The sequence below is a fragment of the Pasteurella skyensis genome (assembly GCF_013377295.1).
GTDB classification, from domain to species: Bacteria; Pseudomonadota; Gammaproteobacteria; order Enterobacterales; family Pasteurellaceae; genus Phocoenobacter; species Phocoenobacter skyensis.
In genome coordinates this window covers 173015-1095760 of record NZ_CP016180.1, presented here as the reverse complement: position 1 = coordinate 1095760, position 922746 = coordinate 173015, and the positions used below count along the sequence as shown (strand labels likewise).

Below are 922746 nucleotides of genomic sequence, written 5' to 3'. Positions count from 1 at the left end.
TCTATCTTGAGTAAAACAAGCGGGTACATTGGTAAGAATTTTTGCAAAAAGTGTGTATTATCTTACCGCTTACCTCTATTATTAGGGCTATTCAGTGCTGTTGCATACTCTTTTTTAGCTAATTTTTCTATTCCAACCTTAAGAGCCTTACTTGCCATTAGTCTTATATTAATATGTCAATTAGCTCGGAGGCATTATACGGCAATGCAGTTGTGGTGGCGGATTGTTGCTGTATTATTATTTTGTTACCCGATCACCTTATTATCTAGTAGCTTTTGGCTTTCTATTTTAGCGGTATGGTGTTTAATCATTTGGTATCGTTATTTTCCTTTAAAACAGATAATAGACAATTTATCTTTTAAGTCTAACACCACGAATAATCCTTTTGTGCGTTTTATTATTGCAATCTTACATTTACAGTTGGGTATTTTGTTACTTTTTACCCCAATCCAATTTTATTTTTTTGAAGGAACCTCATTTTTTGCTTTTATCGCTAATTTAGTTATCGTGCCTTTTTACAGCTTACTTGTAGTTCCTCTCATTTTATTTTCACTTATAACCAATAACCTATTGAATACGTGGCACTTAGTGGATTATTTATTGCAAATGAGCCTTGCATTATTAAACCCTCTTGCAAATGATTGGATCATATTAAGTCAATATCAACAATGGCAAATTTTAACGCTTAACCTTTTGATCTTAATGGTGTTATATGCGTGGTTAAATCATAAATTAAAATTATTTTGGAAATATATTGGGTTGAATACCATTATATTTAACAGCTTATTTTATATTTATTTCTTTACTCAACCTAAAACACAATGGATCACGTTTGATGTTGGGCAGGGCTTAGCTAATGCTTTTATTTATCGAGAAGGCTTACGAACTCAGGCGGTGTTATATGATACAGGAGTCAGTTGGGGGAAAGGAAAGACTAAAAATTCAATGGCAAAATTAGAAATTCTGCCCTATTTAAAACGTAATGGCATTGATGTGAAAGGGATCTTCTTAAGTCACGATGATAAAGATCATTCAGGGGGGATTGTTGATATTTTAAATGAATATCCAAAAGCACGATTGATTTCATCCAGTTATCGTCAGTATGCCCATCGAAAAGCAGAAACCTGCGTTCAAGGAAAGCAATGGCAATTTGGTGATTTTCGTCTACAAAGTTACTATCCGATAGCGGTCACATTAAGAGCAAAAAATGCAAATTCGTGTGTCATATTAGTCACAATAAAAAAATTTAAAATACTGTTAACGGGTGATATTACTTATAGCAAAGAACCTGATTTTGCGCCACAAATAGGTAAAATAGATTTTTTACAAGTTCCCCATCACGGTAGTAAAACAAGTACCAGTCAGTTGTTACTGAGTAATACAATGCCTAAATTTGCAATGGTTTCTACAGGACGTTGGAATATGTGGCATTTACCGAATAAGAAAGTGATAAAACGTTTAAAAGATAATCAAATTAAAGTGTTAAATACGGCAAAAGAGGGAATGATAACGGTCAATTTTGATGATAAAAGTTATAAAATTCAAGTAGCAAGAGGGCAGTGGAGTGCTTGGTATAGTAAAATTTTTTGATATTTGAATAGCGCTAGTTGCCTTGTTTAGCCATTGAATGCCATCATCTTAATCGTACCAGTTTCACTTAGCATCTTGCCCTGTATGTTATATAGGATTATGATAGGGTATCTAAATGCCATTTGATCAGATATTAAAATAATGAATCTAACTGAATTAAAACAACAAATTACAGAATTTAATCAACAGCAAGATCGCCACTTTCCTGTGGTCGATACTCTGATGTTAGTACATCAACGAAGTGACTTTTACGATCAATTATTGCTTAAATTATGGAAAGCCTTTGAATTTGATAAAAATCCTCATTTAACGTTAATTGCAGTAGGGGGCTATGGTCGCCGTGAAATGTTTCCTTTATCGGATTTAGATATTTTAGTATTAACGAAAGAGGCGTTAGATGAACCTACTCAGCAGCAAATAAATGCCTTTTTTACATTGCTATGGGATTTAAAGTTACAAGTGGGTTCTGCGGTGCGTACTCTTGATGAATGTATAGAGTTAGGAAAAGCAGAAATTTCTATTGCGACCAATATGCTTGAAGGGCGTTTTTTAATAGGGGATAGCGGATATTTTTATCATTTTCTAGAACGTATTCATCAATCTGACTTTTGGGAGATTAAAGACTTTTTAGCTGCAAAAATAGCGGAGAAAAAGCAACGGTATAGACGTTACCATAATACTAGCTATAGCCTTGAACCAGATTTAAAACATAGTCCAGGAGGACTTAGGGATCTGCATTTATTAATGTGGGTGATGTTAAGGTATTATGGTGTGTATTCACTGTCTGAATTATTTGAACAGAAACTGCTTTTTCCAGAAGAGTATATTGAATTAGAAAATGCACAAGCCGTATTGTTCAAAATGCGTTTTGGGTTACATTTACAACTAAAACGCTATGATAATCGTTTAAGGTTTGATCGTCAATTACGATTAAGTGAGCGCTTGGGTTATCAGGGTGAAGGCAATCGACCAGTAGAAAAAATGATGCGAGCTTATTTCCGAGCGACGCAATCTATTGCTCAATTAAGTCATTTATTATTGGTTAACTTTGAAAAAACAGTCTTAAATTGTCGAAATCCTCAAGGTGAGAAAATAAAATTAGATCGCCATTTTTATCTACAAGATAACCTAATTTCAGGCACAGAGGATTATCGCTGTTTTGAAGATGATCCTTGTTCTATCTTAGATTTATTTTATCACTTAACTCAAATTCCAACGGCAAAAGCCAGTGTCTCCGCATTACGATATTTGCGTTTATCTATCAAAAAATTAGATTACTCACTCAGCGAATTACCAAAAGCAAGAGAACGCTTTATGCAACTTTTCTCACAACCTAACTTTGTTAAAAAAGCGATCGAACCAATGCACAATTTAGGTGTATTAACGGCATATTTACCTCAATGGCAAAATATTCAAGGTTTAATGCAATTTAATATGTTACATATCTACACCGTTGATGAGCATACTATTCGTGTAATGCAAACTTTGGAGAATTTATTAGAACCAGACAATGATATTTCCCCATTGTGTTCGCTGTTATTTCGTGAAAGTGAAGATCGCACAGCGATCTACGTAGCTGCCTTGTTTCATGATATAGCAAAAGGTCGCAGTGGTGACCATTCAGAAAAAGGGGCATTAGAGGTTTATCAATTTGCTAAATTGCATAATCTCAGTGAGGAGCGTACCAAATTAATAATGTGGCTGGTGGCGGAACATTTGACGATGTCGATGACTGCGCAACGGCGAGATATTTACGACCCTGATGTGATCACAGAATTTGCAAAAACAGTGGGAAATCAGACCGCTTTATCGGCATTACTTTGTTTGACCTATGCGGATATGTCCTCCACCAATAAGACTTTTTGGACACAATGGAAATCACAGCTTTTTAATCAACTTTTTAAACTCACTCAACAACAGCTGATTATAGGAAATGAACATCCTGTAGATTACCAACAAGTAGGATTATTAAATCAAAATAAAGCACGAGAGCAGTTACAAGAAATATATAGCAAAACACAAATGCAATTAATAGAAGAGTATTGGAAGAACTGCCCAATAAGCTATTTTATACGCCATTCCACAGCACAATTACAATGGCATATTGAAGGATATTTAAAAGCGGAGCAAGCATTGCCTTTAGTGTTAGTCACTAATAATAATCATCACAATATTATTGAAGTATTTATTCATTGTAAGGATATGGCACGGCTATTTTCTAGAATTGCACATTTATTAAGTAAAAAGAAAATGAGCATTTTATCAGCGCAAATCTTAACCAATAATAAATTGGTTTTTGATAGTTTTATTGTTTCAGAATATGATGGAAAAGCACTTTCAGATATTCGCTGCGAACAGTTGCAAAGCGTGTTATCAGATGTTTTATCTCACTCTCACCAGCACGATTTTGAACTTATTAAAAAACCAGTGAGATTTGATGCTTTTCACCATAAAACAGAGGTCACATTTTTAGAAAATGCACGTTTAGATCAAACAGAGTTTGAATTTAAAAGCTTGGATCGAGAAGGATTATTGGCACATATGAGTGAAATTTTTAATGAATTAAATATACAATTACTCAATGCAAAAATCACCACGATAGGCGAGCGAGTAGAAGACTTTTTTGTGGTGTCCAATGCTGAAAATAGAGCGTTATCTGAAGAGCAAAAACAGCATTTAAAAGATCGCTTATTGGAGGAGTTTTAAAAAACGCAGGACAAGATCATATTTTAATTAGAGCAAGAATAATTCTTAATATTTTGTAAAAAATCAATAGATTATATGAGTTAATGTAGATACTATTTTAACACATGTTCGTTATCAAGATGATGAATCTAACAATGACCAATAATGAAATAGGAGGTTATAGTTGGACATATTGGAGAAGATATAACTGTGATATGAGAGAACCTGATGTGTACATTACTACGGTAAAATTCCCACAGCCTATTTGTTTTACATCGGAAGTCTCAGAATGAAAAAATTATTTTTACTCATCATATTATGCTACAAATACCCTTTTGTAATAGCGAATATGGAAACTATTTATCCACCTTATCAGATCGATAAACAGGTAAAGCAAGTAGGACTGATACAACTAAGGCGTCTATGGATTGGGTAAAAGAGAATAAAATATATCTAAGAGAGAATAATATACTTGTAATGGTTATTGGCGGTTCAAAATCATTGGTTAAGCAATTAAATAGTAGGTATTAAGGTGTATTATTTGATGCTGAGTAAAGCCTAAGATGTACCTTTCTTTGACTCGAAAAATTAAATATTAATACATTATGATACAAAAATGATTTGTTTACAAATTATGTGAATGAAACGTATATTATTTCTTGATTAATAATGGGATAAATGGTTGATTTTTAGCTAGGATTATATCTAAAATCTAATTTTAAGCTACTATTTAATAAGCTGTGTAAGTTCTAAAAATAGGTTTCGAGGTGTAGCTTATATGCAAAAATTGTCATATTTCTATATATTTTTATATTATATAGTTATCAGTTGTTGATATGTGCAAATCATAAACTAATATAGTTTATTTTGAATTGAAAAGGATATTAAATGCCTAAATTTTAAATACTTCTTTATCATTGTACATACCTTCCCTCAACTTAGTTAATATTGTGTTATTGAGAAATAAAGGACAAAACTAAAGCTATTTTTTTCATTATTTACTTGAGTTATTTCAAAATAGAGTTATTATAACTACTCTAAATAAGATAGAATTTGATATGTTGATTAATAACTGAATTAAGTAAAGTTATGAAACTAATATTAAAACTAACGATCCTTCTACTAAGCATTATTTACAGTGGTCAAATAATTGCTCATAATGTTCCCAATACGAATCCTGAAGATATTTTTAAACGCTCCGAGCAAAGGCAACAAAGTATTAATCAAAAATTAATGCCTAATATGGACACACAGGGAAGTTCATTTTCTGTTATTACACCAAGTAGTGATGTTTATCATTCTACAGTTTGTTTTCCGATAGATAAATTAAGAATTAATGTTCTAGATGTCCTGTCCGCACTACGGACAGCTCTTTCTTTAACTATGATTGAGTGATTTTTAGTCTAAATCTGCCTGCTTTTTTATAAATTAAGCAGGCGATTTTTTATTTCTAGCAAATTTTTTTAGATTTTAATCACTGATTTTTAAAAGTTACTTTAAAAACCTAAATTTTAACTATAATTATACCCTGTTCTCTGCGGACAGTTAAAATTTGCAAGTTTTAGTTTAAATCATACCGCTTATTTATTATTTACGCCTGTTTTTATTATTTTGATACCAAATATCATTAGGTGTTTTTCCTTTTAAGTTTTGGTGGGTGCGGTGATTGTTATACCAATATTTAAACTGTTTTAAAAAGCTGTTTAGGGTAAAATAATTTTCAATATAATGCGTTTTAATCATTGGTTTAAGTGTTCCAAATAATCTCTCTATTCTGCCATTGCACCAAGGGGACGCCACAGGAGTGGTTTGCTTTTTGATATTTACGAGTTTTAAGAAAGTTTTAAACACAAAACTATTAAAAATAATTTCATTATCTGTGCGTAACTTTTGAGGTTTGCCATATTTTGCAATGGTTAAGCATAGATAACCGAGTAACATCCAACTGGATTTATTTTTGATAGGTTGCAAATAAAGTAACTTACGAGATCCGTGATCGAGAATACCCAGTAGCATTTGGGAGGAGTAAAAACTTAAATCCATTGCCCAAGTATGGTTGATTGCCATTTCTAGAGGTAATTTTTGTTTTATTTTATAGCGTTGCTGTTGAATATGATATTGATGTTTACGGATAGTATTTGCTACAAAGGTTTTACCAACTGTTTCAGATTTATGTAAGCGGTTAAAGGTATTGGCGATTTTTCTACAGCCTATTTGCTTTCCCATTATAGCCTTAAGGTAAATAATTTCATTAATTACCCATTGAGGTTTAGGATGATTTTTATGGGTATTTGGTTGAGCGGATTTGGGTTTTGTGCAATAAGATTTTTGTGGTTTTGGGTGGTGGTATTGAATGAATAATAGCAGGATAAAAAGGGAGATGAGTAACATCTTACCCTCCTGTTTGGTTATGATTTTATATAGGTTTATTCCTAATAAAATCCCTTTAAAATAATAAATCTAATAGGCTATATCTGCCTAGTTTTTTTGCATTATAGAAGCTTCTCCTTAAACTATAACACTAGTTAAAATAACTCACTATGGCTTGCTAATCTAACTAATTTCAAAATATTATTTTCAATATAATAAACTAGTAATAAATCAGGCTTGACGTGACATTCTCGAAATATTGCATACTTGCCTTTTAGAGCGTGATCACGGTATTTAGCTGGTAATTTTTTACCATTAATTAGGTAATGTAGAACATCAACTAATGGTGCAATTAACCCCACTTTTTTAAAATCTTTCTCAAAAGCCTTTGTTTTCTCAATTTTTAGCACTTTCAGCCTCTGCCCAAGCAAAAAATTCTTCCGCTGTCATTGTTGTTGTATTTGTACTATTGATAGCATCTTTCATTGCTTGTAATGTTTCGATATTTGGTTCAGGTTCATTTTCTTGACAATAACCAGAAATTAGCTCGCGAATGACCAAACTTGCTGAAAGTCCTTTACTTTGGCAAGCATGTAAAAAATCACTTTTTAATGCTGGATCAATCTTAAAATTCATCGTACTTTGCATAGACATAAATTTTTCCTTAATCATAAGTATATAAAACGTAATTACATTATATATTTGCCGATAAAAAGTACAAGTGTATTTTATAAATAATTAGTATCAATATGAGATAAAAAAGTAATATTGTTTTGTGGAAAATATCAAACGATATTTGTTGAGTCTAATATATTGTTTTAAATTTTTAGATTATTTATTTTTCATTGGTTATAATTTAATAGTGTAAAAAATTATTTTTAATTTAACAAGGTGTTTATTATGAAAACGAACTATCCTACATCGGTTGATGTTTCACCTGATATGCAATTTTACAATTTATTAGAAAGTTATCCATACACTGTTAAAGGTGCATTATGTGAATATATTGATAATGCGCTTGAAGCATTTCGTTCTGCTAGAACAAATGGTATACCAGAATTACCAAGTATTTTAACTATTAATATTAGTATACAGAAAGATCATATTATTATTGAAGATGATGGAGTAGGAATAGCTTTTTCTGATATAGAACGAGCAATGAAACCGGCTTATAAACCTAGTGAACAATCACTGAACGAGTTTGGTATTGGTATGAAAGCTGCTTCAATGTGGTTTGGTAGAGCATGGTCTTTAGAGAGTTATCCGATTGATAGTGATTCAGCTTATAGAATTAATTTTGATTTAAACCAATTGCTTGAAAATAATCAAGATCGAGTTGCTTTAGAAAAAATTGAGAGAAAGAAAGTTACATCAGGAGTTAGAATTACTTTATCCAAATTAACACAGCAGATAGAAAAGAATCAAGCTTTAAGAGCTTGGGAAGAAATTGATGAGACTTATCAGTTATTTACTTCTAGAGATAATCCTATTCTGAGAATTTATTTCAAATATCAGGAAAATACATTTCCTAAGAAAGATTTTTCTGAGTTACCGGTTTCTAATCAACCGCTTGTTTTTCCTGTGTGTAGGCTAAAAGATGGGCAACTTTATACAATTGGCAAAAAGAAACTTTGGAAAAAAGATGTCTCTTTTGAATTTAATGGAAAAGAAATCAAAGGATTTTTTAGTTTAGGGAGTGAAGCGAGTCAAGTAAAAAATCCAGGTTTGCGATTGTTTCGATATGGTCGTTTAATTAAGGGAATGGAAGTTAATCCTTATCGACCAGTTGATCTTGTTGGTACTGCAAATAAAGCAACACCATCAAGATTTTATGCTGAATTACACTTAGATGGACAAGCAATTAGCAATTCAAAAGGTGAATTTACTTTTGATGAATATTTATTTCTCTCTGAATTTAAAAAACAAGAAGGCATTGAAGATTTTTTGCAACAGGCTGTTGAATATAGAAGTAGAAAAGCTGTGGAATATGATTTTATTGCTTGTAGCGATTGGGAGGATTATTATAAAAAATCAGGTAGTAAAGAAAAGCAACAACAAGCAAAAAAATCATCTAAACCAACTACAAAATCAACTAAGCTTAGTCAAACTAAAAATCAGCATTTTAAGAAAAATAGTCCAATAATTCTGTTAAAAAGAATATCTGCACCCGAGACTTATACCTTACTTGATAATTTTATTGATGATGCGATATGGCTTTATGAGCAAAACCGAATATGGGCATTTTGCTTAGTGTATAGAACTATTCTTGAAGTGAGTATTATTGATAAGTTAAAAGCAGAATCTGAAACTCATTATGAGAAAGCAAGGGATAAATCTATTGTTGCTCTTTATAAATACCTACAAAGTAACAGTCACATTATACCGGATAATTATGAAACATTAAAACGTGTTATGAAAGAAAATAATCGTGCTTCAGAACCATTTGTCGGTCTATTAAATTTGACCTCACATGGACGTTGTACCCCTACAAAAGTAGAAATAGATGATTTGATTAGAAATACACAACAACTACTTCAATGGGCTTTTGATAGGGAGTGTTAATTAAGCCAGAGATAATTTTAAGTTTTTAGCAATGCACGATACAATTCGAGCATTTACCGCATTTCCCAGTGCTTTAAATGCTTTAGTCATATTTTGAGGTAAAAACTCCAAAGACTGCAAATGTTGCAGTTTAGCCGCCTCATATTTTGATAGATAGCGTTTTTCTGAGAAAATCACAGGAATTTGAGTGGGTGTCATTGCAATTAGAGAAGGAGCTATTTGTGGTTTTAAAACTCGAATACCTGAAGCTCTAAATTGAATAAGATGGGTATTCAGATCAGGTAGATTTCTAATACCACGCCATTCTAATATCTGCCAGCTGTTATTTTCTTTATCTAATTTTTGTTTCCATTTAGTAATATATTGTTTATTTTGGGAATAAAAATAACGACTTAATTGTATTGATGGTTGGATCCAAGATGCTACTTTTCTTTCCTTTCTTACATAGGCAGGTAGTTTTTCCAATACATCAGTCCAGCTTTTGCAATGATATAAACTTTGACCATAGGCGCCTTTATATTCTTTTATTTGTTTCAATGTCAATTTACTGAAATCTTCGGGGTAAGTAGCACCAAACTCAGGTGCAACCAATGAAAAAGAACCTCGTTCAGGTAAGCCACAGTTTTGTATAAGTTTTTGCCAGAGTACTAATTGTTGATATTTTTTCTCTTCGAGTAATTTATGTTCAAGTGTTTTATTTAAAAATGTTTCAAAAGAAACAGGTGCAGATATTTCTTTTGTTGGCCATATATCAATTAACTCTTTTCCAGTAGGGTAAGCAATAATAAAAATTCTTTTTCTGTTTTGTGGTATACCTATATCTACAGGAGATATAATTCGATAATCTACAGAATAGCCAATGTCTGCAAATGATTTAACTAAATATTGCCAAAATGAACCGTTAGCAATAGTTAAAACATTTGGTACATTCTCAAGAAGAACATATTTAGGTAAGTGATATTTGGTGATTCTAATAACTTCATCAATAAGTTTTCCACTAGATGGACAACTTGCTCCTTTTTTCTTTCCTGCAAGAGAAAAAGGTTGGCAAGGAAAACCAGCACAAATTACATCGTGTTTTGGGATATCTTCTACTTTAATTTTTGTAATATCTCCTTGGGGGGAAATGTGATAATTTGCTTTATAAAGTTGTTGTAAACTCTCATCTATCTCACTCGCAAAAACACATTTAAACCCATGTTCAGCAAATCCAGTATGGAAACCACCTAACCCTGCAAATAAATCAATAAATTTCATTTTGAGGCTCCTGTCTTATCTGTTAGTACAATCAAGTTATGAATCAAAACAGCGATTTCATTTTGTAAATGAGGTTTCATTTTTACAAGTTCATCAACCATCAGTGCTTCCTTACATAAATCCTGAGTAGTTTGTAATTTATTAGTATCAATATGTAAAAATTCACATAGTTTGACTACCCGAATATTTGTTGGAGAAAAATTCTCTTTCTTAATTCGGTATAAAAAGTCCTTATTGAGTTTTTTCAATCCACGCATTTCAATATCTTCTTTATACAAGTGATTAAATGAGTGACAGCACTGTTCATAGGTAAAACCTCGTTTTTTCAGTGCAGTAAAAATATTTGCACATATTTCTTTTCTTATTGTTTTAAGCATACTCGTATTTTCTTGTTTTTGAGATTTATTTTACACTAAAATTCGTAAAAATGCGAATTTTAGTGTAAAATAAAGGTATGATTGAATGATTTTTAATCATAATTTTCTTATTTTTTATAAATTAAGCAGGCAGGTTTTTATTTTAGAAAATGTTTTTAGATTTTAATCACCGTCCGTAAAACAGAGATTAACTGTAGTTAAAATTTAGTTTTTTGAAGTGAATTTTAAAATCAGTTAAAATTTGTAAATTTTTGTTAAAATCATACCGCTTATTTATGCCTATTTTTATTGATATAACTGTTTGTTATATTTTAATATAAACTAAAATACTTACTCAGGTACAGAATAATGAGAGGTATATTATATGGCTAATGTGAATTATAATTTTAAAATTAGATAATAGAGGTGTTTTGATGGGATTAACTATATCACTTCAGCAATTAAAGAAGACAAATTTTGATTCTATTCAGAGTTTGAATGATTATTTAGATCAAATATCAATGCAAGTTCGTGTTGCTTTAGATAGTTGCCAGTGGGAGAAGGCGGAGCAGTTGCTTAATAAAATTCTGACCATTCTTCCTGAGCATTTGGTGGCGTTAAGTGATTTGGCTTATGTAAAAAGAAAATCTAATCAACTAGAGGAAGCTTATGCGATCTCGTTATCTGTTTTAGCGATTGATCCTAATTATGTGAAAATTTTAGATTCTCTTACAACGACTTGTTATCAAATGAAACGTTTTGAAGAGGCCTTGCATTATGCTAAACGTTCAATTAGGTTAAAAGAGCAAGAGGCTCAACAATCGACCTATTTATATTCTTTACCGACAGCAGTACCAACAGGTTTGAGTAAGGAAAAAGCTCGTAATATCATTAGTTATTCCCTCTTTGGTGATTCGCCTCGTTATTGTGAGTGTGCGGTGTTAAATACGCAACTTGCTAAGCAAATTTATCCAGAATGGACATGTCGATTTTATGTTGATGATACAGTTCCTTCAATGGTTATTCAGCGTTTGACAGCATTAGATGCGCAAGTTTTCTTTGTTGATAATGATAAGTCAAAAAATAATGGCTTATTTTGGCGCTTTTTGGTGATGAGCGATCCGAATGTGGATTGTTTTATAATTAGAGATGCTGATTCTTTGCTTTCTTATAAAGAAAAAGCAGCCGTCGATGATTGGTTACAGTCAGGAAAATGGTTTCATATTATGCGTGATGGCATAGAGCATTCAGAACTGATTTTAGCAGGGATGTGGGGCGGTTATACGGGCGTTTTTCCTCATATTCAAGAGATGATCCAAAATCGTTTGGAGAGTTTACAGATAAGAGGAAGAACGGTGGATCAAGTTTTTCTAAGGGAAATGATTTATCCGACTGTTGCTCAAAGTGTGTTGATTCACGATAGTCGTAATTTAGACGGAAAAAGTAAGGCATTTCCTGAGTTTCCATTATCTGATATCGAAAAAATTCCTTATTTTCATATTGGAATGATTGATATTGGGGCTTTACATACTAGTATTTACATAAAGGATAAGCAGGCAAAAAGGATTCGGTGGTATTTGAAGAATGAGCAAGATGAGACGATTTGTACTTATGATTTAGATGTCCGTTCATCTGAAAGGGTTACGATTCCATTACCTTATTTTTATAGCTTAAAAATTAAAGAGGAAAAATGGCATATTCATACAGAGACATTAGAGCAGTAAGGAGAAAAAATGAAACTGGAAATAAATATAGTTGATGCATTTACAGACAATGTATTTGGTGGAAATCCAGCGGCGGTAATTATTACTGATGATTGGCTTCCCTCTGAAAAAATGCAATTAATTGCATCAGAGAATAACCTGTCTGAAACGGCTTTTTTAGTGATGGTCAAACCTGATATATATGAAATTCGTTGGTTTTCGCCGATAATAGAAATTGATTTTTGTGGGCACGCCACATTGGCATCGGCATTTGTGTTATTTAAAATGTTTCCAGAAACACAGCAGATCACATTTTTAGCGAAAGCAGTGGGTGAATTATCTGTGGTAAGAGATATTGAATCGGGAAGAATTGTGATGAACTTTCCAAATATGATGCCACAAAAAATCTCGACGATTCCAGAATATTTAGAACAAGGGCTTTCTATTCAGCCTGAGGAAGTTTATCAGAATAATCAAGCATATTTTGTGATCTATAAGTCTGAAGCGGATGTTTTGTCTGTTTTACGTCATAATGAATTACTTAAAAAGCTTGCTCCTTTTGATGTTGTAGTGACTTGTCAATCAGAAACAGAGGGTTACGATTTTATTTCAAGGTATTTCTGGCCAGCTAATGGAGGAGATGAAGATCCTGTTACAGGTTCAATTCATACAGGTTTAGCACCATTATGGGCTGAACGTTTAAATAAGAACAAATTAGTTGCTTATCAAGCTTCTCAGCGTGGCGGCGTTATTTACTGTGAAGTGATGAATGAGAGGGTTTCCATTTCAGGAAATGCAGTTCAGTATTTAACAGGTATTATTCAAATATAATCGTTATATACTTCTATTAAGAGGCTTTTTTTGCCTCTTCGATCACTTCTAAGGTTTTAGGCATTTTACCTGTGAGAAAATCAAGCAACATACCAACTCGAGCAAAGTATTCACGCACTCTGACTTTATAGAACCCTTTAGGGTGTTTTGCGACAAAGCAGATGGCGTTAATTTGGTGGAATTTTGCGATCAACAGTGCACGTTCACAATGGAATTTTTGACTAATAATCGTAAAAGATTGTAAATTAAAGGTTTTATTGGCCCGAAGCACGGAAGATTGAGTATTGTAACCTGCATAATCTTGGTGCAAAGCGTATTTTGGGATCCCTTTTTTACGTAGATCTTTTGTCATATTTTTAGGTTCATTATAATAAGGCGTAGTGTTGTCCCCACTGAGTAATAATTGCTTCACTTTTTTATGTTTAAACAGTGTTATGGCACTTTCTAAGCGATTTTGATAATAGAGATTATCTTTTCCTGAGGGAAAATATTTTGCTGTGCCTAATACAACACCATAGCTGCGGTAGGGAATTTTATTGATATCCGTATAAATTTGATCTTTAACCAAGTAGCTGGTGAAATAATCCACTCCAATAATTAAGAGAGCAAGCAGGAGTAACCCTGCCATAACAAAGCGAGTTATTCGTTTTATAATGTTTAAAATAAAAGTAAATAATGTCATTATTAACTGAAGCAAGGTTTTTAGTCTCTCTTATTTATTAAAGCTTAGGCTTCTAGCATAATATAGCTATCTAAATAGTCAATCTTAAGCGGTTATTTATGGGTAAAAATTTGCAAATTTTTGCAACCCAGTAACCTATCATTTCTTTTAAAGCTAAGCTACTGTTATATAACGCTCGAAATTGTGGAATGAAAGAAAGCATACCAAAATTTAACCCTTGAGAACAGCCTACACTCGCAGGAAGTATTTTATAGCCTAAATGTTCAAAATGTAATTTGGCTTGTTTCATATGCCATCTATCGGTGACCAAAATAATCGTTCAATTTGGTTAACAATAGTATTATTCACCTTGTAAAACACGTGTAATAGCTCTGATTACAGTATTCGGTTTCACTGCGTGTACCCAATGATCGGCTTTGCTTACAATAAATAATTTCGCTTGTGGAAACTGTTTTAAAACCCGTTGTTTGTACTCTTTTTTAATATAATCGGATAATTCGCCTTTAATGAAAAGTGTTGGTTTATCGACATAAACGTCACTCCAATCACTGATATTTTCATAATTTTTTTGCAATGCCGTTAAATTAAAGAGAAAGCGTTCTGGTTGTGTTGGTGCAAATGATTTTAGCATAAACTGTTGAATACCTTGCTCTTTTATATGAGGTTGCATTGCTTCCTGTGCTTGAATACGATTTTTAGCATCAGAGCTTTGTACGGCGAATAAGCCTGCAAAAATAGCATCGTGACGATTTTCAGTATATTTCACAGGTGAAATATCAATAATCACCAATTGCTCGACTAAGTGAGGAGCAATATCGGCTAATTTCATTGCGACTTTGCCTCCCATAGAATGTCCTATTACAACAGCAGGCTGAAGATCTAGATGTTCCAGTAGGTTTTTTACATCGGTTGCCATTAAGTCAAAATTCATTTCATCACTGTGTACAGAGTGACCGTGATTACGTAAATCAAGACGTAAAATGTCATAATCTTCTTCAAAACCACGTGCAATAGCACCTAAATTATTGAGATCGCCAAATAATCCGTGTATAAACACTAATAAGCGGTGTGATTGTTGCAAATTTTTGCAATTTTTTGCTTTTTGCAATTTATAATTTAAAAAAGTTTGTGTCATAGTATTGTTTGTCATAAATTTATCCAAATTTGTGATCTTTACAGGTGAGAAAAAGATCAAACTTAAGTATAATGCCAGTAATTTTTTGCTAATCAAGATAATGAAGGAAAAAATAATGAAAAAAATCGAAGTCGATGATGAATTATACCACTACATTGCCAGTCGTACACAATCAATTGGCGAAACTGCGTCAGATATTTTAAGACGTCTATTAAGATTACCTGCTGCACCCAAGCCTTTTGTCCTGATTCAGGAAGATATGATTAACGAATTGAAAAGTTTAGTTAAAGAATCTCCGAAAGCAAAGAAAGAAGCACAAGCGAAGGATTTAGAGTTTTTATTAAAGCATTTGGATAAGGTGTTAAAATCTTCTGAATTTATTGATGAAACCAAAGTCGTTAAACGCTTTCTAATGATTTTAGCTGCTCTTTATTTTGCTGCACCACAACGTTTTGCTTATGGTACTGAAAATATTCAAGGCAGTGAGCGTATTTACTTTGCGAAAGATGCGGAAACTATTTTATCTACAGGAAGTGGCGTGAGAGCAAAACGCATTCCTGATTCACCATTTTGGGTAATTACAAATAATAATACCGCTCGTAAAGGATTGATTTTAGTAAAATTAATGGAAGCAATGCAAGTGCCTGAAGAGCTAATTGAGCGCATTAGAGCACAGTTCGTTTAAAAATGGCTTTTTCTTGCTTTCCTACTAAAACTTGGTCTGAGCAAAAAACAACTCAAACAGCGATTGTATGGAATAAAACAGAAGGCGATCTTTTTAGTTCGTCTTCAATTTATGCAACTTTGCCACGAGAGATTTCGTGGCAGTTACTTGATAACATAATTGCAAAATGTGTCAACAATCTTACCGCTTGGGGAATAAAGCCCCAACAGTTGGTCGCTTATTCAGGTACTCATCAATTAATTAATTTACTTTGTTATTGTGCAGTATTAAAACTCGGTGCTAGAGTATTAATGCTCAATCCTCAGTTGTCGATATTACAACGTCAAAAAATAATAGCACAGAATAACTGTGATATTTTTATAACCGATCATCATTTTTTAACTTTAGCAGAGAATGAGAGAAAAAATGAGTCCTCTTTTTCATTAAAAGAACCTGCAACATTTACATTAACCTCGGGTTCATCAGGTGATCCTAAGGCTGTGGTGCACTCTATTAATAACCATCTTGCGAGTGCGGTTGGAGTGTGTGAATTAATGAATTTTACCCAACATCACAGTTGGTTATTAAGTTTGCCACTTTTTCACGTTTCAGGGCAGGGTATTGTATGGCGTTGGCTGTTACAAGGTGCCACTTTGTATATTGATGAAAATAAACAGAGCATTTGGAATACTTTATCGAAAGTAACCCACGCTTCTCTTGTTCCTACGCAATTGCAACGTTACTTAGCTTGGTTAGGAGAGCGAAAAGGCGATCAGACAATTTTGTTGGGTGGTGCACATATTCCACAAGAATTAGTAGCAACAGCGATGGCAAAAAATATCACTATATTGACAAGCTATGGTTTAACCGAAATGGCATCAACGGTTACGGCTGAAAGGAATGCGTTAGATAATGTGGGTAAACCATTAACCAATAGAGAAATACACATTTGTAATAATGAAATTTGGGTAAAAGGGAAATCTTTGGCGTTAGGCTATTGGTTAAAAGGTAAAATTGTGCCTTTGACTAATCCACAAGGCTGGTTTGAAACAAAGGATTTGGGTTATTGGAATCAGAAAAATCAGCTTGTCATAACTGGGCGAAAAGATAATATGTTTATTTCGGGAGGGGAAAATATTCAACCTGAAGAAATAGAAAGAGTATTATTTCAGAGCGATTTAGTGCAAAATATCATCGTAGTACCAGTAAAAGATGATGAGTTTGGAGAGCGTCCTGTGGCTTTAGTGCAATTTAAACAAAGATTTAGCATTGAAGCGGTCAGATCTTTACAAGAATTTGCAAAAATACACTTAGAAAAATATAAACAACCGATTCATTATTTTTTATTAGATACAGAGAGATGGCAAGTAAGTGGTATAAAGCTGTCTCGTACAAAATTACAACAATATATAGCAGAAAAAATGGCACAAAAACAGGAATAGAAAAAGAGGAAAAAATATGGCAGGTAACAGCATTGGAAAACTTTTTAAAGTCACCACTTTTGGTGAATCACACGGTATTGCCTTAGGCTGTATTGTTGATGGCATTCCCCCGAATTTACCCTTAACAGAAGCCGATCTACAGGTTGATCTTGATCGTCGGAAACCCGGTACATCTCGTTATACTACGGCACGTCGAGAAAATGATGAAGTGCAAATTTTATCAGGGGTGTTTGAGGGAAAAACAACAGGTACCAGTATTGGTTTATTGATTAAAAATACCGATCAACGCTCTCAAGATTATAGTGAGATTAAAGATAATTTTCGCCCTGGACACGCTGATTATACTTACCAAAAAAAATACGGCATTCGAGACTATCGAGGCGGTGGGCGATCTTCTGCTCGAGAAACAGCAATGCGAGTCGCAGCAGGGGCAATTGCAAAAAAATATTTAAAACATCATTTTGGTATTGAAGTCAGAGGATATTTATCTCAAATTGGCAGTGTTAAAATTGATCCAAATAGTGTCGTAGATATTGAAAAAATTGATTGGAATGAAGTAAATAGCAATCCATTTTTTAGCCCTGATCCAAATGCGATCGTTCACTTTGATACGTTAATTAGAGAATTAAAAAAAGAGGGAAATTCCATTGGTGCAAAATTAACGGTTATTGCAGAAAATGTCCCTGCTGGATTGGGCGAGCCTGTTTTTGATCGTTTAGATGCAGATTTAGCGCACGCTTTAATGTCTATTAATGCGGTTAAAGGAGTGGAAATTGGCGATGGTTTTGATGTGGTGGAGCAAAAAGGTTCACAACATCGGGACGAAATTACGCCACAAGGTTTTGAATCTAACCATTCAGGAGGTGTTTTAGGTGGAATCAGTTCAGGGCAACCTATTCTGGCGCATATCGCTTTAAAACCGACCTCAAGTATTATGGTTTCAGGTCGCAGTGTCAATGTGGATAATCAAGCAGTCGAAATCGTCACTAAAGGACGTCACGATCCTTGTGTGGGGATTCGTGCAGTGCCTATTGCAGAAGCGATGATGGCAATTGTATTATTGGATCATCTATTGCGTTTTAAAGCACAGTGTAAGTAACAGATTAAATTTGGGAAACAAAATGAAACGATTAAAAGTCATCTTATTTTCAAGTGTCCTTGTATTGAGTAGTATGGTAAATGCGAGTGATTGGGAAAAAATTAAATCTCCAGTGAAAGGAAATATCCAATCTATTGGAAGTTATGCAAATGGCTGTATTATTGGTGCAAAACCATTGGCTCTTAAAGGTAAAGGCTATCAGGTTATACGTTCGTATAAAAATCGATTTTATGGACACTTAAATTTGGTCAACTTTATTCAGCAACTAGGAAAACGTGCCAAAAAAGTAGGTTTGTCTCCATTACTGATTGGTGATATGGGAATGCCAGCAGGCGGGCGTTTCTCTTCAGGGCACGCTAGTCATCAAACAGGATTAGATGTCGATATATGGCTACGCTTTGGACCTTTGACGGATAAACAAGCCCAGAAGCCTGTCGCAACAGTGATGGTGAATGGCTCGGATACAGAGGTGAATGCGAATTGGAGTAACGATCAAGCAACGTTAATTCGTCTTGCAGCACAAGATAGTGATGTGGCACGTATTTTTGTAAATCCTGCTATTAAAGTAAAACTGTGTCAAACAGCAAAAGGAGATCGTACTTGGTTACGAAAAATTCGTCCTTGGTTTGGGCATACAGCGCATATGCACGTACGTTTGAATTGCCCTAAAGGATCAAAAAATTGTAGAAATCAAACCGCTATTCCAAAAGGTGAGGGCTGTGGAGCAACGCTCTATTCGTGGTTTAAGCCTAAAAAGCATTCAAAATCAAAAAAGAAAAAAGCAAAGCCACTTCCACCAATGCAGTGCCAAATGTTGTTATCATCACAAGGTTTAGGTTAGCCAATACATTATTATGCGTTTATTTATAGCGGAAAAACCTAGTCTCGCAAGGGCTATTGTGGATGTATTGCCAAAGCCTCATAAAAGAGGAGATGGCTTTATTGAATGTGGTCAAAATGATGTGGTGACTTGGTGTATCGGTCATCTTTTAGAACAAGCTGAACCAGCAGCCTATGATGAACGTTATAAAACGTGGCGAATGGAGCATTTACCCATTATTCCACAAAAATGGCAATGGATACCTAAAAAAAATACGTTAAAACAATTTAAAGTGGTTGAAAGGCTGATTAAAAAAGCAGATGTATTGATCAACGCAGGAGATCCTGATCGAGAAGGGCAATTATTGGTTGATGAAATTTTTGGGTATATGAATTTATCCGTAGAAAAAAGATCGCAAATTCAACGCTGTTTAATTAGTGACCTTAACCCAAATGCCGTCATCAAAGCTGTCGAAAAATTGCAAAAAAATACTGACTTCATACCGCTATCTACCTCAGCTTTAGCAAGGGCAAGAGCGGATTGGCTTTATGGTATCAATATGACAAGATCTTATACGTTACAAGGGCAACAGGCAGGTTACAAAGGTGTACTTTCTGTTGGACGAGTGCAGACGCCTGTATTAGGATTAATTGTACGCCGTGATTTAGAAATTGAAAATTTTGTTCCTAAAGATTATTTTGAAGTGCTGGCACATATTCTTGTTCCTGAAACTCAGCAACGTTTTACGGCACAATGGAAACCCAGTAAAGCGTGTGAAGATTATCAAGATGAAGAGGGCAGAGTACTTTCCAAAGGGTTAGTTGAAAACGTCGTTAAGCGGATCACAGACAAACCTGCATTAGTAAAGGACTATCAAAATAAAATTGAAACAGAAACTGCGCCACTGCCTTATTCACTTTCAGTATTACAAATTGAAGCAGCGAGACGTTTTGGATTGTCTGCGCAAGCGGTGTTAGATACTTGTCAAAAGTTGTATGAAACCCATAAACTGATCACTTATCCTCGTTCAGATAATCGCTATTTACCGACAGAGCATTACGGTGATCGTCTTAATGTGATTAATGCCATTTCTCATCATTTAACGGATTATCAAACATTACCAGAGGTTATTGATACAACACGTAAAAACCGTTGTTGGAATGATAAAAAAGTTGAAGCCCATCACGCTATTATTCCAACGGCTCGAACAGGTAATGTACATCTGACTGAAAATGAACGTAATCTCTATCAATTAATTGCTCGTCAATATTTAATGCAATTTTGTCCTGATGCAGAGTACCGAAAAGGAAAAATAACCCTTGATATTGAAGGGGGAATATTTATTGCTCAAGCAAGAAATTTAATTGTAGCAGGTTGGAAAACATTACTGGGAAAAGAAGACAGCGATGAAGTGATAGAAGCGGTATTACCGATAGTCAAAAAGGATCAACAGCTACATTGTGAAAAAGGCGAAATTGTCAGTAAAAAAACAACACCACCTCGTCATTTTAGTGATGCGACGTTACTTTCTGCAATGACAGGTATTGCTCGTTTTGTGCAAGACAAAGAGTTAAAAAAAATATTACGAGAAACCGACGGTTTAGGCACGGAAGCAACACGTGCAGGCATTATTGAATTATTGTTTAAACGAGGTTTTTTAGTTAAAAAAGGCAGACAAATTCACAGTACCGAAGCAGGACGCATTTTAATTCAAGCATTACCAGAAGTGGCGACAATTCCTGATATGACGGCTTATTGGGAAATGCAACTTAACCAAATGAGTAAAAAAGAAGCTACTTATCAAACCTTTATGTCAGAATTAAATGAAAAGTTACCGCATTTATTAGTGAGTCCAAATCGACAAATTTTGCAAAATTTAAGTCGAATCGTACCGCTTCAAAAACAACCCTACAACACTAAGAAACGTTATAAAGCCTAAAGTGTTGAAAAATAAAGCAGGTGTACAGCAATAAATGGATTTTTTACTTGCAAGAAAAAAGTGAAAAAGTTATTATACACAACGTTTGATGGGTTCTGTAACAAAGGGTTACAGAATTTTATTTTTTATAATAGAATTTTGAGAAAAAATAATGTTAATTAATGTCCTAACAATTGCGTATTTAGTGGTTGCGATTATTCTAATCGCATTTATATTAATGCAACAAGGTAAAGGTGCTGATGCAGGTGCTTCATTTGGTGCAGGTGCATCAGGAACTGTTTTTGGTTCAGCGGGATCGGCTAACTTTTTATCAAGAACGACTACATTATTAACCATCGTTTTCTTTGGAATTAGCTTAGTGATTGGAAACTTAAACTCTCATAGTTCAAAACCTCAAAGCCAATTTGAAGATCTAAGTAATGTTCAACAAGAACAGGTTGAAACAGTCGCTCCAGTAGAAAACAAAAATAGCGACATTCCTCAATAATAGAATTACGCTCTGGTGGTGGAATTGGTAGACACGCTATCTTGAGGGGGTAGTGTCCGTAGGACGTGCGAGTTCAAGTCTCGCTCAGAGCACCAAAATTTATTCCGTATACTTCTTTTTACTTCCGTATACTTATTTGAAAACCCTGATAGTATCTATACCGTCAGGGTTATTTCTTCCTCTTTCTTCCGTATATTTCCGTAAAAATCCGTTTACTTCCTTGAGTTTTAGGAGTACATTTAGTAGTACAATACACAATACTACTAAAAATTTAATTTTCATCACAAAATTGTACTACTAAAATTATGGCAAAAATAGTTAGACCTCTTACAAATACAGAAGTAGATAAGGCAAAAGCAAAAGAAAAAGACTATCGACTAACAGACGGTAAAGGGCTTTATTTATTAGTGAAATCTAATAAAAGTAAATTATGGCGATTTAATTATTATCGCCCTTTTGCAAAAACTAGGAATGATTTAAGTTTAGGTCGATATCCTGACGTTAGCCTTGCTCAAGCAAGAGAGTTAAGACAAGAGTATTTATCTTTGCTTGCTCAAAATATTGATCCGCAAGTCCACAGACAAAAAATAGAACGTGAGACATTAGAAAAGCAAGATAACACTTTTTTTAAAATAGCTTGTAAATGGAAAGTTAAAAAGCAGACAGAAGTAGCTCAATCTACGTTAATTAAGAATTGGCAACGTTTAGAAAATCACATTTTTCCTAAGATGGGGCATTTTCCAGTTTCTGAAATCACGCCTCAACTTGTTATTAAAACTATTGAGCCTTTAAATAAACAAGGAAAAACTGACACAGTAAAAAAATTATCAAGATTAGTGAATGAAGTAATTGATTTTGCAGTTAATTCTGGAATATTAGAATTTAATAAATGTACTAAGGTTGGTAGCACGTTTATGAGGAAGTCTGTAATAAATAATCCTAGTATTCGACCTGAGGACTTGCCTGAGTTTTTAAATGCTTTGCGAAATAGTAATATTTCGCTAGTAACAAAAAAACTTATTCAGTGGCAATTATTGACAATGGTAAGACCTAAGGAAGCAGCAAATGCAGAATGGGTTGAAATTGATTTTGAGAACAAGCTATGGAATATCCCATCTCAGAAGATGAAAGGCGGTAAAAAGGCACATACAGTACCACTTTCTACTCAAGCGTTAGCTATTTTAGAAGTGATGAAAGAATTGACTGGAAACAGCAAATATATTTTTGCTAGTTTTAGAAATCCCACTAAGCCACTAAACCCACAAACGGCTAACCGCTCAATAGGTTTAATCGGCTACAGTGGTAAATTGACATCACACGGTTTAAGAAGTATTGCTAGCACTTACTTAAATGAGCAATTTTTAGAACAATATGATGTTATAGAAGCGTGTTTATCACACGGTATAAAAAATGCAGTTAGAAAAGCCTATAACCGTTCTAATTATTTAGAACAGCGTAAGAATTTAATGCAAAAATGGGGTGATTATGTTGAAAATTGCTCAAAGGGTTTATAATTAAGCATTAATGTGGTTTTGCACATCTGTTAAACGCCAGCGTACGTTTCTAGTGCTATATTTTTTAGGCTTTGGAAATTTACCTTGATCCATATATTTGTATATTGTGGATGAAGAAAATCCTGTCATAGCAACTACTTCATCAAGTGTGAGTAGTTGTTTTTGAATAGTATTTTGTTGTTCCATTTTTTTACTCCTTTTCTAAACTGCCACCCAATATTGCATAACCCGCAATATCTCGCCAGTTATCTTCATAATCAGGATCGCCCATTGAAATACGTGCGAGTTTTACGCAAATCATCTCTAGAGCCTCTCGTTGTACATCAGTAAGTTTCTTTCGGTTCCCTGCGTGTATCACTATGCCCTTTAATAGCTGCGATACTTGTGCTACGTCTTCAAAATCGCCATAGGTTTCACCACGCTCTTTTAGTGTCTCTTCTACTATTTTATTTGTCATTTTGTTTTCCTCTACTTTTCAGATATAAAAAACCACCTATGAATTAACATAAGCGGTTACATTTAATTCGGTTTTTGCAAGTTAGCGAGCGATTGCCCCTAATCCTGTTGGTTTGTGGTTTCTTAGCATTGGCAATGCCATTCCCCAATCGTCTTCATAATCTTGAGTTAGTTTGTTGATTACTCTATGCGATAAGTTAAGCGTATTTTTATACTCAGTAGCAAGAGAGCGAGCATCATATCTTGACCCCAGTTTCTCTAACGGAATAACTATATCGTCAAGAAAATCTAAACATTGATGTAATGCGAACCACGTCCAAACCAATGCTTTTTTGTCGTAGTTGTCTAGCTGATTTGTCGGCATTTGCTGAGGGATTGCTTTCATTCCTGTTACAAATTCGACATAGTCATCAAATTGATGTGTAGGTAATTCGTGATAGCTGTTGATACCAAATGCAGTATTTGACTTCTTCCATACTGCTTGATGTGTTTCACCTGTACGTTTTACTCTTTGATCTACTAAATTGATCAAGGTTCGTTTTTGGCTAGCGTTTATTTTTGGCACTCGATATAAATCTAAAAATGTTCTTAATACAGTTAAGTGGAATTTTGGACTAATCCACATTGCATAAGAGAGCATTAGTTCTTCGCAAACATAAGTACCACGATTTCTACCACCGTTTATAACTTTTAAAGTACTTCTCATATCTGAGAACTGTTCTTTATCTAGTTCGCAAATAAGATCTTTTGTTTGTTCTAAGCGAAGATAGTTTGCAGGTTTATGCTTTGCATCATTACCACTTGCTTTATGTAGATCATTTAAAGAGTAAAGATTTTCAAAAGTTGAAATAGGTGTTTCTAGAATTGTTAATGTTGTCATTTTTGACGTTCTCCGCAACTAAGTTGTAAAAACTCACCACCTCAAAGACCAATTATTGGTGGCGAACTAGGCAGAATTGGTCTTACCGTGTACGGAGTAACGGTGTCCTTTCGGACTTCCACCTAGCCCACCATTGACAACATAAAGTAAAAAATACTTTTGTTTTGATTTGCTAGATTTCAGCCATAAAAAAACACGCTTGAGCGTGTTCTACTATAACCGCTCCATACTAAACAGGAGACCAATCCTGACTTTCTTTTGAAAGTGTGTTTATCTTAATACGAAGTTTTGCGGTTGTCAAATATCTATTGTTCTAGCAGTTCAGGGTTTTCGTAGAAATTGCCCTTAATTTCTATTTTATAATGATCTAAACTTTCCCCAAAATAATCAAGATTAAATCTACCTTTATGAAATATAACAACGTCATAAAGCGTCCAATCATCACTTTCTGTGACTTCAACTATATCACCTGTATAGATTTCTTTTCCATTGATGTCTTGCGTATAAGTAGGATGACACGCAGTACAATCTTCTTCATTTACCGTAATAGACGATTGTTCATCGCCTAGTAATAAGTATGTTCCGTCTTTAGTCCATTTAACTGCATAGACTGTGTACATCTTATCGTTGTACCAAGCTTTAAAAGGTAGTAATTTATTCATTATTATTTCCTTATATTAAAAAAGCCTGCGATTTGCAGGCTTTATAGTTAATCAGTGTAAAACATTACTATGTGGAGCAGTAATAATACGCTCCGAGTTCTGAAAGATATGTATTCGTGCTTTGTCTAATGACTGCTTAAGAGGTAATCCTAAATTTGCTAAGTAGCGACCTCCTATTTCATCGTCTATCATTCTTGCTAGATGTGTTTGACGAAGTCGTTGTCGCATTTCGTGGGCTTGTAAACAGAAGTGATACAAACTAAGTATTACTTCTATGTGTTGCTCGTTTTGAATTGAGTTTTGCATAGTTTTATACCCTTTTTGTGAGTTTATTTTATCCCCTTGTTTGAAAGAGGGGAGTGTTGGGTGTTTCAAACAAACTGCTCACAACAGTCCTCCTTGCATTTTAGATATATTACAAGGACACCCAACACTCCTAATTCTTAACTAAATTAGGGTAATTTGGATATAAAAAAACCGCAAAATGCGGTGCTTTCTATGCTGTGAGTTAGTGTGTTTGAAGCACTTGACTAAATGCTATACTAAACTCTTTATTTTTTCAACCTTGCTCACTATCTTTTTCAACCAGTTTTTTAACTTCTGCTGTTCTCTCGCAATATTTAACTCGATAATCGCACCAATCTTTTTGTTTTTTAGTCGGCGCTTTATCAATTGCTTTACTCCATATCTTAGCTGCTTCTGTGTGGTTATCTTCTTGTTCTAATCTACTAGCTTGTTGAGCAAGATTTTTATATTCCCACTCTTTCGATAGCCTTTGCTTGTGAATCTTTTTAGCTGATTGGATTATGTCTCGCATTTTAAGCCCTCCAATAATTCTGGGTTCTGATAAATATTGCCAATTACTTCAAAATCATCTTCAGTAAATGTAGACAAAAGATGAAGCGGGCAGTCATCTGACCCAGATGTGTCTTCTTTAAATTTTCTGTCAGCTATTCCAGCTAGAACATAACATAATTCTTTTGCCGAATATTTTATGTATCCAATAAGAGTCGTTTCTCTTTCTTCTCTATCAAACCACCACTGTGTAAACTTAACAATATCACCCTCATAAATTGGCTTGTCCTCACAGTCTTTTAGTCCTATGTACTGCATTACATAACCTGTTATTTTACCTGAGCCATCAGGATATAATTCAGTTTGCAACTCGTATGAATTATTTCCTTCATCATCATCATTTGGAGGAGAAACCATTGTGTGAAATCCCAGTGAAACTACAGGTAACATTTGTCGTTTTTCAATATCCCAAGCCCTAAATTCTAATTCTCTCATTTCTTTTCTCCTTTAAAATCTGCAACGCTCGGCGGTTTATTATATTCCCACCACTCGGCACCATCGTACTCTCGTCTACTTAACCAAGTTCCATCATCAAATACGATGAATGTATGCTCTAAGTCCCAGAAATTGACACCATATCCAGAATCATAGTATATGACATCATTTGGCAAGCGATTAAAATCTGGTAAGCCAGTACCATACACGTGATTATCTTTGCAATAACTAAAGTTGTAGCACCAAGCAAAAGACCATTCTTTAATAGTCAGTTTTTGTCCTGCTTGTTCTTCTGCATCAGCAATAGCTCTCTTAGTTTCTTCAATAAAATTAGTGGCCATTTTGTTCTCCTTTTAATCTTTTACCAAAGACTCTGATTTAATAAATTTTATTCTTCACGCTCTACCACTTTGTTATTAACAATTTCTATCGGTAATACAAACTTGTATACTGCGTTCTTTGTTTCAAAACTATAGGCAGTATCACCACAATATTGAATAACTGGGAAAATAGCTTCATTATCATCTAATAATGGCATCTCATCATTAGAACACATAGCAAAAAACACTTCACCACGCTCACAAAGTTTCTTAGCTAACTCGACACCTTTCAACTTTGGTTTCTCAAACTCAATATCAGAGTGTAGGTCAGACAGCCGCTGGTGGTTTTCTGGTGTTGCGTGGAATAAGCTTGGAACACAGTCTGCTTCATTTGCTTGTCCGTGAGCAGTAAATCTCACCCTACCATCATCTAATTGTATAAATAAACTGTATGGTGCGGCGTTAAACTTGGCTGCATCCTTAAGAGTGAATATATTTCCTCCGAGTTTTGGACAATAAACATTGTCCCCTGCTTTAAATTCTTTCATTTTTTTTGCTCCTTAAAAAATAAACCCCTGCATTGCAAGGGTTATCTATAAACTGTTATTTCTTCCTGTGTTATTTCAACACTAGAAGAAAAACCTATTTTTCTTCCGTTATTCCAAGTCTCCAAGAGTTGCTTGTGCATCGCCTAAATAACCTAAAGCTTTTTCAATTTTATGCTTAAAATCATCATCTTCTGGGTCAATACTTTTAATAAGAAGTTTTGCTTTTTCAATCTGCTGAAATACCTCATTAGTTACTTTCTCAATTTCTTGTTCTACTTGATCAAATAAACTCATTTTCTTTACTCCCTTTATTCTAAATACTCACTCAAATCTAGTTCTACTTCTTCCCATCTGAAATCCTTTGCTAAGTCATACCACGCTTTATTTGTGTGATAATCAATAACAGGGGTATTGCAGTTGAGTTCAAAAGCTGTGCCAATTTCATTAAAAACCTGAAATTGCAATACATCGCCCAGTGCTTGCCCTTTTGATCTCGACAGAATACACCACAGGTTATATCCCATTTGCAACGAATAGTGTCTAAACTCTCAGCAAGTGTCTGACTTGTTCTGACAGGGTCTCCACCTTGAAATACAAGAGCATTTTTGTCTTCATCTGAACTATAAGAGCAACAAATAGAAATGCTGTTTAATACCTTTTTGGCGTTACCACTCCTAAAACGGAATATCATCATCAAAGTTATCATCCTGTGGTTTGCGTGTTACATTTGAGCCACTATTTTCTTTGTGTGTTGAATTTTGCTGATTTTGAGACACAAACAGATTTATGTCTCATATTTAATACACAAATAATCTAGAACGGTATATCATCGTTGATATCACCTGTAGGCGCAGGTTGTTCATAAAATTCATTTTGAGCTTGGTATGGATTTTGTTGCGATTGTGAAGCTTGGCGGCTTCTATCGTCTTTGTCTTTTGTGTGTGAGATAAGATAGTCAATACGTTCAGCAGGTCTGTTTTCAATGAACTCTGCTAATGTTTTACCTGTTTCATAACCAAATGGACACACAATTTGGAACTGATAACCATCTGAGCCATCACTTTTAGTGTAAAGACGTTTTTGCAAGAATAACCCTACTTTTTTACCTGTTAATTCAGGTGCAATATCCTTGCCATCTTTTAATGTACGACTTAATTCTCGAATACGAGCACAACCCATAATTGCTTGTATCATATTATGTCCGCCTTGCAATGGCTCTCCATTATTTGCTTGATAGAAAATAGAGATGTAATTACCTTTCATTTCATCATCAGTTTCTACCGAAAGTTCTAAAGCTAACGCTCCATTGTTTGTTTTGTTGTATTTTGCTTCCAAAATAGTACATTTATATGCTCCTGTTTCAGAAATAAAGTTAGAATTTCCTGCTTTAACTGCTTGTTCTTGGTTGTAAGTAAATTGAATGCTCATTTTAGTTCTCCTGTTCTGATGTTGTTTGTGGTTTAATGTCGTAGTAGTCGCAGATTGCGTTATCGACAAGGTTTAAATCATTATCTATTTCGCTTTCTTGGAATAATCCAATCGGGCTTTTTACTGTATCTGATCCGTTATTTTGGGTTGAGAATTTATACTCGCCACCGCTGACTTGGGTGCGTAGGCAAATGGTAAATAAACCTTCTAATGTAATTTTTTCATCAACCATTTTTCCAATGGTTTTAATTTTGATTTTCCCTAAATCATCGCTTTGTGTGTGGGCAAGGATATAAACTCGCTTTTCGCTATGGGCTTTGCTTGCACAGTCCACCACTTGCCAACCGTGAACACCAATTTCAGTGAATTTATCAAATCCTTTTTCACTACCACGACGCATAAATTCATTTGCCATTATGTACTGATAATCGTCAATAATGATGATGTCTTTCTCTGATTTCATTATGGCATTACATATTTGTTCGGGGTTATCTGTAACAAATACACTTCCTGTAAGTAAACCTGTTTCTTTATCCTTTTTTAACGGTTTCCAACTTGTAGATTTAAAGGGTAGTGGCTTTGGTACAACTTGGATTAGTAACACCTTTTCAGAGTCTAAATTTCTTAAACTTGCTGATTTACCTGTTCCGCTTTCGCCTAGTATTAAGGTTGCGATACTCATTTTTAACCTCACTCAATAAAATTTAATCGTTTATACAATTCACGAGTTACTTCTACATCGTGCTTATTGTATTCTGCTACTTCTTTAATTCGCCCATCTTGTACATATTGCCAAACATCAGAGCCTTGAATATCTCCTTTACCATCAATGCCTAGCGATAAAGCCATATCGTTAAGCGATATATACTTTCCAAAACCAGCATACTCCACCATTACATCATAAACATTGTTATCCCAAGCTTTAGGATTAACAGGAAATCTACCACAAGGTTTAACTTTATTAACAACCGAACGTTGGTGTATAAATTTCAAATCAAAAGCAACAGAGTTAAAACCAATAAAGCAAGGAGGTAAGTCACAGCAAGGTGTGTAGTTTTCATTAACGTAATTAAAAAACTGGCTTAGAATAATTTCTTCTCTGTCTGCTTGTTGCCAATCATCAAGATAGAAAGCTTTTACTTCGCCATCGTCAATTGCACAAGCTATAGAGACAATTTCGCCAAATGCTCCATTTAGCCCTGTTTTTCTTACCGCTTCTTCTATTGCTTGTGGTTTACTTTCTTGCTCCCATTTTTCAATAGTTTCTGCTTTTTTCATTGTTGCTGGATGCGTTACTTTTTCAGCAATGCATTGTTTAATTTTTTCGTTTTGTGTTGGAATTGTTTCTATATCAAGAAAGACTTTCATTTTGTTTCTCCTCATTGTTTTGCTTTAATGCGTTTTTTAATTCTTTATTTACGAAAATAACTCCTGTATCAGGGTCTTCCCATTCGCTTTGTTTATCTACGTCTATCATTTAATTCCCCCTTGATAGTTATATGGCTCAAAAATTTCAGGATCTCGCCAATCTAATTCAACATCTTCTTCCATATCTTTTAACTCTTTCTCAGCTAGAGCAGTGTAGTGCTTCTCTAGCTTGTCATCATCAATGCAGAAGTACTCTTCAACACTTATGCGAGACTGTAAGTTTTTAAACTTGTCATCAACCATTTTTTTAATGATTTCATCTCTACTTAATACCATTAGAAAACTCCTGCTGTGTGTATTACTAAGATTAGAAAGCATAGAAACACAACGCCAGCGATTAAATCGCCAATATTGAATTTATTCACAATAACCCCCTGTTTTAGTTGTTACCCACTTGCTTTGTTGAAGTGAGCAAGTGTTGATAGCATTAGCTGTCTCATCATCAACGTATGTGTGAGCGTTTAAAAAAATAAAAACAGATACAATACTAGCGATAAGAAGTAGATTAACTTTGTCTAAGAAAATGTTCATTTTTTACTCCATTTACTGAATTTTGGTTGCAGAAACCTACCGCTTGTAAATTCGCAAGGAATAAGCGGTCGGTTTTTGGTTGAAGATAAGAGAGTGGCAAAGTAATAGGGTTTTACTCTTTCGGCTTGGGTAATTAATCCACGCCTAGCCACTCAAATTTTTAGTTATTTGGTTAAGTGATCTTTAATTTCATTTAGAAGTAAAAATATATCGAAGAGTAGAAAAGCCCCTTACTTAATTTCAGGGGCAAACGGAGTCTTATGTCAAATCGCATTTCTTTTACGTTGTAATGCTCAACGTTTATCCCAAAATACTACTTTTAGCTACTTCAATTAGTAGCTTGTATTCATTGTGGGTTTTATCATCGTGAACTTCTTTTGACTTCACTAAAAACTCTTCAATTGTTCCACAGAAACATCCTCTTGTAGACATTAAGCCATCTTCAGCTTTATAAACAGTTAATGCTCCATTTTCTGGGCCAACATTAGAGCCAGAAAACCAGTCTTTTTTGTTTTTAATTACTGCATTATCTTGGATCTTAGCATTGCCCCATACTTCGGCATTGCCATATACTTTGGCATAGCCGTATACTTGGGCATTGTCCCATACTTCGGCATTGCCCCATACTTGTGCATTGCCCCATACTTCGGCATTGCCATATACTTTGGCATAGCCGTATACTTGGGCATTGTCCCATACTTCGGCATTGCCCCATACTTGTGCATTGCCATATACTTTGGCATCGCCATATACTTCGGCATTGCCATATACTTTGGCATTGTCCCATACTTTGGCAGCGCCACATACTTGGACATTGTCCCATACTTGGGCATTGTCCCATACTTCGGCATTGCCCCATACTTTGGCATTTCCACATACTTCGGCATAGCCGTATACTTCGGCATTGCCGTATACTTTGGCATCGCCATATACTTCGGCATTGCCATATACTTTGGCATTGCCCCATACTTTGGCATTGCCATAGATCCAACAGTTGCCTTTTTGTGATAAGTTTTGAGTTTTTTCTACATAACCACCAGCATCCCCTTTTTCTACACCAAAAAAATTCTTTAATGCTCTTATTCTGTATAGAGTTCTGCCACCATAATTGATGGTTTCATCTGTTAATTCGTACTTCATTTTTTTTACTCCGTATCTAAAATTTACTAAAAGTAGTGCCTATCATTTCAAAGCTCTCTCTTCTCGCATTCTCCGTCGTGCTAGCTAACTAATGTCTCTTTGGATTAGAAAGAGCTTTGAAATGATGGCTTACTTAATAATTAAAAGTGAATTGCTATTGTATTTATCGCTGATTTATCTAGAATTAAGCACGGCTTTTCAAGTTCTCGTGTTAGCTATTCACGAAGCTAGGAAATTTAAGATACACGCAATTCTGTATCATTCCGTAATAACAATTCCTTTTAATTATTAAGAAGCTAGGGGAGAGAATCGCACTCTCAAGCTATTACTACACAACATCAGTGACTGATGATTGATATAGCTTCTACTAAGCCCTAGCAGTTTTAAATTAAGACATTTAACGACATATGTAGCAATAGGCTTAGCATATGTCTTGACTTGCTCTAAGCGGTTGTTCGTTACCTCACCTTACGTCTTTTTCGACCCGCTTTGTAAGATTTAGACATTTTAGATTTGATCTTTTTGATTTCATCTACTTTTTGATAATAATCAAAATGAAAAGCAGCGTAAGATAAAATTGGTAATGTTCGCAATTTCTTGTTTTTCAACTTCTTAATTTTATCTTTATCTTCTAAATGCAGCATATGAATGCACATTGGTTTATCGTGAAGCACTTTTACATATGTAAATTCAGAAATATAAACACGATCACGTTTTATATAGTCACTCACTGCTGTGGGCTGAATAATGCGAGTTATATCTCTAGTACCGTATAAGATATAAACAATATTGGCTGTAATCCAGCCCCTTTTCTGAGCCTTTTTAAATTGCTCAGTTTTTAAGATATATCTTATTTTTTTCATATCTGCATTTAATTGCTCTAAATATTTTAGAGCTTTACTCGTTTTACCGAGTATTAAAAATTTTAACGCATTTTTTTGCGTTCTAGTCATTTTGTGCTTGTCGATAAAAATACTCGGCGGACAATTATTACCACCTTTGCTATAACTTGTAGCAAAGGGTATTAATAATGGGTCAATAAAAAATCTAGCTGAATCACCTGTGGGATAACTACCTCTCCCACAGTTCAGGCGCCAAAAAAATTCACTTACAGCGCAGGTTTCAAAAACATTATTTTCTACAAAATTAATTACATTAACTCTCATAATTTTACTCCGTATTTTTTTAATCATTCTAAAACACTCTCTAATAAAAGCATTTTAGAATGAGAGCAAGGCAGGACTTGAACCTACACTCTCGCTCATAAAGTCGAGAGTAAATAAATTGTGTCATTTAAAGTATTTACTCTCTGCTTAAAGCTTAAGTTGAGAGGGTGACTAACTAGAACTCATTATCCCTCTATTTCTAAATTTACTTAGCTAATCTGACTAAATTAGCGCAGTTATACTTAATCTCTAGTAGATAAAGTGTATAACGACTTAAAAAGTTGCATAGTTGGTTTCTGTGGAACCTTACACGTCTTGCCAAGACTCTCTCATTACACAAACTCCAAAGGCATTAGAGTTCCGTCTGTTACGCATTGCCGCTTGTGGGTTACGTAACTCACGATATAGACAGCTCACTAGTTTTCTACTCAAAACTAGCTTCTTTGTGTCATTAGATGCACTATGCGACATCTTATCCAACCTCTCCCTATATCGAGCGTTGGCTACACAGGGCGTACTTTTGACAAGTAAATAATCCCTTTACGTAGTGACTAAAACTTTAACCCTCTCGCCTATGCTTCGCTTCTGCCGTCTCCTTGACGAAGGGTTATCACACTATTGATTAATGTTTGGGTTATATCTGTATTGCCCTGCTGGGTATAACTCTGTTGAATGCGGTAGGTCTGTTACTACACTTTCACTAACATTCTCACCATAGGCAAACATCAATCAAATTATGTGTTTTTCTTTCATTCCCAAATTTTTAAAGAACATCGAAACTTGACTTGTATCTATCTCGTTTCGTTTTGATGTGTGTATAATAAAGTTTTCTTTATTAATTGTAAAGTTTGATTTAAAGAAAAATTTAATAAAAATAAAGAAAACTTTATAAAAGGTTGATTTTAAAAAGAAAATATTTTTAAAGAAATGGCTTGTTTGCTTATTTTTTGTACTGCAAGCGGTGGGTTTTGTAGAAAAGTTTGCGAAATTTAAGAATTTTAGGCAAAAAAATAGCTACTAAGTGTGAGTTAGTAGCTTTATTGGTTTAGTGTTTATTGTAATTTCACCGTGATTTACTGTCTATTTAAAATAATACTCATACAATATTCCTTTTAGGTTCTAAAATTTATTATTTTTATCAAAAAATACTTACAAATCTCTCGGATCAATCGGCAACACTCTTACAAACTTACCAATAACTCTTACTTGCTCAAATTCGTCAGGTGTTAGCTCAAATGGTGCGTAGTATTGATTATCAGACAATGCTTTGTATGTGCCACTTGGTACTCGCTGTAAGCGTTTTATAAATGTTTCATCGTTAGTTAGGAAAATGTAAATTCCCTCGCCTTGATAATAATTGATGGTTGTGTCTACAAACACAATATCCCCTTTTTCGATAGTTGGAGACATACTGTCGCTAGGAATAGTAATCAGTGCTAGACCTTGATTTGATTTTCTACCTACGATTTCCAACATTCCATCTTTTGAGAAATAAATAGATTGTATTACCTCTGGATACTGATTATTGATTATGCCAGTATGATTTGTCGCTGCTTGAACATCTAATAAATCAATTTTATAAGAATGATCTGTATCTTGTTGAGTGCTGATATTCGTTAAAGCATAAGAACCCGGTTCTCCTTTTCCAGTTAAGAGCCAGTCAGGATCAATATGTAATGCTTCTGCTATTTCATAAATAGGAACTTTTTTTACTTTGCCGTTTATAAGGTTTCCAATAGCTGCTCGTGTTCTGTTTAATTTCTTTGCTAAGAAAGCTCTATCTGTATTTCTTAACTCTAAAGCATATTCAATTCTATCACCTAATTCTTTCATAATTATCCCTCCCTTTTATATATGCTCATTTAAATTATAAAGAAATCTTTATGTAAGTAAAATAAATCACAATAAATTTAACTTTACTTTTATTTTAGTTTTCTTTAATATTTACTTGGTTTTTTAAAGAAAGGTTTATATATGAAAAGAAATAAAATAATAGGACGATTAATAGAAATCGCTGGTTCAAAGGCGGAATTAGCAAAGCTTATTGGTGCTTCTCCTGTGAGTGTTGCTGCTTGGTATAACTGTAAATACGGTGTTAATGCAAAGTATTTAATTAAACTGAGTGAAGTCTCAAACGGTGAGTTTACCGTTGAAGATATTATCAAATCTACAAATTTATACAAATAAAAAACCACTGCGGACACAGTGGTTAATTACAACCCTAAAAAGGAGGTTTCCAATGAGTGATTATTGTACAGAAGAAACTAATTCTTGGCAAGAGTACGAACAAAGAAAGCGGGAACTTTATCAAAAAAATTTAACACAATCTGAATATGAAAAAGAAATCAGAAAAATTTTACAGGAGTTGGAACTATGAGTAATTTTATACCAAATTCATTTCAAATACCTAATGCTTTTGTTGATGAAATGATGGGTGATTTATCAGGAAACTCTGTTAAATGTTATCTTCTTATTGCTAGAAAAACAACAGGTTGGCAAAAAGAAAGTGATTACATAAGTATAAGTCAATTCAAAACAGTAACTAAGATCAAAGATAAAAGAACAGTAAGTGATGTTTTACAAGAATTAGAAGATTATGGGTTGATTAAATGTGATAGAAAAAAGGGAAAAATTACTAAGTTTCATTTAGAGAAAATAGCATTCTTAGAAAAAGATAAACCAGTAGCAAAAAATGTACCTAGTAGCAAAAAATGTACCCAGTTACAAAAACCGCAACCAGTAGCAAAAAATGTACCTAGTGTAGGTGCAAAAAATGTACCTAGTAGTAGGTACAAAAAATGTACCTCTACAAAAGACAATATAAATACACTATTAAATACAAATAATATAAAGCGAGGGAAAAATGATATTTTGGATTTTTGTTTAGATAAAAACGTTGATCATTTTTTAGCAAAAGAATTTATTCAGTATCGCAAAGATAAAAAGGCACCTTTAACTTTGACTGCTCTTAAAAGACTTAATTCACAAGCAGAAAAGGCAAGACTGCCATTATCAGAGGTTTTAGGGTTGATTATGGAAAGAGGTTGGCAAGGTTTTAACGCAGATTGGGTTAAAAGTTCTGTAACTAAAAATAAAATCAATTTTGATGAAGTTATTGAGTGTTTTAATAATATTTTTGATGGTCGTTTAGATTATATGGAAAAAGACGATTTTGCTGAAACTCAAATTTTAAATCTTCTTGATTTATTAGAACGAAAAAATATTGATGGATTTAGAGCTTACTTTGAATTCTTTTCTGAAAATGCTAGTTCGTATTATTTTGGTGAAAATAAAAATGGCTGGAAAGCTAATTTTAGTTTTTTGATGAAGCCTGAAACGTTGTTTAAAACACGTAGAGGTGAAATCTAATGCAAAGCAAATCATTTAACGCTGAATATGCTGTAGTAGGTTCGTTTTTAAAAGGTGGATTAACGACTAAAGCTAGAGAAGTTTTAAACTGGTTAGAGCCTGAAATGTTTAAGAATTATAAACTTGCATTGACTTATACAAATATCCGCAAGCAAGCTCTGAGAGATAATCTGATCGATATTTTAATGCTTAGCGAAGAATTTGGAGAGGATTTTTCAATGCTTGCAGAAATCGTAAAAAATACGACCGCTTATAGCAACTTGTCAGGTTATGCAGAACGAGTTAAATCGTTGTGGAGTAAACGTACTGCAATGAAAGCAATGCTAGAAGCTCATCACCAGCTTTCAAACGCTCGTACTGATGAACAAGCAGAAGATATTTTGAATAAAGCGTTGTTAGAAATTCAACACACACTTTCTGAAAATCAAGTTGTGCGTGGTTATGAAATTCCTGAATTACTGAATGGCTATCTAGATCTAATTGAACAGCGTAGAACAGGTAAGAAAGAGGCACGTTTGTTAAAAACAGGTGTTCAGGCGATTGATGATATTGTGACAGGTTTTAACCCTACGGATTTGATTATCATAGCTGGTCAATCAGGGCAAGGGAAAACTCAAACGGCTCTGATGATTACAGAGAGCTTATTACAACAAGGTAAAAGTGGTTTGTTCTTTTCTCTTGAAATGGATAAATCACAGATTGTTGAGCGTTTAATTTCTGATATTGGACATTTAAATTCCACAAAATTACGTAATCCAATTTATTTAAATGATGATGATTGGGAAAAAATTTTAAACGCACATCGTGAATTGTTAAAGCAGAATCTGTGTATTGTCGATCAAGGTGGATTAACAACAAACGAGATCAAATATTTAACACAACAACGATTAGATGAAGGCAAGTTGATTGATTTTATTATGATTGACTATGCAGAGTTAATTCGTTCGCTTAAAACATACAGCCGTCCTGATTTGGAGTTGGTGGACATAGTGAAAGATTTAAAAGACTTTGCCAAAGAAATTTATACACCAATTTTTTTGCTTTCACAAGTAAACCGGGATACATCAAAGAGAGCAAATAAACGCCCAACCAACCAAAATTTAAGTGGTTCGTCAATTCTCGAAAAAACTGCAAGTCAGATTTTAATGATTTATAACGAGCGAGCAATAAACCCAAATTCTAATAATCCTTATGCAGAAATTATCGTAACAAAAAACCGTTTTGGTGGACTGGGGACAGCTTATTTTAAATTTGAGAAAGGGAAATTTTTAGAGTGCGATCAAAGAATCGCTTCTGAAGAGGTTGAACAAATTGGTTCACAAAAAGCCAATGTTAAAAGTGGAGTAAATTTTTAAATGACAATTGGGGGTAGGACAATGACAGAATTTAACAAAGATCACTACAGAACACCACCATACTTTTTTAACTGGTTAAACTTAATTTACGAGTTTAATGTTGATGGTTGTGCAGTAGAAGAAAATGCTTTGTGCCACACTTGGATTGGTTCAGACAATTATCACAAGGATTTTTTAACATTCGATTTAATGGGTTTCATATCGGATTATATGGATTACCCATTCAGATTTTTTGTTAATCCACCTTATTCGAACATTAAGCCTTTTGTTGAAAGAGCGATTGAGTTAATGAAGTACGGTAATACTGTTGTTATGTTATTACCAGCTGATAAATCTACACAGTGGTACAAGTTGATCCGGGACAATGCAACAGAAGTAACAGACATTATAGGTGGTCGCATTAGCTTCTTACACCCTGTTACAGGTGAGGAAGTGAAAGGAAATAACAAAGGTTCTATTGTGGTTGAGCTTAGTCCATTTAAGCAAGGATTTGTTACTCGTCAGATGGATTTAGCGAAGATTAAAGAGATAGATAGGGCAGTGTAAGGCTAATGGCTAGTTGTGATTTAAAATTAAGTACTGATACATTTGGGCTTATATCGAAAAAGTTACTTGAATGTGTTACAGATGGAAAAGTATGGCGAATAACAATCAGAGAATGGAGAGAAAAACGCTCTATATCACAAAATAGCTTAAGCCATATGTGGTACAAGGAAATGAGTGATGTATTTATTAAAAAGAACCCAAAATACACGCCTGAGAAAGTTAAAGATATGATGAAAAATACGTTTTTAGGTTGGGAAGAAAAAGAATATATCAATGCGATTACCAAAGAAATTACCATTAAATCAGAGTTAAGACATACATCAGATTTAGATGTGGGAGAAATGAAGTTTTATTTAGACCAAGTTTATGATTGGGCATTAGATTTAGGGATTAGCTTAACAATTCCTGAAAATAGTGAATATATGGAACTACAAAGGAAACAAAACAAATGACTGCACTTATTATTTTGGCTTTAATTGCGGGAGCAATTGCTTGTGCAATAACTGAGAATTATTTAGCTACAACGATTTTGACTTTATTTCTTGGAGTATGCATTGGTTACACATACGCTCATTTTGTAGTTGCAGAAGAGTGTGAAAAGAATGGTGGATTTTTTGTAGGAGAAAAAATATATAAATGTACTTTGGTTGATAAAAAATAGGATAAGACAAAATGAAAGTTGATAAATTTTGGGGAAACAAACCTGTAACAAGATACATAATATTTTGGGTTGCACATTTTATAGCTATTTTATTAACTCCATTCATTATTTTTTATGAAATTTTAAAGGTTATTTTAAAGCATTTTTTATGTATTCCTCAGTTAGTTAAAAATTCATTAAACGAGGATATGAGCTTTCTACGTTTGGAATACTGTGAGTTTGTTTATTTTGAAAAAGAACTTAGAGCAGACATAAAAGAGAAGTACTTTAAATGAAGCTAATAGAGCTACTAATAGCAATATTATATTTTATATCACCAATTTTAGTTTTATTGTTAGTTTTAAGTGGATTTTAGACGGGTTTAGACGGGTTTAGACGGGAATTTAGACGAGAATGAAAAAAATTAAACAGAAAAAATGCAAGGAATGTGGAAAATACTTCACTCCGTTTAATTCTCTTACAAAAGTATGCAGTACACCTTGTGCTATTTCTTTTGCAAAAAAAGAAACGAGAAGAAAAGCAGAGAAAAAAGCAAAAGCAGAGCGTTTGGCGGAGCGTAAAAGAATGAGAGAGTTGAAAGAGAAAGTTAAAGGTAGTGACTTGCGACATCAACACAAACTAACTCAGAAGGCTTTTAATAAAATGCGTGTGTTAGAAGAATTAAAGTGGTTCGAAGAAAGAGGGCTAGAGCCAACTTGTATTAGCTGTGGTAACCCTTTAGGCAATGACCAATGGTGTTGTGGGCATTATAAAACTAGAGGTGCTCATCCTAATTTGAAATATGATAGAAACAACACTTTTCTACAACATAATCATCGCTGCAATATGATGTTGTCTGGAGATATAGCAGGAACAAGAACAACGCACGGATACACAGAAGGATTAAAAATAAGATTTGGAGAAGAAAAAGGGCAAGAAATAATAGATTACTGCAACTCTTATCAAGAAAGTAAAAAATACACTTGTGAAGAATTAAAAGAAATGCGGAAAGAGTTTAGAGCAAAAATTAAGGAGTTTTCTAAATGAATTGTAAGATAGACGGATGTCAAAGAAAAGCAATGTATAAGTCTCAACAAGTTTGCCAATTACATTATTTTAGATTTATGAGGAATGGAACTTATGACATAGAAAATAAAAGGAAAGCTAGAGCTCAGAACGATAAAGGCTATCAAATGCTATATTTATGTTCACACCCTTTGGCAATGAAAGGAGGGTATGTATATGAGCATAGGGCTGTCGTATTTGATAAGTTTGGTTATGATTTACCTGATTGCAAATTCTGTCAAACAAAATTAACGTGGAGTAATGTTCATATAGACCATATAGATAATAATATAAAAAATAATTCTTTGGAAAATTTACGACCGATATGTAGAGGCTGTAATGTAATGAGAAAGCATACAAAACAACAGAAGTGTAAATATAAATCAAATCATAAAATAACATTTAATGGGATAACAATGACCGCAGCAGAATGGTCCAGACATAAAGGAGTAACTGTTGCAGGGAATACAATAATCAGAAGATTAAAATTAGGGTGGAGCGTGTATGATGCTTTATTTTTAAAAAGCAGAACACATCCAAATTCAGAAATTACTATCTATGAGCCGAAATATGCTAATGAATTTGATCAAAATAAAAAAAGGCATCAAGCTAGATTAAAATTAACTGTGGATGAAATAAAAGCTCTCAACCAAAAGTACAGATTAAAAATAAAAGAACTAGAAAGAGGCTTGTGATGGATATTGATTTGATGCTTAAAAGATGGGGAAAAACAGCTCTTGAACGATTAAATACAGAATTTAAAAGCGAGAGTTTAAGAATACTTAAATTAAAGAAAAAAACGCATAGCTATCACATTCCAATTTTGAGTGAGAGAGAATTAGAGATGATAGATAATGCTGTAATCTCTTTGCTTATTTCTGAAATTGAATATGCTGACGTAAAAGACGAAGAGAAAGCTAGAATAGAAGAGAAGCGTATACAATACAACATTATTATTGGATATTATGCAATAGAGTGTAATTTAGAAGATTTGAGAGATTTCTTTTTAAGCGAGTGTAATCTAGATTTTTCAATAAAATCACTTTCAAGAAAATTAGTAGATGCTCGTAATTATATCGATGGAAGCGTGTCAACACAGAAAATTTTGCAAAAAGACAAGACTAAAGTTTATGTAAAAAATGGTAAGTATTACTTTTTTGCTTAATTTTAAAAGCACTATCCAAAATAAGATAGTGCTTATTTTTATTTAAGAATTAAGACGAAAGCTATCTATTTTTCGCCCCCAATGCTCCATCATTTTGCGACGATCATCTAAATAAATAGACTTATTGTACACAGCACGGACCCCCTTTTGCTTATGTGATAGTTGCGCTTCTATCACATCTGCATTGTAACGTTGATCATTAGCGTAAGTAGAAAATACGTGTCTAATTCCGTGAATAGTTTGTTTTCCATAAAATCTACTACGCTCAATAAGATATCGCACTCGATGAGCAGGTACGTGTTCATTAGCATTTCGTTCATTAAAGAAAATATAGTTATTCTTTTTTTTCTTTTGTAGCCTACGCAAAATCAATCGCATTGGCTTTGAAATGGGGATTGTATGCTCAACCCCAGTTTTCATACGATGAGCAGGTATAGTCCACCGTTTATTTTTGAAGTCTATTTCACTCCATTCTGAACAAATCACCTCACTTAATCTAAGTGAAGTATAAACAATCATAAATAGAGCGTCTTTTGCTGTGCTTTCTTTTGTCGCATCTAAATATTTTACAAAAGACTGAAACTGCGAAAAATGCAGGTGTGGGTGATTTATGTGTTTCACGCTCGGCAGAAACTCAGTAATTCCCATAGCTGGATTATGCTTCACATAACCCAGCACTCTTCCGAAGTTGTAAATTCTTACAATTTGCTGTAACAGTCTATTTGTAAGATAAATAGACTTATGTGATAGTTCTTGCATAGCTTCAAGAACGTATAATGATGTGATTTCTTCAACTTCTAGCGTGCCAAAAATCGGTAGTATATGATTTTCAAACGCAGACACTGTGTTGTCATACGTTTTTTGTTTCACCTTTTGCTTATATAGATCAAGCCATTGATCGTACAACTCATTAAATAACATAATTAACTCCTTTTAACTATGCTCTTTCAAAGCAATCAATAAGTTCTAGTAAATTGTTGCATTTATATTTCTCTGCAACAGCTCTAACAAATGTTGAAGTACGAGCTGCATTCATTTGTCTATATTTGTATTTTATGCTTGGGAGACCCACCTCTACCAATTCGCTATCGTATAAATAGAAACGCTTCGCTTTATCAAAATAACCAGCAGGGTGTAATTCTCTTTTCCTAAGCATTAAAAATACTTTTTTCAGATCATCTTCTGAAATTTCAGATTTTAAATTAATATATTGCTCTTTTAATGAAATTAACTCATTTATAAGAGCGTTCAGATTATTACTTTTAATATTCTCGCTGTATTCTTCATTAAGCATTTCTAAAAAACGCTCTATTTGACGGATATTCTTGAAGTTTTTAACTTGTTGATTTTCTGACAGACCTAGTTCAAATTCGATATCAATACAGAGGTCTTTAATAGATGTTAATATCTGTGACTTGATTTCCATTTTTTCTCCTTGTCGCTCTTTGCGACAGTAAGTTAATTTAATGTTTATTTAGATAGTGTTAGTTTTTAACCACTTATACGCCCAGAAGTTTTCAGGGATTTGTGATTTATCATCTAATGCAATCAATTCAGTTGTCAGCATTAAATGGTTAAGGACAGATTGATAAAGCCGCCATTTTATAACGAGTTCACAACCTGTTTTTTCCACAAAATAATCAAATTCTTTAAAATAGGGTAGTGATATTTTGTGACTTCCAATATCTTTTAACATATTTGTTAAAAGGTCATCATAAAGACGACTGAAAAGAGCGTAATCACTGGAAACTTCATCAGGCACATCATAACGCCCCTGTTCCCAGTATTGAAACGAACGCTTCTTAACTTTTGCTAAGTCGCTCGCTTCTGCGACTGTTAAGCCGAGACCGACTCTGGTCGATCTCAACTCTAAATTATTTAGTGACATAGCACTCCTTATAAGTTATAAAATCTTTTGAAAAATACCGCTTCTTTGTAACTATCTTGATAGATTTCATACAATCTACGGTAGTCAAATTGTTCTTTGTTACTTAGCATTGACATTTCAATATGAAGATCAGACTTGAAGCCATATTTTTCACAAATGCTTTTTATAAAGTCATTATAGATGTCTCTATCTTTTTTTGCTTCTGCAATTTTCGCTTCAGTTTCTTTTCTTGATAGTTTGAACATTTCAAGAATGGTCTCTCTATACAACCCTGCATCACCACAAAATTCTTGATCTAAATACCAACCTTTGCCGTTCATTTTTTCTGTGTAATTCACAACAGATTTAAAAACAGCTAGGTCAGTTGCAGATTCAGTTGAACGGATTTTATTGCGGATTGTTTTAGTTAAAGTTCTCATTTTATTTTCTCCTGGTCGCTATTTGCGACGTTAAGTTAATTTAAAATTTTATAAGCAACTCTTTAGCTTATGTGTACATATTACTTCGCATTTGCGAAGGTGTCAATATGTTTTTTTGAAGTTTTTATTTGTTTGATTAAAAAATAAGCAATCAGACAAATGCATTAATTTTTTTGAAAAAAGCACTAGAAAAATAATTTTTAAAATTGTTCAAAAAATAGCTTGCGTCCGAGATGAAACTTATGCTATTATGGTAGCGTTGAAAATAGTATTACGCAGAAAAGACTGATAGAAATATCGGTCTTTTTTATGTCAAAAATTTAATTAAGGGATGAAGCTCAATCAATAATGGTTGGGCTTTTTTTATGCCTCAAAACAGGAGGTTAGCGATGAAAAATATTATGAGAGATACAGGGTTACCAACATACATCTTTACGTTTTGCTCAAGTTGCTTGGCGTGGCTTGGAGAGCAACAGAACTTAATGTTTCTAAGTTTAGCCATCGGAGTTATAACGGCGATACTTAATGCAGTTGCTAGATTTAAAGAATCTAGAGCTAAAAGACGAGAGTTAGAGAAGTTAAACGAGTTGCACGAACTTGAGATAAGACATAAGAAAGAGCTTCACGAGATTGAATTAGCAAAATTGAGGAGTGGGCTTGAAGATGAGAAGAGTTAAGCATTTAAAAAAAATTGGTGTTTGTTCAGTTTTAACGATCATCGGTATTGTTATGACTAACTACTCTGATGAGATAAGAACAACACAGCGAGGAATGGAAATAATAGGGCAGGCTGAGGGTTGCAGAAAATACCCTTATAAATGCCCTGCTGGTGTTCTGACAGTAGGGATTGGTTCAACAGAAGCGAGTGGTAACTTAATTAAAAGAAAGGTTTACACACTTGAAGAAATAGCAGAGCGTTGGAAGAACGATATTAAAATCGCTGAAGATTGTGTGAATGAGTATGCGAATGGAGAGAAGCTGTCACAAGGAGCATTTGAAGCAGCAACATCAATCACATTCAATGTCGGTTGCGGAAGAATGAAGCGTTCTACATTGTTTAAATATGCTCGAGCAGGGAAAATCAAAGCTATGTGTAATGAATTCACAAAATGGAAGTACAGCAACGGACGTATATTAAACGGTTTAGTTATTCGTCGTGGGAAAGAGCGTAAGTTATGTTTAGCAGATTTAAAATAATAGTAGTTGGTGTAGCAATTGTACTAATTTTCGGATTGTGTGTTGTGTTTAGTTATCAGTATCAGATGATTTCTAGCTTAAAAGACGAAAACCGCAGACAATCCGAACTCATTTCTAAGCAAGAGAGCGCTAACAAAAAGTTAATTAGAAGTCTTGAGTTAGAGCGAGAAGCAGTAATTAAAGAACAGGCAATTATTAATCAATTAAAAGTTAAATCAAATGAAGCAAATCAAATCATTAATAAGCTGCTTAAAAAAGACACGTGTGCTAATACTAATTTGCATAGTGATGTTATTAAGCAGTTGCAGTCGCTCAGTAGTAACTAAAGTAGAGAAAGTAAGAGTACCGATTGCTTATCTAGTTGAGTGTAAGCAAACAGTGTTTAATGGCAAGACTTATGGTGATGTTATTAGGTTTTTAATCACAGTGATTGAAGAGCGTGACATCTGTGCTAAACAGATTAATTTAATTAAAGAGTGGCAAGGAGAATCAGAATGATTGATTTAGAAATTGGAAAAACAGTAAAACTACGTAATGGTAAGTATGCTCAAGTTATTTTTCAAAGTAAATTTGGAAAGTGGTTATTGGCAGAAACAGGTGAAAATGCAGAAGAGCCTCCAGTTACTCACTGGCACAATAATGATGGTTCTTTTTACGCAGACATTGAGAGCGAATTAGATGTAACTGGAGTATAAGTTATGGCAAGACCTAAAAAAAAATTAGATGAAAAGCAAATAGCACAAGTAGAAGCTCTTGCTAGTGTTTTAACTTTAGAGCAAATAGCAGATTACTTCGGTATAGCTAGAAACACTTTTACTGCGATTTGCGAAAGACAGCCAGAAGTTTTTGAACATTATAAAAAAGGGAAAAATAAGGCTATTGCAAGTGTGGCTCATAATTTAATAAGACAAGCACAAGATGGCAATACTACTGCTGCAATATTTTATTTAAAAACACAAGCAGGCTGGAAAGAAAGTCAAGTTATCGATCACACTTCTAGCGATAATTCAATACGTAATCCAACAGTTATTAAATTAGTTGCTCCTGATTTTGAGGAAAAGAATGAATGATGAAACACTTATTAGACTTCCACCAAAATTAATACCTGTATTTGCCACGCCAAGCAGATATAAAGGGGCTTATGGCGGACGAGGTTCTGCTAAAACAAGATCGTTCGCAAAAATGACCGCTGTTTATGCTTATATGAGAGTACAAAGTGGCGATAGTGGTGTAATTCTCTGCGGTCGTGAGTTTATGAATTCACTAGAGGAAAGTTCATTAGAAGAGGTTAAAGAAGCGATAAGGTCAGAGCCTTTTTTAAATAACTTTTTTGAAATTGGCGATAAATACATCAAAACAAAGTGTGGTTCTGTTCGTTATGTGTTTGCAGGATTACGTCATAATTTAGACAGTATTAAGTCTAAAGCTAAAATACTACTTGCTTGGGTTGATGAAGCTGAGTCAGTAAGCGAGGTGGCTTGGTCTAAATTAATTCCGACAGTTCGTGAAAACAATTCTGAAATTTGGGTAACGTGGAATCCTGAGCAAAGAGAGTCTGCTACTGATAATAGATTTAGAGTTAATCCTCCTGATGACGCTCTAATCGTTGAAATGAATTACACAGATAACCCTTGGTTCCCTGATGTGTTAGAACAAGAGCGATTGTCTGATAAGAAACGTTTAGACGATGCTACATACAGATGGATTTGGGAAGGTGCTTATAGAGAGCATTCGGATGCTCAAATATTCAATGGCAAGTACCAAGAATTAGAGTTCACAGCAAAAGAAGATTTTGCTGGACCTTACCACGGTCTTGACTTTGGGTTTTCTCAAGATCCAACGGCTGGTATTAAGTGTTGGGTGTTTAATAATAATCTTTATATTGAATACGAGGGCGGAAAAGTGGGCTTAGAGCTGGACGATACGCCTAAATATCTAGTAGATAGAATACCTGATATTGAAAGGCATATCATTCGAGCTGATTCGGCACGTCCTGAAAGCATTAGTCATTTAAAAAGAAAGGGGCTTCCAAGAATTGTTGGAGCTAAAAAATGGCAGGGGAGTGTTGAAGACGGTATTGAACATATCAAGTCATATAACAAAGTTTATATACACCCACGTTGTGTAGAGACATTAAAAGAATTTCGTTTATACAGTTATAAGACAGACCGTTTAACTGGTGATGTGCTACCGATAATAATTGATAAGCATAATCACTATATAGATGCTCTTCGTTACGCTCTAAATCCTTTAATTAAGAGAAAAGGAGGATTAACACAAGTTGAGTCTCCAATTTAAAATGAGGAATAAAAATGACTTCATCAGTTGCAAAAAAGACAAAAGAAATAACGTTGTTGCACGAACAAATTCAGATTATAGATGATTTGCTCGGCGGAACTCGAACAATGCGAGCGAAAGGCGAAACACATTTGCCGAAATTTAAGCGCGAAGAAGATGATGATTATAAAAAACGATTACAGAAAGCAACATTATATCCCGCATTAGCTGAGACTATTAAACAAATGACAGGGCGAGTATTTTTCGATCCTATTTCTACTGAAAATGTACAAGAAAAAATAAAAAGCGAGATATTGCCGAATATTGATTTGTTAGGCAATGATTTGAATGTGTTTGCTATGGAGTGGTTTAAATCAGCACTATCTTATGGCATTAGCTTTGTTTTAGTTGATTATCCTGTTAATGACAACGCTAAAACACGCTTGGACGAAAAGAAAAAGGGCGTTAGACCTTATCTCGTCCATATCCTCCCTCATAATGTTTTAGGCTTTAAAACAGCGGTTATAAACGGTGCTCTATCACTCACTCAGTTTAGATACAAAGAAATCTCAACTGTTGATAGTGACGAGTTTTCATCAGAAACAAAAGAACTGATTGTTGTTTATGAAATTGGAAGAGTTAGAAAATATGAAGAGGTTGATGGTGAATATCATTTAGTTAGCGACATAACGCCAAAGTCCAATGGAAAGTCATTAAATGTAATTCCAATAATTCCTTTAATCACTAATAAAAAAGATTTTATGACTGCAGAGCCACCATTGATGGAACTGGCTTATTTAAACATCAAACACTGGCAGTCACAATCAGATCAAGACAATATTTTAAATACAGCACGAGTACCTTTGTTGTGGGCTTCAGGTGTTACTGTTTCTGATGATATTGAGATTGGTAAAAGCTTGATACTACTTCCTGAAAATGGAAAAATTGGTTACATAGAGCATTCTGGAGCGGCGATTTCAGCAGGACAAGGCAGCCTAAAAGAACTTGAAGAGCAGATGAAGGTTGCAGGTGCTAAGTTACTGACTAAAACAGCTTTAGCAATGACAGACAGCCAAGCTAAAGATGAGCAAGGAAAAGAAATCAGTCAATTAAGAGCTATTGCTAATTCATTAGAAGATAGTTTAGACCAAGCATTAGATTTTGTCTCAATGTGGCTCAATATTCCACAAGATAACGCTGTAGAAATAACAGGCAATATTGATGATGATTTAGATCCGAACGCTTCAATGGATACTGTAATTAAGTTACAAGCAAGCGGTTCACTTTCAACACGCACGACTTTTGAAGAAGCAAAAAGACGTGGTTTGATTAGTGAAGAAAGAACTTGGGAAGATGAGCAAGAAAGGCTGAATAGTGAGGGTTTAAGTGATGGCTTCACAGAAGAAAACAATCGAGCAGAAGATAGCTGAAGAGCTAACAGACAGAAAAATCCTACATTTTCGTTATGATGCCAATCTTAGAAAACTTGTTTATCCAAAATTAAACAAACTTCAAAAAGAAATTGTTAGAAAGCTCTCAGCGGTTGGTGTTGAAACAATTAAAAAAAGAGAGTTGAACAATTTCTTAAAAGAAGTCAAAGAAATCATTAACGAGACTTATGCTGAAATTAACACAGAGCAACAAAGTGAGTTATCTGAATTCCTCTCTGTTGAACACGAGCATTTATCAGGAATATACAACAATGCAGTTGGCTATGATTTAATTAATCAAATGCCTGAGTATAAATTAAATGCGTTAAAAAAAGCACCACTTATCGCAGGTACACCGCTACAAGAATGGTGGAGCAAACAAGGTAATGATTATTCTCGTAAATTTCAAGGCATTGTTAGACAAGGATTATTAAATGGTAAGCAAACAAGCGAGATAATAACTGAATTAAAAAATGTTGCGAATATTCAACGCAGAAATGCAGAAACGTTAGTGATTACTGCCGTCGGTAAAGTGGCAGATACAGCACACGAGGCGTTAAAAGACGAGAATGCAGACTTATTACAAGGCGAAGAGCATTTATCTACTTTAGACACAAGAACATCAACGGTGTGTCAGCTAAGAGACGGTAAGCGTTGGTCGTTAGATAAAAAGCCTGTTGGTCACAGCATTCCTTACGCTCGCCCACCATTACACCCACGTTGTCGCAGTATTCTTCAAATGTGGTTCAAGAGTTGGAAAGAACTAGGCTATGATGATTTAGAAGAGTTAGATAGCGGAACACGAGCAAGTGAAGATGGGCAAGTAAAATCTTCAATGAATTATGAAGATTGGCTAAAAGGAAAAACAAAAGCTCAACAAGATGAGATATTAGGCAAAGGAAAAGCTGATTTATGGCGTAGAAACGTCATTACTTTTAGTGATATGTTAGATCAGACAGGGCGACCTTTAACGCTAACAGAACTGCAGCGTAAATTTAATCCGCATTTTATAGAGCCTGTTGTTGATACTAAAGCATTAAAAGAAGCAAGGTTTCAAAGTAGTCAATTAAAACGTAAGTTTAACAAACACGCAAATCACTTAGGAATTGACACAACAAGAAATAATCCAGCAACACAAAAAGAGTTTCAGAATAAAATCGTTGATTTTATGAATAGTCCTAATATAATTCAGAGAGGAGTATATAAAAAACGTAATCCACCTAGTGTTGTTTTTTATGATAAAAGCACAAAAGTTGCAGTTATATTTGATGGTAATAATTATTTTGAAACAGTCTTGCAACTTGAAGATGGGACAGAGCAATACTTGAAATATATAAATGAGGAATTTTTATGGTAACACCATTAATACAATTTGCTATTGATTTTGACAAAGGCAAAGTATCAGCTTTTGATTTCTCAGACCAATATCTTGATATGTGGAATAGTGGCGATAAGACAATTGGAAAACACGATAAGGAAACAGGGCTTGTGGCTGCTAAAATTAGATCTGCCTGTGATGATTATTATCCAGGTGATAATTATATGATAGATGAAAATCAGTTTAGAGAAGAAGTTAGACAGTATTTGTCTGAAATCAATCATTAGAATTTAAACAATTTAAAATTAACCGACCGTTTACATAGAGATATGTAAGCGGTTTTTTTATGTCTGAAATCAGAAGGTTTTAGGCGAATGTTTGGAAAAACCAAAAGGAAACTAAAGTATGTGGAAATTAAAATTAGACGAAAACGGCAACGTAGTATTAGAAGACGGAAAGCCAGTTTATTTAAAAGAAGATGGAAGCGAGATTGCTTTCGATGCGTTTCGAGCCTCAGCAAAAATTGCTCAGTTGAATGGTGAAGCAAAAGGACATCGTGAGGCAAAAGATGCGTTAGAAAAACAACTCAAAGCGTTTGAAGGGATTACAGACCCTGAAAAGGCAAAAGAAGCGCTGCAGAAGTTAGGTGATTTAGATGCTAAAAAATTAATTGATTCAGGTGAGGTTGAGAAAGTTAAGGCTGAAATGGCTAAAACATATCAAACACAACTTGACGAAGCGAATGCAGAAGCAGAAAAACTTAAACAACAACTTTATGATGAGAAGATCGGCGGTTCGTTTGCTAGAAGTAAGTTTATTGCAGAAAACCTAGCAATTCCTACTGATGTAGCACAAGCATTCTTTGGTCGTCATTTTCAAATTAAAGATGGCAAAGTGGTTGCAACAGATGGTCAAGGTAATGAACTGTATTCACGCAAGCCTGAGACAGCAGGTAGTTTAGCCGACTTTGAAGAGTCACTAGCTATTTTAGTTGATAGCTATCCAAACAAAGACAGTATTTTAAAAAGCTCTGGAATGAGCGGTGCAGGTGCCAACCCTTCTGTTGGTGGTAATGGTGGAAGCCAAACAAATTTAAAACGTTCAAAAATGAGTGCAGAAGAGAAGCATAAGTTTGTTGAAGAAAATGGACACGAAGCTTTTCTAAAACTTGATAAATAATTTAAGGAGCTATAAATGGCAACAACAGTAAATAGTGATGTAATCATCTACAACCAGGATGTTCAAACTGGATATCTTGAGCAAATGCAAGACAATCTTGCAACTTTCAACAAAGCAAGTAATGGTGCGTTAGTTCTCAGAGATGAAAATATTCTGGGCGATTTTTCTCACGATGCTTTTTACAAAATTGGTGGTTCAATCAAACATCGTGATGTCAACTCGAATGCAGTAGCAGAAGGCAACAAGGTTGATATGGGCGAAAAGGTAGGAGTTAAAGTGCCTTTTATGTATGGTCCGTACGAAATGACCAAAGAAGCAATGAAGCGACGTGGACGTAGCCCTGAAGAGTTCTCTCAGGTAGTTGGGCGAGATTATGCTGATGCTTTAATTGAAGGATACTTTAAATATGCTACAGCCTCATTAGATGGTGCTATTGGGTCTAATAGCCAAATGCAAACTAATGGTTCAATAAGTGTTGATGGTAAGAAAGTGATGACTAAAGGCTTCCGTGCTTTTGGTGATAAATTCAACCGAGTAGGCTTGTGGTTAATGGATAGTGAAACGTGGTTTGACTTTATCGATCAAGCTATTGCTGAAAAAATCTATGAAGAAGCAGGTGTAGTTATCTATGGTGGAATGCCGGGTACTTTAAATGTTCCTGTTTTGGTTACTGACCAAGCCAAACAAAGAACAATCTACGGCTTACAGCCGGGTGCAGTGAAAATCACCAATTCCCAGTTGCCAGAAGTTGCTGCATACAACATCAACGACAGAACAAACTTATCTATTGGTATTCGTGCTGAGGGAGCCTTTAACATTGATGTTCTTGGGTACTCTTACAATGACAAAGAAGCAGGAGCTAACCCTAATATAACAACATTAGGAGCAACAGCATCTTGGAAGAAATATACATCAAGCAATAAGAACACTGCTGGTGTAATTATCACATTAACTTAGGAGGAATGAAATGCATTTAATTTATTCAAGTAATGGTCACAAGATTGATGGTACAGATGGACACTATCGCAGTGCCTCACACTTTGATGAAGTTGAAAAAAATGCGACAGAAGTCACGATTTATGGCGATTATCCTTTAATAGTTGAGGCTTACAAAAATCTTGGCATTGAAGCAGTCGTCGTCAATAATTCTGAAATCAATGTTTTTAGCAAAATGAAAGTTGCAGAACTGAAAGCTCTCTTAGATGAAAAAGGTATTAAATATGGCTCTGATGCTAAAAAAGATGAGTTAATTGCTTTGCTAGAAAATGCGGAGAATAACAATGGCGGAAATAACGACTAGTTATGTTTCTGTTTCGTTCGCTGATGAATACCACTCCAAACGCCCTAGTGCTGAGGAGTGGGGTTCTTTAGATGATAGTTTAAAAGAGAAATATTTACTCATTGCAAGCGATTACATTGACGTAAATTATACTTTTTTAGGCACTAAAACAGATAAAAAACAGATTAGAGCTTTTCCTCGTGATGGCCTAGAAGATATACCTCTAAAAGTTCAATTTGCTGTATGCGAATTGGCATTGAAAGGTAAATCTATTACTGAAAATCCAGAGCGATTGAAAAAATCCACAAAGGTTGGTGATTTAGCTGTAACGTATGAAACAGAGAAAGATGTAGGTTTAAATAGCCCTCAACGTTTCGCTTATGTATCAATGTTATTAAGCGAATTTATTAAACTAAGTGGTTCAACAAACTCTAATTCAATTCAAACAGTAAAACTTGTGCGAGGTTAAGATGACGAGTTTTTATCAACAAATGGCAATAACGGCTGATAAGTTAATTGCTCAATTTGGTTGTACTTGTGAAGTACATCTTCAAAAAGATGGAGAATACAATGTAGAGACAGGCGAAGTTGAGAAAGTTAGCACTGAAAAATTAACAGGTAACTGTTATATCAATCATCAGCATTATGATTTTAACCTATTAAATAGCGGAGCCAATAGCATTAAACAAGGTGATGTTTTAATGTATATCACAATTAATAGTAATGTTGATAGAAAAATGCTTTTAAATTCAGAAGTTGTTGTAGGTAATGATACTTATCAAGTAGTTAATTGTGAGCCTCTAAAACCTGCTGATACAACAGTTATGTATAAGGTGCAAGCAAGGATTGAATAATGGGGACATTCACAGCAGATATAAGTAATTTTATTAAAAAAACAGAAATGAGAAGTAATCTTGCGTTACGTAAAATTGCTTTACAAACTTATACAAAGGTGCAGAAACGCACTCCAGTAGACAGTGGCGAACTGCGAAAAAGTTGGACGATTTCTATCAATGCATTGCCAACATCATTTAATGGTAATCCTGCCGATATTGGTCGAGCTAAATTTGGTGACACCATTTATATCGCAACTGATAAACCTTATGCGACAATGCTTGAATATGGTTTATACCCAAACCCACCTAAAAATCCGACAGGAAAAACAAAGGGTGGATATTCAATCCAAGCACCAAAGGGAATGGTAAGAATTAGCATTGCAGAAACAACTACTTGGTTTAATTCCAATGCAGGGAGATTTTAAATGAATAAACTAATACGGTTTTTATTACTTAATCATTTAGATGAGTTAGACAGTAAATTTAAAATACTTTATGAAGGTGTAGTGAACTCGCTTAATTTACCTTGCCAAACTGTCTATTTGCAACCAACATCAACAACAACATCAACTATTGGAACATCAGCTAAAGCGACAGATAAAGGATATTTACAGGTAACACTACACTGCGAAAACAACAAAGGAACATCATTACTTGATGAGCAAGCTGACAGAATACGAAGGCATTTTTATCAAGCAACATTAATTGATAAAAATCAAAATTTGCAAATTATTATTGATAACCCACCGCTTACTGGTGGGATTTTTTTTGTAGATGGGCATTTAGCTATGCCAATCACAATAAACTACACAGCTTACGAATTATAAGGAGTACAGCAAATGACAATGGCACAAGGTGTTAAACGAAAAATTACAGTTGCAAAAGAGACCACTTTTGGCACAAAAGCAACTAAAACAACAGGTAAAGTTATTCCTCGAACAGAAAGCACGTTAAATTCTAATTTTGACTCTTTCTCAAGTGAAGAAATTCGTGAGAATATGCAACGCTCACCATCAACGGTTGGCTTTGAGAAAGTCGAGGGTGATTTAAAAGGTGAGTTATCCGCAGGACAATGGTCACAATTTTTAGCTTCAGCATTGCGTGGCGAATGGGGTGAAGCAGTTTCACCAGTCATCACAAAAACAACAGCAGGGACAGGTGAAAAAAAGGCTAAACTGCTAACCATTCCTGAAGTTGGACACACAACAGACTCTTACACAATAGAAGATACATTCGCAGATTTAGGATTAAGTCGTATTTATACAGGCTGTCGTGTATCTAAAATTAATTTAGATATTCAACCTAACGGAATTGCCTCAGTTACAGTTACTTTTTTAGGGCAAAAAGGCGAAGAAACCACAACACAGTATTTCACCAACGCAGGTGAAATTACACAGTCAGCTAAGTTAGCAGGGATTAATGGCAAATTATTTGTAGGAAAAAGAGAAGCTGCATTAGTGACAGGAATGAAGATTGACATCGATCTAAACGCTTCTAGTGAGCCAGTGCTTGGTGCTAAGTATGCTCCAGATGTATTTATTGGAACAGTAGCGGTTAGCGGATCGTTCACAATGTATTTTCAAGATAAAAAAATGATTGAAGCTGTTCGTAACAATGCCAATTTATCTATTGCATTAAGAATGGATGCAGGCTCAGAAACAGATGCCGATTATATGACATTCATTTTGCCGGGTATTAAAGCGACATCAGTAGAAATTGATGACGGAGCAAAAAACCTCATTCAAACATTAAACTTTGATGCGTTCCCAGCAGTTTATGACTCGTCATCAACAATTGACGATAAATTGAAAAAAGCAACAACCTTAATTATTCAAGACACATTGGCGTAGGAGAAAAAAATGAAATTATCTGATTTTAATATTGTAAAAGCTTCTGAAAATACACATACATTCGCAATTGTAAATCCTGTTACTGGAGAGGAAACAGATGGTCTTATTAGTATATATGGCTCTGAAAGTGATGTAGTACGCAAGTTTCAAGCGAAACAGTTACGCAAACTACAAAAGAAAGAGTTTGAAAACTCACGCACTCGTAAGCAGAAATTCACAGAACTTGAAGAATTACGACAAACAACACTTGAAAATGCTGTTGTGCGTGTAGCAGGCTGGGAAAATATTGAGTGGGAAGATGAGAAATTAGAGTTTAACGAAGAAAATGCTCGTAAAGTTCTTAAAAATTGTCCTTGGCTGTGCGAACAAATTGTTGAACAGTCAGACGATATTGGAAATTTTATCAAAGCCTAATTGCAGAATTATTAGATTTTGCAAAGGCAGACTTTCAACTAGATAAAAAGCCAAAAGACTCTCAAGCGACCGTTAGAGAACATTTAACAGCAATTTGGGAGCAAACAGACATACAACCGCAAGAGTTAGATATTCAACAACCTAGCTTTGCGGTTTTTTATTTACTTGATTATTTCGCAGAACTTTCAGCAAGTAGACAAAGCGGAATGACATTAAACCCAATTCTTTATAGTGAAATTGAAGTTTGGGCGAGATTAAAAGGTATCTGTTTAAGTGCGTGGGAAGTAGAAACAATCAAGCAATTAGATTTAATATTTTTAAACGTTCATCAAGAGAATTAATAATGCAAGTATTTGAACACGTGCCACAATGGGGAATGAAGCGTAAAAGAAAGCCTGAGGTTATTACAACAACTTTTGGTGACGGATATGAGCAAAGAGGTGCGAAAGGTTTAAACAATAACCTACGCACCTTTGATTTAATATTCAAAGGCTCAGAAGAAAAAATCAGCGAGATAGACAGCTTTTTAAACGAGCATAACGGAGTAAAGTCATTTGTGTGGAAACCTTACAAAGACAAGCAAGGGAGTTTTAAATGTGAAGAATGGGATACAGACATCAATACAGGATTTTGTATTTTAACAGCAACATTTAAAGAGGTTGTTGCATAGTTCGTATAAATTTCTTAGGCATTTTTAAATCGGTAGCTACCGAGCCGTAAGGTAGGATTGCCACAGATAACACAACCCTGACTAGAAATAGTTGGGGTTTTTTATTATCTAAAATCAGGAGAAAGAAAAATGAAAGATTTAGCACAAATAGAAGACTTTAAAAAATTTGTACAAATAAGAGGGAATAAGGCAATCACTACATCTGAAGATGTATCAAGAATATTTAGCAAAAGACACTCCGATGTATTACGTTCTATACAATCTTTAATAAAAAATAGTCCTGAATGTTTTACAGAACGCAATTTTGCGTTTTGCTTTAAAAACAATGATTTACAGAATGGAAAACCACAGCCTTATGTTGAAATGACCAAAGATGGGTTTGTTTTATTAGTTATGGGGTTTACAGGTAAGAAAGCAAACAAATTTAAAATTGCATATATAGAAGCATTTAATTATATGCAGAAAGAATTAAGTAAAGGCGGAACAAATTTACTTGAACAATATTACCAAACACTGAGTGAGCATAAAGCAGAAAAACAATTTGCTAGTTTATGTGGTAAAGGATTAAAAGAGTGGAAAGATAAAAAGCCTGTTATTGAGGCAACACTAAAATTATTTGAAGATAAAATTCAGGTTGAGTTGCCGTTAATTTAATTTCCAAGAAAGTGGGCATTGGCAATGTAGCCCCAAAAAATAGGAGAAAATTATGGCAGATATAGCAACTTTAGCAGTACAAATCACCTCGACAGGTGCTGTCAAAGCAAAAAATGACTTAAAAGGATTTGAAGCACAAGCGAAAAAAACAGAGAAGCAAACAGACTCGCTTTCTAATTCTCTTAGAGCATTAAAGTTATTATTTGCAGCAGGTATTTTAGGACAAAGCATTAAATCAGTTATTCGAATGTCTGACAAAATGCAATCTCTAAATGCTCAAGTGAAATTTGTAACAAAGTCAACGCAGGAATATCTAAGAGTACAAGAAAAGCTGTTTAGTATTGCACAAGGAACAAGGTCAAGTTTAGAGGCGACAACAACGTTGTACACTCGTTCTGCTAGAGCATTAAAAGATTATGGTTACTCTCAAAATCAGTTATTAAATTTTACTGAAACGCTTAATAAAGCAATGATTGTTGGAGGAGCAACGGCACAAGAGCAAGCAAGTGCGTTGTTGCAATTATCACAAGCATTAGGCTCAGGTCGTTTGCAGGGTGATGAGTTCCGCTCTATTTCAGAATCTGCTCCAATTATCTTAGATGTTGTAGCTGAATATATGGGTAAATCTCGTGGAGAGATTAAAAAACTCGCTTCTGAAGGAAAAATCACCTCTCAAATTCTGTTTAATGCAATCGGAGGGGCAAGCAAAGAAATATCACAACAGTTTGACACAATGCCTTTAACATTTGGACAAGCAATGCAGCAAATGGAAAACTCGGCATTGAAGTTTGTTGATAAACTACTTAATCAAACAACAGGAGTAGTTACATCATTAGCAAGTGGCGTTAGCTTTTTAGCCAATAACTTTAATATGTTAGCGAGTGTTATAGGTAGTGTGTTGTTAGTAAAAATGTCTAGTTTTGCGAAAGCACAGCTAAAAAGTAAGATCAATACGGAAAACTCGATTTTTCTCACTGAAAAACACGCTCTAGCAATAAAACAGCGAGCATTAGCAACAAAAGGAGAGACTGTTCTCTTAAGAGCAAAAGCAACAGCAGAGTTAAGTGTTGCAAGAAGTGATATGGTTCATTTGCAAGCACAGCTTAGATTAGCACAAAATGAGCAACAAAGAATGCTAGTTAGAACAAGAATGGCAGAGCAATCAAGAAGAATTAGTGCTTTACACCAAGTTGAAAGAGTCGCAATAACTAATCTAGCAGTTGCCACAAATGCACTAAGTCAAGCTAACGGAAGACTATCTCTATCTCAGAGAATTGTTGCAGGAACAAGTCGATTACTCAAAGGTGCATTAGGACTTTTAGGCGGTCCTTTAGGAATAATCACAATAGCTATTAGTTCTGCAATTGGAATATTCTACGATTACAAGCAATCATTAGAAGAAGCAAGACAGAAAGCGTTGGAATTTGCTGATACTCTTCCTGATGTAACTAAAAATATTGAGAAATTAACGGCTCTTGAAATAAAAGTTAATTTAGGTAAAGCAGAAGAGAGTATTGAAGAACAACGCAAAAAAATAGCTGAACTTACGAAAGAGTATGAGCATTTAAAACAAATATCAAGTAGTAAGACAATCACATATTATGATCCGTTTACAGGATTAACAACAAATGTAGATAAAAGTGCAGATGTAATTAAAAAGCAACTCTTTGCCACTGCAAAAGCAGAGTTGGAGTTAGATAAAGCAACAAAGAAACTCAATAATACTTTAGCTGAACAGAAAAAACTGTTGAAAGAGCAATCATTTGTTGAAATAAGTGAACAACTTAATATTTTATTTCCTGATCTTAAAATGACAAAAGAGGAATTTAACGCATTAGGAATATCAGTTGAGCAATTTAAAAACTTGTTACCGTCAGCAGGTGATAATGTTTCCAGCTTTAATAATACATTGAGCAAAACAGTTTTGACGGCTGTTATGCTAACCAATGCTATGAACGGATTATCTCAAGCTACCGCTCAATCTATAGATCCTAAAATTCAAGAGAAATTAAATGCCTTAAAACTGTCTTTAGAAATCAAAAAAGCAAGAAACTCAGGGAATACTGATAAAGCAAATAGATTAACAGCAAGACAGCGAGCAATGTCCGCTCTTGGTGGTAATTTTGATGATAAAAGCGAAGAATACAAGCAATTGTTTAATTCGTATTTATTAATAGAGCAGGAGAACAATAGAAAGAGAACCTTATCAACGCTTAATTCTCAAAAAGAAAAACACGAGAAAATGTTAGGTCAGTGGAAAGACTATTATAGTCAGTTAGAAAGCTCTTCTGCTGATAGTTTAACTCGTATTGCGTTAGAACAGAAAAAAGAGCTAGATAAATTGGCTGGATTTATCAAGAGCGGTGTTGTTCCTTTTGAAGAAGCAGAAAGATCTAAAACTATTATCGCTGAAAAATATGCTAAAGAACGCCAAGCTATTGCTGAAAAATACGCACCAGAAATCAAAGTAAAACGTGAGTACGATGAGAATGTAGCGGAAATTCAAGCATTACAACAAAGTGGTGATTTAACACAGAAACAGGCTAATAATGCCCTTCAAGAGCAAGAGTATAACAAATGGCTTGGTTTAGCAGACAGAAGCGACCCGATGAATGGCTGGAAAAAATCAATGCACGATTTTGGTGTAACTGCAAATGATGTAATGGGTAACGTTGCAAACATAGGAATGAATGCGTTTGATGGAATGTCAGACGAGTTGACTAAGCTAGTAATGACAGGAAAAGCAGATTTTGGAGCATTGGCTAAATCTATCTTGACTGATTTAACAAAGATGATCATTAAAATGATGCTTTTCAACGCCATTAAATCAGCATTCGGTGGATTTTCAGGTGGTGGTGCAGTAAGTACACCTCAACAAGCATACAGTGGTGGATTAATTGGTTACGCAACAGGAGGTAGTGTAGGTGGATTTACAGGACAAGGCGGCAAATATACTCCAGCTGGCATTGTTCACAAAGGCGAATATGTTCTTACTAAAGAAGCAACTAGCAGACTTGGTATAAATTACCTTGATTACTTAAATTACCAAACACGAAGCAGACCACAAGGATTTGCAACAGGTGGGGGCGTATCTGTGCCAACAGTTCACGGTCGAGGTATCTCTCGTAGTGATGGTGTAAAAGTAAATATCATCAATAACGGAGAGCAAGCAACAGCTAACGTTTCAACCAAAGAAGATAAAGACGGTAATTTAGAAATTACGGTTGAATTAATGAAAAAAATGCAAGGAATAGCAAGAATAGAAGCAAACAGTGTTATTCAAAATAATTTTAGGTCAGGAGGAATGTTCGCATAATAAATCTTTAAACTAGTTTAAAAGAAATATTGCATTTGTAGTGTGAAAATAATAATCACAAAATGAGAGTGCTGAACAGCTTCCTCTCTTAATAGATAATAAATATTGTGATAATTAAGTAACACAGTTAGTAGAAAAAAGAAACCCTAGTAACTGGTAATTACTAGGGTTTTTAAATCCCCTTAACAACCTTAAACGAAAGGAGATAAATTTTGATTAAGTATACACCAAAAAATCAAATAAGGGTAGGTGGAAAAATGAGTGAAAAAGGTGCAGATAGAGCAGGGATTATTTTAGCTATTGCAGGACTAATAACTGGATTGCTATTTGGTATTGCTGCGATAATTTATGCGTTAGGAACATATTAAGAGGTTAATATGCCACAGCTAATAAGTAATGAGTTTAAGTTGGAACTTGCTAAACTCGAGCAAGACACAATGATTGAATTGTGGGAAGTCGATTTACGCAATCTTACAGACCAAGACGGAATGAATGGCGAACTATATCGTTTCTACGCAGGTACAAATGAAGAATTAAAGCCGATTGTTTGGCAGGGTAAGAAATACCAGCCTTTCGGTGTAAAAGCAGACGGTTTTGAAACGTCAGGGACAGGCACATCAAACCGCCCTAATTTGACTATTGCGAATATTAATGGCTTTGTTACAGGATTAGTAAATCGCTTTGAGCAATGCTTAGGTGCTGTTGTTCGCCGTCATCTCGTTTATGCACAATATTTAGATGCTGAAAACTTTAGCGAGGGTAACGATAACGCAGACCCATCTCAAGAAGTGCTAAGCTATTTTGTTGTTGAACAACTCTCAGCATTAAAACGAGAAATAGCAACATTTGTATTAGCACTTCCGACAGAGACTGATAATGCAATTATTCCACTACGGACAGTAACAATAGCTTGTCATTGGGTTTATCGTTCATCTGAATGTGGATATACAGGTGGAGCTATTGCGGATGAAAAAGACCAACGAACATCAGACATTAAGAAAGATAAATGTAGCGGCTTAATCAGCGGTTGTAAGTTGAGAAATAACACAATGAATTACGGCGGATTTATCAGTGTTAATAAATTGAGGTAGTAAATGAATATATCAGAAAAATTAAAAGCAGAATTGATAAACTATGCTAAGCAAAAAGAACCGCAAGAAATGTGCGGTTTTATTGTTTCTGATGGCAATGAAAATCAATTTGTTGCTTGTGAAAATATTGCAATTGAACCTACAGTTTATTTTGAAATATCGCCTAATGATTATTTAAAAGCGAGTAACAAAGGCAAAATTGTAGCAGTAGTTCACTCACACCCTGACGGAGAGCCAACGCTCTCTATTGCGGATAGGCAAATGCAACATAATTCAGGCTTAGATTGGTGGTTAGTCTGTAATGATGATTTGCAAATTTTTCCTAAAATCCCACCGCTTATAGGTCGTTCATTCGAATATGGTTCAAGCGATTGCTATACCATTGCGAGAGATTTTTATAGATTGTCAGGTATAGACTTTCCTGATTTTGAACGAGCTGACAAATGGTGGAAAGACACCAATTTATATTTAGACAATATTGAAAAACAAGGGTTTGAGAAGCTAGAAGAGGGAGAGTCATTACAGATTGGTGATGTTATCCTTGTTCAAGTTGGAGCAGATGTGCCTAATCACGCAGGTATTTATATCGGTGAGCAAATGATTTTACACCACAGTCCCAAGCGTTTGTCAAAGCGAGATTTATACGATGGGTATTGGTTAAAGCATACACATAGCATTTGGAGATACAAAAAATGGTTGGAGTTAGATTTTACGGTAGCCTTACAAGATTTGGCGATAAATTCGAATTAGATGTACAAGACACTGCTGAAGCATTAAGAGCATTAACTTCGCAAATACAAGGGCTAAAGCAAGCCTTTCAACAAGGATTATTTAAAGTCAGAATTGGAAGTAAGTACATTGACTCTCGTTATTTAGAAAAAGGGTTGTTTCAGAAATTAAAAAAAGGTCAAACAGTACATTTTACACCAGTGTTGAAAGGAGCTAAGAAGCAAGGCTTATTCCAAACAATTGTTGGTGTGGTTATGATTGTTGTAGGAGTTATGACATCTTGGGCGGGTGGTTCGGCATTGGTTGCTTCAGGTATTGGTATGATGATTGGTGGTGTTGCTCAAATGCTAACCAAAACGCCAGAAATGAATACAGGAGATGAGGCTGAGAAGAAAAAATCTACCCACTTTTCTAATTTATCAAATATGACTGCGCAAGGTCGTCCTGTTCCGTTAGCTTATGGAAAAATCAGAACAGGATCGTTAGTTATTTCGCAAGGTGTTGAAACCTTTGATGAAGAAGTGGTTGTTGAATAAATATAAAGTTTATTTTATAAATACGCCTTGTTATAATTCATCACGTAAAAGCAGTAAAGATTAGTGACAGTAATCTTTTTTAATTCAATTAAAAAGGAGCATACTATGAAAAGATTTATTGAAGGTTGGGACGGTAACGACTAGAAAAGAAATAACCTAAGCCTGCATAATGCAGGTTTTTTATTACCCTAAAAATTCACTAAGCCACAGTATTAAAGTTTCTGTTTCTTCTTCATTAGCATTAATGATATTAAGTTCGTCATCAATCTTAGAGAGAATAGATGTAATGTTGTCGTTTATAAATCGGTCATTTTGGTTAATTAACCACTGTTTAAATTGTTGTTTCATAGTTTTTCCTCGTTTCGTGATTTTATGAAATGAGATTACTACAAAGTCACAAGTTAGAAAGTTGAATGATTGATTTTCTCGATCTAGATCGCAAAATCAGAATTTATTTTCCTATAAATATTTAATTTTTGATAAAATACCACCGTTTTTATTCACAACGGAGGTTTTATGAAAAAGTTATTAGTAGTTAGTTTGTTAAGTCTTGTTTTAACAGGGTGTGCGGTTCAAGAAAAGGAAATGTATGCTGTTGGTGGTAGCAAGTCAGATGGAATTGTTGAAATGGCTGTTACTAAGCAACCATTTGAACGTGTTCAAGTAAACAAAGAGAAAACGTTACAGACAGTTATTAGAAAATGTAAAGCGTGGGGATACTCTAATGCAGAGCCATTTGGTGGCTCTACGAGAGGTTGTAACTCTATGTGGGGTGGTGACTGTATGGAATACATAATGAAAGTTAAATACCAGTGTACAAATAATTAATTTTAGATTAAGCATTCTTCGGAGTGCTTTTTTATTGATCTAATTAACAAAATCTAATAATGGTAGATAAGCTATGTTAAAAACACTCATAAAAGTAAATCGAGCTTTAACTCGAATACAGCGAGAACAAGAGAGAGAAGCCAAAAGAAGAAATGCTCAGATAATTAGAGAACGTAAGCATTTAGAGAAAGAGAGAAAGAAAAGGCTAGCCGAAATAGAAAGAGACAGAAAGAATGCGGAAAGAATTTTAAATCAAAAAATAAAACGTCAGGAACAGCAAAGAAAAGCTAAAAATAAACGTAAGTATGAAAGGTTTTTAGCTAAAGGAAATAAATCACTGGAAAAAAGATGCTTACAAAGAGCAAAACTTAAGGAACAATTTTTTTGTGCAGGGAGTAATGTATGAGTAATGAAATGACAGCGTTGGTTGTATTCTTCGTTTTTGTAGCAATTTTATTTTCTTTTGGCTATTGGATTGGGTTTAGGAAAGCATTTAAAAAAGCAGGTGTATTAAAAGCTTTTGATGAAGAAAAGAAAAATAGAGAAGTGGAAATAGAAAAATTAGAGAATACAAAGAATAATTTGTTGAATGAAGAAGTTATTGCCTCAAATAAATTAAAAAGTGTAACGGCACAATTAGATAATATAAGTGAAAAATTTAAAGTAAAGAAAAAAATATTTGAAGAATTGAACGATGAAACAAGGCATCTTCAAGAAATGCAAAGATCATCAGCAGAGATAGAAGAGAAATATACAAAATTAGATGATAAGAAAGTGGTTCTTTTGGAGTTAGAACAGAATATTGAAGCATTACAGAGTGAAATGTCTTTATATTCGGATATGGATAAATTTGTTAGTTGTGGTATTTACCCTCTTCCTCAATATGGTGAGGTAAGTAGTGGAGCATATAACGAGAAATTAAAAGATATAAGAGCAAAACAGAAAGAAATGGTTAGAAAAAGCCAAGCGTATTCTTACCCTGATGATTTCTTAGACTTAACAGGAAATAGGGCTTATGATAAACGTCTTTTTAATAATCAAGGTAAATTACTTATCACAGCATTTAATACCCATTGTGAATATTTAATTAGTAAGATAAGCTCTAAAAATTACGAAGCTACTTTATCTAAAATAGAAAAACTAGCAGAAACATTAGAAAAACTCCTGATTGATTTAGAAGTTGGAATATCCTTGTCTTACGTTGAATTAAAAATGCAAGAATGTGAGGCTTATTATCAATATATTTGTCAGAAAGAAATAGAAGCTGAAGAGCAGAGAGAAATACGAGCTCAGATGAGAGAAGAGGCTGCTGCACAAAGGGAAATTGAAAGAGCTATTAAACAAGCTGAGAAAGAAGAAAGTTTAATTCAGGCTGCATTGGTTAAAGCTAGAGAAGAAATGTTGAATGCTACGGAAGAGCAAAAACAAAAATATGAAGAAAAATTAAAACTCCTTGAAAATCAATTAGCAGAGGCTGAAGAAAAAGGGAAAAGGGCATTATCAATGGCTCAGCAAACAAAACAAGGACATGTTTATATTATTAGTAATATAGGTAGTTTTGGTGAAGATATCTTTAAAATTGGTATGACTAGACGTTTAGAACCATTAGATCGAGTTAAAGAGTTAGGAGATGCTTCTGTCCCATTCCCATTTGATGTTCATGCAATGATTTTTAGTGATGACGCTCCAGCATTGGAGAAAGAATTACATAATAAATTTGAGCTTGCGTCTGTTAATAAAGTGAATGCAAGAAAAGAATTTTTTGAACTTAGCATTAAGGACATAAAAAAATATCTTGAAAATAAAGGTATTAAAACAAAATGGACAATGCTAGCAGAGGCAACGGAATATCGTCAAAGTTTGGCAATAGCGGAGCGTCGAGAAAAAAGAGCTGCTTAATCGTAGTTATTTAAGATTAAATAAAAACCCAGCTAAAATAAAGCTGGTTTTTCTTTACATATCAAAAATAAAATTATATTATTCTTATCAAGGTGTCGAAACCTTTCACAGAGCGGTAAGCCGCAACCGAAATCCTAAGCGGTTTTTTTGTATCTAGAATTTACTAAAAGTAGTGCCTTTAGAATTTATTTAGATACAAAAAGGTAAAAAATCAAAATCTATGCCGAGAGGGCGGAGAATATAATACTCGTAAGAGGAATAATCCCAGCCGAACTTTGTGCGGTTTTCGAACCTCTTGGCAACCCTATATTATTAGGGGTAATTTCGAAAATTACACAAAGGAGACAGTTATGTCTAATCAAATCTCAACCCAAACAATTACATTCAACAATCAATCTTTAATTACTTTTGAAAAAGACGGTACACAATACACTGCAATGAAACCTATTTGTGAAAATATCGGCTTAGCGTGGGAAGCACAATTAGCTAGAATTAAACGTGATACAGTACTTTCACAAGGTATGATCGTTATGATCACACCTTCAAATGGTGGTGATCAACAAATGATTTGCTTACCCATAAACTATTCGATATATGGTACAAGAAAACAAATGTGATGAAGATACATTACAATTAGTAGCTAAACTGTATCATTTCTGCAATCAAGCACAAGAAATGAGAGCTGAAGCCATTAATAAAGGAATGTATAATAAAATCAGTGATGAATTAGGCGGTCATTACTTACATAATTTTGGAATGCCATTAAAATGTGTAATGAAAAAAGCCAAATCCTATTTTGATAATGAAGTAAAGAAATTAGACCAAAATGAAACGGTTACAATAGACAGAGAAACGGCAAAAGTTATACTAAAATATATTGATATGTCTCAACAATTTGCTAAAAATATGGAGCAAACGCACCGAGATTTGTTTGAGGCACTAGGAATAACACGTCTTTCAGGTATTAGCAATAATATTGCTGCGACAGCTTATGACTTAAGCCACGAGTTCAATTTTTGGCTTGATGATTTTGCAGAGCAAGTTAGACCAAGATTGCTTTATGATTTTTAATTTGCAAAAACTTAATTAAATCATACCGCTTGTAGAAATACAGGCGGTTTTTTTATTTCCAAAATTCAGGAGTTTAAAATGGGAAAAGGTGGAGAAAGCGGACACACTCCTTACGAAGCTAAAGATAGCGGTCGTTCTAAACAAAATGTTAAGATTGTTGAGATTGTGTCAGAGGGTGAAATACAAGGACTACAAGATGGTTTTAAATCTGTTTATCTTGACAACACACCTGTTCAAGCTAGTGATGATAGCTATAATTTTAAAAATTTATTTGCAGAAAGCCGTCGTGGTACACAAGACCAAACGGCGATGACAGGTTTTAATACGAGTGAAAAAGAAATCGCAGTAAGTAAACAAGTTCGCAAGAAAACTCCTTTGACTCACACGATAACCGATAGCAATGTAACTCGCCTACGTTTAACATTAGGCGTTCAGTCATTGTTTCACCAAAACGATCAAGGTGATACTTATGGTTCAGAAGCTACTTTTAGAGTAACAATAGGTGATAATAGTCATATTATCACTATTAGCGGTAAATACAGTTCTCAATATTTAAGAAAATATATTTTTACAGATTTACCTGAAACCCCTTTTATCGTTCGAGTTGAGCGAATAAATGAAGATAGTACAAGTAGCCGACTACAAAACAACACAATTTGGGCGAGTTATACAGAAATCATTGATACAGATTTTAGCTATCCAAACACAGCATTGGCAGGCATTAAATTCGATTCTGATTATTTCTCATCTGTTCCAAGTCGTACTTATGATGTTTATGGTATTAAAGTTCGAGTACCAAGCAATTACAACCCTCATACTCGTCAATATGATGGAATTTGGGACGGTACTTTTAAAACAGAATGGACGAACAATCCTGCTTGGATACTTTATGATGTAGTAACAAGTAAACGTTACGGTTTGGGGCAACGCTTAGGAGATTTTGGAGTAGATAAATGGGCGTTATATCAGGCTGGGCAATATTGTGACCAGATTGTTCCAGATGGCTTCGGCGGTGAAGAGCCTCGTTTTGTATGTAATGCTTGGATAACAGATCAAAAATCTGCTTATAATTTAATTAATGATATTTGCTCAATTTTTAGAGCAATGCCTGTGTGGAATGGTCGAGAACTAACTATTGTGATGGATAGACCGACAGATCCTGTTTGGACTTATACCAATGCAAATGTTATTGATGGCGAATTTACTTACACATACTCAGCATTAAAATCTCGCCACAATGCTATTCACGTAGAATGGAGCGATCCAACAAATAATTATCAGAAAACAATTGAGTATGTTTCTGATGATGATTTAATCCGTAGAAATGGTTTAAATGTGAAGAAAGTCAAAGCCTTTGGTTGTACATCTCGTGGTCAAGCACACCGTACTGGCTTATGGATTTTACAAACTGAAAAACTAGAGACAAAAACAGTTACATTTAAAGTCGGTACAGAGGGCTTAATGCACATACCTGGCGACATTATCAAAGTTGCCGATGTGTCTTATGCAGGCACAGATATTGGCGGACGAGTTTCTGCGGTAAATGGTAAGGTAGTTACTTTAGATCGTGAAATTGAAATTACTGATAATAGTTATTTTAGCTATATTGATAACTCCGCACGCCCACGAGACATCAAGATTGAGAGTGTAAACGGTCATCAAATTACGTTAGAAAATGAGCCAACAGGCTTACAAGATTTAGGCGTATGGTCTTTGACTACACAGACGATTAAACCTCAACTTTTTAAAGCCTTGACTATTAGCGAAGAGGAGAAAGGCAAGTATTCAATTTTAGCCTTACAACACGAGCCGCAGAAAGAGAATATTGTTGATAATGGAGTTATATTTTCAGCTCAGGAAGATACTCTCCATAGAACGCCAACAGTTGATAATGTCGCAATCAATGTTAATCAAGGTAGTGCTACTGTTACCGCTGACACTTCAAACGGCAGTGGTACAGCTCAATATGATATTAGAATTTATAAAGATGGACAGCTTTATGATACTAAATTAGGTCAAAAATCTCCGACAGCTAAGTTAGATAATTTAGCTAATGGTGATTATAGTGTCACCATTGTAGCTAAAAATGACGATGGTCAAGTGTTAAACACGAAGACCAATGATTTTGTTATCGACAAGCCACCAAGACCAACAGCCGTAGAAATCACAAATGGTTTAAAAAACGTTGTTCTTGAGTGGCAATACGTTGATGACACAACAGAAACCGAGATTTTTGTATCAGAAACCGACGATATAAAAACCGCAGAAAAATTAGCAAAAGTGACCGCTCAAATGTACTCGCACGAAGTCGGAGCGAACAAAATCCGTTACTACTGGCTACGTCATACACGTGGAATTAACAACGGCGAGTTCTATAAAAATGCAGGTTTGAAAGCTCAGACATCTGTCGATATCGATGACGAAATTGACGTATTAAAAAGTGCGTTTAATTACGATAAGCTAATTAATGATGAGATAGAGCATAGAAAAGCTGGAGAAAAAATACTCAACAGCAAAATTACAACAGAAGCAACACAACGCCAACAAGCATTGCTTGTACAAGCTCAACAATTCGGCACTAAAATCACAGCTGTTGAAACTGCGACAAATGAGCAATCTCAACAACTTGCACGATTAACTGCAGTTAAAAATAATTTAGTTGCAGGGTTAGAGCAAGAAAGAGCCGCAAGAATTGCGGGCGATAACGCAGAAGCGCAAGCGAGACAGACTTTAGTTAGCCAAGTGAACACTAACAAAGCGGGTATTAGTACATTATCTCAAACTGTTGCGAATAATCAGCAATCAGCGGCAAGTCAGTTAACAACACTGACCGCTAAAGTTGATAATATTGAGGTCGGCGCAAGAAACTACTTTTTAAATTCCAAAGCCCCTTTGTCAGCGTATGGCTCGAGAATTAGATACAAGCGCAACTGGCTGTCTGAGACTATTAAAAGAGGCACTTCTGTTGTTGTTCAGATAAAAGCGAAGTGCGATAAAGACAATGTGGGATACAGTCAGTATTTTAACACTGATAACAGTTATCAAGCGTTTGATAAAAAGCTAAGTACAAAATGGCAAGTATTAACGTTAAAAAGAGTATTAACAGGCAACTTAACCCCCGACAACACGACATTTCATTTACAAGCTAGTGTTGCAGTGAACCCAGAAATTGAATGGATTAAAGTTAGTGTTGGGGATGTCGCAACTGATTGGACACCAGCCCCTGAAGACTTAAAAAATGAAGTTACAGCTGAAATATCTTCATTTAAAGAAACGCAGGCTACTCAAAACTCGGCTTTTACAAATCAGCTGACTACGTTAACTGCAAAAGTCGAGAATTTTAATCCCGATAATCTCGTTAGAACTAATCTAGATTTGACGAATCTGGATGAAAATACTTGGTATCCTGTGGTGAGCTCAAGACTTGGGTGTGTGGCAAAATATTTTTTTAGGGTTTCAAAAGAACTTGTTGCACAGTCACATCGGACGAGCTGGGGTAGCGATTATGGCTTCTCAATGCTCTGCCAATGGACGACCAACGGGTGTGGTTGGGGTGTAATAGATGTTCAAAGAAATATCGAGGAATTTACATTTAAAAGCGTAAAAGATAACAAATCGCCAATCTTAAAACTCAGTCAAATGGAAATATCAAGCCAAGAAGTTTTCTATCTAAGAGGTGGCGAAACTTATTGGATAGACACTGAAAAAAATGTAAGTGTTACACTACATCCTTCGGGCTATAGCAATAGAGATGACGCATACAAACAGACTGTAATGCCGATTTCTTATAGAAGTGAATGGGCGCCAGTGACTCTAGCTAAAAAAGTCTCTTCAACGTACACGCTTAAGACACAAGCAATTGCGGGAAATAGAAAAGCAATAGCTGGGATTACACTTGGTTCTAGTATAGATGGTCAAGCAGTCGAATCTTCAGTAAACGTACTCGCAAATAACTTTAATGTTGCTGCGAGTGAAAATGGAGAGTTGCAACCCTTATTTACAGTGCAAGAAGAAAAAGCGGTATTGGCTCCCGCGCTTATAGCAAAAGGCGGTATTACAACGTCGCATCTCGCAGCCAATGCTGTTTCGGCAGATAAAATATCTTCAGGAGCGATAACTGCTGATAAGTTAAGTGTAAGTAAATTGTCGGCGCTTAGTTCGAACTTAGGAGATATTACTGCGGGAAGTATTGATATAGGAAACGGTAAGTTCAAAGTAAATTCGTCTGGGCAAGTCAGCATTAAAGGCGCAGGCAAAGATGTTGGCTTGGTAATAGATTCAGAACGTATAACAGTTTATGACACTAACGGAAAGATACGGGTGCGTATGGGTAAATTATAAGGGGAGAAATAATGTTTTTTATTGAAGAAAACATAATGTTTCAAGAGGGGATTAAACATCTCACTCTTGGCTTACATACAGTAGGGAAGATTAAAGTTGATTATATTAATAATCTAATCGAAGTTCAGATTGCCTCATATCAAGATAGAAAAGCTTGGTATGAAGACAGAGCAGAGGTGCTTACTCCTCTAGACATTGAATATCAGATAGAGGATTTTGACGTCGATCCAAATCTTATTGCGTTGCGACAATTAGTTTTGAATCCCGAATCTATCTTTTATCGTAAAGAAATTCAGAAATGTCACGATATGTCCTATTTTTATATTCCAAATGAGGTATTTAATAATGAAAGTCTTTCTATTCAACAGTAAATTAATTTCTGCTATTTCTAAAAAGGAAGAAATCACGGAAGATACATTTTTAATCACGGAAGCGGAAGAAAAACTTATTAGAGAAACCCAACGCTTCGGTGGTTTTTTTTGGATTGCCGAAGACGGTAGTTTAGGTATTTCAGGAGTGCCACCAGCGCCAACTTCGGATTATCAATGGGATGATGGGACGAAAAGTTGGATTATCGATATTGAATCAAAAAATGCTCGTCTTAAAAAAGAGCGTAAAGAGGTCTGGGAAAAAATCAAGAAAAAGCGCTATCAAGCTTGTCAAGGTGGGGTTTATATAGAGTCTGTAGGAAAATGGTTTCATACTGATCTAGTTTCTGAAATCGGTTATCAGCAATTAATTAACAATCTTTCTTTAGGAATTTGGGTAGATGTAAAATGGAAAACAATGAGCGGTGATTTTGTTGATATGACAGAAGAACTACTCAAAGAAATTCACGCTAAGAAGTTCTCTGAATATCAGCTTAACTATTTTAATGCAGAAAGACATCACGCACAGTTAAAAACTTGTGAAAATCCGTTAGCATATGATTTTTCAAGCGGTTGGACTGAAGAGTATATTGATTCTGAGCAATATGTTAGCACTTATGCCAATGCAAGTCCCGCGTAATAAAAGGAGAGGCTATGTCTGAAAAATATGGAATTTCTACAATTCAGAGCAACAACCATAGCAGAGTGAGCGTTAAAAGAAATTTGTCTCTTGATAGCGTAATTGATGACTTAAATACGAATACACACGCTTTAGTATTTGATTGTGGTGTTGTTTACAGTGGTGATAGTAGTGCTAAAATTTTAGGCTTCAGAAATGGGACTTTTGAAGTCGTGGGTACGATCACTAACGCAAAAGAAGTATTACCGCATTGCATCGAGGTAACGCTATGATTGGCTTGTCTATTGATGATCACGTGTTCGATTCTAATGAGTTTTCATTAACATTATTATCCAAGTTTGATATTGCTATTAAAGATTTGGCTTTTGATACAAAACTCTCGGATGAAATGACGGTTGACGACGACGGAGGAATACCGTATGACAATAACCGATATTTTAATAATAAGTCGAAATGGATTAAGATTAGCAATACTAAATTAGATCTTAGTAATTTAATTGTACTAGTATCTAATATTCCACATATGTTTACCTGGAAAACAACTCCAGCGGAAGCTAATGAAAAAGTATTTTTAAATTTTCTTCCTATCAAATTTAGGCATTCAGGAAACAGTACTGAAATGTTTCTCTGCACATCTTATAATCTTGATAAGCACTGGAAAGTGGCAGAAGACTATCCTAACGGTCGATTGACTGATAAAGAACACCGCATACATTTCATTGTTGCTGGTAAACCCAAAAAGCACTTGATACCTGATTACGGTTTAATTCTAATCGATTCAAACAATGCTTTATCATACATTGATAGCAATAATATAAATCTAAATGCTTTGGATATAACATCCTTGAAATTTCATTCAGTAAAAAACTGGTGGGATAATGATTATACGGTGAAGCATAATAAGATCCAGATGCCGACGATAAAAGACAATAAAAGACTGTATGTTGTTTTAACACCAATTTATTTTGTTTATGCAAAGTCGATTGGAAATTGGTTTTATCCTTGGTTTGATTTAACTTATTACTCACTGATTCCATTTAACGATGAGTTAGTCCCCTATAAACATCACGCATCTAGCTTTAGCCAACAATTACATAGCGCAAGTTTTAGTGAAACATACACATTCTCATTGCTTGCACGAAACTTGCTCTATTGTTACCATTAAGGAGGTTTTATGAACAGTGTTTGTATCGCTTTTTATAAGCACAAAGTTAAAGTTAAAAATTTAAAAACATTAAAAATGAGAATAACGGATGAAGTAATAAGACTCTTTACGAGAAGCAAGTATTCGCATTGTGAACTTGTGATACCGTCAGATAGTAGAACGTTTCAATGCTACTCATCATCTCCTAGAGATGGAGGAGTGCGAACTAAAAAAATGGAATTACCAACACACAAGTGGGATTTAGTTGCCGTAGATGTTGATGTAGCAACGGTAGATAATTTTTTTAGGAAAACACGAGGTTTAAAGTATGATTTATGCGGAGCATTAGGTCAGATTTTTAGATTGGGAGACGCTAAGGATAGATATTTCTGTTCGGAGTGGTGTGCAGAAGTTCTTGGATTTAAAAATCCGGCTTGTTACAATCCACAGGATTTATTTATTGAAGTATGTCAGGGTAAATAGTCCGTGTTTGTCACGTGGTGAAGCTGGAAAGGTTGAAAGCTAATATAAATCAACGTGTTAGTTACACGCCAGACTAGGGTTCAACTCCCCCCAGCTTAACTAGTCTTTACAACACTAAAATGTTCCGAAACACTAACATAACATATTGAAATATCTTATATAAATATAAGAGTTTTTGTTATAATTTAGGAACGATATTCTCTCGCTAGCCTCTCTTTATTATTTATGAAATTAAAATTTGGTAGTACGGTTGGTAGTATGTATAAAGATACATAAATTAAATCGCCTTTATTTATGATGTATAAATGATTTTGTTAAGTGTTCGCTCAGGCACCATTTTGTATCTTTTATATTTAGTTACAGCCTTGATAATACTTATATTATCAAGGTTTTTTTATTTTTATAATTACGCAAAATAAAGTTGTTACGCTCGTAAGGTGTATTGTATTTGATGAACGATATTCAATTTAGAATAAAGAGGTAGGGAAAAAAGTACTTATACTTCGACAAGCTCAGTAACCGTACTTCGACAAGCTCAGTAACCGTACTTCGACAAGCTCAGTAACCGTACTTCGACAAGCTCAGTAACCGTACTTCGACAGGCTCAGTAACCGTACTTCGACAAACTCAGCAATCCTGCTTTAACAAACTTAGTAACCGTGTTTTATTTCAATTTAGTTGAGTATATATTTTTTAAATTCAATTTTTTCAAATAACCCCCTCTTTTTTAATGATTTATATTTAAAATTAAGGTTTTTCTTGCGTTTTTTCTGTGTTATTTTTATACTAACAGTAGATTAAATGATCTAATAAGGATTTTAGAGGAACCTATCAGTTCTATCTCCTAAGGAAAGGAAGTAATTAACAATGCGTTATTTCCTACATTTAGGGAGTTATAAAATTGTGTTTAGCTACAGTAAGTTTTATCACTATTCTTGAATTGCTCAATGGCAGATCAAAAACTAACGGCAATATTGTCGGTAGCCAGTTTCGAGCGGTCACATTCACTTCAAAATTTGCAAAAATTGTCATTATTTTTTTACTTTTCATCCCAACTATAGTGATGTTTTTGTTGAATAATTTCTTTAATTTTACGGGAGAAGTACTATGAAAAAGCTTTTTTTATCATTATTACTCTTTACCGCAGGTGTTGCACAAGCTGCTGATCAAGCAATGATCGTATTCGATGCTTCGGGCAGTATGTGGGGACGTGTGGACGGTAGAGAAAAAATTGCGATTGCAAAGGATGCACTCAAGCAAGTGGTTGGACAATGGAATCCAAAAACACAGTTAGGGCTAATGGCGTATGGTCATCGACAAAAAGGGAATTGTAACGATATTGAGGTGTTAGTACCTATTAGTGGTTTTAATAAACAAGCGTTATTAAAGCAAGTAAAAAGTATTCAACCAAAGGGTAAAACACCGATTAGCCGTTCATTACGTCAAGCAGCGAATACATTGCGTTATACGGAAGACAAGGCTACGGTTATCTTAATTAGTGATGGTAAGGAAACTTGTGATCTTGATCCTTGTGCTACCGCTAAACAATTAAAAAAACAAGGCATTGATTTTGTGACTCACGTAATTGGTTTTAATGTTGATAAAGCTACTGATGCTCAGCTTTCTTGTGTCGCTAGAGCAACGGGAGGGTAATATTTTTCTGCTAAAAATGCTCAAGCACTTAATAATGCAATGAGAACTGTGGTGCATACGGTGCAAAAAGTTGAGCCTAAGCCGCAACCTAAGCCAAAACCTGCCTCTAAATACAATCTGCGAATTAAAGCCTTTGAGACTGAGGGTGGTAAACAAGTTGCAGCTTATCACTATATTTATTGTCCAATAGACGAAGATAACAGTAAACGTATTACTAGTTGTAATTCCTACGTTGATAGCGCTTGTAAAGAGCGCATTCCTGTTGGCAAGTATTTTTTAATCTCTGAGTACGTCGACTTTAAACTTAAAACGCCGTTTACTATTACTGCAGGTAAAACCACAGAGCTGGCAATTAACTTTGAACCTATTCATATTAGTGCCGTGGGTATGAATGCTTGCACACCTGTGACCTTTTCAGTTATTGATGCTGAGGGCGCAACGATTGCGACAAAAAGAGCAGCTGCCAACGTGGGGGTAGATTTCCTCTTATCCGCTGGCAAATACCGCATCGAAGCCGATAACAGTAGTAGTACCAAAACCATAGAAATTGATACAGCAAGCACTGATAAAGCACTGCAAATTGATTTCGGTGGCAAAGCTGGTGTGCAAACCATTGAGGGACAATGGGAAACAAGCCAAAATGGGGCAATAGTGCACCTCGATGGTTCTAGCGTCCAAGGCACCTATGCCGAAGATAATGGTCGTATATTCGGTGATTATGATGAAACAACCAAAACTTTTACAGGCTACTGGGTTGAGGATGGTTCTGACTACAAATGTGATAGTGAAAAAGACGGTTCATATCACTGGGGGCGTACTGTCTGGCGTTTTGATAACAAACTATGTACTTTCAAAGGTGCGTGGGGATACTGTGGTAAAAAACCGAATCACAATTGGACGGGTTCTTACCTCAAACCATTGACACAATCCATAATTGATAAACAGTCTTTGATTGATGCAGATAAGGAAGCGAGTCAGGCTGTATTACCTCAAACGGATACAACAGGAGCTCAAATGTCAGAGAGTACTGGTGTAAATACCACTCGTGCTTCAGCCAGCGCAACAGGCACTTCGGAGCAAGATGAGGCGGCACAAGCTTTTGCGATGATGGGGGCGTTAGCCAAAGCGATGGGCGATGCAGAGAAAGGCATAGAGCAAACGGCTCAGCAATTGGCACCACAGGGCGAGCAGCAACAGAGCAATATGGGAGTAGAAAATACCCAATCCTCCGGGAAGGATAAAACCGATGAACAAGCTAAAGCGGTTATGGGCTTAGTGCAAGCGTTTGCTGGTGCAGAAGAGGTTCAAGAATTGCAACAAGGTTTGCAAATGCTTACTGGCTTGAACGATAATTTATCGGGTGGTGTGTTAAATATTTATAAACAAGCCGTTACTACGGGATTACCGTTTATGGAAGCTGCCGAAAGTTGTTATCAAGGTAGTGAGACTTTGGCACAAGCTCAAGCTTGCGATCACCTTGCTAAACAAGCGGCAGATGCTGTGGCTAAGAAAATGGAAAATACAGTGGGTATCAAACCTGATGTAACCTCTCCTAAAAAACATACTCAATGGAATGCAACCATTAAACAAGAGACAGTTAAGCAGTTACAAGCAGATATTCAAGAGGCCAAAGTCTCTCTTATCTGTATTGATAAAGGTGTGACTGTGCTAGAAATGGATAAGTGCGTCAAAGCGGGTGGCAAAGTGGAGAAAAAACAAGCGGCTCAACCCACGAGTAAAGAAGAAAAAGCGGTTAAGCAAATAGGAAATTTGTTAAAGCTATTAGGAGATTAAGTTGCGAATATTCCCTCTCTTAAGAAGAGAGGGAATAATTGTTTGACAGATTTTGTTTTGTAAAGCTGTATTGAATGGCTATCATATTTTGTAGAACAATATGGGAGTAAATACAAATGAGAAAACAATTAGTTAGTATCTTATTGGTTTTGGCCAATATTGGGCTACTTCAAGCAAAAGAGTTTAGTGGCGGTGGAATGGAGCCATTTTGGGATGTGATCTTAAAACATCAGAATGATGAGCTGTATCAAGCTGTACTTTCTTATCCTAATGAAACGGGGATAACGGAAGTTAGAGGTATCGTTGAACGATATGATCATAAAGATTACTCCACTTATAACGGACAAGGAAGTGATGGTAAGCCATTGTCGATTATGCTGATTGAAAAGCCTTGTGTTACAGAGGGTAAAGGTGACACGCTTTCTCATTTGGTTATTGTTAATCAACGCTTTGATGGTTGCGGTGGTGATGTGCTGATTGATAGCGATGAAGGAGAAAATGACGATACTGAAAATGAAAATTGGCAGCGTTCACAAGGTGATTTTCAAAAAGCCAAAAAACTGAATACACGTGGTTTTAGATTATATAAACAAAGGAAATATTACCAAGCTTTACCGTTGTTCTTACAGGCGACAAAAGCTGATCGTCATTATGCACTAGGCTATTATAACTTTGCTTGTACGGCATCAATTGTTGCTCCTACTTTGGATTGTAGTCAAGATGAGAGTATTACCAGTGCTGTTTCTTTATACGATGTTATTCAAGCGTTGAAAAAAGCGGTTTCTCTTGATCCAGTACGTCGAGAGCGGAGCAAAACAGATCCTGATTTAGCATTGGTTCGTAAGAGCGCACAGTATTATCGTGAAGTGCTTGGCTATTCGCCTAATAATAATGCAGAATTTACAAAAATTTTAAGACGTTCTGTTTGGCGACAAGGAGATGATGATTATCCTAAAGATGGTAAGCCTGCACGTTTGTTTTTCAGAGCCAATAATGTTGTAGAAATGAGAAGATATAGGGGCAAAGATGAGTATTCGGGATCGCCAGATAGAATTATCTCTATCACTGGTCATTATCGAGTTCACAATGGTGCTGTCACCATCACTCTTAATGATAAAAGTACGACTGGAAGATTGACGAGTGATAGTGATTTATATTTTCCTGATGCTTTTAGACAAAATGTGCTTCCGAGTCAAATATTTGGTTATTTATTTCCCATTCATTGTCCGACTTCAGGGCGAGAGTGGTGATAATCTATTTGTAACAGAACTATAAATTGATTAATGAGGGATACTATGGCATACACAGAAACAACTCACACTTCTTGGGGAAAACGCTTAGGATCTTCGTTGATGGGGGTCATATTTGGTCTTGCTCTTTTTGTGGCAGGTACGGGGTTGTTGTATTGGAATGAGGGCAATTTTATTAAAACACGTGCCCTTATCGATCAAACGGCTTCGGCATTGGTGCATATTGAGAATGTAGATAAATTAGATAGTCGGTTAGAAGGAAAACTGATTCACGCCACTGCAATGGCAGAAACTCAGAGCCAATTGCAAGATACGCAATTTGGCGTGAATGTAAAGGCGATTTCTCTTACTCGTTATGTAGAATACTATCAATGGGTCGAACATACGGAGAAAAAAGAGCGAGATAAATTGGGCGGTGGTAAGGAAACGGTGACGATTTATACTTATGATAAGCAGTGGGTTGGTGATCCTGTTGATTCTGAAAGTTTTAAAGATCCAGATTATCGTGGATTAAATAGTCGTCTTGCAATGCAAGTTTCAGATCATACTTATTATGCTGATTCAGTGACTTTTGGTGCTTATCGATTACCTACATTTTTGGTAAATAAAATGTCTAATGATACCGCTATAGATATGCAGCAATTCAATAAAGCAGGGATGAAAGTCGTTGATAATCAAGTTTATATTGGTAATGCTGAGCTCCCTGATGTGGGAGATGTGCGAGTAAGGTTTACAGCGGTGTTTCCAAGCAAGGTATCGATTATCGCACAGGTAAATCAAGGCAGTTTTGTTCCTTTTATTTCACCAACGAATCAACAAGAATTTAGTGCTTTGGCGATGGGTGTTCGTAGTGCGGATTCAATGATTGCGGATGCCCATAGTGATAATAAATTTTGGTTATGGGGCTGTCGTATTGGTGGTATTATTGCTTGTATTGTTGCGTGGATGTTGTTGTTTGCACCATTATCTGCTTTGGCAAAGGTGATACCGCCATTAGGCAGTTTGGTAGGCTTTTTATCTGCAGGTATTGCGAGTATTATAGGTTTATTATGGGGCGTTGTTGTTATTGCAATGAGTTGGTTACGTTTTCGTCCAATGATTAGTGGTATAATGTTGGCAGTTGCAGCAATTGTTGTGATTTGGGTTTTGTATCGCAAAAAACAAAAACTGAAAATTGTTACACCTCCGCCTCCACCACCACCGATTCAATAGAATAGGGTGAATTTAAAACAAAAATTTAGGTGTTTTGGCACTTTTAGTTATTAAAATAGGAGAAAATTATGCAATGGTATTTTATGATTAATAATCAGCAACAAGGACCTTTTGACAGTGCTGCGGCTCAACAAATGGCAGCAAAATATCCAAAAGCAATATGTTGGCGAGAAGGGTTGCCTGAGTGGGTACCTGTTGAAAGCGTTGATGAGCTGTCTAATTTAGATAAAATGGCACCACCTCCACCACCTAGAGGCTTTGGTGGAGGCGGTAAGGTCGCTGATGAAGTAGATTATGTTATCTACGGTGAAGATATGCAGTTTGTTGAAGTTGAACTTGATCCACAAGAAAGTGCAATTGCTGAAGCAGGGGCAATGATGTATAAAGATTCTAGTATCACGATGGAAACTGTGTTCGGTGATGGTTCACATAATGATAATGTGGGCGGTTTTATGGGTAAATTATTGGGTGCAGGTAAACGTTTGGTAACGGGGGAAAGTTTATTTACCACAGTATTTACTCATCAAGGACAAGGTAAAGCTCGTGTTGCTTTTGGCGCACCTTTCCCAGGTACAATTATTCCGTTATCTTTGGATAATTATGGTGGGCGTATTATTTGTCAAAAAGATAGCTTTTTAGCAGGTGCGAGAGGGGTTTCTATAGGCATTCACTTTCAAAAGAAAATTCTCACTGGATTATTTGGTGGTGAAGGGTTTATTATGCAAAAACTTGAAGGTGATGGTTTGGTCTTTATTCACGCAGGGGGAACGCTAAAAGAACTTGAATTACAGGCAGGACAGACTTTACACGTAGATACAGGATGTTTAGTTGCATTAACAGAAAGTGTTCATTATGATGTCGAGCAAGTGGGCGGTATTAAATCAATGATGTTTGATGGTGAAGGCGTTTTCTATGCTCGTTTACAAGGTCCGGGAAAAGTGTGGTTACAATCATTGCCGTTCTCTCGTCTTGCTGGTCGTATGTTACAGGCATCAAGTAGTACTAGTGGTAAAGGAGAAGGTTCTGCCTTAAACTTTTTAGGTGGTATCGGTGATTTACTTGATGGTGATAATGACTAAAAGTAAAAATTGTGGAGGTACTGATGATGTACCTCTCACTAAATTAAAGGAGGAAAAATGGAGAAGTATCAGAAACGAATTGGACAATCTCTGTTTTGGATTGTAGTTACGGGTATGCTTTGTTTATTGCAAGCTTGTACCCCTTCTTTAAGCAGAGAGCAGTGTTTGCGAGGTAATTGGCAAGCGATTGGTTATAATGATGGTGTACAGGGGCGTTATCCGAGTCGTATTGATGCTCATCAAGCAGCTTGTGCTGAAACGGGTGTTATTCCTAATTTTAGACAATGGGAAATGGGAAGAAAACAAGGCTTGGTTCATTATTGTACCGAAGTGAATGCAAGACGTTTAGGTGAGCAAGGATATAGCTTTAATAGTGTTTGTCCTCCACATCAAGCGGCAAAATTACAGCGTGTTTATGATAGGGCTTATCGTCAATATCAACGTAAAAAACAACGTGAAAAGGACAGAGCACAACTTAAAACATATCGAGAGGAATTGAGAAAGTTAAGAAGTGGCGATATGTTAGATTTTAAAACGGAAGCAGAAGCAAGAGAATATATGTTGCAACTGCAAAGAGAAATATTCGGCATAGTAGACAAAATAGTTGGTAAAAAATGGGTTAAAGCTTTATATTACTGTGCTTTAGCCCACTTTTTTGAAAATGAATAAAAAACTTGTCCTTTTTGTCATAAAACGAATATTCACAAATATGGTACCCAAAATAATGTTCAACGTTATAAATGCTCTATTTGTAATAAAACTTTTACCTTCAAAAAATCCTTAAATTCAAGCCAAATTTGGCTAGATTACACAGAAGGTAAACAAACCTATAAGCAACTAGCAATTAAATATAATTGCTCTGTTAGAACTATTCAAAGATATGTTTTAAAAGCCCCTAAAACGCCATTAAATATCCCACAAAATAATAAATTGAACTTAATGATGGATACCACTTTCTTTGGTCGAAATTTTGGTGTTCTCGTTTTTATGGACACTTTATCAAAGAAGGTAATTTATCATCAAATTGTGACAACAGAAAAAAATCTTTATTATCTATTAGCAATGAATAAATTAAGAGAAAAAGGCTATATTATTCAATCTATTACTTGTGATGGAAGACGAGGATTATTAAGAGATTTTTTAAATACGCCTGCACAACTTTGCCAATTTCATCAAATAGCAAATGTAATAAGGAAATTAACAAGGAACCCTAAATCTGAAGCGGGAAAAGAGCTAAAAATATTAGTTAAAACATTAAAAAATAGCTCTAAAAACGAGTTCTATATTAATTTACATTATTGGTATTTAAAACATAAAGAATATTTAAATGAACGCTCCGATAAAATAAATGAAAAGGGTAAATATCCTTTTAAACATCGTAATATAAGAAGTGCTTACAGGAGCTTAAAATATAATATGGATTATTTATTTACTTTTGAAAAATATCCTGAATTAAATATAGAAAAAACAACAAATAGGCTTGAAAGTTTATTTGGAGAACTTAAACGAAAACTATCTAATCATAATGGTTTAACCAAATACCATAAGATTATGTTTATAAAAGATTTTCTAAATAAAAGGAGTTGGTAATTATTTATAAAATAATAAAAACCAACTCATTTGTCTACTATGGGCATAGCTCCTCAAAATTACCAACTATTTTGTCTACTATGCCAATTATTCTATTAGAAAAAAGTATCCGAGAGAGTTATTATTAAATAATTCAATCATTGCATTTTCTCCTTTGTGGTGCAGAGGAGAGAATGAAAGCATTCATTATGCACATAATTCCTTGTTTTAGTTAAAAATAAATTCAAATATCCCCCCTAAAAAATCGTAAATTTTTAATAAGATGTGACCGCTTCATTTTTTATTTACTCTTTAAATGAGAATGATTATAATCTTGTTGTTAATATTAATGAAATAGGAAAAATAATGAGTAAAAAAATACGTATTCTAATTTCTGAGGTGACTAACCCTTGGTTTAATCTTGCAACTGAAGATTGGATTTTTAGTGAGTTAGATTCAGATTGTCATACTTTATTTTTATGGCGAAATGCTGAAACCGTTGTGATTGAGCGTAATCAAAACCCTTGGGTAGAGTGTAAGACTGATAAAATGGAGCAGGATAATGTTTATCTTGCACGACGTCAAAGTGGTGGTGGCGCAGTATTCCACGATTTGGGAAATACGAATTTTACCTTTTTATCTTCCTAAGCAAGATTACGATCAACAGGCTAATTTTAATATTATTATTAATGCGTTAAAAGATTTAGGTATTGAAGCCACCTGTTCAGGAAGAAATGATATTTTAGTTGATAATAAGAAAGTGTCTGGCAGTGCTTTTAAACATAAAATTGATCGTAGTTTTCATCACGGCACATTACTGGTGAATGCCAATATGACAAAATTAGGTGATTATCTGAACCCTCATCCATTAAAACTTGCTGCAAAAGGGATTAAATCTGTTCGCTCTCGTGTGGCAAATTTGGTTGAATATAACCCTAATATCGATCATCAGGTGATTTGTGAAGCCATTATTAAGCGTTTTTGCCAACACCATAACCAATATGTTGAAGCTGAAATTTTAGATCAAGAACAATTAGTGACGAATAGTTATCTAAATAAATATTATGAAATGATGGCTAATTGGGATTGGCGATTTGGTAAGACCCCTGAATTTACCCATCAAATGGAGACTCGTTTTGACTGGGGAATAATGGATTTACGTTTAGATGTAAAAAATGCCACAATCAATGATGCTATTATTTTTTCTGATGCATTAGATATTAATTTGATTGAGTCAATTAAAGAAGCCTTGTTAGGTTGTAGCTATCAAATGGATATAATTCATAAACAGCTAAGTTTACTGCTTCAAAAAAATAGTGATTGGGAAAAACCTATTAAGGAACTGGTTGAATGGCTGGGCAATGAGGTTTATTAATACTTATGCGCCTCTTCTTTTTTTGAAGAGGCTATGACAGTGAATTTTTATACTCAAAAATGGCTTTTTGACGTCTTTTATTTAACTCTTCACGAATAGCTTGTTTTTCAAAACCATCGGCAATGACCTGTTGAACATTCACTTGGTTTGCCACTAAATAAAGCTGTTTGGCATAGTCTCGTTGAGGATACTCTCTATTTTCAAAACCTAGACGCCCTTTGCTGTCAGCTTCACAAACCAGTAAAAAATCAAAAAAGCGCTCTGGTTTTCGCCATACATCAAACTTATTGAACACTTTCATTACCGTTTTAGGCTTTAATTCCATTATTTTATGGCAATGAGTGTGATATTCAGCGGTTAATTTTGCAAAATCTTTTAAATGAGTTGGGACTTTTAAACGATTAGCGAGAGTTGCTGAAAGTCCTACTCCACGTTTTTCGTGTCCGTAATGGTGAGGTAAAATTGCTTTATCTGTGGTACCTTTACCAAGATCGTGGCATAACGCACCAAATAACATCATTTCAGGATCACTGGCTTGTGTACTTAATTTTTTAGCTTGTTCTAACACCATTAGAGCGTGAATACCACAGTCTATTTCAGGGTGATGTTTTTCAGGTTGAATAATGCCAAAGAGTTGATTAATTTCAGGAAATAATACTTTTAATGCACCCACTTCTCTTAATATATAAAAATAAATATGTGGTGAAGGCGTATTAAAGGCTTTACGTGTTTCTAACCAAACTCGTTCTGCAGTTAAATGATCTAACTCTCCACAAGCGGTAAGATCTTTCATTAAATTTACCGTTTCTTCTGCAATACTAAAGCCTAAATGATGGAATCGAGCAGCAAAACGAGCTACTCGAAGCACTCGCAAGGGATCTTCTGCAAAAGCAGGGGAGATATGACGGAGAATTTTGTTATTTAAATCTGTTACACCATTAAAAGGGTCAAATAATTTACTACTGAGATCTTGTGCAATCGCATTAATGGTTAAATCTCGACGGATTAAATCTTGCTCTAATGTGATTTCAGGAGAGAAGTCACAAATAAACCCATTATAGCCCTTACCACTTTTACGCTCAGTTCGTGCTAATGCGTATTCTTCATTAGTTTTTGGGTGTAAAAAAACAGGAAAATCATTCCCCACTTGTTGAAAACCTTGCTCTAATAGGCGTTCAGGTGTTTCACCCACCACAAGCCAATCACGATCTTTAACAGAGAGGTTTAATAATTGATCACGGACTGCACCGCCGACAAGGTAAATTTGCATAGATAATATACGTAGAAACAAGGTATACCTTGTTTATTAAAATAAAAATAACATAAGACAGGGCATACCCTGTCTCTACGGTATTCGAATGATTATTCAACAGTGACTGATGTAATCACCACTTCTTCTTTTGGTACATCTTGGTGGAAACCACGATTACCTGTTTTCACACCCTTGATTTTGTCCACAACATCCATACCTTCAACCACTTCAGCAAATACGGCATAGCCCCAGCCTTGCATTGTTTCCGACTTATGATCTAAGAAAGTGTTATCTGCGACGTTGATAAAAAATTGTGCAGAAGCAGAGTGTGGTTCTGAAGTGCGAGCCATTGCCAGAGTACCACGCTTGTTGCTTAAACCATTATTTGCTTCATTTTTGATGGTTGCTTTGGTTTGCTTCTCAATAAAACCACTTTCCATTCCACCACCTTGAATCATAAAGCCATCAATAACACGGTGAAAGATGGTGTTATCGTAAAATCCTTCTTTGCAATAATCTTCAAAGTTTTTAGCTGAGATAGGTGCTTTGTCAAAATTTAATTCAACTTTGATATCGCCAAAGTTTGTATGTAATATAATCATTTTGTATCCTTTTATTAAAATATATAAGCGGTATTATTCTCTCATTTTTTTGCAAAAAGTGAAAGTAATGTTACCGCTTGTGATTATCTTATCTACTTTTTAATAACTCTTCTTCTGTTTTTTCAATGGCATCTAAACATTTTTGTTTGCGAAAATCGGTTTCTTGTAATTTAATCTGCCAGTAAGTTTTATCGTCCATTGTTTGAGCATCATAGCCTTGTTCAATAATCCAACTGATTTTATCATTAAGTAAACGCAATGCTTTTTTATATTCTTCTAAACGTTTTGACGGTCGCATTGCGTGAATATTTTTAGGGAAGCGGTACGATGATTGAAACTTTTTACGCATTTTTTCATTTTGATGAGTTTTATTTTTTAATCGTTCAATCCCTTTCTGTAAGGTACGATATTGTAAAATAAGCCTATCTGAATAAAATTCAGCCATATCATTTTGAGTGAGTTTAGAGAGTATTTGAGCCGTTTGTTCAATCTCGTTTACAAATTGTTGGACAGTTTGAGTTTGTTGTGAAAAACAATGAGTATAGATCGTTATAGATTGTGCCAAGTAAGGCTCAAATATTGCTAACTCGTGATGAATTGAATTTTTGAATGTCATAGTTTTAATATATCGCTAAAAAATGGTAAATTTTAAGCAAAATCTTACCGCTTATACTCTTAATTTACAATTGTTACTTTAATAAAAGCGACTTACAATAAATGTCTTATTTATACCAGATTTTTAATATTCTCTGAGTAGCCAACCACTAATAAATGCAAAATATTCCCGAAACCACGCATTAAAACGAATAGATAAAGGGGTAGTGCTTGCTACGGTAATAACATTATTATAGCCTTGCTTTTGGGCAATAGCTTTTGCTCGAATAGTATGGAAATCATTAGTCACAATAGCAATTTTATCTGTATTTGGACGAATTCCTCTATTGATTAAAATCGGCTGGCTAAATAATAAATTTTCCTCAGTACTTTGGCTTTTGTTTTCTTGATTAATCACTTTCATAGGAATACTATGCTGTTTCTGTAGATATTTTGCCATAACGTATGCTTCACTCACGTCACGTCCAAAGCCAACACCTCCTGCTGTAATAATTGTAGGCAAAGTAGGTTGTTGATGAATAATTTGCACAGCCTTATCTAATCGACTAGCAAGGGTTGGAGTTGGTTTATCACCGTTTACACCTGCACCTAAAATGATCACTGCTTGTATCTTTGTTGCAGGAGGTTGTGAGTTAATTTGTTTCACAAGGGCGAGTACAAAAATCACGAAACTAATCAACCAAATAATAAACAAGCTCCACAGTAGATACCACACTCTTTTTTTCCATTTATTTTGAGCGATAAAATCCTGAATTTTTTCCCAAAAAATAGCGTGAGCAACAAAAATCACGCCAATTAAAAAAGGAACAACTGTGCCAAAATTGAATTTTAGAAATAAAAATAATATAGAGCAGTCAATTACCAGTATCATACCGATAATGAGCAAAATGATACGTCCAGTTTTAAGAAATAAACTCATTATATTTTATAAATTTGTGGGATTATCTTAATGAGTATTCAGTATAACAAATAAATAGGTAGGAAGGGATATTATTAACCCTTTTTAAACTCAAAAACAGGGTAATGCTCCCTCCCTAGCCCTCCCCCGCAAGCGGAGGAGGGAAATTTGTTGGTAAAAGTCCCACCCTCGCAAGTGAAGGAGGTTCGCTGGTAAAAATCCCACCCTCGAAAGTGAAGGAGGTTCGCTGGTAAAAATCCCACCCTCGCAAGTGAAGGAGGTTCCGCTGGTAAAAATCCCTCCCTCCGCTTGCGGGGGGAGGTTAGGAGGGGGGTAAAAAACTAACCTTGTGTCGCTTGAATTGCAGTTAATGCGATTGTATAAACAATATCATCAACCAATGCACCACGAGATAAGTCGTTTACTGGTTTACGCATACCTTGTAACATTGGTCCGATCGAAACAAGATCTGCAGAGCGTTGTACTGCTTTGTAAGTTGTATTACCTGTATTTAAGTCAGGGAATACAAATACCGTAGCTTTACCTGCAACTGGAGAGTTTGGTGCTTTAGAGCGAGCCACATCTTCCATAACGGCAGCATCATATTGTAAAGGTCCATCAATAATTAAATCTGGACGTTTTTCTTGTGCGATACGCGTTGCTTCTTTTACTTTTTCAACATCTGCACCAGAACCTGATGTCCCTGTTGAGTAAGAGATCATCGCAACACGGGGTTCAACACCGAATGCTTTTGCTGATTCCGCAGATTGAATAGCAATTTCGGCTAATTGTTCTGCATTTGGATCTGGGTTTACTGCACAGTCACCATAAACCAGTACTTGATCTGGCAATAGCATAAAGAAGATTGAAGAAACAATTGAGCTACCCGGTGCAGTTTTGATAATTTGCATAGGTGGGCGAATGGTGTTCGCTGTGGTGTGTACGGCACCGGATACTAAGCCATCCACTTCTTCTGCTTCTAACATCATTGTACCCAGAACAACATTGTCTAATAATTGCTCACGAGCAACAACTTCTGTCATTCCTTTATTTTTACGCAGTTCAACTAAACGATCAACATAGTTGTTACGGATAGTTGCAGGATCAATAATTGTTACACCTTTACCAAGTTGAACACCTTGAGCTTCAGCGACTCGTTTCACGTCTGCAACGGGTGCTAATAAAATACAGTCTGCAATACCACGTTCAGCACATAATGCCGCAGCTTTTACAGTACGAGGTTCATCACCTTCTGGAAGTACAATACGTTTTTTAGCTGCACGAGCAAATTCAGTTAACTGATAACGGAATGCGGCAGGGGAGAGATGTCTGGTACGTGCGGTATCATTAGTAATATTGGTAATAAATTCATTAGAAAGCTGTTCTGATACATATTGTTTGATTTTTTCAATACGCACTTTATCATCAATAGGTACTTCTAAACTGAAACTTTGTAGACTAAGGGCGGTTTGCCAAGTATTGCCTTCGATACGGAAAATAGGCACACCTTTTTCAAAAGCTTGCTGGCAAAGATTTCTCACTCCTAAATCTAATTTATAGCCGCCAGTTAATAAAATAGCACCAATTTCAATACCGTTCATAATAGAAAGTGCGGCGGCAATAATCACATCAGGACGATCGGCAGATGTTACGATTAATGAACCCGCTTTCATATGTTCGATCATATTTGGTAAACTTCTTGCACAGAAAGTAACACCACGAATACGACGAGTATGTAATTCACCTTCTTGAATAATGGTTGCACTTAAGTGTTTTGCAATATCAATAGCACGTGTTTCAATTAATTCAGGTTTCCATTCCACACAAGCGAGTAGTTTCACTTGGCTTTTTGCAAATAAACGATGTAATTCTTTTATATTTATATTGCGATTTAAATGTTGGAATGAATCAAAAATTTCTGTTAAGTCAGGACGAGTTCGTCCCGTTTCATCAACAGGCGCATTAAATTTATTAATAATTACCCCTAATAAATTAGGATTATTACGTCCACCAAATTCAGAAGCAGCAACATCCACTCGCTCTTTTAATTGTTCTGGTGTATCTGTTCCAGGGGTTGCCACTAAAATAATTTCAGCATCTAAAGTTTGTGCAATCTCATAATTGATATGATTTGCATAAGCACTTCTACGTGTTGGAATAACACCTTCAACCACAATAATTTCATTATTTTTAGCGATTTTTTGATGGTGTTCAACAATTTTTTCTAATAACACATCGGTTTGATTTTCACCAATTAATGTTTCCGCATCACTTAACATTATTGGTGTTCCCACTTCAACAGTTTGTGATGTTTTGATAATACTTGTTGAGCGATCTAGTTCATCACTTCCACTTATTGGTTGAGAGATTGGCTTTAAAAAACCTACTTTGGCACCTTTTTGTTCAAGTGAATGAACAAATCCCAAACTCACACTGGTTAAACCCACACCAGCAGTAGTTGGAATAAGGATAATAGTTCTAGACATTGTATAAGTTCCTATGGTCAATAAAAAGAAAAAACCTACCTTTGAGGTAGGTTTTAATAGTTAAATTATGCAGTTAGCTTAGCTGTATCTCGTGCAATTACTAATTCTTCATTTGTTGGAAGAACAATAGATACTGGTGTACCGTCTTTTGTAATTACGCCTGCGTTACCAAAACGTGCTGCTAAGTTTCTTTCTTCATCTAGTTGATAACCAAATAATTTTAAGTGATTTAAGGTTAATTCACGAACTAATGAAGAGTTTTCACCGATTCCACCAGTAAAGACAATCGCATCTAAGCGATCGCCAATAACCGCCATATAAGAACCGATATATTTCGCTAATTTATAGCAGAATACATCCAACGCACGTTTGGCTGCCGCTTCTTTATCATAATTGTCTTCTGCATAACGACAATCACTGGTAACTTCTGTTAAACCTAATAATCCAGATTTTTTGGTTAATGTTTGATTAATCTCTTCCATACTCATACCTAAAGTATCGTACATATAGAAAAGAATAGCAGGATCTAAATCACCACTACGCGTACCCATTACTAAACCTTCTAAAGGTGTTAAGCCCATTGAGGTATCAATACATTTACCATCACGAACAACAGCAATTGACGCACCATTACCTAAATGACACGTAATCACATTGATTTTATCTTCTGCAATACCTAATGTTTTTGCAGCTTCACGGCTAACGAAGTAATGGCTTGTTCCGTGAGCTCCATAGCGACGTACTCCATTTTCTTTGTACATTGCATAAGGAATAGCATATAAATAAGCTTCTTCTGGCATTGTTTGGTGGAATGCTGTATCAAAAACAGCAACGTTACGTTCTTTTAATTCAGGGAAAATTCTAAATGCTTCTTTAATTCCAATTAAATGAGCAGGGTTGTGAAGAGGCGCAAATTCAACCGCATCTTCAATACCTTTGATAACTTCATCGGTGATAACAGCAGATTCAGTGAATTTTTCTCCACCGTGAACAATACGATGACCGATCGCTGCAATACTCTGTTTTAATTCATCGGTTAAAATATTTTTTGCAAGGAAATCCAACGCTTGTGTGTGTGCAGCACCTGCACCTAAATCAGCACTTCCTTTTTCACCATTTAACTTCCATTTAATGCGAGCATCTTCAAGATGAAACGCTTCAGCAAGACCTGATAAGGTTTCATCACCCGTAACAGGATCAAGTACTGCAAATTTTAAAGATGAACTACCGCAGTTAAGGATAAGAATTAAATTTTTATTAGACATAAAATAGACCTATTTTAATTATTTATAAGTGGATAAAATTACACAATAAAATGTGCATTAGAAATTCTTGCATAGGATACACTTTTTAGCAGTTAAAATAAATTGTTATATCTTGATTATTATCAAAATTTTCAAAAAAAGTTTATTTTTTAAAATAAAGTTGAGAGTTGTTATTTTAATGAGTAACAAATCATAGCGGTAACATTATAAGAAAAATTTGCAAATTTTTTGATACAAGTGACCGCTTAAATTTATAACACATTGTTTTACAATATTTAATTTAACATTATACTTTTCAAATATTGGTAAATTTCACGAAAATTCTTAGGTGGTTTATTATTTTCTCTCTCTTTTAGAACACCACGTACCAAACTACGTAATTTTTGACGATCTAGCGTAGGGTAGTCAGTCATTAAATTATTAATCGCAGCATCACCTTGCTCAATTAACTGTTCACGAATAACTTCAATTTTATGTAACATTGCTTGCTGTTGTTTATGAGTATTATTCAATTTATCTAAGGCTTCTTGGATAGGTTCAACATCACATTGACGCAACAGTTTTCCAATATATTGGATTTGGCGACGACGTGCCTCCATTTTTAAACGTTGAGCCAATGTAATCGCTTCTTTTAAGTTTTCATTCAGTGGTACGGTATCAAGTTTAGCATTTGATAATTCAACAAGTTGAGTCCCTAATTTTTTTAAATCTTCTGCATCTCGTTTTATCTCACTTTTACTGACCCAAATGATCTCTTCTTCCTCATCTGTCCAATCTATTTCATTATGCTGTTTTTTCGCCATATCTATTCTCTGTATCTGTTAAATAGAGATAGTGTAACAAAATTTGCAAAAAATAGGGAAATTCATCGTGCTTTTTTGTTATTATTAACCGAGTTATAAATAAATTTAGGAATAAACTATGTCATTAGTGACGAAAGAAGAATTACAACAACAAAAAGAAACATTACAAGAAGCAGTCAGTTTTGCACTAAATATTGCAAAAAAAGCAGGGGCAGAGGCAGAAGTTGCCGTTACTAAAGTTACAGGATTATCAGTTTCCACTCGTTTAGAACAAACAGAAAATATTGAATTTAATAACGATGGATCATTGGGGATCTCTGTTTATTTAGGCAAATGCAAAGGCAATGCCTCTACTTCAGATCTACAACCAAAATCTATACAACAAGCGGTAGAATCTGCTTTAGCTATTGCAAAATATACCTCTGAAGATGAATGTGCAGGCTTAGCTGATAAAGAATTATTAGCCTTTGATCCCCTTGATTTAGATTTATATCATCAAGCAGATATCGACGTGGATCAAGCTGTTGAAATGGCAATTCAAGCCGAGCATTGTGCGTTAAATTTTGATAAACGAATTGTAAACAGTGAAGGAGCCACCTTTAATTCACACAGTGGTGTGAGAATGTATGGTAATACACACGGAATGTTGCAAGGTTATCTTTCAAGCCGCTATTCACTTTCTACCAGTGTGATTGCAGCTTATAATGATCAATTAGAGCGCGATTATGCTTATACGATTTCACGTGAATTTAATCAGTTACAATCACCACAGTGGGTAGGTGAACAGTCAGCAATGAGAGCAGTAAAACGCTTAAATCCTCAAAAATTAAGCACCAGAGAAGTCCCTGTGATTTTTGCCAATGAAGTGGCAACGGGTTTAATTAGTCATTTAGCAACGGCGATCAGCGGAGGTGCGTTGTATCGTAAAGCAAGTTTTATGCAAGATAAATTGGGCGAGCAAGTATTACCAAATTGGTTTGAAATTTCAGAACATCCCCATCTATTACGTCAATTAGCCTCATCGCCTTTTGACAGTGAAGGGGTTCGCACTCAAGATCGAGAAATTATCAAAGCAGGTATTTTAGAAACTTACCTTGTTACCAGTTATAGTGGACGTAAATTAGGATTAAAATCTACAGGGCACGCAGGGGGCATTCATAATTGGATCGTTAAACCAAATCGAACAGGCGGATTAGAAACCTTACTCAAAGAGATGGGAACGGGTTTACTTGTAACGGAAATGATGGGTAGTGCCATTAACGGTGTAACGGGAGAATATTCTCGTGGTGCATCAGGTTTTTGGGTAGAAAACGGCGAAATCCAATATCCCGTTGCGGAAATTACTATTGCAGGTAGATTGCAAGATATGTACCAAAATTTAGTTGCAGTGAGTGATGATGTGGAGTTGCGATCAAATATTCAAACAGGAGCGATATTGTTGGAGAGTTTGAAGGTTTCTGGGGAGTAGTTTTAAGGTAGGGGAGCATTAGCAAACATAGTTTGCGTATATGCTCCCGCTTCTCAATATGTGAATTTTTAGCAAATAATTCACGGGAGGATATTCCGTTCGCTTTGCTCACTCAATCCTCCCCTACGGAAAAGCTATATAAATAAAAATGAATTTTAGGCTCACTTTCTTTTGATTTTAAGCTCAAATATTTCATAATATGAGCTATAAAGATTTTATTAGTGAGCTTAAAATTATAAATTAAGAGAACAGTAAATATTTAGTTTTTATAGCGGTAAGATCTTTATCACTTTTTACAAAAAAGGAATAATATGAAATACAAAGGTTTTTTATTAGATATTGATGACACGATTTATGATTATACTTTTGCGAATAAAATTGCATTAGAGAATGTTGTACAGTTTTGTAAAACAGAGTTCAACCTTGATGAAAATGTGGTGAGAAATGCGTATGCACAATCTCGCCACACAACACATTATATTTTAAATGGTACAGGCTCTTCTCATAATCGATTGCTGTATATTCAAAAAATGCTTGAAGATTTGGGTATCAACCCACTGCGTTATGGATTACAAATATATAATATTTTACTGGGATACATTCCTAGAAAATATGCAGAAATTTCCTTTTGTGGACGAATTTTTTGATAAATTTGGTGAGCAGATTTGTTTTGTCACTGATTTAACCAGCCATATTCAGTTTAGAAAAATTCAGCAATTAGGTTTATCGGATAAAGTTAAATATATTGTAACCAGTGAAGCAACAGGACACGAAAAGCCACACCCTTTTATGTTTTTACAGGGATTACAAAAACTCAATTTACCGATAGAGCAAGTTTGTATGATAGGGGATAGCGTTGAGAAAGACATTTTAGGGGCGAGAAATATTGGGCTTGACGCTTTTTGGTTAAACTTAGCAAATAAAAAAAGCGAGTATAACGATAAAGGAATTATCGAAATACACACTTTTTCAGATCTTAAAAATTATCTTTAAATACATAGGTGTGGAAACGTATTTTTGTTAAAATTTAATATGATTTAACTGCTTCAAACACTATCATACTTGGTTCAATTAACCGCTCTTGATTTGTTCTATGGCGATAGTTTGATAATGTTTTGTAGATTTCAATTCTTGCTCGGTTTAGTCCGCCTAATGGCTTATGTGCTTTGACGGCATTTGCTGGTGAAAAAGAAAGTTGTTCAGCAAGTGCAAAGCGTTCAGGTGTATTCATTGTTTGCTGTGGAATAGTTAAGATTGCCACTTTAATAAAAGGACTTTTCCATTGCACGCTAGCATCTTCTATCGGTGTTTGCTTTTCATCAATAAATTTTTGCACATAAAAATCAAAGGTTACACTCTCCTTTGCCAAATGGTTTGCCATATTATCGGTTAAATAGTTGTCGGTTAGGGGAGTCGGTAATTTACTTTTAAATGTAGAAGTCGGCACGATTTTATATTTAACTTGTGTGTTACCAAACTGATAGGGCGTGGTACTCCAATAAGAAATATCCAGTGGGCTAGTGTGATTCTTCACGCCATTTGCTAAGGCTTTTAATACACCTAAATTTCCTGTTAAAGCAAATTTTAAACCCAGCACGACACTATGCCACTCAATTGAATAATAGACTGCATCTCTAAATAATTCAACGGTTCCCAATGGCATTGTTTCATTAGACATCAATAGAAAATCTTGGGTATGTTGCTCGGTATTAAAACGTTGCCCTTCTACACCAATAAGTTTTATTGCAAAACCTCTGAAATCTTTTTCTTTATCAGACTGAATACTACCACTCGCATTCGATACTCTAATCAAACTGTTATAGGTTTTCCCAGCTTGAAAAACCTCAGTTTGTAATTCAGTAGGCAGGTTATCTAGTACTTTAAATTCTGCTGTTAATAATCCCAATGTTTTTGGGTGAGCATCTCGTTTGGTGTTACCATTTTGATAATCTCGCGCCATTTTGTTTTGCAGGATTTCAGTCATTTCAGCAATCATTTCTTTTTCAGAATGATGGTGTTCAGTTGCTTTAATAAAGGCGTAAAAAGATAATCACGCCACCAAAATAATGGTGGTAATGCTGAGGAGGATTTTTTTTAACATTTGCTTTTCCTAGAGAAGGATTATGTTTATCTTGGGTAACTTCTTCAATTGCGAACACAGTGTATTCACAATTGGAAAAGTTAACTAAAGCGGTTGGCAAAAGTGTAATTGCCGATATGAAAATATACTACCAAAGGTTACAGTTAATCCTTTTTTATTGCATTATATTGCACATTACAGATAGCTGATTTTCATTATACCGCATTTACCGATTACTTAAAAACCGATAAACCACCCACGCCCAACCAATAAACACAAACTGAATAGGTACACGAATTAGTGCTAGTTTATGCGTACCGATAGCAGGGTTTTCCATAAATACATCACTGATATGTATCGGTAAAAACACCCAAAACATCATAAATATTGCCAATGCTGACCAAGTGGCAATGGTTTTACCATAAGGGCGAATATGATTAAACCTAATCGCCAATAATACGCCTAAAATTATTTCAATTACCGCTGAAAAATAGACAAAAAATTCTGTAAATGGTAAAAATCGTGGTACAAAGGGCATATAAAAATCCACTTTGAGAAAGTGCTGAATACCTGCGTTTATCATAAATATAACGAGTACATAGCGTAGAAAAATGAGCGTATATTGTTTTATTTTTTGCATTGTTTTTTACCTAACTATATCTTAAAAATGCGTAAAAATTTCATCTAGTTCAAAACGAGATTTTGGCAAATTAGCATTAAAGTCATCATCATTGTGATAACCGAGAGCAACTAAAGTAACAGGTGTTAACCCTTTTTCTTTTAGCCCTAAAACAGCACTTAATATTTCAGGATCAAACCCTTCCATTGTAAGTGTATCAATGACCATATCAGCCGCTGCAAGTAATAATCCACCTAAAGCGATATAGATTTGATTAGCTGCCCAGTTTTGTAAAAATTCAGGGCTTCCACTGTGACTCGCTAAAAATCCATTACGTAAATCCCTTGTCATATTATAAATTTCTTCGTTGGGGATACGCCCATCCGCTTGTTCTTTCTCGAGTAGTTTATCTAAATGGTTTTGGTCAATATCATTACGTACACATAGCACCATAATATGTGATGCGTCTAAAATTTTTTGTTCATTGAAAATATAATTACCCTGTGTGGCTTGGGTGATTTGTTTTTTTCTTTCTTCACTGTCAGTAATGAGAGTATGCCAAGGCTGAATATTAATACTAGACGGACTTAGTTGATAAATCGTTTTTAGTGTATGAATATCAGCATCACTGATTTTTTTATTTGGATTAAACGATTTTGTTGAATAACGTTTTTTTGCTGTTTCTAAAATTGACATATTATTTATTGTTTCCTTAAATTGTATTTGTGGAGACGTAGTATGCTACGTCTCTACGTTAGATATTTATTTTGCAAAAAATGCTTTTAATTTCACCGCTTCTTCTTCACTATATTCCATATGACCCACAGGAACTTGACCATCGATTGCTTCGATAACTTGGTCAATCATTGTTCCTTTAAATGCACCACATAACTCAATTAATTGAATACCACCAGCCACTAATTCTTTAGCAACATCACAGGCTTGCTCAACGGTACCTACACCGTAAACGGTCATTGCAAAAGCAGGTGAGTCAATTTGTGCTGATTTTGGTTCAGTATAACTTGGGTCACGCATAATAAACGCATATTTACTTAATTTCATTTTAAAACTCCTATAGTTTTGATTTGTTAATGGTTTAAATTGTTTTGTATGCAAACAATTATACGGATAAAAATTTTGCTTGCAAGTATTTTGTGTGCAAAATATATTTTATTTATTGGATTTTTTAGAAATTATCGCTAAAAATAACTTGATGACCTTTACGATCCAGACGACTAACATCGATAAACAAAGCTTTTGCAAGATCTTCGTTGCTAATAGCACGATATTTTTTTAATTTGCCAATCATTGTATATTGTAAAATATTAACTAACCAGATACCGATAGCCTCCCCAATACGTTTCTCTTTTCGATTACCATAAATCAGTGATGGACGATAAACCAGAATATTGGGAATATTGTATTGTAAAATATCTCGTTCCATTTCGCCTTTAGTTCGGCTATAAAATACTCGACTATTTGCATTCGCACCGATAGCTGAAATTACGCTAAACGTTGGTATATTGTTTTTTTCTGCTAATTTTGCTGATGTGACAGGAATACCGTAATCAATAGCTCGATATAAGGTTTTATCGGGTGTCTTGGCTTTTGTTGTTCCGATACAGCAAAATACTTCATCGGCAGTGAAATTATCGGTTTGTTGCTCTAGTTCTAACATATTACAAACGATTTCTTCCAATTTAGGGTGTGTTTTTCCTGTTGCTCTACGAGTAAATATTTTTACTTTTTCGTAGTCATCACTTGCTAGTAATAAATCTAGCAAATAACTGCCAGTAAGTCCTGTTGCACCAAGTAGAATAGCGGTTTTTTTCATTTTTTCCTCTTTTATCATTTTGATTTCGTTATTTCTTAGACTTGATTAAGTAACTAAATACGAGAAAGAAGAAGAGTCCAAATAGCCAGTCATTTATTCCATATATACTGTAAAAGATACCTGCCATTATATCTTCTTGATATACATCTGAAAGATTATGATGAATAAGCCAATTTATCCACATACACCCATAAATAGATTTCTCAATAACGAATATACCAATTAGCCATTTTAGATGATGAAATGATTTGGAAACGGATAAAAATACACCACCCCATACCATTATCATTAATAGTCCAAAATTAGACATTACAATGGGATCGTATTTAACGATTGTTTCATTGGTAAAAAATCTTGAAAAGAAGAGTACTGATAGGTTCATAATACCGGATAGGGTAAATCCTTTGCTAATAATTATATCTATTTTACTCATTGTTATATCCTGTTTTTAACCCAAATTACTTAATCTTTTATAAGGAATTTGATATATCCACTAAATGTATAATAAGGGCTATTAAACGTAATAACAGCCTGAGTATAAACTCAAACTGTTATATTTTTTATATTATAAGATTGAGTTTTACTTCAATTTATTTAATAAAAGTTCAGCAACCAATTCTGATGATGCAGGGTTTTGCCCAGTGATTAATAGATCATCTTCAACTGCATAAGGAACCCAATCTTCTTTTTTAGAATAAATTCCGCCATTACTTTTTAACATATCTTCTACTAAAAATGGCACAATATTAGTTAATTGAACAGCCTCTTCTTCACCATTTGTAAAACCAGTGACTTTTTTACCATTAACTAAAGGTGTTCCATCTGTATTTTTGGTATGTTTAAAAATTGATGGTGCGTGGCAAACCGCAGCAACAGGTTTATTATTTTGATAAAAGCTTTCTATCAATGCAATTGAATTTTTATCTTCTGCCAAATCCCATAAAGGTCCGTGACCACCAGGATAAAAAACCGCATCATAATCTGCTTGATTTACCGTTTCTAATTTAATGGTTTGAGCTAAAATAGCTTGTGTTTCTTTATCTCCATTAAATCTGATTGTTGCAGGTGTTTGAAAGTCAGGAGATGCACTTTTAGGATCAATCGGTGGTTGTCCACCGTTAGGTGATGCAAGCGTTATTTCAATGCCATTATCCTTCAATACATAGTAAGGTGTTGCAAACTCTTCTATCCAGAATCCTGTTTTTTCTCCAGTATTGCCTAAGTCTTCGTGACTTGTTAGTACAAATAATACTTTTTTCATATTTTTTCTCTTGTTGTAAATGGTAAATTTTTAATAGTAATAGTTATTTCAACTACTATACTTTAAAGTAGCTAAGGTTAAATGTTAAGGTTTAACAATACGCCAAATATTTCTAAATCCATCACCAGTGGTGTCGCCAACTTTTTTATCTTTAATCCAATAATATAAGGGCTTACCTTTAAATGCCCATTGTTTTTTGCCATCATCACGAGTGATTACGGAGTAGTCCCCATCATTGATTGCATTATCTTTAGCAAATAATGGTGGCCAATAAATTGCACATTCATCATTACAAACACTTTTGCCACTGTTGGCAATGTCTTTATCAAAAGTATAAAGGGTCATACCATTTTTGTCTGTAAGTAAGCCATTGAGTGTGCTGACAGGCACCGATTGAGTACTATTTTGGCTAACTGATGATGCGTTATCAGAGGTGTTGGCATAGCTTGTCATAGTAACAGAAGCTAATAAAACGGAGGTTAAAAGTAATTTTTTCATTGTGTTATTCCTAATTTATTTTAATGATATATTGACTTCAATATTGCCACGTGTGGCATTTGAATATGGACAAACTTGATGAGCTTTTTCAAGCAATTGTTGAGCAGTTTTTCTCTCTACACCTTGAATATCCGCCACTAAATCAACAGCTAAATCAAAACCACCTGTTGCATTAGCAAGAATACTTACTGTTGCAGTAATGGTACTATCAATTTTCACTTTGGATTTTTGAGCGACTAGGTTTAACGCACTATCAAAACACGCCGCATAGCCACCAGCAAATAATTGTTCAGGGTTAGTAAAGTCATCATTTTGACCACCTAATGCTTTTGGCATTCTGACTTCTAAATCTAATACACCATTATCTGATTTAATGTTGCCATTTCTTCCACCAGTGGCAGTTACTGTTGTTGAATATAATGCTTTCATTTTGTTTTCCTTTTATTTTGTATAAGTGTTTTTTACAATTTGTTGTACATCATTAGGTGTAATAGCTTGATGTTCTCCAAGCCCTAACCAACCACGTTGAGTAAATCTTTCAGCGATAATTTCGGCACTACCATTGTAATCTTCCGTATAAGCCGATAGCGTCGTTTCGATACCTAATGAATTAAAAAATTGTTCTGTTTTTAAGATACCTTGCTGTGCTTTTTGTTCAAGATTACCTTCTGTAACTTGCCAAACTCGTTCAGCATATTGAGCTAATTTTTCTTTTTTAGTTTCAAAACAATGCTCATAATAGCGTGGAGCAACAATGGCTAAGGTACGTGCGTGATCAATACCAAACAATGCTGTTAATTCGTGTCCAATGGCGTGAACGCCCCAATCACTTGGTACGCCTTGACTGATCAATCCATTTAATGCCATCGTACACGACCACATAAAGTTAGAGGCAGCTTGATAATCGTTAGGATCATTCACAACAGTTTCACCCACTTCGATCAAGGTTTGTAAAATACTTTCAGAAAAACGATCTTGGAGTAAACCACCAGCTGGATACGTCATATATTGTTCTAAAACGTGAGTAAAAGCATCTGTTACCCCATTTACCAATTGTTTTTTAGGCAAGGATTGAATAACCGTAGGATCAAGTACAGAACATTGAGGGAACAATAATGGCGAACCAAAAGATAATTTTTCTTTTGTTGCTCGGCGAGAAACAACTGCACCTGAATTCATTTCAGATCCTGTGGCGGGCAGTGTTAAAACGGCAGAAAAAGGTACGGCTAATTTTATTTCTGCTTTTTTGGCTAAAATATCCCAAGCATCGCTTTCATAGTGTGTGGCAGCCGAAATAAATTTTGCACCATCAATCACTGAACCACCGCCTACTGCAAGAATATAATCAAGCTGATTTTCTTTAATCGTTTTAACCGCTTCCATTAAAATTTCATATTCGGGATTAGCAGGCACGCCACTAAATTCAATAAGGGTATAGTCTTTTAATGTATTGATAATTTGATCATAAACACCATTACGTTTAATACTTCCCCCACCATAAAGCATTAAGATTCTTGCATCTTCTGGGATCTCTTGAGATAAATTGGCTATTTGTCCTTGTCCAAAAAGGATTTTAGTCGGATTTTTGTATTGAAAATTTTTCATTTTATACTCTCTATTAGTTGAATTTATTTTGTATGCAAATAATTATATAGAGGAAAAATTTATTTGCAAGTATTTTGTGTACAAAATATTTTCTGTTATACTTATCCACACAAAATTTAATAATAGAAGGTAATAATAATGACAACAAATAATCAACAATTATCTAACCAGCTTTGTCATCGTTTCTATGTGATTTCAAATGCAATCACACGACGTTATAGGGTATCACTTGAAAAGATTGATCTAACTTATCCGCAATATGTAGCAATGATGGCTTTGTGGGAAGAGGATAATATTAGCGTTGGAGAATTACACAAAAAAACCTTAATTGATAATGGGTGTTTAACGTTAATGCTGAAAAAAATGTGTGATAAAAATTTAATTACACTTATCGTGAGTGACACGGATAAACGAATGAAAAAAGTGAAGTTAACAGATAAAGGGATTAAATTAAAAATTCTTGCCCAAAAAGAGCGAGATAAAATTAGGCAGGAGCAAACACAAGCATTAACTGAAACAGAATATCAACAGCTTGTATTTTTATTAGATAAATTCAAATCTGACTTAATTTAATAGAAAATTATCGAATTATTAACAACAAAAGAGGCTTTAAAATGATTACATTACACCACCTAGAAAACTCACAATCTTTTCGCATTATTTGGTTGCTTGAAGAACTTAATGTACCTTATGAATTAAAGGTATATGCACGTGATAAAAAAACAATGCTTGCTCCAGAGGAATATAAGGCATTACATCCCGCAGGCACTGCACCGATTATTACAGATGGCGATGTTGTGTTAGCAGAAACCAATGCAATTGTGGATTATATTTTAGAGAAATATAGCGAAGAAGGACAAAGATTACGTCCTGCACAAGGTGATAAAAATCGCATTCCTTATTTATACTGGTTCCACGCAGGGCAAGGAAGTTTAATGCCAATGTTATTGATGGTATTTATTTTTAATTCAATGACAGAAAAAACACCTTTCTTAATACGTCCATTAATTAAACGTGTTACTCAAACGGCAGCAACATTTTTTCCAATGCCACGTATTAAAAAATTACTTGGATATATGAATGATCAGCTAGAAGAAAATCAATTTTTAGCAGGAAGTGAACTAACTGCAGCAGATATTGTGACGAGTTTTGAATTGCTGACAATTAATCGTTTGAAATTATTTAATTTCCAAAGAGATTTTCCAAATATTGCAGATTATGTAGAGAGAGTTGAGGCGATTGAGTCTTATAAGAAAGCATTAGCAAAAAGTGAAGCGTTGTAATTATATTTTTGCAAATTTTTATTAAAATGTAACCGCTTGTTTATCAAATAAGCGGTTATTTTTTGTTTAAATTATAGAATAAAATTGAAGTGTCTAAAACTTTACTTTATCATTCTCTTGTTCATTTAATTAAATTATAGAGGCAAAAATGAAAGCATTAGCATTTAATGGTAAAGGCGGTGAGTATTTCAAAATTTGGATAGTGAATGTGTTATTAACTATCGTGACTTTGGGATTGTATTACCCTTGGGCAAAAGTGCGTACAACTCGTTATTTTTACGGAAATACCGAGTATCAAGGACGCACTTTAGATTACCACGCAACAGGGAGACAGTTGCTAGTAGGTTATATTATTGGTTTAGTGTTAGTGATTAGCTATGGTGTATTAAGTCAACTCACTCCAGCTCTTTCGTTAATTTTACCTCTATTACTATTTGTGGTTGCACCTTGGTTAATTTGGCGTAGTTTGATGTTTAATGCTCGAATGACCAGTTTTAGCAATGTGAGATTCAGTTTTGAAGGAGGCTTAGGACGAGCTTATTTAATTTATTTATGGCTACCAATATTGATTTTTTTGGTTTTTCTTTTACCAGTTATAGCAAGTAGTACGGTGAGTGCCTATATGTTTCAGAATAATTTTACACAGGCTATGAGTGGCAATGAAAATCCAGTGAGTCTTTTTGTCTTGCCTATAATTACTGGTATTGTTGGCTTTGTTATAGCACTTGTTTTATCTGTTTATATTATGGTTATAAGAAAGAAAAAAGAGATTGAATATACTATTGGTGGTTTGAAATTTGGGCAAGGTGAATTTTCCGTTAATGTGACTAAAAAGAAACTCTTTATGATTTATGTGAAAGCAGCATTGATTACTCTTCTTGTTGGTGGCGTTTTTGTAGCAGGTTTTATAGCATTAGGTTTCGATTTATCAGGAATGAACCGCTATGATCTTGCTTATGAAATGGAAACTAACCCTATATTTATCACAATGTTTATTTTAATCTATGCAGGCTTTTTAATATTCTCTCTATTTATTGGTGCCTATATTTATAGTCGCCAGCGTCAATATGTTTATCAAAATATGCTACTTGATGATAAGGTTTGTTTTAAATCAACCATTACTGCAAAAGGTTTATTTGGAACAATGATCACCAATATGTTACTTGTTATTTTTACCTTTGGTATTGGCTCATCTTGGGCGGCGGTAAGAATGTCTCGCTATGTTGTTACCAATACGTGGATTGATGATAGCAACGTTAATATTGATGATTATTTAACCCAAAAAGTAAAAGAGCAATCTGCAATTGGTGAAGAAATTGGGGATGCTTTTGATATTGATGTCGGTGTTGGTTTTTGATGTTAATAACAGGTCGATGGTTTCCTAAAGGTAGTGCTGCACAGTGTGAAGCAACGCTAACCGTTGCTTGCGATGATAAAATTGTGCATCGTGAGCAACAAAATCGTATTTATAGTGTTGAAATTTCCAATGGTGAAACACTGACAGGAGAAATCCATCAACTTGTTATTGAGCCTAGATTGGGCAATCTTGAACGAAAAATAGAGCTAGCGGATGGCTCTATTTTTATTACTTCTGATAATATTTCTGTTGATACGCTAATTGTTAATACTAAAAGCAATCGCTTTTTCTTATGGCTACATCGTCAAGAAAGTAGTTTTAAGCGTATTATTCTATTTACCCTGATTGTTATTGTCTTTGCCTTAAGTTTCTTACAATGGGGTGTGCCTTGGGTCAGTCAAAAAATGGCATATATTGTTCCTACCGAAATTAGACAAGTTCTCGGTGAGCAAACCTTAGAATTTGTTGATGAATTTATGTTAGAAGAGAGCGAGTTAGAGGACAAAACAAAAACACGTATTCAACAACGTTTTAAAGATAAATTATTGCCTTTGCTCCCTGATAGCGATGTAAACTATCAACTCCGTTTTAGACGTTTCTCCCTCAATGATGATATTGAATTAGCAAATGCCTTTGCGTTACCCTCTGGTGATATTATAGTGACAGATAGACTGGTAGAAATCAGCCAAAACCCTGATGAGATAGACGCTGTTTTATTACACGAAGTGGGGCATATTGTTAATCGTCACGGCTTGCAGTCTGTGGTGCAAAAATCATTAATGACTGTGATTGTGCTTTCTGTTGTGGGCGATACTGATGGATTGGCAGATTTAGTGGTGGGGTTAGGTACCGCCGTCGTTGCCAATCGTTATTCTCGAGATCACGAAACAGAGGCTGATGAATTTGCATTTAATAAAATGTTACAGGCTAAAATTGATCCTAAATCTTTTGCAAATATTCTTAATCGGATAGAGGCAGACAGCAAACTTTTTTCTTCAACAAAAGAAGAGCCGATTTTAGAGAATTCACAACAAGCTAGTGATTTATTTTCCACTCACCCCAATACCCAAAAACGAGCAGAGCAGGCAGAGCGTTATAGTCAATGTTATAAACAGGGATTAGTAATTTGTGAATAATGAATTAGGATATAGAAAATAGTATGGCAGATGAAATATTAAATATTTCATCTGCTTTTTTTAAGTCATTTATTTTGTATCTTCTGGTTTTTTAGGTAGTGGAAGTAAAAAAGCAATCAATATAAATACTGCAGAAATGCCACCAACAACGGGTATTGCTGAGATTCCTTCAATTAAAGCAGGATATTTGTGATTACCTGTTTCAACCAGAGTGACTTTTCCTCCTAAACTTGTAAAGAAAAATGTATCTTTTAATACACCATAAATGAGCATAAATGCAAAAGCACCGAGTAAACCACCTGCTATAAATACCAAAGCATCTTTACGTCCAGCACCTGCTCCTACAACCGCTGTTCCAGGACAAAATCCAGCCATTGCCCAACCAATACCTAAAATAGCACCACCGATAATCACTCCGATATAAGAGGATTTCACACTGATATGCCCAACATTAACTAGTCCAGTCGCTAATAAAATAAATAAAATTGCACTACTCAAACCAATGGCGAAAAGAATGGCTTTCATTAAATGAAGGTTTTTAAAGCGCAACATATCAATGATAAGTCGAGGATTGCCAGCACCCACTTTTTGTAAAGTAAAACCAAAAAATAAGCCTAATAAAATTGCTAATACTAGTGTCATTATTTATTCTCCTCTTTTATAAAAAAATAGTGCGGTAGGAATTGCTGTGGCAAACGCAGCTGCTGCAAATAGATAACCACTTAAGGAGGTTTGCATCATACCACTCATCATATGACCACTTGTACAACCGCCTGCTAAACGAGCACCAAATAAAGCAAGAAAACCACCAATAAAGGCAAGTAAAAAGCGTCTTGTAGTTAACTTATCATAAAGAGAAACTTTATGACCATAATAGCTATCCACCTCCTCTTTGTTTGATAATTTTGAAGCAAAAAAGCCACCAAATAACATTGCTAAAACAAAAACAAAACTATAATTAGCAGGATTTGCGATATTTTTAGCATATTTTCCACCACTTTTATTCAAATAAGCATTATTACTTGCATAACCACTTTTAGTTTCTGATGATTTAACCACCAATTCAGGTGAAACAGTATTCCAAATTATGCCATCTAAAATAACAAATTGTGTCGATACACCAATTGGCTTAACCAATAACACTGCCAATAAAAAAGATAAAGCAAGTGCAATACCACTTGTTTTCCAACCCCAACGTTTTTTTAATACAAACTTCATAAGTTACACCTCAATTAAATTATTTTTAATATTAAGAAAATGTGAAGTATAATTGTATGTTAATTTTTTATGAAAAACAAGCACTGCAAATTTAATTTTTTGTAAAAAGATCAAAAGATCCTACCGCTTATTGTTATTTTTGAGTAAAGTTTAGCTATTTTTTAATAAGAGATATGGTTAAAATATCCTTAAATAAGTGAAACAGAGAGCCTAAAATGACTATTGCTAGGATTATTGAACAACAAAAAACCTTTTTTAATACCAATCAAACTAAAAATATTGATTTTAGAATTTCACAGTTAAAAAAATTAAAACTGTTATTAAAACAAAGTGAAAGTGATATTTATCAGGCACTTGAAAAAGATTTAGCTAAATCACAATTTGAAAGTTATTTAACTGAATTATCGATACTTTATTCCGAATTAGATTTTTTTATTAAAAAGGTAAAAAAATTGAGTAAACCACAAAAAGTAGCGACAAACTTAGCTAATTTCCCTGCAAAAAGTTATCGTATGCCAGAACCATTAGGTATAACACTTATAATTGGTGCGTGGAATTATCCTTTACAACTCGCCTTACTGCCTGCATTAACTGCGCTAGCAGCAGGAAATACCGTGATTTTAAAACCGAGTGAATTAGCGCCTTATACGTCAGACATCATCACAAAATTAATTAATAGTCATTTTGATAAAGGTTATTTTTATGTACATCAAGGTGGAGTCGCTGAAACAACGGAATTACTCTCTTATCGTTTTGATAAAATTTTCTTTACAGGAAGTAGTGAAGTTGGGCAGATAGTGTATCAAGCTGCTGCTAAACATTTAACCCCTGTGACCTTAGAATTAGGTGGAAAAAGTCCTGCATTTGTTTTTGCAGATTGTGATCTAAAAATGACCGCTAAACGTTTGGCTTGGGCAAAATGTTTAAATGCAGGGCAGACCTGTGTTGCACCTGATTATGTATTAGTTGAAAAATCAATTGAAACAGCATTTTGTGAAGCGATGAAGAATGAAATACAACAAAACTATGCTCATCCACAAGTTAAAATAATCAATGAAAAGCACCTAGAACGAGTAATAAAATTGATCGATAAAGAGAAGGTGTTTTATGGTGGCGAGGTTGATAAAGATCAGTGTACGATTTCACCGACCATTTTAAAAAATGTGACTTTTGATGATGATATAATGCAACAAGAGATTTTTGCACCAGTGTTACCTGTGATAGCTTTTGAAAATTTAGATGAAATAATGATACAAGTCAAACAGTATGAAAAACCGTTATCTTGTTATATTTTTTGCAAAAACTCTCAAACAACTGACCGCTTGTTGAAGGAGATTTCTTTTGGAGGAGGGGCAGTAAACGACGCATTAATGCATTTATCTAATCATAACTTACCTTTTGGTGGAGTCGGCTTTAGTGGAATGGGGAGTTATCACGGAACAGCAGGATTTGATTGTTTTTCACATTATAAAAGTATTCTTGAAAAACCATTTTGGTTTGAAAGTAGTTTGAAATATCCTCCATACACAGAGTTAAAACAAAAAATACTAAATTGGATTATAGGATAACAAAAGATACCGTTTATATTTATAATAAGCGGTATCTTTGTTTTTAAAATTTACCATTTTTAAGAAAACTATTGTTTACCTGTTTTCTCTTTATAATGACGGCGACATACGGCTAAATAGCTATCATTGCCACCAATTTGGATTTGAGCACCTTGAGTGATGGCTTCACCTTTTTCATTCATTCTAATTACAAAATTGGCTTTTGAACCACAATAGCAGATTGTTTTTAGTTCTTTAAGTTGATCTGCCCAAGAGAGAAGATAACGACTTCCTTCAAATAATTCAGATTGAAAATCAGTACGTAAACCATAACAAAGAACAGGGACTTTTAGTTTATCAACCACTTCTGTTAATTGATAGACTTGTTCTTTACTTAAAAATTGTGCTTCATCAATCAGTACACAATGTAATGGATTTTCTTTAATATATTGAGCGATTTCTTCAAATAAGTCAGTGTCTGATCTAAATAATAACGCTTCTTGTGAAATTCCAATGCGAGAAGATACTTTTCCTACACCAAAGCGATCATCGATTGCTGCAGTGTAAACAAGGGTATTCATTCCTCTTTCTTGATAGTTGTAAGATGATTGTAGCAGGGTAGTCGATTTTCCTGCATTCATTGATGAATAGTAAAAATAAAGTTTTGCCATAGTTTAAATAGCCATTTTGAATAAAAGTTAGATGTAAAAAAACGACCAATAAATTAGTCGTTTTGAATTGAATAATTAAATGTTATCAATTTGACCAAGCAGAGAGCGTAAACGATCTTGCCAGTTTTCTTGTTCCATTGTTAATTGCTCATTTTTTTGAACTAGTTTTTCTTTCTCTGAAGTAAGAGTACTGTTCTTTCCTTTTAATTCTTCTACTTCAAGTTGTAGTAACTGAATAGTTTCTACCGCTTCTTTAATTTTACTTTCGAGTTTATCAAGGATTTCAGCAGACATAGTTTTTCCTCTAGTTTAATGATTATTAATGGTTGAGTTATTATAATTAAATTTTGTAAAATTTTCAGCTAAAAGTTAATTAACCTTTTAAACCGCTAATTAAATGCTCAATTTTTGACAAATAGTATTGCTGTAATGTAATAAAAAGGTCCAGTTAACTAAAACTAGACCTTCTTGAAAGATACTATGAAATATTTGGAGCGGAAGAGTCGTCTAAATTCTCTTCAATATTTTCATTGTCTTCTAATTTTCCTGTGGTTTCACCAGAATCATTATCTGATGAGGTGGAATTATTATCATCATTCCAACCCTCTGGATCACTAACAGGTTTACGTTCCATTAATTCTTTAATTTGTGGCATATCAATGGTCTCATATTTCATTAACGCATCTTTCATCGCATGAAGAATATCCATATTTTCTAACAAGCAAGCTCTCGCTTTCTCATAGTTACGATCCACAATTTTACGTACTTCTTCATCAATCAGTTTTGCGGTTTCTTCAGAAACGACTTTTGGTGCGCCAAAACCTTCTTCATCTTTGTAAAGAATAGGCCCTAAATTTTCAGAAAAACCCCATTCAGTTACCATTCGACGAGCTAAACTAGACGCTACTTGAATATCACTAGAAGCCCCTGTTGAGATATTTTCTTTACCATAAATAATTTCTTCTGCTAAACGTCCGCCATAGACACTTGCAAGTTTACTTTCAATTTGTTTATGGCTCATACTAATACGATCACCTTCTGGTAAGAAGAATGTTACCCCTAAGGCTTGTCCACGAGGAATAATTGTTACTTTATGAACAGGATCGTGTTCAGGCATTAAATAACCGACAATGGCGTGTCCTGCTTCATGATAAGCCGTGGATTCTTTTTGTTCTTCCGTCATAATCATTGAGCGACGTTCAGGACCCATATTGATTTTATCTTTTGCTTTTTCAAAATTTTCCATTGTCACGGTTTTTTGATTTGCACGAGCAGAGAAAAGCGCAGCCTCATTCACAAGGTTTGCTAAATCTGCACCAGAATAACCTGGTGTACCACGAGCAATAATCATAGGATCAACATCAGCTGCTACAGGTACTTTTTTCATATGTACTTTTAGGATATGTTCACGACCACGCACATCAGGTAATCCAACCATCACTTGACGGTCAAAACGACCAGGACGAGTTAACGCATTATCTAATACATCAGAACGGTTGGTGGCAGCGATAACAATAACCCCTTCATTACCTTCAAAGCCGTCCATTTCAACCAGCATTTGGTTTAAGGTTTGTTCACGCTCATCGTGTCCACCACTAAAGCCAGCACCACCACGTTTACGACCTACGGCATCAATTTCATCAATAAAGATGATACAAGGTGCATTTTTCTTTGCTTGTTCAAATAAGTCACGTACACGAGATGCCCCTACACCAACAAACATTTCTACAAAATCAGAACCTGCCATTGTAAAGAAAGGCACTTTTGCTTCGCCTGCAATCGCTTTAGCTAAAAGTGTTTTACCTGTTCCTGGTGGGCCAACCATCAAAATACCTTTAGGAATACGGCCACCCAGTTTTTGGAATTTAGAAGGGTCACTTAAAAAATCAACGACTTCACTTACTTCTTCTTTTGCTTCATCGCAACCTGCGACGTCTGCAAAGGTTGTTTTTACTTGATCAGGTGAAAGCATTTTGGCTTTACTTTTACCAAAGCTCATCGCTTTGCCGCCACCACCTTGCATTTGGCGCATATAGAAAATCCAAAAGCCTATCAGTAACATCATAGGGAACCATGAGATGAAAATTTGTGATAACAAACCTCGAGTCTCTTGTGGCTGACCAGAAACTGTTACTTCTTTTTTAAGAAGATCATTTAATAAATCACGATCTGGCATTGGCATTACCGTTTGATAAGCAACACCATCCTTTTTCGTTACAGAAATAACATCATCATTCGCTTTAAAATCTACCGTATTAATACGATCATCATTTAAATCTTTAATGAATCTAGAATATTCAACAGTATTTGCTGAATTATTAATAGTATTGAATCCTTCAAAGGCAGTCATTAATACAACAGCGACTACCACCCAAAGCAAAACATTTTTAACCATATCGTTCAAGGTTAATTTCCTCTATTTTTAATAAATTATGTACAGGGTACTACAAAATACTTATTTAAACTATGCAAGCGGTAAGATTTATTGCATTTTTTGCAAATTTTAACCTTTATAACCTATTGCAACAATATAAACTTCCCGAGAGCGTCCACGAGAAGCTTCTGGTTTACGTACTTTTACTTTCGTAAACATTGCTCGTATTTCTTTCAAATACTCATCAAAGCCTTCACCTTGAAAGACTTTTACGACAAAGCTTCCATTTTTCGTTAAAACCTGACGACACATATCAAGAGCAAGCTCAACTAAATACATTGCTCGAGGGATATCTACTTCAGGTGTTCCACTAAAGTTAGGTGCCATATCAGACATAACGATATCCACTTTTTTTTCTCCTACTCGTTCAAGTAAGGCACTAAGCACACTCTCTTCTCGAAAGTCACCTTGTAAAAAATCAACTCCAGCAATAGGGTTCATATCCAAAATATCACACGCAATAACTCGACCTTTTTTACCGATTTGTGAAACGGCATACTGAGACCAACCACCAGGTGCGGCGCCTAAGTCAACTACCGTCATATTAGGTTTAAATAGACGGTCAACTCGCTGGATTTCATCAATCTTAAAATAAGCTCGAGAGCGTAATTTTTGTTTATGTGCTTTTTGGACAAATTGATCTTTAAAATGTTCGGCAAGCCATCGTGAAGAACTTGCTCTGCGTTTTTTGCTCATTAAATAAAAATTCTCAATGTTATAACATTACCCCTAATAATAAGGGCGAAATTATTTAATTCAAGTATAATTAACATTTTATTACAAATTTTATAAATAATAAGCAGAGTAAATAAAAATTTATAGTAGTAATAAACACAAATAAAATTTTTATGTTAGGATATTTAGTATTTGGATATATTTAAGGGAGAATTATGAAAAATAACACATTTGGAAGTGCTTTAATTGTTGCAGGCACGACGATAGGAGCAGGAATGTTAGCTATGCCGTTAACTTCTGCTGAAATGGGATTTACTTACACATTGATTCTACTTTTTTTGCTATGGGGATTACTTTCTTATAGTGGATTACTTTTTGTAGAAGTGTATCAAAAAGCACCTCGTACAAATGCAGGCATTGCTACATTGGCAGAGCAGTATTTTGGAATAGGTGGACGAGTCGTTGCGACAATAGCACTGGTTGTATTTATGTATGCAATTATTGCCGCATATATTTCTGGTGGTGGTTCGCTTCTTTCAGGTCTATTACCTTTTTTAGGAAAAACAGCATTTCCTGTTGCGACCATTGCATTTACCATCGTTTTAGGATTATTTGTTAGCATTGGCACGAGAAGTGTTGATTTTCTTACTCGAGTATTATTTATTATTAAATTAGTGGCCTTTTTCTTTGTATTGTTAGTAATGTTGCCAAAAGTCACAACCTCAAATTTAGGTGCAATGCCATTAAAGGATTTTGTTATTATTTCTGCAAGTCCTGTCTTTTTCACCTCATTTGGTTTCCACGTTGTGATCCCAAGCCTCAATCGTTATCTTGAAGGAAACGTAAAACGATTAAGAGCCTCTATCATTATAGGTACAGGGATTCCACTTATTGCTTATATATTATGGCAAATGGCAACACACGGTACATTAAGCCAAACGGAATTTGTTCAAATTTTAACTAGTGGACCTACATTAAATGGCTTAGTAAATGCAACAAAACATATTACGGGTAGTGGTTTTATTGGTGAAGCGGTACGTTTATTTTCAACATTAGCTTTGGTGACATCTTTCTTAGGCGTAGCATTAAGCTTGTTACATTGTTTAGAAGATTTATTAAAACGCGTTAATATTACCGCAGGTCAGACAGTATTAAGCCTACTTACATTTGTACCACCGCTTGTTTTTGCTTTATTTTATCCTGAAGGCTTTATTATGGCGTTGGGCTATGCAGGGCAAATGTTTACATTCTATGGTTTAATTTTACCAATTGGGATGGTATGGCGTATGAGAAAACGTTACCCAGATTTACCTTACCGAGTGTTTGGGGGCAATTTTTCATTAGCAATTGCTTTAGTTTCAGGTTTACTTATTATGAGTGTACCATTCTTAATTCAAGCAGGGTATTTACCAAAAGTGGTGGGATAATTAGTCCTATTTTTGAATAAAAATTACAAATCCCTTTTGTTAAAAACAGAAGGGATTTTTTGTTAATAATAAGTGAAAATAGGTCGTCTTAAATTAATGTTTTTAATGCTGCAATTTTAGTCTTTTTATCACAACTTTGTTCTGCCACTCTATTAAGTTTTTCAATTAAATCATCATTTTGATTACTTTTTGTATAGCTGAACCTTTGTATTTGTGACAGTTTTTCAGCATAAGCGGTCAGATCTTCTAATAATTTTACCTTTTCTTCATCATCGTGATATTGATTAAATAGCTCATTAATTGATTGACTGAATTGTTGTGCCTTTTCATTAATTTGTTGATCACAATATTTTTGCCAACGAATTTGTTCGCTACGAGTGAGTGTGTGAGGATAGTGTCTGGCACGATAATTGAATAGTAATTTTTCTACACGAGGATCACTAAATTTTAAGCCGTGATTGGCTAATTCTTCAGGTTTAAGGGTGCGTAAAATTGCCATATTATTTTTATCTGCATTAGAAAAAAAGGATTCATACAGTGTAAGTTCAACATTGGTTGCTTCTGCAAAGGTTCGTTCCTCACTGAAGATATCGTTTACTTTCTCTCGAATTAAATTTTTATGTTGTTTTAAACGTTTTAAATTTTCTAAACAGTAGCTGCGATCGATCCCTAAACGATCGGCATTTTCAGGTAATAAGGTTTTTGCAGGTGCAATAATAGGGCATTTATTAATATGCACTAATTTTAACGGAACAGAATGCAAGCCTTGTTCTTCTAATAATGCTTTTTTCGTATAAAGTCGTTCTTGTAAAACACGAGGATCTTCATTAAGCAAATCATCAACATTACCCGCTAAATCACACACAATCACAGCATTCTGATTAGTTGGGTGCCACGCTATAGGTACCACCCACGCAGTATTTCCACGATAATTGCCCAGCATTCCAGATACGTGAACAAGAGGCGTCATTTCACCTGTGTCGATCATTTTTTCAATGGCTTTTTTGCCACGATTTTCAAAGAAAAATTGGAATAATTTTGGTTGCTTTTGTTTAATCAACTTTGCCATTTCAATGGTTGCATACACGTCTGCCATCGCATCGTGGGCATCACTATGCTCAATCCCATTGGCTTTAGTTAAATTTTCTAATTTAAAGCTTGGATTACCTTCCTCATCATACGCCCAATTTATACCATCAGGACGTAACGCATAGCAGGCTCGTACTACATCAAGTAAATCCCAACGAGAATTACCATTTTTCCAGCTATATTCATAAGGATCAAAAAAGTTACGAAAGAAAGTATAACGTGTCATTTCATCATCATAACGAATGTTGTTATAGCCCATTACACAAGTATTCGGCTGGCTAAACTCTTGATGAATTCGCTCACTAAATTCAGGTTCAATCACCCCTTCTTTATTGCAGTGTTGAGGTGTAATACCTGTTACCATTACTGCTTCAGGTGAAGGTAAATAATCAGGTGTTTGCTTGCAATAAAACATTACTGGTTTGCCGATGATATTAAAATCACTGTCAGTACGAATACCTGCAAATTGAGCAGGGCGGTCACTGGCTGGATTAGTTCCAAAACTTTCGTAGTCGTAAATAAAAAAGGTCTGTTTATTCATAGCTTATTTTGATGGTAAATTTAGGGGAATTGTAGCATAAATTTATAACGGTAAAAATTATAAAAATAACTGATATATTTGTTGTAGGGGAGTGATTAGCAAACGTAGTTTGCGTATATCCTCCCATAGCTTGATATAAAAATTCCCACAAAATATTATTAGTCATAAATATAGCGGGTAGATTAAATCAAAAATTTACAAATTTAATAATTTCACATATATACGTAGGGTGGATACACAAAACGTAGCGTCAAAGTATGCATTGACGAATGGATGTTTTGATAGATTGATCGTCGGAAATAATAAAAATAGTATAATTGTGTACAATATAATTACATTTTCTATTCTTGATTAGTTATATTTTATCAGTAAGATGTCTAAAATAAGCGGTATGATTTTCATCAGAATTTACAAAAATAAGACAAGGAAGAATAAATTGGAAGAATATAAACCCACCCCAACAGCAATTTTTGATAAAGAACTGTTTTTATGGAAAGACGGAAAAATCAAGAAAGGTAAACATTTTGGAACTTGGGATTATTATGATTTAGATGGCAAACTTATTATTAAAAAAACATTTAATCAACAAGAAAAAATAATTAAGCAAGAATTTTTTCCACCAGTTGGAATTGATGATGGAGTAGTACTGGAATATTTGGCAGGGAGTTTTATCTGGGTAAAATATCCAGCAAAAGATAAAGACGACTTTAATAATGGCACACAAAAAGAGTGGCGTTTGGCTTTTGAAGATAAGCCACTAGATACTAAAATATTTAAAGGTAAAAGTTTAGAGCAGAGTGCTGAGATTTGGCAAAAATCAGCTTGGTTTTTAAAAGAGTTATATTATGAAAATGGTTTTCTTGCTTGGATTAAGCTATATGATGTAAATGGTAAAATTATTGATTTTGTGGAGTATGAGAGTGAAGATGAAGAAAGTGATGAAGATCTTATAAAAAGGCTCAAAAAACTTTTAAGTGTAAAAAATAAAACCATAGTAAAAAACTATAAAGAGTATTTAGAACTTTGTTGTGAAGATAATGATAGAATAAAAAATGCTATAAAAGTTTATGAAAAGGTAAATCTACAAGATGTAAAAGAGATAGAAAATCGCTTACATATAATACTACCAAAGCAAGTAAAAAGTATTTATGAAACTTATGCAAATGGTGTGGATTTTGAATATGGTTTTGAGATTTTTTCTACAAAAAAGATTGTTGGTTTAATTGATTATTTTAAATTTTTGCAAGATGATGGTTTTATAAATAATGAGATTTTTGATGAAATCTGTGATGATAAATATTTACAATTTCTAAATAATAATTTTTTTGTATTTGCTCAAAAAAAGGTAAATGCAGACTTTTTTATTATGCTATTTAGTTCTGACGGATTGTATTTTGTTTTGGATTATAGTGATGATTATTCACATAATATCTATAGTGAATATTTACAAAACTTTGAAAAAACAAAATCTTATGAAGATTTAAGCATTCTTTGGAATGAATTTTTAAGGATAGAAAAAATAAATCAGTTTAATATTATTTTAGAAGATTATGAATTATACAATGAATGTGTGGAGTATGAAGAGTTTCGTGCTTAAGCGGTATGATTTTTATCATAATTTACAAAAAATAAGAAACCAATGAAAGAGATTGAAATAACCTATTTACCAAAAATTAAAGATTACCTTGATGCTTATACAACCTATGAACAGCAAACGTTAGGCTATAAGATTGATAAAGTGGTGGCGGTGAGTTTAATATTATTTGGTTTTTTACTTGCTATTTATACGTTTTATTTTCATTTAACCAATGAATTTATAATGTATAGTGTACTTTTTGTGCTGATTGGAATACTGGATTTTATAGGTATTTTTGATTTAGGAAAATTTGTCTATTTAATGAGATTAAAAATGACAAGTAAATTTAACTGTCAGCAAAAAATTATATTTTCTGAAACAGGTATTTATTATGAAATGCTTAATATCAAATCTCAACTTGAATGGACTTTCTATACAGATTTTTTGGAAAATGAAACGACATTAATTTTAATCTATGGAAAAAGGCAATATTCAGTGATCCCAAAATCGAGTTTTAAAGATAATGATTTTATTGTTTTAAAGGATTTTTTATTAAAAAAGTTTACAAATAAAGTTAAGATATAAAAATTGCAAATTTTGATTACAATGTTACCGCTATAATTTGGATAATTACACGATGAAAAAAATATTTGTTCTATTCTTTGTTTTTATTTCTCAACTCTGTTTTGCAATGCCAGCTCCACACGGAACAGTGATTAAAAATAGTTGTGAGAGTGAAATTCAGGTATATTTTAATCATAAACAAAATACGAAGACGTTTATGGATGACCATAAAATTGCCTTTAATTTAAAAGCAGGTGAAGTACAACAAAATAGATGGTCTTCTTATAGTTATCAAGGCAATGATGATATTCCTATTTTTAAAATGAATAAAAAATGGTATTTATTTGATGTTAGATATGCAGCACCTGACTTTTTTTGTGGTTGGTCTTGCAGAGAAAAATACGATTTAGTTGCTTGTTCTTTGCAATCAGGTAGAGTGGTATTTATCAATCAATGTAAAAAAATGATAGAAGTTCATCATAATAATTCAGAAAATCATCACTTTTATTTAAAGCCTGATAAAACAGAAAAACTTAGAATAAAAGGGAAACAAGAAGTGCCAACTTTTACAATGGGCGGCAAAATATATCCATTTTATATTGAAGCACCAAAAGGCATCTATCGATTTATAGCTTGCTCATCAAATAATATAGTAAATTAAATTGAGATTAATATTGTAGGGGAGCATTAGTAAACGTAGTTTACGTATATGCTCCCGAATGCACAGGATAAGAATATCTTGGAAATTATTTCTTTTATTTGACCGATATTTTTTAGATTTTATGAGTAAATTTTATATCGAGAAACGGGCGAATATACGCAAGCAAGCTTGCTAATGTCGCCCCTACGAACCAGCAATTAGATTGAGTTTAAAATAATAATTTATGTGAATTTATAGTGCTAATTTTAATTTACTATAAAAATAAATAATAAGGAATAATTAGAATGCAAGGTTTATCAATACTTCTCGCTACGCTTATTGGAGCTTATGGGGCATTTTCTGCTCTTAAATACTTAACTTTGTCTCTAGAAAGCCAAAATCGATTAAAACATCCAACTAATCCTATTCGTAAAATAACAGAGCAAGAAAAAGCGTTTTTATCCCCCCATTTAACTATTCATTCTTTGTCACTGGTTTCTGATCAGGTTTATCAGCTTGATAAGGCAAAAATTACCTTTGCAAAATTATTTCTTCCAAGAATGAAGAAAACAAGCGTTAAAATGCAGGCTGACGGCATTAATATCTTTTTTCCTTATCCTTTAGATAATTTTTTAATAGCAGAAAATACCATTGAATACGTGGTGACTAAAGTTGGGCGTGAACTGTATGCGACCGCTATATCAGTGAATGGGCATAATTTTTTACAACCAAATATTGAATTATGGGGATTTAAACCAGAAGCAAAAGTTTTATCTACTCGTAATGAAAGCAAAATAGAATATCGTGTTAGACAAAGCCAAATAAGTTATGGTTGGGGGCTGTTTTATTTCTGTTTAGCGTTGTTATTTTGTTTGATGAGTTTAATGTCTGAACAAATGCTTTTTTTAAATATATGGCAAAGTGCAGCGGTGATTAGCATAGTGTTGATGATTGATAGTGTACTAAAAACAAAATCCAAAAATGCTGTTGTAAAAGAAGTAAAAAGGATTAAAGGTACACCAAAATTTTTGCCAACTAAACACTTAGAAGATGTCAGAGTAACCCTATCAACTTACTTTGTTGGTTTAAATTTTCCGACTACAGAAGGTTATAAAAATCAATTAAATGATAAAAATAAAAGCCAACAAGAGAGTACCGAAGCAGAAGTGGTATTTGATGAAAAGAGTAAGCATTACACCTTATTAAGTGTTGCAAATGGTTTATCCGTAGAAGAGCATTATAAAAACTACCCACCAAGACCAAACGATCGTTTAGGGGCATTTTCTTTTTTTGCTGTGTTATGGTTTGCTCTATTTTATTTCACCACACCGCCATTATTAGAAAATATTACTGCTGTAGAGCATTATTTATTTAAAAATAATCATCAAATATTGACGAAAGAGGATGAGTTATTAAATGCAAAGAGAGGCGATTATATTGATTTTATTGATTTAGCAAATAATATTGATGTAGAAATTGATCATTCAAATCAACTCGATCCTAATGCTATTCGTATTTTTCCTAAAGAGCAACTACAACTACCACAAGATTCTGATGAACTCATTGCTTTAGCAGAAGGTGATTTTTTTGAAATAGAAAACAGTTACTCACGTTTAAAGGATATTTATTTTTCAAGAAAATACAGTGGATTGAAAAATAATTTATCTCAACCACCAGAACAAGAAATTATATCTAGCTATTCAATGGGTTCTGCACCTGTGGTTAAAATTATTGAACCAAATAACCTGCTGAATTTATTAGATAAAGTATGTTCAGAGAAACTCACAAATTCTTGTGAACAGCTATATCAAGATTTAGCACAACAATTTTCAACACCCCAAAATTTGTATTTAATTCATCTTTATCAAGACTATAAAAATAAGCCACTTCCTGTTGCAGAATTTAAACAATATTTTGGTTATGAACGGTTATTAACATTACAACAAACGGTAAATGGTTTACGTAATACGGTTATGCACTGGGCAAATCAACATAGACAAAAAAATAAACAAATTAAAGATATTGCTAATCTTACTCAGGCTCGTGGGGGGATTATTTTAAAAAGAGAAAGCATTTTAAATGAAATCGTGCCTTATAGTTCTTTTGATACCATAATGGAAAAAATTCAAAAGGTGCAAAAGAGGCAGAATACTAAAAAGAGTATTGCAGGCGTGATCAGTAAGGTTTCTACTACAAAAGGTATTTTAACTCTTGATCTCATAAGACCAACCAAAGTATATAACAGACATTCTATAACCATAGTTGTGGCTAAATGTTTGATTTTTATCGTAATGTTATTGGTGCTTTTATCTTATATTTTTCCAGCAAGGTATCCTAAAAGCAATATTAAAAAATAAGCGGTCACTTAATTGAATAAATTTACCAAATTTAGAATGAGGTGAAGCGGTATTCTTTTCTATTTAAGCGGTACGATTTTCCCCTAAATTTGCAAATTTATGGTAGGATCGCACCGCTTTATTATTTATAGAACAACAATTAGAAAACAAACAACAGATTATGAAATTTATTATTAAACTTTTTCCTGAAATTATGATTAAAAGCGATTCAGTGCGTAAACGCTTTATCAAAATTTTAACCAGCAATATCCGTAATACCTTAACTAAACACGATGAAACTGTGACAGTTGTGCGTAATTGGGATTTTATTGAAGTCCGCACCAAAGATGAAACAAAAAAACAGCTTGTGTTAGATATGTTGCAACGCACCTCCGGGATTCACCATATTTTAGAAGTGGAAGAAACGCCTTTCACAGATATGCACGATATTTTTGAGCAAACTTATTTAGCGGTACAAGATCAGTTAGAAAATAAAACCTTTTGCGTGCGTGTAAAACGTAAAGGAAAACACGAGTTCCGTTCGATTGATTTAGAGCGTTATATTGGCGGTGGATTAAATCAGCGTATTGAATCTGCAAAAGTAAAATTAACCAAGCCAGACGTGACGGTTCGTGTTGATATTGATCACGATAAAATGTTATTTATTAGAGAACGCTATCAAGGGCTAGGTGGCTATCCTATCGGTACGCAAGAAGATGTGCTTTCTTTGATTTCTGGTGGTTTTGATTCGGGTGTTTCAAGTTATATGCTATTAAGACGTGGCTCTCGTGTGCATTATTGTTTCTTCAATTTAGGTGGAGCAGCCCACGAAATTGGCGTAAAACAAATGGCGTATCATATTTGGAGCCGTTATAGTACATCTCACAAAGTGCGTTTTATTGCGGTTAATTTTGAAGATGTGGTCGGTGAAATCTTAGAAAAAGTTGAAAATGGTCAAATGGGCGTAATTTTAAAACGTATGATGGTGAGAGCAGCGAGTAAAGTTGCTGAGCGTTTTAATATTGAAGCGATTGTAACCGGAGAAGCCTTAGGACAAGTTTCAAGCCAAACCTTAACCAATTTACGTTTAATTGATAAAGCCTCCGAGCGTTTAGTGTTACGCCCTTTAATTACCCACGATAAAGAACAAATTATCGCTATGGCGAAACAAATTGGTACCGATGATATTGCCAAAAGTATGCCAGAATTTTGTGGGGTGATTTCTAAAAATCCAACGGTTAAAGCGATTGAAAGTAAGATTTTAGAAGAAGAAAATAACTTTAATTTTGAGATTTTAAATCAAGCGGTTGAAAATGCCGATGTGTTAGATATTCGAGAAATTGCAGCTCAAACAGAAAAAGAAGTAGTGGCTGTTGAAACAACTTCTGAATTTAGTGACAATGATATTGTCTTAGATATTCGTAGCCCTGAAGAAGTGGATGAAACCCCTTTTACTTTAGAGAATATTGAAGTAAAGCAGTTACCTTTTTATAAATTATCTAATCAGTTTGGTGAATTAGATCAATCTAAAAATTATTTACTTTATTGTAGTCGAGGCGTGATGAGTAAATTACAAGCACTTTACTTAAAAGAGAAAGGTTTTATGAATGTGAAAGTGTTTAGAAATATCACTAGGTAAAACAAGCGGTTACATTCATTGAAAAATTTACAATTATTTAAAGGGAATAAAGGAAAGATAGCAATGAAAAAAACAAAAATTGTATTAGCAACAGGCAATCTTGGTAAAGTAAAAGAAATGCAAGATGTGTTGAGTGAGTTTGGTTTTGAGGTTATGGCTCAAAGTGAATTTGGCATAAGCTCACCTGAGGAAACAGGGCTCACTTTTGTTGAAAATGCAATTTTAAAAGCCCGTTATGCAAGTGAAAAGACAGGTTTACCTGCACTTGCTGATGATTCAGGTTTATCTGTTGAGGCGTTAAATGGCGCTCCAGGTTTATATTCTTCTCGTTATGCAGGAGAAGAGGGAAATGATGTGGCTAATCGTAAAAAATTAATCGAAGATTTAACTGATATTGAAGAGAATAAACGTGGGGCAAAATTTGTGAGTTGTATTGCTTTCTTACAACATCCGATGGATCCTACACCTAAGATTGCAGTAGGGGAATGTTTTGGTGAAATTTTACGAGAAGAGCGTGGTACCAATGGATTTGGTTATGATCCGTTATTTTTCTATCCACCTAAAAATTGTACTTTTGCAGAGATGGAAAGTGTAGAAAAGAAAAAAATCTCTCATCGAGCAATGGCACTTGATTCATTAAAAAAACAGTTAGGTAAATAAGCATTTTTTTAATAAGGGATGGTTTTGGAGAAAAATTTGCAAAATCTTGAAAAGATCACACCGCTATTTTGGGAGCATAAAAGCTTAACTGAAATGAATAATGCAGAATGGGAAGCATTATGTGATGGTTGTGGTAAGTGTTGTTATCGTAAATATATTCAAGGACGTGGTAGGAGAGAGAAACTCTATTTTACTCGAATCGCTTGTAATCAACTTGATGTGGAAACAGGGCGATGTATGAATTATATGACACGTTTCCAATTAGAAGATGATTGCACGAAACTCACCAAAAAGAACCTACCTGATTTTAAATGGCTACCCTCAACTTGTGCTTACCGTTTACTTTACGAGGGCAAACCTTTGTTTGATTGGCACCCTTTAATTTCTAATAGCCAGCATTCAGTCAGAAATGCCAATATTTTAATTAAAAATGGCATTCACGAAAAAGATGTGATTGATTGGTTTGAGTTTGTGATTGAAGAAAAATAAAAGGAAATAATCAAATGATGAAATTAGATTTAAAACAAAAACATATTATTATTCAACGACGATATGAAATGCTAGGTGCAATTAACGATTTGTTTATTGCGATTTGGTTTTTGATTGGAAGTTTTTTCTTTTTATCAGATTCTTTGGTAACAAGTGGTACTTGGTTATTTATTGTGGGAAGTGCACAATTATTGATTAAACCTACCTTAAAACTTATTAGTTTGATTCATGTAAGAAAAGTTTATGAGAAACAGGGTAGTGCTTCGACAGGCTCAGCAACCATATAAACGATAAGCTAATAATGCCCAAAAGCACTGATTAGAATAATGATAACTTTATCATCAATAATTTCATAAACCAATCTATGCTCTTTATCAATTCGACGAGAATATATTTCTCGTTCTGCATAATGTTTTAGGCGTTCGACTTGCCCTGTACCACTGCGTGGGTGTTGTTCTAGTTCATTAATAAACTGATTGATTTTTTTGAGTAATTTTTTATTGCCGTGTTTTTTATGTTTTTTTAAATCATCAATATATTTATTAGTTGGGGTTAATGTGTACTGCATTATTACCCCTGATGAAGGGCTTTTAGATCTTCCATAGACATTGGTTTTAATCCACTCTCTAGTGATTTATCAATCATTTCATAAAATTCTTGCTCTGTCATTTTTGTATTCTCCTTTGGAAGAGAAATAGTGATCGAGCGGTTTTGTACCGTATGGCTCATAAACATATTAAACAAACTTGTTGGTGTTGTGTGCATTTCTTTAACAACACGATAAAAAGCCTCTTTTAGTTCTTTGTCTGTTTTAAAATTAATGGCTACTTTACTCATTTTTAATCTCCTTTGTATTGATAAAGTCATTATATTATAATGACTTTGGCGTGATATTCAAATATATTTTAAATTTTTGTAGATGCAGAGTATATTCTGTCGTCATATTGTTTTATTTCTATAATTTGTCACTATTATAAACTGAATTTAGTTTCAAAAATTGTTATACTTAGCCACAAAATTTCACTTTAAATTTACAGAAAGATAAAATGACAACAGAAATTAACTATGAAGGCATTGAGCAAATGCCAATTAAACGCTTTACTGAAGAGGCGTATCTCAATTATTCAATGTATGTAATTATGGATCGTGCCTTGCCTTTTATCGGTGACGGTCTAAAACCTGTACAACGCCGTATTATATATGCGATGTCTGAATTGGGGTTAAATGCGTCTGCAAAATATAAAAAATCTGCCAGAACAGTCGGGGATGTGTTAGGTAAATTCCATCCGCACGGTGACAGTGCCTGTTATGAAGCAATGGTATTAATGGCTCAGTCTTTTTCTTATCGTTATCCTTTGGTTGATGGGCAAGGAAACTGGGGAGCACCAGATGATCCGAAATCCTTCGCTGCAATGCGTTATACGGAATCTAAATTATCTAAAATTTCAGAACTATTATTAGGTGAATTAGGACAGGGAACCGTTGATTATCAGCTTAACTTTGATGGTACCTTAGAAGAACCAAAATATTTACCCGCTCGTTTACCCCATATTTTATTAAATGGCACGACGGGGATTGCAGTAGGTATGGCAACAGATATTCCGCCTCATAATATTAACGAATTAGCCGAAGCCAGTGTAATGTTATTGGATAATCCAAAATCAACCCTTGATGATTTATTAACTATTGTACAAGGTCCTGATTATCCAACAAATGCAGAGATTATTACCCCAAAAGCAGATATTAAAAAAATGTATGAGCAGGGGCGTGGTTCAATTAAAATGCGTGCAGTGTGGGAAAAAGAGGATGGTGAAATTGTCATTACAGCTATTCCACACCAAGCCTCTCCTTCTAAAATTATTGAGCAAATTGCGACTCAAATGCGAAATAAAAAATTGCCAATGGTTGATGATATTCGAGATGAATCTGATCACGAAAATCCGATCCGCCTTGTGATCGTGCCAAGATCGAATCGTGTTGATTTTGAAGGGTTAATGGGGCATTTATTTGCAACTACAGATTTAGAAAAAAGCTATCGTGTGAATATGAATATGATTGGCTTAGACGGTAAACCTGCTGTAAAAAGTTTAGATACGATTTTAACTGAATGGTTGGCATTCCGTCGTACAACTGTGACTCGTCGTTTAAATTATCGTTTGGATAAAATTTTAAAACGTTTGCATATTTTAGATGGTTTGTTAGTTGCGTATTTGAATATCGATGAAGTGATAGCGATTATTCGTAATGAAGATGAACCGAAAGTAGAGTTAATGAAACGCTTTAACTTAACGGATATTCAAGCAGAAGCAATTTTAAATTTACGTTTACGCAATTTAGCAAAATTAGAAGAACACGAATTACAGTCTGAAAAATCAAAATTAGAAGAAGAGCGAGATCATTTACAGTTAATTTTAGGTTCAGAGCGACGTTTAAGTACCTTGATTAAAAAAGAAATTCAAGCTGATGCGAAAACCTTTGCAAGCTCACGTCGTAGCCCTATTGTGGTACGTGAAGAAGCAAAAGCAATTTCAGAAAGTGATTTAGTACCAACTGAACCTGTGACGGTGATTTTATCGGAGCGAGGTTGGGTACGTTGTGCGAAAGGACACGATATTGATGTACAAGGTTTAAATTATAAAGCAGGGGATGGCTATTTGTCTCACGCTTATGGTAAGAGTAATCAACCTGTGGTCTTTATTGATAGCACAGGACGTTCTTATGCGGTTGACCCTTTATCACTGCCATCAGCACGTTCTCAAGGTGAACCGATTACAGGAAAAATCACCTTGCCAGATGGTGCGGTTATTGAGCAAGTCTTAATGGCTAGCCCTGAAACCAAAGTATTGATGACATCAGATTCTGGTTATGGTTTTATTTGTAAGTTTGAGGACTTAGTGTCTCGTAATAAAGCAGGTAAAGCGGTGATTTCTTTATCCGAAAATGCAAAAATGTTACCACCGCAATTGATTGAAAATGAGGAAGAGTTATCCATTGTTGCAATGAGTAGTGTGGGACGAATGTTAGTTTTTTCTCTGAATGATTTACCGACTCTCTCAAAAGGTAAAGGGAATAAAATTATCAATATTTCAGCAAAAGCAGCTAAAGAGCGTTCTGAATTATTAGCACGAGTATTATTAATTAAACCAACAAGCACCTTAGTGTTCCTATCTGGAAAACGTAAGATTAAGCTAAAACCTGCAGATATTGATAATTATCGAGGTGAGCGAGCAAGAAAAGGCTCACAACTTGTGAGAGGTTTAAGTGCGAATGTTGCTGTTGAAATTGTGGATTAATTTACAATAATTTTATGCCCTTAAAGTGGGTAATATTTGCGTTCTTTTTTATGCTTATTAAAATAAGCACATTTTTTATATATTATGTAACTATTTTTGAACTTTCAGCTTTTTTTATACACTAAGAGGTGTACAGTAAATAAAGATGGAGAGTTTTTAGGAGAATCAAACTCAATGAGTGAACAACAAACCGATCAGGAATTGGTCGAACTTGCACAAAATGGTAACAAAAAAGCCTTCAATTTATTGGTTATACGTTATCAAAACCGAGTTGCAGGATTACTCACTCGTTATGTTGCACAAGATGATATTCCTGATATTGTACAAGAATCATTTATTAAGGCTTATCGAGCTTTGAATACTTTTCGTGGAGAGAGTGCGTTTTATACTTGGTTGTATCGAATAGCCGTGAATACAGCTAAAAACCATTTAACATCATTAGGACGACGTCCTCCGAGGGAAGATATTTTAGCAGAAGATGCTGAAAGTTATGATAGCGGTACTTATTTAAGAGAAATGGACACCCCTGAAAATATGGTGTTGTCCGATGAACTTAAAAAAGTCGTATTTGAAACAATTAATAACTTACCCGATGAGTTAAAAAGTGCTATCACTTTACGAGAACTTGAAGGGTTAAGTTATGAAGAAATAGCAGAAGTAATGCAATGCCCTGTGGGAACGGTTCGTTCTCGAATCTTTAGAGCAAGGGAAGCTATTGACGCTAAAATCAATCCATTGATACACTAGATAAAAACAAATTGGAGTTAATTATGCAACAGAATGAGAACCTTTCTGCTTATATAGATGGGGAGTTAGTAGAAGGTAACTTTACTGAGGCGTTATGTTCATCAGCAACACTACAACAAAAATGGAAAAACTACCATACTGTTCGTAGTGTAATGCGAGGTGAAGACATTATTTTAGGTAATGATTTTTCAACAAAACTGGAAGCATTACTTGAGAATGAGACCATTGAAGCTCAACCTAAAGGAAAGTTATTAAAATTAAGACCTTGGGCTGTCTCGATTATGCAAGCAGGAATTGCAGCTTCAGTTTGTTTTGTGGCAGTGTTGGGTGTTAATATGGTTAAAAACACGCAAGATAACGGTGACATAGCACAGGCTCAACCAGTATTACAAACTCTGCCATTTACCAATGCTGCTCAACCAGTCAGTTTAAATATTCAAAAAATGGATATAGAAAAGCAGAAAGAGCAAGAGAAACAAAAGAAATTGGCAAAAGAAGCTGAGCAACAGCCTTAGTTAATTAAAATAGTGAGATTTATAGAAGCCACCTTATGTTATATTAAGGTGGTTTTTTAATTCAAAAAAAGAGATAAAAATGAGTGATATATTAGATAATATTTATATAGTTTTAGTGGAAACTTCACACAGCGGCAATATTGGTTCTACTGCACGGGCGATGAAAACAATGGGGTTATCTCAATTGCGTTTAGTTAATCCTTTACAGCCCATTGATGAACAGGCTATCTCATTAGCTGCAGGTGCAAAAGATGTGCTGGAAAACAGTTGTATCTTTGATTGTTTTGATGATGCGATTGCAGATTGCCAGTTAGTCGTAGGAAGCAGTGCAAGATTACGCCATTTACAATCTACATTAATGAATCCTCGAAACGCAGGGGAATCGGTTGTTGAGCGAGCGAAACAAGGGCGTGTTGCTGTTATATTTGGACGAGAGCGAGTAGGTTTAACTAATGAAGAATTATTAAAATGTCATTATCATTTGAATGTACCAACCAATCCTGAGTATGGCTCTTTAAATTTGGCAATGGCAGTACAATTAGTTAGTTACGAAATTAGAAATGCTTACCTCAGTTTAGAAAAATTGCAAAAAGATCAAACAAAGTCACCGCTTGTGGAGTATCCAACAGCAGAGGCATTGGAATATTTTTTTCAACATACTGAAAAAGTATATCGAGATCTTGGATTTATTAAAAATGATGCGATGATGCTTAAATTACGTCGTTTATATCAACGAACACATTTGGAAACAACAGAACTAAATATATTAAGAGGGATGTTAAGTGCAATAGAAAAGTCTTAGAGCAGTTATCACTCTTATTGTATTTTAAGTAATAAATATCCTTTACCGCGTGATGTTTTAAACCAAGAAAGATTATCTGTTCGTTTAGGTAATTTCTTACGTAAATTGGATATATGCATATCTATAGCACGATCATAAGGCGTCAACTTTTTATTCAATACCTTAGTACTTAACGTTTCTCGAGAAAAAATCTGACCCGGTGATTTAACAAACATTTTTAATAGCATAAACTCTGTCATCGTCAAGTTTAAGTCTCTTCCTTGATATATCGCCTGTTGACTATTCAAATATAATTTAATCCCACAAAATTCAATTTTATTACTATTACTTAAAGTAATAGAAGAGGTTCTGCGTAAAATAATTTTGATGTAAGCAATCAGTTCTCGTGAGTTAAAAGGTTTGGTTAGATAGATGTCTGCTCCTGATTCTAAAAATAGAATATGATCGAACTCGGGATTTTTGTCACTCAATATCATTATTGGTGTATCACAACAATCACGAAACTGTTTGAGTATTTCAAGATGTTCTGATTTAGGGATAGTAATATTGAGTAAAACAAAATGGTAGTGTTGAGTTTTAATTTTGTCTAAAGCGCTATGAGTATTATCTACTACATCAGTATCAAAATTTTCCATTGAGAAAAGCGCCATCAATGATTGAAGGTGCGTTATATCGTTATTAATGAGTAGTATTCTTCGCATACTTATTGTCCGTTTATCATTAAAATAAAAAGCAGATTAAATATAACGAATTTTAGCGGTTTAAGCTAATATTTTTTACTGTTATTAAGGAATAATTATCAATATCAAAGAATGTGTTGTTATAGTAAAAAGTTGACTTTTATAAAAAATTTTCGTATGTTAAAAAAAAGTGACAAATATTTAATTTTTGTTTAATTGTTTTGATGCTTTTTTTATGTTTTTATATTTTAAGAAAGAATAAATTAAATGAGGAGAGTATTAAAATGGAATCCAAAAAACGAGCCTTAATCACAACAATTTGGTCTGCAGAATCGAGTTGGAAACCGAGAACTATCACGTTAATTGTACTGTGCCTTTCGTTACTTATTTTTGGTATTGGAGATGGTTTATTACTTTTAGCGTCTTTAGGCTCTTCTCCTTGGACGGTTCTTGCACAGGGAATATCGTTAAAAACGGGAGTGAATATTGGTATTGTTACACTATTAATTAGTTTGTGTGTAATGTTAACGTGGTTACCTTTTAAGCAAAGACTTGGACTCGGTACCCTATTGAATATGGTATTAATTGCTTTAGGATTAGGTCTTACAGCACAGTTTATTGCACCACCTGAAGGAATGCTATTAAGACTGGTGTTTGCTATTTCTGGTATTGTTATCATTGGTGTTGCTTCCGCATTTTATTTAACTTGTCATATGGGAGCAGGGCCAAGAGATGGTTTAATGGTGGGCATTTACCAATTAACGGGCTGGAAAGTCGCATATATTAGAACTTCTATCGAAGCTATCGTATGTTTTCTTGGATGGTTATTAGGTGGTGTCGTTGGTATTTCAACATTACTCTTTGCTTTTGCAGTTGGTTGGGTTTTACAAATCAGTTTACATTTTATTACTCGTTATTTTTCTGCAACACAACAACCTAAATAATAAGAAAAATTTATTTAGGCAATTGATAAATTTGATAAATTAATTCATTTTAAATCTTAAAAATGTGATCTATACCAAGTTTTTTTTCAAAATATAGTGGTAATATATAGACAGTTAAAATTGATGTAGTCAATGTAAGGAGTTCATTATGTATAAGCATATCTTAGTTGCAGTAGATCTTTCTGAAGAGAGCCTCATTTTATTGCGTAAAGGGGAGCAGGTTGCAAAGGCTTGTAATGCAAAATTATCAATGATCCATGTGGATGTCAATTTTTCTGATCTTTATACTGGATTGATCGATATTAATATGGCGACAGTTCAAGATAATGTAGTAGAAGAGACTATACAAGTTTTAAATGAACTTTCAGGTCAGGTAGAATATCCAGTCTCTGAACGTTTGAGTGGAACAGGAGATTTTAGTCAGGTACTACAAGATGCTGTTGATGAATATGATGTTGATTTATTAATCACAGGGCATCACCAAGATTTTTGGAGTAAATTAGTTTCATCGACTCGCCAAGTGATGAATTCAATCTCAGTAGATATTTTAGTCGTACCTTTAAAGGATGATTAGCAATTGATAAATAATGGATTAAATTCATAAGTTTTATATAGACAGACTGCTTGTCTTAAGTGTTGGCAGTCTGTTTTTTTGTTAAATTGAATACAAAATGGGCTTTATAGGCAATTAGTATTTTATAAAACGTCTCATTTATGCCAAAATAACGCCTTTCAATTTATTTTAAAATATTAGAGTTATTACCAATGAAAACGACTTCACAAATTAGACAAGCTTTTTTAGATTTTTTTGCAACTAAAGGACATTCAGTTGTATCTAGCAGTTCGCTTGTTCCAGAAAATGACCCTACACTACTGTTTACAAATGCAGGAATGAACCAATTTAAAGATGTTTTTCTAGGAACAGATAAACGTAGCTATTCTCGAGCCACCACTCCGCAACGCTGTGTTCGAGCAGGTGGAAAACATAATGATTTAGAAAATGTTGGCTATACTGCGCGTCATCACACTTTCTTTGAAATGTTAGGTAATTTTAGTTTTGGGGATTATTTTAAGCAAGATGCTATTCATTTTGCTTGGGAATTTTTAACTTCACCACAGTGGCTTGGTCTAGCTAAAGAGAAATTATGGGTAACGGTTTATAAAACAGATGATGAAGCTTATGACATATGGCTCAATGAAATTGGTGTGCCTGCAGAAAAAATAATCCGTATTGGGGATAAAAGTGAAGCGGAACCTTATAACTCAGATAATTTTTGGCAGATGGGGGATACAGGTCCTTGTGGTCCTTGTTCTGAAATTTTTTATGATCACGGAGAGCATATTTGGGGTGGCCCTCCAGGAAGTCCTGAAGAAGATGGTGATCGCTATATTGAAATTTGGAACTTGGTTTTTATGCAATTCAATCGTCAAGCAGATGGCACAATGGAGAAACTGCCAAAACCGTCTGTTGATACAGGTATGGGATTGGAGCGTATAAGTGCTGTATTACAACATGTTAATTCTAATTATGAAATTGATATTTTTCAAAGTTTAATTAAAGCGGTTGCTGAATTGTTAAATGTGACAGATTTGGATAATAAGTCATTACGAGTTATCGCTGATCACATCCGTTCTTGTGCTTACCTGATTGCGGATGGAGTAATGCCATCGAATGAAGGTCGTGGCTATGTGCTTCGTCGAATTATTCGTCGAGCAGTACGTCATGGAAATCTTTTAGGTGCAAAATCAGCTTTCTTCTATAAATTAGTTAGCACCCTTGCACAAGTAATGGGACAAGCAGGAAACATTCTAGTTGAAAAGCAAGCATTTATTGAAAAAACCTTAAAAGCAGAAGAAGAGCAATTTGCGAGAACATTGGAAAGAGGTTTAAGTTTACTCGAGAATGAATTAACAAAGGTAGATAATAATATTTTATCAGGAAAAGTTGCCTTTAAACTTTATGATACTTATGGTTTTCCACTAGATTTAACCGCTGATGTTTGTCGTGATCGTGATATTACTATTGATGAAGCTGGCTTTGATGAAGAAATGAAAGCTCAGCGTGAGCGAGCGAAAGCAAGTAGTAATTTTGGTATGGACTACAATAGTGTGATTAAAATGGAAGGTTCAACCCTTTTTGAGGGTTATACTAAAACAGCATTAGAAGAATCCAAAGTCATCGGATTATTTTGTAATGGAAAAGCCGTTGATTGCATTCAATCTGGTGAAAATGCAGTGGTTGTTTTAGATCGCACGCCATTTTATGGTGAATCTGGGGGTCAAATCGGTGATAGCGGTGAGATCTTAACAGAAATTTGCAAATTTACAGTGAATGATACTCAAAAATATGGTGATATTTTTGGACATATTGGGCAGCTTGAATCTGGCTCATTATCAGTGGGTGATGTTGTTAAAACTCAGATTAATGAAGAACGCCGTCACGCTGCGACATTAAACCACAGTGCAACACATCTACTTGATGCAGCGTTACGCAAAGTTTTAGGAACTCACGTTGAACAGAAAGGTTCGTTAGTTTCAGACGAAATGTTGCGTTTTGATTTTTCTCAACCTGAAGCAATGAGTAAATCACAGATTGAACAAATCGAATCTATGATTAACCGTGAAATTCGTAACAATGTTGAAGTTACCACTGAAATTATGGATATTGAAACGGCAAAACAACAGGGTGCGATTGCATTATTTGGTGAAAAATATGGCGAAAAAGTACGTGTAGTCAAAATGTCAGAATTTTCAATCGAACTTTGTGGTGGTACTCACGTAAAACACACTGGGGATATTGGTTTCTTTAAATTAATTTCTGAAGAATCCATTTCAGCGGGTGTCCGTCGAGTAGAAGCTCTTACTGGTGATAAGGCGATTGAATGGATACACAATCAACAAAAAATTCTACGTCAAAGTACCGAAATATTAAATACAAATAGCAATTTATTGGTTGAAAAAATTCAGCAATTACAAGATAAAACAAAACGAGCAGAAAAGGAATTACAGCAGCTAAAAGAGAAATTAGCCTCTCAAGCAGGCGCTGATTTAGCAAAACAAGCAGAATCAGTTAATGGTGTAAATGTGATTATTAAACAGTTAGAAAATGTTGAAACAAAAGTATTAAGAACGATGGTTGATGATTTGAAAAATCAATTAGGATCTGCTGTTATTGTTTTTGCTTGTGCTACAGGAGAAAAAGTTAATTTAGTTGTAGGTGTTTCTAAAGAAATTACCTCTAAAATTAATGCTGGACAACTTGTTAATGAGATGGCTCAACAAGTAAGTGGTAAAGGAGGCGGACGACCTGATATGGCAATGGCGGGAGGTTCTCAGCCTGAAAATATCACGTTGGCTCTAGCAAAAGCAAGAGAGTGGATTCAAGCAAAATTATAAAGTAGAAACTTCTGTTTGATATCTGTTAAATATTACTTTATTAAAGGAGAAAGATTATGCTTATTCTTACACGTAAATTAGGTGAAAGCTTACTAATTGGTGATAATGTTGAAGTAACAGTTTTAAGTGTTCGAGGAAATCAAGTAAAACTCGGCATTAATGCACCAAAAGAAGTATCAGTACATCGAGAAGAAGTTTATAAGCAAATTAATGAGTCGGCTAAACAAGCTCAATAAAATAGTTAAATTTGCAAAAAAAGTATAAAATCATACCGCTTATTTTATAGGCGGTTTTGGTTTATTGTTAATTTTAAGGATCAAAAATGAAAGTGATCATTCCAGTCGCTGGCTTAGGAACGAGAATGTTACCTGCCACAAAGGCAATTCCTAAAGAAATGTTAACCATTGCGGATAAGCCTTTAATTCAATATATTGTGAGTGAATGTGTGGCGGCTGGTATTAAAGAGATAGTGTTAGTGACACATTCTTCTAAAAATGCAATAGAAAACCATTTTGATACATCCTTTGAATTGGAAACGATGTTAGAAAAACGCGTCAAACGTCAACTTTTAGATGAGGTGCGATCTATTGTTCCAAAAGATGTTACGCTTATGCACGTAAGACAAGGACACGCTAAAGGTCTTGGACACGCCGTGTTATGTGGTCGAGCGGTGGTTGGAGATGAACCTTTTGCAGTGGTGCTTCCTGATGTATTGCTAGCTGACTTTTCAGCAGACCAAACTAAAGAAAATTTAGCGGCAATGCTTGCTCGTTTTAACAAAACTGGTAATAGCCAAATAATGGTTTCACCTGTTTCTCAAAAAGAAGTGAGCAGCTATGGTATTGCAGATTGTGGTGGCACAGATTTAGAGTCAGGTCAAAGTACTAAAATTGTTAAAATCGTTGAAAAACCGAAAATTGAAGAAGCGCCTTCTAATTTGGCAGTGGTGGGGCGGTATGTATTTTCGAGTAGCATTTGGCAACTGTTAGAAAAAACACCTATTGGTGTGGGTGATGAAATTCAATTAACTGATGCCATTGATATGCTTATTGCAAAAGAAACGGTGGAAGCATTTAGAATGAGTGGAAAAAGTTTTGATTGTGGTAACAAACAAGGCTATGCGAGTGCATTTGTTGAATATACACTTCATCACCCTGAATTAGGGAAAGAATTTAAGGAATATTTAAGTTCTCTTAACAATTCTTTATAAATTATTGTACAGTCATCCTCTATTTTCCGTAGAAAAACGGAAAATAGAAGTGTACATAGATAAAGATTTTTTGTCTAAAGTTTTATATAATTTATTGATAATAAAAGTAATTTTAACTTTTTAATCTCTGTTTTTTTACTCCTCAAATAAAAAATACAAAGCGGTACGATTCTTCTTAAAATTTGCAATTTAGTATTGTAGAAAAAAATAACAATAAAAATTAGCGAGTTATTTCAAACTGTAGGATAATAGTAAATTATGAATTATATCTGTGAAAATATTATGCTGATTTGTCCCCATTGCAAAAATAAACTGTACCTATCTGAAAAATCATATCGTTGTGAAAATAACCATTGCTTTGATCAAGGAAAAGCAGGGGATCTTAACTTATTATTAGTCAATCAAAAACGTAGCAAATCACCTGGTGATAGCCGTGAAATGGTAAACGAACGTCATAATTTTTTAGAAAGTGGAGCTTATTCACCTATTTCTGAACTATTAGCAAAAACAGTGATGAAATTGACACAAGGAGAACCGAAGGTTATTGCTGATGCAGGTTGTGGTGAAGGCTACTATTTACGTCAAGTTCAACGCCTTTGTTTCTCTGCTTTAGACTATTTTTATGATAATGGTGGTCAGTTTGTTGGTTGGGATATTTCTAAATTTGCAGTTCAAAAAGCAGCAAAATCGGCAAGTTTTTCAGCATTATGGCTTACGGCAAGTAACGCCCATATTCCATTAGCAGATAATAGCGTGGATGTTTTAATTAGTGCATTTGGTTTTGAGGTGGCAGAAGAATTTGCTCGTGTATTAAAGCCAAATGGTTATGTGGTTACCCTTGATGCGGGAGAAAAGCACCTGTTATCTTTGAGAAAAGTGATTTATCCAATGATCAAACCTTTTCGTGAAAAGCCATTATTAGATGACTCTTTGTTTCGTTGTATAGAAAAAGATTATACAACCTATCATACCTTGTTAAATAAAACCCAACTTTCACAATTAATGATAATGACGCCTCATTTGTACAGAGCAACTTATGAAGGAAAAGCTGCTGTACAAAAACTTGATGAGTTAGAGATTGAGGTTGATGTTCAGTTACGAGTCTATCAACGCAATATTTAGAAAATAATAGCGAATAAATTTTTTAAAATATCTATAAAAATACTTGCAATAGTAAAAAAAACGCCTATAATCTTCCACTATCAGACGCGGGGTGGAGCAGCTTGGTAGCTCGTCGGGCTCATAACCCGAAGGTCGTTGGTTCAAATCCAGCCCCCGCAACCAGCTTTTTTAAGCTCATTTTCTTGTTTGAAAATGGGCTTTGTTTTTATTGAAACAAGATAAAAACATATTTTAAAAAGTCCCAAACAATTGTTGGGACTTTTTTGTAGGAATTTAATATTGTTGACTATTTTTCTAAGAAGGAGCTTATATAGCTCTTTTTTTATACTTAATTATTAGGAGGTATCTTTGGCCACATTAGAGCAAAAGTTACAACAACTTACACAAGATTCCATTGACGCAATGGGATTTGAGTTAGTTGGTATTGAAACACAGCGAGCAGGACGTTTTTTAACTGTACGTATTTATATTGATAAAGAAGGCGGGGTTACTGTTGAAGATTGTAGTAGTGTCAGCCGTCAAGTTAGTGCAATTTTTGATGTTGAAGATCCTATTAGTGATAAGTATAATCTAGAGGTTTCCTCACCTGGTTTGGATCGCCCACTATTTACGCTTGAGCATTATCAACGCTTTATTGGAAGAGGTATCACCATTCATCTTCGTATCCCTATGCTTGATCGTCGTAAATGGCAAGGTGAATTAGTGAGTATAGAAAATGATGTAATTACATTGAAGGTTGAGAATGAAATGCATAGTTTTGTATTTGGTAATATTCAAAAAGCCAATTTAATTCCAGTTTTTAATTTTTAATTTTTAATTTTTAAAAGGTATCATAAGATGAGTAAAGAGATTCTATTAGCTGCAGAAGCAGTATCTAACGAAAAACTATTACCAAAAGAAGCAATATTTGAAGCACTTGAAACAGCTCTTGCTATTTCAACAAGAAAGAAAAAAGAATTAGACGTTGATGTGCGTGTAGTGATTAATCGTAAAACTGGAGATTTTCAAACCTTCCGTCGTTGGACAGTTGTTGAAGAAGTACATAATACGACTCGTGAAATGAGTATTGAAGCAGCACAGTATGACGATCCAACAATTCAATTAGGCGATGTGATTGAAGATGAAATTGATTCTATTCCTTTTGATAGAATTACGATGCAAACGGCTCGTCAAGTTATCACTTCAAAAATTCGTGAAGCAGAACGTAATAAAGTAATTGAGCAATTTCGTGCTCAATTAGGTTCTATTATTAATGGAACAGTTAAGAAAGTAAATCGTGAACAGATAATTTTAGATTTAGGTAGCCAAGCAGAAGCCGTGATTGTTCGTGAAGATATGTTACCTCGTGAAAATCTTCGTCCAGGTGATCGTATTCGTGGTGTTTTATATGAAATTAAACCTGAATCAAAAGGACCTCAATTATTTGTTACTCGCTCAAAACCAGTAATGCTTGAAGAGCTATTTAGACTTGAAGTACCTGAAATTGGCGAAGAGTTGATTGAAATTAAAGGCGCCTCTCGTGATCCTGCTTCTCGTGCAAAAATTGCAGTGAAAAGCAATGATAAACGTATCGATCCTGTTGGTGCTTGCGTGGGTATGCGTGGCGCGAGAGTTCAAGCGATTAGTAACGAGTTAGGCGGTGAGCGAGTGGATATCGTGCTTTGGGATGATAACCCAGCACAATTTGCTATCAATGCAATGGCACCTGCGGATGTTGTGTCAATTGTGGTTGACGAAGATACTCATACAATGGATATTGCTGTTGAAGAGACTGCTCTTGCTCAAGCTATTGGTCGTAATGGTCAAAATGTTCGTTTAGCAACACAGTTAACAGGCTGGACATTAAATGTAATGACAACAAAAGAGCTGGATAAAAAACATCAAGCAGAAGATGATAAAGTATTACATTTGTTTATGGAATCTCTTGAAATTGATGATGAGTTTGCACAACTTCTTATTGATGAAGGATTTTCTTCATTAGAAGAAATTGCTTATGTACCTCTTGATGAAGTTACTTGTATTGAAGGACTTGAAGATGTAGATTTAGTTGAAGAGCTACAAGAACGAGCAAAAGCAGCGATTACTCAACAAGCAATGCTTGAAGAAAAAATGTTGGAAGAGGCTCATATCGAAGATAAATTACTTAATCTTGAAGGTATGGAGCGTCATATTGCATTTAAACTTGCAGAGAAAAGTATTATAACGCTGGAAGAGTTAGCTGAACAAGGTATCGATGATTTATCAGATATTGAAGAGCTATCTTCAGAAAAAGCAGGTGAGCTAATTATGGCTGCACGTGAAATTTGTTGGTTTAGCTAATTGTTGTAAGGAGAATTAAAATGACAGAAGAAAAGAAAACACCTAAAAAATTGAGCTTACAACGTCGAACTAAAACGACTGTAAGTGGAACGACCTCTGGTGGTCGTGCAAAACAGGTTCAAGTAGAAGTGCGTAAATCTCGTAAAATTGATGTAGAGGCAGCAAAAGCGGCTAAGCAAAAAGAATTAGAAGAAGCCAAAGCAAAAGAGATCGCAGCTAAAGAAGCTAAATTAAAAGCAGAGAAAGAAGCGAAGGCAAAAAAAGAAGCAAAAGCAGCGGCTGAAGCCACTAAGGCAAAAGAAGTTAAAAAAGAAGCTTCTCCTAAAAAGGCTAAGAAAGCCTCTAAAGCAGATGAAAAGAAAGCGGCAAAATTGAAAGAAGAAGAAGAGTTTCATCGTAAACAAGAAGCGTTACTTCTTCAAAAAGCTGAAGAAGCAGCTAAAAAAGCTGCGGAGGAAGCACGTCGTTTGGCTGAATCTGCATCAAATACCACTAATGATGAACCAAAAACGGAATCTGATGATTTTGAAGATGCGCGTTTTACATCTAATTATGCTCGTGAAGCTGAATTTGATTCTGAGCGTAAAAGTGAAACGCCACGAGGTCGTAAAAAAGCGAAAAAAGCTGCTCGTAATGAAGAGTCTAAAAAGAACGAAAAAGAAGAAAGTCGTCGTAATTTAAAAGGAAATCTAAAGGTCGGTAAAGGAAAGCGTAATGCTAAGAAGAGTAACTCTTCAATTCAGCAAGGCTTCACTAAACCTGCTCAACCTGTTACACGTGATGTTGTAATTGGTGAAACAGTGACGGTTGCAGAACTTGCTAATAAAATGGCAGTTAAAGCAACAGAAGTCATTAAAACAATGATGAAAATGGGTGCTATGGCAACCATTAACCAAGTGATTGATCAAGAAACAGCACAGCTTGTTGCTGAAGAAATGGGACACAAAGTCGTACTTCGTAAAGAGAATGAACTTGAAGAAGCGTTAATGAGCGATCGTGATCTTAATCTTGAAAAAGTAAACCGTGCTCCTGTTGTGACTATTATGGGACACGTAGATCACGGTAAAACGTCATTATTGGATTATATCCGTAAAGCAAAAGTGGCTGATGGTGAAGCAGGTGGTATTACACAACACATTGGTGCTTATCACGTTGAAACTGATGATGGTAAAATGGTGACTTTCTTGGATACACCAGGACACGCCGCCTTTACTTCAATGCGTGCACGTGGTGCTAAATCAACGGATATCGTTGTTTTAGTTGTTGCCGCAGATGATGGTGTAATGCCACAAACTATTGAGGCAATTCAGCACGCAAAAGCGGCAGGTGTACCTCTTGTTGTTGCAGTAAATAAAGTAGATAAGCCTGAAGCAAATCCTGATCATGTTGAACAAGAGTTGTTACAATATGAAGTTATCTCTGAAAAATTTGGTGGAGATATTCAGTTTGTACACGTATCAGCAAAACAAGGTACGGGTGTGGATGATTTATTAGATGCTATTTTATTACAATCAGAAGTACTTGAATTAACAGCTGTTAAAGAAGGTATGGCAAGTGGTGTTGTGATTGAGTCTTACTTAGATAAAGGTAGAGGCCCTGTTGCGACCATACTTGTACAATCTGGTACTTTAAATAAAGGCGATATTGTACTTTGTGGCTTTGAATATGGTCGTGTGCGTGCGATGCGTAATGAAAATGGTAAAGCCGTTGAATCCGCAGGTCCATCTATTCCTGTAGAAATTTTAGGACTTTCAGGTGTGCCAGCTGCTGGTGATGAAGCAACTGTCGTTCGTGATGAGAAAAAAGCACGTGAAGTAGCTTTATATCGTCAAGGAAAATTCCGTGATGTGAAACTTGCTCGTCAGCAAAAATCTAAACTAGAAAATATGTTTACCAATATGACTGAAGGTAATGTTTCAGAACTTAATGTCATTGTTAAAGCAGATGTTCAAGGTTCTGTGGAAGCGATCTGTCAATCTCTAACAGATCTTTCAACGGAAGAAGTGAAAGTAAAAATTGTTGGTTCTGGTGTGGGTGGAATTACTGAAACAGATGCAACATTAGCCGCTGCATCTAATGCAATTCTAGTTGGTTTTAATGTTCGTGCTGATGCTTCTGCTCGTCGAGTCGTGGAAACTGAACATTTAGATTTACGCTATTATTCGATTATTTATGAACTATTAAATGAAATTAAAGCTGCAATGACGGGTATGCTAGCACCAGAGTTTAAACAAGAAATTATTGGTCTTGCAGAGGTTCGTGATATCTTCCGTCACCCTAAATTTGGGGCGATTGCAGGTTGTATGGTCACCGAAGGTATTGTAAAACGTAACAATCCTATTCGTGTATTACGTGATAATATTGTTATTTTTGAAGGTGAATTAGATTCATTACGCCGTTTCAAAGATGATGTAAATGAAGTACGTAGCAATATGGAATGTGGTATGGGTGTGAAAAACTATAATGATGTTAAAGTTGGCGATCAGATCGAAGTTTTTGAAATCATTGAAGTTAAACGTTCAATTTAATTAACAATATCGTAGAGACAGGGCATACTCTGTCTCCTTTAATAAGCAGTCAGATTTATCAAAAAATTTGCAAATTTTTTATAAGATCTTACCGCTTGTTTCTCATCAAAGGATATAAAAATGGCAAAAGAATTTTCTAGATCAGATAGGGTAGCACAAGAGTTACAAAAAGAAGTGGCGATTATTTTACAACGAGAAGTAAAAGATCCTCGAGTTGGAATGGTGACCGTTTCAGATGTAGAGATTAGTCGAGATCTTGCTTATGCAAAAATCTTTGTAACATTCTTATTTGACGAAGATGCAAGTGTTGTGGAACGTGGTCTGGAAGGTTTAAATAAAGCTTCTGGGTATATTCGTAATTTAGTCGGTAAAGCAATGCGTTTACGTATTGTTCCAGAACTTCGTTTTGTTTATGACGAATCTTTAGTTGAAGGAATGCGAATGTCTAATTTAGTCACAGATGTTGTACGTAAAGATAAAGAAAAACACGCAGGGGACTAATTGTGGGTAGAAGACCTCGTAAAAAGGGCAGAGATATTAACGGTGTATTTTTACTAGATAAACCTCAAGGTATGAGCTCTAATCATATTTTACAAAAGGTAAAAAGTGTATTTAATGCGAATAAAGCAGGACATACAGGCGCCTTAGATCCATTAGCAACAGGTATGTTGCCGATTTGTTTTGGTGAAGCGACTAAATTTTCTCAGTTTCTTTTGGATTCGGATAAGCGATATATTGTTACTGCAAAACTGGGAGAGCGAACAGATAGCTCCGATGCAGATGGAGAGATCGTTCAAACTCGTGCTATTGAGGTTATACAATCACAGATTATCGATGCTTTAGAGCAATTTCGAGGTAATATTTTACAAGTACCCACAATGTTTTCCGCATTAAAACATAACGGAAAACCGCTTTATGAATATGCAAGGGCAGGTATTACCATTGAGCGAGAGGCTCGTCCAATTACTATTTTCGAACTTAACTTTATAAGTTATGAAGAGCCTTATTTAACCTTAGAAGTACATTGTTCAAAAGGCACTTATATTCGTACTTTAATTGATGATTTAGGTGAAAAATTAGGTTGTGGAGCCCATGTGACTGTATTGCGAAGAATTGGTGTCGCAACTTATCCAGCGTCAAAAATGATGACTTGGGACAAATTACAAAACCTAGCTGAAAGTCATTCGTTAAGTGAGTTAGATCAATATTTGTTACCTGTAGACAGTGCCGTAGCCACTTTACCTAAACTATCACTGAATAGTGAACAAACAAAAGCAGTCGGTTTTGGGCAACGTTTAAAATTGATGAACGATCAACAAATTTTCGGACAGGTTCGTTTGTTCTCTGCCACAGATTGTTTTCTTGGTATCGGAGACGTTGATAAAAATAATATTCTTAGACCAAATAGAATGATTAATAGCGTTCATAGTGACATTGTTTAAATGAATTGCTAATATTAATCGCAGTATAAAATTGTAAGGAAAAAATGAATGATGTATAGAAATGATGATATTAGAATAAAAAGTATTGAACAATTGTTACCTCCAATTGCACTATTAGAAAGCTTGCCTGCGAGTGAGGTTGCAGCAGATACAGTCGAAAAAGCACGTAATGCTATCCATAATATTATACAAGGTAATGATGATCGTTTATTAGTGATAATAGGTCCTTGTTCTATCCATAATCATTCATTAGCATTAGATTATGCAGAAAAAATCAAAGCAATGAGAGCGGATCCAAAAATTAACCAACATTTAGAACTTGTAATGCGAGTCTATTTTGAAAAACCTCGTACTACAGTGGGATGGAAAGGATTAATTAACGATCCTTACTTAAATGAAACCTATGCATTAAATGATGGATTACGTATTGCACGTAAAGTACTTTCTGATATTAATAATATGACCGTTCCTACTGCGGGGGAGTTTTTGGATATGATTACTCCTCAATATTTAGCGGATTTTATGAGTTGGGGCGCAATTGGTGCAAGAACCACAGAATCACAAGTTCATCGTGAATTAGCCTCTGGTCTATCTTGTGCTGTTGGTTTTAAAAATGCTACCAATGGATCAGTACAAGTTGCTTTAGATGCGATTGGTTCAGCGAAAGCACCACATTATTTCTTATCAGTCACTAAGTTTGGGCATTCTGCCATTGTTTCAACAGCTGGAAATTCAGACTGTCATATTATTTTACGTGGTGGAAGTAATGGCACAAATTATGATGAACAATCTATTCAAAAAGCCTGTGATGATATTCAAAAAGCGGGTTTTAGACCTCATGTAATGGTAGATTTTAGTCACGCTAATAGTCAAAAACAATTTAAACGTCAACTAGCAGTATGTGATGATGTCGCAAACCAAATTGCAAAAGGGTCAAACTTAATTTCAGGTGTAATGATTGAAAGTCATTTAGTTGAAGGTCGTCAAGATTTGATTAATGGAAAAGCCTTAACTTATGGACAAAGTGTAACAGATGCTTGTATTGGCTGGGAAGACAGTGAAAAAGTATTATTTCAACTTGCCGAAGCTGTTGCAACACGCCGTAAAAATAAAGAACATAATCTTAATAAATAAGGTTAAATAATGTCAAAAACTATTTTAGTTATCGATACTGCCACTGAAGCCTGCTCAGTGGCGTTGTTACATAAAGAGAAAATCACCACTTTAAATGAATTAAGCCCTCGTAGTCACACTCAGCGTATTTTGCCTATGATTGATGAGTTATTGCATAATGCTAATATTCAATTGTCAGAGGTAAATACTCTTGCATTTGGGCGTGGGCCTGGTAGTTTCACAGGTGTAAGAGTAGGTGTAAGTGTCGCTCAAGGATTAGCCTTTGGTGCGAATTTACCTGTGATCCCAATCTCAAACCTCACCACTATGGCGCAACAAGCTTACCAACAACTGAATGCAAAAAATGTAATTTGTTTAATTGATGCCAGAATGAACGAAGTGTATTTCTCTCAACTGTTCAAAACAGAAAATGGTTGGAAAGAGGTAATTCAAGAACAAGTTTGTACCCCTGAAAAAGCCATTGAACAAATTAAAAAAAGTAATGTTCAAAATTGTGTGGTTGTAGGCACAGGTTGGAATGCTTATCCTCAGTTTAAAGAAAGTAATTTAGAGGTAACCGAAACAGATATAACTCTTCCACAAGCTGAGTTTATGTTGCCTTTGGCTCAAATTGAATTAGCCAAAGGAAATACGCAAAATGCGTTAGAAATCGAACCAATTTATTTGAGAAATGAAGTAACTTGGAAGAAGTTGCCGAATAAACGGTAGAATGAGTTAACTTTATATTTAATTTGCAAATTTTGGACTTAATGTAACCGCTATATTTTGTAACTAAATTAACTATTGTTAGGTGTACAGTATAAATATTAAGAAGTGAGTAATTCGAGATGAACCCCAAAAGTTTAATACAACTTTTGGGGTTTTATCATAGATAATTAAGGTGATTTTTTAGCTATTAAAAATATTGCTTTACTTTGTTTATTACCTAGTAATTTAGCTTCATCAACACTGAATTGATGGGTATTCACAAAATCTACAAGTGTATTTAAACCAAATTTAATCCCTCCTCGTGGTGGTTTGCCAAATACTTTTAGATAACGATAGATCATTTTGAGAATATTAATATAAGTCATACCATCTGTGGTGTATGAAACTATAATCAATTTTCCATTTGGTTTTAATAAACGATATGCTTCGGCTAGAGCTTTTTCAGGTTTAGCAACAACGTGAATTAGATTTGCCATAAATACTGTATCATAGCTACTTTCAGTAAAGTTAGTTGAGTAGCAATTGGCTTGTTGTATGTTTATATTATCAAACTTAATTAAGTTTGTTTTAGCCATTTCAATCATTTGCTCTGAAATATCTGTGGCCAAAATTGTGTCACAGTTAGGTGCTAATACTTGAGTAAGATGACCTGTACCACAACCAAATTCTATGGTATTTCCTAATTCTTTTAGCTGTGAAAGTTTTTCTTTAACCTGAGAGTCTGTTTCTTCACCTGTAATATAGTGTTGAAAGTCATCAAATTTTTTTGCTATTGGAGACCAATCTTTTTCCATTTTTACCTCTGTATTTAATTATTTTGTGCTTTTAACATCATTGAAAATACGCCATTTTGTGTTTTTAATATTTCAGGGGTACCTGTTTCAACTACTTGCCCTGCTTTAATGGTCACAATTTTATCGGCATTAACAACCGTACGCATACGGTGAGCAATAATAAGTACCGTTTTGTTTTTTATTAACGCACTGATGGCTTGTTGAATTTTGCTCTCATTTCTTGCATCAAGACTAGCAGTGGCTTCATCCAGTAAAATAACAGGAGCATCTTTTAATAATGCACGTGCAATAGATATACGCTGGCGTTCACCACCTGATAATTTTTCACCATTCTCACCGATAAGGGTATCATAGCCTTGTGGTAAACGTTCAATAAATTCAACACATTGTGCAATACGTGCTGCTTCTTTCACTTCTTCATCTGTTGCATCTTTGCGACCAAGACGAATATTTTCCATTATGGTACTATTAAATAGTGCAACATCTTGAAATACGATAGCAAAATGAGAAAGCAGTACTTCTGGTTCAATCTCACTGATATTTTGACCACCCAGTAGTATCTCTCCACTGTCTATATCCCAAAAGCGAGCCGTAAGTTTGGCAACGGTACTTTTACCTCCTCCTGAAGGGCCAATCAAAGCGGTAACCTCTCCTTGTTTGGCAACAAAACTGACATCTTGCAAGGTGTTCATTCCTGTTTGATAGCTGAAATTAACAGACTTAAACTCAATATCAAAATGAGTTGGGTTAAATATTTTATTCCCTGTTTGTCTTGGCATTGAGTCCATTTCTCTCATACGCTTAATACGAACATTAAGATACAGTAACAATGCAAAATGGTTCATTACATCTATAAATGGGTCATAGATACGTCCAACAAGAATTAAAAAAACTAAATAGGTAAATAGGCTGATAGTATCTTGAGAAAATAGCCACGCACCAATGATAATGACACTTGGCAACCCAAGTTTTAGCATAGAGTAAGAAATATTTAATAAAGCACCACCGAACAATTCAAGATTAATCAGCTTTTTCTCATATTCATCTAGGGTTTGATTGAGAGAGTCCAAATAGCGGGTTTCTTGGTTATAAGATTTAATCTCTTGCACCATATCCATTCCACTTTGGATTTGTTCACTTACTAGCAATCGTTGAGCATAGATAACATCGTGATTGCGTTGCATTTTTTGTTTAGATAAATAAAATACCAAAAAACCAACAGGGACGACCCAGAACATTGCCAAACTCATTCGCCAATCGTAAAAGAACATCGATAAGCTCATTACACTCATACTGATGGCAGCAGCAAAAATTTGTGGTACAGCGTGAGAAAACAGCATTTCTATTTGGGTGGCATCTTCCATAATTAAAGCACTTAAATCAGCAATATCTTTTTTACCAAAAAATGCCATAGGTAATTGACGTAAAGTTTCAGCTAATTTGATTCGACGATTAGCACTTTCATTATATATTTTGGTATAACACTTTTCGTAATTAATATAAGCTAAGCTATACATTACTAAAAAGGCACATAATGCAAAAATAAGATAAAATAAAATACCGTATGATGGTAACGTTTCTGATTTGAGTAGCCCTAAATAATCTTGTAAAAAGACAAAGGTAAGCACAACGGGTAACATCATACTTAAATTTAATAGGGTATGCCAGAAAATAGCGGTACGTAAGTCTTTTGCACCTGTTTCACTAAGGGCAAAATGGTTTTGGAAAAACTTAATCATTTTGCACCTCCTACATTATCAAGTTTCCAATCTATTGCTTGTTGATATTCATTCCACATTTGTTGATATAACCCACCTTCAGCAAGAAGTTGTGAATGTGTACCACTTTGTACAATTTTACCGTTATCGATCACTAAAATTTTATCTGCTTGTTGCACGGTCGTTAAACGGTGTGCAATCATTAATGTGGTTTTTCCTTTACTGAGTTCTTGTAAAGCCTGTTGAATAAGATGTTCATTTTCAGGATCAGCAAAGGCAGTGGCTTCATCTAAAAGCACAATGGGTGCATCTTTTAAAATTGCTCTTGCTAAAGCAATACGTTGTTGTTCGCCACCTGATAAATAAGTTCCATCTTTTCCAACCTGAGTCTCTAATCCTTCTAGTAGATTATCAATAATTTCACGACTTTGAGATAAATCAACGGCTCGATCAATTTCACTTTCACTCGCATTCGTTTTACCGTAGGTAATATTATCCCTTAAAGATAATTTGAATAATTTCGTATTTTGAAATACAAAAGCGATACAACCCATTAATGTTTGGCGAGATAGGGTTTTAATATTTTGTCCGCCTATCAGTATCTCTCCTGATTTTACGTCCCAAAAACGTGCTAATAAACGTGCAATAGTGGTTTTTCCTCCTCCTGATGTACCAATAAGTGCAACAGTTTCACCTGCATTAATGGTAAAACTGATACCATCTACTGCATTACGATCGCTACCATCATAGGCAAACACCACATTTTTAAATTCTACATCAAACGTTTTTGGCATTTCACTTTCAGAGACAAATGTCATCTCAGGATAGTCTAAAATAGTATCAAAATTATCAAGATATTGTGTTGTTACACTCATCACGTGTTGAAATTGCACATTACGCATAAATAGCAATGTAAAATTAGGTGCAACAAGTAGGTAAAAAACAATATTACTCAGTGTTTGTCCAAGATTATCATTGCTGATAAAAAATATCGTAAATGGTACAAGAAAAAATGCAGCAGATTGCATAATAACAGTATAGAATGACATTGTTTTTTGAAACAGAAGTGTGAAAGCATAAACGGTTTCTTTATAGCGAGTGATACTATCTACAAAACGAGTAAATGCATAGACACTTTGTCCAAATGTTTTTACTACTGGAATACCACGCACATATTCAACAGATTCACTACTCATTTCTTCAAGGTGATCCATATATTTTTGGCGAAATTCTTGCCCTGATTGATTCATCATTAAACTCATTGCAATAAAACCTAATACAATAGGTATCAGTGAAATTAATCCCATTCGCCAGTCAATAAATAACATCAAGATTAAAATAAGTATAGGAGCGGTTATCGTTGCAGAGAGATCTGGCAATTGATGAGCTAAAAAAGCATGGGTTTGGCTAGCATTATCATCAATGATTTTACGTATTTTACCGCTCTGGTTATGATCAAAAAAACCTAAAGGCATATTTATAATACGTTGCATACCTATTTTTCGCATACCAATTTCTGCACGAAAAGCAGCAAGGTGTGAAGAAGTTAAGGCTAAAAAATAGAGTAACATCGCCAACAGAGCAGATCCCAACGTTCCCCCTGCATACCAGCCTACATTACTGAGCTCAGGGTGGGAGGCAAATAATTCTCTGGCAATTAACCAAAGAAAAACAAAGGGTAATAAACTTAGTGTGGCAGAAGTTGCGGATAACACCAAAGATGTAGTAAGTAAATATTTTTTCTCACCCATATAAGGGGTTAATCTTTTAAGTAAATGTGGTTTTGTTTTCATAAAAACTCCATATCCAGAACAAAGACAGAGGATTTTATTTAAAATGATTGAATTTTTTCAGTAAAAAATGTAAGAAATGGTTTATTACTCCAATTATAATTAATATTTATTCTTATTTGCAATAATTTTTTGATACGAGAATTGTTACTTTTTGCAACACTTAATTGAATTGCCTTAAAACTAGAATTTTCGTGGTAATCTTGATTTTATAAACATATAATTAGAAATAAAAATCGTTTGATCAAATAATGTAGAGAAAAATGAAAAAACTAACCCTTTACCCGATCTCCAAAATAGACGGAGAAATTAATTTACTTGGCTCTAAGAGTCTGTCTAATCGTGCATTGCTATTATCTGGATTAGCCACTGGAACAACTAAAATTACCAATCTGTTGGATAGTGATGACACTCGCCATATGCTGAATGCGTTAAAAGAATTGGAAGTAAAATACCAACTTTCTGATGATAAAACAGTATATGAAATTCACGGTGTGGGTGGAGCATTTGATATACAAAATGGCTTATCGCTATTTTTGGGAAATGCTGGAACGGCAATGCGTCCATTAGCGGCTGCACTATGTTTAAAAGGCAATAAAGATGCTGAAATCGTGCTAACAGGTGAACCTCGTATGAAAGAGCGTCCTATCCTTCATTTAGTGGATGCATTACGTCAAATTGGAGCGAAAATTGAATATCTAGAGAATGATGGCTATCCCCCTATTGCAATTCAAAATAGGGGTTTGCAAGGTGGAAAAGTTAAGATTGACGGTTCTATTTCCAGCCAGTTTTTAACCGCACTTTTAATGGTTTCACCTCTTGTTGAGGCTGATTTAGAGATTGAGATTATCGGTGATTTAGTTTCTAAACCCTATATTGATATTACCCTTGCAATGATGAAAGATTTTGGGGTAAGGGTACAAAATGATAATTATCAAAAATTCCATATTAAAGGTAATCAGCATTATATTTCACCACGTCAATATTTAGTTGAAGGTGATGCCTCCTCAGCCTCTTATTTTTTAGCGGCAGCAGCCATCAAAGGCAAAGTTAAAGTCACGGGAATTTGCAAAAATTCGATTCAAGGTGACCGCTTGTTTGTGGATGTATTAGAGAAAATGGGGGCAAAAGTCACGTGGGGAAGTAATTTTGTGGAAGTAGAAAGAGGGGAGTTGAAAGGCATTGATATGGATATGAACCATATTCCTGATGCTGCGATGACCATTGCAACCACCGCACTTTTTGCAAAAGGAGAAACCGTTATTCGTAATATTTATAACTGGCGAGTCAAAGAAACTGACCGCTTAACTGCAATGGCAACAGAGTTACGTAAAGTAGGTGCGGAAGTGAAAGAGGGCGAGGATTTTATCCGTATTCAACCTTTAGCATTAGAGCAGTTTAAACAGGCTGAAATTGAAACTTATGATGATCATCGAATCGCAATGTGTTTTTCGTTGATCGCATTATCAAATACTCCTGTAACCATTTTAGATCCTGACTGTACGGCAAAAACCTTTCCGAGTTTTTTTGATGAGTTTAAAAGGGTTTGTTGTTAGTTTATTGATATGTATAATTTATCTAATTTAATAGGATTCGAGAATAAGAAAATGGCAAAAATCACACTTAAAAAATTTAGCATTGTAATAACCTTTCTTGTATTTCTTTTATTACAAGCAGTGAAACCAGTTTTGATAATATTTATCTATAAAACAATTACAAACTTCCATCCTACAATTATGAACGATTATGAGATCTATCAAATGGTAATTAAGTATATATTGCAAGGTTCAATGAAATTTACATATGTAGTAATGTTTGTAATTTTAGAAATACTATTTTTAAGTGTGCCTATCATTTTGTACAAAAAATTAAGTAATTCCAAACAGAAATCTTAATAACCCAAAAACTTGCAAATTTTTATCAAGATCATACCGCTTATTTTACTCTTGTTCTTTCACTTTATCCCAAATTGTATCTAACTCTTTAAGTGTACAATTTTCTAGTTTTTTACCCTGTTCTAGTACCGTTTTTTCTACTTCTCTAAAACGATTTTCAAATTTTAGGTTGGCATTGCGTAATACTGCTTCAGGATCGAGTTTTTGATGGCGACAAATATTGACAGTCGCAAATAATAAATCTCCTAGTTCTTCTGCGATTTTATCGTGATTTTGTGGTTGATGATTAAGCTCTTGCTCTACTTCTAAGACCTCTTCTTTAACTTTATTAAATACATCAGTTGGGTTATCCCAATCAAAACCTACTTTGGCACAACGTTTTTGGATCTTATTGGCACGAGTAAGGGCTGGTAGGGCAAAAGGGAGATCGTCTAAAATTGAGGTATGTTGTTTGGCTTGTTTTTGTTGGGCTTTCATTTCATCCCAATGTTTTAAGGCGTCATCACTACTTTGAGCCAGTTTATCTCCAAAAACGTGAGGGTGACGAAAAACTAGTTTTTCAATTAGATCATTTAGTACATCATTAAAATCAAATGAACCCTCTTCTTCTGCTAATCGACTTAAAAAAACCACTTGAAGGAGCAAATCCCCTAATTCTTCTCGTAGAGAAATTTTATCTTTGGTATGTATTGCCTCTGCTACTTCATAGGTTTCTTCAAGTAAACAAGGGAGCATCGTATCAAAGTTTTGCTTAATATCCCAAGGGCAACCTGTTTCAGGGTGGCGGAGTTGGGCGGTAATTTCAATAAGTCGTTTAATATTTGACATTTTTGTTCCTTTCAATGATTCAATCAAAATTATTTATAACTTATAGCAATTTATTCTATAAAAACTGCTTAATCCGAAAAAGAAAAAGGAGGCTGTTTATAAGCCTCCTTTTCATATTTTAATCCTGTTTAATCGCTGTATAGCCAATAAATAAAAAGCCAAATAATATGACTACCGTTCCAATAAATTCAATCATATATCCTCCTGTATGCTTTTAAAGTTTTTTAATATATTTTATTAATTTGATAATTCTATTATTCAGCCAATAAATACTGATTATCATAATAATTTCTATAAAAATAGATGCTATAAGTAAAAAATGACGCTCGCTATCAAGGTTTGTAACAAACCAACCACCGACAGAAACAAATATTGCTATAACAACACCTAACCAAAACTTTTTGTAAGCTAACCTTTCTTTTGCTTCATCTAATTCTGACATTTTTTCTCTCTTAATTTTTTTTGATTATAGTGTTTGGAAAGGAAAAAAACAAGTTCTTTAAACAAGGCTTTTCTATAAAATATCAGTAAGTTTTTTAACATATCTAGGTAAAATCATATTTTGATATTTACCATATTTCTGTTAGAGATACTATCAATGTATTCATATATTAAGTTAAAGCAGTTTGATTGATTTTTACCCAAGTATAATTTGACCTTACTTAATATGTTAAATCTGGCTTTATTTTATAATACTTTTTTAACTTTTTCTGGTATAATTATACTAATTTTATCGGCTTTTAATAAGCCGTTTTTATGTAGAGAAACAAAGGAATAACAATGTCTGAACAAAGTCAAACAAACAGTTATGATTCTTCCAGTATCCGAGTGTTACGTGGATTAGATGCGGTGCGTAAACGCCCAGGTATGTATATTGGTGATACGGATGATGGTACAGGGTTGCATCATATGGTGTTTGAAGTTGTGGATAATGCGATCGATGAAGCATTAGCAAATTACTGTAATGATATTATTGTGACAATCCATTCTGATAACTCAGTGTCGGTGCAAGATGATGGTCGTGGTATCCCTGTGGGTATTCACGATGAAGAAGGCGTTTCAGCCGCAGAAGTCATTATGACAGTACTTCACGCAGGTGGTAAATTTGATGATAACTCTTATAAAGTATCAGGTGGTTTACATGGTGTGGGTGTGTCGGTTGTAAATGCATTATCAGAAAAATTACAATTAACGATTCGCCGTGACGGTCACGTTCACGAACAATTTTACTCAATGGGTGTGCCACAAGCACCTTTAGCTGTAATTGGTGATACAGAAAAAACAGGGACAACAGTTCGTTTTTGGCCAAGTTATGAGGTATTTAAAAATAAAACTGATTTTGAATATGCGATCCTATCAAAACGTTTACGTGAACTTTCTTTCTTAAATTCAGGTGTTTCAATTAAATTGATTGATGAGCGTGATGGTAAAGAAGATCACTTTAAATATGAAGGAGGTATTCAAGCCTATGTGGAATATTTAAGTGAAGCTAAAAATCCTATTCACTCGACACCTTTCTATTTAACCACTGAAAAAGATGGCATTGGTGTAGAAGTCTCAATGCAGTGGAATGATAGTTATAGTGAAAATGTGTTCTGTTTTACCAATAATATTCCGCAACGTGATGGTGGTACTCACTTAGCCGGTTTTCGTGGTGCTTTAACTCGTGCCTTGAAAAACTATATGGAAAAGAATGTTAAAAGTAAGAAAAATGCCAATGTTGATGCGTCGGGTGATGATGCTCGTGAAGGGTTAGTGGCTGTTATTTCTGTAAAAGTGCCAGACCCTAAATTCTCATCACAAACTAAAGATAAATTAGTTTCATCAGAAGTAAGAAGTGCGGTTGAAAGTTCAATGAATGAACGTTTAGCCGAATACTTATTAGAAAATCCCCAAGATGCTCAAAGCATTGTCACTAAAATTGTTGATGCTGCACGTGCAAGAGATGCAGCTCGTAAAGCTCGTGAAATGACACGTCGTAAAGGGGCAATGGATTTAGGTGGATTACCGGGTAAATTAGCCGATTGCCAAGAAAAAGATCCTGCATTATCTGAATTATACCTTGTGGAGGGAGACTCTGCGGGTGGATCTGCAAAACAGGGGCGTGATCGTAAAAATCAAGCGATCTTACCCCTTAAAGGTAAAATCTTAAACGTAGAAAAAGCACGTTTTGACAAAATGTTATCTTCACAAGAAGTGGCAACCCTGATTACAGCATTAGGGACAGGGATTGGTCGTGATGATTATAATCTTGAAAAATTACGTTATCATAAAATTATTATAATGACCGATGCGGACGTCGATGGTGCACATATTCGTACCTTATTATTAACCTTTTTCTATCGTCAAATGCCAGATTTAATTGAAAATGGTTATATCTATATTGCTCAACCACCATTGTATAAAGTGAAAAAAGGTAAACAAGAAACCTATATTCAAGATGATGGTGAAATGACACAATATGAATTAGAGCTTGCATTAAGTGGTGCCGCTGTTTATGTAAGTGAAAATGCGCCAGCTATTAATGGAGTTGCATTAGAAAGTTTAATTAAAGAATTTAATAATGTTCAAGGAATGATTGGGCGTTTAGCAAGACGTTATCCAAAAGCTATTTTAGATGAGTTAATTTATCAACCAGATTTAACGGAAGAATTTGCAAAAAATGAAGCAAATGTGACCGCTTGGGTGAATAAATTAATTGAAGTCATTTTTGAAAAAGGAACGGATGGCAGTAGTTACAGTGCAACAGTGGTTTATAATCCTGAGCGTAAAATTTATGAACCGCAAATCATTGTAACAACACACGGAATGGATACAACCTATACTCTCGATTTCAATTTTATATCAGGTACAGAATATAACCGTATTATGAAATTAGGTCGTCAGTTAAGAGATTTATTAGAGCCGACGGCTTATGTACAACGTGGTGAGCGTAAAATGCCAGTTGAAACCTTTGAACAAGCCATTGATTGGTTAGTAAAAGAATCTCGCAAAGGCTTAACAGTTCAGCGTTACAAAGGGTTAGGAGAGATGAATCCAGATCAATTATGGGAAACTACAATGGATCCTGTGGCACGTAAAATGTTACAAGTTTCAGTAACAGATGCCATTGCTGCTGATAAGCTCTTTACGACCTTAATGGGTGATGATGTAGAGCCACGTCGTAAGTTTATTGAAGATAATGCGTTAAATGCGAATATCGATATTTAACCTTATTAAGTAATGAATAAGACCACAGATTGTAACAATATGATCTGTGGTTTTTTTATAAAACTAAATTGGAGAAACGATGAATAAATTTACATTATCACTTAGTTTATTTGTATTAATGATATCAACCAGCATTTTTGCCAATAATGGAATAATAACAACTATTCCTGATAATTTGGGCAATATTTATAACTCAAAAAACTTTAATCGTTATACAAAAGTCACCACTCCAAATGGTGGAAGCATTCATATTGTTGCACAGTCTCATTTAACTGATGAGCAGATTATTCGCTGTCGAAATGTATTACAACATTATTTAACAGATTATAAAGGCTCAAAATATGGTTCAGATAAGTCTGCTGTGGCAAATAAAATGGCAGAAAATAATGCGATTTTAGTACTGTTAAATGGGCAAGATGATGGTAGTAATCCTGTTGGTAAAGAAGTAACAGGGCAACCTTTATATCAAAATGAAATACAAGTTGAAGGTAGCGATTGGTATATGAACCAAAATTATGATCATAGAGATGCCACCTTTGAAGAAATTTTACATTTTATACACGATAATGGTATCGGTGTTGATGGCAATGATGAATTTTTAGGGGTGTTACCAAAATATCAAGCTAACATTAGAACAGCACAAAAAAATGGATTAGCGAAAAACTTATGGGGAAGAGGCTCAGAAAATAAAAATTGGGTGAAAGAATTAGCGAATGAAAATAGTTTAACTCAGGAATATTTAGCTTCAGTTGTGGATAGTTATTATGGTTTATGGGGTGCTTGGAAAGAGGGGAAAGGTGGAATGTGGGGAATTTATACTGCAAAAACACGAGAAGACATTAAATCAAAAGATCCAATGGGCTATGCGTTAGTGAATGAGCAATTTTTCCACCCTTATTTAACCTATAATGCCCGTATAGATGCTAATTTAAAAGGTAATTTTTCATTAAAATTTGATCCTTCAAAACCTTATACACACCATTCAAGATACTTAAAAGATGTTACTTTATTAGGTAAGAATGATAATAGTGTTACTGTAAATGAATTAGATAATGATATTACTGGCAATGCTGGAAATAATGTAGTCATTTTTTCAGGAAAATCTGCAGAATATAAAATTATTAAAAATAAAAATAAAAATAAAAGTAAAATTATTGTTGAGGATAAAATATCCAATAGAGATGGGTTAAATACATTATCTCATATTGAAAAACTCCAATTTCAAGATAAGACGGTAAATCTAAAATAATCAAAATGATTATAGCGGTAACATCTTCTTTAAAATTTGCAAATTTAATACTTTTCCATTTTACGTTACAAATACTATATAATAACCAATAAATAAACTGACAAAGGTTTTTAGTATGAGAAATATCGCCTATTTTTTTGTCGTCGCAATTGGCACAATATTAACGTTAATTTATGGTCAAAGTATGTTAGTGCAATTTATTATCGCCTCCCTTCTGTGGTTTGCAACAATGCAGTTGAAAAAAACAGCCAATAAAATCCCCCCATTTAGCCGTGTTGTTCCTGAAAAATTACAATCCATTGCGGTGTTAACCTTACTTTTATTTATCGTGTACTTAGTACTTGAGGCTGTAATAGGTAATTTATCCAATTTGTTAGCCTCTTTTGCAAATTATGAAAAGAATGTGACCGCTATCGCAGTGAAAATTGAGACATTATTTCATATTGATTTACAAGCTGAAATTAGTGCTATGCTGAGTTCATTAGATATTAAAAATATCTTAGCCCAGTTAGCGACAAGTTTATCCAGTATTTTATCTAACTCTATGATGATACTGATTTATTTACTCTTTATCTTTTTAGAAACCGATAGTTTTAAGTTAAAAATCAGTGCATTATTTCCAGAGGAAGAGGGGAGAGCGAAGTTTATTGATACATTGCTTAAAATTGAATTATCTCTTTCAAGTTATTTCCGAGTAAAAACATTAATGAGCTTATTAACAGGATTTTTAGGTTTTATTGTTTTATCTATTATTGGGGTAGATTCTCCAATATTTTGGGCATTTTTAATTTTCTTACTGAATTATATTCCAACCATTGGCTCTCTGATTGCAACGGTTTTTCCTGCAGTATTTAGCCTATTACAATTTGGTAGCTTTATTCCTTTTATTGCTATTTTATTATCTATTGGAGCCATTCAACAAATTGTCGGTAATTTAATTGAACCAAAATTGATGGGAAAAAGTTTAAATATTAGTCCGTTAGTCACTATTATTGCATTAGCTATTTGGGGGAAATTATGGGGAGTGGTTGGAATGTTATTAAGTGTGCCAATTACCGTTATTATGATTATTATTTTATCTCAATTTAAATCAACACAAAAAGTGGCAATTTTATTATCTGAAAAAGGGAATATTACTTCAGATAATAAAGCTTAGAAACTAACTTAGAAGGAAATTAGATGAAAAATACAGTTAATATTTCATACCATAAAACTAAAATAGGTGAACTGATTATTGGTTCTTTTGAGGATAAAATTTGTATTTTAGATTTTTGTTATCGCAAAATGAGACAGACTGTTGACAATAGAATAAAAAAATACCTTAATGCTGATTTTGTCGAGCAGGAAAATGATGTTATTTCTCAAACAAAAAAACAAATTGATGAATATTTACAAGGGCAAAGAACCGCATTTGATGTTCCATTATTATTTTTAGGAACCGACTTTCAAAAGCAAGTTTGGAATGCTTTAATGACTATCCCTTATGGGAAAATGGTTTCATATTTAGATGTTGCGACAAAAATTAATCATCCTAAAGCTGTGAGAGCGGTAGCTTCTGCTAATGGTGCAAATGCGATTGCATTGATTGTACCTTGCCATCGAGTGATTGAGTCCAATGGTAATCTTGGTGGTTATGGTGGTGGGGTGCCTGTCAAAAAGCGTTTGTTGAAGCTAGAACAAGAGCGAGGGCTATTCAATAATGAAAACTAAAAGACGATGTTCTTGGGCGAACTTAGATAATTCATTATCAGTCCAGTATCACGATACAGAATGGGGTAAACCTGAATTTGATGATCGCAAGTTATTTGAAATGTTAATATTAGAAGGTGCTCAAGCAGGATTATCTTGGAATACTATTTTAAATAAAAGAGAGAATTATCGAATTGCTTTTGATTATTTTGATCCTCAAAAAATCGCAAAATATGATGAAAAGAAAATTGCAGAACTTTTACAAAACTCAGGAATTGTAAGAAATAAACTCAAAATCAATTCAGCCGTTAAAAATGCGAAAGTTTTTTTAGATATCCAACAAGAGTTTGGCAGTTTTTCTAATTATATTTGGGCTTTTGTTAAAAATAAACCAATTAAAAATCATATACAAGATTATGCTCAAGCCCCTGCAATGACACCACTTTCTGATAAAATATCCAAAGATCTAAAAAAACGAGGAATGAGTTTTGTTGGTTCAACTATTATTTATGCTTTTATGCAGGCAGTTGGAATGGTAAATGATCATCAAACAGATTGTTTTTTATATAAAGAATAACTTTTTATTATACGAGAGAATATTATGTTGCAAGAAAAATCGACTCCACATTTAGCAAGATTTGAACAAGCGGTTGAAAATAAAAATTATCAGCTTGCTTGTGATGAACTATTTCTTATTTTAAGAAGAGTTGATGGTGATTATGGAATGATAGAAGGTGTAGAATTAGGACGTTATCCTATTCAATTAGATGATATTCCAAATGAAAAGGTGCTCTATTTTTGCACTAAAATGGCGAACTTGATTGCTACATTATTTCAAGATCCTAATTTTATTGTGCCAGAAGATAAAATTGATCAATTTTTTGAATATCATCGTTGGATAAGCTTTATTTTTGCTAGTTCTCCCTATATTAATACTGATCATATATTGTATTCTTATAATTTAAATAAAGACGCTGAAAAACGTGATGAATTATTATTACCAAATGATACCAATATACTGATTAAATTTTGTCTTTTGTACTCGCTAGAATCAAATATAGATTTAAACTTTGATGCTTTTTGGGCTTTAAATCCTAGTTTATGTGCTTCATTATGTTTTGCACTACAAACGCCAAGATTTATTGCTACTCCAAAAGCATTTTCAAAACGAGCATTCCTTTTACAATGGTTTCCTGAGAAGTTAAAAGAAATTAAATATTTAGATAATTTTGCTTATAGTTTATTCCTTGATGTTTATATGCACTGTAGTTATGACATGGCTAAAAACAAACACGATATCAAAGGTGCTATTAATGAGGTGATGAGAAACTTCTTAGAAAGAATTGGCTGGGAAGATCGAAATATTAAACAAATTGAAAAAACCAACAATAAACCAGTAATGGTGGTGTTATTGGAACATTTTCACGCATTTCATTCGATTTATCGTACTCACTCTACCTCTTTAATTGCAGCGAAACAACATTTTCACATTATCGGTTTAGGCTATGAAAAAGTGGATGCAGTAGGTCGAGCCGTATTTGATGAGTTTCACGTTTTAAATCAAAATACGCTGTTAAAACAATTAGATAAAATTAAACAAATTTGTGAAGAACATCAAGCAGCTATATTTTATATGCCAAGTATTGGAATGGAAAAACTTACTATTTTAGCCAGTAATACTCGAATGGCGCCTATTCAAGCTATCGCATTAGGTCACCCTGCTACAACTCATTCTAAATTTATTGAATATGTTGTAGTCGAGGACGATTATGTGGGAAGTGAAGATTGTTTTAGCGAAACATTAATTCGATTACCAAAAGATGCACTTCCTTATGTTCCTTCTTCTTTAGCGCCTGAAAAAGTGGATTATATATTGAATGAAAATCCTGAAGTAGTAAATATAGGTATTGCAACGACAGGAATGAAGCTTAATTATCACTTCTTAGAAACTTTGCAAACTATTTTAGAGCGCTCAAAAGTGAAAATTCATTTTCATTTTGCGTTTGGTATCGTATCAGGTGTAAATACACCTTATGTAGAACGCTTTATTAAAAGTTATCTAGGAAATAATGCTACGATGTATTTTTATGCACCTTATACTCAATATTTAGAAAATCTAAGACATTGCGATATGATGATCAATCCTTTTCCTTTTGGTAATACGAATGGAATTATTGATATGGTAACACTTGGACTAGTGGGTGTATGTAAAACAGGAAATGAGGTTCACGAGCATATTGATGAAGGATTATTTAAACGTTTAGGTTTGCCTGATTGGTTGGTTACTCATACTATTGAAGAGTATATTGATTGCACCTTACGTTTAGCAGAAAATCATCAAGAAAGATTAAATTTACGTAGAAAAATAATTGAGCAAAATGGATTAAATACCTTATTTACAGGTAATGCTTTAGCATTAGGAAAAGTATTTTTAGATAAAGTAAATCAATGGGAAGAGGAGTCTAAGAAATGACAAAAAGGCTTGAAGAGATAGAACAATTACTGTTTCAATGTGAAGAAGATTTAAAACGATTACAAAATATCCATAAAGAGATTAAAAAAATTGAATTAAATTGTAAAAAACTAGACAAATATTATGATTCACAATATATGCAAGATTTTGATAATCAAAATACCTTTGATCGAGATTATGCAATGTTAGATGAAGATAGTATTTGGAATGTGTTAACAGAACTACATTGTGAACGCATTGCATTAATAAAAACATTAGTCAAAGCAATGTAATGAAATAATTAGTAACGGAGAATATAATGAAAAAAATAATGGCTTTTATCGTTTTAGGTATCAGTGGTTGCGGCGTTTCTCAACCTAATAATTTAGATATTAGTATGTATCCTAAAGCGGAGAAAAATCAAATTCAACATACCATAACACTTGAACCATTAAAGAATGAAGAAAATTACAAAGTGGAACTCTTTTTAGCCAAAGAAATGATGCTAGATTGTAATTATCATTCACTACCTGCCACTTTTGTGAAAAAAGATGTTAAAGGATGGGGTTATTCTTATTATCAAGTGCAAACAGACGGTAATATCAGAAGCACAATGATGGCTTGCCCTGAAAGTAAAGCGAAAAAAGGCGAAGTACTTTCACAAGGATTTTTGCAAAATTATAACAGTAAGTTACCGCTTGTTGTTTATTCTCCAAAAGGATATGGCGTGAAATATAGAGTTTGGAGTACGACTGTTGATAAAAAGAATGCCACTAAAATAGAAAAATAGGATCAAAGACCAATGACAATTTACGATTTAAAACCTAAGTTCCAACAACTTCTTATGCCTTTAGTAAACATTTTGCATAAGAAGGGCATTTCTCCAAATCAAGTAACAATAATGGCTATTTTGCTATCTGCATTGGGTGGTCTTTGTGTTTTAGCTTCGGTGGATAATACAAAATTGTTATTACTTATTCCTGTTATTCTTTTTGTTCGTATGGCATTAAATGCGATTGATGGCTTACTTGCGAAAGAGTTTAACCAAAAAACAAAGTTTGGGGCAGTACTTAATGAATTGGGTGATGTTATCTCTGATAGCTTTCTTTACTTACCTTTTGTTTATATTTTAGATCCTGTATTCGTGGTAATTTTTGTCGTATTAGCTATTTTAAGTGAATTTAGTGGCGTTTTATCTTGGGCGATTATTGGGGAAAGAAGATACAATGGACCTATGGGCAAGAGTGATAGAGCATTTTTGTTAGGTTTACTCTCTGTTTTAATTGCTTTTTTTGATGCTTTTTATATTGCCAATATATTATTAAGTATTTCAATAATTCTTTTACTTTTAACTATTTACAATAGAAGTAAAAATATGTAAATGAGGAGACAACTATGTCAACAACAATGAATTTTTATGGATACAACAATAGAGAATTACTGGCAAGGAAGTGGGAGAATACAAGTGATTATAATCAAAAAGTTATCATTATTCTTCATCGAGGACACGAACATTCTCAACGATTAGATGAAATCGCAAATTATGAGAGTTTTAGTGCTTATAAAAAATATTCTTATGATTATAGAGGACACGGTGCAGAAAAAGGTGAGCCTTGCTATGAGTTTATGGATTTAGTGAGAGATTTAGATTTATTTATTAAATTCGTAAAAGAAGACGCAAAGGTAGAGCTTAAGGATATCTTTATTATCGCAAATTCAGTCTCAGGTGTGGTGACTTCAACTTGGTTACACGATTATGGATTAAATATTGCGGGCGTTGCTTTAGTGGCACCTGCCTTTAAAATAAAACTTTATGTTCCTTTTGCAAAACAAGGATTAGCTTTAGCGTTAAAGGTAAAACCTAAATTACATATAAAATCCTATGTGAAATCAAAAGTGTTAACTCACGATATAAAAGAACAACAAAAATATAATAATGATCCTTTAATCAGTCCAGATATTCCTGCAAGTCAATTAGTGACTTTACTTAATACCGCAGAACGAGTGGTTAAAGATGCCAGTATGATCACAGTACCAACATTAGTGTTAAGTGCTGAAAAAGACTATGTGGTTTCAAATGCTATGCAAGGGGATTTTTATGCAAATTTATCTTCTAAATATAAAAAGTTTGTACAACTAGATAATTTTTATCACGGCGTTTTATATGAAACCGAAAGAGATATTGCACTCAAAGAAATCAGTGATTTTATGGAGCAATCTTTCTCTTTAACAGAAGAAATAAATTATCTTGAAAAACTGATAGATATAAGAGAAGTAGAAAAAAATAAGGTTGCTTATGGAAGCTTATGTATTCTGGATAAAGTTAGATTTGCTATTCAACGCTTTTTTATCAACCAGTTCGGGCATTTGAGTAATGGTATTACTATTGGTAAAAAATATGGTTTTGATTCAGGTGTTACCCTAGATTATATCTATCAAAATAAAGCAAATGGAACAAACTTTTTTGGTAAGTTTATGGATAAAACATACCTTAGTGCTATTGGCTGGAGAGGGATTAGACAAAGAAAAGTAAATTTAGAAAATATGCTTGAATATGCTATTGAAAATCTTAAACAAGAAAATGTAAAAGTAAATATCTTAGATATAGCAGGTGGTCCTGCTAAATACTTAATCCAAATGGCTAAAAAATATGAAGATGTAGATATTTTAGTAAGAGATTATCAAGCGCAAAATATAGAAAAAGGCAGAGAGTACGTTAAAGAATATAATCTAACAAATATCTCTTATGAGCAAGCTGACGCTTTTGATAAAAAAAGTTATGAAAATATGGAATTTAAACCCAATATTGTTGTAATTTCAGGTGTTTTTGAGTTATTTAATGAAAATGACACGATCCAAAATGCAATAGACGGCGTCAGTGCTATTTTGCAAAAAGGGGATACGTTGATCTTCACAAATCAGCCTTATCATCCACAATTATCTGAAATCTCAAATGTATTAATGAATCATCAAAAACAAAAATGGACGATGAGATTAAGAAGTGAATATGAAATAAATAAACTTTTTGAAAATGCAGGTTTTGAAGTACAGGAGATGTTAATCGATAATGACGGTATCTTTACGGTGACAAGGGCGAAAAAAGTATAATGTATGCGTTTGATCATAGATTAACAGCCTCAGCAACCTTAAAAGAAAGAACGGTCTGGCTTATATATCTAGGCATTTTTTTCTTTTTATTATACGGAAGTGCAAATCAATTAGCACATATTACCGCACCACATCACAGTTTGGCGTTTGAATGGGAGAAAAAAATACCTTTTATTGATATTTTTATTTTTCCTTATATGTCGAGTGATTTGCTCTTCGCCCTTGCTTTACTACTCCCTCAAAGTAGATTTAAGTTAAGGGTGCTGACCACTAGAATTACGATGTTAATTTTAGTTTCGGTACTATTTTTTGTCTTTCTTCCTTTTAGTTTTTCTTTTGAAAAACCGCAAGATGTATCATTTAAGTTTTTATTTGATATTTTACAGGCTGACTTATCCTATAATCAGATGCCGTCTTTACATATTAGTTTAGCTATTGTTTTATTTGATTCTTTTAGACAAACGATAAAAAGCAATTTTATCAAGATGGTTATGCTGATATGGATTTGTTTGATATGTTTGTCGACACTATTTGTGTATCAACATCATTTTATGGATATACCGACAGGAGCAGCTTTAGCACTGGTTACAATATTTTTAATACCTTATGCTAAACAGACTTACTTTACTACAAAATTCACCACACCGAGAAGTTTAAAAATGGGGATATATTACCTTATACTCGCCCTTATTTTTGTACTTATCGCTTTTTATTTATCAAATATATGGTCATTTTTGTTTATCTATTTATTTGTCAGTATGTTAGTTTTAAGTTTGGCATATTGTTTTAATACAAGTGAAATAATGAGTAAAAAAGTGTTTTACCCTATTTTGCTTCCTTATTTTTTCGCAAATCATTTATCTTGGGTTTATTTTAAAAATAAATTACCTTTATATAACCAACTAGATGAAAATATATATTTTGGACGAATGCCGAGTAAAACAGAATATAACGAACTAAAAAATAGGGGAGTCGATATTTTTATAAATCTTGCAAGTGATTTAAAGTTTAATACTTATTACAAAACAAATTTTACTGTTGATTTAATGGATATGACCATTCAAGATCCACAAAAGTTAGATGAAATTTATCAATATATTCAAGAAAACCAAAATAAAAAACTATTTATCCATTGTAAGTTTGGGTTATCTCGAACCATCATTTTTCTACTTTATTATTTGTATAAAGAAAAAGGACTTGAGCCACAGCAAGCATTTGAGCAAATAAAAAGTATTAGTAATATGTATAAATTTAAACCCTATATGCAAGTAAATAGTCAAATTTATACTAAACAACAATTTTAAGGAATTTATTTTATGGCAGGATTATTAGGATATTTATCTCTTTTGGCCGATGATATCGGTAGCTTAGCGAGTAAAACCGTTGCAAGTACAACTAAAACAATAACCACCTCTTTTGATGATATTGGTATTTTATTTGATGATATTGCAACTTATACTAAAGTGGCGGGAATAAAATCAACAGGTTTGATCGTAGATGATTTAGCTGCGATTGCTAGTATGACTAATGATACAACGTCTGAAATACTAAAAAAGGAATTGTCTAAGGTTAAAACGACACAAGAGTTGAAAGAGCATATTGAAAAATTGCCTGAAAATGAAAAGAAAGAGGTCTTAGCAGAGCTAGAAATTTTAAGACAAAAAGCAATTCAGCAAGCCACAGGAAATGCGGCAAAACGAGAAATCCCAATTGTTTATAAAATTGCCAAAGGTAGTGTTAAAAACAAGTTTATCATTATTCCATTGGTATTACTGATGAGTGCTTTTATTCCTTGGTTAATTTCTCCTATTTTGATTTTAGGGGGAATATATTTAGCTTATGAAGGGGTTGAAAGTATTTTAGTAAAATTGGGAGCTCACCATAAAAAGCATAATAAAGATCCACAAAGTGTTCATTTAACATCAGAAGAGTTTGAAAATAAAAAAGTGGCAGGTGCTGTTAAAACAGACTTTATTTTGTCCTTTGAAATTATTGTGATTACCTTAGGCTTGGTACAAGAGAGTGATTTTATTACTAAACTTTTTGTTTTAATTTTAATTGGGATGATCACGACTGTGGCTGTTTATGGTATTGTTGGTTTGATTATTAAATTAGACGATATAGGTTTTTATCTTAAAAAGAAACAAAGTGAATTTTTTCAATCGTTGGGTAATTTTTTAATTAAAGCAATGCCGATGTTGATAAAAGGCATTGGCATTATTGGTACGATCGCAATGCTTGCTGTTGGAGGGGGAATTATTTCACATCAAACTCACTTATTTCATTCTTTTGTGCATAGTATTGAAAGTATTCCTTTTGCTACTTTAATATTAGATATTATGCTTGCTTTGATTGTGGGCTATATTGCGGTTCAGAGTGTGGAAGTAGGCAAGAAATTTTTAAGAAATAAGCATCGAAAAATTAACAATACAAGAGATTTATAATATGAAAATATTTTTATTATTACCTTCTGCATTTTGGTTATTTTTAACAGCATTAGGATTTGGGGCACAAAGTTTAGCAAATTTAGTAGAATTAGTTGTTATTTTTTGTCTTTCAATTCTTTGTGTATTTATACCTGAACATTTTATTTCCTCAAAATATGTAGTAATTATTTTATTGATAATTACCTTTTTAACACGGCTTTTAATGCCAATTATTCCAGAGTAAAGAATATATAAAATGTACTTTATAGATATTTTTTAACTTCTTTTCTCGCTCTTTTTAACCACTCTTTTTTATAGTTTGGTAATTGCAGTTGCTCTCTATTCAGAACACTATTTAATTCAATTAATTCAGTTGGATAGCGTTGTTGTAAGCGCTTTAAACTTGCATAACACGAAGTTAAAGAACGATGATAATAGGCAAAACCCTGTAGGTTTTTATGGTCGTTCTCCATAAATACAAGTTGATGTTCAAGCGGTACGATCTTGATCATTTTTTGCAAATTTTGTAAAAAAGGCAAAAGAGGGAAGTCTCGTTGAAATTGCATTTGGGCTTGCTTTACAAAAGTTAGCCCCTTTTCGCTGATTGGATATAACATCATTGCACTGTGGTAACCACTGCTGGCTTCTTTGGATGGGCTAATTTGAACCAATTGGAAACCACAACTTTTCCAAAAATTAAAGAGTTTTTCATTTAAGCCAAAACTCACTGAAATAAAATCCACATTTTGTTGAGTTCGTATTTGCAAAATTAATTGAGAAACTAACCGCTTACCGATACCTTGTTGCTGTTTTTCAGGAGTCACGGCAATGCGAGAAATACGAATTGAACGTAATAAACAAGCTTCTATTAAATTTCCTTGAAAACAGAGGTATTGTGCCACTAAATTACCCTTTGGACGGCGTTTTCCTTGCCAAATTTCCTCGGCTAAACCTTTATCTAATCCGCCTTCAAAGATTGCCCAAATACCACCAATAAGTTGATGATTTTCAATATGTTTTAAATAATATTGATGAGGTGCATCAAACAAACGGCGTAGATCTGTTGGGGTAGTTTTATAATGAGCATTGGCTAAAAGTTGGTAAAAGGCTTGGTTGCTATTTGGGTCACTATTTTCAACATTATCTAAAATAAGCAGTTGGTTAACAAAATTTTCTAATGAATCATTATTTTTCCAGCGTAGGGCTTTTGTTAATTTCCATTGTTGGTAAGGACGTTTTAATTGAGGCAAAAACTTAAGACTAAAGCCTCGTCCTGTCCCTTCATAATTTTGAGTTGTAGTAGCCAATATGACTTTTTTAAAATAATGTGAAAATTGCTGTAACATTGGTAAAGGCAGACTTGCCGCTTCATCAATAAAAAGCCAATAATCATTAGTTAACTGTTGATTTTCAATTTGTTGAATAAGTTGATCGGGAGAAAAAAATAATATTTTGTCTTTATCTACATTTTGCCAAAAAGTGGGTAGAGCAGAGTGGCTCCGAGCAGTAATGATAACTTTTTGATTTTGTTGAATATATTGTGCTAGCTGACCGAGTAATGTAGATTTTCCTCGTCCTCTTGGTGCGGTAATTAAATGAATATCTGCAGAGTGTTGAGGAAGTTTTTCAAATATAAGCTGTTGCTGTACAGTAAGTGTTGAAAATTTGCAAATTTTTGAAAAAATCGTACCGCTTGTGAGTTTATTAAAATCAAATTTTTCTACAATCTCAAATTGAAACTGTTCAACAAGTTGTTGGAAATAATTAAAAAAGTTCGGGCTTTTTATCTTTCCTTGTTCACTCCAACGGATCGCATCCTGATCTATTTGTTGCATTAAATGATACCATTGAGGACAAATAATAATAAGATAACCGTTATCTATAATAGTACCTGTAGCGATTGCTAATGCATCTAAATTAAAGCAAACCCCCTCTTTAGCTTGCATATCGTAAATAGCATAATCAAGGGTTTGACCCAATAATTTTTTGGCATTTTTAAAAGAAAGAGTGGCAATATTCAGGTTTAAATCAGTGACGGTTTCACTTAAAAATACGCCATTTCCACCTAAAGGTTGAGCAGAAAATGGTGTAGTAACAATCACTAATTTACGCATAATTACTTGATATTTAAAATATATTCAAAAATACAAAAAGCGGCAATTAAGTCTGTTCTTGCAATCGGTTTAAAAGGAGACAATAACCAATATAACCAACGTTTATTTTTTATATAGTCAATAGTGGCTTTCCAAATCTCATTACCCCCTGCTTGAGCATAACTTTCTACTGCTTGTTCAACACATTGTTGAGATAATTTTTCACGGTATAAACTATGGATAAAAATCAGTAAATCTCGAACTTGACGATGTTCAAGAGCCTTATTGGAAACTTTATTTTCAAAATCAATAAAATAAATTTTATCCTCTAATAATGTGATATCTCGTACTGCAGGACGACCGTGTACAAACCCCTGTTGATGTATTTTTTGTAATTCGGTGGCGGCTAATGTTACTAAAAATTGCGTTTTTTCAGGGGTAATATCTTTGTCATTTATTAATGAGCTGATAGATCTGCCAACATCATTTGTGACAAAGTAATCCTCTCCTGTCATTATTAATTTAGCTGTAGAAACACTGTGCTTATTGAGATAGGTTAATTGCTCAATTTCACGTTGTAATGCTTTTTGAGGAAAAGGTTTTAAAAAATGTTCAACACCTTGTAATTTTTCGGTTTGCTTCAGCCAATAGCGATTATCTTCAAATTCAAAAGAAGTTATTCGTTGTCCTTTATTTGCTTCTAATACTGCTTTTACTTGTTGCTCAAAAGTATTCATAATGCTTTAATGTGTTGAAAGAAGAGGGGATTTTATCCTTATTTTTTAACTAAATCAATTTTGTGTGAATTTTTGAAATAAAACTTTATTTTTTCTTGAGGTTTATGAAAGAAAAATTTATTATTTATTCAAGTTTTTAACTTTAAGGAGTGATTATGTTATTTGGGCATTTAAGTCGTGATGATTACGCAGTAGGTTTACCTTCTGTGTTTGCACGTTTGTGTGGGAAATTAAAATCTTTAGATTTAGTCAACCTACCTTTAGGTTGGCAAGATCTTGAAGAGGGCATTCGAATGAATGTAATGGAATTAGAAAGCTCACCAGCAGAGGGAAAAGTAGCGGAAATTCATCGAAAAATGATTGATGTTCATCTTTTAATTGAAGGTGAAGAGATGATTGAATATGGTCTGGTTTCACCTGATTTGAGTTTATATAACGAATATAATGAGGCAGATGATTATCAAATTTCAGAGGTTATTGAAGATAAAAATCAACTCTTCTTAACACCAAATTCTTTTGCTATTTTTATGCCTTATGAACCTCATAAGCCAGTAAATTCAGTAAATGGGAATAAAAAATTGAAAAAAATCGTGGTGAAAGTGCCTTTAGAGGCAGTGATTTAATAATTAAAGCGGTGAGGTTTTACCAAAAATTTGCAAATTTTCGTGACAATGTCACCGCTTAGTAAGTTTTATAGTACTTTTATAATCGCTTCACATAGGGTATCAATATTATTAGCAGTTATGCCAGCAACATTGATGCGTCCTGAACGAACAGCATAAACAGCAAATTCATCTTTAAGGCGATCAACCTGTTCTGCGGTTAAACCACTGAAAGAGAACATACCGTTTTGCTCGAGGATAAAATCAAAGTTTTGTGTTGCGCCTTTCTCTTTAAGTCCTTTTACAAATAAATAACGCATCTGTTTAATACGCTCACGCATTTCCGCTAACTCTGCAATCCAATTGGCTTTTAATTCACTGTCTCCTAATACTGTAGCAACAGTGCTGGCACCGTGTGAGGCTGGGTTAGAGTAGAGTACTCGAATAATCTGTTTTATTTGACTAAGGGCGTTGTTTGCAATAGTTTCATTTTCTGCGACTAAAGTGAAAGCGCCTACACGTTCTTTATATAAACCAAAGTTTTTTGAATAAGAACTTGCGACCAATAATTCATTATGATTTTTAGCAAAGGTACGCAGTGCATAAGCATCTTCTTCTAAACCATTTGCAAAGCCTTGATAAGCAAAGTCAAATAATGGTAGCCACTTTTTCTCTTGTGACATTTTTGCTAAAGCATCCCATTGCTCAGGTGTTGGATCAATACCTGTTGGGTTATGACAACAACCGTGGAATAATACTACATCACCAGCTTCTGCTTGGCTTAAATCTGTAATAAGATTATCCCAATCTAAACCTTTAGTTTCTTCATTGTAGTAACGATAATGTTTAATATTTAGCCCAATATTACCAAAAATCGCATTATGATTTGGCCAGGTTGGAGCAGATACCCAGATACTTTTTGCATTTGTTTGGGAGTGAATAAATTCTGCCGCAACACGTAATGCACCTGTGCCACCTAGCGTTTGCGCTGTTTTTGCTCGTTTTTGAGTAATAACGTCGGCATTTTCCCCAAAGAGTAATTGCTGTGTATAGGCGTTATATTCTGCTACACCGTCAATAGGTAAATAATTTTTATTATTTTCTGCTTCAAACAAACGGCGTTCAGCTTCCTTTATCGCTTTGATAATAGGTGTTTTTCCTTCAGAATTAGTATAAACACCAATACCTAAATTAATTTTATTCGCACGAGTTTCGGCTTTAAATGCTTCACCTAAACCTAAAATAGGATCAGCAGGGGCAATTTTAATATGTTCAAACATAAATTTTCCTTTCAGTGTTGTGTTGCAAAATTATGATTATACGAGGAATTGGTTCTGTTGATAAGGGCAAGCGGTAAGATTTGTGAAGTTTTTTGCAAAAATGGTAAAAAATAGTTACTTTACGTGTTAGCAATATTTGTTAACCACCATATAGATAGCTTAGAAAATTGCAACCTATTATTAAATGATATATCATACTGTTAGTTACCAAATAGGTAGCCTATAGCTAGACGAGGAGTATAGTAATGAAAATGTTTATTAATGATTGGAATTATAATATAACTTTCAATGAAGGTTGGGATGGCAACGACTAAATGGATTGGACTGGTGTAATCCAAACTATCGCTGTCTGTGCTGCAGCTATTTTTACTGCATTAAGTATTCGCTCGAATACAAAAAATGCAAGGCAACGAGCAACTATCGATTTAATTTTACATCAAACTCAAAATAAAGAGTTACAAGAAGCGATCACTCTTGTCAACCGACTTGCTCGTCAAGGTATTCCTTTAATTGATCATTACAAAATTGATGATGTTTTCAGAGGATCTATTCTGAAAGTACTTAATTCAAGAGAGTTTACAGCTACAGGTATCAGAGAGAATATTTTTGATGAAAATGTTTATAAACGTTCACAATGTACTAATTTTACTAGAGATTGGAAACGGTTAGAATGTGTTGTATTACACATTCGAGAAGCAACTCAAAAAGATACATTATTTCAAGACTTTGAACATCTTGGTAAAAAATGGTTATTAAACCCATTAAAAGTGTTAAAATAATTACAAGTCTTAGTACATTCCTATAATTGTTACCAAAATCATATTGTAGCCATCTGAATCCTCACTTGAAGAGCAACAAATGGCTACACCTAATTTTATTGCAAAATCCAAACACGTCCGTAGTGCTTCATTAATCCTGCTTTATGACCTGCTTTATCACCAATACCTTGATAAATATCGAAATGTTGACCATTTATTGCACCACCTACATCTAAGGCGATCATTAAACGCATTTCATGGTGTCCTGTCCAATTACCATGATCATCAATCATTGGTGTTTCAACAAGTAGAGGAGTTCCAGAAGGCACAATTTTGCGATCTGAAGCAACAGAAGCTAAAGGAACAAGTGGAACACCTGCTGCCCCTTTTACTTTCCCTGATGCATCATTCTTAAAGAAAACATACGAAGGATTTCGCTCCAATAATGTTTGAACTCGCTCAGGGTGTTGATGTCCCCATTCTCTAATCGCTTTAATGGACATTTTTTCCTTTGGAATTTCACCATCTTCAACTAATAATCGCCCAATACTCGCATATTTAAAACCATTTTGACCTGCATATGCAAAGTAATTTAACTTACCATTACCAAAATCAACATAGCCACTGCCTTGTACTCCAAGTAAAAAATTCTCTAACAGTGAATCACTATAAGCTAGCTCTAGTCCTTTTCCAGATAAAGCGCCGTCATAAATTTGTTTACGAGTAAATTTTTTACGATAACGAGGTTTTGCATAAATAGGATATTGGAATTTCCCTCTTTTTACACGGCTGGCTTTTAAGACAGGCGAGTAGTATCCCGTCATCAGGACATTTTGAAACCCTTCTTCACCACTCATTTGTTGAATATTTATACCATAATTAGCCAAGCGCCTTATATTTGCGCCAGAATAAACCCAAGACGTAATTTTGTTATATGTATTTGCATACTGAGAAGTAATATTATTTGAATAATCTTTAACATTAGTGAGCTGACGTAAAAAACTACGACGATTTACCACTCGTTTATGAACATTGATTTTTTTTCTAGGTATATGTGAGGCATAAGGATAATATTGACGATTTTTGTATTCGGCTCCAAATTTTTCTTTATCCGCATAATTTAAAGATGATTTATTGGTATTTGAAGAGCAGCCTATAACAGAGAATGCCACTGCTGTTAGTAAGATCCATTTTTTATTTATAGTTAATGTCATAGAAACCTTATGATAATGAAAAACAGCGACAAGAATAACAAAATTTAGCTTAAAAAGGTAATAAAAAAAGAAAAAGAGCAAGATTTATACGAAGTTGGTTTTAATTTAAGGCAAACAAATCAAAAATATTTTTTTATTATTGTAATCTCCAAAAATCGGTGTATTATGCACATCTCTGACGCGGGGTGGAGCAGCTTGGTAGCTCGTCGGGCTCATAACCCGAAGGTCGTTGGTTCAAATCCAGCCCCCGCAACCATTTCTCTTCCTTAAGATCTTTCAATATTTTCTAAGTTGTAAACACACTAAATATCACCAAGCTTAACCTTATTTATTACTCATTGTTGATTTTATAATTGAAAACCCAATTAGACCTAAAATAGTACCAGTTACCTTATCAATATAGTATGAAAATCGAGTAAACTGATTACGCACCTTAGGCACAGATAACGTATAAATAATTAAGACATTCCAAATAAACACTAATGATGTCATCCAAATACCTAAGCCAATTCGAAAAGTCATATTTACATTTTCAGTAAGAACAATAGTGAATAAACTTAAATAAAATAGTAAATTTTTAGGATTTAAAATTCCAGACATAAAACCAGTAACAAATTCTCTTGCCCAAGTCGTTTGAACTTTTATTTGTTTTGTATCTCTTAATGCTAAGGATTGGTAATCAGATTTTTTAGCACACAACGCTTGAATGGCTAAATAGATCAAAAATAATCCTCCTAATATTTTCATAATAATCAATAAAGTTGCAGAACTTGCTAAAATTGCACCAACACCAATAAGACATAAAAAAATATACATACCATTAGCAAAAGCTATACCAGCAGCTACTCCCACTGATTTTTTACCACCATATTTAATAGCACTTTTAACGATTAATACAAAATCAGGACCAGGACTGAGTAATGCTACAAAATGAGCAACTACAACGGTTAAAAAAATTTCCCAAAGGCTTAACTCCATAGATAATTCCTCTTATTATAATTATTTAAAACATCAATATAACAGCTAATAATAAGAAACTCAAAAAAAGAGGCAAGGAGTTTAAAAACTTAGTAAAAATGCAAAAGAACAACTACAGCACAAAATATGTTGAACATATCAGCAAATAGTTTTTAAAATGACCGAAGGTTATAAGCCATTTACACGATGGTTAACTGACCGCTAAAGTTGATAATTTTAGTGTTGGGTTTCTAAGCCATCTACACGATGGTTAACTAGAGATTTTATTAATAAAACCCTTATTTTGCAATATCTGAAGTGAAAAAATAACAAAAATACCCTTTTTTTAGCAGGTTTTGTAACTAGTTGATAATAAAGTAATTTTAAAAAAGCTAAAAATAAAGGTATTTTATGCAATCAATCTATCATCAACAAAAACTCTTTCAACTGTTTAATTTTATCCCTTGTAGCAGCCGCTTTTTCAAATTCGAGGTTTTGAGCAAATTCTCGCATTTCAGCATCGAGTTTTTTAAGATCTTTTTCTAATGCTTTGCGAGTTTTTGGAATATAAGTAGCAGGATTTTCTTCTACTTTTGTAGATTTTTTATTTCGTTTTGTTTTATTATTTTGCCCAATATCAAGTAATTCACTGACTTGTTTATTTAAACCTTGTGGCGTAATACCCAGTTTTTCATTGTGAGCTTGTTGTTTTGCTCTACGTCTTTGGGTTTCGCTAATGGCTTTTTCCATTGAATTGGTAATTCTGTCACCATATAAAATTGCTTTACCATTTAGGTTTCGAGCAGCACGTCCGATGGTTTGGATGAGTGAACGTTCAGAACGTAAAAAGCCTTCTTTATCAGCGTCTAAAATGGCGACAAGCGATACTTCTGGAATATCTAAGCCTTCACGTAATAAGTTAATTCCAACCAGTACATCAAACATTCCCATTCGTAAATCGTGGATAATTTCAACACGTTCAACGGTGTCAATATCGCTGTGTAAATAACGCACACGCACGCCGTGTTCATCAAGGTAATCCGTTAGATCTTCCGCCATTTTCTTGGTTAAAACTGTTACTAAAACACGTTCTTCTACTTCAGTGCGTTTATGAATTTCTGAAAGTAAATCATCGACTTGGGTTGCCACAGGGCGAACTTCAATAATAGGGTCGAGCAGTCCTGTTGGGCGAACCACTTGTTCCACCACATCGCCATTTGATTTTTCCAATTCATAATTGCTTGGGGTGGCGGAAACGTAAATTGTTTGTGGTGCAAGGGCTTCAAATTCTTCAAATCGTAATGGGCGATTGTCTAATGCAGAAGGCAAGCGGAAGCCATATTGCACAAGGGTTTCTTTACGAGAACGGTCGCCTTTATACATTCCCCCAATTTGTGGTACAGTCACGTGAGATTCATCGATAATTAGCAAACCGTCAGCAGGCATATAGTCAAATAATGTTGGCGGTGCTTCACCCTCTTTTCTGCCTGAAAGATAGCGAGAGTAGTTTTCAACACCAGAGCAGTAGCCAAGTTCGTTCATCATTTCAATATCAAATTGGGTGCGTTGTGTCAGGCGTTGTTCTTCAACGAGCTTATTTTCTTTGATCAGATATTCACGACGTTCAACAAGCTCTGCTTTGATTTTTTCAATCGCTTCTAAAATACGTTCACGAGGCGTGGCGTAGTGGGTTTTAGGGTAAACCGTATAACGAGGTACACGCCCAGTGGTTTGCCCTGTTAATGGATCAAAAAGGGATAAATTTTCAATTTCATCATCAAAAAGCTCGACACGTAATGCTTGATCGTCCGATTCCGCAGGGAAAATATCAATCACTTCACCACGCACTCTAAATGTTCCACGTTGAAAAGCTTGATCGTTACGAGAGTATTGCAATTCCGTTAAGCGAGATAAAATTTCACGCTGATTGATTATTTCCCCCACTTGCAAATGCAACATCATTTTAAGATAAGCATCGGCGTCCCCTAATCCATAAATAGCAGAAACAGAAGCAACAACGATCGTATCTCGGCGTTCCAAAAAAGATTTAGTAGCAGACAGTCGCATTTGTTCGATTTGTTCGTTTACGGACGCATCTTTTTCAATAAAAGTATCGCTGGCTGGCACATAGGCTTCTGGTTGATAGTAATCATAGTAAGACACAAAATATTCAACCGCATTTTCAGGAAAAAAAGCTTTCATTTCAGCATAAAGTTGTGCTGCAAGGGTCTTGTTAGGGGCGAGTAGCATTGCAGGGCGATTTAAGTCTGCAATCACATTGGCAATTGTAAAAGTTTTACCTGAACCCGTTACACCCAGTAACGTTTGATGGGCTAAACCGTCTTCTAAGCCTTCTTTTAGTTTTGCAATGGCTTCAGGTTGATCTCCTGCAGGTTTGAAAGGACTATGTAAAATAAAAGGCTTTTGTTTTTGCATATGTTGTTTTGAATAATAAAATAAAAGAAAGAAAAAATATTGCGTTAGTTTAACATAGCATAGACATTTGATTAACTAAATTTAGAAATAGAAGAGTAATGAAGCGGTAAGATAAATTCAACTTTTTGCAAAATTATATTTAAAATATAAAAAAACACCCCAAAGTTGTGTTCAATTTTTGGGGTGTGTCGCTTTTTATCAAAAATTAAAGAATTAGATTAATGAGATTTAATCCAATCATCCATTTCTGTTTTAAGCATATCTGATTTTGTACCAAAGATAGCTTGAACACCACCTTTAACTACAATAACGCCTGCTGCACCAAGTTCTTTTAAGCGAGCTTGATCAACTGTTTCAATATCTTTTACAGCAACACGTAAACGAGTGATACAAGCATCTAGGTTAGCAATATTATCTTTACCACCAAAGGCTTTAACAAGCTCTTGAGCCATTAAAGAATGCTCAACGTGTTCAACTTCAGCTTCATCAGCTTCGTCTTCACGACCTGGTGTTTTTAAGTTTAATGCTTTGATTAATACTCGGAATACTGTGTAATAGATTGCTGCATAAATCAAACCTACACCTACTAATAAGAAGATTTTTTGTGAGTTTGAAGATAATACAGTAAAGTCAATGAAACCGTGTGAGAATGTCATTCCATGAACAATACCTAATGCATTAGTTATAAAGTATGCGCCTGCTGCTAAGAAAGCGTGAACAATATAAAGAACAGGAGCAACGAATAAGAATGCAAATTCAATTGGTTCAGTGATACCTGTTAAGAATGAAGTTAATGCTGCAGAAAGCATTAAACCACCTACTTTTGCACGGTTTTCAGGTTTAGCGCTGTGCCAAATGGCAACTGCTGCTGCTGGAAGACCGAACATTTTGAATAGGTAACCACCTGCCATTTGACCGAAGTAGCTCATTTCAGCTGTACGACTTGCTGCATCTGCAGAAACAAAACAAGTAACAATACCATTTTGTACTTCACCAGCATTATCTACACAAGTACCCGCTTCAAAGAAGAATGGTACGTTCCAGATATGGTGTAAACCAAATGGAATTAATGAACGTTCAACAAAACCATAGATGGCAAATGCGGTTTCAGGATTTTGTACTGCTGCCCAATGAGAGAATGATTCAATACCATGACCAATTGGAGGCCAAATAAATGCAAGGGCAACACCTAAGAAGATAGTTAAGAAACCAGTAATGATCGGTACGGCACGTTTACCCGCAAAAAAGCCTAAATAGGTTGGCAATTGAATACGGAAGAAACGATTGAAAGACCATGCTGCGATAGAACCTGATAAAATACCACCAAGTACACCAGTATCAATGCCTTCAACACCGATAAAACCAGCCATTACTTTAAGAGTCGCAATGTAAATACCATAACCAACAACAGCGGCTAATGCTGATACACCGTCATTATTGGTAAAGCCAAGTGCAACACCAATAGCGAAAAGAAGTGGCATTTGACCAAAGACTGAACCACCCGCTTGTTCCATAAGGTTTGAAATGATTTCAGGCATCCAAGAGAAGTGTGCTGCACCAACACCGAGCAAAATACCTGCAACAGGAAGCACTGAAACAGGTAGCATCAACGCTTTACCAATTTTTTGTAAATTGGCAAAAAGATTGTTAAACATACAATTTTCCTTGTTTTAACTTTAAAAATAAAAATAATAGATTACTCAACATATGTTAAGTAAGTGTAATAATATGTTAAAAAATAGCCGTTTGCAAAATATTATTACTTTTTTGGGCGTAATTGTTTAAATAATTGTAAATCAAGCAGTAAAATGTATGTCATCAAATTTAAACAACAGAAGCGGAAAGCATCCAAACGAGTTTCTCTTGCTCTTTAATATAATCACTCATCTGCGAAGCCGTTCCTTCATCATTAGTTTGAGCTGCCATTTCCATTATTTCACGTTGTTGTTTTAACAAAATTTGAACACCTGCTAAAGTTCCAGATAAACAGCCTTTTGCATCACTTACTGCAATATCTTCTTTAATACGAGAGGTGTCTAAATACTGACTAAATGCATTATTTGGTGTTTGTCCTAACGTTAAAATGCGCTCTGCAATTTCATCTATTTTAATCACTAAATCACTGTAAATCTCTTCAAATTTTGTATGCAATTCAAAAAAGTTAACGCCTTTAATATTCCAGTGGTAGCCACGTACATTTGTATAAAATACTTGGTAGCTGGCTAAAAGTTTATTTAATTCAGTTGCAATGTTGTTTGATGATTGAGTGTTTAAACCAATATTGTTAATCATAAGTTTTCCTTAATTTAAAATGATGTAATAAATAAAAATCAGTCTTCTCATAAAGAGAATCTTGATAAGTTGAGCGCATTATATATTTGCTTTTAAAATTTACCATTTATTAAAACAATAGCTAATGCCAATCAAATTTTTCTAAATGATAGTCTGTGATGTTTATTTTGTATTTTGAAAAAAAGAAATACTATTCTATAATTTGGAAAACAACAAAAGAGAGATAAAATTGTATGCAACCTAAATATTATATTGGTGTAATGTCTGGTACCAGCTTAGATGGAGTAGATTTGGCTCTGGTTGATTTTTCTACCTCACAGCCTGTTTTAAAAGCCTGTCATTTTGTTGCAATGCCAGAAGCATTACGTCAGTCACTTTTAACACTATGCCTAAAAGGAGAAACTTCATTACAGCAATTGGGTGAGTTAGATCATCGCTTAGGTCTGCTGTATGCGGATGCGATCAATCAATTTTTAAATCTTAATCATTTAAAAGCAGAGCAGATTGAAGCTGTGGGTTGTCACGGTCAAACCGTTTGGCATTCACCACAAACCGCTCATCCTTTTACTACTCAAATTGGAGATGCTAATATTATTGCTGCAAAAACAGGTATTACGACTGTTGCTGATTTTCGACGTAAAGATATGGCATTTGGTGGGCAAGGTGCCCCACTGGTTCCTGCCTTTCACCAAGCGGTCTTTTTTGATCCAAAATTTGCAACTGTTGTTTTAAATATTGGTGGAATTAGTAATATTTCTGTTTTAATTCCTGATCAAGCGGTGATTGGTTACGATACAGGAGTAGGCAATCTTTTATTAGACGCTTGGATTGGTAAGCACTTTAATAAATCTTATGATAATAATGGTGAATGGGCGAAAACAGGGCAAGTGAATCAATCATTGTTAGCGACTTTGTTAGATGAGCCATTTTTTAAACAACCTCCACCAAAAAGTACGGGGAGAGAGCAGTTTAACTTACAATGGTTAGAACAAAAAATTGCAAATTTTGAACAACATCATACCGCTTGTTTACCTCAAGATATTCAACGTACATTAGTTGAATTTACTGTTCAAAGTACCGTTCAAGAGTTATTAAAATTAGAAACAAAATCGTTACCCTGTCGCTTTTTGGTATGTGGAGGAGGGGCAAAAAATCCTCTTATTATGCAAGATTTCAAAGAATTATTACCACAATGGAATGTAAGCACGACAACGAATTATGGTTTAGATATTGATTATGTTGAAGCCACTGCTTTTGCTTGGTTAGCTTATCAACGCATACACAATTTACCCTCTAATATGCCAAGTGTGACAGGTGCAACAAAGGCGGTGAGTTTAGGGGTGATTTATCCTAAATAATTTTGTGAGTTGGATCGAGTTTTTAAGTATTGTATGTGGGGACTGATAGATCTAGTGTCGTATAATATGAAAAGTAATTTTAGTTGTCGACAATTTGTCGACGTGTGATCTAACTTATGGAAAGAGAAATAGAAGGAAAGAGATTAGTGAATGAAATTAAATTATTTGAAGACAGTCAGATCCGTTCAGTGTGGGATGAAGAAAAAGAAGAATGGTTCTTTTCTATTGTTGATGTTGTTCAGGTATTAACGGAAAGTAAAGATCCAAAGCAATATGTTAAAAAACTAAGAAGTAGAGATAGTGAACTTAATTTAAAGTGGGGTACAATTTGTACCCCTCTTCAGATGATAGCATTAGATGGTAAAAAAAGACAAATTCAATCTGCTAGTATACAAGGTATTTTCAGGCTCATTCAGTCTATTCCTTCCCCAAAAGCAGAGCCATTTAAAATGTGGCTAGCGAAGGTTGGAAAAGAAAGAATTGATGAAATTATCGATCCTGAATTAGCGATAGATCGAGCATTACAAACCTATTTAAAAAAAGGGTATAGCAAAGAATGGATCAATCAACGTCTTCAAGCAATACAAGTCAGAAAGGAATTAACAGATACTTGGCAAGAGCATAGTGTTCGAGCAGGGAGGGAATTTGCAATTTTAACAAATGAAATCTCAAAAGCTTGGTCTGGAATGACAACAAGAGAATATAAAGAATTTAAAAATCTCAAAAAAGAAAATTTAAGAGATAATATGTCTACCTTAGAATTAGTGTTAAATATGTTAGCAGAAGCCACTACTACAGAACTGACTAATATCCACAATCCTATTGGTTTAGATGAAAATAAAAAAGTGGCAAAACGAGGGGGCAATATTGCAGGTAATGCTCGTAAAGAAATTGAAAAAGACAGTGGAAAACCTGTAATTACCTCTAAAAATGCACTTGATTTTGCAAAGTTGATTAATGATGTTGTGGAAATTACAGACAAAGATAATAAATCATAAAATTGCAAATTCTTAATCAAATCATACCGCTTATTTATATAGAGAGAACAAAATGACACAACAAAACCTGTTAAATTCACTGGCTCAGATGATAACCGAGCAACGTAATCCAAATTCACACGATATTGACCAGCTTTCAGCACTGGAAATTGTGACTATTATCAATAATGAAGATAAAAAAGTGCCTGTAGCGATAGAAAAATCTTTGCCACAGATTGCGTTAGCTGTCGAAAAAATTGTGAATGCTTTCCAAAAAGGAGGGCGATTAATTTATATTGGTGCAGGGACTAGTGGACGTTTAGGTGTGCTTGACGCTTCTGAATGTCCGCCAACTTTTGGGGTTTCATCGGAAATGGTTAAGGGCATTATTGCAGGTGGCGAGCGTGCGATTTGTAATGCAGTTGAAGGAGCAGAGGATAGTCAAACAGCCAGTATTGAAGATTTGCAGCATATTCAATTTTCAGCAAATGATATTTTAGTTGGCATAGCCGCAAGTGGTCGAACGCCTTATGTAGTAAGTGCTTTAGCCTATGCAAAACAATTAGACGCAACAACAGTGGCGATTGTGAGTAATCCACAAAGTAAAATGGCAGAAGTGGCTGATATTACGATTGAAACCAGAGTGGGAGCAGAAGTGTTAACAGGTTCTAGCCGAATGAAATCAGGTACCGCACAAAAATTAGTATTAAATATACTCACAACAGCCAGTATGGTATTAATGGGAAAATGTTATCAAAATCTAATGGTTGATGTAAAAGCAACCAATGAAAAATTAAGAGCACGGGCAATACGAATTGTAATGCAAGCCACAGAATGTGAAAAAGAGCAGGCTGAACAAGTATTAAAAGAGGCAGATAATCATTCCAAATTAGCTATTATGATAATTTTAAGTGGTTTACCAAAAGACCAAGCAAAATTATTGTTAGAAAATAATCAGGGCAGATTAAAACAAGCGGTTACTTCTTTGTGATTTTTTACAAATAACAGTGCTAAATATAGTAATACCGTGGAGACAAGGTATGCCTTGTCTACTAACAAAAAAACAACATCCCCATTAGTTCTCATTTCAACTCGCAAGCGTGCTGTACTTATTTCTAAGCCATCTACACGATGGTTAACCTTTGGCAAGATGTACGCACTCGTAAAATACTTTTCTAAGCCATATACACTATGGTTAACAAAAAAATCGCTCAACCATTGCTCCAAGTGGCGTTGTTAAGCGACTAATTAAAATAATATTTTTTTCATTACTGCTTTTAGGGGATTTTCCGATCATTTTTTTAAAAGTATAACCAAAGCCACTTAATGATTCGTAACCTGAATCAAAGGCGGTGTGAGTGGTGTTCTTTCCTTTTTTTAATTCTTGATAGGCATTGTTTATTCTGTACATTCTTTGGTATGCCTGAAAAGTCATTCCATAATGCTTATTAAACCATCTACGTACAACGTCAGGGCTTATTCCTTTTTGGCGGAGTTGATAATCCGTTATTTTTTCCTTTGGATTTTCTTTCACTAATTGAATAGCCAATTCTACTTGCTTTGGTGCTTTATTTGCATTTTCAGTAGGTTTACAAATTTTACAAGGTCTGTAACCATTGTCTAAAGCCTCTTTGAATGTCGTATAAAACTCAACATTTTCTAATTTGGGTTTTCTGGCTCGACAAGTCACAATGCAAAAAACAGAGGTTGTTTTTACGCCTACAAAAAAGATTCCTACAAACTGTTGATTTCTTTCTAGCAGAGCAGTGTAATAGGTGTCGATGGTCTTTTTATCGGTAATTCGCATTTAAAAAATCGCTTGAAATGATTGGTGATTTGAAATTTCTTGCATTGTATTCTCAAGTTGACGATACATTTTGTCAAACAAAAAATTTCCCATACTTATTCGTTTTACCCCTAATTGATGTAACGTTTTAAAATCAGGAAGATTTGGCATACACATTACATTTAAAGGTAAATTTGTATAATTCACCATCTCTTTTATATCCGTTTCTTTTTCAATACAAGGCAAAAACAGCCCATCTATATGTGTTTTTTCGTACAATTTAATTCTCTTTTTAGTTTCTTCTATCACATTTGGAACACCTAATAGAAAAGTATCGATTCGTACATTTATAAAAATATTGATATTCTCTTTTTTTAGATGTTCTGTTATTTCTTTTAATGTTTTTGCAAAATCATCCGCATTAACCCGTGTCTGAATATCATTGATCACGACACTGTCTTCGATATTAATACCAACAACGCCTAATTGGGCTAATTTTTTAATATGATTAACAATTGTTGCTGGATTTCGGCTATATCCAGCTTCTAAATCAACAGATAATGGCAATTTTGTATTTGAAATAATGCGTTTTACCACATATTCTAATTCTGAAAAACTGATTTTTTCACCATCGTCATAACCTAAAAGTGTTGCAATTGCTGCACTTGATGTGCCAATTGCTTGAAAGTTTTGTTTCTCCGCAATTTTTGCACTAGGTACATCCCAAACATTTGCGATTAGTAATGGTTTAGTCTGATTATGTAATTCTTTAAATCTCATTGCTTATATTCCTAATATGATCCTGTGATATTAGGCAATATACAGTGCTTAAATTGAGCCAACAACCGAAAATTGGACGAGTATTTTTTATATAGCGGTCAGATCCTAATTAAAATTTGCAAAATAAGGGTTAATTTTAGTACTTCATTTAAAATAACTTTTGTAAGTTATATCTTGTATGGTGTATCTGTACAACAATTTGCATTATATTATTACTATCAATTTCTTTTTGAACCATAACAAGGAGACATTATTGCTGATTGTTTTTTATATGTTATGATGGCTCAGAAGTGTATAGTCTATCATCTGAAAAATGATATATAAATAACGTTTTAACTTATTAGTGGAGCATTTTGATGTTAAATATTTACAAAATTAGTTTATTCACTGTATGTATGAGTTTACTAATGTCTTGTGATGGAAGAAATCCTTCGCATAAGTCTCCTATAAAGGCGGATATGTTGATATATACAAAAAAACAGGAATTGTGCTTTAAACCTAGCATATCTAAAAAATTTATAGTTAAAGATGTAAGTTTCACTTTACAAAAACTGCCTGAAAGTCAACAATCACACTCTGTAAGTTATATTTGGACTAAATTTTATGATAATTCGCAATATTTAGGTGAAGAAGTTTGTACTAATTTTTCTGAGCAACTTTCGGCTCCTTTAAAAGTTAACTCTGAATATATTATCTTTATGAATGGATTAGTCGTAAATAAATACCAACAAATAGCTTCTGGTTATCGTTTTTATTATAACAGTCAAAGAAATATTCAAAATCTTGTTCCAATACTTTAATTGTGACATTGTCACGTTTTTTGTAATTTTTAAATACCCCTTTCTTTATTTCCATATTTTAGTAAACTTATCCTATTATTTTAATTATCGATATTTGCAATGAGTAATATTCTAACTGTTACACAACTTAACTATACCGTTCGTAATCTACTTGAAATGGAGCTGGGGCATATTTGGCTGACAGGAGAAATTTCTAATTTTAGCCAACCTGTTTCAGGGCATTGGTATCTTACTTTAAAAGATGATAAGGCTCAGGTTCGTAGTGCGATGTTCAGAATGAAAAATCGATCCGTTAATTTTCAGCCTCAAAATGGAATGCAAGTATTGGTTTGTGCCAAAATCAGTTTGTATGAGCCAAGAGGGGATTATCAACTTATTATTGAAAGTATGCAGATGGCAGGGGATGGTTTATTACAACAGCAATTCGAACAGCTGAAAATAAAGTTATCTGAGGCTGGGTTATTTTCACAACAATATAAAAAAGCGATCCCATCATTTGTAAAAACAGTGGGAATTGTGACATCTTCAACAGGTGCAGCATTACAAGATATATTAAATGTGTTACAACGTCGCGATCCTAGTTTAAATATCATTATTTATCCAACTTTGGTGCAGGGGAGTGAAGCAAAACGTGACATTGTCACAAGTATTGAGGTGGCAAATAGCCGTAAAGAATGTGACGTGCTTATTGTAGGGCGAGGAGGCGGCTCATTAGAGGATTTGTGGTGTTTTAATGAAGAAGACGTTGCCTATGCTATTTTTAAGTCGGATATTCCCATTATTAGTGCCGTAGGGCACGAAATTGATGTAACCATTGCTGATTTTGTGGCAGATCTAAGAGCTCCGACACCTTCAGCTGCAGCAGAGTTAGTCAGTCGAGATCAACAAGATCTATTACGTCAATTACAGCAATATTATGATAGATCTAATTTTGCTTTCGATCGTTTATGGGGAAGTAAGATCACTCAATTAGAACAGCTACAAAAACGTTTAAGCTTTCAACATCCGATGCGTCAAGTTGAATATCAAAAAACACAGCTTGAACAACAAAAAACACTGTTATTAAAGGCGTTTCAACAGGTTATTAAAACTAAAAAGCAGAACATTGTACAACTAAATCAGAGGGTAAAATTAAATCCATTGTCTTCTTATTTAATAAAACAACAACAGAAGCAAGATTATTTAACACAACGTTTAAACTATGCGATAGAAAAAAAATTCACTCAAAAACAGCAATTATTCCAACAATATTGTACTCAGCTTGAAAGTTTAAGCCCCTTAAAAGTATTTTCAAGAGGGTATAGTGTGACAAAAAATAATAATGATGAAGTAATTACTTCAACAAAACAAATAAAAATAGGAGACAATATAAATACTAAAGTATTAGAGGGTGAATTTACGAGTAAAATTATACAAATTAAAAATTAAGATCTATTTATTATTAATATAGTATAAATATGTAAAAATAAACAAATATCTTACCGCTTTAATATTTAAACTCTCTATTATTATTGCAAAATATAATTATCTTATTAAAAAAATAAATAATAAGGTGAATATATATGTTATTTCCCTTCTTTTTGATCCGCAAATTTCTGATAATCACTATCTGAAATATGTTCTAATCCTTTATTAATTAACATTTTTAAGATCTCAGTATCTTTAAAACTGGTTTTAGTGAGAATCACCGCTTTAACGTGTTCTTTTTGGACACGATCCCAAGTTAAGTTATCGATATGCTTTGTTGGCATTTTTAACCCTCTTCTTATAAGTTGTTATAAACAAAGAAATAATAGCAACTTTTTTAGAAAAAACAAACGCTTTATTTATCTAATTTCTGAGAAAATAAGCATTAAACGCAATCTAATTTATTAGAAACTTAGATTTTTCGCATCAAAGAGAGTGATTGCTCACTTTGTAAAGCGTTATTGATTTTAAAAGTAAGTAAATACTTACAAAAAGGCATTTAATATAAGTGTTTACTCACACAGTTGTTTTGAAAAGATCTTTTTTATAACGATAAGGTATAAGGTTTTGATGGAATATGTTGCTCTATTTTAGGATCATAAAAATAGCTAAAATATGTAAAAAAATAGGATGAATAAGAAAAATAGAGTTATCCACTTATCCACAGCGATAAAAAGCAAATTAGTGCAAATGCACAAAGGTGTTATTTTGCATTGTTTTTTAGTAAGTGCTCACTTTCTATTTTGATTTAAAAGGATTATTTTAAAGAGGTGATGTTTTTAGGTTAAAAAATTTAATATAAAGAATATATTTTATTCTCGTTTATTTGAGATATAATATTTGTTCAATTAACGATAAAGGAGTGTATTATGAAAAAGAACAGTTTTTATTTTTATGATCCAATACGTGCATTTGATGTAGGCTTTGATTTTGTGACAAAAGAAAAGCATCATTTAGTAGTTATTGCAAAACAAGCAGGTATTGCACTTGTTAAGTTACTTTATGAAGTTTATGAAAAAGATTTTTCTATACCTTTTAATAAAGAAGAATTAGAAAATGATTATAAAAAGATTGGTGAGTTAGGCGAGTATTTTAAACAAGCAAAAGAAACTAAATCAAAAGAATCTTCAAAATGGAGTTATGAATTAGACTTTGATAAAGAAATATTAAAATTAGATAATATTTTAATTAAATACATTGAATTTTTTGAAAGCGATGATTATAAAAAAATAGCAGAACAAAGATATAAAAAGCTTAAAGCAATGTTAAAAGAAAAATAATAAGGTTATTTTTTTATATTGAAAACAGAAGATGAATATTGGGTTAAAATATATCATATATATTATGTTTTCCAACATTTAAAGTAATAAAATAAGCGGTATGATTTAAGCAAAAATTTGCAAATTTTTTACAGGATCGTGTACCGCTATATTATTTATGTTTTACTAAATGCACGAAGCATACAATTAAATATGCCATAAAACATAAATTAATCATAATGCCAATTTCAAAGAATAACATATTCAAATTTCCTACAGTTTTATACAGTCATTTTATATAACCTTAACTTCGCATAATGTATATCAAGATTATGTTGAATTTGAGTGCTATACCATTTTTTAATAGTGCGAAAATTTATACATAATCTGCATTATGCGATGTTCTTTCCCTTCCAAATATAACCATATTTATAAATAATATAGTTAAAAATACCGCTTTAAGCGTGCAGCGGATTTGCCGCAGCACGCCAAAAGCGGTATAAAAATGACTTATTTTTGATGATAAAGGGGATTATTAAGGGGCTTGCCCCTTGATATAGCGTAAGCGTAGCTTGGATATTTATTTGAAAAAATGAATTAGTTGTGCGTAAAAATGTTTTTCAGAAAACAAGAAAATACTCACCCCCTATTAGACCAAATTCCGATATATAATCTTAAAAAATGTTTGAATTATAGAATTAAGTTGAATTTGCTCCGTCCACTATCTTTAATAGTGGACTCTAATAGTAATAGTGGACTCTTGTCTCATTTTGAGACAAAATAGCTTTTTTTTTTAAACAATTCTAAAATTCTATCTTTTCAGATTTTCGCATTATTAACCAAGTTTTTATTAGCTGTTTTATAGCGTATTGATCTTCTTCAGGTAATTCTTTTAATGCTTTTTCTAAATATGAGAAACTTTCGGTTTTTTCACCATAGATAATTTCTTCTATTGCAACTCCTAAATTAGCAGCTATTGAAACTACTGTATTTATTTGTGGGTTATTTTGTTCACCGCTTTCTAATTTTGATATTTGCCCTTTTGATATTCCGCTCATATCTGCTAAATCTTGTTGGCTTATTCCTGCTGATTTACGAATATGTTTGATATTTTCACCGATATGTTTCATATAACTCTCTTTTATGTTTTTTTTTGTATTATTCAGTATAGTTTTTTTATAGTTTTTTTATAGTTTTTTTCATATTTTATTATTTTAATACAAAAATTTGCATTTATAATATGTTACTAATATACTTGTTTACATTAAGTTTCCTAAATGAAGAATTTTAATGATTGATTTTTTGAAAATTTCTATTAGTTTTAAAGAAAGTGAATTGCTCATCCTTAATGATGGGGAGACTGCTTTTTTAAAAACGTCTTTAGAAGTTATTGCTAAAAAATCAGGATTAAAATTATCAGCTGGCAATGTTTCTTTTGAAATTGACGGTGATTTACACCTTTCAGAACTTCGCCATCCTTATGAACAATTACCAAGCCATTTTTCAACTTTAGCAATAAAGATATGGCAGGGGAGTGATAATCTTTCAAAAATGCCTTTTTTAGAATTAAAAGCAAGCCCAGCGAAACTATTACAGGGTCATAATGTTTTCGGTTCGACAAATATTGAACTTTGTGCTTTTGAAATGTTGAATACTCTTGCTGTTGGTCGTCCTGAACTTTATGAAATGTTAGATATATCCTCTGCAACAGTTGATTGGATTGATGTTACTTATTCTGCTCATATTCCTAATGATAGCCTACAAAAACAGTTAATTGCATTTTTAAAAAATATTCATTCAGGTCAATCAAAACAAACTAGATTTAACCGTGATTATGAAACAACAGTATGCTGGAACACAGGAAGCCGTAGAAGAACATTAAAAGCCTATTTAAAAGGTTATGAATTACATAGAAGAATAGGGGAGCTTCAAAACCAATTGATGAAGTGTAAATCTCCTTATTTAATGAACTCATTAAATATTTTAACTGATATTAGATTACAAGAATTTGCAAAGAAATGTGTTAGATTTGAAGCTAGATTATTACAACGTTATTTAAATGATAAACATATACCAAGAAATTTGTTTGATTTAATTAATTATCAAAAAGCTTATGAAAAAAATGGTGAAGATTTAATAAAAGATTTATGGATAGAAGCTTTTAAAGATATATTTGATGCGATTGGAGAAACAAAAATGAATGTTTATAATGAAGAAAAAATTATTAATTTATTACGTAAAAATTATTTAAAAATCACCCCTAAGGGTAATGTTAGTTATTCAAAAGCAGATCGTTTGTATGGGTTTTATGAGAGATTATTAGATCGTGGTTATGATAACGTTTATCGCTCTATGTCTCGTGAGACTTTTAGACGTAATTTGTATGATTTAATGGCGATCGGTCTTACAAAAGCACAATTACAAAATTTAAAATCTAAAGAAAAAAATAATATTATTCCGTTTATGAAATTAGTAGAAATTGATTTCACCCATCAAAAACCATCTTGGTATATTGAACCAAATTACACATATTTAAAAGCAGCTTAAAGGAGCGTTAATTAATGAAAGATCTATCAAATTATTTGTTAAAAGTTGAAATTTTACCTGACTCAAAAGTTGTTGAGCGTTCTGGGGTAAGTGAAAAAACGGGCAAAGAGTGGCACATTAAGACTCAGCAGGCTTATATTCATTTAGGTAAACCTTACCCTTCAGAATTTAAGATAAAGGTTCCTGACGGCTCTGAGCCTTATCCTGAAGGATTTTATTATTTACATCCTTTATCATTTAAAGTAAGTTCTTATTTAGATAATATACAGCTTAATGATATTGTACTTATTCCTGTTGATGAATATTAATCTCCTAAACTTCGCATAATGTATATTATGTTAAATAGAAATTATAAATCTTTTATTCTTAGATAATGATTAAAGGAAATTACTCTATTTAGTAAATTTTAAATTATAGCTACCAGAGTGTTTAAAATTTGGTGATTGGTTTGGTTTTAGTTGAAATTTTACATAAACATCCATACTACACATATCATCAAAATTGAGGAACTTTTTTTTCCAATTATCGGTTTGGTGTTTTAAGCCTTCTATAAACTCAACATCTGCTTTTATTTCACTGCCATTATTATTTAAAATCACATTTGTTGCTTTTGCAAAACTTTGTTCAGTGTTAGATGATACAATATTACTACCATTAATTTTCAACTGACTAAAAAATGAATCTTGCCATTTTTCTCTAATCCATTTGTATCCTAAAGGATCTTTTTCACAAGAACTGTTCAAAACTTGAGTATAAAAACGAAAAATACCTTCATTTCCATTCGGATAGTTTTTATTATTTGCCTCTTTTTGTAAATAATAAGGAGGGGCTGTCAGTGAAATATTAGATAGGTTCAAATTGCTATCCAAAGTAACACTAGATACTCCATAATTATGTACTTGAGGTGATGCATTACCAAAAGCAATCACAGCGCCACTATTATTGCTGGAAGCTGAATTTAATAGGTCTGTCGCATCATATTTAATGTGAGAGTTATTATTCAACCTACAAACTTTTATAGGAGAATAAACTACATTCCACCATTCAGAATGAATTTTTTTTGCATTATTCCAACTCTCTGCAATAGAATTTCTGCATAATGGAATTTTTGAAAAAGTACTATTTGATATACATAACAAACTGATTATACATAATTTTTTTATCATAATGAGGCTTTCCTTATAAATTCACATCAAACAATATTGCATCTTTTACTGTCACTTTTTTAGCCAACTTCCCTGCTATTTTAATCATATACTCCCCTTTTGATAAACCGATCACTTGATAGTAGCCATAAGCACCTGTATAAGTTTCAGTGACTTTTTTATCCTCTTTATAAAATTCAATCTTTACATTCTCTTTTTCAGTGAGCAATTGTCCTGAAATACCAAAGGTTTCCTCTAATTTGTAATCAACGATAGTAGGTGCTGCTTTAGAGACTTTGATTATTGGCTCTGGTAAGTTATTTGATTGATATTCCAGAGGTAAATTCCCCGTTGGGAAAGTTAATTTATAAATACCCTCTTTGATATTTTCAATCCGATATTGATTATCTGCCATCTTATAAGCATCTACCAAGTAGTTATCTAGCTTAAACTGCACCTTCTTATCAAGTTGTAAAGAGTGTGGATTATTGGTATTAAGATTTGCAATAACGGTACCATAATGACTCGGTTTATAACGACCAAAATCTATACTGTCATCTTGATTAAGAAAATCTACACTAAATTGTAAATAAAAGTAGTCTTCATCTTCAATTTCTTGAGCCATATTATCGATATTTTGATCGTCTTCCAACTGATTTTTATGATAACCAAGACGAATAGATCCATAATCATTAGGGCGATATTGCCAGTTAAAATCATAGCTATTCTGCTCATCATAATAGCCTATTGCAGTATGAAATTGATGTTTATCATTATATTCATAATCTAAATAAGCGCGATAAGCGTTACTTTCTTGCTCTTCCCAATGAGTGACAGAAGCCCCTGTATCCAAGTTTTCTGTTAATTTTTTACTTATGTGTAACGCTTGTTTATCTTGATCCCAATCGGCACTAATATGCGTATCGTTAGGAATAATATCCCAATTGATTCCGTAGTGGTAATCATTGTTTCGATCTCTGTGGATATTAAACCCAAAATATTTATGAGGTCTTGCATTTAGATAAGCGGTAAAATATTTATCAGTTTCTTTAGTGTCTATTTTATTATAGTTACCCTGTAACCCTAAGTTAAAATAATCCGTAGGGTGTAAGTTAATATTAAGGCGTTGCTGAGTTCTTCTCTTTTGCTGAATATTGCTCAACACTTGTTTATACAAGGTATGTTGATAATTATAATTAATAGAGAAATAATCGTTATTATAGTTTAAATAAGAGTCATAAATTTTCTCTTTGGCTAAATTTTGATAGGATAAATCCAGATTTACGTTAAAAGGTAACCCTATATTCAATCCAAACATTTTTTCGTAAGGTTGTAAGTGACTCTCTCCAATTAATTTGGTGACACTGCCACGGACAGCAATATTATTAGTTAGCCCATATTCACCGTATAAATGAGAAATAATTTTTTCGCTTTTCGAGACACTGTCACGCTTGTTGAATAAATTCCCTTGTCTTCCTAAGCCTGCTTCAATCAGTACTTCATCTGTTGCAACATTAGAACGTCGTGTTGATAAAAAAGGTTTATAAATTTCAATAGGTGCTTCAGATACGCTATATTCAAAAATAGCAACTTCTACATTATAGTTATTCGCATCATAATTTGCTAAATTTAAACCTATAAATTGATACTTTTTATCTAATGCAATACGCACACGAGCAATAGGACGTCCATTAACTCGCAACTCTGCAATCCCTCCAGCAGGTCCAATACCTTCAATATTTCGAATTGAAGAATAATGATTGCTACTTAATAATTGCTGGGAGCCACTTCCTGCATAGGCTAAATGTTTGGTTATGGATTTATTACTGTAAGCAAACGTTATTCCCGTATAACGATCACTGCTTAAACCATAACTATTACGACTATTCCCTACTCGTAACGCCCAATTTTCGGCAGCTTTAACCCAGTATAAATTATCAATACTGACGGAATCCTTCTTCTGCTCGTCTCCATTTGATAACTGATTGATTTGATTTTGATAGTTTAAATCTGCACCCCATAATCCTCCGCTTAAATATCCGACTAAACCAATATTGACGCCATTATTATAAGAAGAACTTTTCCCTTTTTTACGTAAATTAGCATTGCCTTGCACTGTTATTCCACCTAAACCAAATAATTTTGGATAAAAATCAATTTTATTGGGTTTAGATGCCTTTTTTTGTTTAGAAAGCGCTTTAGAGTGTGCAAATGGATTTTTATTATCCCAAGGAATATACAATTTTATAGCAAGTAACGATTGATTATAAACGGCATTTATTCCTAAATATTTTAGAGCATTTAAAGGCAAATAAAGACTATTTTGATAAGAAACCGTCTCTGTTTTAGGTATATTGGCATCGCCCAGTGGCAAATGAAATTGCCACTCTTTAACTGTTTCATTAGAGGGAGAAATCCCCATTTCTTGAACAATTAAATCTAAAGGTACATAGTAGCCTTTGTCATTTTTTAATACATCAATATTGGTAATTTCTTTATCATTGACAAATAGCCCAACTAATGCAATTTCATTTGTAATATTATGATTTATATTTGCATTTTGTTGAGCATAACCCAAATTTGGGATCGCAGTAAAAAGGAGTGCGTAACTGAGGATATGCTTGGTTGAACATTTTATTGAATCAATCATTTCCCTCTCCTCAATCCCTAATATCCAATTAGTGATCGAAAAATTTATTTTATTATTGTTGTTATTATAGTAAAAGAGAAAACGCCATTACTTCGTTGTCACAATTATCGGCAATCCATAACTCGCCCCTAAGGTAACCGTGATAGATTTAGTTTTTTGATCAATATTGAGTGGACTTTCAATATGATTATCAATTTTTAACATTGCATAATGGGTCTTTTTAGGAAAATTTGACGGCGGTCGAATCGATAATCGCACCGTTTGTTGCCCATTCGGTGGAATCACAAAGTTTTTAGGGTTAATAATTGTCCACGGCACTAAGGTTTTCTTACTTGGTTTGATTGCTCGTTTTGCCTTATTTACATCAACTAAACTCAATTTAATGGATTTAGCTTTAGTGGGATTATAATTATAAATCACAAACGATTTATCTAATCGCTTTCCTTTGCTAACCATAACCGTATTTTCAATACGGGGTGGTGTAATGCCTAACTGAGGTGGAGGCAATTCTCCATTTTTCTTTACTACGATTTGCGTAGAATGTACAAAACTCGCTGTAGCAAATGCCACAGCAAGTAATACATATTTTTTTGAAATAGATAGTTTCATTGTGAAATTATTTACCTGTTAAGGTAAGTTTAAAGGTGTCTTTATCTGCTGATTTATATTCACCAGATTTAGTTGCACCAGCTAAGTTCATATTAAATAAAATATCTCCTTGTTGTGGCGCCCATTGTGATTTTAACTCAATAGTTGCATTAGGAGTCTCACTTCCAAGTTTTAGTTGCTGATCTGAAATTGTAATACTCTCAGATGCATTGCTTGCTCCTCCTAATTTTAGAGTAGGTTGTTGAGCTTCTAGCTTTAAAGTTACTTTATCATTACTAATACTTCTTACTGCCTAAGCATTTTTTAATTTTACTTTGACATCATTTTTAAAACTAGGTATGTCTGTTATAGTTACATCACCATCTAAAGTATACGGTTGATTATCTGCAAAATTTACTGTTTTATTGCGAATTGTAGTATCGCCATAGTTTGTTGCCATATTCTCAAAAGTTAAATGCGCCTCATCCCAATGATACAAGACTAACACTTCAGGAATAGTGACTTTAAAATTGGTTTCTCCACTTACCTCTTGTGCATTAATACTTGTTGTCAGAGTTAATCCTAATAGACTGGCTAATAATAGTTTTTTCATTTTTATGTTCCCCTCTCTTAATAGTCTTAATAAAAATAGGGTCATAATTCTATCATAAAAAAAGAGTTTATGAATAGCCTTGTAGCTTGTATAATGTGAATACTTTTACTTTTTGAACATTTTATGAACATTACTCTTCCTCCTTTAAGCCTCTATCTCCATATCCCTTGGTGTGTGCAAAAATGCCCTTATTGTGATTTTAACTCACACGCTCAAAAAGGAATTATTCCCGAAGAGGATTATATTCAGCATTTGTTAAAAGATTTACATCAGGATCTAATCCGTCATCAAACTGCGATACAACAACGTAAACTACACTCTATTTTTATTGGTGGGGGAACGCCGAGTCTGTTTTCACCGCAATCTATTGCATATTTACTCAATGAAATTAAGCAGTTAATTGATTTTGATGAAAATATTGAAATTACGTTAGAAGCAAATCCGGGTACTGCAGAGGCAGAGCGTTTTATTGGTTATGCTGAAGGGGGGATTAATCGTCTTTCTATGGGTATTCAAAGCTTTGAGCCTGAAAAATTATTAAAATTAGGACGTATTCACGATGGTAATGAGGCAAAACAAGCGGTACGATTTGCACAACATTCTGCAAAATTTGGTTTAAAAAGTTTTAATATCGATTTAATGCACGGTTTACCCAATCAATCTGTAGATCAAGCATTAAGCGATCTAAAACAAGCCGTTGAACTCTCCCCGCCTCATTTATCTTGGTATCAACTGACTATTGAACCAAATACCTTATATTATTATCGCCCACCTGCGCTACCCTGTGACGATGAATTGTGGGATATTTTTGAGCAAGGACATCAAATTTTAACAAACGCAGGTTATGAACAATATGAAACCTCTGCTTATGCAAAAAAAGGCTTTCAATGTAAACATAATTTAAACTACTGGCGATTTGGTGATTATCTTGCGATAGGTTGTGGCTCTCACGGTAAAATCAGTTATTCTAATGGTGATATTTATCGTTTTAATAAAACAAAGCATCCAAAAGGCTATATGCGTGGTGAGTATTTATATCAAGAAAATCAAATAGAAATTGATGACCGATCATTTGAATATTTTATGAATCGTTTTCGTTTACTAGAAGCTACACCTAAAATCGAATTTGAGCAATACACAGGATTAAATCGCAACAGCGTCACGCAAGAAATTGGAAAAGCCATTGAAAAAGGCTATATAATAGACACAACTAACCACTGGCAAATTACCCATAAGGGAAAATTGTTTTTAAATGAGCTTTTAACGATTTTTTTGAAATAATTTTATTAAAATTACAAGTTTATACAAGAGCGGTTGCTGAGCCTGTCGAAGCATTAGCCCTTGTGTTCTCATTCTTCATTAGCAACCCTTCGACAAGCTCAGGGAGCGAAAACTATCAATATTTGATTTCTAATATATTTTCACCCTTCGATAGTTTCAGTAATCGGTAACTATCTCTTATTTTCTCAATAAATAATATTGATAAATTTCAATAAGTCCTTTCGTGCTTGTAGATTTAGCAACAAAATCAACAATATCTTTCACTTGCTGACTTGCATTATTAGGGCAAGCTTTTTGTTTACAAAGTTCCATAAAACTAATATCTCCCATCGTATCCCCTACCGAAATAGCATCTTTAAGGTTTATATTAAATTCTTTGGACAACCATAATAATGTATTTCCTTTATTAACATTCAGAGGTGTAATATCAACTGCCGTTGTTGAATGTGCGATATGAACACCTTTCAGATCAACTTTATCTAAAATTAGGTTATACAAATACTCAATACTAACTCCTATCGGATTTAGGCTAATGCATATTTCTTTGCCTAGTTCAATTTTAGAGATATTCGCAAACTCAGGCAGTGTTGTTAAAATTTCTTGAATTTCTTTTAAATGCTGTTTTGTTTCAGGTGTTATATTAGGATTATAAATAATCTCTTCCGTTTCTGTATGGTAAATATAAGCCCCATTTTCACAAATACACCAAGTTTTCAAATCTAACATTTGTGCGATTGCTTCAACATAAAGCGCAGAACGTCCAGTGCATAACATTGTTCCCTGCTCTGCTTTGTGTATCTGTTGTTTTAATTGATTTAAAGAAATTAAATCAATAGGTTGTCCTTTTCCATCAGTAATACAGCCATCAATATCTAAAATAAACATAAATATCCTTAATTATATAGCGTTGATATGCCATATAGTATATATCAAATTAAACCCTGTTATGGAAGGGACTTGAAACTATAATAAAAAAAAGGATATAGTAGGATTGATGTAAATAAAAAATTGTATGATTAGGGATCCTAATGAACGATAAAAATATTTTTGACAAAATCGAAGCTCTTCAAGATCTGAAAAGATATCGACAAGCTATTCAATTATGCTTAAACCATATTGGTTACCAAAATGAACATAATGATGCTTTACACTGTCGATTGATAGAATGTTATATTTGTTTAGATGATCTAAAAAATGCGGAAAAATTTACCAAACAAGCCTTAGCAAAATATCCAAATAATTCAGACTTTTATTTTTACTATGCTCAAATTTTCAATCAAAAAAAGCTTTATGATTATGCGATTGAATATATTGATAAAGCTCTTGCTCTGGAACCTAATTTTGCTAATTATTGGTATTGGAAAGCAGATATTTTAGATAGCCAGCTAGAGTATTTAGAAGCGAAGGAGTGTATTTTAAAAGCCTTAAAAGAGAACAGTAATGATACTGATTTTTTAAATCTTTATGCAATAATTTTATTAAACCTTGATGATGATAAATATAATACTATTTTAGATAAAATTTTAAGTATTGATCCTCATAATATAGATGCTTTAAGACTTAAAGCTGCACTAGAAAAAACGTGGTGGAAACAGAAACAAGCCTATTTAAAAACCTTAAAACTCAATCCTTTTGATGACACTTTACATTCATTACTTAAAAAAAATAAACTTGAATTTATTGCCTTTTTTTCCTCTTTATTTATCTCATTAGCAATTTTATTAACTAATTTATATTTTAATGTTCCAGTGATTGCAAATATATCACTTGTTTTAATTTTAATTATCAGCTTAATGCCCTTGGTGTTATATAAAATAGTTTATTTGTTTATTTTTATTGCGTGGTTTTATGTTTTTTATGATACTCATCAACCAGTATTAAGTATCATTGCATTAAGTGTACATACCTATGTATCTAAATTGGTTTTAATGATTATTAAAGGAACTTTTCTTCTTATTTCTGAATATCTCACGCAATTAAAAAATAGCCGTGAATACAAGCCTAAAGTTAATCCAAAAGAATTTATTTTAGCAAAAATCCCTTTTATTGTTTCAGTGCTAATCGTCGGATTTTATTTTTTACATATACCACAACAAAGCTTAAAATGGACACTATATACTGCTCTGCCCTTTTTATTATTTTTTATCCAAATGGGATTTGATTTTAAACAACTTAAAAAAGAAACTATAAATATCATTGTTACTTACGGATTTTTAGCCTTTTTTAACTTAATTATCAATGGGTTTTATCAGCCATTAGCTGAAATTTCCTTTGAATGGGTTGCTTATACTCTCTCTATATTATTAACAATACTTATCGTCTATCTGATTGATTTTAGAGATGATGATATATCGTCAAAAAATGAAGAAAACAAATAATACTAAAATTTAATTAAGGAATTTTTATGAAAAAAAGTGAACAAAAATATCAAAGAAGTAATGAAGTTTTAGCAAATAAGGATGACTTTAAAGAAGAGCAAGAAATGGACGAAGTATTAGCTCAAGGTGAAAAAAGCTTTCTCTTTCAAAAAGATTTGAAGTTAAATTTTGATGACGTTGCAGGGCTTGATGAATTAAAGAAAAAAGCCAATATGAAAATTATTATGCCCTTTAAAAAACCTGAACTTTTTCAAAAATATAACAAAAAAGTCGGTGGTGGGATCTTAATGTATGGTGCTCCAGGCTGTGGTAAAACCTTTTTTGCCAAAGCGATTGCGGGCGAATGTAATGCCACTTTCTTCCACGTTAGTATTAATGAAATTCTGGATATGTGGCTAGGTAATAGTGAAAAGAATATTGCAGCCCTTTTTAAACAAGCCAGAGAACACAAACCAGCTATTATTTTTATTGATGAATTAGATGCACTAGGTGGTAAACGTGAATCTAACCACGCTAGCCGAGCCAGTGTAATCAACACTTTTCTGGCAGAACTTGACGGTTTTGATACCGATAATGAGGGTATTTTGGTGATCGGTGCAACTAATGCCCCTTGGGAAGTGGATAACGCTTTCAAACGAACAGGACGTTTTGATACGATGTTTTTTGTGACACCTCCCGATGAATCATCTCGATCAAAACTGTTTGAGCTTTTACTAAAAAATATTCCCCACAAAGATATTGATTATGGCAAATTAGCCCAAGAAACAAATTTCTATTCAGGTGCGGATATCAAAGGGATTGTTGATAAAACCACAGAAGTAGTTTTAGATGAAATTCTTGAAATAGGCAAAGAGCGTGACATTGTGACGGAAGATTTGCTTGGAGTGATTGCCACAACAAATTCAACTGTACTCCATTGGTTTGAACTGGTGGAAAATGTACTAGATTATGCCAATGAAACGGGCGAATATGATGAAGTGGAAGAATTTGTACAGTTTAATAAGCCAAATAAACCTAAAAAGAAAAGATTGATGGGCTTTTTGTAGATAAATAATTTGTAAATATCAGATTTACCGAATAACCGTAACACTTCCCTAAAAAGAAAAGTCAGTTAGAATATACGTTGACTTTTCTTGACGGAGATAAGTGTTATGTATAAACAACTGACTTTAGAACAAATATACCAGATTTCTTACGGATTGCAACATAAACATAGTTATAGACAAATAGCTAAAGTTGTTGGCTGTAGTGCTACAACTATTTTTAATGAGGTAAAACGTAATACAGGCACTAGAGGTTATAATCCTCGTGGTGCGAATAAAATGTGTCGTCAAAGACATCGTAGGAAACGAAAGAAAATAACAATCACACCTCAAGTTTGGTCTATTATTTATTTTTACTTAAAGAAGAGATTTAGTCCTGAACAAATTTGCTATACAGTTTCTAAAATTAAAGAGCTTGGCATTAGCCCCAGAGGTATTTATGCATATATAAAACGGCATTTTCATCGTAAAGATGAGGTTTATAAATATCTACGGCGAGGCAATAAAAAATATCGTAAAAGAAGTAAGTCGGTAGGAGCAATCATTAGAAAAATACCCAATAGAGTATCTATTCATGATAGACCTAAAGAAATAGAAACAAAAGAAGAATTGGAGCATTGGGAAGCAGATACAATACAAGGAAAAGGGCATCATACAGGAATATTAACTTTAGTTGAGAGAAAAACGGCTTATACAGTAATTGTAAAATTAGAAGGTAAAAATGCCCGTTGTTTAGCAAAGCGTTGCATTAGTACTTTATTGCCTTATAAAGAAAAAGTTAAATCAATAACTTTTGATAATGGTGTTGAATTTTTCTCTCACGAAAAGATAGCAAATGAGTTAGAATGTAAAACCTACTTTGCAGATCCTAATAGTCCTTGGCAAAGAGGATTAAATGAAAATACAAATGGATTAATCCGTCAGTATTTTCCAAAAGGAACTGATTTAAAATCAGTTGCACAAGAGGAATTAGATATAGTGGAAAGAGAGCTTAATCTTCGTCCTAGAAAACGACGAGGATTTCACTCTCCTTCTGAGTTATTTTAAGTGGTGTTACGGTTATGAGGTAAATGTACCATTTTTATTAAAATCTAACCGCTATCTATTTGTTTTGTAACAAAGCAAAAAAAATGAAATACTGATTTCAGAAAACACTAAAATATAAAAAATAACGGCTCAAACGCTTATAAGGTTAATACTTTTTATCCACCAAAACTTTATTTTTTATTTGCTACTATTCAAGATATAGGATACTTAAGGGGTAAAATGTGAAAATAGGTAAAAAATTTAATACTTTCACTAAAAGTGAGTATTTTTATTATATAGACAATCGCAAAAAATATACTGATTTTAATGAACTTGGTTTATATCGTTCTATTTGTGAAAATGACAAATTAGACTTAGCCGATAAAATTGAAATACGAGATTATGCCAATCAATTCTTTTCAAAAACTTTTGAGTTTTATCAAGTGAAAGACCCTGATACCTATTTTGCTTTGACCACATTGGGAATGAAATTAACCGACGTTGAAAAAAAGCAGGTTATGTCAAAAATTTATGAAAATCAACAAAAAATTCTTAAGAAGAAACGCATAAAACATAGGAATTTTGGTATTTACTCAAAAGATACTTGTGGGAATGAACATTGTCATCTGAATGGAATGATGACAAAACAATATGAATGGTATTTGAATGATTGTAATCAAATGGGATATGATTATTATAAAAGTGAAGGTAAAAAAGAAAAATCACAACGTTTAAAAAAAGAACGTAAAAATATCAAACAAATAATTGATGAGAATTTACAAGAATGAACACTATGGAACCCCAATTTAGATGTGGAACAGAAAAGGCAATTAGAGAATTGTCAATTAAGTTTAATTATCCCTGTCATAAAGGTATGCAAGATTGGGCGTAGTATGAAGTTGCTAACCCAAAAGATATAGAAAATTATTTTAGTTCTTATAAAGAAGAGACAGATGAAGATAAAAAGTTTGTTTTAATGGAAATGATGCTTCAAGCGTTGGACGAAATTGAAAATCAAGAAGAATTTCACAAAAATTGGAGTATTTTAAAATCTATCATTAACCAAGATTTTTCTATTCACGAATACACCATCTATTATTGGTGTTTTTGGGGTTATCAAGAGTCAGATTGTTGGGAAATAACTTTGTATATAAGACAGTTATGGAAAGAAATTAAAAATAAATGCACAACAATGTAAATACATATATTTATCAAAAGTTTAAGCCTACTCTGCTCTGTGCTATTCGTAAATATAAGAAATAGGAATGAATAAGATGATAACGAAACAACAGGCACAAAACAAAATAGAAAAATTATTAAAAAGTAAATTTAAAGATCAAATTGTTATTATTGAAGAGGCTACTCTTATTATGATAAATTAAAGGATTTAGAGAATAAATTTTATGATTTACAAGAAGAAATACCGTTAAAAGATATTTTATTTAAATATGTAAAAAAGAATATAGAACAGTTTGTAGAAATATAACAAATAGTATAATCGTATATAATAAATAGTTGCATTAGACATCAACTTAAATATTAAGAGACTTTAAATTATGGGACATAATATTGTAGCTTTAATCACAAAACAAAAGCCAATAAAAGAAAAATTAGAATTTATAGAAATGCCTAACTTTGTTGAAAAAGGATTTTACATTATACCATTAAATGCTTGTCATTCTATTTATTTAGAAAAAAAGTGGGGCATTTATTTGGAGGAGGATGAAGAGTATTTTGGTGGGTTGGGAAATATTATTTATCTTAAAATCATTGAAAAAATTGCTATTGAGATTGGCATAACGGATTATGCACTTATTGGAACTGATTATTTTGGTGGAATAGGAAGTCAAGCAGCCAAGGTTTATAAAAATTCAAAACAAATTACTATTAAAAATGCTAAAAATTATGATGAAAATTGTTTAGTGGGTGTTGATATAAATTCGGCATTGAGAGCCATTGGTGTAATTAAAGAACATTATAAGGACGAATTTGACACAATAAATTTAAGTCATTATAGATGTTTTGAAAAATATTATGAGAAATATGAAAAGTATTGTGAAGAGTAAAATGGCACCTATTTATCCCCCTACTGATCAGTCACTTAAATTAGTGGCGTGATTTTGGTAAAGGCATTAAATTTATCATAATATAGTGGTAAAATGTACGTTATCATTTAATATATAGGCATGATAAAAATACATCTTATGCATTAATTTACAGGATAACTAAATGAATATACTACAACCAAACTCCCCTGCCCCACTTTTTACACTTTTAGATCAAAATGAAAAAACGGTCTCATTAGCAGATTTTAAAGGTAAAAAAGTCTTAGTTTATTTCTATCCAAGAGCGATGACACCAGGTTGCACGACTCAAGCTTGTAATTTGCGAGACAACAAAACAGAATTAGACGAATTAAACGTGACAGTGTTAGGTATTAGCCCTGATTTACCTCAAAAATTGGCTAATTTTGAGCAGAAAAAAGAATTGAATTTTACGCTACTTTCCGATCCTGATCATAAAGTTGCCGAAGATTTTGGTGTTTGGGGTGAGAAGAAATTTATGGGAAGAACCTTTGATGGCGTTCATCGTATCAGCTTTTTGATTGATGAAAGCGGTATCATTGAGCAAGTTTTTTGCAAATTTAAAACTAAAGAACATCATCAAGTGGTAATGGATTATTTGAAAGGAAAAATGCTATGAAACAAAAAGCGATTTTCCTCGACCGTGACGGTACATTAAATATAGATTATGATTATGTTCATAAAATTGATGATTTTGATTTTATTGAAGGGGTCATTCCAACCTTAAGAAAATTCAAAGAAAAAGGCTATTTATTGGTTTTAGTTACCAATCAATCTGGTATTGGTCGTGGTATTTTTACAGAAGAGCAATTTTTAGAATTAACTCAATGGTTTGATTGGTCTTTAGCAGAACAAGGCATTGATTTTGATGGTATTTATTACTGCCCTCATCACCCTGAAAAAGCCTTAGGTGAATACAAACAGGAATGTGATTGTCGCAAACCAAAGCCAGGAATGTTCCTTCAAGCAATTAATGAGTTAAATATCGATCCTGCTCAGTCATTTATTGTGGGTGATAAGCTAAGTGATATTCTTGCAGGTGAGAATGCAGGCGTTAAAACCAAAGTGCTTGTTAGAACAGGGCATAAATTAACAGAAGAAGGTATTACAAAAGCAGATTATGTGTTGGATAGTTTGGTGGATTTGTTAGAAATAGTATAATATGTCCTTATAAAAATTTAATTATGTTTTAGGATAAAAAATGGCTCTTTTAAAGATACTTTTAGTCTATTTTAAAGTTTGGTGGATTCCTATCCTTTTTTATTTAGTGCCATTTTTTTATTTAATTTAGGAAATACTTTTAAAAGTAATTTACTATTAGAGTGGTCTGATATTACTTTTTTAATTAATTTTTTAGGAAGTTTTATTGCTGCAATTAGTATAATATGGAAAAAACCATGCTTTTCTTTATTGCAAATTATATTTTCTCTTTTCTTTCTCCATATTATTTTAGTTATAGATTTATTTGGTGCCAGACCTGATTATTATGGTGTCAACAAAGAAATTCCTGAAAATATAGAAATAGGTCACCCAATATTATATAAATCATGCCCTACCCTTGAAGAATTAAAAAAATCTGATCTAATTATAGCTGATTCATTTCAAGGTGGACTATATACTTATTTTACAGATTATCAACCTACAGAAACGGGATATTTCTATCTTAAAGCCTTCGAAGTCACGTCAAATGATTCCCTTTCAGATAAAAGGTTACCACATCAATCTAAAATCTTAGTGAATGATCTTACTCGTAATGAACTTTATTCACTTGGAAAATCATTTACTATTTATGAAGGATCTTGGGGAGATTATTATGGAGCAAGATTTGAGTTATGGTTTGTTCCATCAAACGGTAATCCTGAATACAAAATTACAGAGCGAAATTATATTATTGAAGGTTGGCAAAGGTAATGATCTCTACATTTATTCTTTGCTATTCTTTTAAAGTATCTTTACTATCTCTCAATTAGGCTTCTTTATGAAAATATTAAAAAAGATATCTTTGATAATATAATTTATGAATTAATCTTATCCAAGATGTCTTTTTAATTTTTATATTCTATACCTAAACACAACTTATATTTATAGGCGTAACCTGATAATCTTTTTGTTTCTGCTCAGCAACCCATAAATCATAAGTGGCTTGTTGATGTAACCAACTTTCAGGGCTAGGACTATTCTCCCCTAACCATTTATGTAAACGAATTGCCATATCCGCACTTATTGCAGATTTGCCATTTAGTAATCGTGACAATGTAACTCTGTTTACGCCTAATTGCTTTGCTGCCTGTGTGACACTCAAACCAAGTTCGGGTAAAATATCTTCTCGTATCATCTCTGCTGGATAAGGGGGATTATACATCTGCATTTTTTCTCCTTAATGATAATCTTGATAATCAACAACCTGTGCGTGTCCATTTTCTATTTTAAAAGTAACTCGCCAATTTCCATTTACTTTAACACTCCAATGGTCTTTTAAATTACCAGATAATTGATGTAAATTTAAACTTGGTACATTCATATCTGTTGGACAAGTCGCACTATTCAATCTTGCTAAAATACGTCTTAATTTTCCTGAATGAGCAACTACAATCCCTGCTGTACTTCCCGTTTTATAAAACTTTTCTAGCCCTTTATGTTTAAATGAAATAATCATTATACACAACCTTTACTTATAATAAATTGTAGCCTACAACACTACACAAGGCAACCGTTTTATATTGTGCCGTAAAAAATAAATGATTAAATTATTTAACCTTATTTTCTCGATAAAGGTCGCAAAAATAACATTACAAAAGCACTTCTTCATTGACATAGTGTGAGTTTTAGATAAAGTATTAACGCTATTTGTAAATAAGCTTATCATTAAATAGAAAGGTATCTTTATGAAAATACTACGCAAACTTATTTTAACTTTCTCATTTATTCTTACTACCTATATCGTTGTTTCCCTCAATTTATATAATTTACTAAAATCACTTAATCCCCAATAACTTAAATTTTGTCTTTGTAAATACCTAGATTTTAATTTTTGTTCAAATCTTGCTACGCCATTCTGTTTACAATAATTAATAACTTTTAAAAGATGTTTATATTCAGGCGACCGATCACCAAATTTATTCTTAATTTTATGTAATGAATGTAATTCTAATTCAAAGGCTTTATTGTAAACGGAAGGATAAATAAGATGGACATTGCCCTTTTTTGATAGCCAATCAACTGTTTGACCATTTGTATGACGTCTTGCAACTGAATTTCTATAATTTAAAGAAGCTAAACCTGATAAATAATGCTCAACATTACCCTGCCCAACCGCTCTATTTTCAGTGATGTGTAACTCTTTAATAATCGCACCATCAGAAAATTTTTTAACTTTTGTGCCGTCTTCTGATTGACCCAAAAAAACCTTAGTGCATTTTGTAAAATTAGGCAATCCTAACTCAGTCAAAATAGAATTAAAGCAATTTACACAAGCATCAACTGTTGTTAATCCAAAAAGGTTTTCTAATCGTCCCCAACGGCTAGGGTTTCCGCTCATCGTCAATTTATAACCATTTATTTTTATAGAGACAACGTCGCAAAAACTACCAACGTGCCGAAAAGTAGGAATGCTAACAGTCTCCTGTAATTGACCAGTTTGTAAAGAGACACCAACGAAGCCAAAATCACCCAACAAAGGTAATTCGTGGTCAAAAGCCTGTTCTATTTTTAGCCAATCAAAAAACATAAAGTGATATTTATATACCGCATACAAACATACAATAAATAAAAATTAGCATATTTATCTTCTGTATGCAAGCATATATTAATATGCTATACAAAAAAATATATAATAATTATTTTAAAAATATCTAGAGAACAAAAATGAGAAAAGATACATCTGTAAGAATAAACGCACAAAGAAGAAATAAATTAGAAATATTAGCTATCGAAATCAGTCACAAAAGTGGGAAACTTACAAAAATGAGCGATATTGTAAACCACTTATTAGACAATTATCTAAACGAGGCTAAACAGGACCTAATACATAAAGAAAAATCCGAAAAAAAGACACAAACAAATACATAAAAAGGTCGGAAAACCGACCTAAAGTTCGGGTGTAACAGAACTCCCGAACTTATTCGCACGTTTTTTAAACAAATCACTAACGAAAAAATAAAGAGCGTTTTGGTTTAATAGGGGGTGATTATCTTGTTGTCACCCTTAAAAACAAATTAACGCACAAAAACAAAAAAGGTCTAATAAAGACCTGCAAGTTACGCTCCGCTATATCAGGGGGAATTTTTTGCAAAATACCCCCCAATACCCCCCATTTTTATCATAAGCTGCACTTATTAGCAGCACTTCTTAACACATTGATTTTAAAGAAATAAAAAAATCGACTTTTTTAACATCGCATAATACAAATTATGTATAAATTCTCGTGCTATGCCCCAGGGGGGATTATATAGCACTCGAATTCAACATAATCACGATACATTATGCGAAGTTAAGGTTATATAAAATGACTGTATAAAACTGTAGGAAATTTGAATATGTTATTCTTTGAAATTGGCATTATGATTAATTTATGTTTTATGGCATATTTAATTGTATGCTTCGTGCATTTAGTAAAACATAAATAATTAAATAATATAGCGGTACGATCCTGTAAAAAATTTGCAAATTTTTACTTACATCATACCGCTTCTTTTCTTTCTTATTTACTTATAATGTTGATAAAACTTATTATTAAATAATTCGTCTGGATCATACTTCAATTTTAACTTGAAAAAGTTTTGACCTTGAGGATACACTTTATTAAACAACGGCTTATCAATATGCAATCGATAAGGTAAATAATAGGTACCTTCCATTTCAAGGGCAATGTTAACCAATGCTTTGGTCAATTTTTGCATTTCTAATTCATCTTCTTGAGATTTCTTTTGATTAAATAAAAATACAAAACCAAACACATTTTCCCTTGCGTAATTTAAGTAGCTATCATTATCTTGATAAACATTACGTATCGTAATATTCAGTAAATCAATCTGTTGATTAGGTAAAACTGTTTTAAGGGCGTTAATGTATTTTGTCACATTGCGTTCAGGTATAAAATATTCGTGTAAAATGTCCGTTGAATGATTGTCTTTATTTTCAATTAATTTTACATTGTCATTTAATAAATCATTACGAGAAAAAACGTGATTTTCTGTAATTTCATTCATTCCTTTTTCCAAATCCCAACGTAATCGCTTACCATATTCACTGTTTACACTGCTTCTAAAAACAAGGCGTTTCGCTTCTGTACTTTTGGCACTTCCCTGCTCTAAAGGTAACGGTTTTTGATCCACCTGCTCAAAATAATTCAAGGTCGCCTCTTCTAAAAACGCTTTATTAGAAATACGTAATCGCCCAAAAGCGAGTTTTACTTTAGGATTATCTGAAACAAACTTTTTATATTCTTTAACATAATTTTCAGGTTTTAAACGCAGTGATTTAAACTGTAACGCCTCGTTATCCACTACTTTAAGTTTTACATCAAGAATAATCCCAAATAAACCATAGCCACCAATCACTAAACTAAATAATTCAGGATTTTCAGTGCGACTACAATTTAAGATATTTCCATTATGATCCATCAAGGTAAATGAAATTACACTAGAAGAAACAGGAGGTGAGTCTTTTTGCCAACCGTGACCGTTCACGCTAATAGAACCGCCAATTGAAAAAGAGCTAAACGCCTGCATTACCGCAATGGATTTATCAAATTGATCTAAATAATTCAACGCCTCTTCCCACAATGCCCCAGAACCAATGGTTAAAATATTATTCGTGGTATCTAATTGCATTTGATTATAAGGACGCATATTTAGCACAATACCGTCAGGATACATCGTATGCCCACCCATACTATGCTTGGCACCTGCCATTGAAATAGCTTTGTGGTTTGTTTTCGCATACTTAAGAATATCTTTTAGTTGGCTGATTATAGCCTCTTTAGACTGTGCCACATCAATGATTTGATCAACCTTTGTGAGATTTAATTCACTAGCATCATTGGTATAGCCTTTAGGAATTTCAACCTTGCTATTATCTTCATTCAAATACGTTTTAATTAAATGAAAAGCGGGAATGGAAATAAAAATAATGAATAATGCTGTTAATACATAGAAGAGAGATTTTTTGTTTATCATTTTAGAAAAAAGTTAGATTATATGTAGATGGATTATAGGGCTTAAATCTCAATTTTGCACTTAGTAATTTGCAAATTTTGAGTAAGATCGTACCGCTTGGTTTTTGATGTGATCTGTTATCTATGCTAGTATCGTTGAAGTTTTAATACTTTTATGAGAAAAAAATGAACACACCCCATACTACACAAGCCCCCACAGTTAAACAATTCCGCCACAAAGCTGAAATGCCCTTACTCATACTTGGATACGTACTCACAGCATTAGTGACCGTTGGGTGTCTGATTGTTATCGCTAATGGTGGCGAGCTAAAAGATTGGTCAACAGGTATATTAATGGGTTTACTTTCCCCTGTTGCTGGTATCTTTTTTGTACGTTTTATGTATTACAAAAAAGTCAGTAACGGTATCGAAATGAGTAAAAAGCAATTTCCTAAACTCTATGAAATGTACCGAGAACTTGCACTGCAAATGAGCTTTGATGAGGATCCCAATAGTAAAAACGCTATCCCTCCACTGTACCTTGTCAATGGTAATGGTGTGATGAATGCCTTTGCATCAAAATGTGCTTTATATGAAAAATATGTCGTACTGCACAGTGATATCGTTGATATTGCCTACGTTCACGGCAATTTTGGTGCATTGCGATTTATTCTAGCCCACGAATTAGGACACGTTAAATGTGGGCATATTAATTTGCGTCGTTTGATATGTGCACCGATAATGACGGTATTATTTTTGAATAAATCACTGACCAGAGCCCAAGAATATACTGCCGATAGAGTAGCGTGTTACTACGCCCCTGACGATGTAATGGGTATGCTTTACCTATTTGCAGGTAAAAATTTAGGTAAACACATTAATATTGACGAATATTTCAAAAACATTGAAAAATATGAAAATAATTTATGGTTAAAAATCGTCAATTTCCGTAGCGATCACGCCGTTGGTTATCGCCGTATGCGAGCCTTAAAAGACAGTCAAACCAAAAGTTGGGACGTTCACGGTAAAATGTTGTAGTAAAAAACATCTTTGCATAGTCCTAATTCGTACTATAATGGTACTAATTAGGACTATTTTTATATTTAAGGCACTCAATAAAGCATAATAAATCATAAATATTATTCTTAAGCGGTATGATCTTTCAATAATTTTGCAAATTTTTGATTTGATCTAACCGCTTGATTTTTATACATCCCAATTTAATCAAGAATAATAGTCAATTTGAACTCCTTGATCATTTATAGTATCGTACTAAAAACACCCAAAGGATATAAATATGCATATACAAATTAAAGGCAAAGCTACTTTTGATGAATATTTAGAAGTACAAAAAATCTTAAAAGGAAAAAGAATGCTGATAAGCCAAAGCATTATCTTTGTCTGTGGTGTAGCCTTATTAGGTATTGCTTTATCATTGGGAGAATTATCTGGATTTTCTATCGCATTTGGGTGTATGGGATTAGTTTATATTCTCTATTCCTTGATTTTTATTCAAATCAGATTTTGTTATGCGATTAAGAAACATTGGAAAAATTATCCTAAAATGCATAAAGAAATGAATATAACGATTCTTGATGATGGAGTTCAATCCCTAGATGATAAAAATAACCCGTCACATCTTAATTGGAGTAACTTTATCAATATAAAAGAAAGTGAGCATCTTTTCTTACTTTATTTATCACCCTCACTTTGTATTTTTATTCCTAAAAGACTTATTTCACCACAGGAAATAGAACCACTACGCCTATTTCTGTTTTCACAAATTACACCTCAATCTAACTAAGGAGATATTTATGACTGTTATCGGTAAAAGAGATGAAAAGCTTGAAGCGAAATTGCTTGAATTAGATCTGCTCGCAGATGAGCCTTATGAAAATAAAGATTGGGATAAATGTATCGAGATTTATCAACAAATGTATGACTTAATCCCAGAACCCAAAGATGAATATGAAAATGCACATTGGGTTTATAGTGGGTTAGGTAATTTTTATTATGAAAAAGGCGATATCGATAATGCTAAAATTTTTAACCAAAAAACCCTTTCATTAAATGTTTATACGGGTAAATATAAACAAGAAATGAACTCGTCAACAAACTGGGAAATGGGAAAAATTATTTTTGATGAAGGTGATGAAGAAAAGGCATTAGAATATTTTGCAGCAGCGTGGGGATTACGTGATCTAAACAAAAAAGAGAAAAAATATAATGATTTTGTTAAGCGCAATATTGAAAAAGTAAAAGAATTACAAGCCAGCTTTAATAAAGCAACGCCTGTTCAAACAGCACAAACGCCGAGTTTAAGCTTAGATTTTTTAAATACCCAATATAAAGACGAATGGGTTGAACTCATTTATGAAAATATTGGTAAAAAACTCAAAGAATTTGCTACAAATGAAGATGGATTTAACGCCATTACCCATGCAGAACGCTTACTTTGTACTGTAAAAAATTTCGATGACCAAAGAAGTGTCGGCGGATTTTATGATTTTTATGAATGGCAATATTATTTAGTAGATCATATAGAAGAAAGCCTAAAAATTATTGGAGCTAAAAAACATTTAACTGTGGTTAAAAAAGCAAACAAAATTTATAAACAAATCCAAAAAATTATCTATGATAATAATTTAGAAGATAATGAATATATCGAAGTGGATGGTAATTATGAAGAATTTGACGAAGCTCTAGATAAGATAGAGGAAAAACAATTACTTGCAGATATTTTAGATGACTATGTGAAGAAAAATATTGAAAAGTTTGTTTGTGATTAAAAATGAGATGGAATAATGAAAAATTTATTTTTAAACTTACAAGCAATAGTAGGAATAGCTCTTCTATTCGGGTTTATTTTGTTTTTTATATCTAATAAAAGGCAAAATAAATCTATCAATAAACACATAAAAGCATTAGAAAAACAATTTAGTGAAAATCTAGAAAAGTATAATGGACAAAATTTCTTCTGTTATAACGACAGAAAACAGCAACATCTTTTTATAGAAAATGAAATTTTACCCTATTTAGCTCACAACATTTCTATTATCTATTTGGATAAAAATAGACAAATACATTCAACAGAAGATCCAAGTTTTTCTTCAAACTTACTTTTTCATTTAAAAAACTATAATAAGTTTCCACACTTATTAAAAATAAGAGAAGGCAAAATAATTGATAAATCTATCAATAATACGTTTTTTAGTGTTGTTAATCAGGCTTTAGATAAAAAAGTGTTATTCAATGAAATGAATGCTTTTTATAACGATAAATGAATACACAAGCGGTAAGATAATGTTCAAAATTTGCAAAATCAGGAAATAAAAAATGAAAATAAGTAAGAAAATGATAAAAATATATGAAGAGTGTATTGAAGAAATAGATTTTCCTTTTTCATTAGATGAAGTAATTAAAATAATGGAAGCCTATAAAAAAGGTGATAAGAAAGCTATTTTACCATTAATTACTAATATTGGGATTTATTGTGAATTTAGTTATATAGACGATTTCTTTAAAGCAGGAAAAATAAAAATTGATGTTTATCAGTTAGTTAAAGACACTGAAAATGTCGCTTTTTTAGGGGTTGTTATAAAAAGTTGTCTTTTTAGTGAAGTTATTGCAGGAGTCATCAATAATAATGATTATTCGGTGCTTGATAAATTTAGAGAGTATTATTTACAATCTAATGAACAAGTTAATTTGATTGAATATCTTTTTAATTTTAATATAAATTTACCTGCAAATATTAATGAAGCTATTATCGATTTTGATTTAAGTTGTATTGACCTTGGTATAGATAATCCTGAAAGCATAGACCCTTTTAGAACCAATTTTGCAGATGTGATTTATTTCCTTATTCCATCAAATAATACAGGTGCAAGCATCAACAAAGAACGAAATAAAAAATTACTTGATTTTGTATTACCTTATGCCCCTAAAAACCCCTTAATTTATTGGAATAGTTACTGTTTAGCTTCATCTATTGGTGATATTGATTTAGCGTTTAAGTGTATTGAAAATACGTTAATTCACAAACTTGAATATCACACTTTATTAAGACTAGTTGATGAATTACAAAGTGATTGTCCTGAAACACAATTATTAGCCAAAGATCCACGATGGGAAGCCTTTAAAACTAATTTTATAAATCAAGTAACAGAAAGAAATAAACCGCCAAAATGGATACCACAAGATGCAAAATTAACGCGAGAACACAGTTGAAATGTATGGATTTTAGATACCGAAACAGAGTATAAAAAATGGACTGAAAGTGGTAGGTTAATAGAACATAGAACTGAAAAAGAAGAAAAAATATGGTTTGATAATGGTCAATTGTATGAGCATAAAATTTTTAAAGAAAACCATACAAAAGAATGGGTACCTAAGTATACTTTTTATGACTACACAGAATGTGTATTATGATGGACAAATTAGAGAAAATGGCACAAAACTCGTATATAAAAACATAGGTGAACGCATTATCTATCGTCATCCCAAAGCTAAGGATTATAATGATGACGAGGAATTTGAAGAACATCAATGGAAAACAATGATTAAATATAGTGATGACTGGGATTTTGGAGAAAATCAGTGGAAAGTAATGATTAAATATACTGATGAAGGCAAAATAATTTCATATCATATCTATGATAAAAACAACAATATTGTAGATGAAATGATTTTTGATAAACCCATTACATTATAGTTTAAAAATAAGGTAACGATGAAAAAACAACTTATACAAAAGGCAACAAAAGATAAGCCTTATTTACTTATAAATCATAAGTATATACAAATTTATACTGATGGAGGTAAAGTATATCAACAAGAGCAAATAGTTGATGTTATCGCGGGGAAGTTTATTCAAAGAATAACAGAAATTCCCAATGCCGATCCTTATTCTTTAAAGCGAATGAAATGTGGTACATTAAAAGATAAAAATAACGTTTTTGCCACTCGCCTTACTAAAAACTCACCACCTGAAACAATAAAAACAGAATTTGGTGTTATAAATAATCCTAATGCAATATATGAATATTATGCAATTCCAGGAATTGATGGTAAGAGTTTCAAGGCGATTAAAGAAGAATACGATACGATTTATTATCAAGATAAAAATGCTATTTTTTATGGCTTTGAGAAAATGGAAAACGCCGATAGAGAGAGTTTTGAATATTTAGATTTTTGTTACGCCAGAGATAAAAATTTTGTTTTTTGTAAAGATAACGTGATAGAGATAGATACCCATAACTTTAAACTAAATAATAATGGATTTATTTATGATGAGAAAAACATTTTTCATTATGAACATCAAGTATTTTTAGATGCCAAGACTTTTGAGGTGTTAGGGGCAGTGAAAGGTACTTATGATGGTGTGAGTGCAGAGGGTTTTATATTTAATGGTACTTTTATTGTAAAAGATAAAAATGGCGAGTATCTTTATGATAGTAAAACTAACCATTTAACGAATAAATAGCGGTCAGATTTTATTTAAAATTTACCAAAACAATACATAAGGCGGTATAAAATGAAAAAATTATGGTTGTTTCTTTTTGGTTTAGTCGGTTGTCAAAGTGTTTTATTTGGCAATGGATTAGGAATAGGAATAAAAAAATTAAATGTAAATGAATATTTTAGTGATCCTAAAGCAATTGCATTAGCGAATGCAGCGGTTAAAGGTGATATTGTAAAAATTAATGCCTTAATTGATAGTGGAACGCCTGTAGATATTCAAGGTGTTGGTGGGGTCACACCATTGTGGTGGGTGGTACTCAATCGTGGTCGCCACGGATATGCAGCAATGGAAACCTTACTCAAAAGAGGGGCGAATCCTGATGCTCGAGTGACGCAAATGAATTCCACCATGTTGGATATATTTGCTTCTGGAACTGTTCCTGAATTGATTGAACTGTTCGTTAAGAATGGGGCAGATATGTACTGGACAGATAGAGAGCATGGTAGGAGATTTCCTCCTATAGCTGATAGCTTTGGCTTGAAAAACTTTGAAAATGTCAAAACGTTTTATAAATTAGGTTTTGATATGAATTATAAGAATTACTGCGATGTTCCGTTGTTATATGAGGCTATTATTTCTGGTGCTTATGACATTGCTATCTGGATGATAGAGGATTTAGGAGTAGAAACTGATGGATATAGTAAAGCTGGAGAAAATGTTGCTCATTTAGTACAAAGTGAATACGAGGACGCGTGGGGAATCGAAAAAAGAAAGTTAGCACATCTTATGGAATTACTTAAAGCAAGAGGAGCAAAATTCCCTGCTATTTCACCACCAGAATATAGAAAACTACATAATATTAAAAAGGTATGTTTATAATAGTTCTGCAAACAAGCGGTAAGATAACGATCAAAATTTGCAAATTTCTAACAAAATCATACCGCTTTACATTTTGATACTTAACGTGTTAGATTGAATTGCAAATTATTCTTATCTGATAACCAAAGAGAGGAAAAATGAAAACATTAATTATCTTTAATCGTGAACCTTATGATAGCACTGATGTAACTTGGAATGGGTTACGTTTGGCTAACACTTTAACCAATAAAGATGTAGAAGTACGTATTTTTCTAATGAATGATGCGGTGGATATGGCTCGTGATAGCTGCACTCCCCCACAAGGCTACGATCAAGATTTATCTCAAATGCTTAAAAACTTAATTGCTAAAGGTGTGCCAGTAAAAGTATGTGGCTCTTGTATGTCTCGTTGTGGTATTTATAAAAACCAACCTTATTTTGAAGGGGCTGAAAAATCCACAATGGATGCTTTAGCTGACTGGGTAATTGATAGCGACAAGGTTCTCACTTTTTAAAATGCTTAATACGATAATAAACCATTATTTACACTCGTTAAAAAATACCTTTAATTATAAAGGTCGAGCGACTCGTGCTGAATTATGTTGGTTTACTGTCATTAATACTTTAATATTTTTACTACTTTTACAGATAGCACTTATAACAAAAGTTCCACTCCCCTACGCTATTCTCAGATTATATAATACTATGGTTATTCTTTCTGGTATGAGTCTTGTTATACGAAGATTACACGACTTGGGAAAATCTGGTTGGTGGTTCTTTGGCGTAATAATCCCATTTTTAGGGAGTTTCTTACTTTATCTATCAAAAGCGATAGAACTTGACGGATATTATGGTACAGATAATTATGATGAAAGAACCATTTTTTTATATATGGGTATCTTTCTTTTTATTACGTTTATCACTTTTATTTTAAGTCTTTTTCTTTATTTTAAAGGTAGTCAAAAATCACCAAATAAATGGGGAGACAGCCCTAGTACATAAATTGAAAATAAATAAGCGGTATGATTTTATCAAAAATTTGCAAATTTATATTCACATCATTCCGCTTTATTCTTTACTCCCCTATGGAATAACTAAAAATACCCTTTATTTTTAGCTATTTTAAAACCCTTTTATTATCAATAATTTACAAACACACTCAAAAAAAGGGTATTTTTCTAATTTTTCATTTCAGGTATTGCAAAATCAGAGATTTATGAATAAAATTTCTAGTTAACCATCGTGTAGATGGCTTAGAAACACAAGTTACAAACAAATACTTAGCATTATTATGTTAATCATCGTGTAGATGGCTTGGAGTGAATTTAATGTGATAAATATAGATATTTTATATTGGTATTTTGGGTAAATTTGCAAATTTTTGCTTTAATGTATCCGCTATCCTATGATTATAAAAAAGTTCTTAATCCGTAAAATACAGCCATACTTAAAATAATTACGGCAAAGGTATGTCGAATAAACAGGCTAAAGAGAATCGCACAGATACCAGCCCAGAAGTAGCTGCTGCTAAAAAGTGCGGTGACTTGTTTGGTGGCGATCAAATCTTGAAAAAGTACAGGGGTAAACATTGCGGTTAAAACACAAGGGGCGGTAAATAGTAGTATTGATCTCACTTTATTACTTAAGTTTATTTTAAAGGTTCGTGTAAAAAATAAGTAGCGTATTGAAAATGTGATAATCGCCATTAATAAAATCGCAACGGTGAAATATGATGAAGAGATCATTCCGCCTCCTTTCTGTCTAATATATAACCCACAATCATCCCTGTTAAAGCGGAAATCACTAGCCCTTGTTCAACGGCAAAATCAAAATAATGAAAGGCAAATATACTGATACTGCTTGTGCTAACGGCAATTAAAACTGTTTTGCTCTTAATCATTGGAATCACCATTGCAAGAAAGGTGGCGGCAATTGCGAAATCTAAACCCAGTTGGTCGATATTTTGTAATAATTGAGCAAAATAGATACCTGAAAAGGTGGCAATATTCCATATAATATAAAATGAAAATCCTGCAATAACGGCATACCAATAATCAAAATACCCTTTTTTAAACTGCTCTGCTTGTGCAATAACAAACATTTCATCGGTTAATAAAAAAGCAAAAAAGATCCGTTTAATCAAAGGAAGTTTCACGATCTCGCTATGATAAGTAGCCGAATATAAAAGGTGGCGAGAGCCAATCATTACTGTGCTATTAATTAATGCTAACCAACTTCCGCCCGCCCCTAAAATAGCAATACCTGATAGCTGTGCCGCGCCTGCAAAAATACATAATGACATCATTTGAGCTTGTATATTGCTTAATCCTGCTTGTATGGAAAGTGTGCCGCATAAAACACCCCAAGGTATGCAAGAAATCGCTAGAGGTAAACTGGCTAAAGTAGCTGATATCCCTTTAAATAAAAATGATTGCTTATTTATCATTACGCTATGTGTTCCCTAATATTTTGTGCAAAAAGGTGTCTTATAATATTTTATAATATTTTGCAAACTATCATACAAAATTCATACAACTTTTTTACATTTATTATTGGTAAATTTTGATGTTAATGTCACCGCTATAATTTACTGAAAACAGTACTTAATAAATAGAAGATTCAATTATAGAACAATTCTCAATCCATAAAACACTGCCATACTTAAAATAATTACCAAAAAAGTATGTCGAATAAACAGACTGAAGAGAATCGCACAGAGACCTGCCCAGAAGTAGCTGCTACTAAAAAGTGCGGTTACTTGTTTGGTGGCGATCAGATCCTGAAAAAGTACAGGGGTAAACATTGCGGTTAAAACACAGGGTGCAGTAAACAGCAATATCGACCTCACTTTATTACTCAAGTTTATTTTAAAGGTTCGTGTAAAAAATAGATAACGAATTGAGAATGTAATGATTGCCATTAATAAAATTGCAACAGTAAAATAAGATGATGAAATCATTGCACTCCCCTTCTATCTAACGTATAACCCACGATCATTCCAATTAAGGTAGAAATCACTAAACCTTGTTCAACAGCAAAATAACTGAGTGTTAAGATACAAATACCGCTGGTTAAGGCCGCAATTAAAATCGCTTTACTTCTAATCATCGGCACCATCATTGCCACAAAAGTCGCCACAATAGTAAAATCCAAACCAAGTTTATCAATATCTTGCACAACCTGTGCAAAATAGATGCCTGTAAAGGTTGCTATATTCCATAAAATATAAAAGAAAAAACCGCCAATCACCACATACCAATAATCAAAATAACCTGTTTTAAATTGACGATTTTGAGCAATAACAAACAGTTCATCAATTAATAGAAATGCAAAAGCAGCTCGTTTTATAAAGGATAATTTAGACAGCTCTCTTTGATAAGTAGCAGCATAGAGAGAGTAACGTGCGCCAATCATTACGGTATTATTCACTAAACCCAGCCAACTTCCACCTGTTGCAAAAATGGCAATACCAGATAGTTGAATTGTACCTGAAAAAACCACTAATGACATTATTTGCGCTTGCATACTGGTTAACCCTGCCTGTATCGATAAAGTACCGCACAAAACCCCCCAAGGGACGGCAGAGATAGCTAAAGGCGATATACCTATAATGGCAGAAAGACCTTTAGAGAGGAATCCTTGCTGTGTGTTATCAACCATTCCATCACTCCCTGTTTTTACTTATTATAATGACGAGTTATTTTAATATTTTTATATACTAACTCGTTGTTTACTCCATTTTTGCAAATTTTAGTGACAATGTCACCGCTTAAATTGCTTTTAATAATAATTTATCAACAAACTCAGGTACAATTTGGCTCGCTAATCCATAATAACCTTGTTTAAAAACAGAATGGGTTTTACTTGGTTCTAAATTTAACTCCACCGTATTTGCTCTTGCATAATTTGCTTCTTGTACAAAACCTGCCGCAGGATAAACATTACCCGACGTCCCTATCGCAATAAAATAATCACACTCTTGCAACCTTTTATAAATTCGCTCCATTTCTAACGGCATTTCACCAAACCACACAATATGAGGGCGTAAAACTTGTGGCGTATTACAACAACTGCACTTATCGTCAGAAGTAATCGCCTTTTCCCAGTGGTATACTTTTCCCGATTTAACACAGCGCACTTTTAACAACTCACCGTGCATATGAATTAAGTTTTTTGAGCCAGCTCGTTCGTGTAAATTATCCACATTTTGAGTCACCAATAAAAAGTCTTTACCTAATCTCTGCTCCAATTTAGCCAGTGCAAAATGGGCTGCATTAGGTTGAATTTGAGGATCAAATAATTTCTCACGACGCTGATTATAAAACTGTTGCACCAATTCAGGATCACGCCAAAATCCCTCAGGGGTTGCCACATCATCTATACGATGATTTTCCCACAACCCATCACTGGCTCTAAAGGTTTGAATACCTGATTCCGCTGAAATTCCAGCACCTGTTAATACGACGACTTTCATTTTTTCTCTCTTTTATCGCTTAATAACTGTTTCCATTTTTGTAATACTGGTGAATTTGTATAAAGTGTTTGATTATACTCGTCCGCAACCCCATATTTTTTATTTTCTTCAATTTCAAGTTGTATATTGTATTCTAAATAATGAATAATAGCCTGTATTTGAGCGTAATTAAGGAGTTCGAATTGTCCGTCTTCTACACGCTCTAATAACCAATTGGGTTCAAAGGACATATTAATGCCCTTATCTTGCAACTCTTCCCACAAAATATCCGCGATCAAATATTGAGGTAAATAAAATCGCATACCTTTTGCATCTAAATAGACAAACGCACTCTCATATTTACCACAAATATCGTCAAAAGGTACATTTTCCCAATTTTCTTTTTCATCTTGTTTTCTTAATTCTAACAATTGCTCTTTAGAGGCATAATCATCAATACCATTACCCTCACAAAGACCAATTCCATCTTCTAAGGTTACTCCTTTAAAAGCTGTTTTAATTTCTTGAATTAGATCAAATTGAGTCATTTTTATTTCCATTTATTTTTGATTACATTTACTTAGCTTATCAAAGTAAAGCCAAATATCTGGTTGCAAAATCCGTAAAGTTTTTGTATTGATATTAAATTTTTCTCGCTCAATTTTTTTTAATTTATAACAATGCTTTTCCATTATCGAGATGATTTCTTTAAAAAAAGAGGTGGTTTTAAAGGCTTTATCAAACATATTATTTAAAGGTTGTATTGCAGGATTATGCATATTACCAGAAGATTTTAACGCTTTTTTCATTACCGCTTGAGGAATATGCTTTTCATAATAAGAAAATAATTCTTTATTTGTTTTCGGGGAAAACTCACCAAGCATTCGTAAATAAACTGCTTTTTGAGTTGCTTTAGAAGAATCAAAAACATCTTTAAAACTCTTTCCCTTATCTGGATAATGCTGAAATTCAAAAAAATCGTAGCCATCACGCTTTTCATTTTTGCTTAATTTATAATGAGAAGCATATATATTGCTCATAAATAGACTAAAGAACACTATTATTAATACGCTATTTTTTGTCATATTTATCCTTTTATTTTTGCAAATTTTTATTAACATCATACCGCTATTTGTTTTTTAAATACTCTCTCATAAAGATATTTAAAAATCATCTAAAAAATACACCATACTCCCCACCCCAATCTTTAGCTTCTTGATCAATATTCCAATGCCAATAATTTTGCTCTGTACTAAAACCATCGCCCACAAAACAACCATTTACTAAAATAAAAACAGAAGCAAGAACTAACAGGAAGATAACCCCTATTTTATAAAATATTGAGGGATATTTAACTTGTTTAACTACTTTATCAATAAAAAATAAAATCACACTCCAGATAAGTACATTTACGATTACACCGTAAACACTATAATAATTTTCAAGAGATGTCACACCCTGTTTTTTGTAAACAATAGGATTAGCCCAATAGGTCGGCAACCATTCATCACCGATAGATTGATAAGAAAAACCAAAGAGATTAGACAGTACTAAGCCTAATGCAATATATAAGATAATGGGGAGTGTGTATTTTTTCATTTTTATCGTACCTCTTATTAACGGAGTATTCCTGCAATACATAATTTTATTCTAAAAATCTAAATTTACTCTTGCACCAATTAAAAAACTCATCCTTTGAGTAATCATCCTCCATCGTTGATGGATATTTAATGATTTCCGTTGCTATTTGTGGTATTTCAATATTAAACGTCTTTGTGACCCAATTCTCAAAATATGTATTTCTTTCTAAATTTGGATCTTCTTCATAAGGTGAAAAGCTGAATTTCTCTTCCCAACAGATCTCTGTATATCCAATTGCTAAAAACCTCATAAAATCCAGCATATTATTTGCCAAAACACAAAGTAATGTAGAGCCTGAACCTGAGCCTATATGAACTATCTTGATTTCATCAGTATCTGATTTCCATAAACCACACATCGAACCATCTGTACTGGTAGCAAAACAACAAAATCGCTCTTTAAATTCCAGATCTTGATTGTCATCAAACCAATACCAAGTATCTTTTTCATCACAAGTAAATTGAATAATAGTCCCTTTAGGTTCACTTTGGGGAGAATAAAGTAAACCAACTCTTTTACCATTTTCATCATCAATATAAAAATTATTTTCCTCAATCCATTTATAAAGTAATCTTAATTCTTCAGGTATTTGCATATCCTTTGGTAATACATTTTCTAATTGAGTGATAAGCTTACTTTTCATATTGATTGTCCTTTTGTTTCTTTATATTTACTTACCGTTAAAATATTTTATGGAATTTTGTAAATTTTATCTAAAATCATACCGCTTTAATGACACTTTTCTTTTTTAAATTAAGTTTATTCCTCATTAATTCGATTTCCTTCATCAAAATAAAAAGAATTCTCTTTTAATTTCACAAAACCATTCTCATTTATTCCGATAAATAAACTACAATTATTTATTTCAGGTTGCCAACCATTGTCTAAACCATAAATAATAGCATTCATAATTGTTTTAGGTCTAATTTCAAAATGCCAACTGTAAGGATCAATATATAAAATACTATTTGGGTAATTCTCCTTAAATACTTTTATATATACATTTTTAATATAAATAGAATGTCTTTTTAACGTCCAAATATAAACATTATCTAATACTTTGATTTTTCTTTTGATTACTCTGCTCATTAAAACTAATTCTCTTTATTTCTTATACACTTAGCCGATTGATTATGAATATTTTTCTATCTGTTTTTCAATCCAATCGTCAAATTCCGTATTATCAAAATCAGCGATTTCATTTCCAGTTTTAGGTACTTTTACCTTGAATTCTTTCTCAACCCAATCAATAAATTTAGTATTAATGCCTGCTTCTTTATCATTGCCAATTTATAAATTCCAATCCTCAACAGTTTTGGTCATATCAGCAAATCCAATTTCATCATATCCAATAGACAATAATCTTAAAAAATCCACAAAATTATCAGCGAGAAAATGTACGAACTCTGATTTAAGTGGCTGAGTTGTTATTATTTATACACTGTGCTAGTGGTAGCTTTTATTATCAATCTCTTTTTCAAATTCTACCAATATTTCAGCTAAAATTTGATTATCAAATTTTTCAAAATTATATTCGGCAATTAAATATATCGGATGTTCTAAATTTTTGTCATCTACAATACTTAATTTTTTTTGATTTCTTTTCCTAATTCTTAATAAATAGACTTTTTCGTTATAGCAACAATAAAAATCAATTTCATGATAAACCTCAAATTTTTCAGGTATCAAATGGACATCAATTATTTTCCAACCATTTATAAACCTATCAATTCCATTATTTAATTTAACTCGTTTATTAAATTCATTTATTTTCATTAGAGTATATCTCTATTAGTTTGTTATATTCTTCTTTAAATAATTTAAGTCCGCTTATCATTTGATTATTTTTCAAATTATCAAATTTAACACTATGCATAAATCGTGCAGTACCAGCTTCAAAATAACAATATTCTATTACATTTTTGCGTATTTCAAGTGGCATTGGATATATTGAAAACTCCCCTCCGTATCTGTCGATATATTTATGCCATTAACATAATAATTGCAAAGTATTTCTTCATTTTAATCCCATCTAATATATAAATTTCCAATAGCTGTATTTTTTTGTAAAAAACAGAAGAGTGTTTCTATTTAGTCTAATCAGCCAGTAGCCAATCCACAACATTTAATTTTTTCACCCCGTTAATCGTTTCATTTCCATAATCAAGTGTTAAAAGGTATTTTGGATAATGGTCTTTGAGCGTATTAAATACCGACATTTCTCGGTTAAATGTTTTTTCACTATTAACAGTGTAGGCTACTTGATAATACTCTCGTTGATTATTTGGTTTCTGCACGACAAAATCAATCTCGTTATTTTTATGCTTACCCACATATACTTTTCCTCCACGTCGCAACAGTTCAAAATAAATGACATTTTCTAGCTTATGACCTAAATCGGTGTGTTGGTGGTTGGTCGTTGTGATATTTCTCAGCCCTAAATCCACTACATAATATTTTTCGTGGGTACTCAGTAATTCTTTACCCTTTAAATCATAGCGTGGCACTTTGTACAAAATATACGATTGTGTTAAAAAGTCTAAATATTTCAAAATAGTATTATGAGAAATGCTTTTTTGAGAATTTTTATTGAGCTGTGTAGCAATATTGGTGGCAGAAATATATGACCCGATGGAATCAAATAAAAAACTCACAATACGGTGAAGATTGTTTATATTTCTTAATTTATGACGTTGAGCAATATCCTTAATAATAACCGTATCATAAATAGACTGTAAATAATCATTAACTAATTCTTCACTGACTTTTGAGAGATTAACGGCTTCTGGAAAACAGCTGTCATTGAGATATTGATGAAAAAGACGGTCTTTATTTGCTTCATCAGTATGTGAGAGCATATACTCTTTGAACGAATACGGTTGAATATTGATAGCGATATATCTTCCTGTTAACAGTGTTGCCAACTCACTAGAGAGTAAATAAGCATTTGAGCCTGTCACATATAAATCAACATTTTTTTTGGTAAATAAACTATTAACGAGTTTTTCAAAATCATCAATTAACTGTACTTCATCAAGGAAAATATAATACATTGCCGTATTATCCATTTTGGAAATGATTTCATCGTACAATACTGTCCACGAAGAATAGCTAATATTTTCTCGTTCTTCAAAATTTATAAAAATAATATTTTCACTCGGTACAGATGCTTCAAGAAGCTCATTCTTAAATATTTCTAGAAGGGTAGATTTACCACTTCGACGAATGCCAGTAATAACCTTGATAATATGCTGATCTTTGATTTTTCTTATCTTTTGTAAATATACGTCTCTATTAATCATCGTGATGTAATCCCTTTAAATTCTCATTATTGACGAAAAGTAGCACAACGATAAATTTTAGTCAATAAGAATGACAAAAATAACCATATCCTGTGTTTTTATTTTCAAAATGCCCGTAAAAATAGACTACTTCTGCCATTTTATATTTTTTATCATCTACTCTCTTATTCAATAAATTTATTTGGATTATCACTATTTTTCTGCTGATACTCTCTTGCCCATTGAATTTTTCCTTGTAACCACTCTGCAAAAGGCGTTTTCTCGCCACCCTCATAGTAGAGATGAAAAAATGATTTTCCGTCTTGTGAGACTAAAAACTTATCAGCGAGTATTTTTCGCTTATCGTAGCTATGCACAAAATAAAAAGGAAAATGCTCACTCGGACGTTCAACAATTTCAAAGTATAGCACTTTGGGGTTAGCCAGAGGATAGACATTGACGTAGTGAATATCTGCCAAGATTTTCATTTTTTGCTGAAAGAACGCTAGGATTTTCTGCTCTTTTTCGGAATAACTAAACGGATACGGATAATATTTATCATTGATTTTTACATCTTTCGCTTGCGTTTGTTTGGATAAAGGAGCAACTTTTTCGCCTTGTTTATTAATAGTCCACCAGTTTCCACCGACAATTCTTTTGTGCTTTTTATCATCTATGTTTTCCCAATAACAACCATTACACACTCTGGCATAGCCATAATTAAATGATGAAGCAAAATCAAATTGCGGTTGAATGACAATCTCTCCTTCTCTATTGGCGTAGCCAACTTTGTTATTTCTGACAGTGCGTTGATAGCCTTCTTCACGGAAATCAGGCCCGTTATCGTATAAAAATGTTTGGTATAAGTACTTACCCTTGCGGTCAAAAACACAGCCAAAAGTCTGCTTCTCTGGTTTAATATTTTTAGGGCAACCTAAAAAAGATAATAAATTATCCTCAACCACGCTACCGTCTTCAATGCCGCTATAATTCCAAAATTTTGCAGGAATGATAATCTTGCCATTGTTATCTTTTACGCCAATATCTTCCCCTGCATTTTTTGTAAAATAAAATAGCATTTCTTCATTTTGTGCAAATACTGAAAATGAGAAAACAATTAGAATAAATGTAATCAGCTTTTTTATCATTTTAGTGTTCCTTTATTAATCATCTTTTTAATATACCTACTTTAAAAAATTTGCAAATTTTCCTCTTCATCTACCCGCTTAAATCATTCAATAAATTTATTTGGGTTATCGCTATGCTTTTGTTGATATTCTCTTGCTGCTTGAATTTGGTTTTGTAACCATTCTGTAAAAGGTATTTTCTTACCGCTGTATGCAACAGCAAAAAATGATTTACCATCTTGTGAAACTAAAAACTCACCATCAGTAGGGATTTTGCGGTTATCGTAACTATACACAAGATAAAAAGGAAAATGTTTACTCGGTCGTTCAACAATTTCAAAATGTAAAATCTTTGGTTTCGCTAATGAAGACACATTAACGTAGTAAATATCAGCCAATAGTTTCATTTTTTGTTGAAAGACGTTAAGTATTTTCTGCTCTTTTTCTGAATAATTAAAAGGATAAGGGTAATAATTTTCGTGAATTTTTACATCTTTCTCTTGAATTGGTTTAGATAAGGGAGCAACCTTTTCCCCTTTTTTATTAATAAAGCCCCATTTCCCGCCCACGACTGTTTTATGATCTTCTCCTGCTTTTTTCCAATAACAGCCATCACAAACACTGGCATAACCATAATTAAAGGGTGAGGAAAAATCAAACTGAGGTTGAATAACAATTTTCCCTTCTCTATTTGCAAAACCAATTTTGCCATTTTTAACAATACGTTGATAGCCCTCAACTCGATAATCTGCTCCATTATCGTACCAAAATGTTTGGTATAAATACTCTCCTTTACGATTAAACACACAACCAAAAGTATGTGGTTCTTGTTTAATATTTTTAGGGCAGCCTACAAAGGATAATAAGGTATCTTCAACAATGTCCCCATCCTCACTATGTCTATAATTAACAAGCTCTGCTGGAATAATAATATTGCCATTTTGATCTTTTACACCAATATTTTCTTGGTTATTTTGAGTAAAATAAAATAGTTTATCTTCATTTTGAACAAATGCTGAAAATGAACAGCATATTAGGATAAATGTTATTAGTTTTTTAATCATTGTCCTACTCTCTTTTAGGTTTACTCTTTATTTTCACTAATTAACTCATACGAAGAAAATAATAAACTAGGTTTTATATTTGGATAATAAAGCTTTTCTGGGTTTGCTACTTTTAATACTTTATTGCCAAAATGAATAAACTGCTCATTATCTTTGATTTCAACAGTGTATTTTGCTTTAAATTTTAAATTCTTTTTATGGGATTTTTTAGCAAAATATTCTTCGCTTGATTGTTCATAAAAGTAAGCAAATCCTTTACTAAATCTAACATAAAAAACTCGTTTTATAGAAAAGTTTTTCATATCTGGAGAAGGATTTTCTCCCAAAACATCAGTATAACGAAACACCTTGCCATCTAAATACTCTTTGCTCAGATAAGGACTTGTTAGTTGGAGTGAAAATAAAGCTATATGTAAGATAAGAAAAACGACCAAAAGCCACTTGCAAATATTTCTAAAAAACATCAAAACTAAAAATAAAATTCCAAATAAAACGCTCATAAGAGCAAGTAGCAAAACATAATATCCATATAAAACCGTATAATACTTGATGAAGAATTGATTTTTTATTTCAACAGGAATAAGTTTGATATTTAAAATTCCCTCAGGAAAATAAAAAATTGCCAAAAAAGTAAAAGCAACTACCATTAAACCAATTATGCTAAATTTAAATTTTTTTATCATTATTACTCCGTTACTCTGTGCAATTGTTTTTGTTCCTCAAATACTCGCAATAAATCATCTTTGGGGATAATCATTGGCGATGAAATATAAATAAACATTGAGAAAAATGGCACGTGCATAAATGAACAGGTTAATTGCTTATCAGCAGGTTGTAATTGCTTGATAATTTTTTCTTGTATATGTTGGGCGTGTAATGAGTGATCTTCATAGGTAGAACAACCACAAGCATCTATAAATTTCTCCTCTTCTTCTTTGCTCTGAATTATAAACTCCTCGTTATAAGTAAAACTTGTAGTATAAAGAAATCCATTATTATAGGGTTTTACAGAATTTTTATCCGTCAAGGCGTACATTGCCTCTTGGGAATGTGTCCAATCTCGCTTTGTGATTTTAGGCTTGTCTTTTACATAACACTGCATATTACGAATATCCTTATACAAAGGCTGGCGTAAATCACGATCTGACCAAAAAGTAAGCCTAAAATAGCGTGGGTCTTCCTTATCCACTGCAATGCTATGATACGAAAATTGTTTTGTCGGAATGTCGCGTACCTCACTGCCATTGAATAGTAATTGACAGCCTGATAACAATAATGTGGTGGATAATATGAGTAGTTTTTTCATTTTATTACTCTTTTGTAGAATTAATCTGTATTTTCATTCTTAATCTTATATTGAATATATCGTTTTAAATTATCTAATTTTTCCTCTTTTGTTCCCGTTCCATCTGTTTCTATGACTTCAAAATTAATAAATTTTCTGTTATACCATTTTCTTCTTTCCAAAAAAGGATAGAAAAGAGAGGTTTCACTAATAATCAATGCATCACTGCTTGGAGGAAGAGCAAATGGACGATAAACGTAGGCATTAAATAGTCTGTCATCTACTTTTATAAAATAAAAACTATCATTTCTATAAAAAGTACTCATTATCGCACCGATAAAATAAACTAAAATAATCAGCGAATACAAGGTGTTAATAAAACAGACAATGCCTTTAACAACACCTGTTTCAATTTTGTAGCGTTCTTTAAAGGTGAAATAAACAAGAAGCATTAAACAGATGATATCCGTCCAAAAGCCAATTAATGAAATCCCTAAAAAGATCATCGACATCATATAGACTGCTGTCAATATTGTTAAAACTATTGAGATATTTTTATAAATTTTATTCATTTAATACTCTACTGGTTTATCTTTAAACTATTATTGTTGTAAATTTAACTGCTTTCATCTTACCAAATTGTTAATCTTTATGGTATTTTATTTTGTTGTGATTTAGTTAAGATTACGTTATGCTCGAAAGTTATACCAATTTGGTCATCTAGGTAAAGTGAAAGGAGTGATAATGATGAAAAGGTTGCAAGCTATTGTTAATAAAAAATATACCTTAAATGATGAGGCTTTTTTACAAGAGTGTAAAAAAAGCCTTGATGATAACGGGATCGTGGTATTACCTGATTTTATCAATAATACGGCTCTCGAAGAGATTGCTCAAGAGGGAAAGGAAAAGCAACATTTAGCATTTTACACTACCAGTAAACATAATATTTATCTTGTACCTAGTGATGATAATTTTTCTGAAGATCATATCCGTAATCGTCTTATTAGCACAGAAAAAGGCTGTATAACAGATGATCTTATTTCAGACAACTCTCCGCTTAAAGTTTTATATAACAATGAGTTATTTAAGTCATTTTTATGTTATGTGCTAGGAGAAAAACAGTTATATCCTTATGTCGATCCGCTCTCTTCCGTTAATATACACTATGCCAGTGATGGACAAGGATTAGGTTGGCACTTTGATAACTCCTCCTTTGCCAGCCATTACCCTGCTAATTGCTAAACCCAAAGGCGGTGGCGAATTTGAGTATGTGCGTGATGTCCGTGATGCAGATGCTGGTGAAATGGGCTTTGAATTAGCAGAAAAAATTGTGGATGGCAAAATTCCAGCAAAATCAATCTCACCAGAAGCAGGCACATTAGTGCTATTTCGTGGACGTAATTCAATACATAGGGTTATACCTACTGTTGGCGATAAAACTCGAATGCTATCGGTACTTGCTTATAATAATGCACCAGATGTCGCATTATCCGAATCAGCAAGAATGACTTTTTATGGGCGTTTAGGTTAGGATTGAATAATTTATTGATTTGTAATGGTTATTTTGTAGGGGTGTGATTAGCAAACGCAGTTTGCGTATATCCACCCACAACGCACAGATTTTAAATATTGTTATAAAATCAAATGCTCAATTTATTTACAGCACTGTGTGACTAATTTGCAAATTTTTAGGTTGATGTTACCGCTATGTTTTTTGTATATTAAAGCAGATACACAGTTATTTTTATAGTCTCGTAGATTGGCGGCACTAAATATGAGCTGTAATGCTCAATTTACCACAAGTCCTGCTATGAATTATACACATTATTTCCAGCTTTGTTTATTTACTTATTCTAATTATTACTTTTCCCTTAGTTTTTGATTTTTCCATATATTTATGTGCTTCTACAATATCTTCAAGTTCATAAATTTTGTCTATATTAACAGACAACAATCCTTTTTCCATCAGTCGTAATAAGTCGGTTAATGCCTTTTTATTGGGTCTGACTGCAACAAATTTTGCTTGTTTTGTAAAAATCATATCAAAGAGCAGTCGTGGCGTTGGTATTGTTCCAATATAAATTCCATTGGGTTTCAAAATTCCTTTCACTTTTTTTAAAGACGAATTGAAAATAACATCGAATACTATGTCAAATTGCTCGTTAAGTTTAGTAAAATCTTTTTTTGAATAGTCAATTCCCTTTTCAGCCCCCAGCTTTTTGCATAATTCAATATTTTTTTCACTTGATACCGTTGTTACCTCAGCTCCATAGGCTTTTGCAATTTGTATTGCGATATGTCCCACTCCACTACTACCACCATTAATCAAGACTTTATCACCTTTTTTCAGCTTTGCATTTTCAAAAAATGCTTGCCACGCTGTTGTCCCAGCCATTGATAATCCACCCAATTGTTCGTCTGGCACTTGTAATGGTGCTTTTACCACCTGCTTTGTCGTCAATATGACATATTCACTGAGTGCTCCACCAACATTATTTGCTAATTGTCCAACAATTTTGTCATTTACTTTAAATTCCGTTACATTTTCAGATTTATCAACAACAATTCCAACAACATCAAATCCTTGTTTTGTTCTAGGTTTTATTAGTCCAGATACGATACGAAATTTCCCCTTTCGATTTTTCCAATCAATTGCATTTAATGAAGAATAGAGAACTTTCACAAGTAATTTATTCTTTCCATTGATTTTCGGTTTTGGAATATCCATTACTTGTAGTTCTTCTGCATTTCCATATTTTAAATATTCAACCCGTTTCATAATCACCTCAAATTACTTATAACATACTAACAGTATTTTTCTATATTGATTTTGTTTTGGCTATCCTAGTAATTAACCTATACTATTTTTAACCATAACGCTCTTCAAACTCTTTCATAAAGCCAATCAACGCATCAATCCCTTCTATTGGCATTGCGTTATAGATAGAGGCTCGCATTCCACCCAGTACTTTATGTCCTTTCAATGCTTGTAAGTTATTTTCCAACGCTTCAGCCACAAATTTTGTGTCTAACTCAGGATTGCCCGTGACAAATGTCACGTTCATTCTAGAGCGGTTTTGAGGAGAAACAACATTTGAAAATAGTTTGCTTTGATCAATAAAATCATAAAGCTTTTGAGCCTTAGCAATATTCTGTTTTTCGACTTCTGCTACACCACCTAAGGCTAATAAATGTTTAAACACTAATGAACAGAGATACCACGCAAAAGTCGGTGGTGTATTAATCATTGAATCCGCTTTTTGTTGAACCGCATAATCCCAAACTTGTGGAGTGTTAGGCATTGCAGTGCTAATTAAGTCATTGCGAATAATCACAATGGTAATCCCAGATGGCCCCAAATTCTTTTGAGCCCCTGCATAAATCACCCCAAATTTAGAAATATCAATTTGACGAGAAAGAATAGTAGAAGACATATCTGCCACTAACACGCCATTCCCTACTTTTGGTACATCAAAAATTTCTACACCACTGATAGTTTCATTCGGGCAATAATGCACATAGTCATACTGCTCTGCCACATTTTCAAAATCTAACTCTGTTACCGCTGTTTTTTCACTTTGTGAGTCTAAAATATCAACCTCTGTGACTTGCGTATATTTACGCCCTTCTATTGCTGCCATTTTCGACCAGTGACCACTGGTCAAATATAACGCCTTACCTTTCTTGGTTAAATTCATCGGAATAGCCGAGAACTGCCCTTTTGCACCACCTTGTAAAAAAAGAATTGAGTAATTATCAGGAATACCATATAAGGCTCTTAAATCTTTATCAGACTGCTCTGCCAACTCAATAAAAGGTTTCCCTCGATGGCTCACTTCCATTACCGAACCCCCTAAATTATTCCAATTCATCAACTCTTGCTGTGCTTGTTGTAAAACCGCTTGAGGGATCATTGCAGGACCTGCACTAAAATTATAAACTTGTGTCATATTTGCTCTCTTTATTTTCTATAAATGTTTTGTTATAAAAGATAGTCTATTTTTATCATCTTAGACTGGGATAATCAATGCCTTTTTGTGTTTCATTCGTTTTCAATCAAGAAAGCCAGACACTTTTAACTATTGATTTATCAATCAATTTACACTGGAGATTTAATTTGCAAATTTTTGAATTAATGTACCCGCTTGTTTTATAGGGATACGATGATAATATAGTGTAATATCAAAACTAAAAATGAAAAAAGAGTTCACAATGGACAACTACCAAAAAATTACCCTCTTACTAAAAGATAAAATAAATAATACTGTATTACTTGAAAATAAAGTATTGCTAACTTCTTGTTATAAAAACTTAAACACAGAAATTCCAGAAGATAAAATTGTAATTTCAGAAGTAATTCCTGATGATGAATATGAAGCAGTATTAACTAATTTTGCGCCTTATATGGAAATAGACAACCTGTTACCCTTTCTTGTTGCAATGGGGGGGAATCAAGTTTTTTGTATCGGATATGGTGTAGAAAATTACGGATTAATCTATTATTATGATATGGACTTTGGCTGCTTTGAGTTAGAAGGCGATAATTTAGATAACTTTCTTTTAAAATTAGCCTAAAAAGGAAAAATGATGAAACAAAAAATTAATGGCATTACATTATATGACTTAAATACGCTTCCGATAAAAACCATTTATCAGTTTGCTCATCATTTTTTTAATCTATTCAATATCGTTCCAAATCATATTTCTTATATGCAATCTCATTCTTCAGATAGCCAAGGGGAAACAGTGTCTGAAATAGAAGCCAGTTTAGAAGAGTTGCAATATCAAATAGATAATAATCTGATTGATAATTTTAGACTATTATATTCTTCAACCGATAGATTATGGGATGTGGGATTTGCGTTTTTTGACAAACAATCCGTAGTTGGGGAAGAGATGAATTATATCGAAATTCAGTTTCTTGATAATATTTCAACCCTAGAAAGTGAAAAGATAATTCATTTTTTAACCACTATTTCCGCTAAAACCCATATTGTATATGGTATTGGTTACCAATTATATGGCAGTATGTTTGAGGCTTTTAGCTACACTTTAGGACTAGGTGTTGAAACCCTATATAACAACGAACTGCCTTATGAATGGTGCGATCAACTCCCCTCTCGCACTGATGAAACGCCGTTATATTTCAATCAATTGAGAATGGTGTATCCTATAAATATATTAAACGACAATCATCTGAATTTCCCTCTTTCTCAACTCACATTAAAAGCGTGGATTTTATCCAATAACAAAAATGGAAAAATCACAAATTTGGATAATCAAAACTATTTATGGCTTGTTGAAGCATCAGAGTTAAAGCGAATTAATGCGGTTTTAAGTAAAGAAAGAATTTTGATTTCTGCCAGTGTATAAAATTTAATAAGAAAAATAATGTTAGAAAAAGGATATTCTCTTATCGAAGTAGAAGATATTCAAGTGTAACATGGAAGAGATAAAGGAAATAAATTATTCCAGTTCAGCAATTTTCATCATCTTAGACTGCGATAATCAACGGCTTTTTGAGTTTCCTATCTATTTATTGTAAACACTATTTGCCATATTCATTCAACTCCCTTTGCATAAAACCAATCTGTGATCTCGATCGCAAAATTAAAGTAAATATCAGTAAAAAATAAAAATCATGTTACAATGTGTTTTTATACATCTGTAATTAAAAACAGTATTGCTACGTATTATATTTTGCAAAATTTTTATTATAAAAATAACCACTTATTTCAAATTCAAAAAAGAGAATAAAATGAAAGAAATCAAACTGTTTGAACAAAAACAAGTTCGTACCCATTGGAATAATGATGAAGAAAAATGGTATTTTTCTATTATTGATGTTATTGAAGTTTTGACTGGTTCTGATAATCCTAGAAGATATTGGAGTGATTTAAAAATTAAACTCAAAAAGGAAGGAAGTGAAGTGTACGAAAATATCGTACAGTTGAAAATGCTTTCTACTGATAAAAAAATGCGTCTTACAGACGTAGCAAATACCGAGCAATTACTACGACTTATTCAATCTATCCCTTCTCCTAAAGCTGAACCTTTTAAACAATGGTTAGCAAAAGTGGGTTATGAGCGTATTGAAGAACTCGAAGATCCTGAAATTGGTATTGATCGTTTAATGGAAACCTACCTTAAAAAAGGTTATAGCAGAAGTTGGATCAATCAGCGTTTAAAAAGTATTGAAATTCGTAAAGAGTTAACCGATGAATGGGAAAACAGAGGTGTACAAAAAGGCACTGAATACGCTATTCTTACCGATGAAATTACCAAAGCTTGGAGTGGAAATACTGTTAAAAGCTATAAAAATTTGAAAGGGCTTAAAAAAGAAAATTTACGAGATAATATGACTAATATGGAATTAGTACTTAATATGCTTGCTGAAGCGACAACAACAGAAATTAGCAAGGAAAAACAACCGAATAACTTCAATGAAAATAAAGCAATTGCCAAACAAGGTGGAACAATTGCGGGTAATACTCGCAAACAAATTGAAGCTAAAACAGGAAAGAAAATTGTTACATCCTTAAATGCTCAATCACAAATTAAAGATAAAACTAAAGAATAAAAAAGACGTTGATCCTACTACTTTTAATTTTTTACAAATTTAGATAATCAAAACTATTTATGGCTTGTTAAAGCATATTAAAAAGAAAATAAATTATGAATAAATTAATCAAAATCTTACCTATTCTCAATAATCCTGTTGAAAATATAAAGATGGATATAAATATAAACTTACCCAACGATTATATTGAATTTATTTCTATTTATGGCTCTGGGCAAATTGATTTTTTCTTAAGTATTTTTAATTATGCTTCTAAAAATGACTTCACTCAACGAGATTTGATACTCAATGATTTACAGTCTATCAAAACTGAGCAACCCGATTATTGTAATTTTAATGTATATCCTGAAAAGAATGGGTTATATCCTTTTGGACAAACAGATAATGGTGATTACTTGCTTTGGAAAACAGCTGAAAATATCAATGATTGGACAGTTTCTATCATAGAATGCCGTTCTCCAGAAGCACAACATACGCCCTATAATTTTGTCGATTTTTTATATTTGTTACTGAGTAAAGAAGTTGGCTATGATGCCTTTCCCGAAGACTTTCCATCTGAAAAGATTGAATTTCAACCCGCTTAGAGAATATAATTCTGACAATCAATTTTACTAACTTTATTAACCTCTGTTATTTTTATGAAGCACACATTTATTCACAAAAATAATAGATAGAGAATAAATATTTATGCAACTAACCATAGATTTTACAAATATAAATTCATTAGATGAAATGCACAATCAACTAAAAGATAGTTTTGGTTTTCCTGACTTTTATGGAAACAATGGCAATGCTCTAATTGATTGCCTAACTAGTTTACGTTATCCACAAGATGGTATGTTAGAAGTAACAATAGGAATAGATGAAGTATTAGAACTAGAAATAAAGAATTTCCCGCTTCATAATGAAGTAATTGTTGATACCTTTTTTCGTAGTATAAAAGCTGTTAATAAAAGATATATTAGCAAAGGCAATATGCCAGTAATACATTTAATCTTGGTTTAACTTAAATATTTTGCGTGGAGGCGTAGCATGCTACGCCTCTACAAATTTCATCAAAAAATCAGTATGTTATATAAAAAAAGTAATTAAAACAAAACCCTGAACTTTACAAAAAGGAAATAAATGATGACAAAAACGCTTGAAGAAATTTTGGGATTTGATCCTCTTACTTATGTGAATGAAATTCCTGGTAAAATTAAATGTGATTTCAGGGAGTTTTGGTACGTGGAAGACAATGAGGGAAAATTTCAAAAAAAATTATTTGATAAATTAACCGATGCTGTTGACCCACCATTATGTAAATCAGGTGGGGTTATTACGCAAAACTGTAAAATCACAACAATAAATGGCAGAGTTTTTGAAGGTCTATCCTATAAAGGTGATTTAGAGGGTTGGAGACAACAAATTATTCAAGGGGCAGAAATATTAAATGTAGATTTAGCACAAATTCAAGATAATAAGTTAGTCTTGCTAACGGATGAAAGTTATGATTTAGATGAATGTGATATTTCTTTCTATTAATATGATTAATAAAGAAAATGTAAATATAGTCCTCTGCTCTTTGCTCGGGACTTTCCTAATCTTTTAGCAAATTCAGGAGTCGATCATAAATTATTTTTACATTTCCCAACTATTTAATAACATTACCATTCCTTTTTCTAACTCCTCTTCCGTTAAATCCCCAAAACCGATTACAAATAATCGTCGATTTTGCCATTCAATGGGGTAAATTTTAATTTTATTCTGCTCAGCTAGTTCTATCAATTCTTTTGATGATCGAGTATCTTTTATTAATTCGATTAATAAATAAAAACCTGAACTTTCACCATAATAACGGATCTTGTGGCGATATGAGTCTAAAATACGACAAAGTTTTTCCATTTTGTTGCGGTAACGCTTTCGTATTCGGTTAATATGTTGTTCAAAAAAACCTTGTTGCATAAAGAGTGATACCATTTGCTGATCCAAACGTGAAACAGAACAGTTAAAACTCTGTTTGATTGGTTGATAATCACTTAATAAAGATTTTGGCAACACCATAAAACTGATACGAATAGCGGGCATTAATAATTTAGACAATGAACCAAAATAGATCACTTTATCTGCTTGATCTAAGCTTTGTAAGGAAGGAATAGGCTTACCTTGATAACGAAATTCACCATCGTAGTCATCTTCTATCAAATAACGACTTGACTCTGCTTTGACCCATTCTAAAAGCTGTTGACGCTGTTCAATATCGAGTACACCACCAAAAGGATATTGATGTGAAGGGGTAAGGTAAGCAATATCAATCTTTTTTTGCAAAAAATTGTTTACATCTAACCGCTTGCTTTGAGGATCTAAAGGAAGCTTTACCCAGCGCTTTTTATACAGTTTAAAAATATTTTCTACTACTCGATAACCAAAAGCCTCGATACCATAAATTAAGGTTTGTTGATGTTTTTTTTCAAACAAAAGCATTAAAATTTGTAATAGTTGTTCAACCCCTGAGGTTACAATAATTTGCTCAGCATCACAACGTACACCACGAGCAGCGTTTAAGTAGCTTGCCAATTGCTCTCTTAATATTTTGTCCCCTTGAGGATCGCTTAAATGCAATAAATCACAATGGCTTTTATTTAAAATCTGTTTATTCAGTTTTTTCCATTTTTCAAAGGGAAAATGACGACTATCAATGCGATTTATATTAAAATCAAAGCGGTATTTTTTGCCTCTAAGCGGTATGATGTTATCCATTTTTTGCAAATTTTTATTTGGATCTGACCGCTTGCCAAGTAACGTATCTCCCGCCTGTACATTTACAAAGAAACCCACTTTTGGCACACTTTCAATATACCCTTCTGCCATCAGCTGTGAATAGGCGGTTTCAATGGTATTTTGGCTAATCTGTAAATGTTGTGACAAACGGCGCTTTGAGGGTAATTTATCTCCTTTTTGTAAACGTTGTTCGTGAATAGCCTGTTTGATTTGTTCAATTAATTGAATATAAAGGGGTTCAGAAATTGATTTATTTATAGTATAAGCGATAAGTTGCATAAATTTTATCCTCAAAACACAATCTGACCCTATAATTATATTCAAATCTGACACTTTTAACAAGTTCAATTTGGTTTAAAAATACAGTTGATTTTTCAATCAGACAATTTTTATTCTAAACTCACAAAGGAGAAAAAAAATGACACAAAGTATCGTAGGTACAGACTTAGTAAAACGTGGTATGGCGCAAATGCAAAAAGGCGGCGTAATTATGGACGTTGTTAATGCTGAACAAGCTCGCATCGCAGAACAAGCAGGTGCTGTAGCGGTTATGGCGTTAGAGCGTGTGCCATCCGATATTCGTAAAGCTGGTGGTGTAGCACGTATGGCTAATCCAAAAATCGTAAAAGAGGTGATGTCAGCTGTTTCTATCCCTGTAATGGCAAAAGCTCGTATTGGTCATATTACAGAAGCTCGTGTATTAGAGTCTATGGGCGTAGATTACATCGATGAAAGTGAAGTTTTAACTCCAGCAGACGAAGAGTTCCACTTATTAAAAAGTGAATTTACCGTTCCATTCGTCTGTGGTTGCCGTGATTTAGGTGAAGCGTTACGCCGTATTGGTGAAGGTGCCGCAATGTTACGTACTAAAGGTGAACCTGGTACTGGTAATATCGTTGAAGCGGTTCGTCATATGCGTAAAGTAAATGCACAAGTGCGTAAAGTTGTTGCAATGACGACTGATGAATTAATGACAGAAGCAAAACTATTAGGTGCACCTTTTGAATTATTATTACAAATCAAAGAATTAGGTAAATTACCTGTAGTAAACTTTGCGGCTGGTGGTGTTGCAACCCCTGCTGATGCTGCTTTAATGATGGAATTAGGTGCAGACGGTGTGTTTGTGGGTTCAGGTATTTTCAAATCTGAAAACCCTGAAAAATTTGCGAAAGCAATTGTTCAAGCAACAACTCATTACCAAGACTTTGATTTAATTGCTCGCTTATCAGAAGATTTAGGTGAAGCAATGAAAGGAATTGAAATTTCAAAATTAAGCCTTGAAGACAGAATGCAAGAGCGTGGTTGGTAATACCTAAGAGGATACAATGACAAATAATACGCAATTAAAGATTGGTGTATTGGCATTACAAGGTGCAGTAGCTGAACACATTGCTCAAGTTGAATCGCTTGGTGCAGTTGGTGTTGCAATAAAACGTACTGAACAACTTGATGATCTCGATGCCATTATTTTGCCAGGTGGTGAAAGTACTGCAATAGGTAAATTAATGCGTCACTATGGATTTATCGAGGCTTTGCAAAATTTTGCTAAAACGCGACCAATATTTGGGACTTGTGCAGGAATGATTTTATTGGCTAAAAACATTGTGGGAGGAGAACCTTCACACCTTAATTTGATGGACATAACGGTACAACGTAACGCATTTGGTCGTCAAGTTGATAGCTTTCAAACAGAGCTTGATATTAAAGGAATGAGTGAGCCTGTCCCTGCAGTGTTTATTCGAGCCCCTTATATTGCCAGTGTTGATAGTTCAGAAGTAGAAGTGCTTGCAAAAGTAAATGGACAACCTGTTTTAGCCAAACAAGGTAACTTACTTGCCTGCTCTTTTCACCCTGAATTAACTACTGACACTCATATTTTAAAGCTATTTTTAACTATGATTTAATATTAAAAAGCCTTACTTTATTTTTAAGGTAAGGCTTATATGTCTATCATTATAATTCCTTTAAAATTTTACCCTTTTTTTATCTATTTTAAAATAACTTTATTATCAATAAGTTATAAAAATACTAAAAAAAAGGGTATTTTTATTATTTTTTCATCCCAGATATTGCAAAATAAGGGTTTTATAAATAAAATCTCTAGTTAACCATCGTGTAGATGGCTTAGAAATTAAAACGTTAAGAAAGTACAAAAATCAAATAGTAGATATATACACCCATTCTACAATAAACTAAACGGTAAAATATGCTTCATTTTTTGTAAATTTTAGACAGGTTCTGACCGCTATAGACTCACTTAAAAAACATTATTTGCACTATTCCCTGCTAAAATGCAATCATTTTGTAAAAAAATAGTTGACAGCTGGTTACAAATACGCAATATTAAGGTTGTTTTTAATTCAAAGGATTTTTTATTTTATGTTTCATTTTATGTTTTTACTCAGTCTATTACTTATTATCACATTTTATATGTGCGGTTGGGCTGTAGATAAAAAACACTAAAATAATTATCAAATCAAAAGTTCAATAAACCCGCACTAGAATGCGGGTTTTTTTATAGCTTTTTTATGGCTTACTTTTATAAATAAAATAATATAAGGATAACAATATGCAAACAGACAACATCATTATTTTTGACACCACATTGCGAGATGGAGAACAGGCGTTAAAAGCAAGTTTAACCGTAAAAGAAAAATTACAAATTGCATTTGCTTTAGAACGTTTAGGTGTTGATGTAATGGAAGTGGGATTTCCTGTTTCATCACAAGGGGATTTTGAATCGGTACAAACTATCGCTAAACATATAAAAAATAGCCGTGTTTGTAGTTTATCAAGAGCAATAAATAAAGATATTGATGTTGCAGCTGAAGCATTAAGTGTTGCAGAAGCATTTCGTATCCATACTTTTATTGCCACTTCTGCCCTACACGTTGAAACAAAATTACGTCGCTCTTTTGATGATGTACTTGAAATGGCGGTAAATGCAGTGAAAAGAGCAAGAAAATATACCGATGATGTGGAATTTTCTTGTGAAGATGCAGGTAGAACAGGGATCGATAATATTTGTCGTATTGTTGAAACGGCAATTAATGCAGGGGCAACCACCATTAATATTCCTGATACTGTCGGTTATTGTTTACCTATGGAATATGGTGAAATCATTCAAAATGTGATGAATCGTGTGCCAAATGTCGATAAAGCCATTATTTCAGTGCACTGCCATAATGATTTAGGAATGGGGACAGCCAACTCTTTAACGGCAGTGCAAAATGGGGCAAGACAAATTGAATGTACCATTAATGGTATTGGGGAACGTGCTGGTAATACCGCTTTAGAAGAAGTCGTTATGGCCATTAAAACAAGACAAGAATTATTTAAAGCAGATACTCGGATAAAAACACAAGAAATTCATCGTGTGAGTCAATTAGTAAGTCAACTTTGTAATATGCCTATTCAACCAAATAAAGCGATTGTAGGTAAAAATGCCTTTGCACACTCATCAGGTATTCATCAAGATGGTATGGTTAAAAATAAAAATACCTATGAAATTATGTCGCCACAAACCATTGGATTGAAAAAAGAAAAATTAAACTTAACAGCTCGCTCAGGTCGATCAGCAGTTAAAAATCATATGGATTTAATGGGCTATACCGAAAACGAATATGATTTAGATAAACTTTATACCGCATTCTTAAAATTAGCAGATAAAAAAGGACAAGTTTTTGATTATGACCTAGAAGCACTTGCCTTTATTGATATGCAACAAGGGGAAGAAAATCGCTTACATTTAGATGTCATCACTTCTCAAACAATGAGCCAACTTCCTGCTTCTGCCTTTGTTCAAGTAGAATTAGACGGTAAAAAATACAGTGATGTATCTAATGGTGGTGATGGTCCTGTGAATGCCGTATTCAACACTATTTTAAAAATTACAGGGTTAAATTTAACCATTAAGAGCTATAATCTAACGGCTAAAGGTGAAGGCGCAGAAGCCTTAGGGCAAGTTGATATTATTGCAGAATATAATAACCGTAAATTTCACGGTGTCGGTTTAGCCACTGATATTGTTGAAGCGTCCGCAAGATCATTAATTCACGCGATTAATGCTATTTACCGTAGTCAAAAAGTAGCAAATATTACATCAAAAAATAACTAGATAAGGATTTAAAAATGAAAACATATAATGTAGCAGTACTAAGCGGTGATGGCATTGGCCCTGAAGTGATGCAAGAAGCGATTAAAGTATTAGATACCGTTCAAAATAAATTTAATTTCAAACTAAATTATCAATATTTTGATGTGGGTGGAATAGCCATTGATAAGCACAATACCCCATTACCTGATGAAACCTTAGCAGGTTGTAAAGAAAGTGATGCAATTTTATTTGGCTCCGTCGGTGGTCCAAAATGGGAAAACTTACCCCCTGAAAAACAACCTGAAAGGGGCGCATTACTCCCCTTACGTAAACATTTTGAACTGTTTTGTAACTTACGCCCTGCTACTTTATATAAAGGACTAGAAAAGTTTTGCCCTTTACGTGCCGATATTGCACAACGTGGTTTTGATATTGTTACGGTACGAGAATTAACGGGCGGAATTTATTTCGGACAACCAAAAGGACGAGAAGGCACAGGGCAACAAGAAAAAGCCTTTGATACGGAAGTCTATTATCGTCACGAAATTGAACGTATTGCTCGTATCGGATTTGAAACGGCAATGAAAAGGAAAAAACATTTAACGTCTGTTGATAAAGCAAATGTTTTGACAAGTTCTATATTATGGCGTGACGTTGTAACTGAATTATCAAAAGAATATCCTGAAGTCACTTTAGATCATATCTATATTGATAATGCCACAATGCAACTAATCAAACAACCTGACTTTTTTGATGTACTTCTCTGCTCTAATATCTTTGGGGATATTATTTCTGACGAATGTGCAATGATTACAGGCTCAATGGGAATGCTCCCTTCTGCAAGTTTAAATGAAAAAGGCTTTGGATTATATGAGCCTGCAGGCGGCTCTGCCCCTGATATTGCAGGAAAAAATATCGCCAACCCTATCGCACAAATTTTATCCGCAGCATTGATGTTACGTTATAGTTTTAATCTTAATAATGCTGCAACTGCGATTGAAAATGCGGTGCAATATATTTTAAAACAAGGTCACCGCACTGCAGATTTAGCGGATAATACTACCGCTATCTCAACAAGTGAAATGGGGAATTTGATTGCAAAAAATATTAAATAAGCGGTATGATTTTTATAAAAATTTGCAATAAACATAAAGCTGTCGGATATTCACAAACTGTGTGGACAAGGCATGCCTTGTCCACACAAACAATATACACCATTGCATATATAACCCATTAAAATTAAAGGAAAAAATATGAAAGAATGGATAGTACATACAAAGAAAAATATACCTGAAGTATTTGAATATGATAATGGGGAAATTGATAACCCTATGATGTTATGGATTGAGTTACATTGTTTATTTGATATTGCTGTCAGTACAAAGAATGAAGATTTAATAAAAAGAATTTTTCAAGAGGTGCATTATTATGAAACCTGTGAAAATAATCCTAATGGTGATGATTTTAGTACAGCTGTTTGCCTAGCCTTTACCGAGCATTTATTAGATAAGGAAAATTATATTCCTTATGTTTTAAAATATATAAGCAGACAAAAATTTATTAAATATAAAGCACTTTTAACCTACCATAATGATGAAACAAAATATTTAAACGTTTTGAAACAATATACGGGTAAGTAAAAACAAGCGATTAGATTTTTATAAAAATTTGCAAATAGGCATATAAATGAAATTAGATGATAAAAACTTAAATCAAAAGTGGTCAGACTATAATAATACTAGGATCACAGGCAACAGAAAAAAAGCAAGTGAGTTATTAAATGGTTTTATCACTACTCTTTTACAAAATGATGAAAAAGTGATTGAAAATTTTGTTCATCAAATTTGTTCTATTGTGTTAAAAAATAATACTTTTGTATCTACTAATAGCATTGAGATTGCAAGTGCTGAAGTTAGAATTCAGCACCCACTTTTTCAAAAGGTGCTTGTTCCTATCTTTATAAAAAAATATAAAGAAAATGATCCGTTATATATAAAGTGGATTGCACAAATGGAACAGTTTTTTTATTCAGACCAAAGAATAACTTACTATTTTTTAGAAGAAATTGATGACAAATTACGAGATGCTGTTCAGTTTTCAAAAGAAACAAATCAGTATGAAGAAATAAAATGTAGATATTTTGAAACAGATTATTTCTTAAAAAAATCATTTGAGCTTAAAGCTGATCAAGAAGTATTAGATTTAATTTTAAAAAGAATGTTAAAAGATATTGATTACTTGACCCACGAATTGCCCTATTTGCTTACAGATTTAGATGATTTCATAGAAATTATCAATGAGTTTAAATATTTTAGTGAACAATCAGAGAGTAAAGAAAAATGGAAAGCGCAAATTGAAGAATGGGAAAATATTGCTGATAACTTGAAGACGTAGGGACAAGGCATGCCTTGTCCATGTGTACAATAATTACCATCATATTGATAAAATAGCGGTTAGATTTTTATAAAAATTTACAAAATACAATTAAAAAACAATAAAGGAAAAATATGACAAACACACAATATAAAACACTTTATGAAAAACTTTTTGATGCTCACGTGGTGCGTGAAGTAGAGGGTGAAACACCGTTAATTTATATTAATCGCCATTTGGTTCACGAAGTCACCAGCCCACAGGCGTTTGATGGCTTACGCTCAATGGGGCGTGAAGTTCGTCAGCCCTCTAAAACGGTAGCGACGATGGATCATAATGTGCCTACGGATAGCCGAGATTTAATGGGCAGTGGCGAAATGGGTTATCTGCAAATGATTGAGCTTGAAAAAAATAGCCAAGAATTTGGAGTGAAACTCTATGATATTAATCACCTTAATCAAGGGATTGTACACGTCATGGGACCAGAACAAGGACTTACTCTTCCTGGAATGACCATTGTCTGTGGCGATTCTCATACCGCAACACACGGTGCATTTGGTGCATTAGCCTTTGGAATTGGGACTTCAGAAGTTGAACACGTTTTAGCCACACAAACTATTAAACAAGCTCGTGCCAAAACAATGAAAATTGAGGTGATCGGTCAGGTAAATAAAGGTATTACTGCGAAAGATATTGTACTTGCCATTATCGGCAAATTAACAATGGCCGGGGGCACTGGCTATGTAGTCGAATTTTGCGGTGAAGCTATTGAAAGCCTTTCAATGGAAGGGCGAATGACCGTATGTAATATGGCAATTGAATTAGGGGCAAAATCAGGCTTAATTGCACCTGATGAAACAACCTTTAATTACTTAAAAGGTCGCCCTTCTGCTCCAAGAGGCAAAGAGTGGGACGAAGCGGTTGAATATTGGAAAACGTTACGCAGTGATAAAGAAGCTGTATTTGATAAAGTAGTGACACTACAAGCCTGTGATATTCAGCCACAAGTAACCTGGGGAACCAATCCAGGGCAAGTAATTGGAATTGAAGAAACTATTCCAAATCCTGCTGATGTTAGTGATAGCGTAGAACAACAATCTGTAAAAAAAGCCTTATCTTATATGGATTTAGACCATAGTAAAAAAATGACGGAAATCAATATTGATAAAGTCTTTATCGGCTCTTGCACCAATGCTCGAATTGAAGATTTACGTGCGGCAGCCTCCGTTGCAAAAGGACGTAAAGTAGCAAATAACGTCACAGCATTGGTCGTTCCGGGGTCAGGATTAGTCAAAGCCCAAGCTCAACAAGAAGGATTGGATAAAATCTTTTTAGAGGCAGGATTTGAATGGCGTGAACCGGGTTGTTCAATGTGTTTAGCAATGAATAATGACCGCTTAGAAGCAGGAGAACGCTGTGCCTCAACCAGTAATCGAAACTTTGAAGGACGACAAGGACGAGGTGGTCGCACGCATCTTGTTAGCCCTGCAATGGCAGCTGCGGCGGCAGTTTATGGTAAATTTGTCGATATTCGCCAAATCGAATTATTATAATAAGCAGGCTACAAACTAATAGGAAAAGAAAAATGACGAGAAAATTTACACAGTATACAGGTTTAGCGGTACCACTTGATATTTCAAATGTGGATACTGATGCTATTATTCCAAAACAATTTTTACAAAGGGTTACTCGTTCAGGATTTGGTAAAAACTTATTCCACGAATGGCGTTTTTTAGATGAAGAGGGATTAATCCCTAACCCTGATTTTGTACTCAACTTCCCTCGTTATCAAGGAGCTTCCATCTTACTTGCAAGGGAAAATTTTGGCTGTGGATCATCAAGAGAACACGCCCCTTGGGCATTAGATGATTACGGTATCAGAGCAATTATCGCCCCAAGCTTTGCCGATATTTTTTATGGCAACAGTCTAAATAATCAACTACTCCCTGTTAAATTAACCCATCAAGAAGTCGATAATTTATTTAATTATGTGGCTAAAAATGAAAATGCTCAAATTACCGTTGATCTAGAAAATCAAACCGTTACAGCGGGAACACTACTCTACCATTTTGAAATTGACTCTTTCCACCGTCACTGTTTACTTAATGGGTTGGATAGCATTGGATTAACGTTACAGCATAACGATAAAATTGAAGAATATGAAAAAAATATTCCTAGTTTTTTAAGGTAATAGCAACTTAAAGTAATATTTGCAAATTTTTGATAACATCATACCGCTTGTATTTCTGATTTATCAAAATACCCTTTATTTTTAGCTATTTTAAAATCACTTTATTATCAACAAGTTACAAAACCTGCTAAAAAAAAGGTATTTTTGCTATTTTTTCACTTCAGATATTGCAAAATAAGGATTTTATGAATAAAATCTCTAGTGAACCATCGTGTAGATGGCTTAGAAAAACCTCTACCGCTATAATTGTAAGTTTCTTTTGAGAACCATAGAAATATTGAAAAAAAGGCATAGTAGACAAAATAGTTGGTAAAAAATGGGTTAAAGCTTTATATTACTGTGCTTTAGCCCACTTTTTTGAAAATGAATAAAAAACTTGTCCTTTTTGTCATAAAACGAATATTCACAAATATGGTACCCAAAATAATGTTCAACGTTATAAATGCTCTATTTGTAATAAAACTTTTACCTTCAAAAAATCCTTAAATTCAAGCCAAATTTGGCTAGATTACACAGAAGGTAAACAAACCTATAAGCAACTAGCAATTAAATATAATTGCTCTGTTAGAACTATTCAAAGATATGTTTTAAAAGCCCCTAAAACGCCATTAAATATCCCACAAAATAATAAATTGAACTTAATGATGGATACCACTTTCTTTGGTCGAAATTTTGGTGTTCTCGTTTTTATGGACACTTTATCAAAGAAGGTAATTTATCATCAAATTGTGACAACAGAAAAAAATCTTTATTATCTATTAGCAATGAATAAATTAAGAGAAAAAGGCTATATTATTCAATCTATTACTTGTGATGGAAGACGAGGATTATTAAGAGATTTTTTAAATACGCCTGCACAACTTTGCCAATTTCATCAAATAGCAAATGTAATAAGGAAATTAACAAGGAACCCTAAATCTGAAGCGGGAAAAGAGCTAAAAATATTAGTTAAAACATTAAAAAATAGCTCTAAAAACGAGTTCTATATTAATTTACATTATTGGTATTTAAAACATAAAGAATATTTAAATGAACGCTCCGATAAAATAAATGAAAAGGGTAAATATCCTTTTAAACATCGTAATATAAGAAGTGCTTACAGGAGCTTAAAATATAATATGGATTATTTATTTACTTTTGAAAAATATCCTGAATTAAATATAGAAAAAACAACAAATAGGCTTGAAAGTTTATTTGGAGAACTTAAACGAAAACTATCTAATCATAATGGTTTAACCAAATACCATAAGATTATGTTTATAAAAGATTTTCTAAATAAAAGGAGTTGGTAATTATTTATAAAATAATAAAAACCAACTCATTTGTCTACTATGGGCATAGCTCCTCAAAATTACCAACTATTTTGTCTACTATGCCGAAAAAGCACTTATGCTTCGACAGGCTCAGCAACCGTACTTTTTTATAAATTTGAAATAGCTAACTAAAAATAGATCTTCAACTGATTATCAAACCTTTCCATTAGGTTAAATAGTCGCTCCCCTAATAGCTCTTTTTGAATTTGTTTCGATTTTTGTTCAAACTGAGCATAGTTTTTGGAATAACCTGAATAAGCAAAACTAACATCACGAGTTTTAACCTGAAAAATCACACAAGCAAAACCAATGATAAAAATACTGGTAGTGACTTTTCTAAGATCAAAACGAATAAAGTTTCGGATAAAAGTAAAAAGCAGATTAAGGAGCACAATACTCAACACAATCAGGAAAATATCATAATTATTCCACCACCAAATATCACCTGTGCCACCAATATAATTATTTGACGGGAAAAAGAAGTTTACCCCACCCCAAGTAGAAGCGGGGGTTGGCATATCTTCAAATAAGTGCATTAAAAACGCACAGAAAAAACTGACCATTAAGAATTTACTTTTATTCAACGAACTAAAAAGTGTATTTAGTAACCCCACTATCATAGCAAACAATAAAGCCGCCATCGCACTATGCATAAAAGCGTGGTGTGAATACCAATATTTTGCAGAATAAATCACCTTACCGCTAACCGGAAGATTAAAAAACGCACCTATTGTAGAGTCAAATTGTGACCATAAACTGATTACATCAAAATCAGGCAACGCTCCCGCCAATCCTGAAAGTAATACAATCCCTGTTTTGTGCTTAAATCCTTTAGGGGAAAAGCTTGACACCACAGTACCAACGGCAATACCTGACAAAGTATGAGTTAAAATATCCATTCTATTTATTCCTTTCTTTATTTAATCTTTTATAAAGAAAACTAAATGCAATTAAACATATAAGTAGTGGCACACTCGCACTAAAAAACACAACTTCCCAAATTGCTTCTTCTGAGAAAGTTGACCAACAAGCAACTCGATAAGTAAATTCATATTTGTGTATAAAAATCCAATATACCCCTAAAAAGAGAGTCAGAACATAATAGCTAAATTTAGGTTTAAAAATCCATTGCAGTAATAACACAACGATAAATTGTATCGGTAAATATAAACAAATGGCCGTAAAAATTGTGTCGCTTTTTTCTAAATCAATACAAGATAAGTTATTTGGAATAAAACCAATTATATAGATAGCCCCTATAATAAAGGTCACAAGGCTAATTTTTACTGCTCTACTTTCAGTTTTATTGGTTTTAGAATGAAGAAAAAAGCGTATGATTAAAATCAAAATTAATAGGATTAAAAGATAAAATCCATACTCGTCAAAAGGGGCTGAACTTCCCACATATTCACCTTTATGACACATAACATCTTTTATCCCTAAAAATTGCTTTAATGCACTGTTTTTACAGGCTACAAAAGGCGTAATTACAATCCATAAAACCAGAGGGATAACCAAAATGGTGAGAATTTTAGATATTAGGGTGAATATTTTTATGTGCATTGTACTTACTCCTGTATATTAAATATTATTTAAGATATTGTCATTTTTAATACAATAACCCAAATAACCATAGAGGAATTTTATTTTTTTCCATACTATAATCCGTATCAATAACCAAATAAGCATTTTGTATATCCTTTATTTGCTTAAAGGATTTATTTTTTCCACCAATTTCGTATATATTATCATCAACTTTAAAGTCACCAATATCACTGTAATATATTTTTTCAAAACAACTCGCAAAAAAAGTTTCTCTTAATGTTCCTATATTAACTTCGACACCAAACTCATCTGCAAAGGCATAAAGTAAATTTGTATTAGAAAACAAGAGCTTATCAGGTTTTTTGGATATATTTTTTGAGTATTTTTTTACAGGATTAATAAGTTTAGTACTTTGCAGAATATCCATATAAGTGATCATTGTTGGATTTGATATCCCAAACTCCTTACACAGAGCAGAAATATTTACCTTAAAAGGTACTTTTGAATAAATAAGTTTTGCAATAAACTTTTTGAATATACTAAGGTGGACATAATCAATTTTATTTAAAGATGGAATATCTTCATTTATGATTTTTTCACACGCATTAAAAAGTTTATTTTTATACTCATCTTCATCTTCTATAAAGAATGGATAATGCCCTATTTGTAAGTATCGTAAAAAATTCTTATAAAGTTTAGGATATGCTAGAGCAAGGTTTGAACTTATTTCATTATGGTTTGTTAGAATATCATCAATATTTAAAATATCTAACTCTATGTTACAAGCTAAGCTTAAATATTCTCTAAAGCTTAAGGGTTTTACATAACTGATGACACATCTTCGGCTTAAATCAAATTTTTCATTTAAGATATTGAGCATAGAGCTGCCACTAAATCTTATAATCAAATCAGGAAATGAATCGTAAATACTTTTAATTTCATTCGCCCAATTTTGATACTTATGAATTTCATCAATAACGATGATCTTGCCACCCAATCGCACAAACTCATCTGCTATATCATAAATACTACTGTTAATGATATAAATATCATCAGCACTAAAATATAAATATTCATAGGGTTTAAAGTGTAGCTTTAAGTATTGAAGTAAGAGAGTCGTTTTCCCAACGCCTCGTTGTCCAACCAATCCTACAAGTCTATTTTTTGAGGTTAGTTTTTCCAAGTATTGTTGTCTAACAAAATTGGTATTAATCGCATTGATATTTCTTACTTGTTTATTTTGTATATACCTTATCATAAAACATCCTTTTTAAAATAACACCTTTCACCCCAAAAATTTAAAGTGAACTTTAAATTTTTCTGTATTTTTTTAAAGTATATATAAAAATTATTTATTTTCAAGCATCTATTTTTTTAGAAAGAAATTACAGGTTGTCGTTATTTATTCTCTGAACAATCAAATCCAGATCTTCTTTATTTTCAAAACAACTTTTTTGTAGATAAATACTGATTCCATTTTCAGGTATTAAAATCAACCCTTTTTCAGTCATAATAAAATCTGAGATAAAATCCCAATTCATTTTAGCATTCCCAAATTCACTAAAAGTTTCAATACCTTCATCACTAAATATAATTTGAATTGTATTATTGAGAGCTTTACTTTCTAACCTTTCTTTTAGCCATTTTTGTTTTGAAGAATAATAGTCATAAATTCTAATAATTCCAAAGATCAACAACCCAATACTGAGATAATAATATTCCTTATTAAAAATATAAATAAAACCACCAACTGTAATTGCCGTTATGCCAATTAGCTGTTCATATTTTTTAAATTTACTTTTGTATTTCAACCATTCAGCGTAATATTCTAAATAGTATTCCTTATTGATATGTTGAGTTATTTGAATGTTCATTTTTGTGAACCTTTATTTGATGATATGTTATTTAACGGGATTACACTTATTATCTTACACAACATTTTGTAAATTTTCTTTAAAATCATACCGCTTACTCTTCATCATTTGCTATATTCTTGTGTATTTCACAATCAAAAAGCAAACAACCTGCAGGTTCTATCCATATTTTTTTATCTAAATCAGGCGTTGGTTTAGCGACTCCTTGAATAATAATATTATCAATAGTGTTAATTTCATCATTCAGCTCATTTAGTCTTTCCTGCTTTTCTTGCTCGGAATCAAAGTCCCACTCATCTGGATCTGTTTTAATTTCTTCAATCCAATTTTTTCGATCTGTAATCATTTTCTTATGCTCTTCAACCCATTGTTTATGATTACTAATAAACAATGAATAAGATAGCTCACTCCAATCGGGTAGATCTATGCCACTTATTCCTTCTTTAATTAATAACTGAGAGGCTTTCTCAAAATCGTCCAATAAGAAATACAAAAGAGCTATCTCATAGCCACCAATAGTGTCAAATGAATGAGTTTCTACCTTTGTAGATAATCTATCTGCTATTTTTCTAGTAATATCAAGGTTTCCCAATTTAAAATTCGTAATGGCTTGATTAAACGCACTTCTACACTGATGATCAAATTCTTTATTTATTTTTCCAAAATATTGTTCTGATTTTTCAAAATTACCCAAATAGAAATAACAACAACCAATATTGTGGAGGATATCTTTACGATCTGACTTTTTTCCTGCTATTTTTAAATATGGTAAAGCATCATTATAATTTCCTATATCTATTAACATTGTTGCAAATAAATAATAAGGTAAATACGATTTAGGATTTTGTTTAATAATTTCTCTTTGAATTTTAATTGCCTTGTCCTCCTCGCCTAATTCAAAAAATAAATACCAAGCCAAATTATGTGATGTCTTTACTGTTTTCTTTGTATCATAAGCCAATTGAAGAAACTTATTACAATCATCGAATGCGGCATTTTCAAGAGATTTAATTGCTATTCGATTCATTAAATCAGTGTCTTCTGGATTTATTGCTAATTGAGTAAGCAGTTTTTGAATTGTCATTTTTTGATTCCTTTTAGTTATATGCTTATTTATATCTATAAACAAGCACATTACAATCTCGTATTTCTATTAGTATTTTTACAATTAAGTCTCTTTCATATTTTATTTACTTCACATTACTCTTTTCTACTAACTCTCTTTGTATCCGCTGATATATTCTCTCAATTTCTTCACTATTTTCTTTTTCGTTTTGTTCAAGAATTTCCAACTCTTTTAAAAGCTTCTTCTTTATCTGGGGATAAATACTCGCTAAATTTTTAGCAATGCTTAGATGTCCCCAGTCGGTATTTATTGCATTTAAAATTTGCTGCTCCATTTGATCAATAAACTCGTTATAAAAATGCTTAACTTCTTTGACAAAATCAGCATAATTTATCTCATAAACACCACTTTTAGCTTCCCATAAAGCAATCCCTGTTTCTGTTTTTTCTTCGCAATCGACAATGATTTTAAGCTTATTGTTATATCTAAAAAAATGTAATCGAGGTACTAAATAAATAGGATAAGCCACCAACCTGTGATCATAAATATAATCAGATATTATGCCATATTCATTTTCAACCTCAGTATCTATTACTGTTTCCGAATCATCCTCATACAATTCCAACCACCTGTAAGCATCATCATTTAACGTCCTGATACTTGTTACATCGTTAAATAACTCATATAAATTTTTTGACACTCCTCTACTTATTCCTGAAAAAACACAGCATAACTCTCTTATAAATGAGTCTATTTGATAATTAATATATTTATCATTTGTCTCATAATATTCCATCCCCTCTTTAGAATAAATATAAACTCGTTGTCCTCCAATTTCTAAATATAAATCTCCATCAGTTAAATCTAACCAACTGACTTGATAACCTAAATAAGAGAGTTCTATTTTTATTTCCTCGATAGTTTTTAGTCTAAAGTGTATTTTCATTTGATGTTGTACCTCTGATTTTTAAGTGTATTTGTGGGAATAAATCGAAATAAAAATGTTGTTTTTTATCCCATTGTCCAACCTAAAGGTTGGTAGCTTCATTTATTTTTTCCAAATATTGAATGATTACGTTGATAAGTATCAATTAAATTTTTAGTAATAACATTTGCCATTAGCAAACCTTCCATATCCTCTGTTTCCCAAAGGCTATCTTCACCTTCATCATCTGAATATTTATGACAAACATTGAGTAAATCTAAAAAATCATAGCCGTTCTTATTTTTATCTATTAAATGATTCTCAAAAAATGCTATATTTTCAATGATAATTTTATTTAACTCATTTAAAAACTGCTCTATTTCATTTTTTATCAGTATGTTAGATTGTGTGATTATTGCTATTAATTCTTTAACTAAAAAGGGGGCTAAATAGCTGACTCCCCCTTGATGTTCGATTTCCAATTTGATTTTCTCAAAAGCTTCTCTTTGTTGATTGAGGCTTCCTGTTTTCAATATATGCAAATCATTTACTACAAAATCGCCTGTGTGATACCACCCAAAAATAGAATGCCAACTGTTTGAATTTTCTATATTTTTCATTTGATTTATTCCTATTTTGATTTACCAAACAAGCGGTAAGATTTTAATCACTTTTTGCTATTTTCTAGATATTATATCGCTTAACACGATCAATATTCACGTTTTAAATTAATTCGATGAGCGTTCATAAAAACAGTTAATCCCACCAAAATAATCAACATTGCAGTTCCTTTATATATCCCTATCTGTTCATCAAAAAAGAAGTAAGTTGAACTAATGCCTGCGATAGGTACCAATAAAGATAGTGGGGCAACCGATGTAGCAGGGTATTTTTTCATTAAATTATTCCAAAGAATATAACTTAGAATGGTAATAATATAAGCTTGAAATAATACCGAAAACCACGCTTTACCATCCATTGTTTGTGGTAGGCTAGTAAAAGGCTCAATACCTTTGACTAAAATAGTCATCACAAAAATAGCCGGTGCTGAAAATAAACTGCTCCAGACCATAAAGGCTAACATATCATTAGGGCGTTTTATTTTAACGATTAAATTACACACTGACCATACTGTAGCTGCACATAAAATTAAACCAATACCGATAATAGAACTACTGCCGTCGGTAACCAATATCATTAAAAAAAGTCCGAATAACGCAATCAGAGAACCAATAATCTGTACAAGATTAACTTTTTCTTTTAGTAATAAGTAACTTAAGCCAATGGTAAAAAAAGCACTAAATTGCATAAATAATGATGCCATACCGCCTGATAAACCATTATGAATGGCATAAAAAGCTGTCCACCATAGCCCACAACCAAATAAAACACCGTAAATAATCAAGGTTCTCCAACTCACATTGCTTGGTCTTTTAATAAAAAATACCGCAGGAAAAGCAGAAAAGAAAAAACGTAAAAAAGTAAAAGCGAAAGGATCTAATGACTGTAAGCCAAGTTTAATAGGAACAAAATTCACTCCCCATAAGATCGCAACAAAAATACCGATTAATAAATCATTGTATGTAAATTTCATTAATGATTATTCCTTAATTCCAAAGACTTTCTTGCTGAATTTCATTACAGGTGTTGCTAAAATCAGTACACAAATAAAAGCGGCAGGAAAAGCCAATCCCCACGCTTTTAACCAACGCCAAACAAAGTCATCGACAAAACCGATATTTATCCAAGTCACCCAAAAAGTCATCATCATTGATAATAAAAAAGACATTATTGCTGTATTAAATAACTTAAATTTAAGATTCATTTTTTACTCCTTCATATCCTATTATTTAATTTATCCTATCATAACATCATACAAAAATGATAGAATAGCAATAATTTAAAACTTAAATTCCATTTTTGAAATGCTTAATGATTTTTATTTATTTGTTCTTATTACCGAAGCAGGAAGTTTTCAACAAGCAGCTAAACAAGAAAATATCCCCGCTGCAACGCTTACTCGACGCTTACAAAAATTAGAAGATAAACTTGGCTGTAAATTATTACACCGTAGTCCAAGAGGGATAACATTAACCGCAGAGGGAGAGATTTATCTTGATAAATGTCAGCCTCTCATTGAAAAGTTACAGCAAAACATTCAAGATATTCAACAAAATAACAATCAAACAAAAGGTACAGTACGAGTATTAGCACCGATAAATTTATCTGTTGTATTAGCGGATTTTTGGTCTGATTTTTTAATACAATATCCTGATATTAATTTGATCTTGTCACTTAATAATCGTAATGATAACTTCTTGGAACAAAGTGCTGACATCGCTTTGCGTGTTGGTAAACAAAAAGACAGTAATCTAATACAAAAACACTTAGCAACTATGCCTATGTGTATTGTCGCCAGTGAAAAATATTTACAAAATAATCCGCGGATACAATGCCCTAATGATCTACTTAATCATCAATGGATTGCCTCCCAACCATTATCACCTATAATTGATTTAGCCCATAAACATAATAATGAAAAAACACAAATTAGCTTGCACAATATAGTTCATAATACAAATACAAGATTGCAAGTAAATGAAATTCGTTTGTGTGTATCTTTGGCAAAACGTGGTTTAGGATTAACTTATGTACCAGAAATTCTATGTAAAAAAGAGCTACAACGTGGAGAATTAGTTCGTATTTTGACTGAATGGCAACCACCCTGTCGAGATATTTATGCCGTATGGCACACACAAAAATATCTGCCGAACCGAGTACGTGTGCTTATTGATGCATTAATGGATTATTTTAATCATTTCTAACGACAATGCATACAGACAACAAGGTATGCATTGTGGCTACAATCACGAGATTTTATTGTTATAGTAGGATTTATAACTGATCTAACCCCAAAACATCTGTCATATCAAACAATCCATTTTGTTTTGTGGTAAGCCATTTAGCTGCTCGCACAGCACCATTTGCAAAAGTCATACGACTAGAGGCTTTGTGAGAAATTTCTACTCGTTCCCCTTCATCGGCAAACCAAACACTATGCTCCCCAACGACATCACCTGCACGGATAGTCGCAAAACCAATTTCATCACGCTTACGCTCCCCTGTAATCCCTTCACGAGCAAATACACCGTGCGTTTTTAAATCACGATCTAATACTTTGGCAATATGTTCACCCATTGACAAAGCTGTACCTGATGGAGCATCGACTTTATGGCGATGATGGGCTTCAATCACTTCAATATCGCAGTAATCCCCCATAACTTTGGCTGCTTTTTCTAATAGTTTAAACACTAAACTCACCCCTACGCTATAATTTGAGGCAAATACAATTGGAATATTTTTAGCCGCATTTTCAATGGCTTGCTTACCCTCATCATCAAACCCAGTGGTACCGATCACCATTTTTTTATTATTAGCAACACAAAATGCAATATGCTCTAAAGTTCCCTCTGGGCGAGTAAAATCAATTAATAAATCAAAATTATCTGCTTGAGACTTAAGATCATCAGAAACTGCAATACCTAAAGCTCCAATTCCAGCTAGTTCTCCGACATCTGTTCCGACCAATGATGAACCTTTACGTTCAAATGCTGCTCCAATAGTGACGTTGTCACCATTATTAATTGCACAAATCAGCTGACGCCCCATTCTTCCGCCCGCTCCCACTATTGCTATTCTTAATGTCATCATTTTTTCCTTAATAAATTTTGTAAATTTTTAAACAAATGTTACTGCTTGTTTCCTATTCATTCTGATTGTAGAGTAAGACAAGAGAAAATAAAAGAGATTGGTTTAATTTTTAAGTCGTTAAGATAAAAAAATACTCCCAAATGTGAGAGTATTTTTTACTTTATTTATGAATAATTATTCACTTTTATCAATTGGTGGAAAATCACGTTGTACTTCACCCGTATAAATTTGGCGAGGACGTACAATTTTAAATCCATCTTCTTGTTTATACATTTCTTTCCAATGTGCAATCCAACCAACGGTTCTTGCTAATGCAAAAATTACTGTAAACATTGACGTTGGAATACCAATTGCTTTTAGGATAATACCCGAATAAAAATCAACATTTGGATAAAGCTTATGATCAACAAAATAAGGATCTTCTAAGGCAATACGCTCTAATTCCATCGCAATATCTAAAATTGGCGTAGAAATATTAAGTTCATTTAATACTTCGTGACAAGTTTGACGCATTACTTTAGCTCGAGGATCATAACTCTTATACACACGATGTCCAAAGCCCATTAAGCGGAATGGGTCGTTACGGTCTTTTGCTCTAGCAATATATTCAGGAATACGATCAACTGTACCAATCTCTTCCAACATATTAATACAAGCTTCATTTGCACCACCGTGAGCAGGCCCCCATAATGATGCAATACCTGCTGCAATACACGCAAATGGGTTGGCTCCAGAAGAAGCTGCTGTTCGAACGGTTGAAGTTGAGGCATTTTGTTCGTGATCAGCATGAAGAACAAAAATACGATCTAATGCTTTTTCAAAGACAGGATTCACTTGATATTCTTCACAAGGTGTTGCAAACATCATATGTAAAAAATTACCTGAATAAGAAAGGCTATTTTTAGGATACATAAATGGCTGACCAATAGAATATTTATAGCACATCGCAGATAGCGTTGGCATTTTTGCAAGTAAACGTACCGCAGTTAAAATTCGGTGATCTTCATCCGATACATCCATTAATTCATGATAAAAGGCCGCTAATCCACCGATGGTGCCACACATAATCGCCATTGGATGAGCATCTCGACGAAATCCATTAAAGAATCGAGCAATTTGCTCATGAATAATATGATGATTTTTTAACTGATCACGAAAAGCAATATATTGTTCTTTAGTTGGTCGCTCACCAAACAATAATAGATAAGAAACCTCTAAATAATCACCATTCATTGCTAACTGATCAATAGGATAACCACGGTGTAAAAGCACGCCATTATCACCATCAATATAAGTAATAGCAGATCGACAAGATGCAGTAGACATAAATCCTGGATCAAAAGTAAATAGTTTATTTTTAACTAATGATTGTACATTTACTGCTTCGTAGCCTAATGTTCCTTTACAAATATCTAGTTCATAACTTTTACCATTTGGTAACGATAATTTTGCTTTTTGTGTTAGTGTTGACATAGTTCTCCTACTCATTACTTGTTAATTATTTGTTAATATTCACTCTCTAACCTATCACTATTTATACAAAAAAAGAAGTTATTTTTATCAAAAATTAGATCTGCTTCAAAAAAATGACAAAAAAAGTCAGAAAGAAAATGTTAAAAATGTTAAATTTATATACAATGATATATCTACTGGTAGATCTATTTTAATTCAAGGAGTCTATATGCAATCTAAAGTTAATGTTCCACAAGGTGAAAAAATTCAACTCACCCCACAAGGAAAATTACAAGTCCCTAATAATCCGATTATTCCGTTTATCGAAGGAGATGGCGTTGGTGTTGATGTTACCCCTGCAATGCAAGCCGTTATTGATGCGGCCGTTCAAAAGGCTTATGGTGGAGAGCGTAAGATTTCTTGGATGGAGATTTATGCTGGCGGTAAAGCAAATGAAGTTTATGGTGAAAATACTTGGCTACCAGAAGAAACATTAGATCTTATCCGTGACTATCACGTTGCCATTAAAGGTCCTTTGATGACCCCTGTCGGAGGTGGTATTCGCTCTTTAAATGTCGCAATGCGTCAAGGGTTAGATTTATACAACTGTTTACGTCCTATTCGTTATTATGACGGTACGCCAAGCCCTGTAAAACACCCTGAAAAAGTAAATATGGTTATCTTCCGTGAAAACTCAGAAGATATTTACGCAGGTGTTGAATGGGTAGCGGGTTCAAGTGAAGCCGATAAGGTCATTAAATTCTTACAAGATGAGATGGGTGTGACTAAAATTCGTTTTACAGAAGACTGTGGAATTGGTATTAAACCTGTTTCTAAACAAGGAACACAACGTCTTGTTAAAGCCGCATTACAATATGTAATTGATAATGATCGTGATTCTTTAACCCTTGTTCACAAAGGTAATATTATGAAATTTACCGAAGGGGCATTTAAAGAGTGGGGATATGAAGTTGCGAAAGAGTTTGGTGGTGTAAAAATTGACGAAACAGGCGAATGGCAATACTTGATCAACCCTAAAACAGGTAAAAAAATTATTATTAAAGATTGTATTGCAGATGCATTTTTACAAGAAATTTTACTTCACCCAACGCAATATGATGTGATTGCTACCTTAAACTTAAACGGTGACTATATTTCCGATGCACTTGCTGCACAAGTGGGGGGGATTGGGATTTCACCAGGAGCCAATATTGGTTTTGAATCGGCGATTTTTGAAGCAACACACGGTACAGCCCCTGCCATTGCAGGACAAAACAAAGGTAATCCTGGGTCACTTATTTTAAGTGGTGAAATGATGTTACGTCATTTGGGTTGGACTGAAGCTGCGGATTTAGTCGTAAAAGCGGTATCACAAACCATTGTAAATAAAACCGTTACTTTTGATTTTGCAGAAATGCTAGAAGGGGCAACATTACGTTCAACCTCTGAATTTGCTCAAGATATTATGACTAATATGTAAGAGCTTTTTACAAGCGGTAAGATCTGTGGGAATTTTTGCAAAAATAATCTTACTGCTTGATTTTAATTGATTATCTATTTTTAACCCTAAAACAAGGGAGTTTTTTATGACAAATTTTTTAGACACCTATCAACAACACATTGATGAACGAGCCGCAGAAGGTATCGTTCCTCAACCCTTAAATGCGGAACAAACCGCTCAATTAGTTGAATTACTTAAACAACCGCCACAAGGCAAAGAAGAGTATTTGCTTTCACTCTTGGAAAATCGCATTCCAGCAGGGGTTGATGAAGCCGCTTATGTTAAAGCCTCTTTTCTTTCTGCTATCGTTAATAATGAAGTCTCCTCACCCCTTATTTCTACACAATATGCAGTAAAACTATTAGGTACAATGCAAGGGGGATACAATATTGAGCCATTATTAATGGCGTTAGATAATGATACATTAGCCCCTGTGGCAACAAAAGCGCTCTCCTCTACTCTTTTAATGTTTGACGCCTTTCACGATGTATCAGAGCGAGCGAAAAAAGGCAATGCCTTTGCACAACAAATTTTAGAGTCTTGGGCAAATGCAGAGTGGTTTTTATCTCGTCCTAAATTAGCCGAAAAAATTACCGTAACGGTATTTAAAGTAACAGGTGAAACCAATACCGATGATCTCTCCCCTGCTCAAGATGCGTGGTCTCGCCCTGATATTCCACTGCACGCTAAAGCAATGCTGAAAAATAGCCGTAATGGAATTGTCGCAGATAAAGAGGGTGAAATAGGTCCATTAACCTTAATCGAAGAATTAAAACAAAAAGGCTTTCCGCTGACTTATGTTGGTGATGTCGTTGGAACAGGATCTTCTCGTAAATCAGCAACCAATTCCGTATTATGGCATATGGGAGAAGATATTCCTTATATTCCAAATAAACGTGCTGGCGGTGTAGTATTAGGCGGTAAGATTGCACCTATTTTTTTCAATACCCTTGAAGATGCAGGTGCATTACCTATTGAAGTGGATGTGAGCAAATTAGCGATGGGTGATATCATTGATATTTATCCTTATGAAGGCAAAATTTGTAAACACAATAGTGATGAAGTCTTAGCTGAATTTACCTTAAAAACTCAAATTTTATTAGATGAAGTACGTGCTGGTGGACGTATTCCATTAATTATTGGACGTGGCTTAACTCATAAAGCACGTATGGAATTAGGATTGCCTGAAAGCGATATATTTTTAAAACCACAAGATGTGGTAAGCAGTAAAAAAGGCTTTACCCTTGCACAAAAAATGGTAGGAAAAGCCTGTGGTGTAAAAGGTATTCGCCCTAATCAATATTGTGAACCAATGATGACTTCTGTTGGCTCTCAAGATACTACAGGACCAATGACCCGTGATGAATTAAAAGATCTTGCTTGCTTAGGCTTTTCTGCAGATTTGGTTATGCAATCTTTTTGTCATACCGCAGCCTATCCAAAACCTATTGATGTAAACACACACCACACATTACCTGACTTTATTATGAATCGAGGCGGTGTTTCACTTCGCCCAGGTGATGGCGTTATTCACTCATGGTTAAACCGTATGTTACTCCCTGATACTGTTGGAACAGGCGGTGATTCACATACTCGTTTCCCTATTGGTATCTCATTTCCTGCTGGCTCTGGTTTAGTGGCTTTTGCTGCAGCAACAGGAGTAATGCCGTTAGATATGCCAGAATCTGTATTAGTACGTTTTAGTGGAGAAATGCAAAAAGGCATCACACTGCGTGACCTTGTTCACGCTATTCCTTATTATGCAATTCAACAAGGATTATTAACCGTTGAAAAAGCAGGTAAGAAAAATATTTTCTCAGGACGTATTCTTGAAATTGAAGGTTTAGAACACTTAAAAGTAGAACAAGCTTTTGAACTTTCAGATGCCTCAGCAGAACGCTCTGCTGCCGCTTGTACCATTAAACTTGATAAAGAACCTATTATTGAATACCTAAATTCAAACATTGTGTTACTCAAGTGGATGATTTCAGAAGGCTATGGGGATGTTCGTACCCTTGAACGTCGTATCAAAGGAATGGAAAAATGGCTTGCTAATCCAGAATTAATGGAAGCCGATGAAGATGCAGAATACGCTGCGGTGATTGATATCGACTTAAATGAAATCAAGGAGCCTATTCTCTGCGTACCTAATGATCCTGATGATGCTCGCCTACTTTCTGAAGTTCAAAATACGGGCATTGATGAAGTCTTTATCGGTTCTTGTATGACCAATATTGGACATTTCCGTGCAGCAGGTAAACTTCTTAATCAATTTGAAGATGTGATCCCAACTCGTTTATGGATTGCTCCTCCAACAAAAATGGACGCAGCTCTACTGACAGAAGAAGGCTATTACAATATTTATGGTAAGAGTGGTGCAAGAATTGAAATGCCGGGTTGTTCACTTTGTATGGGTAACCAAGCTCGAGTAGAAGCAAAATCAACTGTAGTTTCAACTTCAACACGTAACTTCCCTAACCGATTAGGACAAGGTGCAAATGTTTACCTCTCTTCTGCAGAACTTGCTTCTGTAGCCGCTATTTTAGGTAAATTACCAACTCCTGAGGAATATCAGTCTTATGTAGCAAATTTAGATAATGATAAAGAAGATACTTATCGTTATTTAAACTTTGATCAAATTAATAGTTATATTGAAAAAGCAAATAACGTTATTTTCCAGTCTGAAGTATAACCACCTTTCAATAAAGCCATATTTTAATGTAGAATATGGCTTTATTCTTTTTAGATAGTAACAAAAAGGAGATGTATGAAAACTGGAGTATTTATTCTAAGTGTACTCATACTTATTTTTATCTTTATTAAACGAAAAAAAGTAGATAAAAAATTATTTATTCGTTCAATTATCCTTTATTTTATTGTCACTGCTATTGTATTTTTTCTCAAAAAAATGGGAATGTTTTCAACTTTTATTGAAGAGGTCGTGCTTATATATGCGACTTTCATCATACTTGATGCTTATATTTTTATTATATTTGTTGCCAATTTGATAATAAGTCGGCTATTAAATTTTCAAATAAAAATAGGTAATGAATCTCGACCTTTCATTGCTATGTTGATAAAAAACCAATCGTTAATTCATACTCTGTATTGTTCACTATTTTTGTTTGGGAGTATTTTAGGGCTATATGGTTTATTACTTGCTCCTCGTTTATAATTAATCAAGGTTAAAAAATAAAATGAATAAATATTTCTCTCTAACTTTATTATCAATAAGTTATAAAACAACTCAAAGGGTATTTTTACTATTTTTTCACTTCAAATATTGCAAATAAGGGTTTTATGAATTAAATTTCTAGTTAACCATCGTGTAGATGGCTTAGAAATATAACGTATTGATATAACTTCCCTACTTTTTACAATAAAAGTGGTCAAGAATACCCATTAAAACGTAATTTTAGTAAACAAAAGGTAATATTATTTTACAAATATCAGATTTACCGAATAACCGTAACACTTCCCTAAAAAGAAAAGTCAGTTAGAATATACGTTGACTTTTCTTGACGGAGATAAGTGTTATGTATAAACAACTGACTTTAGAACAAATATACCAGATTTCTTACGGATTGCAACATAAACATAGTTATAGACAAATAGCTAAAGTTGTTGGCTGTAGTGCTACAACTATTTTTAATGAGGTAAAACGTAATACAGGCACTAGAGGTTATAATCCTCGTGGTGCGAATAAAATGTGTCGTCAAAGACATCGTAGGAAACGAAAGAAAATAACAATCACACCTCAAGTTTGGTCTATTATTTATTTTTACTTAAAGAAGAGATTTAGTCCTGAACAAATTTGCTATACAGTTTCTAAAATTAAAGAGCTTGGCATTAGCCCCAGAGGTATTTATGCATATATAAAACGGCATTTTCATCGTAAAGATGAGGTTTATAAATATCTACGGCGAGGCAATAAAAAATATCGTAAAAGAAGTAAGTCGGTAGGAGCAATCATTAGAAAAATACCCAATAGAGTATCTATTCATGATAGACCTAAAGAAATAGAAACAAAAGAAGAATTGGGGCATTGGGAAGCAGATACAATACAAGGAAAAGGGCATCATACAGGAATATTAACTTTAGTTGAGAGAAAAACGGCTTATACAGTAATTGTAAAATTAGAAGGTAAAAATGCCCGTTGTTTAGCAAAGCGTTGCATTAGTACTTTATTGCCTTATAAAGAAAAAGTTAAATCAATAACTTTTGATAATGGTGTTGAATTTTTCTCTCACGAAAAGATAGCAAATGAGTTAGAATGTAAAACCTACTTTGCAGATCCTAATAGTCCTTGGCAAAGAGGATTAAATGAAAATACAAATGGATTAATCCGTCAGTATTTTCCAAAAGGAACTGATTTAAAATCAGTTGCACAAGAGGAATTAGATATAGTGGAAAGAGAGCTTAATCTTCGTCCTAGAAAACGACGAGGATTTCACTCTCCTTCTGAGTTATTTTAAGTGGTGTTACGGTTATGAGGTAAATGTACCATTTGTAAATTTTAATAAACATCTTACCGCTTACTGTTTATCCCTTACTCTATTTCTCATTCCTATTGATTTAATTATCATTTTCTTTTACAAAATTTTACACTTTCAGTCAAAAAAATGGTAAATTTATACTGTTTTTCTAAAACATTTAGAATGGTTAATTACTAGTCATTTTTTTATTATTATAAGGAGTCTTTATGCTTATTGGTGTACCAAAGGAGCTGTTAAGCGGTGAAAATCGTGTAGCAGCAACGCCTAAAACCGTTGCACAGATCCTAAAGCTTGGTTTTGAAGTTATCGTTGAACACGGTGCTGGCTTTAAAGCAAGTTTTGATGACAAAGCATTTGTAGAAGCAGGTGCGTCTGTCGGTGATCAAAAAACAGTATGGAATGCGGATATTATCTTTAAAGTAAACGCACCTACTGACGAAGAAATTGCATTAATGAAAGAAGGAGCAACCCTAGTTAGCTTTATTTGGCCGGCTCAAAATGAAGAGCTAATGAAAAAACTTTCTTCTAAAAAAATTAATGTTCTGGCAATGGATAGTGTGCCTCGTATTTCCCGTGCTCAAGCCTTAGATGCGTTAAGCTCAATGGCAAACATTGCGGGTTATCGTGCAGTGGTTGAAGCCGCTCACGAATTTGGTAGCTTATTTACAGGTCAAATTACTGCTGCGGGTAAAGTTCCTCCTGCGAAAGTATTGGTTATCGGTGCAGGTGTGGCAGGTCTTGCCGCTATTGGTGCAGCAAGCAGCTTAGGGGCAATTGTTCGTGCCTTTGACTCTCGTCCTGAAACTAAAGAGCAAGTAGAAAGTATGGGCGCTTCTTTCCTTGAAATTGATGTAGAAACAGAAGTCAGTTCTGACGGCTATGCAAAAGTAATGTCTGAAGAATTTAATAGAAAATCTTTAGAACTTTATGCTGAACAAGCAAAAGAAGTGGATATTATTATCACAACCGCCTTAATTCCAGGTCGCCCTGCACCTCGCTTAATCACAAAAGAAATGGTAGATTCAATGAAACCAGGTTCTGTGATTGTAGATTTAGCAGCAGCAACTGGTGGTAACTGTGAATATTCAAAAGTCGATGAAGTCGTTGTTACAGATAATCAAGTCAAAGTTATTGGTTACACTGATTTACCAGGTCGTTTACCAACACAATCTTCACAACTTTACGGTACAAACTTAGTTAATTTATTAAAACTACTTTGTAAAGAAAAAGATGGCAATATCAATATTGATTTTGAAGATGTTGTTCAACGTGGTGTCACTGTTGTTCGTGATGGTGAAATTACATGGCCTGCGCCACCAATCAAAGTATCAGCGCAACAACAACCAAAAGTGAAAGAGCCTGTTGCTAAAAAAGAAGAAAAACCAAAAGATCCTCGTATTAAATATGGTGTAATGGCAGCTGCTGCACTTGCATTCTTGGGTTTAGCTTCTGTTGCACCACAAGAGTTTTTATCACACTTCTCTGTCTTTGTGTTAGCTTGTGTTGTAGGTTATTATGTGGTTTGGAACGTAAGTCACGCATTACACACGCCATTAATGGCGGTAACCAATGCAATTTCAGGGATCATCATTGTGGGGGCATTGTTGCAAATCGCACAAGGTGGTGTATTTATTAGTGTCGTTGCATTTATTGCAATTTTAGTCGCAAGTATCAATATTTTCGGTGGCTTTAAAGTTACCCAACGTATGCTTGCAATGTTCAGAAAAGGTTAAGGAGAAAACGATATGTCTTTAGGTTTTGTACAAGCTGCTTATATTATATCGGCTCTACTTTTCATTATGAGCTTAGCTGGGCTTTCTAAACACGAAACAGCCAAAGCAGGTTGCTGGTATGGTATCGTGGGTATGGGAATTGCATTATTCGTTACTATCTTTGGCCCACAGTCACAAGGTGTATTCTGGATTATTATTGCAATGGTCATCGGTGGTGCTTTAGGTATCCGTCAAGCATTAAAAGTTGAAATGACTGAAATGCCTGAGTTGGTTGCAATCTTACATAGCTTTGTTGGTTTAGCAGCGGTATTAGTTGGTTACAATAGCTATGGTTTACACGAAGCATCAACACCAGTGTTAGAAAATATCCATAATGTTGAGGTATTCTTAGGTATCTTTATCGGTGCGGTAACATTCACGGGTTCATTAGTTGCCTTTGGTAAATTAAATGGTAAATTAAATTCAAAAGCTTTAACTTTACCACATCGTCATAAAATGAACTTAGCAGCAATTGTTGTTTCATTCTTATTAATGATTGCCTTTGTTAATCATCCAGAAAACTTATTCCCAGTGTTATTGATGACTGCGATTGCACTTGCATTTGGTTGGCACTTAGTGGCATCAATCGGTGGTGCAGATATGCCAGTGGTTGTTTCAATGCTTAATTCTTATTCTGGTTGGGCAGCTGCAGCAGCAGGCTTTATGTTAGATAACGATCTACTTATCGTAACAGGGGCATTAGTAGGTTCATCAGGGGCAATTCTTTCCTACATTATGTGTAAAGCAATGAATCGCTCTTTCATCAGCGTAATCGCAGGTGGATTTGGTAATGATGTTCAAGCCTCTTCTGATGAAGAGCAAGGTGAACACCGTGAAACAACAGCAGAAGATGTAGCTGAAATGCTTAAAAATGCAAGTTCTGTGGTTATTACACCAGGATACGGAATGGCAGTGGCACAAGCACAGTACCCTGTTGCAGAGTTAACGCAACGTTTACGTGATTTAGGTGTTGAAGTACGTTTTGCAATCCACCCTGTTGCAGGTCGTTTACCAGGTCATATGAACGTATTATTAGCTGAGGCAAAAGTGCCTTATGATATCGTACTAGAAATGGACGAAATCAACGATGACTTATCTTCTACTGAAGTGGTATTAGTTATCGGTGCAAACGATACGGTAAACCCAGCAGCAATGGAAGATCCAAACAGCCCAATCGCTGGAATGCCAGTATTAGAAGTTTGGCACGCAGCTAATGTTGTGGTATTCAAACGCTCAATGGCTGTAGGTTATGCTGGAGTTCAAAATCCATTATTCTTTAAAGATAATACGCAAATGTTATTCGGCGATGCAAAAGATCGTGTTGATGATATTTTAAAAGCGTTATAATCAAAGAGTTTTAAAGTAAAATAAAATGCCGTTATTGAAAAATAGCGGCATTTTTTATGTCCCGTCCTAAAATAAGTTTACGTAAAAGGTAAGATTACTTTCACTTTTTGCAAAAAAATGCGAAAATCCTACCGCTTAATTTTTATTATTCTAACACTTAAACTAACTATAATAATGAATACACCAATTATTGATTTACAAATTGTAACCGAAGATCAGTCTGATCTGCCCTCTTTAGAGAAATTTACTTATTGGGTGCAACAAGCTCTTATTTTGGAAGCGCAAACAGAAGATTTTTCGGATACAGAAATCACCATTCGTCTTGTTGATGAAGCGGAAAGCCATCACTTAAATTTAACGTATCGAGGTAAGGATAAATCCACCAATGTGCTGTCATTTCCTTTTGAAATGCCAGAAGGAATTGAATTACCTCTACTTGGGGATTTGGTGATTTGTCGTCAAGTTGTAGAAAAAGAGGCGAAAGAACAACAGATTGCGTTAGAGTCTCACTGGGCACATTTAACAGTTCACGGCACTTTGCATTTGCTTGGCTACGATCATATTGTAGACGCCGAAGCTGAAGAAATGGAGAGTCTCGAAGCTAACATTATGCAATCAATGGGATTTCCAGATCCTTACCTTTGTGAAAAATAGTGTTTTAAATTTTATGCAAATTCTAACTTAAATCCTACCGCTTGTAGCTCTTTTTGTTCAGCTTTTAAATCTGCCATTACAAGCAGGTTTTGAGCTAAATAATTTGATTCAAACTCTAGATACCAATCGTTTTCTTGGATATTTAATTTAATATATTGAGGTATTACGCTGGCTTGACGAGAGCGACTTAACAAGGTCGCTAAGCGAAATATACGTAACAGGGTAACGATATTACGCTTTTTGTAACGATAAGTACTATGAATATAACTCAGCTTAATATCTTGAATATGATAACGGACAAGGGTCGCAAGTAGTTGTTGTTGTTCATTGTCAAAACCCGGTAAATTAATATGACTTAAAATATAACCAGAATGATGATTAAATTTATTATGATTAATAGTGATACCCACTTCGTGCAGCTGACTCGCCCACTTCAATATATCCAAAAATTCCGTTCTTAAAAAATGTTTTTTCCAAAAAGGCACTTGATTAAAGAGTTTCATGGCACACTCTTCTACTCTTAAAGCTTGCTGTAAATCAATATTAAATTGTAAGGCTAATGAATCTGCAGTGCGTTGTCGAATATTAGAGACTTGAGTATATTCATCTAAACTATACATTATCCCTTCTCGTACTGCACCGTCGGAATATCGCATTGATTCAATTTGAAAAGTTCTGAATAAAGCCTTTAAAATCGCTAATCCTGGAACAAAAACATCGGCACGCTCTTTAAGTAATCCTTTTAGTTGAATATCATTTAACGAAGTAAAAGTAAGGCATTTTTCAATTAAATGTTGTAATCGTTCTTGAGTAATAAGACCATCTTTATAACCATTCGCTCTTAATACACAGGTAACCGTTTTGATGGTTCCTGATGAACCTAAGACGTGTTTCCAACCTAAAGTACGATAATCCGTTTCTAAATCTTCAATTTTTTCAATAGCAAGCTGATAAGCCTGTTCAAAACACTTTGAATTTAACTCCCCTTGAGGGAAAAAACGTTGTGCAAAACTGACACACCCCATATGACGGCTTTCTGCTCGAATAGGTAAGAAATTATCTCCAATACACATTTCCGTTGAGCCACCACCAATATCAATAATCAGTTTTCTGCCTGTTTCTGGCTGAGTATGACTTGCACCTAAATAAATTAACGTCGCTTCTTCTTGCCCTGAAATAATATTAATAGGATAAGGAAAAACGGTTGCTGCTCGACGTAAAAATTCGGTATTATTTACCGCTCGACGTAAAGTATAAGTCCCAATCACCTTTACATTTTGAGGGTCAAAGCCTTGTAAACGGTCAGCAAATAATGCTAAACATTCGACTCCTCGTTGAATGGCTTCATCACTTAATATACGCTCTTCATTTAACCCCTCTGCTAAGCGTACTTGTCGCTTAATACGAGAAAGAATTTGAATTGAACCATTGACTACTCTGGCAATAATCATATGAAAACTATTTGAGCCAAGATCGATTGCGGCAAATTCACGAGGCGTTGATGTTGATTGCATATTTTTGTCCCTTTTTCTGTCATTCCGTTATATTCTAATACAATAAGCGGTAAGATTCTTCAAAAAATTTACAAATACCTTATAATGCCCATTTTAATCAACCTTAATAAAAGAATATGGTCAATAAACTATTAATATTACATACGGGTGGCACAATTTCAATGAGTGAAGATGAAGAAGGACGTGTTATTCCTTCTCAAAATAATCCATTAATAAATTCACTAAACAAGTTACATATTTCAACTAAAATTGAGCAAGAGGCTATTTTTAACGTCCCTTCGCCGCATATTGATTTAACCCATTGGATTTATTTAAAAAATAGAATTGAACGAGCGATTTTTGAAGAGGGTTATACGGGCATTGTGATTACGCACGGTACAGATACCCTTGAAGAAACCGCTTATTTTCTTGAATTAAGTATTGATACCGATATTCCTATTACCATTACGGGGGCAATGCGTTCAAGTAACGAGTTAGGTTCTGATGGCTTAGTGAATTTACAAAATGCTATTTTAGTGGCATTAAATCCTGAAAGTGTAGGACGTGGCGTTTTAGTGGTAATGAATGATGAAATTCACAATGCCAAATTTGTCACTAAAACACATACCACCAATGTAGCAACCTTTCAAACCCCAACTTTTGGACCTTGTGGCTTAATTGCCAAAGATAAAGTGTTATATTTTCAACGTTTAACTCACTATGAACATTTTCCTTTTGAACATTTAGAAAAAACCAATGTAGCATTGATCAAAGCGTATGCAGGAATGAACAGTGAATTATTGAAATATTTGGCAAACAGTGAATGCGATGGTGTGGTTATTGAGGCGTTAGGTGCAGGAAACTTACCTCCCACTTGTTTGGCAGGCGTTTCTGCCCTATTAAATGCCAACATCCCCGTTGTACTGGTTTCTAGAGCCTTTAATGGCGTAACACAAGATGTCTATGACTATCTTGGTGGAGGCTGTAGATTAAAACAGGAGGGTGTTATTTTTACAACAGGTTTAAGTGGGCAAAAAGCTCGAATCAAGTTATTAGTACTGCTCAATCAAACATTAACAAAGCCTTTAAGTTATTACTTTTAAGATTCCTGCTTTTTATAAGAGGTAAAGCGTGGTTTTACAGGCATTCGCTCTGCAATTCTCGCTTTATTTATAGCAATAGCGTTTTCTGTGGGAATATAATCTAACCATAATTCACTATCTTCAGGTAGATTGTCTGGCCAAATGTATTTCACATTAAAACCTCTCGCTTTACATTCTTGATGCAAAGCTTGATAACGCTTTTTGAGAAAGGTTAATTTATTAAAAAAGAAACGAACGTGTCCAGTACCTAATTTATAATCATTGGGTAAATTGTCTAAATGAAATTTACCTTTCGCAACAGCATTAGGAATACGAGTTAATTCTCTATGTTCCGCTAATAAATGCTGGTCACAAAGTTCATCAGGTGGTATTACATTAATTCTCGTCATTTCGAATGGGGTGTACTTAAAATAAATTGCTTAATACAAAATTACACATAAAACAAAGCGGTAAGATTATCTTCAAAATTTGCAAAAAATTGAAAGGATCTCACCGCTTATATTATTGAATTATACTACTTACCTTTTTTCTTAAAAATAAAAATAAGTGCAACAAATATACTGCCTGTTACCGCAAAACTTGCTAATAACGAACCACTAAAACCAAGTGTCAAATAACCAAATATCGTTGCAACAGCGACTAACATTGCATACGGAAGCTGTGAGGTTACGTGATCGATATGATTACATTGTGCTCCTGTTGATGACAATATTGTTGTATCTGAAATTGGAGAACAGTGATCACCACATACTGCACCTGCCATAACCGCAGATAAACAAGGTAAAATTAATGTTGGATCTGCGTGTACTGCCATTGATGCCGCAATTGGAAGCATAATACCAAATGTACCCCAACTTGTCCCTGTAGAGAATGCCATTCCTGCCGCTAATACAAACAAAATAGCGGGTAAAAAGGCTGGGCTCATATTTCCAGTAACTAACGTTGAAAGATATTTACCTGTTTGCATATCCCCAATAACACCATTAATCGTCCACGCAAAACAGAGAATTAAGATAGCACCCGACATTGATTTAATACCAACACCCCAAGATTTTGTATAATCTGATATGTTAAATTGACCATCAATGATAAGAAAAAATGTCACAACCACTAATGCAACGATACTACCAACTACTAATGAAATACCTACTGTTGTATTCTCAAATGCACCTAATAGACTAAAAGCTTTACCATCACTCGCAAGGGCATCATAGCCAGTATAAATCATCATTGCGACAGTGACTAAAATAAGCGTTGCTATTGGTAGTACTAAATTACGGACTTTTCCTACCACCGTTGTAGACTCTTCCTCTACTGCCTCTTGATTCATCGCTTCTTCTTCAAAACGAGCCATAGAAGCAATGTCAAAAGAAAAATATGCTACAACAAATACCATAATCATAGAGAAAATCGCATAAAAATTCATTAAACTCATTGTCATAAAGGCGCCCAATGATGAATATTGCGTAATAGAATGGGTCGCTAATAAACTGGCAACTAGGGTAATAATATATGCTCCCCAACTTGACACTGGCATTAACACACACATAGGTGCCGCAGTGGAATCAAGAATATAAGCCAACTTTGCTCTAGAAATTTTAAATTTATCTGTCACAGGACGTGCGATTGCCCCTACAGCTAAACTGTGGAAGTAGTCATCAATAAAAGTGAAAAAGACTAGGCTTGCTGTCATTAGCTTTGCCCCTCTTCTTCCTTTTATTTTTTCCTGAGCCCAATTAGCAAATGCTTGGTTACTACCTGACGTACTTAATAATGTAGTTAATACACCTAAAAGAAGCAAAAATAGTACGATATTTATATTATTTGAATTTAGTTCGCCATCACTATAAACAAGTGAAATAATACTATTTTTAATATAAATCAATCCATTTATAACATCACCATTCGTTAACATAAAAGAACCAATGATAATACCGATGCTTAACGATAAAATTACCTTACGGGTAAACATTGCTAGTGATAATGCTAATAGTGCTGGTACTAATGACCAAATAGAGTGGGAATAATCAACTAAACTCATAAGACCTCTGTGCTTTGTTTACAAAATATCAAAAGATAAAAAATAAGTACCCTAACTCAACCAACGTATAATATTGTTCGCTTAAATTAAGTTAAAGCAATACCTATTAGATTAAACAAATACAACTATTTTATTAATTTTTCTATACCAGCATATTCCTAGAATAGAATAATTTATTATACCTGCATCTTTTTATAATCTATAAAAAATTCGTAGGCTACATTAAGAATGCAATTTTTACAATAGTTAAATAACTTTTTTTCTGTTTTAGATTAAAAAATCTCTTATTATTTATTTGCGATCTTGCAAAATTTCATTAAAATACCAGATAGTAGCGTTATTTTAATATTTTGGAGAATCATTATGTCAAACGCATTTAAAATCCTATCGAATATTCGAACTTTACGAGCAATGGCTCGAGAGCATTCTGTATCTCAATTGGAATCATTGCTTCAAAAATTAACCCAAGTTATTGAAGAAAAAAAGGAAGAAGTTAAGCGTCAAGAAGCTGAACATCAAAAATATCTTGATAACTTAAATAAATATAAAAAAATGTTGGAGCAAGATGGCTTAACTGCTGAAGATTTATCTGTTATCTTAGGCTCTTCAAAAACCAAAAAACGCAAAACAATAGTCCCTCGTCCAGCAAAATATAAATATATTGATAGTGAGGGAAATCAAAAGCAATGGACAGGGCAAGGTCGTACGCCAAAAGCAATTCAACAAGCTCTAGATAATGGTCAATCCCTTTCTGATTTTGAAATTTAATATTTTAATCTCTTACTTTTATCAAGCCTATTATATGATTAATAGGCTTTTCCTTTCCTCTCATAAAATAAATATAAACTATGATTAAAAATAAAGTATTACTAACAGAATGCCCTGATGAAACAGGTTTAGTTTCTAAAATTACTAATATTTGTTATAAGCATCAACTAAATATTATTCAAAATAATGAATTTGTAGATAACAATGAAAAATACTTTTTTATGCGTACAGAGTTACAAGGTATTTTTGATGATGAAACATTTTTAGCTGACTTAAAGAAAAGCCTGCCTCAAAATGGTTGTTATAAATTAATTCCCAAACAACGTAAACGTATTGTTATTCTGGTGACCAAAGAAGCACATTGTTTAGGTGATATTTTAATGAAAAATTATTATGGTGGCTTAGATGTAGACATTGCAGCAATTATTGGTAATCACGATACGTTAAGTGATTTAGCGCAACGTTTTGATATTCCTTTTCACTTTATTAGCCATCAGAATTTAACTCGTGAAGAACACGATAAATTACTCAGTGATAAAATTGATGAATATGAACCTGATTATATTGTCCTTGCAAAATATATGCGAGTATTGAATCCAGCGTTTGTAGAGCGCTATCCTAATCGAGTGATTAATATTCACCACTCTTTCTTACCTGCTTTTATTGGTGCGAAACCTTATCAACAAGCTTATGAACGTGGTGTAAAAATAATTGGTGCTACTGCTCATTTTATTAATAGTGAATTAGATCAAGGTCCTATCATTATGCAAAATGTCATTAACGTGGATCATTCTTATACCGCTGAAATGATGCAAAAAGCGGGGAAAGACGTTGAAAAAACAGTGCTAAGTAAAGCATTGGAGTGTGTATTAAACGATCGTGTTTTTATTCATAAAAATAAAACCGTTGTAATGTAGAGACCACAAAGGAGAGTTTATGCTCTCCTTTGTTGTACTGAAAATAGTGTAAAAAATAACAATAATCTACCCGCTTATAAAAGCAGTGGAATCTTATAACATTGATGAATGTGATTTATTCAGCAATTTAGCAATAATTCTTTCTACACTCTGCTCTAGTTCAATTCCAAAGCGTTTTAAAACATTTTTCTTTTGAATAAATTTCACTTCAATAACGTCTTTTTCTTCGATCACAGTTAAAATAACATCATCACTGGTTGAGATTTCATCGACCAATTTTAATTCTAACGCTTGTTTTCCAAACCAATGTTCACCAGTAGCTACTTTTCTCATATCGAGTTGAGGGCGATATTGACTTATAAATTGCTTAAATAATTTATGCGTTTCTTCTAATTCTTGTTGGAATTTTTTCTTACCTGCTTTGGTATTTTCTCCCATCAATGTTACGGTACGTTTATATTTTCCTGCCATCATTACATCGACATCTACATCATGTTTTTTAAGCAGACGATGAATATTTGGCACCTGTGCCACTACACCAATTGAACCAATGACAGCAAAAGGGGCAGAAATGATTTTATCTGCTACACACGCCATCATATAGCCACCACTTGCAGCAACTTTGTCTACTGCAATGGTTAACGGAATATTACGTGCTTTTAAACGTGCTAATTGTGAAGCAGCTAAACCATAGCCATGTACCACACCACCAGGACTTTCTAATTTGAGTAACACTTCATCGTGTTCAGGTCTTGCCAATGCTACTACTGCATCAACCTCTTTACGTAAACAGTCTACGCCACTCGCCATTATGTCACCATTAAAATTCAGTACAAAAAGACGAGGCTTGACGACTTCACTCTGTTCACTTTCAGACTCTTCTTGTGATTTTTTTGCCAATTTTAAGCGTTTTTTCTCAGCTTTCGCTTTTGCTTTTTGCTCTTTTTTATCTGCTTTTTCTTTCGCTTTCTGCTCTGCTTCACTTAAGAAAAAATTACTTAACGATTTTTTACTTTCTTTATATTTTTCAGTGAGATTTTTAACTGAAATTTCACCTTGCTGTCCCTGTTTTTTACTTTCCAAGACCATCATTACTATCGCAATGATAATGCCAAATACGGTCAATAATTCTAATAAGAAAATACCATAATTTAATAAGACTTCTTTCCACATAATATGTATGCCCTTTTAATGTTTAATCAATAATAAAAAATCGCTCACTGTATGAAATGAACCAAAAACTAAGATAATATCGTTTTCTGTAGCAATATTAAACACTTTTTGTATTGTCTGCTCCATATTTTCATAGTGATAAGCGGTAACATTCGGTAAAGTTTTTACCATTTTTTCTAAAATCATTTGACCACTTTGCCCTCTAAAACACCTTAAAGTGACACAGTGCCACTCATCAATCAGAGTATTTAATGGTTCAACAATTCCTTTCAAATCTTTATCTTTTAACACACTGAACACAGCATACACTTTCTGGTTAGGCTGTTTCAATTGTGCTAATTGTGAGGCGACATAACGAGTCGCATGAGGGTTATGCCCTACATCAATGATCACTTGTGCAAGAGGAGGTTGATGTGAAAAATCAGTAAAATCTTGTGGGGTTAAATATTGAAATCGCCCTGTTAATTCGGTTTCTAATACCGTTTCTTTAATAATGTCTTCACTAATTTTAAAAGGCAAATTTGTTAATACTGCCAATGCGGTTGCCACATTAATAGCAGGTATTTTGGGCAATGCTAAATCAGTCAAAGAGACTTTGTCAGATTGCCATACCAAGCGGTCAGATTCTATTAAAAATTTGTAATTTTTTCCACAAACAAAAGAGTGACACTGTAGCGATTTAATCTGTTCCATAATGCTATTTGGACAATCACTCTCCCCTACCACAACAGGAATATGAGGTCTAAAAATCCCTGCTTTTTCTCGTCCAATATCCTCTCTGTTATCACCTAAAAAAGCAGTGTGATCAATATCAATAGAAGTAATCACAGCAAAATCAGGATCAACAATATTGGTAGCATCAAGTCGCCCACCGAGTCCAACTTCTAAAATAACAATATCTAAATTGGCTTGTTTGAATAAATCTAATGCAGAAAGGGTGCTGTATTCAAAATAGCTTAAAGAAACTTTTTTATGTTTTGTGATTTTAACAAAAGAATCAATATAAGCCTTATCATCCAATAACTCACCTTGAATTCTGACACGCTCGTTGTAACGTATCAAATGTGGTGAAGCATAGACACCTACTCGCTTACCTGCTTTCAGTAATGCTGCTTCTAAAAATTTACAAGTCGAGCCTTTGCCATTTGTACCCGCAACCGTAATCACATAAGGAGCAGGTTTAAGTAAATCTAACTCATAAGCAACAGATTTTACACGCTCTAAACCTAAGTCAATGGCTTTACAATGACTTGTTTCTAAATAGGAAAGCCACGTTTCCAAAGAATCCGTGGCTTGAGGTAATATTGCTGTCATTATTGTACTTCTTCAACGATATCCGATTCAATACATACAATCTTATTAGAAAAAGGAGAAGGCTGATGTGTCATCTTCGCAATCAGACTTGCGAGTGTATCTCGCATTTTTTTACGATGCACAATCATATCTAAGGCTCCGTGCTCTAATAAAAACTCTGCTCGCTGAAAACCGTCTGGCAGTGTTTCACGAACAGTCTGTTCAATCACTCGAGCACCTGCAAATCCAATTAATGCTTTTGGCTCTGCAATATTAATATCTCCAAGCATTGCAAAACTTGCTGATACACCACCAAATGTTGGATCTGTCATTACTGAAATAAAAGGAACACCTTCTTCTTTCAACTTAGCTAATATCGCACTGGTTTTTGCCATTTGCATTAATGAGAACAATGCCTCTTGCATTCTTGCACCACCTGAGGCTGCAAAACAGATAAAAGGAATCTTTTCTTCAAGGGCTTTTTCTGCTGCCAGTACAAACTTTTTGCCTACAGTTGTACCCATTGACCCACCCATAAACTCAAAATCAAAGGCAGCAACAACCACTGGCATACTATAAATATTACCTGACATCGCAATTAACGCATCTTTTTCACCAGTATGTTTTTGAGCGGCACTTAAACGATCTTTATATTTTTTCAAATCTTTAAATTTTAAAATATCTTGAGGCTCTAATTCTGCCGCAATTTCTTCAGCACTCTCTTCATCTAATAAACTTAATAAACGAACACGTGCATTAATTCGCATATGGTGATCACATTTTGGGCACACCTGCATATTACGTTTTAAATCTTCAACATACAAAATCTGCTGACAGCTAGTACACTTCGTCCAAACACCTTCTGGAATACTTGCTTTACTACTTTGAGATGATTTTGTACCTAAAATTCTTTCAATCCAACTCATTTTTTTAACCTTTTATACTGTTGAAAAATAAAAATATTATGACATATTAAACCATAAAATCATTATTTTGGGTATGTTAATTAATAATCTTTTTCTATCTTATAACGTGTCAAAATACTTATTTTAAATTCGATAAAGCGGTAAGATCTTTATCAAAATTTGCAAATTTTGATAACAGTCCTATCGCTTCCTAATAGCGTTTCACTGTACTTTTCTGATCTAAGGCTTTTAACCACTGCAATTTTTCGCTAATTTGTTTTTCCAAGCCACGTTCTGTCGGATAATAAAATTGTGTTTCTTTTATCTCAGATGGAAAATAATTTTCACCTGCTGCGTAAGCATTTTCTTCATTATGTGCATAACGATATTCTGCTCCATAGCCTAATGATTCCATCAACTGGGTAGCCGCATTGCGTAAATGATGAGGTACTTCATAATCTTTAGATTCACTGGCAAGGCGTTTTGCTTCATTAAATGCAGTATAAATAGCATTACTTTTTGCAGCTACAGCCAGATAAACAACCGCTTGTGCTATTGCTCTTTCTCCCTCATAAGCCCCTACTCGGGTATAGCAATCCCATGCATTTATGGCAATTTGCATTGCTCTTGGATCCGCATTACCAATATCCTCAGAAGCGATGGCAAGTAAACGACGAGCCACATAAAGAGGATCACCTCCTGCCGTTAGAATACGAGCATACCAATAAAGCGCCGCATCTGGCGCAGAGCCTCGAATGGATTTATGTAAAGCGGATATAAGATCATAATAAAGATCTCCGCCTTTATCAAAACGTGCTTGACGCTCACCTAATACGTCAATCAAGAGTGCTTTGTCTAAAATTTTATTTTCATCACATATCATTGCCATATCAGACATTAATTCTAAGCAATTTAATGCAAAACGAGCATCACCATTAACATAATCAGCTAATAGATTAAGCACATCATCTTTAATAATAAAAGAGTCTTTCCCTAATCCTCGTTCTTGATCATTTAAAGCAAGTGTTAATATTTGTTGAATATCGATATTAGAAAGGGATTTTAGTATATAAATTCGAGTACGTGAAAGCAGTGCATTATTTAATTCAAACGAAGGATTTTCTGTCGTGGCTCCAATAAAAATAATGGTGCCATCTTCAATATGTGGTAAAAAGGCATCTTGCTGGCTTTTATTAAATCGATGCACTTCATCCACAAACAATAATGTTTGTCGACCTGATTGCTTGTTTATTTTAGCTATTTCAATGGCTTCTCGAATCTCTTTGATACCACTCGTTACTGCTGAAATGCGTTCTACTTCAGCATCTAAGTGATGGGCTATAATTTCTGCTAAGGTAGTTTTTCCTGTTCCTGGTGGCCCCCAAAAAATCATAGAATGGCTATAACTCTGCTCGATTGCCTTACGTAAAGGTTTCCCCTCACCAATAATGTGAGACTGCCCAATGTACTCGCTCAGAGAACGAGGGCGAACCCTTGCAGAAAGAGGACGAAAGTCTTCTGAAAAATCCAAGTCCAAATTACTCATTCTGTTAACCACAACCCTCGACGAATTTGTTGCATCAATAAATAAATCCAAGGCCATAATAATCCACTTATTACAGCACCTAACAGCTCTTGACTGTGAAAATGCGCATTATGTAAAATTAATTCAATAAAAAATATCATTATACGGATAAGTGCAACATATCCCATTATCAAAATAGCTTGAAACCACAGTGACATATTACGCAAAATAAGGTGGTGTTTTACCACAATATAGATCGCAATAGACAGCACTAAAGCGTGAATACCGAGTACTGAACCCAGAATAACATCCCACACAATACCAATAACAAAAGCACTGCCAATATTAATTTTATGTGGTAATGCGAGAGACCAATAAACAATTAAAATAACCACCCAAGCAGGTCGCCACCCTTGCATATCTTTTGGCCATGGCATTATTTCTAAAGTAAAGGCAACCATAAATATAGCCAATAAAACAATCAACCTAAAAATAATATTAGTTTTCATTGTTTGCCTCTTGTTGTGTTACTTTTGTATTCGCTCTAGGTTCTTTTCCTTGTCGTGGTAATTTAACCTTTATTTTAGGGGCTAATTTTGACTTAAGATCTGTTAACGGATTAGAAAAATTACGACGCTCTTCCACTACATTTCTAATATCTTGTGTGGAAAGGGTTTTCGCATTACGTAGCTCCTCGCTTGTTGGCCAAAGAAGCAGTAAATGACGTAAATGATCAAAAGAAGCAAGAGGTCGAGCAATAATACGTGCAAAATGGGCTTGTCGAGTATTAGAAATGGATTCAACCACAGCAACAGGATAACCTTCAGGAAAGCGGCCACCTAAACCAGAGGTAACTAAAATATCGCCTTTTGCAATATCTACTGCACTAGGGAGGTTGTCAATCAATAATTCATCATCTTGTCCTGTACCACTTATAATGGTACGAACATCATTACGCAATACTTGCACTGGAATAGAATGTATAGAATCAGTAATTAATAACACTCTACTACTCGTTTCATTCACTGAAATCACTTGACCAACAATGCCCAATTCATCAATCACAGGTTGCCCTACAAAAACACCATTTTGTCGACCTTGATTAATCACTACCTGCCGACGATAAGCATCGATTTCAGCCGTCAATACCTCTGCCACCTTTTTATATTCATCTTGACGTAATGGAGAACTTAATAACAAGCGTAAACGTTGATTTTCAACTTTCAAATGCTCAAAACGCAACAAACTTGCATTCTTTTCACGAAGCTGCTCTTTTAGCATTTTGTTTTCTAATTGCAATTTTGAACTATCAATAAAATTACCACTGACATTATCAAGAATAAGACGAGGGGCATTTGCAAAATAATATAGACCGCTCACCGCCGTTTCTAATACATTACGCACTTGCATAATCGCATTACTACGACCATCAAAAACAATTAATGTAATAGAAAAAACAATGGCAAAAAATAACCGCATGCCAAGTGAAGGCAATCTAGAGAATATAAGTTTCATTAAAATTTTGCAATGAAATCGTAAAAATATTGGCAACAGCCTACACTGTTGCCAACTACAAATAGTGACTTAGTTGTCTTCAAGGAAAATATCACCACCGTGCATATCAATGATATCTAGTGCTTTTCCACCACCTTGTGCAACACAAATTAGAGGAGTTTCTGCAACAATAACAGGAACACCACAAGCGTCTGAAAGCAAAATATCTAGATTTCTCAATAACGCACCACCACCAGTTAATACCATTCCTCTTTCAAAAATATCTGCAGCAAGTTCTGGAGGACAACGTTCTAAAACACCTTTTACTGCACCAACAATACCACTTAGTGGTTGCTCAATCGCTTCTAATATATCTCTGGAAGTAAGTTCGAATTTTCTAGGTGCACCTTCTGCTAAATTATGACCGTGTACTTCCATTCTTAAAATTTTATCTTCATCACTATCAGCAGGAATACAAGCAGTTGCTAATTCTTTTTTAATTCTTTCAGCCGTTGTTTCACCAATAGCCGAACCAAATTTACGACGAACATAAGCAATGATTGATTCATCAAACTTATCTCCACCAATTCTCACCGAAGAAGAATACACAATACCATTTAATGAAAGTACCGCAACCTCTGTTGTTCCCCCTCCAATATCAATAACCATTGAGCCTGTTGCTTCGTGAACTGGTAAACCTGCCCCAATTGCAGCTGCCATAGGCTCTTCAATTAAGTGAACCTCTCTTGCACCTGCTCTGATAGTAGCTTCTTTGATTGCTTTACGCTCAACTTGCGTTGCCCCTGCTGGCACACAAACTACCACTCTCGGACTTGGACGTAAGAAATTACCACTATGAACCTGCTTAATAAAGTACTGTAACATTTTTTCCGTTACATCAAAGTCCGCAATCACGCCATCTTTCATTGGTCGAATTGCATTAATGCTTTTAGGTGTACGACCTAACATTAATTTAGCATTGGTACCCACTGCTGCAATACTTTTTGTCGACATTGCTCTGTCTTGGCGAACCGCAACTACTGATGGCTCATTAAGAACGATACCCTGCCCTTTTACATAAATAAGTGTATTTGCTGTTCCTAAATCAATGGAAAGATCATTAGAAAACAACCCGCGAAATTTTTTAAACATATTTTGAATCCGTTTGAGTTATAAATAGATGAATAATAACCTGCTAAATATACAGAAAATCGATAATAAATTCAATGAAATAATTGCGGTATATTTATATTTTTAGCATTTGTACTACTCTATTTTTGATACCTTTATATTCCCTTTGATATGTTTCAAATTAGCAACAATCGTAAATGTAATAATAACTAATAATGCCCACGCTCCCCATTTACCAATATGCACCATAGACCAATGGTTGAGTTGATTTGGATAACGCCATACTCCAGCAAAAGTGCCTATATTTTCCGCAAGCCAAATAAAGAAACCGATTAATCCAAAAGCAAGTAATAATGGCATACTTCTTTCTTTATCATAAGAGGTAAAATAAACTTTAGTTTGAGCATATAAACCCAATACAAAAGTAGCTAAATACCAACGAAAATCACCGATATAGTGATGAGTAAAAAAATTCAAATAAATACAAATAGAACCCAGTGTCGCTAACCAGTAAGGAGGATGATTGGTTACCTTAAGATCAAACAGACGCCACGCTTGAATAATATAACTGCCTACTGCTGCATACATAAAGCCACTAAAAAGTGGCACACCAAATAATTTGGTATACCCAAAATCAGGATAAGCCCAAGATTGCACACTGCTCGATGTTTTGAACACTTCTAATGCAAAACCAACAATATGAAATATACTAATAGCCTTTAATTCATCCCATGTTTCAAGTTTAAAAAGTAGCATTAATCCTTGTATGACAATGGCAAAAATCAACAATAAATCATAGCGAGGAATACCTAACAACCCTGCTCGTGGAATAACAAATATAGCAATAAAAAATAGCCCAGCAAACAAACATGCTCTTAATTCTTTTAAACCAAAAAAGCCAAATTCGATAATAAAACGCTTAATTCCTGCTAAAGAGTGATTTTTAGGGTGTATCATTAGCCAATGATCAATTTTATTAAGCATTTTTTCTCCTAATGAGGATAATAAGTGCGATATACAAAAGCACAAATAAGCACCACAAATATTATAATAATCTGAATTAATCTTGTTTTAGTTAATTTTTCTGCTGGCATTTTTTCTCCCGAAAGCTGTTATATTTTCACCAAAAACTAAAAATCGCACTTCATTATATCAAAAAATAGTGCTAAAATTTGCTCTAAATCAAATTTTTAATACTTTTGGGACGTTATTATGAAGATTGTGTCTGAGTCAACAGCAGTAGGGAAGAAAAAAAACAGTTCGATTCATTGCCAAAATTGTAGTATTAGTCAATTATGTTTACCTTTTACACTTAATGATCATGAATTGAATCAGCTCGATAATATTATTGAACGAAAAAGACCTATTCAAAAAACACAAATTGTCTTTAAATCAGGGGATCATCTTCAATCATTATATGCCATTCGCTCAGGCACCATTAAGAGTTATACAATTAGTGAAAGTGGTGAAGAACAAATTACCGCCTTTCATCTTTCTGGTGATGTTATTGGTTTTGATGCTATTGATACAATGAAACACGTTGGATTTGCGCAAGCCCTTGAAACCTCAATGATTTGTGAAATCCCATTTGATATTTTAGATGATTTAGCTGGCAAAATGCCAAAAATTCGCCATCAAATTATGCGTTTAATGAGTAATGAAATAAAAAATGATCAAGATATGATTTTATTGCTATCACGAATGAGTGCAGAAGAAAAGTTGGCTGCTTTTTTATACAACCTATCTCAACGCCACTCTGCTCGAGGCTTCTCTGCTAGAGAATTTCGTCTTACAATGACACGTGGTGATATTGGTAATTATCTTGGTCTAACGATTGAAACCATTAGCCGTTTACTCAGTCGTTTTCAAAAATCAAATATACTGTCTGTTAAAGGAAAATATATTACCATTAATAAAATGGAACTATTAGCAGAAATGGCAGGGTCAACTAAACCACAAATCCCTATTATTCAAACCGCATAATAACATTGGTAAAAATTGGTAAAAAACTGATTTAATCGTACCGCTTAAATTCGGAGGTAATAATGGAATATCAATTTACTCGAACAGCATTGGGAATGATCGCTAAATGCTCAATGGAGCACGAAGCTTTTGCATATTGGATCAATAATGAGCTTGAAGGAACAAGTGATCTCACTCTTATTTTAAATAAAGTTGCTGAATGTAAAAAAGTCTATCCAAGTCCTTTTGAATGGAGCTTAAAAGGCAAAGAGTATAGTCTTTATATAGAGAATGATGAAGTGACTGTTAAAGCGAATAATTTAGCTGCAACTAACATAGAAAAAGAGCAGCTAGAAGAAGGCTTTGATTTTTATACTCAAGAAAGCTTCGCTATTTGTGGCATAGACGATTTTGAACAATTTTTGCTAGCCTATCAATCCTTTTAGTATTACAAGCGGTTACATCGTCTTAAAAATTTGCAAATTTTTAATCACATCGTACCGCTATTTTATGTGTCGTTGACTAAACTCTTCCACTAGAAAATCCCTTAAAATTATATAATCCTCTTCATTGAAGCTTGATTTAGGGATAACAGAATATTGCTTTTTTCCAATTATTAACATTAAGGTATTTTCACTTTCTAAGAAGTTATTATAAAAACGCCATTCAATATCAGATTTTATACCGTTTGTTTCATAATAAATTCCTGCATTAGAAAATCTTACTTTTTGAATATGTTTAAACTTATTTGTCATTTTAAATCTGATTATATATATAAGTTTTTCTATCGCAAGAAATCCCATAAAATCAAACAGACCAATCAAAATAAACAGAAAGGCGTAAATAATAAATTCATCAGACAAATGAATGTAGAACGTATATATACCCAGTGATACCCCAAATAGCATTAAAAGAATAGCCACAACTTTATCTACTTTATAAAAAACTGTCGTTTTGTCATAAGTTGTATAGGCTTCGAGATGATTTTTAAGCGTAGCCATATATTCTACTTCTATTTCTTTCATCTACTTTTCACTTTTCTCTAACTCATTCAAAAATTTGCAAATTTTTATGCAAATCTTACCGCTTTAATACAAGGGCTGCACAGGCTGTTAAAAACGCCACATCTTCATCAGAAAAACGATTTAATAATGGGCTATCAACATCAAGCTCTACATACATTTCACCCTTTTCATCTAAGACAGGAATAACCACCTCAGAACGAGAAGCGACATCACAGGCGATATGCCCTTCAAACTGATGAGTATCAGGTACTACAATGTTTTCTAAACGCTCCCACGCTGTGCCACATACTCCTCTACCCTTTGCAATGGTTGAACAAGCCACTTTTCCTTGAAAAGGACCCACTTTTAACACATCACCACGAACGATATAAAATCCAACCCAGTTAATATTAGGAACGGTTTCATATAAAAATGCACTAATATTTGCCATTCTAGAAATAATATCTTCTTCATCACCAAGAATTGCTTCTAATTGTTTAATATTCATTCTAATTCCTCATTGACTAATTTTAATGTAAAAAAACCTCGTAAATCGTGAAATTTACGAGGAATATTGATAAAAAATTATTTCTTTTTCTTCGTGGTGGTTTTTGTTTTCGCTTTGGCTTTTGTTTTGGTTACTCTTTCCACCCACTTACCGTCAATATAATCCACCAGCCATTTAGTGGCTTTACCCTCTTTTTCAGAGGTGACATATTGACGTTTCTCTTTACGACTAAAGCGGATAATGGCTTCGTTACCCTCAGGATCTTTCTGAGGTGCTTCTGCTAAATAACGTAATTTTTCAGGTAATCGATCTTTAAACTGTGCTAATTCTGCGACCTTTGGTGAACGACTTTCACGAGATTTAGGGAAATTATGTGCCGACATAAACACGCCACTCGCTCCATCACGCAGTACAAAATAAGCATCCGATTTTTCACATTTTAATTCAGGAAAATAGGTTGGCTCTTCACGAGGAGGGGCAACTTCACCATTTTTAAGAATTTTACGGGTATTATCACACTTAGTACACGCCATATACTTACCAAAACGCCCTAATTTCAGGTGCATTTCAGCTTCACATTTATCACACTCGACAATAGGGCCATCGTAACCTTTAATTTTAAAGCTACCCTGTTCAATCAGATAACCATCACAGTTAGGGTTATTTCCACAAATATGTAATTTACGTTCAGGATCGACTAAGTAGCTATCCATTGCCGTATCACATTTTGGACAACGTTTACGATTTAATAGGGCGTTGGTTTCGGAATCTTCATCCAACACATTTAATAATTCCGCTTCAGGAATTAAATTCATTGTTTTTTTACAACGCTCTTTTGGAGGTAAGGCATAACCTGTACAACCTAAGAAAACCCCTGTACTTGCAGTACGAATTGCCATATTACGTTTACAATCAGGACAATCTACATCAATCTCAACCACGTTATTAGGACGCATTCCGCCTTCTAACTCGTCTAATTCTGCTTTGGAGAGTTTTTCTGAAAAATCTTTAAAGAAACGATCTAACTCTTGCTTCCAATTACTGTTTCCAGAAGCAATTTGATCAAGATTATCCTCCATATTTGCCGTAAAATCGTAATTCATTAAATCGCTAAAAGATTCATCAAGACGATCAATCACGATTTCACCCATTTTCTCTGCATAAAAACGGCGGTTTTCTACTCGAACATACCCTCGATCTTGAATGGTTGAAATAATGGCGGCATAGGTTGAAGGACGACCAATGCCTTTTTTCTCTAATTCTTTAACTAACGCTGCCTCACTAAAACGTGCAGGTGGTTTAGTGAAATGTTGCGTTGATATTACTTTATTTAAAGTTAATACTTCATTTAAAGTTAATTCAGGTAAAACTTGATCTTCTGCTGATTTACCTAATAAAGGTTGCACTTTAGTCCAACCATCAAAACGTAATACACGCCCTTTGGCTTTTAATTCGTAGTCCCCTGCGGTAATGGTTAAGCTAGTGGAGTCATATTTTGCTGCTGTCATTTGACAAGCTAAAAATTGTCGCCAAATTAACTCATATAAACGCACTGCATCTTTATCCATTACCACTAAGTCACTGGATTTGGTCGCCACATTTGAAGGACGAATTGCTTCGTGAGCCTCTTGTGCATTTCCTTTACTGGAATAAAAGTTTGGTTTTTCAGGTAAATAATCTGTACCAAATTTACTTTCAATATAACCACGAGCCATTGCTAACGCATCTTGACTTAAACTTGTGGAGTCCGTACGCATATAGGTGATATACCCTGCTTCATATAAACGCTGAGCTAACATCATTGTTTTCTTTACCCCAAAGCCTAAACGTGTGCTAGCGCTTTGTTGTAAGGTTGATGTAATAAAAGGCGGTTTTGCTTTTGATGAAGTTGGTTTTTTGTCTATTCTACTCACCACAAAATCGCTACATTGTAACGATTTAACGGTTTGGTCTGCCTCTTGCTGATTTTTCGCTGACCATTTTTTCCCTTTAAAATGCGTTAAATCTAAAGTGATTGCCCCACTTTTAGCGGTATTTTGAGTAGCGACCTCCCAAAACTCTTCAGGTAAAAAAGCTTTGATTTCACGTTCACGCTCAACTAACAGTTTCACGGCAACAGATTGCACACGTCCAGCCGATAATCCTCTAGCGACTTTTTTCCATAGTAATGGAGACACCATAAAGCCCACAACACGGTCCAAGAAACGTCTTGTTTGTTGAGCATACACACGATCCATATTTAAGTGTTCAGGGGTCTCAAAGGCTTTCTGGATGGCATTACGAGTGATTTCATTAAATACTACTCGACTAAAGCGACTATCATCTCCTCCGATCACTTCACGTAAATGCCACGCAATGGCTTCCCCTTCTCTATCCAAATCGGTTGCGAGATAGATATGATCCGCTTTTTTGGCTTGGGCTTGTAAATCTGAAACGACTTTTTCTTTACCAGGTAAAACCTGATAATTAGGCTCCCAATCGTGATAAGGGTCAATTCCCATTCGTTTGACTAATGCTTTACGGTCTTTCTCTGCTTTAATTTTTGCTTTCTGCTCGGCGGTCATACCTTTAGTTGAAATCGCTTTTGCTTTTTCACCAGAGCTACTGCCAGCCGTAGGTAAATCTCGAATATGCCCCACACTTGATTTCACCACATAGTCTTTACCTAAATATTTATTGATTGTTTTGGCTTTTGCTGGAGACTCCACAATTACTAATGATTTTGCCATTAAATATACCTAAAGTTAAAATATCTGAAAATTTGTCTGAAAAACCACAGGAAAAAATACTTTCTTCACCTATTAGTTTGCAATTTGTTTTTTTAAGATAGCAAGGCTTTCTATAAAACACAATAAAAATATAATTGATTTGATCATTTGATTAGAAATCATTCTAACACTAGATCTGAGGTGTGACTTTAAACGTAATCGTTTTTCATTCCAATGATAAAATAGTAAAATCCTATTGAATTTAATTTTAAAACTGCTTAAAGTTACGCTTAACAACATCGTAATAAATAGAAAAGGAAAAAATAATGGATCTTAATTATATGGCAAAAATGCCACAATCTGAATTTACTGCTCGCCGTCAGCGTGTATTTGAACAAATGCAAGATAACTCCGCATTAATCGTTTTTACAGAAACAGAAAAACGCCGTAATAACGATTGTGAATACTTATTTCGTCCAGATAGTTACTTTTGGTATTTAACAGGCTTTGCAGAACCTCAATCGGCTCTACTTTTAATTAAACAACAGGGTAAAATGCAAAGTATTCTTTTTCTACGTGAAAAAGATCCATTAATGGAAACGTGGAATGGTCGCCGTTTAGGTACTGAAAATGCACCACAAAGCTTAGAAATAGATGAAGCTTATAATATTGAAACCATCAACGAAATTTTTGCAAAAAAATGTGACAATGTGACCGCTTGTTATTATGCAGAAGGTTTACAAACTTGGGGAGATAAGATTGTTTCAACTGTTTTTGATAACGTGATTAGCTGGGAAACAATGCTGTCTGAAATGCGTTTAATAAAATCCAAGTTAGAAATTGATTTAATGCAACAGGCATGCCATATCTCTTCAATGGCACATATTCGAGCAATGAAAACCACTCGCCCTAATCGTTATGAAATGGAAATTGAGGGAGAAATTCATTATGAATTTAGTCGCTTTGGCTCTCGTGGTCCCTCTTATAATTCGATCGTGGCAGGAGGCGATAATGCTTGTATTTTGCACTACAATGAAAACGATCAAGTATTACAAGATGGCGATTTATTACTGATTGATGCAGGAGCTGAATTTGCAATGTATGCGGGAGATATCACACGAACTTTCCCAATTAATGGTAAATTTAGCCAACCACAACGAGAACTTTATCAATTAGTATTAGAAGCTCAAAAATCACTGATTGAACAAGCTCGTGCAGGTATTTCAATGCAGACCCTGAATGAAATTTATATCGAAAAATTAACCACAGGTTTGGTTGAATTAGGCATTCTAAAAGGTGATGTCAAAACGCTAATTGAGCAAGGAGCTTGGCAAGAATTTTATATGCACGGTTTAGGACACAGTTTAGGCTTAGATGTACACGATGTAGGTAAAATTGGTAGAGATAAAAGATACCGTGATCGTCCGTTGGAAGTAGGAATGGTGTTTACCATCGAACCAGGTGTCTATATTCCAAAATCAGCAAGCGTTCCAGAACAATATAAAGGTATTGGTATTCGTATTGAAGATAATATTGTGATTACTGAATACGGCTGTAAAAACCTCACCAGTGGCTGTCCGAAAGAGATTGAGGATATTGAAGCGGTGATGGCTGAATAATTCGTATCGTAAATTTAGAGGCGCAACACTGCGCCTCTCTAATGCAATAACCCTCATCAAATTTGCAAAAAATAGGCATAGTAGACAAAATAGTTGGTAATTTTGAGGAGCTATGCCCATAGTAGACAAATGAGTTGGTTTTTATTATTTTATAAATAATTACCAACTCCTTTTATTTAGAAAATCTTTTATAAACATAATCTTATGGTATTTGGTTAAACCATTATGATTAGATAGTTTTCGTTTAAGTTCTCCAAATAAACTTTCAAGCCTATTTGTTGTTTTTTCTATATTTAATTCAGGATATTTTTCAAAAGTAAATAAATAATCCATATTATATTTTAAGCTCCTGTAAGCACTTCTTATATTACGATGTTTAAAAGGATATTTACCCTTTTCATTTATTTTATCGGAGCGTTCATTTAAATATTCTTTATGTTTTAAATACCAATAATGTAAATTAATATAGAACTCGTTTTTAGAGCTATTTTTTAATGTTTTAACTAATATTTTTAGCTCTTTTCCCGCTTCAGATTTAGGGTTCCTTGTTAATTTCCTTATTACATTTGCTATTTGATGAAATTGGCAAAGTTGTGCAGGCGTATTTAAAAAATCTCTTAATAATCCTCGTCTTCCATCACAAGTAATAGATTGAATAATATAGCCTTTTTCTCTTAATTTATTCATTGCTAATAGATAATAAAGATTTTTTTCTGTTGTCACAATTTGATGATAAATTACCTTCTTTGATAAAGTGTCCATAAAAACGAGAACACCAAAATTTCGACCAAAGAAAGTGGTATCCATCATTAAGTTCAATTTATTATTTTGTGGGATATTTAATGGCGTTTTAGGGGCTTTTAAAACATATCTTTGAATAGTTCTAACAGAGCAATTATATTTAATTGCTAGTTGCTTATAGGTTTGTTTACCTTCTGTGTAATCTAGCCAAATTTGGCTTGAATTTAAGGATTTTTTGAAGGTAAAAGTTTTATTACAAATAGAGCATTTATAACGTTGAACATTATTTTGGGTACCATATTTGTGAATATTCGTTTTATGACAAAAAGGACAAGTTTTTTATTCATTTTCAAAAAAGTGGGCTAAAGCACAGTAATATAAAGCTTTAACCCATTTTTTACCAACTATTTTGTCTACTATGCCAAAAATAAGAAACATCCTACCGCTATTTATAATCCTGCAAACTAAAAACTTGTTTTAATAAACGCGTGTTTCGTAATCCCAGATTATGACGAATGCCTTTTTCTTCTTCTGCAATCATCGTAAATACGCCTTTTAACGCCTGTTGAGTCACGTAATCATTTAAGTCTGGATTCACCTTCTTCACAAAGGGAAGATTATTATATTGTGAAATAACATTCTGCCAAATGCTATCTGCTCCTACTTTAGTAAAAGATTTTCTAATGACTGGATTAAATTGACGATATAATTTGTTAAATGTTTGGTTTTGTAAATAGAGCGTTGCAGCATAATCTTTGCCCATTAAAATACTTTTTGCATCATTAAAACTAATATTTTTAATTGCATCAACAAAAATTGGAGTCGCAGTTTTTACAGCATCTTCCGCACTTCTATTTAATGCTTTTACCCCTTTTTCTGCAATATGTCCTAACCCAACTTTATGTAAAGTATCATTCACCATTTGTAATTCTTTTGGTAGTACAATTTTCACTAATTTATTTTTATAGAAACCATCAACCGCTGTTAATTTACTAACTTGATGACTCACTCCATTATTCAATGCTTGACGTAATCCTGCAGCGATATCTCCTTGCGATAAGGTACTATTTGGTATAGCTGATGGAAGTTGTTGCATTACCTGTTGAGGTAATTGAAGTGAGTCTAAATTTTTACACCCTGCAATAAGTGCAATTGTGCTTAATAGAGCAATTTTTTTCATCATTATTTTTCCTGTTTCAGATTAAATTGTTCTTTAAGTGTACCATAAAAGGAGATGTGCATAGAGTTAATTTCGCACAAAAACACCGAACACTTCGACAGGCTCAGTGAACGGTGTTTGGATTTGTATCATCAAGCTTATTTACATTTTTTCCGTTCTTGATTATTGCGTTTGTCGAAATATCGAAGTAAAAGAGAACATCCATAAAGTTAATGCTACGCAAAAACACCGAACACTTCGACAAGCTCAGTTATCGGTGTTTGGATTTGTTTAATCAGGCTTATTTACATTTTTTCCGTTCTCGATTATTGAGTTTGTCGAAATATTGAAGTAAAAGAGAACATCCATAAAGTTAATGCCGCGCAAAAACACCGAACACTTCGACAGGCTCAGTGTTCGGTGTTTGCTTTTGTTTAGAAGTTAATAATAACGGCATTCTCTACAAATAAAACTTGCAAAAAACTAACAACATCGTACCGCTATAATACTTTATTTATAAGTTCTAAGCTTCGGAGGCTCATAAGACTGAATAAAATTACTCATCTCATCAAAGCAATCTGTAAATAAAATCTTGTCTTCATCATCACGACCTAAAAAACCATTATTTACCATATCATTGTAAAAGTTTTTTAAATTATCGTAATAACCCTCAATATTCAAAAACAGACAAGGATTATTATTTTGACTGATTCTCGCCCAAGAAATCACCTCAGCAATTTCTTCAAGGGTGCCTGCTCCACCTGGTAAAGCAATATAACAATCTCCCAATTCAATCATTTTTAACTTTCTTTCGGTCATTGTTTCAACAAGGATCATTTCTGATAACCCTTTATGAGCCAACTCTCTTTCTGCTAAAAAAGTAGGCATTACACCAATTACTTTTCCACCGTGTTCCAACACTGAATTAGCGATAGTTCCCATTAAGCCTCGATTACCACCACCATAAACTAACGTATGACCATTGGTAGCAATCCATTTACCTAACTGATAAGTTTTTTCTTTATAGATGTTGTGATTACCAAAATTAGCACCACAATATACGGTAATATTCATAGTTTATTTGTACCTTTTTTCAATTTTCTCTATATGTTCATTGATAATATCATTGATATTAAATTCATATTTATCCACTAATATCATTATATTATCTAATACATCGCCCAACTCTTCTTTAATTTGATCTAAGCTTTCGTTTTTATGTTCTACTTCATCAGGTCTATCTCGACCAATTTCATATCGTCTAATTGCTTGCGATAACTCCCCAACTTCTTCCATTAGAAAATTTAATCGGATAGAGGAATTAAAATTATACCAACCTCTTTTGAGATAGAAACTTTTTACCCATTTTTGATATTTAATCAACATTCTATTTTCCCTTAATTTTAGATAAATTTTAAAAATTTGCAAAAAACAGACTGCATCTTACCGCTTCAAAACTGTTTTTATGGTTGCTATATTTAATTCGGTTTTGGTAATTCATAAAACAAATAGCTTTGATTACGATATTCTTGTTTTTCTTGGTCATACCACGAATAAGTATTTAAACCTATTAAAAAACGATCTTTCTGCACTTCAAAATATTCCAACATTTTATCACTATTTTCTTTAATATCAGTGGCATACTCAATATTTGCTAAATTCTTTCCACTGTAATCATAAATATAAAAAGTGTAAATATCTTTCTGATTCGGATAATTATGCGCATAATTATAAACATACATTTTATCTTCATAACAAAAAATAGCATTTGGCGAATAGTCTAATGGAAGTCCCCAAATATTATTCTTATGATTTATTTCTAAAATATTAAATTTCTGATTATATTTATTGATTTTTAAATCAGGATTATTGCACCAAAAAACATTTTTCTGATTACTGAAATTATTTTTTCTATCTAGTGCAAATTTCTCTTTTGGATCATTGATAAAATCAATAGATTTTGCAGTTAAAGTGATTATTTCTTTTTTTGAAGAAATTACATTGATTTGCTGTTTAATAAAATTTGTAACTACGTTATCTTGTAATCTTGCCTGTTTAAAAAAGAATTGCCAAAATGTATCTTGAGCAATATATGAGCTTTGCTTTTGCCCTTCTCCCGAAGGACTATTTTCAAAACGAAGAATGTCACCAAAATATCTATTTCTGATCCTAAACTCTTTTTGAGCAATTAGTTTTTTGTTTTCTAATATGGTTGCTGTCACATTAGTCACATAACTATCTGTTTTTCCTACAACTTTAATTTCAATATCTGCTTCATCATTAAGAATTAGTCCCATTTGTAACAAAGTTTTATCGATCTCTTCTTTAATAATTGTAGGTTCTTTAAAATGTAGTCCTACATCAATAAATCCTGATTTTGTTACTGCCTCTAAAGGGTCATATTTATATTCTAGATTTATATTGCTAGTAAATTTTATTTTTGTTTTATCTGCTAATGTTAATTTTTTTAGAGATATTTCCATTGCGGATTTAGGCATTATCCAATCTGAAATAATACTAGGTAACCTAGTATTGACAGTAAGCAGAAAAGAAACTGCAAAAAATAAAGGAATAAGCCATAATTTCTGGCTTATCTTTTTTCTAATAGCAAAAATAATTAGAACAGAAACAATAAGATTAAGTATACTCGGCAAGTAAAAGTGACCAGTGAAAAACACTACAACTAAAAAAATCAATATTGCAGGAAAAATTGTAATAATTACAGTGAGGATTGCAGCTGATAGCGCAAATGTCTCTATTGTTTTGTCTTTACCATTTTTTTGTTTAGTATTTTTTTGCATTTTAATTACCTTTACTAAATAAATAATAAAATTCACTTTGTGAAAAAGCAATTTATTAATAATTAATACTGTTTTTTAACCTTAATAAATACTGTAATCTCTTCCCTATCGTGATACAAATGTTTAGCTTGAATGGTAAATTGAACCCCTTTTTTTGTTAACGTTTCCGTAATAAAATTTAAGCAACGTTGCACTTCTTGATAGCGTTTTTTCATTGGTAATTTGAGATTAAAAATACTCTCTTTACACCACCCATTCACGAGCCATTTTGTGATCAATTCACTAATTCGCATTGGTTGTTCCACAATATCACAGACCAATAAGTCAATGGTAGTGCGTTTTGGTGGTTTAAATTTAAAACCGTCTTCAGGGCAGTGATCAATACGACCCGTATTGTGCAGACTGTCTGCCATTTTGCCGTGATCGACACAATAAACAAACACATCTCGTTTGACTAATTGATATGTCCAACCTCCAGGGCAAGCGCCGAGATCTACCGCTTTTACATTTTCATTAAAATGCCAACTTTCTTCCGATTTTGGGATAAAAGTTAAAATTGCTTCTTCTAATTTTAAGGTTGAACGGCTCGGGGCTTCAATCGGGAATTTTAATCGCATAATCCCCATAGGATTTGATGAGCGGTTATCATTATAGGCATAACCTACATAACAACAGCCTGAACCAACAAAGAGAATTTGTAATGTAATGCTATTTTGACGTTTTGAGCCACTGTGTAACCAACCTTGTTTTTTTAAGGTATTACGCAATGGAACAGTAAACTTACGGCAAAATTTAGAGAGTTCTTTTGCTTCATTGGTATCTGGTGTTTCTACTACAAGATCGCTACTTTTTTTAAAATCAATGCCTTGATTTTGTTGAGCAAGGTATTGTTCTAAAATAGGGCTGATACGGTCATTTTCAGATAAATTTTCCAGCAACTCCCCTACTACAATCATTTGACGAACGAAGATCAATTCAGAAAGTGGCAGTTCTTGTGCTAATCTATCTGCCTCACCCTGTTGGTAACATTCAAAAATCACATAGCCGCTATTTTCTTTTAGCTTAGTAAAACCATAAACACCGAGTTCAGCGGCTTTATCCGAAATCTCACCTGCCACTTCCTTTTCAAATCCTGCTCGGCAATAGAGTGCTAGTTTATTCATATTATTCCTTTATCTGTGTAATAAAAAACCACTTGCATTGCTACAAGCGGTTAGTTTTTATTAAATTTTTGCAAATTTTAGTCTTTGGTTAGGTAATTTGCACTCAAGGCAAATGCCAATCCCATTAATGCAAAGACGATTAATCCAAATGTATACTCCATTATTTACCTCCATTGACTTTATTTCTAAATAATCTACCACCTATCAAAAATAAATAGATAGCAATAAAAAGTAATATAGAATTTAATATTTTAAACCCAATGGTATATTTTCCAAAAATAATCACAGGTATAGCCAAAATTGCCACTTTTGCTATATCATCGGACATTTTCGACCACGCTTCAAATGATGATTTTTCAATCGGCTTTTTAAATAAATTCCACATTGGTAAACTCCTTGATAAATCATCTTAGACTTATTGCATTAGCTTGTCAATAATGATTACGCCTTACATTCTGATTGCAACGGTGGTACTTCTCTGCCCATTCGTTGATAAAACTCAACCACAAAATCATCAAAGCGATCTTCATCAATTGATTGACGAATTTCAGCCATTAAACGTTGATAGTAACGTAAATTATGAATGGTATTTAATCTTGAACCTAAAATTTCACCGCACTTATCTAAGTGATATAAATAAGCTTTGGTGTAGTTTTTGCAGGTATAGCAATCACAATGTGGATCTAAAGTACTTGTATCTTCACGATATTTTGCATTACGAATTTTTACTACGCCGTCTGTAACGAATAAATGCCCATTACGTGCATTACGTGTTGGCATTACGCAATCAAACATATCAATGCCACGACGCACACCTTCAACTAAATCCTCTGGCTTGCCTACGCCCATTAAATAACGAGGTTTGTCTTTTGGTAGTTGAGGGCAAACATATTCTAAAATACGGTGCATATCCTCTTTAGGCTCTCCAACAGCTAAACCACCAACGGCATAACCATCAAAGCCAATTTTGACTAATTCATCAATAGAAACTTTGCGTAATTCTTCAAATACGCCACCTTGCACAATCCCAAATAAGGCATTTTTATTGCCTAACTCATCAAAACGTTGACGACTACGCTGTGCCCAACGAACAGACATTTCCATTGATTGTTTTGTATAATTAAAGGTTGATGGATAAGGAGCGCATTCATCAAAAATCATCACAATATCAGACCCTAAGTCATATTGAATCTCCATTGATTTTTCTGGGGATAAAAAGATTTTTGAACCATTGATAGGGTGACGGAAACTGACACCCTCTTCAGTAATCTTGCGCATTTTTGCAAGGCTAAATACCTGAAAACCACCTGAGTCCGTTAAAATTGGAGCGTGCCATTGCATAAAATCGTGTAAATCACCGTGTTTACGCATCACATCCTGCCCTGGTCTTAGCCAAAGATGGAAAGTGTTTCCTAATAAAATCTGAGCACCTGTTGCTTTTACTTCTTCAGGTGTCATTCCTTTAACTGTGCCATAGGTACCCACTGGCATAAACGCAGGGGTCTCTACGTGAAACTCGCCTTTAGGGCGAGAAAAAGTCATACAACCACGGCGAGCATTGCCGCTTGTTTTTTTTAATTGATACTTCATTTTTTTCCTTATAGATAAACAGTCTATAAAATTATGTGAATAACTTCTTAAAAGTTAATACCTGTGCCAATGCCTACACTGACACCAACACCACCAGTTCCTCCGCTCACACTACCATTTCCTGATAATGATGAACAAGAAGCAATACCTAAAAATAGTATACAAAATAAGATTTTTTTGACCATTTTGTTTTCCTCATTTAATAATGGTATTTATATTTGAATAGTGTATGCTACATTTTATATGTTTTTTTAAAAAAAATACAACAAAAAAGATCTTTTAAAGTCTTTTGTTTAAATTTATCACATCATTATGATTCAGCAATATACTCTTCAAATGCTTTCAAACGTTTTCTAATTGACATCAATTCAACCACTGTGCTCCACGAGTAAACAAAAAATTGAAAAGAGGTTTCTACCTGTTTAAATGCACGAATAATTTGTTGTAATAAACCTAAGGTTACCACGCCTGCAATAATGGTTGGTGCTAATGCAATATAAGGTAAAACAACATTAAATTGTAGATAAGACCATTTTACCATATCAAAATAGAAATAATTCCAATAAAGACGGAAATAATTTTTTCGGACATCTTCATATAAAGCTTTTACTGTAAAATCATCTGCACGCTGGTTATCATCTTCACCATACACTAACTCTTTACGATAAGCCGCCTCTACTCGTTGATTATTAAACTCTAAACCTGGTAATTTAACCCCAACAACAGCAAGTAATATTGTGCCACCTAATGAAAATAAAATAGCTAAATACACTAATCCGTGACTGACTTCTCCCACTAATGGATAAGATGTCACGTGTTTACTTAATTCCCAAAGTAGTGGTAAAAAAGCAAATAACGTCATTAAAGCACGCATAAAACTAATACCTAGCGACTCCATTATTCTCGCAAAACGCATTGTATCTTCTTGTACTCGCTGTGCAGCACCTTCAATATGACGTAACTTGTCCCAATGGCTCATATAATAATCATTCATTGCAGTACGCCAACGAAAAATATAATGACGAGCTAAAAAATCAACAAAAACTGCAAGGGCAATATAAACCCCTGCTATTTTTGCAAAAGTAAATATTTTCGTAAAAAAATCTGACAAGGTAACAGCATTAGGCTTAGAAAGGGCTTTTTGGATCGTATCATAAAAATCACCAAACCATTCGTTAATTTGTACATCCAGAGAGACTTTATATCCTGTAATAAGGATTAAAGAAAGACTCCCCAATACTGACCATAACAGCCATTTTTTATTTAGGAAAAAAGATTTAAACATTATAAGATCTCACTATAAAATACGAACTAGTCAGTATATCTGAATTAATTTATAAGATAAACTGTGCAATTTTTATGTTATTATTGCATTCGTTTTCCATATTATGAGTAACCTTATGAAATCAGTAGAAGAAATCTTTGAACAAAACCATCGTTGGGCAGTTGAAATGAAACAAAAACAGCCTGATTATTTTGAAGCAATAGCAGAACAGCAAAAACCACGCTTATTGTGGATTGGCTGTTCTGATAGCCGTGTACCTGCTGAAAAGTTGACTGGCTTAGAATCAGGAAAGCTCTTTGTACATCGAAATGTTGCCAATTTAGTTATTCATACCGATTTAAACTGCTTGTCTGTTGTGCAATATGCCGTTGATGTGTTAAATATTGAGCATATCATTATTTGCGGACATACTAATTGTGGTGGTATTCAAGCCTCTTTAAACAATGAAGATTACGGTTTAGTTAATAATTGGCTATTGCATATCAAAGATATTCGCTTTAAATATGGCACGCTGTTAGGCAAACTTCCTGCTGAAAAACGAGCGGATATGTTGGTGCAATTAAATGTCGCAGAACAAGTCTATAATTTAGGGCGTACTTCTGTAGTACGTGCAGCTTGGAAACGAGGTAAAAAATTATCATTACACGGTTGGATGTATGATGTTCACGATGGTTACTTAAATGATCAAGGGGTGATCGCAACCAGCCCAGAAACCTTAGAAATCACTTATCGCAATGCAATCTCAACATTGCAAGCAAGTGTTGATGAATAATTTCCAAACAACCATTTGACATAATATAACCCTATGATAAAAATAATCATAGGGCGTTAAATGAAGCGGTCACATTCCACTTAAAATTTACATATTTTACACAACTTAAATCGTCGCTAACGCATCACGGTTTTTTAATAGTGGGCGTAAAATATAATCAATAATTCTCATACTTCCTGCTTCTAATTCTGCTTCCACCACCATCCCTGTACGAATCTCCAATTTTCTGGCTCGCCATTTTTAAACCAATGTTACCGCTTTATTTATCACTTAATGACTCATAAAATGCTTGAAATACGAACAGCTCGACTGTAACTGTTTAACGGTGTAGGTATCAGCATACTCTTTTTTCAAGATGTTAAAATAAGTTCTAAATTTCTCATTTTTTATACGTTTGAAGAACGCTTCATCATCGGTATTTTTTTGTTTTCCTTCCCACTGATAATATTTTCCCTGTTCGGCACTGGCGAGTTGGAATAATATAATGGCTTGTTGCTCTTTGTCTTTGGTTAGAGTAAGGGCTTTTTTATAATAAGTGATAGCTTTGTCAAAAGCGTTTCCGTCTATCGGTGTACTCCACATTGGCCAATTTCTACCATAATAAAATGTTGGTTTTGTTTTCCAGTCACCATAAAAACCATATCGCCAATCGTGACCATTATAAAAGTTAGCAATAAATAGTTGTCGGAAATATCCTAATTTTGACGTGTTATATATCATATTACCGATAAGTTGGTTGGCGTGTCCTGCTCTTTCATCATTGCCTTTGGCGATTTCTTGTAATTTGACTAATATTTCTGCTAACTCAACTTTATTCATCAATGGTTTGTCTTTAATAAAATCAAAATATCGAATAAATATTGGCAAAGTCATAGTATGGGAAACACTCCCATTAAAATTCTCTACTCGATTTTGTCCAAAAATAGCATTAGAAATATTATTAAATCTGTCATATTTTTTTAAATCCATATAAGTGAACTTCATTTCCTTACCATCTTGATAATATTCATAAGTGGTTGGTACGAAACCATCGGTATTTTCTACTTGTTTATAATGTTGTAATGCTTTAGAAAAATGACCATTACGCATTGCATTATCGCCATATAAAAAATTAAATAAAGACACTGGCGAAGCAACGTCCATATTTCTCATTAAAATTTGCTGTTCAAAATCAGTTTTATCGGTTTTTTGATAAAATTTATCCACTTCTTTGGTCAGCTCATTATCCTGCACCGATAACAATTCAGAGAGTTTATTTTGCACTAAAAAAGATTTACCCAACTCTCCTTGAATAAAGTATCGGTTTGCCAAAATATCCATCACAAACTCAGCTGTGCTTGGGATTTGTACATAACCATATTCATTCTTTTTCCATTCAAAAATATCGGCATACTCATTCATTAAATGCTCTTCGAAAGACTTATTAATGACAGGTTGTGAAACAATATCATTTAACATTTTAAGTGTACTAATTTGCTGCTGATAAGCTTTGTTATCGGTTTTAATTTGATTTAATCGCTCACTTGATGACTGATATTTTTGCTGTAAAAAATCTAAATAAGCCAGTGAAATGCCTCAAAAAGCTTTATCATCAGCCATTTGATATAACTGCGCTGTCAAAGATTGTAACTCATTTAATTGCTGAACAAATTGTGAATTATGATCATCGTCCTTTAATGGCAGGCGATTATCTTTTTGCTTACTGTTATTCTTAGGATATTTTTCTAAAAAATGCCACTCTAACTGGAGCATTGCTCGTGCCTGCAATACCTTTAACACTTCTGAATTCGGATTGAGTGCATAGATTTTTTTCATCATTGGCAGTTGATTATTAAAAGATTGATAAGCTAATAAGAAATACACCATTTCTTTTTCAGTGTCGTTTTTGGCTTTTGCTAACAAAGTATTAAAATCGTTATCACTGCTAAATTGCATTGAGCTAAATGCACTGTCTTTGCGTTTTTTGGTATGCAGAAACACTTGGAAAAATAAGTAGTTTGCTTTATCTTTTTGCCCCAAACCATTCAATGCACCAGCATATTGATCAAGTGCTAAATAATAGGGTGCAGTTTTTAAATTTAGTGGCTCAACATATTCTTCAAATGCTTGTACTGCTTCAGCAAACTTTAAATTATAATGATGAAAACGTACTAACTGATAGCCGTAACGTAGCTTAATTCGTTTATCATCAGCTTGTTTATACCATTTAATTAAATCTGCTACCGTTTTGTTATAATTCAAATTATCAACAGTTTTTACATCTAAATCCAAGTAAGATAAATTATTTACACTTTGCGAGATAAATGGGAATAAGTGGGATAAGGTGGTAAATAATGGGATGGAATTTTTGTAAAATCTTTTCATTATATGAAATAAAAAAACTAGACATTTGTTGTGCTAGTTTTTTTATTTTTTAGTGATTATTTTATAGGATTTTTCTTATTTAAATACTTCATAAAAAACCTTTTATTTTATTCTTGTTACTACAAAGGTAGATAATATTTTTAATTTCATCAATTTGTATAAGGTTTCCCTCTTTATTTAATGCTTCAATTAAAGCCCTAATCGTACAAGCGACACCATTTAAAGCGATTGCATCAGCAAGTGAAATTCCACAATCAAAGCATTTATTTTCATTATTCATAAATCCCCCTTATGCGTTTACACGTTGTTGAGTAACTGCTTGTTCTGTTTGTTGAATTTGCATTTTTAATTGTGATTGTGTTTCGTTAGCTCGTTCAATAATTGCTCTTAATGGTTGTAAGCAATTTTTAAATAATAAAGCTAAACCATCAGCAGTAATAGGCGTGCCTCTATTTACTTCAAATAGAAGTGTGATAAGTTGCTCAGTGGCTTCTTGCATATTTTCTAAGGAATAAAAATCCTCTTCTTCAAGTAGATAATGGTATTTTTTACTTGAAAAAAATTCATCAATAAGTGGTTTAATTTCACTGTTTAACGATGATTTTTTTCTTGTGGTGTGCAGATTTGTTAGAAGTTTAGCAATCTGTTTAATACAATTTTTTATTACTGGTGTGGTTTTGTTGAGAGAGTTTAAATAAATTAATGCAGTTTCAAAAGTAAGGTAATAATCAACGGTTTCTTTTGTATGAATGTTGATTTTTTTAAAATAATCTTGCCCTGCTACAAGTTCAAGCTGTGTAAATAATTCGCTTAATTCTTCATTTATTTTGCTTTCTTGAAAAATAACAATATTTAACTCTGAAATAGAAATAAAAAAATGTTGAGTATGATTGATTAAACGAGAGTGAACCGTAAAAGAGAATGGTTGAACGTTCATAAGAACTCCTTAGTAAATTTTTGCGAAATTACCCCTAAATTTATTTAGGGTGTCGAGAGGTTCGCAAGCCCTACTAAGACGGCTGGAGTTATTCCCCTTACGGGTGTTGTATTCCTCACCCTCTCGACATTGAGTATAAAATTATTTTATTTTTGTATCTTGTAAATTTTAGATACAAAAAAACCGCTTAATCTAACGGGTGCGGTTATCCGCTTAGTAACAAAGGTTGCGACACCTTGATCAAAAGTATAATAAAATTAGCAAAGAAAGCAAGTAAAAAATGATAAAAATAAACAATAAATGTATAGTTGTTATCAAGTGTTTTAAATTTAGTCAAAACGCTCGCTGGCGAGCGTTTTCAAAATGCGACACATTTAATATTTTTTGTTGATTATATTTTGAATTTTATTTATTGTTGATTTTACCCAAAATAGCCGCTAGCGGCTATTTTGAAATGATTATATCTTTGCTGATATGCTAGCATTTTATAAATCTTATATATTTAATCTATTTGTAAAAAAACGCCCTAAAACGCTATTTTAACGATTTTCCCCCAAATACACACAAAGATAAGCCTTTTAATTTTCTTCACGTTTCCCAACGCCTTAAATTTACGATTTAGGGCTATTTTTACTTTAAATTTATGATGAATTTTTAAATTAAAAATTTTGTAACCAAAACGCTCGACGTCGAGCGTTTTAACTATAAAGCAATAAGTGGTTCGATTTGTTTTTAAGTTTATAAAACTCCTACCACGGTCGGAGCTATTTTTCTTAAAGTAGTTTAATAAGAATTTTTCTTAAACTACTTTATAGTTAAATCATCAGTTGAATTAAGGGGGAATTATGGAATTAAAAGGCATTGAATATTCAATAAATCTTTTTGTTGAAGGTGTTGGCTTATCTATTGATAAAGCCTTTGAAAAAGGTAGTACAAAAGAAGAAATGACAAAAATATTTTTAGAAACCTTTTGCGATTATTGTGGTGGTCTTAACTTCTATTTCCCTAAAAAATATGCGAAAGATTGTCAAAATGCGGCAAGAGATAGATTAATAAGAAAAGAATTTAACGGTAAAAATCATCGAGAATTAGCAGTGAAATATGGCATTTCTCTTCATTGGATTTATAAAATCTTAAAAAATAAAAATAGCAACTAGGGTGATTAAAGTGGATTGCGTTGTTAGTAATAACAAGTTTCAAAAATCATTTATTAAAAAAGCTGTAATTTGTTTTGATAAAGCTTTTGAAGAAGGTAGTACAAAAGAAGAAGTAAAAAATATTTTTTTAGAAAAGTTTTCTTTTTATTTTGAAGGGAAAGATTTTTATATCCCTAAAAGCTATGCAAGGAATATAAAAAATAATGCAAGAAATAGATTAATAAGAAAAGAATTTAATGGAACAAATCATCAAGAACTAGCATTCAAGTATGGTGTTTCTCATCAATGGATTTATAAAATAGTAAAAGGTACAAACAATGGCTAAAGCAATTTTTGAAATATTTAGAACTGGGCGGCATAACGGAATAGGCAAAGAAGGGCGTAAATTTTGGACTGATGAAGAGTTAAAACAAATTGCACAACTTTATAATGAAGAAATCAAATCAGCCCCACTTGTTATCGGACACCCTGAAAATAATAAACCTGAATATGGTGCAGTTAAAAAAGTAATTTGTTGTAAAAATTCGCTATTTGCAGAAGCAGAAGTGCAACCTGATTTAATTAAAAAAATTAAAGCAGGAAAATTTAGCGGTATATCCTCTTCTTTTTATAACCTTAAAAATATTGATAATCCTATTAAAGGCATAAGCTACTATTTAAGACACGTAGGCTTTTTAGAAAGTGGTAAACAAACACCAGCTGTAAAAGATATGTTACCGCCTGAAATGAGCGTTTATAACGTATGTTTTAGTGAACAAGAAAGTGATGTTTGTTTATTTTGTGAAGATGATTATATAAATCTCAATTATTCAGAAACACTACACGAAAAAACACTTTATTTTCAACAAGTTTTAGATGTGGATTATGAAACCGCATTACAATTTTCAATCAATAAGGAGTAATAAAAATGCCAGAATAAACAGAAACACTAAATTATAGTGAAGATGAAATACAGGCTTTAATTGCAGAAAATCAACAGTTTAAGCAAAAGGAAAAAGAACAACTGAAAGCAAAGAATGAGCAATTTGTAGATAGCTTAATTTGTAAAGGTTCTTTAATTCCTAAATTGAAAGAGCAAGCTGTTGAGCTATTAAATTATGCAACCGCTTTTGATAACGGTGAAGAGTTATGTTTTTCAGAAGGTGAAAGCCTTTCACAGAAAATACAAGCATTATTAAGTGAACAACCGCAAGTCATTATGTTTAGTGAATTTGCTACAAAAGAGCGTGTGGCAGACATAGAACAAACAAATATAGTTCAATATTCAGAAGATACACCGCCTGAAATGATAGAGCTTGACCAACAAATACGCACTTATATGCAACAAAACAATACAGATTATACAACCGCTTTTGAAATCATCACAAAAAAAAGGAAAATAAAATGAGCTTATCTAACAAACGTATTCAAGACCCTATTTTAACCCAGTTAGCACAAGGTTATCACAATGCTGAATTAGTAGCAGATACTTTAATGCCAGTCGTTGAAATTGAAAAAGAAGCAGGAAAAATTCCACAATTTGGGCGACTTGCTTTTAGAGTTCGCACAACAGTGAGAGAATTACACGGCGATTCAAACCGCCTAAGCCCTGAAGATGTAGGCGTGCTTTCTATTGAATTAAAAGAACACGATGCAGAATACCCTATCGATTATCGAGAAGATTACGAAGCAAACTACCCTTTAAAACAATATGCAACAACGGTAATTCAAGATGTTATCGCATTAGGACGAGAGGTAAAAGTAGCCGAAATTGCACAAAATCCTGATAATTATGATGAAAGTAATGTAATGCGTTTAACGGATACAAATCGCTTTACAAATGCAAAATCTAATCCTTTAAAAATTATTGATGAAGGCTTAAATGTTGTTACTTCAACGATAGGAAGAACACCGAATACTTGTATTATTGCTAGTGATGTATGGGCAGTATTAAAAGAAAACAAAGAGCTTTTAGAACGTATTAAATACACTAGAACAGGTATTTTAACCCCTCAAATTTTTGCAGAGTTGATAGGTGTTAGCACAGTTAGAATCGGTTCAGCTAGCCAAGAAAAAGATGAGCAATTAGTCAAAATATGGTCTAATAGTATTGTTCTTGCTTATGTTCCTGAAAAAGCAAAACAGAAAAAAGGCAGTATTTTTGAGCCATCTTATGGCTACACAGTAAGACGAGAAAACGGGCTTGTTGTTGATACTTACACAGAAAAAGGCGGTAAAGTTGAGATTGTTCGTTGTACTGATATTCACGAACCTTGTTTAGTTGGTAAATCAGCAGGCTATTTGATTCTTGATTGTATCAAGCAAGCAGAAACGGACACAGAACAAGGACAAAATAGCTCATCTTCACAACCTAAAAATAAAGCAACAAGTCCAAAAGAATAATTAAAAATTTGAGTACCTGAGTATCAAGAATACCTGAGTACCCTCTCAAATAAAGCGAGAAAATGAAAAGTTATTACTATATGTGAAACAAAGTAAAACTTTAATTATCTCGCTTTTTTGTATGAACTTATCTCGCTCGGGTTTATACATCATTCCAATCATCTTTACTGATAATGTGCATATAGGGTTGTAAATACTTGGCTTCAATCAAGTAATTAATGCCTGTATAGTGATCATACATAAAATTATGATCTAATTCTTTTATCCCAAATTTTTCTAAACTATCACTACTTTTCCAATCCTCTAAATCCTCAATCGTTGCTTTATAAACAAGATTTTTAGTTTGATCATAAGTGAGTTTATGATCAAAATAGGCTTGCCAATCATCAATATTTTCATCAGGAATAGTAATTTTATCATTATGATAAAAGGACGGACTTGATTCGTATAAAAATGGCGTAAAAGTCTTATCGGTAATAATATCTTGAGTAAATAAATTAAAATAAAGATTATCAAAATCAATATCAGCACAAGCAGATACTTGTTGTGATAATGCCACACCTAGTAGTAAAGAAAGGAGTTGTTTTTTCATTGTTTTTTCCTTTTGAATTAATTTCACCCAAAATATTCCCAAAATCTCACCACTTTCACGTCATCATTGATAGTATTCTCATTTTGATTATAAGTGATAATATATTTTTCATCTACGGTAAATGGTAGCTTCAAAAGCCCATTAAATTCTCTGGCTTGATTATGTTCATTTAGCTCATAACACACTTGAATTGCTATTAACTTATCCTCTTTTTTTGCAATAAAATCACATTCAATCTCTTTGTTGTAAAAATAGATGTCGTAGTTTTGTTTTTGCAACTCAGTAAATACAAGATTTTCAAATAACTTGCCATAATTATTTGAAAAACTAAATGCTAAATCCATAAAGCCATTGTCGCTTAAATATAGTTTCTTTTTATTATTTATCTGCTCTTTCAGTGAATATGAAAAGAGTTTGATTTCATTAAATAAATAACATTCATTTAATGCCAAAACATAATCTTTTGCCGATCTATCCGTAATTTTAACCGCTTTGGATAAAGACGAATAGGAATACAGCGACGTTAAATTACTTAAAGCATAATATGCCAAATCTTTAAAGGCTCGGACATCTCTTACCCCACTATTTTGCAAAGCATCTTTTAATAAAATAGTGTCATAATACGAAGTTAAAATTTCTCTTTTGAATGCTTCGCTACTTTTATAAACTTCAACGAATGAACCATATTTCATCATATCATCGATGATTTTCAACACTTTGGAAAGTTGTTTATTTAATTCTAAAAAAGTATCTATCTCATTGATTTTTAATATTTCTCTAAAATTCAAAGGATATACTTTATTTGATAAATATCGTCCTGTTAACAAACTTGCATACTTTGAATTAAGTAAAGAGGAATTTGAGCCTGTGATAAAAATTTTTTCAAATTCTTCACTATCATAAACACTTTTAACATATTTTTCCCAGCCTAAAACTGCCTGAACTTCATCTAAAAAAAGATATTTTATTTTTTGTTGTGTGAGTTTTTGTGCCGTTTGAATGATTTCATAAAAGCCTTTTGGGTCATTTGAATATTTAGTAAAAAAAGGATCATCAAGATTAATATAGAGTATCTGCTGTGGATTTACTTTATCTCTCAAATGATTTATTAGTAATTTAAACAGTGATGATTTCCCACTACGTCTGATACCTTGTAAGATTTGAATATGTTTTGTTTCAAGGTTAGCCAAAAGTTGAGAAAAAATATTTCTTTCATAAAGCCCTGAATACGCTTTTTCCCAATGTTTATTTTGCGATATTATTACTTTTTCCATACTATAAGCCTCAAAAAATTACATTTTCTCTCATTATAAGCTGAGATAAATAAATATTCAAGTTATCATAACCTTAAATCCCTGCCCCCAACAAACCGTGAATCTAAATGATAGTAAATAATATCATAATTACCTATTTTTCTATTGAGAAAATCAACCACTTGTTTTAGTTGTTGTAGTGAAATTTCCTCTACTTTTATACGAAAACCTTTGTTTAAGAAAAAACCAAAATAAAAGTCGTCTTGTAAGACTTCTACTTCGTTATTGCCTAATTGCTTAAAGTTTTTATTTGCTAAGCTTTGTTTATTTAAGGCATTGATTAATTTATGTTTTCCTAAATGGTTGGTCACAATGCCCCACGAATAAATCGGCAAGGCAACCGTGATATTTTCAATTGGATAATCATCAATATTTTTCAAATAATTTTTCAGCAGTGCCACATCTAAAATTGAATTTTTATCATCATTTTTCAAGGGCGATGAAGTGGAATAACACATTAAAAAGACTTTTTTCACAGGGGGAATACCTGTTTTGTTTTTGAATTTGACTTGGTGCAATCGCAGAGTAACGGAAATTTCTTTGCCTGTGATTTTTTGTAGTATTTGCAGAAACTTAAAATAATCATCACGAGAGCCTGCCGTCCAGTCGCAATCAATTTGAATTTCATCGGCTGTGTGTAGCCCAAAACGCTGAGATTTTTTCTTAATGGTATCAGCAATTTTGTGGGCTAGCTCATTAATTTCTTTGTCAGTAATATATAAAAAAGTTCGGTTGGTAATAAATACCACAGGCACAATTTTTTTATCGGTAACAAAACTTTTTTGCTTCACCACCGAAGCTAATCCTTGAAACTTCCCTGCTCGTTTATCCACATCAAAATAGCGAACATAGAGTTTATCGTTACTCTGTTGTAATGCTTGTTGCTCGGCACTGTTTAGAGTTAAATTTGTCCGCCAGTAGTAAAATGAATAAGGGTGTGGATCTTGCTTACAAGCTGACAAACTCAGTAAGCATCAAAATGTGGGGAATAGCCATTTTAAAGCGTTTTTTATCATTTTATTTTCCAATACCCCGTTTTATCACTTCCAATTCGTTGTATTTTTTGAGTATCTTTTAGAACTTTAATTCTGCGTTTTACTGTACTTAAACTGATATTTAAAATTTCAGCTATTTGATTTGCTGTAACTTTATTATTTTTTTTAATCTCATTAAATACAGTGTCATTTACAGTATCATTTTCTAAATTTAGAGTGTCATTATAACGAATGTGCAGCTCTCTATTTTTAAGAATATAATCCTTTCCCAGCAATAAATTACAAAGGAAATGGATAAGATATTTTTGCGTAGGGTAAATACTTTTTGATAAATCTTCATAATTAGCTCGTACAAGAGCGTTACGAAAATACCAAGAGTGTTTTTCAAACAACGTATTATTTACTTCTTTAAAGCCTAATTTACGAAGATATTTTATCAAGAAAATAGCAACAGCCCTTGTGTTTCCTTCTTCAAAAATATGAATTTGCCACAAATAACTAATAAAACTCGCAATATGCTCTATAATTCCCTGCTGACTTAAACCTCGATAACTGAATTTTTTCTCTTGCTCAAAATCGTATTCTAAAGCATCTTTTAAATTGTAAGCACTTCCGTATAAAACGGTTTCGCCATCTAATATCCATTCTTTTTTTGTAATATTGTAATCTCGTATTTTTCCTGCATTAGGGTAAATATTTTCAAATAATCTGCGATGTATACTTAAAAACTCTGTTGGAGAAAATGCAAAAGTTTGCTCGTTTAATATCTGAGCAATTCTAGCCGAAACTTTATCTGCTTCTTCTTCTCTATTTATGTCATTTTTTATAGGAAACTGCTCATAATAACTATCTATTCGCTGTTTGACTTCTTCTATAGAAATATCACCTTCGATGTTTTGTTTGGCGGTTTGAATTAAATAGTCAGAAGGAACCAATCCATCTACTTGCTGTAATCCAATAGCGGTTTTCCAAACGTTGGCTTTTTGGATCTTATCAGGTTCGCCTTGTTTCAAGTATTCATCAAAATTATTGTATGCATTATCTGACATATATGTTCCTTTTTTACCTACATCTAAATTAGGCTAATAGATGATGTATATCAATTGATTCTAGCATATTAGAATACTCTATTTTAGTAAATTCTTATAAAAATAAAATTAGCAATTAAGCAGTGATTTTACTTTTCTCATTACGTCTTTTCTTAAAAAACTGTCTGATTTTGTGACTACATTGTTCTTTCAAAACCCCTCCTTGAATCTCTAAAAAGTGGTTCATTTTGTAATCTTCAAATAGGTGATAACGAGAGCCTACCGCTCCCGTTTTATAATCGCTGGCACCAAATACTAAACGTCCTATTCGGCTGTGTAAAATGGCTCCTGCACACATTGAACAAGGTTCTAAAGTAACATAGAGGGTAGTATTTAATAAACGGTAATTTTTTGTAAATTTTGCCGCAGATCGTACCGCTTGAATTTCGGCGTGAGCCGTTGGATCGCAGAGGGAAATAGATTGATTATAACCCTCTCCAATGATGTTGCCTTGATTATCAACCAACACAGCCCCAACAGGGATTTCACCCTCTGCTTCCGCTTTGTCTGCCAGCGTTAAGGCATACTTTATAAAGTGTTCATCTTCTTCTGAAATAGCCAAAGAACAGTGGTTTTGTGTGGGTTGAATAAACATTTTACACCTTGATTTCTTTCATTATTTCCGCTTCCATCAAATCAAACATTATGTAACGTTTGCGATACATTGAGCGTTTCTTAGTTGCTACTTCGTTTAAATCACGGCGCTCTATTTGTGATGAAAGATGCCAATAACCATTGGCTAATGTTGCCTCATTTTCTTTCCAGAAAGCATTGTAATCAAAATAGACTTTTTGTGCTCCATACCAACGTTTTTTGACTTGATATTCTAATGGAATACCCACTAGCTCTTGATTCATTCCTTGAGCCAGTAAACGAAAGGCTTCAACTAATAAATACATTGGTCGCATTCCGTGTAATTTTTTCGTCAGATTTTTTACAATATTTTGTGCATCAGCGCCCTTTGGCCCTTGAATACAGGTAATTAATAATTTATTTTCATTAAGAAAAGTAAAGGATGCATTGTAAAGATGATGATTTTCACTATCGACTAAACTCAAAGAGAAAAAACCTTCAAAAGGATCGATATTATAAATATCTAAATTTAAAGAAAATTCATCCGTAAGTTGAACTAATTTTATTGTGCCTGAACTCACTAGCTTTTGACAATTTTGTTGACCGATTTGTAATTGCATTTCATCAAAATTTTGACAAATAGCCTCTAAACGCTGTTTAGGAGAAAAACGCTTATCGGCATATTTAAACAAAAGTGCATTAAAACGATGAATATTTTGTTTAAATAAGGTTGCCCAAACGTCGTTATTATTTAAAAAATCCAACAATGGTTGAGAATATCCTCTGCATTGTACTCGTGCCATAAAATAGCGACTTATATCACGAGAACGTTTCAACCAACGATGATCTCCATTTTGGATATGTATTTCTATTGCTGTAGGAAAATGTGAAAAATTTATTTGATTTGACATAATTAATATAAATTAAATTTAAGGAGGTTATTTTAACCTGAATTTTAATAAATAAAAAGCTAGGAAAAATGGTATAAACCAAAAACTTCCTAGCTTGACTTGTGTAGTGTTAACTTTTATAAATTAACGGCTACTGCGCTTATCTGAACGTCTATCATTAAAGCGTTTTTCTTTAAAACCGCCGCTCTCTTTACGACCTCTGCTATTTGAACGGTTGCCTTCTGAACGTCCTCGTCCACCTTCTGAGCGACCACGTCCTCTGCCACCATCACGGCGACCACCACCTGATTGCTGCTCTGCTTCACCGATAAATGACATTTGCATTGGTTTATTCAATACACGTGATTTATTCGCAAAGTGCTGTACGATATGTTTTGGTAAGCCTTGTGGCAATTCTAAGGTTGAGTGTTTATCAAATAATTTGATATGACCAATATAACGGCTGTTAATATCTCCTTCATTCGCAATTGCACCTACGATATGACGAACTTCAACACCATCTTCACGCCCTAGTTCAATACGGTACATATCCATTTTTACACCGTTACCTTCACGATGCTCACGACCACCACGACGTTCATTACGTCCACCATCACGATCATTTCTACGCTCTGCTCTTGCAGGACGAGGTTTTGGATCAGGAGGAAGAATTAATTTTTTCTTCTGGGTTAACATCATCATCATTGCTGCCGCTAATTCTTCGTGATCTTGATCTGCGGTAAATAAATCTTCCAATAATTGACGATACATTTCTAAATCACGGTGTTCTAACTGTTTAGAAATTTGTTTTTTAAATTTCTCACTACGACTTTCCATTAACATTGCGTGATCAGGCACTTGAACCTCATCAATTTTTTTCTTCATCAAGTGTTCAACATTACGTAATAAACGACGCTCTCTAGGATCAACAAATAATAATGCTTTACCTGAACGTCCTGCACGACCTGTACGACCGATACGGTGTACATAACTCTCTGAATCTAATGGAATATCATAGTTTACCACTAAGCTAATACGATCAATATCAATACCACGAGCTGCAACATCTGTTGCAACCACGATATCTAAACGTCCTGATTTTAAACGCTCTAAGGTTTGCTCACGTGCAACCTGTGTCATATCACCATTTAATGCCGCCACACGAAAACCATTACGCTCTAATAATTCTGTTACATCCGTCGTTGCCGATTTTGTGCGAGTAAAGATAATTGATGCATCAAAATCTTCTACTTCTAAAAAGCGTAATAATGCTTCATTTTTACGAAAACCATTCACTAACCAATAACGTTGTTCGATATCTGGTGCTGAGTTTTGGGTTGCTTTAATTTTGACTTCTTTAGGATCTTTCATAAAACGACGTGTAATACGACGAATCGCTTCTGGCATTGTTGCAGAGAATAGTGCCGTTTGATGATCTTCTGGTAATTCCGCCATTACGGTTTCAACATCATCAATAAAGCCCATACGCAACATTTCATCTGCTTCATCCAATACGATTGCTTTTAAGCGTGACAGATCTAACGTTTTACGACGAATATGGTCTAAAATACGTCCCGGTGTTCCCACCACAACGTGTGCACCCTGTTTTAAGGCACGAAGTTGGATATCATAACGCTGCCCACCATAAACGGTAACAACATTTAACCCTTTAATATTTTTTGAAAATTGTTCTAGTGCATCAGCTACTTGAATCGCTAATTCACGCGTTGGTGCCATTACCAACATTTGTGGATAACGCTGACTTGGTGCAATGTGTGCTAATAGTGGTAAGCCAAACGCTGCAGTTTTACCGCTTCCTGTTTGTGCCATACCTAATACGTCATTACCATTTAATAAATGTGGAATACATTCTAATTGAATTGGTGACGGTGTAACGAATCCCATACCTGTTACAGCATCAAGTAATGCTGCTGGTAAGCCTAAATCGGCGAAAGTTTGTGTTTCAACTTGAGTCTCAGTATCTATTTGAGTTTGTGTTTCTGTAGTCATATAAGTCCAAAAAATAATGAATAAGCCCTACGGCTTTTCATTGAATAAAAAAATTGCATTGTTGAGGGTTAAGCAGTTGATCCTGTTTAACTATTCCTGAGTATAGCGATATGATTTTGATAAAAATTTGCAAATTTTTACACAAATCTGACCGCTTCATCGTTTCAATTTTCCCAACAATAACGGGATTGTAAATCAGTTAATTTACCAACTGATTTAATAAAGCAAAACGATACTCAATGAAGTTGTTCACCAGACCTGCTAATTAGACGGAAAAGGTATTCTATTCCCTTTTCAATTTGATTAATTTGAGTGTTTGTTTTGCAGTTGTGTTTTATAAAAATAATCATAAAACACTGTAGAGACAGGGCACGCCCTGTCTCCACGTAATTTAATAATAAATTCTCTTTATTATTCTTCTGTCTGTTCTACTTCTAAAACAGTTTCAGTTTCTTCTTGTGGTAATTCTTCTGTTACTGGTGTCGCTTCGATACCTTTCATCGTTAAGCGAATACGCCCTTGACGATCGATTTCAACCACTTTTACATTTACTTCTTGACCCAGTGTCAGATAGTCACCCACTTTCTCTACTCGCTCTTCTGCAATTTGAGAAATATGAACTAACCCTTCTTTACCACCTAAAATAGAGACAAATGCACCGAAATCTACAACGCGAGTCACTTTACCGCTATACACAGTATTCACTTCAACTTCTGCTGTAATTTCTTCGATACGTGCCATTACTCTTTTCGCTGCATTGCCATCAGTTGCGGCAATTTTAACAGTACCGTCATCATCGATATCAATTGAAGTACCTGTTTCTTCCGTTAATGAACGAATTGTTGCCCCACCTTTACCGATTACATCTTTGATTTTCTTAGGATCGATTTTAATGGTATAAATTCTTGGTGCAAAATCTGAAATCTCTTCACGAGGACCTGCAATTGCTTGTTCCATCACGCCTAAAATGTGCATTCTCGCACCTTTTGCTTGGTTTAATGCGATACGCATAATTTCAGGGGTAATCCCTTCAATTTTGATATCCATTTGCAACGCCGTTACACCGTCACGAGATCCTGCAACTTTAAAGTCCATATCACCTAAATGATCTTCATCACCTAAGATATCAGAAAGAACAACAAAATCATCACCTTCTTTTACTAAGCCCATTGCAATACCTGCAACCGCTGATTTAATAGGCACACCTGCATCCATCAATGCTAATGAAGCACCACACACAGACGCCATTGATGAAGAACCGTTTGATTCTGTAATTTCAGAAACAACACGCACAACATAAGGGAATTCTTCTGCACTTGGCATAACAGCTAAAACACCACGTTTTGCTAAACGACCGTGACCAATTTCACGACGTTTTGGCGAACCAACCATTCCAGTTTCACCTACAGAATATGGAGGGAAATTATAATGGAATAAGAAACGATCTGATTTTTCACCTGTTAATTCATCAATATTTTGAGCATCACGTTCAGTACCTAATGTTGCGACTACTAATGCTTGTGTTTCACCACGAGTAAAGATTGCAGAACCGTGAGTACGTGGAAGTACACCAGTACAAATGTCTAACGCACGAACGGTTTCTTTGGTACGACCATCAATACGAGGTTCACCCGCAATTACACGACCACGTACAACTTTACTCTCCAAAGAAGTGATAATATCAACAATTTCACCTTCAGAAACTTCTTCACTTTCTATTTCTGCCGATAATTGTGCAATAACATCTGCTTTGATTTCATCAATTTTTGCATAACGTTCTTGTTTTTCAATAATACGGAACGCATCGCCAATACGAGACTCAGCTAATGCCGTCACTTTTTCGATTAACGCTGTATTTGGTTCAGGTGCTTTCCAATCCCAACGAGGTTTACCTGCTTCTGCAACTAATTCATTGATGTTTTGGATTACAACTTGTTGTTGTTCGTGACCAAACACAACCGCTGCTAACATCTGCTCTTCTGATAAAATATCTGCTTCAGATTCAACCATTAATACCGCATTTTGCGTACCAGCAACCACTAAATCTAAACGGCTGATTGCTTGCTCAGAAATAGTTGGGTTAAGAACGAATTGATCATTAATAAAACCAACACGTGCTGCACCGATAGGACCATTAAAAGGTACACCTGATAATGAAAGTGCTGCTGATGCACCGATCATTGCCACTAAATCTGGACCAATTTGAGGATTGACAGACACCACTGTCGCAACAATTTGGATTTCATTTAAGAAACCTTCAGGGAATAAAGGACGAATAGGACGGTCAATTAAACGAGCTGTTAAGGTTTCGCCTTCAGAAGGACGCCCTTCACGTTTAAAGAAACCACCTGGAATACGACCTGCTGCGTAAGTACGCTCTTGATAGTTTACGGTTAATGGGAAGAAATCTTGTCCTTCACGCATTTCTTTTTTTGCTACGACTGAAACGAATACGGTTGTATCGTCCATACTTGCCATTACGGCTGCTGTTGCTTGACGAGCGATTGCACCCGTTTCTAGTGTTACGGTGTGTTGACCGTATTTAAATTGTTTTACAATTGGATTCATTACATTACCTGTTAAGTTAAATATCTAAGGTTCTGTTTTATTCCTAAAAAATTGCGACTAGCAAAAATCATCTTACCCTTATTCATAGGTAGAAAAATAACTTTTGATAGCCGCCTCTCAGTACACAGAAATAAAACTGTCGTATTATACTATATATTTTTAGAGTTGTCGCATAGTTTTATAAAATAAAATTACGCAGTGTTAAACATATTTCTTATGCATCTTCAACTTCTTAATTGCCCAATCATAATGACTTGATGTACCTGAAATACAGTAACTTCCAAGACTAGTAGTTCCTGTCCACGAAAAATATTTTTTGGTAAATAATTCTTCATTAGTAAATGAATCAACCATATCCATTACTTTATTGTGACTATCTTTCAACATTTTCACGGCTTGTTCATAAGAAGTGTTTCGATGCTTCTCTTGAAATTTAATATTCATTTCAGCAATATTTTTAAAAGTATAAGGTGCAGGTAGGAAAGAAACCACCTCACCTGCTTGATTTTTAATAATCCAATTGAGCAGTAGCTGATGCCATTCGTATAAATGAATGAGAATATCTCTCACATTTTTATCTCGTCTCCAGTGTGCTTCTTTTAATTTAGGGTTAGCCGAAAAATCAAATTCAGTCATAAACTCTTTTTCAGTTAAAGAATAAATAAGTTGCCATAGTTTTTCAAAATTAATATTAGCTACTTCAACCAACTCTTCTTTTGTTTTTGGCCTTGCCATAACATTCCCCTTATTACTTATTTCCACATATAATGAAAAATAATAACACAATACTAATTTTCATTTTTCTATAGCGGTAAGATTTTCATCACTTTTTACAAATATTTCGAATAATAAAAACACTATTCAATCACTATTCTATACGTTATTATTTGCTTTATTTCTAAACAGACTTAATAACTATGAAATTCGAACTCTGCATTGATAATATCCAATCTGTTGAAACAGCAAGTAAAGCCAAAGTAAATCGTGTAGAACTCTGCTCTGCTTTGGCTGTGGGTGGTTTAACGCCGTCTTATGGGTTGATTAAACAAGCACTTCATTTTAAAGACTTATCTCATCACGTTATGATCCGTCCTCGTGCGAGTAATTTTGTGTTTAATCAGGCTGAAATTGAGATAATGATCACCGATATTTTAATTGCAAAAGAATTAGGGGTTAATGGTGTGGTTATCGGTGCTTTAACTGACAATCACGATATTGATACGCAAATCTGTGAGAAGCTAATAGATACTGCTCAAGGTATGGAAATCACTTTCCACCGTGCTTTTGACTTATGTCGTGATCCTAAAACAGCATTAGCGCAAATTATTGATCTTGGTTGTACTCGTTTGCTGACTTCTGGACTGAAAAAAACTGCTTGGCTAGGCAAAGAAAATATTGCTCAACTGGTGCAACAAAGCAACGGACGTATTCAGATAATGGCAGGGGCAGGGGTCACTTCTGAAAATGCGTTAGAGATCGTTAAGGCGACGGGGATAGATAATATTCATTTTTCTGCCAAAAAAGTACAACAGAATAAAACACCACAAACTGATGTGGCTATGGGTAGTAACAGCGATTATGATAATCAAATTATCCAAGCAGATTTTGATGAAATATTACGTATCAAACAGGCTGTTTTGGGTGCTTTATAGCGGTATGATTTTTGTTATTTTTTGCAATACATCCTTTAATATAGTCGTAGCGGGTGAAAATGCACAAACTTTGAGGTAATCACCTGACCCACTATTATTTATGCACTATGTTATGTGTAGTTTTTTATTCTTCTATTTCAAGATTTATGGGTGAAAGATAAGTATCCTTGTGTTCAAATATTTTTCCTTTTTTCATAATCCATACTTTAAAATTATTTCTATTTCAATACATTCATCATCTAACATATATAAAACCCCATACGAACCTTTTGATATTTCTGAAATCCATTTAAAAAATTCAATCACATTATCATTCTGATGATTATGATTTACCATAATGCCTAAATGATAAGTTCCATTTAAGCACTTTAATGAGTAAATTTCATTTACACAATCTAATTCAGATATTTTCATTTGAATTTTGCATATAATATCATTTAAAAGCTCCTCATCTTCTCCTTTTTCAGTAAAAGATTCCCTAATTATTGCCCAACCATTAAATTCAATCATTTTTGTTTTTCTACCTCCATTTTATTTCTGCACTCCAAATTGCACATAACAAAAGTATAAACACTATTACGTTTATATTCTCTATACTAAGCTAGTACTAATTTTCCAATTTATCAACTAACTTATCAAAATCAGATTTAAATAATTGGTCTTGAATAATTCGATATTTTTCGAATTCACTTTCAGCATATTTTTTTGCTATCTCGGCGGAAATACTTCCTGCATTTTTCAAAACTTCTCTATCATCAAATTCTAAAAATAAATCCAGTCGTTTTGCCCAATCTTCCATCGTCATTGGAATTTTTCTTTTTGCCCGTTCTTCAGCTAAATCAAGGTAAGCATTGACAATTTTTCCAAAACTTTCTAATTCTTCTTTTTTTAAATAATTTTTAGCAATTGAAACATCTGTTTTTAAAATTTTTCCGTCGGGACTATTTTTCCAAGAGGTTAACCCCATTTTATTTTGAGTACTGTCAGCTCTTTTATAAATAAGCTCAGCAGCTGTATGTCCGTGAACACCATAATGAAGCTTATTTTGAACTTTTGCAAAAAACTCTTTTGTAATAATAGAATTTTTATTGTAATCAAGACTAGTAGTGTAAATATCAGTAATTTTTTGATAGAAATTCCGCTCACTTAAACGAATTTCCCGTATTTCAGCAAGTAATTCCTCAAAATAGTTTTCACCAAGATACGAACCATTTTCCAGTCTTTTTTTGTCGAGCACAAAGCCTTTTATTGAAAATTCACGGAGTACTTGTGTTGCCCATTGTCGAAATTGAGTTGCTCTAATCGAATTAACTCGGTAGCCAACAGAAATGATGGCATCTAAATTATAAAAATCAACTAAGCGTTCAACCTCTCGTTTACCTTCCCTTTGAACTATTCTAAATTTTCGAATAGTTCGTTCTTCCTCAATTTCTTTACTTTTATAAATTTCTTTGAGGTGATAATTTATTGTGTTTACACCAACATCAAATAATTCAGCCATTAGTTTCTGAGTTAACCAAATTGTTTCCTCTTCATAACGAGCCTCAATACTTGTTTTCCCTGATTGTGAAGTAAATATTAAAAATTCGGCAGTGCTATTTCGGATTTGCAGCGTTTTATTTTTTGACATTTTAGATAGTCCTTAATTGAAACAATACTAGCGGATAAAAAACAAGGTTTTGGCGGGTAAAAATACACGAAATTTTGGTTAAGTACTTGACCCGCTATTCTTTTATTTGTGTTAGCAAACGTATTCTTTTAATTACAATTCACACTTAATTTAATATTTTTTATTATATCTTGTCCACCAACTTTTCTCTTCTAAATGATTTAATTGTTCTTGACTTATTTTTATACAGGATAATTCATTATCTTGAGCGCCCAATATGTCTAATTTATTATTTTTAGAAACATCTAAATATGTTAATTTACTTTTATGACAAAATAATTCATCTAATTCTGTATTTCTCGATACATCTAAACTTGCTAATTCACTATAAGAGCAATTTAATTCTATTAACTTGATATTGTAAGATAGATCTATATTTTTCACTTGTGTCGAACTAAAATCTAAATACTCTAATTCGATATTTTTAGAAACATCTAAATCTTTTATTTCATTTTCAGAGCAATCCAAATATTTTAATTGCTTATTTTTAGAAAAGTTTATACTTGTCAATTTATTAGAACTAACAACTATTTCTTCTAAATTACTATTTTGTGACACATCTAAATCTATTAATTGATTTTCTTTACAATACAACTTTTTCAAAGTTTGATTATGAGAAATATTTATATTTGTAAATTGATTGTCACTACAATCCAATAAATTTACCTTCCCATAAATTCTAAAAGTTTGACTCTTTATCACTCGAGTCTCACTATCAGATGTATCTTCTGTTGTAAAAACTTTCACACCCTCATTCTTTTCACGTTTTCCATTATTATTTAAGTCAATCCATATATTTTTTTGTTCAGTAGAATCTGCCACTATAAAAAATTGAACTTTTTCTCCAATTTTTTTTGAAGTTGTGAACTCAATATAGGATTGCTTACTTACTGTTTGAGCATTAGTAACGCCCACTATTCCTGCAAATAATAATGCTATCATTGTATTTTTTACAATATCCATAATTTAACTCCCTATTTTGTTGTAAGAACAGAGTATATACAGTTTTCATATGCGAATTTTTGAATTGTATATACCCTTATGAACAGGGCAAGCTAATACTTTATTTTTTATGAAAAAATCAATAGGTAAAAGTTTACGATTGCTCTATCCTTACGAAAAAATACCTAAGACAAAAAGTAATACTGCGATAATAACCACCAACACAACCAGTTTAAGCGGCGTTTGTTTGCTTCCTTCCTGCACCAAGCTTTGATTTGAGGTTTTTATCGGCTTAGCATTCACCTTTTTGGGCTTTTTAATATAACTCTCACTATCAACACTATTTTGTGACAAATGCGGAGCCGATAGAGGTTCTTCAATACAATTATGTTCAATAAAAGAATGCATAGGAATGTATTTTTTAAATAAGTCTTCATCGTTTTGATAAAGCGTAACAAGAGAACAATAATTAGGGGCATTTTGAGACAGAAATAGCACAGTACTTTGATACAGTAGTTCATTATCAACTAGAATCTCTTCTACATCGTCATCTAATCGTTCTAATAACTTTTCAAAAGTCGTTTGAGTACTCTTTTCTAACAGCTGATTAAAAAATTCCTCATCTTGATTATTTGGTATGTTTTCTGTTTGTAACTCTTTTAAGAATTCTTGTAAACCCGTATCATCAACATCAAATCCTGCTCTTCTTAATTCTGCTACCTCTGACTGAATCTGCTCAAAATTCTGTTGTGTCACTTCAACTGTTTCAAGTTCTACATTGTTATTTACATCAAAAAGCCCTGTTCTCTGAGTTCGAATAACTTCACTGCTACCATTCTCTTCTACAACAGCAAGGCTTTCTGTGTCACCCGTTTGACTGATTAAAATACGTTTCATTTTTGCTCCCATTATTAAGCTTTGTTTGGATAGTACAATATTAATACTATTTTTTCCACTTTAGTTATGGTTATAGCGGTACGATCTTCACAACTTTTTGCAAATTACAAAAATCACTGTTCAAATAACACCCTATCCGTTACTATTACTCAAAACTTTAACTACTCAAATAATAGCGATGAAAAAAAGAACACAAGCCTTGTTAATTTTTGTATTTACACTGAGCCAAATTTATTGTGCGATGGGAAAGCTAGATAATGTCCACTCCTCGGCTCTCCTTTCTTTTTTTGAAGAAGCCTTAGGTATGTCTATTTTTACTGTTATCGCTTATATTCCGATAGCCTATCTTTTACGTAAAATCCAATCTCAAAATCTAAAAATGCTCGCCAGATTTAGCTTTTTTGTAGTGATTTGGTTTTATTTAGATTACTGTATTTTTGAGTATCAAGTGGCGATGTGGAGTACCTTTACTTTTTACGAAATGCTTTATCAAACACTTAGTTATTCTTGGCTCGCAATACTTATTTTGGCAAGTGTATTAACCTATATTTTTAAACGAATGGAGAAATGATTTTATGTATTATGTGAGCAGCGTAGTTAATTTAATCGCTTTTATTCTCTTTATTGGTTTGATATTAGGTTGTCTTATCCCAAATCGTTTTTTTCATAAAAATAAAGGCAATAAATTTGCCCTTATTTCTGTAATAATTATCGAAATTGTCTGCTTTTTTCAACTAAATAGTGCGGGATTTATTTTAGATAAAACTGAATTTGATCACTTTTTGAATGACTATTACTTCCCTGCTCTACTAGTAATAAATAGTCTTTTCTTAGCAATTTTAGTGTGGATATTGATGAAAAAACAACAATATAAACTCGCCTTTTATCTTAGTTATATCACCTTTATTTTACTCAGTTTCTTTGTATATAATCATTTCTATAACTATATGAATCACGGACAGGGTGGTTGATGATATTTATTTTCTACAAGAAATTTCTCCAGTAATAGATTGCACGGATTTAATTTCAATAGCTTCTACCACACTATCATAATCTTCTGCAAACCCCTCTGTGGCTTTTCCTAAATCTTTTAATACCAATTCTGCAAGGACTGGAGTATAAGGTTTGGAAGGCTTAGCGACTTTTTCATTATACAAATTATTCAATTTATCTGTTGGATCAACAATCCAATACCCTTTTTCTGATCCACAAGGTTCGAAAGACGACACCTCGTGACCAAAGGTTAATAAACCTTGTACAGCTGTATTATCTTGAGCAATATTACAACCTGATAACGCTATTGTAATTGGTAAAATTAAATGTGTTTTTTTCATATTTATGTCTCTTTTTTTTTTGATAATAATATAAGGATAGAGTATATAGGATAACGAAATATTTATCTCTGTTTTTATAAATACTTTACATTTACAACAAACAATTTGAAAAGTTCTCATTTTTTGAATAAAATATTATCCATTACTGTTTAAATAGTGAGTAAATATGACAAATATAAAAGAACAAAAGCTCAAACAACAAGGTAAAATTAAACGTCTTACCAATAAAACCTTTAAATTTGATGAACGTGTAGGTGAGGGTTGGTTCTCTGCGGTTTATTTTTTAAAAACAGCCCAAATTGCACAGGCTAACTTCCCCAAAGATCGAGTTACTATGCAATTTTTCCAAAAGAAAAATGCTATTTTATGTGGTATTGATGAAGCGGTGGCTTTATTACATTGTTTTGCAAAAGAACCTGAAACCTTAACCATTCACGCATTAAATGATGGCGATAAAATTTCACCTTATGAAAGTGTGTTAACCATTGAGGGAGAATACGATAAATTTGGTTATTTGGAAGGGATTATTGACGGTATTTTGGCTCGTAGAACTTCTGTTGCGACTAACGTTTATCAAATTGTACAAACAGCAAATAATAAGCATATTATCTTTATGGGCGATCGTGATGATCACTTCTCTCAACAAGCTGGTGATGGCTATGCAGCCTTTATCGGAGGCTCCTCTGCTCAAGCCACTTATGCGATGAATGAATGGTGGGGCGAGCAAGGAATGGGTACAATGCCTCACGCCTTAATTCAGCTATTTGGAGGCGATTTGGTTGCCGCTTGCCGTGCTTATAAAGAGCAATTTCCTGATGATCATTTAGTGGCTTTAGTAGATTATCATAATGATGTCATCAATGATTCTTTATTAGTGGCAAAAGCCTTTGGTAAAGAGCTATACGGCGTTCGTGTAGATACCTCGCAGCAGATGATTGATAAATACTTCCTTGATAATCCACAAGAATTGGGTAAATTCGATCCTCGTGGTGTCAATAAACGCTTAATCCAAGTATTACGCAAAGCCTTAGATGACAATGGTTTTCCTTATGTGAAAATTATTGTTAGCGGTGGTTTTAGCGTGAAAAAAATCAAAGAGTTTGAAGAGGAGAATGTCCCTGTTGATTCTTATGGCGTAGGCTCATCATTATTAAAAGTCAATATTGGTTTTACAGGTGACTGCGTATTACTTAATGGTAAACCACAAGCAAAAGTGGGACGAAATTATGTCAAAAATCCTCGTTTAGAGTTAGTTGACTTTCCAGTAAACAAACAGAGTAAATAAAAATGAAAGCAAATTGGAATGTAGCAAAATATGCTGATTATTTAGTAAGTTGGTTAGAAAAACAACGTATAGAAAACTATAATGCGAACGGCTATACCATTGGTATTAGTGGAGGGATTGATTCTGCTGTTGTCGCTTGTTTATTAGCAAAAACAGGGGCAAGAGTGCAAGGTATTGCTCTACCAAGTGCAAATACCCCCGCTATCGATATAGAGCAATCTCAAGAATTAGCGGAGAGTATTAATTGCCCACTATTAATTAGCCCTATTACGGACATTTATGATACTTTTATAAAAAGTATGCAGCCACTATTTAACGACCAAGCGGAACGCCAAAATGTGATTTCAGGTAATGTTCAGGCAAGATTACGAATGATCGCCCTCTACGCTCACGCACAAAGCCATAATCATATTGTGGTAGGCACAGATAATGCGGCTGAGTGGCATATGGGATATTTTACTAAATTTGGTGACGGCGGTGCCGATATTCTCCCTTTAGTTCATCTTACCAAAGCCCAAGTTTATGATTTAGCTCGCTATTTGAATGTTCCTCAAAGCATTATCAATAAAGCACCAAGTGCAGGTTTATGGGTAGGTCAAACCGATGAAGATGAAATGGGCGTGACTTATGCAGAAATTGATGCTTATTTACAAGGCGAAACGGTCAGTGAAAAAGCCTTAGAACGTATCAACTTTTGGCACAATCGATCTCATCATAAAAGAGAGCTTGCGGCAGTGCCTGAAAAAGTAACTGTATTTAGTTAGGGAATTAAAAATCTAACTGCTCAGGAGTGATATTTAACACTTTAGCCATCTTTTCTCTGGTTAATTTTGTAAGTTTTTCACTGTTTTCGTGTTTAGAATACCCTGCTTGGCTAATCCCTAAACGATTAGCCATCTCTTTTTGTGATAGCCCTAAATGATTTCTCCACGCTCTAAGAGGTGTTACATTATTATCAAACACATCATCAACAACGGCTTTAGGTACAGCAGTATCAAAATCTATCTTCTGACCATTCTCTCTCAGTTCTTCAAAAAGAGCGTAAGGAATAACTGCAAATGCAGGTAACCCTTTTTCATTATTTATAATTTGTATATTAGTAAGTTCGTTCATCTCTTTTTTTCACCTCTTCAATTGACACAATATTGATAACGCCATCAAAATTAAAAAATACTCTAAACCGCCCTACCCGTAAACGATAAGCATATTTATGATTTTTTAATTTTTTCACATTACTACAAAACGGCATTTTTTCAAGCTCATCAATATTTTGACGAATAATCGCTTGTTCAGGTATTTTTCTCAGTTGTTTTAATGCTTTTATCTGATATATTATTTTATTCATACAAACCACATAATAACCTTAATATAACTTAAATACAACTTAAAGTTATAAAAATAATTCGTTTATCTATCATAAACTTGAAAATTTTTGATAAAATGTCACCACTTAATTTCACCTCTCCAATCTATCAATCAGCCCTTTCAACCCCTCTTCAAAATCTTGTTGTTTAACAATTAAAACATTGTCATTTTCTGCTTGGAAATCAGTAACGTTGTTATAGTAATCACTAGATTCTAAAGGATTAACACTATAACCGCACATTTTTAGGCTATAGCCATAACTTAAAATCAAATCCTGATCTTTTTCTACTTTTAACCCAGCAGTATATTCATCATTAAAATCAATGGGGAGATAAATAATTTGTCCTTCTTTTAATTGGGTGATTTTTTGATACCAGAACGTTAATAATTGAACGAGGGTGTATTTTGCATTCCCTCTTTTTCGTTTTCCCTCAGAAGCTAAGATCAAATAATAACTATCTAATATTTTCTTTCCTATCAACTCTGGGATTTCAAGTAATAAATCATTATGCCCTTTTTGGCTATTTTCTATAATCTCTATATTTATCATTTTTAACTTCTCTATTAAATCGCTATTTTTAGATTAAGAAGGAAAGAATTAACAACTTTTATCCTTTTGCAAATTTTTGAATAAATGTAACCGCTTTGCTTTGTTGCTGCTATTTTAACTTAGCCAAGACGCTATATTTAAAGAGACATGCTTTCCCATTTTTCTTCACCAAACCACTCTTTTTTATCGAACCGCCATTCCCCTTTTTTGAATACGATGGTATAACGGAAATTATGTTTAAATCCATCTAGTTGATTAGTATAGATATGATATTTGTTTTTATTAATTCTCTCTATTTTTTCAATAGGTTGAGTATCTATGGCATACTCAGGAGGCGTTGAGCACATTAAAGATACCATTCTACCAGACTTCAGTTTTAATATTCTTTCCGTGCAATATTTAGAATATATAGCCTCTAAACCATTTCTTCTTACTTCTCTCGATTTTTCGATATCATCATCTGTTAAATCTTCTTTACTCGAAAGCTCATCACTAATAGCCCTATTTTTCAATTCCCATTTATTCATCTCATTAATAAATGCAATTAATTTATTTGTGATCAGTGCAACTGTTTCAGTTTCATTGTTTTCCATAAATACTCCTATTAATATTTAAAGGGTTGTTTAATTTCATCACCCCCTCCATTGTTGTAAATTTTTGAATAAATGTGACCGCTTGTTTTTATTTATTCTAGGCTCTTAACATTGATAAAAACGCTTTAAAATTTTCTGCTACATAAACAATATAAGGTTTATCTTCATCAGATTCTTCGTGAAGCCATAATACAATTCGTGGGTCATCCGTATTTTCAAAATCAAAGCATAAAAAATCCCCACCGAAACAAACGGCAAAAGGACACAAATGCTCATTCAATCTGTCAAAGATTTGATTAAAAACGATTGCGACATCATACCAACCTAATGGATTCTCTTTATAGTCATCGACAAAAGATAAAAATCGCTCTACCACTTTTTCATTATCTCCAAGCGTAAAAAATTTCTCAATCGGTTCTCCACCATTATTTTGTGCCATAAAATCAAGGTATTCTTGAGTAAATGTGAGTTCTACCTCTTGTTCAACAAGAGCAATATGCTCTTTACTGGCAGGTTTTACCCCTGTATTTTTCTTAAAATGTATCATTTTTTAATTCTCTAATTGATATTCATATAACTCTAATGCCAGCTCCCTCACTTCATCATTGTATGATGGATTTTTGGCGATATTTTCTAATAGTGGAAGGTATTTTTTCTTTTCATTCACCTCTAAACAATAACGTATTTTTTGCGCCAATTTTAGTATTAATTTCAATCAATTTTGAATCATAAATGGCATAGTCAGGTGCATCAATACTTTCTATTAAATGAATAAAAGAAAAGTCTTCTTGCATATCTGAAGGACTACGCTCAATAAAACCAAATAACGCATCAATTAAATCCTTTTTTTGCTGTTCCGTTAATGGGTCAATCTCCTCTAAATCTAGAGCAATTTCATCAAAAAATTCTGTGACATCAACATCATAATCATCAATAGTGGTATCAATATTAAAGTTATTGATTTTTAAAAGTATTTGTTGCATTTTTTATTCACCTTACTGTGTTATTTTGCAAATTTTTGATAATATGTTACCGCTTGTTTTTTACATTAACATCAAGGACTTTGCGTAATAGCAATCTCTATTTTAAAGTCTTTGATATACTCTCGTTGCTTGATAGTTTTACCTAAATAATCATAAATCCCTGACATATCAAAACTTAAACCTAGATTTTCCTTATCCAGTTTATACAATTTCTCTATTTTTTCTGCAGGGAAATCTACGCCTACATAACTTGAAGTACTTAGCACACATAGTCCATCGTGGCACTCTTGCCATTGCATTTTAGGAATAGCATATTTCTTGGCAAAGTAATCTTCTACTATTTCTGAATTTTGTGCCTTTATTTTATAGGTTGCTCGAACGAGTTCTATTTGACCATTAACCACCTCACAACCCTCAAAATGTAATTTATTTGCAATATTTTGAGGCGTGTTTGCATATTCTTTCAGCAAATCACTACATTGGATTGGTGAGTTATCTTTATTCAAATACATTAGGCTCATTCCTAAAAATAATGTGGATAAGATTAGTACTAACGTCTTTTTCATTTTTATTTCACCTTATTTATAGCGGGTAGATTGTGTTGAAAATTTGCAAATTTATTTATAATAATCAATTCGCAAATTATCCTTTATAGATCTATTGATTATATTGCAGAGGCGATATTAACAATATTCGTTTGTATATATCTGTCCATTATTCAAATAAAATTCCCTGTTTAATCACATTTTTATCTATATCATACAATGTCCATTTACCATCTTTTTCTATACGGAATACAGGTTCACCGAGAATAACAGAAGTATATAATCTATCAATAGTAGGTTTAATAATTACCTCTCCATTATGTTTAAGAATACTATATTCTTTTTTTCTACCAATTTGATTGAAAGTCAATAGATAACGCTTTTCTATTTTAATAGCATCATATTTTAGCGGTACTATTAATTCACCTTGTTGATTTAAAATACCTGATTTCTCTTTATTCGTTACTATAATTAACCCATATTGAGGTAGTTCAATATTTTCATAGTTCATTGGAATAACAATTTTACCTTTCTTATCAATGATGCCATACCTCCCTTCTGGAGATATAACCTTTGCAAGCCCATTTTTAAATTCATAAATATAAGCAAACTTTTCTGTTAAAGGAATAATTATTTTCCCTGTATAATCTATTACACCAGTTTTATTCTTATCATATACACTAAATTCTGTTGCTCCTGATGTATAGTGACTAATAGGATCGAATATTGCTGTGGTAATAGGTTTATTATTCATAACTTTAATAAAAGTATTATTATCCCTTCCTCGTAATAAAAAATAATTCTCTTTTATTTGTTCAATGCTATGTGGTTTAAAGGGAATAATTACCTCTCCAGTAGGAGTAACCAAGGCCTCTTTATCTTTCTTACGCAAAATAAATAAAGAATGATTATTTATTTTAATTTCACTGATATCTTCGTACTCAATAGGAAATAAGAGAATGCCTTTTGTGTCAAATACTCCATAATACTCTTCATCAAATCTTCCATCTGATCTTGTTTCACGAACAATAAAAAACTTATTGCCTAACAAGTTAAGATCCTCATACTCAATCGGAATAATTAACTTTCCTTTTTTGTCAATTACTCCTTCTTTATCATTTAGCTCTACATTGATAAAATCTTTTGTTAAAAAGTAGATATGATGATACACACAATCAATCGCTAACTTTCCTGAAGGATTAAATAATCCGTAATACCACCCAGTACTATGTTTATCAATTGTACAGTTAGCATTCAGTTGTGTATTTATGGTGTCATTATTGACTTTTTTAATTAAAAGAAGATCTTTTACTTCATTCGCTTTGTTGAGATTAATTATTTCCCTTCTTCCCTTCAAATCGACATAGGCAATATTATTTTTAAATGATTGAATATAATCATATTTATGTTCAAGAATATAATTCCCTTTACGGTCAATCAAGCCTGCTTTCCCATTTACCCAAACACGTGAAACATTATCAAAATCTCTTTCATTAAAGTGACTAGCAGAATCATAAATTAATGGTATAACCTCTTTTCCAGAAGTATCAATAAACCCATATTTATTATTTTCTGATACCATTATTAACTCATTTGGGTCAAATTCACTTGCATCATATCCAAGGTAACTTGATTCCATCGCAAAAATAAATTGCTTACCTCTTTTATCTTTTGTTGCTTTCAATTCAAAAGCATTTCTATTAGCAAACTCAGCCGAATCATACTTAAACTCTGTTAACAACTTACCCATATTATCAATTAACGCAATTTTTTGGTGACCCCAAAAATTTTCTTTGACAACAAAAGCTCGTCCATTATGAAACCGTGTTGCCCAAACGTATTTAATTGGGATAACAATATCTCCATCAGAATTTATATAACCAAATTTATTATCCTTTTCAACTAATGCCAATCCATTATAAAAAGGGTGAATGTTGTCATATTTAATATCTTGAAATATTTTTTTCAAAGATATTTTTGATGATGACGGCTTTTCCAATTCTGCCGTTTCTATTGCAAAAACAGAAAATGATGTGCTAATAATACAAAAAATGATTAAACAGTATTTAGTGGTATTAAATAAAAATTTCATTTATTTTCCTTATCTGAGTTAATTATTAAGGATATTCTTTGTTGTCTGCATTAAATTTAAATTTCTCTGTTTGGTATAATTTGTTGTGGGATAAGAACGACATCGACATTGACGAACTCCTTGCCCTGTTTTATTAAGCGTCGTAAGCCTATGATAAACATTTTCATATTCTTTTGCGTTAACTTTTTCAAAATATTCCACCGCTTTGTCAAAATTCACATTAGTACCTATGCCGTACAAATAATAAACGCCTAACAAATATTCTGCCTCAGTATATTTCTGTTTTGCGGCTTTTAATGCCCAAGAAAATGCTTTTTGATTAGCCTCTACACCGCTTTCTTCCGTGTAGTAATATTTACTTAAATCATATTGTGCTTGGCTATACCCACCTTCTGCTGCACGCTTTAACCACTCCATTTTTTTGTCAAAAGATTGCTTAACCCCTCGACCAAAATGATATAAATAAGCAAGTTCATATTGAGCAATAAGAGAATTATTTTCTGCTGCTTTATTCAACCATTTTAATGCTTCAGAATATAAAGGTTTAGATTTTTTTAAATAAGAAAGTGCTAAATCATATTGAGCATCTAGGTTACCATTAGTTGCTTGCACCTTTGGTAATTCAGGTTTATATTGTTGTTTTTTCAATTTACGACCTTCAATACAAGCCTTTTTCATACCTAAATAACAAAGCTTTCCTAAATGCTTCAACATACGCTGTTGGTCTTTTTTTTGACGTGAATAAATAGTTTCATAACAACCGTGTTTGTATTCCTTCTGACAATAGTCTTGCAAACGCTCAAGAGACATTTCGGAAAGTTCATTTGCTTGAACTTGAAAACAAAACAATAAGCAAATAGTGGAAAGATATTGTTTTATCTTAAATCTTTTACTTTGTGATAGTTTTTCTCTCATAAAGCTTCTTCCCTTTATTATCATAGACGCTCCAAATACTACCTTTATAAGCTACAAAAAAATCATTATCGAGCATTTTAAGGTTATCGTATTTTGGTGGTACAATTTCTTTTCTCTGGGTAAGATTTAGCGCGCCTATACCATCATTACTTTTCACAAAAAGGTATTGTTGCTCTTTTTCGGTAAAACCATTTAATAATTCATTATACTTAGGCTCAATGGCGATTTTTCCTGTTTCTTTGTCTAAAAAACCAACATTAAACGCTTTGGTAGAAATAGTAAGAAGATTATCTGGAATAAAACGTCTATTAACACTTTTATAAATAGTAAAACTTGGTTCTGTAACGACATTACCTTTAAAATCCATCACTCCCCAATCACTTACCTTTCCTAATCCAAATAAGGTTTTTTTCCTAAAAAGTAATTTATCATCAGAAAGATATCGCATACTTTCATAATCAAAATCTAATACTGTTCTTTTATTGTTATCAATTAATCCCCAGTTGCCTTTTTCTTTCTTCACAGCCAATAGATTAGAAGAAAGCACAAAACCCTTTTCATATTCAGCTAAATTTATTTTATTACCCGCTAAGTCCATTCTCCCTTTGTCTTTATCATTAAGCTCATAAAAAAACATCGGTGGAGAAAACCAGAGTCTTTTATAAATCGCTGGGGCTATTACTTTCCCCGTCGTATCATAGGCGCCATATAAGCTGTCAGCAGTAGCGACTTTAATAAAACCACCTTCCATTTTAGAAATATAAGGATATTTCACTGGAATGATTTCTTTCCCTTCTTTGGTAAACAAACCATACAACTCACCTTTCTTCACTTCTAAAAGATCTTTAAAATCATAATCACCAGCAATATCATCATAGTTATTATTAACAAATAGCTCTTTAAATTCTCTATTTATGATCTTAGTTTTACCATTTAATTTAAGCTCAACTAAGTCCTTAGTTCTATCAACCAAGCCTATATCTTGATATTTTGGAGGAATAATTTCTGTTAGATTTTTATCTAAAAATCCTTCTCGATTATCTAATCGAATAAGCGCAATATCTTTGGAAAAAGCTGAGTAATTATAATTTTTAATTTCATCATATTGTGCTTTTAAAATAATTTTGCCCGTTTTATCCATTATTCCCCATAGGCGTTGTTGCGTTTCAAAGGCAATATAGCCCATATCTAAGACTCTAAAATTACTATACAAACAAGGTACTACTTCTTGTCCATTTAGATCAATAAAACCAAGTTTGTCATACCCTTTTTTTACTTCAGCTAAGTCAAATTTATTAAATTTTCTAATCTCTTTATACTTTCCAACAGGAACTAAAACTTTATTAGTTGTGGTGTCAATCAACGCATACTTATTATAGTCTTTATTTTCTATTTTCCTATTTTTATAGATCACATCGTTTTTATTAACTTCAACTTTATTACCTTTATGATCGACTAAATAATATTCCCAGTTATCATGATCTTTTAATTGCACCAATTTATCATCATAAATATCGATAAAACGATGATTAGTTTCTAATACAACCTTTCCATCATTATCAGTAAATGTAACTTTATTTTCTGTTCTACTAATAATTACATCATCAAATATGGCTATAATCTCACCATCCATCAAAGGAGTCATCAACTTACCTGCTTTATCAAGCACACCAATTTGATTGTTTTTATACACGACTAAATGATCATCAATAGAATCGATGTCCTCATAAGGTAAAAAAATCGTTGCTTGGCTAACAGAGATAGCACTCAACATTAGGGTTGTTAATAATAATTTTTTCATTTTTTAATCTCCGATTTTTATTAGCGGTGGTAAATTTATTCATCTATTTTTAAAGGTATTAAGTTAATTTTTTCGAATTATCCGCTCATGTATTCCATATTATCCACCAATATATTCCAGATTATCCGCAAACATATTCCGAATTATCCGTAATTTAAGAAAGTAGTATTTAAGGATTTGGGGATTCATCTTGTAATTTCTCATTAGTATATAACGCCTTACCCGTTGCGATATCATAAATCGTCCAATACAGCTCTCGTCCAACAAGATAATGGATAATGACTATATTATTTTCAGTACTATAATCATAACCTCTAAATTCTGTTTTAGATTTAAAAGGCGTTATCTGTTTTCCTTGTTTATTAAATAAGGCTATTTCCTCTTGCTGAGTGACTTCAATAATCGTTTTTCCTGCCATTACCCTTGTATATTTTGCAGGGATCACCTCATTACCATCAAAATCGAATAAACCATAAAGTCCTGTTTTTTGATCTTTTACTACAAGGCTCTCCATCGAATATATAATACTCACCAATTTTGTGTCAAATAACGGGCTAACGGGTTGAGAATGTATATCGATTAATTGCCATTTATCACCAAGATAAGCAAGACCTCTTGATTCTGAATAACAATCTAACCACTCTAATTTGTCATATTTTGCTTCCACTTCAACTTTTCCATTAAAATCAACCACGCCATATTTATTGCCTTTTTTAAATAATAAATTTGCAGTTGTCCAACTCAGTAATTGATCGTATATCGGTTTAATCAACTCTTTACCCTGAGAGTTGATAAAGCCATATTTACCATTTTTAGTTACAATCATATTGCCATTATAACAATCACCACAGTAATGCCCTTTTATTGCATCATAGCGGTCTAAGGTAGTGAAAATTTTGTAAGGAGGACGTATATCCACAAGATAATTTTTCCCCTTATCTTTTATGGCAAAATATTTTTCCCCTACAAAATAAACTTTATCTACCCCTGATTTCCAACCAATTTCTTTCCCTTCATTTCTTGTTAAAATATGCCATTTTTTGTCAACACTTTGTTGAATATCATATCCATTAGAATTGTAAGCCATATCGGGAATATATTGCATTGGCGTGACAAGTTCGCCTTTTGTATTGATACGTCCTGCTAGATCACCTTGTCTCACATCCGCAGTTGTATCCCGACTAAAATAACCAATCGCATCATAAGTTGGTGCTAGAACCATTTCACCTTTAAAATTAAATAAACCGATTTTATTATCTTTTTTTACGGTAATTAAATCCTGCCCCACAAAACTTTTATGGTTATAGCCAAAAGGCACAACAACCTTGTTGGTTTTAGCATTAATAATAGAAAATTCCCCTTTTTGACGCACTAATAGGAAATCCTCTTGTAGAGGCTTCACCTTATCATAAGCAACTTTATCAACCTGCTTTGTTTGTGTATCAAAGAAATGCCAACGCCCCTCTATACGAACCATCACCGTATTATCTGCAAAATATTCAATTTGATCAAAACCTGAGGGTGTAATAATGTTTCCATCAGCATCAGCCAATTTATAAAGAGAGTCTTTATATAAAATATAACCACTATTTTGAACAATAATTTCCTCATATTCAGTAGGAATAATCGGTTTAAATGCTTTATCTACTACTCCCCACTGATTATTAATGAGAATTTTATAGCTATTATTTTTTTCATTTCTATCGATTGCATCATATTCAAAAGGAACAACAATTTCCCCTTTTTTATTGATCAAGCCACTTTTTTTATCTTTTACTGCAACTGCAAGCCCATCTTTATCGAAATAATCAATATGATCATAAATTACATCAATTATCCTATTACCTTGTTTATCTATAAAACCTGTCTTATAACCCTTATTAACACGGATAAGCGCCGTTTTGAACTGAATATTCACCTTATCATAATCCAAATAGACTGGCTTATCCGTTGCAAATAATGAAAGTGGATAAAATAGCATTGTGCTAAGCAGTAAATGTTTATAATTCAGTTTCATAATGATTCCTTTTTGAAAAAATATTGTTCTATATATAACACAAGCGGTACGATTTTTACAATTTTTTGCAATATTTATACTGTGTTATCTTTTAATATATGAGGGTAATAGATAGTTATTAGAAATACCGAGATTCATTTAGCAACTTTGGGTTGGACGATTTTAAATCACCATTGATTTATGTTAATTGTATACTCAATTAAATTTAAAATAAGATCATTCGATGTTGTTTTCCGTTTCCTGAGTTTGTCGAGAAGCATACCGCACAAAGTACTTATACTTCGACAAACTCAGTAACCGTGCTTTTTTTAAACACTATTCTCAATTACTGTGTTACACATACATTTGGATATTTGAAACATCCCATCAAGCGATTACGTTGCTTATACTTTTCAATGGCTTGAATATTAGGTTTTCCTACTGATGTTTGGAAATTATCTAAATTGAGAATATTGTCATTACCGTCATCTTCTAGTAAATCAATAGAAATCGTTACCTCTTTATTAGTATCACTTTGATACGTTAAAAAGAAAGAGTAGGTTTTTGAGAAGACCCCTGATACTTTGACCCCAAAGGTTGCTTCACGCTCTTTAAATCCTCTTTCCATATCACAAAAAGCTTCTTTGAGACTGCTATTCTTAAAATAACCATCATTTATCTGTTTATCTGCATAATCACTAGGGAACTCGCTCTCATTCCATACTTTGTTACAAGTAAGCTCTTTGGCTTTATCTGATAGTTTATCTTGTAGATTAGACAACGTAGCATTGTAGGTATCTAAATGTTTTATTACATCATAATCTATTTGGCTAAACTGCTCATACTTATTCGCTAGCTCTTTTATTTTTGTATTTATTACATCTAAATCATCTTCATCTAAAAAAGGTTGATATTCTTTTGAGAGGTTAGCACTCATTACTGTATCCATCTCTTGATATTTGCTATCTATGGCATCCCACACGGGCTGATATGATTTCTGTAAATCAGTAAACGCTTTTTTAAAGATGTCACTGTAATAATAACGAGGTTCTAGTCGTAGTTGCTGAGTAAGTTGTTCAAGTTTTTCTATGCCTTCAATATTTTGAGGAAGCATTTCTAATTGTTTTTCTACTTCTGCTGGCACTGTGTTACCAATATTCACGATTTCTTGAACTAATAAATTATCACATCCCTTAATAATCTGCGTTCGTAACTCTCTGTAAGTAATGTTTTCTGCCTGCTTTGAACAAAAATGACCTAATTGAGTAATAGTGAGTTTATTTTCACTAAGTTGCTGTTTACCAACACTTGCCAAATTTTCAGCTACGTTTGGAACAGAAGATAACAAGTATGGCTTAATAAAGTGTTGTTCTGTAAATTCCCGTAGGACTTTAGAAATATAGAAACCCTCTCTTTCTTCATCAATAAATTTATTGCTCAGTTGCTGTGTTTTTAATGCTTGAATATTAATAGGTTGTGACAATTTCTTATTGAGTATCTCAATAAATTGTGGATATGATTGCACCATTTTTTCTATATCTTGCCATTCATTTTTAAGTGTACGGATAATCTTATCATCATTCTTTTTACACGATCTCGCCCACTGTAAAACTTTCTCTGCATACGCACGACTCCACAATGGCTGTGGTAATTTTGTTATCCATCGTAAATCAGTTTGAGAATTAATTCTTCTTGGCATTGATGCCATTTTACATAACTCATCAGCACTTTTTACAGCAAATATCTTAGCTTGTTCAGGGTTATTTCGGTGTAGGAATGCCCAATACAATGTCATATCATCTAACACATTTAATAATTTATACTTGTAATCGTCATCATTATAAGTACTTATTACTTGTTCGATTGTAGCCATCATATCATTAACAATTTGTTTAGCCTCTTTTTCACTGATATTTGGTTGTTGGAATTGCTTACGCATAGCTTCAGGATAATCATCATAAAGTTTAATCCAAGCATTGTTATAGTTTGTTTTTATTGTTTTTTGATCTAATTCAGGCAACCAAGATTCAGGTGGTAATTTCCACCATTTTTGTATACTCAGTACATATTGATTACTTGTTATTGGACGTTTATTTAACGTATCAATTATATCTTGCAATAGATTTACCATCGTATTTTTCACTGGCATCAACGTTGGTTTTTCAGTACAACCAGTATCAATAACTAATGGTTTGCCTTTCCAGATATTTTCAATATTGTGTATTTTATAGTGTTTAATGGATGCTGTACCATTTTTAATATCGGATTTCTTTACTTTAAATTCTGTAGCATCATCAGTAGGATTCCAATAAAACATTACATCTATATCATCACCCTGTGGAATAAAGCGAGCCCACATTACCCAAGTTTTATTATCACTCCTACTTTCTGGGCATTGATACTTATCTGAACGATAGAAAAATTCTTCGGCAAAGGAATTGCTGACACACGAGAAAATAATGATAAAAAATAATAAGATACGATTTCTTGAAAACATTTTATTTACCTCAATCAAAAACAGAATAAATACTAGACTATATTACTCTCTACTAAACCCCTAGTAAATAGCCAATATAAATGAAAACGAGTACCATATTTAAGAACACATCACATATTTTTTAGAACTAAATAATCGTTTTTCTTTACATTCACTGCTTTTATAGCGGTATGATCTTAATCATTTTTTACAAAATTTCTATTCATTACCCTTATTGTAGTAAATTAAATTGAGATTAGTATTCAAAATTGAAACTAAATTGCTGAACCTACCTAAGCACGGCCACTGAGCCTGTCGAAGTGTAAGTGCTTTTTCTTGTATTTTACACGCAACCCTTCGACAAGCTCAGGGAGCGATTACTGTTTTATTCTATATTTAATGCACTATAAATTATTACTTTTCAATAATAGGAAAGATCTCATAGTAATATTTTACTTCCTTATCCGTCACTATTTTTTGTGCTAAACCTGATTCATCGGTAATACCTGTATAAACTTGATTTGTTGTAGTATTAATAATTTTATATTTATACTTAGGATATAACTGTGCTTGTAGAACATACTGTCTGGAATTGCTTTTTTTACTTGTCAAAATACCGCTATCAAATAACAGTTTATGTGTTTTTTTACTATAAAATCTTATCCAATTCTCTTTTAGCTTATCGTAATAATTTAACTCTTCATTATATTGATGACCGTCTAGGGTAAAACTTGCCACTCCATCAATTTGAACTATTGTTTTTAAATAATTAATTGATGTGCCTTTTTTCCATAAAAAACCTTTGCGAGTATAATCTTTATCGAGAATACAATCACTTACCCAAATATTATTTTTATCAAATTCTAACCTTACTCTTGTGTTAGCTTGACAGATAAAGTCTTGAATTGTGGTTGGTTTAGCAAATTTAACATCCACATTTTTTCCACCATTATAATTATATAAATGGGTGATCTCGAAACCACGAAACTGAAAAAATTTATCAAAGATTGCTAGACGAAAGCGATGATAATCAGCATCATAACTTTCTAAATGTGTGTTTTTAGGGAATATAATTCCACCAATTTCAGTAGGTTGGGTTAAAACAGGATTACGTGTTTGGCGATCTTCCTCATTCTTCTTATCAACCTCTTTCATTGTTTGATAATGAATGATTCCCAGCAAACAAATATTCAATAAAACAAAAATCTTAACGGATTGGCATATCAGTTTTTTTTCACTTTTTTGATAAAATGCTTATCAACAATCAATCGGATACAAAAGTATAATAAATACGCAAAGCTTAGCCACGCCAAAATGGGAACGAATATAATATAAATAATACCTAAGGGGGCAAAAATCATTGGTTATCCTGTTTTTTATTTGGCTGCTTTGCAACCACCACGTCACCTTGCATATTCACAAATCCCCATTGATCATCAGGCGTATAAACTTTGGCTAAACCATTTGAAAAAGGGCTGATTTCTTCATAAATAATGCCTGTAAGTTGTTGTCCTTGGCGATTAACAAAACCTTTTAATCCTTGTTCATTTTCTACGATAAAGAGCTGTTTATTGATAATTTGAATATTTTTATATTGTGGTTTAACTAGTTCTTTTCCTGTTTCATCAACAATCCCTTTTTGTTCATCACAACCCATAACAAGAATGGCATTTTCAATACTTTTATCATCATAAGCACAATAATCTAAATTTAACACTTTGCCTGAATAATCCATTAAATTTAGTTTATAGTTATCTCGAACCATAAAATAAGGGGCTAACGGTAAGGCTTCAATTTCAACATAAATTGGTTGAGAAAGTTGCTTTCCTTTAGGTGAAAATAACGCTAATTTTTTATCTGAGGTTATTCCAATATAAAAGCCTTGTTTATTACGTTTAATATCGTCAAACTCAGCAGGAATTAATACTTCCCCTTTGGTATTAACTGCCCCTTCAAATGCACCTTTTTTAACAAAAATAATACCATCTTGTTCAAACAATAAATAGTTATAGCTATCTGGCGGTAAGACTTGTTGTAATTTATCATTGATAAAAATACTTTTTCCTTTACTATTTATTAATCTTTGTAACCTATCTTCTACTTGTTCGGTTAATCTGGCTAATCCTTTAACTTCATTAGGAAAATGATATTTTTGCGGTACAACCTCCTTTCCTTGTAAATCAATATAACCATATCCCCCAAAAAATTCTTCACTTCCTGCCACTATTAACAAGTTATCAGACAATAATGAACTCTGCATAACAAAATATTTAGGTGGTAAAATTTCATTACCTTGTAAATCTAATATTCCCCATAGTCTCCCACGTCTAACAAGAATTACGTTATTTCTATGAAAAAACACTTGGGAATATTTTGACATAAGCCATTGATATTTTACGTATAGATTAGGCGTGTTTTCCCTTTCTACTTGAGGTTCTTCTGCTCTTTCTTTAACGTAATCAAACTGTTTTGGTTCAACCGTTTTCCCTGTTTTATCAATAAACCAATTTTTATATTCATCACCGATTTTCTTTTCAACATAGATTGCACCATTATCGTCTATTCGCATAAAATCATATTGTGGTTTGATTAATTCTGTTCCCTGAATATCTATCAAACCATAGTGATAATCCTTATCCACCACCACAGATAAACCTTGCTTAAATTCAGTAACATTCAAATAAGGCAAATACACCACATCATTTTTTGCAAAAAGTTGTGAAGAAGTGACCGCTAGTAATAGTGCTATCAATGTATTTGTGAGTTTTTTAAACATTTTAAGTTCCTATATCGCTGTTAGGGATGATTTACGACCTATAATTTTTTAATCAGGTTACTGCAAACTATCGATTAGTTTATTCCAAAGTTCAAAAGGAAAGCTACTCTCTTTTGATTGGTATTGTACATTTCTTAAAGAATAGCAGTTATAATCAGCGGAAAATTCATCACCGACACTAGTTGTTCTCCAAGAGTAATCGTCTTGTAAAAAACAGGTGGATAATTGTTTGCTATGTTTAATTTTAAAAGAAGGTACATTTACCTCATAACCGTAACACCACTTAAAATAACTCAGAAGGAGAGTGAAATCCTCGTCGTTTTCTAGGACGAAGATTAAGCTCTCTTTCCACTATATCTAATTCCTCTTGTGCAACTGATTTTAAATCAGTTCCTTTTGGAAAATACTGACGGATTAATCCATTTGTATTTTCATTTAATCCTCTTTGCCAAGGACTATTAGGATCTGCAAAGTAGGTTTTACATTCTAACTCATTTGCTATCTTTTCGTGAGAGAAAAATTCAACACCATTATCAAAAGTTATTGATTTAACTTTTTCTTTATAAGGCAATAAAGTACTAATGCAACGCTTTGCTAAACAACGGGCATTTTTACCTTCTAATTTTACAATTACTGTATAAGCCGTTTTCTCTCAACTAAAGTTAATATTCCTGTATGATGCCCTTTTCCTTGTATTGTATCTGCTTCCCAATGCTCCAATTCTTCTTTTGTTTCTATTTCTTTAGGTCTATCATGAATAGATACTCTATTGGGTATTTTTCTAATGATTGCTCCTACCGACTTACTTCTTTTACGATATTTTTTATTGCCTCGCCGTAGATATTTATAAACCTCATCTTTACGATGAAAATGCCGTTTTATATATGCATAAATACCTCTGGGGCTAATGCCAAGCTCTTTAATTTTAGAAACTGTATAGCAAATTTGTTCAGGACTAAATCTCTTCTTTAAGTAAAAATAAATAATAGACCAAACTTGAGGTGTGATTGTTATTTTCTTTCGTTTCCTACGATGTCTTTGACGACACATTTTATTCGCACCACGAGGATTATAACCTCTAGTGCCTGTATTACGTTTTACCTCATTAAAAATAGTTGTAGCACTACAGCCAACAACTTTAGCTATTTGTCTATAACTATGTTTATGTTGCAATCCGTAAGAAATCTGGTATCTTTGTTCTAAAGTCAGTTGTTTATACATAACACTTATCTCCGTCAAGAAAAGTCAACGTATATTCTAACTGACTTTTCTTTTTAGGGAAGTGTTACGGTTATTCGGTAAATCTGATAATCTAAAATATTATTCGATTTCGTGGTAAGCTCTTTACACTCTTTTTGCTCATCAGATCCAAATCCTACAAAATCCTTTAATAATAACAACGGAACATCTGAGTTTTTCCAATTCACATCATATTTTTTGATATTTTCTAATAATAAATTCAATTCATCATACTTTAAACAATATGGATGCCACATTGCCAAATCCCACCAGCCCAATAAATACTTTTCTTCTTGATAGCACAGGTATAAATAGTTGCTACAACCAAATCGGCTTTCTATTAATAATTCAAAATTGTTTAATTGAAAATAAAAGTGAACAATATCAGAATGAACCGAAAAATCAGTGGATAATTGTGTCAGAATATTTTTATAAGTTATCTCTTCAATTTCTTTGAGTATATTTCCATTTTCATCATACAACACATTTTCCAAAGTAAGATATAAAACCCAAAAATCTTCATTTCCAAATACATCATTTCTCATAAATATTCCTTATGTATTAAATGAAAATCATCTAACGTAGCGAATAATTTTTCATTTTCTACACTTAATCGACTGACTTCTAAAAGCACTGAAAATGGCACATCTTTTAATGGTTCATTATCATCAAAATCACGATTATGATGTAGTTGAAAAGATTGTCCGTCATACTTATCTCCTACACAATAATAGACACCAAAATATAAACTTTCTCGCTCTTGTAAAGCCAAACCAAATAATATTTCTATTTTCTTTTTCGCCTCAGTACTTTCAAGGTTAGTGGCATAAGTTACGTAAATATTCACAAATGCTCCTATCCTTTAGCTAAAATTCTAAATTCAAAAAAATGCTCAGCCAGATGAATATCAACTAATTTAGGTTGATCTGAAAAAAATAACGTCACATCTCTTGAGCTATATATATCATTAAGGCTATTTAAAAATGCTGAAAATGATGTGATAGAAAAAATAAGATAAAGCTCACCAAAATCTAAAATAAATGTTGTTTGTGGATAAACAATTTCTTGTAATTTTTTAGCAATGGTATTTTTTTCTTCAAGATATGAAATCTCGGCGATAATAGGAATGTTACGTTCTATTTTATTGAATTCATTTCTTAACTCATCATCAAACCACTGTAAAATTTCTGGTTTTTGATAAACAATTTCTTGAATATCAATCCCTTTTATTTCTGATATTTGTTGTTTTATTTTAAGTAGATACAGCTTTTGTTGTAATGTTTTATTCATTTTATCTTTACCTTATATTTTTGTGAGTAACGTTTTTAAACCAATATCATAAAAGAGCAAATCACTTATACTCGTTGAGATTTTAGTCGCTTCTGCCATATCCAAATCCTCTAATCTGCAAAAATAAAGGTTCAATTCTTCATCGGTTTTTATATACAACAGTACGCCACCACCGCCATCATCGGCAATTGCCCAAGCCTTTGGTAAATAGTGTTGAATTTTATAGGCTTCATTCATCTCTATACAACCAGCAGCATTCCAAAAGCGTAAATATTTTTCTGCTACTCCAATTTCTATTTCTGCGTTTTCACTTAATAATTCAATATAATCCACAGGAAGAATTATAGGGCAGTGGTTTTTTAATAAAAGAATATCTTGCTCAGATAAATCTATTTTAATTGAATAGATATGGTATGACTGACTTAAATTCTGCCATTTATTTGTCATTTAATAATCCTTATTTATACTTGTACGCTGAATACTTAATTTGTAAATTTTTATGTAAATGTGACCGCTAATAATGTTATAAATACATTTTATTCTATTTCGATCTCAAGTATTTTTGATTTTCTATCATAATAAAGCAATTGAACTTTATACTGTCCTTTTTCTAATCCTTTCTTTTTTAGATTATTATTTTGAAAAAAGGGAACTTCCATTAAATTTATCGTATATTTTTTTGTTTCATTAGGCTTTAATATTACTTTCCTATCTAAAATTTCATCAGCAGTGAAAAATTTTGAAGAATAAAACAATTTTGACGGTTTTTCCGTGATTACTTCATTTTTATCATTAAAAACCAAAGCCCCTAATCCAATAAGACTATTTTTATAATCATATATAAGTATTGTTTCATTTTCATCTGAGTTATTTTTCCATACAAGATCAATATCAATCACTTTACCTTGTTTATATTTCTTTTTGGCATTGATAGAAAACTCTACCTCTTTTGAACTTGGGAATACAAAAAAGTTATGTTTTTCTCTAAAAACTTTGTGATTTTCGAAACTATTCTTTTTACTTTCTAAAAAAAGTGGGTCTTGTGGTTTTGTTATTTCAAACTCCAGCATTTCTGATTTTTTATCAAAATAAAACACTTGGAATTGATATTTTCCTTTTTCTAAGCCTAACTCACTCAATTTATAATCAAATTCTGGAATTTTCATTAAATCAAAGGTCTGTTTTTTAATCTCATTCGGTTTTAATATGACTTCTTTATATGCCAATTCATCTTTATTAAATACTTTTGATGATAAAGATATATAGCTATTGATAGACGCAGTATTAATTATTGAATTATTTTCATCTATCACCACAGCACCTAAACCTATCATTCCCTCACCATACGGAAATATCAAAATGATTTCATCTTTATCAGAATTATTTTTCCAAACAAGTTCAATATTAATGGCTCTGCCTTGTTCATATTTCTTTTTTGCCTTGATAGAAAAAGCTACTTTTTCTGAAGTGGGGTATTGCCTGCAATATTCGGGGCAATGAACCCCTCTATATTCATAATAATATTTTTCTATATTGTTTTTCATCACCATATCCGTACTCGCATAACAAAAATTGATAAGTGAACTTATTAATAACATTACATATTTTTTCATAATAGCCCTTTTTATTACTCTTTTATATATTCTTGTATATACTCCTGCATATAGTCTTCTAATGATATTCCTCGCTTATATTCATACAGATTATATCCATCAACATAAAGACTAAAACAAAAAATACAATGATTATCGCAAGTATAAGTTATGTATATTCTAAATAACTTTTCCAACTCATAAACCACTAATTTATATTTCCCCATATCATCATTATCTATATGATCGGTTTCACTTAGCTTTGTGGCAATGTTATTTAGATAATCTAGAACCGTCAGTGCGTAACCCTGTTTATTGATTTTTGTTTTATTAAAATATAAATCACCTAAGGACATTACATCAATTCGATAATTAATATCTTCACAATCAAACCAAAAATGCATATTGGAGGTATTGATAATATTAAATCCATTATCAATTTGATCTTGAGGAAAATGTTCAAACTTAATAGCATTTTGTTCCAAATACTCAATCAATTCAGTCTTACTTTTACCTAAAAATAGCTTAGGATTTTTCTTTATATCAAAGGTCATATTAAACATAGCTTATCCTAATTTTTCCTCAAAAATCACGTTATACTCTTTTGTCCAAAATAGGGAAAAATACTCATCAATCCATTCAAAAAGAGTCGTCATTATCACTTCTTCTTGCCAGTTCTCACAAAAAATATCCGCATAAGTAACTGCAAAATTTGGTGAGTCTTGGTTTGTTATATCATAAAGACCAAATCCCGTTCCAAAAGCAATTTCAGAAATAACATAAAGCGTATTGGGAAATAAATCTAATTCCAGTTGTTCAAATAACTCATTTGAAAAAGACATAATTTGGTTGGGCGGAATAATTTCAAACGTCATATCACCTAACACCTCAAAATGCCCACAACAACGCCATAACTTTTTTAGGTCACAAGGTAAGATAAGATTATAGGTTGTTTCAAAATCATTAATTTCATCAAGGGTGATTTTTCTTTTTTGTACAACTTGTATTGATCTGTCATTTACAATAAGAGGGTTATCTTTGGTATGTACTATTAATTTATTAATAAGATCTGTTATTTCTTTCATTTTACAATCCTCTAAGCGGTATGATTTTGTTATTTTTTTACCTATTTTTGCATCAATAAAAAGCTATTTATCTCTTATATTAAGAGTCATCAATACTAGCACGTCTTTTCTTTCCTCCGCAAATATCAGCATAGTGCATAAAAAGTAAAAATTTTTTTATAATTATAAGGTTAACTTTACTTCCATCTAGAACTCTCATTTACCATCACATCACGTCCTAATATTTTTATTTTTAATCAAATAGTTATATAAATTAAAACCTCTTAATTACTCCATTAATAGATACGTAAAAACACTGTATTTTTCAAAATTTATTAACAAATTTTACACAAAAGTTGCATAAAAGTTGCAAAATTAAATAAAGGCGCTAGAATAAGAGTTGACTTTTAAATTTTATAAGTGCCTGCAAAAGTGTAGTTCTTAGAAATATCAACTTAATTGTCACTACAACGACTAGCGTTACCATATTTTTATGGTAAATAGCAATTCTCCATTAATTGCAACTTGCTAGATTTTAATTTTTATTATATTGGAGAACTATTTATGAATTTAACTAAACTAATAGCATTACCTTTGCTATTAATGTCTCTAGCAACTAGTGCTCAAGCTAGTCTCGAAAATTTTAGTGAAGCAGTGGATAGCACAATGGCCACTATCTTTGGCCCTTTTGTTAGTACTATTTTCTACTCTGTCGAAATTAACGGTACCAGTTTCTTATTGATCGCTGGTTGGTTACTTGTTGCTGCTTTAATTTTTTCTTTCTATTTTGGCTTTGTTCAGTTTCGCAAATTTGGCTTAGCTCTTGATATCGTACGTGGTAAATACACTGATCCAGATCAGAAAGAAGACGGAGAGGTTAGCCACTTTCAAGCTCTAACAACGGCTCTTTCTGGAACTGTTGGTTTAGGTAACATTGCTGGTGTGGGTGCTGCTCTTGCCATTGGTGGGCCAGGTGCAACATTCTGGATGATTTTAGTGGGTCTTTTAGGGATGGCATCTAAATTTGTTGAGTGTACACTGGGTGTTAAATACCGTACCATTTTACCTTCAGGCGTCGTTTCTGGTGGTCCGATGTACTATTTAAGTCGTGGCTTAAAAGAGCGTGGTTTTGGTGGTTTAGGTAAATTCCTTGCTGTTGGCTTTGCAATTATGGTTATCTTAGGTTCACTAGGTGGCGGTAATATGTTCCAAGCAAACCAAGCACACGCAATGTTAAATTATGCTTTTGGTGTTCCAGCTGAATACGGTGTAGTAACTGGTGTTATTTTAGCAGCACTTACATTCTCTGTTATCTTCGGTGGTATGCCTTCAATTTCATCAGTAACTGAAAAACTTGTACCTTGGATGGCTGTTTTATACATTACAATGTCTCTTTTCGTTATCGGAACAAACCTTGATCACATTGGTCCTGCATTTAGTTCTATTATTGATGGTGCATTCTCAGCTGAAGGTGTTACTGGTGGCTTTATTGGTGCTTTAATCCAAGGCTTAAAACGTGCTACATTCTCTAATGAAGCGGGTGTTGGTTCTGCAGCAATTGCTCACTCAGCGGTTAAAACAAATGAACCTGTTACAGAAGGTCTAGTTTCATTACTTGAACCATTAATTGACACTGTTGTTATTTGTACGATGACAGCGTTGGTTATTACTATTGCTGGTTTAAATACAGCGCCATTTGATGGTTCTGGTTTAACAGGTGTTCAGTTAACGGCTGCATCTTTCACGTCTGCTGCGGATTGGTTTAAATATCCATTAGCCATTGCAGTTATCTTATTCGCTTTCTCAACAATGATTTCATGGTCTTACTATGGTCTTAAAGGTTGGACTTATTTAGTGGGTGAAGGTGCGAAGAAAGAGATCGTCTTCAAAGCTGTATTCTGTTTCTTCGTTATTATCGGAGCAACAGTGAAATTTGGTTTTGTTATTGACTTCTCTGATGCTGCAATCTTTGCAATGTCTATCTTTAACATCATTGGTCTTTACTTCTTAATGCCAATTGTTAAAGAAGAATTTAATTCTTTTGTTGCTCGCGTAAAATCAGGTGAGATCAAAAAATACAAATAATGGTGTTTAATTGAACACAATTGCGATACAATAAAGCTCATCAAAAGATGGGCTTTATTTTTTGATATATCTCCTAATGTATTTTTCATCAATGAGGTATCGTATGAAAAAATTAGTTCAGCACGACATCAATCTCAGCAAACATTTGTTAAAAAATGGTCCTAAGTTTTGTACTCACTATGCGGTTGTAAAAGATAACTTATTGTACTTCCAACCCACAAGAGAATCTTTTCTTTACTCTTCCCTTTACTTTGTCTTAGGTGGAAGCTTATTCATTATTGCCGCTATCATCTATTACTTCTGGTCACAACTCGATTTAGTTCTGTTTATTGCTCTTTTTGGAGGTGGTTTAATTGTATTGGGATATCACGTCTCAGATGATTATATTGCCAAAATTAAGTTTGATAAAAACAAAGGTACATTTTCAAAAAAACCATATCGTTGTGTTAAACTGAGTAATATTATTGGATTACAAATTAATCAAAAACAACAACTTAGCTATGTGTGTTATGAACTTAATATGTTAACTCGAGGTGGTCGCCGCATTAATATTCTTAACCATAATGGATTAGAGCAAATGCGAGAAGATATTCTCAAATTAGCGGCATTTTTAGAAATGCCAAAATCTTGTATTAGGGATTATTCCACCATAGAAGAGGGTAAATTAAAAACTGAGTAGGTACAAATGAAAAAACCATTTAATATAATCACATAGCGGTGAGATGTTTCTAATTTTTTGCAAATTTTTGTGATCATCTTACCGCTATCACTCGCTTATTTGTCAGAATGCTTCACTTCGCTCACATAACTCGGCAAATTCCACGCTCCACCAGCAAAGCCACGACACATTCCAGTATAAGAATCACTGCTTAAAACAAATTTTTCACCATTCCAAGCATATTCAACAGAAGCCCAGCAATCCCCTACGCCACGTCCTTTCCAATAACCTGAAATAATGCCATTCTCATAGCCATTCCCCTCACCTACAGTAGCCTGTACTTCATTTAATTGCTTATCAACAACCACATAATAAGCAGAGTAATTATAAGCTCCCATCATACAAGGTATTTCTAACAGTGACTGTTTATCATTTAAAGCATAAGCCCAAATATCGGTATTTTTATTTACGAAATCACAAGGAAGTTTATTTAATTGTTTTTTAAGGTTGCTTTTTAACAATCCAAAAGTTAAGTGTTTTTTAGCTTTTGGCATCACAGGAATAGTAATAATTGGCTTGGCTTTTGGTTGTAAAACTGCTTCTTTACTTTTACCTTTTTTAATTAAGGCAGACGGCTTACCTACTCGTTTCTGATATTCGTCCATTTTTAATAATACTGCTGTTGCCCCTTGATCGGAAAGGATAAAGGTATCTCTCTTTGTTCCAAATTTAATGACACTTACCTTTTTCAACGCATTTAATAATGCTTGAGTTTGCTTTTTATTCAACTTACCAGTACAGGCTTTCGATAGGCGAATATCACCTTGTCCTTTACGATTTATAACAAAATAGACCTCGCTAGGACAAGAATCACCGCCATAATAAGCAGTTGTCCTAAATTGAATCTCTGCACTTACTTTTTGTTTATTTCCTGCTTTTCGAGTAAGCATAACAGAAACAAGATTTTCATATTCACTTTCAGGGTTATACCCTGCGGCTCGACAAGTCCCTGTATTATCACAAGCTAATTCCCAATCTTTATGTTGAAAATTTGGCATTTCTTTAATGGCTTCATCATTCGATTCACTCGCCATTGTTGTTGGAGATAATAGACATAATAGGGCTAAAAGGCGTTGTATTATTTTCATTTGAGAACCTTATTATTATAGGAGGTTGCTTTGGATTATAAAAAAGCGGTATGATTTTTGCAAATTTTTACAAAGATCATACCGCTTATATCTTTACTGCTTTTTACTTAGTAGTGTTATCCCACTAAAATATCAAAACACGAGTTCACGATCACCATTTTCATCTTTAATACGATTTGGTAAGCCGATTTTGTTTAATACATTGAGGTAAGGTTTAGGATCAAGTTGTTCTACATTACGCATTTCTAAACAATCCCATTCCCCTGTTGCAACCAGTATTGCCGCTGCAACAGCAGGAACGCCTGCGGTATAAGAAATACCTTGACTGCCCACCTCTTCATAAGCCTCTGTATGACTTGCAGTATTATAAATAAACACTTCTTTATCTTTACCGTCTTTTTTACCTTTAATCAGATCACCAATACAAGTATGACCTGTATAGTTTTCAGCCAAAGAAGGAGGATCTGGTAAGACTGCTTTAACGACTTTTAATGGTACCACTTCAACACCTTCCGCTGTTGTTACTGGTTTTTCAGACAATAAACCTAAATTTTTCAACACATTAAATACGTTAATATAATGATCGCCAAATCCCATCCAAAAGCGGATATTAGGTACATCCAAATGCTGAGCTAATGAATGTACTTCTTCGTGTCCCGTTAAGTAAGAGTTTTGCACACCTACAACAGGTAAATCATCGGTACGTTTTACCTCAAACATTTGATTGGTTTGCCATTGATTATTTTGCCAAGAATACACTACCCCTGTAAACTCTCTAAAATTCACTTCAGGATCAAAGTTAGTCGCAAAATATTTTCCGTGATTACCCGCATTAATATCAATAATATCAATACTCTCAACGGAATCAAAAAGCGTTACACCGTAACTTGCATAAGCATTCACAACACCAGGATCAAACCCTGCACTTAGAATAGCCGTAATCTTATTCTCTTTACAACGCTCTAAACGCTTCCATTCATAATGACCATACCAAGGAGGGGTTGGACAAACCTTATCTTGATCTTCAGCAATAGCCGTATCAATATAAGCGACACCTGTTTGAATACAAGCTTCTAAAATAGGCATATTTTGAAAAGATTGGGCAACATTAATCACAATTTGTGACTGTGTTTTTTCAATAAGGGCTTTGGTTTGTTCAATATCAAAAGCATCAAGGGCATAGCATTGAATTGTACTAGGAATTTTAAAATTATTCTTTTCCTCAATGCTTTTGGCAATGTTTTGACATTTTGATAGCGTTCGAGAGGCAATAACAATATTACCTAAAATATCATTATTTTGAGCACATTTATGAGCCACTACTTGAGCAACACCCCCTGCACCAATAATTAACACATTTTTCTTCATTATAGCATTTTCCTCCATATTCCCTTTAAGATGCTAACTCTAAAGGTATAAGGCTTAAAGTAAACTCGATACATATTGAAAACCTAAAAAGTCAATATCGAGCCAAATTGGTGTATTTTTAACAAAATAACCACTGAATTGTAACAAAATTTAGTTTTAAGCGGTAAGATATTTTAATGTTTTTACAATTTTAATTGATCTCATTCTTTAATGTTGGTATAGTTTGATATTAAAATAATATGATATTAAATATATCCCAAATTAAAAAAGAGGCTAAAATGACGACACATTATGATTACGTTGGTACTATTTTTGAAAATGAAACCAACCCGAATAAACCCACTGTGGCTTTTACACTGGCAAATAAAGTATTAGAAAAAGGCTATTCTGCAACCATTCTTTTAATGGTTGATGCGGTAAGTCTCGCTATTCCAGGAAAGGTTGATAATATTGATATCGGTACCCCTTTTGGTGGATTAAAAGCATTACAAGAAGCCTTCATTGAAAAAGGGGGAAAAATCTTAGTTTGTAAGGCTTGTATGGTTCATAACAAAATCACTCCAGAACAAATTGATTCACGTTTTGATATTATTGATGGCGGCGAAGTGATTGATCTTATTATGAATGCTAAAGGTTCATTACAAATTAGCTAATGAAGAGTTTAGATTAACATTATTTTAATGCCACTGTCTAAGTGGCATTTTGTGTTTTAACTAAGGATTGTAATTTTTATTATGTGGAAAATATTAGCAGTTATTCAAAAAAATTTAGTTTGGGCAATTCCAATTGTAATGATTTTGGGAATTAGCAGTGGCTCTATTTTTGATATGCGTTTTTTAAAAATCACCATTGTCCCATTAACTTTTTTAATGGTTTATCCAATGATGATTAACTTAAAACTTGAAGCTGTTTTATCACCTAAAGAATTGAAAGCACAGATTGTGGCACAATTTTTAAATTTTGCCGTTATCCCTTTTATTGCCTTCTTTTTAGGAAAACTATTCTTTCCTGAACAACCTTTAATTCGATTAGGCATTTTATTTGTTGCCCTACTCCCAACCAGTGGAATGACTATATCTTGGACAGGATTTGCCAAAGGCAATATCAATGCAGCAATCCAAATGACCGTATTTGGACTTATTTTAGGCTCTATTGCAACACCTTTATATGCCAAATGGTTAATGGGAAAAAGTATTGAAATTCCTGTACAACAAGTGTTTACGTCCATTATGTTTGTGGTTTTCTTACCTATGTTTATGGGACTGGTTACTCGTAAATATTTAGTAAAAAAATTTGGTCAAGAACACTATCAAAAAAATATTAAACCCAAAGTTCCGATGTTTTCAACATTAGGGGTATTAGGTATTGTATTTGTGGCAATGGCACTAAAAGCCAAATCCATAACCGCAGAGCCTACTGTACTTATCAGTTATTTAACGCCTATCATTATTTTATATGTTATTAATTTCGCGTTAAGTACCATTGTGGCTAAGGTGTTTTTTAATCGAGAAGATGCCATTGCCGTCGTTTATGGCACAGTAATGCGAAATTTATCGATCGCACTGGCTATTGCAATGACCGTATTTGGAGAATCAGGTGCAGAAATTTCTATTGTTATCGCAATGGCGTATATTATTCAAGTACAAGCGGCGGCGTGGTATGTAAAATTGAGTGATAGAATATTTGGACAGAAAGTCTAAAACCTAAAATCATAGCGGTTACATTATTCAAACTTTTTGTAATTTTTTGTCTAAATGTACCCGCTTATAATTAAGGTTCACTTAGCTAATTTTTTGTTTTTAATACAATAACACTACCCAAAATCACCACCGCAGCCCCAATCACTTGATAAATATTAATTGTTTCTCCAAGTATAAAATAACTTGTTATCGCAGTAGAAATAGGAACGGTAAGACGAATAACATTAAAAATCACAACGCCTTGTGTAGACATTATATAAAAAGACATAAACATTCCGACCAATATGCCATAAATCCCTGCACAACTTAACCCAATCAGTAGCGACCATTCAACCGTTTGTAGTTGTGTGATTTTTTGGGTCTGAATTGCTATAAGTAAATAAATAAGCCCTGCGATACTGGCTGTTGAAGCACTGATTACCACACTGTGTAATTGTTTAGAAATGGTTTTAACAAAGATATTCTGAATGGATTGAATAAAAATAGAAATACCTAAAAATAAGCTTCCCATTAAAAAGTTCTGTTCTATATTAGGTTGCTTTGCAAAAAAGATAAAAAGAATAGCGCCAGTAAAAGTGATTGTTGCCCCTAAATAAAAACGTTTTTGTTTACAGCGAGTTCGCTCATCTTCAAAAAAAATCGCTGCCATTAAAATGGCTAAAGGCATTGCTAAAATACCAAAAAGACTTCCTGTTACCGCAGAGGTTTGTTGTAATCCATTAATAAAAAAATACATATTCCCAACCATAAAAATACCCAAAATGAGTAATTTTATGATTAAGGTAGGATCGCTTATGATTTTTCTTATTTCGGTTCTAAATTTAAATAGAATAATAAAAATAAGAACTAAGCCTCCTGATAAAAATCGTACTGCATTATTATTGATCGTATCAAAATGGAGGCTCATAAACCGCATAATGGGAAAGATAAATCCCATTAAACTGATATATGTTATTTGGATTAGGTGGTTGTTGTTCATAGTATTTCAAAATCTTAGATTAAGACAAACTCTCTACATAATCCTGATACCCAAACTGTTTAACTAATTTAACCGTTCCATCAAGCTCTTTAATGGCAATAGAGGGCATATTTACACCATTAAACCAGTTCTTTTTAACCATTGAATACCCTGCTGTATCACAAAATGAAAGACGATCGCCAATTTGTAATGGTTTTTCAAATTTATATTCACCAAAAATATCTCCTGCTAAACAGGATTTTCCACAAACAAGATATTGATAATCCCCTTTGCCATAAAACTCATCTTCGGTTAAACGTGCTTCTGAGCGATAAATCAATAAATCTAATAAATGTGCCTCAATAGAACTATCCACAATCACATAATCTTTTTCATTATTACCCACATCTAATACAGTGGTTTCAAAGCTACAACTCAAAGTAATAGACGCCTCACCGGGTTCTAAATAAACTTGAACACCAAATTTTTCAGAAAATTGCTTTAAACGATCTGCAAATTGGTCGATGGGATAATCTTTTCCTGTAAAATGAATACCACCACCTAAACTGACCCAATCCACTTGATGTAATAATTCACCAAAGTGGTTTTCAATATGGGTTAGCATTTCATCAAATTTTTCAAAACTTGGATTTTCACAGTTATTATGAAACATAAAACCATTAATAAGCGGTAAGATTTCTTCGATTTTTTGCAAATCCCATTCCCCTAAACGACTATAAGGGCGAGCGGGATCCGCTAGTAAAAAACTTGAAGTACTCACACGAGGATTTACTCGTAAACCACGTTGAATATTTTTAGCGTGATCTTTGTAACGTTTTAGTTGATTAATTGAATTAAAAATAATCTTATCAGCATTAGCGACAACTTCATCAATTTCATCTGGTGAATAAGCAACACTATAAGCGTGGGTTTCACCCCCAAATTTATCTTTACCTAATTTCACTTCATAAAGTGATGACGAAGTTGTCCCTGCCATATATTGCGACATAAAATCAAACACTGACCACGTTGCAAAACATTTTAATGCTAATAAGGCTTTTGCCCCTGATTTTTGTTGCACATAGGCAATTTTTTCCATATTACGTTGTAGTTTTGATTTATCAATTAAATAGTAAGGGGTTTGTAATTGTGTCATTTTTATTTAGTATCCTTTATAAAAAATTTGTCGAATTATAACGAATTGAAAAAGTGAATGCTAACAGTAAGCTAGGTTAGTTTTTTATATCAGGGCTATTTAAGCGTTCTAATGATAATAATTGTGTTTTTGCTAAATTTCTCAATTCGATCATTCGTTCTCTCTGCTCGATCCCTTTTTCAATTAAAATTGCATTATAACTTTCCATATTTGCAAGCACTAATAATTCATTTAAACCCGCATAATCTCGCATATTTCCTTTTAAATCAGGGTTTTCATCACGCCAATCTTTTGCTCTTTGATTAAACAGAGCCACATTTAACATATCAGCTTCTGAGGCATATTTATAAGAAAGCTGTGCGGGTGTAAGGTTTTCTAATAAATGCTTTTTAATTGCATCAGTATGCAGTTTATAATTAATTTTTGAAATTTCTCGATTCAAATTCCAAGAAAGCGATAATTTTGAATTTTCATCGGTTTTTAAGCGTTTATAATCTTGAATAATATAGAGTTTAAATTCTGCAGAAATCCAAGAGGCAAACTCCACTGCAATATCAGAATGTGCATAAGTACCTCCATACCTACCTGATTTTGAAACAATACCTATTGCATTAGTTGTTTCAATCCATTTTTGTGGTGTCATAATAAAACGATTTAAACCAGACTCATTTTTAAACGTGTCGAATTGCACACGGTTAAAATTTTGATTATTTAACGTTTCCCATATTCCAATAAATTCTAAAGTATTTCGATTTCTCATCCAATTCTGAATAACAAAACGGGGATCTTCCGCATTTCTATATTTCGCAATATCCGTCAAGCTAATATAATCATTACGAAAATCTTCCGTATAAACCTCAATAGATAAGCCTTTTACTCGTAATTTTTCTTTTTTTATTTTTGACATAATTTGTCCCTTGTATCACTTAACTAAAATCCAATGGATCAACATCTAAAACCAATCGAATATTAGACGGTATTTCAAGCCGATTTTTATCTAAATCAAACTGATTAAGTAGTTGTTGTAACATTGCTTTTGAATGATGTTGAATTAGCAATTGCCAACGGTACTGCCCTGCTTTTTTTGCCATAGGCGCTGCCATTGGAGGAAGGAGTTGAAAGTCTTGCCATTGATGAGCAGTAATTTGTTGCTGAAAATAAGCGGTAAGATCAGTTAAAAAATTTGAAATTTTTTCATTATTTCGCCCTGTTGCTTTAAATAATACTTGAGCTGAAAATGGCGGTAAACTCATTAGTTGTCGCATTTCTAACGCTGTTTTCGTAAATTCGTCATAACCTTTTATAAGCAGTGACTTTAGTAATGGGTGTTCAGGATAATGAGTTTGTAACACCACAGTACCTTTCTTTTCAGCTCGTCCTGCTCTGCCTGCCACTTGAATATAAAGCTGTGCTAAACGTTCCTCGGCTCTAAAGTCTGTAGAGAATAATGCACTATCCACATTTACAATTGCAACTAGCGTTACATTTGGGAAGTGATGTCCTTTAGCCAACATTTGCGTACCAATTAGAATTTGACTTTTACCTTGCTGAATATCAGATAAATGCTTATCTAATGATCCCTTTCGTATTGTACTATCTCGATCTATTCTCGTGACACTGTAGCGATTAAATCTCTTGATTAATTCTTGCTCTAACTGTTCTGTACCAATACCTGTTGTCACTAAATTGATAGAACCGCAATGCCCACATTGTTTAGGAATAATCTTTTGAGAAGCGCAATGATGACAACGCAGCACGCTCTTTTTCTGATGGTAAGTATAAGGCTTTTCACAAGAGCGACATTCACAAATCCAACCACATTCGTGACAAAGTAACACAGGAGCAAACCCACGACGGTTGAGAAATAGCATTACTTGATTGCCTTGCTCTAGGTGGGTCTTCATCATTGATAATAATTGTTGCGATAGCCCTGAGTGAATTTGTTGTGTCTTCAAATCAATCACAAATTGTTGAGCCAGCTGAGCATCTCCTGCTCGATTTTTTAATACTAACTCAGTAAACTTACCATTTTGTACATTTTGCACACTCTCTAAACTTGGTGTGGCTGAACCTAAAATAATCGGAATATCATTATTTTTTGCACGTAGCACCGCTAAATCTCGTGCATTATAACGCCAACCATCTTGCTGTTTAAATGAACTATCGTGTTCCTCATCAATAATGATTAAACCCAAATTCTTAAATTGACTAAAGAGTGCTGAACGAGTGCCAATCACAATTGCATTTTCACCATTTTTCGCCCTGAGCCACACATTTAAGCGTTCAGTATCATTCAAATTAGAATGCACGGTATCAATTTCTACATTGAAACGAGCTTTAAATCGAGCAATTGTTTGAGGGGTTAAACCAATTTCAGGGACTAAAACTAAAACTTGTTTTCCTTTTTCTAATACTGTTTCAATAACTTGTAAATAGACTTCGGTTTTTCCTGAACCTGTGACGCCATTTAATAAAAAAGCCCCAAAACCTTTTTGATACTGTAAACGTCCTACTATTAGGGCTTGTTGCTTATTCAACCTTAATTTATTACTCGTATTACATTGCTCATTATCACCTAATTTTTCCAACCACGTTTTACTTTCAAAAGAGAGTTTTTCTTTCTTAACAAAGCCTTTTTCCAACAAGGCTTTCCAAACAGACGAACTACAAGCGGTCGGTTTCTCAAAGAAATTTGCAAATTGGGTTAATTCAGTTAAAAGTTGCTGTTGCTTTTTTGCCCGGTTTAAGGTGCCATTTAGCAGTGCTTTATGACCAATTTCTGTGACAGAAAATTGTTCTAATACCGCTCGCTCACAGCTTTCTCCTTGTCGTAATTTAACTGGCAATGCACTTTGCAACACTTCACCTAAAGGACTATGATAATAATCTGCTGACCATTTTAATAATTGCAAAATTTCATCATCAAACAAAGATTGTTCATCTAACACAGATAAGATGGGTTTAAGTTTATCTTTTGGAATATCTGTGGTTTCAGGAAAACCGACCACAATCCCTATTTTTTTTTGATTTCCAAAAGGCACAACAACCCTCGCCCCTTGCACCACTTTCATTTCGGCGGGCAAAAAGTAATCAAAATAACGATTTAACGGCACAGGTAATGCAATTTGAATTAAGTTCATTGGTCAATTTAGAATATGAAAAATAAGGAGAAGTATAACGTATTTTAGATAAGATTTGTTAATGCCAAATAAGATTTTATCTGATTATCAAACTGGCATTTTATAAACCTACTTTAGAATGGGACAAGTAATACAAAAAGCCTTACTCAAATAAAGTAAGGCTTTTTTATCTATTTATCCTTTAACTGTTTATTTAACGTTTCTTTGACTACGCCATCAAATGAATCAGACTTTTCTGTTTTATGCTGTTTCAAGTAGTCATCTCGCTTCTTAACTAAAGTAGCGATTTCCGCTTCTAATGATTGACGTTTTTTTAACTTCTCTTGAATAATGGCTTGCTTTTCCTTCGTGCTTTTATTTTTTAACACTTCAGGTAATTTACTCTCTTCTAGTTCCTCTAATGCCACTTCTTTATTTTTAATATCCGCCACTAAGTCACCCGCTCCAGAAATAACTTTTTTAACGCCTTTCTTCTTGGCATAGTAACTTGCATTATCAACTTGTGTTGCTTTAGGTGCCGCACTACGCACTTTCATTTTAGAAACGACTTCAGCTTGTACGCTATGGTCACCATAGACAATAATCGTTGTATCCAACGCTTCTTGCTTTCTTAAAATTTCATCATCATAAGGCGTATCAATTTGTACAACTTGACCACCATCTTGCGGAATAGCTAAATACGTACCTTTACCTAAACGTGCCATTTTTTTCCACACTTTTTTGGTCGCTCTGCTATCCCCTGCCTGAACGGTATTTACAAGAATACTTTTCTCCGTTGCTTCATTAATAATCGCAGGATATTGTTTTTCATCCAAATAATCCATATGTGGAGGTGCATCACCTACTAAGAATAAAACACGCTTGGCATTCTTATCCGTACTCCATTGCAGCTTATTAACCCCCTTATCAAGTGCTTCATTTACTGATTCAGGCATATCTCCACCACCATCAGCTTCCAGCCTGGTTAATGCAGAATAAAGTGATTGCACATCAGTATCTAAATTATGTACTGTTTTGACGACATAATCATCACCACGATCACGATAGGCTACCAATGCCATACGAATTTCTGCATTTGGATTAATATCAACAATGGTATTCGCAATAGACCAAATTTTCTTTTTTGCTCCATCAATCAACGATCTCATAGAACCTGTTGTATCCAGTACAAAAGCTACTTCAACAAGGTTTTTCTGATGTTGCATTTGTTGTGAAACTGGAATTTGTTTGTTTTGAGTGTTTGGCTCGGCAATAGCCCCTCCACTAAACAATGCAGTACATAAACCTGCAAGAAGTATTTGTTTAAATTGTGTTTTCATTATTTTCATCCTGTTGTTTAATTTAATCCTAGTATATTATCAAGAACAAAACGAGGTGGTTTATATAATTCTGACAAGGGTGACGGCATACTTTTAACTTAAATATTCCCCCTCCCTCACCCTCCCCCGCAAGCGGAGGAGGGAATTTTTAGCTTATATAATCGTTCCTCCCTCCGCTTTGGCGGGGGGAGGCTAGGAGGGGGGGATTTCAAGTACGATTTTTCCCCATAATTTTTTATTTACACCCCATAATTCGGTATTTCCAACTCTATTGGAGATAAAATTATAGATGTTCCATCTGATTTATTCTTAACGTGAAACAATAACAATCTTTTTGTCCACCAATCAGTCCGTAAGTTCCCCTCTTCACATTGTTTTGGGCGATATTTTTCTAAAAAGGCTTGTTCACCACCTAAAACAATACTACCTACCGCAAAAGGAGGAATCCATATCAGACCAATATTATTCTCTTGATCCCACCCCACTGATACAAATTTTTCTTTTACATCAGCTTCAATAAACGCATAATTTTCAATAACTTTTGACGGTTCATATATAAAATCTAAAAAGTCAATCCACTCATAATAGTAATGATATAAATCTTCTATATTTTCTTTTGTATAAAAAGCATTCATTTTATCTTTTCCAATTCATTTAAGCTTTATCTAAACACTTAGAGATAATTAACTCTTCATTGCTTTTGTCTAAAGTAAAATATTTTTCAATTCTGGAGTTTTTCAATAACAGGTAAATTCCATCAATATTACTTTCAACTTTAGATTCAGAAGTAGGAGTAAAATAATGTACTTTAGGAATAATAATTTCCGATAAATTATCATAGGTTCCATATTCATTATCTGGTTGATTTTTCATAAAAATTCTACCACTATACGCATTTCTATTTTCATTATTTCGATAGAAAAAACAAAAGAACTTAAAATCATTAAGCAGTAAAAATAGTTCATCCCAATTCATATTTATTCCTTTAATCTCGTATGCTGATATTTTTGCAAATTTTACTCAACAAGTGACCGCTATAATCTACTCTTCCCACCATTCAAATTTAGGTAACTTATTCAAATCAAAAATTTCACCAATTCTAGGAGTGGCTAATTTAATTTTATCTTGTTCTGAAACCTTATCATTATATTTTTGTAAGGCTTTGGCGATACGTTGCACTGGTTCATTCCATTGATGAGTGGCTAAGTCAAACTTGCCCCAATGTATCGGTAAAACCACTTTGGTTTGAATATCAATACTGGCTTGAGCGGTTTGTTCTGGGAGCATATGAATATCTTTCCAACTTTCGTTATAAGCACCATCTTCCATAAAGGCGATATCAAAACCACCAAAACGCTGTCCAATTTTTACAAATTCAGGGGAATAGCCCCCGTCTCCGCTAAAGTAAGCTTTAAGTTTTGGGGCGATAACTGCCCACGAACCCCATAAAGTCTGACGATGATTAAAAATCCCTCTGCCACTAAAATGGCGACTAGGAGCAAAAACAAATTGGATATGATTAAAGTTTACCCCTTCATACCAATCATATTCAGTGACTTTTTCATTCGCCACTCCCCAACGCAATAAGTGTGCCTTAACCCCTAAAGGTACATAAAAATGCCCCACTTTGGCGTTCATTTGCTTAATACCTTGATAATCTAAATGATCATAATGATCGTGTGAAATCAATACCACATCAATAAAAGGCAAATCCGCCACTTTGGGGGTATTGGTCATTTCAAAAGGTTTTACTAAAAATGGAATAGGGGAAGCATTATGAAAAATGGGATCCGTTATAATCGTTGTATTATTGGTTTTAAACAATACCGTAGAATGTCCTAACCATACAAATTCACCATTATTTAATGAATTTAATTTTTTAGTGATTAGCGGTTTATCTGGATTTTTACCCTTTGGCGGAAAAATAAAATTCATTGTTAACGCCAAACGATCTATTTTTCGCTCACCTTGTGCCATTCCAATTGAAGTGGCATTAGTAGGAATTAAGTTTTGAAAATGCTCTCCATCAAAGTGCGTAGATTGTTGAATTTTATCCATACTCTCTGCATTTGGACTGTCTCCAAAAGTTGGATGTAAATTCACATATAAAACCCCGATTATCACTAAAACAGCAGTTAGTAACAATAATTTTTTGAGTATTTTTAGGGCAGTTTTCATTCGTTATTTTTCCTTACTATTTTATTCAAATCAAAATTGACATAGGAAAGGGGGGGGTACAATATAACACTTCATTCACAAAACTTAAATAACGAGGTAAAAAAATGTTTATTATTTGGCAAGGATTTGGATTTTTAGCCGCCCTTATTCCACTTATCATATTCGCTGCAGTACAGTCCATTTTAGTGGCAACATCATTTGGTGCATATATTTTTGATATTGCTGCAACATTATCTGCTATCGCCGTATGGCTAGTGGGTTCAAAACTAAATGGTGGAAAAGGGAAAGAACTTATTGATCCTGAAACGAATGAAACTGTTATTTTAAAGAAAAAACACACGCTTTTCTGGATCCCTATGCAATGGTTTGCCATTCCTCTTATTGGGATTGCAGTGATAGCTCTTGCTTCACATTTTTAAAAACTACTTGCACTTAAATATAAGCGGTCACTTGTTCAACATTTTTTGCAAATTTTGTTCAACAAGTCACCGCTATTCACTTTTTATTTTGTATAAAATAGTTACTATTTATTAAGTAATCTTATCAATTCACTATTAAATTTACTTTGATCAGAAACTTTTCCAAAAAATAAATGATCAAAACGCTCAACTTCTACTACTGATTTTTTAAGTACATCAACGCCCTTATCTGTCAGCTGAACGACCTTTGCCCTTGTATCAATATGATGCTCTTTTCTGATAATGAATTCTTTATCAATAAGTTTACGAATAACATTTGAAGTCATCATTTTATCAATATCAATAAAATTAGCGATTTCAACTTGAGTGACATCTTTATGTGTAGTTGATAGCCAATAGACACTCGCTAAAATCACAAATTGTGTATGAGTTAAATCATATTTAACTAACGCTCTTTTAATTTCTCGTTGCCATAAATTGGTTGTTTTCCACAATAAAAACCCTGTGCTTTCACTTGGCGTATCGACACTAAAAACTTTATTCATTACTCACCTTTTCTGCCATCTCTGATAAATTATGCATTGAATTTGGTAACCCTTTTATAATCTTTTCACCAATAATTTTTGAAAATAAAAACGTCAATAATCCTGTTATTTGGACGGCGTGTGTTATATACATTTCACCTTCTTTTTCAGTGACTTTATGAATAAAATCCATCTTCGTGAAAGGTAAAAATGAACGTGCCGTAAATTCATTAAGCGTATCAACATTAATCAGTTTAAAGCTCAATTTAGGTGCTTGGCAAGGTTTTAAAATACCACAAGCCCCCTCTTCAAATTTTCCATTTAATTGAGCAAACTCAATGTCATTATCCCATTTATGCCAATTTTCAAGATCAGACCACAATGTCCAAATTTGCTCACATGTTGCATTTGTTTTAATTGTTACTTCTTTAAACCACATTCCCACTCCTATTATACTCATCTTAAAAAAGTATAATAGTATATTCATATATTATATTCAAGTATATTTTATGGTGATGTTGTTTTACTTTCGGGGTAATCGCAAACTTTTTGCTTTTATTTAGTGTGGAGAGATAGTACACCATATCTCTAAAAAAATATTTAAAATCAATATATTATATTAATTAACGTAGGGGCGGCATTAGCAAACGTAAGTTTGCGTATATCCGCCCGTTGCTCAATATAAAATTGTCACAAAACATAATTAGACTCAAATATAGCAGATGTATTAACCTCTAAATTTAGAAGTAATTAATAATAAAATGTAGTAGGTAAATTTGTAAGTATCTGCTCTTAAAACCAGGGCAAAATCATACTTGAATAAAAAATATACTTATTAGTAAAATAACTATTTATTTGAATTTGAAAATAAACTTTATGTATAAAATTTAAGCATAGAAAGACATTAATTAAACAGTTTTTGTTTGGCATTTAATCTTTTAAATAAGATAAATAATGAACATATTGTAAGTTTACAAGTATGATCTTGCCCTGCTCTTAAAACAATATCCATAAACTTTATATTACGGGCGGATATACGCAAACTTACGTTTGCTAATGCCGCCCCTACTATAATTAGCCGTTAAAAGTTTACGATCATTCTGTATAGCGGTGACTTACTCAACATTTTTTGCAAATTTTGTTCAACAAGTCACCGCTATAATAAAATTTATTTTAACTGAATATGTATATGATCATCGTGCCTAACTGCTCTACAGCCGTGATACCTAATTTTTTGATGATGTAACTTCATTCGATCTTTTAGATGAGGTTCAATAAATAATTTTCCTAAACTATTATTGTTTAACACCGTATTAATCAATTTTTTCGTACCTTTAGTAGAAAAAATTAACTCATTATTTATCGTACCAAAGGTTAAATATTTCGGATAATCATATTGAAAATAACCTTTTTTAAAACACCTTTCAATTTGATTCTTTTCATAAAGTTTTGGAGCTTCAAATACCCCATAGCCACTATTCGACTTTTGTTTATTGGTGATTATGCCATTTGGGGTTTCATAAATTAAACTGATATCTAGTTTTTTACCATCGTTATGGCTGAAATGGGGCAATAGGGGAAATTTGTTTATAAAAGGAAAACTCGCATCTAAATAGTGGATTTCAATATCTGTTCCTTTTAACTCTTTTGCAACTTGTTGTAATAATTGATTTAATTTTGGTTTGACATAATTTCTGTTTAATAAATCCGTCATAAAAGTAGCAGGTTTTATTTTAGTATTATGCTGTACTGCTTCTCTTCCAAAAAAGGGGGCAACAAAAGGAATAACAAAGAATGTTGAGAATAAATACAGGGTGATAAAAATCATTGTACCCTGTAATTTGCTGACTTTTTTAATACGTTTTGATAAAAATAGAGAAAGTAAAAAAATCACCCCGCCAATTTGAGTGACAAGGGTTAAAATACCAAAAATTAACAAATAAATCGCTCGTTTGAGGATTTTATTCATTGTTTAAGCTCTCTGGTTTAGTTAAATTTTTTAGAGATAAAATTCTTACTTTCACTATCATCAGGATTTAATAGTTGCACAACAAAATCTGGTGCTAAATTAAACATTTTAATTATATTTGTGACGGTATCAGAACTAACCGCTTCTGCAAAATCTTCCAATATTGGAATAACATTACACTCTTTTTCCCACACCTGATACATCTCATCACCGATTATTTGAGCTTCTTGCCATTTGCCTTCATATATATCTGAAAAGTTGTAATTTTCCCAAGCAGCAATATCATCAACATCCACCTTTTCATCTGAAAATAAAAGGGAAATTTCAATAGATTTATGCCAAGGAAAAATGCCAATATCTAAGACTTTCAATTCTCTATTTTTATAAATATGCACTGCTTCTTGTAATTTATTTGCAATGACTTCTTCAAGATTTTTTAAATTATATGACATCTATATTTACCCTTGTGTTTTTAAAAAGTAGCAGAAACTTATTTATCCTATTCTCTCTCCATTCTCCACTGCTCTCTCTGGTTCAATCAAAGTGACTTCATTGTTTTTTCCAACACTGCCTAAAACCAAACACTCGCTCATCATATTTGCAATTTGTTTAGGCGGAAAATTAATCACTGCAATCACCTGCTTTCCAATTAATGTTTCAGGGGTGTAACGGTGTGTAATTTGAGCAGACGTTTTTCTAATACCATATTCGCCAAAATCCACCTGCATTTTATACGCAGGATTTCTGACTTCTTCAAATTTTTCGGCAGAAATAATAGTGCCAACTCTCATCTCGACTTTCATAAACTCATTCCAAGTCAAGGGGGGGGTTACTTGTTCCATATTTAATTCCTTATTTTTATAATCAATAAAATTTTATTCTACTACCTGTCAAACAAACTGTCACTTACTCAAACTGCTCTTTCCATTTTTGAGCATAATTACCCACAGCAAATTCAGACATAATTATATTGTTAAAATTTATTTTTTGAGAAGCTAAAATTTGATTAGACTTGATGTCCTTTACAACTAACCTTTTATTTTTATCTATTATAATATGAGTAGATTGATCAGGTGAATTAAAGCACCACAAATCATCGGTTTGATTCCATTTTGGAGGGGTGAGCTTTAAAGCTTTATGTATTTTAGTTTTATAAAAATCTTTTTTACTATACAAAGACAAAGGTTGTGTTGGTGCTAAGAAACGTCGAGAAGAATTACCATTGAGCAACACCATTGGTACGATGTACACGCCATTATTACCAATCTGTAAATCAAAATAAACCTCTTTATGGTTATCAATACTCCCCGCCCAAGGTAATAAATAATCTTTAGTAATTTCTGTATCAATATCCTCATAATGGCGTTGAGATACAGCATTTATCACGACCTGACTTTTTGTATTGTTATCTACATAGTCCAATAATTTATTAGATAATTTCCCTTGCCAATCTAGAGGATAAATCGCTGTTTTTTCTGTAGCACTAAACCAAGAGGCACTACCGTTCACCTCTGATTCAAACCCTGTGGTTAGATAAAAATTAGCATTAAGGTAGGAGATTTTCTCAAAATCTATACTGATCGCATCTTGAAAAGTGGGCATTTGTTTTTGCATAAAAGCAAGGAGTTGTTTTTTATTTTTAAAGAATTTTGGTTTAGTGATAGAAGAACCTAGTTGATACTCTTTTAATGCCTCTTCAGATAAATACTCCTCATAATCAGCGGGGTTTATTTTTGTTTCCTCTACTCCCATTGTTGCGTATAAAAACCCTTTTTTAGTCGGCACCAATAAATAATCTAAACTAAAAATCTGTACCTTATTATCCTTGCGATAAATACCCAACGTTTTAAGTGGCACATAAGGTTTTACTTTTTGTTTATCATCATTTGAGTTGTCATACATCACGCTATAACTACCGTCACTAAAACCCGAATGATCTGTCTCTAAACCAATTAATTGGATAAACTCTTGAGCATTGGCTGTTTGTATCAATACTGATAACAATAAAATAGCTATTTTTTTCATTTGGTTATCCTCTGTAATAAATTATTATATCACCACTTTTCCTACTGCTTTTAAAACACCAGTAAAAATTTGGTCACGTACTGTTTCATCAATCATAACAGGTAATTCATTACCTACTTTATCAATAGTTTGTTGTGCTGTATCACAAATATACTCAATACTTTGCTTCATTACGTTTGGACTAAAACCTACTATTTTTGCTGTAGTCAAATAGTGTTCTGCTCGAATACTATGCCAATACCATTTTTTACCTTTTTTTGTACTACTTAAACTCATAGCCAGTTGTAAATCACGTTTGTGCCAACCTCTAACTCCAAGCATTGGATAAGCGGAAATAACATCATATACAGGGGATAAACGATAACGCCCTTGTCGTTCAATAGCTACTGAAAAATTTTTTGAATGTCCATCAATAGCCCCTAATAACCAAAAAATAAATTGTGTTTGCATAAATGAATGACGGTCGTTAGTATCATTAGAATAAAGTAATTTTTGCATAATCTCTTTAATACCGACTCCACCGTCATTTTCGTATTTTTGTGCTGAAGATAATCCAAAAACCTGACAAAAATCTTCGTGAGGCAAACGTAAATAATAGTCATTTGAACTAGCTAAACGACGGTCAAAACGTTTTACTGCGAGTACTTTCAAATCTCTCACTGTAAGTAAATCACTCTCTGCGGTATTCAAACCAAATGCTTGACACAGTTTTAAACAAATCAATTCATTATCTACACTTTTCGACAAGTCTAGTGTATGTTTTGCAGTTTTAATTTCACCAATAGGTAACTTAATAATATGTGTGGTAGGTGTTAAACCTTGCGGTAACTGCCACTGATTATTGTGAAATAATAGTGCGGTTTTTTCTTGTGCACCTGCAATAGAAATGCGGAAATCTTGTGTACTGTCTAACATACCAAGTGGCGCATTTTGTTGGTAGCCCTGTATAATTTCTGCAAGACGTGTTTCATTTAATACTTCAGCCTGAATAGTTTTGTAGTCGGATAATTCATCACCTTCAGGTAAAAGGGTAATTGCACCTGTAGCATCCCGACCAATCTTTGCCAATAAATCAAAAGGTTGTTTGGTTTCTGCTTGAAAGCGTGTGGCTATTCGTTCACGAATTTGTGGATTATCAGGGAGTAAGTTATCAAAGAAATTGATCACCTCTTTTCCTTGATAGGCTTCAAAACGTAGTGGCATTGAAAGCGAAATGGGGCGACATTGTGGGCTATTGAACCAGCTTTCAACATAGCTAAAATAATAAGCGCCTGCTGAAGTTCGTGTAAACACTCCAACAGACTCTCCATTCATAAAGACATTAAGACGAGTTACCATATATCTACTCCCTCTTCATTCTCTGATTTTGGCAGTAGATGAATTTCCAGTCCCAGTGCCGTCACAATTTTGAAGAATGTTTCAATCGTAACCTTATTAGGGTTTTTCTCAAAATCTGAAATGGTAGCCTGCCGTAAACCAACCTGATTGGCAACTTCAGCTTGAGTCAAGTTCTTCTGTTTACGATAATCTTTCAAATAAACCGCAAGCATTTGTGGAGTGATGATCACCATATTTATACTCCTATGTAAATTAATATACGGTATAAAGTATATTTACTTATTGATACGCTGTAAAGTATATTTTTACATTAATACGGAGAAGCGTATTTTACTTCTCCGATAACTTTATCCATTAATTGTCTAACACATTCCAAATAGAAGTATAGTAACAGAAACTACTGACGATAGTTTTTCAAAAATCGCTCTAATCGTCCAATTGCTTCTTCTAATTGATACACATAAGGCAAGGTTACAATACGGAAGTGGTCAGGTTTATGCCAATTGAAACCTGTACCTTGTACTAGAAGCACTTTTTCCTGTTTTAATAAATCTAATACAAATTTTTGATCGTCCTTAATATTGTACATTTCGGTGTCAATTTTAGGGAATAAATACATTGCGCCCTTTGGCTTAACACAGCTAATACCCGGTATTTGTGTCACTAAATTATATGCCACATCACGTTGTTCTAATAAACGCCCACCCGGAACAATAAATTCATTAATACTTTGATAGCCACCAAGTGCGGTTTGAATACCGTGTTGCATTGGCGTGTTGGCACATAAACGCATAGAAGACAGCATATCTAATCCTTCAATATAGCCTTCTGCTTGATATTTTTTACCGCCACTTAATACCATCCAGCCTTGACGAAATCCTGCGACTCGATATGCTTTTGATAAACCATTTAAAGTAATAGTGAAAAGATCAGGAGCTAATGCAGCGATATGATAATGAACGGCATCGTCATACAAAATTTTGTCATAAATTTCATCTGCAAATATAATTAAGTTATGCTCACGTGCCACTTGTGCTATTTCTAATAAAATCTCACGGCTATACACCACGCCAGTTGGATTATTAGGATTGATCACCACAATAGCTTTGGTTTTCTCGGTAATTTTAGATTTAATATCTTCAATATCTGGAAACCAATTGTTCTCTTCATCACACAAATAATGTTTGACGTTACCCCCTGAGAGGGTGGCTGCTGCCGTCCAAAGAGGATAATCAGGCATTGGAATAAGGATTTCATCGCCTTCATTTAATAACGCTTGCATTGACATTGTGATCAATTCAGACACACCATTACCAATATAAACATCATTGACATCAATATCTAATAATCCTTTTGATTGATAGTATTGGACTATGGCTTTTCGAGCTGAATATAGCCCTTTTGAATCACCATAACCCTGTGCTGTTGGTAGGTTACGAATAATATCAACTAATACTTCATCAGGAGCTTCAAAACCAAATGGAGCAGGGTTACCAATATTTAATTTAAGTAATTTATGCCCTTCCTCTTCCAATCGCATTGCTTCTTTATGGACAGGACCTCGAATGTCATAGCAGACATTATCTAATTTGCTAGATTTAGAAAATCGTTTCATTTAATTTCCCCTATAATTGTTAAATTTATTTGTAAATATCTATCTTATAAAATTTCAGACAAAATTGAGTTTGAACAACTTTACCCTGAATTATTCAGAATTTAAAGTAAAAATCGGTTAATATATAGAGATATTTAAGGATAAACCGTTTGATTCACGCAAATTTTTATAAATGACAGTATTTAGCCAATTAAAAACACAGCTTAAAGCAAAGCTACACGACGTTATTGAAAACAAACACATTCACAATGGATTGGTTATCATTCGTGTAGAACAGTGCTGTTCAGTTGATAATCAACTATTATTAAGTTGGCTAAAGGCTCAACATAGCTTTCCTAAATACTACTGGCAAAATCGTGACAACACCCTAACTTTAACTTCAATTGGCGCAGTGAAATATTTTCAAGATATTGAAAAAGCACAACAATTTAGTACTAACAATCACTGTACTTTAATTGGAGGAATGCAATTTTCAGGTGAAACGTCCTTTATTTTACCTCGTCTATTATTTGCAAAAAAAGAACATAAAGTAACCGCTTGTTTGGTCGTGGATAGTCGTAATTGGGAAAAGGAAAAAATAGCGATAGATCAACTCTTTGCTAATTTTGAGAAGACAATAGCATTAGAAAAAACACCTTATTCATTATTAGATACAGCACCTTATACCAATTTCCAACAGTGGTCTGATAATATTCAAAATACAATTGAGCATATAAAACAAGGTGATTTTAATAAAATTGTACTAGCAAATGCCACAGATCTTATCTGTAAAGAACCTATTTCTGCTTATCGTTTATTAGCTTTAAGCAAACAAAAAAATTACCATTGTTTCCATTTTTTATGGCAAGAAACACAGGATGTCAGTTTTATAGGATCAAGTCCTGAAAGGCTATATAAAAGAGAACAACAAACCCTTTATACGGAAGCTTTAGCGGGTACTGCGATGGTTACTGGCAATCAAAAACAAACTGAAGAAAATGGTAAGTGGTTACTAAACGATCCTAAAAATAATATTGAAAATCAATATGTTGTTGATGATATTTGTGATAATTTGAAATCTTATGCAAAAGAAATTGAAGTAAAAGATACGCAACTCAAACAGTTACCAAATGTTCAACATCTCTGTCGTTTAATTAAAATGGAATTAAAAGACGATGTTAGTGATGCTCAGTGTCTTTCACACATTCATCCTACTGCTGCTGTCGCAGGCTTACCTCGTAAAAAAGCAATTCCATTTATTGCCCAAACAGAAAATTTTGAGCGGAATTGGTATGCAGGCACATTAGGCTTTTTCAACGCTGAACAGGCTGAATTTTGTGTTACATTACGCTCTGCATTAATTAATAAAAATTCGATGACCGTCTATGCTGGCGCTGGTATTGTGCAAGATTCTGAGCCAGAATCTGAATGGAAAGAAATTCAACGTAAAGCTTTAGCAATGATAAAACTCCTTCAACAGTAACGTCAAATTTGCAAATTTTTGATCAGATGTGACCGCTTATTCCATAAAAATAGCTCTCAATATTTTGAGAGCTATTTATCATAAACAGTATCAAGATACTTTATCCTTTAAAGCTTGGTAGCACCCCAAACATATCGAGGAAGTGGATAATTGCAATCATAATACCAAATAGAATGAGAAGTCCGAGAAGCAAGTTACCACCTGAAACGTGGAAACCTTCAGTACCATTTCTTTCACGTGCTTTTTTCGCTAACAATGCTGGCACAATACAAGTCCAAATCGTTGCAACCGCCCCTGCATAACCAATTGCTGTAACAAAGCCAAATGGGAATAATACAGATAAAATCAGTGGTGGTAAGAAAGTAACTGCCCAAGATTTCATACGACCTTGTTTGGTATTATCGAATTTAAAGAAGTCAGCTAAATAGTCAAATACACCCAAACCTACTCCGATAAATGAAGATAGAATAGCGGCCATTGAGAAAGCATTAATAATATTTTCTACAGTTTTAGATTCAACCACTTGACCTAATGCACCAAGCAGAGCCTGCCATTCACCACCATTTTCAAATACTTGTTTAAATTCTGAACGAGGTAAGTTACCAAAAATACTAAATGTCCATAGCAAATATAAAACTAAGGCAATAGTTGTTCCGCCAACAATAGCGTATTTTGCTTTAACTTCAGAACCATAGTATGAACGCATTGATGCTACACTGTGATGATAACCAAAAGAGGTTAATGCAACAGGAAGCATTGCCGCTGCGAATAGTGTGTAATCACCATTTTCATTACCTGTATCTAATAGAATTTTTAAATCAATATTGCTAGCAAGCCCTGATACACCAAAAATAAAGGTAAATACCATCACTAAAATTAATAATACAGAAATACGATCTACAGCTCTTGTTGAATGCCATACTAAAGAAGAAAAGACAAAAACAAAAATAATTGACCAGACTCCTGTTGAGTATTCACCAAATATGTTACCAATTAAACCATTGAGCGTAAGCCCTGCCACAGTGGTATAAGCATAAAGTAAAATGCCACCTACGAAGTAAACAGCTAAGTTATTGATAAAGTTTACTTCTTTTCCTAATAAATCTTTAGTTACTGTACTAAATGAAGCGCTCAGTTCATATTTTTTATAAGCTTCAAGTAATAGCCAGCCTGAAAGTGTCATCATCGCCATTGTGATAAGCAAGGCTATGGTAGAATATATTGTCCAAGCACCTGCGCCTTTGATTGGAATGGCAAGCATTCCAGCTCCAACACAAACACTTGCGATAATACAAGCTCCGCCAAAAATAGAAGGGGTCTTTTTATTCATAGAGATTCCTTTTTTAGTTTAGTTTTATTAAATCTTGCACTATTGTACTAGTGCAAGATTTAATTGCAATAGATTTTTCGTTTATTTCACCTCTTCTAAACGAGCGGTAAAGTGACGTAACACTTTTGGCTCATAGCTAAAGGTTAACCCTTTGATATTTGGTGCATTTTCTTTCACTTTTTGGAATGCTTCAATAATGAAGTCCATATGACTTTGTGTATAAGTTGCACGTGGAATAGTTAAACGTAACAATTCCGCAGGGCAAGGTAATTGTTTACCTGTTTTTGGATCACGACCTAATAGGAATGAACCAATTTCTACCGCACGGATACCTGCTACTTTATAAAGCTCACAAGCCAGTGCTTGTGCAGGGAATTGATCCGCTGGAATATGTGGTAATAATTTACCTGCATCCACGAACGCAGCGTGTCCACCTGGTTGTTGACAAACTACACCAATTTTTTCTAATCCATCAACTAAATATTCAATTTGACGGATACGATAAGCTAGCCAATCTTCACGCATACCGTCGTATAAACCAACAGCTAAACGCTCCATTGCACCACCTTCTAAACCACCATAGGTTGGGAAACCTTCTTGTACCACACAAAGTGTACGACACTCGTGATATACATCTTCCATCTCTTTATTTTTGAAGCATAGTAAACCACCCATTGGTACCATTGCATCTTTCTTAGCAGACATTGCTAATGCATCAGCGTATTGGTAGCACTCATAAGTGATTTTCTCAATAGACCAATCTTTGCACTCTTCTTCACGTTGCTTAATAAAGTAAGCATTTTCTGCAAAACGAGCTGAATCCATTACTACTGGAATATCGTATTTACGAGCAATCTCATACACACCTCTTAAGTTGGCAAGAGAAACTGGCTGACCACCTGCTGAGTTACAAGTAATAGTTGCTACAATATAAGGTACATTTTTTGCCCCTACTCTTTGAATGCCTTCTTCTAATGCTTCAAGGTTAAAGTTCCCTTTAAAGTCGTGCTCAACACCAGTGTCAAACGCTTCTTTAATATAAACGTTATTCACTGTTGCACCATTTAATTGAGAGTGACCTTGTGTGGTATCAAAGAAATAGTTTGAGAACACAACCATTTTGTCACGCTCTAAACCTTTTTCTTGCTCACGTTTTTTAATTAAAATTGGGATATAAATTTGCTCTGCACCACGACCTTGGTGAGTTGGAATAGTAAACTCATAGCCAAAGATATCTTTAACGGCATTGGCTAATGCATGATAACTACGACTTCCACTATAAGCTTCATCACCACGGAACATTGCAGCTTGCATATCTTGAGTAATTGCACCCGTTCCACTATCGGTTAATAAATCAATAAAAATATCTTCACTATCTAATAAGAATGGGTTCATTCCTGCTTTTAAGATAGCTTGATCACGATGTTCACGTGTTGTTCTTTTTACTGGTTCAATAACACGGATACGGAATGGTTCTGGTAAATGTTTAAAAGTATTCATAATAAAATCCTCATATAGAAAAATTAGACTAATTGTTAAAATAGCCGATTAATAAAAAATTAAATAAGATTAATGGAACTACGTTGAGTTACTTGAAAAAGTGTATTTTATGGGAAGCAAAGAAGCATTTTCGGATCGATCACGAACCACGACTTTAGATATAATAGAAGTAATTGCATAAACCTACCCTTTTAATTTAAAGAATTTGAATCTAATTACGAGTGACTTACTGAAAGTCAGCTTGATCCTAGTAAAAAATATCTATATCGTCATTATTGAATATTAAAATTTGTGATCTTCTTCATATTAATAGCGGTACGATGTTAGGAAAAATTTGCAAAAGTTTCCATCTTGCTCTAAATGTTAAAAAAATAAAGTCAGTTAAAAGTATTTTTAACTGACTTTAATATAAATAGATGGAATATCAATGTGATGAGTGAAGCGATTATTCGTTCGTTAATTCCGCACTCATTAAATCATTCTCTTCTGCACTTCCTGCAATGTATTTTTGTTCACTTGCCCATTCACCCAGATCGATCATTTTACAACGTTGACTGCAAAATGGACGATATTCATTTGTTTTAGACCAAATTACTTCTGTTTCACAAGTTGGGCAATTTACAATTGTTTCTGTCATTTAAGATTCCTTTTGTGCTGCAAGATGTAAATAGTGTTGATGCAGTTTACTCACTTGCTGATTTAAGTGTTGAGCATTTTCCCCTAATTCTAAGTTATTTTCAATAATATCATCTGCAACTGCCAGACGTTCTGCTCTACTCACCTGTGATTGCATCATTTTTTTGATTGTATCTCGCTTATTTTTATCACGTTTGGAGGCTCGTTCCAGTTGAATTTCAGGCAGAACATCAACCACAAGAATACGATCACAATAATGAGTTAAATTATTTTCAACTAACAATGGCACCACCCAGAGTACGTAAGGTGCTTGAATTTGATGAAGCTGTTGTAACATCGCCTCACGAATAGCAGGATGTAATAAATTATTCAACCATTCGGTATGCTCTGAATGATTAAACACAATATTACGTAACTTATTTCGATCTAATTCACCGTTTTCCAATAATATTGTTTGCCCAAAATGCTGTACTATCTGATTAAGTAACGGTGAACCTTTTACAACAAGTTCTCTCGCGACAATATCTGCATCAATAATAGGAACATTATAGTTTTCAAAAAGTGCTGCAATCGTACTTTTTCCACTTCCAATTCCCCCTGTTAAAGCCACAATATAAGGCATTTCATTCTCCTTTAACTATTTTGCTAAATTCTATCAATGAATAGGATAAAAGTCGAAAGACAAATAAAAGGAATAAAAGGTAATCGAGGTATGATTTTTTTCTTAATCACAAAATAGCTGATAACAAAAAGAAGCCCAGAAAGGCTCGCATAAAGTAATAATTGTAGTAGTTGATGAAGGGTAAAAAGGGGTGATAATGCAATAATAAGCAATGAATCACCCAGCCCTAACATCTCTTTTTTATAAAAAAATAATCCAAATTTACTTATCGCTAAACAAAAAACGACACTAAAAAATAATGAAAACAGACTTTGTTCTGTTAAGTATTTTTGGTAAAAAATGATATAAATCAGACCGCTTATAAAAATAGCGATAATATATTTAATATCAGTCAAATAATAAGCATAATCCAATAGAGACAAATAGATAAGAATAGCCAGAATAAAAGTGAAAATAAAATGTTGTTCACTCAATACAAAAGTAATAAGAGGAAAGGTGATATAGAGAAGCTTAATCCATTTTATCTCTTTATATTGTAGCTGAGATTGCTTTAAAAATGAGTAAAAAAGCGTGTTTCCATTAGTCAGTGATTGATATTCTTGAAAAACCTGTTTATTAATTTTAAAGGGAAACTTTTTGCTCTCTTTTTCTAACCAATATGCCAAACCTAATATAATTAAGAGAGAATATAAAATCGTCAAATTAACGCTCCCATATCAAAAATAGGTAGATAAAGAGCAATAATAATAGTACCAATAATCACGCCAATAAACAGCATTAAAGCAGGTTCTAACAGTTGTGAAAGTATATCAATTTTATAATCTAATTTTTGTTGTTTGAGTGTGACTATATGCTCTAACATTTGTGATAACCTGCCACATTCTTCTCCAATAGCAATCATTTGTATCACTTGTTCACCAAAGACTGAAGGATTTAATGTTTCAGAAAAAGGGTAGCCCTGATTTAAAATAGTTAATATATTAGACAATTCTTTTTGTAAAACTTGATCCTCTTCTTTTTTTGAAATAAAAGAACTCAGCGCAATATTTAAAGGAATCCCTGCTTTTTGCATTAACGCAATATTTTGACAGAAAAAGATAATGCGATGTTCGCTCATTATTTTATTAAAAATAGGCAATAAAGACAGTATGTTAACTTTTAGTATTGAGATGATATTCGTCTTTTTAGATAGCATAATGACGACTGTCACAATAAATATTGTCGTACTTAACAGAGCGATGTAATGTTGCTGTAGCACTTGAGAAGTTTTGAATAATAATGCCGTTATTAATGGCAAACTTTTTTCTTTAGATTGATATAGATCGGCAAATTGAGGAACAATAAAAATCAGCAACATTAAGCAAAGTAATATCGAAATCCCCAATACAATCACAGGGTAAAACATCACTTTTTTTACTTTTTTGGTTAATTTTTCAGATTTAGCTCTAGTATCTGCAATATTGCAAAAAATCACTGACAACTGACCGCTTCGTTCTGCTATTTTAATCAATTGTATCTCTTGTGAAGTAAAATATTTATCTAAAGTCGTCAATGAGTCCGATAACGAATTGCCCTTTTCAATGAGTGCAATTATCTCCTGCAACCATACATAAAGTTTAATATTGGTACAATTTTCTAACAATACACCAAGTGCTTTTCTAAGGGTGATTTTTGCATTGAGTAATAAGGATAATTGATGAATAAATTGTGTTACCTCTTCCTTTTTAGGTGCTCGATTAAACGCAAAATTACGTTTAATTTTAAGGTGACGGTACCCCTTTTGTAACAACCTATTTTCTGCAACTTGATGATGAGTCGCAAGTACTGTTCCTTTTTGAGGTTGTAAGAAACGATTGACCCCTTTCCACTTAAACTCATACAGATTCATTGCCAATCACTCGCTGAATTTCTGCTTGATTCGTCTGCTTATTTGCAATAAGCTGTTTTGCACTCTCAAATAAAGTGGCAAAATCTAAATAAGCGGTATCTTTCTCGAAAGTTTTTGCATTTTTTGTTAAACATTGAAACACTCCCATTCTACCGTTATAACCATCAAAGCAATGTTCACAACTTTCACCACTACATAGCGCACACAGCTTTCGTACTAATCGCTGTGTAATCACCAATAATAATGAATGTTTAATTTCATACTCTTTAATACCTAATTGTAATAAACGCTCTATGGTTGACGGTGCATCATTCGTATGTAATGTTGCCAACACTAAATGCCCTGTTTGTGCTGCTCGTAATGCAATTTCAGCACTCTCTTGATCTCGAATTTCACCTAACATAATAATATCTGGATCTTGACGTAAAAAAGTGCGTAATAATTGGCTAAAATCAATACCGATACTTCGATTCACCTGTGATTGCATTACACCATCAATAATAATTTCTATGGGATCTTCTGCGGTTAAAATATGTTTATCGGTATTGTTTAAATAATTCAATGCACTATATAACGTAAGGCTTTTGCCACTACCAGTAGGACCTGTTACTAAAATAAGCCCTTGCGGTTTGTGTAGTGCATTGACCAATATATCCCTTTGAGAAGGATTAAAACCCAATGATACAAAATCTAACTGAGTCGGATTATGTTTTTGTAATCGTAATACCAATTTTTCACCATAATGAGTGGGCAGTGTAGACACTCGAAAATCTAACCGTTCATTAAGCTGTGTTTGAAAATAAAACTGCCCATCTTGAGGCAAACGGGTTTCACTAATATCCAATTTAGCCAGTAGTTTAACCCTTGAAATAACACGATTCGCAATGTTTAATGAAATATTTTTATATACTTGCAAAACCCCATCAATTCGTAATCGAACCACTAATATTTCTTTATGCGGCTCAATATGGATATCAGAGGCATTTTTTTGTAATCCATATTTAAAAATAGTTTCTAATAATTGAATAATGGGATCAGAATTATCAATACTTTCTTCACTATTATGCTGATTATAAAGCGTAATTTGCGATTCATTTTCTTGGTTATCAACATAACTTGGAGACAGTTCATTTAACAAATATTTTAACTCATCAGAAGACACCAAAACGGGTTCAATTTCTTTATGGGTTAAAAATGAAAATATTTCACAGACATTTAGATTATTCTCATCATCAATGGCAAGCCAAAGTGTTTTCTCATCTTCTTTGATAGGTAATGCTAAATAACGCAATAAAAGTGGTTTATCCTTAATATTTTGCTGCCACCTATCCTGAGATAGCTTTACGACTTTTTGATTCATTAAATCATAAACATTATATTGCATTATTAAACTTCCCTATCAATCTATCACTAATTTGAACAAAAGTTAGCAGGAAAAATACCTGTATCTTCACCTGCACAAGTTGCTGTCCAAACAATACTATTATTTGCATAAGTAGGTGTTAAGGTATAACTATAGTCTTTCAATGTTCCTTTGCCTTCAACGGTAATGATCCCTTTACTGGTTGCAATAGATTTCAGGTACTTAGTATCACTTGATGATTTATCTGCTTGAATACCGTTGGAGCCTCCATTACAGTTTGTTGCCTCTCCCATATTATAAATACAAATTTCCACATCAGATTTATAGGGTGCTGAAGCCGTTAAAATTTCGGACAGTACCGCTTTTTGCGTATAACTGGTGTAGGATGGCATAGCAACGACAGCAAGAATGGCAACGATTGCAATCACAATCATCAGTTCAATTAAAGTGAAGGCCTGGGAGAGTCTTAAATAACTTTTTTGCATAAAAAATCCTTTGTTGATTAAACGTAAAATATAAAATTGCATTGAGATATTCCTTGTTTTTCAAACTAAAATCTAACCTCTCTCCCCTTTTTATCGATCTAGATCGAAAAAATAGCATTAAAACACTGTTTATTTAACCAGTGTTTTGGTAAAATGAATACCTAATATAAAATTTTTAAGAGGTTGATAATGGCAAAGGCTCCTAAAGTTGCTTATGTATGTAATGATTGTGGTGCAGATTATTCTCGCTGGGTGGGACAATGTAAATCTTGTGGTGCGTGGAACACTATTAGTGAAGTCCGTTTAGTCTCAACCAAAGAGACAAAAAATGATCGTTTTCGTGGATATAGCGGAGAAACCACAGGTAAAATACAAAGCCTTTCTGATATTTGCCTCGAAGAAGTGCCTCGTATAAGCAGTGGGTTTAAAGAGTTTGATCGTGTTTTAGGTGGTGGAATTGTTGCTGGCAGTGCGATTTTAATTGGAGGGCACCCCGGCGCAGGAAAAAGTACCCTACTTTTACAAGTGATTTGCAAATTAGCAGCTCACCTACCAACCCTTTATGTCACAGGGGAAGAATCACTACAACAAGTTGCAATGAGAGCAAAACGCTTAAACTTACCTATGGATAACCTAAAAATGCTATCCGAAACCTCAGTGGAGCAAATTTGTAACCTTGCCGATCAACAAAAACCTAAAATTATGGTTATTGACTCTATCCAAGTAATGCACCTTGCGGATATCTCTTCTTCACCTGGTAGTGTTTCTCAAGTGCGTGAATGTGCCTCATTCCTTACTCGCTATGCAAAAATGCACCAAGTCGCCATTATTATGGTAGGACACGTTACTAAAGATGGCACATTAGCAGGGCCAAAAGTATTAGAACATTGTATTGATTGCTCTATTTTACTCGAAGGTGAAGCAGACTCTCGCTATCGTACTTTACGCAGTCATAAAAACCGCTTTGGTGCCGTCAATGAACTGGGCGTGTTTGGTATGACAGAACAAGGTTTACGTGAAGTCAAAAATCCCTCTGCTATTTTCTTAACTCGTAGTGAAGAACAAACCTCTGGTAGCTCCGTAATGGTATTATGGGAAGGAACTCGTCCTCTATTAGTTGAAATTCAAGCCCTTGTGGATCATTCAATGCTAGGTAACCCTCGTCGTATTGCCGTAGGGTTAGACCATAACCGTTTATCAATGCTACTCGCTGTTTTACATCGACACGGTGGCTTACAAATGTCAGATCAAGATGTCTTTGTTAACGTGGTCGGTGGTGTTAAAGTCTCTGAAACCAGTGCGGATTTAGCCTTATTACTAGCCTTAATTTCAAGTTTTAAAAATCGTCCTTTACCGCAAGATTTAGTTATATTTGGCGAAGTAGGCTTAGCAGGTGAAATTCGCCCAGTACCAAGTGGTCAAGAGCGTATCAGTGAAGCAACAAAACACGGTTTCAAGCGAGCCATTATTCCTTATGGAAATGCTCCTAAAAAAACCATTGAGGGAATGCAAGTATTTACAGTCAAAAAACTCAGTGATGCAATCAATATATTAGAAGATTTATAGAAAATAACAGGCATCAGTATAAAATTTGCAAATTTTTAAGACAATGTGACCGCTTCAATAAACAATTTGTCTATTAAAGCGTTCCGTTATCCTGAAAATCTGATTTATTGATTTCATACTTCTCAAATAACAGATATAATATCCCCCTATTTTTATAACCTAACATTTTTATGGAAACCATTTTTCATTATTCAATTTATTTACAATTTTTTATTGGTCTATTTGCTGTAGTTAACCCTATTGGTTTTTTACCTATTTTTTACAGTATGACAGAGCATCAATATGAAGCAGAGCGTAATCATACTAACTTTGTTACCTCTACTTCTGTTTGCCTTATCTTACTGACGACCCTATTCTTTGGAAAGATGATTCTTGATGTATTCAGTATTTCATTAGACTCTTTCCGTGTGGCAGGTGGTTTTCTGATTGTCACTATTGCCATCACAATGATCAATGGTAAATTAGGGGATCATAGACAAAACAAAGAAGAAAAAAATACAGATATCTCTGAATATGACAATATCGGTGTTGTGCCTCTTGCAATGCCAATGATGGCAGGGCCAGGTGCAATCGGTTCAACCATTGTTTGGGGAAGCCATTATAACCAATGGACTGACTATCTCGGCTTTAGTATTTCTATTATTGTGTTTACCTTTACCTGCTACGCTGCATTACGATTTTCAGCACCTCTTATCAAAAGATTAGGCAGAACAGGTTCAAATATTATTACTCGTATTATGGGACTTATCCTAATGTCTCTAGGTATCGAATTTATTGTTACTGGTTTAGGTAATCTTTTCCCTGGTTTGGTCACAGTTTAATGCTATTGAATATGTTAAGATTTAGATTATCCATCACAAAAAACAACATAATAAAATATTGGGTAACGCTGTTTTTAGGCTTTACCCTTTTAGGCTGCGATCAATCTAATCACATTATTCAACAAACTTTATCTCAACATCTATTAAATCGTTCTATATACACAGAACAATTTCAGTTAGATCCTATTTTTGTTACCTCTACAGAAGATTCCGCACCTCTGAGAGACTTACTGTCTGGTTTAATGGTCTTTAATGAAAAAGGAGACGTCACATTAGGGCTTGCTGAAAACTGGCAGACCGAAGATGGAAAAGTGTGGATTTTTAAACTGAAACAAGATGCAAGATGGTCAAATAACGCCCCTGTCACAGCACAAGATTTTGTATCCAGCTGGCAGCGATTAGCGTCACATAAAAACCAGTCTCCCGTAGCTAATTATCTCGTTTATATGGGCGTTAAAAATGCCCAAGCGGTTATATCGGGGAAAAAATTTACAACTGATTTAGGGGTAATGGCAATAGATGAAAAAACCTTAAAAATTGAACTCAACAGAACCAATTTTCAACTGCCATTAATGCTCGCTCACTCTGCACTTTTACCGACTTATCGTGGAGAAAAACCTGCTTTAACTCAATCCTTTATTAGTAATGGAAAATACCGTCTTCAATATCCAAATAAGGCAAACTTAATCTTAACCGCAATAGATACTTCTCTGCCTTTTCAAAAAGTTATTTACCATAAACTAGATGCACAGCAACAACCTAAATATTACGATATTATTGAAAATCCATCACTAAATTACACCAATAATCTGATTAAACTGCCTAAACTTTGCACCTATTTTTATGAGTTCAATTTTGCCGATCCAATGATGCAAAAACAAAATATTCGTCAAGCCATTAAAGGAATGGTATCAGCACGTAAAATTACAGACAATATTGGAGTTGGCATACCTAACAATTCAATCTTACCTAATACAATGTACATAGAAAATAATAGCCAATGGAAACCCGTTATTATTGAACTGCTACTCAGTGAAGCAGGTATTAGTGTTAAAAATCCTCTAAAAATCACACTTACTTATGATAACCAAAGTATTCATCATAATATTGCCAATAACATAATAAGAAGTTTGGGACAATCAGATCTATTCAAAGTCACCCCACAGGCTGTCGAATGGCAAGAATTATTAAAAATAAGAGAGAAGAAACAATTTCAAATGATCAGAGCAGGCTGGTGTGCGGACTTTCCTGATCCTGTACAGTTTTTAGTACAATTTCATTCCAAAAGCCCTGATAACAAAATAAGCTACAAAAATAATAACGTAGACACGCTATTAGAACAGCTAGAACAAGAACCTCTCACTATTTCTGAACGTAACAAACTGATCTACAAAGTAATAAAACAGCTTGAAGACGATGTTGCTATCTTACCTATATTCCAATACCAACGCACTATCGCCGTTGTTCCAAGTATAAAAGGTATCGATAGCAACAACTCGAGTGGTGTTATTTACAGCAAAGACCTCTATCGAGCATCACCAACCGATCAACAAACAAGTAATAACTAGACACTGCTCTCTTTTATTACTCTCAGTCAATGATCTCGTCTGGAGTAAAGAAATAAGCAATTTCTTGCTTGGCCGTCTCCTCTGAATCCGAGCCGTGTACAGAGTTTTCAGTTTTACTCAAAGCATATAATTGACGGATTGTCCCCTCTTGAGCTTCAGCAGGATCTGTAGCCCCCATCAACTCTCGATATCGACAAATCGCATTTTCACCTGAAAGCACAACTGCTACGACAGGTGCTGAAATCATATATTCAATTAACTTATCAAAAAAAGGTTTACCTTGATGCTCTGCATAAAACCCTTCGGCCTGTTGTTTAGTTAAATGCACTTTCTTTAAAGCACAAATCGTTAAATCAGATCGCTCAAGCATCGCCAAAATTTCACCAACTAAATGGCGTTTTGTTGCATCAGGTTTAATCATTGAAAATGTTTTTTGCATAGTATTTCCTCTACGATAGTGAATTACAATAGTAATATTAACCTATAAAATTTGATAAAGATCATTAATCTTTCAAATTGTAGCAATAAATTTCAAAAATTTGATATAGATAACACTTTTTTCCTCAAAAATTATTTAAAATACGCACCAGTAATAATTTAAACTAACTATGGGAGACTATTATGTCAAATATTATTAAAGAACTAGAACTTGTAGGTATCACTAACGTAGCAGAAGTTGTTTATAATCCAACTTATGAACAACTCTTTGAAGAAGAAATGAAACCTGAATTAGAAGGTTTTGAGCGTGGTGTATTAACTGACACTGGCTGTGTTGCAGTGGATACAGGTATCTTTACAGGTCGTTCTCCAAAAGATAAATATATTGTTTTAGATGAAACAACCAAAGAACACTTCTGGTGGACAGAAGACAAAGTAAAAAATGACAACAAACCAATGAACCAAGAAACTTGGGCAAGTTTAAAAACATTGGTAACAGGTCAATTATCAAATAAACGTTTATTCGTAGTTGATGCTTTCTGTGGTGCAACTGAACAAAACAAATTAGCAGTACGTTTTGTAACAGAAGTTGCGTGGCAAGCACACTTTGTAACTAATATGTTTATTCGTCCAAGCAAAGAACAATTAGAAGGCTTCAAACCAGACTTCGTAGTAATGAATGGTTCAAAATGCACTAATCCAAATTGGAAAGAGCAAGGCTTAAATTCTGAAAACTTTGTTGCCTTCAACTTAACAGAAGGTATTCAATTAATCGGTGGTACTTGGTACGGCGGTGAAATGAAAAAAGGTATGTTCTCAATGATGAACTACTTATTACCACTTAAAGGTATCGCATCAATGCACTGCTCTGCAAATGAAGGTGAAGATGGTGATGTTGCAATCTTCTTTGGTTTATCAGGTACAGGTAAAACAACCCTTTCAACTGATCCAAAACGTAAATTAATCGGTGATGATGAACACGGTTGGGATGATGACGGTGTATTCAACTTTGAAGGTGGTTGCTATGCGAAAACAATCAATCTTTCAGAAGAAAATGAACCAGACATCTTCCACGCAATCCGTCGTGACGCTTTATTAGAAAACGTTGTAGTACGTGAAGACGGTTCTATCGACTTTGATGATAACTCAAAAACAGAAAATACACGTGTTTCTTACCCAATTCATCATATTGATAACATTGTTAAACCAGTTTCTCGTGCAGGACACGCGAAAAAAGTTATTTTCTTAACTGCTGATGCGTTTGGTGTATTACCACCAGTATCTAAATTAACGAAAGATCAAATGAAATACTATTTCCTATCTGGATTTACTGCAAAATTAGCAGGTACAGAACGTGGAATTACAGAGCCAACACCAACATTCTCACCTTGTTTTGGTGCGGCATTCTTATCTCTTCACCCAATTCGCTATGCTGACGTATTAGTTAAACGTATGGAAGCAGTAGGTGCAGAAGCATACTTAGTGAATACAGGTTGGAATGGTACTGGTAAACGTATTTCAATCAAAGATACTCGTGCAATCATTGACGCAATCTTAGATGGTTCAATTGAACACGCAGAAACAAAACAAGTACCAATCTTTGATTTACAAGTCCCAACAGCATTACCAAACGTAGATCCAACGATTTTAGATCCACGTGATACTTATACAGAAGTGGCTCAATGGCAAGAAAAAGCTGAAGATTTAGCAAACCGTTTTGTTAAAAACTTCGAAAAATATGCAACTAACGAAGCAACAGTTGCATTAAAATCAGCAGGTCCAAAACTGTAATTAAAGTTTAAAAGACAGCTAAATTAAGCGGTACGATCATACTAAAAATTTACAATTTTTTAGAAGGATCGTACCCTTTTTTATTTTTCACACTCCCCTTCTATTTAAAACCATCCCCATTCTCGATTGCAGAGATCGATACTTGGCTAGTTTTAATCTAGCTTGCGAGAGGATAGTTTATTCGCTTTTCTCATTAAATGCTCCTCTGCAAACCATTTATAAATCAAAATGTTATAAAGATCGACCGTAGGGTAGGAATTAGTAAACTTGTTTGCGTATATCCTCCCATTGCTCGATGTCTCCGTTCTCGGTTACTGAGCTCGGTTATTGAGCTTGTCGAAATATCGAAGGATGAGAGAACGTTCACCAAACAAGTTCAGTGCCCAAACACCTAATTCAACAAGCTCAGTGACCGGTGTTTGGCTAGTCCTGTGATCGATGTTTACCGTTCTCGGTTACTGAGCCTGTCGAAGTATAAGAGAACGCTCACAGAATCAAATCCCGTGCTAAAACACCTAACACTTCGACAAGCTCAGCGATCGATGTTTGACTAACCTCCGTGATCGACGTCTCCGTTCTCGGTTACTGAGCCTGTCGAAGTATAAGAGAACGCTCACAGAACCAAATTCCGAGCCCAAACACCTAACACTTCGACAAGCTCAGTGACCGGTGTTTGACTAACCCCGTGATCGATATTTCACACACCCCTAATCAAAATCACCCCATTTTCCATTCCAAATTGTCTATTTTTTACTCAAACAACCTCCATTACTACGATTTTGCTTGTGTTTTTTTTTTTTACAATCGGGAGGTTTATACATATTTTTTAACAAAATATTTACGAGGCAGTAAAAGGAATTTACATCAACCTCAAAAAAGTCCTAAGGAAAGGATATCAACTGAAAAGGGTATCTGATAATGAACAGCATCTACAAAATTGTGTTTAATAAAGCAACACAAACCTTCACTGCAGTTAGTGAATTAGCGAAAGGTAGAACAAAAGCCCAATCTTTAACTATTGATAAACCACAACAAGCGGTCACATTTTCATTCAAATTTGCAAAAATTGCGCTGGCAATCTCAATGGTATTTGGAATTAGCTCATCAGCAATGGCATTAACCCCAGAAGAACAACAAGCATTTGATGAGCTTAAAGCTGAAGTGGAAGCCCTTAAGGCTCAGAAAAACTACTTCCATGTCAATACAACAGATACTGTTCAAACAGGAAATGACACTAACTTAGATGCTGTTGATGGTATCGGTGGAGCCAAAGGTGCATATTCATTGGCGAGTGGCGAAGGTGCTCAAGCTTTACAAGACGATTCTATTGCCATTGGTCGTGGTGCAAAAGCGTTGATGGGGAGTTCTTTGAATGGACAGCTTGGTGGGTCTATAGTAATAGGAAAGAATGCAGAGGCGAGAGAACATGGCTCAATTGCTTTGGGCGGACAAACAAATGGGGGCGATTCGATTGCTATTGGGCTTTTTGCTAAAACAACTGCCGACTCTGCTATTGCCATCGGTGGCAGATTTGGAGTAGGTGTATCTGATGGTGCTCAAGCTGAGGGGATTTCATCTGTTGCTCTAGGAGATTCACGTGCTTTCGGTGAGAATTCTTTTTCCACAGGTTATATAGCAAAAGCTAAGGGTGCTGGTGCAATCGCTATGGGTGGATATTATTATAGCGGTCATGTGGTCGGCGGAGTAGCTAATAGTAACGGTTCGATTGCTATCGGTGGTGAAACAGTAGCGGGTATTGAACATGGTGTTCAAGAAGCTGTTGCAATGGGTTATAGAGCTAAGGCGACAGAAGATAAAACCTTATCACTTGGTTTTGACTCTATTGCTAATATTGAAAACAGTTTAGCCTTAGGTTCATACGCTAAAACTGTGGCAGCAAAAGGTATTCAAGGTGAAGATTTTGGAAAAAATGTTGCGAATGATACCGCTATTTGGAAATCTACTTTAGGTGCATTAGCCATTGGTGATGCTACAGATAACAAAACACGTCAAATTACAGGGTTAGCCGCAGGTAAAGAAGATACCGATGCGGTGAATGTGGCGCAATTAAAAGCAGTGGCAGAAAGTTCTGCTAATCAAGCAACGGGAAGTTTGAAAAACTACTTTCACGTTAATGCCACAAACCAAGTTCAACCAGGAAATACAACAAACTTAGGTTCAGTTGATGGAATCGGAGGCGCAACAGGTGAATATTCAACTGCAATAGGCATTAATGCACAGGCAGCTCAAATGAACTCCATAGCAATTGGGCATAATGCACAAACATTTGATGTTACTGATGATATCGACAGGAGTCATTTTGATGACAGAATAGTAGGCTCTATAGCAATAGGGCACAATGCAGAGGCAAGATCGGCTAATTCAATCGCTATTGGCTCCGCTTTTAGTACTCGTGGTGGTATGTTACAGACAATTGCAGAAGGGAGCAGTTCAACGGCAATTCATGGTCAGGCTAAAGGAATAGATAGTGTTGCTATTCATGGGGTAGCAGAAGGAGACCAGGCAGTTGCATTGAAGGGAAATGCTAAAGGAGATGGGGCATTTGCTGCTATAGAAGGAGAGGCTAAGGGGATATATTCAGTCGCTATTGGGCGCTTTGCTGAAGCAACTAATGTTCTTTCTGTTGCTATTGGTGGAGGAGTTGGTAGTGTTGCTGCAGGGCAAGGTTCCATCACATTAGGAAAAGCAAAATCCTTTGGTATAAGCTCTTTTGCTACAGGTTATCTATCAACTGCTAAGGGCGATGGTGCTATCGCAATGGGTGGATATTATGCTTATGATGTAGAAGATGAGCATGGTGGACAAGCTTACACTGCTAATTCGATTGCTATTGGTGTTCAAACGATTGCTGGTGTTGATGGAGGTTCTCAAGAGGCGGTTGCAATGGGTTATCGAGCTAAGGCTCTTGCAAATCAAACTTTTGCTTTAGGTTTTGATGCTAAAGCAGAGCATGAAAACTCAGTGGCTTTAGGTAGTAATGCTGAAACTAAAGAAAAAGTGGATATAGAAAATGCAACACTAAATGGCATTACTTATGGCGACTTCGCAGGTATTCCAGATGGAGTTATGTCAATTGGTAAAGTTGGCAATGAGAAACAACTGGTCAATGTTGCAGCGGGTGAACTTTCAGCAACCTCAACAGATGCTATTAATGGTTCACAACTTTATGCGACAAATGATGTTTTAGGTAATGTAGCGAAGACAGTGAAAAATAATTTTGGCGGTAATGCAGCTCTTGATCAAAATGGTAATATCACCTTTACAAATATCGGAGGCACAGGGAAAGATACTATTCACGAGGCTATAGTTGACGTAAAAACAACAGCGGACACAACTCAAGATGTTGCTAACGCAGCAAAAATCAAGGCTCTTTTAAATAGTGTTAAAATTGTCACTAAAGCAAATAAAAATGCAGATAATTTAACCTCTGATGATGTGATTACTTGGATAACTAAGTTAAATACAGGGGCAGATTTAATCACTCCAACAGGCAAGTTAGTTACCGATACTCAAGTTAAAACAGCATTAAATACTAAACTTGAAGTGGACGATATTAAAAATGTCACGAGTTCTGATGGCTCTGTTACTATTGGTGCAAACCATAATGTAGCAACTGACAATGTTGACTTAAAAGTGAACCTTGATGGTACGACTTTAACTAAGAATGGAAATGGTGTAATCAGTCTTGCAGACAACGCAGTGACAACGGCTAAGATTTTAGACGGTAATGTCACGAAAGCGAAGTTAGCGGGAGATGTCACTGATATTCTGGATAAAGTTGGAACAGGCGTCGTTGCAGATGGTAATACCAATACTGTGACAGGTGATGTGGTTAAAACTTACGTTGATACAGCGATTGATAAAGTTGGAAAAGCCAAAGACGGTATCACAGTTAAAGGTGACAAAGGTGAAGTGGGTATCAACGGAAACAATGGGATTTCTATTAAAGGCGAAGATGGCAAAGATGGCTCAATCGGCTTAAGTGGAAAAGACGGTATTACTGTTAAAGGAAAAGACGGTGAAAACGGCGTCACTATCAAAGGTGAAGATGGTGCCAATGGCACTAACGGTGTAATCGGGCTTAATGGGCACGATGGAATCGACGGAAAACCTGCGAAAGATGTGTCAGCTGATATCAAAGTGGTTAATGGTAGAGCGGGTGTTGATGGTAAGGATGGAGACAGCCTAACCCGTATTATTTACGAAGATGAAGCAGGAGACACCCATACTGTTGCGACAATGGATGATGGCTTAGTGTTCAAAGGTGATGTGGGTGATAAAGTTACCCGTAAGCTCAATGACACCTTAAATATTAAAGGTGGCGTAACAGCGGCCGATAAACTCACTGATAACAACATTGGTGTGGTTAATGATGGTACGAACGGTTTAGCGATTAAATTAGCGAAAGAACTTACAGGTATTTCGTCAATTGCTAACACAGCAGGTGGTGGAAAACTGACATTGAGTGAGACAGAGAATAGCGTATCAGTTAATGGTGGTAGAATCACCAATTTAGGCGATGCCATAGCAGATACCGATGCTTTTAACTACAAACAGTTAAAAGCACTGAACAAGGGTCAAGGTATTGATGTTGATAAATGGAAAGACGCAATATTGCCAACCATTAGCTTCTTTAGTGGTAGCACGGGTACGGGCGCAAATTATAAACAGGGTAATACTGAAGAAAAATTTGACTTAAGTAAACTTGCCTTTGACTTTGGTGATGGCTTAAAAGTGGAAAAACAACAAAGCAAAGACGGTAAACAAATTGCCCATATCACGTTAGATAAGGACGCATTGAAAAATGACCCTGACTTTAAAGGTGAGAAAGGTGATGACGGTGCCGCTGGTGCGAATGGCGCCGATGGTCAATCTGCTTATGAGGTTTGGAAAGCATTGCCAGGTAACGACGCTAAAACACAAGATGACTTCTTGGCTGCGTTAAAAGGCGCAAAAGGTGACAAGGGTGATAAAGGCGATAAAGGTGACAAAGGCGAAGCAGGCAACGGAAATGGAGGCAATGGTGCTGAAATCAAGGTTGCTGTAACAGACGATGTTGTATTAGACAAGGATAATCTCTCAAAAGAGGAAGTCGTGAGCAACAAGGGTGCCTTAAGCATTAAAGTCGGTAAAAACCTTAATGCCAAAACAGTGATGAACGGCAAGGATAAACAGCTGGTTATCTCAACTACACCTGAAATCAAAGTCGATAAAGTCACTGTAGGCAATATCACCTTAAACCAATCCGGTTTAACAGTGAAAGAGGGTGCTGATGTCAATATTAATATGGGTGGAAACCAAATTCACAATATTAAAGCCGGTACTGCACCAACGGATGCCGTGAATGTGTCTCAATTAACGAAAGTGGAAGAGTCACTCTCCACCCGTATTGACAGTGTAGAAAAAGCCGCAAGTGGCGGTACTGCGAGTGCGATGGCATCAGCCAGCTTACCACAGGCTTATGTACCAGGTAAGAGTATGGTGTCATTAGCGGGCGCGAGTTATGACAAATCAAGCTCAATGGCCGTAGGACTGTCTTCTATCTCTGACAATGGAAAATGGATTATCAAAGGAAACATTAATGCGAATACTGAGAAGAAATTCGGTATTGGTGTCAGTGTTGGCTACCAATGGTAATGTAACACAGGACGGAAGAGGGATTCTCTCTTCCAGTCCAACCTAGCACGTGGTGGTTGAGAACAACTTGGGGGTTACTAGTCCTCTCTCTCAATAACACTTAACCACCACAGCACTCACCCCTTTCATTTGGAAGGGGTGTTTTTTTATGGTGCAAAATAAAATGTTTACAGAACGAGCTCGGAACGTAACACCTCACACTTCGACAGGCTCAGTGATCGGTGTTTGGGTAGTTCTGTGCAAAAACACCTAATGCTTCGACGGGCTCAGTGATCGGTGTTTGATTCGTTTTGTGGTTCAAAGAAACATAGCGGATACATTGTGATAAAAATTTGCAAAAAAGTTATTAAATCGTACCGCTTGTAGTACAATTATAGTATCTATTTATTCACATACATAAAATAAAATGAAAATTGCATTAGGTATTGAGTATGACGGTAGCCGTTATTTTGGTTGGCAAAAACAGCGATCCGTTGTGAGTGTTCAACAACAATTAGAAAAAGCGTTATCCATTATTGCCAATTCTCCAGTAGAGGTGTTTTGTGCAGGGCGTACTGACTCGGGAGTTCATGGGACGGGGCAAGTGGTACATTTTGCAACAGAGGCGGAACGCCCTTTAAAGAGTTGGTGTTTTGGTACTAATGCGCATCTGCCTGATGATATTGCTGTAAAATGGTCTGTTGAGGTTTCTTCTGATTTCCATGCTCGCTTTAGTGCTACTGCTCGTCGCTATCGCTATATTATTTATAATAATAACCTCCGTTCTGCAATTCTTCCTAAAGGAGTATCTCATTACACTATGCCTTTAGATCATCAAAAAATGCACAAGGCAGGACAATTTTTATTAGGTGAAAATGATTTTAGCTCGTTTCGTGCCTCACAATGTCAATCTAATAGTCCTAATCGCAATGTACATCATTTGAATGTCACTCGTCTTGGGCAATTTGTTGTCATTGATATTCAAGCAAATGCTTTTGTTCATCATATGGTAAGAAATATTGTAGGAAGCCTAATTGAAGTGGGTTGTAGTAATCAGCCTATTGAATGGATCAAATGGTTATTAGAGCAAAAAAACCGCCAACTCGCTGCTCCAACAGCTAAAGCAGCAGGGCTTTATTTGGTCGATGTCCATTATCCAGAGCAATTTAATATACCCAAAACACCTTTAGGGCCATTATTTTTATAACTTTTTTTTAACGCAAACCTTTGCTATTTTTATTTCTATTTCAATATGTTAGAAAGATGACTATAATGCTCTCCTAATTTTTAAAGGAGAATAATATGGATTATATTGAAATATTAGGTTATGTAGCAATGGTGACTGTTTCTTGTTCTTTTTTACTAAAAGATGTTATTAAGTTACGTTTTGTAAATGCTATTGGGTGTACCTTATTTGTGATTTATGGGCTTTTACTTAAATCCTATCCAGTTGCTGGTTTAAATATTTTTGTTGCTTGCATTAATAGTTATTATATTATAAAAGCGTTTAAAGCAAAAACATAACCAAGCTCTAAGCCCATTTCCCTCTTTTCTGACGAGAAAAGTATGGATTTGGGCTTTTTTTATTTTCTTTGTTCTACAATCTACATATCTATTAAATATAACTTGCTACTCAAAATAACCAAAACCTGTCTTTAAATAAAAAAAGAAGAAGTAGGACATAATTTTTTAGCTAGAAATAGTGTGCTTATTAAAAAAGCCCATTTAAATAAATTCTAACTAGAACCTGTTTAAATGGGCTTTCCCCTTTGCTGTATGCTTTACGATGTTTTTCTTTACGTTGGTAGCTTCCTTTTCCTTTCTTACTTTTTACTATTCGTGTTCTAAATAAAGGGTCTGTGACCATCGCTTTAATAACACTCTCTTTTATCTCACCTCGTTGGTGATCGTAATTTAATTTAGTCATTTTTACTCCTTGATTGTCTTTAAAATTAACTAACTATTGCTTAATATAGTATATCACAATCAAAAAAACGTTTATAATGTAAATTATAAGCGGTTAGATAAGACCAAAATTTTACAAAATGTGAGGTTTTTATGGAAATGGAACAAGATAAGCTAGGGCATAATTTTTTAGCTCGTTTAGGTAAAGCTCACTTACGTCCTGGTGGGCGAGTAGCTAATGATTGGCTAATTGCAAATGGTGATTTTAATAAAGAAAAGAAAGTATTGAACATTGCTTGTAATAGCGGTGATACGGCAATTGCCCTTGCAACAAAATTTGGTTGTAATGTCACTGGTATTGATTTAGATGAAGAGGCACTGGAAAAAGCACGTCATACTGTTACTGAAAATAAAAAAGTCTCAGATTTAGTCGAATTTGTGCAAGGTGATATTATTCAGTTACCTTTTTCAGATAATCAGTTTGATATTATTGTCAATGAAGTAATGTTAACTTTATTACCTTTGGAAATGAAACAACAAGCATTAACTGAATATTTGCGAGTGTTAAAACCCAATGGTCTGTTACTGACTCACGATATTATGTTAGAAACGAAAGATGAAGCAGAGGATGTTATTGCAGAATTAGAAGATGTAATGAATGCAACTATCGCACCCTTGACCAAATCAGAGTGGAAAGAAAATTTTAAACAATGTGGTTTTCGTAATGTTGATACATTTTCTGGCGAAATTTCATTATTTTCTCCAAAAGGTTTAATTGATTATCAAGGTTTTGCTGGTGTATTAAAAATCATCGGCAGAGCATTAAAAACTAAAAATCACAAATCTTTTATTAAAATGTTAAAAGCATTCCGTGATGCTGAAAATAAACTCGAATTTATTGCGATTTGTAGTCAAAAATAATTAAAGAGAAAAATACTATGTTTAATATGTTACAAAATTGGTGTAGAAAGAAATTTTCTGATCCTCAAACAATCGTATTACTGGGTATTCTATTTATTGGTTTTGGCATTATCTATTTTTGTGGTGATTTGCTAATGCCATTATTAGTCGCGATTGTCTTTGCGTACTTACTCGAATGGCCTATCCACTTTTGTGTGCAACATATTAAATTACCTCGTATTATCAGTTTAATGGTAGTATTGGGTAGCTTTATTTCTTTATCTATTTTCCTCTTTATGGTGTTACTGCCAAGTCTTTGGAATCAGGCAACAACATTCTTAAAAGACTTGCCATCAATGCTAAACTCTTTGAATAAATGGCTACAAACCTTACCAGAGCTTTATCCTGATTTGATTAGTTATTCTTTGCTTGACTCTTTAATGGGTTCTTTACAAAACAAAATTTTAGGATTCGGCGATTCTTTACTGACTTTATCATTAAATTCTATTGTCAGTATTGTGGGTATTGGTATTTACTCTTTTTTAGTGCCATTAATGGTCTTTTTCTTACTCAAAGATAAAAGCCTTTTTCTACAATCTTTTATTCGCTTTATACCCAGAGAACACCATTTAGCCTCTCGTGTTTGGAAAGAAATGCAGTTACAAATTGCGAACTATATTCGAGGCAAGTTTCTCGAAATTTTAATTGTAGGTTTTGTTACCTATGCAATTCTACTGGTATTTGGATTACGTTATCCCCTATTACTTTCCGTCGCAGCAGGACTATCAGTACTCGTTCCTTACATTGGTGCCGTATTGGTTACAATTCCTATTGCACTAGTAGCATTGTTCCAATTTGGCTTATCTCCAGATTTCTATTATCTGCTACTCGCCTTTGCAATAAGTCAATTACTTGATGGTAACCTTGTTGTTCCTTTTTTATTTTCAGAAGCCGTTAACCTACACCCTTTAACCATTATTATTTCTGTAATTATTTTTGGAGGATTATGGGGATTATGGGGCGTCTTCTTCGCCATTCCTCTAGCAACGTTGATAAAAGCGGTTATTAACGCTTTACCTGCAGTTGAATAACAAGCGGTAACATCTTAAAGATTTTTTACACATTATTATGACTAAAAAAGAAGCGAGTTTTTCTAATTATCCTTATTTATCACAACTAAATAATGTTGTTGCATTGGGTGGCGGACACGGTTTAGGTCGTGTGCTTTCATCGATCTCATTCCTTGAAAACCACCTAACAGGTATTGTCACTACCACTGATAATGGTAATTCAACAGGACGTATCCGTTTAAATTATGGAGGCATTGCTTGGGGTGATTTGCGAAACTGTTTAAATCAAATTGTTGCTACACCAACGGTTGCTTCCAAAGTGTTTGAATACCGTTTTAAAGGAGAGGGCGAGTTATTAGGGCATGATTTAGGTAATCTGATTTTTACTGCCCTAGCAGATATGCAAATACGCCCTTTGGATAGCATTAAATTAGTGCGTACTTTTTTAGGTGTAAAAGTAAATTTAATTCCAATGTCAGAAACTCCTACCCACCTTTCTGGTATTTTATCCTCTGGAAAAACCGTAGTTGGAGAAGTTTCTATTGATACTTTAGATGAAGCGCCTTATCAATTATCTCTCTCTCCAAATGTGCAAGCTCCCTCTTCTGCGATTCAACGTCTAAATAATGCAGATCTCATTATTTTAGGGCCAGGGAGTTTCTTTACAAGTATTTTACCCCCTTTGTTGATTAGTGAGATTGCTCAAGCCATTTCCCATAGCAAGGCAAAGGTGATTTTTATTGATAATCTGGGTAAAGAGCAAGGGGCTGCTAGAAATTTAGATTTAGTCGCACGTATTCAGTGGCTGGAAAGATTGATTGGGAATAACCGTATTGATGGTATTATTACAGGCTTAAATCCTGATGTGAAAAATACTCCTCTTCCTAAAAATATCACTGTACTGACACAAGATCTTTGCGATAATATAACTCATTATTTACACGATCGTAAAAAGTTAAGTCTTGCTATTGATAACATTATCGCACTATTAAACGCAAAATAACTCTATTTACTCTAATTATAAAGGAAACAACGTGTTACTTTCGGATTTTCATTTTGATTTACCTAACGAATTAATTGCTCGTTACCCAACTAAACAGCGTACAGCAAGCCGTTTACTCTATGTTAATGGTGAAACTGGTCAATATTCAGATCAGCAATTTATTGATATTTTAGATCATATCAATGAAGGAGATTTATTGATATTTAATAATACTCGTGTTATCCCTGCTCGTTTATATGGTAAAAAATTAAGTGGTGGTAAACTGGAGGTGTTAGTCGAGCGAGTGCTTGACGAACATCGTTGTTTAGCCCATATTCGTTGCTCAAAAGCACCTAAAGAAGGTTCAACCATTATTTTAGGGGAAGATAAGCTAGGAGAAGGAAAGGGCTTTAATGCCACAATGGTTGCTCGTCACGACACCTTATTTGAACTTAGATTTGAAGAGGTACAGCCTTTATTTGAATTATTAGATCGTGCAGGGCATATGCCGTTACCTCCTTATATTGATCGCCCTGATGAAGAGACCGATCAAGAGCGTTACCAAACTGTATACAGTAAAGAATTAGGGGCGGTTGCTGCACCCACTGCGGGACTTCATTTTGATGATGAATTATTAACAAAATTAACGCAAAAAGGCGTTCAAACTGCTTTTGTTACTTTACACGTGGGAGCGGGCACCTTCCAGCCTGTTCGTGTAGAGACTATTGAAGACCATAAAATGCACGTAGAATATGCTGAAGTCAGCCAAGAGGTTGTCGATAAGATTTTAAAAACTAAAGCAAATGGAAAACGTGTTATTGCCGTAGGCACAACCTCTGTTCGCTCTATTGAAAGTGCTGCGCAGCAAGCTGAAAAATCAAATCAACTCATTGAGTCCTTTTTCTCAGACACTTCTATTTTTATTTACCCAGGTAAAACATTCCGAGTGATTGATGCATTACTGACTAATTTTCATTTACCAGAATCTACTTTGATTATGTTAGTGTCTGCCTTTGCTGGATATTCAAATTGTATGCAAGCCTATCAACACGCAGTGGTTCAGCAATACCGTTTCTTCAGCTATGGTGATGCAATGTTTATTGATAAAAATCCCAATGCAATAAATGATGTTCCGTAGGATAAAAAACTTTGTAAAGACGTATTGAGTAGTATTTTTACAAAAAATATAGGAGAAAAAACACTATGCTTAAGACTCTCAAACTGAAAGCCCAACAACAACTTTCTGAATTATTCGAACAACATAGTGTTCCTAAAAATTTGCAAAATCTTGATAGAATCACACCGCTTATTACCAGTATTGCGATGTCAGATTTTGTCTTTAAACAGATACAAAAACAGCCCTGTTTATTAAATACGTGGCTCAGTGAGCCTCCTTCTCTTAAAGATCACACATACTATATAGCAACGCTTACTTCAATATTGTTTGATATTAATGACGAAGCGCTTTTTCAACAGGAATTACGTCTATTTCGCCACCGTGAAATGGCCACCCTGAGTTTTTTACAATCCAATAAATTGGCTTCTGTCGAGCAAATATTTAATGCCCTATCTCAATTGGCTGAGTCTATTATTGTCATAGCAAAAGACTGGCTCTTTACACGATTATGTGAAGAGTTAGGCACTCCTGTAAATGCAGAAGAAGAAATTCAAGAACTGATTATTTTAGGTATGGGAAAATTAGGTGGTGGTGAACTCAATTTTTCATCCGATATTGACTTGATTTTCTGTTACCCTGATCACGGTCAAACAATTGGGGGACGTAAATCTATTACCAATCAGCAGTTTTTTACTCGTTTAGGACAACGACTGATTCAAGCCTTAGATCAAATTACCAGTGATGGTTTTGTATATCGTACAGATATGCGATTACGTCCTTTTGGCGAAACAGGTGCATTAGTCTTTAGTTTTGATGCAATGGAAGATTACTATCAAGAGCAAGGACGAGACTGGGAGCGCTACGCAATGATTAAGGCAAAAATATTAGGCAAAGATGACACTAACCTTAACCATCGCTATCTTGCTCAAATGCTACGCCCTTTTGTTTATCGCCGTTATTTAGATTACAGTGCTATTCAATCTCTACGAGAAATGAAACAAAATATTAGCCGTGAAGTTATGCGTCGAAATTTAACTAATAACATAAAATTAGGCGCCGGAGGCATTCGTGAAATAGAATTTATTGTGCAGACTTTTCAAATGATTCGAGGAGGTAGAAATGAATTACTTCGTTCTCGACGCTTATTAGAAAGCCTTACCGCCTTGAATCAATTGCAAATTTTAACATCAGATCAAATTGAACAACTTTACAATGCCTATATTTTTTTACGTCAAATTGAAAATGTGTTGCAAGCAATTGATGATAAACAAACTCAAACTCTACCTACCGATGAGAATAATCGCTTACGCATTATTTTTGCCTGCCAACAATTTGGTCAAGGTAATCATAATAAAAAAATTGATTATCCTATCAATGATTGGCAGAGTTTTCTGCTCGTTTTAGAAGAACATCAACAAAAGGTAAGAACCATTTTCCATCAAATTATTGGTGAAGCAGAACAAGAAAACGATAAAGAAGACAATCCCATTTTAGCGCAATGGAAAGATATATTGCACTACCCTATTTCAGTAGAGGATTTTAATGCGGTCATCACACATTACCCTGTTCAACCACAGGATTATCCACAATTATTACAAATATTAGATAACACCTTGCAAGAATGGCGAAAAAAACCTATTGGCATAAGGGGACGCAGGGTTTTATATAAACTAATGCCACAACTTATAGATATGCTTCTTCAACAAACTGATTATCTTATTTTATTACCAAGACTTATCAATATTGTTGATAAAATTACATTAAGAACCTCTTATTTAGAGCTGTTATTAGAAAATAAACATATTTTACCTCGTCTCATTTTACTCTGTGGTGAATCTGTGATGATTGCAGAACAAGTTGCTCGCCACCCAATGTTGCTCGATGAATTTATTCTACAAGAGAAAATTACTTGTCTTAATTCTCAAGCAGACTATCAAAATACATTACACCACTATCTACTGCGTATTCCACAAGATGATGAAGAACAACTTATTGATGGTTTACGTCAATTTAAACAAACTCAACTGCTTCATATCGCTACCGCTGATATTATTGGTGAACTATCCGTAATGAAAATTAGTGATCATCTCACCTATCTTGCAGAAACCATTATTCATACTGTCGTTAATATGGCTTGGAAACAAGTGGCTAAACGCTTTGGTTATCCCAATCATTTAACCGCCAATGAATGTGATTTCACAGTGATTGCTTATGGAAAATTAGGTGGGTTTGAGTTAGGTTATAACTCTGATTTAGATTTAGTTTTTCTACATCAAGCGCCTATAAATGGTGAAACTGTTGGTGGAAAAAAAGTTATTTCTAGCCAACAATTTTACTTAAAATTAGCTCATAAAATTAATAGCATTTTTAATCTAAATACTGCTTCTGGCATATTATATGATATCGATATGCGGTTAAGACCTTCTGGTGAAGCAGGACTTTTAGTTAGCTCTTTTGAGGCTTATGAAAATTATCAACATAATGATGCTTGGACTTGGGAGAATCAAGCTTTAGTCCGTAGCCGATGTGTTTATGGCTCTGAGAAAAATCGTCAAAAATTTGAGGAAATTCGTCAAAATGTACTTAAAAAATCTCGTACAAGCGGTCACTTAAAAGAAGAAATTTGCAAAATGCGACAAAAAATGTATCAACATTTCAAACAAACTTCTGTAAATAAATTTAATTTAAAGACCGATCAAGGAGGCATTGTCGATATAGAGTTTATTGCTCAATATCTCGTGCTTAATTATGCATACCAATACCCTTTAATGGCAAAATGGTCTGATAATGTGAGGATTTTTGATTCTGCTATGGAATGTAACATTTTGACAAAATCACAAGGTGAACAACTTAAAGTATGTTACACAACATTACGTAATAAAATTCATCATCTTAATTTACAAAGAAAAAGCAGTATTGTTGATAACAATGATTTTCTCTCAGAAAGACAATTTGTTATTGATATATGGAATACCTTACTAGAAATATAACAGACATAAAAAAAGGCATAGTAGACAAAATAGTTGGTAAAAAATGGGTTAAAGCTTTATATTACTGTGCTTTAGCCCACTTTTTTGAAAATGAATAAAAAACTTGTCCTTTTTGTCATAAAACGAATATTCACAAATATGGTACCCAAAATAATGTTCAACGTTATAAATGCTCTATTTGTAATAAAACTTTTACCTTCAAAAAATCCTTAAATTCAAGCCAAATTTGGCTAGATTACACAGAAGGTAAACAAACCTATAAGCAACTAGCAATTAAATATAATTGCTCTGTTAGAACTATTCAAAGATATGTTTTAAAAGCCCCTAAAACGCCATTAAATATCCCACAAAATAATAAATTGAACTTAATGATGGATACCACTTTCTTTGGTCGAAATTTTGGTGTTCTCGTTTTTATGGACACTTTATCAAAGAAGGTAATTTATCATCAAATTGTGACAACAGAAAAAAATCTTTATTATCTATTAGCAATGAATAAATTAAGAGAAAAAGGCTATATTATTCAATCTATTACTTGTGATGGAAGACGAGGATTATTAAGAGATTTTTTAAATACGCCTGCACAACTTTGCCAATTTCATCAAATAGCAAATGTAATAAGGAAATTAACAAGGAACCCTAAATCTGAAGCGGGAAAAGAGCTAAAAATATTAGTTAAAACATTAAAAAATAGCTCTAAAAACGAGTTCTATATTAATTTACATTATTGGTATTTAAAACATAAAGAATATTTAAATGAACGCTCCGATAAAATAAATGAAAAGGGTAAATATCCTTTTAAACATCGTAATATAAGAAGTGCTTACAGGAGCTTAAAATATAATATGGATTATTTATTTACTTTTGAAAAATATCCTGAATTAAATATAGAAAAAACAACAAATAGGCTTGAAAGTTTATTTGGAGAACTTAAACGAAAACTATCTAATCATAATGGTTTAACCAAATACCATAAGATTATGTTTATAAAAGATTTTCTAAATAAAAGGAGTTGGTAATTATTTATAAAATAATAAAAACCAACTCATTTGTCTACTATGGGCATAGCTCCTCAAAATTACCAACTATTTTGTCTACTATGCCTAAAAAAATCCCCTTATAAAAGGGGATTCTCAAAAAATCTATTTAGTAGCTAATTAGACTAATTAGACTAATTTTACATCAATTGCAGATGGACCACGTTGGCTATCTTGAACACTGAATTCTACGTTATCATTTTCATTTAATGTTCTGTAGTTGTCACCAACAATTCCTGAAAAGTGAACGAATACATCTTTTCCACCATTAGATGGAGTGATGAAACCAAAACCTTTCTCAGAGTTGAACCATTTTACGATACCAGTTAATTTAGACATATGTCTTCCTTATTTTAAAATTTATTTGAATGCTTGAAAACTCAAGCGGTAAAACTAATCACTTTATAAATGGAGATGGATATTAAAAGGACTATCAAGAAATAAAGTAAAAACTTTGAAATAATGAGGAAGAACTATAATAACTAACTTTTTTAAACTGCTCTTAGCTAGGTCTGTATTAGAACACAATTATAAAAATAACACAACCTATTTTTAACGCTTATTTAATATTTATTTAAATAACAATTATGTAAAATGTTATTTTCTTTTTAATAGATATAAAAAAAGCCCCTTATAAAGGAGCTTCTTAAGAAATCTATTTAATCACTAATTAAACTAATTTTACATCAATTGCAGATGGGCCACGTTGGCTATCTTGAACATTGAATTCTACATTATCATTTTCATTTAATGATTTATAGTTATCACCAAGTATACCAGAGAAATGTACGAATACATCTTTTCCACCATTAGATGGAGTGATGAAACCAAAACCTTTATCAGAGTTAAACCATTTTACAATACCAGTTAATTTAGACATATGTCTTCCTTATTTAAAATTTATTTGAATGCTTGAAAATTCAAGCGGTAAAACTAATCACTTTATAAATGGGATGGATATTAAAAGAACTATCAAGAAATAAAGTAAAAACTTTCAAATAATGAGGAAGAACTATAATAACTAACTTTTTTAAACTGCTCTTAGCTAGGTTCGTATTAGAACATACTTATTAGCATAATACAAACTATTTTTCACAATTAATCTTGAACAAAAAATAGTTACAAATGAGAGACTTTGAATAAAATAGTACATATAAAAAAAACTCTTATTACTAAGAGTTTTTTAAAATTTATTTAATAGAGCTATTAAATTACTTTTACATCAACAGCAGATGGTCCACGTTGACTATCTTGAACGCTGAACTCTACGTTGTCATTTTCATTTAATGATCTGTAGTTATCGCCAACAATTCCTGAAAAATGAACGAATACATCTTTTCCACCATTAGATGGAGTGATGAAACCAAACCCTTTCTCAGAGTTAAACCATTTTACGATACCAGTTAATTTAGACATATGTTTTCCTTGTCTTTAATAATTTATATAGAATGCTTGAAATCAAGCTGTGAAGCTAATCATCTTAATTTAAATAGATATGGATATTAAAAGGACTTTCAAGAATAAAGTAAAAACTTTGTACAACTGAGGAGAACTATAATAACTAACTTTTAAAATGCTCTTAGCTAGACTCTGATTAGAACACAACTACCCTATTAAAGCAAGCTTAATTTATTTTCATCTGACCAAAGAAACTGCAATTACGATTTTATTCTAATTGCGTTTAATTTTTGGTGCAAAAAAGAAAACCCAACACCAAAGTCAGTATTGGGTGAGGTCTTACTTAAGGATTATGAAAAAACTACACGCTTAAAGATTCTATTTAGCATATTGTTACTTACTATGACTAGTGTCATTTTAATAAGTTCAATAAATTTATTTTTTATTGACTTATTTTTGCTATTTCTTCATCCCTTAATACTCTACGTAAAATCTTACCTACACTCGTTTTAGGTAATTCATCCCTAAATTCAATGTCTCTAGGAATTTTGTATCCTGTTAAATGTTGTCTGCAATGTTTTTTTAACTCATCACGAGTTAAACTTTCCTCTTTTTTCGTTACATAAACTTTAATACTTTCCCCTGAACGTTCATTCGGTATTCCCACTGCAACAACTTCATTTACTTTAGGATTTAATGCAATCACATCTTCGATTTCATTAGGATAAACATTGAAGCCTGAGACAATAATCATATCTTTTTTGCGATCTACAATACGTAAATTCAAATCTGATCCCATTTCTACAATATCACCTGTTGCGACCCAACCATCTTTTATAGATTCTGCTGTTTCTTCAGGCTTTTGCCAATAACCTTGCATTACTTGAGGCCCTTTAACCCAAAGTTCACCTCTTTCACCAATGCCAACATCATTTCCTTCATCATTAATAATACGAATATCGGTATTCGGCATAGGTACTCCAATAGATGCTGAATACTCTGTTGAATCCATTCGAGTTGCAGAAATTAATGGTGAACATTCTGTCATTCCATAACCTTCTATAATGTGACAACCTGTTGTTTTATGCCAGCGCTCAGCAACAGAACGTTGTACTGCCGCACCACCGCCAACAGACATCTTTAATTTTGAAAAATTAACTTCTTTAAAATTTTCATTATTTAATAATGCATTAAATAGTGTATTTACACCCGTTAAAGCAACGAAAGGATATTTTTTTATGTCTTTGACAAAAGCAGGAATATCTCTAGGGTTAGTAATAAGTAATCCTGTTAATCCAAGCTCTATAAAAAGCAAACAGTTAATCGTTAAAGCAAAAATATGATAAAGAGGTAATGCAATCACACCTACATTACCACTGCCGCTACCTAGTAAAGGCTCACCTACCCATTTAGCTTGCATTACATTCGCAACCACATTTTGATGACTCAACATTGCGCCTTTAGCCACTCCCGTGGTTCCACCCGTATATTGTAAAAAAGCGAGATCCTCTTTATTTATGATAGGCTTAATATATTGACGATGCTTTCCAATACTGAGTACTTCTCTAAAAGTGGCAGCATGAGGTAACTTATATTTTGGTACGAGTTTTTTTACATATTTCACAACAAAATTAACTAAATTTCGCTTTCCAAAAGATAATTGATCTCCCATTCTCGTTAAAATAACGTGCTCTATAGGTGTATTAAAAACCACTTTTTCCAATGTTGCCGCAAAGTTCGAAACAATAACAATTGCTTTGGCACCACTATCATTTAATTGATGCTCTAATTCTCTTGGCGTATAGAGAGGGTTCACATTGACTATCACTAAACCAGCTCTTAATGCACCAAATAATGCAATAGGATATTGCAGTAAGTTTGGCATCATTAATGCAATACGATCCCCTTTTTCCAAGCGTAATTCATTTTGTAAATAAGCTGCAAATGCTCGACTACGCTTTTCCAGAGAACGAAAAGTGAGTACTTTCCCCATATTAATATAGGCTGGAATATCAGGATGTTTATTAATTGCACTTTCAAACATCTCTAATAAGGATTCATATTTATCAACATTAACTTCCTTCTCTGCTTCTGGAGGATAGTTTTTGAACCAAATTTTATCCATTAATTTTCCCTTATTATTTATTTTTTCTTTTTCTAAGACCAATTTTATATTCTACAATATTCACATTGAATATTCATTCATATTTTACCTTTGATTCTTGTATAAAATATGAAAATAAACCCTTAATACACTTCTTTAGCGATTCTTTCTGCAAATTGCCCAATACTAATGGCAAAATAATTTGAATTATTCCAATTTCTTAAGGTTCGGTAATTGGTTGAAACTAAAAATGCTCGTCCAACTTCTTTATTAGGTCGAACAAGCCATAAATCCGCATTTTGCAATTGCGCTAATTTTGCTAAATTGACCTCTGTTGCGTCATTTAATACCAAGCCTAAACCTAACCATTGTGATAATTTTTTTGCTTTATTACGTTGAATCCCAGAAACACTTAAATCAAGTGGTAGTGCAAGATCAACCTCCACTCCCCAAGGTAAACTCTTATCCCAACCAATAGTTGACAGATAAGAAGCAATTGAAGCAAAAACATCATACTGTTCTGTCCAAATATCTTTTTGGCCATCACCATTACCGTCTGCCGCATAACTTAAATATGCTGTTGGCATAAACTGTGACTGCCCCATTGCACCAGCCCAAGAGCCTTTCATCTTAGAGCGTGAAATAGTACCATTCTCCAGAATTTTCATTGCATTAATAAATTCCTGAGTGAATAATTTCTCTCGACGACCTTCAAATGCTAATGTTGCTAACACTGACAAAACATCATAATCACCTTGATAATATCCAAAGCTACTCTCCATTCCCCACAATGCCATTAAGTACTCTTTAGGTACTTGATATTGTTGGCTCGCTTTTACCAATTGGGGTTGATATTGCCACCATAGCTCTACCGCTTTATCTACCTTTGTTTGAGTTAATACACGATTTAAGTAGCGAGTCACACCATCTGGATTAGGAGGTGGCGTTTCATATGTAGTCTGTGTTTTTTTAGGTGACTGTTTTTCATCTAGTTCCACAGCTTTATCAATGTAGGAGATATTTTGTTGGCTTACTAGAAAGTGAGATGAAACCCCTGCTTGCTTAGCTTTATATTTTAAAAAACCTACATAATCATCAAAATTATCTAAGGTTCGAGGGCTATCATAACGGTTTCCATATGATTTAAGCTGAGCCTCTAAGCTTGTACAACTCAGTAAAAGCATTATTGACGATATGATGAATGTCAGTGATTTTTTCATAAAATTATCCTAAAAACAGAAGCAATTTGTGATTCTGGCAAATTTTATAAAAATTGTCCACTTCAATACACTAATATAAGAAAGAAAACCTGATTATTCACAAATAATCAGGTTTTAAAACACAAAATTGTACACTACTAACTGCACAGTACCTTAATGGCAAGACCACCCTGTGATGTTTCTCGGTATTTCGTATTCATATCCTTACCTGTTTCATACATCGTTTCAATTACCTTGTCTAAACTCACCTTAGGTTTAGTGGTGCGGCGCAATGCCATACGGCTTGCATTAATTGCTTTCACAGCAGCAATCGCATTACGTTCAATACAAGGCACTTGCACCTGTCCTCCAACGGGATCACAAGTTAAGCCTAGATTATGCTCCATCGCCACCTCAGCAGCAATAAAAACTTGATCTGGACTTCCACCTAATATTTCAGTTAAACCTGCCGCTGCCATTGAACAAGCAACTCCAACCTCACCTTGACAACCTACTTCTGCTCCAGAAATAGAGGCATTCATTTTATATAATGACCCCACTACTCCACAAGTTAATAGATAACGTTCAATAATTTCAGGTGTTAATGTTGTAATAAACTTTTCATAGTAAGCTAAAACAGCTGGCACAATGCCACAAGCACCATTGGTTGGTGCCGTCACTACCCGACCACCTGCAGCATTTTCTTCATTCACAGCTAATGCAAATAAATTTACCCAATCAATAACCACCATTGGATCATTAAACAAATGATCATTTGCTTCCAATCGGCGATATAAAATACCCGCACGACGAGGTACTTTTAATGGACCCGGTAACACTCCCTCTGTATGAATACCCTTTTGAATACAATTTTTCATTGTATCCCACACGGCTAACAAATGGTTTTCTAGGATTGATTTTTCATTTAATGCCAATTCATTTTGCATCATCAAACTAGACACAGATAAACCACTATCCTCACAATGCGCTAAAATATCTTCCGTATTTTTATAAGGGTAAGGTACTTGAACTTCTTGCTCTTCCTCGATACCAAAATGATCTTCATCAACAATGAATCCCCCACCTATGGAATAGTATGTTTGTTGATAAATTTGCTCATCACCACTCAATGCAGTGATCCGCATTCCATTTTCGTGTAATGACAAAAAACTACTATGAAAGACCATATTTTTATCAAAATCAAAGTCAACGGTATGCTCACCTTTGGAGACAGGTAATTTAGCCGTTCTTTTAACATCAGCAATAAAGGCAGGAATAGCATCAATATCCACATTATGAGGCAAATAACCTGCTAACCCCATAATAATTGCAATATCAGTATTATGTCCTTTTCCTGTCATAGAAAGTGAGCCATAAACATCAACATATAATTTTGTTATGCCATTTAACTGATTATTTTGAATAAGTGTATTGACAAATTCTTTCCCAGCCTTCATTGGCCCTACTGTATGAGAGCTAGAAGGTCCCACTCCTATCTTAAACATATCAAAAACACTAATCATAACACTATCCTTTTGCGAAATTCAGTATGAGATGATATCACACCACCTAATGATTCAATTAAGCCTAAAATACTTGGGTTAAGAATAGTCACTCCCCAAAGTACTAATAAAAATACTAATGCGGTTACATTGTTAAAAATAAACAAACATTAGCATTTCTCATAAAACAATATAACAACTTATTGGGCACAGATGGAAGCGGTACGATTTGCATCAAAATTTGCAAATTTTTACAACAATGTATAATGTATCCGCTATATTTCTGTATTGAAATATTAAGTATCCGTACTCGAAGTTAATTTATTAAAAATCATAAAACGACATTGATAAGGATTTTTGTCATCGATCTCTGACCATTGTTGAGTAGCTAAACACCATTCAGTTTCATCAAACTCAAAATAGGTATCACCTTCAATCTCAGCCTGAATTTCTGTTAAATATAGAGTATCCGCTAAAGGAAGTGCCTGCTTAAATAATTCACCGCCACCAATGACTATAACTTCTGTAACATCTGTTAACTCATTGGCTATTTTTAATCCCTGCTCTAAACTACTCGCAGATAACGCGCCTTCTACATTAAAATTAGAACGAGACAAAATAATATTCGGACGATTAGGTAACAAACGTCCAATAGATTCATAGGTTTTTCTTCCCATAATGACAGGTTTATTTATCGTGTTATTTTTAAACCACGCGAGATCGACAGGTAAATGCCACGGCATTTGATTATCTTTACCAATCACGTTATTTTTAGTTCGTGCAACAATTAAACTGATTTTCATCTCTTTTCTCCTTTATATTTTCATTCTATCAAAATAGATAATTTTTTACCTTTTATTATTTAAGAAAAATGGAATAAATGGTAATCTATACACCATAAATTTTGTAAAAAATGTTCAACATCATACCGCTTGTAAAGGATTTTATGGACTTTAATTTTGATATTTTGGCTCTGCTATTTATTGTCGCAATGGTTGCAGGCTTTATTGATGCCATAGCTGGTGGAGGTGGGCTAATTACAGTTCCTGCTCTACTGGCTGTCGGTATTCCTCCCACTTTAGCACTAGGTACAAATAAATTGCAAGGTAGCGGAGGCTCTTTTGCAGCTTCTCTGTATTTTATACGACAAAAAACCGTTAATTTAAAAGAAATAAAGTGGTTGATTATATTCACCTTTTTAGGCTCTTCTATTGGGACTATTTTAATCCAGCTAATGGATGCAGCATCCCTTAAAATGATTATTCCTTTTCTTATTTTCATTGTTGGATTGTATTTTTTATTTAGTCCTAATCTAGGTAAAAAAGATGCTATACAACGTATTAGTCTTACTTTATTTGGTGTAACGGCAGCAATGGGAATTGGTTTTTATGATGGTTTTTTAGGACCAGGTGCAGGATCATTTTTTACACTGGCGTTTGTATCTTTACTGGGTTTTAACCTTCCTAAATCGGTTGCTCACGCAAAAGTACTAAACTTTACGTCTAATTCTGCCGCATTACTCTTTTTTGTTTTAGGCGGTGCCGTACTTTGGAAAGTGGGATTATTTATGATGATCGGTCAGTTTATTGGTGGTCATTTAGGTGCAAGAATGGTCGTCACACGAGGACAAAAATTAATTCGACCAATGATCGTGATAATGTCATTTACTATGGTGATAAAAATGCTTTATGATCAAGGTTATTTTTATTAAAATACCATTATGAATAAAACAAAACGTATTGAAATTTTAACTCGATTACGAGATCAAAATCCGCATCCAACAACAGAGCTGAATTATAATTCACCTTTTGAGTTATTGATTGCCGTAATTTTATCTGCTCAAGCCACTGATGTTGGTGTAAATAAAGCAACGGCTAAATTATTTCCTATTGCCAATACACCTCAAAAAATTTTAGATTTAGGTGTAGAGGGCTTAAAAGAGTATATTAAAACTATTGGATTGTTTAATAGTAAAGCCAATAATGTGATAAAAACCTGTCGTGATTTAATTGAAAAACATAATGGTATTGTGCCAGAAAGCCGAGAAGCTCTAGAAGCACTGGCAGGAGTAGGGCGAAAAACCGCTAATGTAGTACTTAACACTGCTTTTGGACACCCAACTATTGCCGTTGACACCCACATTTTTAGGGTAAGTAATCGCACAAAATTTGCAATGGGAAAAGATGTTGTCAAAGTTGAAGAAAAGCTATTGAAAGTTGTTCCCAATGAATTTAAAGTTGATGTTCATCATTGGCTGATTTTACACGGTCGCTATACTTGTATCGCTCGAAAACCTCGTTGCGGTTCTTGTATTATTGAAGATCTTTGTGAGTATAAAGATAAAACAGAAGTTTAAGGATTAATCAATAACAATAAGGCTAAAGTGTATTAATCCTTATTTTTATTCTATCTTCTCACTCTAAATTGACGAATCGCCCACAAAGCAAATCCCATAACTATCCATAGCATCACTTCAAAATAAAGCCCTGAAGCCGCCAGTAGTGTAAATATTAAACCTACAAGAGCTAAGAAACGTTCCTTACGAGCCTTTTCAAGTTTGAAAAAATACCACTGTACAATAATATAAATGGTGATAAATCCAGCTGAAGAATAGCGAATAATTAAATCTTCTTGGTTTCCAAATAAATAACTCATTAAAATCACTAAACCATAGCAAAACAATAAGACTATTAATGCAATATAAGGTGTACCGTTTGTTTCTTTAGACAGAAATTTAGGTAAGCGACCTGATAGAGAAAGACCATTAAGTACCTTACTTGCTGCTAATACCCACGCATTACAAGATACCACAACAATAAAAATAGAAAATAAACTCACTAATACAGGCAAAAAACCACCTTTAAATGGGGCGGTCATCAAATCTAAAACGGCAAAATTCGCTTTTGCTTCTGTTTGGGTAGCACTCAATGCTAGTGCAAAAGCAATAAATAGATAACAAGCACCAACAAGAGGGACAGAAATTAAGATAGATTTATTAAAAGTACGTGCTCGCTCTTTCACATTTGGAGCAATAGCGGCAACATTTTCCCAACCAACAAAAACAAAAAAGCAAATTCCAAGTGTTTGTAAAAGTGTTTCAATACTCACAAACTCTGTAGCAGTACTTGGTTGCAAAACAAGTTGAGTATTATCTATATTCCAATAAGTTGCCAAAGTTGCAATACTTAGGAGTACAAATAACATCACGAAGGTGAGTATAAATTGTAGTCGAGAACTACTACGTAACCCAAGCATATTGAACATTACACTGAACGCCATAAAAAAGAATGCTAAAGGGTAGAAAAAGATATCTCCATCCAATCCGAAAGCTGAAATAGCGTATCGTGATGCTACAAAACCAAGTGTAGGATTACCCACAAGCATCACAAAAATCATTACATCATCAACAAATTGACTTATACCTTTTGAAGCTTTGAGATGTAAAAAATGCAAAATACCACTATTATGGGGATAACGAATACTGATAATGGCAAAAACCTTAGCTAATGGCCAAGAGGCAATAATTAACAGTAGCCAAATTGCGAAAACATATACTCCACCAACAGAATAAGCAATAGCAGGTACCACAAGAATACCTGCGCCTATAAGATTGGAAATATAGTAGGCAACGGTTTCTTTTACACCTAAAATTTCTGTCTGTTTCATTTTTGTTTTCCTTTAAAAACGGTTTAACCTACAATTTCTCTTTTGCCTCGATTATCAGGAGTGGAGAGTATCCCTTGCTCTTGAAGTTGATCCAATATTCTCGCCGCTCTCGGAAAGCCAATAGAAAAACGGCGTTGTACCCCACTTGCCGAAGTGACATTCGATTCTAAAACAAATGCCACCACTTCATCAAATAATGGATCTAAATCTCCTCCTGACTCGCCTGAAGAACTAGAATCCTCTCCTTCTGCTGAAGAAACCACTGCATCAATATAGTTTGGAAAACCTCTTGCTCGCCAATCATCTGTGACTTTTTGTACATCCTCATCATGCATAAATGCACCGTGAACACGGATAATATCAGGGCTACCTGCCGCTGAATAAAGCATATCTCCACGTCCTAAAAGAGATTCTGCGCCACCTTTATCTAAAATGGTTCTTGAATCAATTTGGCTTGCAACAGTAAAGGCAATTCGACTTGGAATATTGGATTTAATCAACCCTGTAATCACATCTGCTGATGGCCTTTGTGTCGCTAAAATCAAATGAATCCCTGCTGCTCGTGCTTTTTGCCCAATACGAATAATATACTCTTCAACTTGTTTACCCTGAGTCATAATTAAATCGGAAAACTCATCAATAATGACCACAATATAGCTTAATTTCTCTAGCGCTGGAGGCAAGCTATCCATTGAATCTCCAGGTTTCCACGTTGGGTCAGGAATAGGGTAATTCATTGCTTCTGCTTGCTCAATTTTGTCGTTATACCCCTCTATATTTCGTACACTAAGATGCTTAAGGAGCATATAACGTCTTTCCATTTCATCAACTACCCAGCGTAATGAATTCACAGCTTTTTTCATATCTGTCACGACAGGAGTAAGTAGATGAGGAATGTTATCATAAATACTTAACTCAACCACTTTAGGATCAATCATAATAAAACGCACTTGTTCAGGAGTTAATTTATACAATAAACTTAAAATCATTGTATTTACACCGACAGATTTCCCTCCACCAGTTTGACCCGCAACTAATAAATGGGGCATTTTCGCCATATCTACCACAACTGATTGACCACTAATATCTTTTCCGAGTGCCATTGGTAATTTAGCCGTAGAATGAGAGAATTCCTTACTTTCAAGAATATCCCTTAACCAAACTGTTTCTCTGTGCGAATTTGGTGTTTCAATACCCATATAAGGTTTACCTGGAACAACATCCGTAATACGAATAGCTTTAAACATCAATGCTCTTGCCAAATCACTTCCTAAATTGATCACTTTGGAAGATTTAATTCCTGCCGCTAATTGAATTTCATAACGAGTGACCACTGGTCCGATTAACACATCTTCCACAGTTGCTTTAACGCCAAAATCTGCTAAAGCAGTTTCAATTCTTGTTGAAATATCATAAATTTCCTTTTTGGTAATTCTTTGTGTTTCAACAGGTGGTTTTTCCATCAAATTGATAGTAGGTAAAGGTGTTTTAGGTTTTGGCATTTTAGTATGTTGCTGCAACAATGGATGTATTAATGTATTTCCATAACCTTTTGGGTATTTTGGTACACTGCTGTCTACTTTAACTGCTGGTGTTGTGTCCACTGTCTCCTTTTCTTCTTTTATAGTAGCTGAAGTTGATTCCGTTGCATTTTCTTCATCTTCTGGATCAAGATGGACTTTTGGTAATTCATTGAATTTAAATGAAGTTAAATCATTCACCTCTTTTTCTAATTCTTGCTCCACTGGCTCTACTGAGTTTAGAAAATTGGATTGTTGCTGTACGGCTGTTGCAGTATTAAAAACAGCTGTTTTATCATCTTCTTGTGATTCATCACCCTGTGCTCTTTCTCTTTTCAAACCTATAATTTTAGGCATAGGACGAGTGAATCGTGTTACATCTGTAAGTTGTGGCTGTAACGTTGTTTCTTCATCAGAAGAATTAATATCTTCTGTTTGCTCGGTCAGTACATCCTCTTTATTTTTTGCAAAATTATTGTTTGAAGTGACCGCTTGTTTTTCTTCTGTGGTAGTCAACCAGCTATATAATTCTGTACCCAATGAGAACAAAATTTTACCTAAACAAAAATAAAAGCCCACCACTGCAAAAATCGCTGCGATAACTAAAGCACCAAAGGTTTCAATATGTGCAGAAAGCTCATTAATAAAAATATTCCCAACAAAACCACCAGATACATAATACTCAGAGTATGAAAATAACATACTTAAGCAACCCGACAATCCTAATAAAAGCAATATAAAACTGATAAATTTTGCAAATAAATATAACCAACTAAATTTATGTTCTAAATTAAAAAAAAGCCAGTAAAGGGGTGAAATAATTAAAACCAGAGGAATAATAAATGCAACCTGACCAAAAGCAGAGAAAAGTAAATCAATCGTCCAAGCACCTAATACACCAGCCTTATTTAATACTTCTGTTGTGACACTACTCGACACTGACCAGCTATTGTCTAATGGGCTATAGCTTATCCAAGCCATCATTAGATAACACCCAACAACAACCATCATAATTAATAAAAGTTGAATTAACTTATCTTTTCCTTTTAAACCTTTTGTCACTTGAATGTCCTATTTTAATTGTAAATAATTACTCTGCTTTACTTCTTCCATTACTACATAAGTACGAGTGTCATTCACTCCAGGTAAACGTAATAATGTTGTGCCTAATAATTCACGATAAGCCACCATATCAGCAACACGAGCCTTTAATAAATAATCAAAATCTCCTGAAACAAGGTAGCACTCTTGAATTTCATCTAATTTAGAAACTGCTTGATTAAATTCCTGAAAAATATCAGGTTTTCCTCTAATAAGAGTAATCTCAACCACAATTAATAATGGTTTATTTAATAAAGTTGGATTTAATAAAGCACGATATCCTGTAATAATATTTTGTTTTTCTAAACGCTTAACCCTCTCTAAACAAGGTGTTGGAGAAAGCCCTACTCGCTTCGATAACTCAATATTTGATATTCTCCCATTATGCTGTAGCTCATCGAGAATTTTATAGTCAATATCATCTAATGGCTTTATTATTTTTTTAGACTTCATTACATTCCCTTAATTAAATCATAGCTGATAATAAATAGATAGCATCACTACATTTATGCTAAATATTCCACTATTTTAGGAGAATTTTAAAATTTTTCCACTATATTTATATAAATAAAACCGCTTGTCTATTTCAACAAGCGGTCTCTTTCTCTTCATTTTTTGCAAAAAATTGATTACTCGTCCATCACTACTTTACCAATGTAGTTCAGATGACGATATTTTTGTGCATAATCAATACCATAGCCAACCACAAATTCATCAGGTATTTCAAAGCCAACCCAATCAACTCGAACATTGACTTCTCGACGAGAGGGTTTATCCAATAATGTGCAAATTGTTACTGATTTTGGAGAGCGCAACAATAACATTTCTTTAATCTTATTAAGGGTAAATCCAGTATCGATAATATCTTCTACAATAAGTACATCTTTACCATTTATGTCGCCATCAAGATCTTTTAAGATTTTCACATCTCTATTGGACTCCATAGTTAAACCGTAGCTTGATGCAGTCATAAAATCAACTTCTACTGGCAAATCAAGTAAACGTACTAAATCTGCCATAAACATAAAGGAGCCTCTTAGCAATCCAATCACAACAAGGCTTTCACAATCCTGTTTTTGATAATGCTCATTAATTTGTTTTGCTAAAACTGCAATTCTTTCATTTATCTCTGATGTTGAAAGTAATGTTTCTATATGATACTTCTTCATTTGTTAACCACCTGAAAATTTGACTGTAAAATTTTTTTGTTCTAAAAATTGCTTAATGACTTCTCGTTTATCGCCCTGAATCTCGATAACACCTTGTTTCACTGAACCACCTGAACCACAACATTTTTTCAATGCCTTTGCTAGTTCTAACAAAGCTTTTTCATCAAGTTCTAAACCTGAAATGACACACACACCTTTGCCCTTTCGACCCGCTGTTTGGCGTTGTATTCTAACAATGCCATCCCCCTTTTTAGGAGTAACCTTCTCTTTTGAAGGCTTAATACGTCCGACTTCTGTTGAATATACTAATGTCATATATAACCAATTAAATAATGTTGAACTAAAAATAAATTGACTTAAATACTAAAAACTTTGCATATTCTAAAGCAAGAGTAACCTTCAAACAAGTTATTAACACTTTGTATATCACAATATTTTTAACTTAACTAAGCGGTTACATTAAACTTAAAATTTACACATTTCAAAAAAAAAGTTAAAGAGTATTGTAGTTAATTCAAATACCTCTTATAATTTGTAATTAAAATTACTAATTTATCAAATTAAATTAATTTATATAACCTCATTTTACAGGAGTAAATTTAAATGCAAAAAAAATCAATGTTTTCATGGTACTTTCAGAGTAACCTGTTAGTTAGGATTCTACTTGGATTAGTTCTTGGTGGAATTGTTGGGATTTTATTTAGTGATAACAAAGAGATTATCCCTTATATTTCGCCATTCGGTGATATCTTTATTCGTTTATTAAAAATGATCGTATTACCTGTTATCGTTGCCAGCCTAATAGTAGGTGCGGCGAGTATTGAACCTTCTCGTCTAGGTAAAATTGGGGTAAAAATCTTAGCGTTTTATGTTTTAACTTCATTCTTTGCTATTGTAGTAGGTCTCTTTTTTGGACAACTTTTCTCACCTGGAGAAGGATTAAATCTTATAGGTTCAGCAGGTGCCGTTGCTAAAACGACCACTGCACCTACTCTTGTTGAAGTATTCACTAATATGATTCCAAAAAATCCATTTAGTGCTATTTCTGGAGGACGTGTTTTACCTACTATTATTTTCTGTTTATTCTTTGGTTTATCTCTTGCCTACTGTCGTGAAAGTGAACAAAAAAATATAAAAGAATCCGCTGAAGTGGTTTATCGCTTCTTTGAAGGTGTTGGTGAAATTATCTTTAAAATTGTAGGTTGGATTATGCAATATGCGCCAATCGGTGTTTTTGCTTTAATTTTTACCGTATTCGCTAAAAATGGTAGTGATGCTTTTGGGCCATTACTAGATGTAACAGGCACAGTTTATACAGCACTTATTACACAAGGTCTTGTGGTTTATGGTGTATTAGCTATTTTATTCAAACTAAACCCACTTAAATTCTTTAAACGTGTTATTCAACCAATGGTGACGGCATTTGTTACTCGTAGTTCAGGTGGTACATTAGCGGTGTCAATGGAAACGGCTGAACACGAAATGGGAATACATCGTAATGTTTATGGTTTTACCCTTCCAATTGGTGCGACCATTAATATGGACGGAACAACTATCTACTTAGGGGTTTGTGCAATGTTTATTGCTAACGCTGTGGGGATTCCTTTAGATTTCTCCGCTCAAGCCACCATTATCATTACCGCAGTGCTAGCGTCTGTAGGAACAGCAGGAGTTCCAGGTGCGGGAGCAATTATGCTATTAATGGTATTAGAAAGTGTGGGTTTAAAAGTAGAAGAAGGTTCTGCTGTGGCAGTGGCTTACGCAATGATTTTTGGTATTGATGCATTACTAGATATGGGACGTACTTCAATGAACGTTGTTGGTGATATGCTAGGTACTGCAGCAGTTGCTAAAAGTGAAAATGAAATGGATATGTCTAAATGGGAAGACTAACCTCTCCTAAAAGATTAGGTATTATGGGCGGAATGGGTCCTATGGCAACGGTGGATTTATATAGTAAAATCATTGCCTTGACCCCCGCTAGTTATGATCAAGAACATATTCCTGTTGTGATTGATAGCTTTCCTCAAATTGAGGATCGTACTGCCTATATTTTAGAACAAGGTGAAACACCATTACCAAAAATGCTAGAATCTGCTACTCGTCTTAAACAGGCGGGAGCAGAGGCTCTTTTAATTGCGTGTAATACCGCACATTACTTTGCAGAATCTATTCAACAGCAAATTGATATCCCTATTATCAGTATTATTGATGCAACTATTGCAGAATTAGAAAGTTGTAATCAAAAAAGTAATAAATTGAAAAAAATTGCCGTGCTAGCAACAAATGGCACAATAAAAAGTCAGTTATATCAAACAAAATTGACCTTATCAGGATTTGAAGTCGTGAACCTCAGCCCATCACAACAAAAAATATTGATGGACTGTATCTATTTAGGTGCAAAAGCAAATAAGGTGACTGAATATCAAGATGATTTTCAAACACTTATTGATAGTATAGAAGCTGATGCTTATATTGCAGCTTGCACTGAAATTCCTTTATTCACTCCTCATTTAAAGGGTGGATATTGTGTCATTGATGCAACACTTGCTCTCGCTAAAAAAGCAGTCATATTTGCACAAGAAAACTAACTGCTTCCATTCCTTGATGTGACAACTTAAAACTCATCAATAAATGTAATCAATTGTTTAAAACGACTAAAACTGTGGTTACCACCATTTAAGATCAATTGATTACATTCTTTATATAATTCAATAGCTTGACGATAATCCAATGTTTCATCTTCTTTTTCAATCATCAATAAAAAATTATTCGGATGTTGAATTACATATGGTGTCATCTCATTTAACGTATCCACATCTTGCTGGGTAAAAGAAAGATTTTCACTGGAATGCCACGCTTTATGTACTCCAATTTTTTGTTTCAACAACTCTCCCGCTCTCACTGCTGGATTAATTAATACCGCTTTTAAATCGAACTCTTCACTCAAAATAGTGGCATAGAACCCACCTAGGGAACTTCCCACTAATTTAACAGGTTGATCTAACGAAATAATTTGTTTTCTGAGAAGCTGAATCGCAAGTTTAGGATCAGCAGGTAAGTCAGGACAAATCCACTCTTGCGCTCTCCCCTGCTGTGATAACCACTGCTTTAATTGCTGCGCTTTGGCAGACTGTGATGATGATAAAAAACCGTGAATATATAGAAACATAATAAATGCCCTATCAGTAAAAATAGAACTAAGAATTGTATTCCTTTCATTAAAATATTCAATCTTTTAATGATATTTGGTCGTCTCTATTTTGCAAATTTTTAAAAGTATCGTACCGCTACAAAAATATCATTTTCCTTTGATACAAATATAGAAAATTTTGGTTATTTCCGTTATAATTGTCGAGTTTTCCTTTCAAAATTTAATTGAGAATAATAATGTTAAATCAAAATCGTAAAATGTTAGTGACTTGTGCCTTGCCTTATGCAAATGGGGCGATTCATTTAGGGCATATGCTTGAGCATATTCAAGCGGATATTTGGGTGCGTTTTCAACGTATGCGTGGTAATGAAGTGTATTTTGTGTGTGCTGATGATGCGCACGGTACCCCAATTATGTTAAACGCTGATAAACTTGGAATCACGCCAGAGCAGTTAATTGAACAGGCTAAAATAGGGCATACGGCTGATTTTGAAGGCTTTAATATTAGTTTTGATAATTATCATTCTACTCATAGCGATGAAAATCGTCATATCACAAGTGAAATTTATAAAAAATTAAAAGCAAATGGTTTTATTAAAACTAAAGTGATTTCACAACTTTTTGATCCTGAAAAACAGATGTTTTTACCTGATCGTTTTGTAAAAGGGACTTGCCCAAAATGTAAAGCAGAAGATCAATATGGCGATAACTGTGAAGCTTGTTCTGCAACTTATAGTCCTATGGATTTGATTAATCCACATTCGGCAGTTTCAGGTGCAACGCCAATCACTAAAGAGTCAGAACACTTTTTCTTTGATTTGCCAAGTTTTGAGGAAATGTTAAAAGAATGGACACGTTCAGGTTCATTACAAACTGAAATTGCCAATAAAATGCAAGAGTGGTTTGAAAGCGGTTTGCAACAATGGGATATCAGCCGTGACGCCCCTTATTTTGGGTTTAAAATTCCTGATACCGAAGATAAATATTTCTACGTGTGGCTAGATGCTCCAATTGGTTATATGGCATCGTTTAAAAATTATTGTGATCGTACAGGTGTGAATTTTGATGAGTTTTGGAATAAAGACAGTGAAGCAGAACTTTATCACTTTATTGGTAAAGATATTGTTTATTTCCACAGTCTATTCTGGCCAGCAATGCTAGAAGGTGCGGGATTGCGTAAGCCGACTAATATTTTCACACACGGCTATGTAACCGTAAATGGCGAAAAAATGTCAAAATCACGTGGGACATTTATTCAAGCAAGCACCTACTTAAAACATATCGACCCTGAATGTTTACGCTATTATTATGCAGCCAAATTACATAATCGTATTGAAGATTTAGATTTCAACTTAGAAGATTTTGTACAGCGTGTAAACAGCGATATCGTAAATAAATTAGTGAATTTAGCCTCTCGTAATGCAGGCTTTATCAAAAAACGTTTTGATAATCAATTAAGCAGTAAACTTGATGATGAGGCACTTTTCGCTGAATTTACTGAAAAATCGCAGCAAATCGCAGCATTTTATGAAGATCGTGAATACAGCAAAGCGATTCGTGAAATTATGGCATTAGCAGATAAAGCAAATAAATACGTGGACGAAAAAGCTCCTTGGCTCTTAGCCAAAGAAGAAGGCAAAGAGGAGGAGTTACACAATATTTGTTCTATGGGTATTCAGTTATTCCGTGTTTTAATGACCTACTTAAAACCAGTAATGCCAGTACTTGCTGAAAAATCAGAAGCCTTCTTACAAACAGAATTAACGTGGAACAATATTGCAACACCATTATTGGCACATCCAGTTTCACCTTTTAAAGCGTTATTCTCTCGTTTGGAACAAAAACAAACGGACGCTGTAGTTGAAGAGACTAAGGCATTATTTGAAGCAACACAAAAAATTGCAAAAAATGCTCAAGAACATACCGCTTGTTCAGATGCAAACATTGAACCAATCGCACCTGAAATTACCATTGATGATTTTGCTAAGATTGATATGCGTGTGGCGAAAGTATTGAAATGTGAAGAAGTGAAAGAATCTAAAAAACTATTACGTTTTCAACTAGATTTAGGGGATCATCAACGTGAAGTGATTTCAGGCATTAAAGCCGCCTATTCTAATCCTCAAGAATTAGAAGGACGTTTTGTGATTATGGTCGCTAACCTTGCTCCTCGTAAAATGAAATTTGGTACCTCAGAAGGGATGATTTTATCAGCGGGAACAGGTGGTTCGGATCTATTCTTACTTTCAGCAGACAGTGGCGTGACTGCAGGTATGCAAGTCAAATAATAGGATACAGAATGCGTTTGTTAATTGCTTTTCTTGCTTTACTTTTAGTGATTTTTCAAAGCTATTTTTGGATTGGTAAAAATGGTTGGAGTGAACATAGAAGAACTCAAATCAATGTTGCCAAACTCAATGCTGAAATAGCACAATTAACGGCTCGAAATAATAAAATTATTGCCGAGATTGAAGATTTAACTAATGGCGTTGATGCACTAGAAGAACGAGCTAGAATGGAATATGAACAAATTAAGCAAGATGAAGTTTTTTATCGTGTGGTACATAAAAACTAATTTGAAGGAGAGATAATGTTACGCCAAATTACTGCGATTATCCCTGCATCTGGAGTAGGTTCAAGAATGAATGCTGACATTCCGAAGCAATATTTACAATTGCAAGGAAAAACAATTTTAGCACATTCTATTGAACCTTTTTTGCAACATCCTCAAATTCACAACGTTATTGTCGCTGTTTCGCCAGAAGATACATTTTATTCAAATCTTACTATTTTAAAATCAGATAAAGTTCAAATTGTATATGGAGGCAAGACTCGAGCAGAGTCTGTTTTCAATGCCTTACAAATTGTTGATGATACTAATTGGGCACTAGTGCACGATGCGGCTCGACCTTGTTTGAAGCGGTCAGATCTTGATAAGATTTTGCAAATTAATGATGAAAATGGTGCTATTTTAGCAACTATTACAACAGATACTATAAAACGAACAAATAAAGAAAATAGAATTATTAGTACGGAAGATCGTTGCTCCTTATGGCGAGCCTTAACCCCTCAATTTTTTAATGCTGGATTATTAAAAAAAGCATTAATCAATGCATTTGAACAAAACTTAACAGTAACGGACGAAGCTTCTGCGATGGAACTATTAGGTTATTCTCCTTTACTCGTACAGGGTCGTTCAGATAATCTAAAAATTACCCATTCTGAAGATTTAGCGTTAGCTGAATTTTATTTAGCAAAAAATAACGCAAATACCAACATAAGGAAGGAAGAATGATTAGAATAGGACACGGATTTGATGTACATAGTTTTGGTAGTGATTCTCCTTTGATCATCGGAGGCGTCACTATTCCTTATGATAGAGGGTTTATCGCTCATTCTGATGGTGATGTCGCATTACACGCACTCACTGATGCACTACTCGGTGCAGTTGCTTTGGGTGATATTGGCAAACTTTTTCCAGATACAGACCCTCAATTTAAAGATGCTAACAGTCGTGGCTTAATGATGGATGCTTATCAAAAAGTACGACAATGTGGTTATAAAGTGGGGAATGTTGATATCACCATTATCGCACAAGCCCCTAAAATGCGCCCTTATATCGATCAAATGCGACAAAGTATTGCGGATGATTTGCAATGTGATGTAATGCAAATCAATGTGAAGGCAACAACAACCGAAAAACTAGGATTTACTGGTCGTGGTGAGGGTATCGCTTGTGAAGCCGTCGCTTTATTAATAAAAATCTAAGGACTTATTATTATGAGCAATTTTGCTTATCTTCAACAAAAACGTAAACAATTAAAATTAAAAGTAAACGATGTTTGTGAAAAGGCAGGTGTTACCCGTGCTTATTTTAATCAGCTCGTCACTGGTAAAATTAAAAATCCCAGTGCAATTAAACTAAAAGCATTACATACTGTACTAGATATTACTGAGCATACAAATCAGCGTGTTGGTGTCATTTTTGGTAAATTTTATCCTGTACATACTGGACATATCAATATGATTTATGAAGCTTTCAGTAAAGTAGATGTGCTTCATATTATTGTCTGTACTGAAGCTGAACGAGATTTAAAACTGTTTCAAAATAGTAAAATGAAACGAATGCCTACCAATGAAGATCGCCTACGCTGGATGCAACAAATCTTTAAATATCAACAAAAACAAATTTTTATTCACCACTTAGTGGAAGATGGACTTCCTCCTTATCCAGAAGATTGGGGCGGATGGGCAGAGAGAGTTAAAACCCTTTTTGAGCAAAAAGGTATTCAGCCAAAGACGGTTTTTTGCAGTGAACCACAAGATAAAGCCCCTTACGAAAAATACTTAGGATTAAATGTGCATTTGGTTGATCCTACACGTAGTTCATTTAACATTTCTGCCACTCAAATACGTAATCATCCTTTTAAATATTGGCAATTTATTCCAAAAGAAGTACGTCCCTTCTTCGTTAAAACAGTGGCTATTTTAGGGGGAGAAAGTAGTGGAAAAAGTGTTCTTGTGAGTAAACTTGCTAACGTATTTAATACTACTTCTGCTTGGGAATATGGTCGTGAATATGTCTTCTCTGAATTAGGTGGTAATGAGCAGGCATTGCAATACTCTGACTACCCACAAATTGTATTAGGACATAAACATTATATTGATTATGCAATGCGACACGCCAATAAGGTTGCCTTTATTGATACGGATTTTATTACAACTCAAGCTTTTTGTATTCAATATGAAGGTAAAGCACATCCATTTTTAGATTCTGTCATTAAAGAATATCCTCTTGATGTGGTGATTTTACTCTCTAATAACACAAAATGGGTTGATGATGGACTGCGTAGTCTTGGTTCAGAAAAACAACGTCAAAAATTCCAAAATTTATTAAAAAAATTGCTCATTAAATATCAGGTTCCTTACATTGAAATTCAGTCACCTAGCTATTTAGAGCGTTATAATCAAACAAAAGATATTGTGGAAGCAATTTTAAACGATGCACCACTGCCATTAACTGATAGTGAGAAAAAATAATGATACTTTTTGCTGGAGATCCTCACGGTTGCTACGAACATCTCTACCCTTTTGTTAAAGAGAGAGAAAATGTTGCATTGGTAATCTTAGGTGATTTACAGCTTACTAGCTGTGATGAATTAGATAAATTAGCACAGTATTGTGACATTTGGTTTATTCACGGCAATCACGATAGTAAAACAATTGAAGCATATGAAGCAATTTGGGGAAGTCATTGGAAAACACGTAACCTACATGGACGTGTTGTAGATATTCAAGGTACTAAAATTGCAGGATTAGGCGGTGTATTTCGAGGGCATATTTGGATGCCTCCTAATAGACCAATGTTTCTCGATCATATTCATTATTGTCAATATAACCCTGGAAAAATTTGGCGGGGAGGTATTTCACTTCGTCATCGAGCCTCCATTTTTCCTTCTGATATTGAAATATTAGAAAAGCAAAAAGCAGATATCCTTATTTGCCACGAAGCACCAGAGCCTCATCCAAAAGGTTTTGGCGTAATTAATCAACTAGCACGTAAAATGAAGGTAAAGAAGATTTTTCATGGTCACCATCACGAAAATTTTAATTATAAGACTATGAATCATAAAAAAGAATATGACATATATAATATTGGATTTCGTAGTTTAGCAGATGTTGACGGAAATTATTTACATATTAGTATTGATAATAGGAAATAAACCCTGTAGGATTAACCCGAAATTTACAAAATTTGACTTTAAATTAATATACATCAATTACTTTATCAAAAAAACTTAGCATTAAAGTAACATTTTTAACATTTAATCAAAAAAGAGGATAAAGATGCAAGATCCACAAATTCTGATTGTCGAAGATGAAGCGGTTACTCGTAATACTCTAAAAACTATTTTTGAAGCAGAAGGATATAATGTCTTTGAAGCAACGAATGGGAATGAAATGTCAGCTGTATTAAAACAACAACTGATCCATCTAGTTATTATGGATATTAACCTACCAGGGAAAAATGGGCTTATTCTTGCTCGTGAATTGCGTGAAAATACTAATATCGCATTGATATTTTTGACTGGTAGAGATAACGAAATTGATCGTATCTTAGGACTTGAAATTGGTACGGATGACTATATCACTAAGCCATTTAACCCACGTGAACTTACTATCCGTGCAAGAAATTTGCTTCATCGAACAATGAATGAAGATAATGATAAAAACAAAGATCTTGGTGTAGAAAGCTATCATTTTAATGGCTGGACCCTTGATGTTAATAGTCGTACTCTAATTACTCCTGATCAACAAGTCACCAAATTACCTAGAAGTGAATTCCGTTTATTACAACATTTCTGCGAAAATCCAGGAAAAATCCAAACTCGTGAAACTTTACTCTATACAATGACAGGGCGTGAATTAAAGCCTCATGATAGAACAGTTGATGTGACAATTCGTCGAATTAGAAAACACTTTGAAGCTCATCCTGCAACTCCTGAAATTATTATTACTATTCATGGAGAGGGATACCGTTTTTGTGGTACATTAGAGTAATGTATAACAAGAAAAAGCAGTAACAGATTAAAAATGCGAGCTACTTTATCAAATAAGAGCTCGCATTTTTAATGATAGAACCAATGAGTTTTCCTCACTCCAAATGAGCTATTCCTCAATTACGTAAGATATCACACACAGGATCCGTTGGGTTAAAATCTGTTGGCGCGGCTAATAATAATTCTCTAATTTTAGTTGGTTCAAATGATTTACAAGCCTCCTCTAATTTTAATAAAATGACTTCTAACTCTTCCCAACTCAACATTTTTTCTTTCGTAGTCATAATTCTTGAATGATTAGTACTCTTAGCATTATCGCCAATAAGTAATTCTTCATATAACTTCTCTCCAGGGCGTAATCCTGTTACTTTGATTTCAATATCACCATTAGGAGAATATTCATCTTTTGGCGTAAAGCCACTTAAATGAATCATTTGACGAGCCAAATCTATAATTTTGACCGACTCTCCCATATCCAATAAGAATACATCGCCTCCTTTACCCATTGCTCCAGCTTGAATAACAAGTTGCGCAGCTTCTGGAATTGTCATAAAAAAACGCGTTATATCTTTATGAGTAATAGTTACAGGACCACCTCTAGCAATTTGTTTTTCAAACAACGGAATAACAGAGCCTGAAGAACCAAGTACATTACCAAATCGCACCATACAAAAACGTGTACTATGATCTTTTTTATCAGCTAGCGCTTGTAACACTAATTCAGCCATACGCTTGGTCGTTCCCATTGTATTAGTAGGGCGCACTGCTTTATCTGTTGAAATTAAAACAAAAGTTTCAACCTCTGCATTTATTGCCGCTTGAGCACAGTGCAACGTGCCAAAAATATTATTACGAACCCCTTCAATAGTATTATACTCCACCAAAGGTACGTGCTTATATGCTGCTGCATGATAAACGGTTTCAACCTGAAACTGCTTCATTAACTTAGTTAATCGATTCTGATGTTGCACAGATCCCATTGCAGGGATGATCTTAATATCCAAATTATTCTGAGTAATATACTCTGATAACTCTTTTTCAATGCTATACAAAGAAAATTCTGATAATTCAAATAAAACAAGTTTTCGGGGTAATTGTTGAATAATTTGACGACACAGTTCAGAGCCTATAGAGCCTCCTGCACCTGTTACCATTACTATCTTATCTCTAATATTCTTTGACATTAACTCAGGAATAGGAGCAACGGCATCACGCCCCAATAAATCCATAATAGATACTTTTTTAAGAGAACTTACACTTATTTTCCCTTCTACTAAATCTTTCAATCCAGGCATTGTAAGCACCTTACAAGGCAAATGCTCTATCTTTTGAAGAATGGCTCTTTGTTCTGCTTTTGTTGCACTTGGCATTGCAAGCAGTATTGATTCAACTTGATAAGTTTTAATTAACTCAGATAATTTTACAGGAGCATATACTTGTTTATTGAAAATAACCGAACCCTGTAAACGAATATCATCATCTACAAAAGCAACTGGATAATAGGATTGAACTTGTTTTATTGATAATAATAACTGTCGTCCTGACTCTCCTGCACCATAAATAACAACAGGATGATTTAAACCATGATTTTTAGTTTGCAACAACCCTTTTATCGTAAAACGAGAGCCAATCATTAGAACAAGCACCAATAAAAAGTACATAATTGGTACACTACGAGGAAATGGAACTCTCCAGTAAAATGCTATTGTTAGCATCACCAAAACAGAAGAAAAGCTACCCCAAAAAACAATATTGATAATCTTGCCACCAGCATATCGCATTACAGCACGATACAGTCCCAAGCGAGCAAAAATAAAAATACTAATAATAATAGTACTAACTAAAATTTCCCAGTTAATAACATCTTTCCACTCTGCTTTAATCGGTACACGCAAAGCCAAAGATACCCAAAAAGCACAAAATATTAAGATTATGTCATGTAATACAAAAATTAATTTTTTACTCCAACGAGGGAGGTTTAGTAAGATATTTATCATTGTTTTTTCACTCTATCACCCTGTCCTTTACCTCCTACAGTTGCAAATATATACCAAAAATAATTTTTAAGATTATAATTTGCAATCATTTCAGCATCTTTTTCTGCTAATTTTTGAGGCGTAGACATATCTATTTCATTAATTTGAGATAACCCTGTTATTCCAGGAACAACACTATAAACACCCAATTTATCTCTTTCTTCAATAAGCTCTTTTTGGTTAAATAAGTTTGGACGAGGTCCTACCAAACTCATATCTCCTTTTAACACATTCAACAATTGTGGTAACTCATCTAATTTTGTTCGTCTTAAAAAACTGCCAAACTTAGTAATAGACGAAGTACTTGCCAAGTGTGATGCAACAGATTCTGTTTCAAGAGACATTGTTCTAAACTTTATTAGATTAAAAGGCTTTTTATTTTTTCCAACTCGTTCTTGAATAAAAATGGGTGAACCTGTATCAAATAACCCAATAATATATAATATTATTCCTACTGGAAGTAAAAATAAGATGCCAAAAAACGAAAATACAAAATCAAGTACTCGTGTCATAATTTATTCCTTAAAAGATTTAATTGTTTTTATTAGACCCTCTTCTGCAGTTAAAGGTAATTTTTCTATTGCTAATGCTGTTTTTATTTTTTTGTTAGAAACAGCATAATTTTCAGTTAGCTTTTGCAATCTTTCCGAGTTTAATGGTAATCCTAATCTATCCCCGATTTTCGCAACAAATTTAATTAAATTAACAGGAATTTTCCATAAACGAGTTTTTTTTCCTGATGTATTAGCAATAATCTTTATTAGTTGATTGGTAGAAATAGTTTCATCATCTGCTAAATGATAAATTCCTGATGCAATTTCTTTATTATTTAACATCTCACTTATTACATAGTTAAGATTATCCATAGATAAAAAAGAACGTTCATTTTTAAATGATGTCAATGGCCAAGGAATTCCCTTATTTACTATTTTATATAATAAATTTAGGTTTCCTTTATTTCCCTCACCATGAATCATCGTAGGACGAATAATAAACAAACGCTTTCCTTGTGGTAACTCTTTCGATAATAAATATTCTTCCGCCTTCAACTTTGATTTCCCATAAGGCGTTTTAGGAGTTGCTATATAATCTTCACGTAAAAGTCCTTCAACACCATCAGTAGCAGCCTTCACACTACTAAACAAGAAAAAATCTTTTATATCTGAATTTAAAAATTCATCAAATACTTTTATTGTTAAATCCGTATTAACTTTAAAGTATTCATTCTCTTCACTTGTATTGGAAGTATCATGCGCCTTACCTGCTAAATGAATAATTACATCTGCGCCTTTATCAAAAGTAAAATTTTCATTTCGCAATGATACTTTTTCAATTTTATTACCTTTATCTCCTAAATCAGCAGAAAGGTTACTTCCTACAAAACCCGATGCTCCTGTTATTACTATTTTCATTCTAAACCTTTATTATAAATTTCTATATGTTTCGCAATAACATTTTTAACATCAAATTCTTTTTCTGCTTTTTTTCTTGATTTTATTGCCATACTTTTTATCAGCTGTTCATTATTAACTAGTTTCTCTATAGCTTCTGCTAATTCTTTTGATGAACTAACCGATACCTTAAAGCCATTTTCTCCATCTTCAACACACTCATCACAACCTGTTGCATTAGTCGTAACAATAGGTCTTCCAATGGCACAAGCCTCCAATAAAGATTTTGGCATTCCCTCTCTATAGGAAGGCAAAACTACAATATGAGAATCTTTATAAATCTGAACCATATCTTGATGATAACCAATCCATTTTACATAATCCCCATCTTGCCAATTATTCATATATTCTTCCGTAACCCCTGCTTTATTTTCGGTATCTGCCAAACCACATAAAATAAATTGAATTTTATATTGATACTTTAATTTTAACAAATCAGTTGCTTCTTTTAATTCTTTTACGCCCTTATCCCACAACATTCTTGCAGGAAAAAGTATTTTTATTCTATTAAAAGTCGGAAAATCACTATACAAAAATGTATCTAAATCAACCCCTGAACCTTTTATTCTTACAATTTTATTTTTTTCATATACAGCTCCAAGTTTTTTTAACTCTCTCTCATCATCACTATTTTGAAATATAATAGTCAAATTCTCTCTTTTAAAACCATATTTCATCAATCTAATAATAGACTTGGCGGTAAATGATTTTCTCTTACTTGTAAAATTATACCCCAAGCCACTAATAGCATTTACAACATTTTTTATTTTCAATATCTTTGCTACTACCGAGCCATAAACAACAGGTTTCATTGTAACTTGATGAACAACATCTGGTTGTATTTTTTTATATATTTTGAATAGACTGATAAGTGTTTTTAACTCTTGAAAAGGATTCATCCCTGAACGAGAAAGTGGTAAATTAATGTAATTAATACCGTTATCTATAATTTCCTTACTTCGTCCTGTATCTGCACAAGCTACATAGACATCCCAATCTTGCTTCACTGCTTCTTCAACTATACAAAGCCTATGGGAAATAAAAAACCAATCTACATTTACTACTATTAAAAGTTTCTTTTTCATTTACTTTAATACTTTTTTTAACCTACGCATTGTAAAATACAACACTCTTAAAAACCTATCATACAATGATAAACTAGACAAACTCTTCAAATTTAACTCTCCAAAATTGATGAAATCTTCTCTATTTTCACTAATAAATTTTTCTACTTTATTAAAAGCATTATCATTCATTTCATTCGGATGAAAACAAGCCGTATAATAGCCTGGTAATTTTATTTTTCTAAAACTCCCCATTTGACAAGGAATAAAAGTAAAACCCTGTTCAAAATATGGTTTACTTGCTATCATATCACTAACAATACGAATGTTTGTTTCTTCTTTCATTGCTTTTAATGTATTTTCATCAAAAGAATGTCCAGGTGCAAAAAAATACTTTGGTTCAATTCCATTAGATAAAAAAGTTTCCCACGATTCTTTTATAATTTCTTTTTGCTCTTTTAATGACTTCCCGACAAACTCTGAAAATGAATTAATAGGATTTAATCCTTTATTTTTTCTTAACATACAATACGTATGATTATTTCCGTGTAAAGCAATAGCCCAATCTTTATTTTCCCATTCTTTTACCACATTCCAAAAATTAGGATTAGCATCATCTTTCATCTGCATTTTATCCTGATTATTAGGAATAACACCTACCAATGGCTTTATATTTGCTTCATCAAGAATTTTCTCAAATCTTTGCCACTTTTGCCAATCCATTGTAGGACAAGCATCATCTAATCTGACTAAATATTTTACTTTCATTTCTTTCCTAATTTTTTATTTATTGAATGAATAAAGACATCAATACTTCTTTTTTCTAATTCCTTATCAAATAACAATCTTTCATTTGTTATTGATTTAGATATAGTATGTTCTATCGCACTATATAATTCATTTTTATCATTTGCTTTACAAATTTCAACACCTTTTATTTTATCAATTCCTCCTGCACAACGTGTAGAAACAACTCTTTCATTTTGCAACATCATTTGTAATAATACATTAGGAAAACCTTCTTTTCTTGATGATACAACACACACTTTTGCTTGTCTAAAATAGGGATATACATTTTTTACAAAACCTAATAAATGTACACTTTCAAACAAATCTAATTCTTTAATAAGACCTTCTAATTTTTCTCTTTCATCACCTTCTCCTAAAATTACCAAATTCATTTTGGGATATTTTTTTACAAGTTCAGCAAAAACCTCTATTAAAATATCAAAACCCTTTTCAGGAATTAATCGCCCTGCTCCTACGATAACATTTTCTTTTACTTCAATATCTTCATTAAGAATTTCATCACTTGGCAAAGTAAATAAATTAGGAATTGTTCCAACCTGCATTCTATTAGATAAATAAGGAATATTTTGTAATAAAATTTCTTTCATTAAATCAGATTGGGTAATCAATAAATCAATTTTTCGATATCCTAACCAATAAGCAATTTTATATTTCAAAAGTTTTCTTCCACTATAACGGTCAAAAACAGAAGTAGATTCTCTACAAACTAATTTACTGGTTTTCAAAATCCCCAATGCTCTCAAAAAACCTAAAAGAGCATTTATCATCAAATGTGTTGAAAAAACAACATCAAATTTTTCTTTACTGCAAAACTTTATAAAATTTGTAATACTATTATTACAATAATAAGTTTTTATACTTTCATTTTCCCAAACATCTGTACTTTTTGATTTAAAAAAACAGACCTTACTGTTATTTAAATCATTTTTAGCTAATTGAAATAATAATTGTTCTGCACCGCCTAATTGGTCAGATATAAGGAAATAAGTTTTTTTATTCGTTATCATGTTTGCTATCTCTTTTCTGCCATTTTGCAAAAATCAAAAAACATATTACAGGTACAAACATCCATTTTTGTCTTGATGCCAATCCTAAATTAGCTGTTGTTGTTGCTAATAATACCCAAGAAACAATTGAAAAAGACAACATATAAACATAATTATATCTTATTGTTGATTTCGATTTTTTCAAAAATAAAGCGATTCCTTTAATAAATATTAGTAACAAAAAAACATTCTCTAAACTAGTAAACAAAGCAAAAGAATTATGTGCCTCAAATGGAAAAGGTCTTAAAACATAAGTTATTAATTGCATAGGTAATGATATAGAACTAATATTAAGGCTACTGCCTCCTTGTTGATTTAAAGTTTGCCTATATTGTATATATTCAATCACTCTTGAATAACTAATATCTCCTTGTATACCTACATATTGTATTGCAAAAGGAATGGCAACAAAAGCAACTACTAAACCTATTGCAACAAAAGAAAATTTTATATAAAACTTCGTTTTTGAATAGACCATAACGGATAACATCATTGCTACCAACATTATCATAGCAACATGGGGTCTTACTAAAAACATAAATAACACAGAAATGGAAAACAGAAAATATTTAGGTTTATCAATCATTGAGTATATTGACAAACCAATAGCCATAAATGAAAAAACATCTTTTCCAATAGCCGAAGACCAAAAACTTAATGATGGTAAAAAAATTAACATATAGAAAAAATACTTTTTGCAATTTGATACTTTATACACATTAGTTTTCTTTAATGAAGCAACAAATGCAAAAAAACCAACTACCCCGATCATATTGTATAATAAAAAATTTCCTAAATAAGAAAAACCAAATCCTTTGGTAAAAAAGGATGTAAAATATCTTATAAATTGAGTACCAACACTCACCCCCCCCAAATCCTCTTGTGATGATGCTAAATAATAATCTACACTATCGTAAGTAGAATTAGGAAGCAATGAAATAGTATAATAAATAATAGAAAATAGAGAATGCCACAAGAAAAGTACTACTATCATATTCAAACTTAACTTAAATTTACGACCTATAATGATCGCAAAAATAAAAGTTGTAAAAAATATAACAACACTATACAAATAATCTACTAAATCTAAACTAATATTCATTGTTTACTTCTGCTTATCCAACATCTAATAATTTATCCATAAACGAAAATAAATCTATGCAATAAAATTTTTTATCATTTCATATTGTAAATTCAACGTCTGTTTATGAAAATGCAACTCTTCATCCCAATAACCTTCACATTTATCATATGCCAACATAGAAAATCCAAAACATATTTCAATAATTTTAGGTTTTCTGTCTTTATCATAAACAAAATCAAATCCCAAACAATCATATTTACTTTTTTCTTTTAATTTAAAAGCAATATTAATCATTTCTATATCTATTTTATTTATATCATACACAATTTTCCCACTTCCTGATGCTCTAAAATCATTATCTCTATTAGTTCTAACTATACCTATTGCTTTATCTCCAACAACTACAATACGAGTATCATAATCATTTTTAGGTAAGAAATCTTGATAATAAAAGTAGCCTTTTTCATTTCCTAGACTATTCTGTTTAGAAATAACTCTATAAAAATATCCAAAAACTTTTTTGATTAATAATTTTGGAGATTTAATTGCTTTTGCTATTCGTACTTTTTGTTTTAGATTTCCCAATGGTGCAGAATGTGGAGAAATTCCTATACTAAACATTCTTTTTATGTATTCACTTACTTCATTATAATTATGAATTAGTTTAACATTAGTTGCACCAGCACCACGCTTTAATTTTGCAACGATAGGATAATCTATACTTCTACTTGTCTCTAATGCTTTTTTTTCGTCGAAAAACACATAACTTGGCACAAGTGGTTGATTGAATGATGTTAAAAAATACATTTGAGCAATTTTATCATCAAAATGCCAACGAGCATTAAAATTTGGAAATGTTTTAATTCCCATATTATCGGCAGAATTCATCACATAAGAAAATGCCTGTACATCTATATCATCAGCATGATTAATATGCCACATTAAGTGGGTTACTTTTTCTGAAAGTAATAATTCTAAAATAGTCCCCAAATGACAATTAACTTCTATATAAGAAATATTATTTTCTTTACAATAAGTTATCCATCTATCTGAAAAACTTCCTTCTCTTTTATGTATTGCTATTTTCATAATTTATTTAATATTGCTTTATTAAAGTTGCTATATTTCCACCGTAAATAGATTTTGCAGGAATATTACCTTTTACAACACTACCCGCTGTTATAATACTACCATCACCTATTTTTGTACCTTTTAATATAATACAATTTGCACCAATCCATACATTATTTCCTATTACAATTTCTTTTGCTTCATCTCTTTTTAGTAAACGATTATTAGGTTCTTTCATATCAGTAATATGCCCATTACTATCCATTATTTGAGTATTGGCAGCAATTAAACAACCATTCCCTATTTCTACCTTTTTTTCTGCATTTATAGAAGTTCCGTGTATTCTACAATTTTTACCAATAGAAATAACTGCCGAAGTATTCATACAATACAATTTACAAGGAGAGTGCATATTTATATGATACCCTCTATTCATAGAATTAATTATCGTATCACTTCCTATAATAATTTTTCCACTATTAATAACTCTAAATTTACCTAAAAATTTTGTTGTACCCACAAAAGAAATTCTACTAAATTTTGCTACTAAATAACCATATAATAATTGAAAAACATAAATTATTTTATTCATAATTCTTAACCTTTAAGTATGTTATATACATCATTGTTCCTAATGCAACTCTTGATATGGTTATACTAATTACAGCACCTAATAGTTCTAAAAAATAGACCAAAGGAAATGAAATAACAAAACTCAATAATGAAACATATAATGTATTTTTCATTACTAAATTATCAAATCTATGAACAATCAAATAATTAACTGCATAAATCAAATAAAAGGCACTTCCTACAATTCCAAATAACAAAATAAACAACAAACTAAACGCATTTTCATTTACAATCCGGAAATAAGCAAACATCTGCTGTGAAAACATAAGAATAAACGCAATGATTACAAATACCAACAGAAAAAACATCTTTCTATATTTTGAAAAAAAGTCTTTTTTTCTATTTAGAAATGGAAAAAATACTTTTGAAATCACATTTAAAAGCATAATTGCTAAATCTACTATTTTTTTCAAAGCATCATAAATCCCTGCCGAAGCACTTGACACAAAAACACCTAATAAAAGACTTGAAGTATTATTATATAAGACAGGTACAAATTCATTTACAAATATTGGAAAATTATTTGTTATAGTTGTTTTTATTTGTATAGGTTTTAATTTTAATAATTGTATTCTATGCCTTACAAAAACAACATACAATGCCAATACTCCTGCAAAAATATAACCTAAACTATTAACCAAAGGATATATCCAATAATCTTCTCTTTCTTTTATGAATAAGAAAATAAAAAGGGTAAAAAAAACCTTAATAAAAACATTAATCATTGTAATATATTTCATTTTTTCTATCCCTTGAAAATACCAATCTGGAAATAATACATTTCCTATCAATACTAACATAGAAAGAAATATAATAGTTTTGTATGTTGAAAATACAGGTACAAACAAAGCAATCAAAGTAATAAGAATTAAAGCAACTAATAAGAATATTAACTTTGTAATCATTACTTGGCTAAAAATGAAATTTAATTTTGATTTACTATGCTTATGTATTGCAATATCTCTTGTTGCTGTAATACCAAAACTATATAAGGTAAGTGAATGAAAATATTTTATTAACGATGCTGAAACAACTATTTGTCCATAATAATCAAAACCTACGGTTTTTATCATATAAGGTAAAACAAGTAGAGGTAATAACAAATTAGCAAATTGTAGGAAACCTAATGATAAAAGATTTTCTATTAAAGATTTATAATCTTTATTTGCGAATATACTTTTTATTCTTTGCATTATAACCTAGAGTCACTCTCTCTCAAAATACCCTTCACATCATAAACTATAGCTTTATTTTCCTTTAAAGCAAATAAATCTAAATCTTTAAATTCTTTATGAGCAACTCCTAAAACAATAGCGCTAAACTTCTTATTAGGTAGTTTTTGCGTACTTGCAATTCCGTATTCGTGTTTTACCTCTTCTGAATTTGCCCAAGGATCGTAAGTCGTTACTTTTACTCCAAAATCTTCCAATGCTGAAATTACATCTACAATTTTTGTATTTCTCACATCTGGACAGTTTTCTTTAAAAGTTATTCCAAGCATCAAAACTTTCGCATTATTTACAGCAATATCTTTTTTTATCATTGCTTTTACTACTTGCTCAGCAACGTATTTACCCATAGAATCATTTAAGCGTCTTCCTGCTAAAATAATTTCTGGGTGGTAACCATATTCTTGTGCTTTTTGTGCTAAATAGAATGGATCAACACCGATACAATGCCCTCCAACTAAACCTGGTTTAAATGGTAAGAAGTTCCATTTTGTACCCGCAGCGTCCAATACTGCGTGAGTATCAATATCCATTAAATTGAATATTTTTGCCAATTCATTGACAAAAGCGATATTAATATCTCTTTGTGAGTTTTCAATAACTTTCGCCGCTTCAGCCACTTTTATAGTTGGTGCTAAATGTGTTCCTGCAATAATTACTGATTTATAAATATCATCAACAATTTTTCCAATCTCTGGAGTAGAACCAGAAGTTACTTTTAATATTTTTTCAACCGTATGCTCTTTATCTCCTGGATTAATTCTTTCAGGAGAATAACCTGCATAAAAATCTTCATTAAATTTCATTCCAGAAACTCTTTCTAACACAGGAATACATTCTTCTTCTGTTGCACCTGGGTAAACAGTTGATTCATAGATAACAATATCACCTTCTTTCAAAACCTTACCGACACTTTCACTCGCTTTAACCAACGGCGTTAAAACAGGACGATTATTTTTATCAACAGGCGTTGGAACAGTGATTACAAAAATATTAGCACCTTTAATATCTTCTAAATCAGCCGAACAATACAATCCATTTACACCATTCTTAAATGGATTTTCTTGCACTAATGCCGATTGTAACAACTCATCAGATACCTCCAAAGTATCGTCATGTCCATTATTTAATTCTTCTACCCTTGGTTTGTTAATATCAAAACCAACTGTTGGATATTTTGTGGCAAATAGTCTTGCCAAAGGTAATCCTACATAACCTAAACCGATTACTGCTATTTTATGTTTCATTTTAATCTCTTATTTTTCTAAATTTTTCCAATACCAAGCCACAGCCTCTTTCAAGCCTTTAGCAAACTCGTGTGTTGGTTGGTAATCTAATAATTCTTTTGCTTTATCAATAGACGCCAATGAATGTGGGATATCCCCTGCTCTATTTGGTCCATATTTAATCTCCACATCAGCAATCTTACTATCAAATTCAGACAAATATTCTTTTAATAATTCTGCCATTTGTTTAATAGTTGTTCTATCTCCAACTGCCGTATTGTATATCGTATTAACTGCATCCTTATTCTCTGATAGCATCGCTCGTTCATTCATTTGAATGACATTATCAATATATGTAAAATCTCGTGAATAAGTACCATCTCCATTAATCACAGGACTTTCATAATTCATTAACTGAATAACAAATTTTGGAATAACCGCAGCATACGCTCCATTTGGATTTTGTTTTCTTCCAAAAACATTAAAATAGCGTAAACCTATACATTCTAAACCGTAAGTTTTAGAAAACACATCAGCATATAATTCATTTACATATTTGGTAATGGCATAAGGGGATAAAGGTTTTCCAATAATATCTTCCACTTTTGGCAACGATTTAGAATCACCATAAGTTGATGAGCTTGCTGCATAAACAAAGCGTTTTATTTTTTCATCTCTTGCAGCAACTAACATATTCAAAAAACCTGATACATTCGTTTCATTGCTTGTAATTGGATCTTCAATAGAGCGAGGTACAGAACCCAAAGCAGCCTGATGTAAAACATAATCCTGACCACTACACGCCTTTTTACAAGTTTCTAAATCTCTGATATCGCCCTTAATCAAAATAAAATTAGGATGCTCAAAAAACAACTCAATATTGTGCTCATAGCCTGTTGAAAAATTATCTAATACTGTTATTGTATGACCTTTGTTTATAAAATGTTCTACTAAATTGGAACCAATAAATCCTGCACCGCCTGTAATCAATATTTTTTTCATCATTAACAAACTTCTCTAATTTTACTCTTTCACATTAAACTTTATTTGTTTACATTTCATACAAACAAACTTTCCAATCACGACATTCTACTACAAAAAAATAAAACCACAACAAGAACTAGTTAAGCATATCCTTTATTATCAAGGTAATCGTAAACTTTTACCTATTGATTTTTAGAAATTAATAATTATTATGTAAATAATATTAAGAAAAGCTAGGTATAATACTTGTAAATTTTGAACTGGATGTAACCGCTACATTTTATCAATTACTCACATAATGCATTGATATATAAATATATTGTAAAAGAAGGGATGCCCTGTCTTCATTACTCTTTGTTGTATCAAAACTCATCTTTCCCTTTCAAGAAACATTCATTTATACTCTAAACTGACATTAATTGCTAAAATTTTACTCTAAATTGAGGTGTTGCTCTTTTTATTATTTGCTTTTTTCATACATTCTCTTTAGAATTAGCCATTCCGTGTCATAGCTGAATTAGAGATCGGCTATTGATGAATTTTAACTTACTTATTTTAGGAGTAAAAATATGTCTCTAAGTGCAGAAGCAAAAGCAAAAATCGTTGCTGAATTTGGTCGTGATGAAAAAGATACTGGTTCATCTGAAGTTCAAATCGCTCTTTTAACTGCTCAAATTAACCATTTACAAAATCACTTTAAAGAACACAAAAAAGACCATCACGGTCGTCGTGGTCTATTGAAAATGGTTTCACGTCGTCGTAAACTTTTAGATTACTTAAAACGTACGGATCTAAATCGTTATGCAGACACTATCGCACGTTTAGGTTTACGTCGTTAATTTCAAAACTTAATACGAAGCGAGCGGTTAAATGCTCGCTTTTTTTCTATGTATTTTCTATATATTGGGAGTTTAATTTATGAAAAAGTGGATTTTAATCGGCTTAGTCGTTATCACTGTTTTGGGGGGTTTTACCTTAAAAAATAGTTATAACGGTTTAGTTACAGCAGAAGAAGATATCAATTCTGTTTGGGGAAATGTGGAGTCAGCTTATCAACGCCGTGCAGACTTAATTCCTAATTTAGTGAATACCGTCAAAGGGCAAGCTAATTTTGAAAAAGAGACCTTAAGTGCAGTGATTGAAGCTCGTGCGAAAGCAACGCAAACTACTATCGACCCAAGCAAAGCAACACCAGAGCAGATGGAAAAATTCCAACAAGCTCAACAAGGCGTAAACTCAGCATTAGCTCGTTTATTAGTCAGTGTAGAAAGATACCCTGAATTAAAAGCACACGAAGGATTTTTAAATTTACAAGCTCAACTTGAAGGTACGGAAAACCGAATTAATGTTGAACGTAATAACTTTAATAATGCCGTAAAAGAATATAATAAAAAAGTACGTCAATTCCCAACTAAATTGTTTGCAGCTTTATTTGGTTTTCAATCAAAACCACAATTTAAAGCAAGTGCAGGTGCGGAAAATGCCCCAACGGTAAACTTTAATTAAAATGATTGACTTAGCAAGCGGTAAGATCTGATGAAAAATTTGCAAGATTTTGTAAAAATCTAACCGCTTGATGTCATTTATACCAATGGTAACACGATGAAACTCTTTTCTTTTTTTAGTAAAAAATTACCTGTTGATACACAACAAATTGAACAAGCCATTGCTCATTTAGAACAACACACCTCCGCTGAATTACGGGTTGTGGTGGAACGTAAAGCGAAAACCCATTCTGCGATTGAGCGTGCTGAACAACTGTTTAATGAATTAGAAATGTATCAAACGGCACAACACAATGCGGTGTTAATCTATTTATCGTTTAAACCACATTATGTGGCAGTAATTGGTGACAAAGGTATTCATCAGAAAGTCGGTGATGAGTTTTGGCAAGCAGTGTATGATGCAATGAAACAGCAATGTCAACGCGGTAACTTTACCCAAGCAATTTGCAATGGGATTAAAGAAGTGGAAACTCAACTCGTAAAATATTACCCAATTCAAACTGATGATATTGATGAACTTTCAAATGGGGTCATTATAAAATGATAAAGCGTATTTTATTACATATTGGCATTATCTTTGCTCTTTTTATCAGTTTATCTGCTCAAGCAAATTACCCTGATGTGCCTAAACCTTTTCAATATGTCTCTGATTACACCAAAACATTAACCCAATCGGAACAACAACAATTAGAAACAGCACTTGTAAATTATGGACAACAAACCAGTTCACAAATTGCAGTTGTAATTATTCCGTCTACTGAGGGAGAAGACGTTTCTAGTTATAGCTTTAATTTATTTAATAAATGGGGAATTGGACGCCAAAAAGAAAATAATGGCGTATTATTACTGATTGCCAAAAATGATCATAAACTTTTTATTGCAACAGGTAGAGGCTTAGAAGGTGCTTTGCCTGATGCTATTGCTTCGACTATTATTCGCCATAATATTGTTCCCTTTTTTAAACAGAACAAATATGCAGAAGGTATTGCAAGTGGCTTATCTGCCATTATTCAAGCTACAAAGGGAGAATATAAACCACTAGAATCAGAAAAAGAGAAAGCCGATCCTTTTGATGGTTTCTTTATTTTTTTAGGCGTTGCATTCCTGTTATTTGTTATTTTTAATAGTGTTGGGCGTAAAAGTCGCTACGTTAGTCCAAGTTCACTAGGGGGGATTGGCTCAATGTCTCATCATTCTGGTAGATTTGGTGGGGGTAGTAGTGGTTTTGGAAGCGGTGGCTTTGGCGGAGGCGGTGGCTTCGGCGGAGGAAGTTCTGGTGGCGGTGGTGCTGGTGGAAGTTGGTAATACTAGAAAAATAGGAAAGAAAAGATGTATAATGATACTCAGCTTGAGTTAACTCACGAACAACAGCAGCAAGCTGTTGAAAAAATTCAACAACTTGTACAGCAGGGAATGGCACACGGAGAGGCAATTAATCTCGTTGCAAAACAGTTACGTGAACAATCTCGCAAATAAATTTAACTATAACGGAAATGACTATGAAAAAATTAAACTTAGCAGCAGTTATAACAAGTGCTATTTTATTATTTAGTACGCAAACGAGTTTTGCAGAGCCTAATGTAAACATACATATTAATCATTCTTCAGATACAAATACTATCTCTGTTTCAGATAAAAAAACACATTTATGTTGGAATATCAATAATCTTGAAGCTAATACTGGCTATGATATTGTGGAAGAGTTTACCTCTCCTCCAAATGGCTATTTTGATAATGGAACCAGTACAACAATAACAAATAGCAATAAAACAAAACATACTATGCTTACAAAAAGAAAGAGTGCTAAAGACGGTTCTATTGATAATAACTGCTGGTATTTTTCAGAGGAAGATCCTTTGGGAAGTTATAGTTTAACTATAAAAGTAAATGGTATGCCATATTCCAATTTTCCATTTAAACTAACAAAATAATTAAAATATATTGAGGTAATAATGTCACAATTTTCTTCTATTTCGGATGTGTTATCAGAAAAAATTACCGTTGGTAAAACAATTACTGTTCGTGGTTGGGTACGTACTCGCCGTGATTCTAAAGCAGGATTATCTTTCCTTGCGGTCTATGATGGGTCTTGTTTTGATCCTATTCAAGCTATCGTCAATAACGATATTGAAAATTATCAACAAGAAGTATTAAAACTTACCGCAGGTTGCTCTGTCGAGGTAACTGGGACGGTTGTTGAATCACCTGCAAAAGGGCAAGCTGTCGAACTTCACGCAACACAAGTTAAAGTGGTGGGCTGGGTTGAAGATCCTGATACTTACCCAATGGCAGCAAAACGTCACTCTATGGAGTATTTACGTGAAGTTGCCCACTTACGTCCTCGTACAAATTTAATTGGTGCGGTGACTCGTGTTCGCCACTGTTTAGCACAAGCCATCCATCGTTTCTTCCACGAAGAAGGTTTTTACTGGGTGGCAACACCATTAATCACAGCGTCTGACACCGAAGGTGCGGGCGAAATGTTCCGTATTTCTACCTTAGACTTAGAAAACTTACCTCGTACAGAAAAAGGTGAGATTGACTTTAATGAAGATTTTTTTGGTAAAGAAGCATTTTTAACGGTATCTGGTCAATTAAATGCTGAAACCTACGCTTGTGCATTAAGTAAAGTGTATACTTTTGGTCCAACATTCCGTGCGGAAAACTCAAATACCACACGTCATCTCGCTGAATTTTGGATGGTGGAACCTGAAGTGGCTTTTGCTAATTTAGCAGACAATGCAGCCCTTGCAGAAAGAATGTTGAAATATGTATTTAACGCCGTTTTAACAGAACGTGCTGATGATTTACAATTCTTCGCTAAACACATTGATAAAAGCGTTATTGAACGTTTAGAAAGTTTTGTCAATTCTGATTTTGCTCAAATTGATTACACTGATGCAATTGATGTATTATTGAAATCAGGCAAAAAATTTGAATTTGCCGTTGAATGGGGAATTGATCTTTCATCAGAACACGAACGCTATTTAGCAGAAGAACACTTTAAATCGCCAGTGGTGGTGAAAAACTATCCAAAAGATATTAAAGCTTTCTATATGCGTTTAAATGATGACGGTAAAACCGTTGCTGCAATGGATGTTTTGGCTCCAGGAATTGGTGAAATCATAGGTGGTTCTCAACGTGAAGATCGTTTAGAAATACTGGATGCTCGTATGGCAGAAATGGGGCTCAATCCAGAAGATTACTGGTGGTACCGTGACTTACGTAAATACGGTTCAGTACCTCATTCAGGCTTTGGGTTAGGGTTTGAGCGTTTAATCGTTTATGTAACAGGTTTACAGAATATTCGTGATGTTATCCCATTCCCACGTGCACCACGAAATGCGAATTTTTAATTAAACAGCGTCCCTTTAACCAAATAAGTTGAAGGGATTTTTATTATTGTTATAAAAAAGGAAAGAAAAATGACTGATCTTGAACAAAATACAACAGATTTAGTTTCAACAAATCAATCTCAAAAAAATTGGATGTTAGCTATCTATATTTTATTTGCAGCAAGTATACTTTTTGGCGGTATACCTACTCTTGTTGGTGCTATCATTGCTTATGTAAAACGTGATGAGATGAAAGGAACCTTTTATGAATCACATATTACTTACTTAATTCGTACTTTCTTTGTGGCCTTTATTGGTGGTATCTTAGGGTTGATTCTATCCTTTATCGGTATTGGAATTATCCTGCTATTTATCATTGGAATATGGTACATCTTCCGTGTTGTTGTCGGTATGATCAAATTCTTTGATAAAAAGACTGTTACCACAACGGGTTGGTTTATGTAACCTAAGACATAGAAAACAAAATAAGAATACCTCTTAAGCGGTAAGATTTTGGTATAAATTTGCAAAATTTTGTTCAAATCGTACCGCTTTATTTTTCTTTATTTCTTTTTGATATGCTATAATCGACAATTAATTTTTAAAATCGAATAATCATTCAGAAATAACTATGGCTCATAAGAAAAAAACACGTAAAATTAGCGATATTATGCCAGCAAGAAAGGCGGATAAAACACCTATTAATACTGCAAAAATAGGCAAACGTAAAATCACTCGCTATGAATTAGATATACAAGCCCGTCTTGATAAGAAAAAAAAGAAACATAAAGGCTTAGCCTCTGGTTCTCGTCATAATGTATCAGAACAAAAAGTTACCCCTCAACAAACGAAAAAAGATCCTCGTATTGGTAGCCGTAAAAAAGTACCTTTAATGGTTGAATTTGTGAATAAGCCAGAAAAAGGTGAAATAATTCCTCCAATGAAAAAAGAGATGCAAGAAAAAAGGGTGCTTTCTCCAGAAAAAGAATTAGCGCAATTGGAAAATAACGAATGTTTAAATCAGCTACTTGATGATATCGAAAATGGAAAAACCCTTTCTGTTGAAGATCAAAAATTTGTGAATGAATGTTTAGATCGTGTTGATGAACTAATGACTGAACTGGGTATTATTACAGACGATATCGATGATAATGAACTACTTCGTCAATTTGAAACGGCAAATTTGAATAATTTTCGTTAGGAATCAATTATGATTAGGTTCTTTTTGGGTGTACTTGCTTTACTCATTATTTTGGCTTTGGGTATTTATGCGTTGTCATTATTGCTTAAATTACATAAACAAACAAAATTTATTCAAAATGCAAAAAAAGAGCGTTATTTAAATATTACTAATAGTATTGATATTATTGCTCGCTCTATGCTCGCTGAACAATGTAATTTATCAGAAGGGGTGCGTCGTCTAAAGCCACTGCTAGACGTGTTAGGACATCCTAAATTAGCTACATTTCCTGCGATGTGGGCGCTATTCAAAGTCGTCGAAGATATGCCAATTTTGGAGGAACGTAATAATATGCCTCGAAATCAACGAATAAAATTAGATTTAAAACGTGAAGCAGCTGAAATAGAACATCAAGAAAATATTAAACTTGAACTCCGCCAATTACTCATAGAAATGGAAGCTTTTTAAGGAGAGGCGTTGTGTGGAATACAAAATTAAAAACATTAAAAATATTACTTACTAAAAGTTGTCGCTATATTTATATTCATTCAAGATACCAAACAACAAAACAACCATTTTATAGAATTATTTAGGATCAGAATTACATTATGAAGCATTACCATTATACTTTAATTTCTCTTGCTGTTATGAGTGTGTGCTATAGTAGCTCCGCTAATGCAGATCTTAAAACACAATGTTTATCAAATATTCCTCACTTTAGTGGTGAAACTATCAAAGGAGAGCAGACTGCTCTACCTGTTCATATTGAATCTAATACTGCTGCAATTAATCAACTAAAAAATGCTATTTATTCTGGTAGTGTTGTTCTAAAACAAGGAAATAGAAGCATTGTTACGCCTCAAATGACCGTTGAAAAAAATGAAAAAATAGGTCATTACGCTAAACTAAAAGGCAAATTTGACTATAGTGATGAAACAATTCGAGTCACAGGACGAAATGCATCAATGAATTTATCCAGTAAAGATGCAATGCTATCTAATATCCATTACCAGTTAGTCGATCGTCAAGGGCGTGGTACAGCAGAAAGTACTTCCTTACACAATAAAACTCGTATCCTTAAAAATGCAACTTACACCTCCTGCTTGCCTAATGATAACTCGTGGCAAATTAATGCCAGTGAAATGATTCAATATATTGACGAAGAATATGCTGAAATGTGGCATGCAAAACTAAAAGTTTTGGGTGTCCCTGTGTTTTATACGCCTTATTTACAATTTCCTCTTGGAGATCGTCGTCGTTCTGGTTTACTTACACCGAGTTATAGCCATTCAAGTAACAATGGTTTTACCTATTCCCAGCCTATTTACTGGAACATTGCTCCAAATATGGATGCAACATTTACACCAACTTATTATTCTCATCGTGGTTGGCAACTTAACTCTGAATTTCGTTATTTAACAAATTTAGGAATAGGAACCATTGCAGCTGAATATATGAAAAAGGATCGTTATCAATATTGGGATAAGCGTGATCAGTCTCGCCATCTTCTCCATTGGAGACACAGTATGAGTTTTCTATCAGACTGGCGTTTAAGTATGGATTATACCAAAGTAAGTGATCGACGCTATTTCTCTGACTTTGCATCTCCTTATGGACAAAGTACAAGTGGTTATGCAACTCAAAACTTTAAACTAGGTTATTATCAACCAACCTACAATATTTCTATTGCAGCAAAAAAATTCCAGACCTTTGATAAGGATGGAACAAAACCTTATCGTGTATTTCCTCAAATTGAGCTTAATTACTATAAAAACAATATATGGAGAAACTCTGATTTTAGACTTTATTCACAGCTAGCTCACTTTGATAATGATAGCAAAGATATGCCTACTGTATGGCGCTTTCATCTCGAACCTATTCTCAATATACCTTTAGCGAGCCGCTATGGTAGCTTAAATTTAGAAACCAAACTTTATGCTACCCAATATTGGCAAAAAGCAGGTAAAAAACAAACAATAAAAGAAAAAGTATCTCGTGTACTACCACAGATTAAAGTTAACTTTAAAACGGTACTAGAAGCTGACAAGCAGTTATTTAGCGGTTTTAATCAAATTTTAGAACCTCAAATTCAATATTTGTATCGTCCCTACAAAAATCAAGCGGATATTGGAACAGCTAAACAACTCGGTCTAGGTTATGACTCAACACTCCGCCAACAAGATTACTTTTCACTCTTTAGTGATCGTCGTTACAGTGGTTTAGATCGCATTGCTTCTGCTAACCAAATAACGCTGGGTGCAACGACTCGCTTTATGAAAGAAAGCACTGGGGAAGAGTATTTTAATTTAAGTTTAGGTCAAATTTATTATTTATCGGACTCACGTATCGATAACTCTCGAGAAAATAGTACAAAGGGGAATACATCCTCTTGGGCAGTAGAAACTAACTGGAAATTTAGCCCTAAATGGAATCTAAATGGTAGTTATCAATATGATACTCGTTTAAAAGAAACCGCACTTGCTAACCTCGCATTACAATATAAACCTAGCAATGATAAAGTGATTAAATTTAACTATCGTTATGCAAGTCAACACTATATCGATCAAAACTTAAAAGCAAAGACCTATGGTCAAGACATTAAACAAATTGGTTTTGTTGCAGGTTGGGATATAACAGATAACATTTCTATTGCAACAAGTTATTATCACGATATTGCACTAAGCAAATTAGTCGAAACACGCTTAGGGGTAACTTATAATAATTGTTGTTGGAAAACAACGGCATATATTGCTCGTCATTTAATTGCGACACCAACTGGTAAATCTCGAGATAACCTTTACTATGACAACCGATTTGGTATTAACGTGGAGCTTCGTTTCGGTTCCAACTATGACAGTGGTGTATCTAAAATGCTCGATAAAGGTATTATTCCTTATACTGAAGAATTCGATATTAATTAATTTTTAAGCGGTAACATTCTTCTTATTTTTTGCAAATTTTACCGTTTAACTCAAAGTTAAATAATGAGTCTACACTATGACAAAAAAAATATATAAAGATCAAAAAATTGAACAAATAAATATCGCGCCCCATTCGTTAGAAGCTGAACAAGCGGTGCTGGGAAGTGTGATGCTCGATAATGAACATTGGGATAATGTAGCAGAAAGAGTTCAAAAAAGTGATTTTTACAACTATGCCCACAGGTTGATTTTTGAGCAAATGCTTGAACTTAGCCGTAATAATCAACCTATTGATATTATTACTCTCGATCAAAATTTAAAAAACAAAGGGATATTAGAGGACATTGGTGGTTTTGCGTATTTGGCTGAACTGTCTAAAAATACCCCTAGTGCAGCAAATATTCTTACTTATGCTGATATTATTAGAGAAAAAGCCATTTGCCGAGAGTTAATTTCAGCCAGTAATAAAATTGCAGAAAGCAGTTATAATCCAAAAGGAATGAGTGTTAAAGATGTCCTTGATGAAGCAGAGCGCTCTATTTTCCATATTGCAGAAAAACGAACCTCAAGTGATGAAGGTCCAAAGCAAATAGATGATATTCTTGCCGCTACTTTAACTCGCATTGAAATACTGTCTAAAAATAAAGAGAATGGTGGGGTAACTGGTGTATCAACAGGATTTACTGAGTTAAATAAACGTACTGCAGGACTACAATCCTCTGATCTGATTATCGTTGCTGCTCGTCCATCTATGGGTAAAACGACCTTTGCGATGAACCTATGTGAAAATGCTTCATTACTTGATATTGAAGAAAAAGATGCATCAGGAAATATAGTTAAAAAGCCGAATAAACCCGTGTTAATTTTCAGTCTTGAGATGCCTGCCGATCAAATTATGATGCGTATGCTTGCATCACTCTCTCGTGTAGATCAAACTAAAATCCGAACAGGGCAATTAACTGATGATGAAGATTGGGCTAAAATTTCCAGTACAATGGCCATTTTGCAATCTCGTAAAAATATTTTTATTGATGATAGTTCCAGCCTTACACCCACAGAAGTACGTTCAAGAGCAAGACGTGTTTATCGTGAAAATGGTGGTTTAAGTCTGATTATGGTGGATTATCTTCAATTGATGAAAGCACCTGGTTTTGCCGAAAATAGAACCCTTGAAATTGCTGAAATTTCACGTTCACTCAAAGCCCTTGCTAAAGAATTACAAGTTCCTGTGGTTGCACTTTCTCAGTTAAACCGTAGTTTAGAGCAACGAGCAGACAAACGTCCTGTAAACTCAGATTTACGTGAATCAGGATCTATTGAGCAAGATGCGGATTTAATTATGTTTATCTATCGAGATGAAGTCTATCACGAAAACTCTGAGCTTAAAGGCATTGCAGAAATTATTATCGGTAAGCAACGTAATGGTCCTATTGGACGAGTTAAACTCGCTTTCCAAGGACAGTACTCTCGTTTTGATAACCTTGCTCCAGGTGTCTATAGCTATGATGATGAATAAGGATAACCAATGATTTGTGCTATTTATCGTAGTCCTAAAAAAGAAGGAATGTATCTCTTTATTGAAAAAAGAAATCAGTTTGATGCAGTTCCTGACACGCTATTAAATACCTTTGGAAAACCACAATTTTCAATGCTGTTTAATTTAAAAGGAGAAAAGCAGTTAAAGGTTGCGCCGAATCAAGAGGTATTGGCTGCAATTGAGGAGCAAGGCTTCTATCTGCAAATGCCTCCTCTACCTGAAGACTTATTGAAACAATTACAGCGGCCATAGCGGTTACTTGTTGTTAATTTTTTGCAAAAAATAAAAAAGATCTACCCGCTTGAGTAGATCTTAATAACTTAAATTAACCGCTGCAGTGACTTACCAGCCTTTAACAACGCCGTTTTTGAAAAACTCTTGAGCTTTAGTAAATACTTCTTCTGTTTGATAGGCTTTCACAAAATTTTGTACTGCTTTACTGTCTTTATTGTCCGTTCTCGCAACCACTAGGTTTACATAAGGAGAGTCCTTATCTTCAACAAAAATGCCATCGTCTTTTGCATTTAAACCAATTTGTGAAGCATAGCCACTATTGATAATCGCAAGTTCCACATCATCTAATGAACGAGCGGTAAGAGATGCATCAACGTCTTTAATATCGAAGTTTTTAGGATTTTCAACAATATCAGCAACTGTTGTAAATAAGTTAGTGTTATCTTTTAACTTAATTAATCCCTGCTTTTCTAATAAAATCAAAGCACGAGCTAAGTTACTTGGATCATTTGGTACAGTAATCACCGCACCATCACTTAATTCACTCAATGCTTTCACTTTTTTAGAATACCCTGCTAATGGATATACAAAGGTATTACCCACTGCCACTAGATTATCTAATCCTTTGGCTTTAGCATCTTTTTCTAAGTAAGGCTTATGTTGAAAGGCATTTGCATCCAAATCACCTTTAGACGTTGCCGTATTCGGTAAAGCGTAGTCATTAAATAGAACAAACTCAACGTCTAAATTATACTTCTCTTTAGCTATTTTTGCTGCTACTTCAGCCACTTCGTGCTCTGGACCTGACATTACCCCAACTTTAATGGTTGTAGCGTCTGTTCCTGCCTGTGTTGTTGATTTTTTATCATCATTACAGCCTGTCAGTGCAAAAATAGAGACTAATGCCGTCAGACCTAAAATTTTAGAAATTTTCATAAATACTCTCCTAAATGTTGTGTTTTAATACATATAATTATCGATGATCTACTTTTTTTGCTAATACATCGCCTGCTTTTTGACTGATCATCACAATGAAAACAATGATGATTGTCGCAAGCCATTTTACATAGATCATATTTCTATGCTCTCCATAGCTAATAGCAAGGTTTCCTAAACCACCACCACCAACAACACCTGCCATTGCAGAATAACCAATTAGTGACACTAATGTTAAGGTTATTCCATTGACCAATGAAGGTAAAGATTCTGGTAAATAAAACTTGGTGACTACCTGCCAATTTGTTGCTCCCATTGATTTTGCTGCTTCTGTTAATCCTGCTGGAATTTCTAACAATGAATTAGCGGTCAAACGAGCAAAAAAAGGAATTGCGGCTACACTTAATGGTACGATTGCAGCCGTTGTACCTAATGTTGTATGTACAACCCAACGTGTAAAGGGTAATAATACAACCAGTAAAATAATAAATGGAACAGAACGCCCCACATTAATCACTATATCCAATAAGCGATTTAATATAGGATTCTCCAAAATTTGGTTTTTTCCTGTTAAAAAAGCAAGCACGCCCAGAGGTAAACCAATTACAATCGCAATAAAGGTGGAAGCAAATCCCATATAGATAGTTTCAAAAGTTGAACTGCCCACCAACTCCCACATTTTTGGTGTTAACTCATTTAAAAAATCATTCCACATAGCCTAGCACCTCAACTTTAACATTATGTTCTCTTAAAAAACCTTTTGCTTCTAAAATGGCTTGATTATCTCCCTCAACTTCTGCAATAACAAAACCAAATTTAACACCACCTGCATAATCAATTTGTGACATCAAAATACTTATATCTATATCAAATTTTTTCACCATTCGTGATAACAAGGGGGCATCCACTGAACTTCCTGTAAATTCAAAACGAATAATAGATTGTGATTCATCTTGCTGATTTGAATGTAATTTATCCACATATTCTTGTGGTAATTTATTATGAAAAGTTGACTGAATAAATTGTTTTGCCAGTTGTGTTTTGGGATTTGAAAACATTTCACTTACCGTACCCGTTTCCACTAATTCACCTTGATCAATCACCGCCACACGATCACAAATTCGTTTTACTACTTCCATTTCGTGGGTAATTAACAATATCGTTAATCCCAAACGACTATTAATTTCTTTTAATAATGCTAGGATTGATTGTGTTGTTGCAGGATCTAGCGCACTGGTTGCTTCGTCACACAGCAATACTTCTGGATCATTCGCTAATGCACGAGCAATGGCAACACGTTGCTTTTGTCCTCCCGATAAGTTACTTGGATAGACATTTTTCTTATCACTTAAACCCACTAATTCCAGTAAGTCATTCACTTTATTATTAATTTGTTCTTTTGATAAATGGCTTAACTCCAAAGGTAAAGCTACGTTATCAAATACCGTACGAGATGAAAGTAAGTTAAAATGTTGAAAAATCATTGCAATCTTACGACGAGCAACAATTAATTCTTGTTCTTTTAAAAGATCTAACTGCTTGTTACCAATAAATATATGCCCACTTGTTGGACGTTCTAATAAATTAACACAACGAATAAGAGTGCTTTTTCCAGCACCTGAAGAACCTATCACACCATAAATAACGCCTTTTGGTACTTCAAGGGTTACATTATGTAGTGCTGTCACTATTTTTCCTTTTACTTCAAACTGTTTACTTACTCGTTCCAGTCTTATCATAATATTTTTTCCACAGTAAAAATTCATCCAATAAATTCATTTTAGACGTCTAGATTGCTATATGTCAATTAAAAAATCAAAAAAATTACAATTTTTTTATATTTAATGATCAAAAAAATAACTGATGTTGTGCTAAACTCTCTCTAAATTTAAGTGAATTTGGAAATTATAATGAAAAATATTCGACAATATAATCAAAAATACATCAATTGGGTATTGCGTTTAGGGCGCATAAGAGCAGCACTTCTTGGTTTTTTTATTCTTGCTATCTCCGCAATTATTGTTCAATGTCTCCTAAGTTTTATTTTCACGGGTACCATTGATCCTCAAGATATTCTTCTCTCAAGTATCTTTGGATTAATTTCAGCACCTTTTGTGCTTTACTTTTTTAACTTAATCGTCGAACGCCTTGAGCTTTCTCGTATTGCTCTTGAACGCTCCGTTTATGATTTGTCTCTGTATAAAGATATTATTGAACAAAAAAATAAAGATAAAACCCAACTAATGGCTATAATTAGTCACGAACTACGCACGCCTCTTAATGGTATTATTGGATTAAGTCGTATTCTATTAGAAGATAATCTTACTCAACAACAACGAGATTACTTACAAACCATTAATGTTAGTGCGATTTCTTTAGGGCATATTTTTAGTGATATTATTGATTTAGAAAAAATTGATACTAAACGTATCGAGCTTTCCCCTACTCCGACCGCCTTTTCTGATATTATCAATAATATTACACACTTTGCGAATGTAATGGCTCAAAAAAATAAAATTAAATTTTATATTAACTACGATCAAACATTACCTGACTTTATTACTGTTGATAATACTCGTCTAAGCCAAATTTTATGGAACCTTATCAGTAATGCAATTAAATTTACACCTGCTAAGGGAGAAATTCATTTAACTATTTCTCGAACTTCTCCTAACCACTTTAGCTTTATCTTAACCGATTCTGGAGTTGGTATTCCTAAAGCAGAACAACATAAAATATTTACTATGTTCTACCAAGTACAAAATAGCCATAATAAAGCACAAGGTAGTGGTATTGGTTTGGCCATTTCTAAAGTCATTGCAAATTTAATGCAAGGCGATTTGACTGTTACCAGTGAAATTGGAAAAGGCTCTACCTTTACTTTAACCATTCAAGCAGAAGAAAGTGCCGTTAAAAAAGTACAACCTACTATACAACACCATCATTTAAAAGTACTATTGGTTGAAGATATTGAAACCAATGTTGTAGTTGCACGTTCTGTACTAGAAAAATTTGGCTGTGAAGTTGATGTTGCGATGTGTGGTGCAGAAACCTATCCATTGGTTGATAAAAATTATTATGATTTAATTTTACTTGATATTCAACTTCCTGATACCACTGGTTTTGAAATTGCACAAACCTTAATTCATAATTATGAAACAGATAAAATGGACTACCTACCTATTTTGGTTGCACTCACTGCAAACGTAATGCATACCAAAGAGGAATATCAACAGCAAGGTATGGATGATGTATTAGGTAAACCACTTTCGATCGAAGACCTATCAAATTGTTTGAATAAATATTTTAGTGATGATTTTTCTCAAATAGAAGACAAAATTGAACCTGTTATCCAAGCAAATTTAGTACAAAATAAGTTCATTAACACTCAAATTTTACAAGAGTTTTTAGATATAATGGGAAAAGAGGCATTGCTAAAGAATATTGCACTATTTACTAACTTAATGCCTGATTATCTTAAAAATCTCAATCAATATCATCAGGAGTGGCAAAAAACACTATCGCCTGAAATGCGAAAATTGATTGCTGAAGAAGCACATAAGATTAAAGGTGCATTATCTTCTGTTGGGCTTTCTCACCTACAAAATATTGCACAATTAGCGCAAGTTGATACTGGTATAGAATGGGAAAAAAATATTACTGACTGGATTCAAGAAATTGAACAAACTTGGCAACAAAATCTCACTGAAGCTGAAAATTGGGTTAAATCACAATAATAGAAATAAATAATAGGATATTTTTTGCAAATTTTGACATTAATGTTACCGCTTCAAATACACAAAACCCCACAAATAAGTGGGGCTCACTAGCACAAAACTTAAATTATTTTTTTGCACCCAATACGCCAAAACGTTTATTAAAGCGTTCTACACGACCACCAGTATCAACAACACGTTGTTTACCAGTATAGAATGGGTGACATTTACCACACACATCTAAGTTTAAGTCTTTGCCCGCTGTTGAACGTACTTTGATTACATTACCACAAGAACAGTTTGCAGTAATTTCTGCATAATTAGGATGAATACCTTGTTTCATTATAGAAAACCTCTGTTGAGACCGCATCGCCATTGAGCCATACAAATATATTTGTACCTCAACACCATACGTATTAAAAATACACTGAGAACATCTCAGCACTAAAAGAAGCCGAATTTTACCTAAATTTTAATAAAATCACAAGTAATTTATTATCAAGTGGTGGAGTTATTTTTCAATAAAATCTAAGTACTTTAATGATTTATAATAAATGCAACAATTAGTGTAACGTCGATCACATTGTATAACAAAAATAATGATGAAGTTATTCTCAAAAATAGTGTAAAATTGTCTAGTTTTATGTACTAAACATTTAATTTAAATTTATAAAGTTACAAAGGAGTAAGAAATATGACTGATCATAAACAGTTAGCGAATGCGATTCGAGTGCTGAGTATGGACGCTGTTCAAAAAGCAAATTCAGGTCACCCAGGTGCACCAATGGGAATGGCCGATATTGCAGAAGTCTTATGGCGCAAATTTTTATCTCACAATCCAACTAACCCAAAATGGGCAAACCGTGATCGTTTCGTTCTTTCTAACGGACACGGTTCAATGCTTATTTATAGCTTATTACATTTAACTGGTTATGATCTTTCAATTGAAGATTTAAAACAGTTCCGTCAATTACATTCTAAAACCCCTGGACACCCAGAATATGGTTATGCACCAGGTGTAGAAACCACAACAGGGCCATTAGGTCAAGGTATCACTAATGCTGTGGGTATGGCAATTGCTGAAAAAACCTTAGCTGGTCAGTTCAACCGTGAAGGTCACGATATCGTTGATCACTATACTTACACTTTCTTAGGCGATGGCTGTTTAATGGAAGGGATTTCACACGAAGCTTGTTCATTAGCGGGAACATTAGGATTAGGAAAACTGATCGCATTCTATGATGATAACAACATCTCTATTGATGGTCACGTTGATGGTTGGTTCTCTGATGATACTGCCCAACGCTTTGAGGCTTATGGCTGGCAAGTTATTCGTAATGTTGATGGACACGATGCAGAACAAATTCAGTTTGCAATTGAAAATGCAAAAGAAGAAAAAGATCGCCCAACCTTAATTATTTGTAAAACCATTATCGGTTATGGTTCACCAAATAAATCAAACTCTCACGATTGTCACGGTGCTCCGTTAGGTGATGCTGAAATTCAAGCAACTCGTGAATTCTTAAACTGGGAGCATAAACCTTTTGAAATCCCTGCTGATATTTACGCACAATGGGATGCAAAAGCAAAAGGCGAAATGGCAGAAAAAGAATGGAATGCAAAATTCGCAGCCTATGAAGCGGCATACCCTGAATTAGCAAAAGAATTCAAACGTCGTGTGAATGGCAATTTACCAGAAAACTGGGCAAAAGACTCACAAGCATTTATTGAACAATTACAAGCTAACCCTGTAAGTATTGCAAGCCGTAAAGCATCTCAAAATGCAATTGAAGCTTACGCTCATATCTTACCTGAATTTTTAGGCGGTTCAGCAGACTTAGCAAGCTCAAACTTAACATTATGGTCTGGTTCAAAACCAATTCGTGCGGATAAAAATATTGATGGTAACTACATCAACTACGGTGTACGTGAATTTGGTATGTCAGCAATGATGAACGGTATCGCATTACACGGCGGTTTCATTCCTTACGGCGCAACCTTCTTAATGTTTATGGAATATGCTCACAATGCAATCCGTATGGCTGCATTAATGAAACAGCGTGCATTATTCGTTTATACCCACGATTCTATCGGTTTAGGGGAAGACGGTCCAACCCACCAACCCGTTGAACAAACAACTGCATTACGTTTAATTCCAAACTTAGATACTTGGAGACCTTGTGACCAAGTAGAATCTGCGGTTTCTTGGAAATGTGCAGTTGAACGTAAAGATGGTCCAAGTGCATTGATCTTTACTCGCCAAAACTTAACCCAAATGGATCGTGATGCTCAACAATTAGCAGATGTTGCCCGTGGTGGTTACGTATTAAAAGACTGTGAAGGTACACCTGAGTTAATCTTAATCGCAACAGGTTCAGAAGTTGAATTAGCGGTGAAAGCAGCAGAACAATTAACAGCGGAAGATAAAAAAGTACGTGTAGTTTCAATGCCTTGTACTAACATTTTTGATCGTCAAGATGAAGCATACCGTGAAAGCGTATTACCAAGCTCAGTAACTAAACGTGTTGCAATTGAAGCGGGAATTGCTGATTTCTGGTACAAATATGTTGGTTTCGGTGGACGTATTGTTGGAATGAATAGCTTCGGGGAATCTGCACCAGCAGGCGAATTATTCAAACTATTCGGTTTCACCGTTGAAAATGTAGTTTCAAAAGCAAAAGAAATTTTATAATATAAAGTATAAAATAAAAAAGACCACTAAACTTGTCAGTTGAGTGGTCTTTTTAATATCCTAAGCGGTGACTTTCTCTTTATTTTTTGCAAATGTTGATCAGAATGTTACCGCTTAATTTATTGTATTTCTTCTCTTCATTATGCTTTTTTACGACGTTTCAATGTATCAAGTAACACTGCTACAATAATAATTGCACCTTTAATAATTTGTTGCCAGTATGGATCAACTCCTAACATATTTAAGCCTTTATTTGTTGTACCAATAATCAATGCACCTACCACACACATTGGAATACTACCAACACCACCTGCTAAAGATACACCACCGATTACCGCTGCTGCAATCGCATCTAACTCCCAAGCTAAACCATAAGAAGGGTTACCTGCGTAGGTTCTGGCAGCAAGTAATGCTCCTGCTAAACCAGCTAATGCACCAGCAATAATATATACCCAAATTAATGTTCTTTTTGTATTAATACCACAAATCTTTGCTGCATTTAAGTTTCCTCCAATCGCATAAATATGACGACCAAAGGTTGAACGACTAAGTAGAATATGTGTGGCAATCACAATGACTAGATAAACAAGCACCAAACCAGGTAAACCAAAGAAATCAATATCCGCAATCCAAGTGAAAGATTCAGCAGAAGCATCAATTGGACGACCATCAGAATAGAGCTGTGCTGCCCCTCTTGCCATAGTCATCATACCTAATGTTGCAATAAAAGGAGGAATTGAACCATAGGCTGTTAATCCACCATTGATAAATCCAATAACAGCACCAACTAAAATAGATAAAGTAAATGCCATTAAAGCATAGGTTGGTGTATCAACCGATTCAACAACTGATGCCGCAACCACTGCGGTTAATGCGACTACAGATCCTGATGAAAGGTCAATCCCTGTTGTAATAATCGCTAAAGTTACCCCTATTGCAATAATACCAAACATTGATACCTGTTCGATAATACTAAAAATTGTTCTACTCGATAAGAATCCGTCAATAGACATAGATAAGGCTAAAAACAATAAAACAAGTATGAGTAGCATTCCATAAGTATTAATCACTTTTTTTAGATTTAGAGATGACATAATAAATACCTCTTTAGTTAATTTTATAAAATAATTTGTTTCAACTCTTGATACTTTTTTGAAATTAGCCCGATGCTAATTCAAGTACTCGCTCTTGAGTTAATTCATTACGTGGAATAATTCCCACTTGATGTCCTTCATGCATAACCATTACTCGATCACTCATCGCTAAAAGCTCTAGCATATCAGAAGTAATCATAATAATTGTTTTACCTTGTCTAGCTAACTCAACCATTAGCTTATAGAGTTCTGCTTTTGCTCCCACATCAATCCCTTTGGTTGGTTCATCAAGAATAAGAACATCTGGTTCTAAAATTAACCATCTTGCAAGTAATACTTTTTGTTGGTTACCTCCTGATAAATTATCTGTAACAACATCAACATTAGGGGCTTTAATTCTTAACTTATCTTTTTGTAAGTCTGCTATTTTGTTTGCTTTGGTTACTGAAAGTAAAAAATTCTCTAGATAAGGAGACATTTTAGGCATAATAATATTATCCGTAATACTTAAATTTAAGAATAATCCTGTTAATTTTCTATCTTCAGTAACAAAGCCAATTTTATGTTTCATTGCATCATTTGGTGTTCGAATATCAACTTTTTTACCATGAATATAAATTTCACCACTATCTGCTGGTTTATAGCCAAATAGCCCTTCTACTATTTCAGAACGTCCTGCTCCCACTAAACCTGCAATACCAAATATTTCACCTTTATATACTTTAAAATTAACATTTTGATAATGATCCTCACGGCAGAAATTTTTAATCTCTAATACAATTTCATCAGAAGGTTCCAATTCTTCTCGTTGGAACATTTCCGACATATCTCGACCAACCATCATTGAAATCAATTCATCTTTAGTTACATCTTTTACATCTTTCGTTCCTACATACTCACCATCTCGGATAACAGTAATTTCATCAGCAACCTTAAAAACCTCATCTAATTTATGTGAAATAAAAATAATAGCAATTCCACGTTCACGCACGGTATCTATAATTTTATATAGTTGTTCAACCTCTCCTTCTGTTAAAGCGGTCGTTGGCTCATCCATAATAATGACTTTAGCATAGTTTGATACCGCTGTTGCGATAGCAACAAGCTGAGCTTTTGCGACAGATACGTCTGACATTTTTAATTTCACATCTAAAGGAATTCCCAAAGATTCTAAAATTTCATTTGCCTCATAATCCATTTTCTTCTGGTCTACAAAAAATCTACTTTTTGTCACCTCTCGACCTAAAAAGAGATTGTCAGAAATAGTCAAATTTGGTGCTGGTGAAATTTCTTGTGGTACCATTGTTAATCCACGGTTGATCGCATCAATGGGGCGTTTAGGATCAAAAACCTTACCATCTAAAATCAACTCTCCACCTTCATCAGGGGTATAAATTCCATAAAGAATTTTCATTAAAGTTGATTTCCCCGCTCCATTTTCTCCCATTAGTGCATGCACAGAACCTTTTTTCACTTTTAAGTTGATTCGATCTAATGCTTTTACCCCAGGAAAAGTTTTAGAAACATTTCTCATTTCTAAAATATATGGAGAGTCATTCAAATTATTATTCATTTATTACTCCTTTAAACTATTTAAGGAAAATTAACTGATGTAACAAAATAAGGGTTATGTTGTTTATCTCTATTCCTTATATTTATGTAAATATTGTTCTTTTTTCTCTGGTGTCACCAGTTCAAAAGGAATCCAATTATATTGTGCGACTTTCTCTCCTTTTGCTGCTTTATAAGCAATTTCTGCACTTAATGACCCTTGCCCTGCTGCAGATTGATAAACTGTTGCATCTAATCCTTTTCCTAAATAAGCCAAAGCATCTGGGGTAGCATCAATACCAACGATTAATAAATCTTCATCTTTTAATCCCATCTTTCTAGCTGCAAGCAATGCTCCAATTGCCATTTCATCGTTGTTACTAAAAATAACATTAATATCTTTATGAGCAGCTAAAAGATTTTCCGTAATATCCATTGCTTTAGCTCTATCCCATTTAGCTTCTTGTTTTGTGATAATTTCTATTTCTGAATGAGATGATAATACTTTTTGATTACCCTCTGTTCGTTGAATTTGAGCTTCCCAGCCTAGAGGCCCCATTAGAATAATAGCTTTTGCTGCTTTCCCATTAAGTTGTTTTAAAATAAATTCAGATTGCATTTCACCCGCTGTGATTTCTTCAGAACCAATAAAGCTCGTGACATATTTCATATCTTTTTCTTTTGGTTTACCATTTACGATAACCAAAGGTAATTTTGCTTTTTTTGCCTTTAATCCTACCGCTTTCACAATATTTTTATCTGTTGGCATTACAAGTAAAGCATCAACACCTGAGTCAATAAAATTCTCAATATCATTTAACATTCGAGCAGGATCCGAATTTGCATCGGCATATTTAAATCTGACATCATTATGTTCTTTATCAAAACGTTTCATTGCATCTTGTAAATAAGTTGGGTATTTATCAGACAAGCTATACATTGATACCCCAATAACTAATTCTTTTGCTTGAACCATCAAAGAAAAACAAGAAATTCCTAAACCTAATATTAAACTTTTCTTAAACATCGCCTATTACTCCCAACTTATAATGATAACTATTTAGTAAGAGCAAGAGCTTTCACTCTTGCTCTATCCACTAAACTTTATTTTTTATATTTTGCTTGATATTCTGCTTTTTTATCTACTGTCACAAGCTCAAATGGTACCATTTTTAGTTTTGGTACTTCCTTACCTTGTGCGGCTAAATAAGCCATTTCAGCACCAGTTTGGCCTTGACCTTGAGCAGATTGGAATACGGTTGCATCAAGCCCATCACCTAAATATTCCAATGCATCAGGTGTTGCATCCAAACCAACAATAATAATATCATTATCATTTACTTTAAGTTTACGACTTGCCAAAATCGCACCAATTGCCATTTCATCATTATTACTAACAATTACGTTAATATCTTTATGTGCAGCTAAAAGGTTCTCTGTAATTTCTAGACCTTTTGCACGATCCCATTTACCTTCTTGTTCAGCAATAATTTTGATATTAGGATTTTTCTCAAAAATTTCTTTATTTCCTTGCGTTCTTTTGATCTGAGCATCTAGACCTAAAGGACCCATAAGAATAATACCTTTTGCATCTTTACCTTTTAGAGTATCTGCAATAAATTGACCTTGAAGACGTCCACCTTCAACTTCATCAGAACCTACATAACTTGTTACATATTTCATTGAATCTTCTAGTGGTTTACGATTTACAATTACTAATGGAATACCTGCTTTTTTAGCCTTACGACCAATTGCTTTAACAATTTCTGGATCTGTAGGAACAACCAATAATGCATCTACCCCTTGATCAATAAATGTTTCAACATCATTTAATAAACGTGCAGCATCTGCATTTGCATCTGATAATCTGAATTCAACATCATCATGTTTTTTATCAAAATCACGAATAGCATCTTGTAAATAAGTTTGCCATTTATCTGAAAATGAAACCATTGGTGCACCAACAACAAGATTTTTGGCCATTGCGACTTGAGAGCTTAATAATGCTCCACACAATGTTGCTAATAATACTTTTTTCATAGGGTTATTCTCCTTACGTAGAAAAATTAATAAAATATACAAACCAAATATAGAAATGTACATTTCAATTAAAAACATTAAAAAATAAATGTTTCAATATAAATAATACTTTTAATTACTCCATAATCAACATCAAATGTTCAAAAATGTGAGATAGATCTTATTTTCTTGTTAATTTTTTCGAATAAAGTAAGAAAGTGATGCAATAAAAAATCCCATATAAAATGGGATTTGGAAAAGATATCTATTGTAATAATAGGTTTTAGGTAGATCGCTTTAAACCTAAAGAAAGTGCTAATGTTTGAGCAAGCGTTATTGTGGCACACTGAGAGCGAAAACCATGAACTTGTGCTTCTTTTACCACAAAAGAAACATCACTGAAGGCTAAAATCGGACTGATCTGACTATCTGTAATCGCAATCTGTTTTATCCCTTTTTTAGCGGTTACATTCATTATTTCAATAGCTTCTTCAGCATAAGGAGAAAAGCTAATGGCAATAACAACATCACCATCTTGTATTTGATTACATTGTTCATCAAACATTCCACCTAAACCATCAATAATAAATGAGCGACAATTTAAATGATGTAATGCATAATTTAAATAGCACGCTATACTAAAGGAGCGTTTTAATCCCACAATAAAAATATTATTTGCTCCATCAAGAATATCAACAGCTTTATTTAATTGTTCTAATGAAGTGTGATGAGCAAGTTGATAAAGAGATTGTGTATTAGCTTTGGAATAAACGTTTAAAACATCTAGTGCAGTTTCTGTTTTTTCTTTGTCTTCGCTTTCAAGCTGACGATGAATACTCAAGCGTTCCGTATAATTTACAGTATAACCTACCACTCCTTCACGAAATACTTGTTTCATTTCGTTAAAACCCGAAAAGCCAAATGCGTTTGCGAAACGAATAAGTGTTGAAGGTGGTACGTTTGCTTTTTCAGCAATAACAGCAACAGTTTCAAAAACAATACTATTCTGATTATCTAACACATATTCCGCCACTTGTTTTAAACGTTTACTTAATGTGTCATAACGTAGTCTAATTTCGTTTTGTAAATTTATAAATTCTGATGATTCCTGCATTCTATCTCCCCAATTGAGCAAGGGTGATTAGTTTACTACTATTCAAAAAATAATCAATATGAAAATAATAAGGGCAATAAAATTAATTTTTATTGCCCTCATCAACACTTCAATACTTCAATACTTCAATACTTCAATTCAATTAAAGTGTTGGCATAGAGAAGGCTGCATCCTCAATTACTTTTGGATTTGGCCAACGGCTTGTTACAGTTTTCATCTTAGTATAGAAGCGTACACCATCTGGGCCATATACATTTAATGCACCATAAGCAGAATGTTTCCAACCGCCAAAACAGTGGAATGCCATAGGTACTGGAATTGGAACGTTAATTCCCACCATTCCCGCTTGAACATCGTAAGCAAACTCACGCGCTGCACCACCATCAGAAGTGAAAATTGCTGTTCCATTACCAAATGGGTGATCATTGATTAAACGCATTGCATTTTTAAAGCCTTTTGCACGAACAATACCGAGTACAGGACCAAAGATTTCTTCTTTATAAATAACCATATCTTCTGTTACATTATCAAATAATGTCCCGCCGACAAAGAAGCCCTCTTCTGCACCTTGTGGTTTTTTACCACGACCATCAACTACCAGTGTTGCACCCTCTTCCACACCTTTATCAACATAACCTGTTACATTATCTAAATGCTGTTTGGTAATCAACGGACCAAAATCCATCTCTTTTTCGCCATCTTTTGGAATACCAGGACCGTGACGAAGTGCTTCTACTTTTGGTTTTAATGCCGCAACTAATTTATCTGCTGTCGCATCATCAATAGTGACTGCGATAGGAAGAGCCATACAGCGTTCCCCAGCTGCACCATAAGCTGCACCTAATAACGCATTTGCTGTTGCTTCAATATCTGCATCTGGCATAACCAAGCCATGGTTTTTCGCCGCACCTAATGCTTGAACACGTTTACCAAATTCAGAACCTATTTTATGAACGTGAGCCGCTGCCGTAGTTGAACCTACAAAGCTCACGGCTTTTACACGCTCTTCACGAAGTAAAATTTCATTATCGTGACGATCACCGTGAACAACATTAAACACACCATCTGGCAAACCTGCTTCTTTTAATAATTCTGCTAGACGAATAGATAAAGAAGGATCTGTTTTGGCTGGTTTTAAAATAAAGGTATTACCACAAGCTAATGCTATTGGGAACATCCACATTGGTACCATTGCAGGAAAGTTAAATGGTGTAATTCCAACTGTTACCCCTAATGGTTGCATTGTTGAATGAATATCAATACCTCGTCCTGCTTGCTCTGAAAATTCACCTTTAAGTAAATGAGGAATACCACAAGCAAACTCAACAACTTCTAAACCACGCGTTAATTCTCCAATAGAATCTGAATAAACTTTACCGTGTTCTTCTGTAATTAAACGAGCTAAAGAATCAAAGTTTTCTTCCAAAAGAGTTTTGAATTTAAACATAATTCTTGCACGACGTAATGGCGAAGTTTTTGCCCAAGCAGGAAATGCAGCCTGTGCAACATCCACTGCCTCATTTACTTCTTCAGGGGTGCTCATCATAACCTGACGAATTTGTTTACCTGTTGCAGGATTATAAATTGGCCAAGCCTTAGTACCTTTACTTGCAACCTGTTTACCGTTAATAAAATTATGAACAGTTTCCATCGTTTACTCCTTAAATATAAAAAAATCTATTACAAAATAGTTCGCAAAGTAGAGTAAAATAATAGAACAAATATTTCAATTCGTTTTTAATAAAAAATAGAATATTTATTCTATTTTGTGATCTTGATCTTATTTTTTATATATTGTCATAGCACATATTTTTATTTGTTGTATTATTTTGTCACAAACTATACTAAGTGAGGAATAGAAAATGAGTTATTTACTTTCTAAATCTAAAAAACATCACCCTGAAGCTAATGGACAGGTGCAAAAAATCACACCTGAAAGTGCAGGTTGGGAATATGTTGGTTTTGAAATGTTTCATTTAAAAGAAAAACAAACGCTTTCTTTTGATACTGAAGATACCGAAGTTTGTTTTGTTATAATGGCAGGCAAAGCAACGTTAACCATAGGAAATGAAACATTTACTAAAATAGGTAATCGTTCAACACCATTTGAACGAATTCCACCTTATTCACTTTATGTTCCACATAGCCAAACAGTCAATATTATCGCAGAAACAACGCTCGAATTAGCGGTTTGCCGAGCTCCAAGTCAAGGTAACTTACCTGTTCGTCTTATCACACCAGAAGAGGTTGGTGTGGAACATCGTGGCTATGGTTATAATAAACGTCTCGTTCACAATATCTTACCTGAAACTGAACCTGCTGATAGCTTACTTGTCGTTGAAGTCTTTACAGATGAAGGTAATACAAGTTCATATCCAAGCCATAAACACGATCAAAAAGAGAGTGAAACAGAAACTTATTTAGAAGAAACCTACTATCATCGTTTTGATCCGCCACAAGGTTTTGCAATGCAACGTGTTTATACTGATGACCGTAGTCTTGATGAGTGTATGGCTGTTTATGATGGCGATGTTGTGCAAGTACCAAAAGGCTACCATCCTATGGCAACGGTAGCGGGATATAACAACTACTATCTCAATGTGATGGCAGGTCCTGTTCGTAAGTGGCGTTTCACTTGGGAAGCCGATCATTTATGGGTAAATAGTGAAGAATATGCCAATAAATTTAAGTAATCTGCAATAAATTTTCTATCTAGTAAGCGGTCTGATTTTTTTAAAATTTGCAAATTTTGATCAAAATCATACCGCTTATTATTTTGTCTATTTAATAGAAATATTATTTGTAAAATTTTGATCCCATTAACGTATCAGACTATCTAAGCACGGTTGCTGAGCCTGTCGAAGCGTAAGTGCTTTTTTATTGTGTTTATACCGCCACTTCTTTGGTAGTTCGACAAGCTCACTAACCGAAGGCTCCCTTCGACAGGCTCAGGGAGCAATAATTAGCAAAACTCAGAAGATACGAATTACTTGATACAATTAAAATAATCAAGCAAAAAATAACCGCTTAGTAAATTGGTATCCCAAAAACACTAAGCGGTCATCATTTTTCTAAAATTTACAAATTAACGAGATTTCCACAATTGAATTAAGCTTTGATAACGTGCGGACACTTCTTTTATCAACTCATCATCATTAATTTCATTTGCCAACCACTGTTTTGATGGCTGTCCGAAAATGGTTCTTCCTACCGCAAAACCTTTCACTAATGGGATATTTTTAGATGCTTCAAAGACAGCTTTAAATTCTTCTTCTGGGGCATCTAAACCTAAAATTAAGATACCACGACAATAGCGGTCATTTTGCTCAATCACTTGGCTAATCTCTTTCCAAGCCTGCTCTGACACGCCTGGTAATTTCCACCAATCTGGTTTAATGCCAATATCATAGAAATGTTGTAACATTTGTGCATAATATCGCTCTTGTTTTTCCATTTCAGCTGGAAGGATAATTTCAAGTAATAGTTCGTGACCTGTGTGGCAACACGCTTGATACACTTCTTTGAGTTTAGTATCTTGTACGGTTTTCATTGCTTCATCATCGGTTGGATGATAGAAAGCTAAACATTTCACCACCTGTTCTAATGGCCAGCTCGCTAATTGCGTACCAAGATCACCGTGTTCTAAACTTAATGGACGAGATGATGGCTCTTCAATCGGACGACCAATCCACCAATTTTTACCTGTAATTTCATTTAATGCCGCTTGCCCAAATGTGGTATCCGCTAGAATTCCCGCATTACCATTGCTTATACCCTCTTGTTGTGCGGTTTGTTCTGCGGCTTTAAGTAGTAATTTTTTTAATTTTGGAATACGTGTTAATTCTGCACCACATTCATTTGCCATATCAACCAGCTGTTTACGATGATCAAACGCAAAAATACATAAATCGTCCCACTGTTTTTTGCGAGTGGTTACTCGGTGTAAATGATTTAATTTATCATCTAAATCTGGGCGTGGTACAGATTCTGCACGAGAAAGATAGTCATCTAACTCTTCTTTTGTTGGCATTGCTGGTGCACAACCGTGACGAGAAACTACTAATGCACCGCACGCATTTGCGTAGCGACAACTTTGCTCCCAGCCTTCATTATTGATATAACCACGAATTAAACCTGACATAAAGGCATCACCTGCCCCCAGAACATTTAATACGGCAACTCTCACACCATAAACGTTTAAACCGCCATCAAGGTCATCAGGTAACTCACCTTCAAATACTGAGCAACCTAATGCTCCACGTTTACATACTAAGGTTGCTTGGCTAAATTTACGTACATTTTTCAATGCAGTTAAGGTATCTGTTGAACCACCTGCAATATGAAATTCTTCTTCTGTTCCAACTAAAACATCAAAATGATGTAAGACTTCTTGTAAAGATTTCGTCACTGCTTCTGAGTCAATATAACGGGTTTCACCATCACCTAACGAGGTTAAGCCCCATAGTACTGGACGATAGTCAATATCCAATAAGCGTTTCACACCATTACGCCCTGCATATTCTAGTGCAGTTAAAACCGCTTCTCTGGTATTTGGATGTGAAAGGTGTGTACCTGTAATCGCTAATGCTTTTGCTGAAGCAATGTACTCTTCTGTAAAATCATCTTTGGTAATTGCCATATCAGCACAATTATCACGATAAAAAATCAGAGGGAAAGTATCTTCATCTTTGATACCCAATAATACTAATGCAGTTAAACGATCTTTATCAGTAATTAAATGACTGGTATCAACACCGACACTTTCTAATTCCTCTTTTAAAAAGCGTCCCATATGCTCATCACCAACACGAGCTAACATCGATGATTTCACCCCCTGAATTGCTGTTCCATAAGCAACATTTCCTGATGAACCACCTAAATATTTAGAAAATGTCCCCATATTTTCTAAACGAGCACCGATTTGTTGTCCATATAAATCGACAGCTACACGCCCTAAACAGATTAAGTCTAGTTTTTTTTCTACACTTTTCATCATATCCTCACTTATCTATATTTAAAACTAATATAAGAATAAAACTAAATGAATTAAATTTCCACTAATTGAAACATATATTTCAAAAAAGTCACGTTATTAAATGTATATTTGAGAACAAGATCACAAAATGAAATAAAACTTTCAAAATAATATTGTGTTGAAATGAATAAATTACTAGAATTTCTGAAAAATTATTGTTCTTTTAACTCATGGGAGTGAAATAGAGATGAAAACGACTAGACTTACAGTTGCACAGGCACTCATTAAGTTTTTAGATAATCAATATATAGAAGTTGATGGTCAAGTAACAAAATTTGTTGAGGGTGTTTTTGGTATATTCGGTCACGGTAATGTATTAGGCTTAGGACAGGCTCTTGAACAAGACTGTGGTAATTTAATTGTTAGACAAGGGCGTAATGAGCAAGGTATGGCTCACGTTGCAATCGGTTTTGCAAAACAACACGCACGCAAGAAAATTTATGCCTGTACCTCTTCTGTTGGTCCAGGTGCTGCAAATATGATTACCGCAGCTGCCACTGCAAGTGCAAACCGTATTCCTCTTTTACTACTGCCAGGTGATGTGTTTGCGACTCGTCAACCCGATCCAGTCTTACAACAAATTGAGCAACCTTATGATTTAAGCATTAGTACCAATGATGCGTTTAAGGCAGTAAGCAAATATTGGGATAGAATCAATCGCCCAGAACAGCTTATGAGTGCTTGTATCAATGCAATGCGAGTATTAACTGATCCAGCAGAAACAGGGGCTGTAACCCTTGCTCTACCTCAAGATGTACAAGCAGAAGCTTATGATTTCCCTGATTATTTCCTAGAAAAACGTATCCACCATATCGAACGTGTTACACCAGCTGATTCAACCATAAAAATGGCTCTTAAACTGATTAAGAATAAGAAAAAGCCATTAATTATCTGTGGTGGTGGCGTGCGTTATTCTGGCGCTGCAGAAGAATTAAAACAATTTGCGAAAAGTTTCAATATTCCATTTGCTGAAACACAAGCAGGAAAAAGTGCGGTTATTTCCGACTATCCTTTAAATGTAGGCGGTGTGGGAGAAACAGGTTGTTTATCAGCAAACTTACTCGCTAAAGAAGCAGATTTAGTCATTGGAATTGGAACTCGTTATACTGATTTCACCACTTCTTCAAAATGGATATTCCAAAATCCTGAGGTTAAATTCTTAAATATTAATGTAGCACGTTTTGATGCTTATAAATTAGATGGTCTTCAAATTGTGGCAGATGCGAAAGAAACCCTTGCACAATTAACCACTTCTTTAAAATATATTGGTTACTCTGCTCAATGGGATGATCAAATTGTAGAAGCAAAACAACAATTTAAACAAGAATTAGAGCGTGTTCGTAATATTACCTATACTGGTGAAGATTTTATTCCAGAAATTGATGATCGATTAGATAAAAAAGCGGTATTTGCAGAATTCCAAAAAATCACCCAATCTTGCTTAACACAAAGCCGTGTGCTTGGCATTCTTAATGAATATTTAGGTAAAGATGATGTAATTGTTGGTGCTGCGGGTAGTTTACCAGGAGATTTACAACGTACTTGGCAAACCAAAGGTGAAGGAACTTATCATCTTGAATATGGCTACTCTTGTATGGGCTATGAAGTCAGTGCCTCACTTGGTGTAAAACTTGCTCAGCCTGAGCGTGAAGTTTATACCCTACTTGGCGATGGTTCTTATATGATGTTGCATTCTGAATTAGTGACTTCAATTCAAGAAAACAAAAAAATCAATGTTATCGTTTTTGATAATATGGCAAATGGTTGTATCAATAACTTACAAATTGGCAATGGAATGGATAGTTTCTGTACTGAATTCCGCTTTAGAAATGAAAGTTCAAATCAATTAAATGGTGGACTTGTTCCTGTTGATTTTGCGATGAATGGTGCTTCTTATGGCTGTAAAACTTACAAAGTGACCACAGAAGAAGAGCTTCTCTTTGCATTAGAAGATGCAAAAAAACAAACTGTTTCTACATTAATTGATGTAAAAGTATTACCAAAAACAATGGTTCACGGTTATGGCAGTTGGTGGCACGTTGGTGTTGCGGAGGTTTCTGATAAAGAAACTATTCAACAAGCATACCAAAATGCTCAAAAACACATAAACGAAGCTCGTCGTTACTAATTTTTAATATTACATCCGCTCTCTTTGAGGGTGGATTCAAAGATTATTATCCATACACAAGGAGAAACTTGTATGAAAGCTGAAAATGTAAAATTAGGTATTGCGCCTATTGGTTGGACAAATGATGATTTACCAGAATTAGGTGCTGAAAATACTTTTGAACAATGTGTGAGTGAAATGGCTCTAGCAGGATTCACAGGTTGTGAGGTGGGAAATAAATACCCTCGTGATGTTAAGGAATTAAAACATAAACTAGATCTACGTGGTATCCAAATTTGTAATGCGTGGTTTAGTACATTCTTTGTTGACGGTAAAAAAGAAGAAACTATCGCTGAATTTATTAAACACCGTGATTTTCTACATGCAATGGGTGCAAAAGTAATTGGTTGTTCGGAACAAAGCCGTAGTATTCAAGGGCAGAAAAAAGCAATCTTTAAAGAAAAAACGACTTTTAATGATGCTGAATGGCAACTGCTTGCTGAAGGTTATAACGCACTGGCTAAACTTGCCGCAGAAAAAGGAATGAAAGTCAGCTTACACCATCATATGGGAACAGGTGTCCAAACCCCAGAAGAAGTGGATCGCTATATGGAAATGACTAACGATGACGTTTATTTACTCTTCGATTCAGGACATATTTACTACTCAGAAGGCTCACAAAAAGCAATGTTAGATATGCTTGAAAAATATATCGATCGCATTTGTCACGTTCACTTAAAAGATGTGCGTGATGAAGTGGTTGCAGAAGTAAAAGAAAATGATCTTAGCTTCTTAGAAGGAGTTAAAAAAGGCACATTTACTGTACCGGGTGATGGTATCATTGATTTCAAACCTATTTTTGAAATTTTAGATAAACACAACTACAAAGGTTGGATGGTTGTAGAAGCAGAGCAAGATCCTGCGTTAGCAAACCCATTTGAATATGCCCTAAAAGGACGTAAATATATCAAAGATGTTGCTGGAATTTAATTCTAACAAATACTGATTTTAAATAATATCAAGGAGTTACTATGTATAATGTTGCTTTATTAGGTGCAGGTCGTATCGGTCTTGTTCACGCTGTAAATATCGTAAACCACCCAGAAACCACTCTTTATTCTGTGGCAGATCCGTATGAACCAAATGCGAAAAAAATGGCAGAAAAATACGGCTGTAAAATTCAAACAATTGAAGAAGTGATGGCAGATCCAAATGTTCACGCGGTACTTATCGCTTCTGCAACAGATACTCACGCAGATTTGATTGAATTATCTGCAAGAGCAGGAAAAACCATTTTCTGTGAAAAACCTATCCATTTAGATATGGCTCGTGTAAAAGAGTGTTTAAAAGTGGTTGAAGAGTACAATGTGCCACTATTCATCGGTTTTAACCGTCGTTACGATCCACAATTTAGACAAGTAAAAGAGCGTTTACAACAAGGTCAAATTGGTAAACCTGAATCACTCATTATCATCTCTCGTGACCCGTCACCACCACCAGCAGCTTATGTAAAAGTATCAGGTGGATTATTCCGTGATATGGCAATTCACGATTTTGATATGGCTCGTTTCATTATGGGCGAAGATCCAGTATCTGTTTATGCAAGTGGTAGTTGCTTAGTCAATCCTGAAATTGGTGAAGCGGGGGATATCGATACTGCGTTTGTTGTAATGCGTTTCCCATCTGGTGCAATGGCAACCATTTCTAATACTCGCCGTAGTGGTTATGGCTACGACCAACGCCTTGAATTACACGGCGAAAAAGGAGTACTTACAGCGAAAAATATCTATGAAGACAGCGTTGAACTCTGGACAGATGAAGGTTGCAAATACGCAAAACCTGAATTCTTCTTCTTACAACGTTATGATGCAGCTTATAAAGCAGAATGGGAACACTTTGTTGATATTCTAAATGGCAAAGCAAAACCAGCCACAACAGGTATTGATGGAATGCAAGCACTTTATCTTGCAGATAAAGCCCTTGAATCACTTCAAACTGGTAAAGAAGTAAAACTGTAATTTCTATTACATAAAGCGATAAATCCACATCATAACAAGCGGTCACTTATGGTGTGGATTTTGCAAATTTATCGTTAATATTTCTTGTCTTCAATACTTCATCTCATAAAAGTTTCTATAAAAATTAAGAGGTAACTAAAATGAAAAAAGTTCGTGTCGGTTTAATTGGAACAGGCTATATTGGTCGTTGTCACGCCATTGCCTATGCTCAAGCCCCAACCGTTTTTCCACTAGAGGCTGAATTACAACTTGAATATTTAGCTGAAATCACACCTGAATTAGCAGCACAAAAAGCCAAAGAATTTGGTTTTAACCGTTCAACAGGAAACTGGCAAGATGTGGTTAACGATCCAAATGTTGATGTCGTTGATATTTGTACACCTAACTTTTTACACAAAGAAATTGCATTAGCTGCTATTGCTAATGGCAAACACGTTTACTCAGAAAAACCCCTCGCTTTAAATGCTAATGATGCAAAAATAATGTATGAAGCAGCTGAAAAAGCGGGAGTTAAAACCCTAGTAGGATTTAATTACATCAAAAATCCAACCACACAATTAGCAAAAGAAATTATCGAAAAAGGTGAAATTGGCGAAGTTGTCCATTTTTATGGTACCCATAATGAAGACTATCTCGCCAATCCAAACACGCCACTCGACTGGCACTGTGTGAAAGAAAAAGCGGGCTTAGGTACACTGGGAGATCTTGCTGCTCATATTATTCAGATGTCACAATATTTAGTTGGGCAAGATATTAAATCAGTGATTGGTGATATGGAAACCGTGATTAAACAACGTCCTAATCCAAATGATCTTTCACAAATGTGTGACGTAGAAAATGAAGACCAAGCAACCGCAATGGTTCGCTTTGCCAACGGCTGTATGGGAACAATTGAAACCTCTCGTATTGCTTGTGGTCGAAAAATGGGATTAAGCTATGTAATTACAGGAACGAAAGGCACTATCAGCTACACCCAAGAAAGAATGGCAGAGTTAAAACTCTACATTCACAGCGACGATCCTGCTCGTCAAGGTTTTAAAACTATTCTTACAGGCCCACTTCACCCTGATTATAAACATTTCTGCGTGAGTGCAGGACACGGCATTGGTTTTAATGATCAAAAAACCGTTGAAATCAGAGATTTAATTAACGGACTTGCTAACCCAACCGCAAAACTTTACCCTGATTTCGAAGAAGGGTTTAAAATCTCTCGCATTTTAGATGCTATTGCTCTTTCCGCTGAAGAGAAACGTTGGATCGATATTTGTTAAACTTATTTAGAGACTGAATATTTAATTCATAATAAAAGGCTAATCAAATGAAATGATTAGCCTTTTTATCTGGTTTTATCACAAAATAAGCGGTTAGATTATCTATAATTTTTGCAAATTTTGATCTTAATCTGACCGCTTAAAAGTATTTTATTGTATTGTCGCTTTTGCTTTTTCAAGCACTTCTTTTTCTTTTGCTAAGAAATCTGCATCTAGATTTTTTTCTCTTTCAATACAAGTTCTCTCATAAACTTTAAAGAATGGATAGTAAATAATCACATCTAATACAATCAATGCAACACTTAACACAGGCGCCCAAATATCACCACCTGACACTAGATATGCCCCTATTGGTGCAGGTGTTGTCCAAGGTGCCATTAAATAAACACGATGAATAAGATTAAAATCTAAAATTAAATACGCAATGATTGCATTCGCCATTGGTGCAAAAATAAGCGGAATGAAGAACATTGGGTTAACTACCATTGGCACACCATACACGATTGGTTCACCGATAGAGAAGAAAGATGGCACTAATCCAATTTTACCGATAGAACGTAAATGTGCAGATTTACTAAATACTAATAAAAATGCAAGTGCAATTACCCCACCAGACGCACCGTGTACAATGTAAAAATCCCAGAAACTATTAGTTACAATGAACGGTAATGGCTCACCTGCTTGTAATGCACTTAAGTTTGCTGCCATATTTTGTAGTAAAAATGGTGTCCATAATTGCATTAAAACCAAAGATCCGTTAATACCTAAAAACCAAAGTAAATGCGTTGCAAATACGAATAAACAAATTGCACCTAACGAATCACTCACTTTAATCAACGGTGCCATAAAGTCCATAATAAGTTGTGGAATTGTACTTCCTGTTGAGGCTTCAATATATAACGCAAAAGGATAAAGTGTGACTAATACCGCCAAAATAGGGATCACGATATTCAATGATTCCGCTACTGCTGTTGGTACCTCTTTTGGTAATTTAATACGAATATGTAAATATTCCAGTAAGCGAGTTAATTCGACAGTATAAATAGCAATGAAAATCGCAGAGAATAAACCAATTCCGCCAAAGAATTTAATATCCATCTGCCCATTTTGTACTGGTGCCGCCACCAATAAAAATGCCATTACAGATAAGAATGCAGCAGGTAAAGGCTCTCTTTTATAGGCTTTTGCTAGGTTATAAGCAATACTTGCCGCCGTAAACAAAGAAATGGCATTAAAAGACATTTGGAAGAATCGCCAACCATAATCACTTGCCCAATGAGCAAAAGACCACCACGCTTGTCCAAAACTATTTGTAGTATTTTCATCAAATGGTGGAATCAATAAAATCATTATAAAGCTACCCACAATTAGGAAAGGCAGTACCACAATAAAGCCATCTCGGATAGCCGAAATATGTGGTTGGTTTTCCATTCTTTTTGCTGTTGGAGCCACTTTTTCATTCATAAAAGCAATAAAACGTTCAGATAGTGTTGCCATAACTATTTTTCTCCTTGTTTAATTTTGAAGCCTAAGATATACCAATCAGCTTGGTAATTATCGATATGTAATACTCGTCCATTTTGTGTATTTTCAACACTAAATTGTAATTCTGGATTTAATGCTTCCACCTCGCCAAATAATGCAAACGGTAATTCATTTTTGCCTTCTTTTAATCCGTCTAAGAAGATATATAAATCCTCTCCTACTTTGGTATGGTAGTAAGTCACATCTTGTTCTTTATGGGTTAAATGACGACTACATTTTGAACCATAAATTCCTTCACCATTGACTTTCAACCATTTTCCTAATGCTAATAAACGTTCTGCTTGTTCTGTTGGAATTGTTCCGTCTGCTTTTGGCCCAATATTTAGCAATAAATTGCCATTATCAGAAACCGTTTCAACCAATAAGGTAACAAGATCTTTTACTGAAATTAAATGGCTTTCATCTTCAATTTGGTTATAGCCAAAAGATAAGCCCATACCACGACACATTTCCCATTTTTTATCTCGAGAAGCGGTACCATATTTATACTCTTTAGACGTAAAATCACACCAAAGTTTATTCCAACGATCATCAACCACACCATCTGCAACGGTATTATAATAATGAGCAAATAGATGAGGGAGCATATGTTCACCCGCTTTTGGCCAACCAATATCATTCCAAAGTACATCTGGTTTATAGCGATCAATCAATTCAATCACTTGTTTATAAGCAAAATCAGCATATTCATAGGTTGGGCAAGCATTAGAGAAGTTTTGGCTTTCCGTAAAAATAGGATCAGACGCATACTGCCAGTCAATAATGCCTGAATAATATGCCCCCATTCGTAGACCTTTATTTCTTACTTCTTCAGTAAGTTCCCCCATAAGATCACGTTTAGGACCATCTTGGGTACAGTTAAAATCGGTATATTTACTTGGATAGAGACAAAAACCATCGTGATGTTTAGTCGTTAAAACAACATATTTCGCCCCAGCTTGAGCAAATAATGCAGCCCACTCTTGTGATTGCCATTTTTCGGCTTTCCACTGCGGAATAAATTGATCATAAGTAAAATCTTCACCATAGGTTTTAATATGGTGTTCATAGGTAGGTCCTTTTTTTACATTAATAGAGTTTGAATACCATTCTGCATAAGGATTATTACAAAACCACTCTTCATCAACATCAATTTCCCCTAATTGACAAGTCGGTGGAGCAAAAGCTGGAACAGAATAAATTCCCCAATGAATAAAAATACCAAATTTAGCATCTTCATACCACTCTGGTACTTCGTGAGTTCTAATAGAACTCCAATCAGCATGATAACGTTTTTGTGTCATATTAAACTCCTATGAAATGAAATGGAATAAATTATAATTACAAAACAAATAATGAAATAATTTATTTCATTTATCAACAAAAATGAAATTTTTATTTGATTTTTGTGAAACGCTTCACAGAATATTTTCAGAATGTCCTTCAAAATCATAGACTGAAATGACCGTTTTTTACAAAAAAGCAAAATAACGGTCATAAATATGAATTATTTAGACTTTTAACCAATAAAAACATTTAGATAGACTAATATTTCACGAGGATAAAAATGGGTCGTTTCAGATGACAAATAATCAACAAAAACGCAAAGGACTGACTCCTGTTAATACAGAAATCAGTCCTTAAATTTTATTATTGAATTGAACAGTACAAGTTTAGGAATTTATACCATTTTTGCAAATTTTGATCAGAATGTTACCGCTTATCCTTTCACTCTCTGCAACAAAACTTCACAACATTGACCCAATAACTGATACGTTTCGTCAAAATTATCGGTGTACCAAGGGTCAGGAATATGATCATAAGCTAAGTTATGACAAAGTGAAGTGATGTTAAATAATCGATTTGGTTCTTTGCCAAATAATTTTTCTAAATCTTTTAAATTTTGATTATCCATTGCAATGATATAATCAAATTTTTCCCAATCTTGTTTTTGCACTCTACGGCTTACAAACCCTGAATTATCAATGTTATGTTTAGCCAGTTGTTGCTTCGTGCCTTTGTGCATATCTTCACCATCGTGCCAACCTGAGGTACCAGCACTGTCGGTAACAATTTGATGGTTAAGGTCTGCTTGTTGGATTTTATGTCGCATAATATATTCTGCCATTGGTGAACGGCAAATATTTCCTAAGCAAACAAATAAAATATGGGTTTGTGGTTTCATTTGATTTTCCTTACATTATAATTTCCGCTCCCTGAGCCTGTCGAAGGGAACAGAAATTTCTACTTGATGCTCTACAATTATTCCATTCATTAAAAGATTAAATGAAGGAAAAGTACTTATGCTTCGACAGGCTCAGCAACCGTACTCAGACTCAGCAACCATATTTTAACAGACTTAATAATTGTACATTTTACAAAATCAATAAGTTATAACTATGCTTTACGCCAAGTTGTGCCATTTGCACCGTCTTCTAACACAATACCCATTGCGGTTAATTTATCACGGGCTTCATCGGCTTTTGCCCAATCTTTATTGGCTCGCGCATCGTTGCGTTGTTTTATTAAGGCTTCAATTTCAGCAACTTCATCATCGTTGCTATCGCCTTTCAAGAATATTTCAGGATCTTGTTCTAATAGGCCTAATACCCCTGCTAGCTCTTTTAATCTAACAGCTAAACAATTCGCTTGCTGTGGATTTTCTTTTTTCAATTTATTGAGTTCACGTGCCATTTCAAACAATACAGCTAAGGCTGCTGGCGTATTGAAATCATCGTCCATTGCAGTTTTAAAGTTTGTGATATAGTGCTCGTAACCCTCTGCTTCAACAGTGAAATCACAGCCACGCAATGCGGTATATAAACGCTCTAAGGCAGTACGAGCTAAATCTAGGTTTTCTACGCTATAATCAAGCAAGCTACGATAATGAGCAGTTAAGAAGAAATAGCGTAAACTTTCTGCATCATAGCGCTCTAACATTGTGCGAATGGTAAAGAAATTGCCGAGTGATTTTGACATTTTTTCTTTATCAATAGTGAGCATTCCTGTATGCAACCAATAGTTTACATAATCACCACCATTAGCACAGCAAGATTGTGCAATTTCATTTTCGTGGTGTGGGAACATTAAATCAGCACCGCCACCGTGAATATCAAAATGTTCGCCTAATACTTTGCTGTTCATTGCTGAACATTCAATATGCCAACCTGGACGACCTTTGCCCCACGGAGAATCCCAGCTCGGTTCATTTTCTTTAGACATTTTCCAAAGTACAAAATCCATTGGATTACGTTTGATACTCTTAATTTCTACCCGAGTACCCGCTTGTAATTGCTCTAAATCTTGACGAGATAATGCACCGTAATTTTTAAAACTTGGTACGCTAAACATTACATCGCCATCTTCTGATACATAAGCGTGTCCTTTAGAAATCAAACGCTCTACCATTTCGATAATTTCAGCAATATGCTGTGTGGCACGAGGTTCAACGTCAGGACGTAAAATATTTAATGCATCAAAATCCTTGTGCATTTCTACGACCATTCTTTCTACTAATTCATCGCACGTTTCGTTATTTTCAAGGGAGCGTTTGATAATTTTGTCGTCCACATCGGTGATATTACGTACATATTTCACGTCATAGCCTAAATAACGTAAATAACGCACCACCACATCAAAAGAAACAAAAGTTCTACCGTGTCCAAAATGACAAAGATCATAAACTGTTACCCCACAAATGTAGATACCTATTTTATTTGGGTTAATTGGTTTAAATTCTTCTTTTTCACGCTTTAAAGTGTTGTAAATTTTGAGCATAGTATCCCCTTGCTAGTTAGATAAATTATTAAAATAAAATTTGGTACTAAGTATAACAAAATAAGCGGTAACATTTTGAGGATTTTTTACAAAAATTTAGATAAAAAAACAGCGGTATGATTTTTAAACAAATTTGCAAAAAATGAATAAAATCGTACCGCTTTATTTCTTTACTAGCTTAGTATTTAATGTTGCTTTTCTAAAGTATACTTTTCTTCATCAAACTCTGGCAATGGTTTATGTTCACTTGCCACAAAACTGTAAATTACTGGTAAGATAAACAGAGTAAAAAGTGTACCCACGCTTAAGCCTGCAATAATCACCATTCCAATACTAAAACGAGCGACTGCTCCTGCTCCAGAAGCAAAGAGTAATGGAATTAAGCCTGCAATCATTGCTGCGGTAGTCATTAAAATTGGACGTAAACGGATTGTGGCAGCATAAATAATCGCATTAAAGCGAGATTTATTATGATGTAGTTGCTGTTCTTTCGCTACTTCACACATCAAAATACCGTGCTTGGTGATTAAGCCAACAAGGGTGACAAGCCCTACTTGGGAATAGATATTTAGGGTTGCGCCCTGCACTTTGAGAATACCGAGTAAGTTCATTACTAACAATGCCCCACTAATAGCCAAAGGTACAGAAACCATAATTACCATTGGATCACGCCACGATTCAAATTGAATCGCTAATACGATAAAAATGATAATAATCGCTAACGCAAAGGTCATTGCCATAGCACTGCCTTCCTGTACATATTGACGTGCTTCTGAGCGGAAATCATATTGATAGCCTTGTGGCAATGAACGCTCTAATTCTGCTTTTGCCCAACTTACTGCATCACCGATTGAACCCACAGTTACGCCACCAATAGTAGCAGAATTAAGCTGATTCATTCGATTTAATGCAGCTGGTGTTGTGGTTAATTCCATTTTAATAAATGAACCTAAGGGTATCGATTGACCATTACTTGCCGTTACATAATAATTCATTAAATTTTGTGGATTTAAACGATCTGCTCTTGGTACTTGCGATACAATAGGATAAGCACGAGAATCAATATCCACACGAGTAATTGTTGCACCTGATAAAAAGCTACCAAGAGTACGACTGACTTGTGACATCGTAATACCGTATGTTCCCATTTTTTCACGATCGAAGGTCATTTTCATTGTGGCAGTATCAAATTTTAAATCTAACATTACAAAGAAAAATTGCCCTGATTGCTGTGCTTTTTCTAAAATGGTTGATGCTACCTGTGCGAGTTTTTGATAGCTATTGGCGGAAGTAATCACTAAAGAGAACGGTAAACCACTTTCCCCTGTTGAAATTTCAGGGAAGTTAATGGCATTGACATTCATTTCAGGAACTGTTTTCCCTATTTTTGCAATATCATTTTTTACTGCTATCATTCCACGCTGACGATCTTTCCAATCTTTTAACATCACTAAAGAAAGTGAACTATTGCCTGCTCCTGAAAAGCCTGCAATACTCATCATAGATTTAATTTCATCAATATTTTTTACTTTAGTTTCAAAAGGTTGCAGTGCATTTTGAGTGTAGTCTAAATTAGTATTAGACGGACCTCCTGAAATAACTGCCACAAAACCACGATCTTCTGTTGGTGCAACCTCTGTGGAAAGTGAACTAAATAAAAAAGGTAAACTCATAAAAATTAAAATCGCAAAACCTACCACAAAGCCACGAATTGACATAACCAAACCCAATAGCCCAACATAACAAGCGGTCATTTTTTCTAACGATTTTTCAACCAATAACTCAAAACGATTGGGTTGAGATTTTTGTTTTAAAATTGCACCTGACATCATTGGTGAAAGGGTTAATGCTGCAATACCTGAAATAAACACCGCACCAGCAAGGGTTAATGCAAACTCTTTAAACAGTGAACCTGTGACACCTTCCATTAATGCCATTGGTGCATACACTGCGCCTAATGTGATAGTCATTGCAATAACAGGCAATGCAATTTCACGTGTACCAATAATCGCTGCATCAAAAGGGGTTTTCCCTTCTTTAATATGACGTTCTACATTTTCTAATACTACAATGGCATCATCCACCACTAGACCAATGGCTAGAATTAAGGCTAATAATGTTAATAGATTAATGGAAAAACCCATCATTTGTAGCACAAACAACACTCCAATTAATGAAATTGGAATAGTAATAATAGGAACAATCATTGCTCGCAGTGATCCCAAAAACAACACAATCACAAGCAATACAATAATCACAGCCTCACCGATAGTTTTAATCACTTCTGAAATGGAATGATCAATTGCAATGGTACTATCATATAAAATATTTCCCTCAATAGAGCTAGGTAAGTTTTGTTTTACCTTAGCAAACATCGGATAAATATTTTTAGCTACGGTTAAAGAGTTTGCCGTTGCGGCAGCATCAACACCAATAACGACAGCATCACCACCATCAACGGTTACCCTTGCTCTGTCGGAGGATTTATCTAATTCAATTTTTGCGACATCACGTAATTTAACTTGATTTCCCTCTTTTGTAGTCACTAAAGTTAAATTACTTAATTCCGCCACCGTTGGCGTGGTGGAGGCTATTTTATTGTTATAAACCGTATAATAACCATTTACCACACCTGCAGCCGTTTGCAAATTGTTGGCTGCCAGTGCTTGCATTACAACTGCCCCTGAAAGGTTATGTGCGGCTAATTTGTCAGGATCAAGCCAAATGCGCAATGCAAAGCTAGAAGCACCAAAAATAGTGACTTTAGATACGCCATTTGCCGTAAAGAATTGTGGTTTAACCACTCGTTCTAAATAATCCGTTATCTGTGCTGAATTTAATTCTGATGACTTAAATTGAATATACATCAACGCATTGTGTCCACCAGATACGCTAATTGTTGGATCATCAATACCACTGGGTAATTGTGAGCGAACGGCATTTACCTTTGAAGAAACATCAGATAGTGCAGCATTTGGATCCGTATTCAGCTTCATTTTTGCTGTAATCATCGTTACATTAGGTGAACTACTTGACGTGATGTAGTCAATATTATCTGCTTGAGCAACGGCTTCTTCTAGTTTGGAGGTCACAAATGCTTGCATTAAACTTGCATCCGCCCCTGCATATGCCACACTTACATTTACAATGGTATTCGTCATTTCAGGATACTCTCGTACCTGCAATTTTTGAATAGACTGCAAGCCTAAGATGGTAATCAATAAGCTAATACAAATCGCTAAAACGGGACGCTTAATAAAAATATCTGTAAATTTCATTTTTGCTCCAATTATAAGTTACCAGTTGTTGAGGGAGCAGTTTCACCGACTCCTTTTTTCTCTGCCACTGTCACTAAAGCATTATCACTTAAACGTTGAAAACCACCTGTTACTAACATATCATTCACTTTTAAGTTTTTACGTTTTGCTAGCTGTGCAAAATTACCATTACGATCAAGGGTTTTCACTTCCACTTGCTTAACTCGATACATTTTATCCACATTTAATGTCGGATTATGCGCTTTCATTTTCTCGATCATTGTTTTATCTTGCTCTGAAAGTGGTTGCAAAATATAAACTGTTTCACCATACATTGTATAAGTCACTGCAATTTGAGGTATAACCACCTGATCTGACTCTGCAGGGAGTTGAATATTTAAGTTTACAAACATTCCAGACAGTAGCTGTTGTTGTCCTGATGTAATGACTGCTTCTAACTCCACCAGCCCTGTTGCCGTATTTACCGCAGGATCAATAGCAATAATTTTTGCAGGGAAAGATTGATTAGCCAACACGTCTGTGGTCACAACCACATCTTGCCCCAATTTCACTTTGCTCAAATCCATTTGTGGTAAGCTAAATTGAACTTTCATCGCACTGCGATCTTCCACTCGCACAATAGGCGTACCCATTGAAACATACTGCCCTTGATTGACTTTTACGATTCCGACTACACCATCAAAAGGTGCATAAATTTGGCGACGTTTAATACTGGCTTTTAAGGCTTCAATATTTGCGACAAGCTGATTATAGGTCGCCTTAATATTGTCATACTCTGCTTTTGAGGCACTACCTGATTTAATCAAGCTTTGATAACGTTGATAATTTTTCTTCGCTTGAGGCAATTGAGCTTCAGCGGCTTTTAAATTTGCTTTTTCTACCGTGCTATCAATTTCAACCAATAACTGCCCTTTTGTGACTTGTTGTCCTGATTTAATTAAAACATCTTTTACTGCACCAGACATTTGAGCACTTAGCATCGCACCTTGATTAGGGCGAATTTTACCTGTTGCTTTAATAGTCGGTATCCACTGTGTTGACTCAATTTTCATTGCCGTAACAAGGCTAACCATCTCTGGCATATTTTCAGCATATTCTGCTTTTTTCATTTTGATAAACTGTTGCATTCCAACAACACCAGTGAAAACAACTAAAATAATAATAAGTACTAAAATAAGTACAAACTTTTTACCTCTGGCTTTTTTTCTTTGTTTTATTATTTCCATAAATACTCCATAGAAGATAGTAACTGTTAATTTGTGATGGCTTTCCAAGTACAATTCATCACGTCTTCCAATATTTTTTCATCATAACGTTTATTTTCAACAATTTGTGAATACGCAATCCCTGTTAATACTTGTAAACTCAATGTATAAATAATCTCTGTTGGTAAATTGACAATAGCCTGTTGCTGTTTTCCCTGAGTAATAAATCTGTTGTAGGGCAAGTGTTCAGCTTCAGAACAGTAACGACAGAGTTTGTGAAATTGAGGTAACGCCTCATATTGATATATATTGATAACCGCATCAGGATTCTGTTGCAAAAACAACCAATGACTTTTCCAAAATTGACAATATTGCTCATAAAGCGGTAACTTTGGATCATAATTTTGCAAAAAATGGCGATGATATTGCAAAAACAGGAAATGAATAAGCTGATTTAATAAATCCTCTTTATCCTTAAAATGTAAATAAATTGTTCCTACAGAAATCCCTGCTTGCTTTGCCACTTTATGCATTGAAATATTCTGAATACCGTCTTTCGCAATCAACGTTTGCGTAGCGAATAAAATACGTGTCGCCATATCAGAATAGGATGCTGAAAAATTAAGCATAAAACTAGTTTCCCTCGTTAAAGTAAAATTCAAAGGTAATGAACAATCGTTCATTTTACCTATTTTAAAAAATTAGGAAAGAAAAAAATGAAAAAACTCGTTTAAATATCAGGGCAAAATCATACTTGAATAAAAAATATACTTATTAGTAAAATAACTATTTATTTGAATTTGAAAATAAACTTTATTTATAAAATTTAAGCATAGAAAGACATTAATTAAACAGTTTTTGTTTGGCATTTAATCTTTTAAATAAGATAAATAATGAACATATTGTAAGTTTACAAGTATGATCTTGCCCTGTTTAAATATTACTTTAAACGAGTTTGATACTCTATGAAATTGACAATAAGAAATTCGATGTTTCTTCCCGTTCCCTGAGCTTGTCGAAGGGAATACTACACAAAGCACTTATACTTCGACAAGCTCAGTAACCGTGCTTAACAAGAGTTAGTAACAACATTTCAGAATTAATCTCAAATTTAATTCATTATAAATTGTAAAACCTAATGTAAATGTCTAAGGTTCTTGCTGTCTTAAGAACGAATCATTATATTCAATACTGGCTCGATTACGTAAATCATTTAACATTTCATCACGTAATTGAAGCTGATTTGATCTCAATAACACAGCTTCAAACGCTTTAAAGTCTTCTTCTTTACCATCAACCACTTTGTCTAAAGTAATAATGATTGCGTTTCCAGCTTGATCACGAGTCACCTGATAAGTTGTTTTATCTGTTGGTCTTTGCATTGCAAACACGTCTTTCGTTAACTGAGGCAGTGTCATTAAATCTTCAACATAAACTAAGGTTTGTGGTTCACCAAAAGTGATCTCTGCTTCTTGTCCCTCATTTAATGCGGTCACAATCTGCTGTGCATTTTCAGTGAGTGACTTCTCTGCTTTAGCCACTTTAATCATTTTTTCAACGGAGTCTTTGGCTTCTTCAAAGGATTGAGGACGAGCCTCTTTGTAACTTATCACTCGAATAAAAGCTGTTTTTGCTTTATTACCATCCGTTAAATCAATGGCTTCAGAAACTTGGTGACTACGACGAAAATCGCCTTTCATCAACACTGACTGAATTTTTGGATTATCCAATAATGCAGGTAACGCATTTTGTGAAAATTCATCCGTTATCTGTACTTCTACATTTGCAACTTTTGCCACATCGGCTAATGAATCTGGAGACTCAAACGCTTTATTCGCCATTTCGTTAGTGATTTTTCCATAACTGGCTAAGCTGGTATTTTTTATTAAGGTTTGTTTAATCTGTTTTTCAGCTTGTTTGAGTGTCATTGCCACATCTGCTTTACGATCTAACACCTTAATAATATGATAATTTCCATCAATTTCTACCGCTTTACTTGGCTTTCCAACTTCAAGTACATTCGCCACTTGTTCAAAAATATCAGGGAATGTACCCGCTTTCGCCCAACCTAAATCACCGCCTTTTTCAGCTGAAATCATATCTTTTGAATACTCTTTTGCCAGTTTTGCAAAATCATCACCTGCATTTAATTTCTGCTCAATTTCATCGGCTGTTTTTTTATCTACTACCTGAATATGTGCTAAATGGGTTTCACCTTTAGTGATAAATTTATCTCTATTTTGTTGATAATAATCTTCTATATCTTGTGCTGTCACAGCATCTGGATCCATCAAATCTTCAGGTGTCACCGTCACAATTTCCACCTGCATTTTTTCAGGTTCAACAAATTGTGCTTTATGTTCATTATAATAATCTTGCTGCTCTTGCTCTGAAACGGTCTGCTTAGCAATTTCTGCATTTAAAGGTAAAACAGCGGTTCTAATAATGCGCTTTTGTAATAATAACTTAGCTAATAATTTATTTTCTGCTGGTACGCTAAACTGAGACCCTAAAATACCCTGTTGTACTTGCGCATTTAATATATCGCCAGCCACCATTGAAGCATAATAATCAGGGGATATATTATTGTTTCTTAATATATTTTGATAAAATTCATTATTAAATTTACCGTCTTGTTGAAAATCGGGTGTATTCACAATTTGTTTTTTAATTTGCTCAGCACTCACACCTAAATTCAACGTTGTAATATATTGTTTTAACAATTCATCACTAATCAACCCATCTAATACTTGTTGATTAAATTGCTTTGCGTACTCTGGCGTATCTAGCAGATCCCAAAATTTGGCGCCTAATTTATCACTTTGAATACTTTGTTGACGATTTTTAGTGTAAGTAAATGTCTGTTTTGAAATCGACTCACCATTTACCTTAGCAACATAATCATCTTTACTGTACATTAAAGAACCACCAACACCGCCTAATACGAAAGAGAGAGCGACAAAAGCAAAAATTGCCTTGAAAGCAAAACTGTTGGTCTTTTCGTGCATTTTTTCAATCATTGTGAATTATCCTAAAAGTAAAAATATTTAACGAATTATACTGAAAAATTACTTATTATCAAAACTGTAATTTACACTTCATTCACTAAAACGCTAAAAAGTCTGTTAATACTTTTGATACTCCATTAAATTACAACTGGTACTAAAATAGCATTGTGCATTTTTTAATGCCTTTGAAACACAGTTACTAAGTTTTGTTATTGAGCCTGTCGAAATATAAGAGAACGAATACAGAACAAGTTCAGAGCGTAAACACCTCACACTTCGACAAGCTCAGTGACCGGTGTTTGGTTGATTCCGTGCTCGATGCTCCCGTTTTCGGTTACTGAGCCCGTCGAAGTATAAGAAAACGCACACAGAGCAAGTTCAGAGCATAGACACCTAATGCTTCGACAGGCTCAGCAAGCGGTGTCTTTTGAAAAGATGGTTGGTATAAATAAAACATAGCGGTTACATTCACGTAAAAATTTGCAAAATATCAGATTTACCGAATAACCGTAACACTTCCCTAAAAAGAAAAGTCAGTTAGAATATACGTTGACTTTTCTTGACGGAGATAAGTGTTATGTATAAACAACTGACTTTAGAACAAATATACCAGATTTCTTACGGATTGCAACATAAACATAGTTATAGACAAATAGCTAAAGTTGTTGGCTGTAGTGCTACAACTATTTTTAATGAGGTAAAACGTAATACAGGCACTAGAGGTTATAATCCTCGTGGTGCGAATAAAATGTGTCGTCAAAGACATCGTAGGAAACGAAAGAAAATAACAATCACACCTCAAGTTTGGTCTATTATTTATTTTTACTTAAAGAAGAGATTTAGTCCTGAACAAATTTGCTATACAGTTTCTAAAATTAAAGAGCTTGGCATTAGCCCCAGAGGTATTTATGCATATATAAAACGGCATTTTCATCGTAAAGATGAGGTTTATAAATATCTACGGCGAGGCAATAAAAAATATCGTAAAAGAAGTAAGTCGGTAGGAGCAATCATTAGAAAAATACCCAATAGAGTATCTATTCATGATAGACCTAAAGAAATAGAAACAAAAGAAGAATTGGAGCATTGGGAAGCAGATACAATACAAGGAAAAGGGCATCATACAGGAATATTAACTTTAGTTGAGAGAAAACGGCTTATACAGTAATTGTAAAATTAGAAGGTAAAAATGCCCGTTGTTTAGCAAAGCGTTGCATTAGTACTTTATTGCCTTATAAAGAAAAAGTTAAATCAATAACTTTTGATAATGGTGTTGAATTTTTCTCTCACGAAAAGATAGCAAATGAGTTAGAATGTAAAACCTACTTTGCAGATCCTAATAGTCCTTGGCAAAGAGGATTAAATGAAAATACAAATGGATTAATCCGTCAGTATTTTCCAAAAGGAACTGATTTAAAATCAGTTGCACAAGAGGAATTAGATATAGTGGAAAGAGAGCTTAATCTTCGTCCTAGAAAACGACGAGGATTTCACTCTCCTTCTGAGTTATTTTAAGTGGTGTTACGGTTATGAGGTAAATGTACCGGTAATCCATCCCCTGTAAAACGTAACACTGCACCAAAATTGCTATCTTCAACTAAACGTCCTGTCGCTGTTTTACCACCAAATGTTAACGTAATTAGCCCATTATAAATTTGATAGTTCCCTGTTTGTTGCTGTCCACTGTTAGCCGTTGTCGTAACATAGTAATCATCAAATTCAATACGAGCCCTCACACCATGATGTGGATAAAAACCAAAAGCCTGTGTCCATTTGAGTTTACGCAACATTTCTCGTAACTGACGATCATTATTAGGTGAATAGTGTAAAATATCACGATAATATTGGTAAGTGCTTCGCAATGTTGCTAAATCAGGGTCTGTTTGGCTCTTAGCTTTGCGTTGTGGTGTGATCTTTATTGAGCGCTTTAATGCCCTTAAGACATTATCTAAAGTCACCAATTGCTGTAATTTTTCACTTTGAAGGCACTGGTTGCGATGTGCAATAATCGATGCTGTACAAGCAAAGTTGTAATGTCCTTTATCATAGCTCTTGTCTGCTTTTCTCGCTTGATTAAAGAGTAATAACGCTTTTTTATACTTTCCTTGCTTATATAAATGATACCCACGTGTATTCAGTTTCCTTGCTTTAGCACGAGCATTATTGACAGGATCACGGTGTCTTTTCTGTTCGAATCGTTCTCTACTACAACCATCGAACCGCCAATCACCGATTCTGACGGTAACACGTGTAGGATAATCATCGTCACTGGCATAATCAGTACAGCGCTCTGAATAAACATTCATAATAAAAGACTCGCCTGCAGTGGTTGCGCCTTTGAATTGTAAGCCTGAAGAGCTCACTTTTCTCAATCGTCCTTCAATATATTCAATGCCTTTTTCGGAAGGATGGGAAAAAGTGGCTTGATAAATATCACTATTTCCTTGCGATTTCAGATCAATACTCCAATAAGGTTCAATACCAAATGCAGTGAAGGTTTTGGCATTTAATTGCCCTAAGCTAGCAATAAGCAATATACTAAGTAGTCCTTTTTTCATCATATGACTCCTGCGGTTTAGGTTAAATACTTATCATCCCGTCTTTCCTAGAGAGATATCTTAACTTTGTTAAGGTTGGCGTTTGAAAACTGGAAGTAAGTAAAAACCAACCTTTTTGTCTACTATCATACTAAATATTATCTTTTCCTGTTTTATTGTGAACTATTACAAATACCCAATGAGTTCACCTCACCTGCTAAAATAATTTGTTGATAATCCTGATCTTTAACAATGGCATAAGCAAAAGCGTGGTTAACATCAAAAATGATTGGCTTAGGTGGATTAGGATCTGACATAGCGGAAGTTAATTGCATACCCACTGTTGTTACTGCAGCAGCTTTAGCTCCCTTTTCATCAGCTTGGAACTTAACTTGTTGTTCAAATAAATTAACAAACAGCGGATCAGTTGATAGTTTGCTTAAGTTCGCTTTTCTTGCGTCAAAAATATCAATGATCCCCAATTTGTAGAGCGCTGGAATGAGATTATGTTCTGATGAGAGATCTAACTTTGGTAATGACAGTATCACGTCAGATGAGTGAGTAGCAAGTAATTGCTTAATATGCTTACCACCTTCAGCATACAGCCATTGGGAGGCCTTTGCAGGTGACGTACGTTTATTATCACTCATTGCAATTACTAATCTATATCCTTCTTTGAAAGGCAATGCAATAGCACGAATACGACCATCTTTGACAAAACTGATATCTAACTGAGTATGCATAGTCACAACTTTTCCCACTTGAGTTTTCTTACCACATTGAGCAGTGAAATCTTTGTCTTTGGTGTATTTTTTATTAAAAAATGGTGTCACCCATTTAGCATTAAAACTCATAATATTAGACAATACCACATCGGATGTTGGCGACACATTCTTCATTGCATTAGGTATCATACCTTTGGTCACTCTAGCGGCTTTTTGATTAATATCCGAAATAGATGACTCGATAACAAAATCTGGTAATGCCTTAATATATGCTTTATGAATGTGGTTAATATTTTTAAAATACATCACATTCACATTCCGATAAACCTTATCATTAACTAAAGGTAATTGTTTTTCTTTAATAAATTGACGAATTTGTGATTGACTGTCACCATCAGCACCTTTGGCAACGGCAGATAATAACTTGCTAATACCCGTTTCACTAAGAGCAATATCATTACCATTTCGCAACTGGTCTAACAAAGCTCCCATACGAGTACTCTGCTCTACAAACAATTTGGCACTTTCTGTGGGAGTGAGATTTATTACTGGTGCTGATTGAGTTGTGCTCGCACAAGCGCTGAGATAAGTACCTAACAAAGTCAGAGTAGCTAAGTAGATAATTCGGTGTTTTTTGTATGTTGTTTTCATAGTTTTTCTCCGTTTAGCAAAGACCATTCTCATCAGAGGAAAACAAAGTGAAGATAATTGGTTACAAGAACAAGAAAATCATTATTTTTCCTACCACTTCACCCTCCTAACCTCTAAATGGCTAGGTAAGAAAAAGCTTAAATCTGTTATATTTATATCTATTAAGACTTATGTATTCATTTACTGAATTAAGATAATGATCTAAATCGAAAGATAAGCTTATTTTTTGTTCGATTACGATAGCAGTTTTAACTTACAGTTGTCAATCACCAAATAAAAAAGAAACAGTTAAAATGGTATTTTTGTTCATATTTCTTGTATATTTTATAACTTTATATGAAAGGAGTATCGTATGAAAATTCTACTTATACTCAACAAGATTTATTCAAGACAGGAAAACCACCTAAATCTTTAAATTTATTCACCATTTTACAAAACAACTCAGCGGTAATTTCAGTATCATATAATGCACCGTGCGCTTGTTTGTTATCAAAAGGAATTTCAGCCATTTGGCAGGCTTTCACTAACACCGTTTGCCCATAAACAAAACCTGCAAGGGTTGCTGTATCAAACATTCCAAATGGATGGAAAGGATCACGTTTTACACCAATACGTTTTACGGCTTGTTGTAAAAACTGTTGATCAAAAGTGGCATTATGCGCCACAATTATTGCTCGCTGGCAGCCTTGCTCTTTCATTGCTTTGCGTACCATTTTAAACATTTCTGGAATAGCAATCACCTCAGCTATTGCGCCACGATTTTCATCCTCTAAATCAATGCCGTTTATTTTTAACGACTCTGGATTGATATTCGCTCCTTCAAAAGGTTTGATGTGAAAATGGCATTTCTGATCAGCCACTAAATACCCTTGTTCGTCCATTTTTAAAGTGATGGCAGCCAATTCCAATAATGCGTCCGTTTGCGCATTCAGACCAGAAGTTTCTACATCAATCACCACAGGTAAATACCCTCTAAAACGGTTTTTAAGTAAGTTGTAATCTATTGTTTCTGTTTGTTGTTCTGATGGTTGTTCTGTTTTTTCTGACATTATTATTTGTGTGTAAATTAAAATTCAAACACATTATAGCAAATATTGTATAGAAAAAATTGCAAAAAGTTCGTTAAATGTGACCGCTTTCCTTTTCAATTTACGTTGCTTTCAGGTAAAATTCATCGGTTATACTTTTATCAACTGATTTACAGGAAACTATTCCTTATAAAAAATAAAAACGGAAATATAAAATGGAAATGAAAAATATTCGTAACTTTTCGATTATTGCCCATATTGATCACGGCAAATCGACACTGTCTGATCGCTTAATTCAAACTTGTGGTGGTTTAACAGATCGTGAAATGGCGGCTCAAGTGTTAGATTCAATGGATTTAGAACGTGAACGTGGTATTACAATTAAAGCCCAAAGTGTTACTTTAAATTATAAAGCAAAAGACGGTGAAACTTATCAGCTTAACTTTATCGATACACCTGGACACGTCGATTTCTCTTATGAAGTGTCTCGTTCACTATCTGCTTGTGAAGGTGCGTTACTCGTGGTTGATGCAGGACAAGGTGTGGAAGCTCAAACTCTCGCAAATTGTTACACCGCAATGGGTATGGATTTAGAAGTTATTCCTGTATTAAATAAAATTGACTTACCTGCCGCAGAGCCTGAGCGTGTGGCAGAAGAAATTGAAGATATTGTGGGTATTGAAGCCATTGAAGCGGTACGTTGCTCTGCTAAAACAGGGGAAGGCATTGCAGATGTGTTAGAAGAAATTGTCACTAAAATGCCAGCTCCAGAAGGTGATCCTAATGCAAAATTACAAGCTTTAATTATTGATTCTTGGTTCGATAATTATTTAGGTATTGTTTCTCTGATTCGTGTTAAAAATGGTACTCTACGCAAAAATGATAAAATCAAAATAATGAGTACAGGCATTAACTATAATATCGATCGTTTAGGTATTTTTACTCCAAAACAGACGGATACCGATGTTCTTCACTGTGGTGAAGTAGGCTGGGTTGTCTGTGGCATTAAAGATATTTTAGGTGCACCTGTCGGCGATACAATTACACATCAACACAATGCAGCGAGTGATATTTTACCAGGTTTTCAAAAAGTGAAACCACAAGTCTATGCAGGTTTATTCCCTATCAGTTCCGATGATTATGAATCGTTCCGTGATGCACTAGGAAAATTAAGTCTTAACGATGCTTCGTTATTTTATGAACCAGAAACCTCAACGGCTTTAGGCTTTGGTTTCCGTTGTGGATTTTTAGGTCTGCTACATATGGAAATTATCCAAGAGCGTTTAGAGCGTGAATATGACTTGGATTTAATTACCACTGCTCCAACGGTAGTTTATGAAGTAGCATTAAATAATGGAGATATCGAATATGTCGATAGTCCTGCTAAATTACCGCCATTAAATAATATTGCAGAAATCCGTGAACCCATTGCAGAATGTAATATTCTTGTTCCACAAGAGTTTTTAGGCAATGTTATTACCCTTTGTATTGAAAAACGTGGTGTACAAACCAATATGGTGTATCACGGTAATCAAGTTGCGCTAACTTATGAAATTCCAATGGGTGAAGTGGTATTAGATTTCTTTGATCGAATAAAATCAACCTCTCGTGGTTATGCTTCGTTAGATTATAACTTCAAACACTTCCAAGCTGCAGATATGGTTCGTGTAGATATAATGATCAACGGTGAGCGTGTTGATGCTCTAGCTTTAATTGTTCATAAAGCCAATGCCCCTTATCGTGGTCGTGAATTAGTAGAAAAAATGAAAGAATTGATTCCACGTCAACAATTTGATATTGCGATTCAAGCGGCTATTGGTAACCATATTATTGCTCGTTCAACGGTTAAACAGCTCCGTAAAAATGTATTAGCAAAATGTTATGGTGGTGATGTGAGCCGTAAGAAAAAACTGTTACAAAAGCAGAAAGAAGGTAAAAAACGAATGAAGTCTGTAGGTAATGTTGAAGTACCACAAGAAGCCTTCCTGGCAATTCTTCACGTAGGTAAAGATTAGTTTTTAATCTAAAAAAACAAGCGGTAACATTCTGTTTAAAATTTGCAAATTTTATTCAAGATGTTACCGCTTCAAATATAAGTTATTTAACCAAAAAACTCACCATTTTCACAATAATTATCTCCTGTTAGAGGGAAGAAAATCAATGTGCAATCTTTATTGTTATTGATTTTTCTGATCAAGTTAATAAGAAAATCAGCCGTTTGCTTTTTCACTTCCTCACCTCGATCAAACCAATAAAGCTCAACAAAAGTAAAGCCCTCAACGATTTTACCATCAAAAATATACTCGGTTGGATTACACTCTAAAGTAAACCAATCACGATCACATTTAATGATTTCAGTTAAACCATCGATGATCTCTTTACTGTTTTCAACAATTAAGTTTTTTTCAATTCCACGAATTTTTAAATGTGGCATAGGATTCTCCTTTGGTTTTTTAAATTACATTTTTACAATAAAGCGGTAGGATAAAGATAAAAATTTGCAAATTTTAATAAGTATCGTACCGCTTCTATTATGATTAAATATTACAAACTAATTTAATGATTGGGTTAAATATTTGCCTTCTATAAGAAGGCACTCTTGTTTAGCATTTATTTTTGCAGTATTATCAATATGACTAGGACAAAAAACTTTCTCTTCCCCTAAATTCCAAGCAAAATAGCCACACAATGCATTTTTAGATATATGCTCTTTCGAACATTTACCTTTGCTATTTCCAAATTTATTTTTTAATCTTTCAACTTTTTCTACGTCTATATAAAAATTACTATCTGGAGCAAGATAAGAATATTTATTTTGAATAAAACGTTTATCAATTAAATACCATTGTGATTGATTAATTCTTTCTAACACTCCTAATTTTTCTAAAGAAAACTCTAATGGAGAAATATATTTTAAATTAGAAAAATGAAGAGGTACTAAAATAATCATCACAATGAATAAAAAAAATAATAAGCAACTCATAAAAAATGATACTAATGGAAAATAGTAAAGTAATAGCATAAAAAGATAATTAATAATAAAAATTATCATAAAATAGTTATCATCCCCATTCAAATAAATTCTAAATATATAGGATGTAACCCATGAAATTATGAAAAATAAAGGAATACAGAACATCATATCAATAATCATATATAACTTTAAAGAAAACCCTGATAGAAAATATATATTTTTATAATAATATAAAAAGTAACTCAGTAAAAATATAGTAGGGACAGACAGAAATACTATATGATAGATAAGCTTTAAATTACTAAAAAAATAAAAATAAATAATAAAAATTGAAATAATACAAAAAATACCTATTTTATTATTAATTGCAATATCATATTTTTCTTTAAAGAAAGTATGGCATTTGTTTAAAATAAAAGAATAAACAACTGATAATAATATAAAGATACTGATTATAGAAATACAACTTATTGTCATACTAATAAATATATTCCTACTATCAATTAAATCAGGAAAAAGAGAAAGAGCATTTATTCTGGATAGGTGTACATAAATAATAAAACCACCTAATATTGCTGAACCTACAGTAATACCTAAAATAATGTAAACACTATAGGTACTAAATAGATTTTTAATACTCTTATTCAATCCCTCAACACTGTCGCTAATATTACTAAGATTTTGATTTATATTTACAATATTTTCTTCTGTCTTACTAAGATTACTTTTAATATCTTCTATATTTTTAACAATATCCTTATTTTCGTCAAAAATAGATTGTCCTAATTTCTTAAAAAAATTCATACTCAATCTCTTCAAATCCTAAATCAATAGGCTTCTAATCCAACTCCTCAACCAACTCTACCGCATAACCAATATAACTCGCAGGTGTCATTTGTTTAAGGCGTTCAATTTCAGCCTGTGGAAGCGGTAACGTTTCAACGAAATTTTGCATAATTTCTTTGGTTACTCGCTTGCCTCGTGTGAGTTCTTTTAATTTTTCATAAGGTTTTTCAATGCCATAGCGACGCATTACGGTTTGGATCGGCTCCGCTAATACTTCCCAGTTTTGATCGAGATCTTCTTGTAAACGTTCTTCATTTACTTCTAATTTACTGATCCCTTTTAAGGTTGAGCTGTATGCAATCAACGAATAGCCCACACCTACGCCTAAATTACGCAACACGGTCGAATCCGTTAAGTCACGCTGCCAGCGAGAAATCGGTAATTTTTGAGCAAGGTGACTCATTAACGCATTGGCTAAACCTAAATTTCCTTCAGAATTTTCAAAGTCGATCGGGTTTACTTTGTGTGGCATTGTGCTTGACCCAATTTCGCCCGCAATGGTGCGTTGTTTGAAATAATTTAAAGCGATATAGCCCCATAAATCACGGTCAAAATCAATTAAAATAGTGTTAAAACGAGCAATGCAATCAAAATATTCAGCAATATAATCATGTGGTTCAATTTGAGTAGTATATGGGTTCCACTCAATACCTAATGAAGTCACAAATTCTTGGCTAAATTTATGCCAATCAATCTCAGGATAAGCCGATAAGTGAGCATTATAATTCCCCACTGCACCATTGATTTTTCCTAGTACTTCAATGTGTTGCAACTGTTTAAATTGACGTTTTAAACGATATGCCACATTCGCCATTTCTTTACCCATTGTAGAAGGTGTTGCAGGCTGACCGTGTGTGCGACATAGCATTGGGATATGTTGATAACGATTTGCTAGTTCAACAATTGCATTGGTCAGGGCTTTCCATTGTGGTAATAGCACTTCTTCACGTGCTGTTTTTAACATCAAAGCGTGAGAAAGGTTATTGATATCTTCCGACGTACAAGCAAAGTGCCAAAATTCGCTAATTTTTGCTAATTCAGTCACAGCTTCGCTTTTCTCTTTTAAAAAATATTCTACGGCTTTGACATCGTGATTGGTCACTCGCTCAATCTCTTTAATTCGCTGGGCGTCTTGAACTGAAAAATTTTCAATAATTTGATTTAAATATTGATTAGACTCGTTTGATAAGGTCGGCACTTCTTGAATGGCTGGCATTTCTGCTAATTTTTGCAACCATTTTATTTCTACTGTTACACGAAATTTAATTAATCCAAACTCACTAAAAATTGAACGTAAATCTGCCACTTTATCTTGATAGCGACCATCAATTGGCGAAACAGCGGTAAGGCTATTAAGTTCCATAAAATATTCTCCGATAAAATTATAATGTTTGATAAAAAGATTGCATTTGGGTTAAGACTTTTTTGCGTGCGAACAAAAACTGCCAACGTTTTCCGCCAACTTGTTGCCACAAGACCCCTGCACGTACACCCGCAAGTAACGTGGCACGAATACGATTTTGAACATCTGTTCGAGAAAGGTGTTGTGGCGAACCTGTTACTTGAATTTGTGTACCTAGTGGGCTAATAACTTCTCGATAAATACTCGCTAAATTCGCAATAATTTGTTCATTTAATATATCATTTTCACAAATCAACAACTGACGTTCAACTTGCTGTAAACGTTGTACTAACTCCGTTTTTGCATCAGGATTTTCTAATAATTTTTTACTTAATGCGAATACACCGATCCAATAGCGACTCACTTCAGTATCTAAATTACCTTTACCGCCACCAAACTGAGCCATTGCTGCTTCAATGCCTAATTTTAAGTGAGATAAATCATTATCAAATACTGCTAAGGTGCTATCAGGTTGGGAAACAAATAAACTTTTTAAAGAGTAACCAAGTATTTCATTATCCTCACCACTGTTTCCTTTATGTGCAAATTTCTGCACTAAACTACCCGCTTGACAAGCCCCTGCTACCGCCACTGAAATATCAAAATAATTCGCCATCGTTTCATCTTCAAATTAAATAAACACAACCCAATAATATAGCATTTTTTACTATTTTTTAGAATGAATGATTTCAGTTATTGAAAAAAATGTTGGATTTTAGAACAGTTAAGTTATTTTTTGTTTTTTCTACTTGCGAAAAGGACAATGTGTTTCTATAATTAGCGAGTTTTCACACTGCCTGGGTGGCGAAATTGGTAGACGCAGCGGATTCAAAATCCGCCGATGAATAATCGTGTCGGTTCGAGTCCGACCCTAGGCACCATTTCCTTATTTATTCTCTTTTATTTTCTTTCACTCTCTTACACAAAACCATTGCTATTACAGGCTTTAACGCACTTTTATATTTTATTCTCTTTCATATTCTTACGCAATAATACGTTTACAGCCACAGATTTTAGGCATACACTTAGGCATACAGAACAAGAAAAAACAGTGTTTCTTTAAAATATTAAAAACGGCATGCCTAAAAATCTCGAAAGCATTGAAATATAAAGCTTTAACGCACTTCATTTTTGCAGGATTTATAGATTTTAGGCATACAATTTACAAGTTTTAGGCATACCGAAATAGCCGTATGCCTAAAAATATTAGACAGATTACTAAAACATTATGGCAAGAATAACAAAACCACTTACTAATACCGAAGTAGAAAGAGCCAAAGCCAAAACTAAGGATTATTCTTTATATGACGGCAATGGGCTAACAATACTCATTAGACCGAATGGAGCGAAATTGTGGCGTTTTCGCTATACTAGACCATTTTCAACCAAAAGGGCTTTAATAGGCTTAGGGCAATATCCAGCCGTTACCCTAGCACAAGCAAGAAGTATCAGAGATGAATATTTATCTTTGCTTGCTCAAAATATAGCTCCACAAATCTACCGCCAAAAGCTAGAAGATGAAACATTGGCAAAGCAAGATAACACTTTGTTAAATGTTGCAAGAGATTGGCGGAATAAAAAAGCGACTGAAGTCAAAGAAACGACTTTAAGCAAAAACTGGAAGCGTTTAGAAAACCACTTATTCAAACATCTAGGGCATTACCCAATTACAGACATAAACCCAAGATTAGTGATTACTGCTCTCACTCCGTTATACAAGCAAGAAAAATTTGAGACATTACATCGTTGTGTTAGCTTATTAAATGAGATTATGAAATTTGCTCTTAATTGTGGCATTTTAGAATTTAATAAATGCGGTGATGTTGGCTCATTCTTTCCAAGACAAGCGGTGATACATAATCCAGCAATACGCCCTGAAGAATTACCGCAGTTTCTAACTAAATTAAGACATAGCAACCTATCCGCCAAGCGAAAGCAGTTAATCTTATGGCAACTTTTGACAATGGTTCGTTCAAGTGAAGCCGTTACAGTGGAATGGGCTGAAATTGATTTTAAAAATAAGTTATGGACTATTCCAGCCGAAAAGATGAAAGGGGGCAAGAGGTCGCATACTGTACCGCTCTCAACCCAAGCCTTAAACGTTTTAAAAGTAATGAAAGAAATATCTAACTATAGCCGTTATATATTCCCCTTTAATGATAAGCAACCAAATAGACCAATGAATAAAGAAACCGTTAATAATGCTATACGCTCAATGGGATACGGTGGCAAACTCGTAGCACACGGTTTACGCTCTATTGCTAGCACTTACCTTAATGAAACCTTTTTAGAACAATACGACGTTATAGAGGCGTGTTTATCACACGAAATAAGCAACGCAGTAAGAAAGGCTTACAACCGCTCAAATTATTTAGAACAAAGAAAACCTTTAATGCAGTGTTGGGGCGATTATGTGGAAAGTTGCTCAACAGGATTATAAGCGGTCAGTTTTCTTTGAGTATTTACCAACCACCAAACACAGTATATACACCATAAAGGCATAATCCACAAACAACAAGGGGTATCCGCCAATGGTGTACACCCTGTAATGTACAGAACGCAATTTTGCGTTTTGTTCTAAAAATAAACAATTATTCGGTGCGTAATAAGAAAGCCTTTTACCCACCACTATCACACAATAACCGCATAACATAACAATATACATTCTTTTATATTCTTTCATTCTCTTTTATTTTCAACTTGCAGTCTAAATAAAAATCACTGATAATATATACAGTGACTTTAAATATCTTACTATTATGAAACTACTCAATGAAATAGACCGCTTAAAAGCTGAAATTCAAGAATTAAGACCACTCTCACCAGCTGAACTAAAACGCTTGCGAGATGAATTTATTATCGAAAATAGCTACAACTCAAATGCTATTGAGGGTAATACCTTAACCTTAAGAGAAACTGCCTTGATTTTAAATGAGGGCATTACCATTGCAGAAAAACCACTCAAACACCATTTAGACATTATCGGTTATAAAGACGCGTTTAATTACTTATTTGATGTAGTGGCGGACAATGAAACATTAAGCGAGAGAATAATCAAAGATATTCATAGCCTAGTTTTGATGAACGATAGTCAAAATAAAGGTAAGTATCGACAAATACAAGTGCGAATTATGGGAAGCCATCACGAACCAACCGAACCGCATTTTATTAAAGAGCAAATAACTAATCTTATTCAACACTACCGCCAAGAATTGAAGCTAAAACACCCCTTAGAAGCGATTAGCGAGTTTCATTTAGCTTTTGAAAGCATACACCCATTTATTGACGGAAACGGACGTACAGGGCGGTTATTATTGAATTTTGAGTTATTAAAGAATGGTTATTTGCCTATTGATATTAAATTCACGGATAGAGCCAAATACTACGCTTGTTTTGATGACTATCACGAAACTAAGCACGCTAAAATGTTCACGCAATTAGTGGCGGAATATCAGAAAGCAGAACAGGAAAGATATTTAAAAATTGTTAATGGTTAATACCTAATTTAGGTAATTTATACCTAGTTTCGGTATTTTTTACCTGATTTCGGTAAATAAATTTGAGTGGCTAGGCGTGGATTAATTACCCAAGCCGAAAGAGTAAAACCCTATTACTTTGCTACTCTCTTATCTTGGGGAATACGCTAGGGGGCGTTATGAGTGAAATAAGTCAAGATAGAGATGATTATGTAAGTCTTTATGATTTAATGGAATACGCTAGAGCTAAACATAACTCAGATAGTGAAGCAGCTCAGGATTTATTGGATTTAGCAGAAAATAAAAATATACCATTATTTAAACAATACGGAGGCATAAAGCCAAGAATAGAACCTGTAAGTAGCACCAACCTGCTAAATGAATTAAATGCCGTTGTACGAAGTAATGATATGGAATTGCCATTTTAAGGAGTATGTAATGTCGTGGCTTAAAGAATATTTAATTACCAAAGAAGACGCAAAAAAATATTTTGATTTTGAAATAGAAACTGAACAAGGGATAAGTAAAAAAGAATATATTGCTCATTTGTCTATGTTCCCTGATTTATGTATTGATAATGTGATTTCTTTATTCTTAGATTTAGATCCTAGAGATTATAATAAAAATAAGAAGCACCCTAGATACAATATTATTTATGATGCCATCTATGGAGCAGTCGAGAAAGGGGATATTAAATGCTACTATGAAACAGATATAAACGGACATATTTGGGATAATACAATCAGAATACCGCACAATATAGCTAAACAATGGGCAGATACTTACGGCTTAAAATGGAATGTACCACCTTATAAACCATTAAATAATCCCCCAGTTCAATTAGATGATAAAGACAAGACAATAAATTTACTTGAAATAAAAATTTTAGAACTAGAAGAACAACTAGCTAAAGAGCAAGGAATGGTAAGAACACTTGATGAACATTTACAATATAATGATTCTCTTTTAGTTGAAAAAGATAAGTTAATTATTGAGCTAAAAAATACAATAACCACAGAACAACCAAGCGAAGAAGAAACCCAGCTACAAAAAGACAATCAAGAATTAAAAGCACAGGTTGAAGAATTACAGGCTGAACTGAAAAAGAAAGATGATCAGCCATCAGATAAAATAATCAGTGGAAAATCAGAAACTGCATATTTAAACCTAATTCACGCACTTAAAGAGACTTGTTTATCAAATGAAACATTTGAAAACCAAGAAAAGTTAATTAAAGACTTAAGCGAGATGTACACAGGTTACACTGGATTATCTGAAAGTAACTTAAGAGACAAATTCTCAAAATCTAAAGATCTTAAATAATCCCTTCAATATTTTAAATAAGTCTATATAGATCTTACTTTCATCTATATAGATTTTTTATTTTATCAATCCCCTTTAAATTACCCTCAACGCAAGAAAGCGTTACAAATTAATCTTAATTAAAAAAAGGTAATTTAAAATGGAAAAGATAAACCAACCTACAACAAAAAAACTATTACTTGATATTAATGATGTAAAAGCAATCACTGGTTTTTGTACAACTACAATTTATCAGCACGTTAAAAAAGGAACATTCCCAGCACCTAAAAATTGTGGTGGGCGTTCTGTTCGCTGGCGTTTAGCTGATATTGAAAATTATGTTAATTCTTAGGGGGGTGAGTATGACTAACAGTGTTACTAAACCCAAAAGACAAACGCAATTTTTAAAGGTTCTTAGACTTCTTATTTTAGAAAACTTTACAGGCATTGATAAAAACCTTTTATGGATTATTAGCCCTCGAAATTACATCTACAAATTAGAAAAAGAACACTTACCGCAAGGCGTTAAAATCAAGCGTACAAAAACAGCGAATGAAGAAACAGGCAATCACTATTTTATTTATAGCATTCCTGATTTGGACACAATGAAGCGAGTTATTGCTTTATACAAAGCCAAAGGAGGCGAACTAACAGAAGCTGAAGAACAATACGCTTTATCAAGATTTGATAATGAAGAGGAGGCAAAGAATGAACTCTTTAACTAATCCATTACAGGGCTTTTTACCAGTCACACAAGACTACCATCAAGGCATAGCGGTTCAATATGTTAATGCTAGGGATTTACATTCATTCTTAGAAAGTAAACAAGAATTTGCTAACTGGATAAAAAACAATATCAAATTGTACGGATTTAAAAAGAATGCTGATTATTTTTTGCTTGATAAATTTGTCAAGCAAACAGGACGTGGTGGACATAATAAAATCGAGTACAAAATCACTTTATCAATGGCTAAAGAATTGGCAATGGTAGAGCGTAATAAACAGGGAAAACTTGCTAGACAGTATTTTATTCAATGTGAAGAAGCTCTATCTCAAATATCACCTGGTACAACTGAAGAATTACGTAAACAATGGCTTATTGAAAGACAAGCAACTAAAACAGCTTATCAAAGAATGTGTGAGGCACTTTATAAGCACCGCCAAAGACAGGGAAAAATAACAAACCCTTGCCATTATTCAAATGAAGCTAACTTAATCAACCGCATTGTATTAGATATGCCACCAGTTAAATGGAAGCAGGCGAATAATATCACTGACGATAAAGACCTAAGAAGCCATTTTAACGCTGAGCAGTTATCTAAGGTTGAATATTTAGAGAATGCTAACGGCTTTCTACTCGATGATAATCAACCGTTTAATATACGCAAAGCAAAATTAAAAACAATGCTAAATAATAGATTTATAGGAGCATAAGAAATGACTGAACTCACACCAAAGCAAGAATTATTTTGTAAAAAATATATTGAATTAGGTAACGCAAGTGAGGCATATCGACAAAGCTATAATGCTGAAAATATGAAAGATGACACAGTACACCGTAAGGCATTTGATTTACTCGAAAACGGCAAGATTACGGCAAGGTTGGATGAATTAAGAAAAGAGCATTTAAAACGCCATAACATCACCGTAGATAGCCTTATTTTGGATTTAGAAAGGGTATTTAATGAAGCAATGGATAGAGATAACCCTAACTTTAGCTCTGCCGTATCAGCCAAAATGGGGCAAGCAAAGATATTAGGATTTGATAAACAGGTAATAGAACACTCGACAAGTGATAATACATTACGACCAACAGTTATTAAATTAGTTGCTCCTGATTTTGAGGATAAAAACTAATGAAATACAGATTTAAAGTTGAAGCGACCGCCAACAATGGCAACAAAATTATTTTAGGAAGTTATCCGACCTATACGCTCGCAAGAAAGCGACTAAATGAAGCCGTAGAACATAGTTTGTATCAAGTAATACGTTTGATTGATTTAGAGCAAAAAAAGGCTCTATTAAGCGTAGAGAGAGAATAACAGGCAACAAAAAGCCCTATCATACACAACAGGGCTATTAAACAGTGTTACTTAATTTTGACTACTTACATTTACGGATTGTTATCAAAGCAATCTTAAGGAATTAATAATGAAATTATCTAAGCACCTTGATAACGCTATGAATTATAGCAAATTATCATCAAAAAGTAACCGCTTATCACTGGAATATTTAGCGTATTCTATGACTGTTTTAGCGGATTGTACAAAAAAACAGGTTGAACAAGAAAATCAAAAAGATTATATTATTAACGTTGTAGCAAAATCTACAACCGAGCCTGAGAACTCGAATAATTTAACCGTGGCGAACAGTAGCACGCCTTTTAATCGTGCTTTTTTTGTTCGTAGCATACGCACACCTAAAGAAAATAATCGCTTAAATTTAGCGGTTAGCTTTCTCTCAATGGTAGCGTGTAATGGGAAAGGTTCGCCCTTTGCTACATTCCACGGTTTTGTAGTTTCTCAGCCCGTTACACGTTACCGCCCAAGCCTGAGAACAAAAGCGGTAACTTCAAATAATTTAATCGTGGAGTTATTAGCAATGATTTATTTATTACTATGTGTCAATCGCACAAAACCAACCTTTAATACCGAAGTAGTACGCATTCAAGCACCAAATGAAGATGAAGCACGTTACCAGCTAACGGCAGATTATCAACTATTGGCGGTATGTGGGCGTATCAATTCACACAAAGCACAAAATTTAGTCGCTCAAATTGAGCCACTAAAAGCACAACATTCACCAATGGTGGAAGTTAGACAAAAACCAAAAATGGATTTTGTAAAGACTGGACAGATTATGCCAATCCTTGAAACTCAACAAAATAACCAACGCCTGATCAACCTTGTAGGCATTGATAACAAAGGCATTAGTTCAGATTTACCTCTCAATACGATCACCCTTAAAAACCAGCCATCAATGATAGATAACGTATTCCAGTTACAAGGAGGAATTTATGCGTAATTCAAGCCCAGTTAATGACATTCAAAACATTTATTGTTCACTCGAGCAAGCTAAGTCAGTAATAGAGTTAATGACAATTTATTACACAGACACAGGAGATTTAGATATTCCTGAAGATGTAAAAATCAATCTATTATGGACAGTTCAAGGCTTATTAGAGAAAAGCATAGAGCAAACTAAAAAAGCAGAAGAGAAAGCAATCACAGCAGAAAGAAAGGCGGTACAAAATGGCTAATTTAACTCTTAAACAACAAGATGAATTACATCAAAACATTTCGCAGGCGTTAGCCTCGTTTATGATTTTATCTCAACACTTTGAAGATAACGGCAATAAATTCATTATGAGCGGTGAAATAACTCGCAATGCGTTATGGAACATTCAAACGTTACTAGAAAATGCGGATAAAATTATTGAGGGAGAAATAACAAGAGGGTTAAACAATGACTAAGCAAACAACTAAAAAGCCCTTGAATATTCTTAGCTTTAAAATGGCACAACTTAACCGCCAATTTGAGCTAACCAATCAAGCAACAAAGCGTTGTAAAGAGAATTACCCTGATGACTATCATCACAAAATTAAAATGCGTGGTGAGTGTTTAGAATTGGTTAAACGCTTGAAAGCTGGTAAAGAGATTTACAAGCAATTAGCACAAGGGAAAACATTATCAAAAAATGAAGCCAAAGCATTTAAAGAATTTAAGCAAGCCCTTAGTTATTTAATCTATCATTATGAAAATGTGGCGGACTATGTAACTAAATGCAGAGATAAAGAATAGCAAAGGTGGTTATATGGGGGCAAGCATTGAAAGACAAACGGCTGACCGCAAAAAAACCAAGAAACAGAGGCGACAAGCCCATTTTAAAAATGGCTTGAATAACAACTCCTTTATTGCGTTAAGACACGATTTAATGGGTAGTGATGAATTTAAAAAGCTAAGCGGTAATGCGGTCAAAGTTTTTATCATTTTAATAGGCGGGTATAATGGCTATAACAACGGTAATTTAGAAGCTGTACAAACACACAAGGAAGCGATAAATCGTTTTGGAATATCTAAAGCAACATTACATAAAGCTTTAAAAGAATTGGTGGATAATCAATTCTTGGAGATAACAAGGCAAGGACACAAAAACCAGTGTAGCTTATACAGTGCTACTTGTTTCCCCAATCATTGTAGAAATGGCGTACACCTAATTCAACCACAAAGCCGACCCAGTGACAAATGGAAAAAAGCTAATCAATAAGACCAAAGGGGTGTAATTTCTTTACACTCCTTTTTTATTATCAATTTAAACCACTATAAATGAAGCATACAGACAATAAAACCACTTAACCCTTATGATTGTATTAGTTGATTAAAAAATCTCTGTATGAGCCTTTAAATTCGTTTTTTGTATTCAATCAATCATCACGCTAATTTTTATACTTCTTTGCTATTTTTTGTGCTGAAATGACCCAAATTATTTTATCACTCTATTTTTGACTATTTTTTATCATTAAAATATAAAAAGTGTCATTATTAAAATAAGTATATGGCTATAATATATATAAAGCTCCCTAATTTTTAGGGAACAGAATAAGCAAAAAAGAGGCTGACTTCCCTAATTTTTAGGGAACAGATCCCCTATTTTGTATAAAAAACAAGCATTACATCCTAAAAATTAGGGAGGGTATCCCTAAAAATTAGACATCAAAAAATCGAAATTATTTAAAAAAGAACCTGAAAATAATAAATTAAGTAACTAGACTAAACCCTATCATCTAATCAGTAAGGGTCAGTAGTACGGAATAACCGAATTACTGGCTTTTTTATTTGGCGGTAGTTATTTAAACGCACACAAAAGCATAATATGTTGAATGAATGCGGTTCAATATGTATAATTATGTAATGAGATTTAGGAGGGGTATTATGAAATTGAAAAAATCATTTATAGCATTGCTTACGGCATTAGGTGTAGCTACAAATATTCAAGCAAAGCCAACCCTATTTCAAGACGTATCTTATTCTATTGAAAAGATTAAAACTTTATCAAGCCAAAAGACGACCACTGATGAGATATTCAAACAGGTTGGGTTGCTATCTAGCTCTATTCAAGAATTAAATGCTTTTACTAATGAGCGTATTAATACCATTAATAAAAATGAACTAAGTGATTTAATCCTTGTGGAATATGCGGTTAATTTTATTTTTAACTTCTTAAAGCAAGAATTTAAAAGCGATATATTCACCAAATACACCACAGAATTTAGAACACTTTCAAATGCCAAGAACACCCTAGAAAATAATGTCAGAAAGTCAAAAGAGCGATTAATCGGCATTGAAATTGTAAGAGTCAAAGGTTTATCACTAAATAATGATGAAGTAACAGAGCTTACCAATGCAGTAGATAAATAGGCTTAATAATGTCAGTTAAATTTACTATTCATCATTCACTAACAAAGACTCCCCATATTGAAAAAATAGCGACAGGGTTGGCGGTATTCCACGATACAGGTAAATACCCTGATTTCCTAGGACATTACGGACAATTTGAAAATAATCCCAAAGCAATGGAAAGCCAACTAAACAAAATTCATATTGCTTTATATCGTAGCGATTGGACGCTTAAAACGTGGCAAAGAGATAAGGGACATAATAGAACAAGTGATAATTTTGTTGTATATGTTAGGCACTTCTTTTTTGATGATTATTATCAGATATTAGGAATTGTTACACCTAAAGCGCATCAACGAATAGATCAACTATTACCAACCTTTATTGATATGGCGGAAAGCTTTCACAGCGCAACCGAACTATCCCAGCTTACTATATATCAGAATAATCACGACATTTTACAATCATTCAACCTAACCAATTAAGCAACCAAATAAAACTCTGATAATGGTTATACTTGATAAGGTACTCCCAACGGGTAGGGCTTTACACGGGGTTAGCGGCACCCGGTTTTCGACAATTTTTTGAATTTCTAAGCATCATCATCTTTCTTAATAATCCCTAATCTAGCTTAACCTCTAACTTATTAAAATCCATATTGAAAGCCTTTTGTAATAAGGCGTTATAGTAGTTTTCTATATCAAGCTATAGCAAAGAATATTTATATAAAAAGATGATGGATGATGACGGTTACAGGGGGGTAAAATCTCTATAAACTAGAAAAGCGAGAACCGCCCATTTAACTCAATTTTTACGATCGCGAAATTAAAAATTTAGGGGTAACATTACTTAATGATAATATAACGTACTTTTTCTTTTTTCTCTTGCTCTTTCCTTTTTTTCTCAAACTCAATATTTATAAGCCTGTTATGGCGGTAAAGTATGATAGCTATTACCAAAAATAAGAACATACTAGCGACTATAAAATAGTAATACGGCATTGATGAAAATAGATAGACAGTCCAAATCAACCCGCCAAATATCATCGATATTGCCATAATAAACTTTACGACGCTAGTCATAGCAAACCCAATAAAATTAAACGTATTACGCACTAATAACTCCTTACTAATTTTAATTACAATAATTCGTGCTTATTTAGACGTAGATGTTAGTATATTACAAAAATACAGGTAGAAAGTAATCACTATTGGAATTTTAAGTTTTTCTACTGTAAGCTATTCGTAACATAAGAACACCCCGCCAAAACCAGAGATGAAAACAAATAAAAACTAGCATTTTTATAGGTGACTTTTGATTTTAGGCATACATTTAGGCATACGGTTTAGATAACAGAAAAACAAATTACAACATTATCAATTACTTAACCATTAAAATAGAGTCCGACCCTAGCACCATTTCCTTATTTATTCTCTTTTATTTTCTTTCATTCTCTACTCTAGCACCAAAATACCATTTCTATAACGTTCACTAACATTTCAAAGAATATTATAAAGCTAGTAATAGCAAGGCATTATAGTTTCAAAAAAATTTTTAAGTTTTTCATTTAGTTTAATAACAATCCATTTTTAATGCTTTCTTAATTGATCCCTTTTGAGCAATATCATTAAAAACCATTTTAGATTATGTAGACAGAATGAATCCACCTTTAAAAACACACCCAGAACTTGATTAAAAAATATCATATACATATAATACACATCAGACACATTTAAAGAGGTTAAAAAAATGATAGTAAGAAAAAATATTACCCTAGAAGAACAGGACTACAATGCTATTTTAGCTTTTGCTAATAAAAATGGCTTGTCATTTTCTGAAATGTTGCGTAAAACAGCTCTAGATTTTATTGAAAAGTCTGAAAATATGGATTTGTTACAATATATGAATGCAAACCTTGAAAACGTGTCAGCAGAAGAGCAAGCGGAAATAGAAGCATTAAATATTGATTTTAATGATTTAACTGGTTCAGAAATGAGTGTGAAAGATGTTTTATAAGGTTATTTATCATAAAAAAGCCCAAAAATTTATACAGTCAAATAAAATTATCGGCTTAAAGTTTATAATGGCGTTTGATGAAATTAGCACCAATAAAGACAACTTAAAAAAATACGATGTTAAAAAATTTCATTCAAAAGAATTTGATGATATTTTTAGGCTAAAAATAGGCAAAAATAGGGCTATTTTTAGAATAATAAACAATCAAATTGTTATTTATGTTTTAGATATTGGAAGCCGTGGCGATATTTACAAATAAAGATAAATAACATCAAAATAAACACTTCACAAAAAGCCATCAAAAGCATATCATTTACTTTTTAGTATCTCAATTTGGTAAATAATGCATTTGAATACAACTCTCTTTATTGCCCTTCGTTACTGGCGCTCTAAAAGTGCTGACCGTTTTGGTCGATTAGTCACTAATCTGGCGAGTTTAGGGATTATTCTCGGTGTGATGGCGCTAATTATTGTACTTTCTGTGATGAATGGATTAGAAAATATGCAAAAACAGAATTTACTTTCTAATCTGCCTCACGCTATTATTTCACCTATTGAGGGACATTTAGATAAAAAACAAGCGGTCACATTTCCTTCATTTATTGCAAAAAATGTACCGATTAACCGTACAAATGTTGTAGTACAAAGTCCTAAAGGCATTAATGTAGGGCAATTGATTGGGGTAGAAAATAGCAATGATGATCCGTCACTTTCAGATTTACCTGTTCAATCACTACTACCTGCCACTTCATTTAATGTTGTTATTAGCTATTCTTTGGCTAATCAATTAGGTATTATTGAAGGTGATAAAATTCGGTTGATTATAACTGAAAATAGTCGCTATACACCTTTTGGTCAAATGCCTATACAACGATTATTTACCGTTTCAGGTCTCTATTTTGGACAAAATTCTCAAGACAGTTTTGCCTTATTTGCTAATTTAAGTGATGTTGGGCGTTTACTGCATATTCCACCAAATGAAGTGCAAGGGTATCGTCTATTTTTAAATGATCCTTTCCAAGTCGCCGATTTAGTCAACTATTTTGACCAGTCTCAATGGCAAATTAATGATTGGAGAGAGCAAAAAGGTGAGTTTTTTCAAGCGGTTAAAATGGAAAAAAATATGATGGGATTACTCGTTAGCCTGATTATTATTGTCGCTATATCCAATATTATTACGTCTTTAAGTTTAATGGTCGTTGATAAACAAGGGGAAATTGCCATTCTACAAACGCAAGGATTAACCAAATCACAAGTGATGCAATTATTTATGTGGCAAGGTTCTATTGTTGGTGTGATGGGTGCAATATTGGGTGGAATACTCGGTACCTTAGCCACCCTTTATTTAGGTGATTTAATTAGTTTAATTAACCCTGTAGGTATTCCTCTACCAACAGACATTTCAATGTGGCAGGTTGCTCTTATTGTACTTACATCGATTTTATTATCTCTACTTTGCACTCTATATCCTGCTTATCAAGCATCCAAAATTGATCCTGCGGCTGCGTTGAGGTATGAATAGTGTTGATAACCTAAAATTAAGCGGTATGATGTTGTAATCTTTTTGCAGTTTTTATTGATAATTCGTTCCCTCTCTCCATTTACGGAGAGAGGTTATTAAGAGCTTAAATTACTTTATTGCTCTTTTTTGATACTCTATTGCGGCTTTAATAAAACCAGCAAAAAGAGGATGACCATCACGAGGAGTTGAAGTAAACTCAGGGTGGAACTGAGCAGCAACAAACCAAGGATGATTTGGTACTTCAATAATCTCAACTAATTTATGATCTGCTGATAAGCCTGTTACTTTTAACCCCGCTTTTTCAATTTGAGGAAGTAAGTTATTATTCACCTCATAACGATGGCGATGACGTTCAAAAATAGTTTCAGTACCATAAAGCTCACGAGCTAAACTTCCTTCCACTAAATGACACGCTTGTTCACCTAAACGCATTGTTCCGCCTAAGTCAGAATTATCCGTACGTTTCTCTACGCTGCCATCTGCATCTTGCCATTCAGTAATTAAACCTATCACTGGCTGTGGACAGTCCTTATCAAATTCACTTGAACTTGCTTGCGTTAAGCCTGCCACATTACGAGCATATTCAATTAATGCAACCTGCATCCCTAAACAAATACCTAAGTAAGGAATTTTATTTTCACGGGCATATTGTGCGGTTAGAATTTTGCCTTCAATACCACGATAACCAAAGCCTCCAGGAACTAAAATCGCATCTAAATCAGTTAAAACGCCTGTACCTTTACTTTCAACATCTTGTGAGTCAATATATTTAATATTAACGGTTAAATGATTTTTCAAACCACCGTGTTTTAACGCTTCATTCACAGATTTATAGGCATCAGGTAATTCAACATATTTTCCTACCATACCAATGGTGACTTCCCCTGTTGGGTTTGATTGTTGGTAAAGTACTTGCTCCCATTCAGATAAATCCGCTTCAGGACAGTTAAATTTAAAACGATCACACACAAATTGATCTAAACCTTGTGATTTTAACAATGCAGGAATTTGATAGATAGAATTGACATCTTTTAATGAAATAACCGCTTTTTCAGGCACATTACAAAACAGTGCAATTTTTGATTTTTCGTTTGATGGAATGGCTCTATCTGAACGACAAATCAGTACATCTGGTTGGATACCAATAGAAAGCATCTCTTTTACTGAGTGTTGTGTTGGTTTAGTTTTTATTTCACCTGCTGTTGGAATATAAGGCACTAAAGTTAAGTGCATAAATAAGGTATTTTCACGCCCAACATCCACAGCAAGCTGACGTAATGCTTCTAAGAATGGAAGAGACTCAATATCTCCTACCGTTCCCCCCACTTCAACAATGACGACATCATAACCTTTTCCACCGGCAACAACACGTGCCTTAATTTCATTGGTGATATGTGGAATAACCTGAATCGTTGCTCCTAAGTAATCACCACGACGCTCTTTGCGTAGCACATCAGAATAAATACGCCCACTGGTAAAATTATTGGCTTGAGTCATTTTATTACGAATAAAACGTTCATAATGCCCTAAGTCTAAATCTGTTTCTGCTCCATCTTTGGTAACAAAAACTTCACCGTGTTGAGTAGGACTCATCGTACCTGGGTCAACGTTTATATAAGGGTCTAATTTCATAATGGTGACATTTAAACCACGGGCTTCAAGAATAGATGCAAGAGAGGCCGCTGCAATCCCTTTACCTAAAGAAGATACAACACCGCCCGTTACAAAAATATAATTTGTTGTCATTTTATTTGCCTTGTTTATTTGCTTTGTTATTGTTGGAATGTTTCAGTTTCAGAATGGTCATAAAGTGTATTACTATAAACCATTAGGACGGGATCACAGTTTACAGTAAAAATGTTTTTTTAGCTAGCAAAATAAGCGGTAAGATCATCACAAAAATTTGCAAACTTTTCCTAAATCTTCATTTAAAAGTATTGTAATTGCTAAGTAATATTTTTTTATATAAAATAGCCGTTATTTAATTTTATCTGTGACATTGGTATGTTTTCAAAGTTAATAGCCTATTTAAATCGTCGTATTTTTTATATTTGGTTATTGCTATTCTCTTTTCTTTCTACTATTATTTCACCTGAAAATAGCTTACATTATGCTATTCTAAGCACATTTATTTTTTATTACTTAATTTACGCTTTTAATGAACGTCTTTTTACTGGGATTATTATATTTTTAACTGTAACTTTATCGCTGTATTATCCTATTTCACTTCACTATGGTTCATTAAACTCTGGTATAGTTGCGGCCTTTTTGGAAACCAATTTATCAGAATCATTAGATTTTATAAAAAAAATTGACATTACTGACTTATCCATTCCGTTACTTTTTATATTTTCAAGTATCATACTGATTAGATTGAAAAAATACAATCAAAGATCTCCTTATAATCAACGGAAAAAAATGCTTTATATTGCTCTCTCATTTGTTTTTATTTTTTCAGTCGTTTTTATACCAACTAAATATTATTTAATGCAGTCTAACAATTTCGATGATGAAAATAAACAAATTTGGCGGTTATCGACTACACCAATCAATATTATTTCTTTTTATGCCAATATTTATGAAAGTGTCAATAATTACTATACAGAAAAACACGAATTAGAAACCATTGCAAATAAGCCAAATCCGTGGAAAATTTTATCTGTCTCTCCAAAATACAAAAATTATGTATTGATTATTGGTGAGAGTGCAAGAAAAGATTATTTTTCAACTTATGGTTTTAAATTACCCACTTCACCTTTTTTAGATAAAACAAAAGGCTATATAAATGCAGGTTATATTTCTACAGCACCTGCTACTTATCATTCATTATTAAAATCCCTTTATTTTAAAAAAGGAAAAAAAACGGATCACTCGTATAATATCATTACATTGGCTAAAGCTGCTCACATTGAAACAAATTGGCTTTCAAATCAAGGAAGTATTGGTAAATACGACACGGTGGCAAGTAGAGTTGGAGTCAGTGCAGATTTTTTCCATTTTACTAAAAAAGGAGGGTTTAATACTGATGATGTCGATGATTTCAAACTGTTAGATCAATTTAAGCGTCGATTAATTGAGAATAAAAGTAATAAAAAAGCAAGATTATTTGTGTTGCATATGATGGGCTCTCACAATAGTTTTTGTTCTAGATTAACCAAAGATGAAAAGAAATTACACTTTATAAATAAAAAAATGTCATGTTATGCCAACACTATTTTAAAAACAGACAAATTTATTAATGATGTGGTTACACTATTAAAAGAAACAAACCAAGAGAGTTATTCCCTTATCTATTTTTCTGATCATGGTCTAAACCATATAAATAAAGATGAGAAAGAAGAACTAGACTTAGATTATGATTCTAAATTTAAATCAAATTATAACGTTCCTTTTTTTAAAATATCTAGTGATGATACAAAAAGAACGCTGGTAAATACCAAAAGAAGTGCCTTTAACTTTATTTATGGATTTAGTGAATGGCTGGGTATAACATCAAGTGATTTAAAGAAAGACTATCATTTCTTTTCAACTAAAAATGATGAAAATATTAAAGTATTTAATTTTGAAAAAAATGTGGAATACGAAAAATTGGAAATAGATGATATTCCAAATTTTAATACACAGAAATAATATTATTTTATTAATACTTCAATACATTGTTTAACTTCCAAAGGACACTGTGTCACTTTGACTTTATTAAACAACGTATTGGCCTCTTCATACTCTTTTAAAAGAAACTTTAACCACTGCTTGATACGAGACGTATGATAAAAACCAGAATCAAATTGGTTTTCCATATGTAAGTATTGCTGCATTAGTACTAATACCTCTTGCCAGCTTAATTTGGGTTCATCATATTTAATCACTTTACTTAAATTGGGGATATTCAATGCGCCTCTTCCTATCATTAATCGATTACAAGCGGTCACTTCGCAACATTTTTTTGCAGATTTATAATCCCAAATTTCACCATTTGCAATCACTGGAATATTTAGTTTTTGCTGGATATGACGAATAGCTAGCCAATTAATTTTTTCTGCTTTGTAGCCATCTTTTTTGGTTCGTCCGTGAATGGTGATTTCATTGGCTCCGCCCTGCTCTACTGCATCAGCAATTTCAAAAGAGTGCAAAGCAGAATCCCATCCTAAACGAATTTTTACCGATACTACTTGCTCTTTCGGCACAGCCTCTCTAATTGCTTTAGTTGCTTGATAAATAAGCTCTGGATCTTTTAATAATGAGGCTCCTCCCATATTGCCATTCACTGTTTTTGATGGGCAACCACAGTTAAGATCAATACCTTGCGAACCCAGTTCAATAGCTCTTTGCGCATTTTCTGCTAACCATTGTGGATGCTGACCTAAAAGCTGTACTCTGACGGGGGTGCCAGACTGTGTCTGACCATTATTACGTAATTCAGGACAAAGTCGGTAAAAAGATTTTGGAGGTAAACGGCTATCTACAACACGTACAAACTCTGAGATACAGAGAGCATATTCATTGATTGATGTCAGTAATTGACGAACAAGAGGATCTAGCACCCCTTGCATTGGTGCTAGAATTATTTGCAAATTTTTCACTCAATCATACCGCTTATTCAAAGAAATTTTCTTGTTTTTTCTTATCTGGTCGAGCGAACAAATACAAAATTAATGCCGTAATTGCTCCTAAAGTATCTGCGAGCATATCTTTTTGGGCATCCCAAATATCTCCTTGAGAGCCTAAAAATTCTACGCCAGCATTACCGCCCTCAATAACAGCATATTGCCATTCAATAATTTCATAAGCAGCCGCAAGTGACATAATGGAGAAAAGCCCTAAGAAAAGTGCTGTACCTAAAGTACATTTGCCTCTACGTAATACAAACTCAGCAATAGGAAAACTATAAAAACCAATAATATAGTGTGCAACCCGATCAAAATGGTTTCTTCCTTCTCCCAAAAATGGTTCTAAGTATGGGTTTATCCAACCAAAAGGTACACTAGCAAAAGTGTATTTTGCACCAATAAAATGCAAAATCATCCAAAAAGACATTAACGTATAAGCTAAACCACTAAACTTAAAGAAAGGATAAGTGATAATTAACAATCCAAAGACGACGAAAATTGGTATAGACTCAGCATACCAAACAGCCCTATCTACAGGATCAAAACCTGACCATACAGCAATACAGCTGATCACAATGAACAGAAAAAATGGTATTGAATGAGAATTTTGTTGCATTATTTCCACCCCTTTGATTTACAAATAAGATCATACGCAGCTTGAATTTGTTGTGCTTTTTCTTTGGCAACTTCCATCATCTCAGGAGGCAGTCCTTTTGCGACTAATTTATCTGGATGATGCTCATTCATTAACTTACGATATGCTCTTTTCACCGTTGTTTGATCTGCATCTTCCGCTACCCCTAATACAACATAGGCATCTTTTAAACTTGGTTGAGCGGTTTGATGATAGCCACCATAGCGATTTGATTGCTGGTAAGAGCCTTGATAATGTCCTTCAAAGCCTCCTGAACGAAAACGTTGAGCAGCAGCGACCATTGCAAGCATTTGTTGAAATTGCAATTGAGATACGCCTAACATTTCAGCAATGGTGTATAAAATCTCTTCTTCATTTTTTTCTAGGGTACCATCTTGTAATGCGGCTTGCATTTGCACTTCAATAAAGAAACGCAATAAATCACCACGCTTTCCACACCCTTCACGAAATTCTTGTAACACTTGACGTAAAGGAAAATCGCTTTCTTTTCCTCGACTAAATGCTTTTTTTGCTAATTCTTTATTATTTTCATCAAGTTGCAAACGTTGCATTAACTGTTTTGCCAGCTGAATATCATCCTGTGTGACTCGTCCTTTGGCTTTTGCCATATGCCCTAAAACAGCAAAAGTTGTCTGCATAAATAAAGATTGACGAGAAATTTTTCCTTGAAAAAAACTAGAGCTAATTTTTTGGGTCTCATAGAATTTTTTCATTAAGAAATGGGCTACAATACAACCTAAAATGCCGCCAAAAAATCCACCAAAAAACTTATAACCTAGAACAAAGCCTAAAAATTTTCCCCAAAATTGCATTCCAAATTTCCTAAATAAGATAAAAACTCCCTATATTCTAACGTAAATTAATCAAAAAGGGGAAGTTTAAGCAATCTTTATCTTTCTTTAGCAATTAACTGTTGAAAAATAGGGGCGTTTCTTGAGATAATTAGGTTATATTTTTTTGGGCGATTTGTGGGTACAAAATATTTTTTAAGTGATATCTAAAACACTCCATTAATTTTGTAAAAAATATTATGAATCTGACCGCTTGTATTCACATCAAGCGGTCAGTTTTTTACGACAATTTACAAATCGAATTTATATTAATTTTACATAATAATAGGCAGAACATGGCTGAAAAACGTAATATCTTTTTAATTGGTCCTATGGGTGCAGGGAAAAGTACCATTGGACGCCAACTTGCACAACTATTAGGAATGAACTTTATTGACTCTGATACAGAAATTGAGCAACGAGCAGGTGCAAGTATTGATTGGATCTTCGACTTAGAGGGGGAAGCAGGTTTTCGTAAAAGAGAAGAGAAAATCATTAACGAATTGACAAAAGAGCAAGGTGTTGTTATTTCAACGGGTGGTGGCTCTGTTCTTTCTAAAGAGAATCGTAATATGTTATCTGCTCGTGGTATTGTTATCTACCTTGAAACCACAGTAGATAAACAATTTGAAAGAACGCAACGAGATAAGAAACGTCCTCTACTACAAACGGAAGATCCAAGAGCGGCTCTAGAAGCATTAGCAAAACAACGCAATCCTCTTTATGAAGAAATTGCCGATATTACACTGCAAACAGATCAGCAAAGTGCTAAAGTAACGGCTTCTCATATTATTGATTTAATAGATAATTTATAGGCAAAAAAATGCAAGGTATATCTAAGGTAAAGGTACAATTGAATAAACGCAGCTACCTGATTTCAATTGGTGCTAATTTATTAGAAAAAGCGGAAAACTACTCGCCATTAAAGGCAAAAGATAAGGTAATGATCGTATCCAATCCTACTATTGCTAAAGAGTACCTTTGCACAGTTGAAAGTACGTTAAGAGAATTAGGCTGTCAAGTTGATGTGGTGTTACTTCCAGATGGTGAAGAATTTAAAACATTAGAATCACTGAATCTGATTTTTACGGCAATGTTGGAAAAAAATCATAATCGTGATTCAGTGATGATTGCTTTAGGGGGTGGGGTAATTGGTGACATTACGGGTTACGCAGCCGCCTCTTATCAACGAGGTATTCGTTTTATACAAATTCCAACAACATTACTGTCTCAAGTTGACTCTTCCGTTGGTGGTAAAACAGGCGTCAATCACGCTTTAGGTAAGAATATGATTGGTGCATTTCATCAACCAATTAGTGTGATTATTGATACCAATACGTTAGCTACTTTGCCCAAAAGGGAGTTCTGCTCAGGGCTAGCTGAAGTAATTAAGTATGGTGCAATCTTTGATCTCACGTTTTTTGAATGGTTAGAAAATCATATTGATGATTTATTAGCTCTTGAACAATCTGCGCTTAACTATTGTATTCAACGCTGTTGTCAATTAAAAGCGGATGTTGTCGCTCGTGATGAAAAAGAGCAGGGTGATCGTGCCTTATTGAATTTCGGTCATACTTATGGACACGCAATAGAAACGCATCTAGGGTATGGAAAATGGTTACACGGAGAAGCCATTGCCCTTGGGATGTTAGAAGCTACTGTTTTATCAAAAATATTAGGTGATTTAACACAACGAGATATCGTGCGTCTTGAAAAATTATTAATGCGAGCCGTTCTTCCTACAACTTCACCAGATGGTATGCAACCACAAGATTATTTGCCTTATATGTGGCGAGATAAAAAAGTGTTAACAGGAAAATTGCGTTTAATTTTGTTGAAATCACTAGGTCAAGCTTATATCTATTCAGAGGCAACTGAAAGTCAGATAATTGAATCTATTCAACTCTGTACTCAAACCGATACTTTGAAGAATAATATCAATGAATGTTGAGAAAAGACGTCCTTTTTTAAAATGGGCAGGAGGAAAATATCGCCTCGTTCCTGAAATTCGTAAACATTTACCTGAAGGAAAATGTTTGGTTGAACCTTTTGTAGGGGCTGGTGCTGTTTTTCTTAATACTGATTATGATCGCTATATACTGGCTGATATCAACCCTGACTTAATTAATTTGTTTAATACAGTCAAAAATGATGTAGAGCATTATATTACTGAAGTAGAAAATATTTTCTCTCATAAAAATGCTAATTCCAAAAGTTTTTACTATGATGTGCGCACCGAATTTAATGACTCATCTGATACTTTTCGTCGCTCCGTATTATTTCTTTACCTAAATCGTTTTGGATTTAATGGCTTATGTCGTTATAACAAAAAGCATAAATATAATGTACCTTTTGGACACTATACTCGCCACTACTTTCCTGAAAAAGAACTCTATTTCTTTGCTCAAAAAGCACAAAAAGCAGAGTTTCTTTGTGCAGACTTCAAACACACTTTTGATTATTTGCAACAGCGTAAAGACGATTATATTATTTATTGCGATCCCCCTTATGCTCCTTTAATACAAGATTCAAACTTCACTCACTATTCAGGGGGAGGCTTTGATCTAGAACAGCAACAAAAGTTAGCTAAATCAGCCATACAACTTTCTCGTAAAAATATACCTGTATTAATTTCTAATCACGACACCCCCTTTACTCGTGAAATTTATAGTGATGCAGAATTGTTTACCTTTCCTGTACAACGCTTTATTGGACAAAATCCAAAATCGAGAGTCAAAGTAAATGAGTTGTTTGCACTGTTTAATTTGTAAATTTTTTTATATAATCGACCGCTTATAGCGGAGGAAATTATGCTATCTGTACTAAAAAATAATCAATCCAATATTTATACCTTTCTTACTGGGTTGTTCTTTATTCTTATCTTACACTTTAAAGTAAGTTATACTGCGATTCCTATTATTTTAAGTCTTTCTGGACTGTATTTTATTATCGTTAGTATTAAAAATAAAACATTTAAAATCCAACCTGAAAATAAACTGCTGGTTATCACTTTTATAAGCTATTTCTTGCTATTTGTGCTCTCGTTTATTTTGCATAATGGAAAGACTAATGAACTGGATTTACCAAGCAGAGCATTATTTGTACTTCCTCTATTCGCACTCTTTACACATATAAAAATAAAACCTCTGTGGATAATATATGCAATCATTATTGCTTGTTTTATAGCGGGTATTGTTGCTGGTATTCAGCGATTTTATCTTCATATTCCTTATCCATTTCCACAACATCTAAAAATTCAAGCTGGAGATATTGCAATAACGCTCGCATTATTCTCTCTCTGTATTAGCTTTTATTTTTATCAATTAAAAAACAATATACTCGTTATTATTAGTAGTATTGCTTTTATACTGAGTTTTATGGCTAGTTTGCTAACGCTAACTCGTGGTGCTCTCGTAGGATTTTTCCTCACGATACTAGTAGTAATGTGGTTATACCGTCATCTCTTCTCTAAAAAAATTATTACTCTCTTCATTATTTTTTTAATTATAGTGGGAGGGGCTAGCTATAAAATTGGTGAAAGCCAATGGCGCAGCCTCAATAACAATATCACCAATTGCCTTAAACACAATAAGTGTTCGACCTCTTCTGGAGCTAGATTAGATATGTACAAAAGTGCTATACGTGGTATGGATGAAAAACCGCTCTTTGGCTGGGGGTTAGAAGGTGTTAAGGAAATGCGAAAACAGCATTTTGAGCAGGGTTATATATCTAAATTATCCTCAACCTTTAATCACTCCCATAATCAGTTTTTACACGATGGTTCTGCACGTGGTGTTTTAGGATTACTTGCATTGCTTGCGATCTTCTTTGTCCCTTTTAGCTTATTTTTAAACGGTCTCAAACGAAGCTCCAATAAACTTTCTCAGCTATTTGGAACTATGGGAATAACCCATATTATAGCGACTATGGGTTATTGTTTAACTCAATCCTTTTTATCTCATAATTCGGGGACAATGTTCTACTTTACCTCTGTCATTATTTTGCTCAGTTTACAGAGAATAGCAAGAAAGGAAGATGAACAATGATATTTAAGCTTTACACTATTATTAGCTATTTATTACAGCCTCTTATTTTCCTAGAAATACTTAGACGTAGTATAAAACAACCTGCATATCGAAAAAGGGTAAATGAACGCTATACCATTTATAGTAATGTACCCAAAGTACAACCAAATGGGATACTGATTCACGCTGCATCTGTCGGTGAAGTCATCGCAATTACCCCTTTAGTTAAAAAATTGCAAAAAGTTTACCCTAACCTACCGCTTACTTTTACAACCGTCACACCAACTGGCTCTGAAAGAGTAAAATTTGCTTTTGGAAATAGCGTATCACATTTTTATTTACCTTATGATCTCCCTTGCTTCGTAAAACGATTTTTACACTTTATACAACCTAAAGTCATTATTGTTGTAGAAACTGAACTCTGGCCAAACTTAATAAAACAAGCAAATGCCAAGCAGATCCCTTTTGTTATTGCTAATGCTCGCTTATCTACTCGTTCTAGCAAACGTTATGGCTACCTCAAAAAATATATTCAGCCAATGATAAACGGCATTCAACTTGTAATGGCTCAAGATAAAGTCAGTACAGATCGTTTTGCCAATTTAGGTATCCCATCAGAACGTTTGATAAATACGGGAAATCTTAAATTTGACTTAAATATTGATGAACCTCTCTACCAAAATATTAAACAATTAACCCACACATTGAAACTAGGCGATCGCCCAGTTTGGGTGGCTGGCAGTACTCACGATGGTGAAGATAAAATTATTTTAAGGGCGCACAAAATCTTATTAAAGACATACCCTAATTTAGTTTTAATTCTCGTTCCTCGACATCTGGAACGCTTTGATAGTGTTGCTGAGATCATTAAAAAAACCAATATGAGTTTTATACGCCGTTCAGAGTACCAACCTTTAGATCAAAATACCTCTATTTTACTGGGTGATACGATGGGAGAAATGATGTTATTTTATGGTATCGCTGATATTGCTTTTGTCGGAGGTAGTCTAGTGAAACACGGTGGTCACAATCCTCTCGAACCTATTGCATTTAAAATTCCTGTTATTTCAGGCATTTATACTTATAATTTTACCGAAATGTTTGGAAAACTAAAAAATGTGAATGGTTTTATTGAAATTGAAAGTACTGTGGACTCCCTTACCCAAGCGGTCACATCTTTATTAAAAAATGCAAATTACAGTCGTCAAATAGGAGATGCTGGATTTAAAGTCTTAAAAGAAAATCAAGGAGCCCTTGAGCGCCATTTAGATTTACTTAAACCTTATTTAGAGGAAAAAAAATGAATGTCATTTATGCAGGTACATTTGATCCCATTACTAATGGACACCTAGACCAAATAGGGCGAGCAACAAAACTTTTTTCTCACGTGATTGTTGCGGTTGCTAAAAACCCTTCAAAAACGCCCCTTTTTACATTAGAACAGCGAGTTGATTTAGTTCAAAAAAGCACGGTACACCTAGAGAATGTTTCTGTGATTGGCTTTAGTGGATTACTTGTCAACTTGGCAAAAGAGCATCAAGTGACAGCATTAATTCGAGGTATTCGTAATAGCGGTGATGTAGACTATGAAATACAATTGGCTCAACTTAATGAAAAACTTTCCCCCAATCTTGAAACCATTTTTCTTCCTCCATCTGCAAAATGGCAATATTTATCTTCTACTATGGTAAGAGAAATTTATTATCATAATGGTGACATTCAGCAATTTGTTCCTGCCGCAGTTAATCAAGCAGTTCAAAATTTAAGATAAAAAATAACCCACTGATTTGGTTTATACCAATTGCTCAAGTGGGTTGTTTTATAAACAATTAAATTACTTATAATTTCTTTTTACCAATTACTTGACTTAAAATAATCAATATTAATGAAAGTATAATCATTAAGGTTGCAAGGGCATTAACTTCTGGAGTCACTCCTGTTTTCACTAAAGAAAAAATCTTCAGTGGTAACACTTCATAACTTACTCCTGTTACAAAGGAAGAAATTACCACATCATCAAGTGAAATTGTAAAGCTCAGTAGCCAACCTGATACGACTGCAGGTAAAATTAATGGAAAAATAATTTTATGCAAAATCGTAAACTCACTTGCCCCCAAATCTCTCGCTGCATCTAACATTTTCACATCAAAATCGCTTAATCGAGAAGACACCGTCACAACAACATAGGGTAAACAAAATGTAATATGAGCAAATAACAGTGACCAAAAGCCCAGTGCCATTCCTAAAAACATAAAGAAAGCAAGAAATGAAACCGCCATTACAATATCAGGAGACATCATTACAATAAACAACATTCCACCTACAAACTGCTTTCCCCTAAAACGATAACGATAAAGAGCAATTGCCGTCAAGCCACCGATAATAGTCGCAATAGTTGCTGCACAAAATGCAATAGTCACAGAATGAAGGGCGGATTGCATTAGGGTATCATTATTAAATAAACGCTCGTACCATTTCCAATCAAATCCTTTCCAACGCATTCCATAACGATCAGCATTAAAAGAATTAACCACTAAAATAATAATGGGAATATATAAAAAAGCATAAACACTCAGACTAAAAAGGCTTTTTAATACACGTTTCATCAGCTTAACTCCACCTTTTTATTTAATAATTTATTAGCTCGGTAATAAATATATAACATCACTGCCATTAATACCGTTAAAGCAACACTAATTGCTGAGCCAAAAGGCCAGTTACGTGTAACTAAAAATTCACTTTTAATCACATTACCCACTAGTAATACTTTTGCGCCACCCAATAAATCTGCCACATAGAACATTCCCATTGCAGGTAATAAAACCAATAAACAACCTGCTACAATGCCAGGCATTGTTAATGGTAAGATAACTCGTAAAAAGCGCTGAAAACCATTTGCTCCTAAATCTTTTGCTGCCTCTAATAAACGATTATCTAATTTTTCAATAGACGAATATAGCGGTAAAATCATAAAAGGTAATAAGATATAAACCAAACCAATAATCACGGCAACTTCGGTATTTAATATACGTATTGGACTATCAATCAATCCCATTGCAAGCAATGATTTATTTAATACCCCTTTTACACCTAAGAAAATTTTCATCCCATAAATACGCACTAATGAGTTCGTCCAAAATGGAAGAATCACTAAAAAAAGTAAAAATGGTCGATATTTTATTGAAAATTTTGCAATTAAAAATGCAAAAGGGTAACCAATTAATAAACATAATAGGGTTGCAACTCCAGATAAATATAAAGAGTTCCACAATACTTTTGAATAAAGTGGATCAATTAAACGTTTATAGCTATCTAATGAAAAGGTCAATTCCACAAAATTACTGCTATCTTTCGTCATTACACTGGTAACAAAAACCAATAAATTTGGCATTAGTACAAAAAAAACTAACCACACAAAAATAACGGCAATGGTTACTTTTTGAAATTTATTACTGGTTAATTTCATGGTTAAGTACAACCTCCCAACCTTCGTACCACGTTAATGCTACTTTTTGACCAATTGAATGATCAATATTTGGATCATCCTCATTAAAAAATTCACTGACCAATACTTTCATTCCATTACGATCAAGCATTACGTTTGTTTCTAGAGTCATACCTTTATAGGTACGATTGGTTACGTGTCCGATAACAGCCTTAGCACTTTCATTTTCATCAAGTTCTTCAATCACAATATCTTCAGGACGCAGTAACACATTTAATTTTTGCCCTTCAACCACTGGAAGATCTGTATGAATATCACAAATTCTTCCCTCTACATTCGCTTTTACTGTTTTTTCATCAGTACGCTCGATAGCGACTGCTTCAAATACATTAATTTCGCCGATAAAACGAGCAATAAATAAGTTTTTAGGCTCTTCATAAATTTCACGAGGCGAACCATCTTGTTCAATATTGCCTTCATTCATTACAATAATACGATCCGACATTGTTAATGCCTCTTCTTGATCGTGGGTAACAAAAATAAAAGTAATACCAAGCTGACGTTGTAACTCTTTTAATTCATATTGCATCTCTTTACGCAATTTATAATCTAACGCAGAAAGAGATTCATCAAGTAATAACACTTTAGGTTTATTGACTACAGCACGCGCAATGGCAATACGTTGTTGCTGTCCACCTGACAGTTCACTTGGTTTACGGTTCGCCATTTGATCTAAACGCACCATTTTCAATGCATCCATTACTCGAGGTTTAATTTCTGCATTGGATACTTTTTGCATTTTTAAGCCAAAAGCCACATTCTCAAAAATAGTCATATGAGGGAAAAGTGCATAACTTTGGAACACAGTATTTACGTGTCTATGTTCTGCGGGAATATTGGTAATATCTTTACCATCCAGTTTAATCGTCCCACCATTTGGCTCTTCTAATCCAGCGATTAAACGTAATACCGTTGTTTTACCACAGCCTGAAGGGCCTAAAATAGTTAAAAACTCACCATTGTTAATGATAAGATCGAAATTTTCAATAATTGTTTTATCGTCATAACGCTTGGTTAATGAACGTAGTTCAATGATGGGTTGTTGATTTTGCTTTTCCATCTACTGTTGTTTCCCTCCTAAATATTGAGAATAAGTTTAAATAATCATTTAAAATAAAAAGTACAATTTATACTCTTATTTTTGTATAAAATAAAAGCGGTTAATAATATAGTTAAAGCGGTAAGATGGAAAGAAAAATTTGCAAATTTTCCATAAAAAATTGTGACATAATAAATAATTTAAATTATGTCACAATTTTTGATTTTGAAATAAGATATTAAGCTTCTTTCGCCATTTCAAACTCAATTAACATCATTAAAATATGGATGACTTTAATATGTATTTCTTGAGTACGGTCTGCATAACGAAAGTGGGGAACTCGAATTTCTACATCTGCAATGCCTGCCATTTTTCCGCCATCTTTACCTGTCATTGCAATGGTTTTCATTCCTTTTGCTTTAGCGGCTTGCATTGCATTAATGATATTTTGTGAATTTCCAGAAGTAGAAAGTCCAAATAATACATCACCTTTTTGCCCTACACCCTCAACATAACGAGAGAACACATATTCATAACCAAAGTCATTACTTACACAACTTAAATGGCTGACATCAGAAATAGCAATTGCAGGATAACTTGGACGATTTTCACGATAACGCCCTGTTAACTCCTCTGCGAAATGCATTGCATCACAATGGGAACCGCCATTACCACAAGATAGCACCTTGCCACCTTGCTTAAAACTCTCTGAAATTAACAATGCAGCCTCTTGAATTAACTGAATATTTTTTTCATCCGTCATAAATTTATTCAAGACATCAGCGGCTTCTTGTAATTCACTTAAAATTTGTTGTTGATACATTGATTGCTCCTTAGCTATTACCTAGTCCTTTTTGGGCACTTTTATTTTCAATAAATTCAATTTTATAACCATCTGGATCTTCTACAAACGCAATAACTGTATTACCACCCAATACTGGACCTGCTTCACGAGTCACTTTTCCACCTGCCTTTTTAATGGCTTCGCAGGTTGCATAAATATCATCGACACCTAAAGCAATATGCCCATAAGCAGTACCTAAATCATAATGTTCAGTCCCCCAGTTATAGGTTAACTCAATTACTGCGCCTTTATCTTCATCTTCATAACCCACAAAAGCAAGGGTATATTTGTATTCTTTATTTTCACTCATTCTAAGTAAACGCATTCCTAAAATTTCTGTATAAAATTTAAGTGAACGCTCTAAATTTCCAACTCGTAACATTGTATGTAAAACTCGCATTTTTATCCCCTTTAAAAAATACTCTCTTTTCGAAATACCTGTATTATCACATAAATTTTTTTTGTTACAACCCTTTCTAAAAAGTAAATAGATTATAGAAAAAGAGAACGGTATTATGGCATAATACATTTTTAAAAATTATCCCAACTTTTATTTATTATGCATGATCATGACGCCACCCCTAAACTAGAAACTGCTATTCACGCATCTTTGCCTTTAGTATTGATGTTATTTATAGAGATGATGCTGAATTTTTATGCGGCACCAGCCCATTCAATTTTTATTTCCCCTTATCTGATCGCCTTTTTAACGCTAGGACTAATTAGTTTCATCGTCTTATGGAAAGGTGATATATGTAAGGGACAACGTGGGCGTTTCAGCTTTATTCTTAATTTACTCATCATTTTTGCTCTGGGTAATTTTTTATATTCTACTTTTTTTACGCCTAAACATACCCCTGCAATTATTGCAGGCTTAGCCGCTCTCTTTTTATCTATTGTATATTGGCGTTTACCCAATGATGAAAGTTTATATAAAACAACCGTTTATTGTGCATTTGGTATTATAGCGGTAGGATTTATTCAATATTTTGCAATTTATTGGTTTGAGCTTCCTTCTCTTTTCAACTGGTTAAGAGGCAATAATTTTGCACAAATTTTATTAGGAGTATTACTTGCAGGTTGGTATCTCGTCCTTGCAAAAACACGTCTTGAAGCCTTTTTAAAACTGTTAGTTAAAGTAGCACTGCTTGTATTAGTCTGTAACTATATTTGGACTGTTTTTGTTCTTTCTTTATTGCCTCAAGAGGCCATCAACTATTTTACGATTAGCGGTTATTTTCTTGCTCAATTTGGTATTTTAGCCATGCTGGCTTGGTTATTACTAGGACAAAATATCAAAAATATGACTGCGTGGACAATTGCCACATTTTTAGGAGTTTTATATCCTCTTATAAATGCGGTTTAACCAAATAAAATAACCCTAAAGTAATCTCTTACCTTAGGGTTATCTATTCTTTCTTTTACTTTATGGTATTGTGTGTAATTTTTAACTTTCTAACTTTTCAACCATTAACACAATACCTTGCACATCCGTCACTTGTACACTGTCTCCAATGGCTAAATTTTGCCCTTCAACTTTCCAAGTCGTATCTGCAAATTTAGCACGAATTGCACCATTATCTAAAATGTCAACAACTCGCCCTTGTTTACCCAACATTGCGTGATCACGACGATTTAAAGAAGAGGCTGCATCTTGTTCCAGATCTTTTTTCTGTTGATAACGCCACCAAAAAAAGCTAAAGATAATCGCTAAAACAGCAAAAATAGTAAATTGCCACGAAATAGAAATGGTAACAACAGAGACAATACCCGCCACAATCATTGCAGCAAAGCCCCACCACATAAAAAATACACCTGATAGAAAGACTTCTAAAATAAGTAATACAAAACCAGCAATTAGCCAACTATTCCACGCTGTAAGCCATTCCATATTTTTCTCCTTGATTTTAAGCGGTAAGATATAACAAAAAATTTGCAAAAATAACTACTCGTAGAGACAAGATATGTTTTGCCTCTACGAAAATAGTTTCCAATTTTTATTTTTTATCGCCTTTCAGCAATTCAGCAACGCCCGAGATTGATCCCATTAGATTTGCAGCTTCTAATGGCATAAGCACAACTTTACTATTATCTGCTCCACCAATTTCTTTCAGTGCTTCAGTATATTTTTGAGCAATAAAATAGTTAATCGCTTGCATATTACCTGCTGAAATGGCATCAGATACCATTTGTGTTGCTCTTGCTTCTGCTTCAGCTTGACGTTCACGTGCTTCTGCTCGTAAGAAGGCTTCTTGACGCTCCCCTTCAGCTTGGAGAATACGAGATTGTTTATCCCCTTCAGAACGTAAGATTTCAGCTTGACGCACCCCTTCCGCTTCCAAGATTTCTGCACGTTTATTACGTTCAGCTTTCATTTGAGCATTCATCGCCGCAATTAGTTCCTGTGGAGGACTCACATCACGAATTTCAATACGAGTGACTTTTACACCCCAAGGGTTGGTTGCTTCATCGACAATACCGAGTAAACGACCATTAATTAAATCACGTTGCGATAACATATCATCAAGATCCATTGAACCTAGTACGGTACGCATATTGGTCATTGTTAAATTAATAATCGCTTGATCTAAATTATTCACTTCATAAGCAGCACTACGAGCATCCACAACCTGCACAAAGCAAACTGCATCAATAGACACACTCGCATTATCTTTAGAAATCACTTCTTGTGATGGAATATCAAGTACCTGTTCCATCATATTGATCTTACGACCTACTCGCTCAACAAAAGGTACAACGATACTTAGACCTGGTTTTAGTGTACGTGTATAACGACCGAAGCGCTCCACCGTCCAGTTATAACCTTGTGGTACGATTTTTAGGGTAGAATACAATACCACTAAAACAAAAATCACAAAGATCACTGACAAAATAGGGAAAGCAGAAATTTCAAAACCAAACATAAATTTTCTCCTATAAAAAGGTTGATTTTCATTATATATTACTCCTTTTAGTATTTATTTCTATAAAATTTTATTTTAAAGTATAATTTCTATCTTAAAATTATAAAAAGAAGCAAATGGAACAATAAATGAAATCAGCGATATTAACGCTTAACATAACGGCATTACATAATAATATTCAACGTATCAAAAGCTTAGCACCAAACAGCAAGCTTTGTTCTGTTATCAAAGCAAATGGCTATGGTCAAACTATCCCTCATTTAATTAATACCCTAAAAAATAAGGTCGATGCCTTTGCTGTGGCTCGTATTTCTGAAGCAATGACTATTCGTCAGCTAGATTATCAAGGCACCGTTTTATTATTAGAAGGTTTTTTTGATGAAATAGAATTACAACAGGTCTTTGAGAAAAAATTAGATACTATTATTCATAATTTTGAACAACTTGAAATGATTGAAAATTTGCAAAAAGTTGATCAGATCGTACCGCTTGATGCTATTAATGTGTGGATAAAAATTGATACAGGAATGCACCGTTTAGGTTTTCAACCTAAAAATGTAGATGACGCCTTTCAGCGTTTAGAAAAGTGTAAACTTGTTGATAAAATTCGTTTTATTTCTCATTTTAGCTGTGCTGATGAACCTGAAAACAATTATTCTGAGAAACAAATTCACTGTTTTGAAAAAGCCACCGCAGGTTATAGCAATGAACGCAGTATGGCAGCATCTGGTGGCATTTTGTATTGGCCACAATCCCATTATAACTGGGTTAGAGCAGGGATTATTCAGCACGGTATTTCACCTCATTACACCCCTATCAAAGCACTGGGTTTTCAACCTACAATGACCCTCTCCTCGACGCTTATTGCTGTAAGAGATCATAATGCAGGTGAGCCAGTAGGTTATGGCAATTATTGGGTCAGTGAAAAAGACACTAAACTGGGCGTAGTCGCCATTGGCTATGGCGATGGTTATCCTCGTAATGCACCTTATGGTACACCTGTTTGGATCAATGGTCGTAAAGTACCCATTGTAGGACGTGTTTCTATGGATATGCTAACGGTTGATTTAGGTATCGATAGCACCGATAAAATGGGAGATAAAGTTATTTTGTGGGGTGAGGAATTACCCATCGAAGAAGTCGCACAAACCATTGGGGTTATCAGTTATGAACTGGTGACCCAAATTACACCACGTGTTGAAATTGAGTATAAAGAGTAATGAGTGTCGACAATTGGCAACGAGGTTTTGTATTACACCGTAGAGAATACAGTGAAAGTAGTTTACTGGTGGATCTGTTCACTGAACATAGCGGGCGAATCACATTACTTGCCAAAGGCGCTAGACGAGTCCGCTCTCCATTAAAATCCGTCTTACAACCTTTCACACCATTATTACTGCGTTGGACAGGCAAAGGAGAGCTTAAAACCCTTACCAAAGCAGAACCCGCTTCACTGGGTTTACCAATGCAAACAATGGCACTGTATAGCGGATTTTATGTTAATGAAATTTTAGTAAAAACATTAGAAAATCATACCGCTTACCCTGAATTATTTCAGTATTATTTGGAGTGTATTACTCAACTTGCTATTCAACCTCAACACATTGAACCCACTTTACGCACCTTTGAATTTCACTTGTTAAAAGCATTAGGCTACGAAATCAGTTTTAGCCACTGCGCTGCAACAGGTAAGCCTATTGAAGAAACAATGACTTATCAATATAAAGCAGAAAAAGGGTTTATTGCTTCAGTTTTACAAAATAATCAAAGTTACTTAGGCAAAGATTTACTGGCTTTTCACCAATTAGATTTTAGTGAAAAATCCACCCAACAAGCGGCTAAACGCTTTACTCGCTATGCGTTAAAACCTTTTTTAGGGTCAACGCCTCTAAAAAGTAGAGAACTATTTCAGCAAGTGATTGGAAAAGTAAAATATTAAATCTGCTACATTCGAACACACAAATAAGCGGTAAGATGATTATAACTTTTTGCATATTTTTACTACACTAGATAAATAAAAAATCCCTATTTAACTAATGCTAAATAAGGATTTATTTACTTTAAATTACAATAGATTAATTAAAATTCGTATTGTAGATTAAATTTGAAGTTACGCTCTGGAGAGTGGAAGCGTTCAATACCTTGATCAGGATAATTACAACCAAGAGATTTTACATTCCCACGCTGACATATACGATTACTTGTTCCAATTGAACGGATAGAACGAGCATTTTCCCAAGTCATATAATCTTTATTAAATAAATTATAAATACCAGCCTGAAGTGTTAAATGTTTAATTGGTTTATAAAAACCAACCATATCAAATACATCAAAAGAACGACTTAAATATTTAGCATAACTATCATTTGCTTGCTCTTCTTTATGGAATTGATTATAAGTATCACTTGCTTTCTTCGAAGAAGCGTGTGTCCAATAAAAATCTAAACCATATTTTCCTTCTGGTGCAATATAACCTAAACTAAATACCTGTTTATGTGGTTGAATAGCATTGATTGGCACATAACTTTGCTCATTTTTACGATACATTTTACCTTTTTGATAGCTATACTTATATCCAACATTAAAACCTGTTAATTTTTCTGAAAATTGAGATAAAAAGAGTTTAGTATTTATTGCAAAACCTTTCACTTTTGCTTTCTCTTGGTTAATATTTTGATAAACAAGATAAGGAAGTCCAGCTCTTGAGCCTGTATCTGTTGTAAATGTTTCTGTTCCTAAAAAATTTAAATCAATAAAGTTACGATAATCTGTTCTAAAACCACTAAATGTAATAAAGCTATTATCTTGATGTAATGTAAATGCAAGCTCTTTAGTTTTTGCAGTTTCAGGCTTTAAATCATTGTTTGGTTTAATCGTAAAATCAGGATGTTTGAATGTAAAATACATCTCATCTGAAGTTGGAGCTCTAAAACCATTTGAATATTTAGCTTGAATACGTAAATAATCTGTTGGATCAATAGTCGCACCAAATGAGTAGCTATGATGATCCATTTTACGCTTCTGTTCTGTTAAATATTTACGATTTAAAGCAGGATTTTCTTTGGCTAATTTTTCGTACTTATCTCGTGCCTTTGTATAATCTCCCCAAGTTGGATAATCTCTCCAATTAGGTTTAGATGGTAGCGGAATAAATACACCTTTTACCATTTCGTCAGGAATAGCTGGCGTTTCTCCTTCAATATATTCTGGCTTATAGCTAATACGATCATAACGATAGCCTAAATCAAAGGCTAACCAGTCATTTACTTGCATATTGTTAGCAAAATATAATGATTCTGTTTTGGTTTTCACTGGTAATAAGAAGCTAAATAGTTTTCCCTCTTTTGGACAAATTAATGTATTAGTCACATCTTTACATTCTTTCTTTTTACCTGTCCAAAAATCTAATCCTGGGAATCTTTCAGCCCACCACATTATAGGTGTGTTTGGAACAACCCGAAAATATTCTGTATTAACCATTGATTTCTTCGTATCTGTATAACTTACTCCATATTTAAGATCATTGTCTATATCATAAATAGTGAATAACTTTGTTAAATCAAGACGAATATCTTTCGTTTTAGTAATTAAATCTCGCTTACGATAAAATCCTTCAGAAAAGCCTGATGTTGCTGGATAATCAATAAAGTCCCACGAGTTAGTTGATGCCCATTTTTTACCATCATCATCAACATAAATTTTGTCTAATTTTGCTTTTGAGTAAGTAGCATCACCATCACCCCAGCCTAATTTAAATACATCTATCTCTTTTGAGCAATCAATGTAAGAACAATCGAACCAAGTCTCATTAGCTCTTTTGGGAGAATAAGTATGGAATTTTTTACCTTTACTGTCTGTTAATACAGTCAAATTATTTTCTCGACTTGTTTTAACTCTACCACCATATTGATCAACAACAGTTCCTGCACCATTTTTTTCTAATTTTAATCCTGCTGGATTAGCGTACTGCTGACATTTTTCACCGCCCTCACACCATTCATCTGTTTGAGCAGTCTGTGTGATCTCTTGTTGAGAAAAAGTAAATTTTAAACTATCCCAAAAAGGTGTTTCACTATAATTTTCATAGCTAAATGCAATATTTTTACGCTTACTTTTATCATTAGTGTGTCGAGAAGCTGTTTCTGGTTTATCTGGTTCACTTTTTAATGGTGCTAAAGTATAAGACCAATCTGTTCCCCTTGATGTCTGTAAAGAATTATCAAGCATCACAGTAAAACGATTATTTTCATTTGGATTATAGCCTAATTTCACTAATGTACTGGCTTTTTCAATAGTATACGGATCGGCTTTTTGACGTGAGCGACCTTGAGCATTATCATCATATTTATCATACCCAAAATTCTCAAAGTTTGTCCCATCACGATCAGTTCTCACTAATAACGCATCAAAATATTTATAACGTCCTGCAAGAGTGTGTGAGAACATATCTTCATTATTAGCAGAAGCATAGCCTGCTTTAAATTTATAGTAAAAATCTTTACCAATTAAAAAATCACGTGCATCTTTGGTTTTAAAAATAACCGAACCACCTAACGCTCCACTACCTACTTTGGTTGAGTCCGAACCTTTGGCTAAATTTACTTCTTTGATTGTTTCTACTTCGATACCATTACGAGTATTATTAAAATTTCCATAACCTTCAAAAAGCTCTTTAAAGCCTTGTGAAGAAAGTGTTTGAGCTTGTTGTAAACCATCAATGGTAATATTTACACGGTTTTCTTCTACACCACGAACAGCATAGCCACTTGAACCCATACGTCCTTTTTCAACCACAGAAATACCTGTTTCATATTTGACTAAATCACGTGTATTTGAAATTTGTTGTTTTTCTAAAGTTTTGGAGGTTTTGATTGTTTCACCTACTTTTTTATTTTGAATACTTTCAGGTGAATCAATAACATTGATAGTACCTAACGTAGTTTCTTCTGCAAATGAGTTGCTAATAGATAAGGACAGTAAAGAATAACAAAAGAGTTTAGCTACTCCTCCACCGCTTAATTCTTGAACACTTTTCCCTTGTAACATAAACATAACCTCCTATAAAAAAGAAAAAATATAATATGAAAAATACAATAATAAAAACATAAACGAAAACAGTTCGCATTTGCTTATTATAATTTAATTTAGCATAATAAACTACCCAACTGGGTTAATTTTTCTTAAGATTTTGGTTGATTTTCAACCCATTAGACAAGGCAATCGGAAACTTTTAGCCATTGATTTTTATAAATTAATAGTAATTATGTAATACAAGTATTGATTTGTACTCATTATATTAAGAGAAGCTTATGCTTCGACAGGCTCAGCAACCGCTATTTTTTTGCTCCCTGAGCTTGTCGAAGGGTTTTCTTCATAATGCAAGAGGACATTAATAAATATTAATGTTAAAGCAAATTACTGATTTTTTTATTAAATTTTAAATATTGTTTTGCTCTAATAAAAGTATGATCCTGCCCTGATTCATCGAAGAAAAAAAGCATTCAAATTTGAATGCTCTATGAATGATAAATGTTGAATTTTTTAACGATCTGAGAAATTATTCTTTTTTAAGCGGTCACATTGTCACCACTTTTTGCAATTTTTTCCCAAATTCAGTTCGCCAACCTTTAAGTAATTCAGGTAAGTGTTGTGGATTTTCACCTTTTTTTATCCATTTAAAAAGTTGATTTAACTGGCGCTTACTTGCCAGTAAGCCTTGCTCTAAGTTATCAGGGCAAATCTGTTTAAGTTTTTGCTGTAACGCTTTCATCGTCTGTTTATAACCTTCCTCATCCACTAATCGAGTTACTTTAGAAGGATAATTTTCAGGTAAAATTGCTTTACCTTGCTCTACCAGTTTGAGAATTTTTTTACCATGAATCCGTACTTCATTAGGATGCATAAATTCAAGTAAAACAGAAGTATGTTTAGGCTGTAATTCAGCAATTTGCGATAAACAGTCTGCTTTCACTACAAAGTTGAGGGCTAAATCTCGTTTTTGTGCCTCTTCATAGCGCCATTTTGCCAATAGCTGTAACACGGCAAGTTGTTGAGACTCTAGTCTCCAAGCATTAGGGATTTTTTTATATAGGTTATTGGGATCTACACTTTGAGTATGTTTTTCTATTTCAGTTTGGCACTCTTCCCTAATCGCTTCTTGCCAAGAACTTAATTCAAATTGCTCTCGTAAGCGTTGATACACTGGCAATAAATACCATACATCAGCTGCAGCATATTGTAATTGAACGTCACTTAATGGACGTTTTAGCCAATTGGTTCGAGAAGCACCTTTATCTAATTCAATATTAAGGTAGTGCTGCACTAATTTTGCAAAACCTGTCGATGTCCCAAGCCCTAAAAAGGCTGCCATAATTTGTGTATCTAACATTGGCTGTGGCATTTGATTGAAATAATGCTGAAAAACCTCTAAATCTTCACTACAAGCGTGTAAAACTTTGATAACACCTTTATTGGCTAATAACTCAATAAAAGGGGTAAAATTATCAATCGCAAGTGGATCTATAAGGTAAACCGTCTTACCATCAAATAATTGAATAAGCCCTAATTTAGGGTAAAAAGTACGAGTGCGCACAAACTCGGTATCTAACATTACGGTATGTTGTAAACTGATCTGTTGACAGGCTTCAAGTAGTGATGAATTTGATTCAATCCATCGATAATCTATGTTATTCATAATAATGATTCTCTCCCTTAATTTTGTAGATTCTAAAGGTAATTTAATCAATTGCCAATCTTAATTAAAATTACCAAGCCTTGATCTAGAACATAACTTCTTTTACGTTTTTTCATTACAATAGCAACTAATGAATAAAAATAGGAAGAAAAATGGCATCTTTATTTATTACTGGCACGGATACTAACATAGGTAAAACAACGGTTTCCCGTGCATTATTACAATTATTAGAAAACCATAATATTTCAATTGCGCCTTATAAACCCATCGCTTGTGGCAATGATGATGATAAGCTGATTGAACCCAATAATACTAATTATAGTTTTGAAGAACATAAGGATATTTTAATTCTACGATCCAGTTGTAAAGGGTTGTTACCTCATCAAAAAATTAATAGTTACTCCTTTACTGGGTTTAGTATTCCTGTCTTTTCTGCTTTGGGAAAAATTCATTGTATTCATATTGATAACCTCAATAGAGATTTAGCCCATTTGGAGCATCACTATAAAAATGTGATTGTGGAGGGAACTCACGGTTGGCTAACACCGATTAATGCTGAATACACCTTTGCAGATTGGATAAAATTGACTGAAATGTCTGTATTACTTGTTGTGGGTATTCAAGCAGGTTGTGTCAACAAAACATTATTAACACTCAATGCGATTAAACAACAGAATATTAAAATAGTTGGTTGGGTTGCTAACCGTATTAATCCCGGTGTTCGCTATTACCCTGAATTAATTGAACTTTTAAAACAAAAAATTGATGCACCTTTACTAGGAGAGCTTCCTTATATCGGACGTCCTGAAAAAAGAGAACTCTTTAATTATATTCAAAACCCTGAACCACTGTTACAATACTTCTCTCAATCAACCTAATTTGCTAATTTAATGACGTACGAACAAAAAATAATTGATGCCTTTAATCAAGAGGGGTGTTTAAGCCAAAATATTAAAGGCTTTTCCCCTCGTGATGCCCAATCTCAAATGGCACAAGCGGTAGGAAGATCAATAAAATTTGCAAATTCTGTAGTTGTTGAAGCAGGTACGGGTACAGGTAAAACTTTCGCCTATCTTGTCCCTGCTCTGCTTTCAAAAAAGAAAACCATTATTTCTACAGGCTCAAAAAACCTGCAAGATCAACTCTTTAATCGAGATTTACCCACTATTCAAAAGGCCTTAAATTACACGGGGAAAGTGGCATTACTTAAAGGACGAGCAAACTATTTATGTTTAGACCGTTTAGATCAACTTATCGCAATGGGGGTTGCTGGTGATAAATCCGTATTAGCGGATTTATCTAAAGTACGTAAATGGCAAACATCAACCCCAACAGGGGATTTAAGCGAATGTATTACGATTGCAGAAGACAGCCAAATTTTACCGCAATTAGTAAGTACCACAGATAATTGTCTTGGTTCTGATTGCCCTCAATTTAAAGAGTGTTATGTGGTTAAAGCTCGTCAAAAGGCAATGAATGCTGATATTGTAGTGGTAAATCATCATCTATTTTGTGCCGATATGGCGGTAAAAGAAACAGGGTTTGGTGAGCTTATTCCAGAGGCTGAGTTAATTATATTTGATGAAGCACATCAACTGCCTGATATTGCGAGTCAATATTTTGGAAAATCTTTAACCTCTCGTCAATTACTGGATATCTGTAAAGATACCAATATTGTCTATCGCACAGAATTAAAAGATGCTAAACAATTAGGCACTGCTTCGGATCACCTACAAAAAGTGATACAAGATTTTCGTTTATTACTTGGTGGTACCACAGCAAAAGGTAATTTACGTGATTTATTTCAAGATCAAAAAGTTGTTGAAGGACTAAATAAACTTATTGAAAACGTTGATTTTTTAAGTGAAGTTGCTAAAAAGTCATTAGGACGTTCCGATACCTTAGATAATATTTTCGAACGTTTAGCAGAAAGCAAAAACTTACTTAAAGCCATTTCAGATACCTCTGTTACTGGCTATTGCTATTGGTATGAGGGCAATGGTCGCTATTTTGGATTGCATATTACTCCCCTCACTGTAGCGGATAAATTTGGAGAAAAACTCAACAATCAAAAAATTGGTTGGGTATTTACCTCTGCCACCCTTGAAGTAGACGGAAACTTTAATCATTTTTGCCAACGCTTAGGTATTGAAAACGCAGAGCAAATCGTACTACAAAGCCCTTTTGATTATCAAAACCAATCGTTACTTTGTGTTCCTCGCTATCTACCTGAAACAAATCGTAGTAATACCCTTACTGAATTAGGAAAAATGTTACAACCTGTTATTGAAGCCAATGATGGACACTGCTTTTTACTTTGTACTTCCTATTTTATGATGCGAGGTTTATGTGATTTTCTTCGAGAGCACAGCAAACTGAACATTTTATTACAAGGAGAAACCAGTAAAAGTGAGCTTCTTAAACAATTTATTACTGAAAAAAATAGCGTTTTAGTGGCAACTCAAAGTTTTTGGGAAGGTATTGATGTTCGAGGTGATGCCCTTTCCCTTGTTATTATTGATAAACTTCCCTTTAGTTCACCAAATGAACCGTTATTAAAAGCGAGAATGGAAGATTGTCAATTACAAGGTGGTAATCCTTTTAATGATATTCAAATTCCAGAGGCGGTGATTAGCTTAAAACAAGGTGTTGGACGTTTAATTCGGGATGTTAGTGATAAAGGTGTGATTATTATTTGTGATTCTCGTTTAGTGAACCGCCAATACGGTGCAACATTCTTAAAAAGTCTCCCTCCTGCAAAAAAAACCAGAGATTTAACAAAAGTAGTTAATTTTTTGAGTGATAAGCGGTAAGATCTTATTAAAAATTTGCAAATTTTCATCACAATGATACCGCTTAGGAAAATAATGTTAAACCAAATTATTAAATTCTTTATTTCGCTCGCTATTTTATTTGTAATGCTACACCTTGGGGAAATAATCAACCAATTTTTACCTATTGGTATTTCAAGCAGTATTTGGGGAATGCTATTACTGTTTGTTTGTCTTGCTTGTGGCATTATTAATATAGAATGGATTGCCCCTAGCGCCAAACTATTAACTCGTTATATGACACTCTTTTTCCTCCCCATTTGTGTAGGAATTATTGAACATAAACAATTGTTTAATGATTATTTAAGTGCTTTTTTTATTGCGATTTTTCTAAGTACCATTTTATCCTTAGTGGTGATTACTTACTTTGCACAATGGTTGCTAAACAAACAAGTACAAAAGAAACGCCATAATAGAAGGAAATATCATAATGTCTAATTTCCCTCTTTATTATTATGCTTTTTTAACGGTTATTGTATTTGTTGTTAGTCTAAAACTAAGCCGAAAAATCAATATTACCCTTTTCAGCCCTTTTTTAATTGGACTCGTACTACTCGCCTTTATTTTAGTGGCGGCTCATATTCCTTATCACTCTTATTATCAAGGAAATAAGGTTCTCAATAAGTTACTTAGTGTATCTGTTGTGGCTCTCGCTTACCCTTTTTATGAGCAACTGCCTCAAATTCGGCGTTACTGGAAAAGCATTGTCATTATTAGTTTTTTTGCAACACTCTTTTCAATGCTCTCAGGCGCTCTCTTTACACTCTTGCTCGGTGGTGATAAAGCTATTTTAGCCTCAGTGCTACCAAAATCTGTTACCACACCAATTGCGGTTGCAATCGCAACAGAAATTAATGGAGAACCTTCTGTTACCGCAGTAGGCGTAACCATTGCAGGACTAACTGGTTCACTGTTTGGACTCACTCTATTAAATTGGCTAAAAATAAAAAATCCTAAAGCAATTGGTCTGGGAATGGGCGCAGTAAGTCACGCTCTAGGCACGGCAAGATTGTTAGAATCCAGTATAAAAATGGGAAGTTTTTCTTCTATTTCATTAGTATTATGTGGTGTTTTATCCTCTTTCTTTGCCCCTTTAGTGATGAAAATTATTCTATTATTTATGGGCTAAAGCATTTACAATACTCCCCCTGAAACCTAAAATATGATTATGTAAAAATGAGAATTTATGACTAAATTATCTTCTTATGACCTTGATAAAATCACTCAAGATCAATCTACTTGGAATACATTTAAACGCCTATGGCCAATGATTACGCCCTTTAAATGGGGAATTATTGCCTCTGTTATTGCTTTAATTATCAATGCAATCGTTGATGGTTATTTAATTTCAATGTTAAAACCTTTAATCGATAAAGGCTTTAGTGCTGAACATCAAGATTTTCTTAAAATGATGGCATTTATTGTTGTTGGCTTAATCTTTATGCGAGGCATTAGTAGCTTTGCCGCCACCTACTGCCTTGCTTGGGTGAATGGCAAAGTGGTGATGACAATGCGCCAGAAAGTATTTAAACACCTAATGTTTATGCCTGTAGATTTTTTCGATCAGAACTCCTCAGGAAAGCTTCTCTCTCGTATTACCTATGATTCAGAGCAAATTGCAGGGGCGTCTGCGAGTGCCTTACAAACTATTGTGCGAGAAGGTGCTTATGTGATGTTTTTAGTCGGGACAATGTTTTATTATAGCTGGCGTCTTTCCCTTGTGTTACTCATTATTGGCCCGATTATTGCCTTTTTAGTACGCCTAATTTCAAAGCGCTTTCGTGAAGTCAGCCGTAATATGCAACAATCAATGGGAACAATGACTGCCAGTGCTGAACAAATGCTACGTGGCCATAAAGTGGTACTCTCATTTGGTGGTCAAAAAGTGGAGGAAGAGCGTTTTAAACATACCAGTAATGATATGCGCCGCAAAGGGATGAAATTGATGGTTATTGATGCGATTTCAAACCCAATCATCCAAATTATTGCCTCTTTAGCCCTTGCGGTCGTGCTTTATCTCGCAGGTTCACCTGAAATTATGGGCAATGATCTGACCGCTGGAGAATTTGCGGCGGTACTCGCTTCTCTGTTAGCAATAATGCGCCCTCTAAGGACTTTAACCAACGTTAATGCTCAATTTCAAAAAGGAATGGCAGCTTGCCAAACGTTGTTTACTTTATTTGATCTACCAACAGAAAAAGATAATGGTTCATATGATACAAAACAGATCAAAGGTGAAGTCTGTTTTGATGATGTCACTTTTACTTATAGTACCAAAGATGAACCTGCATTAAGTCATCTTTCTTTTACACTTCCTGCAGGGAAAACCTTCGCATTAGTAGGACGTTCAGGCTCTGGAAAATCTACTATTGCCAATTTAATTACTCGTTTTTATGAAATTGACAGTGGGAAAATTACCATTGATGGCATCGATATTTGCGATTACAAATTAAATAACCTGAGAGCACAGTGTTCGATTGTTTCACAACAGGTACATTTATTTAACGACACTATTGCCAATAACATTGCCTATGCTGCAACGGATAAATATACCAAAGAACAAATTATTCAAGCCGCCACAGCTGCTCATGCGATGGAATTTATTGAAAAAATGCCGAACGGATTAGATAGTATGATTGGAGAAAATGGGGTCAGCCTATCAGGAGGACAACGCCAACGTATTGCTATTGCACGTGCATTATTGCGTAATTCACCTATTTTAGTACTTGATGAGGCAACCTCTGCCCTTGATACAGAGTCAGAAAGAGCCATTCAATTAGCATTGGAAGAATTACAAAAAAATCGTAGTGTCTTGGTTATTGCTCATCGCTTATCTACAATTGAAAAAGCCGATGAAATTTTGGTAATTGATCAAGGAAAAATTATTGAACGAGGTTCACATTCTGAACTAATGCAACAAGATGGGGCTTATAAACAGCTACATAATTTACAATTTAGTGATGAATAAAGGTGAATTAAGCATTATACAGTTGTTGAGTTTGCTAAAGCACAGTTACTGAGCTTGTCGAAGTATAAGTGCTTTTCCTACATCTGATTCGTTCTTCAACAGGCTCAGGAAACGGAATATAATACTTAACAGCCCTACTCTAGATTTAAGCAAATAAAAAACGGTTACTTTGTATAAAAAATTGCAAATTTTTCTTACAATGTAACCGCTATATTTAATCAATTAAGCAACGACTAATAACTCTGTTCCTGCAATCACCACGATTAAACCCACAATCATTGGTACTGAAATACGTTTTACTACTTCAAATGGTGACAGTTTTGCCATTCCAGATACTGCAACGACCACACCTGATACTGGTGATAAACTACGTCCAATATTTGAAGCTTGAAGCATTGGAATAGTTAAATAAGCAGGATTAATTCCCATTTGCACCGCTAAACGAGGAATAAGCTCCACGAATGCATAGAAAGGCGCATTACCAGAACCTGTTGCAATCGCAGCAAGAGCTGTAATAAGGGCAAGGGTAATCATCATTAAGAAACCACCGCTACCCATTGATTGAACGGATGTAATTAGGGTTTTAATGAAGCCAACCGTACTTAACCCTTGAGCAAAAACTCCTGCTGCCACTAAGAGCATTACCACACCAGAAAAAGCATCTGCCATTCCTTTATACATTACTTCAAGGTTTTCATAGACTACTTTGGCATTGAATGTTCTGATAAAATCTAAAATCGCTACAATCACTAAGCAAAGAATAATGATAGTTACAATATGTAATTTGGGTGCAATATTACCGTTAAAAATTAGTACACCAATAATTGGAGTGAAAGGCAAAATAGCATAAAAAGCAGGGACTTTAGTTTCAATTTCTGACACTTCTAATTGCTCTGGAACAAAGCCTTCTTTACGATCTAGATAACGTTGCCAAAAGAAGTGTGTCGCAGCAATACAAAGAATAGCAATGATAGAAATTGGTAAAGTAAAGCTGAAAGCAAATTCAATTAAAGGCATTTTAGACACTTCTGCGGCTAGTACCACATCACCCGATGTTGGTGAGAGTATAATAGCTGCGGGTGAAGCACAAATGGAAGCTGCTGCACCACGTGAAATACCGACATTCACCATTATTGGGAATAAAGTTGCCATTAGTAGTACGCCTAAACCTGTTGCAGAAGTGACTGCAAAAGACATTAAGCAGGCTAAGAAATAGGCAACAACCATTAAAAGATAAGGAGAGTTGATGTATGTCAATGGGCGAGAAGCAATTTTTACTACTATATCATTTGCCCCTAAGTGGGTCATATAAGCAGCAAAACCACAAAGTACCATAATTAACATTCCTAAGCCACCACCACGATGCATCAGTAAATATTTAACATATTCAATCACATCTAAATAAAGCGTGCCTGTTGATTTACCTGCTGGCATAATTTCTTTGCCCATTATGACACTCGCTAATAACAGTAAAATCCCTACTGTCATTAACACCCCTGTTGCAGAGTAGCCTTTCACAACATAGTAGCTCACTGCAACAATTGCAATTAAACCTATAATAAGATCCATATTAAACCTCTACTTTGTATTAATTGGGAAATTAAAATTTTATTTTTCTAATATGCCGATTAGCACAAGATAAATACTATCATAATCACACTACTTATCTTGTTGAATAATCAATAAAAATCACTATTTTTTAATTTATTATGACGTAGTTCACAGTATTTATTAACAACTCGAAAACATCTAAAACCAATATTTAACAAAATTAAATTTTATACACTATTTTTATATCAGATTATATTTTTAAAAAGTAAAAAAGAGTATAATTTGCAAAAAATGATACAAATCTAACCGCTAACAAACACAGTATAAGGAAACTATTATGGCAATTTTAGTTACAGGTGGGGCAGGCTACATTGGTTCACATACCGTTGTTGAACTGTTAAATCAAAATAAAGAGATTATCATTTTAGATAATTTATCTAACTCTTCAGAAATATCCTTAGATCGAATTAAACAAATTACAGGGAAATCGGTTAATTTTTATAAAGGTGATATTTTAGATCGTTCAATGTTACGTCAAATTTTTACTGAAAATAAAATTGATTCTGTTATTCACTTTGCAGGACTAAAAGCAGTCGGAGAAAGCGTTCAAAAGCCGTTACACTATTATCAAAATAATGTGACAGGCTCAATTACGCTGGTTGAAGAGATGCTTAAAGCAAATGTGAACACCCTTGTGTTTAGTTCTTCTGCAACGGTTTATGGCGATCCAACAGTTGTGCCAATTACAGAAGAGAGTGAGGTTGGCGGTACAACTAATCCTTATGGCACTTCAAAATATATGGTAGAGCGTATTTTACAAGACACTGCTAAGGCATACCCACAGTTTAGTGCAATTATTTTACGCTATTTTAACCCAGTGGGTGCACACGAGAGTGGTTTAATTGGCGAAGACCCAAATGGTATCCCAAATAATCTCTTACCTTTTATCAGCCAAGTAGCTGTAGGAAAATTACAGCAATTAGCCGTATTTGGCGATGATTATAATACGCCTGATGGTACAGGTGTACGTGATTATATTCACGTAGTCGATTTAGCGATAGGACATTTAAAAGCATTACAAAAGCATCATAATGATGCAGGTTGTCATATTTATAATTTAGGTACAGGGACGGGTTATTCCGTATTAGATATGGTAAACGCTTTTGAACAAACCAATAATATCCAAGTACCTTATAAAATTGCCCCTCGCCGGGCAGGAGATATTGCTACTTGTTATTCTGATCCTAAAAAAGCGTTAGAGCAATTAGGGTGGAAAACAGCACGAGATCTAAATCAAATGATGAAAGATACGTGGAATTGGCAAAAAAATAATCCAAATGGTTATGATGCTTAATTAAACGACATAACAAGCGGTGACATATAACAAAAAATTTGCAAATTTTTCTTACAATGTACCCGCTTGCTTCTTACTTTTTGTTGTCTGTAATTTACTTAATATTTCATTCCATAGCATACCACTTTGCTCTCGATGGACTTTGATACACTCTTTCACTTTTTCAACATCTTGATACTGACATAAATTTTTTAAACTATAATAAAAATCACGTGCCAATTTCCTTCCTTCTGGAATATTGAAATAAATGCCCCCAATTTGATTATACAAACCTTTAAAGCTATTAAAAATCAATCCATAAACTGGTTTTTCTGCAATCACAGTAAAGCTTCTAAATACGTGATAATCAAATTCGGTATAGGCTTGCCCTGTATCTTCTAAATCATCTAAATGTTCAAAAATGGCCAATGACCCTTCAGGGTTGATTTTGATTGCTTTAGGAATATAAAAATCTGACATTCGAGTACGTAATGAAAGAATATCTGCAATAATAAAAGGCGCCATACTTTTATCCAGCTGAAACAATTTTTCCACTACACTTGTTCCACCAGTTTCCCAGATATTATTAACAAGCGTAGGTTTTCCATGCTGAATGGTTAACCAGCCTTCTCGAGCAAGACGTTGTAAAACTTCTCGAAGTGTGGTTCTAGTCACCCCAATAGTATCTGCTAATTCTCTCTCAGCAGGAAGATAAGTGTGAGGAGGGTAAGTATTATTCCAAATACTTTTGATAATATATTCCTCTGCCAATGCAGCAGGACTGTTTGCTTTAAAAATATAAGATTTATTGTCGTTCATTTTAATTTAAACACCTAAATTTAGTCTATTTTTTGCTCTATCAGAATAAAACTTGATTTTGTTTATGTTTTTTTCAGATATTTTATACTAATATGAGTTTTTTTATTATCGTTTAATCCAATCTATATTACAATGACTAATTAATTAGTAGTACAAATTTAGTTGAAGGAGAATATTTTTTATGCTCAACCCTAGTTCTGTCTTTAAAAATTTCTTAGGAAATTCCCCAATATGGTACAAATTTGCCATTATTTCCTTTTTAGTTTTAAATCCTATCTTATTTTTAATAGATCCCTTTATTGCAGGTTGGTGTTTAGTCTGTGAATTTATTTTTACTTTAGCAATGGCTTTAAAATGCTATCCTCTACAACCAGGTGGTTTATTAGCAATGGAAGCTGTGATCATTGGAATGACCCATCCAGAACATATCAAAGAAGAAATAATGGCAAATTTTGAAGTCATTTTACTATTAATGTTTATGGTAGCAGGTATTTATTTTATGAAACAGCTACTATTATATGCTTTCACTAAATTATTAATTATAGTGCGCTCTAAAAGAACACTATCCTTAGCATTTTGTTTGAGTGCTGCTTTTCTTTCTGCATTCTTAGATGCATTAACCGTTATTGCAGTAATTATTAGTGTCAGCGTTGGTTTTTATGGTGTTTATCATAAAGTAGCCTCTGGTTATACCTTTGACGATTGTGATAATGATATTACCTGTGATGCAAAAATTGTAACCAACAAACAAACACTTGAAAAATTCCGTAGCTTCTTACGTAGCTTGTTAATGCATGCAGGTGTAGGTAGTGCTTTAGGTGGTGTAATGACTATGGTGGGTGAACCTCAAAATCTGATTATTGCGGATAAAGCAGGTTGGCATTTTGGTGAGTTCGTTCTCCGTGTTGCACCAATTAGTGTGCCAGTTATTATTTGTGGTGCGGCAACTTGCTACCTACTTGAAAGATTCAAACTTTTTGGCTATGGTACCCCATTACCACGTCGTGTATGGGCAATCCTTACCCATTTTAATGCTGAACAAGATAAACAAATGACAGATCAAGACCGTGCAAAATTAATTATTCAAGCCCTTGCTGGAATTTGGCTCGTTATCGGTTTAGCCTTACATTTAGCGGATGTAGGAATTATCGGTTTAACCATTATTATTATCTGTACTTCATTCTGTGGTGTCATTGATGAGCACTCTGTCGGAGAGTCATTTAAAGAATCACTACCTTTTACTGCATTACTTGTAGTGTTCTTCTCTGTTGTTGCTGTCATTGTGGACTTAAAACTATTTGATCCTATCATCCACTTTGTTTTATCAGCGGAGCCTCATTCACAGTTAGGACTGTTCTATATATTTAACGGTCTGCTTTCAATGATTTCTGATAACGTTTTTGTGGGAACAGTATATATCAACGAAGCATTCAATGCGTTAAAATCCAATGTGATTAGCCGTGAACAATTTGACTTAATTGCCGTTGCCATCAATACAGGAACAAACTTACCTTCTGTAGCAACACCAAATGGGCAAGCTGCGTTCTTGTTCTTATTGACGTCCTCTTTTGCACCTTTGGTTCGTCTCTCTTACGGAAAAATGGTTTATATGGCACTACCATATACGATAGTTTTATCTCTGGTTGGATTCTTCTCACTAGAAGTATTCTTAGCGCCTCTCACTTCATTAATGGAAAGCTGGGGCTGGTTATTGGTTCGCTAAAATAGGAAATAAGGTTAAATGCTTACTTACATAAAAGAACTGTCTCTCGATCGTAGTGCTTGGTTACTGCTGATTTTAAGCGGTGCTATCTTAGAGGGCATTGCTCTCTATTTTCAACACAAAATGGGATTAGTGCCTTGTGTAATGTGCATTTATGAACGTATTGCCTTACTCGCTATTTGTATCGCTGGCGTTATTGCTTTTATTGCACCTCGATTTTTTGTTTTCCGATTTATTGCCCTTGGCATCGGTATTTTTGGTGCAATTAAAGGCTTAAGTTTGTCGATCGAACACACTAACTATCAACTCAATCCAGCGCCTTGGAATCAATGCCCTATTAAAGTGAATTTCCCAACGGAATTACCTTTAAACCAATGGCTACCGAGTTTCTTTGAAGCAGGAGGAAGTTGCAGTGAAATACAATGGCAATTCTTAACTTTTTCAATGCCACAATGGTTAATTATGATTTTTAGTGCTTATTTAACCATTTTGGTTGTTGTTGCATTAAGCCAATTTAAAAAATTAAGAAAAAAAGACTCATTTATTTTTAGATAAAACCTCTATTCTAAGCGGTAAGATATTTCTGACAATTTGCAAATTTTAAGAAATATCTTACCGCTTATTTATTATGTTAAAATAATAAATGATATTTTGTACATCACATATTAAGTAGAGATAAAATATGCCTATCTCTACAAAGCTATAAATTATTTCAAAGGAATAAAAATGTTTGAATTAAACCCAATTAGAACTCAACTTGCCGATTTAGCTGAACGTACCCAAGTGATCAGGGGGTATCTTTGACTTTGATGTCAAAGTAGAACGCTTAGAAGAAGTCAATGCAGAATTAGAACAGCCAGAAGTTTGGAATAATCCTGAAAAAGCCCAAGCCTTAGGTAAAGAGCGAGTCGCCTTAGAAGGAATTATCAACACAATCAAAGAATTAGAACAAGGGGTTGATGATATTGAAGGATTGATTGAGCTTGCGGTTGAAATGGAAGACGAAGACACCTTCAATGAAGCAACACAAGAAGCGGATACATTAGAACAAAAATTAGCAAAATTAGAATTTCGTCGAATGTTTAGTGGTGAGAACGATCCGAACGATTGCTACATTGATTTACAAGCGGGTTCAGGCGGAACAGAAGCCCAAGATTGGACAGAAATGTTACTACGAATGTATTTGCGCTGGGCAGACAGCAAAGGCTTTAAAACCGAGCTGATTGAAGTATCAGACGGCGATGTGGCAGGATTAAAATCAGCAACCGTAAAAGTCTCTGGGGAATATGCCTTTGGTTGGTTACGTACCGAAACAGGCATTCACCGTTTAGTACGTAAAAGTCCATTTGATTCAAATAACCGTCGTCATACTTCATTTAGTGCGGCATTTATTTATCCTGAAATTAACGATAATATTGAAATTGACATCAATCCTGCTGATTTACGTATTGACGTTTACCGTGCCTCAGGGGCAGGTGGCCAGCACGTCAATAAAACTGAATCAGCGGTACGTATTACTCATTTACCGACAAACACAGTAGTGCAATGTCAAAATGGACGCTCACAACACCAAAATAAAGACAGTGCAATGAAACAGCTTAGAGCGAAATTATTTGAATTGGAAATGCAAAAACAAAATGCTGAAAAACAAGCCCTTGAAGAAAGCAAATCCGACATCGGCTGGGGCAGTCAAATTCGCTCTTATGTACTTGATGACAGCCGTATTAAAGATTTACGCACAGGGGTGGAAAATCGCAATACCCAAGCAGTGCTAGATGGTGATTTAGATCGCTTTATCGAAGCAAGTTTGAAGGCTGGGTTGTAATTTTTAAGGGATACTATGCACAATATCATTACTCACTTGGAAAAACTGAAAAATTTTCTTAACGCTCGCAGACCGCTACCGCAATCGTTATTAAAGAAATTATTTGAAAGTTTAAAGCAAGAATATATCTATCATTCTAATGCGATTGAAGGCAACTCTTTAACGTTAAGAGAAACTCAAATTGTTTTAGAGCAAGGGATTACAATTAACGGTAAACCATTGAAGGATCATATTGAAACTCAAAATCAGAGTTATGCAATTGATTATTTGCTTGAAGAAATTGCGTTAAATCGAGTATTGGATATTCGCTTGATTAAAGAATTTCATCAGATTGTAATCGGTAGTATTGATCGTGAAATTGCAGGTGTTTTTAGAAATCACGATGTTGTGATTAGTCATAGTAAAACCGAAACTTCTCGCCCTTTTCATATTGAAGAAGATTTGCAGACACTCTTAGATTGGTATAATCAAAGCGATCGCCATATTATTGAAAAGGTCGCCATTTTTCACGCACGCTTTGAAAAAATTCATCCATTCTCAGACGGTAATGGCAGAACAGGGCGACTGTTAATGAATTTAGAATTGATGAAACAGGGCTATCCAATCACAATTATCAAAAATGAAGATAGAGAAAAATATTATCAAGTATTAGAAAATGCACAAACGAGTGACAATTATCAAGATGTGATTGATTTTGTTGCGAATAATGTTCAAGCGAGTATTGAGCGTAATTTAGAAATGCTAGATAGAGATTGGAAAATTGCTTTTAATAATCAGGAATTAACACCTTAATGATAACTTTAACAAATTTAACCCTTACTCGTGGAACACAGACTTTATTAGAAAATACCAATGCAACAATCAACCCTAAACAAAAAGTGGGTCTTGTAGGTAAAAATGGTTGTGGGAAGTCATCGTTATTGAGCTTACTTAAAAATGAATTTACCCCAGAAGGTGGCGAAGCTAAGTATCCGAGTAGTTGGTCTATTGCGTGGGTAAATCAAGAAACTCCTGCTCTTGATATTTCAGCATTGGAGTATGTCATTTTAGGGGATCGCCAATATACACAACTCACTCAAGCCTTAGAGCAAGCAAATTTAGATAATGATGGGCATTTAATCGCTACAATTCATGCTCAGTTAGACACCATTGACGCGTGGACAATTCAATCTCGTGCCGCAACCTTGTTAAATGGTTTAGGTTTTAGCACAGAACAACTGGATGAGCCAGTGAAAGCCTTTTCAGGTGGTTGGCGTATGCGTTTGAATTTAGCTCAAGCGTTGCTATGTCGTAGTGATTTATTATTGCTTGATGAACCGACTAACCATTTGGATTTAGATGCAGTTATTTGGCTAGAACGTTGGCTGATACAATATAAAGGCACGTTGATTTTGATTTCACACGACAGGGATTTTTTAGATCCTATTATCAATCGTGTGATCCATATTGAAAATCAGCAGCTGCACGAATATACAGGGAATTACAGCTCTTTTGAAATTCAACGAGCCACAAAATTAGCCCAACAAAATGCGGCGTATCAGCAACAGCAACGTAAAGTAGAACATTTACAAAGTTTTATTGATCGCTTTAAAGCCAAAGCGACTAAAGCCAAGCAAGCACAAAGTCGTATTAAAGCCCTTGAAAAAATGGAAATGATTGCTCCTGCTCATATTGATAGCCCATTTTCCTTTGAGTTTCGTCCTCCTCTTTCATTACCAAGTCCGTTGCTTTCAATGGAAAAAGTGAGTGCGGGTTATGACGATAAAACGATTTTAGAATCAGTAAAATTAAACTTGGTTCCAGGTTCTCGTATTGGATTATTAGGGCGAAATGGTGCAGGGAAATCGACTTTAATCAAATTATTAGCTGAAGAATTAACGCCTAAAACAGGAAAAATTGCCTTAGCTAAAGGGGTAAAATTAGGTTATTTTGCACAGCATCAATTAGATACATTACGAGTGGAAGAAAGTGCTTTGTGGCATTTAACTCATATTGCCCCTAAAAAAACCGAACAAGAATTGCGAAATTATTTGGGGGGATTTGATTTTCACGGCGATAAAGTGAAACAAGCCGTCAAAAGTTTTTCAGGGGGAGAAAAAGCCCGTTTGGTGTTAGCGTTAATCGTGTGGCAACGTCCAAATTTACTGTTACTCGATGAACCGACCAACCATTTAGATTTGGATATGCGACAAGCCTTAACCGAAGCCTTAACACAATATGAAGGCTCGCTTGTGGTGGTATCGCACGATCGCCATTTATTGCGTAGTACCGTTGATGAGTTTTATTTGGTGCATAACAAAAAAGTGGAAGAATTTAAGGGCGATTTAGAGGATTATCAAAAATGGCTCAACGAACAAAATCAGCTTGAACTTGCAAAAAGATCCCAAAATCAGACCGCTTATACTGACACATCAAACAGTGGCATAAACCGTAAAGAGCAAAAACGCCAAGAGGCAGAATTACGTAAACAAACTGCTCCACTGCGTAAGCAAATTGAAAAACTTGAAAAAAGTTTAGAGACATTGACCGCTACTCTTTCTCAAGTCGAAGAGAAACTGAGTAATAGCTCACTTTATGAAGCAGAAAATAAAACCCAACTAAATGAGGTATTAACTCAACAGTTTGAAACCAAACAGCAACTTGAAGAGATTGAAATCCAGTGGCTCTCTGCACAAGACGAACTAGAACATATACTCAAAGGATCTTAATCTAAAATTTGCAAATTTTTAGCTTAATGTACCCGCTATATTTTATATACTAAAAAACCCTTTTTCTACAGTTAATAGAAAAAGGGCTTTAATCAAAGGCTTAACGGCTTACTGCACTTTGCCATTCAGATTGCCACTGTCTTAGTGTATTTGCACTAGGGGTTACTATTTTTAGTGCTTTGTAGGTTGGCAACGTGGCGAACGCAGGATCAACGCTCGCTGTAATAACTGGCTTCATAATATTATGAGTCGCAATAATTTTTTGAGCCTCTTTCTTATGTAAGAAAGTTAAAAATTGACGAGCCAGTTTTTTATGTTTACTGGTTTTCAGAATTGCTGCTACCTCAATTTGGGATAAATGTCCCTCTGTAAAGTCTGCCGCTACATAATCATTATTTTTCTCATACCAACGATGATAAAGCGGTGAAGTACTATAACTTAGCACAACATCAGACTCCCCTTTTAAAAAAGCACCATAGGTTTCAGACCAACCTTTACCAATAGTTACCGTATGCTTAACTAAAGTCTGCCACGCTGTTTTAGCTTGATCACCATAGACATTATTGATCCATAACAACAAACCTCGTCCAACAGTACTCGTGCGAGGATCTTGATAAATCACTTTTATATCTTGACGTTCAACCAACTCTTTTAAACTTTTAGGGGGATTTTGTAACTTTTTGTTATTGTAAACAAAAGCAAACTCACCAAAATCATAAGGATAGAATGTTTTATCCGCCCATTTCTGTGGTAAATTTAATTCATTAATTTCTAACTGATGTGGCGTAAATAAACCTGAATTTTCAGCTTGTTGCAATGCAAAATTATCTAAACCTAACATTACATCTGCTTTGGTCTTTTTGCCCTCTAAGCGAATGCGATTAAACATTGTAATGCCATCTTCAAAAGGCATAAATTTTAAAGTACAGTGACACTCCTTTTCAAATAAGGGTTTTAATGCTGGAGCAGGACCCCATTCCGCAGTAAATGAATCATAGGTATAAACCGTCAAAGTAGGTTGCGCTGCAAAGGCTGTGGTAGCTAAAACGAACGTTGAACAAATAACGAATGGAGAAAGTTTCATTTGATTTCCTTCTAAAAAAATAAAATAGAAGGATTTAAAACAGAATAATTAAATTGAACTGCCTCAAATCCCTACGCTGATATTAATCAGATCAGGTTCTATGGGTATTTCTCAGCTTTTGCAAAAAGTAAACAACATCATACCGCTTGCTAGCACCCCAATGAGAACTGTTGGAATTATAAAAAGAATCCAGTTGAAAAACAAGTACTCAGTATAAAATGAAAACTAAAATCTTCATACATCACTCTAGCTAAACCCCGATTGCTGAGCTTGTCGAAGTATCAAGGTGTTAGGGGGTTACGCTTGGAGTTTGTTTAATGAACACTTCTCAACCCTTAGATATTTTAACCGAGCTCAGAGAGCCGAAGCAGAAAGTATCGTTGAATAGTCCAAAGACACCGGTTGCTGAGCCTGTCGAAGTATTAGGTGTCTGCATTCTAAATTTTTTCTGTGGTCGTTCTCTTCAGCAATCGATAACGGGGCGTAGTATATGAACAAGTCCCCATTCTTTGGACAAATTCCTGAAGTTTACACAAAACAAAACCCCATAAGCCAAGCTTATGGGGTCTTTTAGCAATATAAAGTTTGCTAGGTAATTAGATTACCATTCAACTTTCATACCAACACCGATAGCTTTCACAGAATCACTATCACTGCCTTCTTTCACTTTCACATAGTTACCTTCAATAAATACAAGAGCATTTTTAGCTAAAGTATATTCAGCACCTAAGTTTAGACCGTGGAATTTAATTTTCTCACCTTTAGCAGGTTTTAATACCGTATAAGCATAGTTACCATAAACAGCTGCATCACCAAATGAAACCTTAGCTCCTGGAGATACATAATAAGCTTTCATATCCTTAGCACCACCTAAGAACATTAAGTCATCACCTTCTTTTTCATAGAAAGCTAAGCCTTTTGTTTTTAAATAACCAACATCTAAGCCAAATTTAACATTATCCATCGTATAACCAAGGGCAACATCAAATGTTTTAGCACTATCTGCGATGTATTTATTATCTTTATACTCATAATCTGCAATACCGTTAGCTTGACTATAAGCAAAAGCTACTGTTAAATCATTAGCACTATATTTAGCACCTAAGTCAAACCAAGCTTTATTTTCTAATACAAACTCTTCATCAGCACCGTTAACTTTCATGGTTTTCTTACTTGGGTTAGTTGCTAACATATAATCAACACCAAATTCCCAGTCTGATAAACCAGTATAGCGATAAGAAATCATATTATCAGCATCACCACGAGCAAAACGATCTTTAACACCGAAAGCATTATCAAAAGAAGATTCACCAACACCGTCAGCAAATGTATTTTGAAGACCGAATGTTAATTGACCAGCTGATGCACTACCAACTCCAATATAAGCTTTTTTCACTTCTGGCTTAAGGAAGCTATATTCATAAGCCGCTAATGCATAAGCATCAGTACCGAATTCATATTTTGCTTTAACACCTAATTTAGTGTCTTTTTTGTTGATTACAGCTTTTTTATCAGTTTCTTTTTGAAGAACCATTTTAACTGCACCAGTTACATCAACTGTTGCACCGTCTTGGCTATATACAGTAAGAGCTGACGCTGAAGTTGAAGCTAATGCAGCAACTGTTAACGCAATAAGAGTTTTTTTCATAATAATCACCTTAATTTTTTAAGTAATTTAATGTAAAAAGTTGTTTCGGTTAAGGTCTGAAACAACTAGTCAGTATCAATATTGCTAATCTAAAGAATATTGAGCAGCTGAATGATGACAAAAATATCAATTTATGTCAAATGATGGCTATCACACTTTTGCTTAAAACCACATTTTTTGTGTTCGATTGTCGTTTTTTTGTTCATTTGTTTGTTTTTTGTTATAAATTAGTGCTTTATTTATGAATTTTTAGGGTAATGTTTAATGAGTATTATCTTTATAGTTTTTTTGCTAGCTTTAGATTTTTGTATTGGGTTATTGAACTTAGTCATTGGTATCTTTTGAGATATCTTCCGCTTCGGCTCCCTGAGCCTGTCGAAGGGTCGAGAAGCGTTCACCAAACAAATTCAGAGCACAAACACCTAACACTTCGATACTTCGACAAGCTCAGCAACCGAAGCTCAGTGATCGGTGTTTGATTAATTTTGGTGTTTGATGTTTCCGTTCTTAGTTATTGAGCCGGTCGAAATATCGAAGTAAAAAGAACGGCCACAGAAAGTGAAGACACCTAATGCTTCGACAAGCTCAGCAACCGGTGTCTTTTTACGATTCAATGATACTCTCTCGCTACGGTTCCCTAAAATTGGCAATCAGTGCGTCTTATCTTTTCTACTTTGTATATAATTACCCATCAAAAAAGCGATTAAACCAATCAATGTGGCTGGGATAATAGAATGGAAACTCCAAAATTTGATACCTGTTATGACGATAATGCTATAACTGGTTAAGCCTCCAATCATAGAGACAATCGCTCCTGTTGCATTGGCGTTTTTCCATAGGAAACCTAATAATATGACCCAAAAGAAGGTTGCTTCTAGTCCGCCTAGTGCATTTAGGTTTAGCCAAATTAACATTTCTGGCGGATTAAGGGCGGCAATAATAAGTAAAATTGTAAAAATAAGGGTGGTTAAGGTAGACAGCCGTTTAATTTTTTGTTCATTTTTGATTGCTTCTGGTTTGATGGCAATATATAAATCTTTAATTAAGGTAGAAGAAGCTTGAATGAGCATTGAGTCAATGGAAGACATTATCGCTGCCATTGGTGCTGCAAGGAAGATTCCTGCGACTACTGGAGGCATCACTTGTAGCATTAGGGTCGGGATAATTTTATCTGATACAGTTAGTGTTGGATCTAAGGCTCGACCTAATACTCCTGAAAGATGCATTCCTAACATTAAAAATGAAACAACAACCGTGCCAATAATAATACCTTGATGTAATGCTTTGCTGTCTTTGTATGCCATACTGCGAACAATTAGGGGCGGTAAGCCGATAATGCCAAAGCAGACTAACATCCAAAATGAGAGCATAAAAGTAAAATCAAGAGGGCGTGCATCGATACCATAGGGCGTAATCAAGTTAGGATCGATGGATTCTAAGGTTGCAATAGCTGATTCAATCCCTCCAGTTGCATAAATAACACCACCGAGTAATAGTGTGGTTCCTACAATCATTACCACACCTTGAATGGTATCTGTGAGTACTACAGCACGAAATCCTCCAATAAAGGTATAAACGCCAACGGTCATTGCAAAAATTAAAATAGCGGTTTGATAAGGAATGCCTAAGGTGGTTTCTAATAAACGCCCTGCACCAAAGAATTGCACGGTCATCATTGCAAAAAATGAAATTAATAATGAAAAACTGGCAATCCATACGACAAAACGGTTTTGATAGCGAGCATAAAGTAAATCGTTGATGGTGACACTATTTGTTTTACGAGCCAAAATTGCTAATCTTTTACCAAAAGCGCCGAGAGTAAGGATGACAACAGGGACTTGTATCATTGCCAGTAGCACCCAACCTAAACCAAATTTATAGGCAGCACCAGGTCCACCAATAAAAGAACTTGCGCCTACATAAGTGGCAGCAGAAGTCATTGCCAGTACAAAGCCAGACATTGCACGACTGCCGACATAATATTCATTTAAAAAACTTTGCCCTTTACGTTTTTGATAAGCATAAAATGCGACACCAAATACAAAAAGTAAATAAACAATAAGAGGAAGTAGCATATCAAGATTCATTATGGCTATCCTCTAAATCAACATCCTTATAAACAATTTTGACGACTATCAATGTAGTGAAAATAAATACAATAGGGAAATAAATACAGGCAAATTCAAACCAAATCGGAAAACCTAAGAGACCTTTTCCTGTTGGTGAAAAATAACCAAATCCAACCCAGCCGCTAATATAGAAGAGAGTAAGACCTAACGCCCAGCGAGTTTCTTTAGCTAACTGCTGTTTAAGAGAAAATTTCATTCTTCGCTCCTTGAAGCGGTATGATTATGTAAAAAATTTACAAAAAAATTAATATTGCCAATCGTCAGGATTGATCCCCAGCTCTTGCATTTTGATTTTTGCTTTTTCTGGAATTTCATCGTGACGTGCTTTCATTAAGTCTTCATCGGTTGGAAGAGGTTGCCCTGTGAAAGCGTGCAAAAATGCTTCACAAAGTAACTCACTATTAGTTGCGTGGCGAAGATTATTAATTTGACGACGGGTACGTTCATTGGTCAAAATTTCTAATACTTTTACAGGAATAGAAACTGTCACTTTGCGTACTTGTTCACTTTTTTTACCGTGCTCAACATAAGGACTAATATATTTACCGCTCCACTCTGCCATTTTGATTTCCTTGTTATTGATAGAATTTGGGGCATTCTAACAAAAAATAATAAAAGAATAAATCTAGCCGTCTAGACTTCTTATGATTTTATTGGTGTTTATACTAAATTTTAGTACAATAATCTGAATAATAGATATGTAATAATGGATTTTATAATGAAAAGATTGATAAAAAGCGTTAAAAAAATAGGTCTGATTAGTGCTGTTATCATTTTAACAGCCTGTTCTTCGATTGATCCTGAAACAGGTGCAAGACGAGATCCTTTAGAAGGGTTTAACCGTGCAATGTGGGCGGTGAATTATAATGTACTTGACCCTTATGTTTTAAAACCTGTTGCCAAAGGATGGCGTGATTATGTCCCTAGCCCTGTCAAAACAGGTTTAACCAATGTTTCCAACAATTTAAGTGAGCCTGCCAGCTTTTTAAACCGTTTATTAGAGGGTGAGGGAGAAAAAGCGATGGTTCATTTTACGCGTTTTTGGATTAATAGTACCTTTGGTTTAGGTGGCTTAATTGATTTTGCGAGTCAAAAAGAGGATTTACGAGTCAAAGATGGACGTACTTTTTCTCATACTTTAGGGACTTATGGTATGGGAGATGGCCCTTATATAATGCTACCTATTTTAGGCCCAAAATCTCCACGTGCATTACTGTCAGAAGTGGATTATACCTATCCAGTACTTTCTCTTTTAACCTTGCCAGCAACCATTGGTAAGAAAGTGGTTGATGGTATTGATGCAAGATCAAAACTGCTTGATCAAGATGAAATGTTGAAACAGTCTCAAGATCCTTATGTCACATTCCGTGAAGCCTATTTCCAACATAAAAGCTTTGAGTTAAGAGATGGCAAAGCAACAGAAGTAGAGAGTCAAGAAAGACAGTTTTCTGAAGCAGAGTTAGAAGGAATCGATTGATTTCGTATCATAAATTGAATTTAAGCGGTCACATTGAAACAAAAATTTGCAAATTTTGTTATTACAAATGTGTTATATATTTATTTGATATAGATATATAAGGATTGTTGGATTTTTCATTAAATTCTTATTTTGTGCGTTGCGGGCGGATATACGCAAACTGGTGTTTGCTAATCACGCCCCTACGATAAATTTAATATAATTTATTGATATATAAGCATTATTTTAGGGAATCATTAGCAAATTTATTTGCGCATATACTTCGGCATAGTAGACAAAATAGTTGGTAATTTTGAGGAGCTATGCCCATAGTAGACAAATGAGTTGGTTTTTATTATTTTATAAATAATTACCAACTCCTTTTATTTAGAAAATCTTTTATAAACATAATCTTATGGTATTTGGTTAAACCATTATGATTAGATAGTTTTCGTTTAAGTTCTCCAAATAAACTTTCAAGCCTATTTGTTGTTTTTTCTATATTTAATTCAGGATATTTTTCAAAAGTAAATAAATAATCCATATTATATTTTAAGCTCCTGTAAGCACTTCTTATATTACGATGTTTAAAAGGATATTTACCCTTTTCATTTATTTTATCGGAGCGTTCATTTAAATATTCTTTATGTTTTAAATACCAATAATGTAAATTAATATAGAACTCGTTTTTAGAGCTATTTTTTAATGTTTTAACTAATATTTTTAGCTCTTTTCCCGCTTCAGATTTAGGGTTCCTTGTTAATTTCCTTATTACATTTGCTATTTGATGAAATTGGCAAAGTTGTGCAGGCGTATTTAAAAAATCTCTTAATAATCCTCGTCTTCCATCACAAGTAATAGATTGAATAATATAGCCTTTTTCTCTTAATTTATTCATTGCTAATAGATAATAAAGATTTTTTTCTGTTGTCACAATTTGATGATAAATTACCTTCTTTGATAAAGTGTCCATAAAAACGAGAACACCAAAATTTCGACCAAAGAAAGTGGTATCCATCATTAAGTTCAATTTATTATTTTGTGGGATATTTAATGGCGTTTTAGGGGCTTTTAAAACATATCTTTGAATAGTTCTAACAGAGCAATTATATTTAATTGCTAGTTGCTTATAGGTTTGTTTACCTTCTGTGTAATCTAGCCAAATTTGGCTTGAATTTAAGGATTTTTTGAAGGTAAAAGTTTTATTACAAATAGAGCATTTATAACGTTGAACATTATTTTGGGTACCATATTTGTGAATATTCGTTTTATGACAAAAAGGACAAGTTTTTTATTCATTTTCAAAAAAGTGGGCTAAAGCACAGTAATATAAAGCTTTAACCCATTTTTTACCAACTATTTTGTCTACTATGCCTATACTTCCCTTTTTCAATATAAAATCCGCCACAGTTAGGCAAAAAACATAGCGATTACATCAAATTTGCAAATTTTTACTTAAATGTTACCGCTATAAGTGGTTATTTTTTCATCGCTCCTAATACACCACGTACAATTTGTCGTGCAATTTGATTACGAATGTTTCGACCTACGGCTTTGGTAATACCACTCACCATTTGTTCTGTTGCACTCTGTTCTCTGCGTTTTTTCTTACCAAAAATTGAGGCAATAATGCCACCCAGTAAACTGTTACTTTCTTCTTGCTCTTGTTGAATCTGTTGTTGTTCAATTTCGATTTGTTTATGTAACTCTTCGTAAGCCGATTGCTCATCAATGTATTTACTATAATAGCCATATAAGTCGTCTTTTTGTACAAATTGCTCTCGTTCACTGTGTGAAATAGGATCAAGTTGGCTTTTTGGTGGATAAATATAAGCAATTTCAACTGGTGTTGGCATTCCTTTTTCATCTAGTACTGAAACTAACGCTTCACCAATACCAAGTTGTGAAATACTTTCTACGACATCGACGTCAGGGTTGGAACGGAAAGTTTCTGCTGCTGCTTTTACTGCTTTTTGATCACGAGGTGTAAAGGCTCTTAGGGCGTGCTGAACACGGTTTCCAAGTTGTCCTAATACGCTATCTGGTAAATCAAGAGGATTTTGAGTCACAAAATAAACGCCCACACCTTTAGAACGAATTAAGCGTACGACTTGTTCCACTTTATCTACCAATGCTTTTGGTGCATCATCAAAAATCAGGTGAGCTTCGTCAAAAAACATCACAAATTTCGGTTTTTCAGGATCACCAATTTCAGGTAGGTTTTCAAAAAGTTCTGACATTAACCATAATAAAAAGGCACTGTAGAGTTTTGGAGAGTTAATTAATTGTTCAGAATTTAAAATATTAATTACACCACGCCCATCACGAGTTTGTAGCCAATCATCTAAATTTAATGACGGCTCCCCAAATAACTGCGTCGCTCCTTCATTTTCAAGAGAAAGTAATGAACGTTGGATTGCACCGATACTTGCTGCCGATACATTACCATATTCCATTCTGAATTTTTTCGCATTTTCTCCGACATATTGCAGCATTGCACGAAGGTCTTTAAGATCGATAAGGAGTAATCCTTGATCATCAGCAACACGAAAGACTAAGTTGAGTAATCCTTCTTGAGTATCGTTTAAATTGAGTAAGCGACTTAATAAAATCGGCCCCATTTCTGAAATGGTTGTTCTAAGTGGGATTCCTGTCTTGCCGAATACATCCCAAAAAGAGACTGGGAATGCAGAAAGATAATCTTCACCACCTAAATTAAAGTTTTCAATACGTTCAGCAACTTTACCAGAGAGTTCCCCTTTTTGGGTTAAACCTGAAATATCTCCTTTGACATCAACAAGGAAAACAGGGATGCCATCATCACTGAAACTTTCCGCAAGTTTGCGTAGTGTAACGGTTTTCCCCGTTCCTGTTGCACCTGCAATTAGTCCGTGACGGTTTGCCATTTTTGATGTAAGGCTAATAGAATTTCCAGATTTTGTTTGTGCGATTGTGTAATTTGTCATAAAAACTCTCTTTCAAATAAATGTATGTATGATGAACGATTATAATGTTTGTCATCCAATCTTACCAGTCACAATTTTTTCCTATATATAATGTGATGGGATGGTTGATATTTTTTTTAAGAAGATTGATAATACCGCAATATAGATTTTTATAAATAGTAGACAATTTTGTAGGGTGATTTATCACCCTTATTTTATTGAATGTAGGAAACATAAAATGCAACAAATTCCAATGACTGTACGTGGTGCAGAATTATTAAGAGAAGAATTAGAACAGTTAAAAAACGTGCGTCGTCCTGAAATTATTAAGGCAATTGCAGACGCTCGTGAACACGGTGATCTAAAAGAAAATGCCGAATATCACGCAGCTCGTGAAGAGCAAGCTTTTTGTGAAGGACGTATTCAAGAAATTGAAGGTAAGCTAGGTGCGGCTCAAATTATTGATGTCACAACCATTCCTAACAATGGTAAAGTGATCTTTGGCGCAACCGTCGAAATCGTGAATGTTGAAACCGATGATGAATTAACTTATCGTATTGTCGGTGATGATGAAGCAGATATTAAGCAACATTTAATTTCAGTAAATTCACCTATTGCACGGGGTTTAATCGGTAAGGAAGTGGATGATAGTGTGGTCATTCAAACTCCGGGCGGTAATGTTGAATTTGAGATTCTTAGTGTGAAATATATCTAAAATATATTTTTAACACTGTAGGATTCCTATGGTGTTAAAATTCTATTTTGTGATATGGATCGAAAAAAAGTATTAAAAATTTGTTCCAAAAGTAAAAAAATACTAGTATAAGACTGTTGAGATGGGTACAATCTGCGGTCTTTTATTTTATTGCAAAATCATCAATTTTGCCACAAACCGTGTAACAACGAGGCTATATGTTAGAACAAACCAATCTAGTACAAGCTACAACAAGCAAAGTTGCAGTACAACACCCTAAATCAGATAAAATCAATTTAATGAATTTAACGCGTGGACAAATGCGAGAATTATTTAAAGAGATGGGGGAAAAACCTTTTCGAGCAGATCAAATGGTAAAATGGATTTATCATTTTGGTGAAGATAATTTTGATAATATGACCAATATCAATAAGGTATTGCGTAATAAATTAAAGCAAATTGCAGAAATCAAAGCACCAGAAGTGGCGGTTGAACAGCGCTCTGCCGATGGTACGATTAAGTGGGCGATGCAAGTGGGTGATCAGCAAGTGGAAACAGTCTATATTCCAGAAGGAGACCGTGCTACGCTTTGCGTTTCTTCACAAGTAGGTTGTGCGTTAGAATGTACTTTTTGTTCGACGGCTCAACAAGGTTTTAATCGTAACTTAAACGTCTCTGAAATTATTGGTCAGGTATGGCGAGCCGCTAAAATTATTGGTGCGTTCGGCGTAACAGGAGTGCGACCAATTACTAATGTGGTAATGATGGGAATGGGTGAACCATTACTGAATATGAAAAATGTTGTTCCAGCGATGGAAATTATGTTAGATGATTTTGCTTATGGGCTATCCAAACGTCGTGTGACACTGTCTACCTCTGGCGTTGTGCCTGCATTGGATAAAATGCGAGATCAAATTGATGTAGCATTAGCTATTTCGTTACACGCTCCTAATGATGAAATTCGAGATGAAATCGTGCCTATTAATAAAAAATATAATATTGCAATGCTGATGAAATCTGTGAATGAATATTTAAAAGTCTCCAATGCTAATCACGGAAAAATTACCATTGAATATGTAATGCTATCTCACATTAATGATGGTGTAGAACACGCTCATCAATTAGCGGAAGTATTAAAAACTACGCCTTGTAAAATAAATTTAATTCCGTGGAATCCGTTTCCAGAAGCACCTTATCAAAAAAGCTCAAATTCTCGTATTGATCGTTTTCAAAAAACATTGATGGAATATGGCTTTACCGTCATTGTGCGAAAAACTCGTGGTGATGATATTGATGCGGCTTGTGGACAACTAGCTGGAGATGTTATTGATCGTACCAAAAGAACAATGGAAAAACGTCAATTTGGTAAAAATATTCATCTTCAACAACGTTAGATAAAAAAAGAGGACTTTGTATGAAATTTGCAAAATGTTATCAACATCTTACCGCTTGTTTTTTAATTATAACCTTAGCAGGTTGTGTGTCTTCTAAGGCAGATTTTTCGATCAATCGTACAGAAGCAATGAAAGCAAGGCTAAATCTTGCGTTAGGATATTTGAAAGAAAACAATTTTCCTAAGGCAAAGTTAAACATTGATAAGGCGATTAATCATAATAATCAAGATTACTTACCTTATTCTGTATTGGCTTATTATTATCAACAAACAGGTGATGTGACAAAAGCGATGCAAACCTATCAACAAGCGGTCACATTAAGCCAAAAATTTGCAAAAAATCATCAAGCTCGTCCTGATGTATTAAATAATTATGGTACATTTTTGTGTAAACAAGGAAAATTTAAGCAAGCTTATGATCAGTTTGAACAGGCGTTCGAGAGCGAGCAACCTTATTATCATCAAGCGGATACCTTAGAAAATATTATTCTTTGTGCGAAAAGTGAAAAAAATCTCACTCAAATGAATAAGGCATTGGTTTTATTAGAAAATATAGATAAATCAAGAGCGGAGAGGTTAAAATAAATTCCTTTCCCTCACAAAGGAGAAGAAAGGAATTTTGAGGTAATAAAATTAAAATTACTGGATAATTACAAATAAATTAATATCACCACGTAGAATATTTAATGCAACTACTGATGGTTTTTTATCAAGAATTTTTCTTAATTCTCCTACATTTTTGACAGATTTGCGGTTTACACCAATAATCACATCACCTTTTTCTAAGCCTCGCATTTCAGCGATTGAACCTTTTTCTACCTCTGAAATTTCGACACCTTTGATATTGCCTTCATTATAGTTACTAAATTTAGCGCCTTTTAATTCTGGTAATAAATCTTGTGATGCCGTTTGTGAATGTTCATCACTAGATTGTAATTTCACTTTGACTGTTTTACTTTCATTGTTGCGTAAGTAAGTGAGTTGAATCTCTTTACCTGCACCAGAAGTAGCGATTTTTGCTCGCATTTCACTAAAGTTTGAGATTTTTTTACCGTTCATTTTTACGATAACATCTCCTGCCTTAATACCTGCTTTTTCAGCGGCTGAATTTGGAAGCACTTCACTAACAAAGGCACCTTGTTGTGCATCAACACCAAACTCTTTAGCTAAATCAGCATTGAGTTCGCCACCTTTAATACCGAGCATTCCACGTTTAACTTGACCAAATTCAATAATTTGATTCACTAAGTTGTGTGCCATATTACTTGGAATAGCGAAAGCAATTCCTGCGTTGCCTCCACTTGGAGAAATAATAGCCGTATTGACACCAATGAGTTCCCCTTTTAGGTTAATTAATGGACCACCAGAGTTTCCTTGATTGACCGCTGCATCCGTTTGAATATAGTTTTCATAACCACGATCTAAATTACCCATTGAGCGACCTAATGCGGATACAATTCCAGAAGTCACAGTTTGCCCTAATCCAAATGGATTACCAATAGCAACGGTAAAATCACCGACACGGGTTTTATCAGAATCTGCAAATTTAATTTCAGTTAAATTTTTAGGATCTTCAATTTGAACTAACGCCACATCAGACATTGGATCTGCTCCTACTAATTTGGCTTTAAATTTACGTCCATCTTCTAGTAACACCGTGATTTTTTCTGCTTTATCAATAACGTGATTATTGGTTAATACGTAGCCTTTTTTAGCATCAATAATCGCACCAGAACCTAACCCTTTAAACTTGCGAGGTGCACTGCCACCTCTATGCCCAAAGAAATCATCGCCAAAGAAAAACTTAAATTCATCAGGAATATTTGGTTGGAAAGATTGCCCTTTGGTTTTTCCCTCCACCTCAATGCTAACGACTGCTGGTTTTACTTTTTCCAACATTGGTGCAAGACTGACAGTTTGTGTTTCCCCCGATTGTGTTAACGCATCTAAAATCGAATTGGCGTAGCTAGCACTTGAAAAACTCACCGTGCTTACGCCAATAATCAGAGAGGCTAATAAAGATTTTTTCATTATTTTAGTCATAGTAATTCCTTATTGTATTGTTAGTTATATTTATTTCTTCGTGAATAAGTGTTGAATAAGACTATAGGTTTTATCGAGGGTTCAAAAATGACAGCGGGATTGCTGATAATTTATACTAAAAATATCAGCGCTTACAAGTAGGTGTTCGCTTACTTGTTGGAATAGAGTGAAGAAAAATTATTTGTGATATAGGTCACATATTGGATATGTTTTACTCTGTGTAATAGATTTATAAAAGGTATAATTTATTTTTTATGAGGAAGAAAATATGAATACATTAGGTGAGTTTATTGTTGCAAGACAAGCCGAATATCCAAATGCAAAAGGTGAGTTAAGCAGTATTTTATCGGCAATTCGATTGGTGGCGAAAATTATTCATCGAGATATTAACCGAGCAGGTTTAACTGATGATATTATTGGTCTTTCAGGAGAAGAAAATATTCAAGGTGAAACTCAAATGAAATTGGATATTTTTGCCCACGAAAAAATGAAAAAAGCACTGTTAGCACGTGGAGAAGTGGCAGGTTTTGCCTCTGAAGAAGAGGAAAATATTGTCATTTTTGATAATGAACATTCTCGTAATGCGAAATATGTAGTTTTAGCAGATCCCTTAGATGGTTCTTCCAATATTGATGTGAACGTAGCAGTAGGTACCATTTTTTCTATTTATCGCCGTGTGACGCCTATTGGCTCACCTGTCACCTTAGAGGATTTTTTACAAGAAGGTAATAAACAAGTAGCAGCAGGCTATGTTGTGTATGGCTCTTCAACGATGTTAGTTTATACAACAGGTAATGGTACGAATGGCTTTACTTATGATCCGTCATTAGGGACATTTTGCCTCTCTCATCCAGATATAAAAATTCCTTCAACAGGTTATATTTACTCCGTTAATGAGGGACAATATATTAAGTTTCCACAAGGGGTGAAAAAATATATTAAATACTGCCAAGAAGACGTGCCAAGTGAAAATCGTCCTTATTCAGCACGTTATGTAGGTTCTTTAGTCTCTGATTTTCATCGTAATATGCTCAAAGGAGGAATTTATATTTACCCACAGTCAACCAATTATCCTAAAGGAAAATTACGTTTATTGTATGAGGGTAATCCAATCGCATTTTTAGCAGAACAAGCAGGTGGATTAGCAACAGATGGTAAACAGCGTATTTTAGATATTAAAGCAACAGAATTACACCAAAGAGTTCCATTATTTGTAGGTTCTAAGGAGATGGTGGAAAAAGTGCATCAGTTTTTAGAAGAAGATGAATAAATTGAAAAAATAAAAAGCCCTCATATTATGAGGGCAATTTTAAATGATTGATGCACTATCTCTTACGACTTTTATTATAACGCTGTGTACGTGGGCGTTTTGGTAATGCCAATAATGCTTCAGGATCGTATTGACTAACAGGGATTGAATGACCAATATATTCTTCAATAGCGGTTAAATTGGTTGCATAACGCTCACAGGCAAAACTGATAGAATGTCCACTTTCTCCAGCACGTCCTGTACGTCCAATACGATGTACATAATCTTCACAGTCATCAGGTAAGTCATAATTGAAGACGTGTGTTACCTGTGGAATGTGTAAACCACGAGCCGCAACATCAGTCGCCACTAAAATATCCAAATCCCCCTTAGTAAAACTATCTAATAACGCTAAACGTTTTTTCTGAGCGACATCACCTGTTAAAATGCCAACACGGTGTTTGTCTGCTTTTAAAAAACGCCAAATATCTTCACATTTTTGTTTGGTGTTAGCAAAAACAATACAACGATCTGGCCATTCTTCTTCCATAATGGTTAAAAGGAGCGCCATTTTATCTTTATTTGATGGATAAAACAGTTCCTCTTTAATGCGATGACCTGTGCGTTGCAACGGCTCGATTTCAACATACTCAGCATCATTCATATCTTCATAGGCAAGTTCTCGTACACGTTCAGAAAGTGTAGCTGAAAATAGCATTGTTAAACGAGAGGTTGGAGCAGGACATTTACGCATTAAATAGCGAATATCTTTGATAAATCCAAGATCAAACATACGGTCAGCTTCATCTAATACAACCACTTGAATTTGACTCAGATCGATAATACCTTGTTTGACATAATCAATCACTCGCCCAGTAGTACCGACTAATATATCAACACCTTTTTCAATGGCCTGAAGTTGTTTATCATAGCCATCACCACCATAAGCAAGGGCGAGTTTTAAATCGCTGTTTTGTATAAACATTTCTGCGTCTGAAGCGATTTGTACGGCAAGTTCACGTGTTGGAGCAAGGATTAATGATCGAGGTTGATTTGCTTTTGTTTCGACATCATTATTAAGTAAATGATGGAAGGTCGCAATCAAAAAAGCGATAGTTTTTCCCGTTCCTGTTTGAGCTTGACCTGCAATATCTTTTCCTAAAAGTGTATGAGGAAGAGTTTGTGCTTGAATAGGAGTACAAAATCCAAAGCCTTTGCTTTCAAGTGCTTTAAGCACGTTTTCATTGATAGGAAAGTCGATAAATTGTTGTTCTGTAAGGTGTTTTGACATTATGTTTCTCAAATTTGTAAATTTTAAATAAAATCTTACCGCTTGTTGTAAGATAAAGTTGCGTAAAAGATACCATAAATCGACGAATTTGAGTAGAATTCTGTTTAATTATTAATGATTAGTTGCGGATTATGAATTATTATCCATCTTAAACGTGAAATATCAAACATCAGAGAGTAGACATTAGATAAATTATGCAATTAACACAGTTTTCAAAAACAGAAGAAGAGCTATTGGCGAAAGCACAATGGTTAGCGGGTTTTAGCTTAGGCGAAATTGCAAAATCGTTAAATATCGTTGTACCGCCTGATTTACGCCGTGATAAAGGTTGGGTCGGAATGTTAATTGAAACAGCACTGGGAGCAAAAGCAGGCAGTAAAGCAGAACAAGATTTTGCACATTTAGGTATTGAGTTAAAAACCATTCCAATTAATGCTCAAGGACAACCTTTAGAAACAACTTTTGTTAGCCTTGCTCCCCTGACTCATAACAGCGGAATTACTTGGCAAAGTTCCCACGTGCGTCATAAATTACAACGAGTGTTGTGGATGCCAATTGAGGGAGAGCGCCATATTCCACTAAATGAACGCCGTATTGGACAACCCATTTTGTGGTCACCCACACCTCAACAAGAACAACAATTACAACAAGATTGGGAAGAGTTAATGGAACTCATTGTTTTAGGGCGATTAAATGAAATTAATGCCAAAATTGGAGAGGTGTTACAATTACGTCCAAAAGGAAAAAACAGCCGAGCCCTTGCAAATGCTTTTAATCAAGAGGGAGAACAGGTACAATCTCTGCCCTTAGGATTTTATTTGCGGAAAGAATTTACCTCACAAATTTTACAACAATTTTTTAATTAAAAGGAACAGATATGTTTGAATGGATGAGCAATCCAGAAGCGTGGATTGCGTTATTAACACTTTCTACATTAGAAATTGTATTAGGAATAGATAATATTATTGTCATCACAATTTTAGTTTCAAAATTACCCCAGCATCAACACCGTTCAGCTCGCATTCTAGGGCTTGGATTAGCAATGCTAACACGAATTTTATTATTATTAACACTTGCTTGGATGATACGCTTAGTTGAACCATTATTTTCAGTATTAGGCAAAGGCATTTCAGGGCGAGATTTAATTTTAATTCTAGGGGGACTGTTCCTTATTATTAAAAGTATCAGTGAATTGAAAGAAGCCGTGAGCGGTAACACTCATCACAACAACATCTCTCCTAAAGCTAAAACGTCGAATTATGTCATAACTCTCGTGCAAATCGCTATTATTGATATTGTATTCTCTCTCGACTCTGTAATTACAGCAGTGGGGATGGCGAATGATATTCCTGTAATGGTATTAGCCATTATGATTGCTGTTGGAATAATGATGTTAGCTGCGAATACTATTGGCGATTTTGTCGATCGTCACCCAACCATTAAAAACCTCGCATTAGCATTTTTAGTATTGATTGGTTTTGCATTAATAGCAGAAGGTTTTAATATCCATATTCCCAAAGTCGCTATTTATACTGCAATGGGATTTTCTGTGGTGGTGGAACTATTAAATATTCAAATGAAAAAGAATATTGAAAAATATCAACATAGGGATTAAAAGTAGTTTTAGTGTATTCTTATTTATAATATGAGGTTTTATGCAAATAACTGATTTATTTTACAATATTACTTTTAATAGAACAGAATTGAATATATTGAATTATATACAAGAAAATCCAGAAAAATGTCTTAAATACGGCATAAGAAGTGTTGCAAGAGAGTGTTATAGTAGTCCATCTTCAATTATTAGATTGGCAAAAAAACTTAATTTTTCTGGTTGGTTGGAACTAGTCTATTTCATTAAATTTAATGTCACAATGCCTAAAGTAGATGCGACAAGTAGTGTTGATTTTATGAATATATATCCTGAAACTAACCTTCAACCTTTAATGAATTCTTTAAGAGAACAGAGAATCCTCATTCACGGTAGTGGTTTCTCACAATTAATTGCACAGTATATATACAATAAATTCTTAGTTCTTGGCGTTAATGCAAGCTTGGCATTATGGGCTGATTATGAAATTCTAGAGCAAAAAACAGAACAATCCTATGATTCTATTTGGCTTATTTCAAAATCTGGAAGAAGTTCATCTCTTTTGCGATGGATAAAATCACTGGAAAATAAAAATGTGGATATTGTGTGCTTTACAGGCGATTGTGATAGTCCTCTAACTAAAGTTGCCCAAACATCATTTATTATCCACGATCCACAAAAATATGATGATGACATTTATTGGTCTAATCCTTTTTTTGGTTACTGTATTTTAGGGTTTGAACATTTTTTGAAATTATGGTTTAAAAATAATAGATTGGGCATTGAGCCCAATCTAGATTAATTTCTGTATTATAAAAAATTGACTCTTATTTCCAATCTTGATATCGAGAATCCGATAAATATTCATCAAGAAGTTCATTTGCTAATGAAAAAGAACCTATCAATGGATGTGCAGTTAACGCTTTAAGAGCTAATTTTTTATCTTTTTGTAATATAGATGCTATAGCCACTCTTTCGTATTCTTTCACTAATGAAATCATATTCTTCTGACTAGTTGGAATATATTTTGGTCTTACAGGTGTTAACCCATCTTTACTTAAATCACAACTAATTTCTATAACATCATCATCTTCTAGAAATTCTAAAATACCATTATTTTTTATTGAAACAACGATTCGTTTTGAAGTATTACTGTTTACAGCATCAAGTATATCTAAAGCAACACCCGCATATCCGCCACTATCAGGTAATTCAATAAATTGTTTTAATGTAAAAGATTGTCGTTTATTTACCTTCTCTTGATGAGATTCATTTTGCATATAGGTATTTTCTCTACGTAAGTAGTGCTTAATCCATATATCAAAAATTTCTGTCATTTGCTCCTTAGGATCAAATTGTTGTAGCTCTAATTTCATTTCCTTGTTAATTCGAGCAATTTGTTCTCCCCTTGTTTCTTTAGCGGATAAGATTGAGGCTAACGCTTTTTCTCTATAGTAGTAATAATATAAATATTCATTTAATAATTGATTATCACATTGTTTAACTAATTCAGGAGAAAAATACTGCATACAGGTTTCAGTATATAATTCAGGAGAATTAACTAACGCCTGTGTAACATCTTTTCCATTTACTGTGAAATTAGTAAACCAAGAAAAATGATTTAAGCCGTAACATTCAACTTTTAACTCACTTTCATTACACTTCAAAATTTTAGGCAATTCTCCAATTAATTCTGATGGAGCATCACAAATACCATACACCCTTTTCGTAAAACCAGATTTTATAATGGCTTCCGTGACCATTCCTGCTGGGTTAGTGAAGTTAAATAAAATAGCATTAGGACTTGAATGTTTTTCTATTATTGACGTATATTCCAAAACACTTGGTATGGAGCGTAATGCCATTGCAAGCCCTCCTACACCCGTTGTTTCCTGACCAATAACATTATGCTTTAATGCAATTCTTTCATCACGACTTCTTGCTTCATCACCACCGACACGAAGTGTGATAATAATATAATCAGCATCAGTCAAAGCTTCAATGGGATCACTAGATAGCTGAAATTGAATATCAGGACGTATAGCTTGAAAAACTGTTTTTGCCATTTCTCCAAATATAGCCAAATTTTCAGCACAATTATCTAAAAATACAACTTCAGTTAAGTTTATGCGATCTGCATTGTAAGCCAATGATTTAGCTAAAAATGGGGAGCGGACACCCGCCCCACCTAATACAGTTAATTTCATTGTAAATCTCCATTTAATAGTTTATCTACTTGGGTTCTAATTTGCCCTACTTTTACTCCATATATAACTTGAATCTCTTGTTGGTTTTGAACGACACCACTCGCACCAGTTTGTTTTAGAAGTTCTTTATCAATCTTAGTAGAGTCAATTACATCAACTCTTAAGCGAGTAAAGCAGTTATCAACAGATATAATATTTTCTTTTCCTCCTAATCCTAGAATAATATTAGAAATATTAGTTGTCGCATCATTAGATTTTTTAGATAAATAATCTTGTTTATTATACAGTTTCACATCTTCATCATCCTCTCTTCCTGGTGTTTTTAAATTCAATTTCACCACAATGGTTCTGAAAATGATGTAGTATACGATGAACTGGACAACACCAATAACAATATAAAGCGGCCACTTCGTTAAGCTCACAGGTAATGGAAGATTATAGATAACAAATTCAACTAAACCTGAAGGCCCCCAAGGTCGAACAAGGAATAAGTCACAAGCAGCTTGTGAAAGTGCTGTTAGTGTGGCGTGTATACCCCATAATAACGGAGAAACAAAAAGGAAAGTAAATTCAATAGGTTCAGTAATTCCTGTTAACATAGATGTTAAAATTGCAGGCAATAAAATTGCTTTAGCAATCATTTTTTTCTCAGGTTTTGCCGTGTGATAGAAAGCCAAAGCAGCACCAGCTAATCCAAAAATAGTTGTCATTCCTTGTTGAGAAAAACGTAATGCAGGATGCATAATTTCTGATATATCAGGGTGTCTCATATAGGCTAAGAATATTGCTTGTGAACCTGATACTGTTTCACCATCAACAACTATAGTTCCACCTAGTGGTGTAAGTTGGAACGGAGACCATACGAAATGATGTAAGCCAGTAGGAATGAGGAACTTTTCAAAGAAGCCATAAACAAATACACCATAAATATCGGCCTCTTTCATAAATTTTGTTAAAGACACTATTCCATCAGTAACAAAAGGCCATAACCAAGAAAAGAAAATGGCATAAAATATAATTATAGGTGTCATCGCTATTAGTGTAAGTTTAGCTCCTCCATACATAGCAAAAGCACCTGGTAATTCTATATGAGATACTTTGTTATGAACAAATGCAATAGTTGTTCCTAAAATTAATCCTAAAAAAATACCCATATCTGTGACAACAAAACCCAGCATTTCGGTTTGACCAGTACCAAAATATTCACCGTTTATTTTGTTTGCTATGCTATTAGAATGTTCTAACCACGAGTGATTTGCTCCTAAGAACATAATAAAGCACATTACAGCAACCAAAGATACTTTAGTTTTATTATTTTTGGCTAAACCATAACTGATACCAACACAGAATAATAATCCTAAATTACCAAATAAAGGCCAAAATGTATCACCTAGCATTTGACCAATGCTAAAGAGGAAACTTCCTTCAGAAAAAAGAGTGTCATTTGTAAAGATAGAACTAAATGCAAGAATCAAACCAATAACAGGCAAAAATAAAACCGCTCCCATCATTGCTTTAGAAAATCTCTGCATCTTATTTAAGATAATAGTATTTGATCCAGACATAATAATTACCCCACTATGTTTGATTTAACTAAAATAAAAGCATTTATATTTAATGCTCCCATAAGCATTTTTACAAAAATTTTAATAAAAATATATTGTGTGAAAACAAATAGGTACAAATAATCAAAGGCTGGAAATCTGTTCCTCTAAAATAGAGGTAATAGCATTGTATTTATTAACTATAAATAGTTTTTTACATTATTTTTTGCAAAAAGTTGACAAGATCTAACCGCTTTCTTTCTCTTTTCTACTTTTTTCAGCTATAATTTCACAAAGATTTTACATAAATAGATTAATTTTAAGGAAACAATATGGGTTTTTTAGCAGGTAAGCGTATTTTAGTCACAGGGTTAGCGAGCAATCGTTCGATTGCTTATGGTATTGCACAAGCTTTTGCTCGTGAAGGGGCAGAGTTAGCATTCACTTATCTAAACGATAAATTAAAGCCTCGTGTAGAAAAATTTGCCGAAGAATTTGGGGCAAAAATTGTATTACCGTTGGATGTGGCAAGTGATGAAAATATTACAGAATGTTTTGCCGAACTAAGTAAACATTGGGATAAATTTGATGGATTTGTGCACGCAATTGGTTTTGCCCCAGCGGATCAATTAGACGGTGATTATGTGAATGCAGCAACCCGTGATGGTTTTAGAATTGCTCACGATATCAGCGCGTATAGCTTTGTAGCAATGGCTCAAGCGGCTCGCCCAATGTTAAATCCAAATTCAGCATTATTAACTTTGTCTTATTTAGGGGCAGAGCGTTCTATTCCTAACTACAATGTGATGTGTTTAGCAAAAGCCTCCCTTGAAGCAAGCACCCGTGTAATGGCAGCAGATTTAGGTGGCGAAGGCATTCGTGTCAATGCAATTTCAGCAGGTCCGATTCGTACTTTAGCTGCATCTGGTATCAAAGATTTCAAAAAAATGCTGTCTACTTTTGAAAAATCAGCACCATTGAAACGTACTGTCACCATTGAAGATGTGGGTAATTCAGCTGCATTTTTATGCTCTGATTTAGCCTCTGGTGTAACAGGCGAAATTTTACACGTTGATGCTGGTTTTAGCACAACAGCAATGTCAAATTTAAGCGAATAATCATTATTTCAAATTCGTAGAGACAGGGCATGCCCTGTCTTTTCGTTATATATCATTATATTTAAGGAAACTTATGTTCCAAGATAACCCCCTTTTAGCACAACTAAAACAACAAATGCTCGCTAATAAAACCTTTGTAGAAGGTTTTGTAAAAGCCACTGATAAAAGTTATGGTTTTTTAGAATGCGATAAAAAAAGTTACTTTATCCCACCGCAAGAAATGAAAAAAGTAATGCACGGAGATAAAGTAAAAGCCTCTGTTGTGGTTGATGGTGATAAGGAACGAGTGGATATTGAAGAACTAATTGAACCAATGTTGACACGTTTTGTGGCAAGGGTTAAATTTAATCGTGAGGGGCGTTTACAACTTGCGGTTGATCATCCAAATGTTAAACCGCTAATCTCTGCTAATGTGAATAACAAAAAAATCACACAAAAATTACAGGAAAATGACTGGGTGGTTGCAGAATTAAAAACACACCCATTACGAGATGATCGCTTTTTATTTGCCCAAGTTACCCAATTTATTTGTGAAGCAGAAGATCATTACGCTCCTTGGTGGGTAAGTCTTGTTCGTCACGAACAGCCTCGAGAAGCAGTAAAAGGGTTAGAAAGTTATGAGTTGCAAGATGAAATTGAACGTAAAGATTTAACGGATTTAGATTTTACCACTATTGATTCAGGAACAACCAAAGATATGGACGATGCATTGTGTATTGAGCCAATTTTAGAAAATGATACCCAAACAGGCTGGCATTTAATGGTAGCGATTGCCGATCCAACCGCTTATATCCCACAAAATTCAAGCCTTGAAAAAGAAGCTCGCCAACGTTGTTTTACCAATTATTTACCAGGTTTTAATATTCCAATGCTACCTCGTGAACTTTCTGATGATTTATGTTCATTGGTTGCGGATGAAAAACGTCCTGCATTAGTGGGCGAAATTATTACTGACTTAGAAGGAAATGTCACAGCAGAAACCATCTTTACCCTTGCGTGGGTGAAATCAAAAGCAAAATTAGCTTATGACAAAGTATCCGATTATTTAGAACAGCAAGAAAATGCGTGGCAACCTGAAAATGAAGTGATTAAACAACAAATTGATTGGTTACACCAATTTACCCAAGTAAGAATGCAGTGGCGTGAAAAAAATGCCTTAATTTTCAAAGAGCAGGGTGATTATGCCTTTGAATTAAATGAACAGGGAGATGTGGTTGATATTCATCTTGAGCCTCGCCGAATTGCCAATCAAATGATTGAAGAAGCAATGATTATCGCCAATATTGAAGCGGGTAAATATTTAGAAAAAAATGCAAAAACAGGGATTTTCAACACCCATTTAGGTTTTGATCCTAAAAATTATAAACTTGCCAAAGAGTTTTTAATTGCAACCTTAAGTACACCTGAAAATAACGAAGAATTAGAAGCTCGTTATAGTGTTGAGCGTTTAGCCACCCTTGAGGACTATTGTGAAATGCGTCGTGACATTGATCAACACGATGAGAAATTTTTAGAATTACGCTTACGTCGTTATCTCACTTTCGCAGAATTTAAAAATCAAGCTGCACCACATTTCGGTTTAGGGATTACCCATTATGCGACTTGGACATCACCAATCAGAAAATACGGCGATATGGTGAATCATCGTTTAATTAAACAAACCCTTGCACAACAACCAATACAACCTATAGAAGAAGATATTTTAGTTCGTTTACAAGAAGCCCGTAAACAAAACCGAATGGTTGAACGAGATATTTCAGATTGGTTATATGCCCGTTATCTTGAACCAATGGTTGAGAAAAATATGGAATTTGATGCAGAAATCAGTGATGTTTCTCGTGGTGGATTGCGTGTTAAAGTGATTGAAAATGGTGCGATGATTTTTGTGCCAAACTCCACATTGCATCCAAATAAAGATGAAATGAACTTCCGACAAGAAGAGCTAGCCCTTTATATTAAAGATGAAAAAACTTACCAAGTTGGGCAAAGTGTTAAAGTGAAATTAACCCAAGTTCGAATGGAAACCAGAAGTATCATTGGAAATATTGTTCAGTAAATTTTTATCACATATAAGCGGTTACATTTTGATAAAAATTTACCAATTATATAGAGGCGTAGTATGCTACGTCTCTTTTCTCATTCCCCAAACAAAAATAGCGTATAAATACCTCTCTCTGAATGTATTAAGCCGCTCAAAATTTCGCCACCCTATCACGATAATGTAATTGACTGAATTCTCACTTAACCTCTTCCCATTTTTTCAAATAAACGGTAATATTTGGGTACAAATTTAATAAAAAAATAAGAGGTTATTACTATGTTAAATCAGTCAGAAATATCTACACTTTCTCCTTCTTTACTTTGGAAATGGTTTGATCAGATTTGTGCCATTCCTCATCCGTCTTTCCACGAGGAAAAACTGGCTTGTTTTATCGTCGATTGGGCAAAATCAAAACAGTTATTCGTAGAGCGTGATGAGGTGGGTAATGTGCTTATTCGTAAACCTGCCACAAAAAGAATGGAAAATCGCCAAAAAGTGGTGTTACAAGCACATTTAGATATGGTGCCTCAAGCCAATGAGGGCGTACAGCATAATTTTGAAGAAGACCCTATTCAACCTTATATTGATGGTGAATGGGTCACCGCTAAAGAGACAACCCTTGGGGCAGATAATGGCATTGGATTAGCTTCTTGCCTAGCCGTATTAGAGAGTGATGATATTGCTCACCCTGATTTAGAAGTATTACTCACAATGACTGAAGAAACAGGTATGGAAGGTGCGAGAGGATTGCGAGCAAACTGGCTAGAGGGTGATATTTTAATTAATACCGATACGGAAGATAATGGTGAAATTTATATTGGTTGTGCAGGGGGTGAAGACAGTAACTTTACTATGCCAATTCAATTGACAGATAACACCTTTGATTGTGCAATGCAAATTTCCCTTAAAGGACTACGTGGTGGTCATTCTGGTTGTGATATTCATACTACTCGAGCCAATGCAATTAAATTAATGGTTCGCTTATTAGCTGATTTAAAACAGTCTGTTGAATTTCAACTTATTGATATTCAAGGAGGAAGTGTACGTAATGCAATTCCTCGTGAAGCGGTCACATCTTTAGCATTTTTTGCAAAAAATCGTTCACAAGTTACCGCTTACATTAAGCAGGTTGAACAACAGTTACAAACTGAATTGGCAATTGCTGAGCCAAATTTAACCATTTTGGTTGAAGAAATTTCTCTACCTTCTCAGGTTTTTAGTCGTCAGTCTACAGACTCAATTATTGATACGTTAAATGTTCTACCAAACGGCGTTATTCGTTATAGTGATGTTGTTGCCGATGTAGTCGAAACCTCTTTAAGTGTTGGGGTGTTAAAAACAGAAAATGAGCAAGTGTGTGCCATTATTTTAACTCGCTCTTTAATTGAAGAAGGAAAAGCGGAAGTTAGAGGAAAATTACGCTCTTTAGCTGATTTAGTTGGTGCTTCAGTAGAATTTTCAGGTAGCTACCCTGGTTGGAATCCTGATTCAGATTCAAAAATCACGCCTTTAACTAAACAAGTTTATGATAAATTGTTAGGTTATGAATCAAAAATTAAGGTTATTCACGCAGGACTTGAGTGTGGATTACTCAAAAAAGTGTATCCAAATATTGATATGGTATCAATTGGCCCAACTATCCGTAATGCTCATTCACCAGATGAAAAAGCGCATATTCCTGCGGTTAAAATTTATTGGGAATTGTTGATTCAGTTGTTAGAGAATATTCCTGTTAAGTAGTTCATTATTACCTGAACGCACCTTAGCTATGATCATCATAGCTAAAGAGTTTGTTCAACTTGAAGTAAATAAATTATTTATGGAGATATATAATGAGTTTAAAACATATGAGAGCAGGACACATAGTCTATGCTGTTGATAATTTGGAAAAAGCCATTAATGAATGGAGAGAAAAAGGGTTTTATGTAGAATATGCTAGGAAATCAAAAAAATTAAATGCAATTATCTACTTTAGTCAAGGACCTTTTATTGAATTGCTTGATGTGAAATCAATACCCAAAATAGCACTGCTAATATTTTCTCTATTTGGTGGTAAAGCAATGGTAGATAGAATGAAACTCTATGATATTACAGATGGAAATAATGCGATTCTATGCATAGAAAAGAACGAAGGAGGGTTGGACGATGAAATAGAATTTTTAGCAAACAATGGCAAAAAAGGGAACTATTTAAAAAATAACAGAAGAAAGACACCTGATGGCAAACTTTTAAAATGGAAGCTTTTTATGCCTTTTGACTTAACGCTTCCATTTTTAATGTCATATTATAATATAGATCCCAAACCCAAAAACTTTGTTCACCCTAACGGGGTGTCAAGAGTTAAAAGTTTAAAACTGGTTACCAATAAAGACTCTATAGCCATTTTAAATCAACTCTTAGATGATGATACTATCATTCTTGAAGAAGGTAGTAAATACGCAGAGGTAACAGAAATACAATATCAAAATGACTAATTGCTTTAATGTATAACATTACTATGAATATTTAACTTACCTACGCTTAGTGTTGATATTCTGTAGCAACATTCTGATATTTTCATCAGCAAAAATTTCCTCTGTCGTTTTACTCAACTTTCTACGCCAGTTTGGATATTCGTTACTTGTCCCTGGTATATTAACTGGTTCTAACATATTTAACCAATCTTCTGGTTGAGTTCCAAATAAAGCGCTGTTTGTATTTGCTACATAGCTTTGCAGTTGATGAGTAAATTGCTGTGAAAGATACCCATCTCCTCTTTCTAGTGGCTGACCACTATTTTCAACAGCTTCTCGAATACGTTGTTTAGCATAAGTACGATCGTGTTGCAGTTTTTGTAAAATCTCTAAATTAGGATAAACACCAAATTTTTCACCTAATTCAAAATCATAATGTTGCCAATAACCTTTTACCGTTGGTAAATCGTGAGTACTCAGGGTGGTCATTGCGTGATAAGGGTATTCGTGTAGGTGTCTGCTACCATACCAATCAAATTCAAAATAGAAGATATTATAAGCAAGTATTCCTTTTTGTGCTAATGCGTCTAACATTCCTTCTGGTACGATTCCCAATGCCTCTGCAATAATTAAACACTGATGACGTTGGCTTTCTAATGCTAAAATAGATAGCAGATCTTCCAATGGATAGCGCACATAAGCGCCATCTTTCGCAGGTGCATTTTTAGTTGCCCACCAGAGACGTGCAAAACCTAAAATATGATCGATTCGCAATGCACCACAGTGTTTCATATTTGCACGTAATAAGTCTATAAATGGTTGGTAAGCTCTTTGTTGCAATACGTCTGGGTGCATTGGTGATAACCCCCAATTTTGCCCTTGTGGTGCCATAATATCAGGCGGAGCACCCACAGAAGCGTCTAACACATATAATTCTTTATCTGCCCACGTTTCTGAACCATTTGCTGATACTCCAACGGCTAAATCACGATAAAAACCAATTGGCATTCCAAGTTGTTTTGCTTGCTCATTACATTGTGCTAACTGCTGTTGCGCCACAAATTGTAACCACATATAAAAACGGACTTGATAACTATGCTCTTCTTTAAATTGTTGTACAGCACTAGAATGGTAGCTTTGATACTGCTCTGCCCAATAATCCCAACCCCATTGCTCTTCATTTTGTTCACTCAACCATTGATGTAAAGCGTCAAACGTGCCTTGCACTTGCAAACTCTCTTCTTGCTCTGCAATAAACTGTTCAAACTCTGTTTGATCTTGTGTGACATATTTGGCAAAAGCAAACTGCAACCCTGTTAGTTTTAATTGCATTACTTGAGCATAATTAACGTATGGTTGTGCTTTTATTTCCGTTAATATGCGTTGCGTTTCTTCAGAGTGAAACCATTGTTGTGCTTCTTCACTCTGTTGAAATGCTTCAATATTATTCACATTAATATAAATAATATTTTGCCATAAACGAGAAGAAGGGCTATAAGGGCTAGCCGCCTCAGGATTTGCTGGAAACAGTGAATGGATAGGATTTAACCCTACAAAATCCCCTCCTTGCTCTGCAATTTTAATTAAAAACTGTTGTAAATCGCCGAAGTCACCAATACCCCAGTTTGCTTCTGAGCGTAAGGTATACAGCTGTAAAATAGCACCCCATAACTTTTTACCTTGTTGTAATTGTTCTGGCTGAAAAGCTGTTTTTGGTGTCACAATAATACGACATTCTAAAGGCGAACCATCTGCAACAATAGTTAGTGTGTGGTAACCTAAAGGCAGATCACAAGGTAATATAATTTTTCCTTCTGTGATACTCCCTACCTGCTGTTCACCACTTTCAAGCCGAAGTTGCCATTGCTCAGTCACTGCCTCATTTTTTGCAAAAATAAGATCTAAAGTGACCGCTTCATTTTGTGAAATCACTTTAACAAAAGGAATTAACCTTGTGGGTGCAGGCTCTCCCAATAATGTTGCAATTTTCTGATACACTTCTGGAGCAGGATAACAATGTTCTCCTCGCTCATTGATAAAATAAGGATTAATATATGGATGCTCTTTTTCCATTTCCATCTGTTATGCTCCTAACCTTTTACGCCGCCAGCAGTTAAACCACCCACTAACCAACGCTGTGCTAAAATAAAGACTAAAGTAATTGGAATTGCCGATAAAATTGCTGCTGCGGCAAAATCACCCCATAAATAGTTTTGAGGGTGTAAATATTGTTGCATTCCCACCGCTAAGGTATAGTTACCCACATCTCGTAATAGTAACGAGGCAACGGGTACTTCAATAATAGAAGAAATAAAAGATAAAATAAACACCACCGCTAAAATAGGGACTGATAATGGCAATAAAATTAAGCGGAAAGTCTGCCAAGGGGTTGCACCATCTAAGGCTGCCGCTTCTTCTAAAGAAACATCAATGGTTTCAAAATATCCCTTAATTGTCCAAACGTGCATTGCAATTCCGCCTAAGTAAGCAAAAATCACACCACCGTGCGTATTCAATCCTAAGAATGGAATGTAATCACTTAAACGGTCAAATAACGCATATAATGCGACTAATGAGAGTACCGCAGGGAACATTTGAAAAATTAACATTCCTTGTAACAATACGCCTTTTCCTGCAAATTTTAAACGTGCGAAAGCATAAGCTGATGTTGTGGAAAAAATTAATGTTAGAACAGCGGTCACTGTCGCCACTTTTACAGAGTTCCATAACCATAATAAAACAGGAAAAGGAGGTGGTGTGACTGTTCCATCAGCGTGTGTCACAGGAAGTCCCAATGCTAACTTCCAATGCTCAAAAGAGATCGTACTAGGAATAATTTCTCCTAGTGCTAAATTACCCGGTCTTAATGAAATGCCGATAATCATCAACATTGGGAACAAAATTAATGCACAAAATAAAATTAAAAATAAGTGTGTTGAAAATAAACGTACTTTTATGGATTTTTCTTGAACCATTGCCATTTTATCTTCCCCCTAATCTTGCTGTAATTTGGTTAAACGAATTTGGAACAAGGCAAGAATACTGACCAGTAAGAAGATAATCACTGCAATTGCCGCTGCTAAGCCAAAGTCTTGTGATCCGCTACCTTCAAAGGCGATACGGTAAGTATAACTTACAAGTAAATCAGTATGCCCTGCTGGGGTGGTTGTGCCAACCATATTTGGACCACCTAAGGTTAATAATTGAATCAGTACAAAGTTATTAAAGTTGAAGGCAAAACTGGCGATCATCAATGGCATCAGTGGTTTTAATAACATTGGCATTGTGATTTTGGTAAAATTTTGCCACATTGTCGCACCGTCAATGGCAGAGGCTTCATACAAATCATTTGGAATGGCTTTGAGTAAGCCCATACAAACAATCATCATATAAGGGTAACCCAACCACGTATTTACAATTAATAGCATTGATTTGGCTAAAGTTGGATCATTAAACCATTCAGGGCGAATACCAAATAATTGGTTAAGAATTAAGTTTATTTCCCCAAAACTTTGGTTGAACAATCCTTTAAATACCAGAATGGAAATAAAACCCGGTACGGCATAAGGTAAAATTAGCAATAAGCGATAAACAGCTTTACCTTTCAGAGGTTCCCACTGCACCAGTGAGGCAAAAATCATTCCTAAAAATACAGTAAAAATAACAGTTAAGAAAGCAAAAATCACTGTCCAAATAAAGATTTTAACAAAAGGCTCTTGTACACCTTTATCAGTTAAAATTTTAATGTAATTACTCCAACCTGCCGCAACGATATAACCCGGTTCTAAACGCTGTTCAACAAACTGCCCTTGTTCATCAATTTTTTGAAAGAAACCAATTTCATTATTTGCTTTATATTTTTCGCCTGTTTCATTATTGATTAAAATTTGCGAATTTTGATCAAAATCATACCGCTTCTTCTGTTCCGTAAATTGGCGTAATGAACTCATTGTTAGGCTTTCATTTGATGGTAGTACAACATTAACCGCTTGTAAATTAGTACGATTTTTTATGATAATTTTTAATGGTGCAACTTTACCTTCTGGTAATTTTGCCACTTCATTGACGGATAATTCTTTTGGTAATTTTGTGAGATCAAGTGGTGCAGAAAGATAATTTTTTTGTAATTTGCTGTTATTTAGTGTGAGTTGATATTTATTGTTTTCGATTGCTAATAATTTAAAATTAAAACGCTCTCCAAAAGCAAATTTTTGTGATTGTAATTGTGAAACAACTTGCTCAAAGCTCAATCTATTTGCACCACTATAATTAGTAAATGCAATAATAACGGTCATCAATAATGGAAAAATAATAAAAATTCCAATTGCGGATACACCTGGGTAAAGATAACGCCAACGATATGCTCTGCCATTGCTGAACACATAAATACCAGAGGTTAAAACAACCAACACAAGCAGTGCAAATATAATCTCACCTTGTAAATAAATGGTAAAAACAAGATAAAAGGCTAATAAATAAAGCAAACCAATGCAGAGGCGTTTTCCCCAAATTTGAAGATTTGTTGGTGGTGTTTCAATGGAAGTAAGCATATTTTCGTCCTAAATTTTTATTATTATGAGGAGTAGAGACGTAGTATGCTACGTCTCTACAGTTCTATGCAAAATTTTTAGTATTTGAATAAATTAATTACTCTTTTTCAATTTTCGCTTGTGCTTCATCAAGTGCTGCTTTAACACTTTGACGACCTGTTACCGCATTGGTAATCGCTGCTTTTTCTGAATACCAGAAACGGCTCATTTCAGGGATATTAGGCATTACTTCACCATTTTCCGCATTTTCCATTGTTGCCGCAATGCGTGGATCTTTGGCTAACACTTTTTGATAGCTTTTCAATGCCACCGCACCTAATGCAACATCTTTGTTTACGGTTTCTAAACCACTGTCTGTTAATAAATAGTTTTCCATAAACTCTTTAACAAGATCTTTATTTGGACTTGCTGCATTCACCCCAGCACTTAATACGCCAACAAATGGTTTACCTGCTTTACCGTTTAATTTAGGTAATACTGCTACGCCATAGTTGATACCGCTTTTCTCAATATTTGCCCAAGCCCAAGGACCATTAATTGTTAACGCTGTTTGACCTTTATTAAAGCCCGCTTCTGCAACGGCATAGTCAGTATCTTTGTTGATCACTTTTTGTTTCACTAAATCAACCACAAACTGTAACCCTTTTTGTGCTGCTTTATTGTTCACGCCAATATCTTTTGCATCATAACCTTTATCAGTTAATTTGAACGCGTAAGCACCTTGTGAAGAGATAATTGGCCAAGTGAAGTAAGGTTCAGCTAAGTTCCACATAATCGCTGATTTACCGTCTTTTTTAAGTTTTTTATCTAACTCAATGACTTCTTTCCACGTTTTAGGAGCGGTTGGTACTAAATCTTTGTTATAGATTAAAGATAAAGATTCCACTGCGATTGGGTAAGCAATTTGTTTACCTTTATAGCTTGTTGCTTTCCAACCAATGTCAGATAATTTTGCTTTAAACTCGGCACTTGGTTGAATTTCTGCAAGCAAACCTGCTTGTGCATAGCCACCAAAACGGTCGTGAGCAAAAATAATCACATCTGGACCATCACCAGAAGCGGCAACTTGTGGATACACTTCTTCTAATTTAGAAGGATGCTCGACAACAACTTTTACACCTGTATCCGCTTCAAACTTTTTACCCACTTCAGCTAAACCGTTGTAACCTTTGTCTGCATTGATCCAAATGTTGATTTGACCTTCAACCATTTTTGCATACACACCTTGTGCCACAGATAAACCTGCTAATACGGCAAGGGCTGTTTTTGTTAAATTTCTCATAACATTTTCCTCTTTGTTTGTTGATATATAAAGAAACTAAGATAATTCGAGCAGTATAATGAAATAATTAGATTTAAAAGACCTCATCCCCCCTTCTCATCCCCTATTATTTTTTTTGTGAACTTGATCATACTTCTCACATTATTATCGAATATTTGTGACAGTGATCACAAAAAAACAATTTAATTCCGTGATCTATATCACAAAAAAACACTTTATTTGCACAAAAAAAGACCGCTTATATTTTATGATTTTTTTTATCCAAGTATGATGTTTTCCCTAGATAATATTATTATATTAGTTTTCAATAAAAAAAGAGAGGATAAATACAATGGCTGATGTTCGATTAGTAAATGTAAGCAAATCTTATGGTGATATCCATATTTCAAAAGATGTAAATCTTGAAATAAAAGAAGGCGAATTTGTGGTTTTCGTTGGACCTTCTGGTTGTGGAAAATCAACGTTACTGCGTATGATAGCAGGCTTAGAAGATATTACAACAGGTGATCTATTTATTGGTGATACAAGAATGAATGATATTCCACCTGCTAAACGTAATATTGGTATGGTGTTCCAATCTTATGCTCTTTACCCTCATTTAAGCGTGGCTGAGAATATGTCTTTTGGATTGAAATTAGCGAAAGCAAGTAAGACAGATATTGATAAAAGAGTTAATCAAGTGTCTGAAATCTTGCAACTTGCTCACTTATTAGAACGTAAACCAAAAGAGCTTTCAGGGGGACAACGTCAACGTGTGGCGATTGGGCGAACCTTAGTTTCTCAACCAGAAGTGTTTTTGTTAGATGAACCACTTTCTAATTTAGATGCGGCATTACGTGTGCAAATGCGTGTCGAAATTTCAAAGCTCCACAAACGTTTAAACCGCACAATGATTTACGTTACTCACGATCAAATTGAAGCGATGACCCTTGCGGATAAAATTGTCGTTTTAAAAGCAGGAGGCGTGGCACAAGTCGGTAAACCATTAGAGCTTTATCACTATCCAGCTAATCGCTTTGTGGCAGGGTTTATTGGTTCACCAAAAATGAATTTCTTACCTGTGAAAGTCATTGATGTGCGTGAAGGTGGCGTAAAAATTGAATTACCAGATTCTACACACCTTAATTTCTGGGTACCAGTTGAAAGTGCAGGAGTAAAAGTGGGTGATAATCTTTCACTTGGACTTCGCCCTGAGCATTTATTACCTTCTGATCAAGCTGAAATTTGTATTAAAGGAAAAGTAAAAGTGGTGGAACAGCTTGGTAATGAAACCCAAATTCATATTGAAATGCCACCGATCAAACAAAACCTTGTTTATCGCCAAAATGATATTGTATTAGTCTCAGAAGACGATGAGATAGCTATTGGGATTGATCCAAATCGTTGCCATCTATTTAAGGAAGATGGTACAGCTTGCAAGCGATTATTTAAAGAGCTTGGGGTGTAAGTATTTTTTCATAGTAATCACAAAAACAAAAACTTTATTCTATTTACTTAATCATAAGGAGTCTGTTATGAATAAAAAAACTTTACTTGCAGCGGTTATTTCTGGTGCGATTATGTCAAGTTCTGCTTTTGCGGTAGATTTTCACGGTTATGCTCGTTCAGGTATTGGCTGGACAAGTGGGGGGGGGGGAACAAACCACTTTTAAAGCTAATGGTGCGGGAGCTAAATACCGTTTAGGTAATGAAAATCAAACTTATGCAGAATTTAAATTAGGTCAAGAATTATATAAAGATGGTGAAAAAAGTATCTATTTTGATACAAATGTAGCCTATGGTGGTATTTTACAACAAAATGACTGGGAAGATACCAAACCAGCACTTCGTGAAGTAAATGTTCAATTTAAGAACTTTGCAGATAGCTTACCAGGTGCAACTTTATGGGCTGGTAAACGCTTCTATCAACGCCACGATGTACATATGAATGACTTCTACTACTGGGATATTTCAGGTCCGGGTGCAGGGGTTGAAAATATTGATGTTGGCTTTGGTAAACTCTCCTTAGCTGTAACTCGTGATACTGAAAAAGATAGTTCTAACCCTGTTAGCTCTAGACGAATTTCCGTTTTAAATCCAACTACGGGACTGATTGAGCAAAAAACAGTATTCAACAAAGCAAATGTTTACAATGATATTTTTGATGTTCGTTTAGCTGGTATCAAAACAAGTGAAAATGGTTCATTAGAATTTGGTATTGATTATGGCAATGCACACGTAAAAGATGGTGTAAAATTTGCTGATGGTGCTTCTAAAAATGGTTATATGCTAACAGCAGAACACACTCAAGGTAATTTCTTTGGTGGTTTCAACAAATTCACTGTTCAATATGCTACAGACGCTATGACTTCTTGGAACAATGGTCACTCACAAGGGGCAAGTGTTAATAATAATGGCTCAATGCTACGTTTAATTGATCAAGGGGTGGTTAAATTCAGTGATAAAGTTGAAACAATGTATGCCTTAATTTATCAAAAAACAGACTTAGATAATAAACAAGGTAGTACTTGGTATTCAGCAGGTATTCGTCCAATGTACAAATGGAATAAAACAATGAGTTCATTGCTTGAATTAGGCTACGATGTTGTTAAAAAACAATCAAATGGTGAGAAAAGTAAAGTCTTTAAAACGACTTTAGCTCAACAGTGGCAAGCAGGTGACAGTATTTGGGCAAGACCAGCAATTCGTGTATTTGGTACTTATGCAAAAGCAAATGATAAAAAATTTAATGGTAAAGATCACGGGTTTGTTTACGGTGTTCAATTTGAAGCGTGGTGGTAATATTTCCACAATACACCTTTAAGTAAATAACAATAAGCGGTTACATTCTTCCATTTTTTTGCAAAAAATTGATAAGATCTAACCGCTTATTTTGTATAAATCCTACAAAATCATAGGAAATATTATGAAAAATAAAATTACTCTTTTGATTTCAACCTTTTTTGCTGTATCAGTATTAGCAAGTCCTTCTCAGTTAGATCAAACCAAGTTACAAAATCTTAATTGGCAAAATGTGAATTTATCACAACAACAAGTGACAGATATTACATCAAATCAAGTTAAACATTTTATTTCTTCTATTGCAGGTTTTGATAGTGCAGTTATTGGCTATAAAATTCCTGCTAATCAAGGAACAATAAAAGTAAATCTCAGTAGTTTAGTGGTGGATAACGATCATATTTTTGTGCCTAATATGTTAGTACTTGATGCAAATTTTAATCCATCTGTTACCTATCCTGCATCAACCTTTAAACTTGCTGAGGCTCGTGGTTTGGATGAACCTCAATTAACAGCACAATTAAGTTTAACTCCAACAGCAAATCAAGATTATCTTTACTTATTGATCTATACTACAAAACAAGATTTAGAAAAAACAACCACTATTACTCACCCAGCCAAACTTTATGCAAAAGCAAAAGGCAATCAACCGCCAGCAATTAATGATCTTCAAGTCAAACATACTAATTCTGGAAAAATCAAAATTGAAATTGATGGTGTACAAACCAGCCAATTTATTGGGTTAAATGGTCCACTTTTTGAAGCCAAACAACCACAAGCAACGGTTGTAGGGAAACAACAAAAAGCAACCTCAAAACGCACTCAAAAAGTAGAAGGAAGCAGAACAGTTAGGATTAACGCAACCACGTAAAATATTCCTTAAAAAAGTTGCTGCTAAGAAATAATATTCGAGGAGTGGCACAATGAAAAAATGGTTATTATTACCTGCCGTTATATCGAGCATTGCCTATGCTGAACAATGGCAAAACACACTGTTTCCTCATTTTGAAAAACAGCAAAAGTCTGTTTTTCAAGCTAGAGCAGATTTGGAAAAAGGTAATTATCCACTACAATTTCATTTTGATAAAAAATGCTATCAGCCTGAAAAAAATATCAAGTTAAATACCGCTTTATCCCTTGTTCCTTGTGAGGATAAAAAGGTAAATCTGCGTATTTTTAGAAAAGGGCAATATATCGCAATTATCAATATGCAAGAGGCTACTCCTACATTAAAAGTAACGGTTAAACCTATCGAACCACCTAAAAAAATAGTAAAAACTTGCCCTGTCTGGAATAAAAAACCAGTGACTATTGATGTATCTTCCACTTTTAAAAATGGTGAAAAAATACGAGATTTCTATTCAGGGAAAGTGGCGACCGTAGAGCAGGGAAAAGTAACAATGTTACCTGATCCTAATGCGAACGGATTATTACTTTTAGAGCCTGCTAATTCGATGATTAAACCTACTTTTGATTGGCATAATGCCATTGTTTATTTTGTACTGACTGATCGCTTTTATAATGGCAATACTGCCAATGATCATAGTTATGGACGTAAAAATGATGGAAGACAAGAAATTGGTACTTTTCACGGTGGCGATCTCAAAGGCTTAACCCAAAAATTAGATTATTTAGCCGATCTTGGTATCAATACTATTTGGATCAGCTCACCCTTAGAGCAAATTCACGGTTGGGTTGGTGGTGGCTCTCAAGGGGATTTTCCGCACTATGGCTATCACGGTTATTATCATCTAGATTGGACAAAACTCGATGCCAATATGGGGACAGAGCAAGAGTTAAAAGCATTTGTTGATCAAGCCCATAAAAAAGGTATTCGTGTACTATTTGATATCGTAATGAACCATACTGGCTATGCAACGTTGGCGGATATGCAACAGTTTAAGTTTGGTAAACTTTATTTAGATGATCAAGAAGCCGAAAAAACATTGGGTAAAAAATGGACAGATTGGACGCCAAAAGCCAATGAAAATTGGCATAAATTCAATGAATATATTCATTTTGGTCATAAAGAAGGCTGGAAAAACTGGTGGGGTAAAGCTTGGGTGCGTTCCGATATTGGCGATTATGATGGAGCAAAATTTAATGATCTGCAAATGTCACTTGCCTCATTACCTGATTTGAAAACAGAGGCGGAACAAGCGGTAACATTACCTGCATTTTTTGCAAAAAAAGAAACTAATGCTAAAAATTGAGACAATGCCAAAGTACGTGATTATCTGATTACTTGGTTAAGTGATTGGGTACGTGAATATGGTATTGACGGTTTTCGTGTTGATACGGCGAAACACGTTGAAAAAAGTACGTGGCTCGCCTTAAAAAATGCCTCTTCAAAAGCTTTAAAAGAATGGCAAAAAAATCACAAAAATTTTGGTAATAATTTTTGGATGACAGGAGAAGCGTGGGGTTTAGGCGTAATGAAAAATGATTATTACCAAAATGGTTTTGATGCGATGATCAATTTTGATTTCCAAAATGAAGCTCAAAAATCCTTAGATTGTTTTGCAAATATTGGAGAAACCTATAAATTAATGAGCAACAAATTAACCGATTTTAATGTGTTAAGTTATCTTTCTTCCCACGATACAGAGCTGTTTTTTGATAAAGCGAGTAAACAAAATTTAAACAAACAAAAAATAGCAGGCAGTTTATTAATGCTCTCTCCGGGTGCAGTACAAATTTATTATGGTGATGAAACCGCTCGTCCATTTGGTGCAACAGGATCAGATCCATTGCAAGGCACACGCTCAGATATGAACTGGTAACCAAACCAGAGCATCAAGCATTATTTAACCATTGGAAAAAATTAACCCATTTCAGAAAAAAACATATTGCAGTTGGAAAAGGAAAAAATACAATCCTTGAAACTAAAAATTACTTTGCATTTAGTCGTCAGTATGAAAAAGATAAAGTGATGGTTATTTGGACTGGAAAATAAAGCAGGTTTATTGTTCTTTGAAATTGTTATCAAAAATAAGCACAGTGGACAAAAAATTGAAACTTGATTTTAACTCCATTTTTGACTATCTTGTGTCGTTTGATTTAAGCATAACCGTACATACAATTTTATCAATGGAGAAAAAATAAAATGCCAAATGGCTCTAATACAAATAAAGGAAATATAAAAGGTTTATTTCCTTTGTTCGCTTTTTTAATTGTTTATATCCTCGTCAGGTTACTATCAGGAAGCTTTGAAACAATGCCTATAATGGTAGGTATCTCCATCGGTTGCTTAGTTGCTTTTTTCTTAAATAATAAAGAGCATAAAATTTCTTTTACAGAAAAAGTGACTATTTTTTGTAAAGGAGGCGGAGAAGAGACGCTCATATTGATGGTTATCATCTTTCTGTTAGCTGGTGCATTCTATAGTGTGGCTAATTCAATGCACGCCGTTGATGCCATTGTTAATATTGGATTGAGCATTTTGCCATCAAATATGATATTACCGGGTTTATTCGTTGTGTCTTGCATTCTGAGTTTTGCAATGGGGACGTCAATGGGTACAGTATCAACCTTAGCACCGATTGCAATTGGTATTGCAAGCAAAATAGGCGTTGATATTCCATTAGTTGCGGGTATTGTCATCGGCGGAGCAATGTTTGGGGATAATCTTTCTTTTATTTCAGATACCACTATTGCTGCAACCAGAACTCAAGAAGTGAGTATGAAAGATAAGTTTAAGGTCAATTTCTTGATGGTATTGCCAGCAATTATTATTAATATTGGATTACTACTTCTTGTTGACGTTAATGCGAGTGCTTCTACTGAGCATCTTGATTTTAATGTAATCAATATTCTGCCTTATATGACTGTTATTATTCTCTCTTTAATCGGTATGCACGTTATTCCTGTAATGGGATTAGGTATATTATCAGGTTTAATTATTGGTGTTTTTCATAATGATTTTACGATATTAGAAACTTTTAAAGTCGTTCATACTGGTATGGTTTGGATGCAAGATATGGCATTAATTGCTGTGTTAGTTGGCGGAATGGTTGCCTTGATGAAATATCTAGGAGGCATTGATTTCCTGCTCTATCATTTAACTAAAAATGTAAAAAGTGTCAGAGCGGGGGAATTTAGTATTGCAACGCTTGTCAGTTTGTTAGATATTGCCACTACAAATAATACCATCTCAATTATTGTATCAGGACCTATTTCTAAAAATATCGGTAATGAGATAGGCATAGATAGAAGTAGAATTGCCTCTATTTTAGATCTCTTTTCTTCTGCATTTAGTGGTTTATCGCCATTTGGTGGGCAATTATTAGTAATGGCTGGCTTATGCTCGATTTCTCCAATAGATATTATTCCCTATGTTTGGTATTGTATGCTAATGTTAGTCTTTGGTATTTTCTTTATTATGATTGGTTGGCCAAAAATGAGAAGAGAGAAGTAAGGTAAACAAATAAATTAATAATTGTTTGGTGGCTGTATTTGGTTATAGTCATAATATTAATACAATGGAGGTAGGATGCAGTCACTAGCGAAATTAATTCCAACGAAACTGATTTCAAGTAAGCAAAATAAAACGCAATCTAATCATAATATTGAACGGACGCTTTTATTGGCAGAATTGGATAAAGTGCATTCTTATCCCCTCACTCTCATTATTGCCCCTGCTGGTTATGGCAAAACAACCCTTATTTCCCAATGGAAAGATCGCCAGTGCCATACTGGTTGGTATGCGTTAGATAAAAGTGATAATAAGGCTGAACAATTTTCTCGCTATTTTACTGCTGCATTAGTGCAAGCCTGCGGTATGGACTCTGAAAATTTAACCTATCAAAATGATTTAATTGATTATTTCTCACAATTATTAGTAAAATTAAATCATATCGAAGTCAATTTTAGTTTGATTATTGATGATTATCACCATATTGAAAACACTGAAATTCACAATGCGTTACGATTTTGGTTAAAAAATCAGCCAAGTACAATGAATTTAATTATTCTTTCTCGTTTAACGCCACCACTTAGTATTACTAACTTACGTATTCACGAACAGTTATTAGAAATCAATATGAGTCAGCTTGCTTTTACACATAAAGAAGCAAAACAATTTCTTGAATTAAAGTTAAATGATACTTTTTCACAAGAAGCGATATTTACTTTATGTGAACAAGTTGAAGGTTGGGCAACAGGATTACAGTTAATTAGTTTTATTTTGAAACAAAATACCGAGCTTATTAAAACACCACAAAAGTTATTTGCTAAACTTAATCAACACCATATTGCAGATTATCTTAATGAAGAGATTTTTCATTATATTGATCCTGAATTAAAACAATTTATGCAACGTTGTGCGATTTTACATTCTATGAATGAGGGCTTAGCAATTGCGATTACCCAAGATAAAAATAGTGCTAAAAAGCTTGATGAATTAGAAAAACAAGGACTATTTATTCAGCGAATAGATAGTAATGATGGCGGCATCTGGTGGAAGTTTCACCCTATTTTATCCTCTTATTTAACTCAAAGTTGTCGTTTAGAATTACCCGATGAATGGCAAAAACTCAATCAATGTGCGGCAATGGAATGGCTAAAATTAGGGTTCTGCCAAGAGGCGATTTATCACGCTCAACAAGTTACTGATACACAAGTATTATATAAAATTATTCAACAATATGGCTGGTCATTATTTCATCAGGGGCAATTAAAATTATTAGAAGATAGCTTAAACCACCTTCCTACAGAATTAATGTGGCAAGATCCAACGTTAGTCTTACTTAAAGCTTGGGTAGTACAAAGTCAGCATCGTCATCAAGAAGTCAGTGGTATTTTGCAAAAATTTAATACAAACTCACCGCTTGCTGAACCTTATCAAGGAAAATTTTATGCATTAAGAGGACAAGTCGCTATTAATGAAGGAGATGATGAGCTAGCTTATAAACTGGCAAGTAATGCCTTGTTAACTATTCCTCAAGAATTTAGCTATGCTCGAATTGTGGCAATTTCTGTTATTGCAGAAGCGCAACATTGTCGTGGTAATTTAAAAGAAGCAATGATACAAATGAAGCAAGTCGAAAAAATGGCACTTTCACAACGTACTTATCATCATTGGTTATGGTCTAAGTTGCAACAAGCTGAAATTCTATCTGCTCAAGGCTTTTTACAATCTGCCTATGATTTATTGAAAGAAACCACCCTGCAAGCAGAAAATTTTCATCAAATTCCAATGCACGAATTTTTATTACGTTTAAAAGGACAAATTCAATGGGAATGGCACAATCTTGACCAAGCCGAAGCAATGGCAAACGCAGGGATAGATATTTTAGAAAAAGAAGATGAAAAGCTACAATGTCTCGCCTTGCTTACTAAAATTTCATTAGTACGTGGCGATCTCAATAATGCTAAACGCTTAATTGAACAGTGCCAACATTCGATTAATCATTTTCCCGTGCATAAGGATTGGATTGCCACATTGGATGAAATTCAGGTGCTTTATGCTCAAATGACCAATGATCCTTCTCAGTTAGATAGCTGGTTAGTAAAAACAACTTTACCAACCAGATCCTCAAACCACTTTACACAGCGTCAATCTCGTAATATTGCACGTGCTTATTTATTACAAAATAAACCAGAACAAGCACTTGATATCTTAAATACCATTTTACATACGGCAGAAAGTTTAAAATTAACCAGCGATATCCAACGTGCGTTAATTTTAAGAAATTTAGTTTTTGTTCATAAAAACAAAAAAGAGTTAGCTCAAAAAGATTTAATTCGAGCATTGGAAATGAGCCAACAAACGAATTTTATTAGTGCTTTTGTGATTGAAGGCGATGTGATGGCACAACAAATCCGCCAACTTTTACAAATGAATATTTTGGATGAGTTTTCAACGCCTAAAACACAATTTATTTTACGTAGTATCAATCAACATAATCGTCATAAATTTGCACACTTTGATCAACAATTTGTTCAAAGGCTCCTTGAAAATCCACAAGTGCCTGAACTGTTGAAAATTAGTCCTCTTACTGCTCGTGAATGGCAAGTGTTAGGGTTAATTTATTCTGGTTATAGCAACGAACAAATCTCTCAAGAACTTGTGGTCGCAATGACAACAATTAAAACCCATATTCGTAATTTGTATCAGAAAATAGGTGTAACTAACCGTAGTGAAGCGATTGAATACACTAAAAACTTATTAGTGTTAATGGGTTATCACTAAATATAAATATTTAATTTTCTCGATTCACGACAAAATCTGCTAACGCCTTTAATTCCGTGGTATCAAAAGGAAGTTTATCTAACGCATTTACCCCTTGTTGATAAAGACTTTGAGCTTTAGCCTTTGCGCCATCTAAGCCTAATAATTTGGGATAGGTACTTTTATTTAACGACTCATCAGCACCAACTGTTTTTCCGATTTTATCGGCATCACCAATAATATCTAAAATATCATCTTGAACCTGAAAAGCTAAACCTATCGCCTTAGCATAGTCAATTAATGATTGCTTAATTTGTGGGTCATTAGCATACTCAGACACATTTAATCCCATTAAAATCGATGCCTCAATTAATGCCCCTGTTTTATTACGATGAATATATTTTAACGCTTCAATCTCTACACTTTTATTTTCTGCCAACAAATCCAAACTTTGCCCTAAACACATTCCTTTGGCACCTGCTGAATAAGATAAAATCTGAATTTGTGCCACCTTTTGTGATGCTGTAAGATGTGGATCTTGAGTAATCAACTCAAAAGCAAAACTTTGGAGTGCATCTCCTGCTAAAATTGCTGTTGCATCATCAAAAGCGATATGACAGGTTGCTTGCCCTCTTCTTAATTCATCATTATCCATTGCAGGTAAATCATCGTGAACTAAGGAATAGGCGTGAATAGCTTCTATGGCTGCGGCACTGTGATCTAGCTTTTCTAATGACACCCCCAATAATTTACCCGTGGTATAAACTAAAAAGGGACGAATACGCTTGCCACCGAGTAATACGGCATAACTCATTGCCTCACCAAGAGGTGACGGCTCATTTTTATAAATACTTAACTGTTTATCTAAAAACTGGTTTACTCGTTGTTGCTTTTCAATTAAGTCTAAAGAAAGAGAATATTGCATCGTTCATCCATATTATTGATAGTCTGATAATTCACTATGTTCATCTTTTTGCAGTAAAATTTGAATACGTTGCTCTGCTTTTTGTAAATGCTCCTGCCCTTTTTTAACCAGTTTCACTGCAGTTTCAAATTCACTTAATGCTTCTTCGAGAGGTAAATCCCCTGCTTCTAAATGGGTCACAATATCCTCTAATTGCTTTAGGGTTGTTTCAAAATCTTGTTGTGGTTTCTTTGCCATTTTTACTACCTATATTTTGATAAATTTATTTGCTAGCGGTTATTTTACTTGAGAAATTTGCAAATGTGGATTTTTTATTGGGTTAATTTAAGAAAAACTGGTTTCAATATCTAAAAATTGATTACTCACAATGGCTGATTTTATAATAGAGGTATTGGTCATCGCAATTTGTGAAATGGGTGATAAACAATCGTCCAGCTCTGTGACTGATTTAATTAGCAATTGACAAATAAAGGCATCATCTCCCGTTACTTTATAGCACCAACTAATATTATTCATCCCTTGAATTAAAGCTTCAACCCTTTGTAAATAACTCGGCAGTGGTCTAATACGGACAATGGCAGATAAATTATACCCCAACGACTGCCAATCTATCATTGTTGTATAATTTTGAATAATGCCATTAGATTCCAACTTTTTGACACGTTCCGCACAAGTCGGCTGTGAGAGATGTATTTTTTGACTGATTTCTTTCACTGTTATACGTGCATTGTCGTGTAATAATCTTAAAATTTTAATATCATAATTATCCATTGTTATACCCTACCTTATTCGTATTTCTTTTTATTATCCCATAAAATTTATTTAATAAATACAAATGCACAAATTTTATTATAAAAAAAAGGATTTTAATTCTAATTATGTAATTTATTGTATTCATATCTTTGTACCACCTCTTTATACTTGTTTCTACTATTTTTTACACAATTGGAGATACAATGCAAGAATTAACCTATATAAAAAAACAACAACGTGGCTTAATCGAAATGCTACTTGCAATGGTCATCTGTGGGACAATTGGTTTGACCGTTGTGTTATCAGGGGAAGAACCGTCAAATTTGATTTTTTTCCGTTGCTTATTTGGTTCATTGGTCTTAGGTTTTATCTGTTTTTACAAAGGATTATTTAAATCGACCACATATACTAAAGTCTTTTGGGTTTCATCCTTAATCGGAGGGATTGCACTACAATTAAATTGGTATCTGCTATTTTCAGCTTATAACAATGCCTCCATCGGTGTAGCCACAACGGTTTATAATACCCAACCTTTTATGATGGTCTTTATTTGTGCATTACTCTTTAAAGAAAAAATCACCAAATCTATCCTATTTTGGCTATTAGTTTCCTTTATTGGGTTATATCTTATATCGTCAACCAAAGTGGGAGTAATTGAGACTTATGATGTTTATATTGTAGGAATTTTACAAGCCTTAGGTGCAGCTACGTTATATGCCGTTGCCTCTGTTGCAGCTAAATATTTGGTCGGATTTTCACCAATGCTAATTGCATTCTTTCAAATGGCATTAGGCATCCTTGTCTTTTTTCCCTTTGCAAAATTTGAGATTTTTTCCACTTCAAATTTTCAAGAAATAACAGCAATTATCACACTCGGTGTGGTACACACAGGTTTGATGTATATTTTACTATACGGAGCAATACAAAAATTAGAGGCATACAAAGTGGCTTCACTCTCTTTCTTATACCCTGTATTAGCCTTGTTAATTGATAGATTTTATTTTGATGTGCATTTAGTGGTCCTACAAGTTGTGGGTGTTTTATTAATATTTTTAGGTGCAGCAGGGATTAATTTACGAGGTTTTATTGATACTTTTTTGAAAGATCAGAGTAAGAGCCGTTCTTGAAGCTTGTTACCCCCCTCCTAACCTCCCCCCGCAAGCGGAGGGAGGAATATTGTATAACCATAAATATGAACTAAAAATTCCCTCCTCCGCTTGCGGGGGAGGGTTAGGGAGGGGGGGATTTGCGGTATCCCTGGCTTAAATAACTAAATTGCCTCGTATTTTATTGACTTTTTACTCAATTATCGTTAACTTAACGCTAAATTTAATGTTGTAACTCAAGGAGATTTTATGCAACAAAATCGTATTGTCACTGATACAAGAGAACAATCTGTTTTAAGTACGAATAAGGTTCTACGCAATACTTACTTTTTACTCTCATTAACCCTTGCATTCTCAGCAGCAATGGCATTTGTAGCAATGGTAACCAATGCTCCAATAATGTCCCCTTGGATCTTATTAATTGGTTTTTATGGTCTACTTTTCTTAACCAATGCAACGGCTCGTAGTGGATTTGGAATTGTGAGTGTTTTTGCCTTAACAGGTTTTATGGGTTATACACTGGGTCCAATTATCAATATCTATTTAGGAGCAGGATTGGGTGACGTTGTCACACTTTCCTTCGCAGGAACTGCTGGTGTATTCTTAGCATGTTCAGGCTATGTATTAACCACTAAAAAAGATATGTCTTTCCTTTCAGGAATGATGTTTTCGCTCTTTATTGTGTTAATTATTGGAATGATTGCCAGTATCTTTATGCAAATTCCAGCATTACATTTAGCCCTTAGTGCATTATTTATCCTTTTCTCAAGCGGTGCTATTTTAATGACCACAAGTCGCATTATTCACAATGGTGAAACTAATTATATTTTAGCGACTGTTGAATTATATGTTGCTATCTATAATATTTTTGTGAGTTTGTTAAATATTCTAGGTGCATTACGTGGTGATGACTAATTATTAAGATTAGCTATCGATAATTATTGAAATATTAAGGCGAATGTTTATTCGCCTTTTTGGTTTTTATACAATGACAAATTTTATTGAATTTAATCAACAACAAATCCCAACAGATAATGAAGGTTACTTGAAAAATCTTTCTGATTGGTCGCCTGAATTAGCCGAAACCATTGCCCAAAATGAAGAGTTAGTTTTAACTGATGAACATTGGGAAATCATCAATGTAGTACGTGAATTTTATCAAGAGTATAATACTTCACCAGCTATTCGTATGTTGGTCAAAACCTTAGCCAATAAATTTGGGCAAGAGAAAGGAAATAGCCGTTATTTACAACGCCTATTTCCTAATGGACCTGCCAAGCAAGCCACTAAAATTGCAGGCTTACCTAAACCCGCAAAATGTTTATAACAGGATAGACACGTTATGTTGGCCTTACTGGAACGTTTAAAACAACAAAATATTATCAGTGAATTGAATTATCAATTTGCCAAAATGATAGATCAAAAACAACAGCGCTATTCTTATACGTCTCAACAACAAAATTTAGCTATCTTACTGGCTGGCTTAATTTCCTACAATGTGATGCAAAGTAATACTGCATTAAGATTAGATTCTGCTATCGCTAATAATCCTTTTAATTTGAAAGGGAAAAATCTGCCTGAAGATTTTTATTCACAAATTTTAGCAAAAATTGACAACGCAACACCCTTACAATGGCAATCAATATTACACAATCATACCGCTTTTAGTGATAATCCTAATCGCATTGCTCCAATGTTATTTCAACATCAACTGCTCTATTTTTATCGCTATTGGCAATCTGAAAATCGTATTGCTAATTATCTCCAACAAGCGGTCACATCAGAACCAAAATTTGCAAAAAATAAACCTAATGATACCGCTTTAGAAAAGCTGTTTCCTCTTATTCAAGAAACTAAAACAACAGATATTGATTGGCAAAAAATAGCGGTAGCAACCGCATTAAATAAAAAATTCACCCTCATTTCAGGAGGGCCAGGAACAGGTAAAACCACCACTATTATTAAAATTTTACTTGCTCTACAATGGCAACAGTTAGAAGCAAATCTAGCACCATTAAATATTATTTTAGCTGCACCAACGGGGAAAGCCACTGCTCGTTTAAAAGAATCTATTAGTCATAATCTACGTTATTTCGATTTCCCTAAAGAAGTCAAATTACAGATTCCAACCAATGCGTTTACCCTACACCGTTTATTGGGTATTTCGCCAAAAAGTGATACTCCTAAATATCATCGTGATAATCCGTTACATTTAGATGTCTTAGTCGTAGATGAAGCCTCAATGATTGATTTATCATTAATGGAAAAAATGATCAATGCGCTTCCTCCAACCACTCGACTAATAATGCTAGGTGATAAAGACCAACTCGCTTCTGTGGAAGCAGGTAATATAATGAGCGAATTAGGGGAGTTCATTACTTTGGGTTATTCAGAGCAACATTGTCAATATTTGAATAAAGTCACAGGATACCAGCTTGCTACCAACAATGCACAAACACCACCTATTTGTGATTCACTCTGCCATTTAAGACACAGCTATCGTTTTAATGAAAACTCAGGTATTTTTCATTTAAGTGTCCAAATTAATGCTCAACAAGCGGTCACATCATGGCAACTTTTTGCAAAATTTGCCGACCTTCATTTGGTTGAATATCAAGCAGCAACACAATTTAGTGAAAAAATAAAATGGGAAGAACATTGTATTCAACAAATTATTAATCGTGCCGTTGTGCTGTACACTGACTATTTAGCCCTTGTTAAACAACGTAATAAAAACCCTGACTCTGTTAGTGTGGAACACATTTTTACTGCCTTTAATAAAGTGCGTTTTTTATCTGCTCTACGAGTAGGTAATTTTGGTGTTGAAAAACTGAATGAGCGTATTGCGGAAGCACTACGTTTAAAAAATCTCATTCATTTTTCCCATCAACGTGAAAATTACAGTGGTAAAGCGATTATGATTACCGAAAATACGCCATCATCTCATATTTACAGTGGTGATATTGGGCTTATTTTACCCGATGAACAAGGGCATTTACGTGTTTATTTTGAAACCACAATGAATGGCAAACCACATAGCATCACCCCTAGCCGACTACCAAATTACGAAATGGCTTACATAATGACAGTACATAAATCACAAGGCTCTGAATTTGAACATACCCTACTCATTTTACCCTTAACTTACTCGCCTATTTTGACAAAGGAACTCCTCTACACTGCCATTACACGAGCCAAAAATCAATTTACGCTTTTTGGAAACGAAAAAATATGGCGACAAATGGTAAATGCAAAAATACAGCGTCAAAGTGGTTTAATGGAGCAATTAACTCTTAATTAAGGAAATATTATGGCAGATCCACATATCAAATCACCAATGGATATTTGGGATACATTAACAGTTATTATTTATCGCTCAGGTTTTGTATTAGCAGGTATAATGGTTTTATTATTACCTTATCAACCTCAAATAGCCTATTTAGGCATTTTGGTTTCGGCTATATTTTGTGCTTCATCACTACATATTTATTTAAAACATTTTCGCCTACTCTTACAATTTGCAAGTTGGATAGCACTATTGTGTCACATTTTAGATCTCCCTGCATTAGCATTAGGAGGCGCTTTGGTGACCTTAGGAGGACTGGCATTTAAAGAGTATTTTTGTTTTAAAGTACCACTACTTAACCTACAACCGATCTTTGTTGCGATACTATGGCTCTGTGTACAGCTAGATTCAGCTTTGGCTATTCAGATTTTTTCTTTAATTGTTGGCATTTTATTTATAGTATTAGCCTTCCAAAAATGGAGAATGCCGTTACATTTTGATATTGGTGATAAAACAAAATATCAAGTGTAATTTCAAACTAATCCAATACTCAGCACTGAATTCAGAGACATCATTCAGTCATCAAACACCGGTCACTGAGCCTGTCGAAGTGTGAGGTGTTACGCTCCGAACTCGTTCTGTAAACACTTTCCTTACACCATAAAAAAACACCCCTTCCAAATGAAAGGGGTGAGTGCTGTGGTGGTTAAGTGTTATTGAGAGAGAGGACTAGTAACCCCCAAGTTGTTCTCAACCACCACCTGCTAGGTTGGACGGGAAGAGAGTGTGCCTCTTCCGTCCTGTGTTACATTACCATTGGTAGCCAACACCGACACCAATACCAAATTTCTTCTCGGTATTCGCGTTAATGTTTCCTTTGATAATCCATTTTCCATTATCAGAGATAGAAGACAGTCCTACGGCCATTGAGCTTGATTTGTCATAACTCGCGCCCGCTAATGACACCATACTCTTACCCGGTACATAAGCCTGTGGTAAGCTGGCTGATGCCATCGCACTCGCAGTACCGCCGCTTGCGGCTTTTTCTACACTGTCAATACGGGTAGAGAGTGACTCTTCCACTTTCGCTAATTGAGACACATTCACGGCATCCGTTGGTGCAGTACCCGCTTTAATATTGTGGATTTGGTTTCCACCCATATTAATATTGACATCAGTACCTTCTTTCACTGTTAAACCGGATTGGTTTAAGGTGATATTGCCCACAGTGACTTTATCCACTTTGATTTCAGGTGTGGTGGAAATAACCAGCTGTTTATCATTGCCGTTCATCACCGTTTTGGCGTTAAGGTTTTTACCGACTTTGATGCTTAAGGCACCATTGTTGCTCACGACTTCCTCTTTTGAGAGATTATCCTTGTCTAATACAACATCGTCTGTTACAGCAACCTTGATTTCAGCACCATTGCCTCCATTGCCGTTGCCTGCATCGCCTTTGTCACTTTTATCGCCTTTATCACCCTTATCACCCTTGTCACCTTTTAAAGCAGCCAAGAAGTCATCTTGTGTTTTAGTGCCATTACCTGGTTGTGCTTTCCAAATCTCATAAGCAGATTGACCATCGGCTCCATCCGCACCAGCGGCACCGTCATCACCTTTCGCACCTTTAAAGTCAGGGTCATTTTTCAATGCGTCCTTATCTAACGTGATATGGGCAATTTGTTTACCGTCTTTGCTTTGTTGTTTTTCCACTTTTAAGCCATCACCAAAGTCAAAGGCAAGTTTACTTAAGTCAAATTGTTCTTCAGTATTACCCTGTTTATAATTTGCGCCCGTACCCGTGCTACCACTAAAGAAGCTAATGGTTGGCAATATTGCATCTTTCCATTTATCAACATCAATACCTTGACCCTTGTTCAGTGCTTTTAACTGTTTGTAGTTAACCGCATCGGTATCTGCTGTGGCATCGCCTACATTAGTGATTCTGCCCCCATTGACTGATACGCTATTCTCTGTATCACTTAATGTCAGTTTTCCACCACCTGCTGTGTTAGCAATTGACGAAATACCCGTGAGCTCTTTCGCTAATTTAATCGCTAAACCGTTCGCACCATCATTAACCACACCAATATTGTTATCAGTGAGTTCGTTTGCTGCTGTTACGCCACCTTTAATATTTAAGGTGTCATTGAGCTTACGGGTGACTTTATCACCTGCATCACCTTGGAAGGCTAGGCCATCATCCATTGTGGCAACCGTATGGGTGTCTCCTGCTTCATCTTCGTAAATAATACGGGTTAAGCTGTCTCCATCCTTACCATTAACACCCGGTCTACCATTAACCACTTTGATATCAGCTGACACGTCTTTTGCAGGTTTTCCGTCGATTCCATCGTGGCCATTAAGCCCGATTACACCGTTGGTGCCATTGGCTCCGTCTTCACCTTTGATAGTGACGCCGTTTTCACCGTCTTTTCCTTTAACGGTAATGCCGTCTTTTCCACTTAAGCCGATTGAGCCATCTTTGCCGTCTTCGCCTTTAATAGAAATACCATCGTTTCCGTTGATACCCACTTCACCTTTAGCACCTTTAACTGAAATACCGTCTTTTCCGTCAATGCCGACACCACTTATGCCGTCTTTGCCGTCAACACCGATATGACCGTCTCTACCGTCTTTGGCTTTTCCAACTTTATCAATCGCTGTATCAACGTAAGTTTTAACCACATCACCTGTCACAGTATTGGTATTACCATCTGCAACCGCACCTGTTCCAACTTTATCCAGAATATCAGTGACATCTCCCGCTAACTTCGCTTTTGTCACATTACCGTCTAAAATCTTAGCCGTTGTCACTGCGTTGTCTGCAAGACTGATTACACCACTTCCGTCTTTAGTTAAAGTCGTTCCGTCAAGGTTCACTTTTAAGTCAACTTTGCCTGCCGTTGTGGCTGTATCAATACCCACAGTCTTATCTGTGCTGATGATGTCATCCGCTTCAAGCTTGCTGGCAATATTTGCGTTAGTCGCTAAACCATCAATGCCCAGTTTTTTCTTCCATTTACCTACATCTGCAGGGTCTGTTAAGTTACTTGCATCTGTGTTCGCTTTCGCCGCTAAATCTGCTGCTAGGTCAGTGGTTCCTGCCACCTCTTTCACTTTCGCCGCATCTAAGCCTAACGTATACACTGCCCCTTTATTGGCTGTTGCAGCTGTTTTCGCCAGTGTTAAACCACTGTCTTTAACAATCGCCACTTCTTCTTTCGAGGTTTTGCCTACGTTGGTGATTTGGTCTCCTAAATTAGTAATAGTTTGAGTATTACCTGCCACTTTATCATCTACCGCTTTCACCGCTTTGATTTGGGCTAACTCAGTCCTATTCGCTAAGGTTGCTGTACCTACATTGCCACCAAAGGTTGCTTTGTCACCTACATTCGCGCCGCTTACGTTTAAGTAAGTAGTTGCAAGGTCTGTTGTTCCTGCTAACTCTTTCACTTTATCGGCTTTAAGGCTTAAAGTAACTTTACCTTTGGTTAAGTCTCCAGCATTGCTTACTGTGATATCATCACTTTCAATCACATTCAGGTCATCTTTGTTAAGTTTACCTGTTGTCGCTGTATCAACGTAAGTTTTAACCACATCACCTGTCACAGTATTGGTATTACCATCTGCAATCGCACCTGTTCCAACTTTATCCAGAATATTAGTAACATCTCCCGCTAACTTCGCTTTTGTCACATTACCGTCTAAAATCTTAGCCGTTGTCACTGCGTTGTCTGCAAGACTGATTACACCATTTCCATCTTTAGTTAAAGTCGTGCCATCAAGGTTCACTTTTAAGTCAACTTTGCCTGCCGTTGTGGCTGTATCAATACCCACAGTCTTATCTGTACTGATGATGTCATCCGCTTCAAGCTTGCTGGCAATATTTGCGTTAGTCGCTAAACCATCAATGCCCAGTTTTTTCTTCCATTTACCTACATCTGCAGGGTCTGTTAAGTTACTTGCATCTTTCTTCGCAAAAGTTTCACCGACTTTATCATTTAACTTCGTATCATCAATTGATAAGGTGTAGGTGTCTTTGTTGTTTGCCGTGGCTTTCGCTAAAGTCAATATGCCATCGTTAGCTGGATTAACTGCAACTTCTACGGCACTTCTTGCTGTATCTTTGATAACTGTGGTACCCGCTGACGTAAGATTGCTTAAATCTACATTAGCTTTATTACCTAAAGCAGTCGCATTAGCTGTAACCCTATCATCTACCGCTTTCACGGCTTTGATTTGTGCTAACTCAGTCGTATCCGCTAAAGTTGCTGTACCTATATTGCCACCAAAGGCAACTTTATTACCTGCAATATTTGTACCATCTACTTTTAAGTAGTCTGTTGCAAGATTAGTGGTTCCAGCGATGTCTTTTACCTTCGCTGCATCTAAATCTAAAGTAAAGATAGCACCTTTTTTATTCGTTGCAGCTGTCGTTTTGACCGTAATTCCACTACCAGCCACTGCTTTCACTTCTTCTTTAGACGTTTTGCCTACTTTTGTGATTTCAGTGGTTAATGTATCACCTAAATTAGTTACCGTAGTACCTAAGTCTGTCACTTTAGTATCAACCGCATCAACATAAGCTTTTACTGCTTTCTCTTGAACAAGTTGGGTGGTCTCACCAGTAATCTCACCTTTACCGACGTTTTTACCAAACTTCACTTTATTGTCATCACTGCCAACATTCGAGCCTGTTAATAATAAACGGTCAGCTAAATTCGCTTGTGTGAGTATATTACCGATATCAAGGGCTTGTTTCCAATCCGCTATATCGCCATCAGTTAAGTTACTGGCATCTTTTTTCGCAAAGGTTTCAGCGACTTTGTCGTTTAACTTCGTCTCGTCAATCGATAGGGTGTAGGTGTCTTTGTGATTTGCCGTTGAAGCGGTTTTCACTAATTTTAAGACACCCTCTGTCGCGGGATTAACCGCCACTTCTACGGCATCTCTTGCGGCATTTTTAATCACCATCGTGCCATCTGAAGAAATGTTATCTAAGCTGATATTGGCTTTACCTGCTAAAGCAGCGGCATTATCATCAATTTTTTCCAATTGTGTTTTGGTCTTTTGTGATAGTGCCACTACCCATTCTTTGTTTGTCGCAGCTGTTCCACCAGAGACATCAATACCCTCACCTGCGGTAACCGTTTCAATGGAGTTGGTATCGATTTTCGCTTTCCACGCCGCTACATCATTCGCATTTAAGTTTGTGGCATTGCGATTGGCTTTTTTAGCCAGTTTTGTGGTGACACTCTCTTCTAAGTCGGTGATATCTTGTGTATTCGTATTGACTTTATCATCCACCGCTTTCACCGCTTTGATTTGCGCTAATTTTGTGGAAGTCCCTAAAGTGTCTGTACCCACTTGGTCACCAAAGGTGGCTTTGTTAGCCACATTTGAACCGTCTGTTTTTAAATAGGTGGTGTCAAGGTTTGTGGTGCCCGCTAATGCTTTCACTTCATCTTCATCTAACGATAAGGTGAAGATTGCGCCTTTCTCATTGGTGGCAGGGGTTGTTTTAACATTAATACCACTGCCATTGTCTGCTTTCACGGTCTCTTTTGAGGTTTTACCTACGTGAGTAATAGTGTCACCTAAGGTATTAACGGTATTGCCTAAGTTAGTCACTTCTGTGTTAATTGTCGCAACTTTGCCATCAACATAGGTTTTTACCACATCCCCAGTAACAGTATTGTGATTAGCGGTTTCAATCGCACCTGTGCCTACTTTATCTAAAATAGTGGTAACATCATCGGCTAATTTTGCTTTTGTGACATTGCCATCGGCAATTTTAGCGGTAGTTACGCCACCGTCCTTAATACCAATCACCCCATTACCGTTTTTAGTTAAGCTGGTATTATCAAGATTTACCCTTAAATCCACGTTGCCTGCTGCAGTGGTGATACCCACAGTTTTATCACTGCTCTTGATATCACCCGTTTCCAGTTTGGTATCTAGTGCATCTTTCACTTGGGTATCGGTCACTAATTTGCCTTTTGGTGCGGCTAAATCCGCCTCGTTATTTAACTTAGTTGTCCAAGCATTCACATCAGCAACACTCAAGTTATCGGCATCTTTATCTGCTTTTGTAGCGATAGCGGTACGATTTCCCTCAATATTTGCAGTATTGGTCTCAATATTCCCTTTATTAAATGCAATGGCTTCTTGAACGGTGTCTTTACCTGTGCCACCGATATCAGTGAAAGTAATATTGCCATTTTCATCTATGGCGGCATTACCCCCTAGATTGTCTTTTACTGAGGTAGCGACATTGCCTAATACAATAGTAGTTGCATAAAGTTGTGAGCCGTTAATGGCATCCGTTGAAGTTTGAGAGATTTCACCCGGTGCAACATTAATAATTTGTTTTTCGTAAGCGGTTTTACCCACAGACACCACACCATCTGCAATACCTGAAAACTCCTTGTATTTAAGACCATTTATAGCCTCTGTTCCATCTACTTGTGTAAAGTCTCTGGTTTCTGCGTTTGAACCTAAGGCAACTGAGTTTGTGTGGTCTGCTTTGGCATCAAAACCTAGGGCAAGGGTTTTGTCTGCAACGGCTTTAGCACGGTAGCCCATTGCGACGGCTTCTTGGTTTCCATTGTTAACACCTGCGACTGTCCCTGAACCTATCGCTATTGAACCTCGACTATAAGCTTGTCCTCCTAAATTGTCCTCAGCACTACCACCAGCCGAACCATTACCCCCCATAGCGAGTGAACCTTGACCTCTAGCTAATGATCCTTTACCAAAAGCATAAGAATGATAATTTTCCGCAGTACTTCCCCAACCAATTGTAAAAGCTGATTCTTGTAAAGCTTTTGTTCTATGACCTAAAGCTAAGTTTGTTCCTCCTTTAGCTTCGTTATCAAAACCTATTGCCATAGATGACCAACCATCTGTTTTAGATTTTTTTCCTAATGCTATAGAGTAATTTCCTTTAGAAACAGCTTCCGTTCCTATAGCAACTGAACCTATTCCTTCCGCTCTACTACTTACCCCACTAGCAATAGAATATTCTCCTGAAGCTGTTGTTTGATAACCAGTTGCTATTGAATGTTGTCCAGACGCTGTTGTTTCTCTACCTAAAGCTACTGAACCCACATTATTTGCTACAGCACCAAAACCTAAGGCCATTGATTTATCACCCGTTGCTTTTGCTCTGTAACCCATCGCAAATGCTTCTTGTTTTCCATTTTCAACTCCAGCAACTGTTCCAGTTCCGAGTGCCATTGAGCCTGCTGTGTAGGCAACTCCTCCTTTTTGAGGAACTCCTATTATTGTTTTTCCATCTAGATCTGCATTTAGAATACCTCCCGTCGCTAATGAACCTGCTCCTATTGCTTCCGAATCATATCCCAATGAAGTTGAAAGAGAACCTTTTGATTTGCTTCCTCCTAAAGCTACTGCACCATAACCCTTTGAGTCTGATAAAACACCTATAGAAAAAGCACCTAAGCCCGAAGTTTTTGTTTGATATCCCATAGCAACAGAAGATGCTCCTGAAGCTTTGGTTTCTGTACCTACCGCTACTGAATTATATCCTTGAGAAATTGATCCATTTCCCATTGCAAGTGAACCTGAACCAATAGCTTCGGTATCAAAACCGAAAGCTACGGAATTATTCCCTTTCGCTCTTGTTTTCTGTCCCATGGATACTGAAAATTCTCCAGTTGATTCTACATATGTTCCTATCGCTACTGAACCTCTTTTAGTTGCCTTATTTTCAAGTCCCAATGCTATAGAATCTTGCCCAGAAGCTATCGATTGAGTTCCTCCAGCAATAGAATTTGCTCCTGTTGCAGTTGAATTTCCAGCAATTACTGTTGGTGTGGCGTAAGCATTCCCTGAAAAAAGTCCTCCACTAATAGTAACTGTTACTAATAACGCAATTTTTGCAAATTTTGGTAAAAATGTACCCGCTTGTTTTGTTGATTGGCTTTGTGTTTTTGTGGCGCCTTTAGCTAATTCGCTTACGGCGGTGAAAGTTTGTGTTGCTTTGTTAAACACGATTTTGTAGATGCTGTTCATAGTCAGGTATCCTTTTTAGTTGATATCCTTTCCTTAGGACTTTGCTGAGGTTGATGTAAATTCCTTTTACCGCCTCGTGAATATTTTGTTAAAAAATATGTATAAACTTCCCGATTGTAAAAAAAAAAAAAAAAACGCAAGCAAAATCGTAGTAATGGAGGTTATTTGGGTGAAAAATAGACAATTTAGAGTGGAAATGGGGTGATTTTGAATTAGGGGGTGTGTGAAATATCGATCACAGGGTTAGTCAAACACCGGTCGCTGAGCTTGTCGAAGTGTTAGGTGTTTGAGCTCTGAATTAGTTTAGTGAGCGTTCTCTTATACTTCGACAGGCTCAGTAACCTAGCTCAGGGAACCAAAGCGGGGAAATATCGAAATGGGACATCGAAGCGAGGGATATCGATCACGGAACTAGCCAAACACCGATCACTGAGCCTGTCGAAGTGTTAGGTGTTTGGGCACGGGATTTGGTTCTTTGAGCGTTCTCTTATACTTCGACAGGCTCAGTAACCGAGAACGGGAACATTGAAGTGAAGGATATCGATCACAGAACTAGCCAAACACCGATCACTGAGCCTGTCGAAGTGTTAGGTGTTTGGGCTCTGAATTAGTTTAGTGAGCGTTCTCTTATACTTCGACAGGCTCAGTAACCGAGAACGGAGACATCAAGCAACGGGAGGATATACGCAAACAAGTTTGCTAATCCTCCCCTACGGTCGATCTTTATAACATTTTGATTTATAAATGGTTTGTAGGGAAAAATTTAATGAGCGAAGCGAGTGGAATATCTTCCCGCAAGCTAGATTTCAAACTACAAAACCAATCAAACACCGATCACTGAGCCTGTCGAAGTGTTAGGTGTTTGGGCACTGAACTTGTTTAGTGAGCGTTCTCTTATACTTCGATATTTCGACAGGCTCAATAACCGAGCTCAGTAACCGAGAACGGTAAACATCGATCACCGAACTAACCAAACACCGGTCACTGAGCCTGTCGAAGTGTTAGGTGTTTGGACTCTGAATTAGTTTAGTGAGCGTTCTCTTATACTTCGACAGGCTCAGTAACCGAGAACGGAGACGTCGAGCAGCGGGAGGATATACGCAAACAAGTTTGCTAATCCACCCCTACGGTAGATCTTTATAACTTTTTGATTTATAAATAATTTACAGGAGAGTATTTAATGAGAAAAGCGAGTGGAATATCTTCCCGTAAGCTAAATTAAAATCACAAAACCAATCAAACACCGATCGCTGAGCTTGTCGAAGTGTTAGGTGTTTGAGCTCTGAATTAGTTTAGTGAGCGTTCTCTTATACTTCGACAGGCTCAGTAACCGAGAACGGAGACGTAGCATGCTACGTCTCTATATTATTGATCTAATTTGTAAATTTTGATTGGAATGTGACCGCTATGATTATGTCTTATGATGTTTTGTGGAGATTTTATATCAAGCAGCGGGAGGATATACGCAAACAAGTTTGCTAATCCTCCCCTACGGTATATCTTTATAAATTTTTGATTTATAAATGGTTTTGTAGGGGAGGATTTAATGAGCGAAGCGAGTGGAATATCGAAGCAGGACATCGGTCTCGGGATTCAAGAATCAAAAAAAAGACGTAGCATACAGGCTACGTCTCTATATTGTTGATTTATAAATTACTTATCATTCCAACGCTGAATTGCTTCTTTGATCACTTTTTTAGCTTCTGTAACGTCGCCCCAAGCGGTTACTTGAGTTGTGCCTGCTTTTTTAAGATCTTTGTAGTGGTTAAAGTGGAATTCGATTTGTGAAATTAGCTGTTTTGGTAAATCTGCTAATGTGTTGTATGCGTTTCCGTTGTTACGGTCATCTGCTGGAACACAAACGATTTTATCGTCTACTTCGCCGTCGTCAACAAACTTCATTACACCAATTACTTTTGCTTCTAAGAAAACACCTGTTGCTAATGGTTGATCTGTGACGAGTAATACGTCTAATTCATCACCATCTTCATCTAGTGTTTGTGGAATAAAACCGTAGTTGGTTGGTTTTGCGAAAATGGTTGGTTCAACACGGTCTAGTTGAAAACAAGCCAGTTCTCTATTCCATTCAATTTTGTGGTTGCTTCCTGCTGGAATTTCATTAACGACGTTAATAATTCCGCCATCTACATCACCTGCATCTAAAATTTTATTAAAATCTGCCATAAAAATTTCCTTAAATAATGTTGTTAAAAAACCTGTTGGATTATAGCAGTAATTATAATACTTCCCAACTCAAATTAGAGATTAAACGGCATTTATCACACTTAAAATAAAAAAATTCGTGAATCGGTTGAGGTAATTTCCACTCTCCATTACAACTTGGACATTTGCGATTATACTCTTGCTCTTCGTCAGAGCCTAAGCGGTAAAGGTAGTAATAAGTTGGGGTTTGAGTACTTTGTTGAATTTGATTACAAAGTTGTCTGCCTCTGAGGGATAACTCACTGTTATGCTGTGAAATTTGTTGCACTGCAATTTGTTCTAAGGTTAAGCCGTTCATTTGAAGTTGATCACAGGCTTGCCAATCTTCTTGCCATTTTAAAATTTGTTGTGCCATTTCCTGATTTGAATGGGTGATTTCATACAGTGGTATAGGTAAAAAATGCTGGCTATTAAATACAGGTGAGCAGGAGTCTAAATGGGTGGTATATAAGATGAAAAAATCGCCATTCTGTTGGCTACAGGTCATATCTGCTCGATAATCTTTACCGACAATTTCAACACTTGCAAGGCTAACGCCATACTTTTCTGCTTTATGTAATGCGCTGTTTACTTCTTTACTGTTATATTTTGTTGCTAGGCTATCTTGTCTAGGAATAGATAAGTTAACCTGAAAAAAAGCGTCATCAACACTTTGAAAATGGGTGACACCAGCTTCTCGTCCTATCATTTGCCCATTGGCTCGCCATTGATTTATGACTCTAAAAATAAGGGCGGTAAAATCTTCATCAAAATAGGGATAACTAAATTTGGCGATAGCTTGATACATTAATTATTTTCCTTCATTTGTGCCATTTCAACTAACACTACCGATGTTGGCTCTTGATGGATGATCACTTCCGACATAGGAAAAGCCGTTAGGAGTTTTTTCTCTAAACTATCGGTAATATGATGGGCTTCTACAAGAGGAAGATTATCATCCAGTTCTAAATGGAGTTGAATAAAACGCACTGCGCCAGATTGACGGGTGCGTAAATCGTGAATACTTAATACATCTGGGTGATGTTCTGCAATGTCAAATATTTGCTTTACCTCTTCATCTGACAATGCTCTGTCAAGAAGGGTTTGAATGGCTTCCCACGACATTTTGATAGCATTGATCATAATGTAGAGAGCTATTGCTATAGCAAAGAGTGCATCAGCATAAACGAAGCCATACATATCTAATCCCATTGCCACTAAAATCGCAAAATTCATTAAAATGTCTGTTTGATAATTTAAAATATCTGCTTGAATAACGGGACTGTTTACCACTTTTAATACTTTGTATTGATACAGTACTAATACCGCAGTTAACGCAATCGAGACAACACTGATAATAATCCCTAACTCTGTTTGTTTAATAAATTGTGGTTCACTTAAGCGATGGAAACCTTGTAAGAGTAAAAAGAGTGCTGAACCTGTGATAAAGGTGCTTTGTACCATTGCAGCTAGGGATTCTGCTTTACCGTGACCAAAGCTGTGGTTGCCATCGGCAGGTCGCAATGCAAAGCGTAACACTAAAATATTAGTAACAGAAGCTAGCATATCAAATAATGAATCAGTCATTGCAGCAAGAATGGAGATAGAGTCCGTGATCCACCAAACTACGCCTTTAATCAATAGTAATGAACTTGATACTATAATTGCAAACATCGCAGAACGATTAACCAGCGTTTTATATTGCTGTGCTAGCTTTTTGTTTATTTCATTGTGATTTGTTTCCATACTCATCTATTTTTACTCATTTTCATACTAGGTTTCTATATATGTCGGCTATTGGCATTTAATCTGCCATTTTAGCTGTGCAAACTGCGTTGCAATTTCATTTACTTCGGCTTTATAAGCGGTCACATTTGGTAAATTTTTTGCAAAATCTAACCGCTTAATTGCATATTGTATTTCACCAAATCCACATTGTGAATTACGTCCTCGAGAAACTTCTAATAAAATATTATGCTCTCTTTCTGTAGGAGGGGAAATAATTTTACTTTGTAATTCCGCATTGTTGATGATTAAATCTGCTAATATTTTATGCTGTGACTTATAAATATTTTTACGTATGTTAAGGCGTTCTTTTAAAGAGATTGCAGGTCTCACTGCTACACTATTATCTAAAAATATAAAAATAGCCTGTTGCCAATTCTCAGTATTGACCTTTTTATTGTTAGATAAATACACAATATGTTCCATACCTTCTAATCGGCTATGATTTGATTTTATATATTCTTTTCCATCAAATTTTATACTTTGAGGAATATTAAAAGATAATTTCTGTGGTTGCTGAGAACCATAACTTACACAAGCGGTCAGATATAAACAAAAATTTGCAAAAATAAAAAATTTTAATTTTTTCATATACTTAACCTTTAGCCATTGCTACCCATTTCTTTATAAGCTAAAGCTTCAATTTCAGTACGTTTAAAGACCCATTCTGTTTCCGTTGAGCTATCTTCATCAAACCAATAGCCTCCTAAATTAAATTCTTTTAATTTTTCAACTTCCGTTAATTGATTTTTCAAAATATAACGCACCATCATTCCACGTGCTTTTTTGGCATAAAAACTAATGGTTTTGAATTTTCCCTTTTTTTCATCTAAAAAGATCGGTTTGATTATTGTTGCTTTTAACTCTTTGGTTTTTACTGAATTAAAATATTCGTCAGAAGCAAGATTAACCAGAACATTATCCCCTTGTTTATCAAGAGTTTTTTGTACTTGTTGTGTAATCACACTGCCCCAAAAATCATGTAAATTTTTACCTTTTGGGTTAGTTAATTTTGTTCCCATTTCAAGACGATAAGGTTGCATTAAATCTAATGGTTTAAGCAAACCATATAACCCTGATAAAATAGCTAAATGAGATTGAGCAAACTCAATTTCAGTTGTGGTTAAACTCGTTGCATCAAGTCCTGTATAAACATCCCCTTTAAAGGCAAATAGTGCTTGTTTAGCATTATTCTCATTATGTTCCAACTGCCATTCTGCAAATCGTACTGCATTTAAGGTTGCCAATTTATCACTGATTTTCATTAAACTCGCAACATCTTGAGGAGAAAGCTGTTTACAAATATCAATTAGCTGTTGGCTATAAGCGGTCAGTTGTGGTTGAGTTTTTGCAAAATTAGGGGGTTGTGTTTTGTAATCTAATGTTTTTGCAGGAGAAATAATCGCTAGCATAATATTTTCCAATTTGAATAAACTTTAATAACAATGTTGATAATAAAAGAAAGGCAGAATTAATCTGCCTTAATTACACATTGATCATTAAACCTTAATAATTAATAAAGGCTTCTTGATCTGCACCTTCTTTTTCCACAACAGGTGGGATCATATGATCACGAGTTAAACCTAATCTTAATGCAATGCCAATTGCAATGTAGATTGAGGAATAGGTACCAAATGCGATACCGATTAATAATGCTAATGAGAAGCTATGTAAGGTTGAACCACCCAGCCAAAATAGAGCTAATACCACAACTAAGGTTGTTAATGAGGTCATCAAGGTACGAGATAGCGTTTGGCTTAATGAAATATCGACAATTTCAATGGTATTTGAACGACGTACTTTACGGAAGTTTTCACGTACACGGTCAAAAACCACGATACTATCATTCAGTGAGTAACCCACAACGGATAAGATCGCCGCCACAAAGGTTAAATCAATCTCAATTTGTAGCAATGAGAAAAAGCCGATAGTCACAATAACATCGTGGAATAGTGCTGCAATTGCACCCACTGCTAGACGCCATTCAAAACGTAATCCAACATAGACTAATAGCATTGCTAATGTTGCGAGTGTTCCGTAAATAGCACTTTCTGTTAATTCTTTACCCACATTTGGCCCAACAAACTCAGCACTTTTAATTTGTGCTTTCGGATCAATATGTTGATGAATAACATTAATGACATTAGTACTCACTTTACTGTCTGCTTCCGCAGCAGGTAGACGGATCATTAAATCTTTTGTGCCACCTAAAGTTTGTACTATTGCACTACCATAACCATTTTTATCTAACTCTGAACGTACTTTTCCCAAATCTGCTGATTGTGAAAAAGTGGTTTCAATAACTGTACCGCCAGTAAAATCTAATCCCCAGTTTAAGCCTTTAGTCACAATAAAAAATAAGCTAAAAGCGATTACAACCAAAGAAAAAAGATAACCGACCATTCGGTATTTCATAAATGGGATTAGCTTATAAGGAAGCTTAATCTCTGCTGCATTTTGTTCTTTTTTTGCCATTTTATTCTTCCTTAAATCCACAATTTACTCACTCGTTTACCACCATATCGCCAGTTCACTAGCATACGAGTTCCAATAATTGCGGTAAACATTGAGATCATCACCCCTAATGAAAGTGTGATTGCGAAACCTTTAATTGGACCTGTTCCTACTGCATAAAGAATAATAGCAGTTAAAATAGTGGTTAAGTTTGAGTCAAAAATACTTGAAAACGCACCGCTATAGCCCTCGTGGATTGCGTGTTGAATTGAACGACCATTACGAATTTCTTCTTTAATACGCTCATAAATCAATACGTTAGCATCAACAGACATACCAACAGACAGCACAATCCCTGCTATACCTGGCATTGTTAAAGTTGCACCAATTAATGACATTAAACCGATTGTTAATACCATATTTGCTAATAAGGCTGCAGTTGCAAATAAACCAAATATTTTGTAATACACTAAGCAGAAAAAGACGGTTAATGCTAAGCCAAGTAACGCTGCATTCATACCTTGCGCCACATTATCAGCTCCTAAAGATGCTCCGATTGTGCGCTCTTGTACGATAACAATTGGTGCAATTAATGCCCCTGAACGTAATAATACGGCTAAGTTTTGCGCTTCTGCTGAAGAGTCAATTCCTGTAATTTGGAATTGGCTACCAAAACGACCTTGAATAGTGGCTACGTTAATCACTTCTTCGTGTTTATCTAAAATCACTTTACCATCAGCATCTTTTTTGCCTGAATCTTTATATTCACGGTAAAGGGTTGCCATTGGTTTTTTCAATGCTCGTTTAGTGGTTTCTGCCATTAAATTACCACCTTCACTATCTAGCTTGATACTAACTTGTGGTAATCCTCTGTCGTCTTTTCCAGCCGTAGCATCAATAATATGCTCCCCTCCCACTTCAGCTTTACGATAAAGTAGTACTGGACGATTATTTTTATCCATTTTCAGCTCAGAATTGGCAGGAATAATTCCTTGAGAAACTAAGGCTTGATTGGCTTCTGTATTCACTAAACGAAATTCTAACGTTGCTGTTGCACCTAAAATTTCTTTTGCTCGAGCAGTATCTTGTACACCTGGTAATTCAACTACAATACGATCTGCACCTTGTCGCTGAATCGTTGGTTCTGACACCCCTAATTCTTCAACACGTTTACGTAAAATCGATAAGTTTTGTTCGATTGCTGCACTACGAGAATCTGCTAACCCTGTTGCTGATGGTTTTAATAACAACACATTAGAAGAAGCATAGGTTAAATCTAAGTTATTATGATAATCACGAATAAAGCGAAATGCTTTATCTGCAGTATCTGAATCAACAAAAACAATTTCCGTTGCAAAATCTTCTAGCTTTCTGACCGCTTTATATTTTAATTTTTCTTTACGCAATTCGGTACGCAAGCTGTCTTGCAACATTTCTTGTTGTTTTGCTAAGCTGGTGTTCATATCCACTTCCATTAAGAAGCGAACACCACCTAATAAATCTAACCCTCTTCGCATTGGCTTTCCGCCAATATCGGCTAACCAACTTGGTGTTGCAGGGGCTAAGTTTAATGCGACTGAATAATCATTCCCTAACACATCAGCAATTTTTTCTTTTACTGGAAGCTGTTCATTTTCTTTTTCAAGACGAACTAAAATTGCCCCTTTTTCAAGATTAATACCTTTTGGATTGATTTTCATTGAAGATAAAACACTTTGTACTTTAGCAAGTGTTTCAGTAGTTGCGGTTTGTCCTCTAGTACCAGAAATTTGTACTGACGGATCTTCACCATATAAATTTGGAAGTGCATATAATGCACCAATGGCGACCATAAAGATCACCATCAGGTTCTTCCATAAAGGAAAACGATTTAACACAATTTAATCCTGTATTAAAATGAAAAAAATTAAAGTGATTTAACTGAACCCTTAGGTAAAGTTGCCACAACGAAATCACGACGAATCGTTACTTCAGTTGTCTCATTTAATGCCATAACGATATTTTCATCAGCAACTTTAGTAATTTTGCCCATCAAACCACCACTAATTAACACTTCATCGCCTTTTGAAAGACTATCTAAAAGTGCTTTTTGTTCTTTTTGACGTTTGGCTTGTGGACGATAAACCATAAAATAGAAAATCCCACCAAAAACGACTAACATTAAAATCATTTGCATTGTGCCACCTTGAGCGCCCATATAAAACTCCTTAAAAAATTAAATTAAAAAATACGGTGCTAAAATATCACAAAATCGACATTTAGACGAGAAAAATCTACCAAGAGGTAAAACCACTCTCCCTATCACACCTTTTAATGCTAAAATGGGTGTTTAATTTCATAATTCAATAGTAAAAGGTTAAAAAATGAAAAAATTATTTGTTTTGCTCGCTCTCTTTTCACCACTCACAATGGCTCACAATATTCAATTAAATCAAGGATTACCGAATGTTACCGTAGTTGAAGATGGTGAACTTATCAAAAAAAATAATGATATTATTTATCAAGAGTGGAACTCTCGCTCTTTAGCGGGGAAAGTAAGGGTGGTCAATCATTTTGCTGGTAGAAGTGATGCTAAAGAGAAAAATAGTGCATTAATTGAAGCAATTCGTAACGCTCACTTTAACCGTTCAACTTATCAAACTACAACTATCATTAACGTTGATGATTCAACCTTTGGTACTGGTGTATTCGTAAAAAGTAAAGCCAAAAAAGGTAAACTAAAAAATGCACATAGTCAGGTAGTGTTAGATCAAAATGGTACTGTTAAGAAAGCTTGGAATTTAAAACCAAAAGATAATTTTGTGGCAGTTCTAGATAAAAATGGCAAGGTAAAATTTGTCTTTGATGGTAAACTCTCGGCTAGTCAAATTAATCAGGTTATTCAGTTAGTTAAACAATTAACACACTGATTTAAGAGAAATAGATAATTAAATCGACAAAAGCACGGTTACTGAGCCTGTCGAAGTATAAGTGCTTTTATTGATAAGCCTTCGACAAGCTCAGGCGCCTAAAAGATACAGATTCTGCAAAAAATATTATAGAAATACCACTCTATGTATTTAAATAACAATTATGAAACTCAATATACAACAACAACAAGCCGTAGAATATACGCAAGGGGCGTGCTTAGTACTTGCAGGGGCAGGTTCAGGTAAAACCCGAGTGATTATCAATAAAATCGCTCACTTAATTAGCCATTGTGGCTATTCCCCTAAGCATATTGCGGCGGTCACTTTTACCAATAAAGCTGCTCGTGAAATGCGTGAGCGTGTCGCCCATTCAATCGGTAAAGAAAAATCCAAAGGGTTGACTATTTCTACTTTCCACACCTTAGGTTTTGATATTATCAAACGTGAGTATAAATCCCTCGGCTTTAAATCAGGAATGACGCTGTTTGACGATCACGATCAGATCGCTTTGCTCAAACATTTATTGCCTGAAAATGTCACCGAAGATAAAGATCTGTTGAAACAGTTAATCAGCCAAATTTCAAATTGGAAAAATAGCCTGTTGTTGCCAGAGCAGGTGATTGCGCAAGCCAATGATGATCGATCTCGTGTATTTAGTTATTTTTATCAGCAATATCAAAACCAATTACGAGCCTACAATGCTCTTGATTTTGATGATTTGATAATGCTTCCAACCTTACTTTTTCAACAAAATGATGAGGTAAAACAGCGTTGGCAACAGCGAATTCAATATTTATTAGTTGATGAATATCAGGATACCAACACCAGCCAGTATGAACTAATAAAATTATTGGTGGGCGAGCAAGCAAACTTTACCGTTGTGGGCGATGACGATCAGTCGATCTACTCGTGGCGTGGAGCAAAACCTGAGAATATGCAACGTTTGAAAGTCGATTTTCCACATTTAAACGTGATTAAATTAGAACAAAATTACCGTTCCAGTCAGCGAATTTTACATTGTGCCAATATTTTGATTGATAACAACCCCCACGTTTTTCAAAAACGCCTTTTTTCACAACTTGCTCAGGGTGAAAAACTTAATGTAATTGAAGCAAAAGATGAAGAACACGAGGCAGAGCGAATAGTCGGCGAATTGATCGCTCATCGTTTTTCTCGTAAAACACGCTATAAAGAATATGCAATTTTATATCGAGGTAATCATCAATCCCGTTTACTTGAAAAAATGCTGATGCAAAACCGTATTCCCTATAAAATTTCAGGGGGAACCTCGTTTTTCTCACGTGTTGAAATCAAAGATATGATGGCGTATTTACGTTTATTAGTGAACCAAGATGATGATGCGGCTTTTTTACGTATTGTAAACACGCCACGCCGTGAAATTGGGGCAGCAACCTTAGAGAAGTTGGGAAATTTAGCCAATGAAAAGCAAGCCAGTTTATTTGAGGCAATTTTTGATTTTGATTTAATTCAACATATCACACCAAAACCTTATCAAGCCTTACAAGATTTTGGGCGTTGGATCGTGGAATTATCAGATCAAGCGGTACGATCTGATCCAATTTTTGCAATAAAAGATATGCTTGCCAAAATTCAATATGAGGCTTATTTATACGAACACGCTAACAACCCAAAGGCAGCAGAAATGCAAAGTCGCAATGTTGCAACCCTGTTTGAATGGGTCGAGGGAATGCTAGCAGGTGATGAAATCAATGAACCGATGAACCTTGCTCAAGTGGTAACCCGTTTAACTTTGCGAGATATGTTAGAGCGTGGCGAAGATGATGATGAGAGCGATCAAGTACAACTGATGACCTTGCACGCTTCAAAAGGCTTAGAGTTTCCCCATGTCTTTTTGGTCGGAATGGAAGAGGGACTACTCCCTCATCAAACCAGTATGGATGAAAATAACGTAGAAGAAGAACGTCGTTTAGCTTATGTTGGAATAACACGAGCACAGCAAACTTTGACATTTTCACTGTGTAAAACACGCCGACAATATGGTGAAATCATCAAACCTGAACCAAGCCGTTTTTTACTAGAATTACCCCAAGATGATTTACAGTGGGAGCGAGATAAACCACTTATGACGGAACAGCAAAAACAGGAAAAAGTATCGGATAATGTGGCGAGATTAAGGGCGATGTTGCAAGGGAATAAGTCATAAAATAATTTCATAGGAGAACTATTAGCAAATGTAGTTTTCCCATATGTTCTCCTATGCATAAGGTAATAATACTTTTGCAAATTTTCACAATAATGTTACCGCTTATTTTGTAATGATCTGTTTAATAAATACGCATCCCAATAGTCTAGGTTACCACCTTAATTTTCATTTTTTGAACTCGATCACATTTTAAAATAAAAGTTGCATACACTCTATTTATTCTGTGTTATTTTTCGGTATCCTATGTAAATAGATAACACTTTTTATTCACCTAATAACAGAGATTATACACTTGATAAAAATGCGTTATCTATCTATTTTATATAGGATTATTTGATACAGTGTGCTATTGACATCAATTAATCTTTGATCTAATAATTTAGCAACGCATAAACATAAACTATGTGAATTTTAAACCTAATTGGAGGGTATTGAATGAAAACCTTATTGAAAACATTATCGGCAACGGTGATATTAAGCTGTGCTTCTATGGCGATGGCCAAGACAACTATTGGTGTTGTGGTCAAAATTGGTGGTATTCCTTGGTTTAATGCAATGGAACAAGGTATGAATGAAAGTGCAAAAAAATTAGATGTTGATGCTTTTATGATTGCGCCAACCAGTGCTGATCCTGCATTACAAGTCCGTGCTGTTGAAGATTTAATTGCTCGTAAGGTGGATGTGATTGGTGTAGTTCCAAATGATGCAGAAGTGTTAGAGCCTGTATTTAAGCGTGCTCGTGAACAAGGAATCAAAGTAATTACTCACGAATCTGTTAAATCTCAAAATATTGACTATGATTTTGAGATGATTACTAACAAAGCGTTAGGTGAAGCTAATGCGAAACTTTTTGCAGAAAAAACGGGCTGTAAAGGTGGTTATGCTATCTTTGTCGGTGGATTAAGTGTGCCTGGACACAATGCTTGGGCAGACGCTGCTGTTAACTATTTGAAAACAGCTTGTCCAACGATGTATCAAGTTTCTGAGCGTTTTGGTGTTGCTGATGATGTAGAGGCTGCTCGTACTACAACATTAGATCTGATGCGTGCACATAAAGACAAACTAGTTGGTATTATGTCATTTGGTAGTCAGGGTCCTATTGGTTCTGCTCGTGCTGCTGAAGAGCGTGGTGTTGCAGATAAATTTATTTCAGTGGGTCTATTCTCACCAGGTCAAGGTGCAAGATTAGTTCACAAAGGTCATATTCAAGGTGGTTACATTTGGAGTCCATTAGAAGCAGGTAAGGCTTTTGTTGAATTAGGTAAAATGGTTGCTGATGGCAAAGATCTTTCCAAAGAAAAAGAATTACCAATTTTAGGTAAATCTACCATTGATGGTAAAGTAATCTACGCTGAAAAACCATTAAAATTAAGTAAAGAAACCGTAGATGACCTAGCTGATTTGGGCTTATAAAAATAAGTTCGTGTTCATAACGAACAAAAATTATAAATAATACTTGTTTTAACTTTAAGTTGGCTACGGTATTTTATGTCGTAGCCTTTTTTTTAACCTTATTTGGTGATTCTTATGGAAGAAACTGTTTTACAACTTACTAATATCAATAAGCACTTTGGTAATTACCAAGCATTGAAAGATGTGAATTTTTCATTAAATAAAGGGGAAGTGCATTGTTTGGTGGGAGAAAATGGTTGTGGAAAATCTACATTAATTAAAATTATTTCTGGTGTTTATACCCCAGATAAAGGCGCAAAAATTATTATTGGTAACAATCATTCGGTTAATAAAGTTACCCCTCAAATGGCAACTACCAATGGTATTCACGTTATTTGGCAAGATTTATCCTTATTTCCACAACTCAGTGTGGCGGAAAATATTGCCTTTGACCATTTTGTGTCGAAACCTATACGTAAACCGAATAAATCAGAAATAAAACAGCAAGCAAAAGCTGTAATGGAACGTTTAGGTATTCATTTAGATTTGGATGTGCCTTTATCTTCACTCGGTATTGCACAACGTCAATTAGTGGCAATTTGTCGTGTTCTCAATGCTGATGCTCGTATTATTTTTATGGATGAACCTACGGCTTCATTAACACGTAGTGAGGTTAATCATTTATTAGATGCTGTTAAAAAAATGCAAGCGGATGGTATTTCAGTTGTGTTTGTTTCACACCGTTTAGCAGAGGTATTAGATATTGCTGATCGTGTTACTGTTATTCGTGATGGTACCATCATTGATGTATTAGATGCGAAAACAACAAATCCTAAAATTCTCTCACAATTAATGACTGGATTAGATTTAGAAGACAACGTTCGCCAGCCTAAAACCTTTTCTGAACCTATTTTAGAAGTAAAATCCCTTTCGCGTAAAGGAGAGTTCCATAACATCAACTTTACTTTACATAAAGGGGAAATTGTTGGTATTACAGGGCTATTAGGAGCAGGACGAACTGAACTCGCCCTCTCTTTATTTGGTATGTGTTCACCTGATAGTGGTGAAATCATTTTAAATGGTATGCCAATGCGCTTTCGTCATAACCGTGATGCCATTCAAGCTGGTATTGCTTATGTATCGGAAGATCGACTCAATCTAGGATTAATTCAACCCCAGTCTATTCGTGATAATACGACAATGGCCATACTTGATAAGTTAAGTGGTTGGCTGGGTTCATTAATGCCTAAAGCACTAACAAAAACAACGCAGTATTGGTTAGAAAAACTGACGGTAAAATATCAAGATTCCAGTTTACCTGTTAATTCTCTCTCAGGAGGTAATCAACAACGTGTAGCTATCGGTAAATGGCTTGCGACAGATCCTAAAATATTAATTTTAGATGCGCCAACTGTTGGAGTCGATGTAGGTGCAAAAGCAGAGATTTTTAAGGTTGTCCGTGAATTAGCAAAACAAGGACTGGCTATTCTGATTATTTCTGATGAAGTATCAGAGGTGTACTATCAATGTGATCGTGTTCACGTAATGAAAAAAGGAACACTTGTTGCCCACTTTGAGCCTCACAAAATTACTGAGGAAAGTTTAGAGGAGGCTGTTTATGGCTAACTATTTACGTAGTATTGAAGGGATACTTTTTGTATTTATTATCTTTTTATCAATAATATTGTCATTTGCTACACCTGATTTTTTTACACTACAGAATTTTTTTGATTTACTCAATCAAAATGCGGTAAAAATGATTTTTGCGATTGGTTTACTGGTCGTGCTTATCATTGGTGGTATTGATATCTCCTTTGCTGTTGGTGCTTCCGTTATACAATATGCGACCGTTACTATTTTAATGAAAATGTTAGGTGGTGGAAGTTGGCTTTCTGGTATGTTGATTGCAATGGCTATTGGTGCAATGCTTGGTATGATAAATGCACTGCTTATTTATGGTTTTCGCGTAGTCTCTATCATCATTACTATTGCCACCTTTAATGTTTTTTTTGGTTTATTAATTTTCTTTACTAATAATGGGCGTAGTATTTATCGTTTACCTGACTGGTTAGTAGAGCGTATGGTATTTATTCATATTGATAATACCACGATGCTTTATTTACCTGTTGCTGTTATGTTGATTGTCGCATTAGTCACTACCTATATTTTAAAATTCACTGGTTTTGGACGACAACTTTATGGCTACGGTTCAAATGCAGAAGGAGCAAGACGTGCTGGAGTGAGTGGCTGGAAAGTACATTTATTTGCTTATGGCTGGTTAGGTGTGTGTGCTGGTATTGCTGGAATGATGCAAATTACTATCGCTCAAGAGGTTGTTCCTAAAGCACTTTATGGCTGGGAGTTTGATGTGTTAGTCGCTGTTGTACTCGGAGGTGCAACACTTGGTGGTGGTCGAGGCAGTGTTTTAGGCGCTATGTTAGGAGTATTATTCTTAGCTTTATTAAAAAATGCGATGATTCTGCTGCAATTCTCTCCTTATGCTTTTAATGCTATTTCTGGTGCTGTTATTTTACTTGCGATAATCGCAACACAATGGCAAGTATTTGTACGTAAACTTCAAGGAGGTTTAGTGTGAATTCACTGTTAAAAAATACAAGTTTACTTATGTTGTGCTTCTTAGGTGCAACCATCATTTTATTTGGTATTATTGCACCACAAACCTTATCTGCTGGCGCAATGAGTTCTATTGCAATACAGCTTCCTCAACTCGGTATCCTCACGTTAGCGATGTTTATTCCCGTTATCTCGGGAGGATTGAATCTTGCTATCACCTACATTGCAAATATCGGTGGTTTGCTGGCTGCAGCACTACTCACAAAAGTATTTAGCGATGCTGGCTGGGGTACAGGGCTGTTTGCTTTAGTTTGTGCTTTAGCAGTAGGTGCATTAATTGGTGCTTTAATTGGATTGGTGGTTGCTTGGTTCAATGCTCATCCTATTTTAGTCACTTTAGGTGCTATGATTTTACTCAAAGGCTCTATGGAGTGGGTCACTCGTGGTGGCGGTATTTCAGGTATGCCAGAATGTATTCAAATTATTGGTAATGGTACTCTTTTTGGCATTCCGATTGTCTTTTTGATTTTCTTACTCACCTGTGCTTTTGTCTGGTTCGTAATGCATTACACTCGCTTAGGTTTCTCCATCTATATGATTGGCTCAAATCCTAATGCGGCAGAGTTTTCTGGTATTGCGGTAAAACGTACCTTTACCTATATGTATGCACTATCTGGTGCATTGGCAGCATTGGCAGGATTTGTAATGCTAGCACAAAATAATTCGATGCGGATTGATGCCGGTAAAGACTATTTACTTATTACATTACTGGCGTGTTTTTTATCTGGTGCAGATCCTTTTGGTGGTTTCGGTAAAGTAACCCCACTAATCATTGCGCTTCTATCATTACAACTTATTTCTAGTGGAATGAATATATTAGGCGCAAACCAATTTTTGACGACTGCACTTTGGGGCATATTTCTAATTGTTGTAATGGTGATTAGATTTATGGCAAATCGTAATAAAACAAAATAATTTGATAACTTAAAGGAAATAAAATGTATTCAATTCCATTATATCCTCATTACTTTATGAGTGAAGAAAACATCATTTTACAATCACAGCAATTTACTGTGAGCGCCTCTTGCTATCCCAATAATATTGCCACCTTAACCATTAAAAATAAGCGTGGTTATATTGAAATACTTCCTTTTATGGGACAGATGATTTGGGATGCAGAATTTGATAACGTCTCCCTACGTATGGATAATATGTTTAGCCAACCACAGCACGGTAAAACAATTGTAGATACGTATGGCTGTTTTGCCTTTCATTCAGGGTTATTAAGTAATGGCTGCCCAACAGTGAATGATAACCACCCTTTACACGGTGAGTTCCCTTGCGCTCAAATGGATAAAGCGTGGCTGGAAGTCAGTGAGGAAAGTATCCGCATAGTAAGTGAATATGAATATGTGCAAGGATTTGGTCACCACTATCTCGCTAAACCCTCAGTGATGCTAAAAGCAAATGAAGCTCGATTTGATATTGATATGGCAGTCACTAATCTGTCTAATTATCAACCTATGCCTTTAATGTATATGTGTCACATCAATTATGCTTATGTCGAAAATGGGGTGATGTCACAAAATATACCGAATGAAGCTTTACAACTTCGACAAAGTATTCCTGCTCACGTTAAACCGACCCCTGAATGGAAAGAGTTCAACAAGGATATTTTAAACGGTAAAATCGATGCCAATATTTTAAATAAACCACAATGTTACGATCCTGAGATTGTGTACTTTGCTGATAATCTACAACAATACGCTGAAGATCTAGAGTTTGAACTTACAGCCCCTCAACAAGCGGTTACATTTAGTACAAAATTTGCAAGTAATGAGTTTCCTAATGCAACACGATGGATATTACATAACCCAGATCAAAAAGTTGCCGCTTTTGTGTTACCTGCAACAGCACGTCCTGAAGGTTATCTTGCTGCGGAAAAGACCAATACACTTCAATGGCTAGCGGCAGGAGAAACCAAATCTTTCCATCTTAATACTGGTATTAAGGAATAAATTATAATGACACTCTCTAAGTGGTTATTGGGTATTTTGGTATTAAATATATCGGCTTGTAGTTCTATCGTAACACTAGAACACCCTTGCCCTTACGGTGGAACAAGGACGAATGCTCTAATTGTAAAAAATTGTTTAACCAATCCACCTAAAAACATCACTGGATTTGGAGATATTGTCTGTAAACTCACAGTGCCTGCTATTATTGATTTTCCATTAAGTTTAGCAGTAGATACGGCACTGTTTCCTATACAAGGGATTCGCTATTTAGCGAATGATAATAAATGTACATTATTTAGATAAGTGATTTGCAAAATTTTGTAAGAATGTGACCGCTTGTTTTAAATAAACAGATACAAAAAAGGACGCTCAAGGCGTCCTTTTTCAATTTAATCCAATGATTAAAGTGCTGATTTTGCTTTTTCAACTAAAGCAGCAAATGCTACTTTATCAAATACTGCAATGTCAGCTAAAATCTTACGATCGATTTCAACAGATGCCTTTTTCAAGCCATTGATAAATTTGCTGTAAGATAAACCGTTTTGACGAGCCGCTGCGTTGATACGTGCAATCCATAATTGACGGAATTGACGTTTTTTGTTGCGACGGTCACGGTAAGCATACTGACCAGCTTTAATTACTGCTTGGAACGCAACACGATATACACGTGAGCGTGCACCATAATAACCTTTAGCAGCCTTAAGAACTTTCTTATGGCGTGCTCTTGCAATAACACCACGTTTTACACGAGCCATTATTAATCTCCTATGTCTATAAAATTAACTAAAAATAAATACTAAAACGAATGCTTATGCGTATGGTAAGCATGCTACGACTAAAACTTGGTCAGCTTTCGCAACCATAGATTTATGACGTAAATGACGTTTACGCTTAGTGCTTTTCTTAGTCAAAATATGACGTAAGTGAGATTGTTTACGTTTGAAACCGCCTGAGCCTGTTTTTTTGAAACGCTTAGCAGCACCACGTACTGTTTTAATTTTTGGCATTGTTTAATAACTCCGCATTGTTGTAAGGCATAAAGCCTTTGGTTAATCACTAATAATCAGGCGAATAAGCGGTAACATTATTACAAAATTTTGCAAAAACCTTTATTTAAAAAGCTTTCGTTAAAAATAATATAAATGTGGCCGCTTAATTACTTGTAAGCTCTAATTATTTCTTCTTAGGAGCAAGTACCATCACGATTTGACGTGCTTCAAGTCTACCCGGTGCAGATTCTACAACGGCTAACTCTGCTGTATCCGCTTTAACACGTTCTAGCATTTCACGTCCAATCTCTTGGTGAGCCATTTCACGACCACGAAAACGGATCGTTACTTTTACTTTTGCTCCATCTTCTAAAAAGCGAATCAGGTTGCGTAGTTTTACCTGATAGTCGCCCACATCAGTACCTGGACGGAATTTAACTTCCTTCACTTGTACGACTTTCTGTTTTTTCTTCTGCTCTTTTGCTGATTTTGTTTTTTCGTAAATAAACTTACCATAGTTCATAATACGACAAACAGGTGGCTCAGCATTCGGACTGATCTCAACAAGATCTAAAGATGCTTCATTAGCTAAATTCAAGGCTTCTTGAATAGACACGATACCAACGGGTTCGCCTTCTTGATTAGTTAAACGAACCTCTTTTACACGAATTTCATCGTTAATTCGATGAGCTCGACTTGTCTGAACACGTTTTACTGGTTTGATAGTATTATTCCTCTTATAAATTTTAACAAAATCATTTTTACTGTAGTTACAGAAGAAATGAATCCTTTTCTGCCGTCATTAGACCGACAAAATAAACTTCGTGATTTTAAGGTATTTAAGTATATTATGCAACTACCAGTTGAACCAAAATCACGATTTCTTTTCTTAAACTTAAGAACAAAACTGGCTTTGTTCAAAAATCAATCCAAAATCTCTATTTTCAGCTAAAAAAGATAAATTAAGAGAACTAAACACTATGCCATATAGTATTCAATCCTCTTAATCTAAAGTATAAAGCAATACTTATTTAAATAATTTTTATAAGTAGTTACACATCATAAGTGGTTGATGCAACATCTCCGCCACGACCTGTCCAGTTAGTATGGAAAAACTTGCCACGTGCTTTGTCGGTACGCTCATAAGTATGGGCTCCGAAGTAATCTCGTTGAGCTTGTAGTAAGTTTGCTGGTAAACGTGCTGAGGTATAACCATCTAAGAACGTAATCGCAGATGTCATACAAGGCATTGGGATACCTGTTTCGATAGATTTCGCTACCACTTTACGCCAATCTGCTTGGCTATTTTCTAAAATATCTTTGAAATATTTATCTGAGCCTAAGAAAATTAAATCAGGATTTGCTTCATAGGCATCACGGATATTTCCTAAGAATGCACTACGAATAATACACCCTTCACGCCATAATAATGCCGTATTACCATAGCTAATATTCCAACCAAATTCTTCTGACGCTTGACGAATCAACATAAAGCCTTGTGCATAAGAGATGATTTTTGACGCTAATAATGCTTTACGAACGGCTTCAATCCACTGTGCTTTGTCGCCTTCCACTTTACCAACGGTTTTGTTGAATAATTTTGACGCTTCAACACGTTGTTCTTTAAATGAAGACACACAACGAGCGAATACAGATTCTGTGATTAAGGTTAAAGGAATACCAAAGTCTAATGCGTTGATACCCGTCCATTTACCTGTTCCTTTTTGACCCGCAGTATCTAAGATTTTATCCACTAAACGGCTACCGTCTTCATCTTTATAACCTAAGATTTCTGCTGTAATATCAATTAAGTAACTGTCTAATTCAGTTTTACGCCATTCATTGAACGTCGCTTCTAATTCATCATCAGATAAGCCTACACCTTCTTTTAAGAATTGGTATGCTTCACAAATTAACTGCATATCGCCGTATTCAATACCATTATGAACCATTTTCACAAAGTGACCTGCACCGTCTTGACCAACCCAGTCACAACAAGGTTCACCCTCTGGTGTTTTTGCTGAGATCGCTTGTAAAATTGGTTTTACAAACTCCCACGCCTCACTATGTCCACCTGGCATAATTGAAGGTCCAAATCTTGCCCCTTCTTCACCACCAGAAACACCTGTTCCAATAAAGCGAATACCTTTTTCACGAAGTTCTACCACACGACGGTTCGTATCAGGATAATTTGAGTTACCCCCATCAATAATAATATCGCCTTCATCTAAGTAAGGTACTAAGCTATCAATAAACTTATCCACCACTTCACCTGCACGCACCATCAACATAATACGGCGTGGTTTTTCTAATTTATCCACTAAATCTTGCAGAGAATAGGCACCAATAATATTCGTGCCTTTCGCTTCATTATTTAAGAAATCATCGACTTTTGAAGTGGTACGGTTATACGCCACCACTTTAAAACCGTGATCGTTCATATTTAAAATTAGGTTTTGTCCCATTACGGCTAAGCCAATAACACCAATATCACCTTTCATTTTTGCTCCTCGTTTTGTTTTTTAATTTAAAATTTTTTAGCGGTCTGATTTTTATTAAAATTTGTAAATTTAGATTTTTGCAAATTTTAATAAAAATATTACCGCTTGTTTAACTATTTTATAAATTTATTGCTTAATGGGAGGATATTCCACTCACTTTGTTCGTTCAATCCTCCCCTACGATTATTTAAAAACCTGTGAATGTGTACCAATACGAGAAAGATATAAATGCTTATCTTCAATTCTGTAAATTAAAACTAAATCATTAAAAATATGGCAATCTCTATAATTATCCATATTCCCACTTAACGAATGATCTTTATATTTTTCTGGTAACGGCTGATTATTCTGCAAAAGATAAATGACTTCAATATATCTATCACTGACTAAAATTTCAGGTGCTTTTTTTGAGATATTGATCAAATCACGTTTAAATTCTTTGGAAAAAGTTATCTTTTTAATCATCATTTACACAGTCTATTCAATACGTCTACCAAATTTTCATCATCAGAAAGTGTGATGGTCTGTCCTTGTCCACTTTCAATTTCTTCTATTGCCCTTAAGGTTCTCGCATTCGGTTGATGATAATCCAAATTCACAGGAATGGTTTTAGTATGAGCGATTTCATTTAAAAACATATTCATTACCTGTGAAGGTGTTAATCCATATTGAGCAATCACGTCAAACGCTTGAGTTTTCACTTTTTCAGGTACTCTAAAACTAAATGCTGAATTATTTACTGCTACCATTTTTCTATTCCTTTTTTATATTTCAATGTAATACAGTGATGTTATATTAAAAAGTATTTCAATGCAATACGATATTTGGTGTTCTTATCGCTCTGATTTTTGTAATTTTTTGTTATAATCCAACCGCTTATATTTTTCCAATTTTAATTAAATCAACAACTCCAACCATAACATCCTGTTATAACTTTAATAATATGCTGTTTTGGATATAAAACCACTCCCCTAAAAGGTGGGTCTTGTAATGATATAAAAACTCTGGAAATATCTTTTGAAGGTAAATTTACTAAATTAATATTTTCAGTACTTCCTTTTATCAATAAACTGAAATCAGGATAATTTCCCCTCCAATTTGGTTTTGGTACTTTTGCATAAGTAAATGGCAAAGGTAACCATGCTTTATCATCAATTCTAAGGCTTCCATGTTGTTCTAGCAATCGATAATGATCTGCACAATCAGAATGATAAGTCTTATATTTTTTATAATTTATCGTACCCTTTATTTCTTTTAAATCTTTCCAATTCAAATCGTTAAATACAATATCTTGCGGTACTTTAAAAAATGTTGCATAACAATAAAAATCATAACTGCGTTGAAAGCGATATTTTAATAATGGTTGTATATATCCTTTTGAGTGTTCTTTTAGTGAAGAAGACAAAAAGGAATAATGCTCCAAATCATACTTTATAAATTTACTTCCTACATTCCAATATTTATAAATATTATCAGCTATTTCAAGTGTTGGAACCACAACTACATTCGCAAATATCACACCGAAAGCAATAAAAAGAGGAGGATAACATAAGCATAGAACAAGTATTATTCCCATAACAAAACAACACCTGTGCTTAACTCTTCTTTTTGTTATTTTACTCACGTTATTCTGTCTCTACATATTTTGTACAATAACTATGATTTAATCCAACAAATCCCCAGCCTCTTTATCCAAATACCACTCTGTATTACCATTACTCGCTTTAATTCTAGCCGCTGGATAGCTTTGTGCTTTTGGATCATTTGCAAAAATTTGCTTAATTATGACCGCTTTACTTTGTCCTGTTACAAGATAAGTCACTCGTTTTGCTTGCTCAATTAATTTGGCTGTTTTAGAAATACGAGTCTGTCCGCTTTCAGGCTGTTTGGCAATCACCACTAAATTTTGATCTTTAAAATCTGTTCGGTTTGGAAAGAGCGAAGCAGTGTGTCCGTCTGTTCCCATTCCTAAAATAATCCAATCAAATTCTTGGTTTGGTACGCAATCTATGATTTCTTGTTCAAAGCGGATTAACTCTGCTTGAACTTCTTGTTCCCCTTGAATACGGTGAATATTTTCAGTAGGAATATCAATATTATCAAATAACAACGCTTGCACTTCGCCATAATTACTTTCAGGATCAGTTGGTTCAACCATTCGCTCATCACCCCACCAAAAATGTAAATTTTTCCAATTTATTGCAGTGTTATAAGGCGGTTGAGCGAGTGTTTTAAACAATAATTTTGGCGTACTTCCACCTGAAAGCGAGATATGAACAGGCTCCCCTTGTTCACTATATACTTTAAATTCTTGGGCGATCTTTTCAACAGTTTGTTGAGCAGTCTCAAAAATAATTTTATTCATTACTATTATACCTTTTTCTTCATTTTTCCTGATGGACGACGCCATACTTTACCTTCTTTGGCAATTAAACGATCCGCTTCTTTTGGTCCCCAAGTACCTGCTTCATAGTCATAAACTCGTCCACCATTTTTCTTATAAGCTAAGATTGGTTCAACAAATTTCCAACAAGCGTGAACAGCATCAGTACGAGCAAATAAGGTCGCATCACCTTTCATTGCATCTAACAGTAAACGTTCATAAGCGGTTAAAAGGTTTGGTGAGGCTAAGTCGACATATCTGAAATCCATTGAAACTTCTTTTGACTCAAACCCTGAACCTGGTTTTTTCAAGCCAAAACGCATAGACACACCTTCATCTGGTTGAATGCGGATAATCAATTTATTATCAGGGGCATTTTGACTAAACACTGGGTGAGGGGTCGTTTTAAAGTGAATAACGACCTCTGTTACACGTGCTGGTAACATTTTTCCTGAACGAACATAGAAAGGGACGCCTGCCCAACGCCAGTTATCAATTTCACAGCGTAATGCCATATAGGTTTCTGTATTTGAATCTGCAGGAACACCTTTTTCTTCCAAGTAGCCTTTTACTTGCTTGCCGTTAATTTCTGCTCGAGTATATTGCCCTAAAACTAAATTATGCTTCACGGCTTCTTCACTTAATGGGTGTAAACAATGTAATACTTTTGCGACTTCATCACGCATTGAGTTTGCGTTAATAATTGCTGGAGGTTCCATTGCAACCATCGCTAATACCTGTAATAAGTGGTTTTGAAACATATCTCGCATTGCACCTGAGCCATCATAATAACCTCCACGATCACCTACGCCGATAGTTTCAGCCCCTGTGATTTCAATATAATCAATGAAGTTTCTGTTCCAAAGCGGTTCAAATAAACCATTTGAGAAACGTAATACTAATAAATTTTGTACCGTTTCTTTGCCTAAATAGTGATCGATACGATAAATTTGATGTTCTTCAAAATAATGATGAATTTGAATATCTAACTCTTTTGCAGTATGGATATCATAACCAAAAGGCTTTTCAACAATTAAACGTTTCCAACCATTCTGTTCGCTATTTAAACCGTGAGCAGCGAGACATTCGGGAATAATGCCATATAAACTTGGCGGAGTTGAAAGATAATAAAGGGTATTTCCTTCCGTTTGATAACGCTGATGAAGATCATCCAAACGAGGAATAAGTTTACCATAATCTACCACATCAGAAGTATTAACCGCTTGATAATAAAGATGTTTGCAAAAATTATCTAACATCTCACCGCTTGTATGCCCTGCTTCAATTAACGCGCCGTACATTTTTTCTCGAAATGTTTCATCACAAAAGTCACTACGTGCTACCCCTAAAACAGAAAAGTTTTCTGTCAACTGCCCGACTTTATATAAATCATAAAGTGCTGGTATCAATTTACGGTAGGTTAAATCTCCTGATGCACCAAAGATTACAATACAATTATTATCTGCTTTCATTATTTACCTCGACTATGTTTATTTTCAGCTACTATGACATATTTTTATAAAAATGATTAGTTGATATTAACTATTAAACTGATACATTTTTTGCCAATTTATTTTTTTATTTCCCACCATTAAAAAAGGAGGATTAATAAGGGTTTCCCGTTGATTATAGGTTAAAGGTTCAAAATTAAGATTATAAATTTCACCGCCAACTTCAGAAAGGATAACCTCTGCCGCTGCGGTGTCCCATTCCCCTGTTTTACCAAAACTTATATAACAATCTGCTTTTCCTTCTGCAACCAATCCTGCTTTTAAACTGCTAGAACCACAGCGTAAAAATTCAAAAGGATATTGAATGCTATTTTTTATTTTGGTGTGTTTTCCACTTCCTACAGCAATAATTAAGCGGTCAGATCTTTCCAACTTTTTGCAATTTTTTTCTAAACGATGAGCTTCACCTTTTTCAATTAAAAAAGCCCCTTGATTTTCCATTGCATAATAAGTTTTATCTAAAATAGGGGCGTGAATAATCCCTAAAACAGGTTTATTGTGACGCACTAATGCTATCATTATCGAAAAATGGTCTGTTCTATCAATAAATTGTTGTGTGCCATCAAGGGGATCGACTATCCAATATTCATTCCATTTTTCACGTTCAGAAAGGGGATATTGACAATTTTCTTCAGATAAGATGGGAATATTTGGGGTAAGTTTGGATAATTCTTCAATTAAAAATTTACTAAGGAATAGATCGGCTTCAGTCACGGGGCTACTATCTGGCTTTATCGTTATTTCCACAGATTTTGTATAAAACTCTGCTAAATGACGACCAGCTTGATACACAATATCTAAAAGAGATTGGTTCAATTGCTGCATTATCTACTCCTTCTTTAGTATAAATTTGGGGAATAGTGTGATTGTAAACTATTTTTTGCAAAAAATTAACTTATAAATAACTGCTGAATAACATCTCTATTTAATTGCTGACCTATTACCACAATACGTTCATCTGGCATTGATTCACAACCAGTAATGGTATATTGACTTTCCACTATATCAAATTTCATCCAAACATCTGCAATTTCAGCATAGCCTTTTACTCGTGCAATTTTTCCACATAGCCCTGTGGTAAGCCAAAATAATCTATCTGCAAGTTGGTCAATATTCTGAATATTATGAGACGAGAAACTGATATTTTCTAATGGATCGACTTTTGCATCTTCTTGACGAAAAAAACGATACTTTACTTTATTCTCTTTTTGTTGAATTTCAATACCTTTTTCTAATAGTGAAAGCCAGTTTTCTTTATTCCAAGTACTATAATGTGAATCAAAAAATTCCACATTATTTGTAAATTTTAATGACGATCTTACCGCTTCAAAATCACTTTTTGAAAAAGTTTCTGATTTACTGACAACGACTGTACCTGCTGTATTAAGCTGATCTTGAAAATACTCAGGAAAATGTTGTTTACTCTCTTGATAGTGACGACCATCGACAATGGTAATCGGGGCAACAAGAGAAATATCCTCATAGACAATACGATTAAGCTGTTCAAGAATTTTACTTGGCATTGCCACACCACTTGGCTCAATCAATAAATAATCAGGGTTAAGGGTGTTTGCAATAGTGAGAACCGAATAACTAAAATCTAAATTTAACGAGCAACAGATACAGCCTTCGGTTAATTCCCAAACTTTCATATCTATGTCTTTATTTTGGCTTTGCTCTTGTTTTAGCAGTTCACCATCTAACCCGAGTTCACCAAATTCATTTTCTAAAATCACGAACTGACGACCAGTTTGTTTGACCATATCTTTAATGAAAGAGGTTTTACCTGCACCTAAAAATCCTGAAATAACGAGTATTTTCATTTAATCACTTCTACATTCAACATAAATAATTAGGGCGGATATATCAATCCGCCCCTTATCATCAACATTCAATAATAAATTATAAAACAACTACTGGTTTAATCAGATCAGCTGGTTTATCTTTCATTAATAGCAATGCTTCTTCAACGTGTTCAAAGCCTTTGAATTTATGGGTTAATAATGGTTTAACATCTAATTTACCACATTCAATTAAGCTGGCTAATTTTTCAAGACGTAAACGTCCCCCTGGCATTAAACCTCCATTGATTTGTTTATGACCCATACCTACACCCCAAGTTTCACGTGGAATATTAATGCTTGCACCACGACCTAAGTAGTTTACGTTACCGATTTTACCACCCGGTTTTAACACATTGATAATGGGTGCAAAAGTATCAACTGTACCACCAGCAATAATAGCTTTATCGACACCTTTACCATTCGTCATTTTCATTACTTGCTCATCAATTGGCTCGTGATAACCGATAAAATCCGTTGCTCCATAACCTTTTGCAGCTTTTCTACAATTTTCACGAGTACCTACACAAATAATACGTGAAGCACCTCTTAATGCAGCTCCTGCTACAGCCATTAAACCAACTGGTCCAATGCCTACAACTAATACTACATCACCAAACTGAACATCAGCAAGTTCAACACCGTGAAAACCTGTTGGCACCATATCTGATAACATACACGCTTCTTCTGGAGGAATTGAATCGGGTAAGTGAGCAAGGTTAGCATCCGCGTGGTTTACGTGGAATAATTCACCAAATACGCCATCTTTAAAGTTTGAGAATTTCCAACCTGAAAGCATTCCACCTGAGTGCATAGGGAAACCACCTTGTGCTTCCACTGTTCCCCAGTCTGGTGTAATAGCAGCAACCATTACACGATCACCTTTTTTAAAGTCTTTCACTAATTCACCGACTTCTTCTACCACACCACAGGCTTCGTGACCAAGAATCATATTCTCTCTTTCACCAATAGCACCTTCCCATACGGTATGGATATCTGAGCTACAAGGCGACACTGCCAAAGGGCGAACGATTGCATCCATAGGACCACATTTTGGTGCCTCTTTCTCAATCCAACCAGTTTCACCAATTTTTAACATTGCAAAACCTTTCATTTTAGTTCTCCTATAAAGTTAATATTAAAAATAATTACTAATACGAATTATACTCTTTTGGAAAACCAAATCACGTTTTTTTTACTCCATTTGGCGTAAAAATTTGGTTAAAAATGTTAATAGTTTTTACTTTTTTAAATCGCTTTTTCAATAGCTTCTGCAATACGTTGAGAATTAACACCACCTTTCGCACAGCGTTTTTCTAAACAAGACTCAATAGAAAGAATAGGATAGACATCATCAGCAATCACGGTATGAAATTGTTGAAATTCATCAAGGGTTAATTCCTCTAATGCTTTTGCATTTTTTATAGCATAAACCACCGCTTCTCCAACAATATGGTGAGCCTCACGGAAAGGAATACCTTTGGCGACTAAATAATCCGCTAATTCTGTGGCATTGGCATAGCCTTGTTTTGCTGCTTCTAATGTTCGTTCAGTATTTATTTTAATATCATCCAACACTAACGTTGCCATATCTAAACAAGCAAGCCACGTATCAACAGTATCAAAAATGCCCTCTTTATCTTCCTGCATATCTTTATTATAAGCAAGAGGCAACCCTTTAATTGTTGTTAACAACCCTGTTAATGCTCCAATAACTCGCCCTGTTTTACCACGAATAAGCTCACAAGCATCTGGATTTTTCTTTTGTGGCATAAGCGAAGAGCCTGAAGTGACACGATCCGCCAATTCAATAAAATTGGCTTCACCGCTGTTAAAAATAATTAAATCTTCTGAAAAACGTGAAAGGTGTACCATACTAATAGAGGCAACAGAAAGTAATTCTAAAATGTGATCACGATCAGACACACTGTCTAAACTATTATTTGTTGCACTTGCAAAGCCTAAATCCTGTGCCAATTTTTCACGATCAATCGGATACGCAGTCCCCGCCAATGCTCCACAACCTAACGGGCAAGTATTCATTCTATTATAAGCATCTTCTAAACGAGAATAATCACGTGCCAACATTTCATAATAGGCTAAACACCAATGAGCAAAAGTCACAGGCTGGGCACGTTGTAAATGGGTATAACCTGGCATTACTGCATTTTGATGATTTTTTGCAGTTGTGACTAATTTTTGTTGTAAACCACGAATGCTATGTTGCAATAATTTAACTTGAGCTTTGCACCATAATTTAATATCTAACGCCACTTGGTCATTACGGCTTCGTCCTGTATGCAATTTTTTACCCAAATCACCTAATTTTTCAATCAGTTTTGACTCTACCCAACTATGAATATCTTCATTATCATCTTGTAAAATCACCTTCAAATTTGGTGCTAATTCAGTGTGTAATTCTTGTAGTGCTTGAATTAATTTCTGTTCTTCCTCTTTGGTAATAATGCCCACTGATGCAATCGCCTTTGCCCAACCAATCGAGCCTTCAATATCTTGCAACCCTAAACGATAATCAAAACAAAGCGAATCATTAAAAAGCTTAAAACGTTGATCCGCTGATTCACTAAAACGTCCACCCCAAAGTGCCATAATTTTTCCTTTATTTTTTATTAAACGAAATTTAAAATGAATTTTTTCATACTTCTTGATTTTTAGTCAACTATTATCTGTTACAGTTACTAATATTCAACAAAGCAACTGTAAACTTTTAGCTATTACTTTTTATAAATTAATAGTAATTATGTAATACAAATGTTGATTTGTACTAATTATACACACTACTAAGAAAAGCTTATGCTTCGACAAGCTCAGCAACCGCCATCTTTTGTTCCCTGAGCTTGTCGAAGGGTTTTCTTCGTAATGCAAGAGTATTAATAAATGTTAAGTTAAAACAACCTACATCAAGATAACTTTCTCTAATTAATGCAACCCAGTATTTGCAAAAAAGTAATAAAATCATACCGCTATATTTAGTTTTTATTGTCTTTTCTCTTGTAATAATTTATCTACAATTGAAAATATTCATCACAAAATAAACTATTGTGATTAAAAATACGCTAATCATCAATGTAGAACGGTTATCTGAAACGCCATCACTACTGAACGCATTTTATTCCTTCCCAAAATCTGCTAGAATAAATTAATTTTTTAGATCCAAATACTAAGGTAACTATATGATTATTCCTAACAATGCGCTTGTTCCAACAGTAGTAGAGCAAACATCTAAAGGTGAAAGAGCTTTTGATATTTATTCACGTTTACTCAAAGAGCGTATTATTTTCTTAAGCGGTGAAGTTGAAGACAATATGGCAAACTTAATTGTCGCTCAATTATTATTTTTAGAGTCAGAAGATCCTGAAAAAGATATTAGTATTTATATTAATTCACCTGGTGGTTCAGTAACTGCTGGTATGGCGATTTTTGATACAATGAATTTTATTAAACCTGATGTAAGCACCGTTTGTATTGGTCAGGCTTGCTCAATGGGTGCTTTTTTACTGTCAGCAGGTAAAAAAGGGAAACGTTTTGCGTTGCCGCACGCTCGTGTAATGATTCATCAACCTTTAGGGGGCTTTAGAGGGCAAGCATCTGATATTCAAATCCACGCTCAAGAAATTTTACAAATTAAACAAACCTTAAATGAGCTTTTAAGTAATCATACTGGACAACCTTTGTCAGTGATTGAAAAAGACACAGATCGTGATAATTTTATGTCAGCAAAAGCCGCTCAAAAATATGGTTTGGTTGATGAAGTTGTGATGACTCGAGGTAATAAGTAATGTCTGAATTTGAAAAAGAACCCCATTGCAGTTTTTGTGGTAAGCGTCGTAGCGAAGTCAATGGTCTTGTTGAGGGTATAGAAGGACATATTTGTAGTGAATGTATTGAAGATTCCTACGCGCTCCTAAATGGTGACGATGAACCCTTAATTGATGACACAGAAGATAAACCTGCATTTTTTGACAATATTCCTACACCTCACGAAATACATAGTCATTTAAATGAATATGTTATCGGTCAGGAACACGCTAAAAAAGTACTCTCTGTGGCTGTTTATAACCACTATAAACGTTTACGTAATGCCTTAAATGATAATAACGAAACTGAGGGCGTTGAGTTAGGTAAAAGTAATGTGTTATTTATTGGCCCAACAGGAAGTGGTAAAACGTTATTGGCAGAAACAATGGCTCGCCGTTTAAATGTACCTTTTGCGGTTGCTGATGCGACGACTCTTACTCAAGCAGGTTACGTAGGGGAAGATGTTGAAAATGTCATTCAAAAATTATTGATGAGTTGCGACTTTGATGTGGAACAGGCAGAACGAGGTATTATTTTTATTGATGAAATTGATAAAATTACTCGAAAATCGGAAAATCCTTCTCTTACTCGTGATGTCTCTGGTGAAGGTGTTCAACAAGCATTGCTAAAACTGATTGAAGGAACCGTTGCTAATATCAATCCTCAAGGAGGACGTAAACATCCAAAACAAGAAACGATTCCTGTTGATACCTCAAAAATCTTATTTATCTGTGGCGGTGCTTTTTCTGGATTAGATAAAATTATTGAACAACGCTCCAATAAAAAAGGGGGCATTGGCTTTAAGGCTGAGTTGAAGAAAGATAAAGATCGTCAAGCACTAACAGAGCTTTTTAAACAAGTTGAGCCTGAAGATTTAGTTAAATTTGGTTTAATTCCAGAGTTAATTGGTCGTTTACCTGTGGTTACACCTTTGGAAGAGCTGGATGAGAAAGCCTTAGTTCAGATCTTAACAGAGCCTAAAAATGCGGTCATTAAACAATACCAAGCACTATTTAAAATGGAAAATGTAGAACTTAAATTTACTCGTGATGCTTTGCTTGCTATCGCTAAAAAAGCGATGGATCGTAAAACAGGGGCAAGGGGATTACGCTCGATTGTAGAGGAATTATTGCTTGATACAATGTATGAATTACCATCTTTAGAAAATAAATCTAAGGTAGCTGTTGGTAAGGGTTGTGTTGAAAAAGGCGATAAGCCGAAAATTGAATAATCATCATAATGCATATTTGTAGAGACGTAGTATGCTACGTCTCTATGGTGTCATTCACCTATCAATTTAAAATTTATTAAAATGAAAATTTGGCAAAATCGTTCTGTTCTCACGTGGATTTTATCTCCGCTATCACTGCTCTTTTACCTAATTAGTTGCCTACGCCGTTGGCTTTTTTGCAAAAATCTCTTAACATCTTACCGCTCACCTGTCCCTGTTTTAATCGTAGGGAATATTAGCGTTGGAGGAAATGGCAAAACACCATTAGTTATTTGGTTAGTTGAACAATTACAGCAAAGAGGTATTCGAGTAGGCGTTATTTCTCGTGGTTATGGGGCGAAAACAAAGGATTTTCCACAACTCGTTACCCCTGAAAGCTCAGCCGAGCAAATGGGCGATGAACCAGTATTAATTGTGCAACGTACACAGGTTCCTCTTGCTATTTCACCCAACCGCCAACAAAGCATTGAATTATTATTGAAAAATCACTCACTAGATTTAATTATTGCTGACGACGGTCTACAGCATTATAAATTACAGCGTGACTTTGAATGGGTGGTGATTGATGGCGAACGTCGTTTTGGTAATGGTTTCGTATTACCTGCTGGAGGATTACGTGAGTTACCAAACCGTTTGAAAAGTGTTAATGCGTTAATTTGTAATGGTGGAAAAGCTTTACCAAATGAGTACCAAATGACCTTGCAGGCAGACTATGCGATTAATGTAAAAACTAATCAAAAAATAGCACTAAGTGATCTTAAATCTCAAGATATTGTCGCAATGGCTGGTATTGGCTATCCTCCTCGTTTTTTTAATATGCTTGCAAATTTTGATCTTAATGTAACCGCTTGTCACAGTTTCGCTGATCATCAACCTTACTCAAAAGAACAACAGCTTCCCCTTGCAAATCATGATCAAATTTTATTAATGACGGAAAAAGATGCTGTAAAATGTCGTCACTTCGCACAAGATAACTGGTTTTTTGTGCCAATTAATGCAACTTTTACACAAAGATCAACGAAACAACTACTTAATCCAATTTTAGAAAAATTAGGAAAAAATGATGAATGAAAAATTATTAAATAATCTTGCCTGCCCAAACTGTAATGCAAAATTAGAATGGGATAAAACCAATAACCGTTTAATTTGTCACGAACAGAATTTAGCTTATCCTATTGAAAATGGTATTGCTGTTCTATTGCCTGAAAGTGGTTATGCACTAGAGGAAAATCAATAATGAAATTTACCGTTATCATTCCTGCTCGCTATGCTTCAAGCCGTTTGCCTCGCAAACCATTACTTGATATTTGCGGTAAACCGATGATCCAACATACTTGGCAACAAGCTATTCAAGCAGGAGCAAGCCGTGTCATTATTGCTACGGATCATAAAGAAATCTTACAAATTGCTGAAGGCTTTGGGGCAGAAGTTTGCTTAACCTCAGAAAAACATAATTCAGGCACTGAGCGTTTAGCAGAAGTGATTGAAAAAATGGTGATTGCGGATGATGAAGTGATAGTCAATGTGCAAGGTGATGAACCATTAATTCCCCCTGTCATTATCAATCAGGTTGCTGAAAACTTAGTAAAATCAAAGGTAAATATGGCAACATTAGCGGTTAAATTAACCACCAGAGAAGAGTTATTTAATCCGAATGTAGTAAAAACCCTCGCAGATAAAAATGGTTTTGCACTTTACTTTTCACGAGCACCCATTCCTTACGCTCGTGATTATTTTACTAATTGTGATGATGATTTTGTTGCACAACAAAATTACTTACGCCATATTGGTATTTACGCCTACCGTGCTGGTTTTATTAAACAATATGTAAATTGGCAACCTACTCAACTAGAACAATTGGAGTCTTTGGAACAATTACAAGCCTTATGGTATGGTGAAAAAATCCACTTAGATATTGCTCAAAAAGCACCAGATGTTGGTGTTGACACACAAGAGGATTTAGAAAAAGTGAGACAAATTTTATCCATACTGCCTAAATAACAAGCCTTGAGCAATTGTTATCATTATGTTAAAGTAAAAAGGCATTCTTGGATATCCACACATAAACTCCTAAAGTAAGTAGATACTCAAGGCTATTTTAATCTCTATCTATTTTAACTTAAGGAGCATTTATGTTAAAAGGTATTTTAAGTTCAGTGGCTTCATCTCTCTTAGGAGGAGGAAGTCAACAAAATCAAGCCATTCCACAACTACTGCAATCACTACTATCATCACAAGGTGGTGTAGAAGGGTTAGTCGGTAAACTACAACAAAATGGTTTGGGTGATCTTGTTTCATCTTGGATTGGTACAAGTGAAAACCAAGAGGTTTCATCAGAGCAATTAGCAGAAGCTATTGGTCAAGATGAATTACGTAATGTTGCACAACAAGCGGGTGTTGATGAAAATGAAGTTCCAAATTTACTTTCTCAATACTTACCAAAGGTTGTTGATAAATTAAGCCCTAATGGCGAATTAGATACCAATAATTTGGATTTTGAATCTTTAGCAAAGTCTGCTTTAGGTAGCTTATTCAAATAATATAACCAATCATTATAAAGCGATAAAGCGTTGTTAACACAGTGTTTTATCGCTTTGTTATATCACACATCTAACCAATTCTTTACTATTTCCTTTCCAAATTCTGTCATAAAAGATTCAGGGTGAAACTGTACCCCATAAATCAGTAGACTTTGATGTTGCACTGCCATTACAATATTTTCATCACAAATAGCTGTCACCTCAAGCGGTGACTTGTTTAACGAATTTTGCAAAATTGCCCACGAATGGTATAAACCTACATTAAATGTTGCTGGAAGATTTTTAAAAATAGGGCTTTTATTGATATAACTTAATTGGCTTTTCTGACCGTGTCTTACTCTATTTAAATTATATAGTTGTCCACCAAAAAACTCACACAATACTTGATGTCCTAGGCAAACACCCAAAATAGACTTTTTTTGTGAATAACGTTGTAGCATTTCAAATAATATTGGGTAAGAACTCGGCACATCAGGCCCAGGGGAAATTAGAATATGACTATATTTTTCAATCTTATTTAGTTCTAAGTTTTCTACAGAGACAACCTCTACTTGCACCTTAATTTTGCGGAATAAATCTACTAAATTAAAAGTAAAAGAGTCGTGATTATCTATAATAAGTACCATTTATTACTGCTCTATTGTATCTTTTTGCTGTTCAACCAATAACTCTAAACGAGTAGTATCAAAATCATTGGTTAATGGCTCTATTTGTGGTGGTTTATTTTGAATTGCTTTTGCAGAGAGACTTTGAAAACGTTCAACTTTCCCCACTAATCCACGCTGTCCAACAACAGACGTAACTGTATCATTATAGTGTTTATTCACGGTGGTTAATGTCTTTCCTAAGCTGTTTAAACGCTCAGCTATCACACAGACTTGATTATAAATATCCCCTGCTTTTTCACTGATTTCACGAGCCTCTGTATTGCCTCGTTCAATTCGCCATAAATTTGCTACAGTACGTAAAATAGGCATCAGTGTCGTATGAGAAACTAAAATAACATTACGTTCATAACCATAATTAAACAATTGAGGATCGTGTTTCATCGCTTCAATATAAGCGGGTTCAATAGGTACAAACATCAATACAAAATCAGGGCTGGTGATACCTAATAACTGACTGTAATTTTTCTTAGAAAGTCCATCAATATGAGTACGTAACGATTTGCAATGTTCATTTAAGGCTTGAGAAATTGCAAAATCTTCATCGGATCGTACCGCTTTGTCATAAGCTACTAAAGATACTTTGCTATCTAGTACCAAATGTTTATTGTCAGGTAGTTTCACAATAAAATCAGGAGCAAAACGCTTACCTTCGTCATTGTGATAGCTTTCTTGCTCGAGATAATGTTCATCTTTTAAAAGCCCCGCAGATTGTAAGGCACTTTCAAGCTGAATTTCACCCCAGTTTCCAACAACTTTATTATCTCCTTTTAATGCTGTTGTTAAATTCTGTGCCTCTTGCGACATAGAAAGCCCTATTTCTAATACTCGCTTAATTTCAGACTCTAAATTTGCATTGCCTTTTACCGATTCACTATGCACTTCATTCACTCGTTTTTGAAACTGATCAATCTGTTCTTTGAATGGTTTTAATAATAAATTGATTGAAGATTGATTACTTTCACTAAAAGATTTTGTCTTTTCATCTAAAATCTTTTGAGCAAGATGTTGAAATTCCGTATTTAACTGCTGTTTTACTTCTACAAAATTACGTTGCTGTTCTTCAAAGTTAGCTTGTTTTTCATATAAAGTTGTGCGTAATTGAGTCAGTTCTAGTTGCTTTTGATTAAACTGAGCAGATAAAGATTGACTCTCTTGTTGTAGCCCTTTAATCATAACGTCTCGCTCTTTTAATCTTTCGATCGCTGATTCTAATTTTGCATTTTGTTGAATAGCCCACTGCTCGACCTGTGTTTTATCTTCAACGGTTTCCTCATACTTTTGAGATAAGGTTGCTAGCTGTTGTTGTATATGGTGACGACTGAAAAAAAGCCATATTGCAATCAAAATGACAATAGCCAAACTTCCATATAACCAGTAAAATGTTTCCACAATACTCAAAATCTTACCCTTTAATAAAAAATGAATAACGAGATTATACCGAACAACATTAAAAGAATGCACTCTTTTATACAAATGGCGAATCAATTAGGAAAAGAAAAAGCCTCTTTTTTATTTATTATTGATTTTGAGCAACAAAAACCATTAATTTTTCCCCTTACGCAAACTCAAACAAGCGGTATGATGTTTGAATTTTTTTGCAAAAATAATCTAAATGAAAGAAAAATCGTATCTAAACCTTTTGAATTTTCATTTACTCCTATGGAATATACCGAATATAAACAGGGATTTACATTAGTTAAACAACACATTCAAGCGGGTAATAGTTATCTATTAAATTTAACCTATCCAACTCAACTTCAGACTAATTACAGTTTGGAAGAATTATTTTTTGCTACACAAGCCAAATATAAATTATTACTCAATAATCAATTTGTCTGTTTTTCACCTGAAACCTTTATTCGTATTAAAAATAATAAAATTTATTCCTATCCAATGAAGGGAACAATCAATGCTAATAAAAAAAATGCTAAACAAACTCTACTTAATTGCGAAAAAGAGATTGCAGAACACAATACTATTGTAGATTTAATTCGTAATGATTTAGCTCTCGTGGCTCAAAATATTCAGGTTAAAAAATACCGTTACATCGAAAAATTACACACTCATAAAGGTGAGATTTATCAAACCAGCTCAGAAATTTGTGGTGACTTAACCTCTCAATGGCAAAATAGAATCGGTTCATTACTCGCTACGTTATTACCAGCTGGTTCTATCAGTGGTGCACCTAAAGCCAAAACAGTACAGATTATCCAACAAGTAGAAAAGCAACCAAGAGGCTACTACACGGGTGTCTTTGGTTATTTTGATGGTGAGAGTTTGGAAAGTGCCGTTGCTATTCGCTATATTGAACAGCAGGGAGAAAATTTACTGTTTCGCAGTGGTGGAGGTATTACCTCGCAAAGTAATGCTGAAGATGAATATAATGAAATTTTAGAGAAAGTATATGTGCCAATATCCTCTGTTTGAAACCCTTGCCATTATTGATGGTAAAGTACAAAACTTACCCTATCATCAACAACGTGTTGATTATGCGATAAAACACTATTTTAAGCGTACTCAAGCGGTAAGATTAGATCAAATTTTTACCAATTTTACCCTTCCTAGAGCCTTTCAAAAAGGATTAGTACGTTGTCGCATTGACTATAATGCAACTGATTTTAAAATTAATGTTTATCCTTATACTCCTCATAAAATTGATACTTTTCAATGTGTCTATAGTCAAAATCTGGAGTATCAATTCAAATACACCAATCGAGAGCAGTTAACATCATTAAAAAATACCCATTGTGATGAAATCATTATTATCAATAATGGTTTTGTCAGTGATTGCTCCATCGGAAATCTTATTTTTCTTAAAGAAAATCAATGGTATAGTTCTAAACACTTTTTATTAAAAGGCACACAGTTAAGCTATTTACTGGAGCAGAAAAAAATAAAATTGATTGATATTCCTTATCAAGAAATAATGGAATTTGAAAAAATAATGATGATAAATGCACTCAATCCATTTGAAGAGAATAGAGGTACTACTATTTCAAAAAACAGTATTAAAGTTTAATTTTTAGACAAAGATCGCAAAAATCAAAAAACAGGCTTGCACTGTATATCCAAACAGTATATTATTCTTCTCAACACATTTAGTTTGAATTAAAAAGGATCGTCACAATGGCAACTAACAAAACAGAAAACGCTACCGATAGCAACAAAGAGAAAGCATTAAATGCAGCACTCGCTCAGATTGAAAAACAATTTGGTAAAGGTTCTATTATGCGTTTAGGTGAAAATCGTAAGCTTGATATTGAATCTATTTCAACAGGCTCTTTAGGGCTTGATATTGCCTTAGGTATCGGTGGTTTACCAATGGGACGTGTCGTGGAAATTTATGGCCCTGAATCTTCAGGTAAAACCACGCTTACCCTTTCAGCGATTGCTCAGGCTCAAAAATCAGGTAAAACCTGTGCATTTATTGATGCAGAACACGCTTTAGATCCTGTATATGCAACAAAATTAGGCGTTGATACTAAAGAATTATTAATCTCTCAGCCTGACAATGGAGAGCAAGCATTAGACATTTGTGATGCTTTGGTGCGTTCTGGTGCTGTAGATATGATTGTGGTAGATTCTGTTGCCGCTCTTACACCAAAAGCAGAAATTGAAGGTGATATGGGCGATTCTCATATGGGATTACAAGCGCGTTTGATGTCTCAAGCACTACGTAAATTAACAGGAAATATCAAAAATGCTAACTGCTTAGTGATTTTTATTAACCAAATTCGTATGAAAATTGGTGTAATGTTTGGTAATCCTGAAACTACAACAGGTGGTAATGCCCTCAAATTCTACGCATCAGTGCGTTTAGATATTCGTCGCTCTACTGCTATTAAAAATGGTGACGAGATTGTAGGTAATGAAACTAAGGTAAAAGTAGTTAAAAATAAAGTAGCACCGCCATTCCGTGAAGCATTCTTTGATATTATGTATGGAGAGGGTATTTCTAAAACGGGAGAACTCTTAACTCTTGCGGTAAACCATAAAATGATCAATAAAGCGGGGGCTTGGTTCTCTTATGAAGGCGATAAAATTGGTCAAGGCAAAGCAAATGCAATTAAATGGTTAAAAGAACACCCAGAAGTGACTGAAAAATTAGAAAAAGACCTTCGTGATCTTTTAATGAATAAAAAAGAAGCGGATTTTATTGAACCTATCACAATAGGTAATACTAAAAACAAAACGACAGACGCTGCTGACGAAGAACTTTAATCGTTACACTTCACACCCATCATCTAACAATGATGATGGGTGTTCAATCAATTCTCACATCTACTATGTCAAAATATACAGCAATCCAATATATCATTTACCTACTTTCTCGCCGGGATTATAGTGAGCAAGAATTACGTCAAAAAATGATACAAAAATCCTATCTTGAAAATGAAATAGAACAAGCCATTTATGACGCTCAAAGTAATAATTGGCAAAGTGATGAGCGCTTTTGTGAAAGCTATATTCGTTATCGTTCATCGGCAGGTTTTGGCGCAAAAAAAATTCAACAAGAACTTCAAATGAAAGGTGTGTCTAATAAAATTATTTCACAAAAACTTGATGAAAGTGAAATTGATTGGTATAACTTAGCACAGAAAGTATTTAACAAGAAAAAACCATTACATTGGGATCTCAAAGCCAAACAAAAAATGTGGCGATTTATGCTTGGTCGTGGTTTTGATGTTGAATATTTTAATGACTTAATCAATGGAGAATATAATGAATAAAATCACTTTTTTGAACGATTTGAACAAGATATTTTAAGTAGTAAAAAAACCATTACAATTCGAGATAAGGCAGAATCTTATTTCAAACCTAACCAAATTTTAGAGGTGTTTACCAATGAAACGGATCGCTTCTTTGCTAAAATTCAAGTTAGCTCTGTGACTCCTATTTTATTTGAACAATTAAATGAAGAACACGCTAAACAAGAAAATATGACATTAGAGCAATTAAAAACTGTTATTCGAGATATCTATCCGAATGATAATGAATTTTTTGTGATTGAATATAAATTAATATAGTTAAACTTAAAATGAGCCTCTTTCAACCTAAAAAACAGACTGAACATTGCCCTCAATGTAATGCACCTTTGCAAATCAAAAAAGGTAAAAAGGGGCTTTTTTTAGGTTGTACAAGCTACCCTGATTGTGATTATTTAAAACCATTACATCAAAATTACCATATTATTAAAACCCTAGAAGAACAGTGTCCTGAATGTGGTTATTTTTTACAATTAAAACAAGGGACTTATGGTATTTTTATTGGTTGTAGCCATTATCCTTATTGCCATTTTACGGTTCACGAAGAACCTCAAGAAATTGAGTTTGATTGCCCTGAATGTAAAAAAGAGAAGTTAGTTGCTCGAACAGGGCGATCTGGAAAAATATTTTATGGCTGCTTAGGATTCCCAAAGTGTAAATTTACTTTACCCAGCAAACCAATCCAAAAACAATGCCCTCAATGCCGCAGTGAATTAGTAATCGAAAAAAAACAGCGAGGAAACTTAATGTACCTCTGCGCTAACACACACTGCCAGTACTTATTTAACAAGGAAGATTAATGTACTCTTTTGAACAAATCATTGAACAATTTAACCAAAACAACGTGATAGCCTACCCTACAGAAGCCGTTTTTGGTTTGGGCTGTAATCCACACAGTGAACAAGCTGTTCAAGCATTATTACAATTAAAAAATCGTCCTGAGGACAAAGGATTAATTTTACTCGCATCTGATCCTCAATTTCTATTACCCTATATTGATGAAACAAAGTTAACGGAAACAGAATGGAATAGATTTTATCAGATAGGTGAGCAAGCTATTACTTGGATAATGCCTGCAAAATCAACTGTTTCACACTATTTAACAGGTAAGTTTGATACTATAGCGGTAAGATTGTGTAAACTTTTTGCAATTTCTCAACTTTGCAATGCCACCCAAAGTGCAATTACATCAACAAGTGCTAATCTTTCAGGAATGCCTCCTTGCTATACAGTGGAAGAAGTACAACAACAATTTGGTGAACACTTTCCAATTTTAAATGCCTCAACAGGAGGAAAAACGAAACCTTCTGAAATTAGAGATATTTTTACTCAATACATTTTTAGACAAGGGTAAATGATGAATAAATATGCTGTTTGGGGAAACCCTATTTCACAAAGTAAATCACCTCGTATCCATCAACTTTTTGCACAGCAAACAGGTAAAAATATTGATTATTCAGCACAATTAGGTGATAGCACGCTTTTTAAACAGCAAATTTATGATTTCTTTCAACAAGGTGCAAAAGGCGCAAATATTACTGCACCATTTAAAGAAGAAGCGTTTCAATTAGCCGATTGCCATAGTGAAAGCTGTTTATTAGCAGAGGCTTGCAACACACTAAAATTGTTAGATAATGGAAATTTATATGCAGATAATACCGATGGAATGGGTTTGGTTATGGATTTGGAGCGCTTAGGATGGCTCACTGAAAATCAAAATATTCTTATTTTAGGAGCTGGAGGAGCAACAAAAGGCGTACTATATCCACTCTTAAATAGAAAGCAAACTATTACTCTCTATAACCGAACCTTAGCCAAAGCGGTGACATTAACACAAAAATTTGCAAAATTTGGGCATATTACAACCACTACTCTTGAGCAATTGAATCACCAATCTTTTGATTTAATTATTAATGCTACCTCATTGGGATTACAAGGAAAATATGTCCCACTACCATCTCATCTTTTGCAACATTCAAAAGTGTATGATATGCAATATGCTTCAAATATGAACACACCTTTTTTACACTATGCTATAAAAAATGGTGCAAAACAAGTTCAAGATGGTTTGGGAATGTTGGTAGGACAAGCTGCTTACTCCTTTTATTTATGGGAAAGTATAATGCCTGAAATCCCCCCTGTACTACAGCAACTCAAAATAGAAATTTAGTATCAAATTTTATTTCAATGGTTGATTTAAAAACAAACTGTTGATTTTGCATTCAACTAATACAAAAAAACGATTTTTTCATAAAAAAGTATTTGACGAATCCTGTTGAAATCAGCATAATACACCCCGCAAAGCCGATATGGTAATGTAATTTAAAAATAAAAATGGCTATGTAGCTCAGCTGGTTAGAGCACAACACTCATAATGTTGGGGTCACAAGTTCGAATCTCGTCATAGCCACCATTTTTATTTTCAAGTTGCGGAAGTGGCGAAATTGGTAGACGCACCAGATTTAGGTTCTGGCGCCGCAAGGTGTGTGGGTTCAAGTCCCTCCTTCCGCACCATTTTTCGGTTTGTGTTTTTAAGATTATTGGGGTATCGCCAAGCGGTAAGGCACTGGGTTTTGATCTCAGCATACCTAGGTTCGAATCCTAGTACCCCAGCCATCTTAATACTAATAAAACATTCAGGTAAACTAACTTTGGTTAGTTTTTTTCATTTTGGGGTATCGCCAAGCGGTAAGGCACTGGGTTTTGATCTCAGCATACCTAGGTTCGAATCCTAGTACCCCAGCCATTCTTTTTCCGTTTTCTTTTCTGCTATTTTTATTGAATTTTGACCTAATATTACTCATTAATACTTAAAATCTAAATTTTTACTTTACTGTTTAAAAAAACAGTATTACTATATATCCATACAGTGTTTTTATATGGATTTTGCTATGCTTACTCATTTAACTATTAATAATTTTGCTATTGTCCGCCAACTTAACCTTGCCTTAAGTGAAGGTATGTCCGTTATTACAGGTGAAACTGGAGCGGGTAAATCTATCGGTATTGATGCACTAGGGTTGTGCTTAGGCTATCGCTCTGAAAGTTCAATGATTCGTGATAAAGCAACAAAAGCAGATATTTCTGCTACCTTTTTAATGCAACAAAACAGCCCTGCCTTTTTATGGTTAAAAGAACACGAATTATTAGATGACGATAATCCTCAAGAGTGTATTCTACGTAGAATGATCAATAATGAAGGTCGTTCAAAAGCGTTTGTAAATAATCGTCCTTTACCTATTTCTCAATTACGAGAATTGGGGCAATACCTTATTCATCTTAATGGACAACACGCTCCACAATTATTACTAAAAAATGACTATCCGCTGGAAATTATTAATAATTATGCCAATATTAGCCCGTTGCTTACTCAAATGGAAAAACAATATGCCGAATGGAAAAAACTAAACAAAGCATTAAAATCTTATAAACAACGTTACCAAGAAAATTTGGCTCAAAAACAATTACTTCAATATCAAGTGGAAGAGCTTGATGAATTTGCCTTAAAAGAGAATGAATTTGAAGAGTTAGAGGAAAATTACAATCGCCTAGCTAATGCTGAACAACTTATTTCACTCTCACAAAACTCTCTTGAATTACTGACTGAAAATACAGAAATGAATATTGATTCAATGTTATATCAAACGATTCGATATTTAGACGAATTAATGGAAGTAGATGCTAGCTATAAACCTGCTCAAGAAATGTTAAATGAGGCACTTATTCAAATTCAAGAAGCCAGTGCTGATATACAATCCCTTGCCAATAATATTGAACAAGATCCTCAATTATTAAATGAATTAGAATCTCGAATCAGTAAAGCAATGGATCTTGCCCGTAAACATAACGTGACAACAAAAAGTTTATGGAAACATCATCAGCAGTTACAACAAGAGCTTCAGCAGTTCATCGATTTTGAAGAGAGTGAAGAACAACTCATCACAGATGAAAAGAACGCCTACCAAAAGTGTTTAAACCTAGCAGAACAGATTTACCAAAAGCGTTTAGAAGCAAGCCAAAAACTCTCAGAAAAGGTAACAAAACAAATTAAACAACTTGCGATGGAAAACAGCGAGTTCTTTATTGATGTACAACATAATCCTGAAAAACTTTCCAGTAATGGTGCTGATTACGTCGTCTTTAATTTACGCAGTAATTTAGGTCAACAACCACAACCCTTAGTTAAAATAGCGTCAGGAGGTGAACTGTCACGAATTTCATTAGCAGTACAAGTCTTAACAGCAAATAAACTTTCTACGCCAACCCTTATTTTTGATGAAGTTGATGTTGGCATCAGTGGTGCAACAGCCACTGCTGTTGGTCAACTACTCCGTAAACTTTCAAAAAAATGCCAAGTATTATGTGTGACCCATCTACCTCAAGTTGCAAGCTATGGTCATCACCACTTTAACGTAGAAAAATATGTCAAAGATGGGCAAACTGAAACCCAAATGAGTAATTTACGACCACAAGAGCGTATCACTGCATTGGCTCGTTTACTTGGAGGTAACAAAATTTCCGAAGCTGTCCTCGCCAACGCTAAAGAAATGTTAGAACTTGCTCAAGCATATGAGTAATCAACATATTAATACCTCTATCCTATGATAAACTGGTTAACTTAATCATAAATAAAAACGTGATCTAGATCATAATTTTATTTATGATTAATTGACTCCATTATTACTCATAATAAAATAAGAAAAACTTCAAAATGGCTTGTAATTTATATTATTTTAAGGGAACACTATGGCAGTGAGAAATATTTTAGATACTGTTGGCTCTTTGTATAATAGCTTAACAAAAACTGAAAAACGTATTGCAGAAAAATTGCTGAATATGCCAGAAGAGCTTAACCAATGCTCTCTATCTGAAATTGCCGAAAATTTATGTGTTGGAGAGGCTACCTTTATCCGTTTTTGCCGCACATTAGGGTTCAAAGGTTTCACTGACTTTAAATTAGCATTAGCCGTTGAGTTAGCAACAAGAACAAACAATCACTCTATTTTTGAAGAAGATATCTCAAGTGAGGATTCTTACCTTGAAATTGCAAAAAAATTACAGATCAGCATTACAAGAGTCACTGATAAAACCATCAGTTTATTGGACTTCCAAGAACTTGAAAAAGTAGTTCAAACATTGCTTCAAGCAAAAAGAATCTTTTTATTCGGTGTTGGCACCTCTGGATTAAGCGCTGAAGAAGCAAAAACTAAATTTATGAGAATTGGGCTTCAAGTGGATTCGATAACGAATAATCATTTTATGTATATGCAAGCAGCCTTAATGAATAAAAATGATGTCGTTATTGGTATCAGCCATTCAGGGTTCTCACAAGAAATTATTCAGGCACTTGAAATCGCAAAAAGAAATAAAGCACAAACAATTGCAATCACCCATAACTTACGCTCCCCTATCACAAAAGTTGCCGATTTAGTCTTAATCAATGGTAATAAACAAGGACAGTTACAAGGTGATTCTTTACGAACTAAAATTGCACAACTGTTTATACTTGATTTAATTTATACCCTGATTGTGAAAGAAGAAGAGAAAAAAGCAACAGCGAATAAACAAAAAACATTAGATGTAATTTCAGAACAACGTTTTAATTATAAATATTGAAAAATAAGGAAACTCTATGAGACTTATACCATTAGAAACAGCTGAGAATGTTAGTGAATGGACTGCAAAATATATTGTAAATCGCATCAATCAGTTTAATCCAACCGCAGACAAACCTTTTGTCTTAGGATTACCAACAGGTGGTACGCCACTTAAAACTTACAAAAAATTGATTGAATATTATCAAGCGGGAAAAGTTAGCTTTAAAAATGTTGTCACCTTTAATATGGATGAATATGTTGGCTTACCAAAAACACACCCTCAAAGCTATCATTACTTTATGTTTGAAAACTTTTTCAATCATATTGATATTGATCCTAAAAATGTTCATATTTTAGATGGAATGACACAAGATATTGAGAAAGAATGCCAAGACTATGAAGATAAGATCCAAGCTTACGGTAAAATTCATCTCTTTATGGGTGGCGTAGGCGTGGATGGACATATCGCTTTTAATGAACCAGCATCATCACTCTCTTCTCGTACCCGTATTAAGACACTGACTGAAGATACACTGATTGCTAACTCTCGTTTTTTTGATGATGATGTTAACAAGGTGCCTAAGTTTGCTCTAACCATTGGTGTAGGAACTTTACTAGATGCAGAAGAAGTGTTACTGCTTGTTACAGGTCATAATAAAGCACTTGCACTTCAGGCTTGTGTCGAAGGTCCGATTAATCATTTCTGGACTATTAGCAGCTTACAAATGCACAAAAACTCGGTGATTGTGTGTGACGAAGCAGCAACTCAAGAACTTAAAGTTAAAACAGTGAAATACTTTAAGCAACTTGAACAAAACGTTGCTCGCTAGCTCTATTCCACTTACAAAAAAGCCTTCTTTATTCTAAAAATAAAGAAGGCTTTCTTACATTTGGCATAGTAGACAAAATAGTTGGTAAAAAATGGGTTAAAGCTTTATATTACTGTGCTTTAGCCCACTTTTTTGAAAATGAATAAAAAACTTGTCCTTTTTGTCATAAAACGAATATTCACAAATATGGTACCCAAAATAATGTTCAACGTTATAAATGCTCTATTTGTAATAAAACTTTTACCTTCAAAAAATCCTTAAATTCAAGCCAAATTTGGCTAGATTACACAGAAGGTAAACAAACCTATAAGCAACTAGCAATTAAATATAATTGCTCTGTTAGAACTATTCAAAGATATGTTTTAAAAGCCCCTAAAACGCCATTAAATATCCCACAAAATAATAAATTGAACTTAATGATGGATACCACTTTCTTTGGTCGAAATTTTGGTGTTCTCGTTTTTATGGACACTTTATCAAAGAAGGTAATTTATCATCAAATTGTGACAACAGAAAAAAATCTTTATTATCTATTAGCAATGAATAAATTAAGAGAAAAAGGCTATATTATTCAATCTATTACTTGTGATGGAAGACGAGGATTATTAAGAGATTTTTTAAATACGCCTGCACAACTTTGCCAATTTCATCAAATAGCAAATGTAATAAGGAAATTAACAAGGAACCCTAAATCTGAAGCGGGAAAAGAGCTAAAAATATTAGTTAAAACATTAAAAAATAGCTCTAAAAACGAGTTCTATATTAATTTACATTATTGGTATTTAAAACATAAAGAATATTTAAATGAACGCTCCGATAAAATAAATGAAAAGGGTAAATATCCTTTTAAACATCGTAATATAAGAAGTGCTTACAGGAGCTTAAAATATAATATGGATTATTTATTTACTTTTGAAAAATATCCTGAATTAAATATAGAAAAAACAACAAATAGGCTTGAAAGTTTATTTGGAGAACTTAAACGAAAACTATCTAATCATAATGGTTTAACCAAATACCATAAGATTATGTTTATAAAAGATTTTCTAAATAAAAGGAGTTGGTAATTATTTATAAAATAATAAAAACCAACTCATTTGTCTACTATGGGCATAGCTCCTCAAAATTACCAACTATTTTGTCTACTATGCCTTACATTTAAACATAGAGTTATAGTTTACATTCCAACCACTAAACACTCTGCCACTTTTTTCGCTTTTTCCATCGCCTCTTTTGCAGCTTTACGATCCCCTAAAGGACCAACCATTACTCGATTCCAACCCGATTGTGTCACCACTTTCGCATCAAAACCTGCCATCGATAGCCTTGCATACATATTATCGGCTTGGTCTCTATTTTTAAAGGCTCCACATTGAATACCAAAACCAGCTGTTATGTGCTTCCTCTTACTTTCTGCCAATTTACGCTTTTCTAAAGCTAAATGCTCTGCTAACTCTTTCTCTTTCAATTTTTTCACTACTTTCTCATCAGTCTCTGACACCACAGTTTTAGGCTCTTCATCTTGCTGTTGCTGTTCTGCCAATTGCTGCTCTTCTAATTTTTTTTGCTCTAATTCAGCTAATTTTTTTTCTTCTAATAAAGTCTGTTGCTTCTTACTAAGCTGGGCACGTTCTGTCAGTGCTTTTTCACTGTCATCAATAGAAATTTCACGGTTTTGTAAATCACGAATATAACTGTACCCTTTCTCTGGATCACTTGGTAAGCTTGGTATAACTTCCGATTTAGTTGGTTTTTTTATACGCTCTACCGACTCCACAGGCGCTTTTTCTTTCAACACCCAAAGGAATGAAGCTGCAGACAGCAATACCGCAATTACTACCGCAATAATAATACTGGTATTGACATTACTTTTCTTCTTTGAAGGACGAACATAATCACGTTTTTGCACAAATAAACCCTATAAAATCACTCAACACTGCTCAAATTCTACTTTAAAAATAATCAATTGGCTAGGTTACTCAACCAAAATAGGGCTAAATGCCCTGTTTTTGTCAATTTTAACAGCTGGTTAATAATAACTAGCGGTACGATAATCGTCTAAATTTGCAAATTTTAAACTACATCATACCGCTATCTTCTTATTGAATAGCCTGAGCTATTTTAGTTTTCCCTTTAATATTACTCTTTGGAATAACAATTCCTTCTGGCGCATTTTCCAACGCGATACTAAGCACTTCATCGATCGTTTCTACAGGATAAATAGCTAATGCTTCTTTTGCATTATTGGGAATTTCCTCAAGGTCTTTCTCATTCTCTTTTGGAATAATCACTGTTTTAATGCCACCACGATGTGCCGCTAATAGTTTCTCTTTTAAACCACCAATAGGCAACACTTGTCCTCTTAGGTTGATCTCTCCTGTCATTGCAACATCAGCTCGCACAGGATTACCAGTAAGAGTAGATATCAAGGCAGTACACATTGCAATACCCGCACTTGGACCATCTTTTGGTGTTGCGCCATCAGGTACGTGAACGTGAATATCTCGTTTTTCATAGAAATCTGTTGCGATACCTAATCTTTCGGCACGAGAGCGTACAACAACCATTGCCGCTTGAATAGACTCTTTCATTACATCGCCTAAAGAGCCAGTAAATGAGAATTTACCTTTTCCTATTACAGAAGCAGTCTCAATGGTAAGTAAATCACCACCCACTTCTGTCCACGCCAGCCCTGTTACTTCACCAATGCGATTTTGAGTATCCATTTTTCCATAATCAAAACGTTTTACACCAAGGTATTCATCAAGATTACTTTCATTTACTGTAATTGATTTTAATTTTTTATCTAATACCAATGCTTTTACCGCTTTACGACAAATTTTGGCAATTTCACGTTCTAAATTACGTACCCCTGCTTCACGTGTGTAATAACGAATAATACCTAAAATAGCACTGTCTTCAATATCTAACTCTGCTGCCTTTAAGCCGTTATTGTTTTTTTGCTTTTCAACCAAATGTTTTCTAGCAATATTCATTTTTTCATCTTCGGTATAGCCTGAAAGACGAATTACTTCCATTCTATCTAAAAGTGCAGGTGGGATATTCATCGAATTTGAGGTTGCAACGAACATCACATCAGATAAATCGTAATCCACTTCTAAATAGTGGTCATTAAAGGCTTTATTCTGCTCTGGATCTAACACTTCTAATAACGCAGAAGCTGGGTCTCCTCGCATATCCTGTGCCATTTTATCGATTTCATCCAGTAAAAAGAGTGGGTTTTTTACCCCTACTTTTGCCATTTTTTGAATTAATTGTCCTGGCATTGAACCGATATAGGTACGGCGATGTCCTCGAATCTCTGCTTCATCACGTACACCACCTAACGCCATACGTATATATTTACGCCCAGTGGCATTTGCGACAGACTGTCCAAGAGAGGTTTTGCCCACACCTGGAGGCCCTACCAAACAAAGAATTGGGCCTTTTAATTTATTCAAACGGGTTTGTACCGCTAAATATTCTAAAATTCGCTCTTTCACACGCTCTAAACCGTGATGATCTTTATCTAACACCTCTTGTGCTTTTTGCAAATTTTTCTTCACAACTGACCGCTTGCTCCACGGCACTTGCAATAACCAATCAATATAGCCACGTACTACCGTTGCTTCAGCAGAACCTTGAGGCATCAATTTTAATTTTTTTAACTCACTTTCTGCTTTTTCTTTAGCTTCAGTGGGCATTTTTGCCTCTGCAATTTTTTGCTTAAGCTGCTCTAATTCAGACTCTTCCTGATCTTCACCATTACCTAACTCTTTCTGAATCGCTTTAATTTGCTCATTCAAATAGTAATCACGTTGATTCTTTTCCATTTGCTGTTTAACACGATTACGAATACGACTTTCCGTTTCTAATGTATCTAACTCTGTCGCCATAACAATTAATAGCGCCTCAAAACGTGCAACTAAGTTAACTTCTTTTAACAACTCTTGCTTTTTCGTTGTAGAAGCAATGAGATTTGCTGCCATCGTATCTGCTAAACGTTCTTCAAAAGTAATCTTTTGTAGCTTTGGTAGAATCTCAGATGGAATTTTTTTATTATTTTTTACATAATTTTCAAACTCAGCTAAAACTGTTCTGACTACTGCCTTCAATTCATTATCATCGTCTTGATAATCAGATACGAGTGGTTCAACATTAGCGAAAAAGCCGACTTCACTATCGGTAACCTTTTTAATTTTTGCTCTTTGTTTCCCTTCCACCAATACTTTTACTGTACCATCGGGTAAATTTAACATCTGAATAATATTTGCTACGACACCAATATCATAAATATCATCAGTAGTAGGATCTTCATTATTTGGGTCTTTTTGTGTCACCAAAAACAGCTGCTTATTATTATCCATTGCAGCTTGTAAACTTTGAATTGATTTTTCTCGACCGACAAAAAGTGGCATTACCATAAATGGAAACACCACAACATCTCTTAATGGAAGAAGAGGTAAATCAATACTTTTTTTATTTGTTGTCATAAATTAAACTCTTTTTAAAATAGGAATAGATCTATTATGGGGATAGACTTTAAGAATCTCAAGTAAAAAATGATGAATTGCTACGGTTTAGTAATATTTATAGACTAAGGTGCAGAGGCTAATACTGATCATCACAACCATTAAAACAATAGCATAAGGCGGAATACGACGTGTTTCCTCCCAATCTCTTAAAGGCTTTCCTAAAATCGGATGGTTGAACAACCACGAATGAAACCGTTCTGAACTGCGAGAAAAACAGATTAATGCTACCAATAAGAAGGGAGTCGTAGGCATTAAAGGGACGACAATTCCAATTACGCCCAAACCAACAAAAAACCAGCCTGCAACAAACAGTGCCGAGTTTTTAATACTAAATTTATCCATTTGTTATTTATTCCTATTATCACAATTATAAAATAATATGTAAATTGTATCATTAAGCGGTCACATTTCATCAAAAATTTACACATTTTATCCAAACAACTTATCCATTTCCTCTATCATCACTTTACTCGGCTTATCAAAAAACACACCGTTTTGTGCATTTCCGTTCATTCCACGTAAAAAAAGATAAGCTACTCCGCCAAAATTTTTTTCATAGTCATAATTGGGCAAGCGTAGTTTTAAATAGCGATGAATAGCCAAAGTATAAAGTAAATATTGTAAATCGTAACGGTATTGCCCCATCGCTTTTTCTAGATTTAAAGAGGAATAGTCTTCTATAAAATGTCCTAAAAAGTTAGATTTGTAATCAAAAATATAAAATTTATCTTCAATTTTAGCGACACAATCAATAAAACCTCTTACAAAACCGTTTAATTGAGGTAAAGATAAGTCTGGTAAATGGTTTAACTTAGCATATTTTTTAATTAATTTATTTAACTCACTCAACGCATAAGTATTTTCTAATCTTAAATAAAAAGGAAGCTCATTTAGTCGTTGAGTATTAGGGATGTTGTTTAAGCGGTTTCCACATTGGATTATGGGTGTTGCTAAAATAGTTTCAAACCATTGTGCAGTTGGTGCAATCCATTCTTCACCTAAGTTTAATTGTTCACAAAGATGCTGAATACTTTTTAAATCAATAGGTTGAGTAAAATCACAATATTCAAAAAATTTATGTAGTACATTTCCTACTTTAGTACTATGTGGAAATTTAAAAGGGGAATAATCTGCGATATTTTCATTTTCAAAAGGATTAATAAATACCGTTTGATAATCATAATCCTGCCCTGTTTCATTTTGTTCATTCTGCTGTTCTTGCTTCCATTGGCTATAATTATGTAAAGCCGTAAAACTGGTTAAGCGTCCATCATAAGTAATTTTACGATTAAAGGATTTCGCTTCTAAGTTGAGATATTCCCTTTGTTTTGGAGACCAATCACTAGAAGCAAGTACTTGCTCACTTGGCTTAGCAAGCTGTTTTTTTTCTAATAATTTATCTGTTGCAATTAAATTGATATCTGTTGTATTTTCGCCAATTTCGCCTTCAGTTAATAAATACGCCATTGCATTCCAACCTTTACCTTTAAATTGTTGTGGTAAGATGAAATTAACTTGATACTCTGCCCTTGTAATTGCAACGTATAAAAGGCGTAGTTCCTCTGCAAAAGACTCCTTATTCATCGCTTTTTTCACTTCATCAGAAGAATGCCCTAGACTCCACTTTAATTGATTATATTGATCACGATATAGTACGGCGCCTTTTTCCCCATTGGAAAGTTCTCCTAAAAACGGTAACCATACAATAGGATACTGTAATCCTTTAGAACCATGAAAAGTCACAATTTTGACTAATTTTTGTTCTGATTCTAAACGCAATACTTGTTCTTCTTGATTATAATCTGCACTTTCTAATTGCATTTCATACCAACGTACTAAAGCCGATTCATTCTCCAATGTTGCCATTGCATTTTGTAATAGCTCTGCCAAATGTAACAAATTGGTAATTTTACGATCTGCATTATCTGTTGTACGTAATCTCGCAATCAGTTTTTCATACATAAAAATATGATGTAACATTGGCAAAATCCCTTGTTTTACCCATATTTTTTTATAGTCAGTAAATTTTTCTAACCACTGATCCCACGCTTTTTCATCATTTTTTAATTGAACAAGTTCACTTGCACTTAAAAGCCATAAATCCGTTCCCAAACTGGCTAAAATAGCCTGTTGATTATTTGGATGTAAACAAGCACGTAATAAAAACAATAAATGTTTTGCTTCTTGTGTTTGATAAACACTATTTTTTTCAGAAAGATAAACAGATTGAATATTTAGTTCTTTCAATGCCTGTTTTATTCTCTCTGCTTGTGAAAAACTTCTGACTAATACAGCAATATCTTGAGATTGAAGCGGTAACATTTGTTGATCTTTTTGCAAAAATAACGTTCCCTCTTCTGCCATTTTTAATTGTTGCTGAATCTCTTTTGCACAGAGTTTGGCACATTCATCCAGTTTATAATTATCTTCTAATAAATAACGAATCGATGACTGCCCTTGTAACGCTATCTTTTTATGATCAAATTCTACAGCTTCAAATTGAATATCCGTATAAATAAATGGACTCAGGTTGTTATTAAAATTAAACAAACGATTCGTTTCCTCCACCACATTAGGTAGAGAGCGCCAGTTTTTGTTCAATGTCGTCTGTTCATCAGCCTGATTTGCGGCTTTTAGATAAGTAAAAATATCCGCTCCACGAAATTTATAAATAGATTGCTTTGGATCGCCAATCATTATAAACCCTTGATTTTGTATATTTTTATCCATAAAAATGGCATTAAAAACCTGATATTGTGCAAGGTTAGTATCTTGAAATTCATCAATCATCGCAAAAGGATAAAGTTGGCGAATTTGTGTGGCAAGTTTCTGCCCTTTTTCACTTTGCAATGCACTGTTTAATTCATTAGTAAAATCACTAAAATTACGTTCTTTATGGGTATTTTTATATGTCACTAGTTTTTGACGTAATGCAAATAAAAACTTAAGTTCTAAAATCGTTTTTTGCTGCTTAATTAAGGGTTCAAATTCTTGTTGATAAGCGGTGAGATATTGTTCATTTTTTGCAAAAATGATATTTTGAAGAGGCGTTTTTCCCTTTGCTGTTTTTTCATTGATATAAAACTGACAAAAACGCTCAAAACAGTTTGGAATATCATTTCTCGTTGAATTTGCCCATTGATTAAGTTCTGCAAACCAAGCTTCAATCCAACGCACTTGATAAGAACGCCCATTTAAAGATTTTTTATTGCCCTTCTCTAAATCAGAATAAATAAGTTTGGAAACTTCCTCATTGGTGGCTTGCCAATATTGCTTCACTTCTTTTAAAAAGGTTTTATATCGCAATAAGATAGCATTTAAGTCACCGCTCAAAAGCGCTTTTTGTTCTTTTGATAATTCAGGAAGCTCATCGCTTAATTGTGATCGGCTATGTTTTAAAATACTTTGTGGAGAGTGTAAATGGGTTAAAATAAACTCGGCTTCAGCCTCCGTTGAGTGATAAAATAACTCTCGCCAAGTGTCTTCGCTTAAACGTTTTAATAGTTCGGTTTCATCGGCTTGTAACTCAATATCAAATCGCATTCCAGAATCAAACGCAAAATTGGTTAATATTTTTTGACAAAAGCTATCAATAGTAAAAATACTCGCCACATCAATTTCTTGCTCTGCAATCCGTAAACGCAACAATGCAGAGGCTAAATGAGGCTCTACATTTTGATAAAGTTGAAATAAAAAAGTATCTTTTGTTAACGCCTCACACTCTCCTATTTCATTATATTGTTGAAAATAAAGTGAAATTTCCGCCACTCTCACACGAATACGATCTCGTAACTCTTGTGTCGCAGCACGAGTAAAAGTAACCACAAGAATTTGCTCCACCGTTAAAGGCTTGCAACCCACACCGAGCAATAATCTAAGATAAAGATTCACCATTGTGTAAGTTTTACCCGTACCAGCAGAAGCCTCAATTAAAGCCACTTTATTTAAAGGAAGAGAAATAGGATCAAGCGTTTTCATAAGTAACCATTTTTATTCAATAAGCGGTATCATTTTATAGAAAATTTGCAAATTTTTATAGGGAAATGACCGCTAAAAATCAAAAACCTCACTTAATTTTTTTAAATGAGGTTTTGATATTTGGAATACGATTAACTACCTAAAGGTTGCAAAATTCTTTGTTTTTCCTTTAAACAATAATTCTTGCTGAATATTGGTAAACGCTTTTATTTGATTTTTAATTTCTGACGTATTATCTGGACAAGAAATATCTTTTAATTTGAAATCAGATACATCAAAACAATTTGTTTGATCGCCGACGGTTTCAATTGCAATATTATTTTTAACCACACCCAAAACGCCATTATGATAATAATCCGCAAAGAAATTATTATCTCTTAACAATGACTTACCACTAAATTCAGGTGCAATTTTATGGTAATCCCCTAGTATAAGATCAATAAGTGTTGGCGCAATATCTCGCTGAGATATAAATTCATCAATATATTTAGGTTTAAGTTTGTATGAATAAATCGCAAATGGAATTAAATAATTATGAAAATTAGTATCTTCAAGAATATCAGCAGTATGATCCGCTAATAAAACAAAAACAGTATTTGGATATGCCTTTTCTACTTTTTGAATAAAGTCATAGGTCGCTTCATCAGACATATAAAATGTATTTAATCGTTCATTTAATACATCATCTTCTGTAAAACGTTTTATTGGATACCCTTTTGGTACAACGTCATCGTGTGTGGTTGTGGTATTAATGCCGATAATAAACGGTTTTTTTAATTCTTTTGTCTTTTCAACCACAAAACCATAAAGATCAGGATCGTGCACTCCCCAATGGTTTTCCTCATAGCGACGATTTTTAATGGAACGTTTGCCATAAGAGGCTTCAAAACCCAGCTTCTGAGCCATCGTTCCTGCTAGCGTATCAGCATAAAAACCTTGAAAAAATGCACTTGAATAATGCTGTTTTTTAAATAAATCAACAAGCGTTGTATATTCAAACGATTCTAACGATGTTCTCGCAATACTCTTTCCCAAAGGGTTTTGAAATGATGTAAGCGTCGAAAATAGACCTTCTACCGTTCTATGACCATTAGCAAGCATTGCTTTTGGACGAATAGATTTAGCTAAAAGCTCACTGAATCTTGGTGTAATATCATATTGACCACCATAATCTTTTAAGAAGGACGCTCCCCAACTTTCTAAAAATAATAATACAATATTAGGATGTTCTAACTCTTTTTTGTATTCCACACCTTTTGAGTGATTCATATAAAGTGATTTTATACTTTGTGCTTCATTATAAACCTGATATTTAGGTGTCATTTCTATATCACCTTTGTTCTTAATATTTTGGTAAATAACATTATAAGCCCCATTCAAACTTAGCATTGCTAATTTTGGATTACCAATTTTATAGGCATGGCTAGGATTTAATGGAATATGTTGCACCATCCCTCTCACAAAAAATACACTCACAGCAATCAATAATAACTTTACTGGAAGATACGATTTTGTGAATTTAACTGCGCTTAAATTTTTATTTAATAATTTAAAAAAGACTACGCCAAAAATAGCCGTACTAATTAAACCCAAAATAAAAAGTTCTAAATATTTTCGTAAAGTTATCCCAAGTAACCCCTGAGCCTCTGCAACTGCATCTTTAATTTCATATGAAATATGGCGTTGTATCATTGAAATACATAATATCGCCCATTAAAAAGCCAAAGAGCAATAACATCAGTAAAAGAACCACACCGAGCAGTAATTTCTTATTAAAATCAAAAAACAAGGTTAAAAATGCGATTATTGCACTTACCGCAAAATCAAATTTATAGCCATAAAACACAGCATATAATTTTTCCGTTATTTCTATATCTGCAAAACCATAAAAAGCAAAAATCAGTTTTGCAAAAATAGAAATAAATACACAGATAAAAAATACTGTGAAATAGTTTTTTATCAATTTCATTATGTTACTTTTCCTTTTTCTTTCACTCTCTTTGTCAGAGCTGCGATTTATAAATAATACTATTTTAATTTTACACTATTTCCTCTATTATCTTCACTAAAATTTCAGATATTAAAGAGGAATTAGAATGGCTATTGAAAAACCAACCACAGTGCAATTCCATTTAGAAGTATTACGTCAAATTCCAAAAAGTTATCCTATTACCGCCGATGAATTACACAAGAAAATGGCGAGTATTGGCAGTCATTGTGTTATTTTTTGCAAATTTTTCACACAATCGTACCGCTTATTTAGTAAATTAAATTGAAATAAGAACTAAATGTTTATTGAAGCACGGTTGCTGAGCTTGTCGAAGCATAAATGCGACCCTTCGACAAGCTCAGGGAGCGGAATAATCAGATATGATAGTCTTATTCTATATTTACTTTACTATAAAAGTTTTCACACCATTTATCATTTGGTTTGATATTTTATTCAACTAACGGCATCATTGGTTGGCTTTTCTTTTTTATTTTAGGAATTGGCGTTATATCAAAATCACCATTATTGATTTGTTCTAATACTTGATGATAGGCTTTGAATTTTGCACTGCGTAGGCGTTTTTGTGTAGTGCAGATTAACTCTGCTGGGTGGCATTTGTCTACATAAGCAATTAATCGCATTGTTGCATCACTATCGGTAGTAGTAAACGATTCTCTAATTTTGACTTGGCAATGCCAACGTATATTTAATGCTTTTCGCAGTTGTTTTTGTAATGTTTCTAGGCTTGGTTTTACTTTATCGACTTTTGGGAAAAAACTTGGCAGATAGTGTTGCACCAATGCTACGGTAGCATTATGCAATAACTTTGTTTCATCATTGTTGGCTAAATGGTCAACAAACAAGCAATAGAGTTGATAACATTGCTGATGATAATTGCTATTTGTGGTGGCAATGCCCGATTGAATATATTCTTCTGTCGCTTTTTGTAATCCTATTTGCTGGACAAACTCGGTAATCACATTGCTACTAACAACAATTTTCTGATAGGCGAGATAGCTAAAATTATCATCAAACCCTTTGCTTTCAAAATAATCAAAAAATTGCTGGCGAAAAATCATCTCCCCACGCAATATGGATAATTTTAGAGCATCGGGAAGCTGTTGCCCCTTATTATGCCACTTGTATTTATGTCTCTCACCATTGCCTGCTGACAAGTAGATTTTTAATGATTGGGTAAAGTGTTTGCTGTGTTTTGCCATTAATTATTTTTACCATATATTACAATTAATACAAATAGTTTTTCAAATTACCTTTAGGGTAAGATATGGAGCGGACGACGGGAATCGAACCCGCACTACCCGAGGGCAATCGGAATTTCAGGTACTGAAAACCTGCGTGCTACCATTACACTACGTCCGCAAAAGTAGTTATTGTATCATTATTTTCGTAGGTTGGGTTAGTGAAACGTAACCCGACATCAAGGGCAGGAAAAAGAATAAATTAAAAATCGGCAGAAGATTAAAAAATCAGAAAACAGTTATTTTTGTGTGAATGAGTGAGTATTTTGTGATGAGGGTGTTTTATGCGGAAATTTGTCAAGTTACGCCCGAATGAGAACGTTGTGTTTATTTGATATTGTTGTGCGGTCTCACAGAGAATTTTGAACGGTCTCTAACATGACCAACGATTACTCCTGTAATGCTCCAAGAACCTTTTCATAAGCATTATATATTGCTTTATATTTTTCTTCTTCTGCTTTATTATATGCTATGCTCTTATCTAAATTTGCTTGTATTCTATTATGTTCTGCTATATTAGCTTTACTTTTTACTATATTAGCCACTATTTGTATTCTTTCCATAAAACCATCAGCATCTTTATAAGCAATAGCTACTTCATCAAAGTCATCATAGTACTTAAGGTCTGCTCATTTATCATCAAGATAGTAAGCTAAAGTATCTATTTGTTTCAGGATATCAGTCATTTCCCCATCAGCAAAACCTGCTCATAGATTATTTGCAACAAAAGAACTCCAAACTTTTATATCTCATCATTTTCCTAAAAATCCAGCCTTGCTAATTGTCAGCATAGCTAAAAATTCCAGTTGTCATTCTTGTTTTTGAAAATTGATGAAAGCTTGTTCTTCTTTTGTTACTGGTCATAAATTCTCGTATGTACCAAAATTTATGATGTCTATTTTATTTCCATCTGAAATAACATATAACGCCTCGCCCTTTTCGGTTAAAAAAGGTTGTGCGAATTTTGAGGTGCTTTTTTCAGCAATGGTGTAGGTATTTCACTTTTTAATAAACGTGATTGTTGAGCCATTATCTAGCTTGACCTTTGTATTGTCGGCGATTAACCCAGCTGCGAAAGACTGTCAGCAAAAAACGACAGCCAGTACAAAAAGTCTGTGATGTTTATGTAATGAAAAAATAGACATTGTTTTATTAATACCAATTCCCGCAATCGAAAAGCTTTATTCAGAGCTATCACTGTAAATGCTGGTATGTGCCTGCCGGTCAGTTTATCTGGGTATTATATCCGTCTGTCTTATGATGCTTATTTGAATCTGTGCCTCCCCAGTTGCGAAGTGGGGCAAAAACCTTCGTCAGTCATCTAACAGCGGGGCTAAACTGCCTCTTGCTATCCATACCGTACGCTATCACTTGACTGTTACTTGATTTACTATAGAAACAGCGGAATAGGTGAGTATCGTCTTAACGGTGCTTTCTTAGCATTATTTTGTTGTTAAACGTGCTTACTATTATAGCAAATATTTTTTGTTAGAAAAATATCTTTGTTGCATTTTGTTTACTGATTTTTAGATTTTTCTTGGTTGGATAAAAAAGACAGGGCATGCCCTGTCTCTACAAATTACCTTATTTTTTCTTAGTCGGACGTTTCCAACCTTGAATATGGCGTTGTGCAACTCGTGTAATCACAAGCTCTTTTTCAGCGACATCTTTGGTAATGGTTGCACCAGCACCAATGGTTGCTCCGTTTTCAATAGTTACAGGAGCAACTAATTGACAATCTGAACCGACAAAAACATCATCACCAATAATGGTTTTAAATTTGTTTGCACCGTCATAGTTACAAGTAATCACACCCGCACCAATATTACAGGTTTCACCGATTTCAGCGTCCCCCACATAGCTTAAATGGTTTACTTTTGAACCTTTGCCAATTTTAGAATTTTTGATTTCAACAAAGTTTCCAACGTGAGTTTCAGCGGCAAGATCTGCCCCTGGACGTAAACGAGAGAAAGGTCCGATAATGGCTTTTTGCCCCACAACCGCATTTTCAATCACAGAATAAGGTTTGATTTCTACGTTATCGCCAATTTGACAATTTGTTAAAACACAGCCCGCACCGACTCTTACGTTATTTCCTAAGGTAACATTGCCTTCAAAAATTACGTTCACATCAATTTCAACATCTTTGCCGTGTTGCACTGTGCCACGCACGTCAATTCTTGCTGGATCAATCACTCGTACACCACCAAGCATTAGTTTTTCTGCTTGCTTTTGTTGATAAAAACGCTCTAAGGCTGCCAGTTGTAAACGGTTATTTGCCCCTTCTACTTCCATAAATTCGTCGGCTTGTACCGCTTGAACTTTGAAACCGTCTTGATTTGCAAAAGCAATCACATCAGTAATGTAATATTCTTGTTGAGCGTTGTTGTTATCTAAACGCCCCAACCACTGTTTAAAGCTTTTACCACTTGCGACCATTACACCTGTATTCACTTCTTTAATTGCCAACTGTTCTGGATTTGCGTCTTTTTGTTCCACAATGCCCACCACCGAACTTTGATCACGCAAAATACGTCCGTAGCCTGTTGGGTTATCAAGCTCTACGGTTAATAATGCAATACCATTTTGTGGTTTTTGAGTAATCAATTTTTGCAAGGTTTCTTTGGTAATCAAAGGGGCGTCACCATAAAGCATCACGATATTTTCATCATCATTGAAAAATGGTGCTGCTTGTTGCATTGCGTGTCCTGTGCCGAGCTGCTCGGTTTGTAACACCCAATTTACTGGCTCATCTTTTAACACTTGTTGCATTAACTCGCCACCGTGTCCATAAATTAAATGGATATTATCCGCTTCTAATGATTTTGCGGTATCAATCACGTGTTTAACCATCGGTTTGCCTGCTACTTTGTGCAACACTTTTGGTAAATCAGAATACATACGAGTCCCTTTACCCGCAGCTAAAATTACAACGCTTAATTTGTTCATTATAAATCCTTATTTTGAAGATTATTTTTTGTATATTGTAAAGAAAGCGACACTTAATCGCAAACTTGAATAAGACGGCTAGTAACTTGCCCAAAGGTTTTCTCTTTGAGAATTTGCCACGTTTCTGGTAATGCCAAAGCGGTATGATTTTTTTCCGTTTCTACATAAATCAATCCATTGGGTGCAATATAGTTATTTTTAATCAATAAATCCAACACTTGTGGCACAAAACCTTTATTAAAAGGAGGGTCGATAAAAATTAGGTCAAAAGGTAACTCACTGTTTTTTTGAGTAAGAAATTGCAAGGTATCGGTATTGATAACCGTGCCTTTATCGGTTTTGAGCAATGCTAAATTATTTTTTAATTGTTGCGACGCTTTTGCAAATTTTTCTAAAAAAGTGACCGCTTGTGCTTGGCGAGACAGTGCCTCTAATCCAAGCGAACCACTTCCAGCAAAGCAATCTAAACAACGTGCGTCTGCCACATCATTCATCAACCAATTAAATACCGTTTCTTTAACACGATCTGTGGTGGGTCTTAACCCTTCGGCATTTAAAACAGGTAACTTTCTGCCTCGCCATAGCCCTGAAATAATCCTGACTTCGCCCATTTGACGAGATTTACCTGAAATTTGTGGTTTTTTCATAACAAAATTTACTCAAAATAAAGTAGAATATAAGGATCTATTCTATATCAATTATAAAGAGAACAAAATATGGCGAAGAAAAAAGGATTCTGGTCATCACTATTTGGTGATAAGCAACAAACCAATGAACAGCAAATTATCGCAGAACAAGAAACAGAAGGACAAGTTGAAGAGCAAGCGGTTACTTGTGATGAAAAATTTACAAAAAATGAACAAAATGTTACCGCTATTCATCAATCTGACGCTGAAGTAACTCCTGAATTGCAACCTGAAATTGTCGATAATTATCAAGACAAACCTACTCAAGATGGCTTTTTCAATCGTCTTATTTATGGATTAGTAAAAACAAAACAAAATATTGGATCGGGATTTTTGGGCTTTTTTCAAGGTAAAAAAATTGATGATGAACTGTTCGAAGAGTTAGAAGAAAAACTATTAATTGCCGATTTAGGTATGCCAACTACCACAAAAATTATCAATAATTTAATTCAGCATACATCTAAAAAAGAATTACAAGAGGCAGAGTTACTTTATCAACAATTAAAAATTGAGCTTGCCGATATCTTACAACCTGTGGCACAACCCTTGGTTATTGATGAAACAAAAAAACCTTATGTTATTTTAATGGTAGGGGTAAACGGTGTAGGAAAAACCACAACTATTGGAAAATTAGCACGTAAATATCAAGATGAGGGAAAATCAGTTATGCTTGCAGCAGGTGATACTTTCCGAGCTGCTGCCGTAGAGCAATTACAAGTGTGGGGAGAGCGTAATCATATTCCTGTTGTCGCACAATCTACAGGTGCAGACTCAGCCTCTGTACTTTATGATGCGATGGAGTCTGCGAAAGCGAAAAACATCGATATTCTGATTGCGGATACAGCGGGTCGTCTACAAAATAAAAATAATTTAATGGATGAGTTGAAAAAAATTGTTCGTGTAATGCGAAAGAACGATTCAACCGCCCCTCACGAGATTATGTTAACCCTTGATGCAGGAACTGGTCAAAATGCCATCAGTCAGACGAAACTTTTTAATGATGCTGTTGGTCTAACTGGCATCTCTCTCACCAAATTAGATGGAACTGCAAAGGGGGGAGTCATTTTCTCCATTGCAGACCAATTTAATATTCCAATACGATTTATTGGAGTCGGAGAGAGTATTGAAGATTTGCGTCAATTTGATGCAGATGAGTTTATTGACGCATTATTTAGTAATGAAAAAAGATAATACTTTCTCGTTACCAAGTGGTGCATAATAGGAAGGTTTCTTTACTATTTCTCAATAGTATGGGATAATTCCGCTTTCGTTCAAGATAGAACGAATTATTTTGAGATAAACAATTTAGGAGTCATCTCTATGAAAAAAGTGCTATTAAGTGCATTAGTATTGGGTACAGCAGTTACTTTAACTGCTTGTGATAAAGCTGAAGAATTAAAAGCATCTGTTACAAATACCGTAACAGAAGCAAAAGATTCAGTAGCAGAAAAAGCAACTGAAGCTAAAGATGCAGCAATGGAAAAAATGAATGAAGCTAAAGATGCAGCTATGGCTAAAGCAAACGAAGCTAAAGATGCTGCTATGGCTAAAGCAAATGAAGCTAAAGACGCAGCTATGGCTAAAGCAAATGAAGCTAAAGATGCTGCTATGGCTAAAGCAAATGAAGCTAAAGACGCAGCTATGGCTAAAGCAAATGAAGCTAAAGATGCTGCTATGGCTAAAGCAAATGAAGCAACAGATGCTGCTATGAACAAAGTAACTGAAGTAACTGACGCTGCTATGGGCAAAGCGACAGAAACTAAAGAAGCCGCAGGTGCAGCAGTTGAAAAAGCAACTGAAGCAACAGAAAAAAGTGAAGAAGTAATTAAAGCAACAGATGGTACAAAATAACTAGTCTAGGCAAATACTTTTATAAAACCCTACTTAATATGAGTAGGGTTTTTTTATAGTCAAATATATATCAGTCTTAAATCTGTTGTTAAATATCATACCCATAAAAAAACGCTCCCAAAAGGAAGCGTTTTTCTTAAATGAACTAAACGAATATTAGTTAATTATTAAGCCTTACGACCCGCTCGACGACGATCTAACTCTGTTAAATGTCTCTTACGAATACGAATTGATTTTGGTGTCACTTCTACTAATTCATCATCATCAATAAATTCAATGGCTTGTTCAAGTGTAAACCTAATAGGTGTTGTTAATGAAATGGCTTCATCTTTACCAGATGCACGCATATTCGTTAATTTTTTACCTTGTAAACAGTTTACGGTTAAATCATTTGAACGGCTATGAATACCAATAATTTGACCTTCATATACTTCAACAGCGTGATCAATCAATAATTTACCACGTTCTTGTAAATTAAACAGAGCAAAAGCAAGAGCTTTACCTGTTGCATTCGAAATCAATACACCATTTTTACGCTGACCGATTTCACCTGCTTTAATATCATCATAATGGCTAAAGCTTGAATAAAGTAAACCCGTACCAGATGTCATTGTCATAAACTCGCTACGGAAACCGATTAAACCACGACTTGGAATAATATATTCAATACGTGTACGTCCTTTACCGTCTGTTGACATATCTTTTACTTCACCTTTACGCATACCCAATGCTTCCATTACAGCACCTTGATGCTGTTCTTCCACATCTACAGTTACTTGCTCAAAAGGTTCTTGTTTACGTCCATCAATTTCACGGAAAATAACTTTAGGACGAGATACCGCTAATTCATAGCCTTCACGACGCATATTTTCAATTAATACTGATAAGTGAAGTTCACCACGACCAGAAACACGGAAAGCATCTGGATCTTCTGTTTCTTCAACACGCAATGCGACATTATGTACCAGCTCTTTACGTAAACGCTCTAAAATCTGGCGAGAAGTAACAAATTTACCCTCTTTTCCACAGAATGGTGAAGTATTTACACAGAAGAACATTGTTACGGTTGGTTCATCAACACTTAGTGCTGGAAGAGCATCAACATTGTTAGTATCACAGATAGTATCTGAAATATTTAATTCGCCTAAGCCAGTAATTGCAACGATATCACCTGCATTAGCTATTTCAGATTCATAACGCTCTAACCCTAAATGACTTAATACTTGTCCAATTTTGCCGTTACGTTTTTTGCCTTCGCTATCAATAATAGTCACTTGTTGATTTGGTTTAACAGAACCACGTTTAATACGTCCAATTCCAATAACACCCACATAACTATTATAATCAAGTTGTGAAATCTGCATTTGGAAAGTACCATTCGCCTCTACTTTTGGTGGTTCCACGTGCTTTACAATCGCTTTAAATAATGGCGTCATATCAGCTTTTAAACTTTCGTGTTCAGTTCCTGCCACACCATTTAATGCAGATGCATAAATAATAGGAAAATCTAATTGTTCATCCGTTGCATCAAGATTCACAAATAAATCAAAAATTTGATCTACCACCCAATCAGGTCTTGCACCAGGGCGATCGACTTTATTAATTACTACAATTGGTTTTAAACCGTGAGCAAATGCTTTTTGGGTTACAAAACGAGTTTGTGGCATAGGACCATCAAAAGCATCAACTACTAATAAAACCGAATCCACCATTGAAAGTACACGCTCTACTTCACCACCGAAATCGGCGTGTCCTGGGGTATCTACGATATTAATATGATAGTCATTCCAGTTAATTGCAGTATTTTTTGCTAAAATTGTAATTCCACGTTCTTTTTCAAGATCATTTGAATCCATTACTCGCTCATCAACGTCACCACGTGTTTCTCCAAAAGTACCAGACTGTTGAAGAAGCTTATCTACTAATGTTGTTTTACCGTGATCTACGTGAGCAATAATTGCGATATTACGCAATTTATTTATATCTAAATTTTGTGTCATTTTATTGTCTTAAGTTATTTGTTTAAAAATGCTTTGTAAAGAAGTGTTCAATTACAAAGCGCCTGATTATACCGTTTATCTTGTTTAATAGATAGCCATTTTCATTTATTTAACATAAATATTGGCATAGTAGACAAAATAGTTGGTAATTTTGAGGAGCTATGCCCATAGTAGACAAATGAGTTGGTTTTTATTATTTTATAAATAATTACCAACTCCTTTTATTTAGAAAATCTTTTATAAACATAATCTTATGGTATTTGGTTAAACCATTATGATTAGATAGTTTTCGTTTAAGTTCTCCAAATAAACTTTCAAGCCTATTTGTTGTTTTTTCTATATTTAATTCAGGATATTTTTCAAAAGTAAATAAATAATCCATATTATATTTTAAGCTCCTGTAAGCACTTCTTATATTACGATGTTTAAAAGATACCATTAGAAATAGCAAGAAAATTTTTTATTTTTTAACATTAATAATGGTGTCTTATATTTTTAGAGAATATTTTATCCTCTAAAATCTGTATAACATTTATTGTTAATAACTACATTGTCTTTTGGTGTAAACTTGCATCAAAAGGCATTTGATTTTTTAATACTGTTTGAGCAATGGCCACTAATTTACGCATTAAAGCCACGATAATCACTTTTTTATCCTTCCCTTTTGCCAGTAAATTATCAACAAAAGTCTTATAAATTCTATCTTTATAATTCCCAAAACTATAGGCAACCGCAGGCATAAATAAAATTTTACGAATATCCGTTTGTCCAATTTTTGATATTCTCGGTTTACCATTTATGCTACTGCCTGATTGATGGTGCATAGGAGTTAAGCCTGCATAAGCAGCTGCAGCTTTTCCATTTTTAAAACGAGAGCCATCGCCAAGATAAGCCAGTAACCAAGCAACACTTTTTTTACCTAATCCTGGAATGCTTGATAATAATTTTGCATTTTGTTTGAGCATTGTATCCGTTTTGATTGTTTCATCAATTTGTTTTTCAAAAGCTTTTATTTCTTCACGCAAGAAATTAGCCAAACGCTCTGCACTTGAAATACTTTCGCTATCTGACATCATTTTAATCCGAGTACGTTCTTTTTGCTCAGCTTGTTTAAGATGTTCTAGCTGTCGTAATCTTAATAATAATGCACGTTGAGCCTTTGGTGGTGGTTGCCACGCTTGTGGTTGCTCTTTTGCCGCAAAACGAGCAATAAGCATTGCGTCTATCTTATCGGTCTTATTTCTAAGATTTTGTCCAATGCCATAAGCCTTGATACATTTAGGGTTAATCACGCTTACTTTTGCCTTTTTATCATAGAGAAAATAGGCTAATTCTTCCCAATAAATACCAGTTGCTTCCATTACAACGTGTAGATTTTGAGTATCTTTGTTAATCCATTTTAATAATGATTCAAACCCTTTTTTATCATTATCAAAAGTATTATGTAGGGCTTTTTTATTTTCTTTATAAATCGCTACATCAAACTTCTTGCAAGCAATATCAATACCAATGTAGAATGTGTTATTCATATTTGTTCCTCAACCTTGTTTATACGAGCTAGCACTAATAGTGTTACTCAGGATACCATTCGGGATGAATATGGAGTTGAAGTAGGTTATATCTTCGACACAGGTTTTTAACCTAAGGATATTTACAAGCTCTACTTCAACAGCCCTACTGTTATTTATAATAGTAGGGCTTTTTTATAATACAAGTGTTAGGTGCTTGTGCACTGAATTAGTTTGGTGAACGCTTCTCTGCCCTTCGATATTTCGGCAAGTTCAAGAACCGAGCTCAGGGAGCCGAAGCGCAAGATGCCGTTGAGTCATCAAAAAAAACCGTTTGCTGAGCCTGTCGAAGCATTAGGTGTCTTAGCTCGGAGTTTGGTTTTGTGAGCGCTCTCTCATCCTTCGATATTTCGATAGGCTTAACCGAGTTTAGGAACCGAGAACGATAAACATCGATCACGAAACTCCCCAAACACAGTTCACTGAACCCGTCGAAGTGTGAGGTGTTACGTTCCGAACTCGTTCTGTAAACATTTTGTCTACTATGCCAACATTTTATTTTGCACCATAAAAAAACACCCCTTCCAAATGAAAGGGGTGAGTGCTGTGGTGGTTAAGTGTTATTGAGAGAGAGGACTAGTAACCCCCAAGTTGTTCTCAACCACCACGTGCTAGGTTGGACTGGAAGAGAGCGTGCCTCTTCCGCCCTGTTGTGTTACATTACCATTGGTAGCCAACACCGACACCAATACCAAATTTCTTCTCAGTATTCGCGTTAATGTTTCCTTTGATAATCCATTTTCCATTGTCAGAGATAGAAGACAGTCCTACGGCCATTGAGCTTGATTTATCATAACTCGCGCCCGCTAATGACACCATACTCTTACCCGGTACATAAGCCTGTGGTAAGCTGGCTGATGCCATCGCACTCGCAGTACCGCCGCTTGCGGCTTTTTCTACACTGTCAATACGGGTAGAGAGTGACTCTTCCACTTTCGCTAATTGAGACACATTCACGGCATCCGTTGGTGCAGTACCCGCTTTAATATTGTGGATTTGGTTTCCACCCATATTAATATTGACATCAGTACCTTCTTTCACTGTTAAACCGGATTGGTTTAAGGTGATATTGCCCACAGTGACTTTATCCACTTTGATTTCAGGTGTGGTGGAAATAACCAGCTGTTTATCATTGCCGTTCATCACCGTTTTGGCGTTAAGGTTTTTACCGACTTTGATGCTTAAGGCACCATTGTTGCTCACGACTTCCTCTTTTGAGAGATTATCCTTGTCTAATACAACATCGTCTGTTACAGCAACCTTGATTTCAGCACCATTGCCTCCATTGCCGTTGCCTGCATCGCCTTTGTCACTTTTATCGCCTTTATCACCCTTATCACCCTTGTCACCTTTTAAAGCAGCCAAGAAGTCATCTTGTGTTTTAGTGCCATTACCTGGTTGTGCTTTCCAAATCTCATAAGCAGATTGACCATCGGCTCCATCCGCACCAGCGGCACCGTCATCACCTTTCGCACCTTTAAAGTCAGGGTCATTTTTCAATGCGTCCTTATCTAACGTGATATGGGCAATTTGTTTACCGTCTTTGCTTTGTTGTTTTTCCACTTTTAAGCCATCACCAAAGTCAAAGGCAAGTTTACTTAAGTCAAATTGTTCTTCAGTATTACCCTGTTTATAATTTGCGCCCGTACCCGTGCTACCACTAAAGAAGCTAATGGTTGGCAATATTGCATCTTTCCATTTATCAACATCAATACCTTGACCCTTGTTCAGTGCTTTTAACTGTTTGTAGTTAACCGCATCGGTATCTGCTGTGGCATCGCCTACATTAGTGATTCTGCCCCCATTGACTGATACGCTATTCTCTGTATCACTTAATGTCAGTTTTCCACCACCTGCTGTGTTAGCAATTGACGAAATACCCGTGAGCTCTTTCGCTAATTTAATCGCTAAACCGTTCGCACCATCATTAACCACACCAATATTGTTATCAGTGAGTTCGTTTGCTGCTGTTACGCCACCTTTAATATTTAAGGTGTCATTGAGCTTACGGGTGACTTTATCACCTGCATCACCTTGGAAGGCTAGGCCATCATCCATTGTGGCAACCGTATGGGTGTCTCCTGCTTCATCTTCGTAAATAATACGGGTTAAGCTGTCTCCATCCTTACCATTAACACCCGGTCTACCATTAACCACTTTGATATCAGCTGACACGTCTTTTGCAGGTTTTCCGTCGATTCCATCGTGGCCATTAAGCCCGATTACACCGTTGGTGCCATTGGCTCCGTCTTCACCTTTGATAGTGACGCCGTTTTCACCGTCTTTTCCTTTAACGGTAATGCCGTCTTTTCCACTTAAGCCGATTGAGCCATCTTTGCCGTCTTCGCCTTTAATAGAAATCCCATTGTTTCCGTTGATACCCACTTCACCTTTATCACCTTTAACTGAAATACCGTCTATTCCGTCAATGCCAACGCCATCTTTGCCGTCTTTACCCGCAATACCGATACCCTCAACACCTTGCAGTTGTTTCGCCAGTTTGATTTCTAACTTGCCATCTGTGGTATCTACAAAGAGGTTATCTGCTGCAAAGTCAGAGTCTTTCGTTAAGTTCTTCGCAGGGTCTGTGCCTTTTTGTCCTTCAACCACTAAGGTTCCACCTGCAACCACTGCAACTTCATCTGCGGTATTACCTGTGAATTTCAGTCCTGCACCTGCATTAACAACCGCGGTTTCAACTGCTTTTAACTGTTTGTAGTTAACCGCATCAGTCTCTGCTGTGGCATCACCTACATTGGTAATTCTCTTACCACCTGCATTCACACCTTCAGTAGAGATGGAAACAATATCATTTCCTTTCGCTACACCAAATACGATTGAATCTAAAGCTGTTAACTCTTTTGCCAGTTTAATCGCTAAACCATTCGTACCATCGTTAATGACACCAATGTTGTTATCAGTGAGTTTATCTGCCGCTGTTACACCTCCTTTGATATTTAAGGTGTCATTGAGCTTACGGGTGACTTTATCACCTGAATCACCTTGGAAGGCTAAGCCATCATCCATTGTGGCAACAGTATGGGTGTCTCCTGCTTCATCTTCGTAAATAATACGGGTTAAGCTGTCTCCATCCTTACCATCAACACCCGGTCTACCATTAACCACTTTGATGTCGGCTGAAACAGCTTTTTTATCTTTACCGTCGATTCCATCGTGCCCATTAAGCCCGATTACACCGTTGGTGCCATTGGCACCGTCTTCACCTTTGATAGTAACGCCGTCTTTACCGTCTTTGCCTTTCACCGTAATACCGTCTTTTCCGTCAATGCCGACACCATTTTTGCCGTCTTTGCCATCAACGCCGATATAACCGTCTTTTCCGTCTTTGGCTTTTCCAACTTTATCAATCGCTGTATCAACATAGGTTTTAACCGCTTTCTCTTGAACAAGCTGAGTGCCATTTTCATCATCAATGACAGCTTTACCTACTACCGAACCGAAGGTAGATTTAGCGGCGTCACCACCCATATTAGAACCGTCTACTTTTAAGTATTCTGTTGCAAGGTTAGTGGTTCCAGTGATGTCTTTCACTTTCGCTGCATCTAAACCTAACGTGTACACTGCACCTTTATTTGCCGTTGCATCTGTTTTCGCCAGTGTTAAACCACTGTCTTGAACAATCGCCACTTCTTCTTTCGATGTTTTACCTACATTAGTGATAGTATCACCTAGGTTCGTTACCTTAGTATCAACTGCATCAACATAAGCTTTTACTGCTTTCTCTTGAACAAGTTGAGTGGTATCGCCAGTAATTTCGCCTTTACCAACATTTTCACCTAGTTTGACTTTATTTTCATCACTGCCAACGTTAGAACCTGTTAATAATAAACGGTCAGCTAAGTTTGCTTGTGTTACAGCATCACCAATACCAAGCGCCTGTTTCCAATCCGCTCACCATCAGATAAATTGCTTGCATCTTTTTCTGCAAAGGTTTCTCCCACTTTATCGTTTAACTTCGTATCGTTAATGGATAAGGTGTAGGTGTCTTTGTTGTTTGCCGTGGCTTTCGCTAAAGTCAATATGCCATCGTTAGCTGGATTAACTGCAACTTCTACCGCACTTCTTGCTGCATCTTTGATAACTGTGGTACCTGCTGCTGTAAGATTGCTTAAATCTACATTGGCTTTACCATCTAAAGCAGTTGTATTAGCACTAACCTTATCATCTACCGCTTTCACCGCTTTGATTTGTGCTAACTCAGTCGTATCCGCTAAAGTCGCTGTACCAACATTGCCACCAAAGGTCACTTTATTACCTGCAATATTTGTACCGTCTACTTTTAAGTACTCTGTTGCAAGGTTAGTGGTTCCAGTGATGTCTTTCACTTTCGCTGCATCTAAATCTAAAGTGAAGATAGCACCTTTTTCATCCGTTGCTGGCGTGGTTGCGACAGTAATTCCACTATCAGCTACCACTTTCACTTCTTCTTTCGAGGTTTTGCCTACTTTTGTGACTTCAGTAGTTAATGTATCACCTAAATTAGTTACCGTAGTACTAAATCTGTCACTTTAGTATCAACAGCATCTACATAAGCTTTTACCGCTTTCTCTTGAACAAGTTGTGTTCCATTAGCATCACTGATGATAGATTTACCCACATTTTTTCCAAAGATTGCTTTGTTGCCACCAATGTTTGAACCTTCTCTATTAAGATAGGTTGTATTTGGGTTAGTTGCTAAATTATCTAATTTCGCTTTTACTTCATCTGCTAAGGCAACGGTAAACACTCTGCCATCCGCATTTTCATCGGCGTTATTCGCAGTGACGACGATCTCTTTTGATGTGCCTTGAACTTTTTCACGTGATTTCGCTTTTAACTCTGTTAATAACGCATCCGCAATCTTAGCTTCTGTGACCGCATCATTAGCCAGTTTATCCGTTGAAATACCGCCATTTTTAACTGACACTTTGCCATTTGCCACTTCAAGAGTTGAGTTATCCACATTGACTTTTAAGTCAACTTTTCCTGCTGTTGTTGTCGTATCAATGCTGATAGATTGATCTGAACTCGTAATAGCATTGGAATCAAGTTTAGTATCTAACGCTGTTTTAACTTGCGTATCGGTAACTAACTTGCCTGTTGGCGTGGTTAAATCTGCGCCTGTGTTTAACTTAGTTGTCCAAGCGGCAATATCTGTATCACTTAAATTACCCGCGTTTTTATCCGCTTTGTTATTCAGTTTAATTTTATTTAGAAGCGATCTCAGTTTTGCTGCATCAGCGGCTGTTTTTACATCACCAATGGCTTCGTGAATCGTGCCTTTACCTGTACCACCGACATCAGTGAAAGTAATATTGCCGTTTTCATCTATTGCTGCATTACCACCAAAGTTGTTTTTAACTGATTTTGCGACATTACCTAATACGGTATTAGTGGCAAACAGTTGTGAACCGTTAATAGCATCAGTTGATTCTTGAGAAATTTTACCTGAAGCAACATTAATAATTTGTTTTTCGTGAGCGGTTTTACCCACAGACACTACACCATCTGCAAAACCTGTGAAGTCTTTATATTTAAGTCCATTTATAACCTCTTTATCTACTTGTGTAAAGGCTCTGGTTTCTGCTTTTGAGCCTAAGGCGACTGAGTTTTCATTATTTGCAACAGCATCAAAACCTAGAGCAAGAGATTGGTTTGCAACAGCTTGTGAACGATAACCCACAGCTACAGCTTCTTGATCTCCACCGTCAACACCTGCTACAGCCTCCAGACCTAATGCGACAGATCCTTGTGTATAGGTTTTTGACGATTTCCCTATTGCTGTTGAAAAATCTCCATTCGCAATAGAACCAGAACCAGTTGCCATAGATGAAATACCTTTTGCTTGTGTTCCAGCACCTAATGACGTTGCATAGTCAGCTAAAGCCTTTGTTCCACCACCCATTGCAGTAGCGTATTTTCCTGATGAAACTGTATTTGCTCCAGATGCAAATGATGATATTCCTGATGCAGTAGTTTGTTTTCCTATCGCTACTGCCTCTGTACCTGAAGCAGTACCATTAACCATTGCCAAAGAACTTTCTCCTATTGCTGAGGCCGTGTGTCCAATAGCAACTGCGGCGTGACCTGAAGCAACTGAGTCAATTCCCAATACAACAGAATAATCAGATGATGCCGTTGTGTTACTACCTGAGGCAAAGCTATTAAGTCCTTCCGCTTTATTACCGCCACCAATAGCCACTGCATTTTCTCCTTTTGCAATAGCGTTCATACCAATAGCGATTGCACCAATGCCTTTCGCACCACCAACACCATTAGCAGCATCCAAGTTAGTCGTATTACCTTTTTGAACTTGCCCTGTGCCATGTACATGAACATAGGTTTTTACATTTTCTAAATTAGTAATTTTTGTGCCTAATGTATCCGCTACAGAATACAGTTGTGAACCATTAATAGCATCGGTTGAGCTTGCTGTCACAGCACCAGCGGCTACATTCACTAACTGTTTTTCAGCGCCTTCTTTACCAATTGATACCACGCCATTAGGTGTACCCGCAAAGTTGCCATATTGAATACCACTTACCGTTGCCCCTGCAATATCGTCGGAAGCTTTGGTTTCTGCACCTTGACCTAATGCCACTAAATTTGCATTATTTGCAACAGCATCAAAACCTAGAGCAAGGGTTTTGTCTTTAATAGCTTTAGCACGATAACCCATTGCGACGGCTTCTTCTGTACCTTTTGTGTAAATGTCATCAGTTCTATCATTTGGTGTGCCATTATCATCCACACTTCCTGTTCCTGCTACAGTCCCTGTTCCTAGAGCTATTGAACCATCGGTATAAGCCGTTCCTCCTTGTGTTCCTCTTACTTCTCTTACTTTATTTAAAATAAATATAGTTTTCTTTGATTCCTTTTCTGCTGTGTTATGTTCATTTTCATCTAATAGATAGTTCTTTTCATCATCTGAAAAAACATCAGCATAGTCATTTACAATCTCTTGATATTTTTTGCTTGACATTAGATTTATCAGTTTTTGATTAAGTTTTCCTCCTGTTGCTAATGAACTCGCTCCAATCGCTTTTGAAAAATATCCCATTGATGTTGAGCTTTTACCTTGAGCAACTGTATTATCTCCGCTTGATGTTGATTGAACTCCAGAGGCTATTGTTCGCCATCCCATCGCAGTTGCAGCTCTTCCTATTGCTTTATTTTTATTTCCGCCTAAAACTATTGATTGTTGCCCTAGAGCTTCATTACCTGCTCCTAATGCTATCGCTCCCATTTTAGTTGCTTTAGGAGCCTCATATGTCATCTTTATGGTTCCATCAGTTGAGGTAGTAGAATAGGATGAACCTATTGCTATTGTTCCCACTCCTGTTGCTTTTCCTGAACCTAAGGCTACTGCCTGTGACGTGGTCGCTTCCGCATCAAAACCTAACGCTATAGATTGGTTTCCCGTCGCTTTAGCACGATAACCCATTGCCACAGCCTCTTGGTCTCCACCTTTCACACCAGCAACTGTTCCTGTTCCGAGTGCCATTGAACCTGCTGTGTAGGCTTTATTGTTTATACCCTCTAATTTTTCTAATCTTGCTTTTAATGCGTTAAATTCTACATCAGTAACAGCCATTGCCTGTGAACTAAATATAGACACCATTGAAATTACCAAGGCTATTTTTGCAAATTTTGGTAAGAATTTACCCGCTTGTTTTGCGGATTGGCTTTGTGTTTTTGTGGCGCCTTTAGCTAATTCGCTTACGGCGGTGAAAGTTTGTGTTGCTTTGTTAAACACGATTTTGTAGATGCTGTTCATAGTCAGGTATCCTTTTTAGTTGATATCCTTTCCTTAGGACTTTGCTGAGGTTGATGTAAATTCCTTTTACTGCCTCGTGAATATTTTGTAAAAAAATATGTGTAAACTTCCCGATTGTAAAAAAAAACGCAAGCAAAATCGTAGTAATGGAGGTTATTTGGGTGAAAAATAGACAATTTAGAGTAAAAATGGGGTGGTTTTTGATTAGGGGTGTGTGAAATATCGATCACGGGGTTAGTCAAACACCGGTCACTGAGCTCAGGAACCGAGAACGGAAACGTAGTATGATTATTGATCTAATTTGTAAATTTTTATTGAAATGTAACCGCTATGATTATGTCTTATGATGCTTTGTGGAGATTTTTATATCGAGCAACGGGAGGATATACGCAAACAAGTTTGCTAATCCACCCCTACGGTCGATCTTTATAACTTTTTGATTTATAAATGATTTGTAGGGGAGCATTTAATGAGCGAAGCGAGTGGAATATCTTCCCGCAAGCTAAATTAAAATCACAAAACCAATCAAACACCGATCGCTGAGCTTGTCGAAGTGTGAGGTGTTTGGGCACGAGATTTGTTCTGTGAGCGTTCTCTTCCCTTCGATATTTCGACAAGCTCAATAACCGAGAACGGGAACATTGAAATAAGGATATCATATTGTTCATTTTTCCATTGCTAATTCATTTTTAATTATTAAAATACCTTTTTATTTTATATATGGAATATTATGTCTAAAGATACACTATTTTCTGCTCCTATTAATAAGTTAGGGGATTTTACGTTTGATGAATCTGTTGCGGAAGTGTTTCCTGATATGATTCAGCGTTCTGTTCCAGGTTATTCTAATATTATTACGGCTATTGGTATGTTGGCAGAACGTTTTGTTACTGCAAATTCAAAGGTTTATGATTTAGGATGTTCTCGTGGTGCGGGAATTTTGTCGATTCGTCGTAATCTGAAACACGATGATGTTACAATTATTGGGGTGGATAATTCAAAGGCGATGGTAGAGCGTTGTCGTTCTCATTTGAGTGCTTTTCATTCTGATATTGCGGTAGATATTTTATGTGATGATATTCGTGATGTGGAAATTGAAAATGCGTCAATGGTGGTGTTGAATTTTACGTTGCAATTTTTACCTCCTGATGAGCGTTTAGCTTTACTAACTAAGATTTATAAGGGCTTGAATCCTAATGGGGTGTTGGTGCTATCTGAGAAATTTAGCTTTGATAATGATGAAATCAATACGTTATTGGTCGATCTCCATCACCGTTTTAAAGGAGCAAATGGGTATAGTGAATTGGAGATCAGTCAAAAACGTACGGCATTAGAAAATGTGATGCGTACCGATAGTATTCAGACCCATAAATTGCGCCTACAAGAAGCAGGTTTTAAACATTCTGAGTTGTGGTTTCAGTGTTTTAATTTTGGGTCGATGGTGGCAATAAAATAAGCGGTACGATGTGTTCAAAAATTTGCAAATTTTTGTGTTGATGTTACCGCTTATCACTATAAATAATGAATTTATTTGATCTTATAAGCGGTTACTTACTTCGTTTTAGTGATTTAAGATAGTCAACCAGTTTATAAACCCTTGTTGATGGATTCATCTCTCCAGTAGAATCTGCATCATTTTGTGCTTTTTTTGCATTATTTATTGCATTATTAAGTTTAGGTTTAAGCTTAACATAAGGCTGAGTATCAGACTTTCCATACTTTTTCTTGAAATTATTATTCCAATGAATATTTAATTCTTTAATGCAATTCTCCGCCGAAGATTGATTACCTGTTTTCTGAAATCCTTTACGAGTATATTCAAAATGGCATAAATACCAGTATTCAAAACAAGGATAGGAACAAATTATTTCAATATTATTACTGCTCGCTTTGTTAATGGCATTATCAAAATTTGCGTGTCCATCTCTATCAAAAACACAGAAAACTCTGTTATAAATTGTAGATGAACCGCCCTTTTTACTCTCTTTAAATAACTTTATTGCTTGATTAACAACGGAAGTAGGATCACATCCACAATCCCCTGTCACTACAACATTTGCGGAGGAAAGCCCTTCATCTTTGATTAAATCATTAAAATAATTAGGATCTGTTTTTTCGCCTTCTGTGACAATAAGGACTCGATCATAAGGTTTTCTTGACGGCTGTTTTCTTTCTAATTTTAGCTGTTTTCTTTTACTTGATCTCACCATACATACCTACTATTTATTCAGTGGTTTATTCTAAAAAATAAATTCCTTAATTACGGGTTTTCCACCATAACGACCATGCAAATAACTCTCTTCTAAATCTTCACGATTCAATGGGCTAAAGTCACTCAATGGATATAGATTAGTGGCACGATCACTACCTTTTTCACAAAACCAAATTTGATCTCGTCGCAATAATTCTTTTCTTAATACAGATGTCTCATGAGTCGTAAAAATCAACTGTCCATTATTTTTATTATGTTTAGAATTAAATAATGCAACTAGGTAACGAACTAAATCAGGATGTAAACTTTTGTTAAACTCATCAATAATTAATGTATCTCCCTGATTCATTGCATTAAAAATTAAACCTATAAATTCAAATAACTTTTGTGTTCCGTCTGATTCCTCACGTAAATTAATTTTAACTTCATTATCTAAACTGTCTTTATGAATAAAATAAACCTCTACCTGCTCCGATAAATCTTTAAAAATTTCTTCTTTTATTTCTTTTGGAAGAAACTCATCAGGAAAAATTATATTTTCAACGTTTAATTTTTCTAATTTAATATCTACTAAATCAATATCTGCTTGCTGTAAAAAAGAGATAAAAAGAGTTTTGTACTCTTCTTTTTTACACAGTTTTTTTGTAAATTCATTACTAATTCTATCTGCACCAATGACACCTAATTTATGCACAATTGCATTATAAATAGGCTTTAACTGCTCACTATTGAGATGTACTGCTGTTGATAAAAAAAGTTGATCTAAGCGGGTATTTTCTTTCCAAGTAGATTTAGAACCTTTGAAGGATTCTGATTCCTTAAGCCAATGATAAGATTTACTTTTAGTATCATAAATGCGATGGAACCAAGCCTGCTCTCGTCCTTTAGGATAAACACTTAACCACTCTTCATAGACTATTTTTTTATCTGTAGAAAAGCCATACTCTACCAATGCAAATTGTTTCTCTTCTGAGGCTTCATTCGCTAAATTGGCAATAAAGGAAATTTGAAAGGTTGTTGGTTCAATTCGACTTTTAGGATCCAATAAAAAAGGCTCCACCACAATAGGTTCATCTAATTTTTTATGAAAAGATGTTTCTATGATTTGTGTCATTACAAATAGTGCCTTTAATAAATTTGATTTCCCTGATGCGTTGGCACCGTAAATCACTGCTGATTTTAATAGTTCTGGCGTGTTTGGTGCATTTGATGTAAAGGTATTTTGTTGAAGTTCTTTGTATACATTACTTTTCACCATTGACAACACTTGCTGCTCTTTAATTGAACGAAAATTCTCTACAGAAAACTTAACTAACATAGTAACCCCTAATTTAATGCTATTTAATTGCATTTTTTGCAAAATTTTAATACATATTACCAATAACAATAGGAAAAGCAATAGAGTATATTCAATATATTACAAAATTTATAAACAAAAATAAGTGATAAGTTCAAAACAACAACTTAATACTTCCAATCAAGTACACTCAAAAATTTGCAAATTTTTGTGTTGATGTTACCGCTTAAATCCGTTGTCTGGTTGCTCTACTAAAATTAATATAGCAGCATCGCCTCCCCACTCTCTTGGGGCTTGATGAAGTGCGAGTATTTTAGGGTGTTGCACTAACCACAGTGGAATTTGTTTTTTTAGCGCATAAGTGCCATAACCTGTCATTATGCTGGCACAAAATACACCTTCCCGCTCACAGGCAAGAATTAAGCTAGCGAGTTCCATTTTCGCTTGTTTACGTGTTAAACCGTGTAAATCCAAAAAAAGTTCAGGTGTAAAATCACCACGGCGAAGCTGTTTGAGTAAATAAGGATCGATATCTTCTCGACGATATTTTACTTTTTCGTTTTCTTCTGTCAGTAGTGGTTCGTATTCATCAGAAAAGTAGAATAAGGTATCTTCCTTTTCTTTCTGCTCTTTTAATGCTTCTGCTTTACGAGATGGTTGCTTTTTTATGATTACCTTATCTTGTTTGATTTTTTTTGCGCCTTGTACTGCTTGTTGAAACAAGGATAACTCTTCATCATTTAACATTTTATGTCCTTTTAGTTTATCTTGTTATTCTAACACAAAGCGAAATATGGTATAAATACCTTAATTTTTGAATTAGGGAAAAAATGATGTCAGAATATCAATACAACCTTGAACTTTTAGATGAAATTCAGCAAGAGAATATTGCGGATAAATTACATTCTACGTTAGATTTTATGCGTTGGGCATATAGTTATTTTAATGCTTCAGACCTTTATTATGGACACGGTTATGATAATGCGTGGGACGAGGCTCAGCAGTTAATTTTAACCGCTTTGCATTTACCTTTTGATATACCAGAGAAACTCTTTGAGGCTCGTTTAACCTTAGCTGAAAGATTACGGCTTATTGATATTGTTAAACAGCGTTTAGGTTTTCGAAAACCTATTGCTTATCTGACTAATTGTGCAAGATTTGCAGAATTAGAATTTTATGTTGATGAGCGTGTGCTTATCCCTCGTTCCCCTATCGCAGAGTTGATTCAACAACGCTTCACTGGGCTACTTCATTCTGAACCGCAGCGTATTTTAGATATGTGTACTGGCAGTGGTTGTATTGCAATTGCTTGTGCCGAACAGTTTCCTAATGCTGAAATTGATGCGGTTGATCTCTCTATTGATGCGTTAAGCGTGGCTGAAATTAATATTAATAATCATCAGGTTAGCGATCGTGTTATTCCTATACGATCTGATTTATTCAATGAATTACCTCAAGATCAATATGATTTGATTATTAGTAATCCACCTTATGTCGATCAACAAGATTTAGAAAATATGCCTGAAGAATATCACCACGAACCTGAAATGGCTCTTGGTTCTGGTGCGGATGGTTTAGATTTGGTACGACGTATTTTAGTTGATGCACCTAATTATCTTGCCGATAACGGCGTGTTGATTTGTGAGGTGGGTAATACAATGGAAAATCTTGTGGAACAGTTCCCTGATGTACCTTTTAATTGGCTTGAATTTGAAAATGGTGGGTTTGGTGTCTTTAGTTTGACCAAAGAACAATTATTAATGAATCAACCTGTTTTGAGAGGTTATCAGTAAGATTAATTTGCTGATTAAGGAAGATAAAATGAAAGATCCATTATATTTACTACAACATCGTCGCTCGTCTAAAAAATTTACAGATACTGCTCCAAATCAGATGCAGTTGAGTAATATTTTAAAAGCCGCATTAAGAGTGCCTGATCACGGTTTATTAAAGCCTTATCACTTTGTGGTGATTGAAAAAAGTGGTATGCATAAGTTGAAACAATATTTAACGGCTGCTGCTCTTGAATTTGAGATGGGTGAGAATGGCTTAGCAAAAGCAGAAAGTTTAAGCCAAACAGCCCCAATGATTATTGGTGTAGTGGCAAAATATAGTGATAAAAAACCGATTCCACACTGGGAGCAAATGCTCACAGCGGGTTGTGCTACTTATGCTATTCAACTTGCAGCTAATACTCAAGGTTTTGATACCTATTGGTTTACCAATAACTGGGTTGAAGGAACTGCTTTGCGAGAAGCATTCGGTTGTAAAGAAGAAGATAAAATTATTGCATTAATTATGATTGGTGAACCTGCGGACGGTGAACAGGTAAATGTGACTCGCCAGTGTGAAAGTGCTGAGCCTTTTGTTAGTTATATTAAGTAAAACTATGAAAACCATTTTAATTACAGGCTGTTCGTCAGGTATTGGTTATGAAACAGCAAAACTACTGAAACAATCAGGCTGGCGAGTGCTAGCAAGTTGTCGTAAACAAGAAGATGTGCTACGTTTACAACAAGAAGGCTTTGAATGTTTGTTACTTGATGTGACAGATTCACAACAAATCAACACTGCTTTTGAAACGATTCAAGCAAGCGGTGGCTTAGATGCTGTTTTTTGCAATGCGGGCTATGGTTTGCCAAGTATGATCGAAGATGTCTCTCGTCAGGATTTACGTGATATTTTTGAAACCAATGTATTTGGTGTATGGGAAGTGATGAATGAAGCACTAAAAATATTCCATCAACAACAACACGGCAAAATCATTGTTACCAGTAGTATTTTAGGCTTTGCCGCAATGCCTTTTCGAGGTGCTTACAACAGTACTAAATTTGCTATTGAAGCAATGGCGGATACCTTACGTTTGGAGCTAGCGGGTTCTAATATTTTTGTGAGTTTGCTCGAACCTGGTCCAATTCAAAGTAATTTCCGCTCTAACAGTGCCAAACAGTTTGAAAAACTTGATGTGAGTGAATCCCTCTATCAAGAAACTTATCAAAAACATTTAAAATACTTTAATACTAAAGAAAACAAAAACCCTTTTGCTCTGCCACCAAGTGCCTGTGCTGAAGTCTGTTTGAAAATTCTCAATGCAAAAAAACCGAAAGCCCGCTATATGGTAACTTTCCCAACTAAACTATTTTGGGTGCTAAAACGAATGCTACCTACTTGGTTGTTTGATTTTGTTTGTAGGAAGTCGGCTGGGTGATAGTTCACTCTATTACTTTCTTTTGTAATATATTGTTATATTTTGTCTACTATGCCGATAAAAAAGTTTGTTAAATACATATGTACAAGTTTAGCAAACTTTCCTCATTATTTTGTCATTTATGTCCATTAATTTAGTTCTTTGGGCGCTTTTTCCAACTAAAAGTCTCATCATAAGGATTCGGTAAGTTTTTAGATATTTCAATAACACCCTTTTCCCATTCTTTTTTATCATCATGAAATGCCCAAACAATACAAAGATCATCATATTCTGGGTTCGATATTATCCCATTTTTACTTTCTAAATAAAATTTCACTTCATAATGTTTGTACTTTCTTTTTATAATCTCGATTTTAACGGTTTCTATTCTTAAATCGAATTTTAAAAAGGTTTCGTTATTCATTTGTTTGCCAGCTTGTTGCCCCCATGCTCGAATATCTGCTTCATTAGCAAGGTCAAAGCGGTGGCAAGACATCACACATTTGCCTTCAAACATAAAGTAAGCGGTTAATTTTTTGGGTAACTCATCTTCCCAACGTTTGTAGTAGCTTTGTATACCAATGCTGATAGCAAATAAAACACCACCCCAAGTGAGTGCCAATGGCATAAAATTCTTTGCTTCTCTATCGAACAGTAGTAAATAATAGATTATTATTGTAATGGTCAATAAATAAACACTCAGAAATGTATAAAAATGTTTTTTGTTATTGGTATTATCCTTTATGACTTGTGTTAAGGGGTTCTTTTTTATCTGTATATTTTTCAAAAAACTCTTAGAAAAAGGGACCTTTAATAAAAAATATACAGCGAAAGAAAGAAGCAAAGAAAAAATCAAAGCTGTTATTTTTATGGAACTTACATCAGCTAGTGTAAGTGTAGGAAAGCCACTAATACTTTGAAGAACATATTCAAAGAATTTCATGATCTTGTCAGCGTGCTTATCCAATGCTAAATAACTAACGATAAATATGGTTAAGAAAATAATCAACTTTAGTATACTAAAAGATGTGTTTGCTTTTTTCATAGATATTATTCCAAAAGGTGTTTTATTTTTTAACTTTATGGACAATAAACGCTTCTAATTTTGCTCCGATACTATCCATATCGTCAGGTGATAAGTCTTTACCACGCAAATGCTCGGGCAGATTTAGCGTTAAATGCAGGTATTCTGCCCCACGCTGGCAAACTTCAGCAACTAGTTGAACGGGCAATGTTCCGATAATGGTATCGCCTGTGCTTACATCATTAATATCTAGGTGAGATTGGATTTTGTCAATATCTATGCCTTGCTTAGCAATCCAATCTTTTGCCCCTGCATGGCGACTGATAAAGTAGGTGGTCATAGGCTATCTCTCAACTAATGCTAACAAACGTAAAATCCATTCTCGCTGATGTGGTTTTACTTTTTTATTTTTTGGGTTTTTGATTTGTTTTGCATAATGAATATTAGCAATTTCAAACAATAGTTCAATACAACCTCTATCATCAGCATTGTTTTCTAATGCTTCCAACCACTCTGATTTTAAGCTATCAGTAAAATGTTGTTTTGCCTTATCATTGACATCTCTCCAATGATTTTGAACGATGTCATCTAGTAATTTAGCTTGTAGTTCAGAGGCATTGGCTTTGGCTTCTGCTAATTTTTTACTTTCTTCCGCCTGTTTTTTGGCGGTGTCAATAATCTCAGTTAAGCTTTTCGTTTCCTCTTTGGAAAAAGACATAACCCCATAACCCGTTTGCGTTTTTGCACCTGCACCACAATACATTAACGCTTGGTCGAGACACTTAAAAACGTCTTCTATATCAATATCGCTTTTGGGACGTTTAGCAATAGTAAATAAAAATTTAGCCTCTTTCACTGCTAAAAACGGAATTGGGTTAGGGTCGTGCCAGTCGGCAGGGATTTTATCGCTGTCTCTCGTCACATTGCTAATATCACCACCTTTGGCATACCAATCGCCCATATGTGGCGTCATAATATCAACGCTTAAAGTCGGTTGCACGATAGGAATCGCATCAAAAAAGATAAGCTCGCCTACTTGATTATCTCTTTTTTGCTTTTGGGGATCTTTGTCTTCACTACCGAACCATTTTAGCAAGATATCAGTTTTATCATCGGCTTGGTAATATTGCTCAATGAGCGAACGAACTAAGCCTTTAACTTGACTGCCTGATAAATACGGCACACCCAAAGTGTAGTGCCACAGCAAACCGTTTTCGACGGGGTGAGCGTTGCCCATACCTGTGACGAAATGCCCGTCAAGTTGATAGACTTTGCCGTTGCCGCCTTGTGCGTTGGCCAATGCCATTTGGTTTTGGGCATAGCATTTGAGTGCTTCTCGATCACCACAAGCATTTACAAAAACTTTTAGGAAATCTTTTTTCGCATCTTCGTTCGGCTTAAACTTGTCTATCGAATGCTCACCTATATTATATTTGTTGAAAAAACGTTCAAAACGAAGCCCCTTATTCGCTTGCCCCATGTCGGGTAATAGATGCTCGGCATTTGGTGAGTTTGTACTATAAATTGGTAATCCCATGATTTACTCCTAGCAATAGGCTTTGCTAAATTTTTTCACCCAAATCAACAAGGCTTGCGCCTCAGCTTGTGCCACGCGGTAGGTTTTCATATCGCCTTGGGTGATACCGTCAATCAGTTTTTTCTCATAAATTTCGATGTTGGCATACTTCCATTCCACATTAGGATTAGTTTTTTCTTTACATAACCAATCAGACAAAATCTCATACATCTGTTTATGCACACCACCCTTAGACAGATAAAACGCTACCGTTTGCCCTAAACCATTCATCTGTATCATCGCAGGCATTTCATTGGCACGAGCTTTCCATTCATCAAAATCTCTGGGATTAACAGCTTGCACTTTTTCTAAAGCATATTTAGCACGCTCTTGTTCAATCGTTTGAATTGGCATAATTAAACCTCCTTAATATCTATTGTTTTAACGCTACACCAGCCCATACCAACAGTTTCATTACCGCCAACTTGCAGATATTTCTTTTCCTCTAACAGCTTAGTGATGAGTGAAATATCATTTTTTCCAACTAGTCCCAAATACATAATGGTCTCCGATGGCAAGGTCTCTTCGTACCACAAGTTATCGGAGGTTTTTGTGTCAGTATTAAGTACATTTCTTGAGTTGACTGGGGTAGCATAACGGCATAAATAACTAAAGCTATCATTATCTACGATGGCGAGTTGTTCTGTTAAGTGATGTCTGTCGTTTAAAAAAGATTTAAGCAGGTTCAACATGTCGTCTTTTTCAATCTTTTTCACTGTAAAGGCATATTCTTCCAAAAATAATTTTTGCAATTTTTCGTCGGATTTTTGAAAAGTGAGTACCTCGCCTTCATTCACCTCAAGTTTGATATCGATTTTACTCTGGCTGGGAAAAAACCGTTCTATATCTCGGCATAAACGCTCAATAATAGCGGGGCAAGTCACCCAACGAAATTGCCCCGTTAATGAGCGAATAGGTAACAGTAATAATCGTGCATCAGAGATGAGCAATTCTCCCATTTCTCCTGCATTTGAGCTCATACTTGATTTTGGTCCAAAAAGCTTTTTCGTTTTATCATCATTCATATTTACTTCGGCAAAAGCACGTAACGCACCTTTCATACTTGAACCGAAAATACACGGATAAGCGGTATGAGACTCGCGTTGTATAGGTAAGTCCACCACGCCATCGCCATCATTGGCACCTGCATGGATGGAAGTTTGGGCGTGGAGTGCGATTATCGCTGATTTTTGTATACTCATAATATTAACCTCTAAATACTTATTTTGATATTGTGGGATTTAATCCAATTAAAATTTGTCCGTAACCTTGAACTTTTTCATTTCCCCTAGTTAGGTACGCACCTTGTTTTTTTAACAGTTCTTTTGCTGTTGTTGGATTACAACGAATGTACCAACAGCTACCTGCTGGTAAATAGCTTCGCAAGGGACTAGGTTTATGATTTACCATATCCCAACCGCCAAAGCGTTGCACTTTACCGATAATGGCTGTTTCAATATCGCTCTGAATACCATCAATCATTATTTGAGTTTGTGCATTGTTGATAACTTTCTCTAAATTAGCTACTGGCATGGGGGTTAACAAATAAACAACAAGAATAACCTCATTATTGTCACAATTCGATTCATCAAACAATGTCATCTCAGGTAAAGAAAAACGCTGGTCATCATTTTTGTCTTTCTTCATCTCTGCCATTCTCGCCTCACCACCAAAGCGAATAAGTTGTGAATCAGGTAGGTAATTTTTATTCTCTTCACCTATATCGACGCCCAAGTAAACCTTAATATCCTTATTGTCCTTATCTTTTAATCGGATATGCTCAGTGGTGTATAACATACCCTTTTGGGTCGATTTATTTTCTAGACCAATTCCTAAACGTGGTTCTCCGATAAGAATATCTTCTTTTGCAAGCAATTCTGCTTCAGCAGGTAGCATCCCCCGCAACACCAGCTCCCAGCCTGTGCGACTTAACCAATAGTTTTCCAAAGGTTTGTCGCCTGCATCACAACGAACAAAATTCTTATTACCCATATCGCTGGCTAGAATTTTTTCCTTTTCATCTTGCTTAAGTTGGAAAAATCCGTAGCCTTGATTATCGGCTTTTTTGACCAAACAAGCAGAAGCAGGAAAATACAACTGATCGTTATAAAAGAGCCAAGAACCTTGAGCTTGGAATGAACTACCTTCATAGTCTTCGCCATAACCAATGATTTTTCTTAACTCACCCGTTTCTAAGTCTTTCCAAGTTTTGCCCTTGTCTGCATTGTATTTTTCACCAATATGATGGCGAATAGCACCTAACAATGTTTTAGTTGGTGGTGGGAACAGGCTAGATAAGGTATTGGTTCCGCTACTATCCATACTGCGTGCCTCGCGGAAAAACCACGAGTCTATTGGTTCGAATAGGTAATGCTGAAATGAATGACTCATAACTTTTCCTCCTTTTATTGACTGTAATTGGCTAAAAATTTAATTAACAGCGCGGCATCAGCTTTGATATTGCCTTGGCTATCTCGACACAACCGCATTAATGGCTGAACAAAATTTTCAGCATCTCGTAAACTGACCTCCTTATTAACTCCTCTGGAACGACAAAACTCAGCCGCCATAATTTTTATTGCGTGGTTGATATCTAACAATACTGTTTCTTTATCACTGCTTTCCTGCCCATCTTCTTTACTATTAAACAGTGCAAAATTTTCTCGAATTTTATAAAAGAACCGATTGGAAAATTGCGGGTTATCTTTTTCAGCTTTTTGAAAATCTTCTAATGAGGATGACAGGACACAAGTTCTATTTTCACTATTTTGCTCATCAAGTACGGTATCGCCTCGCTGATATGTTTCTTTATCTTCTTCGCCAAGACGCTTAGTATCCTAAGGTTTTGTCCAAGTCAGTACCGTGCCGCTTTGCTTGCATACTTGTACCGCCAGTGCGTTTCTGCCAGTTTTTTCTTTTGCCACATCATCAAGTAGGCTATGAATATCGTGCAAAGCATTGCTTAGTGGATTATTAATGTGTGAATAAACGATTGCAGCTGAGATGGAGTAATCAATATTTACATCTTCTTTATTTGCTTCAGCATTTTCATTTTTGAAGCAATTTTCGTACTCACTTCGAATCTTTTTCGCACAATTTAACGCATCTTCAATCGGCAATAGTGCTAATACATCATCGCCACCAGCGTAAATTAAAAAACCGTTATTCTTAGAAACAATCTCTTCAACCTTATTGGTGAAAGTATCTAATGCATGAGTAATATACTTCTGCTTTTTTCTATCACTCATTTGCTTGCCTAAACTATCACCATCCATCATTAAAATGGCATAAAATGGGCTAGGATCGCCAATAGCAAAATTTTTAATTAGCTCACCTAAGGCTGTGGCGACTTTTTGCGCCTGAGGGTTTAGTTCTGGATGTTCAGTATTATTTGGTTTTCCTTCTTGCTTAGGGAAATTGTGGGGATTTTCTAACGCACTTTTGTAGAATAGTACACCATCGATACTAGATAACTCGTTTTTAATTTCTAAATGTTGTATGTGGGAGTTGTTTTTAATCGCCTCTTCTATAGACTTGACGCTTGAGTTATATTCGTTCAGTTCACATAACTTTCCATTTCCATCATTAGACTTAAAGGCATCAAAGAAATCTATCAAGTGTTGTTGATTGTCTTGATTGCACTTTCTTAAAATGTTAGCCCACCAATTCGCAGCAGCTATATAATTCACAGAGGGAACTTCATTTTTTAATTCCCAGCCATATATTGCCTCAAGCGTCCCCTTTTCTTTGGGAATGTTAGTTTCACTATTAGTCAAAGAAAACCCTTTATCAAAATATCGAATAAAGCGACGTTTAATAAACGCCATCGCACATAAAAATTCGTTTTCACCATAATCGGCAATGGTTTTATCTTTTGAATTTAAAACCGTTGTCCAAAAAAGTTTACGAGCTTCATTATCATTCTTGCTCACCCCTTCAATACCAGATAATTCTTGCCAATCACCCATAAGTGAGCATTTAATGCCTCTTTGATCTGGTAAATAATGTATACGCCAATTTTTACGGCGGTCTAAGGCACTGCTATTTTCAATAGTATCGACGATAACCCATGTCATTTCCCAGAAATTTTCGACTTGCTCTTGCCATATTTCACGGGTTCTTTCTAACGATAATTGGTTTTTATATTTTTCTATATCATATTGATAAATTGTATTAGCTAAGGCTTTCCAAGCATCTTGCACATCGGAAACAACTTTACTACCATCAAAATTTTGATGTACTTCGGCTTTAAAACGATTGGGAATGCCACCTTGTTTAGGTGCAAAATTGTCATCTTGACAACCTTTCTCAATTACAGTCAAAAACTGCTTATCCGCCTTTGGAAACAAAATAATCTCATCAATATCGAGCTCTTCATTGACAAGGTCACGTTGCTGTTTAATCACCGATAACATCGCCACGCCCGATAACCACGACAGTAAAAACGATCCTGCCCAAAAATCGCGTGTGCGTCGCGCTTGTCCAACGAATGATTGCACTGGCCCTAGGGTGAAGTGGAAGTATTGTTTGTTAGTTTTGTTCATTATTCTCTCCTAAATTAGTTTCCATTGTTTTGTCTCTAAATATTTTTTGTATTCATCAAAAATATTACTTTGATAGCCTTGGAAATTAACTGTGGATTGTTCCTGAAAATGACGACCTATTTTTCGGCTAAATACGACTTCATCGTTATCAGGAAATAATTTACCGTACATTATGGTTTGAATAGATAGGAAATGACCGTTAGGGAATTGATGAATATGTGTAATAACTGATGATGCACGACGAGAACGTTTGTGTTTTTTATCAATATTGCCTGTTGCTGTTTTGGCTCTAGGTTCAAACTTAATTTCTACTCTATGCCCACCGTTAGATAAACCATAATTTCTCGGTAAACCGAATGCAAAACTAGAAGGTAAACTACTTTGATGTGGGCTATCCAAGAATTGATAAATTAAGTCATGGTCGTTTTGTTTGTTAAAGTAACTATTGTGCTCTGCATTATATCCATTGATTTTATGAGTGCCACCATTGAAAGAAAATCCCCAGCCTCTAAACATTTGCATATCGTGACTCATTGTTTTCAAGGTAGTCCAAGCATTTTGTTCACCGTCTTTGACAATAATATCGGCTGGAGATTCACTTAATATGCCATAGTGCTTGATTTCTTCAAGAAATTTAACCAACTGTTCTTTATCAGCAGGAATATTTACTCCTGTCAGTTCAGTAATTGTAAGCGAACCTAAGCCTCTGCGGTTTTTACTTCCTAATCCGCCCAATAAACCTAGAAGTAATAAGCTATTTTTTAACTCATTCTTGATAATTTCATTCAGTTCTTTTTGCTCTTCCTCGGATAGTTCTTTATCTTGAATGTCTTTAAACATTAAATCGACAGTAAAAGAACTATTCGGCTTAACAGCATTCCTTAAATAGACTGTCCTAGCAGGATCATTGCCTTGCTTTTTATGATATTGTGTTAGTCCTTGCCCAAGTGCATAACCTGCAGAATTTTGATGAGCATTGTATTGATCTTCTAGCTCTTCTTTACTTATAAAACTAACATAATATTTTGTTATTTTTATTGTTACAGCACCACGCCCATAAGTTTTCGGAGAATTTTTATCATTTTTTTATCTAGATTATCGGCACTACTACCAAATAACTCAGCCTCTTCATGATGTAATTGCTTGAGTGCTAATTCATCAGAATTATACTCAGGTTTCGACCTTACCCGCCCCCAAGCCAACGCTCGCCACCAAAAACGCAATGCACCTTTAAATGACATCGGGGAAATCCAACTGGCATTTTGTTCTGCATCGCCAATGAACATCGGTGTAATAATTTTATAGGTAGCGGTTAGGGTGGTAGGGAGATTTCCCTTTATATTACCAGAAATATTCATATCTATTCCTTAATCATTCAAATGCAATCGCCCATATTATATACTCCTCAATACTTGTTAAACAAAGAAAATCAACATAATCATTAATTAAATCAAATTTTTTGTTATGAAAAAATTATTTTTATAACCACTATGTAACAAACACTGCTGATTTGGTATAAATTTGATTGTCTAACAGGCTACACAATAATAAAAATTTTTATAAAACCTATGCGTTATTTCACTAACTTTGTTACTATATCGCCCATAAAAAAATAACCTCAAGGAATAAAAATGTATTGGTTTAAAAATGTGATGATTTATCGTTTAACTTCACCACTTGAAATAAGCAGTGATGAGTTGGAAACAAAACTGCAAACAAATAAATATCATCCTTGCTCTCAAAGTGAAATGAGTAAATTTGGATGGGGAACGCCATTAGTTACCAGTGATTTGTTGCATTTCAATTTACAAAAGCAATTTTTATTAGTTTCACATAAAGAAGAGAAAATCTTACCAGCTCCTGTGATTAAAGCAGAGATGGAAGAACGCATTGCTGTTTTGGAAGAAAAAGAAAACCGTAAGTTGAAAAAAACGGAGAAACAAGCGATTAAAGATGATGTAGTAGCAATGCTGTTACCTCGTGCTTTTAGCAAACATCAACATACCGCAATTTGGTTGGATTTAGAAACGCAATTAGTTTACGTGGATAGTGCATCAAGTAAGCGTGCTGAAGATACCTTAGCATTATTACGCAAAACCTTAGGTTCTTTACCTGTTGTGCCAATTTCATTTACTTTACAACCGAGTGAAGTAATGACAAATTGGGTTGCGAAAGGGCATACACCAAATTGGTTAACTTTATTGGAAGAAGCAGAATTAAAATCCTTTGATACTGAAAGTGTTATACGTTGTAAACGCCAAGATTTAGAAACCGAAGAAATTGGTTTACATTTAACTGCAGGGAAATATGTCACCAAATTAGCATTGGAATGGGAAGAACATTTTTCTTTTGTACTCAATGATGATGCAACCCTTTCTCGTGTAAAATATGCCGATGAAATCAAAGAACAAAATGATGATATTTTGAAAGAAGATATTGCACAACGTTTTGATGCTGATTTTGTTTTAATGACTGGTGAACTGAAACAATTTACCATAAATCTTATTGAAGAATTTGGTGGTATTAAAGAGCGTTTATAATGGCATATAAGAATAATCAGTCTGTTCTTGTGGTTATTTATGCAACAACGACAAATCGAGTCTTAATGTTACAACGCCAAGACGATCCTACTTTTTGGCAATCAGTAACAGGTACGATTGAAACAGGTGAAGAACCTTTTCAAACAGCATTGAGAGAAGTCAAAGAAGAAACAGGAATTGATATTATTGCTCAAAATTTATCACTTTATGACACAAAAAAGAGTATAAAATTTGAGATTTTTCCGCAATTCCGTTATAAATATGCCCCAGATGTAACGCATTGTACCGAACATTGGTTTTTATTGGCACTTGAACAAGAAATTGAGCCAGCATTAACCGAACATTTGGCTTTTCAGTGGCTAAATATTAATGATGCAATACAATTAACCAAATCGCCGAATAATGCACAGGCGATACAGCAATTTTTAAATCAAAGTAATTAAATTAAAAAAAGGAAAATTTATGGCAGGTCATAGTAAGTGGGCTAACATCAAACACCGCAAAGCGGCACAAGATGCACAACGTGGTAAAATTTTTACTAAATTAATTCGAGAACTGGTTACTGCTGCACGATTAGGCGGTGGTGATCCTGATGCAAACCCTCGTTTGCGTACCGCAATAGATAAGGCGTTAAGTAGCAATATGACTCGTGATACTATCAACCGAGCTGTTGAGCGTGGTGTCGGTGGTGGCGATGACACCAATATGGAAATACGAGTCTATGAAGGCTATGGACCAGGCGGTACCGCAGTAATGGTGGAATGTTTAAGTGATAATGCAAACCGTACGATTTCACAGGTTCGCCCTAGTTTTACAAAATGTGGTGGTAATTTAGGAACAGAAGGTTCTGTGGGTTATTTATTTAGTAAAAAAGGCTTAATTTTAATTGCTGAAGCAGATGAAGATAGCTTAACAGAAGCTGCAATTGAAGCTGGTGCTGATGATATTCAGACACAAGAAGACGGTTCTTTTGAAATCTATACAGCATGGGAAGATCTTGGTTCAGTACGTGATGCAATTGAAAAAGCAGGATTTAAAATTGATTCCGCAGAAGTTTCGATGATCCCATCAACCTCTGTTAATTTAGATGCTGAAACTGCACCAAAACTATTACGTTTAATTGATATGCTAGAAGATTGTGATGACGTTCAAAACGTTTATCACAATGGTGAAATCAGTGACGAAGTAGCAGCAACACTTTAACATTTAACTTAGGGAAATAAGCGGTACGATTTACACATTTTTTTACAAATCGTACCGCTTTATAATTAAATATGGCAATTATTTTAGGTATCGACCCTGGTTCTCGTGTTACTGGTTATGGTGTTATTCGCCAAACTGGACGACAGCTTGAATATTTAGGCAGCGGTGCAATTCGCACTAAGGTGGAAGACCTCCCTACTCGTTTAAAACGCATTTATGCAGGTATAAGTGAAATTATCATTCAATTTCAACCTGAAATGTTTGCCATCGAACAAATTTTTATGTCTAAAAATGCCGATTCAGCCCTTAAATTAGGGCAGGCTCGTGGCACAGCTATTGTGGCAGCGGTGAATCACGATCTACCTGTTTTTGAATATGCGGCGCGTTTAGTAAAACAAACAGTGGTTGGAAGTGGTTCTGCGGATAAAGTTCAAGTACAAGATATGGTCACTCGCATTCTAAAACTTTCTGCGACACCACAAGCCGATGCTGCTGATGCCCTTGCGATTGCCATTACTCACGCTCATTCTATTCAACACTCCTTAACGGTCGCAAAGCAAACCAAACAAAAAGTAGGAACGGAAAAAGAAGAAATTTTAGCCTTGATGAAAACCCGCTATTCACGTGGTCGCTTTCGGTTAAAAGGTTAGAAAAATAGAATGCGATTTTTTGATACTCACGCTCATTTAGATTTATTAGCCTCAAAAACGCAACACTCACTGGCAGAGCTTATTCAAAACGCAAAAAATGCAGGCGTTCAAAAAATATTTATCCCAAGTATTTTTGCAAAAAGTTTTAAAAATGTGACCGCTTGTTGTGAGCAGTTTCCACAACAATTAGTTTATGGATTAGGTCTGCATCCTTATTTTATCGAACAACATCAAAATACTGATTTAGAGATATTAGAACAACAATTAAATCAACAGAATCCCCAGTGTGTTGCTATTGCTGAAATTGGTTTAGATAAACGCTTACCGCCTGAGCTATGGCAAAAACAGTGTGATTTTTTCATTGCTCAACTTGAATTAGCTAAAAAGTTTCGTTTACCTGTTAGCTTACACAGTGTCAAAACACACAGCGAAATTTACCATTTTTTAAAGCAAGCACAATTGCCTAAACAAGGGGTTATTCACGCTTTTAATGGTAGCTATCAACAAGCGAAACATTTTGTGAATTTAGGCTATAAAATTGGGGTAGGTGGCTCGATTACTTATCCTAGAGCAAATAAAACTCGTCAAGCCATTGCAAAACTTCCCTTAGATTTTTTAGTATTAGAAACTGATAGTCCTGATATGCCCATTTATGGTTTACAAGGTGAAACTAATCGCCCTGAAAATATCGCTATTATTTTTAATACCTTGTGTGAATTAAGAAATGAAAAAGCAGAGGAAATTGCAGAAATTATCTGGAATACCAGTTGTGGTATTTTTTCTGTCTAAAAAGAAAAAGCCTATCTATATTAAAATAAATAGGCTTTTGACTATAAATTAAATGATTTTAATCATCTAACATCACTTTATAAGTCGGATCTTCCATCACATTAACATCAATCACACTTTCCGCATTTTTAATTAATGCTCGACAATCTGAACTTAGATGACGTAAATGTACTTTTTTACCTAGTTTTCTATAACGTTCTGTTAATTTATTCAAAGCCTCAATTGCTGACATATCAGCTACACGGCTATTTTTAAAATCAATCACCACTTCTTTAGGATCACCAGTTACATTAAATTTTTCAATAAAAGTAGTGGTTGAAGCAAAGAATAATGGACCTGTGACTTCATAATAACGAATGGCTTTGTCATCCACATATTTAAGTACTCGAATATGCTTTGCATTATCCCAAGCAAACACCAATGCAGCAATAATAACGCCCACAACAACAGCTAAAGCAAGGTTGTGTAACATAATAGTCACCAATGTTACCAACACCATCACTAAAATATCGGATTTAGGGAATTTAGTGAATACTCGCAAACTTGCCCATTCAAAGGTACCAATTGCAACCATAATCATTAACCCTGTTAGTGCTGCCATTGGAACTTGTTCAATCAAACTACTTCCAAACATAACAAACATTAAGAGCATTATTGATGCCACAATACCAGAAATTCTCGCTCTTGCTCCGTTTGAAATATTAATTAAGCTCTGCCCAATCATTGCACAACCGCCCATTCCTGAGAATAAACCAGATAAAATATTGGCTGTACCTTGTGCAATTGCTTCTTTATTACTTTTACCGTGACTCTCTGTAATTTCATCAACGATATTTAAAGTTAATAAACTTTCAATTAAACCCACACCCGCCACAATCGCCGCATAAGGAAAAATAACTGTTAAGGTTTCCCATTCAAAAGGCACATTTGGAAGATGGAAAGGTGGAAATCCACCTTTAATTGATGCAATATCACCAACGGTTTTGGTATCTAAATTAAATAAAGCAACCAGACCAAATACCACAAGAATAGAAGCTAAGGAAGCAGGAATGACTTTAGTAAATTTTGGTAATAACCAAATAATTGCCATTGTTAATAGTACTAAGCCTAAAAAGACATATAACGGCGTACCTGTCAGCCAGTTACCTGTATCGTCTTGAAATTGGGTAAGCTGTGCCATAAAAATCACTACAGCCAAACCATTTACAAAACCAAAAATAACAGGGTGCGGAACAAGGCGAATTAACTTACCTAGTCGAAATGTACCTGCTAACACTTGCAAAATTCCCGCTAAAATAACGGTGGCAAAAATATATTCCACACCGTGTGTTTTAACTAATGCCACTAATACGACCGCAACCGCTCCTGTCGCCCCTGAAATCATACCCGGGCGACCACCTAAAATTGAGGTGACTAATCCCATCATAAAGGCAGCATAAAGCCCTGTTAATGGCGACAATCCTGCAATTAAAGCAAAGGCAACGGCTTCTGGCACTAATGCTAACGCAACGGTTATCCCTGATAATACTTCTGTTTTATAATCAATCTGACCATTTTGATTGAATAAATTTATCACTTTTTTCATTTAACTCTCATTTATTTAATGTATATTCTATTTATCGCAAAGGGGCGAAACTATACGCCATTTTACACGACATTTCAATAAAGTGGATAAAGTATGTACAAAATTATTTATTCTAAATGATCTATTTTTCTTTGTTTGCTACACTCAATGTCATAGCTTTAGGGTTAAAGTCTTTCATCAATGAGAAACCAAAGACCTTTTTACCTAAATCTTTTAAACTTGCTCCAATATGATAAACCTCTTCATCATCAATAATTAAAAATCTATCGTGAAATTGTTTATTTATTTTTACTGTTATTTTTTTATATTGTTGATTATATTTTTCTAAATCTAATGCTAATGTTTTGGTGATACGTTGAGTATAGATAACCACTTCAACATTTTGATTTTTATGAAAAAAAGTGAGGGTTTTATCATCAATATAATTATCAATTAAAACAATGTTATTTTTTGCAGAGCGAATTAAATCTGAAACAAAATTATAAGCATCAAATATTTGTCCATTAAAGAAAATACCCTGTTTTTGAATATCTTTTTTATTCTCTAAAGCTTGAAAAATTTTATCTATATTGGTATCAGTGACTAATTGATGTCGTTCTAATGTTTCCAACCGTTGAAAAATGGACGCATTTTGCGAAAGAAATTTTCTCATTTCTACAAATGCTCGCATTATTTTTATATTCACTTCAATGGCAATTTTATTTGTTAAGACCCCTGATAGACTTGCTACTCCTTGTTCTGTAAAAACATAGGGAAGACTTCCTCCTAAATGTTTTTTTGATGGTATCGCATTTTGCGATACCATATATTCAACCTCTTCATTAGTCAGCTGAAACATAAAATCATCAGGAAATCGCTCAATATTTCTCTTAACTTGCTCCCTTAATCGTATGTTTTTCACTCCATATAAAATTGCCAAATCTTTATCTAACATTACTTGTCTATTTCTTATGGTGTAAATTTTTGTCTTAATATCTAAATGAGTTAAACTTTCCAATTCCATATTTTTCAATCAAAATAAGCGGTATGATTTTGCTATTTTCTTACAAATACTAAAATATGCTGGAATTAAATGTTAATTTTGCGATAAGAATCGAAAAATCAGAAATATTGTTCAAGTATTATTTCCTACAGAACTAAGTAAAATCATATCATTTTACTCCATACCAAGCGGTCACTTGTAAATAATAATTTGCAAAAAATTAACAAAATCGTACCACTACCTCTTGATATTTATTCTCATTACCCTAATCTATGAAGTACTTTCGACAAAATAAGGAACAAAAATGTCAAATCCACTTTTACAGAATACTGAATTACCACAGTTTTCAAAAATTAAAGCAGAACATATCAAACCAGCGATTGAACAGTTGATCAAAGATTGTCGTGAAACCGTTGAGCGAGTAGCTCAAATTGAACATCCAACTTGGGATAGTTTTTATATGCCGTTGTCAGAAACAGGGGATAAATTAAGCCGTGCGTGGTCGCCTGTGGGGCATTTAAACTCGGTAAAAAATAGCCCAGAATGGCGTGAGGCCTATGAATCTTGCTTGCCATTATTGTCAGAATACAGCACTTGGGCAGGGCAACATCAAGGGTTATATCAAGGCTATTTAAAATTAAAACAAGGTACTGAATTTGCCAATTATTCTATCGCACAACAAAAAGCGATTAACGATAGCTTACGTGATTTTGAATTATCAGGGATTGCTTTATCGCCAGAAAAACAAAAACGTTATGGCGAAATTTCAGCACGTTTATCAGAACTTGACTCGCAATTTAGCAACAATGTGCTTGATGCAACAATGGGCTGGGATATTATCATTGAAGATGAAAGCGAGCTAAAAGGCTTGCCTGAATCGGCGTTAGAGGCAGCAAAAGCGTCAGCACAGAGCAAAGAGAAATCGGGCTATCGCTTTACTCTTGAATTCCCAAGCTATTTGCCAGTAATGACCTATTGTGAAAACAGTGAATTACGCAAAACAATGTATGAAGCCTTTGCAACTCGTGCGTCGGATCAAGGTGTGAATGCAGGCAAATGGGATAACTCAGCAAATATCGATGAAAAATTAAAATTACGTTTAGAACTTGCACAATTATTAGGTTTTAATAATTATGCGGAACTTTCACTGGCAACAAAAATGGCAGAAAGCCCAAAACAAGTGACTGATTTCTTAGAAGATTTAGCGACTCGTTCAAAAGCACAGGGAGAGAAAGAGCTACAAGAACTTTATCAATTTGTTGAAAAAGAGTTTGGTATTACGGAATTAAATGTGTGGGATATCGCATTTTACAGCGAGAAACAAAAACAAGCCCTTTACTCGATCAATGATGAAGAATTACGCCCTTATTTCCCAGAACAGCGTGTAATTTCAGGTTTATTTGAGCTGATGAAACGCCTGTTTAATTTACGCATTGAAAAACAACAAGGCGTTGATGTTTGGCACGATGACGTCCAATTTTACAAAATCTTTGATAAAAATGACCGCTTATGTGGTTCGTTTTATTTAGATTTATACGCTCGTGAAAACAAGCGTGGCGGTGCGTGGATGGACGATTGCGTCAATCAACGTCGCTTAGCCAATGGCGAACTACAAAAACCAGTGGCGTATTTAACTTGTAACTTCAACAAACCAATAGGCGATAAACCTGCCTTATTTACTCACGATGAAGTAACAACTTTATTCCACGAATTCGGACACGGCATTCATCATATGCTGACTCAAATTGATGTTGGCGATGTGGCAGGCATTAACGGTGTGCCTTGGGACGCAGTGGAATTACCAAGCCAATTCTTAGAAAACTGGTGTTGGGAAGAAGAGGCATTAGCCTTTATTTCAGGACATTACGAAACAGGCGAGCCATTACCAAAAGAGAAATTAACCCAATTATTAAAAGCAAAAAATTTCCAAGCGGCGATGTTTGTGCTTCGTCAATTAGAGTTTGGATTATTTGATTTCCGCTTACATTTAAGCGAGCCAAGAGAAAATATTGTGTTAGATACGCTGCATAAAGTAAAAGAAGAAGTGTCTGTGATAAAAGCACCAAAATGGAATCGTTTTCCACACAGTTTCAGCCATATTTTTGCAGGCGGTTATGCGGCGGGTTATTACAGCTATTTATGGGCAGAAGTGCTTTCCGCTGATGCATTCTCTCGCTTTGAAGAAGAAGGGATTTTCAATCAAGAGACAGGGCAATCTTTCTTAGACAATATTTTAAGTCGTGGCGGAAGTGAAGAACCAATGATGTTATTTGAACGTTTCAGAGGACGTAAACCAACCTTAGATGCATTATTACGTCATAAAGGTATTTCATAAAAACCTCATCATTAAAATAAGCCCAATCCTCATAGGTTTATAATCTTATGAGGATTTTTATTTTAAGAGTTAAAAAACAAAAGAGCATTTTAGAAGATTAGTGGTAATTGAGAGTTTTTTAGTTTGCTTTCTTATTGTACAATGAAAATATTAATGTAAATGTCGGATTACAGAATCAAAGGTGGAAAATGAAAAAAATAGCATTAGTTTTAGAAGGTGGAGCAATGCGTGCTATGTTTACCGCAGGGGTATTAGATATTCTTTTAGAAAAACATTTTTCGGTGGATGCTATGGTAACCGTTTCTGCAGGCGCATTATTTGGTGTCAATTATCCTTCTAAACAAGCTGGGCGGGCGCTAAACTATAACTTAAAATATCTCAGCGATAAACGTTATTTAAGTTGGTATAATTTTTTCACCACTGGCAATATTGTTAATACTGAATTTGCTTATCATCGCATTCCATTAGAGCTTGATATTTTTGATAACAACACTTTCAAACAAAGCCAAATAGATTTTTATGCTACCCTTACTAACGTTGAAAGTGGGCAAGCAGAATATGTAAAAATCACCGATCCTGTTACTCAAATGGATACTCTAAGAGCTAGTGGTTCAATGCCTTTTGTTTCAAAAAAAGTAGAAATTGATGGCAAGTTTTATTTAGATGGTGGAATCGCCGATAGTATTCCAATTGAAAAATGTTTACAGCTTGGCTATGACAAAATTATCGTAGTACTCACACAAACCGCCGAATATCGAAAAACACCAAGTAACAAATGGCTAATTAAATGCGTGTATCATTCTTACCCAAATCTTGTTAAAGCGATGCTTAATCGTTGGAAAAATTACAATGATTGTTTAGAAAAAATCTCTACATTAGAAAAAGCAGGGAAGATTTTTGTACTTCTTCCGAGCAAAGATTTACATCTTAGTCGCATCGAAAAAGATCGCACAAAGCTACAAGCAATGTACGATCTCGGTGTAGAGGAAATCAATAAAAATTGGCAAGCCTTACAAAATTATATAGAAAATTAACTTGAGAACTCTAACAGCCCCGTTACTTTACCAGTGTTATCCACTGCAATAAGAGAGTGAATTTTGTTTTCCTTCATATAAGTTTCAGCTTTTGCTAAAAACTCTGTCTCCAAAATGACTTTTGGTGAGCGAGTCATTAAATCACCCGCAGTTTTCAGCAAGCTATCTGCGCCATATTTAGCTAAGGCACGGCGTACATCACCATCGGTAATAATACCTTGTAATTTTTCATCTTGCATTACAATAGCAACCCCCATTCGACCTTCATTCATAATAGACAGGCAATCGGCAAAAGTCGTTTGAATGCTGGCAATAGGTAACTTAGTTTGCATAACATCTTTGACTCGACAAAGTAGTTTACGCCCTAAACTTCCCCCTGGATGGAAACGTGCGAAATCTTCTGCTTTGAAATCCCTCGCTCGAATAAGAGCTATTGCTAGCGAATCACCCAATGCCATTGTGACTAAAGCAGAGGTAGTCGGCGCTAAGTTATTTGGGCAAGCCTCTCTATCTATACTAATATCAAGGACTAAATCAGAATGTTTTGCTAAAGTTGAATTTAAGTTTCCTGTTACTGCAATAATTTTATTTCCAAATCCTTTTAAACTTGGGATCAGTTTATTTACATCATCGGTTTCACCACTATTGGAAATTAACACAACAATATCAATAGGTTTTAACATTCCTAAATCACCGTGGAATGCTTCAGTTGGATGTAAGAAAAAGCTAGGGGTTCCTGTTGAAGCAAAGGTTGCCACCATTTTTTTTCCCACTAAACCTGATTTACCAATTCCACCCACAACCAAACGCCCTTCACAATTTAAGATCATTTCGACGGCTTTAGCAAATGTTGGTTCAATATTTGTATTTAATCTTGTAATTGCTTGAATATAAAGAGAGAGGGTCTCATTTGCAATAGATAAATAGTTCATAACTTACCTTACTAAAAAGCCCTGATATAAAGATCATCAGGGCTTTGGAATTAATAACTTAGCTAAAAATTAGTATGCAAGTACCGCTCGACGATTTTTAGCATAATCTGCTTCTGAATGACCTAATACTGCAGGTTTTTCTTCACCGTAAGACACAGTTGAAAGTTGAGATGAACTTACACCTCTAGCTTCCAAATAGTTTTCTACAGCATCTGCACGACGTTGTCCTAATGCAATATTGTACTCTGGCGTACCACGCTCATCAGCGTGTCCTTCGATTGCTACTTTTTTGCCCATATTTGCACTTAAAAATGCGGAATGTGCATCAAGAATTTGTTGATATTCACCGTCAACAGTATAACTATCGAAACCGAAATAAACAGTATTGTAACGTTGCTGTAAATCTGTTGCTGACATACCACCATATGTAGTGCTTGATGTATCAGTCGTAGTTGAGCTTGAACAAGCAGTCAATACAATAGTTGGTACTGCAATCATCAAAATCTTAGCTAATTTTTTCATTAAATTTCTCCTAAAAATTATTATTTGGTCAAATATGGAGACCACGCAGGGAACTTATATTGCCCACCTACACCAGGTAGATTAGCTTTAAAGCGACCATCTGCTGACACCAATTGTAACACTTTACTTACCCCTTTGGTAGAGCTATAAATGATCATTGTTCCATTTGGTGAGATACTTGGACTTTCATCTAAAAACGTTGAACTGAGTACTTCTGTCATTCCTGTACTAAGGTCTTTCTTAACAATTTTATCACCTGAAATCATAATTAAATATTTTCCATCAGATGAAATTTTTGCATTATAACTACGACTTTCTCCAATCAAAGAAAGGCTTCCTCCTGATGTATCCATTTGATATACCTGAGGTATCCCTGAACGATCAGATGTAAATACAATGGAACGACCATCTGGTGACCAACTTGGTTCGGTATTATTCCCCATATTATGGGTAAGCTGTAACGCATTACCGCCAAAAACACTTTTTATGTAAATATTTAAGACTCCATCTTTATTCGATGCAAAGGCAATTTTAGATCCATCTGGTGAAAATGCGGGTGCACCATTGTGTCCTTTAAAAGCAGCAATAATTTTACGCTTGCCGCTATTCAGGTTATGCAATACCAATTGAGACTTACGGTTTTCAAAGGTCACATAAGAAAGATAAATGCCATTTGGAGACCACGTTGGTGACATTAAGGGTTCACGGCTATTGATAACAGTAAAAGCATTGTGTCCGTCATAATCAGCGACACGCAGTTGATAAGAGGCAACGCCACGTTGTACTACATAGGCAATTTTTGTTCTAAATGCCCCTTTGATTTGAGTTAATTTTTCAAAAATTTCGTCACTGACCGCGTGAGCACCTAATCTAATTTTATCTTTAGACACATCAAATGCTCCTTGAAGGATAACATTTCCTGTACTACTTGAAGTACCCAGAGTGTCTATAAGTTGATATGCAATATTATAACCATTTCCTGTTGCAGAAACTTGCCCTACTACAATATTATCTAAACCAATATCTGCCCATTGCTCTGTATTGACTTCAACGGCTGATGTTGGATTTGCTGGCATTCTAGCACGAGATAATGGAGTAAACTTACCGCTATTACGTAAATCATCTGAAATAATTTGAGCCACATCTTCAGAAATATTTCCTAGCATTTGAAAAGGTACAACCGCAATTGGTTGTGCCATATCTACGCCCTCATCAATGGCAATACGCACATCATCTTCTGCCATTGCATTTAGTGAAAAAAGTAGGCTAAAAATAGTCACTACACCCATTAAACGAGATATTAATTTCATTGGAAAACCTCTTGTTAATTATTGTACTTTTAGACTAAAGTCTAAAATTGGTGATTTATACTGCCGATACACATTATCTGATGGTGCTTTTGGTACTTTTCTGGTCAAACGAATTGCCCGTACTGCCGCATCACAAACCTCTTGATCACCCTTTAATACTTGATGACGACTAATACGCCCATCACGCTCTAAATAAATTTTAACACTACACTGCTTTGAAGCAAAGCTAGGTTCTGTTCGATACCTACGTTTAATCACCTTCTTAATTCTTTGTCCGTACCGATTTCCTGAAGCCGATCCTTTACCAAGCCCTTTCTTACCACCAGAACCTTGAGAACCTTTTTTAGTAATGTTTCCACCACTTAGAAAATCATTAAGCGCTTTATTTTTTCTCTCTTGTTCTGCTTTACGCTTAGCTTCTGCTTTTGCTTTCGCTTTCTTTTTTGCCTCTGCCTCACGCTTTTGCTTTGCAAGACGTTTTTGTCTCTCAATTTTCTGTTGTTTCTCTCGTTTTTTTTGCTCTTCTAATTTCTTTTTCTCTTCCAGTCGATTCTGCTCAGCAAGACGTTTTTGCTCCTCCAAACGTTTTTGTTCCGCTAAACGCTTTTGCTCTTCTAACTCCTTCTGTTTAGCCAAACGTTGTTTTTCTTCCAATAACTTTTGTGCCGCTAAACGTTGCTGCTCTTCCAATCGTTTTTGTTCAGCTAAACGCTTTTGCTCTTCCAATAAAGCCTGTTCAGCCAAATGCTTTTGTACTGCGAGTTTTTTTTGCTCTTCTAAGCGTTGTTGCTCTTCTAATTTTTTCTGCTCTTCTAGTAGACGCTGTTGTTCCTCTAGCTTCTTCTGTTCTTCTAAGCGCTGTTGTTCTTCTAGTTTCTTCTGCTCTTCTAGTCGCTGTTGCTCCTCTAGCTTCTTCTGTTCTTCTAGTCGCTGTTGCTCCTCTAGCTTCTTCTGCTCTTCTAGACGCTGTTGTTCCTCTAGCTTCTTCTGTTCTTCTAAGCGCTGTTGTTCTTCTAGCTTCTTTTGCTCTTCTAAGCGTTCTTTCTCTTCTAACAGTTTCTTCTGTTCTTCAAGCTGTTGTTGCTCGACTTGCTCTTGCTGTTTTACTTGTTGCATATGTTGATATTCTTCTGTCACCTGATTTGTATCAACCATTACTGCATTTAAAACATCACTCTCTCCTCCACTGCCGCCTTCAGCAGGTAAGATTTTTGTGGCTTTAGACACAAGAAAAAATAATCCTATCAATACAATATGTAAAAGTATTGATACCACTATTGAAAGACCTAATTTATCATTTTGATGTTTCACTGATTTTCTCTGCTTATTTGCTTGATGTCATTAATCCAACTGTTTTAATTCCAGCATCCTTTAATAAAGAAATACCTTTAATAATTTCTTCATAAGGTACATTTCTTTGTCCTGCTACAAGAAAAAGTGTTTTTGGATCTTTCTCAAAAGATTGACTCGCATAAACCACAACACTCTGTTCCGTTAGCGCTGTTTCACCTTCTACTTCAACAAAATGGCCATCTACTTTCAGTTTGTATAAGCCTATGCCCTCTACTTGTAAAATGACAGGTTTTTTATCTACATTAGACACTGACTGACTATGCTTATCTTGCGGTAAATCCACCTCAACACTTTGACTGATAACAGGCGCTGTTGCCATAAAAATCAATAATAACACTAACAATACATCTAAAAATGGCACAATATTAATTTCAGACTTGATATTGTTACGACTACGACGGCGATAAGACATATTTTCCTCTTAAATAGCTGGTGATAACGGTAACTTTATAACAAAAATTTGCAAATTTTTATATTAATGATACCGCTTAAATTTTATTTTTTTCTAAATACTTGGCGATGTAAAATAGTGGTGAACTCATCAATAAAATTGATATAGTTTTGTTCTAATTTATTTAATTTTACATTTAAACGGTTATACGCCATTACGGCTGGAATAGCCGCAAAAAGACCAATAGCCGTTGCAATCAATGCTTCTGCAATACCCGGTGCTACAGATTGTAACGTTGCTTGTTTAACAGCACTTAATCCCATAAAAGAGTGCATAATTCCCCAAACAGTACCAAATAATCCAATATAAGGACTCACAGAACCTACCGTTCCTAAAAAAGGAATATAACTTTCTAATTTTTCTAGTTCACGATTTAAGGCTAAATTCATCGCACGGCTCGTACCCTGAATAGTGGATTCCGCTGAGTCTGCATTAGCTTGCTGTAATCGAGTAAATTCCTTAAAACCCACGTAAAAAATTTGTTCTGATCCATTCAGTGCATCTCGACGATTTTCTAATCCTTCGTGTAAACGATGCAAATCTTCTCCTGACCAGAAACGATCTTCAAATGCCATTGAATATTTTCTTGCTTTACTTAAAAGTCGACCACGACTAAAAATGATTCCCCAAGATAAAATAGAGAAAAGGACGAGGATAAAAATAACCACTTTTACCACAATACTTGCTTCCATAAATAAGGAAACAAAATTTATATTCACTTCTGACATCTAAGAAAACTCCGATATTAATAATTGTTTAAATATTTGACGAATCTCTTCAGGCATCGCCACTGGTTTCATTTGGTTTAAATCAACACTTGCCACAACAACAGTTGCTTGACTTAGACAATCTTGTTCTCGCCATATACTCTGAGAAAAGACAACTTTTGCTTTACCTAGTTCCATTACCTTAGTTTTTACTGTTAATAAATCATCTAAACGTGCTGCCATTTTATAATCAATAGTCATTTTCTTCACCACAAAAGCTAACCCACTGACCAATAAAAGATTTTGTGAGAAACCACATTGACGTAAAAACTCTGTTCTTGCTCGCTCAAAAAAATGTAGGTAATTGGCGTGATAGACTACACCACCTGCATCTGTATCTTCATAATATACACGTATTGGAAAATCCATTCTGTTCTTCTATTCCTCAAAAAGAAAGAAAACGCCTAAAATTTAGGCGTAATGATATTTTCTATTCTAGAGTGGCATCACCCATTGTGCAAGTATTTTTATTGATTATTGAAACAAGATCCTAATTATTGTACTGAGTACAATGAGATAACCTAGTAATGGTAAAAATATGATTTTCCAAAAAGTATGTTTAATTTCAAAACCTATACCATGGATCCATAATATTGCCATTCCATAAAAGGTTATAATCGCTAAATAAGGAATTTTTCCACCAAATTGTTGAGCAAAGGTGGCTGAATTTAATAAAATCAATCCAAACAACAGCGAAGCTAGAATGAAAGAAAGGGCTTTCAACAAGCCCTTTGATGTTAATTTATAGAGTGTATCTATCATTTTACTCGTCTAATTTACCTGTTTTTTCTGCTTTCACAGTCATTATAACAGAAAATAAAATAGCAAGTGAGACACCTAATACCCAAGTAACATAGAACATAATAATTTCTCCTTAGTAAGCTGCCTTGCTAGTTTCAATATGTTTCGCATCAAGACGACCAAACATTGCGATATAACTCCAAAGAGTATAACCCAGTACGATTGGCACAAACACACAAGCAACATAGAACATTACGGTTAATGTATTTTCACTTGCCGTTGCATCCCACATTGTTAAGCTCATTTCTGGATGAGAAATTGATGGCATTACAAATGGGAACATTGATACACCTGCGGTTAAAATTACACCTACTTGCATAATTGATGATGATAAGAATGCAAAGCCGTTACGATCTGCTTTTGAAGCAAAAATCGTACCTAATGCACCAAGTACCGCCAATGCAGGGATAATAAATAGTACAGGTAAATTCATAAAGTTACTAAACCAAGCACCTTGCTCTAAAGCGACAGTTTTAGTTGTAAAAATGGATGCTGCATTATGATCCATATCACTCATAATCACAAAGCCATCTTTGAAATATAACCAAGCCCCTGCTAATAAGAATGCAACTAATGTGACTGTAGCGGTAAGTTGTGCAATATTTCTTGCACGCACACGTAAATCACCTGTCGTCTTCATTTGTAACCAAGTCGCACCTTGTGTTGTTAGCATCATTAAACTCACTACACCACAAAGTAATGCGAATGGGTTTAATAGACCAAAGAATGACCCAGTATATTGAACTTGATTGATATTATTAAATTCAAATGGAACACCCTGTAATAAATTACCAAATGCCACACCGAAAATTAATGATGGCACAAAACCACCGATAAATAATCCCCAATCCCAAGCACTTCTCCATAATGGTGAATCAATTTTTGCTCGATATTCAAAACCAACTGGACGGAAGAATAGTGCCGCTAACACAACAATCATCGCAAGATAAAAACCAGAGAATGATGTTGCATAAACTGTTGGCCACGCTGCGAAAATTGCACCACCTGCTGTTAATAACCAAACTTGGTTACCATCCCAATGAGGTGCAATTGTATTAATCATAATACGACGCTCTATATTGCTTTTACCCATTACTGGTAACAGTGTTAATACTCCCATATCAAAACCATCAGTAATAGAAAAACCAATTAATAAAACACCAATTAAAATCCACCAAATAAAACGTAGAATTTCATAATCTAACATATTTTTACTCCTACTTATTTCGCAGATTGTTCAAAATGATAACGACCTGTTTTTAATGAACTAGGCCCTAAACGAGCATATTTGAACATTAAATACATTTCTGCTACCAAGAAAATTGTGTATAAACCACATAACAATCCGATTGAAATCCAAAGATCGACAGTAGTTAATGATGAGTTTGCAACCCCTGTTGGTAGAACATTATAAATTGCCCAAGGTTGACGACCATACTCAGCTAAGAACCAACCACTTTCAATTGCAATCCAAGGTAATGGAATACCAAATAATAATGCTTTTAAGAATAATGGACTGCTACCTACTCGACCTTTCAAGTTTTGGAAAAATGCAAATCCGAGAAGTAACAGCATTAATCCACCTGCTGCCATCATTATGCGGAATGACCAGAATGTTGGACCAACGTTAGGAACAGTTGAATCTGCTGCTTTTTGAATTTGTTCTTCTGTCGCATCTACCACTTTATCAGTATATGCTTTTAACAATAAACCAAATCCAAGATCTTTCTGATATTGCTCTTTAAACGCAACTTTTTCGGCTTCAACATAGTTACCCGAACGTAATCTTTCTAATAATCCATAAGCAATGATACCATTACGAATCCGCTGTTCGTTTTCTGCTCGAATGTCGTGAATCCCTTTAAATTGCTTATCTAAAGAACGAGTAACAATGATTCCAGCTGCATAAGGAATTGAAAATTCAAAATCATTTTTCTTCTCTGCTGAATTTGGAATAACAATGGCGTGCCAATCAGCTGGTGCTTCTTGAGTGTGCCATTCACCTTCCATTGTTGCTAATTTCATAGGCTGAGCTTGACCAATTTCATAACCTGATTCATCACCCATCACAATTACAGAAAGAATAGCAACTAAACCAAAAGTTGCACCTACTGAAAATGAGCGTTTCGCAAAGCCTAAATCACGCCCTTTTAAAATATAGTAAGAACTAATACCTAAAACAAAAATAGCTCCACAAGTATAACCTGCTGTTACTGTATGTAAGAATTTAGATTGAGCAACAGGATTTAATACTAAATCTGCAAAACTTGCCATTTCCATTCGCATTGTCTCAAAATTGAAGTGCGAACCTTCTGGGTTCTGCATCCAACCATTGGCGACTAGAATCCATAGCGCAGAAAAATTAGAACCAAATGCTACACAGTATGTAGCGAATAGGTGTTTTGCTTTCGATAAACGCTCCCAACCGAAAAAGAAAAGACCAACGAATGTAGATTCTAAGAAAAATGCCATTAAGCCTTCAATTGCTAATGGTGCTCCAAAAATATCACCTACATAGTGAGAATAGTACGACCAGTTAGTACCAAACTGGAATTCCATAGTAATCCCTGTTGTTACCCCAAGAGCAAAGTTAATCCCAAATAACTTACCCCAGAACTTAGTCATATCTTTATACACTTCTTTACCTGTTGAAACATAAAGGGTTTCCATTATTACAAGAATAAAAGAAAGCCCCAATGTTAATGGTACAAATAAGAAGTGGTATAATGCAGTTAACGCAAACTGCAATCGAGAAAGTTCAACAACGTCCAACATCTCAAACCTCTTTATTATAATATTAAGTCTGAAAAAAAGAGTTACACGTAAACACAATAATTTACGGCAACCACCAAAATGATTTTATCTTAATGAAATACCCAACGACTCCACTTAAAAAAATCTGAGCTTATTCTACCTGTAAAGCGCATAATCACAAACCATAAAAGTGTCACATTTGTCACAAATTTTAACAAAAATATGGTTTTTTATAAAAAAAATAAATTTTACTTGATATAAGTCAATTTTATACTAAAGCCAAAATTCCACTTTACTCTATGTAATTAATTGTAAAAAATACAAAATCATATCTGTATATAATAATGTTTCTCACTTTCATTTTTAACATTATCTGAGTGTGTATAAAATACAATTTTTTAACATTAATAACATTTAGCCTGATAGATTAAATGTTGCCCAAATGGGTGCGTGATCTGAAGGTTTTTCCATTTTACGAATATCTAAATCAATCCCTGTATCCACACAACATTTGACTAAAATATCTGTCGCTAATATAACATCAATGCGTAAACCTCGATTATCATTAATACCTTTTGAGCGGTAATCAAACCACGAATATTTATCATCAGCATCAGGGTTCATCATTCTAAAAGTATCTGTAAAGCCATAGCCTTGTAATGTTGCCAACCACTCTCTTTCTTCTGGTAAAAATGAACATTTACCCGTTTGTAGCCAACGCTTACGGTTTGGTTCACCTATACCAATATCTAAATCTGTAGGGCTGATATTGATATCTCCCATTACAATAATTGGATTTTCAGGAGAATGTGCTGTTTCCAAATAATGTTGTAAATCAGCGTAAAATTTTTCTTTAGCAGGAAATTTAGTTTCGTGCTTACGATTTTCTCCCTGTGGAAAATAGCCATTTAAAACAGTCAATGTGCCAAAAGGCGTTGCCAGATCTGCCATAATCATACGTCTTTGTGCATTCTCATCGTCTGTAGGAAAGCCTTTACGCACTGCCAAAGGTTCTGCTTTAGTCAATAACGCTACACCATAATGTCCTTTTTGACCGTGATAAAACACGTGATAGCCTAAATGTTCGACTAATTGATGGGGAAAATCTTCATCAGAAACTTTGATTTCTTGTAATCCAATTACATCGGGTTGATGTTTTTCAATAATCGCCTCTAGCTGATGGGGTCTTGCTCGTAATCCATTGATATTAAAAGAGATAAATTTCATTATTGTTCCTTTTTTATTGGTATAACAAGCGGTAAGATAAAGATAAAAATTTGCAAATTTTTGATCTTAACTGACCGCTTTCAATTCTTGAATGGCTTTTTCATCAAAGAAATATTGTGTGCCACAGCATTCGCACTGCATATCTATAATCCCTTGTTTTGCCGCTAACATTTCAGTAATTTCTTCATCTGAAACTAATAATAATGCTCCTGCTGAACGCTCTCTTGAACAGCCACATTTAAAACTCACAGGTTGAGATTCATAAACTTCAACTGTTTCTTCGTGATATAAACGGAACAACAATTCTTGTGCGGTTAAACCAAATATTTCTTCATTTTTGATTGTGGACGTTAATGCCGCTAAGTGTTCGAAATCCTCTGGTGTACCTGTACCATCAGGCATAACTTGTAATAAGACTCCTGCACCAACGGCTTCTCCATTAAACTCACCCACGCGAATAATTAACTGTGTTTTAAGCTGTTCTGAACGAGTAAAATACTCTTCTAAACATTCACTAATGGTTTCCTTATCTAGGGCAACAACACCTTGATAACGTTCGCCATTTTCAGGCATCACAGAAATAATCAAGACCCCTTTCTCGCCCACCATTTGCTGTAATGTTGTATTGTCTGCAATCTCACCATCCACACGTGCTAAGGCTCGCATTTGCTGTTTTTCATTACCATTTACTACCGCTAATTTTAATGCACCTTCACCACCTTGAATTTGTACGGTAATCGTCCCTTCAAATTTTAATGTTGCAGTCAATAAACTGGTTGCGACTAGCATTTCACCTAATAAATCTTGTACTGGCTTTGGGTAATGGTGAGTATTTAAAGTTTCTGTGAAGGTGTTATTTAAACGTAACCACTGTCCTCGCACTGCACGATTTTGGAATAGATAGCGGTACAATTTATCATTATCTTGGGTATAGTCTTTGGTGTAATCTTGTGTTGAAGTCATTATTTCTCCGAATGTTTAAATTTAATTAAATCACGACGTTCTTTTTTATTTGGTCGTCTATCTGGGTGTGGCATAGAAAGATAATTCATTTTACGAGCCAACGCCATTTTTTCTCTTTTTTCAATGCTTTCTGCTGTTTCTTGATACAATTTTTGAGCTTCTGGTGCCCCTTTACGTTGATCGCTGATTTCAAGAATTTCTACTTCTTTTTCCTCATTACCTTGACGCAATATCACCTTCGCACCAATTTCTACCACTTTGCTCGATTTAATGCGTTGTCCATTATAATGTACTTTCCCTCCCTCAATCATTGCCTTGGCAATGGTACGAGTCTTATAAAAACGTGCAGCCCAAAGCCATTTATCTAAACGAATTGCTTCAGACTCTTCTCTACCTTTCTTATTTTTTTGCTGTGCTTTTCTCATAACTGTCCAAAATGAAATAAAGTAAAAGTTTATTCTCTAATAAAGTAACAAATTGCGGAATCTTATTAAAAATCGCATCATTTGTAAATTTTGATCCACATCTTACCGCTTAATTAACGATAAAAACAGAAATTAACGTTTAGGAGAGGATTTATCTAAGATTTGTGAAAGTTTATCAATAATAATTTGAGGATCAAGCTCTAAAACTTCACAATACTGAATAAATTCAATAATATCTAAGCGACGATCCCCCGTTTCTATTTTTCCTATCAACGAATAAACGACGCCCATTTTTTCAGCTAATGCACGTTGCGAAAGACCGAGCCTTTTTCGTTGGTTAATAAATAATTCACGTAACCACTGCTGCTCGTAAGAATGTATTGAAGATCGTAATTTTTTCATTGCACCTATTTTAGGTTCAAGTTACAATGCACCTGTTTTAGGGGCAAACCAATTGTTTAAATAAAAGGAGATGCTATGAAAAAACTAGGTTTACTTACTGCAATGACAATACTAACGGCTTGTGGCTCTATCGGAAATGTCATTATTTCTGATCAAACACTACAAGACAAAGCCGCATTTGCATTAAATACAACAAGTAATAAAGTTAAAATTAGCCAGCGTAATGCTGGGCTTGATGATATTCGCTTTGTTGCCTCTGTTGGTAGAAAATCTTATCAATGCTATATCACCACAGTTGCAGGTGTTGTTTCTTCCGATGCGATTTGCTCAGGCAGTCGTAGCGTAAAACAAAAACGTGGTTCAAAGTGTAATGCATTATTAAAAGCAGCTGGGCGTTGCTAAGGAGAATTTAATGAAAAAATCAATCTTATTATTCTGTCTATCTGCATTGCTGCTGACTGGATGCTCTGAAAAAGATAAAACTTATTATTTATCTCATATAGAGGATGCGCAAGATAAGCTGAAACAATGTAAAAAGCAAGCAGCTGAAGCCATTGTTTCACGAGATAAAGCAAAATTTGAAGCTGTTGAAAAAGATAAGGAATGTATTGCGGCTAAACAGGCTATTCGTGAAAATCATAAAATCCAAATAGAAAAAGCACGCTTGGAAAAAGAAGCCCTTGAAAAAGCTAAGATTTCTAAAGTTCGTAAAAAGCTAGATGAAAAATTTGCAAAATTAGATTGGAAAGAGACCGCTTATCAGTATGTAAATAGTGATTGTGCAAAAAAACCTCATTTCAAGTAATGATTATCTATGCCGAGCCTTTAAAGCACTCTATGATGAAAAGGCAGAACAAGGTAAAACAGCATTATTAAAAAATTCGTTAGAACAATTATTTGAATTAAAGAAAACCTACTGTGCAAAAGATCAAAGACGTTATTCAACTTGTGATATTTGGAAATCTGCCGTTAAAGAACAAAGTGCAACAGAATTTTCAAAATTAGATTTTGAACAACTCGATCGTCAAAAAAATACATATTGTGGATATGGTTCTAAGTTCTATGACGCTTGCTCAACCTTACTAGATGTTGCAAGAAAAAAAGAAAATATCATTATTGAACAATATGTTAAAGATTATGAGTCGTTAAAAAAAGATTACAATCAATGCGTCACTAAACTGGCTGAGATTGGTGATAGTTATAAATTGTATAAACAACGAGCGAAGGTGTCTAAAAATTATCCTTGCCCACAGGCTCGTAGTGCACGTAGCAAATTAGGATTACCTTACGATAATTTCAAAACCTTGATGGATTAACCTTTTTACTTAAACACACAGGAGAAAATCAAATGAGTGAAAATATTAAAAATACCAAAGCAGGAATGACTGCAGGCATTATTGCTTGTGTTCTCGCAATTCTTGGAATTTTATTTTTAGGTACTGTTTTTGTTCCACTTGCTGCTATTACAGCACTTATTGGCACAATCATTGCGGTTAAAAATAAAAATTTTGCTGGTATAGGAGTGAATGTCCTTGCTTGGGTATTAACTCTTATTGGTCTATTTACCTCGCCTATTTTATTAGCAGCAATTGGTATTGGTGCAGCAAGTTGATAAAAGAAATCTTAGATAGTGTTACATTATCTAAGATTTGTATTTTTATAGCGGAAAGATTCTGAACAAAATTTGCAAATTTTTTATCAGAACTACCCGCTTAAATTTAATACTTAATAAGGATAAAAATATGAATAATTTTGTATCAAAAACATTTGGTGGATTATCACGAGCTTACTACATTAGACAATTTTTATTTGGTTTGATTTTTTGTGTAATATTTGGAGGAGCTGCTTTTTCATCTGGCAAAACTGATCAAATACTAGCAACAGTTATTGGTTGTTTAGTTTTAAATGTACTTTACCCTTACTCCCGTTTTGTGTATGAAAGTGTTGTCAATTATATTGTAGGAGAAAACGCTTTTTTTACAGAAATTAAACTATTTTTGATTATTAAATTGATCACAATGGCCGTATGTTGGATATTCTCGTTTGCCATCGCTCCAATTGGATTAATTTATCTCTATTTTTATCACTCTAAACAAGAAAAAGAGACAAAAGCAGAGATAGAGTAAATAGATCTCTTCTCTAATAAGCTGGTGGGGCAAGCACGCCCTACCTTCAGAATTATTATGACTCACATTTTCTCAGTTTATCCTTAGATTGAATGAAAGAATTTCTGATGCTTTTTACTATATAAAAACTCATTTATGTCAAAATAAGTCAAAAATTTATTCTACTTCCCAACTAAATTCAATGCTAAAATTAGCAACATAACACTCGCCTAAAAGTGACATCACAAAGTAAGTTTTGTGCATTATCGTAAATCAATTATGGCAATATATACCAAATTAACAGGAGCATTTTATGAAAATTAATTTTTTAGGGGATAGCATTACTTATGGTTATGAGCTTGATAATAAAGACGTCTGGACAACGCTTATTCAAGAGAAGAGAAAAGAAGATATTATTATAAATCGAGGGATTTCAGGAGATTCAACAACTGGAATGCTAACAAGATTTCAAACCCAAATTCTTACTGATAATCCTGATATTATGCATCTAATGGGCGGTTTAAATGATGTATTTTCTGGTGCAAAAGCAAAACACATTCAAGCGAATTTTTTTGCGCTTTCTCATCAAGCTAAATTTTATGGTATAAAAACAGTGGTTGGAATATGCCCTCTTCCTATTAAAGAGATGTTAGAAGAAGATTTTAAAGCCTTTATTAAATTTGATGATGCTTATAAACAAATGAAAAAACTCAATCAATGGCTACGTACATATAATACAATTTCAGACAGTATATCCATTATTGACTATGAAAAAGAATTAAAAAACTACTATCAAAGCAATATTCAAGATTTATACTTAGATGGCGTTCACTTAAATGAACAGGGAAATAAGGTTTTAGCACAAATATTCCTTGATAACTTTTCGGTTTAATACTTATAAAAAATAAACCGCTTAATATGAATATTAGGCGGTTTATTTCTTACGTTACTCAACAAGATTCGGTATTAAAACCCTTCTTTCAAACTCACTGTTAAGTTAAAGACTAAATTATCTTTTGAGCCGTCTTTGCTATCTAAACAGTAATAACCTTCACGCTCAAATTGATAACCTACGCCAACTTTTGCATCCGCTAATGATTTTTCAACAAAACCATTTTTAACAACTAAAGACGCTGGATTTAATACTGTATATACATCATCTTCAGCTGCTGGATTTGGCTCGGTGAATAAGCGATTGTAAACTCTAAATTCAGCAGGTTTATTATTAGTTGCAGAAACCCAATGAATAACACCTTTTACTTTACGACCGTCTGCTGGATTTTTACCTAGTGTTTCAGGATCGTAAGTACAGAAAATGGTAGTGATGTTACCATTCTCATCTTTTTCTACACGTTCTGCTTTAATCACATAGGCATTACGCAAACGTACTTCTTTGCCTAACACTAAGCGTTTATATTTTTTGTTTGCTTCTTCACGGAAATCCGCTTCATCAATATAAAGTTCACGTCCGAATGGCACTTCACGTGTTCCCATTTCTTCATTTTGAGGGTGATTTGGTGCGTTTAAAATTTCTTCATTACCTTCAAAATTTTCAATAATTACTTTAACAGGATTGATTACTGCCATTGCACGAGACGCATTGGTATTCAAATCATCACGAATACAAGCTTCTAACGCACTGTATTCCACCACATTATCTTGTTTTGTGACACCAATACGGTGGCAGAATTCACGCAATGAAGCTGGGGTATAACCACGACGACGTAAGCCTGAAATCGTCGGCATACGAGGATCGTCCCAACCGTCCACGATTTTATCTTCAACTAATTTTAATAATTTACGTTTTGAGGTTAGTGTACCTTCTAAATTCAAACGAGAAAATTCATACTGATGAGGTAACGGTCTTTCAATTGAAATATTTTCTAACACCCAATCATAAATACGGCGGTTGTCTTGGAATTCAAGGGTACAAATTGAGTGGGTAATACGCTCAATCGCATCAGAAATACAGTGCGTAAAATCGTACATTGGATAAATGCACCATTTATCACCTGTTTGATGATGGCTTGCAAATTTCACACGGTAAAGTACAGGATCACGCATAACCATAAATGGTGATGCCATATCCACTTTAGCACGTAAACAGGCTTTACCCTCTGCAAATTCACCCTTTTTCATTTTTTCAAATAAGGCTAAATTTTCTTCTACACTACGGTCACGATAAGGGCTATTTTTACCTGCTTCGGTTAATGTGCCACGATATTCACGCATTTCATCAGGTGATAATTCATCAACATAAGCTAAGCCTTTTTCGATCAATTCAATCGCATAGCCATAAAGGGCATCAAAATAATCTGATGCATAACGTGGTTCGCCTTCCCATTTAAAGCCTAGCCATTCAACGTCTTGTTTGATTGAATCAACATATTCCACATCTTCTTTGGTTGGATTGGTATCATCAAAACGTAAGTTACATAACCCCTTATAGTCCTGAGCAAGACCAAAGTTTAAACAAATAGATTTGGCATGCCCTATATGCAAATACCCATTTGGTTCTGGTGGAAAGCGAGTATAAACTCGAGAGTGCTTACCTGATGCTAAATCTTCATCAATAATATGGGTAATAAAATTTGCTCTTTTTCCTGCTTCTGACGTTAAATTTTCGTTGCTCATTTGGTAACCTTAAAAAATAAAAGATAATCGTTTAAAAGTAATAATCTTGTTATTCTACACAATTTAATAATTAACTCAATCCATCTACCAAAACAAGCGGTAAGATCTTAGTAAAAAATAGCATTACATTTGTCCTTTACACCCCATTTAATATAAAAATGTTATTTTTTATGCTAGCATTTAGAATATCAGCTTAGCCTAATGACAATTGTATAAGACACAGGAGCAGACAGATGAACAAAATCATAGACTTTAGAAGTGATACGCTAACAAAACCTTCAGCAGAAATGAAAAACGTGATGTTTAATGCTCCATTGGGTGATGACGTATATAAAGAAGATCCTAGTGTCAATAAGTTGGAGCACTATATTGCAAAATTAGCTAAAAAAGAAGCCGCTCTTTTTGTTCCTAGTGGAACACAATCAAATTTATTAGCACTGTTGAGTCATTGCCAAAGAGGTGATGAATATATTTGTGGGCAAGATGCTCACATATATAAATATGAAGCAGGCGGTGGTGCTGTTTTAGGTGGTATACAGCCTCAACCTATAGAATTTGAAAAAGATGCCAGTTTAAGCTTAGAGAAAATCAAAGAAAAAATAAAAGTAGATGATTTTCACTTTGCTAAAACAAAACTACTGTGTTTAGAAAACACCCATCACGGACAGGTTTTAAGTTTAGAATACTTAAAAGAAGTAAGCCAGTTTGCGAAAAAACATCATCTTCTGTTACACCTTGATGGTGCTAGAATTTTTAATGCCGTTGTCGCTTTAGATATAGAATTATCTGATATTACCCAGTATTTTGACTCTATTTCTATTTGTTTATCAAAAGGATTAGGCGCTCCTGTTGGTTCTATTCTAATCGGCTCTAGAAGTTTCATTGACACTGCCACAAGATACAGAAAAATGCTCGGTGGTGGGTTACGTCAATCTGGTATACTGGCTAGCGCGGGTCTATATGCACTACAACACCAAGTTGCAGACTTAAAGAAAGATCATAATAATGCAACACTTTTAGCTAATGAATTAAACAAACTCGACAAAATTACGGTAATTTCGCATCATACCAATATGATTTTTATCCAAACAGCACAACCTCAAAAATTGTTAGATTATTTGAAAGCGAATAACGTTTTAATATCAGGGTATGGGGCATTACGTATTGTGGTACATCGAGATATTTCAACAGAAGACATAAATCAAGTTATTGAAATATTTAAAAAATATTGATTATCTTCATTGTTCTTGAAGATAGCGCTACAATCGAAAAAATTTGCAAATTTTGATCATCATCTTACCGCTTCAATGAAAAAATTTGCAAATTTTCACTTACATCTCACCGCTTCATTTAACCATCAATAGCATATTTAATGGTTACCACTAAACGCACTTTCTTATCAATGGTCGTGGTATCATAACTGCCGCCATAATCACTGTTATCATCACCTGGACGAGTGGATTTGATGTTAAATGATCCCTGTGAAGCAGATTTTAAAACGCCAACACTCACACCACTGGTTTGTGCAAACTCTTTGGCTCTGACATAAGCATCTTTGGTTGCTTTCGCAATAAGCTCTCTTTTAATTTGCTCTAAATTTTCAAGATAGTAATCAGGACTATCAAAACTAATTGCTTGATTATCTGCTCTCAATTGTTGTATTTCAACTAATGCCCTTTGCAAACTGAACAAATCTTTGGTTGAAATAATAATATTACGAGTTGCATCAAAACCATTTTCACGCTGACGACTTTTGCCATTGTCATCGGTGTAATATTCAATGCGTTGCGATACGGATAAATCGGTAATTTCTCGATCTTTCTCTAAGAAACCCTTTTTTTCCAAAAAGTGAACTGCTTGATTTAAGTTATATTGATTGGCTTTCATTGCATCAGCATAGGTTGCACCCCAACCATAAATACGGACTTTCCACGTACCAACCGTTGCTTTATGCTCTGCTTCTGCTAAACCTTTTACAGTAATCACACCTGTTTCACGTAAGTTTTTAAATTGATTACCTAAAATAAATGCGGATGCCATTAAGCCAATAGCCAAAATAATGCCAAAAATAGAAAGGTAACTTGATTTTTTAGTGTTTTCCATTGTTTATTCCTCTTATATTAATATCTGAAGCGGTTAGATTGTCCTTACTTTTTGCAAAAAACCAAGTTGATGGATTCTCTATACTGGTATTTCAAAATTCCAATTCCAAATCCTCTTCAACTTGACAGCAACAAGTAAGAATTTCTCTCTCCTGAAGCATTGCTAATGGCGGTTGTAGGTAAGATACGCTTCCATTTTTTATTTTCAATCGACAAGATCCACAAAATCCCATTCGGCACTGATATTCAGGATAAAACCCATTTTTTTCTAAGGTTTCCAGTAATGAGTTTTTTCCTGTATGTTCAAGTGTTACTTGACTGTGGAGTAGTTTAATTTGCATTACAAATCAAAGTCATCAAAGTCCTGTGTATCCACTTTTGAATCAATCTGTCCCACAAGGTAAGAACTGACTTCAACTTCTTGTGGTGCTACCTGAACATTATCAGAAACTAACCAGGCATTGATCCAAGGAATTGGGTTTGAGCGACCTTTAAATGGCATTTCTAACCCTACTGCTTGCATTCGAGTATTAGTAATATATTCAACATATTGGACTAAAATATCTCGATTTAAGCCGATCATTGAGCCGTCTCTAAACAGATAATCTGCCCATTCTTTTTCTTGCTCTGCCGCAGCAACAAAAATATCATAGGCTTCTTGTTTACACTCTTTCGCAATTTCAGCCATTTCAGGATCATCTTCACCTGAAGCCATAATATTTAAAATATGCTGAGTTCCCGTTAAGTGCAACGCCTCATCACGAGCAATAAATTTGATAATTTTTGCATTACCTTCCATTAATTGGCGTTCTGCAAAAGCAAAAGAACAGGCAAAAGACACATAAAAGCGAATTGCTTCTAGCACATTGACACTCATCATACAAAGATAAAGTTGTTTTTTAAGGTTTCTTAATGATACAGTATATTCTTTACCATCAACCTTATACGTACCTGCTCCGTATAAGCTATAAAGCTGTGAATCACGAATCAAATCATCATAATAAACTGAAATATCTTTTGCTCGTTTAATAATCTCTTCATTCGTCACAATATCATCAAAAATCACTGAAGGATCATTCACAATATTACGAATAATATGGGTATAAGAACGAGAGTGAATAGTTTCAGAAAACGTCCAAGTTTCAATCCAAGTTTCTAATTCAGGGATAGAGACAATAGGTAATAATGCCACATTTGGACTACGACCTTGAATTGAATCTAATAAAGTTTGATATTTTAAGTTACTGATAAAAATGTGTTTTTCATGATCTGGTAGAGCGTTATAATCAATACGATCTTGCGAAACATCAACCTCTTCAGGACGCCAAAAGAACGAAAGTTGTTTTTCGATTAACTTTTCAAAAATTTCATATTTTTGTTGATCATAACGTGCAACATTAACATTTTGACCAAAAAACATTGGCTCTTTTAGTTGATCATTTTTGTTTTGAGAGAAAGTAGTATATGCCATAGTTATTCCATAAGTGTAAAATTGTTATATTGTCGACTATTCTATGGGAAAATTTACTAAAAATAAACCTAAGATTCTTTGATTAAAAAATTAAGCGGTACGATTTTCTCAAAAATTTGCAATAAAAAATGAAGTAGCTTGAAAAATCAAAATTCATCACATATCTAATTTTTTTCCTAATTTATCAACCTCTAAAACATTTCTATAAAATTCCTTAGGTGAAATATTAAAGAAAAAGTGAATATTTCTAGAAAAATTTTTATAATTACTATATCCGACCTCTTCCATAATTGATGTTAAACTCATATCAGGATATTTAATAATATAGTTCATCGTTAATACTAATTTTTGTAATAAAATAAATTGATGAATAGATATACATAAATGCTTTTTAAAATAACGTTGCATTGTTTTATTGTTATAATTTTGAGCATTCAATAGCTCAACAATATTTTTAATTGGCTGTTTAATATTTTTACGTATTAATTTTATTGCTTTTAATAACGCATCTAACTTTATTTCCGTACGATTATAATTTGCTATATTATTATGTAAATAATATTCACTGTTGTTATCTTCTAACATCATTAAAGCAATTCGTATAAAAGAGGATAGCATTGACATAAAAGTTAAGTCGTCATATTTAAAACTCTCTTGCTCTAATATATAAGACGTTGATAGCACTTGTCTCAGTGTCTGGGAAGATATTGTTAAATGCGCATCATTTTGACTAAGTTGCCTTAATTCATTAAGTAGACCTTTTATTTGAAATAAATTATCAATAAGGTATTCCTCATGAAATACAATATTAAACAATGACATTTCATGGGTACACACATACCCATGAGGAGTTGAATTCCCAATAAAAGCAACATCGCCTAATGTCAATAAATCAAATAGACCTCGATGATGATGAATACAAAACCCATGGCGAATAATAGCAAACTCTTTAAAATCAATATGTTTATGTAACTCATAAACTGGGTGTGTTTTCCACCACTCTATTATAATAGGCGAATTAGGGTACTTTCTGAAAACCTCTTCCCTCATTAATTTTTTTGGAGGTAACTTTAAAAAATCATTAAAATCAAACATATTTCCTCCCTATCATTTGATATCTATTATACATTTATAATTTTAATATACTGGACATAAAAGGACAATTAAATACATATAATGTCCTAAATTAGACTTTAAAAAATAAAAATATTTATTAATAATGAATTCGTGTTCAACAATCATAGAACACATCATAGCTATTATGGTAAAAATCATAGAGGAGAACTATTATGAAAAAATTAGTACTATCTACCCTTGTTGCAGCGAGTTTCTTCAGTGTTGCTTCAGTTGCCAAGCCTCTTAAAGTAGGCGTATCTTTTCAAGAAATGAATAATGAATATTTTGTCGTAATGAAAGAAGCACTAGCAGAAGCTGTTGATTCTGTTGGTGGTCAATTATTCATCACTGATGCTGCCCACGATATCGTAAAACAGAATAATGATGTTGAAGATTTAGTGAGTAAAGATATTGATATCTTAATTCTTAATCCAACTGATTCTGAAGGTGTTAAAAATGCAGTTGAATTTGCAAAAGCAAAAAATGTTACTGTTGTATCTGTAGATGCTCAAGCTGCAGGACCAATAGATTCTTTTGTAGGTTCAAAAAACTATGATGCAGGTGTACTTGCCTGTGAGGCACTTTCTAAAGAAATAAAAGGGAAAGGTGAAGTCGCAATTTTGGATGGTATTCCTGTTGTACCAATTTTAGAACGTGTTAGAGGTTGTAAAGATGCACTAGCAAAATACCCTGCAATTAAATTAGTAGATATTCAAAATGGTAAACAAGATAGAACGGTTGCAATGGGTGTTACTGAGAATATGATTCAAGCACATCCTAATTTAGCTGGTATTTTCAGTGTTAATGACGGTGGAGCTATGGGCTCTTTAGCAGCTATCGAAGGTTCTGGTAAAAATATCGTATTAACTAGTGTTGATGGAGCGTCTGAAGCAATTTCTGCAATATTGGAAGGTAGTCCATTTAAAGCGACTGCGGCACAATATCCTAGAGATCAATTAAGAATTGGGTTTGCTATGGCTTTAGCTAAACATTGGGGAGCTAACGTACCTAAAGCAATCCCTGTTGATGTAAAATTAATTGATAAAACTAACGCAAAAGGATTTTCTTGGTAGTTATATTATTTAATATTTTTTAACATAAGTGCCAAGAATTCAGTAAGCTTGGCACTTCCTTAAATGTCATCATTCAGAAAGGTTTTATTTATGTTAGAAATGAAAAATATTACAAAATGTTTTCCTGGAGTAACAGCTTTAAGTAATGTTTCTTTAACCCTAAAACCTGGTGAGATACATGCCATAGTTGGAGAAAATGGTGCTGGAAAATCAACATTAATGAAAGTATTAAATGGTGTTTATAAAGCATCAGAAGGAAATATTTTAATTGATGGAAAAATTGTCACTCCTCAAGGAACCCGAGATGCACAAAAACTCGGCATAAATATTATTTTCCAAGAATTTAGTTTAATTCCTTACCTCAACGCTGTTGAAAATATTTTCTTAGGTCGAGAAATGACTATTGGAGGCATTTTAAATAAACGAAAAATGCAAGAAATAGCTCAACAAACGCTAAATAATATCAATGTCAGTATTCCGCTGAATGTTCCTATAACTCATCTTAGTGTTGCTGAACAACAATTTGTAGAGATCGCTAAAGCACTCGCTTTTGATTGTAAATATTTGGTATTAGATGAACCTACAGCGACCTTAACTCCTACAGAAGCAGGTAAATTACTCTCTGTAATGAGAAAATTAAAAGAAAAAAATATTGGCTGCTTTTATATTTCTCATCATTTGGAGGAGGTTTTTGAAATCTCAGACTGTATTTCCTGCTTGAGAGATGGAGAGTATATCGGTACATTTCCTACAGCAAATATCAGTGAAGATGAAATTATTACTCATATGGTTGGGCGTTCTTTGGAACACTCTTATCCACCAAAACGTACTCAAGATTTAACACAAAATCCTATTGCATTAGATGTCAAAAAACTTATTGATATAAATGGTAATGAAAATTCTTTTAAATTTCATATTGGAGAAATTGTAGGTATTGCAGGGCTTGTTGGTTCTGGTCGTACTGAAATGTGTAAAGCTATTGTCGGTGCCTATCCTTACAAATACAAAGATGTTTACTTAGATGGAGAATTGATTAATTTCACTCATCCTGCTGAAGCTTTAGCACAAGGTGTTGGTTATTTATCAGAAGACAGAAAGAAACATGGTCTATTTTTAAATTCTAGTGTTAAAGATAATATCACTATTTCTTCATTAAAATCATTACTGAACAAAAGTTATTTTGTGTCAAGAAAGAAAATGGAAGAAAAAAGTTTAGAATATGTTAAACAATTAAGCATAAAAACACCTTCCATAAATAAAATTGTTAGTGAACTTAGTGGTGGTAATCAACAAAAAGTAATTATTGCTAGATGGTTATTAACACGTTCCAGATTACTTTTCTTTGACGAACCTACACGTGGTATTGATGTTGGTGCAAAGCTTGAAATTTATAATACTATTCAAACATTAGCTAATTCTGGAATATCTGTTGTAGTTATCTCTTCAGATCTTCCTGAAATAGTTGGTATAAGTGATCGTGTCTTTGTTATGCGAGAAGGTAAGATTACAGCAAATTTAGTCGGAGATGATATTAATCCCGAAACTATCATGCAGTATTCAACAGGAGGAAAATAATGGAAAATAAACCATCTATGCTACATTCACTTAATAAACGCTCAGAATTTATTCCACTTGTAGGGCTCATTTTACTGATCACTATAATGTCATTTCTTATTGATAACTTCTTTGCTTGGCAAACATTTGTCAATATATCTAGACAAGTGTCTGTTAATGCCATCATCGCCGCAGGTATGACTTTTGTTATATTAACTGGAGGAATTGACTTATCTGTAGGAGCAGTAATGGCTTTTGCTGGAACTATTTTAGCAAGTATAGTTATCCATTTTACACCAGGAGTTAATGCAGGTGATACATCTATAATAACAGCATTATTACTTGGTTGGTTTGGAGCAATTCTGGTGGGGGTCATTTGTGGAGCATTTAATGGATTCTTTGTAGCACGATTTAAATTGCCTGCAATTATTGTCACACTTGCCGTAATGACCGCAATTAGAGGTGTATCATTAACTTATACTGGTGGTTATCCTATGCCAATGGCAAGAATGTTTTCTGCCTTAGGTCGTTCATCCTTTCTAAATATTCCAATACCTGCGTGGATTATGTTAGCGGTGTTTTTACTTAGCTATATTTTATTAAATCAATTGAGATTAGGGCGTTATATTTATTCAGTTGGCGGTAATGAAGATGCTGCAATTCTATCTGGTATCCGTACAAAATGGATTCATTTCTTTGTTTACAGTTATTGCGGATTTACAGCAGCTATAGCAGGTATCATTTCAACATCTAGAGTGTCATCTGGACAACCAGCTTCAGGCGTCGGGTTTGAGCTAGATGCAATTGCAGCTGTTGTATTGGGAGGAACCAGTATTATGGGAGGACGTGGCTCCATAATTGGAACGCTAATTGGAGCATGTATATTAGGTGTACTTAATACTGGTCTAAATATTTGGGGAGTCCCTCCTTATCCTCAGAATATTATTAAAGGAGGAATTATTTTAGGCGCTGTATTAATTAGTGTTTTTCAAAAACAAAGTAAAAACTAACCTATATTCCTTAACTATACGATGGGAGTAGTAAAATGTCAGAAACAATGAAAGGTGTTGTGTGTTACGGTCCTGGTGATTATCGCTTAGAAAACAACATTCCAAAACCAAAAATTGGACCTGGAGAGATTTTAGTTAAAGTTAAATCTTGTGGAATCTGTGCTGGAGATGTTAAAGCATGTGCGGGAGCACCGATGTTTTGGGGAAATGGTAACTTAGAAGACAGCTGGGTTAAAACACCAGTAATCCCAGGACATGAATACTGGGGAGTGGTTGAAGCTCTTGGTGAGGGGGCTGCTGAGCTACATAATGTTGAAATTGGTGATTATGTCGTCTCTGAACAAATTGTTCCTTGTAGAAAATGCCGCTTTTGCCGTAGTGGTAAATATTGGATGTGTGAAGTTCATAATATTCGAGGTTTCCAAAAAGATGTCGCTGATGGTGGTATGGCAGAATATATGAAGTTTTATGCCCATGATTATGTTCATAAAATTCCTAAAACTCTGTCATTTGAAGATGCTGCATTACTAGAACCAATGGCTTGTGCTATACACGTTGTTCGTCGAGCAAAAATAGACTGGGCAGATGTTGTTGTCCTTGCAGGTGCTGGACCACTTGGTTTATGTATGGCTCAATTAGTACCCTTACTAACACCTAAGAAGTTTATTGTTATTGATATGGATAATGAGCGGCTTAAACTTGCTAAACAATTTGGTGCAGATTTAACGTTAAATCCTGCAACAGATAATGTACAAAAAATAGTTAAAGATTTAACAGGCGGTTATGGGTGCGATGTTTATATTGAGGCAACAGGTAATCCTAAAGCAGTAACTCAAGGTTTAGAAATGATCAGAAAATTAGGTCGTTTTGTAGAATTTAGTGTATTTAGTCATGAAACAACTGTTGATTGGTCTGTCATTGGTGATCGAAAAGAGCTAGATATAATGGGGGCTCATTTAGGACCTTATGCTTATGATGTTGCTATTGACCTGTTTGATCGAGGGCTAGTCACATCAAAAGGGATAATCACACATCAATATTCTTTAGATGATTATGAAGATGCCTTTAAAATGGCGGAGAAACTTGAATCAATCAAAGTATTGTTAAATCCATAATACTTATATCAGTAGGTTGAGTTTATCTTAACCTACTGATTTAATTATTAAATAAAGCATATATTATATAATTAAAGGTAATGGAGAAATAAATGTACTATTTAGGTATAGACATTGGTGGCACCATAACTAAAGTTGGGCTTTACACCTCAGATGGTAAAGAAATTGTAGTTTCAGAAAAGAATAATGATATCTTGAGACCACATCCAGGATGGGTAGAGCATGACTTGCACAATTTTTGGGATAGTGTTTGCTGGTGCATACAAAATTGTATTAATAAATCAGGTGTCAAAAATACTGAAATTAAAGGTATTGGTTTTTCTGCACATGGAAAAGGTTTATACCCCATCGATGTAGAGGGGAAACCAGTACGAAAAGGCATTATTTCTAGTGACACTCGTGCCACATCAATTGTCAAAAAATGGTTTAAAAAAGGTATTGATAAACAAACATACCAACTTGGAAGACAACAACTTTGGACTGCTCACCCTGTGTCTTTATTAGCTTGGATTAAAGAAAATGAACCTGAAAATTATCAAAAAATTGATACTGTATTGATGGGACATGATTATATTCGTTTTAAATTATCTGGCAAAAAATATGCTGAAATTACCAATATTTCAGGAAGCAATGCTTATAATATCGTTCAAAATGCTTATGATAAGAATATGCTTGCACTATTTGGATTAAAAGATGCAATATCTTTTTTTCCGCCTATTATTTCATCATTTGAACAGGCTGGTACAGTCACAGCTGAAGCAGCTCAATTAACTGGGTTAGCAGAAGGTACTCCATTGTATGGAGGTTTTTTCGATGTTGTCGGTGGAGCTGTAATTGCAGGTGTTACTAATGAAGAAATATTAAATGTAATTGCTGGCACTTGGGCAATCACTACTCGCATCAAAAATAAAATTGTTGATAATGAATATCCATATATTTGGGGAAATTATGCTCTAAATAATATGTTTTTTGTACACGAAGGCTCCCCGACTTCCGCCAGTAATTTACAATGGTTTATTGATAATTTTATGGAGAAAAACAATAATGTATTCTCTGTGATTGAAACATGGTTAAATAACCTAGAAGAGGATAATGACGACAATTTATTCTTCTTCCCATACTTATATGGATCTAATATCTCTTTAGATTTACATGGTCAATTTTATGGTATACAAGCACATCATAAAAAAGAACACTTGCTCAAAGCTATTTATGAAGGTGTTGTCTTATCGTATTTAATACATCATGAGCGTATTATTAATTTAGAACCTGCTATAACAAAAGTTCGTTTTACAGGTGGTCCTTCTAATTCCAAATATTGGATGCAACTATTTTGTGATGCAATCAATATACCTATTGAAACTATTGAATTACAACAACCGGGTTGTAGCTCAGCGGCTTTCTGCGCCATTGTCGGTAATCAACCAGAAAAATCCATAGAACAACTACTGAATGATTTCCAACCCTCATATACACATTACACACCCAATATAGATAGACATAGAATTATTCAAAAACGATTTGAAAAATATAAAATCATTGGCAATTCACTCGCTGACATTGCTCAAAAGTTACAAAAATAATATAGGAAAAATAAAATGAGCAAAATAACCATTACAACAGGAAAAGCTGTTCTAGGTATTGAATTGGGTTCCACTCGAATTAAAGCTGTTTTAATTGATGAGCAGTATAAACCTATAGCAACAGGAAGCTTTAGTTGGGAAAATCAGCTAATAGATGGAGTTTGGACATATTCTTTAGAAAATATCTGGTTAGGAATACAAAGCGCATATAAAGATCTTACTATGCAAGTCTTTAATAAATATGGTATTTATATTGAAACACTAAAATCAATTGGTATTAGTGCAATGATGCATGGTTATATGGTCTTTGATAAAAATAATGAGTTATTAGTACCATTTAGAACGTGGAGAAATACGATAACACTACAAGCAGCAGAAACATTAACCGAACTTTTTAATTACAATATTCCACAACGCTGGAGTATTGCCCACCTTTATCAAGCTATGCTCAATGAAGAGCCGCATATTAAAGAAATTGATTATCTCACTACGCTTTCTGGTTATATTCATTGGATGCTAACAGGTGAAAAGAGTTTGGGGATTGGTGATGCCTCAGGAATGTTTCCCATTGACACACAGAAAGGTAATTACTATGCAGAGATGATTATGAAATTTAATACGCTTGTAAAAAAACAGTCATTAACATGGGAACTAGAAAAAATTCTGCCTAAAGTAATGTGTGCGGGTAGCCCCGCTGGCGTATTAACAGAAAATGGTGCGAAATTACTAGATATAACAGGGCATCTTAAATCAGGTATACCGATGTGTCCACCTGAAGGTGATGCTGGTACAGGAATGGTTGCAACCAATAGTGTTGCACCAAGAACCGGTAATATATCAGCTGGAACATCTATTTTTGCTATGATAGTCCTTGAAAAAGAGTTAAAACGAGTACATCCCGAAATAGATATGGTTACCACTCCTACAGGAGATCTCGTTGCCATGGCTCATGCTAATAATTGCACATCAGATTTAAATGCTTGGGTAGGACTATTTAAAGAATTTTGCCAACTTAGAGGTGAACAGATTGATGATTCAACATTATTTAATATATTGTTTGAATCTTCATTAAATGCTGATCCAGATTGTGGCGGTTTATTGTCATATTGTTTTTTATCAGGAGAGAATATTCTACCATTTGATGAAGGAAGACCCCTCTTTACACGTTTACCTGATAGTAAATTCACATTAAGCAATTTTATTCGAACTCATTTATTTTCAACATTCGCAACTACAAGAATTGGTTTGGATATATTGTTTGATGAAGAGCAAGTACATTTAGATAAAATTACAGGACACGGTGGTATATTTAAAACAAAAAAAGTTGCGCAAAAACTTATGGCTGCAGCTTTTAATACTCCTGTTTCTGTTATGGAAAATGCCAGTGAAGGTGGTGCTTGGGGAATTGCTATTTTATCTGCCTATATGTCAGAGAAAAAAGCAAATGAGACCTTAGCTTCATTTTTAGCAGAGTATGTATTTGTGAAATCAAAACAATCCACTATACAAGCAAATCCATCAGACGTTGCAGGCTTCAATCTGTTTTTAAAAAGATTTAAAAATGGTTTAGCGATTGAAGAGACTGCAATAAAAACGTTAGATAAATAAGTTACCTATCAATATAAGCAGAGGAGAAATATTATGTCAAATAGTATGCAAGGAAAAAATGTTGCAATCACAGGTGCCGCATCTGGTATTGGTTTAGCTTGTGCAACAATTTTAATTGAAGAAGGTGCAAAAGTAGTTCTAATTGATAGAGCTAAAGAGCAACTACAAAAAATTTGTGATGATTTAGGTGATAATGCATTTCCACTTGCCATTGATTTGTTTGATGGACCTAAAGTATCTACTATGTTACCAAAAATTGAAGAATTAGTAGGTGGCCCTTTGGATGCTTTTCATGCAAACGTAGGCGCCTATATAGGAGGAGCCGCAGCAGAGGGAAATCCAGACGAATGGGATCGTATGCTAAACCTAAATATTAATACCACCTTTCGATGTGTACAGGCAGTGCTTCCAGCTATGATAGAGCGACATAAAGGCGATATTATATTTACTAGTTCTGTCGCTGGTGTCGTACCAGTTGTCTGGGAACCAATATATACTGCGTCAAAATTTGCAATACAAGCATTTTTACACAGTACTCGTCGACAAGTATCACAATATGGTATTCGTATGGGAGCGGTATTACCTGGTCCTGTGGTTACAGCTTTACTTGATGATTGGCCTAAAGAAAAAATGGAAGAAGCATTAGCTAATGGGTCATTAATGCAGCCACGAGAAGTTGCTGAAGCTGTCCTATTTATGCTTACACGTTCTCCAGGTGTGGTTATACGAGATTTGGTTATTTTACCTAATACTGTTGACCTATAATCTGTATCATCACAAAATCCATCACTATAAACAAGTGGGTAAGATTCTTACCCACTATCCTTATCGGGCTATTCTATAGAACCAAATTTTACTTTGATAATAGGAGCATATCAGTGAGATAGTGTTATTAACATATGCCCCATAAAGTGTATTTAAAAAATAAAAAAATGCAGCAAATATCGACTAAAATATCTGCTGCATTATTCTAAATAATTTGTAAATTTTGTACTACATCGTACCGCCTAGTTTGTGTTACTGAATAACATTAAATCTTACAGGCTCCACCAGCACAACCATCGTCAAGATCATTTTGTTGATCATCAGCACCATCACGAGTATTTTGATAATACAATGTTTTTAGTCCGTATTTATAGGCTGTTAGCAAATCTGCTAATAACTGTTTCATTGGGACTTTCCCATCAGTAAATTTTTGTGGGTCATAGTTTGTATTCGCTGAAATAGCTTGATCCACAAATTTTTGCATAATACCCACTAACTGTAGATAGCCATCATTATTTGGCATATCCCATAACAGTTCATAATTTAAACTTAAATTTTCATAATCAGGTACTACTTGCTTTAAGATACCGTCTTTTGAGGCTTTTACACTCACATAACCACGAGGAAGCTCAATACCATTCGTTGCATTTGAAATCTGAGATGAGGTTTCAGAAGGCATCAGTGCCGTTAACGTTGAATTACGTAAACCAAACTCTTGAATCTCTTTACGTAACGTCTCCCAATCATAATGTAACGGCTCTTGGGTTAATTTATCAATGGTTTTCTTATAGGTATCAATAGGTAAAATACCTTGAGCATAAGTGGTTTCATTGAATTTTTTACAAGCACCTTGCTCTTTTGCTAAATTCATTGAGGCTTTTAATAAATAGTATTGAATAGCTTCAAACGTACGATGGGTTAAATCATTACCGCTACCATTTGAATAGCACACACCATTTTTAGCCAAATAATAAGCATAATTGATTACTCCAATACCCAATGGACGGCGATCTAACGAGCTATTACGAGCAGCGATCACTGGATAATCTTGATAATCTAACAGTGCATCTAATGATCGTACAGCAAGATCGGCTAAATCCTCCAACTCATCTAAATGTTCAATTTTTCCTAAATTAAACGCAGAAAGTGTACATAGTGCAATTTCACCCTCCTCATCATGAAAATGTGCTAATGGCTTCGTTGGTAATGCAATTTCTAAACATAAATTAGATTGACGAACAGGCGCTACTGTCGGATCAAAAGGTGAGTGAGTATTACAATGATCAACATTTTGAATATAGATACGTCCTGTCGAAGCACGCTCTTGCATTAATAGTGAAAACAGTTCCACTGCCTTAATTGAGCGTTTACGAATCGTTGGATCTTGTTCATATTTAGTATATAACTCTTCAAATTTAGCTTGATCTGCAAAGAATGCTTCATATAAACCCTCTACATCAGAAGGGCTAAATAAGGTAATATTGCCCCCCTTGATTAAGCGTTGATACATTGTTTTGTTCAATTGCACACCATAATCTAAGTGGCGTACACGGTTATCTTCAACGCCTCGATTATTTTTCAGCACCAATAAGCTTTCAACTTCTAAATGCCAAAATGGATAATAAACGGTTGCAGCACCGCCACGCACACCGCCTTGCGAACAAGATTTAACAGCAGTTTGAAAATGTTTATAAAATGGAATACAGCCTGTATGAAATGCCTCTCCACCACGAATTGAACTTCCCAATGCACGAATGGCACCCGCATTAATACCAATACCTGCACGCTGTGAAACATATTTCACAATTGCCGAAGAGGTAGCATTGATAGAATCTAAGCTATCAGCACACTCAATCAACACGCACGAACTAAACTGACGAGTTGGCGTTCGTACTCCTGACATAATTGGTGTTGGCAATGAAATTTTGAAAGTAGAAGTGGCATCATAAAAACGTTTCACATAGCTTAAACGTACCTCTTTTGGATAGTGAGCAAATAAACACGCCGCCACTAAAATATATAAAAACTGTGCGGATTCATAAATTTCACCCGTCACTCGATTTTGAACTAAGTATTTGCCTTCAAGTTGCTTGACTGCCGCATAAGAAAAAGTCATATCACGCCAATGATCGAGGTAACCGTCCATTTCATCCCACTCTTCACGAGAATAATCCGTTAACAGCGCTTTATCATATTTTTCTATACGTACTAATTTTTTAACGTGCTCATACAAACGAGGAGGATCAAAATGCCCATAGGCTTTTTTACGTAAATGAAATACGGCTAAACGAGCCGCTAAATATTGATAATCAGGACTCTCTTTGCTAATTAAATCCGCAGCAGATTTTATGATTGTTTCATGAATATCTGACGTTCTAATACCTTCATAAAACTGAATATGCGCTCTCAATTCAACTTGAGAAACAGAGACATTTTCTAATCCTTCAGAAGCCCACGTAATCACACGATGAATTTTATCTAAATCAATCGCTTCTTTTTTACCATCACGTTTAGTTACCATTAACGTGTTTGTCATATAATTATTTCCTTTCTAATTTCTACTTTTATAAAATTACTAAATAAAATCATAATGTTAGTTAATATTATGATTCAAAATATCATTATAGTGCTTTAAACTAATGGAGATAATATTAGCATAAAAAAAGTAAAATTCACCTTGAAATTGCAACAATTTTAACTTCTCTTTTAAGATTAATAACTTAAAAAAATCAAGTGATTTTTGCAAATTTTTATCAAGATCTTACCGCTTGTTTATTCAAAAATAATTATCAATATAACTACCAAAAATTAAACACACAAAAAAACACCTATTACCTTAAAATATTGCTATTTCTTAAGGCAATAGATGCAATTATTTAATCAATGAGATAGGTTATATGGACATACTCAATTTTACATCAGCGGCACTATTAGCTTCTGCAAGTACTGCCTCCATACTATCACCTGCTGATGCGGCAACCACTGCACTCAGTGTACCTTCCACTAAAGGGGCATAACAAATTTTCACTTTTTTCGCCATAGTAGAAGATAAGAGATCTAAGGCTGTTTCTGCACTTAAAATGGCACTACCTAAGTCTACAAAAATAATTGTACCATCAGGTGAAAAAACCTCCTCTACTGCTTGCATTATTTTGATTGCATCAGTACCAATTGGGTTCTCAGGATTATTAACTCCTGCTGCTGCCACAATTTTACACGTTTCCGCTTTTACCTGAGAGGCCAATTCAACGACTCCCTCAGCTAATTTTTGGCTATGAGAAACAATAACAAAACTAATCATTTACACCTCCTACCTACTACCTGATGTAATGCTAAAAATAAAACAAAATATTCGCTTAAATTTATATTGCTACGCATTTTTTATCAAACAAAGAAATATAAAAATGTGAAGTACTACACATTTTTAATACACACTTGTCACCTTTCAACAAAATAGCGGTAAGATAAATTTAAAATTTTTTACACATTTTCTGCTACATTTAAGGATAATTGCGCTTATTTATCCAGATACAAGGTAATTTATTCTATGGAAATACTCGTCATTGGACTGTTATTATTTGGAGCGATGCTACACGGCATTACGGGACTTGGGTTTCCAATGATTTCAACAATATCTATTGCTATTATCTTTCCATTACCTGTTGCCATTGCCCTCGTTATTTTACCGAATATCATCATTAATGTAATGGTGCTGCTTCCTTCTAGAAACACTCCAAAAGAAACGAGTCTCACTTTTTTAATTCAAAAATTTTGGCTATTAATTTTGAGTAGTATTATTGGTTGTGTGATTGGTGTATTACTCCTCAAAGCGCTACCGATAAGCTGGTTATATCTATTGCTTTCATTAGCAACATTATTCTATGTTTTTTATGCCTTTTTTGAGAATCAAAAACACCCCCATTTATCCCATAATACGTTATTAAATAGCTCACTCAAAATGATACTTTTTGGTGGCTTAGCGGGTGTGATTGGAGGTGCCACTAATGCAATGTCCTCAATATTGATGATGTATTTATTAGCCAATAGTAATGATAAAAATGAAATTATTAAAACCAGTAATCTCTGCTTTTTATTGGCAAAAATTGTACAGTTTATTTTATTAGAAGACGTATTTAATCAACTCACTACAAAAGAATTATGGGCTCTCCCCATTATCACGCTGTTATCGATAATTGCGCTATTGATTGGTATTAACATCCGTCACAAAATATCTGTTACGCTTTTTAAAAAAATCATTCTCGTTATATTATTACTGTTATCACTAAAAGCAAGCTGGAATGCTTTTGTATTAATGTAATAGTAAACATTCCTTACACACTTTTTTGCAAATTTTTACATTAATGTAACCGCTATATTTTAAATTAACCTAAGTCTTTTCCATTTGACTGGATAACCTTTTGATACCAATAAAAAGAATCCTTACGAAAACGTTTTTTAGTGCCATTTCCTTCATCATCTAAATCGACATAAATATAACCATAGCGTTTTGACATTTCAGAGGTAGACATACTCACCAAATCAATTGGTGCCCAAAAGAGATACCCCATTAATTCGACGCCATCGGTAATAGCTTCTTGTATTTGTTGAATATGCGCACGTAAATAATCAATACGGTAAAGATCGTGAATGGAACCATCCTCTTCGACCTTATCAAAAGCCCCCAAACCATTTTCGACAATAAACAATGGCTTTTGATAACGATCGTACATATCATTTAAGGTAATGCGTAACCCTATTGGATCAATCTGCCATCCCCAATCTGATGCCTTTAAATAAGGATTTTTAACACCACTAAATAACCCTCCCATTTCATCATTTTTATGTGTTGTTACCGTTAAGCTGACGTAATAACTGAATGAAATAAAATCCACAGTATATTGTTTTAAAAGCGCATCATCGCCTTGCTCCTTATGAATTTTAACGTTTTGTTCAGCCCAGTAACGCTTCATATAGTGAGGATATTCACCACGTGCATATACATCGGTAAAATAGAGATTTTGTTGATTGCAATGTTGTGCTAGGCGCTGATCTTTAGGATCAGACGTCAGTGGATAAGTGTGTAAACGTGCTAACATACAGCCCATTTTTCCATCAGGAATGATTTTTTCTAAGGCTCTTTTTGCTAAGGCACTGGCAACAAATTGGTGGTGTAACGCTTGATATTTAGCATTTTCACGTTGTGATTCTGGCACTCGATCAAGAATAACGCCGCCCCCCGTATAAGGACTGTGCATTGTCACCATATTGATCTCATTAAAAGTGAGCCAATATTTTACTTTTTGTTGATAACGCTTTCTGCATAACGAACAAAGTGTTCTATACATTCTCGTCCTAACCAACCATTGTATTTTTGAATCAATCCTAATGGCATTTCATAATGGCTTAGTGTTACCATTGGCTGAATACCGTATTTTAGTAGTTCATCAAATACATTATCATAATATTGCAACCCTTTTTCATTTGGTTTTTCATCATCTCCATTGGGAAAAATACGTGACCAATGAATGGAGATTCGCAACATTTTAAAGCCCATTTCAGCAAAGAGTGCGATGTCTTCTTTATAATGGTGATAAAAATCAATTCCTTCTCGTTTAGGAAATCGTCCTTTAAATTTACCTGATAAAATATCATTGATACGCTGTGAACTTACTTCAATAGCAGTCCCCTGCAAACCACCACGCTCTTCCTTAGGAACAAAAGCTAACATATCAGGAGCAGATAATCCTTTGCCATCTTGATCAAACGCACCTTCCACTTGGTTTGCGGCTATCGCCCCACCCCATAAAAAATCCTTTGGAAAATCTTTTAAGTTACTCATTATTTTTCCTTACTACATTGCCCCTGACTATTTTCAACAAGCGGTATCATTAGATCAAAAATTTGCAAATTTTTACGATCATCGTACCGCTATACATTTAAAACAATTTATTCAACCAGCCCAATTTAGAGCCTAATACAGAAAAATAGTTGTAATCATTGAGATGCAGTAAGTGAAGGCGGTCACCGCTTTTACGTACTATAATTCTATCATCACGAGTAAAAGGTAAATAAACTTGGCTATCACAACTTACTTGTAATTCATCTAAGTTATTTTCAGTAAAACGTAACGATACTTCACTATCACCGTCGATGACTAAAGGACGAGCTGAAAGAGTATGGGGATACATAGGTACTAATGCCATTGCATCCATATTTGGTGTAAGAATAGGCCCTCCAACAGAGAGGGAATAAGCGGTAGAGCCTGTTGGGGTGGCAATAATCATTCCATCAGAACGTTGTGAAAAAGCGAATTTTCCATCAATACACACTTCAAATTCCATTGTTTTTACAATTTGAGCGGGATGAATAACGACTTCATTTAACGCATTATTACTGTTAATAATTTTACCATTACGTTCAATATGTGCTTCCAATAAAAAACGTTCTTCAATAATAAACTCATCTTGCTCTAAGCAACTATAAAGCTGTTCGAAGGCAGATTGTGGTGTAATATCCGTGAGAAAACCAAAATTGCCTCGATTAATACCAACAAGAGGTACTTGATATTTTGCTAATTCACGAGCCACACCCAGCATATTACCATCCCCCCAATCACAATAACTAAATCGGCTTGTTGTCCAATCTCTTCAAGGGTTAAAGCAGAGGGTAAATTCAATTGTGTTGCAACACTTGTTTCAATAGAAACGGTATAATTGCGGTCTTTAAGCCAGTTATATACTGCCAAATGTGTTTCTAAAGCAGCATTACGACGTGGTTGCCCAACAATTGCAATATGCTGAAAGTTATGTTCCTTTCTCATTTTATACTCGCTTACATAGTTTAAAAATTAATATAACCCTAATGTATCAAAGTCCATAAAAAAAATCACCAGCAATTTTAGGTTGCCAGTGATTGTTTATGAGTAAATTTATAGTCTTTTTAGAATAATGTTGCTAATGTTTCGTAAATTAACTGCATATTTAAGATTACTAATACCGTTGTAGAAATTACACCTAAAACAGTCACAATTTTCGAGTTTACAAATTCTCCCATTGTTTTCTTACAAGAAGTCATCTTAATTAATGGAATCATTGATATTGGTAATGCAACACATAAGAAAACTTGAGAATAGATAAGTAATGATTCAACAACATCACCACGATCACCCCAAATCATAATACAAATAACCACTGGCAATACTGCAAGTAAACGTGTTACAACACGACGTAACCACAATGGAATACGTAAGTTAATGAAACCTTCCATTACGATTTGTCCAGTTAATGTACCTGTAATAGTTGCATTTTGACCTGAGGCTAATAATGCCACAGCAAATAATGATGCTAATGTACCACTTGCAATTGGTCCAACGATTTCAGGGTTTTTCAATGCATCGTATAACTGAGTAAATTTCCCTAATTCCTCTGGGTCATTACCAAAGAATAATGAAGCACCAAGTAATAATAGCAAACAGTTAATAATGAAAGAGAAGCCTAATTGAATATTTGAATCAATAGTTGCAAATTTCACAGCGTGTTTAAGATCGGCTGGATCATTTCTATCATATTGTCTGGTTTGTACAATTGATGAGTGTAAGTATAAGTTGTGCGGCATAACTGTTGCACCCACAATACCTAATCCGATAACAAGTGCTGAATCTTGCCCTGCAACGTGTTCAGTAAAAATGCTCGTTTTTGGCATAAAACCATTTAGTGTTGCCGCTAAATCAGGTTGAGCCAAAGCTACTTCATAAGCAAAAATAGCAAAAATTGTCATTATTAACACGAATACGAACGCTTCAATTTTTCTAAATCCAAATCGCATTAGTACTAACAATAAGAACACATCCGCAATAGTAATTAATACCCCCATTAATAATGGAATATCAAATAATAAATTCAACGCAACCGCTGAACCAATTACTTCGGCTATTTCGGTTGCCATAATTGCAAGCTCGGTGGTTACCCACAATACTTTTGCCATTTTAGGCCCAACCATTGATTTAGTGGCTTGAGCTAAATCCATACCTGTAACAATACCTAATTTTGCACACATTGCTTGTAACAACATTGCGATTAAACTTGACAGTAAGATAACTGAGAGTAATAGATAACCATAAACAGATCCCCCTTGGATGGATGTAATCCAATTACCTGGATCCATATAACCAACGGCAACTAATGCACCTGGACCTGAGAATGCCATAAGATTAGCAAAAAACCCTTTTTTTCGCTGTGGAATCGAGACCGTATTATTGATCTCTTCAAGACTTAAATTAAAATTTTCATTTTTATTCATTTTTATTTACACCTCCGTAAATGATAATGATAATTGATTGCTTTATTGGGAGGGGCAATTCTAAAGATATTAGGAATTTGTGTCAATAAAAAAAGAATAAAATAGATTAAATTTTAAGTTTTGTCTTGAATTATCTAAATCTGTTATTATATTGCCTGTGTATGTTTAACTTTACTTTAATCTAAAGGATATAAAATGACCAACAAAACTGAAAGTAATCAACCTGAACAAGAAATTGAGATCCCAACAGAGTTACAAGAAGAAGCGGGACAACAAGAGGAATTACAACAAGAAAGCCCACAAAAAGAAGAAACTATAGAAACTCAAGGTGAGCAAACTTCTGACAATGATGAATTAGCCATTGCACAAGCACGTATTGCTGAACTGGAAACCTATATCGCAGAAGCAGATAATCGTGAAAAGGATATTTTATTACGAGCTAAAGCTGAAAATGAAAATACACGTCGTCGTGCCGAGCAAGATGTAGAAAAAGCCCATAAATTTGCACTAGAAAAATTCTCAAAAGAATTATTAAATGTGGTAGATAATTTAGAACGTGCATTAGAAACCTTAGAGGGGGTGGATGAAACCATTAAGCCTTTAATTGAAGGTGTTGAACTCACTCATAAAGAATTAACTGCTGTATTAAGCCGTCACGGAATACAAGTGTTTGGTGAAATCGGCGAAGCTTTTAATCCTGAAATGCACCAAGCTATTTCACAAAAAGATGCAGAAGGTATTGAGTCCAACCATATTAGTGTTGTGTTACAAAAAGGGTATAAATTAAACGACCGTGTTATTCGTGACGCAATGGTAATGGTTGCCCCTTAAATTTTGTTATTTTTAGCCCCCTTAATATCAAAAAGGGGGCTTTATCTTTTGCAAAGGATTTGAAATGTCCCTACAACTCAATGCAGTCGCACTTCTTTTAGCAATATTAATTTTTTTAGGCTTGTTTAGTCACAACAGCCCCGTAACTATTTCTGCTGCTATTTTATTGATTATGCAGCAAACACTACTTTCTAAGTATATTCCTTATACCGATAAGTATGGATTAAAAATAGGTATTATTATTTTAACTATTGGCGTGTTAGCACCCTTAGTTTCAGGCAGAATTGCATTACCCCCACTTAATGAATTTTTAAATTTAAAAATGGTTGCTGCTATCGTTGTGGGTATTATTGTAGCGTGGCTGGGTGGACGTGGTATTCCTCTAATGACAAACAATCCACCACTGATTACGGGATTGATGGTTGGCACAGTATTGGGCGTAGCATTCTTTGGTGGTATTCCTGTGGGACCTTTAATTGCAGCAGGGATTTTGTCTTTGGTTATTGGGAAAGGTTGATATTGTGGAGAAATTTTTTGAATACCTATCCACAACGTAAAGCCATTAGATTACAGAGTTATGATTATAGTAAAAATGGCTTATATTTTGTTACGATCTGTATAAATGAGCAAAAATGTTTATTAGGTCGCATTATTGATAATGATATTATTTTAAATGACGCTGGGAATATGATTAAAAAATGGTATCAAAATATAGAAACTAAGTTTAAAGATATTTTTTGTTTAGATTTTATTATTATGCCCAACCATATTCATTTTATTTTACATATTGATAGCCCAAATGATAGAACTGATAATAATATCATTTCTATCGTTCAATGGTTTAAAATTATGACCACAAATGAATACATTAAAAATGTAAAAAAGAATAATTGGCAACCATTTAATAAAAAATTATGGCAACGTAGTTTTTACGAACATATTATTCGTAATGAGGTGTCATATCATCAAATTGCAACTTACATAGAACATAATCCATATAATTGGAAAAAAGATAAATTATATGTAAAAGAATAAATTACCAATGGATTATATAAAAAACAGACTGTAGGGGAGGATTGAATGAGCGTAGCGAATGGAATATCCTCCCGTTATTTTATCAATTATGGAGCGGGAGCATATACGCAACAAGTTGCTAATGCTCCCCTACAATTATAGATACAACTATGAAAACAAATTTAAAAAATCTGCAAAAAAACAAAAAAATCCGACCGCTTAGCGATGAACAAAAAGCGTTAATGAAAGAGTTACAAAAAATGACGATTAGCGATAGTCGTCGTTTGGCTGGGCGTATTCGTGGCTTGGCTAATATCCATATTGTGAATTACCAATATATTATGTGAAAAATAAACCGTAGGGGAGGATTGAATGAGCGTAGCGAATGGAATATCCTCCCGTTAATTTATCAATTATGGAGCGGGAGCATATACGCAACAAGTTGCTAATGCTCCCCTACAATTATAGATACAACTATGAAAACAAATTTAAAAAATCTGCAAAAAAACAAAAAAATCCGACCGCTTAGCGATGAACAAAAAGCGTTAATGGAAGAGTTACAAAAAATGACGATTAGCGATAGTCATCGCTTAGCGGGACATATTCGTGGCTTGGCTAATATCCATATTGTGAATTACCAATATATTATGTGAAAAATAAACCGTAGGGGAGGATTGAATGAGCGTAGCGAATGGAATATCCTCCCGTTAATTTATCAATTATGGAGCGGGAGCATATACGCAACAAGTTGCTAATGCTCCCCTACAATTATAGATACAACTATGAAAACAAATTCAAAAAAAAATCTACAAAAAAACAAAAAAATCCGACCGCTTAGTGATGAACAAAAAGCGTTAATGAAAGAGTTACAAAAAATGACGGTTAGCGATAGTCGTCGTTTAAGTGGTCGTATTCGTGGCTTAGCTAATATTCATAAAGAAGAAACCAAACAAGCGGTAACTTCTGAGATAAAAAATGCAATTTCCACAGCACAGGCTTTTTTTAGTCATAAAAAATCACTATTACAAAATCTGAAAATAACCTATCCTGATTTGCCTGTCAGCAGTCGTCGTGATGAAATCCTAAAAACCATTCAAGAAAATCAAGTTGTCGTTATCGCAGGGGAAACTGGCTCTGGGAAAACAACTCAGCTACCAAAAATGTGTTTGGAATTAGGGCGTGGTGTTAAAGGGTTAATCGGTCATACTCAGCCTCGCCGAATTGCGGCACGCTCAGTGGCAAATCGTGTTGCCGAAGAGTTAGAAACGGAGATGGGCGATATTGTTGGTTATAAAGTGCGTTTTAACGATCAAGTGAGTAATAACTCACTGATTAAATTAATGACGGATGGTATTCTGCTTGCGGAAATTCAAACGGATCGTTACCTAAATCAATACGACACGTTAATTATTGATGAAGCCCACGAACGCAGTCTGAATAATGATTTTATTTTAGGTTATTTAAAACAAATTCTAAAAAAACGCCCTGATTTAAAAGTGATTATTACCTCTGCGACCATTGACGTTGAGCGTTTTTCTAAGCACTTTAATAATGCACCGATTATTGAGGTGTCAGGCAGAACTTATCCTGTGGAAGTGCGTTATCGCCCTGTATTGGAAGAAGAGGATCAAGATCAGCTACAAGGTATTCTGAATGCAGTTGATGAATTGCAAGCGGAAGGGCGTGGCGATATTTTGATCTTTATGAACGGCGAGCGTGAAATTCGTGATACCGCTGACGCACTTGAAAAACAGAATTTACATCTAACCGAAATTTTGCCCCTTTATGCACGGTTATCATCAAGCGAACAGCAACGTATTTTTCACCCAAGTAATTTAAACCGCATTATTTTAGCGACCAACGTGGCGGAAACTTCTTTAACCATTCCGAATATTAAATATGTGATTGATACCGGAACGGCTCGCATTTCTCGTTATAGCTATCGCACCAAAGTGCAACGCTTACCGATTGAGCCGATTTCACAAGCCTCCGCCAATCAGCGTAAAGGACGTTGTGGGCGTATTAGTGACGGAATTTGTATTCGTCTATATTCCGAAGACGATTTCAATTCTCGCCCTGAATTTACTGATCCTGAAATTTTACGTACCAACTTAGCGGCGGTTATTTTGCAAATGACTTCGCTTGGCTTGGACGATATTGGGGCATTTCCTTTTGTCGATCCGCCAGATTCTCGCAATATCCAAGACGGGATTAAATTATTAGAAGAATTACAAGCATTTCAATTCCGCCAAACAAAATATGGGCAAAAGCGTGAACTTACACCTATCGGTCGTCAGCTCGCGCAGTTACCTATCGATCCTCGTTTAGCAAGAATGGTTATTGCGGCGAGTCAAAATGGATCATTACACGAAGTGATGATGATCGTTTCTGCACTTTCGATCCAAGATCCAAGAGAGCGCCCGCAAGAGAAACAGCAATCGGCAGATGATAAACATCGCCGTTTTGCGGATAAAGAATCGGATTTTCTCTCTTTTGTGAACCTGTGGCATTTTATCCGTAAAAATCAGAAAGAATTAACCCAAAATAAATTTAGACGTTTATGTCGTCAGAATTATTTAAACTATTTGCGTGTCCGTGAGTGGCAAGATATTTATCATCAACTGCGTTTAACGGTGCGTGAATTAAAAATGCCAATCAACACCGAACCTGCAAATTATGTACAAATTCACACCGCTTTATTGACAGGTTTACTGTCGCACATCGGTATGAAAGAGCCTGAAAAAATGACTTATTTGGGGGCGAGAAATTCCCATTTTTCAATCTTTCCAAGCTCCTCGCTATTCAAAAAGCAACCAAAATGGATTATGGCGTCGGAATTGGTAGAAACCTCAAAATTATGGGGGCGAATGGTCGCAAAAATCGAGCCAGAATGGATTGAGCCGTTAGCCTTGCACCTTATCAAATCCAATTACAGCGAACCTCATTGGGAAAAATCCAAAGGGGCAGTAATTGCCGCTGAAAAAGTCACCCTTTATGGATTGCCGATTGTGGCAAAACGTAATGTCAATTTTGGCGGTATTGATCCTGTTGTTAGCCGTGAAATTTTTATTCGTTCTGCGTTGGTCGAAGGTGAATGGCTGAATAATTACAAATTCTTCAAACAAAATAACCGCTTAATTCGAGAAGTCGAAGATTTAGAACACAAAACACGTCGTCGTGATATTTTGGTAGATGAAGAAACTTTGTTTGAATTTTATGATCAGCGTATCGGCACAGAAGTGGTATCGAGCAAGCATTTTGATACGTGGTGGAAAAAAGCCAGCAAAAAAGATCCTGAATTGCTGAATTTTGAAAAGTCCTTTTTGATCAACGAAAATGCCAATAATGTTAGTGAATTAGATTTTCCTAACTTTTGGCATCAAGGCAATCTCAAATTAAAATTAAGCTATCAATTTGAGATAGGTAAAGAAGCAGATGGTGTGACAGTTCATATTCCTCTACCACTATTAAACCAAATTGAACCACAAGGATTTGATTGGCAAATTCCGGGATTACGCCGTGAGCTTGTGATCGCCTTGATAAAATCACTCCCCAAAGCCACTCGCCGTAACTTCGTGCCTGCACCGAATTATACAGAGGCATTTTTAGCAAAAGCCGTGCCTTTTGAAAAGCCCTTGCTTGAAAGTCTAACCTACGAACTGCGTCGAATGACAGGCGTGAGTGTTGATCCTGAACTATGGAATTTAGAGCAACTTCCTGCTCACTTAAAAATAACCTTTAGAGTAATTAATGATAAAGGGAAAAAAATTGCCGAAAGTATGAATTTAGATGAATTAAAATTTATGCTGAAAGATAAAGTACAACGTAGCCTTTCTGCAGTGGCGGATGATCGTATTGAACAAAGTGGCATTCATATTTGGAATTTTGATCAACTTCCACAATTTTATGAGCAAAAGAAACGAGATTTTACCGTCAAAGCCTATCCAGCTATTGTTGATGAAAAAGATGCGGTAGGGATTAAATTGTTTGAAACGGAATACGAGCAACAAGTTGCAATGCAACAAGGTTTACGCCGTTTGTTACTGTTAAATGTGCCTTCACCGATTAAATATTTACACGAAAAACTGCCAAATAAAGCTAAACTTGGTTTGTATTTCACGCCTTTTGGCAATGTATTAAGTTTAATTGATGATTGTATTGCCTGTGCGGTGGATAAATTAATCGAAGACTTTGGCGGATTTGCGTGGAATGAAGATGATTTTGATAAACTCAAAGCGTATATTCGTGAAAATCTCAATGAAATGACGGTAGATATTGCCCAACAAGTCGAAAAAATCTTAACCTTAACCTTTGATTTAAACAAACGCTTAAAAGGTAAGTTAGATTTCACAATGGCGTTTGCAATGTCGGACATTAAAAACCAAATCAACCACTTAATTTACCCAAATTTTGTCACGGAAATGGGGTATACCAAACTTGCAAATTTACAACGTTATCTTACCGCTATAGAGAAGCGTTTAGACAAACTTGGTATCGATCCAAACCAAGATCGTGCCAAAATGTTACGTGTCGAACAGGTACAAAATGCTTATCAACAATTACTTGCTAAGTTACCAAAATCAAAAGCCATTCCTAATGAAATTTTAGAAATTCGCTATATGATTGAGGAGTTAAGAGTGAGTTTATTCGCCCAACAGTTAGGTACGCCGTATCCGATTTCAGATAAAAGGATTTTGAATTTGATTAGGGAGTTTTAGGAATTTACCGTTATTTGAATTACTACCGTAGGGGAGGATTGAATGAGCGTAGCGAATGGAATATCCTCCCGTTTATTTCTCGATTAACTAACGGGAGCATATACGCAAATAAATTTGCTAATACTCCCCTACAATACTTTTATAAGTTTTAATGTTTCAAGCGGTCATTTTTTTATAAAAATTTACATCAATATCTTTTAATAACGAAAAACCAAACACTTTTTTACCTAAATCTTTTAAACTGGCACCAATCAGGTAAATATCTTTATCATCAATAATTAAAAATCTATCGTGAAAATTTTTATTGCGTTTAATCGCTATTTTTTTATATTGTTGATTATATTTCTCTAAATCAAGTTTTATGGTTTTGCTGATTGAATGAGTGTAAATAGTTACGCTTACATTTTGGTTTTTCTGAAAAAGGGTTAAGGTTGAATCATCAATATAATTATCAATTAATACAATATTTTTCTGTGCTTTTCTGATTAAATCTGAGACAAATTTATGGGCATCAAAAATTTGACCATTAAAGAAACTGCCTTGTTGTTGAATGTGATCTTTGCTTTCTAATGCTTTGAAAAGTTGATTAAATTTATTGTCTGTTGTAATTTCAAAAGTAACTTGTCTTTTTTCTAGCGTTTCTAATTGTTGTAACAATAACTGATTATTAGAAATAGTTTGACGCATTTGTACAAATTCTCTAATAATTTTAACGCTTATATTGATAGCCGTCTCACTCTTTAAAATAGCACTAAGCATTGATACACCTTGCTCTGTAAAAGCATAGGGTATATATCGTAGCCCCATTTTATCCGAATTGGAGATCACAAATTGTGATCTCCAATTTTCAAATTCCCGTTCATTTAATTGAAACATAAAATCAGAAGGAAACCTTTTTATATTTCTCTTAACAGCTTGATTAAATGTTCTTGTCTCAACACCATAAAGCAATGCTAAATCCCTATCTAACATCACTTGTTTAGCTCTTATTGTGTAGATTTTTGATTTAATATCAAAATGTTCTGTTATTTTATTCATCAAATTATCCTCGCCTTTCAAATTTTGAGATCACAAATTGTGATCTCAAGTTATGCTATATTTTTCTTATTACAGTATATCTAAAAGCTAAAAAGATAATTTTTATATTTTTGTGAGTGTTATCGCATTTTTGTAAATTTAGATGTAAGAAACATTGTTTAAATTTGTGTAGATGGGCTAGTTTTTTCATAATTTTCCCCTTGTTCTGTTTAAACTATCCCAGAGCATTAAAACAAGCGGCCACATTTAATCAAAAATTTGCAAATATAGTAAATTAAATTGAGATTAGTATTAAAAATTGAAACTAAATTGCTGAACCTACCTAAGCACGGTCACTGAGCCTGTCGAAGTGTAAGTGCTTTTTCTTGTATTTCACACGCAACCCTTCGACAAGCTCAGGGAGCGATTACTGTTTTATTCTATATTTAATGCGCTATATTTTTACACATCAAATTTGAAATACTATACCCCATAAAAAAATGCCCTTTTCTTAATGAAAAGGGCATTTTATCAGCTACTTATTAAAGTATTACCATTGGTAACCTGCACCTAAGGTTGCTCCAACATCACCACTAGAGTTCGAGTTTACCGAACCTTTGATGATCCATCTTCCGTTATCAGAAACTGTTGAAACTCCTATTGCAAGACCTACGGCACCTTTATAGGTTGATCCTGCTGCAGAAACCATACTACGAACTGGTAAAGAAGCTTGAGGCAATCCAGCGGCAGCCATTGCACTGGAGATACCCTCATTCGCACCTTTCTCGACATCATTTAGTTTATTAGCCACATTAACCACAGAGTTTTTCACCTCATTAAGCTGTGAAACATTCACCGCATCTGTTGGCGCAGTACCGGCTTTAATATTGTGGATTTGGTTTCCACCCATATTAATATTGACATCAGTACCCTCTTTCACTGTTAAACCGGATTGGTTTAAGGTGATATTGCCCACAGTGACTTTATCCACTTTGATTTCCGGTGTGGTGGAAATAACCAGCTGTTTATCATTACCATTCATCACCGTTTTTGCGTTAAGGTTTTTACCAACTTTAATGCTTAAGGCACCATTGTTGCTCACGACTTCCTCTTTTGAGAGATTATCCTTGTCTAATACAACATCGTCTGTTACAGCAACCTTGATTTCAGCACCATTGCCTCCATTTCCATTGCCTGCATCGCCTTTGTCACCCTTGTCGCCTTTTGCACCTTTTAAAGCAGCTAAGAAGTCATCTTGTGTTTTAGCGTCATTACCTGGCAATGCTTTCCAAATCTCATAAGCAGATTGACCATCGGCGCCATCCGCACCAGCGGCACCGTCATCACCTTTCGCACCTTTAAAGTTAGGGTCATTTTTCAATACGTCCTTATCTAACGTGATATGGGCGATTTGTTTACCGTCTTTGCTTTGTTGTTTCTCCACTTTTAAGCCATCACCAAAGTCAAAGGCAAGTTTACTTAAGTCAAATTTTTCTTCAGTATTACCCTGTTTATAATTTGCTCCCGTACCCGTGCTACCACTAAAGAAGCTAATGGTTGGTAATATTGCTTCTTGCCATTTAGTGACATCAATACCTTTACCACTGTTCAGTGCTTTTAACTGTTTGTAGTTAACTGCATCGGTATCTGCTGTGGCATCGCCTAAATTGGTAATTCTACCTCCATTTACTGATACGCTATGGTCTGTATCACTCAATGTAAGTTTTCCACCACCTGCTGTGTTAGCAATTGACGAAATACCTGTGAGCTCTTTCGCTAATTTAAGTGCTAAACCATCTGCACTTGCTACCACTCCGATGTTGCCATCAGTCAGTTTATTTGCCGCTGTTACACCACCTTTGATATTTAAGGTGTCATTTAGTTTAATACCTTTAGTTCCCGTATCACCTACAAAAACTAAACCATCATCCATTGTGGCAACTTCCTTTTTGTCCTTCAACGACTAAAGTATTACCTGCAGCAACAGCAACTTCATCTGCGGTATTACCTGTGAATTTCAGTCCTGCACCTGCATTAACAACCGCTGTTTCGATAGCTTTTAACTGTTTGTAGTTAACTGCATCGGTATCTGCTGTGGCGTCCCCTACATTGGTTATTCTCTTACCACCTGCATTCACACCTTCAGCAGAGATGGAAACAACATTATCTCCTTTCGCTGCACCAAATACGATTGAATTTAAGCCTGTTAATTCTTTTGCCAGTTTAACCGCTAAACCATTCGCACCATCGTTAACCACACCAATATTGTTATCCGTCAGTTTATCTGCCGCTGTTACGCCACCTTTAATATTTAAGGTGTCATTGAGCTTACGAGTGACTTTCTCACCCACATCACCTTTAAACACTAAGCCATCATCAAAGGTTGCAACAGTATGTGTGACGCCTGCTTTATCTTCGTAAACAACGCGTGTTAAACCATCTGTTCCATCAACGCCTGGTCTACCATTAACCACTTTGATGTCGGCTGAAACAGCTTTTCCATTTTGACCGTCAATACCATCGTGGCCATTAAGTCCGATTACTCCGTTGGTTCCATTCGCACCATCTTCACCTCTGATAGTGACGCCATCTTTACCGTCTTTTCCTTTAACGGTAATACCGTCTTTTCCACTTAAGCCGATTGAGCCATCTTTGCCGTCTTCGCCTTTAATAGAAATACCATCGTTTCCGTTGATACCCACTTCACCTTTAGCACCTTTAACTGAAATACCGTCTTTTCCGTCAATGCCAACACCATTTATGCCGTCTTTGCCGTCAACGCCGATATAACCGTCTTTACCGTCTTTGGCTTTTCCAACTTTATCAATCGCTGTATCAACATAGGTTTTAACCGCTTTCTCTTGAACAAGCTGAGTGCCATTTTCATCATCAATGACAGCTTTACCTACTACCGAACCGAAGGTAGATTTAGCGGCGTCACCACCCATATTAGAACCGTCTACTTTTAAGTATTCTGTTGCAAGGTTAGTGGTTCCAGTGATGTCTTTCACTTTCGCTGCATCTAAATCTAAAGTGAAGATAGCACCTTTTTCATCCGTTGCTGGCGTGGTTGCGACAGTAATTCCACTATCAGCTACCACTTTCACTTCTTCTTTCGAGGTTTTGCCTACTTTTGTGATTTCAGTAGTTAATGTATCACCTAAACTAGTTACCGTAGTACCTAAATCTGTCACTTTAGTGTCAACGGCATCAACATAAGCTTTTACCGCTTTCTCTTGAACGAGTTGTGTACCATTAGCATCACTGATGATAGATTTACCCACATTTTTTCCAAAGATTGCTTTGTTGCCACCAATGTTTGAACCTTCTCTATTAAGATAGGTTGTATTTGGGTTAGTCGCTAAATTATCTAATTTAGCTTTCACTTCATCCGCTAAGGCAACAGTAAATACTCTGCCATCCGCATTTTCATCGGCGTTATTCGCAGTGACGACGATCTCTTTTGATGTGCCTTGAACTTTTTCACGTGATTTCGCTTTTAACTCTGTTAATAACGCATCCGCAATCTTAGCTTCTGTCACCGCATCATTAGCTAGTTTATCCGTTGAAATACCGCCATTTTTAACTGACACTTTGCCATTTGCCACTTCAAGAGTTGAGTTATCCACATTGACTTTTAAGTCAACTTTTCCTGCTGTTGTTGTCGTATCAATGCTGATAGATTGATCTGAACTCGTAATAGCATTGGAATCAAGTTTAGTATCTAACGCTGTTTTAACTTGCGTATCGGTAACTAACTTGCCTGTTGGCGTGGTTAAATCTGCGCCTGTGTTTAACTTAGTTGTCCAAGCGGCAATATCTGTATCACTTAAATTACCCGCGTTTTTATCCGCTTTGTTATTTAGTTTAATTTTATTTAGAAGCGATCTCAGTTTTGCTGCATCAGCGGCTGTTTTTACATCACCAATGGCTTCGTGAATCGTGCCTTTACCTGTACCACCGATATCGGTGAAAGTAATATTGCCATTTTCATCTATTGCTGCATTACCACCAAAGTTGTTTTTAACTGATTTTGCGACATTACCTAATACGGTATTAGTTGCAAACAGTTGCGAACCGTTAATAGCATCGGTTGAGGTTGCTGTCACAGCACCCGCAGCTACATTCACTAACTGTTTTTCAGCACCTTCTTTACCAATTGACACTACGCCATTTGGTGTACCTGCAAAGTTGCCATATTGAATACCACTTACCGTTGCCCCTGCAATATCGTCGGAAGCTTTGGTTTCTGCACCTTGACCTAATGCCACTGAATTTGCATTATTTGCAACAGCATCAAAACCTAGAGCAAGGGTTTTGTCTTTAATAGCTTTAGCACGGTAACCCATTGCCACAGCCTCTTGGTCTCCACCTTTCACACCAGCAACTGTTCCTGTTCCGAGTGCCATTGAACCTGCTGTATAGGCTTTACCACCATTTTTTCCTTTAAACGACGCTAATTTTCTATAAATTGCTTTCTTTTGTAACTTTTTATCTGTTATCGCATTGATTTCTGTTATATCTTCTGGCGTAAAGGCTTCGCTGTATTTAGCTTTAACGGTATCAAAATCATTACGTAAAACGAATTGATCTAATGGACTATTATACACACCACCAGTAGCCAATGATCCTACGCCCTCAGCCTGTGCACCATAGCCTAAAGTTATGGCAGTAAATCCTGAGGCAATCCCAGCAGAACCAATTGCTATAGAATGGGCTCCCTCAGCTGTATTATCTGAGCCACCCAAAGCCACACTATTATTTGCTAATGCTCTATTATTTTCACCAAGAGCAAATGACCGTATCCCTTCTGCTCTCGCAGCTGTTCCAAATGCAAATGCACTCTCACCAGAAGCAACAGCACCTACATTTAAGAATGATTGTGATTTTGCTATCTTGATTTTCATTAATGCTTTTTCTTCAGTGGTTGCAGTGCCAGCGTTTATTTTATCTTTCTCATCTGTTGATAAAATATCTGCATAGTCATCGATTGTTTTGGACTCTAGATTTTTTGCAATTTCGTCAATTTGTGCCCAGTTAGCAAGTGAACCACCACCTGCGAAAGAAGCCCTACCAGAGGCTAATGAAACATCGCCCATAGCGACAGAATGTTGCCCTGTTGCTGAGTTATGTTTTCCTCCGATAACCACAGAATCAACCGATGTTGCTACGTTATTTTGTCCTCCGATAACCACTGCTCTATTTTCTGTAGCTTTGTTATTCTTTCCGAAGATTACTCCAGCATTATTCCCTGTAGCAGTATTGTTTATACCCTCTAATTTTTCTAATCTTGCTTTTAATGCGTTAAATTCTGCATCAGTGACAGCCATTGCCTGTGAACTAAATATAGACAACATTGAAATTGCCAAAGCAATTTTTGCAAATTTTGGTAAGAATGTACCCGCTTGTTTTAATTGGGGTTTATTGGTTTTTGATGCCTGCGTTTTTGTTCTGCCTTTGGCTAATTCGCTAACGGCGACGAAGGTTTGTGTTACTGCGTTAAACACAACTTTATAGATGTTATTCATAATACTAGTCCTCTGAAAAAAATAAGTATTACAGATAGATAGTTTTAAATACGGTATTTAAAATCAACTCTAGTTGCAGTTTGGACTTGTATTACAAATAGTTACAATTTAATTGCAACTATATTAAAGCATATTCACTTTAGTTCTCAAGGTGAGAATCAAATTTATTACTGGAAACTCCATTTAACCTACTAACCTATATTTAGCTTTCACTAAATTATTCCTTTGTTTGTTAGCATACGATTACCACGAATAAATTTACTATCACTGTCAATATTCAATAATTTTGTATCAAGTGTTAATCTACAAAATAAGTATAATTTTAATTTATATTTTGATTGGTTTATGTGATCCCTATTGCAATCTTTATATCGATCTTTTTGTGTGATATCAAAACACTGGTTGCTGAGCTCGATTATTGAGCCTGTCGAAATATCGAAGTGTGAGGTGTTTTCGCACGGAATTCGTTGAGTGAACGCTTCTCTTCCCTTCGACAGGCACAGGGAGCCGAAGCGAGACATCGATCACTGAACTTACCCAAACACCGGTCACTGAGCTCGGTTATTGAGCCTGTCGAAATATCGAAGTGTTAGGTGTTTTTGCACGGAATTCGTTTAGTAAACGCTTCTCTTCCCTTCGACAGGCTCAGGGAGCCGAAGCGAGACATCGATCACTGAACTTACCCAAACACCGGTTGCTGAGCTCGGTTATTGAGCCTGTCGAAATATCGAAGTGTGAGGTGTTTTTGCACGGAATTCGTTTAGTAAACGCTTCTCTTCCCTTCGACAGGTTCAGGGAGCCGAAGCGAGACATCGATCACTGAACTTACCCAAACACCGGTTGCTGAGCTCGGTTATTGAGCCTGTCGAAATATCGAAGTGTGAGGTGTTTTTGCACAGAACTCACTTAGTCAGCACTTCTCTTCCCTTCGACAGGCTCAGGGAGCCGAAGCGAGACATCAATCACTGAACTTACCCAAACACCGGTTGCTGAGCTCGGTTATTGAGCCTGTCGAAATATCGAAGTGTTAGGTGTTTGCGCACGGAACTCATTTACTTTCTTTTCTTCGGTCTTTTACGAATTGGACGAGTATCTAATACAGTAATAGGTAAGGTTTCTTGAGGTTCAAAACCTTTGACACTTTCTCTTGGTAATACTTGTTGAATTAAACGTTCAATACCTTTTAAATCATCCAATTCATCGGCACAGACTAATGAGATCGCTTTGCCTGATGAACCTGCTCGTCCTGTACGTCCAATTCGGTGCACGTAGTCTTCTGACACATTGGGTAAATCAAAGTTTATCACGTGGGGAAGTAGGTCAATATCAATGCCTCTGGCTGCAATATCTGTTGCTACTAAGACTTGAATATCCCCTGCTTTAAATTCTGCTAAGGCACGAGTTCTTGCACCTTGACCTTTATTGCCGTGAATGGCTGAAGCAGGAATATTGGCTTTTTCTAGCTGTTTGGTGAGTTTATTTGCACCGTGTTTAGTACGAGTAAAAACAAGCACTTGTTGCCAATTATTGTCTTTAATCAATTTTATTAATAAGGCGGCTTTGCTTTTTTTATCTACAGGATAAATCACTTGGCTGACTTTTTCTGCTGTTGTGTTTTCAGGGCTGACTGCGATTTCTATTGGGTTATGAATCAGTCCTTTTGCAAGGGTTCTAATTTCAGTGGAAAAAGTCGCTGAAAATAATAAATTCTGACGTTTTGGTGGCAGTAATTTGATGATACGTTTGATATCGTGGATAAATCCCATATCTAACATTCTGTCTGCTTCGTCTAATACCAATACTTCTAAATGATCAAAACGAATCGCATTTTGTTGGTATAAATCGAGTAATCTTCCAGGAGTTGCCACGAGGATATCGGCACCGCCTCGTAATTTTTGCATTTGTGGGTTAATTTTTACGCCCCCAAACACCACTGCTGATTTTAACGGTAAATATTGGCTATAAAGGCTGACATTTTCGGCAATTTGAGCCGCAAGTTCACGTGTTGGCGTTAAAATTAACACCCTCGCTTGATTCGATTTGACTTTTTGTCCTTTACTCAGTAGTTCTAAAATAGGTAAGGTAAACCCAGCTGTTTTTCCTGTGCCTGTTTGAGCCGCTGCCATTACATCTTTGCCAGACAGAATCGCTGGGATAGATTGTTGTTGAATCGGTGTAGGGGTTTGGTAGCCTTGTTCTGTTACGGCTTTTAAGATGGGTTCTGATAACCCGAGTTGATTAAATTGCAATGCGTTTTTCCATAAATTAAAAAATAGTTTTCTATGATACAGTATTTTGGGGGTAAAGATAGTGAAATAGTTAAATACCGGTTGATGAGCGACCCAAATACCGTTCACTGAGCTTGTCGAAGTGTTAGGTGTTTGCGCACAGAATTCGTTGAGTGAACGTTCTCTTATACTTGTATTATAAAAAAGCCCTACTATTATAAATAACAGTAGGGCTGTTGAAGTAGAGCTTGTAAATATCCTTAGGTTAAAAACCTGTGTCGAAGATATAACCTACTTCAACTCCATATTCATCCCGAATGGTATCCTGAGTAACACTATTAGTGCTAGCTCGTATAAACAAGGTTGAGGAACAAATATGAATAACACATTCTACATTGGTATTGATATTGCTTGCAAGAAGTTTGATGTAGCGATTTATAAAGAAAATAAAAAAGCCCTACATAATACTTTTGATAATGATAAAAAAGGGTTTGAATCATTATTAAAATGGATTAACAAAGATACTCAAAATCTACACGTTGTAATGGAAGCAACTGGTATTTATTGGGAAGAATTAGCCTATTTTCTCTATGATAAAAAGGCAAAAGTAAGCGTGATTAACCCTAAATGTATCAAGGCTTATGGCATTGGACAAAATCTTAGAAATAAGACCGATAAGATAGACGCAATGCTTATTGCTCGTTTTGCGGCAAAAGAGCAACCACAAGCGTGGCAACCACCACCAAAGGCTCAACGTGCATTATTATTAAGATTACGACAGCTAGAACATCTTAAACAAGCTGAGCAAAAAGAACGTACTCGGATTAAAATGATGTCAGATAGCGAAAGTATTGCAAGTGCAGAGCGTTTGGCTAATTTCTTGCGTGAAGAAATAAAAGCTTTTGAAAAACAAATTGATGAAACAATCAAAACGGATACAATGCTCAAACAAAATGCAAAATTATTATCAAGCATTCCAGGATTAGGTAAAAAAAGTGTTGCTTGGTTACTGGCTTATCTTGGCGATGGCTCTCGTTTTAAAAATGGAAAAGCTGCAGCTGCTTATGCAGGCTTAACTCCTATGCACCATCAATCAGGCAGTAGCATAAATGGTAAACCGAGAATATCAAAAATTGGACAAACGGATATTCGTAAAATTTTATTTATGCCTGCGGTTGCCTATAGTTTTGGGAATTATAAAGATAGAATTTATAAGACTTTTGTTGATAATTTACTGGCAAAAGGGAAGGATAAAAAAGTGATTATCGTGGCTTTAATGCGTAAATTAGTGGCCATTGCTCAAACAGTATTAAAAAATCAAATGCCTTTTGATGCAAGTTTACACCAAAAGACAATGTAGTTATTAACAATAAATGTTATACAGATTTTAGAGGATAAAATATTCTCTAAAAATATAAGGCACCATTATTAATGTTAAAAAATAAAAAATTTTCTTGCTATTTCTAATGGTATCTTCGACGGGCTCAGTAACCGAGAACGGAAATATCGAGGCAAAAGATGTCAATCACAGAACTAGCCAAACACCGGTTGCTGAGCCTGTCGAAGCATTAGGTGTTTTTGCACTGAATTCACTTAGTAGCTGTTCTCTTCTGTTTCGATAATGTCGGAAGTTGATCAAATTCTCCATTAATTAATGCTATTTTCTTTTGTCTATTCCAACCTTGCACTTGTTTTTCTCGGAAAAAAGCATCATCAATACGATCATACTCTTCACAATAAACCAATTTAATAGGAAGACGCTTTTTTGTATAATTTGCACCCTCTCCATTCTGATGTTCCCATATTCTAGCTTCTAAATTTCGAGTACTTCCTGTATAAAAAGAACCATCTGCACAACGAAGTATATACATATAATGTGACATTTTTTTCCTATTTTAGATTTAAGTTACCGAAAAGTATGAGTTCTTTTTGTTGGAATAGTTCATTAAATATTATCAATCACCAAATACAAAAACACCGGTCACTAAGTTCGGTTATTGAGCCTGTCGAAATATCGAAGTGTTAGGTATTTTTACACAGAACTCGTTGAGTGCACGCTTCTCTTCCCTTCGACAAGCTCAGGGAGCCGAAGCGAATACAAACAGAAAAACCAAACACCGGTTGCTGAGCCTGTCGAAGCATTAGGTGTTTTTACACAGAACTCGTTGAGTGCACGCTTCTCTTCCCTTCGACGAGCTCAGGGAGCCGAAGCGAATACAAACAGAAAAACCAAACACTAGTCACTGAGTTACCTAAACACCGCTCACTGAGCCTGTCGAAATGTTAGGTGTTTTTACACAGAAGTCGTTTGGTAAGCGTTCTCATCCTTCGATATTTCGGCAGGCTCAATAACCGAGCTCAGAAGCCGAGAACGAGAATATCGAAGCAAAAGATGTCGATCACAGAACTAGCCAAACACCGGTTGCTGAGCCTGTCGAAGCATTAGGTGTTTTTGCACAGAACTCGTTTTGTGAACGTTCTCTCATCTTTCGATATTTCGACAAGCTCAATAACCAAGTTCAGGAACCGAGAACGGAGATATCGAAGTGGATAATAAAAGCAAGATCGATTAAATATCAAAAAATGATCTTTTTTTCTTGACACTGTGTTTTTAACCAGTAAAATGACTGTATAAAAACACAGTTAGGAGATGATTATGGCTCAATTAAGAAAACTTACTCGTGCGTTGCCTTATCAACCAATGCCATTATTTCGTGATACACATACAGAAGATTCTATTAAATTAGATCTAAATTCACTTTGTATTAAAAGACCAACAGATACGTTTTTTATACAGGTTAAAAACCCTAATTTATTGGTGTGGGGTATTGAGTTGGATGATCTTTTAATTGTAGAAAAGACGGATAGTTTTCAAGTGAATGACTTTATTGTGTTAGAAAAAGAGGGATCATATAAATTCTATCAATTTTTTAATGAAGATAATCAAGAGAAAATTTTGTTTTCATTAGACAGTGCAGAGCCTAATTTACGTATTCAGCATTGGAATGAACTTAATATTGCAGGGGTGATTACCAATGTAGTACATCAAGTACGTAACAATTTACCACGTCAACCTAAGTATGTGGCGTAGTAAAAATATTGTGCAATATTTAGTGTTGCCACAATATTTTTACCCTGTACGTTGTGGGAGCATATTCCATTCACTTCGCTGATTCAATGCTCCCTACATAATATTATATATCAATTAGTTACACTATTTTTTTGCAAAAAATAACAAACATCGTACCGCTTACTTCTTTTCTAAAGAACGTAAATAAGTGATTTCCTCAGCCCAAATGTCAGGATTGATGGTTTCTAGCACGAGAGGAATCTGATTAAAACGGTCATCGTTCATAATATAGTCAAATACAGCAGTCCCCATTGTACCTTCTCTTAATGTGTGATGACGATCGACTCGACTTCCTAGTGGCGTTTTAGAGCCATTAAGGTGCATTCCTCGTAAATATTGAAAACCAACGCTCTTTTCAAAATCAGTAAATACTTGCTCACATTTTTCAAGGGTGGAAATATCATAGCCTGCGGAGAAGGTATGGCAGGTATCAAGACAAACGCCTACACGAGTTTTATCTTCAACCTGTTCAATAATTTCTGCAAGGTGATCAAAATGCCAACCTAAGTTACTGCCTTGCCCTGCGGTGTTTTCTAATACGGCAACTACGTTTGGTACGGTTTCTATGGCAATGTTTAGAGACTCTGCAATACGAGCTAAGCACTCTTTTTCTGATATTTTCTTAAGATGGCTTCCAGGATGGAAATTAAGTAATTTAATCCCTAACTGTTCACAGCGTTGCATTTCATCAATAAAGGCATCTCTTGATTTAGCAAGGTTTTCAGGATCAGGGTTGCCTAAATTAATTAAATAGCTATCGTGAGGTAAAATTTGATCTGCGCTAAAGTGGTGTTCTTTACAGAGTTGTTTAAATTTTATGATGTTGCTTTCTTTTAAAGGAGCAGCTTTCCATTGGCGTTGATTCTTGGTAAAAAGTGCAAAGGCATTTGCGCCAATTTCAACGGCTCTCAGTACTGCGTTTTCTACTCCACCTGCGGCACTGACGTGTGCGCCAATATATTTCATATTCTGTCCTTATGTTGTGTATAATGTTCTTTTGATTTTATTTAGGGTATCACTATGAGCGAAACAACTATTAACGATTTTTCACTATTATGCCGTTTATTCGGTAATTTGTTTTATCGACATCCTTCTGATCCTATTTTAGCGGATTTATTTAATTGGTTAAAACAAGATAATTTACGTGCTAACTGGGCATTATCCGTTGATAGTCAAGGGGAACACGCTTTACACTGTATTGCAACAAAAGCCATTTCTACTGAATTAGCGGTCAGTTATGACGCACTTTTTGCAAAAAATGGCAATGTGGATACCGCTATATCCAGCTATGATATTGATGTAAATAGCTTTGTGGCTTTCCGCCAACAGTATGCAATGCCAAATTTAGATAATGCTGATCATTTCGGTTTATTACTACTTTCTGCTTCTTGGATTGAGGATAATCTCAATTCTGTTATCGCACAAAAAACCTTGTTTCAACAATTCTTACTGCCTTGTGCAAGTAAATTTTTAGGGAAAGTCGAAGCCTTTGATAATGGCTTTTATAAAGCGTTAGCACAGCTTACTCGTGATGCATTAAGTGCGATGGCAGATGAACTTGAAGAAGCGGAATAGATAACATATTCAGTTTAATCAATAACATATAAAAGGTTGGCAAATAACCAACCTTTTTCTGTTAAATCTATTAAAGTGCTTGTTCAATAAATTTGATTAATTGTGCTTTTGGTAATGCTCCCACTTGTTGAGCAACGACTTCACCGTCTTTTAATAATAATAAAAATGGAATACCACGAACACCATATTTTACTGGTGTTGATGGATTATCATCTACATTCATTTTGGCAATTTTTAATTTTCCGTCAAATTCTTGTAATAGTTCTTCTAAAACAGGGGCGATCGCACGACAAGGACCACACCATGGAGCCCAAAAATCTAATAATACTGGTACTGGTGATTTTAAAACATCTTGTTCAAATGTAGCATCACTGGTTTGAATTAAATTACTCATCATTTTTCCTTTGTTGATTGAGAGAAAAAGATAAACGCCTAAAATTAAGGCGTTCCACTATGAAACAAGATAAAGTGTTCTAAATTAAATTGCAACAAGTATTAGCTATTAGAATGATTACTTTCGGTAATCATTTGCTTGTTGTAATAAATTGCTACTTTCTTTTAAAAATTGTTCTGAATAATCGCCAAACCATTGGTGAACAGCTTCAAAAGCTTGGATAAATCCTTGTTTATTGCCTTTTTCAAAGTAGGCAATACTTTCTTTAAAACTGCTTTCAAGGGATTTGATTACGGCTAAATTTTCAGGTTTATCTGCAATAATATCTGCATACAACTCTGCATCTTGCGCAAATAATCGCCCAATCATTGCTAGTTCTAAACGGTAAATCGGTGAAGATAAATTGAGTAATTGAGACAAATTCACGGGCTGTTTTGATAGGTGTAAACCTGCCATAAAGGTTGAAAAATGGCGTAAGGCTTGGATATAGGTCATTGTATTATCGTGTTCTGTTGCGTTAATAGTTTCTATCTTTGCTCCCCAAATCTGTATTTGTTCTAATAGCCACTGGTAAGACTCTTTCATTCTACCCTCACAGCAGGCAACGACTTGTTTTGCAAAACTGCTAATATCACTACCAAACATTGGATGTAAACCTACTACAGCACCTTTGTGTACTTCTAGCATTTTAGCAAGAGGTTTTGCTTTTACCGAAGTAAGATCAGCGAGAATCATATCGTCTGTTAGGTATGGTTGCAGTGCTTCAATTGCAGTAAGAGTATCCTGAATTGGAACGGAAACAATAATAACATTCGCTTTATTTAAAATATTTTGAGCATTCGACCAATCCTCTTTATCTAAGGTTTCCACTTGATAACCAGAATAACCAAAATAACGTGCGAATAAGCCTCCGAGCTTTCCTTTTCCTCCCACAATGACGATTTTTTTGATATGAGGGTTAACGGTTTTAAAGCCGTGGTGATGTTCGTTAGCATAGGATTCACGCATTACTCGCCGTAATACATCTTCGATAAGATCAGGTGGAACACCTTGTTTTTCCGCTTCAATACGACGAGCGTGAATCATTTGTTTTTCACGCTCTGGGGCATAAACAGGAATGCCGTGTTCAGACTTAATCTTACCGACTTTTTCCACACATTTTAAACGCTGTGAAAAAAGTTCTATCAGTTGCTGATCAATGCTATCTATTTGATTTCTAATGGGGTCTAGTGGATTCATCATTTTATTTATTTTTGTTAATTTTAGTAAAAATCGTACCGCTATCTTTACTTTAAGCGGTATTTTATTTATCTCATATTCATTTTATATCTAAGGTTTCAATCAATTTTTGTTTGACTTGTGTAGCGGTAATCTTATCCATTAAATTTTCCCCTTTGGCTTTTGTTGCCCAAGGGAGTTCCTGCCAAGGTTTCCCATAGCTTTGTAAAATGGCTTCATCATAAACTGAAACGACCTTATCTAAATCATTATAAGGTCCTGTTCTTCTAGGATTATGAATGGCATATAAACCAATAACAGGGGTATTTTGAGTCGTTGCAATATGAGCAGAAGCGGAATCAGAAGATAACACAAGATCCGATTGTGAAATAATAGCCGCTAACTGTGTTAACTGAGTTTTTCCTGTAATATTGTTACATTTAGGCACTAATTCTTGAATTTTAGACGCAGTTTCAACTTCATAAGAAGAGGGAGAACCTACAATAATAACATTCATTCCTTGAGTGATTAAATATTCAGCAATATAACTGTATTTTTTGACACTCCAATCTTTTTCAGGCTTACTAGAACACGGTGCAATCACAATATTTTGAGTATTTTTATCAATAAATTGTGATGCAAATATTAAATCTGATTGCTCAAGGGCAAGATTCCAATGAGGAACTAAGTCCGTCACACCAAGGGCTTTAGCAAACATCATTTGATGATCTAAAACGTGTAGAGAAGTTGTGGATTCTATTTGAGTATTGGTAAATAACCACTGTGCTTCCCTTGCTCTCTCTTTATTAAATCCAATTTTTTGTTTTGCTCTAATTCCTAGGGACAAAACTGAAGCTCTAAAAGCCGTTTGCATATTTAATAAAACATCATAGTGCTTAGTTCTTAATTGCTTCCACAATGTAACGATACCCTTCCAGCCACTTTTTTTATCAAATAAAATCAGTTCAACATTGGGAATGTGTTTAATTAGGTTTGCTTCTGTTTTTCCTATAATCCAGCTCACTTTACAATTTGGATAGTGCCTTTGAATGGCTTGTACTGCAGCAAGAGTATGACATACATCTCCAATTGCGGATAATCGTAGCACACAGATAGAAAGAGGTTTATTCATTATTTTTACCTATAAAAAATCCACGTCGAAACGTGGATCTTATTCCAAATGGATAAATTATTCTACAGTTAAAATACGTGCTGTATTTGTTGTGCCTGATTTGAATTCATCGCCATGAGTGAATAACACAACTTCACCACTCATTAAACTACCTGATTCTTTAAGTAATTGAATCGCTTGCTTAGCGCCACTCATTGTACTGCTATCTTCATCAAAATAAACAGGTGTAACACCACGATATAAAGCACAACGACTTAATGCGTGTTTATTGCGAGAAAGTGCAAAAATTGGTAAGCCAGAACTGATACGACTCATTAAACGAGCGGTATTACCAGAGCTTGTTAATGCGATAATCGCTGATACACCTTCCATATGGTTGGCTGCATACATTGCTGACATTGCTGTCGCTTCTTCTGCATCTTTAAATTTACGATCTAAACGGTGACGAGAAATATTGATACTTGGTACTTTTTCTGCACCTAAACAAACCTCTGCCATTGCTTTTACGGTTTCTGTTGGATATTGACCTGCTGCTGTTTCTGCTGATAGCATTACTGCATCTGTACCATCTAATACCGCATTTGCAACGTCCATTACTTCAGCTCGAGTTGGCATTGGGCTGTTGATCATTGATTCCATCATTTGCGTTGCAGTGATAACCACTCGGTTTAAGCGACGTGAACGACTAATTAAGCGTTTTTGAACACCAACTAATTGTGCATCACCAATCTCTACACCTAAGTCTCCACGAGCAACCATTATTACATCAGAGGCTTTGATAATATCATCCATTGCTTCTTCTGTTGCGACGGTTTCTGCACGTTCTACTTTCGCAACAATTTTAACTTCTTCTAAACCCGCTTCTTTTGCTAATTGACGTGCATAATTTAAGTCTTCACTTGAGCGAGGGAAAGAAACGGCTAGGTAATCAACACCAATTTTTGCTGCTAATTTGATATCTGCTTTATCTTTTTCTGTTAACGCATCTGCAGATAAACCACCACCTAACTTATTGATCCCTTTATTATTTGAAAGAGGTCCACCAACAGTAACTTCGGTAAGAACCCGTGCATTTTCTGTTGAAAGCACTTTTAGTTGTACTCGACCATCATCAAGTAAAAGAATATCACCTGGTACTACATCTGTTGGTAAATTTTTGTAATCTAAACCAACTGCTTCTTTTGTACCTTCCCCTTTTGGAAGTTCTGCATCTAATATAAACTTATCACCAATATTTAAGAAAACTTTACCTTCTTTAAAGGTTGAAACTCGGATTTTAGGACCTTGCAAATCACCTAAAATCGCAACGTGTTTACCTAACTTTTCTGCAATTTCACGCACTTTATTTGCACGGTCGATATGATCTTCTGGTGTACCGTGTGAGAAATTCATACGAACCATATTTGCACCAGCTAGAATAATTTTTTCTAAATTATTACCTCGTTCAGTCGCAGGACCCATTGTGCAAACAATTTTGGTTCTTCTGATGTTTCTAGACATTTATTTACTCCATTCTTTACTTAATTTATTTTGAAATTCAATTTTTTTCGTAGTTGCAACCACAAAAAACTCAGGGCATTATACACGTAATTTTTATTACTTTATACAACTAATAAGGGGAAAATATGAATATTTGGATTATGCGACACGGTGAAGCCGCTTTTAATGCCTCAACTGACCATCAAAGAAGTTTAACTGAAAAAGGAAAAAGAACCGCAATACAGCAAGGAGAATGGCTTGCTCAACGCTTATTAAAGCAAAATTTACAACTTGATCACGTTATTGTTAGCCCATTCATTCGAGCACAACAAACTTGGCAAGAAGTACAAAAAGGAATGCAAGCGGTCACTTGTAATGAAAATTTTGCAAAAAACCTGTTCCATAATGTTGAAAACTGGGAAGGTGTAACACCTTATGGCAATACTTCAACAGTATTAGACTATACACAGATGTTACATCACAATGGCGCAAGTAATGTGTTAATCATTTCCCATTTACCATTGGTTTATGAGCTGGTTTCTGCTTTTACTCAACATCAATCTCAAGTTCACTTTTACCCTGCCGTTATTGCAGAAGTGGAATGGGATAGCCAAAACGGAATCCTTGTTACCTCAAAAATGCCATCATAAATCTTAGAGGAAGCACATACTTCTAACCATTGATGTTAAAAATTATTTTGTGAATACTAAAAGCTCTCCGACAGGTTCAGAGAACAAAAGATAACAATTGCTGATCCTGTCGAAGTATCAAAGCATAAGCTTTTAGCACTACAGTGTTATCGGCAATTGCCAATTAATTTCTGCGATCCCTTGAGACTTCAAATATTCATTGGCTTTCGAAAAGTGCTGACAGCCAAAGAAACCTCTATAAGCCGAGAGAGGCGAGGGATGCGGTGCTTTTAAAACGCAATGACGAGTTTGATCAATAAACTGTCCTTTACGTTGAGCGTGACTGCCCCACAGTAAAAAAACTAAATTTTCTCTCTGTGTATTTAATTGACTAATCACTTTATCGGTAAAGGTTTCCCAGCCAATATTAGCGTGTGAATGTGCTTTTCCTTGTTCAACGGTTAACACGGTATTTAGCATAAATACCCCTTGCTTTGCCCAATCTACTAAATAGCCGTGTTGAGGAATTTGAAATCTATCGATATCCTGTGCTAATTCTTTATACATATTTACTAAGGAAGGTGGTGGTGCAATATTAGGTTTAACAGAAAAAGCTAAACCGTGTGCCTGATTCATTCCGTGATAAGGGTCTTGACCTAAAATAACCACTTTCACATCTTTAAACTCAGTCAATGCAAAAGCACTAAATACTTCATTTTGTGGAGGGTAAACTACCTTACCTTTTAAGCGCTCATTTTTTACAAATTGTAAAATTTGTTGAAAATAAGGTTGAGATTTTTCTTCGCCAATTACATCTGTCCAACTTTTCATATGTTAATCCTTTGTTAAATTTGTTTGTTTATTTTGTATTTTATTAACATTAACCTAATGTATATATAGTATACAAAGAAAATTTACAAAAATATGCTTAAATTTTCTCGCATTCTCTGTCAAATTCAGTAGAATGATTCAAATGTTATTTTAAAATTTAAAATATTTTTATAATATTTAGTTTTTATAATACTGGTTTTTGATAATAAATAGGAGTCTATCAATGATTAAAGGTGTACAAATTACAGAATCTTCTAATAATAATCTTTTAAATTCTTTTTGGCTATTAGATGAAGAAAAAAATGAAGCTCGTTGCTTATGCGCAAAAGGTGAATATGCGGAAGATCAAATTGTTGCTCTTAATGAGTTAGGCGATATTGCATACCGTGAAGTTGAAATGGACGTTGCTCCAACCATTAAAGTGGAAGGTGGTCAGCACCTAAACGTGAATGTTTTACGTCGTGAAACATTAGAAGATGCAGTAAATAATCCTGAAAAATACCCACAGTTAACTATCCGTGTATCAGGTTATGCTGTGCGTTTCAACTCTTTAACACCAGAACAGCAACGTGATGTAATTACACGTACTTTCACTGAAAGTCTGTAATTTATCCATAAATTCTTTTAAAAGCACCTGTAATGGTGCTTTTTTATTCTCTCTTTCCCATTACATAGCCTCAACAAGCGGTCACTTGATCATAAAAATTTACAAAAGTAGTATTATGATAAAAAAATCTAATCGATATTATCAAATAATATCGTAGTTTTTCACCTAAAAATAGGCTTTCAATTTGATATTTTTATGCTCTAATAGTGGTGGGCAATAAGTAACCAACTTAACTGAGGATAGAAAAATGAATACTCGTATTGAAATTGATTTACTGGGCGAACGTCACGTACCTAATGACGTTTATTGGGGAATTCACACCTTAAGAGCAGTTGAAAATTTTAATATTTCCAACACCACGATTTCTGATGTACCTGAATTTGTACGAGGAATGGCAATGGTTAAAAAAGCGACTGCTTTAGCCAATGGTGAGTTAGGTGTTATTCCTAAAAAAATTGCCAAAGCCATTGTACAAGCTTGCGATGAGATTTTGGTTAACAATCGTTGTTTAGATCAATTCCCTTCTGATGTATACCAAGGTGGTGCAGGGACATCGGTTAATATGAATACCAATGAAGTGATTGCTAACCTTGCTTTAGAAATATTAGGACATAACAAAGGTGAGTACCAATATCTTGATCCAATGGATCACGTAAATGCAAGTCAATCCACTAACGATGCCTATCCAACAGGATTTAGAATTGCGGTATATAACAGTATTATGGCAATGATTGAAAAAATATATTACTTGCAAGAAGCCTTTGATAATAAGTCTGAAGAGTTTTCCGATGTGTTAAAAATGGGACGCACTCAATTGCAAGATGCCGTTCCAATGACGCTAGGACAAGAATTTAAGGCATTTTCTGTATTACTTGATGAAGAAATTCGTAATTTAAAAAGTATTTCAAAATACTTACTTGAAGTAAACTTAGGTGCCACAGCCATTGGAACTGGCGTTAATACCGCTGAAGGTTATTCTGAACTTGCGGTTAAATATTTATCAGACGTCTCTCAGCTACCTTGCTCTTTATCTGAAAACCTGATTGAAGCAACCTCTGATTGTGGCGCTTATGTAATGGTACACAGTGCCTTAAAACGTGTAGCCGTAAAACTGTCAAAAGTGTGTAATGATTTACGCTTACTTTCATCAGGCCCTCGAGCAGGTTTAAATGAGATTAATTTACCTGAATTACAAGCAGGTTCATCGATTATGCCAGCAAAAGTCAATCCTGTGGTACCAGAAGTGGTGAATCAAGTGTGCTTTAAAGTAATAGGTAATGATACGACAGTTACCTTTGCCTCCGAAGCTGGACAATTACAACTTAATGTGATGGAACCTGTTATTGGACAAGCAATGTTTGAATCTATCAGCTTACTGGCAAATGCCTGTGTCAATTTACGTGATAAATGTATTGATGGTATTACCGTTAATCGTCAAGTTTGCTTAGACTATGTGCTTAATTCTATTGGTATTGTCACCTATCTGAATCCATCTATTGGACATCATAATGGAGACATTGTAGGAAAAATTTGTGCAACTACAGGTAAAAGTGTCAAAGAAGTTATTCTTGAAAGAGGTCTGCTCACAGAAGCAGAGGTTGATGATTTACTTTCACCTGAAAATTTAATGCGCCCAAAATATAAAGCGAAAAAATTTACCGATGAAGAGTAAGCTCTTTTATTAACAAATCCTTATAAGCGGTCAGATGGTATACTGAATTTGCAAATTTTTATTACTATCTTACCGCTTCATCAAAACAAAATTACTCTCTCTGTTTGTGAGGAGAAGTGATTTCAGTGCACGACACCTAATACTTCGACAAGCTCAGTAATCGGTGTTTGGATAGTATGGTGATGACCCATTACCGATCCCTTATCTCGATTATTGAACCTGTCAAAATATCGAAGGGCGAATGAAATGTAGAAAAAAAAGCACTTATACTTCGATAAGCTCAGTAACCGTGCTTTAACAAGTTCAACAACTGTACAATGCTATTTTAAGTACCAGTTCAAATTTGATGAAGCATAATACAAAAATAGACATAAAATTTTTGAACTTTCTTTTTAGAAACCTAACCTAGATCAAATTCTTCCTTATTTTTTGTGATCTTCATCACTTTTTTACAAGACAAAAACATAAAATATGTTTACTATATGCAGCATTATTTTTTTATTAACTTTCACTTAGAGGAAGAACAACAATGGCAAAAATTGTTAAAGTAATTGGTCGTGAAATCATCGACTCTCGTGGTAATCCAACTGTTGAAGCAGAAGTACATTTAGAAGGTGGCTTCGTAGGTTTAGCTGCAGCGCCATCTGGTGCATCAACTGGTTCTCGTGAAGCATTAGAATTACGTGATGGCGACAAAACTCGTTTCTTAGGTAAAGGTGTTTTAAAAGCGGTTGACGCTGTAAATGGTCCTATCGCAGAAGCAATTGTGGGCAAAAATGCATCAGCACAAGCTGAAATCGATCAAATTATGATTGATTTAGATGGTACTGAAAACAAATCTAAATTTGGTGCAAACGCAATCCTAGCGGTTTCTTTAGCAAATGCAAAAGCAGCAGCGGCATCTAAAGGTTTACCTTTATATGCTCACATTGCTGAATTAAACGGTACAGCAGGTCAATACTCTATGCCATTACCAATGATGAACATCATCAACGGTGGTGAGCACGCAGATAACAACGTTGATATTCAAGAGTTTATGATTCAACCTGTTGGTGCGAAAACTTTAAAAGAAGCATTACGTATCGGTGCTGAAGTATTCCATAACTTAGCAAAAGTATTAAAATCAAAAGGTTTAAATACTGCTGTGGGTGATGAAGGTGGTTTTGCGCCAAACTTAGCATCAAACGCTGACGCATTAGCTTGTATCAAAGAAGCAGTTGAAAAAGCAGGTTATGTTTTAGGTAAAGACGTTACATTAGCGATGGACTGTGCATCATCTGAGTTCTATAACAAAGAAACTGGTATGTATGAAATGAAAGGTGAAGGTAAATCATTCACTTCTCAAGAGTTCACTCACTACTTAGAAAACTTATGTAACGAATACCCAATCGTTTCAATCGAAGACGGTCAAGACGAGTCTGACTGGGACGGTTTCGCATACCAAACTAAAGTTTTAGGTGATAAAGTTCAATTAGTTGGTGACGATTTATTCGTAACCAATACTAAGATCTTAAAAGAAGGTATTGATAAAGGTATCGCAAACTCTATCTTAATCAAATTCAACCAAATCGGTTCATTAACTGAAACTTTAGCAGCAATCAAAATGGCTAAAGATGCTGGATTCACAGCAGTTATTTCACACCGTTCTGGCGAAACTGAAGATGCAACTATCGCTGACTTAGCAGTAGGTACAGCAGCAGGTCAAATCAAAACAGGTTCAATGAGCCGTTCTGACCGTGTGGCTAAATACAACCAATTAATCCGTATCGAAGAAGCTTTAGGTGAAAAAGCACCTTTCTTAGGTTTAAAAGCGGTTAAAGGTCAAGCGTAATTTCAGGTATAACTGATAAATCAATACAAGCCATTAAGTTTTCTTAATGGCTTTTTTATTTATTGTTGTATAATTAAAATCCCAAATCATTAAACGACTCTTTCCAATACCAAATATTCACAAAATATGGCTTATCTTTAACTTCATTTTTGGCTATAAATCAAAAAACATCACTAGAAAAACTTTACACTTTCAGGTATCCTTATACCAATTTTATCTTAACCTTAGTAATTAAATATTACTTGTTTTATATCTAGGAGAAACTATGAGTGAAAAGTATGTAGTCACTTGGGATATGTTCCAAATGCACGCTCGTAAACTAGCAGAAAATCTACTTCCTGCTTCACAGTGGAAAGGTGTTATCGCTGTCAGTCGTGGAGGTTTATTCCCTGCTGCAGTTATTTCTCGTGAGCTAGGGCTTAGACACGTAGAGACTGTCTGTATCGTAAGTTATGAAGAGCACTTTAAACAAAGTGAGCAACTTCGAGTGCTACACGCAGCAGAAGGTGATGGCGAAGGGTTCATTGTGGTTGATGACTTAGTTGACACAGGTAATACTGCTCGTAAAATCCGTGAAATGTATCCAAAAGCACGCTTTGTGACGGTATTTGCTAAACCTGCTGGCGCTCCTTTAGTAGATGATTATATTATCGATATTCCACAAAACACGTGGATTGAACAACCGTGGGATTTAGGCTTAGCTTTTGTGCCACCATTAGCAAGAAAATAATAATTAACACGTTTTAATTATACACACCATTTCGTAGAGACAGGGCCAGCCCTGTCTTTGCGGTATTTGATAACAACAATATTATTTAAAAACTATTATGAGCCTAGGCAACCTGTATATTATTTCTGCGCCAAGTGGTGCAGGAAAATCTTCACTTATTAATGCTTTACTCGCGGATTTACCCCGTAGTGAAGTTCAGCTTTCTATTTCACATACAACTCGTGCTCCAAGACCTAAAGAGGAAGATGGAGTACATTATCACTTTACTACTCAAGAACAATTCCAAATACTGATCGAACAAGGACATTTTTTAGAATGGGCAAAAGTGTTTGATCACTATTATGGCACCTCCTTTTCTGTTATTGAAGAAAACCTTCAACAAGGCATTGATGTATTTTTAGATATTGATTGGCAAGGTGCAAAACAGATCAGACAAAAAATTCCGACGGCTAAAACGATTTTTATTCTCCCTCCCTCAAAAGAGGAGTTAGAAAAACGTTTAATTGGCAGAGGACAAGACTCTCAAGAAGTAATTGCTAAACGTATGGAGAAAGCAGTATCTGAAATTAGTCACTATAACGAATTTGATTATATTATTGTAAATCAGCATTTTGAAACGGCACTGAATGAGCTTAAAAGTATTTTAATCGCTGAAAGACTCAAACAACAATCTCAATCGTTACGTCATCAGCCATTAATTCATAATTTATTAAATCAATAAAATAGCAACTATGGAAAAACGTATTTTTAGTACAGAAACGCCCGCTGATGAGCCTGAAATTCAGCCTAAAAAAGAATTTATTGGAGAAAACATAGCTATAGAAGAAGAGCGGGTGGAAGACACTAAAGCTGAGCTTATTATTGAACAAGGATTAAAACCCTCTCGTTTTTGGGTGCGTTTATTGCTAAGTGCTTTTTTATTATTAACTGTTGCTGTTTTCGCACAAAGTATTCAATGGTTATTTGATACTTGGCAACAGCATCAATGGATTTATTTTGCGTTTGCAGTAGGCTTCTTTTGTATCAGTTTAGCTGGAGTGGGCGCAATTATTTCAGAATGGAAAAAATTAATTTATTTACGTAAACATCAAAAAAATCAACAGGAAAGCGAGTTATTATTGAATACTCCTTCTACCACAAGCGGTCACATTGCAACAAAATTTTGCAAAAATATTTTAAAAACACTTCCAATTACCGAACAAAAAGCCACCCATTGGCAAAATCAGCTGGATGAAGCCTATAATGCAGAAGAGATATTTTATCTGTTTAATCAAGATATTCTAAAACCTCTCGATAACAAGGTGAAACAGCTTATAAGTAAAAGTGCTTGTGAGAATGCCATCATTGTTGCTGTTAGTCCTGTTGCGATTATTGATGTATTAATGGTTGCGTGGCGAAACATTGCCCTTGTTAATCAAATTACGCAAGTTTATGGTATGGAATTAGGTTATTTTAGTCGTTTAAAGCTGTTTAAGATGGTACTTACAAATATGGTTTTTGCAGGTGCGACTGAAATTGCAAGTGACATTGGGATGGATTATTTCTCTCAGAATCTCACTGCGAAAATATCTATGCGAGCGGCACAAGGCATTGGTATTGGACTTATCTCGGCACGCTTAGGTATTAAAGCGATGGAGTTTTGTCGCCCTGTGGTATTACAACCCAATGAACGACCTAAATTATCAGTAGTTCGACAAGAACTGCTTAGTACGATTAAAACCACTCTCTTTAGTTCCACACCACAAAAAGAGTCACAAACTATATCAAAATAGGAAGAAATTATGCCTACAATTAGCGTTGCAATGATTGTTAAGAATGAACAACAAGATCTAGCTCAATGTTTAGATACTGTCAAAGATTGGGTAGATGAAATTATTATTTTAGACTCTGGTAGTACTGATAATACCGCTCAAATAGCCTCTGATTATGGCGCAAAATTCTATACAAACACAGATTGGCAGGGTTTTGGTAAACAACGTCAAATTGCTCAAAAATATGTAACCAGTGATTATGTGTTTTGGATCGATGCCGATGAGCAAGTCACACCTGAATTAAAACAATCTATTATTCAAGCAGTAAAAGACGACAAACCCAATACCGTCTATAAAATTGGACGATTAAGTGAAGTTTTTGGACGTGAAATTCGTCACAGTGGTTGGTATCCTGATTATGTTGTGCGTTTATACAAAACTGATTTTGCACAATATGGTGATGAATTAGTACACGAGAAAGTGCATTATCCTGAAAACACCACCATCATCAAATTAAAGGGTGATTTACTTCATTATACCTATAAAAATATTAATCATTATTTGGTTAAATCAGCAAGTTACGCTAAGGCTTGGGCAGACCAAAGAGAGCAATCAGGTAAAAAAGCGTCTTTATTTCAAGCTATCACGCATTCATTGGGCAGTTTTATTAAGATGTATTTGCTACGAGGTGGATTTTTAGATGGGAAGCAAGGGTTTGCTCTCGCTATTCTCTCTTCAATTTCTGTTTTTTCTAAATATGCTGATTTATGGGCAAGAAATATAAATAAATAAGGTAAAAATTATGTCAAATCGTGCATCTATTTTAATGATCAATATGGCAAAAGGGTTTGGTGGTGGAGAATTCCAAACAGAACAACTTATGCTTGAACTTGTTGCAAATTATGATATCTATTTTTTAGGTAAGCGTTCAGGAAAACTGATTCAAAAAGTAAAAGAAGAAATGCCACAACTCCATACTGTAACAATATGGCAAGCTATTAAATTAGTACTCACTAAAAAAAACCTAATCATTCATTCTCAAGATGGAAGAGGTGCACATATTGCGCATTTCTTAAAGAAAATCTCTAAAAAGCCCACTGTTGTTACACGTTTAGTTAGTGCTTCATTTAGAAGAAAATTCTCTTCATCCTCTTATAAAAGTGCAGATTATATCGTTGGAGTGAGTCAATTAATGACAAAAAACCTTCAACAACTAAACCCTAATTGTGAAACTATCTATTGCTGTACTAGACCTACATTACCAGAAGATAGTGAGTTTGAAAGGCAATATTTCTCTGATAAAAAAACACTGACAATAGCGCAAATAGCAAATTTACAACCTGTAAAAAATGTCACTTTAACGATAGAGCTGGCAAAATTATTTCCACAAATTACTTTTTATATTGTCGGTTCAGGTACAGCTGAGCAAGAAAATAAATTAAAGGAACAAGCTCAAAATAATCCAAATATTATTTTTATTCCTTTTACTCCCTATGTTGGTAGCATTTTAAAAAATATCGATCTCCACCTAATGCCATCTCATTTAGAAGGATTACCTACTGTTATTTTGGAAGGCTATCAATACCATCTACCTACCCTCGCTCACGCTACTGGTGGTATTCCTGAGATTATCGAAAATGAAAAAACAGGATTTTTAGTTTATGATAATAAAGTTGAATCCTATCAAGCAATACTAGAACAGCTGTTAAACTCTCCTGAACGCTTAGTGGAGTTAAGAGAAAATATCAAACAATATTTAACAGAAAAAGACTTCTCTGCAAAAAGAATGGCAATGGAATATCATAATATCTATCAGAAACTACTAAAACAAGCATAAAATAAAGGCTAAGTAATCCAACAACTACTTAGCCTTATTTGAAAATACTACACTATATTTTCATTACTTTTTCTACTGATTTCACCACTGCACCTATCACTTTTTGTACATCTGCATCGGATAAATCATAGTAAACAGGTAATGAAATTTCTGTTTCCCAGATTGATTTTGCAACGGGGTATTTTTCCATATTATAGCCTAAACCATTATAATACGATAACATTGGTAATGGTTTATAATGAACATTAACAGAGACATCTTGTTTAAAAATTTCTTGAATAATTTCATTACGTTGCTCTAAGCTAACACCCTTCAATTTTAATAAATATAAATGATAGGATGTTTCTCTTTCTTCATCAATAAAATGCGGAGTGACTGCCCAATCGTATTCACTTAATGCTTGAGTGTATTGTGCAAATATCTGTTTTCTTCGTGGTAACATTTCCGTTTCATAGCGCTCAAACTCTACCAGTCCAATAGCAGACAGAATATCCGTCATATTACACTTAAATCCTGCATCAACAACATCATATTCCCAATTTCCAATCTGATATTTTGCTAACGCATCTTTATTTTGTCCGTGTAATGAAAGGGTATTTAGCTCTTTATAAACTTCACCATTATCAAATAGTTGAGGTAGATTTATACAGATAGCTCCCCCCTCTGCCGTCGTTAAATTTTTGACTGCATGGAATGAGAAAACCGTAAAATCAACTTCAGAACCTACTACTTTTCCTTTATATTTTGCACCAAAAGAATGTGCAGAGTCCGAAAGTAACAAAATTCGACCTAATTTACGTTGATTATCCGTTTCTGGTTTAAATTTAGCTTTAACACTTTCTTTATTTAAAATCGCTTTAATGTCATCAAAATGAACAGGTAGTCCACCAACATCCACAGGAATAATTGCTTTGGTTTTTTCAGTGATATGCTCTTCGATTTTTGATACATCAATACCAAAATCAGTGGAAATATCGACCATTACAACTGTCGCGCCACGATGTCTTACAATATTTGCCGTTGCACAATAAGTATAAACAGGTACTATCACCTCATCGCCTTCTTTTACACCAAACCAATAAAGTAAAAGCTCCGCTCCTGTTGTCCATGAATTTACAGCCAACACATTGGATACACTACAATATTCTGCCAGTTTTTGTTCAAAAAGCTTCGTCTTTGGACCTGTTGTAATCCAACCTGATTGTAGTGCTTTGGTTACTTCATTTATTGTTTGTTGATCTATTCTTGGTGGTGAAAATGGTATCATTATCTTTCCTAAACTTTAATTACGTTCTCAATACATATTGTATCATAACATAATACATCACCTTACCAACTCATAGCAATAATTTCTATTTTTTAAGTACGCAAATCCTTATTAGTTACTGTGTTTTAACCACATTCAACGCAGAAAACGACTGTGCCGTTGGCATTACTTCAATAGCATTAATATTAACGTGCTGAGGCTGTTCACTTACCCAAGACACAATATTGGCAATATCTATCGGTTTGATAAATTCCACATCATTATACAGGGCATTCACTTTTTCTGTATCACCTTTAAAGCGTATATGTGAAAATTCAGTATCGCCACATAAACCCGGTTCGATATTACATACTCGTACACCTGTACCCGCCAAATCAGCACGTAAATTTAAACTAAATTGTCTAGTAAATGCTTTCGTTGCACCATACACATTACCACCTGGATACGGATAAGTGCCTGCAATCGACCCCATATTAATAACTAATCCCGATTTTCTAGCAACCATTTTAGGTAAAATTAAATGAGTAACATAGCAAAGTCCCAACACATTGGTATTAATCATTTTTTCCCAATCCTCAAAAGAGGCAGAATGTGCAGGCTCTAAACCCAGCCCTAAGCCAGCATTATTAACTAACACATCAATATGTTGTAAATGTTCTGGTAGTGAGTTTATTGCATTTTTTGTAGATTCTTTTGAGCTAATATCAAAACACAGTGGATAAAATTTATCTCCTAACTCTTCTTGTAATTGAACCAACTTTTCCTTTCTTCTTGCCGTTCCAATAACACTATGCCCTTTTGAAACCAATACTCGACTAATCTCTGCACCAAAACCTGCACTTGCGCCTGTCACTAAAAATAACATAAGTTCACCTCTCTTTTTTCATTAAAATCACTCAGCCCAAATCACAATATCGTCCATTTTTTTACGGCTTTTTGCAGGTAATGGTTTATCACTTCGATAACCAAAAGTCACTGCCACAGAAACACCGTACTCATTTGGATTAAATAATCCTGCTTCCACTAAAATATCAGTCACCGCTTTATAATTCATTCCTTCAACTGGACAAGAGTCAATGCCCATCATTGCTGCACCGTTCATCATATTGCCAAGTGCAATATACGTTTGTTTACTCGCCCAATCAAATAAAGTGCGTTCACTGTCTAAAATATCTATATCACTTTGTTGAAAGCGTTTGTAATCTTGTAATTTTTGTTCTAGTTTCTCACCACTTAAACCACGACTTTGCAATTTTTGACGGAAGAAATCGGTATCATAACGCATATTTTTATGGGCTAATAAAAATACCAAATGACTCGCATCATCAAGCTGTGTTTTCATTCCCCAGCTAACTGGTTTGAGTTTTTGACGTAGTTCAGGGTTTTGTATTACTAAAAACTTCCACGGCTCTGAGCCTACTGAGCTTGGTGATAAACGTGCTAACTCTAAAATTACGTTAAAATCTTCTTCGCTAATTTTTTTGGTCGGATCATAATCACGAATTGCACAGCGATACAAAGCGGCATCTAAAATTTGTTGTTTCGTTATTTTTGACATATCTTTTCCTTATCCGTATAGAAATCAAGCGGTGAGATAAAGTAAAAAATTTGCAAATTTTCATCAAAATCATACCGCTTATTTGATTGATCTTTTTATTTAGTTAAGCAATTCTCTGCAAGTTGATTATATCTCTCAAACAGTATTGTGACAAACTGTTCACTACTATTTTGAGGAGGTAAAGGTTCGCCAATAATTACATCACAATTAAAAGGTACAAATAAGGCTTCCCCTCGTGGTAACGCATTTCCCAACCCTCTTAGAATAACAGGATAAACTTCCACATTATGCTGACGCTCTTCCAATAAATAATATAGTCCTTTCTTGATGGTTCCTATTTTCTCAGGTTCTCCACGACTGCCTTCAGGAAATAAAATCAAAATATCACCGTTATCCAGTGCTTGATGACAATCTTTAAAAATTTGATCATATTGCTGACTTTTTCTCTCTAAGGGAATAATCCCAATGCAATTTAACGCAAACCACGCCATATAGCGATTTTTTAAAAAATAATCCGCTGCTGCGACAGGGCGGACTAAATGTATTTGAGAGAGAGGAAATAAACTCATCAATACCAGTGTATCTAAATGGCTATTATGATTAGCGGCAATCACCGCAGATTTGGTAGGTAAGGAACGTTTACCTTGAATATTTAACCCTAATAGAAATAAAACAACAGGTTTTACAATCAAGGCAAAAAACAAAACCTTTGGTAAGTGTTTAAAATTAATTTTAGTCATCTTAACCTCTCATAGTAAAACAACACTTAAAATACAATAAAAATCAATTAGTTAAATTAATTAACGTAGGGGAGTATTAGCAAACTTGTTTGCGTATATGCTCCCGCTCGTAAATCTATATTTTTCGGGAGGATATTCCATTCGCTACGCTCATTCAATCCTCCCCTACGAATAATAATTATTATTAACTCCTAAAATTAATAGATAAAAGTCTGCGGTCGTCCCGCCTATACAAATAAATAATAATAAAAATGAAAAAACAACGGTGCTGAAAAGGTTAAACTATCCATTCTATCCAAAATACCACCGTGACCTGGAATTAAGGTACTGCAATCTTTAATTGATAAATCACGTTTAACTGATGACATCACAACATCGCCCAAGAACCCTGCTACAGCAATCACAATCCCTGCGATAAAACTTAACCAAATTGGCATTGGGGTTAATATCATTCCTAATAGTGAGGCTAATATAGAGGTCGATAATATCCCGCCTAAAAAACCTTCCCACGTTTTATTCGGGCTGACTTTAGGAATGATTTTATGCTTACCAAAGGATTTTCCCCACACATACTGCATTACATCATTAAACTGTGTTAATAAGAGAATAAATAAGACTAAACCTAATCCTCCTGCATTTGGATGTGTTGCTGGTAATCCGACTAACATTGCCAAATGACCAATACAGAAAATGGTGAGCATTGCTCCCCATTGTAATATCCCTACGGAGCGAATAAAGCCCTTTACTTCACCGAGTAACACAAGGCGAATTGGAATAAATAAGAATAGATAAACAGGAATAAAAATTAATGACATTGTGTGCCATTTTGTGGCAATCCAATAATATTGAATCGGAATAGTTAAATAGACCCAAAATATGACTCGGCGATCAATTAATCTTAATGGCACAATGGAAAAAAATTCTTTTAATGCTAGGAAGCTAATCACAGCAAATAAGATAATAGTTGTGGTAAAACCTAAACTAAAACAGATAAATAGAATACCAATCATATACCACCACGAAATTACTCGTTGCTTAAGCTCGGTATAATCTTTCTCTGGATTTTGGTTAATTTTCTTGGTGGTAATAAAAGAAGCGATAAGTAGAAAAATGGCCACTAATCCCATAATTATTAACGCATTTTGAGGTAAATTAAATAACATAACCTTCTCCTACAACATTAGTCTTTCTTTTCTAAAAAGTGGTAAATTGCATTTGCTCTACGAGAGCAAGTAAACATAATTGGATAAAAATTTGCAAATTTTAATCAACATCTTACCGCTTATACTAAAGTTTTCAACTCCATATACCCTGCATAACCACATTTACTACAAATCCGCCAACGACAAGCCATACTAACACTAAAGATCCTAAAATAAAGGGTTTTAAACCAGCTTGCTTTACTGACTCAATTCGTGTGGTTAAACCCAATGCAGACATTGCCATCATCAATAAAATATTATCTAATGTCACTAACACACTGACAATTTGCTCATTTAATAATTCAAAAGAATTAAAAATCGCAATGCCGATAAAATAGACCGCAAACCAAGGAATAATCAGTTTATTTTTAGCATCACCTTTAGTTAAAAAATAAGATAATGCAAATAAAAATGGGGCTAACATCATCACTCGAATCATTTTAGTAATGACCGCATTATCAGCAACCACAGAATTAATATTTCCACCAGCTGCATACACTTGCGCTACTTCGTGTACTGATGAACCAATATAAATACCAAATTGGTGCTGTGATAAATAATTCGCCAAATAAGGATACATTATTGGATATAGAAACATACTGATTGTGCCAAAAATAACAATAACCGCAATCGCCACAGTAACTTTGTGAGATTCTGCTTTTACAACGGGTTCTGCTGCCATTATTGCCGCTGCGCCACAAATACTACAACCTGTTGCTGTTAGTTGTACCGTTTGTTTATCCATTTTAAGTAAATAAATGCCAATCCAAAGAGTAATAAAAAAAGTCGTGACTAACATAACTGCATCACTTGCTATCGCATTGACTCCAACAGAATGAATATCTGCTAATGTAATTTTAAAACCATACAATATAATTCCTGTTCTTAACAATGTCCCTTTAGAAAATATAACACCTTGATTTGTATAAGGTTCTATTTTAGAAAACAGTGTGTTACCAATAATAATTCCAATCACAATTGCAAGGGTTAAGGCCGAAAAGTGGATTTGTGTAAAAAATTCACTCTGAGATAAAAAATAAGCAATACTCGTAATAACTCCCACCAATAATAGCCCTAATATCATATTTTTATTTTTCATTTTTTCCCCTTAATAATTACAAATATAATGCCATTACTACCGCATTTTCTTTGTTACCCGTTACTGTTGGATAATAATTTTTACGAATATCAACTTCTACAAAATCTAACCTTTGGTATAAATGAATCGCTGTTTGATTACTTTCTCTTACTTCAAGCCATAAAGTCACTATACCTTGTTGTTTTAATTGTAAAATTAACTCTTCAAGTAACCGCTTGCCATATCCTTTACCTTGAAAAATAGGATCAATTGCAATATTAAACAAAGTGGCTTCATCTAATGTTTTGTAACAAATAGCAAAACCCACAATTTGATCATTCTCTATTAATTTAAGGTTTAGATAACGCTCGCCCTGATTATTTAATAACGTCCCTTTTGACCAAGGCACTAAATGTGCTTTTTGTTCAATTTCAAATAAAAGATCAAAATCTTCAGGCTGAATAACAGTAATCATACATTTTCTTTTGGTTGACAAAGTGGTTCTATTTGTTGCCAAAATTGGCGTTTATAAGCTAAAGTTGCAAGATCTTGCCAACTATTATTTTTCCAAATCGTTAAATTTGCAAATTTTTCACTTAATGTGACCGCTTGTTTTTCATTTTGAATAATCCATAAAATAGGTTGATGATCAAAACTCAAACGCAGTGACTGCTCATAACTGACCCATTGATAATCCTGCTTTGATAGTTGTAAACTATACAAAATATCTTGAAATAATCCTGTTGATTGATAATCACCATCACTCACAACAATTAACTTAATCTCTTCCGATAAACGAATCTGAGCATCGCCTTTCAAAACTTGCGGTTTTGTTAGCACCCATTGAGTGATATTCATCTCATTTAATAATAAATCTCGCCGATTCATCGTTATTCCTCACAAAAATCATTGGGGAATGGTAGCAAAAGTCGGTACAATGGGGAAATATTATTTATCGTAATTATCAAAATTAGAGAAAGGAATAAAATGTTATCGTCTGAAAGTGAAGTATTAACACGCCATTTAGAATTATTTGAAAATAAAAATGTACTACTTTTTGGCTATATGCAAGATCAATTTGCACAAAAAATTAAATCACAAGCAAAAAATGTGGCAATATTTAGCAGCTACTTTGATTTTGTAAGCCAAAATAAAGGCGTAGAATTTGGAATTAAATGCAATCAGCAAGCCGATTTAGGCGTTTTTTACTGGACAAAAAACAAACAAGAGTGTCAATTTCAATTATTACAATGGCTCTCCACAACACAAGTAGGACAAGAGCTGTTAATTATTGGCGAAAATCGTAGCGGTGTACGTTCAGTCGAAAAAATGCTGTCTGATTTTGGACATATTGCCAAAATTGACTCTGCTCGCCGTTGCGGATTATATCACTTTGAATTAACACAAGTGCCTGATTTTAATTGTAAAAACTTTTGGAAATCATACCGCTTACCTTTTGCTGATTTAACCATTGCAACACTCCCTGCGGTATTTAGTTCAGCAGATTTAGATATGGGAACAAAATTATTACTTTCGACTTTCCATAAAGCGGACGGAATCAAAGGAAAAACCTTAGATTTGGGTTGCGGTGCAGGTGTTATTGGTGCATTCTTAAAACAGTTATTTCCTAAAATTAAGCTCACAATGTCAGATATTCACGCAATGGCGTTAGAATCAAGTGAGCGTACTCTGAGTGAAAATAACTTAGAAGGAAAAGTGGTTGCGAGTAATGTTTTTTCACATATTGAAGAGCGTTTCGATTTAATAGTGTCTAATCCTCCTTTCCACGATGGTGTAGAAACTGCCTATAAAACCGTTGAAAACTTAATTATAGAAGCTAAAAATCATCTCACTCGAGGTGGAGAATTACGTATTGTTGCAAATAGCCACTTACCTTATGAAGATTTATTGGATCAAAGCTTTGGTTCACATAAAATATTAGCTAAAACGAATAAATTTAAGGTGTATTCAGTAAGGAATTAATGACTATCCATTCCCGAACCCTGAGCTTGTCGATGGGTTAGGGAATGAATTAGGAATCTAGTTATGTGCGTAAACATCTATTGCTTCGATACTGATACTTCGACAGGCTCAGTAACCGAACTCAACAACTGATGTTCTCGTAGAGAGAAGACTAAGGCTGAAAAAACATTCGGTTGCTTTGTACGATATAATTAACTTTTTGCAAATTTTTATCAACATCATACCGCTTGATTTTTATACTTACCTTATTTTTACTCTGCAATATGATTTTTATACGCCAACAATGTATTTTCCATTAACATAGCCACTGTCATCAAGCCTACGCCACCAGGTACAGGTGTAATAAAACTGGCTTTTTGCCGCGCTGTTTCAAACTCAATATCGCCAACGAGTTTACCATTCTCTAAACGGTTAATTCCTACATCAAACACTATCGCCCCCTCTTTTATCCACTCACCAGAGATAAATTCAGGTTTACCTACTGCCACAACTAAAATATCAGCTTGCCTTATATGTTGTTCTAAATTGGCAGTAAAACGATGGGTTACCGTTGTTGTACAGCCTGCCAATAAGAATTCTAATGCCATTGGACGACCCACAATATTTGACGCCCCAACAATGACGGCGTGCTTACCTCTAATTTCCTGCCCTGTATACTCAAGTAATTTCATCACACCATAAGGGGTACAAGAGCGTAAAGTAGGTATCCGTTGACACAAACGTCCTACATTATAAGGGTGGAAACCATCCACGTCTTTGGTAGGTAAAATAGCTTCAATAATTTTAGTAGTATCAATATGCTTAGGCAACGGTAGCTGAACTAAAATTCCATCAACAGTATTATCATCATTAAGCTGTGAAATTAAAGTCAGCAGTGCCTGCTCTGATGTTGAATCTGGTAAATCATAAGATTTAGATACAATACCCAACGCTTCACAACTTTTTCGTTTACTTTTCACATAAACCTGTGAAGCAGGATCCAGTCCGACTAAAATAACGGCAAGACAAGGTGAACGATAGCCTTGCTTAACATAATAATGCACCTGTTCAGCAATTTTCTGCTTAATTTGTGAAGCAACTATTTTTCCTGAAATAACTTGAGCTGACATTTAATGCTCCTTGTTTTAATATTATTTTATTTTGTTATTCTCTCAAAAAAGTAATGATTTGATAAGTAATAAATACAAAAGTGAATAAATATCAAGCGACTAAAAGGAAATTAGTAAAAAAGGATTGACGGATTTTAATCAGAAACTATAATGTTGCACATTGTCGGCGAGTAGCGCAGCTTGGTAGCGCAACTGGTTTGGGACCAGTGGGTCGTAGGTTCGAATCCTATCTCGCCGACCACTTTCTTTCATCCTATTTAATGCGCCCTTAGCTCAGTTGGATAGAGCAACGGCCTTCTAAGCCGTAGGTCATTGGTTCGAATCCAATAGGGCGTGCCATATTTTATATTTCATCGCATTATACTCACCTATAAGTTAAGTTATTCGCCCTTACAGTTAATTCTTATATTAAATATTAAAGCAAAAAATACCGAAAAAACGTTCAATATTGATGAGTTTAACAAAGAAATTGCAAAAACAGTCAAAAATAGTACCGCTTTGCATAGTGAAATTAATAAAATTATAGCGAAAATAGCGGCGGAAAAATAATATTTTCTTCCATTATAGATATAATAACGGAAGAAAATGTTGATTTCCTTCCGTTATTGTAAGAATATAGGAAGAAATATATAATTTTAGGAAAAGATATGAATTTAACCCCTGATTGTCCAGTAAAACCATTACCCTTTGATGAAATTTTTGAGAAAATTGAAACAAAAGCAATATTAAAAAAACTTGCGATAGCACACCGTTCTCTTGCAGAGTTAAAAGGGGTTGTGCAGTCTATTCCTAATCAAACTATTTTAATTAATACACTCTCTCTACAAGAAGCTAAACACAGTAGTGAAATTGAAAATATTATTACAACGCAAGATGAACTTTACCAAGCAGATTTATCAGAATTTTCCACATTCAATCCTGCGGTTAAAGAAGTACAACGCTACAGTTATGCGTTAAACAGTGGATTTAATCTCATTAAACAAGAACAAATTATTCGTCTCAACACACTTTTGATGGTTCAAGAACAATTAGAGCATAATAATGCAGGTCTACGTGCCATATCAGGAACAGCATTAAAAAACGCCTATACAGGCAAAACTGTTTATACGCCACCACAACATAAAAATGATATTATCCTATTGATGGAAAATTTGATTGAATTTATCAATACAGAAGATCGCTTTGAACTTGATCCTTTAACTAAAATGGCGATTATTCACCATCAATTTGAAAGTATTCACCCTTTTTATGATGGTAATGGCAGAACTGGACGAATTTTAAATATTCTTTATCTTGTAAAGGAAAATTTATTAGATATTCCAATATTATATTTAAGTCGCTACCTTATTGAAAATAAATCAGACTATTATACTCTTTTACAAGCAGTTAGAGATTCTCAAAACTGGGAAGATTGGGTGCAATATATCCTTAATGCAATTATTGAAACAGCTCAATCAACCATTGAATTAGTCAAACAAATTAAAATTTTAATGCAAAATTTCAAAAATCAATTCCGCAGTGAATTACCGAAAATTTATAGCCAAGATTTGCTCAATCAATTATTTATGCACCCTTATTCAAAAATAGCCTTTATTCAAAATCATCTTGGTGTCAGTGATAAAACAGCAAAGCGTTACCTTGATGAATTATGCCGAATTGGATTATTGAAAAAAGAAAAAATTGGGCGAGAAAATTTTTATATCAACTACGCTTTATTTGATCTATTTATCAAATATTAAATGAGAAAATAAACAGACTCAATCTGCAACATTTAACCAATAAACAAAGAGTCTTCCAGAAAATTTCTGCTTTTATAGAAAAATTTAAAGGAATTGGGAGAAAGATTTAGAAAAATAATAAGCGGTAAGATTTTGAATAAAAAATTTGCAAAAAAGTGATTTTATCTTACCGCTTACATCAAAATCCACAAGTTATCCCAACGCTTCCAATAGCTTCTTATGAATACCACCAAAAGCACCATTACTCATTACTAAAATATGATCCGTTGGCTTGGTTTGTGCAATAATCATCTGTACTAATTCATCTAAATCTGCACTCCATTGTGCGGACTGTGTAAGGTTTTTTGTGATCTGCTCAACGCTCCAATCAATATTATCAGGTTGTAAGATAAAAACTTGGTCAGCGTTCGCCAATGCTGGTGCGATCTCATCTTTATGCACGCCCATTTTCATCGTATTTGAACGTGGCTCTAACACCGCTAAAATACGTTGCTCTTTACCCACTTTTCCTCGCAACGCCTCAATGGTCGATTTGATCGCTGTTGGGTGATGGGCAAAATCATCATAAACCGTGACACCATTCACTTGTCCTTTTACCTCCAAACGACGGTTAGCATTCACAAAAGATCCCAACGCATTACAAGCATCAACCACACTAACACCTGCGTGATGACTACTCGCAATCGCCATTAACGCATTGTGCATATTGTGTTTTCCCACCACGTTCCACTGCACTTCGCCCTGTTTTTGTTGCTTATGATAAACCGCAAAATGCGAATAATCTTGGTTCAATGGTTCAGCATACCAATCTTGTTCTTTGCCCACAAATTGCAATGCACTGTAGTTTCCCATATCCAACATTTGCTGAACATTTTGTTCCTCTTTATGAGATAAAATCACGCCATTTTGTGGCATTGCTCGTACCATATGATGAAATTGTCGCTGAATCGCTTTCAAATCATCAAAAATATCAGCGTGATCAAATTCTAAATTATTCACGATTAAGGTTTTTGGATTGTAATGTACAAATTTAGAGCGTTTATCAAAAAAGGCACTGTCATATTCATCGGCTTCAATTACAAAGAATTTGCTTGATCCTAAACGTGCTGAAATCCCAAAATTTCCTGCAATTCCCCCCACTAAAAAGCCTGTATCAATACCATTTTTATCTAAAATCCACGCTAACATTCCCGTTGTCGTCGTTTTACCGTGCGTGCCTGACACTGCCAACACCCAACGATCTTTTAATAAATGATCGTGTAGCCACTGTGGTGCAGAGGTAAAATTCAATTGATTATTTAACACATATTCCACGCAAGGATTGCCACGACGCATTGCATTACCGATAATCACCATATCTGGCTTTGGATCAAGCTGTGCCACATCATAATTAGGAATAATCTCAATACCACTTTTCTCCAAAAAAGTACTCATCGGCGGATAAACGTTGGTATCTGAACCAGTAACCTTATAGCCCAGTTCACGAGCGATAATTGCAATCCCTCCCATAAAAGTGCCACAAATACCTAAAATATGAATATGTTGTTGTTTCATTTTAAATTCCTGATTTTATAAAAACTTGTAAATTTTGTTCTAAATATAACCGCTTGTTTCTTGCTATAATATCTCAACACCGCTCACTGAGTCTGCGGTTGGTGAGCTTGTCGAACCATCGAAGTGTAAGGTGTTTTACACTATTTTAATTCAGTGAACGTTTCTCCCCTTCGATATTTCGACAGGCTCAATAACCGAGTTTAGAAAGCCGAAACGGATAACTAATCTATTGCTACAATATCTCAGCACCGATCACTGAGCTTATCAAATATAAAAGTACGATTGCTGAGCCTGTCGAAGCATAAGTACTTTTATACCAAACACCTTTTCTGATTAGTGGCTTAACTCCAATTTATGTTTACACTTCCTACAAATATAACTTCGCCCTTTTTGCTGTATCGCATTATGGCGTTTTACAGTTAGTAAATGAATTTGGCAAGCACACTTATATTGAAAAGTTTGCCTAACTGAACCTAATTCAAATTGATGGCAGGTTTCTGCTGGCACACCAAAAACCTGCTCCATTACGCCTTGCCACTCTTTGCCGTGTGGTTTTACTTTACCGAACTGTTGATAAACAATAATATGCGCTAATTCGTGTGGCACGACATTTTTGATAAACTCATCGCTGTTTTCTTGTAATAAAACAGGATTAAAGCGAATTTCATTGCGTTGTAAATATGCCACACCCGCCTTTGCACCACGCACCTTGTAATTCACCTGCGGTGTAATAAATTCTTTCTCAAAATACGTATTGGCTAAAGCTAATGTTTGCTTTAATTTACGCTGAACTTGTATTTTTAATATTCGCAATTCTGTCATTATTTAATTGCTATTTATACAAGTAGCCAGTAATTGCTTTGCTTCTGTTGTTAGGCTTTTTTCTCGTTGCCACTTATGAGCAAATGTGCGAATTTTTTTATGATGTTTACAATTAGCCTTGAATGACCAATCAGCAGAAAAAAGAGTCATCAAATAAAATGCATCTTGATTAGTTTGTGTCTTTTTATTATCAAGATATTGCTTAACTTCTTTAAATTTAATTGCTTGATCAAAAATTTTTCTTACATATTTATCTTCGCCAGTTGCAAAAAAGCTAGACCACCATATATCCAACTTCATAGAAACGACAATTTCATCATTTGCTACAAATTGACTAAATTCTGACTGAGAATTCCGTAATTGTTTCACTAATTCTGGATAAAAATCTTGATTAATTTTCCAACCATATTTTTGTGAAACAGCATTAGCCCACACTACCATAATAGGAATTTTAGTGGTCTTTCCATATAAAGCCATCATACCTTGCTGTATTTCATCAAAACGTTGCTGTTGTGGATTTTGATAAAAACTCATCATTTTTTGACCTAATTGATTAACATCAGTTATTGCAGTAGCAAAACTCATTTGTGAACAAAATATAGAAAGAATGACTATACAATATTTAATTTGTTTCAACATTTCATACTCCTATGTTTAACGTATTAATATGTTTACAATAAATTTAATGCTCTAAAATTCCTGTCGCACAAGCAAACGCTGACGACCACGCCCATTGAAAATTATATCCACCGAGCCAGCCCGTTACATCAAGCACTTCACCAATAAAATAAAGCCCTTTTGTTTGTTTCGCTTCCATTGTTTTTGATGAGATAAAATTGGTATCCACGCCCCCTTTCGTCACTTCGGCGGTGCGATAACCTTCTGTACCATTTGGAACAAATTGCCAATGATGAATAAATGGCTCTAAATGAGTTAATTCCACCTTACTTAAATCCGCAATGATTTTTTCTTTTAATAATTTTTGTTCAAACCATAGTTCAACTAATTTTTTAGGAAGATGGCGACACAACACGCTTTTTAATTGTAATTTCGGCGAAGATTGACGAAGTTCGCTTAAAATATCAAAAATAGATGCAGTCGGTAATAAATCAATTTCGACACTTTCGCCCAATTCCCAATAGTTAGAAATTTGTAACATTGCAGGGCCTGATAATCCACGATGGGTAAATAACATTTGGTTTGAAAAAGATTGCTCACCACAAGTTGCAGTAACAGGTAACGCAATTCCTGAAAGGGCAATCAATACTTTATCTTTTTCTTTATAAGTAAAAGGAACAAGACTAGCACGAGGTGCTAAAACAGGAATATTAAACTGCTCGGCTATTTGATACCCAAAAGGTGTCGCACCCAATGCTGGCATTGATAAGCCACCTGTTGCGATAACCACATTTTCTGTTTGATAAGTGTCACTAGCGGTACGAATATGATAAAAATTTGCAAATTTTTCTAAAGATGTGACCGCTTGTCTTAATTGAATATTAACATTACCACTTTTATCGCATTCTGCTTTCAACATTGCCACAATCTGCTCTGCGCCATCATCACAAAACAGTTGTCCTAGCTCTTTTTCGTGATAGGAAATGCTGTAACTTACCACCATTGAGATAAAATCCCACTGGGTATAACGAGCAAGTGCTGATTTTACAAAGTGAGGATTTTGGCACAGATAGTGGTGTGGTGAAATTTCCATATTGGTAAAATTACAATTTCCACCACCAGACATCAAGATTTTGCGTCCTAATTTTTTGCCATTATCTAGCACAACGACCGATTTGCCCCCTTGCCCTAGCTGACTGGCACAAAAAAGCCCTGCTGCACCTGCACCGATAATGACGACATCAACATTTTTCATCAATTAAATATCCTGTCTTGGAACACAATTTTGATACCCAAACTGTCGCCACGCTTCATATACCACAACAGAAACAGAATTTGATAAGTTCATACTACGACTGTCTTTACACATTGGAATGCGGATTTTTTGGTTCATTGGTAAGCCATCTAAAATTGCTTTTGGAATGCCACGACTTTCAGGACCAAACATCAAAAAATCACCCAATTCATAGTTTACATCACTATGATTTGGTTCACCTTTAGTGGTTAAAGCAAATAGACGTTTAGGTTTGGCTCGCACCATAAAATCATCAAAGGAAGTATATCTTTGAATATCCACAAATTCCCGATAGTCCAACCCACTACGGCGTAATTTTTTATCATCCCACGTAAAACCAAAGGGTTCAATCATATGTAAACGAAAACCAGCATTGGCACACAAACGGATAATATTACCACTATTTTGTGGAATTTCAGGTTCAAATAAAACGATATCTAACATTATTTTCTCTTTGATATATTTATGTTATTCAACGAATGATTTTACCCAGATAAAGTAACAGAATCAACGCCATTATCGTAATATAAGTTAGATTATAAATTGAAATAAAAAATACGGTAAATTTTCAACAAACTTACCGTATTCTAGCTATAATTCTTCTAATTATTACTTTATAGTACCATCATTAGTGCTATGCCCAACCTCTTCGTTAACAAGCGAAATATGGCGAAAAGCTTCTAACAATTCATCTTTATTACTCGCTTTATAAAAATTCTCACTTCCAACACATTTTTTCCAAGTTGCTGTAGCACCAATAGATGCATTAGATGTTGAATAAGCAAACGCAACAAAAGCTATTTTTGTTTTTTTCAATGGAAAATTATTATCTTGCAAAGTATCAATTTTTTCACGAATCCTATCACACAAACCATTATTTATTAACCTAGCAGTTACTTTGGAACTTGCACCAGGAACGGATTCAACCCCATCTGAAAAAATAACGATCGTTCGTTGTGTATTGGTTCCTAAATTTTCAGGTAATGCTTTGGGATCTAAATTTTTCTTCATCATTAAATTAGGGGTAATTAATAATCCAGAACTAGCAAGTGTTTCTGATATAGGGTGAGGAACTATTGAATCAAGAATATTCATTAATTTAGTATTTTCCTTATATTTAAACCAAACTTGTGTAGTATTAATATCTTTTGTTTTACCTAAACAATATCGATTTTTGTCAAAAATAGGGAAGTCTTCTCCTATGCTTTCACCAGTAAAAGAATTGATCATATTAATGGAACCAGAATAATCTACCGCTTCATTAAGTATTCTAGAGATACTGGAAGGCATATTCCATATTTTATATTTCTTTCCATCACCATCTTGATACATAGGATCTTGATACCAAGTTATTTTTCTTCTGAGAATCTCTAAATCACTCCAAATAACATCAAGATCAATCCTAGAGCCAAAAGAATTAGTATCCTCTATAAAAGGGGACGCTGTTACTTTTATATGTCTCTTTCTATATGCATCTCCTATAAATTTATATGGTAATACACATTTTGGAGTTTCCTCTGGTCTCTGCACTCCAAGAGAAAAAAACGTAAAGCCAATACGATTATAAGCACTTGTCTTATAAAAATGTTTAGGGTCTAAGAACTCTTGTGAAAGCTCATTTAATACTTGTTGTAAAACTTGCATTTTTGTAAAAGATGGCATTGATGGTGTTCGATACCCCATAGAACCAGATAGATCCATCACAAGCATTAAATCAGTAGGAGGAATTTCATTACGCGTTTTCATCATATAAAGCGTATTAGCAGCATCAACTTTAACGGTTTGTGCAAAAGTTAAACCAAAATCTTTACCAAGATAAACCCAAGATGGTCGATCAAAGCTACCTTGAATATTACAAATAACTGATTTAGAATTCTTTAATCTATTACAAGTATACTCAAATTCGTCATTAACTTGATTACCTTCCGAATTATAAACCAATGGCATATAACTCCGTACGATCGAGGTAATCATCTCTCTATTGCGCTTATCTTGCTTTGCTTTTAATTCATTATTATTAAATTGCTTGATCTCTTCTTCACTCACTGCTTGACGAGTAACTGCTATGTGTTCTAAAGTTGGACGGCCTATATTATTCTCTGCAATAACTAACAAGCCAGCTTGCTCCATTCCTTGTGTAAAACGAACTTTATCTAATAAAATACCCGATCCATCAACAACTAGAGCCATAAAGCCTAAAAGCACAAAACTCAAAACGGACATCATCACCGTATATACCCCTTGCTCATTTCTCCAAAATTGCAAAAGTATATTTCTACTATGTAGGATAAACTTATAAGCTATATTCATTGATTGCTCCTTCATTATTAATTTTTCATCTATCGACAACCCAATCAACGAGCTACTGCAACAGAAGAAGAACGTAATAAACGACCTGATTGCTCAGATTCGTCTAATACAATTGCCCTAAAAACACTATAAGTTTTAAGACAAACAGTTACTTGATAAAGAGGAATAGTTCGCTTTTCATCAATTTCTGAACGTGGTGCTATTGCTTGTAAAGCATTCAACTCTTTTACTGGAGCACACTGCTCTACATCTCCCAATTTTTTATAAATTGGAAGTGGTTTTTTAGTAGGATCACTACGCCTAAATTGTAGTGATTCTAGTACTACAAAAATCTCACTATCACTTTGTGTATCTCCAAATGCCATATACTTTGCTAATTTTCGAAAATTTGTTACATCTCTATTTCTACTTTTTCCGCCCACATTTCGAGTCTCGGCTAAACCTTCATTACCTTTTCCATATAACTGGGTTCGTTCTCGTAATACATTAACCAAAGAATAAGACATATTATCTAATTTACCAAGATTAGAACGCAACAATGCAAGATCCACCATAAACGCCAACATCAGCGTCAACAAAATAATCATAAATACAAATTCAATTGCCACCGCTCCCTTACTGTTTTTAACAAACAACCTCAGTGGATTACTTTTCTTTAAATTGTGTTCTTTCATATTCTTGTACCATAACAATATCACGAGTGAAGAGAGAGTCTACCATAGGCCCCAAAAAAGGTAACCCAACCAGAAATTTATATTTATATTCTAAATGATAATTTGCAATTGATGCATCTATCCCTGCCGCTGGAATCAAATTTCCCTCACCATCTTTTTTAGGAGCTCTAAATCCTCCAGTTTTTCCCTCAAATCCCTTGATTAAATCATCAATTGAATCAGCATAGTTTACTTTAACATCAATAGAAATATTCTCTGGTACAAATAATGCCATATTATGGCCTTCCCTTAATTGATGTTGTTTAATCAACTCTTTTTTGAGTAACTTCGCATAATCACCATCAGGAGCAGGCTGACTTCTCGTTAAACGAATACCTTCAGAAATAGTTAAATCCCAATAAGCAGATAATAATGCAATACGACCAAATTCAAAAATCAAAAACACTACTGTAAAGAAAAAACCAATAGTAAGAGTAAATTCAACACTAGACACCCCTTTTTTATTAGTAAAAAAGTTATATAATTTTTGAGGTAATTGACCCATTGTATCATCTCCCTATAGACTATTATTAATGAACCATTAACCTTGTAGAGGCTATTTGTGTTCTTCTCAATGCTGTCACAAGACTTTCTGGAGAAGTGTTTAACTGCTCTCTTTTGATAATATCAAAAGCATATTTAGTGTCACCTGATTTTACTAATGCAAAAACAAGATTATAAATTAAATGTTGTTGCTTCTGCCCACCCAAATATTGAGGTAACAATAATTGCACAGCATTACGATATTCTCCTTTAATAATCTTTAACATTGCAAGATTATTCAGTGCCGTTGTGTCATTTAAAAAACGTTCTCGAGCTTTCATAAAATCCTGCTCTGCTTGGTCTAATTTTCCTAAATGAGCCAATGCAATTCCCCTTGCATTATAAATATTTGGATTACGAGGAAAGCGTTTCATCAGCTTATTCGCCTCTATTACCGCCTTATGATATCCTCTTTGTTGTACAAGACTTTTTACCTGTAGCAACATTGCTGCTTCCATTATTTTAGGATTTTTGAGTAATGGCTGTAAATAAAGTAATGCTGAAGCACTATCGCCTTTTTGGTAATAACTATCAGCTAATTTATAACGAATTTTCGCATCTTCTTGATTCTTTAACACAGCTCGATAAAGAGAAATTAAGCCATCATAATTTGATGTGGACTGATATAACTTTTCTTTAGAAAAAATATTATCAGGAGTGAGATGTTGAGCCTTTCGTGAATGCTGTTTCAAACCCACACAGCCACTTAACATAAGAATCGTGAATATAGCTATTATTTTTTTAAAATACATTTGCAAGAACCCTCATTGCCCCTGGGGCTAAAATTAAAATTACAATAGGAAACATAATAAAAGCGATAAGAGGAATACTCATTTTAGCTGAAAGAGTTCCTAAGCGCTCCTCAATAGCCAGTAATTGCAATTCCCGAATATCTGTAGATAACTGAATCAACTGCCCATAAATAGAAGAACCAAAATTTAAACTTTGCTGTAATACCGTAGTAAACATTCGAATTTCTCTTGTTGGTAACGAAATCGCTAATTCATCTAATGCTGCACTCAAACTGGTAATTTCAGCTTTGCGAATAATACGCAACATAACGTAAGCCAAATCAGGATTGAGCCTTTTAAAGTCCTTTGCAACTTGTTTCAATGCCATATCAATTGTCATACCTGTCTGAACACATACTGCAACCAAATCAATAAAATTAGGTAAATCGACCATAATTAACTTAATTTTTTTCTTTAAAATTACCCCGCTCACTATATTAGGAATTAATATGACTACAATAAAAATACCTGCAAACACCATAAAAAGATCTGTTGATTCACCTCCTTGTTGCAAAAAATAGTAAACTCCAAATATACTGGATGTGATCAACAACTTTAATACAATATTTTTATCCAAATCCCCCAGTTTTTTCAATAAACTACTACTATTAATAAGCAATAACTCCATTTCTGCTTGTTGTTTATTTTTTTTATTTTTTTGCTCTTCTTTAGTTTTTTCCTTTGGGTGAATTCCAGTAAGCAGATCTTTTTGGTGTTGTAGTTTATTTTTTCCTAAAAAAGCAAATACAAGGAGCATAATGCCAATACACAAAAAAGAAATATAAAACAATAAGATTGGCTTCATTAAGTTGCTCTCCTCATCAACCACCAAACAATGAAGATACCCACAAACTCACTGCCCAATACATAATAGAGGATAATACGACCATTAGGATCATTAATTACAAAATCAAAATTTTCTGGCATCATCATTTTCATAAAAATGAAAAAGCAAAAAGGGAAAGAAGAAACAATCATTGCAGAAATACGAGCTTCTGATGTCATCGCTTTCTTTTTCTGCTCCATTTTCCGACTATCTGCAATCACTCGTCCTAAACGACTAATAACTTCCCTCATTTGCCCACCTTTTTCAAGATTGACTCTTATAATAATAATAAAGAAATAAAATTCTTTATAAGGATAACGTGTATAACTATCCTCAAGTACAGAAGAGGCATCTTCTCCAATTGCCAATCGCTTATTTATTTTTTTAAACTCATCGCCTAATTGACCAGAAATATCTTTACCACAACGTTCTAACGCTTGTAACAGACCAGCTCCAGCCGTAGTTGCACTATTTAATATTTGAATAACTTCTGGAAAAGAATTCTCAAAAATAATACGATTACGCCTCTGTCCCCATTTCCAAACAACAATAATCATTATTATAAAAAATAATGGTATAAATATATTACGATCTAATTTGATATAAGCATAATTAACATAAAAACCAGCAAGAAAAATAATACAACTAATAAAAACATTACGTATCAAATTTTGTGGTTTTCCTCCTACAAAATAAAATTTCCATAACACCAAGTTTGCTACTAACTTTTTCCAAAATGAAGCCAAAGAGCTAGGACTACTATCTATTGCATTAATTTTCTTTTTAGTAGTAAAGAAATTGATTGTTGTATAAACAATCAACAACACCCCAAAAGTAAAAATTAAATAATACAAAATCATTGCTCTACATCTCCTGCAAAGAGGCTTTGTAGTTCAGCACTTAAATTAAATATCTGAGCATTTTGAGCAACAATAGAGTGAGATAACAAACCATGCGATACAAAATTACCAATAATTTTCCCTTCTACAGTGCGCTCTCTAGTTGGCTGGTAAGAAAAAATATCCTGTAATACTACTTGCCCACTTTCCATCCCCATAACTTCAGTAATATTAGTTACCTTTCTTGAACCATCATTTAAACGAGAAGCTTGGACAATGATATTAACTGCAGAAGAAATATTACGGCGAATGGCCTCAAGTGGTAAATTTGCATTGGACATCATTACCATTGACTCAAGACGAGCAAGCGCATCCCTCGGATTATTGGCATGCAAAGTAGACATTGAACCATCGTGTCCAGTATTCATTGCTTGTAGCATTTGAAAAGCCTCTGCACCACGACACTCTCCCACGATAATTCGTTCTGGACGCATACGCAACGCATTAATAACTAAATCCTGCATCGAAACTTCCCCAGTATGCTCAACCCCTGCAACCCTTGTTTCAAGTCTTACTACGTGAGGCTGGTCTAATTTTAACTCTGCCGTATCTTCTAATGTAATCACCCGCTCTGTATGAGAAATATAGCTAGACAAAGCATTCAATAAGGTTGTTTTCCCTGAACCAGTACCACCAGAAACAATAATATTAACCCTAGAACGTGCTGCAATAATCAAAAAGTTAGCCATTTGCAATGTCATTGAACCAAAGCCAACTAATTCTTGTAACGATTTTTTAGCCTTACTAAACTTACGAATTGATATAGATGTCCCATCTAACGCAATTGGAGGCACCACTACATTTAAACGGCTACCATCTGGTAAACGAGAATCCACAAGCGGAGAACTATCATCAATACGACGTCCAACTAAGGAAACCAAACGACGAGCAATATCAGTCAATTGCTCATTATTAATAAATGTTTTATTGGTTTTTTCTAAAATGCCTGCTCGCTCAACCCACACATCATCTGGACCATTAACTAAAATATCATTAATACCATCATCTTCCATCAACTCCCGCAAAGGACCATAGCCAAGAATTTCATCAGCAATCATTTCTGCCATTAAATTGACATCTGCACCGGTAAGATAATTCTTAGTCTTGGCTGTTACTTGATGAACGACTTGTACCAATTCATCAATCAATTTATCTCTTCTATCTCTAACCAGATCGAGCTTTTCTATATCTAGGTTACTTAAAATTTCTTCCCGAAAAAATATTTGTTGTTCTTTTGTTAACATACACTAGTTACTCAGTATTTTTTTGAAAATGGCTTTAAACAAACTTTTTCTTTCTTTCATCGCTTGACGAGATAACACTCCGATAATTCTCATCGCCAATTTTTTGAAAATTCTTAATGTTCCTCGTGACAATTTAACAGAAAGTACATCCTTTGCAGTGCTTTTTCTCAAAAATGGAATAACAGCATCAACTGGATAGCCAAGTAAGGTTTCAATATCAGCTTTTGCCATCTGCTTTGATAGTTCTAATTTACTATCAGAAACACAAACAAAAGTACGAATCAAATGACCATTACCACGTTCCCGACTACATAAATCAAGAAATTGTTTTGCAATACGTAACGAATTAACACTACGCTCAACTACCAAAACAAAGCTATTACTGTACTCGAAGAAATCAACAAAATTATCTTTATCTACATTAAAAATAGGTTGATCGTAAACAATAAAATTATATTTTTCAGTATCTGATAGAGGCAATCGTTCAATATTACCACTAAAAATATCTAAATACTGGTTATATTCAACTATATCTCCTTGTAATTTTTTATTAAATAATAAATCTAAATCCTGTGTTCCATTCTTACCTTGAGCTAACAATACTGGTACTTTTTTATAATTGCTAATTTGATGAGCAAGATGAGCACTAATAAAGCTACTTCCAACCCCTCCTTTACACCCTAACACACACACTTTTACTGTATGTCGGGTTTGAGAAACCGTCAATGTAGAAGAAGTAATTTTATCCATCATCAAATTTAATTGTAGCTCACTATGAAAGTATAAAATATTCTTATCCATTAATTTTTGAGCAAGAGAAATAGAGTCACTATGCCCAACTAAACAGCACCACATTTGCTTGGGAATTACTGCATTAACATATTCTGTAATAATATTGACATCAGATTCATCACTAATGTCAATTATAACTCCAACAGTATCTTCTGCATTTAAAACTACTTTTTCACTATGAAAATCCTGCCTAATTATATCTACATTTTCAATACCTCGAGAGCGTAGTAACTGTGATATTTTCTCCTGAAGGGCATTTGATGAAGATATGATAGCAACTTTATGGGCACTATCTGTAACTAGTTGTTCACTATCCAGCAATAACATAACATTTATTCCTCTAATATTTTAACTGAATACGTTGATTACTCTCCACCGCACAAGAACGACGTTCATTAAAAAACACTTGATCTAGGTTATATAATTTACAAGCTACTTTTTCTCTTGTGATGCTATGTACTTGAGCATAAAGAGGATAAATAGCATTCTTTTTTTTAATCAAACGGATATGTGTAGAAGAAAGACCTAATTGGCGCAATATTTTACGAATTTTAACTGCATTTTTTCGTTGTTGCTTTTCATATACAAGGGTCACTCGTTTACTTAGATCACTGCCAATACTACGACGAATATTATTTGTTAATTGTTGTACTGCTCCTTCTGAAGCATCAAACAGAACATACAGTTCAGATTTATTTACTACGGGAGCAAAGTTACTATCCACTGGCAGTACAAGATCAGCTTTTGCGACTAAAGAAAACAACATCACCACACTGGTCATCATCAACTTTATAATTCTCATTGAATAAATCCTCCACGTTTTAAGAAATTAGTGGTTAAGGTTTTATGATAAGTATCTTTAATAGGCGTAGTATTAAAAAAACGTTCCATTGTACCTGTTTTCTCAAAACTTGGGTAAACTACATCTTCTCCCTGAACTGGTTTAACAAAGTTAACCGTCGCTACAATCACTAACTCTCTACTTCTTCTATCTGTAGTTGCATTACGAAAAAAAGCACCTAATATTGGAATATCACCTAAAAAGGGCACTTTTGCTAAACCTTCTGAATCTTCAGAAGAATATAATCCACCAATAATAAAACTTTCTCCATTAGCTAATTCAAATGTAGAAGTAGATCGACGAGTATGAATCAAGGGAACATTAAACCCATTATTTAAAGATTTACTTAATGAGCTTACTTCTTGCTTCAACATTAGACGTACTCGATCATTTTTTTGAAGTTTAGCCCCTACACCTAACTTAACTCCAAAATCTTTATAAATCACCGTTGCCTTACCATCTTTATCCTGTTGTACAAAAGGCACTTGCCCTCCAACCAAAAGATTAGATGTTTCACCTGATAACATTGAAATATTCGGCTCTGCCAAAATTTTACCATTATTCTGATCATTAAGAGCATTGATAAAAAGCCCAAAATTACCAGCATTAATCAACTTTAAAAAACCACTAGCACCATTAAAACCAGCTTGAATATTCACTCCTCGTGTAGGATTTTTCAATACGGAACCTTGTAGATGATCCCATTTGATACCCAACTCTTCAGTAAACTTTTTACTTACCTCTGCAACAGTTAGTTTCACATTAATTTGAGTGCTCTCTTGTGAATCAGCAAGATTAATTACATTCTTATATTTATAGCTATCTAAAAAAGGAGCTGGTTGACCATCTATACTTTTAGAAATTTTTTGTGATGATGCACCAACAGCCTCTCCAACAATACGATTCACCTCTTCGGCTTCACGATCATTCTTTGCTTTACCTTCAATTACATAGGCTTTACCAATTTTTTTCACCCATAAATTACTATTTGGAAAACGGATATTAATCTGATCATTCACATTCGCTATATCGTTAATAGGTCCATCTACTACAAAAGTATCTGACATTAACTCCTGCCCATCAATGCCCAATACACTAATTTCAGTCAAACCATCCCCTTTAGCATAAACAACAAAGCTGTTATCATCCAAAATCTCATAATCAGCAATAGCGGGAGCTGAAATAAAAATAGTATCAATTTTATCTTTTAATTTAAAATGCTTGCTCTGCCCTTGCTCAAAATAAAAGGTTTTAGCACTTAATTCCATTGGGAATAAAAAGATAATGCCCCATAAAACGCTAATAAGAATATTACGCATAAAACTAACCTCTTAATTTTCGAATAAATGTACCACGAGCTTTATTTGATGAAGGTTTATCCACTGGCAACAAAATTAAACGAGCCTCTTTCGGCAATGAATATAATAATTTAATTTGTTTAGCTGTCATTTTTAATGCAATAAAACCTACAACCGTACTCGACTTATCCTGTTGCCATTGTTCCGTTTCATCTTCATTTTGTTTTAATCGAATGATTTGTAATACTAATAAATCATCAATTATCTTAACTAAATCATTGCGATGTTGATTTGCTCTTCCTAAACTATTTTGAAAAGAATAAATAGAAACATAATTACCCCCTTTAATAGTTTGTAATAAATAACTGTCAGACTGTCGAATTGGTACTTGATATGCGACTTCCTGAGAAGGTTCAAGACTTGCCACTAAAAAATCTGGAGAATGTGGTGACAGTATATCTGAAGGATTAAGAATTGAATCTTTTGCCACATTTTGTTGTAATAAAAAACCTTGTAAAGTCTTCACTTTTTCTTTGATAAAGATAGATTTTAAATTGTAGTCGAGTAAAGAAACGGTTTCCCCCTCTACAATTTTTAACGGTACATTAGAAATTTGATAATCGCTTTCTTGCAACAGATGACCTTTAACAAGATCTTTTTTTACCACTGCCACCGTAATCATAACTGTCGTAACTTTAGGTGTTGTTTTTTCTTCTGATTTAGCATTTTGTGTTTGAGTAGTTTTTACCGGAGCAATTGGCGTGTCTTCAGTAGATAAAAATAACCCTGCAAAACCAATACCTAGAATAAGAAAAGAAATAATAAATAAGACTCGATAATTCACAGTAAAATCCTCAAATACTCAATGGAAAATAAAGTTAAGTGCACTCACATCAAATAATATTGACTCTTAATTATATAGCCAAATATTAGCTAAAAAACCCACACTTATCGCCACACCATAAGGCAATCCTTGCTGTTTAATATTCTGCCTAAACCAAATCCAGCCTACAATTACTAACAATAGTCCAAAAAAACTGGTTAAAAATAAAAAAGATGTGATCTGTTCATAAGGAATAGCAAGCATTAAAACAGTGAGAAGTTTCACATCTCCACCACCAATAATCTTACCCATAAACAACAGAAAACCAATAATTAGAGTGACTATTGCTGATAAAATAAAAACTTGTTTATAAAAAAACCAACAAAAAGGCAATAATGCCAATAATAAAATCAATACAGCTTGGTTACTGATTGTTCTGCTAGAAATATCTGTCCAAGAAATCCAAATTAAAATCAGGCTAACAAAAATAGTAATCAAGATCATTGATAATCCTTTATTTTTTCAGAACTTGATCCACAAAGATCAAGCTCTGAATTAATAATACAAAAGTATTACTAACTATTAACCACCTGTTGTTCCACCAGCAGCAGTACTACTAAAACCAACAGAAGAAATCTTACTACCTAATTCTGTAAATTTAGATTTCATTTGAGCAATAAAACCAGTATCACTACTAAATACAGTTATAACGAAAGCAGCAATAAATACAGCAATCAGACCATATTCAATCGCAGTTACACCACGGTTATCTTCTCTAAAATTGCGATATGCTTCAGTTACTGAAACATAAGCCTGTGTAGTTAAATTATTTAACTTGTTTAACATTTTATACTCCTTAAAGTTAACAAAAATATTAGTAAATTACCAACACACATACTCTTATACACAATAATAGCATGGGTAATGTACTAATAGTGCTGTATAATACGCCAGCCCATTATTTTGTCAATTACAAATTTAACATTTGTTGCACATTTTAAATTATTATTTTGTTTAATAGAATTTATCCGCCCCTTAAAATATGGGTAACACATTGATTTAAAATAAAAAAATAAATTAGCATTTCATTTTTTAACAAAAGTCCTCAAACCAATAAAACGACGAACTGACTATTAAAACGAATGAGAAGTGTGCTATTTTTCTATAAAATCAACATAAAATGGTAGGATACAAATGTAGCAATGATGCATAATTCCTTCCCTAAAGAGAAAGATAGGGAAGGAATTTTCATAAAATCGCATCATTATTGAGGAAGATTTTTCCAAATCTGTGCTTGGTAATCTTGAATTGAACGATCTGAACTAAATATACCAAGTCGAGCTGTATTTAAGATAGTGGCTTCAAGCCAAGCGGTACGATCTTGATAAAAATTTGCAATTTTTTGTTGAGCAAGACGGTAACTCGCAAAATCTGCAAGGGTACAGAAATGATCATTATTTAGCAGCTCATCCACCAATGGTTTAAAGCAGGTTTTATCTCCTTCAGAGAAGGTTCCATATGTTAAGGCATCAATGGCTTTTGCTAATGTCTTATCACTTTCATAATAGCTTTTAGGGTTATAACCTTGTTGTAATACCTGATTAATGCTGTCCACCGTGTGTCCAAAAATCACCACATTATCACTGCCTGCATAATCGGCGATTTCTACATTTGCACCATCAAGGGTACCTAACGTAATCGCACCATTTAAGGCCAATTTCATATTTCCTGTTCCAGATGCCTCTTTTCCTGCAAGGGAAATTTGCTCTGATACATCTGCAGCTGGAATAATGATTTCTGCCAAGCTGACTCGATAATCAGGTAAGAAAATGACTTGTAACTTACCTTGCATATCAGGGTCATTATTAATCACTTTTGCTACATTATTAATCGTATAAATGATCTGTTTCGCCATAAAATAACCCGGTGCGGCTTTACCTGCAAAAATAAAGACTCGTGGCACAACCTCTTGAGTTGGATTAGCTTTAATTTCTTGATAGGTTGCAATGATGTTTAATAAATTAAGTTGTTGGCGTTTATATTCGTGGAAACGTTTAATTTGCACGTCAAAAATAGCCTTTGTATCAACATCAAGCCCTAGTTCATCTTTAATTTTAGCCGCTAAGCGCTCTTTATTCGCTTGTTTAATTTGTGCATAAGTTGTTTGGAACTCTTTACTTTTTGCAAATTTTTCAATTTGTTGTAATAGTGATAAATCTTGTGTCCAATCCCCTTCAATATGCTGATCAAGTAATTGACTCAATAATGGATTAGCCTGACGAATCCAACGGCGTGGTGTTACACCATTGGTTACATTATAAAAACGATCTTTAAATAGGCGTGCATAAGCAGGGAATAAATCACTGACCACTAAATCAGAATGAATTTTTGCGACTCCATTCACTGCAAAAGAGCCTACCACACAAAGGTTGGCCATTCTTACTCGATAACCAAATAAAATAGCAGTTTGTTGCCATATTTCTGAAAACTCATCTTCATTAAAGTGCTCTTTCACTTGGTGATATAACTCATTATTAATGCGGTCTATAATCATAAAGTGACGAGGCAGTAAACTTGCTAGTAAGTTTTGATCCCATTGCTCTAATGCCTCTGGTAATAAAGTGTGATTAGTATAAGCAAAGGTTTTTGAGCAAATTTGCCACGCTTGTTGCCATGAGAAATCATATTCGTCCAGTAGCACTCGCATTAATTCAGGAATTGCAATAGCAGGGTGAGTATCATTAAGCTGAATCACTTCAAACTCTGCTAACTGTTCAAGTTTTCGCCCTTTCGCTAAATGACGTTTGATAATATCACCAACAGAACACGCACAGTGGAAATATTGCTGCATTAAACGCAATATTTTACCTGTTTGATGATTATCGTTAGGATACAAAACTTTAGTTAATTTAGAAGCATCAACCACTCTACGTTCAGCTTCTAAATATTTCCCTTCATCAAATTTTGCTAAATCAAAGCTAATCTCACTGTAGCCTTGCCATAGGCGAAGTGGTTGTTGAACACCTTTATAGCCGACAACAGGTAAATCAAAGGCTTCTCCTTTCACGTACCACTCTGCTTTCCAATGGTATTTATCTTGTGAAATAGGAGTCACTTCTCCACCAAATTTAACTAATTGTGCAAAATCTGAATGGTGTTGTTTCTGAGGATAAAAATCACGATTCCACGCATCACCTTCTTCTTTTTGTTGACCTTCTGATGAAAAATACTGTTTAAATAATCCATATTGATAATGCAATCCATAACCTGTTGCAGGTTGTGCGAGACTTGCCATTGAGTCTAAGTAGCACGCTGCTAAGCGTCCTAATCCCCCATTTCCTAATGCAGGATCGGTTTCTTGTTCTAAAATATCAACTAAGTTCACACCATATTGTGCAACTTCTTTTGCAACAACATCATAAAGTTCTAAATTTTGTAAATTATTTCCCAATAGACGTCCCACTAAAAATTCCATTGAGAGATAATTGACGTGACGTGTGTCTGCAAGCGGTAACTTGTAATCATCTTTTTGCAAAATTGCCTCTTGGCTTACTTTTGCTATCAATTGATACCATTGTGTTTCTGTTAATTGTTGTGGCGTGATATAACGCGCTTTACAATACGTATCTAATGATTGTGTAAATAATGTTTTAAATTGTTGTTGGAAAGACATACTATCCCCTCAAGTAATTAGTAATAAAATACGGAATTATTATTCAAGATCTTTATGAAATAAAAATCCTCCTTGAATAAACTATCAAAGGAGGATAAGGAGGGATTAAATAAGTAGATGACTAGTACGCCTACTTTGCCCTTTATTTTTATTAAGATTAATAACGGCTTTTAGGGCAATTAATTGGCTTCCATTTTTTGTTATAACAAATATAAAGCTCATTGCGAGAAGCACCTAAATAAACACTACTTAGCTGCGGATTATTTTTACGAACCCAACTAAATAAAGCTTTACGATTCAATTTTTTATTCGGCAATTTAATCGAATTATACAAAGCACGTTGCATATTGAAATAATCTTGTGGCTTTTTAAATGCACAAGCACCGTGTTTTTCCCACTCACCTTGCAATAAAGCTTTACCCGGTGATTCTTTCATATATTTTTCAAGAATTTTTTCATCTACAGGAGGTAAATCACCTTGGCAAAAACGAGGATGCTCATCAATTTGACGAGCCGAACGATTTTGAGGCCATAAACCGTGAATCACCCAACCAAACTTGTGAGGGTTAGCACATTGATATTTTAAACCTCTTGGTAAATTGCCATTAGAAGAGCGCTTTTTATATTCACAAAAACCTGGTGACCACGATAATGCCAACATATAATAATCAACCGAAGCCTGATTTTTTCCATATTTATCTCGGCTTATATCCGTATCATAATATGCTTTTTTATTCGAATAGCTTTTACTTTTTGAATAGTTATTATTTTGATGTGATTTTGCTTGAACCTTGTCTTCACTTGAAAATAACATTACTCCCACACCAATAACGAGAGACAGTACTGTCGTTGCTAATTTAGTTTTATTCATTCTATTTCCTTAAAATGATGAATCATCACAAAGCGTTCCCATAATTGCTCCTGCGTTTCTTCATTATCGGGATCTTTTTTTATGCAATTTGAAATAGGACATACCTTTTGACAGGTAGGTACTTCATAATGACCAACACACTCTGTACAGAGTGCAGGATCAATCACATAAATTTCATCTCCCATTGAGATTGCCTGATTGGGGCATTCAGGCTCACACATATCACAGTTCGTACATTTCGTTGTTATCAATAATGCCATAAAATTTGTAAATTTTTGATTCGATGTGACCGCTTAGAGTAACATTTTAATTACTCTATCTAACTTAACACGACCAAATCGTTTTAAAACTTTACGTACATCTTTAGGATAATCTTGCACCATTTCCAAATCTGTATAATGTTTTAAAATTTGTGTATGTTCTCGAATTTTTGTCAATTCTTGAACGGCTTTTGGTTTTAATTCCTCTTTTGGATCTGAAATTAATACCGCATTTTCGGCATCTAATCGCCAAGCTCTTGGGTTTAAATTATTTCCTGTTAATAAAATATATTGATGATCAATCCACACGCCTTTAAGGTGATAAGTATTTTCCTCATTTTTCCATAAACGAATAATTAATTGCCCATTATCAATGTAGCGTTGATGACGCTTACAAAAAGCACGTAAGTTCTTTTCATAAAGATAAGGTAATGCAGAAGCTAGAGTGAATTTCTCTTCAGGCTTAGTATAAAAATCATTGGCTGTTTTGTCTCCCACTACAATCTCAATCTGTTTACCTGCTTTTAATAACCACGCAATACGATTTCTAATAGTAATTGGGAAATTAAAATAAGGAGTACAAATTGTTAATTTTTGTTCTGTTAAACAAAATAGAGCTTCAATGGTTTTATTTAATTGATTTTTTTTACGTTTTAACCCTAACAACAAAGCTAAACCTAATCCCTCTTCTCGATAAGGTTTTGGAAGTCGATATTGCTGATAACTTAAATATTTACGGAATGCTTTTATTTGAGGGCGAATTTCGGTGGTTTTTCTTCGTTCTAATACATCTAAACGATTTACAGCTTCTTGGCTTAAAATATGTTCATTAGTAAAATGAACAATTGAATCGGTTAAGGCTTGATTTTTAATTTGGTGATAACGATCGCAACGATATTTATCTAATTGATGTAAATAAACATTATTAATGCTTGCACCACTATAAAGCAGGGTATCATCAAAGACTAAACCTTTTAAATGCAATACACCAAAAAGCTCTCTACTATTTATCGGTACACCATAAAAAGGAATTTCATTTTGTTTATCATTGGCATATTTCTGGTGCATTTCATAATACCAGTCAGCATTACTTCCTGCTTCTTTTTCACCTATTCGTCCTCGTTGAGCACGGTGCCAATCAACCAGTACTTTGATATCTAATTCAGGACGAGATAATTTTGCTTGATAAAGTGCATCTAAAATCTCTTGACCTGCTTCATCTTTTTCCCAGTAGAGGGAGGTAATATAAATTCGCTCTTTCGCTTGATGAATTAAATTTAGAATATGCTGTTTAAATTGAGGGGTTTCTAATAGAAACTCAATGTTTTCAGCCTTTGTTGGTATGTAATCTAAATTTTTTACGTGAGATCTTGCCTTGTTTATTTTCAATGACGTAAGCATTTTTCTCTCCAATAAATCATTATATATTTGTAAAATTTTTATCAAATGTGACCGCTTGTATCTATTAAAATATGTAAAGACGTAGCACACTACGTCTTTACAATAATTATCAGTTTTATTACGCAAAATGACGTTGTTCGCCTGCACCCGCTACGTTTTCTACACAACGACCACAGATTGCACCGTGTTCTGCGTGTGAGCCGATATCTGTTGAAAAATGCCAGCAACGTGGACATTTTTCACCTTCTGCTCGTTCCACTTTCACGGCTAAGCCATCTAATTCACCGACTTGGACATCAGCTTCAGCAAGAGGTTTCAAAATTACTTGTGATGTAATTAACACAAAACGTAACTCATTGCGTAGTTTTTCCAATGACTCTTGAAGCTCTTTATTTACATAAAGGGTCACTTTGGCTTCTAATGCACCACCAATCACTTTATCATTACGAGCTTGTTCTAATACTCGGTTTACTTCTGTTCGTACGGCTAAAAGCTGTTGCCAGTAAGCATTATCCAACTGATCTGCTTCATCTAAACCAAATAAACCTGTGTAAAATTCTTCGGTAAACACAAATTCCGCACGCTCAATTTCAGGTAAACAATTCCAAATTTCGTCTGCTGTGAATGAAAGAATTGGAGCAATCCAACGAACCAATGCCTCTGAAATGTGCCATAACGCTGTTTGACAGCTACGACGAGCAATGCTGTCCGCTTTAGTTGTATATTGACGGTCTTTGATAATATCTAAATAGAACGATCCCATTTCGATTGAACAGAAACGCATTAAACGTTGTACAACGGTGTGGAATTGATAATTATCATAAGCCTCAATAATTTCTTTTTGAGCCTCTAATGCACAGCTTACCGCCCAGCGGTCAAGGCTGATCATCTCTTCTGGTTTCACACAATCTGTTTTTGGATCAAAACCGTTTAAGTTTGCTAATAAGAAACGTGAGGTGTTACGAATACGACGATAAGCATCCGCTGAACGTTTTAAGATTTCATCAGAAACGGTCATTTCGCCAGTGTAGTCTGTTGAAGCTACCCATAAACGTAAAATATCACCACCAAATTTATCCATTACTTCTTGTGGCGTTACGATATTTCCGATCGATTTAGACATTTTACGTCCTTGACCGTCCACCGTGAAACCGTGCGTTAAGACTTGTTTGTATGGTGCTTTATTGTCTGTTGAGCAAGAAAGCATTAACGATGACATAAACCAACCACGATGTTGATCCGAGCCTTCTAAATAAAGATCGATGTCGTTACCATTAAATTCAGCACGATTTTGTACCACAGACGCATAAGTTGATCCTGAGTCAAACCACACATCTAAGGTATCTTTTACCGCACGATAGTTTTGAGCATCGTCTTCGCCTAATAATTCTTTTGGATCTAAATCCCACCACGCTTGAATCCCGTCTTTTTCAACACGTTTCGCTACTTCTTCGATTAACTCAACGGTACGTGGGTGTAATTCTTCGGTTTCATTGTGAATGAATAAAGTTACTGGTACGCCCCAAGTACGCTGACGAGAGATACACCAGTCAGGACGGTTTTCAACCATTTTTTCAATACGAGCTTGACCCCAATCTGGAATCCAACGTACATTTTTGATTTCGCCTAAGGCTAATTTACGCAAGCCCTGCGTTTCCATTCCCACAAACCATTGTGGTGTGGCTCGGAAGATAATTGGTGTTTTATGACGCCAGCAGTGTGGATAGCTATGACGAATTTTTTTCATTTTCATCAATGCACCAGTCTCATCTAATTTTTCTAACACTGCACCATTTGATTCAAATACGCCTAAGCCTGCAAAAAATTCAGTGCTAGGGATAAATTTACCGTCATTACCCACTAAGCCTGCCATTTCAATGTTATATTGACGTGCAATCACATAGTCGTCTTGACCGTGATCTGGTGCTGTATGAACTAAACCTGTACCGCCATCAGTAGTAACGTGATCGCCTAAAATAAATGGCACATCAAATGCATAGAATGGGTGGTTAAAGCGTAATAATTCTAACTCTTTACCTTTCGCTGAACCTAAGACTTGATACTCTTCAATACCAACTTCTTTTGCTACTTCTTCAACTAATTCAGCTGCTAAAATTACACGCTCATCGCCGAATTGTACTAATTGATATTCTAACTCTGCACTTAATGCAATCGCACGGTTAGATGGCATTGTCCAAGGGGTAGTTGTCCAGATAACGGCTGAAATTTTACCTTCGCCCTTCGCATTAAATTTTTGTGCCACTTCTTCCTGATTTACAGCACTAAAACGCACATAAATTGATGGTGATGTTTTATCTTCATATTCAACTTCTGCTTCTGCTAATGATGAACCACAATCTAAGCACCAATGAACAGGTTTTGAACCTTTATATAAGTGACCATTTGCGACCATTTTTCCAAAAGCACGAATAATATTGGCTTCGGTGTCAAAATTCATTGTTAAATAAGGATTATCCCAATCCCCTAATACACCTAAACGAATAAAATCTTTTTTCTGACCTTCAATTTGTTCAGTTGCATATTTACGACATTCTTTACGAAATTCTGCTGCAGAAAGTTTCTGATTGGGTTTACCTACAATACCTTCTACTTTTAATTCAATTGGTAAACCGTGACAATCCCAACCTGGAATGTAAGGCGAATCAAAACCTAACGCCGTTTTGGATTTAATAATAATATCTTTTAAAATTTTATTTACTGCGTGCCCAATATGAATATTACCGTTCGCATAAGGAGGGCCATCGTGCAAAATAAAGCTTTTTTTACCTTTTGATGATTGACGAATCTTTTGGTATAAGCCTTTGTCATACCAATTTTTTAACATTTCAGGTTCACGCTTTGCTAAGTTCCCACGCATAGGAAAGCCTGTTTCAGGCAAATTTAGAGTATTTTTATAATCAGTCATTGTGTCTCTTCCATAAATGTAAATTTTAAAAGTTAAAATTGATCTCCGCATTGTAAAGAAGAATGAAGCAAAAATCTATATATTGCGGAATTTTCTTGATAGAAAATGGTACTAAGAGTGGACTTAAATTGCCATAGTTAGGAAGCCGAGGAATTTTAAATCCCTTGTGTCTAAGTTTGGATAATGGGTAAAGTAAAAATTAGGACTCAAATTCACAACTATATTCCTGGTAGAATAACATTTCACCACCAGAACTATTCCTGAAACATTTTGACTTTTACTTTGATTTTTATAAGATTTTAAATGGTGCCCGAGGGCGGACTTGAACCGCCACAGCCCGAAAGCCGAGGGATTTTAAATCCCTTGTGTCTACCGATTTCACCACTCGGGCAATGCTTTTAAAATGGAGCGGGAAACGAGACTCGAACTCGCGACCCCGACCTTGGCAAGGTCGTGCTCTACCAACTGAGCTATTCCCGCAATATTTTGGTATGTCGTTCATTTTAAAAATGGTGCCCGAGGGCGGACTTGAACCGCCACAGCCCGAAAGCCGAGGGATTTTAAATCCCTTGTGTCTACCGATTTCACCACTCGGGCAACGTATTTTAAAATGGAGCGGGAAACGAGACTCGAACTCGCGACCCCGACCTTGGCAAGGTCGTGCTCTACCAACTGAGCTATTCCCGCATAGAAATGTTATTTAGAAATAACGCTTCAATGAGTGCGTATTTTAGAGATTTATCACTTGATGTCAAACCCTATTTTTTAAAAAATTTTTATTAGGCTAAAGTTTCACCCATTTTTGCAAAAAATGAACAATATCGCACCGCTATCCCTTTATTAGGTCATTCAATAGCTGAGTCACAAAAGCCAATCTTTGATGTGATTCTAGTAATGGTACTGTAAATTTAAACTTAAAAGGTCCATCAAATTGATATTTTTGTTTATCTGATTGAATTAAGTTTAAAAACTTCATTGGATCTGGAGTAGCTGTTTCTTTAAATTCTAAATACCCTCCTTTCACACTTGCCTCTATTTTTTTCAACCCTATTTGTTTTGCCGTATGACGAAGTTGTGTGATTTGAAATAAATTCTTTGTCGGCTCTGGTAGTAACCCAAAGCGGTCTATTAATTCTACTTTTAACTCTTTTAATTCCCTTGCATTTTCTGCACTGGCAATGCGTTTATAAAATGAGAGACGCATATTCACATCAGGGACATAATCCTCTGGTAATAATGCTGAAATACGTAACTCAATTTCAACTTGTTGTTGAGTAATTTCATCAAGTGTTGGTTCTTTCCCTTCTTGTAGTGCTTGTACTGCATTTTCAAGGAGATCCATATAAAGAGAAAAGCCAACAGAGCTGATTTGTCCACTCTGTTCACTTCCTAGTAACTCCCCTGCTCCTCGAATCTCTAAATCGTGCGTTGCTAACATAAAGCCTGCTCCCAAATTATCAAGGGATTCTAATGCCTCTAAACGCTTTTTCGCATCTTTAGTCAAAGTTTTTGGGTGTGGTGTGAGTAAATAAGCATAAGCTTGATGATGTGAGCGCCCCACACGTCCACGTAATTGGTGTAGCTGTGCCAAACCAAATTTATCTGCTCGTTCAATAATAATAGTGTTCGCTGTAGGTACATCAATACCTGTCTCAATAATAGTTGAACACACTAACACATTAAAACGTTGATGATAAAAATCACTCATTACTCGTTCTAGATCTCGCTCTCGCATTTGTCCGTGCCCAATCACAACACGTGCTTCTGGTACTAATTCAATAAGTTTATCCGCACAATTATCAATGGTTGCAACATCATTATGTAGATAATAGACCTGACCACCACGTAAAATTTCACGTAAAATGGCTTCTTTAATAATGTTGTCATCATTTTGTCGTACAAAGGTTTTAGTACTTAATCGTCGAGCAGGGGGACTGGCAATAATTGAGAGATCTCGAATACCATTAAATGCCATATTTAAAGTACGTGGAATAGGGGTTGCGGTAAGGGTTAAAATATCCACATTGGCACGTAACTGTTTAATTTTTTCTTTTTGTCTGACGCCAAAACGATGTTCTTCATCAATAATCAATAGCCCTAAGTCATTAAATTTGACATCATTTTGTAGTAATTTATGCGTTCCAACTAAAATATCCACCTTTCCTTGTGCAACCTTTTCCAAGATAACTTTCTGCTCTTTCGCTGTTTTAAAACGAGACAGCACTTCTACATTCACAGGAAAATTCGCAAAACGATCCTTAAAATTCTCAAAATGTTGTTGTGCTAATAATGTGGTCGGAACCAGAATGGCAACCTGTTTGGTGTTCATTACAGCTAAAAATGCAGCTCGCATTGCCACTTCCGTTTTACCAAAACCCACATCTCCACAAACAAGACGATCCATTGCTTTAGGTAAACACATATCACTGATAACCGCATTAATGGCAGTACGTTGATCTTCTGTTTCCTCAAAAGGAAAAGTAGCACTGAATTGTTGGTATAATTCTTTATCATATTGATATGCAAACCCTTTCTTAGTTTCTCTGGTTGCATATATATCGAGTAACTCTGCTGCTACATCTCGAATTTTTTCAGCCGCTTTTTGACGAGCTCGAACCCACGCTTCACTGCCTAATTTATGCAAAGGTGCATTTTCATCTGTACCGCCAATATAGCGGCTAATGAGATGTAAAGACGCCACTGGAACGTATAATTTAGATTCTTCGGCATATTGTAAAATAAGGTATTCTGCTTTGATACCACCTACATCAAGGGTAACTAAACCATTATAACGCCCTACCCCATTTTCAAGATGTACGACTGGCTGCCCTATTTTCAACTCCGCTAAATTACGTACTACCGTATCAGGATTAATGGTATTGCGATTTTTTTCACGGCTACCCTGTTGATGAATTTTCTTTCCTAGTAAATCTGTTTCGCAAATAATCGCCAATAACTCACCGCTTGGATTTTCTATAATAAAACCCTGATCTAATGCGCCTATCATTAAGCTAAAAGGCTCACTAATATCAGTAAGATTATTGACTTGTTGAGGTTGAATATTAAGGGGAGAGAGTAAGTCCAATAAGGTTTCTCGGCGCCCTTGTGTTTCTACTGAAAATAAAATCTTTCCATTAAAGTGAGTATAAAAATCCTCAAATTGCTTAAAAATATTTTTATGTGTTGATTGAATCGCAATGTCTGGTAAAGGTGCAATATTTGCATTCAGTTTTGTGGCCGATTTTCGTGTTTTTTGAGTCGTTAACGTCAAACGAGGATAGGCTTTAAGGTATTGATTAATTTCTTCTATGCTAAACCATAATTCATTAGGTTCCAGTAGAGGACGCATTGGATCAACTCGACGATTTTCAAAGCGACTTTTGGTATCTTGTTGAAATAATTTTGCTTTTTCGACAAAGCTATCAAAAGTAATAAATAAGGTTTCTTGTGGAAGATAATCAAAAATAGACGCCATTTCCTCAAAAAAGAGAGGTTGCCAATATTCGATACCTGCGTTTAATACCCCTTTGCTGACTTGTTGATAAATATGCTCTGGCTCTCGACGAATCTCCGCAAATTTTTCACGGAATTTTTTCCTAAAAAATTCAATGCCGTTTTCATCAGTAGGAAATTCGTGTGCAGGTAATAAATTTACCTCTGCAATTTCCTTAATAGTACGTTGTGTATCTACGTCAAAAGTACGAATTGAATCAATTTCATCATCAAAAAAATCTAATCGAAAAGGGCTGTTACTTCCCATTGGATACAAATCTAATATCGCTCCTCGCACTGCATATTCACCGTATTCTAATACTTGATCTACTGCTCTATAGCCAGCGCTTTCTAACTGAGAACGTAACTTACCGATTGAAAAACAATCCCCTTTTTTAATTAAAAATACATTATTCGCTAAATAACTTTTTGGGCATACTTTTTGTAATAACGTATGAATGGGTAACAAGAAAATCTGCTTATTGCCCTGTTGCAACTGAAAGAGAGCTGACAGACGGGTTGAAATAATATCCTGATGAGGTGAAAAATTATCATAAGGCAAGGTTTCCCAATCAGGAAATAATTGCACAGATAAATGGCTAAATTGCTTAATGCTATTCTCTAAACGTAGTGCTGTGTGAATATCAGGTGTAACAACAACGGTAACGCCATTAAATTGTTCTGCAGCTTCTGCAATGGCAAGTGTATCTGAATGCCCAATTAAGTTACCTAATGTTTGATGATCTTGATGTTTTTGTGTAAGTTTAGGCAGATTAAGCTGCAAGTTAAAAGTCATAGCGGTACGATTTTCATAAAAATTTACAAATATTCTACTAAACTCCTGTATTTCTATCCACAAAAGCATCACATAAAAGTGTAACAATATTAATTTTACGCTATAATTACCCTAGTTTTAGACCACAAATGGATAATCTTATGTCAAATTCAGCACACACCCCCTCTTGTATTGTTATCGCCATTGCTGGAGCATCAGCTTCAGGAAAAAGCCTCATTGCTTCAACTATTTATAATGAATTAAAAGAAGAGCTCGGTATTGATGATATTGGTATTATTTCCGAAGATTCTTATTATCGAGATCAAAGCCATTTAGAAATGGAAGAGCGTATTAAAACCAATTACGATCACCCAAATTCAATGGATCACGCCCTGTTAGTTTCTCATCTTCAAGCCCTAAAAGCTGGGCATAATATCGAAATTCCAGAATACAGTTATGTTGAACATACTCGCTTACCTACAGTTAGATCCTTTGAACCTAAGCGTGTCATTATTCTTGAAGGGATTTTATTACTGACCGATGAAATGATTCGTAATGAAGTGGATATGTCTATTTTTGTTGATGCGCCTTTAGATATTTGTTTTATACGCCGTTTAAAACGAGATATGGAAGAGCGTGGTCGTTCAATGGACTCTGTGATTTCTCAGTACCGTAAAACAGTTCGTCCTATGTTCTTACAATTTATTCAGCCATCAAAACAGTATGCGGATATTATTGTGCCAAAAGGTGGCAAAAACAGAGTGGCGATTAATATCTTAAAAGCACAAATTAGACAATTATTAGGTCAAAAATAGTTTAAGAAAAAACAATGTGCTTATGTAATACTGATATTGAGTATTACTTAGATAAGGGAGAAATCTCCCTTACCCCCTGCTAGCCAAATTAATGAAAATAAGTCACTATTAAGCGGTAAGATGTTGATAAAAATTTGCAAATAATTGATCACATCTCACCGCTTAAAATAAGAAAATCATTTTGAGAGTAGCACTGTGATAGAATATAAAGCTCTTAAACCAACAGGATTTTTACAAAATTTCATAGAATGTTTTTGGTATTATAAAACTGATAAAGCCATTCAACACACTATCCTACCAGATGGTTACTTTGATTTAATTGCTGAATTTGAAGATAACCTTTTAACAACAGTAAAACTTACAGGCATTTGGACTACACCAAAACATATCGACATACCTAAAAATAAAACTTTTATTGCAATACGTTTTAAGATCTTAGCTGCTGAATATATTTTTCAAAGAGAGATAAAATCAATTTTAGATACTGAACACACTCTTCCTTTTCATTTTTGGAATCTTAACAGTTTCCAACACAATGAATTTGAACGATTTGTTAGTCATACTACACATCATATTGAGAATGTAATAACACAGATTAAAAATATGGATAATAGAAAATTGACATTATTTGATCTTATCTATCAACAGAATGTAAAAACAGTAACGGAATTATCGGAACAGGTTTTTTGGAGTAGCAGACAAATTAACCGTTACTTTAGTAAACAATTTGGTTTTTCGTTAAAAAATTTCTTAAAAATTATTCGTTTTAAATCCTCCTATAAACAGATCTCAGCAGGAAAACTAACTCCTAACAATGGATATTCTGATCAATCTCACTTTATCAAAGAAGTAAAGCAATACGCTGGTGTTACCCCTAAAGAACTATACAGAAATGAAAACGACCGATTTTTACAATTATCAACACTAAATAAATGATAATTTTGTGTTTGATTTTTTAACTGGTAAAAAGAGGTAACTATGAAAATCAACAAATTATCCCCCAATTTAGCGGTAAAGGACATTAACGAAACTGTTCATTTTTATACCGAGCATTTTGGATTTACGCTAGTTATGGCTGTGCCTGAAAGCCAAGATGGTGTCGAACAGACATTAGATAAAAATAAAGCCTATGTGTACGCAATGCTCCAAAAAGACAATATTGAATTAATGTTACAGCGTTTAGACTCTTTCCAACAAGATATGACTTTTTGTAAAACCTCTACTACTGGAGCAACTGTTTCATTCTATATGGAAATTGACGGCATTAGTAAATTACATCAATCATTAAAAAATAAAAATCTCACCATCACTGACCTAAAAACAACTTGGTATGGAATGAAAGAATTTTATGTACAAGATTTAAATGGTTACATTCTTGGTTTTGCAGAAAAAGTGGAATAATGATGAAATCCCAAAGTGATCAAGTTCAAACATTTTTGAATGATATATTAAGTATTGATAACGAAAAATACCTTATTTTAAACCAAATACGTGAAATAGTTTTTGAAAACCATCAAGCAACTGATGAAAAAATCATTTATGGTGGTATTATGTTTTCAATTAATAATAAAGATTTTGGTGGTTTATTTGTCAGGAAACAGCATATTTCTTTCGAGTTTGTCGAAGGCTTTTTAATGAAAGATCCTAATAAATTACTGGAAGGTACTGGAAAATACCGCCGACATCTAAAAATTAGAACAATAGATGATCTTCAAAATAAAAATGTGGAATATTTTATAAAACAAGCGGTAAGATGCTGAGCAAAATTTGCAAATAATTGATCATATCTCACCGCTTTATTTAGTCTGTTTTACCAATAAGATACAGGTAAACTTTTTTGTAATTTTTCAATACTTTTCACTGTTTTGAAATCTTTTAAAGTAACCTGATCTCTTAATTTCGATTTTTTCCCCAATGCTTGGCTAATAAAGACAAAACCACGTTGCTCCATCACCGCTTGTTGATAAAAATCAACTACTTGCTGTTTGGTGATATGTTGGGTTATCTTGATAATTTCTTCCAAATGATCAAATTTAAAATTATTACGATCAAAATCAGAAGCAAAACGTAAAAACTCTTGTCTTAGCGACTCTGGCTTTTGTTGCAATATTTCTAATAAGCTATTTTTATACTCATCAAACTCTTGTTCAGTCATTGCTTGCAATTTTGCTTCACTCTCTTTAAAGAATCGTTGATTATGTTCCATTATACCTTTTGGTTTCGTATTTGGACTTTGTACCATAAAATGTAAACCAGAGGTTTTGCCTGTATGTACAGCTTGTGCAGAGACCACATAACCTAATTGCTTATCAGTACGTAAATCATTGAAATACCAGCGAGAAATAATATCCGCTAACAATGTGGAACGGACATAATCAAACCAGTGATTATTCCCTTTAAGTAAATAAGTTGCAACCAGTGCATCATCTTCATTGGGTACTCGCTGAATATAATTCACTTTTTGTGATACATCACGAAAATCAATAAATGGTTGCTTACCTAATGCCGTTTGACTGTTATGAATCAGCTGTTTTGCAGTATTCGTCAATGAGATAACCTGCTTATCACTTAAATTTCCGACGGCTAAGGCTTCAATCCCTGTTGTATGACTAAATAAATGATTTCGCATTTTCTTAATCTCTTGTAAGGTGATTTTAGAAACCATTTTTTTCTGTTTTTCACGCTCAAAATAAGGATAACTGACCAAATGGTGAAATGCACTCACCGCCTGATTTAAACTGTTTTCCTTTTTTTGACGATCTAAGGCTTCCAATATCTGCTGTTTTGCTTGAATAAGGTCGCTCTCTTTTAACTCAGCATTCTTCATTTCAGTAAGAGCATCTTTCACTAAACGCTCAAAGTGCTGTGGATAGCCTAATAATCTGATACTAATGCCATTTTCACTATAAAATAAATCCCCATCTATGCCTGCGACTGAAGATTGAAACGCTAATTTGTTCAGTGCAAGATAATTCATATAATTTAATAATGATTCGGTTATTTCTGATTTTAACGCATTGGTTCGTGGTGCAATCAGAAAATCTAAACTGATCATCGCTTTTGGCTCTTTAGGAAAATATTGGCTTCCCATTGCGTAAATTTTTTCACCTGCATTCTCAACCACTTTTTGTGGTTTTAAACGAGTACTATCCGTTACATTTAACGAAAAATCTGTTGCAAAATAAGGATTTAATTCAGGTAATTTAATTATCTCCTCTTGATCAACACGCAACCATTTCGCTTTTTGCTGTGGAGTAAATTTGGCAACTGAATAAGGTGCTTCCATATAAGGCGTAGTTTGATTGGTTTTTGCATTTTTACTCACCAATAAAATACGAGCATTCTCTAATGTCATTGCATTTAATTTTTCTTCAATGGCTTTTTTATCCATTGCCTCAGCAATAAATCCTGCATTAATGACATTTTCCAATGGATAAAGCAACATTGCATCCGTAATATCTTCGACAAAACCAAGATGTTTTTCTACAGTTAGATGTTTAAACTCTTGCGTTAAACTTTGTTCCATCTCTTTGAAATAACTCTCTTTTATTCCTGCTTTCTTCAACGCTTCAATCTGTTGAAAAACCAATGAGATCACTTTATCTTTCTGTGCCAAACCTTTTTTAGTTAAATCTATATAAAGCGTAAAACTGCCTCGATTACGCCCCAAATTAGCATCCGCACCAGCTTGAATACCATTAGCAGACAAACCATTTTTAATCAAATAATCTGAAAGGGTTCCTGTGGTATTGTTATTAAACATATAAATTAAATAGGCATTGGTTTTAGATTTAAATGCCATTTCATTATTAGGATAATCAAAGTTAATCTCTAATAATTTCATTGGTTTAATTGGCTTATAATGGATCATTACGCCTTTATGTTTTGCAAGGTATAGCGGTACCTTAACCTCAGGTTTTTGCAAATTTTTATTTGCCATTGTTCCTAAAGTATTCACGGCTAATTTCGCCAGCTTTTCTAAGGATTGATTAGAATAAAGCACTGCTTTAACTAAATTTGCCGAATAATATTTATTATAAAACTGCTCAAGTTCAGTTTGTAATTTACTGTTTGACTTATCTGATAATGTCTTTTTATTTCCTACTGTAAATTTTGTGATTGGATGAGCAGAATTTGCTGTTGCTAACTCAACACTATACAGTAAATAACCATCACTTGATTTAGCCCGAATCATCTCTGAATTGACCGCATTCAACTCTTTTTTAGCATTAGATTCTAATAATAAAGGAGCGGCTAAAGCATCAGCCAATCGAGCAGCGGCATCATCAAAGGCATTATTATTTACCTCTAAATAATATGCCGTACGAGAATTACTGGTAGAAGCATTATTTCTTCCCCCATTTTTACTTAAAAAATGATCTAACCCATTGGTTTCAGGAAATTTTTTTGACCCCATCAACACCATATGCTCTAAATAATGAGCTAAACCTTGTTGGGTATCAGGATCTTCCATTGAACCAATTGGTAAGGCAACAGACATCAATGATTTATTGGCTTTTGGATCAGAAATTAGCAATACCGTCATACCATTATCCAGTAAAATGCCTCGATAATTTGCGCTATCTGCAGGACTTTTTACGATATTATCGGTAAGAATTTTAAAGCCATCGGTTGATTGGGTAGACTTAGAAATAACAACATTTTTTGCATTTTCTAATTCAGATGTGACCGCTTGTGGAGCAATCATTGCCACACTCACAGCGGAAATAACATAAAAAAGTGATTTTTTCACTTTATTCTCCTAAGTTAAATTTTGGTTTTCATTAGACAAATAAAACGGAACGCAGTTGCAAATAGATAGAGAAATAAAAGGATTTGAGGTAAAAGTGGTGGGATAATCACACCAAAATCAAACAATCAAGCTATTGATTCTAAATAGCTTTTATAAACAAACAAAATCAATTGGGTACTATTTTGGGTACTAAAAAACAAAATCAAAATAGTTTACAATAAACTATAATACACTAACTACCCATTTAATCCCTTCAGATTTTACTTATTCCCGCCCTAATTGAGATAAAAAACTGGATAAACAACAAATAATGAATAAATTTTGTTTGTTAGTTTTTCGCAGTAATTTTATCAGAAATAACATAAAAATAAAAAAATAAAAGTTTTGTAAAAAAAACCCACTTATCCACTTAAAACGCTGTAAGCATTGATACACAAGGATTTATAGCAAGTGGGTTTTTTCACTTAAGTGGCTTATTTTGCCACTTATTTAAATTTTGGAATCAAAAAGCGGTTATATAACTAATTTATTTTAATCAAAAATTAAACCACATTGACTTACTTTTAAATTATTATTAAACTGCTTGTTAGTAGGGTTGGTCGGCTAAAGGTAAGCCATCAGGAATTGTTGTTCTATGTGTATGTGGGTTCGACCCCCACTCAACCTTATAAAAAAGAGTGGCTTTCACCACTCTTTTTTTATTGTCTATTTATAAGCAATCTTTAATTAGGTATCCTGCTGAACTACCCAATAAATGAGGCTTATATATGTCCGTACATCTTATTACAATAACTTTACCTCCGTGTTCCATATACCTATCAACAAAAAGTCCTTTATTTCTTCGTACAGTATAACCGAAAGTTGGGTCAAATATACTGCCTTTTTTAGTTTTTGCTCTTTCTGATACATAAGCCAAAATAACACAATCATTCCAAATTTTTTCAAGGTTGCCATTTTTTTCTTGAACTGCTTCGCCAATTTTGACTACTGGAATATTAATCAATTCGGCAAAGATTTCAGGAGTCAAAATACCCGTTTTAGTGTATTTAATTCTTTCTAAAAGTACTTCATTTTCTTTCAGTTCTTTCCAAACATTAGAAGCAATAATACAAGTATTTGGTTTCATACCAATAGAAGCTGATACTGCATAAATTCCGTTTTCAATTGTTTCTAAAGGATTAGATTTTTTATTACTAAACTTTTTATTACCTTTTAAGGCGATAACATTATCACTTTTATAATTAGTGCTATCTTGGGCTAATTTAGCAACTTGTACCTCACGCCCTAAAGCAATAATATCTTGTGTTACAGAAAGAGCATATTGCAATAATGGGTAATTCGCTTCATTTTCTTCACGATAATCAATTCCGTATTCAATGTCGTGTTCTTCCAATTGTACATCTATGGTAGCTATATCTTCGGGGTTTATTCTGTTTGATTTTCCTCTTAGGTGTCTAATGGTTGAGGGTAGTATAAAAGACTGTCGTCCAAACTTTGGAACTTTACCGCCCTCTTTTCCTATTTCTACTACTGGCATTAGAACTTCACAAACCAGTTCATTGTTATAATACCCTTGTGCTAAATTAGTTAATACTGGATCTTGAATTCTGTGTGTTTTTAATGTTTGGCTATCTTGCTCTGTTTGTGTTGTCATTTTTGTTTACCTCTATTATATTTATGTTTGCACTTTGATTTATTTAGTTAAATGTTCAAAAGCGGTCTTATAATTTACATTATAATTCCTCATATATGTTTTTATTTGTAAATCTAATAATTCAGGGTCTTTTTCATTTTCATTTCTCCAAACGCTTTGCTTTTTATTCAAATTTATATCTAAGTCTGTAGTTTGCATTGATAAATTAATTAATGTCATTTTATCCAAAAATGATTTTATTTTACTTTCAAAACTTTCCCCCTCACTTAATGATATAACCATCTCGTTATCATATCCTGTAGCCATATTTAAAATAGATAGAGCCTCATCTTTTTGACTTGGAAATAAACGACCATTTTTAAGTAATTCATCAATATAAATTTTATTTTCTCGCTCTTGTATATCCTTCTGCTTTTGGCTAAGTTCAGCAATTAAACGGTTATTTTTTTCTTCTGATGTTTCTATATTTTTATCCATTTCATACCCCTTATTGAATTACATCTAAGGCATTTAAATAATCAATACCTAGTACTTTTTCAAAATATAATGCTTTTTGGTGTAATTCCCCTAGTTTTGGACTTGGATTAAATTCATCTTCATTTAGTAGAAAAATATTATTTACTCCATTATTTAAATTAATATGGGAAACACTTTCAATAGGGTTAATCATTCCTTTAACTGCGGGTTCATCTTTTCCTTTTTCCAAAAATCCAACGTGTTTTAGATACACGCCCAATCCTTTAATGGGGTTGGTTTTAGAAGCGGGAAAATGTACAGAACAAGAAACCCCACTAATTTCCCCATCTTTAATTTTTTTTACTAATTCTTCTGATATTTCAGATTCTGCGAATAAGCTATCTTTAAAATGAAAAAGTTTTTTAACCTTTCCATATTGTGGTTTATCGTTTTCAGGGTGACCTAAAACTAAAGGAGCAATACGAATATCTTCAGAATAGTATTTTTTAAGTTCTGCTAAAGTTTGAGATGAAAAATTTACAACCATATCACGACCATTAAATCTTCCCGTTTTTAGAATTTCAAAAATTGCCTTTTGCATTTTGTATCCTTTGTTTGTTAAACTTCAAACAAATTATAAAAAAATAACATCTCTTGCTGTGTTTGAGAAATCTCAAATAATAAAAAAGAGCGATTTAAAACGCCCTTTTTTTATTAATAGTTATCCTTCCCACTGCCTTATTGAGGTATGCCTATCTTTCCAATGAGCATTTGTTGTTGGATAACCATAATACATTTTTTCACTATACGGAGTTTTCTCACCTGTTTCTTTAAAAGCGTCAGGTAATGCTTGTTTAAAACTCAAAACATTTAAAGAGTTAATATTATGGCACTGACAATAAAACAAATACGCCGAATAAAGACTTTCATTGTTAGCACCTAGAACACTACTTCTTGCACTTCCAACCCTTAATGCCCCTTTTCTATCTTCCGTTAATTTAAAATGCCCTAAAAAGTCTATTAAATGATTTGCTTCTCGTTTAATATTCTTCCCTTCATCTAATTCTTTATAATTTTCTAATACTTCCCTAGCGGTTTCAGGATCAGGAAATAAAGACAATAACTTGTTCACAATGCCATAAACCTCTGTTTTTACTTTATCAATAAAATTGACATCTTTTCGATCTTTAGGTATGGCTCTATCAAAAGGAATAATAACCCGTCTTCTTGAAATTCCACCATTCCTATCTGTAAATAATAAAGGGTAATTAGTTACCAACATAAAGACGGGATTTAATTTTAGTGAAAAATCATCTACATAGTTAATCTTAACCGTTACTTGATCCCCGCCTGTAATCGCTTTTAATTCATCAGCTGAACCTTTATAAGGTTTCTGATCGGGTGAAATAGCTAAACTTTTACCAATCAACATTGATCTTTTTTTATCTATTTCTAATTCTTGTAAACTAATATAGGCGGTATTACAATGTCCATTTATGATAGAAGCTATTTGACTAAAAACAGATTTACCCGCACCAGCAACGCCTGTCGCCTCTAAAAATAATCCCCATTCGTGTTTATTGGTTAAAATCATATATAACCCCGCCAAAATAGCCTGTTTTTTATGTGTATTCCCATTACTCACAAAATCCAACCAATTATTAAAAAGTGGGGTTCTTGTATAAGTGTTGCATTTTATATTTTCAATATAACGTAAATGATGATCAATATGATGAGGTAAAAATTCACCTGTTTTTTTATTTAATACTCCATTTTTAAAACCGATAAAATCAGAATTTTGTGTAGGTATTTCATCAGCTTTTAATGCAACAAGATCAGCAATAGACTTTAATTTATTGGCGGTATAATCACCATTAAATTGATCATAAAAATCCATAATTTTACGCTGTAATGATTGATTACTTAGTTGCTCCCAATAAAGCCCATTATATTCTAACATTTTGCATTTAGTAGTATCATAGCCTAACGGTTTTTTACTCCACAATAAAAAGGATTCAACCACCTGTTTTTGTGTGGGTTTATCATTATTTAGATCTATCATAACTGGCTTTTTTAGACTTTTATTAACCATTTCAGCTACGCTATTTTGCTCTGTTCTCAATCTAACAATATAATCACTTACATTTTCTAATATCTGCCCTATATTGTCACAAAAAGCAATAATTTGAGCCTCTGTGTTCGTTGCAATATTTAAACAAATCGCCGTTTTTTGAGCCTCACTTAATTTCCCAAAAATATATATTTTAATATTTCTTTGGTTTGGTTCTGATAATTTCAGCCTTTCAATTTCCTTAAGTTGTGTCTCTCCCAAAATAATAGGCTTTTGTTTACTGTCGTGGCGAATTTGTTCACAAAGAAATAACCACTCTTGCCCTTTTCCCAAGATTGCCACGCCTTACTACCTGCTAAAATAACCAAATCATTAAAAGGGCTATTAGGTTGGTCAATTAAATGCGGGGCATTTTTTAATTTAGCTGTCATCATTTACCCCCACTTTTTAACATATATAAATAATTACCTATTTCTTCTTTTGTGTATAAAGCCAAAGAAAGCATATCTAAACTATTTTTCATTAAAATACTAATATGGGTTAAAGTTGAAGGGTCTAATTCTTTATTTTGGGAGTCTTGATCTATACCATATTCATAAAGAATATTACTTAATTCATTTAGTGAACATATCGTTTCATCAACTTTAATATCATATTTAGTATAAAGATCATCTAATGCTTCTTTATCATTTGCTAATTTTTGTATTTTATTATCTAAATGTCTCATTAAAGCAATATGTAATTCATTACGCATAAAATCCCCCTTGAATTTGATTGCAAGTAAGCAGTTTTGGATTAGTTTTAGAGAAGTGTTGAGGGTTTAAACGCCCGCATACTTTAAGTAATTGATAATCAGCCGTTAGCTGGTAACGTGCTTCATCTTCATTGGGTGCTTGAATGCGTACTACTTCAGTATTAAAGGTTGGTTTTGTGCGATTGACACATAGTAATAAATAAATCATTGCTAATAACTCCTTGTGTGATATTTCAGAAGTTACCGCTTTATTTGTCACAATTGGGCGGTAACGTGTAACGGGGTGACAAACTGCAACACAAGGAATACAGCAAAGGGCTAAACCTTTCCCATTACACGCTACCATTGAGAGAAATATTATAAAATTAGGCGGGTATTCTTGGCTCTCTTGTTGCTCTTGATACTCTTTGCCTAAATTAAAATGTTTTTTAGGTATACGTGTGCTACGAACAAAAAAAGCACGGTAAAATGGCGTGCTACTGTTCGCCTTGTGTAATATATTCGAGTTGTCACGCTCGGTTGTAGATTTTGCTACAACACCCAAATAATGCCAAATTTTACTACGTGTTGTAAAGTATTTTTTGCTATAAATTAAAAAATTTTTGTTAAAATGTATCTTTTTCATTAGTTTGTACTGGCTAAATAGCGTTGAATTTCCGTTGCTTTAAATAATGTACTTGACCCAAATTTTGTTTTTTTGATCTTTCCTTCTCTGGCTAAGCGGTCTAATTTACTACGAGACACGCCAAAAAGTTCCCCTATTTCCTTAACGGTGTAATATTTGTCATCTGATACATTTTGAAATTGATTCATTTATATTTCTCCTCGTGTATATTGAATTATCGTGCGTTACATATAGGCTATAAGATCCGTTAAAATACGTCAATATCCCCAATCTTTCGTTTAAAATGCGATAAGTTGGCAAAACTACTAAAAACGTTTAAAAGTTAAAAAAATAGCGGGCAAAACCCGCTAAAAATGCCTTTTTTACTACTCAAATTTACAACCTAAAATCATTTAAACACCATTTATACGCTATTTAAACATTCAAAAAATTTTATAAAAAAATCTGTTTGCTTATTAAATGCACAATTATTTACATAATTTATCATTACGTTGCCTTTGTAATTTTCTTTGATCTCTAATAATTGCATAAATATGGCTTTCGCTTAATCTATGAATTTTTACTAAACTTTTAATATTATCCCCTGTGAAATTCTTAAAAATTTCATAATCTCGTAAAGCTGTTTTTAAACGTCTTCCAAATGGAAGATAAAAAGAACTACCGCCAAAATAATCTGAAATTAATATTGTTAATCTTTGGGCTTTTTTCTGTGCATCAGAAGGAGCCTCTCCTTGTTTTTCTAACTCATTAGAAATTAAATCAATAATATCAATTAATGTTGTTGGCCATTTAGAATTTAATTCACTTAGTTTTTTATCTAAAATTTCTTCTGTCATTAAAAAAACCTCTTGTTTGTGGAATAACAAACAATTTACCAAAAATTATTTTTTATTGAGTCTGTGATATATCAAACATTAAAAACCCACTTATCCACTTAAAAACCACTTGAAAACCACTTAAACAAAACCCTTTATTTTTTATTATTTTTCAATAAGTTATAAAAATAAATAATATAATAAGTGGATAAGTGGGTTTTTTAGTAAAACTAGTAACTTTTTAAATTGAGGAAAAAGATAAAAAAATAGAGCGATTATCGCTCTATTTATAAATTAGATAGTTTTCACTAAAGAACATTGCTCTATGAAATCACCCCAAAATTGCATTATTACTTTTCTTTGAGGTATATAAGTAGCGTGATTATACGCAAGGCTTACATTTCCCCCTGTTTTGTGGGCAAGACAGGCTTCGGCGTGTTCGTGAATAATGTTTTGTTCAGCTAGGTAAGTTCTTGCTAATCCTCTTAATCCGTGTGCTGTTTGTTTTCCCTTGTATCCCATTCTAGTTAAAGCAGTATTAGCGGTTGCTGAACTCATAGGGGCTTTGTTATCACCGTGTTTAGGGAATATGTATTTGAACTGCCCTGTAATCCCTTCAAGATCTTTTAGAATTTTAATTGCTTGTGTTGATAAGGGTACAATATGGGGTTCTCTTGCTTTCATTTTTTCAGCAGGAATTGTCCATAATTCATTTTCAAAATCTATTTCCTGCCATTCTGCTCTACTTGCTTCATTTGGTCTAACCATTGTTAAAAGCTGGAAATAAATTAAAGCCTTTGTTTGTGGCTGAACACGAGCATTGGATATTGATTGCATTAATTTTGGAATTTGATGACTTTCTATATGAGGATTATTTTGCTTATTGATACGTTTTAAATTCTTTCCCATTTTTAAGCAAGGGTTAAAAGGTAATAAACCGCCGTTTACTGCAAAATTAAGAATCTCATTGATATAACAACAAAGACGTTGAGCCATATCTATATTGTTACGCTCTTCAACTCTTTTTAATGGCTTTAATGCAATAATAGGCACTATTTCCTGTATTGGATAATCAGCAAGAAACGGAAAAATATGAAGTTCTAAACTTCTCCAATATTTGGTCAATGTTTTATTTTTTATTTCACCTTCCTTTTTTTTCCGCCATTCTAATGCAACAGCTAGAAATGTAGTTTTATCTTTCAATTCTCTTTCTATTGCTTGCTCTTTTTTAAAACATTGAGGATCAATTCCTTGTAATAACAATGTTCTGAATTCATCTCTTTTAGTGCGAGCCTGAGCCAATGAAATACAAGGGTATTCCCCTATGGTTATTTTAGTCCTTAATTTTGTTTTAGGCTTATAATAACGAAAACGCCAACATTTTTTGTTAGTTGAGTAAAGTTGTAAAAATAAGCCGTTTCCGTCATTTAATTCATTTTTGCCTTTAGGTGTGTATTTTGCTTTATCTACCTGCGTATTAGTTAAAGATTGAACAATCCTAGCCATAAAAAAAACCTCATAATGGTACCCAAATTACTGGGTACTATATCATACAGGTACTATTATGGGTACTAAAAAATGAAATCAAAATGAAGCACAATAAAGCAAAATACACTATGAAAATTAATAAAATTCTTTATTTATAGGGGTTTATGGTTTATTTTGAAGCAGTATGAACTATAGTAAATTAGTTATTTGGTGGAGATAATCGGGATCGAACCGACGACCTCTTGAATGCCATTCAAGCGCTCTCCCAACTGAGCTATATCCCCACGTTATTTCTTAGGAAAGAAACGCTGAGAATGATAATACTCAGCGTTTTTTATGTCAATAGAAAATTATGCGTTTTGAGCGTTAATAAACGCAATGGCTTTCTGAATACGAGCAAGTGTTCGTTCTTTACCCACTAAAGTGGCAGTTAAATCCATTGATGGAGATTGCCCTGAACCTGTTACTGCTAAGCGGAATGGCATTCCAACTTTACCCATTCCAACTTCAAGTTCTGTTGCCGTTGCATTCATTACATTATGAATATTCTCAACAGTCCACTCTTCCAAAGCGGTCAGTTTCTCTAATAATTTTGCAAGTGGCTCAACTGCTGCTGGTTTGAAGTTTTTATTCGTTGCTTTTTCATCATATTCGTTAAAATCTTCAAAGAAGTAGCGGCTTGCGGTTGCCATTTCTTTTAGTGTTACGCTACGTTCTGCCAAAGCAGTAATCACATCTTCTAATTTTGGACCCTTTGAATAATCAATATTTTGATCTTTCATATGCCAATCTAAGTGTTTCGCCACGTAGCTAGGATCTAAGGTTTTAATATAATGTTGGTTTAACCATTGTAATTTTTTGGTATTAAATGCACTTGCTGATTTACTGACGTGATCTAATTCAAATAAATTGATCATCTCTTCCACAGAGAAAACTTCCTGATCGCCGTGTCCCCAGCCTAAACGCACTAAATAGTTCACTAATGCTTCTGGTAAATAACCTTCATCACGGTATTGCATTACGCTTACCGCTCCGTGACGTTTGGATAATTTCTTACCGTCATCACCGTTAATCATTGAAACGTGTGCATAAGTTGGTACGGGTGCATTTAATGCTTTTAAAATATTGATTTGACGAGGTGTATTATTAATGTGATCTTCGCCACGTACCACGTGAGTAATCCCCATATCCCAGTCATCAACCACTACACAGAAATTGTAAGTTGGTGCACCATCAGTACGACGAATAATTAAATCATCTAGCTCACTGTTTTTAATTTCAATCGTACCACGCACCGCATCATCAAAAATAACCGAACCTTCTGTTGGGTTTTTAAAACGCACCACGTGAGGCTCATCTGCTGAATGATTATGCTCATTTAAACAATGTCTATCGTAGCGAGGTTTTTCTTTATTTTCTTCTTGCTCTTCACGTAATGCTTCTAAACGTTCTTTTGAACAGTAGCAGCGATAAGCTAGCCCTTGCTCTAACATTTGATCAATAACCTGATTATAACGATCAAAACGCTTTGTTTGGTAGAAAGGTCCGTGTTCCCACGCTAGATTTAACCACGCCATACCTTCAATGATAGCCGCTGTTGCTTCTGGCGTTGAACGTTCTAAATCCGTATCTTCAATACGAAGTACAAATTCGCCATTATTATGTTTAGCATAAAGCCAAGAATAAAGTGCTGTTCTTGCACCTCCCACGTGCAAATAACCTGTTGGACTTGGTGCGAAACGAGTTCGCACTTTTACATTTGGATCAAAAGGGAAAAGATTTTCAATTTGCATTATAAATAACCTATTAGTTTCAAATAAAATATTTTACTATTCTACTACGCAAAATGGCGAATAATAGTAAAAAATTCACTTTTTTGATGATTTTTAAAACAAACAAACTTTTTTTTTACAAAAATTGATTGACTGAAAAGATTAGATCTCTATAATTCAACCCCACAACAGCGGGCGATTAGCTCAGTTGGGAGAGCACCTCCCTTACAAGGAGGGGGTCACTGGTTCGAGACCGGTATCGCCCACCACTTTTTTTTACCAACATTAAAGTGCCACTGTTGAGAATTTTAACCTTAAATATTTTTAAGGTTAAATTTTGAAGTTTATGCTAGGAAAATTTATGCAGGCATACATAAGTATGTCAAATAAATTTGACAACGCAGAAACAAGAAAATTTAGAATTAAAAGGGCGATTAGCTCAGTTGGGAGAGCACCTCCCTTACAAGGAGGGGGTCACTGGTTCGAGACCGGTATCGCCCACCACTTTTTTTACCAACATTAAAGTGCCTTTTTATTCTAAATAATTCTTTAAACAACCTAATTTAAAGAATACCTTTGAAATTAAATTTTGAAGTTTATACTAGGAAAATTTATGCAGGCATACATAAGTATGTCAAATAAATTTGACAAAGTAGAAACAAAAAAATTTAAGAATTAAAGGGGCGATTAGCTCAGTTGGGAGAGCACCTCCCTTACAAGGAGGGGGTCACTGGTTCGAGACCGGTATCGCCCACCACTTCTTTTTTTACCTTTTATACAATTCTTTTTTTAAATCCAGAAATTTGCAAATTTGGCATAGTAGACAAAATAGTTGGTAAAAAATGGGTTAAAGCTTTATATTACTGTGCTTTAGCCCACTTTTTTGAAAATGAATAAAAAACTTGTCCTTTTTGTCATAAAACGAATATTCACAAATATGGTACCCAAAATAATGTTCAACGTTATAAATGCTCTATTTGTAATAAAACTTTTACCTTCAAAAAATCCTTAAATTCAAGCCAAATTTGGCTAGATTACACAGAAGGTAAACAAACCTATAAGCAACTAGCAATTAAATATAATTGCTCTGTTAGAACTATTCAAAGATATGTTTTAAAAGCCCCTAAAACGCCATTAAATATCCCACAAAATAATAAATTGAACTTAATGATGGATACCACTTTCTTTGGTCGAAATTTTGGTGTTCTCGTTTTTATGGACACTTTATCAAAGAAGGTAATTTATCATCAAATTGTGACAACAGAAAAAAATCTTTATTATCTATTAGCAATGAATAAATTAAGAGAAAAAGGCTATATTATTCAATCTATTACTTGTGATGGAAGACGAGGATTATTAAGAGATTTTTTAAATACGCCTGCACAACTTTGCCAATTTCATCAAATAGCAAATGTAATAAGGAAATTAACAAGGAACCCTAAATCTGAAGCGGGAAAAGAGCTAAAAATATTAGTTAAAACATTAAAAAATAGCTCTAAAAACGAGTTCTATATTAATTTACATTATTGGTATTTAAAACATAAAGAATATTTAAATGAACGCTCCGATAAAATAAATGAAAAGGGTAAATATCCTTTTAAACATCGTAATATAAGAAGTGCTTACAGGAGCTTAAAATATAATATGGATTATTTATTTACTTTTGAAAAATATCCTGAATTAAATATAGAAAAAACAACAAATAGGCTTGAAAGTTTATTTGGAGAACTTAAACGAAAACTATCTAATCATAATGGTTTGACCAAATACCATAAGATTATGTTTATAAAAGATTTTCTAAATAAAAGGAGTTGGTAATTATTTATAAAATAATAAAAACCAACTCATTTGTCTACTATGGGCATAGCTCCTCAAAATTACCAACTATTTTGTCTACTATGCCGCAAATTTACTTCAAAAGTACCCGCTTACCCTATTAAGGAATAGCTAAGATTTTACTATTACACAAATCATCACTTTCAAATGTTGTCATTTCGCCTGCTTCGGCATTAGGGATAGGGAATACTCGTACCGTTAATGGTTTGTTTAAACGAAATGCCATTGTTCCTGTATCTCGCATTAAAGCAGAAAGTTGCTCAATAGTCGCATTGCCTGAAACAGGTACAGTATCTAATCCAATACCACATACGGCGCTGTATGTGAGCAAGGCTCGAATATCAAACTGCTCTAATTGAGAACCTTTGGCTAACCCTGTATCTTCTGTTAAAGCAAGCATTAAGCCTGAAAACCCTACCAATGGGACATTTTTAATGGATTTGAATACTCTTGTTAACAATGCCGATGCCTCAACTGTTCCTGCAGCCCCAAAATAAGGCACACCTAAATTCTCATAAACGGTTACCATTGAAGCACAATTTTTTGATGGCGCAGCTGAACTATCAATCCCTACAAATGTAAAGTTACCTGATAAAGTAACAGAATGCACTGCATTTAGCACTTCATCAATATGATATTGCAACACTTCTGACAGCTGATTATAAGCATTATTAAAGAAACTATTGTGTTCGGTTTTGGGGATATTTTCTAACACAGCAACCAAAAGATCGGGAGTTTCAAAGCCAATCACAAAGCTGTTAGGTAAATCGCTAGAATGATAGCTTGCAGGGAAATAAGGAATAAAAGGTTTGCAGTTAAAATTCACTGTAAAATTGAAATTTCCCTCGCCACGCTCGGTGGTTTCTGCAATGGTTTTTATAGTCTGTGCTGATTGCTCAATCAACTGATTATCCAACACGCCATTTTTATCTAGGGGAACATTCACACAAGCGTTACACAAATCACCATAATCTTGAATAAGTGCGGGTAAGAGCTGGATTTCTTGTGCGGTTTTCGCTTCACCAATCGCAAAACGGATACGCAAACCACTGTTATTTAGCTGATTAAGTAATTGTTTAATATAGGCTAAATCCGCTTTTGCTTTCTCAACGCTTGTAGTGTCTAAATACTCACCAAAGGCATTGGTTACAATACGAATACTTTGAATTTCATAACCTGCATTTTGGATAGTTGGAATAAGCAGATCAAACTCTTGTTTTGCCTCTTGCAACGCTTGTTGCCATTGGTTTTTATCTTTGGTTAAAGATAAAAATAGGGTAATGGTTCGCACTCGGCAAAGGGATTTATTTTTATAATTCATATAACCTGCTCCTGTATAGTAAAAAATTAAAGTATCACATTGGTACGCTCTCTAATAGTTGTAAATTCTTCTTCAATCAATAATTTACCATTCAAATAGACGGTTTGTAGTAAATTTTGCTGTGTATCTAACAACTCTTCTCTAATAGTTTGGACTTTATTATCTTGTTTTACAAGCGCTAAACGTCCTTTTTTCGAGCGTTTACTATGTGCTGTAATTGGATCTTTATAGACATCTCGCCACTGCCCTGCGACTTGTATGGCAGAAGTTTTCATTGCCCAGTTCATTGTGTCACGATGCACTTTTTGTAAGAGACCACCACCCATTCCAAAAGTAACATTTTCTGCACTAAAGCCTAGTTCCATTACTTCATAAAGGATCTCTTTTAAAGAATGACGGTCAATACCATCGCCCTGAATAACACGAATACAATCGGGTAACACTTTGTATCCTTTGTTGTTTATGGTTGAACCGAATTTCTGTTCTAAAAGTTCCAGTGTTTTACACACTACTTCACTCGGTTTACCACTATCTGGACGAACGACTAAGGTGCCACCCATTTCTATAATTTGTTCTTTAAATTGTCCACCCCAAAGGTCACTAACGACATCCCATAAATTATAACTATCTGAAACAACAGCAAATATTTTTCCTTCGCCACCAAATTGGTTTAGCATATTTTGATAAGCTGCAATCTCGCCTTCACGCCCCCAACTTGTGATCGTACTATGCTCTGCCGCAGGAATAGAAAATGCAGGCATTTCTGTTACGTTATACCAACGACGAGCAGCCACCAACGCACTCACGCTATCTGTCCCACAAAAATTCACTAAATGAGCTAAACCACCCAATGCTACTGTTTCTAAACTGCTTGCCCCCCTAGCACCAAAATCGTGTAATTTAAAAGGTAGGCTATCCAAATTATCGGCTGATTTTTCTAGGGCTTGCTTAATAATTTGTTTGCAATAATAGGAAATACTGGCAACTGTGCTTGGATACCAAATCGCACGCAGCAACGCCGTTTCTAAATAGCTTGGTAGCCAATAAAATTCAGGATCGGTATTGATAATCTGACATACCACGTTACTGGTAGGAATCACACTGCCTTCTGGTACTGCTTGAATTTTTATCGGTAAATAGCCTTGATACTTTTCTATAATCTTTAGCCAACCCTCTTTATTAAAAGGTTCACCGTGAGCAGTGAATACCATTTCTGCTTCTTCAATATCTTGTAATGTAATTGGTTTGCTTAAATATTCTTTAATAAAGGCTTGTAAACCAAAGAAGACTACATCAAAATCACTTTTACGAGATTCAATATAACTGGAGATATATTCACTTTGTGGAGGGTATTGCACCCAATGCGAGGCTTTATAACTGTCGGTATTTAAGATAAGATTATTAAGATTTGAAGTATACATTTTTTATTTCTCATTAAAAGAGTGGTGAAGAAAAATAATATTGTTGCATATACTTTACTAAATTAAAATAAAAAATGCTTATTTTTTGTTAAAAGCGGGGGAAATGACTAAAACTTGAGTTATCTTTAGTGAAATTGATCCACAGAATTTAGGGTAAGTTATATCAAATTAATCACTTAAGCGGTCTCCCTTCCATTAAATTAGATATAGGACAAAAAATGAAACAACCCAAACTATTTTTGATTCACGGCTTATTTATGAATAGCATTATTATGCAGTATATGCGTTATCATTTAAGCCGCAGTGGCTATGATGTACAGCTTTTTTCATACCCCTCTACTCGCCGTTCATTACAGTATAATGCGGAACAGTTACTCGATTTTGTAAAGCAACAATGTCAACAAGAGGAAATTTGTCACTTTGTGGGGCATAGTTTGGGAGGATTACTTATTCGCTTAGGCTATAACTATGCACCACAATATTTTAATGGACGTATCGTCACTCTAGGCACACCACATAAGGGCAGTGAAGTGGCTCAACATATTGCAGATCATATTCCTTTTAATATTTTAGGCCACTCTTATGAAAACGCACTTGATGGTCATCTACCACTTTGGCAAGGAAACATTGAACTGGGTTCCATTGCTGGAACTAAATGTATTGGTATAGGTTCGATTTTTCAAGAATTAGATAAACCCAATGATGGCACCGTTAGCCTTGCGGAGACGATGTTAGAGAACCAAACTGATCATATTGAGTTACCCCTAAGCCACACCACATTGCTCTATTCTAAGCAAGTGATTTATCAAACCGATTATTTTTTGAAAAATGGTCGATTTGATAAGCATTTAGTTTAATGCTACATAAAATCAAACGGTGTATTTTGACGACTCAACAATATTCCTCGTTCTCGGTGACTGAGTTCGATTATTGAACTTGTGGAAATATCGAATTATCAGAGAACGTTCACAAAACAAGGATAGTGCACAAACACCTAACACTTCGACAAGCTCAGTGTTCGGTGTTTGGCTAACGTGATCAACGCTTCCGTTTTCAGCTACTGAGCTCAATTATTGATCTTGTGGAAATATCGAAGTAAAGAAGAGTACCCACTGAGAAAATTACACACTAAAACCATGCATTGATTATATTAAAATATATTCTACATCAATATCTAAAAATGCTTTTGCTAAGGTTTCTGTTACTTGCTTATGGCTTAACCCTGATTGTTTTTCTACCATTACAATACGAGAGATTTTTTCTTCGCTTAAACCATTTAAACGGCGATAGTTTAACGCACTTTGTAATGGAGGGAAACTTGGATTAAATGCGGCATTTTCAATATAGCGACCTGTTACAATTTCACCATTTTCAAAAGCTAATGCCACACCACAATAAGTATTGCTATAAGGTGCGTGAGAGTGATTGAATGCTTTTAATGCGGCTTGTACAATTGGCTCTGGATTAGCTAATTCAAATTGATGATCTTGATGATCAAAGAGCAATTCAGAAATGTCTAAATCTTTAGGGCCAAAAGAATCTGGTAAGTAGCTGTGTAACAAATTATTTTGAGAATGAGGAAGATGAATTTTGAGGTTTGATGCCACATTCAGTTCATTTAAAAATTGACGACAATGTCCACAAGGTGTGTAATTTACAACAATATCGGTAATCGATTTTTCATTACTGTGCCAAGCGTGGCTAATAGCACTTTGTTCTGCGTGAACGGTTTGAGCAATAGCGACATTTTCATATTCTTGATTAGCACCAAAATAAAAGACTCCAGAAGCACCAATAGCAACCGCTCCTACATTAAAATTTGAAATAGGGGTTAAGCCATAACAACTTGCGATAGATAAACATTGTAAGGCTAATTCAATTTTAGATAATTGGAATTTTTGGCACAGTTTTTCAACGGTTTCTGCTGATAAACGTCCTTTAAAAGATTGCGTAGATAGACAATCAATAATTTCTGACACTACTGCATTATTTTCTTTTTTTGATAATTGTTCTAAACGTCCTGATACAGTTTGATTTTGCATAATTTCCTCCTATTTATGCTCTTTGATACCTCTTTCTACAATAACGCCAACACTGGTTGCTTGTGCAACTGCTTGTGGCTTATGTAACTCAACTTTAATCCACGGAATATTAAATTTCATTTGTAATAATTCTGCTAATCGATGAGCAATAGTTTCAACTAAGTCAAAATGTTGAGACTCAACAAACTCGATAACGGTTTGAGACACCTCTGCATAATTTAAACAGTCGTCCACATTATCCGTTTGTACTGCCTGTTGAAAATCCCACGCCATTTCTAAATTAAAAACAAGGCGTTGTTTAATACTTTTTTCCCACTCATACACTCCAACAGAGGCGAAAACAGTGAGTTCTTTTATAAATACAATATCCATTTTTTCTCATTAAGCGGTACGATGTTATAAAAAATTTACATATTTTTTTATTATGATGTTTGCCCCACTCTAAAATAAGAGTGGGGTCATAGATTGACTTATTTTGTTATGCGCTTATATTTAATACGGCGAGGTTGTATTGCTTCCGCTCCAAGTGTTTTCTTTTTCCACTCTTCATAATCTGAGAAGTTTCCTTCATAGAAGGTCACTTTACCTTCATCACCGTAATCTAAAATATGGGTCGCAATACGGTCTAAGAACCAACGGTCGTGGGAAATAACCATTGCACAACCTGGAAACTCTAATATTGCGTTTTCTAACGCTCGTAAGGTTTCTACATCAAGATCATTGGTTGGTTCATCAAGTAATAAGACATTACCACCCACTTGCAATAACTTAGCTAAATGTAACCGTCCACGTTCACCCCCTGAAAGTTCGCCAACACGTTTTTGTTGATCCACGCCTTTAAAGTTAAAGCGTCCAACATAAGCACGGCTTGGAATTTCAAAATTTCCAATGGTTAAAATATCTTGTCCATTAGAAATTTCTTCCCAAACGGTTTTGGTATCATTCATTTCATCACGGAACTGATCCACAGAAGCTAAAACGACCGTATCACCTAAGGTAATCGAGCCACTATCTGGTTGCTCTTTATTTGAAAGCATACGGAATAATGTGGATTTACCTGCACCATTCGCACCGATAATCCCCACAATCGCCCCTTTTGGAATTGAGAATGAAAGATCATCAATTAAGGTACGATCACCATAGGATTTAGTTAAGTTTTGAACTTCAATCACTTTATCCCCTAAACGTGGACCTGGTGGAATAAAGAGTTCATTCGTTTCATTACGTTTTTGATAATCACTAGAGGTTAATTCATCAAAACGAGCCATACGTGCTTTTGATTTTGCTTGACGCCCTTTAGGATTTTGACGAACCCATTCTAACTCTTTCTCAATCGATTTCTGACGAGCAGACTCTGTTGCCTGTTCTTGGGCTAAACGTTTTTCTTTTTGCTCTAACCACGTTGAATAGTTACCTTCCCAAGGAATACCTTCGCCTCGATCAAGCTCTAAGATCCAACCTGCCACATTGTCTAAGAAGTAGCGGTCATGGGTAATTGCCACGACTGTACCTTCATAATCGTGTAAGAAACGCTCTAACCATGCGACAGACTCAGCATCTAAGTGGTTAGTCGGTTCATCAAGTAACAACATATCAGGTTTTTCTAGCAATAAACGGCACAGTGCAACACGGCGACGTTCCCCTCCTGATAATGTGCCAATTTTTGCATTCCATTCAGGTAAACGTAACGCATCGGCAGCACGCTCTAATTGGTGTTGTAAATTATGCCCATCTGCAGCTTGAATAATAGCTTCAAGTTTAGCTTGTTCTGTCGCTAATTTATCAAAATCAGCATCAGGATCAGCATAAAGCGCATAAACTTCATCTAAACGAGTTAAGGCATTTTTTATCTCGGCAACAGCTTCTTCAACAGCTTCCTGTACCGTTTGTTCTGGATCTAATTTTGGTTCTTGTGGCAGATAACCAATTTTAATACCAGGTTGCGGACGAGCCTCCCCTTCAAATTCTTTATCGATCCCTGCCATAATGCGTAGTAAGGTTGATTTACCCGCACCATTTAAACCTAGCACCCCAATTTTTGCACCAGGGAAAAAACTTAATGAAATATCTTTTAAAATTTGACGCTTAGGTGGAACAATTTTCCCCACTCTGTGCATCGTATAAACAAATTGTGATGACATTCTTTTTCCTTTCTTTTGTTATCTTAAAAATTTAGAAATAGTTTACTGCAAAATGTAATAAAAATATATCAAAGCACCGCTATTTCTCTATTAGATTATGCTTTAATGTTTGTTTTTTATGACAAAAAAACGCATCTAATGAATAAATTAGCATTGCAGTCCAAATAAAAATAAATCCAATAAATGTATAAATATCAAAGGGTTCACCAAATACTACTAAACCACAAAAGAATTGCAGTGTTGGGCTGATATACTGTAAAAAACCTACTGTAGATAATCTTAGTGTTTTTAAACTGTTTGTCATTAACATTAATGGTAATAGAGTGACTGCTCCTCCACATATTAGTAATACTTGTGTTATCAAAGAGCCATTAAAAATCGCTTGGCTATGGTTTCCAAATAATACATACAATGCCGCAGGTATCACGATTAACCCAGTTTCAATAAACATTGCGGTTTGAGTATCCAAACTAACCCATTTGCGTAATAAAGCATAAATTGCGACAGTACTTGCTAAACCTAATGCAATAAAAGGAATTCGTCCATAAATAATGGTTAAAAAGATAACGCCTAAAAATGCCAAAATAACAGCAATATACTGCAAACGACGTAATCGCTCACTTAAAAATATAACGCCTAATAACACATTACATAAAGGACTAATATAATAACCTAAACTTGATTCTAAAATATGCCCATTCGTTACTGCCCAAATATAAATTAGCCAGTTACCACTAATCAATAATGAAGTAATCAATAGAATGAGTACATTTTTTTTATTTTTAAGTCCCTGCAAAACTCGAATAAGTTTATTTCTACCGATAATAATGACAAATAACAGAACAAATGACCATAAAATGCGGTGTCCTATGATCTCTGTTGCAGGAATATGCTTTAATAGCGCCCAATAAAGAGGGAAAAGCCCCCATATAGTATATGCCAAAATGGCTTGTATCAAACCTACTGATAATTTCATCTATTTTCACCTTATCGCTTATTTTTATCTAACCCATTTTTCATTGCTAATAAAATCCCTAACCCAATAAATGCACCAGGTGGAAGCACTGCGAGTAATAAACCTGAATCAAAATTAAAAATATCTAAACGCAATCCCTTTGCCCAGTCACCCAGCAATAGATCTAAGCCGTCAAATAAAGTTCCTCTACCTATTAACTCACGCATCGCACCTAATACCACTAACACGAAAGTCATTCCTAATCCCATTGCAAAGCCATCGAAAGCAGAGTGTATAACCGAGTTTTTAGAGGCATAGGCTTCAGCTCGCCCAATTACAATACAATTAGTCACTATCAATGGAATAAAAATACCCAGAGATTGATAAATAGGATAAGCGAAAGCATTCATCAATAATTGAGCCGCTGTTACCATTGTGGCAATAATCATTACGTAAATAGGAATACGGATATCGTGAGGCGTAAATTTTTTGAACAGTGAAACAAGGGTGTTAGTACAAATTAACACCATTAAGGTTGCTACCCCTAAGCCTAAGGCATTAGTCACATTATTAGATACTGCCAATAAAGGGCATAATCCTAATAATTGTACTAATGCACCATTATTTTTCCACACACCATCTTTGAGTAATTTTTTCCATTCTGAAGAGGGGGCTGGTGTATCTTCAATTTGTTTAATGGGAATTTGATTTTCTGTCATTTTTATTCCTAATTACAATCTGGAAATGTTCTAATTAATTTGGGTTGCAACAGTAAGGTTGTTACAAACCACTTCGCACTTTCTCGTACATTATTAACTACCGCTCTTGGTGTAACTGTCGCACCAGTAAACTGATCAAAAGTACCGCCATCTTTCTTAACGAACCACTGTTTTTCATTATTTTCTAACAGATAGGCCGTTAATGTTGCTCCTGTCAGTTGATCATATTTACCACCGTATTTATTTTCGGAAATCTCATTTAAACTGAGTTTTTTTCCATTAAAGGAGAGGATCCAATCTGATATTCTAATATCAATTTTATCTCCCAATCCCGGTGTTTCATTATGAGTTAATACTCGTACGCCTAGTACTTTTACACTTTTTTCTAAACGATCAAGTTGAAAGCCTTCCAGTAATACAATATCACCAGCATAGCCATTGGGTGCGCTACTTTGAATAGCATAAGCGGTTACTTTATTCTCTTTTTTTGCAATATAAATTTTGTTTAAAAAAGGAAAATCAGCTAATGGTATTTTTTTACAAGTAGCTAAAATATCGTTATCCATTATTTCTTGAGGAATAACTTCATTTAAAAATTGACGCTGTTGCTGTGCGATAACATTATCAATTTTATCTTTTGTTAGCCAATAAATACCCACAGAAAAAGAAGTACAAACCAATGCAACTGTTGCTAAGATAAAAGCATAACGCATTGAAATATTAAACGGTTTCATCTTATCTCCTTTTCCCTAACTTAGTGCCATATAAACGTGGTTGAGTATAATGATCTATTAATGGAACACAAATATTTGCTAGTAAAACAGAAAATGCAACGGCATCAGGGTAATTTCCATAATAACGAATGATATAAAGTAATAACCCAATCAAGGCTCCAAAAATTAACTTACCTTGAGGAGTAGTAGAGGCAGTGACAGGATCCGTTGCAATAAAAAACGCCCCAAACATCATTGCTCCACTAAGTAATTGAGCATAAAAACTTAAGTGAGAAGTCACATCAGCAAGGAGCATATCAGTTAAGAATGCACACAACGTGAACACACTTAACATTGCAACAGGAATTTGCCAATGAATAATACGTTTATAGAGTAACACCAATCCACCCAATAAAAATGCCACATTTACTTGCCACCAGCCTTGTGCAACATCCCAACTTCCTTTAATAAAAATTGGCGATTTTACAAGATCATAATAAGCGACATCAGGATTACAATCAGAACATAAACTAGCATAAAAGGTTTTTGCACTATCTAATGGGGTTGCTTGAGACACACCATCAACTTGACTGATTAATTGGTACAAATCAATCCCTTGAGTAGTCACTCCTGAAAAAACTAATGATAAGTGATCGCTAAAATTAAGAGGATGTTTCAGTAGTTCAACAGGAACAGCCCACGAGGTCATTTGTACTGGGAAAGAAACTAACAACAACGCATAGCCTACCATTGCAGGATTAAAAATATTTTGCCCCAAACCTCCATAACAATGTTTTGCTAACAACAATGCCGCTAAGGTTCCAATCACAATAATCCAGTAAGGTGCATAAGGTGGAATTGCCATTGCCAACATCATTGCTGTGACTAACCCAGTCAAATCCGCTAAATAATAAGCGGTTGGTTTATGGCGTAATTTTGCAACAGCCAATTCAATAACGGTCGCCAAACTCAATGCAATAGCTATTTGAATAAGCACACCATAACCAAAATAGTAACACTGCATTGCCAATGCAGGTAACATCGCCCCCATCACCCATAACATAAATTTTGCAGTGAGATTGCTGGAGTGAGTATGTGGAGAGCTTGCCATTTTAAACATTATCATCTTCCTTTCTATTATTCTTTTGTGCTTCTTTTTTTGCTTTAGCTCTTGCTATTGCTTGTGCGACAGCAAGTTTACGAGGGTCTTGTTCTGTTTGTGTCGTGCCTGTTTTTGCAGATTGTTTCTCAGAAGTGACCGCTTGCTGTTCTTTTTGTTGAGCTTCTTTTTTCGCTTTAGCTCTTGCTAATGCTTGTGCCACAGCAAGTTTACGAGGATCTTGTTCTGTTTGTGAGGTTTCATTTTTTGTAAATTGTTGCTCAGAAGTGACCGCTTGCTGTTCTTTTTGTTGTGCTTCTTTTTTCGCTTTGGCTCTTGCTAAGGCTTGTGCAACAGCCAGTTTACGAGGATCTTGTTCTGTTTGTGAAGTTTCATTTTTTGCAAATTGTTGCTCAGAAGTCACCGCTTGTTGCTGTTTGGCTAAGCGTCTAGCTTTGCGTAGTGCCATTAACTCACTGTTATCTGGCTCACCTGCAATCGTTGTTTTAATCGCTTTAATTTCTACTTTTTGAGCTTGCTCTTTTTTTGCTTTTAAGCGAGCGAGAGCCGCTTGAACAGGATCTTCTCCCTGCTGTTTTGATATCTGTTCACGACGTTTATCAGCCGCTTCTTGAATACGTTTTTCTCGTGCTTCTTTTTCTTTTTGTAAACGAGCTTCACGAGCCTCAAAGCGTTGTTTTGCCTCTAACGATTGTTTTTCTTTACGCTCAATTTCAGCAATTTCGGCTTTTTCATCTCTAAAATATTGTACCAAAGGAATATTACTCGGACAGACAAAAGCACAAATTCCACATTCAATACAGGCGTCCAAATTATAAGCTTTTGCTTTATCGTGATCTTTAGCTCGAGAATGCCAATATAGTTGTTGTGGCAACAAACCAATTGGACAGGCATCAGAGCAAATTGAACAACGGATACAATTACGCTCTAACTCTTCATCACTATATTCATCCACATTAGGCGCAATCACACAGTTTACGGTTTTGGTTACTGGCACTTGTAATGTTGGCACACTAAAGCCCATTAAAGGTCCACCAATCAAAACGGGGAAACATTTGCTTTCTTCAAATTGTACTTGTTCCAATAAATAATTTAATGGTGTACCTAATCTCGCCCACACATTGCCTTTTTGCCCAATGCGATTACCTGTTAATGTCACCACTCGTTCAATCAAGGCTTCATCATCCATCACCGCACGTTTTACGGCATAAGCCGTTCCCACATTGTGCATAACAATGCCCATTTCAATCGTACGTTTGCTTTGTGGAATTTCAAGTCCTGTTAAAACTTGGACTAGCTGATCCGATGATCCTGATGGATATTTAGTTGGTATAACACGCAGTTGAATATTTTTTGCATTTTTTAAGGCAGATCGTACCGCTTTAATTGCGTTGGGTTTATTATCTTCAATCGCAATAACCACTTCTTGAGGTTGTAATACATATTGTAAAATCTCAATGCCTTCAATCATTTCAGCGGTATAATCCTGCATTAAACGATCATCACAGGTGATATAAGGCTCACACTCTGCACCATTGATAATCAACAGTTCACAGCGAGTATCCGCATAATGTAATTTTGATGAGGTTGAAAATACTGCGCCACCTAACCCTGCAACACCTTTTTGGTAAATTTTATCAATAATCGTACCGCTATCATATTGAGTGTAATCAGTGATGGGGCAACGCTCACACCATTTATCTTCACCATCTGCTTGAATAACCACCGTTAATTCAGGTGACGCATTGATGTTGGTTGAAATATGTTCACCAATGGCAATCACTCGTCCTGATGTTGGAGAGTGAACAGGTAATTGTCTAAAATTCTCACCTTGAGTTAAAGGTTGTCCTTTTAAAACTTTATCTCCCTCTTTAACGATCAAGTCCCCCGCAGAACCAGAATGCTGCACTACTGGTACATAAAAATGGCTTGGCAATGGCAAACGTTTAATAGGCGTTTGATTTGATTGCGATTTCATTTCTGGGGGATGTATGCCACCCGGGAAATCCCACAGTTTATTTTGGCGGATACGACTTACTGCATCATTTTTCATTATCGCCTCCCACCACTATTCTCTTTTGTATTTCTGTGGTATTGACAATAGGAATAATCAAGTTTTCATCCAGTGTCCAATTTCTTTTTGGTGTTGCTTGTTTTGATTTTATCATTTTAATACAATCCGTTGGACAAGGTGCAACACAAAGCTCACAGCCAGTACATAACTCAGGAATAATGGTGTGCATTGCTTTATTTGTACCAATAATCGCATCAACAGGGCAAGCCTGAATACACTTAGTACAACCAATACACATATCTTCTTCAATAAATGCCACCATTTCTTCTGGTGCTTCACCTTCCATTTCTGGCGGTTCAACGCCCATTAAATCAGCTATTTTAATAACTAAAGGAGGTCCACCCGGTATACATTTCGTAATATCATCGCCGTTGGCAATCGCCTCCGCATAAGGCTTACAGCCTGGATAACCACATTGAGCACATTGACTTTGAGGCAGGATTGCATCAATTTTTTCAACAATAGGATCGGCTTTAACCTTTAATTTTATTGAGGCGTAACCAAGTACAGCCCCTACAATAAGAGCAATAATGGTTAAAATGGCGATAACATAATAGGTCAGCATTAGATTTTAACCAACCCTGTAAAGCCCATAAAGGCAAGGGACATCAACCCAGCGGTAATTAATGCAATAGAAGATCCTTGAAAAATATGAGGAACATCTGCGGCGGCTAAACGTTCACGTAAAGCAGCAAATAACACTAAGACTAATGAAAAACCCGCTGCTGCACCAAAACCATATAATACTGATTCCACTAGGTTGTTGGATAAATTCACATTTAATAGAGCCACCCCTAACACGGCACAATTTGTGGTAATCAAGGGTAAATAAATACCTAATAGGCGATAAAGAGCGGGACTGGTTTTATGTACTAACATTTCTGTTAATTGTACGACGACCGCAATAATCAGAATAAACGCAAGGGTTCGTAAAAATTGTGCATTAAAAGGGGCAAGAATATAGCTTTCAATTAAATAGGCAGAAAGTGACGCAACGGTTAGTACAAAGGTTGTCGCTAACCCCATACCAATCGCTGTTTCTATTTTTTTAGATACACCCATAAAAGGGCAAAGCCCTAAAAACTTTACTAATACAAAGTTATTAATTAAGGCTGTACTAATAATTAATAAAAGATAATCGACCATATTCCCACAAACTCTCCAAAAATGGTGATCATTATCGCATTTTTTAAAGGATTGGGGTAGGTTTTACCGATATTTTAATTTTTTATAAAAATAAGCGTTTACTTAGTTTTAATTTTTTGCAAATTTTTAATAACAAGTTACCGCTTAAATGATTTTTTACCAGCCCAATGCACGATTAGCCATTAACCACACAACTTCATATAAATTCACAATGATCTGCCACCAAGCACTGCTAAAATTAGGCTATCCATTGATAATTATTACAAACTCTTAGAACATTGTTTTAAACCAATTATATTTTTAGTTCCATACCAACAGTCATCTTCGGAATTGTAAATAACCCACTTATCAAATCCTTGAGAAATTGTCACTTCATAACCACTTCCTATTTTGTGTATTTGTAACCCATATTTTTCAATCAGTGAGATTTCTTCTTTTGATAAATGAATAGTTTGATAATAAAGCGTTATTTCATCTTTGGAAAGAGGGATTTTTGATTCATAAGTTCGAACTTTATCCACTATATTTTTTACTGTATGAATAGCCTCATAATTGGATATTGGATTAAAAGTTGTTATGCTAAGTATCCAAAAAGAAATCAATGCAAAAAATACGATTACAGCAATTTTAAAAAAATGATAAATATTCATTACCACCCCAACGCACGATTGGAGATACATTCTCGTCCTATTTTGAAATGGTCTAACCCAATCAACCCTAAGGTTCTCGCCAATTGAATAGGTAAAAACTCACAACAAAAAATAGAAATCAAGTTGCTAGTTGAACGGATAATTTTATTCTGATCCGCCAAACGATTTTTCTCAAATTGACTTAACAAAGCATAATCGCCTAAATCATTGCCTTGCACAAAAGCACTTGAAAGCAATTTCGCTAATTCAAATAAATCTCGCATTCCCAAATTAAAACCTTGCCCCGCAACTGGGTGTAAAAGTTGTGACGCATTGCCGACAATAGCCAAGCGATGATGAATGTGTGAAGTGGCTTTTTGGGATTGCAGTGGATAACTAAAACGACGACTGGTTCGCAAAAACTTACCTAATTTCCAACCAAAATTTTGTTGTAATTTAACTAAAAACTCGTCATCAGAAAGGCTTAATAATTCATTTGGATCATTGACACACCACACTAACGACATTTGATTTTTGACCTCTGCCGTTTCACACAATGGCAATAATGCCAAAGGTCCTTGCAAGGTAAAACGCTCAAAGGCTTGTTGTTGGTGGGGTTGAGAAATTTCCACATTCGCAATAATCGCCGATTGATTATAATCTCGCAACTGTACCGTTTCCACACCACATTGTTTAGCAATTTGTGATTGAATACCGTCTGCTGCTACGATTAACGCTGATTTTAACTGCGTTCCCGAGCTTAACGTGATTTCACAAGCAGTCTGATTTCGTTCAATATTTGCAACAGTATCAGGGCAGAAAAGTTGAATATTAGAATGTTTTTGAATAAGTTGAAAAAGTTCAAAACCGAGTTTGGCTAACTCCACCACCACGCCCAGTTGTGACAAGTGCATTTCGGTGGCTTTTAAGGTGGTTTTACCAAAATGATGTTGATCTGAAACCTGAATTTTTTGAATTGAGGTGCTAATACGACGCACGACATCGCTCAAATTTGTCGTACCAAGCGGTTGAATTTTTTGTAATTTTTGCAAACTTCCTTGTGCCAATGCGATACTTCTCGCATCAAATCCGCCCTGACTTTTAAAGTCGGGTTTGATCTTTTCCACAATCGCAATTTGCATTTTGTGATCCGTAAAACTACTCAATGCCAATGCAAAAATCGATCCTGTCATCGCACCACCGACGATAACGACATCAAATTGCTGAGCCATATACCACCTCAATTTTTCATTCAAAAAAGCGGTAAGATTTTGCAAATTTCTTACTAAATCTTACCGCTTACAAAAGTTATAATCTCATTCAATTAATTTTGAAAGGCTATCAATTAACTCATTCTTTTCTTGATCAGTAATAGTATTATTATACTCTAATAATTTTAATGCAAATTTTCTTAATGTATTATTAAACCATTTTTCATTTTTAACTTTATTTTTAGATAAAACTATTTCTAACCACTCTGCTGTTAAAAAATCTTGCCAATCATCTAATAATCTTAATTTTTCATTATTAACAGACAAATTATTTTCTACTATTAACCTGTCTTCCTGAACAAAACGGTATTTATTATTCCAATCTAATAATGTATCAAATCCAATTTGTGGTCTAGGACTTCTATCTGGAAACGGTAGTTTATCTGTAATACTATTTATATAAAATCCAGTTGTTATTTGTATCTTCTTATTTGATCTTTTAATGAAAATAACCCATTCAAAAGGCAAAACTTGTTGAATGCTAGAACCTTGTATTTTATTATTTTTAGTAGATTTTAATTCCACTGATTCATAAAAAATATTAGTTCCATCTGATATTTTCAAATATAAATCTGGATTTGTATATACTGATTTCTTACTTTCAGAAATATCTAATTTTTGATCATCAGTAAGATCTTCTGGAAGTAAAACTTTCACTATTTTATAATTATATAGATTATCAACAGAAATGGTTTCTTCTAAATTATCTATTTTTATAACTAATTCTTTAATCTCTGTATCTAAAATTGAATTATTTTCTATTAAAAATTTCTGAAAAAATAGTTTTAAATGCTCATCCGTGTTTGCTTCACTAGACTGAAACTTAACTTCTTTCAAACCACTAGAATTTTTATTTAATAAGTTCTCTATTTTATGAAAATAAATAGTTAAAAAAGATTGTAGTAGAGAATTATTGTTTTTCATATTCTTCCTTTCCAAAGTAAAAATCCCAATTAGATTCTATTTTTTTAGCAATATGATATGCCAATAATGGTGGAACAGCATTACCAACTAACTTATATCCCATGCTTGGGCTAACAAAAAATTTAGTATGATTTTTATTTTTAGAAATAACAAAATTAAAGTTATCAGGAAATGTTTGTATCCTAGCACACTCTCTAAGTGTTAATCTTCTCTGCTTTAATCCTCTTTCTAACTCGTCTACAATTATTCCACCATTTTCTATGTCTAATCGCCTAAACTCTATATTTCCATGATGTTCAGAACGAATAGTTGGAGCAAGTTTATTCAAGTCAATTTCTTTTTGCCCCTGACAGTGTTTTCCCATAAATTTAGCTTTTGAATAAAATTTTTGAGATAAATCATCGCTTTGTTCTGGTTCTTCTAAATCAAGCAATACACTTTTACTCTTAGTGAACTCCTTCATTAAATGAGCCTTAGAAGAAAAATGAAATTCCCCATTTAAACGATGAGTTGGAACAGGGTATGGTGTTACTTTTTCATCAATATTTTCTTTACTTAATTCTTTTAAAGCCTCATCTGTTAAAGAAGATTTCTTTAAACCAATAAAAAATATTCTTTCTCTTGACTGTGGAATACCAAACTGACCAGCATGAAGGATCTGTGGTGGTAGAACTAAATAACTATCTCCATTTATAGAAGAAAAATCTGATTGAATAATATCTTTTATATCTCCTAAATTAGCTAACCCTTTAACATTTTCTGCAATAAATATTTTAGGCAATGTAATTTCAATGACTTCCTTCATCCACATATAAAGCTTCCCCCGTGTTTCTTTCGTAGGTATAGAATCTTCTATTATATTTCCATTATGATCTTTATGAGAATTAAATCCTTTTCTTTTACCTGAAACACTAAAATCTTGACAAGGAAAGCCACCTGTTACAATATCAACACTATCTGGAAAAATATTTTTATTCCCTTTCCGATAATCCTTAACAAGATCAACAATACTTGCAACTTTAAAAGTATTGCTTAAATCCTTATTTCTTTTATTAGAAAAATAATCATTCCACGTTATTTTTGCTTGTTCATTAATATCATTTGCAAATTCTGTTTGAAAGATAGTATCTTTTAAATAAAAGAAATTATCATCTTCATCTTCTATCCACTGAGAATGTATATCAGAATTAATAGTTGATTTTAAAACTTTAAATCCACCTTCAAAACCAATATCCATTCCGCCACAACCAGAGAACAAAGATAATAAATTCTTTTTCATAATCCCTCTATAAACTTATTGTAAAACTGAAATATCCGCCACATTTAAGAATAGGCGTTGTAGCGAGCCTAAAATCGCTAAACGGTTATTACGTAGTTTTTCATCTTCGGCATTTACCATTACTTTATCAAAGAAGGTATCCACCACATCACGTAAACTTGCCAACTGTTCTAAAATCGCTTGATATTCGCCGTTAGCAAATAGTGGTGCAAGGCTTGAATTTAACGCAATGATTTTTTCTGCCAACACTTTTTCAGCGTCAATTTCACAAAGTGAAAGATCGATCTCGCCAACACTATTTTCCGCTTTGGCTAAGATATTTGCGACACGTTTATTCGCTGCTGCTAAGGCATCAGCACTTTCTAGGGTACGGAAATAAGCCACCGCACGCACACGTGCATCAAAATCTGCTGGTTTTGTTGGGCGACGTGCTAATACCGCTTGAATTACATCAACTGAAATACCTTCATCTTGATACCACGCACGGAAACGACCCAGCATAAAATCAACCACTTCATCAACCACGTTTTTATTTGATAATTTATCGCCAAATAATTGTGCTGATTTTTGGATTAAATCTGTTAAATCTAATGGTAATTTTTTCTCAACGATAATACGCAACACACCTAATGCCGCACGACGCAACGCAAATGGGTCTTTATCCCCTTTTGGATACTGACCGATACCAAAAATACCCGTTAAAGTATCAATTTTATCCGCCAACGCAACACTGCACGCCACCAATGAAGTCGGTAATTCATCGCCTGAGAAACGTGGCATATATTGTTCATTCAATGCAATCGCCACTTCTTCATCTTCACCATCGTGACGTGCATAGTGCATTCCCATTACGCCTTGCGTATCGGTAAATTCAAATACCATATTCGTCATCAAATCACATTTTGATAATAAACCCGCACGTTTTGCTTTGGTTTCATCTGCACCAATTTGTTTTGCAATTTCGCCACTGAGTTGCTCAATACGAGCCGTTTTATCACGTACTGTGCCAAGCTGTTGCTGGAATAATACGGTTTCTAAACGTGGTAAATTATCTTCTAAACGCTGTTTTAAATCTGATTTAAAGAAAAATTCTGCGTCAGCTAAACGTGGACGCACCACCTTTTCATTCCCTTCAATCACAAAAGTTGGATCTTCTGGGTTGATATTCGACACAAAAATAAAGTTTGGTAATAAGTTGCCTGCTTTATCATAAATAGGGAAATATTTTTGATCCCCTTTCATTGTGTAAACTAACGCCTCAGCTGGCACTTCTAAGAAACGCTCTTCAAATTTCGCCGCCATTACCACAGGGAACTCAACTAATGATGAAACTTCTTCAAGTAAGTCTTCTTCAATATCTGCGATACCGCCTAACGCCTCAGCTTTGGCTTGCGAATCTTTTAAAATGATCGCTTTACGCTCTTCAAAATCTGCAATAACCGATCCTTTTTCACGTAAAATTTCAGGATATTGATCCGCATTTGCGATCTCAACTTCTTGTTGTCCTAAGAAACGGTGTCCACGCAACGTTGTGCCACTTTTCACACCTAAAATTTCGCCGTCGATCAACTCATCGCCAAGCAACATCGTTACCGTATGCACAGGACGGATAAATTGTACGGTTTTATCGCCCCAACGCATTGCTTTTGGAATCGGTAATTTTGCCAACGCATTGTTGATAATCTCATTTAACAAGCATTTGGTTTCTTGCCCTTTGATAACCGCACGATGTACCAACCACTCGCCTTTATCCGTTGCGATACGCTCCGCCTGATCAACTGTAATCCCACAACCTCTTGCCCAGCCTTCTGCTGCTTTGGTTGGATTACCTTGATCATCAAATGCCGCCTTAACAGCAGGACCACGTTTTTCAATATTTTTATCTGGTTGCACCAATGCAAGCCCTAAAACTTTAACTGCCAAACGACGTGGTGCGGCAAACCATTCCACTTTATCAAAAGTCAAACCCACTTGATTTAACTCTTGCTCCACATTGCCCGCAAACGCCAGCCCTAATTTTTTAAGTGCCTTCGGTGGTAACTCTTCTGTGCCAATCTCGGCAAGGAAATTTTTTGTTGTCATTTTGTTCTCTCTTTTTGTATTTTTTAATTATACAGCGATTGCATAATAAATTTTGTAACCGATTCGGCACTCACTGCGTGCCGTTTTCAATTCGTGACTCAGAGCATCACAAATTTGCAAATTCTCTCTAAAATCTAACCGCTTTAACCAAAAATAGTTTGTAATTCTTCACAATCTAAAATCACTTTTTCATCGTCTAGCACTAAAGCAGGAATACCAATATTCCCTAAACTCTTTGGTATATCAAACGCCGAATGATTATCACGTAATTTCAAAAAGCGTTTAAAATTCGCCATTGACTCAAAAATATTTACACCTTCATATTCAACATTTAATCGCTCTAATTCTTGAACGAAAGGGGATGTGTCAGGGCATAAATCAGCGTAAAAAAGTGTTAGTTTATTCATTCTAATTATCTCTGTTATATAAGTAATCTTATGTTTTATTGAGCCATTTATTAAAAGAAGTATGATATATAATTTCTTTTTCTAACTTTTCTCAATTCATTCATTAACTCTTTATAAAAACCTTCTTTGTGCTTTTGATGGTATCTTAGGTTCTCTAATTTTTTTTCTATTCTATCTGCGTAACCTTTTTCATAACTATTTTCAGAAAACCAGTCTTTAAAAATAACCCAAATAAACAACATAGACATTGCTAATAGTTCTACTGAAAAAATTAAAAAAATGCTGTGGGATATATCATTAAAAAATATACTTCTTAGTAAAAAGAAAATGTTTAATGGATTAAAGTGATATAAGTATAAACTTAACAAACTATAAATAGTTAAAGATATAATAAAGATTACACTAAAAACACTAATATGCTTCTTACACTTTTTTCTCTTATCAATATTTTCTGTAACATATAGCCCAATATAATATCTAGAATCACTATCTATTTGATCAGAAATTATATATTCTTCTTGACGGGAAGATTCAATTTGCTTTTTATTAGGTAATAGGCTTTTCAAAAAGGTAACCATTTTAGTAGCATTATCTCTCATAAAATAGAATCCTTGATATATTATAAGGATACTAGTCCCTATAGTGCCTATCATAGAAAGTGATTTATAAAACACACTATCCATAAAACTATCCATGATATATACCGCCTAATACCTAATTGAAATATGATCTATTGTTTTTTACACATCGGAAACCCTAACGCTTCACGACTTGCATAATACGCCTCTGCCACACCTTTGGTTAATGCACGGATACGCAAGATATAACGCTGTCTTTCAGTTACAGAAATCGCTTTACGTGCGTCGAGTAAGTTAAAACAATGCCCTGCTTTTAGGATACGTTCGTAAGCCGGCAATGGTAATGGCTGTTCTAATTCTAATAACGCTTTGGCTTCTTTTTCGTATTCTTCAAAGCAGTGGAATAAAAATTCTACGTTTGCGTGTTCAAAGTTATAAGTTGATTGCTCCACTTCGTTTTGGTGGAATACGTCGCCGTAGGTGGTTTTGCCTAATGGACCGTCTGAATATACTAAGTCGTAAACGCTGTCCACGCCTTGAATATACATTGCTAAACGCTCTAAACCGTAAGTAATTTCGCCTGTGACTGGTTTACATTCTAATCCGCCCACTTGTTGGAAATAGGTAAATTGAGTCACTTCCATTCCGTTTAACCATACTTCCCAGCCTAAGCCCCACGCACCTAGTGTTGGGTTTTCCCAGTTGTCTTCCACAAAACGAATATCGTGTACTAATGGGTCAAAACCGAGCATTTTTAAGCTGTTTAAATATAATTCTTGGATATTATCTGGCGATGGTTTGATAACCACTTGGAATTGATAATAGTGCTGTAAACGGTTTGGGTTTTCGCCGTAGCGACCGTCTGTTGGACGGCGTGATGGTTGCACGTAAGCCGATGCCATTGGCTCTGGACCGATTGCACGCAAACAAGTCATTGGGTGCGAGGTTCCTGCCCCCACTTCTAAATCAAATGGTTGCACGATTGTACAGCCTTGCTCTGCCCAGTAATCTTGAAGGGCTAAAATCATACCTTGAAAGGTTTTTACATTGAATTTGGTTGTTGCTGTTGTCATTATTTGTACCTAATTCTTAAAAGTTTATAGAAAATTACTTTTATTATACCTTTAAGCGGTCACTTAGTGGGAATTTTTTGCAAATTTTTATCAAAATCATACCGCTTATATTTACTACAATAGTTCAAAATATCATTTTTTATACATATTTGAGTTCTCGCTGTTAAAATTTATTTATTTATAGATGGCAATCGGTAGATTGAAACTCTATAATTCTAGTTAGACATATTTACATATCTCAATAGGAAAAGTTATGCAATTCTCAAAGATGCACGGATTAGGTAATGATTTTATGGTAATTGATGGAGTGACACAAAATGTGTATCTAAGCCCTGATCTTATTCGTAAATGGGCTGATCGTCGTCGTGGTATTGGTTTTGATCAACTTTTATTAGTCGAACCACCTTATGATCCTGAATTGGATTTCCATTATCGTATTTTTAATGCCGATGGCTCAGAAGTTTCACAGTGTGGTAATGGTGCAAGATGCTTTGCTCGCTTTGTGACGACAAAAGGATTAATCAATAAAAAAGAGATTAAGGTCAGCACTGCTAAAGGCAAAATGACATTACGTTTGCTAGACAATGGCAATGTGCGAGTAAATATGGGACAACCTATTTGGGAGCCTCATAAAATTCCTTTTACTGCAAATAAATTTGAGAAAAATTATTTACTTTTAACCGAAATCCAAACGGCGATTTGTGGTGTCGTATCAATGGGTAACCCTCATTGTGTATTGCAAGTGGATAATGTCGAAACGGCCAATGTAAATAAATTGGGTGCGTTACTCGAAAGCCATGAACGTTTTCCTGAAAAAGCCAATGTTGGATTTATGCAAGTGCTTACTCGCAATCATATTAAATTACGTGTTTATGAGCGAGGTGCTGGAGAAACACAAGCTTGTGGAAGTGGTGCTTGTGGTGCTGTTGCAGTCGGTATTATGCAAGGTGTGTTAGATCATAGTGTGAAAGTAGAATTACGAGGTGGTTCACTACAAATTGACTGGCAAGGTGAAGGGCAAGATCTTTTTATGACAGGCAATACCTCCCACGTCTATGATGGTCATATCCATTTTTAATTTGTAAGGTTAATGATAATGACAAAAAATTTGAAACGCTTTCATACTTTTCATTTAGATGTAAAAGCACAAGAAATCATTAAAGTTTATTCAGCTGAACAACTTTTTAGTGAATGGAGCAAAACAACCTCCCCTAAATTATTATTAGGGCAAGGCAGTAATGTGCTTTTTGTAAAGGATTTTAATGGCACGGTATTTATTAACTGTTTAAAAGGTATTAAGCATCATCAAGATGAAGATTTTCACTACTTACAGGTTTCAGGAGGTGAAAATTGGCATCAATTCGTAAAATGGACGTTAGATAATCATATCGCAGGATTGGAAAATTTAGCCTTGATACCTGGTTGTGTCGGTTCATCCCCCATTCAAAATATTGGTGCTTATGGTGTTGAACTTGAGCAAGTATGCGATTATGTTGAAGTACTTGATTTAACGACAGGAACACAACATCGTTTAACTAACAATGAATGCCAATTTGGCTACCGAGACAGTATTTTTAAACATCAATATAAAGATAAGTTTGCTATTATTGCCGTTGGATTCAAATTAGCTAAAGCGTGGCAACCTAAACTAGAATATGGTTCATTAAGCCAATTTGATGCTAACACCGTGACACCTCAACAAATTTTTGATGAAGTCTGCAAAATACGAATGGCAAAATTACCTAATCCTGATGAATTTGGCAATGCAGGGAGTTTCTTTAAAAATCCTGTGATAGATTTTGCAAAATTTGAACAACTTCGTACCGCTTATCCACAAATGCCGCATTATATTCAATCCGATGGTACGGTAAAATTACCTGCTGGTTGGTTGATCGATCAATGTAATCTAAAAGGCTTTCAAGTTGGGGGGCAATGGTTCATTTAAAACAAGCATTAGTATTGATAAATAAAGACAATGCGACAGGTAAAGATATTGTTGAACTTGCCAAAATAGTGCGTCAAAAAGTACATCAAAAATTTGGCGTAATGATTGCCCCTGAAGTGCGTTTTATTGGTGCTAAAGGTGAAGTCGATAGTGAGGAAATCACTCGATGAGTGAATTAAATAACACATTCATTCAACAAATGTCACAAGGTCAGCTCTATCTTTTTGACTGTATTGATTCAACAAATGAGTACTTACTTACCTATTGCAAAACTGTGCCTCAAGGTTCAGTGTGTATTGCAAAAACACAAACAGCAGGACGTGGCAGACGAGGTCGCCAGTGGGTTGCTCCGCAAGGTAACCTAAATTATTCTTTGATATGGTATTATCCAATCCAACAAAACTTATTATTATCACCTTTGAGTCTAATTATTGGTCTTATGGTTATCGAAAGTTTACAACAACAAGGTGTAAAAGATTTGAGCATTAAATGGCCGAATGATGTTTATCATAAAGGTCAAAAAGTAGCAGGCGTATTGGTTGAATTACAAACCTCACTGCCAAATATTTATTTAGTGATGGGTATCGGAATAAATTTAGCCAAAATAATGGATAAACAAGATAAAATTAACCAGCCAGTCAGTAACCTATCTGAATATGCCATAGATTATAATCAATTGGTTATTTGCTTAACTAAAAAATTACATCAAGTATTGATAGATTACCCACAAACAGGTTTTAAATCTTATACCCAAATATGGCAACATTACGATCTCTTTTTCCAAAAAGAGGTTTCTGTTATCACAGAAACTCAAACATATTGTGGTATTTCACAAGGTATTAATCACAAAGGCGAATTACTACTGAAACTACCCAATAATGAAATCTTAATGTTTTCTATTGGAGATGTGTCTTTAAGACAAAAATAACCACAAAAAAACGCTTATTCTCCAATGTGATAGAGATAAGCGTTTTAATTTATTATGAACTACATCACAATCAATAAAATCAACTTTATTTTTGCAAATTTTAGATAGAATGTACCCGCTTCACTATCTACTTACCACTATCTCCATAGTTTTTAAGTACACGAGCAGATGGATCATCAACGTTACAGCCTTCCCATTCTTTGTTTGGCATCCAGAAATCTTTGATCCATTCTGCTTGTCCTGCGTAGAACTTTTCAAAAATGTCACGGTAAAGTAACGATTCTTTGGTAAATGGTGTTCCATGTAAATATTTTTGTTTAGCATTTTCTAAATCTTCATCAGAGTATTTACTTTCAGCAAAGGCTTTTAAATGATCTACCATTGAATGACCTACTGCATCACTGAAAGCTGCTTTTTCACGATATAAAATGCTATCAGGTAAATAATCTAACCCTTCAAATGCACGACGTAGTAAGTATTTACCTTTGCCATATTTGTTCATTTTGCGTTCTGGGTTGATACTCATTGCGTAATCCACAAAATCAATATCACTAAATGGTACACGAGCTTCAAGAGAATTGGCTGCTAAACAGCGATCTGCACGTAGCACATCATACATATATAGCTCTCGCATACGTTTTTGTGACTCTTTTTGGAATTCAGCAGGACTTGGTGCAAAATCCGTATATTTATAGCCAAAGATTTCATCACTAACTTCACCTGTTAAAAGCACTTTCAAATCGGTATTTTCACGGATATATTTACAAATTAAATACATTCCCATACTTGCACGAACCGTTGTAATATCCCACGTTTCTAAGTGCCAAATAACCGTTTCTAATGCTTCTAACACATCTTCTTTAGTCATAATCACTTCAGTGTGTTCACAGCCTAAATGATCCGCCACTTCTTTGGCATATTTTAAATCGATTGGATCGGTATCCATTCCCACTGCAAAAGTACGAATTGGTTTATCTAAATGTTTTTGAGCAATGGCACACACTAATGATGAATCTAGTCCACCACTTAATAAAAAGCCTAATGGTGCATCAGCGTGTAAACGTTTGATAACGGCTGCTTCTAATTTTTCTTTTAAGTTTTTCGCAATGGTTTCCACATCTTGATCGACAATCACTTTTGGATCTGCAATATCGTTATAGCAAACAAACTTACCTGCTTTATAATAATGTCCTGGTGGGAATGGCGTTATATCTCGACAAAATGGCATCAATCCTTTAGCTTCAGAAGCAAAGGCGATTTCACCACTCTCCTTATCGTAACCATAAAATAGTGGACGGATACCCATAGGATCACGACCAGCCATAACTTCACCAGTTTTACGATCCACCATTACCAATGCAAATTCAGCATCAAGCATTTTCATCATTACATCAATACCAACATGTTCATAAAGTGGGATTAACACTTCACAATCACTACCTGAATGAAAATTATAGGTATCCTTTAAAATTTCTTTTAAATATTCAAAATTATAAACTTCACCATTACACATTAATTTAATATCATTATGCTCAAAAGGCTGATTGCCATTATCACTCATATCCATAATAGATAAACGATGAAATCCCCAAATACCACTTTCATCAACAGTGACACTTTGATGATCAGGACCTCGATGAAACGTTGAATCATAACCTTGTTTAAATGCTTCACTCATTTGTTTAGCTGATGAAAATACAAAACCACACATTTTTTTCTCCAAATTATTATTATTTATATAGTAAGCGTTATTTTAAATAAAAAAAAACAAAATGCAAACAGTACAAAATTAAACTCCGCAATTTATTACCATTAGTTATATTTTATCTAAAATTATCTTATTTTTTTAAATTTAATCTACTTATACGTCAGCTAGATTTTTAGTAGTTATCGTTAAAACAATCAAATTCCGTTATAATTCGTCTACTTTTACTTAACAGGAGTTAATTATGCAAAACCCAGCTGATGAAATACTTTATTCGCCAGTACAGTGGCAAGATCACAGTGAGAATTATACAGATATTCTTTATCATAAATCCCTTGATGGTATCGCAAAAATTACCATTAATCGTCCTGAAGTGCGTAATGCATTCCGCCCACAGACTGTTAAAGAAATGATTCAAGCATTTTCAGATGCTCGTTTTGATGAAAAAATTGGCGTAATTATTTTAACGGGTCAAGGCGAAAAAGCCTTTTGTTCAGGAGGAGATCAAAAAGTACGTGGTGATTACGGTGGTTATAAAGATGATAGTGGCGTTCATCACTTAAATGTACTGGATTTCCAACGTGATATTCGTACTTGCCCAAAACCAGTAGTTGCAATGGTTGCAGGTTATTCTATCGGTGGTGGGCACGTGCTACATATGATGTGTGATTTAACTATTGCTGCAGAAAATGCGATTTTTGGTCAAACAGGTCCAAAAGTCGGTTCATTTGACGGTGGTTGGGGTACAAGTTATATGGCTCGAATTGTAGGTCAGAAAAAAGCACGTGAAATTTGGTTTTTATGCCGTCAATACAATGCCCAAGAAGCCCTTGAAATGGGATTAGTCAATACTGTTGTACCCTACGCTGAACTTGAAAAAGAAACTGTACGTTGGTGTCGTGAAATGTTACGTAATAGTCCTATTGCGTTACGTTGCTTAAAAGCAGCATTAAATGCAGATTGTGACGGTCAATCAGGTTTACAAGAACTGGCTGGTAATGCCACGATGTTATTTTATATGACAGAAGAAGGGCAAGAAGGGCGTAACGCTTTTAATGAAAAACGAGCGCCTAATTTTAATAAATTTAAACGCAATCCCTAATATTTTTAGTTATATTTCATTGATCATTGTAAAATTGAATGTCTTATAACATAAATTCGATATATAACATTGATTTATAATGATTATTTTGTAGGGGCGGCATTAGCAAACGTAGTTTGCTAATGCCGCCCCTACCTACCAAAAATTATCAACTAATTGATTTACTATAAAATCCTTTACAACATTTGAAGTACGATCTTTTACTTAACAAATTAAAAAAAGGCATAGTAGACAAAATAGTTGGTAAAAAATGGGTTAAAGCTTTATATTACTGTGCTTTAGCCCACTTTTTTGAAAATGAATAAAAAACTTGTCCTTTTTGTCATAAAACGAATATTCACAAATATGGTACCCAAAATAATGTTCAACGTTATAAATGCTCTATTTGTAATAAAACTTTTACCTTCAAAAAATCCTTAAATTCAAGCCAAATTTGGCTAGATTACACAGAAGGTAAACAAACCTATAAGCAACTAGCAATTAAATATAATTGCTCTGTTAGAACTATTCAAAGATATGTTTTAAAAGCCCCTAAAACGCCATTAAATATCCCACAAAATAATAAATTGAACTTAATGATGGATACCACTTTCTTTGGTCGAAATTTTGGTGTTCTCGTTTTTATGGACACTTTATCAAAGAAGGTAATTTATCATCAAATTGTGACAACAGAAAAAAATCTTTATTATCTATTAGCAATGAATAAATTAAGAGAAAAAGGCTATATTATTCAATCTATTACTTGTGATGGAAGACGAGGATTATTAAGAGATTTTTTAAATACGCCTGCACAACTTTGCCAATTTCATCAAATAGCAAATGTAATAAGGAAATTAACAAGGAACCCTAAATCTGAAGCGGGAAAAGAGCTAAAAATATTAGTTAAAACATTAAAAAATAGCTCTAAAAACGAGTTCTATATTAATTTACATTATTGGTATTTAAAACATAAAGAATATTTAAATGAACGCTCCGATAAAATAAATGAAAAGGGTAAATATCCTTTTAAACATCGTAATATAAGAAATGCTTACAGGAGCTTAAAATATAATATGGATTATTTATTTACTTTTGAAAAATATCCTGAATTAAATATAGAAAAAACAACAAATAGGCTTGAAAGTTTATTTGGAGAACTTAAACGAAAACTATCTAATCATAATGGTTTAACCAAATACCATAAGATTATGTTTATAAAAGATTTTCTAAATAAAAGGAGTTGGTAATTATTTATAAAATAATAAAAACCAACTCATTTGTCTACTATGGGCATAGCTCCTCAAAATTACCAACTATTTTGTCTACTATGCCTAAAAAAATGACAAAAAAATACCCACTCATTGGTGGGTATTTTTAATTTCATTATTCTTTAAAAAGAATCTATTTATTACATAGTTACTTTTTTAGTACCTTGTACCTGAAGTTCAACACGACGATCTGGTGCTAAACAAGAGATTAACGCTTTGCGACCTTTTACTTTGTCACAAGTGTTACCTGTTACAGGGTTTGTTTCACCGTAACCAACAGCTGTGATGTTAGCTGGTTTGATACCTTTAGAAACTAAGTAGTTTGCAACTGTTTCTGCACGACGTTGTGATAAACGTACGTTAGATTTTTCTGAACCGATACGGTCAGTATAACCATTAACTTGAATTGCTGCAGACTCTAAACCTAGCTTGTTAATTTCGCCATTTGCACGATCTAACTCTTTTACAGCAGTAGTTCTTAAACCTGCTTTACCAAATGCAAATAATACATCTGAACTAAATGCGAAGTTTTTAGTAACTACTTGAGGTGCTTGGTTTTGACCAAAACGGTAAGAAACACCTAAAGTTACAGATGCGATATCTGGACGGAAATCTACACGGTCACCATTAGCATCTTTTAGTTTACCTACATTATTAACCCATTGATATTCTAAACGAGTTGCTAATTGTGGTAATGAAGGTAAGCTATATTCTAAACCTGTTGCAAATACTGCTGAAACTTGGTTTGAACGTTGGCCTGGTTGAGAATCATCTTTCCAGTTATAGTCTGTACGTACTAACGCTGCACCCACTCGACCATAAAGATCTAAGCCATTAAGAACCTGATAGCTACCTTTTAAGCTTAGCATAGGACCACGGTTTTTCATTTTCTGTACAGTTTCTGTTTTATTTGCTTCGGTATAACGAATCTTTGCTACACCAAAATCATCATAAGCTAATTCAGTTGCTAAACCAAAAGTACCGTTATTCAGAATTTGATAACCACCAAATACACCATAAGTTACAGAGTTTTTGTGAACACCTTTAGGTGCTTTATCATATTGGTTTAAACCATCGTGGAATGAAGCCCAACCTGCTTTTGCACCCACATAAAAAGTATTTTCTTGTGGTGCTGCTTGAGCAACACTTGCTAGTGCTAAGCTAGAAACAGCTAAAGCGATTACTGATTTTTTCATATTTGTTTTCCTCTAAAAAAACTTATTAGATTATATTTTGAACCCTGAATTCTCACCAGAGAATAAAGGTTCATTTCCATTTTTACTATACTCTACAAAATATTGCAAGCATAAAAAACAACAGTTATTGTACAATAAAAAACGGAAAAAAAATATATTTTTTACTGTTCTGTATATTTAAAATACAAAAAACTGCATTTAGGCACTTTTATTTAAAATTTTATAGTAAAATGTTATCCTGTTTTATTTCCATTATAGACTGATAATACTATGCTGCCACAACTTTCAGACATACCAAAATTAAGTAATCAAGTTATTCATTACTTAGATGAAGTAAAAAAACACCATTTTAAAGGTGATATTGCTTCAAATTATGCTGATCGTCTGAGTTTGGCAACGGATAATAGTGTTTATCAGACTATTCCATCGGCTATTTTATATCCAAAAACAATAGGCGACGTACAACTTTTAATTCAACTTGCTCAAAAACCTGAATTTCAATCCCTGACTTTTACACCTCGAGGTGGGGGAACGGGTACTAATGGTCAATCATTAAACGATAATATCATTATTGATCTCTCTCGTTATATGACAAATATTCTAGAATTAAACGTCAAAGAGTGTTGGGTTAGAGTGCAAGCTGGCGTAGTAAAAGATCAACTGAATCAATTTTTAAAACCTCACGGACTATTTTTCTCACCAGAGCTTTCAACCAGTAATCGAGCCACTATTGGTGGAATGATTAATACAGATGCTTCAGGGCAGGGTTCGTTACAATATGGTAAAACCTCACAACACGTACTAGAAATTAAATCCGTGTTAATGAATGGTGAAATATTAGAAACTCAAGCGGTACGATCTGATCAATTTTTTGCAAATTTAGATAAATTAAATTTATCTGATACAGCCAAACAACTGTATTCTGCTATTTTTACTCGTTGTAAAGAAATTCGCCCACAGGTATTGAAAGATCTACCTCAGTTAAACCGTTTTTTAACGGGTTACGATCTCAAAAACGTCTTTAATAATGATGAGTCAGAATTTAACTTAACTCGTATTCTGACAGGTTCAGAAGGATCATTAGCTTTTATTTGTGAGGCAAAACTTAATTTATTGCCTATTCCTAAATATCGTACCTTAATTAATATTAAATATAATTCTTTTGATTCTGCTCTGCGTTCTGCACCAATGATGTTAGAAGCAAAAGCACTTTCTGTTGAAACCATTGATTCAAAGGTATTAAATTTAGCCAAACAAGATATTATTTGGCACTCCGTTTCAGATTTATTATTAGAAGATAAAAATAATCCTATCCTTGGTATCAATATTGTGGAATATGCCTCTAATGATGAAGAACAAAATCAAAAATTAATTAATGGATTATGCCAAACCCTCGATCAAAAAATAGCAAATAAAACAAGCGGTATCATTGGTTATCAAATTTGCAATGATTTAGCCTCTATCGAAAAAATTTATGCAATGCGTAAAAAGGCGGTGGGGTTATTGGGTAATACGAAAGGGTGGGCAAAACCCATTCCTTTTGTGGAAGATACCTGCGTTCCCCCTAAAAATTTAGCAGATTACATTACAGAATTTCGCCAATTATTGGATTCTTATCAATTAGAATACGGTATGTTTGGTCACGTTGATGCAGGGGTGTTACACGTTCGCCCTGCGTTAGATTTATGTGATAAACAACAAGTTGAAACCTTTAAAACGATTTCTGATGAAGTAGTAAAACTGACCTCAAAATACGGCGGTTTAATTTGGGGAGAACACGGCAAAGGTATGCGATCTTATTATGGTCAGCATTTCTTTGGAGAGGAATTATGGTACGAGCTACGTTATATTAAACAACTTTTTGATCCTCAAAATCGTTTAAATCCAGGTAAGATTTGTACGCCTTTAGAAAGTAAAGATAAGTTGTATCCTATCGATTCACCTATGCGTGCTGATTTTGACCGCCAAATTCCCCTCGAGGTAAAAAACGAATTTAAAGGAGCAATAAGTTGTAACGGTAATGGGTTATGCTTTAATTTTGATGTGCATAGTGTGATGTGTCCTTCTATGAAAATAACGGGCAATCGAGTGTTTTCACCCAAAGGGCGTGCAACGTTAATTCGAGAATGGTTACGACTTCTTGCAGAACAAGGGGTTAGCCCTGATGATTTAATATTTAAAGACAAAAAATATTCTCTTAAATTAACAGATTTTGTTGCTAAGCTTCGCCATCAATGGAATAAAAACACCCATTATGATTTTTCTCACGAAGTCAAAATGGCGATGGATACTTGTTTAGCTTGTAAAGCCTGTGCTAGTCAATGTCCAATAAAAATTGATGTACCAACATTCCGTAGTCAATTTAATCATTTATATCATCAACGTTATTTTCGTCCAGTGAAAGATTATGTAGTGTCTAATCTTGAGTTTGTTGCCCCTTTAATGGCAAAAATACCACGCTTTTATAATTTTTTTAGTACCACGAAAATAGCAGAAAAAATAGCAAATAAAACCATTGGAATGACAGACTTACCTGCTCTTTCAACACCCAATTTACAACAGCAATTAGTGAAAATAAATTATCAAGGGGAAAAGTTAGAAACCATTGAACATTGGGTTGCAAGCGGTCACTTACCTAATGATTTTTGCAAATTTATTTTTGTGATACAAGATCCTTTTACTTCTTATTATGATGCAAAAGTTGTCGCAGATTTTGTCCATTTTTGTCAAAAAATTGGTTTTAAGCCTATTGTATTACCTTTCAAACCAACTGGAAAAGCGGCGCATATTAAAGGTTTTTTAAATCAATTTTCTAAAACAGCAAAAAATCAGGCAGAATTTTTAAACCGTGTTGCAAAGTTAAATATCCCAATGGTAGGAGTCGATCCTGCTTTAGTATTACTTTATCGAGATGAATATAATCATCTGTTACAAGAAAAACGAGGCGATTTTAACGTCCTGTTAGTACACGAATGGTTAAATCATCAAATTGAAAATAAGCGGTTAGATGTTTGCAAAAATTTACAAATAAGTGACCGCTTACAATGGTATCTGTTTTCACACTGTACAGAAACCACAGCTTTACCAAATAGCACGAAGGAATGGCAACAAATTTTTGAGTATTTCAACCAAACACTGAACAGTGAAAATGTCGGTTGCTGTGGAATGGCAGGGACTTTTGGTCACGAAACTCAACATATAGCAATGTCTAAAGCAATTTATGAACAATCGTGGCAAACTAAATTTAAAGATAAACCGATAGAACAATGTCTTGCCACAGGTTACTCTTGCCGTAGCCAAGTCAAGCGTATGGAAAAAGTGATATTAAAACACCCTATTCAAGCGTTATTGAGTGTATTAGTATCCCATACTTAAAATTTGCAAAAATCAATCAACAACTGACCGCTTAAAGGACAACGATGCAACTTCCACCACTAAAACAAGGTATATTAATCAAACGTTATAAACGTTTTCTAGCAGATATAATGTTGCCTAATGGAGAGCAAATTACTATTCATTGCCCTAATACTGGAGCAATGACAGGTTGTGCAACAGAGGGAGATCGAGTGTGGTTTTCTACCTCAGATAACCCAAAACGTAAATATGCTCACACTTGGGAACTCACAGAAACACAACAAGGCGATTTTATTTGTGTAAATACACAACGAGCTAACCAATTAGTCAATGAAGCATTGCAACATAAATGGATTGAGGAGCTGGTTCAATATCAACAGATTCAAGCAGAAGTAAAATATGGCGAAGAAAAGAGTCGTATTGATTTTTTACTGGATGAAAGCTGCTTTGTCGAAGTAAAATCTACTACACTATTAACAGAAAATGGCATAGGAATGTTCCCAGATACTCAAACTTTACGAGGTCAAAAACACCTAAGGGAACTAACTACAATGGCACAACAAGGTTATTCAGCGGTTATTTTCTTTGCTATTTTGCATTCAGGCATTCACACCTTTGAAGTCGCCAAACAGATTGATCCTAAATATGCAGAGTTATTTCAGCAAGCTCTTGATAATGGCATACAAGCGGTTTGTTACAAAGCAAAATTTACTGTTGATAATGGGGTTCCTGTTGTGATGGAGCTTGTTCAGAGGGTGGTTTGATATTGGTGGTTAGACACTTTAATTGCAAATTTTTATCAAGATCGTACCGCTTTATTTACGATTACTTAGTTGTTTATATCTTTTTATCAATAAAGGAAAACCTTTTTCTATCCAAAAATTAGAACTAATTCCACCGCCTGACATACCACCAAAATTAAATTCTTTTACATCATAACCATACTCGTTTTGCAATATCGTTACAGGTTTTAATGCACTACCAATATGCCTATAAGGGGATAAAGCCTTATAATCAAGGTTGCTAATGTCGCCAATGATAGGTTCAGCCCCTGCTTGTACGCAAATGCCGTGTGGTAACTTATGTAAAATAACATCTTTAATAATACTACCGTCAAAATCTATTGTTAAATTTTTTGTTAAGGTGTCAATACCGCCTAACTTATCAATCAATCTATGATTTATAAAGGTAAGCCAATCAATTCTTTTTAATACGTGAAGAAACTTTCTTTCATTAGTTTCTTGATTACAGTATTGAAACATATTCCAAAAACCTTCAAATTTAGTAGGGTCTAAGAGTAAATATTTTTTTGATTCTGTCCATAATTTACTCCATTTGTCAGGATAGCTACTATTTGCATAATCTCTATTAACCGTAAAACCAACATTTCCTGATAAAAATTTCATTTCACTACATAAATCTAATACCTTTGAAATAAATTCAGAAGCACCCATTTCTGACACGGTATTATACGGAAGCATTAAGCGAATAGCTCCAACATAATCAGGTATTTTTGGCGAATTAAAAGCATCAAACTTAAAGGCAATATCAGACATTGATTCTCGTACATCTGACTCTAACGATAATTGACGGCGATAATCCCAATATTGAGATTATGATTTATCAATTTCAATTAATCTCTGTAAATCTTCTTTACTTGGTAAAACGGTTTCATATTTTACAGCAAACATTTGCTCGTTATCTTCAGGTAGTGTCATTTCTACCAATGATTGTTTTTTATCTTTACAGAGTAAAATACCAATGGTTTTATTTTCATCATCTAATTTTATTTTGCGGTCATAGTAGTTTACATACATCTGCATCTGCCCTATGTCTTGATGTTTAATTTTCCCAATTTTTAAATCAAATAACACAAAACATTTTAATAGACGGTTATAAAACACTAAATCTATAAAAAAATGTTCTTCATCATAACTGATGCGTACCTGTCTTCCAACAAAAGTAAACCCTTTACCTAATTCTAAAAGAAACTTTTGCAAATTATCTATTATCTTACTTTCTAAATCTTGTTCAGAATATGAACTTAATTCAGGTAAACCCAAAAATTCAAGAACATAAGGCTCTTTTAAAATATCTTTTGGTGTTTCTACAATATGCCCTTTTATTGATAATTCTTTTATTTTTTCTTTATCTCTACTTAAAACCAAACGCTCATATAACGAACTATCAAATTGACGATTTAATTCTGATAAACTCCAATTGTTTTCTCTTGCTTCAATTTCATAAAACTGTCGCTCTTGAATATTTTTAATTCTCATTAGTTTTAAATAATGCGACCAACTTAATGAAAAGTCATAATTTTTAGTATTTGTAGATTTTTCACCCAATAAGTCAGACACTGTCTGACCAATTGCTTTTTGACTATATTCTAGATAAAACTTCCTCATTTGTTTTATATTCGTTTTAGAAAATCCTTTTCCAAATTGAGAAGTCAGATGCTCTGATAATTCTGTAATTAAATTTTGCCCATAACCCGCCTTTTCTTTACCGTTTTGCTCTTCTTCAACAATCATTCTACCTATCTCAAAATAAGTATAAACCATTGATATATTGATTGCTGTTGTTACTTTTTGTCTAGACTGAATAAGTAATTCACTCACAGACTGTAAAAAGTTATTTTTAGTATTTTTAATTATGTTGCTCATTTTTTACCTTTATAATTTAACCACTTAAAGTATAACAAAGTTAGGTTTGTTTTCGTAAATTCCTATAAAAATGTTACCGCTATTTATCCTACTACAACTCTTCAATAATATACTTACTTTTAGTACATTTGTTTTTATTTAAAAGAATGATACTCAATACGATAACAATAACAGATATAATGTGTGAAAAACCATATATAGCCTGTAAAAGTCCACAAGAAAAACCGATTAAAAGCAAAATTAAAATTCTTATTACTGAAAGACGTTTACTTTTTGTGTGTTGATATTTTATGCTAAAAACCCTAACCACTTCATTATTTCGTTGTACTACACATTCGTAAATTCCTTTTACTAGGCTCAATACCTTAAATGTAACTTTATAAGCATTACCCTTATCATCTGTAAATTCACTCGTACTTGTTAGCTTCAGATTTCTTTTTTCTACGACCAATTTATTATTTACAAAAATTCTTTCTTTACCTAGCATAGATAGACCTATTTGAATAGTATTTATACCGTCATTGCAAATAAGCCAAATACTGTCTTTTATATTTGCTTGTGATTGTGTAGAAATATTGTAATGTTTTACCATATTATTCTTCCTTTTGTTGTGGAGAGAATTTGTAAATTTTGGGTGGAATGTTACCGCTTTAGCTAAAATTTCATTTATTTTTATAAAATTGCTGTTCTATAAATGGATGTACCCTAATTCTTAACCAAGCACCATTATTTAAAATTGTTGCTTCTTTTTCTAAAAACTTTGTTTCATCGTATGTATAAAATACCTTATTTACAATAAAGTTTGTTTTATTATTTTTATCTAAATAAAAAGTAAGACTGTATCCTTTGCCATTACTTTTCTTAAATGGAAATCCAATAAATCCTTTTTCAATAAAGCTTACCGTATGCTTCATACCTAACTTTTTCTCTAACTCTGGTATAGATAACCCAATCAAGTCTTGAGTAATATTTTTATATACAAAAGGTTCGTTTTTTATAAAGTTATAGACGACTATATGCACAGATATAATCATAAAAAAAATGATCAATATACTTATAAAAATATATTTAAGTTTTTTCATTATTCGCAAATTCCCATAAAAAATCTGACCGCTTTATTAACTATTTATTATTTAAAAACCAACCTATAATAGGATCTGATTTTTTTAATTTTTTAGGGGGGTCTTCAAGTCCTTGTTTAATTCTTTCTTTTTTAATATGATTATTTGTTTTACCTGCTAATGTAAGTATTCTCGTATATACAAAATCCATATATGGATAATTTTTATCATTACTACCTTTTTACTTCTCTTATTTTAAATACAAATCATACCCTCGTCCGCCAATATTCCCTTTTTCAAACATTAAAAGGTGAGGACGACGAACAAAGAAGACAACTTCATAAATCCCCTTATTATCTTTAATTTTAATATATTGCTCTTGCTTTTTTTCTGTATATATATATTTACTGTAATCATAATCACGGTATTCAAAAGAATATGTACCTGTAAAGACAACTTTATCTATTATTTTAGCTTTAGCATTTTTAATGATTTTGCTCAATTCTACTTTATTATTATCATAAAATTTGAGGGTTATTTGATCTCTAGGGCTTTTAAATATTTTCCCCACTAAGTATGAGTGACTAATATTTGTTGGTTGGTAGTAGGGTTCAGCAACAAAAGGCATACGCAGATCGCAGGCGGTGAGTATAAGTAAACTTAAATAAATATATATTTTTTTCATTTGGTTTATCCTTTTTAATTTAAGAGAAATTCAAACTCGCTATAAGTTGCATTCATAATAGTGGATTGATAGGGTATTTTATCCTCATCTCCCTCTTTAAATATTTTCTTAATTGACTTTACTTTTATTTCATTTGGTTTTGTATCAGGGAAGTAATAAACCGCTCTTTCTTGAATAACTAAATGACTGTTTTGTTGTTTAGAATAGTAATTAACATATTTAGGAGAGGATTCTACAAGTTCAAATACCCCTTTTCTTAGTATTGCTTTTTCAATTCCACAACCGTGTTCTAATAGTGTAAAATCCATTTTTTTAGGAAATTGAATGGGTGTTGTTGCAATAATTTCAAAAGTTAGATCACTGGAATAACAATCAGGGGCACCACAATCAAGGCCGTGAAGATTAAAAGGAATGTTAAAATGAATTTTATTATCTATTTGCTTTACAAGACCTTTAATATACAAATCTTGCAGTATAGGATTAGACTTTATATTTTTGTTAGGTTTTGAATTAAGAAGTAATTGTCTTATTGCTTCCTGCTCTTCTTCAAAGGTCAATTTTGCACTATTTTGCTTTTTATTGTGGCTATCAGACCCCTTAAATATTTTTTCTGATAAAAGTGATTTGCTGATATTAACGGATTGAGAGAAAAGAGGAGTAATAACTGAAGAGTGAAAATCACAGGCAGTCAGTATCAACAAACTAACTAAAGCAAAACTTTGTTTTATGTGTTTTTTCATCATTTTTCCTCTGTTTATGACTTTCACTCATCTCTTATTATTTCTATTGATTCGCCACAAATACTGCTATTAAACTCAATAATCAATGTATCGTTACTTTTCAATATGTTAATAACAGTATTTGGCGTAGTTTCACTTATAACCTTTTAAACAATTACACCCCATAAATCATACTCATCAGCATCAGTAACAGTCACATTTACCACTTCACCAACTTGTATTTCTGCATTTTTAGAATTATCCACATAAACTAAACCATCAATTTCAGGAGCATCCGCCATTGAACGACTGATAATATTTTCATCGTTAATCTCATCAATAATCACCGCCAATGTTTTGCCCACTTTTTGTTGTAAACGCTGTGCGGAAATTTGTTGTTGAAGTTGCATAAAGCGATGAAAACGTTCTTCTTTCACTTCTTCTGATACTTGATTTGGCATATCTGTTGCCGTTGCACCATCAACAGGGCTAAATTTAAAACAGCCCACTCGGTCTAACTGTGCCTCTTTTAAGAAATCTAATAGTAGTTGAAAATCCTCTTCTGTTTCGTCTGGAAAGCCAACAATAAAAGTAGAACGTAAGGTTAATTCAGGACAAATTTCACGCCATTTTTTAATACGTTCAAGAGTACGATTAATGGAACCGGGGCGTTTCATTGCTTTCAATATTTTAGGGCTAGCGTGTTGTAATGGAATATCTAAATACGGCAGAATTTTACCTTCCGCCATTAACGGAATTAAATTATCGACGTGCGGATAAGGATAAACATAATGCAAACGTACCCAAATACCGAGTGAACCTAATTCTTCACATAAGCTAATTAAATTATTTTTTATCGGTTTTCCTTGCCAAAATACCGTTTTTGATTGGCTTTCTTTACCTTGTTCTAAAGAATAGGCAGAAGTATCTTGTGATACGACTAACAATTCTTTTACCCCTGAATCTCGTAGCCGTTTCGCTTCATCTAAAACCTGTGTGATAGAACGGCTCTCTAATTTTCCTCGCATTGAAGGAATAATACAGAAAGTACAATGATGATCGCAACCTTCCGAAATTTTTAAATACGCATAGTGTTTTGGAGTTAATTTAACACCTTGTGCAGGAACAAGGTTTACATAAGGATTATATTCAGGCTTTGGTACATATTTATACACTTGTTGCATTACTGCTTCATAGCTGTGAGGACCTGTGACCTCAAGTACTTTAGGATGAACTTCACGAATAAGATCTTCTTTTGCTCCCAAACAACCAGTGACAATCACTCGCCCATTTTCGGCTAGGGCCTCCCCTATTGTTTCTAACGACTCTTGTACTGCACTATCAATAAACCCACAAGTATTGACAATAACCAAATCTGCATTTTCATAACTTGGAATAATGTTATAACCATCAGTACGTAATTCCGTTAAAATACGTTCTGAATCCACTAAATTTTTAGGACAACCTAAACTGACAAAACCAATATTTGGCATACTATTCATAAAATTATCTCAATAATCACTCAAAAAAACTATTTTAACAATTGTGTTAAAATATCTAAATAGATCAAACCTGATTTGGCAAGATCCTCACAACTCACACACTCATCAACTTTATGAATGGTTTTATTCAAAGGTCCAAACTCTATAACCTCCGTCCCCATCTGAGCAATAAAACGCCCGTCAGATGTTCCCCCTGACGTTTCTAATTTGGGGGTAATATTTGCAAATTTTTCAATTGATCGTACCGCTATATCAATCAATTTTCCCTCTGCAGTTAAAAATGGATTACCTGATAAATTCCACTCAATACGATATTTCAACTGGTGTTTTGCTAACAACTCTTCGACAATATTTTTAATTATTTCCGCATTGATTTCTGTACTAAAACGTAAATTAAACTGCACATAAAGTTGTGCAGGAATGACATTATTACTACCTGTCCCTGCGTGAATATTGGCAATCTGTAAACTTGTTGCAGGAAAAAAATCATTACCTTCATCCCATTGATAGCGGACTAATTCATCTAACATTGATGTTGCTTTATGTACAGGATTTTCTGCTAAATGAGGATAAGCTACGTGTCCTTGAACGCCCTCAATATAAAGATCCGCAGTGATAGAACCTCGACGCCCATTTTTGATGGTATCGCCTAATTTTTGACTACTCGACGGTTCACCAACCACACAATAATGAACCGTTTCATTGCGTGCAATTAATGTTTCCACCACTTTAACTGTTCCATCTTTTGCCGCAGCTTCTTCATCAGAAGTCATCAACAACGCCACTTTACCTTTATGATTTGGATTATTTTTTACAAAATCACGAACTGCAATCACCATTGCGGCAAGTGAACCTTTCATATCCGCCGCGCCACGTCCATAAAGCGTATCACCCACAATTTCTGCACTAAATGGAGGATATTGCCATTGTGACTCATCGCCTACTGGCACAACATCAGTATGTCCTGCAAAAGCGATACAAGGTGAAGTTTCTTTATCATTACTTTCACCGTGCGTTGCCCATAAATTTAAAGTATCCCCAAACTCAAGCCATTCAATATTAAAGCCTTCTTTTGCTAAAATATCAGCTATCACTTTTTGACAACCTTTATCCTCAGGACTTATAGACTCTCGCTGAATCAAATTGCAAGCAAGATCAATAATTTTATTTTTCATTTTATTTTAATTTCGCTGTATATTCATTTGCATTAAAACCAAGTAATACCACATCATCTTTAATGGTAATTGGACGCTTAATTAACGTAGGATTTTCTAGCAACACCTTTAACGCCAATTCTTGGTTTAAATTATCTTTAATTTCTGAATCTAAATTCCGCCAAGTTGTAGAGCGTTTATTAACCAACTTATCCCAACCTAAAATAGATTCTATATTAATTAGCCAATCTTCTTCTAATCCATCCACACGATAGTCGTGTAAAGTTGCTGGTAAATTATTATCCACACACCATTTCAGTGCTTTTTTAACAGTGTCACAGTTTTTTATGCCATAGAGAGTAATCATTGTTTGATCCTATTATTTTTAAGTATTGGAATAAGTTTAACAAAATTTAACTGTTTTTTATATTATAAATATTGATTAAAGAATTTATAAACTAGAAGTATTTAATTTTTAGATAAATTTGCAAAAAGTTGTATTTATCTGACCGCTTATACAGCGTTATTTTTACGATCCTTATCGCAAAATTAAAATAATTTTTATTTGGAGATAAAAATTTCGATTATAGTCATACAAATATAATCACACAAAATTATCACTATGAATAAATTAACCACAATGAAACTCTTTGATATTAAGTCAAAAATTTATACCATAAGAGATAAACACGTAATGTTAGATAGGGATTTGGCTCTGCTTTATGGGGTTGAAACCAAAAGAATAAATGAAGCGGTAAGAAATAATCCTGATAAATTTCCTGATGATTTTTATTTTGAGTTAGATAATCGTGAATTTGAATATTTGCGGTCGAAAATTTCGACCACAAATTTTGTAAAAGTAAGAACGAATCCAAAAGTTTTTACAGAACAAGGCGTTTATATGCTTGCGACTATTTTAAAAAGCAAGGCTGCTTCTGAAGTTACGGTTTCTATTATTAGAACCTTTGCTGATATGCGAAAAATACTTGCAAACCATAGTACTCTTTTAGAACAATTTTACCATTTAGAAAAACGACAATTATCTTATGAAATAAAAAATGACAATAATATTGATAAAATTTTCAAAGCCCTAGAATGTAAAAATAATATTCAAGAACAAGGCGTTTTCTTCAATGGTCAAATTTTTGATGCCTACAACTTTGTTTCAGACTTAATTCGAAAAGCACAAAAGACAATTATTTTAATTGATAATTATATTGATGATTCAACTTTAACCTTATTTCAAAAAAATCAAACTGTCAGTGTCACTATTTATACCCATTCAATCAATACAACATTAAAACTGGATTTAGAAAAATATAATCAACAATACAAACCCATAACAATAAAGACGAATAAAAATTTCCACGACAGATTTTTGATTATTGATAACAATGAAATTTACCTTATCGGTGCAAGTTTGAAAGATTTAGGTAAAAAGGTATTTGGGTTTAGTTTGTTGAAAGATATAAACCCTGATTTATTAAAGTTACTCTAACCAAACAATGAGATAAATTTATTTTTTTATAGAAAACAAAAAACCGTGTAAATATTAAATATCTACACGGTTTCTCAAATAATTGGCGGAATGGACGGGATTCGAACCCGCGACCCCCTGCGTGACAGGCAGGTATTCTAACCAGCTGAACTACCACTCCGCAACGAACGGGAGTTATAATAATAACTTCACCACTAGAGGTCAAACCTTTTTTTAAAAAAACACTCTAAATGTTGTTAAAATAGACAATACATTATGCTTTAATGCGAAATTTCATTCTCTGCCAGTTCTTTGGCCAACCAAATACACTGCCCTTTAGATTTTTTATCAAGAGCATTCAGATAAGCTAAATGCGCCTGTTGCTCTTCTTCCGTTGGTTTTAACACCACCAAATCACTGGTATCAAAATTTATTGATGTATTTACAACACTCTCTGTTGCCGATGATTTAGTTTCCTCTGTATCACTTAATAAGGCAATTTGCCCACCTGTCATCATTAAGTACACATCAGCCAAAATTTCAGCATCCAGTAAAGCGCCGTGTAGTACTCGTTTAGAGTTATCAATACCTAAACGAGAGCACAAGGCATCTAAACTGACTCGTTTTCCAGGATACATTTTACGGGCAATTAATAATGTATCAATCACATTACACATTTCAGTTGTTTTAGGAGGTGGATTTTTTAGAAAAGAAAACTCGTGATCCATAAATCCCACATCAAAAGGTGCATTATGAATGATCAACTCTGCTCCCTTGATGAAATCAACAAACTCATCCACAATTTCAGAAAATGTAGGCTTATCCTGCAAGAATTCATTCGTAATGCCATGAACTTTAATTGCTTCCTCTTCCACCTCTCTTGGCGGTTTTATATAGACATGATAAGTTCGTCCTGTTAAACGGCGATTAATCACCTCTACAGCACCAATTTCAATAATATTATGCCCAATATGAGGAAGCCCATCAAAGTTCATTCCAGTGGTCTCTGTATCTAATACCACTTGTCGCTGAATAGGTTTGTTCATTTTATTTGCCTTAATTTTTTACTCCTCACACTCTGTAACTTTTACTTTCACACCAAGCTCTGTTAATGCTTGTGGATTGGCGCAACTAGGCGCTTCTGTCATTAAACACGACGCTGCCGTTGTTTTGGGGAAAGCAATAACATCACGAATATTTTCTGTTCCAGTAATCAACATCGTTAAACGATCTAAACCAAAAGCTAATCCTGCATGTGGTGGTGTTCCATATTTTAAAGCATCAAGTAAGAAACCAAATTTTTCACGTTGATCTTGCTCTGAAAGACCTAAAAGATTAAATACTGCTTGTTGCATTTCAGGTTTGAAAATACGCACTGAACCACCGCCTACTTCGTAGCCATTGATAACCATATCATACGCATTTGCCACCGCATTTTGTGGATCTTGCATTAATTCTTCTGCGGTTAAATCACGTGGTGAAGTGAATGGGTGGTGCATTGCAGACCAGTTACCTTCATCATCTTTTTCAAACATCGGGAAATCAATTACCCAAAGTGGTTTCCATTCGTCTAATTGGGTTAATTCTAAATCACGTCCTACTTTTAAGCGTAACGCACCCATTGCATCCGCCACTACATTAGCTTTATCTGCACCAAAGAAAAGAATATCACCGTCTTTCGCATTGGTTCTTTCAAGTAATGCTTTAACTACTTCTTCATTTAAGAATTTAGCAATAGGACTCTGTAAACCATCAAGCCCAGCGCTCACATTATTTACTTTTGCCCAAGCTAAACCTTTTGCACCATAAATAGCAACACATTTGGTATATTCATCAATATTTTTACGGGTTAAGCTCGCACCATTTGGGACACAAAGTACTGCCACTCGTCCATCTTTATCATTTGCAGGGCCACTGAACACCTTGAAATCGACATCTTTCACTAAATCAGCAACATCAATCAATTCTAATGGATTACGTAAATCAGGTTTATCCGAACCATAGCGACGCATTGCTTCTTCAAATGTCATAATTGGAAAATCACCTAAATCGACATTTAAACAATCCTGCCATAAACCACGAATCATTTTTTCCATTACAGCACGTACTTCTTCAGCTGTCATAAAGCTGGTTTCTACATCGATTTGGGTAAATTCAGGCTGACGATCCGCACGTAAATCTTCATCACGGAAACATTTTACGATTTGGTAATAACGGTCAAATCCAGACATCATCAACAACTGTTTGAAAAGCTGTGGTGATTGTGGAAGTGCGTAGAATTTACCGTTATGCACACGACTTGGCACCAAATAATCTCTCGCACCTTCAGGGGTTGCTTTGGTTAACATTGGCGTTTCAATATCTAAGAAGCCATGATCATCCATAAAACAGCGAACAAAACTGGTAATTTTTGCTCGAGTTTTAAAACGCTCTGCAATTTCAGGACGACGTAAATCTAAATAACGAAATTTTAAGCGTTGCTCTTCGGTGTTATTTTGATTAAAGTCCAAAGGCAGGTTGGCAGCATTGTTATACACCTCTAACTCTTTAACCAACACTTCAATTTCACCCGTTGCCATTTCTTTGTTAATTTGAGACGATTCTCGAGCAATCACTTCACCTTGAATTTTTACACACGCTTCATTGCGTAAAGTTGAAGCTAATTTGAAAGTTTTTTCATCTTGTTCATCAAAGAAAACTTGCACAATACCTTCACGATCACGAATTTGTACAAAAATAAAACGACCTAAATTGCGTACACGATGTACCCAACCACTTAATGTTACACTTTGCCCAACATGGCTTGCATTTAGTTGCCCACAATAATGAGAACGCATCATATAAATTTATCCTTTTTAATAAAAAAACTGTAATACTATGATTATAACGGAAAAGCGGTAAGATTTAAGAGAAAATTTGCAAATTTATAAAAAATTAAAAAAATAAGCGGTACGATCTTGCTAAAAATTTACAAATTGCAAAATTTTATGACAATCTAACCGCTTAAATGAAATAACTTATATAAAAAACAGCGACCTACTCTGTAGATCGCCATTATTAGTTTTGTTTATTATAACCCTTATTATGGTAATTAAGGCATTATCAAATTAGGAATAAAGGTGATAATTTGAGGGAAGATCGTAATCAACACAAGGGTAATAAATATTGGAATAATAAATGGAATTACCCCTTTAGTTACCGTTGATACCGTCATATTTCCGACTCGAGCCACCACAAATAGTGCCATTCCCATTGGTGGCGTTAAGATACCAATCATCATATTTAATGTGGTTAATACGCCGAAGAAGACAAGATCAATACCAAAATGAACTGCAATAGGAATAAGCATTGGAAGTACCAAGAATTGCAATGCCAACGCATCAATAAACATACCTAAAAATAACAGAAGTAAGTTTATCATTACAAGAACACTCACCTGAGAGTCTGCAAATGCCATAAATCCTTCTGCAATTCGCATTGCGACTTGCTCACGTGCAATCATATCTCCAAAGAAAGTAACGGTCATTACCATTAGCACTGTTACCCCTGTGATTGCAATAGTTTCAATACAACCTTTAAAGAGTAATTCTAACGTCAATTCTTTATATACAAACATTCCTATAATAATTGAATATAATGCAGCAATAACAGCCGCTTCTGTTGGAGTAAATACCCCTGAAAAAATACCACCAATAATAATAATTGGAGTAAGAATAGCCCAAATTGCCTTTCTAAAAGCTTCCCAACGCTCTTGTTTACTTGCTTTTGGTGTAGGTTTGTAACCACGTTTTTTAGAGACAAAATAGTTCATTACCATTAAAGCGATAGTAATCAATATACCTGGTACAAAACCTGCAACGAAAAGTTTTGCAATAGATTCATTGGCAATTACACCATAAATAATCATTGCAATAGAAGGAGGGACAAGAGGTCCAATAATACAAGAAGCAGCTGTAATTCCCCCACAAATATCATCATCATAACCCGCATCTCGCATTGCTTTAATTTCAAGCTGTCCAAGCCCACCCGCATCGGCTAGAGCTGAACCTGACATACCAGAGAAGATTAAACTTGCACCAATATTTACGTGTCCCATTCCACCCACGTGATGCCCAAGCATTGCTTTAGCAAAATTAAAGATTCGCTCCGTAATTCCACCAGTATTCATTAATACTCCAGTAAGAATAAAGAATGGCACACTAAGTAATACAAAACTATCAAGACTACGTGCTAATTTCTCTGATGCAGAATAAACCACTCCCCAACGAGTCATTGAGAAATAAATCAATGTTGCAATAAATAATGACCAACCAACAGGTGTTCCCAAAAACATAATCACAAGCCATACGATAAGAGTGACATAAACAGCATCATTTCCCAATCTAACATATTTTGAGATGCGTAATAAATTAAATACCTCTGGGAAAAAGAATAATAATACAAAAACACCTACAGTGAAGATAACGAAAAAAATAGGAGGAATATAACTCAAGTTAGCATCATACAGTTCTTTTTGTGTTTCAAAAAACCGTATTAAAATCAATAGTGAAATAAATGGAACAGGTGCAAATAACCATTTTTCTGAAATATTCAAAGACACCATTTCAAAGCTTGCATCATTCCAAACATGAAGACCTAATTTGATAAAAAATAAAATTGATATAAGAATTAAAAGTTGAATAATACTATTAGAAAACTTTTTAACTCTATCAGACATCATATTAGTAATGAAATCGATATAAATATGTTGTTGTTTACGTACACCAATACTAATACCTAATAGCCCCGCATAAACGAAGATAAGTCGCCCTAGCTCTTCACTCCAAATAAGTGGTGAATTTAATAAACGAGAACCTATTTGAGCAAGTAATATTGCAAAAATAATAAGCAGTAATGCACCACCCGTCCACTCTTCAAATTTTTTGAGCATATTCATAATAGTCTCCAATACTTAAAAAAATGGCACTCTTATAGATATAAGAATGCCATTTTTATTATCTTAATTATTTAGATAATACAGAAATTTCTTCAATTGCCTGTTTACCTAACTCTCCATTTTTCTCTAAGTACTCATTATAGTATGGTTTTAAAGCTTCTCTAAATGGTTTTAAATCTGGTTTTGTAACTGTGACACCTTTTTTCTCAAAGAAAGAAATAAGGTTATTTTCACCATCAACAAACAGTTTTGTATGATATTGTGCTGCTTTAACTGCTGCATCTTTTACCACTTTTTGTAAATCTGCTGGTAACTCTTCCAAAGTTGCATCACTGACTAAATAAAGTTGGTCATTAAGAATATGGCTAGTTAATGCTAAATATTTTTGTACTTCATAGAATTTTTTAGCATCAATAGTTGATAATGGGTTTTCTTGACCATCTACTGAATTTGTTTTTAATGCTAAATATACTTCAGAAAATGCCATTGGTGTTGGTGCTGCACCAACAAATTTTGCATAAGCTAAGTTAGTTGCCGCATTTGGTACACGCAATTTTAAGCCTTTCATATCTTCAATAGAATTAATCGCTCTATTTGAAGTTGTTTGGCGAGTACCATTATAAGCATCTGCTAACACTGTAATATGTAATTTCTGATTAATTTTTTGAAGTAAGCCTTTACCAAATTTAGTATCAAATAATGCTTTTTTCGCAGTATCAAAATTTGGAACCATATAAGGTAAAGCAAATACTTCTGCTTCTGGGAAGAAAATTTGGAAACGAGCTGATTCACCAAGTGTAAAATCTAATGCTCCATCTTTCAACTGTTTGATCATTGATCTATCATCACCAAGCTGCGCACTTGGATAAATTGAAATATCAATCTTACCTTTAGAAGCATCTTTTACTTCTTTTGCAAAAAATTCAACAGCTTTATATTCGTTTGAACTAGTCCCTGCAACCATTCCAAACTTCAGATCGTAATCTGCAGCAAATGCTGAAGTAGCAAAGCCTAATAACGTAACTAATAATGTTTTTTTAAATTTCATTTGATTTCTCCTTATGATAAATAACAGCGCCATTCTATAAATAAAAAATTCATTTTAAAACATAAAAGTGAATTTTTGTTTCAAAATTGAGAACTTCGTCACAAAACAAGAATAGATTAGCTAAAATAATTAAAATTAACTAGTATTTTAAAAAAGATTTTCTATATAATGTGGAGTAATTATTCTTTTTTAAATTATCAACGGAGTTATAATGTCAAAGCTACCTGATAACCACATTTTAACTAAAATCAAATATGAATTAATCGCCTCCTGCCAGCCTGTCGATGATGGTCCAATGGACTCTCCAGAAATTGTGGCAGCAATGGCACAAGCTTCCGTTATTGGTGGGGCAAAAGGCATTCGTATTGAAGGTGTTGAAAATTTAAAAGCCACTCGTAAAGCTGTTGATGTCCCTATTATTGGTATTGTAAAACGTGATTTACCTGATAGCCCAGTACGTATCACCCCTTTCTTAGAAGACATTGAAGCACTTGCCAAAGCAGGGGCAGATATCATTGCTGTTGATGGTACAAATCGTCCACGTCCAGTCACCATTAAGCAAGCAATCAAGAAAATTAAAGAAGTCGGCTGTTTAGCAATGGCGGACTGCTCCAATCTTGAAGAAGGTTTATATTGCCAACAATTAGGCTTTGATATTGTGGGCAGTACAATGTCTGGCTACACAGGGGGCGACATTCCAAAAGAGCCTGATTATCAACTTGTCAAAGATCTTAACAAAGCAGGCTGTTTTGTAATGGGCGAAGGGCGTTATAACACCCCTGAACTTGCTAGAAGTGCGATTGAAGCTGGGGCACATTGTGTAACTGTGGGTTCAGCTTTAACCCGTTTAGAACATATTGTGAGTTGGTTTGCTGATGAAATTAAATTAGCAAATAAATAGTTTAACTATAGAATATAAGGATTGTTTATGCGTTGTCTTGCGATAGATATTGGAGGCACAAAAATTGCGTCAGCATTGGTGGAAAATAATCAGATCAGTCAACGCCAGCAAGTGGCGACACCAACGGAAAATGTCAGTGTAGAAATGCAAAAAACCTTAGCGACGATTGTGAATAGTTACCAAAATCAGTTTGATTTTGTAGCAGTTGCTTCAACAGGGATTATAAACAAAGGTATTTTAACAGCATTAAATCCAAAAAATTTAGGTGGATTAGATCAGTTCCCACTCAAAGACGCCATTGCAAATCATACGGATAAACCCGTTTTATTGTTAAATGATGTGCAAGCAGCTGCTTATGCGGAGTTTCAAAATGAACGTGAAAACAACCTTCAAAATTTTGCGTTTATTACGGTATCCACTGGGGTTGGAGGCGGAATTATTTTAAATAAAACCCTACTTACTGAACCAAATGGGATCGCAGGGCATATCGGACACTCACTTGCAGATCCGAATGGCGAAATCTGTGGTTGTGGACGACAAGGTTGTGTAGAAGCAATAGCATCAGGACGTGCCATTCAACGAGCTACTGAAAAATGGGAAACCCCTTGCTTACCAAAACAAGTTTTTGAATTATTTAGACAACAGGAACCAAAGGCAACACAAATTATTCATCGCAGTGCAAAAGCGATCGCGAATTTAGTGGCGGATTTGGTGATCAGTTTAGATATGCAAAAAATCGTTATCGGAGGAAGTGTTGGACTGGCAGAGGGCTACCTTCCTTTGGTTAAAGATTATATCAATCAAATGCCTAGCATTTATGGTTGCGAGATTGAACCTGCTTACTATCAAGGTGATGCAGGGTTAATCGGTGCAGCAAAATGGGGCGAAAATATATTACAAAATCACTAATATTTGGAGATAAAAAATGAAAAATTTAAAAGGATTATTTTCAGCATTACTCGTGTCATTTAACGAAGATGGTACAGTAAATGAAAAAGGCTTGCGTGAAATTATCCGTTACAACATTGATAAAATGAAAGTGGACGGTTTGTACGTTGGCGGTAGCACAGGGGAAAACTTTATGCTCTCTACCGCAGAGAAAAAAGAGATTTTTCGCATTGCCAAAGACGAAGCAAAAGATGACATCGCATTGATTGCACAGGTCGGTAGCGTAAACTTAAAAGAAGCGGTGGAATTAGGTAAATATGCCACTGAATTAGGTTACGATAGTTTATCAGCAGTAACACCTTTCTATTACAAATTTAGCTTCCCTGAAATTAAACATTATTACGACACGATCATCGCTGAAACAGGCAACAATATGATTGTTTACTCAATCCCATTCTTAACAGGGGTAAATATTGGCGTTGAACAATTTGGTGAGCTTTATAAAAATCCAAAAGTTATCGGTGTGAAATTCACAGCAGGTGATTTCTACTTATTAGAACGCTTGAAAAAAGCCTATCCAAACCACTTAATTTGGGCGGGCTTTGATGAAATGATGTTACCAGCAGTTTCACTTGGTGTGGATGGTGCGATTGGTAGTACATTTAACGTAAACGGTATCCGTGCAAGACAAATTATGGAATTAACGCGTGCAGGAAAACTTGATGAAGCATTGAAAGTTCAACATACTACCAACGATTTAATCGAAGGTATTTTAGCGAATGGACTTTACTTAACCATTAAAGAAATCTTGAAATTACAAGGTGTGGACGCTGGTTTCTGCCGTGAACCAATGACATCAACTGCAACACCAGAACAAGTTGCCAAAGCGAAAGAGTTAAAAGAAAAATTCTTATAATTAAGTATTGCTTTACACTTCCAAGCGGGTACATTCACTTAAAAATTTGCAAATTTTTATTACAATCTACCCGCTATGTTTTCTTTTATCTGTAAAACTTATCAAACACTGGTTGCTGAGCCTGTCGAAGCATTAGGTGTCTATACTCCGAGCTCATTCTTTAAACATTTTATTTTACACCATAAAAAAACACCCCTTCCAAATGAAAGGGGTGAGTGCTGTGGTGGTTAAGTGTTATTGAGAGAGAGGACTAGTAACCCCCAAGTTGTTCTCAACCACCACCTGCTAGGTTGGACGGGAAGAGAGTGTGCCTCTTCCGTCCTGTGTTACATTACCATTGGTAGCCAACACCGACACCAATACCAAATTTCTTCTCGGTATTCGCGTTAATGTTTCCTTTGATAATCCATTTTCCATTATCAGAGATAGAAGACAGTCCTACGGCCATTGAGCTTGATTTGTCATAACTCGCGCCCGCTAATGACACCATACTCTTACCCGGTACATAAGCCTGTGGTAAGCTGGCTGATGCCATCGCACTCGCAGTACCGCCGCTTGCGGCTTTTTCTACACTGTCAATGCGGGTGGAGAGTGACTCTTCCACTTTCGCTAATTGAGATACATTCACGGCATCTGTTGGCGCTGTACCGGCTTTAATATTGTGGATTTGGTTTCCACCCATATTAATATTGACATCAGCACCTTCTTTCACTGTTAAACCGGATTGGTTTAAGGTGATATTGCCTACAGTGACTTTATCCACTTTGATTTCAGGTGTGGTGGAAATAACCAGCTGTTTATCATTGCCGTTCATCACTGTTTTGGCATTAAGGTTTTTACCGACTTTAATGCTTAAGGCACCCTTGTTGCTCACGACTTCCTCTTTTGAGAGATTATCCTTGTCTAATACAACATCGTCTGTTACAGCAACCTTGATTTCAGCACCATTGCCTCCATTTCCGTTTCCACCATTGCCGTTGCCTGCATCGCCTTTCTCACCTTTGTCACCTTTATCGCCTTTATCACCCTTGTCACCTTTTGCGCCTTTTAACGCAGCCAAGAAGTCATCTTGTGTTTTAGCGTCGTTACCTGGCAATGCTTTCCAAATCTCATAAGCAGATTGACCATCGGCGCCATCCGCACCAGCGGCACCAGCGGCACCGTCATCACCTTTCTCACCTTTAAAGTCAGGGTCATTTTTCAATGCGTCCTTATCTAACGTGATATGGGCAATTTGTTTACCGTCTTTGCTTTGTTGTTTTTCCACTTTTAAGCCATCACCAAAGTCAAAGGCAAGTTTACTTAAGTCAAATTGTTCTTCAGTATTACCCTGTTTATAATTTGCGCCCGTACCCGTGCTACCACTAAAGAAGCTAATGGTTGGCAATATTGCGTCTTTCCATTTATCAACATCAATACCTTGACCATTGTTCAGTGCTTTTAACTGTTTGTAGTTAACCGCATCGGTATCTGCTATGGCATCACCTAAATGGGTGATTCTGCCTCCATTGACTGATACGCTATTCTCTGTATCACTCAATGTAAGTTTTCCACCACCTGCTGTGTTAGCAATTGACGAAATACCTGTGAGCTCTTTCGCTAATTTAATCGCTAAACCGTTCGCACCATCATTAACCACACCAATATTGTTATCAGTGAGTTCGTTTGCTGCTGTTACGCCACCTTTAATATTTAAGGTGTCATTGAGCTTACGGGTGACTTTATCACCCACATCACCTTTGAACACTAAGCCATCATCCATTGTCGCAACAGTATGGGTGTCTCCACCTTCATCTTCGTAAATAATACGGGTTAAGCTGTCTCCATCCTTACCATCAACACCCGCTCTACCATTAACCACTTTGATGTCGGCTGACACATCTTTCGCAGGTTTTCCGTCGATACCATCGTGCCCATTAAGCCCGATTACACCGTTGGTGCCATTGGCGCCGTCTTCACCTTTGATAGTGACGCCGTTTTCACCGTCTTTTCCTTTAACGGTAATGCCGTCTTTTCCACTTAAGCCGATTGAGCCATCTTTGCCGTCTTTACCCGCAATACCGATACCCTCAACACCTTGCAGTTGTTTCGCCAGTTTGATTTCTAACTTGCCATCTGTGGTATCTACAAAGAGGTTATCTGCTGCAAAGTCAGAGTCTTTCGTTAAGTTCTTCGCAGGGTCTGTGCCTTTTTGTCCTTCAACCACTAAGGTTCCACCTGCAACCACTGCAACTTCATCTGCGGTATTACCTGTGAATTTCAGTCCTGCACCTGCATTAACAACCGCGGTTTCAACTGCTTTTAACTGTTTGTAGTTAACCGCATCAGTCTCTGCTGTGGCATCACCTACATTGGTAATTCTCTTACCACCTGCATTCACACCTTCAGTAGAGATGGAAACAATATCATTTCCTTTCGCTGCACCAAATACGATTGAATCTAAAGCTGTTAACTCTTTTGCCAGTTTAATCGCTAAACCATTCGTACCATCGTTAATGACACCAATGTTGTTATCAGTCAGTTTGTTCTCATCGGTTACACCACCTTTAATATTTAAGGTGTCATTGAGCTTACGGGTGACTTTATCACCTGAATCACCTTGGAAGGCTAAGCCATCATCCATTGTGGCAACAGTATGGGTGTCTCCTGCTTCATCTTCGTAAATAATACGGGTTAAGCTGTCTCCATCCTTACCATCAACACCCGGTCTACCATTAACCACTTTGATGTCGGCTGAAACAGCTTTTTTATCTTTACCGTCGATTCCATCGTGACCATTGAGTCCGATTACACCGTTGGTGCCATTGGCACCGTCTTCACCTTTGATAGTAACGCCGTCTTTACCGTCTTTGCCTTTCACCGTAATACCGTCTTTTCCGTCAATGCCGACACCATTTTTGCCGTCTTTACCGTCAACGCCGATATAACCGTCTTTTCCGTCTTTAGGTTTTCCTATACCACCCACCGCTGTATCAACATAAGCTTTAACGGCTTTCTCTTGAACAAGCTGAGTGGTGTCGCCCGTAATTTCACCTTTACCTACTTTCGAACCTAAGGTCGCTTTCGCTGCCTCATCACCAATATTCGAACCGTCTATTTTTAAGTAGGTAGTGGCAAGGTTTGTGGTACCTGTTATTTCTTTGATTTTATCTACATCTAAACCCAGGGTGTATTTCGCCCCTTTGTCCGTTGTTGCAGCTGTTGTATCAAGAGTTAAACCGCTGTTTGGTTTTACGGCCACCTCTTCTTTAGAGGTTTTGCCTACATTGGTGATTTGGTCACCTAGATTGGTCACTTTAGTCTCAACCGCACCCACGCTGTTATCCACATACGTTTTCACGACATCCCCTGTGACCGTATTTTGATTACCTGTCTCAACAGCACCCGTACCGACTTTATTAAGAATGTTGGTGACATCAGTATGTAATTTTGCTTGTGTGACATTGCCATCTTTAATTTTGTTCGTCGTCACCCCATTATCTGCAAGACTAATCACTCCGTTGTTATCTTTGGTTAAGGTGATACCATCAAGGTTAACGGTTAAGTCTACTTTGCCTTTACCATTAGCGCCTGTTGTATCGATAATCACCGTTTTATCAACACTGGTAATATCACTGGCATTAAGTTTGCCTGCCACTGTATCGCTGGTTAAACCCTCAATTCCGAGTTTTTCTTTCCACTTGGTGACATCTGTAGTCCCTAGATTGCCGGCATCTCTATCTGCTTTTGCTGCTAAGTCATCCGCAAGAGTTGTGGTACCTGTAATCTCTTTGATTTTGTCTGCATCTAAACCAAGGGTGTATTTCGCCCCTTTGCTGGCGGTTGCCGCTGTTGTATCAAGAGTTAAACCACTGTTTGGTTTTACTGCCACTTCTTCTTTAGAGGTTTTACCCACATTGGTGATTTGGGTGGTTAAATCGGTGTTTAAGTTTGTGATAGCCGTTGTATTAGTCTTCACTTTATCATCCACATCTTTCACGGCTTTAATTTGGGCTAACTCGGTAGTTTTGGTTAAATCCGTGGTACCCACGGCATCCCCAAAGGTCGCTTTGTTGTTAGCAATATTTGAACCGTCGACTTTTAAGTAATCCGTCTCAAGGTTTGTGGTTCCGGCTAACGCTTTCACTCTGGCTTCTTTTAGGGTGAGTTTCACTTTACCTGCGGTTAAGTCTCCCCCATTGCTCACGGTGATATCGTCACTTTCAATGGTCTTTAAGGCAGCACGGTCTAACTTATCTGCAATACTCGCCAATTGACCTTTTGCGGTATCATTTAAGTCAAACGATACGTCTCCGTTATCGCCCACTGAGGCAACCGTGTCTGTACCATTCGTAAAGTTAAAGCCCTCTGACAGTTTCACTGTTTTGGTTGTACTGCCGGCTTTATAAGCAATGGTTTGATTACCCATTGCGTTAGTCACGCTGTTATCAATATTCGTAATAACATCCGCTTTAGCCGCATCTACATACGCTTTTACCGCTTTTTCTTGAACAAGTTGTGTGGTATCGCCCGTAATCTCACCTTTACCGACGTTTTTACCCAACTTCACTTTATTGTCATCACTGCCAACATTCGAGCCTGTTAATAATAAACGGTCAGCTAAATTCGCTTGTGTGAGTACATTACCGATATCAAGGGCTTGTTTCCAATCCGCTATATCGCCATCAGTTAAGTTACCGGCATCTTTTTTCGCAAAGGTTTCAGCGACTTTGTCGTTTAACTTCGTCTCGTCAATTGATAGGGTGTAGGTGTCTTTGTGATTTGCCGCTGAAGCGGTTTTCACTAATTTTAAGACACCCTCTGTCGCGGGATTAACCGCCACTTCTACGGCATCTCTTGCGGCATTTTTAATCACCGTCGTGCCATCTGAAGAAATGTTATCTAAGCTGATATTGGCTTTGTTTGCTAAAGCAGCTGCATTATCATCAATTTTTTCCAATTGTGTTTTGGTCTTTTGTGATAGTGCCACTACCCATTCTTTGTTTGTCGCAGCTGTCCCACCAGAGACATCAATACCCTCACCTGCGGTAACCGTTTCAATGGAATTGGTATCGATTTTCGCTTTCCACGCCGCTACATCATTCGCATTTAAGTTTGAAGCATTGTGATTGGCTTTTTTAGCCAGTTTTGTGGTGACACTCTCTTCTAAGTCGGTGATATCTTGTGTATTCGTATTGACTTTATCATCCACCGCTTTCACCGCTTTGATTTGCGCTAATTTTGTGGAAGTCCCTAAAGTGTCTGTACCCACTTGGTCACCAAAGGTGGCTTTGTTAGCCACATTTGAACCGTCTGTTTTTAAATAGGTGGTGTCAAGGTTTGTGGTGCCCGCTAATGCTTTCACTTCATCTTCATCTAACGATAAGGTGAAGATTGCGCCTTTCTCATTGGTGGCAGGGGTTGTTTTAACATTAATACCACTGCCATTGTCTGCTTTCACGGTCTCTTTTGAGGTTTTACCTACGTGAGTAATGGTATCACCTAAGGTATTAACGGTATTGCCTAAGTTAGTCACTTCTGTGTTAATTGTCGCAACTTTGCCATCCACATAGGTTTTTACCACATCCCCAGTAACAGTGTTGTGATTAGCGGTTTCAATCGCACCTGTGCCTACTTTATCTAAAATAGTGGTAACATCATCGGCTAATTTTGCTTTTGTGACATTGCCATCGGCAATTTTAGCCGTAGTTACGCCACCGTCCGCAATACCAATCACCCCGTTACCGTTTTTAGTTAAGCTGGTATTATCAAGATTTACCCTTAAATCCACGTTGCCTGCTGCAGTGGTGATACCCACAGTTTTATCACTGCTCTTGATATCACCCGTTTCCAGTTTAGTCTCTAGTGCAGCTTTCACTTGGGTATCGGTCACTAATTTGCCTTTTGGTGCGGCTAAATTTGCCTCATTATTTAACTTAGTTGTCCAAGCATTCACATCATCAACACTCAAGTTATCGGCATCTTTATCTGCTTTTGTAGCGATAGCGGTACGATTTCCCTCAATATTTGCAGTATTGGTCTCAATATTCCCTTTATTAAATGCAATGGCTTCTTGAACGGTGTCTTTACCTGTGCCACCGATATCAGTGAAAGTAATATTGCCATTTTCATCTATGGCGGCATTACCCCCTAGATTGTCTTTTACTGAGGTAGCGACATTGCCTAATACAATAGTAGTTGCATAAAGTTGTGAGCCGTTAATGGCATCCGTTGAAGTTTGAGAGATTTCACCCGGTGCAACATTAATAATTTGTTTTTCGTAAGCGGTTTTACCCACAGACACCACACCATCTGCAATACCTGAAAACTCCTTGTATTTAAGACCATTTATAGCCTTTGTTCCATTTACTTGTGTAAAGGCTCTGGTTTCTGCTTTTGAACCTAAGGCGACTGAATTTGTATGCTCTGCTTTGGCATCAAAACCTAGGGCAAGGGTTTTGTCTGCAATGGCTTTGGCACGGTAGCCCATTGCGACGGCTTCTTGGTTTCCATTTTCAACACCAGCTATGGTTTCTGTACCTAATGCGACAGATCCTTGTGTATAAGCTTTTGAAGATTGTCCCATAGCAGTCGAATGCATTCCTGATGCTTGAGTAGCTGTTCCAAATGCAAAGGCACTCTCGCCAGAAGCAACACCACCTATATTCAACGATTTTGATCTTGCTATCTTAATTTTCATTAATGCTTTTTCTTCAGTGGTTGCAGTACCAGCGTTTATTTTATCTTTCTCATCTTGTGATAAAATACCTGCATACTCATCGATTATTTTGGCCTCTAGATTTTCTGCAATTTTGTCAATTTGTGTCCAGTTAGTGAGTGAACCACCACCTGCGAAAGAAGCTCCACCAGAGGCTAATGAAACACCGCCCATAGCGACAGAATGTTTCCCTGTTGCTGAGTTATGTTTTCCTCCGATAACCACAGAATCAACCGATGTTGCTACGTTATTTCTTCCTCCGATAACCGCTGCTCTATTTTCTGTAACTCTGTTATCTTCCCCTGCTACAATACTTGCAGATTGTCCAAAGATCTTATTACCTTTTCCTGATAAAATACTTGAGAAGTTTTTATCTACAGTATTTCCTTGTCCTAAAAATATTCCTGAATGAGCGGTATACTCATAATTAGCACCGACAGTATTTGACTCCCCTCCTATTATCGCTGAACCATGTAGTGCATCCGATCTGTTACTTATTCCTCCAGCAAGAAAAGAAGTTACACCAGTGATAACATTTTTGAATCCACCTACTATAGTGGATGCTCCTACAGAATTTTTTGTAGCTCTTATGTCATTCTGAACTTTAGGTGTTCCATCTGGGTTTGTTAACAAAACGCCATCAGCATCACGTTCCCAAATAGAATAATGAGTCATTTTACTATCACTAATCGCTATTGTGTTTTCTTCACCGCCAATTATTGATGATTTTTTTGCTCCTACGTCTAGAATTTTATTATTCAAACCACCTAATATTGAATTAAGCTCTGAATTAATTGTATTATTTTCCCCGTTAATAACAGATGAGGCTGTTCCTGAAACTGAGTTGGTTCCATGTCCACCTATGGCTACCGCATTAACGCCCTCAGCTACTGCATTCATTCCTATAGCTATTGAACCAATACCTTTCGCACCACCACTCCCATTAACAGCATCTAAGTTAGTATCATTACCCGTTTGAACTTGCCCTGTACCATTTACATGAACATAGGTATTTTGTGCTTTTAAGGCTGCAACTTCAACTTTTAACGCTGCAACATCTGAAGCTAAGTCAGCCATTGCTGAAGTACTAAAACCTAGTACCATTGAGATTGCCACCGTCATTTTTGCAAATTTTGGTAAGAATGTACCCGCTTGTTTTAATTGGGGTTTATTGGTTTTTGACGCCTGCGTTTTTGTTCTGCCTTTGGCTAATTCGCTAACGGCGGTGAAAGTTTGTGTTGCTTTGTTAAACACGATTTTGTAGATGCTGTTCATAGTCAGGTATCCTTTTTAGTTGATATCCTTTCCTTAGGACTTTGCTGAGGTTGATGTAAATTCCTTTTACCGCCTCGTGAATATTTTGTTAAAAAATATGTATAAACTTCCCGATTGTAAAAAAAAAAAAAAAAACGCAAGCAAAATCGTAGTAATGGAGGTTATTTGGATGAAAAATAGACAATTTGAAGTGTAAATGGGATGACTTTGAATTAGGGAGAGTGTGAAATATCGATCACGGGGTTAGTCAAACACCGGTCGCTGAGCTCAGGAACCGAGAACGGAAACGTAGTATGATTATTGATCTAATTTGTAAATTTCTATTGAAATGTAACCGCTATGATTATGTTTTATGATGTTTTGTGGAGATTTTATACCGAGCAACGGGAGGATATACGCAAACAAGTTTGCTAATCCTCCCCTACGGTTAATCTTTCTAACTTTTTGATTTATAAATGGTTTGTAGGGAAAAATTTAATGAGCGAAGCGAGTGGAATATCTTCCCGCAAGCTAGATTTCAAACTACAAAACCAATCAAATATCGATCACTGAGCCTGTCGAAGTGTGAGGTGTTTGAGCTCGGGATTTGGTTCTGTGAACGTTCTCTTATACTTGTATTATAAAAAAGCCCTACTATTATAAATAACAGTAGGGCTGTTGAAGTAGAGCTTGTAAATATCCTTAGGTTAAAAACCTGTGTCGAAGATATAACCTACTTCAACTCCATATTCATCCCGAATGGTATCCTGAGTAACACTATTAGTGCTAGCTCGTATAAACAAGGTTGAGGAACAAATATGAATAACACATTCTACATTGGTATTGATATTGCTTGCAAGAAGTTTGATGTAGCGATTTATAAAGAAAATAAAAAAGCCCTACATAATACTTTTGATAATGATAAAAAAGGGTTTGAATCATTATTAAAATGGATTAACAAAGATACTCAAAATCTACACGTTGTAATGGAAGCAACTGGTATTTATTGGGAAGAATTAGCCTATTTTCTCTATGATAAAAAGGCAAAAGTAAGCGTGATTAACCCTAAATGTATCAAGGCTTATGGCATTGGACAAAATCTTAGAAATAAGACCGATAAGATAGACGCAATGCTTATTGCTCGTTTTGCGGCAAAAGAGCAACCACAAGCGTGGCAACCACCACCAAAGGCTCAACGTGCATTATTATTAAGATTACGACAGCTAGAACATCTTAAACAAGCTGAGCAAAAAGAACGTACTCGGATTAAAATGATGTCAGATAGCGAAAGTATTGCAAGTGCAGAGCGTTTGGCTAATTTCTTGCGTGAAGAAATAAAAGCTTTTGAAAAACAAATTGATGAAACAATCAAAACGGATACAATGCTCAAACAAAATGCAAAATTATTATCAAGCATTCCAGGATTAGGTAAAAAAAGTGTTGCTTGGTTACTGGCTTATCTTGGCGATGGCTCTCGTTTTAAAAATGGAAAAGCTGCAGCTGCTTATGCAGGCTTAACTCCTATGCACCATCAATCAGGCAGTAGCATAAATGGTAAACCGAAAATATCAAAAATTGGACAAACGGATATTCGTAAAATTTTATTTATGCCTGCGGTTGCCTATAGTTTTGGGAATTATAAAGATAGAATTTATAAGACTTTTGTTGATAATTTACTGGCAAAAGGGAAGGATAAAAAAGTGATTATCGTGGCTTTAATGCGTAAATTAGTGGCCATTGCTCAAACAGTATTAAAAAATCAAATGCCTTTTGATGCAAGTTTACACCAAAAGACAATGTAGTTATTAACAATAAATGTTATACAGATTTTAGAGGATAAAATATTCTCTAAAAATATAAGGCACCATTATTAATGTTAAAAAATAAAAAATTTTCTTGCTATTTCTAATGGTATCTTCGACAGGCTCAGTAACCGAGAATGGAGACGTAGCATGCTACGTCTCCATTCTCGATCTAATTTGTAAATTTTTATTGAAATGTAACCGCTATGGTTATGTCTTATGACGTTTTGTGGAGATTTTATATCGAGCAGCGGGAGGATATACGCAAACAAGTTTGCTAATCCACCCCTACGGTCGATCTTTATAACTTTTTGATTTATAAATAATTTACAGGAGAGTATTTAATGAGAAAAGCGAGTGGAATATCTTCCCGTAAGCTAAATTAAAATCACAAAACCAATCAAACACCGATCGCTGAGCTTGTCGAAGTGTTAGGTGTTTGAGCTCGGGATTTGGTTCTGTGAACGTTCTCTTATACTTCGACAGGCTCAGTAACCGAGAACGGGAACATCGATCACAGAGGTCAATCAAGAACGGAGGCGCAGTATGATTATTGATCTAATTTGTAAATTTCTATTGAAATGTAACCGCTATGATTATGTTTTATGATGTTTTGTGGAGATTTTATACCGAGCAACGGGAGGATATACGCAAACAAGTTTGCTAATCCTCCCCTACGGTCGATCTTTATAAATTTTTGATTTATAAATGATTTGTAGAGGGGTATTTAATGAGCGAAGTGAGTGGAATATCTTCCCGCAAGCTAGATTTCAAACTACAAAACCAATCAAACACCGATCACTGAGCCTGTCGAAGTGTTAGGTGTTTGGGCACTGAACTTGTTTAGTGAGCGTTCTCTTATACTTCGATATTTCGACAGGCTCAATAACCGAGCTCTGGAACCGAGAACGGGGACATTGAGGCAGGGATGTCGATCACTATTTAATCATTGATAATTAATTAAAGTTTGATAGGTGGATAAATAATTCTGATCGTACTGCATCACAAAATGGTTCTGGTAATCTGAATTTATTATATGCAGAGATGGAACAGCAGGTGTTTGTCATTGATCATAACTTGGCTTTTGATGATATTTGTGATGATGAATTCGAAAATCATATATTTTCTCCAAAAAATAGAAACTGGAGATTAGATTGGGTAGATAAAGATATATTTACAGATAAAGCCATTGAGATTTTAAACGACTTTGATGATATTTGTGATAATATACCTGATGAATGGCTTCCTATTGATTCAGAAGAATATCAAAAATTTGAAGCGATTATCATTGAAATAAAAGCAATTTTAGCAAGAATTAATACAAAAGATTACTGGGATAACATAAAATGAAAACACCAATATTATACAGTTTTGTGAGGTTTAGACCGTACATTGAAACAGGCGAATTCGTCAATGTTGGCTTGTTGATGTGCGAACCCCAAACACAGAAATTGACTTTTGGTCTGGTACCAAAAAATAGTGGTCGTGTGAATCACTTTTTCTATAATAGTCGTATTTTTGAAGAAATACGAGATACTATTAACAGTGAGTTAAAATATATTAAAAAAATTGTAGAAAATGATTTTCGCTTTAGCCCTGAAGAAGTGGCAAGATTCTTTCATAATTTCGTTGACTGCAAAGAGGGTATTGTTCAATATAGCAATGCTGTTGTAGGGGTAGTTGATGATCCTCAAGCCAATTTTAGTCAGCTATATCGTGAATATATCCATTTTGGTGGTGTAAAAAGTGTGAGTCAAGAAAATAATATTGTAAGAGAATTTAAGGATTTATTTAAAGCACAAAGCAATCCTATTTTTAATAATTATAAAGAATGTTTGGTGAAAGGTGAAACGTCTAAATTTAAACTTCCCCTTGCATTAAAAGATAACAATGATAATAAAGTTATAAGAGGTATTAAACCTCTCGCTTTTGATCAAAATGAAACCGCAAGTATGATAGAACATTGTGATAGTTGGGTGGCAAAAATAAACCGCTCTACTGCTGAAGGGTTAATTAAGAAAGATTGTATTTTATTTGCGCTAGACACAGCTAATACTAAGGCAAAAATTAAGATTTTAGATACTATTAAGAGAACATTTGATCATTTTAGTATTAATCATACTGATTGGAAAAACAAAGAGGAAGTGCTTGATTTTGCAAAGGATGTTACTGTTTTTTAGTAATAAACTAATCAAACACCAGTCACAGAGTTCAATAATCAAAAAAGAGACATAGCATATACACTACGTCTCTTTTTTTGATTTAGTTGGTAAATTTTAGATTACTCTTACCACTATTTTTTCTTCGCTTTTGGATTTGGAAGATCTGTAATTGAACCTTCAAATACTTCTGCGGCTAGACCTACTGATTCGTGTAGTGTTGGGTGAGCGTGAATAGTGAGTGCAAGATCTTCCGCATCACACGCCATTTCAATAGCTAAACCAATTTCACCTAGCAATTCGCCACCATTAGAACCAACAATCGCCCCACCAAGTACTTGATGGGTATCTTTATCGAAGATAAGTTTTGTCATTCCTTCTGAACATTCAGAGGCAATTGCACGGCCTGAGGCTGCCCAAGGGAATTTAGCGACTTCAAAGTTTAAGCCTTCTTGACGGCACTCTTTCTCTGTTTTACCTACCCAAGCCACTTCTGGTTCAGTATAAGCGATTGAAGGAATAACCTTCGGATCAAAATAATGTTTTTTCCCTGCAATCACTTCTGCTGCAACGTGTCCTTCGTGAACCCCTTTATGTGCTAACATTGGCTGTCCTACGATATCACCGATAGCAAAAATGTGTGGTACGTTAGTGCGTAGTTGTTTATCTACATTGATAAAGCCACGTTCGTCTACTTCAACTCCCGCTTTACCTGCATCAATTAATTTACCATTTGGTGTACGACCGATGGCAACTAATACAGCATCATAACGTTTTGTATCATTACAGGCTTTGCCTTCCATTGTAACGTGAACGCCATCATCTTTTGCTTCAACAGCTGTTACTTTGGTTTCGAGCATTAATTTGAATTTGTTTTCAACCTGTTTGGTATAAATTTGTACGATGTCTTTATCTGCAGCTGGGATTACTTGATCAAACATTTCTACTACGTCCACTTCTGAACCTAGTGATTGGTAGACTGTTCCCATTTCTAAACCAATAATTCCACCACCCATTATCAATAGGCGTTTTGGTACTTCTTTTAGTTTAAGAGCATCCGTTGAATCCCAAACTCGAGGATCTTCGTGTGGAATAAAAGGTAATTGGATTGGACGAGAACCTGCTGCAATAATGGCATTATCAAATTTAACCGTTGTTGCATTCCCTTTACGATCACGTGCCACTAATGTATTCGGATCAGTAAAAGAAGCTAAACCTTCAACAATAGTTACTTTACGTGCTTTTGCCATTCCTGCAAGACCACCTGTTAATTTAGAAACAACGTTTTCTTTACCTTCACGCACTTTATCTAAATCAATTTTTGGCTCGCCAAATGTGATGCCGTTATGCTCAATATGTTTTGCTTCTTCAATTACCTTTGCAACGTGAAGTAATGCTTTTGATGGGATACAACCTACGTTTAAACATACACCACCAAGTGTTGAATAACGTTCAACAATCACAGTTTCTAAACCTAAATCTGCACAACGAAAAGCAGCTGAATAACCTGCTGGACCTGCACCTAATACCACAACTTGTGTTTTAATTTCTTTACTCATATTAACCTCTTTATCAATAGGTTGTGTAGCGGTAAGATAATACTAAAAATTTGCAAATTTTTGCTGTGATCTTACCGCTTCTTTTATTATTCTACATTGCTAAACGGCGTAAATCTGCCAATACACTACTTAAGAATGTAATAAATCTCGCTCCATCTGCACCGTCAATCACTCGGTGATCGTAAGACAATGATAGTGGTAGCATTAAACGTGGTTCAAAATCTTTACCATTCCATACTGGTGTCATTTCAGATCTTGATACACCTAAAATCGCCACTTCTGGTGCATTTACAATTGGAGTAAAGTGAGTACCACCAATTCCACCTAGTGATGAAATAGTGAAACAGCCACCCTGCATATCTGATGCGGTTAATTTACCTTCACGGGCTTTTTTAGAGATTTCTGAAATTTCACGAGAAAGCTCCAAAATACCTTTGTTATTCACATTTTTAAATACTGGTACCACTAAGCCGTTTGGTGTATCTACGGCGATACCAATATTTACGTATTTTTTAAGTGTTAAACGCTGACCATCTTCTGAAAGTGAACTGTTAAAGCGAGGGAATTCTTCTAACGCTTTTGCGGCAGCTTTCATAATGAATACAAGTGGCGTGATTTTCACGTCTTGTTTGGTTTTTTGTAAGTAAGCATTTTGCTCTTTACGGAATGCTTCAAGGGTTGTGATATCCGCTTTATCCCATTGTGTTACGTGAGGGATCATTACCCAGTTACGGTGTAAGTTTGCCCCTGAGATTTTTTGGATACGACCTAATTCAACTTCTTCGGTTTCCCCAAATTTGCTGAAATCAACTTTTGGCCAAGGTAATAAACCTAAACCAGAACCGTCTGCCACGCCGTTGCCTGCTTTACCTGATGCTTTGTTTTCAAATACTTGAACCGCATTTTTCACATAAGCTTGTAAATCTTCTTTCACAATACGGTTTTTGCGACCTGTACCTTTCACGTTATCTAGGTTTACCCCAAACTCACGTGCTAAACGACGAATCACTGGTGTTGCATGAGCAAAACTTGCACTTGCTTCTACTTTATCTTGGCTTAAACCAGATTCATTTTTAGCAGAAGATGTTGCTGGTGCAGGTGCAACTTCTTGTTTTGGTGCTTCTGTTGGTGCTACTTGTGGTTGAGCTGGTGTTTCTACCGTTGCTGGTGCAGAAGTTTCAAAACGCATCACTAATTTACCCGTAGAAACCATATCGCCTTCTGCGATTAAAATTTCTTTAACCACACCCGCCATTGGTGCAGGTACTTCCATTGAGGCTTTGTCGCCTTCAACGTTTAAGATTGATTGATCGACTTCAACACTGTCACCAACTTTAACCATAATTTCAGTTACGGTTACTTCATCACCACCGATATCAGGTACGTTTACATCAACGACTGCTGATGCGGTTGCCACAGGTGTGGCTACTGGTGTTTCTGCTTTTGATTCTTCTGCTGGTGCAGCTACTGTGTCAGCAGATTCTAACACTAACATTGGGCTACCCGTTGTTACTGCATCACCTTCTTTTACAAGAATTTCTTTTATCACACCCGCTTCAGGTGCTGGTACTTCCATTGATGCTTTATCGCCTTCAACGTTAATTACTGATTGATCCACTTCGATGGTATCGCCTACTTTTACCATTATTTCTGTAACAGTAACTTCATCACCACCAATATCTGGAATTTGAATTTGTTTTGCCATTGTATATTCCTTAAATATTTAAGCGGTAAGTTCTTATGTAAAATTTGCAAATTTTATGCTCAATCTTACCGCTTGGTTTTACTATAATTTTATGAATTATGCGTAAAATGGATCTGCTTTTTCAGCATTAATACCAAATTTAGCAATTGCCTCTGAAACTACTTTCTTATCAATACTGCCTTGTTTTGCTAGCTCTGTTAAAGCTGCAATCACAACATAGTGCGCATCCACTTCAAAGTGATCACGTAAGTTTTCACGGCTATCTGAACGACCAAAACCATCGGTACCTAATACTGCATAGCTTGATGCTGGAATAAAGGCACGTACTTGTTCAGCAAAAAGTTTCATATAGTCTGTTGCTGCTACGGCTGGTGCATCATTCATTACTTGAGCAATATAAGGCACTTTTGCTTCTGCTTCTGGGTGTAATAAGTTCCAACGCGTGACATCGTTACCTTCACGTGCCACCTCTGTAAATGATGGTACGCTATATACATCAGAAGAAATACCGTAATCATTTGCTAAAATTTGCGCCGCTTCACGTACGTGACGGAAGATTGCACCAGAACCTAATAATTGAACTTTTTCTTTAGATTTAGCTTTCACAGTTTCAAATTTGTAGATACCTTTACGAATACCCTCTTCTGCCCCTTTTGGCATTGCTGGTTGCTCGTAAGTTTCATTTAAGGTTGTGATGTAATAGAACACATCTTCTTGTGCTTCTCCATACATACGGTTAATACCATCTTGCATAATTACCGCTACTTCATACACATAAGCAGGATCGTAGGAGACACAGTTAGGAATAGTTAATGATTGAATATGGCTATGACCGTCTTCGTGTTGTAGACCTTCACCATTTAGTGTTGTACGACCAGAAGTACCACCAATCATAAAGCCTCTTGCACGCTGATCCCCTGCTGCCCACATCATATCTCCAACACGTTGGAAACCAAACATTGAGTAGTAAATAAAGAATGGAATCATTGGCAAGTTATTGGTTGAGTATGACGTTGCTGCCGCTAACCAAGAAGCCGTTGCACCTAATTCATTGATACCTTCTTGCAATACTTGACCGTCTGTTGCTTCTTTATAGTAAGCCACTACATCACGGTCTGAAGGTGTATATTTTTGACCATTTGGGTTATAAATTCCAATTTGACGGAATAAGCCTTCCATACCGAAAGTACGAGCCTCATCGGCTAAAATTGGCACGATATTTTTACCAATCTCTTTATTTTTCAATAAGGTATTTAAGAAACGTACAAACGCCATTGTGGTTGAAATTGGACGTTTTTGTTCTTCTAATAATTGAGAGAACTCGTCTAACGCAGGAACACTAAATTCAGTGGTAAATTTAGGTGAGCGTGTTGGTACGTACCCTTTTAATTTTTTACGTTGATTGTGAAGATAATCGTATTCTGCACTCCCTTCCTCAAATTTTACATAAGGGTAGTTTTCAATTTCTTCATCTTTTACTGGTAGATCGAAGTAGTCACGGAATGAACGTAAGCTATGCTCAGACATTTTCTTCGTTTGGTGAGCCACGTTTTTACTTTGTGCTTCTTCAATTTTGTAGCCTTTTACTGTTTGTACAAGTAATACAACCGGTCTACCTGCACTTTGTGCTTTATGATAAGCCGCATACATTTTAAAGGTATCGTGACCGCCACGTGTTAAGTGCCAAATTTCATCGTCTGTCATATCTGCCACTAGAGCTGCTGTTTCAGGGTAGCGGTTAAAGAAATGCTCACGCACATAAGCGCCGTCTTTAGATTTAAAGGTTAAGTAATCACCATCAACCACTTCTAGCATTGATTGTGCTAATTTACCTGAGGTATCTTTTTCGAACAGTTTATCCCAACGTCTGCTCCAAAGTACTTTAATCACTTCCCAACCCGCTCCACTGAATAAGCCTTCTAATTCTTGTACGATTTTACCGTTACCGTGTACAGGTCCATCTAAACGTTGTAAGTTACAGTTAATCACAAAAATTAAGTTATCTAAATTCTCACGACCTGCAAGGGTTAATGCTCCTTTAGATTCAATTTCATCCATTTCACCATCGCCCAGATACGCATATACTTTTTGTTCTGAAGTATCTTTTAAGCCACGATTATGAAGATATTTTAAGAAACGTGCTTGATAAATTGCATTAACAGGGCCTAATCCCATAGAAACCGTTGGGAACTGCCAAAATTCTGGTAATAATTTAGGGTGAGGGTATGAAGATAAACCTTTACCGCCCACTTCTTGACGGAAATTATCTAACTGTTCTTCCGTTAAACGTCCTTCAACAAAAGCACGTGCATAAATACCCGGTGCAGAGTGACCTTGGAAAAATACTAAATCGCCACCGTCTTTGTCATTTCTTGCTCTGAAAAAGTGGTTAAATGCAACTTCATAAATTGTTGTTGCTGCTTGATAAGAAGAAATATGTCCACCTAATTCAAGATCTTTTTTACCTGCTTTTAATACCATCATAATCGCATTCCAACGGATTGCACTACTGATACGGCGTTCAAGTTCTAAATCACCTGGATATGTTGGTTCATCTGTCACATCAATAGTATTGACGTAAGGTGTTGTACAACCTGAAGCAACAGCAACACCATTTTCACGTGCTTGCTGAATCACTTGTTCAATAATAAATTGTGCTCGTTCTGTACCTTCAGCACGAACTAACGAGTTAACTGCAAGTAGCCAATCATTTGTTTCTATTGGATCTACGTCATTTTTAATGCTTTCTGACATATTTTTATTCCTTAATTTTTATAGATAGGTCACAAACAATATTTTTAGTAACATTATATCGTTTGACTAAATTTTAGACAAAAATACCTGTATATTATCCTCATTTTATTAATATACAGCGCCCCCTCATCTAGGTTAGGTAAGCTATCCACTTGATTTTTAACAAAAAATTAAAATGTTACAATTTTTTTGAAATTTTGTAGATAAATTTGCAACGTAATATAACAAAAACAAGGGGGTTTGTCTATGAATCAAGGAGGGTGTGGATAACGGTTTTTTGTTTGGATTTTTTGTAAATTTTCTTGTAAATGTTACCGCTTATTTTTCTAAAATCAGGTAAAATGGCGTTACTAATGAGTCAAATAATGGAGTAGAGTATGAGTTTTATGATTGGACAGCGTTGGATCAGTGAAAGTGAAAATAACTTAGGATTAGGTATTATCACAGAAGTTAACAAGCGCAGTGTGAGTTTAAATTTTCCAGCAGCTAACGAACAACGAGTGTATGCTATTGATGCAGCTCCTTTAACTCGTGTTACCTTTCAAAAAGGTGATGTCGTTAATAGTATGGAAGGGTGGTCACTCAAAATCTCTGATATTGCCATCAATCAAGATATTATTCTCTATTTCGGGCTTCGTAGTGATACAAATGAAGAGGTCGTGCTACCAGAGATGCAACTTGATCATAAAATTAGTTTTAGCAAACCTCAAGATCGTCTATTTTCAGCACAAATTGATCGTAGTGACCGTTTTGCCTTGCGTTACTACGCACTCCGACATCAGCAGGCTCAATATCTGTCACCTTTAAGAGGAATGCGAGGCATTCGAGCCAGTTTAATTCCTCACCAATTACATATTGCGAAAGAAGTCGGTAAACGCCTTGCGCCTCGTGTATTACTCGCTGATGAAGTGGGATTAGGTAAAACGATTGAAGCAGGAATGATTTTACAACAGCAACTGTTTTCAAGCCGAGTCAATCGTGTATTAGTCCTTGTTCCAGAAAGTTTGCAACATCAATGGCTTGTTGAAATGCTACGCCGTTTTAATCTTAATTTCTCATTATTTGATGAAGAACGCTGTAGTGATTTTAGTTTAGATGAAGAAACGGGTATTGAATTAAATCCTTTTGAGAGTGAATCTCTGGTTATTGCCTCTATTAATTGGCTTGAAAATTCTCCAAAACGTGCAAAACAAGTCCTTAATACTGATTGGGATATTTTGATTGTGGATGAGGCTCATCATTTGGAATGGAGTGCAGAAAATCCAAGTGTTGGCTATCAATTTGTAGAACAACTTTCCCTACGCATTCCATCTATTTTATTGCTTACCGCAACCCCTGAACAACTAGGGCAAGAGAGTCATTTCGCTCGCCTTGCACTGCTCGATCCTGATCGTTTTTATGATTATCAAGCCTTTGTGGAAGAACAAGTGCAGTATCAACCTGTGGCAAATGCAGTCAATACGCTATTAAATAATGAACCTCTTAGTTCAGCGCAACAAAATAGTATCAGTGATTTGTTACCAGAAGAAGATGTAGAACCTATATTTCGTATTATCAATGGACAATCTGATCCAGAACTGCAATTGGAAGTCCGTCAAGAGTTAATCAACAAACTGATTGATCGTCACGGCACTAGCCGAGTCTTATTCCGTAACACTCGTGTTGGAGTAAAAGGCTTCCCGCACCGTATCTTTAATCAAATTACGGTGACTATGCCAGAGCAGTATGTCACGGCATTACAAAGTGATGAAGCACAACAAATTGAAGATCTCCTCTACCCTGAAAATTTATTATTAAACAAAGATCCTGATATAAAATGGAGGGAGTTTGATACTCGTATCGATTGGCTGATTGCTTTTTTAAGTCAACACAAAGAAGAAAAAATTCTCGTTATTTGTAAACAAGCCAATACCGCTATTCAATTAGAACAAATTTTGCGAGAGAAAGAAGCTATCCGCTGTGCTGTCTTCCACGAAAAAATGTCTATTGTTGAACGAGATCGTGCTTCTGCCTATTTTGCTCAACAAGAAGAAGGGGCTCAAGTTTTAATTAGCTCTAGTATTGGTTCGGAAGGACGCAACTTTCAATTTGCTCGTAATCTGGTACTCTTTAATTTACCTGATAATCCTGATTTATTAGAACAGAGTATTGGTCGTTTAGATCGTATCGGACAGCGCTTTGATATTCAAATTTTTGTTCCTTGTTTTGAAAACTCCGCACAAATGCGATTAGCTCAGTGGTATCACGAAGGATTAAATGCCTTTGAAGAAACCTGTCCGATGGGAAGTGCTATTTTTGCAAAATTTTATCAAGATCTGACCGCTTATTTATATGATCCACAACGAGATGGATTTAATGACTTTATTGCCGTCACCTCGCAGCATCAACAAAAGCTAAAAGCAGAATTAGAAACAGGGCGAGATCGTCTATTAGAACTCAATTCTAACGGTGGTGAACAAGCTCAACAGTTAGCCCTTGATATTGCCGCTGAGGACAATGCGCCTCAATTAGTCAGCTTTATCCTAAACTTATTTGATATTATCGGATTAGAACAAGAAGATTTAGGCGAACAAAGCATTGTTATTACCCCAACGGGGCATATGCTAGTTCCTGATTTTCCAGGTTTATCTGAAGAAGGAAAAACCGTTACCTTTGACCGACAACTTGCATTAATGCGAGAAGAGGTAGAGTTTTTAACTTGGGATCACCCAATGGTGCGTAATGGTATTGATTTAATTACCTCTGGTGATATTGGTAAAAGTGCTATTTCACTGCTAGTAAGTAAACACTTACCAGCTGGAACTCTATTGTTAGAAACCATTTATGTAGTAGAAACACAAGCTCCTAAAGCACTGCAATTAACACGTTTCTTACCGCCAACACCTTTACGTATATTATTAGATAACAAAGGCATCAATATGGCAGATCAAGTCTCTTTCTCAGGCTTAGAGAAGCAATTAAAACCACTAAACAGACAAATGGCAACGAAGATTGTCAAAATGGCACGTAGTGAAATTGAAAAACTGCTGTCATTAAGTGAACAAGCGGTTGTTTCAAAAGCAGAAGCACTGATTCAAGAGGCAAAACAGACTGCCAATCAGACCTTAAGTGCAGAGTTACACCGTTTAACCTCATTACAAGCCGTGAATAAAAATATTCGTACCGATGAAGTGGAAGCCTTAGAAAAATTAAGGGAAGAGTCTCTCACTCAATTAGAACAGGCTAACTGGCGTTTAGATAGCCTACGTGTAATTATCAGCAATCAAGGGTAACCCATTAATGGCACTGATTGAATATAATCCACCTACAGAACCTTACTTAGAAGAAATTTACCGTGATGATTACATCACGGTAATCAACAAACCCAGTGGACTACTTTCTGTTCCAGGGGCTAAACCAGAATATCAAGACAGTGCAATGTTTCGTGTATTGCAAAAATATAAATTTGCCCAGCCAGTACATCGCTTAGATATGGCAACAAGCGGTCTCATTTTATTTGCATTAAGTAAAAATGCTGAAAAAGAGCTAAAACGCCAATTTCGAGATCGTGAGCCAGAAAAGCATTACCAAGCCTTATTATGGGGAAACTTTGGGGAAGTTGGAGAAACTGGCACAATCAATTTTCCACTAATTTGTGATTGGGAAAACCGTCCACGCCAAAAAATTTGCTATGAAAAAGGTAAACAAGCGGTCACATTTTATGAAGTTCTTGCACATTACCCTAACAACACCACAAGAGTAAAACTCACGCCTCACACAGGGCGCTCTCATCAGTTGCGACTACATAGCCTTGCACTCGGACACCCAATTATTGGCGATAAATTTTACGCAAACCCTTTAGCCAGGAGCCTTTCACCTAGATTGTGCCTACACGCTCAAATGTTGACTATAACCCATCCTGTTACAGGAAAAAGAATGCGATTTGAGAGTGACGTGCCATTTTAGGTTTTATCTGTTTTAGCATTATTTTAGTTCAGTGAACACCAATACCCCAAATATCGTTCACTGAACCTGTCGGAGTGTTAGGTGTTTTCACACAAACCCAATAACCAAGTTCAAAAGCTGATAAGCTATGATAGTATTTTCTTTGATAGTTCATCATCTGCAAATAAAAAAGCAACTGGAATATCTAATACCTTTGCAATATTACTCAGCGTTTGAAAATCGGGCTGATGGATACCTTTTTCATAACGATTAATTCGTGTACTTGCCACAAATTCATCTAATCCTATCGCAATACCTAATTTCTCTTGGGTAAATCCTTTTGCTTTCCTTGCTTCTTTAAAACGTTTAGAAAAAATCACTTGTAAATTATTGGACATAACATAGCCTTATCGCAAAGCTACGAATATCGTATATTTTTGCTTGATTTTTACTACGTATATCGTAGTATTTGCATTATATATTTATTAATGAGGAGTAGAATATGAAATATCTGTTATTACCACTTATCATAGTTCCATTACTCACCTCAACCGCTGTAGCAGAAAATAACTGCTATAAAGCGATACTAGGAAAAATGGTATTACCTCTATGCGATTCATTCAGTGAGACAACTCGTAAATTATTAAAAAAAGGATTTGATCTTAAAATACAACAGGATAGCTATGGCTCTTATGGTGACACTTCTTTTGCTAATTTTGAGAATGATACAATAAATATCCATATTGCGGCATTTAAAGAAAAAATATACGCAATGGAAATATATAAAAAATATTATATTAAACCGAATTACACAGGTATTTTAAAACAATTGATCGCAAGAAATCATTCTCAAAAACCACTACTACATTCAAACTATGTGCGAGCCAGTTTTTACCATTGGAAAGAATGGTGTTGGGGTGAGTGTACTTATAATCAAGGTTATCATTATGCATATGGAGATAAACCATTGAATTATAAACAAGACAGTTCTCACTATATGGCATTTAAATACTTACACACACCGAGTGATGGTCTTTATGAAATTCATATAGAGTTAAGGAATCAAAAAACAGCTAACGCCAGTAAAAAAGCCTATCAACAATATAATAAAAGCGAAGAAGAAAAAACGAGAAATGAATTTTAGTCATCAAAACAATACTAGTTTTTCATATGATCATTATTACTTACGTAACAAACAAGCGGTCACATTTGATAAACTTTTTACAAAATGTCACTAAAATCACATTATTTAGATAATTTTGTGATCTACCTCTCAATAATTTATGTTTAAATAGATTAAAATTGCACTCCCTTTATTTTGTATAACAGGAGCTCTAAAATGAAAACAACCTTAAAGCCATTGGCTTTTATTACCCTTGCGATCTTTGGTACGGCAAGTGCTGAAACTTTAAATTTACGTATTATTGAAACCACTGATTTGCATACCAATATAATGGATTATAACTATTATCGTGATAAACCAACGGCAGATTTAGGTTTGGTGCGTACAGCATCTTTAATCAAACAAGCTCGCAGTAAAGTACAAAATAGTGTGCTGGTAGATAATGGAGATCTCCTACAAGGTAGTCCTATGGGCGATTATATTGCTGCAACAGGAATAAAAACTATACACCCTGTTTACAAGGTAATGAATGAACTGCATTACGATGCTGCAAATATTGGAAACCACGAATTTAATTATGGATTAGATTTCTTAAAAACATCCCTTAAAGGTGCCAATTTCCCTTATGTAAACTCAAATGTTTTTGATGCAAAAACAGGTAAACACTTCTTTACACCTTATATTATAAAAACACATAAATTTAAGGATCAAAAAGGCAATGCGCAAATCGTTAAAATTGGTTATATCGGTTTTGTGCCACCTCAAATTTTAGTTTGGGATAAGAAAAACCTTGAAGGAAAAGTTACTGTTAAAGATATTAAAGCAACGGCTGAAAAATTAGTGCCTGAAATGAAAGCAAAAGGTGCGGATGTTATCATTGCGATCCCTCATTCAGGTATTTCTGCTCAAAAACATACCCTAAATGCTGAAAATTCTGCCTCTTACCTCGCTGATGTGAAAGGTATTGATGCCATTGCATTTGGTCATTCACACGCCATTTTCCCAAGTACTGATTATGCAAATATTGAAAAAACAGATATTAAAAACGGAACCATTAATGGTGTTCCTGCTGTAATGCCAGGGCGTTGGGGAAGCCATATTGGAGTAATTGATTTAACGCTTTCTAATGATTCTGGTAAATGGATGGTAGCAGATGGACAATCACAAACTCGTGCCATTTGGAATAAAAAAGAACGTAAAGCATTAGTGGAAGGTGAGCAACATTTACGTGACGTAATCAAAGAGGATCATAAAGGTACTCGTGATTTTGTTAATCAGCCAATAGGTAAATCTGATGCGCCAATGTATTCATTTTTAGCATTGGTACAAGATGATCCGACAGTACAAATTGTGAATTTAGCACAAAAAGATTATGTAGAACGCTTTGTACAAGGCGACCCAAATTTAGCGAACATTCCTGTATTATCTGCGGCGGCTCCATTTAAAACTGGAGGACGTAAAAACGATCCAACTAATTATACTGAAGTGGAAGCGGGTAAATTAACCTTTAGAAATGCGGCAGATTTATATCTTTATCCAAACACATTAGTAGCATTAAAAATTAGTGGTCAAGAATTAAAAGAGTGGTTGGAATGTTCAGCAGGTATGTTTAATCAAATTGATCCAACGAATAAAAATGAGCAAGCTTTATTAGATTACGATGGTTTTAGAAGTTATAACTTCGATGTCATTGATGGTGTTAATTATCAAATTGATGTCACTCAACCAAAACGTTATAACGGTGATTGTAAATTACAAGATCCTAAAGCAGAGCGTATTGTGAATTTGACTTATAAAGGTAAAGCAGTTAAACCAACTCAAGAATTTTTAATCGCAACCAATAACTACCGTGCTTATGGTGGTAAGTTTGCAGGAACGGATAAAGCGCATCTGGCTTTCTCATCACCAGATGAAAACCGTAGCATAGTCGCAGACTATATTCGTCGAGTTTCAAAAGAAAAAGGACAAATTTCACCATCAGCAGATAACAATTGGCAATTTAAACCAATCAAAGCAGCTGATTTAACATTAATGGTTGAAACGTCGCCAAGTGATAAAGCAACAAAATTTGTGGAAACAAATAGTCGCTATCCAATGAAAGCAATGGAGCTTGATGATAATGGTTTTGCTCGTTATTACATTGATTTAAGTCGTTTGAAATAAACTTAAATTTTTGTAAATTTTGATCAAGATCGTACCGCTTAGTTTGTTAAGTTTTGCGATCTTGATCGAGAAACAGGCTTTTTTCCCTGATTTTTAATCCTTCATTTTTTATAGTAATCCCTATTTCACACTCAATGAGATTATTATGTGGCGATTACTGTTACCTTTTGTTTTTATTCCTAATTTACTGGCTCAACCTCTTGATTTGATGTTATTAGAAAAATATCAAAATCAATCTATTGAAGGCTGGGTGATGAGCGAAAAATTAGACGGCGTCAGAGGTTTTTGGGATGGCAAACAGCTTCTTAGCCGACAAAATTATCCCCTTTCTGCTCCTGATTATTTTACTGAAAACTTTCCACCGTTTGCCATTGATGGCGAATTATTCAGTGAAAGACGTCAATTTGATAACATTTCTGCCATCATAAGAGGCTCTCAGCCTCAACAATGGCAAAAATTAAAGCTTTATGTTTTTGATGTTCCCAATGCAAGCGGTGACTTGTTTGATCGTTTACGCCAATTAGATGACTATTTGAAATCTCACCCCACCCCCTATATTGAAATCATTAAACAAATTCCAATTCAAGATAAAGCACATTTAACTCACTTTTTTGAACATATTAAAAAATCAAAAGGGGAAGGTATTGTTATTCGTAATCCTCAAGCTTCTTATATTAATGGTCGCTCAACACAAATCTTAAAATTTAAAGCCGTTTATGATGATGAATGTACGGTAACGGCTCATCATCTCGGTAAAGGAAAATATCAAGGAAAAATGGGCTCTGTTAGCTGTTCAAATAGCTACGGTAAATTTAAAATTGGATCAGGTTTTTCAGATAAAGATCGTGCTAATCCACCCGCTATTGGCTCTGTGATTACTTATAAATATCGTGGATTTACGTCAAAAGGTAAGCCTCGTTTTGCCACTTTTTGGCGAATCCGACAAGACAACTAAGCTGAAAAGCAGTACAATATTGCTTTTATTTTTAACTTTCTATTAGTTTTTAAGGATTATTTATGGAATTTCCAATTTGCCCAAAATGTAGTAGTGAACATACCTATCACGATTCAATCCAATTTGTTTGCCCTGAATGTGCTTATGAATGGACTGGTGAAGAGGTAGAAAATGATGATGAAGATCAGTTAATTGTAAAAGACAGTAATGGTAATTTATTAGCTGATGGTGATGACGTTATTTTAATTAAAGATTTAAAATTAAAAGGTTCATCACAAGTATTGAAAAAAGGCACAAAATACAAAAAAATTCGTTTAGTTGATGGCGATCACGATGTAGATTGTGGCAAGATTATGCTGAAATCAGAATTCTTAAAAAAAGCATAGTTTAGATTCACCAATAAAAAAACCTACGATTAAATCGTAGGTTTTTTTGTTCTCTATGTTTAATTAAGCATTAAACGGATCATCAAAAATCATTGTTTCTACACGATCTGGACCTGTTGAAAGAATCGCAATAGGTACACCTACTACTTCTTCAATACGTTTAATATAATCAATCGCAGCTTGTGGTAATTCATCACGATTAGTCACACCAAAGGTATTTTCGTCCCAACCTGACATTGTTTCATAAATTGGTTCAACACCTTCCCAATCTTTCGCTGCCATTGGTGCATACTCAACAACTTTGCCATTTGGCATTTTGTAGCCCACACAGATTTTAAGCTCTTTTAAGCCGTCTAATACATCAAGTTTAGTCATACAAAAACCTGAAATTGAGTTGATTTGCACGGCACGACGTACTGCCACTGCATCAAACCAACCACAACGTCTTGCACGACCTGTTGAAGCACCAAATTCATTTCCACGTTTGGCAATTGTTGCACCCACATCATCAAATAATTCTGTAGTAAATGGGCCACTTCCGACACGAGTACAGTAAGCTTTAATAATACCTAATACATAATCAAGATTACGAGGGCCAAAACCAGAACCCGTTGCAACCCCACCAGCAGTGGTATTTGAACTGGTCACAAATGGATAGGTTCCGTGATCGACATCTAACATTGTGCCTTGTGCACCTTCAAAAAGGATATTATCACCATTTGCACGAGCTGTGTGTAATAAGGTTGTGATATCTTCTACCATTGCGGTAATGACATCAGCCACAGCGAATACATCATCTAAGGTTTTTTGATAATCAACTGGTTCAGCTTTATAGTAATGCACCAGTTGGAAATTATAATAATCTAAAATATCTTTTAATTTTTCAGCAAAGTGCTCTTTATCAAAAAGATCGCTGACACGTAAACCACGACGAGCCACTTTATCTTCATAAGCTGGCCCAATTCCACGCCCAGTAGTACCGATTTTATTTTTACCTAACGCATTTTCACGCGCATTATCCATTGCAATATGGTAAGGTAAAATTAAAGGGCAAGCCTCAGAGATTTTTAAACGTCCACGTACATCCACACCACGAGCTTCAAGTTCCTTCATCTCAGTCATTAATGCTTCTGGTGAAAGCACGACACCATTAGCAATAATACAAGTTACATTATCACGTAAAATACCTGATGGTATTAAATGAAGAACAGTTTTTTCTCCATCAATAATTAAGGTATGTCCTGCATTATGTCCACCTTGATAGCGAACGACGTATTTTGCACGGTCTGTTAATAAATCAACAATTTTACCTTTTCCTTCGTCACCCCATTGAGCACCAAGGACTGCTACACTTTTTCCCATAATTAAAACGCCTCCATTTATGGATATATTGATTCTATTTGTTATTGCTGTTGTTTTCTTTCATTATTAGATACAACAGTAAAAAACCCAATTTCAATAAATTGGGCTTTATTTAGATACTTCTATTTTGTAGGAGCTTGCATAAAGCGGAAAAATTCACTATTTGGTTTTACCAACATCATATTATTTTTTCCTTCTGCAAAACTAGCCTCATATGCTTTTAAGCTACGCATAAAGCTATAAAACGCTGGCTCTTGCCCAAAGGCATTTGCATAAATTTTCGCTGCTTTTGCATCGCCTTCCCCTTTTAATTCAGCTGCCTTTTTATTGGCATTAGCTAAAATTAAAGTGACTTTTTTATCTACATTCGCACGAATAAACTCTGCTTTTTCTTGTCCTTGTGAACGATGTTCTTTAGCTACTGCATTACGTTCTGCACGCATACGTTGATAAATAGACGAAGAAACTTCATTAGGCAGGTTGATCTGTTTTACTCGAACATCGATAACAGCAATACCTAGTTTCTCAGCACTGTCACTACCAATATTTAATGCTTTTTGAGCATCTGCCATCAATTCGCCTCGTGAACCAGAGACAATATCTTTAATAGTGCGAGAACCTATTTCAGAACGTAGTCGATCATTTACTTTACGTTTTAATAGATTTGCTGCTTTGTGATAGTCTCCACCCGTCGACATATAAAACTGTCCAAAATCACTAATTTTCCATTTTACATAAGAATCAACAAGTAAATCTTTTTTCTCAACTGTTACAAATCGGTCTTCTGCACCATCTAATGTCAAAATACGTGCATCCAACACTTTTAGATGATCAATAAATGGTAATTTGAAATGCAAACCTGGCGTATACACAACAACTTTATGCTCGGAATCACGATGTACTTTGTTAAAACGTAACATAATACCGCGTTGTCCTTCTTGTACCACAATCAAAGACTGATAAAGAGCAAAAATAATAACGGCAATGATAGGTAATAATAATTTACGCATTATTCAAATCTCCCTTTACGAACTGAGTCTCTTACCACTTCTTCTTTATGTTGTGAAACAACAGAAGGTGTTTCAATCACACTAGTCGCTGGTAATGATTCTGTATTTGATTGTTCTTGTTGGTTTACTTGATTGTTAGATGACACAGATTTTGACATTAACTTATCAATAGGTAGCATCATTAAGTTATTACCTTTATTATCTTCCATCATTAACTTCGGTGTATTTTTCATCACCTTTTCCATTGTCTCAAGGTAGAGACGCTCTTTCATTATGTCTGGAGCAAGTTTATATTCAGTTAAAAGTTGTGTAAAACGAGAGGTTTCCCCTTTTGCGTTTAATACCACTTTTTCCTTATAACCATTCGCTTGTTCTAAAATACGTTGTGCATTACCACGAGCAATCGGTTCTTGACCACGTGCATAGGCTTCTGCTTCACGAATTAAACGTTGTTCATCTTCTTGTGCTTTGATTGCATCATCAAAGGCATCTTTCACTTCTTCTGGTGGACGTGCATATTGGAAGTTTACGTCAGTGACTAATAATCCCATATCATAGGTTTTAATAATATCACGTAGTTCTTTCCAAGTTTTTTCACGTACTACTGCTCGCCCTGTGGTTAAAATATCATTCATTGTCATATGACCAATAACATAACGCAAAGCACTGTCTGTTGCTTGCTTTAAACTATCATCAGGATTAACAACATTAAAAAGATATTTGGCAGGTTCTTCAATCAGATACTGAACTGTCATTTCAACAGAAACCATATTCTCGTCTTGTGTCAGCATCGAACCTCTCGTATTTAATTCAGATACTCGCTCAACATTAATTGGAATAACTTTATCAATAAAAGTTGGTTTCCAGTTAAGACCTGGCATAACAATTTCATTTACTTTTCCAAAACGAGTCACTACACCACGTTCTGCTTCTTTAATAGTATAAAAACCAGATCCTGCCCAAACTAAAATGGCTAGCCCTAAAGCTATAGGAAGTAATTTTGTAAATTGAGGTTGTGGATTATTAGGTGTATTTTCACCACCCTTTCCTTTCTCTTTAAAACTACCTAATTTTTTTAATAAATTATTAAAAGCTTCCTCAAGATCAGGAGGTTGTTGGTCACTTTTGGGTTGCTTTGGTTCTTGCTGATTTTCAGGCTTTTTATCCCCTGGTTTTCCCCAAGGATCTTGATTACCTGACTCATTCCACGACATAAATTTCTCCGTTGAAATATTCTTGTATGTAAACGTCTGATTGTACCTATTTAATTAGGTTTTGGCTAGAGGGTAAAATACATAAAAAAACCTAGTGCCATAAACACTAGGTTTTTCAATCTCATTTTTATTTTTAATTAAAATTTTACAAAAGATTTAATATTCTTAATAGTTGCAGCACCAATGCCTTGCACATTTGAAAGTTCGGTAATGTTTTTAATTTTACCTACCTTCTTACGATAAGAAATAATCGCTTTTGCTTTTTTAGGTCCAATACCCGCTAATTGCTGTAACTCTGTCGCTGTTGCAGTGTTGATATTCACTACTTTAGACATTTTCTTTGTTACTTTTTTAGTTTTCGATTTCTTTGTATTCGCTACTTTTTTCACAGAAGATGCTTTCTTTTCTGTTTTCGCTTTTTTAGACTCTGCTTTATTTTTCACGCTGTCTGATTTTTTACTCACCTTCTTAGATGTTGCTTTTTTTGCATTTTTCTTTGAAGATGTGACCGCTTGTTTACTTGATTTCGTCTTAGTTTTTGATGATTTCTCAAGTTTTTTCGCTTTTTTCGTTTTTTTCGCTTTCTTAACCTGCTTCGTTTTTTTCACTTTTTTCGATTTTTTCTTCGCTATCTGAGATGTTTTTTGTTTCTCTGCTTTAGAAGAATTTGAACTCGGTGCTGCAAACGAGACCGTCGAAACGGCTGTAGCAAGAACCAAAATCACAAGTGTTTTTAAAAATTTCATATAAATTCCTTTAATTAAATAAAAAATTGCATAAAAAAATGGTGCCCCAACTTTGTCAGACCACCATTTTGCCTAAAAGTTCTACAATTAAATATTAATTACAGCAAATAGTACTAAAACACTATATAAAATAGATAAACCATAGAAGATTATTCCACTTGCTGGTAAATGCACTTTAAAATCGTGTAATCCGTGATGAATACGGTGCATTGCTCCCCAAACAGGGAAGATCAAGAACCCTAAAATCACTAATTTACCAAACCAACATTGTGAAAATGCCACTAGATTTTCAACACCACCATCAATTAAACCAAGTGGTAACAAAAAACCAATAATTAGCACTAATATAGGGTAGAACATTGCACTGACCGTTGTGCCAGCACCAAAGAGTAGCCATACAACAGGCTCATCAGAACGTTTAATTTCTTTCATTTTCTCCCCCATTAAATATACATCAACACTAAAATCACAAGGCTAACGAATGCTGTTGCACCCCATAAGGCACCTGTAATAATATTTGGATTGATACGTTGATTTTTAACAATAATATTGAGTACTTTTGGTGTCATAAAGTAATAAGTAACCGTATTTAAAATTACAGCACCCAGTGTGATAATATTAAAAATTACTACTACAGGATTTTGTAGAAATGGAATAAAGTTTTCTTTTACATCTTCTACGCCACCACCTAAACAGATCACACCATAAAGTAATACTAAACAAAACCAAAGCGTTGGAACTGCTGTTGCTTCACGAGCAATATACAATTTGTAAAAATCTAACTTTTTCCACCACGTTGGCGTTATTTCACGCACATAAGTTTTGCGTTTACTTGTTTCAGTCGTCATTTTACACTCCTTATTTCTTTGGTTTTAACATTGAAATCACGTAATCTTTCGAGCTTTCAACTTTACCTTGGTTTACCGCTGAGGCTGGATCCACGTGTTTTGGACATACTTCTGAACAATAACCCACGAAAGTACAACTCCATACCCCATTCTTACCATTGATTACTTTCATACGCTCTGCTTTACCACTATCACGGTTATCAAGGTTATAACGGTGTGCTAATGTTAATGCTGCAGGACCAACAAACTCAGGGTTTAAACCAAATTGTGGACAAGCCGCATAGCATAAACCACAGTTGATACACATTGAGAATGTGCGGTATTTTTCTAACTGCGCTGGAGTTTGTTTAGTACGTGTTTTTTCAAGTTCAACACGTGCATCTGCAAACTCTTTATCATCAACAGGCGCTTCCAACTCAGGGGCTTTATTATCAATAATATAAGGTTTGATCGCTTCTAAACTTTCAATAAAGTGGCTTAAATCTACGACTAAGTCACGCTCAATTGGGAAGTTTGCAAGCGGTTCAATGCGCATATAACCACTGTAATCACGCAAGAATGTTTTACAGGCTAATTTAGGTTTATTGTTTACCATCATTCCACAAGAACCACAGATCGCCATACGGCAAGACCAACGATAAGAAAGCTCTGGCTCTTCTTCATCTTTAATATAGCCAAGTGCATCAAGAAGTGAAGTTTGGCTATCATAAGGTACTTGATATTTGGTTAAATGAGGTTCGTTATCTTTTTCTGGATTATAACGAAGCACTTCAACAGTCATCATTTTTTGTTCTGCCATTTTCTACTCCTTAGCTGCTTTTGCGGCTTTCTCAGCAGCTTCTGCCGCATCGGCCTCTGCACCATAAACACGTTTGGCTGGCTGAGATGTAGTAATTTTAACATCGCTGTATTTAATGGTTGGTGCACTATCTTTGTTATAGTAAGCCAATGTATGTTGTAAATATTTCTCATCATCACGTTCGGTGTAGTCTAAACGTTGATGAGCCCCACGAGATTCTTTACGCTCCAACGCTGAAGATGAAATTGCTTGAGCAACATCAAGAATATAACCCAACTCAATTTTGTATAATAAATCAGTGTTAAATACGCTTGAAGTATCTTTGATACTGATTTTTTTGTAACGCTCTTTAAGTTCAGCAATTTTATTAACTGTAGTTTGCATACTTTCTTCAGTACGATAAATACCACAGCCTTCTTCCATTGAATCACCCATTTCATTACGAATTTGTGACCAAGATTCGTCACCTTCTTGATTAGCCAATTCGTGCACACGTGCCACAATATCTTTAGCCTGAGCATCAATGATTGCTTGATTTGCAGGTGTTGCTTCAGAAGCAACTCGAGCAGCACTTTCTCCCGCCACTCTACCTAAAACAGCTAATTCAGCCAGTGAGTTTGAACCTAAACGGTTTGCTCCGTGTAGCCCTGAAGAGGCACACTCACCCACTGCAAATAAGCCTTTAATAATAGTTTCAGCTTGCTGATTAACTTCAATACCACCCATTGTATAGTGAACAACTGGACGCACTGGAATTGGCGCTTCCGCTGGATCAACCCCTTCATAAGCTTTAGATAATTCACAAATAAATGGTAAGCGCTCTTGTAAATATTTTGCTCCCAAATGACGTAAATCAAGGTGAACAATATCCACACCTTTAGCTGTTTTAAGGGTATTTCCTTTTTTCCACTCTTGCCAGAATGCTTGTGACACTTTATCACGAGGACCTAGTTCCATATATTTATTTTCAGGCTTACCAACAGGTGTTTCAGGTCCTAGACCGTAGTCTTGTAGATAGCGATAACCATCTTTATTCACAAGAATACCACCTTCCCCACGGCAACCTTCTGTCATTAAGATACCTGTATTTGGTAATCCTGTTGGGTGATATTGAACAAATTCCATATCACGTAATGGAACACCGTGACGATATGCCATAGATAAACCATCACCTGTTACAATACCGCCATTGGTATTGAAACGGAATGCACGACAACCACCACCAGTGGCAATAACCACAGCATTTGCATTGATTTGAACGAAAGTGCCTTCCATCATATTCATTGCCACACAGCCACGAGCTTGACCATCATCAGTAAGAATATCTAATACAAAATGCTCATCAAAACGAATAATCTGAGGATATTTAATAGAGGTTTGGAAAAGAGTATGTAATAAGTGGAAACCTGTTTTATCTGCAGCGAACCAAGTACGCTCAATTTTCATTCCACCAAAACGACGCACGTTTACACCGCCGTCATCTTTACGACTCCAAGGACAACCCCAACGTTCAAGTTGTGTCATTTCAACTGGAGAATGCTTAACAAAATATTCTACAACATCTTGTTCACATAACCAGTCCCCACCTGCCACAGTATCGTGAAAGTGTTTTTCATAAGAATCAGTTTCTTTAATTACTGCCGCTGATCCACCTTCTGCAGCCACAGTATGGCTACGCATTGGATAAACTTTAGAAATTAAGGCTATTTTTAAATTTGGGTTGGCCTCTGCAGCTGCGATTGCTGCACGCAAACCGCCACCTCCAGCACCAACAATTGCTACATCAACATTAACAGTCTTCACAATATACTCCTACTCTTCTTAAAAAAATGTTCTATATTAAAATCTTACCTAGTGTAGATTTTGCCACTTTTTTAACTAAATTTATAACTTTTATTGATGATTAATGACTATTTTGTGATCTATCTCAAATTGTGAAATCACTCTTATTAATGTACTGATAACCACTCGCAATTAAAGGGGTTTTTATCTAAAAATGATAGTGTTACAATCCACATATTATTTTTTATCAAGCGGGTAGATTTTATGGAAAATTTGCAATTAGATAATATAGATTGGAAACCAACAGCGCCTATTTCTAATTTATTAACACGTTCAAAAACAATAGCGAGTATTCGTAAATTTTTTACAGAGCGAGGGTTACTCGAAGTAGAAACACCTCTCCTAAGCGAGTTCTCAGTAACGGACATCAATTTAGCTACATTTAAAACACAATTTAATGCGCCATTTTATGATGATTCAAAAACGCTATTTTTAATTACCAGCCCTGAATATCATATGAAACGCCTCTTAGTGGCTGGCTCAGGCCCTATTTTTCAATTTTGTAAAGTATTTCGTAATGAAGAAGAGGGAAGTAAACATAACCCAGAATTTACTATGTTAGAATGGTATCGTCCTCATTTTGATATGTATCGTTTAATCAATGAAGTGGATGATTTATTACAACATATTTTAGATTGTGAGCCAGCAGAATCCTTAAGTTACCAATTTGTATTCCAAAAGTACGTAGGCTTAGATCCTCTTTCAACATCGAAAAAACAGTTAGTTGATAAAGCCCGTGAACAGGGTTTTCAATGTGATGATGATGAAAACAGAGATGTCTTACTGCAATTTTTATTCAGTGAAATCGTTGAGCCAAATATAGGCAAAGAACGTCCTGTCGCAATATACCACTTCCCTGCAACTCAAGCTGCTTTAGCTCAAATTAGCTCGGAGGATCACCGTGTCGCAGAACGTTTTGAGTTTTATTTTAAAGGTCTTGAACTTGCCAACGGTTTTCATGAATTACAAGATGCCGATGAACAAATTAGTCGTTTTGTACAAGATAATATACAGCGTGAAAAAATGGGTTTAGCGCCTCAAGAGCTTGATGTGCGTTTTCTTGCAGCATTAAAAGCAGGGATGCCAAATTGCTCTGGTGTTGCATTAGGCGTGGATCGTTTATTAATGCTCGCAATGAATGCCGAAAATATTAGTGAAGTCATTTCTTTTGGAATAGAATCAGCATAATAGCGATGCAATAGCGGTAAGATGTAATAAAATTTTTGCAAATTTTGAGTAAGATCTTACCGCTTAGTCAATTATACGAAAAAAGCCTATTTGGTCGTCATATTTTGATTAGCATAAGGGCAAGACAATGCTAAAAAAGGATACATATATTTTGTGTTCCGCGATACCGTCTTTACTCCCGTTACAATGCTTGGCACACGATTTTTATAAATACTATCTAATGTTTTCATATCAAAAGTAGGATAATTTTGCTTTTCTCCTTGTTCAAATTGAAATTGTGTCCCAATATAGGCAACTTGAAAGGTTTGATCTTTATTGATTGAAAATTGTAACACTAAATCCATTTCTGTTTTTTTAGGATTATTACTTTCAGACATCTGAAAATAGGTATCAACATTCATTCCTATCTCTTGTGTCCAAAACTTCTTTCCTTCATCTAATTCATCTTTAAAATTATTTTGAAGAGAGAAATCAATCAACGCAGTCATTTGTTTACATATTTGATTACCACCAGCTTGAAGAAATTCTGATTGTATATTATCAGACCAAAATAGTTGCTCTTTAACACTCTCTGTTAATGGGCAAGTGGCTTGTACTATTTTTGTACCATTATCCGCTTTAAAACTTTCCCATTTCACAGATTTACAGCCTTTATAATTATCAATTGCTTCCCCAACTGTTAAGGTTTTATTTAGCTCTAATATACCATTCTTTACAGTATCAATATCATTGACATTGCAAGCAGTCAAAAAAGCTGTCATTCCTGCAATGAAAATAAATTTTTTCATTGTTTACTCCGATATTTTAGTTATAAATTGAATTGCACTATTTAATGATGCGATGTGTGAAGGGTTTTGCTCTTTTTCTGTTAATGCTTTATGTAAAAGTGCTGTTAATAACGCATTTGCGTAAGTTTTATTAAGAAAAAAAGGAGTAAGGCGATTATGAGATGAGGGATATTGATTATTCCAATGAAGTCCAATTGCTCTTGCTTCATCATAATAGCCTTTTATCAATATTAGCCCATCATCATTGTAAACTTCTTCAACGTCCGTCCAAAAAGATACCATTTCTTTCATTTTCAATCTCCATCCATCATATTGTGAAAACACACAACAAATTGTACAAAAAAAAACAATCGAGCAAGATGGAATAATAAAGAGGGGATTTTCTATCTCTTCACATAAAAAATAGGGAATATTACTTTCTAATAAATTTTTACGACGTTCTCAAATCCACACTGTTTGGCATAATTAGCCAAATGATCTATTTCATCAGTAGTTGGAATATAAGGAGCTAAGCCATCAGGATCTCTTGTACCTTTATTATGCACTCGGATTATTTTGAAAATAACTTCTTTTGGAGGGTTTAACTGTGCCACTTTTTCAATCAATAATTTTTCATCAAAAAAACCGTTGATCATTACTAAGCGAATTTCTTCCACTTTATCCAGTTTGAGTAATTTTTCTAAATTCTCTAAATTACGTTGTAGGTTTTCTTTTTTGATATGGTTGATGGTTGGAATAAGTTGAGTTGGCACTTTACCCGCTTGATTTTTACGATCAAAACACAGTGTTTGTAAACCGTCACCAATCCCTTTCAAATCAAATAAAAATTTATCGGTAACCTCAATAAGTTCTGCGGTTTTATCGTAATCAAAAAAACCACAGCTATCTAAATAACAAGTTAATCCTTGCTCTTTTAGAGCATTAAATAATGGCACTAATTTTTTATAATGGATGGTAGGCTCGCCGCCTGAAACCGTTACACCACGAATAAAAGGCACAGCGTCCATTACCTGTTGGAATAGATAATCTAAACTGACTTTTTTACTTTCATCGGTATAGCGAGGAATAGTTTCAGGGTTGTGGCAATACAAACAATTTAGCTTGCAACCTTGTAAAAAAATACTGGTACGATTACCCATTCCCTCTACATTTGAAAAGGGGATAATCCGATGTAGAGGGAGGGTGATTTCGCTAAGTGGTTTACTATCAAGACTATTCTCTCTAAATCTGTAACCCAAATTTGTGTGGTTCATCAGACACGAAACTCCTATAAATACGTAGTCAGAAGTTGAAGTAAATTAGGAGAAAGATTTTCTCCTTTTAATTCAGCTTACTTCTGTTTCTTCCAAGTGCTATATCTGAGTGGGTCAAAAGATTCCAATTTATTCTTCTTTACTTTAAAATATTTTGGTGTCTCATTTTCTATATTTAAAGCATAATAATAGACTTCATCTTCCCCATACAACCACCAATCTCCTGAACCATCATTCATTTTAGTCGCCTTAAAAGTAAAAATGCTACTCTCATCTGGTATAAAATAGCTCTTTTCAATAAGTAGTTCCCAGATATTAGGAAAAAACTGTGTGAAAAACATACTATAAAATAGAGCTGGAATGATAACTATCAAGAAATACTTAAATTTATTATTTCTTATAAAACACATTCTTTTCACTTTATTTTGTATTTACATCTTTTTCGTCACGTAATTGACGATCAAAGACTTGGGCACATTCATCTGTACCTGAACCAAACCAAGTGGTATCACGCATTACGGCTTCGCCATTACGGAATTTTTCCACTTCGCTTTTCTTCACAAGATAACCTGTTACACGAATTAAATCGGTATTTTTAAGGTAGGTTGTGATATAGCGATAGCCATTAGCAAATGCGCCATCAATAATATCCACCACCGCATCTAAATGATCGACATAGGTTTGATCAAAGGCGAATAGATCCCCTGTGCCTGATGGGAAATATTTATGATAAGGGGCGGATTGTTTTAAGTGTGGCAATAATGACGGCTCTTGTCCTACACGAATTCGGTGTGCAGGGTTGTTCGCTTTATCTTCTTCATTAATACTTGCTCCGACTTGAGCGTGTAGTAGATAACGTCCGTTGGTACGCTCTACATAAACACCTTTGTGAGCGTTGGTGATGTCTTCTAATTTATCCATAATGGCAGTGGCAATTTCTTCACCACGTTCACTTTTACCAAAGGTTTCATCGATGCCCTCACATTGTAATAAATGGTTGGTGGCATCAGCTAAACCAACAATTGCAAGCATACTAGTAAAGTTATGAGGTTCTAAAAAGCCTTCTTTAACTAAGAAGTCGGTTTTAAAGAAATTACTTTCTTCCATTAAGAATTTATGGCGTTTATCCATTGTAGAAAGAGCTAATTTTGCCACTTTTGGTAATAAATGATTGACCATTTCATCAACAGTTTTACAAGCACGTCCGATTGTCCCTAAACGTAAACGAGTTAAGGTATAAGCACCACCACATTCAGGTAAGGCATTATAACAACTTGCGATACCGTATGCTTCCCCCAGTTCTGATTTGTAATAAGGATCGTTAGCAAAGGATGGTTTTGATACTAATAAACAGGCTTTCGCTGCAAGCTCAGCAAATTCTTGAGAAGTTTGTGCTTTGTCATAACGAATGGTCATATTTGGGGTTGGGTTTTCAAGCTCAATCACTGCTTTTAAGATTAAGCGTCCTGCTTTGGTATCCACTGGTCCAACGTTAGCGTGGCAGAAAGAATCTGGGACAGTTTTATCCACGTGATTTAAGAAACGTTTAATTTTAATGTAATCTTGTTCTTCATCAGTGATAAAAGGATCAAGTAATAGATCAAGACGACCGATATACACAGGGAAAGTGGTAATTGACGGCACGTGGGAATAAATAATCAACAAGCCGTCTAACACTTCATCTAAATTCGTTGGCACAGGCAAATCTAAAAACTGACACCCTTTTTGTATATACACATTATAATCAGGCAAAATGTAGCGTGGACGATAAATCGCATAGCCTTCATTCAAATCACAAATCATATGATTTTCAATATAGCTATATTCTTCTTCAGTATAACCTAACAGCTCTTTTGGATTGATTAATCGTTCAGCAATATTAGCCAGTAACATTCCTTTTTGCTGACAAGTTAAGGCATCGGATTTTACGGTATCTAAAATATCTTGAATGGTCGAGTGCATTTTTCATTCCCCTTTTGATTAAATTGTTAAGAAAAGCAAATTGCTTGAACCTAATAGAATATTGTTATTTTTCACATTTTTGAGAGGTTTCATTATAGCTCCCACCACTATCTAAACATGCATCTTTTTTATCACAAGCAGTAAGCATAAATCCTGCAATTAATATTAAAAGAAATGTTATTTTTTTCATTTTTTATCTCCTTACTTTTTGTGAGTTTAATTGATGAAAATATAGCATAGAATTTCATCTCTTTTCAATAATTTGAAAATTTTTAACAAAATTTAACCACTTCATTTCTTTTCTGTTATGATGAGAAATACTATTTCTTCATTTTTAAAGGTAACAAAATGGTTATTTCTCAATTATGGATTTATCCTATTAAGTCTTGTAAAGGGGTTGCCGTTTCTTCGGTAGATTTATTAGAAAGTGGTTTGCGTTATGATCGAGAGATGATGATTGTAGATGACGTTGGAAAATTTGTTACGCAGCGTAGTGATAAAATTTTAGCACATATTGATGTTGAATTACCTAATGAAAAAAGCGTTCAACTCACTTTTAATCAAGATAAGATAACATTTGAAAAGCAATATATTTTTCCTGTCAATACAACTGTTTGGAAACGTGATATTCCTGCTTTTGATCAAGGTGATGAAGTCGCTGATTTTCTGAGTGGAATTATTGGGCGTAATGTTCGTTTATTGGCGACTCGCCCTATTGATACACTAAATGCCCAAAAAAATATTTTATTTCAAGATGGTCAAGCGGTACATTTATTAACAGAATCTTCATTAAATCATATTCAGCAATTATTACCTGATTGTGATATTGATGTAAGACGTTTTCGTCCAAATATGGTAATTGCTAAAAATAAATCTGATGAAATCTTAGACGCTTTTAGTGAAGATAATTGGCAAAAAGTTTCTACGGAACAGATTGATCTCACTATTACAAAATTGTGTGAACGCTGTGCTATTCCGAGTATTAATCCTCAAACACTGGATAAAGAAAGAGCGGTAGATAATTATTTGAAACAATACCGTATAATTGATAAAAAACCGATGTTTGGTGTGTGCGGTTACGGCTCTAAGTTAGGTACATTAAATATCGGTGATACTATAATAGTAACTGAATAAATCGCTGAACGAAATAAATTTAGATTTGAAGTATTAATTGGTAAACTATATCAACATTTTTCCAGAGGAATAAATTGATGAAAAATACAGATATAACCATTATTGGTGGAGGAATGGTTGGTTTGGCATTAGCGGCTTTGTTAAAAGAAGCAGATTGCCAAATTAAAATTATTGAAAAATCACAACCTTTTTTTGAACCTCATTTATTAACCAATCGAGTCAGTGCGATCAATTTTGCTAGCCAAACAATGCTAGAAAAAGTAGGGGCTTGGCAAACTATTCCTGAAAATAAACGTTCTCCTTATACAAAAATGCACGTATGGGAAAAAGATAGTTTTGCCAAAATTGAATTTGATAATGAAACAAATGAAATTAAATCTCTTGGTTTAGATCAACTCGGTTTTATTATTGAAAATCAACATATTCAAAATGCACTATGGCAACAAGTGAATAACCAGCAGAATGTTGAAATTATTTTAGCACAACCGCAAACTCTTGAAATCAACGATTCTACAGCATTTTTAACCTTAAATAATAATGAAATACTGACGTCTAAATTAGTCATTGGCGCAGATGGTGCAAATTCTTGGGTGCGTTCCAAAATGAATATACCTTTGATTTCAAGAGATTATCAACATACAGCTTTAGTGTGTAATGTAAACACACAAGAATCTCATCAACAAACTGCTTGGCAAATTTTTTCTCCTGATAGTATTTTGGCATTTTTACCTTTTAAGGATGAACACCATTGTTCTATTGTATGGTCACTGCCACCAGAAAAAGCTAACCAACTTGTAAGTTGTGATATAACTGAATTTAATAAAGCTCTCACCATTGCTTTTGATAATAAGCTTGGATTATGTGAACTCACTACAGATTTGCAAAATCCTCGAGGGATCTACCCGCTTACTGCTCGTTATTGTCGTAATTTTGCACAAAATAGGGTTGCTTTAATAGGTGACGCTGCCCACACTATCCACCCTCTTGCAGGACTGGGGGTTAATTTAGGCTTTGCAGATGCAATTGAAATGGCGAATCAAATCAAAGTAAACCTTACAAAAGGGCTTGATATT

The 922746-nt window shown here is 34.5% G+C and carries 880 protein-coding genes, 19 tRNA genes, 17 pseudogenes and 1 riboswitch (2 of these 917 only partly in view); of the genes and pseudogenes, 424 read left to right on the top strand and 492 right to left on the bottom strand.

Translation table 11 applies throughout. The features are described from left to right. The 3 genes from A6B44_RS05370 to A6B44_RS05360 all read left to right on the top strand — a co-directional run. Positions 1-1590 carry the 3' portion of a DNA internalization-related competence protein ComEC/Rec2 gene (locus tag A6B44_RS05370; RefSeq protein ID WP_090921966.1) on the top strand. Its footprint begins 738 nt before the window's first position, so only the last 1590 of its 2328 coding nucleotides appear in the window; its start codon lies beyond the left edge, outside the window; the stop codon is at positions 1588-1590. Positions 1591-1731: 141 nt separating this feature from the next. Next, entirely contained in the window at positions 1732-4296 is a 2565-nt protein-coding gene (glnD, locus tag A6B44_RS05365; RefSeq protein ID WP_090921964.1) for a bifunctional uridylyltransferase/uridylyl-removing protein GlnD, read from the top strand. Positions 4297-5364: 1068 nt separating this feature from the next. Next, positions 5365-5670, top strand: coding sequence for a hypothetical protein (locus A6B44_RS05360; RefSeq protein WP_090921962.1), 306 nt, complete (start codon positions 5365-5367; stop codon positions 5668-5670). 192 nt (positions 5671-5862) lie between these two features. Here the strand turns inward: A6B44_RS05360 and A6B44_RS05355 are convergent, their stop codons facing one another. The 3 genes from A6B44_RS05355 to A6B44_RS05345 form a co-directional block, all read right to left on the bottom strand. Further along, on the bottom strand, positions 5863-6501 hold the full coding sequence (locus A6B44_RS05355) for an integrase core domain-containing protein (protein ID WP_176673482.1): 639 nt from the start codon (positions 6499-6501) through the stop codon (positions 5863-5865). 299 nt (positions 6502-6800) lie between these two features. Further along, positions 6801-7055, bottom strand: a complete 255-nt coding sequence (locus A6B44_RS05350) for a type II toxin-antitoxin system YafQ family toxin (RefSeq protein WP_090921958.1) — start codon at positions 7053-7055, stop codon at positions 6801-6803. Further along, positions 7042-7299 carry a hypothetical protein gene (locus tag A6B44_RS05345; protein WP_090921956.1) on the bottom strand — a complete coding sequence of 86 codons (258 nt, stop codon included), beginning with the start codon at positions 7297-7299 and terminating at the stop codon, positions 7042-7044. The genes A6B44_RS05350 and A6B44_RS05345 overlap by 14 nt, the downstream gene beginning before the upstream one ends. A gap of 246 nt (positions 7300-7545) precedes the next feature. On the opposite strand from A6B44_RS05345, the gene A6B44_RS05340 reads away from it, so the two are divergent. Then, complete coding sequence (locus tag A6B44_RS05340; protein ID WP_090921954.1) at positions 7546-9207, top strand: ATP-binding protein; 1662 nt, start codon at positions 7546-7548, stop codon at positions 9205-9207. On the opposite strand, the gene A6B44_RS05335 is transcribed toward A6B44_RS05340, so the two are convergent. Both A6B44_RS05335 and A6B44_RS05330 read right to left on the bottom strand, forming a co-directional pair. Further along, positions 9208-10464, bottom strand: a complete 1257-nt coding sequence (locus tag A6B44_RS05335; RefSeq protein ID WP_090921952.1) for a DNA (cytosine-5-)-methyltransferase — start codon at positions 10462-10464, stop codon at positions 9208-9210. It abuts the gene before it with no gap. Continuing rightward, positions 10461-10841, bottom strand: a complete 381-nt coding sequence (locus tag A6B44_RS05330) for a hypothetical protein (RefSeq protein ID WP_090921950.1) — start codon at positions 10839-10841, stop codon at positions 10461-10463. The genes A6B44_RS05335 and A6B44_RS05330 overlap by 4 nt, the downstream gene beginning before the upstream one ends. 413 nt (positions 10842-11254) lie before the next feature. Here A6B44_RS05330 and A6B44_RS05325 point away from each other — a divergent pair, with 413 nt between their 5' ends. Beyond that, positions 11255-12544, top strand: a complete 1290-nt coding sequence (locus tag A6B44_RS05325; RefSeq protein WP_090921948.1) for a tetratricopeptide repeat protein — start codon at positions 11255-11257, stop codon at positions 12542-12544. Between the two features lie 9 nt (positions 12545-12553). Continuing rightward, on the top strand, positions 12554-13354 hold the full coding sequence (locus A6B44_RS05320) for a PhzF family phenazine biosynthesis protein (protein ID WP_090921946.1): 801 nt from the start codon (positions 12554-12556) through the stop codon (positions 13352-13354). A 16-nt stretch (positions 13355-13370) separates the two neighbouring features. On the opposite strand, the gene A6B44_RS05315 is transcribed toward A6B44_RS05320, so the two are convergent. The 3 genes from A6B44_RS05315 to A6B44_RS05305 all read right to left on the bottom strand — a co-directional run bounded on the left by A6B44_RS05315 (position 13371) and on the right by A6B44_RS05305 (position 15186). Continuing rightward, complete coding sequence (locus A6B44_RS05315; protein ID WP_246253136.1) at positions 13371-13982, bottom strand: SanA/YdcF family protein; 612 nt, start codon at positions 13980-13982, stop codon at positions 13371-13373. A 124-nt stretch (positions 13983-14106) separates the two neighbouring features. Beyond that, on the bottom strand, positions 14107-14346 hold the full coding sequence (locus A6B44_RS05310) for a YdcF family protein (RefSeq protein ID WP_338000889.1): 240 nt from the start codon (positions 14344-14346) through the stop codon (positions 14107-14109). 30 nt (positions 14347-14376) lie between these two features. Then, entirely contained in the window at positions 14377-15186 is an 810-nt protein-coding gene (locus tag A6B44_RS05305) for an alpha/beta fold hydrolase (protein ID WP_090921940.1), read from the bottom strand. 100 nt (positions 15187-15286) lie between these two features. Between A6B44_RS05305 and seqA the strand changes: the two genes are divergently transcribed. From seqA to A6B44_RS05265, 8 genes are all read left to right on the top strand, one after another. Beyond that, positions 15287-15856 carry a replication initiation negative regulator SeqA gene (gene seqA, locus A6B44_RS05300; protein ID WP_090921938.1) on the top strand — a complete coding sequence of 190 codons (570 nt, stop codon included), beginning with the start codon at positions 15287-15289 and terminating at the stop codon, positions 15854-15856. 2 nt (positions 15857-15858) lie between these two features. Next, positions 15859-17277, top strand: coding sequence for an o-succinylbenzoate--CoA ligase (gene menE / locus A6B44_RS05295; protein ID WP_090921936.1), 1419 nt, complete (start codon positions 15859-15861; stop codon positions 17275-17277). Positions 17278-17293: 16 nt separating this feature from the next. Continuing rightward, positions 17294-18376: a chorismate synthase gene (gene aroC / locus A6B44_RS05290; protein ID WP_090921934.1), complete on the top strand. Its 1083-nt coding sequence runs from the start codon at positions 17294-17296 to the stop codon at positions 18374-18376. A 22-nt stretch (positions 18377-18398) separates the two neighbouring features. Further along, positions 18399-19217 carry a penicillin-insensitive murein endopeptidase gene (gene mepA / locus A6B44_RS05285; protein ID WP_090921932.1) on the top strand — a complete coding sequence of 273 codons (819 nt, stop codon included), beginning with the start codon at positions 18399-18401 and terminating at the stop codon, positions 19215-19217. Between the two features lie 13 nt (positions 19218-19230). Beyond that, the gene (locus A6B44_RS05280; RefSeq protein WP_090921930.1) at positions 19231-21135 is read left to right on the top strand and encodes a DNA topoisomerase III; all 1905 of its coding nucleotides are present in this window, start codon (positions 19231-19233) and stop codon (positions 21133-21135) included. A 151-nt stretch (positions 21136-21286) separates the two neighbouring features. Beyond that, the gene (gene secG / locus A6B44_RS05275; RefSeq protein ID WP_090921928.1) at positions 21287-21622 is read left to right on the top strand and encodes a preprotein translocase subunit SecG; all 336 of its coding nucleotides are present in this window, start codon (positions 21287-21289) and stop codon (positions 21620-21622) included. A 9-nt stretch (positions 21623-21631) separates the two neighbouring features. After that, a tRNA-Leu gene (locus A6B44_RS05270) sits at positions 21632-21717 on the top strand. 210 nt (positions 21718-21927) lie between these two features. Next, positions 21928-23136 carry an integrase arm-type DNA-binding domain-containing protein gene (locus A6B44_RS05265; RefSeq protein WP_090921927.1) on the top strand — a complete coding sequence of 403 codons (1209 nt, stop codon included), beginning with the start codon at positions 21928-21930 and terminating at the stop codon, positions 23134-23136. Here the strand turns inward: A6B44_RS05265 and A6B44_RS05260 are convergent, their stop codons facing one another. The 20 genes from A6B44_RS05260 to A6B44_RS05175 form a co-directional block, all read right to left on the bottom strand. Beyond that, positions 23137-23322 carry a helix-turn-helix transcriptional regulator gene (locus tag A6B44_RS05260; RefSeq protein ID WP_090921925.1) on the bottom strand — a complete coding sequence of 62 codons (186 nt, stop codon included), beginning with the start codon at positions 23320-23322 and terminating at the stop codon, positions 23137-23139. It lies immediately after the preceding gene. Between the two features lie 4 nt (positions 23323-23326). Further along, on the bottom strand, positions 23327-23593 hold the full coding sequence (locus A6B44_RS05255) for a DUF6378 domain-containing protein (RefSeq protein ID WP_090921923.1): 267 nt from the start codon (positions 23591-23593) through the stop codon (positions 23327-23329). An 81-nt stretch (positions 23594-23674) separates the two neighbouring features. Continuing rightward, complete coding sequence (locus tag A6B44_RS05250; RefSeq protein WP_176673481.1) at positions 23675-24472, bottom strand: KilA-N domain-containing protein; 798 nt, start codon at positions 24470-24472, stop codon at positions 23675-23677. 305 nt (positions 24473-24777) lie between these two features. Then, positions 24778-25092, bottom strand: coding sequence for a YopX family protein (locus tag A6B44_RS05245; RefSeq protein WP_176673480.1), 315 nt, complete (start codon positions 25090-25092; stop codon positions 24778-24780). 93 nt (positions 25093-25185) lie between these two features. After that, a complete protein-coding gene (locus A6B44_RS05240; protein ID WP_143054817.1) occupies positions 25186-25440 on the bottom strand; it encodes a hypothetical protein in 255 nt (84 codons plus the stop codon). Positions 25441-25693: 253 nt separating this feature from the next. Next, positions 25694-25951: an ANR family transcriptional regulator gene (locus A6B44_RS05235; RefSeq protein WP_090921917.1), complete on the bottom strand. Its 258-nt coding sequence runs from the start codon at positions 25949-25951 to the stop codon at positions 25694-25696. After that, positions 25939-26424 (bottom strand): YopX family protein, encoded by a 486-nt coding sequence (locus A6B44_RS05230; RefSeq protein WP_090921915.1) that lies wholly within the window; start codon positions 26422-26424, stop codon positions 25939-25941. The genes A6B44_RS05235 and A6B44_RS05230 overlap by 13 nt, the downstream gene beginning before the upstream one ends. Continuing rightward, a complete protein-coding gene (locus A6B44_RS05225) occupies positions 26421-26765 on the bottom strand; it encodes a hypothetical protein (protein WP_090921913.1) in 345 nt (114 codons plus the stop codon). Before A6B44_RS05225 ends, A6B44_RS05230 begins: the two co-directional genes overlap by 4 nt. Before the next feature lie 47 nt (positions 26766-26812). After that, positions 26813-27292 carry a hypothetical protein gene (locus A6B44_RS05220; protein WP_090921911.1) on the bottom strand — a complete coding sequence of 160 codons (480 nt, stop codon included), beginning with the start codon at positions 27290-27292 and terminating at the stop codon, positions 26813-26815. A 108-nt stretch (positions 27293-27400) separates the two neighbouring features. Further along, positions 27401-27586, bottom strand: a complete 186-nt coding sequence (locus A6B44_RS05215) for a hypothetical protein (protein WP_090921909.1) — start codon at positions 27584-27586, stop codon at positions 27401-27403. 14 nt (positions 27587-27600) lie between these two features. After that, positions 27601-27816: a hypothetical protein gene (locus tag A6B44_RS05210; protein ID WP_143054816.1), complete on the bottom strand. Its 216-nt coding sequence runs from the start codon at positions 27814-27816 to the stop codon at positions 27601-27603. 289 nt (positions 27817-28105) lie between these two features. Next, positions 28106-28720 (bottom strand): hypothetical protein, encoded by a 615-nt coding sequence (locus tag A6B44_RS05205; RefSeq protein WP_090921905.1) that lies wholly within the window; start codon positions 28718-28720, stop codon positions 28106-28108. A 1-nt stretch (position 28721) separates the two neighbouring features. Further along, positions 28722-29402, bottom strand: a complete 681-nt coding sequence (locus A6B44_RS05200; RefSeq protein ID WP_090921903.1) for an ATP-binding protein — start codon at positions 29400-29402, stop codon at positions 28722-28724. A gap of 8 nt (positions 29403-29410) precedes the next feature. Next, a complete protein-coding gene (locus tag A6B44_RS05195; RefSeq protein ID WP_090921901.1) occupies positions 29411-30088 on the bottom strand; it encodes a ribonuclease H-like domain-containing protein in 678 nt (225 codons plus the stop codon). Next, positions 30072-30197, bottom strand: a complete 126-nt coding sequence (locus A6B44_RS10925) for a hypothetical protein (RefSeq protein WP_256211147.1) — start codon at positions 30195-30197, stop codon at positions 30072-30074. Before A6B44_RS10925 ends, A6B44_RS05195 begins: the two co-directional genes overlap by 17 nt. Next, on the bottom strand, positions 30194-30424 hold the full coding sequence (locus A6B44_RS05190) for a hypothetical protein (RefSeq protein WP_090921899.1): 231 nt from the start codon (positions 30422-30424) through the stop codon (positions 30194-30196). The genes A6B44_RS10925 and A6B44_RS05190 overlap by 4 nt, the downstream gene beginning before the upstream one ends. A gap of 555 nt (positions 30425-30979) precedes the next feature. Further along, positions 30980-31819 (bottom strand): LbetaH domain-containing protein, encoded by an 840-nt coding sequence (locus A6B44_RS05185; protein ID WP_090921898.1) that lies wholly within the window; start codon positions 31817-31819, stop codon positions 30980-30982. Positions 31820-32277: 458 nt separating this feature from the next. Then, positions 32278-32985: a hypothetical protein gene (locus A6B44_RS05180; protein WP_090921896.1), complete on the bottom strand. Its 708-nt coding sequence runs from the start codon at positions 32983-32985 to the stop codon at positions 32278-32280. Positions 32986-33291: 306 nt separating this feature from the next. Further along, entirely contained in the window at positions 33292-33417 is a 126-nt protein-coding gene (locus tag A6B44_RS10920; RefSeq protein WP_256211146.1) for a hypothetical protein, read from the bottom strand. Positions 33418-34134: 717 nt separating this feature from the next. Continuing rightward, the gene (locus A6B44_RS05175) at positions 34135-34818 is read right to left on the bottom strand and encodes an XRE family transcriptional regulator (protein ID WP_090921894.1); all 684 of its coding nucleotides are present in this window, start codon (positions 34816-34818) and stop codon (positions 34135-34137) included. 141 nt (positions 34819-34959) lie between these two features. On the opposite strand from A6B44_RS05175, the gene A6B44_RS05170 reads away from it, so the two are divergent. From A6B44_RS05170 to A6B44_RS05120, 11 genes are all read left to right on the top strand, one after another. Continuing rightward, entirely contained in the window at positions 34960-35172 is a 213-nt protein-coding gene (locus tag A6B44_RS05170; RefSeq protein ID WP_090921892.1) for a YdaS family helix-turn-helix protein, read from the top strand. A gap of 52 nt (positions 35173-35224) precedes the next feature. Beyond that, positions 35225-35362 carry a hypothetical protein gene (locus tag A6B44_RS05165; RefSeq protein WP_176673479.1) on the top strand — a complete coding sequence of 46 codons (138 nt, stop codon included), beginning with the start codon at positions 35225-35227 and terminating at the stop codon, positions 35360-35362. After that, entirely contained in the window at positions 35359-36354 is a 996-nt protein-coding gene (locus A6B44_RS05160; protein WP_090921890.1) for a replication protein, read from the top strand. Before A6B44_RS05165 ends, A6B44_RS05160 begins: the two co-directional genes overlap by 4 nt. Beyond that, positions 36354-37709 carry a DnaB-like helicase C-terminal domain-containing protein gene (locus A6B44_RS05155; RefSeq protein WP_090921888.1) on the top strand — a complete coding sequence of 452 codons (1356 nt, stop codon included), beginning with the start codon at positions 36354-36356 and terminating at the stop codon, positions 37707-37709. The genes A6B44_RS05160 and A6B44_RS05155 overlap by 1 nt, the downstream gene beginning before the upstream one ends. 21 nt (positions 37710-37730) lie before the next feature. Further along, positions 37731-38255, top strand: a complete 525-nt coding sequence (locus A6B44_RS05150; RefSeq protein WP_090921995.1) for a phage N-6-adenine-methyltransferase — start codon at positions 37731-37733, stop codon at positions 38253-38255. A gap of 5 nt (positions 38256-38260) precedes the next feature. Then, entirely contained in the window at positions 38261-38707 is a 447-nt protein-coding gene (locus tag A6B44_RS05145; protein ID WP_090921886.1) for a NinB/YbcN family protein, read from the top strand. Further along, a complete protein-coding gene (locus tag A6B44_RS05140) occupies positions 38704-38916 on the top strand; it encodes a hypothetical protein (RefSeq protein WP_090921884.1) in 213 nt (70 codons plus the stop codon). Before A6B44_RS05145 ends, A6B44_RS05140 begins: the two co-directional genes overlap by 4 nt. A gap of 11 nt (positions 38917-38927) precedes the next feature. After that, on the top strand, positions 38928-39191 hold the full coding sequence (locus tag A6B44_RS05135; RefSeq protein WP_090921882.1) for a hypothetical protein: 264 nt from the start codon (positions 38928-38930) through the stop codon (positions 39189-39191). 118 nt (positions 39192-39309) lie between these two features. After that, entirely contained in the window at positions 39310-39942 is a 633-nt protein-coding gene (locus A6B44_RS05130; protein ID WP_090921880.1) for a recombination protein NinG, read from the top strand. Next, a complete protein-coding gene (locus A6B44_RS05125) occupies positions 39939-40655 on the top strand; it encodes an HNH endonuclease signature motif containing protein (RefSeq protein WP_176673478.1) in 717 nt (238 codons plus the stop codon). The genes A6B44_RS05130 and A6B44_RS05125 overlap by 4 nt, the downstream gene beginning before the upstream one ends. After that, positions 40655-41125: a hypothetical protein gene (locus A6B44_RS05120; RefSeq protein ID WP_090921878.1), complete on the top strand. Its 471-nt coding sequence runs from the start codon at positions 40655-40657 to the stop codon at positions 41123-41125. The genes A6B44_RS05125 and A6B44_RS05120 overlap by 1 nt, the downstream gene beginning before the upstream one ends. Before the next feature lie 42 nt (positions 41126-41167). Here A6B44_RS05120 and A6B44_RS05115 read toward each other — a convergent pair whose 3' ends face one another. The 4 genes from A6B44_RS05115 to A6B44_RS05100 are packed head-to-tail and all read right to left on the bottom strand — an operon-like array spanning position 41168 to position 43432. Next, positions 41168-42046 carry a tyrosine-type recombinase/integrase gene (locus A6B44_RS05115; RefSeq protein WP_090921876.1) on the bottom strand — a complete coding sequence of 293 codons (879 nt, stop codon included), beginning with the start codon at positions 42044-42046 and terminating at the stop codon, positions 41168-41170. 16 nt (positions 42047-42062) lie between these two features. Further along, positions 42063-42551 (bottom strand): hypothetical protein, encoded by a 489-nt coding sequence (locus A6B44_RS05110; protein WP_090921874.1) that lies wholly within the window; start codon positions 42549-42551, stop codon positions 42063-42065. 48 nt (positions 42552-42599) lie between these two features. Continuing rightward, positions 42600-43013: an Aca2/YdiL-like domain-containing protein gene (locus A6B44_RS05105; RefSeq protein WP_090921872.1), complete on the bottom strand. Its 414-nt coding sequence runs from the start codon at positions 43011-43013 to the stop codon at positions 42600-42602. A gap of 8 nt (positions 43014-43021) precedes the next feature. Continuing rightward, the gene (locus A6B44_RS05100; RefSeq protein WP_090921870.1) at positions 43022-43432 is read right to left on the bottom strand and encodes a hypothetical protein; all 411 of its coding nucleotides are present in this window, start codon (positions 43430-43432) and stop codon (positions 43022-43024) included. Positions 43433-43833: 401 nt separating this feature from the next. On the opposite strand from A6B44_RS05100, the gene A6B44_RS05095 reads away from it, so the two are divergent. From A6B44_RS05095 to A6B44_RS04965, 27 genes are all read left to right on the top strand, one after another. Next, positions 43834-44109, top strand: coding sequence for a hypothetical protein (locus tag A6B44_RS05095; protein ID WP_090921993.1), 276 nt, complete (start codon positions 43834-43836; stop codon positions 44107-44109). Further along, positions 44096-44629, top strand: a complete 534-nt coding sequence (locus tag A6B44_RS05090; RefSeq protein WP_090921868.1) for a lysozyme — start codon at positions 44096-44098, stop codon at positions 44627-44629. The genes A6B44_RS05095 and A6B44_RS05090 overlap by 14 nt, the downstream gene beginning before the upstream one ends. Next, positions 44608-44955 carry a DUF2570 family protein gene (locus A6B44_RS05085; RefSeq protein ID WP_090921866.1) on the top strand — a complete coding sequence of 116 codons (348 nt, stop codon included), beginning with the start codon at positions 44608-44610 and terminating at the stop codon, positions 44953-44955. The genes A6B44_RS05090 and A6B44_RS05085 overlap by 22 nt, the downstream gene beginning before the upstream one ends. After that, the gene (gene lysC / locus A6B44_RS10975; RefSeq protein ID WP_425515409.1) at positions 44849-45127 is read left to right on the top strand and encodes an Rz1-like lysis system protein LysC; all 279 of its coding nucleotides are present in this window, start codon (positions 44849-44851) and stop codon (positions 45125-45127) included. The genes A6B44_RS05085 and lysC overlap by 107 nt, the downstream gene beginning before the upstream one ends. Then, positions 45124-45324 (top strand): hypothetical protein, encoded by a 201-nt coding sequence (locus A6B44_RS05075; protein ID WP_090923529.1) that lies wholly within the window; start codon positions 45124-45126, stop codon positions 45322-45324. Before lysC ends, A6B44_RS05075 begins: the two co-directional genes overlap by 4 nt. Before the next feature lie 3 nt (positions 45325-45327). Continuing rightward, the gene (locus tag A6B44_RS05070) at positions 45328-45699 is read left to right on the top strand and encodes a hypothetical protein (protein WP_090923532.1); all 372 of its coding nucleotides are present in this window, start codon (positions 45328-45330) and stop codon (positions 45697-45699) included. Then, positions 45692-46927, top strand: a complete 1236-nt coding sequence (locus A6B44_RS05065; protein WP_176673476.1) for a PBSX family phage terminase large subunit — start codon at positions 45692-45694, stop codon at positions 46925-46927. Before A6B44_RS05070 ends, A6B44_RS05065 begins: the two co-directional genes overlap by 8 nt. Before the next feature lie 14 nt (positions 46928-46941). Next, positions 46942-48336, top strand: coding sequence for a DUF4055 domain-containing protein (locus tag A6B44_RS05060; RefSeq protein WP_176673475.1), 1395 nt, complete (start codon positions 46942-46944; stop codon positions 48334-48336). After that, entirely contained in the window at positions 48296-49693 is a 1398-nt protein-coding gene (locus A6B44_RS05055; RefSeq protein ID WP_090923519.1) for a minor capsid protein, read from the top strand. Before A6B44_RS05060 ends, A6B44_RS05055 begins: the two co-directional genes overlap by 41 nt. Beyond that, entirely contained in the window at positions 49687-49941 is a 255-nt protein-coding gene (locus A6B44_RS05050; RefSeq protein WP_090923521.1) for a colicin immunity domain-containing protein, read from the top strand. Before A6B44_RS05055 ends, A6B44_RS05050 begins: the two co-directional genes overlap by 7 nt. A 118-nt stretch (positions 49942-50059) precedes the next feature. After that, the gene (locus A6B44_RS05045; protein WP_176673474.1) at positions 50060-50833 is read left to right on the top strand and encodes a DUF6651 domain-containing protein; all 774 of its coding nucleotides are present in this window, start codon (positions 50060-50062) and stop codon (positions 50831-50833) included. Between the two features lie 15 nt (positions 50834-50848). Further along, positions 50849-51790: a major capsid protein gene (locus A6B44_RS05040; RefSeq protein WP_090923269.1), complete on the top strand. Its 942-nt coding sequence runs from the start codon at positions 50849-50851 to the stop codon at positions 51788-51790. 10 nt (positions 51791-51800) lie between these two features. Continuing rightward, positions 51801-52133, top strand: coding sequence for a HeH/LEM domain-containing protein (locus tag A6B44_RS10845; protein ID WP_090923270.1), 333 nt, complete (start codon positions 51801-51803; stop codon positions 52131-52133). Continuing rightward, positions 52114-52581, top strand: coding sequence for a DnaT-like ssDNA-binding protein (locus A6B44_RS05030; protein ID WP_090923271.1), 468 nt, complete (start codon positions 52114-52116; stop codon positions 52579-52581). Before A6B44_RS10845 ends, A6B44_RS05030 begins: the two co-directional genes overlap by 20 nt. A gap of 1 nt (position 52582) precedes the next feature. Then, positions 52583-52966 (top strand): hypothetical protein, encoded by a 384-nt coding sequence (locus A6B44_RS05025; protein WP_090923272.1) that lies wholly within the window; start codon positions 52583-52585, stop codon positions 52964-52966. Next, complete coding sequence (locus A6B44_RS05020; RefSeq protein ID WP_090923273.1) at positions 52966-53373, top strand: HK97 gp10 family phage protein; 408 nt, start codon at positions 52966-52968, stop codon at positions 53371-53373. Before A6B44_RS05025 ends, A6B44_RS05020 begins: the two co-directional genes overlap by 1 nt. Next, the gene (locus A6B44_RS05015) at positions 53374-53775 is read left to right on the top strand and encodes a phage tail terminator-like protein (protein WP_090923274.1); all 402 of its coding nucleotides are present in this window, start codon (positions 53374-53376) and stop codon (positions 53773-53775) included. A gap of 12 nt (positions 53776-53787) precedes the next feature. After that, entirely contained in the window at positions 53788-54798 is a 1011-nt protein-coding gene (locus tag A6B44_RS05010; RefSeq protein WP_090923275.1) for a phage tail tube protein, read from the top strand. A gap of 9 nt (positions 54799-54807) precedes the next feature. After that, positions 54808-55212 carry a phage-derived protein YdaY family protein gene (locus tag A6B44_RS05005; protein ID WP_090923276.1) on the top strand — a complete coding sequence of 135 codons (405 nt, stop codon included), beginning with the start codon at positions 54808-54810 and terminating at the stop codon, positions 55210-55212. Continuing rightward, positions 55212-55553, top strand: a complete 342-nt coding sequence (locus A6B44_RS10970; protein WP_090923277.1) for a phage tail assembly chaperone — start codon at positions 55212-55214, stop codon at positions 55551-55553. Before A6B44_RS05005 ends, A6B44_RS10970 begins: the two co-directional genes overlap by 1 nt. Before the next feature lie 2 nt (positions 55554-55555). Continuing rightward, positions 55556-55882 carry a phage tail protein gene (locus A6B44_RS04995; RefSeq protein ID WP_090923278.1) on the top strand — a complete coding sequence of 109 codons (327 nt, stop codon included), beginning with the start codon at positions 55556-55558 and terminating at the stop codon, positions 55880-55882. A gap of 129 nt (positions 55883-56011) precedes the next feature. Further along, on the top strand, positions 56012-56536 hold the full coding sequence (locus tag A6B44_RS04990; protein WP_090923279.1) for a Rha family transcriptional regulator: 525 nt from the start codon (positions 56012-56014) through the stop codon (positions 56534-56536). Positions 56537-56588: 52 nt separating this feature from the next. Beyond that, positions 56589-59852, top strand: a complete 3264-nt coding sequence (locus A6B44_RS04985; RefSeq protein WP_090923280.1) for a phage tail tape measure protein — start codon at positions 56589-56591, stop codon at positions 59850-59852. A gap of 212 nt (positions 59853-60064) precedes the next feature. After that, positions 60065-60220 carry a hypothetical protein gene (locus A6B44_RS04980; RefSeq protein ID WP_176673473.1) on the top strand — a complete coding sequence of 52 codons (156 nt, stop codon included), beginning with the start codon at positions 60065-60067 and terminating at the stop codon, positions 60218-60220. 9 nt (positions 60221-60229) lie between these two features. Beyond that, the gene (locus A6B44_RS04975) at positions 60230-60943 is read left to right on the top strand and encodes a phage minor tail protein L (RefSeq protein ID WP_090923281.1); all 714 of its coding nucleotides are present in this window, start codon (positions 60230-60232) and stop codon (positions 60941-60943) included. Positions 60944-60946: 3 nt separating this feature from the next. Continuing rightward, the gene (locus tag A6B44_RS04970) at positions 60947-61693 is read left to right on the top strand and encodes a C40 family peptidase (RefSeq protein ID WP_090923282.1); all 747 of its coding nucleotides are present in this window, start codon (positions 60947-60949) and stop codon (positions 61691-61693) included. Continuing rightward, a complete protein-coding gene (locus A6B44_RS04965) occupies positions 61636-62208 on the top strand; it encodes a tail assembly protein (RefSeq protein WP_090923283.1) in 573 nt (190 codons plus the stop codon). The genes A6B44_RS04970 and A6B44_RS04965 overlap by 58 nt, the downstream gene beginning before the upstream one ends. Before the next feature lie 183 nt (positions 62209-62391). Here the strand turns inward: A6B44_RS04965 and A6B44_RS04960 are convergent, their stop codons facing one another. Beyond that, positions 62392-62556, bottom strand: coding sequence for a hypothetical protein (locus A6B44_RS04960; RefSeq protein WP_176673472.1), 165 nt, complete (start codon positions 62554-62556; stop codon positions 62392-62394). Between the two features lie 168 nt (positions 62557-62724). Here A6B44_RS04960 and yecR point away from each other — a divergent pair, with 168 nt between their 5' ends. The 20 genes and pseudogenes from yecR (at position 62725) to A6B44_RS04865 (ending at position 82914) form a co-directional block, all read left to right on the top strand. Further along, the gene (gene yecR / locus A6B44_RS04955) at positions 62725-63036 is read left to right on the top strand and encodes a YecR family lipoprotein (RefSeq protein ID WP_090923284.1); all 312 of its coding nucleotides are present in this window, start codon (positions 62725-62727) and stop codon (positions 63034-63036) included. 73 nt (positions 63037-63109) lie between these two features. Further along, entirely contained in the window at positions 63110-63442 is a 333-nt protein-coding gene (locus A6B44_RS04950) for a hypothetical protein (protein WP_090923285.1), read from the top strand. Next, positions 63439-64935, top strand: a complete 1497-nt coding sequence (locus A6B44_RS04945) for an SNIPE associated domain-containing protein (RefSeq protein ID WP_090923297.1) — start codon at positions 63439-63441, stop codon at positions 64933-64935. The genes A6B44_RS04950 and A6B44_RS04945 overlap by 4 nt, the downstream gene beginning before the upstream one ends. Positions 64936-65285: 350 nt before the next feature. Then, positions 65286-65552 (top strand): phage antirepressor N-terminal domain-containing protein, encoded by a 267-nt coding sequence (locus tag A6B44_RS04940; RefSeq protein ID WP_306400516.1) that lies wholly within the window; start codon positions 65286-65288, stop codon positions 65550-65552. Then, the gene (locus tag A6B44_RS04935; RefSeq protein WP_176673471.1) at positions 65530-66006 is read left to right on the top strand and encodes a hypothetical protein; all 477 of its coding nucleotides are present in this window, start codon (positions 65530-65532) and stop codon (positions 66004-66006) included. The genes A6B44_RS04940 and A6B44_RS04935 overlap by 23 nt, the downstream gene beginning before the upstream one ends. A 78-nt stretch (positions 66007-66084) precedes the next feature. Continuing rightward, positions 66085-70347 carry a TipJ family phage tail tip protein gene (locus A6B44_RS04930; RefSeq protein WP_090923339.1) on the top strand — a complete coding sequence of 1421 codons (4263 nt, stop codon included), beginning with the start codon at positions 66085-66087 and terminating at the stop codon, positions 70345-70347. A gap of 35 nt (positions 70348-70382) precedes the next feature. Then, positions 70383-70718 carry a hypothetical protein gene (locus A6B44_RS04925; RefSeq protein WP_143054839.1) on the top strand — a complete coding sequence of 112 codons (336 nt, stop codon included), beginning with the start codon at positions 70383-70385 and terminating at the stop codon, positions 70716-70718. Further along, complete coding sequence (locus tag A6B44_RS04920; protein ID WP_176673470.1) at positions 70693-71355, top strand: DUF4376 domain-containing protein; 663 nt, start codon at positions 70693-70695, stop codon at positions 71353-71355. Before A6B44_RS04925 ends, A6B44_RS04920 begins: the two co-directional genes overlap by 26 nt. A gap of 14 nt (positions 71356-71369) precedes the next feature. Beyond that, positions 71370-71627, top strand: a complete 258-nt coding sequence (locus A6B44_RS04915) for a hypothetical protein (RefSeq protein ID WP_090923334.1) — start codon at positions 71370-71372, stop codon at positions 71625-71627. Next, positions 71624-72520: a hypothetical protein gene (locus A6B44_RS04910; protein WP_090923333.1), complete on the top strand. Its 897-nt coding sequence runs from the start codon at positions 71624-71626 to the stop codon at positions 72518-72520. Before A6B44_RS04915 ends, A6B44_RS04910 begins: the two co-directional genes overlap by 4 nt. Before the next feature lie 9 nt (positions 72521-72529). Continuing rightward, on the top strand, positions 72530-72982 hold the full coding sequence (locus tag A6B44_RS04905; protein WP_090923331.1) for a hypothetical protein: 453 nt from the start codon (positions 72530-72532) through the stop codon (positions 72980-72982). Between the two features lie 1107 nt (positions 72983-74089). Next, positions 74090-74635, top strand: coding sequence for a vWA domain-containing protein (locus tag A6B44_RS04900; RefSeq protein ID WP_090923323.1), 546 nt, complete (start codon positions 74090-74092; stop codon positions 74633-74635). A gap of 60 nt (positions 74636-74695) precedes the next feature. Next, positions 74696-76429, top strand: a complete 1734-nt coding sequence (locus A6B44_RS04895; protein ID WP_143054838.1) for a hypothetical protein — start codon at positions 74696-74698, stop codon at positions 76427-76429. Positions 76430-76545: 116 nt separating this feature from the next. Continuing rightward, positions 76546-77679 carry a hypothetical protein gene (locus tag A6B44_RS04890; RefSeq protein WP_090923318.1) on the top strand — a complete coding sequence of 378 codons (1134 nt, stop codon included), beginning with the start codon at positions 76546-76548 and terminating at the stop codon, positions 77677-77679. A gap of 45 nt (positions 77680-77724) precedes the next feature. Next, the gene (locus tag A6B44_RS04885) at positions 77725-78891 is read left to right on the top strand and encodes a TMEM43 family protein (RefSeq protein ID WP_176673469.1); all 1167 of its coding nucleotides are present in this window, start codon (positions 77725-77727) and stop codon (positions 78889-78891) included. 68 nt (positions 78892-78959) lie between these two features. Further along, entirely contained in the window at positions 78960-79970 is a 1011-nt protein-coding gene (locus A6B44_RS04880; RefSeq protein WP_090923299.1) for a TIGR00266 family protein, read from the top strand. Between the two features lie 57 nt (positions 79971-80027). Beyond that, positions 80028-80639 (top strand): DUF2799 domain-containing protein, encoded by a 612-nt coding sequence (locus A6B44_RS04875; protein WP_090923298.1) that lies wholly within the window; start codon positions 80028-80030, stop codon positions 80637-80639. 15 nt (positions 80640-80654) lie between these two features. Then, positions 80655-81560, top strand: a pseudogene (locus A6B44_RS04870) (IS256 family transposase, variant Zn-binding type); the annotation flags it as partial. A 345-nt stretch (positions 81561-81905) separates the two neighbouring features. Next, the gene (locus tag A6B44_RS10840; RefSeq protein WP_218061400.1) at positions 81906-82187 is read left to right on the top strand and encodes a lipoyl protein ligase domain-containing protein; all 282 of its coding nucleotides are present in this window, start codon (positions 81906-81908) and stop codon (positions 82185-82187) included. Beyond that, positions 82102-82914: a lipoyl protein ligase domain-containing protein gene (locus A6B44_RS04865; RefSeq protein ID WP_218061399.1), complete on the top strand. Its 813-nt coding sequence runs from the start codon at positions 82102-82104 to the stop codon at positions 82912-82914. Before A6B44_RS10840 ends, A6B44_RS04865 begins: the two co-directional genes overlap by 86 nt. Before the next feature lie 31 nt (positions 82915-82945). Here A6B44_RS04865 and A6B44_RS04860 read toward each other — a convergent pair whose 3' ends face one another. The 7 genes from A6B44_RS04860 to yjgA all read right to left on the bottom strand — a co-directional run bounded on the left by A6B44_RS04860 (position 82946) and on the right by yjgA (position 90835). Further along, positions 82946-84184: a multifunctional CCA addition/repair protein gene (locus A6B44_RS04860; RefSeq protein WP_090921020.1), complete on the bottom strand. Its 1239-nt coding sequence runs from the start codon at positions 84182-84184 to the stop codon at positions 82946-82948. Between the two features lie 92 nt (positions 84185-84276). Beyond that, on the bottom strand, positions 84277-84768 hold the full coding sequence (locus A6B44_RS04855) for a peptidylprolyl isomerase (protein WP_090921019.1): 492 nt from the start codon (positions 84766-84768) through the stop codon (positions 84277-84279). A gap of 88 nt (positions 84769-84856) precedes the next feature. Further along, positions 84857-85384 carry a primosomal replication protein PriC gene (gene priC / locus A6B44_RS04850; RefSeq protein ID WP_090921017.1) on the bottom strand — a complete coding sequence of 176 codons (528 nt, stop codon included), beginning with the start codon at positions 85382-85384 and terminating at the stop codon, positions 84857-84859. 123 nt (positions 85385-85507) lie between these two features. Continuing rightward, positions 85508-86302, bottom strand: coding sequence for a YdcF family protein (locus A6B44_RS04845; RefSeq protein ID WP_090921015.1), 795 nt, complete (start codon positions 86300-86302; stop codon positions 85508-85510). A 320-nt stretch (positions 86303-86622) separates the two neighbouring features. Beyond that, entirely contained in the window at positions 86623-88767 is a 2145-nt protein-coding gene (gene pta, locus A6B44_RS04840) for a phosphate acetyltransferase (RefSeq protein ID WP_090921013.1), read from the bottom strand. A 65-nt stretch (positions 88768-88832) separates the two neighbouring features. Continuing rightward, positions 88833-90032 carry an acetate kinase gene (locus tag A6B44_RS04835; RefSeq protein ID WP_090921011.1) on the bottom strand — a complete coding sequence of 400 codons (1200 nt, stop codon included), beginning with the start codon at positions 90030-90032 and terminating at the stop codon, positions 88833-88835. Between the two features lie 275 nt (positions 90033-90307). Beyond that, entirely contained in the window at positions 90308-90835 is a 528-nt protein-coding gene (gene yjgA, locus A6B44_RS04830) for a ribosome biogenesis factor YjgA (RefSeq protein WP_090921009.1), read from the bottom strand. 118 nt (positions 90836-90953) lie between these two features. Here yjgA and pmbA point away from each other — a divergent pair, with 118 nt between their 5' ends. From pmbA to A6B44_RS04815, 3 genes are all read left to right on the top strand, one after another. Further along, positions 90954-92303, top strand: coding sequence for a metalloprotease PmbA (gene pmbA, locus A6B44_RS04825; protein WP_090921006.1), 1350 nt, complete (start codon positions 90954-90956; stop codon positions 92301-92303). 311 nt (positions 92304-92614) lie between these two features. Further along, positions 92615-92950, top strand: a complete 336-nt coding sequence (locus tag A6B44_RS04820) for a hypothetical protein (RefSeq protein WP_176673468.1) — start codon at positions 92615-92617, stop codon at positions 92948-92950. Then, positions 92916-93296: an HAD family hydrolase gene (locus A6B44_RS04815; RefSeq protein WP_176673467.1), complete on the top strand. Its 381-nt coding sequence runs from the start codon at positions 92916-92918 to the stop codon at positions 93294-93296. The genes A6B44_RS04820 and A6B44_RS04815 overlap by 35 nt, the downstream gene beginning before the upstream one ends. 34 nt (positions 93297-93330) lie before the next feature. Here the strand turns inward: A6B44_RS04815 and A6B44_RS04810 are convergent, their stop codons facing one another. The 11 genes from A6B44_RS04810 to A6B44_RS04765 form a co-directional block, all read right to left on the bottom strand. Beyond that, on the bottom strand, positions 93331-94287 hold the full coding sequence (locus A6B44_RS04810) for a catalase family protein (protein WP_176673466.1): 957 nt from the start codon (positions 94285-94287) through the stop codon (positions 93331-93333). Positions 94288-94330: 43 nt separating this feature from the next. Next, positions 94331-94462 (bottom strand): hypothetical protein, encoded by a 132-nt coding sequence (locus A6B44_RS10905; RefSeq protein WP_256211104.1) that lies wholly within the window; start codon positions 94460-94462, stop codon positions 94331-94333. Between the two features lie 147 nt (positions 94463-94609). Then, positions 94610-95023, bottom strand: coding sequence for a DoxX family protein (locus tag A6B44_RS04805; protein WP_218061398.1), 414 nt, complete (start codon positions 95021-95023; stop codon positions 94610-94612). A gap of 21 nt (positions 95024-95044) precedes the next feature. Next, positions 95045-95698: an oxygen-insensitive NAD(P)H nitroreductase gene (nfsB, locus tag A6B44_RS04800; RefSeq protein WP_090921000.1), complete on the bottom strand. Its 654-nt coding sequence runs from the start codon at positions 95696-95698 to the stop codon at positions 95045-95047. Between the two features lie 66 nt (positions 95699-95764). Beyond that, positions 95765-96064: a DUF6506 family protein gene (locus A6B44_RS04795; protein WP_090920998.1), complete on the bottom strand. Its 300-nt coding sequence runs from the start codon at positions 96062-96064 to the stop codon at positions 95765-95767. A gap of 124 nt (positions 96065-96188) precedes the next feature. Continuing rightward, the gene (locus A6B44_RS04790; protein ID WP_090920997.1) at positions 96189-96836 is read right to left on the bottom strand and encodes an NAD-dependent epimerase/dehydratase family protein; all 648 of its coding nucleotides are present in this window, start codon (positions 96834-96836) and stop codon (positions 96189-96191) included. 28 nt (positions 96837-96864) lie between these two features. After that, positions 96865-97125, bottom strand: coding sequence for a hypothetical protein (locus A6B44_RS10835; RefSeq protein ID WP_218061397.1), 261 nt, complete (start codon positions 97123-97125; stop codon positions 96865-96867). Positions 97126-97416: 291 nt separating this feature from the next. After that, positions 97417-98097, bottom strand: coding sequence for a type 1 glutamine amidotransferase domain-containing protein (locus A6B44_RS04780; protein WP_090920994.1), 681 nt, complete (start codon positions 98095-98097; stop codon positions 97417-97419). 84 nt (positions 98098-98181) lie between these two features. Beyond that, complete coding sequence (locus tag A6B44_RS04775) at positions 98182-98595, bottom strand: COG4315 family predicted lipoprotein (protein ID WP_090920992.1); 414 nt, start codon at positions 98593-98595, stop codon at positions 98182-98184. A 15-nt stretch (positions 98596-98610) separates the two neighbouring features. Further along, positions 98611-99024: an organic hydroperoxide resistance protein gene (locus A6B44_RS04770; protein ID WP_090920990.1), complete on the bottom strand. Its 414-nt coding sequence runs from the start codon at positions 99022-99024 to the stop codon at positions 98611-98613. A gap of 12 nt (positions 99025-99036) precedes the next feature. After that, positions 99037-100200, bottom strand: coding sequence for an iron-containing alcohol dehydrogenase (locus A6B44_RS04765; protein WP_090920988.1), 1164 nt, complete (start codon positions 100198-100200; stop codon positions 99037-99039). A gap of 138 nt (positions 100201-100338) precedes the next feature. On the opposite strand from A6B44_RS04765, the gene A6B44_RS04760 reads away from it, so the two are divergent. The 4 genes from A6B44_RS04760 (at position 100339) to A6B44_RS04745 (ending at position 103976) form a co-directional block, all read left to right on the top strand. Then, positions 100339-100773: a MarR family winged helix-turn-helix transcriptional regulator gene (locus tag A6B44_RS04760; protein ID WP_090920987.1), complete on the top strand. Its 435-nt coding sequence runs from the start codon at positions 100339-100341 to the stop codon at positions 100771-100773. A 41-nt stretch (positions 100774-100814) separates the two neighbouring features. After that, positions 100815-101483 carry a glutathione S-transferase family protein gene (locus tag A6B44_RS04755; RefSeq protein ID WP_090920985.1) on the top strand — a complete coding sequence of 223 codons (669 nt, stop codon included), beginning with the start codon at positions 100815-100817 and terminating at the stop codon, positions 101481-101483. A 148-nt stretch (positions 101484-101631) separates the two neighbouring features. Further along, entirely contained in the window at positions 101632-102840 is a 1209-nt protein-coding gene (locus tag A6B44_RS04750) for a YjgN family protein (protein WP_090920983.1), read from the top strand. After that, positions 102840-103976: a M48 family metallopeptidase gene (locus tag A6B44_RS04745; RefSeq protein ID WP_090920981.1), complete on the top strand. Its 1137-nt coding sequence runs from the start codon at positions 102840-102842 to the stop codon at positions 103974-103976. Before A6B44_RS04750 ends, A6B44_RS04745 begins: the two co-directional genes overlap by 1 nt. Before the next feature lie 69 nt (positions 103977-104045). Here the strand turns inward: A6B44_RS04745 and A6B44_RS04740 are convergent, their stop codons facing one another. Together A6B44_RS04740 and A6B44_RS04735 are read right to left on the bottom strand one after the other, a co-directional pair. Next, positions 104046-104618, bottom strand: a complete 573-nt coding sequence (locus A6B44_RS04740; protein WP_090920979.1) for a YeeE/YedE thiosulfate transporter family protein — start codon at positions 104616-104618, stop codon at positions 104046-104048. Positions 104619-104621: 3 nt separating this feature from the next. Further along, positions 104622-105194: a YeeE/YedE thiosulfate transporter family protein gene (locus tag A6B44_RS04735; protein ID WP_090920978.1), complete on the bottom strand. Its 573-nt coding sequence runs from the start codon at positions 105192-105194 to the stop codon at positions 104622-104624. Positions 105195-105409: 215 nt separating this feature from the next. Here A6B44_RS04735 and A6B44_RS04730 point away from each other — a divergent pair, with 215 nt between their 5' ends. Continuing rightward, the gene (locus A6B44_RS04730; protein ID WP_090920976.1) at positions 105410-106762 is read left to right on the top strand and encodes an aldehyde dehydrogenase family protein; all 1353 of its coding nucleotides are present in this window, start codon (positions 105410-105412) and stop codon (positions 106760-106762) included. A 68-nt stretch (positions 106763-106830) separates the two neighbouring features. Here A6B44_RS04730 and A6B44_RS04725 read toward each other — a convergent pair whose 3' ends face one another. From A6B44_RS04725 to rlmE, 4 genes are all read right to left on the bottom strand, one after another. After that, a complete protein-coding gene (locus A6B44_RS04725) occupies positions 106831-107412 on the bottom strand; it encodes a thymidine kinase (protein ID WP_090920974.1) in 582 nt (193 codons plus the stop codon). A gap of 75 nt (positions 107413-107487) precedes the next feature. Further along, entirely contained in the window at positions 107488-107706 is a 219-nt protein-coding gene (locus tag A6B44_RS04720) for a cell division protein ZapB (RefSeq protein ID WP_090920972.1), read from the bottom strand. Between the two features lie 184 nt (positions 107707-107890). Beyond that, positions 107891-109807: an ATP-dependent zinc metalloprotease FtsH gene (gene ftsH / locus A6B44_RS04715; RefSeq protein ID WP_090921029.1), complete on the bottom strand. Its 1917-nt coding sequence runs from the start codon at positions 109805-109807 to the stop codon at positions 107891-107893. A gap of 108 nt (positions 109808-109915) precedes the next feature. Then, entirely contained in the window at positions 109916-110542 is a 627-nt protein-coding gene (gene rlmE / locus A6B44_RS04710) for a 23S rRNA (uridine(2552)-2'-O)-methyltransferase RlmE (RefSeq protein ID WP_090920970.1), read from the bottom strand. Positions 110543-110736: 194 nt separating this feature from the next. Here rlmE and A6B44_RS04705 point away from each other — a divergent pair, with 194 nt between their 5' ends. Continuing rightward, complete coding sequence (locus A6B44_RS04705; RefSeq protein ID WP_090920968.1) at positions 110737-111948, top strand: aromatic amino acid transport family protein; 1212 nt, start codon at positions 110737-110739, stop codon at positions 111946-111948. Between the two features lie 88 nt (positions 111949-112036). Here A6B44_RS04705 and sbcB read toward each other — a convergent pair whose 3' ends face one another. Next, positions 112037-113578, bottom strand: a complete 1542-nt coding sequence (sbcB, locus tag A6B44_RS04700; protein ID WP_090920966.1) for an exodeoxyribonuclease I — start codon at positions 113576-113578, stop codon at positions 112037-112039. A gap of 436 nt (positions 113579-114014) precedes the next feature. Between sbcB and A6B44_RS04695 the strand changes: the two genes are divergently transcribed. From A6B44_RS04695 to A6B44_RS04660, 8 genes are all read left to right on the top strand, one after another. Then, complete coding sequence (locus A6B44_RS04695) at positions 114015-115175, top strand: SMI1/KNR4 family protein (RefSeq protein ID WP_090920964.1); 1161 nt, start codon at positions 114015-114017, stop codon at positions 115173-115175. Between the two features lie 42 nt (positions 115176-115217). Then, entirely contained in the window at positions 115218-115739 is a 522-nt protein-coding gene (locus A6B44_RS04690; protein WP_090920962.1) for a YcxB family protein, read from the top strand. Between the two features lie 52 nt (positions 115740-115791). After that, complete coding sequence (locus A6B44_RS04685) at positions 115792-116379, top strand: hypothetical protein (protein WP_090920960.1); 588 nt, start codon at positions 115792-115794, stop codon at positions 116377-116379. 284 nt (positions 116380-116663) lie between these two features. Continuing rightward, a complete protein-coding gene (locus A6B44_RS04680; protein ID WP_090920958.1) occupies positions 116664-118715 on the top strand; it encodes a hypothetical protein in 2052 nt (683 codons plus the stop codon). 160 nt (positions 118716-118875) lie between these two features. Continuing rightward, positions 118876-120333: a tRNA uracil 4-sulfurtransferase ThiI gene (gene thiI, locus A6B44_RS04675; protein WP_090920956.1), complete on the top strand. Its 1458-nt coding sequence runs from the start codon at positions 118876-118878 to the stop codon at positions 120331-120333. Between the two features lie 63 nt (positions 120334-120396). Next, the gene (gene rdgB, locus A6B44_RS04670) at positions 120397-120993 is read left to right on the top strand and encodes an RdgB/HAM1 family non-canonical purine NTP pyrophosphatase (RefSeq protein ID WP_090920953.1); all 597 of its coding nucleotides are present in this window, start codon (positions 120397-120399) and stop codon (positions 120991-120993) included. Positions 120994-121011: 18 nt separating this feature from the next. After that, positions 121012-121482: a YcgN family cysteine cluster protein gene (locus tag A6B44_RS04665; protein ID WP_090920951.1), complete on the top strand. Its 471-nt coding sequence runs from the start codon at positions 121012-121014 to the stop codon at positions 121480-121482. Between the two features lie 14 nt (positions 121483-121496). Then, positions 121497-121769: a YrhK family protein gene (locus tag A6B44_RS04660; protein ID WP_218061396.1), complete on the top strand. Its 273-nt coding sequence runs from the start codon at positions 121497-121499 to the stop codon at positions 121767-121769. Between the two features lie 8 nt (positions 121770-121777). Here A6B44_RS04660 and A6B44_RS04655 read toward each other — a convergent pair whose 3' ends face one another. Then, on the bottom strand, positions 121778-122050 hold the full coding sequence (locus A6B44_RS04655; protein ID WP_176673465.1) for a Txe/YoeB family addiction module toxin: 273 nt from the start codon (positions 122048-122050) through the stop codon (positions 121778-121780). Positions 122051-122052: 2 nt separating this feature from the next. Beyond that, a complete protein-coding gene (locus A6B44_RS04650) occupies positions 122053-122319 on the bottom strand; it encodes a type II toxin-antitoxin system RelB/DinJ family antitoxin (protein WP_176673464.1) in 267 nt (88 codons plus the stop codon). Between the two features lie 209 nt (positions 122320-122528). Between A6B44_RS04650 and parC the strand changes: the two genes are divergently transcribed. From parC to trmJ, 4 genes are all read left to right on the top strand, one after another. Beyond that, positions 122529-124775 (top strand): DNA topoisomerase IV subunit A, encoded by a 2247-nt coding sequence (gene parC / locus A6B44_RS04645; protein WP_090920945.1) that lies wholly within the window; start codon positions 122529-122531, stop codon positions 124773-124775. Positions 124776-124949: 174 nt separating this feature from the next. After that, positions 124950-125522, top strand: coding sequence for an RNA polymerase sigma factor RpoE (gene rpoE / locus A6B44_RS04640; RefSeq protein ID WP_090920943.1), 573 nt, complete (start codon positions 124950-124952; stop codon positions 125520-125522). Between the two features lie 23 nt (positions 125523-125545). Further along, positions 125546-126037: a sigma-E factor negative regulatory protein gene (locus A6B44_RS04635; protein ID WP_090920941.1), complete on the top strand. Its 492-nt coding sequence runs from the start codon at positions 125546-125548 to the stop codon at positions 126035-126037. Positions 126038-126116: 79 nt separating this feature from the next. Beyond that, on the top strand, positions 126117-126839 hold the full coding sequence (gene trmJ / locus A6B44_RS04630; protein WP_090920940.1) for a tRNA (cytosine(32)/uridine(32)-2'-O)-methyltransferase TrmJ: 723 nt from the start codon (positions 126117-126119) through the stop codon (positions 126837-126839). 14 nt (positions 126840-126853) lie between these two features. Here trmJ and A6B44_RS04625 read toward each other — a convergent pair whose 3' ends face one another. Beyond that, positions 126854-127540, bottom strand: coding sequence for a winged helix-turn-helix domain-containing protein (locus tag A6B44_RS04625; RefSeq protein ID WP_090920938.1), 687 nt, complete (start codon positions 127538-127540; stop codon positions 126854-126856). Positions 127541-127803: 263 nt separating this feature from the next. Here A6B44_RS04625 and yczE point away from each other — a divergent pair, with 263 nt between their 5' ends. From yczE to tsaB, 14 genes are all read left to right on the top strand, one after another. Continuing rightward, positions 127804-128463: a membrane protein YczE gene (gene yczE / locus A6B44_RS04620; protein ID WP_090920936.1), complete on the top strand. Its 660-nt coding sequence runs from the start codon at positions 127804-127806 to the stop codon at positions 128461-128463. Positions 128464-128611: 148 nt separating this feature from the next. Then, complete coding sequence (locus tag A6B44_RS04615) at positions 128612-129037, top strand: universal stress protein (RefSeq protein ID WP_090920934.1); 426 nt, start codon at positions 128612-128614, stop codon at positions 129035-129037. A gap of 191 nt (positions 129038-129228) precedes the next feature. Further along, entirely contained in the window at positions 129229-131859 is a 2631-nt protein-coding gene (gene alaS, locus A6B44_RS04610; RefSeq protein WP_090920932.1) for an alanine--tRNA ligase, read from the top strand. 56 nt (positions 131860-131915) lie between these two features. Beyond that, entirely contained in the window at positions 131916-132095 is a 180-nt protein-coding gene (csrA, locus tag A6B44_RS04605; RefSeq protein ID WP_090920929.1) for a carbon storage regulator CsrA, read from the top strand. Positions 132096-132181: 86 nt separating this feature from the next. Beyond that, positions 132182-133069, top strand: coding sequence for a UTP--glucose-1-phosphate uridylyltransferase GalU (gene galU / locus A6B44_RS04600; RefSeq protein ID WP_090920928.1), 888 nt, complete (start codon positions 132182-132184; stop codon positions 133067-133069). A 258-nt stretch (positions 133070-133327) separates the two neighbouring features. Then, positions 133328-134191, top strand: coding sequence for a putative RNA methyltransferase (locus tag A6B44_RS04595; RefSeq protein ID WP_090920926.1), 864 nt, complete (start codon positions 133328-133330; stop codon positions 134189-134191). Between the two features lie 85 nt (positions 134192-134276). Beyond that, a tRNA-Met gene (locus A6B44_RS04590) sits at positions 134277-134353 on the top strand. A 186-nt stretch (positions 134354-134539) separates the two neighbouring features. Then, positions 134540-135001 carry a ribosome maturation factor RimP gene (gene rimP / locus A6B44_RS04585; protein ID WP_090920924.1) on the top strand — a complete coding sequence of 154 codons (462 nt, stop codon included), beginning with the start codon at positions 134540-134542 and terminating at the stop codon, positions 134999-135001. 27 nt (positions 135002-135028) lie between these two features. Beyond that, positions 135029-136510: a transcription termination factor NusA gene (gene nusA, locus A6B44_RS04580; protein ID WP_090920922.1), complete on the top strand. Its 1482-nt coding sequence runs from the start codon at positions 135029-135031 to the stop codon at positions 136508-136510. 20 nt (positions 136511-136530) lie between these two features. Next, positions 136531-139038 carry a translation initiation factor IF-2 gene (gene infB, locus A6B44_RS04575; RefSeq protein ID WP_090920920.1) on the top strand — a complete coding sequence of 836 codons (2508 nt, stop codon included), beginning with the start codon at positions 136531-136533 and terminating at the stop codon, positions 139036-139038. A gap of 120 nt (positions 139039-139158) precedes the next feature. After that, a complete protein-coding gene (gene rbfA / locus A6B44_RS04570; protein ID WP_090920918.1) occupies positions 139159-139539 on the top strand; it encodes a 30S ribosome-binding factor RbfA in 381 nt (126 codons plus the stop codon). Between the two features lie 2 nt (positions 139540-139541). Then, complete coding sequence (gene truB, locus A6B44_RS04565; protein WP_090920916.1) at positions 139542-140480, top strand: tRNA pseudouridine(55) synthase TruB; 939 nt, start codon at positions 139542-139544, stop codon at positions 140478-140480. Between the two features lie 48 nt (positions 140481-140528). After that, a complete protein-coding gene (gene aroG, locus A6B44_RS04560) occupies positions 140529-141614 on the top strand; it encodes a 3-deoxy-7-phosphoheptulonate synthase AroG (RefSeq protein WP_090920914.1) in 1086 nt (361 codons plus the stop codon). 9 nt (positions 141615-141623) lie between these two features. Continuing rightward, on the top strand, positions 141624-142322 hold the full coding sequence (gene tsaB / locus A6B44_RS04555) for a tRNA (adenosine(37)-N6)-threonylcarbamoyltransferase complex dimerization subunit type 1 TsaB (RefSeq protein WP_090920912.1): 699 nt from the start codon (positions 141624-141626) through the stop codon (positions 142320-142322). Between the two features lie 167 nt (positions 142323-142489). Here the strand turns inward: tsaB and A6B44_RS04550 are convergent, their stop codons facing one another. Genes A6B44_RS04550 through A6B44_RS04540 form a run of 3 tightly spaced genes read right to left on the bottom strand, consistent with a single transcriptional unit; the run spans position 142490 to position 146627 of the window. Continuing rightward, entirely contained in the window at positions 142490-143116 is a 627-nt protein-coding gene (locus tag A6B44_RS04550; RefSeq protein ID WP_090920910.1) for a class I SAM-dependent methyltransferase, read from the bottom strand. A 14-nt stretch (positions 143117-143130) separates the two neighbouring features. Further along, positions 143131-144855, bottom strand: coding sequence for an ABC transporter ATP-binding protein (locus A6B44_RS04545; RefSeq protein ID WP_090920907.1), 1725 nt, complete (start codon positions 144853-144855; stop codon positions 143131-143133). Further along, a complete protein-coding gene (locus A6B44_RS04540; RefSeq protein WP_218061395.1) occupies positions 144852-146627 on the bottom strand; it encodes an ABC transporter ATP-binding protein in 1776 nt (591 codons plus the stop codon). Before A6B44_RS04540 ends, A6B44_RS04545 begins: the two co-directional genes overlap by 4 nt. A 260-nt stretch (positions 146628-146887) precedes the next feature. Here A6B44_RS04540 and aroA point away from each other — a divergent pair, with 260 nt between their 5' ends. After that, complete coding sequence (aroA, locus tag A6B44_RS04535) at positions 146888-148180, top strand: 3-phosphoshikimate 1-carboxyvinyltransferase (RefSeq protein WP_090920905.1); 1293 nt, start codon at positions 146888-146890, stop codon at positions 148178-148180. Positions 148181-148564: 384 nt separating this feature from the next. Here the strand turns inward: aroA and mazG are convergent, their stop codons facing one another. Together mazG and A6B44_RS04525 are read right to left on the bottom strand one after the other, a co-directional pair. Then, the gene (mazG, locus tag A6B44_RS04530) at positions 148565-149347 is read right to left on the bottom strand and encodes a nucleoside triphosphate pyrophosphohydrolase (protein ID WP_090920900.1); all 783 of its coding nucleotides are present in this window, start codon (positions 149345-149347) and stop codon (positions 148565-148567) included. A 214-nt stretch (positions 149348-149561) separates the two neighbouring features. Further along, entirely contained in the window at positions 149562-149789 is a 228-nt protein-coding gene (locus A6B44_RS04525) for a hypothetical protein (protein ID WP_090920898.1), read from the bottom strand. A gap of 338 nt (positions 149790-150127) precedes the next feature. Between A6B44_RS04525 and gyrB the strand changes: the two genes are divergently transcribed. The 13 genes from gyrB to A6B44_RS04460 all read left to right on the top strand — a co-directional run bounded on the left by gyrB (position 150128) and on the right by A6B44_RS04460 (position 163725). Continuing rightward, positions 150128-152557 (top strand): DNA topoisomerase (ATP-hydrolyzing) subunit B, encoded by a 2430-nt coding sequence (gene gyrB, locus A6B44_RS04520; RefSeq protein ID WP_090920896.1) that lies wholly within the window; start codon positions 150128-150130, stop codon positions 152555-152557. A gap of 79 nt (positions 152558-152636) precedes the next feature. After that, the gene (locus tag A6B44_RS04515) at positions 152637-153806 is read left to right on the top strand and encodes a hypothetical protein (protein WP_218061394.1); all 1170 of its coding nucleotides are present in this window, start codon (positions 152637-152639) and stop codon (positions 153804-153806) included. A gap of 115 nt (positions 153807-153921) precedes the next feature. Then, a complete protein-coding gene (locus A6B44_RS04510; RefSeq protein WP_090920894.1) occupies positions 153922-154962 on the top strand; it encodes an AI-2E family transporter in 1041 nt (346 codons plus the stop codon). 23 nt (positions 154963-154985) lie between these two features. Then, positions 154986-155516: a methylated-DNA--[protein]-cysteine S-methyltransferase gene (locus A6B44_RS04505; protein ID WP_090920892.1), complete on the top strand. Its 531-nt coding sequence runs from the start codon at positions 154986-154988 to the stop codon at positions 155514-155516. Continuing rightward, positions 155506-156072, top strand: a complete 567-nt coding sequence (locus tag A6B44_RS04500) for a DNA-3-methyladenine glycosylase I (RefSeq protein ID WP_090920890.1) — start codon at positions 155506-155508, stop codon at positions 156070-156072. The genes A6B44_RS04505 and A6B44_RS04500 overlap by 11 nt, the downstream gene beginning before the upstream one ends. A gap of 27 nt (positions 156073-156099) precedes the next feature. Beyond that, complete coding sequence (locus tag A6B44_RS04495; protein ID WP_090921022.1) at positions 156100-157968, top strand: UDP-glucose:protein N-beta-glucosyltransferase; 1869 nt, start codon at positions 156100-156102, stop codon at positions 157966-157968. Then, positions 157965-158240: a DUF4298 domain-containing protein gene (locus tag A6B44_RS04490; protein ID WP_090920888.1), complete on the top strand. Its 276-nt coding sequence runs from the start codon at positions 157965-157967 to the stop codon at positions 158238-158240. The genes A6B44_RS04495 and A6B44_RS04490 overlap by 4 nt, the downstream gene beginning before the upstream one ends. A gap of 26 nt (positions 158241-158266) precedes the next feature. Beyond that, positions 158267-158737, top strand: coding sequence for an ecotin family protein (locus A6B44_RS04485; RefSeq protein WP_090920886.1), 471 nt, complete (start codon positions 158267-158269; stop codon positions 158735-158737). A 12-nt stretch (positions 158738-158749) separates the two neighbouring features. Next, entirely contained in the window at positions 158750-159328 is a 579-nt protein-coding gene (locus A6B44_RS04480) for a CDP-alcohol phosphatidyltransferase family protein (protein ID WP_090920884.1), read from the top strand. Between the two features lie 14 nt (positions 159329-159342). Then, positions 159343-161055: a bifunctional alpha/beta hydrolase/class I SAM-dependent methyltransferase gene (locus tag A6B44_RS04475; RefSeq protein WP_090920882.1), complete on the top strand. Its 1713-nt coding sequence runs from the start codon at positions 159343-159345 to the stop codon at positions 161053-161055. Then, on the top strand, positions 161055-162359 hold the full coding sequence (locus A6B44_RS04470) for a dual specificity protein phosphatase family protein (RefSeq protein WP_090920879.1): 1305 nt from the start codon (positions 161055-161057) through the stop codon (positions 162357-162359). Before A6B44_RS04475 ends, A6B44_RS04470 begins: the two co-directional genes overlap by 1 nt. Positions 162360-162371: 12 nt before the next feature. Then, positions 162372-163499 carry a DUF808 family protein gene (locus tag A6B44_RS04465; RefSeq protein ID WP_090920877.1) on the top strand — a complete coding sequence of 376 codons (1128 nt, stop codon included), beginning with the start codon at positions 162372-162374 and terminating at the stop codon, positions 163497-163499. Position 163500: 1 nt separating this feature from the next. Then, positions 163501-163725, top strand: coding sequence for a hypothetical protein (locus A6B44_RS04460; protein ID WP_090920874.1), 225 nt, complete (start codon positions 163501-163503; stop codon positions 163723-163725). 19 nt (positions 163726-163744) lie between these two features. Here A6B44_RS04460 and A6B44_RS04455 read toward each other — a convergent pair whose 3' ends face one another. Continuing rightward, positions 163745-165595 (bottom strand): GNAT family N-acetyltransferase, encoded by a 1851-nt coding sequence (locus tag A6B44_RS04455; RefSeq protein WP_090920872.1) that lies wholly within the window; start codon positions 165593-165595, stop codon positions 163745-163747. Positions 165596-165597: 2 nt separating this feature from the next. Next, complete coding sequence (locus tag A6B44_RS04450) at positions 165598-166311, bottom strand: BUD32 family EKC/KEOPS complex subunit (protein ID WP_090920870.1); 714 nt, start codon at positions 166309-166311, stop codon at positions 165598-165600. 155 nt (positions 166312-166466) lie between these two features. Here A6B44_RS04450 and nanQ point away from each other — a divergent pair, with 155 nt between their 5' ends. Next, positions 166467-166934 (top strand): N-acetylneuraminate anomerase, encoded by a 468-nt coding sequence (gene nanQ, locus A6B44_RS04445; RefSeq protein ID WP_090920868.1) that lies wholly within the window; start codon positions 166467-166469, stop codon positions 166932-166934. Positions 166935-167002: 68 nt separating this feature from the next. On the opposite strand, the gene A6B44_RS04440 is transcribed toward nanQ, so the two are convergent. Next, positions 167003-168193 carry an amino acid aminotransferase gene (locus A6B44_RS04440; RefSeq protein WP_090920866.1) on the bottom strand — a complete coding sequence of 397 codons (1191 nt, stop codon included), beginning with the start codon at positions 168191-168193 and terminating at the stop codon, positions 167003-167005. A 314-nt stretch (positions 168194-168507) separates the two neighbouring features. Here A6B44_RS04440 and A6B44_RS04435 point away from each other — a divergent pair, with 314 nt between their 5' ends. Next, on the top strand, positions 168508-168972 hold the full coding sequence (locus A6B44_RS04435) for a DUF4760 domain-containing protein (RefSeq protein WP_090920864.1): 465 nt from the start codon (positions 168508-168510) through the stop codon (positions 168970-168972). Positions 168973-169067: 95 nt separating this feature from the next. Here the strand turns inward: A6B44_RS04435 and mltA are convergent, their stop codons facing one another. Then, positions 169068-170165, bottom strand: coding sequence for a murein transglycosylase A (mltA, locus tag A6B44_RS04430; protein ID WP_090920862.1), 1098 nt, complete (start codon positions 170163-170165; stop codon positions 169068-169070). A 179-nt stretch (positions 170166-170344) separates the two neighbouring features. On the opposite strand from mltA, the gene A6B44_RS04425 reads away from it, so the two are divergent. Beyond that, a tRNA-Met gene (locus tag A6B44_RS04425) sits at positions 170345-170421 on the top strand. A 68-nt stretch (positions 170422-170489) separates the two neighbouring features. On the opposite strand, the gene A6B44_RS04420 is transcribed toward A6B44_RS04425, so the two are convergent. From A6B44_RS04420 to A6B44_RS04405, 4 genes are all read right to left on the bottom strand, one after another. After that, the gene (locus tag A6B44_RS04420) at positions 170490-171143 is read right to left on the bottom strand and encodes a LysE family translocator (RefSeq protein WP_090920860.1); all 654 of its coding nucleotides are present in this window, start codon (positions 171141-171143) and stop codon (positions 170490-170492) included. 396 nt (positions 171144-171539) lie between these two features. Then, positions 171540-173558, bottom strand: coding sequence for an excinuclease ABC subunit UvrB (uvrB, locus tag A6B44_RS04415; RefSeq protein WP_090920858.1), 2019 nt, complete (start codon positions 173556-173558; stop codon positions 171540-171542). 218 nt (positions 173559-173776) lie between these two features. Then, positions 173777-175213 carry a PTS glucose transporter subunit IIBC gene (ptsG, locus tag A6B44_RS04410; RefSeq protein WP_090920856.1) on the bottom strand — a complete coding sequence of 479 codons (1437 nt, stop codon included), beginning with the start codon at positions 175211-175213 and terminating at the stop codon, positions 173777-173779. 169 nt (positions 175214-175382) lie between these two features. After that, positions 175383-175850 (bottom strand): Dps family protein, encoded by a 468-nt coding sequence (locus A6B44_RS04405; RefSeq protein WP_090920854.1) that lies wholly within the window; start codon positions 175848-175850, stop codon positions 175383-175385. 233 nt (positions 175851-176083) lie between these two features. On the opposite strand from A6B44_RS04405, the gene A6B44_RS04400 reads away from it, so the two are divergent. From A6B44_RS04400 to murQ, 3 genes are all read left to right on the top strand, one after another. Beyond that, complete coding sequence (locus tag A6B44_RS04400; RefSeq protein WP_090920852.1) at positions 176084-177208, top strand: anhydro-N-acetylmuramic acid kinase; 1125 nt, start codon at positions 176084-176086, stop codon at positions 177206-177208. A gap of 146 nt (positions 177209-177354) precedes the next feature. Continuing rightward, positions 177355-178206, top strand: a complete 852-nt coding sequence (locus tag A6B44_RS04395; protein WP_090920850.1) for a BRO family protein — start codon at positions 177355-177357, stop codon at positions 178204-178206. A 52-nt stretch (positions 178207-178258) separates the two neighbouring features. Continuing rightward, on the top strand, positions 178259-179176 hold the full coding sequence (gene murQ / locus A6B44_RS04390; protein ID WP_090920848.1) for an N-acetylmuramic acid 6-phosphate etherase: 918 nt from the start codon (positions 178259-178261) through the stop codon (positions 179174-179176). 204 nt (positions 179177-179380) lie between these two features. Here murQ and A6B44_RS04385 read toward each other — a convergent pair whose 3' ends face one another. Next, positions 179381-179992 (bottom strand): bifunctional transcriptional activator/DNA repair enzyme AdaA, encoded by a 612-nt coding sequence (locus tag A6B44_RS04385; protein WP_218061393.1) that lies wholly within the window; start codon positions 179990-179992, stop codon positions 179381-179383. Then, positions 179993-180751 (bottom strand): isocitrate lyase/PEP mutase family protein, encoded by a 759-nt coding sequence (locus tag A6B44_RS04380; RefSeq protein ID WP_090920846.1) that lies wholly within the window; start codon positions 180749-180751, stop codon positions 179993-179995. A 356-nt stretch (positions 180752-181107) separates the two neighbouring features. On the opposite strand from A6B44_RS04380, the gene A6B44_RS04375 reads away from it, so the two are divergent. Both A6B44_RS04375 and xseA read left to right on the top strand, forming a co-directional pair. Further along, complete coding sequence (locus A6B44_RS04375) at positions 181108-181551, top strand: hypothetical protein (RefSeq protein ID WP_090920844.1); 444 nt, start codon at positions 181108-181110, stop codon at positions 181549-181551. A gap of 99 nt (positions 181552-181650) precedes the next feature. Next, positions 181651-182979, top strand: coding sequence for an exodeoxyribonuclease VII large subunit (gene xseA, locus A6B44_RS04370; RefSeq protein WP_090920842.1), 1329 nt, complete (start codon positions 181651-181653; stop codon positions 182977-182979). 137 nt (positions 182980-183116) lie between these two features. Here xseA and A6B44_RS04365 read toward each other — a convergent pair whose 3' ends face one another. Continuing rightward, complete coding sequence (locus tag A6B44_RS04365; protein WP_090920839.1) at positions 183117-183302, bottom strand: hypothetical protein; 186 nt, start codon at positions 183300-183302, stop codon at positions 183117-183119. A 585-nt stretch (positions 183303-183887) separates the two neighbouring features. Here A6B44_RS04365 and A6B44_RS04360 point away from each other — a divergent pair. Next, on the top strand, positions 183888-184298 hold the full coding sequence (locus tag A6B44_RS04360) for a hypothetical protein (protein ID WP_090920837.1): 411 nt from the start codon (positions 183888-183890) through the stop codon (positions 184296-184298). A gap of 782 nt (positions 184299-185080) precedes the next feature. On the opposite strand, the gene A6B44_RS04355 is transcribed toward A6B44_RS04360, so the two are convergent. Further along, positions 185081-185407: a helix-turn-helix domain-containing protein gene (locus A6B44_RS04355; RefSeq protein ID WP_090920835.1), complete on the bottom strand. Its 327-nt coding sequence runs from the start codon at positions 185405-185407 to the stop codon at positions 185081-185083. Positions 185408-185567: 160 nt separating this feature from the next. On the opposite strand from A6B44_RS04355, the gene A6B44_RS04350 reads away from it, so the two are divergent. Next, complete coding sequence (locus A6B44_RS04350; protein ID WP_090920833.1) at positions 185568-186824, top strand: phage/plasmid replication protein, II/X family; 1257 nt, start codon at positions 185568-185570, stop codon at positions 186822-186824. A 14-nt stretch (positions 186825-186838) separates the two neighbouring features. Further along, positions 186839-187132 (top strand): single-stranded DNA-binding protein, encoded by a 294-nt coding sequence (locus tag A6B44_RS04345; RefSeq protein WP_090920831.1) that lies wholly within the window; start codon positions 186839-186841, stop codon positions 187130-187132. A gap of 84 nt (positions 187133-187216) precedes the next feature. Here A6B44_RS04345 and A6B44_RS04340 read toward each other — a convergent pair whose 3' ends face one another. The 4 genes from A6B44_RS04340 to A6B44_RS04325 form a co-directional block, all read right to left on the bottom strand. Beyond that, the gene (locus A6B44_RS04340; RefSeq protein WP_090920829.1) at positions 187217-187990 is read right to left on the bottom strand and encodes a hypothetical protein; all 774 of its coding nucleotides are present in this window, start codon (positions 187988-187990) and stop codon (positions 187217-187219) included. Positions 187991-188003: 13 nt separating this feature from the next. Beyond that, positions 188004-190619 carry a TonB-dependent receptor gene (locus A6B44_RS04335; RefSeq protein WP_090920827.1) on the bottom strand — a complete coding sequence of 872 codons (2616 nt, stop codon included), beginning with the start codon at positions 190617-190619 and terminating at the stop codon, positions 188004-188006. A gap of 87 nt (positions 190620-190706) precedes the next feature. Next, positions 190707-191228 (bottom strand): hypothetical protein, encoded by a 522-nt coding sequence (locus tag A6B44_RS04330; RefSeq protein ID WP_090920825.1) that lies wholly within the window; start codon positions 191226-191228, stop codon positions 190707-190709. Positions 191229-191520: 292 nt separating this feature from the next. Next, a complete protein-coding gene (locus A6B44_RS04325) occupies positions 191521-191820 on the bottom strand; it encodes a hypothetical protein (RefSeq protein ID WP_090920823.1) in 300 nt (99 codons plus the stop codon). A gap of 123 nt (positions 191821-191943) precedes the next feature. Here A6B44_RS04325 and hemW point away from each other — a divergent pair, with 123 nt between their 5' ends. Next, the gene (hemW, locus tag A6B44_RS04320) at positions 191944-193101 is read left to right on the top strand and encodes a radical SAM family heme chaperone HemW (RefSeq protein WP_090920821.1); all 1158 of its coding nucleotides are present in this window, start codon (positions 191944-191946) and stop codon (positions 193099-193101) included. Between the two features lie 177 nt (positions 193102-193278). On the opposite strand, the gene A6B44_RS04315 is transcribed toward hemW, so the two are convergent. After that, entirely contained in the window at positions 193279-193986 is a 708-nt protein-coding gene (locus tag A6B44_RS04315) for an HAD family hydrolase (RefSeq protein WP_090920819.1), read from the bottom strand. Positions 193987-194129: 143 nt separating this feature from the next. On the opposite strand from A6B44_RS04315, the gene A6B44_RS04310 reads away from it, so the two are divergent. The 9 genes from A6B44_RS04310 (at position 194130) to A6B44_RS04270 (ending at position 201543) form a co-directional block, all read left to right on the top strand. Further along, positions 194130-195479 carry a tetratricopeptide repeat protein gene (locus A6B44_RS04310; RefSeq protein ID WP_090920817.1) on the top strand — a complete coding sequence of 450 codons (1350 nt, stop codon included), beginning with the start codon at positions 194130-194132 and terminating at the stop codon, positions 195477-195479. Between the two features lie 26 nt (positions 195480-195505). Beyond that, on the top strand, positions 195506-196525 hold the full coding sequence (locus A6B44_RS04305; protein ID WP_090920815.1) for an ATP-binding protein: 1020 nt from the start codon (positions 195506-195508) through the stop codon (positions 196523-196525). Positions 196526-196630: 105 nt separating this feature from the next. Further along, positions 196631-197569, top strand: a complete 939-nt coding sequence (locus A6B44_RS04300) for an IS30 family transposase (protein ID WP_176673462.1) — start codon at positions 196631-196633, stop codon at positions 197567-197569. Between the two features lie 221 nt (positions 197570-197790). Then, a complete protein-coding gene (locus tag A6B44_RS04295) occupies positions 197791-198336 on the top strand; it encodes a hypothetical protein (protein WP_090922689.1) in 546 nt (181 codons plus the stop codon). 188 nt (positions 198337-198524) lie between these two features. Continuing rightward, positions 198525-198746, top strand: coding sequence for a hypothetical protein (locus tag A6B44_RS04290; protein WP_090922687.1), 222 nt, complete (start codon positions 198525-198527; stop codon positions 198744-198746). Positions 198747-199104: 358 nt separating this feature from the next. Continuing rightward, the gene (locus tag A6B44_RS04285; protein ID WP_090922685.1) at positions 199105-199614 is read left to right on the top strand and encodes a hypothetical protein; all 510 of its coding nucleotides are present in this window, start codon (positions 199105-199107) and stop codon (positions 199612-199614) included. 163 nt (positions 199615-199777) lie between these two features. After that, positions 199778-200251: a thioredoxin-dependent thiol peroxidase gene (bcp, locus tag A6B44_RS04280; protein WP_090922684.1), complete on the top strand. Its 474-nt coding sequence runs from the start codon at positions 199778-199780 to the stop codon at positions 200249-200251. Then, positions 200248-200793 carry a D-glycero-beta-D-manno-heptose 1,7-bisphosphate 7-phosphatase gene (gene gmhB / locus A6B44_RS04275; protein WP_090922682.1) on the top strand — a complete coding sequence of 182 codons (546 nt, stop codon included), beginning with the start codon at positions 200248-200250 and terminating at the stop codon, positions 200791-200793. The genes bcp and gmhB overlap by 4 nt, the downstream gene beginning before the upstream one ends. Positions 200794-200874: 81 nt before the next feature. Next, positions 200875-201543, top strand: a complete 669-nt coding sequence (locus A6B44_RS04270) for a hypothetical protein (protein ID WP_090922680.1) — start codon at positions 200875-200877, stop codon at positions 201541-201543. Between the two features lie 154 nt (positions 201544-201697). Here A6B44_RS04270 and A6B44_RS04265 read toward each other — a convergent pair whose 3' ends face one another. The 3 genes from A6B44_RS04265 to A6B44_RS04255 all read right to left on the bottom strand — a co-directional run bounded on the left by A6B44_RS04265 (position 201698) and on the right by A6B44_RS04255 (position 203359). Beyond that, positions 201698-202000, bottom strand: coding sequence for a HigA family addiction module antitoxin (locus tag A6B44_RS04265; protein ID WP_090922678.1), 303 nt, complete (start codon positions 201998-202000; stop codon positions 201698-201700). Between the two features lie 9 nt (positions 202001-202009). Then, positions 202010-202288, bottom strand: a complete 279-nt coding sequence (locus tag A6B44_RS04260; RefSeq protein WP_090922676.1) for a type II toxin-antitoxin system RelE/ParE family toxin — start codon at positions 202286-202288, stop codon at positions 202010-202012. Positions 202289-202567: 279 nt separating this feature from the next. Further along, complete coding sequence (locus A6B44_RS04255; RefSeq protein ID WP_090922674.1) at positions 202568-203359, bottom strand: phage/plasmid replication domain-containing protein; 792 nt, start codon at positions 203357-203359, stop codon at positions 202568-202570. A 137-nt stretch (positions 203360-203496) separates the two neighbouring features. On the opposite strand from A6B44_RS04255, the gene A6B44_RS04250 reads away from it, so the two are divergent. Next, positions 203497-203700, top strand: coding sequence for a hypothetical protein (locus tag A6B44_RS04250; protein ID WP_090922672.1), 204 nt, complete (start codon positions 203497-203499; stop codon positions 203698-203700). Between the two features lie 635 nt (positions 203701-204335). Here the strand turns inward: A6B44_RS04250 and A6B44_RS04245 are convergent. Beyond that, positions 204336-205808 carry an FAD-binding protein gene (locus A6B44_RS04245; protein ID WP_090922670.1) on the bottom strand — a complete coding sequence of 491 codons (1473 nt, stop codon included), beginning with the start codon at positions 205806-205808 and terminating at the stop codon, positions 204336-204338. Positions 205809-205972: 164 nt separating this feature from the next. Here A6B44_RS04245 and A6B44_RS04240 point away from each other — a divergent pair, with 164 nt between their 5' ends. From A6B44_RS04240 to A6B44_RS04195, 10 genes are all read left to right on the top strand, one after another. After that, complete coding sequence (locus A6B44_RS04240; protein WP_090922668.1) at positions 205973-206824, top strand: M48 family metallopeptidase; 852 nt, start codon at positions 205973-205975, stop codon at positions 206822-206824. Positions 206825-207083: 259 nt separating this feature from the next. Then, positions 207084-207590, top strand: a complete 507-nt coding sequence (locus A6B44_RS04235) for a YcxB family protein (RefSeq protein ID WP_090922666.1) — start codon at positions 207084-207086, stop codon at positions 207588-207590. Between the two features lie 10 nt (positions 207591-207600). Then, positions 207601-208575, top strand: a complete 975-nt coding sequence (locus A6B44_RS04230) for a DMP19 family protein (RefSeq protein WP_090922664.1) — start codon at positions 207601-207603, stop codon at positions 208573-208575. 15 nt (positions 208576-208590) lie between these two features. Continuing rightward, positions 208591-209070 carry a hypothetical protein gene (locus tag A6B44_RS04225; protein WP_090922662.1) on the top strand — a complete coding sequence of 160 codons (480 nt, stop codon included), beginning with the start codon at positions 208591-208593 and terminating at the stop codon, positions 209068-209070. 52 nt (positions 209071-209122) lie between these two features. Continuing rightward, complete coding sequence (locus tag A6B44_RS04220; protein ID WP_090922660.1) at positions 209123-210016, top strand: hypothetical protein; 894 nt, start codon at positions 209123-209125, stop codon at positions 210014-210016. A gap of 175 nt (positions 210017-210191) precedes the next feature. Continuing rightward, positions 210192-210500 carry a hypothetical protein gene (locus A6B44_RS04215; protein WP_143054832.1) on the top strand — a complete coding sequence of 103 codons (309 nt, stop codon included), beginning with the start codon at positions 210192-210194 and terminating at the stop codon, positions 210498-210500. Positions 210501-210518: 18 nt separating this feature from the next. Continuing rightward, a complete protein-coding gene (locus tag A6B44_RS04210) occupies positions 210519-211271 on the top strand; it encodes a DKNYY domain-containing protein (protein ID WP_090922657.1) in 753 nt (250 codons plus the stop codon). Between the two features lie 51 nt (positions 211272-211322). Further along, the gene (locus tag A6B44_RS04205; RefSeq protein ID WP_090922655.1) at positions 211323-212129 is read left to right on the top strand and encodes an ankyrin repeat domain-containing protein; all 807 of its coding nucleotides are present in this window, start codon (positions 211323-211325) and stop codon (positions 212127-212129) included. A 137-nt stretch (positions 212130-212266) separates the two neighbouring features. Beyond that, positions 212267-212623, top strand: coding sequence for a DsrE/DsrF/TusD sulfur relay family protein (locus tag A6B44_RS04200; protein WP_090922653.1), 357 nt, complete (start codon positions 212267-212269; stop codon positions 212621-212623). A gap of 1 nt (position 212624) precedes the next feature. After that, positions 212625-213110 carry a DUF805 domain-containing protein gene (locus A6B44_RS04195; protein WP_090922651.1) on the top strand — a complete coding sequence of 162 codons (486 nt, stop codon included), beginning with the start codon at positions 212625-212627 and terminating at the stop codon, positions 213108-213110. 407 nt (positions 213111-213517) lie between these two features. Here A6B44_RS04195 and A6B44_RS04190 read toward each other — a convergent pair whose 3' ends face one another. The 17 genes from A6B44_RS04190 to A6B44_RS04110 all read right to left on the bottom strand — a co-directional run bounded on the left by A6B44_RS04190 (position 213518) and on the right by A6B44_RS04110 (position 225471). Next, on the bottom strand, positions 213518-213853 hold the full coding sequence (locus A6B44_RS04190; protein ID WP_090922649.1) for an AzlD domain-containing protein: 336 nt from the start codon (positions 213851-213853) through the stop codon (positions 213518-213520). Continuing rightward, positions 213850-214554, bottom strand: a complete 705-nt coding sequence (locus A6B44_RS04185; RefSeq protein WP_090922647.1) for an AzlC family ABC transporter permease — start codon at positions 214552-214554, stop codon at positions 213850-213852. Before A6B44_RS04185 ends, A6B44_RS04190 begins: the two co-directional genes overlap by 4 nt. Positions 214555-214731: 177 nt before the next feature. Next, positions 214732-215067, bottom strand: a complete 336-nt coding sequence (locus tag A6B44_RS04180; RefSeq protein WP_090922645.1) for an AzlD domain-containing protein — start codon at positions 215065-215067, stop codon at positions 214732-214734. Continuing rightward, positions 215064-215768 (bottom strand): AzlC family ABC transporter permease, encoded by a 705-nt coding sequence (locus tag A6B44_RS04175; protein WP_090922644.1) that lies wholly within the window; start codon positions 215766-215768, stop codon positions 215064-215066. Before A6B44_RS04175 ends, A6B44_RS04180 begins: the two co-directional genes overlap by 4 nt. Before the next feature lie 109 nt (positions 215769-215877). Then, positions 215878-216582, bottom strand: coding sequence for a Sir2 family NAD+-dependent deacetylase (cobB, locus tag A6B44_RS04170; RefSeq protein WP_090922642.1), 705 nt, complete (start codon positions 216580-216582; stop codon positions 215878-215880). Continuing rightward, the gene (locus tag A6B44_RS04165) at positions 216579-217109 is read right to left on the bottom strand and encodes a DUF6714 family protein (RefSeq protein WP_090922640.1); all 531 of its coding nucleotides are present in this window, start codon (positions 217107-217109) and stop codon (positions 216579-216581) included. Before A6B44_RS04165 ends, cobB begins: the two co-directional genes overlap by 4 nt. 12 nt (positions 217110-217121) lie before the next feature. Further along, positions 217122-217685 carry a hypothetical protein gene (locus tag A6B44_RS04160; protein ID WP_143054831.1) on the bottom strand — a complete coding sequence of 188 codons (564 nt, stop codon included), beginning with the start codon at positions 217683-217685 and terminating at the stop codon, positions 217122-217124. Between the two features lie 46 nt (positions 217686-217731). Further along, on the bottom strand, positions 217732-218160 hold the full coding sequence (locus A6B44_RS04155; RefSeq protein WP_090922636.1) for a hypothetical protein: 429 nt from the start codon (positions 218158-218160) through the stop codon (positions 217732-217734). Between the two features lie 46 nt (positions 218161-218206). Beyond that, positions 218207-218845, bottom strand: coding sequence for a hypothetical protein (locus A6B44_RS04150; RefSeq protein WP_090922634.1), 639 nt, complete (start codon positions 218843-218845; stop codon positions 218207-218209). A gap of 116 nt (positions 218846-218961) precedes the next feature. Further along, positions 218962-219291, bottom strand: a complete 330-nt coding sequence (locus tag A6B44_RS04145; protein WP_090922632.1) for a hypothetical protein — start codon at positions 219289-219291, stop codon at positions 218962-218964. Between the two features lie 357 nt (positions 219292-219648). Further along, complete coding sequence (locus tag A6B44_RS04140) at positions 219649-219978, bottom strand: hypothetical protein (protein WP_090922630.1); 330 nt, start codon at positions 219976-219978, stop codon at positions 219649-219651. A 320-nt stretch (positions 219979-220298) separates the two neighbouring features. After that, positions 220299-221504: an ATP-binding protein gene (locus tag A6B44_RS04135; protein ID WP_090922626.1), complete on the bottom strand. Its 1206-nt coding sequence runs from the start codon at positions 221502-221504 to the stop codon at positions 220299-220301. 164 nt (positions 221505-221668) lie between these two features. Next, positions 221669-222631: a WG repeat-containing protein gene (locus tag A6B44_RS04130; RefSeq protein ID WP_090922624.1), complete on the bottom strand. Its 963-nt coding sequence runs from the start codon at positions 222629-222631 to the stop codon at positions 221669-221671. 83 nt (positions 222632-222714) lie between these two features. Beyond that, positions 222715-223674 carry a WG repeat-containing protein gene (locus tag A6B44_RS04125; protein WP_090922619.1) on the bottom strand — a complete coding sequence of 320 codons (960 nt, stop codon included), beginning with the start codon at positions 223672-223674 and terminating at the stop codon, positions 222715-222717. A 20-nt stretch (positions 223675-223694) separates the two neighbouring features. Continuing rightward, the gene (locus tag A6B44_RS04120; RefSeq protein WP_090922618.1) at positions 223695-224357 is read right to left on the bottom strand and encodes a hypothetical protein; all 663 of its coding nucleotides are present in this window, start codon (positions 224355-224357) and stop codon (positions 223695-223697) included. 2 nt (positions 224358-224359) lie between these two features. Further along, positions 224360-224980 (bottom strand): hypothetical protein, encoded by a 621-nt coding sequence (locus tag A6B44_RS04115; protein ID WP_090922616.1) that lies wholly within the window; start codon positions 224978-224980, stop codon positions 224360-224362. A gap of 20 nt (positions 224981-225000) precedes the next feature. Then, complete coding sequence (locus A6B44_RS04110) at positions 225001-225471, bottom strand: hypothetical protein (RefSeq protein WP_176673461.1); 471 nt, start codon at positions 225469-225471, stop codon at positions 225001-225003. Positions 225472-225706: 235 nt separating this feature from the next. On the opposite strand from A6B44_RS04110, the gene A6B44_RS10830 reads away from it, so the two are divergent. Further along, entirely contained in the window at positions 225707-226201 is a 495-nt protein-coding gene (locus A6B44_RS10830; RefSeq protein WP_218061392.1) for a hypothetical protein, read from the top strand. Then, on the top strand, positions 226158-226490 hold the full coding sequence (locus tag A6B44_RS10825; protein ID WP_218061391.1) for a 2OG-Fe(II) oxygenase family protein: 333 nt from the start codon (positions 226158-226160) through the stop codon (positions 226488-226490). Before A6B44_RS10830 ends, A6B44_RS10825 begins: the two co-directional genes overlap by 44 nt. Positions 226491-226799: 309 nt before the next feature. On the opposite strand, the gene A6B44_RS04100 is transcribed toward A6B44_RS10825, so the two are convergent. Together A6B44_RS04100 and serC are read right to left on the bottom strand one after the other, a co-directional pair. Continuing rightward, a complete protein-coding gene (locus A6B44_RS04100) occupies positions 226800-227738 on the bottom strand; it encodes an NAD(P)-dependent alcohol dehydrogenase (RefSeq protein WP_090922611.1) in 939 nt (312 codons plus the stop codon). Positions 227739-227826: 88 nt separating this feature from the next. Beyond that, positions 227827-228909, bottom strand: coding sequence for a 3-phosphoserine/phosphohydroxythreonine transaminase (gene serC / locus A6B44_RS04095; protein WP_090922610.1), 1083 nt, complete (start codon positions 228907-228909; stop codon positions 227827-227829). Positions 228910-229171: 262 nt separating this feature from the next. Here serC and A6B44_RS04090 point away from each other — a divergent pair, with 262 nt between their 5' ends. From A6B44_RS04090 to A6B44_RS04065, 6 genes are all read left to right on the top strand, one after another. Beyond that, a complete protein-coding gene (locus A6B44_RS04090; protein ID WP_090922609.1) occupies positions 229172-229534 on the top strand; it encodes a hypothetical protein in 363 nt (120 codons plus the stop codon). 12 nt (positions 229535-229546) lie between these two features. Beyond that, entirely contained in the window at positions 229547-230332 is a 786-nt protein-coding gene (locus tag A6B44_RS04085) for a hypothetical protein (RefSeq protein WP_090922607.1), read from the top strand. A 385-nt stretch (positions 230333-230717) separates the two neighbouring features. Further along, positions 230718-231539 (top strand): BRO-N domain-containing protein, encoded by an 822-nt coding sequence (locus tag A6B44_RS04080; RefSeq protein WP_090922605.1) that lies wholly within the window; start codon positions 230718-230720, stop codon positions 231537-231539. A 95-nt stretch (positions 231540-231634) separates the two neighbouring features. Beyond that, on the top strand, positions 231635-232123 hold the full coding sequence (locus tag A6B44_RS04075; RefSeq protein WP_090922604.1) for an SMI1/KNR4 family protein: 489 nt from the start codon (positions 231635-231637) through the stop codon (positions 232121-232123). A 103-nt stretch (positions 232124-232226) separates the two neighbouring features. Continuing rightward, positions 232227-232544 carry a barstar family protein gene (locus tag A6B44_RS04070; protein ID WP_090922602.1) on the top strand — a complete coding sequence of 106 codons (318 nt, stop codon included), beginning with the start codon at positions 232227-232229 and terminating at the stop codon, positions 232542-232544. Positions 232545-232667: 123 nt separating this feature from the next. Then, complete coding sequence (locus tag A6B44_RS04065; protein WP_090922600.1) at positions 232668-233063, top strand: hypothetical protein; 396 nt, start codon at positions 232668-232670, stop codon at positions 233061-233063. Between the two features lie 96 nt (positions 233064-233159). On the opposite strand, the gene pdxR is transcribed toward A6B44_RS04065, so the two are convergent. After that, positions 233160-234578, bottom strand: coding sequence for a MocR-like pyridoxine biosynthesis transcription factor PdxR (pdxR, locus tag A6B44_RS04060; protein ID WP_090922598.1), 1419 nt, complete (start codon positions 234576-234578; stop codon positions 233160-233162). Positions 234579-234717: 139 nt separating this feature from the next. On the opposite strand from pdxR, the gene pdxS reads away from it, so the two are divergent. From pdxS to A6B44_RS04015, 9 genes and pseudogenes are all read left to right on the top strand, one after another. After that, positions 234718-235608 (top strand): pyridoxal 5'-phosphate synthase lyase subunit PdxS, encoded by an 891-nt coding sequence (gene pdxS, locus A6B44_RS04055; RefSeq protein WP_090922596.1) that lies wholly within the window; start codon positions 234718-234720, stop codon positions 235606-235608. 16 nt (positions 235609-235624) lie between these two features. Beyond that, entirely contained in the window at positions 235625-236203 is a 579-nt protein-coding gene (pdxT, locus tag A6B44_RS04050; RefSeq protein ID WP_090922594.1) for a pyridoxal 5'-phosphate synthase glutaminase subunit PdxT, read from the top strand. A 665-nt stretch (positions 236204-236868) separates the two neighbouring features. Continuing rightward, positions 236869-238416 (top strand): 2-isopropylmalate synthase, encoded by a 1548-nt coding sequence (leuA, locus tag A6B44_RS04045; RefSeq protein WP_090922592.1) that lies wholly within the window; start codon positions 236869-236871, stop codon positions 238414-238416. Positions 238417-238430: 14 nt separating this feature from the next. Continuing rightward, positions 238431-239510, top strand: coding sequence for a 3-isopropylmalate dehydrogenase (gene leuB / locus A6B44_RS04040; RefSeq protein ID WP_090922590.1), 1080 nt, complete (start codon positions 238431-238433; stop codon positions 239508-239510). A gap of 138 nt (positions 239511-239648) precedes the next feature. Beyond that, the gene (locus A6B44_RS04035; protein ID WP_090922588.1) at positions 239649-240035 is read left to right on the top strand and encodes a hypothetical protein; all 387 of its coding nucleotides are present in this window, start codon (positions 239649-239651) and stop codon (positions 240033-240035) included. Positions 240036-240081: 46 nt separating this feature from the next. Then, positions 240082-240789, top strand: a complete 708-nt coding sequence (locus A6B44_RS04030) for a hypothetical protein (protein ID WP_090922586.1) — start codon at positions 240082-240084, stop codon at positions 240787-240789. A 113-nt stretch (positions 240790-240902) separates the two neighbouring features. Beyond that, a complete protein-coding gene (leuC, locus tag A6B44_RS04025; protein ID WP_090922584.1) occupies positions 240903-242321 on the top strand; it encodes a 3-isopropylmalate dehydratase large subunit in 1419 nt (472 codons plus the stop codon). A 32-nt stretch (positions 242322-242353) separates the two neighbouring features. Further along, entirely contained in the window at positions 242354-242959 is a 606-nt protein-coding gene (leuD, locus tag A6B44_RS04020; RefSeq protein ID WP_090922582.1) for a 3-isopropylmalate dehydratase small subunit, read from the top strand. Positions 242960-243345: 386 nt separating this feature from the next. Then, positions 243346-244251, top strand: a pseudogene (locus A6B44_RS04015) (IS256 family transposase, variant Zn-binding type); the annotation flags it as partial. 149 nt (positions 244252-244400) lie between these two features. Here A6B44_RS04015 and A6B44_RS04010 read toward each other — a convergent pair. The 9 genes from A6B44_RS04010 to A6B44_RS03970 form a co-directional block, all read right to left on the bottom strand. Continuing rightward, positions 244401-245171 carry a metal-dependent hydrolase gene (locus tag A6B44_RS04010; RefSeq protein WP_090923248.1) on the bottom strand — a complete coding sequence of 257 codons (771 nt, stop codon included), beginning with the start codon at positions 245169-245171 and terminating at the stop codon, positions 244401-244403. A gap of 1 nt (position 245172) precedes the next feature. After that, positions 245173-245835, bottom strand: coding sequence for a hypothetical protein (locus tag A6B44_RS04005; RefSeq protein WP_090923245.1), 663 nt, complete (start codon positions 245833-245835; stop codon positions 245173-245175). A gap of 46 nt (positions 245836-245881) precedes the next feature. After that, on the bottom strand, positions 245882-247075 hold the full coding sequence (locus A6B44_RS04000; RefSeq protein WP_090923243.1) for an ATP-binding protein: 1194 nt from the start codon (positions 247073-247075) through the stop codon (positions 245882-245884). Positions 247076-247202: 127 nt separating this feature from the next. Beyond that, the gene (locus A6B44_RS03995; RefSeq protein ID WP_090923241.1) at positions 247203-247691 is read right to left on the bottom strand and encodes a YcxB family protein; all 489 of its coding nucleotides are present in this window, start codon (positions 247689-247691) and stop codon (positions 247203-247205) included. 94 nt (positions 247692-247785) lie between these two features. Beyond that, positions 247786-248775 (bottom strand): tetratricopeptide repeat protein, encoded by a 990-nt coding sequence (locus A6B44_RS03990; protein ID WP_090923239.1) that lies wholly within the window; start codon positions 248773-248775, stop codon positions 247786-247788. Positions 248776-248881: 106 nt separating this feature from the next. Next, complete coding sequence (locus A6B44_RS03985; protein ID WP_090923237.1) at positions 248882-249703, bottom strand: DUF5984 family protein; 822 nt, start codon at positions 249701-249703, stop codon at positions 248882-248884. 98 nt (positions 249704-249801) lie between these two features. After that, positions 249802-250302: a hypothetical protein gene (locus tag A6B44_RS03980; protein ID WP_090923235.1), complete on the bottom strand. Its 501-nt coding sequence runs from the start codon at positions 250300-250302 to the stop codon at positions 249802-249804. 89 nt (positions 250303-250391) lie between these two features. Further along, positions 250392-251276, bottom strand: a complete 885-nt coding sequence (locus A6B44_RS03975; protein ID WP_090923233.1) for an EamA family transporter — start codon at positions 251274-251276, stop codon at positions 250392-250394. 6 nt (positions 251277-251282) lie between these two features. Beyond that, positions 251283-251507, bottom strand: coding sequence for a DUF2798 domain-containing protein (locus A6B44_RS03970; protein WP_090923231.1), 225 nt, complete (start codon positions 251505-251507; stop codon positions 251283-251285). A gap of 100 nt (positions 251508-251607) precedes the next feature. Here A6B44_RS03970 and A6B44_RS03965 point away from each other — a divergent pair, with 100 nt between their 5' ends. Continuing rightward, positions 251608-252507: a LysR family transcriptional regulator gene (locus tag A6B44_RS03965; protein ID WP_090923229.1), complete on the top strand. Its 900-nt coding sequence runs from the start codon at positions 251608-251610 to the stop codon at positions 252505-252507. Between the two features lie 70 nt (positions 252508-252577). Here A6B44_RS03965 and dapB read toward each other — a convergent pair whose 3' ends face one another. Further along, entirely contained in the window at positions 252578-253390 is an 813-nt protein-coding gene (gene dapB, locus A6B44_RS03960; RefSeq protein ID WP_090923227.1) for a 4-hydroxy-tetrahydrodipicolinate reductase, read from the bottom strand. 177 nt (positions 253391-253567) lie between these two features. Further along, positions 253568-254866, bottom strand: a complete 1299-nt coding sequence (locus A6B44_RS03955) for a citrate synthase (RefSeq protein ID WP_090923225.1) — start codon at positions 254864-254866, stop codon at positions 253568-253570. Positions 254867-255074: 208 nt separating this feature from the next. Here A6B44_RS03955 and icd point away from each other — a divergent pair, with 208 nt between their 5' ends. From icd to ybeY, 7 genes are all read left to right on the top strand, one after another. Beyond that, positions 255075-256325: an NADP-dependent isocitrate dehydrogenase gene (gene icd / locus A6B44_RS03950; RefSeq protein WP_090923223.1), complete on the top strand. Its 1251-nt coding sequence runs from the start codon at positions 255075-255077 to the stop codon at positions 256323-256325. Positions 256326-256431: 106 nt separating this feature from the next. Then, positions 256432-259038 (top strand): bifunctional aconitate hydratase 2/2-methylisocitrate dehydratase, encoded by a 2607-nt coding sequence (acnB, locus tag A6B44_RS03945; protein WP_090923221.1) that lies wholly within the window; start codon positions 256432-256434, stop codon positions 259036-259038. Positions 259039-259113: 75 nt separating this feature from the next. After that, on the top strand, positions 259114-259521 hold the full coding sequence (locus tag A6B44_RS03940) for a hypothetical protein (protein ID WP_090923219.1): 408 nt from the start codon (positions 259114-259116) through the stop codon (positions 259519-259521). A 361-nt stretch (positions 259522-259882) separates the two neighbouring features. Beyond that, positions 259883-260821, top strand: coding sequence for an IS30 family transposase (locus A6B44_RS03935; RefSeq protein ID WP_176673460.1), 939 nt, complete (start codon positions 259883-259885; stop codon positions 260819-260821). 227 nt (positions 260822-261048) lie between these two features. Continuing rightward, complete coding sequence (gene pntA / locus A6B44_RS03930) at positions 261049-262575, top strand: Re/Si-specific NAD(P)(+) transhydrogenase subunit alpha (protein ID WP_090923082.1); 1527 nt, start codon at positions 261049-261051, stop codon at positions 262573-262575. 12 nt (positions 262576-262587) lie between these two features. Then, a complete protein-coding gene (gene pntB / locus A6B44_RS03925; RefSeq protein ID WP_090923084.1) occupies positions 262588-263961 on the top strand; it encodes a Re/Si-specific NAD(P)(+) transhydrogenase subunit beta in 1374 nt (457 codons plus the stop codon). Between the two features lie 174 nt (positions 263962-264135). Further along, the gene (gene ybeY / locus A6B44_RS03920; protein ID WP_090923123.1) at positions 264136-264615 is read left to right on the top strand and encodes an rRNA maturation RNase YbeY; all 480 of its coding nucleotides are present in this window, start codon (positions 264136-264138) and stop codon (positions 264613-264615) included. An 11-nt stretch (positions 264616-264626) separates the two neighbouring features. On the opposite strand, the gene ppx is transcribed toward ybeY, so the two are convergent. Next, the gene (gene ppx / locus A6B44_RS03915; RefSeq protein WP_090923086.1) at positions 264627-266129 is read right to left on the bottom strand and encodes an exopolyphosphatase; all 1503 of its coding nucleotides are present in this window, start codon (positions 266127-266129) and stop codon (positions 264627-264629) included. A gap of 116 nt (positions 266130-266245) precedes the next feature. On the opposite strand from ppx, the gene A6B44_RS03910 reads away from it, so the two are divergent. Next, entirely contained in the window at positions 266246-267211 is a 966-nt protein-coding gene (locus A6B44_RS03910; RefSeq protein WP_090923088.1) for an asparaginase, read from the top strand. Here the strand turns inward: A6B44_RS03910 and A6B44_RS03905 are convergent. Beyond that, positions 267208-267600, bottom strand: coding sequence for a pyrimidine dimer DNA glycosylase/endonuclease V (locus A6B44_RS03905; protein ID WP_090923089.1), 393 nt, complete (start codon positions 267598-267600; stop codon positions 267208-267210). The genes A6B44_RS03910 and A6B44_RS03905 overlap by 4 nt on opposite strands. 125 nt (positions 267601-267725) lie before the next feature. Next, positions 267726-269252 carry a Na+/H+ antiporter NhaC family protein gene (locus tag A6B44_RS03900; protein WP_090923091.1) on the bottom strand — a complete coding sequence of 509 codons (1527 nt, stop codon included), beginning with the start codon at positions 269250-269252 and terminating at the stop codon, positions 267726-267728. A gap of 363 nt (positions 269253-269615) precedes the next feature. Here A6B44_RS03900 and A6B44_RS03895 point away from each other — a divergent pair, with 363 nt between their 5' ends. Together A6B44_RS03895 and purU are read left to right on the top strand one after the other, a co-directional pair. Beyond that, positions 269616-270020 (top strand): H-NS family histone-like protein, encoded by a 405-nt coding sequence (locus tag A6B44_RS03895; RefSeq protein WP_090923092.1) that lies wholly within the window; start codon positions 269616-269618, stop codon positions 270018-270020. Between the two features lie 80 nt (positions 270021-270100). Beyond that, positions 270101-270937: a formyltetrahydrofolate deformylase gene (purU, locus tag A6B44_RS03890; RefSeq protein WP_090923093.1), complete on the top strand. Its 837-nt coding sequence runs from the start codon at positions 270101-270103 to the stop codon at positions 270935-270937. Between the two features lie 93 nt (positions 270938-271030). Here the strand turns inward: purU and sohB are convergent, their stop codons facing one another. From sohB to A6B44_RS03850, 8 genes are all read right to left on the bottom strand, one after another. Next, positions 271031-272110, bottom strand: coding sequence for a protease SohB (gene sohB, locus A6B44_RS03885; protein ID WP_090923094.1), 1080 nt, complete (start codon positions 272108-272110; stop codon positions 271031-271033). A gap of 15 nt (positions 272111-272125) precedes the next feature. Then, the gene (gene folC, locus A6B44_RS03880) at positions 272126-273424 is read right to left on the bottom strand and encodes a bifunctional tetrahydrofolate synthase/dihydrofolate synthase (protein ID WP_090923096.1); all 1299 of its coding nucleotides are present in this window, start codon (positions 273422-273424) and stop codon (positions 272126-272128) included. Continuing rightward, positions 273424-274329, bottom strand: a complete 906-nt coding sequence (gene accD, locus A6B44_RS03875) for an acetyl-CoA carboxylase, carboxyltransferase subunit beta (protein WP_090923098.1) — start codon at positions 274327-274329, stop codon at positions 273424-273426. Before accD ends, folC begins: the two co-directional genes overlap by 1 nt. A gap of 190 nt (positions 274330-274519) precedes the next feature. Then, entirely contained in the window at positions 274520-275854 is a 1335-nt protein-coding gene (locus tag A6B44_RS03870) for a replication-associated recombination protein A (RefSeq protein WP_090923100.1), read from the bottom strand. Then, positions 275851-276342 (bottom strand): rod shape-determining protein MreD, encoded by a 492-nt coding sequence (gene mreD / locus A6B44_RS03865; protein ID WP_090923103.1) that lies wholly within the window; start codon positions 276340-276342, stop codon positions 275851-275853. The genes A6B44_RS03870 and mreD overlap by 4 nt, the downstream gene beginning before the upstream one ends. Continuing rightward, a complete protein-coding gene (mreC, locus tag A6B44_RS03860; protein WP_090923105.1) occupies positions 276332-277348 on the bottom strand; it encodes a rod shape-determining protein MreC in 1017 nt (338 codons plus the stop codon). The genes mreD and mreC overlap by 11 nt, the downstream gene beginning before the upstream one ends. A 69-nt stretch (positions 277349-277417) precedes the next feature. Beyond that, positions 277418-278479: a rod shape-determining protein gene (locus A6B44_RS03855; protein ID WP_090923107.1), complete on the bottom strand. Its 1062-nt coding sequence runs from the start codon at positions 278477-278479 to the stop codon at positions 277418-277420. A 114-nt stretch (positions 278480-278593) separates the two neighbouring features. Continuing rightward, positions 278594-279442, bottom strand: a complete 849-nt coding sequence (locus tag A6B44_RS03850) for a DUF817 domain-containing protein (protein WP_090923109.1) — start codon at positions 279440-279442, stop codon at positions 278594-278596. A gap of 228 nt (positions 279443-279670) precedes the next feature. Here A6B44_RS03850 and A6B44_RS03845 point away from each other — a divergent pair, with 228 nt between their 5' ends. Further along, positions 279671-280441 (top strand): FNR family transcription factor, encoded by a 771-nt coding sequence (locus tag A6B44_RS03845; protein ID WP_090923111.1) that lies wholly within the window; start codon positions 279671-279673, stop codon positions 280439-280441. A 62-nt stretch (positions 280442-280503) separates the two neighbouring features. Beyond that, positions 280504-280866: a YacL family protein gene (locus A6B44_RS03840; protein WP_090923113.1), complete on the top strand. Its 363-nt coding sequence runs from the start codon at positions 280504-280506 to the stop codon at positions 280864-280866. A 57-nt stretch (positions 280867-280923) separates the two neighbouring features. Here the strand turns inward: A6B44_RS03840 and A6B44_RS03835 are convergent, their stop codons facing one another. The 3 genes from A6B44_RS03835 to topA form a co-directional block, all read right to left on the bottom strand. Beyond that, positions 280924-281445 carry a YcxB family protein gene (locus A6B44_RS03835; protein ID WP_090923115.1) on the bottom strand — a complete coding sequence of 174 codons (522 nt, stop codon included), beginning with the start codon at positions 281443-281445 and terminating at the stop codon, positions 280924-280926. A 55-nt stretch (positions 281446-281500) separates the two neighbouring features. Beyond that, positions 281501-281932 (bottom strand): free L-methionine (R)-S-oxide reductase MsrC, encoded by a 432-nt coding sequence (locus tag A6B44_RS03830; RefSeq protein WP_090923117.1) that lies wholly within the window; start codon positions 281930-281932, stop codon positions 281501-281503. Positions 281933-282009: 77 nt separating this feature from the next. Beyond that, on the bottom strand, positions 282010-284661 hold the full coding sequence (gene topA / locus A6B44_RS03825; RefSeq protein WP_090923119.1) for a type I DNA topoisomerase: 2652 nt from the start codon (positions 284659-284661) through the stop codon (positions 282010-282012). A gap of 305 nt (positions 284662-284966) precedes the next feature. Here topA and pepP point away from each other — a divergent pair, with 305 nt between their 5' ends. Continuing rightward, the gene (gene pepP, locus A6B44_RS03820) at positions 284967-286259 is read left to right on the top strand and encodes a Xaa-Pro aminopeptidase (protein ID WP_090923121.1); all 1293 of its coding nucleotides are present in this window, start codon (positions 284967-284969) and stop codon (positions 286257-286259) included. A gap of 159 nt (positions 286260-286418) precedes the next feature. On the opposite strand, the pseudogene A6B44_RS03815 reads toward pepP, so the two are convergent. The 10 genes and pseudogenes from A6B44_RS03815 to A6B44_RS03770 form a co-directional block, all read right to left on the bottom strand. After that, positions 286419-287324, bottom strand: a pseudogene (locus A6B44_RS03815) (IS256 family transposase, variant Zn-binding type); the annotation flags it as partial. A gap of 121 nt (positions 287325-287445) precedes the next feature. Beyond that, on the bottom strand, positions 287446-288183 hold the full coding sequence (locus A6B44_RS03810) for a DUF4197 domain-containing protein (protein WP_218061390.1): 738 nt from the start codon (positions 288181-288183) through the stop codon (positions 287446-287448). 486 nt (positions 288184-288669) lie between these two features. Next, on the bottom strand, positions 288670-289233 hold the full coding sequence (locus A6B44_RS03805) for an LOG family protein (protein ID WP_090922212.1): 564 nt from the start codon (positions 289231-289233) through the stop codon (positions 288670-288672). Positions 289234-289236: 3 nt separating this feature from the next. Continuing rightward, positions 289237-289545, bottom strand: a complete 309-nt coding sequence (locus tag A6B44_RS03800) for a MazG nucleotide pyrophosphohydrolase domain-containing protein (RefSeq protein WP_090922214.1) — start codon at positions 289543-289545, stop codon at positions 289237-289239. Positions 289546-289637: 92 nt separating this feature from the next. Further along, complete coding sequence (locus A6B44_RS03795; RefSeq protein WP_090922216.1) at positions 289638-290960, bottom strand: energy-coupling factor transporter transmembrane component T family protein; 1323 nt, start codon at positions 290958-290960, stop codon at positions 289638-289640. Positions 290961-291022: 62 nt separating this feature from the next. Further along, positions 291023-292123: a 23S rRNA (cytidine(2498)-2'-O)-methyltransferase RlmM gene (rlmM, locus tag A6B44_RS03790; protein ID WP_090922218.1), complete on the bottom strand. Its 1101-nt coding sequence runs from the start codon at positions 292121-292123 to the stop codon at positions 291023-291025. 160 nt (positions 292124-292283) lie between these two features. Next, positions 292284-292508, bottom strand: coding sequence for a hypothetical protein (locus tag A6B44_RS03785; protein WP_090922220.1), 225 nt, complete (start codon positions 292506-292508; stop codon positions 292284-292286). A gap of 56 nt (positions 292509-292564) precedes the next feature. Beyond that, a complete protein-coding gene (gene tgt, locus A6B44_RS03780) occupies positions 292565-293713 on the bottom strand; it encodes a tRNA guanosine(34) transglycosylase Tgt (protein ID WP_090922222.1) in 1149 nt (382 codons plus the stop codon). A 47-nt stretch (positions 293714-293760) separates the two neighbouring features. Then, positions 293761-293898 carry a hypothetical protein gene (locus tag A6B44_RS03775; RefSeq protein ID WP_090922224.1) on the bottom strand — a complete coding sequence of 46 codons (138 nt, stop codon included), beginning with the start codon at positions 293896-293898 and terminating at the stop codon, positions 293761-293763. 125 nt (positions 293899-294023) lie between these two features. Beyond that, positions 294024-294998 carry a putative transporter gene (locus A6B44_RS03770; RefSeq protein ID WP_090922226.1) on the bottom strand — a complete coding sequence of 325 codons (975 nt, stop codon included), beginning with the start codon at positions 294996-294998 and terminating at the stop codon, positions 294024-294026. A gap of 115 nt (positions 294999-295113) precedes the next feature. Here A6B44_RS03770 and can point away from each other — a divergent pair, with 115 nt between their 5' ends. Further along, positions 295114-295770 carry a carbonate dehydratase gene (can, locus tag A6B44_RS03765; RefSeq protein WP_090922228.1) on the top strand — a complete coding sequence of 219 codons (657 nt, stop codon included), beginning with the start codon at positions 295114-295116 and terminating at the stop codon, positions 295768-295770. A gap of 270 nt (positions 295771-296040) precedes the next feature. Here the strand turns inward: can and A6B44_RS03760 are convergent, their stop codons facing one another. The 4 genes from A6B44_RS03760 to A6B44_RS03745 form a co-directional block, all read right to left on the bottom strand. Further along, positions 296041-297228 (bottom strand): hypothetical protein, encoded by a 1188-nt coding sequence (locus A6B44_RS03760; protein ID WP_143054821.1) that lies wholly within the window; start codon positions 297226-297228, stop codon positions 296041-296043. A 117-nt stretch (positions 297229-297345) separates the two neighbouring features. Beyond that, the gene (locus A6B44_RS03755; RefSeq protein ID WP_143054822.1) at positions 297346-298134 is read right to left on the bottom strand and encodes a hypothetical protein; all 789 of its coding nucleotides are present in this window, start codon (positions 298132-298134) and stop codon (positions 297346-297348) included. 88 nt (positions 298135-298222) lie between these two features. Further along, complete coding sequence (locus A6B44_RS03750) at positions 298223-298414, bottom strand: hypothetical protein (RefSeq protein WP_090922234.1); 192 nt, start codon at positions 298412-298414, stop codon at positions 298223-298225. Between the two features lie 9 nt (positions 298415-298423). Further along, positions 298424-299071, bottom strand: coding sequence for a hypothetical protein (locus tag A6B44_RS03745; RefSeq protein WP_090922236.1), 648 nt, complete (start codon positions 299069-299071; stop codon positions 298424-298426). A gap of 845 nt (positions 299072-299916) precedes the next feature. On the opposite strand from A6B44_RS03745, the gene A6B44_RS03740 reads away from it, so the two are divergent. From A6B44_RS03740 to A6B44_RS03720, 5 genes are all read left to right on the top strand, one after another. Then, the gene (locus A6B44_RS03740) at positions 299917-300228 is read left to right on the top strand and encodes a Mor transcription activator family protein (protein ID WP_090922238.1); all 312 of its coding nucleotides are present in this window, start codon (positions 299917-299919) and stop codon (positions 300226-300228) included. 1 nt (position 300229) lies between these two features. After that, entirely contained in the window at positions 300230-300553 is a 324-nt protein-coding gene (locus tag A6B44_RS03735; protein WP_090922241.1) for a Mor transcription activator family protein, read from the top strand. Beyond that, positions 300546-301130, top strand: a complete 585-nt coding sequence (locus A6B44_RS03730) for a hypothetical protein (RefSeq protein WP_090922243.1) — start codon at positions 300546-300548, stop codon at positions 301128-301130. The genes A6B44_RS03735 and A6B44_RS03730 overlap by 8 nt, the downstream gene beginning before the upstream one ends. Positions 301131-301294: 164 nt before the next feature. Further along, positions 301295-301615, top strand: coding sequence for a hypothetical protein (locus tag A6B44_RS03725; RefSeq protein WP_090922245.1), 321 nt, complete (start codon positions 301295-301297; stop codon positions 301613-301615). Continuing rightward, entirely contained in the window at positions 301612-302610 is a 999-nt protein-coding gene (locus A6B44_RS03720; RefSeq protein ID WP_246253130.1) for an inorganic pyrophosphatase, read from the top strand. Before A6B44_RS03725 ends, A6B44_RS03720 begins: the two co-directional genes overlap by 4 nt. A 142-nt stretch (positions 302611-302752) precedes the next feature. On the opposite strand, the gene A6B44_RS03715 is transcribed toward A6B44_RS03720, so the two are convergent. From A6B44_RS03715 to A6B44_RS03675, 9 genes are all read right to left on the bottom strand, one after another. Then, on the bottom strand, positions 302753-303202 hold the full coding sequence (locus tag A6B44_RS03715) for a hypothetical protein (protein ID WP_090922247.1): 450 nt from the start codon (positions 303200-303202) through the stop codon (positions 302753-302755). A 23-nt stretch (positions 303203-303225) separates the two neighbouring features. Then, entirely contained in the window at positions 303226-304476 is a 1251-nt protein-coding gene (locus A6B44_RS03710; RefSeq protein ID WP_090922249.1) for an ATP-binding protein, read from the bottom strand. Positions 304477-304541: 65 nt separating this feature from the next. Beyond that, positions 304542-305477, bottom strand: a complete 936-nt coding sequence (locus A6B44_RS03705) for a hypothetical protein (RefSeq protein WP_218061389.1) — start codon at positions 305475-305477, stop codon at positions 304542-304544. Between the two features lie 50 nt (positions 305478-305527). Next, positions 305528-306559, bottom strand: a complete 1032-nt coding sequence (locus tag A6B44_RS03700; protein WP_090922251.1) for a Fic family protein — start codon at positions 306557-306559, stop codon at positions 305528-305530. Between the two features lie 115 nt (positions 306560-306674). Continuing rightward, on the bottom strand, positions 306675-307193 hold the full coding sequence (gene tadA / locus A6B44_RS03695) for a tRNA adenosine(34) deaminase TadA (RefSeq protein ID WP_090922253.1): 519 nt from the start codon (positions 307191-307193) through the stop codon (positions 306675-306677). Between the two features lies 1 nt (position 307194). Then, positions 307195-308082, bottom strand: coding sequence for a VirK/YbjX family protein (locus tag A6B44_RS03690; RefSeq protein WP_090922255.1), 888 nt, complete (start codon positions 308080-308082; stop codon positions 307195-307197). 123 nt (positions 308083-308205) lie between these two features. Then, positions 308206-310071 (bottom strand): DEAD/DEAH box helicase, encoded by a 1866-nt coding sequence (locus A6B44_RS03685; RefSeq protein ID WP_090922257.1) that lies wholly within the window; start codon positions 310069-310071, stop codon positions 308206-308208. 411 nt (positions 310072-310482) lie between these two features. Next, on the bottom strand, positions 310483-312639 hold the full coding sequence (gene pnp / locus A6B44_RS03680) for a polyribonucleotide nucleotidyltransferase (RefSeq protein ID WP_090922259.1): 2157 nt from the start codon (positions 312637-312639) through the stop codon (positions 310483-310485). A 201-nt stretch (positions 312640-312840) separates the two neighbouring features. Beyond that, positions 312841-313374, bottom strand: a complete 534-nt coding sequence (locus A6B44_RS03675; protein WP_090922261.1) for a ClbS/DfsB family four-helix bundle protein — start codon at positions 313372-313374, stop codon at positions 312841-312843. 182 nt (positions 313375-313556) lie between these two features. On the opposite strand from A6B44_RS03675, the gene A6B44_RS03670 reads away from it, so the two are divergent. Further along, positions 313557-314291 carry a copper homeostasis protein CutC gene (locus A6B44_RS03670; protein ID WP_090922263.1) on the top strand — a complete coding sequence of 245 codons (735 nt, stop codon included), beginning with the start codon at positions 313557-313559 and terminating at the stop codon, positions 314289-314291. 124 nt (positions 314292-314415) lie between these two features. Here the strand turns inward: A6B44_RS03670 and A6B44_RS10965 are convergent, their stop codons facing one another. The 5 genes from A6B44_RS10965 to A6B44_RS03645 form a co-directional block, all read right to left on the bottom strand. After that, positions 314416-314487, bottom strand: a complete 72-nt coding sequence (locus A6B44_RS10965) for a hypothetical protein (RefSeq protein WP_143054826.1) — start codon at positions 314485-314487, stop codon at positions 314416-314418. Next, on the bottom strand, positions 314484-314801 hold the full coding sequence (locus A6B44_RS03660) for an Imm7 family immunity protein (protein ID WP_090922265.1): 318 nt from the start codon (positions 314799-314801) through the stop codon (positions 314484-314486). Before A6B44_RS03660 ends, A6B44_RS10965 begins: the two co-directional genes overlap by 4 nt. Positions 314802-314898: 97 nt before the next feature. Beyond that, the gene (locus A6B44_RS03655) at positions 314899-315921 is read right to left on the bottom strand and encodes a virulence RhuM family protein (protein ID WP_090922267.1); all 1023 of its coding nucleotides are present in this window, start codon (positions 315919-315921) and stop codon (positions 314899-314901) included. Between the two features lie 150 nt (positions 315922-316071). Next, a complete protein-coding gene (locus tag A6B44_RS03650; RefSeq protein WP_090922269.1) occupies positions 316072-316923 on the bottom strand; it encodes a leucine-rich repeat domain-containing protein in 852 nt (283 codons plus the stop codon). A gap of 150 nt (positions 316924-317073) precedes the next feature. Then, a complete protein-coding gene (locus tag A6B44_RS03645) occupies positions 317074-317799 on the bottom strand; it encodes a ribonuclease E/G (protein ID WP_090922271.1) in 726 nt (241 codons plus the stop codon). 178 nt (positions 317800-317977) lie between these two features. On the opposite strand from A6B44_RS03645, the gene A6B44_RS03640 reads away from it, so the two are divergent. After that, positions 317978-318370: a hypothetical protein gene (locus tag A6B44_RS03640; RefSeq protein ID WP_090922273.1), complete on the top strand. Its 393-nt coding sequence runs from the start codon at positions 317978-317980 to the stop codon at positions 318368-318370. Positions 318371-318374: 4 nt separating this feature from the next. Continuing rightward, on the top strand, positions 318375-318770 hold the full coding sequence (locus A6B44_RS03635) for a hypothetical protein (RefSeq protein ID WP_090922275.1): 396 nt from the start codon (positions 318375-318377) through the stop codon (positions 318768-318770). A 6-nt stretch (positions 318771-318776) separates the two neighbouring features. Here A6B44_RS03635 and A6B44_RS03630 read toward each other — a convergent pair whose 3' ends face one another. Then, positions 318777-319133, bottom strand: a complete 357-nt coding sequence (locus A6B44_RS03630; RefSeq protein ID WP_090922277.1) for a COG3650 family protein — start codon at positions 319131-319133, stop codon at positions 318777-318779. A 166-nt stretch (positions 319134-319299) separates the two neighbouring features. On the opposite strand from A6B44_RS03630, the gene A6B44_RS03625 reads away from it, so the two are divergent. After that, positions 319300-320418, top strand: coding sequence for a nicotinate phosphoribosyltransferase (locus tag A6B44_RS03625; protein WP_213156551.1), 1119 nt, complete (start codon positions 319300-319302; stop codon positions 320416-320418). 2 nt (positions 320419-320420) lie between these two features. Beyond that, positions 320421-321182 carry an NAD(+) synthase gene (nadE, locus tag A6B44_RS03620; protein WP_218061388.1) on the top strand — a complete coding sequence of 254 codons (762 nt, stop codon included), beginning with the start codon at positions 320421-320423 and terminating at the stop codon, positions 321180-321182. Positions 321183-321186: 4 nt separating this feature from the next. On the opposite strand, the gene A6B44_RS03615 is transcribed toward nadE, so the two are convergent. From A6B44_RS03615 to A6B44_RS03505, 22 genes and pseudogenes are all read right to left on the bottom strand, one after another. Further along, positions 321187-321531, bottom strand: coding sequence for a helix-turn-helix domain-containing protein (locus A6B44_RS03615; protein ID WP_090922279.1), 345 nt, complete (start codon positions 321529-321531; stop codon positions 321187-321189). Further along, entirely contained in the window at positions 321515-321763 is a 249-nt protein-coding gene (locus A6B44_RS03610; protein WP_090922281.1) for a type II toxin-antitoxin system RelE family toxin, read from the bottom strand. The genes A6B44_RS03615 and A6B44_RS03610 overlap by 17 nt, the downstream gene beginning before the upstream one ends. Positions 321764-321874: 111 nt before the next feature. Then, positions 321875-322333, bottom strand: coding sequence for a hypothetical protein (locus A6B44_RS03605; protein WP_090922283.1), 459 nt, complete (start codon positions 322331-322333; stop codon positions 321875-321877). Positions 322334-322470: 137 nt separating this feature from the next. After that, positions 322471-322926 carry an NTF2 fold immunity protein gene (locus A6B44_RS03600; protein WP_090922285.1) on the bottom strand — a complete coding sequence of 152 codons (456 nt, stop codon included), beginning with the start codon at positions 322924-322926 and terminating at the stop codon, positions 322471-322473. Positions 322927-323023: 97 nt separating this feature from the next. Continuing rightward, complete coding sequence (locus tag A6B44_RS03595) at positions 323024-323473, bottom strand: SMI1/KNR4 family protein (protein WP_090922287.1); 450 nt, start codon at positions 323471-323473, stop codon at positions 323024-323026. Between the two features lie 112 nt (positions 323474-323585). Continuing rightward, the gene (locus A6B44_RS03590) at positions 323586-323909 is read right to left on the bottom strand and encodes a hypothetical protein (protein ID WP_090922288.1); all 324 of its coding nucleotides are present in this window, start codon (positions 323907-323909) and stop codon (positions 323586-323588) included. Positions 323910-323980: 71 nt separating this feature from the next. Further along, the gene (locus A6B44_RS03585; RefSeq protein WP_090922290.1) at positions 323981-324475 is read right to left on the bottom strand and encodes a hypothetical protein; all 495 of its coding nucleotides are present in this window, start codon (positions 324473-324475) and stop codon (positions 323981-323983) included. Between the two features lie 148 nt (positions 324476-324623). Then, on the bottom strand, positions 324624-326546 hold the full coding sequence (locus tag A6B44_RS03580; protein WP_090922292.1) for a WG repeat-containing protein: 1923 nt from the start codon (positions 326544-326546) through the stop codon (positions 324624-324626). An 18-nt stretch (positions 326547-326564) separates the two neighbouring features. Next, a complete protein-coding gene (locus A6B44_RS03575) occupies positions 326565-327461 on the bottom strand; it encodes a tetratricopeptide repeat protein (protein ID WP_176673459.1) in 897 nt (298 codons plus the stop codon). Further along, the gene (locus A6B44_RS03570; RefSeq protein WP_090922296.1) at positions 327436-329262 is read right to left on the bottom strand and encodes a WG repeat-containing protein; all 1827 of its coding nucleotides are present in this window, start codon (positions 329260-329262) and stop codon (positions 327436-327438) included. The genes A6B44_RS03575 and A6B44_RS03570 overlap by 26 nt, the downstream gene beginning before the upstream one ends. A gap of 169 nt (positions 329263-329431) precedes the next feature. After that, entirely contained in the window at positions 329432-331279 is a 1848-nt protein-coding gene (locus A6B44_RS03565; protein ID WP_090922298.1) for a WG repeat-containing protein, read from the bottom strand. 325 nt (positions 331280-331604) lie between these two features. Next, positions 331605-333755, bottom strand: a complete 2151-nt coding sequence (locus tag A6B44_RS03560; protein WP_090922300.1) for a hypothetical protein — start codon at positions 333753-333755, stop codon at positions 331605-331607. Positions 333756-334148: 393 nt separating this feature from the next. Continuing rightward, on the bottom strand, positions 334149-334916 hold the full coding sequence (locus A6B44_RS03555; RefSeq protein ID WP_143054825.1) for a hypothetical protein: 768 nt from the start codon (positions 334914-334916) through the stop codon (positions 334149-334151). A 175-nt stretch (positions 334917-335091) separates the two neighbouring features. Continuing rightward, positions 335092-336510 carry a WG repeat-containing protein gene (locus A6B44_RS03550; RefSeq protein ID WP_090922303.1) on the bottom strand — a complete coding sequence of 473 codons (1419 nt, stop codon included), beginning with the start codon at positions 336508-336510 and terminating at the stop codon, positions 335092-335094. Positions 336511-336793: 283 nt separating this feature from the next. Beyond that, positions 336794-337731: pseudogene (locus tag A6B44_RS10875) on the bottom strand (IS30 family transposase). Positions 337732-337784: 53 nt separating this feature from the next. Then, the gene (locus A6B44_RS03535; RefSeq protein ID WP_090922398.1) at positions 337785-338294 is read right to left on the bottom strand and encodes a hypothetical protein; all 510 of its coding nucleotides are present in this window, start codon (positions 338292-338294) and stop codon (positions 337785-337787) included. Next, on the bottom strand, positions 338291-338596 hold the full coding sequence (locus A6B44_RS03530; RefSeq protein WP_090922400.1) for a hypothetical protein: 306 nt from the start codon (positions 338594-338596) through the stop codon (positions 338291-338293). Before A6B44_RS03530 ends, A6B44_RS03535 begins: the two co-directional genes overlap by 4 nt. A gap of 8 nt (positions 338597-338604) precedes the next feature. Then, positions 338605-339039, bottom strand: a complete 435-nt coding sequence (locus tag A6B44_RS03525) for a hypothetical protein (RefSeq protein ID WP_090922402.1) — start codon at positions 339037-339039, stop codon at positions 338605-338607. A gap of 12 nt (positions 339040-339051) precedes the next feature. Further along, complete coding sequence (locus A6B44_RS03520; protein WP_090922404.1) at positions 339052-339486, bottom strand: SMI1/KNR4 family protein; 435 nt, start codon at positions 339484-339486, stop codon at positions 339052-339054. A gap of 89 nt (positions 339487-339575) precedes the next feature. Further along, positions 339576-340652 carry a hypothetical protein gene (locus tag A6B44_RS03515; RefSeq protein WP_090922406.1) on the bottom strand — a complete coding sequence of 359 codons (1077 nt, stop codon included), beginning with the start codon at positions 340650-340652 and terminating at the stop codon, positions 339576-339578. A 14-nt stretch (positions 340653-340666) separates the two neighbouring features. After that, positions 340667-341194: a hypothetical protein gene (locus A6B44_RS03510; protein ID WP_090922408.1), complete on the bottom strand. Its 528-nt coding sequence runs from the start codon at positions 341192-341194 to the stop codon at positions 340667-340669. A gap of 3 nt (positions 341195-341197) precedes the next feature. Then, positions 341198-341716, bottom strand: coding sequence for an SMI1/KNR4 family protein (locus A6B44_RS03505; protein ID WP_090922410.1), 519 nt, complete (start codon positions 341714-341716; stop codon positions 341198-341200). Between the two features lie 543 nt (positions 341717-342259). Between A6B44_RS03505 and A6B44_RS03500 the strand changes: the two genes are divergently transcribed. Then, positions 342260-343780: an alanine/glycine:cation symporter family protein gene (locus A6B44_RS03500; protein ID WP_090922412.1), complete on the top strand. Its 1521-nt coding sequence runs from the start codon at positions 342260-342262 to the stop codon at positions 343778-343780. Between the two features lie 103 nt (positions 343781-343883). Beyond that, positions 343884-344459, top strand: coding sequence for a hypothetical protein (locus A6B44_RS03495; protein ID WP_090922414.1), 576 nt, complete (start codon positions 343884-343886; stop codon positions 344457-344459). A gap of 95 nt (positions 344460-344554) precedes the next feature. Here A6B44_RS03495 and A6B44_RS03490 read toward each other — a convergent pair whose 3' ends face one another. Then, positions 344555-345586: a DUF1176 domain-containing protein gene (locus A6B44_RS03490; RefSeq protein ID WP_090922416.1), complete on the bottom strand. Its 1032-nt coding sequence runs from the start codon at positions 345584-345586 to the stop codon at positions 344555-344557. 132 nt (positions 345587-345718) lie between these two features. After that, positions 345719-346954: a saccharopine dehydrogenase family protein gene (locus tag A6B44_RS03485; RefSeq protein WP_090922418.1), complete on the bottom strand. Its 1236-nt coding sequence runs from the start codon at positions 346952-346954 to the stop codon at positions 345719-345721. 278 nt (positions 346955-347232) lie between these two features. On the opposite strand from A6B44_RS03485, the gene A6B44_RS03480 reads away from it, so the two are divergent. Together A6B44_RS03480 and A6B44_RS03475 are read left to right on the top strand one after the other, a co-directional pair. Further along, positions 347233-347607 (top strand): DsrE family protein, encoded by a 375-nt coding sequence (locus tag A6B44_RS03480; RefSeq protein ID WP_090922420.1) that lies wholly within the window; start codon positions 347233-347235, stop codon positions 347605-347607. A gap of 81 nt (positions 347608-347688) precedes the next feature. Next, a complete protein-coding gene (locus A6B44_RS03475) occupies positions 347689-348654 on the top strand; it encodes an arsenic resistance protein (protein ID WP_090922422.1) in 966 nt (321 codons plus the stop codon). Positions 348655-348739: 85 nt separating this feature from the next. On the opposite strand, the gene A6B44_RS03470 is transcribed toward A6B44_RS03475, so the two are convergent. From A6B44_RS03470 to A6B44_RS03435, 8 genes are all read right to left on the bottom strand, one after another. Beyond that, positions 348740-349591, bottom strand: a complete 852-nt coding sequence (locus A6B44_RS03470; protein WP_281360096.1) for a DMT family transporter — start codon at positions 349589-349591, stop codon at positions 348740-348742. A 61-nt stretch (positions 349592-349652) separates the two neighbouring features. Next, positions 349653-350768 (bottom strand): carboxynorspermidine decarboxylase, encoded by a 1116-nt coding sequence (gene nspC, locus A6B44_RS03465; protein WP_090922425.1) that lies wholly within the window; start codon positions 350766-350768, stop codon positions 349653-349655. 76 nt (positions 350769-350844) lie between these two features. After that, a complete protein-coding gene (locus tag A6B44_RS03460; RefSeq protein WP_090922427.1) occupies positions 350845-351675 on the bottom strand; it encodes a KilA-N domain-containing protein in 831 nt (276 codons plus the stop codon). Between the two features lie 19 nt (positions 351676-351694). After that, entirely contained in the window at positions 351695-353908 is a 2214-nt protein-coding gene (gene priA / locus A6B44_RS03455; protein ID WP_090922429.1) for a primosomal protein N', read from the bottom strand. Positions 353909-354078: 170 nt separating this feature from the next. Next, positions 354079-355227 carry a vWA domain-containing protein gene (locus A6B44_RS03450; protein ID WP_176673457.1) on the bottom strand — a complete coding sequence of 383 codons (1149 nt, stop codon included), beginning with the start codon at positions 355225-355227 and terminating at the stop codon, positions 354079-354081. A gap of 239 nt (positions 355228-355466) precedes the next feature. Then, positions 355467-355862, bottom strand: coding sequence for a hypothetical protein (locus A6B44_RS03445; RefSeq protein ID WP_090922433.1), 396 nt, complete (start codon positions 355860-355862; stop codon positions 355467-355469). Between the two features lie 19 nt (positions 355863-355881). Further along, positions 355882-356202: a hypothetical protein gene (locus A6B44_RS03440; protein WP_090922435.1), complete on the bottom strand. Its 321-nt coding sequence runs from the start codon at positions 356200-356202 to the stop codon at positions 355882-355884. Between the two features lie 66 nt (positions 356203-356268). Beyond that, positions 356269-357405, bottom strand: a complete 1137-nt coding sequence (locus A6B44_RS03435; RefSeq protein WP_090922437.1) for an MBL fold metallo-hydrolase — start codon at positions 357403-357405, stop codon at positions 356269-356271. Between the two features lie 104 nt (positions 357406-357509). Between A6B44_RS03435 and A6B44_RS03430 the strand changes: the two genes are divergently transcribed. Beyond that, positions 357510-357824 (top strand): hypothetical protein, encoded by a 315-nt coding sequence (locus tag A6B44_RS03430; protein ID WP_090922439.1) that lies wholly within the window; start codon positions 357510-357512, stop codon positions 357822-357824. 104 nt (positions 357825-357928) lie between these two features. Here A6B44_RS03430 and A6B44_RS03425 read toward each other — a convergent pair whose 3' ends face one another. From A6B44_RS03425 to A6B44_RS03385, 9 genes are all read right to left on the bottom strand, one after another. After that, entirely contained in the window at positions 357929-358369 is a 441-nt protein-coding gene (locus A6B44_RS03425; RefSeq protein ID WP_090922441.1) for a MarR family winged helix-turn-helix transcriptional regulator, read from the bottom strand. Further along, entirely contained in the window at positions 358362-358787 is a 426-nt protein-coding gene (locus A6B44_RS03420; RefSeq protein WP_090922443.1) for an SRPBCC family protein, read from the bottom strand. Before A6B44_RS03420 ends, A6B44_RS03425 begins: the two co-directional genes overlap by 8 nt. A gap of 729 nt (positions 358788-359516) precedes the next feature. Continuing rightward, a complete protein-coding gene (locus A6B44_RS03415; RefSeq protein WP_090922445.1) occupies positions 359517-360317 on the bottom strand; it encodes a hypothetical protein in 801 nt (266 codons plus the stop codon). A gap of 17 nt (positions 360318-360334) precedes the next feature. After that, positions 360335-360769, bottom strand: coding sequence for a hypothetical protein (locus A6B44_RS03410; protein ID WP_090922448.1), 435 nt, complete (start codon positions 360767-360769; stop codon positions 360335-360337). Positions 360770-360811: 42 nt separating this feature from the next. After that, on the bottom strand, positions 360812-361159 hold the full coding sequence (locus A6B44_RS03405) for a tRNA-binding protein (protein ID WP_176673456.1): 348 nt from the start codon (positions 361157-361159) through the stop codon (positions 360812-360814). A gap of 64 nt (positions 361160-361223) precedes the next feature. After that, complete coding sequence (locus A6B44_RS03400) at positions 361224-362342, bottom strand: hypothetical protein (RefSeq protein ID WP_090922452.1); 1119 nt, start codon at positions 362340-362342, stop codon at positions 361224-361226. A gap of 24 nt (positions 362343-362366) precedes the next feature. Beyond that, positions 362367-363680, bottom strand: a complete 1314-nt coding sequence (locus A6B44_RS03395; protein ID WP_090922455.1) for a HipA domain-containing protein — start codon at positions 363678-363680, stop codon at positions 362367-362369. Beyond that, a complete protein-coding gene (locus tag A6B44_RS03390) occupies positions 363674-363913 on the bottom strand; it encodes a helix-turn-helix domain-containing protein (protein ID WP_090922457.1) in 240 nt (79 codons plus the stop codon). The genes A6B44_RS03395 and A6B44_RS03390 overlap by 7 nt, the downstream gene beginning before the upstream one ends. Positions 363914-364077: 164 nt before the next feature. Continuing rightward, positions 364078-365295, bottom strand: a complete 1218-nt coding sequence (locus tag A6B44_RS03385; RefSeq protein WP_090922459.1) for a pyridoxal phosphate-dependent aminotransferase — start codon at positions 365293-365295, stop codon at positions 364078-364080. Between the two features lie 172 nt (positions 365296-365467). On the opposite strand from A6B44_RS03385, the gene A6B44_RS03380 reads away from it, so the two are divergent. Beyond that, a complete protein-coding gene (locus A6B44_RS03380) occupies positions 365468-366757 on the top strand; it encodes an isochorismate synthase (RefSeq protein WP_090922461.1) in 1290 nt (429 codons plus the stop codon). 100 nt (positions 366758-366857) lie between these two features. Here A6B44_RS03380 and A6B44_RS03375 read toward each other — a convergent pair whose 3' ends face one another. The 8 genes from A6B44_RS03375 to A6B44_RS03340 all read right to left on the bottom strand — a co-directional run bounded on the left by A6B44_RS03375 (position 366858) and on the right by A6B44_RS03340 (position 374581). Beyond that, on the bottom strand, positions 366858-368087 hold the full coding sequence (locus tag A6B44_RS03375) for an aromatic amino acid transporter (RefSeq protein WP_090922463.1): 1230 nt from the start codon (positions 368085-368087) through the stop codon (positions 366858-366860). Between the two features lie 81 nt (positions 368088-368168). Then, on the bottom strand, positions 368169-369587 hold the full coding sequence (tnaA, locus tag A6B44_RS03370) for a tryptophanase (RefSeq protein ID WP_090922465.1): 1419 nt from the start codon (positions 369585-369587) through the stop codon (positions 368169-368171). A 445-nt stretch (positions 369588-370032) separates the two neighbouring features. Next, positions 370033-370224, bottom strand: a complete 192-nt coding sequence (gene yacG, locus A6B44_RS03365) for a DNA gyrase inhibitor YacG (protein WP_090922466.1) — start codon at positions 370222-370224, stop codon at positions 370033-370035. Continuing rightward, positions 370225-370845: a dephospho-CoA kinase gene (gene coaE, locus A6B44_RS03360; protein WP_090922467.1), complete on the bottom strand. Its 621-nt coding sequence runs from the start codon at positions 370843-370845 to the stop codon at positions 370225-370227. A gap of 23 nt (positions 370846-370868) precedes the next feature. Then, entirely contained in the window at positions 370869-371546 is a 678-nt protein-coding gene (locus A6B44_RS03355; protein WP_090922469.1) for a prepilin peptidase, read from the bottom strand. After that, the gene (locus A6B44_RS03350; protein WP_090922471.1) at positions 371543-372733 is read right to left on the bottom strand and encodes a type II secretion system F family protein; all 1191 of its coding nucleotides are present in this window, start codon (positions 372731-372733) and stop codon (positions 371543-371545) included. Before A6B44_RS03350 ends, A6B44_RS03355 begins: the two co-directional genes overlap by 4 nt. Further along, entirely contained in the window at positions 372720-374117 is a 1398-nt protein-coding gene (locus A6B44_RS03345; RefSeq protein WP_090922473.1) for a GspE/PulE family protein, read from the bottom strand. The genes A6B44_RS03350 and A6B44_RS03345 overlap by 14 nt, the downstream gene beginning before the upstream one ends. A 26-nt stretch (positions 374118-374143) precedes the next feature. Then, positions 374144-374581, bottom strand: a complete 438-nt coding sequence (locus A6B44_RS03340; protein WP_090922485.1) for a pilin — start codon at positions 374579-374581, stop codon at positions 374144-374146. 189 nt (positions 374582-374770) lie between these two features. Between A6B44_RS03340 and radA the strand changes: the two genes are divergently transcribed. The 3 genes from radA (at position 374771) to A6B44_RS03325 (ending at position 378536) form a co-directional block, all read left to right on the top strand. Beyond that, complete coding sequence (radA, locus tag A6B44_RS03335; RefSeq protein WP_090922475.1) at positions 374771-376147, top strand: DNA repair protein RadA; 1377 nt, start codon at positions 374771-374773, stop codon at positions 376145-376147. A gap of 170 nt (positions 376148-376317) precedes the next feature. After that, on the top strand, positions 376318-376968 hold the full coding sequence (locus A6B44_RS03330; protein WP_090922477.1) for a YchE family NAAT transporter: 651 nt from the start codon (positions 376318-376320) through the stop codon (positions 376966-376968). Between the two features lie 11 nt (positions 376969-376979). Then, a complete protein-coding gene (locus A6B44_RS03325; RefSeq protein ID WP_176673455.1) occupies positions 376980-378536 on the top strand; it encodes a peptide ABC transporter substrate-binding protein in 1557 nt (518 codons plus the stop codon). A gap of 22 nt (positions 378537-378558) precedes the next feature. On the opposite strand, the gene ndk is transcribed toward A6B44_RS03325, so the two are convergent. After that, positions 378559-378975 carry a nucleoside-diphosphate kinase gene (ndk, locus tag A6B44_RS03320; RefSeq protein WP_090922481.1) on the bottom strand — a complete coding sequence of 139 codons (417 nt, stop codon included), beginning with the start codon at positions 378973-378975 and terminating at the stop codon, positions 378559-378561. Between the two features lie 182 nt (positions 378976-379157). On the opposite strand from ndk, the gene pckA reads away from it, so the two are divergent. The 4 genes from pckA to A6B44_RS03300 all read left to right on the top strand — a co-directional run bounded on the left by pckA (position 379158) and on the right by A6B44_RS03300 (position 387926). After that, positions 379158-380765: a phosphoenolpyruvate carboxykinase (ATP) gene (gene pckA / locus A6B44_RS03315; RefSeq protein WP_090922483.1), complete on the top strand. Its 1608-nt coding sequence runs from the start codon at positions 379158-379160 to the stop codon at positions 380763-380765. A 918-nt stretch (positions 380766-381683) separates the two neighbouring features. Continuing rightward, positions 381684-386423 carry a YadA-like family protein gene (locus A6B44_RS03310; RefSeq protein ID WP_176673454.1) on the top strand — a complete coding sequence of 1580 codons (4740 nt, stop codon included), beginning with the start codon at positions 381684-381686 and terminating at the stop codon, positions 386421-386423. A gap of 406 nt (positions 386424-386829) precedes the next feature. Then, positions 386830-387609: a tRNA pseudouridine(38-40) synthase TruA gene (gene truA, locus A6B44_RS03305; RefSeq protein ID WP_090923466.1), complete on the top strand. Its 780-nt coding sequence runs from the start codon at positions 386830-386832 to the stop codon at positions 387607-387609. Between the two features lie 95 nt (positions 387610-387704). After that, the gene (locus A6B44_RS03300; protein ID WP_090923468.1) at positions 387705-387926 is read left to right on the top strand and encodes a YgjV family protein; all 222 of its coding nucleotides are present in this window, start codon (positions 387705-387707) and stop codon (positions 387924-387926) included. A 187-nt stretch (positions 387927-388113) separates the two neighbouring features. Here the strand turns inward: A6B44_RS03300 and A6B44_RS03295 are convergent, their stop codons facing one another. Continuing rightward, on the bottom strand, positions 388114-388329 hold the full coding sequence (locus tag A6B44_RS03295; protein WP_090923470.1) for an alternative ribosome-rescue factor A: 216 nt from the start codon (positions 388327-388329) through the stop codon (positions 388114-388116). A gap of 137 nt (positions 388330-388466) precedes the next feature. Here A6B44_RS03295 and A6B44_RS03290 point away from each other — a divergent pair, with 137 nt between their 5' ends. The 6 genes and pseudogenes from A6B44_RS03290 to A6B44_RS03265 form a co-directional block, all read left to right on the top strand. Continuing rightward, a complete protein-coding gene (locus A6B44_RS03290) occupies positions 388467-389228 on the top strand; it encodes a class I SAM-dependent methyltransferase (protein WP_090923481.1) in 762 nt (253 codons plus the stop codon). A gap of 17 nt (positions 389229-389245) precedes the next feature. Next, complete coding sequence (locus A6B44_RS03285; RefSeq protein WP_090923472.1) at positions 389246-390298, top strand: AI-2E family transporter; 1053 nt, start codon at positions 389246-389248, stop codon at positions 390296-390298. Between the two features lie 37 nt (positions 390299-390335). Then, the gene (locus tag A6B44_RS03280; protein ID WP_090923474.1) at positions 390336-391280 is read left to right on the top strand and encodes a gluconeogenesis factor YvcK family protein; all 945 of its coding nucleotides are present in this window, start codon (positions 390336-390338) and stop codon (positions 391278-391280) included. A 31-nt stretch (positions 391281-391311) separates the two neighbouring features. Continuing rightward, on the top strand, positions 391312-392397 hold the full coding sequence (queA, locus tag A6B44_RS03275; RefSeq protein ID WP_090923477.1) for a tRNA preQ1(34) S-adenosylmethionine ribosyltransferase-isomerase QueA: 1086 nt from the start codon (positions 391312-391314) through the stop codon (positions 392395-392397). Between the two features lie 65 nt (positions 392398-392462). Continuing rightward, positions 392463-395366, top strand: a complete 2904-nt coding sequence (gene glnE, locus A6B44_RS03270) for a bifunctional [glutamate--ammonia ligase]-adenylyl-L-tyrosine phosphorylase/[glutamate--ammonia-ligase] adenylyltransferase (protein ID WP_090923479.1) — start codon at positions 392463-392465, stop codon at positions 395364-395366. A 113-nt stretch (positions 395367-395479) separates the two neighbouring features. Then, positions 395480-396385, top strand: a pseudogene (locus tag A6B44_RS03265) (IS256 family transposase, variant Zn-binding type); the annotation flags it as partial. A 147-nt stretch (positions 396386-396532) separates the two neighbouring features. On the opposite strand, the gene cspE (A6B44_RS03260) reads toward A6B44_RS03265, so the two are convergent. From cspE (A6B44_RS03260) to A6B44_RS03225, 8 genes and pseudogenes are all read right to left on the bottom strand, one after another. After that, complete coding sequence (gene cspE / locus A6B44_RS03260; protein WP_090921351.1) at positions 396533-396742, bottom strand: transcription antiterminator/RNA stability regulator CspE; 210 nt, start codon at positions 396740-396742, stop codon at positions 396533-396535. Between the two features lie 331 nt (positions 396743-397073). Then, complete coding sequence (cspE, locus tag A6B44_RS03255; RefSeq protein WP_090921350.1) at positions 397074-397283, bottom strand: transcription antiterminator/RNA stability regulator CspE; 210 nt, start codon at positions 397281-397283, stop codon at positions 397074-397076. Positions 397284-397609: 326 nt separating this feature from the next. After that, entirely contained in the window at positions 397610-397819 is a 210-nt protein-coding gene (gene cspE, locus A6B44_RS03250) for a transcription antiterminator/RNA stability regulator CspE (protein WP_090921349.1), read from the bottom strand. 424 nt (positions 397820-398243) lie between these two features. Beyond that, entirely contained in the window at positions 398244-399926 is a 1683-nt protein-coding gene (gene fadD / locus A6B44_RS03245; RefSeq protein WP_090921348.1) for a long-chain-fatty-acid--CoA ligase FadD, read from the bottom strand. A gap of 122 nt (positions 399927-400048) precedes the next feature. Next, positions 400049-401089, bottom strand: coding sequence for a lytic murein transglycosylase (locus A6B44_RS03240; protein WP_420801012.1), 1041 nt, complete (start codon positions 401087-401089; stop codon positions 400049-400051). Between the two features lie 173 nt (positions 401090-401262). Next, entirely contained in the window at positions 401263-402627 is a 1365-nt protein-coding gene (locus A6B44_RS03235; RefSeq protein WP_090921346.1) for an L-serine ammonia-lyase, read from the bottom strand. Between the two features lie 35 nt (positions 402628-402662). Continuing rightward, positions 402663-402761, bottom strand: a pseudogene (locus A6B44_RS03230) (septum formation protein); the annotation flags it as partial. A 141-nt stretch (positions 402762-402902) separates the two neighbouring features. Beyond that, positions 402903-403409 carry a dihydrofolate reductase gene (locus tag A6B44_RS03225; RefSeq protein WP_090921345.1) on the bottom strand — a complete coding sequence of 169 codons (507 nt, stop codon included), beginning with the start codon at positions 403407-403409 and terminating at the stop codon, positions 402903-402905. A 143-nt stretch (positions 403410-403552) separates the two neighbouring features. Between A6B44_RS03225 and A6B44_RS03220 the strand changes: the two genes are divergently transcribed. Together A6B44_RS03220 and nth are read left to right on the top strand one after the other, a co-directional pair. Beyond that, complete coding sequence (locus A6B44_RS03220) at positions 403553-404317, top strand: TSUP family transporter (protein WP_090921344.1); 765 nt, start codon at positions 403553-403555, stop codon at positions 404315-404317. A gap of 9 nt (positions 404318-404326) precedes the next feature. Then, a complete protein-coding gene (gene nth / locus A6B44_RS03215) occupies positions 404327-404962 on the top strand; it encodes an endonuclease III (RefSeq protein WP_090921343.1) in 636 nt (211 codons plus the stop codon). A 50-nt stretch (positions 404963-405012) separates the two neighbouring features. Here nth and A6B44_RS03210 read toward each other — a convergent pair whose 3' ends face one another. The 5 genes from A6B44_RS03210 to yciH form a co-directional block, all read right to left on the bottom strand. Then, positions 405013-406272, bottom strand: coding sequence for an APC family permease (locus A6B44_RS03210; protein WP_090921342.1), 1260 nt, complete (start codon positions 406270-406272; stop codon positions 405013-405015). Positions 406273-406295: 23 nt separating this feature from the next. Next, the gene (locus tag A6B44_RS03205; protein ID WP_090921354.1) at positions 406296-408803 is read right to left on the bottom strand and encodes an FtsK/SpoIIIE family DNA translocase; all 2508 of its coding nucleotides are present in this window, start codon (positions 408801-408803) and stop codon (positions 406296-406298) included. Between the two features lie 60 nt (positions 408804-408863). Continuing rightward, entirely contained in the window at positions 408864-409346 is a 483-nt protein-coding gene (gene lrp, locus A6B44_RS03200) for a leucine-responsive transcriptional regulator Lrp (RefSeq protein ID WP_090921341.1), read from the bottom strand. 176 nt (positions 409347-409522) lie between these two features. Continuing rightward, positions 409523-410062 carry a hypoxanthine phosphoribosyltransferase gene (gene hpt / locus A6B44_RS03195; RefSeq protein WP_090921340.1) on the bottom strand — a complete coding sequence of 180 codons (540 nt, stop codon included), beginning with the start codon at positions 410060-410062 and terminating at the stop codon, positions 409523-409525. A gap of 3 nt (positions 410063-410065) precedes the next feature. Then, positions 410066-410377, bottom strand: coding sequence for a stress response translation initiation inhibitor YciH (gene yciH, locus A6B44_RS03190; RefSeq protein ID WP_090921339.1), 312 nt, complete (start codon positions 410375-410377; stop codon positions 410066-410068). 288 nt (positions 410378-410665) lie between these two features. Here yciH and A6B44_RS03185 point away from each other — a divergent pair, with 288 nt between their 5' ends. Continuing rightward, complete coding sequence (locus tag A6B44_RS03185; RefSeq protein ID WP_090921338.1) at positions 410666-411955, top strand: dicarboxylate/amino acid:cation symporter; 1290 nt, start codon at positions 410666-410668, stop codon at positions 411953-411955. Next, on the top strand, positions 411943-412653 hold the full coding sequence (gene cuyB / locus A6B44_RS03180) for a cysteate racemase (protein WP_090921337.1): 711 nt from the start codon (positions 411943-411945) through the stop codon (positions 412651-412653). Before A6B44_RS03185 ends, cuyB begins: the two co-directional genes overlap by 13 nt. Positions 412654-412679: 26 nt before the next feature. On the opposite strand, the gene A6B44_RS03175 is transcribed toward cuyB, so the two are convergent. Continuing rightward, positions 412680-413234 (bottom strand): YqiA/YcfP family alpha/beta fold hydrolase, encoded by a 555-nt coding sequence (locus A6B44_RS03175; RefSeq protein WP_218061387.1) that lies wholly within the window; start codon positions 413232-413234, stop codon positions 412680-412682. Between the two features lie 218 nt (positions 413235-413452). Between A6B44_RS03175 and metG the strand changes: the two genes are divergently transcribed. The 7 genes from metG (at position 413453) to arcA (ending at position 419777) form a co-directional block, all read left to right on the top strand. Continuing rightward, complete coding sequence (metG, locus tag A6B44_RS03170; RefSeq protein ID WP_090921335.1) at positions 413453-415504, top strand: methionine--tRNA ligase; 2052 nt, start codon at positions 413453-413455, stop codon at positions 415502-415504. An 11-nt stretch (positions 415505-415515) separates the two neighbouring features. Then, the gene (gene ftsB, locus A6B44_RS03165; RefSeq protein WP_090921334.1) at positions 415516-415791 is read left to right on the top strand and encodes a cell division protein FtsB; all 276 of its coding nucleotides are present in this window, start codon (positions 415516-415518) and stop codon (positions 415789-415791) included. 15 nt (positions 415792-415806) lie between these two features. Then, positions 415807-416511: a 2-C-methyl-D-erythritol 4-phosphate cytidylyltransferase gene (gene ispD / locus A6B44_RS03160; protein WP_090921333.1), complete on the top strand. Its 705-nt coding sequence runs from the start codon at positions 415807-415809 to the stop codon at positions 416509-416511. Then, positions 416508-416984: a 2-C-methyl-D-erythritol 2,4-cyclodiphosphate synthase gene (gene ispF, locus A6B44_RS03155; protein ID WP_090921332.1), complete on the top strand. Its 477-nt coding sequence runs from the start codon at positions 416508-416510 to the stop codon at positions 416982-416984. The genes ispD and ispF overlap by 4 nt, the downstream gene beginning before the upstream one ends. Before the next feature lie 12 nt (positions 416985-416996). Next, complete coding sequence (gene nadR, locus A6B44_RS03150; protein WP_090921331.1) at positions 416997-418256, top strand: multifunctional transcriptional regulator/nicotinamide-nucleotide adenylyltransferase/ribosylnicotinamide kinase NadR; 1260 nt, start codon at positions 416997-416999, stop codon at positions 418254-418256. Continuing rightward, positions 418256-418939, top strand: a complete 684-nt coding sequence (locus A6B44_RS03145; RefSeq protein ID WP_090921330.1) for a metallophosphoesterase family protein — start codon at positions 418256-418258, stop codon at positions 418937-418939. Before nadR ends, A6B44_RS03145 begins: the two co-directional genes overlap by 1 nt. A gap of 124 nt (positions 418940-419063) precedes the next feature. After that, positions 419064-419777 carry a two-component system response regulator ArcA gene (gene arcA / locus A6B44_RS03140; RefSeq protein ID WP_090921329.1) on the top strand — a complete coding sequence of 238 codons (714 nt, stop codon included), beginning with the start codon at positions 419064-419066 and terminating at the stop codon, positions 419775-419777. Between the two features lie 115 nt (positions 419778-419892). Here the strand turns inward: arcA and A6B44_RS03135 are convergent, their stop codons facing one another. Genes A6B44_RS03135 through A6B44_RS03080 form a run of 12 tightly spaced genes read right to left on the bottom strand, consistent with a single transcriptional unit; the run spans position 419893 to position 432431 of the window. Then, a complete protein-coding gene (locus tag A6B44_RS03135) occupies positions 419893-421773 on the bottom strand; it encodes a polysaccharide biosynthesis protein (protein ID WP_090921328.1) in 1881 nt (626 codons plus the stop codon). Beyond that, positions 421770-422324 carry a sugar transferase gene (locus A6B44_RS03130; protein WP_090921327.1) on the bottom strand — a complete coding sequence of 185 codons (555 nt, stop codon included), beginning with the start codon at positions 422322-422324 and terminating at the stop codon, positions 421770-421772. Before A6B44_RS03130 ends, A6B44_RS03135 begins: the two co-directional genes overlap by 4 nt. 3 nt (positions 422325-422327) lie before the next feature. Then, entirely contained in the window at positions 422328-423224 is an 897-nt protein-coding gene (locus A6B44_RS03125; RefSeq protein WP_090921326.1) for an NAD-dependent epimerase/dehydratase family protein, read from the bottom strand. Then, positions 423221-424348 (bottom strand): glycosyltransferase family 4 protein, encoded by a 1128-nt coding sequence (locus A6B44_RS03120; RefSeq protein ID WP_090921325.1) that lies wholly within the window; start codon positions 424346-424348, stop codon positions 423221-423223. Before A6B44_RS03120 ends, A6B44_RS03125 begins: the two co-directional genes overlap by 4 nt. After that, positions 424349-425095, bottom strand: a complete 747-nt coding sequence (locus tag A6B44_RS03115) for a DUF2334 domain-containing protein (RefSeq protein ID WP_090921324.1) — start codon at positions 425093-425095, stop codon at positions 424349-424351. Next, positions 425092-426144, bottom strand: a complete 1053-nt coding sequence (locus A6B44_RS03110; protein WP_090921323.1) for a glycosyltransferase — start codon at positions 426142-426144, stop codon at positions 425092-425094. Before A6B44_RS03110 ends, A6B44_RS03115 begins: the two co-directional genes overlap by 4 nt. Continuing rightward, positions 426131-427285, bottom strand: a complete 1155-nt coding sequence (locus tag A6B44_RS03105; protein ID WP_090921322.1) for a hypothetical protein — start codon at positions 427283-427285, stop codon at positions 426131-426133. Before A6B44_RS03105 ends, A6B44_RS03110 begins: the two co-directional genes overlap by 14 nt. Positions 427286-427339: 54 nt before the next feature. Then, positions 427340-428356 (bottom strand): ATP-grasp domain-containing protein, encoded by a 1017-nt coding sequence (locus A6B44_RS03100; RefSeq protein ID WP_090921321.1) that lies wholly within the window; start codon positions 428354-428356, stop codon positions 427340-427342. A 7-nt stretch (positions 428357-428363) separates the two neighbouring features. Beyond that, the gene (locus A6B44_RS03095; protein ID WP_090921320.1) at positions 428364-428930 is read right to left on the bottom strand and encodes an acyltransferase; all 567 of its coding nucleotides are present in this window, start codon (positions 428928-428930) and stop codon (positions 428364-428366) included. Then, complete coding sequence (locus tag A6B44_RS03090; protein ID WP_090921319.1) at positions 428923-430164, bottom strand: oligosaccharide flippase family protein; 1242 nt, start codon at positions 430162-430164, stop codon at positions 428923-428925. Before A6B44_RS03090 ends, A6B44_RS03095 begins: the two co-directional genes overlap by 8 nt. Further along, on the bottom strand, positions 430164-431447 hold the full coding sequence (locus tag A6B44_RS03085; protein ID WP_090921318.1) for a nucleotide sugar dehydrogenase: 1284 nt from the start codon (positions 431445-431447) through the stop codon (positions 430164-430166). The genes A6B44_RS03090 and A6B44_RS03085 overlap by 1 nt, the downstream gene beginning before the upstream one ends. A gap of 9 nt (positions 431448-431456) precedes the next feature. Continuing rightward, on the bottom strand, positions 431457-432431 hold the full coding sequence (locus A6B44_RS03080; protein ID WP_218061386.1) for an SDR family oxidoreductase: 975 nt from the start codon (positions 432429-432431) through the stop codon (positions 431457-431459). Between the two features lie 548 nt (positions 432432-432979). On the opposite strand from A6B44_RS03080, the gene rpsO reads away from it, so the two are divergent. From rpsO to A6B44_RS03015, 13 genes are all read left to right on the top strand, one after another. After that, on the top strand, positions 432980-433249 hold the full coding sequence (rpsO, locus tag A6B44_RS03075) for a 30S ribosomal protein S15 (RefSeq protein WP_090921316.1): 270 nt from the start codon (positions 432980-432982) through the stop codon (positions 433247-433249). Positions 433250-433328: 79 nt separating this feature from the next. Then, the gene (locus A6B44_RS03070; RefSeq protein WP_090921315.1) at positions 433329-433916 is read left to right on the top strand and encodes a LemA family protein; all 588 of its coding nucleotides are present in this window, start codon (positions 433329-433331) and stop codon (positions 433914-433916) included. 96 nt (positions 433917-434012) lie between these two features. After that, entirely contained in the window at positions 434013-434459 is a 447-nt protein-coding gene (locus A6B44_RS03065; RefSeq protein ID WP_090921314.1) for a TPM domain-containing protein, read from the top strand. Further along, a complete protein-coding gene (locus A6B44_RS03060; RefSeq protein WP_090921313.1) occupies positions 434456-435220 on the top strand; it encodes a TPM domain-containing protein in 765 nt (254 codons plus the stop codon). The genes A6B44_RS03065 and A6B44_RS03060 overlap by 4 nt, the downstream gene beginning before the upstream one ends. 24 nt (positions 435221-435244) lie before the next feature. Then, on the top strand, positions 435245-435391 hold the full coding sequence (locus A6B44_RS03055) for a YoaH family protein (protein ID WP_090921312.1): 147 nt from the start codon (positions 435245-435247) through the stop codon (positions 435389-435391). Positions 435392-435414: 23 nt separating this feature from the next. Next, positions 435415-435846, top strand: coding sequence for a PM0630 family protein (locus A6B44_RS03050; protein WP_090921311.1), 432 nt, complete (start codon positions 435415-435417; stop codon positions 435844-435846). Between the two features lie 21 nt (positions 435847-435867). After that, positions 435868-437271 carry an asparagine--tRNA ligase gene (asnS, locus tag A6B44_RS03045; RefSeq protein ID WP_090921310.1) on the top strand — a complete coding sequence of 468 codons (1404 nt, stop codon included), beginning with the start codon at positions 435868-435870 and terminating at the stop codon, positions 437269-437271. Positions 437272-437340: 69 nt separating this feature from the next. Further along, complete coding sequence (locus tag A6B44_RS03040; RefSeq protein ID WP_246253128.1) at positions 437341-437715, top strand: DUF4870 family protein; 375 nt, start codon at positions 437341-437343, stop codon at positions 437713-437715. 166 nt (positions 437716-437881) lie between these two features. Then, positions 437882-438451, top strand: a complete 570-nt coding sequence (gene yihI, locus A6B44_RS03035) for a Der GTPase-activating protein YihI (protein WP_090921309.1) — start codon at positions 437882-437884, stop codon at positions 438449-438451. Positions 438452-438460: 9 nt separating this feature from the next. Continuing rightward, positions 438461-438898: a DUF2489 domain-containing protein gene (locus A6B44_RS03030; protein WP_090921308.1), complete on the top strand. Its 438-nt coding sequence runs from the start codon at positions 438461-438463 to the stop codon at positions 438896-438898. Between the two features lie 140 nt (positions 438899-439038). Continuing rightward, a complete protein-coding gene (gene lptD, locus A6B44_RS03025) occupies positions 439039-441351 on the top strand; it encodes an LPS assembly protein LptD (protein ID WP_090921307.1) in 2313 nt (770 codons plus the stop codon). Between the two features lie 76 nt (positions 441352-441427). After that, positions 441428-442867, top strand: coding sequence for a replicative DNA helicase (locus A6B44_RS03020; protein WP_090921306.1), 1440 nt, complete (start codon positions 441428-441430; stop codon positions 442865-442867). A 9-nt stretch (positions 442868-442876) separates the two neighbouring features. Next, on the top strand, positions 442877-443140 hold the full coding sequence (locus tag A6B44_RS03015) for a YcgL domain-containing protein (protein ID WP_090921305.1): 264 nt from the start codon (positions 442877-442879) through the stop codon (positions 443138-443140). A 90-nt stretch (positions 443141-443230) separates the two neighbouring features. Here A6B44_RS03015 and A6B44_RS03010 read toward each other — a convergent pair whose 3' ends face one another. The 3 genes from A6B44_RS03010 to metN are packed head-to-tail and all read right to left on the bottom strand — an operon-like array spanning position 443231 to position 445797. Then, positions 443231-444058 (bottom strand): MetQ/NlpA family lipoprotein, encoded by an 828-nt coding sequence (locus tag A6B44_RS03010; RefSeq protein ID WP_090921304.1) that lies wholly within the window; start codon positions 444056-444058, stop codon positions 443231-443233. A 37-nt stretch (positions 444059-444095) separates the two neighbouring features. Next, a complete protein-coding gene (locus A6B44_RS03005; RefSeq protein ID WP_090921303.1) occupies positions 444096-444773 on the bottom strand; it encodes a methionine ABC transporter permease in 678 nt (225 codons plus the stop codon). Continuing rightward, positions 444763-445797, bottom strand: a complete 1035-nt coding sequence (gene metN / locus A6B44_RS03000; protein WP_090921352.1) for a methionine ABC transporter ATP-binding protein MetN — start codon at positions 445795-445797, stop codon at positions 444763-444765. The genes A6B44_RS03005 and metN overlap by 11 nt, the downstream gene beginning before the upstream one ends. Positions 445798-445968: 171 nt before the next feature. On the opposite strand from metN, the gene A6B44_RS02995 reads away from it, so the two are divergent. Further along, positions 445969-447795, top strand: coding sequence for an ATP-binding protein (locus tag A6B44_RS02995; RefSeq protein ID WP_090921302.1), 1827 nt, complete (start codon positions 445969-445971; stop codon positions 447793-447795). Between the two features lie 106 nt (positions 447796-447901). Here A6B44_RS02995 and rpmE read toward each other — a convergent pair whose 3' ends face one another. Continuing rightward, positions 447902-448117: a 50S ribosomal protein L31 gene (rpmE, locus tag A6B44_RS02990; protein ID WP_090921301.1), complete on the bottom strand. Its 216-nt coding sequence runs from the start codon at positions 448115-448117 to the stop codon at positions 447902-447904. Positions 448118-448468: 351 nt separating this feature from the next. On the opposite strand from rpmE, the gene tkt reads away from it, so the two are divergent. Next, positions 448469-450466, top strand: a complete 1998-nt coding sequence (gene tkt / locus A6B44_RS02985; RefSeq protein ID WP_090921300.1) for a transketolase — start codon at positions 448469-448471, stop codon at positions 450464-450466. Positions 450467-450606: 140 nt separating this feature from the next. On the opposite strand, the gene A6B44_RS02980 is transcribed toward tkt, so the two are convergent. From A6B44_RS02980 to A6B44_RS02955, 6 genes are all read right to left on the bottom strand, one after another. Then, positions 450607-451560, bottom strand: a complete 954-nt coding sequence (locus A6B44_RS02980; RefSeq protein WP_090921299.1) for an ABC transporter permease — start codon at positions 451558-451560, stop codon at positions 450607-450609. 64 nt (positions 451561-451624) lie between these two features. Beyond that, positions 451625-453133, bottom strand: coding sequence for a sugar ABC transporter ATP-binding protein (locus A6B44_RS02975; protein ID WP_090921298.1), 1509 nt, complete (start codon positions 453131-453133; stop codon positions 451625-451627). A 69-nt stretch (positions 453134-453202) separates the two neighbouring features. Beyond that, entirely contained in the window at positions 453203-454138 is a 936-nt protein-coding gene (locus A6B44_RS02970) for a sugar ABC transporter substrate-binding protein (protein ID WP_090921297.1), read from the bottom strand. 77 nt (positions 454139-454215) lie between these two features. Continuing rightward, positions 454216-455151, bottom strand: coding sequence for a sugar ABC transporter substrate-binding protein (locus tag A6B44_RS02965; protein ID WP_090921296.1), 936 nt, complete (start codon positions 455149-455151; stop codon positions 454216-454218). Positions 455152-455413: 262 nt separating this feature from the next. Then, a complete protein-coding gene (locus tag A6B44_RS02960) occupies positions 455414-456244 on the bottom strand; it encodes a MurR/RpiR family transcriptional regulator (RefSeq protein WP_090921295.1) in 831 nt (276 codons plus the stop codon). Positions 456245-456386: 142 nt separating this feature from the next. Further along, entirely contained in the window at positions 456387-457895 is a 1509-nt protein-coding gene (locus A6B44_RS02955; protein ID WP_090921294.1) for a CoA-acylating methylmalonate-semialdehyde dehydrogenase, read from the bottom strand. Between the two features lie 211 nt (positions 457896-458106). Here A6B44_RS02955 and iolB point away from each other — a divergent pair, with 211 nt between their 5' ends. Next, the gene (iolB, locus tag A6B44_RS02950; protein ID WP_090921293.1) at positions 458107-458937 is read left to right on the top strand and encodes a 5-deoxy-glucuronate isomerase; all 831 of its coding nucleotides are present in this window, start codon (positions 458107-458109) and stop codon (positions 458935-458937) included. A 392-nt stretch (positions 458938-459329) separates the two neighbouring features. Here iolB and A6B44_RS02945 read toward each other — a convergent pair whose 3' ends face one another. After that, a complete protein-coding gene (locus A6B44_RS02945) occupies positions 459330-461237 on the bottom strand; it encodes a bifunctional 5-dehydro-2-deoxygluconokinase/5-dehydro-2-deoxyphosphogluconate aldolase (protein WP_090921292.1) in 1908 nt (635 codons plus the stop codon). A 229-nt stretch (positions 461238-461466) separates the two neighbouring features. Between A6B44_RS02945 and iolD the strand changes: the two genes are divergently transcribed. The 4 genes from iolD to A6B44_RS02925 all read left to right on the top strand — a co-directional run bounded on the left by iolD (position 461467) and on the right by A6B44_RS02925 (position 466675). Then, entirely contained in the window at positions 461467-463407 is a 1941-nt protein-coding gene (iolD, locus tag A6B44_RS02940; protein WP_090921291.1) for a 3D-(3,5/4)-trihydroxycyclohexane-1,2-dione acylhydrolase (decyclizing), read from the top strand. A gap of 72 nt (positions 463408-463479) precedes the next feature. Further along, positions 463480-464376: a myo-inosose-2 dehydratase gene (gene iolE / locus A6B44_RS02935; RefSeq protein ID WP_090921290.1), complete on the top strand. Its 897-nt coding sequence runs from the start codon at positions 463480-463482 to the stop codon at positions 464374-464376. Between the two features lie 41 nt (positions 464377-464417). Further along, positions 464418-465404 (top strand): inositol 2-dehydrogenase, encoded by a 987-nt coding sequence (gene iolG, locus A6B44_RS02930; protein WP_090921289.1) that lies wholly within the window; start codon positions 464418-464420, stop codon positions 465402-465404. A 140-nt stretch (positions 465405-465544) separates the two neighbouring features. Then, entirely contained in the window at positions 465545-466675 is a 1131-nt protein-coding gene (locus A6B44_RS02925; protein WP_090921288.1) for a Gfo/Idh/MocA family protein, read from the top strand. Between the two features lie 150 nt (positions 466676-466825). Here A6B44_RS02925 and A6B44_RS02920 read toward each other — a convergent pair whose 3' ends face one another. From A6B44_RS02920 to A6B44_RS02885, 8 genes are all read right to left on the bottom strand, one after another. After that, the gene (locus A6B44_RS02920) at positions 466826-468172 is read right to left on the bottom strand and encodes a PTS sugar transporter subunit IIC (RefSeq protein ID WP_090921287.1); all 1347 of its coding nucleotides are present in this window, start codon (positions 468170-468172) and stop codon (positions 466826-466828) included. Positions 468173-468174: 2 nt separating this feature from the next. Continuing rightward, positions 468175-469503, bottom strand: coding sequence for an alpha-L-fucosidase (locus A6B44_RS02915; RefSeq protein ID WP_090921286.1), 1329 nt, complete (start codon positions 469501-469503; stop codon positions 468175-468177). 416 nt (positions 469504-469919) lie between these two features. After that, entirely contained in the window at positions 469920-470384 is a 465-nt protein-coding gene (locus A6B44_RS02910; protein WP_090921285.1) for a low molecular weight protein-tyrosine-phosphatase, read from the bottom strand. Positions 470385-470596: 212 nt separating this feature from the next. Next, positions 470597-471976, bottom strand: coding sequence for a cysteine--tRNA ligase (gene cysS, locus A6B44_RS02905; protein ID WP_090921284.1), 1380 nt, complete (start codon positions 471974-471976; stop codon positions 470597-470599). Between the two features lie 185 nt (positions 471977-472161). Then, entirely contained in the window at positions 472162-475254 is a 3093-nt protein-coding gene (locus tag A6B44_RS02900) for an efflux RND transporter permease subunit (protein ID WP_090921283.1), read from the bottom strand. 11 nt (positions 475255-475265) lie between these two features. Further along, entirely contained in the window at positions 475266-476480 is a 1215-nt protein-coding gene (locus tag A6B44_RS02895; protein WP_090921282.1) for an efflux RND transporter periplasmic adaptor subunit, read from the bottom strand. Positions 476481-476506: 26 nt separating this feature from the next. Further along, the gene (locus tag A6B44_RS02890; protein ID WP_176673453.1) at positions 476507-477088 is read right to left on the bottom strand and encodes a TetR/AcrR family transcriptional regulator; all 582 of its coding nucleotides are present in this window, start codon (positions 477086-477088) and stop codon (positions 476507-476509) included. 519 nt (positions 477089-477607) lie between these two features. Beyond that, a complete protein-coding gene (locus A6B44_RS02885) occupies positions 477608-479479 on the bottom strand; it encodes a SurA N-terminal domain-containing protein (protein WP_090921280.1) in 1872 nt (623 codons plus the stop codon). Between the two features lie 565 nt (positions 479480-480044). Here A6B44_RS02885 and A6B44_RS10960 point away from each other — a divergent pair. Next, positions 480045-480982: pseudogene (locus A6B44_RS10960) on the top strand (IS30 family transposase). Here the strand turns inward: A6B44_RS10960 and A6B44_RS02870 are convergent. The 3 genes from A6B44_RS02870 to rnt form a co-directional block, all read right to left on the bottom strand. Further along, positions 480979-482025 (bottom strand): hypothetical protein, encoded by a 1047-nt coding sequence (locus A6B44_RS02870; RefSeq protein ID WP_090921853.1) that lies wholly within the window; start codon positions 482023-482025, stop codon positions 480979-480981. The pseudogene A6B44_RS10960 and the gene A6B44_RS02870 overlap by 4 nt on opposite strands. Before the next feature lie 152 nt (positions 482026-482177). After that, positions 482178-483380, bottom strand: a complete 1203-nt coding sequence (locus A6B44_RS02865) for a serpin family protein (RefSeq protein WP_176673451.1) — start codon at positions 483378-483380, stop codon at positions 482178-482180. Between the two features lie 371 nt (positions 483381-483751). Continuing rightward, positions 483752-484429: a ribonuclease T gene (gene rnt / locus A6B44_RS02860; protein ID WP_090921849.1), complete on the bottom strand. Its 678-nt coding sequence runs from the start codon at positions 484427-484429 to the stop codon at positions 483752-483754. Positions 484430-484629: 200 nt separating this feature from the next. On the opposite strand from rnt, the gene lepA reads away from it, so the two are divergent. Further along, positions 484630-486423, top strand: a complete 1794-nt coding sequence (gene lepA, locus A6B44_RS02855; RefSeq protein WP_090921864.1) for a translation elongation factor 4 — start codon at positions 484630-484632, stop codon at positions 486421-486423. Positions 486424-486509: 86 nt separating this feature from the next. Here the strand turns inward: lepA and A6B44_RS02850 are convergent, their stop codons facing one another. From A6B44_RS02850 to hflD, 4 genes are all read right to left on the bottom strand, one after another. Next, complete coding sequence (locus tag A6B44_RS02850; RefSeq protein WP_090921847.1) at positions 486510-486842, bottom strand: DUF1904 domain-containing protein; 333 nt, start codon at positions 486840-486842, stop codon at positions 486510-486512. Positions 486843-486959: 117 nt separating this feature from the next. Then, on the bottom strand, positions 486960-488186 hold the full coding sequence (locus tag A6B44_RS02845; RefSeq protein WP_090921845.1) for a hypothetical protein: 1227 nt from the start codon (positions 488184-488186) through the stop codon (positions 486960-486962). A gap of 34 nt (positions 488187-488220) precedes the next feature. Continuing rightward, positions 488221-489591: an adenylosuccinate lyase gene (gene purB, locus A6B44_RS02840; RefSeq protein ID WP_090921843.1), complete on the bottom strand. Its 1371-nt coding sequence runs from the start codon at positions 489589-489591 to the stop codon at positions 488221-488223. Positions 489592-489610: 19 nt separating this feature from the next. After that, complete coding sequence (gene hflD / locus A6B44_RS02835; protein WP_090921841.1) at positions 489611-490246, bottom strand: high frequency lysogenization protein HflD; 636 nt, start codon at positions 490244-490246, stop codon at positions 489611-489613. Positions 490247-490425: 179 nt separating this feature from the next. Here hflD and A6B44_RS02830 point away from each other — a divergent pair. From A6B44_RS02830 to A6B44_RS02735, 20 genes are all read left to right on the top strand, one after another. Then, positions 490426-490511: transfer RNA gene (locus tag A6B44_RS02830), tRNA-Leu, on the top strand. A gap of 347 nt (positions 490512-490858) precedes the next feature. Next, positions 490859-492070, top strand: a complete 1212-nt coding sequence (locus A6B44_RS02825; RefSeq protein ID WP_090921838.1) for a tyrosine-type recombinase/integrase — start codon at positions 490859-490861, stop codon at positions 492068-492070. A gap of 319 nt (positions 492071-492389) precedes the next feature. Beyond that, on the top strand, positions 492390-493127 hold the full coding sequence (locus A6B44_RS02820) for a Fic family protein (RefSeq protein WP_090921836.1): 738 nt from the start codon (positions 492390-492392) through the stop codon (positions 493125-493127). A gap of 158 nt (positions 493128-493285) precedes the next feature. Further along, positions 493286-493534, top strand: a complete 249-nt coding sequence (locus A6B44_RS02815) for a hypothetical protein (protein ID WP_090921834.1) — start codon at positions 493286-493288, stop codon at positions 493532-493534. Between the two features lie 10 nt (positions 493535-493544). Then, complete coding sequence (locus A6B44_RS02810) at positions 493545-494429, top strand: hypothetical protein (RefSeq protein ID WP_090921832.1); 885 nt, start codon at positions 493545-493547, stop codon at positions 494427-494429. 139 nt (positions 494430-494568) lie between these two features. After that, positions 494569-494760, top strand: a complete 192-nt coding sequence (locus A6B44_RS02805; RefSeq protein ID WP_090921829.1) for a helix-turn-helix transcriptional regulator — start codon at positions 494569-494571, stop codon at positions 494758-494760. 10 nt (positions 494761-494770) lie between these two features. Further along, the gene (locus A6B44_RS02800) at positions 494771-495133 is read left to right on the top strand and encodes a hypothetical protein (protein ID WP_090921827.1); all 363 of its coding nucleotides are present in this window, start codon (positions 494771-494773) and stop codon (positions 495131-495133) included. Further along, a complete protein-coding gene (locus A6B44_RS02795) occupies positions 495117-495842 on the top strand; it encodes an antA/AntB antirepressor family protein (protein ID WP_090921825.1) in 726 nt (241 codons plus the stop codon). Before A6B44_RS02800 ends, A6B44_RS02795 begins: the two co-directional genes overlap by 17 nt. Before the next feature lie 3 nt (positions 495843-495845). Beyond that, positions 495846-496265: a terminase small subunit gene (locus tag A6B44_RS02790; protein WP_090921823.1), complete on the top strand. Its 420-nt coding sequence runs from the start codon at positions 495846-495848 to the stop codon at positions 496263-496265. Then, entirely contained in the window at positions 496265-496450 is a 186-nt protein-coding gene (locus tag A6B44_RS02785) for a hypothetical protein (RefSeq protein WP_090921821.1), read from the top strand. Before A6B44_RS02790 ends, A6B44_RS02785 begins: the two co-directional genes overlap by 1 nt. Positions 496451-496559: 109 nt before the next feature. After that, complete coding sequence (locus tag A6B44_RS02780; protein WP_176673450.1) at positions 496560-497432, top strand: host cell division inhibitor Icd-like protein; 873 nt, start codon at positions 496560-496562, stop codon at positions 497430-497432. Then, positions 497425-497667 carry a hypothetical protein gene (locus tag A6B44_RS02775; RefSeq protein WP_090921819.1) on the top strand — a complete coding sequence of 81 codons (243 nt, stop codon included), beginning with the start codon at positions 497425-497427 and terminating at the stop codon, positions 497665-497667. The genes A6B44_RS02780 and A6B44_RS02775 overlap by 8 nt, the downstream gene beginning before the upstream one ends. After that, a complete protein-coding gene (locus A6B44_RS02770) occupies positions 497660-497881 on the top strand; it encodes a hypothetical protein (RefSeq protein WP_090921817.1) in 222 nt (73 codons plus the stop codon). Before A6B44_RS02775 ends, A6B44_RS02770 begins: the two co-directional genes overlap by 8 nt. Beyond that, a complete protein-coding gene (locus A6B44_RS02765) occupies positions 497874-498209 on the top strand; it encodes a hypothetical protein (RefSeq protein ID WP_090921815.1) in 336 nt (111 codons plus the stop codon). The genes A6B44_RS02770 and A6B44_RS02765 overlap by 8 nt, the downstream gene beginning before the upstream one ends. A 13-nt stretch (positions 498210-498222) precedes the next feature. Continuing rightward, complete coding sequence (locus A6B44_RS02760; protein ID WP_090921813.1) at positions 498223-498675, top strand: hypothetical protein; 453 nt, start codon at positions 498223-498225, stop codon at positions 498673-498675. Positions 498676-499340: 665 nt separating this feature from the next. Then, positions 499341-499826, top strand: coding sequence for a hypothetical protein (locus tag A6B44_RS02755; RefSeq protein ID WP_090921811.1), 486 nt, complete (start codon positions 499341-499343; stop codon positions 499824-499826). Positions 499827-499834: 8 nt separating this feature from the next. Then, positions 499835-500290: a type II toxin-antitoxin system YafO family toxin gene (locus A6B44_RS02750; protein WP_090921809.1), complete on the top strand. Its 456-nt coding sequence runs from the start codon at positions 499835-499837 to the stop codon at positions 500288-500290. A gap of 1264 nt (positions 500291-501554) precedes the next feature. Next, on the top strand, positions 501555-501821 hold the full coding sequence (locus A6B44_RS02745) for a hypothetical protein (protein WP_090921805.1): 267 nt from the start codon (positions 501555-501557) through the stop codon (positions 501819-501821). Beyond that, positions 501811-502080 carry a type II toxin-antitoxin system RelE family toxin gene (locus tag A6B44_RS02740; protein WP_090921803.1) on the top strand — a complete coding sequence of 90 codons (270 nt, stop codon included), beginning with the start codon at positions 501811-501813 and terminating at the stop codon, positions 502078-502080. Before A6B44_RS02745 ends, A6B44_RS02740 begins: the two co-directional genes overlap by 11 nt. A gap of 84 nt (positions 502081-502164) precedes the next feature. Further along, on the top strand, positions 502165-503343 hold the full coding sequence (locus A6B44_RS02735; protein ID WP_090921801.1) for a lipoprotein-releasing ABC transporter permease subunit: 1179 nt from the start codon (positions 502165-502167) through the stop codon (positions 503341-503343). 108 nt (positions 503344-503451) lie between these two features. Here the strand turns inward: A6B44_RS02735 and pyrG are convergent, their stop codons facing one another. Next, positions 503452-505089, bottom strand: a complete 1638-nt coding sequence (gene pyrG, locus A6B44_RS02730; protein ID WP_090921799.1) for a CTP synthase — start codon at positions 505087-505089, stop codon at positions 503452-503454. Between the two features lie 258 nt (positions 505090-505347). Here pyrG and A6B44_RS02725 point away from each other — a divergent pair, with 258 nt between their 5' ends. Next, positions 505348-506973, top strand: coding sequence for a phosphoethanolamine transferase family protein (locus A6B44_RS02725; RefSeq protein WP_090921797.1), 1626 nt, complete (start codon positions 505348-505350; stop codon positions 506971-506973). A gap of 2 nt (positions 506974-506975) precedes the next feature. Here A6B44_RS02725 and dusC read toward each other — a convergent pair whose 3' ends face one another. From dusC to djlA, 3 genes are read right to left on the bottom strand one after another with little or no spacing between them, the layout of a single operon-like run. After that, the gene (dusC, locus tag A6B44_RS02720) at positions 506976-507893 is read right to left on the bottom strand and encodes a tRNA dihydrouridine(16) synthase DusC (RefSeq protein ID WP_246253140.1); all 918 of its coding nucleotides are present in this window, start codon (positions 507891-507893) and stop codon (positions 506976-506978) included. A 43-nt stretch (positions 507894-507936) separates the two neighbouring features. After that, positions 507937-508566: a DUF2238 domain-containing protein gene (locus A6B44_RS02715; protein WP_090921793.1), complete on the bottom strand. Its 630-nt coding sequence runs from the start codon at positions 508564-508566 to the stop codon at positions 507937-507939. Further along, positions 508566-509417, bottom strand: a complete 852-nt coding sequence (gene djlA / locus A6B44_RS02710; protein ID WP_090921791.1) for a co-chaperone DjlA — start codon at positions 509415-509417, stop codon at positions 508566-508568. The genes A6B44_RS02715 and djlA overlap by 1 nt, the downstream gene beginning before the upstream one ends. Before the next feature lie 314 nt (positions 509418-509731). On the opposite strand from djlA, the gene aroK reads away from it, so the two are divergent. From aroK to coaD, 6 genes are read left to right on the top strand one after another with little or no spacing between them, the layout of a single operon-like run. Further along, entirely contained in the window at positions 509732-510250 is a 519-nt protein-coding gene (aroK, locus tag A6B44_RS02705) for a shikimate kinase AroK (RefSeq protein WP_090921789.1), read from the top strand. 8 nt (positions 510251-510258) lie between these two features. Further along, positions 510259-511386, top strand: a complete 1128-nt coding sequence (aroB, locus tag A6B44_RS02700) for a 3-dehydroquinate synthase (protein WP_420801018.1) — start codon at positions 510259-510261, stop codon at positions 511384-511386. Continuing rightward, entirely contained in the window at positions 511376-512206 is an 831-nt protein-coding gene (locus A6B44_RS02695; protein WP_090921787.1) for a Dam family site-specific DNA-(adenine-N6)-methyltransferase, read from the top strand. Before aroB ends, A6B44_RS02695 begins: the two co-directional genes overlap by 11 nt. A gap of 39 nt (positions 512207-512245) precedes the next feature. After that, complete coding sequence (locus tag A6B44_RS02690) at positions 512246-513481, top strand: O-antigen ligase family protein (RefSeq protein WP_090921785.1); 1236 nt, start codon at positions 512246-512248, stop codon at positions 513479-513481. Further along, a complete protein-coding gene (gene waaA / locus A6B44_RS02685) occupies positions 513478-514764 on the top strand; it encodes a lipid IV(A) 3-deoxy-D-manno-octulosonic acid transferase (protein ID WP_090921783.1) in 1287 nt (428 codons plus the stop codon). Before A6B44_RS02690 ends, waaA begins: the two co-directional genes overlap by 4 nt. Next, the gene (gene coaD, locus A6B44_RS02680) at positions 514761-515231 is read left to right on the top strand and encodes a pantetheine-phosphate adenylyltransferase (protein WP_090921782.1); all 471 of its coding nucleotides are present in this window, start codon (positions 514761-514763) and stop codon (positions 515229-515231) included. Before waaA ends, coaD begins: the two co-directional genes overlap by 4 nt. Before the next feature lie 67 nt (positions 515232-515298). On the opposite strand, the gene potC is transcribed toward coaD, so the two are convergent. The 5 genes from potC to gloA form a co-directional block, all read right to left on the bottom strand. Beyond that, a complete protein-coding gene (gene potC / locus A6B44_RS02675) occupies positions 515299-516066 on the bottom strand; it encodes a spermidine/putrescine ABC transporter permease PotC (RefSeq protein ID WP_090921781.1) in 768 nt (255 codons plus the stop codon). Then, the gene (gene potB, locus A6B44_RS02670) at positions 516066-516926 is read right to left on the bottom strand and encodes a spermidine/putrescine ABC transporter permease PotB (protein WP_090921780.1); all 861 of its coding nucleotides are present in this window, start codon (positions 516924-516926) and stop codon (positions 516066-516068) included. The genes potC and potB overlap by 1 nt, the downstream gene beginning before the upstream one ends. Beyond that, positions 516910-518025, bottom strand: a complete 1116-nt coding sequence (gene potA / locus A6B44_RS02665) for a spermidine/putrescine ABC transporter ATP-binding protein PotA (RefSeq protein ID WP_090921778.1) — start codon at positions 518023-518025, stop codon at positions 516910-516912. Before potA ends, potB begins: the two co-directional genes overlap by 17 nt. A 217-nt stretch (positions 518026-518242) precedes the next feature. Continuing rightward, positions 518243-518827 carry a D-sedoheptulose 7-phosphate isomerase gene (gene lpcA / locus A6B44_RS02660; RefSeq protein WP_090921776.1) on the bottom strand — a complete coding sequence of 195 codons (585 nt, stop codon included), beginning with the start codon at positions 518825-518827 and terminating at the stop codon, positions 518243-518245. A 10-nt stretch (positions 518828-518837) separates the two neighbouring features. After that, positions 518838-519248: a lactoylglutathione lyase gene (gene gloA, locus A6B44_RS02655; protein WP_090921774.1), complete on the bottom strand. Its 411-nt coding sequence runs from the start codon at positions 519246-519248 to the stop codon at positions 518838-518840. A 156-nt stretch (positions 519249-519404) separates the two neighbouring features. Here gloA and A6B44_RS02650 point away from each other — a divergent pair, with 156 nt between their 5' ends. Next, positions 519405-520214: an HI_1241 family integral membrane domain gene (locus tag A6B44_RS02650; protein WP_090921772.1), complete on the top strand. Its 810-nt coding sequence runs from the start codon at positions 519405-519407 to the stop codon at positions 520212-520214. A gap of 81 nt (positions 520215-520295) precedes the next feature. On the opposite strand, the gene A6B44_RS02645 is transcribed toward A6B44_RS02650, so the two are convergent. Continuing rightward, positions 520296-520739 (bottom strand): NfeD family protein, encoded by a 444-nt coding sequence (locus tag A6B44_RS02645; protein WP_090921770.1) that lies wholly within the window; start codon positions 520737-520739, stop codon positions 520296-520298. Positions 520740-520845: 106 nt separating this feature from the next. Further along, positions 520846-521772, bottom strand: coding sequence for an SPFH domain-containing protein (locus A6B44_RS02640; RefSeq protein ID WP_090921768.1), 927 nt, complete (start codon positions 521770-521772; stop codon positions 520846-520848). Between the two features lie 128 nt (positions 521773-521900). Between A6B44_RS02640 and alr the strand changes: the two genes are divergently transcribed. Next, positions 521901-522992 carry an alanine racemase gene (alr, locus tag A6B44_RS02635; protein ID WP_090921766.1) on the top strand — a complete coding sequence of 364 codons (1092 nt, stop codon included), beginning with the start codon at positions 521901-521903 and terminating at the stop codon, positions 522990-522992. Further along, a complete protein-coding gene (gene recO, locus A6B44_RS02630; protein ID WP_090921764.1) occupies positions 522992-523711 on the top strand; it encodes a DNA repair protein RecO in 720 nt (239 codons plus the stop codon). Before alr ends, recO begins: the two co-directional genes overlap by 1 nt. A 140-nt stretch (positions 523712-523851) precedes the next feature. On the opposite strand, the gene A6B44_RS02625 is transcribed toward recO, so the two are convergent. Beyond that, complete coding sequence (locus A6B44_RS02625; protein ID WP_090921762.1) at positions 523852-526818, bottom strand: TonB-dependent hemoglobin/transferrin/lactoferrin family receptor; 2967 nt, start codon at positions 526816-526818, stop codon at positions 523852-523854. Positions 526819-527347: 529 nt separating this feature from the next. Further along, complete coding sequence (rnd, locus tag A6B44_RS02620; protein WP_090921760.1) at positions 527348-528466, bottom strand: ribonuclease D; 1119 nt, start codon at positions 528464-528466, stop codon at positions 527348-527350. A 152-nt stretch (positions 528467-528618) separates the two neighbouring features. Here rnd and bioD point away from each other — a divergent pair, with 152 nt between their 5' ends. Genes bioD through msbA form a run of 5 tightly spaced genes read left to right on the top strand, consistent with a single transcriptional unit; the run spans position 528619 to position 534265 of the window. After that, entirely contained in the window at positions 528619-529344 is a 726-nt protein-coding gene (gene bioD, locus A6B44_RS02615) for a dethiobiotin synthase (RefSeq protein ID WP_090921758.1), read from the top strand. 12 nt (positions 529345-529356) lie between these two features. After that, positions 529357-531279 carry a DNA repair helicase YoaA gene (yoaA, locus tag A6B44_RS02610; protein ID WP_090921756.1) on the top strand — a complete coding sequence of 641 codons (1923 nt, stop codon included), beginning with the start codon at positions 529357-529359 and terminating at the stop codon, positions 531277-531279. Between the two features lie 54 nt (positions 531280-531333). Further along, positions 531334-531735, top strand: coding sequence for a CidA/LrgA family protein (locus A6B44_RS02605; RefSeq protein ID WP_090921754.1), 402 nt, complete (start codon positions 531334-531336; stop codon positions 531733-531735). After that, positions 531728-532426 carry an LrgB family protein gene (locus tag A6B44_RS02600; protein ID WP_090921752.1) on the top strand — a complete coding sequence of 233 codons (699 nt, stop codon included), beginning with the start codon at positions 531728-531730 and terminating at the stop codon, positions 532424-532426. The genes A6B44_RS02605 and A6B44_RS02600 overlap by 8 nt, the downstream gene beginning before the upstream one ends. A gap of 57 nt (positions 532427-532483) precedes the next feature. Next, the gene (gene msbA, locus A6B44_RS02595) at positions 532484-534265 is read left to right on the top strand and encodes a lipid A ABC transporter ATP-binding protein/permease MsbA (protein WP_090921750.1); all 1782 of its coding nucleotides are present in this window, start codon (positions 532484-532486) and stop codon (positions 534263-534265) included. Positions 534266-534487: 222 nt separating this feature from the next. Here msbA and dcuC read toward each other — a convergent pair whose 3' ends face one another. After that, on the bottom strand, positions 534488-535834 hold the full coding sequence (dcuC, locus tag A6B44_RS02590) for an anaerobic C4-dicarboxylate transporter DcuC (RefSeq protein WP_090921748.1): 1347 nt from the start codon (positions 535832-535834) through the stop codon (positions 534488-534490). A 319-nt stretch (positions 535835-536153) separates the two neighbouring features. On the opposite strand from dcuC, the gene galE reads away from it, so the two are divergent. Further along, positions 536154-537170, top strand: coding sequence for a UDP-glucose 4-epimerase GalE (gene galE / locus A6B44_RS02585; RefSeq protein WP_090921746.1), 1017 nt, complete (start codon positions 536154-536156; stop codon positions 537168-537170). A 51-nt stretch (positions 537171-537221) separates the two neighbouring features. On the opposite strand, the gene fadR is transcribed toward galE, so the two are convergent. Continuing rightward, a complete protein-coding gene (fadR, locus tag A6B44_RS02580) occupies positions 537222-537968 on the bottom strand; it encodes a fatty acid metabolism transcriptional regulator FadR (RefSeq protein ID WP_090921743.1) in 747 nt (248 codons plus the stop codon). Between the two features lie 181 nt (positions 537969-538149). Here fadR and nhaB point away from each other — a divergent pair, with 181 nt between their 5' ends. The 5 genes from nhaB (at position 538150) to A6B44_RS02555 (ending at position 544224) form a co-directional block, all read left to right on the top strand. Further along, positions 538150-539691 carry a sodium/proton antiporter NhaB gene (gene nhaB, locus A6B44_RS02575; RefSeq protein ID WP_090921741.1) on the top strand — a complete coding sequence of 514 codons (1542 nt, stop codon included), beginning with the start codon at positions 538150-538152 and terminating at the stop codon, positions 539689-539691. Positions 539692-539709: 18 nt separating this feature from the next. Beyond that, positions 539710-540246: a disulfide bond formation protein DsbB gene (gene dsbB / locus A6B44_RS02570; protein ID WP_090921739.1), complete on the top strand. Its 537-nt coding sequence runs from the start codon at positions 539710-539712 to the stop codon at positions 540244-540246. 171 nt (positions 540247-540417) lie between these two features. Beyond that, a protein-coding gene (prfB, locus tag A6B44_RS02565) for a peptide chain release factor 2 (RefSeq protein ID WP_143054814.1) occupies positions 540418-541516 on the top strand; the annotation gives its coding sequence in 2 pieces (ribosomal slippage) (positions 540418-540492 and positions 540494-541516; 1098 coding nt in all). Between the two features lie 15 nt (positions 541517-541531). Then, positions 541532-542308: a Fic family protein gene (locus A6B44_RS02560; RefSeq protein WP_090921735.1), complete on the top strand. Its 777-nt coding sequence runs from the start codon at positions 541532-541534 to the stop codon at positions 542306-542308. Next, positions 542308-544224 (top strand): ABC transporter ATP-binding protein, encoded by a 1917-nt coding sequence (locus tag A6B44_RS02555; RefSeq protein ID WP_090921733.1) that lies wholly within the window; start codon positions 542308-542310, stop codon positions 544222-544224. Before A6B44_RS02560 ends, A6B44_RS02555 begins: the two co-directional genes overlap by 1 nt. Before the next feature lie 100 nt (positions 544225-544324). Here A6B44_RS02555 and thiB read toward each other — a convergent pair whose 3' ends face one another. The 5 genes from thiB to metJ all read right to left on the bottom strand — a co-directional run bounded on the left by thiB (position 544325) and on the right by metJ (position 549647). After that, entirely contained in the window at positions 544325-545308 is a 984-nt protein-coding gene (gene thiB / locus A6B44_RS02550; RefSeq protein WP_090921731.1) for a thiamine ABC transporter substrate binding subunit, read from the bottom strand. A 50-nt stretch (positions 545309-545358) separates the two neighbouring features. Continuing rightward, positions 545359-545478, bottom strand: a riboswitch (TPP riboswitch). Between the two features lie 431 nt (positions 545479-545909). Continuing rightward, positions 545910-546956, bottom strand: coding sequence for a porin (locus A6B44_RS02545; protein ID WP_090921729.1), 1047 nt, complete (start codon positions 546954-546956; stop codon positions 545910-545912). A 650-nt stretch (positions 546957-547606) separates the two neighbouring features. Continuing rightward, a complete protein-coding gene (panF, locus tag A6B44_RS02540) occupies positions 547607-549043 on the bottom strand; it encodes a sodium/pantothenate symporter (protein WP_090921727.1) in 1437 nt (478 codons plus the stop codon). Next, positions 549033-549281: a YhdT family protein gene (locus tag A6B44_RS02535; RefSeq protein WP_090921725.1), complete on the bottom strand. Its 249-nt coding sequence runs from the start codon at positions 549279-549281 to the stop codon at positions 549033-549035. The genes panF and A6B44_RS02535 overlap by 11 nt, the downstream gene beginning before the upstream one ends. Positions 549282-549329: 48 nt before the next feature. After that, positions 549330-549647 carry a met regulon transcriptional regulator MetJ gene (metJ, locus tag A6B44_RS02530; RefSeq protein WP_090921722.1) on the bottom strand — a complete coding sequence of 106 codons (318 nt, stop codon included), beginning with the start codon at positions 549645-549647 and terminating at the stop codon, positions 549330-549332. 156 nt (positions 549648-549803) lie between these two features. Here metJ and A6B44_RS02525 point away from each other — a divergent pair, with 156 nt between their 5' ends. Beyond that, positions 549804-550562, top strand: coding sequence for an MlaA family lipoprotein (locus A6B44_RS02525; protein ID WP_090921720.1), 759 nt, complete (start codon positions 549804-549806; stop codon positions 550560-550562). Between the two features lie 349 nt (positions 550563-550911). Here the strand turns inward: A6B44_RS02525 and A6B44_RS02520 are convergent. Both A6B44_RS02520 and A6B44_RS02515 read right to left on the bottom strand, forming a co-directional pair. Continuing rightward, positions 550912-551817: pseudogene (locus tag A6B44_RS02520) on the bottom strand (IS256 family transposase, variant Zn-binding type); the annotation flags it as partial. A 202-nt stretch (positions 551818-552019) separates the two neighbouring features. Continuing rightward, positions 552020-553507 (bottom strand): helicase HerA-like C-terminal domain-containing protein, encoded by a 1488-nt coding sequence (locus tag A6B44_RS02515; protein ID WP_090922844.1) that lies wholly within the window; start codon positions 553505-553507, stop codon positions 552020-552022. 217 nt (positions 553508-553724) lie between these two features. On the opposite strand from A6B44_RS02515, the gene greA reads away from it, so the two are divergent. The 3 genes from greA to pilW all read left to right on the top strand — a co-directional run bounded on the left by greA (position 553725) and on the right by pilW (position 556158). Then, positions 553725-554201, top strand: coding sequence for a transcription elongation factor GreA (gene greA / locus A6B44_RS02510; protein ID WP_090922845.1), 477 nt, complete (start codon positions 553725-553727; stop codon positions 554199-554201). A 197-nt stretch (positions 554202-554398) separates the two neighbouring features. Beyond that, on the top strand, positions 554399-555574 hold the full coding sequence (rlmN, locus tag A6B44_RS02505; RefSeq protein WP_090922846.1) for a dual-specificity RNA methyltransferase RlmN: 1176 nt from the start codon (positions 554399-554401) through the stop codon (positions 555572-555574). A 20-nt stretch (positions 555575-555594) separates the two neighbouring features. Further along, entirely contained in the window at positions 555595-556158 is a 564-nt protein-coding gene (gene pilW, locus A6B44_RS02500; RefSeq protein ID WP_090922847.1) for a type IV pilus biogenesis/stability protein PilW, read from the top strand. A gap of 54 nt (positions 556159-556212) precedes the next feature. Here pilW and A6B44_RS02495 read toward each other — a convergent pair whose 3' ends face one another. After that, positions 556213-557616: a Do family serine endopeptidase gene (locus tag A6B44_RS02495; RefSeq protein ID WP_090922848.1), complete on the bottom strand. Its 1404-nt coding sequence runs from the start codon at positions 557614-557616 to the stop codon at positions 556213-556215. Positions 557617-557884: 268 nt separating this feature from the next. Between A6B44_RS02495 and fbp the strand changes: the two genes are divergently transcribed. Next, a complete protein-coding gene (fbp, locus tag A6B44_RS02490; RefSeq protein ID WP_090922849.1) occupies positions 557885-558886 on the top strand; it encodes a class 1 fructose-bisphosphatase in 1002 nt (333 codons plus the stop codon). A 55-nt stretch (positions 558887-558941) separates the two neighbouring features. On the opposite strand, the gene rhlB is transcribed toward fbp, so the two are convergent. Beyond that, positions 558942-560156: an ATP-dependent RNA helicase RhlB gene (gene rhlB, locus A6B44_RS02485; RefSeq protein ID WP_090922850.1), complete on the bottom strand. Its 1215-nt coding sequence runs from the start codon at positions 560154-560156 to the stop codon at positions 558942-558944. A 194-nt stretch (positions 560157-560350) separates the two neighbouring features. Here rhlB and mutH point away from each other — a divergent pair, with 194 nt between their 5' ends. From mutH to A6B44_RS02470, 3 genes are read left to right on the top strand one after another with little or no spacing between them, the layout of a single operon-like run. Continuing rightward, entirely contained in the window at positions 560351-561022 is a 672-nt protein-coding gene (mutH, locus tag A6B44_RS02480; RefSeq protein ID WP_090922851.1) for a DNA mismatch repair endonuclease MutH, read from the top strand. An 11-nt stretch (positions 561023-561033) separates the two neighbouring features. Continuing rightward, the gene (locus tag A6B44_RS02475) at positions 561034-561771 is read left to right on the top strand and encodes a TerC family protein (protein ID WP_090922852.1); all 738 of its coding nucleotides are present in this window, start codon (positions 561034-561036) and stop codon (positions 561769-561771) included. Positions 561772-561811: 40 nt separating this feature from the next. Further along, the gene (locus tag A6B44_RS02470) at positions 561812-562549 is read left to right on the top strand and encodes a MurR/RpiR family transcriptional regulator (protein WP_090922853.1); all 738 of its coding nucleotides are present in this window, start codon (positions 561812-561814) and stop codon (positions 562547-562549) included. A gap of 25 nt (positions 562550-562574) precedes the next feature. Here the strand turns inward: A6B44_RS02470 and A6B44_RS02465 are convergent, their stop codons facing one another. Both A6B44_RS02465 and A6B44_RS02460 read right to left on the bottom strand, forming a co-directional pair. Further along, a complete protein-coding gene (locus A6B44_RS02465; RefSeq protein ID WP_090922854.1) occupies positions 562575-563954 on the bottom strand; it encodes a family 4 glycosyl hydrolase in 1380 nt (459 codons plus the stop codon). Further along, positions 563951-565519: a PTS transporter subunit EIIC gene (locus A6B44_RS02460; RefSeq protein WP_176673449.1), complete on the bottom strand. Its 1569-nt coding sequence runs from the start codon at positions 565517-565519 to the stop codon at positions 563951-563953. Before A6B44_RS02460 ends, A6B44_RS02465 begins: the two co-directional genes overlap by 4 nt. A gap of 311 nt (positions 565520-565830) precedes the next feature. Here A6B44_RS02460 and A6B44_RS02455 point away from each other — a divergent pair, with 311 nt between their 5' ends. The 4 genes from A6B44_RS02455 (at position 565831) to A6B44_RS02440 (ending at position 571131) form a co-directional block, all read left to right on the top strand. Beyond that, positions 565831-566616, top strand: a complete 786-nt coding sequence (locus A6B44_RS02455) for an enoyl-ACP reductase FabI (RefSeq protein WP_090922857.1) — start codon at positions 565831-565833, stop codon at positions 566614-566616. Positions 566617-566689: 73 nt separating this feature from the next. Next, positions 566690-568672 (top strand): exoribonuclease II, encoded by a 1983-nt coding sequence (locus A6B44_RS02450; RefSeq protein ID WP_090922859.1) that lies wholly within the window; start codon positions 566690-566692, stop codon positions 568670-568672. A gap of 261 nt (positions 568673-568933) precedes the next feature. Beyond that, positions 568934-570397 (top strand): aminoacyl-histidine dipeptidase, encoded by a 1464-nt coding sequence (locus A6B44_RS02445; RefSeq protein WP_090922861.1) that lies wholly within the window; start codon positions 568934-568936, stop codon positions 570395-570397. A gap of 92 nt (positions 570398-570489) precedes the next feature. Beyond that, a complete protein-coding gene (locus tag A6B44_RS02440) occupies positions 570490-571131 on the top strand; it encodes a VOC family protein (RefSeq protein WP_090922863.1) in 642 nt (213 codons plus the stop codon). A 36-nt stretch (positions 571132-571167) separates the two neighbouring features. On the opposite strand, the gene malQ is transcribed toward A6B44_RS02440, so the two are convergent. The 4 genes from malQ to malE all read right to left on the bottom strand — a co-directional run bounded on the left by malQ (position 571168) and on the right by malE (position 576942). Then, positions 571168-573183, bottom strand: coding sequence for a 4-alpha-glucanotransferase (malQ, locus tag A6B44_RS02435; RefSeq protein WP_090922894.1), 2016 nt, complete (start codon positions 573181-573183; stop codon positions 571168-571170). A 17-nt stretch (positions 573184-573200) separates the two neighbouring features. After that, positions 573201-574091 (bottom strand): maltose ABC transporter permease MalG, encoded by an 891-nt coding sequence (gene malG / locus A6B44_RS02430; protein ID WP_090922865.1) that lies wholly within the window; start codon positions 574089-574091, stop codon positions 573201-573203. 12 nt (positions 574092-574103) lie between these two features. Next, on the bottom strand, positions 574104-575660 hold the full coding sequence (gene malF, locus A6B44_RS02425) for a maltose ABC transporter permease MalF (protein ID WP_090922867.1): 1557 nt from the start codon (positions 575658-575660) through the stop codon (positions 574104-574106). A 97-nt stretch (positions 575661-575757) separates the two neighbouring features. Beyond that, the gene (gene malE / locus A6B44_RS02420; protein WP_090922869.1) at positions 575758-576942 is read right to left on the bottom strand and encodes a maltose/maltodextrin ABC transporter substrate-binding protein MalE; all 1185 of its coding nucleotides are present in this window, start codon (positions 576940-576942) and stop codon (positions 575758-575760) included. A 331-nt stretch (positions 576943-577273) separates the two neighbouring features. On the opposite strand from malE, the gene malK reads away from it, so the two are divergent. From malK to malT, 6 genes and pseudogenes are all read left to right on the top strand, one after another. Further along, a complete protein-coding gene (gene malK, locus A6B44_RS02415; protein ID WP_090922871.1) occupies positions 577274-578389 on the top strand; it encodes a maltose/maltodextrin ABC transporter ATP-binding protein MalK in 1116 nt (371 codons plus the stop codon). Between the two features lie 67 nt (positions 578390-578456). Continuing rightward, positions 578457-579723, top strand: a pseudogene (locus A6B44_RS02410) (maltoporin). Positions 579724-579847: 124 nt separating this feature from the next. Then, positions 579848-580591 carry a MalM family protein gene (locus tag A6B44_RS02405; protein ID WP_246253126.1) on the top strand — a complete coding sequence of 248 codons (744 nt, stop codon included), beginning with the start codon at positions 579848-579850 and terminating at the stop codon, positions 580589-580591. A 52-nt stretch (positions 580592-580643) separates the two neighbouring features. Further along, positions 580644-582676, top strand: a pseudogene (locus A6B44_RS02400) (alpha-amylase). A 150-nt stretch (positions 582677-582826) separates the two neighbouring features. Further along, on the top strand, positions 582827-584137 hold the full coding sequence (locus A6B44_RS02395; RefSeq protein WP_090922873.1) for a Na+/H+ antiporter NhaC family protein: 1311 nt from the start codon (positions 582827-582829) through the stop codon (positions 584135-584137). 75 nt (positions 584138-584212) lie between these two features. Beyond that, positions 584213-586912 carry an HTH-type transcriptional regulator MalT gene (gene malT / locus A6B44_RS02390; RefSeq protein ID WP_090922875.1) on the top strand — a complete coding sequence of 900 codons (2700 nt, stop codon included), beginning with the start codon at positions 584213-584215 and terminating at the stop codon, positions 586910-586912. A gap of 10 nt (positions 586913-586922) precedes the next feature. Here the strand turns inward: malT and ispA are convergent, their stop codons facing one another. The 3 genes from ispA to A6B44_RS02375 form a co-directional block, all read right to left on the bottom strand. Continuing rightward, entirely contained in the window at positions 586923-587816 is an 894-nt protein-coding gene (gene ispA / locus A6B44_RS02385; protein ID WP_090922877.1) for a (2E,6E)-farnesyl diphosphate synthase, read from the bottom strand. A gap of 12 nt (positions 587817-587828) precedes the next feature. Next, a complete protein-coding gene (xseB, locus tag A6B44_RS02380) occupies positions 587829-588053 on the bottom strand; it encodes an exodeoxyribonuclease VII small subunit (protein WP_090922879.1) in 225 nt (74 codons plus the stop codon). Positions 588054-588140: 87 nt separating this feature from the next. After that, positions 588141-588587, bottom strand: coding sequence for an Lrp/AsnC family transcriptional regulator (locus A6B44_RS02375; RefSeq protein ID WP_090922881.1), 447 nt, complete (start codon positions 588585-588587; stop codon positions 588141-588143). Positions 588588-588772: 185 nt separating this feature from the next. Between A6B44_RS02375 and A6B44_RS02370 the strand changes: the two genes are divergently transcribed. The 5 genes from A6B44_RS02370 (at position 588773) to A6B44_RS02350 (ending at position 593492) form a co-directional block, all read left to right on the top strand. After that, positions 588773-589696: a DMT family transporter gene (locus A6B44_RS02370; RefSeq protein ID WP_090922884.1), complete on the top strand. Its 924-nt coding sequence runs from the start codon at positions 588773-588775 to the stop codon at positions 589694-589696. 228 nt (positions 589697-589924) lie between these two features. After that, positions 589925-590590: a Bax inhibitor-1/YccA family protein gene (locus A6B44_RS02365; RefSeq protein WP_090922886.1), complete on the top strand. Its 666-nt coding sequence runs from the start codon at positions 589925-589927 to the stop codon at positions 590588-590590. 73 nt (positions 590591-590663) lie between these two features. Further along, entirely contained in the window at positions 590664-591002 is a 339-nt protein-coding gene (locus A6B44_RS02360) for a TusE/DsrC/DsvC family sulfur relay protein (protein ID WP_090922896.1), read from the top strand. Between the two features lie 15 nt (positions 591003-591017). After that, a complete protein-coding gene (recD, locus tag A6B44_RS02355) occupies positions 591018-592976 on the top strand; it encodes an exodeoxyribonuclease V subunit alpha (RefSeq protein ID WP_090922888.1) in 1959 nt (652 codons plus the stop codon). A gap of 9 nt (positions 592977-592985) precedes the next feature. Continuing rightward, positions 592986-593492: a DUF2301 domain-containing membrane protein gene (locus tag A6B44_RS02350; protein ID WP_090922890.1), complete on the top strand. Its 507-nt coding sequence runs from the start codon at positions 592986-592988 to the stop codon at positions 593490-593492. A gap of 279 nt (positions 593493-593771) precedes the next feature. Here the strand turns inward: A6B44_RS02350 and A6B44_RS02345 are convergent, their stop codons facing one another. The 9 genes from A6B44_RS02345 to yajC all read right to left on the bottom strand — a co-directional run bounded on the left by A6B44_RS02345 (position 593772) and on the right by yajC (position 609639). Then, positions 593772-601001 carry a YadA-like family protein gene (locus tag A6B44_RS02345; RefSeq protein ID WP_176673448.1) on the bottom strand — a complete coding sequence of 2410 codons (7230 nt, stop codon included), beginning with the start codon at positions 600999-601001 and terminating at the stop codon, positions 593772-593774. 1653 nt (positions 601002-602654) lie between these two features. Beyond that, the gene (locus A6B44_RS02340) at positions 602655-603185 is read right to left on the bottom strand and encodes an inorganic diphosphatase (protein WP_090922574.1); all 531 of its coding nucleotides are present in this window, start codon (positions 603183-603185) and stop codon (positions 602655-602657) included. Positions 603186-603237: 52 nt separating this feature from the next. After that, on the bottom strand, positions 603238-604011 hold the full coding sequence (locus A6B44_RS02335) for a Zn-ribbon-containing protein (RefSeq protein WP_090922572.1): 774 nt from the start codon (positions 604009-604011) through the stop codon (positions 603238-603240). Further along, complete coding sequence (locus A6B44_RS02330; RefSeq protein WP_420800995.1) at positions 604011-604955, bottom strand: cation diffusion facilitator family transporter; 945 nt, start codon at positions 604953-604955, stop codon at positions 604011-604013. Before A6B44_RS02330 ends, A6B44_RS02335 begins: the two co-directional genes overlap by 1 nt. A gap of 42 nt (positions 604956-604997) precedes the next feature. Then, positions 604998-605579 (bottom strand): HI_0983 family protein, encoded by a 582-nt coding sequence (locus A6B44_RS02325; protein WP_090922570.1) that lies wholly within the window; start codon positions 605577-605579, stop codon positions 604998-605000. 11 nt (positions 605580-605590) lie between these two features. After that, positions 605591-606400 (bottom strand): peroxide stress protein YaaA, encoded by an 810-nt coding sequence (gene yaaA, locus A6B44_RS02320; RefSeq protein ID WP_090922568.1) that lies wholly within the window; start codon positions 606398-606400, stop codon positions 605591-605593. Positions 606401-606494: 94 nt separating this feature from the next. Continuing rightward, a complete protein-coding gene (gene secF / locus A6B44_RS02315) occupies positions 606495-607463 on the bottom strand; it encodes a protein translocase subunit SecF (RefSeq protein ID WP_090922567.1) in 969 nt (322 codons plus the stop codon). A gap of 11 nt (positions 607464-607474) precedes the next feature. Continuing rightward, on the bottom strand, positions 607475-609319 hold the full coding sequence (secD, locus tag A6B44_RS02310; protein WP_090922565.1) for a protein translocase subunit SecD: 1845 nt from the start codon (positions 609317-609319) through the stop codon (positions 607475-607477). Between the two features lie 29 nt (positions 609320-609348). Then, entirely contained in the window at positions 609349-609639 is a 291-nt protein-coding gene (gene yajC / locus A6B44_RS02305) for a preprotein translocase subunit YajC (protein WP_090922563.1), read from the bottom strand. Between the two features lie 166 nt (positions 609640-609805). Here yajC and A6B44_RS02300 point away from each other — a divergent pair, with 166 nt between their 5' ends. The 8 genes from A6B44_RS02300 (at position 609806) to A6B44_RS02265 (ending at position 618823) form a co-directional block, all read left to right on the top strand. Further along, positions 609806-610351 (top strand): YtfJ family protein, encoded by a 546-nt coding sequence (locus A6B44_RS02300; protein WP_090922561.1) that lies wholly within the window; start codon positions 609806-609808, stop codon positions 610349-610351. A gap of 163 nt (positions 610352-610514) precedes the next feature. Next, positions 610515-612536, top strand: a complete 2022-nt coding sequence (rep, locus tag A6B44_RS02295) for a DNA helicase Rep (RefSeq protein ID WP_090922560.1) — start codon at positions 610515-610517, stop codon at positions 612534-612536. 435 nt (positions 612537-612971) lie between these two features. Continuing rightward, positions 612972-613949 carry a substrate-binding domain-containing protein gene (locus tag A6B44_RS02290; protein ID WP_090922558.1) on the top strand — a complete coding sequence of 326 codons (978 nt, stop codon included), beginning with the start codon at positions 612972-612974 and terminating at the stop codon, positions 613947-613949. A 114-nt stretch (positions 613950-614063) separates the two neighbouring features. Further along, positions 614064-615554: a sugar ABC transporter ATP-binding protein gene (locus A6B44_RS02285; RefSeq protein ID WP_090922555.1), complete on the top strand. Its 1491-nt coding sequence runs from the start codon at positions 614064-614066 to the stop codon at positions 615552-615554. Then, complete coding sequence (locus A6B44_RS02280) at positions 615547-616524, top strand: ABC transporter permease (protein WP_090922553.1); 978 nt, start codon at positions 615547-615549, stop codon at positions 616522-616524. Before A6B44_RS02285 ends, A6B44_RS02280 begins: the two co-directional genes overlap by 8 nt. Next, on the top strand, positions 616521-617477 hold the full coding sequence (locus A6B44_RS02275) for an ABC transporter permease (RefSeq protein ID WP_218061384.1): 957 nt from the start codon (positions 616521-616523) through the stop codon (positions 617475-617477). Before A6B44_RS02280 ends, A6B44_RS02275 begins: the two co-directional genes overlap by 4 nt. Positions 617478-617500: 23 nt before the next feature. Continuing rightward, positions 617501-618520 (top strand): aldose 1-epimerase family protein, encoded by a 1020-nt coding sequence (locus tag A6B44_RS02270; RefSeq protein ID WP_090922551.1) that lies wholly within the window; start codon positions 617501-617503, stop codon positions 618518-618520. 6 nt (positions 618521-618526) lie between these two features. Continuing rightward, the gene (locus tag A6B44_RS02265) at positions 618527-618823 is read left to right on the top strand and encodes a YceK/YidQ family lipoprotein (RefSeq protein ID WP_090922549.1); all 297 of its coding nucleotides are present in this window, start codon (positions 618527-618529) and stop codon (positions 618821-618823) included. 98 nt (positions 618824-618921) lie between these two features. Here the strand turns inward: A6B44_RS02265 and rplT are convergent, their stop codons facing one another. From rplT to argH, 13 genes are all read right to left on the bottom strand, one after another. After that, the gene (rplT, locus tag A6B44_RS02260) at positions 618922-619275 is read right to left on the bottom strand and encodes a 50S ribosomal protein L20 (RefSeq protein ID WP_090922547.1); all 354 of its coding nucleotides are present in this window, start codon (positions 619273-619275) and stop codon (positions 618922-618924) included. 54 nt (positions 619276-619329) lie between these two features. Then, complete coding sequence (gene rpmI, locus A6B44_RS02255) at positions 619330-619527, bottom strand: 50S ribosomal protein L35 (RefSeq protein WP_090922545.1); 198 nt, start codon at positions 619525-619527, stop codon at positions 619330-619332. Positions 619528-619693: 166 nt separating this feature from the next. Further along, positions 619694-620233, bottom strand: a complete 540-nt coding sequence (infC, locus tag A6B44_RS02250; protein WP_090922543.1) for a translation initiation factor IF-3 — start codon at positions 620231-620233, stop codon at positions 619694-619696. A 328-nt stretch (positions 620234-620561) separates the two neighbouring features. After that, positions 620562-622010, bottom strand: a complete 1449-nt coding sequence (gene gnd / locus A6B44_RS02245) for a decarboxylating NADP(+)-dependent phosphogluconate dehydrogenase (protein ID WP_090922541.1) — start codon at positions 622008-622010, stop codon at positions 620562-620564. 183 nt (positions 622011-622193) lie between these two features. Then, positions 622194-622475 (bottom strand): type II toxin-antitoxin system RelE/ParE family toxin, encoded by a 282-nt coding sequence (locus A6B44_RS02240; protein ID WP_420801022.1) that lies wholly within the window; start codon positions 622473-622475, stop codon positions 622194-622196. Next, complete coding sequence (locus tag A6B44_RS02235) at positions 622475-622759, bottom strand: type II toxin-antitoxin system RelB/DinJ family antitoxin (RefSeq protein ID WP_090922537.1); 285 nt, start codon at positions 622757-622759, stop codon at positions 622475-622477. Before A6B44_RS02235 ends, A6B44_RS02240 begins: the two co-directional genes overlap by 1 nt. Before the next feature lie 152 nt (positions 622760-622911). Further along, complete coding sequence (locus A6B44_RS02230; RefSeq protein ID WP_090922535.1) at positions 622912-623586, bottom strand: hypothetical protein; 675 nt, start codon at positions 623584-623586, stop codon at positions 622912-622914. A gap of 87 nt (positions 623587-623673) precedes the next feature. Next, on the bottom strand, positions 623674-624375 hold the full coding sequence (gene pgl / locus A6B44_RS02225; protein ID WP_090922533.1) for a 6-phosphogluconolactonase: 702 nt from the start codon (positions 624373-624375) through the stop codon (positions 623674-623676). Positions 624376-624380: 5 nt separating this feature from the next. After that, positions 624381-625865, bottom strand: coding sequence for a glucose-6-phosphate dehydrogenase (gene zwf, locus A6B44_RS02220; protein WP_090922531.1), 1485 nt, complete (start codon positions 625863-625865; stop codon positions 624381-624383). Positions 625866-625931: 66 nt separating this feature from the next. Continuing rightward, complete coding sequence (gene cysQ / locus A6B44_RS02215) at positions 625932-626729, bottom strand: 3'(2'),5'-bisphosphate nucleotidase CysQ (protein WP_090922529.1); 798 nt, start codon at positions 626727-626729, stop codon at positions 625932-625934. Between the two features lie 65 nt (positions 626730-626794). Beyond that, on the bottom strand, positions 626795-627727 hold the full coding sequence (locus tag A6B44_RS02210; RefSeq protein ID WP_090922527.1) for a CobW family GTP-binding protein: 933 nt from the start codon (positions 627725-627727) through the stop codon (positions 626795-626797). 79 nt (positions 627728-627806) lie between these two features. Beyond that, positions 627807-628859 (bottom strand): NAD(P)-dependent alcohol dehydrogenase, encoded by a 1053-nt coding sequence (locus A6B44_RS02205; protein ID WP_090922525.1) that lies wholly within the window; start codon positions 628857-628859, stop codon positions 627807-627809. A 134-nt stretch (positions 628860-628993) separates the two neighbouring features. Then, positions 628994-630355 carry an argininosuccinate lyase gene (gene argH / locus A6B44_RS02200; RefSeq protein ID WP_090922523.1) on the bottom strand — a complete coding sequence of 454 codons (1362 nt, stop codon included), beginning with the start codon at positions 630353-630355 and terminating at the stop codon, positions 628994-628996. 584 nt (positions 630356-630939) lie between these two features. Here argH and clpP point away from each other — a divergent pair. The 6 genes from clpP (at position 630940) to A6B44_RS02170 (ending at position 635335) form a co-directional block, all read left to right on the top strand. After that, on the top strand, positions 630940-631545 hold the full coding sequence (gene clpP, locus A6B44_RS02195; protein ID WP_090922522.1) for an ATP-dependent Clp endopeptidase proteolytic subunit ClpP: 606 nt from the start codon (positions 630940-630942) through the stop codon (positions 631543-631545). Then, positions 631545-632795: an ATP-dependent protease ATP-binding subunit ClpX gene (gene clpX, locus A6B44_RS02190; protein ID WP_090922520.1), complete on the top strand. Its 1251-nt coding sequence runs from the start codon at positions 631545-631547 to the stop codon at positions 632793-632795. The genes clpP and clpX overlap by 1 nt, the downstream gene beginning before the upstream one ends. A gap of 81 nt (positions 632796-632876) precedes the next feature. Beyond that, positions 632877-633866: a tetraacyldisaccharide 4'-kinase gene (gene lpxK, locus A6B44_RS02185; protein ID WP_090922518.1), complete on the top strand. Its 990-nt coding sequence runs from the start codon at positions 632877-632879 to the stop codon at positions 633864-633866. Then, complete coding sequence (locus A6B44_RS02180) at positions 633859-634032, top strand: Trm112 family protein (RefSeq protein WP_090922516.1); 174 nt, start codon at positions 633859-633861, stop codon at positions 634030-634032. The genes lpxK and A6B44_RS02180 overlap by 8 nt, the downstream gene beginning before the upstream one ends. Then, positions 634032-634796 (top strand): 3-deoxy-manno-octulosonate cytidylyltransferase, encoded by a 765-nt coding sequence (gene kdsB, locus A6B44_RS02175; RefSeq protein WP_090922514.1) that lies wholly within the window; start codon positions 634032-634034, stop codon positions 634794-634796. Before A6B44_RS02180 ends, kdsB begins: the two co-directional genes overlap by 1 nt. A 131-nt stretch (positions 634797-634927) precedes the next feature. After that, positions 634928-635335, top strand: a complete 408-nt coding sequence (locus A6B44_RS02170; RefSeq protein ID WP_090922512.1) for a YidB family protein — start codon at positions 634928-634930, stop codon at positions 635333-635335. 62 nt (positions 635336-635397) lie between these two features. On the opposite strand, the gene A6B44_RS02165 is transcribed toward A6B44_RS02170, so the two are convergent. Together A6B44_RS02165 and A6B44_RS02160 are read right to left on the bottom strand one after the other, a co-directional pair. Continuing rightward, complete coding sequence (locus A6B44_RS02165; protein ID WP_090922510.1) at positions 635398-635961, bottom strand: anthranilate synthase component II; 564 nt, start codon at positions 635959-635961, stop codon at positions 635398-635400. A gap of 3 nt (positions 635962-635964) precedes the next feature. Next, entirely contained in the window at positions 635965-637395 is a 1431-nt protein-coding gene (locus A6B44_RS02160; protein ID WP_090922576.1) for a DNA recombination protein RmuC, read from the bottom strand. A 63-nt stretch (positions 637396-637458) separates the two neighbouring features. Here A6B44_RS02160 and A6B44_RS02155 point away from each other — a divergent pair, with 63 nt between their 5' ends. The 16 genes and pseudogenes from A6B44_RS02155 to A6B44_RS02080 form a co-directional block, all read left to right on the top strand. Beyond that, positions 637459-638430, top strand: coding sequence for an aminodeoxychorismate synthase component I (locus A6B44_RS02155; protein ID WP_090922508.1), 972 nt, complete (start codon positions 637459-637461; stop codon positions 638428-638430). Beyond that, positions 638408-639022 (top strand): aminotransferase class IV family protein, encoded by a 615-nt coding sequence (locus A6B44_RS02150; RefSeq protein ID WP_090922506.1) that lies wholly within the window; start codon positions 638408-638410, stop codon positions 639020-639022. The genes A6B44_RS02155 and A6B44_RS02150 overlap by 23 nt, the downstream gene beginning before the upstream one ends. Before the next feature lie 107 nt (positions 639023-639129). Next, positions 639130-640224, top strand: coding sequence for a recombinase RecA (recA, locus tag A6B44_RS02145; protein WP_090922504.1), 1095 nt, complete (start codon positions 639130-639132; stop codon positions 640222-640224). Positions 640225-640289: 65 nt separating this feature from the next. Beyond that, positions 640290-640733, top strand: a complete 444-nt coding sequence (gene recX, locus A6B44_RS02140; RefSeq protein ID WP_090922502.1) for a recombination regulator RecX — start codon at positions 640290-640292, stop codon at positions 640731-640733. Between the two features lie 30 nt (positions 640734-640763). Next, positions 640764-641030 carry a N(4)-acetylcytidine aminohydrolase gene (gene yqfB, locus A6B44_RS02135; protein WP_090922500.1) on the top strand — a complete coding sequence of 89 codons (267 nt, stop codon included), beginning with the start codon at positions 640764-640766 and terminating at the stop codon, positions 641028-641030. An 11-nt stretch (positions 641031-641041) separates the two neighbouring features. Beyond that, positions 641042-641569, top strand: a complete 528-nt coding sequence (locus A6B44_RS02130; protein WP_090922498.1) for a DNA topoisomerase family protein — start codon at positions 641042-641044, stop codon at positions 641567-641569. Beyond that, positions 641569-642123 (top strand): L-threonylcarbamoyladenylate synthase type 1 TsaC, encoded by a 555-nt coding sequence (gene tsaC, locus A6B44_RS02125; RefSeq protein WP_090922496.1) that lies wholly within the window; start codon positions 641569-641571, stop codon positions 642121-642123. The genes A6B44_RS02130 and tsaC overlap by 1 nt, the downstream gene beginning before the upstream one ends. Before the next feature lie 3 nt (positions 642124-642126). Next, a complete protein-coding gene (aroE, locus tag A6B44_RS02120; RefSeq protein WP_090922494.1) occupies positions 642127-642939 on the top strand; it encodes a shikimate dehydrogenase in 813 nt (270 codons plus the stop codon). Between the two features lie 166 nt (positions 642940-643105). After that, positions 643106-643182, top strand: a tRNA-Met gene (locus A6B44_RS02115). Positions 643183-643198: 16 nt separating this feature from the next. After that, positions 643199-643283 (top strand) — tRNA-Leu (locus tag A6B44_RS02110). Positions 643284-643310: 27 nt separating this feature from the next. Continuing rightward, a tRNA-Gln gene (locus A6B44_RS02105) sits at positions 643311-643385 on the top strand. Between the two features lie 55 nt (positions 643386-643440). Beyond that, a tRNA-Gln gene (locus tag A6B44_RS02100) sits at positions 643441-643515 on the top strand. A 145-nt stretch (positions 643516-643660) separates the two neighbouring features. Beyond that, on the top strand, positions 643661-645346 hold the full coding sequence (gene recN, locus A6B44_RS02095) for a DNA repair protein RecN (protein ID WP_090922492.1): 1686 nt from the start codon (positions 643661-643663) through the stop codon (positions 645344-645346). Between the two features lie 169 nt (positions 645347-645515). Then, the gene (locus A6B44_RS02090; RefSeq protein WP_090922490.1) at positions 645516-646385 is read left to right on the top strand and encodes a MurR/RpiR family transcriptional regulator; all 870 of its coding nucleotides are present in this window, start codon (positions 645516-645518) and stop codon (positions 646383-646385) included. A gap of 16 nt (positions 646386-646401) precedes the next feature. Continuing rightward, positions 646402-647196: a glucosamine-6-phosphate deaminase gene (gene nagB / locus A6B44_RS02085; protein ID WP_090922487.1), complete on the top strand. Its 795-nt coding sequence runs from the start codon at positions 646402-646404 to the stop codon at positions 647194-647196. 161 nt (positions 647197-647357) lie between these two features. Continuing rightward, positions 647358-648263, top strand: a pseudogene (locus tag A6B44_RS02080) (IS256 family transposase, variant Zn-binding type); the annotation flags it as partial. Positions 648264-648373: 110 nt separating this feature from the next. Here the strand turns inward: A6B44_RS02080 and A6B44_RS02075 are convergent. From A6B44_RS02075 to A6B44_RS02050, 6 genes are all read right to left on the bottom strand, one after another. Then, positions 648374-649105, bottom strand: a complete 732-nt coding sequence (locus A6B44_RS02075; protein ID WP_090923193.1) for an SPOR domain-containing protein — start codon at positions 649103-649105, stop codon at positions 648374-648376. Between the two features lie 190 nt (positions 649106-649295). Then, positions 649296-651689 (bottom strand): endopeptidase La, encoded by a 2394-nt coding sequence (gene lon, locus A6B44_RS02070; RefSeq protein WP_090923195.1) that lies wholly within the window; start codon positions 651687-651689, stop codon positions 649296-649298. Positions 651690-651776: 87 nt separating this feature from the next. Next, positions 651777-652073: a YbaN family protein gene (locus tag A6B44_RS02065; protein ID WP_090923197.1), complete on the bottom strand. Its 297-nt coding sequence runs from the start codon at positions 652071-652073 to the stop codon at positions 651777-651779. 87 nt (positions 652074-652160) lie between these two features. Continuing rightward, the gene (gene recB / locus A6B44_RS02060) at positions 652161-655709 is read right to left on the bottom strand and encodes an exodeoxyribonuclease V subunit beta (protein WP_090923199.1); all 3549 of its coding nucleotides are present in this window, start codon (positions 655707-655709) and stop codon (positions 652161-652163) included. 135 nt (positions 655710-655844) lie between these two features. Then, entirely contained in the window at positions 655845-657401 is a 1557-nt protein-coding gene (locus A6B44_RS02055) for an LTA synthase family protein (protein ID WP_090923201.1), read from the bottom strand. Then, positions 657376-657678 carry a hypothetical protein gene (locus A6B44_RS02050; RefSeq protein ID WP_090923202.1) on the bottom strand — a complete coding sequence of 101 codons (303 nt, stop codon included), beginning with the start codon at positions 657676-657678 and terminating at the stop codon, positions 657376-657378. The genes A6B44_RS02055 and A6B44_RS02050 overlap by 26 nt, the downstream gene beginning before the upstream one ends. A gap of 127 nt (positions 657679-657805) precedes the next feature. On the opposite strand from A6B44_RS02050, the gene A6B44_RS02045 reads away from it, so the two are divergent. Next, positions 657806-657985: a hypothetical protein gene (locus A6B44_RS02045; protein ID WP_090923204.1), complete on the top strand. Its 180-nt coding sequence runs from the start codon at positions 657806-657808 to the stop codon at positions 657983-657985. A 163-nt stretch (positions 657986-658148) separates the two neighbouring features. Here A6B44_RS02045 and A6B44_RS02040 read toward each other — a convergent pair whose 3' ends face one another. The 4 genes from A6B44_RS02040 to rsmD form a co-directional block, all read right to left on the bottom strand. After that, a complete protein-coding gene (locus tag A6B44_RS02040) occupies positions 658149-658919 on the bottom strand; it encodes a hypothetical protein (protein ID WP_090923206.1) in 771 nt (256 codons plus the stop codon). A 428-nt stretch (positions 658920-659347) separates the two neighbouring features. Beyond that, positions 659348-659521, bottom strand: a complete 174-nt coding sequence (locus tag A6B44_RS02035) for a hypothetical protein (protein WP_176673447.1) — start codon at positions 659519-659521, stop codon at positions 659348-659350. A 1021-nt stretch (positions 659522-660542) separates the two neighbouring features. Further along, positions 660543-661907, bottom strand: coding sequence for a bifunctional UDP-N-acetylglucosamine diphosphorylase/glucosamine-1-phosphate N-acetyltransferase GlmU (gene glmU, locus A6B44_RS02030; protein WP_090923208.1), 1365 nt, complete (start codon positions 661905-661907; stop codon positions 660543-660545). 53 nt (positions 661908-661960) lie between these two features. After that, positions 661961-662554 (bottom strand): 16S rRNA (guanine(966)-N(2))-methyltransferase RsmD, encoded by a 594-nt coding sequence (rsmD, locus tag A6B44_RS02025; RefSeq protein ID WP_090923209.1) that lies wholly within the window; start codon positions 662552-662554, stop codon positions 661961-661963. A gap of 69 nt (positions 662555-662623) precedes the next feature. Here rsmD and ftsY point away from each other — a divergent pair, with 69 nt between their 5' ends. Further along, on the top strand, positions 662624-663784 hold the full coding sequence (gene ftsY / locus A6B44_RS02020) for a signal recognition particle-docking protein FtsY (RefSeq protein ID WP_090923211.1): 1161 nt from the start codon (positions 662624-662626) through the stop codon (positions 663782-663784). A 129-nt stretch (positions 663785-663913) separates the two neighbouring features. Next, the gene (locus tag A6B44_RS02015; protein WP_176673446.1) at positions 663914-664444 is read left to right on the top strand and encodes a hypothetical protein; all 531 of its coding nucleotides are present in this window, start codon (positions 663914-663916) and stop codon (positions 664442-664444) included. 167 nt (positions 664445-664611) lie between these two features. Here the strand turns inward: A6B44_RS02015 and typA are convergent, their stop codons facing one another. From typA to A6B44_RS01985, 6 genes are all read right to left on the bottom strand, one after another. After that, a complete protein-coding gene (gene typA / locus A6B44_RS02010; RefSeq protein WP_090923215.1) occupies positions 664612-666444 on the bottom strand; it encodes a translational GTPase TypA in 1833 nt (610 codons plus the stop codon). A 208-nt stretch (positions 666445-666652) separates the two neighbouring features. After that, complete coding sequence (locus tag A6B44_RS02005; protein ID WP_090923217.1) at positions 666653-666883, bottom strand: transposase; 231 nt, start codon at positions 666881-666883, stop codon at positions 666653-666655. A 106-nt stretch (positions 666884-666989) separates the two neighbouring features. Then, on the bottom strand, positions 666990-667973 hold the full coding sequence (locus tag A6B44_RS02000; protein WP_176673445.1) for an IS110 family RNA-guided transposase: 984 nt from the start codon (positions 667971-667973) through the stop codon (positions 666990-666992). Between the two features lie 699 nt (positions 667974-668672). Next, entirely contained in the window at positions 668673-671660 is a 2988-nt protein-coding gene (locus tag A6B44_RS01995; protein ID WP_176673444.1) for a YadA family autotransporter adhesin, read from the bottom strand. 224 nt (positions 671661-671884) lie between these two features. Then, positions 671885-672448, bottom strand: coding sequence for a hypothetical protein (locus A6B44_RS01990; RefSeq protein WP_176673443.1), 564 nt, complete (start codon positions 672446-672448; stop codon positions 671885-671887). A 68-nt stretch (positions 672449-672516) separates the two neighbouring features. Beyond that, the gene (locus A6B44_RS01985; RefSeq protein ID WP_176673442.1) at positions 672517-675789 is read right to left on the bottom strand and encodes an ESPR-type extended signal peptide-containing protein; all 3273 of its coding nucleotides are present in this window, start codon (positions 675787-675789) and stop codon (positions 672517-672519) included. 730 nt (positions 675790-676519) lie between these two features. Between A6B44_RS01985 and cmoA the strand changes: the two genes are divergently transcribed. Next, entirely contained in the window at positions 676520-677245 is a 726-nt protein-coding gene (gene cmoA, locus A6B44_RS01980) for a carboxy-S-adenosyl-L-methionine synthase CmoA (RefSeq protein WP_090921450.1), read from the top strand. 91 nt (positions 677246-677336) lie between these two features. Here the strand turns inward: cmoA and A6B44_RS01975 are convergent, their stop codons facing one another. The 3 genes from A6B44_RS01975 to smrB form a co-directional block, all read right to left on the bottom strand. Then, on the bottom strand, positions 677337-677999 hold the full coding sequence (locus A6B44_RS01975) for an RloB family protein (protein WP_090921451.1): 663 nt from the start codon (positions 677997-677999) through the stop codon (positions 677337-677339). Positions 678000-678029: 30 nt separating this feature from the next. Then, complete coding sequence (locus A6B44_RS01970) at positions 678030-679319, bottom strand: AAA family ATPase (protein ID WP_090921453.1); 1290 nt, start codon at positions 679317-679319, stop codon at positions 678030-678032. A gap of 198 nt (positions 679320-679517) precedes the next feature. Then, complete coding sequence (gene smrB, locus A6B44_RS01965) at positions 679518-680045, bottom strand: endonuclease SmrB (RefSeq protein WP_090921455.1); 528 nt, start codon at positions 680043-680045, stop codon at positions 679518-679520. A gap of 86 nt (positions 680046-680131) precedes the next feature. Between smrB and prmB the strand changes: the two genes are divergently transcribed. From prmB to A6B44_RS01950, 3 genes are read left to right on the top strand one after another with little or no spacing between them, the layout of a single operon-like run. After that, on the top strand, positions 680132-681091 hold the full coding sequence (prmB, locus tag A6B44_RS01960) for a 50S ribosomal protein L3 N(5)-glutamine methyltransferase (RefSeq protein ID WP_090921457.1): 960 nt from the start codon (positions 680132-680134) through the stop codon (positions 681089-681091). Positions 681092-681119: 28 nt separating this feature from the next. After that, complete coding sequence (locus tag A6B44_RS01955) at positions 681120-681683, top strand: nitroreductase family protein (protein ID WP_090921459.1); 564 nt, start codon at positions 681120-681122, stop codon at positions 681681-681683. Positions 681684-681687: 4 nt separating this feature from the next. Next, entirely contained in the window at positions 681688-682506 is an 819-nt protein-coding gene (locus A6B44_RS01950) for an SDR family NAD(P)-dependent oxidoreductase (protein ID WP_090921582.1), read from the top strand. Positions 682507-682639: 133 nt separating this feature from the next. On the opposite strand, the gene A6B44_RS01945 is transcribed toward A6B44_RS01950, so the two are convergent. From A6B44_RS01945 to cmr1, 10 genes are all read right to left on the bottom strand, one after another. Then, positions 682640-683530, bottom strand: coding sequence for a hypothetical protein (locus A6B44_RS01945; RefSeq protein WP_090921460.1), 891 nt, complete (start codon positions 683528-683530; stop codon positions 682640-682642). Between the two features lie 22 nt (positions 683531-683552). Further along, entirely contained in the window at positions 683553-683849 is a 297-nt protein-coding gene (gene csx16, locus A6B44_RS01940) for a CRISPR-associated protein Csx16 (protein WP_090921462.1), read from the bottom strand. A 3-nt stretch (positions 683850-683852) separates the two neighbouring features. Continuing rightward, positions 683853-685046, bottom strand: a complete 1194-nt coding sequence (gene cmr6, locus A6B44_RS01935) for a type III-B CRISPR module RAMP protein Cmr6 (RefSeq protein ID WP_090921464.1) — start codon at positions 685044-685046, stop codon at positions 683853-683855. A gap of 9 nt (positions 685047-685055) precedes the next feature. After that, complete coding sequence (cmr5, locus tag A6B44_RS01930; protein ID WP_090921465.1) at positions 685056-685439, bottom strand: type III-B CRISPR module-associated protein Cmr5; 384 nt, start codon at positions 685437-685439, stop codon at positions 685056-685058. Positions 685440-685441: 2 nt separating this feature from the next. Next, positions 685442-686287, bottom strand: a complete 846-nt coding sequence (gene cmr4 / locus A6B44_RS01925; RefSeq protein WP_090921467.1) for a type III-B CRISPR module RAMP protein Cmr4 — start codon at positions 686285-686287, stop codon at positions 685442-685444. Positions 686288-686306: 19 nt separating this feature from the next. Further along, the gene (gene cmr3 / locus A6B44_RS01920) at positions 686307-687476 is read right to left on the bottom strand and encodes a type III-B CRISPR module-associated protein Cmr3 (RefSeq protein ID WP_090921469.1); all 1170 of its coding nucleotides are present in this window, start codon (positions 687474-687476) and stop codon (positions 686307-686309) included. A gap of 14 nt (positions 687477-687490) precedes the next feature. Next, complete coding sequence (locus tag A6B44_RS01915) at positions 687491-687685, bottom strand: hypothetical protein (protein ID WP_090921471.1); 195 nt, start codon at positions 687683-687685, stop codon at positions 687491-687493. 237 nt (positions 687686-687922) lie between these two features. Further along, the gene (cas10, locus tag A6B44_RS01910; protein ID WP_090921473.1) at positions 687923-689629 is read right to left on the bottom strand and encodes a type III-B CRISPR-associated protein Cas10/Cmr2; all 1707 of its coding nucleotides are present in this window, start codon (positions 689627-689629) and stop codon (positions 687923-687925) included. Positions 689630-689638: 9 nt separating this feature from the next. After that, positions 689639-690637, bottom strand: coding sequence for an RAMP superfamily CRISPR-associated protein (locus A6B44_RS01905; RefSeq protein ID WP_338000890.1), 999 nt, complete (start codon positions 690635-690637; stop codon positions 689639-689641). Between the two features lie 32 nt (positions 690638-690669). Further along, positions 690670-690987, bottom strand: coding sequence for a type III-B CRISPR module RAMP protein Cmr1 (cmr1, locus tag A6B44_RS01900; RefSeq protein WP_090921477.1), 318 nt, complete (start codon positions 690985-690987; stop codon positions 690670-690672). Between the two features lie 273 nt (positions 690988-691260). Between cmr1 and rdgC the strand changes: the two genes are divergently transcribed. The 5 genes from rdgC to A6B44_RS01875 all read left to right on the top strand — a co-directional run bounded on the left by rdgC (position 691261) and on the right by A6B44_RS01875 (position 694811). Further along, the gene (rdgC, locus tag A6B44_RS01895) at positions 691261-692169 is read left to right on the top strand and encodes a recombination-associated protein RdgC (RefSeq protein WP_090921478.1); all 909 of its coding nucleotides are present in this window, start codon (positions 691261-691263) and stop codon (positions 692167-692169) included. Continuing rightward, positions 692169-692612 carry a dihydroneopterin triphosphate diphosphatase gene (gene nudB, locus A6B44_RS01890; RefSeq protein WP_090921480.1) on the top strand — a complete coding sequence of 148 codons (444 nt, stop codon included), beginning with the start codon at positions 692169-692171 and terminating at the stop codon, positions 692610-692612. Before rdgC ends, nudB begins: the two co-directional genes overlap by 1 nt. 19 nt (positions 692613-692631) lie before the next feature. Then, positions 692632-693372 (top strand): YebC/PmpR family DNA-binding transcriptional regulator, encoded by a 741-nt coding sequence (locus A6B44_RS01885; protein ID WP_090921482.1) that lies wholly within the window; start codon positions 692632-692634, stop codon positions 693370-693372. A 71-nt stretch (positions 693373-693443) separates the two neighbouring features. Beyond that, positions 693444-694022, top strand: coding sequence for a crossover junction endodeoxyribonuclease RuvC (gene ruvC / locus A6B44_RS01880; protein ID WP_090921484.1), 579 nt, complete (start codon positions 693444-693446; stop codon positions 694020-694022). Between the two features lie 9 nt (positions 694023-694031). After that, entirely contained in the window at positions 694032-694811 is a 780-nt protein-coding gene (locus tag A6B44_RS01875) for a TatD family hydrolase (RefSeq protein WP_090921486.1), read from the top strand. A gap of 58 nt (positions 694812-694869) precedes the next feature. Here the strand turns inward: A6B44_RS01875 and A6B44_RS01870 are convergent, their stop codons facing one another. Together A6B44_RS01870 and A6B44_RS01865 are read right to left on the bottom strand one after the other, a co-directional pair. After that, positions 694870-696396 carry a SulP family inorganic anion transporter gene (locus tag A6B44_RS01870; protein ID WP_090921488.1) on the bottom strand — a complete coding sequence of 509 codons (1527 nt, stop codon included), beginning with the start codon at positions 696394-696396 and terminating at the stop codon, positions 694870-694872. Between the two features lie 121 nt (positions 696397-696517). After that, positions 696518-697399: an ORF6N domain-containing protein gene (locus tag A6B44_RS01865; protein WP_090921490.1), complete on the bottom strand. Its 882-nt coding sequence runs from the start codon at positions 697397-697399 to the stop codon at positions 696518-696520. 283 nt (positions 697400-697682) lie between these two features. On the opposite strand from A6B44_RS01865, the gene prlC reads away from it, so the two are divergent. Continuing rightward, complete coding sequence (prlC, locus tag A6B44_RS01860) at positions 697683-699713, top strand: oligopeptidase A (protein WP_090921492.1); 2031 nt, start codon at positions 697683-697685, stop codon at positions 699711-699713. Positions 699714-699901: 188 nt separating this feature from the next. Further along, entirely contained in the window at positions 699902-700747 is an 846-nt protein-coding gene (locus A6B44_RS01855) for a patatin-like phospholipase family protein (RefSeq protein ID WP_090921494.1), read from the top strand. Here the strand turns inward: A6B44_RS01855 and A6B44_RS01850 are convergent. The 15 genes from A6B44_RS01850 to A6B44_RS01780 all read right to left on the bottom strand — a co-directional run bounded on the left by A6B44_RS01850 (position 700744) and on the right by A6B44_RS01780 (position 712654). Then, positions 700744-701679: a KpsF/GutQ family sugar-phosphate isomerase gene (locus A6B44_RS01850; protein ID WP_090921496.1), complete on the bottom strand. Its 936-nt coding sequence runs from the start codon at positions 701677-701679 to the stop codon at positions 700744-700746. The two genes, A6B44_RS01855 and A6B44_RS01850, sit on opposite strands and share 4 nt — an antisense overlap. A gap of 69 nt (positions 701680-701748) precedes the next feature. After that, entirely contained in the window at positions 701749-702201 is a 453-nt protein-coding gene (pal, locus tag A6B44_RS01845; RefSeq protein WP_090921498.1) for a peptidoglycan-associated lipoprotein Pal, read from the bottom strand. A 20-nt stretch (positions 702202-702221) separates the two neighbouring features. Then, on the bottom strand, positions 702222-703511 hold the full coding sequence (gene tolB / locus A6B44_RS01840) for a Tol-Pal system beta propeller repeat protein TolB (protein ID WP_090921500.1): 1290 nt from the start codon (positions 703509-703511) through the stop codon (positions 702222-702224). Between the two features lie 18 nt (positions 703512-703529). Next, positions 703530-704822: a cell envelope integrity protein TolA gene (gene tolA / locus A6B44_RS01835; RefSeq protein WP_090921501.1), complete on the bottom strand. Its 1293-nt coding sequence runs from the start codon at positions 704820-704822 to the stop codon at positions 703530-703532. Between the two features lie 13 nt (positions 704823-704835). Next, on the bottom strand, positions 704836-705276 hold the full coding sequence (gene tolR / locus A6B44_RS01830) for a colicin uptake protein TolR (protein ID WP_090921502.1): 441 nt from the start codon (positions 705274-705276) through the stop codon (positions 704836-704838). 83 nt (positions 705277-705359) lie between these two features. Beyond that, complete coding sequence (gene tolQ / locus A6B44_RS01825) at positions 705360-706043, bottom strand: protein TolQ (protein ID WP_090921504.1); 684 nt, start codon at positions 706041-706043, stop codon at positions 705360-705362. Continuing rightward, positions 706044-706451, bottom strand: a complete 408-nt coding sequence (gene ybgC / locus A6B44_RS01820) for a tol-pal system-associated acyl-CoA thioesterase (protein WP_090921506.1) — start codon at positions 706449-706451, stop codon at positions 706044-706046. 105 nt (positions 706452-706556) lie between these two features. After that, positions 706557-706844, bottom strand: a complete 288-nt coding sequence (gene ybgE / locus A6B44_RS01815; protein ID WP_090921508.1) for a cyd operon protein YbgE — start codon at positions 706842-706844, stop codon at positions 706557-706559. A 1-nt stretch (position 706845) separates the two neighbouring features. Beyond that, entirely contained in the window at positions 706846-706944 is a 99-nt protein-coding gene (locus A6B44_RS01810) for a CydX/CbdX family cytochrome bd oxidase small subunit (RefSeq protein WP_090921510.1), read from the bottom strand. 12 nt (positions 706945-706956) lie between these two features. Continuing rightward, positions 706957-708090, bottom strand: a complete 1134-nt coding sequence (cydB, locus tag A6B44_RS01805) for a cytochrome d ubiquinol oxidase subunit II (RefSeq protein WP_090921512.1) — start codon at positions 708088-708090, stop codon at positions 706957-706959. Positions 708091-708104: 14 nt separating this feature from the next. Continuing rightward, positions 708105-709658: a cytochrome ubiquinol oxidase subunit I gene (locus A6B44_RS01800; RefSeq protein WP_090921514.1), complete on the bottom strand. Its 1554-nt coding sequence runs from the start codon at positions 709656-709658 to the stop codon at positions 708105-708107. Positions 709659-710051: 393 nt separating this feature from the next. After that, on the bottom strand, positions 710052-710864 hold the full coding sequence (gene xthA / locus A6B44_RS01795) for an exodeoxyribonuclease III (protein ID WP_090921516.1): 813 nt from the start codon (positions 710862-710864) through the stop codon (positions 710052-710054). Between the two features lie 66 nt (positions 710865-710930). Continuing rightward, entirely contained in the window at positions 710931-711827 is an 897-nt protein-coding gene (hslO, locus tag A6B44_RS01790) for an Hsp33 family molecular chaperone HslO (RefSeq protein ID WP_090921518.1), read from the bottom strand. Then, a complete protein-coding gene (gene hslR / locus A6B44_RS01785) occupies positions 711827-712252 on the bottom strand; it encodes a ribosome-associated heat shock protein Hsp15 (RefSeq protein ID WP_090921520.1) in 426 nt (141 codons plus the stop codon). The genes hslO and hslR overlap by 1 nt, the downstream gene beginning before the upstream one ends. 132 nt (positions 712253-712384) lie before the next feature. Continuing rightward, entirely contained in the window at positions 712385-712654 is a 270-nt protein-coding gene (locus A6B44_RS01780) for a helix-turn-helix domain-containing protein (protein WP_090921522.1), read from the bottom strand. Between the two features lie 75 nt (positions 712655-712729). On the opposite strand from A6B44_RS01780, the gene A6B44_RS01775 reads away from it, so the two are divergent. The 6 genes from A6B44_RS01775 to A6B44_RS01750 all read left to right on the top strand — a co-directional run bounded on the left by A6B44_RS01775 (position 712730) and on the right by A6B44_RS01750 (position 715651). Beyond that, a complete protein-coding gene (locus A6B44_RS01775; RefSeq protein ID WP_090921524.1) occupies positions 712730-713056 on the top strand; it encodes a hypothetical protein in 327 nt (108 codons plus the stop codon). A gap of 10 nt (positions 713057-713066) precedes the next feature. Then, positions 713067-713459, top strand: coding sequence for a hypothetical protein (locus A6B44_RS01770; protein WP_090921526.1), 393 nt, complete (start codon positions 713067-713069; stop codon positions 713457-713459). Next, entirely contained in the window at positions 713434-713970 is a 537-nt protein-coding gene (locus A6B44_RS01765) for a hypothetical protein (protein ID WP_090921528.1), read from the top strand. Before A6B44_RS01770 ends, A6B44_RS01765 begins: the two co-directional genes overlap by 26 nt. Positions 713971-714002: 32 nt before the next feature. Further along, complete coding sequence (locus A6B44_RS01760; RefSeq protein ID WP_090921530.1) at positions 714003-714266, top strand: hypothetical protein; 264 nt, start codon at positions 714003-714005, stop codon at positions 714264-714266. A 130-nt stretch (positions 714267-714396) separates the two neighbouring features. Next, positions 714397-714780, top strand: a complete 384-nt coding sequence (locus tag A6B44_RS01755) for a hypothetical protein (protein WP_090921532.1) — start codon at positions 714397-714399, stop codon at positions 714778-714780. 292 nt (positions 714781-715072) lie between these two features. After that, positions 715073-715651, top strand: coding sequence for a GDSL-type esterase/lipase family protein (locus A6B44_RS01750; RefSeq protein WP_090921534.1), 579 nt, complete (start codon positions 715073-715075; stop codon positions 715649-715651). A gap of 74 nt (positions 715652-715725) precedes the next feature. On the opposite strand, the gene glnS is transcribed toward A6B44_RS01750, so the two are convergent. Next, positions 715726-717393 (bottom strand): glutamine--tRNA ligase, encoded by a 1668-nt coding sequence (gene glnS / locus A6B44_RS01745; RefSeq protein ID WP_090921536.1) that lies wholly within the window; start codon positions 717391-717393, stop codon positions 715726-715728. Positions 717394-717626: 233 nt separating this feature from the next. Between glnS and ltaE the strand changes: the two genes are divergently transcribed. Continuing rightward, complete coding sequence (gene ltaE / locus A6B44_RS01740) at positions 717627-718625, top strand: low-specificity L-threonine aldolase (RefSeq protein ID WP_218061383.1); 999 nt, start codon at positions 717627-717629, stop codon at positions 718623-718625. 118 nt (positions 718626-718743) lie between these two features. Here the strand turns inward: ltaE and A6B44_RS01735 are convergent, their stop codons facing one another. From A6B44_RS01735 to A6B44_RS01720, 4 genes are all read right to left on the bottom strand, one after another. Further along, positions 718744-719496 carry an SIMPL domain-containing protein gene (locus tag A6B44_RS01735; protein WP_090921538.1) on the bottom strand — a complete coding sequence of 251 codons (753 nt, stop codon included), beginning with the start codon at positions 719494-719496 and terminating at the stop codon, positions 718744-718746. A 91-nt stretch (positions 719497-719587) separates the two neighbouring features. After that, entirely contained in the window at positions 719588-719836 is a 249-nt protein-coding gene (gene yfaE / locus A6B44_RS01730; protein ID WP_090921540.1) for a class I ribonucleotide reductase maintenance protein YfaE, read from the bottom strand. After that, entirely contained in the window at positions 719836-720966 is a 1131-nt protein-coding gene (nrdB, locus tag A6B44_RS01725) for a class Ia ribonucleoside-diphosphate reductase subunit beta (RefSeq protein ID WP_090921542.1), read from the bottom strand. Before nrdB ends, yfaE begins: the two co-directional genes overlap by 1 nt. A gap of 156 nt (positions 720967-721122) precedes the next feature. Further along, a complete protein-coding gene (locus A6B44_RS01720; RefSeq protein ID WP_090921544.1) occupies positions 721123-722061 on the bottom strand; it encodes an AraC family transcriptional regulator in 939 nt (312 codons plus the stop codon). Between the two features lie 194 nt (positions 722062-722255). Here A6B44_RS01720 and A6B44_RS01715 point away from each other — a divergent pair, with 194 nt between their 5' ends. The 7 genes from A6B44_RS01715 to A6B44_RS01685 all read left to right on the top strand — a co-directional run bounded on the left by A6B44_RS01715 (position 722256) and on the right by A6B44_RS01685 (position 730790). After that, on the top strand, positions 722256-723155 hold the full coding sequence (locus A6B44_RS01715) for a substrate-binding domain-containing protein (protein ID WP_090921546.1): 900 nt from the start codon (positions 722256-722258) through the stop codon (positions 723153-723155). Positions 723156-723245: 90 nt separating this feature from the next. Further along, positions 723246-724730, top strand: a complete 1485-nt coding sequence (locus A6B44_RS01710; protein WP_218061382.1) for a sugar ABC transporter ATP-binding protein — start codon at positions 723246-723248, stop codon at positions 724728-724730. Beyond that, positions 724730-725719, top strand: coding sequence for an ABC transporter permease (locus A6B44_RS01705; RefSeq protein WP_090921550.1), 990 nt, complete (start codon positions 724730-724732; stop codon positions 725717-725719). Before A6B44_RS01710 ends, A6B44_RS01705 begins: the two co-directional genes overlap by 1 nt. Before the next feature lie 35 nt (positions 725720-725754). Next, positions 725755-726834 (top strand): zinc-binding dehydrogenase, encoded by a 1080-nt coding sequence (locus tag A6B44_RS01700; protein ID WP_090921551.1) that lies wholly within the window; start codon positions 725755-725757, stop codon positions 726832-726834. Between the two features lie 92 nt (positions 726835-726926). Continuing rightward, positions 726927-728417: an FGGY-family carbohydrate kinase gene (locus A6B44_RS01695; RefSeq protein ID WP_090921552.1), complete on the top strand. Its 1491-nt coding sequence runs from the start codon at positions 726927-726929 to the stop codon at positions 728415-728417. Positions 728418-728432: 15 nt separating this feature from the next. Continuing rightward, positions 728433-730025: a xylulokinase gene (locus A6B44_RS01690; RefSeq protein WP_090921555.1), complete on the top strand. Its 1593-nt coding sequence runs from the start codon at positions 728433-728435 to the stop codon at positions 730023-730025. A gap of 33 nt (positions 730026-730058) precedes the next feature. Beyond that, positions 730059-730790 (top strand): SDR family oxidoreductase, encoded by a 732-nt coding sequence (locus tag A6B44_RS01685; RefSeq protein ID WP_090921557.1) that lies wholly within the window; start codon positions 730059-730061, stop codon positions 730788-730790. Between the two features lie 265 nt (positions 730791-731055). Here the strand turns inward: A6B44_RS01685 and nrdA are convergent, their stop codons facing one another. Together nrdA and dhaM are read right to left on the bottom strand one after the other, a co-directional pair. Continuing rightward, positions 731056-733326 carry a class 1a ribonucleoside-diphosphate reductase subunit alpha gene (nrdA, locus tag A6B44_RS01680; RefSeq protein WP_090921559.1) on the bottom strand — a complete coding sequence of 757 codons (2271 nt, stop codon included), beginning with the start codon at positions 733324-733326 and terminating at the stop codon, positions 731056-731058. A 357-nt stretch (positions 733327-733683) separates the two neighbouring features. Beyond that, positions 733684-734091 carry a dihydroxyacetone kinase phosphoryl donor subunit DhaM gene (gene dhaM / locus A6B44_RS01675; protein WP_090921561.1) on the bottom strand — a complete coding sequence of 136 codons (408 nt, stop codon included), beginning with the start codon at positions 734089-734091 and terminating at the stop codon, positions 733684-733686. A gap of 246 nt (positions 734092-734337) precedes the next feature. Between dhaM and A6B44_RS01670 the strand changes: the two genes are divergently transcribed. Then, positions 734338-735108, top strand: a complete 771-nt coding sequence (locus A6B44_RS01670) for a sulfite exporter TauE/SafE family protein (protein WP_090921563.1) — start codon at positions 734338-734340, stop codon at positions 735106-735108. Positions 735109-735172: 64 nt separating this feature from the next. Here the strand turns inward: A6B44_RS01670 and A6B44_RS01665 are convergent. The 3 genes and pseudogenes from A6B44_RS01665 to A6B44_RS01655 all read right to left on the bottom strand — a co-directional run bounded on the left by A6B44_RS01665 (position 735173) and on the right by A6B44_RS01655 (position 739088). Then, positions 735173-736629: pseudogene (locus tag A6B44_RS01665) on the bottom strand (glycoside hydrolase family 1 protein). Positions 736630-736726: 97 nt separating this feature from the next. Beyond that, a pseudogene (locus A6B44_RS01660) lies at positions 736727-737610 on the bottom strand (NAD(+) kinase). 119 nt (positions 737611-737729) lie between these two features. Continuing rightward, positions 737730-739088, bottom strand: a complete 1359-nt coding sequence (locus tag A6B44_RS01655; RefSeq protein ID WP_090921567.1) for an Nramp family divalent metal transporter — start codon at positions 739086-739088, stop codon at positions 737730-737732. A 195-nt stretch (positions 739089-739283) separates the two neighbouring features. Here A6B44_RS01655 and grpE point away from each other — a divergent pair, with 195 nt between their 5' ends. The 6 genes from grpE to hrpA all read left to right on the top strand — a co-directional run bounded on the left by grpE (position 739284) and on the right by hrpA (position 745651). Beyond that, on the top strand, positions 739284-739919 hold the full coding sequence (gene grpE / locus A6B44_RS01650) for a nucleotide exchange factor GrpE (RefSeq protein WP_090921569.1): 636 nt from the start codon (positions 739284-739286) through the stop codon (positions 739917-739919). A gap of 64 nt (positions 739920-739983) precedes the next feature. Then, positions 739984-740436: a DUF441 domain-containing protein gene (locus A6B44_RS01645; RefSeq protein WP_090921571.1), complete on the top strand. Its 453-nt coding sequence runs from the start codon at positions 739984-739986 to the stop codon at positions 740434-740436. A 17-nt stretch (positions 740437-740453) separates the two neighbouring features. Then, positions 740454-740954: a transposase gene (locus A6B44_RS01640; RefSeq protein ID WP_090921574.1), complete on the top strand. Its 501-nt coding sequence runs from the start codon at positions 740454-740456 to the stop codon at positions 740952-740954. Between the two features lie 149 nt (positions 740955-741103). Then, positions 741104-741280 carry a hypothetical protein gene (locus A6B44_RS01635; protein ID WP_176673441.1) on the top strand — a complete coding sequence of 59 codons (177 nt, stop codon included), beginning with the start codon at positions 741104-741106 and terminating at the stop codon, positions 741278-741280. Between the two features lie 129 nt (positions 741281-741409). Then, positions 741410-741586, top strand: coding sequence for a hypothetical protein (locus tag A6B44_RS01630; protein WP_176673440.1), 177 nt, complete (start codon positions 741410-741412; stop codon positions 741584-741586). A gap of 129 nt (positions 741587-741715) precedes the next feature. Beyond that, positions 741716-745651, top strand: coding sequence for an ATP-dependent RNA helicase HrpA (hrpA, locus tag A6B44_RS01625; protein WP_090921576.1), 3936 nt, complete (start codon positions 741716-741718; stop codon positions 745649-745651). A gap of 156 nt (positions 745652-745807) precedes the next feature. On the opposite strand, the gene A6B44_RS01620 is transcribed toward hrpA, so the two are convergent. The 4 genes from A6B44_RS01620 to A6B44_RS01605 all read right to left on the bottom strand — a co-directional run bounded on the left by A6B44_RS01620 (position 745808) and on the right by A6B44_RS01605 (position 754445). After that, a complete protein-coding gene (locus tag A6B44_RS01620; protein ID WP_090921578.1) occupies positions 745808-746689 on the bottom strand; it encodes an ORF6N domain-containing protein in 882 nt (293 codons plus the stop codon). A gap of 529 nt (positions 746690-747218) precedes the next feature. Beyond that, a complete protein-coding gene (locus A6B44_RS01615) occupies positions 747219-748601 on the bottom strand; it encodes a YadA family autotransporter adhesin (protein ID WP_090921580.1) in 1383 nt (460 codons plus the stop codon). Next, a complete protein-coding gene (locus tag A6B44_RS01610; protein WP_176673439.1) occupies positions 748594-752196 on the bottom strand; it encodes an ESPR-type extended signal peptide-containing protein in 3603 nt (1200 codons plus the stop codon). Before A6B44_RS01610 ends, A6B44_RS01615 begins: the two co-directional genes overlap by 8 nt. 1052 nt (positions 752197-753248) lie before the next feature. Continuing rightward, the gene (locus A6B44_RS01605) at positions 753249-754445 is read right to left on the bottom strand and encodes a DEAD/DEAH box helicase (RefSeq protein ID WP_090923516.1); all 1197 of its coding nucleotides are present in this window, start codon (positions 754443-754445) and stop codon (positions 753249-753251) included. 355 nt (positions 754446-754800) lie between these two features. Between A6B44_RS01605 and A6B44_RS01600 the strand changes: the two genes are divergently transcribed. Then, positions 754801-755784, top strand: a complete 984-nt coding sequence (locus tag A6B44_RS01600) for an IS110 family RNA-guided transposase (RefSeq protein ID WP_090923540.1) — start codon at positions 754801-754803, stop codon at positions 755782-755784. A 229-nt stretch (positions 755785-756013) separates the two neighbouring features. Here the strand turns inward: A6B44_RS01600 and A6B44_RS01595 are convergent, their stop codons facing one another. Beyond that, a complete protein-coding gene (locus tag A6B44_RS01595; RefSeq protein ID WP_176673438.1) occupies positions 756014-756307 on the bottom strand; it encodes a GIY-YIG nuclease family protein in 294 nt (97 codons plus the stop codon). 773 nt (positions 756308-757080) lie between these two features. Here A6B44_RS01595 and A6B44_RS01590 point away from each other — a divergent pair. Further along, the gene (locus tag A6B44_RS01590) at positions 757081-757515 is read left to right on the top strand and encodes a LexA family protein (protein WP_090921709.1); all 435 of its coding nucleotides are present in this window, start codon (positions 757081-757083) and stop codon (positions 757513-757515) included. Positions 757516-757674: 159 nt separating this feature from the next. On the opposite strand, the gene nfo is transcribed toward A6B44_RS01590, so the two are convergent. After that, on the bottom strand, positions 757675-758520 hold the full coding sequence (gene nfo, locus A6B44_RS01585; protein WP_090921707.1) for a deoxyribonuclease IV: 846 nt from the start codon (positions 758518-758520) through the stop codon (positions 757675-757677). 54 nt (positions 758521-758574) lie between these two features. On the opposite strand from nfo, the gene A6B44_RS01580 reads away from it, so the two are divergent. Then, entirely contained in the window at positions 758575-759129 is a 555-nt protein-coding gene (locus A6B44_RS01580; RefSeq protein ID WP_090921706.1) for a TorD/DmsD family molecular chaperone, read from the top strand. 70 nt (positions 759130-759199) lie between these two features. Here the strand turns inward: A6B44_RS01580 and trxA are convergent, their stop codons facing one another. The 4 genes from trxA to pyk all read right to left on the bottom strand — a co-directional run bounded on the left by trxA (position 759200) and on the right by pyk (position 763373). Next, positions 759200-759523 carry a thioredoxin gene (gene trxA / locus A6B44_RS01575; RefSeq protein ID WP_090921704.1) on the bottom strand — a complete coding sequence of 108 codons (324 nt, stop codon included), beginning with the start codon at positions 759521-759523 and terminating at the stop codon, positions 759200-759202. Positions 759524-759640: 117 nt separating this feature from the next. Continuing rightward, entirely contained in the window at positions 759641-760762 is a 1122-nt protein-coding gene (tyrA, locus tag A6B44_RS01570) for a bifunctional chorismate mutase/prephenate dehydrogenase (RefSeq protein WP_090921715.1), read from the bottom strand. Positions 760763-760841: 79 nt separating this feature from the next. Continuing rightward, positions 760842-761873: a glycosyltransferase family 9 protein gene (locus tag A6B44_RS01565; protein ID WP_420801051.1), complete on the bottom strand. Its 1032-nt coding sequence runs from the start codon at positions 761871-761873 to the stop codon at positions 760842-760844. Positions 761874-761930: 57 nt separating this feature from the next. After that, positions 761931-763373: a pyruvate kinase gene (gene pyk, locus A6B44_RS01560; RefSeq protein ID WP_090921700.1), complete on the bottom strand. Its 1443-nt coding sequence runs from the start codon at positions 763371-763373 to the stop codon at positions 761931-761933. A 125-nt stretch (positions 763374-763498) separates the two neighbouring features. Here pyk and sixA point away from each other — a divergent pair, with 125 nt between their 5' ends. Further along, positions 763499-764002 (top strand): phosphohistidine phosphatase SixA, encoded by a 504-nt coding sequence (gene sixA, locus A6B44_RS01555; protein ID WP_090921698.1) that lies wholly within the window; start codon positions 763499-763501, stop codon positions 764000-764002. A gap of 138 nt (positions 764003-764140) precedes the next feature. Here the strand turns inward: sixA and ung are convergent, their stop codons facing one another. Beyond that, the gene (gene ung / locus A6B44_RS01550; protein WP_090921696.1) at positions 764141-764812 is read right to left on the bottom strand and encodes a uracil-DNA glycosylase; all 672 of its coding nucleotides are present in this window, start codon (positions 764810-764812) and stop codon (positions 764141-764143) included. 223 nt (positions 764813-765035) lie between these two features. Here ung and grcA point away from each other — a divergent pair, with 223 nt between their 5' ends. The 8 genes from grcA (at position 765036) to A6B44_RS01510 (ending at position 773240) form a co-directional block, all read left to right on the top strand. Continuing rightward, positions 765036-765419, top strand: coding sequence for an autonomous glycyl radical cofactor GrcA (gene grcA, locus A6B44_RS01545; RefSeq protein ID WP_090921694.1), 384 nt, complete (start codon positions 765036-765038; stop codon positions 765417-765419). Between the two features lie 247 nt (positions 765420-765666). Beyond that, positions 765667-767091: an aspartate ammonia-lyase gene (gene aspA / locus A6B44_RS01540; RefSeq protein ID WP_090921692.1), complete on the top strand. Its 1425-nt coding sequence runs from the start codon at positions 765667-765669 to the stop codon at positions 767089-767091. A 529-nt stretch (positions 767092-767620) separates the two neighbouring features. Next, positions 767621-768922 (top strand): phosphopyruvate hydratase, encoded by a 1302-nt coding sequence (gene eno, locus A6B44_RS01535; protein WP_090921689.1) that lies wholly within the window; start codon positions 767621-767623, stop codon positions 768920-768922. A 265-nt stretch (positions 768923-769187) separates the two neighbouring features. Further along, complete coding sequence (gpt, locus tag A6B44_RS01530; RefSeq protein ID WP_090921687.1) at positions 769188-769652, top strand: xanthine phosphoribosyltransferase; 465 nt, start codon at positions 769188-769190, stop codon at positions 769650-769652. Between the two features lie 97 nt (positions 769653-769749). Then, the gene (gene gmk, locus A6B44_RS01525) at positions 769750-770373 is read left to right on the top strand and encodes a guanylate kinase (RefSeq protein ID WP_090921686.1); all 624 of its coding nucleotides are present in this window, start codon (positions 769750-769752) and stop codon (positions 770371-770373) included. A gap of 10 nt (positions 770374-770383) precedes the next feature. Beyond that, a complete protein-coding gene (locus tag A6B44_RS01520; protein WP_090921684.1) occupies positions 770384-771424 on the top strand; it encodes a TIGR01620 family protein in 1041 nt (346 codons plus the stop codon). Between the two features lie 9 nt (positions 771425-771433). Further along, positions 771434-772195, top strand: a complete 762-nt coding sequence (locus tag A6B44_RS01515) for a glycosyltransferase family 2 protein (RefSeq protein WP_090921681.1) — start codon at positions 771434-771436, stop codon at positions 772193-772195. Positions 772196-772205: 10 nt separating this feature from the next. After that, positions 772206-773240 carry a glycosyltransferase family 4 protein gene (locus tag A6B44_RS01510; protein ID WP_090921679.1) on the top strand — a complete coding sequence of 345 codons (1035 nt, stop codon included), beginning with the start codon at positions 772206-772208 and terminating at the stop codon, positions 773238-773240. 52 nt (positions 773241-773292) lie between these two features. Here the strand turns inward: A6B44_RS01510 and A6B44_RS01505 are convergent, their stop codons facing one another. The 8 genes from A6B44_RS01505 to A6B44_RS01470 form a co-directional block, all read right to left on the bottom strand. Further along, a complete protein-coding gene (locus A6B44_RS01505) occupies positions 773293-774507 on the bottom strand; it encodes a DegT/DnrJ/EryC1/StrS family aminotransferase (RefSeq protein ID WP_090921677.1) in 1215 nt (404 codons plus the stop codon). A 115-nt stretch (positions 774508-774622) separates the two neighbouring features. Beyond that, on the bottom strand, positions 774623-775372 hold the full coding sequence (locus A6B44_RS01500; RefSeq protein WP_090921675.1) for an SDR family NAD(P)-dependent oxidoreductase: 750 nt from the start codon (positions 775370-775372) through the stop codon (positions 774623-774625). Between the two features lie 27 nt (positions 775373-775399). Then, positions 775400-776065: an NAD(P)H-dependent oxidoreductase gene (locus A6B44_RS01495; protein ID WP_090921673.1), complete on the bottom strand. Its 666-nt coding sequence runs from the start codon at positions 776063-776065 to the stop codon at positions 775400-775402. 95 nt (positions 776066-776160) lie between these two features. Next, a complete protein-coding gene (locus A6B44_RS01490) occupies positions 776161-776805 on the bottom strand; it encodes a lysophospholipid acyltransferase family protein (protein WP_090921671.1) in 645 nt (214 codons plus the stop codon). A gap of 227 nt (positions 776806-777032) precedes the next feature. Further along, positions 777033-777968, bottom strand: coding sequence for a phosphatidate cytidylyltransferase (locus tag A6B44_RS01485; RefSeq protein ID WP_218061381.1), 936 nt, complete (start codon positions 777966-777968; stop codon positions 777033-777035). A 133-nt stretch (positions 777969-778101) separates the two neighbouring features. Next, positions 778102-779106: a YeiH family protein gene (locus A6B44_RS01480; protein WP_090921669.1), complete on the bottom strand. Its 1005-nt coding sequence runs from the start codon at positions 779104-779106 to the stop codon at positions 778102-778104. A 16-nt stretch (positions 779107-779122) separates the two neighbouring features. Continuing rightward, the gene (gene rimI / locus A6B44_RS01475) at positions 779123-779560 is read right to left on the bottom strand and encodes a ribosomal protein S18-alanine N-acetyltransferase (RefSeq protein ID WP_090921667.1); all 438 of its coding nucleotides are present in this window, start codon (positions 779558-779560) and stop codon (positions 779123-779125) included. Continuing rightward, the gene (locus tag A6B44_RS01470) at positions 779557-779973 is read right to left on the bottom strand and encodes a DNA polymerase III subunit psi (protein ID WP_090921666.1); all 417 of its coding nucleotides are present in this window, start codon (positions 779971-779973) and stop codon (positions 779557-779559) included. The genes rimI and A6B44_RS01470 overlap by 4 nt, the downstream gene beginning before the upstream one ends. Before the next feature lie 99 nt (positions 779974-780072). Between A6B44_RS01470 and rsmC the strand changes: the two genes are divergently transcribed. After that, on the top strand, positions 780073-781068 hold the full coding sequence (gene rsmC, locus A6B44_RS01465; protein WP_090921664.1) for a 16S rRNA (guanine(1207)-N(2))-methyltransferase RsmC: 996 nt from the start codon (positions 780073-780075) through the stop codon (positions 781066-781068). 251 nt (positions 781069-781319) lie between these two features. Here rsmC and folD read toward each other — a convergent pair whose 3' ends face one another. Then, entirely contained in the window at positions 781320-782177 is an 858-nt protein-coding gene (folD, locus tag A6B44_RS01460) for a bifunctional methylenetetrahydrofolate dehydrogenase/methenyltetrahydrofolate cyclohydrolase FolD (protein ID WP_090921662.1), read from the bottom strand. 164 nt (positions 782178-782341) lie between these two features. Here folD and A6B44_RS01455 point away from each other — a divergent pair. From A6B44_RS01455 to A6B44_RS01445, 3 genes are all read left to right on the top strand, one after another. Then, positions 782342-782418, top strand: a tRNA-Pro gene (locus A6B44_RS01455). A 21-nt stretch (positions 782419-782439) separates the two neighbouring features. Beyond that, positions 782440-782516: transfer RNA gene (locus tag A6B44_RS01450), tRNA-Arg, on the top strand. Between the two features lie 308 nt (positions 782517-782824). After that, positions 782825-783916: a Fic family protein gene (locus tag A6B44_RS01445; RefSeq protein ID WP_090921660.1), complete on the top strand. Its 1092-nt coding sequence runs from the start codon at positions 782825-782827 to the stop codon at positions 783914-783916. A 192-nt stretch (positions 783917-784108) separates the two neighbouring features. Here the strand turns inward: A6B44_RS01445 and mpl are convergent, their stop codons facing one another. The 28 genes from mpl to mfd form a co-directional block, all read right to left on the bottom strand. Then, positions 784109-785470 (bottom strand): UDP-N-acetylmuramate:L-alanyl-gamma-D-glutamyl-meso-diaminopimelate ligase, encoded by a 1362-nt coding sequence (gene mpl, locus A6B44_RS01440; protein ID WP_090921657.1) that lies wholly within the window; start codon positions 785468-785470, stop codon positions 784109-784111. Positions 785471-785803: 333 nt separating this feature from the next. Then, positions 785804-786292 carry a SprT family zinc-dependent metalloprotease gene (locus A6B44_RS01435; protein WP_090921655.1) on the bottom strand — a complete coding sequence of 163 codons (489 nt, stop codon included), beginning with the start codon at positions 786290-786292 and terminating at the stop codon, positions 785804-785806. Positions 786293-786295: 3 nt separating this feature from the next. Then, on the bottom strand, positions 786296-786931 hold the full coding sequence (locus tag A6B44_RS01430) for a hypothetical protein (RefSeq protein WP_090921653.1): 636 nt from the start codon (positions 786929-786931) through the stop codon (positions 786296-786298). 43 nt (positions 786932-786974) lie between these two features. Further along, positions 786975-788165 carry a BaiN/RdsA family NAD(P)/FAD-dependent oxidoreductase gene (locus tag A6B44_RS01425; protein WP_090921651.1) on the bottom strand — a complete coding sequence of 397 codons (1191 nt, stop codon included), beginning with the start codon at positions 788163-788165 and terminating at the stop codon, positions 786975-786977. A gap of 3 nt (positions 788166-788168) precedes the next feature. Then, positions 788169-788648, bottom strand: coding sequence for a tRNA (uridine(34)/cytosine(34)/5-carboxymethylaminomethyluridine(34)-2'-O)-methyltransferase TrmL (gene trmL / locus A6B44_RS01420; RefSeq protein WP_090921649.1), 480 nt, complete (start codon positions 788646-788648; stop codon positions 788169-788171). A 165-nt stretch (positions 788649-788813) separates the two neighbouring features. Continuing rightward, positions 788814-790514: a TadE/TadG family type IV pilus assembly protein gene (locus A6B44_RS01415; protein WP_090921647.1), complete on the bottom strand. Its 1701-nt coding sequence runs from the start codon at positions 790512-790514 to the stop codon at positions 788814-788816. A gap of 44 nt (positions 790515-790558) precedes the next feature. Continuing rightward, positions 790559-791188 (bottom strand): tight adherence pilus pseudopilin TadF, encoded by a 630-nt coding sequence (tadF, locus tag A6B44_RS01410; protein WP_090921645.1) that lies wholly within the window; start codon positions 791186-791188, stop codon positions 790559-790561. Next, positions 791160-791732, bottom strand: coding sequence for a TadE/TadG family type IV pilus assembly protein (locus A6B44_RS01405; RefSeq protein ID WP_090921643.1), 573 nt, complete (start codon positions 791730-791732; stop codon positions 791160-791162). Before A6B44_RS01405 ends, tadF begins: the two co-directional genes overlap by 29 nt. 25 nt (positions 791733-791757) lie before the next feature. Further along, entirely contained in the window at positions 791758-792522 is a 765-nt protein-coding gene (locus A6B44_RS01400; protein ID WP_090921641.1) for a tetratricopeptide repeat protein, read from the bottom strand. Continuing rightward, positions 792512-793366: a type II secretion system F family protein gene (locus A6B44_RS01395; protein WP_090921638.1), complete on the bottom strand. Its 855-nt coding sequence runs from the start codon at positions 793364-793366 to the stop codon at positions 792512-792514. Before A6B44_RS01395 ends, A6B44_RS01400 begins: the two co-directional genes overlap by 11 nt. Beyond that, complete coding sequence (locus tag A6B44_RS01390) at positions 793366-794247, bottom strand: type II secretion system F family protein (RefSeq protein WP_090921637.1); 882 nt, start codon at positions 794245-794247, stop codon at positions 793366-793368. Before A6B44_RS01390 ends, A6B44_RS01395 begins: the two co-directional genes overlap by 1 nt. Continuing rightward, the gene (locus A6B44_RS01385) at positions 794244-795530 is read right to left on the bottom strand and encodes a TadA family conjugal transfer-associated ATPase (protein ID WP_090921635.1); all 1287 of its coding nucleotides are present in this window, start codon (positions 795528-795530) and stop codon (positions 794244-794246) included. Before A6B44_RS01385 ends, A6B44_RS01390 begins: the two co-directional genes overlap by 4 nt. A 3-nt stretch (positions 795531-795533) precedes the next feature. After that, positions 795534-796649: a CpaE/TadZ family protein gene (locus A6B44_RS01380; RefSeq protein ID WP_090921634.1), complete on the bottom strand. Its 1116-nt coding sequence runs from the start codon at positions 796647-796649 to the stop codon at positions 795534-795536. A 13-nt stretch (positions 796650-796662) separates the two neighbouring features. Then, positions 796663-797124, bottom strand: a complete 462-nt coding sequence (locus A6B44_RS01375; RefSeq protein ID WP_090921631.1) for a hypothetical protein — start codon at positions 797122-797124, stop codon at positions 796663-796665. Then, complete coding sequence (locus A6B44_RS01370) at positions 797121-798431, bottom strand: type II and III secretion system protein family protein (protein ID WP_420801017.1); 1311 nt, start codon at positions 798429-798431, stop codon at positions 797121-797123. Before A6B44_RS01370 ends, A6B44_RS01375 begins: the two co-directional genes overlap by 4 nt. A gap of 55 nt (positions 798432-798486) precedes the next feature. Continuing rightward, positions 798487-799305, bottom strand: a complete 819-nt coding sequence (locus A6B44_RS01365) for an SAF domain-containing protein (protein WP_090921627.1) — start codon at positions 799303-799305, stop codon at positions 798487-798489. Between the two features lie 66 nt (positions 799306-799371). Next, positions 799372-799788, bottom strand: a complete 417-nt coding sequence (locus A6B44_RS01360; protein WP_090921625.1) for an A24 family peptidase — start codon at positions 799786-799788, stop codon at positions 799372-799374. Between the two features lie 78 nt (positions 799789-799866). Further along, positions 799867-800130: a Flp family type IVb pilin gene (locus A6B44_RS01355; RefSeq protein WP_090921623.1), complete on the bottom strand. Its 264-nt coding sequence runs from the start codon at positions 800128-800130 to the stop codon at positions 799867-799869. A gap of 418 nt (positions 800131-800548) precedes the next feature. Then, positions 800549-802957 (bottom strand): glycogen/starch/alpha-glucan family phosphorylase, encoded by a 2409-nt coding sequence (gene glgP / locus A6B44_RS01350; protein ID WP_176673436.1) that lies wholly within the window; start codon positions 802955-802957, stop codon positions 800549-800551. A 157-nt stretch (positions 802958-803114) separates the two neighbouring features. Then, positions 803115-803828: a ribonuclease T2 family protein gene (locus A6B44_RS01345; protein ID WP_090921619.1), complete on the bottom strand. Its 714-nt coding sequence runs from the start codon at positions 803826-803828 to the stop codon at positions 803115-803117. Then, a complete protein-coding gene (locus tag A6B44_RS01340) occupies positions 803825-804088 on the bottom strand; it encodes a YfhL family 4Fe-4S dicluster ferredoxin (protein ID WP_090921617.1) in 264 nt (87 codons plus the stop codon). The genes A6B44_RS01345 and A6B44_RS01340 overlap by 4 nt, the downstream gene beginning before the upstream one ends. 33 nt (positions 804089-804121) lie before the next feature. Next, positions 804122-805489 carry a CDP-diacylglycerol--serine O-phosphatidyltransferase gene (gene pssA, locus A6B44_RS01335; RefSeq protein ID WP_090921615.1) on the bottom strand — a complete coding sequence of 456 codons (1368 nt, stop codon included), beginning with the start codon at positions 805487-805489 and terminating at the stop codon, positions 804122-804124. Between the two features lie 118 nt (positions 805490-805607). Further along, on the bottom strand, positions 805608-808415 hold the full coding sequence (ileS, locus tag A6B44_RS01330; RefSeq protein ID WP_090921613.1) for an isoleucine--tRNA ligase: 2808 nt from the start codon (positions 808413-808415) through the stop codon (positions 805608-805610). A gap of 304 nt (positions 808416-808719) precedes the next feature. After that, a tRNA-Leu gene (locus A6B44_RS01325) sits at positions 808720-808806 on the bottom strand. Positions 808807-808819: 13 nt separating this feature from the next. Further along, positions 808820-808895 (bottom strand) — tRNA-Gly (locus A6B44_RS01320). 30 nt (positions 808896-808925) lie between these two features. Beyond that, a tRNA-Leu gene (locus tag A6B44_RS01315) sits at positions 808926-809012 on the bottom strand. 14 nt (positions 809013-809026) lie between these two features. Continuing rightward, positions 809027-809102, bottom strand: a tRNA-Gly gene (locus A6B44_RS01310). Between the two features lie 142 nt (positions 809103-809244). Further along, entirely contained in the window at positions 809245-812703 is a 3459-nt protein-coding gene (gene mfd / locus A6B44_RS01305; RefSeq protein WP_090921610.1) for a transcription-repair coupling factor, read from the bottom strand. A 140-nt stretch (positions 812704-812843) separates the two neighbouring features. Here mfd and udk point away from each other — a divergent pair, with 140 nt between their 5' ends. The 4 genes from udk to A6B44_RS01285 all read left to right on the top strand — a co-directional run bounded on the left by udk (position 812844) and on the right by A6B44_RS01285 (position 815257). Continuing rightward, complete coding sequence (udk, locus tag A6B44_RS01300; protein ID WP_090921608.1) at positions 812844-813497, top strand: uridine kinase; 654 nt, start codon at positions 812844-812846, stop codon at positions 813495-813497. 195 nt (positions 813498-813692) lie between these two features. Beyond that, positions 813693-814433 (top strand): helix-turn-helix domain-containing protein, encoded by a 741-nt coding sequence (locus A6B44_RS01295; RefSeq protein ID WP_218061380.1) that lies wholly within the window; start codon positions 813693-813695, stop codon positions 814431-814433. A gap of 42 nt (positions 814434-814475) precedes the next feature. Continuing rightward, positions 814476-814898, top strand: coding sequence for a VOC family protein (locus A6B44_RS01290; protein WP_090921606.1), 423 nt, complete (start codon positions 814476-814478; stop codon positions 814896-814898). A 2-nt stretch (positions 814899-814900) separates the two neighbouring features. Continuing rightward, positions 814901-815257: a DUF1801 domain-containing protein gene (locus tag A6B44_RS01285; protein ID WP_218061379.1), complete on the top strand. Its 357-nt coding sequence runs from the start codon at positions 814901-814903 to the stop codon at positions 815255-815257. Between the two features lie 50 nt (positions 815258-815307). On the opposite strand, the gene ptrA is transcribed toward A6B44_RS01285, so the two are convergent. From ptrA to gltX, 12 genes are all read right to left on the bottom strand, one after another. Beyond that, on the bottom strand, positions 815308-818205 hold the full coding sequence (gene ptrA / locus A6B44_RS01280; RefSeq protein ID WP_420801016.1) for a pitrilysin: 2898 nt from the start codon (positions 818203-818205) through the stop codon (positions 815308-815310). 754 nt (positions 818206-818959) lie between these two features. Continuing rightward, a complete protein-coding gene (locus A6B44_RS01275; protein ID WP_090921599.1) occupies positions 818960-819904 on the bottom strand; it encodes a major capsid protein in 945 nt (314 codons plus the stop codon). Positions 819905-819943: 39 nt separating this feature from the next. Beyond that, positions 819944-820381, bottom strand: a complete 438-nt coding sequence (locus A6B44_RS01270; RefSeq protein ID WP_090921597.1) for a hypothetical protein — start codon at positions 820379-820381, stop codon at positions 819944-819946. Positions 820382-820391: 10 nt separating this feature from the next. Next, the gene (locus A6B44_RS01265) at positions 820392-820961 is read right to left on the bottom strand and encodes a hypothetical protein (RefSeq protein WP_090921595.1); all 570 of its coding nucleotides are present in this window, start codon (positions 820959-820961) and stop codon (positions 820392-820394) included. A gap of 120 nt (positions 820962-821081) precedes the next feature. Then, positions 821082-822773 carry a DNA primase family protein gene (locus A6B44_RS01260; protein WP_246253121.1) on the bottom strand — a complete coding sequence of 564 codons (1692 nt, stop codon included), beginning with the start codon at positions 822771-822773 and terminating at the stop codon, positions 821082-821084. 88 nt (positions 822774-822861) lie between these two features. After that, a complete protein-coding gene (locus tag A6B44_RS01255) occupies positions 822862-823185 on the bottom strand; it encodes a hypothetical protein (protein ID WP_090921594.1) in 324 nt (107 codons plus the stop codon). Further along, a complete protein-coding gene (locus tag A6B44_RS01250; RefSeq protein ID WP_090921592.1) occupies positions 823178-823810 on the bottom strand; it encodes a host cell division inhibitor Icd-like protein in 633 nt (210 codons plus the stop codon). The genes A6B44_RS01255 and A6B44_RS01250 overlap by 8 nt, the downstream gene beginning before the upstream one ends. After that, positions 823810-823998: a helix-turn-helix domain-containing protein gene (locus tag A6B44_RS01245; RefSeq protein WP_090921590.1), complete on the bottom strand. Its 189-nt coding sequence runs from the start codon at positions 823996-823998 to the stop codon at positions 823810-823812. Before A6B44_RS01245 ends, A6B44_RS01250 begins: the two co-directional genes overlap by 1 nt. A 279-nt stretch (positions 823999-824277) precedes the next feature. Further along, positions 824278-824646, bottom strand: a complete 369-nt coding sequence (locus A6B44_RS01240) for a Mor transcription activator family protein (RefSeq protein WP_090921589.1) — start codon at positions 824644-824646, stop codon at positions 824278-824280. A gap of 273 nt (positions 824647-824919) precedes the next feature. Further along, positions 824920-826131: a tyrosine-type recombinase/integrase gene (locus A6B44_RS01235; protein ID WP_090921588.1), complete on the bottom strand. Its 1212-nt coding sequence runs from the start codon at positions 826129-826131 to the stop codon at positions 824920-824922. A 190-nt stretch (positions 826132-826321) separates the two neighbouring features. Then, positions 826322-826397: transfer RNA gene (locus A6B44_RS01230), tRNA-Ala, on the bottom strand. Positions 826398-826463: 66 nt separating this feature from the next. Beyond that, entirely contained in the window at positions 826464-827906 is a 1443-nt protein-coding gene (gene gltX / locus A6B44_RS01225) for a glutamate--tRNA ligase (RefSeq protein ID WP_090921586.1), read from the bottom strand. A 172-nt stretch (positions 827907-828078) separates the two neighbouring features. On the opposite strand from gltX, the gene A6B44_RS01220 reads away from it, so the two are divergent. From A6B44_RS01220 to A6B44_RS01205, 4 genes and pseudogenes are all read left to right on the top strand, one after another. Beyond that, positions 828079-828154, top strand: a tRNA-Val gene (locus A6B44_RS01220). A 159-nt stretch (positions 828155-828313) separates the two neighbouring features. Beyond that, positions 828314-828389 (top strand) — tRNA-Val (locus A6B44_RS01215). 177 nt (positions 828390-828566) lie between these two features. Further along, positions 828567-828642, top strand: a tRNA-Val gene (locus A6B44_RS01210). A gap of 155 nt (positions 828643-828797) precedes the next feature. Continuing rightward, positions 828798-829703, top strand: a pseudogene (locus A6B44_RS01205) (IS256 family transposase, variant Zn-binding type); the annotation flags it as partial. 118 nt (positions 829704-829821) lie between these two features. Here A6B44_RS01205 and A6B44_RS01200 read toward each other — a convergent pair. Beyond that, entirely contained in the window at positions 829822-831042 is a 1221-nt protein-coding gene (locus tag A6B44_RS01200; protein WP_090923029.1) for a DUF711 family protein, read from the bottom strand. 26 nt (positions 831043-831068) lie between these two features. Then, complete coding sequence (locus tag A6B44_RS01195) at positions 831069-832463, bottom strand: nicotinate phosphoribosyltransferase (RefSeq protein ID WP_090923027.1); 1395 nt, start codon at positions 832461-832463, stop codon at positions 831069-831071. Positions 832464-832681: 218 nt separating this feature from the next. On the opposite strand from A6B44_RS01195, the gene A6B44_RS01190 reads away from it, so the two are divergent. Then, on the top strand, positions 832682-833320 hold the full coding sequence (locus A6B44_RS01190; protein WP_090923025.1) for a lipase family alpha/beta hydrolase: 639 nt from the start codon (positions 832682-832684) through the stop codon (positions 833318-833320). Positions 833321-833608: 288 nt separating this feature from the next. On the opposite strand, the gene cdd is transcribed toward A6B44_RS01190, so the two are convergent. From cdd to glyQ, 18 genes are all read right to left on the bottom strand, one after another. Then, on the bottom strand, positions 833609-834505 hold the full coding sequence (gene cdd, locus A6B44_RS01185) for a cytidine deaminase (RefSeq protein ID WP_090923023.1): 897 nt from the start codon (positions 834503-834505) through the stop codon (positions 833609-833611). A 9-nt stretch (positions 834506-834514) separates the two neighbouring features. Next, entirely contained in the window at positions 834515-834877 is a 363-nt protein-coding gene (gene folB / locus A6B44_RS01180; RefSeq protein WP_090923021.1) for a dihydroneopterin aldolase, read from the bottom strand. Positions 834878-834975: 98 nt separating this feature from the next. Beyond that, positions 834976-836646, bottom strand: a complete 1671-nt coding sequence (gene ettA / locus A6B44_RS01175) for an energy-dependent translational throttle protein EttA (protein ID WP_090923019.1) — start codon at positions 836644-836646, stop codon at positions 834976-834978. A gap of 79 nt (positions 836647-836725) precedes the next feature. Next, entirely contained in the window at positions 836726-837622 is an 897-nt protein-coding gene (gene rarD / locus A6B44_RS01170; RefSeq protein WP_090923017.1) for an EamA family transporter RarD, read from the bottom strand. 11 nt (positions 837623-837633) lie between these two features. Beyond that, on the bottom strand, positions 837634-838320 hold the full coding sequence (locus tag A6B44_RS01165) for an electron transport complex subunit E (RefSeq protein WP_090923014.1): 687 nt from the start codon (positions 838318-838320) through the stop codon (positions 837634-837636). Positions 838321-838328: 8 nt separating this feature from the next. After that, positions 838329-839054 (bottom strand): electron transport complex subunit RsxG, encoded by a 726-nt coding sequence (gene rsxG / locus A6B44_RS01160; protein ID WP_090923012.1) that lies wholly within the window; start codon positions 839052-839054, stop codon positions 838329-838331. Between the two features lies 1 nt (position 839055). Continuing rightward, a complete protein-coding gene (rsxD, locus tag A6B44_RS01155; RefSeq protein ID WP_090923010.1) occupies positions 839056-840153 on the bottom strand; it encodes an electron transport complex subunit RsxD in 1098 nt (365 codons plus the stop codon). Beyond that, on the bottom strand, positions 840146-842206 hold the full coding sequence (gene rsxC / locus A6B44_RS01150; RefSeq protein WP_090923007.1) for an electron transport complex subunit RsxC: 2061 nt from the start codon (positions 842204-842206) through the stop codon (positions 840146-840148). The genes rsxD and rsxC overlap by 8 nt, the downstream gene beginning before the upstream one ends. Then, on the bottom strand, positions 842196-842792 hold the full coding sequence (gene rsxB / locus A6B44_RS01145; protein ID WP_090923005.1) for an electron transport complex subunit RsxB: 597 nt from the start codon (positions 842790-842792) through the stop codon (positions 842196-842198). The genes rsxC and rsxB overlap by 11 nt, the downstream gene beginning before the upstream one ends. After that, positions 842792-843373 (bottom strand): electron transport complex subunit RsxA, encoded by a 582-nt coding sequence (rsxA, locus tag A6B44_RS01140; protein ID WP_090923003.1) that lies wholly within the window; start codon positions 843371-843373, stop codon positions 842792-842794. The genes rsxB and rsxA overlap by 1 nt, the downstream gene beginning before the upstream one ends. A gap of 260 nt (positions 843374-843633) precedes the next feature. After that, positions 843634-844023, bottom strand: coding sequence for a hypothetical protein (locus A6B44_RS01135; RefSeq protein WP_090922999.1), 390 nt, complete (start codon positions 844021-844023; stop codon positions 843634-843636). Further along, positions 844023-845234 (bottom strand): 2-octaprenyl-6-methoxyphenyl hydroxylase, encoded by a 1212-nt coding sequence (gene ubiH / locus A6B44_RS01130; protein ID WP_090922997.1) that lies wholly within the window; start codon positions 845232-845234, stop codon positions 844023-844025. Before ubiH ends, A6B44_RS01135 begins: the two co-directional genes overlap by 1 nt. An 84-nt stretch (positions 845235-845318) precedes the next feature. Next, entirely contained in the window at positions 845319-846197 is an 879-nt protein-coding gene (locus A6B44_RS01125) for a hypothetical protein (RefSeq protein ID WP_090922995.1), read from the bottom strand. Next, positions 846184-847476 carry a DNA cytosine methyltransferase gene (locus A6B44_RS01120; protein ID WP_090922993.1) on the bottom strand — a complete coding sequence of 431 codons (1293 nt, stop codon included), beginning with the start codon at positions 847474-847476 and terminating at the stop codon, positions 846184-846186. The genes A6B44_RS01125 and A6B44_RS01120 overlap by 14 nt, the downstream gene beginning before the upstream one ends. Before the next feature lie 15 nt (positions 847477-847491). Then, entirely contained in the window at positions 847492-849558 is a 2067-nt protein-coding gene (gene glyS / locus A6B44_RS01115; RefSeq protein ID WP_090922990.1) for a glycine--tRNA ligase subunit beta, read from the bottom strand. Positions 849559-849701: 143 nt separating this feature from the next. Next, positions 849702-849965 carry a hypothetical protein gene (locus tag A6B44_RS01110; RefSeq protein WP_090922988.1) on the bottom strand — a complete coding sequence of 88 codons (264 nt, stop codon included), beginning with the start codon at positions 849963-849965 and terminating at the stop codon, positions 849702-849704. Between the two features lie 50 nt (positions 849966-850015). Beyond that, positions 850016-850564: a hypothetical protein gene (locus tag A6B44_RS01105; protein ID WP_143054835.1), complete on the bottom strand. Its 549-nt coding sequence runs from the start codon at positions 850562-850564 to the stop codon at positions 850016-850018. Positions 850565-850695: 131 nt separating this feature from the next. After that, complete coding sequence (glyQ, locus tag A6B44_RS01100; protein ID WP_090922984.1) at positions 850696-851616, bottom strand: glycine--tRNA ligase subunit alpha; 921 nt, start codon at positions 851614-851616, stop codon at positions 850696-850698. A 253-nt stretch (positions 851617-851869) separates the two neighbouring features. Between glyQ and dapF the strand changes: the two genes are divergently transcribed. The 3 genes and pseudogenes from dapF to A6B44_RS01085 all read left to right on the top strand — a co-directional run bounded on the left by dapF (position 851870) and on the right by A6B44_RS01085 (position 854489). Beyond that, positions 851870-852694 carry a diaminopimelate epimerase gene (gene dapF, locus A6B44_RS01095; protein ID WP_090922982.1) on the top strand — a complete coding sequence of 275 codons (825 nt, stop codon included), beginning with the start codon at positions 851870-851872 and terminating at the stop codon, positions 852692-852694. A gap of 12 nt (positions 852695-852706) precedes the next feature. Further along, positions 852707-853731 (top strand): annotated as a pseudogene (gene murB / locus A6B44_RS01090) (UDP-N-acetylmuramate dehydrogenase). Next, the gene (locus A6B44_RS01085; RefSeq protein WP_090922978.1) at positions 853728-854489 is read left to right on the top strand and encodes a biotin--[acetyl-CoA-carboxylase] ligase; all 762 of its coding nucleotides are present in this window, start codon (positions 853728-853730) and stop codon (positions 854487-854489) included. The pseudogene murB and the gene A6B44_RS01085 overlap by 4 nt, the downstream one beginning before the upstream one ends. Positions 854490-854616: 127 nt before the next feature. On the opposite strand, the gene asnB is transcribed toward A6B44_RS01085, so the two are convergent. Continuing rightward, a complete protein-coding gene (gene asnB, locus A6B44_RS01080) occupies positions 854617-856200 on the bottom strand; it encodes an asparagine synthase B (protein ID WP_090922976.1) in 1584 nt (527 codons plus the stop codon). 238 nt (positions 856201-856438) lie between these two features. Here asnB and menB point away from each other — a divergent pair, with 238 nt between their 5' ends. Both menB and A6B44_RS01070 read left to right on the top strand, forming a co-directional pair. Continuing rightward, positions 856439-857296: a 1,4-dihydroxy-2-naphthoyl-CoA synthase gene (gene menB, locus A6B44_RS01075; RefSeq protein ID WP_090922975.1), complete on the top strand. Its 858-nt coding sequence runs from the start codon at positions 856439-856441 to the stop codon at positions 857294-857296. 320 nt (positions 857297-857616) lie between these two features. After that, positions 857617-858522 (top strand): annotated as a pseudogene (locus A6B44_RS01070) (IS256 family transposase, variant Zn-binding type); the annotation flags it as partial. Positions 858523-858683: 161 nt separating this feature from the next. Here the strand turns inward: A6B44_RS01070 and ompA are convergent. Then, entirely contained in the window at positions 858684-859739 is a 1056-nt protein-coding gene (ompA, locus tag A6B44_RS01065; protein WP_090923125.1) for a porin OmpA, read from the bottom strand. 270 nt (positions 859740-860009) lie between these two features. On the opposite strand from ompA, the gene ydiJ reads away from it, so the two are divergent. Continuing rightward, the gene (gene ydiJ / locus A6B44_RS01060; RefSeq protein ID WP_090923127.1) at positions 860010-863114 is read left to right on the top strand and encodes a D-2-hydroxyglutarate dehydrogenase YdiJ; all 3105 of its coding nucleotides are present in this window, start codon (positions 860010-860012) and stop codon (positions 863112-863114) included. A 44-nt stretch (positions 863115-863158) separates the two neighbouring features. Then, positions 863159-863857: a DNA/RNA nuclease SfsA gene (gene sfsA / locus A6B44_RS01055; RefSeq protein ID WP_090923129.1), complete on the top strand. Its 699-nt coding sequence runs from the start codon at positions 863159-863161 to the stop codon at positions 863855-863857. Between the two features lie 51 nt (positions 863858-863908). On the opposite strand, the gene A6B44_RS01050 is transcribed toward sfsA, so the two are convergent. The 9 genes from A6B44_RS01050 to A6B44_RS01010 form a co-directional block, all read right to left on the bottom strand. Next, positions 863909-864649, bottom strand: coding sequence for a type VI immunity family protein (locus A6B44_RS01050; protein ID WP_090923131.1), 741 nt, complete (start codon positions 864647-864649; stop codon positions 863909-863911). Positions 864650-864706: 57 nt separating this feature from the next. Next, on the bottom strand, positions 864707-865759 hold the full coding sequence (locus tag A6B44_RS01045) for a PDDEXK nuclease domain-containing protein (RefSeq protein ID WP_090923133.1): 1053 nt from the start codon (positions 865757-865759) through the stop codon (positions 864707-864709). 91 nt (positions 865760-865850) lie between these two features. Beyond that, entirely contained in the window at positions 865851-866351 is a 501-nt protein-coding gene (locus A6B44_RS01040; RefSeq protein WP_090923135.1) for a hypothetical protein, read from the bottom strand. A gap of 70 nt (positions 866352-866421) precedes the next feature. Then, a complete protein-coding gene (locus A6B44_RS01035) occupies positions 866422-866841 on the bottom strand; it encodes a hypothetical protein (protein WP_090923137.1) in 420 nt (139 codons plus the stop codon). A gap of 229 nt (positions 866842-867070) precedes the next feature. After that, positions 867071-867505: a hypothetical protein gene (locus A6B44_RS01030; protein ID WP_090923139.1), complete on the bottom strand. Its 435-nt coding sequence runs from the start codon at positions 867503-867505 to the stop codon at positions 867071-867073. A gap of 14 nt (positions 867506-867519) precedes the next feature. Continuing rightward, a complete protein-coding gene (locus tag A6B44_RS01025) occupies positions 867520-868245 on the bottom strand; it encodes a hypothetical protein (protein WP_090923141.1) in 726 nt (241 codons plus the stop codon). A 146-nt stretch (positions 868246-868391) separates the two neighbouring features. Beyond that, on the bottom strand, positions 868392-869726 hold the full coding sequence (gene rimO, locus A6B44_RS01020; RefSeq protein ID WP_090923143.1) for a 30S ribosomal protein S12 methylthiotransferase RimO: 1335 nt from the start codon (positions 869724-869726) through the stop codon (positions 868392-868394). Between the two features lie 29 nt (positions 869727-869755). After that, positions 869756-870901 carry a succinyl-diaminopimelate desuccinylase gene (gene dapE / locus A6B44_RS01015; RefSeq protein ID WP_090923145.1) on the bottom strand — a complete coding sequence of 382 codons (1146 nt, stop codon included), beginning with the start codon at positions 870899-870901 and terminating at the stop codon, positions 869756-869758. A 1-nt stretch (position 870902) separates the two neighbouring features. Continuing rightward, complete coding sequence (locus A6B44_RS01010; RefSeq protein ID WP_090923147.1) at positions 870903-871247, bottom strand: Spx/MgsR family RNA polymerase-binding regulatory protein; 345 nt, start codon at positions 871245-871247, stop codon at positions 870903-870905. 255 nt (positions 871248-871502) lie between these two features. Between A6B44_RS01010 and A6B44_RS01005 the strand changes: the two genes are divergently transcribed. After that, positions 871503-872378: an ORF6N domain-containing protein gene (locus A6B44_RS01005; RefSeq protein WP_090923149.1), complete on the top strand. Its 876-nt coding sequence runs from the start codon at positions 871503-871505 to the stop codon at positions 872376-872378. A gap of 83 nt (positions 872379-872461) precedes the next feature. On the opposite strand, the gene A6B44_RS01000 is transcribed toward A6B44_RS01005, so the two are convergent. The 5 genes from A6B44_RS01000 to A6B44_RS00980 all read right to left on the bottom strand — a co-directional run bounded on the left by A6B44_RS01000 (position 872462) and on the right by A6B44_RS00980 (position 878341). Next, a tRNA-Asp gene (locus tag A6B44_RS01000) sits at positions 872462-872538 on the bottom strand. A 100-nt stretch (positions 872539-872638) separates the two neighbouring features. Beyond that, positions 872639-873403, bottom strand: a complete 765-nt coding sequence (gene dnaQ / locus A6B44_RS00995) for a DNA polymerase III subunit epsilon (RefSeq protein WP_090923151.1) — start codon at positions 873401-873403, stop codon at positions 872639-872641. 18 nt (positions 873404-873421) lie between these two features. Next, positions 873422-875197, bottom strand: coding sequence for an aspartate--tRNA ligase (gene aspS, locus A6B44_RS00990; protein ID WP_090923152.1), 1776 nt, complete (start codon positions 875195-875197; stop codon positions 873422-873424). 251 nt (positions 875198-875448) lie between these two features. Further along, positions 875449-877293, bottom strand: coding sequence for a TRAP transporter large permease (locus A6B44_RS00985; RefSeq protein WP_090923154.1), 1845 nt, complete (start codon positions 877291-877293; stop codon positions 875449-875451). Positions 877294-877360: 67 nt separating this feature from the next. Then, the gene (locus tag A6B44_RS00980) at positions 877361-878341 is read right to left on the bottom strand and encodes a sialic acid TRAP transporter substrate-binding protein SiaP (RefSeq protein WP_090923156.1); all 981 of its coding nucleotides are present in this window, start codon (positions 878339-878341) and stop codon (positions 877361-877363) included. Between the two features lie 211 nt (positions 878342-878552). Between A6B44_RS00980 and A6B44_RS00975 the strand changes: the two genes are divergently transcribed. Genes A6B44_RS00975 through nanA form a run of 3 tightly spaced genes read left to right on the top strand, consistent with a single transcriptional unit; the run spans position 878553 to position 881046 of the window. Next, on the top strand, positions 878553-879242 hold the full coding sequence (locus tag A6B44_RS00975) for an N-acetylmannosamine-6-phosphate 2-epimerase (RefSeq protein ID WP_090923158.1): 690 nt from the start codon (positions 878553-878555) through the stop codon (positions 879240-879242). 27 nt (positions 879243-879269) lie between these two features. Continuing rightward, positions 879270-880151, top strand: coding sequence for an N-acetylmannosamine kinase (locus A6B44_RS00970; RefSeq protein WP_090923161.1), 882 nt, complete (start codon positions 879270-879272; stop codon positions 880149-880151). A 16-nt stretch (positions 880152-880167) separates the two neighbouring features. Then, positions 880168-881046: an N-acetylneuraminate lyase gene (gene nanA, locus A6B44_RS00965; RefSeq protein WP_090923163.1), complete on the top strand. Its 879-nt coding sequence runs from the start codon at positions 880168-880170 to the stop codon at positions 881044-881046. A 331-nt stretch (positions 881047-881377) separates the two neighbouring features. Here nanA and A6B44_RS00960 read toward each other — a convergent pair whose 3' ends face one another. After that, positions 881378-889018 (bottom strand): YadA-like family protein, encoded by a 7641-nt coding sequence (locus A6B44_RS00960; RefSeq protein WP_176673435.1) that lies wholly within the window; start codon positions 889016-889018, stop codon positions 881378-881380. A gap of 797 nt (positions 889019-889815) precedes the next feature. Here A6B44_RS00960 and A6B44_RS00955 point away from each other — a divergent pair. The 3 genes and pseudogenes from A6B44_RS00955 (at position 889816) to A6B44_RS00945 (ending at position 892979) form a co-directional block, all read left to right on the top strand. Then, the gene (locus tag A6B44_RS00955; RefSeq protein ID WP_176673434.1) at positions 889816-890799 is read left to right on the top strand and encodes an IS110 family RNA-guided transposase; all 984 of its coding nucleotides are present in this window, start codon (positions 889816-889818) and stop codon (positions 890797-890799) included. A gap of 975 nt (positions 890800-891774) precedes the next feature. After that, positions 891775-892149: pseudogene (locus tag A6B44_RS00950) on the top strand (HipA family kinase); the annotation flags it as partial. After that, positions 892146-892979 (top strand): DUF3037 domain-containing protein, encoded by an 834-nt coding sequence (locus tag A6B44_RS00945; protein WP_090922206.1) that lies wholly within the window; start codon positions 892146-892148, stop codon positions 892977-892979. The pseudogene A6B44_RS00950 and the gene A6B44_RS00945, both read left to right, overlap by 4 nt. Positions 892980-893092: 113 nt before the next feature. Here the strand turns inward: A6B44_RS00945 and lpdA are convergent, their stop codons facing one another. The 3 genes from lpdA to aceE all read right to left on the bottom strand — a co-directional run bounded on the left by lpdA (position 893093) and on the right by aceE (position 898976). Then, positions 893093-894517, bottom strand: a complete 1425-nt coding sequence (gene lpdA, locus A6B44_RS00940; RefSeq protein ID WP_090922204.1) for a dihydrolipoyl dehydrogenase — start codon at positions 894515-894517, stop codon at positions 893093-893095. Between the two features lie 91 nt (positions 894518-894608). Next, a complete protein-coding gene (gene aceF, locus A6B44_RS00935) occupies positions 894609-896222 on the bottom strand; it encodes a pyruvate dehydrogenase complex dihydrolipoyllysine-residue acetyltransferase (protein WP_090922202.1) in 1614 nt (537 codons plus the stop codon). Positions 896223-896318: 96 nt separating this feature from the next. After that, complete coding sequence (gene aceE, locus A6B44_RS00930) at positions 896319-898976, bottom strand: pyruvate dehydrogenase (acetyl-transferring), homodimeric type (protein WP_090922201.1); 2658 nt, start codon at positions 898974-898976, stop codon at positions 896319-896321. Between the two features lie 377 nt (positions 898977-899353). Here aceE and rapA point away from each other — a divergent pair, with 377 nt between their 5' ends. Then, positions 899354-902248 carry an RNA polymerase-associated protein RapA gene (rapA, locus tag A6B44_RS00925; RefSeq protein WP_090922199.1) on the top strand — a complete coding sequence of 965 codons (2895 nt, stop codon included), beginning with the start codon at positions 899354-899356 and terminating at the stop codon, positions 902246-902248. Positions 902249-902255: 7 nt separating this feature from the next. Continuing rightward, entirely contained in the window at positions 902256-902921 is a 666-nt protein-coding gene (gene rluA, locus A6B44_RS00920; RefSeq protein WP_090922197.1) for a bifunctional tRNA pseudouridine(32) synthase/23S rRNA pseudouridine(746) synthase RluA, read from the top strand. Positions 902922-903046: 125 nt separating this feature from the next. On the opposite strand, the gene A6B44_RS00915 is transcribed toward rluA, so the two are convergent. Then, the gene (locus A6B44_RS00915; protein ID WP_090922195.1) at positions 903047-903298 is read right to left on the bottom strand and encodes a helix-turn-helix domain-containing protein; all 252 of its coding nucleotides are present in this window, start codon (positions 903296-903298) and stop codon (positions 903047-903049) included. A gap of 104 nt (positions 903299-903402) precedes the next feature. On the opposite strand from A6B44_RS00915, the gene A6B44_RS00910 reads away from it, so the two are divergent. The 4 genes from A6B44_RS00910 (at position 903403) to A6B44_RS00895 (ending at position 907527) form a co-directional block, all read left to right on the top strand. Beyond that, positions 903403-904044, top strand: a complete 642-nt coding sequence (locus A6B44_RS00910) for a hypothetical protein (RefSeq protein WP_090922193.1) — start codon at positions 903403-903405, stop codon at positions 904042-904044. 195 nt (positions 904045-904239) lie between these two features. Further along, positions 904240-906186 (top strand): bifunctional 2',3'-cyclic-nucleotide 2'-phosphodiesterase/3'-nucleotidase, encoded by a 1947-nt coding sequence (locus A6B44_RS00905; protein ID WP_090922191.1) that lies wholly within the window; start codon positions 904240-904242, stop codon positions 906184-906186. 145 nt (positions 906187-906331) lie between these two features. Continuing rightward, a complete protein-coding gene (locus tag A6B44_RS00900) occupies positions 906332-907141 on the top strand; it encodes a DNA ligase (RefSeq protein ID WP_090922189.1) in 810 nt (269 codons plus the stop codon). A gap of 62 nt (positions 907142-907203) precedes the next feature. Continuing rightward, on the top strand, positions 907204-907527 hold the full coding sequence (locus A6B44_RS00895) for a zinc ribbon domain-containing protein YjdM (RefSeq protein ID WP_090922187.1): 324 nt from the start codon (positions 907204-907206) through the stop codon (positions 907525-907527). A 63-nt stretch (positions 907528-907590) separates the two neighbouring features. Here the strand turns inward: A6B44_RS00895 and A6B44_RS00890 are convergent, their stop codons facing one another. From A6B44_RS00890 to frdA, 8 genes are all read right to left on the bottom strand, one after another. Continuing rightward, complete coding sequence (locus A6B44_RS00890) at positions 907591-908889, bottom strand: adenylosuccinate synthase (RefSeq protein WP_090922185.1); 1299 nt, start codon at positions 908887-908889, stop codon at positions 907591-907593. A gap of 122 nt (positions 908890-909011) precedes the next feature. Beyond that, positions 909012-909899 (bottom strand): protease modulator HflC, encoded by an 888-nt coding sequence (gene hflC / locus A6B44_RS00885; protein WP_090922183.1) that lies wholly within the window; start codon positions 909897-909899, stop codon positions 909012-909014. Then, the gene (gene hflK / locus A6B44_RS00880; RefSeq protein ID WP_090922182.1) at positions 909899-911113 is read right to left on the bottom strand and encodes an FtsH protease activity modulator HflK; all 1215 of its coding nucleotides are present in this window, start codon (positions 911111-911113) and stop codon (positions 909899-909901) included. The genes hflC and hflK overlap by 1 nt, the downstream gene beginning before the upstream one ends. Positions 911114-911250: 137 nt before the next feature. Next, entirely contained in the window at positions 911251-911859 is a 609-nt protein-coding gene (locus tag A6B44_RS00875; RefSeq protein WP_090922180.1) for a ComEA family DNA-binding protein, read from the bottom strand. An 87-nt stretch (positions 911860-911946) separates the two neighbouring features. Further along, complete coding sequence (frdD, locus tag A6B44_RS00870) at positions 911947-912291, bottom strand: fumarate reductase subunit FrdD (RefSeq protein WP_090922178.1); 345 nt, start codon at positions 912289-912291, stop codon at positions 911947-911949. A gap of 11 nt (positions 912292-912302) precedes the next feature. After that, positions 912303-912707 (bottom strand): fumarate reductase subunit FrdC, encoded by a 405-nt coding sequence (gene frdC, locus A6B44_RS00865; protein ID WP_090922176.1) that lies wholly within the window; start codon positions 912705-912707, stop codon positions 912303-912305. Between the two features lie 10 nt (positions 912708-912717). Beyond that, positions 912718-913506 (bottom strand): succinate dehydrogenase/fumarate reductase iron-sulfur subunit, encoded by a 789-nt coding sequence (locus A6B44_RS00860; protein WP_090922174.1) that lies wholly within the window; start codon positions 913504-913506, stop codon positions 912718-912720. A 3-nt stretch (positions 913507-913509) separates the two neighbouring features. Next, positions 913510-915309, bottom strand: coding sequence for a fumarate reductase (quinol) flavoprotein subunit (frdA, locus tag A6B44_RS00855; protein ID WP_090922172.1), 1800 nt, complete (start codon positions 915307-915309; stop codon positions 913510-913512). 243 nt (positions 915310-915552) lie between these two features. Between frdA and epmA the strand changes: the two genes are divergently transcribed. Continuing rightward, positions 915553-916536, top strand: coding sequence for an elongation factor P--(R)-beta-lysine ligase (gene epmA / locus A6B44_RS00850; protein ID WP_090922170.1), 984 nt, complete (start codon positions 915553-915555; stop codon positions 916534-916536). Positions 916537-916622: 86 nt separating this feature from the next. Here the strand turns inward: epmA and A6B44_RS00845 are convergent, their stop codons facing one another. The 6 genes from A6B44_RS00845 to A6B44_RS10900 all read right to left on the bottom strand — a co-directional run bounded on the left by A6B44_RS00845 (position 916623) and on the right by A6B44_RS10900 (position 920729). Next, a complete protein-coding gene (locus tag A6B44_RS00845) occupies positions 916623-917324 on the bottom strand; it encodes a lipoprotein (RefSeq protein WP_090922168.1) in 702 nt (233 codons plus the stop codon). Positions 917325-917327: 3 nt separating this feature from the next. Next, on the bottom strand, positions 917328-917615 hold the full coding sequence (locus A6B44_RS00840) for a hypothetical protein (RefSeq protein WP_090922166.1): 288 nt from the start codon (positions 917613-917615) through the stop codon (positions 917328-917330). A 128-nt stretch (positions 917616-917743) separates the two neighbouring features. Further along, a complete protein-coding gene (locus A6B44_RS00835) occupies positions 917744-918577 on the bottom strand; it encodes a radical SAM protein (protein ID WP_090922164.1) in 834 nt (277 codons plus the stop codon). A gap of 77 nt (positions 918578-918654) precedes the next feature. Then, positions 918655-918816 (bottom strand): hypothetical protein, encoded by a 162-nt coding sequence (locus A6B44_RS00830; RefSeq protein ID WP_176673433.1) that lies wholly within the window; start codon positions 918814-918816, stop codon positions 918655-918657. A gap of 181 nt (positions 918817-918997) precedes the next feature. After that, complete coding sequence (locus tag A6B44_RS00825; RefSeq protein WP_090922160.1) at positions 918998-920539, bottom strand: YjjI family glycine radical enzyme; 1542 nt, start codon at positions 920537-920539, stop codon at positions 918998-919000. 64 nt (positions 920540-920603) lie between these two features. After that, complete coding sequence (locus A6B44_RS10900) at positions 920604-920729, bottom strand: hypothetical protein (protein ID WP_256211148.1); 126 nt, start codon at positions 920727-920729, stop codon at positions 920604-920606. A 158-nt stretch (positions 920730-920887) separates the two neighbouring features. Between A6B44_RS10900 and A6B44_RS00820 the strand changes: the two genes are divergently transcribed. After that, entirely contained in the window at positions 920888-921673 is a 786-nt protein-coding gene (locus tag A6B44_RS00820) for an MOSC domain-containing protein (protein WP_090922158.1), read from the top strand. A gap of 77 nt (positions 921674-921750) precedes the next feature. After that, positions 921751-922746: the 5' portion of an FAD-dependent monooxygenase gene (locus tag A6B44_RS00815; RefSeq protein WP_090922155.1), read on the top strand. Its footprint extends 219 nt past the window's final position; 996 of the gene's 1215 nt are visible here — the first part of the coding sequence; the start codon lies at positions 921751-921753; its stop codon lies off the right edge, out of view.

Excerpts from the sequence above, each read along its gene's own strand:
- glnD (WP_090921964.1), top strand. The coding sequence starts at position 1,732 with ATGAATCTAACTGAATTAAAACAACAAATTACAGAATTTAATCAACAG.
- A6B44_RS05360 (WP_090921962.1), top strand. The coding sequence starts at position 5,365 with ATGAAACTAATATTAAAACTAACGATCCTTCTACTAAGCATTATTTAC.
- A6B44_RS05355 (WP_176673482.1), bottom strand. The coding sequence starts at position 6,501 with ATGGGAAAGCAAATAGGCTGTAGAAAAATCGCCAATACCTTTAACCGC.
- A6B44_RS05345 (WP_090921956.1), bottom strand. The coding sequence starts at position 7,299 with ATGTCTATGCAAAGTACGATGAATTTTAAGATTGATCCAGCATTAAAA.
- A6B44_RS05340 (WP_090921954.1), top strand. The coding sequence starts at position 7,546 with ATGAAAACGAACTATCCTACATCGGTTGATGTTTCACCTGATATGCAA.
- A6B44_RS05335 (WP_090921952.1), bottom strand. The coding sequence starts at position 10,464 with ATGAAATTTATTGATTTATTTGCAGGGTTAGGTGGTTTCCATACTGGA.
- A6B44_RS05330 (WP_090921950.1), bottom strand. The coding sequence starts at position 10,841 with ATGCTTAAAACAATAAGAAAAGAAATATGTGCAAATATTTTTACTGCA.
- A6B44_RS05325 (WP_090921948.1), top strand. The coding sequence starts at position 11,255 with ATGGGATTAACTATATCACTTCAGCAATTAAAGAAGACAAATTTTGAT.
- A6B44_RS05320 (WP_090921946.1), top strand. The coding sequence starts at position 12,554 with ATGAAACTGGAAATAAATATAGTTGATGCATTTACAGACAATGTATTT.
- A6B44_RS05315 (WP_246253136.1), bottom strand. The coding sequence starts at position 13,982 with ATGGCAGGGTTACTCCTGCTTGCTCTCTTAATTATTGGAGTGGATTAT.
- A6B44_RS05305 (WP_090921940.1), bottom strand. The coding sequence starts at position 15,186 with ATGACAAACAATACTATGACACAAACTTTTTTAAATTATAAATTGCAA.
- seqA (WP_090921938.1), top strand. The coding sequence starts at position 15,287 with ATGAAAAAAATCGAAGTCGATGATGAATTATACCACTACATTGCCAGT.
- menE (WP_090921936.1), top strand. The coding sequence starts at position 15,859 with ATGGCTTTTTCTTGCTTTCCTACTAAAACTTGGTCTGAGCAAAAAACA.
- aroC (WP_090921934.1), top strand. The coding sequence starts at position 17,294 with ATGGCAGGTAACAGCATTGGAAAACTTTTTAAAGTCACCACTTTTGGT.
- mepA (WP_090921932.1), top strand. The coding sequence starts at position 18,399 with ATGAAACGATTAAAAGTCATCTTATTTTCAAGTGTCCTTGTATTGAGT.
- A6B44_RS05280 (WP_090921930.1), top strand. The coding sequence starts at position 19,231 with ATGCGTTTATTTATAGCGGAAAAACCTAGTCTCGCAAGGGCTATTGTG.
- secG (WP_090921928.1), top strand. The coding sequence starts at position 21,287 with ATGTTAATTAATGTCCTAACAATTGCGTATTTAGTGGTTGCGATTATT.
- A6B44_RS05265 (WP_090921927.1), top strand. The coding sequence starts at position 21,928 with ATGGCAAAAATAGTTAGACCTCTTACAAATACAGAAGTAGATAAGGCA.
- A6B44_RS05260 (WP_090921925.1), bottom strand. The coding sequence starts at position 23,322 with ATGGAACAACAAAATACTATTCAAAAACAACTACTCACACTTGATGAA.
- A6B44_RS05255 (WP_090921923.1), bottom strand. The coding sequence starts at position 23,593 with ATGACAAATAAAATAGTAGAAGAGACACTAAAAGAGCGTGGTGAAACC.
- A6B44_RS05250 (WP_176673481.1), bottom strand. The coding sequence starts at position 24,472 with ATGACAACATTAACAATTCTAGAAACACCTATTTCAACTTTTGAAAAT.
- A6B44_RS05245 (WP_176673480.1), bottom strand. The coding sequence starts at position 25,092 with ATGTACACAGTCTATGCAGTTAAATGGACTAAAGACGGAACATACTTA.
- A6B44_RS05240 (WP_143054817.1), bottom strand. The coding sequence starts at position 25,440 with ATGCAAAACTCAATTCAAAACGAGCAACACATAGAAGTAATACTTAGT.
- A6B44_RS05235 (WP_090921917.1), bottom strand. The coding sequence starts at position 25,951 with ATGCGAGACATAATCCAATCAGCTAAAAAGATTCACAAGCAAAGGCTA.
- A6B44_RS05230 (WP_090921915.1), bottom strand. The coding sequence starts at position 26,424 with ATGAGAGAATTAGAATTTAGGGCTTGGGATATTGAAAAACGACAAATG.
- A6B44_RS05225 (WP_090921913.1), bottom strand. The coding sequence starts at position 26,765 with ATGGCCACTAATTTTATTGAAGAAACTAAGAGAGCTATTGCTGATGCA.
- A6B44_RS05220 (WP_090921911.1), bottom strand. The coding sequence starts at position 27,292 with ATGAAAGAATTTAAAGCAGGGGACAATGTTTATTGTCCAAAACTCGGA.
- A6B44_RS05215 (WP_090921909.1), bottom strand. The coding sequence starts at position 27,586 with ATGAGTTTATTTGATCAAGTAGAACAAGAAATTGAGAAAGTAACTAAT.
- A6B44_RS05210 (WP_143054816.1), bottom strand. The coding sequence starts at position 27,816 with ATGGGATATAACCTGTGGTGTATTCTGTCGAGATCAAAAGGGCAAGCA.
- A6B44_RS05205 (WP_090921905.1), bottom strand. The coding sequence starts at position 28,720 with ATGAGCATTCAATTTACTTACAACCAAGAACAAGCAGTTAAAGCAGGA.
- A6B44_RS05200 (WP_090921903.1), bottom strand. The coding sequence starts at position 29,402 with ATGAGTATCGCAACCTTAATACTAGGCGAAAGCGGAACAGGTAAATCA.
- A6B44_RS05195 (WP_090921901.1), bottom strand. The coding sequence starts at position 30,088 with ATGAAAGTCTTTCTTGATATAGAAACAATTCCAACACAAAACGAAAAA.
- A6B44_RS10925 (WP_256211147.1), bottom strand. The coding sequence starts at position 30,197 with ATGATAGACGTAGATAAACAAAGCGAATGGGAAGACCCTGATACAGGA.
- A6B44_RS05190 (WP_090921899.1), bottom strand. The coding sequence starts at position 30,424 with ATGGTATTAAGTAGAGATGAAATCATTAAAAAAATGGTTGATGACAAG.
- A6B44_RS05185 (WP_090921898.1), bottom strand. The coding sequence starts at position 31,819 with ATGAAGTACGAATTAACAGATGAAACCATCAATTATGGTGGCAGAACT.
- A6B44_RS05180 (WP_090921896.1), bottom strand. The coding sequence starts at position 32,985 with ATGAGAGTTAATGTAATTAATTTTGTAGAAAATAATGTTTTTGAAACC.
- A6B44_RS05175 (WP_090921894.1), bottom strand. The coding sequence starts at position 34,818 with ATGAAAGAATTAGGTGATAGAATTGAATATGCTTTAGAGTTAAGAAAT.
- A6B44_RS05170 (WP_090921892.1), top strand. The coding sequence starts at position 34,960 with ATGAAAAGAAATAAAATAATAGGACGATTAATAGAAATCGCTGGTTCA.
- A6B44_RS05165 (WP_176673479.1), top strand. The coding sequence starts at position 35,225 with ATGAGTGATTATTGTACAGAAGAAACTAATTCTTGGCAAGAGTACGAA.
- A6B44_RS05160 (WP_090921890.1), top strand. The coding sequence starts at position 35,359 with ATGAGTAATTTTATACCAAATTCATTTCAAATACCTAATGCTTTTGTT.
- A6B44_RS05155 (WP_090921888.1), top strand. The coding sequence starts at position 36,354 with ATGCAAAGCAAATCATTTAACGCTGAATATGCTGTAGTAGGTTCGTTT.
- A6B44_RS05150 (WP_090921995.1), top strand. The coding sequence starts at position 37,731 with ATGACAGAATTTAACAAAGATCACTACAGAACACCACCATACTTTTTT.
- A6B44_RS05145 (WP_090921886.1), top strand. The coding sequence starts at position 38,261 with ATGGCTAGTTGTGATTTAAAATTAAGTACTGATACATTTGGGCTTATA.
- A6B44_RS05140 (WP_090921884.1), top strand. The coding sequence starts at position 38,704 with ATGACTGCACTTATTATTTTGGCTTTAATTGCGGGAGCAATTGCTTGT.
- A6B44_RS05135 (WP_090921882.1), top strand. The coding sequence starts at position 38,928 with ATGAAAGTTGATAAATTTTGGGGAAACAAACCTGTAACAAGATACATA.
- A6B44_RS05130 (WP_090921880.1), top strand. The coding sequence starts at position 39,310 with ATGAAAAAAATTAAACAGAAAAAATGCAAGGAATGTGGAAAATACTTC.
- A6B44_RS05125 (WP_176673478.1), top strand. The coding sequence starts at position 39,939 with ATGAATTGTAAGATAGACGGATGTCAAAGAAAAGCAATGTATAAGTCT.
- A6B44_RS05120 (WP_090921878.1), top strand. The coding sequence starts at position 40,655 with ATGGATATTGATTTGATGCTTAAAAGATGGGGAAAAACAGCTCTTGAA.
- A6B44_RS05115 (WP_090921876.1), bottom strand. The coding sequence starts at position 42,046 with ATGTTATTTAATGAGTTGTACGATCAATGGCTTGATCTATATAAGCAA.
- A6B44_RS05110 (WP_090921874.1), bottom strand. The coding sequence starts at position 42,551 with ATGGAAATCAAGTCACAGATATTAACATCTATTAAAGACCTCTGTATT.
- A6B44_RS05105 (WP_090921872.1), bottom strand. The coding sequence starts at position 43,013 with ATGTCACTAAATAATTTAGAGTTGAGATCGACCAGAGTCGGTCTCGGC.
- A6B44_RS05100 (WP_090921870.1), bottom strand. The coding sequence starts at position 43,432 with ATGAGAACTTTAACTAAAACAATCCGCAATAAAATCCGTTCAACTGAA.
- A6B44_RS05095 (WP_090921993.1), top strand. The coding sequence starts at position 43,834 with ATGAGAGATACAGGGTTACCAACATACATCTTTACGTTTTGCTCAAGT.
- A6B44_RS05090 (WP_090921868.1), top strand. The coding sequence starts at position 44,096 with ATGAGAAGAGTTAAGCATTTAAAAAAAATTGGTGTTTGTTCAGTTTTA.
- A6B44_RS05085 (WP_090921866.1), top strand. The coding sequence starts at position 44,608 with ATGTTTAGCAGATTTAAAATAATAGTAGTTGGTGTAGCAATTGTACTA.
- lysC (WP_425515409.1), top strand. The coding sequence starts at position 44,849 with ATGAAGCAAATCAAATCATTAATAAGCTGCTTAAAAAAGACACGTGTG.
- A6B44_RS05075 (WP_090923529.1), top strand. The coding sequence starts at position 45,124 with ATGATTGATTTAGAAATTGGAAAAACAGTAAAACTACGTAATGGTAAG.
- A6B44_RS05070 (WP_090923532.1), top strand. The coding sequence starts at position 45,328 with ATGGCAAGACCTAAAAAAAAATTAGATGAAAAGCAAATAGCACAAGTA.
- A6B44_RS05065 (WP_176673476.1), top strand. The coding sequence starts at position 45,692 with ATGAATGATGAAACACTTATTAGACTTCCACCAAAATTAATACCTGTA.
- A6B44_RS05060 (WP_176673475.1), top strand. The coding sequence starts at position 46,942 with ATGACTTCATCAGTTGCAAAAAAGACAAAAGAAATAACGTTGTTGCAC.
- A6B44_RS05055 (WP_090923519.1), top strand. The coding sequence starts at position 48,296 with ATGGCTTCACAGAAGAAAACAATCGAGCAGAAGATAGCTGAAGAGCTA.
- A6B44_RS05050 (WP_090923521.1), top strand. The coding sequence starts at position 49,687 with ATGGTAACACCATTAATACAATTTGCTATTGATTTTGACAAAGGCAAA.
- A6B44_RS05045 (WP_176673474.1), top strand. The coding sequence starts at position 50,060 with ATGTGGAAATTAAAATTAGACGAAAACGGCAACGTAGTATTAGAAGAC.
- A6B44_RS05040 (WP_090923269.1), top strand. The coding sequence starts at position 50,849 with ATGGCAACAACAGTAAATAGTGATGTAATCATCTACAACCAGGATGTT.
- A6B44_RS10845 (WP_090923270.1), top strand. The coding sequence starts at position 51,801 with ATGCATTTAATTTATTCAAGTAATGGTCACAAGATTGATGGTACAGAT.
- A6B44_RS05030 (WP_090923271.1), top strand. The coding sequence starts at position 52,114 with ATGGCGGAAATAACGACTAGTTATGTTTCTGTTTCGTTCGCTGATGAA.
- A6B44_RS05025 (WP_090923272.1), top strand. The coding sequence starts at position 52,583 with ATGACGAGTTTTTATCAACAAATGGCAATAACGGCTGATAAGTTAATT.
- A6B44_RS05020 (WP_090923273.1), top strand. The coding sequence starts at position 52,966 with ATGGGGACATTCACAGCAGATATAAGTAATTTTATTAAAAAAACAGAA.
- A6B44_RS05015 (WP_090923274.1), top strand. The coding sequence starts at position 53,374 with ATGAATAAACTAATACGGTTTTTATTACTTAATCATTTAGATGAGTTA.
- A6B44_RS05010 (WP_090923275.1), top strand. The coding sequence starts at position 53,788 with ATGACAATGGCACAAGGTGTTAAACGAAAAATTACAGTTGCAAAAGAG.
- A6B44_RS05005 (WP_090923276.1), top strand. The coding sequence starts at position 54,808 with ATGAAATTATCTGATTTTAATATTGTAAAAGCTTCTGAAAATACACAT.
- A6B44_RS04995 (WP_090923278.1), top strand. The coding sequence starts at position 55,556 with ATGCAAGTATTTGAACACGTGCCACAATGGGGAATGAAGCGTAAAAGA.
- A6B44_RS04990 (WP_090923279.1), top strand. The coding sequence starts at position 56,012 with ATGAAAGATTTAGCACAAATAGAAGACTTTAAAAAATTTGTACAAATA.
- A6B44_RS04985 (WP_090923280.1), top strand. The coding sequence starts at position 56,589 with ATGGCAGATATAGCAACTTTAGCAGTACAAATCACCTCGACAGGTGCT.
- A6B44_RS04975 (WP_090923281.1), top strand. The coding sequence starts at position 60,230 with ATGCCACAGCTAATAAGTAATGAGTTTAAGTTGGAACTTGCTAAACTC.
- A6B44_RS04970 (WP_090923282.1), top strand. The coding sequence starts at position 60,947 with ATGAATATATCAGAAAAATTAAAAGCAGAATTGATAAACTATGCTAAG.
- A6B44_RS04965 (WP_090923283.1), top strand. The coding sequence starts at position 61,636 with ATGGTTGGAGTTAGATTTTACGGTAGCCTTACAAGATTTGGCGATAAA.
- A6B44_RS04960 (WP_176673472.1), bottom strand. The coding sequence starts at position 62,556 with ATGAAACAACAATTTAAACAGTGGTTAATTAACCAAAATGACCGATTT.
- yecR (WP_090923284.1), top strand. The coding sequence starts at position 62,725 with ATGAAAAAGTTATTAGTAGTTAGTTTGTTAAGTCTTGTTTTAACAGGG.
- A6B44_RS04950 (WP_090923285.1), top strand. The coding sequence starts at position 63,110 with ATGTTAAAAACACTCATAAAAGTAAATCGAGCTTTAACTCGAATACAG.
- A6B44_RS04945 (WP_090923297.1), top strand. The coding sequence starts at position 63,439 with ATGAGTAATGAAATGACAGCGTTGGTTGTATTCTTCGTTTTTGTAGCA.
- A6B44_RS04940 (WP_306400516.1), top strand. The coding sequence starts at position 65,286 with ATGTCTAATCAAATCTCAACCCAAACAATTACATTCAACAATCAATCT.
- A6B44_RS04935 (WP_176673471.1), top strand. The coding sequence starts at position 65,530 with ATGGTACAAGAAAACAAATGTGATGAAGATACATTACAATTAGTAGCT.
- A6B44_RS04930 (WP_090923339.1), top strand. The coding sequence starts at position 66,085 with ATGGGAAAAGGTGGAGAAAGCGGACACACTCCTTACGAAGCTAAAGAT.
- A6B44_RS04925 (WP_143054839.1), top strand. The coding sequence starts at position 70,383 with ATGTTTCAAGAGGGGATTAAACATCTCACTCTTGGCTTACATACAGTA.
- A6B44_RS04920 (WP_176673470.1), top strand. The coding sequence starts at position 70,693 with ATGAAAGTCTTTCTATTCAACAGTAAATTAATTTCTGCTATTTCTAAA.
- A6B44_RS04915 (WP_090923334.1), top strand. The coding sequence starts at position 71,370 with ATGTCTGAAAAATATGGAATTTCTACAATTCAGAGCAACAACCATAGC.
- A6B44_RS04910 (WP_090923333.1), top strand. The coding sequence starts at position 71,624 with ATGATTGGCTTGTCTATTGATGATCACGTGTTCGATTCTAATGAGTTT.
- A6B44_RS04905 (WP_090923331.1), top strand. The coding sequence starts at position 72,530 with ATGAACAGTGTTTGTATCGCTTTTTATAAGCACAAAGTTAAAGTTAAA.
- A6B44_RS04900 (WP_090923323.1), top strand. The coding sequence starts at position 74,090 with ATGAAAAAGCTTTTTTTATCATTATTACTCTTTACCGCAGGTGTTGCA.
- A6B44_RS04890 (WP_090923318.1), top strand. The coding sequence starts at position 76,546 with ATGAGAAAACAATTAGTTAGTATCTTATTGGTTTTGGCCAATATTGGG.
- A6B44_RS04885 (WP_176673469.1), top strand. The coding sequence starts at position 77,725 with ATGGCATACACAGAAACAACTCACACTTCTTGGGGAAAACGCTTAGGA.
- A6B44_RS04880 (WP_090923299.1), top strand. The coding sequence starts at position 78,960 with ATGCAATGGTATTTTATGATTAATAATCAGCAACAAGGACCTTTTGAC.
- A6B44_RS04875 (WP_090923298.1), top strand. The coding sequence starts at position 80,028 with ATGGAGAAGTATCAGAAACGAATTGGACAATCTCTGTTTTGGATTGTA.
- A6B44_RS10840 (WP_218061400.1), top strand. The coding sequence starts at position 81,906 with ATGAGTAAAAAAATACGTATTCTAATTTCTGAGGTGACTAACCCTTGG.
- A6B44_RS04865 (WP_218061399.1), top strand. The coding sequence starts at position 82,102 with ATGTTTATCTTGCACGACGTCAAAGTGGTGGTGGCGCAGTATTCCACG.
- A6B44_RS04860 (WP_090921020.1), bottom strand. The coding sequence starts at position 84,184 with ATGCAAATTTACCTTGTCGGCGGTGCAGTCCGTGATCAATTATTAAAC.
- A6B44_RS04855 (WP_090921019.1), bottom strand. The coding sequence starts at position 84,768 with ATGATTATATTACATACAAACTTTGGCGATATCAAAGTTGAATTAAAT.
- priC (WP_090921017.1), bottom strand. The coding sequence starts at position 85,384 with ATGACATTCAAAAATTCAATTCATCACGAGTTAGCAATATTTGAGCCT.
- A6B44_RS04845 (WP_090921015.1), bottom strand. The coding sequence starts at position 86,302 with ATGAGTTTATTTCTTAAAACTGGACGTATCATTTTGCTCATTATCGGT.
- pta (WP_090921013.1), bottom strand. The coding sequence starts at position 88,767 with ATGTCTAGAACTATTATCCTTATTCCAACTACTGCTGGTGTGGGTTTA.
- A6B44_RS04835 (WP_090921011.1), bottom strand. The coding sequence starts at position 90,032 with ATGTCTAATAAAAATTTAATTCTTATCCTTAACTGCGGTAGTTCATCT.
- yjgA (WP_090921009.1), bottom strand. The coding sequence starts at position 90,835 with ATGGCGAAAAAACAGCATAATGAAATAGATTGGACAGATGAGGAAGAA.
- pmbA (WP_090921006.1), top strand. The coding sequence starts at position 90,954 with ATGTCATTAGTGACGAAAGAAGAATTACAACAACAAAAAGAAACATTA.
- A6B44_RS04820 (WP_176673468.1), top strand. The coding sequence starts at position 92,615 with ATGAAATACAAAGGTTTTTTATTAGATATTGATGACACGATTTATGAT.
- A6B44_RS04815 (WP_176673467.1), top strand. The coding sequence starts at position 92,916 with ATGCAGAAATTTCCTTTTGTGGACGAATTTTTTGATAAATTTGGTGAG.
- A6B44_RS04810 (WP_176673466.1), bottom strand. The coding sequence starts at position 94,287 with ATGACTGAAATCCTGCAAAACAAAATGGCGCGAGATTATCAAAATGGT.
- A6B44_RS04805 (WP_218061398.1), bottom strand. The coding sequence starts at position 95,023 with ATGCAAAAAATAAAACAATATACGCTCATTTTTCTACGCTATGTACTC.
- nfsB (WP_090921000.1), bottom strand. The coding sequence starts at position 95,698 with ATGTCAATTTTAGAAACAGCAAAAAAACGTTATTCAACAAAATCGTTT.
- A6B44_RS04795 (WP_090920998.1), bottom strand. The coding sequence starts at position 96,064 with ATGAAATTAAGTAAATATGCGTTTATTATGCGTGACCCAAGTTATACT.
- A6B44_RS04790 (WP_090920997.1), bottom strand. The coding sequence starts at position 96,836 with ATGAAAAAAACCGCTATTCTACTTGGTGCAACAGGACTTACTGGCAGT.
- A6B44_RS10835 (WP_218061397.1), bottom strand. The coding sequence starts at position 97,125 with ATGATAATGGTATGGGGTGGTGTATTTTTATCCGTTTCCAAATCATTT.
- A6B44_RS04780 (WP_090920994.1), bottom strand. The coding sequence starts at position 98,097 with ATGAAAAAAGTATTATTTGTACTAACAAGTCACGAAGACTTAGGCAAT.
- A6B44_RS04775 (WP_090920992.1), bottom strand. The coding sequence starts at position 98,595 with ATGAAAAAATTACTTTTAACCTCCGTTTTATTAGCTTCTGTTACTATG.
- A6B44_RS04770 (WP_090920990.1), bottom strand. The coding sequence starts at position 99,024 with ATGAAAGCATTATATTCAACAACAGTAACTGCCACTGGTGGAAGAAAT.
- A6B44_RS04765 (WP_090920988.1), bottom strand. The coding sequence starts at position 100,200 with ATGAAAAATTTTCAATACAAAAATCCGACTAAAATCCTTTTTGGACAA.
- A6B44_RS04760 (WP_090920987.1), top strand. The coding sequence starts at position 100,339 with ATGACAACAAATAATCAACAATTATCTAACCAGCTTTGTCATCGTTTC.
- A6B44_RS04755 (WP_090920985.1), top strand. The coding sequence starts at position 100,815 with ATGATTACATTACACCACCTAGAAAACTCACAATCTTTTCGCATTATT.
- A6B44_RS04750 (WP_090920983.1), top strand. The coding sequence starts at position 101,632 with ATGAAAGCATTAGCATTTAATGGTAAAGGCGGTGAGTATTTCAAAATT.
- A6B44_RS04745 (WP_090920981.1), top strand. The coding sequence starts at position 102,840 with ATGTTAATAACAGGTCGATGGTTTCCTAAAGGTAGTGCTGCACAGTGT.
- A6B44_RS04740 (WP_090920979.1), bottom strand. The coding sequence starts at position 104,618 with ATGACACTAGTATTAGCAATTTTATTAGGCTTATTTTTTGGTTTTACT.
- A6B44_RS04735 (WP_090920978.1), bottom strand. The coding sequence starts at position 105,194 with ATGAAGTTTGTATTAAAAAAACGTTGGGGTTGGAAAACAAGTGGTATT.
- A6B44_RS04730 (WP_090920976.1), top strand. The coding sequence starts at position 105,410 with ATGACTATTGCTAGGATTATTGAACAACAAAAAACCTTTTTTAATACC.
- A6B44_RS04725 (WP_090920974.1), bottom strand. The coding sequence starts at position 107,412 with ATGGCAAAACTTTATTTTTACTATTCATCAATGAATGCAGGAAAATCG.
- A6B44_RS04720 (WP_090920972.1), bottom strand. The coding sequence starts at position 107,706 with ATGTCTGCTGAAATCCTTGATAAACTCGAAAGTAAAATTAAAGAAGCG.
- ftsH (WP_090921029.1), bottom strand. The coding sequence starts at position 109,807 with ATGGTTAAAAATGTTTTGCTTTGGGTGGTAGTCGCTGTTGTATTAATG.
- rlmE (WP_090920970.1), bottom strand. The coding sequence starts at position 110,542 with ATGAGCAAAAAACGCAGAGCAAGTTCTTCACGATGGCTTGCCGAACAT.
- A6B44_RS04705 (WP_090920968.1), top strand. The coding sequence starts at position 110,737 with ATGAAAAATAACACATTTGGAAGTGCTTTAATTGTTGCAGGCACGACG.
- sbcB (WP_090920966.1), bottom strand. The coding sequence starts at position 113,578 with ATGAATAAACAGACCTTTTTTATTTACGACTACGAAAGTTTTGGAACT.
- A6B44_RS04690 (WP_090920962.1), top strand. The coding sequence starts at position 115,218 with ATGAAAGAGATTGAAATAACCTATTTACCAAAAATTAAAGATTACCTT.
- A6B44_RS04685 (WP_090920960.1), top strand. The coding sequence starts at position 115,792 with ATGAAAAAAATATTTGTTCTATTCTTTGTTTTTATTTCTCAACTCTGT.
- A6B44_RS04680 (WP_090920958.1), top strand. The coding sequence starts at position 116,664 with ATGCAAGGTTTATCAATACTTCTCGCTACGCTTATTGGAGCTTATGGG.
- thiI (WP_090920956.1), top strand. The coding sequence starts at position 118,876 with ATGAAATTTATTATTAAACTTTTTCCTGAAATTATGATTAAAAGCGAT.
- rdgB (WP_090920953.1), top strand. The coding sequence starts at position 120,397 with ATGAAAAAAACAAAAATTGTATTAGCAACAGGCAATCTTGGTAAAGTA.
- A6B44_RS04665 (WP_090920951.1), top strand. The coding sequence starts at position 121,012 with ATGGTTTTGGAGAAAAATTTGCAAAATCTTGAAAAGATCACACCGCTA.
- A6B44_RS04660 (WP_218061396.1), top strand. The coding sequence starts at position 121,497 with ATGATGAAATTAGATTTAAAACAAAAACATATTATTATTCAACGACGA.
- A6B44_RS04655 (WP_176673465.1), bottom strand. The coding sequence starts at position 122,050 with ATGCAGTACACATTAACCCCAACTAATAAATATATTGATGATTTAAAA.
- A6B44_RS04650 (WP_176673464.1), bottom strand. The coding sequence starts at position 122,319 with ATGAGTAAAGTAGCCATTAATTTTAAAACAGACAAAGAACTAAAAGAG.
- parC (WP_090920945.1), top strand. The coding sequence starts at position 122,529 with ATGACAACAGAAATTAACTATGAAGGCATTGAGCAAATGCCAATTAAA.
- rpoE (WP_090920943.1), top strand. The coding sequence starts at position 124,950 with ATGAGTGAACAACAAACCGATCAGGAATTGGTCGAACTTGCACAAAAT.
- A6B44_RS04635 (WP_090920941.1), top strand. The coding sequence starts at position 125,546 with ATGCAACAGAATGAGAACCTTTCTGCTTATATAGATGGGGAGTTAGTA.
- trmJ (WP_090920940.1), top strand. The coding sequence starts at position 126,117 with ATGAGTGATATATTAGATAATATTTATATAGTTTTAGTGGAAACTTCA.
- A6B44_RS04625 (WP_090920938.1), bottom strand. The coding sequence starts at position 127,540 with ATGCGAAGAATACTACTCATTAATAACGATATAACGCACCTTCAATCA.
- yczE (WP_090920936.1), top strand. The coding sequence starts at position 127,804 with ATGGAATCCAAAAAACGAGCCTTAATCACAACAATTTGGTCTGCAGAA.
- A6B44_RS04615 (WP_090920934.1), top strand. The coding sequence starts at position 128,612 with ATGTATAAGCATATCTTAGTTGCAGTAGATCTTTCTGAAGAGAGCCTC.
- alaS (WP_090920932.1), top strand. The coding sequence starts at position 129,229 with ATGAAAACGACTTCACAAATTAGACAAGCTTTTTTAGATTTTTTTGCA.
- csrA (WP_090920929.1), top strand. The coding sequence starts at position 131,916 with ATGCTTATTCTTACACGTAAATTAGGTGAAAGCTTACTAATTGGTGAT.
- galU (WP_090920928.1), top strand. The coding sequence starts at position 132,182 with ATGAAAGTGATCATTCCAGTCGCTGGCTTAGGAACGAGAATGTTACCT.
- A6B44_RS04595 (WP_090920926.1), top strand. The coding sequence starts at position 133,328 with ATGAATTATATCTGTGAAAATATTATGCTGATTTGTCCCCATTGCAAA.
- nusA (WP_090920922.1), top strand. The coding sequence starts at position 135,029 with ATGAGTAAAGAGATTCTATTAGCTGCAGAAGCAGTATCTAACGAAAAA.
- infB (WP_090920920.1), top strand. The coding sequence starts at position 136,531 with ATGACAGAAGAAAAGAAAACACCTAAAAAATTGAGCTTACAACGTCGA.
- rbfA (WP_090920918.1), top strand. The coding sequence starts at position 139,159 with ATGGCAAAAGAATTTTCTAGATCAGATAGGGTAGCACAAGAGTTACAA.
- aroG (WP_090920914.1), top strand. The coding sequence starts at position 140,529 with ATGATGTATAGAAATGATGATATTAGAATAAAAAGTATTGAACAATTG.
- tsaB (WP_090920912.1), top strand. The coding sequence starts at position 141,624 with ATGTCAAAAACTATTTTAGTTATCGATACTGCCACTGAAGCCTGCTCA.
- A6B44_RS04550 (WP_090920910.1), bottom strand. The coding sequence starts at position 143,116 with ATGGAAAAAGATTGGTCTCCAATAGCAAAAAAATTTGATGACTTTCAA.
- A6B44_RS04545 (WP_090920907.1), bottom strand. The coding sequence starts at position 144,855 with ATGATTAAGTTTTTCCAAAACCATTTTGCCCTTAGTGAAACAGGTGCA.
- A6B44_RS04540 (WP_218061395.1), bottom strand. The coding sequence starts at position 146,627 with ATGAAAACAAAACCACATTTACTTAAAAGATTAACCCCTTATATGGGT.
- aroA (WP_090920905.1), top strand. The coding sequence starts at position 146,888 with ATGAAAAAACTAACCCTTTACCCGATCTCCAAAATAGACGGAGAAATT.
- mazG (WP_090920900.1), bottom strand. The coding sequence starts at position 149,347 with ATGTCAAATATTAAACGACTTATTGAAATTACCGCCCAACTCCGCCAC.
- A6B44_RS04525 (WP_090920898.1), bottom strand. The coding sequence starts at position 149,789 with ATGTCAGAATTAGATGAAGCAAAAGAAAGGTTAGCTTACAAAAAGTTT.
- gyrB (WP_090920896.1), top strand. The coding sequence starts at position 150,128 with ATGTCTGAACAAAGTCAAACAAACAGTTATGATTCTTCCAGTATCCGA.
- A6B44_RS04515 (WP_218061394.1), top strand. The coding sequence starts at position 152,637 with ATGAATAAATTTACATTATCACTTAGTTTATTTGTATTAATGATATCA.
- A6B44_RS04510 (WP_090920894.1), top strand. The coding sequence starts at position 153,922 with ATGAGAAATATCGCCTATTTTTTTGTCGTCGCAATTGGCACAATATTA.
- A6B44_RS04505 (WP_090920892.1), top strand. The coding sequence starts at position 154,986 with ATGAAAAATACAGTTAATATTTCATACCATAAAACTAAAATAGGTGAA.
- A6B44_RS04500 (WP_090920890.1), top strand. The coding sequence starts at position 155,506 with ATGAAAACTAAAAGACGATGTTCTTGGGCGAACTTAGATAATTCATTA.
- A6B44_RS04490 (WP_090920888.1), top strand. The coding sequence starts at position 157,965 with ATGACAAAAAGGCTTGAAGAGATAGAACAATTACTGTTTCAATGTGAA.
- A6B44_RS04485 (WP_090920886.1), top strand. The coding sequence starts at position 158,267 with ATGAAAAAAATAATGGCTTTTATCGTTTTAGGTATCAGTGGTTGCGGC.
- A6B44_RS04480 (WP_090920884.1), top strand. The coding sequence starts at position 158,750 with ATGACAATTTACGATTTAAAACCTAAGTTCCAACAACTTCTTATGCCT.
- A6B44_RS04475 (WP_090920882.1), top strand. The coding sequence starts at position 159,343 with ATGTCAACAACAATGAATTTTTATGGATACAACAATAGAGAATTACTG.
- A6B44_RS04470 (WP_090920879.1), top strand. The coding sequence starts at position 161,055 with ATGTATGCGTTTGATCATAGATTAACAGCCTCAGCAACCTTAAAAGAA.
- A6B44_RS04465 (WP_090920877.1), top strand. The coding sequence starts at position 162,372 with ATGGCAGGATTATTAGGATATTTATCTCTTTTGGCCGATGATATCGGT.
- A6B44_RS04460 (WP_090920874.1), top strand. The coding sequence starts at position 163,501 with ATGAAAATATTTTTATTATTACCTTCTGCATTTTGGTTATTTTTAACA.
- A6B44_RS04455 (WP_090920872.1), bottom strand. The coding sequence starts at position 165,595 with ATGCGTAAATTAGTGATTGTTACTACACCATTTTCTGCTCAACCTTTA.
- A6B44_RS04450 (WP_090920870.1), bottom strand. The coding sequence starts at position 166,311 with ATGAATACTTTTGAGCAACAAGTAAAAGCAGTATTAGAAGCAAATAAA.
- nanQ (WP_090920868.1), top strand. The coding sequence starts at position 166,467 with ATGTTATTTGGGCATTTAAGTCGTGATGATTACGCAGTAGGTTTACCT.
- A6B44_RS04440 (WP_090920866.1), bottom strand. The coding sequence starts at position 168,193 with ATGTTTGAACATATTAAAATTGCCCCTGCTGATCCTATTTTAGGTTTA.
- A6B44_RS04435 (WP_090920864.1), top strand. The coding sequence starts at position 168,508 with ATGGATTGGACTGGTGTAATCCAAACTATCGCTGTCTGTGCTGCAGCT.
- mltA (WP_090920862.1), bottom strand. The coding sequence starts at position 170,165 with ATGACATTAACTATAAATAAAAAATGGATCTTACTAACAGCAGTGGCA.
- A6B44_RS04420 (WP_090920860.1), bottom strand. The coding sequence starts at position 171,143 with ATGGAGTTAAGCCTTTGGGAAATTTTTTTAACCGTTGTAGTTGCTCAT.
- uvrB (WP_090920858.1), bottom strand. The coding sequence starts at position 173,558 with ATGCAAAAACAAAAGCCTTTTATTTTACATAGTCCTTTCAAACCTGCA.
- ptsG (WP_090920856.1), bottom strand. The coding sequence starts at position 175,213 with ATGTTTAACAATCTTTTTGCCAATTTACAAAAAATTGGTAAAGCGTTG.
- A6B44_RS04405 (WP_090920854.1), bottom strand. The coding sequence starts at position 175,850 with ATGATTAACAATATTGGTTTAAACACTCAATCATCAAACAACATTGCA.
- A6B44_RS04400 (WP_090920852.1), top strand. The coding sequence starts at position 176,084 with ATGCAACCTAAATATTATATTGGTGTAATGTCTGGTACCAGCTTAGAT.
- murQ (WP_090920848.1), top strand. The coding sequence starts at position 178,259 with ATGACACAACAAAACCTGTTAAATTCACTGGCTCAGATGATAACCGAG.
- A6B44_RS04385 (WP_218061393.1), bottom strand. The coding sequence starts at position 179,992 with ATGCGAATTACCGATAAAAAGACCATCGACACCTATTACACTGCTCTG.
- A6B44_RS04380 (WP_090920846.1), bottom strand. The coding sequence starts at position 180,751 with ATGAGATTTAAAGAATTACATAATCAGACTAAACCATTACTAATCGCA.
- A6B44_RS04375 (WP_090920844.1), top strand. The coding sequence starts at position 181,108 with ATGTTAAATATTTACAAAATTAGTTTATTCACTGTATGTATGAGTTTA.
- xseA (WP_090920842.1), top strand. The coding sequence starts at position 181,651 with ATGAGTAATATTCTAACTGTTACACAACTTAACTATACCGTTCGTAAT.
- A6B44_RS04365 (WP_090920839.1), bottom strand. The coding sequence starts at position 183,302 with ATGCCAACAAAGCATATCGATAACTTAACTTGGGATCGTGTCCAAAAA.
- A6B44_RS04360 (WP_090920837.1), top strand. The coding sequence starts at position 183,888 with ATGAAAAAGAACAGTTTTTATTTTTATGATCCAATACGTGCATTTGAT.
- A6B44_RS04355 (WP_090920835.1), bottom strand. The coding sequence starts at position 185,407 with ATGAAACATATCGGTGAAAATATCAAACATATTCGTAAATCAGCAGGA.
- A6B44_RS04350 (WP_090920833.1), top strand. The coding sequence starts at position 185,568 with ATGATTGATTTTTTGAAAATTTCTATTAGTTTTAAAGAAAGTGAATTG.
- A6B44_RS04345 (WP_090920831.1), top strand. The coding sequence starts at position 186,839 with ATGAAAGATCTATCAAATTATTTGTTAAAAGTTGAAATTTTACCTGAC.
- A6B44_RS04340 (WP_090920829.1), bottom strand. The coding sequence starts at position 187,990 with ATGATAAAAAAATTATGTATAATCAGTTTGTTATGTATATCAAATAGT.
- A6B44_RS04335 (WP_090920827.1), bottom strand. The coding sequence starts at position 190,619 with ATGATTGATTCAATAAAATGTTCAACCAAGCATATCCTCAGTTACGCA.
- A6B44_RS04330 (WP_090920825.1), bottom strand. The coding sequence starts at position 191,228 with ATGAAACTATCTATTTCAAAAAAATATGTATTACTTGCTGTGGCATTT.
- A6B44_RS04325 (WP_090920823.1), bottom strand. The coding sequence starts at position 191,820 with ATGAAAAAACTATTATTAGCCAGTCTATTAGGATTAACTCTGACAACA.
- hemW (WP_090920821.1), top strand. The coding sequence starts at position 191,944 with ATGAACATTACTCTTCCTCCTTTAAGCCTCTATCTCCATATCCCTTGG.
- A6B44_RS04315 (WP_090920819.1), bottom strand. The coding sequence starts at position 193,986 with ATGTTTATTTTAGATATTGATGGCTGTATTACTGATGGAAAAGGACAA.
- A6B44_RS04310 (WP_090920817.1), top strand. The coding sequence starts at position 194,130 with ATGAACGATAAAAATATTTTTGACAAAATCGAAGCTCTTCAAGATCTG.
- A6B44_RS04305 (WP_090920815.1), top strand. The coding sequence starts at position 195,506 with ATGAAAAAAAGTGAACAAAAATATCAAAGAAGTAATGAAGTTTTAGCA.
- A6B44_RS04300 (WP_176673462.1), top strand. The coding sequence starts at position 196,631 with ATGTATAAACAACTGACTTTAGAACAAATATACCAGATTTCTTACGGA.
- A6B44_RS04290 (WP_090922687.1), top strand. The coding sequence starts at position 198,525 with ATGGAAATGATGCTTCAAGCGTTGGACGAAATTGAAAATCAAGAAGAA.
- A6B44_RS04285 (WP_090922685.1), top strand. The coding sequence starts at position 199,105 with ATGGGACATAATATTGTAGCTTTAATCACAAAACAAAAGCCAATAAAA.
- bcp (WP_090922684.1), top strand. The coding sequence starts at position 199,778 with ATGAATATACTACAACCAAACTCCCCTGCCCCACTTTTTACACTTTTA.
- gmhB (WP_090922682.1), top strand. The coding sequence starts at position 200,248 with ATGAAACAAAAAGCGATTTTCCTCGACCGTGACGGTACATTAAATATA.
- A6B44_RS04265 (WP_090922678.1), bottom strand. The coding sequence starts at position 202,000 with ATGCAGATGTATAATCCCCCTTATCCAGCAGAGATGATACGAGAAGAT.
- A6B44_RS04260 (WP_090922676.1), bottom strand. The coding sequence starts at position 202,288 with ATGATTATTTCATTTAAACATAAAGGGCTAGAAAAGTTTTATAAAACG.
- A6B44_RS04255 (WP_090922674.1), bottom strand. The coding sequence starts at position 203,359 with ATGTTTTTTGATTGGCTAAAAATAGAACAGGCTTTTGACCACGAATTA.
- A6B44_RS04250 (WP_090922672.1), top strand. The coding sequence starts at position 203,497 with ATGAGAAAAGATACATCTGTAAGAATAAACGCACAAAGAAGAAATAAA.
- A6B44_RS04245 (WP_090922670.1), bottom strand. The coding sequence starts at position 205,808 with ATGATAAACAAAAAATCTCTCTTCTATGTATTAACAGCATTATTCATT.
- A6B44_RS04240 (WP_090922668.1), top strand. The coding sequence starts at position 205,973 with ATGAACACACCCCATACTACACAAGCCCCCACAGTTAAACAATTCCGC.
- A6B44_RS04235 (WP_090922666.1), top strand. The coding sequence starts at position 207,084 with ATGCATATACAAATTAAAGGCAAAGCTACTTTTGATGAATATTTAGAA.
- A6B44_RS04230 (WP_090922664.1), top strand. The coding sequence starts at position 207,601 with ATGACTGTTATCGGTAAAAGAGATGAAAAGCTTGAAGCGAAATTGCTT.
- A6B44_RS04225 (WP_090922662.1), top strand. The coding sequence starts at position 208,591 with ATGAAAAATTTATTTTTAAACTTACAAGCAATAGTAGGAATAGCTCTT.
- A6B44_RS04220 (WP_090922660.1), top strand. The coding sequence starts at position 209,123 with ATGAAAATAAGTAAGAAAATGATAAAAATATATGAAGAGTGTATTGAA.
- A6B44_RS04215 (WP_143054832.1), top strand. The coding sequence starts at position 210,192 with ATGACTACACAGAATGTGTATTATGATGGACAAATTAGAGAAAATGGC.
- A6B44_RS04210 (WP_090922657.1), top strand. The coding sequence starts at position 210,519 with ATGAAAAAACAACTTATACAAAAGGCAACAAAAGATAAGCCTTATTTA.
- A6B44_RS04205 (WP_090922655.1), top strand. The coding sequence starts at position 211,323 with ATGAAAAAATTATGGTTGTTTCTTTTTGGTTTAGTCGGTTGTCAAAGT.
- A6B44_RS04200 (WP_090922653.1), top strand. The coding sequence starts at position 212,267 with ATGAAAACATTAATTATCTTTAATCGTGAACCTTATGATAGCACTGAT.
- A6B44_RS04195 (WP_090922651.1), top strand. The coding sequence starts at position 212,625 with ATGCTTAATACGATAATAAACCATTATTTACACTCGTTAAAAAATACC.
- A6B44_RS04190 (WP_090922649.1), bottom strand. The coding sequence starts at position 213,853 with ATGATCTCTTCATCATATTTCACCGTTGCGATTTTATTAATGGCGATT.
- A6B44_RS04185 (WP_090922647.1), bottom strand. The coding sequence starts at position 214,554 with ATGATAAATAAGCAATCATTTTTATTTAAAGGGATATCAGCTACTTTA.
- A6B44_RS04180 (WP_090922645.1), bottom strand. The coding sequence starts at position 215,067 with ATGATTTCATCATCTTATTTTACTGTTGCAATTTTATTAATGGCAATC.
- A6B44_RS04175 (WP_090922644.1), bottom strand. The coding sequence starts at position 215,768 with ATGGTTGATAACACACAGCAAGGATTCCTCTCTAAAGGTCTTTCTGCC.
- cobB (WP_090922642.1), bottom strand. The coding sequence starts at position 216,582 with ATGAAAGTCGTCGTATTAACAGGTGCTGGAATTTCAGCGGAATCAGGT.
- A6B44_RS04165 (WP_090922640.1), bottom strand. The coding sequence starts at position 217,109 with ATGACTCAATTTGATCTAATTCAAGAAATTAAAACAGCTTTTAAAGGA.
- A6B44_RS04160 (WP_143054831.1), bottom strand. The coding sequence starts at position 217,685 with ATGATGTTAATAAAAATTTGCAAAAATAAAAGGATAAATATGACAAAA.
- A6B44_RS04155 (WP_090922636.1), bottom strand. The coding sequence starts at position 218,160 with ATGAAAAAATACACACTCCCCATTATCTTATATATTGCATTAGGCTTA.
- A6B44_RS04150 (WP_090922634.1), bottom strand. The coding sequence starts at position 218,845 with ATGAAAAGTAAGCTTATCACTCAATTAGAAAATGTATTACCAAAGGAT.
- A6B44_RS04145 (WP_090922632.1), bottom strand. The coding sequence starts at position 219,291 with ATGAGCAGAGTAATCAAAAGAAAAATCAAAGTATTAGATAATGTTTAT.
- A6B44_RS04140 (WP_090922630.1), bottom strand. The coding sequence starts at position 219,978 with ATGAAAATAAATGAATTTAATAAACGAGTTAAATTAAATAATGGAATT.
- A6B44_RS04135 (WP_090922626.1), bottom strand. The coding sequence starts at position 221,504 with ATGATTAATAGAGACGTATATTTACAAAAGATAAGAAAAATCAAAGAT.
- A6B44_RS04130 (WP_090922624.1), bottom strand. The coding sequence starts at position 222,631 with ATGATAAAAAAGCTGATTACATTTATTCTAATTGTTTTCTCATTTTCA.
- A6B44_RS04125 (WP_090922619.1), bottom strand. The coding sequence starts at position 223,674 with ATGATTAAAAAACTAATAACATTTATCCTAATATGCTGTTCATTTTCA.
- A6B44_RS04120 (WP_090922618.1), bottom strand. The coding sequence starts at position 224,357 with ATGATAAAAAAATTTAAATTTAGCATAATTGGTTTAATGGTAGTTGCT.
- A6B44_RS04115 (WP_090922616.1), bottom strand. The coding sequence starts at position 224,980 with ATGAAAAAACTACTCATATTATCCACCACATTATTGTTATCAGGCTGT.
- A6B44_RS04110 (WP_176673461.1), bottom strand. The coding sequence starts at position 225,471 with ATGTCGATGATCTTTTTAGGGATTTCATTAATTGGCTTTTGGACGGAT.
- A6B44_RS10830 (WP_218061392.1), top strand. The coding sequence starts at position 225,707 with ATGAAAAGGTTGCAAGCTATTGTTAATAAAAAATATACCTTAAATGAT.
- A6B44_RS04100 (WP_090922611.1), bottom strand. The coding sequence starts at position 227,738 with ATGAAACGGGTTGAATATTTAAAATATGGAAATGCAGAAGAACTACAA.
- serC (WP_090922610.1), bottom strand. The coding sequence starts at position 228,909 with ATGACACAAGTTTATAATTTTAGTGCAGGTCCTGCAATGATCCCTCAA.
- A6B44_RS04090 (WP_090922609.1), top strand. The coding sequence starts at position 229,172 with ATGGACAACTACCAAAAAATTACCCTCTTACTAAAAGATAAAATAAAT.
- A6B44_RS04085 (WP_090922607.1), top strand. The coding sequence starts at position 229,547 with ATGAAACAAAAAATTAATGGCATTACATTATATGACTTAAATACGCTT.
- A6B44_RS04080 (WP_090922605.1), top strand. The coding sequence starts at position 230,718 with ATGAAAGAAATCAAACTGTTTGAACAAAAACAAGTTCGTACCCATTGG.
- A6B44_RS04075 (WP_090922604.1), top strand. The coding sequence starts at position 231,635 with ATGAATAAATTAATCAAAATCTTACCTATTCTCAATAATCCTGTTGAA.
- A6B44_RS04070 (WP_090922602.1), top strand. The coding sequence starts at position 232,227 with ATGCAACTAACCATAGATTTTACAAATATAAATTCATTAGATGAAATG.
- A6B44_RS04065 (WP_090922600.1), top strand. The coding sequence starts at position 232,668 with ATGACAAAAACGCTTGAAGAAATTTTGGGATTTGATCCTCTTACTTAT.
- pdxR (WP_090922598.1), bottom strand. The coding sequence starts at position 234,578 with ATGCAACTTATCGCTTATACTATAAATAAATCAATTTCTGAACCCCTT.
- pdxS (WP_090922596.1), top strand. The coding sequence starts at position 234,718 with ATGACACAAAGTATCGTAGGTACAGACTTAGTAAAACGTGGTATGGCG.
- pdxT (WP_090922594.1), top strand. The coding sequence starts at position 235,625 with ATGACAAATAATACGCAATTAAAGATTGGTGTATTGGCATTACAAGGT.
- leuA (WP_090922592.1), top strand. The coding sequence starts at position 236,869 with ATGCAAACAGACAACATCATTATTTTTGACACCACATTGCGAGATGGA.
- leuB (WP_090922590.1), top strand. The coding sequence starts at position 238,431 with ATGAAAACATATAATGTAGCAGTACTAAGCGGTGATGGCATTGGCCCT.
- A6B44_RS04035 (WP_090922588.1), top strand. The coding sequence starts at position 239,649 with ATGAAAGAATGGATAGTACATACAAAGAAAAATATACCTGAAGTATTT.
- A6B44_RS04030 (WP_090922586.1), top strand. The coding sequence starts at position 240,082 with ATGAAATTAGATGATAAAAACTTAAATCAAAAGTGGTCAGACTATAAT.
- leuC (WP_090922584.1), top strand. The coding sequence starts at position 240,903 with ATGACAAACACACAATATAAAACACTTTATGAAAAACTTTTTGATGCT.
- leuD (WP_090922582.1), top strand. The coding sequence starts at position 242,354 with ATGACGAGAAAATTTACACAGTATACAGGTTTAGCGGTACCACTTGAT.
- A6B44_RS04010 (WP_090923248.1), bottom strand. The coding sequence starts at position 245,171 with ATGGATATTTTAACTCATACTTTGTCAGGTATTGCCGTTGGTACTGTG.
- A6B44_RS04005 (WP_090923245.1), bottom strand. The coding sequence starts at position 245,835 with ATGCACATAAAAATATTCACCCTAATATCTAAAATTCTCACCATTTTG.
- A6B44_RS04000 (WP_090923243.1), bottom strand. The coding sequence starts at position 247,075 with ATGATAAGGTATATACAAAATAAACAAGTAAGAAATATCAATGCGATT.
- A6B44_RS03995 (WP_090923241.1), bottom strand. The coding sequence starts at position 247,691 with ATGAACATTCAAATAACTCAACATATCAATAAGGAATACTATTTAGAA.
- A6B44_RS03990 (WP_090923239.1), bottom strand. The coding sequence starts at position 248,775 with ATGACAATTCAAAAACTGCTTACTCAATTAGCAATAAATCCAGAAGAC.
- A6B44_RS03985 (WP_090923237.1), bottom strand. The coding sequence starts at position 249,703 with ATGAAAATACACTTTAGACTAAAAACTATCGAGGAAATAAAAATAGAA.
- A6B44_RS03980 (WP_090923235.1), bottom strand. The coding sequence starts at position 250,302 with ATGAAAAATATAGAAAATTCAAACAGTTGGCATTCTATTTTTGGGTGG.
- A6B44_RS03975 (WP_090923233.1), bottom strand. The coding sequence starts at position 251,276 with ATGAAATTTACATACAATGATTTATTAATCGGTATTTTTGTTGCGATC.
- A6B44_RS03970 (WP_090923231.1), bottom strand. The coding sequence starts at position 251,507 with ATGAATCTTAAATTTAAGTTATTTAATACAGCAATAATGTCTTTTTTA.
- A6B44_RS03965 (WP_090923229.1), top strand. The coding sequence starts at position 251,608 with ATGCTTAATGATTTTTATTTATTTGTTCTTATTACCGAAGCAGGAAGT.
- dapB (WP_090923227.1), bottom strand. The coding sequence starts at position 253,390 with ATGACATTAAGAATAGCAATAGTGGGAGCGGGCGGAAGAATGGGGCGT.
- A6B44_RS03955 (WP_090923225.1), bottom strand. The coding sequence starts at position 254,866 with ATGTCAACACTAACACAAAAAGCAAAATTATCGTTACCAAATGGTAAA.
- icd (WP_090923223.1), top strand. The coding sequence starts at position 255,075 with ATGCAATCTAAAGTTAATGTTCCACAAGGTGAAAAAATTCAACTCACC.
- acnB (WP_090923221.1), top strand. The coding sequence starts at position 256,432 with ATGACAAATTTTTTAGACACCTATCAACAACACATTGATGAACGAGCC.
- A6B44_RS03940 (WP_090923219.1), top strand. The coding sequence starts at position 259,114 with ATGAAAACTGGAGTATTTATTCTAAGTGTACTCATACTTATTTTTATC.
- A6B44_RS03935 (WP_176673460.1), top strand. The coding sequence starts at position 259,883 with ATGTATAAACAACTGACTTTAGAACAAATATACCAGATTTCTTACGGA.
- pntA (WP_090923082.1), top strand. The coding sequence starts at position 261,049 with ATGCTTATTGGTGTACCAAAGGAGCTGTTAAGCGGTGAAAATCGTGTA.
- pntB (WP_090923084.1), top strand. The coding sequence starts at position 262,588 with ATGTCTTTAGGTTTTGTACAAGCTGCTTATATTATATCGGCTCTACTT.
- ybeY (WP_090923123.1), top strand. The coding sequence starts at position 264,136 with ATGAATACACCAATTATTGATTTACAAATTGTAACCGAAGATCAGTCT.
- ppx (WP_090923086.1), bottom strand. The coding sequence starts at position 266,129 with ATGCAATCAACATCAACGCCTCGTGAATTTGCCGCAATCGATCTTGGC.
- A6B44_RS03910 (WP_090923088.1), top strand. The coding sequence starts at position 266,246 with ATGGTCAATAAACTATTAATATTACATACGGGTGGCACAATTTCAATG.
- A6B44_RS03905 (WP_090923089.1), bottom strand. The coding sequence starts at position 267,600 with ATGACGAGAATTAATGTAATACCACCTGATGAACTTTGTGACCAGCAT.
- A6B44_RS03900 (WP_090923091.1), bottom strand. The coding sequence starts at position 269,252 with ATGAGTTTAGTTGATTATTCCCACTCTATTTGGTCATTAGTACCAGCA.
- A6B44_RS03895 (WP_090923092.1), top strand. The coding sequence starts at position 269,616 with ATGTCAAACGCATTTAAAATCCTATCGAATATTCGAACTTTACGAGCA.
- purU (WP_090923093.1), top strand. The coding sequence starts at position 270,101 with ATGATTAAAAATAAAGTATTACTAACAGAATGCCCTGATGAAACAGGT.
- sohB (WP_090923094.1), bottom strand. The coding sequence starts at position 272,110 with ATGTGGAAAGAAGTCTTATTAAATTATGGTATTTTCTTATTAGAATTA.
- folC (WP_090923096.1), bottom strand. The coding sequence starts at position 273,424 with ATGACAGCAATATTACCTCAAGCCACGGATTCTTTGGAAACGTGGCTT.
- accD (WP_090923098.1), bottom strand. The coding sequence starts at position 274,329 with ATGAGTTGGATTGAAAGAATTTTAGGTACAAAATCATCTCAAAGTAGT.
- A6B44_RS03870 (WP_090923100.1), bottom strand. The coding sequence starts at position 275,854 with ATGAGTAATTTGGACTTGGATTTTTCAGAAGACTTTCGTCCTCTTTCT.
- mreD (WP_090923103.1), bottom strand. The coding sequence starts at position 276,342 with ATGAAAACTAATATTATTTTTAGGTTGATTGTTTTATTGGCTATATTT.
- mreC (WP_090923105.1), bottom strand. The coding sequence starts at position 277,348 with ATGAAACTTATATTCTCTAGATTGCCTTCACTTGGCATGCGGTTATTT.
- A6B44_RS03855 (WP_090923107.1), bottom strand. The coding sequence starts at position 278,479 with ATGTTTAAAAAATTTCGCGGGTTGTTTTCTAATGATCTTTCCATTGAT.
- A6B44_RS03850 (WP_090923109.1), bottom strand. The coding sequence starts at position 279,442 with ATGCTTAATAAAATTGATCATTGGCTAATGATACACCCTAAAAATCAC.
- A6B44_RS03845 (WP_090923111.1), top strand. The coding sequence starts at position 279,671 with ATGAAGATTGTGTCTGAGTCAACAGCAGTAGGGAAGAAAAAAAACAGT.
- A6B44_RS03840 (WP_090923113.1), top strand. The coding sequence starts at position 280,504 with ATGGAATATCAATTTACTCGAACAGCATTGGGAATGATCGCTAAATGC.
- A6B44_RS03835 (WP_090923115.1), bottom strand. The coding sequence starts at position 281,445 with ATGAAAGAAATAGAAGTAGAATATATGGCTACGCTTAAAAATCATCTC.
- A6B44_RS03830 (WP_090923117.1), bottom strand. The coding sequence starts at position 281,932 with ATGAATATTAAACAATTAGAAGCAATTCTTGGTGATGAAGAAGATATT.
- topA (WP_090923119.1), bottom strand. The coding sequence starts at position 284,661 with ATGGCAAAATCATTAGTAATTGTGGAGTCTCCAGCAAAAGCCAAAACA.
- pepP (WP_090923121.1), top strand. The coding sequence starts at position 284,967 with ATGGATCTTAATTATATGGCAAAAATGCCACAATCTGAATTTACTGCT.
- A6B44_RS03810 (WP_218061390.1), bottom strand. The coding sequence starts at position 288,183 with ATGATGAAAAAAATTGCTCTATTAAGCACAATTGCACTTATTGCAGGG.
- A6B44_RS03805 (WP_090922212.1), bottom strand. The coding sequence starts at position 289,233 with ATGAATATTACCGTATATTGTGGTGCTAATTTTGGTAATCACAACATC.
- A6B44_RS03800 (WP_090922214.1), bottom strand. The coding sequence starts at position 289,545 with ATGTTGATTAAATATCAAAAATGGGTAAAAAGTTTCTATCTCAAAAGA.
- A6B44_RS03795 (WP_090922216.1), bottom strand. The coding sequence starts at position 290,960 with ATGCAAAAAAATACTAAACAAAAAAATGGTAAAGACAAAACAATAGAG.
- rlmM (WP_090922218.1), bottom strand. The coding sequence starts at position 292,123 with ATGAATAAACTAGCACTCTATTGCCGAGCAGGATTTGAAAAGGAAGTG.
- A6B44_RS03785 (WP_090922220.1), bottom strand. The coding sequence starts at position 292,508 with ATGTGGAATTTATTTAAAAAGCCGATTGAAAAATCATCATTTGAAGCG.
- tgt (WP_090922222.1), bottom strand. The coding sequence starts at position 293,713 with ATGAAGTATCAATTAAAAAAAACAAGCGGCAATGCTCGCCGTGGTTGT.
- A6B44_RS03775 (WP_090922224.1), bottom strand. The coding sequence starts at position 293,898 with ATGGTCAAAAAAATCTTATTTTGTATACTATTTTTAGGTATTGCTTCT.
- A6B44_RS03770 (WP_090922226.1), bottom strand. The coding sequence starts at position 294,998 with ATGTTTAAATCTTTTTTCCTAAATAAAAAATGGCTGTTATGGTCAGTA.
- can (WP_090922228.1), top strand. The coding sequence starts at position 295,114 with ATGAAATCAGTAGAAGAAATCTTTGAACAAAACCATCGTTGGGCAGTT.
- A6B44_RS03760 (WP_143054821.1), bottom strand. The coding sequence starts at position 297,228 with ATGTTAAATGATATTGTTTCACAACCTGTCATTAATAAGTCTTTCGAA.
- A6B44_RS03755 (WP_143054822.1), bottom strand. The coding sequence starts at position 298,134 with ATGAAAAGATTTTACAAAAATTCCATCCCATTATTTACCACCTTATCC.
- A6B44_RS03750 (WP_090922234.1), bottom strand. The coding sequence starts at position 298,414 with ATGAATAATGAAAATAAATGCTTTGATTGTGGAATTTCACTTGCTGAT.
- A6B44_RS03745 (WP_090922236.1), bottom strand. The coding sequence starts at position 299,071 with ATGAACGTTCAACCATTCTCTTTTACGGTTCACTCTCGTTTAATCAAT.
- A6B44_RS03740 (WP_090922238.1), top strand. The coding sequence starts at position 299,917 with ATGGAATTAAAAGGCATTGAATATTCAATAAATCTTTTTGTTGAAGGT.
- A6B44_RS03730 (WP_090922243.1), top strand. The coding sequence starts at position 300,546 with ATGGCTAAAGCAATTTTTGAAATATTTAGAACTGGGCGGCATAACGGA.
- A6B44_RS03720 (WP_246253130.1), top strand. The coding sequence starts at position 301,612 with ATGAGCTTATCTAACAAACGTATTCAAGACCCTATTTTAACCCAGTTA.
- A6B44_RS03715 (WP_090922247.1), bottom strand. The coding sequence starts at position 303,202 with ATGAAAAAACAACTCCTTTCTTTACTACTAGGTGTGGCATTATCACAA.
- A6B44_RS03710 (WP_090922249.1), bottom strand. The coding sequence starts at position 304,476 with ATGGAAAAAGTAATAATATCGCAAAATAAACATTGGGAAAAAGCGTAT.
- A6B44_RS03700 (WP_090922251.1), bottom strand. The coding sequence starts at position 306,559 with ATGTCAGATAATGCATACAATAATTTTGATGAATACTTGAAACAAGGC.
- tadA (WP_090922253.1), bottom strand. The coding sequence starts at position 307,193 with ATGTTTATTCAACCCACACAAAACCACTGTTCTTTGGCTATTTCAGAA.
- A6B44_RS03690 (WP_090922255.1), bottom strand. The coding sequence starts at position 308,082 with ATGTCAAATCAAATAAATTTTTCACATTTTCCTACAGCAATAGAAATA.
- A6B44_RS03685 (WP_090922257.1), bottom strand. The coding sequence starts at position 310,071 with ATGACTACAGAAACACAAACTCAAATAGATACTGAGACTCAAGTTGAA.
- pnp (WP_090922259.1), bottom strand. The coding sequence starts at position 312,639 with ATGAATCCAATTGTAAAACAATTTAAATACGGTCAACACACCGTAACA.
- A6B44_RS03675 (WP_090922261.1), bottom strand. The coding sequence starts at position 313,374 with ATGGCAAGGCCAAAAACAAAAGAAGAGTTGGTTGAAGTAGCTAATATT.
- A6B44_RS03670 (WP_090922263.1), top strand. The coding sequence starts at position 313,557 with ATGAAATTCGAACTCTGCATTGATAATATCCAATCTGTTGAAACAGCA.
- A6B44_RS03660 (WP_090922265.1), bottom strand. The coding sequence starts at position 314,801 with ATGATTGAATTTAATGGTTGGGCAATAATTAGGGAATCTTTTACTGAA.
- A6B44_RS03655 (WP_090922267.1), bottom strand. The coding sequence starts at position 315,921 with ATGTCAAAAAATAAAACGCTGCAAATCCGAAATAGCACTGCCGAATTT.
- A6B44_RS03650 (WP_090922269.1), bottom strand. The coding sequence starts at position 316,923 with ATGGATATTGTAAAAAATACAATGATAGCATTATTATTTGCAGGAATA.
- A6B44_RS03645 (WP_090922271.1), bottom strand. The coding sequence starts at position 317,799 with ATGAAACGTATTTTAATCAGTCAAACGGGTGACACAGAAAGCCTTGCT.
- A6B44_RS03640 (WP_090922273.1), top strand. The coding sequence starts at position 317,978 with ATGAAAAAAAGAACACAAGCCTTGTTAATTTTTGTATTTACACTGAGC.
- A6B44_RS03635 (WP_090922275.1), top strand. The coding sequence starts at position 318,375 with ATGTATTATGTGAGCAGCGTAGTTAATTTAATCGCTTTTATTCTCTTT.
- A6B44_RS03630 (WP_090922277.1), bottom strand. The coding sequence starts at position 319,133 with ATGAAAAAAACACATTTAATTTTACCAATTACAATAGCGTTATCAGGT.
- A6B44_RS03625 (WP_213156551.1), top strand. The coding sequence starts at position 319,300 with ATGACAAATATAAAAGAACAAAAGCTCAAACAACAAGGTAAAATTAAA.
- nadE (WP_218061388.1), top strand. The coding sequence starts at position 320,421 with ATGAAAGCAAATTGGAATGTAGCAAAATATGCTGATTATTTAGTAAGT.
- A6B44_RS03615 (WP_090922279.1), bottom strand. The coding sequence starts at position 321,531 with ATGAACGAACTTACTAATATACAAATTATAAATAATGAAAAAGGGTTA.
- A6B44_RS03610 (WP_090922281.1), bottom strand. The coding sequence starts at position 321,763 with ATGAATAAAATAATATATCAGATAAAAGCATTAAAACAACTGAGAAAA.
- A6B44_RS03605 (WP_090922283.1), bottom strand. The coding sequence starts at position 322,333 with ATGATAAATATAGAGATTATAGAAAATAGCCAAAAAGGGCATAATGAT.
- A6B44_RS03600 (WP_090922285.1), bottom strand. The coding sequence starts at position 322,926 with ATGGAAAACAATGAAACTGAAACAGTTGCACTGATCACAAATAAATTA.
- A6B44_RS03595 (WP_090922287.1), bottom strand. The coding sequence starts at position 323,473 with ATGATACATTTTAAGAAAAATACAGGGGTAAAACCTGCCAGTAAAGAG.
- A6B44_RS03590 (WP_090922288.1), bottom strand. The coding sequence starts at position 323,909 with ATGCAACAAATACTTTTAAAAATCAATAACTTTAATATTGATACCACT.
- A6B44_RS03585 (WP_090922290.1), bottom strand. The coding sequence starts at position 324,475 with ATGAAAAAGACGTTAGTACTAATCTTATCCACATTATTTTTAGGAATG.
- A6B44_RS03580 (WP_090922292.1), bottom strand. The coding sequence starts at position 326,546 with ATGAAATTTTTATTTAATACCACTAAATACTGTTTAATCATTTTTTGT.
- A6B44_RS03575 (WP_176673459.1), bottom strand. The coding sequence starts at position 327,461 with ATGAGAGAAAAACTATCACAAAGTAAAAGATTTAAGATAAAACAATAT.
- A6B44_RS03570 (WP_090922296.1), bottom strand. The coding sequence starts at position 329,262 with ATGAAAAAATTATTATTAACAACCCTAATGTTGAGTGCTATCTCTGTT.
- A6B44_RS03565 (WP_090922298.1), bottom strand. The coding sequence starts at position 331,279 with ATGAAACTGAATTATAAACATTTACTGCTTAGCACAATGCTATTTTAT.
- A6B44_RS03560 (WP_090922300.1), bottom strand. The coding sequence starts at position 333,755 with ATGTTTTCAAGAAATCGTATCTTATTATTTTTTATCATTATTTTCTCG.
- A6B44_RS03550 (WP_090922303.1), bottom strand. The coding sequence starts at position 336,510 with ATGTTTAAAAAACTCACAAATACATTGATAGCACTATTACTAGCGGTC.
- A6B44_RS03535 (WP_090922398.1), bottom strand. The coding sequence starts at position 338,294 with ATGAGAAATGATGTATTTGGAAATGAAGATTTTTGGGTTTTATATCTT.
- A6B44_RS03525 (WP_090922402.1), bottom strand. The coding sequence starts at position 339,039 with ATGAATAAAACATTACAACAAAAGCTGTATCTACTTAAAATAAAACAA.
- A6B44_RS03520 (WP_090922404.1), bottom strand. The coding sequence starts at position 339,486 with ATGACAAATAAATGGCAGAATTTAAGTCAGTCATACCATATCTATTCA.
- A6B44_RS03515 (WP_090922406.1), bottom strand. The coding sequence starts at position 340,652 with ATGAAAAAATATGTAATGTTATTAATAAGTTCACTTATCAATTTTTGT.
- A6B44_RS03510 (WP_090922408.1), bottom strand. The coding sequence starts at position 341,194 with ATGTTTAATATGACCTTTGATATAAAGAAAAATCCTAAGCTATTTTTA.
- A6B44_RS03505 (WP_090922410.1), bottom strand. The coding sequence starts at position 341,716 with ATGAAAGAAATAACAGATCTTATTAATAAATTAATAGTACATACCAAA.
- A6B44_RS03500 (WP_090922412.1), top strand. The coding sequence starts at position 342,260 with ATGAATTTAACTAAACTAATAGCATTACCTTTGCTATTAATGTCTCTA.
- A6B44_RS03495 (WP_090922414.1), top strand. The coding sequence starts at position 343,884 with ATGAAAAAATTAGTTCAGCACGACATCAATCTCAGCAAACATTTGTTA.
- A6B44_RS03490 (WP_090922416.1), bottom strand. The coding sequence starts at position 345,586 with ATGAAAATAATACAACGCCTTTTAGCCCTATTATGTCTATTATCTCCA.
- A6B44_RS03485 (WP_090922418.1), bottom strand. The coding sequence starts at position 346,954 with ATGAAGAAAAATGTGTTAATTATTGGTGCAGGGGGTGTTGCTCAAGTA.
- A6B44_RS03480 (WP_090922420.1), top strand. The coding sequence starts at position 347,233 with ATGACGACACATTATGATTACGTTGGTACTATTTTTGAAAATGAAACC.
- A6B44_RS03475 (WP_090922422.1), top strand. The coding sequence starts at position 347,689 with ATGTGGAAAATATTAGCAGTTATTCAAAAAAATTTAGTTTGGGCAATT.
- A6B44_RS03470 (WP_281360096.1), bottom strand. The coding sequence starts at position 349,591 with ATGGGATTTATCTTTCCCATTATGCGGTTTATGAGCCTCCATTTTGAT.
- nspC (WP_090922425.1), bottom strand. The coding sequence starts at position 350,768 with ATGACACAATTACAAACCCCTTACTATTTAATTGATAAATCAAAACTA.
- A6B44_RS03460 (WP_090922427.1), bottom strand. The coding sequence starts at position 351,675 with ATGTCAAAAATAAAAAAAGAAAAATTACGAGTAAAAGGCTTATCTATT.
- priA (WP_090922429.1), bottom strand. The coding sequence starts at position 353,908 with ATGAACTTAATTCAAATTGCATTACCTGTGCCGTTAAATCGTTATTTT.
- A6B44_RS03450 (WP_176673457.1), bottom strand. The coding sequence starts at position 355,227 with ATGAAAACACAATTTAAACAAATACTTCTTGCAGGTTTATGTACTGCA.
- A6B44_RS03445 (WP_090922433.1), bottom strand. The coding sequence starts at position 355,862 with ATGAATGCTTTTTATACAAAAGAAAATATAGAAGATTTATATCATTAC.
- A6B44_RS03440 (WP_090922435.1), bottom strand. The coding sequence starts at position 356,202 with ATGAATTGGGATGAACTATTTTTACTGCTTAATGATTTTAAGTTCTTT.
- A6B44_RS03435 (WP_090922437.1), bottom strand. The coding sequence starts at position 357,405 with ATGAAAACTGCCCTAAAAATACTCAAAAAATTATTGTTACTAACTGCT.
- A6B44_RS03430 (WP_090922439.1), top strand. The coding sequence starts at position 357,510 with ATGTTTATTATTTGGCAAGGATTTGGATTTTTAGCCGCCCTTATTCCA.
- A6B44_RS03425 (WP_090922441.1), bottom strand. The coding sequence starts at position 358,369 with ATGAATAAAGTTTTTAGTGTCGATACGCCAAGTGAAAGCACAGGGTTT.
- A6B44_RS03420 (WP_090922443.1), bottom strand. The coding sequence starts at position 358,787 with ATGTGGTTTAAAGAAGTAACAATTAAAACAAATGCAACATGTGAGCAA.
- A6B44_RS03415 (WP_090922445.1), bottom strand. The coding sequence starts at position 360,317 with ATGAATAAAATCCTCAAACGAGCGATTTATTTGTTAATTTTTGGTATT.
- A6B44_RS03410 (WP_090922448.1), bottom strand. The coding sequence starts at position 360,769 with ATGTCATATAATTTAAAAAATCTTGAAGAAGTCATTGCAAATAAATTA.
- A6B44_RS03405 (WP_176673456.1), bottom strand. The coding sequence starts at position 361,159 with ATGGAACAAGTAACCCCCCCCTTGACTTGGAATGAGTTTATGAAAGTC.
- A6B44_RS03400 (WP_090922452.1), bottom strand. The coding sequence starts at position 362,342 with ATGAAAAAAATAGCTATTTTATTGTTATCAGTATTGATACAAACAGCC.
- A6B44_RS03395 (WP_090922455.1), bottom strand. The coding sequence starts at position 363,680 with ATGGTAACTCGTCTTAATGTCTTTATGAATGGAGAGTCTGTTGGAGTG.
- A6B44_RS03390 (WP_090922457.1), bottom strand. The coding sequence starts at position 363,913 with ATGGTGATCATCACTCCACAAATGCTTGCGGTTTATTTGAAAGATTAT.
- A6B44_RS03385 (WP_090922459.1), bottom strand. The coding sequence starts at position 365,295 with ATGAAACGATTTTCTAAATCTAGCAAATTAGATAATGTCTGCTATGAC.
- A6B44_RS03380 (WP_090922461.1), top strand. The coding sequence starts at position 365,468 with ATGACAGTATTTAGCCAATTAAAAACACAGCTTAAAGCAAAGCTACAC.
- A6B44_RS03375 (WP_090922463.1), bottom strand. The coding sequence starts at position 368,087 with ATGAATAAAAAGACCCCTTCTATTTTTGGCGGAGCTTGTATTATCGCA.
- tnaA (WP_090922465.1), bottom strand. The coding sequence starts at position 369,587 with ATGAATACTTTTAAACATTTACCAGAACCATTCCGTATCCGTGTTATT.
- yacG (WP_090922466.1), bottom strand. The coding sequence starts at position 370,224 with ATGACAGAAACAATTGTAAATTGCCCAACTTGTGAAACAGAAGTAATT.
- coaE (WP_090922467.1), bottom strand. The coding sequence starts at position 370,845 with ATGCCTTATATTGTGGCTTTAACAGGGGGAATTGGAAGTGGAAAAAGT.
- A6B44_RS03350 (WP_090922471.1), bottom strand. The coding sequence starts at position 372,733 with ATGAATCTGTATGAGTTTAAGTGGAAAGGGGTCAATCGTTTCTTACAA.
- A6B44_RS03345 (WP_090922473.1), bottom strand. The coding sequence starts at position 374,117 with ATGCAATATAATGTTTATGATTTAATGAATCAAAAAGTCGTAAAGCTA.
- A6B44_RS03340 (WP_090922485.1), bottom strand. The coding sequence starts at position 374,581 with ATGCAAAAAAGTTATTTAAGACTCTCCCAGGCCTTCACTTTAATTGAA.
- radA (WP_090922475.1), top strand. The coding sequence starts at position 374,771 with ATGGCAAAGGCTCCTAAAGTTGCTTATGTATGTAATGATTGTGGTGCA.
- A6B44_RS03330 (WP_090922477.1), top strand. The coding sequence starts at position 376,318 with ATGGAAACCATTTTTCATTATTCAATTTATTTACAATTTTTTATTGGT.
- A6B44_RS03325 (WP_176673455.1), top strand. The coding sequence starts at position 376,980 with ATGTTAAGATTTAGATTATCCATCACAAAAAACAACATAATAAAATAT.
- ndk (WP_090922481.1), bottom strand. The coding sequence starts at position 378,975 with ATGCAAAAAACATTTTCAATGATTAAACCTGATGCAACAAAACGCCAT.
- pckA (WP_090922483.1), top strand. The coding sequence starts at position 379,158 with ATGTCAAATATTATTAAAGAACTAGAACTTGTAGGTATCACTAACGTA.
- A6B44_RS03310 (WP_176673454.1), top strand. The coding sequence starts at position 381,684 with ATGAACAGCATCTACAAAATTGTGTTTAATAAAGCAACACAAACCTTC.
- truA (WP_090923466.1), top strand. The coding sequence starts at position 386,830 with ATGAAAATTGCATTAGGTATTGAGTATGACGGTAGCCGTTATTTTGGT.
- A6B44_RS03300 (WP_090923468.1), top strand. The coding sequence starts at position 387,705 with ATGGATTATATTGAAATATTAGGTTATGTAGCAATGGTGACTGTTTCT.
- A6B44_RS03295 (WP_090923470.1), bottom strand. The coding sequence starts at position 388,329 with ATGACTAAATTAAATTACGATCACCAACGAGGTGAGATAAAAGAGAGT.
- A6B44_RS03290 (WP_090923481.1), top strand. The coding sequence starts at position 388,467 with ATGGAACAAGATAAGCTAGGGCATAATTTTTTAGCTCGTTTAGGTAAA.
- A6B44_RS03285 (WP_090923472.1), top strand. The coding sequence starts at position 389,246 with ATGTTTAATATGTTACAAAATTGGTGTAGAAAGAAATTTTCTGATCCT.
- A6B44_RS03280 (WP_090923474.1), top strand. The coding sequence starts at position 390,336 with ATGACTAAAAAAGAAGCGAGTTTTTCTAATTATCCTTATTTATCACAA.
- glnE (WP_090923479.1), top strand. The coding sequence starts at position 392,463 with ATGCTTAAGACTCTCAAACTGAAAGCCCAACAACAACTTTCTGAATTA.
- cspE (WP_090921351.1), bottom strand. The coding sequence starts at position 396,742 with ATGTCTAAATTAACTGGTATCGTAAAATGGTTCAACTCTGAGAAAGGT.
- cspE (WP_090921350.1), bottom strand. The coding sequence starts at position 397,283 with ATGTCTAAATTAACTGGTATTGTAAAATGGTTTAACTCTGATAAAGGT.
- cspE (WP_090921349.1), bottom strand. The coding sequence starts at position 397,819 with ATGTCTAAATTAACTGGTATCGTAAAATGGTTTAACTCTGAGAAAGGG.
- fadD (WP_090921348.1), bottom strand. The coding sequence starts at position 399,926 with ATGGATAAAATTTGGTTCAAAAACTATCCTCCAGAAGCAGAGAAGGAA.
- A6B44_RS03240 (WP_420801012.1), bottom strand. The coding sequence starts at position 401,089 with ATGCTTTTACTGAGTTGTACAAGCTTAGAGGCTCAGCTTAAATCATAT.
- A6B44_RS03235 (WP_090921346.1), bottom strand. The coding sequence starts at position 402,627 with ATGATTAGTGTTTTTGATATGTTTAAGATAGGAGTGGGACCTTCTAGC.
- A6B44_RS03225 (WP_090921345.1), bottom strand. The coding sequence starts at position 403,409 with ATGAAAATCAGTTTAATTGTTGCACGAACTAAAAATAACGTGATTGGT.
- A6B44_RS03220 (WP_090921344.1), top strand. The coding sequence starts at position 403,553 with ATGGACTTTAATTTTGATATTTTGGCTCTGCTATTTATTGTCGCAATG.
- nth (WP_090921343.1), top strand. The coding sequence starts at position 404,327 with ATGAATAAAACAAAACGTATTGAAATTTTAACTCGATTACGAGATCAA.
- A6B44_RS03210 (WP_090921342.1), bottom strand. The coding sequence starts at position 406,272 with ATGAAACAGACAGAAATTTTAGGTGTAAAAGAAACCGTTGCCTACTAT.
- A6B44_RS03205 (WP_090921354.1), bottom strand. The coding sequence starts at position 408,803 with ATGATGGTTGTTGTTGGGTGTTATCTAATGATGGCTTGGATAAGCTAT.
- lrp (WP_090921341.1), bottom strand. The coding sequence starts at position 409,346 with ATGAAGTCTAAAAAAATAATAAAGCCATTAGATGATATTGACTATAAA.
- hpt (WP_090921340.1), bottom strand. The coding sequence starts at position 410,062 with ATGAAGAAGTATCATATAGAAACATTACTTTCAACATCAGAGATAAAT.
- yciH (WP_090921339.1), bottom strand. The coding sequence starts at position 410,377 with ATGACATTAGTATATTCAACAGAAGTCGGACGTATTAAGCCTTCAAAA.
- A6B44_RS03185 (WP_090921338.1), top strand. The coding sequence starts at position 410,666 with ATGCAAAAAAAATCAATGTTTTCATGGTACTTTCAGAGTAACCTGTTA.
- cuyB (WP_090921337.1), top strand. The coding sequence starts at position 411,943 with ATGGGAAGACTAACCTCTCCTAAAAGATTAGGTATTATGGGCGGAATG.
- A6B44_RS03175 (WP_218061387.1), bottom strand. The coding sequence starts at position 413,234 with ATGTTTCTATATATTCACGGTTTTTTATCATCATCACAGTCTGCCAAA.
- metG (WP_090921335.1), top strand. The coding sequence starts at position 413,453 with ATGTTAAATCAAAATCGTAAAATGTTAGTGACTTGTGCCTTGCCTTAT.
- ftsB (WP_090921334.1), top strand. The coding sequence starts at position 415,516 with ATGCGTTTGTTAATTGCTTTTCTTGCTTTACTTTTAGTGATTTTTCAA.
- ispD (WP_090921333.1), top strand. The coding sequence starts at position 415,807 with ATGTTACGCCAAATTACTGCGATTATCCCTGCATCTGGAGTAGGTTCA.
- ispF (WP_090921332.1), top strand. The coding sequence starts at position 416,508 with ATGATTAGAATAGGACACGGATTTGATGTACATAGTTTTGGTAGTGAT.
- nadR (WP_090921331.1), top strand. The coding sequence starts at position 416,997 with ATGAGCAATTTTGCTTATCTTCAACAAAAACGTAAACAATTAAAATTA.
- A6B44_RS03145 (WP_090921330.1), top strand. The coding sequence starts at position 418,256 with ATGATACTTTTTGCTGGAGATCCTCACGGTTGCTACGAACATCTCTAC.
- arcA (WP_090921329.1), top strand. The coding sequence starts at position 419,064 with ATGCAAGATCCACAAATTCTGATTGTCGAAGATGAAGCGGTTACTCGT.
- A6B44_RS03135 (WP_090921328.1), bottom strand. The coding sequence starts at position 421,773 with ATGATAAATATCTTACTAAACCTCCCTCGTTGGAGTAAAAAATTAATT.
- A6B44_RS03130 (WP_090921327.1), bottom strand. The coding sequence starts at position 422,324 with ATGACACGAGTACTTGATTTTGTATTTTCGTTTTTTGGCATCTTATTT.
- A6B44_RS03125 (WP_090921326.1), bottom strand. The coding sequence starts at position 423,224 with ATGAAAATAGTAATAACAGGAGCATCGGGTTTTGTAGGAAGTAACCTT.
- A6B44_RS03120 (WP_090921325.1), bottom strand. The coding sequence starts at position 424,348 with ATGAAAAAGAAACTTTTAATAGTAGTAAATGTAGATTGGTTTTTTATT.
- A6B44_RS03115 (WP_090921324.1), bottom strand. The coding sequence starts at position 425,095 with ATGAAAGTAAAATATTTAGTCAGATTAGATGATGCTTGTCCTACAATG.
- A6B44_RS03110 (WP_090921323.1), bottom strand. The coding sequence starts at position 426,144 with ATGATAACGAATAAAAAAACTTATTTCCTTATATCTGACCAATTAGGC.
- A6B44_RS03105 (WP_090921322.1), bottom strand. The coding sequence starts at position 427,285 with ATGAATATTAGTTTAGATTTAGTAGATTATTTGTATAGTGTTGTTATA.
- A6B44_RS03100 (WP_090921321.1), bottom strand. The coding sequence starts at position 428,356 with ATGAAAATAGCAATACATAAAAGAGAAGGAAGTTTTTCAGATAGATGG.
- A6B44_RS03095 (WP_090921320.1), bottom strand. The coding sequence starts at position 428,930 with ATGAATAAAATAATTTATGTTTTTCAATTATTATATGGTTATTTAGTA.
- A6B44_RS03090 (WP_090921319.1), bottom strand. The coding sequence starts at position 430,164 with ATGCAAAGAATAAAAAGTATATTCGCAAATAAAGATTATAAATCTTTA.
- A6B44_RS03085 (WP_090921318.1), bottom strand. The coding sequence starts at position 431,447 with ATGAAACATAAAATAGCAGTAATCGGTTTAGGTTATGTAGGATTACCT.
- A6B44_RS03080 (WP_218061386.1), bottom strand. The coding sequence starts at position 432,431 with ATGATGAAAAAAATATTGATTACAGGCGGTGCAGGATTTATTGGTTCC.
- rpsO (WP_090921316.1), top strand. The coding sequence starts at position 432,980 with ATGTCTCTAAGTGCAGAAGCAAAAGCAAAAATCGTTGCTGAATTTGGT.
- A6B44_RS03070 (WP_090921315.1), top strand. The coding sequence starts at position 433,329 with ATGAAAAAGTGGATTTTAATCGGCTTAGTCGTTATCACTGTTTTGGGG.
- A6B44_RS03065 (WP_090921314.1), top strand. The coding sequence starts at position 434,013 with ATGAAACTCTTTTCTTTTTTTAGTAAAAAATTACCTGTTGATACACAA.
- A6B44_RS03060 (WP_090921313.1), top strand. The coding sequence starts at position 434,456 with ATGATAAAGCGTATTTTATTACATATTGGCATTATCTTTGCTCTTTTT.
- A6B44_RS03055 (WP_090921312.1), top strand. The coding sequence starts at position 435,245 with ATGTATAATGATACTCAGCTTGAGTTAACTCACGAACAACAGCAGCAA.
- A6B44_RS03050 (WP_090921311.1), top strand. The coding sequence starts at position 435,415 with ATGAAAAAATTAAACTTAGCAGCAGTTATAACAAGTGCTATTTTATTA.
- asnS (WP_090921310.1), top strand. The coding sequence starts at position 435,868 with ATGTCACAATTTTCTTCTATTTCGGATGTGTTATCAGAAAAAATTACC.
- A6B44_RS03040 (WP_246253128.1), top strand. The coding sequence starts at position 437,341 with ATGACTGATCTTGAACAAAATACAACAGATTTAGTTTCAACAAATCAA.
- yihI (WP_090921309.1), top strand. The coding sequence starts at position 437,882 with ATGGCTCATAAGAAAAAAACACGTAAAATTAGCGATATTATGCCAGCA.
- A6B44_RS03030 (WP_090921308.1), top strand. The coding sequence starts at position 438,461 with ATGATTAGGTTCTTTTTGGGTGTACTTGCTTTACTCATTATTTTGGCT.
- lptD (WP_090921307.1), top strand. The coding sequence starts at position 439,039 with ATGAAGCATTACCATTATACTTTAATTTCTCTTGCTGTTATGAGTGTG.
- A6B44_RS03020 (WP_090921306.1), top strand. The coding sequence starts at position 441,428 with ATGACAAAAAAAATATATAAAGATCAAAAAATTGAACAAATAAATATC.
- A6B44_RS03015 (WP_090921305.1), top strand. The coding sequence starts at position 442,877 with ATGATTTGTGCTATTTATCGTAGTCCTAAAAAAGAAGGAATGTATCTC.
- A6B44_RS03010 (WP_090921304.1), bottom strand. The coding sequence starts at position 444,058 with ATGAAAATTTCTAAAATTTTAGGTCTGACGGCATTAGTCTCTATTTTT.
- A6B44_RS03005 (WP_090921303.1), bottom strand. The coding sequence starts at position 444,773 with ATGTGGAATGATTTTTTAAATGAGTTAACACCAAAAATGTGGGAGTTG.
- metN (WP_090921352.1), bottom strand. The coding sequence starts at position 445,797 with ATGATAAGACTGGAACGAGTAAGTAAACAGTTTGAAGTAAAAGGAAAA.
- A6B44_RS02995 (WP_090921302.1), top strand. The coding sequence starts at position 445,969 with ATGAAAAATATTCGACAATATAATCAAAAATACATCAATTGGGTATTG.
- rpmE (WP_090921301.1), bottom strand. The coding sequence starts at position 448,117 with ATGAAACAAGGTATTCATCCTAATTATGCAGAAATTACTGCAAACTGT.
- tkt (WP_090921300.1), top strand. The coding sequence starts at position 448,469 with ATGACTGATCATAAACAGTTAGCGAATGCGATTCGAGTGCTGAGTATG.
- A6B44_RS02980 (WP_090921299.1), bottom strand. The coding sequence starts at position 451,560 with ATGTCATCTCTAAATCTAAAAAAAGTGATTAATACTTATGGAATGCTA.
- A6B44_RS02975 (WP_090921298.1), bottom strand. The coding sequence starts at position 453,133 with ATGAATAATAATTTGAATGACTCTCCATATATTTTAGAAATGAGAAAT.
- A6B44_RS02970 (WP_090921297.1), bottom strand. The coding sequence starts at position 454,138 with ATGTTTAAGAAAAGTTTAATATTAGGTTTAGGAATTTCTTGTTTTTCT.
- A6B44_RS02965 (WP_090921296.1), bottom strand. The coding sequence starts at position 455,151 with ATGAAAAAAGTATTATTAGCAACATTGTGTGGAGCATTATTAAGCTCT.
- A6B44_RS02960 (WP_090921295.1), bottom strand. The coding sequence starts at position 456,244 with ATGCAGGAATCATCAGAATTTATAAATTTACAAAACGAAATTAGACTA.
- A6B44_RS02955 (WP_090921294.1), bottom strand. The coding sequence starts at position 457,895 with ATGGAAACTGTTCATAATTTTATTAACGGTAAACAGGTTGCAAGTAAA.
- iolB (WP_090921293.1), top strand. The coding sequence starts at position 458,107 with ATGAGTTATTTACTTTCTAAATCTAAAAAACATCACCCTGAAGCTAAT.
- A6B44_RS02945 (WP_090921292.1), bottom strand. The coding sequence starts at position 461,237 with ATGAAAAGTGTAGAAAAAAAACTAGACTTAATCTGTTTAGGGCGTGTA.
- iolD (WP_090921291.1), top strand. The coding sequence starts at position 461,467 with ATGAAAACGACTAGACTTACAGTTGCACAGGCACTCATTAAGTTTTTA.
- iolE (WP_090921290.1), top strand. The coding sequence starts at position 463,480 with ATGAAAGCTGAAAATGTAAAATTAGGTATTGCGCCTATTGGTTGGACA.
- iolG (WP_090921289.1), top strand. The coding sequence starts at position 464,418 with ATGTATAATGTTGCTTTATTAGGTGCAGGTCGTATCGGTCTTGTTCAC.
- A6B44_RS02925 (WP_090921288.1), top strand. The coding sequence starts at position 465,545 with ATGAAAAAAGTTCGTGTCGGTTTAATTGGAACAGGCTATATTGGTCGT.
- A6B44_RS02920 (WP_090921287.1), bottom strand. The coding sequence starts at position 468,172 with ATGGCAACACTATCTGAACGTTTTATTGCTTTTATGAATGAAAAAGTG.
- A6B44_RS02915 (WP_090921286.1), bottom strand. The coding sequence starts at position 469,503 with ATGACACAAAAACGTTATCATGCTGATTGGAGTTCTATTAGAACTCAC.
- A6B44_RS02910 (WP_090921285.1), bottom strand. The coding sequence starts at position 470,384 with ATGAAACCACAAACCCATATTTTATTTGTTTGCTTAGGAAATATTTGC.
- cysS (WP_090921284.1), bottom strand. The coding sequence starts at position 471,976 with ATGCTCAAAATTTACAACACTTTAAAGCGTGAAAAAGAAGAATTTAAA.
- A6B44_RS02900 (WP_090921283.1), bottom strand. The coding sequence starts at position 475,254 with ATGAAATTTACAGATATTTTTATTAAGCGTCCCGTTTTAGCGATTTGT.
- A6B44_RS02895 (WP_090921282.1), bottom strand. The coding sequence starts at position 476,480 with ATGGAAATAATAAAACAAAGAAAAAAAGCCAGAGGTAAAAAGTTTGTA.
- A6B44_RS02890 (WP_176673453.1), bottom strand. The coding sequence starts at position 477,088 with ATGCTTAATTTTTCAGCATCCTATTCTGATATGGCGACACGTATTTTA.
- A6B44_RS02885 (WP_090921280.1), bottom strand. The coding sequence starts at position 479,479 with ATGATTGAAAAAATGCACGAAAAGACCAACAGTTTTGCTTTCAAGGCA.
- A6B44_RS02870 (WP_090921853.1), bottom strand. The coding sequence starts at position 482,025 with ATGAAAAAAGGACTACTTAGTATATTGCTTATTGCTAGCTTAGGGCAA.
- A6B44_RS02865 (WP_176673451.1), bottom strand. The coding sequence starts at position 483,380 with ATGAAAACAACATACAAAAAACACCGAATTATCTACTTAGCTACTCTG.
- rnt (WP_090921849.1), bottom strand. The coding sequence starts at position 484,429 with ATGTCAGAAAAAACAGAACAACCATCAGAACAACAAACAGAAACAATA.
- lepA (WP_090921864.1), top strand. The coding sequence starts at position 484,630 with ATGAAAAATATTCGTAACTTTTCGATTATTGCCCATATTGATCACGGC.
- A6B44_RS02850 (WP_090921847.1), bottom strand. The coding sequence starts at position 486,842 with ATGCCACATTTAAAAATTCGTGGAATTGAAAAAAACTTAATTGTTGAA.
- A6B44_RS02845 (WP_090921845.1), bottom strand. The coding sequence starts at position 488,186 with ATGAATTTTTTTAAGAAATTAGGACAATCTATTTTTGACGAAAATAAG.
- purB (WP_090921843.1), bottom strand. The coding sequence starts at position 489,591 with ATGGAACTTAATAGCCTTACCGCTGTTTCGCCAATTGATGGTCGCTAT.
- hflD (WP_090921841.1), bottom strand. The coding sequence starts at position 490,246 with ATGGCGAATTATTTTGATATTTCAGTGGCGGTAGCAGGGGCTTGTCAA.
- A6B44_RS02825 (WP_090921838.1), top strand. The coding sequence starts at position 490,859 with ATGGCAAGAATAACAAAACCACTTACTAATACCGAAGTAGAAAGAGCC.
- A6B44_RS02820 (WP_090921836.1), top strand. The coding sequence starts at position 492,390 with ATGAAACTACTCAATGAAATAGACCGCTTAAAAGCTGAAATTCAAGAA.
- A6B44_RS02815 (WP_090921834.1), top strand. The coding sequence starts at position 493,286 with ATGAGTGAAATAAGTCAAGATAGAGATGATTATGTAAGTCTTTATGAT.
- A6B44_RS02810 (WP_090921832.1), top strand. The coding sequence starts at position 493,545 with ATGTCGTGGCTTAAAGAATATTTAATTACCAAAGAAGACGCAAAAAAA.
- A6B44_RS02805 (WP_090921829.1), top strand. The coding sequence starts at position 494,569 with ATGGAAAAGATAAACCAACCTACAACAAAAAAACTATTACTTGATATT.
- A6B44_RS02800 (WP_090921827.1), top strand. The coding sequence starts at position 494,771 with ATGACTAACAGTGTTACTAAACCCAAAAGACAAACGCAATTTTTAAAG.
- A6B44_RS02795 (WP_090921825.1), top strand. The coding sequence starts at position 495,117 with ATGAACTCTTTAACTAATCCATTACAGGGCTTTTTACCAGTCACACAA.
- A6B44_RS02790 (WP_090921823.1), top strand. The coding sequence starts at position 495,846 with ATGACTGAACTCACACCAAAGCAAGAATTATTTTGTAAAAAATATATT.
- A6B44_RS02785 (WP_090921821.1), top strand. The coding sequence starts at position 496,265 with ATGAAATACAGATTTAAAGTTGAAGCGACCGCCAACAATGGCAACAAA.
- A6B44_RS02780 (WP_176673450.1), top strand. The coding sequence starts at position 496,560 with ATGAAATTATCTAAGCACCTTGATAACGCTATGAATTATAGCAAATTA.
- A6B44_RS02775 (WP_090921819.1), top strand. The coding sequence starts at position 497,425 with ATGCGTAATTCAAGCCCAGTTAATGACATTCAAAACATTTATTGTTCA.
- A6B44_RS02770 (WP_090921817.1), top strand. The coding sequence starts at position 497,660 with ATGGCTAATTTAACTCTTAAACAACAAGATGAATTACATCAAAACATT.
- A6B44_RS02765 (WP_090921815.1), top strand. The coding sequence starts at position 497,874 with ATGACTAAGCAAACAACTAAAAAGCCCTTGAATATTCTTAGCTTTAAA.
- A6B44_RS02760 (WP_090921813.1), top strand. The coding sequence starts at position 498,223 with ATGGGGGCAAGCATTGAAAGACAAACGGCTGACCGCAAAAAAACCAAG.
- A6B44_RS02755 (WP_090921811.1), top strand. The coding sequence starts at position 499,341 with ATGAAATTGAAAAAATCATTTATAGCATTGCTTACGGCATTAGGTGTA.
- A6B44_RS02750 (WP_090921809.1), top strand. The coding sequence starts at position 499,835 with ATGTCAGTTAAATTTACTATTCATCATTCACTAACAAAGACTCCCCAT.
- A6B44_RS02745 (WP_090921805.1), top strand. The coding sequence starts at position 501,555 with ATGATAGTAAGAAAAAATATTACCCTAGAAGAACAGGACTACAATGCT.
- A6B44_RS02740 (WP_090921803.1), top strand. The coding sequence starts at position 501,811 with ATGTTTTATAAGGTTATTTATCATAAAAAAGCCCAAAAATTTATACAG.
- A6B44_RS02735 (WP_090921801.1), top strand. The coding sequence starts at position 502,165 with ATGCATTTGAATACAACTCTCTTTATTGCCCTTCGTTACTGGCGCTCT.
- pyrG (WP_090921799.1), bottom strand. The coding sequence starts at position 505,089 with ATGACAACAAATTATATTTTTGTAACGGGCGGTGTTGTATCTTCTTTA.
- A6B44_RS02725 (WP_090921797.1), top strand. The coding sequence starts at position 505,348 with ATGTTTTCAAAGTTAATAGCCTATTTAAATCGTCGTATTTTTTATATT.
- dusC (WP_246253140.1), bottom strand. The coding sequence starts at position 507,893 with ATGCAAGGGGTGCTAGATCCTCTTGTTCGTCAATTACTGACATCAATC.
- A6B44_RS02715 (WP_090921793.1), bottom strand. The coding sequence starts at position 508,566 with ATGCAACAAAATTCTCATTCAATACCATTTTTTCTGTTCATTGTGATC.
- djlA (WP_090921791.1), bottom strand. The coding sequence starts at position 509,417 with ATGCAATTTTGGGGAAAATTTTTAGGCTTTGTTCTAGGTTATAAGTTT.
- aroK (WP_090921789.1), top strand. The coding sequence starts at position 509,732 with ATGGCTGAAAAACGTAATATCTTTTTAATTGGTCCTATGGGTGCAGGG.
- aroB (WP_420801018.1), top strand. The coding sequence starts at position 510,259 with ATGCAAGGTATATCTAAGGTAAAGGTACAATTGAATAAACGCAGCTAC.
- A6B44_RS02695 (WP_090921787.1), top strand. The coding sequence starts at position 511,376 with ATGAATGTTGAGAAAAGACGTCCTTTTTTAAAATGGGCAGGAGGAAAA.
- A6B44_RS02690 (WP_090921785.1), top strand. The coding sequence starts at position 512,246 with ATGCTATCTGTACTAAAAAATAATCAATCCAATATTTATACCTTTCTT.
- waaA (WP_090921783.1), top strand. The coding sequence starts at position 513,478 with ATGATATTTAAGCTTTACACTATTATTAGCTATTTATTACAGCCTCTT.
- coaD (WP_090921782.1), top strand. The coding sequence starts at position 514,761 with ATGAATGTCATTTATGCAGGTACATTTGATCCCATTACTAATGGACAC.
- potC (WP_090921781.1), bottom strand. The coding sequence starts at position 516,066 with ATGAAACGTGTATTAAAAAGCCTTTTTAGTCTGAGTGTTTATGCTTTT.
- potB (WP_090921780.1), bottom strand. The coding sequence starts at position 516,926 with ATGAAATTAACCAGTAATAAATTTCAAAAAGTAACCATTGCCGTTATT.
- potA (WP_090921778.1), bottom strand. The coding sequence starts at position 518,025 with ATGGAAAAGCAAAATCAACAACCCATCATTGAACTACGTTCATTAACC.
- lpcA (WP_090921776.1), bottom strand. The coding sequence starts at position 518,827 with ATGTATCAACAACAAATTTTAAGTGAATTACAAGAAGCCGCTGATGTC.
- gloA (WP_090921774.1), bottom strand. The coding sequence starts at position 519,248 with ATGCGAGTTTTACATACAATGTTACGAGTTGGAAATTTAGAGCGTTCA.
- A6B44_RS02645 (WP_090921770.1), bottom strand. The coding sequence starts at position 520,739 with ATGGAATGGCTTACAGCGTGGAATAGTTGGCTAATTGCTGGTTTTGTA.
- A6B44_RS02640 (WP_090921768.1), bottom strand. The coding sequence starts at position 521,772 with ATGTTTGGTTTTGAAATTTCTGCTTTCCCTATTTTGTCAGTGATCTTT.
- alr (WP_090921766.1), top strand. The coding sequence starts at position 521,901 with ATGAAATCAGCGATATTAACGCTTAACATAACGGCATTACATAATAAT.
- recO (WP_090921764.1), top strand. The coding sequence starts at position 522,992 with ATGAGTGTCGACAATTGGCAACGAGGTTTTGTATTACACCGTAGAGAA.
- A6B44_RS02625 (WP_090921762.1), bottom strand. The coding sequence starts at position 526,818 with ATGTTACAAGGGAAAAGTGTTCAAGAATTAAGCGGTGGAGGAGTAGCT.
- rnd (WP_090921760.1), bottom strand. The coding sequence starts at position 528,466 with ATGAATAACATAGATTATCGATGGATTGAATCAAATTCATCACTACTT.
- bioD (WP_090921758.1), top strand. The coding sequence starts at position 528,619 with ATGGCATCTTTATTTATTACTGGCACGGATACTAACATAGGTAAAACA.
- yoaA (WP_090921756.1), top strand. The coding sequence starts at position 529,357 with ATGACGTACGAACAAAAAATAATTGATGCCTTTAATCAAGAGGGGTGT.
- A6B44_RS02605 (WP_090921754.1), top strand. The coding sequence starts at position 531,334 with ATGTTAAACCAAATTATTAAATTCTTTATTTCGCTCGCTATTTTATTT.
- A6B44_RS02600 (WP_090921752.1), top strand. The coding sequence starts at position 531,728 with ATGTCTAATTTCCCTCTTTATTATTATGCTTTTTTAACGGTTATTGTA.
- msbA (WP_090921750.1), top strand. The coding sequence starts at position 532,484 with ATGACTAAATTATCTTCTTATGACCTTGATAAAATCACTCAAGATCAA.
- dcuC (WP_090921748.1), bottom strand. The coding sequence starts at position 535,834 with ATGGATCTTATTATAGGTTTAATTGCAATTGTTGCAGTGAGCTACTAT.
- galE (WP_090921746.1), top strand. The coding sequence starts at position 536,154 with ATGGCAATTTTAGTTACAGGTGGGGCAGGCTACATTGGTTCACATACC.
- fadR (WP_090921743.1), bottom strand. The coding sequence starts at position 537,968 with ATGAACGACAATAAATCTTATATTTTTAAAGCAAACAGTCCTGCTGCA.
- nhaB (WP_090921741.1), top strand. The coding sequence starts at position 538,150 with ATGCTCAACCCTAGTTCTGTCTTTAAAAATTTCTTAGGAAATTCCCCA.
- dsbB (WP_090921739.1), top strand. The coding sequence starts at position 539,710 with ATGCTTACTTACATAAAAGAACTGTCTCTCGATCGTAGTGCTTGGTTA.
- A6B44_RS02560 (WP_090921735.1), top strand. The coding sequence starts at position 541,532 with ATGCACAATATCATTACTCACTTGGAAAAACTGAAAAATTTTCTTAAC.
- A6B44_RS02555 (WP_090921733.1), top strand. The coding sequence starts at position 542,308 with ATGATAACTTTAACAAATTTAACCCTTACTCGTGGAACACAGACTTTA.
- thiB (WP_090921731.1), bottom strand. The coding sequence starts at position 545,308 with ATGAAACTTTCTCCATTCGTTATTTGTTCAACGTTCGTTTTAGCTACC.
- A6B44_RS02545 (WP_090921729.1), bottom strand. The coding sequence starts at position 546,956 with ATGAAAAAAACTCTTATTGCGTTAACAGTTGCTGCATTAGCTTCAACT.
- panF (WP_090921727.1), bottom strand. The coding sequence starts at position 549,043 with ATGAATCTTGATATGCTACTTCCTCTTATTGTTTATTTACTTTTTGTA.
- A6B44_RS02535 (WP_090921725.1), bottom strand. The coding sequence starts at position 549,281 with ATGAAATTTTCTCTTAAACAGCAGTTAGCTAAAGAAACTCGCTGGGCG.
- metJ (WP_090921722.1), bottom strand. The coding sequence starts at position 549,647 with ATGGCAGAGTGGAGCGGTAAATATATTAGTCCTTATGTTGAGCACGGT.
- A6B44_RS02525 (WP_090921720.1), top strand. The coding sequence starts at position 549,804 with ATGAAAAGATTGATAAAAAGCGTTAAAAAAATAGGTCTGATTAGTGCT.
- A6B44_RS02515 (WP_090922844.1), bottom strand. The coding sequence starts at position 553,507 with ATGACAAATTACACAATCGCACAAACAAAATCTGGAAATTCTATTAGC.
- greA (WP_090922845.1), top strand. The coding sequence starts at position 553,725 with ATGCAACAAATTCCAATGACTGTACGTGGTGCAGAATTATTAAGAGAA.
- rlmN (WP_090922846.1), top strand. The coding sequence starts at position 554,399 with ATGTTAGAACAAACCAATCTAGTACAAGCTACAACAAGCAAAGTTGCA.
- pilW (WP_090922847.1), top strand. The coding sequence starts at position 555,595 with ATGAAATTTGCAAAATGTTATCAACATCTTACCGCTTGTTTTTTAATT.
- A6B44_RS02495 (WP_090922848.1), bottom strand. The coding sequence starts at position 557,616 with ATGACTAAAATAATGAAAAAATCTTTATTAGCCTCTCTGATTATTGGC.
- fbp (WP_090922849.1), top strand. The coding sequence starts at position 557,885 with ATGAATACATTAGGTGAGTTTATTGTTGCAAGACAAGCCGAATATCCA.
- rhlB (WP_090922850.1), bottom strand. The coding sequence starts at position 560,156 with ATGTCAAAACACCTTACAGAACAACAATTTATCGACTTTCCTATCAAT.
- mutH (WP_090922851.1), top strand. The coding sequence starts at position 560,351 with ATGCAATTAACACAGTTTTCAAAAACAGAAGAAGAGCTATTGGCGAAA.
- A6B44_RS02475 (WP_090922852.1), top strand. The coding sequence starts at position 561,034 with ATGTTTGAATGGATGAGCAATCCAGAAGCGTGGATTGCGTTATTAACA.
- A6B44_RS02470 (WP_090922853.1), top strand. The coding sequence starts at position 561,812 with ATGCAAATAACTGATTTATTTTACAATATTACTTTTAATAGAACAGAA.
- A6B44_RS02465 (WP_090922854.1), bottom strand. The coding sequence starts at position 563,954 with ATGAAATTAACTGTATTAGGTGGGGCGGGTGTCCGCTCCCCATTTTTA.
- A6B44_RS02460 (WP_176673449.1), bottom strand. The coding sequence starts at position 565,519 with ATGTCTGGATCAAATACTATTATCTTAAATAAGATGCAGAGATTTTCT.
- A6B44_RS02455 (WP_090922857.1), top strand. The coding sequence starts at position 565,831 with ATGGGTTTTTTAGCAGGTAAGCGTATTTTAGTCACAGGGTTAGCGAGC.
- A6B44_RS02450 (WP_090922859.1), top strand. The coding sequence starts at position 566,690 with ATGTTCCAAGATAACCCCCTTTTAGCACAACTAAAACAACAAATGCTC.
- A6B44_RS02445 (WP_090922861.1), top strand. The coding sequence starts at position 568,934 with ATGTTAAATCAGTCAGAAATATCTACACTTTCTCCTTCTTTACTTTGG.
- A6B44_RS02440 (WP_090922863.1), top strand. The coding sequence starts at position 570,490 with ATGAGTTTAAAACATATGAGAGCAGGACACATAGTCTATGCTGTTGAT.
- malQ (WP_090922894.1), bottom strand. The coding sequence starts at position 573,183 with ATGGAAAAAGAGCATCCATATATTAATCCTTATTTTATCAATGAGCGA.
- malG (WP_090922865.1), bottom strand. The coding sequence starts at position 574,091 with ATGGCAATGGTTCAAGAAAAATCCATAAAAGTACGTTTATTTTCAACA.
- malF (WP_090922867.1), bottom strand. The coding sequence starts at position 575,660 with ATGCTTACTTCCATTGAAACACCACCAACAAATCTTCAAATTTGGGGA.
- malE (WP_090922869.1), bottom strand. The coding sequence starts at position 576,942 with ATGAGAAATTTAACAAAAACAGCCCTTGCCGTATTAGCAGGTTTATCT.
- malK (WP_090922871.1), top strand. The coding sequence starts at position 577,274 with ATGGCTGATGTTCGATTAGTAAATGTAAGCAAATCTTATGGTGATATC.
- A6B44_RS02405 (WP_246253126.1), top strand. The coding sequence starts at position 579,848 with ATGAAAAATAAAATTACTCTTTTGATTTCAACCTTTTTTGCTGTATCA.
- A6B44_RS02395 (WP_090922873.1), top strand. The coding sequence starts at position 582,827 with ATGCCAAATGGCTCTAATACAAATAAAGGAAATATAAAAGGTTTATTT.
- malT (WP_090922875.1), top strand. The coding sequence starts at position 584,213 with ATGCAGTCACTAGCGAAATTAATTCCAACGAAACTGATTTCAAGTAAG.
- ispA (WP_090922877.1), bottom strand. The coding sequence starts at position 587,816 with ATGCAATATTCTCTTTCTTTAGACTTAATTGAAAAGCAACAACGAGTA.
- xseB (WP_090922879.1), bottom strand. The coding sequence starts at position 588,053 with ATGGCAAAGAAACCACAACAAGATTTTGAAACAACCCTAAAGCAATTA.
- A6B44_RS02375 (WP_090922881.1), bottom strand. The coding sequence starts at position 588,587 with ATGGATAATTATGATATTAAAATTTTAAGATTATTACACGACAATGCA.
- A6B44_RS02370 (WP_090922884.1), top strand. The coding sequence starts at position 588,773 with ATGCAAGAATTAACCTATATAAAAAAACAACAACGTGGCTTAATCGAA.
- A6B44_RS02365 (WP_090922886.1), top strand. The coding sequence starts at position 589,925 with ATGCAACAAAATCGTATTGTCACTGATACAAGAGAACAATCTGTTTTA.
- A6B44_RS02360 (WP_090922896.1), top strand. The coding sequence starts at position 590,664 with ATGACAAATTTTATTGAATTTAATCAACAACAAATCCCAACAGATAAT.
- recD (WP_090922888.1), top strand. The coding sequence starts at position 591,018 with ATGTTGGCCTTACTGGAACGTTTAAAACAACAAAATATTATCAGTGAA.
- A6B44_RS02350 (WP_090922890.1), top strand. The coding sequence starts at position 592,986 with ATGGCAGATCCACATATCAAATCACCAATGGATATTTGGGATACATTA.
- A6B44_RS02345 (WP_176673448.1), bottom strand. The coding sequence starts at position 601,001 with ATGAACAGCATCTACAAAATCGTGTTTAACAAAGCAACACAAACTTTC.
- A6B44_RS02340 (WP_090922574.1), bottom strand. The coding sequence starts at position 603,185 with ATGGCAGATTTTAATAAAATTTTAGATGCAGGTGATGTAGATGGCGGA.
- A6B44_RS02335 (WP_090922572.1), bottom strand. The coding sequence starts at position 604,011 with ATGTATCAAGCTATCGCCAAATTTAGTTATCCCTATTTTGATGAAGAT.
- A6B44_RS02330 (WP_420800995.1), bottom strand. The coding sequence starts at position 604,955 with ATGAGTATGGAAACAAATCACAATGAAATAAACAAAAAGCTAGCACAG.
- A6B44_RS02325 (WP_090922570.1), bottom strand. The coding sequence starts at position 605,579 with ATGAAAAAATTAAAATTTTTTATTTTTGCAAATTTTTGTTTATATCTG.
- yaaA (WP_090922568.1), bottom strand. The coding sequence starts at position 606,400 with ATGCTAGCGATTATTTCTCCTGCAAAAACATTAGATTACAAAACACAA.
- secF (WP_090922567.1), bottom strand. The coding sequence starts at position 607,463 with ATGGCAAAAAAAGAACAAAATGCAGCAGAGATTAAGCTTCCTTATAAG.
- yajC (WP_090922563.1), bottom strand. The coding sequence starts at position 609,639 with ATGGGCGCTCAAGGTGGCACAATGCAAATGATTTTAATGTTAGTCGTT.
- A6B44_RS02300 (WP_090922561.1), top strand. The coding sequence starts at position 609,806 with ATGAAAAAATTATTTGTTTTGCTCGCTCTCTTTTCACCACTCACAATG.
- rep (WP_090922560.1), top strand. The coding sequence starts at position 610,515 with ATGAAACTCAATATACAACAACAACAAGCCGTAGAATATACGCAAGGG.
- A6B44_RS02290 (WP_090922558.1), top strand. The coding sequence starts at position 612,972 with ATGAAAACCTTATTGAAAACATTATCGGCAACGGTGATATTAAGCTGT.
- A6B44_RS02285 (WP_090922555.1), top strand. The coding sequence starts at position 614,064 with ATGGAAGAAACTGTTTTACAACTTACTAATATCAATAAGCACTTTGGT.
- A6B44_RS02280 (WP_090922553.1), top strand. The coding sequence starts at position 615,547 with ATGGCTAACTATTTACGTAGTATTGAAGGGATACTTTTTGTATTTATT.
- A6B44_RS02270 (WP_090922551.1), top strand. The coding sequence starts at position 617,501 with ATGTATTCAATTCCATTATATCCTCATTACTTTATGAGTGAAGAAAAC.
- A6B44_RS02265 (WP_090922549.1), top strand. The coding sequence starts at position 618,527 with ATGACACTCTCTAAGTGGTTATTGGGTATTTTGGTATTAAATATATCG.
- rplT (WP_090922547.1), bottom strand. The coding sequence starts at position 619,275 with ATGGCTCGTGTAAAACGTGGTGTTATTGCAAGAGCACGCCATAAGAAA.
- rpmI (WP_090922545.1), bottom strand. The coding sequence starts at position 619,527 with ATGCCAAAAATTAAAACAGTACGTGGTGCTGCTAAGCGTTTCAAAAAA.
- gnd (WP_090922541.1), bottom strand. The coding sequence starts at position 622,010 with ATGAAAGGTGATATTGGTGTTATTGGCTTAGCCGTAATGGGACAAAAC.
- A6B44_RS02240 (WP_420801022.1), bottom strand. The coding sequence starts at position 622,475 with ATGATTAAAAAGATAACTTTTTCCAAAGAATTTAAACGTGATTTGATC.
- A6B44_RS02235 (WP_090922537.1), bottom strand. The coding sequence starts at position 622,759 with ATGGTAGCAGTAAATAATTCAGCATTTAGTTTTAGAGTACCTGAAAAA.
- A6B44_RS02230 (WP_090922535.1), bottom strand. The coding sequence starts at position 623,586 with ATGGGAATAATACTTGTTCTATGCTTATGTTATCCTCCTCTTTTTATT.
- pgl (WP_090922533.1), bottom strand. The coding sequence starts at position 624,375 with ATGAATAAAATTATTTTTGAGACTGCTCAACAAACTGTTGAAAAGATC.
- zwf (WP_090922531.1), bottom strand. The coding sequence starts at position 625,865 with ATGAAAGCAGATAATAATTGTATTGTAATCTTTGGTGCATCAGGAGAT.
- cysQ (WP_090922529.1), bottom strand. The coding sequence starts at position 626,729 with ATGCAGCAATTGAACCAATCTCTTTTAGATATTGTGTATCAAGCTGGT.
- A6B44_RS02210 (WP_090922527.1), bottom strand. The coding sequence starts at position 627,727 with ATGAAAATACTCGTTATTTCAGGATTTTTAGGTGCAGGTAAAACCTCT.
- A6B44_RS02205 (WP_090922525.1), bottom strand. The coding sequence starts at position 628,859 with ATGAAAGGTTTTGCAATGTTAAAAATTGGTGAAACTGGTTGGATTGAG.
- argH (WP_090922523.1), bottom strand. The coding sequence starts at position 630,355 with ATGGCACTTTGGGGTGGACGTTTTAGTGAATCAGCGGATCAACGTTTT.
- clpP (WP_090922522.1), top strand. The coding sequence starts at position 630,940 with ATGATTATTCCTAACAATGCGCTTGTTCCAACAGTAGTAGAGCAAACA.
- clpX (WP_090922520.1), top strand. The coding sequence starts at position 631,545 with ATGTCTGAATTTGAAAAAGAACCCCATTGCAGTTTTTGTGGTAAGCGT.
- lpxK (WP_090922518.1), top strand. The coding sequence starts at position 632,877 with ATGAAAATTTGGCAAAATCGTTCTGTTCTCACGTGGATTTTATCTCCG.
- A6B44_RS02180 (WP_090922516.1), top strand. The coding sequence starts at position 633,859 with ATGAATGAAAAATTATTAAATAATCTTGCCTGCCCAAACTGTAATGCA.
- kdsB (WP_090922514.1), top strand. The coding sequence starts at position 634,032 with ATGAAATTTACCGTTATCATTCCTGCTCGCTATGCTTCAAGCCGTTTG.
- A6B44_RS02170 (WP_090922512.1), top strand. The coding sequence starts at position 634,928 with ATGTTAAAAGGTATTTTAAGTTCAGTGGCTTCATCTCTCTTAGGAGGA.
- A6B44_RS02165 (WP_090922510.1), bottom strand. The coding sequence starts at position 635,961 with ATGGTACTTATTATAGATAATCACGACTCTTTTACTTTTAATTTAGTA.
- A6B44_RS02155 (WP_090922508.1), top strand. The coding sequence starts at position 637,459 with ATGCACTCTTTTATACAAATGGCGAATCAATTAGGAAAAGAAAAAGCC.
- A6B44_RS02150 (WP_090922506.1), top strand. The coding sequence starts at position 638,408 with ATGTGCCAATATCCTCTGTTTGAAACCCTTGCCATTATTGATGGTAAA.
- recA (WP_090922504.1), top strand. The coding sequence starts at position 639,130 with ATGGCAACTAACAAAACAGAAAACGCTACCGATAGCAACAAAGAGAAA.
- recX (WP_090922502.1), top strand. The coding sequence starts at position 640,290 with ATGTCAAAATATACAGCAATCCAATATATCATTTACCTACTTTCTCGC.
- A6B44_RS02130 (WP_090922498.1), top strand. The coding sequence starts at position 641,042 with ATGAGCCTCTTTCAACCTAAAAAACAGACTGAACATTGCCCTCAATGT.
- tsaC (WP_090922496.1), top strand. The coding sequence starts at position 641,569 with ATGTACTCTTTTGAACAAATCATTGAACAATTTAACCAAAACAACGTG.
- aroE (WP_090922494.1), top strand. The coding sequence starts at position 642,127 with ATGAATAAATATGCTGTTTGGGGAAACCCTATTTCACAAAGTAAATCA.
- recN (WP_090922492.1), top strand. The coding sequence starts at position 643,661 with ATGCTTACTCATTTAACTATTAATAATTTTGCTATTGTCCGCCAACTT.
- A6B44_RS02090 (WP_090922490.1), top strand. The coding sequence starts at position 645,516 with ATGGCAGTGAGAAATATTTTAGATACTGTTGGCTCTTTGTATAATAGC.
- nagB (WP_090922487.1), top strand. The coding sequence starts at position 646,402 with ATGAGACTTATACCATTAGAAACAGCTGAGAATGTTAGTGAATGGACT.
- lon (WP_090923195.1), bottom strand. The coding sequence starts at position 651,689 with ATGACAACAAATAAAAAAAGTATTGATTTACCTCTTCTTCCATTAAGA.
- A6B44_RS02065 (WP_090923197.1), bottom strand. The coding sequence starts at position 652,073 with ATGGATAAATTTAGTATTAAAAACTCGGCACTGTTTGTTGCAGGCTGG.
- recB (WP_090923199.1), bottom strand. The coding sequence starts at position 655,709 with ATGAAAACGCTTGATCCTATTTCTCTTCCTTTAAATAAAGTGGCTTTA.
- A6B44_RS02055 (WP_090923201.1), bottom strand. The coding sequence starts at position 657,401 with ATGATACAACGCCATATTTCATATGAAATTAAAGATGCAGTTGCAGAG.
- A6B44_RS02050 (WP_090923202.1), bottom strand. The coding sequence starts at position 657,678 with ATGAAATTGATAAAAAACTATTTCACAGTATTTTTTATCTGTGTATTT.
- A6B44_RS02045 (WP_090923204.1), top strand. The coding sequence starts at position 657,806 with ATGGCTATTGAAAAACCAACCACAGTGCAATTCCATTTAGAAGTATTA.
- A6B44_RS02040 (WP_090923206.1), bottom strand. The coding sequence starts at position 658,919 with ATGGCAAAACACAGCAAACACTTTACCCAATCATTAAAAATCTACTTG.
- A6B44_RS02035 (WP_176673447.1), bottom strand. The coding sequence starts at position 659,521 with ATGGAAAGAATACAAATAGTGGCTAATATAGTAAAAAGTAAAGCTAAT.
- glmU (WP_090923208.1), bottom strand. The coding sequence starts at position 661,907 with ATGAACAAATTAAGCGTTGTAATTTTAGCTGCGGGTAAAGGGACTCGT.
- rsmD (WP_090923209.1), bottom strand. The coding sequence starts at position 662,554 with ATGAAAAAACCACAAATTTCAGGTAAATCTCGTCAAATGGGCGAAGTC.
- ftsY (WP_090923211.1), top strand. The coding sequence starts at position 662,624 with ATGGCGAAGAAAAAAGGATTCTGGTCATCACTATTTGGTGATAAGCAA.
- A6B44_RS02015 (WP_176673446.1), top strand. The coding sequence starts at position 663,914 with ATGAAAAAAGTGCTATTAAGTGCATTAGTATTGGGTACAGCAGTTACT.
- typA (WP_090923215.1), bottom strand. The coding sequence starts at position 666,444 with ATGACACAAAATTTAGATATAAATAAATTGCGTAATATCGCAATTATT.
- A6B44_RS02005 (WP_090923217.1), bottom strand. The coding sequence starts at position 666,883 with ATGGTATCTTTTAAACATCGTAATATAAGAAGTGCTTACAGGAGCTTA.
- A6B44_RS02000 (WP_176673445.1), bottom strand. The coding sequence starts at position 667,973 with ATGAATAACACATTCTACATTGGTATTGATATTGCTTGCAAGAAGTTT.
- A6B44_RS01985 (WP_176673442.1), bottom strand. The coding sequence starts at position 675,789 with ATGAACAGCATCTACAAAATCGTGTTTAACAAAGCAACACAAACTTTC.
- cmoA (WP_090921450.1), top strand. The coding sequence starts at position 676,520 with ATGTCTAAAGATACACTATTTTCTGCTCCTATTAATAAGTTAGGGGAT.
- A6B44_RS01975 (WP_090921451.1), bottom strand. The coding sequence starts at position 677,999 with ATGGTGAGATCAAGTAAAAGAAAACAGCTAAAATTAGAAAGAAAACAG.
- A6B44_RS01970 (WP_090921453.1), bottom strand. The coding sequence starts at position 679,319 with ATGTTAGTTAAGTTTTCTGTAGAGAATTTTCGTTCAATTAAAGAGCAG.
- smrB (WP_090921455.1), bottom strand. The coding sequence starts at position 680,045 with ATGTTAAATGATGAAGAGTTATCCTTGTTTCAACAAGCAGTACAAGGC.
- prmB (WP_090921457.1), top strand. The coding sequence starts at position 680,132 with ATGTCAGAATATCAATACAACCTTGAACTTTTAGATGAAATTCAGCAA.
- A6B44_RS01955 (WP_090921459.1), top strand. The coding sequence starts at position 681,120 with ATGAAAGATCCATTATATTTACTACAACATCGTCGCTCGTCTAAAAAA.
- A6B44_RS01950 (WP_090921582.1), top strand. The coding sequence starts at position 681,688 with ATGAAAACCATTTTAATTACAGGCTGTTCGTCAGGTATTGGTTATGAA.
- A6B44_RS01945 (WP_090921460.1), bottom strand. The coding sequence starts at position 683,530 with ATGAAAAAAGCAAACACATCTTTTAGTATACTAAAGTTGATTATTTTC.
- csx16 (WP_090921462.1), bottom strand. The coding sequence starts at position 683,849 with ATGACCACCTACTTTATCAGTCGCCATGCAGGGGCAAAAGATTGGATT.
- cmr6 (WP_090921464.1), bottom strand. The coding sequence starts at position 685,046 with ATGGGATTACCAATTTATAGTACAAACTCACCAAATGCCGAGCATCTA.
- cmr5 (WP_090921465.1), bottom strand. The coding sequence starts at position 685,439 with ATGCCAATTCAAACGATTGAACAAGAGCGTGCTAAATATGCTTTAGAA.
- cmr4 (WP_090921467.1), bottom strand. The coding sequence starts at position 686,287 with ATGAGTATACAAAAATCAGCGATAATCGCACTCCACGCCCAAACTTCC.
- cmr3 (WP_090921469.1), bottom strand. The coding sequence starts at position 687,476 with ATGAGTCATTCATTTCAGCATTACCTATTCGAACCAATAGACTCGTGG.
- cas10 (WP_090921473.1), bottom strand. The coding sequence starts at position 689,629 with ATGAACAAAACTAACAAACAATACTTCCACTTCACCCTAGGGCCAGTG.
- cmr1 (WP_090921477.1), bottom strand. The coding sequence starts at position 690,987 with ATGAATATTTCTGGTAATATAAAGGGAAATCTCCCTACCACCCTAACC.
- rdgC (WP_090921478.1), top strand. The coding sequence starts at position 691,261 with ATGTATTGGTTTAAAAATGTGATGATTTATCGTTTAACTTCACCACTT.
- nudB (WP_090921480.1), top strand. The coding sequence starts at position 692,169 with ATGGCATATAAGAATAATCAGTCTGTTCTTGTGGTTATTTATGCAACA.
- A6B44_RS01885 (WP_090921482.1), top strand. The coding sequence starts at position 692,632 with ATGGCAGGTCATAGTAAGTGGGCTAACATCAAACACCGCAAAGCGGCA.
- ruvC (WP_090921484.1), top strand. The coding sequence starts at position 693,444 with ATGGCAATTATTTTAGGTATCGACCCTGGTTCTCGTGTTACTGGTTAT.
- A6B44_RS01875 (WP_090921486.1), top strand. The coding sequence starts at position 694,032 with ATGCGATTTTTTGATACTCACGCTCATTTAGATTTATTAGCCTCAAAA.
- A6B44_RS01870 (WP_090921488.1), bottom strand. The coding sequence starts at position 696,396 with ATGAAAAAAGTGATAAATTTATTCAATCAAAATGGTCAGATTGATTAT.
- A6B44_RS01865 (WP_090921490.1), bottom strand. The coding sequence starts at position 697,399 with ATGGAATTGGAAAGTTTAACTCATTTAGATATTAAGACAAAAATTTAC.
- prlC (WP_090921492.1), top strand. The coding sequence starts at position 697,683 with ATGTCAAATCCACTTTTACAGAATACTGAATTACCACAGTTTTCAAAA.
- A6B44_RS01855 (WP_090921494.1), top strand. The coding sequence starts at position 699,902 with ATGAAAAAAATAGCATTAGTTTTAGAAGGTGGAGCAATGCGTGCTATG.
- A6B44_RS01850 (WP_090921496.1), bottom strand. The coding sequence starts at position 701,679 with ATGAACTATTTATCTATTGCAAATGAGACCCTCTCTCTTTATATTCAA.
- pal (WP_090921498.1), bottom strand. The coding sequence starts at position 702,201 with ATGAAAAAATTAGCTAAGATTTTGATGATTGCAGTACCAACTATTGTA.
- tolB (WP_090921500.1), bottom strand. The coding sequence starts at position 703,511 with ATGAAATTAATATCTCGTTTAATGGGTGTAGTGACTATTTTTAGCCTA.
- tolR (WP_090921502.1), bottom strand. The coding sequence starts at position 705,276 with ATGTCTTATCGCCGTCGTAGTCGTAACAATATCAAGTCTGAAATTAAT.
- tolQ (WP_090921504.1), bottom strand. The coding sequence starts at position 706,043 with ATGTCAGAAGTGAATATAAATTTTGTTTCCTTATTTATGGAAGCAAGT.
- ybgC (WP_090921506.1), bottom strand. The coding sequence starts at position 706,451 with ATGGATTTTCCAATACGTGTATATTATGAAGATACAGATGCAGGTGGT.
- ybgE (WP_090921508.1), bottom strand. The coding sequence starts at position 706,844 with ATGATAGATACACTCTATAAATTAACATCAAAGGGCTTGTTGAAAGCC.
- A6B44_RS01810 (WP_090921510.1), bottom strand. The coding sequence starts at position 706,944 with ATGTTCTATGTTACTTGGGTATTAGGTGTCTCACTTGCTATTTTATTT.
- cydB (WP_090921512.1), bottom strand. The coding sequence starts at position 708,090 with ATGTTAGATTATGAAATTCTACGTTTTATTTGGTGGATTTTAATTGGT.
- A6B44_RS01800 (WP_090921514.1), bottom strand. The coding sequence starts at position 709,658 with ATGTTGGACGTTGTTGAACTTTCTCGATTGCAGTTTGCGTTAACTGCA.
- xthA (WP_090921516.1), bottom strand. The coding sequence starts at position 710,864 with ATGAAATTTATCTCTTTTAATATCAATGGATTACGAGCAAGACCCCAT.
- hslO (WP_090921518.1), bottom strand. The coding sequence starts at position 711,827 with ATGACTTCAACACAAGATTACACCAAAGACTATACCCAAGATAATGAT.
- hslR (WP_090921520.1), bottom strand. The coding sequence starts at position 712,252 with ATGAGAAAAGCACAGCAAAAAAATAAGAAAGGTAGAGAAGAGTCTGAA.
- A6B44_RS01780 (WP_090921522.1), bottom strand. The coding sequence starts at position 712,654 with ATGAAAAAATTACGATCTTCAATACATTCTTACGAGCAGCAGTGGTTA.
- A6B44_RS01775 (WP_090921524.1), top strand. The coding sequence starts at position 712,730 with ATGAAAAAACTAGGTTTACTTACTGCAATGACAATACTAACGGCTTGT.
- A6B44_RS01770 (WP_090921526.1), top strand. The coding sequence starts at position 713,067 with ATGAAAAAATCAATCTTATTATTCTGTCTATCTGCATTGCTGCTGACT.
- A6B44_RS01760 (WP_090921530.1), top strand. The coding sequence starts at position 714,003 with ATGAGTGAAAATATTAAAAATACCAAAGCAGGAATGACTGCAGGCATT.
- A6B44_RS01755 (WP_090921532.1), top strand. The coding sequence starts at position 714,397 with ATGAATAATTTTGTATCAAAAACATTTGGTGGATTATCACGAGCTTAC.
- A6B44_RS01750 (WP_090921534.1), top strand. The coding sequence starts at position 715,073 with ATGAAAATTAATTTTTTAGGGGATAGCATTACTTATGGTTATGAGCTT.
- glnS (WP_090921536.1), bottom strand. The coding sequence starts at position 717,393 with ATGAGCAACGAAAATTTAACGTCAGAAGCAGGAAAAAGAGCAAATTTT.
- ltaE (WP_218061383.1), top strand. The coding sequence starts at position 717,627 with ATGAACAAAATCATAGACTTTAGAAGTGATACGCTAACAAAACCTTCA.
- A6B44_RS01735 (WP_090921538.1), bottom strand. The coding sequence starts at position 719,496 with ATGGAAAACACTAAAAAATCAAGTTACCTTTCTATTTTTGGCATTATT.
- yfaE (WP_090921540.1), bottom strand. The coding sequence starts at position 719,836 with ATGCAAATTAAACTACTCCACAGTCAAGTAACACTTGAACATACAGGA.
- nrdB (WP_090921542.1), bottom strand. The coding sequence starts at position 720,966 with ATGGCATATACTACTTTCTCTCAAAACAAAAATGATCAACTAAAAGAG.
- A6B44_RS01720 (WP_090921544.1), bottom strand. The coding sequence starts at position 722,061 with ATGTTTGATTTTAATGATTTTTTAAAGTTACCTCCAAAAAAATTAATG.
- A6B44_RS01715 (WP_090921546.1), top strand. The coding sequence starts at position 722,256 with ATGAAAAAATTAGTACTATCTACCCTTGTTGCAGCGAGTTTCTTCAGT.
- A6B44_RS01710 (WP_218061382.1), top strand. The coding sequence starts at position 723,246 with ATGTTAGAAATGAAAAATATTACAAAATGTTTTCCTGGAGTAACAGCT.
- A6B44_RS01705 (WP_090921550.1), top strand. The coding sequence starts at position 724,730 with ATGGAAAATAAACCATCTATGCTACATTCACTTAATAAACGCTCAGAA.
- A6B44_RS01700 (WP_090921551.1), top strand. The coding sequence starts at position 725,755 with ATGTCAGAAACAATGAAAGGTGTTGTGTGTTACGGTCCTGGTGATTAT.
- A6B44_RS01695 (WP_090921552.1), top strand. The coding sequence starts at position 726,927 with ATGTACTATTTAGGTATAGACATTGGTGGCACCATAACTAAAGTTGGG.
- A6B44_RS01690 (WP_090921555.1), top strand. The coding sequence starts at position 728,433 with ATGAGCAAAATAACCATTACAACAGGAAAAGCTGTTCTAGGTATTGAA.
- A6B44_RS01685 (WP_090921557.1), top strand. The coding sequence starts at position 730,059 with ATGTCAAATAGTATGCAAGGAAAAAATGTTGCAATCACAGGTGCCGCA.
- nrdA (WP_090921559.1), bottom strand. The coding sequence starts at position 733,326 with ATGACAAACACGTTAATGGTAACTAAACGTGATGGTAAAAAAGAAGCG.
- dhaM (WP_090921561.1), bottom strand. The coding sequence starts at position 734,091 with ATGATTAGTTTTGTTATTGTTTCTCATAGCCAAAAATTAGCTGAGGGA.
- A6B44_RS01670 (WP_090921563.1), top strand. The coding sequence starts at position 734,338 with ATGGAAATACTCGTCATTGGACTGTTATTATTTGGAGCGATGCTACAC.
- A6B44_RS01655 (WP_090921567.1), bottom strand. The coding sequence starts at position 739,088 with ATGAATAAAAATGAAAATTTTAATTTAAGTCTTGAAGAGATCAATAAT.
- grpE (WP_090921569.1), top strand. The coding sequence starts at position 739,284 with ATGACCAACAAAACTGAAAGTAATCAACCTGAACAAGAAATTGAGATC.
- A6B44_RS01645 (WP_090921571.1), top strand. The coding sequence starts at position 739,984 with ATGTCCCTACAACTCAATGCAGTCGCACTTCTTTTAGCAATATTAATT.
- A6B44_RS01635 (WP_176673441.1), top strand. The coding sequence starts at position 741,104 with ATGAAAACAAATTTAAAAAATCTGCAAAAAAACAAAAAAATCCGACCG.
- A6B44_RS01630 (WP_176673440.1), top strand. The coding sequence starts at position 741,410 with ATGAAAACAAATTTAAAAAATCTGCAAAAAAACAAAAAAATCCGACCG.
- hrpA (WP_090921576.1), top strand. The coding sequence starts at position 741,716 with ATGAAAACAAATTCAAAAAAAAATCTACAAAAAAACAAAAAAATCCGA.
- A6B44_RS01620 (WP_090921578.1), bottom strand. The coding sequence starts at position 746,689 with ATGAATAAAATAACAGAACATTTTGATATTAAATCAAAAATCTACACA.
- A6B44_RS01615 (WP_090921580.1), bottom strand. The coding sequence starts at position 748,601 with ATGGATGATGGTTTAGTTTTTGTAGGTGATACGGGAACTAAAGGTATT.
- A6B44_RS01610 (WP_176673439.1), bottom strand. The coding sequence starts at position 752,196 with ATGAATAACATCTATAAAGTTGTGTTTAACGCAGTAACACAAACCTTC.
- A6B44_RS01600 (WP_090923540.1), top strand. The coding sequence starts at position 754,801 with ATGAATAACACATTCTACATTGGTATTGATATTGCTTGCAAGAAGTTT.
- A6B44_RS01595 (WP_176673438.1), bottom strand. The coding sequence starts at position 756,307 with ATGTCACATTATATGTATATACTTCGTTGTGCAGATGGTTCTTTTTAT.
- A6B44_RS01590 (WP_090921709.1), top strand. The coding sequence starts at position 757,081 with ATGGCTCAATTAAGAAAACTTACTCGTGCGTTGCCTTATCAACCAATG.
- nfo (WP_090921707.1), bottom strand. The coding sequence starts at position 758,520 with ATGAAATATATTGGCGCACACGTCAGTGCCGCAGGTGGAGTAGAAAAC.
- A6B44_RS01580 (WP_090921706.1), top strand. The coding sequence starts at position 758,575 with ATGAGCGAAACAACTATTAACGATTTTTCACTATTATGCCGTTTATTC.
- trxA (WP_090921704.1), bottom strand. The coding sequence starts at position 759,523 with ATGAGTAATTTAATTCAAACCAGTGATGCTACATTTGAACAAGATGTT.
- tyrA (WP_090921715.1), bottom strand. The coding sequence starts at position 760,762 with ATGAATCCACTAGACCCCATTAGAAATCAAATAGATAGCATTGATCAG.
- A6B44_RS01565 (WP_420801051.1), bottom strand. The coding sequence starts at position 761,873 with ATGAATAAACCTCTTTCTATCTGTGTGCTACGATTATCCGCAATTGGA.
- pyk (WP_090921700.1), bottom strand. The coding sequence starts at position 763,373 with ATGTCTAGAAACATCAGAAGAACCAAAATTGTTTGCACAATGGGTCCT.
- sixA (WP_090921698.1), top strand. The coding sequence starts at position 763,499 with ATGAATATTTGGATTATGCGACACGGTGAAGCCGCTTTTAATGCCTCA.
- ung (WP_090921696.1), bottom strand. The coding sequence starts at position 764,812 with ATGAAAAGTTGGACAGATGTAATTGGCGAAGAAAAATCTCAACCTTAT.
- grcA (WP_090921694.1), top strand. The coding sequence starts at position 765,036 with ATGATTAAAGGTGTACAAATTACAGAATCTTCTAATAATAATCTTTTA.
- aspA (WP_090921692.1), top strand. The coding sequence starts at position 765,667 with ATGAATACTCGTATTGAAATTGATTTACTGGGCGAACGTCACGTACCT.
- eno (WP_090921689.1), top strand. The coding sequence starts at position 767,621 with ATGGCAAAAATTGTTAAAGTAATTGGTCGTGAAATCATCGACTCTCGT.
- gpt (WP_090921687.1), top strand. The coding sequence starts at position 769,188 with ATGAGTGAAAAGTATGTAGTCACTTGGGATATGTTCCAAATGCACGCT.
- gmk (WP_090921686.1), top strand. The coding sequence starts at position 769,750 with ATGAGCCTAGGCAACCTGTATATTATTTCTGCGCCAAGTGGTGCAGGA.
- A6B44_RS01520 (WP_090921684.1), top strand. The coding sequence starts at position 770,384 with ATGGAAAAACGTATTTTTAGTACAGAAACGCCCGCTGATGAGCCTGAA.
- A6B44_RS01515 (WP_090921681.1), top strand. The coding sequence starts at position 771,434 with ATGCCTACAATTAGCGTTGCAATGATTGTTAAGAATGAACAACAAGAT.
- A6B44_RS01510 (WP_090921679.1), top strand. The coding sequence starts at position 772,206 with ATGTCAAATCGTGCATCTATTTTAATGATCAATATGGCAAAAGGGTTT.
- A6B44_RS01505 (WP_090921677.1), bottom strand. The coding sequence starts at position 774,507 with ATGATACCATTTTCACCACCAAGAATAGATCAACAAACAATAAATGAA.
- A6B44_RS01500 (WP_090921675.1), bottom strand. The coding sequence starts at position 775,372 with ATGTTATTTTTAGTGACAGGCGCAAGTGCAGGTTTTGGTGCAGAGATT.
- A6B44_RS01495 (WP_090921673.1), bottom strand. The coding sequence starts at position 776,065 with ATGTCAAAAATAACGAAACAACAAATTTTAGATGCCGCTTTGTATCGC.
- A6B44_RS01490 (WP_090921671.1), bottom strand. The coding sequence starts at position 776,805 with ATGACTAAAATTAATTTTAAACACTTACCAAAGGTTTTGTTTTTTGCC.
- A6B44_RS01485 (WP_218061381.1), bottom strand. The coding sequence starts at position 777,968 with ATGTTATTTAATTTACCTCAAAATGCGTTAATAATTATGGGATTAGTG.
- A6B44_RS01480 (WP_090921669.1), bottom strand. The coding sequence starts at position 779,106 with ATGAAAAATAAAAATATGATATTAGGGCTATTATTGGTGGGAGTTATT.
- rimI (WP_090921667.1), bottom strand. The coding sequence starts at position 779,560 with ATGATTACTGTTATTCAGCCTGAAGATTTTGATCTTTTATTTGAAATT.
- A6B44_RS01470 (WP_090921666.1), bottom strand. The coding sequence starts at position 779,973 with ATGAATCGGCGAGATTTATTATTAAATGAGATGAATATCACTCAATGG.
- rsmC (WP_090921664.1), top strand. The coding sequence starts at position 780,073 with ATGTTATCGTCTGAAAGTGAAGTATTAACACGCCATTTAGAATTATTT.
- folD (WP_090921662.1), bottom strand. The coding sequence starts at position 782,177 with ATGTCAGCTCAAGTTATTTCAGGAAAAATAGTTGCTTCACAAATTAAG.
- A6B44_RS01445 (WP_090921660.1), top strand. The coding sequence starts at position 782,825 with ATGAATTTAACCCCTGATTGTCCAGTAAAACCATTACCCTTTGATGAA.
- mpl (WP_090921657.1), bottom strand. The coding sequence starts at position 785,470 with ATGAAACAACAACATATTCATATTTTAGGTATTTGTGGCACTTTTATG.
- A6B44_RS01435 (WP_090921655.1), bottom strand. The coding sequence starts at position 786,292 with ATGACAGAATTGCGAATATTAAAAATACAAGTTCAGCGTAAATTAAAG.
- A6B44_RS01430 (WP_090921653.1), bottom strand. The coding sequence starts at position 786,931 with ATGTTGAAACAAATTAAATATTGTATAGTCATTCTTTCTATATTTTGT.
- A6B44_RS01425 (WP_090921651.1), bottom strand. The coding sequence starts at position 788,165 with ATGAAAAATGTTGATGTCGTCATTATCGGTGCAGGTGCAGCAGGGCTT.
- trmL (WP_090921649.1), bottom strand. The coding sequence starts at position 788,648 with ATGTTAGATATCGTTTTATTTGAACCTGAAATTCCACAAAATAGTGGT.
- A6B44_RS01415 (WP_090921647.1), bottom strand. The coding sequence starts at position 790,514 with ATGAATATAGCTTATAAGTTTATCCTACATAGTAGAAATATACTTTTG.
- tadF (WP_090921645.1), bottom strand. The coding sequence starts at position 791,188 with ATGAAAGAACACAATTTAAAGAAAAGTAATCCACTGAGGTTGTTTGTT.
- A6B44_RS01405 (WP_090921643.1), bottom strand. The coding sequence starts at position 791,732 with ATGGGTCAATTACCTCAAAAATTATATAACTTTTTTACTAATAAAAAA.
- A6B44_RS01400 (WP_090921641.1), bottom strand. The coding sequence starts at position 792,522 with ATGTATTTTAAAAAAATAATAGCTATATTCACGATTCTTATGTTAAGT.
- A6B44_RS01395 (WP_090921638.1), bottom strand. The coding sequence starts at position 793,366 with ATGAAGCCAATCTTATTGTTTTATATTTCTTTTTTGTGTATTGGCATT.
- A6B44_RS01390 (WP_090921637.1), bottom strand. The coding sequence starts at position 794,247 with ATGATTTTGTATTATTTAATTTTTACTTTTGGGGTGTTGTTGATTGTT.
- A6B44_RS01385 (WP_090921635.1), bottom strand. The coding sequence starts at position 795,530 with ATGTTAACAAAAGAACAACAAATATTTTTTCGGGAAGAAATTTTAAGT.
- A6B44_RS01380 (WP_090921634.1), bottom strand. The coding sequence starts at position 796,649 with ATGTTATTGCTGGATAGTGAACAACTAGTTACAGATAGTGCCCATAAA.
- A6B44_RS01375 (WP_090921631.1), bottom strand. The coding sequence starts at position 797,124 with ATGAGAATTATAAAGTTGATGATGACCAGTGTGGTGATGTTGTTTTCT.
- A6B44_RS01370 (WP_420801017.1), bottom strand. The coding sequence starts at position 798,431 with ATGGAATTAAGTGCTAAAACCTTTTATTTTGAGCAAGGGCAGAGCAAG.
- A6B44_RS01360 (WP_090921625.1), bottom strand. The coding sequence starts at position 799,788 with ATGATCTTGATTACTATTTTTGTTAGCCTGATTTTAATTTGGATTTCT.
- A6B44_RS01355 (WP_090921623.1), bottom strand. The coding sequence starts at position 800,130 with ATGTTAAACAAGTTAAATAATTTAACTACACAGGCTTATGTTTCAGTA.
- glgP (WP_176673436.1), bottom strand. The coding sequence starts at position 802,957 with ATGTCTTTCCAACAACAATTTAAAACATTATTTACACAATCATTAGAT.
- A6B44_RS01345 (WP_090921619.1), bottom strand. The coding sequence starts at position 803,828 with ATGAATAAAACTAAATTAGCAACGACAGTACTGTCTCTCGTTATTGGT.
- A6B44_RS01340 (WP_090921617.1), bottom strand. The coding sequence starts at position 804,088 with ATGGCATTATTGATAACAACGAAATGTACGAACTGTGATATGTGTGAG.
- pssA (WP_090921615.1), bottom strand. The coding sequence starts at position 805,489 with ATGCTTACGTCATTGAAAATAAACAAGGCAAGATCTCACGTAAAAAAT.
- ileS (WP_090921613.1), bottom strand. The coding sequence starts at position 808,415 with ATGACTGATTATAAAAATACTCTAAATTTGCCTGAAACAGGCTTTCCT.
- mfd (WP_090921610.1), bottom strand. The coding sequence starts at position 812,703 with ATGACTTTTAACTTGCAGCTTAATCTGCCTAAACTTACACAAAAACAT.
- udk (WP_090921608.1), top strand. The coding sequence starts at position 812,844 with ATGTCAAATTCAGCACACACCCCCTCTTGTATTGTTATCGCCATTGCT.
- A6B44_RS01290 (WP_090921606.1), top strand. The coding sequence starts at position 814,476 with ATGAAAATCAACAAATTATCCCCCAATTTAGCGGTAAAGGACATTAAC.
- A6B44_RS01285 (WP_218061379.1), top strand. The coding sequence starts at position 814,901 with ATGAAATCCCAAAGTGATCAAGTTCAAACATTTTTGAATGATATATTA.
- ptrA (WP_420801016.1), bottom strand. The coding sequence starts at position 818,205 with ATGATTGCTCCACAAGCGGTCACATCTGAATTAGAAAATGCAAAAAAT.
- A6B44_RS01275 (WP_090921599.1), bottom strand. The coding sequence starts at position 819,904 with ATGACAACACAAACAGAGCAAGATAGCCAAACATTAAAAACACACAGA.
- A6B44_RS01270 (WP_090921597.1), bottom strand. The coding sequence starts at position 820,381 with ATGGATAAAAATATAGAAACATCAGAAGAAAAAAATAACCGTTTAATT.
- A6B44_RS01265 (WP_090921595.1), bottom strand. The coding sequence starts at position 820,961 with ATGCAAAAGGCAATTTTTGAAATTCTAAAAACGGGAAGATTTAATGGT.
- A6B44_RS01255 (WP_090921594.1), bottom strand. The coding sequence starts at position 823,185 with ATGCGTAATGAATTACATATTGCTTTAATGAGACATTTAGATAATAAA.
- A6B44_RS01250 (WP_090921592.1), bottom strand. The coding sequence starts at position 823,810 with ATGAAAAAGATACATTTTAACAAAAATTTTTTAATTTATAGCAAAAAA.
- A6B44_RS01245 (WP_090921590.1), bottom strand. The coding sequence starts at position 823,998 with ATGAATCAATTTCAAAATGTATCAGATGACAAATATTACACCGTTAAG.
- A6B44_RS01240 (WP_090921589.1), bottom strand. The coding sequence starts at position 824,646 with ATGACAGAAGAAATTTTAGATAAAAAACTAAGTGAATTAAATTCTAAA.
- A6B44_RS01235 (WP_090921588.1), bottom strand. The coding sequence starts at position 826,131 with ATGGCTAGGATTGTTCAATCTTTAACTAATACGCAGGTAGATAAAGCA.
- gltX (WP_090921586.1), bottom strand. The coding sequence starts at position 827,906 with ATGCAAATTGAAAATCTTTTCCCTTTTGATCCAAATGTAAAAGTGCGA.
- A6B44_RS01200 (WP_090923029.1), bottom strand. The coding sequence starts at position 831,042 with ATGAATTATAAAAATAAATCCCTTTGCCGAGTGCGAACCATTACCCTA.
- A6B44_RS01195 (WP_090923027.1), bottom strand. The coding sequence starts at position 832,463 with ATGTATACTTCAAATCTTAATAATCTTATCTTAAATACCGACAGTTAT.
- A6B44_RS01190 (WP_090923025.1), top strand. The coding sequence starts at position 832,682 with ATGAAACAACCCAAACTATTTTTGATTCACGGCTTATTTATGAATAGC.
- cdd (WP_090923023.1), bottom strand. The coding sequence starts at position 834,505 with ATGCAAAATCAAACTGTATCAGGACGTTTAGAACAATTATCAAAAAAA.
- folB (WP_090923021.1), bottom strand. The coding sequence starts at position 834,877 with ATGGATATTGTATTTATAAAAGAACTCACTGTTTTCGCCTCTGTTGGA.
- ettA (WP_090923019.1), bottom strand. The coding sequence starts at position 836,646 with ATGTCATCACAATTTGTTTATACGATGCACAGAGTGGGGAAAATTGTT.
- rarD (WP_090923017.1), bottom strand. The coding sequence starts at position 837,622 with ATGAAATTATCAGTAGGTTTGATACAAGCCATTTTGGCATATACTATA.
- A6B44_RS01165 (WP_090923014.1), bottom strand. The coding sequence starts at position 838,320 with ATGACAGAAAATCAAATTCCCATTAAACAAATTGAAGATACACCAGCC.
- rsxG (WP_090923012.1), bottom strand. The coding sequence starts at position 839,054 with ATGAAACCGTTTAATATTTCAATGCGTTATGCTTTTATCTTAGCAACA.
- rsxD (WP_090923010.1), bottom strand. The coding sequence starts at position 840,153 with ATGTTTAAAATGGCAAGCTCTCCACATACTCACTCCAGCAATCTCACT.
- rsxC (WP_090923007.1), bottom strand. The coding sequence starts at position 842,206 with ATGAAAAATGATGCAGTAAGTCGTATCCGCCAAAATAAACTGTGGGAT.
- rsxB (WP_090923005.1), bottom strand. The coding sequence starts at position 842,792 with ATGCTGACCTATTATGTTATCGCCATTTTAACCATTATTGCTCTTATT.
- rsxA (WP_090923003.1), bottom strand. The coding sequence starts at position 843,373 with ATGGTCGATTATCTTTTATTAATTATTAGTACAGCCTTAATTAATAAC.
- A6B44_RS01135 (WP_090922999.1), bottom strand. The coding sequence starts at position 844,023 with ATGAATATTTATCATTTTTTTAAAATTGCTGTAATCGTATTTTTTGCA.
- ubiH (WP_090922997.1), bottom strand. The coding sequence starts at position 845,234 with ATGGCTCAGCAATTTGATGTCGTTATCGTCGGTGGTGCGATGACAGGA.
- A6B44_RS01125 (WP_090922995.1), bottom strand. The coding sequence starts at position 846,197 with ATGAAAAACAATAATTCTCTACTACAATCTTTTTTAACTATTTATTTT.
- A6B44_RS01120 (WP_090922993.1), bottom strand. The coding sequence starts at position 847,476 with ATGAAAAAGAATTTATTATCTTTGTTCTCTGGTTGTGGCGGAATGGAT.
- glyS (WP_090922990.1), bottom strand. The coding sequence starts at position 849,558 with ATGACAACAAAAAATTTCCTTGCCGAGATTGGCACAGAAGAGTTACCA.
- A6B44_RS01110 (WP_090922988.1), bottom strand. The coding sequence starts at position 849,965 with ATGAATAAACTAACACTTTTTTACGCTGATTTATGCCCTGACACATCC.
- A6B44_RS01105 (WP_143054835.1), bottom strand. The coding sequence starts at position 850,564 with ATGAGAGATAATGCTACTAAAATGGTTACCTTTTTGAAAAGCCTATTA.
- glyQ (WP_090922984.1), bottom strand. The coding sequence starts at position 851,616 with ATGACAACAGCAACAACCAAATTCAATGTAAAAACCTTTCAAGGTATG.
- dapF (WP_090922982.1), top strand. The coding sequence starts at position 851,870 with ATGCAATTCTCAAAGATGCACGGATTAGGTAATGATTTTATGGTAATT.
- A6B44_RS01085 (WP_090922978.1), top strand. The coding sequence starts at position 853,728 with ATGAGTGAATTAAATAACACATTCATTCAACAAATGTCACAAGGTCAG.
- asnB (WP_090922976.1), bottom strand. The coding sequence starts at position 856,200 with ATGTGTGGTTTTGTATTTTCATCAGCTAAACAAATGAGTGAAGCATTT.
- menB (WP_090922975.1), top strand. The coding sequence starts at position 856,439 with ATGCAAAACCCAGCTGATGAAATACTTTATTCGCCAGTACAGTGGCAA.
- ompA (WP_090923125.1), bottom strand. The coding sequence starts at position 859,739 with ATGAAAAAATCAGTAATCGCTTTAGCTGTTTCTAGCTTAGCACTAGCA.
- ydiJ (WP_090923127.1), top strand. The coding sequence starts at position 860,010 with ATGCTGCCACAACTTTCAGACATACCAAAATTAAGTAATCAAGTTATT.
- sfsA (WP_090923129.1), top strand. The coding sequence starts at position 863,159 with ATGCAACTTCCACCACTAAAACAAGGTATATTAATCAAACGTTATAAA.
- A6B44_RS01050 (WP_090923131.1), bottom strand. The coding sequence starts at position 864,649 with ATGTCTGATATTGCCTTTAAGTTTGATGCTTTTAATTCGCCAAAAATA.
- A6B44_RS01045 (WP_090923133.1), bottom strand. The coding sequence starts at position 865,759 with ATGAGCAACATAATTAAAAATACTAAAAATAACTTTTTACAGTCTGTG.
- A6B44_RS01040 (WP_090923135.1), bottom strand. The coding sequence starts at position 866,351 with ATGGTAAAACATTACAATATTTCTACACAATCACAAGCAAATATAAAA.
- A6B44_RS01035 (WP_090923137.1), bottom strand. The coding sequence starts at position 866,841 with ATGAAAAAACTTAAATATATTTTTATAAGTATATTGATCATTTTTTTT.
- A6B44_RS01030 (WP_090923139.1), bottom strand. The coding sequence starts at position 867,505 with ATGAAAAAAATATATATTTATTTAAGTTTACTTATACTCACCGCCTGC.
- A6B44_RS01025 (WP_090923141.1), bottom strand. The coding sequence starts at position 868,245 with ATGAAAAAACACATAAAACAAAGTTTTGCTTTAGTTAGTTTGTTGATA.
- rimO (WP_090923143.1), bottom strand. The coding sequence starts at position 869,726 with ATGAATAGTATGCCAAATATTGGTTTTGTCAGTTTAGGTTGTCCTAAA.
- dapE (WP_090923145.1), bottom strand. The coding sequence starts at position 870,901 with ATGAAAAATAAAATTATTGATCTTGCTTGCAATTTGATTCAGCGAGAG.
- A6B44_RS01010 (WP_090923147.1), bottom strand. The coding sequence starts at position 871,247 with ATGATTACTCTCTATGGCATAAAAAACTGTGACACTGTTAAAAAAGCA.
- A6B44_RS01005 (WP_090923149.1), top strand. The coding sequence starts at position 871,503 with ATGAATAAATTAACCACAATGAAACTCTTTGATATTAAGTCAAAAATT.
- dnaQ (WP_090923151.1), bottom strand. The coding sequence starts at position 873,403 with ATGAACAAACCTATTCAGCGACAAGTGGTATTAGATACAGAGACCACT.
- aspS (WP_090923152.1), bottom strand. The coding sequence starts at position 875,197 with ATGATGCGTTCTCATTATTGTGGGCAACTAAATGCAAGCCATGTTGGG.
- A6B44_RS00985 (WP_090923154.1), bottom strand. The coding sequence starts at position 877,293 with ATGAATATGCTCAAAAAATTTGAAGAGTGGACGGGTGGTGCATTACTG.
- A6B44_RS00980 (WP_090923156.1), bottom strand. The coding sequence starts at position 878,341 with ATGAAATTTAAAAAAACATTATTAGTTACGTTATTAGGCTTTGCTACT.
- A6B44_RS00975 (WP_090923158.1), top strand. The coding sequence starts at position 878,553 with ATGTCAAAGCTACCTGATAACCACATTTTAACTAAAATCAAATATGAA.
- A6B44_RS00970 (WP_090923161.1), top strand. The coding sequence starts at position 879,270 with ATGCGTTGTCTTGCGATAGATATTGGAGGCACAAAAATTGCGTCAGCA.
- nanA (WP_090923163.1), top strand. The coding sequence starts at position 880,168 with ATGAAAAATTTAAAAGGATTATTTTCAGCATTACTCGTGTCATTTAAC.
- A6B44_RS00960 (WP_176673435.1), bottom strand. The coding sequence starts at position 889,018 with ATGAACAGCATCTACAAAATCGTGTTTAACAAAGCAACACAAACTTTC.
- A6B44_RS00955 (WP_176673434.1), top strand. The coding sequence starts at position 889,816 with ATGAATAACACATTCTACATTGGTATTGATATTGCTTGCAAGAAGTTT.
- A6B44_RS00945 (WP_090922206.1), top strand. The coding sequence starts at position 892,146 with ATGAAAACACCAATATTATACAGTTTTGTGAGGTTTAGACCGTACATT.
- lpdA (WP_090922204.1), bottom strand. The coding sequence starts at position 894,517 with ATGAGTAAAGAAATTAAAACACAAGTTGTGGTATTAGGTGCAGGTCCA.
- aceF (WP_090922202.1), bottom strand. The coding sequence starts at position 896,222 with ATGGCAAAACAAATTCAAATTCCAGATATTGGTGGTGATGAAGTTACT.
- aceE (WP_090922201.1), bottom strand. The coding sequence starts at position 898,976 with ATGTCAGAAAGCATTAAAAATGACGTAGATCCAATAGAAACAAATGAT.
- rapA (WP_090922199.1), top strand. The coding sequence starts at position 899,354 with ATGAGTTTTATGATTGGACAGCGTTGGATCAGTGAAAGTGAAAATAAC.
- rluA (WP_090922197.1), top strand. The coding sequence starts at position 902,256 with ATGGCACTGATTGAATATAATCCACCTACAGAACCTTACTTAGAAGAA.
- A6B44_RS00915 (WP_090922195.1), bottom strand. The coding sequence starts at position 903,298 with ATGTCCAATAATTTACAAGTGATTTTTTCTAAACGTTTTAAAGAAGCA.
- A6B44_RS00910 (WP_090922193.1), top strand. The coding sequence starts at position 903,403 with ATGAAATATCTGTTATTACCACTTATCATAGTTCCATTACTCACCTCA.
- A6B44_RS00905 (WP_090922191.1), top strand. The coding sequence starts at position 904,240 with ATGAAAACAACCTTAAAGCCATTGGCTTTTATTACCCTTGCGATCTTT.
- A6B44_RS00900 (WP_090922189.1), top strand. The coding sequence starts at position 906,332 with ATGTGGCGATTACTGTTACCTTTTGTTTTTATTCCTAATTTACTGGCT.
- A6B44_RS00895 (WP_090922187.1), top strand. The coding sequence starts at position 907,204 with ATGGAATTTCCAATTTGCCCAAAATGTAGTAGTGAACATACCTATCAC.
- A6B44_RS00890 (WP_090922185.1), bottom strand. The coding sequence starts at position 908,889 with ATGGGAAAAAGTGTAGCAGTCCTTGGTGCTCAATGGGGTGACGAAGGA.
- hflC (WP_090922183.1), bottom strand. The coding sequence starts at position 909,899 with ATGCGTAAATTATTATTACCTATCATTGCCGTTATTATTTTTGCTCTT.
- hflK (WP_090922182.1), bottom strand. The coding sequence starts at position 911,113 with ATGTCGTGGAATGAGTCAGGTAATCAAGATCCTTGGGGAAAACCAGGG.
- A6B44_RS00875 (WP_090922180.1), bottom strand. The coding sequence starts at position 911,859 with ATGAAATTTTTAAAAACACTTGTGATTTTGGTTCTTGCTACAGCCGTT.
- frdD (WP_090922178.1), bottom strand. The coding sequence starts at position 912,291 with ATGAAAGAAATTAAACGTTCTGATGAGCCTGTTGTATGGCTACTCTTT.
- frdC (WP_090922176.1), bottom strand. The coding sequence starts at position 912,707 with ATGACGACTGAAACAAGTAAACGCAAAACTTATGTGCGTGAAATAACG.
- A6B44_RS00860 (WP_090922174.1), bottom strand. The coding sequence starts at position 913,506 with ATGGCAGAACAAAAAATGATGACTGTTGAAGTGCTTCGTTATAATCCA.
- epmA (WP_090922170.1), top strand. The coding sequence starts at position 915,553 with ATGGAAAATTTGCAATTAGATAATATAGATTGGAAACCAACAGCGCCT.
- A6B44_RS00845 (WP_090922168.1), bottom strand. The coding sequence starts at position 917,324 with ATGAAAAAATTTATTTTCATTGCAGGAATGACAGCTTTTTTGACTGCT.
- A6B44_RS00840 (WP_090922166.1), bottom strand. The coding sequence starts at position 917,615 with ATGAAAGAAATGGTATCTTTTTGGACGGACGTTGAAGAAGTTTACAAT.
- A6B44_RS00835 (WP_090922164.1), bottom strand. The coding sequence starts at position 918,577 with ATGAACCACACAAATTTGGGTTACAGATTTAGAGAGAATAGTCTTGAT.
- A6B44_RS00830 (WP_176673433.1), bottom strand. The coding sequence starts at position 918,816 with ATGAATGATGGTTCAGGAGATTGGTGGTTGTATGGGGAAGATGAAGTC.
- A6B44_RS00825 (WP_090922160.1), bottom strand. The coding sequence starts at position 920,539 with ATGCACTCGACCATTCAAGATATTTTAGATACCGTAAAATCCGATGCC.
- A6B44_RS10900 (WP_256211148.1), bottom strand. The coding sequence starts at position 920,729 with ATGAAAAAAATAACATTTCTTTTAATATTAATTGCAGGATTTATGCTT.
- A6B44_RS00820 (WP_090922158.1), top strand. The coding sequence starts at position 920,888 with ATGGTTATTTCTCAATTATGGATTTATCCTATTAAGTCTTGTAAAGGG.